Origin of the sequence: Paenibacillus agaridevorans (genome assembly GCF_018604145.1) — a bacterium.
GTDB classification, from domain to species: domain Bacteria; phylum Bacillota; class Bacilli; order Paenibacillales; family Paenibacillaceae; genus Pristimantibacillus; species Pristimantibacillus agaridevorans.
Map to the genome: position 1 here is coordinate 6,147,501 of NZ_CP075889.1, position 780,000 is coordinate 6,927,500.

At 52.2% G+C, this 780,000-nt stretch carries 637 protein-coding genes, 1 tRNA gene, 1 other RNA gene, 9 pseudogenes and 1 other annotated feature (1 of these 649 cut by a window edge); of the genes and pseudogenes, 213 read left to right on the plus strand and 435 right to left on the minus strand.

Features of this window, described 5'->3' with window-relative positions:
• The 10 genes from dnaX to rpoE form a co-directional block, all read right to left on the minus strand.
• A protein-coding gene (gene dnaX / locus KJW29_RS24630; RefSeq protein WP_214626619.1) for a DNA polymerase III subunit gamma/tau crosses the window boundary here: on the minus strand, positions 1-1,599 show its 5' portion. Its footprint begins 192 nt before the window's first position; only the first 1,599 of its 1,791 coding nucleotides appear in the window; it begins with the start codon at positions 1,597-1,599; the stop codon falls past the left edge of the window.
• A gap of 244 nt (positions 1,600-1,843) precedes the next feature.
• Positions 1,844-2,111: signal recognition particle sRNA large type (gene ffs, locus KJW29_RS24635), an RNA gene on the minus strand.
• Between the two features lie 124 nt (positions 2,112-2,235).
• Complete coding sequence (locus KJW29_RS24640) at positions 2,236-2,652, minus strand: hypothetical protein (protein ID WP_108995608.1); 417 nt, start codon at positions 2,650-2,652, stop codon at positions 2,236-2,238.
• An 83-nt stretch (positions 2,653-2,735) separates the two neighbouring features.
• Positions 2,736-2,933: a 50S ribosomal protein L31 gene (gene rpmE / locus KJW29_RS24645; protein ID WP_087571721.1), complete on the minus strand. Its 198-nt coding sequence runs from the start codon at positions 2,931-2,933 to the stop codon at positions 2,736-2,738.
• 149 nt (positions 2,934-3,082) lie between these two features.
• The gene (locus KJW29_RS24650; RefSeq protein WP_108995609.1) at positions 3,083-4,357 is read right to left on the minus strand and encodes a radical SAM family protein; all 1,275 of its coding nucleotides are present in this window, start codon (positions 4,355-4,357) and stop codon (positions 3,083-3,085) included.
• A 31-nt stretch (positions 4,358-4,388) separates the two neighbouring features.
• Complete coding sequence (gene rho / locus KJW29_RS24655; RefSeq protein WP_214626620.1) at positions 4,389-5,735, minus strand: transcription termination factor Rho; 1,347 nt, start codon at positions 5,733-5,735, stop codon at positions 4,389-4,391.
• A 65-nt stretch (positions 5,736-5,800) separates the two neighbouring features.
• Positions 5,801-7,060, minus strand: a complete 1,260-nt coding sequence (locus tag KJW29_RS24660) for a UDP-N-acetylglucosamine 1-carboxyvinyltransferase (RefSeq protein ID WP_214626621.1) — start codon at positions 7,058-7,060, stop codon at positions 5,801-5,803.
• Between the two features lie 503 nt (positions 7,061-7,563).
• Positions 7,564-7,962 (minus strand): response regulator, encoded by a 399-nt coding sequence (locus KJW29_RS24665; RefSeq protein ID WP_087571734.1) that lies wholly within the window; start codon positions 7,960-7,962, stop codon positions 7,564-7,566.
• Positions 7,963-8,131: 169 nt separating this feature from the next.
• Positions 8,132-9,745: a CTP synthase gene (pyrG, locus tag KJW29_RS24670; protein WP_214626622.1), complete on the minus strand. Its 1,614-nt coding sequence runs from the start codon at positions 9,743-9,745 to the stop codon at positions 8,132-8,134.
• 370 nt (positions 9,746-10,115) lie between these two features.
• Entirely contained in the window at positions 10,116-10,682 is a 567-nt protein-coding gene (rpoE, locus tag KJW29_RS24675) for a DNA-directed RNA polymerase subunit delta (protein ID WP_087571716.1), read from the minus strand.
• 482 nt (positions 10,683-11,164) lie between these two features.
• Here rpoE and KJW29_RS24680 point away from each other — a divergent pair, with 482 nt between their 5' ends.
• Positions 11,165-12,304: a S8 family peptidase gene (locus tag KJW29_RS24680; protein WP_373271314.1), complete on the plus strand. Its 1,140-nt coding sequence runs from the start codon at positions 11,165-11,167 to the stop codon at positions 12,302-12,304.
• A 32-nt stretch (positions 12,305-12,336) separates the two neighbouring features.
• Here the strand turns inward: KJW29_RS24680 and KJW29_RS24685 are convergent, their stop codons facing one another.
• The 11 genes from KJW29_RS24685 to KJW29_RS24735 all read right to left on the minus strand — a co-directional run bounded on the left by KJW29_RS24685 (position 12,337) and on the right by KJW29_RS24735 (position 27,050).
• On the minus strand, positions 12,337-13,122 hold the full coding sequence (locus tag KJW29_RS24685; protein WP_214626623.1) for a ferric iron reductase: 786 nt from the start codon (positions 13,120-13,122) through the stop codon (positions 12,337-12,339).
• A complete protein-coding gene (locus KJW29_RS24690) occupies positions 13,109-15,091 on the minus strand; it encodes an AraC family transcriptional regulator (protein WP_246608362.1) in 1,983 nt (660 codons plus the stop codon). Before KJW29_RS24690 ends, KJW29_RS24685 begins: the two co-directional genes overlap by 14 nt.
• A 776-nt stretch (positions 15,092-15,867) precedes the next feature.
• Positions 15,868-17,865: a DUF4838 domain-containing protein gene (locus KJW29_RS24695; RefSeq protein ID WP_214626624.1), complete on the minus strand. Its 1,998-nt coding sequence runs from the start codon at positions 17,863-17,865 to the stop codon at positions 15,868-15,870.
• 91 nt (positions 17,866-17,956) lie between these two features.
• Positions 17,957-19,012 (minus strand): 3-keto-alpha-glucoside-1,2-lyase-like domain-containing protein, encoded by a 1,056-nt coding sequence (locus tag KJW29_RS24700; protein ID WP_214626625.1) that lies wholly within the window; start codon positions 19,010-19,012, stop codon positions 17,957-17,959.
• 15 nt (positions 19,013-19,027) lie between these two features.
• A complete protein-coding gene (locus KJW29_RS24705; protein WP_214626626.1) occupies positions 19,028-20,518 on the minus strand; it encodes a beta-galactosidase in 1,491 nt (496 codons plus the stop codon).
• An 87-nt stretch (positions 20,519-20,605) separates the two neighbouring features.
• Positions 20,606-21,451 (minus strand): carbohydrate ABC transporter permease, encoded by an 846-nt coding sequence (locus tag KJW29_RS24710; protein WP_214626627.1) that lies wholly within the window; start codon positions 21,449-21,451, stop codon positions 20,606-20,608.
• Positions 21,452-21,538: 87 nt separating this feature from the next.
• On the minus strand, positions 21,539-22,477 hold the full coding sequence (locus KJW29_RS24715) for a hypothetical protein (protein ID WP_214626628.1): 939 nt from the start codon (positions 22,475-22,477) through the stop codon (positions 21,539-21,541).
• 51 nt (positions 22,478-22,528) lie between these two features.
• Complete coding sequence (locus KJW29_RS24720; protein WP_214626629.1) at positions 22,529-23,428, minus strand: carbohydrate ABC transporter permease; 900 nt, start codon at positions 23,426-23,428, stop codon at positions 22,529-22,531.
• 23 nt (positions 23,429-23,451) lie between these two features.
• A complete protein-coding gene (locus KJW29_RS24725; protein ID WP_214626630.1) occupies positions 23,452-24,789 on the minus strand; it encodes an extracellular solute-binding protein in 1,338 nt (445 codons plus the stop codon).
• 19 nt (positions 24,790-24,808) lie between these two features.
• Positions 24,809-26,110 carry a beta-galactosidase gene (locus KJW29_RS24730; protein WP_214626631.1) on the minus strand — a complete coding sequence of 434 codons (1,302 nt, stop codon included), beginning with the start codon at positions 26,108-26,110 and terminating at the stop codon, positions 24,809-24,811.
• A gap of 79 nt (positions 26,111-26,189) precedes the next feature.
• On the minus strand, positions 26,190-27,050 hold the full coding sequence (locus KJW29_RS24735) for a helix-turn-helix transcriptional regulator (protein WP_214626632.1): 861 nt from the start codon (positions 27,048-27,050) through the stop codon (positions 26,190-26,192).
• Between the two features lie 172 nt (positions 27,051-27,222).
• Between KJW29_RS24735 and KJW29_RS24740 the strand changes: the two genes are divergently transcribed.
• Positions 27,223-29,364, plus strand: a complete 2,142-nt coding sequence (locus KJW29_RS24740) for a hypothetical protein (protein WP_214626633.1) — start codon at positions 27,223-27,225, stop codon at positions 29,362-29,364.
• A gap of 53 nt (positions 29,365-29,417) precedes the next feature.
• On the opposite strand, the gene KJW29_RS24745 is transcribed toward KJW29_RS24740, so the two are convergent.
• The 11 genes from KJW29_RS24745 to KJW29_RS24795 all read right to left on the minus strand — a co-directional run bounded on the left by KJW29_RS24745 (position 29,418) and on the right by KJW29_RS24795 (position 44,366).
• The gene (locus KJW29_RS24745; protein WP_087571703.1) at positions 29,418-30,638 is read right to left on the minus strand and encodes an ROK family transcriptional regulator; all 1,221 of its coding nucleotides are present in this window, start codon (positions 30,636-30,638) and stop codon (positions 29,418-29,420) included.
• A gap of 346 nt (positions 30,639-30,984) precedes the next feature.
• The gene (gene argS / locus KJW29_RS24750; protein WP_214626634.1) at positions 30,985-32,670 is read right to left on the minus strand and encodes an arginine--tRNA ligase; all 1,686 of its coding nucleotides are present in this window, start codon (positions 32,668-32,670) and stop codon (positions 30,985-30,987) included.
• Complete coding sequence (locus tag KJW29_RS24755) at positions 32,670-33,110, minus strand: YwiB family protein (RefSeq protein WP_214626635.1); 441 nt, start codon at positions 33,108-33,110, stop codon at positions 32,670-32,672. The genes argS and KJW29_RS24755 overlap by 1 nt, the downstream gene beginning before the upstream one ends.
• A 66-nt stretch (positions 33,111-33,176) precedes the next feature.
• A complete protein-coding gene (locus KJW29_RS24760) occupies positions 33,177-33,767 on the minus strand; it encodes a DNA-deoxyinosine glycosylase (RefSeq protein WP_087571700.1) in 591 nt (196 codons plus the stop codon).
• Between the two features lie 279 nt (positions 33,768-34,046).
• Positions 34,047-34,247 carry an S-layer homology domain-containing protein gene (locus KJW29_RS36260; protein WP_246608363.1) on the minus strand — a complete coding sequence of 67 codons (201 nt, stop codon included), beginning with the start codon at positions 34,245-34,247 and terminating at the stop codon, positions 34,047-34,049.
• 80 nt (positions 34,248-34,327) lie between these two features.
• Complete coding sequence (gene lacZ / locus KJW29_RS24770) at positions 34,328-37,681, minus strand: beta-galactosidase, LacZ type (RefSeq protein WP_214626636.1); 3,354 nt, start codon at positions 37,679-37,681, stop codon at positions 34,328-34,330.
• A 24-nt stretch (positions 37,682-37,705) separates the two neighbouring features.
• Entirely contained in the window at positions 37,706-38,530 is an 825-nt protein-coding gene (locus tag KJW29_RS24775; RefSeq protein ID WP_087571698.1) for a carbohydrate ABC transporter permease, read from the minus strand.
• Positions 38,523-39,398, minus strand: coding sequence for a carbohydrate ABC transporter permease (locus tag KJW29_RS24780; RefSeq protein WP_214626637.1), 876 nt, complete (start codon positions 39,396-39,398; stop codon positions 38,523-38,525). Before KJW29_RS24780 ends, KJW29_RS24775 begins: the two co-directional genes overlap by 8 nt.
• 108 nt (positions 39,399-39,506) lie before the next feature.
• Complete coding sequence (locus tag KJW29_RS24785) at positions 39,507-40,817, minus strand: ABC transporter substrate-binding protein (protein ID WP_108995625.1); 1,311 nt, start codon at positions 40,815-40,817, stop codon at positions 39,507-39,509.
• A 178-nt stretch (positions 40,818-40,995) separates the two neighbouring features.
• Positions 40,996-42,774: a cache domain-containing sensor histidine kinase gene (locus KJW29_RS24790; RefSeq protein ID WP_214626638.1), complete on the minus strand. Its 1,779-nt coding sequence runs from the start codon at positions 42,772-42,774 to the stop codon at positions 40,996-40,998.
• Complete coding sequence (locus KJW29_RS24795) at positions 42,771-44,366, minus strand: response regulator transcription factor (RefSeq protein ID WP_214626639.1); 1,596 nt, start codon at positions 44,364-44,366, stop codon at positions 42,771-42,773. The genes KJW29_RS24790 and KJW29_RS24795 overlap by 4 nt, the downstream gene beginning before the upstream one ends.
• A 314-nt stretch (positions 44,367-44,680) precedes the next feature.
• Here KJW29_RS24795 and KJW29_RS24800 point away from each other — a divergent pair, with 314 nt between their 5' ends.
• A complete protein-coding gene (locus KJW29_RS24800) occupies positions 44,681-44,836 on the plus strand; it encodes a hypothetical protein (protein WP_214626640.1) in 156 nt (51 codons plus the stop codon).
• Positions 44,837-45,268: 432 nt separating this feature from the next.
• On the opposite strand, the gene speE is transcribed toward KJW29_RS24800, so the two are convergent.
• A complete protein-coding gene (gene speE / locus KJW29_RS24805) occupies positions 45,269-46,096 on the minus strand; it encodes a polyamine aminopropyltransferase (protein ID WP_214626641.1) in 828 nt (275 codons plus the stop codon).
• A gap of 270 nt (positions 46,097-46,366) precedes the next feature.
• On the opposite strand from speE, the gene KJW29_RS24810 reads away from it, so the two are divergent.
• From KJW29_RS24810 to cyoD, 6 genes are all read left to right on the plus strand, one after another.
• Entirely contained in the window at positions 46,367-48,508 is a 2,142-nt protein-coding gene (locus tag KJW29_RS24810; RefSeq protein ID WP_214626642.1) for a transglycosylase domain-containing protein, read from the plus strand.
• A 339-nt stretch (positions 48,509-48,847) separates the two neighbouring features.
• Positions 48,848-49,135, plus strand: a complete 288-nt coding sequence (locus KJW29_RS24815) for a hypothetical protein (protein ID WP_214626643.1) — start codon at positions 48,848-48,850, stop codon at positions 49,133-49,135.
• A gap of 372 nt (positions 49,136-49,507) precedes the next feature.
• On the plus strand, positions 49,508-50,410 hold the full coding sequence (cyoA, locus tag KJW29_RS24820) for a ubiquinol oxidase subunit II (RefSeq protein ID WP_214626644.1): 903 nt from the start codon (positions 49,508-49,510) through the stop codon (positions 50,408-50,410).
• 30 nt (positions 50,411-50,440) lie between these two features.
• Positions 50,441-52,429: a cbb3-type cytochrome c oxidase subunit I gene (locus KJW29_RS24825; protein ID WP_214626645.1), complete on the plus strand. Its 1,989-nt coding sequence runs from the start codon at positions 50,441-50,443 to the stop codon at positions 52,427-52,429.
• A complete protein-coding gene (gene cyoC / locus KJW29_RS24830; protein WP_214626646.1) occupies positions 52,429-53,106 on the plus strand; it encodes a cytochrome o ubiquinol oxidase subunit III in 678 nt (225 codons plus the stop codon). The genes KJW29_RS24825 and cyoC overlap by 1 nt, the downstream gene beginning before the upstream one ends.
• A gap of 1 nt (position 53,107) precedes the next feature.
• On the plus strand, positions 53,108-53,455 hold the full coding sequence (gene cyoD, locus KJW29_RS24835; protein WP_214626647.1) for a cytochrome o ubiquinol oxidase subunit IV: 348 nt from the start codon (positions 53,108-53,110) through the stop codon (positions 53,453-53,455).
• A 56-nt stretch (positions 53,456-53,511) separates the two neighbouring features.
• Here cyoD and KJW29_RS24840 read toward each other — a convergent pair whose 3' ends face one another.
• Together KJW29_RS24840 and KJW29_RS24845 are read right to left on the minus strand one after the other, a co-directional pair.
• A complete protein-coding gene (locus KJW29_RS24840; RefSeq protein ID WP_214626648.1) occupies positions 53,512-54,009 on the minus strand; it encodes a hypothetical protein in 498 nt (165 codons plus the stop codon).
• A 154-nt stretch (positions 54,010-54,163) separates the two neighbouring features.
• Positions 54,164-54,394, minus strand: coding sequence for a hypothetical protein (locus KJW29_RS24845; protein ID WP_214626649.1), 231 nt, complete (start codon positions 54,392-54,394; stop codon positions 54,164-54,166).
• A 116-nt stretch (positions 54,395-54,510) separates the two neighbouring features.
• On the opposite strand from KJW29_RS24845, the gene KJW29_RS24850 reads away from it, so the two are divergent.
• On the plus strand, positions 54,511-54,774 hold the full coding sequence (locus KJW29_RS24850; RefSeq protein ID WP_214626650.1) for a hypothetical protein: 264 nt from the start codon (positions 54,511-54,513) through the stop codon (positions 54,772-54,774).
• Between the two features lie 53 nt (positions 54,775-54,827).
• On the opposite strand, the gene KJW29_RS24855 is transcribed toward KJW29_RS24850, so the two are convergent.
• On the minus strand, positions 54,828-55,382 hold the full coding sequence (locus KJW29_RS24855; RefSeq protein ID WP_087571683.1) for a GNAT family N-acetyltransferase: 555 nt from the start codon (positions 55,380-55,382) through the stop codon (positions 54,828-54,830).
• A gap of 194 nt (positions 55,383-55,576) precedes the next feature.
• Here KJW29_RS24855 and KJW29_RS24860 point away from each other — a divergent pair, with 194 nt between their 5' ends.
• Entirely contained in the window at positions 55,577-57,040 is a 1,464-nt protein-coding gene (locus tag KJW29_RS24860) for a protein adenylyltransferase SelO (RefSeq protein WP_425517575.1), read from the plus strand.
• Between the two features lie 89 nt (positions 57,041-57,129).
• On the opposite strand, the gene KJW29_RS24865 is transcribed toward KJW29_RS24860, so the two are convergent.
• From KJW29_RS24865 to KJW29_RS24985, 26 genes are all read right to left on the minus strand, one after another.
• Positions 57,130-57,828 carry a hypothetical protein gene (locus KJW29_RS24865; RefSeq protein ID WP_214626652.1) on the minus strand — a complete coding sequence of 233 codons (699 nt, stop codon included), beginning with the start codon at positions 57,826-57,828 and terminating at the stop codon, positions 57,130-57,132.
• A 124-nt stretch (positions 57,829-57,952) separates the two neighbouring features.
• The gene (locus tag KJW29_RS24870; protein ID WP_246608364.1) at positions 57,953-58,207 is read right to left on the minus strand and encodes a phage holin family protein; all 255 of its coding nucleotides are present in this window, start codon (positions 58,205-58,207) and stop codon (positions 57,953-57,955) included.
• Positions 58,204-59,007, minus strand: a complete 804-nt coding sequence (locus KJW29_RS24875; protein WP_214626653.1) for an N-acetylmuramoyl-L-alanine amidase — start codon at positions 59,005-59,007, stop codon at positions 58,204-58,206. The genes KJW29_RS24870 and KJW29_RS24875 overlap by 4 nt, the downstream gene beginning before the upstream one ends.
• A 114-nt stretch (positions 59,008-59,121) precedes the next feature.
• On the minus strand, positions 59,122-59,430 hold the full coding sequence (locus KJW29_RS24880; RefSeq protein ID WP_087571679.1) for a hypothetical protein: 309 nt from the start codon (positions 59,428-59,430) through the stop codon (positions 59,122-59,124).
• Between the two features lie 222 nt (positions 59,431-59,652).
• Positions 59,653-60,078: a hypothetical protein gene (locus tag KJW29_RS24885; RefSeq protein ID WP_214626654.1), complete on the minus strand. Its 426-nt coding sequence runs from the start codon at positions 60,076-60,078 to the stop codon at positions 59,653-59,655.
• A 212-nt stretch (positions 60,079-60,290) separates the two neighbouring features.
• A complete protein-coding gene (locus KJW29_RS24890) occupies positions 60,291-60,467 on the minus strand; it encodes a hypothetical protein (RefSeq protein WP_214626655.1) in 177 nt (58 codons plus the stop codon).
• Positions 60,468-60,496: 29 nt separating this feature from the next.
• Positions 60,497-60,805, minus strand: coding sequence for a hypothetical protein (locus tag KJW29_RS24895; protein WP_214626656.1), 309 nt, complete (start codon positions 60,803-60,805; stop codon positions 60,497-60,499).
• A gap of 13 nt (positions 60,806-60,818) precedes the next feature.
• Positions 60,819-63,728, minus strand: coding sequence for a pyocin knob domain-containing protein (locus KJW29_RS36265; RefSeq protein WP_246608365.1), 2,910 nt, complete (start codon positions 63,726-63,728; stop codon positions 60,819-60,821).
• A 3-nt stretch (positions 63,729-63,731) separates the two neighbouring features.
• Positions 63,732-64,349 carry a YmfQ family protein gene (locus KJW29_RS24905; protein WP_246608366.1) on the minus strand — a complete coding sequence of 206 codons (618 nt, stop codon included), beginning with the start codon at positions 64,347-64,349 and terminating at the stop codon, positions 63,732-63,734.
• The gene (locus KJW29_RS24910) at positions 64,349-64,846 is read right to left on the minus strand and encodes a tail fiber protein (protein ID WP_214626657.1); all 498 of its coding nucleotides are present in this window, start codon (positions 64,844-64,846) and stop codon (positions 64,349-64,351) included. Before KJW29_RS24910 ends, KJW29_RS24905 begins: the two co-directional genes overlap by 1 nt.
• A 12-nt stretch (positions 64,847-64,858) precedes the next feature.
• Positions 64,859-65,881, minus strand: a complete 1,023-nt coding sequence (locus tag KJW29_RS24915; protein ID WP_214626658.1) for a DUF2793 domain-containing protein — start codon at positions 65,879-65,881, stop codon at positions 64,859-64,861.
• Between the two features lie 3 nt (positions 65,882-65,884).
• A complete protein-coding gene (locus tag KJW29_RS24920; RefSeq protein WP_214626659.1) occupies positions 65,885-66,298 on the minus strand; it encodes a phosphoglucomutase in 414 nt (137 codons plus the stop codon).
• Positions 66,299-66,301: 3 nt separating this feature from the next.
• On the minus strand, positions 66,302-67,339 hold the full coding sequence (locus tag KJW29_RS24925; RefSeq protein ID WP_246608367.1) for a baseplate J/gp47 family protein: 1,038 nt from the start codon (positions 67,337-67,339) through the stop codon (positions 66,302-66,304).
• Positions 67,336-67,734 carry a DUF2634 domain-containing protein gene (locus KJW29_RS24930; RefSeq protein WP_214626660.1) on the minus strand — a complete coding sequence of 133 codons (399 nt, stop codon included), beginning with the start codon at positions 67,732-67,734 and terminating at the stop codon, positions 67,336-67,338. The genes KJW29_RS24925 and KJW29_RS24930 overlap by 4 nt, the downstream gene beginning before the upstream one ends.
• Positions 67,731-67,991 carry a DUF2577 domain-containing protein gene (locus tag KJW29_RS24935; RefSeq protein WP_181376940.1) on the minus strand — a complete coding sequence of 87 codons (261 nt, stop codon included), beginning with the start codon at positions 67,989-67,991 and terminating at the stop codon, positions 67,731-67,733. The genes KJW29_RS24930 and KJW29_RS24935 overlap by 4 nt, the downstream gene beginning before the upstream one ends.
• The gene (locus KJW29_RS24940; protein ID WP_214626661.1) at positions 67,988-68,959 is read right to left on the minus strand and encodes an XkdQ/YqbQ family protein; all 972 of its coding nucleotides are present in this window, start codon (positions 68,957-68,959) and stop codon (positions 67,988-67,990) included. The genes KJW29_RS24935 and KJW29_RS24940 overlap by 4 nt, the downstream gene beginning before the upstream one ends.
• On the minus strand, positions 68,956-69,648 hold the full coding sequence (locus KJW29_RS24945) for a LysM peptidoglycan-binding domain-containing protein (RefSeq protein WP_214626662.1): 693 nt from the start codon (positions 69,646-69,648) through the stop codon (positions 68,956-68,958). Before KJW29_RS24945 ends, KJW29_RS24940 begins: the two co-directional genes overlap by 4 nt.
• Positions 69,645-71,927: a phage tail family protein gene (locus tag KJW29_RS24950; protein WP_214626663.1), complete on the minus strand. Its 2,283-nt coding sequence runs from the start codon at positions 71,925-71,927 to the stop codon at positions 69,645-69,647. Before KJW29_RS24950 ends, KJW29_RS24945 begins: the two co-directional genes overlap by 4 nt.
• A gap of 61 nt (positions 71,928-71,988) precedes the next feature.
• A complete protein-coding gene (locus tag KJW29_RS36550) occupies positions 71,989-72,111 on the minus strand; it encodes a hypothetical protein (protein ID WP_256976036.1) in 123 nt (40 codons plus the stop codon).
• A gap of 44 nt (positions 72,112-72,155) precedes the next feature.
• Positions 72,156-72,575, minus strand: coding sequence for a phage tail assembly chaperone (locus KJW29_RS24955; protein WP_187102585.1), 420 nt, complete (start codon positions 72,573-72,575; stop codon positions 72,156-72,158).
• Positions 72,576-72,614: 39 nt separating this feature from the next.
• Positions 72,615-73,073 (minus strand): phage tail tube protein, encoded by a 459-nt coding sequence (locus tag KJW29_RS24960; protein ID WP_214626664.1) that lies wholly within the window; start codon positions 73,071-73,073, stop codon positions 72,615-72,617.
• A 1-nt stretch (position 73,074) separates the two neighbouring features.
• A complete protein-coding gene (locus tag KJW29_RS24965) occupies positions 73,075-74,394 on the minus strand; it encodes a phage tail sheath family protein (protein ID WP_214626665.1) in 1,320 nt (439 codons plus the stop codon).
• Between the two features lies 1 nt (position 74,395).
• Positions 74,396-74,575 carry a hypothetical protein gene (locus KJW29_RS24970; protein WP_214626666.1) on the minus strand — a complete coding sequence of 60 codons (180 nt, stop codon included), beginning with the start codon at positions 74,573-74,575 and terminating at the stop codon, positions 74,396-74,398.
• A complete protein-coding gene (locus KJW29_RS24975; protein ID WP_214626667.1) occupies positions 74,572-74,994 on the minus strand; it encodes a phage tail terminator family protein in 423 nt (140 codons plus the stop codon). The genes KJW29_RS24970 and KJW29_RS24975 overlap by 4 nt, the downstream gene beginning before the upstream one ends.
• Before the next feature lie 249 nt (positions 74,995-75,243).
• Positions 75,244-76,233: an MraY family glycosyltransferase gene (locus tag KJW29_RS24980; protein ID WP_214626668.1), complete on the minus strand. Its 990-nt coding sequence runs from the start codon at positions 76,231-76,233 to the stop codon at positions 75,244-75,246.
• Positions 76,234-76,294: 61 nt separating this feature from the next.
• Positions 76,295-76,780, minus strand: a complete 486-nt coding sequence (locus KJW29_RS24985) for a hypothetical protein (protein WP_087571660.1) — start codon at positions 76,778-76,780, stop codon at positions 76,295-76,297.
• Positions 76,781-76,995: 215 nt separating this feature from the next.
• Here KJW29_RS24985 and KJW29_RS24990 point away from each other — a divergent pair, with 215 nt between their 5' ends.
• From KJW29_RS24990 to KJW29_RS25000, 3 genes are all read left to right on the plus strand, one after another.
• A complete protein-coding gene (locus KJW29_RS24990) occupies positions 76,996-77,388 on the plus strand; it encodes a helix-turn-helix domain-containing protein (RefSeq protein WP_214626669.1) in 393 nt (130 codons plus the stop codon).
• 73 nt (positions 77,389-77,461) lie between these two features.
• Positions 77,462-78,100, plus strand: coding sequence for an ImmA/IrrE family metallo-endopeptidase (locus KJW29_RS24995; RefSeq protein WP_214626670.1), 639 nt, complete (start codon positions 77,462-77,464; stop codon positions 78,098-78,100).
• Positions 78,101-78,284: 184 nt separating this feature from the next.
• Positions 78,285-78,683, plus strand: a complete 399-nt coding sequence (locus tag KJW29_RS25000; RefSeq protein ID WP_214626671.1) for a hypothetical protein — start codon at positions 78,285-78,287, stop codon at positions 78,681-78,683.
• Positions 78,684-79,705: 1,022 nt separating this feature from the next.
• On the opposite strand, the gene KJW29_RS25005 is transcribed toward KJW29_RS25000, so the two are convergent.
• A complete protein-coding gene (locus tag KJW29_RS25005) occupies positions 79,706-80,674 on the minus strand; it encodes a LacI family DNA-binding transcriptional regulator (protein ID WP_214631306.1) in 969 nt (322 codons plus the stop codon).
• Positions 80,675-81,193: 519 nt separating this feature from the next.
• Here KJW29_RS25005 and KJW29_RS25010 point away from each other — a divergent pair.
• The 3 genes from KJW29_RS25010 (at position 81,194) to KJW29_RS25020 (ending at position 84,725) form a co-directional block, all read left to right on the plus strand.
• Positions 81,194-82,138 (plus strand): ABC transporter permease, encoded by a 945-nt coding sequence (locus tag KJW29_RS25010; RefSeq protein ID WP_214626672.1) that lies wholly within the window; start codon positions 81,194-81,196, stop codon positions 82,136-82,138.
• Positions 82,139-82,154: 16 nt separating this feature from the next.
• Positions 82,155-83,051 (plus strand): carbohydrate ABC transporter permease, encoded by an 897-nt coding sequence (locus tag KJW29_RS25015; protein WP_087571656.1) that lies wholly within the window; start codon positions 82,155-82,157, stop codon positions 83,049-83,051.
• An 87-nt stretch (positions 83,052-83,138) separates the two neighbouring features.
• Positions 83,139-84,725: a DUF3502 domain-containing protein gene (locus tag KJW29_RS25020; RefSeq protein WP_214626673.1), complete on the plus strand. Its 1,587-nt coding sequence runs from the start codon at positions 83,139-83,141 to the stop codon at positions 84,723-84,725.
• A 613-nt stretch (positions 84,726-85,338) separates the two neighbouring features.
• Here KJW29_RS25020 and KJW29_RS25025 read toward each other — a convergent pair.
• The 7 genes from KJW29_RS25025 to KJW29_RS25055 form a co-directional block, all read right to left on the minus strand.
• Entirely contained in the window at positions 85,339-86,310 is a 972-nt protein-coding gene (locus KJW29_RS25025; protein WP_214626674.1) for a LacI family DNA-binding transcriptional regulator, read from the minus strand.
• Between the two features lie 106 nt (positions 86,311-86,416).
• Positions 86,417-89,815, minus strand: a complete 3,399-nt coding sequence (locus tag KJW29_RS25030; protein ID WP_214626675.1) for a GH36-type glycosyl hydrolase domain-containing protein — start codon at positions 89,813-89,815, stop codon at positions 86,417-86,419.
• 18 nt (positions 89,816-89,833) lie between these two features.
• Entirely contained in the window at positions 89,834-91,963 is a 2,130-nt protein-coding gene (locus tag KJW29_RS25035; protein WP_214631307.1) for a glycoside hydrolase family 3 N-terminal domain-containing protein, read from the minus strand.
• 109 nt (positions 91,964-92,072) lie between these two features.
• Positions 92,073-93,479: a sulfatase family protein gene (locus tag KJW29_RS25040; protein WP_214626676.1), complete on the minus strand. Its 1,407-nt coding sequence runs from the start codon at positions 93,477-93,479 to the stop codon at positions 92,073-92,075.
• Positions 93,480-93,515: 36 nt separating this feature from the next.
• On the minus strand, positions 93,516-94,376 hold the full coding sequence (locus KJW29_RS25045) for a carbohydrate ABC transporter permease (protein WP_087571397.1): 861 nt from the start codon (positions 94,374-94,376) through the stop codon (positions 93,516-93,518).
• A gap of 15 nt (positions 94,377-94,391) precedes the next feature.
• Positions 94,392-95,282 carry a carbohydrate ABC transporter permease gene (locus KJW29_RS25050; RefSeq protein ID WP_087571396.1) on the minus strand — a complete coding sequence of 297 codons (891 nt, stop codon included), beginning with the start codon at positions 95,280-95,282 and terminating at the stop codon, positions 94,392-94,394.
• 148 nt (positions 95,283-95,430) lie between these two features.
• The gene (locus tag KJW29_RS25055; protein ID WP_214626677.1) at positions 95,431-96,699 is read right to left on the minus strand and encodes a sugar ABC transporter substrate-binding protein; all 1,269 of its coding nucleotides are present in this window, start codon (positions 96,697-96,699) and stop codon (positions 95,431-95,433) included.
• A gap of 487 nt (positions 96,700-97,186) precedes the next feature.
• On the opposite strand from KJW29_RS25055, the gene KJW29_RS25060 reads away from it, so the two are divergent.
• Positions 97,187-98,200, plus strand: coding sequence for a GNAT family N-acetyltransferase (locus KJW29_RS25060; protein ID WP_214626678.1), 1,014 nt, complete (start codon positions 97,187-97,189; stop codon positions 98,198-98,200).
• 689 nt (positions 98,201-98,889) lie between these two features.
• On the opposite strand, the gene KJW29_RS25065 is transcribed toward KJW29_RS25060, so the two are convergent.
• The 4 genes from KJW29_RS25065 to KJW29_RS25080 form a co-directional block, all read right to left on the minus strand.
• Positions 98,890-99,588 carry a hypothetical protein gene (locus tag KJW29_RS25065; RefSeq protein ID WP_214626679.1) on the minus strand — a complete coding sequence of 233 codons (699 nt, stop codon included), beginning with the start codon at positions 99,586-99,588 and terminating at the stop codon, positions 98,890-98,892.
• Positions 99,585-100,796 carry a hypothetical protein gene (locus tag KJW29_RS25070; RefSeq protein ID WP_425517576.1) on the minus strand — a complete coding sequence of 404 codons (1,212 nt, stop codon included), beginning with the start codon at positions 100,794-100,796 and terminating at the stop codon, positions 99,585-99,587. The genes KJW29_RS25065 and KJW29_RS25070 overlap by 4 nt, the downstream gene beginning before the upstream one ends.
• A gap of 86 nt (positions 100,797-100,882) precedes the next feature.
• Positions 100,883-101,461 (minus strand): hypothetical protein, encoded by a 579-nt coding sequence (locus KJW29_RS25075; RefSeq protein WP_214626681.1) that lies wholly within the window; start codon positions 101,459-101,461, stop codon positions 100,883-100,885.
• On the minus strand, positions 101,458-102,012 hold the full coding sequence (locus tag KJW29_RS25080; RefSeq protein ID WP_246608368.1) for a sigma-70 family RNA polymerase sigma factor: 555 nt from the start codon (positions 102,010-102,012) through the stop codon (positions 101,458-101,460). The genes KJW29_RS25075 and KJW29_RS25080 overlap by 4 nt, the downstream gene beginning before the upstream one ends.
• 332 nt (positions 102,013-102,344) lie before the next feature.
• Between KJW29_RS25080 and KJW29_RS25085 the strand changes: the two genes are divergently transcribed.
• Both KJW29_RS25085 and KJW29_RS25090 read left to right on the plus strand, forming a co-directional pair.
• Positions 102,345-103,739 carry an asparaginase gene (locus KJW29_RS25085; protein ID WP_214626682.1) on the plus strand — a complete coding sequence of 465 codons (1,395 nt, stop codon included), beginning with the start codon at positions 102,345-102,347 and terminating at the stop codon, positions 103,737-103,739.
• Positions 103,740-103,759: 20 nt separating this feature from the next.
• Positions 103,760-106,231 (plus strand): asparaginase domain-containing protein, encoded by a 2,472-nt coding sequence (locus tag KJW29_RS25090; RefSeq protein WP_214626683.1) that lies wholly within the window; start codon positions 103,760-103,762, stop codon positions 106,229-106,231.
• A gap of 205 nt (positions 106,232-106,436) precedes the next feature.
• Here the strand turns inward: KJW29_RS25090 and KJW29_RS25095 are convergent, their stop codons facing one another.
• The gene (locus tag KJW29_RS25095; RefSeq protein ID WP_108995670.1) at positions 106,437-106,958 is read right to left on the minus strand and encodes a YwhD family protein; all 522 of its coding nucleotides are present in this window, start codon (positions 106,956-106,958) and stop codon (positions 106,437-106,439) included.
• Between the two features lie 126 nt (positions 106,959-107,084).
• Between KJW29_RS25095 and KJW29_RS25100 the strand changes: the two genes are divergently transcribed.
• On the plus strand, positions 107,085-109,100 hold the full coding sequence (locus KJW29_RS25100) for a M1 family metallopeptidase (RefSeq protein ID WP_214626684.1): 2,016 nt from the start codon (positions 107,085-107,087) through the stop codon (positions 109,098-109,100).
• Between the two features lie 51 nt (positions 109,101-109,151).
• The gene (locus tag KJW29_RS25105) at positions 109,152-109,967 is read left to right on the plus strand and encodes a hypothetical protein (protein WP_214626685.1); all 816 of its coding nucleotides are present in this window, start codon (positions 109,152-109,154) and stop codon (positions 109,965-109,967) included.
• 1,042 nt (positions 109,968-111,009) lie between these two features.
• Here KJW29_RS25105 and KJW29_RS25110 read toward each other — a convergent pair.
• The 6 genes from KJW29_RS25110 to KJW29_RS25135 all read right to left on the minus strand — a co-directional run bounded on the left by KJW29_RS25110 (position 111,010) and on the right by KJW29_RS25135 (position 117,004).
• Positions 111,010-111,498, minus strand: coding sequence for a CcdC family protein (locus KJW29_RS25110; RefSeq protein WP_214626686.1), 489 nt, complete (start codon positions 111,496-111,498; stop codon positions 111,010-111,012).
• 15 nt (positions 111,499-111,513) lie between these two features.
• Positions 111,514-112,503, minus strand: coding sequence for an aldo/keto reductase (locus KJW29_RS25115; protein WP_214626687.1), 990 nt, complete (start codon positions 112,501-112,503; stop codon positions 111,514-111,516).
• A 227-nt stretch (positions 112,504-112,730) separates the two neighbouring features.
• Complete coding sequence (locus KJW29_RS25120; protein WP_214626688.1) at positions 112,731-113,558, minus strand: winged helix-turn-helix transcriptional regulator; 828 nt, start codon at positions 113,556-113,558, stop codon at positions 112,731-112,733.
• Positions 113,543-113,929 (minus strand): Fur family transcriptional regulator, encoded by a 387-nt coding sequence (locus KJW29_RS25125; RefSeq protein WP_187102613.1) that lies wholly within the window; start codon positions 113,927-113,929, stop codon positions 113,543-113,545. The genes KJW29_RS25120 and KJW29_RS25125 overlap by 16 nt, the downstream gene beginning before the upstream one ends.
• 542 nt (positions 113,930-114,471) lie before the next feature.
• Positions 114,472-115,920, minus strand: coding sequence for a cardiolipin synthase (cls, locus tag KJW29_RS25130; protein WP_214626689.1), 1,449 nt, complete (start codon positions 115,918-115,920; stop codon positions 114,472-114,474).
• A 112-nt stretch (positions 115,921-116,032) separates the two neighbouring features.
• Complete coding sequence (locus KJW29_RS25135) at positions 116,033-117,004, minus strand: M15 family metallopeptidase (RefSeq protein WP_214626690.1); 972 nt, start codon at positions 117,002-117,004, stop codon at positions 116,033-116,035.
• Between the two features lie 191 nt (positions 117,005-117,195).
• On the opposite strand from KJW29_RS25135, the gene KJW29_RS25140 reads away from it, so the two are divergent.
• Positions 117,196-119,058: an LTA synthase family protein gene (locus KJW29_RS25140; RefSeq protein WP_214626691.1), complete on the plus strand. Its 1,863-nt coding sequence runs from the start codon at positions 117,196-117,198 to the stop codon at positions 119,056-119,058.
• Between the two features lie 150 nt (positions 119,059-119,208).
• Positions 119,209-119,472, plus strand: a complete 264-nt coding sequence (locus KJW29_RS25145) for a hypothetical protein (protein WP_214626692.1) — start codon at positions 119,209-119,211, stop codon at positions 119,470-119,472.
• Here KJW29_RS25145 and bcp read toward each other — a convergent pair.
• From bcp to KJW29_RS25170, 5 genes are all read right to left on the minus strand, one after another.
• Positions 119,469-119,939 carry a thioredoxin-dependent thiol peroxidase gene (gene bcp / locus KJW29_RS25150; protein ID WP_214626693.1) on the minus strand — a complete coding sequence of 157 codons (471 nt, stop codon included), beginning with the start codon at positions 119,937-119,939 and terminating at the stop codon, positions 119,469-119,471. The genes KJW29_RS25145 and bcp overlap by 4 nt on opposite strands.
• A gap of 78 nt (positions 119,940-120,017) precedes the next feature.
• Positions 120,018-120,737, minus strand: coding sequence for a VOC family protein (locus KJW29_RS25155; protein ID WP_214626694.1), 720 nt, complete (start codon positions 120,735-120,737; stop codon positions 120,018-120,020).
• Positions 120,727-121,833, minus strand: coding sequence for an asparaginase (locus tag KJW29_RS25160; RefSeq protein ID WP_214626695.1), 1,107 nt, complete (start codon positions 121,831-121,833; stop codon positions 120,727-120,729). Before KJW29_RS25160 ends, KJW29_RS25155 begins: the two co-directional genes overlap by 11 nt.
• A 180-nt stretch (positions 121,834-122,013) precedes the next feature.
• Positions 122,014-125,211 carry an MMPL family transporter gene (locus KJW29_RS25165; protein ID WP_214626696.1) on the minus strand — a complete coding sequence of 1,066 codons (3,198 nt, stop codon included), beginning with the start codon at positions 125,209-125,211 and terminating at the stop codon, positions 122,014-122,016.
• Positions 125,212-125,238: 27 nt separating this feature from the next.
• Positions 125,239-125,721 (minus strand): MarR family winged helix-turn-helix transcriptional regulator, encoded by a 483-nt coding sequence (locus tag KJW29_RS25170; RefSeq protein WP_246608369.1) that lies wholly within the window; start codon positions 125,719-125,721, stop codon positions 125,239-125,241.
• A 189-nt stretch (positions 125,722-125,910) separates the two neighbouring features.
• Here KJW29_RS25170 and KJW29_RS25175 point away from each other — a divergent pair, with 189 nt between their 5' ends.
• Positions 125,911-128,538 carry a putative bifunctional diguanylate cyclase/phosphodiesterase gene (locus KJW29_RS25175; protein WP_214626697.1) on the plus strand — a complete coding sequence of 876 codons (2,628 nt, stop codon included), beginning with the start codon at positions 125,911-125,913 and terminating at the stop codon, positions 128,536-128,538.
• Between the two features lie 181 nt (positions 128,539-128,719).
• Positions 128,720-130,387, plus strand: a complete 1,668-nt coding sequence (locus KJW29_RS25180) for a carbohydrate-binding family 9-like protein (RefSeq protein WP_214626698.1) — start codon at positions 128,720-128,722, stop codon at positions 130,385-130,387.
• Positions 130,388-130,978: 591 nt separating this feature from the next.
• Here the strand turns inward: KJW29_RS25180 and KJW29_RS25185 are convergent.
• From KJW29_RS25185 to KJW29_RS25200, 4 genes are all read right to left on the minus strand, one after another.
• Positions 130,979-132,784, minus strand: coding sequence for a glycoside hydrolase family 20 zincin-like fold domain-containing protein (locus KJW29_RS25185; protein WP_214626699.1), 1,806 nt, complete (start codon positions 132,782-132,784; stop codon positions 130,979-130,981).
• 78 nt (positions 132,785-132,862) lie between these two features.
• Positions 132,863-134,434: an extracellular solute-binding protein gene (locus KJW29_RS25190; RefSeq protein ID WP_214626700.1), complete on the minus strand. Its 1,572-nt coding sequence runs from the start codon at positions 134,432-134,434 to the stop codon at positions 132,863-132,865.
• A gap of 88 nt (positions 134,435-134,522) precedes the next feature.
• The gene (locus KJW29_RS25195; protein WP_214626701.1) at positions 134,523-135,392 is read right to left on the minus strand and encodes a carbohydrate ABC transporter permease; all 870 of its coding nucleotides are present in this window, start codon (positions 135,390-135,392) and stop codon (positions 134,523-134,525) included.
• A 16-nt stretch (positions 135,393-135,408) separates the two neighbouring features.
• Positions 135,409-136,266, minus strand: coding sequence for an ABC transporter permease (locus KJW29_RS25200; RefSeq protein WP_246608894.1), 858 nt, complete (start codon positions 136,264-136,266; stop codon positions 135,409-135,411).
• A gap of 452 nt (positions 136,267-136,718) precedes the next feature.
• Here KJW29_RS25200 and KJW29_RS25205 point away from each other — a divergent pair, with 452 nt between their 5' ends.
• On the plus strand, positions 136,719-138,971 hold the full coding sequence (locus tag KJW29_RS25205) for a helix-turn-helix domain-containing protein (protein WP_214626703.1): 2,253 nt from the start codon (positions 136,719-136,721) through the stop codon (positions 138,969-138,971).
• A gap of 156 nt (positions 138,972-139,127) precedes the next feature.
• Here KJW29_RS25205 and KJW29_RS25210 read toward each other — a convergent pair whose 3' ends face one another.
• From KJW29_RS25210 to KJW29_RS36555, 3 genes are all read right to left on the minus strand, one after another.
• Complete coding sequence (locus tag KJW29_RS25210; RefSeq protein WP_214626704.1) at positions 139,128-141,203, minus strand: ABC transporter ATP-binding protein; 2,076 nt, start codon at positions 141,201-141,203, stop codon at positions 139,128-139,130.
• 34 nt (positions 141,204-141,237) lie between these two features.
• Positions 141,238-142,983, minus strand: a complete 1,746-nt coding sequence (locus KJW29_RS25215; protein ID WP_214626705.1) for an ABC transporter ATP-binding protein — start codon at positions 142,981-142,983, stop codon at positions 141,238-141,240.
• Between the two features lie 217 nt (positions 142,984-143,200).
• On the minus strand, positions 143,201-143,326 hold the full coding sequence (locus KJW29_RS36555) for a hypothetical protein (protein ID WP_281426291.1): 126 nt from the start codon (positions 143,324-143,326) through the stop codon (positions 143,201-143,203).
• Between the two features lie 439 nt (positions 143,327-143,765).
• On the opposite strand from KJW29_RS36555, the gene KJW29_RS25220 reads away from it, so the two are divergent.
• Positions 143,766-144,059, plus strand: coding sequence for a hypothetical protein (locus KJW29_RS25220; protein WP_214626706.1), 294 nt, complete (start codon positions 143,766-143,768; stop codon positions 144,057-144,059).
• A 22-nt stretch (positions 144,060-144,081) separates the two neighbouring features.
• Here the strand turns inward: KJW29_RS25220 and KJW29_RS25225 are convergent, their stop codons facing one another.
• The 5 genes from KJW29_RS25225 to KJW29_RS36270 all read right to left on the minus strand — a co-directional run bounded on the left by KJW29_RS25225 (position 144,082) and on the right by KJW29_RS36270 (position 149,576).
• A complete protein-coding gene (locus KJW29_RS25225; protein WP_281426281.1) occupies positions 144,082-144,987 on the minus strand; it encodes an IS3 family transposase in 906 nt (301 codons plus the stop codon).
• Between the two features lie 23 nt (positions 144,988-145,010).
• The gene (locus KJW29_RS25230) at positions 145,011-145,331 is read right to left on the minus strand and encodes a helix-turn-helix domain-containing protein (RefSeq protein WP_214626307.1); all 321 of its coding nucleotides are present in this window, start codon (positions 145,329-145,331) and stop codon (positions 145,011-145,013) included.
• Positions 145,332-145,577: 246 nt separating this feature from the next.
• A complete protein-coding gene (locus tag KJW29_RS25235; protein ID WP_281426281.1) occupies positions 145,578-146,483 on the minus strand; it encodes an IS3 family transposase in 906 nt (301 codons plus the stop codon).
• A gap of 23 nt (positions 146,484-146,506) precedes the next feature.
• Positions 146,507-146,827: a helix-turn-helix domain-containing protein gene (locus KJW29_RS25240; RefSeq protein WP_214626307.1), complete on the minus strand. Its 321-nt coding sequence runs from the start codon at positions 146,825-146,827 to the stop codon at positions 146,507-146,509.
• 181 nt (positions 146,828-147,008) lie between these two features.
• Positions 147,009-149,576 carry an ATP-dependent DNA helicase gene (locus tag KJW29_RS36270; RefSeq protein WP_246608370.1) on the minus strand — a complete coding sequence of 856 codons (2,568 nt, stop codon included), beginning with the start codon at positions 149,574-149,576 and terminating at the stop codon, positions 147,009-147,011.
• Positions 149,577-149,728: 152 nt separating this feature from the next.
• On the opposite strand from KJW29_RS36270, the gene KJW29_RS25255 reads away from it, so the two are divergent.
• The 5 genes from KJW29_RS25255 (at position 149,729) to KJW29_RS25275 (ending at position 153,072) form a co-directional block, all read left to right on the plus strand.
• Complete coding sequence (locus KJW29_RS25255; RefSeq protein WP_214626707.1) at positions 149,729-150,106, plus strand: hypothetical protein; 378 nt, start codon at positions 149,729-149,731, stop codon at positions 150,104-150,106.
• 19 nt (positions 150,107-150,125) lie between these two features.
• On the plus strand, positions 150,126-150,305 hold the full coding sequence (locus KJW29_RS25260) for a hypothetical protein (protein ID WP_087571356.1): 180 nt from the start codon (positions 150,126-150,128) through the stop codon (positions 150,303-150,305).
• Positions 150,306-150,355: 50 nt separating this feature from the next.
• Positions 150,356-151,336, plus strand: coding sequence for an ROK family protein (locus KJW29_RS25265; protein WP_214626708.1), 981 nt, complete (start codon positions 150,356-150,358; stop codon positions 151,334-151,336).
• 131 nt (positions 151,337-151,467) lie between these two features.
• Positions 151,468-152,073, plus strand: coding sequence for a DUF3885 domain-containing protein (locus KJW29_RS25270; protein WP_214626709.1), 606 nt, complete (start codon positions 151,468-151,470; stop codon positions 152,071-152,073).
• Positions 152,074-152,127: 54 nt separating this feature from the next.
• Positions 152,128-153,072: a copper amine oxidase N-terminal domain-containing protein gene (locus KJW29_RS25275; RefSeq protein WP_214626710.1), complete on the plus strand. Its 945-nt coding sequence runs from the start codon at positions 152,128-152,130 to the stop codon at positions 153,070-153,072.
• Positions 153,073-153,731: 659 nt separating this feature from the next.
• On the opposite strand, the gene KJW29_RS25280 is transcribed toward KJW29_RS25275, so the two are convergent.
• From KJW29_RS25280 to KJW29_RS25300, 5 genes are all read right to left on the minus strand, one after another.
• Positions 153,732-153,917 (minus strand): hypothetical protein, encoded by a 186-nt coding sequence (locus KJW29_RS25280; RefSeq protein ID WP_087571344.1) that lies wholly within the window; start codon positions 153,915-153,917, stop codon positions 153,732-153,734.
• 165 nt (positions 153,918-154,082) lie between these two features.
• Positions 154,083-154,259: a hypothetical protein gene (locus tag KJW29_RS25285; RefSeq protein WP_214626711.1), complete on the minus strand. Its 177-nt coding sequence runs from the start codon at positions 154,257-154,259 to the stop codon at positions 154,083-154,085.
• A gap of 309 nt (positions 154,260-154,568) precedes the next feature.
• Positions 154,569-155,879 (minus strand): ABC transporter substrate-binding protein, encoded by a 1,311-nt coding sequence (locus KJW29_RS25290; protein ID WP_246608371.1) that lies wholly within the window; start codon positions 155,877-155,879, stop codon positions 154,569-154,571.
• Between the two features lie 178 nt (positions 155,880-156,057).
• Positions 156,058-156,891 carry a carbohydrate ABC transporter permease gene (locus KJW29_RS25295; RefSeq protein ID WP_214626713.1) on the minus strand — a complete coding sequence of 278 codons (834 nt, stop codon included), beginning with the start codon at positions 156,889-156,891 and terminating at the stop codon, positions 156,058-156,060.
• A complete protein-coding gene (locus KJW29_RS25300; RefSeq protein ID WP_087571341.1) occupies positions 156,891-157,808 on the minus strand; it encodes a carbohydrate ABC transporter permease in 918 nt (305 codons plus the stop codon). Before KJW29_RS25300 ends, KJW29_RS25295 begins: the two co-directional genes overlap by 1 nt.
• 185 nt (positions 157,809-157,993) lie before the next feature.
• On the opposite strand from KJW29_RS25300, the gene KJW29_RS25305 reads away from it, so the two are divergent.
• Both KJW29_RS25305 and KJW29_RS25310 read left to right on the plus strand, forming a co-directional pair.
• Positions 157,994-159,907 (plus strand): cache domain-containing sensor histidine kinase, encoded by a 1,914-nt coding sequence (locus KJW29_RS25305; RefSeq protein ID WP_214626714.1) that lies wholly within the window; start codon positions 157,994-157,996, stop codon positions 159,905-159,907.
• Complete coding sequence (locus tag KJW29_RS25310; protein ID WP_214626715.1) at positions 159,904-161,589, plus strand: response regulator; 1,686 nt, start codon at positions 159,904-159,906, stop codon at positions 161,587-161,589. Before KJW29_RS25305 ends, KJW29_RS25310 begins: the two co-directional genes overlap by 4 nt.
• A gap of 176 nt (positions 161,590-161,765) precedes the next feature.
• Here KJW29_RS25310 and KJW29_RS25315 read toward each other — a convergent pair whose 3' ends face one another.
• The 4 genes from KJW29_RS25315 to KJW29_RS25330 form a co-directional block, all read right to left on the minus strand.
• Positions 161,766-161,981: a cold-shock protein gene (locus tag KJW29_RS25315; RefSeq protein ID WP_087571338.1), complete on the minus strand. Its 216-nt coding sequence runs from the start codon at positions 161,979-161,981 to the stop codon at positions 161,766-161,768.
• Between the two features lie 355 nt (positions 161,982-162,336).
• Positions 162,337-163,239, minus strand: a complete 903-nt coding sequence (yidC, locus tag KJW29_RS25320) for a membrane protein insertase YidC (RefSeq protein WP_214626716.1) — start codon at positions 163,237-163,239, stop codon at positions 162,337-162,339.
• Positions 163,164-163,532 carry a hypothetical protein gene (locus KJW29_RS25325; protein WP_087571336.1) on the minus strand — a complete coding sequence of 123 codons (369 nt, stop codon included), beginning with the start codon at positions 163,530-163,532 and terminating at the stop codon, positions 163,164-163,166. The genes yidC and KJW29_RS25325 overlap by 76 nt, the downstream gene beginning before the upstream one ends.
• Positions 163,533-163,647: 115 nt before the next feature.
• On the minus strand, positions 163,648-165,519 hold the full coding sequence (locus KJW29_RS25330) for a leucine-rich repeat domain-containing protein (RefSeq protein WP_214626717.1): 1,872 nt from the start codon (positions 165,517-165,519) through the stop codon (positions 163,648-163,650).
• A gap of 175 nt (positions 165,520-165,694) precedes the next feature.
• Between KJW29_RS25330 and KJW29_RS25335 the strand changes: the two genes are divergently transcribed.
• A complete protein-coding gene (locus KJW29_RS25335; RefSeq protein ID WP_214626718.1) occupies positions 165,695-166,876 on the plus strand; it encodes a DUF4062 domain-containing protein in 1,182 nt (393 codons plus the stop codon).
• The gene (locus KJW29_RS25340) at positions 166,873-167,142 is read left to right on the plus strand and encodes a hypothetical protein (RefSeq protein ID WP_214626719.1); all 270 of its coding nucleotides are present in this window, start codon (positions 166,873-166,875) and stop codon (positions 167,140-167,142) included. Before KJW29_RS25335 ends, KJW29_RS25340 begins: the two co-directional genes overlap by 4 nt.
• An 89-nt stretch (positions 167,143-167,231) precedes the next feature.
• Here KJW29_RS25340 and KJW29_RS25345 read toward each other — a convergent pair whose 3' ends face one another.
• Complete coding sequence (locus KJW29_RS25345) at positions 167,232-168,035, minus strand: phytanoyl-CoA dioxygenase family protein (RefSeq protein WP_214626720.1); 804 nt, start codon at positions 168,033-168,035, stop codon at positions 167,232-167,234.
• A 114-nt stretch (positions 168,036-168,149) separates the two neighbouring features.
• On the opposite strand from KJW29_RS25345, the gene KJW29_RS25350 reads away from it, so the two are divergent.
• On the plus strand, positions 168,150-168,953 hold the full coding sequence (locus tag KJW29_RS25350) for an AraC family transcriptional regulator (RefSeq protein ID WP_246608372.1): 804 nt from the start codon (positions 168,150-168,152) through the stop codon (positions 168,951-168,953).
• A gap of 59 nt (positions 168,954-169,012) precedes the next feature.
• Here KJW29_RS25350 and KJW29_RS25355 read toward each other — a convergent pair whose 3' ends face one another.
• The 7 genes from KJW29_RS25355 to KJW29_RS25385 form a co-directional block, all read right to left on the minus strand.
• Positions 169,013-170,569 (minus strand): extracellular solute-binding protein, encoded by a 1,557-nt coding sequence (locus KJW29_RS25355; protein ID WP_425517459.1) that lies wholly within the window; start codon positions 170,567-170,569, stop codon positions 169,013-169,015.
• Positions 170,570-170,636: 67 nt separating this feature from the next.
• Entirely contained in the window at positions 170,637-171,497 is an 861-nt protein-coding gene (locus KJW29_RS25360) for a carbohydrate ABC transporter permease (protein WP_214626721.1), read from the minus strand.
• Positions 171,491-172,405 (minus strand): ABC transporter permease, encoded by a 915-nt coding sequence (locus tag KJW29_RS25365; protein ID WP_214631312.1) that lies wholly within the window; start codon positions 172,403-172,405, stop codon positions 171,491-171,493. Before KJW29_RS25365 ends, KJW29_RS25360 begins: the two co-directional genes overlap by 7 nt.
• Positions 172,406-172,725: 320 nt before the next feature.
• A complete protein-coding gene (locus KJW29_RS25370; RefSeq protein ID WP_214626722.1) occupies positions 172,726-174,504 on the minus strand; it encodes a cache domain-containing sensor histidine kinase in 1,779 nt (592 codons plus the stop codon).
• Positions 174,505-174,542: 38 nt separating this feature from the next.
• Positions 174,543-176,096 carry a helix-turn-helix domain-containing protein gene (locus tag KJW29_RS25375; RefSeq protein ID WP_246608374.1) on the minus strand — a complete coding sequence of 518 codons (1,554 nt, stop codon included), beginning with the start codon at positions 176,094-176,096 and terminating at the stop codon, positions 174,543-174,545.
• Between the two features lie 236 nt (positions 176,097-176,332).
• Positions 176,333-177,208, minus strand: a complete 876-nt coding sequence (locus KJW29_RS25380; protein ID WP_214626723.1) for a carbohydrate ABC transporter permease — start codon at positions 177,206-177,208, stop codon at positions 176,333-176,335.
• 19 nt (positions 177,209-177,227) lie between these two features.
• Entirely contained in the window at positions 177,228-178,187 is a 960-nt protein-coding gene (locus KJW29_RS25385) for an ABC transporter permease (RefSeq protein WP_087571328.1), read from the minus strand.
• Positions 178,188-178,257: 70 nt separating this feature from the next.
• On the opposite strand from KJW29_RS25385, the gene KJW29_RS25390 reads away from it, so the two are divergent.
• Entirely contained in the window at positions 178,258-178,401 is a 144-nt protein-coding gene (locus tag KJW29_RS25390; protein WP_214626724.1) for a hypothetical protein, read from the plus strand.
• A gap of 138 nt (positions 178,402-178,539) precedes the next feature.
• Here KJW29_RS25390 and KJW29_RS25395 read toward each other — a convergent pair whose 3' ends face one another.
• The 3 genes from KJW29_RS25395 to KJW29_RS25405 all read right to left on the minus strand — a co-directional run bounded on the left by KJW29_RS25395 (position 178,540) and on the right by KJW29_RS25405 (position 182,481).
• Positions 178,540-180,087, minus strand: coding sequence for an extracellular solute-binding protein (locus KJW29_RS25395; RefSeq protein WP_214626725.1), 1,548 nt, complete (start codon positions 180,085-180,087; stop codon positions 178,540-178,542).
• Positions 180,088-180,289: 202 nt separating this feature from the next.
• Positions 180,290-181,021, minus strand: coding sequence for a hypothetical protein (locus KJW29_RS25400; protein WP_214626726.1), 732 nt, complete (start codon positions 181,019-181,021; stop codon positions 180,290-180,292).
• Positions 180,958-182,481: an extracellular solute-binding protein gene (locus KJW29_RS25405; RefSeq protein ID WP_246608375.1), complete on the minus strand. Its 1,524-nt coding sequence runs from the start codon at positions 182,479-182,481 to the stop codon at positions 180,958-180,960. The genes KJW29_RS25400 and KJW29_RS25405 overlap by 64 nt, the downstream gene beginning before the upstream one ends.
• A 148-nt stretch (positions 182,482-182,629) precedes the next feature.
• Here KJW29_RS25405 and KJW29_RS25410 point away from each other — a divergent pair, with 148 nt between their 5' ends.
• Complete coding sequence (locus KJW29_RS25410; protein ID WP_214626727.1) at positions 182,630-184,954, plus strand: AraC family transcriptional regulator; 2,325 nt, start codon at positions 182,630-182,632, stop codon at positions 184,952-184,954.
• Positions 184,955-185,150: 196 nt separating this feature from the next.
• Here the strand turns inward: KJW29_RS25410 and serS are convergent, their stop codons facing one another.
• The 5 genes from serS to KJW29_RS25435 form a co-directional block, all read right to left on the minus strand.
• Positions 185,151-186,437 (minus strand): serine--tRNA ligase, encoded by a 1,287-nt coding sequence (gene serS, locus KJW29_RS25415; RefSeq protein ID WP_214626728.1) that lies wholly within the window; start codon positions 186,435-186,437, stop codon positions 185,151-185,153.
• 377 nt (positions 186,438-186,814) lie between these two features.
• Positions 186,815-187,783, minus strand: coding sequence for an ROK family protein (locus tag KJW29_RS25420; protein WP_214626729.1), 969 nt, complete (start codon positions 187,781-187,783; stop codon positions 186,815-186,817).
• A 38-nt stretch (positions 187,784-187,821) separates the two neighbouring features.
• Positions 187,822-189,015 (minus strand): glycoside hydrolase family protein, encoded by a 1,194-nt coding sequence (locus tag KJW29_RS25425; RefSeq protein ID WP_214626730.1) that lies wholly within the window; start codon positions 189,013-189,015, stop codon positions 187,822-187,824.
• An 11-nt stretch (positions 189,016-189,026) separates the two neighbouring features.
• Positions 189,027-189,899: a MurR/RpiR family transcriptional regulator gene (locus KJW29_RS25430; protein ID WP_214626731.1), complete on the minus strand. Its 873-nt coding sequence runs from the start codon at positions 189,897-189,899 to the stop codon at positions 189,027-189,029.
• 10 nt (positions 189,900-189,909) lie between these two features.
• Positions 189,910-190,626 (minus strand): N-acetylmannosamine-6-phosphate 2-epimerase, encoded by a 717-nt coding sequence (locus tag KJW29_RS25435; RefSeq protein ID WP_214626732.1) that lies wholly within the window; start codon positions 190,624-190,626, stop codon positions 189,910-189,912.
• A 282-nt stretch (positions 190,627-190,908) separates the two neighbouring features.
• On the opposite strand from KJW29_RS25435, the gene KJW29_RS25440 reads away from it, so the two are divergent.
• Entirely contained in the window at positions 190,909-192,501 is a 1,593-nt protein-coding gene (locus KJW29_RS25440; RefSeq protein WP_214626733.1) for an FAD-dependent oxidoreductase, read from the plus strand.
• 66 nt (positions 192,502-192,567) lie between these two features.
• Positions 192,568-195,129, plus strand: coding sequence for a TIM-barrel domain-containing protein (locus KJW29_RS25445; protein ID WP_246608895.1), 2,562 nt, complete (start codon positions 192,568-192,570; stop codon positions 195,127-195,129).
• 68 nt (positions 195,130-195,197) lie between these two features.
• Here the strand turns inward: KJW29_RS25445 and KJW29_RS25450 are convergent, their stop codons facing one another.
• The gene (locus KJW29_RS25450) at positions 195,198-196,772 is read right to left on the minus strand and encodes an extracellular solute-binding protein (protein ID WP_214626735.1); all 1,575 of its coding nucleotides are present in this window, start codon (positions 196,770-196,772) and stop codon (positions 195,198-195,200) included.
• 154 nt (positions 196,773-196,926) lie between these two features.
• On the opposite strand from KJW29_RS25450, the gene KJW29_RS25455 reads away from it, so the two are divergent.
• The 6 genes from KJW29_RS25455 (at position 196,927) to KJW29_RS25480 (ending at position 207,533) form a co-directional block, all read left to right on the plus strand.
• Complete coding sequence (locus KJW29_RS25455) at positions 196,927-199,179, plus strand: helix-turn-helix domain-containing protein (protein ID WP_214626736.1); 2,253 nt, start codon at positions 196,927-196,929, stop codon at positions 199,177-199,179.
• A 243-nt stretch (positions 199,180-199,422) separates the two neighbouring features.
• Positions 199,423-203,202 (plus strand): DUF4838 domain-containing protein, encoded by a 3,780-nt coding sequence (locus tag KJW29_RS25460; RefSeq protein ID WP_214626737.1) that lies wholly within the window; start codon positions 199,423-199,425, stop codon positions 203,200-203,202.
• A 28-nt stretch (positions 203,203-203,230) separates the two neighbouring features.
• Positions 203,231-204,712: an ABC transporter substrate-binding protein gene (locus KJW29_RS25465; protein WP_246608376.1), complete on the plus strand. Its 1,482-nt coding sequence runs from the start codon at positions 203,231-203,233 to the stop codon at positions 204,710-204,712.
• A 125-nt stretch (positions 204,713-204,837) separates the two neighbouring features.
• Positions 204,838-205,788: a carbohydrate ABC transporter permease gene (locus tag KJW29_RS25470; protein WP_246608377.1), complete on the plus strand. Its 951-nt coding sequence runs from the start codon at positions 204,838-204,840 to the stop codon at positions 205,786-205,788.
• 13 nt (positions 205,789-205,801) lie between these two features.
• The gene (locus tag KJW29_RS25475) at positions 205,802-206,638 is read left to right on the plus strand and encodes a carbohydrate ABC transporter permease (RefSeq protein ID WP_214626738.1); all 837 of its coding nucleotides are present in this window, start codon (positions 205,802-205,804) and stop codon (positions 206,636-206,638) included.
• A gap of 85 nt (positions 206,639-206,723) precedes the next feature.
• Positions 206,724-207,533, plus strand: coding sequence for an alpha/beta hydrolase (locus KJW29_RS25480; protein WP_214626739.1), 810 nt, complete (start codon positions 206,724-206,726; stop codon positions 207,531-207,533).
• 212 nt (positions 207,534-207,745) lie between these two features.
• Here the strand turns inward: KJW29_RS25480 and KJW29_RS25485 are convergent, their stop codons facing one another.
• From KJW29_RS25485 to KJW29_RS25500, 4 genes are all read right to left on the minus strand, one after another.
• The gene (locus KJW29_RS25485) at positions 207,746-208,003 is read right to left on the minus strand and encodes a DUF2164 domain-containing protein (protein ID WP_214626740.1); all 258 of its coding nucleotides are present in this window, start codon (positions 208,001-208,003) and stop codon (positions 207,746-207,748) included.
• 36 nt (positions 208,004-208,039) lie between these two features.
• Positions 208,040-210,181, minus strand: coding sequence for a GTP-binding protein (locus KJW29_RS25490; RefSeq protein ID WP_214631316.1), 2,142 nt, complete (start codon positions 210,179-210,181; stop codon positions 208,040-208,042).
• A gap of 658 nt (positions 210,182-210,839) precedes the next feature.
• Positions 210,840-211,373: a YceI family protein gene (locus KJW29_RS25495; RefSeq protein ID WP_214626741.1), complete on the minus strand. Its 534-nt coding sequence runs from the start codon at positions 211,371-211,373 to the stop codon at positions 210,840-210,842.
• Between the two features lie 1,032 nt (positions 211,374-212,405).
• Positions 212,406-212,657, minus strand: coding sequence for a hypothetical protein (locus KJW29_RS25500; protein ID WP_214626742.1), 252 nt, complete (start codon positions 212,655-212,657; stop codon positions 212,406-212,408).
• Between the two features lie 519 nt (positions 212,658-213,176).
• On the opposite strand from KJW29_RS25500, the gene KJW29_RS25505 reads away from it, so the two are divergent.
• The 6 genes from KJW29_RS25505 to KJW29_RS25530 all read left to right on the plus strand — a co-directional run bounded on the left by KJW29_RS25505 (position 213,177) and on the right by KJW29_RS25530 (position 219,850).
• Entirely contained in the window at positions 213,177-215,321 is a 2,145-nt protein-coding gene (locus tag KJW29_RS25505) for a multicopper oxidase family protein (protein WP_214626743.1), read from the plus strand.
• An 86-nt stretch (positions 215,322-215,407) separates the two neighbouring features.
• Positions 215,408-215,911 (plus strand): hypothetical protein, encoded by a 504-nt coding sequence (locus KJW29_RS25510; protein WP_087572182.1) that lies wholly within the window; start codon positions 215,408-215,410, stop codon positions 215,909-215,911.
• Between the two features lie 30 nt (positions 215,912-215,941).
• Positions 215,942-216,442: a hypothetical protein gene (locus KJW29_RS25515; protein WP_214626744.1), complete on the plus strand. Its 501-nt coding sequence runs from the start codon at positions 215,942-215,944 to the stop codon at positions 216,440-216,442.
• 63 nt (positions 216,443-216,505) lie between these two features.
• Entirely contained in the window at positions 216,506-218,815 is a 2,310-nt protein-coding gene (locus KJW29_RS25520; RefSeq protein WP_246608378.1) for an ATP-binding protein, read from the plus strand.
• Between the two features lie 20 nt (positions 218,816-218,835).
• Positions 218,836-219,675 carry a futalosine hydrolase gene (locus KJW29_RS25525; RefSeq protein WP_214626745.1) on the plus strand — a complete coding sequence of 280 codons (840 nt, stop codon included), beginning with the start codon at positions 218,836-218,838 and terminating at the stop codon, positions 219,673-219,675.
• 31 nt (positions 219,676-219,706) lie between these two features.
• On the plus strand, positions 219,707-219,850 hold the full coding sequence (locus KJW29_RS25530; RefSeq protein ID WP_214626746.1) for a hypothetical protein: 144 nt from the start codon (positions 219,707-219,709) through the stop codon (positions 219,848-219,850).
• 395 nt (positions 219,851-220,245) lie between these two features.
• Here the strand turns inward: KJW29_RS25530 and KJW29_RS36930 are convergent, their stop codons facing one another.
• Positions 220,246-220,323 (minus strand): hypothetical protein, encoded by a 78-nt coding sequence (locus tag KJW29_RS36930; protein ID WP_425517577.1) that lies wholly within the window; start codon positions 220,321-220,323, stop codon positions 220,246-220,248.
• 75 nt (positions 220,324-220,398) lie between these two features.
• Here KJW29_RS36930 and KJW29_RS25540 point away from each other — a divergent pair, with 75 nt between their 5' ends.
• Positions 220,399-221,292, plus strand: coding sequence for a 1,4-dihydroxy-6-naphtoate synthase (locus tag KJW29_RS25540; protein ID WP_214626748.1), 894 nt, complete (start codon positions 220,399-220,401; stop codon positions 221,290-221,292).
• Between the two features lie 307 nt (positions 221,293-221,599).
• Here the strand turns inward: KJW29_RS25540 and KJW29_RS25545 are convergent.
• The 4 genes and pseudogenes from KJW29_RS25545 to KJW29_RS25560 all read right to left on the minus strand — a co-directional run.
• Positions 221,600-221,773 (minus strand): annotated as a pseudogene (locus KJW29_RS25545) (small acid-soluble spore protein H); the annotation flags it as partial.
• Between the two features lie 97 nt (positions 221,774-221,870).
• Positions 221,871-222,209 (minus strand): VOC family protein, encoded by a 339-nt coding sequence (locus KJW29_RS25550; protein ID WP_214626749.1) that lies wholly within the window; start codon positions 222,207-222,209, stop codon positions 221,871-221,873.
• A gap of 946 nt (positions 222,210-223,155) precedes the next feature.
• A complete protein-coding gene (locus KJW29_RS25555) occupies positions 223,156-223,545 on the minus strand; it encodes an ArsR/SmtB family transcription factor (RefSeq protein WP_214626750.1) in 390 nt (129 codons plus the stop codon).
• A gap of 5 nt (positions 223,546-223,550) precedes the next feature.
• Complete coding sequence (locus KJW29_RS25560; RefSeq protein WP_214626751.1) at positions 223,551-223,979, minus strand: SRPBCC family protein; 429 nt, start codon at positions 223,977-223,979, stop codon at positions 223,551-223,553.
• Positions 223,980-224,257: 278 nt separating this feature from the next.
• Between KJW29_RS25560 and KJW29_RS25565 the strand changes: the two genes are divergently transcribed.
• The 5 genes from KJW29_RS25565 to KJW29_RS25585 all read left to right on the plus strand — a co-directional run bounded on the left by KJW29_RS25565 (position 224,258) and on the right by KJW29_RS25585 (position 227,224).
• Positions 224,258-224,836, plus strand: a complete 579-nt coding sequence (locus tag KJW29_RS25565; protein ID WP_087572175.1) for a beta-class carbonic anhydrase — start codon at positions 224,258-224,260, stop codon at positions 224,834-224,836.
• Positions 224,837-225,140: 304 nt separating this feature from the next.
• Entirely contained in the window at positions 225,141-225,995 is an 855-nt protein-coding gene (locus KJW29_RS25570; protein WP_214626752.1) for a lipase family protein, read from the plus strand.
• A 101-nt stretch (positions 225,996-226,096) separates the two neighbouring features.
• Complete coding sequence (locus tag KJW29_RS25575; protein ID WP_214626753.1) at positions 226,097-226,546, plus strand: hypothetical protein; 450 nt, start codon at positions 226,097-226,099, stop codon at positions 226,544-226,546.
• A gap of 6 nt (positions 226,547-226,552) precedes the next feature.
• On the plus strand, positions 226,553-227,011 hold the full coding sequence (locus tag KJW29_RS25580) for a hypothetical protein (RefSeq protein ID WP_214626754.1): 459 nt from the start codon (positions 226,553-226,555) through the stop codon (positions 227,009-227,011).
• Between the two features lie 9 nt (positions 227,012-227,020).
• A complete protein-coding gene (locus tag KJW29_RS25585; protein ID WP_214626755.1) occupies positions 227,021-227,224 on the plus strand; it encodes a hypothetical protein in 204 nt (67 codons plus the stop codon).
• Positions 227,225-227,405: 181 nt separating this feature from the next.
• Here KJW29_RS25585 and KJW29_RS25590 read toward each other — a convergent pair whose 3' ends face one another.
• The 12 genes from KJW29_RS25590 to KJW29_RS25645 form a co-directional block, all read right to left on the minus strand.
• Positions 227,406-228,593 carry an anhydro-N-acetylmuramic acid kinase gene (locus KJW29_RS25590; protein ID WP_281426292.1) on the minus strand — a complete coding sequence of 396 codons (1,188 nt, stop codon included), beginning with the start codon at positions 228,591-228,593 and terminating at the stop codon, positions 227,406-227,408.
• Positions 228,594-228,861: 268 nt separating this feature from the next.
• Positions 228,862-230,067 carry an N-acetylglucosamine kinase gene (locus KJW29_RS25595; protein WP_246608379.1) on the minus strand — a complete coding sequence of 402 codons (1,206 nt, stop codon included), beginning with the start codon at positions 230,065-230,067 and terminating at the stop codon, positions 228,862-228,864.
• Positions 230,068-230,464: 397 nt separating this feature from the next.
• Positions 230,465-231,325 (minus strand): IS3 family transposase, encoded by an 861-nt coding sequence (locus KJW29_RS25600; RefSeq protein ID WP_246608780.1) that lies wholly within the window; start codon positions 231,323-231,325, stop codon positions 230,465-230,467.
• Positions 231,322-231,654: a transposase gene (locus KJW29_RS25605; protein ID WP_214625949.1), complete on the minus strand. Its 333-nt coding sequence runs from the start codon at positions 231,652-231,654 to the stop codon at positions 231,322-231,324. The genes KJW29_RS25600 and KJW29_RS25605 overlap by 4 nt, the downstream gene beginning before the upstream one ends.
• Positions 231,655-231,899: 245 nt before the next feature.
• A complete protein-coding gene (locus KJW29_RS25610) occupies positions 231,900-233,045 on the minus strand; it encodes an exo-beta-N-acetylmuramidase NamZ family protein (protein ID WP_214626756.1) in 1,146 nt (381 codons plus the stop codon).
• Between the two features lie 264 nt (positions 233,046-233,309).
• Positions 233,310-234,017, minus strand: a complete 708-nt coding sequence (locus tag KJW29_RS25615) for a PIG-L deacetylase family protein (RefSeq protein ID WP_087572756.1) — start codon at positions 234,015-234,017, stop codon at positions 233,310-233,312.
• Positions 234,014-234,985 carry a GNAT family N-acetyltransferase gene (locus KJW29_RS25620; protein ID WP_214626757.1) on the minus strand — a complete coding sequence of 324 codons (972 nt, stop codon included), beginning with the start codon at positions 234,983-234,985 and terminating at the stop codon, positions 234,014-234,016. Before KJW29_RS25620 ends, KJW29_RS25615 begins: the two co-directional genes overlap by 4 nt.
• Positions 234,986-235,221: 236 nt before the next feature.
• On the minus strand, positions 235,222-236,082 hold the full coding sequence (locus KJW29_RS25625) for a carbohydrate ABC transporter permease (RefSeq protein ID WP_214626758.1): 861 nt from the start codon (positions 236,080-236,082) through the stop codon (positions 235,222-235,224).
• Between the two features lie 18 nt (positions 236,083-236,100).
• Positions 236,101-237,000: a carbohydrate ABC transporter permease gene (locus tag KJW29_RS25630; protein ID WP_214626759.1), complete on the minus strand. Its 900-nt coding sequence runs from the start codon at positions 236,998-237,000 to the stop codon at positions 236,101-236,103.
• A 137-nt stretch (positions 237,001-237,137) separates the two neighbouring features.
• A complete protein-coding gene (locus tag KJW29_RS25635; protein WP_214626760.1) occupies positions 237,138-238,586 on the minus strand; it encodes an ABC transporter substrate-binding protein in 1,449 nt (482 codons plus the stop codon).
• A 157-nt stretch (positions 238,587-238,743) separates the two neighbouring features.
• Positions 238,744-239,658 (minus strand): N-acetylmuramic acid 6-phosphate etherase, encoded by a 915-nt coding sequence (gene murQ, locus KJW29_RS25640; protein ID WP_214631320.1) that lies wholly within the window; start codon positions 239,656-239,658, stop codon positions 238,744-238,746.
• Positions 239,659-240,626: 968 nt separating this feature from the next.
• Positions 240,627-241,490, minus strand: a complete 864-nt coding sequence (locus KJW29_RS25645; protein ID WP_087572761.1) for a MurR/RpiR family transcriptional regulator — start codon at positions 241,488-241,490, stop codon at positions 240,627-240,629.
• 323 nt (positions 241,491-241,813) lie between these two features.
• Here KJW29_RS25645 and KJW29_RS25650 point away from each other — a divergent pair, with 323 nt between their 5' ends.
• On the plus strand, positions 241,814-243,103 hold the full coding sequence (locus KJW29_RS25650; protein ID WP_187102689.1) for a 6-phospho-beta-glucosidase: 1,290 nt from the start codon (positions 241,814-241,816) through the stop codon (positions 243,101-243,103).
• A gap of 23 nt (positions 243,104-243,126) precedes the next feature.
• Positions 243,127-244,122: an N-acetylglucosamine kinase gene (locus tag KJW29_RS25655; protein WP_214626761.1), complete on the plus strand. Its 996-nt coding sequence runs from the start codon at positions 243,127-243,129 to the stop codon at positions 244,120-244,122.
• A gap of 168 nt (positions 244,123-244,290) precedes the next feature.
• On the opposite strand, the gene KJW29_RS25660 is transcribed toward KJW29_RS25655, so the two are convergent.
• From KJW29_RS25660 to KJW29_RS25710, 11 genes are all read right to left on the minus strand, one after another.
• Positions 244,291-248,823 (minus strand): InlB B-repeat-containing protein, encoded by a 4,533-nt coding sequence (locus KJW29_RS25660; RefSeq protein WP_214626762.1) that lies wholly within the window; start codon positions 248,821-248,823, stop codon positions 244,291-244,293.
• A 301-nt stretch (positions 248,824-249,124) separates the two neighbouring features.
• Positions 249,125-250,069 carry an NAD(P)/FAD-dependent oxidoreductase gene (locus KJW29_RS25665; protein WP_425517461.1) on the minus strand — a complete coding sequence of 315 codons (945 nt, stop codon included), beginning with the start codon at positions 250,067-250,069 and terminating at the stop codon, positions 249,125-249,127.
• Between the two features lie 179 nt (positions 250,070-250,248).
• Entirely contained in the window at positions 250,249-250,872 is a 624-nt protein-coding gene (locus KJW29_RS25670; RefSeq protein WP_214631322.1) for a flavin reductase family protein, read from the minus strand.
• A 133-nt stretch (positions 250,873-251,005) separates the two neighbouring features.
• Positions 251,006-251,626 carry an alpha/beta hydrolase gene (locus KJW29_RS25675; protein WP_246608897.1) on the minus strand — a complete coding sequence of 207 codons (621 nt, stop codon included), beginning with the start codon at positions 251,624-251,626 and terminating at the stop codon, positions 251,006-251,008.
• A gap of 9 nt (positions 251,627-251,635) precedes the next feature.
• Positions 251,636-252,619, minus strand: a complete 984-nt coding sequence (locus tag KJW29_RS25680) for a VOC family protein (RefSeq protein ID WP_214626763.1) — start codon at positions 252,617-252,619, stop codon at positions 251,636-251,638.
• An 88-nt stretch (positions 252,620-252,707) separates the two neighbouring features.
• Positions 252,708-253,193 carry a MarR family winged helix-turn-helix transcriptional regulator gene (locus KJW29_RS25685; RefSeq protein ID WP_214626764.1) on the minus strand — a complete coding sequence of 162 codons (486 nt, stop codon included), beginning with the start codon at positions 253,191-253,193 and terminating at the stop codon, positions 252,708-252,710.
• A gap of 519 nt (positions 253,194-253,712) precedes the next feature.
• Positions 253,713-255,128, minus strand: a complete 1,416-nt coding sequence (locus KJW29_RS25690; RefSeq protein WP_246608380.1) for an MATE family efflux transporter — start codon at positions 255,126-255,128, stop codon at positions 253,713-253,715.
• Between the two features lie 102 nt (positions 255,129-255,230).
• Positions 255,231-256,337 (minus strand): GerAB/ArcD/ProY family transporter, encoded by a 1,107-nt coding sequence (locus KJW29_RS25695; protein WP_214626766.1) that lies wholly within the window; start codon positions 256,335-256,337, stop codon positions 255,231-255,233.
• A complete protein-coding gene (locus tag KJW29_RS25700; RefSeq protein WP_214626767.1) occupies positions 256,334-256,585 on the minus strand; it encodes a hypothetical protein in 252 nt (83 codons plus the stop codon). Before KJW29_RS25700 ends, KJW29_RS25695 begins: the two co-directional genes overlap by 4 nt.
• Positions 256,586-256,592: 7 nt before the next feature.
• On the minus strand, positions 256,593-257,792 hold the full coding sequence (locus KJW29_RS25705; protein ID WP_214626768.1) for a Ger(x)C family spore germination protein: 1,200 nt from the start codon (positions 257,790-257,792) through the stop codon (positions 256,593-256,595).
• A gap of 21 nt (positions 257,793-257,813) precedes the next feature.
• Entirely contained in the window at positions 257,814-259,391 is a 1,578-nt protein-coding gene (locus tag KJW29_RS25710) for a spore germination protein (RefSeq protein WP_425517578.1), read from the minus strand.
• A gap of 532 nt (positions 259,392-259,923) precedes the next feature.
• On the opposite strand from KJW29_RS25710, the gene trpS reads away from it, so the two are divergent.
• Positions 259,924-260,913 carry a tryptophan--tRNA ligase gene (trpS, locus tag KJW29_RS25715; protein WP_214626770.1) on the plus strand — a complete coding sequence of 330 codons (990 nt, stop codon included), beginning with the start codon at positions 259,924-259,926 and terminating at the stop codon, positions 260,911-260,913.
• 76 nt (positions 260,914-260,989) lie between these two features.
• On the opposite strand, the gene KJW29_RS25720 is transcribed toward trpS, so the two are convergent.
• From KJW29_RS25720 to KJW29_RS25730, 3 genes are all read right to left on the minus strand, one after another.
• On the minus strand, positions 260,990-262,885 hold the full coding sequence (locus KJW29_RS25720) for a helix-turn-helix domain-containing protein (RefSeq protein WP_214626771.1): 1,896 nt from the start codon (positions 262,883-262,885) through the stop codon (positions 260,990-260,992).
• A 25-nt stretch (positions 262,886-262,910) separates the two neighbouring features.
• The gene (locus KJW29_RS25725) at positions 262,911-264,020 is read right to left on the minus strand and encodes an MBL fold metallo-hydrolase (RefSeq protein ID WP_214626772.1); all 1,110 of its coding nucleotides are present in this window, start codon (positions 264,018-264,020) and stop codon (positions 262,911-262,913) included.
• A 908-nt stretch (positions 264,021-264,928) separates the two neighbouring features.
• Positions 264,929-265,672, minus strand: a complete 744-nt coding sequence (locus tag KJW29_RS25730; protein WP_214626773.1) for a MerR family transcriptional regulator — start codon at positions 265,670-265,672, stop codon at positions 264,929-264,931.
• Between the two features lie 188 nt (positions 265,673-265,860).
• Here KJW29_RS25730 and KJW29_RS25735 point away from each other — a divergent pair, with 188 nt between their 5' ends.
• Positions 265,861-266,160: a hypothetical protein gene (locus KJW29_RS25735; protein ID WP_214626774.1), complete on the plus strand. Its 300-nt coding sequence runs from the start codon at positions 265,861-265,863 to the stop codon at positions 266,158-266,160.
• A gap of 723 nt (positions 266,161-266,883) precedes the next feature.
• Here the strand turns inward: KJW29_RS25735 and KJW29_RS25740 are convergent.
• Together KJW29_RS25740 and KJW29_RS25745 are read right to left on the minus strand one after the other, a co-directional pair.
• Entirely contained in the window at positions 266,884-268,149 is a 1,266-nt protein-coding gene (locus KJW29_RS25740) for a glycosyltransferase family 4 protein (protein ID WP_214626775.1), read from the minus strand.
• A complete protein-coding gene (locus tag KJW29_RS25745) occupies positions 268,100-270,043 on the minus strand; it encodes a CotS family spore coat protein (RefSeq protein WP_246608381.1) in 1,944 nt (647 codons plus the stop codon). Before KJW29_RS25745 ends, KJW29_RS25740 begins: the two co-directional genes overlap by 50 nt.
• Before the next feature lie 294 nt (positions 270,044-270,337).
• On the opposite strand from KJW29_RS25745, the gene KJW29_RS25750 reads away from it, so the two are divergent.
• The gene (locus KJW29_RS25750) at positions 270,338-271,426 is read left to right on the plus strand and encodes a Gfo/Idh/MocA family protein (protein ID WP_214626776.1); all 1,089 of its coding nucleotides are present in this window, start codon (positions 270,338-270,340) and stop codon (positions 271,424-271,426) included.
• Between the two features lie 107 nt (positions 271,427-271,533).
• Here the strand turns inward: KJW29_RS25750 and KJW29_RS25755 are convergent, their stop codons facing one another.
• The 7 genes from KJW29_RS25755 to KJW29_RS25785 all read right to left on the minus strand — a co-directional run bounded on the left by KJW29_RS25755 (position 271,534) and on the right by KJW29_RS25785 (position 283,128).
• Entirely contained in the window at positions 271,534-272,904 is a 1,371-nt protein-coding gene (locus KJW29_RS25755; RefSeq protein WP_214626777.1) for an SH3 domain-containing protein, read from the minus strand.
• Positions 272,891-273,463, minus strand: a complete 573-nt coding sequence (locus KJW29_RS25760; RefSeq protein ID WP_246608382.1) for an RNA polymerase sigma factor — start codon at positions 273,461-273,463, stop codon at positions 272,891-272,893. Before KJW29_RS25760 ends, KJW29_RS25755 begins: the two co-directional genes overlap by 14 nt.
• A gap of 111 nt (positions 273,464-273,574) precedes the next feature.
• Entirely contained in the window at positions 273,575-276,817 is a 3,243-nt protein-coding gene (locus KJW29_RS25765) for a DUF6259 domain-containing protein (RefSeq protein WP_214626778.1), read from the minus strand.
• Positions 276,818-276,858: 41 nt separating this feature from the next.
• Complete coding sequence (locus KJW29_RS25770) at positions 276,859-278,562, minus strand: extracellular solute-binding protein (protein ID WP_214626779.1); 1,704 nt, start codon at positions 278,560-278,562, stop codon at positions 276,859-276,861.
• Between the two features lie 97 nt (positions 278,563-278,659).
• Positions 278,660-280,318, minus strand: a complete 1,659-nt coding sequence (locus tag KJW29_RS36560; RefSeq protein WP_214626780.1) for a response regulator transcription factor — start codon at positions 280,316-280,318, stop codon at positions 278,660-278,662.
• A complete protein-coding gene (locus tag KJW29_RS25780; RefSeq protein WP_214626781.1) occupies positions 280,318-282,069 on the minus strand; it encodes a sensor histidine kinase in 1,752 nt (583 codons plus the stop codon). The genes KJW29_RS36560 and KJW29_RS25780 overlap by 1 nt, the downstream gene beginning before the upstream one ends.
• Before the next feature lie 99 nt (positions 282,070-282,168).
• Positions 282,169-283,128 carry an alpha/beta fold hydrolase gene (locus KJW29_RS25785; RefSeq protein ID WP_214626782.1) on the minus strand — a complete coding sequence of 320 codons (960 nt, stop codon included), beginning with the start codon at positions 283,126-283,128 and terminating at the stop codon, positions 282,169-282,171.
• Between the two features lie 143 nt (positions 283,129-283,271).
• Between KJW29_RS25785 and KJW29_RS25790 the strand changes: the two genes are divergently transcribed.
• From KJW29_RS25790 to KJW29_RS25810, 5 genes are all read left to right on the plus strand, one after another.
• The gene (locus KJW29_RS25790; protein ID WP_214626783.1) at positions 283,272-284,144 is read left to right on the plus strand and encodes a helix-turn-helix domain-containing protein; all 873 of its coding nucleotides are present in this window, start codon (positions 283,272-283,274) and stop codon (positions 284,142-284,144) included.
• Positions 284,145-284,286: 142 nt separating this feature from the next.
• Positions 284,287-285,939 (plus strand): extracellular solute-binding protein, encoded by a 1,653-nt coding sequence (locus tag KJW29_RS25795; protein WP_214626784.1) that lies wholly within the window; start codon positions 284,287-284,289, stop codon positions 285,937-285,939.
• 93 nt (positions 285,940-286,032) lie between these two features.
• On the plus strand, positions 286,033-286,944 hold the full coding sequence (locus KJW29_RS25800; protein WP_214631325.1) for an ABC transporter permease: 912 nt from the start codon (positions 286,033-286,035) through the stop codon (positions 286,942-286,944).
• 12 nt (positions 286,945-286,956) lie between these two features.
• Complete coding sequence (locus KJW29_RS25805; protein WP_214626785.1) at positions 286,957-287,841, plus strand: carbohydrate ABC transporter permease; 885 nt, start codon at positions 286,957-286,959, stop codon at positions 287,839-287,841.
• A 30-nt stretch (positions 287,842-287,871) separates the two neighbouring features.
• Positions 287,872-289,929 carry a TIM-barrel domain-containing protein gene (locus tag KJW29_RS25810; protein ID WP_214626786.1) on the plus strand — a complete coding sequence of 686 codons (2,058 nt, stop codon included), beginning with the start codon at positions 287,872-287,874 and terminating at the stop codon, positions 289,927-289,929.
• A 131-nt stretch (positions 289,930-290,060) separates the two neighbouring features.
• Here the strand turns inward: KJW29_RS25810 and KJW29_RS25815 are convergent, their stop codons facing one another.
• The 7 genes and pseudogenes from KJW29_RS25815 to rlmN form a co-directional block, all read right to left on the minus strand.
• Positions 290,061-291,488 (minus strand): glycoside hydrolase family 32 protein, encoded by a 1,428-nt coding sequence (locus tag KJW29_RS25815; protein ID WP_214626787.1) that lies wholly within the window; start codon positions 291,486-291,488, stop codon positions 290,061-290,063.
• 125 nt (positions 291,489-291,613) lie between these two features.
• Positions 291,614-292,042: a DUF1801 domain-containing protein gene (locus tag KJW29_RS25820; RefSeq protein WP_214626788.1), complete on the minus strand. Its 429-nt coding sequence runs from the start codon at positions 292,040-292,042 to the stop codon at positions 291,614-291,616.
• A gap of 271 nt (positions 292,043-292,313) precedes the next feature.
• Positions 292,314-293,486 carry an aminotransferase class I/II-fold pyridoxal phosphate-dependent enzyme gene (locus KJW29_RS25825; protein WP_281426293.1) on the minus strand — a complete coding sequence of 391 codons (1,173 nt, stop codon included), beginning with the start codon at positions 293,484-293,486 and terminating at the stop codon, positions 292,314-292,316.
• A gap of 56 nt (positions 293,487-293,542) precedes the next feature.
• Positions 293,543-293,782 (minus strand) — a binding site (T-box leader).
• A 129-nt stretch (positions 293,783-293,911) separates the two neighbouring features.
• A complete protein-coding gene (locus tag KJW29_RS25830; RefSeq protein WP_214626789.1) occupies positions 293,912-295,261 on the minus strand; it encodes an ABC transporter permease in 1,350 nt (449 codons plus the stop codon).
• A complete protein-coding gene (locus KJW29_RS25835; protein WP_087568258.1) occupies positions 295,258-296,004 on the minus strand; it encodes an ABC transporter ATP-binding protein in 747 nt (248 codons plus the stop codon). The genes KJW29_RS25830 and KJW29_RS25835 overlap by 4 nt, the downstream gene beginning before the upstream one ends.
• Positions 296,005-296,918: 914 nt before the next feature.
• Positions 296,919-297,130, minus strand: a pseudogene (locus KJW29_RS36285) (transposase zinc-binding domain-containing protein); the annotation flags it as partial.
• Between the two features lie 630 nt (positions 297,131-297,760).
• Positions 297,761-298,822, minus strand: coding sequence for a dual-specificity RNA methyltransferase RlmN (gene rlmN / locus KJW29_RS25845; RefSeq protein WP_214626790.1), 1,062 nt, complete (start codon positions 298,820-298,822; stop codon positions 297,761-297,763).
• A 211-nt stretch (positions 298,823-299,033) separates the two neighbouring features.
• On the opposite strand from rlmN, the gene KJW29_RS25850 reads away from it, so the two are divergent.
• The gene (locus KJW29_RS25850) at positions 299,034-299,897 is read left to right on the plus strand and encodes a pentapeptide repeat-containing protein (RefSeq protein WP_214626791.1); all 864 of its coding nucleotides are present in this window, start codon (positions 299,034-299,036) and stop codon (positions 299,895-299,897) included.
• A gap of 5 nt (positions 299,898-299,902) precedes the next feature.
• Here KJW29_RS25850 and KJW29_RS25855 read toward each other — a convergent pair whose 3' ends face one another.
• From KJW29_RS25855 to KJW29_RS25950, 20 genes are all read right to left on the minus strand, one after another.
• A complete protein-coding gene (locus KJW29_RS25855) occupies positions 299,903-301,027 on the minus strand; it encodes a TlpA family protein disulfide reductase (RefSeq protein ID WP_214626792.1) in 1,125 nt (374 codons plus the stop codon).
• A 22-nt stretch (positions 301,028-301,049) separates the two neighbouring features.
• Positions 301,050-302,234 carry an S-layer homology domain-containing protein gene (locus tag KJW29_RS25860; protein WP_214626793.1) on the minus strand — a complete coding sequence of 395 codons (1,185 nt, stop codon included), beginning with the start codon at positions 302,232-302,234 and terminating at the stop codon, positions 301,050-301,052.
• 152 nt (positions 302,235-302,386) lie between these two features.
• A complete protein-coding gene (locus tag KJW29_RS25865; protein WP_214626794.1) occupies positions 302,387-302,737 on the minus strand; it encodes an MmcQ/YjbR family DNA-binding protein in 351 nt (116 codons plus the stop codon).
• 122 nt (positions 302,738-302,859) lie between these two features.
• Positions 302,860-303,603, minus strand: a complete 744-nt coding sequence (locus KJW29_RS25870) for a Bax inhibitor-1/YccA family protein (RefSeq protein ID WP_214626795.1) — start codon at positions 303,601-303,603, stop codon at positions 302,860-302,862.
• A gap of 488 nt (positions 303,604-304,091) precedes the next feature.
• Positions 304,092-304,961, minus strand: a complete 870-nt coding sequence (locus KJW29_RS25875; protein WP_214626796.1) for a carbohydrate ABC transporter permease — start codon at positions 304,959-304,961, stop codon at positions 304,092-304,094.
• Positions 304,962-305,003: 42 nt separating this feature from the next.
• A complete protein-coding gene (locus KJW29_RS25880) occupies positions 305,004-305,876 on the minus strand; it encodes a carbohydrate ABC transporter permease (protein ID WP_087568250.1) in 873 nt (290 codons plus the stop codon).
• 38 nt (positions 305,877-305,914) lie between these two features.
• Entirely contained in the window at positions 305,915-307,246 is a 1,332-nt protein-coding gene (locus tag KJW29_RS25885; RefSeq protein ID WP_214626797.1) for an extracellular solute-binding protein, read from the minus strand.
• Positions 307,247-307,681: 435 nt separating this feature from the next.
• On the minus strand, positions 307,682-309,226 hold the full coding sequence (locus KJW29_RS25890) for a response regulator transcription factor (RefSeq protein ID WP_214626798.1): 1,545 nt from the start codon (positions 309,224-309,226) through the stop codon (positions 307,682-307,684).
• Positions 309,223-311,229 carry a sensor histidine kinase gene (locus KJW29_RS25895; RefSeq protein ID WP_246608384.1) on the minus strand — a complete coding sequence of 669 codons (2,007 nt, stop codon included), beginning with the start codon at positions 311,227-311,229 and terminating at the stop codon, positions 309,223-309,225. The genes KJW29_RS25890 and KJW29_RS25895 overlap by 4 nt, the downstream gene beginning before the upstream one ends.
• Entirely contained in the window at positions 311,216-311,983 is a 768-nt protein-coding gene (locus KJW29_RS25900) for an HNH endonuclease (protein ID WP_246608385.1), read from the minus strand. Before KJW29_RS25900 ends, KJW29_RS25895 begins: the two co-directional genes overlap by 14 nt.
• Before the next feature lie 166 nt (positions 311,984-312,149).
• On the minus strand, positions 312,150-313,841 hold the full coding sequence (locus KJW29_RS25905; protein WP_214626800.1) for a ribulokinase: 1,692 nt from the start codon (positions 313,839-313,841) through the stop codon (positions 312,150-312,152).
• 167 nt (positions 313,842-314,008) lie between these two features.
• Positions 314,009-315,727 (minus strand): extracellular solute-binding protein, encoded by a 1,719-nt coding sequence (locus tag KJW29_RS25910; RefSeq protein ID WP_214626801.1) that lies wholly within the window; start codon positions 315,725-315,727, stop codon positions 314,009-314,011.
• Between the two features lie 33 nt (positions 315,728-315,760).
• A complete protein-coding gene (locus KJW29_RS25915) occupies positions 315,761-316,660 on the minus strand; it encodes a carbohydrate ABC transporter permease (protein WP_087568243.1) in 900 nt (299 codons plus the stop codon).
• Positions 316,661-316,689: 29 nt separating this feature from the next.
• Entirely contained in the window at positions 316,690-317,592 is a 903-nt protein-coding gene (locus KJW29_RS25920) for an ABC transporter permease (protein ID WP_214626802.1), read from the minus strand.
• Positions 317,589-318,686 carry a glycoside hydrolase family 172 protein gene (locus KJW29_RS25925; RefSeq protein ID WP_246608386.1) on the minus strand — a complete coding sequence of 366 codons (1,098 nt, stop codon included), beginning with the start codon at positions 318,684-318,686 and terminating at the stop codon, positions 317,589-317,591. Before KJW29_RS25925 ends, KJW29_RS25920 begins: the two co-directional genes overlap by 4 nt.
• A gap of 93 nt (positions 318,687-318,779) precedes the next feature.
• Positions 318,780-320,417, minus strand: coding sequence for a response regulator transcription factor (locus tag KJW29_RS25930; RefSeq protein WP_214626803.1), 1,638 nt, complete (start codon positions 320,415-320,417; stop codon positions 318,780-318,782).
• 10 nt (positions 320,418-320,427) lie between these two features.
• Positions 320,428-322,167, minus strand: a complete 1,740-nt coding sequence (locus KJW29_RS25935; protein ID WP_214626804.1) for a sensor histidine kinase — start codon at positions 322,165-322,167, stop codon at positions 320,428-320,430.
• A 123-nt stretch (positions 322,168-322,290) separates the two neighbouring features.
• Positions 322,291-324,762: a fibronectin type III domain-containing protein gene (locus KJW29_RS25940; RefSeq protein WP_214626805.1), complete on the minus strand. Its 2,472-nt coding sequence runs from the start codon at positions 324,760-324,762 to the stop codon at positions 322,291-322,293.
• 131 nt (positions 324,763-324,893) lie between these two features.
• On the minus strand, positions 324,894-326,492 hold the full coding sequence (locus KJW29_RS25945; protein ID WP_214626806.1) for a response regulator: 1,599 nt from the start codon (positions 326,490-326,492) through the stop codon (positions 324,894-324,896).
• On the minus strand, positions 326,489-328,282 hold the full coding sequence (locus KJW29_RS25950; protein ID WP_214626807.1) for a cache domain-containing sensor histidine kinase: 1,794 nt from the start codon (positions 328,280-328,282) through the stop codon (positions 326,489-326,491). The genes KJW29_RS25945 and KJW29_RS25950 overlap by 4 nt, the downstream gene beginning before the upstream one ends.
• 223 nt (positions 328,283-328,505) lie before the next feature.
• On the opposite strand from KJW29_RS25950, the gene KJW29_RS25955 reads away from it, so the two are divergent.
• The 8 genes from KJW29_RS25955 to KJW29_RS25990 all read left to right on the plus strand — a co-directional run bounded on the left by KJW29_RS25955 (position 328,506) and on the right by KJW29_RS25990 (position 340,859).
• The gene (locus KJW29_RS25955; protein WP_214626808.1) at positions 328,506-329,843 is read left to right on the plus strand and encodes an ABC transporter substrate-binding protein; all 1,338 of its coding nucleotides are present in this window, start codon (positions 328,506-328,508) and stop codon (positions 329,841-329,843) included.
• Positions 329,844-329,907: 64 nt separating this feature from the next.
• Positions 329,908-330,795, plus strand: a complete 888-nt coding sequence (locus KJW29_RS25960; RefSeq protein ID WP_214626809.1) for a carbohydrate ABC transporter permease — start codon at positions 329,908-329,910, stop codon at positions 330,793-330,795.
• A gap of 2 nt (positions 330,796-330,797) precedes the next feature.
• Positions 330,798-331,631 carry a carbohydrate ABC transporter permease gene (locus KJW29_RS25965; protein ID WP_214626810.1) on the plus strand — a complete coding sequence of 278 codons (834 nt, stop codon included), beginning with the start codon at positions 330,798-330,800 and terminating at the stop codon, positions 331,629-331,631.
• A 70-nt stretch (positions 331,632-331,701) separates the two neighbouring features.
• Positions 331,702-333,012 (plus strand): FAD-dependent oxidoreductase, encoded by a 1,311-nt coding sequence (locus KJW29_RS25970; protein WP_214626811.1) that lies wholly within the window; start codon positions 331,702-331,704, stop codon positions 333,010-333,012.
• Complete coding sequence (locus KJW29_RS25975; RefSeq protein ID WP_214626812.1) at positions 332,997-335,345, plus strand: glycoside hydrolase family 36 protein; 2,349 nt, start codon at positions 332,997-332,999, stop codon at positions 335,343-335,345. The genes KJW29_RS25970 and KJW29_RS25975 overlap by 16 nt, the downstream gene beginning before the upstream one ends.
• A gap of 76 nt (positions 335,346-335,421) precedes the next feature.
• Positions 335,422-339,483 (plus strand): apiosidase-like domain-containing protein, encoded by a 4,062-nt coding sequence (locus tag KJW29_RS25980; RefSeq protein WP_214626813.1) that lies wholly within the window; start codon positions 335,422-335,424, stop codon positions 339,481-339,483.
• A gap of 49 nt (positions 339,484-339,532) precedes the next feature.
• A complete protein-coding gene (locus tag KJW29_RS25985) occupies positions 339,533-339,799 on the plus strand; it encodes a glycoside hydrolase family 99-like domain-containing protein (protein ID WP_214626814.1) in 267 nt (88 codons plus the stop codon).
• A 193-nt stretch (positions 339,800-339,992) separates the two neighbouring features.
• Entirely contained in the window at positions 339,993-340,859 is an 867-nt protein-coding gene (locus tag KJW29_RS25990; RefSeq protein ID WP_214626815.1) for an AraC family transcriptional regulator, read from the plus strand.
• Here the strand turns inward: KJW29_RS25990 and KJW29_RS25995 are convergent.
• From KJW29_RS25995 to KJW29_RS26035, 10 genes and pseudogenes are all read right to left on the minus strand, one after another.
• Entirely contained in the window at positions 340,852-342,009 is a 1,158-nt protein-coding gene (locus KJW29_RS25995) for an ABC transporter permease (protein ID WP_214626816.1), read from the minus strand. The genes KJW29_RS25990 and KJW29_RS25995 overlap by 8 nt on opposite strands.
• On the minus strand, positions 342,010-343,185 hold the full coding sequence (locus KJW29_RS26000) for an ABC transporter permease (RefSeq protein WP_214626817.1): 1,176 nt from the start codon (positions 343,183-343,185) through the stop codon (positions 342,010-342,012).
• Between the two features lie 30 nt (positions 343,186-343,215).
• Complete coding sequence (locus tag KJW29_RS26005) at positions 343,216-344,160, minus strand: ABC transporter ATP-binding protein (protein WP_214626818.1); 945 nt, start codon at positions 344,158-344,160, stop codon at positions 343,216-343,218.
• Between the two features lie 122 nt (positions 344,161-344,282).
• A complete protein-coding gene (locus tag KJW29_RS36935) occupies positions 344,283-345,707 on the minus strand; it encodes a sensor histidine kinase (RefSeq protein WP_425517462.1) in 1,425 nt (474 codons plus the stop codon).
• Positions 345,707-345,910: pseudogene (locus KJW29_RS36940) on the minus strand (response regulator transcription factor); the annotation flags it as partial. The pseudogene KJW29_RS36940 and the gene KJW29_RS36935, both read right to left, overlap by 1 nt.
• Before the next feature lie 65 nt (positions 345,911-345,975).
• Positions 345,976-346,321, minus strand: a pseudogene (locus KJW29_RS36945) (response regulator); the annotation flags it as partial.
• A gap of 67 nt (positions 346,322-346,388) precedes the next feature.
• A complete protein-coding gene (locus KJW29_RS26020; RefSeq protein WP_214626820.1) occupies positions 346,389-346,796 on the minus strand; it encodes a type II toxin-antitoxin system VapC family toxin in 408 nt (135 codons plus the stop codon).
• Positions 346,789-347,061 (minus strand): AbrB/MazE/SpoVT family DNA-binding domain-containing protein, encoded by a 273-nt coding sequence (locus tag KJW29_RS26025; protein ID WP_214626821.1) that lies wholly within the window; start codon positions 347,059-347,061, stop codon positions 346,789-346,791. The genes KJW29_RS26020 and KJW29_RS26025 overlap by 8 nt, the downstream gene beginning before the upstream one ends.
• A gap of 266 nt (positions 347,062-347,327) precedes the next feature.
• Positions 347,328-348,206, minus strand: coding sequence for an N-carbamoylputrescine amidase (gene aguB, locus KJW29_RS26030; protein ID WP_214626822.1), 879 nt, complete (start codon positions 348,204-348,206; stop codon positions 347,328-347,330).
• A 29-nt stretch (positions 348,207-348,235) separates the two neighbouring features.
• The gene (locus KJW29_RS26035; RefSeq protein ID WP_214626823.1) at positions 348,236-349,270 is read right to left on the minus strand and encodes an agmatine deiminase family protein; all 1,035 of its coding nucleotides are present in this window, start codon (positions 349,268-349,270) and stop codon (positions 348,236-348,238) included.
• A gap of 179 nt (positions 349,271-349,449) precedes the next feature.
• On the opposite strand from KJW29_RS26035, the gene KJW29_RS26040 reads away from it, so the two are divergent.
• Positions 349,450-349,884 carry a hypothetical protein gene (locus tag KJW29_RS26040; RefSeq protein WP_214626824.1) on the plus strand — a complete coding sequence of 145 codons (435 nt, stop codon included), beginning with the start codon at positions 349,450-349,452 and terminating at the stop codon, positions 349,882-349,884.
• A gap of 43 nt (positions 349,885-349,927) precedes the next feature.
• Here KJW29_RS26040 and KJW29_RS26045 read toward each other — a convergent pair whose 3' ends face one another.
• Positions 349,928-350,794 carry an AraC family transcriptional regulator gene (locus tag KJW29_RS26045; RefSeq protein ID WP_214626825.1) on the minus strand — a complete coding sequence of 289 codons (867 nt, stop codon included), beginning with the start codon at positions 350,792-350,794 and terminating at the stop codon, positions 349,928-349,930.
• 174 nt (positions 350,795-350,968) lie between these two features.
• Between KJW29_RS26045 and KJW29_RS26050 the strand changes: the two genes are divergently transcribed.
• Positions 350,969-352,096: a Gfo/Idh/MocA family protein gene (locus KJW29_RS26050; RefSeq protein ID WP_214626826.1), complete on the plus strand. Its 1,128-nt coding sequence runs from the start codon at positions 350,969-350,971 to the stop codon at positions 352,094-352,096.
• 193 nt (positions 352,097-352,289) lie between these two features.
• On the opposite strand, the gene KJW29_RS26055 is transcribed toward KJW29_RS26050, so the two are convergent.
• Entirely contained in the window at positions 352,290-357,437 is a 5,148-nt protein-coding gene (locus KJW29_RS26055; RefSeq protein ID WP_246608387.1) for an S-layer homology domain-containing protein, read from the minus strand.
• Positions 357,438-357,899: 462 nt separating this feature from the next.
• Here KJW29_RS26055 and KJW29_RS26060 point away from each other — a divergent pair, with 462 nt between their 5' ends.
• From KJW29_RS26060 to KJW29_RS26100, 9 genes are all read left to right on the plus strand, one after another.
• Positions 357,900-360,563 carry a 3-keto-alpha-glucoside-1,2-lyase-like domain-containing protein gene (locus KJW29_RS26060; RefSeq protein WP_214626828.1) on the plus strand — a complete coding sequence of 888 codons (2,664 nt, stop codon included), beginning with the start codon at positions 357,900-357,902 and terminating at the stop codon, positions 360,561-360,563.
• Positions 360,564-360,694: 131 nt separating this feature from the next.
• Positions 360,695-362,455 carry a cache domain-containing sensor histidine kinase gene (locus tag KJW29_RS26065; RefSeq protein WP_246608388.1) on the plus strand — a complete coding sequence of 587 codons (1,761 nt, stop codon included), beginning with the start codon at positions 360,695-360,697 and terminating at the stop codon, positions 362,453-362,455.
• The gene (locus tag KJW29_RS26070; protein ID WP_214626830.1) at positions 362,442-364,067 is read left to right on the plus strand and encodes a response regulator; all 1,626 of its coding nucleotides are present in this window, start codon (positions 362,442-362,444) and stop codon (positions 364,065-364,067) included. The genes KJW29_RS26065 and KJW29_RS26070 overlap by 14 nt, the downstream gene beginning before the upstream one ends.
• Positions 364,068-364,194: 127 nt before the next feature.
• Positions 364,195-365,598: an ABC transporter substrate-binding protein gene (locus KJW29_RS26075; RefSeq protein ID WP_214626831.1), complete on the plus strand. Its 1,404-nt coding sequence runs from the start codon at positions 364,195-364,197 to the stop codon at positions 365,596-365,598.
• Positions 365,599-365,674: 76 nt separating this feature from the next.
• Positions 365,675-366,577, plus strand: coding sequence for a carbohydrate ABC transporter permease (locus tag KJW29_RS26080; protein WP_214626832.1), 903 nt, complete (start codon positions 365,675-365,677; stop codon positions 366,575-366,577).
• A gap of 99 nt (positions 366,578-366,676) precedes the next feature.
• The gene (locus tag KJW29_RS26085; RefSeq protein WP_214626833.1) at positions 366,677-367,582 is read left to right on the plus strand and encodes a carbohydrate ABC transporter permease; all 906 of its coding nucleotides are present in this window, start codon (positions 366,677-366,679) and stop codon (positions 367,580-367,582) included.
• 32 nt (positions 367,583-367,614) lie between these two features.
• On the plus strand, positions 367,615-368,625 hold the full coding sequence (locus KJW29_RS26090) for a glycoside hydrolase family 130 protein (protein WP_214626834.1): 1,011 nt from the start codon (positions 367,615-367,617) through the stop codon (positions 368,623-368,625).
• A 57-nt stretch (positions 368,626-368,682) separates the two neighbouring features.
• A complete protein-coding gene (locus KJW29_RS26095; RefSeq protein ID WP_214626835.1) occupies positions 368,683-370,041 on the plus strand; it encodes an FAD-dependent oxidoreductase in 1,359 nt (452 codons plus the stop codon).
• Between the two features lie 273 nt (positions 370,042-370,314).
• The gene (locus KJW29_RS26100; protein ID WP_214626836.1) at positions 370,315-371,157 is read left to right on the plus strand and encodes a helix-turn-helix domain-containing protein; all 843 of its coding nucleotides are present in this window, start codon (positions 370,315-370,317) and stop codon (positions 371,155-371,157) included.
• Here the strand turns inward: KJW29_RS26100 and KJW29_RS26105 are convergent.
• Positions 371,154-372,650: an FAD-dependent oxidoreductase gene (locus KJW29_RS26105; RefSeq protein ID WP_214626837.1), complete on the minus strand. Its 1,497-nt coding sequence runs from the start codon at positions 372,648-372,650 to the stop codon at positions 371,154-371,156. The two genes, KJW29_RS26100 and KJW29_RS26105, sit on opposite strands and share 4 nt — an antisense overlap.
• 434 nt (positions 372,651-373,084) lie before the next feature.
• On the opposite strand from KJW29_RS26105, the gene pepT reads away from it, so the two are divergent.
• Positions 373,085-374,317: a peptidase T gene (pepT, locus tag KJW29_RS26110; protein WP_214631329.1), complete on the plus strand. Its 1,233-nt coding sequence runs from the start codon at positions 373,085-373,087 to the stop codon at positions 374,315-374,317.
• Positions 374,318-374,389: 72 nt separating this feature from the next.
• Here the strand turns inward: pepT and KJW29_RS26115 are convergent, their stop codons facing one another.
• The 9 genes from KJW29_RS26115 to KJW29_RS26155 all read right to left on the minus strand — a co-directional run bounded on the left by KJW29_RS26115 (position 374,390) and on the right by KJW29_RS26155 (position 385,360).
• Positions 374,390-375,055: a hypothetical protein gene (locus tag KJW29_RS26115; protein WP_214626838.1), complete on the minus strand. Its 666-nt coding sequence runs from the start codon at positions 375,053-375,055 to the stop codon at positions 374,390-374,392.
• 180 nt (positions 375,056-375,235) lie between these two features.
• A complete protein-coding gene (locus tag KJW29_RS26120; protein WP_214626839.1) occupies positions 375,236-375,976 on the minus strand; it encodes a lysoplasmalogenase in 741 nt (246 codons plus the stop codon).
• 48 nt (positions 375,977-376,024) lie between these two features.
• The gene (locus tag KJW29_RS26125) at positions 376,025-376,180 is read right to left on the minus strand and encodes a hypothetical protein (RefSeq protein WP_214626840.1); all 156 of its coding nucleotides are present in this window, start codon (positions 376,178-376,180) and stop codon (positions 376,025-376,027) included.
• 635 nt (positions 376,181-376,815) lie between these two features.
• Positions 376,816-378,618 (minus strand): ABC transporter ATP-binding protein, encoded by a 1,803-nt coding sequence (locus KJW29_RS26130; protein ID WP_214626841.1) that lies wholly within the window; start codon positions 378,616-378,618, stop codon positions 376,816-376,818.
• Between the two features lie 52 nt (positions 378,619-378,670).
• Positions 378,671-379,642, minus strand: coding sequence for a phosphoenolpyruvate carboxykinase (ATP) (locus KJW29_RS26135; RefSeq protein WP_214626842.1), 972 nt, complete (start codon positions 379,640-379,642; stop codon positions 378,671-378,673).
• Between the two features lie 133 nt (positions 379,643-379,775).
• Positions 379,776-379,931, minus strand: coding sequence for a paeninodin family lasso peptide (locus KJW29_RS26140; protein WP_179215553.1), 156 nt, complete (start codon positions 379,929-379,931; stop codon positions 379,776-379,778).
• A gap of 248 nt (positions 379,932-380,179) precedes the next feature.
• Entirely contained in the window at positions 380,180-384,268 is a 4,089-nt protein-coding gene (locus KJW29_RS26145) for an S-layer homology domain-containing protein (RefSeq protein WP_214626843.1), read from the minus strand.
• Positions 384,269-384,545: 277 nt separating this feature from the next.
• Positions 384,546-384,914, minus strand: a complete 369-nt coding sequence (locus tag KJW29_RS26150) for a DUF4180 domain-containing protein (RefSeq protein WP_214626844.1) — start codon at positions 384,912-384,914, stop codon at positions 384,546-384,548.
• Positions 384,911-385,360 carry a DUF1284 domain-containing protein gene (locus KJW29_RS26155; protein ID WP_214626845.1) on the minus strand — a complete coding sequence of 150 codons (450 nt, stop codon included), beginning with the start codon at positions 385,358-385,360 and terminating at the stop codon, positions 384,911-384,913. The genes KJW29_RS26150 and KJW29_RS26155 overlap by 4 nt, the downstream gene beginning before the upstream one ends.
• A gap of 342 nt (positions 385,361-385,702) precedes the next feature.
• On the opposite strand from KJW29_RS26155, the gene KJW29_RS26160 reads away from it, so the two are divergent.
• A complete protein-coding gene (locus KJW29_RS26160) occupies positions 385,703-386,749 on the plus strand; it encodes an LLM class flavin-dependent oxidoreductase (protein WP_187102767.1) in 1,047 nt (348 codons plus the stop codon).
• 172 nt (positions 386,750-386,921) lie between these two features.
• Here the strand turns inward: KJW29_RS26160 and KJW29_RS26165 are convergent, their stop codons facing one another.
• The 6 genes from KJW29_RS26165 to greA form a co-directional block, all read right to left on the minus strand.
• Positions 386,922-387,770, minus strand: a complete 849-nt coding sequence (locus KJW29_RS26165; protein WP_214626846.1) for a TolB family protein — start codon at positions 387,768-387,770, stop codon at positions 386,922-386,924.
• A gap of 46 nt (positions 387,771-387,816) precedes the next feature.
• The gene (locus KJW29_RS26170; RefSeq protein ID WP_214626847.1) at positions 387,817-389,094 is read right to left on the minus strand and encodes an MFS transporter; all 1,278 of its coding nucleotides are present in this window, start codon (positions 389,092-389,094) and stop codon (positions 387,817-387,819) included.
• A gap of 60 nt (positions 389,095-389,154) precedes the next feature.
• Entirely contained in the window at positions 389,155-390,318 is a 1,164-nt protein-coding gene (locus KJW29_RS26175) for a winged helix-turn-helix domain-containing protein (RefSeq protein ID WP_214626848.1), read from the minus strand.
• A 431-nt stretch (positions 390,319-390,749) separates the two neighbouring features.
• Positions 390,750-391,805: an NAD(P)/FAD-dependent oxidoreductase gene (locus KJW29_RS26180; RefSeq protein ID WP_214631330.1), complete on the minus strand. Its 1,056-nt coding sequence runs from the start codon at positions 391,803-391,805 to the stop codon at positions 390,750-390,752.
• 161 nt (positions 391,806-391,966) lie between these two features.
• Complete coding sequence (locus KJW29_RS26185) at positions 391,967-392,248, minus strand: alpha/beta-type small acid-soluble spore protein (RefSeq protein ID WP_214626849.1); 282 nt, start codon at positions 392,246-392,248, stop codon at positions 391,967-391,969.
• A gap of 88 nt (positions 392,249-392,336) precedes the next feature.
• A complete protein-coding gene (gene greA / locus KJW29_RS26190) occupies positions 392,337-392,816 on the minus strand; it encodes a transcription elongation factor GreA (protein WP_214626850.1) in 480 nt (159 codons plus the stop codon).
• 360 nt (positions 392,817-393,176) lie between these two features.
• Here greA and KJW29_RS26195 point away from each other — a divergent pair, with 360 nt between their 5' ends.
• Together KJW29_RS26195 and KJW29_RS36950 are read left to right on the plus strand one after the other, a co-directional pair.
• Positions 393,177-393,848 carry a DUF559 domain-containing protein gene (locus tag KJW29_RS26195; RefSeq protein ID WP_214626851.1) on the plus strand — a complete coding sequence of 224 codons (672 nt, stop codon included), beginning with the start codon at positions 393,177-393,179 and terminating at the stop codon, positions 393,846-393,848.
• A gap of 151 nt (positions 393,849-393,999) precedes the next feature.
• Positions 394,000-394,101: pseudogene (locus KJW29_RS36950) on the plus strand (hypothetical protein); the annotation flags it as partial.
• A gap of 1,222 nt (positions 394,102-395,323) precedes the next feature.
• Here KJW29_RS36950 and KJW29_RS26205 read toward each other — a convergent pair.
• From KJW29_RS26205 to KJW29_RS26225, 5 genes are all read right to left on the minus strand, one after another.
• On the minus strand, positions 395,324-395,905 hold the full coding sequence (locus KJW29_RS26205) for a hypothetical protein (RefSeq protein WP_214626852.1): 582 nt from the start codon (positions 395,903-395,905) through the stop codon (positions 395,324-395,326).
• Positions 395,906-395,955: 50 nt separating this feature from the next.
• Positions 395,956-397,152: a ParM/StbA family protein gene (locus KJW29_RS26210; protein WP_214626853.1), complete on the minus strand. Its 1,197-nt coding sequence runs from the start codon at positions 397,150-397,152 to the stop codon at positions 395,956-395,958.
• A 473-nt stretch (positions 397,153-397,625) separates the two neighbouring features.
• Positions 397,626-398,093, minus strand: a complete 468-nt coding sequence (locus KJW29_RS26215; RefSeq protein ID WP_214626854.1) for an SRPBCC family protein — start codon at positions 398,091-398,093, stop codon at positions 397,626-397,628.
• A gap of 98 nt (positions 398,094-398,191) precedes the next feature.
• A complete protein-coding gene (locus tag KJW29_RS26220; RefSeq protein WP_214626855.1) occupies positions 398,192-399,265 on the minus strand; it encodes a hypothetical protein in 1,074 nt (357 codons plus the stop codon).
• Between the two features lie 78 nt (positions 399,266-399,343).
• Positions 399,344-399,910, minus strand: a complete 567-nt coding sequence (locus KJW29_RS26225) for an RNA polymerase sigma factor (protein WP_246608390.1) — start codon at positions 399,908-399,910, stop codon at positions 399,344-399,346.
• A gap of 118 nt (positions 399,911-400,028) precedes the next feature.
• Here KJW29_RS26225 and KJW29_RS26230 point away from each other — a divergent pair, with 118 nt between their 5' ends.
• The 13 genes from KJW29_RS26230 (at position 400,029) to KJW29_RS26290 (ending at position 416,985) form a co-directional block, all read left to right on the plus strand.
• Positions 400,029-401,663 carry a spore germination protein gene (locus KJW29_RS26230; RefSeq protein ID WP_214626856.1) on the plus strand — a complete coding sequence of 545 codons (1,635 nt, stop codon included), beginning with the start codon at positions 400,029-400,031 and terminating at the stop codon, positions 401,661-401,663.
• A gap of 20 nt (positions 401,664-401,683) precedes the next feature.
• On the plus strand, positions 401,684-402,787 hold the full coding sequence (locus tag KJW29_RS26235; protein ID WP_214626857.1) for a GerAB/ArcD/ProY family transporter: 1,104 nt from the start codon (positions 401,684-401,686) through the stop codon (positions 402,785-402,787).
• Positions 402,780-403,979 (plus strand): Ger(x)C family spore germination protein, encoded by a 1,200-nt coding sequence (locus KJW29_RS26240; protein WP_214626858.1) that lies wholly within the window; start codon positions 402,780-402,782, stop codon positions 403,977-403,979. Before KJW29_RS26235 ends, KJW29_RS26240 begins: the two co-directional genes overlap by 8 nt.
• 104 nt (positions 403,980-404,083) lie before the next feature.
• Positions 404,084-405,838 (plus strand): sensor histidine kinase, encoded by a 1,755-nt coding sequence (locus tag KJW29_RS26245; protein WP_214626859.1) that lies wholly within the window; start codon positions 404,084-404,086, stop codon positions 405,836-405,838.
• Positions 405,835-407,508, plus strand: a complete 1,674-nt coding sequence (locus KJW29_RS26250) for a response regulator transcription factor (protein WP_214626860.1) — start codon at positions 405,835-405,837, stop codon at positions 407,506-407,508. The genes KJW29_RS26245 and KJW29_RS26250 overlap by 4 nt, the downstream gene beginning before the upstream one ends.
• A gap of 110 nt (positions 407,509-407,618) precedes the next feature.
• Positions 407,619-409,319 (plus strand): extracellular solute-binding protein, encoded by a 1,701-nt coding sequence (locus tag KJW29_RS26255; protein WP_214626861.1) that lies wholly within the window; start codon positions 407,619-407,621, stop codon positions 409,317-409,319.
• Positions 409,320-409,403: 84 nt separating this feature from the next.
• A complete protein-coding gene (locus tag KJW29_RS26260; protein WP_087568188.1) occupies positions 409,404-410,300 on the plus strand; it encodes an ABC transporter permease in 897 nt (298 codons plus the stop codon).
• 12 nt (positions 410,301-410,312) lie between these two features.
• Positions 410,313-411,194, plus strand: coding sequence for a carbohydrate ABC transporter permease (locus KJW29_RS26265; RefSeq protein WP_214626862.1), 882 nt, complete (start codon positions 410,313-410,315; stop codon positions 411,192-411,194).
• A 334-nt stretch (positions 411,195-411,528) separates the two neighbouring features.
• Positions 411,529-412,704, plus strand: coding sequence for an amidohydrolase/deacetylase family metallohydrolase (locus tag KJW29_RS26270; protein WP_214626863.1), 1,176 nt, complete (start codon positions 411,529-411,531; stop codon positions 412,702-412,704).
• Complete coding sequence (locus KJW29_RS26275; RefSeq protein WP_214626864.1) at positions 412,670-413,770, plus strand: DgaE family pyridoxal phosphate-dependent ammonia lyase; 1,101 nt, start codon at positions 412,670-412,672, stop codon at positions 413,768-413,770. The genes KJW29_RS26270 and KJW29_RS26275 overlap by 35 nt, the downstream gene beginning before the upstream one ends.
• Positions 413,771-414,495: 725 nt before the next feature.
• Positions 414,496-415,251 carry a 2-dehydro-3-deoxy-phosphogluconate aldolase gene (dagF, locus tag KJW29_RS26280; RefSeq protein WP_214626865.1) on the plus strand — a complete coding sequence of 252 codons (756 nt, stop codon included), beginning with the start codon at positions 414,496-414,498 and terminating at the stop codon, positions 415,249-415,251.
• Positions 415,244-416,260: a sugar kinase gene (locus tag KJW29_RS26285; RefSeq protein ID WP_214626866.1), complete on the plus strand. Its 1,017-nt coding sequence runs from the start codon at positions 415,244-415,246 to the stop codon at positions 416,258-416,260. The genes dagF and KJW29_RS26285 overlap by 8 nt, the downstream gene beginning before the upstream one ends.
• A complete protein-coding gene (locus KJW29_RS26290; protein WP_214626867.1) occupies positions 416,260-416,985 on the plus strand; it encodes a GntR family transcriptional regulator in 726 nt (241 codons plus the stop codon). The genes KJW29_RS26285 and KJW29_RS26290 overlap by 1 nt, the downstream gene beginning before the upstream one ends.
• Before the next feature lie 23 nt (positions 416,986-417,008).
• On the opposite strand, the gene KJW29_RS26295 is transcribed toward KJW29_RS26290, so the two are convergent.
• The gene (locus tag KJW29_RS26295) at positions 417,009-417,875 is read right to left on the minus strand and encodes a S1 family peptidase (RefSeq protein ID WP_214626868.1); all 867 of its coding nucleotides are present in this window, start codon (positions 417,873-417,875) and stop codon (positions 417,009-417,011) included.
• Positions 417,876-417,992: 117 nt separating this feature from the next.
• Between KJW29_RS26295 and KJW29_RS26300 the strand changes: the two genes are divergently transcribed.
• The 6 genes from KJW29_RS26300 (at position 417,993) to KJW29_RS26320 (ending at position 423,681) form a co-directional block, all read left to right on the plus strand.
• On the plus strand, positions 417,993-419,528 hold the full coding sequence (locus KJW29_RS26300) for an AraC family transcriptional regulator (RefSeq protein WP_214626869.1): 1,536 nt from the start codon (positions 417,993-417,995) through the stop codon (positions 419,526-419,528).
• A gap of 145 nt (positions 419,529-419,673) precedes the next feature.
• On the plus strand, positions 419,674-419,805 hold the full coding sequence (locus tag KJW29_RS36565; protein WP_281426294.1) for a hypothetical protein: 132 nt from the start codon (positions 419,674-419,676) through the stop codon (positions 419,803-419,805).
• A 10-nt stretch (positions 419,806-419,815) separates the two neighbouring features.
• Positions 419,816-420,772, plus strand: coding sequence for an ABC transporter permease (locus KJW29_RS26305; protein ID WP_214626870.1), 957 nt, complete (start codon positions 419,816-419,818; stop codon positions 420,770-420,772).
• On the plus strand, positions 420,759-421,715 hold the full coding sequence (locus tag KJW29_RS26310) for an iron chelate uptake ABC transporter family permease subunit (RefSeq protein ID WP_214626871.1): 957 nt from the start codon (positions 420,759-420,761) through the stop codon (positions 421,713-421,715). The genes KJW29_RS26305 and KJW29_RS26310 overlap by 14 nt, the downstream gene beginning before the upstream one ends.
• Positions 421,712-422,473: an iron ABC transporter ATP-binding protein gene (locus KJW29_RS26315; protein WP_108991253.1), complete on the plus strand. Its 762-nt coding sequence runs from the start codon at positions 421,712-421,714 to the stop codon at positions 422,471-422,473. The genes KJW29_RS26310 and KJW29_RS26315 overlap by 4 nt, the downstream gene beginning before the upstream one ends.
• Before the next feature lie 146 nt (positions 422,474-422,619).
• A complete protein-coding gene (locus tag KJW29_RS26320; RefSeq protein ID WP_214631332.1) occupies positions 422,620-423,681 on the plus strand; it encodes a siderophore ABC transporter substrate-binding protein in 1,062 nt (353 codons plus the stop codon).
• 154 nt (positions 423,682-423,835) lie between these two features.
• Here KJW29_RS26320 and KJW29_RS26325 read toward each other — a convergent pair whose 3' ends face one another.
• The 4 genes from KJW29_RS26325 to KJW29_RS26340 all read right to left on the minus strand — a co-directional run bounded on the left by KJW29_RS26325 (position 423,836) and on the right by KJW29_RS26340 (position 429,825).
• Complete coding sequence (locus tag KJW29_RS26325) at positions 423,836-425,527, minus strand: alkaline phosphatase (protein ID WP_246608391.1); 1,692 nt, start codon at positions 425,525-425,527, stop codon at positions 423,836-423,838.
• A 111-nt stretch (positions 425,528-425,638) separates the two neighbouring features.
• Positions 425,639-426,220 (minus strand): YkoP family protein, encoded by a 582-nt coding sequence (locus tag KJW29_RS26330; RefSeq protein ID WP_425517579.1) that lies wholly within the window; start codon positions 426,218-426,220, stop codon positions 425,639-425,641.
• A 645-nt stretch (positions 426,221-426,865) separates the two neighbouring features.
• Positions 426,866-428,599 (minus strand): sensor histidine kinase, encoded by a 1,734-nt coding sequence (locus KJW29_RS26335; protein ID WP_214626873.1) that lies wholly within the window; start codon positions 428,597-428,599, stop codon positions 426,866-426,868.
• The gene (locus tag KJW29_RS26340) at positions 428,596-429,825 is read right to left on the minus strand and encodes a response regulator (RefSeq protein ID WP_214626874.1); all 1,230 of its coding nucleotides are present in this window, start codon (positions 429,823-429,825) and stop codon (positions 428,596-428,598) included. Before KJW29_RS26340 ends, KJW29_RS26335 begins: the two co-directional genes overlap by 4 nt.
• 330 nt (positions 429,826-430,155) lie before the next feature.
• Between KJW29_RS26340 and KJW29_RS26345 the strand changes: the two genes are divergently transcribed.
• From KJW29_RS26345 to KJW29_RS26360, 4 genes are all read left to right on the plus strand, one after another.
• Complete coding sequence (locus KJW29_RS26345; protein WP_246608392.1) at positions 430,156-430,968, plus strand: ABC transporter permease; 813 nt, start codon at positions 430,156-430,158, stop codon at positions 430,966-430,968.
• Positions 430,969-430,986: 18 nt separating this feature from the next.
• Positions 430,987-431,877: a carbohydrate ABC transporter permease gene (locus KJW29_RS26350; RefSeq protein WP_214626875.1), complete on the plus strand. Its 891-nt coding sequence runs from the start codon at positions 430,987-430,989 to the stop codon at positions 431,875-431,877.
• Positions 431,878-432,094: 217 nt separating this feature from the next.
• Complete coding sequence (gene melA / locus KJW29_RS26355; protein ID WP_214626876.1) at positions 432,095-433,387, plus strand: alpha-glucosidase/alpha-galactosidase; 1,293 nt, start codon at positions 432,095-432,097, stop codon at positions 433,385-433,387.
• A gap of 22 nt (positions 433,388-433,409) precedes the next feature.
• The gene (locus tag KJW29_RS26360; RefSeq protein ID WP_214626877.1) at positions 433,410-435,014 is read left to right on the plus strand and encodes an extracellular solute-binding protein; all 1,605 of its coding nucleotides are present in this window, start codon (positions 433,410-433,412) and stop codon (positions 435,012-435,014) included.
• 106 nt (positions 435,015-435,120) lie between these two features.
• On the opposite strand, the gene KJW29_RS26365 is transcribed toward KJW29_RS26360, so the two are convergent.
• From KJW29_RS26365 to KJW29_RS26385, 5 genes are all read right to left on the minus strand, one after another.
• On the minus strand, positions 435,121-435,870 hold the full coding sequence (locus tag KJW29_RS26365) for an SDR family NAD(P)-dependent oxidoreductase (RefSeq protein ID WP_214626878.1): 750 nt from the start codon (positions 435,868-435,870) through the stop codon (positions 435,121-435,123).
• A gap of 31 nt (positions 435,871-435,901) precedes the next feature.
• Positions 435,902-436,855: a helix-turn-helix transcriptional regulator gene (locus KJW29_RS26370; protein WP_214626879.1), complete on the minus strand. Its 954-nt coding sequence runs from the start codon at positions 436,853-436,855 to the stop codon at positions 435,902-435,904.
• A gap of 47 nt (positions 436,856-436,902) precedes the next feature.
• Positions 436,903-438,423 carry an MDR family MFS transporter gene (locus KJW29_RS26375; RefSeq protein WP_214626880.1) on the minus strand — a complete coding sequence of 507 codons (1,521 nt, stop codon included), beginning with the start codon at positions 438,421-438,423 and terminating at the stop codon, positions 436,903-436,905.
• An 823-nt stretch (positions 438,424-439,246) separates the two neighbouring features.
• Positions 439,247-439,549 carry a hypothetical protein gene (locus KJW29_RS26380; RefSeq protein WP_214631458.1) on the minus strand — a complete coding sequence of 101 codons (303 nt, stop codon included), beginning with the start codon at positions 439,547-439,549 and terminating at the stop codon, positions 439,247-439,249.
• On the minus strand, positions 439,506-440,525 hold the full coding sequence (locus tag KJW29_RS26385; protein WP_214626881.1) for a LacI family DNA-binding transcriptional regulator: 1,020 nt from the start codon (positions 440,523-440,525) through the stop codon (positions 439,506-439,508). Before KJW29_RS26385 ends, KJW29_RS26380 begins: the two co-directional genes overlap by 44 nt.
• A 233-nt stretch (positions 440,526-440,758) precedes the next feature.
• Here KJW29_RS26385 and KJW29_RS26390 point away from each other — a divergent pair, with 233 nt between their 5' ends.
• A complete protein-coding gene (locus KJW29_RS26390) occupies positions 440,759-442,129 on the plus strand; it encodes an FAD-dependent oxidoreductase (RefSeq protein WP_214626882.1) in 1,371 nt (456 codons plus the stop codon).
• 56 nt (positions 442,130-442,185) lie between these two features.
• On the opposite strand, the gene KJW29_RS26395 is transcribed toward KJW29_RS26390, so the two are convergent.
• Complete coding sequence (locus KJW29_RS26395) at positions 442,186-442,860, minus strand: S-layer homology domain-containing protein (protein ID WP_246608393.1); 675 nt, start codon at positions 442,858-442,860, stop codon at positions 442,186-442,188.
• A 501-nt stretch (positions 442,861-443,361) separates the two neighbouring features.
• On the opposite strand from KJW29_RS26395, the gene KJW29_RS26400 reads away from it, so the two are divergent.
• The 3 genes from KJW29_RS26400 (at position 443,362) to KJW29_RS26410 (ending at position 448,828) form a co-directional block, all read left to right on the plus strand.
• Positions 443,362-445,077, plus strand: a complete 1,716-nt coding sequence (locus tag KJW29_RS26400) for a proline--tRNA ligase (protein WP_214626883.1) — start codon at positions 443,362-443,364, stop codon at positions 445,075-445,077.
• Positions 445,078-445,243: 166 nt separating this feature from the next.
• Positions 445,244-446,938, plus strand: coding sequence for a M3 family oligoendopeptidase (locus KJW29_RS26405; protein WP_214626884.1), 1,695 nt, complete (start codon positions 445,244-445,246; stop codon positions 446,936-446,938).
• A gap of 219 nt (positions 446,939-447,157) precedes the next feature.
• Entirely contained in the window at positions 447,158-448,828 is a 1,671-nt protein-coding gene (locus KJW29_RS26410; RefSeq protein ID WP_246608394.1) for a transposase, read from the plus strand.
• Positions 448,829-449,070: 242 nt separating this feature from the next.
• On the opposite strand, the gene KJW29_RS26415 is transcribed toward KJW29_RS26410, so the two are convergent.
• The gene (locus KJW29_RS26415) at positions 449,071-449,580 is read right to left on the minus strand and encodes a hypothetical protein (protein WP_214626885.1); all 510 of its coding nucleotides are present in this window, start codon (positions 449,578-449,580) and stop codon (positions 449,071-449,073) included.
• Between the two features lie 158 nt (positions 449,581-449,738).
• Here KJW29_RS26415 and KJW29_RS26420 point away from each other — a divergent pair, with 158 nt between their 5' ends.
• Entirely contained in the window at positions 449,739-450,239 is a 501-nt protein-coding gene (locus tag KJW29_RS26420; RefSeq protein ID WP_214626886.1) for a hypothetical protein, read from the plus strand.
• A gap of 6 nt (positions 450,240-450,245) precedes the next feature.
• Here KJW29_RS26420 and KJW29_RS26425 read toward each other — a convergent pair whose 3' ends face one another.
• The 5 genes from KJW29_RS26425 to KJW29_RS26445 all read right to left on the minus strand — a co-directional run bounded on the left by KJW29_RS26425 (position 450,246) and on the right by KJW29_RS26445 (position 457,597).
• Positions 450,246-451,940: a helix-turn-helix domain-containing protein gene (locus KJW29_RS26425; RefSeq protein ID WP_214626887.1), complete on the minus strand. Its 1,695-nt coding sequence runs from the start codon at positions 451,938-451,940 to the stop codon at positions 450,246-450,248.
• Between the two features lie 132 nt (positions 451,941-452,072).
• On the minus strand, positions 452,073-453,095 hold the full coding sequence (locus KJW29_RS26430) for an ABC transporter substrate-binding protein (protein WP_214626888.1): 1,023 nt from the start codon (positions 453,093-453,095) through the stop codon (positions 452,073-452,075).
• A gap of 779 nt (positions 453,096-453,874) precedes the next feature.
• Positions 453,875-456,049: a carbohydrate-binding domain-containing protein gene (locus tag KJW29_RS26435; RefSeq protein WP_214626889.1), complete on the minus strand. Its 2,175-nt coding sequence runs from the start codon at positions 456,047-456,049 to the stop codon at positions 453,875-453,877.
• 38 nt (positions 456,050-456,087) lie between these two features.
• A complete protein-coding gene (locus KJW29_RS26440; protein ID WP_214626890.1) occupies positions 456,088-456,780 on the minus strand; it encodes a DUF4956 domain-containing protein in 693 nt (230 codons plus the stop codon).
• On the minus strand, positions 456,773-457,597 hold the full coding sequence (locus tag KJW29_RS26445) for a polyphosphate polymerase domain-containing protein (RefSeq protein WP_214626891.1): 825 nt from the start codon (positions 457,595-457,597) through the stop codon (positions 456,773-456,775). The genes KJW29_RS26440 and KJW29_RS26445 overlap by 8 nt, the downstream gene beginning before the upstream one ends.
• Before the next feature lie 263 nt (positions 457,598-457,860).
• On the opposite strand from KJW29_RS26445, the gene KJW29_RS26450 reads away from it, so the two are divergent.
• Positions 457,861-458,538 carry a response regulator transcription factor gene (locus KJW29_RS26450; protein ID WP_214626892.1) on the plus strand — a complete coding sequence of 226 codons (678 nt, stop codon included), beginning with the start codon at positions 457,861-457,863 and terminating at the stop codon, positions 458,536-458,538.
• A 1-nt stretch (position 458,539) separates the two neighbouring features.
• Complete coding sequence (locus tag KJW29_RS26455) at positions 458,540-459,826, plus strand: sensor histidine kinase (RefSeq protein ID WP_214626893.1); 1,287 nt, start codon at positions 458,540-458,542, stop codon at positions 459,824-459,826.
• Positions 459,827-459,878: 52 nt separating this feature from the next.
• Here KJW29_RS26455 and KJW29_RS26460 read toward each other — a convergent pair whose 3' ends face one another.
• Genes KJW29_RS26460 through KJW29_RS26470 form a run of 3 tightly spaced genes read right to left on the minus strand, consistent with a single transcriptional unit; the run spans position 459,879 to position 462,806 of the window.
• Positions 459,879-460,880: an SGNH/GDSL hydrolase family protein gene (locus KJW29_RS26460; RefSeq protein ID WP_214626894.1), complete on the minus strand. Its 1,002-nt coding sequence runs from the start codon at positions 460,878-460,880 to the stop codon at positions 459,879-459,881.
• A 23-nt stretch (positions 460,881-460,903) separates the two neighbouring features.
• Positions 460,904-461,914, minus strand: a complete 1,011-nt coding sequence (locus KJW29_RS26465) for an alcohol dehydrogenase catalytic domain-containing protein (RefSeq protein ID WP_214626895.1) — start codon at positions 461,912-461,914, stop codon at positions 460,904-460,906.
• Position 461,915: 1 nt separating this feature from the next.
• Positions 461,916-462,806, minus strand: a complete 891-nt coding sequence (locus tag KJW29_RS26470) for an MDR/zinc-dependent alcohol dehydrogenase-like family protein (protein ID WP_214626896.1) — start codon at positions 462,804-462,806, stop codon at positions 461,916-461,918.
• A 697-nt stretch (positions 462,807-463,503) separates the two neighbouring features.
• Here KJW29_RS26470 and KJW29_RS26475 point away from each other — a divergent pair.
• Positions 463,504-464,355: a helix-turn-helix transcriptional regulator gene (locus KJW29_RS26475; RefSeq protein WP_214626897.1), complete on the plus strand. Its 852-nt coding sequence runs from the start codon at positions 463,504-463,506 to the stop codon at positions 464,353-464,355.
• 12 nt (positions 464,356-464,367) lie between these two features.
• Positions 464,368-465,471, plus strand: coding sequence for an alpha/beta hydrolase family protein (locus KJW29_RS26480; protein ID WP_214626898.1), 1,104 nt, complete (start codon positions 464,368-464,370; stop codon positions 465,469-465,471).
• Positions 465,472-465,619: 148 nt separating this feature from the next.
• Here KJW29_RS26480 and KJW29_RS26485 read toward each other — a convergent pair whose 3' ends face one another.
• From KJW29_RS26485 to KJW29_RS26515, 9 genes and pseudogenes are all read right to left on the minus strand, one after another.
• Positions 465,620-467,422: a CotH kinase family protein gene (locus tag KJW29_RS26485; protein ID WP_246608395.1), complete on the minus strand. Its 1,803-nt coding sequence runs from the start codon at positions 467,420-467,422 to the stop codon at positions 465,620-465,622.
• A 186-nt stretch (positions 467,423-467,608) separates the two neighbouring features.
• Entirely contained in the window at positions 467,609-468,451 is an 843-nt protein-coding gene (locus KJW29_RS26490; RefSeq protein ID WP_214626899.1) for a sugar phosphate isomerase/epimerase family protein, read from the minus strand.
• Between the two features lie 30 nt (positions 468,452-468,481).
• Complete coding sequence (locus KJW29_RS26495; RefSeq protein WP_214626900.1) at positions 468,482-468,847, minus strand: MGMT family protein; 366 nt, start codon at positions 468,845-468,847, stop codon at positions 468,482-468,484.
• Between the two features lie 111 nt (positions 468,848-468,958).
• A pseudogene (locus KJW29_RS36955) lies at positions 468,959-469,163 on the minus strand (transposase zinc-binding domain-containing protein); the annotation flags it as partial.
• Between the two features lie 159 nt (positions 469,164-469,322).
• A complete protein-coding gene (locus tag KJW29_RS26500) occupies positions 469,323-469,844 on the minus strand; it encodes a C40 family peptidase (protein WP_214626901.1) in 522 nt (173 codons plus the stop codon).
• Between the two features lie 196 nt (positions 469,845-470,040).
• The gene (locus KJW29_RS36290; protein ID WP_246608900.1) at positions 470,041-470,445 is read right to left on the minus strand and encodes an SRPBCC family protein; all 405 of its coding nucleotides are present in this window, start codon (positions 470,443-470,445) and stop codon (positions 470,041-470,043) included.
• 63 nt (positions 470,446-470,508) lie between these two features.
• A pseudogene (locus tag KJW29_RS36295) lies at positions 470,509-470,934 on the minus strand (SRPBCC family protein); the annotation flags it as partial.
• The gene (locus KJW29_RS26510; protein ID WP_214626903.1) at positions 470,934-471,437 is read right to left on the minus strand and encodes a MerR family transcriptional regulator; all 504 of its coding nucleotides are present in this window, start codon (positions 471,435-471,437) and stop codon (positions 470,934-470,936) included. The pseudogene KJW29_RS36295 and the gene KJW29_RS26510, both read right to left, overlap by 1 nt.
• An 80-nt stretch (positions 471,438-471,517) precedes the next feature.
• A complete protein-coding gene (locus tag KJW29_RS26515) occupies positions 471,518-473,077 on the minus strand; it encodes an SAM-dependent methyltransferase (RefSeq protein ID WP_214626904.1) in 1,560 nt (519 codons plus the stop codon).
• Between the two features lie 114 nt (positions 473,078-473,191).
• Between KJW29_RS26515 and KJW29_RS26520 the strand changes: the two genes are divergently transcribed.
• From KJW29_RS26520 to KJW29_RS26530, 3 genes are all read left to right on the plus strand, one after another.
• On the plus strand, positions 473,192-476,326 hold the full coding sequence (locus tag KJW29_RS26520; RefSeq protein ID WP_214626905.1) for a hybrid sensor histidine kinase/response regulator: 3,135 nt from the start codon (positions 473,192-473,194) through the stop codon (positions 476,324-476,326).
• Between the two features lie 472 nt (positions 476,327-476,798).
• Positions 476,799-477,776: a phosphodiester glycosidase family protein gene (locus KJW29_RS26525; RefSeq protein ID WP_214631337.1), complete on the plus strand. Its 978-nt coding sequence runs from the start codon at positions 476,799-476,801 to the stop codon at positions 477,774-477,776.
• Between the two features lie 13 nt (positions 477,777-477,789).
• Positions 477,790-478,809: a bifunctional glycosyltransferase family 2/GtrA family protein gene (locus tag KJW29_RS26530; RefSeq protein ID WP_214626906.1), complete on the plus strand. Its 1,020-nt coding sequence runs from the start codon at positions 477,790-477,792 to the stop codon at positions 478,807-478,809.
• A gap of 89 nt (positions 478,810-478,898) precedes the next feature.
• On the opposite strand, the gene hxlB is transcribed toward KJW29_RS26530, so the two are convergent.
• The 13 genes from hxlB to KJW29_RS26595 all read right to left on the minus strand — a co-directional run bounded on the left by hxlB (position 478,899) and on the right by KJW29_RS26595 (position 487,925).
• A complete protein-coding gene (gene hxlB / locus KJW29_RS26535; RefSeq protein WP_214626907.1) occupies positions 478,899-479,459 on the minus strand; it encodes a 6-phospho-3-hexuloisomerase in 561 nt (186 codons plus the stop codon).
• A gap of 2 nt (positions 479,460-479,461) precedes the next feature.
• Positions 479,462-480,097: a 3-hexulose-6-phosphate synthase gene (gene hxlA / locus KJW29_RS26540; RefSeq protein WP_214626908.1), complete on the minus strand. Its 636-nt coding sequence runs from the start codon at positions 480,095-480,097 to the stop codon at positions 479,462-479,464.
• A gap of 521 nt (positions 480,098-480,618) precedes the next feature.
• Positions 480,619-480,969 carry a winged helix-turn-helix transcriptional regulator gene (locus KJW29_RS26545; protein WP_087568113.1) on the minus strand — a complete coding sequence of 117 codons (351 nt, stop codon included), beginning with the start codon at positions 480,967-480,969 and terminating at the stop codon, positions 480,619-480,621.
• 253 nt (positions 480,970-481,222) lie between these two features.
• A complete protein-coding gene (locus KJW29_RS26550) occupies positions 481,223-481,882 on the minus strand; it encodes an AlkZ-related protein (protein WP_214626909.1) in 660 nt (219 codons plus the stop codon).
• Positions 481,883-481,894: 12 nt separating this feature from the next.
• Entirely contained in the window at positions 481,895-482,275 is a 381-nt protein-coding gene (locus KJW29_RS26555; protein WP_214626910.1) for a VOC family protein, read from the minus strand.
• A gap of 113 nt (positions 482,276-482,388) precedes the next feature.
• The gene (locus KJW29_RS26560) at positions 482,389-483,216 is read right to left on the minus strand and encodes a helix-turn-helix transcriptional regulator (protein WP_214626911.1); all 828 of its coding nucleotides are present in this window, start codon (positions 483,214-483,216) and stop codon (positions 482,389-482,391) included.
• A gap of 380 nt (positions 483,217-483,596) precedes the next feature.
• On the minus strand, positions 483,597-484,100 hold the full coding sequence (locus tag KJW29_RS26565) for a hypothetical protein (RefSeq protein WP_214626912.1): 504 nt from the start codon (positions 484,098-484,100) through the stop codon (positions 483,597-483,599).
• 26 nt (positions 484,101-484,126) lie between these two features.
• The gene (locus tag KJW29_RS26570) at positions 484,127-484,657 is read right to left on the minus strand and encodes a hypothetical protein (RefSeq protein ID WP_087568108.1); all 531 of its coding nucleotides are present in this window, start codon (positions 484,655-484,657) and stop codon (positions 484,127-484,129) included.
• Positions 484,658-484,838: 181 nt separating this feature from the next.
• On the minus strand, positions 484,839-485,180 hold the full coding sequence (locus KJW29_RS26575) for a zinc ribbon domain-containing protein YjdM (RefSeq protein ID WP_108994908.1): 342 nt from the start codon (positions 485,178-485,180) through the stop codon (positions 484,839-484,841).
• Between the two features lie 227 nt (positions 485,181-485,407).
• A complete protein-coding gene (locus KJW29_RS26580) occupies positions 485,408-486,226 on the minus strand; it encodes a TIGR02452 family protein (protein ID WP_214626913.1) in 819 nt (272 codons plus the stop codon).
• The gene (ybiA, locus tag KJW29_RS26585) at positions 486,226-486,786 is read right to left on the minus strand and encodes a riboflavin biosynthesis intermediates N-glycosidase (RefSeq protein WP_214626914.1); all 561 of its coding nucleotides are present in this window, start codon (positions 486,784-486,786) and stop codon (positions 486,226-486,228) included. Before ybiA ends, KJW29_RS26580 begins: the two co-directional genes overlap by 1 nt.
• Before the next feature lie 315 nt (positions 486,787-487,101).
• Positions 487,102-487,584: an SRPBCC family protein gene (locus KJW29_RS26590; protein ID WP_214626915.1), complete on the minus strand. Its 483-nt coding sequence runs from the start codon at positions 487,582-487,584 to the stop codon at positions 487,102-487,104.
• Positions 487,585-487,601: 17 nt separating this feature from the next.
• On the minus strand, positions 487,602-487,925 hold the full coding sequence (locus KJW29_RS26595) for an ArsR/SmtB family transcription factor (RefSeq protein WP_214626916.1): 324 nt from the start codon (positions 487,923-487,925) through the stop codon (positions 487,602-487,604).
• 104 nt (positions 487,926-488,029) lie between these two features.
• Here KJW29_RS26595 and KJW29_RS26600 point away from each other — a divergent pair, with 104 nt between their 5' ends.
• Entirely contained in the window at positions 488,030-488,425 is a 396-nt protein-coding gene (locus KJW29_RS26600; protein WP_214626917.1) for a DnaJ family domain-containing protein, read from the plus strand.
• Positions 488,426-488,478: 53 nt separating this feature from the next.
• Here KJW29_RS26600 and KJW29_RS26605 read toward each other — a convergent pair whose 3' ends face one another.
• Together KJW29_RS26605 and KJW29_RS26610 are read right to left on the minus strand one after the other, a co-directional pair.
• Complete coding sequence (locus KJW29_RS26605; protein ID WP_087568280.1) at positions 488,479-489,678, minus strand: MFS transporter; 1,200 nt, start codon at positions 489,676-489,678, stop codon at positions 488,479-488,481.
• Positions 489,679-489,807: 129 nt separating this feature from the next.
• Positions 489,808-490,377, minus strand: coding sequence for a methylated-DNA--[protein]-cysteine S-methyltransferase (locus KJW29_RS26610; RefSeq protein WP_108994913.1), 570 nt, complete (start codon positions 490,375-490,377; stop codon positions 489,808-489,810).
• Positions 490,378-490,615: 238 nt separating this feature from the next.
• Between KJW29_RS26610 and KJW29_RS26615 the strand changes: the two genes are divergently transcribed.
• The 9 genes from KJW29_RS26615 to KJW29_RS26655 all read left to right on the plus strand — a co-directional run bounded on the left by KJW29_RS26615 (position 490,616) and on the right by KJW29_RS26655 (position 504,416).
• Complete coding sequence (locus tag KJW29_RS26615; RefSeq protein WP_214626918.1) at positions 490,616-491,281, plus strand: rhamnogalacturonan acetylesterase; 666 nt, start codon at positions 490,616-490,618, stop codon at positions 491,279-491,281.
• A gap of 124 nt (positions 491,282-491,405) precedes the next feature.
• On the plus strand, positions 491,406-493,733 hold the full coding sequence (locus KJW29_RS26620) for an AraC family transcriptional regulator (protein WP_214626919.1): 2,328 nt from the start codon (positions 491,406-491,408) through the stop codon (positions 493,731-493,733).
• Positions 493,734-493,939: 206 nt separating this feature from the next.
• On the plus strand, positions 493,940-494,866 hold the full coding sequence (locus KJW29_RS26625) for an ABC transporter permease (RefSeq protein WP_246608902.1): 927 nt from the start codon (positions 493,940-493,942) through the stop codon (positions 494,864-494,866).
• Between the two features lie 21 nt (positions 494,867-494,887).
• Positions 494,888-495,772: a carbohydrate ABC transporter permease gene (locus tag KJW29_RS26630; RefSeq protein ID WP_087568099.1), complete on the plus strand. Its 885-nt coding sequence runs from the start codon at positions 494,888-494,890 to the stop codon at positions 495,770-495,772.
• 60 nt (positions 495,773-495,832) lie between these two features.
• Entirely contained in the window at positions 495,833-497,395 is a 1,563-nt protein-coding gene (locus KJW29_RS26635) for an extracellular solute-binding protein (protein ID WP_214626920.1), read from the plus strand.
• Between the two features lie 184 nt (positions 497,396-497,579).
• Positions 497,580-498,851, plus strand: coding sequence for a hypothetical protein (locus KJW29_RS26640; RefSeq protein ID WP_214626921.1), 1,272 nt, complete (start codon positions 497,580-497,582; stop codon positions 498,849-498,851).
• Between the two features lie 17 nt (positions 498,852-498,868).
• Positions 498,869-499,570: a DUF1961 family protein gene (locus KJW29_RS26645; RefSeq protein ID WP_214626922.1), complete on the plus strand. Its 702-nt coding sequence runs from the start codon at positions 498,869-498,871 to the stop codon at positions 499,568-499,570.
• A complete protein-coding gene (locus KJW29_RS26650) occupies positions 499,567-502,191 on the plus strand; it encodes an exo-rhamnogalacturonan lyase family protein (RefSeq protein WP_214626923.1) in 2,625 nt (874 codons plus the stop codon). Before KJW29_RS26645 ends, KJW29_RS26650 begins: the two co-directional genes overlap by 4 nt.
• Entirely contained in the window at positions 502,191-504,416 is a 2,226-nt protein-coding gene (locus KJW29_RS26655) for a rhamnogalacturonan lyase (RefSeq protein ID WP_214626924.1), read from the plus strand. Before KJW29_RS26650 ends, KJW29_RS26655 begins: the two co-directional genes overlap by 1 nt.
• A gap of 318 nt (positions 504,417-504,734) precedes the next feature.
• Here KJW29_RS26655 and KJW29_RS36570 read toward each other — a convergent pair whose 3' ends face one another.
• The 8 genes from KJW29_RS36570 to KJW29_RS26690 form a co-directional block, all read right to left on the minus strand.
• Positions 504,735-504,860, minus strand: coding sequence for a hypothetical protein (locus KJW29_RS36570; RefSeq protein WP_261800278.1), 126 nt, complete (start codon positions 504,858-504,860; stop codon positions 504,735-504,737).
• Positions 504,861-505,033: 173 nt separating this feature from the next.
• On the minus strand, positions 505,034-505,693 hold the full coding sequence (locus KJW29_RS26660; protein ID WP_214626925.1) for a FusB/FusC family EF-G-binding protein: 660 nt from the start codon (positions 505,691-505,693) through the stop codon (positions 505,034-505,036).
• 358 nt (positions 505,694-506,051) lie between these two features.
• Complete coding sequence (abc-f, locus tag KJW29_RS26665; protein WP_214626926.1) at positions 506,052-508,016, minus strand: ribosomal protection-like ABC-F family protein; 1,965 nt, start codon at positions 508,014-508,016, stop codon at positions 506,052-506,054.
• A gap of 131 nt (positions 508,017-508,147) precedes the next feature.
• Positions 508,148-508,297 (minus strand): hypothetical protein, encoded by a 150-nt coding sequence (locus tag KJW29_RS26670; RefSeq protein ID WP_214626927.1) that lies wholly within the window; start codon positions 508,295-508,297, stop codon positions 508,148-508,150.
• A gap of 117 nt (positions 508,298-508,414) precedes the next feature.
• On the minus strand, positions 508,415-510,844 hold the full coding sequence (gene helD, locus KJW29_RS26675) for an RNA polymerase recycling motor HelD (protein WP_214626928.1): 2,430 nt from the start codon (positions 510,842-510,844) through the stop codon (positions 508,415-508,417).
• Between the two features lie 335 nt (positions 510,845-511,179).
• Positions 511,180-511,917: an SMI1/KNR4 family protein gene (locus tag KJW29_RS26680; protein WP_214626929.1), complete on the minus strand. Its 738-nt coding sequence runs from the start codon at positions 511,915-511,917 to the stop codon at positions 511,180-511,182.
• 37 nt (positions 511,918-511,954) lie between these two features.
• A complete protein-coding gene (locus tag KJW29_RS26685) occupies positions 511,955-512,665 on the minus strand; it encodes an ankyrin repeat domain-containing protein (RefSeq protein ID WP_214626930.1) in 711 nt (236 codons plus the stop codon).
• Entirely contained in the window at positions 512,662-513,375 is a 714-nt protein-coding gene (locus KJW29_RS26690) for a MerR family DNA-binding transcriptional regulator (protein ID WP_214626931.1), read from the minus strand. Before KJW29_RS26690 ends, KJW29_RS26685 begins: the two co-directional genes overlap by 4 nt.
• 163 nt (positions 513,376-513,538) lie before the next feature.
• On the opposite strand from KJW29_RS26690, the gene KJW29_RS26695 reads away from it, so the two are divergent.
• On the plus strand, positions 513,539-514,432 hold the full coding sequence (locus KJW29_RS26695; protein ID WP_214626932.1) for an alpha/beta fold hydrolase: 894 nt from the start codon (positions 513,539-513,541) through the stop codon (positions 514,430-514,432).
• A gap of 175 nt (positions 514,433-514,607) precedes the next feature.
• Here the strand turns inward: KJW29_RS26695 and KJW29_RS26700 are convergent, their stop codons facing one another.
• The gene (locus tag KJW29_RS26700) at positions 514,608-515,315 is read right to left on the minus strand and encodes a Na-translocating system protein MpsC family protein (RefSeq protein ID WP_214626933.1); all 708 of its coding nucleotides are present in this window, start codon (positions 515,313-515,315) and stop codon (positions 514,608-514,610) included.
• A 257-nt stretch (positions 515,316-515,572) separates the two neighbouring features.
• Positions 515,573-517,129: an ATP-binding protein gene (locus KJW29_RS26705; protein ID WP_214626934.1), complete on the minus strand. Its 1,557-nt coding sequence runs from the start codon at positions 517,127-517,129 to the stop codon at positions 515,573-515,575.
• 575 nt (positions 517,130-517,704) lie between these two features.
• On the opposite strand from KJW29_RS26705, the gene KJW29_RS26710 reads away from it, so the two are divergent.
• From KJW29_RS26710 to KJW29_RS26725, 4 genes are read left to right on the plus strand one after another with little or no spacing between them, the layout of a single operon-like run.
• Positions 517,705-518,790 carry an iron-siderophore ABC transporter substrate-binding protein gene (locus KJW29_RS26710; RefSeq protein ID WP_214626935.1) on the plus strand — a complete coding sequence of 362 codons (1,086 nt, stop codon included), beginning with the start codon at positions 517,705-517,707 and terminating at the stop codon, positions 518,788-518,790.
• Positions 518,783-519,823, plus strand: a complete 1,041-nt coding sequence (locus tag KJW29_RS26715) for a FecCD family ABC transporter permease (protein WP_214626936.1) — start codon at positions 518,783-518,785, stop codon at positions 519,821-519,823. The genes KJW29_RS26710 and KJW29_RS26715 overlap by 8 nt, the downstream gene beginning before the upstream one ends.
• Positions 519,820-520,857, plus strand: a complete 1,038-nt coding sequence (locus KJW29_RS26720; RefSeq protein ID WP_214626937.1) for a FecCD family ABC transporter permease — start codon at positions 519,820-519,822, stop codon at positions 520,855-520,857. Before KJW29_RS26715 ends, KJW29_RS26720 begins: the two co-directional genes overlap by 4 nt.
• Positions 520,857-521,672 (plus strand): ABC transporter ATP-binding protein, encoded by an 816-nt coding sequence (locus KJW29_RS26725; RefSeq protein WP_214626938.1) that lies wholly within the window; start codon positions 520,857-520,859, stop codon positions 521,670-521,672. Before KJW29_RS26720 ends, KJW29_RS26725 begins: the two co-directional genes overlap by 1 nt.
• An 83-nt stretch (positions 521,673-521,755) precedes the next feature.
• Here the strand turns inward: KJW29_RS26725 and KJW29_RS26730 are convergent, their stop codons facing one another.
• From KJW29_RS26730 to KJW29_RS26760, 7 genes are all read right to left on the minus strand, one after another.
• Positions 521,756-523,219 carry a sulfatase gene (locus KJW29_RS26730; RefSeq protein WP_214626939.1) on the minus strand — a complete coding sequence of 488 codons (1,464 nt, stop codon included), beginning with the start codon at positions 523,217-523,219 and terminating at the stop codon, positions 521,756-521,758.
• Between the two features lie 93 nt (positions 523,220-523,312).
• Entirely contained in the window at positions 523,313-524,956 is a 1,644-nt protein-coding gene (locus tag KJW29_RS26735) for an extracellular solute-binding protein (RefSeq protein WP_214626940.1), read from the minus strand.
• A gap of 78 nt (positions 524,957-525,034) precedes the next feature.
• Complete coding sequence (locus KJW29_RS26740) at positions 525,035-525,910, minus strand: carbohydrate ABC transporter permease (protein ID WP_214626941.1); 876 nt, start codon at positions 525,908-525,910, stop codon at positions 525,035-525,037.
• A gap of 12 nt (positions 525,911-525,922) precedes the next feature.
• Positions 525,923-526,882 (minus strand): ABC transporter permease, encoded by a 960-nt coding sequence (locus KJW29_RS26745; protein ID WP_425517580.1) that lies wholly within the window; start codon positions 526,880-526,882, stop codon positions 525,923-525,925.
• 201 nt (positions 526,883-527,083) lie between these two features.
• Positions 527,084-528,622 (minus strand): response regulator transcription factor, encoded by a 1,539-nt coding sequence (locus tag KJW29_RS26750; protein WP_214626943.1) that lies wholly within the window; start codon positions 528,620-528,622, stop codon positions 527,084-527,086.
• Positions 528,619-530,424, minus strand: a complete 1,806-nt coding sequence (locus tag KJW29_RS26755; protein ID WP_214626944.1) for a sensor histidine kinase — start codon at positions 530,422-530,424, stop codon at positions 528,619-528,621. Before KJW29_RS26755 ends, KJW29_RS26750 begins: the two co-directional genes overlap by 4 nt.
• A 29-nt stretch (positions 530,425-530,453) precedes the next feature.
• On the minus strand, positions 530,454-532,766 hold the full coding sequence (locus KJW29_RS26760; protein ID WP_214626945.1) for an AraC family transcriptional regulator: 2,313 nt from the start codon (positions 532,764-532,766) through the stop codon (positions 530,454-530,456).
• A gap of 246 nt (positions 532,767-533,012) precedes the next feature.
• Between KJW29_RS26760 and KJW29_RS26765 the strand changes: the two genes are divergently transcribed.
• From KJW29_RS26765 to KJW29_RS26785, 5 genes are all read left to right on the plus strand, one after another.
• Positions 533,013-533,918, plus strand: a complete 906-nt coding sequence (locus KJW29_RS26765) for an ABC transporter permease (protein WP_087568501.1) — start codon at positions 533,013-533,015, stop codon at positions 533,916-533,918.
• A 51-nt stretch (positions 533,919-533,969) separates the two neighbouring features.
• Positions 533,970-534,842 (plus strand): carbohydrate ABC transporter permease, encoded by an 873-nt coding sequence (locus tag KJW29_RS26770; RefSeq protein ID WP_087568307.1) that lies wholly within the window; start codon positions 533,970-533,972, stop codon positions 534,840-534,842.
• 71 nt (positions 534,843-534,913) lie between these two features.
• Positions 534,914-536,479: an extracellular solute-binding protein gene (locus KJW29_RS26775; protein ID WP_214626946.1), complete on the plus strand. Its 1,566-nt coding sequence runs from the start codon at positions 534,914-534,916 to the stop codon at positions 536,477-536,479.
• Between the two features lie 41 nt (positions 536,480-536,520).
• Positions 536,521-537,465, plus strand: coding sequence for an MTP-1 family protein (locus tag KJW29_RS26780; RefSeq protein ID WP_246608398.1), 945 nt, complete (start codon positions 536,521-536,523; stop codon positions 537,463-537,465).
• A gap of 25 nt (positions 537,466-537,490) precedes the next feature.
• On the plus strand, positions 537,491-538,492 hold the full coding sequence (locus tag KJW29_RS26785; RefSeq protein WP_214626948.1) for a glycoside hydrolase family 130 protein: 1,002 nt from the start codon (positions 537,491-537,493) through the stop codon (positions 538,490-538,492).
• A 76-nt stretch (positions 538,493-538,568) separates the two neighbouring features.
• Here the strand turns inward: KJW29_RS26785 and KJW29_RS26790 are convergent, their stop codons facing one another.
• The 3 genes from KJW29_RS26790 to KJW29_RS26800 form a co-directional block, all read right to left on the minus strand.
• Entirely contained in the window at positions 538,569-539,510 is a 942-nt protein-coding gene (locus tag KJW29_RS26790; RefSeq protein WP_214626949.1) for a stalk domain-containing protein, read from the minus strand.
• Between the two features lie 477 nt (positions 539,511-539,987).
• Positions 539,988-540,983, minus strand: coding sequence for a hypothetical protein (locus tag KJW29_RS26795; RefSeq protein WP_214626950.1), 996 nt, complete (start codon positions 540,981-540,983; stop codon positions 539,988-539,990).
• Complete coding sequence (locus tag KJW29_RS26800; protein WP_214626951.1) at positions 540,973-541,551, minus strand: sigma-70 family RNA polymerase sigma factor; 579 nt, start codon at positions 541,549-541,551, stop codon at positions 540,973-540,975. The genes KJW29_RS26795 and KJW29_RS26800 overlap by 11 nt, the downstream gene beginning before the upstream one ends.
• Before the next feature lie 207 nt (positions 541,552-541,758).
• Between KJW29_RS26800 and KJW29_RS26805 the strand changes: the two genes are divergently transcribed.
• Positions 541,759-542,658 carry an aminoglycoside phosphotransferase family protein gene (locus KJW29_RS26805; protein WP_214626952.1) on the plus strand — a complete coding sequence of 300 codons (900 nt, stop codon included), beginning with the start codon at positions 541,759-541,761 and terminating at the stop codon, positions 542,656-542,658.
• Between the two features lie 142 nt (positions 542,659-542,800).
• Here the strand turns inward: KJW29_RS26805 and KJW29_RS26810 are convergent, their stop codons facing one another.
• Positions 542,801-543,745: an alpha/beta fold hydrolase gene (locus KJW29_RS26810; protein ID WP_214626953.1), complete on the minus strand. Its 945-nt coding sequence runs from the start codon at positions 543,743-543,745 to the stop codon at positions 542,801-542,803.
• A gap of 100 nt (positions 543,746-543,845) precedes the next feature.
• Between KJW29_RS26810 and KJW29_RS26815 the strand changes: the two genes are divergently transcribed.
• On the plus strand, positions 543,846-544,757 hold the full coding sequence (locus tag KJW29_RS26815) for a helix-turn-helix transcriptional regulator (RefSeq protein ID WP_214626954.1): 912 nt from the start codon (positions 543,846-543,848) through the stop codon (positions 544,755-544,757).
• 61 nt (positions 544,758-544,818) lie between these two features.
• On the opposite strand, the gene KJW29_RS26820 is transcribed toward KJW29_RS26815, so the two are convergent.
• From KJW29_RS26820 to KJW29_RS26845, 6 genes are all read right to left on the minus strand, one after another.
• Positions 544,819-545,511, minus strand: coding sequence for a histidine phosphatase family protein (locus tag KJW29_RS26820; protein ID WP_214626955.1), 693 nt, complete (start codon positions 545,509-545,511; stop codon positions 544,819-544,821).
• A 73-nt stretch (positions 545,512-545,584) separates the two neighbouring features.
• Entirely contained in the window at positions 545,585-550,942 is a 5,358-nt protein-coding gene (locus KJW29_RS26825) for an RICIN domain-containing protein (RefSeq protein ID WP_214626956.1), read from the minus strand.
• Between the two features lie 71 nt (positions 550,943-551,013).
• The gene (locus KJW29_RS26830; protein WP_214626957.1) at positions 551,014-551,820 is read right to left on the minus strand and encodes a metallophosphoesterase; all 807 of its coding nucleotides are present in this window, start codon (positions 551,818-551,820) and stop codon (positions 551,014-551,016) included.
• A gap of 110 nt (positions 551,821-551,930) precedes the next feature.
• Positions 551,931-553,250, minus strand: coding sequence for an ABC transporter substrate-binding protein (locus tag KJW29_RS26835; protein WP_214626958.1), 1,320 nt, complete (start codon positions 553,248-553,250; stop codon positions 551,931-551,933).
• Positions 553,251-553,344: 94 nt separating this feature from the next.
• Positions 553,345-554,226 carry a carbohydrate ABC transporter permease gene (locus KJW29_RS26840; protein ID WP_214626959.1) on the minus strand — a complete coding sequence of 294 codons (882 nt, stop codon included), beginning with the start codon at positions 554,224-554,226 and terminating at the stop codon, positions 553,345-553,347.
• Complete coding sequence (locus KJW29_RS26845) at positions 554,216-555,094, minus strand: carbohydrate ABC transporter permease (RefSeq protein ID WP_214626960.1); 879 nt, start codon at positions 555,092-555,094, stop codon at positions 554,216-554,218. Before KJW29_RS26845 ends, KJW29_RS26840 begins: the two co-directional genes overlap by 11 nt.
• Positions 555,095-555,590: 496 nt before the next feature.
• Between KJW29_RS26845 and KJW29_RS26850 the strand changes: the two genes are divergently transcribed.
• A complete protein-coding gene (locus KJW29_RS26850) occupies positions 555,591-556,433 on the plus strand; it encodes an AraC family transcriptional regulator (protein ID WP_108992247.1) in 843 nt (280 codons plus the stop codon).
• A 577-nt stretch (positions 556,434-557,010) separates the two neighbouring features.
• On the opposite strand, the gene KJW29_RS26855 is transcribed toward KJW29_RS26850, so the two are convergent.
• The 3 genes from KJW29_RS26855 to KJW29_RS26865 are packed head-to-tail and all read right to left on the minus strand — an operon-like array spanning position 557,011 to position 559,207.
• Positions 557,011-557,442, minus strand: coding sequence for a hypothetical protein (locus KJW29_RS26855; protein WP_214626961.1), 432 nt, complete (start codon positions 557,440-557,442; stop codon positions 557,011-557,013).
• A 10-nt stretch (positions 557,443-557,452) separates the two neighbouring features.
• On the minus strand, positions 557,453-557,992 hold the full coding sequence (locus KJW29_RS26860) for a LytTR family DNA-binding domain-containing protein (RefSeq protein WP_214626962.1): 540 nt from the start codon (positions 557,990-557,992) through the stop codon (positions 557,453-557,455).
• 33 nt (positions 557,993-558,025) lie between these two features.
• On the minus strand, positions 558,026-559,207 hold the full coding sequence (locus KJW29_RS26865; RefSeq protein WP_214626963.1) for a serine hydrolase domain-containing protein: 1,182 nt from the start codon (positions 559,205-559,207) through the stop codon (positions 558,026-558,028).
• Positions 559,208-559,496: 289 nt separating this feature from the next.
• Here KJW29_RS26865 and KJW29_RS26870 point away from each other — a divergent pair, with 289 nt between their 5' ends.
• The 4 genes from KJW29_RS26870 (at position 559,497) to nspC (ending at position 564,131) form a co-directional block, all read left to right on the plus strand.
• Positions 559,497-559,676, plus strand: a complete 180-nt coding sequence (locus tag KJW29_RS26870; RefSeq protein ID WP_087568329.1) for a hypothetical protein — start codon at positions 559,497-559,499, stop codon at positions 559,674-559,676.
• A gap of 32 nt (positions 559,677-559,708) precedes the next feature.
• A complete protein-coding gene (locus KJW29_RS26875) occupies positions 559,709-560,566 on the plus strand; it encodes a class II fructose-bisphosphate aldolase (protein WP_087568330.1) in 858 nt (285 codons plus the stop codon).
• A 1,197-nt stretch (positions 560,567-561,763) separates the two neighbouring features.
• The gene (locus KJW29_RS26880; protein ID WP_187102912.1) at positions 561,764-563,002 is read left to right on the plus strand and encodes a saccharopine dehydrogenase family protein; all 1,239 of its coding nucleotides are present in this window, start codon (positions 561,764-561,766) and stop codon (positions 563,000-563,002) included.
• A gap of 1 nt (position 563,003) precedes the next feature.
• A complete protein-coding gene (gene nspC, locus KJW29_RS26885; RefSeq protein WP_214626964.1) occupies positions 563,004-564,131 on the plus strand; it encodes a carboxynorspermidine decarboxylase in 1,128 nt (375 codons plus the stop codon).
• A gap of 328 nt (positions 564,132-564,459) precedes the next feature.
• On the opposite strand, the gene KJW29_RS26890 is transcribed toward nspC, so the two are convergent.
• From KJW29_RS26890 to KJW29_RS26920, 7 genes are all read right to left on the minus strand, one after another.
• The gene (locus KJW29_RS26890; RefSeq protein WP_214626965.1) at positions 564,460-564,801 is read right to left on the minus strand and encodes a DUF2512 family protein; all 342 of its coding nucleotides are present in this window, start codon (positions 564,799-564,801) and stop codon (positions 564,460-564,462) included.
• Between the two features lie 165 nt (positions 564,802-564,966).
• Positions 564,967-565,449 carry an anthrone oxygenase family protein gene (locus KJW29_RS26895; protein WP_214626966.1) on the minus strand — a complete coding sequence of 161 codons (483 nt, stop codon included), beginning with the start codon at positions 565,447-565,449 and terminating at the stop codon, positions 564,967-564,969.
• Positions 565,442-566,302, minus strand: coding sequence for an NmrA family NAD(P)-binding protein (locus tag KJW29_RS26900; RefSeq protein ID WP_214626967.1), 861 nt, complete (start codon positions 566,300-566,302; stop codon positions 565,442-565,444). The genes KJW29_RS26895 and KJW29_RS26900 overlap by 8 nt, the downstream gene beginning before the upstream one ends.
• Positions 566,303-566,440: 138 nt before the next feature.
• A complete protein-coding gene (locus KJW29_RS26905) occupies positions 566,441-566,869 on the minus strand; it encodes a MarR family winged helix-turn-helix transcriptional regulator (RefSeq protein WP_214626969.1) in 429 nt (142 codons plus the stop codon).
• Positions 566,870-567,115: 246 nt separating this feature from the next.
• Positions 567,116-568,537: an L-arabinose isomerase gene (gene araA / locus KJW29_RS26910; RefSeq protein WP_246608399.1), complete on the minus strand. Its 1,422-nt coding sequence runs from the start codon at positions 568,535-568,537 to the stop codon at positions 567,116-567,118.
• 42 nt (positions 568,538-568,579) lie between these two features.
• A complete protein-coding gene (locus tag KJW29_RS26915) occupies positions 568,580-569,275 on the minus strand; it encodes an L-ribulose-5-phosphate 4-epimerase (protein WP_214626971.1) in 696 nt (231 codons plus the stop codon).
• Between the two features lie 2 nt (positions 569,276-569,277).
• Positions 569,278-570,900 (minus strand): xylulokinase, encoded by a 1,623-nt coding sequence (locus tag KJW29_RS26920; protein WP_246608400.1) that lies wholly within the window; start codon positions 570,898-570,900, stop codon positions 569,278-569,280.
• 292 nt (positions 570,901-571,192) lie between these two features.
• Here KJW29_RS26920 and KJW29_RS26925 point away from each other — a divergent pair, with 292 nt between their 5' ends.
• Entirely contained in the window at positions 571,193-572,290 is a 1,098-nt protein-coding gene (locus KJW29_RS26925) for a GntR family transcriptional regulator (protein WP_214626972.1), read from the plus strand.
• Positions 572,291-572,407: 117 nt separating this feature from the next.
• On the opposite strand, the gene KJW29_RS26930 is transcribed toward KJW29_RS26925, so the two are convergent.
• A complete protein-coding gene (locus KJW29_RS26930) occupies positions 572,408-573,241 on the minus strand; it encodes a tetratricopeptide repeat protein (protein WP_214626973.1) in 834 nt (277 codons plus the stop codon).
• A 116-nt stretch (positions 573,242-573,357) separates the two neighbouring features.
• Between KJW29_RS26930 and KJW29_RS26935 the strand changes: the two genes are divergently transcribed.
• Both KJW29_RS26935 and KJW29_RS26940 read left to right on the plus strand, forming a co-directional pair.
• The gene (locus KJW29_RS26935) at positions 573,358-574,020 is read left to right on the plus strand and encodes a TetR/AcrR family transcriptional regulator (RefSeq protein WP_214626974.1); all 663 of its coding nucleotides are present in this window, start codon (positions 573,358-573,360) and stop codon (positions 574,018-574,020) included.
• Between the two features lie 104 nt (positions 574,021-574,124).
• Entirely contained in the window at positions 574,125-574,859 is a 735-nt protein-coding gene (locus tag KJW29_RS26940; RefSeq protein WP_214626975.1) for a glucose 1-dehydrogenase, read from the plus strand.
• Positions 574,860-574,947: 88 nt separating this feature from the next.
• Here the strand turns inward: KJW29_RS26940 and KJW29_RS26945 are convergent, their stop codons facing one another.
• On the minus strand, positions 574,948-575,673 hold the full coding sequence (locus KJW29_RS26945; protein ID WP_214626976.1) for a 3-ketoacyl-ACP reductase: 726 nt from the start codon (positions 575,671-575,673) through the stop codon (positions 574,948-574,950).
• Positions 575,674-575,703: 30 nt separating this feature from the next.
• Positions 575,704-576,555 carry a LysR family transcriptional regulator gene (locus KJW29_RS26950; protein ID WP_214626977.1) on the minus strand — a complete coding sequence of 284 codons (852 nt, stop codon included), beginning with the start codon at positions 576,553-576,555 and terminating at the stop codon, positions 575,704-575,706.
• Between the two features lie 159 nt (positions 576,556-576,714).
• Here KJW29_RS26950 and KJW29_RS26955 point away from each other — a divergent pair, with 159 nt between their 5' ends.
• Positions 576,715-577,698, plus strand: a complete 984-nt coding sequence (locus tag KJW29_RS26955; RefSeq protein ID WP_214631339.1) for a DMT family transporter — start codon at positions 576,715-576,717, stop codon at positions 577,696-577,698.
• Positions 577,699-577,735: 37 nt separating this feature from the next.
• Here KJW29_RS26955 and KJW29_RS26960 read toward each other — a convergent pair whose 3' ends face one another.
• From KJW29_RS26960 to KJW29_RS26980, 5 genes are all read right to left on the minus strand, one after another.
• Positions 577,736-578,278: a DoxX family membrane protein gene (locus KJW29_RS26960; RefSeq protein ID WP_087568357.1), complete on the minus strand. Its 543-nt coding sequence runs from the start codon at positions 578,276-578,278 to the stop codon at positions 577,736-577,738.
• A gap of 402 nt (positions 578,279-578,680) precedes the next feature.
• Positions 578,681-579,226: a 50S ribosomal protein L25 gene (locus KJW29_RS26965; protein ID WP_214626978.1), complete on the minus strand. Its 546-nt coding sequence runs from the start codon at positions 579,224-579,226 to the stop codon at positions 578,681-578,683.
• Positions 579,227-579,433: 207 nt separating this feature from the next.
• Positions 579,434-580,219, minus strand: coding sequence for an AAC(3) family N-acetyltransferase (locus tag KJW29_RS26970; RefSeq protein ID WP_214626979.1), 786 nt, complete (start codon positions 580,217-580,219; stop codon positions 579,434-579,436).
• 57 nt (positions 580,220-580,276) lie between these two features.
• A complete protein-coding gene (locus tag KJW29_RS26975; protein WP_181376506.1) occupies positions 580,277-580,960 on the minus strand; it encodes a Crp/Fnr family transcriptional regulator in 684 nt (227 codons plus the stop codon).
• A gap of 105 nt (positions 580,961-581,065) precedes the next feature.
• Entirely contained in the window at positions 581,066-582,961 is a 1,896-nt protein-coding gene (locus tag KJW29_RS26980) for a patatin-like phospholipase family protein (RefSeq protein WP_214626980.1), read from the minus strand.
• Between the two features lie 351 nt (positions 582,962-583,312).
• Here KJW29_RS26980 and KJW29_RS26985 point away from each other — a divergent pair, with 351 nt between their 5' ends.
• The 8 genes from KJW29_RS26985 to KJW29_RS27020 all read left to right on the plus strand — a co-directional run bounded on the left by KJW29_RS26985 (position 583,313) and on the right by KJW29_RS27020 (position 590,484).
• A complete protein-coding gene (locus tag KJW29_RS26985) occupies positions 583,313-584,278 on the plus strand; it encodes a helveticin J family class III bacteriocin (RefSeq protein ID WP_425517581.1) in 966 nt (321 codons plus the stop codon).
• Positions 584,279-584,514: 236 nt separating this feature from the next.
• A complete protein-coding gene (locus tag KJW29_RS26990; protein ID WP_214626982.1) occupies positions 584,515-585,879 on the plus strand; it encodes an ABC transporter substrate-binding protein in 1,365 nt (454 codons plus the stop codon).
• A 21-nt stretch (positions 585,880-585,900) separates the two neighbouring features.
• Positions 585,901-586,794, plus strand: a complete 894-nt coding sequence (locus tag KJW29_RS26995) for a carbohydrate ABC transporter permease (RefSeq protein WP_214626983.1) — start codon at positions 585,901-585,903, stop codon at positions 586,792-586,794.
• A 9-nt stretch (positions 586,795-586,803) separates the two neighbouring features.
• Positions 586,804-587,607: a carbohydrate ABC transporter permease gene (locus KJW29_RS27000; RefSeq protein WP_214626984.1), complete on the plus strand. Its 804-nt coding sequence runs from the start codon at positions 586,804-586,806 to the stop codon at positions 587,605-587,607.
• A gap of 41 nt (positions 587,608-587,648) precedes the next feature.
• Positions 587,649-588,380, plus strand: coding sequence for a glycerophosphodiester phosphodiesterase (locus tag KJW29_RS27005; RefSeq protein ID WP_214626985.1), 732 nt, complete (start codon positions 587,649-587,651; stop codon positions 588,378-588,380).
• Between the two features lie 42 nt (positions 588,381-588,422).
• Positions 588,423-589,028 carry a glycerol-3-phosphate responsive antiterminator gene (locus KJW29_RS27010; RefSeq protein WP_214626986.1) on the plus strand — a complete coding sequence of 202 codons (606 nt, stop codon included), beginning with the start codon at positions 588,423-588,425 and terminating at the stop codon, positions 589,026-589,028.
• Positions 589,029-589,166: 138 nt separating this feature from the next.
• Entirely contained in the window at positions 589,167-589,961 is a 795-nt protein-coding gene (locus KJW29_RS27015; RefSeq protein ID WP_214626987.1) for an HAD-IIA family hydrolase, read from the plus strand.
• Between the two features lies 1 nt (position 589,962).
• Positions 589,963-590,484, plus strand: a complete 522-nt coding sequence (locus tag KJW29_RS27020) for an MgtC/SapB family protein (RefSeq protein WP_214626988.1) — start codon at positions 589,963-589,965, stop codon at positions 590,482-590,484.
• An 88-nt stretch (positions 590,485-590,572) separates the two neighbouring features.
• Here the strand turns inward: KJW29_RS27020 and KJW29_RS27025 are convergent, their stop codons facing one another.
• The 4 genes from KJW29_RS27025 to KJW29_RS27040 all read right to left on the minus strand — a co-directional run bounded on the left by KJW29_RS27025 (position 590,573) and on the right by KJW29_RS27040 (position 600,558).
• Entirely contained in the window at positions 590,573-591,004 is a 432-nt protein-coding gene (locus KJW29_RS27025; RefSeq protein WP_214626989.1) for an SRPBCC family protein, read from the minus strand.
• A 67-nt stretch (positions 591,005-591,071) separates the two neighbouring features.
• A complete protein-coding gene (locus KJW29_RS27030) occupies positions 591,072-592,028 on the minus strand; it encodes a sigma-70 family RNA polymerase sigma factor (protein WP_214626990.1) in 957 nt (318 codons plus the stop codon).
• A gap of 113 nt (positions 592,029-592,141) precedes the next feature.
• Positions 592,142-595,189 carry a FlgD immunoglobulin-like domain containing protein gene (locus tag KJW29_RS27035; RefSeq protein WP_214626991.1) on the minus strand — a complete coding sequence of 1,016 codons (3,048 nt, stop codon included), beginning with the start codon at positions 595,187-595,189 and terminating at the stop codon, positions 592,142-592,144.
• A gap of 44 nt (positions 595,190-595,233) precedes the next feature.
• Positions 595,234-600,558, minus strand: a complete 5,325-nt coding sequence (locus KJW29_RS27040) for a DUF4838 domain-containing protein (RefSeq protein ID WP_214626993.1) — start codon at positions 600,556-600,558, stop codon at positions 595,234-595,236.
• A 318-nt stretch (positions 600,559-600,876) separates the two neighbouring features.
• Between KJW29_RS27040 and KJW29_RS27045 the strand changes: the two genes are divergently transcribed.
• Positions 600,877-603,984, plus strand: a complete 3,108-nt coding sequence (locus KJW29_RS27045) for an ATP-binding protein (protein WP_214626994.1) — start codon at positions 600,877-600,879, stop codon at positions 603,982-603,984.
• Positions 603,985-604,060: 76 nt separating this feature from the next.
• Here KJW29_RS27045 and KJW29_RS27050 read toward each other — a convergent pair whose 3' ends face one another.
• The 15 genes from KJW29_RS27050 to KJW29_RS27120 all read right to left on the minus strand — a co-directional run bounded on the left by KJW29_RS27050 (position 604,061) and on the right by KJW29_RS27120 (position 628,183).
• The gene (locus KJW29_RS27050; RefSeq protein WP_214626995.1) at positions 604,061-606,334 is read right to left on the minus strand and encodes a helix-turn-helix domain-containing protein; all 2,274 of its coding nucleotides are present in this window, start codon (positions 606,332-606,334) and stop codon (positions 604,061-604,063) included.
• Positions 606,335-606,530: 196 nt separating this feature from the next.
• Positions 606,531-608,066: an extracellular solute-binding protein gene (locus tag KJW29_RS27055; RefSeq protein ID WP_214626996.1), complete on the minus strand. Its 1,536-nt coding sequence runs from the start codon at positions 608,064-608,066 to the stop codon at positions 606,531-606,533.
• A 41-nt stretch (positions 608,067-608,107) separates the two neighbouring features.
• On the minus strand, positions 608,108-609,025 hold the full coding sequence (locus KJW29_RS27060) for a carbohydrate ABC transporter permease (RefSeq protein WP_214626997.1): 918 nt from the start codon (positions 609,023-609,025) through the stop codon (positions 608,108-608,110).
• Positions 609,026-609,041: 16 nt separating this feature from the next.
• Entirely contained in the window at positions 609,042-609,953 is a 912-nt protein-coding gene (locus KJW29_RS27065) for an ABC transporter permease (protein ID WP_108992273.1), read from the minus strand.
• A 38-nt stretch (positions 609,954-609,991) separates the two neighbouring features.
• Positions 609,992-611,047, minus strand: coding sequence for an oxidoreductase (locus KJW29_RS27070; protein ID WP_214626998.1), 1,056 nt, complete (start codon positions 611,045-611,047; stop codon positions 609,992-609,994).
• Between the two features lie 27 nt (positions 611,048-611,074).
• Positions 611,075-612,154, minus strand: coding sequence for a Gfo/Idh/MocA family protein (locus tag KJW29_RS27075; protein ID WP_214626999.1), 1,080 nt, complete (start codon positions 612,152-612,154; stop codon positions 611,075-611,077).
• A gap of 109 nt (positions 612,155-612,263) precedes the next feature.
• Positions 612,264-614,756, minus strand: coding sequence for a GH116 family glycosyl-hydrolase (locus KJW29_RS27080; RefSeq protein WP_214627000.1), 2,493 nt, complete (start codon positions 614,754-614,756; stop codon positions 612,264-612,266).
• Between the two features lie 158 nt (positions 614,757-614,914).
• A complete protein-coding gene (locus tag KJW29_RS27085; RefSeq protein WP_214627001.1) occupies positions 614,915-621,457 on the minus strand; it encodes a metallophosphoesterase in 6,543 nt (2,180 codons plus the stop codon).
• Positions 621,458-621,684: 227 nt separating this feature from the next.
• Positions 621,685-622,644 (minus strand): DUF1835 domain-containing protein, encoded by a 960-nt coding sequence (locus KJW29_RS27090; RefSeq protein ID WP_214627002.1) that lies wholly within the window; start codon positions 622,642-622,644, stop codon positions 621,685-621,687.
• An 83-nt stretch (positions 622,645-622,727) separates the two neighbouring features.
• Entirely contained in the window at positions 622,728-624,083 is a 1,356-nt protein-coding gene (locus tag KJW29_RS27095) for a TQXA domain-containing protein (protein WP_214627003.1), read from the minus strand.
• 324 nt (positions 624,084-624,407) lie between these two features.
• Positions 624,408-624,893: a nucleoside deaminase gene (locus tag KJW29_RS27100; protein ID WP_214627004.1), complete on the minus strand. Its 486-nt coding sequence runs from the start codon at positions 624,891-624,893 to the stop codon at positions 624,408-624,410.
• Positions 624,894-625,024: 131 nt separating this feature from the next.
• A complete protein-coding gene (locus KJW29_RS27105; protein ID WP_214627005.1) occupies positions 625,025-625,714 on the minus strand; it encodes a phosphoribosylaminoimidazolesuccinocarboxamide synthase in 690 nt (229 codons plus the stop codon).
• 109 nt (positions 625,715-625,823) lie between these two features.
• Positions 625,824-626,321: a VOC family protein gene (locus KJW29_RS27110; RefSeq protein WP_214627006.1), complete on the minus strand. Its 498-nt coding sequence runs from the start codon at positions 626,319-626,321 to the stop codon at positions 625,824-625,826.
• Positions 626,315-626,758 carry an SMI1/KNR4 family protein gene (locus KJW29_RS27115; protein WP_214627007.1) on the minus strand — a complete coding sequence of 148 codons (444 nt, stop codon included), beginning with the start codon at positions 626,756-626,758 and terminating at the stop codon, positions 626,315-626,317. The genes KJW29_RS27110 and KJW29_RS27115 overlap by 7 nt, the downstream gene beginning before the upstream one ends.
• A 462-nt stretch (positions 626,759-627,220) precedes the next feature.
• Positions 627,221-628,183 (minus strand): helix-turn-helix transcriptional regulator, encoded by a 963-nt coding sequence (locus KJW29_RS27120; RefSeq protein WP_214627008.1) that lies wholly within the window; start codon positions 628,181-628,183, stop codon positions 627,221-627,223.
• A 102-nt stretch (positions 628,184-628,285) separates the two neighbouring features.
• On the opposite strand from KJW29_RS27120, the gene KJW29_RS27125 reads away from it, so the two are divergent.
• Positions 628,286-628,765: a GyrI-like domain-containing protein gene (locus tag KJW29_RS27125; protein ID WP_214627009.1), complete on the plus strand. Its 480-nt coding sequence runs from the start codon at positions 628,286-628,288 to the stop codon at positions 628,763-628,765.
• Between the two features lie 23 nt (positions 628,766-628,788).
• The gene (locus KJW29_RS27130) at positions 628,789-629,253 is read left to right on the plus strand and encodes a DUF8821 family protein (protein WP_214627010.1); all 465 of its coding nucleotides are present in this window, start codon (positions 628,789-628,791) and stop codon (positions 629,251-629,253) included.
• Positions 629,254-629,461: 208 nt separating this feature from the next.
• Here KJW29_RS27130 and ilvD read toward each other — a convergent pair whose 3' ends face one another.
• From ilvD to KJW29_RS27150, 4 genes are all read right to left on the minus strand, one after another.
• The gene (gene ilvD / locus KJW29_RS27135; RefSeq protein WP_214627011.1) at positions 629,462-631,153 is read right to left on the minus strand and encodes a dihydroxy-acid dehydratase; all 1,692 of its coding nucleotides are present in this window, start codon (positions 631,151-631,153) and stop codon (positions 629,462-629,464) included.
• A gap of 20 nt (positions 631,154-631,173) precedes the next feature.
• Positions 631,174-631,839, minus strand: coding sequence for a GntR family transcriptional regulator (locus KJW29_RS27140; protein ID WP_214627012.1), 666 nt, complete (start codon positions 631,837-631,839; stop codon positions 631,174-631,176).
• A 500-nt stretch (positions 631,840-632,339) separates the two neighbouring features.
• Positions 632,340-634,952 (minus strand): phosphoenolpyruvate synthase, encoded by a 2,613-nt coding sequence (gene ppsA / locus KJW29_RS27145; RefSeq protein ID WP_214627013.1) that lies wholly within the window; start codon positions 634,950-634,952, stop codon positions 632,340-632,342.
• Positions 634,953-635,226: 274 nt separating this feature from the next.
• Entirely contained in the window at positions 635,227-636,303 is a 1,077-nt protein-coding gene (locus KJW29_RS27150; protein ID WP_214627014.1) for an ankyrin repeat domain-containing protein, read from the minus strand.
• A gap of 151 nt (positions 636,304-636,454) precedes the next feature.
• On the opposite strand from KJW29_RS27150, the gene KJW29_RS27155 reads away from it, so the two are divergent.
• The 3 genes from KJW29_RS27155 to KJW29_RS27165 all read left to right on the plus strand — a co-directional run bounded on the left by KJW29_RS27155 (position 636,455) and on the right by KJW29_RS27165 (position 642,977).
• Positions 636,455-637,639 (plus strand): hypothetical protein, encoded by a 1,185-nt coding sequence (locus KJW29_RS27155; RefSeq protein WP_214627015.1) that lies wholly within the window; start codon positions 636,455-636,457, stop codon positions 637,637-637,639.
• The gene (locus tag KJW29_RS27160; RefSeq protein WP_214627016.1) at positions 637,636-640,671 is read left to right on the plus strand and encodes a DEAD/DEAH box helicase; all 3,036 of its coding nucleotides are present in this window, start codon (positions 637,636-637,638) and stop codon (positions 640,669-640,671) included. Before KJW29_RS27155 ends, KJW29_RS27160 begins: the two co-directional genes overlap by 4 nt.
• Positions 640,672-640,790: 119 nt before the next feature.
• Positions 640,791-642,977 (plus strand): YhgE/Pip family protein, encoded by a 2,187-nt coding sequence (locus tag KJW29_RS27165; RefSeq protein ID WP_343222680.1) that lies wholly within the window; start codon positions 640,791-640,793, stop codon positions 642,975-642,977.
• A 60-nt stretch (positions 642,978-643,037) separates the two neighbouring features.
• Here KJW29_RS27165 and KJW29_RS27170 read toward each other — a convergent pair whose 3' ends face one another.
• Both KJW29_RS27170 and KJW29_RS27175 read right to left on the minus strand, forming a co-directional pair.
• Positions 643,038-644,657: an ABC transporter permease gene (locus KJW29_RS27170; RefSeq protein WP_281426296.1), complete on the minus strand. Its 1,620-nt coding sequence runs from the start codon at positions 644,655-644,657 to the stop codon at positions 643,038-643,040.
• A 15-nt stretch (positions 644,658-644,672) separates the two neighbouring features.
• Entirely contained in the window at positions 644,673-645,554 is an 882-nt protein-coding gene (locus KJW29_RS27175; protein WP_214627017.1) for an ABC transporter ATP-binding protein, read from the minus strand.
• A gap of 318 nt (positions 645,555-645,872) precedes the next feature.
• On the opposite strand from KJW29_RS27175, the gene KJW29_RS27180 reads away from it, so the two are divergent.
• Positions 645,873-646,469 carry a TetR/AcrR family transcriptional regulator gene (locus KJW29_RS27180; protein WP_214627018.1) on the plus strand — a complete coding sequence of 199 codons (597 nt, stop codon included), beginning with the start codon at positions 645,873-645,875 and terminating at the stop codon, positions 646,467-646,469.
• A 61-nt stretch (positions 646,470-646,530) separates the two neighbouring features.
• Here KJW29_RS27180 and KJW29_RS27185 read toward each other — a convergent pair whose 3' ends face one another.
• The 3 genes from KJW29_RS27185 to KJW29_RS27195 all read right to left on the minus strand — a co-directional run bounded on the left by KJW29_RS27185 (position 646,531) and on the right by KJW29_RS27195 (position 649,145).
• A complete protein-coding gene (locus KJW29_RS27185; RefSeq protein ID WP_343222838.1) occupies positions 646,531-646,974 on the minus strand; it encodes a formylglycine-generating enzyme family protein in 444 nt (147 codons plus the stop codon).
• A gap of 44 nt (positions 646,975-647,018) precedes the next feature.
• Entirely contained in the window at positions 647,019-648,125 is a 1,107-nt protein-coding gene (locus KJW29_RS27190; RefSeq protein ID WP_246608401.1) for a serine hydrolase domain-containing protein, read from the minus strand.
• Positions 648,126-648,263: 138 nt separating this feature from the next.
• Positions 648,264-649,145 carry a helix-turn-helix transcriptional regulator gene (locus KJW29_RS27195; protein ID WP_214627019.1) on the minus strand — a complete coding sequence of 294 codons (882 nt, stop codon included), beginning with the start codon at positions 649,143-649,145 and terminating at the stop codon, positions 648,264-648,266.
• A gap of 150 nt (positions 649,146-649,295) precedes the next feature.
• On the opposite strand from KJW29_RS27195, the gene KJW29_RS27200 reads away from it, so the two are divergent.
• On the plus strand, positions 649,296-649,931 hold the full coding sequence (locus KJW29_RS27200; RefSeq protein ID WP_214627020.1) for an FMN-dependent NADH-azoreductase: 636 nt from the start codon (positions 649,296-649,298) through the stop codon (positions 649,929-649,931).
• Between the two features lie 100 nt (positions 649,932-650,031).
• On the opposite strand, the gene KJW29_RS27205 is transcribed toward KJW29_RS27200, so the two are convergent.
• The 8 genes from KJW29_RS27205 to KJW29_RS27240 form a co-directional block, all read right to left on the minus strand.
• The gene (locus KJW29_RS27205; protein ID WP_214627021.1) at positions 650,032-650,418 is read right to left on the minus strand and encodes a hypothetical protein; all 387 of its coding nucleotides are present in this window, start codon (positions 650,416-650,418) and stop codon (positions 650,032-650,034) included.
• Positions 650,419-650,435: 17 nt separating this feature from the next.
• On the minus strand, positions 650,436-651,644 hold the full coding sequence (locus KJW29_RS27210) for a hypothetical protein (protein ID WP_214627022.1): 1,209 nt from the start codon (positions 651,642-651,644) through the stop codon (positions 650,436-650,438).
• A gap of 42 nt (positions 651,645-651,686) precedes the next feature.
• A complete protein-coding gene (locus KJW29_RS27215; protein WP_214627023.1) occupies positions 651,687-652,145 on the minus strand; it encodes an SMI1/KNR4 family protein in 459 nt (152 codons plus the stop codon).
• 43 nt (positions 652,146-652,188) lie between these two features.
• The gene (locus KJW29_RS27220; protein WP_214627025.1) at positions 652,189-652,464 is read right to left on the minus strand and encodes a hypothetical protein; all 276 of its coding nucleotides are present in this window, start codon (positions 652,462-652,464) and stop codon (positions 652,189-652,191) included.
• Between the two features lie 41 nt (positions 652,465-652,505).
• Positions 652,506-653,522 carry a leucine-rich repeat domain-containing protein gene (locus KJW29_RS27225; RefSeq protein ID WP_214627027.1) on the minus strand — a complete coding sequence of 339 codons (1,017 nt, stop codon included), beginning with the start codon at positions 653,520-653,522 and terminating at the stop codon, positions 652,506-652,508.
• A 12-nt stretch (positions 653,523-653,534) separates the two neighbouring features.
• Positions 653,535-654,080, minus strand: a complete 546-nt coding sequence (locus KJW29_RS27230) for a hypothetical protein (RefSeq protein WP_246608402.1) — start codon at positions 654,078-654,080, stop codon at positions 653,535-653,537.
• Between the two features lie 58 nt (positions 654,081-654,138).
• Positions 654,139-654,705, minus strand: a complete 567-nt coding sequence (locus KJW29_RS27235; RefSeq protein WP_214627030.1) for a hypothetical protein — start codon at positions 654,703-654,705, stop codon at positions 654,139-654,141.
• Between the two features lie 235 nt (positions 654,706-654,940).
• Positions 654,941-655,936, minus strand: a complete 996-nt coding sequence (locus KJW29_RS27240) for a glycoside hydrolase family protein (protein ID WP_214627031.1) — start codon at positions 655,934-655,936, stop codon at positions 654,941-654,943.
• Between the two features lie 198 nt (positions 655,937-656,134).
• Between KJW29_RS27240 and KJW29_RS27245 the strand changes: the two genes are divergently transcribed.
• The 5 genes from KJW29_RS27245 to KJW29_RS27265 all read left to right on the plus strand — a co-directional run bounded on the left by KJW29_RS27245 (position 656,135) and on the right by KJW29_RS27265 (position 661,371).
• The gene (locus KJW29_RS27245) at positions 656,135-656,839 is read left to right on the plus strand and encodes a FadR/GntR family transcriptional regulator (protein ID WP_214627032.1); all 705 of its coding nucleotides are present in this window, start codon (positions 656,135-656,137) and stop codon (positions 656,837-656,839) included.
• Between the two features lie 129 nt (positions 656,840-656,968).
• Positions 656,969-658,330 carry an ABC transporter substrate-binding protein gene (locus KJW29_RS27250; protein WP_214627033.1) on the plus strand — a complete coding sequence of 454 codons (1,362 nt, stop codon included), beginning with the start codon at positions 656,969-656,971 and terminating at the stop codon, positions 658,328-658,330.
• Between the two features lie 81 nt (positions 658,331-658,411).
• Complete coding sequence (locus tag KJW29_RS27255) at positions 658,412-659,296, plus strand: carbohydrate ABC transporter permease (RefSeq protein ID WP_214627034.1); 885 nt, start codon at positions 658,412-658,414, stop codon at positions 659,294-659,296.
• Positions 659,296-660,132: a carbohydrate ABC transporter permease gene (locus KJW29_RS27260; protein ID WP_214627035.1), complete on the plus strand. Its 837-nt coding sequence runs from the start codon at positions 659,296-659,298 to the stop codon at positions 660,130-660,132. The genes KJW29_RS27255 and KJW29_RS27260 overlap by 1 nt, the downstream gene beginning before the upstream one ends.
• Before the next feature lie 48 nt (positions 660,133-660,180).
• Positions 660,181-661,371 carry a trans-sulfuration enzyme family protein gene (locus KJW29_RS27265; protein ID WP_214627036.1) on the plus strand — a complete coding sequence of 397 codons (1,191 nt, stop codon included), beginning with the start codon at positions 660,181-660,183 and terminating at the stop codon, positions 661,369-661,371.
• A gap of 198 nt (positions 661,372-661,569) precedes the next feature.
• Here the strand turns inward: KJW29_RS27265 and KJW29_RS27270 are convergent, their stop codons facing one another.
• Both KJW29_RS27270 and KJW29_RS27275 read right to left on the minus strand, forming a co-directional pair.
• On the minus strand, positions 661,570-662,772 hold the full coding sequence (locus KJW29_RS27270) for a pectinacetylesterase family protein (RefSeq protein WP_214627037.1): 1,203 nt from the start codon (positions 662,770-662,772) through the stop codon (positions 661,570-661,572).
• 55 nt (positions 662,773-662,827) lie between these two features.
• Positions 662,828-664,495: a DUF6138 family protein gene (locus KJW29_RS27275; protein WP_214627038.1), complete on the minus strand. Its 1,668-nt coding sequence runs from the start codon at positions 664,493-664,495 to the stop codon at positions 662,828-662,830.
• Between the two features lie 298 nt (positions 664,496-664,793).
• On the opposite strand from KJW29_RS27275, the gene KJW29_RS27280 reads away from it, so the two are divergent.
• The gene (locus KJW29_RS27280) at positions 664,794-665,033 is read left to right on the plus strand and encodes a hypothetical protein (protein WP_214627039.1); all 240 of its coding nucleotides are present in this window, start codon (positions 664,794-664,796) and stop codon (positions 665,031-665,033) included.
• A gap of 169 nt (positions 665,034-665,202) precedes the next feature.
• Positions 665,203-665,838 (plus strand): pentapeptide repeat-containing protein, encoded by a 636-nt coding sequence (locus tag KJW29_RS27285; protein ID WP_246608403.1) that lies wholly within the window; start codon positions 665,203-665,205, stop codon positions 665,836-665,838.
• Between the two features lie 13 nt (positions 665,839-665,851).
• Here KJW29_RS27285 and KJW29_RS27290 read toward each other — a convergent pair whose 3' ends face one another.
• From KJW29_RS27290 to KJW29_RS27325, 8 genes are all read right to left on the minus strand, one after another.
• On the minus strand, positions 665,852-666,493 hold the full coding sequence (locus KJW29_RS27290) for a hypothetical protein (protein ID WP_187103024.1): 642 nt from the start codon (positions 666,491-666,493) through the stop codon (positions 665,852-665,854).
• 27 nt (positions 666,494-666,520) lie between these two features.
• The gene (locus KJW29_RS27295) at positions 666,521-667,237 is read right to left on the minus strand and encodes a response regulator transcription factor (protein ID WP_087568431.1); all 717 of its coding nucleotides are present in this window, start codon (positions 667,235-667,237) and stop codon (positions 666,521-666,523) included.
• 1 nt (position 667,238) lies between these two features.
• Positions 667,239-668,720 (minus strand): sensor histidine kinase, encoded by a 1,482-nt coding sequence (locus KJW29_RS27300; protein ID WP_214627040.1) that lies wholly within the window; start codon positions 668,718-668,720, stop codon positions 667,239-667,241.
• 3 nt (positions 668,721-668,723) lie between these two features.
• Complete coding sequence (locus tag KJW29_RS27305) at positions 668,724-669,446, minus strand: ABC transporter permease (RefSeq protein WP_214627041.1); 723 nt, start codon at positions 669,444-669,446, stop codon at positions 668,724-668,726.
• Positions 669,443-670,165, minus strand: coding sequence for an ABC transporter ATP-binding protein (locus KJW29_RS27310; protein ID WP_214627042.1), 723 nt, complete (start codon positions 670,163-670,165; stop codon positions 669,443-669,445). Before KJW29_RS27310 ends, KJW29_RS27305 begins: the two co-directional genes overlap by 4 nt.
• Positions 670,166-670,195: 30 nt before the next feature.
• Positions 670,196-671,164: a hypothetical protein gene (locus KJW29_RS27315; RefSeq protein WP_214627043.1), complete on the minus strand. Its 969-nt coding sequence runs from the start codon at positions 671,162-671,164 to the stop codon at positions 670,196-670,198.
• Positions 671,165-671,295: 131 nt separating this feature from the next.
• The gene (locus tag KJW29_RS27320; RefSeq protein WP_214627044.1) at positions 671,296-672,210 is read right to left on the minus strand and encodes an NADP-dependent oxidoreductase; all 915 of its coding nucleotides are present in this window, start codon (positions 672,208-672,210) and stop codon (positions 671,296-671,298) included.
• Positions 672,211-672,247: 37 nt separating this feature from the next.
• Complete coding sequence (locus KJW29_RS27325; protein WP_214627045.1) at positions 672,248-672,793, minus strand: NADPH-dependent FMN reductase; 546 nt, start codon at positions 672,791-672,793, stop codon at positions 672,248-672,250.
• Between the two features lie 173 nt (positions 672,794-672,966).
• Here KJW29_RS27325 and KJW29_RS27330 point away from each other — a divergent pair, with 173 nt between their 5' ends.
• Positions 672,967-673,848, plus strand: a complete 882-nt coding sequence (locus KJW29_RS27330) for a LysR family transcriptional regulator (RefSeq protein WP_214627046.1) — start codon at positions 672,967-672,969, stop codon at positions 673,846-673,848.
• 178 nt (positions 673,849-674,026) lie between these two features.
• Here KJW29_RS27330 and KJW29_RS27335 read toward each other — a convergent pair whose 3' ends face one another.
• From KJW29_RS27335 to KJW29_RS27370, 8 genes are all read right to left on the minus strand, one after another.
• Positions 674,027-674,917 carry an alpha/beta fold hydrolase gene (locus tag KJW29_RS27335; RefSeq protein WP_214627047.1) on the minus strand — a complete coding sequence of 297 codons (891 nt, stop codon included), beginning with the start codon at positions 674,915-674,917 and terminating at the stop codon, positions 674,027-674,029.
• Positions 674,918-674,994: 77 nt separating this feature from the next.
• A complete protein-coding gene (locus KJW29_RS27340) occupies positions 674,995-675,606 on the minus strand; it encodes a DUF2239 family protein (RefSeq protein ID WP_214627048.1) in 612 nt (203 codons plus the stop codon).
• Between the two features lie 192 nt (positions 675,607-675,798).
• Positions 675,799-676,782: an NAD(P)-dependent alcohol dehydrogenase gene (locus tag KJW29_RS27345; protein ID WP_214627049.1), complete on the minus strand. Its 984-nt coding sequence runs from the start codon at positions 676,780-676,782 to the stop codon at positions 675,799-675,801.
• A 108-nt stretch (positions 676,783-676,890) separates the two neighbouring features.
• Positions 676,891-677,592, minus strand: coding sequence for a hypothetical protein (locus KJW29_RS27350; RefSeq protein ID WP_246608404.1), 702 nt, complete (start codon positions 677,590-677,592; stop codon positions 676,891-676,893).
• A complete protein-coding gene (locus KJW29_RS27355) occupies positions 677,589-677,903 on the minus strand; it encodes a DUF8691 family protein (RefSeq protein WP_214627050.1) in 315 nt (104 codons plus the stop codon). Before KJW29_RS27355 ends, KJW29_RS27350 begins: the two co-directional genes overlap by 4 nt.
• A gap of 215 nt (positions 677,904-678,118) precedes the next feature.
• Positions 678,119-680,809 (minus strand): winged helix-turn-helix domain-containing protein, encoded by a 2,691-nt coding sequence (locus KJW29_RS27360; RefSeq protein WP_214627051.1) that lies wholly within the window; start codon positions 680,807-680,809, stop codon positions 678,119-678,121.
• Between the two features lie 334 nt (positions 680,810-681,143).
• Positions 681,144-682,232, minus strand: a complete 1,089-nt coding sequence (locus tag KJW29_RS27365; RefSeq protein ID WP_214631345.1) for an L-dopachrome tautomerase-related protein — start codon at positions 682,230-682,232, stop codon at positions 681,144-681,146.
• A 320-nt stretch (positions 682,233-682,552) separates the two neighbouring features.
• Positions 682,553-682,834 (minus strand): hypothetical protein, encoded by a 282-nt coding sequence (locus KJW29_RS27370; RefSeq protein ID WP_214627052.1) that lies wholly within the window; start codon positions 682,832-682,834, stop codon positions 682,553-682,555.
• Between the two features lie 191 nt (positions 682,835-683,025).
• Here KJW29_RS27370 and KJW29_RS36300 point away from each other — a divergent pair, with 191 nt between their 5' ends.
• From KJW29_RS36300 to KJW29_RS36960, 6 genes and pseudogenes are all read left to right on the plus strand, one after another.
• On the plus strand, positions 683,026-683,268 hold the full coding sequence (locus KJW29_RS36300; RefSeq protein WP_087568447.1) for a spore gernimation protein GerQ: 243 nt from the start codon (positions 683,026-683,028) through the stop codon (positions 683,266-683,268).
• 12 nt (positions 683,269-683,280) lie between these two features.
• Complete coding sequence (locus tag KJW29_RS27375; RefSeq protein ID WP_108992224.1) at positions 683,281-683,667, plus strand: spore coat protein; 387 nt, start codon at positions 683,281-683,283, stop codon at positions 683,665-683,667.
• Complete coding sequence (locus tag KJW29_RS27380) at positions 683,664-684,800, plus strand: zinc-dependent alcohol dehydrogenase (protein ID WP_214627053.1); 1,137 nt, start codon at positions 683,664-683,666, stop codon at positions 684,798-684,800. The genes KJW29_RS27375 and KJW29_RS27380 overlap by 4 nt, the downstream gene beginning before the upstream one ends.
• Before the next feature lie 31 nt (positions 684,801-684,831).
• Complete coding sequence (locus KJW29_RS27385; protein ID WP_087568450.1) at positions 684,832-685,035, plus strand: hypothetical protein; 204 nt, start codon at positions 684,832-684,834, stop codon at positions 685,033-685,035.
• Between the two features lie 16 nt (positions 685,036-685,051).
• Entirely contained in the window at positions 685,052-685,348 is a 297-nt protein-coding gene (locus tag KJW29_RS27390; protein ID WP_087568451.1) for a spore coat protein, read from the plus strand.
• Between the two features lie 324 nt (positions 685,349-685,672).
• Positions 685,673-685,852 (plus strand): annotated as a pseudogene (locus KJW29_RS36960) (DJ-1/PfpI family protein); the annotation flags it as partial.
• Positions 685,853-685,890: 38 nt separating this feature from the next.
• On the opposite strand, the gene KJW29_RS27400 reads toward KJW29_RS36960, so the two are convergent.
• Positions 685,891-686,685 carry a Cof-type HAD-IIB family hydrolase gene (locus tag KJW29_RS27400; RefSeq protein WP_214627055.1) on the minus strand — a complete coding sequence of 265 codons (795 nt, stop codon included), beginning with the start codon at positions 686,683-686,685 and terminating at the stop codon, positions 685,891-685,893.
• A 249-nt stretch (positions 686,686-686,934) separates the two neighbouring features.
• Here KJW29_RS27400 and KJW29_RS27405 point away from each other — a divergent pair, with 249 nt between their 5' ends.
• Positions 686,935-687,825 carry a hypothetical protein gene (locus KJW29_RS27405; protein WP_214627056.1) on the plus strand — a complete coding sequence of 297 codons (891 nt, stop codon included), beginning with the start codon at positions 686,935-686,937 and terminating at the stop codon, positions 687,823-687,825.
• A 214-nt stretch (positions 687,826-688,039) separates the two neighbouring features.
• Here the strand turns inward: KJW29_RS27405 and KJW29_RS27410 are convergent, their stop codons facing one another.
• The 5 genes from KJW29_RS27410 to KJW29_RS27430 all read right to left on the minus strand — a co-directional run bounded on the left by KJW29_RS27410 (position 688,040) and on the right by KJW29_RS27430 (position 692,559).
• The gene (locus KJW29_RS27410; protein WP_087568454.1) at positions 688,040-688,363 is read right to left on the minus strand and encodes a DUF2834 domain-containing protein; all 324 of its coding nucleotides are present in this window, start codon (positions 688,361-688,363) and stop codon (positions 688,040-688,042) included.
• Positions 688,364-688,639: 276 nt separating this feature from the next.
• Positions 688,640-689,206: an Imm44 family immunity protein gene (locus KJW29_RS27415; RefSeq protein ID WP_214627057.1), complete on the minus strand. Its 567-nt coding sequence runs from the start codon at positions 689,204-689,206 to the stop codon at positions 688,640-688,642.
• Positions 689,207-689,879: 673 nt separating this feature from the next.
• Positions 689,880-690,266: a VOC family protein gene (locus KJW29_RS27420; RefSeq protein ID WP_214627058.1), complete on the minus strand. Its 387-nt coding sequence runs from the start codon at positions 690,264-690,266 to the stop codon at positions 689,880-689,882.
• A 283-nt stretch (positions 690,267-690,549) separates the two neighbouring features.
• Positions 690,550-691,818 (minus strand): ABC transporter permease, encoded by a 1,269-nt coding sequence (locus KJW29_RS27425; protein WP_214627059.1) that lies wholly within the window; start codon positions 691,816-691,818, stop codon positions 690,550-690,552.
• A 9-nt stretch (positions 691,819-691,827) separates the two neighbouring features.
• Positions 691,828-692,559 carry an ABC transporter ATP-binding protein gene (locus KJW29_RS27430; protein WP_214631346.1) on the minus strand — a complete coding sequence of 244 codons (732 nt, stop codon included), beginning with the start codon at positions 692,557-692,559 and terminating at the stop codon, positions 691,828-691,830.
• A gap of 315 nt (positions 692,560-692,874) precedes the next feature.
• Here KJW29_RS27430 and KJW29_RS27435 point away from each other — a divergent pair, with 315 nt between their 5' ends.
• On the plus strand, positions 692,875-693,930 hold the full coding sequence (locus KJW29_RS27435) for a stalk domain-containing protein (RefSeq protein WP_214627060.1): 1,056 nt from the start codon (positions 692,875-692,877) through the stop codon (positions 693,928-693,930).
• A gap of 153 nt (positions 693,931-694,083) precedes the next feature.
• Here KJW29_RS27435 and KJW29_RS27440 read toward each other — a convergent pair whose 3' ends face one another.
• The 7 genes from KJW29_RS27440 to KJW29_RS27470 form a co-directional block, all read right to left on the minus strand.
• Positions 694,084-695,166, minus strand: a complete 1,083-nt coding sequence (locus KJW29_RS27440) for an alkene reductase (RefSeq protein ID WP_214627061.1) — start codon at positions 695,164-695,166, stop codon at positions 694,084-694,086.
• A gap of 360 nt (positions 695,167-695,526) precedes the next feature.
• Entirely contained in the window at positions 695,527-696,225 is a 699-nt protein-coding gene (locus tag KJW29_RS27445) for an SDR family oxidoreductase (RefSeq protein ID WP_214627062.1), read from the minus strand.
• Positions 696,226-696,238: 13 nt separating this feature from the next.
• Entirely contained in the window at positions 696,239-697,231 is a 993-nt protein-coding gene (locus tag KJW29_RS27450) for an NADP-dependent oxidoreductase (protein WP_214627063.1), read from the minus strand.
• A gap of 95 nt (positions 697,232-697,326) precedes the next feature.
• The gene (locus KJW29_RS27455; protein WP_214627064.1) at positions 697,327-697,905 is read right to left on the minus strand and encodes a TetR/AcrR family transcriptional regulator; all 579 of its coding nucleotides are present in this window, start codon (positions 697,903-697,905) and stop codon (positions 697,327-697,329) included.
• Positions 697,906-698,454: 549 nt separating this feature from the next.
• On the minus strand, positions 698,455-699,087 hold the full coding sequence (locus KJW29_RS27460; protein WP_214627065.1) for a DsbA family oxidoreductase: 633 nt from the start codon (positions 699,085-699,087) through the stop codon (positions 698,455-698,457).
• A 42-nt stretch (positions 699,088-699,129) separates the two neighbouring features.
• Positions 699,130-699,774: an NAD(P)-dependent oxidoreductase gene (locus tag KJW29_RS27465; RefSeq protein WP_214627066.1), complete on the minus strand. Its 645-nt coding sequence runs from the start codon at positions 699,772-699,774 to the stop codon at positions 699,130-699,132.
• A 39-nt stretch (positions 699,775-699,813) separates the two neighbouring features.
• Complete coding sequence (locus KJW29_RS27470) at positions 699,814-700,473, minus strand: SDR family NAD(P)-dependent oxidoreductase (protein WP_214627067.1); 660 nt, start codon at positions 700,471-700,473, stop codon at positions 699,814-699,816.
• A 197-nt stretch (positions 700,474-700,670) separates the two neighbouring features.
• Between KJW29_RS27470 and KJW29_RS27475 the strand changes: the two genes are divergently transcribed.
• Entirely contained in the window at positions 700,671-701,264 is a 594-nt protein-coding gene (locus KJW29_RS27475) for a TetR/AcrR family transcriptional regulator (RefSeq protein WP_214627068.1), read from the plus strand.
• Between the two features lie 225 nt (positions 701,265-701,489).
• Here the strand turns inward: KJW29_RS27475 and KJW29_RS27480 are convergent, their stop codons facing one another.
• The 4 genes from KJW29_RS27480 to KJW29_RS27495 all read right to left on the minus strand — a co-directional run bounded on the left by KJW29_RS27480 (position 701,490) and on the right by KJW29_RS27495 (position 704,543).
• On the minus strand, positions 701,490-702,242 hold the full coding sequence (locus tag KJW29_RS27480) for an SDR family NAD(P)-dependent oxidoreductase (RefSeq protein WP_214627069.1): 753 nt from the start codon (positions 702,240-702,242) through the stop codon (positions 701,490-701,492).
• Positions 702,243-702,425: 183 nt separating this feature from the next.
• On the minus strand, positions 702,426-702,992 hold the full coding sequence (locus KJW29_RS27485) for an Imm44 family immunity protein (protein ID WP_214627070.1): 567 nt from the start codon (positions 702,990-702,992) through the stop codon (positions 702,426-702,428).
• Positions 702,993-703,308: 316 nt separating this feature from the next.
• Entirely contained in the window at positions 703,309-703,776 is a 468-nt protein-coding gene (locus tag KJW29_RS27490) for a hypothetical protein (protein ID WP_214627071.1), read from the minus strand.
• Between the two features lie 152 nt (positions 703,777-703,928).
• On the minus strand, positions 703,929-704,543 hold the full coding sequence (locus tag KJW29_RS27495; RefSeq protein WP_214627072.1) for a hypothetical protein: 615 nt from the start codon (positions 704,541-704,543) through the stop codon (positions 703,929-703,931).
• Positions 704,544-705,163: 620 nt separating this feature from the next.
• Between KJW29_RS27495 and KJW29_RS27500 the strand changes: the two genes are divergently transcribed.
• From KJW29_RS27500 to KJW29_RS27510, 3 genes are all read left to right on the plus strand, one after another.
• Positions 705,164-705,559, plus strand: coding sequence for an SRPBCC family protein (locus tag KJW29_RS27500; RefSeq protein ID WP_214627073.1), 396 nt, complete (start codon positions 705,164-705,166; stop codon positions 705,557-705,559).
• Positions 705,560-705,737: 178 nt separating this feature from the next.
• Positions 705,738-706,133, plus strand: coding sequence for a DoxX family protein (locus KJW29_RS27505; RefSeq protein WP_214627074.1), 396 nt, complete (start codon positions 705,738-705,740; stop codon positions 706,131-706,133).
• Positions 706,134-707,714: 1,581 nt separating this feature from the next.
• Entirely contained in the window at positions 707,715-708,344 is a 630-nt protein-coding gene (locus tag KJW29_RS27510) for a YheC/YheD family protein (RefSeq protein WP_214627075.1), read from the plus strand.
• A gap of 349 nt (positions 708,345-708,693) precedes the next feature.
• Here the strand turns inward: KJW29_RS27510 and KJW29_RS27515 are convergent, their stop codons facing one another.
• Positions 708,694-709,050 (minus strand): winged helix-turn-helix transcriptional regulator, encoded by a 357-nt coding sequence (locus tag KJW29_RS27515; protein ID WP_246608405.1) that lies wholly within the window; start codon positions 709,048-709,050, stop codon positions 708,694-708,696.
• A 278-nt stretch (positions 709,051-709,328) separates the two neighbouring features.
• On the opposite strand from KJW29_RS27515, the gene KJW29_RS27520 reads away from it, so the two are divergent.
• Positions 709,329-709,859, plus strand: coding sequence for an NAD(P)H-dependent oxidoreductase (locus KJW29_RS27520; RefSeq protein ID WP_214627077.1), 531 nt, complete (start codon positions 709,329-709,331; stop codon positions 709,857-709,859).
• 554 nt (positions 709,860-710,413) lie between these two features.
• Here the strand turns inward: KJW29_RS27520 and KJW29_RS27525 are convergent.
• The 3 genes from KJW29_RS27525 to rlmH form a co-directional block, all read right to left on the minus strand.
• The gene (locus KJW29_RS27525; protein WP_214627078.1) at positions 710,414-714,835 is read right to left on the minus strand and encodes an S-layer homology domain-containing protein; all 4,422 of its coding nucleotides are present in this window, start codon (positions 714,833-714,835) and stop codon (positions 710,414-710,416) included.
• A gap of 107 nt (positions 714,836-714,942) precedes the next feature.
• Positions 714,943-719,304 carry a helix-turn-helix transcriptional regulator gene (locus tag KJW29_RS27530; RefSeq protein ID WP_214627079.1) on the minus strand — a complete coding sequence of 1,454 codons (4,362 nt, stop codon included), beginning with the start codon at positions 719,302-719,304 and terminating at the stop codon, positions 714,943-714,945.
• Positions 719,305-719,469: 165 nt separating this feature from the next.
• Positions 719,470-719,949 carry a 23S rRNA (pseudouridine(1915)-N(3))-methyltransferase RlmH gene (gene rlmH, locus KJW29_RS27535; RefSeq protein ID WP_214627080.1) on the minus strand — a complete coding sequence of 160 codons (480 nt, stop codon included), beginning with the start codon at positions 719,947-719,949 and terminating at the stop codon, positions 719,470-719,472.
• Between the two features lie 263 nt (positions 719,950-720,212).
• On the opposite strand from rlmH, the gene KJW29_RS27540 reads away from it, so the two are divergent.
• Positions 720,213-720,368: a DUF1540 domain-containing protein gene (locus tag KJW29_RS27540; RefSeq protein WP_087568469.1), complete on the plus strand. Its 156-nt coding sequence runs from the start codon at positions 720,213-720,215 to the stop codon at positions 720,366-720,368.
• 192 nt (positions 720,369-720,560) lie between these two features.
• Here KJW29_RS27540 and KJW29_RS27545 read toward each other — a convergent pair whose 3' ends face one another.
• Positions 720,561-720,728: a CxxH/CxxC protein gene (locus KJW29_RS27545; RefSeq protein WP_087568470.1), complete on the minus strand. Its 168-nt coding sequence runs from the start codon at positions 720,726-720,728 to the stop codon at positions 720,561-720,563.
• A gap of 109 nt (positions 720,729-720,837) precedes the next feature.
• Positions 720,838-721,431 carry a TetR/AcrR family transcriptional regulator gene (locus KJW29_RS27550; protein ID WP_214627081.1) on the minus strand — a complete coding sequence of 198 codons (594 nt, stop codon included), beginning with the start codon at positions 721,429-721,431 and terminating at the stop codon, positions 720,838-720,840.
• Positions 721,432-721,659: 228 nt separating this feature from the next.
• Between KJW29_RS27550 and KJW29_RS27555 the strand changes: the two genes are divergently transcribed.
• A complete protein-coding gene (locus tag KJW29_RS27555) occupies positions 721,660-722,418 on the plus strand; it encodes an SDR family oxidoreductase (RefSeq protein ID WP_214627082.1) in 759 nt (252 codons plus the stop codon).
• An 870-nt stretch (positions 722,419-723,288) separates the two neighbouring features.
• Here KJW29_RS27555 and KJW29_RS27560 read toward each other — a convergent pair.
• A complete protein-coding gene (locus KJW29_RS27560) occupies positions 723,289-724,722 on the minus strand; it encodes a S1C family serine protease (protein WP_214627083.1) in 1,434 nt (477 codons plus the stop codon).
• 137 nt (positions 724,723-724,859) lie between these two features.
• On the opposite strand from KJW29_RS27560, the gene KJW29_RS27565 reads away from it, so the two are divergent.
• Positions 724,860-725,081, plus strand: coding sequence for a hypothetical protein (locus KJW29_RS27565; protein WP_214627084.1), 222 nt, complete (start codon positions 724,860-724,862; stop codon positions 725,079-725,081).
• Here the strand turns inward: KJW29_RS27565 and KJW29_RS27570 are convergent.
• From KJW29_RS27570 to KJW29_RS27635, 14 genes are all read right to left on the minus strand, one after another.
• A complete protein-coding gene (locus KJW29_RS27570) occupies positions 725,014-725,856 on the minus strand; it encodes an MBL fold metallo-hydrolase (protein ID WP_087568512.1) in 843 nt (280 codons plus the stop codon). The genes KJW29_RS27565 and KJW29_RS27570 overlap by 68 nt on opposite strands.
• Before the next feature lie 306 nt (positions 725,857-726,162).
• Positions 726,163-726,927 carry a two-component system regulatory protein YycI gene (yycI, locus tag KJW29_RS27575; protein WP_087568476.1) on the minus strand — a complete coding sequence of 255 codons (765 nt, stop codon included), beginning with the start codon at positions 726,925-726,927 and terminating at the stop codon, positions 726,163-726,165.
• Between the two features lie 6 nt (positions 726,928-726,933).
• Complete coding sequence (locus KJW29_RS27580) at positions 726,934-728,772, minus strand: YycH family regulatory protein (protein ID WP_214627085.1); 1,839 nt, start codon at positions 728,770-728,772, stop codon at positions 726,934-726,936.
• A complete protein-coding gene (walK, locus tag KJW29_RS27585; protein ID WP_214627086.1) occupies positions 728,769-730,619 on the minus strand; it encodes a cell wall metabolism sensor histidine kinase WalK in 1,851 nt (616 codons plus the stop codon). The genes KJW29_RS27580 and walK overlap by 4 nt, the downstream gene beginning before the upstream one ends.
• Positions 730,616-731,371 carry a response regulator YycF gene (gene yycF / locus KJW29_RS27590; protein ID WP_087568479.1) on the minus strand — a complete coding sequence of 252 codons (756 nt, stop codon included), beginning with the start codon at positions 731,369-731,371 and terminating at the stop codon, positions 730,616-730,618. Before yycF ends, walK begins: the two co-directional genes overlap by 4 nt.
• Positions 731,372-731,599: 228 nt before the next feature.
• The gene (locus KJW29_RS27595) at positions 731,600-733,162 is read right to left on the minus strand and encodes a M23 family metallopeptidase (RefSeq protein ID WP_214627087.1); all 1,563 of its coding nucleotides are present in this window, start codon (positions 733,160-733,162) and stop codon (positions 731,600-731,602) included.
• A gap of 167 nt (positions 733,163-733,329) precedes the next feature.
• A complete protein-coding gene (locus KJW29_RS27600) occupies positions 733,330-734,073 on the minus strand; it encodes a hypothetical protein (protein WP_214627088.1) in 744 nt (247 codons plus the stop codon).
• 200 nt (positions 734,074-734,273) lie between these two features.
• Positions 734,274-735,560 carry an adenylosuccinate synthase gene (locus tag KJW29_RS27605; protein ID WP_108993117.1) on the minus strand — a complete coding sequence of 429 codons (1,287 nt, stop codon included), beginning with the start codon at positions 735,558-735,560 and terminating at the stop codon, positions 734,274-734,276.
• A 176-nt stretch (positions 735,561-735,736) separates the two neighbouring features.
• Positions 735,737-737,098: a replicative DNA helicase gene (dnaB, locus tag KJW29_RS27610; protein WP_214627089.1), complete on the minus strand. Its 1,362-nt coding sequence runs from the start codon at positions 737,096-737,098 to the stop codon at positions 735,737-735,739.
• Positions 737,099-737,218: 120 nt separating this feature from the next.
• Positions 737,219-737,662: a 50S ribosomal protein L9 gene (rplI, locus tag KJW29_RS27615; protein WP_087568484.1), complete on the minus strand. Its 444-nt coding sequence runs from the start codon at positions 737,660-737,662 to the stop codon at positions 737,219-737,221.
• Positions 737,659-739,620 carry a DHH family phosphoesterase gene (locus KJW29_RS27620; protein WP_108993113.1) on the minus strand — a complete coding sequence of 654 codons (1,962 nt, stop codon included), beginning with the start codon at positions 739,618-739,620 and terminating at the stop codon, positions 737,659-737,661. The genes rplI and KJW29_RS27620 overlap by 4 nt, the downstream gene beginning before the upstream one ends.
• 19 nt (positions 739,621-739,639) lie before the next feature.
• Positions 739,640-740,545 carry a DUF2232 domain-containing protein gene (locus tag KJW29_RS27625; RefSeq protein WP_373271274.1) on the minus strand — a complete coding sequence of 302 codons (906 nt, stop codon included), beginning with the start codon at positions 740,543-740,545 and terminating at the stop codon, positions 739,640-739,642.
• A 336-nt stretch (positions 740,546-740,881) separates the two neighbouring features.
• Positions 740,882-741,292 carry a CBS domain-containing protein gene (locus KJW29_RS27630; RefSeq protein WP_087568486.1) on the minus strand — a complete coding sequence of 137 codons (411 nt, stop codon included), beginning with the start codon at positions 741,290-741,292 and terminating at the stop codon, positions 740,882-740,884.
• A gap of 18 nt (positions 741,293-741,310) precedes the next feature.
• Positions 741,311-742,357: an LCP family protein gene (locus tag KJW29_RS27635; protein ID WP_214627090.1), complete on the minus strand. Its 1,047-nt coding sequence runs from the start codon at positions 742,355-742,357 to the stop codon at positions 741,311-741,313.
• A gap of 241 nt (positions 742,358-742,598) precedes the next feature.
• Between KJW29_RS27635 and KJW29_RS27640 the strand changes: the two genes are divergently transcribed.
• The 3 genes from KJW29_RS27640 to KJW29_RS27650 all read left to right on the plus strand — a co-directional run bounded on the left by KJW29_RS27640 (position 742,599) and on the right by KJW29_RS27650 (position 745,270).
• Positions 742,599-742,952 carry a DUF4870 domain-containing protein gene (locus KJW29_RS27640; protein WP_214627091.1) on the plus strand — a complete coding sequence of 118 codons (354 nt, stop codon included), beginning with the start codon at positions 742,599-742,601 and terminating at the stop codon, positions 742,950-742,952.
• A 277-nt stretch (positions 742,953-743,229) separates the two neighbouring features.
• Positions 743,230-743,892 carry a potassium channel family protein gene (locus KJW29_RS27645; protein ID WP_087568489.1) on the plus strand — a complete coding sequence of 221 codons (663 nt, stop codon included), beginning with the start codon at positions 743,230-743,232 and terminating at the stop codon, positions 743,890-743,892.
• Complete coding sequence (locus KJW29_RS27650; protein ID WP_214627092.1) at positions 743,879-745,270, plus strand: TrkH family potassium uptake protein; 1,392 nt, start codon at positions 743,879-743,881, stop codon at positions 745,268-745,270. The genes KJW29_RS27645 and KJW29_RS27650 overlap by 14 nt, the downstream gene beginning before the upstream one ends.
• An 82-nt stretch (positions 745,271-745,352) precedes the next feature.
• On the opposite strand, the gene KJW29_RS27655 is transcribed toward KJW29_RS27650, so the two are convergent.
• From KJW29_RS27655 to KJW29_RS27695, 9 genes and pseudogenes are all read right to left on the minus strand, one after another.
• The gene (locus KJW29_RS27655; RefSeq protein WP_214627093.1) at positions 745,353-746,804 is read right to left on the minus strand and encodes a SulP family inorganic anion transporter; all 1,452 of its coding nucleotides are present in this window, start codon (positions 746,802-746,804) and stop codon (positions 745,353-745,355) included.
• 288 nt (positions 746,805-747,092) lie between these two features.
• Positions 747,093-747,455, minus strand: a complete 363-nt coding sequence (locus tag KJW29_RS36965) for an ATP-binding protein (RefSeq protein ID WP_425517582.1) — start codon at positions 747,453-747,455, stop codon at positions 747,093-747,095.
• 398 nt (positions 747,456-747,853) lie between these two features.
• A complete protein-coding gene (locus KJW29_RS27665; protein WP_214627095.1) occupies positions 747,854-748,114 on the minus strand; it encodes a metal-sensitive transcriptional regulator in 261 nt (86 codons plus the stop codon).
• A gap of 131 nt (positions 748,115-748,245) precedes the next feature.
• Positions 748,246-748,359 (minus strand): annotated as a pseudogene (locus KJW29_RS27670) (rhodanese-like domain-containing protein); the annotation flags it as partial.
• A gap of 127 nt (positions 748,360-748,486) precedes the next feature.
• The gene (rpsR, locus tag KJW29_RS27675) at positions 748,487-748,771 is read right to left on the minus strand and encodes a 30S ribosomal protein S18 (protein WP_087568496.1); all 285 of its coding nucleotides are present in this window, start codon (positions 748,769-748,771) and stop codon (positions 748,487-748,489) included.
• A gap of 27 nt (positions 748,772-748,798) precedes the next feature.
• A complete protein-coding gene (locus tag KJW29_RS27680) occupies positions 748,799-749,359 on the minus strand; it encodes a single-stranded DNA-binding protein (protein WP_087568497.1) in 561 nt (186 codons plus the stop codon).
• A 35-nt stretch (positions 749,360-749,394) separates the two neighbouring features.
• Positions 749,395-749,679 (minus strand): 30S ribosomal protein S6, encoded by a 285-nt coding sequence (rpsF, locus tag KJW29_RS27685; protein WP_108994426.1) that lies wholly within the window; start codon positions 749,677-749,679, stop codon positions 749,395-749,397.
• 159 nt (positions 749,680-749,838) lie between these two features.
• A complete protein-coding gene (locus tag KJW29_RS27690; RefSeq protein ID WP_214627097.1) occupies positions 749,839-750,783 on the minus strand; it encodes an ABC transporter substrate-binding protein in 945 nt (314 codons plus the stop codon).
• Between the two features lie 161 nt (positions 750,784-750,944).
• Positions 750,945-752,507 carry a helix-turn-helix domain-containing protein gene (locus KJW29_RS27695; RefSeq protein ID WP_214627098.1) on the minus strand — a complete coding sequence of 521 codons (1,563 nt, stop codon included), beginning with the start codon at positions 752,505-752,507 and terminating at the stop codon, positions 750,945-750,947.
• Between the two features lie 193 nt (positions 752,508-752,700).
• Here KJW29_RS27695 and KJW29_RS27700 point away from each other — a divergent pair, with 193 nt between their 5' ends.
• Positions 752,701-752,883, plus strand: coding sequence for a YjzC family protein (locus KJW29_RS27700; RefSeq protein WP_214627099.1), 183 nt, complete (start codon positions 752,701-752,703; stop codon positions 752,881-752,883).
• Between the two features lie 308 nt (positions 752,884-753,191).
• Here the strand turns inward: KJW29_RS27700 and KJW29_RS27705 are convergent, their stop codons facing one another.
• The 4 genes from KJW29_RS27705 to KJW29_RS27720 all read right to left on the minus strand — a co-directional run bounded on the left by KJW29_RS27705 (position 753,192) and on the right by KJW29_RS27720 (position 755,492).
• The gene (locus KJW29_RS27705) at positions 753,192-753,905 is read right to left on the minus strand and encodes an ankyrin repeat domain-containing protein (protein ID WP_214627100.1); all 714 of its coding nucleotides are present in this window, start codon (positions 753,903-753,905) and stop codon (positions 753,192-753,194) included.
• A gap of 610 nt (positions 753,906-754,515) precedes the next feature.
• Positions 754,516-754,606 (minus strand) — tRNA-Ser (locus KJW29_RS27710).
• Positions 754,607-754,731: 125 nt separating this feature from the next.
• The gene (locus KJW29_RS27715) at positions 754,732-754,944 is read right to left on the minus strand and encodes a DUF951 domain-containing protein (protein ID WP_087572549.1); all 213 of its coding nucleotides are present in this window, start codon (positions 754,942-754,944) and stop codon (positions 754,732-754,734) included.
• A gap of 311 nt (positions 754,945-755,255) precedes the next feature.
• Positions 755,256-755,492, minus strand: coding sequence for a putative Se/S carrier protein (locus KJW29_RS27720; RefSeq protein ID WP_087572546.1), 237 nt, complete (start codon positions 755,490-755,492; stop codon positions 755,256-755,258).
• Between the two features lie 111 nt (positions 755,493-755,603).
• On the opposite strand from KJW29_RS27720, the gene yyaC reads away from it, so the two are divergent.
• Positions 755,604-756,212 (plus strand): spore protease YyaC, encoded by a 609-nt coding sequence (gene yyaC, locus KJW29_RS27725; protein ID WP_087572545.1) that lies wholly within the window; start codon positions 755,604-755,606, stop codon positions 756,210-756,212.
• Positions 756,213-756,220: 8 nt separating this feature from the next.
• Here yyaC and KJW29_RS27730 read toward each other — a convergent pair whose 3' ends face one another.
• From KJW29_RS27730 to rpmH, 12 genes are all read right to left on the minus strand, one after another.
• Positions 756,221-756,703: a DUF4446 family protein gene (locus KJW29_RS27730; protein ID WP_246608406.1), complete on the minus strand. Its 483-nt coding sequence runs from the start codon at positions 756,701-756,703 to the stop codon at positions 756,221-756,223.
• Positions 756,704-756,718: 15 nt separating this feature from the next.
• Positions 756,719-757,891 (minus strand): aminotransferase class V-fold PLP-dependent enzyme, encoded by a 1,173-nt coding sequence (locus tag KJW29_RS27735; RefSeq protein WP_214627102.1) that lies wholly within the window; start codon positions 757,889-757,891, stop codon positions 756,719-756,721.
• 173 nt (positions 757,892-758,064) lie between these two features.
• Entirely contained in the window at positions 758,065-758,919 is an 855-nt protein-coding gene (locus KJW29_RS27740; RefSeq protein WP_108991859.1) for a ParB/RepB/Spo0J family partition protein, read from the minus strand.
• The gene (locus KJW29_RS27745) at positions 758,900-759,673 is read right to left on the minus strand and encodes a ParA family protein (RefSeq protein ID WP_087572541.1); all 774 of its coding nucleotides are present in this window, start codon (positions 759,671-759,673) and stop codon (positions 758,900-758,902) included. The genes KJW29_RS27740 and KJW29_RS27745 overlap by 20 nt, the downstream gene beginning before the upstream one ends.
• Before the next feature lie 485 nt (positions 759,674-760,158).
• Positions 760,159-760,977, minus strand: coding sequence for a nucleoid occlusion protein (noc, locus tag KJW29_RS27750; protein ID WP_214627103.1), 819 nt, complete (start codon positions 760,975-760,977; stop codon positions 760,159-760,161).
• Between the two features lie 305 nt (positions 760,978-761,282).
• The gene (gene rsmG / locus KJW29_RS27755) at positions 761,283-762,005 is read right to left on the minus strand and encodes a 16S rRNA (guanine(527)-N(7))-methyltransferase RsmG (protein ID WP_214627104.1); all 723 of its coding nucleotides are present in this window, start codon (positions 762,003-762,005) and stop codon (positions 761,283-761,285) included.
• Positions 762,006-763,901, minus strand: a complete 1,896-nt coding sequence (gene mnmG / locus KJW29_RS27760) for a tRNA uridine-5-carboxymethylaminomethyl(34) synthesis enzyme MnmG (protein WP_214627105.1) — start codon at positions 763,899-763,901, stop codon at positions 762,006-762,008.
• Between the two features lie 12 nt (positions 763,902-763,913).
• Positions 763,914-765,293 (minus strand): tRNA uridine-5-carboxymethylaminomethyl(34) synthesis GTPase MnmE, encoded by a 1,380-nt coding sequence (gene mnmE, locus KJW29_RS27765; protein WP_214627106.1) that lies wholly within the window; start codon positions 765,291-765,293, stop codon positions 763,914-763,916.
• A gap of 111 nt (positions 765,294-765,404) precedes the next feature.
• Positions 765,405-766,025, minus strand: coding sequence for an RNA-binding cell elongation regulator Jag/EloR (gene jag / locus KJW29_RS27770; RefSeq protein WP_087572536.1), 621 nt, complete (start codon positions 766,023-766,025; stop codon positions 765,405-765,407).
• Positions 766,022-766,804, minus strand: a complete 783-nt coding sequence (locus tag KJW29_RS27775) for a YidC/Oxa1 family membrane protein insertase (protein WP_087572535.1) — start codon at positions 766,802-766,804, stop codon at positions 766,022-766,024. The genes jag and KJW29_RS27775 overlap by 4 nt, the downstream gene beginning before the upstream one ends.
• Positions 766,805-767,033: 229 nt before the next feature.
• Positions 767,034-767,378, minus strand: a complete 345-nt coding sequence (rnpA, locus tag KJW29_RS27780; RefSeq protein WP_087572534.1) for a ribonuclease P protein component — start codon at positions 767,376-767,378, stop codon at positions 767,034-767,036.
• A gap of 192 nt (positions 767,379-767,570) precedes the next feature.
• On the minus strand, positions 767,571-767,705 hold the full coding sequence (rpmH, locus tag KJW29_RS27785) for a 50S ribosomal protein L34 (protein WP_087572533.1): 135 nt from the start codon (positions 767,703-767,705) through the stop codon (positions 767,571-767,573).
• 565 nt (positions 767,706-768,270) lie between these two features.
• On the opposite strand from rpmH, the gene dnaA reads away from it, so the two are divergent.
• The 6 genes from dnaA to gyrB all read left to right on the plus strand — a co-directional run bounded on the left by dnaA (position 768,271) and on the right by gyrB (position 774,570).
• Positions 768,271-769,626 (plus strand): chromosomal replication initiator protein DnaA, encoded by a 1,356-nt coding sequence (gene dnaA / locus KJW29_RS27790; protein WP_087572532.1) that lies wholly within the window; start codon positions 768,271-768,273, stop codon positions 769,624-769,626.
• A 203-nt stretch (positions 769,627-769,829) separates the two neighbouring features.
• Positions 769,830-770,966, plus strand: coding sequence for a DNA polymerase III subunit beta (gene dnaN, locus KJW29_RS27795; protein ID WP_214627107.1), 1,137 nt, complete (start codon positions 769,830-769,832; stop codon positions 770,964-770,966).
• A 29-nt stretch (positions 770,967-770,995) separates the two neighbouring features.
• Positions 770,996-771,211 carry a S4 domain-containing protein YaaA gene (gene yaaA, locus KJW29_RS27800; protein WP_214627108.1) on the plus strand — a complete coding sequence of 72 codons (216 nt, stop codon included), beginning with the start codon at positions 770,996-770,998 and terminating at the stop codon, positions 771,209-771,211.
• Positions 771,212-771,235: 24 nt separating this feature from the next.
• The gene (gene recF, locus KJW29_RS27805) at positions 771,236-772,345 is read left to right on the plus strand and encodes a DNA replication/repair protein RecF (RefSeq protein WP_214627109.1); all 1,110 of its coding nucleotides are present in this window, start codon (positions 771,236-771,238) and stop codon (positions 772,343-772,345) included.
• A gap of 27 nt (positions 772,346-772,372) precedes the next feature.
• Entirely contained in the window at positions 772,373-772,624 is a 252-nt protein-coding gene (gene remB, locus KJW29_RS27810; RefSeq protein WP_087572529.1) for an extracellular matrix regulator RemB, read from the plus strand.
• 38 nt (positions 772,625-772,662) lie between these two features.
• On the plus strand, positions 772,663-774,570 hold the full coding sequence (gene gyrB / locus KJW29_RS27815) for a DNA topoisomerase (ATP-hydrolyzing) subunit B (RefSeq protein ID WP_214627110.1): 1,908 nt from the start codon (positions 772,663-772,665) through the stop codon (positions 774,568-774,570).
• 58 nt (positions 774,571-774,628) lie between these two features.
• On the opposite strand, the gene KJW29_RS27820 is transcribed toward gyrB, so the two are convergent.
• A complete protein-coding gene (locus KJW29_RS27820; RefSeq protein WP_343222687.1) occupies positions 774,629-775,405 on the minus strand; it encodes a YheC/YheD family protein in 777 nt (258 codons plus the stop codon).
• 350 nt (positions 775,406-775,755) lie between these two features.
• Between KJW29_RS27820 and gyrA the strand changes: the two genes are divergently transcribed.
• Together gyrA and KJW29_RS27830 are read left to right on the plus strand one after the other, a co-directional pair.
• Positions 775,756-778,236, plus strand: coding sequence for a DNA gyrase subunit A (gene gyrA, locus KJW29_RS27825; protein ID WP_108992083.1), 2,481 nt, complete (start codon positions 775,756-775,758; stop codon positions 778,234-778,236).
• Between the two features lie 67 nt (positions 778,237-778,303).
• The gene (locus tag KJW29_RS27830) at positions 778,304-779,365 is read left to right on the plus strand and encodes an HD-GYP domain-containing protein (protein WP_214627111.1); all 1,062 of its coding nucleotides are present in this window, start codon (positions 778,304-778,306) and stop codon (positions 779,363-779,365) included.
• Positions 779,366-780,000: the final 635 nt, after the last annotated feature.

Sequence of the window (780,000 nt, forward strand, 5' to 3'; positions counted from 1 at the left end):
ACCATACGGCTTCCCGAGCACATCTCCGGCAATTCGTTCAATGATTTCGCGGTGGTTCGGCTTCTCGGTCGTTTCTCTATGAATTTCATTTTTGAAGGCAAGAAGCAGGTTGCTCTCCGATAAGGATACGAGCTCCCCGTCCTTGAGCCAGGCATGCAGCGTCACCTTCTCTTCCTTGACCCGCTGCAGCACGTCGCCCCACTTCATGCGGGCCGCTCCCGATTCGGGACTGCCGGCGGAAGCGAGATAGGCGTCGAGCTTCACCTTGGCGCGAGCGATGCCGCTTCCGCCGCCGAAGGCTCCGCGGGAAGGGGAACGCGTCGCCGCTGCTCCCTGTCCCCCGCGTCCGGATGCTTCTCCCGCCGCTGCAATGGCTGCCCCTCCGCTGAGCAGTCCTTCCAGCTTGCGTTCCAGCGCAGCGATCTGCTGTCGCATGGCCTGCACCTCGGACGAGCTCGCCCCGCCTCCGGAAGGCGGGGGAGCGCCGCCGCTCCCAGCCGAAACCTTTGCCCCTTCGTCAAGCGTACACAGCTTGAGCAAGGCAACCTCGAATACGGTCTGCGGCTGCGTGGCGTGCCTAAGCTCCATCTGATACTTGTTAAGCGTATCGATCATCGCGAACAACCGTTCAGGCGAATAAGCCTCGGCCATTCCCTGGAACTTGTCGCGATCCACGATTCGCTCTGTGGCGGCTCCGTTGTTCGGCGCCAGCTTAAGAACCAGCAGGTCGCGGAAATAATAAATCAAATTCTCCAGGCACTTGTCCGGACTCTTGCCGGCCACCGTAAGGCCTTCGACCAGCGGCATAATAGCCGCGGCATTTCGCTCTTGCACGGCCTGTGCGAGCTGATAGAATTGCTCGGACGCCAGCCCGCCAGTCACATCGACGGCTGCCTCCAGCGTAATGCGCGAGTCGCCGAACGCGGCAACCTGCTCCAATAAGCTGATGGCATCCCGCATGCCGCCTTCCGATAATCGCGCTATATAAGCGATCGCATCCTCGTCGGCTTCGATACCTTCTTCCGAACATATCTGCAGCAATCGTCCCGTCTGCTCTTGAAGCGACACTTGGCGGAAGTCGAACCGCTGACATCTGGATATGATCGTAGCCGGAAGCTTGTGAGGCTCCGTCGTCGCCAAGATAAAGATGACATGTCCCGGCGGTTCTTCCAGCGTCTTGAGCAGAGCATTAAACGCTTCGGAGGTCAACATGTGCACCTCGTCGATGATGTACACCTTGTATCGAACCTCGGAAGGGGCATACCTGACTTTATCGCGTATGTCACGGATCTCGTCGATGCCGCGGTTGGATGCCGCGTCGATCTCGATCACATCCATAATATGTCCTGCCGTTATGCCTTTGCAAGCGTCGCATTCATTACATGGCTCCACGGTTGGCCCATGCTCGCAGTTTACCGCCTTGGCCAGCACTTTGGCCGTGGTCGTCTTGCCGGTCCCTCTAGGTCCGTTAAACAGATACGCATGAGATACCCGATCCTCGCGAATGGCATTCTGCAGCGTCTGTATAATATGTTGTTGTCCAACCATGTCCTGGAACGTCTGAGGACGCCAGGCACGATATAAAGCGATATGTGTCACGCGGCTCTTCCCTTCCGGTTGCATCAGATTCCCTTATTATACTACATTGCAGAGGGAAGCGTAAGCGCTAACCAAAGCTTGCCAGAGTATACCGGAATGGCAAACATCTGCTTGTCCGTGTTGACGTGCAAATAAGCCGCTTAGCCGGCTCTGTGCTTTTTTAGCCAAAAATGCCCGCAATTGCCGGAACCGGCAACTGCGGGCATTTGTTCAGGGCATCCAAGCCCTTATTGATTAGGCAGAACCGTGCACCTGCCCCCGATATATACGACCCAAGCGGCATTCTTGCTACACAGCTCGAGTCAGGCACTCCCCCGGCACATGAACTAACTTGCTTACGGCTGCTTCCTTCCGGACCTGACCGGGTTCACAAGCGTCCATTGCGGAGGACCCGACTGTCAACACTGCTTGCAAGCGCCAAGCCTCACATCAGTATAACCTCAGACAGGAATTCAACCTCGCTACAGCGGATTGCGAGTTACAGGGCACCGCTACCTCCCCGTCTAGCACGGCAAAAACAAGTATAGTACATTCCGGGACAAAGCGCAACCGATGGCGAAATTTACAACGTCTTGTTTAGACTTCAACTAGACGATCTTCGTATGCGCGTTTTGGAATGTCGTGTATACAAGCCCCTTAACGACTAGCTTTTACATGCACTTCGTATCTCGGCATATTCGTCTGTACGATCGCTTGGGCCCGCGCGCGCAGCTTCTCCAGCTGCGCATCCGTCATTTCCGGATCTGCCGTCAGCTGGACATGCAGCTCGCTGCCGTTAAAGCTGACCCGCGTGGAACGGATGCCGGCAACCGGCTTCAGCACTTGCTCGATCATCCGGGTATCCTTTTCGTACAGGAGCGTCGTATTGCGGTTCATCAAGCTTGGGTTGCTATTGGAATAACCCATATATCCGTCATGGCCGTAGCCCTTCTCTTTTCCCGGTTCCGCGCCGGAGCACCCCGCTCCAAGCAACAGCGCCGCGCCGATCAAGCCGGCAAGCATCCATCTATGCAGAGCCGTTCCGGACCCCGTATGCCTATCCAATTTGTCCATTAAAAAAACCTCCCTTATAACCATAGGATGGCTGAGGGAGGTCCTTGTATTCTGCCAAATAAAGGCCGAATTGGCGATAGGAATTAAATGCCGTATTTCTTCTTGAAACGGTCGACGCGGCCGCCGGCATCCAGGAACTTCTGCTTACCCGTAAAGAACGGGTGGCATGCGGAGCAAATCTCTACGCGAAGAGTCGGTTTAATGGAACCAGTCTCGAACGTATTGCCGCAAGCGCAAGTTGCTGTAACGACGTGGTATGTCGGATGAATACCTTGTTTCATCTCGTTCACCTCTTTCTGCCCTGAGCCACATGCGGGCCCAGAGTATAAATCACACAATGTGGATTATAGCACGACGCGGCTCTCCATGCAATGATTAACCACTGTATGGCTACAATTCCTCACAGTGGTCGTTCCACGCATTTATAGAACTACGGGATTAACACATTTTTTGGACGGCGAAGCTCGACAGGCGGCACATGCGTGTAGGAGCCGATGACGACATCCGGCAATTCTTCCCGGAAAATCTCGAGCATCGTCTTCATTCCATAAATTTCTCCTTGCGCCTTGGGGATAAGCTCTAGGTAGCTCTCGGGATCGATATTGAGATTCCGCATTTGGATCAGCTTGAGCCCCGTGCGTTTCGCGAAGCCGATCATGGCCTCAATCTCTTCCTCGCGGTCCGTCACCCCGGGGAAGATCAAATAGTTGATGGACGTATACACGCCCTTGTCGGTAGCGTATCTGAGCGACTTCTCGACATTTTGCAGCGTATAGCCGCGCGGCTTGTAATACGCATTATAATGATCGTCGAGCGCGCTGATCGTACTGACGCGCATCAAATCCAGACCGGAGTCCACAATGGCGCGAATGAAATCGGTTAGTCCTGCGTTGGTATTAATATTGATGTAACCGTTCGAGGTTACCGCGCGCACCCGTCTCATCGCTTCCACGATGATCTTTACTTGCGTGGACGGCTCGCCTTCGCAGCCTTGGCCAAAGCTGATAATAGACTCCGGCTCGCGAAGATGCTCCAGCATGATGTCTACGACTTCGTCCACCGTCGGCTTGAAGTTCATCCTGGTCTGAGGAGCCAGAAAGCCGCTGTCGTCCGGCTGCTCCGAGATGCAGCCGAAGCAGCCGGCATTGCACGAATAGGAGACCGGCACGGCGCCTTCCCAACGATTTAGAAACGTATTGGATGCCGTGAGACACTCATAGCCGAGCGCGCAGTTGGACAAGTGTTTGTACAGACGATTGTCCGGATACTTCTGCAGCAGCCGCTCCACTTGCACGCCAAGCTCCTGACGATCGCAGTTCAGCGGATCCCACCGCTCCGGATCGTCGCATTGCTCGGCGGCAACATGGAAACCGCCGTCCTTCCAGACAACGGCCGTGTAGCCGAAGAGCGGCAGTTTCTCGTTTTTGTCCGCCTTCACGTAGCCGGGCAGGCATAGCCGCGTATAGCCTTGGGGCAGCAACGCGCCGACAGCTTGGGCGCCGCCGGGCAATACTTGCATCTCTCCGCTGTCCGGGTCAAGGCCGACGGGACGCGTAAACGGCAAGCTGACCAGCGTCGCTCCTTCCGGGAGAGGAATGAGTTCCTCCTCCATCATCTCGACGACCATGTCGCCGCTGCGTCCTAGACCGTAAAAATCGGGATGGTCGAACACATTGCCGTGTTCGTCCGCATATACGAGATTCATGATGTCCTCCTTCCAGCCGGGCTGCGGCCTCCTATGACCCCTGCGTCGAACGCGCTACGGGTCTGCGGCCAGCGGATGTCGACGAGGATGCGGGGCTCTTCGCCTGCGGTCTGTCGTTCCTGGACGGCTCGGCCGTCGTATCCAGCGACATAAGGAACTGTTCGTTATTGTCGGAGTCCTTCAGCTTTTTGAGGAAATTATCGACGAAGTCCGGCGAGTCGCTCATCGTTTTGCGGATGGCCCATATCTTGTCGAGCTCTTCCTTGGTCAACAGCATCTCTTCCCGCCGAGTACCCGATCTGCGCATATCCAGCGCCGGGAAGATTCGGCGTTCCGCCAGCTTGCGATCCAGATGCAGCTCCATATTGCCCGTACCCTTAAATTCTTCATAAATGATGTCGTCCATACGCGAGCCCGTCTCGATCAAGGCCGTCGCCAGAATCGTCAGGCTTCCGCCTTCCTCCACGTTGCGCGCCGAGCCGAAGAAACGTTTGGGACGGTGGAAGGCAGCCGGATCGATACCGCCGCTCAATGTGCGGCCGGATGGCGGGATAACAAGGTTGTAAGCACGCGCAAGGCGCGTGATGCTGTCCAAGAGAATGACAACATCCTTCTTATGTTCGACCAATCGAAGCGCGCGCTCGAGCACAAGCTCGGCAACCTTGATGTGATTCTCCGGAAGTTCATCGAACGTCGACGCGACAACTTCGCCTTTTACCGAGCGCTGCATATCGGTCACTTCCTCCGGACGCTCGTCGATGAGCAGCACGAACAGCTCAATATCAGGGCGATTCTCGGAGATGCTGTTGGCGATCTCCTTCAGGAGCAGCGTCTTTCCGGCCTTTGGCGGAGCGACGATAAGTCCCCTTTGGCCAAGTCCGACAGGGGCTAACAGGTCCATCATACGGGTGGATAACTTCGACTTAGAGGTTTCGAGCACTAATTTCTTCTCGGGATATAGAGGAGTAAGAGCAGGAAAATGGAGTCGTTCTGCCGCCGTTTCAGGGTTTTCTCCATTAACGGCATTTACTTGGAGCAAGCCGAAATATCGTTCGTTCTCCTTTGGAGGCCGGCACTTTCCGGAAACAAGATCGCCGCTTCTCAGATCAAACCTGCGGATCTGGGATGCCGAAATATAAATATCTTCCTTGCTGGGCAAATAGTTGATGGGACGCAGAAATCCGAATCCTTCTTGCAGGACGTCCAATACGCCTTCCATAAACATAAGTCCGCTCTTCTCCGCTTGCGCCCGGAGGATGGCGAATATAAGTTCCTTCTTCTTGAGTTGACCGTAATAAGCAATTTGATATTGCTTGGCGAGCTTATACAGCTCCGTCAACTTCATCTCTTCCAGATCCGCAATCTGAAGATCCGACATATTCTCACCACTTTATTCGAATTGTTGAAAACCTTTTAATTCATCATTACCAGTTTTTACCTAATTTATTCCAAACTGTCCTCGCGCCATACTTCCGCACCCAGCCTGGTCAGATTCTCCACCAGATGATCGTACCCCCGGTCGATGTACTCTACGCCGGTAATTTCGGTTACGCCATCCTCCACGGTCAATGCAGCTACAACCAACGCCGCTCCAGCCCGCAAATCCGCCGCCTTTACCTTGGCCGCATTGAGCTTGCCGCCTTCGATAATGGCGGAGCGTCCTTCCACGCGGATATTGGCCCCCATGCGCGTAAGCTCCGGCACATGCTTGAACCTCGTTCCGTAAACGTAGTCTGTCAGAATGCTGACGCCTTTCGCTTGCGTAAGAAGTGTTGTCATCGGCGATTGCAGATCGGTTGCGAAGCCCGGATAAACCAGCGCTTTCACATCGATGGCCGTGTATTCCGGCGAGCCGATAATCCGAATGGATTCGTCCATCTCGACGACCTGCACGCCCATCTCCTCAAGCTTGGCCGTCATGGCTTCCATATGCTTGGGAATAACATTATCTATAAGTACGTCGCCGCGCGTTGCTGCGGCCGCAATCATATAAGTTCCCGCTTGAATGCGGTCGGGAATGATGGAATGCCGGCAGCCGTGAAGTTTTCTGACACCTTCGATACGAATCGTCTCCGTTCCGGCACCTTTCACATTTGCTCCCATGGCGTTCAACAAAGTAGCTACATCTATGATTTCAGGCTCTTTTGCCGCATTTTCGATAATGGTGGATCCTTGGGCCCGAGAGGCCGCAAGCATAATGTTAATCGTCGCTCCGACGCTCGCAACGTCCAGGTAGATCTTGGCTCCGCGCAGCTGCGCGGCCTTAATATGGATGGATCCGTGCTCATTGGTTACGGTAGCGCCCAACGCTTCGAAGCCTTTAATATGCTGGTCTATGGGACGAGGCTCGAAATTACAGCCTCCGGGCAAGCCTATAATCGCTTCTCCAAAACGGCCTAACATGGCGCCCATCAAATAATACGAGGCTCTAAGCAGCTTGACCTTGCCGTTTGGCATTGGTCTTGCAATAAGCTCAGAAGGATCGATTCGCATCGTATCCCCATCGCGAGTAACCGTCGCGCCAAGCTCTCGCAGGATGTCGCTATAAACCGCAACATCGCTAATCTCAGGCAAATTGTCTAATACAACTTCCGATTCCGCCAATATTGCAGCAGGAACAAGAGCGACCGCGCTGTTCTTGGCTCCACTGATCTGAACCGTGCCGCGCAGCGGTCGACCTCCGCGAATCATCAATTTCTCCATGAAAAGTAGGTTCCTCCTCTTAAGCTTAGAAGGCAGCAATACTAGCAGCTTTAATGATTGACAGGCAGAAAGAATTGCGGCGCCCTTGTCAGAGGACGCCACATTTTCTGTTAAAATTCTAATCTAATTGGGACAAGGTAAAACGGCTGTTGCCGTCTTTCGGCGGTGTAATATCCGAGAAATAGAGGTCAAGTATGAAGTAAATCTATACAATCCTGTATTTCAAAAAACCGCCGCAGCCATAAGGCTTGGAGCTTGAAGGCTCGTCCTGTCGGCATTGTTCAGGCGGTCACTCTGAGCTATTATATCACACCGAAGAGCCAAATGGTAAGGTCTCTTTCCTTTCCGGAATAGCAAAAAGAAGCAACGCCGCGCGCCGCGCATGCGATGCTTCCTTCTTCAAAATATAGGAAAGCCTATGATCGCCCTACTTTCTCTATATTTCCCGGAATGAAACGAGCCGCGCTGCCGCGGGACGGCCACAGCCGTTTCACCTTGCTTCATTAAGAACCTACAGCGAACCGGTCCGACGAACTGCCTCCCTGCAGATGGCGATTCACTTCCATTCTCATCTCGTCGATATCGAACGGCTTGGTGAAGTGCATCAGCGCGCCGAGATCCGTCGCTTCCTTAATCATATCGAGTTCGCCGTAAGCCGTCATCATAATGACCTTGATGGAAGGATCGATCGTTTTGATATGCTTTAGGATCTCCAAGCCATCCATGCCCGGAATCTTCATATCGAGCAATACCAAATCCGGTGAATCGCGTCGCACGATCTCCAAGGCGATCTTGCCGTTCGCAGCTTGAAACGTATTATAGCCTTCGCTGCTGAACACTTCTAACAACAAGACCCGAATTCCGTTCTGATCGTCGACAATCAATACCTTCTTCTTATCCAAGCTCCTCAACTCCCCGAGAATGAACGTCGTAATCTTCATCAAACGATAAGAGACTGCTCCGTCAATTTTTTATATCTATTCGAGAGAGAGAAGGGATTATCCTGCTATGGCATACAAAAAATTACTGGATGGAAGAAAGGATGACAACAATGTGTCAACTTCTCGCTAATTAGCGCGCCAAACGCTCCGAATACGATAGTGCCGATTGCACGAACCCTCTAAACAGCGGCTGCGGGCGATTCGGTCTGGACGTGAATTCCGGATGAAATTGTACCGCAAGGAACCAAGGGTGATCCTTGAGCTCGACCATCTCTACCAGGCGTCCGTCCGGGGAAGTGCCGGAAATGATCAGTCCCGCGGACTCAATGGCTTCCCTGTATTCATTATTGAACTCATACCGATGACGGTGGCGTTCGTACACCAGCTCGTCCCCGTATTCGCGAATCGCGATCGTCTCGGATGCGATCTTGCACGGATACAGGCCAAGGCGCATCGTACCGCCCAAATCCTCGATATCCTTCTGGTCTGGAAGCAGATCGATAACCGGATACGGCGTAGAGGAATTAATCTCCGAGCTGTTTGCTCCCGCAAGACCAGCCACGTTGCGAGCGTACTCGATAACGGCGACTTGCATCCCGAGGCAGATGCCGAAGAAAGGAATCTTCGCTTCGCGCGCATACTTGATGGCGCAAATCTTGCCTTCGATGCCGCGATCCCCGAAGCCGCCCGGCACCAGAATGCCGTGTATGCCTTGCAGGGCGTCCGCGACGGTATCGTCGGTCAGCAGCTCGGCATCGACCCAGCGGATCTTCACTTCGGAATCCGCGGAGATGCCGGCATGTCCGAGCGATTCCACGATGCTAAGATAGGCATCATGCAGGGCAACGTATTTGCCGACGATTGCGATCTCCGTTGTGTGATGCAACGACTTCACTCGGGCGACAAGGCTCTCCCATTCGCGCATGTCGGGCTGCTCGGTCTGCAGCTTAAGATGGTTTACGACGAACTCGTCGAGTCCTTGCTCGCGAAGCATGAGAGGCACCTCGTACAAGGTCGACGCATCGCGGCATTCAATGACCGCATTTTCGTCGATGTCGCAGAACAAGCCGATTTTGCGCTTCATGTCTTCGGCAAGAGGATACTCCGTGCGGCAGACGATTACGTTCGGTTGGATCCCGATGCTGCGCAATTCCTTCACGCTGTGCTGAGTCGGCTTCGTCTTTACTTCGCCTGCTGCCTTAATGTAAGGAATAAGCGTGACGTGGATATACATGACGTTGTCCCGGCCGATATCGCTCTTGATCTGGCGAATCGCTTCCAGGAAAGGCAGGCTCTCGATGTCGCCGACCGTACCGCCGATCTCCGTAATGACAACGTCAGAGCCATGCTCCTTGCCCGCGCGGAAGACGCGATCTTTGATTTCGTTCGTGATATGCGGGATGACTTGCACCGTTCCACCCAGATAATCGCCGCGGCGTTCCTTGGTGATCACGTTGGAATAGATTTTGCCCGTGGTGACGTTGCTGTTCTTGGACAGGTTGATATCAATAAACCGTTCGTAGTGACCGAGGTCAAGGTCCGTCTCTGCGCCGTCGTCCGTGACGAATACTTCGCCGTGCTGGTACGGGCTCATCGTGCCCGGGTCGACGTTGATGTAAGGATCAAACTTCTGGATAGTAACTTTAAGCCCTCTGTTCTTGAGCAGTCTGCCTAGCGATGCCGCGGTGATTCCCTTGCCCAGGGAAGAGACCACGCCGCCGGTTACGAATATATATTTGGTCACTGTGATGATACCCTCCATGCTCCTATGTTAATAAATAGTTTACCCAAATCCGCTGCCTTATGTCGCACATGCGCCATGAATATGTAGCGCGCAAGGCCTATGATGCTATCCGATTGAATCCAAGATGAATCGACTGTCGCCGTCTTTTGTCGGCGCAGCGCGTTTCATTTCGACAATTCTAAGTCCAAATAAGTTGCTAAAACTTATAAATTCTTAGAATTCAAACAAAAAAAGTGACACCCGTAGCTACGGGGGCACTTTTCTCTTATCGCATGTCATATGCGTATTATTGGTTAACCGAATCTGAAGCCCATGCAATAGTGTACTCTGCTTAATAGTACATGTCAAGCGAAACTAGGCGGACTTCCGATTACTTATCGTCGTCGTCTTCTTCGTCTTCGAAGGAGTCCTCTTCCTCGTCTTCTTCGGCGTCGAGTTCGTCTTCGCCTTCTTCCAGATCCTCTTCCTCTATGTCGATCTCCTCTTCGACCTCAGCCTCTTCTTCGGCCTCCTCGAAGTCTTCGGAGTCCTCGTCGTAGGCATCGTAATCTTCTTCCTCAGCCGCGAAATCGTCCTCTTCTTCTTCCGCGAACAGATCCTCGTCGTCGAGATCGTCGTCGTCGTTAATGATGCGCGTACGCTTCGCGTTGCCCACCGGATCCTCGGAGCGCTCTACCGGATACCAGCGCTTGAGTCCCCACATATTGCTGCCGACGCAAGCGAATCTTCCATCGATGTTGATCTCCGTATATACCTGAGCGATAAATTGATTGATGCCTTCCTGGGACAGACCGCGAATCTTGGCGATCTCCATCATCAAATCGCGATAATAGTATGGCGTGTTGGCCGCTTTGAGCACCTCGAACGCCAAGTCGACCATTGGCATTTCCTTCACGCGTTCAGGATCCAGCTTCAATGTAATATTGCCGCCGCTCATATGGACACATCCTCTCTCACTTGCTCTGGAATGATGTACGTTGCCGTACCTTATGCATTCTCGGACGAAGCTTCCGAGCCCGCTCCTAGCCGAGCGGCCGTTCTCCTTCGCACGCATTAGTCAAACTATAGTAAAACCTATTTCAATCGAAAAATCAAGTGCAGGCCGTTCTCGGAGCGCAGCTCGTCCGGCAGCCGTTCGACGAGTACCCTGCGTGCGGCAGTGCGGGAAATGTCGGAACATGCCGGATCTGAGCGGTCACGGCAAAAAAGCGAAGGGAAGCTCCCTTCGCTTTGACTGTATCCATCCGACTCGCGTCGGAGATGCAAGAGCGTATCCAGCTCTTCATTCATCCTATGAGCGAACGCGGATTTTGCCACGGTCTGACGCCTATTTATTTGAAAAAAGGCAAGTGGCTCATGCCGTCCCGCTCCATCCTTCATACAATAGTGCAGCATCGTCCTTCGGGAGGGGGAGCTCTATTGAATATCGCCGCATTCATTCGTTCGCTGCAGCAATCGCGTTCGATATCTTCCACAGAAACGACAAAACGCATTATCCGATTCAAGCATGACAGCGATTATCGCACGTTCGTGCGGCAGCTGTCACAAAACGACAAACTTAGGCCGCTGCGCAAGCTCGTAAGCCCCCTGCCCATCATTAGAGGTATCGTCTGCCAATTGCCAGCTTCAGCCGTGCTTGATTGCTCTGGAGGACACATCTGGATGGAGAAGGACTGCCTCATCAGCGTCAACCCCTCCTCTCAGAAGTCGCTCGCGCTCGATAACGGCATGCCATGGGGCGTGCAACAGATCAAGGCGCCGCAAGCATGGGGCGTCACGACCGGACATCGCGTCAAGGTTGGCGTCATCGATACCGGAATCGACTTTAATCATCCCGATCTGCGACATTCGCTGCTTCGGGGAATCAACCTGCTAAATCGAAGCAAAATGCCTTACGACGACAATGGACACGGCACGCATATCGCGGGAACGATCGCCGCGGCCAATGGCATGCATGGCATGATCGGCGTGGCTCCGCGTGCGCTGATTGCTCCGGTCAAGGCGTTCGACCACAACGGAAGCGCCTTTGTCTCCGATATTATACTCGGCATCGAGTGGTGCGTCCGCAATGGCATAGACGTCATCAACATGAGCTTCGGGATGAAGAACAGAAGCAAGGCGCTGCTAGGCGCTGTAACAAACGCCTACAACTCCGGCGTCATCATCGTCGCTTCCTCCGGCAATGACGGCAAGCTTCGCTCCGTCGACTATCCCGCCCGTTATCCTCAGACGATCTCCGTAGGCGCCACAAACCGCTCCCGCAGGGTCGCGCCCTTTAGCAACCGGGGGGCGCATATCGATATCTACGCTCCCGGCGAGAAAATCACATCGGCATGGCTGAGAGGAAACTATAATGAGATGAGCGGCACCTCTATGGCAACTTCTCACGTGAGCGGGGCCATAGCCCTGCTGCTGTCACTTTACCCGCATCTGACACCGGCGGAGATTAAGCTCATCATGAAACGTTCCATGCAGCCGTTGCGCAACGCCAAAAATCGGCGAAGCAGCACCGGCGAGCTGGACATCGTCCGAATGCTGCAAGCCGCGGAGAAGCTATAAGCTTCTTGCGCGGCTTGTCGTTTTTTCCTTTTTCAACTGCCGGATGCCGCCTTGACCTTGGGACACTTCCGGCAATACTCCGGCGCCATCTCGTAATACAAGCAGCATGTCAATCTCGGCCTGGCCGAATAAATCCCGGAAGAGCGCGCCGCACCTCCCATGAACTTAGCCAGTGGATTACGTTTTTCGCCGAATAGGGATGCCGACGAAGGGCTCGACATATAGACATAATCTTCCGCGGCATGCGGGCCCTCGAACTCCTCCTCTTCGTACGGCGGAGCGATCCGCACGGCGGCGTTTTCCCACAAAATCGCCATCGGCACGCGAGCGCACTCCGACAGCGTCTTGAACAAAGGGGCCACATGGTCGGCGAACAATCCGCAGAGCACGTCTTCTCTCCACTTCTCCCGCTTCCCGGCCAACGGTACCGTCACAGTCAAGCCTTCCACTGCCAGCTCGGGAAAGCTGGACTTGCCCGCGGCGCAGCCGCTATAGTCCGGTGAGATCAGGCGGCATTGCATGGGCGTCAGCATCAACCCTTTATTGAAACCGGTCATCGCATGCAGCACGGGCGCGACTAGCAAGTAGCCATACCTCTTCGCCAGCATGGAAGCCGTCACTCTCCGGGACGGAGCCCCGATATGCTTTCCCAGCCAATCCAGATAGTCCCCGCACATCTCCTTGTTCAGCAACTCCGATACCCGCACGTCCGCCAGCAAAGGAGGAAGATCGGCCCCATCCTCGATCATTCGGAATTCTCCAGGGAGCTCCCTCCGTTCCTCCTGCGATAAAAACGTTCTTCCGTTAGTGGCCGCCAAGCAGCGTTTCTCCCACCTGATCCACGATCATATTAATTGCGATCGGGCCGTAGTAAGCGATCCATAACGTCGTGTCGACGTTGTATATCCTGTTGTGCTTAACGGGCTCCAGCGACTGCCAGGTTTCCGTCTTCTGGTACTCCTCGGCCTCTTCCTTGAACATATCGTCGGTCAGCAGGAAGTAATGGTCGGCTCCAACGCCGGGCAATGCCTCCAACGCGATCTGATAAGCGGTATCGTCCACCTCGGTTACCGCTTTCGGAGCGATCAATCCCAAGTCCCCGTATAGAATCGCTCCCGTGCGATGATCCGGCGTATGCACTCGAATGCCGCCGTCCCTAGGCCTTAGCAATGCGATGCTCTCCCCGTTCATCTTGGCCTGCAGCTTCTCCTTGAGGCTGGACACCTTCTCTTGGTAAGCCTTCAGCACGTCGGCGGCAGCCTGCTCCTTGCCGACGATCTTCCCGAACGTAACCAATGTGTCCTTCCAGTCCTCGTCGAAGTCGAGCACGATCGTCGGGGCGATCTTCGAGACGCTGTCATAGATTTTCTCCTGGAAGCCGGTAATAATGATCAGATCGGGATCCATCGCCACGATGGCCTCGAGATTCGGCTCGTCGCGCGTGCCCAGCACCTTGACGTCCGCCAACTGATCCGCCAGATATTCCGGGAAGTCCTCCGAAGAGCCCGCCGCGGTGACGCTGCCCGCCGGCTGTTCTTGCAGGGCGATCAACTGATCGACGAACTTCGTGTCGAGAACCGCGATGCGCTCCGGCTTCTGCTCCAGCACGATGTCATCCTTCAGATGCTTAATAGTAACGGGATAACCGGCTTGCTCCGCTTGGGCCGGACCGGGAGCGGCCGTCGAGGACGCCGTGGACGTCGGGGACGCTCCTTCGTTCGTATTGGACCTCGCTCCGCCGTTTCCGCCCGAGCATGCCCCCAGAATCAGGGCCAGACTCAGAATTAGACTAACGGCCAGCATGGATTTCGTACGTTTGATCACTTGCCATTCTCCTCCGCTTGAATATTGATAATGATTCGCACTATCAACATCACTATAAGGGAGTTTGGCCGCTTCTCCAATGAGATTTCGCGACAAGCCGGATGCACTTATGCGACAGGACCGGCGGCATTGGAGCGGAGAGATGCCGTAATGCTTCTTGAAGGCGCGGCTGAAGTAATAGCTGTCGGAGTACCCCGTCGCCTCCGCAATCTCGCGCAGCGTTGCCTGCGTCCCCGTAAGCATCGCCCGAGCCTGGTCCATGCGGATCCCGATCAAATACTCCATCGGACCAACCCGGTGCCGCTTTTTGAACTGCCTTTGCAATTGTCGAGGTCCCGCTTCCAGTACGGTTGCGAGCTCCTGGAGGCCGAGAGGCTCCGCGTAATGGTCTTTCAGATAACGAACGGCCCTGGCGACAAGATCCGGCCGGTACACGTCCGTGCCTCCCTGCTCGTGAACTTGCCGCAGCATTTCGTACACCAATTGATGGAACAAGGCTCTGACGTGGAACCGGTCCAAGGCGGAGGGAGCTTGCCACAGCCCCAGCATCTGCTCCGACTTCGCATACAGCGCCAGCGGATACCCCGGCACAAAGCCGTACGAAGACTGGAACGGACTGTTTTTCTTCAGAATAGCAGCCAATTCCTTGCGATGCGGCGGCGCGGGAGCCGCTTTGTAGAAGATCAGATCGTATTGCACCGCCTCCCTGACCTGAACGATGTCCAGCAGCGAGCCCTTGCCTGCATGGCAGGCGTAAGCGCCCCGAACCGAGTGGCGGCGCTCGTCGATATAAATATCCGCGCACCCTTGATGAATCAGCAAGAACCCGCTGGCGGGCATGCGGAAGGAAGCCCGCTTCTCTTCCGGCCCGATCCGGGAACGCCTGATATCCAGCACTCTGATCGCGGAATGATTCCACAGCTTCAAATGATCCTCCAACGAAATCCCTCTATTTCCCTCCATGACCATCTCATTCTCCCACTCGTTTAACTCGCAGCGCCCCCGACCGGTTTCGATCGTTCGGGTTGGATCCGATTCGATTCGGATTGATTCGATTTGATTCGATTTGATTCGATTCGATTTGATTTGTGATTTGATTTGATATGGCTCGTTTTGCTTCGTTTAGATTGATTCGATTCGATTCGGATTGATTCGATTTGCACCGATTATATCAATAATAATTCTCATTATCAATTAAATTGGTCTATCATAACACCAACACCAAGGGTAGCTGAATAAAACAAACGTGTCCAGTCACTTCCCGCCTAACGGGCATAGAGAGGCTGTCGATTCATCGTGGACGGCAGCGCAGATAAGTAAGGGCTGATCGGACACCACAGTCCCTATTTCGCAAAAATGAAGCTTGTTCAAATGGTAACGGACACAGACGTCCTTACTTCCGTCAAAACCGCATAGAATGGGCGGAAATACACCAAATAGCGCCATCTGTGTCCGCTAGATTTTCAATATCGCGAAAAGGCTGCACATAGAGGCTCTGAGGTCCTTTAGCGAAAGCAGAACGTTTCAGCTCCGTTACTCACAATGAATCGACAGCCTATTCCCGTCTGTTAGACCTAGCAACCGCTCAAAAGCAATAAAGCTCGCCGCAACGTCGGCGAGCTCGATATTATGCGCATGCTGTAAGCCGCCAAGAAGAACTGATCCTCGGCTTGCAACTGCTCCCTTCATTGTCGCGAACCGCCGCCGTCGCCATACTCGACAAGCGCCCGCTCGTCCCTCTACCAATCGTTGACGATGATCCCTTCATTGATCATTGTAAAGTAGAAGGTATCCATCACATCCGCGAGCTGCGGCTCGCGCATGAGAATAAACGATTTTAGCTCTCGCCATTGCGGCAAAAGTTGTTCCTTCGGCGTCCCCGCCGCTTTGCGGCTTAACAGCTCGGCCAAGCCTTTGTTGATCGTGGCGGAATCGGCAAGGATGTGCAGCATCTCCGCACGGTTCGGGCAGACAGCGGCCGCAGCCTCCGCAGCCTCCGCGGCCTCCCGAAGCCGGGGCAAATACGCCTCGCACCATGCCGCCGCCTGCACGAAACCGTCATGCGCCCCCTTGTCCAGCATCGGCAGCTCATTGCGCGTGTACTCATGGGACATCAGCCTGCTGATCCCCTCGAGGTATTCCCAAGCCAGCGCCGCGTGTTCGCCGTATGCCGCTGCAAAATATTCCTCCGCCAGCCGTTCGAAGGCCAAATCGCGATTGAACAGGGTATGCCCCATCGTGTACATGGCAAGACCGTTCGGAAAAAAAGCCCGCTGTACCTGGCAGCTGACCAAGCCGCCAAGCCCGAGTTGCCGCAGCCCCTTTATATCCTCGCTAATGACCCGCGCCAACCGAATGCCGGAATATTCCCGGTGCACATCCCACATCAAGTGGTAGTCAAAATCAAAGCTGTCGCCGGCGAACACCTTCTGCCACTCATACAGAAAGGCCAGGTTGCGCTCGATGTCGCGCGGATAGTCCACCTTGTTCAGCTCGAACGGTATACGCGGCGTCTTGCCCCGCTCAGGCGCCTTGCCTTCTTTTAGAAAGGTGCTGGTATACGTGCGGTGAATCGGCGCATACATCATAATGAACCGGTCCGGATTGTTCATCCGGACCTGCTCAGGCGTCCACAACAGCTCGAGATAGATGAGGAAGGCAATTCGGTTCTCCAATCCGAGCGCGTTCAGTTGCCTATCCACCTCGTTGATCATAACCATATAGTGATCCGGCGGCGAGAGCCGGCGGCATTCTTCGCATTCGCAGAAATTGTTGAAGTTGTCCCCCAGCCATACATGCAGCACATCCACCTCGCGATGGGCTTGCACATAACGGACGATTTCGTCAATCATGGCTTGGCTGGCCAGCGGATTGGAATAGCAGAGCTGCGTATTAAGCGGAATCCCTTCAAAAAAGGTTCGTTTGCCGCCCACCTCTGCAAGCAGAATGCGCTTGTCCTCCGGAATTTCGCTATCCTGCACCTTATGCCAGCCGATGGACGGAAACCCTATGCTTTCGCATGTCCAGCCATGCCCGACCGCATGGTAGATCATCCCGCGCAGCTTGATGGCCGCAATGATTCGGGCGACGAATTCGAGAGAATGCTCGCGCGTAAACGGTTCTGCCGGCATGGTTTCGTTGCCCTCATGCTTATACCAGCGCTCGAAGAAGGTGAAGGAATCCCGGAATTGCAGGAAATACGCATTAAAGCCTGCTTTGGGCGCCCATTCGACGATCGACAGGACATGCTCCAGACTGGCCGCCCCTTCGATGCATATGCCGCGATGACGATGATCGGGCCTGGCCAGCAGCCTGACGCTGCATGCCGCCTTTTCCCGCTCCGGGATATATTCCCCAGCGGGGGTCGGTCGATAGAAGCGGCAACCAAGCTCATGAAGCAGCCGATATACGCCCTGCAGGACGCTTCGGCTGTTCGTTCCGATAATAACTCCGCTACCGCCCTGAACATCAATAAGAAACGCATCATCCCAATATGCATTCAGGGGGGCGCTGTGCCATTGAATCTGAAAATCCGCCGGATCGAGGTCCGGAATCGTCGGCGCCTCATCGCCCGCACCCAAGCCAGTACCAAAAGCTGTCGGGTTGACGGCCAGCTTAATATTCAGTCCCTCGCCTTCGCCGGTCAACCGCCGACCGTAACGTTGCAATTCCGCATAGGCATAATCCAGCTCTGCCGTTGCCGGCTTCTGTTTGACATCCATTAATAATTTATTCATCTAATCCCTCTCTCGCCTTACATGATGCAAGAAACGACTGCGCCTCCGCACGCGGCCGGGCAATCGTTTCCGAATGGAATCCATCCATCGTTTATTTTCGCTTCAGCTTCACGTAAGCCAATACGCCGACTGCCGCAACCGCCGCTGCTAGGATAACGCCCAGCCAGACGGGAAAAGAGGATGAGTTCGCTTTCTCTGCCGAATCGTCTCCCGAAGCTTCTGCCGCCCCAGACGTCTCGCTCCCTGAAGTCTCCGCTGCTTCAGCCGTTGCTTCGGGCGCTTCCGTCGCCGACGCCTCCGGCTTCTCGCCCGCTCCCTCCGCCTCGCCGGGCGCATCAACCGAGGCTTCGCCTGCTCCTTCCGCCGCTTCCTGGCCGCTGCCGGCGTTGGCGCCGTCAGGGTCGGCAGGGTCGGCAGGCTGCTCGGATAGCGGCTCGCCGCCAGCAGCCGCTTCGTCATCCTGCACTTCCACGCTCACATCGTCAATCATGACATCGCCAACGCAGACATTGATGCTGATGTAGCCCGCGAAATCGATTTTCTTATTGCTGTAATCCACCACGCCGACGACCTGATCGTCCACATAAGCCGTGAAGATGTTGTCTTCGGCAACGAGCTTATACGTATGCCAATCGTCCACCTTGTCGGCGAATGTGGCGGATTGCGTCGTGTTTTTGGTCAGGGCCACGACGCCCGCGCCGCCCGGATAACCGCGATAAGCCTGGAACGAAATGGCGGATTCCTCGAATTTGAACGCATGCAGCACATTGTTGCTGCCGTTATAGCGGTCATTCGTATCCTTGCGGACCGAAAAGCCGATCCACGAGCCGGTAAAATCCAACGATTTGGCCCTCATGGAAATCGTGAAATTTTTGGCCGTGATATCCTTGGGCGCAATATAGAAGAAGCTTCCGCCCGTCGCTTTGTTATTGACATGCATCATCTCGTCTTTGATCTCGGCGACGCCGATGACTTCATCGTCGTCCACGGTCTCCGGATCGTCGTCCAGATGCCCGTTCGTCCATTGGGAGAAATCGCCCGACGCGAAATCCTCCGTAAACGTTTGATTCGCCGCATTGGCCGGGCTGACCATCCCCAGCGTTGACGCCAGCAGCAAACCTGCCAGCATGCACATCCATTTGCGCATTGTGGGACACCACCTTCATCTGTATTCGGCTTGCCTGATGACGACCAGCGCGCCTTCGCCAGCGGCAAGCGCAAGCTCCAGGACGCTGCCGGAATGCCGGGACGACTCCGCTCCCTGAACGACTTGTATCGTATGCTCGCCCGTCCATTGCAGCGTCGCCTTTCCGTCGCGATCGATCGTATTGTTCACGACATAATAGGCTTGCGTGCCGTCGTAATCGAAGGCGCCCGCAATCATCGGAATATCTCCCGACAACGCGGCCAGCGCGCCATAGCTCTGCAATTGATCAGCCTCAGGCACCGGGACCGGACTTTCGCCGTGGACGATGACCCCTTTGAACCGAGCCCCCATCAGCACATGGTCGATCGCGGCGATTTGCCGGTTCATCTCCTGCACGTCGTCGTATATCGGCGTTTTCTCGCCGTTCCGCGCTACCATGCCGCCCGTAAACCCGTCTTCGAATGGACACCAGAACGTGAAATATTGAATGCCTTGCGCCCCGTACGCCAGAGCCGTATTGACCTGCCAGAACGTCTCCGATCGGATCGGCAGCCTTGCGTTGGCGTTCCAGCTTGCGGACTGGATGAACACCCAGAACGGAACGCCGTGTTCGCTCGCGGTTGTCCGGACAACCGATAAATTGTCGTAATACCCTTGCGTCAGGGCAGGGAAGGTTCCGTGCAGCGGGTAATAATCGTAAGAAATAAAAGTAGGCTTGACCTTATCCATATAAGCGTCCAAATATTGCCGGTATTGCGTCGCCGTCGGCAATCCGCCCGTTTCATCCGTCTTGTCGACGAACAATTGGTTCACCGAGGCGTAATTGGGCAGCAAATTAATATAGAAATATTTATCGGGATCAAGCTCCGCAAACGCGTCATGGCTGGCTCCGAGCGAATCGAAGTACGCGGAAGCAGGTTCGTCCACGGCCAGATTGCCCAGATAGGCCGGATGCTCGCTATACGTATCCAGCGAAAAGCGCATCAGCTCGGGGTCTTCCGCTCCCGCTTGAATTGCCGAATCGGACACCAAATATTTCAACCCGTGCTCATGCGCGTAATCGAGCGCGCGCAGCACCGGCGCCGGATCGATTTCGACCCGTTCATACAAGCCGTAAACGATATTCAACCCCGCCTCCTTCGCAAGCCTGTAGCTGTCGCTTGTAATATAGTCGGGATTGTCATGCCCGAACATCCCCGAAGGCGGCGGCGCCACCCACGCTCCTATCGGCATCACATCCGCTCCTAGCGGATGAATCGGCTTGCGGCTCTCCAATGCTATTCCTCCTGTTGCAGGGGCTTCTTGCTCCACCTGTCCCTGATTATTGCCCGAATCGCCGGCCGCTTCCTGCCCGCCCGGCGATTCGGTACGGTTGCTTTGCTCTGGCGATGCCGCGCCTTCCGACGGCACGGCGTCGCCAGGCGTTTGCCGGTCGCTATTGCTGCAGCCGGCGAGCAGTACCAGCAGCAGCGCGGCCATGATCAGCCCGCCTAACGGTCGAACCATGTTGCAACTCCCCCTTTCGGGCATGGTTGATATGCGCACGCAATGTCTCGTTCGCATGTGCAAGACGACATGCCCTATCGCCGCCGTTCACCCTTTCAGTCCGCCTGCGACCGTGTTTTCGATCAAGGTTTTCTGGAACAGGCTGTATACGATCAGGATGGGCACGGTCGCCACGATCATCGCCGCGAACATTTTGGGCCAATCCGCCGCATACGCCTGTTCCAATACGATTTGGCGCAGTCCTAACGCCAGCGTGAACTTATCCTTATCCGCCAGGAACATCCACGGCGTGAAATAATCATTCCACAAGCCGATGCCCGTAATAATCGAGACGGCGCCAAGGGCCGGCATCGCTTGCGGAATCATGACCTTCGCGAACACCTGCCAATCGCTTGCCCCATCGACGAACGCCGCCTCCGCATAACTCCAGGATACGCCGAGGAAAAAGCCGTACAATACGATAAAATTAAGGCCAAGCCCGCTGGAATAAAGCAGAATAATGCCAAAATGGGTATTGTACAGACCCGTTTCGTTCATGAACTTGTACAAAGCCGAGATGGAACCGATCGCCGGAATCAGCATGACGGAAATCGCCGTTATATAGATCACGCGTTTGAGCTTGAAATCGTATTTGGCGACGATGTAGGAAGCCATGGCGGCGGAGAGGACCGAGATGGCCGTGCCGATGGCGGTCAGTTTGATGCTGTTCCAGAAATAGGTGACCATATTGTATTCATTCCATACCTTCGCATAGTTGCTGACCATCCATTGCTGGGGCAGCGACCATACGCCGCCTTCGGCAAAAAACTCCCGATTCGTCTTGAACGAATTGTATAGCGTCCATAGAAACGGAAAGATCAGACTGAGAGCGTACAATACGAACAATACGAAAAACAAGCCGATGACTGCCTTCTGCAACTTCGTGCGCTTCATCACGTATCACACCTTGCTTCATTATTGCGGCTGCCGCTTGCGCGCAAACATCGTGTCGCCAGCGGCAACCGTCGGCGTACGGGCCGTTTATTTCTTCGCCGAATTGCGACGCACGGCGATGACCGCGATGACTACGACCGCCAGACCGGCAACGGCAAGAATGATGTACAATAGCGACCGATCGTTGTCCGAATCTTCCGCCTCCGTCGGCTCGTCGGTTACCGCAGGCGTCTCTTCCGCAGGCGAGGCCTCGGACGGGGTCGGCTCCGGCGTTGCGGTCGCTGCGGATTCGGTCGGCTCCGGCGTTGCGGCCGTTGCGCCGATTGCGGACAGATCCGCTTGCGGGTTGCCGGACACCGCAATGTTGTCCAGGCTGAACCAGCCTTGAATATCCGCGTTGCCGGAGGTCGTGAAGTTTACGTAACCGCTGACCTCGGGCAAATTGGGAAATACGGCGCGCGGCGCCGCCATCAAGTCGGCCGCTTCCGACGCCAGCTTGTAGTACACTTCCACTTTGGAGCCATCGTAAACGACTTTGACGTTCAGCGGCTCCTCTTTGACTGCCAACGCGTAGTCGCCGGGCAGCCAGCGCTGCTCCGGATTTTCCCATTCGACGGTTTCGGTCGTGCCCTTGCCCAGCATCATGATGCTGTCATTGTTGATCAACAGCAAGTATGGCTCCGGCTCGCCGAAGAACGTATCCGGCTGCGGATTGCCGAAGGTCAAGCCGATCCAGCTGGAGTTGCCTTCGAACGTATGAATGTCGAATGAAGCCGCGAATGTCGAATAAGTGCCTTGGGGTCCAAAATAGGAATTGTCTTGCGCGCCGGCGAATACAAGCTCCCCATCCGCGACGGACAGGGCGTTGTCGTCCGGCGCGGCGGCCATCTGCCAGTCCGCCGCGTTGTACCCGCTGCCGAAGTCGGTTGCCGCGTCTTTGCCCGTCCCCTCCGCAGAGACGCTTCCCATCATCCCGAATAACGCCATTGCCATTGCCAAGCTCGCCAGCCTTAACCTTTTGCTCATGAGTCCTCTTCTCCTTTGGTCATGAAAATCATGAATGAATTCGGGAAATCTCTAATATTCCACATTGGACCCGATACGTTCCAGCACCAGCTTGAAGCCCATAACGACGGCGATGCCAATGACGGAGAAGAACACGCCTACCGCCGCCGCGTATTCAAGCTGCCCTGCCTTGACCTGCTCCAGGACATATAACGCGATGGTGTAGGAGCTCCCGTTCGGGCCGCCCCCGGTCAACAGCTGAGGTTGCAGGAAGATCGTAAAGGCCGAAGTCGCCCCCAGCACGAACACCGTCGTTACGGTCGGCCAGATCATCGGCACGACGACCTGGCTCAGCTCCCGCCACATGGGGACGCCTTCCAGCTGCCCGTATTCGATCACTTCCTGCGGAATGCGCGTAATGGCGCTGTTGAGCAGAATGACGTTAAAGCCGATCCCTGCCCAGATGCAATAAACGAATACCATCGGCATGGCCGTATGCTTGTCGCCAAACCAGGTGCGCTGCCAGCCTTCCAGCCCCAGTACCTGCAAGATGTCATTAAACACCCCGAACGTGCTATCGAACATGAAGGAGAACACCATGGTCAAGATGACGATGGACAGAATGGAAGGGAAAAAAAAGATCGCCCGGAACCATTGATGCAGGTACACCTTTTTGAACAATATATAGGAAGAAATAATCGAGAGCGGCAGCAGAATGCCGTTCGTCACCGGTATAAACAGCAAGGAATTGACGATAGCCTTGCCCAGCAGCGGGCTGCGCTTCATATCGGTAAAAATTTGCTCGAAGTTGCGCAGTCCCGCAAATTCCACGGTGTTCTGGAAGTAGTTCAGCTTCTGGAACGCCATGACGATCGTGTTGATATTGATGTAGACAAAAAACACAAGGAAATGCGCGAGCGGAAAAGCTAGCATCAGGAAAATGAACCAACCCCGCTTAGTCGTGCTACTCATGGCCCTCTCCCCTTACGTGGCGGCTACTCAATGCCCAGATCAGCCTTTGTTTTCTCCCAGTTTTCCTTGGCGAATTGCAAGTTCCCCTGGAAAGCGGATTCCGGCGTTTCGTCTTCCATATAAATCATCATGTAAGGCGCTCCCGCCAGCGGCCAATCATAGTACTTGCTGTAATAAATCGGGTTTTGCGAGAAGAGATAGACGTTCCGGCTGTTCTGCCAAATATCGATGACGCTTTGCGAAAACTCGCTTAAGCCCGAGACGGATGCCGCATCGTAAACGAATGGACGGACGGAGCCGGTTTTTTCGGTAAAGAGCTTCAGCATATCGTCGCTGGCCGTAAACTTCAGGAATTCCTTCGCCAGCTCGACATTTTTGGCTTTGGCAGGAATAATGGCGAAATCCCCGCCCTGCGTATTGTTGACTTTGGCATCCTTGGCGCCGTCAATCGCCGGCAGCTGCATCATCTTCATGCGGAAGCCTTCGGGCAGCGAGGTACGCATTTCGTTCTCCAGCCAAGCCCCGTTCGGAATAATCGCCGCCTTGCCCTGTACGAATGCCATCTGCGATTGAATATGGTCCATGCCTTCCGCGCCGCTGATGCTGTTCGACGGGTCGGCCAGCAGCTCGTAGAATTGCTCAAGCGCCTTGAGCCGACCCTCCTGTCCGTACACGTCCGGGCTTGCCATCTCCTTGTAGGCTTCGACTCCCTCGGCGCCTTCGTATTGCGCCCACCAGCCCACCGTAGGGAAATCCCAGTAGGCCATCACCTTGCCGCCCCAGGCGAACGGCGCGATGCCCTTCTCCTTGATCGACGGCAGCAATTGCTCCAGCTCCGCCATCGTCTCCGGCACTTTCCAGCCGTGCTCCTCGAACATGCCGGCGTTGTAGACGAAGCCGGTTGCGCCGTCCGTCCAAGGCGCCACCCAATATTTGTCCCGGATCAGACCGTAGTCCGCCGCTCCGGGCTGCAGCTTTTCCTTGAACGTTTTGCCGTTGTCGATCGTCGATTCGTACACGTCCGTCAAGTCCGCGAGATAGCCCATGATGCCCCAACGCTGCCAGTTCGTCCGCAGGACGAATGCCAGATCGGGGAGATTCGCGCCGGATTCCAGCCGCGGCCCCATTTTTTCGGTAATGCCGGGGTCGCCTTCGATTTCCACTTTCACGCCGGGATGCGCGGCCTCGAATGCCGCCACCCAGCCTTTCAGCCATTCATCGCCATACCCGCCGTTGAAATACGCGATTTTCAATACTTGCTCCGTCCCCGAATTGCCGTCGCCTTCCTCGTTGTTGCCGGAACAGGCTGCCATCGTGAACGCCATGACGGCCGCGACCAGCAGGATTGCCCATTTTTTCATGCTGTGACCCTCCCTGTTTTTATTTTAGAAGCAGTATAAATTTGCCTTCGCCCGGCTCCAGGGTGACGTTGTAGCTGCCGCCCTTCACCTTGACGCGGTTGTTGCCGCCCATGCCGTATTCGCTGACTTCCTTGACCTTGTTGAATTTGATGGTCACTTCGTTGCTCAGCTCATGCGCCGGGTCCGTGAAGTTGACCAGCATAATCGCCTGGTTGCCATCCTTGTCTTCGAACGCGCCGACGACGACCGGATGCTCGCTCTCCACGTTTCGGATCGGTTCGAAGGACGGGAGCCGGTTCTCCATATACAGCTCCGGCGGCGCATCCTCGACAGGGAACGTCATGACGCCGACATTGTCATAGTTGAGATAAATATGATCGAAGTCGAGTATTTCATGGTTCACGTTTTTTACTGCGTCGTAAATCGGCGTTTTATTGCCTTCCTTGTCAACCATCGCCTCCGAGAAAACGGTTACATCATCCTTCAGAGGCGTCCAATAAGTAAAGTGCTGCAGTCCCCGTGCGCCGAAAGCGAGCGAGTTGTAGACTTGCCAGCGGATATCCGCTTCATTCGGGGGACGGTTCTCGGATCCGGCAACCCAATAGCCCATCGCCTGGATGAACAACCAGAACGGAATGCCCGCCTTCTTCGTGGCGGTGGACACAATGTCTAGGTTCAGCAAGTAGTTTTCCGTCAGGAACGTGCCGCTGGTCGGGCTGTTCTTCAGCGGGTAATGATCGTAGGACAAGTAGTCGGTCCCGACGACCGAGATGTATTCGTCGATGTATTCCTGATACGTTCGCCCATCCCGCTGATCCGGGCTGGAATAAATGGGATTCAAATTGACGTAGAACATGAGATCCGGATACAGCTCTTTAAACTTCTTGTTCAACACGCCCAGATGCTCATACTTGGCAGCCCCCGGTTCATCGACAACCATGATGCCGCGCAATGCAGGGCTTTTCGCCACCTCGTCGAACATCCCCTCCATCAGATCGAGCTCATCCTCCGGAACGGAGAACAGCGATCTGCTGCGGGCCATATACTGGATGCCGTTCTGCTCCGCGTACTTCAGCGCGTCGAGCGCATGCTGGTCGATGTCCTCGTACAGGCCATAGATGATGTTGATGCCCGACTCCGCCACCTGCTTATACGACTCGTCGTTAATGTACCCCGGCGGCGGCGCTACCCAGGCGCCGATGGCAATCTGCTGATTGTCCTCGTAATAAGGCTCCTTCACTTCCCCTGAACATGCGGTCAGCTGGACCGTCATCCCCCCGGCCAATAGCGCTGCCACGACCCTTACCGCTCTCTTTGTCATTACCCCACCTCCACGTCTTGCTGTTGCATAACCCTATTTAACTACATCTTTTTTTAGATTGCAACATTTTTTAGTAAAGTTAAATAACTAATTTTTTACGCCAACTGGCAGGACTGTCTCCGTACTGATGTTTGAAGCGCCTTGTAAAATAATGAATGCTGTTGAAGCCGATTTTCTCCGCAATCGCTTTGATGGGAAGGTCGCTTTCCTGCAAATAGCGGGCCGCCGCCTTCAAGCGAATGCGGAGCAAATATTGACCGGGCGTGTACCCGGTATGCTCCTTGAACAGCCTGATCAAGTAGGATGGCGTAAGATGGACGTGGGCGGCCAGGCTGCGAACCGTAATGGATTCGCTGTACCGCCATTCCATATAGCGTTGCAGTTCGAGAACCACTTCCTCCGCGACATGCCGGCCGCCCGATCGGATGGCGGCAGGGCGGCAGCTGACCGGCGCGCCGGCTTGACGGGGAAGCAGCAACGCGACCATCGTTCGTACGCCAAGCCGGGCCAGCTGCTCCAGCTCCCGGCCGCTTGCGGAGGCGCCCGAGAGCGCAAGCCCGATCAGAAACCCGACCATCTGGTACAGATGCTCGAACAGTTGAACGGCCTCTGCGGCCGGAAGCAGCAGCTCCTGCCCGGCAAGCCTTGCCGCATGCAGCACGACCGGCTCCGCGCCGTCGCCCCCGGCAAGCCGCCCCCCTGCCACTACCGCATAACGATAAGATGCCGGCTCCGTCCCGCCACCGGACAGCGCATGGCGCATCGGGGCCGGCACGATCAGAATCGCCGGCTCCTGGATGTAGCGTTGGCAGGAAGCCGTCTTGAACCACAGCTTGCCCGCCGTAATATAAATAACCTCCTTGTCTTCCGCCTCCTTTGTTCCAAGCCGTACCGCCGATTGTCCCCGCACTTCCCCCTGGCCGAAAGAATGGATACGCATTGCATCGCCTCCCATAAAGCGAATTATGTGCAACTGTGTTTATTGAAAATTGCGATTCCGCTTCGATTCGCGGCCGGTAAAACTGTATGATTCCATGCAAATACGAACGGGCATCCCATGCTGTACACTAAATCACGAAAGACCATCCAAGTTACGGACAGGAGGAATTGTAGTGAAGCAAAAGCTCGCAAAACTGACAGCCTGCTTAATGATGATGACTTTGCTGGCCGGCACGTTATGGGGCAGCGCTCCCCCGCAAGCCGCGGCATCGGGAACGGAGTTTCCGATCGGCATCTTCTACCCGCCTTCCCCGGCGGAGACGACGCTTGCCAAGTATCAGCAGATCAAAGACATGAACGCCAATCTGATCGTCGGCGCCGCCGTCATCAACACGCCGGAGGCCAACGATACCGCGTTGGCGCTTGCGGACAGCCTGGGGCTCAAGATGCTCGTCGACGATTACCGCTTCCACTGGCGGACGGAGATGGTTGAGCAGCCGGCCTATGACACCGGGTACTACGTCAGCAATACGAACCGCCTCGGCCAAACCTTCCGGACGCCCGCGGGATCGGGCTGGTACCTGTCTTATGCCCAATTGAAGATCGACCCGGTCTTCTGGGGATCCGGGACGACGCTGACGATGCGCATCTACGATTCTCCGGCCCGTGCGACCTTGCTCGGCTCCGCTTCCGTCGGCGGCCCGCAGACGGTCTACGACCATGGCTTCGGGTTCGGCATCCCGATCGCGGCCAATACGACGTATTACATGGAGCTGACCAGCAACAGCGCCAGTCCCGTCGGCTGGGTGACCGCCAATTCCGGCAATCCGTACGGAAACGGCATGTTTTACGACAACGGGACTGCGGTATCCGGCACCGATCTCTTGTTCTACATCTCCTTCTCGCAGCAGGCCTACAACGACCGGAACAGCCCGAATAACGCCGACGTCGACCTTGTAGCCAATTATTACAAAACCAAATCCGGCCTCCTCGGCTACCATCTCTACGATGAGCCGGGCGCGACTCTATTCAATCGCGTTGCCGCCGTCCGCGAGCGCATTCGCGCCATCGACCCGGGACGGATGGCTTTCGTCAACCTGTTCCCGAACCAGGCGACGGACGCGTTGCTCAAAGTCAATGCCATCTCCGGAGAGTTCTCGCGCCCGACAAGCGTGCTGGGACAATCCTTTACGACCTCCGCCGGCCAAACCGCCATCGACACGATACAGCTTTGGGTGGATCGCCTGCAATGGGGAAGCGGTGAAGCGCTTACACTTCGGATTTGGAATTCGCCGTCCAAAACCTCCCTCGTCGCCCAGTCGACATTGACCGGAGCGACCAACAACTGGCCGGTCTTTACGCTGAACGCAACGGTAAGCCCGAACGCCTCCTACTACTGGGAGTTGACCCATAACGGCGGGGGCGACGGATCCATCGGCTGGGTCATCCGTACCGAGGACGGGCTCAAGCTGGTCAAGGACGGCACCGGGACCGGTTATGTCAACGGGACGCCGATCGGTTCCGACTTCTGGTTTGTCGTCAATCAGAACATTCAGGGCGGCACCTACGAGGATTACGTTTATCGCTGGACGCTTCAGCAGCCCGACGTCATGGCCTTCGACCATTATCCGTTCAAAGCGGACGGAACGCTGACCGCGAACTATTACGACAATCTGGAAACGATTCGCCGGCAATCGCTGCTGGCCAACATCGATTTCTGGAGCTATATCCAGTCGGTCGGCATTACAGGACATCTGCGCAAGCCGTCGCAGAACGACATGCGTTATCAAATCTATACGAACCTTGCCTATGGAGCCAAAGGATACATTTATTTCACGTACCGGACGCCGGGCATCGAATCCAGCGGAGAACCGTTCCATAACGGGCTGATTCTGCCCGACGGCACAACGAATGACACGTATGGCTACGCGACGACGCTGAATGCGGAAGTGCTGAAGCTAGGTCCTACCTTGTTAGGTCTGCAATCGCAAGCTGTCTATCATTCGGGAGCCTTGCCCGCGACGACCAGCGCCGTGCCATCCGGCTTCTTCTGGCAGCCGTCCACCGCGCTGCCGTCGGTCATCGGCTCCTTCACGAACGGCTCAGGCCGCAAATATGTCATGGTCGTCAACCGCGACGAAGCGAACAGCCGCACGCTTTCCTTTACCTTGCCAGGAAAGCCGGCCTCCGTAACCGAGGTATCCAAGTCGACCGGTCTGGAGATAGGCACCTCTTACAATGCCGCGACAGGCGTTATATCCGCTTCTTTCGCGCCCGGAGAAGGCAAGTTGTACGCGCTGCCGGCAGGCTTCTAGACGGGTTGGCAAAAGCAGAGGGCGCATCATGCGTGCCTCTGCTTTGCTTTGCATCAATCTCCGTTATTGACGATATTGTCCAATATCTTGTTGATGGCTTCGCCGATCGCCCCGAACAATACCGTCTTGTCGCCTAGCGTCGAAGGGACGATGCGTACCTGGGTCGAGATATGCGCGGACATGATTTCCTCAAGCGGCTCCAGATACAGCTTGTCCAGCTCCAGCATCAGGCCGCCGATGATGACGGCTTCCAGATCGAGCAGCAGGCAGATATTGCGGAGTACGCAGCCCAGCTTGGCAACGCCCTCGCGAATAATGGCAAGGACGCGTTCGTCGCCCGCCCGCGCCGCGGCAAACATCAGCTTCGCGTAATCCGCGATCCGATGCAAATCGATGTCTCCTTCTCCCATCGAAGCGAGCACATCGGGATACCGCTCCTTGACCTTGCAGAGCAAGCCGAATACGGAGATATGATAGTCCGCGACATTGACGAGGGAAACCCCTTGCCCCTCCACTACAGGTTTGTTGTCCATGATCCACAAGCCGATTTCTCCCGCGGACCCGCGACTGCCCTCATATAATTGATTATTGAGAATAAGCCCGGCCCCTGAACCGAGATCCAGCTGAATATTGATAAAATTGCTGTAATCGACGCCTGCGCCAAACAACTGCTCGCCAACGGCCGAGCAGTTCAAATCGTTCTTGACGATGACGTCGGAGCGGAAGCGGCCGGCGAACCGATCCCGCAGCGCCGTGCCCGGCAGGTCGATGATCCGCGGGGCAAAAACGATGGCGCCCGTATCCGGGTCGATGATGCCCGGCGAGCCGAGGCAGATGCAATGCAGCTTCTCCTCGGGGATATCATGCTTGCTCAGCAATTCGCCGATCGCATCCATAATGCGGTCGGCCGCTTCCGGCGTGATTTGCCACGTATCCTCGACGTGCGCATAGTCAAGAACGTTCGTCCCGCTCAGATCGGATAAAGCAATGCGCGAGCTGCTGCTAACCATATCCACCGCAACGACGTAGCTGTAATTATAATTAAAGACCAGGTTAATCGGCTTCCGTCCCCGCGCCGACGTGCCCGCTCCTTTCTCCAAAATGACGTTGCGCGAAATCAGATCGTCGATGTTGGCGGATATGCTCGGCGCGCTCAGCATCAGCTTCTTCGCCAGGTCCGATCTGGACAAGCTGCCCGCGGCCCGGATTTCGTTAATGATCAAGCTTTGGTTGGTCGTCTTGATCTGCTTCTGGTTTACTCCTTTGGCTCTCATATTGGCGTTCCCACTTTCAAGTTATGAAATTGGTCAAAATATATCATAAAATAAAGTTACTGTCCATGATTTATTAATTAAGCTAATTAATAAAAAAGGGGGGTGTCCAATAAGTCCTCAAAATAAAAAGTTGAGCGGAAAATGTCTTCCGGCCAACTTTTTTTGCGAACCTGCTTTTTCGGGAAAGCGGCGAGGTGGATGCCTGCCACTTAACATTTAACCAAAACGGGGCATCCAGCATTCCGCTTTCGCTGATTTATAATCGAGCCATAAAGACAACGGGGGCTCCCTTAAAAGTTCACTTCTCGGACAGCCCCTTTTGGATTCAAAACGGCAGTTGCCAGGCCTACATCCGCTCAGGCGCCGATACGCCGACCAGGCGAAGCACATTGGCGATCGCGAGGCGGACAGCGCCTAACAAGGCCAGACGCGCCTGCGTTTGCTCCGCGTCGTCCGTAATGACGCGTTCCGCGCGATAGTAGCTATGGAATTCGGCTGCCAGTTCGTACACATAGCGGATCAAGCGATGCGGCGCGTAACCTGCGGCCGCTTCCGCAATCTCTTGCGGCAGCTCGCCGATCTTGCGGATCAAATCGAATTCCGCTTCGCTGTTCAGCTTATCCAGCGCGACGCTCGCGATACCCGCGATATCGATGCCCTGCTCCTCGGCTTGGCGGAAGATGCTGCAGATGCGCGCATGGGCATATTGCACATAAAATACCGGATTCTCGTTGGATGTCGAAATCGCCAGATCCATATCGAAGTCCAGATGGGAATCCATGCTTCTCATCGTAAAGAAGTAACGGATCGCGTCTACGCCTACTTCGTCCATCAGATCTTCCATGGTGACGGCTTTGCCGGTACGCTTGGACATCTTCATCTTCTCGCCGTTCTGGAACAGGCTGACCATCTGCGCGATCAGCACGGTCAGCTTCGCCGGATCGTTGCCCAACGCTTCCATCGCCGCCTTCACGCGAGGAATGTAGCCGTGATGGTCCGCGCCCCAAATATTGATCATGCGATCGAAGCCGCGGCCGTACTTGTCGCGGTGGTACGCGATGTCAGGCGTAAGGTAGGTGTAAGAGCCGTCGTTCTTCACGAGCACGCGGTTCTTGTCGTCGCCGAACGGCACCGTGTTTAGCCAGGTTGCTCCTTCTTCCTCGTAAACGTGTCCGGATGCCTTTAGCGCCTCCAGCCCTTGTTCGACAAGCCCGTTCTCATACAGCGAGGTCTCGCTGTACCAGACGTCGAAGCCGACCCGGAACCGGCCGAGGTCGCGCTTGATCTTGTCGAGCTCCTTCTCAAGCCCGAAGTTGCGGAAGTACGAGAAACGCTCCTTGTCAGATAGTCCCAACAGACGGTCTCCCTCTTGCTCCGCAAGCCCCTTGGCGAAGCCGATAATGTCTTCGCCGTAATAGCCGTCTTCCGGCATCTCCGCTTCTTGTCCGAGCGCCTGACGGTATCTTGCCTCTAGCGATACGGCCAGGTTCTCGACTTGTTTGCCGGCATCGTTAATGTAATATTCGCGCGTGACGTCGTAGCCGGCGAAATCCAGCACGTTGCACAGCGCATCGCCGACGGCCGCTCCGCGGGCATGGCCCAGATGCAGGCTGCCTGTCGGGTTCGCGCTCACGAATTCGACTTGCACGCGCTGACCCGCGCCTTCGTTTACGCGGCCGTAACGCTCGCCCGCTTCCAGCGCGCTCCGAACAACGGGGTATAGATAACTTTTGTCCATACGGAAGTTAATGAAGCCCGGACCTGCAATCTCCGCCGACTGGATCGAAGCGCTTTTTGCATCCAAATGCTCGATAATCGCTTCCGCGATCTGACGCGGATTGCGCTTCGCGAGCTTCGTCAGCTGCATGGCCGCATTCGTCGCCAAATCCCCATGGGTCTTGTCCTTCGGTACCTCCAGCACGAAAGACGGCAATTGCTCCCGCTCCGCCAGTCCCGCCGCTACGGCCGCATCGGCGATCGCCGTTCTGACCTGCTCATACATAACTTCAAGTACATTGACACTGTTGCTCATTATTCATGCTCCTCCTGTATACAAAGACGGATATGGAACCGTCCCGATAATCGCTCTTCCACCAGCAAGCGGTACTTCCACTCCAGCGTGAACGGCAGCAAGGCAGGAAGTCCCTGCTCATCGTGCTCTGCACCGCCGCCTTGAATCGACAGCTTCGTCGTATCCGTCTCAAGCTCGAATGCCGTCATCGCGGACCGATAGCTCCCTCGTCGTCGCTGACCGTCCACGAAGGTCTGCTCCATCTTTACGGCCCCGCTGCGGGTCAGCGCGAGCTCCCCCCGCGAATAACGAATCAGCGTGCGGATTTCCCCGTCCGCTTCGGTATATCGAATATATAGCGATCTCGCCTTGCGGAACCACTCACCGTGGTAAATCTCCTGCACCCGCTCCCCATCCTGTACGCTCTCCAGCGTCAGCAAGGCCTTGCCGCTTGTTTCCATAGGTTCTCTAACTCCCGCGTTCATTGAAATGTCATGTTACTACTATATACAGGAAGTGCCGTAATTTCAACGTTCTCCTGCTGGGAGATGCCCTTGCGCATAGGGTAAAATCGTCTTCCATGCTTCGACCCGGTCATGGAGATTCCTCATATGCTTGGTCGGAATGGGACTTGTGGACGGCATCTTGAGGAGCGCCACCTTGCGCGGAAGAGCGCCGCCGTCCTTGCCGTAATATTTGCGGAACGTGTCGAAAGCCTTGCTTCCATTAAACGCGATGCAGACGATACCCGGATAATGCTCAAGCAAACCCGGGAAATCATTGGGCAGCTCGCCCTTAATGTTCACGTCCAGGCTCCCTTCCCGTTCGCAGGAATTAATTACGTCCCATAGGGCCAGCCTGTTCGCCTGCAGGAAATCCAATCGTTTGCCATAGTCGGCGTCAGGCGAAGGATAAAGAAGCTCAGAAGCCGGCGTTGCGGCAGACTGCTCTGTTTGCGGTTCGCCGAATAACGCGTACACGACGCGCCAGAAAAAATTTTGCGGATGTCCGTAAAATTGTCCGTGCTCCAACGACTTCACGCTTGGCGCCGTGCCGGATATCAATACCCGTGCCCGATCGTCGATCAGGGGCGGGAACGAATAGATGCGCTCGCTCATGCGACGTCCTCCTCCGAATGGCTTTTTCTATAAGTAGATATACAATACCGCTATTGGGGAATGAATCGCAAGCAGTTGAAAGCTGCTCAGACCGTTCGAAAAAACCAAGAAGCCAAGCGGCAAGCCGCCTGACTCCTTGGTTTTGCACTTTCTATCCAATCAATGACTCGCTCGGTTGCTGCGCCAAGCGATAAAACGCGCAAGCATGGCGGACACTTCAGCCCGGGAGGCAGCACCAACAGGCGCCAGAAGATTCCCCGGCTTGCCGTTAAGAATGCCCTACTCCACCGCCCAATCCACCGCTCCCCTTACCCAAACGGAAACTTCGCCGCTATCCGCAATCATAGATACGCCGGGGGCAAACATCCCTAACTCCGTTCCAAGAAACAGTTCGCGGCTGGCAGTAAACGCAATCGCCTCGGCTGCCCAATAGTTATCAGGCACATCCTGGAAGACGATCCCATTGTCGATCAGCTTCACCGTAAAGACTCCAACCCACAAAGTGTGGTGTTGAAGTCTTCTTCGCGTCTTGTTATTGCATACCCGCCGCTTCTGCGCGACTATACCCGCTCGATCACGAACGAGAAGGACATCGGCGCGTCAGACGGAATCGTATACGGCTCGTGGACCGGAGCGCCCCAGCTGTCGTCGCCTCCGACGCCCATTTGTCGCCCTGCGACGGTGATAACGGTGTAATGCGCCTGCGGCAGCTCGTAGACATGCTGCGCGTTCTCCAGCTCGAACGCCGTGTAAGGCGATACGCCGCATTCCACGGGCGCTCCGTCCGCGGCGATCCGAATGCCGCGTCCCAGGACGTCCGTTACGTCCAGACGGCGCACGCCCGTCCGGTTGCCGGATTCCTGCGGCATCACATAGCCTGACACGTTGCCGGCAGCCGTGCCTTCGAAGGAGCATAGGCGCGCGCCTTGGGACCGGTCGGCATAGTTCTCCTCCGGTCCCAGCGCCAGCCACTTCAGCTGATCGTAATCCGCCGACACCTTGAAGGATACCGCGAAGACCGGCAGCTTAGGCAGACCCGCCGCGCCGCTGTAATCAGCCTGTACCCGGATGCTGCCATCCGGGCGAACCGTATAGGCCATACGCGTCTCGAGCTCATCGCTGACTGAGAAGCGGAACCGGTAAGCGATCGTGATCGAACCGTCCTCCCCATTCTCTTCCACGTCGATTCCGACGCACTTGCGAGCCAGACTGGCTGCGTACCAGACGCCCGCGTCGAAGCCTTGGGAGAATCCTCTGTCATTGTCCGTCGTCGCCCTCCAGAAGAGCGGGGCCGGCGGAGTCGCTATCATCTCGCGTCCCGCATAATTGAGCGAGATCAGGCTCATCGCCTGCTTCGAGAAAATCGCGCTGAAGTCTCGTCCCTTCACGCCGATGTTGACATCGCCATGCACGATCGCAAGCTTCGCTCGGTCGCTCGGCGCCGCCCCTGGAAGCGCGCAGCCGTCCGGGCCGCATATGTCTGCCGCTCCGCCGACGAAGATCAGGCCGCCGGAAGCGCCGGCGCCAGCCTCCCCGGAAGTCCCGGGTAAGCCGTCCATGCCGCCGCTGAGCCCCCATGCCGTGCTAATGCTTACGTTTTCTGCGGCATCCTTCGCTTCTACTCCGTCATTTACTCCTGATGCGCTTCCGCCGAGGCCCCATGCATCGCCGGCAATGCCCCCGGAGATGTCCATCGCGCCGACTCCGCTGTCCGCCGCGCTCTCCACGCGGAACACATGCTGACCGAAGGCGACCTCATGGCCGGCCTCTGCCCACAGCGTGTCTTCCTTCAGGCGGAAGGAAACGTCCACCGCGTATTCGCCAGGTACAAGCGTCAGCGCGCCTTCGGCGAATTCGAACGGAACGTAGGCTTCACCGCCGGCAGCCACGTTAATCTGCTCGACGCGGCTGGCCAGCTCTCTGCCGTCGACCGACAAGACGAAGACCAAATCAAGCTCCGACGTATCCGCGAACAGATTTTCGTTGCGGATCGCAACGCCTTCGCGGTCCGGCACCAGCTTGATGTTCTGATAAAGGAATTTGACCTCCTGCATCTTCGGCGATTCCTTGCGGTCCGCGTACACAATACCGTTCGTGCAGAAGCCGTAGTCCGTCGGACGATCGCCGAAGTCGCCGCCGTAAGCCAGAAATTCCTTGCCGTAACGGTCCTTCTTATATACGGATTGGTCGATGTAATCCCAGATGAAGCCGCCCTGGTACATCGGGTACTTCCGCTCCAGATCGGTGTACAGGCTCATGCCGCCCAGCGAGTTGCCCATGGCGTGCATATATTCGCAGCTGATGTACGGTTTGTCGGGATTTTGATCGAGATACTCTTGGATGTCGGCCGGCTTCGCGTACATCCGGCTCTCCATGTCGCTCGCTTCCGTAAAGGCACGGTCGTAGAACACGCCTTCGTAGTGGACGAGACGTCCGCTGTCTACCGAGCGGAAGTAACGCGACACGTTTACCAGCACATCGCCAACGTACGACTCGTTGCCCAGCGACCAGATCAGGATGGACGGATGGTTCTTGTCCCGCTCGTACATCGAGATGGCGCGGTCCATGACGATATCCTGCCACTCCGGCCGGCTGCCCGGAATGTTCCAGGACGGCTCGACGGCGCCCATCTTCTGCCAGGAGCCGTGCGTCTCCAGGTTCATCTCGTCGATGACGTATACGCCGTATTCGTCGCATAGCTCGTACCAATAGCTCTGGTTAGGGTAATGCGAGGTCCGGACGGCGTTCATGTTGTTCCGTTTGATCGTCTCAATATCCCATAACATATCTTCCTTGGAAATAGCGCGCCCGGTACGCGGGTTGAACTCGTGGCGGTTTACGCCCTTAAAGACGATCCGCTGACCGTTAAGCGTCATGATCTTGTTCTTCATCTCGAAGCGGCGGAAGCCGACGCGGTTCGGAATCGCTTCGACCAAAGCGCCGTTTGCGTCCAAAACCTCCACGATAAGCTCATACAGGTATGGCTTCTCGGCGCTCCACAGCTCCGGATTGCCAACCTTCGTCTCCAGTACGGCGTTCAAACCTTCGCCCAGAGCCGTCGCTGCGGAAACAACCTCATTGCCCTCGGCGTCATACAGCTTGACGACCGCCATCGAGCCCGCTGGCGGCGTCTCGCGAAACGCCAGCGCCGCGCGCAGCGAACCTTGCGTCAGGCTTTCGTCCAGCTCCGCTCGCACGTCGAGATCGTAGACATGGATGGAAGGCACCGTATAGAGATACACGTCGCGGAAAATGCCGGAAAACCGCCAGAAGTCCTGATCTTCCAGCCAGCTTCCCGTGCTCCGCTGGAACACTTCCACCGACAGCTTGTTCTCCCCTTCGCGAACGTAAGGCGTCAGCTCGAACTCGGACGGCGTAAAGCTGTCCTCCGAATAACCGACGAACTTGCCGTTCAGCCACACGTAGAATGCGGTCTCTACGCCCTGGAACGAGATGCAAACCGGCTTGCCGGCCATATCGGCGGGAAGATCGAACAGCTTCACGTAGCTGCCGACGGGATTGTCTTCCTTGGAGATAAACGGAGGTCTAAGCTCCTCATGTCCGTCCCACGGATACATCGTATTCACGTATTGCATCTGGCCATAGCCCTGCGTCTGAATGTGACCCGGCACCTGGATATCGCCCCAGCTTGACGTGCCAAACGCCTCGCTGAAAAAGCCCGCCGGCCGGCTCGCCGGGTTCGGCGAATAATGGAACTTCCAGGAGCCGTTCAAGGAATGGCGCATCTCCATCGGCACCCGGCTGCGAGCCTCCGCCACCGAGCCGTAATAGGCATGGTCGGAATGCGCGGGCAGTCGATTTACCGCGAATACGTTAACGTCCTCCAGCCAATCCAGAGTTGGATTGGCTGTTAACGTTACATTTTTATCATTAAATCGCGAAGTTGTAGTCATGTGGTTTCCCCCTTCACCCTTCTGTTACTTCACCGAACCCGTCATGCCCGCCACGAAATGCTTCTGCATCAGAAAGAACACGATGGCCGTAGGCAATGTCGCGATCAGAATGACAGTCATAATAACTCCGTAATCCGGCGAATAGCTCGAGCCCAGATTCGAGATAAGCAGCGGAACGGTACGTTTCTCTGGCGATTGTAACACAACGAGCGGCCACAAGTAATTGTTCCAGCTCGACATAAACGTGATTATTGCCGCTGCGGCATAAGTCGTCTTCATCGTTGGCACGTAGATGCGGAAGAAGACGCCAAGCTCGCTAAGTCCGTCGATGCGGCCCGCTTCCAGCATATCCCTCGGAAACATCTTCGTGCTCTGGCGAAAGAAGAAGATCAGGAACGCCGTTGTCACCGTCGGCAGAATAACCGAAGAGATCGTATCGATCCCGATAAAAGGCATCGTCCGCGAGATGCTGCCGAACATCCGGTACAGAGGCACCATCAACGCGGCGAACGGAATCATCATGGACAGAAGCAGAATGCTGAACACGATATCCTTCGCTTTGCTCCGATAAATTTCGAAGCCGTAACCCGCCAGGGAGGCGATCAACATGGCGAGAATCGTCGTCGTGATGGAAATTTGGGCGGAATTAAGCAGCGCCGGCACCAAGTCGACCGTGTCGAACACTTTGCGAAGGTTCTCGAACAGCTCCGCGCCGGGAAGCAGTCTGCCTTGCGTGACGTCGATGGATTTGTTGGTGGCGCTGACGATCATCCACAAGAACGGGAAAATCGAGATAACCGCTGCAAGGCTGAGAAAGACGTACATCAGTGCTCTTTTCACTTTATGCATTCTTATCACCTGCCAATTTAAACTGTAGAACCGAGAAGATCACGATAAGTATAACGATCGCGTACGATACGGTCGCCGCGTAGCCGAAGTCCGGCGTATATTTGAAGGACAGGTTATAGATATACTGGGACAGCGTCATCGTCGCATTGCCCGGTCCGCCCTTCGTAATGTTCATGACCTCGTCGAACAATTGCAGCGTACCTATCGTCGACGTAATGGACGTGAACAGAATGATCGGCTTGAGCAGCGGTACCGTAATGCTGCGGAACTGCCTGAATGCCGATGCGCCGTCAATGCGCGCGGCTTCGTAGATGGAGCTATCGATATTTTGCAGGGCCGACAGATAGAAGATCATGTTGTACCCTGTCCAACGCCAGGTAATGGCGATTATGATCGTAATTTTGGCCCAGAAGGGATCCGTGATCCATTCTATTGGAGCGTTCACGACATGCAGCTTGAGCAGCATCGTGTTGATAAGGCCGTCAGGCCCGAACAGGTATTTAAAGATAACCGAATAAGCAACCAGCGACGTAACCGCCGGAAGGAAAATCGCCGTACGGAAGAAACCTTTGAGCTTCAAGTTTCTGTCGTTCAGAAGCACCGAGATGAACATGGCAAGCAGGATCATGATCGGAACCTGAATAATCAAGTAAATAAACGTATTCTTCAGCGCCGTGATAAATGTAGAATCCGACAGCAGCCGCTTATAGTTGTCGATCCCGACGAAGTCCAGGTTCGTCCCCGTACCCGACTGGAAGGACATGATAAGCGCCTGGATCATCGGGTAAAAATAAAACAAGCAGATCATGACGATCGCGATGGCTACAAAGGACCAGCTGATGGTGTTCGTCTTCGCCTTCAGATTCATGGCCAGGGCCTCCTCTATTCCAAAAAGAAACCTCGGAAGCCGCCCGCCTGCCACTTCACGTATAGGCAGCAAGCGGCTGTCCAAGGTTCTCGTTCTCTGTGTTATTGCTTATTTAATTTGGGAATCGGCTTGCTTTTGAGCGTCTGCAAGAACAGCGTCAACGGCTTTGCCGTTCAGGTAGTTCTGCATTTCCACGACGAGGATGTCTTCGATCGCGTACGTGTGCATGCCGTAGTTGACGTTAGGGATTTCCGCCGTCCATTTCGCGAAGTCCTGCACGATCTCTTGACCGCCGAAGAAATCGTTTTTCGCTTTGTACGCTTCGCCTTCGGATGCAGGCTTGTAAGTGCCGATCGCGCCGATCTCCGTGACGAGCTTCTGGTACAGATCCACGTCTTTGCCAAGCGTGGCGCCGAGGAATTCGGCTGCCGCCTCTTTGCCCGGCACGTTCAGGACGTACCACGAGCTGCCGCCGAGGCTGGATGCGTGTACGGAATTGGCGTTGTTCGTCAGCTTAGGCAGCGGAACGATCGCCCATTTGCCGGATTGGTCGGCTGCCGCCGTGATGGAAGGCGTGAACCAGTTGCCAGTCGGTACGGATGCCGCCGCGCCGCTGTTGTAATTTGCCACGAATTGGCTCCAGTCGGAGTGGATTTTTACAATGTTGGCGTCCATCATTTTTTTGTACGTTTCAAATGCTTCTTTCAGAGCGGCGTTACCGGCCAGATCTGCCGTCTTGCCGTCTTCCTTCAGATACCAGGAGCCCGCGGATTGAATCATGACGCGCAGGATGCCGAGGTCGTTTGGATCAAGGGACAGCATTTCTTTCCCCGTTTTTTCCTTAACGGCCTTGCCGATCTCGATGTACTGATCCCAGGTGATGTTTTGCATATCTTCCACCTTATATCCGGCTTGCTCCAGATAGTCGGTTCTTACATATAAGCCGGTAACGCCGGAGTCGAATGGAAGTCCGTAGTTTACGCCGTCCACGCTAGTCGGTCCCAGCTTGTATTCCGCGAAGTCGGAAGCCTTGAAGCTGTCCGTCAGAGGGTGGAACATGTCCGGATAAGCCTGCAGGAAGCTTTGTGCCCGGTAGTCCTCGATCAGAACGATGTTCGGAAGACCTTTTGTCGTGCCGGAGCTCATGCCCGTGTTCAGCTTCTGAACGATATCGGCTTGCGCGTTTTCGATGATTTCGATCTTTACGTTAGCGTTGTCGTCGGCGTAAGCTTCTTTCGCCAGATTCATCGCTCTAATATTGAAGTTCGGATCCCATGCCCAAACCGTAAGGTTGGTTGTTTCCGCCGCGTTGTTGCCGCCGTTCGCGCCGCCTTCGCCCGCCTTATTGTTGGCGTTCGATGAGCACGCCGCCGTAACAACCATCATGCCGGCAAGCAGAAGAGCCATCATTTTTTTCATTTGTCCAGACCTCCATTTTATATATGTGGCGAAAGCGTTTCCCGCCTTCTGATAACATCTTAGCATCGGGACAAAAGCGTGCGTTATGAGGATCTTTGCCTTCAATTGTCGGATTGTTATCAGTTGCGCATTAGTCACTTTCTGTCATTTGGAGTATCTTTGGATTATTGGACGATTTTTATTCCTCAATCAAAGGAATGCGGATCTTCACCTTTGTTCCTTGCCCCGGCTGGCTCGTCACCGTCACGCCGTAACTCTCGCCGTAGAGAAGCTTGATGCGCTCGTGCACATTTTTCACCCCGATGCCGGTAAACAGCTGCCGCCGTCCCTCCCGCTTGTTCAGCCTATCATCCTCGATTGCCGCCGGATCGAAGCCGTCGCCATCGTCGACGACCTCGCAGACAAGCGCGTCCGGCTCCTTCGCCGCCATAAAGTAAATACTGCCCGTCGCCTTGCGGTTGAAGCCATGAAAGAATGCATTTTCGATAAAGGGTTGGATCATCAGCTTCGGCACATGGTACCCCATGCAATCCGGCGCGACAAAATAGTTCATCTTGATCCGATCGCCGTACCGGACATGATTGATGAATACGTAGTTGCGCATATTGACGAGCTCCTGGCTGAGCGTAATCGTCTCGCTGACGTTGCCGATCGCGTTCTGCAGCAGCGAGATCAGGGAATTGATTGTATCGGCCGCCTTCTCCTTGCTGCCCTGCTGCACCATAAATTTTACCGAGGCAAGCGTGTTGTAAAGGAAGTGCGGATTAATCTGCTGCTGCAATGCCTCCAGCTCCGCATTGCGCTGCTGCTTCTGGGTATGCACCAGCTCCTTTACGTATTCTTGCAGCTCGTCCATCATAGCGTTAAATGCTTGACCCAGCTGCCTCGTCTCGTAGCTCCCGCCTACGTTGACATGATGGTCGAATTCATACTTGGAGATCGTGGAAATTTGTTTCACGAGCCGGGTCAGCGACTTCGTCAGTCTCCTGGAAATAAGAAAGACGATAATCAGCGCCGCCGCGACGATGGCAATAACGCTGAGCGCAATGGTCCTCGTATCGGTGAGCTGGCCGATCGCCGCTTCCTTGTCGACCAGATTGATAAGATAGAGCCCGAACGGCGCCAGCATCCGGGATAACACGATTCCTTCCTTGCCCATAATCTCCGCATTTACGGAGGTCAGCTTCTTCTCCTCAATATCCTTCGCGTATTGGAGCAGATCGGGAAACGGCTGTCCCAGCCAGGCCGTACGATTGCTCGATACGATAGTGCCCGCTTCGTCCATGATCGCGACGTCGTTGCCGAAGCTGGTAAAGCTTTCGAAAAACTTCTTGAAGTCTCTTTCCCGGATCGCAAAATAAATCGCGCCGTACACGTCTTCCGTCGTACGGTCGATGAGCGCCTTGGACGCGACGATCGTCGGCTCCGTTGCCGATACGCCGGAGCGGCTCGAATCGTCGTATTGATAGTGGATCTTGCGCGGCTCCGCGAGCGTTCGATCGGTTAAGGGATGCTCGCGAAGCTTGGCCCCGTACACCGGCCAAAGCGCGGGATCCGTCGTATAGCTCCTTCCGTTCATGCCGATGACCGTTATGCCTACCTCATAAGCGTCCACCAGAGATTGAATTCGTTTGACCTGTTCCACCAAATTGTAATAGGATCGATACTGCTCCAGGGAGCTGCCGTCTCCCTCGGACAGAGCGCCTCTGATCGTGCCGCTCTGCTGGGCGTTGTTGGCCGCCATAACGATGGCATAGCTGAACGCATCCATATTGCTCGTAATCTGGGCGATGACTTTGGCGTTCGTAATACTGAACGTCTGCATAAACACCCGTTCCGATGTATTGATCGTGGTCCAGGTAGACGTCACGGATACGGCAATAATCGAGACCACCATAATAATGAACATTTTAATAAACAAGCCGTTGTACTTGAATCGATCGAATACGTTTCTCATACCCGCCCCTTCTCTTCTCCCACGAATTGCCTCCTGTAGCGGCTCGGCGAAAGCCCCGTCGACTTCTTGAACACCTTGCAGAAGTAGCTGTGGTCGGAGTAGCCCACCATGCCGCTAATCTCGGAGATCATCGCGTCGCCCTTGCGCAGCAGCTCCTCTGCCTTCTCGATTCTGACCTTGTGCAAATAATCGACGAACCCCTCGCTGTTATGCGCGGAGAAGTAGCTGGACAGATAAGAGGCATTAAAGTGGAAGTGCTTCGCCATATCCGTCAGGTTCAGCGGCTCCGCATAATGCTGGTGAATGTAATCAAGCAGCTTCTTCATGTTGGCGTTGCCCGGCAAAGCGGCCTTGTCCGAGATACATGCCTCCGCCTCTGCGATGAAGGCATCCAGACAATTCAGCGCCTCGGAGGCGGACTTGGCATCCTCGATCGCCTTGAAGTGGCGATACTTATCCTTCTCAAGCTCTCGGGCGTCATACTCCATATTGCCCAGCAGCACCGTTATATTGAAGACGAGATTGCCCAGGAACGACTTGAAGGCGAACACATCCGTCGTATAATCGCCGGCCATCGCCTTCGCGTGATCGCGCAAATAATGGAAAGCCTGATGGAACTGGCCTCGCTTGAAGTCCTCCGTAAAACGGTTCAAATGGAAGCTCTCCGTTTGCAGCACCGGCGGAGGCAGCTTGCCCTCCTGCAGAACGCCCATATCCGGCAGATAGAAAGCATAACCCAGCAGCCTGGTCAAAGAGCCGTTGTACACCTCGCGCAGCTCTTTCACATCCGGGAACGGATTCGTGACCGCGATCGGAATACGCTGGCCAGCTGCGGATAAGCTGACCGCCGCCATGCCTGCTATGCGGACCACTTCGTCCATCGCGCTCTGGTCGGCGTTGATCAATACGGCTCTCAGCTGCCCTTCTATTGGAAGTGCCCGTATAACGGGCAGGTTCCTTTCAGAGCCGGAGCTCGACGCCAGCAAGCCCGTTAACTTCTCCTGCAGCTGAACCGCAGAAGGCTGCACGCCTTCCTCCAGTACTCGCGGGTCAAAGCCGGCTAGCAAGAAGAGCGGATGCGGAAACGTCTCCCGAAGCTCGTCCGCCGAGAAGTCGGCATCGTATCCGGATAAAAGACGCTCCAGCTTCTGCTCCAGGGAAGGAGCGTAGCCGCCCCCCGACGACTCCTCGATACCGAGCGAGGGAATACGCTGCGCCGTCATCTTGAGCACCGTCAGCAAATGCTGGAGATCGAGCTTCGGCTTTAAAATATAATCCGCGACGCCGCTCTGAAACGTCGAACGGACATAATCGAATTCGCCGAAGCTGCTTAACACGATCACTTCTATCTCGGGGTAATGCTGCTTGATCTGCCTGGTCAGCTCTTCTCCATCCATGACCGGCATCACGATATCCGTAATGACAATATGCGGCCTCAGCTCGGCGATCCGCTCCAACGCCTCTTGTCCGTTTGACGCCTCTCCGACAATATGGAAGCCTTCCTGCTCCCACGCCATAAAATGTTTGATTCCCTGTCTAATGAGCACCTCGTCGTCGACGATGAGCACCCTGCAGTATTCGGACGCTGCCATATGGGCCGCACCTCCCGCGCGTAATGAATGTGCTTCTAGTATAGCCGTTCTTCGCGACAACTGTAATGCCCCTTGGGAGAGCATGAGCGTAAGTCGTCGATGCTGCGTTTTTTTCCGAAACGCTGAAATCCCTACTCGGTGAGGCACACTATCCAAAAAGTACTAGCGGCTGCTAAGCGGACGGGGGTTAGGTAGGGGTGGCAGATGAGGAATGGATGGGAAAAAACATGAACGAACGCGGCTCGAACGCTGGACGGATGGAGAACGAGCATGGAAAGAATGCGGCATGAACGCGGAACGGATGGGGAACGAACATGGAAGTAACGTGGCTCGAGCGCGGAACGGATGGGGAACATGCGTGGAAGGAATGCGGCGGAAGTCTAACGGACATGGTTGAGGCTGTCGATTCATTGTGCAAAGGTGAAATGGCGGGCAAGTGTCCGGCAAGAAATGAACGGGAGCAACTGTAACGGAACTGAAAGGCGTTATTTCAGCAAAAAGCGGCACTTCGCAAATCTAATGGAACTGACAGCCCTTATGATGGGCAAAAGTCCGCGGTTTGCCTAGATTTCTCACAAATAACGTCGCACAGTTCCGTTAGATTTTAATATCGCCCCAAAAGCTCCATATAAGGCCCCTAATTTCCGTTAACAGGTTGGCGATGATGGATTGCAGCTTCATTTCCAATTTTGCACACAATGAATCGACGGCCTCATAGCAGCCCATTATAGTGGAATTTTCCTAGCGGTATCGGCTAACTTGGGCGAATTATAGCGGACTTTTCCGCTATAACTGACGGTTACGATCAAGTCCGGCTCAATATAGCGGACTTTTCCACTATAGTGAGCCTATCCGAATTGAGCCGATCAACTTCGACAGCCTGATCATCGGCCGACACCCCTTTATTTGACCAAATCCTCTACAAATTTCGGCAGTACGAATGCCGCTTTGTGCAGACGGGGCGTGTAATACTTGGTCGCAAGCTCCGGAATGGACGATTCCTCGACCTCAAGCGGATCGTAAGTCTTGCTGCCCATCGTAAATGTCCACAGGCCGCTTGGATACGTCGGGATGTTGGCACCGTAAACGCGTACGATCGGGAACACTTCCTTCACATCGCGGTTCACGCTTTGAATCAGATCCGCCTTGAACCAAGGATTGTCCGTCTGCGCGACAAAGATGCCGTCCTCCTTCAGCGCTTCGTAGATGCCTTGGTAGAAACCACGCGTGAACAAATTCGCCGCAGGGCCGACCGGCTCCGTCGAATCCACCATGATGACGTCGTACGCATTTTTGCGATCGTGAATATGCATAAAGCCGTCGCCTACGAGCACTTCGACGCGGGGATTGTCCAGTTCGCCGGCAATGCTCGGCAAATACGTTTTGGAATATTCGATGACTTTGCCGTCGATGTCGACAAGGACCGCTTTTTTTACCTTGGGATGTTTCATCACTTCGCGAATCACGCCGCCGTCGCCGCCCCCTACTACGAGAACATGCTCCGGATCGGGATGCGTGGACAATACCGGATGCGCGACCATCTCGTGATAAACGAACTCATCTCTAACGGTTGTCATAACCATGCCGTCCAGGACCAGCATCGTACCGAACTCTTCCGTTTCGATTATATCCAATTGTTGAAAGTCGGTTTGCTCATGGACATACGTTTTCGTAATTTTAGCCGTTATGCCGAAGCTTTCGGTCTGTTTCTCGGTATACCACATTTCCATCGTTGATCCCTTCTTTCCTTAGAGGTTGTTCAAAAAGTCCGCTTTTGAGAATCATACACTCATGCGCTAAAAACCAAACTTTTTGAACCCGCATATTTAGAATTGGCACGTTTGCGCGCGGTTCAGCCTGTTTTATAGTCTTTCAAACCCGCGCATTTCGTATGACAACAATATCGCAAATGAATAGCCTATGCCGCAATTTTCCATACTAGAGGTAGAACTTATGAACATGAAGAACAGAACAAACCTCTGCGAAGGGAGTCGGCAGCTATGACCAAGTCTTCCAATCAGCCCGTCAAGCGGCAGGGCAAGCTGCGCCGCGCCGTCAAATTCCCTCGCCTGTCGGAGCGGCTCCTGGGACCCGCTCTCGCTCTCCGCAAGTGGTCGATTAGGGCAGGTCTGGCCGCTCTGGCCTGTCTGATCCTGCTTGTCGGGCTTTATCTCTATATAAGGTCGCAGACCCTGCCAGCATCGTCGGTGAGCCAAACCTCTCAAATGCTGGATATCCATGGAAACGTCATCGACACCTTCCATGCCGGCGAGAACCGACGGTCCGTCGCTCTGGCGGACATCGCGCACGAGCTGATCGACGCGACGCTTGCCATCGAGGATCGCCGCTTCTACGACCATTCCGGATTCGATCTGAGGGGGATGGCGCGAGCCGTCGTCGTTAACGTGCAAGGCATGTCCAAGCTTCAAGGGGCCAGCACGCTCACCCAACAGCTCGCTCGCAATCTCTACCTGAGCCATGAGCGGACTTGGGAACGCAAGCTTAAGGAAGCCGCGTACACAGCCCAGCTGGAGATGAGCTACTCCAAGGACGAGATTCTCGCCATGTACTTGAATCAGATCTATTACGGTCATGGCTCGTACGGCGTCGAAGCTGCGGCCATGATGTATTTCGGCAAACACGCCTCGGAGCTGTCGCTGGCCGAAAGCGCCATGCTCGCCGGCATACCGAAAGGACCAAAATATTATTCGCCATACATGAATATGAAGAACGCCAAGGACCGTCAGTACATCATCTTGGAATCCATGCTGGAGGGCGGCTCTATTACGGAGGAACAAGCGGCGGCGGCTTATGCCGAAGTGCTGGAATTCCAGCCGTTCGGCGGGACGGAGCAAGAAGGCTTCGCCCCGTACTTCCGGGACTATATTAGAAGCGTTGCCGTGGACAAGCTCGGTTTCGACGAAAAGCTGCTTAACGAAGGCGGCATTACGATCTATACGACGCTAGACCAGGAAGTGCAGGCCGCGGCCGAAGAAGCCATCAAAAACGGCATGCCGGAGAGCTCGGAGCAGCAGGCCGCGCTGGTCTCCATCGATCCCCGGACCGGCTATATCAAAGCGATGGTGGGAGGACGCGATTATTCGAAAAATCAATATAATCGCGTATTCGCAAGCACTCGTCAGCCTGGTTCGTCGTTTAAGCCCTTTTTATATCTGGCCGCCATCCGCAGCGGATTTATGTCTCCCATCACCCGTTTCAAAAGCGAACCTACCGTCTTTACCTACGACGAAGGGCGCAAAACTTACAAACCGAGCAACTACGGGGACAAATATACCGGCGATTATATCGATATGCGGAAAGCCATCAGCGGCTCCGACAATATCTATGCGGTAAACACGATTATGACTGTAGGGGCCGATAAGGTGATCGAGACGGCCCGTACGTTGGGCATTGGCAGCAAGCTGACTCCCGTGCCGTCGCTTGCGCTCGGCACCTCTCCGGTCAGTCCTTACGAGATGGCCTCCGCATATGGCACCTTCGCGAACGGCGGAACACGGATCGAGCCCGTTGCCATCCTTCGGATTGAAGACCGGAAGGGCAACGTATTATATGAAGCGAAACCAAAGGTACATGAGGCCATTACGCCGGCCGAAGCCTATGTCATGACGAGCCTGCTGGAGAGCGTGTTTGACGAGGGCGGCACCGCCCATCGCGTGGAGGCAACCATTAAGCGCCCCGTCGCCGGCAAGACGGGAACGACGTCGACCGACGCCTGGCTCGTGGGCTATACGCCGGAGCTTGCTACTGCGGTCTGGGTCGGCTACGACAAGGACCGCATGCTCACCGTCGCGGAAGCCCATCGCGCCGCGCCGATCTTCGCGAACTTTATGGAGGATGCCTTGGAAGCGGTGCCTCCAAAGATGTTTACGGTGCCCGAAGGCGTCGTTAACGTCTACATCGAGCAAGAGAGCGGCAAGTTGGCGGCGGCCGGCTGCGCCGGCACTACGCGGCTGGAGTCCTTCCTCGCCGGCACGGAGCCGACTGAGGTATGCGGCAACGCGGCTGTCGGAGGCGCCGGAGATTCAGGCGCCGATGGCAGTGGAGGCGCAGGCAAAGGCCGTGCCGGTTCGGAGAAACAGCGCTCTTGGTGGCAAGATCTAAAGCGTTGGTGGACGAACTGACGTTTTGCACGCCGAGATCATTCCCCGTTCATGCTTGCATCCATTTGTGCCATCCCGCGGCTGAGATATGTTCGTCAAGTTTCGCATGTTTTGGTGGCATATGCAGCAGGCAGGATCGCCCGTTTTCCGACGGCGGTCCTGCTTTCTTTTTGGCGATATAGGCATATAAACCTTGTCTCCGGAGGAAGCAAGCGCTATTTGTGACAGCCAAAATAAGATTCCGTGTCAAAAATATGTGCAAATCGTGAATTTTCTTTGAACAATCGACATAAGATGTGTTATAGTGGGTATAAGAATGAAAGAAAGCACTTACATCAATACGTAAGGAGTGTTTCCCCTATGACGACGAAGACTGCAACTATAAGCCAACTGCGGCCAACCAAATCCGACGTGAAACGTCTAGTAAACGTAATGACCCTGATTGCATGGGGAGTCCTCAGCATCGGCGTCCTGCTCTGCCTCATTAATCTTAGCCACTTCAGCGACAAAAACATCGGCCTTATGGTCGGGATCGGCTTTTTGATCGGCAGCGTTCATATCTACGTCATCGGTACGGCTATCGGCCTCGTTCATGCGTGGAAGTCCGAGATGGCGAAGTCGCACCCGAACAATCAATCGCAAGAGTAGCTGCAAACGGCGGCGCCAGCTTATAGCAAAGACAGAAAGGAAGCGACAGGGCAACTGTTTCGCTTCTTTTTGTTTTGCAAAAATATCACAGCGCCCCTTGTGACAACTTTCCCATACCTGGCTGCAGATGCCTGAAACTCGTTTCGGCGTCCACGGACAAGCCTGTTTCAAGCCGCCTGTAAACGCGTTACAAATAGATGAATGCCATTTTACGGGAGGGCTTCGCCTCTTTTGTCTAACTGGTGACTGACAAGTGACGGAACTTTGTCAGAACTAAGTCGAATTGTTTACATCGTCATTCGCGATAGTGTTATTCCGGTGTGATTTTGTTACATTATTCACAAGCTAATGAAATCGAGGAGTGGAACCGCAATGAGACGTTATTATCGAATGCTGGCAACAGCGCTCTTTCTGGCGATGGTTGCCGTGATCTCGGGCTGCAGCAGCGAGCAGTATATCGTGCTTGACCCGAAGGGACCAATCGGACAGCAGCAGAAGGATCTTATCATTATTACTACCCTTCTGTGCGCGGTTATCATCGTGCCCGTCCTTATTTTAACCGCGGTCATCGTTATGCGTTACCGTGATCGCCCCGGCCGCAAAGCGCGCTATACGCCGGATTGGGAGCATAGCACGAAGCTTGAAGTGACATGGTGGACGATTCCGATTGTCATCATCATCGCTCTTGCCGTCATTACTGCTATCTATACGTATAAGCTCGAACCTTCCAAGCCGCTTGAATCGGCGAAAGAACCGATTACGATCGAAGTAACGTCTCTCGACTGGAAGTGGCTGTTCACTTATCCGGGTGAGGACATTGCGACCGTCAACTATATCAAGTTTCCCGAAGATACGCCGGTCCGTTTCCAGTTGACGTCCGACAAGGCGATGAATTCCTTCTGGATTCCGCAGCTCGGCGGGCAGCTCTACACGATGTCGGGCATGGCCATGACGCTGTTTCTGCAAGCGGATGAGCCGGGCATCTACTACGGCTCGGGGGCTAACTTCAACGGCGCGGACTTCGCTCAGATGACGTTTAACGCAGAAGCGGTCTCGGATGAAGAGTATCAGTCTTGGATACAAGAAGTGAAAGGCGATTCTCCTGCACTGACCCTGGATGGTTACGAGCAGCTCAAGAAGCCGGGACGCTCCGACGTGCAGCTGTTCTCGAGCTTCCCGGAAGGACTGTTCCAATACATCGTGACGCAATATGTCGAGGACGGCAGCGGCGGCGCGCATGCCCATCACGGTCAAAGCGGGGACAGCGGACAATAACGACCCGCGCATACGAAAGGAGAAAGCTTCATGTGGGATAAAATCAAGGAATTTTCATCCGAGTTTTTCGTGACGGGTGACCCGCTCATTCTCGGCGCACAAGTCTCCATCGCGCTGACGCTCGTAGCGATCATCTTCACGCTGACGTATTTCAAGAAGTGGCGCTGGCTCTGGACGGAGTGGCTTACTTCCGTCGATCACAAGAAAATCGGCATTATGTACATTATCGCATCCATTCTGATGCTGTTCCGCGGCGGCGTCGATGCCCTGCTCATGCGCGTGCAGTTGGCTGCACCTGAGCTGGAATTTCTGAACGCCGAACACTACAACGCGATATTCACGACGCATGGCGTTATCATGATCCTGTTTATGGCGATGCCGCTCATGTTCGGTCTGTTCAATATCGTCGTGCCGCTCCAGATCGGCGCGCGCGACGTCGCGTTCCCGTTCCTGAACTCCCTGAGCTTCTGGATGTTCTTCTTCGGGGCCATGCTGTTCAACGTTTCGTTCATTATCGGCGGCTCTCCCGATGCGGGCTGGCTCGCATATCCGCCGCTCTCGGAGCTGTCAGGCAGTCCGGGCGTCGGGCAGGACTTCTATATATGGGGCATACAGATATCCGGTATCGGCTCGCTCGCGACGGGCATTAACTTCGTGGTCACCATTCTCAAGATGCGCGCTCCAGGCATGAAGCTGATGAAGATGCCGATGTTCAGCTGGTCCGTTCTATCTTCTTGCGTGACCATCATGCTAGCGTTCCCGATTCTGACTGTTACGCTGTTCCTGCTCTTCTTGGACCGCTATCTCGGCGCGCATTTCTTTACGCTCGACGGCGGCGGCAACCCGATGATGTACCTCAACCTGATCTGGATGTGGGGTCATCCCGAGGTATATATCGTTGTCTTGCCGGCATTCGGTATCTTCTCGGAGATCGTTGCCACCTTCGCGAAGAAGAAACTGTTCGGCTACAAATCGATGGTGTTCGCCCTGATGTCCATCAGTTTCTTCTCGTTCTTTACCTGGGCGCATCACTTCTTCACGATGGGCTCCGGCGCGAACGTCAACGCGTTTTTCGCTGTTACGACCATGATTATCGCGATTCCGACCGGGGTCAAGGTGTTCAACTGGTTGTTCACGATGTATCGAGGAAAGCTATCGTTCCCGACGCCAATGCTTTGGACAGTCGCCTTTATCCCATGTTTCGTCATTGGCGGCATGACCGGGGTTATGTTGTCGGTCGCGCCGGCGGACTTCCAGTTCCATAACAGCTACTTCCTGATCGCTCACTTCCACCAAGTGTTGATCGGCGGCGTCGTGTTCGGTTACTTCGCGGGTCTGTACTACTGGTGGCCGAAGATGTTCGGCTTCAAGCTCCACGAAGGCCTTGGCAAATGGGCGTTCTGGTTCTGGAACATCGGCTTCTACGTCTGCTTTATGCCGCAATACGCGCTTGGCTTCATGGGCATGACTCGCCGCTTCAACGAATACAACTTCGACATGGGCTGGCAGCCGCTTAACGTCGTGTCCACAGTGGGCGCGTTCCTGATGGGTATTGCGTTTCTCTTCCAGGTATGGCAGATCGCGCACAGCATCAAGTTCCTGAAGAAGGAAACAACCGGCGACTCGTGGAATGGCCGTACGTTGGAATGGTCGATTCCATCTCCTGCGCCGCACTATAACTTCGCCAGAATTCCTGTCGTAACAAGCCAGGACGACTTCTGGGAGAAGAAGCAACGCAAGCTTCGCGGAGAGAAGGATGCTCCGGAAGTCATCGCGGCGGAGCAGGCGCCGCTTGAGCCTATTCATATGCCGAAAAATTCCGGCATACCGTTTATCATGTCATTGTCCTGGTTCGTCGCCGGCTTCGGCTTCGTCTGGGATTGGAAATGGATGATCTTCGTCGGCATGGGCGGCGTCATCGCATGCATGCTGGCAAGATCGTTTACCTACGATACAGACTATTATATTCCGGTCGATGAGGTGCAGCGTACGGAAGCTGCGGCAAGGGGGGCTCACTAATGGCACTACTGAACAAATTTCTGTCCGGCGGCAAGAGTCAGCCTCTTGCCGCGGCGCACGGCCAAGGCGGCGGTCAAGCCGCGCATGGCGGCCATGACGCCCATGGGCATGATCACCACGATCAGGAAGGCATGAAGGTATTCGGCTTCTGGCTGTTCCTGATTACCGACGTTATTCTTTTCGGCACCTTGTTCGCGACCTTCGTCGTGCTTCGTCTCAATACGGCAGGCGGTCCGACGGGCGCCGAACTGATCGAAATCAACGGCATCATCATCTCCACGTTCATCTTGCTGACAAGCAGCTTTACCAGCGGCGTCGCGCTGCTGGAGATGAACCGGGGCAACAAAAAAGGGCTGATCACCTGGCTCGTTATTACCGCGCTGCTTGGCGCATCCTTTATCTATCTCGAGGTAACGGAATTTATCCACCTCGTCAATGAAGGCGCCACGATCGGCACGAGCGCTTACTGGTCTTCGTTCTTCACGCTGGTCGGCACGCACGGACTTCACGTCTCGATCGGCCTCGTTTGGATGGTAGCGCTGATCATTCAGCTCGCAAGACGCGGCATTACCGATGTTACGAAACGCAAGGTCAACGTCATCAGCTTGTATTGGCACTTTCTCGACGTTATCTGGATCTTCGTCTTCACGATCGTATACTTGATGGGGGTGATGTAAGATGGCCAATCCTAACGCTCACGGCGCTCAGCACGGTCATGACAGCCACGGAGGCGGCCACAGCGGCTCACTGAAGTCTTACGTTATCGGCTTCGTCCTTTCGATCGTCTTGACGATCATTCCGCTCGTCGTCGTCCTAAACGATATGTTCAGCAAGCAAGTCAACACCTTGATCATCCTGGTGATGGCCATTCTGCAATTCGCCGTACAGCTTCTGTTCTTCATGCATATCCGGGATGAAGAGAAACCTCGCTTCAACCTGATTGCCCTGATCTTCGGCCTCGTCATCATGCTGACGATCGTCGCGGGCTCCATCTGGATCATGACTTACAATGCGGTAGCAACCTAAGGCGTGTTGGCGAATACAAGGTGAAACGGCTGTCGCCGTCGTAAACTTATACTTTCCTATAATTTAAACGGAGGACCCACAACTTGTGGGTCCCTTTTTGTTTGAAGATTTGGTTGGCACTTTAAAAACGTAAAATCAACATATGACTCTATAAATCTACCCATACCCTTTCTTTTCATCTGAATAGTATAGATTATTCGGAACGGAGAGGGGGGATTGGGATGAAAAAAATCATCGTAATTAGCTGCGATCGTGACCGCGACCGTGATCGCGACCGTGACCGTGACCGCGACCGCGACCGTGACCGTGACCGCGACCGTGACCGTGACCGCCGCTGCAGCAGACGCGACCGCGAACGCATCCGTAGACTCAGACGCTTGATCAGACGTTTGGAAAGACGCTTGCGCCGTTTGATTCGCATGGGAGGCAACCGTAACGAAATCCGCAGACTGAGACGTTTGATCAGACGCCTCGAAAGAGAATTGCGCCGCTTGGAAGATCGTTGTGACCGTCGAGGTTTTTAATCTGAGAGAAATATAGAGAAAGTATGGCAAAATCATATACCTCCCTATATTTGAACGAAAACCCGCAACGGACACTCGAATAAGTGTCTGATGCGGGTTTTTGCCGGACTAGGGATTAGCCTTGGCTACATACTATCTTTTTAATAGAAGTCCGACACGGTGTTGATTAAGCGCAGAAATATGGCTAGGATAACCAATCCGAAAGCAGCAGGATCAAGGTACCTAGCAGAAAAATCGTCGCCACCGTGTAGCCGAAATATCGAATCGGCTTTGGCATCTCCCTCATGTTCACCTTGCGAATCGGCCCGCCGCCTTCAACACGCTGGATGCCGTCCATATTCATGTCCTTGTAGGTCTCATCGACCGCTCTTTCCGTTTCCGGCTGCGTCTCGTGGGTATTATTAGGATATGACATCTGCCTCGCCTCCTTCGTATTTCCAGCCAATCTTCGTCCTCCTTCTGGAAACTAATACTCCATGCCGGCGTATAGATGGATAAGACTTTGACATCAGACGACAAGGAGGAACGTCCATGTTTTTTGTATTCTGGCTGATTGTTTTGGTTATTGGCATTGTCATTCTGTACAACAATCGTGAGCAAGAAGAAGAGCTTCTCGCGTTAAAGCTGGTGGGATACTACCTTCTCGGCACCTTCTATTTGTCCCTTAACGGCCTTGCTCTGCCCATCGGCTTTGTCATCAGCTTGTTCATGAGGCCTAGTCAAAATAGGGGCGTCAAACGCGGTTCCGCGATCTTCGGCCTGGTGATGATGATCATCGGGCAGTTTATACTTTGAACGATTGCCAATGCGTTGAAAGTCGGCAGCCGGCACTTCCCCTACAACTTCCTTTACAATTCCTGCTTGCCATACAGTTGCCCGAACTCGCTTGCGGTCATGCCGAAATGAAGTTCGTCATGGTACTCTCCATTCGTATAAATCATATCCCTCAGTCGTCCCTCTTGGACGAAGCCCAGCTTCTCATGCAAACGTATGGAAGCCGTGTTAAATGAATAAACATGCGGCGTCGCCTTGTGGTAATTCATCTCGTGAAAATAAAACCGCAGCACGGTACGAATCATCTCGCTCGCATATCCCTTAGAGCGATGCTCCGGCAGCAGGGCGATGCCGTATTTAAATGTCCCATATCTCTTGTTGCACAAAAACGTATTGATTGTCCCGACGAGTTCTCCGTCACTCGTCTCCGCGACCCATCGGAACGCATCGCCCATTCGATTCCGCTGCTCCGCCTCCAGCCATTGGATCTGCTTCTCAGGAGATTGCGGGAAGTGGATCATGTCCACCTTGCGGTTCACCTCGTCATCCAGCGCTTGAAATAAAACAATATCCGATGATTGCAGCGCTCTTAACGTCAGTCTGTCCGAACGCCAATAATGGAAAGGCATATGCATCCTCTTTTCATCGCGTAATGATAGCGTAAGTTCCAGTTCCCTATTCCTTCGACAAATGAATTTCAAATCCCTTCCAAAAAACAACACATAAGGACGAGCGAGCGGCCTGACCTTTCGATTGTTGCTGCAGAAAAGGGTATAATACAGGTATCCAATGTCAGAAGAAACGGGTGAAACCGATGAGCGATATGCAGAACAAAGCCGGAACGACCGGTTGGAACTTGGAAAATAGCTATGCCGAATTGCCTGTTGCCCTGTTCACGGCTGTAAAACCTACGCCCGCGAGCGAGCCTCGGCTCGTTGTATTAAACGAACCGCTTGCAGCTTCGCTGGGACTGAAACATGAAGAGTTGTCCGGCGAAGAAGGCGCCGCTGTGTTGGCAGGGAATGAGATTCCCGAAGGAGCTCTGCCGCTCGCTCAAGCCTATGCGGGGCATCAATTCGGCAATTTCACGATGCTAGGAGACGGCAGAGCCATCCTGCTTGGCGAACAGATCACGCCGGACGGACGGCGAATGGATATACAGTTCAAAGGCTCCGGCGCTACGCCCTATTCGCGGCGCGGAGACGGGCGGGCGGCGCTGGGCCCCATGCTTCGGGAATATATTATCAGCGAGGCCATGCATGGGCTTGGCATACCGACGACGCGCAGTCTGGCGGTCGTCGCGACGGGCGAGCCCGTCTACCGCGAGACTGTGCTGCCCGGCGCCGTCCTGACCCGCGTCGCAGCCAGCCATCTGCGCGTCGGCACGTTTCAATACGCCGCCAATTGGGGCGGCGCAGAGGAGCTTTACGCGCTCGCGGACTATGCGCTGCAGCGTCATTATCCCGACATCCCGCTGGATGACGGGCGTTATTTGGCCTTGCTGCGCGGGGTTATCGCCCGTCAGGCGGAATTGATCGCCAAGTGGATGCTTGTCGGCTTCGTCCACGGCGTCATGAACACCGACAACATGACCATCAGCGGCGAAACGATCGATTATGGACCGTGCGCGTTCCTGGATGCTTTCGATCCGAAGACGGTATTCAGCTCCATTGATGCAAACGGCCGTTATGCCTACGGCAATCAGCCTTATATCGGCGTGTGGAATTTGGCGCGGCTTGCAGAATCGCTGCTTCCACTGCTGCATGAGGATGAGGAGCAAGCGGTGAAGTTGGCCGAAGAGGCCTTGGGCGAGTTTACGAACTTGTATCACGGTCACTGGATGGCTGGCATGAGAGGCAAGCTGGGTCTGTTCGGCGAAGAGGATGAGGATGAGTCGCTCGTGAAAGAGCTTCTGGGACTGATGCAGCAGCACGGAGCGGACTATACGAATACGTTCGTTGCTCTGACGTTCGGCATGACCGAAGGCGAAGCGCTGTACGGTGACGAAGCGTTCGCCGCGTGGCGCGATCGGTGGCAGGGTAGACAGAGCAGGCATCGCAAGCCGGAAGAGGAGTCGCTGCGGCTCATGAAAGCCAGCAACCCTGCCGTCATCCCTCGCAACCATCGCGTCGAGGAAGCGCTGGACGCCGCTGTGGAAGGCGATCACAGCGTCATGGAGGATCTGCTGCGCGCGCTGGCGAATCCTTATGATCATCGACCAGAGCAGGCGGAGTATGCGATTGTGCCGGAGGCTTGCGGGCCTTATCGGACGTTTTGCGGGACGTAGGTTTTTGGTGTGCATGTCATTTTAAGAAGGTCGTGTATCCCTTTATGATTAGGGAGAGCACTGCCTTCTTTTTTTGTCGGTTCCCGCCTTTATAACGAAATCAAGCTATCACTGTCAGTATCATACCGATACTGTTTCGTTTCATTATGGATGATCATCTCGAACACGTTTGTTTGACTGTTGTACGTGACGCTATTCGTGGTGCCGATCTCCTCGTTCAGATTAACCTTCATGATTTGATCGCCAATCCTTTTGTAGACATGGATCTCGATTTGGGGAGAGCCTTGCATCATAACTACTTCGTTCTCGCCATCCTCGTTCAGATCAGCAACCAATACATGTCCGCTAAGTCTCAAAATGAGCTGAGGCTGCCCGTCCACCTGCTCAAACAAATAGTTTTCGACGCAGTTTGCCCCGCATATCCCGGTTATAAGCGTCATCGGTCGTCCGAATAACGACTCTTCGTTTTTCGTAAAATCTTGTATATAAGTCTCCTCGCCAACAAAGCCATATTCCGTTAATTGTTTGTCGCGCACAGAACCGAGATATAAGTGAGAATCGGTCGCCGTTTTTTTATAAACCATAAACGAGTTATCGAATTTCTTAACCTCATGAACGTCATCGTACGCGAACTGAACGCCTGCATCGGTACTCGTCTCTGTTTCCGAATACTCCAGGATTATGCTGCTGCCCGTCGCTTCGCCCGTTTCTTGACTGAAAGAACATCCCATCAAAATCGTCAAAAACAGGGTCAGCAGGCAGATGCTCATCGTTCTCCAACTTTTCATTGCGATTTCCTCCTCTTTTAAATCCGCTGATTCCGAATGTACCGCTTTCCGCTTTCAATTACTCTACATCATTGACAGCTTTTTCATTCCAAAAGTTGCACCCCCAGCCATAAGCCAAGATCGATTACCGCTCATAGGTTTGCTTGGCCAATTGATGCGTTAGCACCGTCGCTCCTGTTACGAGAATGCCCTGCAGCACTCCCTCGAGCGGGGATTCCAGCAAAAGGACGCCTCCTGCGATTCCGCACGCCAGAAGTGTCCACGGTATAGTCCAGTCAGGTACCTTGGGGGAATTCTTAAGCAACAGGCCGATAACAAAAAGCGCCGGCATCAATGCCAGCGCTTCTTCTTTGATATAATGGATGATTTCGTTCATCATGTCGCGGCTTTCGCCTCCTTATCGAGTAAATGCAGTCGGTCCAGCAATACGGCCAGTTGCGCCCTAGTGATAGGCTCGTCTGGACTGAATCGGTCTGCCGCCGTTCCAACGAGTAGTCCGGTTTGCAGCGCTTTGAGAATGGATTGCTCTGCCCAGTGGCCTTGGATGTCCCTTATGGCGGGGGCAGGCTTCGCTACAGGCGTTGTCTTGCTTGGTGCGGTTGCAGCAGCAGGAGGCTTATAGGGATGGGCGATGTAGGCGCAGAAGCCTTGAACGACCGCTTCCGCGTAGGTTTTCCACTGGTTCTTGAGCCGTTCGGCATCCTGCGCGTTACTGCAAAACCCGTATTCGACGATGACCGTCGCGACCTTGCCCGTATTGCGGTGCATAAAGTAATAGTCGCCACCCGACTCATTGGAGCGTGAAAACGCGCGTCTTCGCGGCTGGCCCGCGCCTACAATGGAATTCAGCAAGGCGTTTGCCATTTTGCCATTCGCGTACACGCTGTAGATCGTCTCCGCCCCTGCCGCCGTGCTGGATGGCGCCGCATTGATATGATTGCTGATGCCGTATTGCGCACCGCTTTGCTTCACCATCTCTGCCCTAGCCTTTGGCTCAAGCGTCGTGTCGCTGTTCCTGGTCAATGCGACTTTAACTCCCAGCTCCCGGAACCGGTTGTACTGGTATAACGAAATATCCAGCGTCATCGCCTTTTCCACGATGCCGTTGCCTCCCGCTCCCGGATCCGCTCCCCCATGGCCGGGGTCGATGATCAGGAGAGGCTTCGAATCTCCAATCAAAATGCGATCTCCTTCTTTCTTGTTGTAGTTAGTGGAAGTGTTTGTTCTAGCCGCCATTGTACGACGCGAGCAGTGCCCGATGTAGCCGGTGCCTGACAAGATCGATCGTCTCCATCAGGCGCGGCTTTTCCCCTGCTCTATGCGATCGATTCGATGATGAGCCGATTTCGCATACTCTTCCAATCTCGTTACTCGTTCGGACAACTCGTCGAATCGTTTGCTTTGAGCTCTCTGCTCAAGCCGGACTTCATCGATACCCCGCTTGATGTATTCCATATCGGCGCTTATGCGCGCATCCCGGTGCACGTCGTCCTTGAGCTCCTGTTTTGCCGCCCGGGCCCGCCCAATCCAGCCTAAGAAGATACCGCTGATCCCGGACATGGCCCCGACGACCGCGATAAACGTTGCAACGTCTTTCACCATCCGTTCACCTCGATTTCATAAGATAAGGCTCCGGTTGGGGCGGAGCCTTTGTGTGGCATATAAAAGTTAATTTATTGAACGATACTTAGAATTTAAGCGATTATTTACTTGTCCCGCTCTTTCCACCATATGCTTTTCTTCGCGGCATCTTCCTTGATAAAAAGTAAATGTACCCTACCCATTTTGCGACCCCATCCGTTATCATGTGGCCACAGGTAGGCGCTACCGCCTCCATCGCCATATATTGCACTCGGACAGCCGAGTACAAGCAAGCATAATACCTTCCAGCGTGTCCATATCGACCTTGTCGAGCGTTCGGGCTGATACAAGCCTACCTTCTGCTGTAACGCCGCCTGCGACCCTATAGCTCTTCCCTTTCCATGAGCTGTCGGCGAGTAGGTCACGCTTAACGCTTTCAGCGGTAAAACTCTTGCCATCCTTAAGAATGCGCGGAGAGCCCTGTACAGCATGGATCGCGTTAGCTGGTGCCTTGCCGATGTGCCATGACCCATCAGGCAGCATGTAGAGCTCGTCGCGCGCTGGTCTTTGGACTATCGGAATTGACTGTTTTTCCTTCAACAATGACTCGCCCGATCGATACACCGTTGTCTGTGTCAGCAAAATTAAAGTCGATTGCAGCGTCAGCACCAGTTGCCTGCCCTATGTCTTTGACCGTCGCCCCGATCTTGTGAGAAACAAATGCCTCGTCGACTCCTGGAGTTGCGATTGCTAAACAACATTGACTCCATTGGTTTTCGTTGTCTGAATCAAGGATTAGTCACTCCATACATTAAAATAGGCCCCGCTTATGCGGAGCCCTCGTATGGCTGGAGGCCAAATCAACTACATATCGTTATTACTTATGCAGCTGGAATTTCAATTTCTGGACGTAATGCAACCATCTGAGCATTTATCAGAGAGTTGTTATCGGGAGTAAAGCCGTAGCTAACAACGATTTCTTGAATTGTACCTTCGCCCCTGTCGAAGCGGATGATACAAGCTTGAGCTACGATTTTAACCTTCAGCGGTGTCAACATACATATCACCCCCTCCGTCAGAGTATGCCCTACAGGCTTGCGATAATGTCGGCCATCATGAGCAGTAAGTCTTCATTGGTAGCCTTTTGAGCAGCAACCTCTGCCTGTAGAGCGCTCAGGCTGTTGTCGTATACTGGATTAGCTATAAAGCCTTCGCCATCAACATACAGATATTTTCCTTGAGTGTAATCCGCAGGCAATTCAATGTCTACAATCTCAAGTATTTCGGAGGGATCAGGATGTATAGTGGTGCCGTCAAAGTAGCCGCCCTCTGCTGCCTCGATGTGCCTGCTTGCAGTTGAAATTTGACCGTTAAGAGTGTTGAATAACATTTTCATTTTAATCGCCCATTTACCAGAAATAGTCACCTATAATAATTTCTGAAGGTGATATGGCCATACCTACTATAACGCCTGTCTTTCTTGGACCATCACCTGCTACCCATTGCCAGCCAGAGTTATTAGTTTGCGTACCCGTACCTACTGGATATAGGTCGCCAAGAGCATCCGACATGTATATTGCTCCGGCTGTTAGCGTAGCTCCAGGCAGTTTAAGTAGACCCTTTAGCATGACGCGGCCATCAATAGTTGCCATTCCTATCCTAACTCCAATACCTGTGGTTAGAACGGCTTTACTAAGATCAATGACTTTCACAAAACCTTGATAATAGCTGCCAAGATTTGTGGGAAACCGATTGATATAGGGTAAGGCAACTTTGCCTGAACCCAAGTACATAGACGCTCTGACCGGAGAACTGCTGCCGCTTCTTAAGTAAATGAATTGATCATCACCATAATGGGTTTCTACAGGGTCGATACCTACTAATTTAGTTACATGTTCAGGCGTGACTTTATTGGTGCTTACACCATCCCATTTTGCTACCATTACTTTGTTAAGGGTTAAGAGGTTTCCATTTACAGAGCCAACGATGGAACCTGGGAGACCTGGCCCGTTAGCCCAACGACCGTACCCAAACCATCGTCTTGTAACGTAATCGTACCCAACTATGTCGGTAAATGCGTGTTGTGACACACTGAATGTTGTTGAGTCAGTTAGTAGATTGGTCATTGTATTATTTGTATTGAACCTAACGACTACCAAGCGCGTACTGCCGGCCATCGTTGAGCCTAGCGTAAAAGACATTGGCATAGAAGTATTTGCCGCTGCTGGATAAAGATAATTCAGATAACCTGTAGTTCCCTTATATACCGAGTTAGTCATAGTGGCTTGCGGCAGTGATGATGTTGTGCCTGAAACAGTGACTACATCAAGATAGACTCCCCCTGTAACAGTCCCATAGGAGACTACCGCCCTATTGTCATCTAACTTTTGAACAAACTGTATATAATAATCGCCTCCTGCTGACGTTCCACCGCATTGAACTATATTGCCGAAAGAGAGCGTGGTTCCTGACAATGTGGCTGCAAACACTCTTACGTAATTATTAGTACCTACTGTTACGGCATACAGTAGTTTGCCTGCCGCTATTAATGTTGATGCAAAGTAACCACCTGTTGCGGGTAAGCCTGCCAACGGAGGGTAGACAGGTGCCGCAGCTGTAAATACCCTGCCTGAATATGTGGCAGCAACTACGCCAACGCTAAAACCGCTTACAGAGTAGTTTACTACTAGACTTGTAGAGGATACATTGATTACCTCTAATCTGGATATATACCACGTGCCAGTCCATGAAAAGATTACATGAGGCGAGCCTATTGTAATAGTAGTGCCTGATATAGTCAGAGCGTAAAGTGTTATATTGCCCGAAGTCAGACCGCTGCCAGTTCCAGTAACAAGGGCTATGTTTCCATTTCCCATTACAGCGCAATACGACATTACACTGTCTACGCCAAATGCGGAACTGATATTACCGTTGAAAGCAACTGGCGTACCGAATGTAGCGTTGCCGTTTGCATCGAATTTAATTACGCGAACTTGCCATTCCGGGCCACTACTCCTGGGCTCGAAACCCAAAAATGTAGTATTGTCTACCTTGAATGTGACTTTTATTTCCGGTGAATATGATAGGTCTGTAGCCGTTGTCGTTGGGTAGTCGCCAATAGCCCCATACTCTCCTACCGGAAATGATTTGACTGTACCGTCTGGTCGCAGGTTAACGGGCGCTCCTGGAGTAAGCGGTTTTCCTTCGAATAATGGGTAACTCTTTATTACATCCAACGTCCCTTCACCTCCCGCACTTCTCCATGGCGACCAATTAGACCCGTCATAATGAGTCCTTTGAAATGTTGCTCCTTCTACAATTTCAGTGTATCGTTGTATCAAATATCCGCCATCCTCTACAACTTCAAGGATACCGTAATCAGCAGATGCGGGAGGGCGATTAGGTGAATTGGATATAACACTTGCAACATAAACGCCCATAATAGTGTAATTGTTAAAATCCGAGTTTGGTGATATTGCCCCTCGCGAACGATTCAAGTCGTTGCGGCTATCGATTGCTTGCTTTGTCCGGAGCGGCGTCATATCCGTCGTATCGTCTGTACCGGCCTCTGCCTGCGCTTGCGTAGCGATCGATCGGTTGGCTTGTGCCCCTGAAGCAATCCCGTCGAGCTTTGTTTTGTCCGACGCGGACAAAAAACCCGCTGTCGATGTGGTAGCCGCAGCGTGAGCGTTTCCGCCAGTTCCAACATGCGTAAGCGGGGCCTGCTGCACATTATCGACGTTACCGAGTCCAACATCGCCTTTGACCAGCGTTACCGCTCCTGTTTTTCCTGCTACACTTTGTACCGGGGAAGATGGAGCAAGCGCCGAAATTGCTTGCGCTACCCGCAGCGGAGTCATATCCGTCGTGTTGTCGGTTCCAGCTTCCGCTTGGGCTTGTGTTGCTAGCGGGCGGTTGACCTGTGCTCCGGACGCAATACCATTTAGCTTGGTCTGGTCCGAAGCGGATATAAACCCCGCTGTAGATGTCGTTGCTGTAGCGTGGGCTGCGCCGCCAGTTCCAACATGCGTGATTGGAGCTTGCTGAACGTTGTCCACGTTGCCGAGGCCGACGTCTGCCTTGGCAAGTGCAACAGCCCCCGTCTTACCCGCAACACTGTTCACGGTGTTCACCTGAGCTCCAGCCGCGATACCGTTGAGCTTCGTTTTATCCGCCGCCGACATCCGGCCTGCTTCCGTAGTGCTGGCGAGCTTCGTCACTTCCGCATCCAGAATATCCGCATTGCCGTTCAGATCGTCAATATTGACATTATCCGTCGATTCCGGCTTCTTCAAATTCAAATTCGATGTTAACTGCATTCGTTATCCTCCTCCATATGTTCGTAATTGCCCCCATGTTCGCGTTCCGGCTTCCTGCCATGTCAGATCAGACACCATGTCCCATATGGTGTACGTGTAGAGGAACGAAACGGACAGATGCGCGGGCTTGATCTGCTCCAGCATCGCCATGAATCCGGCCAAGTTAGCCGGAACACCTAGCACCCCGATAAACTGAATCACGAACCGATACTCATCTGGATATTCCAGCACGTCGACCTCGCCGCCACTAAAAGCAGCAGCAACGCCGATCAGCATCTGTTTGGTTACTGTGCCATGACCGCGAAGCTTGGCGAAAATGATCTCGCGACGCCATTCGTACGACATGGACGGGTCAGTCGCCAACCCAAACTCCTGCTCCCAATAAGAAAGCCCCCAGGTCGCCGTTGACACGTAAAACTGATTCGCCAGATCGGCGGCAGACGCGATGGAAATACCCAGCTCCTTAGCAAGCGTCGTCTGCAGCTCAACCATGTCGCGTATGCCGTGCCAATATGCCGGCAGGTACGCCATCAAGTCAGGCGGCATCACATCGGGCGGTTCCGGAGGCGCTGCCGTATGTCCAAACAAAAGTGTTCCGTATAGACCATCGCCGTACGACATCAAACACCACCTCGCAATTGACCCCATGTGACTCCGGGAGAAAGCTTGCCCACTGCCAAATCATAGGCAGCTTTGACCGCGCTTGGCGTAGCTGCTTGCGTCGTGCTAGTGCTATTCGTCGCACTATTCAATTGCGCAATGCCCGCAGCGCTCGTACTCGCCGTAGGTAGCCGCGCTGCTGCCACGGTACCGGACGCGATGTCCGCGCCGCTATGCTGATGGGCAGCCGGGGCAAACGTCGCTGGCTTGCCGCTAACTCCAGCCCACGGCACACTATCCGCCGCATCTGCGCTATCCGCTTTGCCGTTATTGTTCGTGTCGTAGATACTCTTGAGCATGTCGCCTGCGGTCTGAGCGGCAACGAGCAGTACATTTCCACCTGCAGAGCCAATGTAGAGTTTTTTCGTATCCGTGCAGAATCCAAGCTCACCTGTTTCTAAGGTGCCGATGTCCGCTTCCAGACCTCGACGCACCTGCATTAGTACATTTCTGGGCATCCTTTAGCCCCCTTAGAACGTCCCGCCATCGACGACCGCGACCATGAGGCGGTTGCCGTTGGCGGCATCGTAAACGATACTGACCGCATCTACATTAGCTTCAATGCCAGTGCCGTTGACCAGAATACCCTTACCCGGCTTGGCCGCTACCGTTGTCGATCCGACAGTAATGCCGTTGCCAGCTCCAACTGTCAGCGTCACCGTATCCGCAGTGCCGCCTCCAGTCAGGCCGTTACCTGCTGTGATCGTCTGCAAAGCGCCGCCAGTGCGAACCCACGCCGTTCCGTTGTAGGTGTACTGCTTCGCCTCGTCGTCGACGATACAAGTCATGCCGACCGACGGTACGATAAAGCTCCAAGCGGAGCCTGTCCATTCAGCTATCTGGTTTGCGCGGCTTGCCCAGGCACCCGTTGGAGATGCGCCGATGATATAACGATCCTTGGCAGCAAGCGATCCAGGAGGCGCGGCCAAGTCCTTATCCTTGACGCTGTCCTGATACTCTTGTCCAGCGCGAGCCAGATCCAGCTCGTTCTTGACCTTCTGCGCAGACCATAACTCGGTTGGAGAGGTGCCGGAGTCATTAATAATGCGGTGCCGAGTGGCATCGTCAATATGCGTCTTGATCTCCGCTGCCGTCTTCGTGTTCGTTCCGTCAGATACCCGACTCACACGCCCTCCGGTCAACTCCGTCAGTCGTACCTTGCCGAAGGTCGCACCATCCGCAATATCGTCTAGATCGCCGGTTAGGTCAGCCAAGTCGAGTACATTCACATTCGCCCAGGCTGCGCCGGTATCCAGATACAAGCGGCCAATGTTTTCACCAGTCGTGACGTAATACATACGGCCGGAGCTGGCGGCAGATGGCCGTGCTGCATACGCCCCAGACATTACCCGGCCTACAAAGACGTTAGACGTCCCGTCTCCGATAAAAACTTCTTTCGTATCGCTGCAGAAACCCATCTCGCCGCTTTGCATTGCGCCATGAGCCTGCAGTTGCGCTTTCGTGCCGCGCATAATCAATATGGTTTGTGCCATTCGCTACATCTCCTCATCAAAATATCCGCCGTCGATAATGCCATTACCTTTATACTGCACGACTTCCGTTTGCACAGCTGATACAGCGGTCTGTAGACGATTAATGTCATCTGCATCTACTTGGTCGCCTGGCGTCTGGTACGTGACAAAAACTGCTTCGACACTAGCGAATACGCGAATATACCTCCGCCAAGGTGTATCCGCTGGAATAGATACGGTAAAGGCCGTAATCTCGGTACCACCCATATTCGGTCCGGTATATACACGCACAGTACTATTGGCTATATTGTCATGAGCGAGCATCCCCTCATATTTGCCCCCAGACATCCTCAGCTCTTCCTGCACCATATAAGCCGTACCATCAGCCCGCTTGTTCAACTTCTCGGGGAATACCTCTATCTCATCCGGATATGGCATGGTCTACACCCCCAATTCGGCGCCGGCCAGAGTAGGAATTTCTTCGTCATCCAATGCGACGTTGCCCGTTCCGTCGTTCAAGGTCAGTCCCGTATAATCCAGCACGCCAGGCACGGACAGCAGCAGAACCCCGATCCCCGCGATGCTGACATAGGAAGCCGAGAACGCGATGGATCGGAAGTGAGTCTCTAGCACAGCGGCAAAAGCGTCCGTAACGGCCTGCAGCGTAAAACCAGCCGCCAACACGACCGTGGAGGCCACCGCGATCGGAGCCGCCGAGGCAGACACCACCGTTATCGCCGCGCCGATGGGGCGTTTCGTCTCGATTTGTCCAGCCGTCTCCTCCACCAGAGTCGGACTGGCTGGCCTTTTGTCGCTATCCACGATGACGACCTTCACCGTGCCGGGCCCGTTCCATAACGGATACACCTTCGCACCGCCGACTCCCGCGACCGACATCGCCCAGTCCCGATAATCCGCCGCGTTGCCTCCGCTGGAGGGGTTGCGTACCCTGTGCAGGTAACGCGCTCGCAGAGCTTCGTCCGACTCGTCGTCCTCGCCAGGCACCAGCACGTCCCCCAGTTCGGCCCGATCAAGACCATTCACGTAATCAACCGGAAGCAAGGGGCCATAATACGTATTGCCAGCCGCGCCAGGCGTCTCGCATTCGAGCACGAACACCCCGCTGCCCAATTTCTCCCGAACGACATAATTCAAATCCTCGGCGCTGTATCTGCTGCCGATCGGGACGTCAAGCGGTTCATCCCCGCTGCCAAAAAACAATCCTTCGCGGCGCGATGGGGAGGCAAGCTGTCGATCCACGCCGTAGTCCGCCGTGCGCAGCGCCAAATACTCGCCGCTGGACGTCGTGCCGTATGCAAATCGCAGCTGCAAGTCCAATTCGATATACAGCTGCGCGAGCTCGGCCGCCGCAGGAGCAAGCGCATCGTAGATGATGCTGCCCTCCCGCTTGTCGAGATCGTTCGGAATACGGTCCAGCATGCGCCCCATAATGCTCTCCATCGTGGTTCCTTCGTTCAAGTCATCACCTCCCAAGCAGAAGAGAAAGAGCCGTGGCGGGTGACGACCGTAAACGTAATGACTGCCTGGTCGCCCCTTACCACAGTCTCTATCCCCTCTATTCCTTCGATTCTTTCGTCTTGGCCAAGCGCCTCTTTCAGCATCCGCTCGGCTTCCATCGGAATCGCTGACGGACTGCGTCCCACTAGGCTTCTCCATTCGCACCCGTAATCGGAGCTGTATATGAGATGTTTGAAGCGCTCGGTCTGCAAAATTTTAAACACAGCTTGCCGAACCGCTTCCAAACCATCCGTCATCCCGCCGGCCCGGCCCTTCTCGAAGTCGATCCGCCATGTACGGGACGGCAGCTCCGCTCTCTCGTTCGACGCATCGATCGATGCTCCCGTCGGAATCATGGCGTCACCATCCGATCCAACACCACGTAGCTCTGGCCGCCCTGCATGCGAAGCAGAATCAGGCTGTCTCCGACGGCAAGCGCGCGAGCTGCCAGACTTTCCGGCACGACAAGCGCGCCTGACGGAAGCGTCAGTCTCTGGTCTAGTCGGACAGCAAGCGGCTGCAGCGACACGACCTGGCCGAATTGCACCTGCACGGGCTGGCCGGCTTCTACCGCGCCGATCCCGGCTTTTTTGATCACATCCAACATGCTCATGAAATCACCTTCACATCCAGCGACATCGTATGGACGGCGCCTTCGAATTTATGCGTGCATTCGTTGACGAGGAACGGCGCATTTAGCCCCTGCTCCTGCAGCAAGACCCGGACGTAGCTGCCCGCCCGGACCCGGAGATCGCCCAGCGCATCGAGCTTGAGCGTCTTCGACTCCCGGTTGTGCAGCGTCGTCAGCGTCGTGAGCAGTTCGTTAATCTGCGCATCGTTCTTATTCTCGTCGACGGACTGGTAAAGCTGGAGAATGCCCCACTTCGCGATATTGGCGCTATCCTGAGCCATGTACACATCCCGCTTGCCCGTCGTTTGATTGTTTTTGTACAGCACGATCCGGTTGTACGTATCCCCGTCGATGGAGGTCGACATGCTGTAATCCGTCAGCAAGCTGCCGTCCCCAATGTAGAAGTCAACCAGCAGGTCTTCCACGTTCCGCAGGGCCAGCGAGCCGAAATCGTCGTAGAGGACGTAGTTTTTGCCCCCGTGGATTAACGTCAGCGTCAGTGCCTTGCCGCATAGATCCAGCAGCTTCTCTCCGTCGCCGATCAACACGGGAATGACATAAGGCGTCTCCACGATCGTCCCCGTGCGCAGCTTATATTTGGCTGCAATGGTACGAATGACGTCGGAAGCCCGTTTGTTCTCGAAGGAGTAGTGGTCCGCCGTCAGCAAATAACGGATCTGATCAAACGCCTTGATTCGAATACTCTCCCCGCGCCCGTCTTCCACCGTAAACACATAGCCGTAAAAGATCGGTTGCCTGTCCTTTTTCACCTGAATGACATCGCCGTTCTGAATACGGTAATCAGCAGACTGATTGAGTCCGCCTTTCACCAGCGTCAGATCCAGACTGCCTGCCTTGCCGATTCGGCTGGTCTGCCAGCTCATGTTGACCGCCAGCTTCGACACATCCCAGACGTTGCCGTTCTTGTTGTCCACCAACACCTCGATCATGGCAGCTTCAGCACCTTTCCGACCGGCAGCCGTCTGATTTCGGCGTCCTTGATGCCATTAAGGCGCTGAATTTCTCCCCAGCGTGAACCGTCGCCCAGCATGGTCTGCGCCACCTTCCACAGCGAGTCTCCGGCTCGGAGCGTGTATGTCTTGGGCTGTACCCGTTCATCAGGGCGCTTCGAAGACGGGGAAGTCGCTTGACCATTCTGTACCGTCACCTTCCGGGCCGAGTAGAACACATAATGTTTCAGTTTTATGGAATACTCAATGTCTCCTCCGCCGCCAGCCGTTTCCTTCCATTGGAATGATTCGATGCTGACCGCCGAGTCGATGTCGAAGGTCGAGCCTTTATATTTGAGTCGAATGGGCCGCTTGGACTCCATCCATTTCATAATCAGCTTGACGCACTCCCCGGGCGGCTTAAAATCTTCCTTCACCCGCGGTGCCCCGGTGTCCTCGGGAGCCGGTTTCACGAGCTCCGGCCAGAAGGGCGAACCTTCTTTCGGGAAAAAGCTCGCGAAGCTGTACTCCGACAGCTTCCTGTCCTTGATGACGTTGATTTCCCCCAGAGCGGCCACGTTGAACGTGGAGCCGCTTCCGCTCTCCGACATTTCGATGGAAGCCGGCAGCACGGGAATATAGAACCACTCTTGCCGGTTGTTAAAGCTCAGCTCCATCCAATAACTCATGCGTACACCCCTTCCGCCGATGCCGCGATCTCTTCCTGCAACACTACGGTAATGGCTTGAACCATGGAGCTAACATCCATGCCGTTACGAATATCGCCCGTCTGCACGTTCACCGAAGGCGTTAACGTGACAAAGTTTTGGATGTTCTTCAGCTCCGCGAGCTCACGCATCGTCTTCAGATCCTCGCTGTTGATTTCGACGGTATCGTTTACGCGGCCAACTTCGTCGAGGCGGCCTCCGCCGACTTGAACCATGGCGTTGCTGGAAGGAATCCCGGCTGGGGGAAGCTGCTCCGCCTGGGCTTTCTTCTGCTCCTCAAGTTCCTTTTCCGCTCTCTCCAAGGCCCGTTTCTCCAGAAATGAATCCTCTTCCGCTTTGCGAGCCACCTTATTCTCTGCAGCAGTTTTAATCGCGGCTTGCTTCTCTACCTCTGCAAGGTCCACAAAATCGGTTGCTAGATTTTCGATACTTACTTTTCCGATCATCTTAAAGTCTTTGCCGGATATCCAATTAACAGCTTTCAATAACATGTTAAAGCCAAAGATAATGTTATTAATTAAGTTATCAAAAATTAAACCTACAACTTTTGCAAAGAAAACAAAAGGCTCTCGCAAAGCTACTACAACTGTCCAAAAAACTATGACTAATTGATCCCAAAGATTCTGGATGCCGTGCCATACTTTGAGGAAGTTTAGTGCGAACGCATCATTTGTTTTCCATAAGGATACAAGCGCGGCGATGAGGCCAACAATTAGGGACGCGATTAAAATAATGACGTTCGCCTTCATCGTAGTATTCATAGCCGCCCAAGCATTCTTTAATCCTAGTGTGGCTAACTGCTGACCTTGCTGCGCAACAGTCACAAGGACGGTGTAGGCTCTGCTAATGAGCTGAAGCGTATTGTAGGCCGAGATCGCCGCGTTCACTCCCTTGTAGACATGCTCGAATGCTCCCCAATTATCAACAACAAATGCCGATACAGCGGAATTTTGTGTCATGAATGCGCTGAAAGCTTGATTTAATCCCGCCACCTGATCTTTAAGATTCGGCATGGGCGCCACATTAGGAACAGACTGTCCGCTATTGTTCATAGCCCCTGGGGTTGGAACGGCGCTCCCTGCCGCCTTATTAGCGGTAAGAGCCTTGTTTGCGACCGCCTCCCGTGAAGCTTGCTGCTCGGTAGATTTCACCGACATTTCCGTTTGTTTTCTTTGCTGAGCTTTTTCCTGCTCGGACATCGATTTAGCAGCAACCTCCACCGCTTTTGCCAGCGATTCGCCCCGATCTACATCGCTGTTCACCGCCGGCTTCGCTTGCTCGCTGATTTTAAACTCATTTAAAGCTTTATCCACCAGATCAGCATTAACTAACTGGTTTCCAGATTCCTTCACCACTTTCGCCTGCGTCGATTTCTCTACTACCGCCATCGCCTTACTGGCCGTCTCGACTACCTTAGAGGCTTGCATTTGGGCAGTCTCTTCGCTTGCAGCCTGCTTTTCCGACTTCTCCTGCTGCTCACTAAGTTTTTTCTCTCCGCTTGCTTGCTCGCTGGTTTTAAAACCATTTAAAGCTTTATCCACCAGATCGGCAGTATTAAATATCTGATTTCCAGATTCCTTCTCCTCTTTCGCCTGCGTCGATTTCTCTACCGCCGCCATCGCCTTACTGGCCGTCTCGACTGCCTTGGAGGCTTGCATTCGGGCAGTCTCTTCGCTTGCAGCTTGCTTTTCCGACTTCACCTGCTGCTCGCTAAGTTTTTTCTCTCCGCTTGCTTGCTCTACCTTTTGATCCAGTTCGAATATAGGAATAGCGCTCGTCAGCATTTCGCCAACTCTGGCAAACGCAGGGAGCACCTCCTTCTTGACCTTATCCTCGATCTGCTTCTTCTGATCTTGCTTGTCCGACCCAACGGCTGCAGCCAAAGCCGGGCTTGAGCCCGACACGCTCGCAGTCGCTGAGGCCCGTGCGGTCAGCTGCATAGCGCTCATATGCTTGGTCATGCCGGCCAGCCGCCCGCTCGTTTCCCGAATAGCGGCATTCATATCCGCCAGGCTGGATGCCGCTTCCGTCATGGGGTCGACTAACCGTTGAACGGCGCGCTCCATTCGTTCCACGCTCTTGTTCAACCGTTCCGGCGCTTGAGCGTCATAGGCCGACATGGATCGGTTCAAGCCCTCAGCTGCCCTGGCAGCCAACCGCATCATTCCCGACAAACCGCGTACCGAGCCAAGAAGCTTTCTCTGCTGCGTATCCAGCGCCTTCGCCGTACTCAATTCCATCACCACCTCTCCAATGCAAAAAGGCACGTATCGCTACGCGCCTCCGCTCTGAATTTTTTCCTTACTTCCGCCGCGCCGCCTGCTTCTTCTCCTCGGCGATCCGCTCCTGGATGCAGGCGATCATAAACGCCTTCTCCTCTCGAGTCTGACCCATGTATTCGCGCGGCGTCATATGGAATTTCATGAGGGCGTAGTACGCGTAGTTCGCGTCGCTGTCGCCCTCGCGAATTAGTTTTTTGCTTCGTCGACGAGCTCCTCGAAGTTCGTGTTATAACCCGAGATGCGCTGAATCTCCTTCGCCAGCTCCTCGATCTCGCCGGCTAGCAGCACCTTCTGCAGGTAGCTGTCCGCATCGAAGCAGCCAAGCTCGCGAATGCTCTCCGCATCCTTGAAGCTCGGGTTCACCGTGTGGTTCACCACGATCGCTTTCGTAATGGCGCCGGAGTCGATCTCCACCTTGCGGTCCTTGCTCTTGGGGTTGATCTTCATCGCCCGCTTTTGATAGGAAGCCATATCGTCGGCGCTCATGGCGCGGATCGTGAACTTCATCAACTGGCCCTCTTCATCGCGGAACCGGTCGGAGATGACGACCTCCTCCGTCAGATTGTCCACGGGATGCCGATTCAAAAATTGTTGCAGTGTGCTCATCTACAATAGCCTCCTTTAATTTGTCGTTGCTAGGGATGTCTACAGCGCCGTGAAAGGTGTGTTAATCGCGAAGTCCTCGAAGGTGAACGGAAGTTCCTCCTCCAACGTGTCCTCTCCGGCCGCGTCGAACTTCGCCAGAAGCACGCTGTCCAGGTTGCAGCGCTTCAGCGTGACCGCCTGCTTGCCCGTGCGGGAAGCCGGGTCCTCGTTCACGATCATAAGTTCGAAATAAAAGTCCGTGCCTTTCGCAGCGTATTCCTCCATAAGCTGGCGGAATTTGGATGTGACATAATAAATCGTCAGCGTGCCGGTTCCCGTCCAGCCCATCGTTTTTTTGCCGATAGACGTTTTGCCGAGCATCGGCACATCCGCTTTCGTCTTCTCGATCGTCGCTTCGCCCGTCTTGGCGTAGAACAATTCCTCCTGCTGTTTGCCGATCTTTATAATCGCCTTCGCTTGCTTGCCGCTAATCGTATCTTCTACATTCATATAGGCCATATTAGACTACCTCCACGGAAATATAGATTTTTTCGACGGCATCCACCGGCTGCACGCGCAGCTCGACCAATACGCCGTCAGTCTGCCCTTCGATCGGCTGCACGATTACGTCGGCTCCGGGGTCGAAGTTCTGAAGAGCGCCCAAATTCACCAGATTCGTCAAATAGTTGACGCATTCGTTCTTGAACAGCTCCCGGCCATTGGCATCGTTGGAGATTTTGCCAATATAATAGTTGCTGAACAATCCGGACAGATCGTTATTGATGGCATCCAGCGCTCGAATAACGCGGTTCTTAGAGAAGGTGCGTCCCTTGTCCGGAGAGAACGAAGTGAGCGAGTTAATGTCCTGCTCGACAAACGCTCTTCCGCCATCCTGCGTGAATAAGAACTCACCGTTCTGCAAAGCCGTCGTTGTCTGCGTATGCGTGTAACGCGGAGACGCGTCCACAGCGCCGTCGTACGAAGCGTAAGTGAGCGATTCGTTCAAGCCGGCGGCTGCCGATGCGCCCGCTACCCATGCCGTCGCTTGTGCCGCCGTCAACGCGGCGCCATCCTCCAGAACGACGCCGTTTTTGACGCTGATGACGCCCTCGCTGTCGGCACCGGGATAGTTCTCCAGAACAAGCGTCGCTTTGCGTCCTTCATTGTTCCGAAGACCATTTACGAAGGCGACAAACACGCCTTTAAGATCGATGTCGGTCGACGGCAGTGCCATCGTCTGGAACTGCTGCGTCTCGATTGCGTCCAGGTAATCCGAATAATCCTGGGCCGCAGCCGTGCCGTTCGAGCCGCCTGCAAGCGGAATGCCCGCGCTGGCAACCAAATCGCCGGTCGCATTCCACGTCACCCAAGCATTATCCTGCAGCCCCGCAATGTCTGCCACCGTCTGCGCATCCAGCTCCACGCCAGCCACAAATGTTCTGACGTCGAACAACGCTGCGTTGTCCACATTCGTCTCGACAACAATTGTAATATCGTTGCCTCGAACGCCGCCGTATCGCGCGGTCGCCACCAGCTCGCCGGCTGTCGCCGTAGCCTTTACGCCCTCATTTACGCGATACAGTAGGAGCGTTTTCGCCCGCTTTAGCGTCTCGCGTACCAGCAGCAGTTCCGGCGCCGACACCGGGTAGCCGAGCTTGTCCATCGTGTTTTCGCCCGCCTCGATCACGATCAATTGCTTGGACTCCCCCCACTGCAGGATCGCCGGTAAGGTGGCCACGCCTCTCTCGCCAACCGCTCCCAGCGGCTGCGGCGCGTTTTTAAAGTTTACGTAGACGCCTGGTCTTGTTTTGTTCGTTACCGTCCAATTTCCTCCGGTCATGTTACTCCACTCTCCTATTCGAATATTGTTGGGTTAGCCGCTTCGCTTGCTGAACCGTGTACGACTCTTCGACCTTCAGCAAGGCAGCGAGCTGTTCTCGTTCTCTGGAGCTCCAGCCGCGTCCGCGCAGCAACTGCACTTTCGTGAACCTTGGCTCTTCCTTGGCCGTCGATTTTGTCATTTGACGCCCGCCTCCTGTTCCAACGCGCCCATCTTGGGAAGCTCCTGCTCGGTTCGCCGCAGCCGCATCACCATCTCGAAGCGGAAAGCCAGCTTCCCGTCCGCGACCTCGTGACGCATATTCGTCGTTCGATAACGCACGCCGCCCAAGTCCACTTGATCCAGCGCTTCGTACAATTGCTCCGCCACTCCATGCAGTTCGGCCGCGCCGCCTCCTCCATCCGAATAATGGATGGCAAAGCCGAACGTTCGGCTGCACATGTTGCCAAGCATCGCCGTCTGCGACACGGCTGGCAGCTCGACCAGCAATTGCATGTCATTGCCGCTCGCCGGCGCGTCGCCGATTACGTCGTATGCGGGGAGCTTGGCCGCCAGCATCGCGATCATGCCCGTCCTTACGCTATTGGCCGTTACAGCCACCGCGCACCGCCTCCTTTTTGCATGTCGTCCAATGGGATTCCGTATTGTGCAACGATTCCCAGCCTCCTTTCTCTCACCTCGAAACAAGAACGTTTGTTCGCATTTCGACAACTAAATCTTAGCACGGGAATCGCCCCGAGTGCTCCCCAAGTTACCCCCACTTTGCCCCGTAGGACTATGACACAACAAAAAAAGCCCCTCTAACGGACGGGTCCGCAAGGGGCTTACTTAAGAGAATATAAGTTCGTTCTAAACTTGCACCAGCATCAAAATAATAGAAGATAAACCTAAGCAAGTGCTTAGCAGCATGAGTACCATCAGCGCCTGCTTGTGATTGAGTCCCGCCCGCAGCAAACGGTAATGGGCCTGGCTGGCATCCGCCTGGTACATCGGCTTGCCTTGCATAAAACGTTTGACGACAACGAACAGGTTGTCGAAGATCGGCACGCCAAGCGCCAGGATCGGGATAAATAAAGACAAGACCGTTGCTTGCTTGAACGCGCCGTCAAGCGCGATCACAGCCAGCAGGAAGCCTAGGAACGTCGCGCCGGCGTCTCCCATAAAAACTTTGGCGGGAGGTTTGTTGTATTTGAGATAAGCTAGCGTAACACCCACCAGTATAATCGCCATAATGGCCGAATTGGACTGGCCCATCGTCAAAGCTACTATAAACAGCGTGGCGGCAGAGATGGCCGAAAGCCCTCCCGCCAGTCCGTCCAGCCCATCCGAGAAATTGATGACCGTCGTCACGCCGAAAATCCAGAGAATCGTCAGGACGAACTGCAAGATGACGGGCAATACGATGTAGTCTCCGGAGAACGGATTATAGAAACCCGTGAACACGTTGCCGGAAACGTAAACGAGCACGGCCGCCGACAACTGCACGATCAACTTCGGCAGAGCCGGGAAATCCTTGCCCTTGGTCTTGTACCAATCGTCCAACGTTCCGATGGCCAGCAGCAAAATGCCGCCTGCGAACAGCGCGCCGGTCTCCCATGTAATTTCTCTGGAGACAGCCAAATACGCGGCAAAAAATCCTATAAATATCGCATAACTCGCGGTTAGCGGAATGGGTTCCCGGTGCAGCTTGCGTTCGACGTCCTTACGGGGCTTGTCCACAAAATCGAGCTTGAAGGCCAGCTTGCTGAAAGGCGGAATCAGAATATACACGACAAGAAAAGACAGCAGAAACGCTGCTAAATAAAGAATAACACTCACCACCGATAATAAATTGTTCATGCCATCCGTATTATACCTTTTTTCGGTGAATGCTGTCGACTTTTGCCGCAGCCCCGCGCGTTCAAGCCTTTCCTTCCCACGCCAGCAGCCCCCAAAGCTTCAATGTACTTGCAACGGAAGAAACGCCGTCGTTTAAGCGTCGGTCCAGCGTTGAGCTTTTTTCGCCGCGTCTCATATAGTAGAGCGTCTCCGAATACGAGTGTCCCTTTAAATAACGAAGCGTGACCGCCTGCCGGGCCTCATCGTCCCGAATCATCCCAACCGCCCGCTCGATCGCTCCGCTGACCAACTCGCATTCCTCCGCCGCCAGCTTCTGATTATGCGCGACCTGGACGGCGTTAGCCGTCCGATTGCCGTACAAATCCTCTCCGTCCAGTCTGCGCGTCCTTTCGCTCTCATATAGCGTTGTCCTAATCAATTCTTCATGCTCCTTGTAATCCTCCACGACCCTCTTTAATTCCATATAATTGCGAAGCAAACGCTGCGCCTGCTTCTTCTCATCCGTTGTAGGCTTGGCCAAATAAGACATCGCGGCTTTTCCGTTCATTTTGGTCCCCCCTTAAGGTAAAAAACAATATATACTCGAACACCAAAAGTACAAGATACTTGTACTTATAGCTTTATGGTACGAACAAATGATCGCCAAGTCAATCCAAAAGTACAAGAATCTTGTTTTTTATTGCTTTTTCAGCTGCATCATGTACAATATACTTGTACTTTGCTTCCGCAAGATTTTTGTCATCCTAAGAAGGAGAGATCCCCTTGTTCAGAGCCGATCGGTTAACGGAACGCAGAAAGCTTCATAAACTAACGCAAGAGCAGCTCGCGCGACAAATTGACCTGACCAAGGCCGCGATCAGCAATTACGAGCAAGGCCGAAGCGTTCCGCCGCTAGAAACATTATCTTCGCTGGTGGACGCGCTGCAGACAAATGCCGATTATTTGCTGGGACTTACGGATGACCCCGAAGCGAAGACTCCCATCCAGTCCTCCCAGGAGGGGGGTTTGGCTCCTGTCTATCTCGCCTTTCTCGGCGGACCGCCGGAGGAAATGGACGAGGAGGAAGCGGAACACCTGAAGCGCGAGCTCGAGATGTTTCGCGCATTCAAGGAGAAGCGCCGCAAGGAAGGGCAACCTTACAGCAACCAAGACTAGCATCAGAACCCCATGCGGGTTTTATTTTTGGCCATACATACGAACATACATTCTTATAAGTAGGAGGAGCATTATGGAAGAGCTGGATTTCGAGCTGTATCGCCCGACGGATTTGGAGCTTTGGATCGGATCTGTCTATGAGAAGAACGGCATTCATTACCCGGGGGATCTGGATGATCTGGATCATATCGCCACGCTGTTCGGGGCACATCTCGCCTACACGCAGGGGAGTACCAAGGTAATCTTCGACGAAGAAGGGTTTTTCATGATTTTCCTGAATATTCACTTGGATCAGGCGGAGCAGCGACTCGCGTTTTTTCATGAGCTTGCTCATCCGGCCCTTCATTCTGGGGATCAGCGCCAATTGCCGCAGGCTTTTGTCCATCTGCAAGAATCGCAAGCGGCGCACTTCCAGCTTTATAGCGCAATACCCTACCACATTCTGAAAGAGCTTGAGCATCTCAGGCACCAGCCCCACTTTCCCCGGTTGATCGCAGGCGCGTTCGGCGTGCCGCTCTCCTTCGCGGAGACCCGGCTTGAACGAATGGCGGCACGTATGCGTCAAGAACGCTCGGACCGCAATCTGCGCGCTAAACTGGCATCACTCTCGGCGAAAGTATGCGGCTATGATCAACCAGAGGCGGCAGATCGCCTGCTTGCACAGCTCGCCAGACAAACCGCGCGGAAGAAGCTGAAGAATAAAGCGAGGTAACTCATTTGAATATGGATGTGACGATATAGGGAGGAAAGTTATGTGAATATGGATGTGACGATATAGCGAGGGAAGCCTTGTGAATAGGGAGAGACGATATTGCAGAGAAGTCTTGTATGGGATAGACGATATTACAGGGAAGCCTTGTGAATATGGGCGAGACGATATAGGGAGGGCCTCTGGAATGGAGATTGGTAAATTGCAGGTATTTTATGAGAGAGACGGGGACTCCGGGCATCAATTGCCAGTATGGGTCATGCTTACGGAGATGAGAGGAACGGACTGGGGGCAGACCTTATATATTCGGCTGGATGCGCCGTTTGAAGCTTATGCTTCCGATGAGTTGGATGCAGACACACTGGCCGTCGCCGTTCCGGATCACGTTTACGTGCGGCATAAGGATGATCCTGACGTAATCGGCATTCATATGCCATCTTTGAGAACCTATGTAGAACGATATACAGCCATGGCGGAATATCCCGTTCACTATACGGAAATGGACCGACTGCTGCTGCGCATATCCGATATTGAGGATATTCTGCAATACGATGTTCGGGTGCTGCTGCCGTGGAACAAGGTTTGACCGTCGACGTGTGACCGAACACCGCGTGCCTCGATGGCACTGCGGCGGTATGCGCGCGGTGCGGAGAGATGATCATCCGAAGAAGGATCGCCCTAGTTGGGCTTGTCCGGAAGTAGGGCATCGTCTGAGCTATTGAAAGCAAAGGGAAAAACTCCATCTAATTCGTTGGATTGTGGTTGCGAAGAAGAAACAGAGGGATTAGCTCCCTCTATTTCTTCTCAAAAAGCTGTGGAATCCAGGCTGATGGCAAATCAGAGGGCAGAAATCCCCTTATTTGTTCATTTCCGCTGATTTGGAGTGAAATAAGGGGAGCTTTTCCCGCAATTGGGTCAGGCCGCGCATTTTGCTAATAACCTCGACGTCCCCTTTCCTGCTAATGACTCATGTGATATAAAGCATGAGACACCCCAAGCACTGGCCCAACATTTATCCGCTCTAACGGACAGAGATGTCATTACTTCGGGGTTATCGTCGATTTTCGAATTCTAACGGACGGCGCAAACTTTATATGCGTGCTGCACCACTCCAAGTTACCAGATTTGCACCAATAAGGTTTCACACGAGACTGCGAATCATAGTGTGCAAAGCTGTAAAGGAGCTACAATGGATCATCGCCAACTTGCAAACGGAAGTGAGAGCTCTTATTTTGATCGTTTTGGCGTGATATTCATATCTAACGGATCCCTGCGACTTTATTCGCGAGTAATCTAGGCAAACTTTTGCCCATCATAAGGGCTGTCAGTTCCATTAGAATCGCGAATTGCTGCTTTTTGCCGATATAACGCCTTTCATTTCCGTTAAAGCAGCTCCAGTCGGTTTCTTACCGGACAGTTGCCCGCAGTTTCACCTATGCACAGTTAATCGAAAGTCTCCCCACGCCCGCTAGATTCTACACTCACCGATTTTCGCTCATATAGCGTTGACCTCGTCCGTTAGAGCCGCGTCTTGTCCATTTGAGCAGCATCGCGCCATTCGCGCCATTCACGCCATTGTCGTCCGTTCGGGCCTGGTCTCACCGCTGCTTAAACCTGCCCCACCGACTCGCCTTCTACCAGCGAGACGTAGATGCGCTCGTGCTCCGCGCCGCTGCCTTCGATCAGCCGGATGAGCTGCTCCGCGGCGACGGAGCCCCAGCGGCGCTCGGAGTAGTCGATCGACGTCAGACGGGGCTGCAAAAAGTCGGCAATATCGATATGGTCGAAGCCCACCACATGAACATGCTCGCCTATGTGGTACGGCGTATCCTTTAAGCCATGGTACATGCCGATCGCCATCTCGTCGTTCAGGCAAAAGACGCCGACCGGTCCGTCGTATTCGGACGCGATCCGCTTTGCCGCGGCGGTGCCGCTCGCTTTGTCAAAATTGCCCGGAAGCTCGCAGTAATCCAGCTCCGAATCGCCGCGCTCCACGGTCTGGCGCGCGGCCGCGAGACGCTGTTCCGAATCAAACGAGCCCTCGGGCCCCGTCAACGCGTACAGCTTCTTGTGCCCCTGGCGGATCAAATATTCCATCGCGAACGTTGCTCCGGCCTTATTGTCGAGCAAAACCTGCACGATGTTATTGTGGCTTAGCTCACGGTCGAGCACAACGAGCTTGTGTCCGCGGTTCGCATGCAGGATCAATTCCTCATCGGAGAATCGTCTGTCGAGGACGATCGCGCCGTCGAGCATGCCCTCCGGCAGCATGCGATGCGACTGCGTGCCGCTGCAGATGACAAGGTCATACCCGCGTTTGTTCAGTTCCTCCTTCATGCCCTGCAGCAGCTCGCCGTAAAAAGCTCCCTCAAAGGTCGTAAGAAACGCGCCGATGATTCGGGTTTCACGTTTCTTGAGCGTACGCGCAGCCGCGTTCGGCACATAATTTAATTCTTTGGCGACAGCCAATATTTTTTTGCTTGTTTCTTCCGTTACTTTCGAATTCCCGTTTAATGCATAGGATACGGTGGAAATCGAAACGCCTGCGTGTTTGGCAATATCCTTGATGCTTACCACAACATTCCCCATCCCCCTTCTCTTGTTGTCGTTAAACACTTTCGCGAAACGTTTCAATTTCTTACTCTCCAACTTAAAAACCGTATTTTTCCACGAAAGATATACGGCTGATTGCTTCACCCAATCCAAGTTAAACGTTTCAATTCATTTATATTTCTTATTGTAAACGCATTCAACGTGGTCTTGTCAACAAAAAATTAGTGTTTACAATCAAAAAGAGTGATGATATATTCTAGGAGAAGCGTTTTCATTCCAATGAAAGCGATTACCCAAAACGAATCCATGACTCATTTTCTGTTCCAAACGTTTTTTTAACCAAAATATAAACGTTTCGATGATTTACTGTGAAAATGCTCATACGTGCTCCAACCCATTCTTGCAATGCTTCATAAAGGAAGTACAAACGTATTGTCAGCCTTTTTATGAAAGGGTCTCCAACAGTAACCTCATCCTTATTGAAAACGTTGCCAATCGGTCGGCCGAACGGGGTTTCTATCCATGATCAAGGAGTTGGTAATCATGCGCGTCCTAACCAGTCTAAAGCTTCAATGCGGCAATATCGCGCGCGAAGTCATGAAGAATAAAATTCTTTTCCTCATGCTTCTGCCCGTTATTCTGTACTTCATCATCTTTCATTATCTGGTTATGCCGGGCGCTTACGTCGCCTTCGTCGACTTCAATATTAGCAAAGGGATTTTCGGAAGCCGTTTTCTCGGACTGGATAACTTCAAGTTTCTGATTCAGACCGGCGATCTTTGGAACATCACGAAAAACACGCTCCTCTACAATTTCGTATTCCTGGCGCTCGGCAACGTCATTCAGGTCGTATTCGCGATCATGCTCACCGAGGTGGCCGGAAAATGGTTCAAAAAAATTTCCCAATCGATCATTCTGCTGCCGCACTTCATCTCGATGGTTATCGTCGGCGTGTTTGCCTACAACATGCTGAACTTCAACTCCGGCTTTATCAATACGCTGCTTGTTCAGGCGGGACTTGAGCGTTACGAATTTTATTCGGATCCGGGAATCTGGAAGTACATCATCGTCGCCTTTAAAATCTGGAGCATGACCGGCTACGGCATGATCGTCTACCTGGCCGCCATAACCGGCATCAATAACGATCTATACGAAGCCGCGTACATGGACGGGGCGAGCAACTGGCAGCGCATCCGCTACATGACTCTTCCGATGCTCAAGCCGACGTTTATCCTGCTTCTGCTCTTCGGGCTCGGCGGCATCATGAAAGGCTCGTTCGACCTGTTCTACAACCTGATCGGCAACAACTCGGTGCTGTATCCGCAGACCGATATTATCGATACTTTCGTATTCCGCAGCTTGGTCGGCCAATTCAACTTCTCGATGGGTGCGGCGGTCGGCTTCTACCAATCGGCATTCGGCCTGCTCCTGGTCCTATTCGTCAACTACATCGTGCGGAAGGTCGAGCCGGACAGCGCATTATTCTAAAATGGAGGCGAAAATCATGACTTCAGCCAAAATCAAGCAGGACCGCGGCACCCTCGCGATCAAGGCGATCAGCTACTTCAGCATTACCGCATTCGCCTTGGCTTGCCTCTTCCCGTTCGTTTTGATGATTTCTTCTTCGTTCATGAACGAACGCGAAATTCTTCAGGAAGGCTACAAGCTGTTCCCGAAAGAGATTTCGTTCAAGGCCTACGACATGATGCTCAACAATTCCACGGCGTTGACCAAAGCCTACGGCGTCACCATCTTCATCACGGTCGTCGGCACGCTGTTCGGACTGTTCATGATGTCGATGGCGGGCTTCGTGCTCAACCGGAAGGACTTCAAATACCGGAACTTCTTCTCGTTCATGATTTATTTCACGACGTTGTTCGGCGGCGGACTGATCCCGACCTATATTCTGATGGTCAAATACCTGGACCTCAAGGACAGCTTGTACGCGATGATTTTGCCCGGCATCGTCGGCGCTTGGTCGATCTTTCTAATGCGGAACTTTATGAAGGCTATACCCGATTCGCTCTACGAATCGGCTACGATAGACGGCGCGGGCGACTTCCGAATCTATTGGCAGGTGTTCCTGCCGCTCGCCGTCCCGTCGCTGGCTACCGTCGGTTTGTTCACGGCGCTGGGCTTTTGGAACGAATGGTATAACGGCATGTTGTACATTCAGTCGCCCGATAAGTTCCCGCTTCAATACTTCCTGCAGCGAATGATTAACCAGACGAACATCCAGGCGCTCATTAACCAAGGCGCCGTCATCGACACGGCGGATCTGCCTTCGCAGTCCATCAAGATGGCGACGGCCGTGCTCGCCACAGGCCCGATCATTCTGCTTTATCCGTTCTTGCAGCGGTACTTCATCACCGGTCTGACGATCGGCGCGGTAAAAGGATAAGATCATTTTCGTTAATAGACGGCCCAAGGACCGTTTATTATATAGGGCTTCACGGATTCGTTCATTTACCAAGGGGAGGTTTTCAAGATGAAAGGGAAAAAGCTGTTAGGAGTGGCTCTTGCAGCCACAATGTCGATGAGCTTGCTGGGGGCGTGCTCGTCCTCGAACGGGAATGAACCGACGAATACGGGATCCAATAACGGGAAGACGCCAACCAGTACGGCAGGCACGGAGTCGAGCGGGGTGGACACCTCCAAGGAAGCGAAGCTCGTTTATTACCTGTGGGGCGGAGAAGGGGTCGCCAACAAGGATATTTTGGCCGAAATCAACAAAAAGCTGAAAGCGGACATTAATGCAACCATCGAAGTGAAATACATCGACTGGGGCGATATCGCGACGAAATATCCGCTGCTCTTCGCTTCCGGCGAGAAGTTCGACATGTCCCACGCGTCCCCTGGCGCCCAGGTTTCTTACTATACGCTCGCGTCCCAAGACGCTCTGGTCGATATCACGGACATGCTGGACAAGGTCGCGCCGAAGCTGAAGGCCGCGATTTCGGAAACCGCGTGGAAAGGCACCATGGTTGACGGCCGCATCTACGGCGTGCCTTCCATGTACAGCGAATATACGCCTTCCGGTTACGCATACCGTTCCGACCTGCTCAAGAAATACGGCATGGAGAAAATCGCTTCCATCGAAGACATGGAGAAATACATGGACAACGTCCTGGCGAACGAATCGTATGCGCCGATCAACGGCAACGCGGCGGATGCACAGAACATGTTCCGCATGCTGGTCGACACGACGGGCAAGTGGCTGAACGCGCCGGGCATTTCGTTCTCCGAGCTTAACCTTGTGACGGAAAGCCCGGAAAGCTTCAAGAAAGTGTTCCACCCGGCCTTTACGCCGGAATTCGAGGCATGGGCAGTCAAAATGCGGGAGTGGTCCGATAAAGGCTACTGGCCGAAGGACATTCTGTCCTCGCAAGTCGGCGCGAACACGAACTTCCAGGCAGCCAACTCCGCGGGTTATCTGACGCACGCGCAGGACTGGATCGGCAAATACGGCGCCGACAAAAAGGCTCAGCCGGAAGCCGATCCGTACTTCTACACGTTCGGGGAAGCGAATGGCAAGATCAAAAGAAAGATCGGCGTCGAAAACTCGACGGTCATCAGCACGAACTCCGGCAATCCGGAGCGCGCCCTCATGGCTATCGAGAAGTTCATGACCGACCCGAGCTACTACAACCTGATCCAATACGGCATCGAAGGCCGTCAATACGAGATCGTCGACGGCGTGAAAAAGACGCCGGAGAGCTTCAACCAAGAGAAAGACGGCGGCGGCTTCGCGGCTTGGTCGCTGCGTACAGACGAGTACAACCTGCCGATGGATTCCGAGAACCCTGTCCGCAAATCGCTCTACGAAGAGTGGGATAAAGTAGCCATCAACGATCCGTACGTCGGCTTCAGCTTCGATCCGTCCAAGGTTACGACGGAGCTGGCGGCGATCTCGAACGTCAACATGCAGCTCGGCATGCAGCTGATGCTCGGCAAAACGAGCAAAGATCCCAAAACTGCCGTTGAAGAATACAGAGCAGACCTCAAGAAAGCCGGCATCGACAAGGTTATCGCCGAGGTTGAAGCTCAATTAGCAAACTTCGAGCCTATTCAATAAAACTCGTATGAGAAAACCTCTATCGAGGCCTTTCGAGGATGAGCGACCGCGTTTAGAGGCAGGTTTTATCGCCAAATAGAATTTTTGTTTCAGAATGCTCGGAAACTTATAAATTCTATTGTGATAAGAAAAAGGGGCTGTCAAGGTGACAGCCCCTTACTGCGTTATCGCATCAACAATTAAACTATAGCCCGCCTTTCGAGACTGGCGATTAATTGTACATAAATAATTGTAGGCATGTATCCGGTAAGAAATGAACAGGATCAACCGTAACGGAACTGAAAGGCTTTATTTCATCAAAAAACGCCATTTCGCAATTCTAACGGAACTGACAGCTCTTAAGAGGGGCATAAGTTCGCGGTTTGTCTGGATTTCTCACGAATAACGTCGCCCAGTTCCGTTAGATTCTACTAACACGCCAAATGATCAAAATAAGGCTTCTCAGTTCCTCTACAGGTTGTCGATGATCGATCGATTATAGCTTCATTTCCAGCATTGCAACAATGAATCGATAGTCTCTTTTCTCGGGCTATCCCATCCCAAGTCGCTCCGCGCGACTCCAACTCCAAGGGGCTGCCCCATAAGGCGACAGCCCCTTCTCTTTGCTCGTCGTTTATTCAATGCGCCCTACGGACTCGCGTTCGATCAGAGAAACGTAGACGCGCTCATGCTCCGCGCCCTCGGATGCGATCAGCTTAATAAGCTGCTCTGCGGCAAGCGCGCCCCAGCGACGCTCCGAATAATCGACCGTAGCCAAACGCGGCTGCAAATAATCGGAGATCTCGATATGATCGAAGCCCACCACATGCAGATGTTCGCCGATCCGGTACGGAGTATCCTTTAACGCTTGATACACGCCGATCGCCATCTCGTCATTTTGACAAAATACGGCAGCCGGACCGTCGTATTCGGCAAGAATGCGTCTCGCCGCCGCTACTCCGCTCGCTTTGTCGAAGTTGCCGGGAATTTCGTTGTACGTCAGTCCCGGTCCACCCCGCTCCACCGCTTGACGCACGGCTGACAGCCGCTGATCGGAGTCGAAGGAGCCCTCCGGCCCCGTCACGACGTACAGCTTTTTATGCCCTTGCCGGATCAGATACTCGATTGCAAACGTCGCGCCTGCCTTGTTGTCGAGCAGCACCTGCACGATGTTCTCATGGCTCAGCTCGCGGTCCAGCACAACCAGCTTATGGCCTCTCCCCGCATGAAGCAGCAGCTCCTCGTCGGAGAACAGTCTGTCCAAAATAATGGCGCCGTCCAGCATGCCTTCCGGCAGCATCCGATGGGATTGCGTTCCGCTGCAGATGACGAGGTCGTAATCCCGCTTATTCAATTCTTCCTTCATGCCTTGCAGGAGCTCTCCGTAAAAAGCCCCTTCGAGGGTCGTCAGGTAGGCTCCGATAATTTTGGTCTCCCGCTTCTTGAGCGTTCGCGCCGCCGCATTAGGCACATAATTTAATTGTTTGGCCACGGCCAGAATTTTTTTGCTCGTTTCTTCCGTGACTTTGGGATTTCCATTTAACGCGTACGATACGGTCGAGATGGATACCCCCGCGTGCTTGGCAATGTCTTTTATACTTACCACAACTATCGCCCCTATTCCTTACTGCCCGCTTTCTTATCTCAGTCGATTATATAGTAAAAAGAGCAGCGATGGGAATACTACCCCATCGCCATCGGTTAACCTTCACTTATGCCATTGTAATGACGACTTCGTTCGAGCCCTCGGCGAACATGCCTTCCAGCGTCTCGCGAGCGATCCGCGCGCCGCCCGGGCGATAGCGGTTCGTCACCGTGGCAGTATCGACTGCCGCTCCGTTTACCGTCACGCCGCGCACCGTGCCGCCGGCGATCTCGTAGCGGAAATTGACATCATGTCCCGCCCACCGGAACGAGAACCGTAGTCCATCCAGCTCCGCAGGCATCACGGGATCGAGCACAAGGTCGCCGCCTTCCTGGCGGATGCCAAGCGCGTTCGAGATGAGCTGATTCATGTAGATGCCGGGACCGCTGGAGTAGATCCGCCAGCCGCCTTTTACCTGCACTTCGCCGGTACGCAGCTTGCCAAAGCCTTCGCGCGCCTCGTAGCGATCAGAGAACTTGCCGTCGGAGCTGCTGAAGTACGAGTTGCTTTGGCGCCAGTCGGCGTTAGGCACGACGTCTCGGATGCCGACCGGATTGATGCTCGCAAGCGACGTCCACACCTCGTCCGTCTTGCCCAGCTTCGCCATCGCCTCGATGTAACGAATATGCGCATGGACGTATTGCAAGCCGATCTCGCGGCCAAAGTTCGCCGCTTGCTCCGCGCGCTTGAAGCGCATGCTGACGCCGCCCGCATAATCGGCCGGACGGTTCATGAGACGAACGCCGTCCGGGCAATACAGCTCCTGCTTGATCAGTCGATAATGCGACTCCGCTTGTTCCGCATCAAACAGCTCGCCGATCATGCTGCGCGTCATCGGCAGCAAACGGTATTCGATGCCCGTCTTGCTATCGCCCGGATGCAGCATCAGATCGATGCGGCCCGGTTCTTCCATATAGGCAAAGCCGGACGTGACGCCATCCCTGACCAGGAAGCGGTTAAAGTCGGTTCTGATGCCTTCGGCCAGTTCCTTCAGCTCCGCCGACAGGCCATCCAGCTCCTCCCCTTGATCGGCCAACGCGGCCGATAACTGCGCGAACGTCTGGAAGGTCAGCGACACGGTCCAACTGCTGATCATAAACTGCTTTAGCTTGGCGTTAGCAGGCTGCAGGGTGTCATCCCAGTCGCCATCGCCGTACGACGACAACCGAGTGCCATGAAGGAAATGATCCTTGATGTAGCCAAGTTCCTTGCGAGCGTGGTCCAGAATCGTATACGTCTCCTCCGTCTGCTCGCCATCATGGGTCGTATATGGCACGCGTTCTTCCAGAATCGTATAATCATCGGTCACTCTCAGATAGTCGCCCAGCACTTTGAGCGGCCATACGATGATGTCGCCGTGGCTCTCTTCCTGCTGAATCCGGTAATAGCGGTCGAACATAAACCATTGCGGCCAGTTGCCATCCTTCTTGTACTGATGCGAGTAGACCGTCTTTAAAATGTCTTTCACTTGTTCGTGCTTGCCCATCGCCATAAAATATTCCGTCGGTCCCTGGCACACATCCCGCGTTCCCCATGCGGCGCCGCTGTATTGCTCCAGGCCGTGCGGCACGGAATAATGAACGAGCATATTGTGGGTGTACCACCATGCCAACGCGTTGAACTTCTCCAGCTTCCGCGCTTTCTCTTCCGAGTCGTGCGACAAGCCGAAGCCGTTCATGACGGAGGAGAGGAACGAACGGTATTGTTCGATATCCGCTTCGACTGGAAGGTCGTCCGCACCATCGGTTGCATCAGTCGCAACAAACGGGCCATCCGTCTTGTCCAGCCTGCCCTCAATCGTTAGCCGCCACTTGGCGGACGGAGCGAGCTCCAGCACGACCAGCGACGCCGAACCTGCCTGCGCTTCCGCGACGAATGCCCGCTCGTCCAGCACCTTCATCTCCGCGCCGCGCAGACCGAGACGGAATTGCAGCTCCGGATAGACGCCCGAGCTTAGCGATTCCGCATGGGCGCGAAATACCAGCCCGCCCTCTTCTGTCTCCATCCGATATGGCAACTCGTATTCCTTGTCGTTCATCGTCATCTGATTCGACACGAGGAACCGGTACGATTTGCCCTTCCGAGAGACGACTTCAAGCGCCAGTTCGGGAGCGTCGGCCTTTGTCCACGCGGTGATGACAAGAGTGTCTCCGTCTGTTTTGTAATACCAGCGCGCGTAGTTGAAGCCGATCTCGTATAGGGAAGGCATCGTCAATAGGCGGAATTGCCCGTCGGTCTCCACATAGATCCGCTGCCCGGATGTCTTCAGCACGTTCAGCGCGTTCCGAGCGTTCGTCATCAGCTTGTTGAACGACGTATTGCCGATCGTGATCTGCGAGTGGAAAATGCCGTACATATAATTGGTCGAGGACAATACGTTGTCGTTTATCCGGGCATTGTCGCCGCTCATCAAAATATGGCCATGCGGACGCTCCATACGCAGCTCCTTGGCTTTCAGCACCACATGCTCGTACGTCGGGGTAAAGAAGGACAGCAGCTCGTCGCCATCGCGCTCTTCTTGCAATCGCACAGGGTACAACGTATCGATCTCTTCAGGGGTTACATTCTCGGTACGCAGCGGATTTCCGATTCGATCACTCCACGAGACGCGTTCGCCAACCGGGCCAGGCTCGTCTTTTTCCCTCAGTGCCTGTGCGCCTTCCCATGCTGCAAGAATGTCCGCCGCATAAGCCAGCTCGCTTATCGCTTCCGGATGGTTCGGCTTCAGCAGGCCATAAAATACGAACGATGCCTCTTGACTGGCGGTTAGCCGCACCGTCCGAGATTGCAGCGCCGTATAAGCGAATTCGTATTGATAGACCTTATCGTCCAGACGATCGCGACCGAGTGCTTCCGGCACGTCCGTTTCCTTGTAGGATAGTCCGAAGAACTGGAAGCCGTCGGTCGAATACGATACCGCTCCGGTGAGCGATCCTTGCTGCAAATACGGGAATCCGGTCGACATCGGCTGATTCTGTCTCGAGCAGACCGCGTATCCTTTCTCCTCCGTCTGAAAAACGGTATGGCCCAAGTATTGGGACATGTACGCCTCGTTCGTGCGAACCGCGCCTTTGTCGGCGAGGCCCACATCCTGGCCGTACACCAGATCCGCTTCCAATCCGTCGCCGCCAAGCCGGACATCCCAGAACCAAATCAGTCCCGGCATCAGCGTAAACGTCACCTGATAGGTTATGCCCAGCGTCTCCCCGCTCCAGACAACCCGGCGGCCTGCAGCCGCCACGCGGCTGTTCGACCTTACGCCAAGCAGCGGCGCAAACAGGTAACGGCCCTCCTTGCGCACGCGCACATATAAATTGTTCATGGATCCGTCCAGCGGATTCGACATGACTTGATTGATCATCAGATCTTTGTAGCCGATCTCGCGCAGGTCTCCGCTGCTCAGAAATGTAAACGTCAAGCCGTCCGCTTGCACGGCAATTGTTTTCTCTTGCTGTTGAGTACTCATCTCCGGGCTCCTTTCCCACTATCTCAATTCGAACGCAAGCTCCCGTACGTCTCGGCTGTTCGGTCCGATCATGGCCAGAAATCGGCCGGGATCGCTGCTATATTGCAAGTCGGAATGATGATACCTGAGCATCTCTTCCGTTATTTCGAATGCGACCGTCTTCGTTTCGCCCGCTTCGAGCTTAACTTTCTCAAACCCCTTAAGCTCGCGCAACGGACGGACGTTCTCGCCGGCCATGTCGCGCACGTACAGCTGCACCGTCTCTTCCGCTGCGATATCTCCCGAGTTCGTCACCGCAACGGTAAGCGTCAGCTTGCCGTCCGCGCTCAGCATGCCGGAAGACAACGAGGCTTCGCCATATCGGATGTCCGTATAGCCTAGTCCGTAACCGAACGGCAGCAACGGCTCGTTCGGAACGTCCAGATACTGCGATACGTATCGTACGCGATCGCCGTTCGGATCCTGCGGACGGCCCGTATTAAATGCGTTGTAATAAACCGGAATCTGTCCCGCCGAATGCGGAAAGCTCATCGTTAAGCGGCCCGAAGGAGCCGCGATGCCATACAACAGCTCCGCCACCGCCGCGCCCCCGTTCGTGCCCGGGTACCATGCCTCCAGCACGGCATCCGTCTCGTTCAGAACGCCTCGCAAATCCAGCGGACGGCCGTTAAACAGCACGGCGACCGTCGGCTTGCCCAGCGCGCGAACCTGCCGAACCAGCTCAAGCTGGCGTCCCGGCAGCGTAAGCTCCGAACGGCAGCCCGCTTCCCCGCTCATCTCCGAATCCTCGCCGAGCGCAAGCACAACGACATCCGCCGAACGCGCGGCATCCAGCATGGCTGCGAGTTCTTCGTCCGACAAGAGCTCCGTACCGCCGCAGCCAACGGCCGTAACGGCCGAGGAGCCGGCAACGCCGCGCATGCCGTCTGCAAGCGTAACGACTTCTTCCCGCTTGCCCATGCACGACCAAGGTCCGAGCAGGTCGTCGCTATTCGCGAACGGCCCGATCAATGCCACATTCGCCCCCTTGGCGAGCGGCAGCGTTTTTCCTTCGTTCTGCAGCAGCACGCATGACTTCAGCGCCGCTTCATGCGCGGCAGCGCGATGTTCCGCGCTTAAAAGCACTTCGCGTTCAACAGCAGAATCCGCATAACGATGCGGATTCTCGAACAGTCCCAGCTTGCGCTTCAGCTTTAGAACGCGCATAACCGCTTCGTCCAGCAGGCGAATGTCCACGTCTCCGCCTTCGACCAGCTCTTGCAGGTGATGCGGATAACATGGCGACATCATCTCGATATCAACGCCCGCTTCGATCGCCTTGCGCGCGCATTCCTTCTCGTCTTCCGCGACGCCGTGCGGAATCATCTCCTTAACGGCGCCCCAATCGGAGATCAATACGCCGTCAAAGCCCCATTCGTCGCGAAGCAGATCGCGCATCAGCTTGCGGTTGGCCGTCGCAGGGATGCCGTCCACCGTATTAAACGCCGTCATGACCATCTCGCAGCCTTCTTCGAGCGCGGCCCGGTAGGACGGCATGTAATACTCGCGGCGCATCCATTCCGACATATCGACGGTGTTGTAGTCCCTTCCGCCCTCTGCAGCGCCATATGCCGAAAAATGTTTAATGCACGCGGCAATTTTGTACGGCTCCTTGGACACGTCCTTGCCCTGATAGCCGCGCACGAAGGCGCGGGCGAACTGGCTATTCAGCCACGGATCCTCGCCCGTGGACTCCATGACCCGTCCCCAACGCGGATCGCGGGTCAGATCCGCCATCGGAGAGAATGTGACGTGAATGCCCGCCACGGCCGACTCTTTCGCCGCAATCGCAGCCGAACGTTCCGCCATGTCCAGATCCCACGAACAGCCAAGCGCCAGAGGCACCGGGAAGATCGTGCGATAGCCATGGATAACGTCCGCCATCGTTAGCAGCGGGATATTTAGCCGGTTATGCTTCAGGTGGGCTTCTTGAATCGCGATCGCTTCTTCGGCGCCGCCGAGCCCCAGCACGGAGCCGGTCTGGCGAACCGTCTCTTCGGTAATGCCCATCCCTTCGAGCGGTCCCGTAATTTGGCCGGCGCTGTTCGCCCCTTCGTAGAAAGCGGGCGCGAGCTGCAGCAGCTGATTAACCTTCTCCTCCAGCGTCATCTCGTCCAGCAATCGTTGCAATTCGTAATCGTTCACTGCGTCATTCCTCCAAGCTTCCACTGAAATCCCAACGTTTGCCGAAGGCTGACTCGGATTATTCCGACGTCGTCTAGTGGATATATTCGTCCTGCACTTCGTCCATCAGCCGCTCCAATTGCTTTGTGAGCGCGGCAATCCGGTCTGCATAATCAGGGTTGTCGTATACATTGTTTAACTCGTACGGATCCTGCTCCAGGTCGAAGCACTCCCATTCCGGCGGCCGGTCTTCGTCCCGCGAGTCCGTCGTGCCTAACGCCTGCGCGTAATAGTAGATAAGCTTGTAGCGATGAGTGCGGATGCCGTAATGCGAATAAACCTCGTGAATGCCGTCCAGATGCATCCAATAGCGATAAACCATCGCCGTTCTCCAGTCCTCCGGCCTCTCGCCGTTTAACAGCGGCCGGATGCTGCCGCCCTGCATCCGCTCATGAAGCGGCAATCCGGCATACTCCAGAAACGTAGGCGCAAAATCCGTGTTCAAAATCATATCCCCACACACGCCGCCCGGCTTGATTTCCTTCGGGTATCGAATCAGGAACGGCATGCGAAGCGATTCCTCGTACATGAACCTTTTGTCGAACCAGCCATGGTCGCCCAGGAAGAAACCTTGATCCGACGTATAGATGACGATCGTATCCTCGGCCAGCCCTTTCTCGTCAAGGTAGTCCAGCATCCGCCCGACGTTATCGTCGATGGAAGCGATACAGCGCAAATAATCCTTGATGTAGCGCTGATACTTCCACTTCCGCACTTCCTCCGGCGACAGACCTTCGGGAGGCGGTCCTTTCGTATCGAGCTCGTTCAGGTCATCGATTCGCATCTTCGCCTGGACGGCAGCCTGCGAGCGGGTCGCATAATCGTCATTAAACGTCTCCGGCTCGGGAATATCGATATCCTCGTACAGATGCTTGTGCTTCTCGTCCGGTTCCCAATGGCGATGCGGCGCCTTATGATGGCACATCAGCATAAACGGTCGTTCCGGATCCCGATTATCGATCCACTCCAACGACTTGTCCGTGATGACATCCGTAACGTAACCATTAAACGTTTTCCTTGTCCCCATTTCGTAGAAATCGGGATTACGGTACTCGCCCTGATCCGGCAACACGCTCCAATAATCGAAGCCGGTCGGATCGTGATATCCCCCATGGCCCAGATGCCACTTGCCGATTATGGCCGTCTGATAACCGTCCGCTTGGAGCAGCTTGGGAAAGGTAACTTGCCTGCCGTCGAGATCGTCGCCAAGCGTCTTTACTCCGTTGACGTGATTATAAGTACCCGTCAAAATCGTTGCGCGGCTCGGGGCACAGATCGAATTAGTGCAAAAGCAGTTATCGAAGCGCATCCCCTCGTCCGCCAACCGATCCAGATTCGGCGTCGCGTTAATCCGGCTGCCGTAAGCGCCGATCGCATGCGAAGCGTGGTCGTCCGACATGATAAACAAAATGTTCGGGCGCCTGCGTAAAGCTGAAGTCATCCTCGCACCTTCCTTTTCCCATGAAAAATACGCAGCTTATTTCAATCCGGAAATCGTGAAGTTTTCAATAATGTGCTTCTGGAAGTAAGTGAACAACACGATGACCGGCGCCACCATAAACGTAGCTCCCGCCATCTGCAGACCGAAGTTCGCCGCGTATTGTCCCTTTAGCAAGGATAGTCCCACGGACAACGTATACAGGCTCTCGTCGTTCGCGATAATGAGGGGCCAAAGAAAGCTGTTCCAGCCCGCGATGAACGTCAGAATCGCTTGTACCGCCAAAATCGGCTTCGAGATCGGCAAGGCGATCTGCAAGAAGATGCGGTATTCGCTTGCGCCGTCCAGACGCGTAGCCTCAAGCAACTCCGTCGGAATGGTCGACATAAACTGTCGGAACAAGAAGATCGCGAATGCGCCTACGAGACCCGGCAGGACAATGCCCGTCATCGTATTCGTTAAGCCCAGCGAGTTTAGAATGAGATAAACCGGGATCATCGTTACCTGGCTCGGGATCATCATCGTGGCGAGTACCAGAACGAATAATCCGTTGCGGCCTTTAAAATCGTATTTGGCGAAGCCGAAGCCGGCCAGCGCGTTAAGCATCAGACCTCCGAACGAGAACAGAACGATGATCAGCGTGTTTTTCAGGTATACCCCAAAGTTCATATTCTCGAACAGGTAGCTGAAATTGTAAGTCGTAAACGTTGCCGGCCAAAAGGTTGGCGGAATCTGCACGATCTCGCTCTCCGGCTTAAAGGAGGACAAAACCATCCAGAAGAACGGCAGAAGGAAAAATATGCCCCCAATGGTCAGCAAGATGCCGGATATCCACTGGAACGTTAAATTGCCTTCGCGATCCCGCGCCCCCCCTTTTTTCCCTGCGACAGTTGTACGCATGATGTTATCCCCCCTTTAAGTCATGTCCGACTCGTTCTTCTGCAGCCTGAGCTGAACGAGCGTCACGGCGATAATGCAGACAAACAGAACGAAGGAACCGGCGGCTGCATAGCCGAAGTTGTTGAATTTAAAGCCGTTTTGGTAGATAAAGAGCGCTACGGACAACGTGCCGTCGAGCGGACCGCCTTCCGTCATGACGAACGGCTCTTCGAAAAATTGCAGCCAACCGATCATCGTCGTGATGGACACGAAGAAGATCGCGAAGCGCAGCATTGGAATCGTAATGCTCGTCACTTGCTGCCAGGTGTTCGCTCCATCGAGCTGGGCGGCTTCATAATACGTTTTCGGAATGCCTTGAAGCGCCGCGATGAAGATAATCATATTGAGGCCGATCGCCTTCCAGATCGCCAGCAGGATCAGGGACAGCTTGGCTATCGTCGGTTCCGTCAGCCAAGGCACATCCGGCAGACCTACCGAGTTCAGGAGGTAGTTAAACAGACCAAGCGCCGGATTATAAAGATAACTCCAGACAACCGCAACGGCAACGATATTGGTTACGGAAGGGAGGTAATAGACGACCCTAAAGGCTTTGAAGATTCGGGACGTGCCCAGATTGATCAGCAAAGCGATGGTTAAGGAGAACAGGATAACGAGCGGTACCCCGATTGCGACGTAGAAGAGCGTGTTGAGTATAGCCTTCAGGAAGACGGGATCCTTTAGCACTTCGACATAATTTTCGAAGCCAATAAACGAAACCCTGTCCCAATTCGCGAGTCCCCTTAAATCCATGTCCGTAAAGCTGATCACAAGCGCGACCACAATCGGTACGATGGAGAACAGCGTAAGTAGCAGCAAAGTCGGCGCAATAAAAAAATATGGCGCCTGCCTATTCATAAACCCTTTCATCACCTTGAACCTCACATCCTTCTTCATGCCGAAAACGGCATATATAGGAAGCGGGCCGGCCTATACAGCCGGCCCGCATCGGTCGCTTGTATGGCGACCGTCGGCCGCTTTAGCTGCGGTTTTCCATACATGACAAGCTGGTGGAGCGTTATTTCATCAATTTAATCGCGTCGTTGTTGAAGTTTTCCAGTTCTTTTTTCACGTCCGCGTTGTTGCGGTAAATCACTTCGAAACGTTTTACGTAACTTTCGCTGATTTGCGCCCATTCGGTAATAACAGGCATCGGTTGGGCTGCGTTCAACTGCTCGCCGATCACTTTATAGTTCACGTCGTTTTTCAGCTTCTCGTCTTCCCAAGCAGCAGTAGCCGCCGGCAGGGAGCTGGTTGTCTCCATCCATTGAAGCTGCGTCTCCGGCTTGCTCATAAATGCGATGAACTTGGCTGCGGCATCTTTGTTCTTCGAGTATTCGAAGATCGACAGGTTGGAACCGCCAAGCAGCGAGATGTTGTTCTCTTTCTTCGGAAGAACCGCCATTGCCCATTTGCCGTCGATTTCAGGAGCTTGATCCTGAATCAGTTTGATCATCCAAGGACCGCTGATGAACATCGGCAGAATGCCTTCTTTGAAGGCAGGGATGATGTCGAGACCCAGATCCTTCGGCGCGGAGCCGTTTTGGTAGAAGCTATTGATGTACTCTACCGCTTCGACGAACTTGGGGTCGCTGAAGTTAGGCTGGCCCTCAGCCGTGAACCATTCCGCGCCGTTCTGGCGGGAGAACATGAAGCCCAGCGATTGCTCCTTCGGATCGATGCTGATGCCGTACTTGCCGTCGCCGCGAGCCGCCAGCTTCTGCGCCGCGTCGGACAGCTCCTCCCAGGTTTTCGGAGCGGCTTCATAACCGACTTCCTTCAGCAGATCCGTGCGGTAGTATAATACGCGCGTTTCGACGTACCACGGGGAGCTGATATATTTGTCGCCCGCTTTGCCGGCCGCTACGGCGCCTTCGTAAAAGTTGTCCGGATTCAGCTCCGGATATTTTTCGACGTATGGCGTCAGATCCGCAAGCGCCTCCGCGTCGGCGAATTCCGGAATCCAGGACGTGCCCATCTGGATGACGTCAGGACCTTTTTTCGAAGCGATTGCCGTCAAGAGCTTCTCATGGCCTTGATTCCATGGCAGCGCCTGTACGTTGATCGTAATGTTCGGGTTTTCTTTCGTAAATTGCTCCGCCAGCTTCGGCAATGTTTTGGCCTCTTCGCCCATGCCCCATACGCTAAGCGTTACTTTTTCGTTTTCCTTGCCGCCGCCATTGCCTGCCCCCGTATTGCCTTCCGTGTTGTTGCCGTTCGCCCCGCAGCCGGCGAGCAATCCCGCGCCTAGAGCAACCGTCGTAATCATCGCAAATGTCTTTTTCATTCTGCAAACCCCTCTCGAAATGTCATTTGATCATGCTCACTACCCGTTCTTACCCCGTTCCCTCGTATTCCAACCATTTGGACGAATTCATACTTATGTTTTGAAGCACGCGCCCTTGCATGGTTAGAATGCCCTTAGAAGCAGAGCTTCATTCCAATAAAGCTGTGGCCTCCAACTGATGCAACCTATTGGAGAAACGTTTCGATAACGACCGAAAATCATGCTGCGAATGTTTTCTTTTGTCAGATGATCGTAATCGAAACGTTTCGATATTGATTATAATGCAAATTGAAATCGTATTCAAGTGAGGTTTTTAACTTTATCGAAACGTTTTTATTTCCATCTGCCGCATCTCTTGCCACGCTTGCTTACATTTTGTTTTCAGTATTATTTATTTCAAGCTAATGTTTCCCTATCCATGGACCTTCCGCGTAAGCGATACTTCAAGTATATAAACATGAAGATAAGAAAGGTCGGTGTCAAGAACATGAAACAACCTTTCACACTGCGTGCCCTTCGATTGCCGGAGGACTACGCTCCGCTCGCCGAGCTCCTGAACGAATATTGGTCGGAGCCAACTACCGCCGGGCGTTTGGAGGAGGACGACAAGAAGCTGTACGAAGTCGGACATACCTGGATGGATGACAGCGGACTGCTTGGAGGTTATGACCGCACAAGACGCGTAGCCGTCTCCCGGGACGGAGATATCGTCGGATATGTATGGTCATGGCGGGCTCCGTGGACAGAGCCGGGGTTTCTGTGCAACACATTGATTGTCGCCAAAGCTTATCGGGGGCAGGGAATTGGCGAAGCACTGCTGCGCCACGCCTTCCACTGGGGAGAAGAGCTTGGCGCAGCCTCCCTCATTACGGAGGTATGGGACGATCACCCGGAAGCTTTGCAATTCGCCATTCGTCGGGGATTCATCGTGGAGCGCCACGCGTATCAGTCCGTGCTGCAGCTTGCCAACGTATCCCCGGAGTGGTCGGATCGCAATCCCGCAGCCATCCTTGCAAAGAGCGGACTAAGACTGCTGACTCTCGCGGATGAGCCAGGCGAGGAGAGCGAGCGCAAGCTCTACGAGCTATCCGCCTCGACAATGCGGGATATTCCTAGCTTCCTTGGCGACGTGCCTGACTTCGATCAGTGGAAGAAATGGTATCTGGAGGTGGACGGCTTTCGGCCTGGGCTGGTGCTGATTGCAGCCGCAGGCGACCGGTTCGTCGGCATGACGAACGTCCTCCATATCGAGGCGACCGGTGGATTGTATCATGAGTATACGGGAGTCGACCGCGAATACCGCGGCATAGGAGTCGCTCTCGCGTTAAAACTGGAGGCGATCCGCAAAGGCTTGCGTTTGGGAGCAAGCTACATCCGGACGGACAACGATTCTATGAACGCGCCGATTCTGGCCATCAACCGGAAGCTCGGTTACGAACCTCTGCGCGGCATGTACCGAATCGTAGCATCGATGGAGAAGGTAAAGGAAACACTCCTTTAGGTAAAACGGCAAAACGGTAAAGTTCTAGCTCCAGGAATAGGGCGAGATTCCCCTTATCCAATGTCGGAATTACCTGAAGGTAATTCAAAAAAACAAAAGCGTCCAATCACTCACCGCCTAACAGACATAACGTGGCTGTCGATTCATTGTGCAAAGGTGAAATGGCGGGCAAGTGTCCGGTAAGAAATGAACGAAAGCGACTGTATCGGAAATGAAAGGCGTTATTTCGGCAAAAAGCCGCATTTTGCAAATCTAATGGAACTGACAGCCCTTATGAGGGGCAAAAGTCCGCGGTTTGCCTGGATTCCTCACGAATAACGTCGCACAGTTCCGTTAGATTTTAAAATCATGCCAAAAGATCCATATAAGGGCCCTCACTTCCGTTAACACGTCGGCGATGATGGATTGCAGCTTCATTCGGACATGGTTGAGGCCATCGATTCATTTTGGACGGCAGCGCAGTGAAGTAAAGGCTGATCGTAACGGACACAGACGACCTTACTTCCATCAAAACCGCATAGAATGGACGGAAATGCACCATATAGCGTCATCTGAGTCCGTTAGATTTCTTATTTTTTGTTCACAAGTTTTCGAGTTACATAATGTCCTAAACAAACAACAAAAGGCCCGGCAAAACCTCCTATTGAGGCCTTGCCGGGTCTCCCATTTAGTAGTTCTTTAGCAGTTCTTTAGTAGTTCTGCCTCTCCACCTGCAGGCCCTTCGGCAGCGCAAGCATTAGCATGGGTCTTACAGCGTCGGTAACGAACCCTCCGTCTCTGCGGGGGACTGTTCCGATCACGATGTACATCGTATCCCCGACAACTTTCGTCCGCCAGATATCGTCGTTGATAGAAGTGATCGGCCCCTCCGACCAATAACGAATTTGTCCCATAAGATGGGCTTCGCGAGTTTCCGACTCGTTTAACGTCACACCATCCGTCGCTTGGACGATGACCTTAGTCACCTCAGCCGGGATGGCGACGCCGTCCGTGTCGACGTATGCCGTGCGCTGCGTCATCTGCAATCCGGAGCGCAGCTCGTCAAAGACGCCAGTCGACATCAGCAGAGCAAGCAAAAGACTAGCCGAGCCGATCAGGCCTACAAAGAAGACGCTGATCCAATCGTACCGGACGACGGTATCGCGGCTTCCGGACATTTTCAGATGAATCAGCAGCTCCGCGCCCAGCAGGACAAATACGATGGGAGCGACCCATAGCAGCAGCTCGTAAGCTTCCGTATCTTGCCAGAGGGAAACGGCGAAAGCCGTCCCCATCAAAATTAACGTAATGCCCATCGATAACGAGCCGACCCGCCATGTCCGGAGCCCTCGTTCTGCCGCTCCGGCGGATGGGGAGCCTGGCAGCGGCGGCATATTCATTGCGTTCATCGCCCGTCCCCTCCTTCTTTATCCCGTCCCGCAAAATCGCGTTCCGGCGGCATGACCGCGCCGAGCACGCTCTTGTTTCCGAAGGCAAGACGCAGGCCCAACACGATCATGACGAACGCGATGATCGCGGTAGGGAACATATATTTGTACATCAAATACTCGCGAACGATAACCGGAAAACGTTCGTTCAGCGCCCGCATCACGATACGGTCTACGAGGAAGTAGGCCCCGAAGCCAAGAAGCGCGATTCCGAACCAACGCTGGTACGGCACGAACATCGGCAGCAGAGGCTCGTCGCTTAGCTCGCCGCGCTCGTAACGGCCAATCTGCTGGAGGGCGTCGAAGAACGCGAAGCACCAGTAGAGCGGCAGCAGGAACAGGAAGAGCGACAGCCTTAAATTATCCATGACGTAGATGGCCATCAGGAATCCGCCCATGTATTGAAGCCCCCGCTTCTGCAGGCCCAGATATAAGTGACCTGCACCCGGGAAAATCGACAGGGCGATGGTGAGCACTTTATTTTTATGACCGGAACCGATATGCGCCTCGAAGCCCTCGAACAACGATTTGTCCTGCAGCTGTTCTCCCCGATGCTTCGCCTGCAGCAATTGAACGGCGTCGAACATGCTGTAAATCCAGATGACCGGCAGCGCCAGCAGGAAGACCAAAATTGCACCGGAACCCATCACCGCGCTAATGAACACGATAATCGCGAACAACCCGATAAACGAAATAAGGAAGGTAATGCCGCGCTGCGTCAATCCGAGGAACATATGGCCAAGCCCCGGAATGACGGACAACATGATCGTCTTTGATTTCTCTTGCTCCTGCGCGTAGTCCAGCCGGCCTCCATGACCGCCATAGGCGCCGCTGTAACCCTCGCCGCCATTAGCCTGCGGCCCGTATGCATATCCGCCATCCCCGTAAACGGGCGGATTCCCTTGCAGCCCCGGGGCCTTGCCGGAAATTAACGTAAAAATCATATCCAGCATATTGATGAAAGCTGCCGCGAAAGCCAATATGATCATCATTATGAAGGCATCCGACTCGTAACCTCCGTTCGCAATTTGAATCAATATACCCAGGCCGATCAAGCCGAAGAATAAACCCGCGTATATCAAACAACGAAAAGGTCTGCCCAAATACGCGTGTCCCGCTCCCGGTATAAACGACAGAAAAAATGCCGCAGCCTTGCTCTTGCGCACCATCACAACTCATCTCCTCTCTGCTTCCTTCAAAAATATCGAAACCGGAAACCTAACTTTTTAAACTCGCTGTTCTTGTCTTCAACCGTTTATTTAAAGCGCGAAGCCTGAATGCCTTCCAGCCAGCTTCCCGTACGCTGGACTAACTCGTCAGACCAGGTAGGCTCGACACGCCAAGCGTTTTCGGCATCAGGCTGCGCAGGCATGGCAAGTTGGCTTTCATCCAGCTTCTCCAGTCCGCGCGTAAAATCCGCAAGAGCTCCGGAAGCGAGCAGCAGCAGTGTAACCGATGCGGCTATCGTATATTGCACGACTGGCCTCTGCATGAGAGTGGGTCGCCGTTCCATACTTCTTCGCCTTGGCTCGACCGGCTTCATGGCGGCAGACTTCGGCATTGGAACCGGCACTTTAACTTGCCGTTCGGAGGATCCCGCCAACCGTGCGATCACTTTCTCCTCCATTGCCAACAGATCCGGCATCGGCTGCATCTCGCTGCCTGGTCCTCCCGCATCCGCCCCGTCACCCAACATGCTCATAAATAATGCCAGACAACGGTCGCATACCAGCAGCTCGTCATCTACGCGCGCACGTTCCGCTTCTCCGAGTGTCCCTCTCGCGTAACCTCTCATGACTTCGGTCGATATATGTCGCATTTCGTTCTCTGTCATTCGAAATCCTCCTTCCGCCAGTGTCGCCTCATCCAGCTTCTCGCCCGGTAAAGCCGGGACTCCACGCTCTTGCGTTCCAGACCTGTCTCGGCTGCGATTTGCTCATAGCTTTTCTCTTCCATGTAGAAGGCTTCGACCACCTCGCGATAATGCTCCGGCATGCCGCCGACCCGCTCATGCAAGGCTCTGCTCCACTCCTGCTTCATGGCTACATCCTCGGCAGCGGGGGAGGGCGTCGCATCCAGCATGCCGATCGCAGTCACCGACGTTGCCCGTTGCAGCGCTTCCTCGCCGGCTCCCGACAGCTGCTCCGGCCTTCTGGCCTTGCTTCGTTTGTAATCGATAGCTCGATTGACCGCGATGCGGGTGATCCAGCTCTTTAATCCGTCCATACGGTAATTCGGGAGGGAACGGTAGATCTGGATAAGCACTTCCTGCGTTACGTCTTCCGCATCATGCGGCGACTGCAACACGGCGTGAACGGTGTGATAGATATAAGTTCCGTAAGCCTGCACGAACGGTCGATAATGCTCGGGCCCGCCGTCCCGCACAGCCTTGATCCACGCTTCGTCGTGAATGTCGCTCTCCTCCCTTCCCGCTTATATAGACGTCAGCCACTGCAGGAAACCCTGCGCTTCTCCAAAAAAAATTATAATTTGTTTCAATGTTAACTTTAGTGACTCAAAGCTCATGGATCATATTTAATCTTGCATCTACTAGCAAATTGATTCACCTATGAATCGAAACGAATTTAAAAGCATGAATAAGATATTTTATCATGTATGCGTTTTATTAGCCCACTTTTATATTTGTCATATTATCTAACATAAATTACGATTTTACCGAGGATTCCTTATACTCATCACTTAAAAGGAGAGATAACATGACACAAACTGTCGGAAAAATGATTGGCAAAAAGGTATTGATCTCTATTCTAGCATTTGCGCTCGTCGCAGGTGCAATCGGTACATTAACCTGGAGAAATCTGGTCAATGCTGCCGAGCCTATCCCACTTCCGACTTTCGACATCCCGGCGTTATCCGAAGCGCATCAAACTTCTCCTCTCCCCAACGTCATCGTGGTAGCTACTGGCGGCACGCTTGCCGGCGCAGCCCGCAACGGCGACAAAACGAGCTTCCAAAGTTATTCGGCCGGCACTTATACAATGGAAAAGCTGCTCGGCGATTTGCCTTTGCATAAGACAGCAGACGTATCCTCTTACCAATTCGGAAATAAAGGCTCCGGCGGCTATACGATTCAAGAGCTGTATGATCTGTCGCTTGCCGTGGATGCCGCTCTCGAACTATACGATGGGGCGGTCGTAACAACAGGCACGGACACGATGGAGGAGATCGCCTACTTCCTCGATCTGACCGTACGCAGCGAGAAGCCGGTCGTCGTCACTGGCGCCATGAGACCATGGGACGTTATCGGAACGGACGGTCCCGCCAACCTGTATCAAGCCATCAAAGTCGCGGGCAGCGGCAAAACAAAATGGTTCGGTACCGTCGTTATGCTAAACGACGTCATCCACGCGGCTCGCGAAGTGACGAAGTCGAATTCGCACCGCATGGACACGTTCGAGACGCCAATGTTCGGCGCGATCGGTTACGTAGACGACCCTGCGGTTCGTATCTACCGCGCACCGGCAAGAGCGCTCAAAGCAGGCACGCCGGAATGGGCCTCGCCGTTCGATCTGAAAACGATCGAGAAGACCAGCCTGCCGATCGTCGAAATCGCTTATAACTATCAAGAAGCAGGCGGCGGCGCGATTCGCGGCTTCGTCGAAGACGGCGCGAAAGGCATCGTAACGGCCGGAACGGGCGCTGGCGGCATTTCTTCCAAGATGAGCGCGGCCCGCACGGCAGCTATCCGGGATCATGGCGTCATGTTCGTAACAACGACAAGAACGGGCTCAGGCACGATGTACGGCGGCAGCGGCAATACGATCGCCGGCGATAACCTGAACGCCCAACATGCGCGCATGCTGCTTCTGCTCTCGCTCGCGTTTTCCAGTGACGCGAACACAATCCGCGGCTGGTTCTCCACCTTCGGAACGCAAGACGTGGAAATTTCCGTCGATGAGAACACCGCTTTGACGGCGAGTGTCGATGAGCCCGAAGCAACGGAGCCCGTTGTCACCGAGCCGGTCGCAACAGAACCTGCTCTTGAGCCTACTCCCGCAACTACGCCGGAGGTAACGGAGGCGCCTGCGGCTACGGAAGAAACTGAAGCCCCGGCCGCTCCTGAAGCGCCAGAACTCGTAACGACACCATAAAAAGGGGGAGGTAAGCCGTCATGACCATATTCGAAACCAACAAGACGCTAAGGAAGCTGCTTGCTCCGCTGCTGGTCGCCGCGCTCCTCGCCGCGCTGCTGGCCTCAAGTCCAGGCCCGGCACGCGCAGCGGACGCGGCGCCTCCCTCATTGCCCACTTTCAACATACCGGCCCTATCGCAGGCGCATATCGATTCGCCTCTGCCTAATGTTATCGTGGTCGCAACGGGAGGCACGCTTGCAGGCAAAGCCTCGAACAGCACAAGCTTCCAGAGCTATGCGGCCGGTACTTATACGATGGAGAAGCTGCTCGGCGATCTGCCCGTGCACAAGACCGCCGACGTATCCTCGTACCAATTCGGCAACAAAGGCTCCAGCGGCTACACGATGCAAGATCTGTACGACCTCTCTCTCGCGGTCGACGCGGCGCTGGAGATTTACGACAGCGCGGTCGTCACGACGGGAACGGATACAATGGAAGAGATCGCCTACTTCCTCGATCTGACCGTGCGCAGTCCGAAGCCGGTCGTCGTCACCGGGGCGATGCGCCCTTGGGATGTAATCGGCACAGACGGCCCTGCCAACCTGTATCAAGCCATCAAGGTGGCGGGCAGCAAAAAGACCCAATGGTTCGGCACTGTCGTTATGCTCAACGACGTGATCCATACGGCACGCGAAGTGACAAAGTCCAACTCGCACCGCATGGACACATTCGAAACGCCGATGTTCGGCGCGATCGGCTATGTCGATGATCCCGCCGTACGCATCTATCGCCTTACCGCTCGCGCAATGAAGGCCGGACAGTCGGATTGGGCCACTCCGTTCGATTTGCGCACCATAGCAAAGACGGCGCTCCCTGTCGTGGAGATCGTCTATAACTACCAGGAAGCCGGCGGCGGCGCGATCCGGGCGCTGGTACAGGACGGCGCGAAGGGAATCGTTACGGCCGGCACCGGCGCAGGAGGCATCTCCAGCAAAATGAGCGCGGCCCGCAGCGCAGCCATCCAGGATCACGGCGTCGTATTCGCTTCTACAACGCGAACGGGCTCCGGCTCTACTTCCGGCAGCAGCAACGGCATTGTCGCAGCCGACAACCTGAATCCTCAGCACGCGCGCATCATGTTGATGCTGTCGCTCGCGTTCTCCAGCGATTTCAGCACGATCAAAAATTGGTTCGAGACGGTAGGAACGCAGGACATTACATCCGCTTTGGAGCAAGCGCCGATATGGGCAGACGGCAGCGCGCTGACTCTGGAGAGCAGATCCACAACGGACATCGCCTTTGCTTGGCCTCCAGCATTGGACGATGAGAGCATTAACGGCTATTCGGTATACGTCACAGGCAAAGATGTACCGATCGCACGCCTCTCTGCGACAACCAAATCCTACTCTGCGAGCGGCTTGTTGCCGGGAACCTCCTATTCCTACACGGTCAAAGCCATTGATAACAGCGGTCTCGAGAGCGCGCCTTTGACAGGCTCATTCTTTACGGATTCGCTGCCGGCGCCTGGCGGAGGAGGCGGCGGCACGACAACGCCGATTAGCAAGACGGAAGGCATTATCCAACCGGCTAACGGAGGCTCCCTGTCTCTCGGGCAACAGATAACGCTGAACGTCCCGAAAGGCGCGACCGAAGGCGAAACGAAGATGTCCATCGAGAAGCTGCTGAACTCTGCGGTACCGGGCAGCCCGCCGGGAGACCTGGCAACGTCGGTCTACGAGCTGTTAAAGGACCGTACCGGCAACTTCCTTGTACCCGTCACATTAACCTTTAAGTTCGACCCTTCTCTCGTGGAGGAAGGACAAAAAGCCTCCATCTTCTACTTCGACGAAGAGCTGAAGCAATGGGTTGAGATCGGAGGCACCGTCGAAGGAGACACCATCACGGCTCAAACCGATCACTTTACCAAATTCGCGGTATTCGTCGTAGATAACGAGATGGCGCAGGAACCGGAAATTTCCTTCACGGACATCGTCGGCCACTGGTCGGAAGAAGCGATTAAGGAAGCGGCAGCCGCCGGCATCGTGCAGGGTTACGACGACGGCACGTTCAAGCCGGAGAAAACAGTCACCCGCGCAGAATTCGCCGTCATGCTGATGAACGCCTTGCAAGCGGAAGAGAGCGGAGCGCCGCTCGCCTTCACGGACAATGCCGCGATCGGCTCATGGGCTCGGACAGCTATCGCCCAAGCGCTGCAACGCGGCATTGTCGGAGGATATCCGGACGGCAGCTTCAGGCCTGGCGCCACGATTAATCGGGCCGAGATGGCCTCCATGATCGCCAAAGCGATTTCGCTTCCGACAAGCGGAACCGCGGCAACGAGCTTTGCGGATAACCCAGCGATCCCTTCGTGGGCGCTTGGAGCCGTCAAGTCCGCGGCTGACGAAGGCATTCTGCGTGGCCGCTCGGGCAACCGTTTCGTCCCGCAAGGGACGGCGACCAGAGCCGAAGCCGTCACCGCCATTCTAAATATGCTGAAGTCAGACAAGTAGCAATACGCACAAAACAAGCTGTCCCGGCCATCTTTATGGCCGGGACAGCTTGTTTAATTATGATTGGAATTCGATGCGGCAACACGGCATGACCGACGGTTCCCGCAAGCTTTGCTTGCTCGTCAAGCAGTACCCGCCCGTCAAGCCGGAGGCCGTTCCCCGGAGAGACTTCGACCGAAGTCATCTCTTTGCCGGTCATACCCTCTTATTGAAGCTTCTCCTTCAGTTCCTCCGGCGAGCGATCCCACCACTCCGCGTTATGCTCGACAAGAAGCTTGCGCAGCGCCGCCTTTTCGTTTTCTCCGAGATTCTCCAGCATGTAGCGGCGCTTGATCGCATAATCCAGACGATTGACATGATCGGCAAGAATCTTCCAGCCCCGCCTCGCTTCCGTATCGACCAGCATCTCGCAAGAAGTAACGCCCGCGTAATAGGAACCCTCTTCGTTACGATCGACTGCGACCCACACGATCCAGCACGGACGACCGTTCGGCGTATCCTCCTTGTTCGGGGTGAACTTGATGCCTCGTTCCACCTTGCTCTTTGCATGCATAATGCCAACGTCGATATAGGCGACGCCATCGTCGATCATCACGCACGCCACATCGCTAAGGTCGATTGACCCCGCGCCGAAGCCTTTATGTTTTTTGTTGCTCACCACGTTGAGCGACAAGGATTTCTTTTCTTTCGCCGCCGGCTGCTCCGGCGTATTCCCTTGCTCCGTCACGCTTATCCCACCTTCCCGTTCAAGAGGTTGTTAACCTTCAAGACAATAATTCCATTTTAGCTAATAATCTTGGAATTGCAAACATATACATGCCTTAGATGCTTGTCAACGGGAGGGAAACGTTCAATGACTCCACGCAATGTCAAACGGTTAATATTCGGTTTGCTCGCGGCCTTATTGCTCGTCATATCCGTGCAATTCGGCTTCGGGAACGCTTGGCAATCGCAGTATACATTCGCTTTCGCCCCTGCCGCCGGCGCCTCCAAGGCCGCTCCGCCTGCCGCAAATTCGGCCAAGCCGCAAGTTGTCCAGCAGCCGGACAATAACCTGCCCGCAAAGCCGGAAAGTCTGAGCAAACGGGTCGTCGAATACCATATCAACGTCTCCTTGCGCGAGGATGGTCAGCATCTGGACGGCGTGCAGGACGTGACTTGGACGAACCCTGGGCACAAGGCCGTATCGGAGCTTTATTTCCACCTGTATCCTAATGCCTTCCAATCCCCCAAGACCACCTTCATGACGGAATCCGGCGGCAAGCTGCGGCAGGACAAGGCAACGCTGAACAGCCGCAGCTACATTGAGCTGCTCACGCTCGAGACGCTGGAGGGCGAAAGCCTTCTTCCCAGACTGCAATACATGCAGCCCGACGACGGCAACGTTAACGACTATACGCTCGTTCGCCTCAAGCTGCCGGAACCGGTCGCCCCGGGCAAGTCGGTGACGCTTAAGATGAGCTACGAGGTCAAGCTTCCAGAGGTGTTCGCGCGAATGGGCTACTCCGGAGATTTCGTCATGGCCGGACAATGGTTTCCCAAGCTCGCCGTGTACGAAACCGTCGGCATGCGCGGTCGGACGAGCGAAGGCTGGAATGTCCACCAGTATCATGGCAACTCGGAATTTTACAGCGACTTCGGCATATACAGCGTGCGGATTACCGTTCCGGAAACCCATATCGTTGCCGCCACAGGCTTCCAGACCAAGCCGGTCGTGACGAAGGACGGAAAGAAGATCTTCCAGTTCTATGCGGAAGACGTGCACGACTTTGCATGGTCGGCTTCGCCCGACTTCGTCTACGAGGAGACCGTCCATTCAGACAAAGGCATTCCCGGCGTACGGATCAAGCTGTATCTCGACCCGCTGCATGCCGAGCTCAAGGAGCGTTACTTCCACGCCGCCAAGTCGGCTCTGTCGAACTATGCCCGCTGGTACGGCTCCTACCCGTACAACACCCTCTCCATCGTTGTTCCGCCTGCCGGCGCGAACGGCGCGGGGGGCATGGAGTATCCAACGCTGATCACGGCCTTCGGAGCCATGAATGCGAACCCGGGCTACGATCTGGAGCGGACGGTCGTACATGAGATCGGCCATCAATATTGGTACGGCATGGTCGCTTCCAATGAATTCGAAGAAGCCTGGCTGGACGAAGGTTTCACCTCCTACGCCGAAGATAAAGTGATGGAAGCCACGTACGGCATAACGCCAAATCTTCGTTTGGAAGCCAGCTATATGACGGATCCCGCTCCGCTCAAGCAGCCGTCGTGGGCCTACGACGACTCCGGCCAATACGCGGAGAATGTCTATATGCGGGCCAAGCTTGTGCTCGTGGATATCGAGAACAAGGTCGGCGAGAAGCTGATGGAGCGGATTATGCGAACTTACTTCCAGAAGTATAAATTCAAACATCCGACCACCGGCGACTTCCAGCGGGTAGTGGAACAAGTCACGAAGGCAAAATGGACGGACTACTTCAACCAATACGTCTACAACAGCGGAATGGCCGACGTTTCCGTCGAAGCCATCCAGGTTCAGCCCTTTCAGCAGGACGGCGGAACGATGTACGAATCCACGGTGCTCATCCAGCGCAACGGCGGATTGACCGGTCCCGTGCCGATCGTCTTCCATTTTACCGATGGCTCGTCGATCACCAGAGAATGGTCGAATTCCGAGACGCATATTCAGTACACCGAGGTTTCGGAATTCCCGCTCCATTCCGTCACCGTCGATCCCGATCAGAGCAACGTGCTGGATAACAAGCTCATCAACAACTTCATGATGGCAGAGCTGCCGAGCAAGTCGCGTACACGCTGGAGCCTGGCAGCCATTAAGCTGGTGGAGGGCCTGCTCGGCGCGATTGGCTGGTAGCCGCCCCCCGGAGCAACAAACCTATCCTTCGCACGCAAGGAGCGATTAACGATGAAGACTCATATTACGCAGGGCTGGAAGCTGGCGCTGAGACACTTCCACCTGGTGCTGCTTTTGTTCCTTTATCAATTCGCGTGGGGCTTCTTCTTATACCGCGCGATCGACGGCACCATTGCGCCTATCCTGCGGCGGTTGCCCCATTCCGGTTCATCCGAAGCGGTCATGCGGCATTTCATAACCGAAGCGCAGATCCAGCTGTTCAAAACAGATCTCGTAGTGCCCTACCTCTGGATCCTCGGAGGACTGTTCCTTGCGCGCATGCTGCTGACGCCGCTGTTCAATGCCGGGATCCTCTACTCGCTTAGCGAGCAGTCCCGATCAGCCGGGGGCAAGACACGCTTTCTCGAAGGCGTGCGCCGGACATGGCGGCCGATCGCGCTTCTCTACCTGGTGCAGTCTGTACTCACCCTACTGCCTAGCGTATGGTTCGTGCCGCGCGGGTTGGAGGCGCTCATCCGCAGCGCTTCCTACGAGGAGCTGGCGCTCACGCTGCTGCCCGGCATCTTGGCCTGGGCCGCTTGGGGCGCGCTGCTGCACCTGTTGTTCCTCGCGATGCAGTTCGGCGCCGTCTCCGGAGAGAACATTTTCGCCGCTTTATGGCGTTCGGTTCGGTTATTCCTGCCCTTCGCCGGTCTTTCCCTGCTCATGTGGGGCATTGCGGGCATGCTTGGTCTCGTCGTAAGCAGCATGTCGCTTCTCTGGGCCGGTCTCATCGCGATCATCGTCCACCAGTGTTATTACCTCGTACGAACTTTGCTAAAGGTATGGACGATCGCGGCGCAATTCGAATGTCTGCAGACGAAGTGAGGAATACGGTTGGTTGGGTAGGGTTGGTTGAGGTTGGTTGAGGTTGGTTGAGGTTGGTTGAGGTTGGTTGAGGTTGGTTGAGGTTGGTTAAGGTTGGTTGAGGTTGGTTGGTTGAGGTTGGTTGGTTGAGGTTGGTTGGTTGAGTTCGGTCGCTTGTCTAGTTTGACAGCCTCAATGTGTTTTTCTTGTCTAGATCACCGGTAGCCGCAATCCCGGAGTTGGCGTGATGCCAGCTCCGGGATTCTACATGCGACGTGGCCCCAGATCAGGGATTCTGCATACGACGTGGTGCCAGATCCGAGACTCTGTATGCGACGTAGTGTCAAATCCGGGACTATGCATGCAACGTGGAGCCGAATCTGAGACTCTGTATGCGACGTGGCGACAAATCCGTGACTCTGCATGCGTTGTCTCGCTTGCATACTGCTCCCACCACCCCCTTGCCAGCTTGTCAACGATTTCGTGGACGAGTTACCTACCTGACAAGTCGATTAGAAGGATTTCCTCCCTCTATTTCGGCCATTTAAACTCTTTTATCCAACTTTAGGGGAAAACCTCCCTCTATTCCTTTGGTTCTTACGACTATGCCGGAAATCCAGCAAAATTACAGGGAGGTTTTCCTCTTATACACCCCATTCTGCCGTTATTAGAGTCTTTAGTGGGAGGTTTTCCCTTTATTTGTGCTCAGCCCCCTTTTTTCTTCCAAAAAAATGCGCATGCTCTCACCGAACTCTCACATTTAACATTTTCACTTTGACCGACTCCATTGTTCGCATTCCCTGCATCACCATTGAGTATCGAGTAACCCTCTCCACTAACCTTCGGCCAACCTCTACCTACCATCCGACCATTAATCTACTGGAACTGACCCGCTCCCCTCATTATTCGCACCTTCCGCTTAAACAAGTCCCACCACTACCGCACGCCAAAAACCCGCCTTCATCAATAGCAATCGGGCGGGATTCTGTCGTCTTTTAGCAACGAGTCAAGGCCGGTTTTTTACAAAGATTCGATCGACGGCACCATGACCGGGCTCGTCCTGTCAAACATGATGCCCCTCTAACTTTTTAAGGCGCAGGAAGTCGCCCAACATCGCGAATCGCCATGGCAGAATCATGCCAAACGCCAGCAAGTAAAAGAGCGCTCCCGTCTGCGGGATCGACATATACCGCTCGACGATGCCATGCAACAGCAGGCGGATGAGAAAGAGCGTAATCATAATCGCGATGAACGCCTTGGACCGCCGCACGAAAATATGCTCCTCTACCCGTTCCATCTGCGTCGTAACGATAAGAGGGAACGCAAAGATGAGCAGACCTGTTCCGAACGCGGATACTCCCCACAGCCAAGGGATGTGCGTCACGGGGAACGCGAACATCGCGAGCCCCGTTGCCATGCCGAGCGGCGGAATAACAATTTTCTTAAGCGTCGCCGGCTTTTTTCCCGCCCTCATGCGCAGCACGATCAAGGTGATGCCCGCAAGCGCGGAGAACGCTATCGATAAGATTTGTACGATTGGATTCGACCACACGAGCAAGAGCCTCCCTTAGTACGAGCCTCGGATATGAGCATGCACATGATCCTTGTAGAATGCGCGAACCCGGTCCATCTCATCATCAGAGAACGGCTGAACATGGAGCGCGGAGAGATTGTCTTGCACTTGCCGGACATTTTTGAAGCCAGGGATGACGCAGGTGATCGCCTCGTGGTCGAGCAGCCAGCGCAGTGACGCTCGCGCCATATTGTCGCGGCCTACCTCGATCCAGCGCAGCTGCTCCGCAAGCTCGACGCCCTTGGCGAAACCCAGTCCCGCGAACGTCTCGCCCACGTTAAACGACTCGCCATTCTCATTGAAGCGGCGATGATCGTTCTCTTCGAACGCCGCCGCGGATTCCGCGGCGAACTTGCCCGTCAGGAGACCGCTTGCCAGCGGGAGCCGGACCAGAATGCCGACGCCTTTTTCTTGCGCTTCGCCCAGAAGGCGCTCTGCAGGTTTTTGACGAAACAGGTTGAAAATGACTTGAAGCGCTCGGACGCCCGGCTGTTCCAGACAGAACAAACCTTCCTCCACAGACTCGACGCTAACGCCGTATTCCCGGATCTTGCCCTCTTCCTTGAGCTTGTCCAAAACACCGAAGACGCTGCCTTCCTTCAAGATTGACAGGGGCGGACAATGAATCTGATACAGATCGATTCGCTCGCGTCCCAGTCTTGACAGGCTGTCTTCCAGGTAAGCGCGTACGGATTCCTCCGAATATGTGGCCGGATCGTGGATGTCCCCCGCTCTGCAAAACTTGGTCGCTATGTAGATTTGATCTTCCTTGCCCTTGGTCGCTTGTGACAGCAACCGCTCGCTGTGACCGTCTCCGTACACATCTGCCGTATCGAAGAAGTTGACGCCGGCATCCATTGCCGCCTCCAGCGCGCGCAGAGAATCCGCGTCGTCCTTGCTGCCCCAGGAGCCGCCGATCGCCCAGGTGCCGAAGCTGATCTCGCTAACTTGCATATCGGATGAGCCTAATGCCCGGTAATTCATCGCAATGTACCCCCTACAGGAGATGATGTGACACTCCATTTAGTTTACTCTTGCGGTGGCTTGCAAGCAAATCCCCGAATCCGCTTTCACTGCGACTCCCCGCATCAGACAGAAGATTGACCGGTTGTCCGTCAATCTTCCCGACACATATTCGCCTTGCGCCAAGAGCCGCTGGCCGTTAAGCGGTCCAGCGGCCCAAGGTCGCAGTCATCGCAACACGACTCTTCTTATTGCAAAGGATCGTCCGCAAGCCGATAACCCGCCCCGCGGACCGTAACGATATATCGGGGCGAAACCGCGCTGTCCTTAAGCTTCTTGCGCAGACTCTTGATATGAACGTCTACCACATTGCTGCCGCCGTAAAATTGCATTCCCCATACGGTATCGAGCAGATTCTCGCGAGTCAGTACGGACCCATCCGACGATACAAAATGCAGCAGCAAATCGTATTCGGTCTTCGTCAGCTCGATCCGCTGTCCCCCGCGCGTTACTCTCATCCGTCGCTGATCGATCTGGATATCCTTGAACGTTCGGAGATCCTCGTCGTTCCTGAGTACGTCGGCAGGGTTCCCGGCTTCCATGCCTGCGACAGCGGATCCTGCCGCGACCAACGCGCTTGCCGGCCGTTCCTCCAGCATCCGGTTAATGCGGGACAACGCCGCCTCCGGATCGGAAGGCCAAACGAGAAGCTCCGCGCCCGACAGCTCCGCGTTCCCTCGTGCCTCGTAGGCTTCGCCGTTCAGCAGCACCAGCACGGGCACTCCGTGGGCCCGCGCCGCCTGCAGAAGCTCGGCCCCTCCTTGCAGCGTATGCGAGGAAGCAGCAGAGGCCGACTTGTCGACAGGCAACGCGTCATAGACGAGCAACTCTGGCTGCAGCGCAGGCAGTAGAGCTGCCGTAAACTCGTGAAGCGAGAAGACGTCGAAGCAGTCGCCCGACAGCTTTACAAGCAGACTGCGAACGCGATCCGGCAGCGGGCTGATCAGCATAACCCGCTTCGTAAGGGAACACAATACGCCTTCCGTGAAATCCGTTATGGCTAGCTCTTCGCGCATGTCTCGCACACTCCTTCCAGCACGACGTGCGCGTGCTCAATCACGAATTTCGTTTCGTCCGCCACAGTCGAGACCCAGCTCGCAGGCAGCTCCGTCAGCACCTCGCCGACACGCCCGCATTTCGTGCAGACGATATGCTGGTGATCTTCGGTTCGGGCATCATATCGGCTGACCGCTTCACCTAGCTTCAGCTCTCTGATCAGACCCACATCGGCCAGATAGCGCAGAGAGTTATAGACGGTGCCATAAGCGAAGTTAAAGCCTTTGCTCCGCAGTCTCTCGATTACGTCCGCCGCAGTAGGATGATCATGCGATCCTTGAACGACCTCGTAGATCGCTTTCCGTTGTATCGTCAAGTTTATTTTCGCCATAGTCGGTTTATACCGCCTTTTATGATTTTAGACTAAGTATAAATATAAATCAGTGAATTAGCAATGGTTTGCCACCTTAAATGGTTTTTCTGCTAGATTCGGCACAATAGTAAGCATAGGGTAGGTTTCATCGCCAATAGAAATGATCTTTTTAAACCTTATCGCCTTAAACAGCATAAACTTTTTACATAATTAAATAATCTGAATATTTACAAAATTAAAATAATGGGTTATACTAAAGCCATCCTACACGAGAGGGGATAGTCCATTGAAGCACGTTAGCGAAGCATGCCTTACGAAGTGAGGTATCGAAGATCGATGCCGGGGCATGTGGGCGGAAGAGCGATTGACGAGAACGGGACGTCAGCCTTTAAGAGTTGTTGGATACGAAATACTTACCGAAAGGATGGCGTTCAAGAGAAATTGAGGAAGCCATGGATTGGAGCGTTAGAATAAATTGAATAGTTGTCACATCAGAAAGTGAAGGGATTCCGGTTGCCACAGGACAAGCGGAATCCCTTTCATTTTGCCTAAATACGCGCTTACAGGATGGGGCTGAGCAGGCGCGATACCGATTCCTTGAATCGGTTGAACAGCGGTCTGCGGTTATAACGCTCCATCGTCAGCTCGAAAGAATTCTCCGAATCCTCCAAGAAGATGTCGGCAAGCTCGGCTGCCGTGTCTTCGTCATAAATAAAGGCATTGATCTCGAAGTTCAGCTTGAAGCTGCGAATATCCAGATTGGCCGTCCCTACGGATGCGACCATGCGATCGACGACGAGCGTCTTCGCATGCAGGAAACCCTCCTTGTACAGGTACACTCTAACTCCGCTCTCCAGCAAATCCCCCAGAAACGATTGCGTCGCCCAATACACGAAGAAGTGATCGGGCTTGCTCGGCAGCATGATGTTCACTCTGACGCCGGATAAAGCTGCGATGCGCAGCGCGGTCATGAGACTTTCATCCGGCACAAAATATGGCGTCTGCAGGCAGATGGTATGTTTTGCGGAGTAGATCATTTTGATATAGGCGTTCTTGATTTCCTGATACTCGGTATCCGGTCCGCTTGCCACAAGCTGCATGCCGATTATGCCGTTGACGTTGTCCGGGTAAGGGAAGTATGCCGGTCCCAGAGGCATCTTGGTCGCGACCGCCAGATTCCAATCCATCAGGAACTGGGCCTGCATCTGCAGCACCGCCCCGCCTTGCACCTTAAGATGCGTATCCCGCCATGCGCCGAAATGTTTATTCAGCCCCAAATACTCGTTCCCAATATTAAAGCCGCCGATATAACCAATCCTGCCGTCGATGATCGCCAGCTTGCGATGATTGCGGTAGTTGATCTTTAAATTAAGGAAGGGAATCCGCGATGGGAAAAAAGCTGCCTCTTTGCCCCCTACTGCCCGAAGCTCCCGAAAATATTTTCTCGGCAATGCCAGACTGCCGATCTGGTCGTACAGAAACCGAATCTCAACGCCTTGCGAAGCCTTCCGCACAAGCGCGTCCATCAGCCTGCGGCCAAGCTCGTCATCCCTTACGATGTAATAGACGAGATGGATATGATGTTCGGCATTCTCGATATCGGCCAGCAGCTCATCGAATTTCCGCTTGCCGTCCGTAAAGATCTCGATCTCGTTGTTGTTCGTGTACAGTGCATAGCTCGTCGTCAAATTCATGTACATCATATCCTGAAACTTGGCCATCTCGCTGCCCTCGGGAAACATCTCTCTGCGCTCCAGCATGATGCTCTGCTTCTCCAGCGCCTCCTCGATAATGCGACGGTTCTCTCCGAGCAATTTGTTTAACTGCCGTTTGCGCACCTTCTGCCCCAGAATCAAATACATCACGAAACCCAGCACGGGAATAAAGAACAGAACCATAAGCCATGCCCAAGTCGAGCTGGCATTGCGCCGTTCCAGAAAAATGACCGTGATCGCGAGGAAAATATTTAATAGAATGATGACGAATGAAAAGTTTTGCAGCAAATTCATGGGGACATCCACGCCTTTCGCATCGCTGTCTTCTAACGTTTCGAACGCTGAACCCTGCGGATCACCGTTCCGTCATGCGCCTTACTAGTCTGACAGCAGGAGGATTCCAGCCTTATTGTGTTACCGGAACCGCATTATAATACTCTTCCAAGGTCAGCCCGGATGACGCGAGCTCGCCTGCAAGCTCCGCTCCTACATAACGCATATGCCACGGCTCGTACTGGTAGCCCGTAATTTCGTCCTTGCCCTTCGGATACCTGATGATAAATCCGTATTCCGAAGCATGTTTTGCCAGCCATGCCGCTTCCTTTGTATCTCCAAAGCAGTCGGCTGCCGCGCAGGAGCCATCGCTTCCGGACAGGTCTACGGCGAGCCCCGTCTCATGCTCGCTGGTACCCGGGAGGGCGCTGTACGTTCTCGCTTTCTCGTAGCCGTCTCTCTTCACGTACCGATCGAACAGCTTCGTCTGTGTCGCGTGAGAACGATACGCCGATACGCCAGCCAGATAGATTCCGTCCTCTTCCGCCCCGGCGAACAGCTTCTCGAGCGCCTCGGCGGCTTCCTTCCGTAGCATCCGCTTCTCCACCTTCTCCGAGAAGATAAACTTCACATCGGGATACACCAGGTCGTCCGGCTCGTAATCCTCCGGAAGCTTGTTGAACGGGTTCACCAGCGCAGTGGCGCTATGCGGCTCCGCGATGACGGCGATAGCGCCGTTTTCTCCGCGAGAAATCCCTTCTTCGCCGCTGGCTCCGTGCGTCTCTCCGGCTCCTGGGGTCGATGTTGCAGTCGGCTCCGGTTTGTTCGTCTCGGCAGGCTTGTCCGTTGCATTGTTGCCCGGTCCCCCGTCCGGATCCGGCACGCTGATGCTGCCGCCGGCATTGGAGTTTCCAGCTCCAGGCACATCCCCTTCGAGCTCCCCGCCCGCCTGGCCGTTTCCATCATCTATGCCTTCAGCCAGCTTGGGCGGCTGTGCGGCTCCGCTTGCAGGATCGAACAATCCGTATTCCTGTGCTACAAAGTAACCTCCGGCTAATAGAAATCCCGTCAAAACGATCGCCAAAAATGGCTTTTTCTTCCTCATTTTCGTTCCTCCTGCAGTTTAAGGGCTGTTTTGCCTTTTGACTTTTGGTGTAAGAAAGGAGCATAATGATAATGTCTTTACAATAAGTATACTAATATTCTCTGAATGCCAAAGAAAAAAGCAAAGCGGCTTCCTCGAAAAGAGATAGAGATAAGCCTGTTTGTGCTGTGAAAGGTAGGGGTGCTTTCCTAATGTCAACTCTAGCATCTGGACGATTGCTCGGTACTCGTCCTATATTGTTTTTCTCGTTCATCCTGCTACTCAAAAGCTTTTTAGCATGGACAGTCGTCTTCCCGGACGGTGCGTCCTGGACAACCCTTCTTAAGGAAGTTCCTTTTGTGCTGATCGTCTTTAGCCTGATCGAATGGTTCGCAAGCAAGCGCAAGTTCACGTACTATCTAATCGCGAACCTTACCATGACTTCTATTCTATTTGCTGTCATTATGTATTACAAGTATTACGGCGTTATCGTCGATTATTCGGCCCTGCAGCAGGTCAATCAGGTAACCGCCGTAAAGAACAGCGTGTTCTCGCTGATGGATCCTCAATATTTGCTGATCTACATCGACGTTGTCCTGATGATCGGTCTGCTGTTCTTCCGCCGGAAGGCGAAGGAAGTTAAGAAAGCCTTCACTCGCAAGGAGAATAAGAGAGTCATGATCGCCGTGCTGTCCGTATCATTGGCGCTTTGCTTGTTCAACGTCCTGCCAAACAGCGCCAGCATGAACGAAATCGTCAAGGCTGAGCAAATGGGCATTCTTAACTACGAAGCTTACCGTATTCTGGCTAACAAAGAAATCCAGTATGTCGATTCTTCCGAAATTACGCAAGAGAAGATTCAGAATGTAAAGAACGTCCAACCGCCTGCCGAACCTAAGCTGTTCGGATCGGCGGAAGGCAAAAACCTGATCATTCTTCAGATGGAATCCATGCAAAACTTCCTGGTGGGCCTGTCCATCGAGGGTCAAGAAATTACGCCTAACCTGAACAAGCTGGTGAAAGAGAACAGCTACTTCTCCCACTTCTACCAGCAAGTCGGTCAAGGCAATACTTCGGATGCGGAGTTCGTCGTCAATACGTCGCTGTACATTCCTCCGCGGGGTGCCGCGACGCAGGTGTATGCGGGCAAGGAGCTTCCAAGCTTGCCGAAGCTAGTGAAGTCGGTCGGCTACGACACGGCAACGTTCCATACGAACGTCGTAGAGTTTTGGAACCGCGCCGAGCTGTATAAGGCTATTGGCTTCGATCGTTATTACGATGCCGAATTTTTTGGAACGGAGGATGCGATCTTCTTCGGCGCCTCCGATGAAATGCTGTACAAGAAGTCTATCGAAGAGCTTGACCGCATGAACGCGAGCGGCAAACCGTTTTACACGCAAATCATCTCCATGACTGCGCATCATCCTTACACGATTCCGCAGGAGAAACGTCTGATCGACCTGCCCGACCGCTTCGACGGCACGCTGGTGGGCGACTATATCGAGTCGCAAAACTATGCGGACCACGCGCTGGGCGAATTCATCGACGACCTGAAGGCTCGCGGCATCTGGGACAACAGCCTGATCGTGCTGTACGGCGACCATCTCGGCTTGCCGATCTACTCGCTCGACAACGGCGAGAAGGACCTGATGGCCGAAATTTACGGCCGCGAGTACACGTATACCGATATGATCAACATACCGCTTGTCGTCGTTAATCCGGGCGACGAGGCGCCAGCTACGTATGACCAGCTTGGCGGACAAGTCGACATCTTGCCGACGATCGCCAACCTGCTTGGTCTGCCGCTGGATAATCAGATGCATTTCGGCCAGGACTTGTTCAATCAATCGTACAACATTCTTCCTCAACGTTATTATTTGCCGTCCGGCTCCTTCTTAAGCAGCGAAGAGCTGTTTATGTCCGGCAGCGGCTTCAACGACGGCAAACATTACCCGCTAGCGGGTAACGGCAACAACGAGCAGCAATCGACCGAAGAGGAATTCGACCGCGCGCTGGAGCTGCTTAATTTGTCCGACAGCTTCGTGCAGTCTCTGCCGAACTGGAAGAAGAAATAAATCTCGCATAAACGTACAGAGCCCTGCCTCCAATATTGGAGGCAGGGCTCTGTTGTTTGCGCATGTTGCGCTAGCGCGGCGTTTTCGGCCAGCAAGTCGGTGTCACCGACTTACGGCTCCGCTAGCGGGCCTTTTTCGGAGATTACGTCGGTGTCACCGACTTACGGCTCCGCTAGCGGGCCTTTTTCGGAGATTACGTCGGTGTCACCGACTTACGGCTCCGCTAGCGGGCCTTTTTCGGAGATTACGTCGGTGTCGCCGACCTACGGCTCCGCTTGCGGGGCTTTTTCGGCGATTACGTCGGTGTCACCGGCCTACGGCTCCGCTTGCGGGGCTTTTTCGGCGATTACGTCGGTGTCACCGGCCTACGGCTCCGCTAGCGGGACTTTTCGAGCGAACGTAAAGTTGAGTTAACCTTTTACCGCTTCAAGCACCTCTTGTACATGTCCCTCGACGCTGACGGCGCGCCATTCGCGGATGAGCTTGCCTTCCTCGTCGATCAGGAACGTCGAACGCTCCACGCCGAGGAACGTCTTGCCGCCCCAGCTAAGCTCCTTCCATACGCCGAACAGCTCGGCCACGCCATGATTTGTGTCGGATAACAGCAGGAACGGCAGATTATGCTCCGATACGAATTGCTCGTGCGACGATAAATCGTCGGGACTAATGCCTATCACTTCCGCGTTATGCTCGGCGAACTCCCCATTGTAGTCACGGAAATCGCAGGATTCCGCCGTACAGCCAGGCGTCATGTCCTTCGGATAGAAGTAGATGACAAGCTTCTTGCCGCGATAGTCCTCCGGCGATACCTCCTGCCCGTTCGATGCCAGCAGATTAAAATTAGGCACCAGCTCTCCGACTCTAACAATACCGTTACTCATAAGTTCCGCCTCCTTAGTGTAATTGTATAGAAACCGCAAGAGCGCGAAGCATCCTGCGGGTGTTCTGCACGATTGATCTTAATTGCGCCGCAGCTTCAAACCCTGCTCATCCTCCGCGAGAAGAAGCTTGCCGACTCCTTCAACGAACACCTCGAAGGGGTAACACTCCGCCGTCAGGTTAGTGAAGTGCCAGCGTCTCCCCGGCTGCACGACAATGAACATGCCCTCTTCGTCGCCCACTGGGTTGAAGCTGTCATTCCTTCCTTGATAGCTCCCGATGCCTATGGCCTCCAACTGGTCGACCGCAAAAACCACGTTGCGGGTCGGCAATCCGATTTCACTGAGACATTGAACATCCCGATCCGGATCGAAAGGACGCTGAATGCCATTGTCCATCGTATGTCTTGCGATCAGCTCCAAAATATTGCCCGCCGGGTCCATAAAGTAGACGGAATCCGAGTTCCAGGCCTCGCTTCGGGAAATATCCCGACCCGCCTCCTTCCCTAGCTCCGTAACGGTTTCTATCCAGCCCTTCGCCTCGTCCAGCTTATTCTCCGGTATGTTGAACGCGAAGTGGTAATAAGGAGTGGACTGCCCCTCGTAGCTTCGTGCCAGACGGCTTTCCGCTTCCTCCGAAGCTCCCGGCTCCCACCGAACGAAACGCAGTGCCGTATCTCCCGCCTGGACGACCAATTGCTCCTCCTCAGCCGTCACTACAGGAAACCGAAGCCCATCCCGATAGAAGGGCAGCAGCCCAAGCGGCTCCATCGTCAAAAACGTCGCTTCCTTAATTTTCATTCGTCTCCGCCCCTTCCGAATCGACGCCGGAGCCCATCTTCTCGTAAGCAAATGTCGCTTCCGTCATCCATGTCCGCGCTTGCTCCGCGTTCGACGCAAGGCCATAGACGGCAATCAGCTTCGTCAGAGCCGCTTCCATCCCGATCCCCTCGAGGAACACGCCCCCCGCTTCGATCAGGGCATGAGAAGAGGCGTAGAGCGCGGCTGAGGCGTCCTTAAGCGGACTCATGTACACATCGATCCCGTGCGCTTTGCAACGCTCGATAAAAGCGGGCAGCGAATACGGGCCGCCGGGCAGAGCCGTCGCCGTGCCGGAGTGATGAAGATCATGCAGTATAGCGCTGGGCTTCCGGCCGCTCCATTCGTACAGCGAATAGTTCAAGCCCGGATAAGGACGTATGTACAAGACGGAATCGTCCAGGTTCAAATTCTCCGGCCCCCATGGAAGCGGAGCCGATAGCGCAGCCTTCAATCCTCCCGATAGCCTATCCGGTTTAGGATTTCTAACGTCATCCCGCCATACGAACCGCCGTTTTTCCATTGCGCCGTAAGGAAGATCGTAAGGGCTGCGGAATTGATCCGTAAACGACTCGCATTGCGCAAGCCTCGTACCGAGATAGACGAGCATCTCTCCACGATCGTTCTCGTAGACGGCGAATACGCCTGGCAACGCTTCTTCCATGACGAAGTCGATGGCCCCCGCCAAATTGCGCAGTCCGTTAGCCCGCCGATCCGCAATAGGATAATTGCTTGCGGTAAACACGATCGGCACGCCGACCCCAGCAAACAAGTAGCTGAACATCGCCGCCGTGTAAGCCAGCGTATCCGAACCATGCGTCACGATGAGACCGTCGTACGAGGCTGGATCGGCGTTCCGAATGGCAACGGCCAACGTCCGCCAATCTTCCGTCGTCAAGTTCTCGCTGAGCAAATTTAGAGGTTCGAGCGTTGACAGCTCGACATCTTTCCGGACCTCATCCGTATTGCGGTAGGCCTCCAGCAGCGCATAGGAACCGGAGTCGTGTACGTTGATGGATTTCCCCTCCGCCTTGCTGCCGATCGTCCCTCCTGTAAATATAACCAAAATCCGCTTCATGCAAGCAGCCCTCCTTCCTCAACCTTTCCTGTGAAGCTTGCCCCTGCTCCTATCTTACTACTCCTGCAGCCGCTTTGTCTAAGCAGTCAAGGGTACAGGAGGCGCGCCAAGCGCGAGCGGGAGGCACGCCAAAGCGGCCGCCCCGATCATTCAGGGCGGCCGCTTGTCATTGACGCATTACTATTCCTTGTGACTATGAACAAACGCTTCCTTCTCGCGCAGACTGTATCCGGCTTCCTTGTCGTTCCTCATGAACGGCCACCAGTTGGCTTCTCCGAAAACCCGGACCATGACCGGAATAAACAGCGGCAGCATGACGAGCGCGTACAGGAACAACCCGCACAAGACCATCGTCGCGATCTGAAGCAGCGACATAACGCCCGAAGGCAGCATGGCCGCAAATGTTCCGCCCAAAATAACGGCTGCCGACATAATGACCCCACCCATGTTCTTCATCGCTTCCAAGATGGCTTGCTTCGGCTCCAGATGGCGGAACTCGCGGAACCGGTCCATCAGGAAGATACTGTAATCGACGCCAAGCGCGACGAGCAGGACGAAGCCGAAAAACGGCACGGCCCAGCTGATGCCGGACAGGTCGAATATACGCACGAAGATAAGCTCCGTGATCGCCAGAGACGTATAATACGTAACGATCAGCGATAATACGACGTATGCCGGGATTACTATGGAACGGAACAGCACGATGAGAATAAGCGTAATGCCGACCAGCATCAGGACGACGGTCCGCGAATAGTCCGCGTTCGAGATCGTGTCGAGATCGTGGTTCATGCTCGTTACGCCGCCGATGGCGGTCACCGCTTCTTCAAACGCCGTACCCCGCAGCGCACGATCGACGGCCGCTTCCAGCGCCGGAATCTCCGCCATGGTCGCCTCCGAATACGGATTGCTGTCGAAAATAACATCGAACTTCGCCGTCATCCGATCCGGCGACATATATACATCCAGCGACGATTGGAATTGCTCGTCGTCGATCGCTTCCTGCGGGATGTACCAGCCCGTCAGCTCCTTGTCGGGAGCGCCTGCCAGGCTTTGCAGATAGCCGCCCGCCGAAGCCAGGCCGTCCGTCACTTGCGTCAAGCCGTCGACGCTCTGGTCGAGACCGCTCGTTAGTTCGCCAAGCTGATCGTTTAGCGAAGCAAAACCCGCTTGCAGCTCCTGCTGGCCGGAGGCCAGCTCGCCGAGCCCTTGCGTCACGCCCGGGATTTGGTCCACGATGGCGCCTTGGCCCGCTGCCGCCTGTGCGATGCCGCCTTGCAGCTCCGCAATGCCTTTCGCCAATTCGCCGAGTCCGGCCGCAAGCGCCGCCTGGCCGTCGGCAGCTTGCTTGTAGCCTGCGTTTGCCTGCGCCATACCGCCCGCCACGCCTGCCAGTTGGGCGTTCAGCTCCTTAAGGCCGGCTCCAAGCTGTACTGCCCCTTGCTGCAAGCCCGCTACCGCAAGCAGCGTCTCTTGATACGCCGGGTCATCCTTTAGCTCTGGATATTTGTCGCCAAGAGCGTTCAAGCCGCCAGATACGCCAGAGAGCCCTTCCGCCAGCTTACCGCTTTGGTCGGCAACAGCCTCGTAGCCAGCGCTCAGCCCGGACAAGCCGCCGCCTATGCCTTCATAGCCGCTTAACAGCTGAGCATGGGCCGCAGCCAGCTCTTGGGCGCTCGCTCGCGCCTGTTCCAAGCCCGCCGTCAGCTCCCGGGCGCCAGCCGAGCCGTCTTTCAGCCCCTGCTCGATGGCGCGCAATCCCGCCGCTAGCTGGTTCACGCCCTCGCGCAGCTCCTCCGTGCCCGCTGCAAGCTGACCTGCACCGTCCGCCGCCTCCGCAAGCTTCGGCGCGTTATCTCCCAGCGCGCTGCGGGCTTCCGCCAGACCGCTGCTGATCTCGCTCAATCCGTCTCCGCTCTTGCCGAGACCATCGTCGAGCGTCAGCACCTGATCGGAGACGAGGAAGTCCTCCAGCACTTGCCCCGTCGGACGGGTTGCGCCGCGAACCGTCTGCACGCCTTCTACCTTGGAGAGCTCGCGGCTTACTTGCTCCAGCGCCGCAAGTCCTTCCGGCGTATCCAGCGGCTGCTCCGACTTCACGATGACGTCCGTCGGGAGCGTCTCGCCGGGGCTAAAGCCCTCTGCTATAACGTTAAAACCTTTGACAGAATCGTATTTCTCCCCGATCTCGTCCAGCGAGTTAAAGGAGATCGTGCCTTTATACGCCGCGAGAAACGGCACGATCAGCACGAGCAAAATGACAAGCGCCCATACCGGACGGCGCAGCGAGAAACTGCCCACCGAACCCCACAGACGGCTTTGCTTGTGCTCCAGCGAGCCCTTTGCCGGCCAGAACAGCGCGTTGCCGAGCGCCGAGAGGAAAAACGGCACCAGCGTAAACAGCGCCAGCAGCAGGATGACGATTCCCACCGCGACCGCAACGGCGGACTGGTACAAGACGAACGTCGAGAAGCCGATGGAGGCAAATCCGACGAGGACGGCCAGCCCGGAGAAGAGTACGGTTTTGCCTGCCGTCTTGTACGTATGAATGATAGCTTCGGTACGGTCTCCGCGATGAGCCAGCTCCTCCTTGTACCTGCTGATCAGCAGGATGCAGTAATCCGTCCCGATACCGAATAAAACGGCCACCAAGAAGATCTGGGTGAAGTTTGACAGCGGGAAGTCCGCGTATTCCACGAGGAAGGAAACGATGGACTGTGACACCAAATAGCTGAAGCCAACCGCCAGCAGCGGCACGAGCGGCGCAGCGGCGGAACGGAACACGATAAACAGAATAACCAGAATGAAACCTACCGTAATATATTCCGTCTTTTTAAGCCCTTCCTCCGAGCTCTGCACCACGTCTTCGCTAATGATCCACTCGCCCGTATAGTAGTGGTCCAGCGATACGTTATCGATGGCCGCGTACAACTCGTCGCGCACGGTCCCGAGCCCGCGGTCGCCCGCGCTGACATTTAGCAGGGCCAGCACGGTACTGCCGTCCTCCGACACCATCTGATCCGCCAGCTCGGGAATATCGAAGTGGGTCGTCAGGTCGAGTATGCCGAGCGCCTTGCCCTCTTCGCCTGCCAGTCTTCCGATGGTAGCCTTCGCCTCCGCCAGGCCCTCTTCGCCAAGCCCCCCTTCCTTATGGAAGATAAGCACCGTGGACATGCCCCCGGCCTCTCCCTCCGCTCCTGCAGTTGCTCCGATCTCCGCAGCGAGTTCGCCCGCAAGCTTGGAAGAATAGCCGTCCGGCACCGTAATCTGCCCCTTCGTCCGGACCAGCTCCGCCATGTTCGGAGCGGTAAGCATCAATCCGGCCGCCGCGACCACCCATAACGCCAATACAAGCCACTTGAATTTCAGTACATACCTCATGTTTCCACTCCCTCTCCCTCTCTCTTTCTATTCCTTGCCCTCATTGCTCCCGAGTCCCGCCGTTCCCGCCATCACGTCCGCCAGCTTCTCGAAGGTAGAGATGAACCGCTCGGCCTCCTCCTCCTCAAAATGATTCATAATGTCCGCCAACATCGCTTCTACGCGCGCATCTATCGACTCGCACAGCCGCTTTCCTTCCTCCGTGAGAGTCAGAATGACGATTCGGCGGTCGCTCTCCTCGGATAATCTGCGGATGAACCCCTTATCGGACAAACGAGAGATGATCGCCGTAATGGAGCTCTTGCCCACGCCGAACACCTCGGCCAGCTCCGACGGCGTGCTGCGCCCGTTGAATTGCAAAAACCTGATCATGTTGAATTGATCCACGGTAAGCTCTGCCGGCATCAAATCCCTGAGCAGCGCGTACAATTTCCGCTCTACGGTAAAGTGGGCGCGTTCGTACCTGTGGATCAATTCTTTGATCATGTCGCCATGACAGTTATTCGACAATTTTTCTTACCTCCACTACTTAGTTCTACTGTCTAACTATTCGATAGTAGAACTATACCAGATGATCGTCTGATCGTGCAACTTCCACATTTGTAGGGAGCATGCAGGATTTTAGAAAATTTTGTCGAATTATAGGTGAAATTAGCGGATAACTCTACATTAAACATTAACCCGCATCGGAGGCCGCAAGTGACTAATCCCTCATCTAATCATCCCGGACAAGGGCTGTACATTCCGTTGCTTTGCCTAATAACGGCACTAGCCATTTTGAGCGAATGGGGCAAATTTCAATTCATATATGGCATTATCTTCACATTCACCAGTCTGTTCACCCTGCTTTCCTTGCGCATGTTCGGCCTGGGGAGAGGCATATTCGTCGCCGCTATCGCTTACGGCATCGGCTCTATTTGGCTGGGACAACCCTTCATCAACCTTCTAGGCATCCTCGAGGTTGTCATTGTCGGCCTCCTGCTGCGGCGTTATCCGGGACGATTATTCGCAATGGATGCCGTTTATTGGTTTATTCTTGGCATCCCGCTAACCTATGCTTTCTACGCGCATGAATATGCCGGGGGCTTTGATAATATTCGCCTATTCGTTGGTATTGTCGTGATTAATGGACTGTTCAACGCTCTGTTCGCCGAGATTATTCATCAATATTCGCCCAAGCATCGACTTCTCGGATTTCTCGATTCCGGCCGCAAGCCAAGCACGTTCAGCCAGATCCTTCTCCACTTTGCGTTTGGCATCGTGATGATCTCTTTCCTGCTCAATATGATGGTCAACACTGTCAGTTCCTTCAAGGAAGTCGGCATGAACGTGCAGGTTCGGGCCAAACAAACCATCTACGCGCTCTCGAAGGAATGGGAACACGCTTCTTCCGATATCCCTTGGATCGAACAGCGTACGGAGCAGTTGCAAGCCGCCATGGACCGCTATTCGTCAAGCTTCTTCACTATCAGTCTGGTCGATAGCAAAGGGACCGTTATCGCTTCCAACGTCCATTCGCTGCTCGGAAAAAGCCGAATACCCGAGAGTAACCGCACCTATGTGCGAATCTCGGACAAGCTTAAATTTTCCGAGCATACTCCCCGAACCCACAGCCTGGTCGCGACGACATGGGGCGATGAGCACTTTCTTTACGAAGAAGCGCTGCTTGATGGCTCCGGCCGTATCCTGATCGAAGTGCAGCTTAGCAGCTACCAGAACTATTTGTATGACAAATATGAGGCTCATCTTCTATTTCTGGCCATAGCCGGCCTCGCCGCCGCCCTGTTCTCTCTGTTCATCCAACGCTCAATCTCCGGGAGCCTGCAGCGACTTGCCGGGGCGACTACGAATCTGCCGCTTAAGCTGAAGGAGCATCATGAGCCCGACTGGCCTCGCAGCAACATTTTGGAGATCCATTCGCTCATTTCGAACTTCAAGCATATGGCGAGCAACCTGCGCCACTTGTTCACCGAGACGCAAATGAACAACGAGCGGCTGCAGGCGCAGGCGGAGCTGCTGCAGCAATCCGAAGAGCGGCTCCATCAGCTCGCCTACTACGATGTATTGACGGGACTGCCGAACCGCTTGCATTTCACTAAGCACCTGCAGGAATTAATCGATCTCGAACACGCGACCGGCAGCGGCCTTCGGATCGGAGTGTTTTTCGCCGATATTAACCGATTCAAGCAAATCAACGATACGCTCGGCCATTCTGCCGGCGACGAGCTGCTAAAGCTTGTGGCGCATCGATTTATGAATTACCCCGGCAAAAAATGCGACGTCTTCCGCCTCGGCGGCGATGAATTCGTGTTTATCTACGCCTACAAGCACGAAGCCGAGCTTGAGCAAGGGGCCCGCGCCATCTGCAGCTCCTTCGACGAACCGTTTGTTATTGAAGGGAAACCGCTGTTCGTAAAGATCAGCGTCGGCATCAGCAAGTATCCCGAGGACGGCGCCGATATGGACACCGTAATCCGCAACGCGGATATTGCCATGTACCATGCCAAAGAAGAGGGCAACGGCTATTACCGATTCTTTAAGCCAAGTCTCGCGCCGCTAGTCGAAGAGAAAATGCAGATCGACAACGGATTGTACAAGGCGCTCAAGGAGGAGCAGTTCTCTCTCCACTACCAGCCAAAGATAAACGCGGCAACCGGCGAGCTATGCGGCATCGAAGCGCTCATCCGTTGGAGCCATCCGGAGCTTGGCATGGTTCCTCCCGACAAATTTATTCCGCTTGCGGAGGAATCCGGCTTTATCCTTGAGATCGACAACTGGGTATTCTTGGAGGCATGCCGGCAGAACAAAGAATGGCAGGATGCGGGGCTTAAGAAGATCAGCGTATCGGTTAATATTTCCGCGCGCCACTTCTTTCAGGGCAACCTCAAAGAAATGGTGGAGCGCGGCCTTGCGGATACAGGACTGGATCCGCATTATGTCAGCCTGGAAATTACGGAAGGCGTATTCATGCGAAATATGGAGCAGGTCATCGAGACGATTTTGTATTTGCGCGGGCGGGGGATCCAGATCTCCATTGACGACTTCGGCACGGGTTACTCCTCGCTGAACCAGCTCCAGCGTCTGCCGATCTCCGACGTTAAGCTGGACCGTTCGTTCATACGCGGCATTACAAGCGACGAAAAGAAGTCCTCCATCGTCAAAGCGATTATCGATCTCGTGCACAGCATGAACATGAAAGTCGTCGCGGAAGGCGTCGAGACGGCAGACGAGTCGCAATTCTGCAAGGACCTTCGCTGCGACGAGCTGCAAGGGTATTTGTTCAGCCGCCCGCTTCCCGCGGAGCAACTGAAGGAACTGTTGATGTAGATGGGGTCAACCATGCGCTCGCATGGAGCGCTGCTAAATGACAGCCGGGCAGTCGATGCCCGGCTGTCATTTCCCTCAAAACCGGCATATAAATCACTAAAATAGCCGATGGGCAGGGACGCTCCGCCATGATACACTATTGGCATTGAAGCAGAAACAGGTACTGGGGGAGTACGATACGATGACATATCGGGTAGCACTTGCAGGATGCGGAGGAATTGCGGAAAGACACTTGGAAGCGTTAAAGCATATGAACGAATCGGGCGGCAGGGTCGAAGCCGTTGCCGCTGCGGACTTGGACAAAGGCCGCTTGCAGGCCGCGTCGGAGCATTACGGTTCCTTACTCAAGCATTACGCGGATTACAAAGAAATGATCAGAAACGAGCGGCCGGACATCGTCATTATAACTCTGCCGCATTATTTGCATGCGGAAGCGGCTTGCTTCGCCGCGCAGGCGGGCTGCCACGTTCTCCTGGAGAAACCAATGGCGCTGAATCCCGAGGAATGCAGCAGAATTATGGAGCAGGCCCGGCTAAGCGGCGTTACGATCCTGGTTGGGCATACTCAGCGTTACTTGGCCCATAACCTCCATGCCCGCCGCTTGATTCGGGAAGGCGGTCTGGGACAGCTGTTCATGGTGCACGACGTGAGACATGCCGATTATTTCGCCGAGAGCCGGCCGGACTGGTTTCTCCGCAAATCCTTGTCGGGAGGCGGCGTGGCGTTTAATCTCGGTTCGCACTCCGTAGACAAGCTCGTCTGGCTGGCGGACAGTCCCGTTGCCTCGGTCACGGCCAACATGACCTACCATGGTAATCGGGGCGACGTGGAAGGAAGCGTCATGGCGTACCTGCGGCTTCAGAACGGCGTAACGGCCACAGTCGTACAGTCCGGATACAAGGGAGCCTCCGCCAACTATACGGAGCTGCTGTTCACAAACGGTTCGTTGCGGCTGGAGACGGGACAAGCCCTTTACAAAAGTAATGGAGGCGTCTACGAGCTTTTGGACACGCCTTCGGATTCCGAGCCGTTTATCCTTCAGCTGGAGGATTTGCTGTCCGCTATCGAAACAGGCGCTTCCCTCTCCTGCACGGTGGAGGAGGCTGCGCACATCGTTGAGGTGCTTGAGGGTATATACCGCTCCCATCGGAGCGGACAAGAGGAGCGTATTGGGAATACTGCCGCAAGGACGCCGATATCGGGAGCGGAAGCGTTCGCGAACATCCCTCCTGCTCGTCTGTCGATTCACGGCGCCTGGTCGGATGCCCGTGATGGCGGAGAGCTCGCTATACTGCACTACCACTGGCTGCCCGATCAACATGGACCAAAGGCTCGCGCCAGCGTGTCCTACACGGAGGACGAGTTGCAGATCTGCCTGCGCGCTTACGAGCGTGATCCGCTCGTGCGCTATAGAAGCCAGAACGATCCGGTCTACACGGACAGCTGCCTGGAATTTTTCTTGCAGCCGTCTCCCGATACGGACGATCGTTTCTTGAACCTGGAGTTAAACGCCGCGGGAACGATACTGGCCGGCTTCGGCAAGGATCGGCATGACCGTGTCTATCTGGCCCCTGACGAGGTGCCGCCCCTGCATATCCGCGCGGAGACGAACCTCCGCGACCCGATTACGGGCGAGTGGTATTGGAGCGTCAGTATGCGCTTGCCCATGTCCTGGCTTACAAGCTTGGTCCCGAGCTTCCGGCCTGTTTCCGGGGCGAGGATGCGCGGCAACTTCTATAAGTGCGGCGACGAAACCGCACAGCCCCATTACGGCAGCTGGTCCCGCGTCCGTTCGGATACGCCCGATTTCCATCGCAGCGAGGACTTTGGCTGGCTCCTATTGGGTTAAAGGCATACACCGGCCTCGGCCTCGGCTTCAGCTTCGGAGCGGAGCAGTTATGAGCAGTTATGCTAGATTGCGTGGCATCCTTCTCGCTTGGGCCAACCTATGCCAATCCTTGCAAGCAGCACAATAAGGGGGCTGTCCCAAAAGCCGATTTGTGATTTTCGAGCTCTTGTGAAGTTTGTTTTTTTCAAGAAAAAGGACCTCGTTCCCGACTTTACAGGGGAATTCGAGGTCCTTTCGCGTATAAACTGGAACGTGCCTCTATCATTCAAGAACTTTTTGGACAGCCCCGTTTTTTTCTTTTGCGGGAGCCGTTAGCTGCAGCCCGAAAAAGTCGGGTTACAGGGCCGCACGGAGCGACTTTGCGAGCTGTAACCCGAAAAAATCGGGTTACAGAGCAGCACGGGGCGACTTTGAGGGCTATAACCCGAAAAAATCGGGTTACAGAGCCTCACGGAGCGACTTTGTGGGCTATAACCCGAAAAAATCGGGTTACAGAGCCGCATGGAGCGACTTTGAGGGCTATAACCCGAAAAAGTCGGGTTACAGAGCCGCTCGTGGCGACATTGGGCGCTCTTTTTGCAATTGACTCCGTTAATCCTCCATATTCATGCCTATCTCCCGATAGATTGTACGTTCCAGGTAATCGTGCAGGTAAAATCGCGACAATACGAAATGCGCGGCCATATCCGCTGGCTGGTAACGCTCCAGCGCGGCCTGCATTCTCGGCCTGACATCCTCGCGGTCCCGCCTGTTGCGCTGATAATTGTTCAGCAGCGAGCGCCGTTCGGCTGCGTCGCCGGGAAATAGCTCCCAGCGGTAGACGTATTTGTGAATCGCCCGCGACCGATCCGTCGCCGTCTCGTAATCGCGCATGACCGCGATCAGCTCCGCGAAGTCCCGGTTCAGCCGTACTTCGTCAAGCAGCTTCGGGATCAAATCGTAATAGTCCTCAAGCCTGTAGTTGCCCAGCTTCGCATGACCGGTGGAAGGTTCGATGCCGTGGAAAACATGGAGGAACCGATCGATAAACGTCTCAGAAACGCCGCCGCTTCCGTTCCAGAACAAATCGGCATGCAGCAGCATGGGGTACCACGTCGTCTCGAACACGCCGTACGGCACCCCAAGGCTGAACGGCCCGGTCCAGTTGGTCGCGACCACGCAATCGAAGTCGAGCTTTTCCGCCGTCCCGGCCCATTGCAGCAGATTATCGGTCCGATTTCCGATCACGGGGTAATTCTGGTGCTCCGCCCAATCGAAGCTGCGGACGGCCGGCGCGCCCATAACCCCGACGCCCAGCTTGCGGAACTTATCGGCGATCGCAGAGACTTCCGCCTCGATGTTGCGGCCGTTGTAGATCCAGATCATCGCAACGCCGCGACGGTCCAGCTTCCACAGTTCTTCTTCGGGACACTTGGCCAGCATGTCGTGCCAGAAGATCGGAATGCGGCCGCGGTCCGCCGCGAACGCGATCAGCCTGTTCAGGAAAGCGATGAACGCCCGCTCGCGCACGCCTTCGAAACGCTCCAGGCAGGTCTCGCATTCGCATAGGCTGTACACCTCGTCGCAACCGAGATGAATATAGCGGGAATCCGGATGACGATCCATCATCTCCCCGAGCAGACCCGTCACCAGTTCGTACGCTTCCTCTCGGGACGGGCACAGCTCCCCAATCGATTGCTCCGTTTCGCGCAGATGCTTATAGCGGTCGTGGCGCAGCACGTATTCGAGATGGCCGAAGCACTGCTGCAGCGGAATAATCTCGATATAATGCTCCTCCGCCTCCCGCTTCAACTCCTCGAACCAGGTTCTGCTTAATGCGTGTTTCGGATGCACCAAATGCGAATAGGTCTCGAACGGGAATTTATCTTCATATTCGATCAAAACCGCGTTGATCTTAAAGCGGGCGAATTCCGCTAAATAGGAGACGAGACGCTCCGGCTTGGAATACGTCTGCCTCAGATCATAATTCATGCAACGGATCGCCGTGACCGGCCAATCCTCGATGAGCGCGGAAGGAACGGGATTGCCCTGCTCCATCATCTGGCGGAATGTCTGAAGCCCGTAATACAAATGGGGAGCATCCGCAGCCCGGATAATGGCGCCGTCAACGCCTATGCGCAGGGAGTAGCCCTCTTTTCTCTCGGATGCCGCCCCTTCCTCCTTGTCGGTATCCAAGGCGCAGGGCGTCTCCCCTCCTGCGCGGGAGATCCGGATCCTATAGCCCGGAGCCCCCGTTTCTACTGTAACAGCCGCGCCGGGCAGCAAGCGTCGGCAATGCCTCTCCAGGCGAAGGTCTTCCTGCTCCATCGACAGCTCGACGAGGAGCGGGCCCTCGCATGAAAAACCCGCCTCCCCTTTGTATTCCAATCTTTTCACTTGAGGTAGTAACGATATCATGCCAGGTCTCCTCCATTGCAGCCTTCTATGCCGGCCTTGGCGCAATCCGTCTACACGACAGGGCCGGCGTCGTTCACCTTATTTCAGCTCCACGCCTTGGACGCGATCGTAAGCGATTCGATAAGTCTCCAGCAGCTTGTCGACGCCGAGGTTCTTAATCTCCTCCACATACTTATCCCACTCTTCCAGGCTTCTGGAACCCGTAATAAACTTAGCGAGACTCTCATCGCGGTGCTTCTTGATCGCCTGTCCCGTCAGCGAGATAATTTCGTTTTCGCTCTCCGTAAAGGCCGGGCGGGGCTGCATCGCCGGAAGGTCGTATTTGGCCGCTTCCGTATAGGCCTTCTGCAGATCCTCCGAGAACAACGACAGATGCGCATCGTAATCGATCCACGTATACGTTCCGCTCGTCTGCAGCCCTGTCGCCTTGCGCATTTCGGTAACGTCCGTAAATTCCGGCTTGAACTTGTTCGCTCCGCCTTCCTTATCGAACGTTTCACCCTCGACGCCCCAGCTCGTGAGCGTACGTCCTTCCTCGGAATAGAAGAAGTCCATGTACTGCATGACGCTCTCGATATTTTTTGATGTCGACGCTACTGTCAGGCCGCCCTCCATGTAGTGGAAGTACGGATTCTGCTGCTTGCCTCCCGGCAATCCTGCCGGCGGCGCCATAAATTGCATGTTGAACTCCGGATTCTCCTTCTGCATGGCATTGTTAAAGAAGTCAACGCGGCTGATGTAGTCGATCGTCACGAACGCTTGGCCGGTCGACATCATGTCCTGCCACTGCTTCGTCTGCAGAGAGAGGAAGTCCGGCGGAATGAGTCCCTCGTCATAGAACTTTTTCCACATGCCAACCATTGCTTTGTAGTTGTCCTCTACCGGACCGTAACGCCACTCCTTGGCATCGAAATCGAAGTACGCGCCTTCGCCCGTCTCGAAGTTAACCGTCATATTCGTATTCATCTCATCCGGGATTTGGCCGTAGCGGATCGACAACGGGTAGCTGTCCGGGTACTTGGCTTTCAGCGTCTTAAGCGACTCGTAGAGCTCGTCGTATGTCTTCGGAGCCGCCAAGCCTTCCTTCGCGAATACATCCTCGCGATACAGCCAGATCATGCGATTCGTTTCGCCGAATCCTTGGTTCGGGAACATGTACATCTTTCCGTCGTGGGATAAAGCGGCTTTTGCTTCCTCCGGATATTGCTCAATCCATTTCTTTAGATTCGGCATCCCGTCGACATATTGCATAATGTCCACGAGCGCTCCGTCCTGCCCGAATTTATTGGACTCGCGGCGGTTCGGCATATACATCAAGTCGGGCATTGTCTTGGATGCAACTACGAGGTTTAGCGATTCGCCCAGTTTGCCGGAAGGCGTCTGCACGTTGAGCGTCACTCCGGTTTTCTCCTTGAGCCACTTCCAGATCGGCCAATCTTCCGAATACGGGAACGTTGCGTTGTTGTCGAGCAGCGCGGTAAATGTCTTGTCAACCGGCGCGGACTGCCCCCCGTCTGCCGTAGCGGACGGTTGTGAGCTTGCGTTGCCTCCCGTAGCGCCTTTGCCGTTATTGCTGCCGTTGCTCGAGCATGCGACGAGCGACGAAGCCGCTAAAAATGCGGATAGAACGAGAGCTAACGATTTTTTCATAGTACCAACTCCCCTTAAATTATGGTTGATAGATTGCGAATGCCAAGCGCGGGTTCCCCCGCGCCTTGCCAGCCGGAGCAAAGGAACGTCAGCCTTTGACCGCCCCGATCATGGCCCCCTTGACGAAATACTTCTGAATAAAAGGATACACGATGAGAATCGGAAGCGTCGAAACCATAATGGTCGCGTACTTTAACGATTCCTCAACGATTTGATTATCACCTCCAATTCGGGTTACGTCTCCCGAGCTGACGCTGCCGGCCAGGACCAGGTTCCGCAGGAGCACCTGCAGAGGGAAAAGATCCGGCGTACGCAAATACAGGAGCGGGTAGATGAAATTATTCCACAAGCCCACCGCGTAGAAAAGGGCGATTGTAGCGAAGGAAGCCTTGGACAACGGAACAATAATGCGCAGGAAGATGCCTATGTCATTAAGGCCGTCCATGCGGCCGGACTCCTCCAGTTCCTTGGGAATGCCGGAGAAGAAGGTCCGCATCAAAATCAGGTTCCAGGTGCTGACGGCTCCCGGAATAACCATGCCCCACAACGTATCGACGAAGCCCAGCGAACGAACGACGAGAAATGTCGGGATCATGCCGCCTCCGAAAAACATCGTGAACACGATCAGCATCATAAGTCCTTTGCGAAACGCCATATTCGTGCGCGACAGCGAGTAGGCGCCCATCGAGGTGACGATCAGCGCGATGGTTGTGCCAACCGCCGTATAAACAACCGTGTTTTTGATGGCGTTCCACATCTTGGGGTCGCCAAGCACGATCTCGTACATGTTGAAATTCAAGCCTTTGGGCAAAATCGTTACTTCGTTTCTCATCACGTACGCGTCGCCGCTCAAGGATACCGCAAGCATGTGGAGGAACGGATATAACGTCACGACGACGACAAGCAGCAGCACGGCCGTGCTGACGACATGAAATAAACTTAATCGCTCCAGCTTCATTTTCGTTCTCCCCTCGCTACCATAAGCTCGTCTCGCTGACGCGGCGGCTTACGAAGTTGGCCGTATAGATGAAGATCAGGCTGATGATGCCCATAAACAAGTCTATCGCGGCGCCATAACTGAAGTTGCCCTGCTCCATGCCGATCCGGTACACGTAAGTGCTGATAATGTCGGCCGTCTCGTAGATGGCCGGATTCTGCAGAAGAAATACCTTCTCGAAGCCGATCTCGAGCACCGAACCGATATTCAGGATGAGCGTGATAACGATCGCAAACGAAATGCCCGGCAGCGTGACGTGCCACAGCTTGCGCATACGGCTCGCGCCGTCGATGCTGGCCGCCTCGTAGAGCTGCGGATCAACGGCGGTAAGCGCGGCCAGATAAATAATCGTCTCCCAGCCGATATGCTGCCAAATCTCCGACAGCACGTAGATCCACCGGAACATCCCCGGCTCGTTCATGAAGTTGATCGGCTTGAAGCCAAGCGCCGTTATCAATTCATTGATCAGACCGCCCGTCGGCGACAGAAACATGATGACCATGCTCGCGACGATGACGTTGGAGATGAAGTGCGGCAGATAGCTGACCGTCTGCACGAACCGCTTGAACGCCGCCTTCCGCACCTCGTTAAGGAGAAGCGCGAGTATGATCGGAGCAGGAAACCCTAATGCCAGATTCATGATCCCGAGCAGGAACGTGTTTTTCATTAGCAGCAGGAAGTCTGGATTTTCCAGAAACATCCGATAATACTTGAAGCCAACCCAATCGCTTTCCCATACGCCCCTGAACAGATTATAATTTTTGAACGTAATCACGAGCCCGAACATCGGCGCGTAACGGAAGACGAGATAATAAATGAGGCAAGGCAGGAACATCAACCACAAATATTTGTTGTTCCGCCACAACCGCCTCAGCTTGCCCGGCCGACGCCGGTTCAGCACAAGAGCTTCCTCCATGCCGGACGTAACACTCGTATGAGCCATACACATTCCTCCTCGACTTTTGATGAATGTAACGCTATCTGACACAAGCGTCGTGGACCTTGTGATTGAAGTATACTTCCCGTCGACAGGTGAAATAAATCCTCACATTAGGCTTGAAATCACCATTCCATCGAATATCGGCAGAGATGAGTATAAATGATGAAAAGTGCATATTGTCCGCTTAAGCTCAGAACCAGTATGATAGAACTTATTAAAGCGGGTACCCGCCCTTATCGCTTCGTCGCAATGCCCGACATCCGCGGCAATCCAGCAAGGAATTCATGCAATAGAGGATAGATCCGCAAATCTGCATAGTCCGCCGTTGCCAGGAGGTGCGTTTAACGATGACCCTATTGATCAAGCTCAAGCAAGGTTTTGCATCCAATTCGCTGCTCGTCAAGCTGATGATCAGCTTTCTCAGCGTCATCTTGGTGCTCGCGGCCTTTAACGCGTTCTCCTTCCTTTATTTGCGCAACAAACTTTATGACGAGATCGTCCGTTACAACGAGCTCGGCATCAAGCAGACGGTGGAGAGCTACGAAAACCACTTTCGTTTGACCCAAAATATGATTCTTTCGCTCACCCAATCCGATCGTTGGACCGCCAACATCGGCATTTTGAGCGATGTATCCAACAATCGCCGCTACGACAAGGTCAACGAGGTCAAGAGCGACCTCTTTGAGCTGTACAGCAACCCGTTCCTTCATTTCGACAACTTCATTCTCTACTTCAAGGAAGGCGGCTACGTCCTCGAGAAGGAGGGTACAAGCAGCATGGAGGATATGTTCGGGAGCTATTATGCCAGCGAGGCTTACCCGCCGGAATTTTGGAGCTCCTTCGCCGCAGACAACTATTTCATGCGGATCTTGCCTGCGGCCGTTTTTACGGAACGGTCCATGAACAATGTCCGCTCGCTTGGGCTGCAGCTGCCCGTCGTTATCAAAGCCGCGCCGTACAAGGAAGTGTACTGCATCATCATGATGAATCCTAGCAAGCTCAATACCGCATATGCGAACACGGGAGAGCCCTTCTACATCCTGGACGAGGAAGGCCGGACGCTGTACGCTTCTCATCCTTTCGTTGAGGTGCGCAGTCCCGCTTCCTACGAGAAGGGCAAGCGCCACGAACGAAGCGGAGGGCATTATTACTTCTATGAGCAAGGCGCGGATACCGGCTTCACCTACGTGCGCGTCGCGCCGATCGAGAGCATTATGTCGGAGATGATGAAGCTGAACATCCTTCTCGTGACGCTTCTCGCCGCGGCCGTGCTCGTCAGCGTTTTCGGCTCCGCGCTGTTCAGCCTTCGGCTGAACCATCCGCTCAAACGTATTATCGCCACGCTCGAGCGCAAGCAGACGATGCCCGTGCCCGCCAGTTCGGTCAAGGAATTCGCGATTATCAGCGACCGGATGAGCAGTATCATGAACGCCAACGAACGGATTCAGGAGGACCTCGATAAAAAAAATTCGCTGGTTCGCCAATACGCTTATACGAACAAAGTCAAGAACATTCCGATGAACCTGAACCTTACCGAGCTCGAGGACGCGGTGCAACTGAACGAGCCTTACGCGGCCGTCCTGTATGAAATCGGGTTTACGAATACGGATTCCGAATACGATCAGGAGATCCAGCTGCTCCGGAAGCTCGTCCACGGACTGTTCGCCGGACTCGGCGAGGAGCCCGTCACGCTGCAGATCGAGCACAACCAGCTGATGTCTCTGCTGTTCCAACCGGGCTCCATCCATGAAATCCACCGCGTGCTGAATTTGCTGAAGGAGCTGCTGCAGGTCGAAGACTATCTCTGCCTGACGATCGCCGTCAGCCCGATCTACCCGGAGGATATGCCGATTACGCTCGCGTACGAGCAGCTGTTGCAGTTGTTGAAGGAGAAGAGGCTGACGGGGGAAACCCAAATCATCGCCGAACCTCGTTCCCCGGGAACGCGAGCCCTTCCTTTAAAGGTCACGCAGCGCGAGGAACTGCAGTCCCGGCTTCTGTCCGGGAGCGAGGACGTCGTATTCGAGTGGGTGGAGCGCCATCTGGAGCAGCTTACGAAAAAGGATGCCCCCGCAGCGGACTTCCTGTCCTATGCGCGAGGGGTGGCGGAGCAGGTCGAGAAGGCGCTGGCAAAGCTTAACGTGCCCGAGTCCGCTGTCGACGGCAAGCTGCACGATTACGATGCCCTCGGCCGGTTCTACTCCGCCGATCAGTATAGGCAGTGGTTCCGCGAGCTTATCCGCCCCGCCATGTTCGCCATCCGGGCGAGGACGGAGACGAAAGACCCCATCACGAGCTTCGTTACGGATTATTTGAACAGTCATCTCCGAGAGGATATCAATCTTGATCTCGTAGCCGATAAGCTAAACATTACGCCCGGCTACCTCTCCAGCTACTTCAAGGAGAAAACGGGCACGAACTTTAGCGATTACCTGAACGATCTGCGGATCGGACGCGCCAAGGAGCTTCTCCTGAATCTGGAGCTGCGTATCCAGGATGTGGCGTCCGAAGTCGGATACCATAACGTCAATTCGTTTATCCGCATGTTCAAGAGATATTCCGGCATTACGCCGGGGGAATACCGTAAGCGGAACATCTGAGCTCCGTGCCGGCAATCAGCAATCAGCTTTTAGAGATCATGGATCGAATAAACATGAGCCGCCAGCAAAGCGAAAAAGCGCCCCCAGGAATCAACGGATTCCGAGGGCGCTTCTTGGCGCGTTGGCATAAAATTGTACACGTATATTAGCCGCTTCCTAAGCCGGCTGAGCCGCCCCGCCCTGCTGCAGCTGATACATCGCGTAATATTTGCCGCGATGCTCCATGAGTGCGTCATGGTTGCCTCGTTCTACGATAACGCCGCGGTCAAGCACCAGGATTTGATCCGCTTGGCGGATCGTCGACAGCCGGTGCGCGATGACAAACGTCGTGCGTCCCTTCTTCAGAACATCCAGCGCTGCCTGAATGATGGCCTCCGTCTCCGTGTCGATGCTTGCCGTCGCTTCGTCCAGGATGAGAATCGCCGGATCGTAGGCCAGCGCCCGCGCGAAGGAGATGAGCTGGCGCTGTCCGGCGGAGAGCGTCGCCCCCTTCTCGATAACCGGCGCGTCGATCCCCCCCGGAAGACTCATGAACATCTCGTACGCGCCGACGTCCTTGAGCGCCTGCACGATCTGCTCCCGGCTGATGGCCGGATTGTCCAGGCTGACGTTCGAAGCGATCGTGCCCGTAAACAGGAACGGATCCTGCAGCACGATGCCCATATGCTGGCGAAGCAATTGCTTCGGAATGTCGCGTACATCCTTGCCATCGACAATAATGCGACCCTTCCCCTCAGCCAAATCGTAAAACCGGAACAACAGGTTCAGGATGGAGCTTTTGCCCGAGCCCGTGTGACCGACCAGCGCCACCGTCTCGCCCTGGCGGGCGTGGAAGGAGATGCCCTTTAGCACATAGTCGTCCTTCTTGTAGGCGAACGTGACGTTGTCGAACTCGACGTCGCCCTTGTACCGCTCCATCTTGCCCAACGTTACGTCGATTCCTTCTTCGTCCATCAGCTTGAACACGCGCTCCGCCGAGACGCGTGCCGTCTCCAGATTGGACAGCTGGTTGACGATACCGACGATCGGCGCGAACATCCGGTTCATATAGTCGACGTAAGCGTACAGTACCCCGACCGTGACCAGAGTGCCAAGCGTGCCGCCCCAGAACATCCAGATGACGATGAGGAACAGCACGTTCCTTACGACGTTGACGAGGTTGTGGGAAGTGATGGAGTTGAGGCTGAGCAGCTTGTTCTGGTACTTGAAGTAGTAGTTGTTCAGCTCCTCGAATTCCTTTGTCGTCTCCTTCTGACGCCGGAATGCCTGGATGATCGTCATCCCTTGGATGGACTCGTTGATCATCGCGTTGATCTCGCTGAGCTTCGTCCGGATAATGCGGTTATATTTGGCCGCGAACTTGCGGTAGACGATAATCCACACGACAAGAATCGGGACGAGCGGCAGCGTGATAAGCGCCAGACGCGTATCCAGCAGGAACAGCGCTCCAAAGATACCTACCATGTAGATCGCCCCCGTGAAAAAGTTCGCAAGAACCCCCACGTACAACTCCCGAATGGCTTCCGTGTCATTCGTCACCCGAGAGACGACCTGGCCTGCGGCCAAATTGTCATAGTATTGCACCGGCAGACGCTGCGTGTGCGCGAACACGTCGCCGCGCATTTGGCGCACGATACGGTTCGCGGACGTCTGCAGCAGGAGACGCTGGCCATAAGCGAACATCGCAACCAGAATAAGCAGGCCGAAATACATCGCGGCGAGCCGAAGCAATCCCGGCACCTCCGGCTTGTAGAAGGCGTAGAGCTCCTTCTTTGTCAGCTTCTGCACCGGAAACTGCGCAGATGCGCCCGTATCGGGATCGGTAACGGTCATAATGCCGCCTTCTACTTTCTTGGCGCCGTTTTGCGTCAGCTCCCCATCCAGGAAATAATAGCTCCGACCTACTTGCAGGACACGCACTTCCTTGCCGGCTGCCGCCGCTCCGACCGCTTGCCCTTGCGACTCGCCGCCGGTTTCTCCGCCGTCCGACTCGAGGCGATCTTCCCTTACATACCACTTGCCCCTATATTCCACGGCGTAAGCCCGCTCGCCCTGCACCTCGTGCCAAGGCTTCTCGATGCCGAGAATGTTCTGGTCGATCATCCGCTTCGCGATCAGCGGTCCCGTCAGCTCGGCGCATACGGCCAGTACAAGCAGCAGCATCGCCAACAGAATCGGCTTCTTATATAACATGGCGTATTGAAACAACCTCTTGCCCGTTGGTGTACCCATCGTTTTTCACGCCTCCCATCTCTTTAAGCAAAAATTAATTCTCGATTGTCGCCTCAAGCTGCTGACGATCATATTGCTCCTTATACCAACCGCCGCGCTCGAGCAGCGTCTCATGCGTGCCTTCCTCTACGATCCGTCCATCGTCCATAACGATAATCCAGTCCGCATGCTGCACGGCCGACAGCCGATGCGTCGTAATAAGCGTAGTCTTGCCAGCGCGTTCCGTCCGAATGCCATCGATAATCTCGGCTTCCGTCTTCGCGTCAACCGCCGAAAGGGCGTCATCCAGCATCAGAATGTCAGGATCCGCGATCAGGGCGCGGGCAATGCTGACCCGCTGCTTCTGACCGCCGGACAAGGCGACGCCCTTCTCGCCGACCATCGTATCCAGCCCCTCTGGCAAAAATACGATATCCTTCGCGAACGAAGCCCGCTCCAGCGCCCGCTGAAGCTCCTCCTCCGTCGCGCCCGAACGCCCGAAGAAGATGTTTTCTCTAATCGTCTTCGAAAACAGAATCGGCTGCTGCGGCACGTAGCCGATCCAGCCAAGCACTTTGTCTTTCGATAATCCTTCGATTGGTTCGCCTGACAGCTTGAGCGCCCCCTTGCCTACGGGGTACTCGCGAAGCAGCTGCTTCAACAGCGTCGTCTTGCCGCTGCCCGTACGTCCCACGATGCCAAGCGTCTGTCCTTGCTTTAGCTCGATTGCAACGCCCGACAAGTTGTCGGTCTCGGACGACGGATATTTGAACGTCACGCGGTCGAACTCGATCTCCGTCGGCTCGCTTACCTCGGCAAGCTCCGAAGCGTCTTTTACGTCCGGCTTGTAGCCGAGCGTTTCGTTGACCCGGTCGAGCGAGGCGTTGCCGCGCTGCATAATGTTGATCAGTTCGCCGATGGCGAACATCGGCCAGATAAGCATTCCCAGGAAGATATTAAAAGAAACCAGCTCTCCCAGCGTAATTTCGTTCTGGAATACGAGGAAGCCGCCATAGCAGAGACCGATCAGGTAGCTTGTGCCAACCAGCATCTTCATCGTCGGCTCAAAAAGCGCGTCGATGCGGGCTACGGCGATGTTTTTCCCCAGTACCTCGTCGGTTTTGACGCCGAAGCGGGCTTCGCTTGCTTCCTCCTGCACGAAAGCGCGGATGACGCGAACGCCGGATACGGATTCCAGCACGCTGTCGTTCAGCTCGCCAAACGCGTCCTGCGCATCCGTGAACCGCTCATGAATTTTTTTCCCGTAGTAGGACATCGCGATCGCCATTAGCGGCAGCGGCAGCAACGCCGCCAAGGTCAGCTTCAGGCTGATCCCCGCCGCCATTACGATCAGAATCGTGATCATGAACAAGGTAGAGTCGACGAGCGTCAGAATGCCGAAGCCCGCCGTCGTCGCTACCGCGCCAAGGTCATTCGTCGAGCGCGCCATCAGGTCGCCCGTCCGGTTGCGTTCGTAGAACGTCGGCGTCATTTTGAGAAAATGTCCTATCAGGCTGGAACGCAGCATCCGCTCCAGCACGAAGGCGCCGCCGAACAGCTTGTAGTGCCACACATAAGTAATCAGATACCCGACAACCGTCAGCCCGATCCACAAGTACATGATGCGGTTGAATTCCGGCGTCCCAAGCGTGCTCTGGCTGATGCCGTCCACGATGTAGCCGAGCAGCCATGGCGGGATAATGTCGATAATGCCCGTCAGCACGAGCAGCGTGATCGACAGCGTGTATCGCTTCCAGCTTAGCTTGAAAAACCAGCCCAATTTCGTTAATACGCTGAACATTGTTAACCTCACACCTTCCGTTCGAACCTCTTGAATATAAAAAAAGCATGCCGCCGTAAGCGACACGCTTTCTCGTCCAAGGGAGTACGCACCCGCATAGCGGGTTCGCGAAAGCTCCTATTGACGCAGAAAAGGCGCATAGTTACGGCAACGTAACCACACGCCTTCGATCCAGGGGGAACCCCTATGTATCAAAGAGACAACTCGCGCGAGTAGATTACGTCCATGAAATATAGCTGATGCAAATGCGCATCATGATGGATGGCGTTAAAACGTCCATTGTTATCCATAGCTCGTAATCCCCTCTCCCGTTATCTTCCGTTCGTATAGTCGGTTCACTCAAGCACGCTATGCCTCCCAGACATCAGCCGTTGCTTGAATCCACTTTGTCACTTTAACACCGGAAGAAAACACTGTCAATTGTAATCTTCGCTAAAATTATTTTTTACCGTATTGGCGATCGGAAAGGCCGAGGGCAGAGGTTTGCTCGAATTATAGGAACATCTAAGCTTCCTCTATACTTGACCTATAATGCACGGAAACGTTACGAACCCCTCCGCCATAGGACGGCGTAGCCGTTCGCCTTGCCGCATAGGAAAGCATCCATTTCTAGTCGCTTGCAGGGCTTGAAATAGGACACTTTAGAAACGAGTAATCAAGGAGTCCAAGGGCTCTGACCGCGACGGCTTGTTTACGGCGCTCTCAGATGCAGATTAGTTTTGCGTAGTAGTTTAAGCCGATATAACGGCTACGTGCTGGGCACGAATTGGAGGCGGATGGTGGTGCTGGTGCTGGTGCTGGTGCTGGTGCTGGTGTTGGTGCTGGTGCTGGTGCTGGTGTTGGCGCTGGTGTTGGCGCTGGTGTTGGCGCTGGTGTTGGCGCTGGTGTTGGCGCTCGTGATGGTGCGGACCCTTGGGTATTTTCACAAACGGTACAACAATTGTGCAAAAATACACAATTTAGATGAGGTAAGAGAAATTTATTCGTACATTTATACATATATACACAAATTTTGGTTCAGACGGCTAGGCCCCCTAATTCCGGAGTCTTGTCCACCAAAAATGCTGTTTTCGTAGAGTCTCTCTCTTTTTCATGTCTTTACATTGCTTTATGGAATGCAGAAGTATCCTCTAACGTCTGCACCCACTCTGAAAAAACGGCAGGAGGCATCCTCTTTAAGCTACCATGCATCCTGCGGTTATTATAGAAGTCCATGTAAGTATCGAGTGCTTCATAAGCTTCATGAAAGGTCGTAAATTCTCTTTGCCTCAACAAATTGCGCTCCAGAATGCTATGGAATGACTCGATGTAGGCATTCATATCTGGTGTGCGAGGTGGAATTCGCTCATGCTCAACCTCGAGGCACTCACACATGTCCCCGAATAGCTGGCTGACGAATTGCGGACCATTGTCGGTACGAATAACAGGCATGGCCTCTCCTAGTCTTACACGATCCTGTAAGGCATAACAAAGGGTCTGAACGGCATGCTTGGACTCGCACACGGGTCCTCGGTATTGTTTGACGACGACACGATCAAACACATCGATGATGCTGAGAATGAAAAAGAAACGGTTTAGCTTTGTAACGTAACCATACTTAATATCCATTTGCCACAGCTGGTTAACGCCCGTCACGACGCGGTTTTTGGGTAGCCTCCGTGGATGCGTATGTACACGCTGGCGCGGCTTTTGAAGGATACCTAGCTCGGTACACAGGCGGTATGACTTCTTCTTGTCCAGTCTCACGTTGTGCTGATCACGGATGCATTGTGCTAAAAGCTTGTAGCCATAGACAGTCTCTTCGCCCTCAATGAGTTCGAGGAGCCATTCCTTGATTTGCTCGTCGCTTACAGACTCGCCGTCAAACGTATAGGAGTAACCAGGTACAGGACGGCCTGGTCGGCCTGCCGCGGGGCTCGTAGATGGAGTGGTTACTCTTCTCTTTCGGTCGTAATAAGTAGATTCTGAAATGCCCAGAATACGCAGAACTGTGGCCACTGGCACTCCCCGCTTAATAAATGGCTCTGCTACTTCAATTTTTTCAGATAAGCGGGGTCTCTCTTTTTTAGCAACTCACGCAGCATTTCGATTTCGAGCTCTTTTTCGCCAATCATTTTGACGGCTTTCTCAAACTGCTGTTCAACATCCTGCAATCTCTGTAATTCTTGCAAATGTTCATCGGCAACGGGAATCTCCTCGACGGGTATGGTATCCCGAAGATCCCGTATCCAGTTTCGTATCGTTTCAGGATGTAGGTCGTACATACGCGCTAAAACCCCGACCTTAACACCAGCCATCGCTTCTTTAACTACTTTAATCTGTGCGTCCCTGTTCATTCTTTTCCCCACACCGAATCACTCCCTTATCTCAATATTAAATTATTGGGTGGGAGGACTCCAGTTTAATTAGGGGGCCTAGGAGCAGAGAGGTCCCAAACGACGATGAGAAGCGAGAATTTGTGTATTTTTGTACAATTCGCTGTGCAGGGATCCTGTTTGTTTAAGAAATTAGGGATAAACGGCTAGGCCCCCTAATTCCGGAGTCTTGTCCACCAAAAATGCTGTTTTCGTAGAGTCTCTCTCTTTTTCATGTCTTTACATTGCTTTATGGAATGCAGAAGTATCCTCTAACGTCTGCACCCACTCTGAAAAAACGGCAGGAGGCATCCTCTTTAAGCTACCATGCATCCTGCGGTTATTATAGAAGTCCATGTAAGTATCGAGTGCTTCATAAGCTTCATGAAAGGTCGTAAATTCTCTTTGCCTCAACAAATTGCGCTCCAGAATGCTATGGAATGACTCGATGTAGGCATTCATATCTGGTGTGCGAGGTGGAATTCGCTCATGCTCAACCTCGAGGCACTCACACATGTCCCCGAATAGCTGGCTGACGAATTGCGGACCATTGTCGGTACGAATAACAGGCATGGCCTCTCCTAGTCTTACACGATCCTGTAAGGCATAACAAAGGGTCTGAACGGCATGCTTGGACTCGCACACGGGTCCTCGGTATTGTTTGACGACGACACGATCAAACACATCGATGATGCTGAGAATGAAAAAGAAACGGTTTAGCTTTGTAACGTAACCATACTTAATATCCATTTGCCACAGCTGGTTAACGCCCGTCACGACGCGGTTTTTGGGTAGCCTCCGTGGATGCGTATGTACACGCTGGCGCGGCTTTTGAAGGATACCTAGCTCGGTACACAGGCGGTATGACTTCTTCTTGTCCAGTCTCACGTTGTGCTGATCACGGATGCATTGTGCTAAAAGCTTGTAGCCATAGACAGTCTCTTCGCCCTCAATGAGTTCGAGGAGCCATTCCTTGATTTGCTCGTCGCTTACAGACTCGCCGTCAAACGTATAGGAGTAACCAGGTACAGGACGGCCTGGTCGGCCTGCCGCGGGGCTCGTAGATGGAGTGGTTACTCTTCTCTTTCGGTCGTAATAAGTAGATTCTGAAATGCCCAGAATACGCAGAACTGTGGCCACTGGCACTCCCCGCTTAATAAATGGCTCTGCTACTTCAATTTTTTCAGATAAGCGGGGTCTCTCTTTTTTAGCAACTCACGCAGCATTTCGATTTCGAGCTCTTTTTCGCCAATCATTTTGACGGCTTTCTCAAACTGCTGTTCAACATCCTGCAATCTCTGTAATTCTTGCAAATGTTCATCGGCAACGGGAATCTCCTCGACGGGTATGGTATCCCGAAGATCCCGTATCCAGTTTCGTATCGTTTCAGGATGTAGGTCGTACATACGCGCTAAAACCCCGACCTTAACACCAGCCATCGCTTCTTTAACTACTTTAATCTGTGCGTCCCTGTTCATTCTTTTCCCCACACCGAATCACTCCCTTATCTCAATATTAAATTATTGGGTGGGAGGACTCCAGTTTAATTAGGGGGCCTAGGAGTAAATGCACAAATATGCTGAGAGGCCGATGTTCGGGCCATGCTATGTGCAAGCCCGATATGTTCAAGCTAAGTGGCCAAACTCGAACTTAAAGGACCGTCAGGGTGGTTTATCCCTGACGGCTTTTTCCACTGGAAAGGCTTTCCAGCCACTCCTCCGGCAGCAATCTGCGATAGGACGGCTGCAAATATCGATCGTCCAAGAGCGTAATCGTGCCGCTGTCCGTCTCCGTCCGGATAAGTCTTCCTCCCGCCTGCAGCACCTTGTTCATGCCCGGGATGACATAGGCGTAATCGTAGCCGCTCTTGCCCTCGCGCTGGAAAAAGTCCCGGAGCAGATTGCGCTCCAGTCCGAGCTGCGGCAAACCAACGCCGACCACGATGACCCCGATCAGTCGATCGCCCGGCAGATCGACTCCCTCGGAGAAAACGCCGCCCAGCACCGCGAAGCCGACCAATGTCCGCTCTCCTCCCGGCTGGAAATCCGCCAGGAACGCGTCGCGCTCCTCCTCGCTCATGTCCGTACGCTGCAGCTTGACGACGGCTCTCGGGTCCGTTCCCTCAAGCTTGGTATATGCATCGTAGACGTCCTTCATATACGCATAAGAAGGGAAGAACACAAAATAATTGCCCTTGCGCTTGCCGACCGTATCGGCGATAAGCTCCGCTATTGGTCCGTAAGAGTCGTTGCGGTCCTGGTAACGCGTCGAGATGGGACGCACGTCGACCTGCAACCGTTCGCTCTCGAAGGGGGACGGCAACGCCAGCGTATAGTCCTGCTCGGAAGCGCCCAGCATGTCCATATAGTATCGGACCGGGGTTAGCGTAGCGGAGAAATACACATGCGACCGGTAACCCTTGGCGGCCTCCTTGAGCAGTTCGGACGGGTCCATGCAGAACAGCTTCACCCGCATGTCGAGGCGCGTCACCTCCGCGAACGTGGCGAAGCGCTCGTCGTAGAGCTTGGCCGTGCGAAGGAATTGCTGCACGGCGAAATACGCGTCCAGCAATGTAGTATCGCCCTCGCCGCCCCCGTTGCCGCTTAAGGCATTCGCGCCGGAAGCACCTGGAATTACGCCGGTGAGGCCCGCGCCTGATGTGTCTGATGCGCCTGATGTGCCAAACGGCGCAGATGCCATGTTGCCGCTGCCGACGTTGATGCCTCCCGTCGCCCCTTGGCCGAAGGCTCCCCCATAACCGCCCTCCAACACCTGCTCGGCTGCCAAGGCGAAGCGCTCCGCATGTTTTACCAGCTCGTCCGGCAGCATATCGGATACGATGGGCTTGTCCTTATTGTCCTCGATCGACTTGCGAAGCGCGACAAAATATTCATTGATCGCCTTCGAAGCTTCGTAAAGACCGCGATGGCCGCCCTTTTGCTCCCTCTGCAGCGTCTGGAACGGCCATCTCGTCAGCTCCGCCGAGAAGATATCCCTTGCCCGATCGACCAGATTATGAGCCTCGTCGACGAGCAGAGCCGTAGCCTTCTTTCCTTCGGCGTACTGCCGCTTGAACGAGATGCGTGGATCGAACACATAGTTGTAGTCGCAGATGATCGTGTCCGAAGCGTAGGCGGCATCAAGCGACATTTCGAAAGGGCAGACGGTATGTTTCCTGGCGTATTGCTCGATCGTGGCGCGCGACATGATCGTCTCATGCTCCAGCATATCGAGGATCGCGCCGTTAATGCGATCGTAGTAACCGTCGGCGAACGGACAATGCTCCTTGTCGCAGCGCACCTCGTCCTGGAAGCAGATCTTGTCCTTCGCGGTAATGGTGACGGAATGGATGTGCAGCCCTCTGTTCTGCATATGCCTAAGCGCATCCTCCGCCGCTGCCCGCGTTGTCGTGCGCGCGGTCAAATAATAAAGCCGCTTCAGCAGCCCGCCGCCTATCGCTTTGATGGCTGGGTACGTCGTCGAAATCGTCTTGCCGATGCCCGTCGGCGCCTTCGCGTAAAGCGATACGCCCTCCCCGATCGTCTTGTAGACCGCCCCCGCCAGCTTTCGTTGTCCTGCACGGTAATTGTCGAACGGAAAGGCGAGCGCATGAATGCTGGCATCCCGCGTCTCCTCGTGTCGCTGCTTCAGCTTGGCGTAAGGCGCATATTGACGAAGTATATGCAGCACTTGCTCTTCCAGCTCGTCGAAGCTTGTTTCCCGATGGAACCGCCTCGTCTCTCCCGTATCCTTGTGCACGTAAGTGAGCTGAATGCCGATAGCCGGAAGTCCCTCATCACGCGCATACATATAAGCGTAAAATAAAGCCTGCGCCCAATGGACCGGCTTGTCCTCCAGGGTTGCGAGGTCGGCTCGCGTCGACTTGATCTCGTCGATCGTGGGTGCGGGTTCCGTCGCAAGCAGCCCGTCGCAACGGCCGTCCACCGCAAACACCAGGCCGTCGCAAAAAATCTCGGCGCTAAGGTAGACTTCCTTCCGATCACCTTCGCCGTACGTTTCCTGTATCCGCTGATGCGCCTTCGTTCCCTCTTGCAAGGACTCCATGGATTGCATCCGGGAGTCGATGCTGCCGCTCAGGAACACGTACTCCACAAGTTGCCGGACCGGCAGCGCCACCGAGTACGGCGGCTTCTCGGTCTGCTTTTCGTCATCCAGACGCTCCGGCTCCCGTTGAGCGGATTCGCGCTCCTCTGCCGCCTTCTCCTTCGTCTCGTCCATTGCCAGCCGCCCCTCTAGAACATTTGTTCCGCCATTGTATCATACTTTTAAAGAGCGGGGTAAGCAGGTTAACTTGTTGGAGCGGCGAGGCAGGTCAACATTTTGTTGTAGTTTCCGTCTAAATACTGGAAGATAGAAGAGGGGTGCTGACAATGGGGCGAAACTTTGTTTTATTGATCCTTATTTGTACTTTTGTTGCTGGATGCGGCGGGACGTCGTCTAGGTCCATGCAAGGAATGATTGATAGCATGGAAGCCGGTATCTTGCATGTGGACTGTACCGATGAGGTGAACAAAGGAAAAAAGACGGATTTCATTCTTCTTGTCGGTTATAGTTGCGCTGTTGCTATTACAGATCAAACAACTTTTCGTGATGAAGACGGCAAATCGCTAACGACAGAAGATTTTCCATCCGAATCAACTGTCAAAATCATTTTTTCCGAGCCCGTCAATATCAGGCGCAGCTTCGAAAAAGAAGAGCCGCTCAATCTTGCAGCAAAGGAAATCATATTGATACAGCCAGACTTTTAAGGAGGGAATTCCACCTGCTATGGACAATGATAAAAATAAAGAAATCGACGAACTGAAGCAGCGGATCGCGACACTCGAGAATCAGGTTAACAACACTCCTCGGAGATCGAATCTTTGGAGATTCGGCATAACTTTTATCATTGTTTTATTTGCTTTAATGGTTTCTATTGGCGTGTTCCAGTTTGTTGCCGTCAAATGAGCATGGCACAAGGTCGCTACACCGTACGCTATCAAGAAGGAGACACCCACATGCACCAAGCACCCAACTATTTCCTTGGCATTGACCTCGGCGGAACCAATATAAAGTCGGCCCTGCTGGACATCAATCTGAACGTTATCACCGAAAGGAGCGATCCCACCAACGCCTCGAAAGGCCCCGATCATGTGCTACGCGCCATGAAAAGCATTGTCCGCGAGATGATGCAGTCTCATGGGCTGAAAGACGAGCATGTAGCGGGCATGGGACTCGGCATCCCCGGCTTGCTGGATCCCAAGGAAGGACTCTCGATCTTCTCTCCGAACTTCCCTGGGTGGGAGAATATCCATGTTGTGAGGGAGATGAGCAAGAACTTCTCCTTCCCCGTATTCATTGACAACGATGTCCGAGTGAATCTGTATGGGGAATGGCATTATGGAGCGGGAAAAGGACGGAAGAACCTCGTGCTGATCACCATTGGAACAGGATTGGGATCCGGGATCGTAGTGGATGGAAGGGTGCTGTACGGCACCACCTCCAGTGTCGGCGAGATCGGTCATATGAACATGTACCGGGAAGGCCGGCCCTGCAGATGCGGCAGCTCGGGATGTCTCGGCAGATATGTGTCGGCGATTGGCATGGTGCGTACCTGCGTGGAGAAGTTGGAGAGCGGAGCCGGCAGCGTGCTTCAAAACTGGGTTAATGGTGATTACACGGCTATCACTGCCAAACTCATCTCGGATGCCTATGACTTGGGAGATCCATTGGCTATGGAGGTCTTGCGCGAAACGGGCATCATACTAGGCTTCGGCCTCTCGAACGTTATAAACCTATTTAATCCGGAGCTAATCATCATTGGAGGCGGCGTATCGGCAGCCGGGGACCGTCTATTGAACACCGCCCGGGAAACCATCAGCCAGCGCGCGCTTCAATTATCATCGGGCGCCTGCAGCGTGGTCACGGCTCATCTTGGCGGTCGGGCAGGCATGATCGGAGCGGCGGCTTATGCCAAGGAGCGGTTGGAGAGCGGCTAATAACATCTGCTCGGGTTGAAGAAAACCGGATATTTTAACCCTATTTGTTTGATACCGGCAGCTTCAATGGAATTTTCAGTATGATTAGGGGAGCAACGTCCATAAAAATGAAGCTGCAAGGAGGAAAACTTGTGTCGGCATCGCTTGATCGTTATTTGCAAGAAAAGTTTCCGGGTCTTCAACTGGAGCCGCCCCTGTTCTATAACGCGGATGTCGGCATCCGGTCCGAAATCGGGGATCCGAACCCGTTAGTATCGGACCAACAATACTTCGAGCAGGTCCGCCACCGCTCGACTCAACTGTTTAGGGGCGCCCATAACAACGACGATGAGTTGTATATCGTTTTAATTCTCCACTTGCGGCCGCAAGTTAGGCCTTTTAAAATCAAGGTATTTCGCAATGCCGTCAAAAATAAAAAAGCATTGAAGAAATTATCCTGCAACAGTATCGAGTGGGCTGATGACGAGGAAGATGGATGGTCTGCCTACCGATATGTATTAGAGTGCAGAACATCCGATCTTAAACCGGCAAACTTGCTTTCCTCAGATTATAGAATCTATATCTTCAACGCGACACGGGATACCATCTTTCACTTTTACGACAGCAGAGGCTTGGACATCGTGTCGAACGCAACGGGACCGCTTCAAGCGTTATATCATACCTATAATGACTGGATTCTGGATTATGACCGGGAGAGGGTCGACCATGTGTTCCACCGTTATTCATTCGGAATATGAGGATTAAAGAGGATTTTTTTACAGGATGAATACACAAGCAGAGGATGAGTACTTATGTTTAAATTATTCAAACGCCCCGCAAGGTTACTATTAATCATGACCATGTTATTTGCAGGGTCCGGGATTGTTCATGCTCACGCTTCAACAACCTCTAATCCCCCCGTCCGCGTTGTATTAGACGCCAACACCATGACTTTCGGCGAACAGCCGTTTATCGAAAAATCCACAACCCTCGTTCCCTTCAGGCCGATCTTCGAGAAGCTGGGACTTACCATTGGATGGGATCCCGACACTCGCAAGGTAACGGGAGAAAAAGAAGGCGTACATATCGAATTACAAATCGACAATCCGGTTGCCAAAGTTAACGGCAAATCCATCACATTGCCAGTAGCGCCTAAGCTGAAGAATAAAACGACCTTCGTTCCCCTTCGCTTCATCTCGGAATCCGTCGAATCCAAGGTAGAGTGGGATTCAGCGAATCGAACAGCGGTCATCTATAGCAAAAATCACTATGCCAGCGCCGATGGCCAATTCCAGTTTAACGCCTACGGTCTTTGGAGAAACATGTCCGGTCTCGAAAACTTCGTTGCTGAAGACGACGAACGGGTTCAAGATTACATTAGCGTGGAAGAGGATGGGCAATTGCAATTGGCACTGCGATACTTTAACCACACGATGTTATTTATTGCCGCCGAGCCTTTAACCGACGAAACTCGGAGTATGAAGCTGGACTCCTACTTAGATCGTGCCAAAGACACGGCATCCCTATCCAGTAAAGATATCGTGGAGGAAAAACAAATCGAGTTATTCGGTTACGATGCTCTGCAATTGACCTACGTTAACCATCTAGACTGGGACAAACGTATCGACACTCTCGTTGCGTTCAAGACAGGCTCCCGATTTTATAGCATCCGAAACTCCTCGTACGAGGTTACCTATAAAAATTCGATTCAAGATTTTGAAGATATCCTGGAAGACATGGAATTTCGGGAGCAGTAATCGTTAAGTCGATGTTAAGTCGATTTCAACTCGTTCTTCCATCCATGGGTAAGGAGTACAACCATGTCCGAAAGCAAGGGTTCTAATCAAACTTGTCAGGATGCGGAGCCCCGATGAATGACAGATTGGTTGCTGAGGCAAGCTAGGGATCATTATTTCATGGGAATATGATTATCCCATTTTGCAACGCGAACATTTTTATATTCCCACGAACAATAGGAAATGTTCCCTCTATTTTAAGCAAGCTATAAAAGAAAAGGAACTTAGACGGAAAAACTCCAACTAGTATCGCTCAAAGTGCTCCACCTATACCGAATTCAATCAATTAGATGGCACATTTCCCTTTATTCGAGCCAAAAACCCTCATTCGGCGGATTTAGCGGGAGGTTTTCCCTTTACTCAACCAAATTAACAAAAAAAACTGGATACTCAACTGCGTTTGACATCAGCCTTCCACTCTCCGCTACTTCGACGGCATGCTCACAGTGAGTTATTGCAAAATTAAAAGCGGCAAGGTAAAACGGCACCGTCGTCCTTTGGCGGCGTGGCGCGTTTCATTCCGAGAAATATAGAGATAGTATGGCGAAATCATATACTTTCCTATATTTCAAAGAAAAACACCGATCTCGGCAGTATGCGCAAGGTCGGTGTATCGGGCGTTATTGGCGCCGCTTCTTGGCAATTCTTGTGTAGACAATGAGTGCGGCTATAATCATGGCAATAAAACCGATACTCTCTGCCGACTCCGGCTGCATCCCGAAAACCATGCACAGATTGGTAACCAGACTCTTCACGAGAAGAGCAGTCGCAATCAAAAGAATTGGACGAATAAAATTGTATTTCATGGAAAGCAACACTCCTGCCAACGAATGTTCTAGATTCTAATCACACTAGAAAGTTGAAATCGCTTTATTCTTGTGCAACTGCGGCAAGTATACCAGCTTCTTGGCAGATAGTCCAACTCATTTGAGCTTATTTGAGCTTATTACTCATTACATTCCTTCTCGCGACTACTTTCGATGCTTCGACAGTGGAACCTCGTCCTGAAACAAACCGAATTCCGTGTCGATATCCCGCTCCGTCACGAGTCCCTTGTGACCGACACCATGCAGGCCTAACTGATCCTGTCCTTTCCCGTCTATCCCGGATTTCCGTCGCCCATGTGCACGATCATTTTCCTTCGACATACCGGCATCAATTCCTTCCTCGCAGATTCACCAAAGCTCCTTCATTACAGGTATACCAAATCTTCTCCATCACAGATTCTCCAAAACTCCTTCATCGCAGATTTATGCGTATAGCCTGCCCTGCCAAGCCATCCTTTATCAGCAAACCAACCCATCCATCATTCAACCCATCCCCTATTCAACCCCAGCCATCCTCCAACAACCGTCTTCCAACTAACCAAATAATCCCGGCCCCGAAGCGCTGGCCTGAGCCCATACTTCGTTGCCGGGATTTCCCGATTGAGGATTGTCGATGACAATTGCGGCCTCTTACTTCTTCACAATATCCTGCACCGCTTTATCCAGCTTGCCGAGCAGGTCGTCGGCCGAGATTTGCCCGCCGAGGTACTCCTGCATCGCCGCGCCCCATTGCTGCGTGATGCCGTCCGGCAGATGATCCCAGTGCCAACCCAGCACCCGATCGGGATGCTCCTGCGAGAAGGCCGCGAAGTCGCCCGCGATATCGCCGATGGCTTCCGCGTTCGCCTCGATGGACGTCAATGCCGGCACGAATTTAAAGTCGGTGGAGATGTAACGTTTGCCCGTCTCGGATGTCACCATCCAGTTCAGAAACGCTTTGGCTTCCTCGGCCTGGTCGGACTTGCTGTTGACGATCCAGTTGTTCGGCACGCCCGTAAATACATTTGCCGTGTCGCCCAGCAGCGGCACCGGCATCATGCCGAGATTGAGATCCGGATCCACTTCGTCGATCATGCCTTGAATCCAGTTGCCATGCTGGATAATGGCGTATTTGCCGGTTGCGAATTCGGCAACCTGCGTGTTGTAGTCCGTCGTCAGCGCATTGGCTTGGCCGTTCGCAAACATAATGTCGACAAGCTTGATCCATTCTTTCATCGTCGGATCATCCTTCAGCGTCGCTTTGCCTTCCTTTACGTCGGAGATGAACGCCGCCGGGTCTTCATGGTTCGCCAGCGCCATGTTTAGTGTGTGAATGCCCATCGACCACCACTCGGACGTAAGCGCGAACGGCGTAATGCCCGCCGACTTAAGCTTCTCTACCGCAGCGGACAACTCGTCTACGGTCTTAGGCAATTCCGAAATACCCGCCTGCTCGAACAAATCCTTATTATACGTGAAGCCGTAAGCTTCCAGGTTCATCGGCATGCCAAGCAGCTTGCCGTCGCGCGAAATTTGCGCCTTCGACGCTTCCACGAGATTCTTCGCCCACGCCTCGCCGCTCAGATCCGCAGCGCGATCCACGTAAGGATCGAAGCCCGCCCAGCCGCTGGAGTTAAAAATTTCCGGTTCCTCGCCGGCCGCCAGCTCCGCCTTGAGAAGCGCGCTGTAATCCTCGCCTCCGCCATGCGTCTCCACGTCTACCTTTACGCCGGTCTCCTTTTCGTACTCCGCCGCCAGCTTCTCCAGCGCTTCCGCGATTTCGACTTTGAATTGGAAAATCTTGATCGTGACGTCTTTCTTCGGAGCCTCGGTAGCCGCGCCCTCGCCCGTATTCGTATTGGTTCCGGCATTCGCGCCGCCGGCATTGTTGTTGCCGCAACCGCTTGCGAGTCCCACCAGGAGCGCTGCCGAAGCCAACGCCATCGTCATCTTTTTCTTCATCTTCATGACCTCCCATGAAATAAATGTGCGTGACCTCATACCCTATTGTCCAGTTGCTTCGCGATCTACTTACATCGTCATTATAAGCCCCTGCGTTCCTCGCCAGACACCGACAAAATTGAACGGTTAGGGGTAAAATCTTGATTACTTCGGGCGGTAAACTTTGATTAGTTACCCGTTACCCTTTTACGGAGCCTGCCGTAATGCCTTCGATAATATGCTTCTGCAGCAGGAGGAAGAAGATAACGACCGGAATCGTGCTCAGCGTGAGCGCAGCCATGGCCAGATCCCACTTTCGTAAATATTGGCCGAAAAACTTCTGCACCGCAAGCGGTATGGTGGTCATCGCGTCGTTAATGACGAGCACCGGCAGCAGGTAGTCGTTCCAGATCCACAACACGTTCAGAATCATGACCGTGACCGTGATCGGCTTCAGCAGCGGGAATACGATCCGCCAGAATACGCCGTAAGGCGAACAGCCGTCGACGACCGCGGCCTCCTCGATCTCAAGCGGCACGGACTTGATGAAGCCGTGATAAAGGAACATCGACAAGGAGATCCCGAAGCCCATATAACAGAGCACGATGCCGTACAGCTCGCCGCGAAGTTCGAACAGCGACGTGATTCGCATCAGCGGCAGCATGACCGACTGGAACGGAATGATCATGGCGGCGACCAGCACCGTCAGCAGCAGCTTGTTGAACATCGTCGGCCTGCGCACGAGTCGATAGGCCATCATAGAGCTGATCACGACCAGCGCCAGAACGCTGATAGACGTAATAATAACCGAGTTCATAAAGACGACGGGGAAATCGATGGCGACCCACGCTTTTTTGAAATTCGTGATGGCCCAAGTCTCGGGCAGCGAAGCCGCATTAAGCAAAATGTCCTTGAGTTTCTTGAACGAATTGACGATCAGGAAGTAGAACGGCCCCAGGAAGAGCAGCGCGACCAACACGCCGGCAATCTCTAGCAGCAGCGTGGCGGAAGAGGTTCTCGATCTCGTTTCCATCAGGCTTCCACCTCCCGTTTCTTGGTGAACCAGACCTGCGTAATCGTGATGAGCGCGACGCAGAAGAAGAAGAGCATCGCCTTCGCCGTCCCCAAGCCGTAACGGTTGTTTACCAGCGCCTCGCGATAGATGTTAAGCGCGATCGATTCCGAGGAGTTGCCGGGACCGCCGCCGGTCAATGAAAGGTTAAGGTCAAACATTTTAAACGCATTGGACGTCGTCAGAAATAAACAGATTGTAATCGCGGGCATGATGAGCGGAACCAGAATGGAGCGCAGGATTTGCCAGCGGTTGGCCCCGTCTATGCGCGCCGCCTCCATAAGGTCCTTGGGAACGCCGATAATCGCCGCGATGTAAATGATCATCATATAACCGGCCGTCTGCCATACGAAGACGATGACGATGCCCCAGAATGCCGTCTCCGGCGTCCCCAGCCATTGAAGCTTGAAGAAGCCGATGCCCGTCGCCTCTCCGATCGCGCCGAAGCCGCGGACGAAGATGAAATACCAGATGTAGCCCAGCAGCAGACCGCCGATCACGTTAGGCAAGAAGAAGATCGTGCGCAGCACGCCCTTGCTCCTAAGATTCTGCGTTAGCAGCAGCGACAGCAGAAATGCCAGCACATTCGTTACCGTGACGGCCGCCAGCGTGAACTTCGCCGTAAACCAGAAGGCTTGCCAGAATCTCGGATCATCGGTCAGGATACGCGTTATATTGGTCATGCCCGTCCACTTGGCGTTGCCAAGATCAAGGCCGTTCCACTCCGTGAACGTATAATAGAATCCCATGCCGAACGGGATCAGCACGATGATGATAAATGCGATCAGTCCCGGTCCGACGAATACGGTCTGCTGCAGCCACTCGCTCCAGTTCGCGCGCTTCGCGGCCGGCTTGCCGATAGTTTTGCCAGATGCCATAGGTCATCGTCCCTTCTTTCGTTGTGTGCTCTTAGTATAGAACTTAAAGCGGCGCCCGGAGACGGGCAATGATGATGAGAAGGGTGGAATATATTGACCGGAATACGTCCATTCGGTTACTGTTTATTCAGGCAAAAGTTATGGCGGTCCCCGCCCATCATGCCCGAAACGAGGTGAGCTGCGCAATGTTAAGAAAGCCCTTCCATACGATTCGCCAGAAGTTGATGGCGCTGCTGCTGATCGTGACGATTCTGCCCATTGCCACGTCTATGTTCATCTCTTACAAGGCAACTACGGAATCCGTCACCCGGGAAGCCATCTCGAATAACAACAGGCTGCTTTCTCTCGGCAAGACGAATACGCTGAACTATATGAGCAATATTAACCAGAAGTCCCTCGCCGTATACAACGCCATGAACGTGCCGCAATCGCTGTACTATATTCTGGAGCACGGCATGGAGGACGAGGTGTTCCCTAATGATCTGACCGACGTCATCCGAAACCGCAATCTGCTGAAGGATCATCTCTACAACATTTTTCAGAGCGTGAGCGAATTCCATAAAGTGCGGCTGTACGTGGTCAAGCAGAATACGACCTATCTGCTCTGGGCTGACGATCTTAAGGTTGGCCGGCATCCCGAGCCGCTCGACATCGAGACGACCAAGGCGTATATCGAGCCGGCGCATGCCAGTCATAATTACGGATTGGACCTAAAGTCTTCGCCGGACGACGAGCCCGTGTTCACGCTCCACCGACCCATTATTCGCGCGCCCAGCGATGAGCTGCTCGCGGAGCTGTCCATCGATGTGAGGCTCAGCGTCCTGGCTTCGCTTAATGCGCAGCTGTACGATGCCGGCAAGGAGGCATTCTACATCGCGGACAGCGAGGGCAAGCTCGTATTGTCCTCCCCCATCGGGGACAAAGGGACAAGCATCGGCGTTCAAGAAGAATCAGAGAAGACCGCTGATAACAAGGAGAAGGAGCCGGCGGGACCTGGAACGGCGCTCATGGACACCATCTTGTTGTCCGGAGCGGATACCGGCCACTTCGAATGGAAGCAAGACGGCTTCGACGGCATCGTCTTCTATGATCGGATCGTGACGCCTTTCATGGACTGGTACCTCATCAAGCAAACGCCTTACCAGCATCTTTACGGCACCGCGAACAGCATCGCCAAGCTTAATACCGCCGTTAGCGCGGCATTCCTCGGCATCGTCGTCATCGCGACGCTGATCATCTCCATCCGGTTTACCAAGCCGTTGCTGCGGCTGATCGGCTATGTAAACAAGATCGAAACGGGCAATCTAAACGTATCCATCGATATCGAGACAAATGACGAGATCGGTCTGCTTGCCAAGCGGTTCCGCTCCATGATGGGCAAGATCAATCACCTCATCATGACGGAATACCGCCTGGAGATCGCCAGCAAGACGAACGAGCTCAAGGCGCTGCAGGCGCAGGTCAATCCCCACTTCCTGTACAACGCTCTGCAATCCATCGGGACCGTATCGCTCCAGAACGGCGACACGAAAGCTTATTCGCTTATTACGTCTCTCGGCAAGCTGATGCGTTACCAGATGAACAATATGGACGACACGGTAGAGCTCAGAAGCGAGCTTGATTACGCCGCCGCTTATCTCGAGCTGCAAAAGCAGCGCTTTGATACCACTCTGGAGATAGAGCTGCGAATCGACGAAGGCAGTCGTGACATCCATGTGCCGAAAATGATTCTCCAGCCTCTGCTCGAAAATTTCTTTAAGCATGGCTTCCAGCATTCGTTCGAAGAACCGTCGCGGCTGCTGGTCTCAAGCTCCTTGCTGGACGAGCCAAGGCGGCTTGTCCTCACCGTCAGCGATAACGGCGGCGGCATGGACGAGGATCGGCTGCGAGAGCTGCAACATGAGCTTTCGATGGCTGGCCTGCAAGCCGCAAGCCATCGGAAGGGCGAGGATGGAGACAGCGGCATCGGGCTTCGCAATATTATGGCGCGGCTGCGGCTGCAATCCCATCCCGAATCGACGATGACGCTCTCCCACGCCCAGCCGCACGGCCTGTCCATCACCATCCAAATTCCGCTTGAAGGAGGCCACGAAGCATGAAAGCTCTCATCGTCGACGACGAGAAACATGTACGCGAAGCGATCAAGCTGCTCGTCGATTGGAATTCGTACGGCATCGAAGACATTTACGAAGCGCGCGACGGCATCGAAGCGACCGAGCTGATCGGAAGGCTGCAGCCGGAACTGGTCTTTACCGACATGATGATGCCGGGCATGGACGGCTCGACGCTGCTCTCCTGGGTCGCCAGCCATCATCCCGGCAGCAAGACGATCGTCATCAGCGGCCACGATGACTTCCAACTCGTTCGGGGCGCCGTCAAATCCGGCAGCGTCGACTATATTCTAAAGCCGATCGATCCCGAGCAGCTAAACGGCGCGATTGCCAAGGCCATCGAGGCTTGGCGCGCCGAGGAGCGGGAGCGGGCGATGAGCCGGGCCGTCCATATAGAGCTTAATCAGCTCAAGCCCGTTTATCTGGAGCAGTACTTCTCTTCGGTGCTCAGCGAGCCCGGAGCCCAGGGAGGCTGGCCCCCCGCGGTGCTTCGCGAGCTGCGTCTGGCTGCGCCCGTCCCGCTTGTTCGTGCGGCCGTAGCCAGCCTGTCGCTGTCCGCGCCCGGCATACGCGAGAAGTTCCCCGGCGATCAGGAGCTGATGTTCTTTGCGCTAACGAATATTTGCAACGAGATCCTTCTGGAGAGGGAGGCTGGTTATGCGTTCCGGTACTGGGGCAAGGAGCAGGAGCTGGTGTTGCTCTTCTGGGGCGAATGCGCCGGGGCACCCTCCTTGATCGGGGACATTCGGGAAGCTATAATGCTGGCCATGAAGGCGTCCTTCGACTTCGGGCTAGGGCAGCCTGCGGCGTTTCCTTCGGATGCGCTGAACTCCTACCGGCAAGCGAGACTAGCCCTGCTGCGCCGCAATGTCCTGAGCCGGAGCAGCGATCATGTCGTCTCCTTCGACGATACCGGGAATAAGCGCGGCGCAACCCTGCTCTCCTTCCACGATCATGAGGAGCAGCTCCGTTTCGCGGTCCAGAGCGGCAATAGCGACCAGTTGCGGCGGGCGCTCGACGCATGGTTCGCGGTCATCGAGGGGAGCGGCCATCTTTCCTTCGAGGGACTGCTGGACTGGCGTGAACACTTCGAGCGGACGAAAGCAATCTGGCTGGGAGAATCAGATGGCGGCGACACCGTGCCGGCGGCGAAGCCGGCTACCTCGGAGGAGAAGCTCCTCCAGGGGAAGGAAGACGAGACTAAGAGCAGAGATAACGGCCTCTCGACGACGAGACCGCTTCCGCTTCATCCTTCGGGAGGTTTTCATTACGAGGCCTGGAAGGAAGCAGTGACCGAGGAGATGGAGACGATCTCCAAGCTGCTCTCGTCGGCCGACAAGGAGAAAGGGATCATCCACGAGATCGCGTTGTTTCTGGAGCAGCATGCGCATGAAGACATTACGCTGCAGGACGTCGCAAGCCGCTTCTTCCTTAGCCGCGAGTATATCTCCCGCAAGTTCAAGCAAGAGATGAATGAAAACGTCTCCGATTATATCGCGGGCATCCGGATGAAGCGGGCCAAGGAGCTGCTCGGCAATGCCAGTCTGCGAATATCGCAAATCGCGGAGCAGGTCGGCTTTCAGGACGAGAAGTACTTCAGCAAAGTGTTCAAGAAGTGGACCGGCTGCACACCCGGCGACTATCGCAAGCAGCACTACGGCGGGCGGTAGGAGCGACGGCACGATTGACGACAAGTCCTGGCCAACACTTATCTCCGTCAACCCTGCTATCGTCCGCCGACCATAGCCGGCCAATACGACAACAACCCCGGACCGTCGGCATCGCCGCGTTCCGGGGTTGTTTCTGCTTATGTCGCTAATTGCATTCTTCGCCGAACCAATGCTTGCTAGCCTTTCATCTCGGACACAACTGCCGTCGAATTGACGATCGCGGGCAGCATTCTTTCGCTGCTGACCATCGGCGCGTTACACATCAGGCAAGTCGGAGTACGATCGAACGAAAAGTTGTCTCTCATCCAGCTGTTGCAGCCTTCCGTCTCGCATGCCCATATTTTCGTGTTTTCCTGCGGGATTTCTTCTAGCGGTTTTTTACGATTATACATGGCCAAGCCTCCTTCGCGCTTTCGCATTGACTCATGCCCGGTCCGGACGAGCAACACCGCCAAAAAACGGAAAACTGCCCCCACTTTTGCGGGTAGGGCAGTTTTCGTCTATAAGGCCGGCCTCGTTTGTGGAAAGGTCATGCCTAGCATTTTCAAATATCGATTATTGTACCATGTTCGCCCATAAAAGGCAAACGATTCGGCCCCGGCCCTGACTCCGTAATGACTTGAACATCAGGAGCAGGATTAGCAGGCTCTATCCAACCGGACAAGTTATTTATACGCAATTAGAGGCGAAATTATGTGGGACTTTAGGCATAAATCCCCATTTTGCTCTATTCCGCACTTCCGCCTATCAGGCCTTGCCGCCTTCCGCCGCAATGCCTTTCTTTTTCGTGGCCCCGTTGCCAGGGTTGCCCGAGTTGCCCGGTCCATCCGGGCCGACCTTCGTTTCCGGCTTATACAGCTTGCCAAGCAGAAAGGACTGGGCGATCATAAACAAGCCGCCCGTAACCCAGTACAGCGAGATCGCCGCCGGCGCGAACATCGCGAACGCCCCCATCATAATCGGCGAGAGATAACCCAGGAAGGCCAGCTGTTTGGCCTGATCATTCGTATTGCCGGCCTGGGTGACCTTGAACTGAATGAAATAAACGATGGCGGCGATGATCGGCAGAAGCATATCCGGTTCGCCGAGCTTGAACCACAAGAAGGAATGGGTGGACAGCTCCGGCGTCATCCGAATCGCGGAGTACAGCCCCATTAGTATCGGCATCTGAATAAGCATGGGCAGGCAGCCGATCGCGAGCGGATTCACGTTGTGCTTCTGATACAACGCCATCATCTCTTGCTGCTTCTTCGTCACGCTGTCTGCGTCCTTCTTGTCCTTGTATTTGGCTTCGAGCTCTTTCAGCTCCGGCTGGAGCGCCGCCATCTTGCCCTTCATCGTCATCTGAGACTTATACTGGCGCAGCATGAGCGGGAACAAGACAAGACGGATGACGATCGTGATCGCCATGATCGCCAGCCCGTAATTGTCCTGGAACAGACCCGCCATCCAGACGATAAACTCCGACAACGGATAAATGACGTAGTGGTTAAACACGCCTGGCGTGTCTCCGTTAATTTCGCCCGTCGTATTGCCGCAGCCGGTAAGGGCGAACAGGCTCACGAGCAGCAGCGTTATACCGATAATTCGTATCGTCTTGGAACGGGACGGGAATGCGGCGGTGGATCCGGTTGATTGATTACTTGGCATATATAGCCTCCTCGTTGGTTGTGTGGTTGCGTCTCCAACGAGGACGTGCAGGCCGAATCGTCATCATCCGGCGCCGACTTGCGCTTTACGTAGCGGATCAGCCAAAGGCCGACCGCCATGACAAAGGTCGCCAGCTGCGGCAGAGCGATGATCCATATTTGCATCTTTGCGGTGCCCTTCGCGTATTCCGCGCTTGCTTCCCGCAGATGGATGCTGTAAGAATACGCGATCGTGCATAACAAGCTGATCGAGAACAGATACGGCAGCCAATCGTGCAGCTCCAACTCCAACATTTTCGCATTCCCTCCCTTCCGAATTCGTTAATTCCATTCTAAAGCATTTCTGCCGATAATCATACGTGACGATTATGGAATGGCAACAAAATTTCGGCAATCTGCTTTTTCGACATTAATAAATCAGGATTCCTTTATCCAAAACCGACTTGTTCTGCGCTTGGTTGCCCAAAAGATATACTTTCCGCAGATGGGGCAGATGCGCTAAAGGCTCGACATCGGAGATGGCGTTATTCTCCAAATGAAGCACCTCTATCCGTTCCCAGTCCTTCATGAAATCCAGCGTTTGAATGGAATCGTCCTGCATGGTAAAGGAACGCAAAGCCGCCATATCCGCGAAATAATGCATCACGTTCTCCGCATCGTTCAACCAGTCGCCATTGCCTATGCGAAAGGACGGCTGATTCAACGTTAAATGCTCTAGCGTGTTATTGGCAAAGGATTCCTGATCGTGGAATTGAAAACTGCATTCCGTGCAGGTAATCGCCTTTACATGCTGCAATTGGAATAACGCGCTTGTTTCCTCGAAGAAATAGGTCTCGTTGAAATGCAACGTGCGCAAGTCCGTCAGTCGATTTAACGATGGAATGCCTGTAAAATTCCCGCTCTCCTTTAACGAAAGCTGTTCCAAACGCGGGTATTTCGCCAAATCCGCTCCATCCAAGTCTTCGCTGAATAGATCAACCGTTAACGATTGCAAAACAGGCGCGGTAAATTCCAACAGGAGCTTACTTTGCAGTTCGGCCTTCTTCAAATTCGGCAACGAGATCGGCGATATCGCGCCGTGATAACCCGTTATGGACAGCTCGGTCAGCGAAGTCAAACTATTAACGGCTTCAACCGACTCCAGCTTGTGCGGAGACGTTAATCGCAGGTTCGTCAATGACGTTTTATCCCTAAGGCGTTCTAAATTCGTGATTGGAACATAATCAAGATCAAGCGATTGCAAGTTAGGCATGTTTTGCATGAAATCGATCGTTTTTAAATTTTCCACCATCGACAGCTTTAGTTCCTGCAATTGACTCAGCGAATACAACGCGCTGAAATCCGTCTCCTTGCTGTAGCTTACAGACAAGGATTTCAAACCGGTCAGCGAGGACAACCACCCCAAATGATCGACCGTCGTCAAAGATAAGGATTGCAACGGCAGTTGATTCAGCAAGTGGAAATCCGTAACGGTTTCGTTGACGTAAGAAATTTCGAGCGTTTGCAGCTTCGGAAACTTTAATAATAGAGCCAATTCTTCGTTGCTTCGAATTTGCGTCGAGAGTTTTACGATTTGGGAGTTATCGCCAAAGTAGTTCGCGATTCGCCCAAAGGATTCATTAAAGCCGCCGGCATAAGCCTTTATTCCTTGCAGATGGCGAAAGCCTACATCCGTTCCTTGCGAAACCTCGTATTCGTTCATCAGATTCAACTCGGTTAGTCCGCTAAAAGCCTCGAAGTCCTTTTGCTCGATCCTTTGCGTATTCAATAGCTTGTCGTGAATCGCGTAGTCGATGAATTCAGCCTGGCCGTTGGTGAACGGATCGTCCAAGCTATAGGTGAACCGCCACCGGTCTTCATCATCGTGGCGAACCGACAAATAACGGATCTTCGCGATTTCTTCCTCCGTAGGCATCGCATCGCCTTTATCAAACACATCCCTCAAAAAGAAAAGAAGCACTTCGCTTTCCGGCATGGTTCGGACCGTGGATGTTGTTGCGCCGCTTTGCTCCGCCGGATTGCCGTTCAAGAAAAAATAGCCGGCCATTAAACCGATGAGCATAAGGGGCACGATCCATAACTTTCTTAAATTCGTGCCGGGGCGGGCAGTTCCGGAGGAAGGAGCCGTCCCATAATAATGATTAATCGTTTGGTCCACATAGTACACGTTGTTTTCCTTCAACAATAACTCCGTATCGCAAAATAGGCATTTATAGATCTGCCCTTCCTTATATTCGATCTTCCCGTTGCAATTCGGACAATTCAGTTTAATCACATTCACCCGCGGCCCTCCAATCTTGAAGACGTTACTTTAAGTCAAGTTTATTATTACGGAGCCGAAATTCCAATAGTTTCAGGAATTAGATGCGGATTTCAAGCGGCTATTCTCGTTTTTCCCGCGCTCAATCTATGATATGATGGGACAAACTACTTTTTTTAACAAGGAGAACCAATTCGTGCCCACATCATCCAAAATTTTCATTAGCTCTGTTGCTCAAGATGCCATCACGCATCTTCGGATAGGTGCATTTGAGGAATTGTCGAGATTGGGACACGATCCTCAGATGTTCGAAAAGAACTTCGGCCCATGGCCGAATTTCCAGACAGGCGTTGATCATTGCTTGAAAAAGGTCAGCGAATGCGACTTGTACTGCCTGTTTATCCATACCAAGGGCGGCTCCATGACGTCGAACGGTTATACGGTTACCCATCTGGAATATTTGCGAGCCGTCTCCGACAGCAAGATGATGATGCTTTATTGTGAAAGCACGATCATGGATGCCTACTTCAAATTCAGATGGATCATCGCCAAATACATCGAAGAGTTTAAACTTTCGCAGGGGAGAATGCCGCACAATAACGAGATCATGGATTTCCTGGAGATGGAGTCGGAGAAAAATCCGGCGTCCGGCATCCCGTCCAAACATCAAATCGATACCTATGTCTGGGTGCTGCTGCATGATATCGTCATGGTCAAAGGTCATTATGTCGAGAAACTTTCGTGGGGACATACGGTTCCATGGGCATCCTATCTAAGCGATCTGCTCCAGCAAGGACTTCAGCTTCTTCCGAAAAAATCGTTGTACGAGGAAAGCTCCCAGCTCGCCCTCGCCTTCGGGGATTTCACTTCGTTCGCGAAACAAGTCGTATCGGACCATGTCCGAATCAGCGAATTGCTGGAAGGGCGCCGGCTGCTAAATCGTTCCATCCGCATGCTTACTCGCTCGGAGATTACAGCCGGCCCGGTAAACGGAAGCATCGGGAGCGTCAAAGCCTGCTCCGCCATCTGCTTGTTTCATCACGAAGGGAACTCGCTGACGGTGCAGTACTACGCAGGAGATACGAACGGGAATTACGACTTCGAGGTAGGCGACCCAAGCTCATTTGTATCCTATACGTACAATAACCTGCAGGACGGTGTTCCGGGGTTGTTTTATTGGGAGTCGAGGCGGCTATTCTATCTGACTTACAAGCTGGGGGAATACGTGATCTCGTACCACTTCCCGGAGGATACCGCATGGAGCTCGCAACTGTACGCCGACTACACGGATGATATCATTAATGGTATACTGAACACACACGCTAACGGAATGATCATCGAATTATTGAATTCTCTTATAGGGGGGTTACAGAAATGAGCAAAAAACCGACTCGCTTGCCGGCCGCGCAAGACGGATGGCATGTCCAAACAACTGCCAACGCCCTGTCCCCTGTTAAAACCGTCATCGCCGTCAACAAACAAGGAACCGTCCTGCATATGCAGAGAAACGGCATGTCCGCCATCGGCAAGGACACCTTGCTGTTCGTCCCGACCACGCGCTATACAGACAACATCATCCATCATAAGCATCAACGCTTGAATGAGCTGAACAATACGTTGACCGGTCTGACAATAGAAGGTTAACGGTCCAATCTGCACGCCTAATACAATGGCCCTCGCCTGGAACCCAGGGAGGGCCATTTTACATGAGCACGAAATCCATTACATGACATTCAGTTAAGCATGAATGACTTAAGTGGTACCATGGATTCCTCCGGAACGTAGTATTTAAATTTATTATCGCTTATTTGACCAAGCAACTGACGGCGAATAGGATCGGCATCCTTAAGAAGCTCCTCTGAAGCAACATGATAGTCGATAGGTCTCATCCATATAGGGCTGTAGCCTAAGAACAACTGTCTTCTCGTATATTCCGATGTATTGGGCGATCCCGCATGCCATAAATTTTGGGCAAATATAAACACATCTCCCGGTTTTCCGCATACTTGCTCCTCACCGTCCAGTTGTTGACGCACATCCCTGTGATTGGGGTCATACGGCTTTTTATGGCTGCCCGGAATTACTTTTGTATTGCCTCGATTAGGCTCCGACATATCACTCAATATATAGCAAGCTTTAATATAATAAGTCGCGGTCAGCCCTTCAATAACCGGAAACTTTGGATGAGGTCCGTCCTGATGCCAGTCAATAAAGCTCTGGGATGTTGTTTGCACGTCATTTGGATTTGGTTTTCGAATTGTCAGATGCGATATATGAAGTTGGATATTATAGCCTAGCAAATTAACAATCAAGGGGAGAATGGTTGGCTCATCGATCAACGAAGCTATTTCTGGATGAAGCTCGACGCTATTATAAATATTATAAGCTAGCGACTCCGGCTCATTCTCGATGATTGTATCGATGACGGAATTTAAGCGAGCAACCTTCTCCTGTGACAGAACGCTTGGTATAACCAAATAACCCTTCTCGTCAAATTGATTCATTAACCCTTTGATATCAAGCTGATTGATACTCATTCCCTCGCCTCCTACTTGTAATTAATTTTATTATATTTGATTTCATTTCCTGTTATAATGGATAAACCAATTGATTTCCTTGTATATAATTTCAATATTTAAAGGAGCCAGCCAATGGTGGAGCGCAATCAGTTTCAAGAGCCGAATCTAATTTATCATGTGTATATTAAAGATGCTGTGCAATTTCAAAAAACACATGATACTTATGATCATTGGGCCTTATTTATTGTCGAGTCTGGGGGCTTTGAATATAGACTGGGAGAGCAAAGCGGTAATGCCATTCAAGGCGATATGGTACTCTGTCCCCCTGGCTTAACCTTCTATCGTGCTACTGATGGACTCTCTTTTCATCTAATCGGTTTTCATTGGCTTACTGCTGCTAATGAGGTGGATTTAGACCCTCTCACATTTCCTTATACAGGTAAGCTCCGCCTAATGAATAATAAAAGATTAGTATCCACAATTGCACAATTACGCGAAGCTGGTTACTTAAATTCGAATGTAGTTCTTCCTTATAAAAAACATTTGCTGCGAGATTTACTTTATACGTTGCAAATAGAGCTATACGATCAAAACTTAAATCAACTGTATACCGAGGACCCGCTTCTCCAGCTTGTAGTCCATAAGATTAAGCAGAATGCCGAATTCGGCGTATCGTTAAAATCAATTGCATATGAAATAGGAATTAGTCAGGTACAGTTAACAAGGCTATTCAAGCAGGAATTTCGAATTTCGCCTAATACCTACGCAACTAATCTTAGGATGGATAAAGTGAAGAAACTACTGATTAATTCGTCACTCACTCTTGAACAAATCTCGGAGCATTGCGGCTTCACCGACGAGCATCATTTGAGCAAAAGCTTTAAGAAACAATTTGGCATTAACCCCTCGGCTTACCGTAAAACTTATCAAGTATAGTCAAAAGAAGAAGACAAGCAGAATAGGAATACCTCCGCTTGTCTTTCTAGTTCAATTCGTTAGCTGCCGTAGCCTAGCTGATTGAGTTGCGCTTTAGCGCTATCTAATAACAATGTATAATTCATCGATGTCTCTAATGTTTTGAGGAAATCCTCATACTCTGTTAGAGGACGCTTGTCATAAACAAATTTTGCAATTTCTTCTTCGATAAATCGATCGGCATCTGCCGCGTTAAAACCTTCAGGAATATCAATAAACCCGTTTAGCGCCTCAATACGCTTCTGGTCATTGGCAAATTTTATCGCTTCCGACTGAAGCGCGAACTTCGCTTGCAAATATTCCATCTCCGGCCTTCCCGTAAATTGGTAGAGCCAAGAGTGTCCTACCTCGCCCGCTTTATCCGTCATTTTCAGCGTGCCGTCTTCCATTGTGAAATGAGTGTCTTTCACCCCGAATTGGACAAGAAGCGATCCCCCGTCTGGATCCGAAATATAGTTCAACAGATCAAAAACTCGCTGCAGCTTCTCAGGGTCCTTCTCGATCGCTTTCGGAATAGCAAATCTACCCGCAGTGGCCCCTATATCCCATGAAGAGTCATTTTGTCCTCCAGGTCCAACCGGCGCTTCTATTTGCAGCCACTCGGCATTTGGATTTACGGTCTTAATTTGCTCTACGAATTGTTCCTTTGTCATATTAGGCCAATCGATGTGTACGATGCCTGCTTGGCCTTTAATGGATTTCTCCTGATGCTGCAATCCGGTGTTGGCCAATAGTTCAGGGTCAACAGATCCGGAAGAGATCATTTGTTTGATAAACGCCAAAGCATCTTTCATTGCCGGATCGTACAAAGCATTTAATACGGCTCCATCCTTCACGTAAAAGTTTCCTGGGGATCCAACCCCGAATGCTCCGAACACGGGTGCAAAGGCGCTTAATTTCCCTCCGGTTAAACCGAAAGTGTCTTGTTTACTATTGCCGTCAGGATCATTTTTAGTAAACGCTTCCGCAACTTCTGCCAGCTCTTCAATCGTTGTTGGAACATCTAATTTTAATGCATCCAACCAATCCTTGCGAATCCAATAGGTATTGTAAGGGATTTGGGGCGATTTCGAGATCGCATATACTTTCCCGTCAACCATTCCCTTCTTAACCGTTTCTTCTCCAATGAAATCGATTGTTTTCTGTAACTGATCCATGTATGGCGTCAAATCAAGCAGTAGTCCTTGTTTCGAGAATTGAAGCAGCTGTTGACGGCTCAACATAAACAAATCCGGAAAATTACCTGACGCCATACGAACGTTTAATTGATTCGTATAATCGTCTCCTGAAGGATATACCGTTAAATTCAGATCGATATTTAATGCTTTATCCAGTTCTTGCTTGATACTGTCTTTGTCCGGGGCCGGCAGATTATTTCCGGTTTCAATAATTTCAAGCTTGATCGTTTTATTGCTTGCTTCGGTTGGCGTTAGCGAGGCTGGAGCACTAGGCTTCTCCGTATTTGTAGGCGCGGTTCCTGGATTTTTGTTCGAATTACTCCCTCCCGAGCACGCAGCGAGCATCACAATTAGAAGTGTTACGGATAAAAGAATGGATAAACCTTTTCTCATTTTCATATCCCCTATCTATAATGTGTATATTGAATAGGCGTGCATAGCTGGCCAGTTATCTATGCGGCCTAGATCAACCTTTGATAGATCCGAGCAGCATTCCTTTTGTAAAGTGCTTCTGGAGGAAAGGATATATGACAATAACGGGCACGCTTGCAATCATGACCGCAGCCATCTGCATGGTCTGCGTCGGCATCATATTCTCTGCGTTCTCAAGCGGCTGTTGGCTTTGCATTAATAATTCTCTAACGATAACCTGCAGCGGGAACAACGTACGATCCGTCACGTAGAAGATAGCTTGGAAAAATTCATTCCAATGCCCGACTAAATAGAATAGGCCTACAGTTAGCAATACCGGTATAGATAGCGGCGTCACAATCTGAATCAGAATACGAAACTCCTTGGCTCCATCCATTCTTGCGGATTCGAACAGTTCCTCGGGTAATCCCTCAAAAAAGCTTTTCATAATAAGCACATTAAAGCTCCACACCGCATTAGGAAGAATCATGGCCCAAATCGAGTCCAACAAACCAACGGATTTGACTACCAAGTATGTGGGGATTATTCCTCCGCTGAATAATAAGGTGAAAACGATCATCAGAAGAAAAAAGTTTCTTGCAGGCAAATTTCTTCGTGATAATGGATAGGCCATTAAGCTAGTTAAAATGAGATTAACAACCGTTCCTACTACGGTGATCCATATCGTTATTTTGAAAGCTTGCGGAATATTGGATTCTGTAAGCAACGTTCGATAAGCCGTAAATGTAATTTCTCTCGGGAATAATATAAAGCCTCCGTTACGAAGCACTTCGCCAAATGGGGTTATCGATACGGATATGACATACAAAATCGGTAAAATGGCCGCCAGCCCGCAAATAATGAGTATGAGATATACGAATGAATCAAAAAGCTTGTCATCCAGCCTCTTTACCAAATTGCTTCACCCCATTTCTTCGCGATCTGATTAGCGATAACGACAAGGACTAATCCAATGACCGACTTAAACAAACCAACCGCCGAAGCCAGGCTAAAGTTCAATTGCTGTAAGCCAGTACGGTACACCCATGTATCGAGAATATCCGCGACGGGATACACCTGAATATTGTACAAAATATAAATTTGATCGAAGCCTGCATCAAGTAAATGGCCGAGCTTAAGAATAAAGAGAAGAACGATAATGCTTCGAATGCCAGGCAACGTTATATGCCAGATCATACGAAGACGATTTGCGCCATCCACTTTGGCTGCTTCATAAAGCGTAGGGTCGATTCCAGACATTGCCGCCAAATAGATAATCGCTCCCCACCCCAAGTTTTGCCATACCTCTGAGCCGACAAGAATACTTCGGAAGTAATCGGTTGATGTTAAAAACGGGATAGAGGTTCCGCCCGCTTCTACAATCCATCGATTGATTAATCCGCCATTTTGCGAAAACAACGTTAATAAAATACCGAAAATAATGACCCATGATAAAAAATGCGGCATGTAAGTCAATGTCTGTACAATTGATTTCAACCAACGAACACGACACTCATTCAATAAGATTGCCATAATTATCGGAGGCAAAGTGCCCCAAACAAGCTTGTAAACGCTGATTAATAAAGTATTGCTTAACAATTGACTGAAATAGGGGGATTGATAAAAAGTTTGAAAATGTTTGTACCATGGGTTTATCCATGGGCTTCCCGTTATTCCTTCCATAATTGCATAGTCTTTAAAAGCGATTATGACGCCATACATCGGAAGATATCGGAAAATAATAAAGTAAATGACGCCAGGGAGCAGCATGATGTAGAATGCCCGGAAACGCCAGATGACTCGCATCATGGATTGCAATTTCATTAGTGGAGCAAGCTGCGCCCGCGGGGATTGTTTAAAACCGGATTTAGCTTCCATCGCCTTCCTCCTTCATGTATGCGTTTTCATTTCATGAATTAAGTATAGTTTTTTTACAGGGAACACCGATATACATAAAATCAGTAAAAATGTTTGAATTTAGTTAGGGCGTGCCTGAATACTCCGAGGGGAGCAGATTTTGCCGAATTTTCGTTCCATGCAAGGAACTTTTGTGAAGGCGTACCGGGGGTACGTCAAGCAAAAGTGACGAAGCAGGGGGCGGAAAGGCGGTGAAAGATGCCCCTGAGCGGGTTTTCAGACACGACCTAATCCCAAATGCCCAGATTTTCTTCATTCTCGCTTAGCAGCGGTATGTCCAATCGGATCATGGTTCCTTTTCCTTTAACACTTCTTATACGCATGCCATACTGCTCGCCATAGTGAATTTGAATTCTCTCATGCACATTTCGCAGACCAATCCCCGTAAATCTAAATCGTGATCGTTCCTGTTCAATTGAATCATCTAACAGCTTCTTCACTTCATCACTCGAAATACCGACCCCATTATCGCAAACATAAAATCTGACGACTCCCTTTTCCAGCCTTCCTTTAATTAGAATGTGGCCGCCATTATTCGGCGTAAGTCCATGGAATAAGGCATTTTCTACTAAAGGTTGAAGCGTTAGCTTTAAAATACGGTATTGTAAAAGGCTCTCCTCGCAATGAATCTCGTATTGATACTGATCCCCATATCTGATTTGTTGAATATACATATACATACGCAGACATTCGAGCTCCTCCTCAATAGGAACAAACTCAGATTGCCTATCGAAGCTGAAGCTAAGCAGCTTGATCAATGATCGAATCGTCTCGCGCACCTCATCAATCCTTTGCTGCTTCGCCAAGCTGCTAATACAACCGAGCGTATTATACAGAAAATGAGGGGCGATCTGGCTGCGCAGCATTTTAAGCTCGTATCCCTTCTTCAATTCTTCTGCCGACTTCGTTTTTTTAAGTAAAACTTGAATTCTCTCAAGCATGGCATTATAGCTTAGCATTAACCTTCCAATCTCATCTCTTCTCGTTACCGTCAGCTTCGTTACGACCTGCAAATCGTTGAGCCTGTCCATCCTCTCAACAAATCTACGAATAGGCATAGTAAAGGAACGGCTCATTAAATAGGCGCTAATTAGCAATATGATAATCCAGATGAAACTTGCCGTTCTGTAGTTGTCATTTAAACTTTGCAAATCCTTATAGAAATAATCCTCCTCGATAAAAGCCGCTAATGACCAGCCTAATCGATTCGAGGTCGATTTCACAGCAACTAATGACTTCCTATCATCCAACAGGATGCTGCTTACCCCCAACTTAAGAGAAACAAGCTGCTCCTGAAATTCAGACTGTAATACGGGCGGATAGGTCGCATGTTGATAGGGCAGCAATTTATCGCTAATTCCTAGTCGATTAATAACATTTCCATCCTTCGTAAACAACACATAGGATTGATTGTTTTTGGGTGTAATTTGCAAGGAAAGCATCTCCAAATCCACTTCCGCTACGACAACGCCTTTAAGTTTTGTTTGGGCATCCGTTATTGGGAGAACGTAAGCCAGCGTGTGTCCGGACAAAGGAGAGTAATACGGCTCACTGACATTAATTCCGCCATAATTTTGCAACGCAAGCTCGTAAAGCTCCTGCAAATGAGGATTGCCTATTATGTCGTAAAAAACCTGTGAGCTAGCATATACCTTGCCATCCGTTCTAATCATATATAAGGATTTGGCTATTGTATTATTTCTAGAAGCAAAGGTCCGCAGTGTCTCAAGAGCTTTTTCTTCGTTATTCTCCTCAAGCAACTCAGACTGGGTGGATAGAAGCAATAAAATGTTTTCCACATTGTCCAGACTGGCATCTATATATTGGTTCGTTCGACTCACCAACAGCTCGGCGTCATTAATCATTTGATTACGGAGCAAGCTCTCGGATTCATGCAAATTTCTCCATGCCAGCAGCATAAAGAGGGTTAACGTCACAATAAACATATAAATGAACTGCTTCGTAGCTAATCCCAAGCTACCATACCAGCGTAAAAGTCTCAGCATCAGTCTCTCCCCCGAACTTATTTTTTTAGGAATGAACTTTATACTTTGCGCTTATAGTCAGTCGGAGAAACCCCTGTCCAATTACGGAACATGACTGTAAAATACCTATAGCTGGGAATGCCAACCTCTTCAGCGATTTCATACACTTTCATATTCGTTTGTTTAAGAAGCTCTACAGCCTTCTCCATTCGCATTTGCGTAATATATTGCGTCACCGAGGTCCCTGTTTCTTCGCGAAACAATCGACTGACATATTGCGGACTTAAACCAACCTGCTCGGCAATAATTGGAAGGGATATGGGCTGCTTCATATTGTCTTTTATCCACTGAAGCGCTAATCGAATTTCATGACGCGAATGTGTTTTCCCATTCTCGATCTCTATGATTCTCCTGCATACTATGTTAATTAGCTGAGATAAGCTTTTGACTTCCAGCATGGACGTTATATTCAAAAGAAGCAGTTCCCCTCCTCCTTGCTGATTGATCCACTCAACGAGCCAGCCTATTACATATTGCTTTAACTGTTCGGGTTGAACCCGCTGAAACATGCACCATTCGAAAAACGCATTCTTCATACACTCCACTAGCGACTCCGAATTCCAAGCCGCTTTTCTAAGGATCTCGGTCATTTCCTTCATATGCATCTCTGTCATAGCTTGTAATGGCTTCGGATGACCGTAGTAGACAAGGTTATCTTCTACACGATCGTAGAATAATGCTTCTCTCCACAGCGTAGTCTTTTCGATCGATTGGACGAGCTCATCGCTCGAAGCAAAAAACTCGCTAATAACAACTTGAATACGATGCTTATGCTCAACTAAAGAAGCCTCATCCGTTATTAAAGATACTAGTTGTTGCAATCGTGCCTCAATAGACGGTAAGAGAGGCGTAATTTCCTTTCCGGATAATGTCATCATCACAAAATACTCCTGCTTGCGCACGGTTAACCATGTTATACAAGTTGAATCAGAACTCTCCATGTCAGAAAACATTTGTTCCATTTGTGGTTGAGCTGCTAAAAACACAGGATCCGGCGCATCAAACATAAAGAGAACCAACACATAGGTAGTCTGGCCATCTAACTGAATGGCGCTCCAATCTGCGTATTGCAATGGATGGCCTTGGAGCAGCTTTTCGAAAAGCGCGGCTTGCAGTTGTCTTAACTCGGATTTTTCATTATCCAGAGACTTTCGTTCTTTTGCGACAGCTTGCCTGACTTTATCCAAAGCTCGTTTCATTTCCTGATCATCAATCGTAGCCTTCAACATATATTCAAGAGCGCCTATGCGGAGCGCCTCCTGTGCATAATGAAATTCACTATGGCATGTCAGCAAAATAATTTGTACAATCGGGTATCTCTTTTTTAGTTCGCGTATAAGTATGATTCCATCCATAACCGGCATTGTTATATCTGTAATGACAACATCCGGGACAAACGTCTCGCAAATCCTTAACGCCTCTTCTCCGTTGCTAGCTTCCCCAATAAGGACAGCGTTGCAATCCTCCCATGGAAACATCCGAAGCTCCTGTCTTAATGGCAACTCATCATCGACAATTAAAACATTTAAGGGCCTCATGGACATAAATGACATAGAACCATCCTCTCCTGATCCTTTATTTCCTGTAAGCGTAATCATAGTATCGAATATTATAGCTTATGCCCCTGTGCCCGACAATCAATCGATTTCCAACAAAAAAACAAGCTACCTGGAAGCTTGCCGGGTAGCTTGTCTATGCATCTTCTTGAATATCATACGAAAGACTCGTCATCATTCACTTGCAGCATTCCCTTTCTATTTCGAGGTATCAAACCGCAACTCGCTGACCGTTATCCCTTAATGGAACCCAGCATGGCGCCCTTGGCGAAATGCTTCTGCAAGAAAGGATATACGAGCAAAATCGGCAGCGTCGCCACGACAATGACGGCCATCTTGATCGTCTGATCCGGCGGCGGAACCGTGGAGTCCAGATCGGAGCTGTAATCCATGCCGCTGGCCAGTACGACAATCTGGCGAAGAAGAACTTGAATCGGCCATTTCAGACTATCGTTGAGATACAGGATGGCGCTCAAGTAGGTGTTCCAATACGTTACCGCGTAAAAAAGAGATAATGTAGCGATCGCCGGCATGGACAACGGAAGCACGATCCGGAACAGGATGCCAAAGTCGCTGCAGCCGTCGATCTTCGCCGATTCTTCCAATCCCTCGGGGATGTTCTGGAAGAAATTACGCATAATAATGAGGTTAAACGCGCTGATCGATGTAGGAACAATTAGCGCCAGATAACTGTCGATCATGCCGAGCTCGCGCACCACCAGGAACGTTGGGATAAGCCCGCCGCTGAACAACATCGTAAACACGACGAGGAACATAATGCCTCTGCGTCCGTCCAGGTCGCGCCTGGATAGCCCGTAGGCCATAAGCGCCGTCAGCAGCATGCTGAACAACGTACCGAATGCCGTTATGCCGACGGAGACACCCATCGCCCGGAAGATGGTGTTCGTCGAGAAGATGAACTTGTAGGCGTCGAAGCTCCACACTGTCGGGAACAAGATAAACTTCTTGACCGCCATCTCGGCGCTCGTCGTGAAGGAGCCGGCTACGACGTGCAGGAACGGAAGCACCGTCACCAGCGCGATGATCGCGAGCAGCGTATAGTTGACGGCGGCGAACACGCGTCCGCTCGCCGTTCTGTCTTCCACCATGGGGTTAGCCTCCTCTACTTTAATAAACGCCCTCTTCGCCCATGCGCTTCGCCAGCTTGTTCGCCAAGACGACCAGCACGAGCCCGATAAATGACTTGAAGAATCCAATGGCTGTGCTGTAGCTAAATTGGCCTTGCTGCAGCGCCGCCGTGTAGACATAGGTATCGATAATCTCCGCAACGTCGCGGTTCATGGAATTCAGAAGCAGATACACATGCTCGAAGCCGAGTTCAAGGACATCCCCGATCTTTAGAATGAGCAAAATAATGATAACGCTCCGGATCGCCGGCAGCGTAATATGCCAGACTTGCCTGAGCCGGCCTGCGCCGTCCATGCGCGCAGCCTCATACAGCTGCGGGTCGACCGACGCGATCGCGGCCAAATATATGATCGTTCCCCAGCCCGCCTCGCGCCATATCACCTGTATGATATAGGTTGGCCGGAACCATTCGGTGCTGAGCAGGAAATTGATTTTTTCGAAGCCGAGGTAGGCCAGCATTTCATTAATGATGCCTCCGTCCATGGTCAACATGACGAAACCGATGGACACGATGATGACCCACGACATGAAATGGGGCAAATAAACGAGCGTCTGGAAAAACCGTTTAAAAAACGTGATTCTTACTTCGTTCAGCATCAAGGCGAGTAGGATCGGAATCGGAAAATAAAAGAGCAGGTTCATGCCGAATAACAGAAGCGTATTGGTCAGAATCTTCATAAAATCCGGTTCGGTGAACAGTCTTTCGAAGTGCTTGAGGCCGACCCACTCGCTTCCCGCGAAGCCCCAATGCGGCTTGTAGTCCTGGAACGCGATGGTGAGTCCGAACATGGGAACGTACTTGAATGCAATGAAATACAGAATGCCCGGCAATATCATGACATAAAGCCATTTGTTCCGCCAAAGGCGTCTCTTCAGTTCGCTGCTGCTGCGGGGCTTTGCCGCTCCTTGCTTGATCTCCGTTGCTGCTGCGTGCTGCATGCTGGTTCTTCCTTTCCTGGGGAGTGGTTGCGGCCGCCCTTGAGAAACAAGGGAGGAGGATGGACGGAGCATGATGCTCACGATGGTCGTCCGCGACATCATGACTCGCGGCCCGTTTGCGGTCGTTCGCGACATCATGACTCGCGGCCCGTTTGCGGTCCGTTCGCGACATCATGACTCGCGGCCCGTTTGCGGTCCGTTCGCGACATCATGACTCGCGGCCCGTTTGCGGTCGTTCGCGACATCATGGCTCGCGGCCTGCCTGCGGTCCGTTCGCGGTCGTTCGCGACATCATGGCTCGCTCCTCGTCATCCTCCTCTTGCCCCTACTTGCTTAATGTCCGCTTATCCGCTTATTGCTTGAACGCCGCCGAGAACTCCTCGATCATTTGCGCGCCGCCGCGGCCTTTCCAATCTTCGATGGCTTTGTCGTAGCCGGCTCTGTCGAGGTCTCCGTAGATGTACTTGTACGTCGCGTCCTTGATCAGCTCTTGCAGCTGCGTGCCCTTCTCCGTGAATGTCGCGGAATCCAGAGGCGCCGTCGGATCGTGCACCGCGACCTTCTCGCTTTCCACAATAAGCTGCTCCGCATGGACGCGAACCGCCAAGTCGTGGAATCCCTCCAGCATGCCGTTTGTCTCCGGCTCGCCAATGACGCTGTCCTTGTAGCCTTTGACTTCGCGCTCCGTCAGCTCCGCGTTGTCGGAAGCCTTGGCCTTGCCATCCTGTACGTTATAATGCGTGCCTTCGATGCCCCAGTACATCAGGTTGGCCACTTCCGGCGTCATCATCTTGTCGAAAAACGCCAGCACCTTCTTAAGCTGCTCCTCGTCCTTGATCGCGCCCTTAGGGAACAGCACGACGTTGTTGTAACCCGGAATCGCCCAAGACGCATTCTCGCCGTTCGGTCCCGTCACCACGTTCTGCACTTCGATGACCGCATCTGGAACGTTTTTCACAAGATCCTTGTGCAGCGAGTTGACGTCTTGCAGGGAACCGATATAGACGCCGGCCTTGCCGCTCGTAAACAGATTGATCTGGTCCGTCTTGCTCGTCGCCGCGAAGTCGACGTTCATGAATTTGTTGTCGCGGATTTTCTTCATGAAATCCATCGTCGCCACGTACTGGTCGAATACGAACTCCGGCTGCAAGCCGCCGTCCTTCTCTCCCCAGTTGTTCGGCGTTCCGAAGTAGGCGGAGAGCGTCTTGAACGCGCCGTAGATGAGATCGTTGCGGTCCGTCAAGCCCAGCGTGTCGTTCTGGCCGTTTTTGTCCGGATCGCCATTCGTAAACTTCTCGATCATCGCGTACAGCTCGTCGATGGTGGTCGGTGCGCCAAGGCCGAGGTTATCCGCCCAGTCCTTGCGGTAGATGATGCCTTGGCGGGCCAGCGGACGTCCGATGTAAAGAGAGTACAGCTTGCCGTCGACCTTCGTATTGTTCAGAATTTCCGGCTTCAGCTTGTTCAGGTTCGGGAATTCGGCGAGGTAAGGACCGATCTCCCAGAACTGGCCGTCGCGGATCGCGCCTTTCATCTGGAGGAAGGTCGCCTGGTTCTTCAGATACGTCACTTGCGGCAGGGAGCCTGTCGCGAAGGAAGCGTTCAGCTTCTCTTCGTACGTGTCAGCAGGGAAAAATTGATAAGTCAGCTTCGTGTTCGTCAGCTTCTCGAGCTCTTTCTTGATCGTGTCCGGCGGCGTCTCCGAGATATTAAGCGGAAGCATGATCGTGATTTCGGTTGGTTTCTCAGGCTCGGCCGGTTTTTCCGTCGCCTGTGTCGCGCCTCCGCTGCTTTGAGTCGGGTCTAGGGTGCTTGCGCTATTGCCGTTGCCCCCCGAACATGCGGTTACTATCATGCTAAGCGTGAGGATGCTGCCCAATGCAATGGCTTTTTTGTTCATTCGCCTTGACCTCCGATTTATTTGGTTGGATGCTATGCCCCTGACTGGGACGATTAGAGCGTAGCATCGCCGCAATCGGTGCCGAAACAATCATTTGCTCATATCGCGCCTCCACGCCCGCCTCTCTGAGGTAATGATTATCGGCTGCGGGGGGATGACACCTCCGCCAACTGCAACCCGATTATTTCGGGTTGAAAGCATCCTAAGTTACTCCGGCGGGCTCTATAGCCCGATTTTCTCTGGCTATTGCGCTCGGCAGCGCTTGCCCCGCTCCTATAGCCCGATTTTCTCGGGCTATTGCGCTCGGCAGCGCTTGCTCCGCTCCTATAGCCCGATTTTCTCGGGCTATTGCGCTCGGTAGCGCCTGCCCCGCTCCTATAGCCCGATTTTCTCGGGCTATTGCGCTCGGCAGCGCTTGCCCCGCTCCAATAGCCCGATTTTCTCGGGCTATTGGGCTCGGTAGCGCTTGCTCCGCTCCTATAGCCCGATTTTCTCGGGCTATTGCGCTCGGCAGCGCCTGCTCTGCTCCTATAGCCCGATTTTCTCGGGCTATTGCGCTCGGCAGCGCCTGCTCTGCTCCTATAGCCCGATTTTCTCGGGCTATTGCGCTCGGCAGCGCCTGCTCTGCTCCTATAGCCCGATTTTCTCGGGCTATTGCGCTCGGTAGCGCCTGCCCCGCTCCTATAGCCCGATTTTCTCGGGCTATTGCGCTCAGCAGCGCCTGCCCCGCTCCTATAGCCCGATTTTCTCGGGCTATTGCGCTCGGCAGCGCCTGCCCCGCTCCTATAGCCCGATTTTCTCGGGCTATTGCGCCAGTCAGCCCCCCGCAGCATACAAAAAGGCCCTCCCATACACCCGGGAGGGCCACTATTATTTCGCGTTGTACGCTTCCGTATATTCCTTTATAATATCCGATCCGCCCTGCTGCTTCCATCGCTCCACTTCCCGGTAGAAGCCATCCTCGTCCAGCTTGCCCAACATATAGTTGTAGGTGGCGTCGGAGATAATCTTGTACAGCTCCACGCCGCGCTCGTCATACGTCTTGGACTCCAACCCGTTAGTGGGATCCGGCACGATAAACTTCTCGTTATCCGCCGTATACCTCTCGGCTTCCTCCTGCAGCGTCTCTTGCTCGCTAACATCCTTGACGTTGGGATTGCTGAGATCGGCGATCATGAGCACATACAGTCCGCCTGCCTCTGTCGTACGTGTCTGCGTCATCTCTTCGGGTAACAGCACCTTGCCGTCCTTCAACAAATAATGTTTGTCCTCCATGCCGTATTTGAGCAAATTCGCCACATCGCCGTCCATCGTCCGGTCATAGAACGCCAGAATGTCCAGCAGCTCTTCCTCGGTGCGGATCGCCTTCTTCGAAAACAGATACAGCCCAAAATAATTCGGAATCGACCAAACCCGATAACCCTCTGGACCCTGAATACGGTTCACCAGCGTAAATTTTGCCTTCGGATTAAACCGTTGGGCCTCATCGGACAGACGCTGCACGTCCTGCATGCTGCCAATGTATACGCCCGCCAGCCCGCGAATGACAAAGTCGCGCTGCATCTCCTTGCTGGTTACCGCAAAATCCTTGTTGATGAGCCCTTCATCATACAATCTTTTCATATAGTTCATCGTGTCGAGATAAGCGGCGGATTCGAATTCCGGTACAAGCCCGCCCCCCGCGCCATCCGTTCCCCAATTATTAGGCGTGCCGAAATAAGAGCCCAAAGTCTTGAACGCGCCAAACACAAGGTCGTTCCGGTCCACCAGACCGAAGGTGTCGTGCTTGCCGTTGGAATCAGGATCGTTTTGCGTAAACTGCCGGATCACCTCATACAGCTCCTCCAGCGTAGAGGGTTTGGACAGCCCCAGCACGTTTAGCCAATCCTCGCGGATGATGATGCCCTGTCTGGACGAAGGCCGCTCCGTGTATAAGCCATAAAGCTTGCCGTCCACGGCTGTTTGGGCAAGGATCCCCTTGTCGAGATGCTTCAGGTTCGGAAAACGCTCCAGATAAGGACCGATCTCCCAGAAGGCGCCGGATCGGATCGAATTCTTCATGAACATGTAGTCCGTATGTTTGGCGAATGTTACCTTTTTGAGCGAATTCGTCGTCAGAGCGGTATTCATCTTGTCGGTGTAGATGCCGTCCGGCACCCAGTTGATCTCCAACTGCGTGCCCGTCAACGTCTCCAGCTCGTTCATCGTTTCTTCACTCGGCGAGTGGGGGAAGTGCAGCGGCGCCATAATCGTTATAACGGGTTTGTCGTCTCCGCCGCCGCTCGACTTTTTGTCATCGCCGCCGGTGCAAGAAGCGCATAATAGAAGCAGCGGCAAAATTGCCAGCATGAGCTTGCGGAAGCGGCAGACAGCTGGTCTCTGTAGCCCTGACATCGAAATCCCCCTTGTACTTGCGGCCTGCAGCCGACATAATCTAAGCTAATGATCATCGCCAGAGAAGATGATTATTGTCCCGCATGTATGCGTTTACTAAAATAGTGGTAACAGCGACGCAATCTAGAGAGAGAAGGTGGAGAAGTCCGTGCGTTCATTGTCCTTTCTTAGCAAGTTGACGATCTTCGGCTGCCTGCTTGGCACCATTCCGGTTATCTTCATCGGGTCGTTCTCCTACATGACGTCGTCCAAGGAAATTCAGGAAAACGTGGCCAGCGGCAATCGCCAGTTGCTGATGCAAATTAACTCCAATGTAGAGCAGAAGCTCACGACTGTCAACCACACGCTAAATCAGGTGATTCATTCCACCGTCCTGAAGCGGGCCATTCAGGGGCCGCTGTCGGCGGACGACTTCATGACCTATAACGATATCCAGAATGAGATCCGGTATATGCAATCTTTTGACACGAAGCTGGAAGATGTCATTCTGATTAACGAGCGCCACAACTGGATGGTCAAAAACTCCGGTCTCTATGCGTTCGACCGCTACCCTTTCCACGAACAGCTGGCTTCGCTGCGAAATACGCCCGAGGGCGTGTCCTGGGTGCTGACGCCGTCGGAATGGTTCTACTCCGAGGAGAATGCCCGCGGCACCGCCGCTTGCACATACAGTATCAGCCTGGTGAAGAAGCTTCCAACGTCGGGTTTGGAGAAGTATGGCCTCGCCGTCGCCAATATTCCCGCCTGCAGTCTGCAGGATCTCGTAGAGCTGGAGACCTCGGACGCCACGCTTGCGCATATGATCATTCTGGATGAAGAAAACCGGATCCTGCTGCATAGCGACCCTTCCCTCATTGGACAACCGGCCGAGGCCGCGGGAATGCCCGCCGAGCGCCTGACCGACGCCGCAGGGGACTTCGTCGTGGCTGGAGAGCAGGGCAAACAATCCGTTACGTATTACCGGTCCGAACTAAACGGCTGGCATTACCTGTCGGTTTCCTCCATCTCGGCCATGACCAAGGAATCCGTCAAAATCGGCGCCTACACGCTGTACATCTGCCTGTTTATGCTGCTCGTGTCGCTGCTTCTTGCCTGGATCGGATCCCGCCGCATGTACTCGCCCATCCAGCTGCTGCTCGCCCAGGTCGGCGAGCGCATGACGGACGGACGCGCAGATAGGCGGAGCCGCAACGAATTCCAGGTCATCAGCGAGCGCGTGCACGGGTTGTTCCAGTCCAAATCCCAACTGGAGAAGGAGGTCCAGCAGCACGTGCAGCAAGCGCGCGCCTTCTTCCTGATGCGCGCGCTGCAAGGCAACGTTCGGGGAAGCTCGATGCCGGAGAAGCTCCGGCAGTTCGGCTACGGCGAGCAGTTCGAGAGCTGGCGGACTATGGCCGTCATGGCGCTGCAGATCGACTTTCAGGAGGACAGCCGTTATACCAAAGGCGATCTGGAGCTGCTGCTCTTTGCTGTCCAAAATATCGTAGAAGAGCTGGTGCCGTTGCAAGGCCGGCTGGCTCCCGTTGCCATGGACGGTACCATCGTCGTCGTGGTTGGGAGCGCCACCGAGGATGCCACGGGGTTCTCCGAGGAGATGTATGCCGTTACGGAACAGGTACAGAGCCAGGTTGCCGGTTACTTGAATGTGCAGATCAGCATCGGCCTCAGCCTGCCTTTCACGGCCTTCGATCATCTCTCCGTCGCATGCCGCGAAGGGATCGAGGCGCTTAAGCAGCGGATGAAGCTCGGTACGGGCATTATTATTCAATACGAGCATTTCGAGCAGCAGGAGGGCAAGCCGTTTTGGGGCATTGGCTACCCTTCTTACATCGAGAACGAGCTGCTCGACGCGATCAAGCTGGCCGAGAAGGACGCCTCCAAGGAACTGCTGAAGCAATTCCTGCAAGCCGTTTTCGCGGAGGAGCACAGTCCGCAGGAATACCAGATTCCGCTCGCGCGGCTGCTGAACAGTCTGCTTGTCGTCATGCAGGAATCCGGCGTCGGGCTAGGTCAGATTCATCCCATGAAGAGCTCGCTGCTGGAGGAGCTGCTCAAGCTGCCTACGCACGCGGAGATCGAGGAGTGGTTCTGGAGCGGCGTCGTGCATCCCATGGTGAAGGTGTTCCGAGACAGACGCGAGGCGCAATACCATAATATTTCGGAGAAAATCATCGATCTCGTCCAGCATCATTACGATTCGGATCTGACGCTTGAGGAATGCGCGGCACGTCTGCATTACAACGCCAATTACTTGAGCAGCGTCTTCCGCAAGGAGACGGGCCATTCGTTCAGCGAATATTTGACGATGTACCGGTTCAACATGGCGAAGCGCTGGCTGTCGGACAGCGAGATGCCGATCAAGGATATCGCCGCGCGGCTGCGCTACAACAACCCGCAAAATTTCATCCGCTCCTTCCGCAAGCAGGAGGGCGTCACGCCGGGCCAGTACCGCGAGCGGAAGCGGAGCGGGTAAGGTGCGGGTAAGAAGTAGGCAAGGAGCCGGTAAGGCGCGGGTAGGAAACCCGCTTGGGCGGAGGGGAGGCATATGGCCTTAACGAAACGAGCAACGTAGAAAAGCCAATGAGCCCGGACGTGCAGGTAGACAAGCCTGCCCGATCCGCACCACGCGCAGCTCTCGATCCTTGGCGGTGCCAGCTACCGCCCGCCTCTTACCTCTCCGGAACGCCCAGCTCCGCCCTGCCGCCCATATAGGGACGCAGCGCCTCCGGAAGGTAGATCGAGCCGTCTTCCCGCTGGTGATTTTCCAGCAGCGGGATCAGGATGCGCGGACTGGCTACGGCCGTGTTGTTGAGCGTATGGCAATAACGAAGCGTCCCCTCCTCGTCGCGGTAACGAATGTTCGAACGGCGAGCCTGAAAGTCGAGCAAATTCGACGACGAATGCGTCTCGCCGTAAGCGCCGCGGCTCGGCATCCAGGTTTCCAGATCGTATTGCTTATACGTCTTTTGCGACATGTCTCCCGTACAGACCGCCATCTGGCGATAAGGCAGCTCCAGCATGCGGAGCACCGTCTCGGCATGTCCCGTGATTTCTTGAAGCATGGCCTCCGAATGCTCCGCGTCCGCCTGGCAAATGACTACCTGCTCCACCTTGGCGAATTGATGCACGCGATAGAGACCGTGCACGTCCCGCCCTGCCGAGCCGACCTCGCTGCGGAAGCACATCGAAGCCGCGGCCAGCTTGATCGGCTGGTCGACATCCACAATCTCGCCTGCATAGAACATGACCAACGGCACCTCCGACGTCCCCACCAGATAGCGCTCTTCTTCCGCAATCCGGTACGTCTGATCCTCCCCTTGCGGGAAGAAGCCGGTTCCCTTCATCGCTTCCGCCCGCGCCATCAGCGGCACATCCAGCGGAGTGAAACCTCGCTCCACCAGCAGGTCCAGCGCCATTTGCTGGACGGCGCGATGCAGCAGCACGCCCGTACCGGTCAAATAATAATGCCGGCTGCCCGCCGTCTTTACCCCTCGCTTCACATCGACAAGTCCGTGCAGCTCCGCAAGCGCCATATGATCCCGCCATTCGAAGTCGAAGACCGGCGGCTCTCCTACCCGCTTCAGCTCCACATTATCCTCATCCGACTGCCCGATCGGCGTATCCGGCGATACGATATTCGGCACGCGTTCAGCCAGATTCTCTACAGCGAGCAGGACTTCTTCCAGCTTTCGCTCCAGCTCCCCGATGCGGCCGTTTATTTCCCGCACTTCGGCGCGTCCTCGTTCCGCTTCATCACGGTTGCCGCCCCGCATCCATCCGCCGATCGACTCCGACAGCTTATTGCGACGCTCTCTGAGTCCATCCGTCTCGCCTTGCGCCTTCTTCCTGGCGTCGTCCGCCTCCAGCAGCTCCGCAATCGACAACTTGATTCCTTTGAGATCCGCCGTCCGCTGTACTTCAGCCGCATGCTCCCTGATCCATTTCATGTCCAACATCGTGACACCGCTCCTTTGTTTGTTAGCTATGCCTCAAACCTTCAAAAAACACAAAAAGCGCCCTCATCCCACTGGGACGAGGAGCGCTTATACTCGCGGTGCCACCCAAATTGACCAGACAGACAATGGCCATGTCCGATCCTCTTTGTTCCGCGGTAACGGGCGGATTCCGGTAAACTTAGGAGGACGCTTGACCGAAGCGGCGCGGGATCAATCACGCTTGCTCCGCACCTTGCGGTACTTTGAGCTGCTATCCTCTTGACGAGTACGCCTCCGAGTTGGATTCTCTTCACGGGCATAATGTCGAATTCGATTTTTACGTATTATAGCTTATGCGATCGGTCTTGCGCAAGTCTTCGAACCGAATACGGCTTCGACTACGACCATCCCGCATTCCACTCGTCCAACGCCAATCGGGCGGCCCCAAGCAGTCCCGCTTCATTGCCTAACACCGCTGGTCTTACGCTAAGCGCTTGCTCCGTGCAGGAGCCAAGCCGCGCCAACAGGTCCCTCCACCACAATCGATGCGTATCCAAAATTCCGCCGCCAATGATGATTAGCTCAGGATCGTACAAATTCTGCAGAGAGACCAGTCCGGTTGCCAGATCGGACACGAATCGGCTTATAACGGCTCGCGACTGTTCATGTCCCAGCTCCAGTTGCCGCATCAACTCGCGACTGTCCCATCCGCTGTCCACGAGCTTCGCCGAACGGTTGAGGGCCGTTCCGGAAGCATATTGCTCCAGACAGCCGGTCTGACCGCAGTTGCAAGCCATGCCTCCGGGATACAGGATCATATGTCCGATTTCTCCCGCTCCGCCGCGCGGCCCCGCAATCAGCTTGCCGTCATGCACGAGAGCTCCCCCTACTCCGGTTCCCAATGTCAGCAGCACATAATGCCTGGCCTCCCGTCCGGCACCTAGCCAACCTTCTCCCAGCGCAGCCGCGTTGACGTCGTTGTCCACGAATACAGGCAGCGACAGCCTGGCCTCCATTACCGATTTCAACGGCGTGCCCATCCAGCCCGGCAAATTATCGGTCGCATAAAGCACCGTCCCCGTTTGCCTGTCGATTCGGCCGGCCGCGCCGATGCCAAGCGCTCCGATTTCCCCTCTATAATCGTTCCGAAGCTGACCGACCACTTCCTCCATGCAGGCGAGAATAGCCTCTTTGCCCTGGCTCACGGGAGTCGCAGCTTGAGCGAGTCCGATTATCGCGCCATCCGGGCTTATGATGCCCGCCTTGATGTTGGTACCGCCGACATCCATTCCTATGACATGCATCCCGTCCTTGCCAGCCGCCGCGCGCTCCTGTGCTTCAACCATTGAATCATCTCTGCCGTTCAACTCTCCGCCCACCTTTCACTTGCCGTAACCGAACTGAACTACTTTTGCGAAAGCTCATGCAAGCGCAGCAAACCAAACATATTATTCGTCGCGGTCCAGCCGGTATAAACCGAATACATGCCGCCTTCGTCGATATGGTTGTTCTGGTCGGCCCTGCCGTCCCATTGCCGGGTTACGGCATTGTAGGAGCCGCGCCAAGCTCCGTCCCACAGCGGCGATTCGCCTTTGCACTGGATGTCCGTCAAGAAGTTTGCCAGCTTGCGCGCGCCTTCTTCGTAGTTAACATCGCCGGTAGCCTGCCAAGCCTCTATGAGCGCCATCAAAGCGAACCCTTGCGTATAGACCAGATCGCATAGATTTTCGTTGTTTTGCAGTGCGGCATCTTTCGTCTGGGCGTCGTTGTTCAAGATTCCGCCGCTTCCATGCTGCAAGGAGAGCGTATAGGCGCCGGCCTTCTTCAGCGCTGTTGCAAAACGCTCGTCCTTCGTCAGACGGTACGCCACGCTGAAGCTATACAGCGCTTTGGCCGTCTCGGAGGACAGAGGTCTCCAATCTTCGGTCAGTTCCAGCTCGTAGGATGTCTTTATCCTGCCGTCTTCAAGCTGAAGCGCGAGCAAATAATCGTAAGCTTTCAATGCCGCCGTTTTGTACTTCTCTCCGCCTGCAGCTTGATGCAGAAGCAGGAAGCCGGCCGCAAGCCACAGCACAAAGTCCGGCCCTTTCGCAAGCTCCCACGTTTTGCCGTCCTTCCGCACAAAATTGCCTTCGGAACGCTGGATGCCTATCCAGTAATCGGCTACTTTCGCCGCGCTTTCCAGCAGGCGCGGATCCCGGTCGATTTCGTAGGCATGGAGCAACGCGATCATAATCCGGCCGTTGTCATTTTGGTAAAGCTTTTTCCCCGAATCCGTTACGGTATTCCCCTCTACCAAAAAGAACGGAAAACTCCCGTGCCAAACAGACATAGGATCGTTATCCTGCACGCGCAGCACCCATTCCTTGATCTTCGCGGCCAGCTTCGCGTAACGATCGGAGCCGGTGATCCGCTCGTACACCGTTAAAGTTCTGAGCAGCTCCGTATTGCAATCGGGCCTGACCCAGTTGACCCTTATATGCTCATTGATCCGAATCCGTTCGTACATGCCGTGATAGCCGCCGTCGAACGTCAGCATTTGCGACTCGATCCACTCCATGCACGTTTCTACGCTTGTCAAATACGTCTGGCTGTTCATGTCCTGCCTCCTTAATATAGCTTGTCCGCTACGGCATTGGCCGTCTTCATGATCGCTTCCGAAGTCCTCTCCCTGGAGAGAGACTCTACAATGGCGGACAACATGTCAATGGCCTGGATTTGCGCGATTTTCGTCGAAAGCGCCCCTCCCTGAAGCGGCGATTCCTTGGTGGGCACCAACAAAATCGCATCGGCAACCTGCGTAATCGGCGACCTGGCGTGACTGGTCAGGCAAATGACGGTGGCGCCGCTCGCCTTCGCCTTCTTGATCGGATCGACCAGATCCTTGGTGCTGCCCGACGTTGAGATGCCGAACACAATATCGTCTTTGCCTAGCAGCGACGCCGACATCGCAATAATATGCGCGTCTTGTTGCACTGTCACGGGCAAGCCGAGCCGCATGAACCGGTAATACGCGTCTTGGGCGGTAATGCCCGACGAACCTACGCCGATAAAATGAACGCGCTTGCCCGACAGTAACCACTCTGCGGCCTGCATCAACGATTTCGGGTCCAGCAAGGCTCTCGTATCCGCCATGACCTTCGTATGAATGGCGGTGACTCGGTTCATGATGGAGAGCGGGTAGTCGCCCTCCTCCACCTCCTCCTCGGTCTCCGCTTTCACCGCATTTAGCACCGTAACGGTGATCGACAGCTTGAACTCATGATAGCCGCTAAAGCCCAAGCTCCGACAGAAGCGAATGACCGAGGTTTCGCCAACGCCGGCCTTCTCGGATAGATCCGTTACCGTATAATGAACGGCCGCTTCCGGATCGTTCAACACCGTATCCGCCACTTTCTTTTCGGCTTTCGTCATGGACGAATATAAGCTGGAAATCGTCAGCAGCGTGTTGGCATTCCCCTTGATTGATGTTTTTTTCTTCATTTCCCGCCACCTACTTCTTCCGGGCTGGTTGCGAATGTTCGCCGAAACCACGGATCACATGGACAAACTGTTTCGTAATCTCCCGCGGCCGCGTAATCGCCGTCCCGACGACTGTCGCGTACGCGCCGGCGCGCAAACATTCGAGACATTGGTCCGGCGTCCAAATCCGCCCCTCCGCCAATACGGGAGTGCGGTTCAAGTCCGCGAGCCGCTTAACCAGCGCAAGATCGGGTTCCGATTGTTGCTCGCTATACGGCGTGTAGCCGGACAATGTCGTCGATATCAGATCGACGGCCAATTCCATCGCATGGACCCCCTCCTCGAACGTAGAGATGTCCGCAACGATTGGCACCTGCGGATAAACCGCCTTGATTTCGGCAATAAATTCGGCAATGGTTCTGCCGTCCGGCCTTGGCTGCGAAGTTGCGTCTATGGCGACCATATGGGCTCCGGCTTCAACGACAGCCTTCACTTCTTCCATCGTTGGCGTAATATACACATCGGAATTGTCGTAATCTCGCTTGTATAGTCCGATCAGCGGCAAAGACACCGCTTGCCGGATTGCCGCGATATCCGCCGGCGAATTGCAGCGGATCGCGACAGCGCCCCCCTGTTCCGCCGCCACGGCCATTGCCGCCATATGCGATGCTCCGAATAACGGCTCATCCTCCAGCGCCTGGCACGAGACGATACATCCATGCCTGAGACTTTTGATCATTGCATTCATGGGTTCACCTGCCAGTTATGATTTAGTCCCATTCTAGCATATGCCTCTGCAATAAAAAAGAACTTTTCTCTTTTTTATTAATTATAAAAAGAAAATATTTTTATTTTATTCGCCTCTATCCTCTACCGGTAGCCGCCGTGAGAACTCTCGCTTCGAGAATGAAAACTACATGATTCCAAGGTCATCAAAGTATCATTTTTGGTCATCATCTTCACTTATTCCAGGATCTTGTGGGAGATATAATGTAGGGGCATTGACTTTATAAATTCGGAGGGTGAAACTATGTTACGCGAAACGAATGCCGATGTCGTTATTATCGGGGGGAGTCTGGGCGGCTGCGCTGCCGCTCTTGCAGCAGCGGCTATGGGGAAAACGGTCTTGATGACGGAAGAAACGGCCTGGATTGGAGGGCAATTGACCAGTCAGGCGGTTCCTCCCGACGAGCACCAATGGATCGAACAGTTCGGTTGCACGTCGAATTACCGTAAATTTCGTAATGGAGTAAGGGAATATTACCGAAGGAATTTCCCGTTGTCCGATCAAGCTGCCGCGGATCTGCTCCTGAATCCGGGCAACGCCAAGGTTAGCCGCATAAGCCATGACCCCCGAGCAGCGCTTGCGGTGCTTCTGGAAATGCTGGCACCGTATATGCACAGCGGAAAGCTGGTCGTGATGACGCATTGCCGGGCAGAAACTGCGGAGACGGATGGAGATCGCATTCGCTCCGTCACATTGCGGAACGTATTATCGGGAGCAAGCACGATCGCTGTAGGGCAATATTACCTTGATGCCACGGATTGCGGGGATCTGCTTCCGCTTACCGGAACGGAATACGTTACGGGGTCGGAATCCCGTTCCGAGACAGGAGAGCGGCATGCGCTTGACGGCCCTGCCGATCCCCAGGACATGCAATCCATCACGCATTGTTTTGTCGTCGATTATTTGGAAGGCGAGAATCATACCATCGACAAACCCGCAGATTACGAGTTTTGGCGATCGTATCGTCCCGATTTTTGGCCGGATCGATTGCTAAGCTTGGCCGGTGTTCGACCAACTACCCTGGAGCCCGTTTATTACGATTTATTGCCGGGAGGCAAAGGTTTGTCGTTCTGGGAAGGCTTCTCTTTGCTTACTTATCGGCGTCTGGCGGACAAAAACAATTTTTTGCCAGGCACTTTTCCCGGGGATGTTAGTGTTGTCAATTGGCCGCAGAATGATTATTTTCTGGGTTCGATCATAGATGTCAGCGAAGAGGAGAGATCCCGTCATCTCTATCAAGCCAAACAATTGAGTTTGTCGCTTTTATATTGGTTGCAGACGGAAGCGCCGAGGCCGGACGGCAAATGCGGATATCCGGGATTTCGTCTTCGTCGGGATGTCTTCGGAACAGAGGATGGTATGGCTCTGTATCCATATATTCGCGAGTCGAGAAGAATCAAAGCGGAATTTACTATACTTGAGCAGCATATTAACCCGCAAGACCGATCTGATGGCCAGGCGGAGAATTTTCACGATTCTGTTGGCATCGGTTACTATGCGATGGATCTTCACCCGAGCACCGGGAACCGGCATTATATTCATTTGCCGGCTCTGCCATTCCAGATCCCGTTAGGCAGCATGATTCCTGTACGAATGAACAATTTGTTGCCTGCTTGCAAAAATATTGGCACGACTCATATTACGAATGGCAGCTATCGTCTGCATCCGGTGGAATGGAACATCGGTGAAGCGGCAGGCGCTCTTGCCGCGTTCTGTCTGGAAAGGAATGAGACGCCGCGCAACGTGCGCAACAACCAAAAGCTGTTGACGGAGTTTCAAACCGTATTGCAACGACACGGGGTCGAGCTTGCCTGGCCGGAAAACATCATGAATTGAAATCGCATACTATTGGAAATGTGCTAAAATGAACAAAAAACCGTCGGGGGGATTTTTGTGAAAAGCATGTTGACTTCGGAAACCATTCTAACCGGGGAAGGGACGTATCTGCATATTGCAGCGGCAGCTCCGTTCGCCTTCCATGTTCGAGTGAGCCGGACAGACTGCTTTGACGCAAGTCCCCCTTTGACTTGGCTCGACACGGATCGTTTGATTCCGCAAGTTGCCTGCCGGGTTACGGAGCAAAATGAGGAAAGAGTCAGTCTTAGCGTGGAAGAGGCTGTCATTCAGGTAAATCGGCGCACGGGGGAGATCACGTTTCGGGACAAAGGGGGCCGTCTGCTGACCCGACAGGACCAGCCGGCTTATGGGGGCGATCCGGATGGCTTCGAAACGGCGTTTGTTTTGGCGGAGGAGGAGCGCCTGTACGGATTGGGCGACCAGTATGACACCCCGTTGATGAAGAGAGGTCATAAGATTTCTATTCGTTTGCGCGACAATCGTGTACATGCCCCTATCCCCTTCATTATGTCGACCGCCGGCTGGGCATTGCTTATCGATAGCGACCGGGAACATGAATTCGATGTCGGTTGCGACTTGCCGGACATTTTGCGTATTCGCGGAAAGCAGGACGAACTGGCCTTTTATTTGATAGCCGATCGCGATCTGGCCGGCTTGCTCGACAAGTACACGAAATTGGTCGGCTCTTCGTATATGCTGCCGATCTGGGCATATGGGCTATCATTCGTCTGCAACCGGCAGACGACGGCGCGCGATATGATTGAGGACGCTTTGAAATTCAGACGCGATCATATCCCTTGCGATATGATCGGGCTGGAGCCCACCTGGATGGACAAACCTTTCGATTACGGGACATCCATCAATTGGCACCCCGATCGATTCTATATTCCGGCATGGATGCCGGAGGGCGCGCACACGTTTCTGGGAGTTCTGCAGACGATGGGTTTCAAATTAAGTCTTGGCCTTCCGCTCCGAGAAAGTTCCGATATCGGGGAACCCTCCCGCCGAGATGCAAAGTGGTACAAAGATCTGGAGCGGTTTGTCGCTCAAGGCGTAGACGGGTTCAAGCTATGCACGGAGGTTCAGATAGGGGAGCAAACGTATCCTCCTTCTCTCCCGCAAAAGCCGGAAGATTCTTTCAGCTTGACACATCCGGGTTCAGTGAGCCGCATCCTATTCGAAGGATTCGCGGGACAAACGGGTCGTCGGCCGATGATCTATTCGCCAATCGGATATACGGGCATTCAAAAATATGCGGCGATGTGGTCGGGAGGAAGAAGCTCGCCGCATTTGACCGTTCTCAATATGGGTTTATCGGGTATACCGCATATGAGCGTCGCTATAAATCTGCATACGCCCGAGGGAATTCACTTTGGTTTTTTTCAGCCATGGGCGAACGTGAACAGTTGGGCATATTGGCGCCATCCAACGCTTCTCGATCAGAATCTGCTGGACATTTTCCGGAAATACGCTGTATTGCGTTATAAGCTGATACCTTATATCTATTCTGCGGCGCACGCCGCCGTTAGTAACGGGTTGCCGATTACCCGGGCGATGCCGCTGGCGTTCCCCCACGATTCCCGTTCAGATTCACTGCCAAACCAATATATGTTTGGAGACAACCTGCTCGTCGGGGTATTCACGGACCGGGTGTATTTGCCTGCCGGCGAATGGTTCGACTTCTGGACCGACGAACGATATTTCGGATCAAGCGAGGTTGTCTGTCGCCTTCCCGCTCATGCGGGTGGTCCCCTGTTCGTACGTGCCGGGTCGATCATACCGATGTGGCCGGAGATGGACTATGTCGGGCAGAAACCCCTCGATCGGTTGGAACTGCATGTGTACCCTGGCAGAGAAGGCGAATTTACCTTATACGAAGACGATGGGCAGACGTTTGGTTACTTGCAGGGGGAGTCGGCAATTACAAAAATGACTTGCCATGTCAACGAGGAGCGCATATTGCTGAAGATTGACCGGCGGAAAGGACAATATGCCGGAATGCCGAAGCAGCGAATCTGGAGCGTTGTTTTTCATTCTGCGGAAAAGCCGTCTGCAGTGACCGTTGACGATTCGGAATGGCGCGAGACGACAGCCGGGCGCAAGGGGCTCCCTCCCGACTGCTGGTCCTATCAACGGAAATCGAGTACGCTCCGGATGACACTGAATGAACCGGAAAACCAGTTGACCGTGCGTGTCGAATTGTTGTACGGCGCTTTGCAAACGACGAAGGAGAAACCCCGGCGTGACCATACAAGGCGTACGGCCACGGAATTGGAGAATAAAGTCGGGGTCGGACAAATATATAAACTCGCAAGCCAGGTAACGGATATGATCAAGCTCGAAATTGACCGTGAACTAAGGTTGCATGAGATCGCTTCGCGCTTGCATGTCAGCCCTGCCTATTTGAGCCGCTGTTTCAAGAGAGATGTCGGGTTATCCTTTTCCGACTATGTGCTGGAGCAGAAGATGGCGCTGGCCAAGGAACTGCTGTTGTCCGGGTCTACTGTCGCGGTTGCCTCGAGCCTCACCGGTTACAAGGAAACAAGTTATTTTATTCGCGTGTTCCGCAACTATTGGGGAATGACTCCCGGCGAGATCAAATTGTAAGGCTTATTGCAAATGCGGGTCGGCAGCCATCCGTTTGGAGCTTCGTCCCGCGACAGTTCCCCGCCATGTTAGCGATTTATGCGCGCTGCCCGAATTTTCTCCTCATACTGACGAAAAATTTGATGTCCTTCGTAGAAGTCCATAATTTCCTGACGATATTCCGGCCAGTATTCCCCCGATTTGTCGGAGAAAAGCATCTTGACCTGCAATTCATTTTGCCTCGAGCGCATAGCGTCTACATCTATACCTAGAGGGGGAGTGAGCGTAGTTCCCAATCCTTCGCGTACAGGAAAGGATACAAGCGAGCGGTAAACCGCCTTATCCCGCTCGGTGATCCGAGGGTCTAAAACGGTAAGCCCCAACACTTCGGGAGTTCGGGGAGTGAAAAAGCTCCATATTTCAAATAGATCTCCCATTTCTTGCACGTCTTTTTCAATAGCATCCGTCATTAACGTAATCGTGTTTCCTTTACGCGTGTAATGTTTTCCTTCCAGGCCGTAATGGGTCAGCAAAAATCCTTCTTCGCCTGCCATCCAGTCAAGAATATCGACGATCCTCTTTAATTTTTCCGGATTCTGACCTGCGGCGTTATTGGAAAAAACAAACGAATAGTCGGGTGTGACGCTTGTTCGCAACGGCTGATTGCCGAACGGGTTAAAGGGCACCCAATCCGCGGCAGGGTTGCTCTCCTTACTGCGCGCCTGGACGCTTCTTGGGTTGGAATCAAAAGCGAAATCCGCCGTTTCGCCCATTATGACCCCCACTTTGCCCTGAATGGCTTTCTCCACGGGTTTGTTTCCTTTATTTAGAAACCAATCCGGGTCGACCACTCCTTCGTCGATCACGTTAAGAATGTCATCGACAACTCGTCCGACGCGCAGGTCCGTCTGCATATCCACCAGATGATCGTCCCCGTAGTACGACGGGAATAACAATCCGTTCTTGACATATTCCGGCCATTCCAGCGAGATGGATACCCCGTTCCCGGCTGTCGAAAAACCGTAGGTATCGTCGAGGCCGTTCTTGTCCGGATCGTTGAAGGTAAACGCTCTCAAAACATCGACGTATTCCTCGTAATGGTTCGGAATGTCCATGCCGAGATTGACCAGCCAGTCTTTTCGTATATAATAAGCCCGGTACGATTGTTTGTCATAAGGAACCGGAGCACGCGCAAATTTATTCTGCATCTGGTATTCGCGCAGTTCCTTCTCACTGATCCAGTGCTTAAAATAGTTTGGCATGGTATCCGGCGCAATGTAGTGCGTCATGTCCGCCAACACGTTGTCCAGTATATATTTGGCGCCTCCGTCCGGTCTGGAGACCAGCCACATATCCGGAGGATCGTTGGAAGCGAGCAATGAAGCGATGGTTGAATTGTATTCATCGCCAGGCGCCATCACGGTAACATCAAGGTCGACATTAAATCTCTTTTCGATCTCCTGCCGCACGACATCGCTCGCCGGATCAGGCAAGCGGGCTGAGGATGGAGCGTCGATAAAAAGATTCAAGGAAAGTTTGTCCAATGAATGGTATGCCGTCGGGGATACGGGAGTCTGGGCATTGCCGCTGTCCTTCATCCCGAAATTGATCAGGATAACGCCAAGAATCGTGAACAGGGCAAGACTCATTTTGACAAATTTCACTGCATCTCCTCCCACATGCCATGCTGCTATAATCATACTCATTATAGCAGACAAAATAAACAAAATTTCAACCATAGCAAAGATTATTCGTTGCAGGGCTATATCATTGAAGGTAGAATGTGACCTAATATACTACGAAGCTCCGGAGGCTCCTATGCGAATCAATCGGTTAAACCGAATCCAGTTGTCCTATTTGCCGGTTTTTTTCGTCATCTGCTTAAGCCTGTTGTTTATCGCATATTTGACTCTGAGCGAGGTAAGCAAACAATCTGCCCACAAGGCCAACAACATGTTAGCCCACAACGTGATGCAGATGATCGACAATTCGTTGCAATCGATTGATCTGGCAATAGATCGGCAATTGCTCGAGAATGATATGATCTCTCTTTTTTTTCAAGAAACATCTATTCGGGACAGGCAATATTGGGATTATCGTACGGCAATCGTATTGAATGAGCTGCTGGAAAGCCATCCGCTTATTGACTCTATCTATTTGTACCGGACAAGGGACAATATGGTTTTAAGTCCCACAACGTTTATCAGGCTGGATGAATTCGGAGACAAACAGTTTGTTGGCCGGAAGCTTTCTTCGCTGCAGCCGTTCCGCTGGACGAGCAACCGCGAATATCGCGAGCAATCGGGAGATTCGACCGTTGATGTGGTCAGTTTGGTCAAGTATGCCAATCTATCCGACCGCAGTTTGGTCGTGGTCAATGTCAGCACGGAACGATTAAGCCATTTGATTCGCGGGATGACGCCGTCAGGGCTGAATTATTTCGAGCTGTCGGATGTCGACGGCGGGGTTGTTGCTACGCGCGATTGGCCGAATGCGATGAAGGAACGATGGAGAGAACGCCCGGAGAGCGGCGCGGAATGGTCCAATGCCCAATCCGAGTATACGGGGTGGACGGTTCGCAGCGGCGTTTATGAAGGAGGCATCATGCAGTGGGTGTCGACCCTGTTTTACGTATGGATAACGCTCGGGTTTCTGACTATTGCCGGGGGAATAATATGGCTCATCTTTGTAACGCGCCGGAATTACCGGCCGATTCAAATGATTTCGCAGCGCATGACCGAATACTTTCAGCAGAAGCGGCAGGAACTGACGCTTCCCGACCGGGACGATGAATTGAAGTATATCGAGACAGCAGTCAACAAACTGCTTGATCAATCCAGCTTGCTGCTTGAGCAGAACAAAGAAAATCTCGCTTACCGCAAGCGGCATGTGTTCCTGCAATTGCTGGAGGGAGCGGTTTCAGGACAAACGAATGAATGGCGGCAAGAAGTCGAGCAGTTCGGCGGGGCGATCGATCATAGCAGATTGCTTGTTGCCATCGTCGAAATTGACGGTTACCAGGACATTTCCGGCAAATATACCTCCCGGGATCTGTACTTGCTAAAGCATGTCATGTACTCGGCGCTTGATGAAATGGCGGAGACGGAAACATGCCGTGTATGGTCGGAATGGATAGAGCGCCATCAGCTAGGCGTGTTGTTCATTATGGAACATGGCGGGAATGCAGACGAACAGGCGCTTTCGCTAATGGAGAGATTAAAAGCATGGGTTAATCGGCATTTGCCTTACACGGTTACGGTAGGCGTAGGAAACTGGCAAGAGGATGCCGCCAATGTCGTCGAATCGTACGAAAGCGCGTTGGAAGCGCTGAATTATAAAGCCTCTCTCGGCATGAACCGGATTATCAAACACACGGATATCGCCGCCAAACCGCCGCTTGAAATACTTAAACAATCGCAGCGCGTCCGTGCCGTCGGCCAATCTTTTCGGTCAGGCGAAGTGGACTGGGAACGTCATTGGCACGAATTGTTCGAGGAATGGCGCGAACAGTTATTTACAAAAGATGAGTTGCTCGGGATGTTAAATTACCTCATCTACCAGTTGCACAAAGAAATCTCGGAACTCCCCAAAGAATTTCAAACGATCTGGAACGATGGACCGCATGCGCAATTAAACGGAATTATGGGACGGCAGGAAACGTTGGATACGATACAAAAAGAATGTTTTGGAGTTCTCCAGGATACTTTCAGAAGAATGAGCGATTTGCGGGAGAGCAAACATAATCATCATTTGATTCGCAGCGTAAAGCAATATATCCATGAACACTACAATGATTCGAATCTGTCCCACGCCCATTTGGAAAAAGAGTTTGGTTTGACTGCCAGTTATTTGAGCCGGCTGTTCAAGGAGGAGTTCGGGGTTAAATTTATTGACTACTTGTCGCAGACCCGGATCGAGAAAGCGATCGAGCTTCTGAAGGCATACCCGGACAAGACGGTTCAGTCCATCGCGGAGGAGGTCGGCTATATGCATGGCATTACGTTTATCCGGGCGTTCAAGAAATATACGGGAAGCACGCCGGGCAACTATCGGAAGGACTTGATTCCATAGATTTCAATTAAAGTCGCACCGGTCAAAAAACGTCGCAGAAACGGCTTCGAAGCTTTCGAGGCCGTTTTTCAATTTTTGTCGATACGGTCAAAAAGGCTATATATACGGGTAAAAAGGGAGGTGTTATGGTTAGTCCCGGGTGACGGAACTGCATTTGGAAAGCGAAGGGGGAGCGCCGTTGAATTGATATGAAAAGGCTTTCGGCTTTAGAAGAACATACTTCTGCTTCAAGGAGGATGATCCATGCTTTACGTTAAACGGTATGCACGAAACGTTATAACCAAGCTGCTTGTTGTCTTATTGTTGACTTCCACTCTGTCGCTTGGAGGTTTTCAAGCACCCGGGAAAATATACGGGGCTGCGCCGCGGATAACGGACATCGATTCTTCTTATGCCCGGAAAGAAATTGAGCAATTAACGGCGGCAGGCATTATCAATGGGTACAAAGACGGTACGTTTGCCCCTCTAAAGCCGATTACGCGAGCGGAGCTGGCGAAAGTCATGGCGCTTGTATCGGGTTTGCCGGAACAGCCCGATGAAGCCACGCGGTTTTCCGATGTTGCGGAAGGCAGTTGGCATCGCGGCTACATTGGCGCTCTTGTCGCGGCAGGCATTGTCCAAGGAACTTCGGCTTCGACTTTCTCGCCGGACTCTTATGTGACAAGAGAACAATTGGCCGTTTTGTACATTCGCGCTTTTGGACTGGAAAAACAAGCGTTGGAGGAAAGGAACGCGGGTAAGTGGTCCGACGCCGAAAGCATTGCCGATTGGGCGAAACCTTATGTCGCCTTGGCTTTCCGCATCGGATTTTTGAAAGGGATCGCGGGTAACGATGGATCGCTCCGTTTCGCACCGCAAGATTTTGCGGAACGCCAGGCGGCGGCCCGGCTCGCATTCGAATTTATGACGAATTATGAAACTTACAGACAAGCGGGAGAAGGGCAGAATAATCAAAGCCCAACAACGGCTCCCACGTCCACGCCGGAACCGTCCCTCAATCCGTCGCCGACTCCTGCATCATCGTCTGGACCGGCCAACGAGCCAACACCGGCGTCAACGCCCGTACCCACGGATGAGCCGACATCAGAGCCGACGACGACACCTACGCCGGAGCCGACGTTGCCGCCGCTGGAGATTGTTCGTAACGGACAGGCCAATGCGGTAATCGTGGTGGACGACACGGTTTATGAGAGAGAAGAAATACCGGAGCCAAGCGGCATCCGGGGCTGGAAACAAGAATACGGGACAGGAAGTATTGCCGTAAGCGATGAGCGCAGCCACTCCGGCATCAAGAGCCTTCATATCCAAGCCGCGGATAACGGGTCCTACGGGATAATAAGCGATCCCGTCGCGATAACCGGAGGCGTCTCCTATACGCTCTCGGCAGCCGTCTATCGCGAATCCGGCAGAGATCCTCAAGTCTTTATTCGTTACTATGACGCCAATAAAGTCAGGATCGCCCAGCAAGGATCAATCAAGGCGATACCTTTGGCCGAATGGCAGGACGTGTCGTACACCGCCGCGGCGCCGCCGGCGGCAGCCTACGCAGCGGTGATCCTGTTCACCAGCATGGCTCCTGCCAATCTCTACTTCGATGACGTAACGCTGAAGTCGGCCAGCGACGAAGACATGCCGATAACGAATCCGGGTTTCGAGCCGATCGTTTCCAGCAGCAGCCCTGCCATTGATACGCTTGTCGAATACGTGCATAAATCTACAAACACCCTTTTGCCCGTTCTAACGGAAGCGGAATATTTGAGCGAAGGAGTCGATCCGGATACGATCGTGATCCGTCTCGGCACCGCCCAAAGCGTTTCAGGCAATGATCCGGCGCTGGATATTTTGCTGGAGGGGCTAAGTCGCGACGGCTTTGTTATCTATCCGCAAGAACATCAGGTCATCATTGCGGGAGCCGGCGTTTGGGGAGCCGTCAACGGCGTCAACAACTTCTTGGAGCGATATGCCGGCGTGCGCTGGCTTATGCCCGGGCCTGACGGCGAGGATGTTCCGCAGCACAGCGACCTGTTGGTTGCCAGAGATATCGTACGCGAAGAACCGGCATTCGATTTTCGGGTGTTCAGTCCTCTGCATGCCAAGCCGAACAACAGCGTAAGCGTGTGGCAGGAGCAATATAGATGGGCGCAGCGAAACGGCATGCAAGGTTTCTATAACGCGCCGGTCAGCTTTCATCACAATATGTATAATTTATTTCCGATATCCAAGTACGGGGTGAGCAATCCGGAGTTTTATCCGAATGGCATACCTCCGGCAGCGAATTCGATACAAGGATGGCAGCCGTGCTTTTCGAATCCGGATACGATCGACGCGGCGGTTTCGGAGATTCTCGCCTATTTCCAGGCGAATCCGAAGGCGCAATCGTATTCACTTGGCACTAACGATGGAAACGGTTTTTGCGAGAGCAACCCGGTTCCCGTCTATTTCAATTGGGTCAATCAGGTTGTAGAGCGTGTGCTGGAGGTTTACCCGGACAAGTGGTTTGGCTTCCTTGTGTACCAGGCGATTGACAGACCTCCATCGTTTTCGCTGAACCCGCGTGTTATTCCTTTTATTACGAAGGATAGGACAGCTTGGCTTGATCCCGATCAGAAGACAGAGGATTTGGCGGCTCATGACAGCTGGCTGCAGGTTACGCAGCAGGTCGCCTACTACGATTATATTTATGGAAGTCCCTATCTTGTGCCGCGCGTATACCCGCATTTGATGGCGGACAATTTCCGAATTGCCCATGATCGGGGAGTAACATCGCTATACGCCGAGCTGTATCCGAATTGGGGCGAAGGAGCAAAGGCATGGGTAGCGGCGAAGCTGCTTTGGGATCCCGAACTGAACGTTGATGCACTGCTCCAGGAATGGTATTCGCGGGCGGTTGGCGTAGCAGCGGCTCCCTATCTGGAAGACTATTATGAGCATTGGGAACAATTCTGGACGGAACGGGCGATCGAGGAACCCTGGTTTTTACCCGGCGCCATTTATCAAACCTTTCATAATCCTTCTTATCTGAAGGCGGTCACAGCTGAAGACATCTCGATTAGCAGAGGGCTGCTGGAGCAGGTCGTTGCGAACGCGGGCACGGATAAGCAGCAGGCCAGAGCAAATCTGCTTATGAAAGCCTTCGAGTATTACGAAGCGTCCGTCCTGAGTTATCCGCAAGCCAATGAACCGCCTGCCGATACGGCCGCAGCGCTTGTCTTGCTGGAAGAAGCGGTAGACACCTTTGAAGAAAGGCTGCAGATGGCCGAAAAACGAATTGTGTTACTGGAGCAATTTAGAAGCGATCCGGCGCTCTTTCAACCTTTTGATGCCAGATCGTTTAATCAGTTGATGTGGTCGGGCTGGAATGTCGCCGAGTTTTGGCAGCTCGTCGAATACATGAGGGAACAGGAGACAAGCGGCGGACCCGTGCGGGCTCGCGCAGCCGATCTGGGGGCGACACATTCCTCCCTCCGTGCCAGAGAGTTTGCGACCATGCTGCTGCAAGCGGTATCCGAGCCCAACCTGGTGCTTAACCCCTCCTTCCAGAATAGCGAGCCGAGTGATGCGACAAAAGCGCCGCCGTGGGAGCTGTTGTCCCGATCGACATCGTCCCGAGCCATTAAGCGCGTGGAAGGAACGGGATATACGGATAACGCGAGCATGATGGTTTATGGAAAAGGCTGGGGCGGCCCAAGCCAGGTGATTTCCGTTCAGCCGGGTTTGGTAGACTTCTCGTTCCATTACCATATACCTGCAGGCGGCAATACGTCGACGAGCATGCAGTGGGGATTCGATTTGCTGGATGATCAGGGCAATTGGCTCAATTTCAGCACCGTGCGTTCTCCTGTGACTGCTCTGGAGGATGCGGAAGGCGTATGGCTGGAAGCACGGCTTACAGGAGAAATTCCCGCAACGGTTAACGGTATAGCAGTAGGTAAAGTGCGTCTTAATTTCCTGGTTGAAAGCGCGCAGCCGATAGAGCTCTATATCGACGATGTGCAATTTTTTAATGCGGCGAGCGGCAGTTGACTAATAGAAACGATTAGGGGGACTTTCAATGAAGGCAGTTAAAATGAAATCGATTGTGGTTGCGCTCCTTGCTTTGGTGCTAGCGATGTCCATGGCAGCCTGCAGCGGCAACGGGAATGGCAAAACAAATAAAGAAACGAATGGGGCAAGCGGGGCGCCGAATACAAGTTCCCCGACGGCCACGGCCCAGGATGACGTATATCCGGAGAACGGATTGCCGAAGGACGAGGCCGTGACGCTGAAATTCGGTTTCTTTGAAGGCGGTATGGGACGCGAATATATCGATTATGCGATGGACACGTTCAAAAAGAAATTCCCGAATGTCAGCTTTGAGGTCGTATATTCTCCGAAGATCGGCGATATTATCAATGCCAAAATATCGGCCAATGACGACGACGATATGTTTGATCTGTTCAATGGAACGATTCCTGGCGGAGTAACGCCGCTTGTCCTGGCAGGCAAGCTGGAGCCGCAGGACGATCTGTGGGACCATGTTTTATATGATGGAAACGGCAAAACGCTCAAGCAACTGGTAATGCCGGGAGCGGTTGAAGCTTCGGTCAATGTCGTCCAAGGTAAACTTTATGCGTTGCCTGTAGCCGCCAGCGGATCCGGCCTGTTCTTTAACAAACTATTGTTCGAGCAGAAGGGATGGAACCAGTCGCCGAATACCTGGAGTGAATTTGTCGAACTGCTGGCCAAAATCAAAGCGGACGGAGTCATTCCCATAACGTATCCGGGCCAATATCCGAATTATATCGAGCATGCATTCGGCCCAGTCAAAATGTTTGAGCTTGCTGAAATCAACGGCAATTTGGAGGAGTTTACAAAAAACTTCCGCAACTTTAATTTGCCGCAGCATCTTTCGCCGGAAAGCACCGAAGTATGGAAACGAATCTATGAGCTTGGCCAAAAAGGATATTTCCCGGAAGGTGTAGCGGCTTTGTCGCACACTCAATCGCAAATGCAAATGATCCAGGGGCAGGCGGCGATGGTAGCGACCGGCGTGTATGTGGAAAACGAAATGAAGTCGGCGTTGCCGCCTGAGTTCGTCTGGGGTTATATGTCGGTTCCTATGGGCGACGACCCGGACGGTACCAGATGGATTCGCTCCACGGCAAGCAATGGTCACTACATCTGGGCGGGCAAGCCGGATTTGAACAAGCAATGGGCCAAAGAATTTAATGTTTGGATGTGGAATCTGGACGTACAGGAGGTCATCGCCGAGAAAGGCGGACAATTGCCGGTGCGCCAGGACTTCTCCGATGACGAGACGAGAGCCGGCAAGTTGCAGAATGCGCCGAAAGCGATGTTCGAGTACATGAATGCCAACAACACAAAAATGGAGGGGGCCGTTCGGGATCGGACGTTAACGGACCCGAGCGTCTCTCAAGCGAACAAGGTCATTCAGGAAGGCACGATCGGCATTACATCAGGAAATAAGGAACCTCTGCCTATTCTCGAGGAGGCGGAAAAGTTAATCGAAAAGGCGATACAGGCACAGAAATAATAGCTTTTGCAAGGAAATGACTCCCCGCTGGTATTGGCGGCAAAGTATTCACGGTTAATCATCCTTTGTCGCCAATACAGCGGAAACATGCATAATCGATTCTAATACAGAAAGGAGTTGCCGAATTGAATCGACTGTCGCGCGCCAAACGATCCCCAGCTTCCGGTTTGTGGAAAGATGGGTTGAGAAATGCGAAGATGCAGCGAAATCTCTTTTTGCTGTTGGCGCTAACTCCTGCCTTTGGGGGATATTTGCTGTTTACGCTCTACCCGAATATGTTGTCGGTCTATTATTCTTTATTGAACTGGAATGGCATCTCCGAGCCGGAATTTGTTGGTTTGAGCAATTTTGTGACATTGTTTCAGGATAAATACGTGTGGAGGGCGTTGCTGAACAACTTGTTCTACATGGCGACCGTGCCTATCGCCGTTATCTCCATCTCACTGCTATTGGGATACTTGCTTGCCAATAAAGGCTATAAAGGAACATCCTTTTTTAAAGTGCTGTTTTTTTTCCCGAATGTGCTCTCTACCATCGTGATTGCCCTGCTCTGGACATTTATCTATGACGGAAGTTTTGGGTTGTTAAACGATTTCCTGCGGCTGCTTGGTGTGCCGATCGGCAATTTTTATTGGCTTGGCGAAGCCAGAACCGCGCTTGCCGCGATTGTACCGCCTTACGTATGGGGAGGCGTGGGCCTCTACGTCATTATTTTCATGAATGCCATGACAACCATTCCGAAGTCGCTTTATGAATCGGCCATTTTGGAAGGGGCACGCCATATGACGATTTTATTTCGCATCACGATACCGCTGATTATGCCGATTGTCCGCATAAGCGCGCTGTTTCTGATTCTGGGCACCCTGAAAGGATTCGAGAAACAATTGATCCTGACGAACGGCGGTCCCGCGGGAGCAACGGATGTAGTCGGACTATATATTTTCAATCTTGCTTTTGGAACAGAAAATCATAACTATGGTTACGCTTCGGCTGTGGGCATGCTTCTGTTTGTCATTTTGGTGACAGCAAAATTGCTGATGGATAAATATATGCCTGACCGGTCGGTTGAATATTGAGAGGATGGAAGGCATGCGAGAGAAACGTACGATCATCGATGTTGTTTGGTGGGTTTTGCTGATCGCCTGGTCCATGGCGATATTGTTTCCGCTTTTATGGGTGTTTTATCAATCGCTGCGATCAAATCCGTCGTTTTTTCAAGATGTGTGGGCGCTGCCCGAATCGTTAAACTGGATGAACTATAAAAATGCCTGGATCAAATACGGCATCGGAAATGCGATGCTGAATACGCTCTATTATGTCGGAGTCAGTCTTGTGTTGGGCACGTTCCTGACAACGATTAACGCCTACGCGCTAACCCGCATTTCCTTTAAAGGCCGGAAGCTGATGTGGGCGCTCATCATGCTATCCTTGTTTTTGCCGGGAATCAATGCGTTGATTCCGCAATATGTGCTGATGCGGGAGCTGCATCTCACGAACAGTCTGACCGGACTCATCTTGCTCGACAGTCTCGGGGAAAATGTATTTTTCCTTATGCTTCTGGGAGGTTTCATGCGATCGTTGCCCAAGGAGCTGGAAGAAAGCGGATTTTTGGACGGAGCGTCGATTTTCCAGGTCTTCATGCGCATTATATTCCCTTTATCGATTCCGGGCATCGTGACGGTGGCGATCTTTAAATTTTTGGGACTGTACAATAATTTCCTGGGACCGTTCATTTATTTGAGCGATCAGTCGAAATACACGATCGGCGTCAGTATGTACGCGGCGAATCAAATGATGCAGTACACATCGGATTGGGTGACCATGTTTGCCGGAGTGATGATCGCGATGGTGCCTTCGATCATCATGTTTATGTTCTTTCAACGGTGGATCATGGAAGGCGCGACGCTCGGCGCGGTTAAAGGTTAGATCGATTGCTTCGTCTGCTGGGACATGCGGATCAGATCGGGGCCTTGAACCAAGATTCGCTTTTTGATAACGGGGGGCAGGGAGTATGGAGCTAACGACGCTGTATCTGGATCAGCCCATTGTATGGAAAAGAGCTGTGGATATTGCCGCGCCCTATGGTACTGCGGGGCCTACGGTCTTGTTCTATATTCACGGCGGCGGTTGGAATTCCGGGAACAGGGATCTGTTCCATTATCATCTGGAACACTTCTCTTCCCGCGGGTACTGGTGTGCCAGCGCCGGTTATCGTCCGGCGCCCGAAGTGAACTGGAAGCAGCAGCTAACCGATGTAACGGGAGCGTATCTTGCCTTCCTGCGCCATCTGGAGCGCAGGAAGGCGGCGGTCCGCAATATGATTGTCCTGGGCAGCTCGGCGGGGGCGCATCTTGCTTCCTTGCTGGCGCTTGTCTCCCCGGAGGCTCTGGATATTGCGCAGAAAGATCGTGACCTGTGGCGGAAGCCCGATGCATGCGTATCGATAAACGGTCCTGCAACGTTGGAGGAGTGGCCGGATATGAACGCGGACATAAGAGGCAGTATCGAGCAAACTATCGGGTATCCGTATGACGTTCTCGATCGTACCGATATGTTTGCCCAAGCCTCGCCGGTTAACCATGTTGGTCGGGATAGTCCTTCCTTCTTGTTCCTGCTTGCCGAGCGTGAGTATTTCTTTCCCCACGCGCATATTCATCTCATGAGCGAGAAGATCAGAAGTTACGGAAGAGAATCAGAGGCCGTTTTGATCGAAGGAACAGAGCACGGTTTTTTTTATCGCTTGGAGACCCCCGAACAACAACGGGCATTGGGCTTGCTGGAGGCTTGGTTTGACCGCCGGAAAGAAAAAAATATGAAGTAAACGAATATGGGGCTGTCCCAAAAGTATTCGAATGATAAGGGAACATTCCAATCTATACGTGAAAGGACCTCGATTTCCACTGTAAAGTGGGGGATGAGGTCCTTTTTTTCGAAAAAAATCCGACTTACCATTGGGCTCTAAAAAATTACAATTTGGCTTTTGGGACAGCCTCGTTTTATGTTTAAGCGTTCATGCGCGTGCAGGAAGCGCACTTACCTTCTGCCATTCAATAGCGGTTTCTTAAGGGCATACAGATCATCGTCCGCAGCGGCCATTCTTTCCTCCAGTAGCTTGCGGGCGTCGTCGATCGCCCCGTTATAAATATGCGGGATCAACTCGCTCAGCAAATAGTCCAGGAATTGCTCCCCCGCAAGCTCTCCGATCTCCTTGTCCAGCTCCGTCTCCAAATACTGCCGGATACTTGACACAAGCAATTGCTTCGTTTCTCTCGGCATTCTCGTCACTGACATGATACGCACCTCCCTTCGACTTGCAGTTGTACGCTGCTACGATTGCGCTAATGCCTTCCGCATATACAGGATAAAACGAGACTGATCCAGCGGGTTCACGCCTCTGCGCGGCCGCTCCGCTTTGACGTCCGGCGGGCTTTCGCGGTACTCGGCGAACGTCGTCGAGAGGATGCCCCTGCCTTTGGTCAATGACCCGAACCTCGCAGGGAAATCAAGCGAAGTCGCCACCGGCAGCTTGCCCGTCAGCTCCATCCGCTCGCCTCGCAGCTGCGGAGCGTCGAACTCTCCTCGCATGGCGATCAGTTCGTTCATGATCTTGCCGCCATGCTCTTCCGGCACGGAAATCTTGAACGCTAGCAGAGGCTCCAGCAGCTTGACGCCGATCCGGTTCAAGCCGTCCATAATGCCCATTGGCGTAGCCAGCGCGAAGTCCAACGGATGCGTGTGCCACACATGATGCTCGCCCTCGACAAGCGTGACGCGCAGATCGGTAACCTCCCAGCCGAACAGACCCTGCTGAAGCGCTTCCGGCACACGACGGGCCACCTCGTTCTGGTAGCTCTCCAGCAGCCGTTCCGTACGTTCCAGCGATTCGTAATGCAAGCCGCTGCCCCGTTCGCCCGGCTCGATGCGGAATCTCAGGATGGCCCAGCAAGGCTTCGGCATCGTATAGGCGATGAATCCCTCTCCTATCTCCGCCGGCGTCTCCTTATAAATAACGGAAGGAGCGCCGAACTCGATATCGAGATCGAATCGGCTCTTCAGCAACTGGCTCAGCACCTCGATCTGAACGGGTCCCATTACCTTAACATGCAGCTCTCGCTGCTCTTGCAGCCACTGCAAGTCGAGGTGGGGGTCCTCTTCCGTCAGCTCGCGAAGCGCGGTCACAATCGCGGGGTAGCGCGATTCATCGGTCCACTTCGCCTGCACGGTGAGAAGCGGAACCGCAAGCCTCGCCTCTCCGGGCACTCCTTCCGCGCTCCCGACGATGTCCCCGATACGCGCCTCGCTCCAGCCGTACACGGCCGCTACGTCCCCGGCTCGCAGCTCCCCGACATCTTCCGTCCGGCGGCCGCCGTCGATGCGCCGGATCTGCGTCACCTTCTCCTCCACCTCTCTCGACAGATTGAGGACGGAATCCCGGTTGCGAATGACGCCTCCATATAATCTCACGTATGCAATCTTGCCCATGGCAGCATCCCGCTCCACTCGGAATACTACGCCGGACAACGGAGCGTCCGCATCGCCCTTGGGAGCAGGCAGAAGTGCAATCAGCGCGTCCATCAGCGGCTCAATGCCTATCCCTCTGGCGGAGGCGCCGAACAGCACAGGATGGAGCCGCGCCTCCTTGGCCAGACGAGGGACGGCTTCCGCAAGCTCTTGCCCCGTCAAATCGCCCTGCTCCAGGTAACGAAGCATAAGTTCCTCGTCGGCATCCGCGACAGCTTCGGCGAGAGCCTGCCGGAACAGTTCCGCGAGCTCGCTGTCGCTTGACGCATGCCGCTTCTCGTCCTGCCGTCCGCCATCGATGTCCTTGCGTGATGCGAACTTGCGTGAGCTGAAGGCACTCGCTTGCGCGTTTACAGCGCTCTGACTGGCTGCTTCGGCGCTCTGGCTCTCGTCCGTTGCCAAGGATCCGAATGATCCGATCGGCACGACTCCGTCGAACGTCTCTTCGAAGCCGACAGGCGCCTGCACTGGCGCTGCATTCGGTGTCAGCAAGCGCCGGATCTCCGAGAGCGTTCGTTCGGCAGAGGCGCCCGTGCGATCCATTTTATTCACGTACAATAAGGTTGGAATTCCCCTCTCTTGCAGCGCATGCCAGATCACCTCCGTCTGTGCCTGCACGCCCTCCGCCGCCGACAGAATCAGCACCGCGCCGTCGATTACGCGCAGCGAGCGCTCGACCTCCGAAAGGAAATCGATGTGGCCCGGCGTGTCGATCAAATTGATCGTTGTTCCGTTCCGCTGGAACCGGGCAGAGGCCGCACGCACCGAGATGCCTCTCGTCCGCTCGACTTCCATAGAGTCGGTCTGCGCCGTTCCCTCGTCCACGCTTCCAAGCTGGCGGATCCGGCCGCTTAGGTACAGCAAACCTTCCGTCGTTGTCGTCTTGCCTGCATCGACATGCGCGAAAATGCCGATATTGCGGAGAGACTCCGTCTCGCTCGTCTTCATCTGCAGAAACTCCTCTACCATGCAATGTTTATGCTTCCCCTCAAGCGGGACATGGCATGTTAATTGATTCATGTGCAGCACTCTATGCGCTGACCCTCCATCCGTTCAAGCAACCTGTACACAGGAAGCTTACCAAAGTACCGGAGCTGCGTCCAGAGCACAAGCCGCATAGCCTGCGCGCCCCATTGTACTCGCTTTTTCATACACATTTGCTCGTCCACGTCCGTCTGCACCCCATTGTAGCCGCTTTTTCATACACATTTGCTCACCCACGTCCGTCTGCACCCCAATGTACTCGCTTTTTCATACACATTTGCTCGCCCACGTCCGTCTGCGCCCCGTTGTACTCGCTTTTTCATACACATTTGCTCACCCACGTCCGTCTGCGCCCCATTGTACTCGCTTTTTCATACACATTTGCTCGTCCACGTCCGTCTGCACCCCGTTGTACTCGCCTTTTCATTCACATTTGCTCGTCCACGTCCCTCTGCGCCTCGTTGTACTCGCTTTTTCATACACATTTGCTCGTCCACGTCCGTCTGCACCCATTTGTACTCATCTTTTCATACACAATCGCCACCCGCTTGCTCTCAACAAGACGAAAAAACGGTCTGCCGGAGTATGCTCCGACAAACCGTTTTCCGTTTCGTTGTCTCAATTACGCTTGTTGCAAAGCTTCGATCTCGATGGAGATTTTCACTTCGTCGCCGATCAAAACGCCGCCTGTCTCCAGAGCCGCATTGTAGGTCAAACCGTAGTCGCTGCGGTTAATAGAGCCTTTCGCGCTAAAGCCCGCTTTAGTATTGCCCCATGGATCCTTGCCGGAGCCCTCGAACGATACTTCGAACGTCTCGGAGCGCGTTACGCCGTGCAGCGTTACATCGCCAGTCACTTCGTATTCGCCTTTGCCGGATTTCGTGATCGATGTCGCTTTGAAGTCGAGCGTTGGGTTCTTTTCAACGTCGAAGAAGTCGCCGGATTTCAGATGCGCGTCACGGTCGCCATTACGAGTGTCTACGCTGCTCAGATCGATCTTAAATGTGATGTCCGCTGTCGTCAGATCATCCACGTCTGCCTCGATGCTCGCTTCGAAAGCGTGGAACAAACCTCTTACCTTCGCGATCATCATGTGCCGAACGGAGAACTCTACCACACTGTGGGATGCGTCTACTGCCCAAACTGTTTTTGCCATTGTGAACAACCTCCATATAATGTTTTAGTTTTATAGCGCTCTGCTTGTCGCAGAAGTGTCGTCTCTTGTTGCTTCTTGCCGATTACTAACCTTTAATAATTAACTTACTTATGTTTCGTTCATGTCATTTATCTTAAACTAAAGATATCTCAATGTCAACAGCTTTTTTCGCCTTAAGCAAAATAACTTCTAGGAATCGCGCAGCATAACAGCTAGCCGCTACTCCTGTTTAGAACAAAGCCGTTTTGATGGACGTTGATGGCCTACTTTGTTGATCGCCGTATTGATGGACGTTGATGGACGTTGATGGCCTTTTGATGGCGTTGATGACCGTTGACGGCCGTTTGATGGCCTGCCCCTCTAGTTTCCGTAACAATTGTACATTTTCACTCAAATCTACTAGCCTTTGCTTCCCCCAACCGGCAAATTGTACAAATGTACACAAATCCTTGACTCACATAGGTGATTCGAGCCTTTGCGAACCTAAATTTATGTATTTTCGTACAATTAAATCGATATTCAGCACATACGGCGCTATATTTGTGTATATTCGTACAAATGTTATCGCTACTCAATAACCCTCCATTGGAGCAACTATCCGCCATTATAAATTGGTTTGTCGCTATATGCATTCCGGACTCCCGTACCTCAATGACTTTCAGATTGTACTACTCAAGGCGTGGGACAAATGCCTGTGCCGTCGTCGTCCTTTGGCGCCGCAGCGCGTTTTTATTTCGAGAATGATAGCCCTCAAGTAGGGAGGAATATCATTCGATCGAAAAAGCCGCCCCGGCGGCTGATTACATTCAGCGCCAGAGCGGCTTGCGGTTGCAGGCTTGCTCACTGCGCGCAAGGACGTTGCCTTGTCACGCGCGAGAGCCCGCGGCGTCGAACCGTGGCTTGTCCGCCAGAATACGGCAAGATACGATTGCAACGCATGTATAGGTATAAACTTCTGATACGAAGTACGGGTTTCATTCCACGGATGCGGCCAGCCCAAGCGCGAGCCTGGCTGCCTGCGTCCTTGACGCTTTATTCCTCTTCCTCTGCCGGAGCTTCCTCCGCCTCTTCGTCCGAAGCAGCGGCAGCTTCTTCGAGCTCTTCCTCCAGCTCGGCTTCCGTAACGGCTTCGGCCTCCGCTTCGGCTTCTTCTTGCTCCGCTTCTTCCGCGAGCACCGCCTCGACCTCGATAGCTTCAGCAGCAGATTCCTCTGCAGCAGCCTCTCCTTCGATCAGCTCCACGATTTCGTCATTTTCTTGAACCACGTCTTGATCTTGGCTCATGTCTATCACCTCCTGTCCTATTTCTTATCTTAATTGTAGCGCTTTCACGCTGCGAGACAAGAGGTGTAAATTGTCGGATCATAGGAAGTTTTCGCCCGGCTTCGACCAATTTCTTCTCGAGGTTCCGCGAGGATTCGACAGCAGGCTTGGCGCGGAACTCCATGTTCGATAACTAAGCTATTCCCTCCCGCTTCTCCCCCCGACCGAGGTCTAGGTTAGCTTAAGCCTCTCGCCCGTTCCGATGAGGAACGTCGAAGGATACGATTAATACAGTCAAGGCGAAACGGCTAAGCCTTCGTTTGGCGGCGGGACGCGTTTCGTTCCGAGGAATATAGAGATAGTACGGCGTATTGATATGCTTTCCTATATTCGAAGTTGAAACGGCTGCCGCCGTCCATTGAACGGTACAGCAAGTTTTATGACGAGAAGCCTCCTTCATATCCCAGATGAAGCCGGCGCTCGCAGCGGAAGTGCATGACAGGCACGCATCATTTCTCGAATAACCGGGGGGTTTATCAGATGTACAGCTTAATCGTCAATACGGGGCAAGGAGCGCTCGCCATTCTGTTAATTATGAGCTTGATTGCCGCGAACAAGTCATCCAAGCTGATATTCAGCAAAAATGAACAAGAGCTTAATCGCAAAACGCGCAAGTTGATATTCTGGAGCTGGAGCCTGCTCCTGCTCGCGCTTCTATCCTCGGCGGCGGACGTCGCGCTGGCCGCAGCGTATCACCCCGCCTTCTGGCTGGATCGGCTCCTGCTGAGAACGCCGCTGCTGCTGCTGACAGCCATCTCCATCCCGCTTTCGGCGCTGCCTCGGATCCGCAAGCTCGCACAGCGCACGCAGGCAGGTTCGGACCAGGAGCTGGATGTCGCGAGAAGGCGGCACGCCACCGAGACCGGGCTTGTCATGCCGTTCAAGCTGACGGCTCTGGCGGCGACAGGCGCCTTCTACTTCTTCCTGGCTCCTCCCCTTCCCTTCGTCTGGTTCAAAGTATTGATGCCGATTACGATTCTTGTCTTCCTCGGCGGTCTGCTCTGGATGCATCAATCCAACCGGAATCAGGTAGCCGCCGCTTCCCCGGAAGCTACCGTCTACCGCCCTTGGCGAAGAAGATTCCGCATTAGCGGCTCCGCCATCGCGGCAGCCGTAGTCATCAGCTTGCCGGTCCTCATCGCGGCCGACAAAAGCCGCCTTCCCGACCGTTTGTCGATGATGACGGGTACGCCGGATTGGGGTCTCTCAGGGACTGCCTCCAAGCAGCACAGTCACTCCGCCTTGGGCGGCCTGCTGCACGCCAGCCATCTCCCTGGGACCGAAGCCGGCCAAGAAGCGTCAGGAAGCCCTTCAATCTCGGTTGCAGATCTCGCCGGTCCAAGGGAGGGCGAAGCAGATCGCGTCTTCGATCTGGTCGCGAAGCAGGCTGAGGTGAAGCTGTCATCCGGCAAAACCGTGCAGGCTTGGACCTACAACGGCGTCATTCCCGGTCCCGAGCTCCGAATGAAGCTTGGCGAATTAATCGAAGTGCGGCTCGTGAACGAGGATATCGCAGACGGCGTTACGATCCACTGGCACGGTCTCGACGTGCCGAACGCCGAAGACGGCGTCGCCGGCGCCACGCAGGACGCGGTCATGCCAGGCGAATCCCACACGTACCGTTTCCGCGCGGAGCAGGTCGGCACGTTCTGGTATCACTCCCACCAGCATTCCAAGGAAGCCGCCCGGAAGGGACTGTTCGGCATGTTGATCGTAGATCCTCCATCAACAGAGGATGAGCCGGGCGAAGACATTACGGTTGCGACCCATGTCTGGGAAGGAGGGGGTCTCTCCATCGGAGACAACGATACGTTGCAGCGCAAGATAGTAGCGCCCGGCACGCCCGTAAAGATCAGGCTCCTGAATACGGACAACTGGACGCGCAAGGCGCATCACGTGACGGGAACCCCCTTCCGGGTAACGGCCATCGACGGCGTCGAATTGAACAAACCCGGCGAGCTTCGCGGCACCGCGCTTTACTTAACGACGGGAGCGCGATACGACCTCGCATTCGTCATGCCGGACAATCCCGTCTATGTGAGCGTAAACGGAAGCAAGAAGCTGGGCGTGCTTTTGGCTCCTGATGGCGGAAAGGATTACGAAGTGCCGGACATCGACGGCAGCGGCGGCCTCTTCGATCCTTCGCATTATGGCGAGCCTGCCGACACCCCGTTCGGTCCGGACAGCGTCTTCGACAGAGAATTCACCATGCTGCTCGATAACGGATTAGCTTTTTATAACGGAGTTCCCGGCTTATATGATACAATTAATGGGAATGTATTCCCCCGCACGCCGATGTTCGTCGTGAAGGAAGGGGAAGTGGTGAAAACTACGATCATCAACCGAAGCGCCGTCGATCATCCCATGCATCTGCATGGTCATCATATGCTTGTCCTAAGCCGGAACGGCGAAGTCACGACCGGCAGTCCCTGGTGGTCGGATACGCTTGATGTCCTGCCCGGCGAGGTGTATGAAGTCGCATTTCTCGCAAACAATCCCGGACTCTGGATGGATCATTGCCACAATCTTGTACATGCGGCGGCAGGCATGACGATGCACCTTATGTACGACGGAGTCTCCTCCCCCTTCGAGATCGGCAGGGAGGTGCTCAATCATCCCGAATAATCTCGGGCAAGTACAAGATTTCAAGCGCATTGAAGATTGGAATAAGGGTTACAGTTGTATATACTAATAGAACGGAGTGTTTAATCATGAATATCAAAACAATCGGAGGCGCGCTCGCGCTCCTGCTAGGTGTCGTCCTGCTCTTGAATCAAGGGGAGTCGTTTGGTCCCGGCAAAATCTTTGCCTACTTCTGGCCATCGCTTTTCGTTATGCCGGTTGGCCTGTTCTTTCACTGGCTGTATTTCAGCGTGCTGGGGCGCAAGGGCATCGGCGTACTGATCCCGGGCGGCGTGCTCATCACGGCGGGCATCGTTTGTCAGATCGCCATGTTATTCGGCAACTGGGAGTATATGTGGCCGGGCTTTATCCTCGCGCCTGCTGTCGGCTTGTTCGAGTTTTACTGGTTCGGCAACCGCAACAAGTGGCTGCTGATTCCGATCAACATTCTAACTGTGCTGTCCCTGCTCTTCTTCGCGGTCTTCTCCTTCGGCGCCTTGATGGGCGAGATGTTGAAAGGCCAGCCTTACTTCGCGATTCTGCTCATTCTGGGCGGTGCCGCGCTGCTGACGCTGCGGAGGAAAGCCGACTAGGGCAGCCAACCAAGGAGGCCATCTGTCGTTATGCTAACGTTCCAACAGAAAATTGATATTATCGCGTCCTTTCCTGAGCTTCAGCGGAAGGACGTTTCGCTTGGGCGGGTCAACTTCCACTTCGAAGAGAGCGTCCATGACAAAAAAACCGTCGTCTACCACCTTCATCCCAATGGCAACGGCTTCGTCTACGCAGGTCTTCTCGGCGATGTGCACGTGGATTCCAAGGGTTTGGTGAATATACGCGACTACTCCGAGGAAGAGCTCCGGAGACTGGTCGCGCGCTCCATCGCTTCGTTATCGGGGGACGGGCCCGCCGACGCCGAAGCCTCCGGTTCGGAACGCGCTGCCGCGAACAGAAAACCCCTCCCGGTCACCGAACGGTGGCTGAGCCCTGGCGGCGAAGCCTACACGCTTCTCTTTGATGAGGAGATGTGGTACCTGTACGCGGGGGACGCAATCGACATGGCCTTCGAATCCTATAAGGAGGCTTTGGAATATTTGGCAGAAGAGGAGTTTCGACGGGGTTAAAGGATTTTGCCCTGTTATTGTCTAATTGTACTAGTTACAACTTAGATAGCAGGGGGAACCTCCGTGTCCATAAAAGCCAAGTTATCCTTATCGATCTCCGGTATCGTGGCGATCATTTTGATCCTGAATATCGGGTTTTCTTATTACACGTCGAAGCTGGCGCAAGAGGTCGCACTGGAGAGCCAGATGCGCAGCATCGCGGAGCAGCTCGTCGTATCGGTCGATTCTTTCGAGAATGTTCGCGTCCAGATCGACATCGAGCTGGCCGAGCAGCTTCGGTTCGCGGCTCTAGCCGCAAAGGGGCGTCTGGATCCCGATATCCGCAATATTAGCAATGACGACTTAATCAACCTGAGCAAAGAGCTCGGACTGCATGACATTACGTTATGGCAACGAATCGACGATGAGATCGTATCCGTTCGATCCTCCAATAAGGAAGAATTGAATCTCAATTCAAGCTCATGGGATTACTGGAATACCGCATTCCATCAACTAATGGACTTAAAGCCCGTCACCGTAAAGGAAGGACTGGCGATGGAGCACTTCTACTCCGGACCGATCAACTACGCCGTGTCCAATCCTAACGAGATCAACAAGTGGGGGTATTATTACGACGGCTCCACCAATTACATGATTAATACCATCGTCAACGCGCAGCAGACAACGAAGTTCAATCTCGTGGACGGTACAAATACTCTGGTGAAACAGCTGGTTACGTTCCAAAATAGCTTGCTTGAGATCACGGGATTCAACCCCGACTTTTTCGGAAAGAAAAAAATCATTAAAATGAAAAAGGATATTCCCGTCTACAATCTGGATGTCAGGGACATTATGTTCGGCGAATATACCTACAGCAATCCGGACGAAGACGCCGTGCACATTCAGACCGCGCTCAAAAAGAACGAGATGGTCTTCGACAAGTTCGAGGCGAACGGCAAAAAGGTGATTCGAAGCTTCATCCCTATCGTAACGGGTTCTCCTTATGTCATTGGGGTCGCATTCGACGAAGAGGAGCTCATGAAGCCCTTGCGCCAACAGTTGCTTGTCCACTCGCTCATCTCTCTCGGTCTCGTGCTTCTGGCGATGGGAGCGAGTTATATCATCGCAGGGTATATGCTGCGTTCTCTGCATGAGATTATGTCCAAAGTAAACGCCATGTCGATAGGCAACTTCAGCGACCCCATCTCGATCCGCAACAAGGACGAGATCGGCCTGCTGGCCTCGAGGGTCAATTCCATGGGCACCAACCTGCTGAAATATACGACCCAGCTCAAGGATACGGCAAACGAGCTGCAGAGCACGAAGCAGTATCTGGAGTCGTTCGTCAATAATACGTCGGACGCCATTCATGTCGTCGACCTGGACTATAACATTATTCAGGTCAACAATGCCTTCGAGCGGATGTACGGTTGGAAGATGGACGAGGTGCTTGGTCATCCAACCCCTAATCTTCCCGATGAATATGCAAGCGAAAAGCTCGCCATCATGAACAAGGTGCTGTACGGCGATTCCGTAACGGATTACGAGACCGTCCACCTTACCAAGTCAGGGGAGCGGATCGATGTCAGCATGACGGTATCCGCCATCCGCGACGAGGAGGAGCAGATCGTCGCCATCGCCACGATCTCACGTAATATTACGTCGCGCAAGCAAGCGGAAGAAATGCTGAGGCGCTCCGAGAAGCTGTCAATCATCGGACAACTCGCGGCCGGCGTTGCCCACGAGGTTCGCAACCCGCTTACCACGCTGCGCGGATTCGTGCAATTGCACAAGCAGACCGGCACCTTGTCGGAAACGCATCTGGACCTCATGTTGTCCGAGCTGGACGACATCAATATGATCGTCAGCGAATTCCTGGTGCTCGCCAAGCCGCAAGCCAACCAATATGCGCGGGTCGAGATTGTTCCCATCATCAGAGACATCGTGATGATTATGGAATCGGAGGCTCGGTTGAACGGGGTTATGCTATCTTATGAGGCTGAGGAGAATATACCGGATGTTTTCGTTGTGGGCAGCCAGATCAAACAAGTCATGATCAACCTCATCAAGAACGGCATCGAGGCGATGCCGGGCGGCGGCGGCAAGCTGGATATTCGTGTTGCCCCGGCGGATAAGGATGTGGTCGTCATTCAAGTCATCGACCAAGGCTCCGGCATCTCCGAAGAGGATTTGCCGCGACTGTGCGAGCCGTTTTTTACGAGCAAGAGCCAGGGCTACGGATTGGGCCTTATGGTATGCCAGCAAATCATCGACAATCACAAGGGCAGCCTCTCCTTCTGCAGCACGCTCGGAGAAGGAACTTGCGTCGAGGTGCGGCTGCCCGCAGCCCCGCCTCTGGATACCGATGCGACAGCGTCGTCCGAAGACGCGTAAGAGCAGGAGGAATGAGATAGATGGATTCCTATCACCTAACAGGTAATAAAGCTTCGTCTCCGGCGAGCGTAAAGCGAACGCTTAACGTGCTCATCGTAACCGCAGTCGACGCCGAACGCGATGCCGTGCTTCGTGGCCTCTCGGCAAGTTGCGAAGCCCCGCCAGGGAAAGGAGCTATTATAGCGTCGAATGAGAGACACGAAAGACAGGCCTCTGTTAAGGACGAAATAGACGGCGGCACAGCCGTTCGCTTTGAGGCCATCGCCGTTGGCGTTGGACCTGCCTACGCCGCAGCCGGCACGGCTAAGGCACTCGCGCACGGCAATTACGACCTCGTCATCAGCACAGGTATCGGCGGCGGTTTCCCAGGCGCAGCCGCCATCGGGTCGCTGGTCGTCGCCGATGCCATCGTCGCAGCGGATCTCGGCGCCGAGACGGCGGAAGGCCAGCTTACGCTCGACGAGCTTGGTTTCGGCACGTCCCGCGGGCTCGTCTCCGCCGAATGGAGCGCCAGAATCGCAGCGGCGCTCCAGGACGCTGGGCTGGAAGCGGCGCTGGCTCCGATTCTGTCTGTCTCTCTTGCGACGGGCCGGGCCGAGACGGCACAGTTGCGCGGGAGGCTCGTACCGGGCGCTGCCGCCGAGGGTATGGAAGGCTACGGCGTCGCGGTCGCCGCAGAGAGCTTCGGCGTCGCATGCGCAGAGCTCCGCGCCATCTCCAACGCCGTCGGTCCGCGCGACCGGGAGGCTTGGCGGATCGGCGATGCTCTCCGCGCGTTGGAGCATGCTTTTGGCGCCATTGCATCCGCTTGGCGCAGATTGGACAAGGCCGCGGCGGAGAGCGGCGGCCCAGGAGTGTAATCGAGCCCGCCGGCATTGGCGAGGGTTGTGCTTGCCGACTGAGGGCAAGGAGCCAACCGCCCCATGGCTGGCGGTTGGCGCTAACGGCCGCCTGAGGCAGGCAACCATCCGTCCTGCGGATGGCGCTTACGGACGCCTGAGGCAGGCAACCAACTCTCCCGCTGATGGCGTTTAGCGCTAATGGCAGCCTGAGGCAGGCAACCAACCGCTCTGCGGCTCGCGGCTGGCGGCTGACGCTAACGGACATGAGAGACGCTATACGCCGAATATAGGCCGATTTCAAATTCTAACGGACATAAGCGACCTTATTGGCACGTTTCCCATCACATTTCAACATTGTGGGGGCCAATAACGTCGCTCATGTCCGTTACGTTTCTATAATTGGCTGAATCGCCAATATAGAGTCGCTGATGTCCGTGAGATTGGCTGAATCGCACACATTGAGCGATGGTGTCCGTTAGATTGGCTGAATCGCACACACTGAGCGATGACTCCGATACTGATTGGCTAACTCGCACCCACTGGTCGCTGATGCCTGGTAGGCATCTCGCCAGATCACGGGCTGCCACTTCAGCCTAAGTTCCGCAGTCTGGTGTGTTGCTTCATTATCGCGAAACGACGAGATGAGTGACCGTCATCGTCTTCCATCCAATAGAGCAAGAAGCCTCGGCGCCTAGTGCGCAGGGGCCATATTTCCAGCTTGAGAGGAGCTTGCAAAACAACATGAATATCGCATATTCACCTTGTCCGAACGACACCTTTATCTTTCATGCATGGGCGCATGGCCTCGTGCCCGGAGCGCCGGAACTCAACGTTACTTATGCGGATATCGACATTACCAATCACCTGGCCGCGCGGCGCGAAGGACCCGAAGTGATGAAAATCTCCTACGCCGCCCTCCCGTGGGTGCTGGATCATTATCGGCTGATCCCTTGCGGCGGTGCCTTGGGACGAGGCTGCGGTCCGCTTGTTCTGACGAGAGAGCCGATTGCGGGCTCCGCCGAGGGCGACAAAACAGCTACTGAAGCAAGCCCGCTAGACGCGGTCGCCTTCCGCGGGGACAGCCTCGCCGGAAAAACAGTCGCCGTGCCGAGCGATCGTTCCACCGCCTATATGCTGTTTCGGTTATGGGCCGATCAGCAAGTGCCCGGTGGCGTAGGAGAGATCGTCGTCATGCCCTTCCACGAGATTATGCCCGCCGTTCGCGAAGGTCGCTTCGATGCCGGGCTAGTGATTCACGAAGCCCGCTTTACCTATGGCGACTACGGCCTGTCCATGCTGGTCGATCTCGGCAGCTGGTGGGAGTACGACACAGGGCTTCCCATCCCGCTCGGCGCTATCATCGCCCGCCGCGATCTGGATGCCGATGCAATCGGCGATTGGATTCGCGCCTCGCTCGATTACGCCTGGAGCCGCCCGGACGCTTCGCGCGACTATGTAATGGCCCATGCGCAGGAGCTCTCCCCTCAGGTTGCACAATCGCATATCGAGCTTTATGTCAACGAATTCAGCCGCGATCTCGGCGAGGCAGGTTTTGCCGCTATCGAGTCGCTGCTGGGAAGGGCCGCGAAGCAAGGCCTTGTGCCGGAATTCGATCTCGGTTTGCTAAGAAGATAGCCTTTTATGACCTAGCGGCTGCCAGCATCTCTTGACTTCGCTTGTCTATAAGAAGGAATTGGCTTCCCTGTACTACCCGAGGTGAAACGGCTGTCGCCGTCCTTTGGCAGATCGGCAAGTTGCATTCCGAGAAATGTAAAGGAAGTATAGCGAAATCTTATACTTCCCCTATATTTGCACAAAGACCGTCAGGCTCAAACCGCCTGACGGTCCTTTCTGTGCCAGCGAATATCGAAAAAGCCGATTAACCCTCGCTCTGAACCCTGCACGCGATTTCCTCGATCTCCATGGCCACTTGAGAATCAGGTTCGCTGAGAGTTCGTACGGGAACTTCCATTTCTTGATTCGGCTGATCGAGAGGATAGATTCTGGCCGTCTCGTTCTGCTCATCCACATGTTGGATGTAAATGCGAACGCCGTTGTACTCCACATGTTCCATTATGGGAGAATCCGCGATTTCCTGGGCTCGTTGAATATTCACCTGACATTCCCTCCTCTGCTGCTAATCATTAGATTGTTTGCTTGGGGGGAAATTTCTATACGTCGACAACCAGCCCTCTTGCCATTCGGCGTTCTTGTCAAGCAAGAACCTCTACAGTAAATCCTCCTGGAGCTTCTACATAGAACGTCCAGCCATGCGATCTTTGGGGAGGCTTGACGTCGAAGCCGTCGCTTTTCAATCGTTGATTGATCTCGTTCACTTTCTCCTCGTTCTCCTGAATGAATCCAATATGGAATGTGCCAGGATAGCTGACTTGCGTCCCTTTCATCAACGTAAGCACCAACCCGTCGTCATCGAATAAAGCCGCAAATGAATTCCCGCGCCCTCCCCCGTCTTTTAATCCAAAGTACTTCTGCAGAAAATCCCTTGCGACCGCAACATCGGTAACTGTGAGGTTAACATGATTCAGTTTCATAAGCCACTCTCCCTTCTATTCGCACCCTTTTCATGATAAGCCTATCACATTGATGCAAGTGGGAAGCTTTTCATCGCAACTTATTGGAGGAGCAACAGAAACCCGTCACATACGTCTAAGGTTCTTCACGACCGATCCCGCTCTCTACCCTGAAGGAGCTTCACGATTTCGCCGAACTGCTGCAATCAAACGCAGCAATAGGAACGCAGACTGCTAAAGGCGAGACGAGCAGTGATGCAGATTACGGTAAAGCACAGTGGTTGCAAAACTTGTACTTTTTGGAGCCATAAGCGTTACTAACGCCTATGGACGCTAATCAGAGTTACTTTTCGGTCCATCGGCGTTTTTAACGCCTACAGCTGCTCGTTCCCCTACTTTTTGGAGCCATAAGCGTTACTAACGCCTAAGGCTGCTAATCAGAGTTACTTTCCAGTCCATCGGCGTTTTTAACGCCTACAGCTGCTCGTTCCCCTACTATTTGGAGCTATAGGCGTTACTAACGCCTATAGACGCTAATCAGAGTTACTTTCAGGTCCATCGGCGTTTTTAACGCCTATGGCCGCTCGTTCGCCTACTTTTTGGAGCTATAGGCGTTACTAACGCCTATGGACGCTAATCAGAGTTACTTTCAGGTCCATCGGCGTTTTTAACGCCTATGGCCGCTCGTTCGCCTACTTTTTGGAGCCATAGGCGTTACCAACGCCTATAGCTGCTAATCAGAGTTACTTTCAGGTCCATCGGCGTTTTTAACGCCTATAGCTGCTAATCAGAGTTACTTTCCAGTCCATCGGCGTTTTTAACGCCTACAACTGCAGGCTCATTATCCACAGTCTGATATGTCGCAAAAATTACCTAAACGATAAAAAACCGCGCATCCTCGGGGAATCCCCCTCGAATGCACGTATATTTGTGCCCTGCAAAGGCTGAAAAGCTTTATGCCAGGCCGCTAAAGACCTGATTTGCTTGTGTCGGTGTCACCAACCGCGACGGATTTCGGTCCCGCGGCAATGCTCTCTTCTCCCGATTCCACGTAATGCTTCAGCACGGACAGCTTGTTCTCCCAGTAACGGTCGAAATAAGACAGCCATCGCTTCAGCTCCGACAACGGCTCCGCGTTCAGCCGATAACGCGTCTCGCGGCCCACCTTCCGGTCTTGCACCAGTCCGGCATCGGACAGCACCTTCAGATGTTTCGACACGGCCGTCCTGCTAATAGGGAAGTGACCGCTTAACGCTCCTACGGGCATCTCTTCCGTACTCAGCAGATGCAACAGCTCCCGCCTGGTAGGATCGGCAATGGCCTGGAATATATCAGCCTTAGGCTGCGGCGCCCCCATGTAATCTATTGCCCTGCGTACTCGGCCAGCTTCTTAACGATGCCGACCCAGCCGCCAGCCATACGTTCACGGACGACAGCATGTTTCTCGCCGAAGGATGTTGCCGTATTCTCGTCCCAGCCGCCATGCGTCAGCGTGAAGTTCGTGCCGCCTGCCGTCTCCTCCAGCTGGAACGTCACCGTCCAGTCCTTGTCCCACGTAAACGCAAGCCGATTAGGAGGATTCAGCTCGATCACCTCACAGCGCGATTTCCCGAAAGGACCCGCTTCCAGATGGAAGACATGTCCCAGCTCCGCCTGGAAATCATTCGGCATAAACCAAGCCGCAATCCCCTCCGAGGTCGCTACAGCTTCCCACACCTTGGCTGGCGGCGCCGCAATATATACCTGCTGAACGACGTCTTCCAGCTTCGTTGAAGATCCATTATTGTCCATGAACATTCCTTCCTCTCGCATTGTAATGCTTAATCATTTCATTCAATAGGAAACCTTAAGGTTTCGCATCTGAATTATATGACACCCAAAGGTTTCATGTCAAGCATGCCCTACCCTATGAACAGAACTTTCCAAACCCCGCAAGTACGGTCAAATTCGCTCATTCATCTCAAGCCGTTTACAATTGGCGATTGACGTATGCGCTTACGATATGAATAATAAAAGACAGCCTATTCTAACATCATGCCTAAATAACTACAGAATCGAGGAGATGCTCCATGTCTATCGTACCTCAGCTTATGGAGTTTAATAAGCAATTCGTCGAGGAGAAACAATACGAGGCCTACTTAACCGATAAGTTCCCGGAGAAAAAAATTGCCATTCTCACCTGTATGGATACACGTCTTTTCGAGCTGCTGCCCAAAGCGCTGAACCTTCGCAACGGCGACGCCAAGTTCATCAAGAACGCCGGCGCCATTTTGACGCAGCCGTTTGGCAGCGCCATGCGCAGCATTCTGGTAGCCGTCTACGAGCTTGGCGCAAGAGAAGTGCTCGTGATCGGCCATCACGGCTGCGGTATGACCAATCTGGATGCTAAAGGCATGATTGCCAAGTTCAGCGAGCATGGCATCGATCCGCTGGCCGTACAGACGCTGGAAAATGCCGGCATCCGCATGGAACGTTTCCTCAGGGGCTTCAGCAGCGCGGAGGAAGGCGTCATGCACAGCGTGCGTATGATCCGCAATCACCCGCTGTTCCCGAAAGCCATTCCTGTTCACGGATTTGTGATCCATCCCGAGACGGGCGAGCTGGAAGTCATCGTGGAGGATTACAGGGAAGAAACTCCTCAATTGTAAACCCACCGACTTTTCTCACATCTGCATAACGACAGGCGAGCGTTGACAGTTGCCCGTCCTTTTTAACCGGTTCGCCATTTGGCGGACTTTTTTTTTGCAAAAAGATGATCACTCCTGTTGACGATAATATCTACCTCAACCCGATGCTTCCGAAGCGGCTTTGCTTTGCAAAGCTGAAGGACGCTCATCTTCGAAAGGCTTCGATAGAGGTTTTCTCACTTTAGGACAAACCAAAAGGAGCATTCGCCCATCCCCCGCATATGTTGAACGATAACGGTTCTGCTTATGACGAGGGGGAATGGGGATGAGAATCGCGGTGGGGTTCATACACGGCATAGGCAGGCCGAAGCCGGATTTCCACGAGGAGCTGGCTGACGCGCTGAACAAGCGTCTATCTCTGATCTGCCCCGACATCCAGCTTGTGACGGAAGGCATCTACTGGGGAGATATTACGGAAAGGCTGGAGGAGAAGCTCCTCTGCAAGCTTGCGCCTTATAAGCTGCGCTGGGACGATTGGATCGATGCCCGCGGCTTCATGGTTAGCTTCGCCGGGGATGCGATCGCCTATCAGCCTATTCCCCGAGCCGACAATCCGCTTCCCCATGAATATATTTATACCGACATCCACGAACGCGTCGCTCGCAAGCTCCAATGTCTTGCCGAACGGGCGGGGGCGTCAGCTCCCCTCTGTCTCATCGGCCACAGTCTGGGAACAGTCGTAGCCAGCAATTATCTCTACGATTTGCAGAACCGCAAGCTGCCTCCCCGCATTCAATCCATCATTGCGCACGGCAATTCTCCGCTCGTCAAAGGCGAGACCCTCTCCCATCTCTTTACGATGGGCAGCCCGCTGGCGTTGTGGACGCTTCGCTACGACGATTTCGGCAAGCCCGTCTCCGTCCCTGCCCCCAAGTTCAGGTTGCAGCACGTAGGCGAGTGGGTCAACTTTTATGATAAGGACGATATGATTGCCTATCCGCTCAAGCCGTTAAGCCCGGAATACGATAATGCCGTCGTCGAAGATGTCGAGGTTTGCAATCCAGGGCTCATGGCCTGGACGCCGCTTGGCTCCCATGGCGGATATTTCCGTTCGAAAGTTATTCAGGAGCGAATCTGCCAATCGCTGGCGAAGATGTATCGCAGCTTGAATCCTCAGTAGAAGATGGGTATCCGTGTAGAATTGGGAACAACTTATCCCTTGTTGCATGCGTCTAATCTTTTGAAACGGATTGGATAGAACGGAAACAGGAGACGAGGCTAATGAAGAAATGGACTACGGTATTCTTGTTGGCTTTCGTGCTGGTATGCTGCGGCTCGTCTTCCAACGTATTCGCTGATTGGAATTCGAGATTCGTCGTGTATGACGGAGGCAGTTATACGGTAACGGATGCAAAGGTCACGGAGGATCGGATTGGCAGAAAGATCGGCAAAGTAACTCATTACTCTGACCGTGAGGATACGTATCAAGGCAATTTCTCCAATACGATGCCTAAGGGCACGGCATATTATGCCATAATCGGCGAGAATACGAGAGACACCATTGCCGTTCAGACGCCGGAGGGCGACTACATTGCCGCTGTTTATGATGGCCGCTATGCAGGGGCGAGACCTTGGACTTCGGTTTATTTGTGGATGGGTGCGGCTGCGGTCGTAGTCCTTGCAATCATAGCGGCGATGCGCGGTGTGAACTCCAAACAAAGAGCGAGGTGATGTCGCGTGTATATATTTCTCCGAAAGATGATCAGCACGTTTGCGGCAGGAAGCGCGTGCGTGCTGTTTTTTGCAACTGCAATTAATAATGGCAACCCCGGCCAGTTCATCTCCACGCTTGGGGTCGTTTCGTTCGTCGCGTACCCTGTCGTACTGTTGTACGGTACAATCGTGTCGCTTGCGCTAGAGCTTGCAACGGACAAATGGTTGCCCAATCGCGCTGCAAGAATAGGGCTGTCGGCAATTGGCCATACGTTTTTTGGCGCCTTGTTCGGTTGGCTCATGCAGTTGGACAAGCTCGAATGGTGGGTTATCGCGAGTTTTGCCGTTACGGCCCTGCTGTACTTTGGAGTGGACATGCTGCTCCGTATAGCGGAGAGGAAGTCTTGGCGCAGACTGGCGATCATTGTGATGGTGGCGATGCCGTCGCTTGCCGTCGTGGGGTTTGCGGTTGTATTTTCATAAGAGGGAGCGATGACGGAATTGGAGGCATTTATTGGTTTTTCAGGTACATTGTTTATGCCAATTTATGCATTTTGTTTTATCGTAAGCTTTGCCGGGCTGCTTCGCGCTATAAAAAAAGACGCGTCTATTGACAGGTACGTTTTCTCTTCCGGTCTTTTCTTCGCTCTTATAATGTGGACGCTTAGCGCGTCGATCCTGATGGCAGGGGAATAACGAAGCTGACGACAGAGATGGCCGATCCGCCCGAAGGCAAGGCTTGCGCTTTGCTTCCCGACTGATGGCCGCAGGGAGAAGGAAAGCTTGGTTGCAGCGGCTTATTTCATCCGCTCTCCTCTCTCCGTGCGACGACAAGACAAGGGGAATCTTCTTGTCATGCTTCCCTAATCTTGCTCCGTTATGGCAAAGCCAACTTGCCCATGACTGTCGGTCGGGAGGCTCCCGTGGCTGCCGTCACATTGTTGCTGATCCCTCTCAGGAAGTCGTTACCGAGCAGGGCGAAAATAACGGCTTCCTTCGCATCGTCGGCTAAGCCCAGCTCGCCGGAGGTCAGAATCGCCTGCTCTGGCAGCAGCTCCGCAAGCTGTCTCAGCAATGTGCGATTATGGGCTCCGCCGCCGCTTACGATGACTTCGTCCAGACGGCAGCGAGGCATGACAAAATCGCGGCATGCATTCGCGATGGATCGCGCCGTGAAAGCCGTCGCGGTCGCAACCATATCAGCCTCCTCCAACTCGCGGGCCTTTGCCATCTCGATGAACTCGGCCGTATAGCTGGCTCCGAACAACTCGCGTCCTGTCGACTTGGGTGGCTGAAGGGCAAAATAAGGATTCGACAGCATCCACTCTAGCAGCTCCTCATCAGTTTGGCCCTGAGCAGCCCAGGCGCCCTCGGAGTCGTAGCTCATTTGACCGTCTGTCAACGTAAAGACCACCTGATCCATAATCATGTTGCCAGGTCCGGTATCGAACGCGAACAAGTCTTCTACGCCTGCACCCGCAGGAATAGCCGTGCAGTTGCCGATGCCGCCGATGTTCTGGAGCAGTCTCCCCTTGGACGGATGGCGGAACAGGATCAGGTCGCCATAGGGCACAAGCGGAGCTCCTTGTCCTCCAACGGCCATATCGGCCGGACGGTAATCCCCGATCGTCAGGCATCCCGTCCGCTTGGCGATGACGGACAGATCGCCGATCTGCAGCGTCGAACGAGTCAGGTACGGATCGGTCGTTGACGTCTCCGGCATATGCCAGATCGTCTGACCGTGCGAGCTGACGAAAACGATATCGCTCATCCGAAGTCCTGCTTCTCGCACGGCTTCGATCGCCGCCTCGGCGAACCGTTCGGCGATGTAAACGTTCATGCCGGCGATCTTCGCCACATCCGATGACACAGGATCGCATAGCTCCTTTAGACGCCCCCTCAGCGCATCGTCATAAGGACGGCTATAGTAATGCACCAGCTCGACCTTCGACTCCAAGCCGCAGCCGTCAATCCGAACGACAGCGGCATCCACGCCATCCAGCGACGTGCCGGACATCAATCCCACTGCGTAGACGTACGACTTCTCTTGCTTCCACTGAAACAAACCCAATCCACTCCTTCCGCACACTTGGTTGTCAGGCGAATTTGTCGGTGGCGCCGACATTCTGCCTTGTTTCTGCGACTTTTTAGGCGAGCTTGCCCAGTTTGCCGGTGTGAACGACATTCTACCTTGTTTCTGCAACTTTTTAGGCGAGTTTGTCCAGTTTGCCGGTGTGAACGACATCCCGGCTCGCTTATGCGATTTTTTAGGCAAGTTTGCCGACGACTCCGATATCTGGATTGGTTGGTGCAACCCGCTTATGCGGCGGCTGCTACTCGCGCACAGCAGACACGCCTCGCAGCTCCGAAAGCGCAAGCAGCATGGCGCCATGCGCCGCGTCGCGCCGCGCATCGATACATCGCAGCCGCGGGTGGCGTGCCGCCATGCCCGCCTCGAACGTCGCGCGCACCTGGCTGCTCTGCAGCAGCACGCTGCCGAGCAGCGCAAGCTCGCCGCTCTCGGCGAGGCCCAACGCTTCCGCGACGGCAGAAGCCGTGTCGACGAGCGCCAGCGCGTTCCGCTCCGCGATGCGCAGAGCGGATGCGTCGCCCACCTCGCATGCGACGGACAACAGCGGAGCGAGCGCGGCGATGTCGGCTTTGTTGCGCTCCTTGGCGTAGACGAAGCCGACGAGCTCCTGCACCGTCGACAGGCCGAGCCGCGCGTAGACCAGCTCCGTCACGACGGTCGGAGCTTCGCGGCCATCCGAGGCTCTTACGACGGCGGATAGCAAATCGCGGCCGATACTGTAGCCGCTGCCTTCGTCGTCGATCAGATGGCCGAAGCCGCCGGCGCGATGTACGGTTCCGTCCGCGTTGCGGCCGTACGCGATGGAGCCGGTTCCCGCGATCAGAATCATCCCGTGGGGTCCTTCGTGGGCCCCCCACAGCGCCGTCTCATGGTCGCCCACCAGCACCAGTCTGCCTGCGAAGCCCCCCTCTCTTAAGCCTTCCGTCAATCGCCCGCTTACGGTGGGGTTGCTGATGCCGGCTGCTCCTACAGCCATGGCGACACAGGCTGCGAGACCTCCCTCGCAGACATGTCCGACATTCGCAGCAATCTCATGCAAAGTCGCCTTCACGCTGGCTTCGTCCTGACCGTTCAAGTTCAGCGGACCCGCCGTGAACCTGTGCACAACACGTCCGCTCTCCTCCGCCACCGTCACGGCCGTCTTAGTACCGCCGCCATCCAGTCCCGCCACATAACGCATGCTCGTCAACCTCCGCTTATCCAATCTATTTATGAGAAGAAACGCCCAGCGGCGATCTCTTTTGTCCCGTAAGATGGCCATGCCGGCGGCGATCTTGTTTGCCTGTACGATGCTCACGCCCAGCAACGATCTCGTTTGCCCCGAACGATGGCCACGCTGGGCGACGATTTTGTTTGCCTGTATGATGCCCACGCCCCGCGACGATCTTGTTTGCCCGTACGATGGCCACGCCCGGCGACGATCTTGTTTGCCCCGTACGATAGCCACGCCCGGCTGCCGAAATTGTAACGGACAACAGCAACCCTTAGGGGGAGAAATCGAACAAATTGAGATTTTAACGGACATCAGCGACTCTTACAGCTTCAAATCAGGGGCATCTCTCCCCTTTTAAGCTTCTAAGAGTCGCGTATGTCCGTTACAATCGCGGCTAACAAAAAACAGGCGGCTAAGGGTCGAGAATGTCCGTTACATTTCCGCCCCCACCCGCCAGCACACCGCCCGTTTTTGCAGCAAGAGGAAAATCGCCCTCTAATGTCCCCGTCTCCGCCCTCGCTTGCGATTTAAAGGGAAATCCTACCTCTAATCCAGACCAAATTGCTGTATTTGGATAGAATCACCCCGATTAAAGGGAGCTTTGGACCTCTGTCAAGAAAGTAGACACCATTTATGCCGCTTTTCTCTTATTAAATTTTGCAGCGTACCGGGCTGGTGACAAGTACCCCAGTGCACTGTGGATCCGTTTACGGTTATAAAAAAACTCAATATATCTGTAGATTTCTTCATAGGCCTGTTGCTTCGTTTTGAATCGCTTGCAGTAAACGAGTTCCTTCTTGAGCACGCTATGAAATGACTCGATACAAGCGTTGTCGTAGCAGTTGCCTTTCCGACTCATGCTGGCTCTCATTTTGTAGGCTTTGAGTTGTTTTCTGTAATCATCAGATGCATATTGACTACCGCGATCTGAATGATGCAGCAGCCCCTTCTTTGGCTTTTTAGCTTTATAGGCGTCTTGCAACGCACCAAGTACCAAGTCGGTCGTCATCCGGCTCCCTAGGCGCCAGCCTACGATCTCACGTGTACACAGGTCAAGAATACTTGCTAAGTATAAACGACCCTCTCTGCATGGAATATAGGTGATGTCTGCCACCCAGACCTTATTAGGCTTCTCCGTTTTAAACTTTTGGTTGAGTACGTTAGGTGCGATCGGCAAATCATGGCTCGAGTCTGTCGTCTGCACCTTGTACTTTCGAGAGACACAGGCACGCAGACCAAGCTCCTGCATGTATAAACCAATGGTCCGCTCTGCTACTGTGTGGCCTTCTTCTTGAAGAAGATACGTGATCTTTGGGGCACCGTAGCGCTGCTCAGAATCATGAAAATGGTAAGAAACCCGCTCCATTAAAGTCCGTTTTCGCAGTTCCTGGTTGCTCAGCTCTGCATTTTTCCATTTGTAGTAGCCGCTACGTGAAACACCCATGACTTCGCACATCTTCTCCAAACGAAACTCGGAGCGATGATCTTCTATGAACTGGAACCGTCGTTCCTTGGTTTGCTGAAGATGTGCACAGCCTTTTTTACAATCGCGAGCTCCTCCTCTACATCGGAAATCCTCTGGTCTTTCGCGCGGAGCTCACGTTCTTGCTCTTTAACGAGTTGCTCGAGCTCATAGAGGCGTCCCGAACTGGCAACGGGTTCATTCTTAAAATCTCGATATTTCGCTTTCCAGGCATGCAACGTCTTCGCGGGAATATCTAGTTCGAGGGCGATGTCCTCCACCGATTTTGTCTGCTCTTGCAGATACTTTACCGTCTGTTTCTTAAACTCTTCATTGTATCGATTCCGTTGTTCACCCATTGTGAACACCTCCTATTTCATTCATTATCGAATTCTCTTAACGAGGTGTCCACTATTTATTCTACTTACACTTTTCCCTCTATGCCGAGCCCCTAGCTCGATTTATCCAAATCAGAGGGAGCTTTTCCCTCTATTTTCCGATGCGATATGCGATTGGCCTCTTCAAGCCCCCTAGTCCCACTCCCAGTCCCGGTCTATCGCGCAACTCCCGACTCCAGATAAGAACAAGGAAGCAACTGCAGCGGCTAATACAAATGAAAGACCTTCTTCCGCTCGACAAATGCCAGGCTTTCCTCGGAGAACCTTCCCAGCAGTCCGGTCAAATCGCCCCCACTCTCCCGCACGCCCGATTCGCCGCACAGCAGATCGATAAACGGCCTGCCGTTTTCCCGCACCGGCGGCAGGAACGAGAATGCCGGAAACATCTCCTTGATCGTAAACAGCAGCGTCAAGCCAAGCTCTACCGGCCGCAGCGCAGCCTCGTCCAGAACATGGACGTACACGCCCAGGCACAACTCCCCTTCATGCTTGGAGAACGTCGGCTTAAAGTACGTCGGCCGGAAGTACGCACCCGGCAGGCGCTTCGCGTTCATCTCCGCCGCAAGCTTGTCGGCGTCCACAAACGGCGCACCGATGATTTCGAACGGAGCCGTCGTGCCGCGCCCTTCCGACAGATTGGTCCCTTCGAACAGACAGGTGCCCGGATACAGCAAGGCCGTCTCGAAACGCGGAATGCCCATCGACGGCGGAATCCAGACTCCACCGGCACCCGTGAAGCGTTCCCTCCGATCCCAGCCTTCGCAAGGAACGACATACAGCTCCGCGCCATGTCCCTTCTCCGTATTCGCCATGACCGCAACTTCCCCTGCGGTTAACCCATACCTCATCGCGAGCGGATAATTACCGACGAACGACGTGAACCCTTCCTTAAGTACATTTCCCTCAACCGTCACGCCATTCAGCGGATTCGGCCGATCCAACACGACAAACGGCTTGCCCGCCGCCGCGCAATCCTCTAGCGCATAAAGCATCGTATAAATGAACGTATAATACCGGGTGCCTACATCCTGGATATCATAGACGACCATATCGACGGCGTCCAGCATCTCCTGCGTCAATCGCTTGGAATCCTTGCGGTACAGGCTGTATACGGGAACGCCCGTCGCTTCATCCACGTACGTGTCGACAAGCGCCCCTGCGGCCAGATCGCCTCTCACCCCGTGCTCCGGAGAGAACAGGGCTGCCAAATGAAACTTCTCATGCAACGTATCGATCGTGGAGCGGAAGTCCGCCCCGAGCCCGGTCGGCGACGTAATAAGTCCCAGCCGCTTCCCTCGGAACCACTCGGCGTACTCGTCCACCCGATCAACGCCAAAGCGTATCGCTCCCATTCAGGTCTTCCTCCTCACTGCCCGTTCTCCACCCAACGTCTGCTCACGGTGAAATCCGTCGGCCTCTGGCCGCACCTAGAGCATCCCCATGACTCTCTAAGCCGCCCTACGGCTCTCCTCCTGCCTTCAGCCGCACCTCAAGCATCCCATGACTCCCTAAGCCGCTCTACGGCTCTCCATCTGCCATCGGCCGCACTTAGAGTTAAGCCGCCCTACGGCTCTCCATCTGCCGTTGGCCATGCTCCAATCACTTTATGCCGCGCCCTACAGCTCCGACTGGCGCAGACGCATCGTCTCCGGCGGGATCATAAACGTCTCGGCGTATTCCTTGCGCGCCTCCAAACCGCGAACGCGGGCCAGCGACTTATAGTAGTCCATGTAGTTGAACGACTTGCTGCCCGTCACGAACCAGTGCGTCGACAGCGCCTCGATCCACAGGTCGAACGCCTTCTGGTCGAAGTCTACATACACGTAAGGAACATAGCCGACCGCATCCTCCCAATTCTCACCATAATACAGCTTAGCCGCAAAATGTGGCGGAAGCTCGCGTTCCATCGCGCCCAAGCCGGCGAAAAACCTCGCATCGTTTACGATGCGATGCGTCGTGGCATGATCCTTGTGCATGCTGTTGCAATGATGCGTAATAATAATATTCGGCTTGACCTCGCGAATGACGTCGCACACGCGCAGCCGGATCTCCTGATCGTCCGGAATTTCGCCGTCGGGAATCTCGAACACGCGCGCCTCGCCGCCCAGCATGCCGGCGAAGGTATGCGCCTCGCGAATTTTTTGCTCCCGGTATTCGTTTACGTCCTGCCCCGCAGGCACGCCTCGTTCCCCGGCGGTCAGCGCCAGCGTCGCGATCTTGTCGCCCTTCAGATAGTGGCTGGCCAACACGCCCCCTGCCACCAGCTCCACGTCGCCTACATGTGCGCCAATACCCAATATCGTAATCGGTTGTCTATCGCTCATCGTCCAAGCTCCCCTCTCATCGTGGCGAAGGTTTTCGCCGTCCTGAATCCCGCCCGCTCGTAGATGCGCAGAGCCGGGTTGTTGCTGCCTGTATACAGGGACATGTAATCCGTGCCAATTTCCTGGAAAGCTTCGCACAGCCGGAAGAAGAGGCTCGAGCCGAGGCCGTGCCCTTCATGCTCCGGATGCACGCCGATACCCGCAAAATATCCCCGGCCGTTCTCCTGTCTTACGACCGGCCCCGCAAATCCGACGGCGCGGCCATGCTGAGCTGCGATAACGACCGGCGTCCCGTCCGCGAGACTCTTGCCAATCTCCGCACGCCATAGCGGATTGCCCAATACTTCCAACATCTCTTCAACGCCAGTATGCTTTGTCGCATCCAGCATCTCGACACGATAACCGGCCTTAGCGGCCGTCTCTTCCTTCGCAAGGATGCTCTCTGGCACCTCGAAGCCGCCAAGCGGCAAATACATCGCGCACTGAACGGCGCGTTCGATATAACCGAGCCGCTTCAACGTCTCGTGCAGCAAGCTGCCGGCAGGGACGCCCGGAGCATTGTTATGCTCGTGCCCCGGCGTTCCTGGAACGTACCATGGCAGCTGCATGGGATTAAAAAACAGCGTATCCGCATGTTTTTTCCCCAGCTCCGCAAATCGAGCTTCCATCGCGTGCACAAGAGTTTCCGCCTTGCTCTCGTCCGCGTATTCGTCCGCAAGCAGGACGCAGGTAATATAACCCGCAACATCGCCAAGCGGCAGATCGTTGCCGGAGCAACCGCAGGCAAAGCCGACGACGCGGTCCCCCTCCAGCCATACGAACGTGCACAACGGATCGAAATACGGGTTCTCCGTCAGGATTGCCGCGAATGACTCCGCTGTCATCTCCTTATAGCCGTCTCTCGCGGCCACAAGATTCCATAACGCGATAACCTCGGCTGTATATCGGTCGTTCCATGTTTGAAGCATCGTAATTCCTTCCTCCTCGGCTGAGGCAGCAGGCTGCGCTCTCCTCACAATGATTCCGGGGATCGTTCATGACAAATCGCCCGATAGCGCCCACAATGAACGCAGCGCCTCATAGTACCCGAAGCACCCACATTACCAGCAGTTCCCACTATTCCCACAGCATCCGCCGTTCCTACGCAGTTCTCGCTATTCCAACAATTTTCGTTTTTCCGCCAATAGCCAATAGCTGTTGGTCGTTACCCCTTCACCGCGCCTACCGTTACCCCTTCCAGGAAGTAGCGCTGCAGGCTGAAGAACAGAATGAACATAGGCACGGCAGAGATCGTTGCGCCCGCCATCATCGGCGCGAAATACGTCGTATTGGCGAAGCGGAAGTTTTTGAGTCCCACCTGGATCGTCTGCATATCCATCGTGTTCGTGACCAGGAACGGCCAGAAGAACGTGTTCCACGTCTCCATAAAGGTCAGGATCGCCATAACGGCCATAACCGTCTTCGAGAGCGGCATGATGATTTTCACGAAAATCTGGAATTGGTTGCAGCCTTCCACCTTGGCCGACTCCAGAATTTCTTTCGGTATCGTGCTCATAAATTGCTTTGCCAGGAAGATGTTATAGACGGTAACCAGCGTCGGCATGATAAGAGCGCTGTACGTGTTCTGGATTTCGAAAATATTTACGATCAAAATATAAAGCGGTACTTGCGTGACCTGATAAGGGATCATCATCGCCGCAAGCAGTATGGCGAACAGCACGTTGCGACCGCGGAACTGGATCTTCGAGAACGCATATCCCGCCATTGTGGCAAATACAACGTTCGACACCATGACCACGGTAGCTACGACAAGAGAGTTGAGAATCCAGCGATACGAATATTCGCTGAAGGCGAAGAAGAACTTGTAAGACTCCAGCGAGAACTTGCCGGGCCAGATGGAATAGCTGACCGCTCCCGCTTCGACGGGATCGCCAAAGGACGACATGATCATGAAGTAGATCGGGAATATCGTCGCCATGGCGAACAGAAGAAGGAGGATGACTAGAATGGTGTTGCGCGTATATTTCGCCGTACGATTGCCTAGATGATTGTTAAACAGTGCCAAAGCAGGTCCCTCCTTCTCTTAATATTCCACGTCTTTGCCCAGGAATTTGAATTGAATGAACGCGATGACGCCGATAATGGCCGCCAATACGAGCGACTGAGCCGCCGCTTTGCCGAATTCGAAATACTTGAATGCCGTATCGAAGATCAGAAGGCCGACCATCGTCGTGGAATGATCCGGGCCGCCGCCTGTCATCAGATAAGCGTTCTGGAACACCTGGAACGACCCGATCACGCCGGTGACCAGCAGGAACAGCGTCGTCGGCTTCAGGCAAGGCAGCACGATATGCCACATCTTTTGCCAGAATGTCGCTCCGTCGATCTCCGCCGCCTCGTAGTAGCTCTCGTCGATGCCGAGCAGCGCCGCGACATAAATAATGATGCTGGTGCCATGGCTGGACAGCCAAGACATGAGCACAAGGGAGAACATGGAGGTCGAGCTGGCCCCCAGCCAGTTCTGACTTGGGATGCCCAACATCCCGATCAACTGGTTCAAAATGCCGCCGGGAAGCGGATCGTAGATCCAGAGCCATACGACGGACAGGGCGACGCCGGAAGCAACCGCCGGCAAGTAGTAGATCGCCTTGAAAGTCGTCTGCGCCCACTTTTTGAGCGGCATGATCGCGATCGCGACCGCGAACGATATGATTAATGCAACCGGGACAGTCAACACTGTATAAACGAGCGTATTCATGATCGCTTTCCAGAACAGCTCGCTGGCGAAGATGCCCGAGTAATTGTCGAATCCAATGTATTCCGAGCCTAATGGCCGGTATTCTTGAAAGCTGACCAAAAAGGCGCTCACGACCGGATAAGCCGTAAACAGCGCATAGACAACGAGCGCAACGGCGATGAAAGCGTAGGCCCATGCCCCATCTCCGCGATTAAGTCGATTCTTGACGTTTGACGCACGAGCCATAGTAAGACTCCTTTCCCTTGCCGCGTTACTTCTTTTAGAGGTAGTTTAAAAAGTCCGCTTTTGATCACGTAGTATCTCTACAGCTATAAATTCGGATAGCCGCCTCGGCATGAGAGCGGCTATCCGAGCGAAATTCATTAATCTTGCACGATTCCGTCCGCTCCGAAGGCCTCGATAGCGCCTTTTTTCACGGCATCGTACATCTCTTGAGGCGTAATCTCGCCTGCAAGCAGCGCTTGCAGCTTCGGAATGACAACCTCGTTCTCCAGCTTGATCGCCTTGGAACCCAATTCTACAGGGATGTCAGGACGGGCAGGAGCAGCATGCTCCAACATCTTATCGACAGCTGCGATATTGTCCGGATTGCGATTCGACTCCATGCTGGCTGCCGCTTCGCGGGCGCTCTTGGTAATATGCGCTGCAAACAGGTCATTATTCGTTGTTGCGGCTACCTGACCGCTGGACAGGAAGTAAGCCGCCTTCGCGATATTCGCTTTATGCTCATCTGTTGGATCCTTTTTGCCGCGGAAAGCGACATAACCGTCAACGACCGCATGGGAGACCGGCTCTTGACCTGCAAAGGATGGGAGCGGCAACGCGATATAGTCCACTTTGATGCTGCCTTCAACCGCGCTTCCGTCCTTCGCGTCGATCTTCGCGTTGTTTTTGTTCGCGGAGTTTTCGAAAACGGCAAGACCTTTGCCCGTAATCATCGTCTGTCCCGTCAAGAACATGTTCCAGCGTTTGCCGGCGTCAACGGAGCTGAGCTCCTTCGGCATGGAGCCGTCGTCGATCAATTCGCGAACCGCGTTCAGAACGGTCAAATAGTTTTTGCTTGTGTATGCGTATTTCAGATCCTTTGTAAATGGAGACGGCATGCCCGCGTTTTTCACTAGAATGCTGAGGTAGTCCTTGGAGGCTACGCCAGCCGTAGCGAATACGAAGCCGTAACGCGACGTCTTGTCGCCTTCCTTTACGACGCCTTTTTTGATGGCCTCGCGGAATTCATCGTACGTCCAACCTTCTTGCTGCACTTTCTTCCAGTCGACGCCGGCTTCTTCGAGGAATTGCTTGTTGCCGCCGATGGAGTGTACTTCCATGTAAGCCGGCAGGCCGTACAGACCGTCGCCGTTTTTCATGTAAGCAAGCGCCGCTTCATCGTAGTCCGCGATCATGTCCGCGCTTACCAGATCCTTGATGTCCAGCAGCATGCCCATCTGGGCGTATTTCGAGATGCCGTCGGAGCCGATAAAGGCAAGGTCCGGAGGGCTGCCCGCGTTTACTTGCGTATCCAGCTTCTGGGTCATGTCTTCCCAGCTGGCAGGTTCGATTTTCAAAGTCAGGTTCGGATACAGCTTGTTAAAGTCGGCTTCCATCTGCTTAAAGTTTTCTTGATACGTTGGAGATACCGGGGGCAGAAGCGCCGTGATGGTGTCCTTCGCCTCCGATGCTCCGCCGTTTGCAGTGTTAGACGGCTTCGCCGATTGTGCGGGCTCGTTGTTGTTGCCGGAGCCGCAAGCGGAGAGCGTTCCTAAGGATAAAGTCAGAGCGAGCACAGATGCAGCAATTTTAGTTTTACTTTTCATTGCCAAGATCCTCCCTTTATTTGAAATTCTATATATACGATCCGTCCCAGGCGAACCGCTGTACCTCCTCTGATAAAAGAGCAGCGGGTCCGTTTGCGTAAAAGATGAAGAACATTATAAGGATAAATCTATAACGTTCTTCCCCTTCACGCAAACCTTACTTCACTTGGGAACAGGCACGTATAGCCCTCTTAAGGTTGCCGCCGCAGTTCGCCAGCACTTTCTTCGCCTCTTCGGCTCCAAGCCCGGACTTGATCATCATGATCGCCAGCTTGCAGTCGAGTTCGGACTGTCGCAAGTATTGCTCCGCCGTAGCTTCGTCTGTCCCAGTCGCCGTCCTGATGATTCGGAGGGATCGGTCGAACAGCTTCTTGTTGCTGGCCTTGAGATCGACCATCAGATTGTTGTACGTCTTGCCTAGCTTCACCATCGTGGTGGTCGTCAGCATGTTCAGTACAAGCTTCTGGGCCGTTCCCGCCTTTAATCTCGTGGAGCCTGCGATTACTTCCGGGCCCACCACCGGAGCGATGGTAATGTCCGCCGCCTCCGACAGCTTCGTGTCCTTGTTGTTTACGACGCCGATCGTGACAGCTCCCAACTCGCTGGCTCTGCGAAGCGCTTCGATAACGAAGGCCGCGCTGCCGCTCGCCGAGATTCCGATGACCGCGTCCTTGCCCGTCACACCGATCTGATCGATCAGCGCCCTGCCTTCAGCGCCGTCATCCTCGCATCCTTCCACGGGAATTCGCAGCGCTTGATCGCCTCCGGCAATATAACCCTGCACGAGCGATGGATCCACGCCGAACGTCGGCAGACATTCCGAAGCATCCAGCACGCCTAACCTTCCTGACGTTCCTGCTCCGATATAGAACATTCTTCCGCCAGTCGACAGCGCATGATGAAGCGCTTCCACGGCCAACGCAATGCGAGGAATTTCCTGCCTCACCGCCACGTGTACCTTGGCATCCTCCTGGTTCATGAGCTCCAGCATGCCTTCGGTGGACAATTCGTCGATCATCCCGGTCTCGGGGTTGATCCCTTCCGTCGTCAAGCTTGCAAGATAGTCCTTCATCGTGATTCCCCTTACGTGATCATGTTTGGACAAGTTGCTGTCCATGTGATCGAATTCCACCCTGTTGTCGACGCTGCCCATATTGCTAGTATGGTTATTGTCTTCTGTGTCATTCGTGATGCGTTTGTTGTTGTTGTTCATGACTCTATATTAAGAATTTATTTCAGCTCCGTCAATAGTTTTTGAAATATTATTTTATACTGTCATAAAACATTGGCATTTTATATCACAAATTGTGCGAGATGCACAAATGCCGTCGAACCTTTGGCGGTGCGGCTTTCCGGCCATCATAGGGGTAAGCCATTCATCATTTAAAGTTTAAAATTTCCAACTTGTCCTTAAGAAAATAAGAGCCGGGACGGGTCGCTAGGACGGGAAGCTGATGCCGAGATGCCGGGACTGGTCGCACAGCATGGAAGCTAAACTCCGCTAAGCTACTCTACAGCAGCTACTTTACAGTAGGTCACCTCAGTATGAATTGTGCAAATATACTCAAATATTTATACTGAAGTCTCTCCCTAGTGGTAAATTGTACAAAAATACACAATTCACGTTCCATTTCGCCTATTTAGTCACTTCTCGAGGCTAAAATTAGGGATAAATGTACAAATTCACGAATCTCTAATCCGTATGTAGGCTAATTTGTGTATTTTCGTACAATTACCTTTTTGAACACCTCTTTGATTACCTCTTTGACGAAAGTCACCAACATGCGCTAATCCTTCTCTTTTAGAACGCCTTACCTCCTCAGGCTCAACCAAGTAGCGCTTCTGAAGAATTAATTCAGGCTCTGCTTCCAAGTATTACTCCATGGCCTGAGCAGCAAAAACACTCCAGCCTGCAGGCCGTAGTGTCGTTCATGCTCGCAAATGGGGAGCGTTACCTTCTACGCTTGTTGGATAGCCTGAGCAGCAAAAACACTCCAGCCTGCAAGCTGGAGTGTCGTTCATGATCGCTAATGGGGAGCGTTACCTTCTACGCTTGTTGGAGATGATGCTTCTGCTCTTGGAGAGATACTTTTTGACCTGCTGATAGTCCGCGCTTGCCACGCCGGCGAACAGCATATCGATAATCGTGAGCATCGCGATGCGCGATCCCATGGCGCCGCTGCGAATGGAAATTTCCGGCGTCGATATGCTCAGCAAAGAATCCGCCTTGTCCGACAGCTCGCTTTTGCTGTATTTCGTGATCGCCACAATATGAGCACCGTTTTTCTTGGCTATTTCCAGCGAGTCGAGTATTTCCACCGTGTCTCCGGAATTGGAGATAAAGATGGCGACGTCCTCCTTGGTCAGCAAGGAAGCGGCCGTCAACTGGCTATGGCCATCCGTAAAAGCATGACAGATCTTGTTGATCCGCGTAAACTTCTGCTCGGCGTCCTGAGCCACCAGCCCCGACGCGCCAATGCCGAAAAACATCAGACGTTTGCTGGACTGCAGCGCCTTGATGGCACGAGCTACCGCAGGGCGGTCAAGCACGCTAAGCGTATCCTCGATGGAACGCACATTGTTGCGTCCGATGTTGGAGATGATCGTACTGAGGTCGTCGCCAGGCTGAATGTCGCTATATTGTTCGCCGCTGTCTTCGTCCATGGAGCCCAGCGACGCAGAGATGCTGACGATAAAGCTGCGATAGCCGTTATACCCCATCGTCTTGCAGAAACGAAGCACCGAAGCGTCGCTTGTTTTGCTGCCTTGCGCAAGGCTCTTGATCGACAAATGCGGAATTTCTTCCTTATTCGCAAGGATATATTCCGCCACCAGCCGTTCGACCGGGGTCAGACTATCCTTTCTGTCGCGGATCTTGATTAATACGTTATCGTTTATCGCCATATGACGTTACCTGCCGTTTCGTAGGTTTTGTCGCCACTAAGAAGCTGATCTGGATAGTCTGGCCGGGAGCTCGGAAGCTCGGAAATTCCATTGTGGTTAAATAGTATACGGATTCCTGCCAAATTACAAGTGTTTGCATCGGATATATGGACATATATCGAGTGACGAGTTTCATAAAATATTATTTTAAAATATTATTATCATTTTGAAGTAAATATTGCAACTTTTATTGCCTGAAATTCTTTTAGCATGTTATAATGGGCACCAATTGACGTGCATCTACGCCATTATGATGAATCATAAACGAGCAAAGGATGAGGGACATGGGAACAGCATTAAAAATTGCTATTATCGGGGCAGGAAGCACCTATACCCCGGAATTGATGGAAGGCATTATTAAACGCAAAGACAATCTGCCGCTGACAGAGCTGGCGCTTATGGATATCGACGCGCGCAAGCTCGAGATCGTTGGCGGGTTATGCGAACGCATGGTGCAGGCAGCGGGAATGAACTGCAAGGTCGTTAAAACGATGGAGCTGGATGAAGCTCTCCAAGGAGCAAGCTTCGTGCTCGGCCAGATTCGCGTCGGCAAGCTGCCCGCTCGCGTGCTGGACGAGAAGATACCGCTCAAGTACGATCTGATCGGTCAAGAAACCTGTGGAATCGGCGGCTTCTTTAAGGCGATGCGCACGATCCCCGTTATGCTCGACATCGCGAAGCGCATGGAGCAGCTATGCCCTGACGCTTGGCTGATTAACTTCTCCAATCCCGCGGGAATCATTACGGAAGCGATTTTGAATCATACGAATGTCAAAATGCTGGGACTATGCAATGTCCCTTACAATATGTACAAGAGCATTCGAGAAACGCTTCAATTGCCAAACGCGGATCTGACTTACGTCGGGCTCAACCATCTGAGCTGGATTACAGCCATTGAGCAGGACGGCAAGGACTATCTGAAGGACGCGCTCGAGATGGGACTCAACAGCGAAGCAATGAAGAACATTCCTTCCAGCGGCTTTAGCCAGGAACTGGTGCAGCTCGTAGGCGCTATTCCTTCCTCCTATATGGAATATTATTATTTCAAGGACAAAAAGCTGAAGCTATTGAAGGACAGCGAACAATCCCGCGGAGAGAAATGTATGGACATCGAGGAAGAGCTTCTGGGCATCTACTCCAATGCAGAGCTGCATGAAAAACCCGAGCTTCTGGCCTCGCGCGGCGGCGCCAACTATTCCGAAGTCGCGATCAGCCTCGTCGATGCCATCTACAACGACAAGCAGGAGGTCCATGTCGTGAATCTGCTAAACGGCGGAGCGCTGGACTTCATGGAGCATAACGACGCCATTGAGGTAGCTGCAGTCATAGGCAAGGATGGCGCGAAGCCGCTTGTTATCGAAGACTTCGACAACCGCCATATTATCGACTACATGCGAATGGTGAAGGCATACGAACGCGAGACAGTCGCCGCGGCCGTCGAAGGCAGCGAAGAAGCCGCCATGCGGGCGTTGATGATGAATCCGCTCGTGGGCGATTATAATACGGCGCTGGCTTGCTTTAGGGAATTGAAGGAAGCGCACAAGGAATATTTGCCCCAGTTCAAATTCGAATAACGCAGGGAGGAGTGGGAATCGCCATGAGCAAGTACGTCATCGGCGTCGACGGCGGCAATAGCAAGACGGATTATTATTTGTTCGACCTGAACGGAACGCTTAAGGATCATATCAGGTCCGGCACCTGCAGCCACGAGCAGTTCCCGGAGAGCTACGCCAAATCTTACAGCGTTATGCACGAGCAGATATCGACACTGCTTGCGCGCGGCGGGTTGTCCATGGCGGATATCGCGGCAGGAGCGTTCGGACTGGCAGGCGCGGACATTCCTTCGCAGAAGGCGCAGCTGAACGCCGTTATCGAACGTCTCGGCTTCACCCGCTTCGCGATGGACAACGATGCCTTTCTCGGCATCAAAGCCGGGACGGCGCAAGGCTACGGCATCTGCTCCATCAACGGTTCGGGCGTCTCTACCTGCGGCATCTCGAAGAGCGGCAAACGTCTTCAGGTCGGGGGAGTCGGCAGCGAGCTCGCCGGCGACGAGGGCGGCGGCTTTTACTTGACGCGGCGTGTTCTGCGCGCCATCTACGACAGCTTCTACCGCCTGGGCCCGGAGACGTCCATGACGGAGCCCGTCATGGCGCTGATCGGTGCATCTTCCAAGGAGACGTTTATGGATCGGGGACTTGAAGGTTTGGTCGCCCGAAGCTTGCCTTATACCGAGATCGTGACGACGCTTCTGGCAGCTGCAGAGCAAGGCGATGCTGTCGCGTCCGGCATCGTCGACCACTCGGCCCGCCAGCTTGCCTATTCTACGGTCGGCTGCTTGGGTCATCTCGACTTCGACGACGATAAGCCTGTCGACATCGTGATGGCCGGCTCCGTCTGGGCGAAAGCGGCTTCGCCGATTATGCGGGATCGTTATATGGGGTTCGTCTCGGGCTTGACCGGCCGGGAATGCAGATTTATTTTGCTGCAGGAGCCGCCAGCCGCAGGAGCCGTGCTTTGGGCGCTTGAGCTTGCGCTCGGCGCACCTGCCGATGACGTGCTGCGCGCGAAGGTGATCGAGGCGGTACGCTGACTTCAAGCGAACATACAAGGTAAAACGGCTGTCGCCGTCCTATGGCGGCCTGGAGCGTTTCATTTCGAGAAATTTAGAGAAAGGTTATCCCGCGTTCGTTCACCGAAATGAACGAATGCTGAGGATAACCTTTTTTTGCGGCGATTGCTCGTGCCTCATTACGTCTGGTTAGATGAGTCCCGACTCCTTCAACAAACGCTGGACCATGACGGCCGCTTGCGCGCGGGTCAACTTTGCCCCAGGCGCGAGCTCTCCGTTCGGCGTGCCGGAGAGAATGCCGGTCGCAAGCCCCTTATTCAGCGAAGCCTCTGCCCATGCCGAGGCTTGAGCAGCGTCAGGGAATCCGCTCAATGGATTAGCTCCAGCGTCTGCCTTGTCAGTCAATCCCGTCCACCCCATTGCATTCGCGATCATTATCATGGCCTGTTCGCGCGTTACGTCATCGTTCGGACGGAACGTTCCGTCCTCGAACCCTCCGATTAAGCCATATTCATATGCCGTCCCTATTGCCCCGGCATACCAGTCTCCTTCGCGGACGTCGGAAAACTTGCCGAAACCGGCTCGCGTATTTTGGCCAAGGCCTAGCGCCCGCACCAGAATGGCCGCAAATTCCGCGCGCTTAATGGAACGATCCGGAGCGAACAGCCCCTCTCCTATACCTTCGATGATCAATCGGGATCCCATATCATGGACGGAGCTGCTCGCCCAATGCCCCTTCATATCGTCGAATGCCGCCTTGTAACCGATCAATGCATAATCGCTGTTGGTCAGGCTGTTCATCGCACCTGCGTATTTCCCGTTATTCACCAGCATCCGGGTCGGTACATGCCTAACCGTTCCGTCGGGATCGATAACAACGCCCGTAGACATCAACCTGCGGTTAACCCCATTTGGTATGGAAATGGTCCGCTCAACATAAGCTGCAAAGTTGTTCGCTTCGATTTCCAGGTCGCCGGCTTTGACCCATACTGCGAAATGAACCGGAGGCGCGATGACCTGAAAGTCTCCAACATCAGCCCTTTCCTTCAGCAGACGGACGATACGGTCATTCGAAGGGGCGATTTCGATACGCACGACGGCATCCTCTGCCCGACCATTCGGACCAAGCTGCTCCAGCAGCGCATCCAGGTCCAACAAAGACGCGTCGATGGCATACGATGCAAATGCCGTGCGCAATTGGATCTTGCCGCCTCTGTCGATCAATGCCTTCAGAAGTTCCATGCTCAGCTCTGCTGCAAGTACGTCGTTCTCCGCATCCGCTTCAATCTCGAGGACGGTCCCTTGCGAATCACCGGCCAGCGTCTGATTATCCTTGTTCCAATCGATGATCACCGTTGTTACTTTGCGACCTTTACCGTCCGTAGTACCGGTGATGTCCGCATGTCCCTGCTTGCCGTTGATGAGCAAGCCCTTCTCATCACCGGCAGCTGGAGTCGGCGTTGGCGTTGGGTAGACCGTCCCGCCTTCGTTAGGAGTCTCTGTCACCTGAGCCGTCCACTTCGCGTACAGCGTTACATGGCCCGTCACTGTAGTAGTGAATACATACGGCTCCGTCAGCTCCTCGTCAGTGTACCAACCTCCGAACGCATATCCCGTTCTTGCCGGAGCTTCTGGTGCTTCCACAGTATCGCCGTGCTCCACCGTCGTTGCCTCCACCGCATTGCCACCGTTGCTTTCGAAGCTCACCGTATAGGTGTTCAATGTCCACTTCGCGTACAGCGTCACATGGCCCGTCACTGTAGTAGTGAATACATACGGCTCCGTCAGCTCCTCGTCAGTGTACCAACCTCCGAACGCATATCCCGTTCTTGCCGGAGCTTCTGGTGCTTCCACAGTATCGCCGTGCTCCACCGTCACTGCCTCCACAGCACTGCCGCCGTTGCTTTCGAAGCTCACCGTATAGGTGTTCAATGTCCACTTCGCGTACAGCGTCACATGGCCCGTCACTGTAGTAGTGAATACATACGGCTCCGTCAGTTCCTCGTCGGTGTACCAACCTCCGAACGCGTATCCCGTTCTTGTCGGAGCTTCTGGCGCTTCCACAGTATCACCGTGTTCTACCGTGGTTGCCTCCACCGCATTGCCGCCGTTGCTTTCGAAGCTCACCGTGTACACGCTTATCGTCCACTTCGCGTACAACGTCACATTGCCCGTCACCACAGTCGTAAACACATACGGTTCCGTCAGCTCCTCGTCGGTGTACCAACCTCCGAACGCATATCCCGTTCTTGTCGGAGCTTCTGGTGCTTCCATAGTATCGCCGTGTTTCACCGTCACTGGCTCAACTATGCTGCCACCGTTGCTTTCGAAGCTCATCGTATACACGTTTATCGTCCACTTCGCGTACAGCGTCACATTGCCCGTCACCACAGTCGTGAATACATACGGCTCCGTCAGTTCCTCGTCGGTGTACCAACCTCCGAACGCGTATCCCGTTCTTGTCGGAGCTTCTGGTGCTTCCACAGTATCGCCGTGCTCCACCGTCGCTGACTCCACCGCACTGCCGCCGTTGCTTTCAAAGCTCACCGTGTAGGTGTTCAACGTCCACTTCGCGTACAACGTCACATTGCCCGTCACCACAGTCGTGAACACGTACGACTCCGTCAGTTCTTCGTCAGTGTACCAACCTCCGAAGGCATATCCCGTTCTGGTCGGAGCTTCTGGTGCTTCCACAGTATCACCGTGTTCCACCGTCACTGCCTCCACCGCACTACCGCCGTTGCTTTCAAAGCTCACCGTGTACACGCTTTTCGTCCACTTCGCGTACAGTGTCACGTTGCCCGTCACCACAGTCATGAACACATACGGTTCCGTTAGTTCTTCGTCAGTGTACCAACCTCCGAACGCGTATCCCATTCTGGTCGGAGCTTCTGGTGCTTCCACAGTATCACCGTGCTCCACCGTCACTGCCTCCACCGCACTGCCGCCGTTGCTTTCGAAGCTCACCTCATGCGTCGATGGCGCGAACTTCTGCACCCGATGGTTGCCCGTCTCGGTCACGTAGACGTTGCCGGCACGGTCCACCGCGATGGCGGCAAGTCCATCGAACTCGCCTTCGCCCTTCCCAGGAGCCCCCCAGCTCGCGATCAATTCGCCGTTGGAATTAAATTTCTGAATTCGGCTGTTACCTTCGTCCGTCACGAACAGATTGCCTTCGTTATCCACCGCCATGCCGGAAATATATCCGAAAGCCCCGCCCTCCGGCTCGCCCCAGCTTTCCTGCAGATGCTCCCCGCCTGTTTTGAAGGTTTGGATGTTGGTCGAATCGCCCGAATAGACAATCCCTCTTACGCTATCCACCGCGATGGTAGTTGGGAAGTAGAAGCTGCCTGGGCTCATCACGCCCTCCATCTCCAGCACCTTGTCTCCAGATGCATCGAACTTGACGATCTTATAGCCGCTTGTGTTAGCTACATAAATAAAGCCGTCGGCATCCACCGCGACCTCGCCCGGGTTCGATAGATACGAAGTCTCGTTCAAATGCGTGACCCCGTTGCTCGTTGGATCAAATCGCAGCAGCGCGCTGTCGCTTGTCATATACAGGCGTCCCGCTTCGTCGACCGCCAAGCCGTATGGCGAGAAGTAGGAACCTTCTCCGTCTCTTGCTGCAATAAATGCAAATTCACGGTCGAACAGTTGAATGCGCTCGTTGCCCTGATCGGCGATATAGATATGTCCTTCACCATCGACGGCTATCCCTTCCGGAATGAAGAACTGTCCTTCAGCGGAGCCATACGACCCCCATACGGCTTGCGGCTCGAGCGTATCCGCATCCAGCTTCTGTACGCGCCGGTTGGAAGTATCGGCCACATACACCGAACCGTTCGCGGCAACAGCAATCCCCTGCGGCGAATCGAATTCCCCGGCGCCCATACCATCGGAACCGTGAGTGGCCAACACTTCGAACGACGCATTCATGGCGATGATCGCATTCTCATCGTAATCGGTGGCGTAGATTCGGCCCGTTTCGTCTACCGTTATACCATGCAAGCTCCCGAACTGCTCCCCTCCCTCCAACATGTCGAGATAAGCGCCATAACCATTCATTTTTATAATGCGGTTATCCCGGTCCATGACGAACACATTGCCTTCGTCATCCAAGGCGACATCGACTATGCTGTCGAATTGACGCTCCACCTCGCTCGAGTCGTAGAAGCTCGTCCATTCTTCTACATGATCGGTCATCGTATCAAGTATCCGGATACCGCCAAGACTATAGTCGGCTACATAGACATTTTCGCCATCCGCATCAACGGCCATCCCCGAGACGTCCATATCGGCAATATGCCAAGTGTTCTCGACGATCATGGCAGTCATATCGATCTTATGTACTTGCTCCTTGCTTCCAACATATACGAATCCTTCGCCGTCTACCGTAATGGCACGCGGGGAAATCGAGCTTTCGCCCTGCCACTCGGCCATCACCTCTCCATTAGGACTCAGCTTGACGATTCTGTGGCTGAACTGCTCCGCTGCATAAACATTGCCTTCGCGATCCGTTGCCACATCCATCACTTGATCAAAATAATACGCGCCGCCCGGAAACATGCCATCGAATACATATGACTCCTGCGGCACTGGATCCAGCCCCGGCTCCGGTTCGGCCATCGCTTTGTTCGGCACTCCCCATCCCATGCTTCCCGCCAGCAGCAAGACGAGCGCCCATTTCCCCGCTTTGTTCAATCCTCTTCCCAGCTTCAATTTCGCGCACAACCTTTCCCGGTTTCCTATTACCCTATTCCACATACTAGCACCTTGAATTCCGGGAAAATATTAACCAAAGTTAATTTTCAAACAAAAAAAAGGTGAAATGGCTGTCGACATCCTTTTAGAAATGTAGAGAAAGTATAACGAAATGACTATTAAAGTAGTGTTCTTTTCCTATAATTCTAGAAAAAAGGTTATCCCGCATTCGTTCACCGAGATGAACGAATGCTGAGGATAACCTTTTTTTGCGACGGTCTAAAGATCTTCATTCGCTGATAATGGTGACGGGTATACATTAGCCCTCGAAATCCTCTCTTACGAGATCCGAGTTGATGCCGATCGCCGCGCGACTGCCTTCTCCAGCTGCGATAGATGTCTGGGCCGGCGCGATTACCGAGGTATCGCCCGCCGCATATACGCCGGAGATGCTAGTGCGGCCCAAGTTGTCCGTCTCTATGCCGCCTTGCTCGTTTATGAGACAGCCCAGCATTTCGCCGAACGGCGCAGCCTGCCGCCAATAAGGCGAGATGAAGCCTCCCGAGCGCTTCGCTTCCGTCCCGTCGTAGAACCGGACTGCTCGCAGTTTGCCGTTGTCTCCGACCAGCTCGGCGATTTTTTTCTCCGTCACAACCACTCCTCTGCCGTTTAGCGCCTGCACCTCCGTCCTGTCAAGCGATCTAGAGGAGCCGTTCGTGCAGACAAGCAGGTCACGGCTCCATTGATACGCTAGACGAGCCAGCGAGAATGCGTTCGATCCTTCTGCGATGACGACGAGCGGCCCATCCCGGAGCTCCCATCCGTCGCAATAGGGGCAATTGAAGAGACTGCTGCCGTAAAACTCCGTCAATCCCGCAATTTTCGGCAATGTCTCCTTCAGTCCAGTCGCGAGCAACAGTTTCCTGGCCCGGTAGGTTGCTCCGCCTCGGTCGCGCAGGAGGAAGCCTGAACCATCCAGCGGAACCACCGCCTCGATCCGGCGGTCAACCGGCCAGACGGAGGGATAACGAGCGAGGTCCCGCCGGGCGAGCACCCTCAGCTCTTGCGGCGTCGCGCCATCCCGTGTCATGAAACCATGCGTATGTCTTGTCACCGCGTTACGCGGCGAATGGTCGTCGAACAACAAGACGCTCCGTCTGGCTCTGCCGAGCATCAACGCAGCGTTCAGTCCTGCCGGTCCTCCCCCGATAATGGCGCATTCCGCTTCCACTCCGCCACCGCCTTCCCTCTTCCCCTCCGTCATCTGCTATACAGCAATCTCTTATGTATATCGCGAGAAGGCTGCCGACATGCATGCATACGATGGGAAGGAAGCCGCAATGGCTGCTGTCGGCCCCGCTGGAAACGCGAGGCTGCCATCTAGCTGATCATATGGATCACGATCCTGTCCAATCCCTGCAATCATTAAACATTCGCAGAGTTTCAAGTGGGGCGTACCAGCGTAAATCTCTCGCCTAGCTTTGCATAGTCATTCCCTGCCAATCGGCTTACGGGCTTTAACGCTTCCGGATCGATACGCCCGTTATTGTACAGCTTCTCGTCAATATGGAACCTGACGACGCGGCCGATGAGCAGGTCGGTCGACGGTACGCCGGCATCTCCGATAAGCGTACCGCCAAGGGGGATGGCTTGCTCCAGCACGCATTCCAGACGGATCGCCGCCTCAGCTACGCCGGGCACGGTGATGATCTCGCTGGCAACTGGAGTCAATCCCGCCAGCTCGACCTCGCTCACATCCGGAGGCGCGGGGGCCGCCGTCACGTTTAACGCTTCCACATAACGCTCATCCGCGATATGCGTCACGAATTGCCGCTTCGCTATGGCATTGCGGGCAGTGTCCTTCTGTATGCCACCTTTACGCTGCACCGATACCGCAATCATCGGAGGATCTGCCGCGACAATATTAAAGAAGCTGAAAGGCGCCGCATTTAACACTCCCTCCTCCGACAACGTTGTGATTAACGCGATCGGCCTCGGGATAATGCCGCCTATGAGCAGCTTATAATTGTCCTGGGTGCTCTGTCCCTCCGGATCGATCGAAATCATCGTCATATCGTTAATCTCCCTTCATTAAGCGCGATGCGCAGAAGGACGACCGTCCCCCGGTCGTGCCGGGATGAGCCGTCCTTTTTATCGTAACCGATTATAGGAATGCCGAATATCCCCTGCTTTGGATGCCTCATTCGATCGCAAAAGTTTGTTTAAACCACGCAGCAGCGGCATGCGCCTCCGCGCTCGTCAATTGGTGCCCAAACCGATCCCATCGCACTTCCGCAACCGCCCCCGCTTCGCGAAGCAAAGCATCCAGCTCCTTCGTCTCGGCAGGCGGGCAGAGGGGGTCATTTTCGCCTGCCGCTATGAAAACAGGCACGCCCGATAAATCCGGCAGCTTTATGCCGCGAAGAGGAACCATGGGATGAAGAAGGATAGCGCCCTTGAGCGAATCCTTGTAATGGAACAACAGGCTTCCCGCTATGTTGGCTCCATTAGAGTAGCCTGCCGCCACGATATTGCTCCGATCAAATCCGTACTCCGTCGCCGCTTCCGCCAGGAACTCATGAAGCTCCCCAGTCCGGTATACCAGATCCTCGATGTCGAATACGCCTTCGGCGAGTCTGCGGAAGAATCGCGGCATGCCGTTCTCCAGCACGTTCCCTCTTACGCTGAGAACGGAGGAGCCAGGCGAGATTAGCTCCGCCAGCCCCAGCAGGTCGCGCTCTGTGCCTCCCGTCCCGTGAAGCATTAGCAGTACAGGCGCTTCCTCATTTTTGCCCTTGATATAGAGATGCTTCATCTTCATCGTCATTGTTCAGATTCCCTCCAATTCGCGTACCTCGAACGGTGTCAGCAGCTTCTCGATCTCCGCGCGGTTCTGTTCGTACCATTCGGGCAGCATCAGCTTCTCGCCAAGATGCTCCGCGTCTTCGTCTCGAGCGAAGCCCGGGGGATCCGTCGCGATCTCGAACAAAATTCCGCCTTCTTCCCTGAAGTACAGCGCGTTAAAATATTGCCGATCCACAATCGGAGTAGGCTGAAAGCCGTTCGCGGCTACGTGGCTTCTCCAGAGCGCGTGCTCCGCGTCGTCTTTCGCTCTCCATGCGATATGATGCACCGTGCCGTGACCTCCATGGCCCGGGGCCATCGCGGTAGCGTTCACGTCAATGATGTTGCCGATGTCGCCGAAAGAACGATAGCGGACGTAACCGACATCCTCGCCAACTTTCGTTAATCCCATAACATCCTGGAGTAACTTGCCTGTCGACTCTGGCGCTCCGCTAAACAGAACCGCGCCTCCGAAACCTTTGATCGCTTTGTCCGTTGTCACGCCTCCGAACGACCATTTGCTATTGGCTCCTTCTGCCCGGGCGACGATCTCGCCGCGCAGTCCGTCCGTATCAGCGAAGCCCAGGTAGGTCTCGCCGAATCGCTGCGTCTCTTCCACTTCGACACCCAACCTCGTCAAACGCTCACGCCAAAATGGCAGCGCGCCTTCGGGAACAACATACGTCGTGATGCCGACTTGACCCGCTCCGATCCGGCCCCTGCGGGATTCCTCCCAAGGGAAAAACGTGATGATGGTGCCGGGACTGCCGCTTTGATCGCCGAAGTACAGATGGTAGACTTCAGGAGCATCGAAGTTGATCGTTTTTTTTACCAGACGCAGTCCCAGTATCCCGGCATAAAAATCGGAAGTGGCCTGCGGATCCCGTACGAATGCCGTAATGTGATGGATGCCTGCCGTTTGTGCACGATCCTCGAAGCTCGTTTGCCCTTGCGCGTTTTGGATTGTCATTGAAATCTCTCCTCTTTTTGCATAATATTTGTGAATCTTAAAATTAAGATATATATTCGATAGAAGCAGTCCTTCCTGCCTAGTGCGGCTACTTGTAGGACTGCTGGGCGTACTTTCCTAATTTCTTGAGCAGAATGCTGGCCTGCGCCTTCTCTTCGTCGGTCAGACCGCCAGTCGCTTCTTCGATGCATATAGTATGCGCCGGGAACACTTCTTCTATAAATTTGCTGCCTTCATCCGTAATTTCGCCGTAGATCAACCGCCGGTCTTCCTTGGATGCGCGCCTGCGGCACAGTCCCTTTTTCTCCAGCTTATCGATGACGTATGTGATGTTGCCGCTGCTCATCAGCACCTTACCGCCAATCTGCTGCAGGGGCTGAGGCCCGCGATGGTACAACATCTCCAATACGCCGAATTCCGTTCTGTTGAGACCGTAACTGCGAATATCCCGATCAATGTGGGCATTTACCCACTGACTGGCCCGCGAAAGCGCAATGTAGAGGTCCAGAGAGACATTGGATTTAGCAGCTTTGCCTTGTGTCGATTGATGAGTTGAATGGTTGTCACTGCTCATATTCATCCGCTCCTTTCCTTCAATTTGCATTATCTTAAATTAAAGATATCAGAAGACGCGGTTATTGTCAACTACCGATTAAAAGATAATTCGGTTTGGAGAAGCGCTCCGCTAGCCTAATATGGCTTGCCGTACGTAAGACATACATCGTACACACCGAATTAAGACCACCAACTGAGCAGAAACCTCGGGGGAAGTCGGTCTCGTCGACTTAACGGCCGCCAACCGAGCACATCCGAAAGTTTAAGTCGGTCTCACCGACTTAAGGAGCACCGACCGAATTGGACCGGCGGTAGGTCGTTCCCATCGACATACTCGCCGCCCTCGCATCTCCAGAAAAGTAAATTCCCCGCCACCGCACCTCATATGGCACAGTTACGAGGAATGCACATTCTCTTATTACGATTCAAAAGCAGATGGGCCTCCAGCCAGCCCGTGCGCAGAGCTAGTCCTGCATCGGCTCCCCCAGGCTACCTACACCGGCTCCCCAAGCTTACCGCCTGCATCGGCTCCCTTGGCTTACGCCTGCACCGCGGCGGCATGTCCATCCGCGGGCGGCGAGTCCGGTCTGACCAGCGCGTGTTTCTCCCACTTGCGGCTGCGCCAGCGGAAGTAAAAGATCACCGCGCGGACCCACTCGTCTGCGGCGATCGCCAGCCAAACGCCCGGCAGCCCCATATCCAGTTGAAACACAAGCAGATAGCCCAGGGGCAAGCTCATGCCAATCATCGAGAATACACCGACATAGAGCGGATACTTCGCATCGCCGGAAGCCCGCAGCGAGTTTACGATGACGATATTAATCGTACGCCCTGTCTCCAGAATGAAGCTATAGAGCAGCACCTGCGCCCCCAGTCTGAGCACATCGGGATCATCTGTAAAGAAGCCGACGAGCTGCTCGCGGAACAGCATCACAATCACGACGACGATCAGCGTGCCGATGCTGGCGGAGCGAACGCTCATCCAGACGCGGCGGTACGCGGCGTCCGGGCGCCCTTCGCCGACAAGACGGCCGACCATGATGGACGTGCCGATGCCGATCGCGAATGCGAACAGATAGATCAACATCGAAATATTCGATGCGTATTGCTTCGCCGCCAGCGACGCCTCGCCCAGATACGTCGTGTAAGCGAGGAAGACGATCTGGCAGCTATGGTACATCACCTGTTCCAGCGCGGATGGGATGCCGATTTTTAAAATTTTGCCTACAAATTCCTTGGACAAATTTAAATAATATCGGAACTGGATACGCACTTCCATAATGCGATACAGCAGCCAAAAGAAGACGACGACCGCGATAAGGCGGCTGCCGATCGTCGAGATCGCCGCGCCCTCCACGCCCAGGGCCGGCATGCCCCAGTTGCCGAAGATTAGCGCATAGTTGCCGATAATATGGATAACGTTCATGCCCAGCGCGACAAACATCGCTTCCTTTGTAAATCCGTGCACGCGAATGATCGCTGCCAGCGAGTTGATAATCGCTTGCAGAAAAATCGCTCCGCCGACAATCTGCAAATAACTTTGGGCGTAGTCGTACACTTCGCCTTGCAGATTCAATGAACTCAGCAAGTAACCGTTAAATGCTACGAATCCGATACTCAGCACCACGCCGACGATCAGATTGAGCGTAACGGCGAGCGCAGATATTTTGGCCGCTTCAAAAAATTTCTTCGAACCGATATACTGAGCCACGACGATGGACGCCCCGTTGCCGATGACCTCCAGCAGCAATATGGCGATGTGCAAATAATGATTGGACGCGCCTACGCCGGACACCGCATTGTCTGAAATCTCGCTCAGCATAAACGTATCCGCGATCCCCATCATCATAAACAACGCCACTTCAAGAAAAATTGGCCACGTCAAATAAAACAACTTAAGATCCTTGGCCTTCTCTCCTCCGCCAAGAACCTGTTGTCCAGTAGGTTCACTCAAACTCTTCACCTTCATCCTATGTCTATTGTCTATTTGCGTCTGACGTATCGTAACATAGAATGGGGGCTTCCGCATACGGGAATTTGCTGGTTAACGAAACTTTCACGTTCCTTGCTTCGGAGAGAGGCTGCCGCCACGGAAAAAGCCCACGGCCAGCAGTAAAAGCGAGGTTCCTATACCCAGAATCAAATCCATGTACGGCCAATAATCATTCATCTGCTGGAAGTGATTGATATTAGGGGAGATCAGTACAGACATAGACACAAGAAGGACGCCCGACGGCAGTATCATCGACCGGTATTGTTGAAGACGGAACAAATGGGCTAGTGTCATATGGAACACATAGAAGTACAAAGAGGTCTTGATGAAGCTCGTCAGCAGCCACATAAAAGCCAGGATAACCTCGATCCGCTGAAGAAATTGACCCACGTCGATCTTCTTCGCCAACGCGTAGCTGGGATACATGTTTCTTGCTGCCAGGTCCTGGCCCAGAATGGAGATGGACAGAAAAATAATGAGCGCTATAATAATTCCTCCGAATAGCGCTCCCTTCACGAAGCTGCCCCGAATGGCTCCCGAATTCCCGACATGGGGAATAACCATCAGCAGCACGCTTAGCTCCGCAAATGGGTAGGCCGTCGTCGACACGGCGCCTTGCATGACCGGACCAAGCCCATTCTCCATAACCGGAAGCAGCTTGCTCGTCTCAATACTTGGCACCAGGAATAGAACGAATACAATCAGGAACAGAACCAATACGGGAAAAAAAAATTCGCTCGTCCTTGCGATGCACTCCAATCCAAGATAAGTCGCGAAAAGGACGACGGCTGCGTAGAAGATGTGAATCGCATGAATCGGCGTCTCCGGCATCATCTGGGTCGTCATGAAGTCGCCGATCTCCCTCACATGGGCTGCAGACGATAGGAATGTATAACCGAGAAAGGCACATGCTACGGCTCCCCCCAGCCATCTCCCAAGCACGGTCTCCGTATAGTCCACAAACGTCCGTCCGACACTGCGCTTTCCAACCGCGCTGTACAGCAAGACGACACCGATTCCGAAGACGATGCCCAGCAGTGCGGAAATCCAGGCATCTCGCCCCGCCGCTTGCGCCGGGACGTCGGGTAGGATCAGAATCGTGTCGCCGATCGTAATATAGATCGCAAGGAGCGCGAATTGTCTGCCGTTAATCTGCTCGAGATTCTTCATCCCTCATTCACTCTCCTCAGGCCAAACGTCGTTTCTACCAGACTGTCGATCGGACGAAAGATCATGGCAATCCAGTCCATGGGATTAGGCAGCCCCGCGTCCAGACCAAGTCCCACCGAAATCCCCGTGCCGAGCGCAAGCAAGAAGCCGAACAGCCCTAACTCCTTCCACTGCCTGTCCCGCCACATGCGAGGTACCTCCAGAACGCATATACAAGCGGCTACCGCCCCAATTGCAACTATCACCATCGTCTTTTTACTCCTTTATCTCGTCGAGGAATGACTCCCCTACCGTTCCGATTCTTCTGATCTTCATATCGACTTTGAATGAAACCTTCAGCTCTTTGAATATTTGGTCCCATTCATTCTGGACGCTGTTCCAGTATGCCGGGCTCGTACGATGAATCACTTCACCGAAGCCGAACACGTCGGTTCCCAGCTTCTTCGCCTTGGCGACAGCTTGCTCCGCGTTCAATCGCATCATCTCCTCCGCTCGCTTCTCAATCTCATCCAGCGAGTTTCTTCCCGTAATATGCATATGGCATTCGACGTCCACGACATTCGCCTCCGATCGCATAGTGACGACGACCTCGGGCTTGCCGTTTTTCACGCTGCCCTTCATTTTCGACTTCGATCGGATGACCTCGACGGCAAGCTTGCCTCCCTCGGGGCATGTTGTCTCCACCATGGTGCTTTTTAGACGACTCGTAATATCGCTAAAGCCCTTGCTTTCCGATTCATTTAGCCATCCGATCAGCTTGTCGGAACGAAACACGGCAATGCCTTGGTATTGCAGTCTTGTTGGCGTATCCGGGGTTCGCAGATTTTGGAGCTGGCGCCCGACAATGGGATCGCCTTTAATCGTGATGCCAGTCAATGCGGGCTGTACGCCCTTATCGACGATCTCCGTAACTAGATCATCCAACTGCACGGACACGGTCGGCGCCCAGGCACGTTCCGATACTTGAAGCGAGGAATACAGCTTGGAGGCCGGAATTTTTTCCATAGGCGTGAGAATACGCAAAACGTCGAACGCCTTATGACCTTTGGCCACAACGATATAAAAGTCCGTCCGCCCTTCCTGATCGCGAGACAGCAGGTCGAGCGATTTCCCCATCCCTTCCCGGGCGAGCGCCTCTCCAATCACAAAGATACGCAAATGGGCAAAATACAGCTTTCGCGGCGTCACCGTCGTCATTCTGCGGATCGCCTCTGCCATTGTATCGCCTGTTGCGTCGTATGTGGTCACCGGAGAAAAACTACCGCCGGACGATCTAGCCGCAACCTCGGAAGGATCGACGACTTGCACCGACACATGGTAGCCGCGTTCCGCCTTGTCTACGCCGATCGCCGTGACAATCGCAAGGTCGTTTAGCTCGCGGCGGTTCCAGCACCCCGTCGCCGTCGCAAGCGCGAGGATGAGCAGAAGCGTACCTAGCGTCCTGACTCTTCGCATAGTGATTGCTCCTTTTCCTGGCTATTTGTCCGGCTTCGGCTTCGCCGCCTTCGCCGGTTGCTGCCTCTTGCCGTTTGACCCCGTCATCAAACCCGGTCTCTTGGTCATCATCCAGTGCGGCAAACGGAAGATCGCATCCTTCTGATCTTCAAGCTTCATGGGGGCGAAAGGGGTCAAATACGGAACCCCGAACGTACGAAGACTGGTAAGATGCAGCACGATCGCGAAGGTTCCCAAAATGATGCCAAACAATCCGAACGACGCCGCAAGTCCCATCAGGGGAAACCTAAGCATCCGGATGGCATTGGCCATGCTGTACGCAGGGAACACAAAGCTCGAGATCGCCGTCGTTGATACGACGATGACCATCGCAGCGGACACGATACCAGCTTCAACGGCAGCTTGTCCAATGACGAGAGTGCCGACGATGGATACGGCGGGGCCGATCGTCCTCGGCATTCGGAGCCCAGCCTCCTTCAGAATTTCGAAGGCCACTTCCATCATAAAAGCTTCAATAAAGGCCGGGAAAGGAATGCCCTCCCGCTGAGCGGCGAGACTTATCAGCAGCTGCGTAGGCAGCATCTCCTGATGGAAGGTCGTAATGGCCACGTATAGCGATGGAAAGTACAGCGCGATAAAGATGCCTACGTAGCGTAGAAGCCGAATCAATGTGCTTATGTCCGCACGATGATAATAATCTTCCGCCGCGTGCAAGAAAGAGACGAACACGGCGGGGACGATCAGCACAAACGGCGTTCCGTCGACCAGTATCGCGACCTTCCCCTCCAGCAGTTCAGCGGCGATCACGTCGGGACGTTCTGTATTGTAGACCGTCGGGAACGGCGTGTACGTCTCGTCCTGAATCAGTTCCTCGATATAGCCGCTCTCCAGGATGCCGTCGATATCGATGTTGTCCAGACGCTTTCGTACTTCCTCGACGATTTTGTCATTCGCGATTCCCTGCATGTACATGATGGATACGTCCGTCTGGGTTTCTCGTCCGATCCGGCGCGTCTCCAGCCTTAGCCGCGGACTTTTGATTCTGCGTCTAATCAGTGCCGTATTGGTCCTCAGCGTCTCCGAGAAAGCTTCTCTCGGGCCACGAATGACCGATTCCGTGTTCGTCTCCGTTACGCCTCTGTCCTTCCAGCCCTTGGTCCCCGCAGCAATGGCGTGGTCGAGGCCATCCAGCAGCACAATCGTGTTTCCCGACAACAGGGCGTGGAACAACGACTTGAACACGTGCACGAACTCCAGCTCTCCCACGGCCAGGATATGCCGCTCCAGCTCGGATACGATCTCTTTTGTCCCATTTCCGGTCCGTTCGGTCTCCTGGTCGGTGTCGTCCGTCATCGCTCTATCCAGAATAAATTCCGCTACGAGCTGCTCGTTCGCCAATCCATCGGTAAACACGATGGCGGCCGCTACACCCCCGCTTAGCCGGATCGGCCGAATGACGATATCGTCGCTGCCTCCGAGCACTTCCCGAATCGTGTCCAGATTGTCCTTGAGCGAAGCCGACAACGGCCTTGGCGTTTCTTCCGCATCGTTCCCGTCCAAGCCATCCTGGCGTGCCGATGAACGCTTCCAACTTCCCATCCTGCTCATTGGCTCCATCCCCGATTGTTTGGCATTGTCTTTTCTATAATATGGTCATTTCTCGCCAATTTTAGACAAAATTTTCAACACAAAAAACTCGATGACCCGCTTGACTAGACTTCGAATTGCCGTTATGCTTATGAACAATATATCGTTACAGCCATGAGTGGAAGTAGTACCTTGGGGCGGATGTCCGCAGCGAGCCGGCGGTTGGTGAAAGGTCCGGCGCAGACGTCTAAGGGAATGGATCCGCTCGCTTCGGCCCGAACCTCGTTCCCGAGCAGTAGGCCCCGACGGCAGCTCCCCCCGTTATCCCAGGGAGACATGAACGAAAGCACGCAAGCGGCCTCGCGCTGTTTTGCTCCGTTCGTGTAAGAGTGCGGTCCTAATGGCCGAATTCGGGTGGTATCGCGGAGTTCACGCTTCGTCCCTGTTACAGGGGGCGGAGCGTTTTTTTGCGTTTACCGGAGCGGCTGCCATTACACGAGCACACGAGCACACGACCACTATCCCAAAGAAATGAGGTTATCCCATGTCCAACAAACGATTCCTGTCCGGCATCAAACCCAGCGGCGATCTCAACATCGGCGGCTACATCGGCGCCTTGCGCCAATTCGTTATGATGCAAGAGGAGGGCGAGTGCTACTTCTTCGTGCCCGACCTTCATGCCGTCACCATTCCGCAAGATCCCAAGGAGCTGCGCGAGCGCTCGCGCCAGATCGCGGCATTGTACATCGCCGCGGGGATCGATCCCCGCGGCAGCGCCATCTTTATGCAGTCGCATGTATCCGCCCATGCGGAGCTCGGCTGGTTGATGGAGACGCAGGCTCACTTCGGCGAGCTTAGCCGCATGACGCAATTTAAGGATAAGTCGGACGGCAAAGATACTGTCAGCTCCGCTCTTTTCACTTACCCTGCGCTTATGGCCGCCGACATCCTGCTGTACCAGGCGACGCACGTGCCGGTCGGAGACGACCAGAAGCAGCATCTGGAGCTGACGCGCGACCTCGCCACCCGCTTTAACAATCGGTTCGGAGAGACGTTTACCGTGCCGGAGCCGATCATTAGAGAAGTTGGCGCCCGCGTCATGGGCCTTGACGATCCTTCCAGCAAAATGAGCAAAAGCAACCCGAACCAAAGCAGCTATATTCTCCTGCTAGACGAGCCGGGCGTCATTCGCAAGAAGTTCTCCCGCGCCGTCACCGACTCCGACATGAACGTGCGCTACGACTGGGAGGCGAAGCCGGCCGTCAGCAACCTCATCGAGATCTATTCCGTCTTCGCGGATATAGGGATCGCAGAGGTCGAGCGCAGATTCGAAGGGCAAGGCTATGGCGCATTCAAAAAGGATCTCGCCGAAGTCGTCATCGCCAAGCTCGAGCCGATCCAGCAGAGATATGCCGAGCTCGTCCATTCCGAAGAGCTCGACCGCATCCTGAAGGACGGCGCGAACCGCGCCGCGGAAGTCGCGAATCGCACGCTGAAGGCCGCCAAAGAGGCCATGGGCTTCTTGACGTTCTAGGTTCATAAAGAAAGGGGATGCCCCAAGTCATCGCGACTTTCGGAGCATCCCCTTTAAATTCATGGTTCAATGCCATTTACTGACTGCCTTCGACCAGCAAATCGACGATGATATCCAGCTGCTGCTCGACCGAGATCGGATCGCTGAACAGAAACTCGTCAAAATCGATCGGGTAAATATGACCGGCTTTGCCTGCAGGCGTATTCTGGATAAACTTATCTACCCTCTTCATGTCTTCCTCCGCGCCTTCATTTACGGCGAGCAATAACCGATCGCCTACGAATTCGGGGATCACTTCCATCGATATATCCCATGTCTCTCCGTCAATAACGTCCTTCTTTACTTTTTCGGTCGGCTTCAAGCCCAGATACTTGTAGATAATGTTGCCCCCCATATTGGTATCGCCGTAAATAAAGATCGAGCCTGGGCGCACATTCAGGATCGAGAAAGTTTCACCCGCTCCAATAACCGGGCTGATCTTTTCTTTGTATTGCGCGATTTTTGCCGCAAACGCCTCATTCCATTGCTTCGCTTCTTCCTGCTTGCCGAGAATATCGCCGAACATCTCGACATCCTTGATCGGATCGTTGTACTGCTCCACAACAATCGTCGGCGCAATCTGGCTCAGCGCTTCGTATCCGCCTTCCACGACCTCCGCGAACGGCTCCGTTGTCACAATAAGATCGGGCTCCAGCAGCAGAATCTTCTCCAGATCGGGAGGATTCCCGATATTCGTAATATCGGAGGTATCGCCAATCAGCGGATTATCCAGAATGTGTGGCGTTGCGCCAACCGGCCTTACCCCTACCGCCATCAGTTCGCCCAAATGGAAGAGACTGACTACGCGCTGAGGTTTCACCGGAATTTCCGTTTCGCCTTTCAAATGCTTGTACATACGTGTCTCTGCAGCTCTACTTTCTGCAGTTGCCTCTGCCGGAGCTGACGGCGAGGACGGCGTCCCCGTATTGTTGTTTGCCTGGCATGCGCTCAGCAGCAAGGTTGTGCATAGCAGCATCATCGCTCCGAACGTTGGTCTTGAAAATCTAAACATTGATGTTTCCCCTTCCCCCATCCATTGATAACAAGTCTCATTCTCATTATGGGAATAGGGCTCAGAGGATACAATAGACGATTTTAACAGCCGCAATGGATTATTCTGAACTGCCTGCCGATGCTCCTCCCGGTATTGCAGCGGGGAGCAGCCCGTATGTTTCTTGAACAGACGGCTGAAATAATAGACATCCGCATAGCCGACGCTGCCCGCGACCTCCTGGATACGAGCCTCCGAATGCACCAGAAACTGCTTCGCTTTGCGAATGCGCGCATGAATCAGGTATTCGATCGGACCGACGCCGATCTGGCTCTTGAACAAGCGAGACAAGTAGCTTGCGCTGCAGCCGTAAATGCCGGCCAACTCCTCTGCTGTTATCGGCTTCCCGTAATGTTCGTGAATATAATGAATCGCTTCGGTTACCAGGTTCGATCTGCCGTTCTCCTTTGCCGACATCCGGAGCAGCCGCATAATCTCGTACACCAACGGAAGGAAGGCAGACTGCGCCTGAAGCTTCTCCAGCGAGGTTGTTTGCTGCCACAGGCGATGCATGGCCAGACACTTTTCCTGCAGAACCAGAGACGCGCCGGGATGGAACGCATAGGACATGCGGAAGCTCTCCTCCTCCTCCGGCGAGTCGCAATCCGCCCTGTAAAGAATGACATAACAGGCATAATCACTTCCTAGCGGCGCCATGCCCAGCTCCGCTTCCTTCCCTCCATGCAGAATGTGAGGCGAACGGGCTTGATAGACCGTTCCCGACAGACTCACCCTCGCCTCTCCATGGGTCGTAATGATAAAAAAGCTGGCTGGCGTTACATAACGATCAGGGAGCGTTCCCTTCTCCGCGCTATACTCCCGAATATCCAGCAGTCTAATGGCGGCCCGGCTCCACCGTTCGATGTGGACTTCCCAATCCATACGTTGCCCCCTCTCGCTATTTGGCTTATGCCTCCCACCATCTCCGGTTCGGATAGCCCTCCGTTCGCAGAGGAATGCTCTCTCCGATCATCGGAGTCGTGATCGTCACGCCTCTACGCTCCGCTTCCTTCGTCACGCGAATGGCAGGATCATCCCAACTGTGCATCGCGAGCGTAAAGCCTCCCCAGTGAATCGGCAGCAGCAGCCCGCCCCGCACGTCGAGATGCGCCTGCACCGTCTGCTCCGGCAGCATATGGATCGCCGCCCACTTCTCGTCGTATTGCCCGCATTCCATCAACGTCAGATCGAAGGGGCCCAGCCGCTGCCCAATCTCCTGGAAGTGAGGACCATACCCGCTGTCCCCGCAGAAAAATACGTTCCCCTCGCGGCCCCGCAACGCCCAAGAGCACCATAAGGTGCTGTCCCGAGTCGTCGTTCCCCTGCCGGAGAAATGCCTCGCAGGCGCGCAAGCCAGCTTAAGGCTGCCGACCTCGCGTTCCTCCCACCAGTCCATCTCGGTTATTCGATTACGGGAAATTCCCCAACGCTGCAAGTGCGCTCCTACGCCCAGCGGCACAAAGAAGTGTCCGACCTTCGCTTCCAGCCGTTTGATAGAGGGATAGTCCAGATGATCGTAATGATCATGCGAAATAAATACGTAATCGATTTTCGGAAGGGCCTCCAGCTGCATAGGCAGCTTGCCTCCATAACGTTTGCCGCCGACGATGGGAAACGGCGATGGCGTCTTGCCGAACATCGGATCGAACAGGATCGTCAGCCCATCCATCTGCAGCAGCGCCGCGGAGTGGCCGAACCAGATAACCCTTGGTTGCCGGCTCGGCCTAAGATCCTCTTCGCAGAGCGCAACATACGGAATCGCCTCGCGAGGATTACGATCGGGATTGCCCCGAATGAATTCCCAGGCGGCAGGCAGCATTTCTTTAAAGCTCATCAGCACCTTCGATTCGAGGGGATAACGAAACTTCCCGTTGTCATAATGCGGAAGACTCGCATACCTCCCGAGTTCCTCGCGGGAAGGCCGGCCCCCGAAGACGGGGACGACGATTTGTACAAGCGGAACGGCGACAACGATAACCAGCACAATCAGGATAATAATCGCAATCGTTAACCACATCTCGGTTTCTTCCTCCATCCTGACTTCGATTCTCGCGTTTCGTGCGGTCGAAGCCACTCCACCTATCATTTACTACCATCGTAGACCGATCGGAGGGCAAAAGTAAAGAGCCCCCCGGCGTCCGTCGAGGACGGCCGCGGAAGGAGCTTTTTAGCAGTACGGTTTTTGTCGTGTTGGTTACAACCAACCGAGACCACCAGATGAAGTAAAATTGTTTGTGTACCAATAATTGGAGCCTTTACAGGCAACAAAAAAGTAGGGTATCCTCGGGATTGCTGAGATCACCAAGAAAGAGCCCTACTCGATGACTACTATACCCGAAAATGCGTTCAATGATCTACTAGAAAATGCTGTAACTGACCAACCAGGACCAATTAAGATAAACATTATCCTATACAAGACAAGGTGATCAATGTCCTCTTGGATAACAAGATAAACATCGTCCTATTCAAGCTGATCATCGTGCTGATCATCGTCCTTCTTGGATAAGAGGAAAATCTCCCTCTAATTGCCCTCTCCTCGTCATCCCCTGAGTCTTAGAGGGATTTCCTCCCTCTAATTTAGGCCGAATCCATACATTTAAGCAAAACCTATATGATTATAGGGAGGTTTTCCCTTTAAGATCGGCAATCAGCTCAATTCAGTATGATTAGATGGAGCTTTTCCCTTTATTTCTAGATTAGGCATACGATTGGCTCCCCCTCCCATTCGGTCGTGCAACAATGCAATGTTACTGTAGGTAGAAAGTCCAAAATGAGCTGGCTGCGCCGTTTTCGCGCAAGATTGCGCGGGTTTCATCTCGAAAAGGATAGGTCAAGCATGAGAAAACTTATGCTATCCTATCATTCGAGAAGAAACAGCCGGGCTTCAAGAGCCTCGGCTGCCTCTATTCTTCCGTTCGCCGCATTTTAGCCAACTCGGCTGTCTGAGTAATAGGCCATCGCGTCCCGCATGAACAGGGCGAGTCCTTCTCCGAACTGGTCGATATTACGCGTGAATCGTGCGTCATCAACATACATCTGCCCGAGACCTTTGAACGCCTCCAGCGAATACGAGCCCATTTGGTTCAGCAGCGTGAACCATTGGCCGATCGCCTCTTGCGACGCCTCCGATGACGGATCGTCATGGCGGACGGCCGCCAGCTTCCTGTACAATTCGTTCATCTCGTCCTGGAAAGCCTGCATTTTGCCATCTTGCTTCAGCTTCTCCATCTTCGCGTTCGATTCGTCGACGGCCCTGTCGCCCCAGCGCTCTCTTGCCTCTTGTTCGTATGGGTTGCTGCCGAAATCGAAGCCTTTGAATTTTTCTTCGTTTGTCATGGTTACCTCTCCCTTCGCGTGTCTGATCGTCTGCTCCACCGTTCGGAGCAATTGCTCCAGCTGGCTTCGCTTCTCGTTCAGCATCTCCCGATGCCGCTCCAGCGCTTCCAGCCGGTCGAACGATTTGCTTGTCACGATTTCCTTGATTTTTTTCAAAGAAAACCCAAGCTCCCGAAAAAATAAAATTTGTTGTAGAAGCTCAAGATTTCGCTCCGAATAGTCGCGATACCCCGCCTCCGTGGTCCCGTCGGGAACTAACAATCCGATCTCATCGTAATGATGCAGCGTGCGCACGCTGATCCCGGTCAGATCCGCAACCTCTTTTACCTTCATGGCGCCTCGGCCTCCTTTCAACCTTTACTCTAAAGTATCACGTAACGTGAGAGTCAATACGTTTTTTAATGCTTTCTTCTATTTCGAGAAAATCGACGAATAACCTGTCTCATTAACCCAATCCAACAGCCTTCGCCGCTTATACAATATATGGAGTGCCAATAATGCACGGACGGAGGAGTGATAAGTTGTCCAGCTTAAAGAAACAAAGCAAAGAAGTTCTCCAGGAGAACACGGTGATCAGCATGAGCCTCGTTTTCGAGGACGGCAGCACGAAAGTAATGAATCTGGAGGGGCAGGAGCTGTCCAGCAAGGCCGCCAAACGGCTGCTCGAATCGATCAAGTGGGACTCGGTCGCAGAAGTCACGTTCGAGGTCGATGAGGATGAGCGCGACGGCGAAGAAGACGACGATGCTGAGGACGACGATCTAGATTACGATTTGGACGATTATTTGGATGACGAAGAGGATGAAGAAGAGGACGATTAGGAGGAAGTATAAGAGGACGTTTTATTCTGACGCCTATGTCCTCTAGTCCTCAAAAGTTTGGGGCTGTCCAATAAGTCTCAAAAATAAAAAGTTGGGCGGAAAAACGCCTTCCGTCCAACTTTTTGTGTACCTGCTTTTTCAGGAAAGTGGCGAGGTGGATGCCTGCCACTTAACATTCAACCAAAACGGGGCGTCCAACATTCCGTTTTCACTGATTTATTGAATAGTCATTTGCCAGTTGTCGGCCTATTAGGTGGATTGTGCATGAATTTTCATACACGTTTGAACAAGCCTCCCCATATAATCGAGCCATAAGGATAAACGGGGCTACCTTAAAAGTTCACTTCTCGGACAGCCCCTTTCGGCGTTGCTTCCCAATAGAGCGGGAAGAGTACGCAACGACGATCGGAATACAGCATGCAGAGCAGCCCCAACTGGCGCAACAGCCCGAAAAGGACGGGCTACAGGGCCTAATAAAGTAACTCCGAGCGAAGCAATAGCACGAAAAGGACGGGCTATTGAGCCCTGAGCAGCCTAACGAGTGCCTCCCTTTGGCGGAGAGCCTTGCTGTCCGGGAAAAGCAAAAAAGACTGTTCCTCTCCCTGCGGAGAGAATGCAGTCCTTTTTTTGATGGGCTTGATTACGAGCCTATAACTATCCTTCAGCCTCGCCGTGCCCAAGTTGATTACCTCTTATCCACAAAACAGCAACCTTTAGGAGTGACTATAGAGACTCGTCACCCGTAGGATCTGCCCCGTCCATATCGTCTGCCTCTCCCTCTTCGGGAGCACCTTGCTCGCCCGCAGAATCCGATGATGCCTCGACAACATGGCTCGACGGCGCCACTCTCGGGTTATTCCACACCTCGAGAATGTTGCCCGCAACGTGACTCCAGGTAAAGTTATCCTCCGTCAGCTTGCGGCCGTTAAGCCCCATCTGCCGGGATTCTCCCAGATTGGAAAGCATCGCGTTAATTTTTGTTGCGTATTCCGCCGGGTCTTCCGGATTCTGAACGATCACGCCGTTATTGCCGCGGATGATCTCCGGATTGCCGCCGCGTGCAGTCGTAATAAGCGGCAGCCCTGCCGCCATCGCCTCGTAGTGAACCCTCGCAAGCGGCTCCTCCCAGATCGATGTGCAGACGAACATATCCGCCGCGCAGAACCACTTATGCACGTCGCTCGCTTGCACGTATCCCGTCGTCATAACGGGCAGCGGCGACGTCTCCGCCATTGCTCGAAGATAAGCGATATAATCGCTGATGCGGTCATCGCTGTACCAGGCCGCTCCCACGATGACAAGCACGGCATCAGAATGTTTGACCTGGGACATCGCGCGTACGAGTACATGCGGTCCTTTATTGCGCGACAAACGACCGACGAATAGAATAACTTTTTTGTTGCCAAGTCCGTGCTGGGCTCGAATATCCTCCCTGTCCCGAAGCGCCGCCCTCGACTGCTTCCACGGGGCGAATCTGCCCAGATCGACGCCGGAATAGATCGTGCGGATCTTGGACTCCGCTTGCGGATAGTCCTTGCAGATGGCGGCACCGATGTAGTTGCTGATCGTAATGATCGTATCGACCCGCTCCACGACGGCGTCGCCTTCCTCCTTGGCCAGCTTGTGAGGGTTAAACATGTCGTTATGCATGCTGAGCACGATTCGGGCATTCGGCATGATCTTCGAGATAGGCATGACGAGACGAGGCCGGTTAAAAATATGAACGAGATCGTAGGAAGTCCCGGCAGCCGCTAAATACGGGATCATATTGCTCATATAGGTTTCCAATGCCCCGTTTGATTCGAAGCGCAAATAACGTACGCCGTCCACCCGCTCGTCGCTTGCCAGCTCGGGATCGTCCCTGCCAATGATCGTAATGTTGTGTTGCGCCTTCAGCAGTCCGACTGCACCGCCGATATATGTCTGAATGGCTCCGCCTCTAATATTCGGTACCGGCAGCTTCTCCGTGCAAATCATCAAAATGTTCAAGCCCAGTCCTCCTTGCCGACTTACTGTCACGGTACGCCGTGAGATACAGCTTCACGCCGACCTTCTTCTTTCCTTTGTTCCACGCTGACCTCGTACGGCTTCCGCCCGCTGCCTTCTTTAAACCATCCCTGACAGCCGCTCCCGACTTCGAAGTCGAAGTGGAACGCTTAGGCGGCTGGCCCCCAGCGGCGGTACCTCTGGACTTCTGCCCGCTGGCCGCGCTCGGCTTGCCGGACTTCGGCTTTCCTGCGGCAGGCGATGCGGCTGGCCCCGTTCTGTATTTGTAGCGTTTCATGCGTTCTCGCTCTGGCGACACGGCTTTCCCCGGCTGGCGCAACGGCGATACGGCCTTTTCCGGCTTGCGTACCGCCACCCCCTCTTGCGAAGGCAGTTGCTCGGATCGCTGAAGCTTGCGGAGCTTTTTCTTGGACAGCTTCTTTAACTCTTTTTTGGACAGCTTTTTTTCTTCTTGTTTGCTCAGCTTCTCTTCTTTCTTTTTGGACAGCTTCTTTAACTGTTTTTTGGAAAGCTTCTTTGCTTCTTTTTTGGCAAGCTTCTTTTCCTCTTTTTTGGACAGCTTGCGTGGTGTTTCTCCGCCCGGAATGATCTTCGCCTTCCCGTCCGGATTGAGGACAATACGAATGGCATCGCCCTTATCCTTGTCCTTGCGTTTGCGTTTGGAGCCAGGAATCTCCACGATCGGCGCCGCGCCTTCCTTGGCATAATCCTTGTAGCGGTAAGGTCCGCTCGGCGCAGCCGTCACGTCCGGATAATCTCCGACCGCATACTTCGTTTTGTCTTTCTCCAGCTCGCGCAGCACATCCCACTTGTTCGTCTCTGTCGCGACGACGCGGTCGAGAATGGCGTTCAGCTCCGTATTCATGAACTCGACGGGCGTAAACACAACCTCTTTGACGTGCTTATAGAATTCATTCGGGAACGCCATGTCGATCCAGAGCAGCTCGAATGTCTCTTGATCCAGCGGGTTCGCGGAGTGATACGCGTCGATGACTCCTCTGATCCACTCCAGATCCCAAGCGCCCATATCGTCCATGGTGCTGGTAATGATTTTGCGGAGATCCCGGATAGGGAGGTCGAAGGCGACCCCGTCAAGATCGATGACCCAGATGCCGCCAGGACCCATCTGTCCGTTGGACCAGCCGTAATCTTGGTGGGCCAGCCCCCAGTGAGCCTCGCCTTTCGCAACCATTCTTTTGTAAGCCGATTCCTGGAACCGCTTGAGGATGTCGCGCGCCTGCCCCTCGAACGTATCCAGCACGGACAATAGATGTCCGCTCGCTTCTGTATTGGGATAAGCATTGGCAATATGGCGGAACCAGCCAATTTTCGTCATGATCTTCTGGTACTGGCTCTCCCACTTGAAAATACGGGACGATTTGCCCGCCTCGGCAGGCGGCTCGTAACCCTTTGACCATTGATGAAACTCCCCGAGACCGTGGCACAATGTCCGCGCTCCCTCCAGATCGATCTTCATGACGGGCGTCAACGTATCGATCCAGTCCGTTACGATCCACAGCTTCCCTCCGGCTTCAACGGAATTGCGTCCATCCTTGGTGAGAATAATCCCTGGCACTCTGGCGCCCTTGCTGACTACGTACTCCTGCGCGCCGACGCTAAACAGACTTCGCTGCGGCGTCCGATGCAGCACCTTCAGACTCCTTGGTCCGCGGTTTGTCTCGATCCGCCAGATGGCGCCGCCTTTGTCCGGCTTGGACGTTATCAGCGTCATTCCGCTGACGCTCATATCGTAAGATTTCATGACCTCATACGCGAGCTTCTCCACTTCGGGCGGCACGTATTGTTCCAAGTTAAGGGAACGCATCGATTCGTCCGAAGACAGATCATCCCAGGGCACAATTTGATATTGTTCCAACTGGCTACCTCCACTCTAGTCAAGCTAAATAAGCGATGTCCTCTTATCTATATGCGCTACTGCGGTCTATCGATTGGACATGAGTGGAGATGAAAGCGCCCTATTGCCTAAGTCTAGCCTATCGTTCTTATACGCAAGAGCAGAGCTCTATCAAATTTCGAGAGGGATACCGCGATGCCGATGTCGCAAATTTGTAGTAGGGGAGTGACGCAATCATCGACTACTTCGCCGCTCACTGTAATGTTACGATGAGGGTAATGTCACGATTATCGAATAGGGAGATGAATGCAACACATGAGCAGAATCATTCGCATCGGCATCATCGGAAGCGGCGGCATCGCCGGGGGACATCTGCGGGCTTATCAAAACATGGAGAACGTCGAAATCGTAGGCGCGGCGGATATCGTGCCGGGGAGGGCTCGGCAATTCCTTGACGCCGCCGGTCTGACGGAAGCACAGGCATTTCAAGATCATCGCCGGCTGCTGGAGCTGGAGCTGGACGGCGTCAGCATCTGCACGCCGAACGTTTCCCACTACCAGACGACGCTCGACGCGCTCCGGGCAGGCAAGCATGTGCTGCTGGAGAAGCCGATGTCCGTCACGCTGGACGAGGCGATTGAGATGACGAAGGCATCACAGGATACCGGCAACATGCTGACGATCGGCTTTCAGCCGCGTTACGACCCCAACATGAAGCTGATTCGTCAAGTCATTCAGGAGGGCAAGCTGGGCAAGGTGTATTACGTGGAGGTTGGCGGCGGACGCCGCAGAGGGATGCCCGGAGGCACCTTTATCCGCAAGGAGCTTGCCGGGGCGGGCGCAATGGCGGATATCGGCTGTTACTCGCTCGACTTCGCGCTGCAGGCGCTTGGTTCTCCCAAGCCGCTGACGGTGTCGGCGGTGACTTCGAACTATTTTGGCACCAATCCTGCGTACCATCCCGAAGCAAGCCGCTTCGACGTCGAGGATTTCGGCGCGGCCTTTATTCGCCTGGAGGGAGGCATTACGCTCCAATTCAAAATCTCCTGGGCCATGCACATGGACACGCTCGGCGCATCCATGTTCCTCGGCACGGATGCGGGGCTTAAAGTAACGCCTGCCGGTCAAGGACCATGGTCGGGCGTATGGGACGGACAGGTCGGCAGCATGACGCTGTATCACGATCTGCTGGGCAAGCATACGCAGACTCCGCTTCCGCGCATCGAACATAACTTGAACGTGTTCGAGGAGAAGGTGAAGGACTTCGTCCGCGCCCTGAGCGACGGAAGCGCCGCTCCGATCCCGGCATCGGAGATTCTGTACAACCAAGCCATTATCGACGGCATCCTGCGCTCTTCGGCGGCAGGCAAGGAAGTCGATATCGAGCTGCCGAACTTGGGCTAGCAGGGAGGAACGGCCATTCTCCGATTATATTGCCGAGAGAATGGCCGTCAACTTACCCATCGTTTTTTGGATTATTCGCGAGCGAAGCACCTATCTTGCTTCGCCTTCTACTGCATCGGCAGCCAAGCGACCTTCCAGATGCCTGCTTTGTTGCGCAGCAGTTGGAAACCCCGCGCATCCTCCACGGTCCCGCCGAACGTTGGCCTTATCGTAATCGTCGCTTGACCTAAATCGACCTCCTCGCCCAGCCGATAACCCATCATGAGCCTATCCCACAATCGCCACGTCCGCTGCGCAAGGCCTGGATCATGCGAAATATCGTTCATATAGGTTTCAAAGTCGGGAACCGTAAACCCCTCATCTTGAATCAACAAGGCGTAAACGGTTTTCTCATCCCTGTTCAACTGAGCCTGCACGTAATAACGGAAAATTTGGATCGGGGACAATCCCCTCAGCAGATTTTCATCGCGACTTGCCGCGTACCGCTCGTAACCCTTCAATTCCTCGGAGGTCATTAGCCAATTCTCCGTCATCGCCGACAACAGCAGCCTTCGCTTCTCGTTCTCCGCAATGAAAGGATTGGGCACAAAATCCCTCCCCTCGACAAAGCCCGTAATGCCATCCTCGGATCTTATCCGATAACGCCCGTTTGCCATCTTCTCTTCGACAAACACGCTGTTAAACCATGGCACCTCGATCTCTCTGCCGCTTATATCCTTGATCACAGCTCCTTGCCTCAGAACGCCTTCCATTGCCATTGCCGGATCCCAATCCATTAATCCGCTCTTCCGCAGCCATAACTCGCCCCCGTAAGGCTGATCATAGGTTATGATATCGACGCCCACCCAGTCTTGGAACTCCTTTACGACTTTGACGACCTTGCCAGGGGCGATCTCAGGCCCGGACGGCTCCATCTCCTCCGGATTCGTACTCATCGTCACCGCGCTCTCTGCAAACATCAAATAGGGCTCGACGGCATCGACTGGCGCCTCATCCTTGTCCTTCGTCAAATACCACGCGTTCATCCATCCCACATCGCCACCCTGGTTCACCTTGGCGTATTCCCCCGAAATATCCAGCACCTTTAACGGAACGCCTGTCGTTACCGTATATACGGCCGCTTCCTTTGTATAAGGATTCGGTACCGTATACAAACCCGTTTCCCCCTTCGCGTAAAAATCGCCGACCATGGGTTTCGGACCTTCCGTCGGCTGGGGAGTGGCTTGCGGCGTTACCGTCGGCACGGTCGTAGATGGTTCCGTACCGAACCAACCGGCAGGCTGAAAGACGAGAATGAGCGCCAGGACGGAAGCAACCGCCAGCCCGGACGCGGCATACATCCAAATACCGCTCCGGCCTCTCCGTCCGCCGTCCCGCGCCTTACGGCCAATCTCCTTCATGCGTTCCTCCGTAAACGTGCGTTCGCGGAACGGCCCCGCCTTCATCCGTCCATACCAATCCGGCCTATGCTCGCTCATGGACGCCGCCTCCTTCCCACATCTCCGCGGCTTTGCGCCGCGCTCTCGACAATCTTGATTTCACCGTTCCGACCGGCAATCCCGTCAGCTCGGCCATCTCCTTGAGGCTCATCTCGTATTTGGCATCCAGTACGAGGAGCTCGCGGTATTTGGCCGGAAGGGCCATGACGGTCTCCCATATTTCGTCGGCCAGCTGGTTGCCCATCGCCACGGTCTCAGCGGAAGGCTCTCTCCCCGGCCGTTCTGGCTGCCCAACGGGAATGACGCGCCTTAGAAACGCGGACCGCCGATAATTAAACGCGCAGTTCCGCGTAATCGCGAACAGCCACGTCTGCATGGACGATTCGCCCCGGTATCGATTCGGGCTTCGGAACACCTTCAGAAACGTCTCCTGCGCAATATCGTCCGCCCAATCCTTCCTTTTGGTCAGGAAATACGCATAATTCCATACTTCCTGGCCGTGTTGCCGCATCAGCTCGTTCAGATCCTCAGGCGAAAATCGTTCGACGAACCTCCAGTAATCCTGCTCCATTCCGACCACCTCTACCCAATTAGACACATGAAACGGCTCCTAGGTTCCATTTTGAACGACAAAAAAGTTGGACAGAACGCAAAACGTTCTGCCCAACTTTTGTTGTTGTACGCCACTGCCTCATTGCGTATTGACGAATTAGTCGGCAATCAGTTGAGGCTCGCCCCAAAATGCCCAGTCATAACCGTAGTCGCCCATGGAATCCGTAATCAAGGTCAGAACGACACTCTCGCCTGCATAATCGGCCAAGGAAATATGGAACGGCTCCCAAGCCGCGCCTGGCATCATGTCTTCCGACCATACGATGTTCCCGTTTACCGCAATACGGAATCCGACGCCTCCGGACTCGTCCGCCCCATCCTTGATCCCGGCAAACCCGGTGAGCGCAGCATCTGTACCGACGGGCAATCGCAGCGCGTATTCCACATGCGTTTGACCTCGCTGAGGCGGATGCGCGTCCAGCCCCTGCTTGTTAACATGGTTGACGGAGCCGGTTCCCGCAAACCCTCCGAAGGGAGCCTGCGCCAATCCTTCCATGCCATTGTCGAACCACAGACTTGTGTCGAAGGGAGCGCTATCCAGCGAGAACGGAAGCGTCACCGGCGTCAAGGCGTCATAAATCAGATAGACCGTATCCGATGCCGGCGCCGTTATCGCGAATTTGCCGTTGCCCAGGTCGGATAACCCCGCTTGACCCGATACCGATTTTATTTCCGCCGCTGCCCGAGGGCTCACGATCTCCAGCTCTACCATTCGCGCTTGCTCGCCAGCCGGCTCCAGCACAACGCGAGGCTCCACCCATACGGCTGAATCATTATCAACGGTTGCTCCCGGATGCGTCTCCAGCCTGACGGTTACGGTCGTGCCGGCGAAGGAAGACAGATCAAGCTCCATAGGGGCTGCAGTCGCGCTTCTGCTGAATTGTTCTTCGCTCAGAACGACGCGCGTCCCGGGTGCAGCCGACTTCTCCCATGCCAGAGCCTTAAACGTCACTCCGTCGCTGTGCAGCACATTTTGCTCGGACCCGAGTTGTACGCCGACCCGTAAGCTTGCTGCCACATCGGCCGGAATATCCACATCGAACTCCAGCCAAGTGTGGCCTTCTTGCCACTGCCCGATATAAGGCGGATGAGCCAGCATGCGATCTCCCCAATGCTGCACCGTGCCTCCTCCCGCAAATGCATAGGAAAAGCCGTTCGTGGAGGAGAAGGACGTATCGGTCTGATGGACCGTGTCATCGCCCATCGTTTCGCCTGCGCGAATCGGTCCGGAATAATTCAGGAAGTTGATTTCGCTTGCCTGAAGCAGGTCCTCCATACGAATCACGGCATGGTTTGTCCGGAGCGCCAATTGCTTGAGGCGTACATTCTCCGGCCAGTCATAAATATGAAAAGCGTTTAAATCGCGAGGTTCGCTGTTGTACAGATACGTTTGACCGGGATTGAGCCCGTACAGTCTCGAATCGTCATACAAACGCCAGCCCGGAATGGTTCCCGACAATTCATAGGCTTCAGAACCGTACAAGTAACGTACAACATGGGTCCCTTGCCACGGGAAACCCGATGAACGGACATGCAGTTTCTCGCCAAAAGAATCTCGCACATATTGCGCAGTTTTGCCGTCCTCTGTACGGAAGGCAAACAGCGTGCTGCCCGTCCAGCCTGTAAAGCTCGCCTCCGGCCTTGCGTCCTGATACCAATTGGCCTCCGCGAACAACTGTTCCATGAGCGGAGTCGGATTCGCCACCTGCCCGTAGTTGGGTCTGGATAACATCGGAACGGCCCCCAGCCTGTTTTGAACCACTTTATGCCAGGCCATATAATACTCCTCCGTCATCGGATTGGCATGATCGGGATGTCCGTAAATCGTCGTATACGGGGCAAAGATGGCTGAGCTTGCCGGAACGACCTGATCAATCTTGCCGTTGTCCCAGGTGCCCGTACCGGAAAAGATGCCATACGCATGCCGCTGCGCAAAGGACTCGTAGCGCGTTGTGATTTCATTAAGGCTTTCTCCGCCCAATGCGATATGCGCCGGAAGCGCCTGCCGCAGCTCGCGATGCAGCGCGAGATTGCCTTGCATCATATTTTTGCCGTCAATAAGACCGTTCGCGTCATTGTACATGAGCAGAGATTGGTCCAAATGGATGGCGTCGGGACCGACTTCATCCACCAGATCCGCCATCTTGTCCACAAACAGCTCGCGCCAGGCTTCCGCCGCCGGATTGATGACGGCAAACGCAATCTGCTCCGAACCCGCCGAATACTCCCATTTCTTAGGCGTCAGCGTATAGGGGTCCTTGACCTGATAGGCTTGCAAGGCCGCATATGCCGGGTTGTCGAGCGATACGCCGAATATATTGACATACAGCATGACCTTGAAGCCGAGCGCCTGCGCCGATTGCACCTTGTCTGCCATATCCGCCTTGGGCGCGTAATTCGGGAAGTTGACGTCATAGGGGTCCTCGCGCCACCCGGGCACCACCAGCAAAGTCTGATCCGCCTGTACCTTCTGGGCCAACTGATCCAGCATATCCGGATCTTCCAGATCGGTCAGCACAGTAAAGCGAATATCGTTGGCCCATGCAGGCTCCAGCGCGGAAAGCTCGGACAGGCTGAAGGTTTGATCCGCCCAATCGCGATACATCAACGCTCCGTTGGTCCAATTCCCGGCATAAGCCTTCAGTCGCCAGTCCGTGGATACTGCCGTTTTGGTCTGCTGGAACGGCGCCGGTGTATGCGTTTCCAATCCGATATGGAAATAGCCGTTCTCATGTTTGACATGCAAGGTTTTGAAAAACATCGCATCGTCATTCGCATGCACAAGCATGCCTCCGCCATCGCCTTGTATCAACAGCATTTGCGCTTCCCAGACATCCGGATAGGCAAATTGGCGGAACCCGTAAGCGGCATCGGGAGATTCCGCCGTCAAGCGAATGCCCCCAAGAACGGGAAGGATAAGATCATGGGTATCCGGCACGATTAATCCCCATTGGATGCCCGTAATCCCCTCCGCGGCGGACTCGGCATACTGGCTAATCGTCAGCGTTCCGTCATATTTGCGGGCCACCGTCGTCTCCAGCTCGGCTTTCGCCGAGCCTTCGCCCCATTCATGTTCAACAGTGGCATGCCCTTTTTTACCCGTCACGGCGGTCCCAGCGGCGTTATTCCACAATGCATTTAGGGTAAGATGACGAATGCCGGTCAGCTCGCCGTTTTCGCCATAAGCCAATTGAGCGTTTCCGTAAGTAAAATCAATGTTGCCCGTTGCGGAATTAAATCCGACATACTGGCCTTCCGCCGCAGCCCTGCCCGGAGCCCATTGACACAGAAGCAATACAGCCAGGCCGGCCAGCCACATTTTTTTGCTTGCCGCTCTCATAACACGACCCCTTTCGCCTCTTGATCGGCCCGTCCTTCCTCTTATTGCTGGGCCGATAACCAATCATTAATTTCATGCAAGATCGTTTCTCCGCCAAGCTTATGCCAGTCTGAAACAAACACATCGAATTCATCGATGGATGCGGCGCCCATAATGATTTTTGTAAAGGTTTCCCGTTCCATCTTGTCAAGCGTGGCCCACTTGTCGATCATCGTCGGCGTTTGTCCGCCAAAAGCCGTCATGAGCAGGCGATCGCCCGTATAATGATCCATCGTCGTCACAAATCCGAAATATTGATGCGCCACCGCCCAGCTATCGATGCTGCCGGTCTTCAAGTAGTTAACGGTAGGCCCGTATTTGTCGCTCTCCGTCAGCGTATCCCCAAGCAGGCTTTCATCCTCGTTTTCTATAGCGCGCCGCAGCAGCTCCAACGATTCCAGCACGCCTTCATTGGACACGCCGGATTGCACAAGTGACAAACGGGATGTATTGATTCTCTCGCCGTTCTCTTCCACCGTAATAAATTCGCCTTCGTCTCTCCTCGAACCGTGAACAACCTCCTCGTGCAAGTTCAGCATCTTGACGACTGCTTCGGGATGCGCAAAACCTTTGCGCACAACGACATAACCGCTTGCGGAAAAGCTTGCGCTGGCTCTGGTCGGCGTTCCGTCCACGGATGGAACCGGGTACGACTTCCATTCCATGTCCGGATTTTTTTTCACCGCATCGATAAACACATAGGGATTCCAGTTCGCGCCAAAAGCCATGCCGATTCTGTTAGCGGCGATATCCTCCGCCACTTTATTGCTGTCTTTGACGCCGAAGTCGCGATCAAGCTGACCGTCCCTGTACATCTCGCGCAGCTTGGCCAGCGCATCCTTCATTTCCGGCTGAACCGAACCGTATACGATTTCTCCGGTTGCAGCTTTAAGCCATATTTGGGGATAAGCATGGTAAGCATTAAAAAAACCGGTCGTCGATACAATCGGACCGTACAAATAATTGCCGACCCCAAGTCCGTATGTATCCTGCTTCTGGTTTCCATCGGGGTCCCGTTCAGTAAATGCTTTGGCGATTTCGAGTACATCATCCAGCGTCTCCGGTTCGGGCAAACCCAACTTATCCAGCCAATCCGTCCGCACCCACAGCAGATTCGACTCATAGATCGGAGCATTTACAACCGGAATGGCAAGCAGCTTGCCATTAAACGTCGCCGAAGCGAGCGCCGCTCCTCCATCGCCCATCTGCAGCTTCTTCGTATGATCGGAGGCGTATTTCTCGTAAGCGTCCGTCAGATCCTCCAATTGTCCGCCGTCTGCAAGCTGCTTGAGTTGACTCGATGTTACCGAGAATACATCCGGCAAATCTCCGGAGGCAATCGCTACGTTCAGCCTGCGGTTGTATTCCCCTAATAACGCAGTCCAGTCATGAACAACCTGGATGCCAAGCAAACTTTCATATTCCCGATACCAGATGTTGTTGTCGATGCTGTCGCCTTGCGGATAAGTCCAGGTCTGATCAACCGAACGCGCAACACGAACCTTGACCGGCGGATCGTATTTCCCGAAGGGGTTGGCACTGACAGCGGCCTCCTTGTCCACAGCGGACGGCTCTTCCTTCGTCTCGTTCCCTCTGTTCCCTATCGCGTTGCCTGTGTCAGTATTCGTCGCTTTGTCGCAGGCTGTCAGCAGCAGCAGCGACACCGCGATGCAGGCTGCCAGCACGGATAAACATTTGATATTCATTTCCATCACCTCTGACATGTGGATATACAGATGCGCGGCCCGTGCTGCCCGAATTTATTATAAAATTGTTTTGCCCGGCCGCTCTACTTGCCATTTTTCATTTTTCATTATCCTTTTTGGATACGCTTTGCCGTTCCCGATATTCCTGGGGCGTCAGTCCCGTAGCCTTCTTGAAAAAGCGGTAAAAGGAATGTTCCGTCATAAATCCAATCGATTTCGAAATATCCTGCACGATGACGTCCCCTTGCTCCAGCAGCTTCCGGGCTTTGGCCAATCTGACCGACGCGATAAAGTCGGTCAACGCTTCATTTGTGATCCGCCGGTAAAGCTTGGTCAAGTAATAGGGGTTGTAGCCCACAACTTCGCCGATTCGCGTCAATGACAAATCGCCTGCCAAATTATGCTCCACGTAAAGCCGAATATGTTTGACGAGGTCGTCTTCACTGTAGATATGGTCGTTGTGCTTCTGCTCGAACAGGCATTCGGCCAATTGCGACAAATAACTTAACGCTTCGTGCCATGAACTGTGGGCATCATATTTAACCAATTTGGCCAAATCGATCATACGCCCGATTACTTTATGCAGCTCCCAACGATTCATATAGGATAGAAACAGCGTTGCCGTGGAGTAGTAGATTTCCAGCTTCAACGTATCGTCCTTATTGACAACGGCAGGCAATGCCGCCAATTTATCGAATTCGATCATAAAATGCTCTTTCTGACCATTTTCCAGATAAGCCGCCATTGCCGGCAGCTTGCCAAGCTGACTGCGTACCTGATGGAATTGCACCTCCACCTTGTCCGTCCTTGCGCGGCGATCATCAAGCAATATCAACTCTTTGCCCATGCCGAGCCCTCGGCCAAGCAATTGCGTCAGGGCGCTGAACTGCTCCGCAACTTGATTCCATGGAAGAAACTCCGCGCTTGCCGCGAGCGATACACTTAGCTTAAGCGTCTGCCGGCATGAAATTTGTACGGTCTCCATCGTTCTGTGCATATGGCGCAACGCGGATTCGACGGGAATGTCGTTCCCTTCCGCAGGCTGCATCAACCATAGCAGCTTGTTTCTCTCGAATCTTACCGTCAGGCATCTGGCCGACGCCGTCCATAGCTCCTCCGCAATGTTCTGGATGGCGTACAACATCAGCTCCCGGTCGGATACGCCAAGCTTGTCGCGCCAGTCGTCCACGCGCCCCATCACCAGCAGCACGTCTTGCCGGGCATCGAGCGGACACTCCCATTGCGCGAACTTGTCCGACATGCCGCGAAGCGATTGCCTGTCTCCTTGCAGAACCTCGAGCAAATAATCGTTGATCAACAGCGGTCTGGCCATACGCATCTGGCTTTCCGCGCTCTGAATAAACGCCTTGGATTCTACAGCCGCATACAATTGCGCGGAGGCCTTCTCTACAGCGCGAAGGATGGCGTCCGGGCCCTCCATCTTGAGCAGATATTCGACTCCGCCATTGCGCATGACCTGTTGAATATATTGAAATTCATCGTAGCCGCTTAAAAAAATGATTTTACACCAGGGCCATTGCCTGACGATTTCTTTCTGGAGCTCCAATCCATCCAAACCGGGCATACGAATGTCGGACAACACGATGTCAAACTTCATTCTCTCCAGCATTTCAAGCGCTTCTTGCCCCGAATAAACGCCGAAAGCCTCGATTTCGAGCTCGTCCGACTGCCTGAACAGGTCCAGCAGACTTTCTACAATGAGCCGTTCATTATCGACAATAAGCAATCTGATCATCACTCTTCACCTTCTTCTCTTCGTATCGTCAATCGCGCTTGAAGCCCGCCAAGCTCGCTTCGCGAAACCTGCAAACCGCAATCTTCGCCGAATTTCAGCTGCAGTCTGCGATGCACGTTCAATATACCTGTGGTCTCCATCGCCCGGTCGGCAGCGGCAATCGCTTTGCGCATATCCTCAAGCCGGCTGTCACCCAGCTCTTCCCCATTATCATCCACTTCGATCATGAGCCGATTTTCTTCGACTTCCCGGAAACGAAGGGTCAGAAGGCCGTCGGCTTGTTTGTTCTCCAAGCCGTACTGGTAGGCATTTTCGATTAAAGGCTGGACAATCAATCGCGGTACCATAACCGACTCCCAGGCAATGGGCACATCCTCCAGCTCGACGAGCACCGTATCGGAGAATCGGATTTTTTGAATTTCAACATAAGCCCGGGCATGTTTCATTTCCGCGGCAAGGGTTACGCTCTCCGCCCCGCTCCTCGTAATAAACTGAAAGTAACTGCCGAGATGATGAAACATTTTATCCGCCAATTCATGTTCCCTCATCTGCACCAGACCCTGCAAAATAAAAAAGCTGTTATAAAAAAAATGCGGATTGATTTGCGATTGCAATTGCTTCAGCTCGGACTGCTGGGAACGAATTCGCTGCTCGTACACCTCGTGAATCAGCGATTGAATCTGGCCCAGCATCGCGTTGAATTGATTGTATACGTAATGAAATTCATCCCGGTTGACGTGATAAACCCTCACGCCGAGATCGCCTTTCTCGACTTTGCGGAATGATCCGATCAGCCTTTTGATCGGTTTGTGTATCAGCTGATGAATCCAATAGGAGAACACAATGACGAGCAGCAAGGCGATCACCGATACAATCCCGATCCAGTTGCGATGTTCGCTAAGCGGCTGCATGACCGTCTTCGCCGGGGTAAACACGGCAAGCGTCGCCCCCAGCGCCGGTGAATACTCATGCGCAGTGAAATAGGCTACACCGCCGGAAACCACTTGAAGCTGCCCTCTTTGCGGCCATTCGTTGCCTTCATACGATCCCAGGCCGTCCGCCAGCAGCTCCAGCAGCTCGCTATCGGCATTTGTCGAAACCTGCCATCGTCCGCTGGCGTCGATCCATGCCACGCCTCCCTGCCCGCCCTCCGACATGCTAGACAACGTCCGAACGATCTCGGCGCGCGACAATTCGATCTCCATCGCCAACACCGGGGCGCGATCCGCGTAGACGGAATCGGGATATGCGCCGCTCATCAGCAGCCGGCCCTGTATCCCGAATAACGCGGATCGCATTCGCTCCGAGTCGGTAATCGCCTCCAGTTCACCGTCGGTAATCTGATAATCAAAGTTGTTGGCATTAATGCTTCTGTTCAAAGCCGGTATATAGAGCGTGACGTTTTCTACGAACGGACTTGAGCTTTTTAGCAAATAGAGCTTGTTTTTGATGGACAAAATAGCCTGCGTCCGCTCAAAGTCGTCCAGCCGCTCTGGTGTATTGGCAAGCGCCAGCAAATCGTCGTCGTTAAGATATTCCCACTTCAGACGAGTAAGCCGGGCGAGCTCCGTCTCCAGGGAAACCGTATAAAAGTGCACACGGGACGCCATGGAATCGGAAATTTGCGTCTGTACGATGTCTTGCCCGGAACGATTCATCATCAGGCTGGAAATGTAAATCGGCACAATAACCAGTAAAAAGGACAAAACCAGCTTCGGATAAATCGTAAGCGATTTCAAAAAATCAGGCATGCGGCACCTTCCCTCCTACAACTTGACCCTGCATAGGCTAAAGCATACACCGCCTTGCTTCGAGAGGACAACAAAAAGAGAGGCCCTAAGCCTCCCCTATTACATTTCCAACAAAAACTGTATCGTTTTGTCTTCAAAGGCCGGCAGTCTCTCATGAACAAAGTCGGGATAAATCTCCATTCGTTTCTCGGAGCCAATGGCATTGTAAGCGGCAAATTGCGTCGACGGCGGACAGACGGTGTCCAGCAATCCGACTCCCATCATCACTTTGCCTCGAATACGCGGCGCGAGATGTCCCACATCGATATAACCAAGCCTCTCGAAAATTTCGGTTTCGCGCAAATGCTGGGGATCGTGATGGCGGAAAAACGTTCTCAGTTCTTCATACGCATCCCGCGCCAGATCCATCTCCCACACTCTTCTGTAATCGCAGAGAAAGGGGACGCTGGGTGCGGCACGATTCACGCGGGGTTCCAGAGCCGCGCATGCCAGGGCAAGTCCTCCCCCTTGCGAACCGCCGATCGCAGCCACGCGTTCAGCGTCGACCTCAGGCATATTCATGACAATGCCGGCTAGCTGCGCCGTATCCAGAAAAATTTGGCGAAACAGCAGCCGATCGGGATGATCGTCCAGTCCTCGTATAATATGACCCTTATGCGTCGTACCTTTGATGCCGCCCGTATCCTCGGAATTCCCCCCTTGACCCCGGCAGTCCATTGCCACCACCGTAAAGCCCAGCGACGCATAAATCAGCTTATCGGCCCAATCCGCCGAATGATGCGCATAACCATGGAATTGCAGGACTGCAGGATGCGGCTCCTCCACATGAAGCGGTCGAACCAGCTTCGCATGGATGCGCGCGTCTCCCGTCCCGTTAAAGTAAAGATGGAAACACTCGGCATACGGAACCTGAAATTCGCTCCGGACAAGCTCGACTTGCGGATCTGTTTCTTGCATGGCTGCAAGCGCCCGTTCCCAATATTCGTCAAAATCATTCGGGCGCGGATTGGTCCCGGTATATTTTTTTAATTGATCGAGCGGCATGTCGACTAGCGGCATGGGTATGCACCTCCATAACAAATGATTGCGGATCGAAGCCCGACATATAGTACAATATTTGCATCAAATTCGATTTACATTGAATCTAAAACATTTCAGCTATCGTGACAATAGCAAAATATTGAACGGGAGGTAGTATTATTTTGCTCAAAACCAATTATGAATTTCGGTATAGCGATCAGAACAATCCGTTGATGGCCATTCGATCGATCGGCTGGGAAAGCACGGCCAGCGAAACTTATCGCTGGGACGGCATGGCAAGGGACGACAAATTTGTGCTGTTCCAATATACCTTGGCGGGCGAAGGGCATCTGATCTATCATGGCCGTCATTACACGGTGCCGAAACATCACGGCTTCTTCCTGCACATCCCCGATTCGCATTGTTATTATTACAATTCCGCTTCCAAAACGCCATGGGAATATATATTTCTGGTCGCAAGCGGCACGCATGTTTTTCCGCTCTGGCATGATCTGATGGCAAAATCGGGCCCTGTCGTCAGCTTCAAACCCCAGGCTCGTCCCATCTCCATGCTGTGGGATATGATGCAAACTGCCGGCGACAACGGATTAAGGGACAAATACGAAATCTCGCTTTCGTTATACGATTGGATTCTGTCCTGCCTGCGGCTCATGGACGGCATGCCCGACGCCGGCAAACCGCTCCCCGAATCCCTTCAACGCGCCTTGCAGCTCATGGAGACCCAATACCATCGTTTGCTTACCCTCGATGAAATTGCGGCAGCCGCCGGCGTTAACAAACATCATTGCTGCCGATTGTTCGCCAAACATATCGGCGCCACGCCGATTCATCAGTTGACGAAAATCCGTATCGCGGAAGCTTGCCGACTGCTGCGACAGACGGATGAAACCGTGGTCGCCATCGCGACATCCACCGGATTCGACAACAGCAGCTACTTCGGAAAAGTATTCCGCAAAATGGTCGGCGCGTCGCCTCAGCAGTTCAGGGAGCAGGACGGAAGCCTCACCTCCGACAATCAACTATTCATCAACTAGTAAGGTTGAACTAGAATTAGATCAAAAAATGTCCAAATTGGATAATCGAATGTTCAAATCGGACTCTAGCAGCGCGTTTCGCCAGTTGTTATTCTTGGCATGGTAAGGGATATCAAGAACAACTTAAGGGGGAAACAACGCGATGAAAAAACAGGCAGCAATTGTTCTGAGCTCGATTCTTCTGTTGATGACGGCATGCAGTTCACAGCCGAATGCAACGGCTCCGGAAACCGCCAGCCCGGGACCGTCCGAGTCCGGCAGTGCCGCGCCGGAGAAGAACATTGATTTAAAGGTAGGACGTTATTCATTGCCTACATGGGGTTATCCGGAAGGAGACGACTTCGCCAATAATATCTGGTACCGACATTATGCCGACAAATTCGGTCTCAATGTCACGCATGAATGGACGTCCTTGCAAAGCGAGTATAACGAGAAGCTGAACATCGTCATTGCCTCGGGCTCCATTCCCGACATGCTGATGGAAATTTCAACCAATCAGTTGGAGACTTTGGTGGAGGCCGATATGGCGGCCGATTTGACCGATGTATTCAACGAACACGCCTCTGATTTGACCAAAGAAATTTTGTACGGAGACGGCGGCTTGGGCATGAATTCCGCTACCTTCGATGGCAAGCTTATGGCTTTGCCTTACATGACCTCCGTTATTTACGAGCCCAGCTTGCTGTGGGTACGACAGGATTGGCTCGACAATCTGAATTTGCCGGTGCCCCAAACGATCGACGATGTAATGGCCGTCTCCAAAGCCTTCAAAGAACAAGATCCGGACCAAAACGGCGTCAATGATACCGGCGGATTGGCTTTCAGCAACTGGCTGTTCGACGGCATTACGTCCCTGACCGGCTTCTTCAACGGTTATCACGCCTATCCTCAAACATGGCTGAAAGGCGATGACGGAAAAATTACGTACGGCAGCATTCAGCCGGAAATGAAAAATGCAATTGCAAAGTTAAGCGAAATGTATAAGGCCGGACTGCTGGACCCCGAGTTCGGCATGAAGGACACGCCGAAAGTCGTGGAGGAAGTGACCGGCGGCAAATACGGCATCACATACGGACGCAACTGGAATGTGTACATGTACGGCGCGGGCCTCGAAGGCCAGCCGGAGATGATCTGGACGCCGCTTGTCGCCCCGAGCGCCGACGGCAAAGAGGTGTTTGCCAATGTAGGCACCACTGTAGTCAGTTATTATGTCGTCAACAAAAACTACGAACATCCGGAAATCCTGATTCAATTGTTGAACGAATACAACGAAATGGCTTACGGTCCAAAACGCAATGATCCCGAAGTGAAAAAATTCTTTGCTTTCGAAGACGGTCAAACGATTGTAGAACAAGGCCACTTGTCGCTTGTTCGTACCCTGACGACCGACGAGGCTACCTTAAAATCATTGGAATACGTCATTGAGGCCATTGAAAAACGCGATCCTAGCAAACTGGACGAAGCGCTGACCGAAACGGGGAAATACGAGCCAAGCGTGGCTTACCTGGACGGCAAGGGCACCGGCTACATGGAGTACCATCAAGTCAAGGGCTTCCAGACCACGATCGAAAATTACGGAACGGATCGACTGATTCCCCAAGCTTATAGCGGAACTACGGACACCATGAGAGACAAGATGGGCATTCTGGGCGATTATGAGCGTGAAATGTTCACGAAACTCATTATGGGCGCGGAACCGATCGATGCATTCGACATTTTTGTTGCCGAGTGGAATAAGCAGGGCGGTCAGCAAATCCTGGATGAAATTAATGCCGCAACCCAATCGAATAATTAACAGCAGAGCCAGGTCGGCCTTCTTCGTTGCAAGGAGGCCGGCTTTCGATGAAAGAGGTGACATCTTGTGAAAACATCGTCAGATACAGCGCGAATGCCTGTGCTCGATCGCCTGAGGATGCGGTTTAAGCGGGAACTGCCGTATCATCTTTTTTTAATTCCGGGCATTCTTTTAGCTATTTTGTTTTGTTATATCCCCATGATCGGAATCGTAATGGCCTTCCAGAAATTCACCGTGTTCAAAGGGTGGTTTGACGCTCCCTGGGTGGGACTGGCCAATTTCAAATATGTCATATCCATGCCCCGCTTCGGGCAAGTCATGTTTAATACGGTGTACATCTCCGTACTGAAAATCGTTTTCTCCTTGCTCGTTCCTATCGTTGTTGCGTTGATGCTGAACGAAATGCGAAGCCGCAAGATGAAGCGCGTCCTTCAGACGGCCATGTATTTGCCCCACTTTCTTTCCTGGATTATTCTGGGCGGCATTATTCTGGATATTCTCAGCCTCGAAGGCGTCGTTAACGGTATCATTAGCGCTTTCGGAGGACAGCCGATCGGCTTCCTGTCCAGCAACAGTCTATTCCCTGGCGTGCTGATTACGACGGAAGTGTGGAAAAGCTTCGGTTTTAATACGATTATTTATATGGCTGCCCTGACTTCTATCAATCCGGATTTATATGAAGCGTCCGAGATCGACGGCGCCAGCCGCTGGCGGCAAATCTGGCATGTCACCTTGCCCGGCATTCGCCCCACCATTATTTTGCTCGCCACCCTCAGCCTCGGCAACGTGCTGAACGCAGGGTTTGAACAAGTGTTTATTTTGCTGAATCCACTAGTCATGGACTCCGGCGATATATTGGATACGCTGGTCTACCGACTGGCCTTCAATCAGGCCCAATACAGCGTAGCTACGGCGGTAGGTCTATTCAAATCGATCGTATCCGGCGTGCTTATCGCGGTGTCCTATTATCTCGCTTACAAGCTTGCCGATTATCGCATTTTCTGAGCAGGGAGGATCATGATGAACTATCGTATGGATGGCAAAAAAATGTTCGCCGTTTTCAATTATCTATTTCTTATTGTATTGGGATTGATCTGTGTCGCGCCGCTGCTTAACACCTTGGCGATCTCTCTCAGTTCGGCGTCGGCGGTGGCTATGGGCGATGTTCTATTTTTCCCCTCCAACTTCTCGCTCGACGCCTACGCCTTCATCGCTACCCGTTCGGAATTTTTAACGGCTTTAAACGTTTCCGTGGTGCGCGTCATCGTGGGCAGCATTTTGCAAATGCTTGTCACTTTTATTTCGGCTTATCCGCTTTCCAGGGAAAACCGGGATTTCAGCATGCGTACCGTCTACGTCTGGTTTTTTATGTTTACGATCCTTTTCAGCGGGGGCATTGTTCCTTTGTACATGCAGGTGAAAACCCTGGGCATGCTGGACAGCATGATGGCGCTTGTCCTGCCAACCAGCCTGGCCGTCTTTAATATCGTTCTGATGATCAACTTTTTCAGAATTCTTCCGAGGGAGCTGGATGAGTCGTTTCGTATCGACGGAGCCGGACACTGGACCCTTTTATGGCGACTGTACTTCCCCTTGTCCCTGCCTGCTTTCGCAACGATTTTGCTGCTTGCCATGGTCGGACACTGGAATAGCTGGTTCGATGGCATGTTATTTATGAATCAGACCGAAAACTACCCGATCGCTACCTACTTGCGATCTATTATCGTCAGCTTTGATTTCAGCAATGTACGGTCCGAGGACGCCGCGCTGCTGGCCAGCATTTCACCTCGTACGACCAAAAGCGCGCAAATCATATTGGCTACGCTGCCGATCTTGTGCGTATATCCGTTTTTGCAGCGTTATTTTGTCACCGGTCTCGTTCTGGGCAGCGTCAAGGGATAGTCTAACCTACATGATGAAGGAGCAAGAAAGATGAAAAAAATAGCCAGCGGGATTTATAAAATGACCTTCGGTACGCCCGAAGCCATTACGCCTGTTTCGGTACTGCAGCCCGGGACCCGCTTCGAGGCCATAAATGCTTTAAAGGATCATCCGCTTCCATTTCTGCAGGAAGACATTGTATTCGGGCCGCGCCAAGGTTCGGTTCTATTGGACATTCCCCTGGAGCGGAATGAAGAGGTTTACGGTCTCGGCTTGCAGCTCAAGTCGTTCAGGCAAAGCGGCAGCAAAAAGAAGCTGCGCACCAATTCCGATCCGGCAGCCGATTTGGGAGATTCCCACGCGCCCGTCCCTTTCTATGTCAGCACTGCCGGCTACGGCGTTCTGATCGACACCGCCCGTTACGCTACCTTCTTCTGCGGAGGCTGCAAGCGAGTCGGCAGTCGACAGGATGAGGAAGGCTTTAAGTCGGCCGGCACGGAGAAGGGGCACTGGGAGGTCAAAAAGGGGAGCGGCAATATGCTTGTCGACATCCCGGCGGCCGATGGGGTCGACATTTATATTTTCTGCGGCGACGATATGAAGGACGCGGTCTCCCGCTACAATCTGTTCAGCGGCGGCGGCGCATTGCCGCCCATGTGGGGACTTGGCGTTTTGTACCGGGCCGATTGGCATGCCAATCAAGAGGATGTGCTGAAGCTCGCCCGTCAGATCAGGGAGGATGACATGCCTTGCGACATCTTTGGTCTGGAGCCGGGCTGGCAAACAAACGCCTATTCCTGCACCTATGTTTGGGACAAAAGCCGCTTCCCGGATGAACAGTCGCTTATTCGCGATCTGAACGAAATGGGCTTCAGGCTCAACTTGTGGGAGCATGCTTACGTGCATCCCGACAGTCCGATTCACAACGAATTGAAGCCCTATTCGGGAGACAGCTATGTGTGGGACGGCCTGGTGCCGGATTTCACGCAACCGCAGGCCAGAGAAGCATTTGTCGGCATTCATCAATCGACCATCGATGCCGGGTTATCCGGCTTTAAGCTCGACGAATGCGACAATGGCGATTACATCGGCAACTGGGGATTTCCCGATTTTGCCCGGTTCCCGGGAGGAGCGGACGGCGAGCAGATGCACAGCCTGATGGGGCAGCTTTATCAGCAGACGATGCTGGACCCGTTCGTAGCCGCCGATCGCCGCACCTACGGGCAAGTGCGTGCCTCGCACGCGCTCGCGGCTCCTTATCCCTATGTCCTCTACAGCGACCTGTACGAGCATAAGGATTTTGTGCGGGGCATGGCGACGGCCGCATTCTCCGGACTGTTGTGGTCGCCGGAAGTCCGGCAAACCGCAACCAGAGAAGAACTTCTGCGCCGGATTGGCGCCGTCATCTTTTCGCCATTGGCCGTCCTTAACTGCTATATGATCCCTTCTCCTCCGTGGAAGCAATACGATCACGACAAAAACCATGCAGGCGAGTGGCTGGAGGATTGGCCGCAGTTGACGGAGCAATGCCGCCGGTTGCTGCAGCTCAGAATGCGTTTGATTCCCTATCTCTATGCCGCCTTCGGCAAATACCATGAGCAGGGTGTCCCGCCCATTCGTCCCCTGGTGCTCGATTATCCCCATGATCGCGAGGTATTCGATTGCTTCGATCAGTTTATGGTCGGAGACGATCTATTGGTTGCGCCCGTTGTCTATGGCAGCGGCGATATCCGCAACCTTTATTTGCCGGAAGGCCGCTGGTACGAATGGTCTGCAGGCCAATGGATCGATGGCGGCCAATGGATTACGCGCCAGGTGCCGGTCGATCAGGTGCCGATGTTTATTCGAAAGGGAGCGCTGATTCCTTGGGCGGCGCCTGTCTCAAACGTGGAGGATGGCGGCATGCTGGCGCTGCATCCCGTATTATACGGTGCGGACGAGGGGAGCTGTTCCCTGCTATGCGACGATTCCACAAGCTATGCCTATCAGAGCGAAGGGTTAATTTTCGGTACAATCAACGTAGCCGGAGACCTTACAGTCAGCGCAGATGCCGTCATCTCCAGACGATACACGATCGGGGACGTGACATTCGTCAAGGACGAGGCGTAAACGAATGGCGAATCGGAATACCGGATCGGATCGCCGGATCTGATTTCCGGATGAGCTCATTTACGAAGCGGGCACCCATACAAGTCTTGTAGACTTGCAGGGTGCCCGCTTCTCGCATCTGTATAATGGTTTTACTCCACAACCGGTTCCAGTTGCCGAATGTCGAACTTGGCGCTGCCTTCGCTTACGAATATGCCCCATCCGCCGATTTTAAAGTCGTACAGTCTCGTGCTCATGGCAACCTCTCCATTTACATAGACTACACACACTTCACCCTCCAGATAAATCTGCAAGGTACACGGCTTATCCGGCGCCAACTGCACGGGACGTTCCATGCCGACCGCATAGGGAACATCGCCCTTGCGCGGCCACTGATCCACAACAATTCGGCTTCTCCCCGGCTCAAGGCGGATCATGTAACCTTGCTCCAATGCTTCATCCGTCCGAAGAACAAATCCGCAGCTTCTCGTGTTGCTGTCAAACTCAATTCTGGCTTCCAGCTTGATCGCTCCTACCGGCAGCAGGCCGCCGTAAGCGCAAGCAAAATGATCGGGAGCGTCAACCGTTGCAGAACCTTCGGCAAAAGCCCACTGCCCGAGAACCTTGCGCAAAAAAATGTCTTTTTCCAGGGAGAACATCCCGTCCACCGTGTCCGGAGCTTTCACCGTCAAAGCGCCGTCCGGCTGCTGCCGTATTTCGTGCACGACCAGATTGCCGCCCCATTGCCAGGTGCCGCCATCATGCTCCCCTTCCCGGGTCGGGTTCCACCCGAATGCGTATCGCCGCTCGCCATCGCTCCATGTCTTGGCCGCATAAAACGCCCGCGTGTCCAGCGCGTCGTTATCCGGCGCCAGCCACGGCCCCTCCAGCGACTGGCTCATCCGGTAATGGGTTACCGTACGATCGGAGAAGGTCGAATAGATCAGATACCACCAATCTCCCATGCGGAACAGATCGGGGCATTCATGAGTGGTATACAGGTACGGCGCCCAAAACGGATCGCGCACCTCCCAAGCGGTCAGATCCTTGGAGGCGCACAATGCGACACAGCCGCGGCGATTGGCCGGACCTTCCTTGAGCCGGGCTGCAAGCAGCATCCAGTATTCCCCCGCCTCCTCGTTCCAGAATACAAAGGGATCTCGCCAATCATGCGCTTCGTAGCGGTCCTCAGGCGCAAAAAAAGCATCCTCCGGCTTCTTCTCCCAGTGCAGCATATCATGGCTGACCGCATGCATAACCGCTTGCTGCTTCTTGCCTTGAGCAGGATAATGGAAGTTGTTGCCCGTATAAAAAATATGGTAAAGGTCGCCCGCCTTCAAAATGCAGCCCGTATAAATATACAAATCCTGTTCCGACTCGCCGCCTCGCGGCAACACTTCGCCATACTCCTTATAATGAACAAAATCTTTGGTTCCGAGCAGGAACCACGGCGTGCCTTCGCCATACTCCTCCCTGTTGCGCCAGTCTTTTAAATACAGCAATCTGAATTCCCCATCCTCATAAAAGGGAATAACGTCAGCGAGCCAGCCATCCTCCGGCTTGTAAAATAGATTGTTCATTGTTCATCTTCACTCCCCCATGTTGGCTTAAAGCCTATTATAAATAGGGGGGAACAGGCTATCTACTCGCCAATCTTCACTTTTGACTATCCGGTTTGGACCTGCTTTACTTAGTTTACTTACGATCAACCCTCATCAGGATAAGTTGCCTGCACATAATCAACGGTAGCGACGATCAGCCGCTTTAGCACATCGAGATCGATATCGGCCAGCTTGTTTACGTAGACGCAAGCCGCCCCGGTCGTATGTTTGCCGAGCGCCTTCAGCAGCTCCTCGCGTTCCGGCTCGCATGCTGTCAAGTAGAGGCTGATCTTCGCCTTTCGCGGGGAGAAGCCAGCAAGCGGCGCATCCCCTTCGTGGCCGCTCGCATATTTATAATGATAAGAGCCGAAGCCGATAATGCTGGGTCCCCACATCTTAGCCTCGTAACCCGTCGTCTCCGAAAATAATTCCAGCAGCCGGTAGGCATCCTCCCGCTTCTTGGGACTTTCGACCGCTTCAATGAATTCAATTACGCTATGTTCGTTTTCCTTCATCTTCGGCTCGTAAGCCATCTGCTTCATCTCCTCATCGCCGCTCTCTATGGAGTCGACGTTTTATACTATCTCATCTGCCAACGCGAGAATAAAAGGACCTACCCATTATTCTCTCTCCTGTTTTGCAACACGTCGTCTCATGCATTCAAAATAGCAAAAATAACGGCGAACCGCAATCGCGGCCCGCCGTTCCCAGTTCGGCAATTCGGCTCGGGGGGCGAGCCGAATTGCCTAACCCTGTACTACGCGACGGCCTGACGGGGGTTTCACTTGTCTGGTGCACGCTGCGCTACAGCGTTCTTAGGAACTGTCCCATCCGCTCCAGCGCCTCGTTAATTTTCGAGAGCGAAGTCGCGTACGAGCAGCGGAGGAATCCTTCGCCGCCTTGTCCGAAGACGTCGCCCGGCACCGCAACCACCTTAGCCTCGCTCAATAGTCTCTGCGCAAATTGCTCCGAGGTCAGTCCCGTATGCGCGATGGAGGGGAACGCGTAGAACGCGCCAAGCGGCTCGTGACATGGCAGGCCGATTTCCTGCAAGCCTTTAACGATTACTTTGCGCCGCTGGCTGTACGATTCGACCATAAAGTCCTTCTCCTCCCGCCCGTTCCGCAGCGATTCGATCGCCGCGATCTGGCCCAGGATCGGCGCGCACATAACCGTATACTGATGAATCTTGAGCATGGCCCCGATCAATTCCCGATGTCCGCACGCGTAGCCTACTCTCCATCCCGTCATTGCAAAGGACTTGGAGAACCCTCCGACAAGAATGGTCCGGTCTTTCATACCGGGAAGCGAGGCGAACGAAACATGTTTGCGATCGTAGGTCAGGTCCGAGTAGATCTCGTCGGCAATGACTACGAGATTATGTTCCTGCACGAGCCGCGCGATCGGCAGCCAATCCTCGTAGGACATAACGGTCCCCGTCGGATTGTTGGGATAACACAACATTAGCACCTTGGAGCGCGGGGTCAGCGCTTTGGCCAGCAACTCGGCCTTCAGCTTGAAGCCATCCGCCGCGAGCGTCTCCACGGCCACCGGCACGCCGCCGCCAAGTTGCGTAATCGGAGAATAGGAGATATAACATGGCGCCGGAATGAGAATCTCATCGCCGGGCGTCACGATGGCGCGCAGGGCCAGATCGATCGCCTCGCTGCTGCCTACCGTAACGAGCACCTCGTTTCCCGGCTCATATTGCACCTTGAATTCGGCGTGTTGGTATTCGGCGATGCCTTCCCGCAGCTCCGGAAGTCCCGAGTTCGGCGTATAGGACGTTCTGCCCTTCTCTAGCGCAGTGATGCACGCATCTCTGACCAGCTTCGGGGTGGCGAAATCGGGTTCCCCCACTCCCAGCGAGATGATGTCTTTTCTGCCGTCAATCAAGTCGAAAAACTTCCGTATGCCCGAAGGTTTCATATCGCTCACCGCCCTGGATACGAAGTCCCCCATGTTAAGCTCTGCCATTGCCATTCTCCTCTCTTGTCATGTATCCCATAGACAACAAAAAAGACCCGTCCCCATAAAGGGACGAGTCTGCACCCGTGTTACCACCCTAGTTTCGCTTCCAAATGAAGCGACACTCCGCTCACGTATCCATCAATACGCGTTCCATGTAACGCCGGAATTGCGGCAGAGCTTACTCTAGGTTCAGCCTGCTTCTCGGAGATGGCTTTCTGTTAGCGCCCGAACGTTGGTTTGCACCAGTCCCAACTCTCTGCGGATCGTTCGCTTAACGTACTCTTTCTCGTCATCGAATTTCAATTGCATATGAAATTAGTAGCAATCATAATTCACGACGCGATGATCTGTCAATGACAATCGACTGACATCAGGAAAAATGGGCGCTCCCGCCTGCCATGAAGTGAATGGAACAGTCAGAGCCGCGTCCCTTACACTTCGCGCCGCAGCGCGCTCAGAACGTCGATGCGAGTCGCCCTTCTCGCCGGCCGCTGGCCGGATATCAGCGCTACGCCAAGCGCGATCACGCAGGTTAGCGCTGCCAGATACGGAGGAATGACCGAAAATTTGAAGTCTGCCGGGAGAGTCTCCTCCATAAGCACTTCGATCATGATGGGCAAGCCTGCGTTCACGGCAAAGGAAATAGCGTACGACACCACGGTGCCGATAATCGCCCCGAACAAGCCGATCAAGCTGCTCTCCAGCAGGAACACTCGTCGAATTACGGACGGATGCGCGCCGATCGCCTTCATAATGCCGATATCCTGCGCCCGCTCCGTCACCGCCATCGTCATCGTGTTGAAGATGCCGATGGATGCAATCAGGACGGCAATCGTTCCGACGAAGATGAGACCGATCTTCATAATGGTAAAGAGCATGTTCACCTGTTTTAGCTCATCCGCAATGGAATGGTTGAAGTAACCTTGCTCCCGGATCTTCTCCGCGATGCCCTTTACCTTCGAAGCATTTTCCGCAACGACGGTTACATCCTGATATTGACGCTCGCCGGTCGGCTTGGGAAGCTGCTCGAGCAGCTTTTGCACCTGCTCCTTCGTCGGCGCCACCTCAAAGTACGGCAGTTCGCCGAGCTGCGTGCCGGTAATGGCTTCGATCTGCGTCAGCATCTCTTCGCCCATGTAGATGTTGCGATCGCGATTCCATTCCTTGGTCGGCTTCTCCGCAACGCCGACAATGACGGTCTCCAGCGGCTTCTTCGCCAGCTCTCCGTCCTCGTAGTAACTCACCTGCAACGTCATTGTTTTGCCAAGCCACTCCGAGGCAGCCGGCAGCTCGCTGGACGGCCGTCCCTCCTCGTCCATGACTTCGCGAATATGGTAACCGATGACGATTTCATTATTCCCTTCGGGAAGCCGGCCTGCGCCGAGGCCGAAGCCCGCTTGCTTCTCCGCTTCGAAATCCATGCCGATTCTCTGATTGACGTTAACCGGATTGCCATCGATGGAAGGCTCCATATACTGCTGGATATAATTGCGGTAAGTGACCGACTTGACGTTAGGGAGCGACTGGAAGTAGTCGATGTCTCCGTTTTGAATGCCTTGCGTATCGAACTTGTCGGGATTTTTGCCGTAGATCGTAATTTCCGTTACCAGCCGGTCGCCGGTAATCTCCTCGACCATGCTCTGCTGCAGCCCGAAGCCGACAGAGGCGAGTACGGTCAGGAATGCGCAACCCATAGCCGTCGCCAGCACGGTCATGAACAGACGCGTTTTGTTGCGTTTCATGTTCTGTCGTACAAATCGTAGTTGATCGCCAAACTTCATGAGTGATGTCCTCCTTTCGCCAGGTCAAACGTTTCCTTGATGCTTTCCACCGAAACGAGCGGCGCTTGGCGAGCCAGCCTGCCGTCCTGCAGACGGATTGTGCGATGAGCGACGGAGGCAACCTGATCGTCATGCGTAATGATGACGAACGTGATGCCAAGCTCATGATTGAGCTGCTTGATCATCGTCAGCAGCGACTTTTCGTTTTCGCTGTCGAGACTGCCGGACGGCTCGTCCGCCAGCACGATCGGCGGCTCCAAAACAAGCGATCTCGCGACCGAAACCCGCTGCTGCTGCCCGCCGGACAGCTCGCTCGGATAGTGGCTGGCGAATGCCGCGATATCGACGTTCTCCAGCATTTTCTCGACCCGCTTCCGTCGTTCGGACTGCCCCACTCCCTTGAGCACAAGCGGCAGCTCGACATTCTCATAGGCGGTCATGCTCGATATAAGCTGAAAGTTTTGAAAAATAAAGCCGTAATGCGCCAATCTGAAATCCGCCCAAGCTCCCTCGTCCAGCTTCGTGACCATTCGCCCCGCTACCGTAATTTCTCCAGCCGTAGGCCGGATATAGCCGGACATGAGATTCAGCAGCGTCGATTTGCCCGATCCGCTCCGGCCGACGATAGCTACGATCTCTCCTTTCTCCACGCTGAGATCGATATCATGCAGAACCGGTACGATCCGCTCCTTGCCTTTCTTGCCTATCTTGAATTGATGACTGATGCCCATCATCGTGATCATAAGTTTCCCATCCTTTCGCATTCGTTAATCCGATAGTTCAAGCATAACCCTCATTTTGTAAGGCAACCGTAAGCGAAGCTAAAGAAAACCTTAAGATAGCTTTAGAAACCTCTAATCTCTCCTCACATGCCCAAAAAACGATGCAATTTTTGCAATTTATGCACTCTCCCCAAACCCTATTTTGTACAAATATGTATAAATACCTATTTGAATCTACAAAAAAAGGACCCACTGCAACGTGCAGGGGGCCATCGATTTTGGGTCTGTTGCCTCGTGTATCAGACTAAGGTTTTGTTTGGTTCGAAAACTTTCCAATCAACCACTCCAGAATTTTTACCTGATGGGCTCCTGGTGCACGTCAACGTCGAAGCTGAGCAAGCAACTTCTCCTAAGAAGGCCTTTCGAGTGTCATATTTGCAGCATCTTCGTTACAAGTGGAACAGAGCGCACGTAGATTCCTGCTCATTCCGAAGCTCACCAACTCTTCTTCCCCACTCACTGCCGACTTAAATCTTGAAATGCAGCTAGTCGGCGAGCTTTAGATCGATGTCGCCGACTTAAATCTTGAAATGCAACCAGGCGGCGCGCTTTAGATCGATATCGCCGACTTAATTCTTGAAATGCAGCCAGTCGGCGAGCTTTAGATCGATGTCGCCGACTTAAATCTTGAAATGCAGCCAGTCGGTGAGCTTTAGATCGATGTCGCCGACTTAAATCTTGAAAAGCAATCAGTCGGCGAGCTTTAGATCGATGTCGCCGACTTAAATCTTGAAATGCAGCCGGGCAGCGAGCTTTAGATCGACGACGCCGACTTAAATCTTGAAATGCAGCCGGGCGACAAGCTTTAGATCGATGTCGCCGACTTAAATCTTGAAATGCAGACGCGCGGCGCGCTTTAGATCGATGTCGCCGAAGAATCTTCCTTTGCAGCGATACGGAACAAGCCGCAGGTCGTGGCATCCTTCGTACACCAGCAGCATAGACCCATTTGCAATGTTTTCGCATTCCCGGAATTTCTCGACTTCCTTCAAGACATTGAGGCGTAGCTTCCCTTTATGCTTTTCTGCGAATCGATCCCAATGCCCATGTTCATCAAGAAGATGTGTTTCAGAATGTTGGATTCCATACTTTTATTAAACCAAAAAAACAAAAACAAGGCGGAATACATCCCACCTCGAAAATTATATAAAATCTAAATTTAAAAAAGGGCGACATTTTTATTTCTCCCCTTTGCGGGAAAAATCAAAAAAATGTCTACCCTGCTCGCTAAAACAGGGGCGATGTACTCGCAATGTCATACTCATTCGATCGTCTGGCCCTTCAGACGCGCCATTGTACTCGAAATTTCATACTCAATCGAACACACAGCCCCTCCGACGCACCATTGTACTCGAAATTTCATACCCAATCGAACGCACAGTCCCTCCGACGCACCATTGTACTCGAAATTTCATACTCAATCGAACGCACAGCCCCTCAGACGCGCCATTGTACTCGAAATTTCATACTCATTCGATCGCCCGGCCCTCCAGACGCATCATTGTACTCGAAATTTCATACTCGTGCATGTCGGTCGTCCTATCCGCCTGCTCATTAACCGCCCGTCCAATCCCCGAATCATATAAATTCAATATAAAAAACAACAGCCGAAATTCATAAATTCCTAATCAATGAAAAACCCCTCCTTGCGGAACCGCAAGCTTTACTTGCCGTCTCGCCCGCCGAGGGGTATCGTTTACCTATGGGGCTGCGATTGTTAATTCGCCGCCTTCATCTGCTTGCTTCGCAGCTGTCCGCAAGCCGCGTCGATATCCGCGCCATGCTCCAGCCGCACGCTTACGCTAATGCCTTGTTTCTTCATGACGTCGTAAAACGCGCGAATGGAATCCTGCTCGCTCCGTTGATACTGGCTATGCTCGTCGACGGGGTTGTACGGAATCAGATTCACGTTAACGAGTCCCTTGCGCGGCTTCATCAGCTCAGCCAGCTCCAGCGCCTGCTCCGTTCCGTCATTGACGTCCTTAAGCAGGATGTATTCCATCGTCATTCTCCGGCGGGTTTTTTCCAGGTAATAATCAATGGCATCCATCAGCTTCTCGATCGGAATCGCCTTGTTGATCTTCATGATGCGCGTACGCAGCTCGTTATTCGGCGCATGGAGCGATACCGCCAGATTGACGCCTAGATCGCCGTCCGCAAATTCCCGAATCTTGCCCGCAAGACCGCTCGTCGACACCGTAATATGGCGCGCGCCGATGGCAAGCCCCTTGTGATCCTTCACGATGCGGATGAAGTCGGACATATGCTTATAGTTGTCGAACGGCTCGCCTATGCCCATGACGACGATATGGCTGACCCGCTCCCCTTTGCCGGCCGCATCCAGATGCAGCTGCACGTTCGCGATCTGCTCCACGATCTCGGCCGCGGTCAAGTCGCGGCTCTTGGCTAGCAGCCCGCTCGCGCAGAAGCTGCATCCGATATTGCAGCCGACTTGCGTGGTCACGCAGACGGACAGACCAAACTTATGGCGCATCAGCACCGTCTCGATCAGATTGCCGTCCGACAAGCGGAACAGGAATTTCACGGTACCGTCGACGGACTCCTGCTTTACGTGCTCTTCCATCGTGCCGATGACGAAGTGTTCCTTGAGCAGATCCACGCAGGTCGGATGCACTTCCTCCATGCGGTCGAAGTCCGTTATGCGTTTGCGGTACAGCGATTCCCACACCGCCGTGGCCCGGAACTTCTTATGTCCGCGCTCCGCCAGCCAAGCCGTTAATTGTTCTATAGTCAGTCCATAAATGGATGGTTTGTTCATTGTACTTCCTCTCTTCATGCCCTTGTGTCGGCCACAAAAATCCTTTGGCGCCGGACATACAGCCTTATTGTCCCAAAATTCCAAGCGGAATACAAGAGCAAGGAATCGCAAAGAGAAATGGTATAAAATAACTATAAAGAATATTTCTATTGAGCATCGGCCAATCGAAGGCTAAAGTGAAAGAAAACCAGAACGAAAGCAGGCAAACGAAATGGATACAAACATTGGCGCCAAAGCATCTCCTCCAGACAGAGAGCTCCGGGCCCGCTGCGAAAGCTGCTTCGGTCTCTGCTGCACGGCGCTGCCATTCGAAGCCTCCTCCGACTTCGCCGCCACCAAGGCGGCCGGTACGCCATGCCGGCATCTGCAAGTGGATTATCGATGCGGCGTTCACGACAGGCTCAGGGACATCGGCTACCGCGGCTGCACCGTATTCGACTGCTTCGGCGCGGGACAACGCGTATCTCAGGAAACCTTCGGAGGAGCAAGCTGGCGAGACGAACCCAAGCTGGCCGGGAACATGTTCGAAGCTTTCCATGCGATCCGTTTGCTGCACGAATTGCTTTGGTATTTGGGCGATTTGTTAGCAAGGCAGGAGACTGCGGGCATTCACGAGAAGCTTCGGCAATATGCCGCGGCAACGGATGCCCTGGCATCGCTGCCCGCCGAAAAACTGCGTCAACAGGATATCGCGGCACATCGCATGGACGTTAATTTTGTGCTCATTCAAGGGAGCGAGCTTGTAAGGAATGGACTCGTTCGCGGAGGCAAAACTGCCCTGCCGAAATATAAAGGAAAACCGATAGGTCCCAGAATCGACCTCATGGGAGCAAACTTAAGGGGCATGGACTTGCGAGGCTGCAATCTTAGGGGAGCCTATCTCATCGCGGCCGACCTGTCGGGAGGGGATTTGCGGTCAGCCGACATGATCGGAGTTGATCTCCGGGATACGAATCTATGCGGAGCAAATCTGAGCGACAGCTTGTTCCTCACGCCATTCCAGATCCATGCCGCCAAGGGAGACAGGGACACGTTACTGCCTCCGGCATTGGAACGACCATTCCACTGGGGATAAGGCCATTATTGTTCTACAGGATACTTGTCGCGTACGCGCTCAATGCGCTTCTTCATATCATCGTAGCTGATCGCGCCAAGGAAACGTTCGCGAATGATGCCGTCTCCATCTACGATGAAGGTAGCCGGATAGGCCGCTACGCGGTAATCGTCCGCGGCCCTGCCTCGCCGATCCAATACGATCGGGAAGTCCAGCGACCGCTTTTCTACGTATTGCCGCACCTGTTCCTCGCCTTGCTCCTGGCTCGTCACGTTGACGGACAGAATCGCTACATCCCCGCCCTGCTCCATATAATCTTCATGCAACTTCTGGACATGCGGCATCTCCGTCATACACACCCGGCACCATGTCGTCCAGAAGTTGACGAGCACCGTCCGCCCCTTGTAATCTGCAAGCGCGACTTCTTCTCCCAATAAGTTATTCAATTCAAAAGCCGGTGCGATATTTCCCGCCCGCGCTCCAACGCCCGAATTACCGTTGCGGTTCTCGATCCGCTCCATCAGCCGCTCCGTCTGATCGAACGCCATATAGCTGACTAACACCAGCAGTAGCGCCAGCCCGGCGCCAGGAACGGCCATTCGCCGCAAACCGCTTTCCGCACGGGCGCTTCCCTCTCCGAGGTCCTCTTCTGCCGCTTTCCCTGGCCTAATCCGCCATATTCCGGCCAGCAGGAATACGCTTGTTGCAGACACAAACATGCCCAGCCAGTGCGCATACCCCGCAGAAGCCCTGTCCAGAATGATGATCGCCATCAAATAGACCGTACTCCAGCCTGCTGCGAATGCACCGGTAATTCTCCAGGCATCGGCTGCTCCATACATTTTGCCATAACGATATTGGAGATAGGTTAATCCGCACACGCAAGCAAGCCAGAAGCCGATCGTTCCGCCGTCATAATAGAGCAAAGAAAGAGGCTGCCGAATAACGGCAACCGCATCAGTGAGAAGGAGGCTTCCCTTCCAGACCGCAATCCATATCCCTATCGCGTTCCAGGCAGGAGACGTATCCCGCTCGCTTCGCCCTCTAAGCCGCAATCGGACCGCAAACAACCCCATAAGACCTGCGGCCAATACGACCAGAAGCTCCGCATTGAGCACCAGCGAGCCAAGCTGCAGATTCGTCACTGCCATTCACGTCCTTCCCGTTCCTTGTCTACTTCCTTACGTATACGCCATCGCCGTGCGAACCTACGGCAGCTGCCTTGTAGACGCCTTGGTCGTCTACGAGGACGAATAGTTCATAAAATTCGAAATCATCCTCGAATCCAAGCGGAAGCTCCATAAGCACATAATAAGGCGTTACCTTTTTGCCGTCCACCGTAACCGTCCCGTATTGCCATACGCTAAGCGTCTCGGCTTCGAGGTAGTCGTTTCCTTCCGTCGCTTCAATCGTGCCGGCAAATACACCGTCTGCAGTCAACTCGGCACGGGTAGATCCGTAGTATCCGAACTCTCCCCACTCGCCGTCAAGCTCAAAGGAGCTCCACTCGTAGGGCATTGCAATAGATGATTTGCCGCCGGAAGCCTGCTTAAAGAAAGCATCGAATGCCGCTTCATCTCTTGCCCCTTTGTACAGCTCAAGAACTTTGGCAACCTCGGTCGTATATTCAAACTGTCTCCGGGAAGCCTCGGCATATCCCTCATCGTCGCCGGAGTAACTGTCGGCAATCGGCTCGTAAACAAAATCTTGCATCATCGGATTGTATAGGTAAATGTTCGCGTCGCTCATGAGCCAGTCGCGATGCTCTTGGCTGATGGACGGAATCAAATGGAAGAAGTACAATTCTTCCTCTTCATCGATCGACAACGCGAGCGTGGATACCATCAGCTCGAATACATCGCTCCGATACAGATTTGCCGTTGCCGGCTTATCCGCGTCCAGCCAAATGCCAAGGTCCCAACCTTCTTCGACCGCGTTTGCATAATCGATTTCGTAGCCGGCCGTACGAGCCAGCAGGGTAACGGCTTGTTGGTGGGTGATTTTGTTGCCCACGCCGAACTTGCCTTGCCCGATTCCCGTCGTGACGCCATTTGCGTACGCCTTCTCGATATCCGCATACGCCCAGTGCGTCTTCGGCACGTCGGAGAAGGTCGGCACGGCCGGCGGAGCGAACGGTTTGTCGCCTTCGCGCTCGCTCAGACGGTTCACGATCGCGATCATCTGGGCGCGGTTGATCTCCCGATCTTCTTGCAACCCTTCATTTGTACCGTTAATCAAACCTAGTTCGAACAATACTTCCCCGTGAGTCATCGACTTCGCTTCGCCTTCGGCGGCGTAAGCAGCCGTCCCCATGCTCATCAGCAATAGAACAACCGTGAGCAGCAACCATCTCTTCAACAACTTGTCCACCTCTACCGTCTCGTTTTATTTTCGACATCCTTATTTTCATTCGACAAAATCCCTCATTTTCCCTTCAAGCTTTTCAAGGGATCTTTCTGAGCCAGCAACAATGATCACCGACATCTGCTTGCTGTAATCCTTATCCAAGCTTAGCCAAGCTCCGCCCGTTGCGCTTTCGTCAACCCTTTGACGACCAGTTCGTAAGAGTGGCGGATCATCTCTTTGATGTCGTTATCCGGGACCGAACCGTCTATCGTAACGGTATTCCAATGTTTTTTATTGAGATGGTAACCCGGCTTTACCGCTTCATGTTCCATTCGCAGGAGCTCCGCCATATGAGGCTCGCATTTCAGCGAGATATTATCCACGCTTCCATTCGTTCCGATCAAAGCAAACATTTTGCCGCCGACCTTCATGACCAGCGGATCCGGCCCGAACGGATAGTCCCCCATCGCGCCATTTAACCCTTTGCAATACGCCGTCAGTTCCGCTCTCTTCATTCCCGCACACCTCTGCTTTCTGTAGGATTGGATGATTGGATACGCCATGGTCAAAACGCCAAAAAAAGCGGGACCGCCGTCCCGCTTCTCTGCTCCATATGTACGGCTGGCTGCCGCCGTAATTAGTCTCTGCTCGCCAGCTTCGAAAGCAGACGGAGAATCTCAATGTACAGCCAGACGAGAGTCACGAGCAAGCCGAACGCGCCATACCACTCCATATACTTCGGAGCGCCTTGCTCTGCGCCGGATTCGATGAAGTCGAAGTCCAGCACCAGGTTGAGCGCCGCGATAATAACGATTACGACGGAGATGCCGATGCCGATCCAGTTGCTCTCGTGCAGGTAAGGAATCGTGACGCCGAACAAACCCAGAACGAAGCTCAGCAGGTACAGCAGCATAACGCCCATCGTAGCCGCGAATACGCCAAGCTTGAAGTTCTTCGTCGCTTGGATGATGCGGAAGCGGTACGCGACCAGCAATGCAATAAATACGCACATCGTCAGCGCCACCGCTTGCATCACAATACCGTCATACAGCGAATTAAAATGAGCCGAAATAGCTCCCAGGAACAGCCCTTCCACCGCGCCGTACACAGGGACCAGATACGGGGCCGCCGTTGGCTTGAAACTGATAATAAGCGCCAGGATGAAGCCCGCAATCGCGCCGCCGATGGCCAGCGCCATAATGTTCGTTTGTCCGTTCGCGTACATGCTCCAGGAAGCGAATGCGCCGCCTAGCAGGATGGCGAGCGTAATGAACATTTTGTTCACAGTGCCTTCGATCGTCATGCGTTCTCCGCTGACGAGCGAGCCTGTCTTTTCGAACGTTGAATCTCTTAACGTGGGATTGCCGCTGCGTCCTAACACGCCATGATCACCTCTTCGGATAGATTAGTCCTATCGTATCATATTCTTACAGTTCTGACATCATGTCCTTATGCGACTTTTCCTGCAGGAAAACCATATCCTTGACCCCCAGCACGGTGCGAGCCTGCGAGCGCTAACGGACACAGATGGCACTATTTCCGCGAAATTCGCCTGTTTCGAATCTTTACGGACAGGAGAGACGTTATGTGTGTACAAATACCCTGGGTAGACCTCATATTGGTACAATAGCGCTTTTCTTGTCCGTTAGCTTTCGCATATGCCCCATTTGCCCCGAATAGAGTCGTCTGTGTCCGTTACACCGCGCGTTTGCAGTTGCCATCGAGTAAGGTCGGACGCTGCTTGCCGGCATAACGCATTCGACACGCCGCAACCTGCCATTATAGCGCCTTCGCCTCGGCGCACCCCCAGCACAACGAGGCGCCCGCGAGCCCGTACCCCCGCACAAAAAAAAGCCCGGACAAAGGCGATTAACCTTTGACCGAGCCTGCGACCATACCCTTCATGATCTGCTCTTGGAAGATCAGATAGATGACGATGGTCGGGATGACAGCGATAAACATCGCCCCCATGGTTAAGCTGTAGTCCGTGCCGAAGCCGTCCGAGAAAAGCGAGAGGCTGAGCGGCAAAGTCTTCAGCGCTTGCGAGTTGATAAACACCAGCGCGAAGGAGAAGTCGTTCCAGAAGCGCAGAAACGCCAGGATGGTAACCGTCGATATAACCGGCAAGCATAGCGGGAAGATGATGCGTCCGAACACGCCCCACCAGCCGTTGCCGTCGATCATCGCTGCTTCCTCTACTTCTCTCGGAATCGAAGCCAGGTAAGCCATGCCGAGGAAGATCGCGATCGGCAGCTCGAATGCCGTGTACGGCAGAATAAGCGACCAGTACGTATCCAGCAAGCCGATCTTGTTCATAAAGATAAAGAGCGGCACGAGCGTACTGTGAATCGGGATCAGCATGCCCAGCAAGAAGATTCCCTTTATAACGTTGTTCATCTTGAAAGTGAAACGCTCCAGCGCGTATGCCGCCAGCGTGCCCAGCACGATGGTCAGCACGACCGCCGCCAAAGTTACGATGGTCGAGTTGATTAACGCTTGACCCATCTTTCCCAGATCCCAGGCTCTCGTTATGTTGTCAATCTGGAAGTTCTGCGGCCAGGCATAAGGACGGTTAAAAAATTCCTGATTCGACTTGAACGCGCTGATCATCAACCAATACAGCGGGTACAAAGTCACGGCCGCATATACGAGCAGCAATGCTTTGACCACGCCGGAAACCGGCTTCCGCCAGAGCGAGCCGTTCGAATCCGGGGACCGGACGTCAGTCGTTCCTTGCATCGTCTATCACTCCTTCATCCGGGTGCTGATTAGCCATGCCCATTACCCGCGTCTCTTCGTAATGATGTAGTTAAGCCCAATGAGCAAGGCGCTGATCAAAATAATCATCGTGGATACGGCAGAACCGTAACCGTAGCGATAGATGGTGAAGCTGTTGTTGTACATGTACGTTGCAAGAAGTTCCGTCGATTGCGCCGGACCGCCGCCCGTCATGACGATGACGTGGTCGAACGCCTTCAGGCTTCCGGAGATGCACAGCACGATCGTAACGACGACCGTTCCCCAGATGATCGGCAGCGTAACGTAGAACAGCTTTCTCCAGCCAATGGCGCCGTCGATCTTCGCCGCGTCGCCGATCTCCGAGGAGATGTTCTGCAGAGCGGCGATGAAGATGATCAGATAAGGGCCGATATTCGCCCAGTTAATCGGAATGGACACCGCAAACATATTGATCTTCGGATCGTCGAGCCAGGCACGGGTCCAGGAGTCCAGTCCCAGCACCTCCAACACTTGGTTCAGAAGGCCGATCTGCGGATGGTAGATATACCCCCAGATGAGGCCGACCACGACTGTGGACAGCACCATCGGCAGGAAGACGGCAGACCGGAGAATCCGGTTGAACCAGGAGTTTTTCAGGAGCAGCAGGGCAAGCAGGAGGGCGATCGGCACTTGGCCGATGATCGCCGACGCGACGAGAATGAGGTTATTCTTCAGCGCCCTCCAGAATATGGGATCCTGCAGCATCATTTCGTAGTTATTCAGCCCGATGAACTTGGCGGCGCCAAGCCCCTTCCAATCAAAGAAGCCGTAGTAGGCGGACCAGAAAATCGGGATGATGGCGAAGACCAGGAATATCAGCAGAGCAGGAAGCAGCGCCAATACGACGAAGCTTTTACTGCGCAGGGATGCAGGCATGACAGCAGCCTCCTTGGATAGCTAGAGTGTGATTGATACTATTGCTGAGTGGAGCGAACTTGCGCGTCTTGCAGCTTTTTAGCAATGTCCTCCGGTTTGTCGCCCATCATCAGCCCTTGCAGACCATTGTTGATGGCTTCTCCCGCTTCCGCGGAGAGGTAAGCGTCATATACCGGCGTGATGCCGGCTTCTTTGGCCAGGTTGAACGCTTTGAAGTACAGCGGGCTGACTTTGGACTCGTCCAGCTCCATCTTATACATAACCATGGAGTTGCTCTCCGCGATAGCCTTCTGCCCATCCGGACCGCTGACCGCGTAGATTAGATCCAGCGCCGCGTCTTTGGCCGCGCCTGTCGTCTTCTTGCTGAGCGCAAAGCCCCCGCCAGCGCCGCCGGAGATCGTGCCTGCCGCGCCTGCTCCACCCTCGATGGCTGGCAGCGTCGTCACTTCGATCGGAGCAATCTGCTCATCCGTTGCGGATGCCGCCAGATTTGTCAGCGTCCATGCGCCGGATACCATCATAGCTGCTTTGCCTTGTACAAAATATTGCTCGGCCTGCGTATTGTCGATACTGTTTGCGCCTTCTTGGAACGCTTTGTTGTCTACAAGCTCCTTAAACTTGCTTAGAGCCTCTACGAACTGCGGATCCGTAAACGAAGCGCCATCGCCCTTAACCGCTTTCAGGAACCACTCTGTTCCCGTAACGCGGTCAGCCAGGGAGCCGATGATCGTCGATTGCGCCACCCACGGCGCTTTGTTGCCCAATGCGATCGGCGTGATGCCTTTGTCGTTGAATGTCTTAACGGCAGCCATCAGCTCCGTCCAAGTCGTCGGCACCGTCACGCCGTTTGCCTCGAACAGGTCTTTGTTATAGTACAGGAACGAAGTCGCGGACATCGCGAGCGGAGCGGAGTAGATTTGGCCTTCTTCGAAGGAGAAGCGGTCGAACGCGCCTTCCATGAAGTTGTTTTTCCAATCCGGGTTTTCGTCCGCCAGCTCCGTAATCGGCTGCAGAAGTCCGGCATCGTAAAATTCTTGCGATTGGCTGCCCGCGTAAACGAAAAACACGTCCGGCATTTCGTTAGCTGCGGCAACCGTGCTCAGACGTTGACGGTATCCGTCGACCGGAATGGCCTGCGCGTCCACTTCTACGTTCGGGTTGTTTGTTTTATAATTTTCGATTAGCTCTCTAACCGCTTTGGCGCGCAAGTCGTCGCCAGAGAAGTTGTGCCATACCGTAATTTTCGCCTTCTCGCCGCCGGCGTTGCCGCTGCCTCCGTTGCTGGATGGCTCATTGGCGCCTCCGCAAGCAGCTGTCATTAAAGCTAACATCGTGGTAACGCTGACAATTAAGGAAAGTCGTTTTTTCATATCGTTTAATCCCCCTCCATGTAATGTAATCTAAGTATAGTGGGCAAACCCTCATCGGCGTAGGGGGGAATCTTCAGTCCCAATAGGGTGAAAATTCACCTGACCCCAAATATATGGCATCGCTTCCAATGCTGAATAATCAACCTTTAGACTATCGAACGCTCTGAGTCCGCCTTATCCGTTGTCCCCTATTGACCTATTCCCTCGCATGAAAGATCCTTATTATGGATGAGTTAAAACCTTACACACAAGTAAACGCAATCATCTATTTATTTCTTATCGTGCGTTAGTATTACGCAAAAAAACATCTAACATCCAGACGAAAATCGTTTCGCCTGATCGATTAGATGCATGGGTACAAGACTTTTTTTATATTCCGCGCCAATCCGCTGCTCCCTGTCCTCTTCAATGCCCCGTAACTGATCACTCGTGCGTTCACCCTTGACGAAACTGCGAAGGCGTTACGCCGGTATGCCGTTTGAACAGGTGATTAAAGTGCTTCATATCCTCATAGCCTACCCGCTTTGCGATTTCGCTAACCTTCGCGGGCGTCTCTCGGAGCAGCTTCGCCGCCCATTCCATACGGGCCTCCGTCAAGTATTCGATATACGTTTTGCCGGTCTCCTGCTTAAAGAGCTTGCTGAAATAATTGGGATTCATATGAATGTTCGCCGCGACCTGGGCAAGCGTCAAGCTCTGGTCCAGATGCTCCCGGATGTAGGCGAGCGTCCGCTCGATCGCATCGCTTCGCCCGCCGTTTAGCCGCTTGTATTCCGAGAGAACCTCTGTCAACACTCGAATCAGCGACTCTTCGGGGCATTCCGCAAGCCTCTTCTCATTCGTGTCTTCCATGCTGGCGATAGACGGCGTCGGCCGGCCGACGGATTCCGCCGCGCGCTCCAGCCAGCGCACGCCTGCGACGAGCAACGAATGCAAATACGAGGTCATCGTGCCCGGAGTGGCTTCGGGGTCTCGCAAAATGGCCGCAAGCATCTCCCGAATCCAGATCCGCAAAGCTTCCTCGCTGCCGCCGCGCAGCACCGCGATAAGCGCCGCTTCTTCCTCCTGGGAACAGACGGCGCGCATCCCTTTCCGATCCTTGATTTCCTCGTAGTCCAGCACGCCGCTTCCGCCGGCCAGCCAGCGATACGCCACAGTCTGCTCTGCGGTTCTGAGCGACTCGCGCAGCTCCACGAGACCCGCGGCTCGTTTGCCGATGACCGTAAAAATGGGCGCTTCGGCTGCACGCCCAACAGCGTCAATCGCCGCGCGCACCGTTCTCCCCGCTGCCGGCTGCCCTGATCGGAAGAAGATCAGCCAGCCGTTGTTCCAGTCCAAAATGGCGCAGTTTAGCGAGTCCTTAAGCTTGTCTCCGATCAAGCGCAGCGGTTGCTTAAGCTGTTCTTTCATATGCAGCGATTCGCCCGGGCTTATCATCCAGAGCTCCAGCGTCTCCCAATCCGATCCCAGCCGCAGCTCCGGATAATGGGACAATACTTCATCGATCTCCGCTTCCTCCGGCGTATGCCCTCCCCGGAGCAGCCCGTCCAGCAGCTTCCAGCGAAACGCCGTCTGATGGGCTTGCCCTTCCTGCACGGCAGCCCTGCTGCTGGCGATCTTGCCCCGGGCTTTCATAACCGCGGACATAATATCTCCCGGACGGCTTGTCTTCAGCAAATAATCACCGATCCCGTTCCGGATCGCTTGCTGGGCATAGGAAAAATCGTCGTGGCCGGACAGGACGACAATCTCGATCCACGGATAATCGCGCTTAATGGCATTCGACATCTCCAGTCCCGTCATGCCCGTCATTCGTATATCGGTCAGCACGATATCCGGCTTCTCCAGCGGAATGCGCATCAGCGCTTCCTCGGCGGATGCGGCAGGCGTCAGCAATGTAATACCGTTCTCCTCCCATTGGATCACGGTGCTTAGTCCCGTTCGTATGATAACCTCGTCGTCCACGATAAGCAGCTTCATTTACGTTCCCCCTTTCCCTCGGAATCCCCTGTTAACGATACGGCTGATTCATTTGCCTCCTGCTGCCTCTCCCGCTCCAGCTCGCGCTCCTGGTCCCGCGCAACATACGATGGCTTGATCGAGAACGTCACCTTCGTACCCACGCCTTCTTGGCTCTCCAAAATCAAGCCTGACTCGGGTCCATAATGCAGCAGCAGCCGGTTATGCACATTGCGAAGACCGTAGCTGCTGCCCGTAGAGGCAGGGGCGTTCTCCATCGACCCATCCTGAGAATGCAGGGCGGCCCGATGATCGATTCTCTCCCTCAGTTCCTCGAGCTTCCCGGGGCTCATGCCAACACCGTTATCCGTGACGGAAAACGTAATGATCTCGCCCTCCTCCCACGCTTTGACCCCAATGCGGCCCTTGCCCTCTCTCGTGAGAATACCGTGCAGCATCGCGTTTTCGATCAGCGGCTGAAGCAGCAGCTTGAGCATTCGGCGATCCAGCAGTTCCGACGGAATGTCGGCTTCGTAATCGAACTTGTCGGGGTAGCGGATGCTCTGAATATTCACATAATGATCGATGTGCAGAATCTCCTGGCTGATCGCGCAATATTCCTGCCCTTTGTTTAGACTAAAGCGCAAGAAGTCGCTAAGCGAGCCTACCATGTCGGCGATCTTGGATTCGCCTTTCATCAGGGCCATCCAATGCACGGACGATAAGGTATTGTACAGGAAATGCGGGTTGATCTGCGCCTGCAGCGCGGACATGTCCGCTTCCTTCTTAAGCGCTTCGTTCCGCTTTACCTCATCGGTCAGATTTACGATTTTCGAGCTCATCCGATTATACGTAATAATGAGCTGTCCGACCTCGTCGACCGTCTCGACCGGCAGCGTCGGCAGCGGCTCGTCCGGGCTTGCATGCTTTAAAAACCGCGTGAGCTGCGACAGCGGGTTCGTCACCTTTTGAATAAGGAATAAGACGAAGGCAATGACGAAGACCATCGCGACGCTGACGGCTATAGCGGTAAGCGTCAGGAAGTACCGATTCTCGGCCTTGTACGACTGCACGGGCGTAATTCCGACAAGCTTCCACTCCACGGCTTCCATAGAATGATGCAACACAGACTTGCGGTCCGCATTCTCGCCATAGTAGAAAGAACCCGACAGATCATGGAACGGGCTGATCCCGGGATAATAGTCTTCCAATCCAAGCTCCGTGGAATACCCGTCCGGACCAGCCAGAATACGATTGTTGCCGTCGAGCAGCAGCACGATGCCGCCGCCCTCCAGACCGGCCTGCTTGAGATGAGTGGAAATGACGGATTGCAGCAAGCTGATCTTGAGCATGCCGAGGTCGAAATATCTTTGCGTGCTGCGAATGGGACGAGACATCGTAATAACCTCATTGCTGCTATCGGAGGTTACCTGAAGATGAACCGCCGACCACCACTTGGGATGCGTCGCGTAATAGTTCGGAATACTTTCTTTAATATCCTTGAATTCGGAGCCCACCACCGACTTAAACGATACGGACGGCTTGTCCGCGTCGGGTTCGATAATGACGTTCGCGATATACGGCTTCGAAATGGACAACGTAGTCAACAAACCGATGATGGAGGTCTGCTTGAAGAGATCCTGCTCCGGTGTCCTTAAGTAGTTCTGTACGTCAGGATGGCCGATGATGAATAAGGACTGGTTCTCGACGTCGGTGACCATGTTCTCCAGATAGGCGCCGATCTGGCGAAGCGTGTTCATCCCCGAGCTCTGCGCCTTCTCTTCCGTCAGCCCCGCGGCTATATTGTAGGAGAACAACCCGAGAGACAGCACCGGGACCAGCACCGAAATAATAATCAATAACGACAGCTTGTGCTTTAGCGAGCGTCCCAGCCAATTCTCCATAGCCATCCTCCGTTTCAGTCGCCTTAAGCCATTGGCAAACAGGGCGCCACGCAACTCCCATGACGCCCGCTTGCCGATTGACGCGCTCAACTGCGGCACGACGCCCTTATACGAATTCATCCTCCAGCGAGCTTCGGAATTCGTCAACGTCCCTGTTCGCCTTGCGCTGATTGCATTCGTAACACGCGCAGATGCAGTTCGACGGCGTCGTGTGACCGCCCTTCGCGCGCGGCAGCTCGTGATCGATCGTATCGCCGTATTGGCCGCAGAAGCGGCATGTATAGTTGTCTCGTGTCAGGATCAGCTTGCGGAATTCCTTATTGCTGTAGAGACGCCTGATCGTCGAACGATTAACGACGACGGCCGCGCCTTCCCGCACCAGAATTTGCGCCAGCTCCAATTCGACCTCCTGATACCAGCGGCGGCCGTTATCCGTCTTGCCGCGCATGCGGATGAAGCCGCTGGCGGTCGTTCGCAGGTAGGAGGCGTCCGCGGGATCATGCGTGCCGCGCTTCGGCGGCTCCGCCAGCAATCTGGGCTGGGCGGCGGGCCGCCTCTTATGCCCGCGTCCTCGCTGCTTGCGCGTCGCGGGGTCGCTCGAGGAAGCCGCTTGAGAGCCCTGGTCGGCAGAAGGCTGGGCCGCTTCCGATTTCGGCGCATGCTGCGGATGCCGGACCGCTCCTTTGGCAGGGAGCGATTCGACAGATTGCCGCCCGCGGCGGCAATCCCGGCAAGTGCCGCGCCGGCCTTGTCCGCCCGCGCGGCGCCCCGTGCGGCGCAAAAACTCGTTAAGCGGCTTCATCTCGCCGCATTGCGCGCACAACTTCGTGCCTATATGTGGATGTTGGTTGGGTTCGGAATGTTCGGTAGTCATACGTAGAGTATAGCATATGGGGGCCATTTCCTGCATGTTCGGGAGGCAAGGGATTGGAGGATTTGCGGGAACCTCAGAGAAATACCGCAGCTCTGAGGACCTGCCTGCGGACGGCGATACGCCCTCCGACGTCTATCGCTGCCAGTTATGGATTCGGATTTCACATTTATTGGACATACGTACGGTTTCCTCCGACCGATTCTCTTACCGCTTTCAACCGTTTCATAACATCATTGTCGCCGCGTCCGAAGTAGTCATGAAGGCGGTTGTATTCCTCGTACAGCTTGTCGTACAGCGCAACGCTCTCCGGGTTCGGCTTGAACGTTTCCTCGCGCACGCGCGCCATTGCAGCCGCCGCGTCGACAATGCTGTCGTAGCCGCCCTTCTCCGCGCCTGCAGCCACCGCGCCGAACATTGCCGCTCCCAAGGCCGGCGTCTGCTTGGATGCCGCGATCTTGATCTCGCGGTTCGTCACATCGGCGTATATCTGCATCAGCAGACGGTTCTTCTGCGGCAGCCCTCCGCAGGCGTACAGCTCGTTCACCTCGACTCCGCTCGCATGGAACGCCTCCACAATCTTACGCGTGCCGAACGCCGTCGCTTCCAGCAACGCGCGGTAAATTTCCCACGGCTTCGTCTGCAGCGTCATCCCGAGCAGCACGCCCGTCAGGTCGGTATCGACGAGTACGGAACGATTGCCGTTCCACCAATCGAGCGCCAGCAAGCCGGATTGTCCCGGCGCAAGCTCCTCAGCCCTGCGGGTCAGGTACGCATGCACATGTTCGCCAGCCGCTTCCGCTTCCTTAAACACATAAGCCGGAGCCGCCTCCTCCACATACCATTCGAAAATATCGCCAACCGCCGATTGACCGGCCTCATAGCCGTAGTAACCGGGAATAATGCCGTCCTCCACCACGCCGCACATCCCTTCGACTTCCTTCTCCTCCGTTCCGAGCAGCATATGGCAAAGCGAGGTGCCCATTGCCATGACAAGCTTGCCCGGAGTAACGACGCCAACGCCCGGCACGCCGGCATGCGCGTCTACATTGCCGACCGCAATCGCCGTTCCCGCCGCAAGCCCCATACGCGCCGCGAAAGCCGGCGTCAGCTCGCCGGCTTTCGTACCGAGCGGCTCCACCTTGCCGCGCAGCTTCGTCTCCGTCAGCTCCGCCAGGCGCGGATCAAGCGCTGCGAGAAATTCGCGGCTCGGATAACCTTCCGCCTTATGCCAGTTTGCCTTGTAGCCCGCCGCGCAGCTATTGCGGGCAAAGTTGCCCGTCATTTGGCCAACGACCCAATCCGCCGCTTCCAAGAATTGATCTGCCTTTTCATAGATTTCCGGCGCTTCGTTCAGGATCTGCCAGGCCTTGGCGAGCATCCATTCGGATGAAATTTTGTCGCCGTAACGCGCCAGCCACTTCTCGTCCCGCGCCGCAGCGACCTCGTTGATCCGATTGGCCTCGTCCTGCGCCGCATGATGCTTCCACAGCTTCACCCAGCTATGCGGATTGTCCTTGTGCGCCTCCTGCAGGCACAGCGGCTGCCCCGCCGCATCGATCGGCAGCATGGTGCATGCCGTGAAGTCGATGCCAAGCCCGATCACATCGGCGGGATCAACCCCCGATTCCTCCATAACCGCCGGAACCGATGTCTCCAGCACCTCGATATAATCCAGCGGATGCTGCAGCGCCCAGTCATGCTCCAGCTTGATGCCGCTTGCCGGCAGTGCCTCGTCGATGACATGATGTCGATATGGCGTCACATGCTCCGCGATCTCCGCCCCGTCCGCCAAATCCACCAGTACCGCCCTGCCCGACTGCGTGCCGTAGTCGACGCCGATTGCATACTTGTTGCCCATTCTATCTTCCCCCTTTTTTTATAATATAGGAAAGTATGAAATTTCGCCTTACTTTCTCTATATTGCTCGTTTCGCCTTGTGACAAAGTAAAATACCCCTGATCGCATTTGCCGGCTACGCACCCGCAGTGCATATCCGACGTCTACGATTAGGGGCTCGTCCTGAACTTAGTGAATGATATCGTCTCTGGTTTTCGCTTTCTCGTTCATGAATGTTTCGTAGTCCTGAACGCCGCCCTTGATCAATTGACTGCGGTAATCATTCAAGATTTGGAGCGCTTTCTCGTCACTTGCGGCGAAATAGGCGCTTTCGATGACATCGCGTTGCGTATTGCTGTCCAGCAACGTTTGAATTTTGTCGAATTCCGGATATTCGTTATTGAAATAACTCAAGCGGTAGCCGTCCACAACCGTCAGCCCGTAAACCTCTTTCGATGTCTCGTACAGTTCGTCGACTTGAGCCGCGTCGCCTGCCGCCTGGAACATCCGGTTCGGCAATCCGTATACGCCGAGCGTATAAACGCTGCCAATTCCTTGGTTGACGGCATAACTCGGATCGCTCTTCACGCTCTCCAAAAATTTCTCCGTATGTTTCGGCTGACCTGCGGCATCCTTCGTCCAGTGCTCTCCTTCAACGCCAAGATACACCAGAAGTTTGCCTTCTTCGCTGTTAATAAAGTTCAGATAACGCATGGCCGCTTCCGCATTTTTCGAATCGGCGCCAATGAACATCCCGGGCACGCCGGATTGTCCCTTCAGAACTTTGGATTCGACCATCGTATTGTCGCCGTTGGCATCCGCGATCGGCCCTACCGGCACATATTCCATCTCCGGATGATCCACGTACAGCGACTGACTCAGCACGGTATTCATATGCGGATAATGCGCGCTCACCACCGCTACGCGGCCCGTCGCCATCTTTTCCTTCGCGACCGTGTCGTTCTGGCGGAACGCCTCAGGATCAAACAGTCCCTCTGTCACAAGTTTCCGCATGAATAACACTCGTTTGTCGGTCAATTCCGAGAAAATGCCAAGACGATATTGCTCATCAATCTTGGTGAATGCCGTAAAGTTGTTCTCCGTAAAGGAGTTCAGCATCGAACCGTAGTTCCAGCCGTTCTGCCATGCTCCGGACGGTATAACGGGGCGTCCTGCCGTATCGGTAAAATTGCCGTCCTTAATTTGCTTAAGCAACGGATACAGATCCTCGGAATGGCGAATATCGGACGGCTTCACGTCGAGCGCCTCGAGAATATCTTTTCTGACGAATACATTGTACGCCCATTGCGTCGTATCTTCGGGGCTTAGCGGCGTATGCATCGGCAGCAAATAACGCTCTCCGTTGAACGAAACGTCCTCCAGATCGTTTTCCCTGAAGTCGGAAGCGACTCCAACATTGAAGGCGTCCTTCATATTGGAACCGTACTTCTCAATCAGCTCGTTCAACGGCATAATAAGACCTTCGCGCGCCGCTTTTTTGATCGCGACCGTATGGACATCCTGGCCGCCCCAATAAGGAGCCATGACCATGTCCGGCATGTTGTTCGTGGCGAACAGCAAGTTGAGCCGTTCGATTTCGGGAATCGTAATCCACTCGACATCGAGTGTAACGCCCGTTTTTTCTTTAATAATCTGAGCCACCGGATTGTTCGCAAGATCGGACGGCGCGAGGAAGGACAGCCCTTGCCAGGCCACCAGCAGCTTCAGCGTCACTTCCTCCGGTTTCCCCTCTCCGCTTGCGTTGTTTTGCGAACCCGCGCCGGGGGAAGCAGACGTCGAGGGGTCATTGTTTTTGCCGTTGTTTGCGTTCGTGCAGCCTAATATGGCAACCGAGCAAATCAACATCGCAAGGCCAAGCGAGAAGCTTTTTTTCAACCAACTTTTCATGGACCGTACCTCCTGAAGGGATGAATGTCTCCCTTATTCTTTGATTGAACCGATCATAACGCCCTGCACAAAGTACTTCTGCAGAAACGGGTAGACACATAGAACCGGAATCGTCACGATGATGACAAAAGCCATTCGGAGCGCTTCGGGCGTCGTATTCGAGACCGCTTTGGCCATCAAATCCGAATTCATGCTTTGCTGCATCGCATTGGCCTCGAACGAAGTTTCGGCAAGCACCTTCTGCAGCAGCGTTGCCGCAGGTATCAAGTCGGGATTGTTCACGAAGAACGCCCCCGTCACCCAGTCGTTCCAATGCGCGACCGCTACGAACAAGGCGATCGTAGCCAGTACAGGCTTGGAGAGCGGCAAGTAGATCTGGAAGAAAATACGCAAGTCGCCTGCGCCGTCCATTCGTGCCGATTCCGACAAGCTGTGCGGAATGTTCTCGAAGTACGTTCGAATAATAATGATATTGAAAAAGCTGTACATACCCGGAATGATGTAAATCCAGATCGAGTTGATAAGTCCGATTTCCTTGTACAGCATATAGAGCGGTATGATGCCGCCGCTGAACAACGTCGTAAAGAAACAATAGAAAATAATATATTTTCTGCCGGGCAAATCTTTTCTAAGCAGCGCGTACGCCGCCATGGACGTCAGCAAAACCGACAGAAACGTTCCCACGCCTGCGCGAAGCACCGAAAGGCGGAAAGCGCTCATAATATTCGGATTGCCGAATGCGGTCTGGTAGTTGGCCAGCGTAAATTCTCTCGGCCAGAAATAGATGCCGCCCTTGAGCGCGTCTATGCCGTCGTTGAAAGAAAGAACGAGAATGTAAAAAAACAAATAGACGGTACTGCATCCGAACAAAATAAGAAACAGGTAGTTGCTTATCGTAAACCACTTTTCGCCGAGCGTTTCTTTGTAGACCAATTAACGATCCTCCTCCTTTCCTTGGGCGCTTACCATAGGGAAACTCCCGACGCGCGCCTGGAAATCGAGTTGGCCGCAAATATAATGACGAGGGAAACGACTCCCTGAAACATGCCGGCAACCGTAGCCAGGCTATAATAGCCCTGCCGCAAGCCCATATGGATAATATACGTATCCAGAATTTCGGATACCGCCAGATTGCTTGGCTGCCGCATCAGATAGATTTGCTCGTAGCCCGCGCTCATGAGCCCTCCCATGGACAAGATCAGCATGATGCCGATAATCGGCCGAATACTCGGCAACGTGATATACCACATACGCTGGAACCGTCTGGCGCCATCCATGCTGGCAGCCTCATAAAGCTCGGGATTGATTGCCGATATGGCAGCCAGAAAGATGATCGTGTTCCACCCTACGTGTTTCCATACGTCCGACAATACCACAATCGAGTGAAACCAAGACGGATCGCCGATAAAGAAAATGGGATCTCCGCCAAACCATTTTGTTTTCAGCTCATTGATAGGGCCGGCGTTCGGCGACAATATTTTCGAAAAAAGCGTCATGACCACGACCCAGGACACGAAGAAAGGCAAATACGATACCGTCTGGATCATCCGCTTGAACCAACGGCTTCGAATTTCATTCAGAAGCAGCGCCAGCCCGAGCGCGGCGGGAAAACCGAACAGCAGCTTCAGGAAACTGATAAACAGCGTGTTGCGAATCAGATCCCAAAATTTGTAATAGTTGATGAATTGGTCAAAGTATTGCATGCCCACCCAAGGCATCTCCCATATCGACTTGTTGAATTGGAATTCCTTGAACCCGAGCGTAATGCCATACATCGGAATATAGGCAAAAATAAAGTAATAAATGATTGCGGGAAATAAAAACAGATACAAATATTTGTATTTCCACAATTGCTTCAATCTCATACAATCTCAACCTCGTTGCGCGTCGGGTAAGGCGGAAATTGCTTGGCCGGCTGGGCCTGGTACCAGAAGGCGACCGAGCTGATATCATGCGTTCCCGGATAGAAGCGACCTTCATCCCGCCAGCCGAGCGCCTGTATGGTCACCTTCAGATCGTTCCGGAAGCGGATCGGGTCTACAACATGCCAGCGATACATGGCGTGCCGGTGCTGCGATTGATAGAGCCCGTCCGGAGCAAGCACTTGATGCATGCCCATATAAGGCGTCGTATACGTCCGGTATTGACCGTCGACGTCCCAATTGAACGCGCCTCCGAAATAATCTTCCGTTCCCGTTCCGCAAATCGTGGGAAAGGCATCGTCTCCGTCCATATAAAACTTGATTTCCCCTTCGCCCCACCATCCGTTGTTGTTGATGCCCCAGCCCATAACGGTACCGACGTAATGCCCCTGTCCTTCAATGCCGTCCACGATCGTGTACACCTCTCCGTAGGGCAGCGGATTTTGCCGTCTGAACTGAGCGTGGAAATACGCGGCATCGTCCGGCACATCGGTCAGCGCATAGTTGATCTGGTAATAGATAACCTGATCCCGGGAAGGATGAATATTTTCCAGCGTCATGTAGCAACGCTTGCGGAAAGGCATTTCCCAGAAACAATTCATGCCCCGATTCGGATTGACCGCAACCATCATCGAGCTGATTTGAGCGAATGGCCCCTTGGTCGGGACCGCCGGGTCCATGAAGGCGAACGGTGTTGCAAAAAAGTCCGACAGCGGACATTCCACGGAAGGCTGCTCGTTGTCGTCCCAATAAATGCGCAGCACAAAGTCCCGCCCGATCGTCCCGGCGCACCACATGCTCTGAATGGCGCCCTGATCCTGAATATCCGCCAGAACCAGCGTTTCGCCCGGCTTCACCCATATGCAAGGCCTGCATTTCCAGCCCAGCCCAAGCTCGCGAGCGGGTCCCTTGGGATCAGCCTCGGCTTTGGCTCCGCCGGAAACCTCTCCTGTCGGGTTCTCCGGTGAAATCGATCGTGACCTAGCGTCGGACAATTTCCATAAGTTGTTCGGATGCGTTTCCAGGCCGTTAAACATTTACATCGCTCCTTCTGACTTCTGATGTATCTATCATAAGGTTTGCCGGCCCGGCGCATAATGGAGGAATCTTTGTTGCGGATTGGACGAAACTCAATTGTTGCGGTATTCAAGCGGCGTGATGCCGAAGCTTTGTTTGAATTTTCGGTAAAAGTACTGCACGTCGTCATAGCCTATGCTTGTCGCGATTTGCGATACCGGCATTCCGGTGAGGCGCAGCAATTGCTGTGCCTTCTCCATTCGTATACGCGTCAACTCTTTCACGAACGTTTCCCCCGTCTCCGCTTTGAACAAGGTGGACAAATAATTGGGATTAATGGCAAACTTGCGGGACAGCTCCTTCACTGTCAGGTTTTCGGCATAATTAGCCACCATATAGCTCCTGACGTTGTGAATAATGGCGCTGCAATCCATTGGCAACGAATGGCCCGGCTTGACAAGCGTGACGATCGTCGTCAACAAATATTGCACCAAATCCTCGGTCCTATCAAAGTGTCTTGCCACATCCATATTTAAAAAATCAAAATCAAGGGAATCTGGCAAATCCAGCTGCTGCTGAGAGCTTATCCGCATCAGCGTACGTATAATCTCCATATAAACGAGTCGAAAATCCAGCAACGACGCATCCTTTAGCTTTTTGTTCGCAAGCAGCTCCGACAAGATAACTTCTACATTGCGGAAATCGGACAACTCAATCGCTTTGCCGAGCAGACTGAGCTGCTCCACCGGAATTTCCATTCGCGAAGATAAGAAAGCGTCCTTGGCATAAAACACGTTATGGTTGCCTTTGATCAAACGCAAATCCAACGCCGCTCGAGCCTGCTTGTACAGCTCTTCCGAAACCCGGTCCAGCGGTGAGCTGACCCCTATCGTTACCGTTATTTTCAGCAGCTTGGTTACGGTTGTAAACAACCGGAAAATAAACGGATCGGTATGTAGACCGCTCTCATCCGACGGGCCGGCTTGCAGCAATATATGCACCTGGTTCAAATCTTGCAAATTGTTGCCGATTAGAAAAGGCCGGTCGGCCAGCAAATTTTCCGCGATGTTTTTAATCGCGAATTTGATCAAACCCAGATCGTCGTAATGGAACCGTTCGCTGTTGTAGTTGGAACGATCAATATGGACGATAACCAGCGTGTATTTCATATCGGCACGGTCAAACTGCCGTAGATGCTCCGGCAACTCCGCGTCGGCATAACCCCACTCCTCGAGCAGCCCTTTTGGAAACGTCTCCTCATGCTGTGCCCTGTTTTGCGACAAGACGTGATTCAACATTTTCTCCTCGACCAGTTGTCTCGTCTTCTTTATTTGCATTTCGTGTTTGGCCTCCGACTGCTTCCGCTCACGGCTGCTCCTCACATCCTCGCAAAGCTTGAAGAACACCGCTCGGAACTGTTCTTCCTTGATCGGCTTCAGTAAGTACCCCATAACGCCCATATTGAGCGCCTGCTCGGCATATTCAAATTCCGCATGGCCGCTAATGATCATAAAGCGCAAGTCGAGCCCCGTCTCTCTGACCGCCCGAATCAATGAAATGCCGTCCATATCGTCCATTTTGACATCGGTAATGATAATATCGGGACAATCCGCATCTATCATCTCCAGTGCGGCCCTGCCATCGTCAGCCTCCCGAATCCATTCGTACGGCATATTCAATTGCTGCAATTTAAATACGATTCCTTTGCGAACCCACTTCTCGTCATCCACGACAAGCACCTTGTACATCATTGCTCCGCTCCTATTTCACATATGGTACAACGATCGCAACTTTGGTCCCGATACCCGGATCGCTTTCGATCCGTAATCCGTACGACTGACCGAAGGTCAGATTGACCCTCGAATGCACATTTTGCAATCCGATGCTGTGACCGTGACGCTCCCCGGAGAGAAGCGTATCATTCAGTTGCCGCACTTCTTCACTGGACATGCCCGCGCCGTCGTCCGTCACAATCAGCCACAGCTGCCCGTCCCGCTGCTCCGCCGTCACTTCCATATGGCCGACGCTTCTGCTTCCGCGAAAGGCATGCAGTATCGCGTTTTCAATAATCGGCTGCAAAAGCAGCTTTAGTACCTTGGCGCTCCGGAGTTGTTCCTCCACCTGGATGGAAAGCAGAAAACGATCGTCGAAGCGAACATTCTGAATTTTGACATAATGGACGATATTATTCAGCTCTTCGCGAAGCGGAACCAGAGAGTCGCTTATGTTGATGCTGTAGCGCAGCATGTCGCCGAGACTTTCCGTTACCGCGCTGATTTCTCGCGCGTTCATCACCGTGGCCATCGCATTGATGGATTCGAGCGTATTGAACAGAAAATGCGGATTAATCTGATTTTGCAGCGCCGACAGCTCCGCCTTCTTTTTGGACAGGCTCTGAATATAGTTTTCCTGAATCACTTCATCCAACCTTCGAACCATCGTGTTGAATTGGCTGTCGATAATGGCGATCTCGTCTCTGCCCTCGATATATTCGGCTATTTCCAGCTTTCCTTCCTTAACTCTGGCCATCTTATTGATAAAACGCCGCAGCCGCTTCATCAGAATAAGCGACATCAAGTAGCTCATTATCAGCGTAAAGATGAGGATGAGAATGACAAAGAAGATCACTTTATTGAACACAGCCTTGGTTTTTTTCTCGATTTCAAAGTCGGGAAACAGAAACAAAACCTCGCCGTTCAACGCCTCGATCCTCTCGTGCACCAGAACCTCGCCCGAATTCAAAAATTCAACCATGGCTTGACCAGACACGGCGCCGCTGTCGAGGCGAGCCGCAAACGTTTCATGCGATGCGTACAAAATGTGGTTTCGACTGTCGCGTATCGCAAATTGAAATTCGTTTGATTGCTTTCTGACCAGGCTTTCCTCGAAAAAAAGCTCCGCCTCCACATCGATTTTGAGCCAGGCTAGCGTCCTGATGGATGTGTCTGCGGACAGGTCCTTCATCGGACTTGCGAACGATACGATTTTTTTCTTCAATCCAAGCGTCCGGTAGTCAAAAACAATCGGCTCCAGCATATAGGTTTCCGGAACGGAGGAAAACCAGTATTCGCTCTCCATCACATCGAGACTGGCGACATGCCTGCCGTCTCTTGGAAATGCGGGATTTTCGGCGTAAAACATAATATTGTAGATTTCCGGGTAGTCCGAAAAGATGACGTTTTTGATTTCGGAAGAAAAGAGATTGCTGATGTAAATCATATCTTGGGCACCATAGCGGTACTGATTTTGCATAACGGTCTGAAACGTCTGATTGGCAGACAATGTTTCTTGCAGGTTTTTGTAGATATCAAGCTTGTAATTCAAGTTGGCGACATATTGTTCCGTGAAATGAATATAGTTCGAGCTGACCTCTTGTCTGATGGATTGCTGCATTTCCTTGACAAACAACCAGCTCATCAGAAAAACGGGAATCATGACCATGGTAAATACCATGGCCACGATTTTATTGGAAAGCGACATATTAAGGAATATTTTTCGCATTGGAAAATCCCCAGCATTTTTTCTAGTATACTAACACATTACAAGTTCATAAGCAGTAAAATCATCACTCTGTCGGGTGCTAGGCTGAAGGTATTTCGATGACGGATGCTGCCCGCCGTTCGCCTACAATGTGCGTAATGAAATTCTTGTCGCTCCCTCGCTACCCCCGTTGCCGTTGATCGCCCTCACTTCAACCTCGTACAGCGTATTGGCTGCAAGCCCGGTAATATAGGCGCCGGTAACTGCCGACACGCTTTCGGGCCAGAGTGTCCATGTGCCGCTGCCATTCGCTCTGAACGCGATCGCGTAATCGGTTACGGCGCTTCCTCCGTTCGAAATCGGAGCCTGCCATGTCAGCGTAAGGCTCGAGCTTGCGGCAGATATGGCCAGGTTTTCCACATAGCCGGGTTTAGCGCTCGCCCTCTGCTGATTGATGCGAATGCTTTCCCTAGCCCATGCCAGATTGGCGTCGCCTCCGCTTCCCCTGGATTTGGTAATGTGGAACCACTCTGTCCAGCCGTTCCATGGGCCGAACGTGACGCCCGCCGAACCCAGCTCCGTTACGGCCAGCGTCTGCTGCAAGGCCCGCCATTGCGCCGTTTTTCCATATACATCGCTGGATGGGAACACATTGGTCGAATCATAGCCGGCGATCATGAACGAAGCAACCGGATAACCCGCGTCCTTCCACGTCTTGAGAAACCGTGTCGCCCAGCGCGTTCTCTGCTCTTCGGTACTGCCGTCGACTGTCAGCTCCCAAGGATGAATGAGCAGCACATGCGCATTGCCGGCCAAGTCTGCAGGTTTCGGCCCATAAGCTCCCGGCAGTATACCGCCTTCCGTTTCTTTCGGCAGTCTTGTCGGATCCAGAGCAAATCCGATCTCCATATCGTAATCCGATGCGACGGCTTCCGCTAAGTCTGTTAAATTGTTATCGAACAAGGATGACGCATACGGCTCCATCTTGACGGATTCGATGAAGGATACGACCTGCTTCGCCTCGCCGTTCATGTTGTACAGCTTCAGCCAGCTCGGCGAATCGCCCCAATGCTCGGCCCAATAGCCGATTCTGTCCACGAGCTTTTGATTCGCGACGCCAAAGTCCAGATAAAAGGACATGGTGCTTGACGTCTCAATCAGCGGGTAGAAATAAAGCCCTTCTTCCTCAATTAAAGCAATGAGCCGATCATAGTCCTCAAACAATTGTCCGTCCGTACGATTGCGCCAAGCATTCATTGGAAGAAATTTGGAGCCGCTTAACGTATCCGCTCCGAAGAAGCTGATTTGCACCGCATTGATGCCGATCTCCTTCATGCGCCGAAGCTGAACACGAATGTCTTCTTCCTGAAAGCCCATTTCGGTCTCAAGCGGCAGCGCCGTATAGGCGGTCATATAATTGTCGTTCGGTTTGCCGGGAAAATACAAGGTGGACGCCAGCACATTGGAGGCAGCGGAGTCGTCCGCGATTTTGCCCCAGGCATTGCCCAGCTTGCGGGACAACACATCGGATTCCAGTCCCGTACCGTAGCTGTTGACGGCGCGAATCCGGAAGTCATACCATTGGTCTACCATCATGCCCGAAATGGTCGCCGTCCTGGCCGAGGTTGTGCTATGAAGCTGCCAAGCGCTTGAGGACGCTTGTTTGTACTCGACCCGGTACCCTGTGACCGGCTCGTAGGAAGAGAGCGGCGCCGACCATTTCAGCGTGACTTGATTGCCGGCAACAGTTGCCTTCAGCTTCCTCGCCTTGTTAGGCGCCAAATAATGCCCGGTCTGATCCGCTTCGATCGCCGACCTCTCCACGGAGCTTAACGCATCGCCGAATATGAGCGCCTCCTGCAAGTAGCCGACAAGCCCGACGCCAACCGTATTGCTGCCAAGCGTAGCCGTAGACGTCAGCCCCTTGCTGCCCATCGTGCCGGCAACGACTGTTCCGTTCAGGGATAGGGAGGAAGAAGAGCCGTTAATAATAGCAGTGCTCACAAAGCTTTCCCGGAAATCGAGACCCGGCGCTTGCAGCAGATGACCGGCGTTCCCGACCCGCATCTCATTAGCCGCCGGCGCTACGTTCCAGCGATACAGCTCGGCGCCGTTCGGGTCGAAAAGATAGCGGCTCCCGTTGCCGAACGTCGTTCTGCCGACCACATTTATGGAGAGCGGAGCAGGCACATCGATACCGCTTAAAGCCAGCTCATTGTACTCATCGAAGTAAATAGCCGGTCTGCCGTCCAGCGTCTGCAAGGCCCCCTCGCTCACGATGAGCGGCTGCCGGGCGGGGATGGCCTGCACGGCATTGGCTGCATTGCCGCTTTGGTCATACCAGACGGCAACGTGACCATTCGCGCTTCCCACAAATTCCAGAAGCGCTTCAAGCTCAAGTTCGCCTTCCGCGTCGCTGTAAATATCCATTGTCGTATGGTCGTCGGATCGTCTGACTTGAATGAGCGGTCCATTGTAATCGCTTACCAATTGACGCAAGCTGAACAAGGCCTCTTGATTGTCTGCGTCTTCCACACCTTGTGCCGCCGCGTTGCCCGCATTCGGTACCGCGATTATTCCCAAGCCGCAAATCAGGCAGACAAGAACCAATTTCAAATGATGAACCACCATTATCCACAACCTTTCGCCATTAATACCATCTATTTTACCGAACATTGCCGTTCGGCATAATAGACAAACGTTAGAAGGCAGGTGGACATATCTCGATTATGCCGGCACTTGAACCGCTACAGTTCCTTGTACTGGTTCGGCGTCAAACCCGTCTGCTTTTTAAATACTTTGTAGAAGTATTTCATGTTATGAAAACCCGTCATCGCCGCTACCGCGTTGACCTTGTAATTGCCGCTGCCGAGCAGCTGCTTGGCCTTGTCGATACGGTAGTGGCTCACATAGTCCACAAAGTTTTTCCCGGTTTCTTTCTTGAAGATGCTGCTGAAATAAGCCGGAGTAACATAGACATGGGCTGCCACCGTCTCCAGGGACAAGTCCTCCATGTAGCGGTTGTGGATATACCCGCGCGCTTTTTCGATGAGCTTGCGCGCGCCGGTTTCCCGGTTGCTCAGCAAGGCGTCAAACGCAAGCGCCAGCTTGCCGCCGAACCAGTCCAGCATAGCCTCGATGCTTGTGCATTGATTGACCTCCTCGTACAAGGACAATTCTTCTCCCAGCAAGGGCGCGGGTTCAGCGTCAAACCGTTCCAATATTTTGAACAGCAGTACAATGAGCTGGAAGTTGAGTTTCAGCAAGCTGGCTCTGTCGATAAAGTCGAGCGCAATAAATGGTTCGTACATCCGGCGCACAATCGCCATGGCGGCTGCCTGATCGCCCCGTTCGAACTCCAGCAGCATGTCCTGTTCCACCTGAAAGCCGATTCCTTTAAACTGATCCGGAGACGCGACGGGCCGCTCGTAAACAATAACGCTGCCCGTTCCCTTTACCAATCGCTGCAAAAGCGCTTTGCCCGCCGCCTCATAGGAGGAAGGAAGCTCGGACAAGGTGCAAGCCAGGCTGCCGATGCCAATTGTCGCATGCTGCCGCAAATAACGCCGGATACTCTCTTTCACTTCCGTACACAGGGACATCAGATCGCGAGGATATTGCACGGATAGGGGGATATTGGCCAACAGAAAGAAACCTTGTTCGGCATCGCCCGGCCAGACGCCGACATCCGCCTGCTGCAAAATTTCGCAAGCGATGTTCTCCGCCCCGTATTGGATCAGCGCCTGATCGTTGGAAGGAAGTCCGCTCACCGGCCCTGAAACCGGGTCGAGCTCGATGCGGACAATCGCGAACTGCCGATGCGCAAAGCCGATCTCCAGCTCCTTCAACCGTCCCGCCACATAACCTTCGGCCAGTTGCGTCGTTGCAGCCAGCTCTCCGATGAAACGCCGCCGCATAATCTCCATGCCCTGCTTCAGCCGAATGGTCGCCCTCAAATCGGTTTCCGAACGGAGATCCTGCAACTGCCTATCCAGACGAACCTTTTGAATAACGGCATAAAGCTCGTCCGGATTGACCGGCTTAAGCAAGTATGCAGTAGCTCCCAAATTCAGAGCGGTCTGGGCATAGCTAAACAGATCGTAGCCGCTGAGCATGACGTACGGCAGCTGGATGTTCAGTTGCTTTAGCCGCTCCAGCAATTCAATGCCGCCAAGGCCCGGCATACGGACGTCGACGATGGCCAGATCCGGACGTTGCTCTTGCACAAGCTGCAATCCGGCATGGCCATCGTCGGCCTCGATAATATCGGAGATGCCGAAAGTTTCTAACAGGTGGACGACTGTCTCGCGGACGAGGTGCTCATCGTCGATAACCAACACTTTCATGTAACGAGCCTCCTTGCCGGAAGAGTTATTTTTACGCCGGTTTCTCCCGTATTCCCGCGATACAGGCGAAGTCCGAACTCCTTGCCATAGTAGAGCTTGATGCGGGCATCGACATTCACCATGCCCAGGCTGTCCGACTGCGATCGCTCTCGAATATCCGCGCTCTGCTGCAATTTGTCGTTTATTTCATTCAGCTTGCCATCACTGATGCCAACGCCGTTGTTGACAATGTAAATATAATAATGGTCGCCAAACGCTTTGGCCGTAATTTTGAGCTCCCCGCCTCTCTTGAGCGGCTCTAACCCATGTATGATCGCGTTCTCGACCAGCGGCTGCAGCGACAATCGGACGATGCCGTTAGCAAGCACCTCTTCGTCGATATCGTAGCCGACCTTATATTTGCTGCCGAAGCGGCAGGATTGGATATACAAATATTTCTGAATGTGGGCGAGCTCATCTTGAAAGGCTACGATCGCGGCTCCCCGATTCAGGCTGTATCGAAACAAATCGGACAGACTGCGCAGCATCGTAGACGAACGCTCATAATCCCGTTTGTTCAGCACCGCCATGATGGAAGACAACGTGTTGAAGAGAAAATGCGGATTGATCTGACTTTGCAGCGCATCGAATTCCGCCTGGTTTTTTAGCATGTCCTTCTGATAGTTTTCCTGAATGAGCCTCTCCATATTTTCCACCATGCCGTTGAAGGTCGTACCGATCTGGCTGAATTCGTCTTCCCCCCCGATCGCCACTCGCGTCTTGAAATCGCCCTTGCCCAGCTTGCGCAACGAGAGCAACAGATGTTTCATCGGTTTATTGACCAGATAGGTAAAAAAGATCGACAGGAGAAAGGCAATCAAAATGAGAAAAAGCAGCAAGGACAAGTGAATATCGCGCAGGAACAAGCTTTTTCGGGATAACTCCTCCGCCGGGATGGACGTAATGACCTTCCACCCGTAGTTTTCCAGCGTGTTGGAATGGACGAGCAAGCTGCCCGCGTCCGATTCGACGCGAAACGATTCGCCCGTTCCTTGCAGAAGCAGCTGCAAATCGTCGTCCGATGTTTCCGTCGTTTCCGTATTGCTGTAGATCGACGCTCCGCTGCTGCCAATAATTCTGAACTGCTGATTGCGTTCCCATTCCGTGTCGGATACGTTCTGCACAAATTGCGAGACTTCCTGGTCGAATACGACAACGCCAAGCGGCTTGCTGTTCGTAAAGTCGATGATGGTGCGCGAGATGGACAATACCGCTTTGTTGTTGGGCGATTTATTATCGATATAGGACTTGTAATGCGGCTCGATCAGCAGCGGCATGCCCTTGCGCGCCAACGTTTCCTGAAACCAGGATTCGTCGGCGACCTGCTGCAGGTTGATCGAACTGCCCTGCTTGCTGGAATAGTACAGCACTTTCCCTTCCATCGAAAGCAGGCTGACGGCATATAGACGGTCGTTGCCTTGGAGCAGACTATACAGGAAGCTTGCAGCCGGGCCGTAGCTGGCGACCGTATCGGCAAGCCGACCGGAAGCGCTTGCTGCGAGCAAGCTGACAATATCGTCCGAGTTGGCGTATACCGCCATGGATTGACGAGTCATGTTTTTAATGTTTTCTTCCAACGTTTTTACAATTTGCCGATTCAGATTGCTTTGCGAATTTCTGTACTCCTGTTCAAGCGTTCGGGTGGACATCGTATACGACAAACTGCCAAAGAGGAGGATAGGGATCGTAATGCCGATAATATAAAGCGAAAAGAGTTTGATCTTGATGCTTTTGCGAATAAAGCGCAACATGCCCGCATCCCCCTTTTTTTTCGCCGCGCAACGGTGAGTTTATTCTATCACCCCTCAATTTGCGGTGGCAATTGTCGCAAGAGCGAAGCGTACAACTGCATATAAAAGTGGACTATATCGTAAATTTTGAACCCTGCCGCCCTGCGAGCATCGTTGATATAGTTAGCGTGTGCCCTGAAACGAAGGCATGATGAAGATGAAAATGACAGAAGAGGTGGTTGCAATGAAGAAGAAATGGTTAATGCCGCTGATCCTGATGACGACGGCAGTCGCGCTCTACGGCTGCAGCTCAGGCAACAATGGTCAAGGTCCGGTTGCTTCGCCAGGCGGAAGCAGCAATAGCGCCAGCGAAAACCCCAAACCAAACGTTACGCTGAAGTATGCATCCTGGATGTCCAAGGGGGAGGACAAACCCATTATCGAAGCCTTTATGAAAGCGAATCCCCACATCAAAGTAGAAGAGGAAGTCATTGACGGCGGTCAATACAGCCAGATGCTTCAAACGCGCATCCTGTCGGATGACGCGCCGGATGTCTACTTGCTGCCGTTTAACCAGTACACGCAATATGCGACGGAGGGCCATTTGTTTGATCTGAGCAACGAGCCGGGGATGCAGTTGATGATCGACAATCCGCTAGTGGATCAAGCGTTCCAAATTAACGGCAAACGATTCGGATTTATGGTCAATGCGGGCACGCCTGTGAGTCCGATCTATTACAACAAGAAAATTTTCGAAAAATACAATCTGGAAGTGCCGACGAATGCGGAAGAGTTCCTGGCGGTCAACCAGACGCTGAAAGACAACGGCGTTGAACCGCTCGTATTCGGGGCGAAGGATGCGTGGACCTTATCCGGCACGCTGTACACCGCCATCTTCAGGTCGTATGCGCTGCCGAAAACCGACGGGGACATTTTTTATGCGCTGGCCAAAGGGGATGTCAAACCTTCCGAGGTGATTGATTATCCGCTGCAGTTTATTGCCGATCTGGTGAAGCAGGGTTATGTCTCCGAGGCCTCCTCAACCCTTACCTATGACCAGTCCGTGCAATATTTCGCCGACGGCAAAGCCGCCATGCTCCCGCAAGGCACCTGGGTTCCGACGCTTGACCCGATTGTTAACGCAGACAGCGCTTCATTTGAGCTAGGCGCGTTTATGCCGCCGGTGCCCAGAGCGGACGGAATCATTCATGCGATGAGCAACGGCGATCGTATGCTGGTCGTCTCCGCCAATACAAAGCACCCGGAAGAAGCCAAGGCGCTGTTTAACTTCTTCGTCAACCCGGATAATTTGAAGCCTTATTTGGAGGAACAGTCCTTGTTCACCGTGCTGAAAGGGTTGGATATCCAGACGGCTCCGGTATTGCAGGATTATGTGAACGGCTTCTCGGCGGATGACGTGTCTGTCGTCATTGGCAGCCGTTCGGCGGTCACGCCGGCATTCAGCAAGGAAGTGGACATCTCGCTGCAAAATATTTTGGTCGGCTCGTCCGTAGAAGCGGAGCTGAAGCGGCTGGACGAGGAATTCGGCAAAACGAAAGACCAAATGGTAGTGAAAGAATAAAGCGGCTCGCAAGAGGGGCGGCAGCGATGCCTCCCTCTCCCGGTTGAGAGATAGGAGTTCGGACATGATGAAATACCGGCGGAGATTGGATTTGCTATTTGCGCTGCTCTTTGTATTGCCGGCGTTAACGTTGTTCGTTACCTTCAAGTATTACCCGCTGTCCATGACGATGTTCTATTCGCTTACGAATTGGGACGGCTTCAGCCGATCTTACCAGTTTGTCGGATTGGACAATTTTATATCGGTGTTCAGCGACAGCAAGGTGCTGGGGGCTTTTTACAATACCGTTTATTTTGCGGTAGTCAGTATATTGCTCGGTACGGTCATTCAACTAGGGCTCGCCCTCATCCTTGTCAATCGCATCAAAGGAGCCAAAGTTTTCCGCACCGTACTGTATATGCCTGCCGTCATCAGCGCGCTGATTATTAGCATGACTTGGATTGCCTTCTTCCAATACAACGGCATCATCAACCAAACATTGAAGCTCTTCGGACTGGAAACGCTGGCGCACAACTGGCTGGCGCATCCCATCATTACGATACATGTGCTGATCATAATCAACATCTGGCAGTGGGCGGGCTATGGCATGATTATTTATATAACCGGCTTGCAAGCGATCCCGACCGAGATCAATGAGGCGGCCGCGCTGGACGGCGCGACGGGATGGCGCAAGCTGCGTCTGATTACGTTGCCGCTTATTATGCCGGCGGTCACGATTAATATGTTCATTTCGATTACAGGGTCTCTTCGCGTATTCGAGCTGCCGTTTGTATTGACTGGCGGAGGTCCGATGAATTCGACAAACACGGTGACGATGTCGATCTACAATACGGCTTTTCTATCCAACCAGTTCGGCTACGCGAGCAGCATCGGACTTGTGTTTTTCCTCTTTATCGCGACGATTACGCTGGTTCAGCTGACGGTGACGCGCAGAATGGAGGTGGAGTATTAATCATGGTAACATCGGCGAACGGAAGATGGCTCCGCTGGTTGCACTATGCCATATTGTACTCGGCGGCAGTCCTTGTTTTGATCCCGGTCCTTAATATCGTGTTGAGCAGCTTCAAGACCAATCAGGAGATCAATCGGGTATTTACGCTGCCCTCCTCGCTGCAATTCGACAACTATGCCCGGGTTTTTGACAACTCCTACGTCTGGCTTAATATCGGCAATTCCATTTTTATTACCGGCATTTCGATTGCGGCGGCGATCTATTTGGCCTCCATGGCGAGCTACAGCCTGGCGCGTCGCAAGGAATGGATCTTTCAGGCGTTTTATTTGGTGTTCATCAGCGCTTCCATGATACCGCTCGCCGCTAATCTGGTGCCGCTCTATGTCCTGATGAACAAGCTCGGACTGGTCGATACCCGGACGGCGGTCATTATTATCAGCATTGCGGGAGCGATCCCGATGGGCATTATGCTGTACACCGGTTTCATCAAAGGAATCAGCCGAAGTCTGGACGAATCGGCAAGCATCGACGGCTGCGGACGATTGCGGATTTTTGCTCTGATCATCTTGCCATTGCTTAAGCCGGTTACGGTTACGTACATGGTTATTTCGTCGATCTCGATCTGGAACGATTTCCTTATGCCGCTTTTGTTCATACGTACGGCATCAAAGAAAACGATTACGTTGGCCGTGTACTCTTTTATGAGCGAGTATGTCAACGATTGGGGCGCGGTCTATGCGCTGCTCACGATCGCCTTTTTGATTCCGGTGGCGTTTTTCCTTTACAACCAGAAGCACTTTTATGGCGGAATGACGGACGGATCCGTCAAAATGTAAACTCGACTGCGAGTTCAAAAAGTTCGGATATCAGTACAAAGTACAAATGGTGTGAGCGGGGGGAGACAAGGTGAGTACAGAACTATTTCGGGAGCCGGCGCGGGATATTGAAGTATTGCGGCAAGCCGATGTCGTCGTATGCGGCGGCGGACCCGCAGGGGTATCGGCGGCGATTGCCGCCGCCCGTACAGGCGCGAAGACGGTGCTGCTCGAGGGGCACGGAGCGTTGGGCGGCATCTGGACATCCGGTTTGTTGTCCTGGATTATCGATGCTGGCGGCAAGCCGGGCATCATGAAGGAAATCATCGAGCGGCTGGATAAAAAGGGCGCCCGGCAGCAAAGTCTGGGCGAAGATTTTACGTACGATCCGGAAGCGATGAAGCTGTTGCTGGAGGAGATGTGCACCGAAGCGGGCGTCATCGTTCAACTGCATACGCGGGTATGCTCCGCTGCGGTCGACGAAAGCGGCCGTTTGGCGCTGGCGCTGACCGAATCGAAGTCGGGAAGGCAGGCATGGGCAGCCGCTTGCTTTATTGATGCGACGGGCGACGGCGATCTGGCGGCACAGGCGGGCTGCGGATTTGCGCTTGGAAGGCCTGATAGCGGCGAGACTCAGCCGCTTAGCCTTATGGCGCTCGTCTCGGGCATTCGTCCTGAGGAAGTAACGCCGTATACGATGGATGGCCTCAGCGAGGAGCCCAAACGGCGTTTGCTGGAGCAGATGGGCATAGCGGGAGTGTTCCCGTCGTACTCCGGCCCGTCGTTGTTTCATATCAGAGACGGCCTCTTTGCTCTAATGGCTAATCATATGTATGGCGCCAAGGCGACCGATGCTATGCAACTATCGAAGGCGACAATGCTGGCGAGGCAAGAGCTTCACCGGATCATCGACGGGCTGCGGGCGGCAGGCGGCGTGTGGAGCAGCCTGCATATCGTCAGCACCGCCGCCCAGATCGGCATCAGGGAAGGACGGCGTATTGCAGGACGCTATACGGTCGACGAGCATGACTTGCAGGCCGGCCGCGTTCATGAGGACGGCGTATGCCGCGTACGATACGGCATCGATATCCATTCAACGAATCCCGAGGATGGCAAGGGTTTCGGGGATGACGGCAAGTCGAGCAAGCCGTACGATATTCCGTTCCGCGCTTTGATCGCGGCGGACGTGGACGGTCTGCTGCTTGCGGGCAGATGTATCAGCGGCGATTTCGTTGCCCATTCCAGCTACCGGGTTACGGGCAATGCGGTCGCCATGGGCCAGGCCGCCGGAGCAGCGGCAGCGTTATGCGCCAGCCGGCGATTGTTGCCGCAGCAGCTCGCTTGGCCGGACATAAGGGCTACACTATCGAGGCTGGAGGAGACGCAGTGGAACAAACCATAATTCGGCATCAGGCCTTGCCCGACGGGAGGATCCGGCTGGAGCGGGCCGCGGAGGCAACGCTTGATTTCGGCTTTCGCATTGTGCGCGGGGACGGGCATGTCTGGGATATATCCGACTTTCCCGAGAGGCAAACCCTCCCTCTTCGGCGTGGACAAGAGGAGCGATACGGATACGTTTATCGGAATGACGCGCTGCAGGTCACTCTGGAGTTGATCCTGCCGGAGGATAAGGGATATGCGGAATGGAGGCTGCGGCTGCGCAATGAAGGCGACGATCCGTTGGTCCTCTCCGCCGCCCATCTATGCGAAGGGCAGCTGCGCTGCGCGGCAACACGGGCGATTGAAGACGAGAGCGGTATTGGAGCAACTGCAGCAGGCCGCGACTGGCTCGCGCTTAATGTCGGGCTGCAGTCGACCGACATGCACATCGGCATTGAAGCGGTCGAGCCGGGGCACAACCATTATTTTGACGGCTTTACGGTGCTGCACGAACCGACATTGAACCAGCATCTTTTGATCGGGTGCAGCTCGCATGCCACATACTTTCCGCATGTGCTGGCGCGACAAGACGCGAATAACGAAGGTTTCGATGTCTGCGTAGCCAATCAACTCGAGAACCTGGTTCTCCGTTCCGGCGAGACCGCCGATACGGAGTGGGCGATCTTTATGACCGATCATGGGCATGATCGGCTGCTCAGCCGTTACATGGACCGCGTTTGCGCAGCCATGAAACCGGCAAGCGCATTTCGCGAGCCGGTTACCGGCTGGATCTCTTGGTACTACTACTACGGTACCGTGACGGAGCAAGCCGTAATGGACAACGTGCAGGCGTTGCTGGAGTTTCCGGACATCCAGCCGGAGTATGTTGTCGTGGATGCAGGATGGTTTCTGGAGACGGGATTCGGGGACTGGGAGGCAAACGGCAAGTTTCCGCATGGCATGGAGTGGCTCGCCGCTCGCATAGCCGAAGCGGGCTTCAAACCCGGCTTATGGTTTTCCCCATTGCTGGCGGATGCCGGTTCGCAACTGGTCAACGAACACCCGGACTGGCTGCTCTGGAGGGACGGACAGCCGGTAGCGGGCATGAATCCGAACGGCAGCGATGTGCTCGAGCTCCATGAGAAAAGCAATATCAAATACGCGCTGGATATTACGAATCCGGAGGTGCTCCAATACCTGCATCGGCTCATTCATCGGGCTGTGCACGAGTGGGGGTATCGTTACATCAAGCTTGACTTTCTGGTGCGCGCCCTATTTACCGACAAGGGCACGCATTCGAACCTGGAGCGGGATCAAGTATATTATCCCGGCACGACGACAGCGCAGGCTTATCGCAATGCGATGCGGGTTATCCGCGAGGCGGCCGGAGATCAATGTTTCATTTTGGGCTGCGCGGCTCCGCTGTTCGCCAGCCTGGGGCCATATATCGACGCCAATCGGATGACCCCGGATATTACGAGGCGGACTTACACGGCCTTGCAGGAGCGGCCAGGGTATTGGGAGCTGGTAAAAATTTGCGCCCAAGCGATGGCCGCCCGCTATTTCCTGCACCCGCGCGCCGGCTTCAACGATCCGGATGCGCTGGTTGTCCGTGGACATGAGCCGGAGGGCATCGTCGACGACTACACGCCGACTCTGGACGAGGCGCGCGTGTGGGCCGGCGTCGTGGCGCTGTCGGGCGGTTTGCTGTTCTATAACGACAAGCTGTCGGAGCTCGAAGAGGAGCGGCGGCCCCTTATTACCCAGCTGTTCCCGGTCGGCCCCGGCGCCGCTGTTCCGCTCGACTACTTCAATCCGGATATTCCCCGCTTCTGGAAGCTGTCTATCGAGGATAACGGACGGCGTTGGATCGTGCTCGGCGTATTCAATTGGAGCGATGCGCCGGATGCTCCGTCATTGCCGCTTCAAGAGCTCGGCTTCCGTCAAGGAGAACAAGTTATCGGTTGGAGCTTATGGGATCGGCAGGAGACGGCTTTGCTTTCCGTCAAAACGGCGGACGCCCGGTTGTCTCTTCACGAAATAAAACCTCATTCGATGCAGTTGTTTGCGCTTCGCGTCGCTGCTGAGCATCCTCATCTGGCGGGAACGGATATGCATTTTACCCAAGGCTGGGCCGAATTCGGCGATGAGCGCTGGGATGCGGCGGAGCGGCGCCTGATCTTGCAATGGAGGCCAGACTATACGAAACGTGGCACCGTATATGTGCACATACCTGAGTCGTATCGCCGAGCCGTCAAGTCCAGCAATGCGGTAATCGCGGATGACGGCGGAGACATTGTCGTTTTGCATGGTTCAGGCTGTACGGAACCGCTGTTGTGGATCGCTTTTGAATAAGGGACGCCCCCTCTCCCCTGTGCTTACGTAGCGGGCAGAGGGGTCATCTCAACCATAAACGTGGAGGGATTGGGTTATGAATCTGTTAGGCAAAGACGACGTCGTCGGGCCAAGAACAACCGGATATCATAGAATCGTCATGTGGGTCATGCTTTTTTTGTTTTTATCCATCATGTTAGCGCTTACCGAAAGCGTCTCGGCTAGTCAGGAGCCGGACACCGAGTTGTGGCACCCCTACGAAATAACGTTAACCAGCTCCGAAACGTATGCCAATCCTTATCTGGACGTGCAGGTATCCGCTCAATTCAGCGGTCCGGGAGGACTGGAGATGGAGCTTCCCGGCTTCTGGGACGGAGATGCGGTATGGCGTATCCGGTTCGCGCCGCCGGTTGCTGGCGAATGGACCTATGAGACGAGCGCTACCGATTCGGGAAATGCCGGTCTGCACCAAACGGGCAGCTTTACGGCAGTTGCCTATACGGGAGATCAGGCTATTTACCGGCATGGATTCCTGCAGCCGTCGGTTAATAACCGTTATGTTGCCTATAGCGACGGAACGCCGTTCTTCTGGCTTGGCGATACGCACTGGATGGGATTATCCGGACGGGAAAGCCTGAACGGCTCCAATGATGCGAGGTTCGATTCCCAGTTCAAAGGGATGGCCGATATCCGCAAGGAGCAAGGCTACAACGTTTATGCCATGAGCTTGTTTGGCGGCAGCTGGGGAGATGTTTCCCCCCAAGGCACTTACAATGAGGGCGGCCCGATCTGGCAGGCGGCAAGCCTCGCCGCCTCCGCTTCCAGTGCCGTAGCGCCATCCGGCGGCGGGGATCATCACGGCGCCAAGAAAGCGCTGGACGGCAATTTAGGTACGCGCTGGCAGGCTGCCGCCGCGACTTACCCGCAGTGGCTTGAAATCGATCTCGGCGAGATTTCGTCCATTGGTCAACTCGATTTGCATTTTGGCGAATCCGATACATGGTCGTATATCATCGAAGGCTCCCCCAACGGCATTCAGTACAATACGCTGGTGAACCGTTCATCGGGTGCATCGGGCCAAAATTTCACCGATGCGGTCTCTGCCGCCGCACGCTATTTGCGCGTCACGATTACCGGAGCGCTCTCCGGGCATCCAGCCTCCATAACCGAATTTGTCCCCTATGGAACAAGCATGCAGCCGCTTAACAACAACGGCTTGTTTAAGCAATTAAACCCGGCGTTTTGGCAAAGCGTCGATGAACGGATCGCTTATCTGGCCGAGCAAGGAATGACCGCTGCGCTCGGACTCGACTGGGGACGCAATCTGGAAGCCGCCAATGAGGCGGACTATATGCGGCTTGCCCGGTATGTCGTGGCCCGATATGCGGCTTATCCAGTAGTTTGGCTGGGTGCAGGCGAATATTCCACCGGCAACACGGCTTCCTGGGGAAATGTGTCTGCGTATATTTATGAACAGGACCCCTACAAGCGCCTAAACTTTTTGCATAATGCCGTATGGAATGCCAATAACTTTCGAGATGAGCCTTGGTACCAAGTGGACTACCTGCAGGCCGGACATGGCGTTCAGAAATCCAAGGATTATTGGCTTGGCCACTATAATGAAACCCCGACCAAAATTATGATCGAGGCGGAAGTCAATTACGAGAACATTAACGGCATCCCATCCTCCTTTACGAGAGAAGCCGCCTGGAACGCGTTCATAGCCGGCAGCGCAGGTTTTACGTACGGAGCGGAGGGGATCTGGCAGGCTACGCATGACATGCAGGACACATGGCAGGTATGGAACCTGGCGCCGACACCATGGTATGAAGCGATTCATAAACCGGCGGGCGAGCAAATGCGGTATTTAAAGGACTTTTTCACCGCGCTTCCTTGGTGGGACATGACCCCCGACGCGGCTCGCGTTCAATGGCAGGGCGCTCCGGCGCTTAACAACAAGGCAGCTCCTTATCAGCGTTCTACGGCGGATGGAGCGGTAATTGCAGCTTACTTGCCCTCGCATACGTCCACTTATACCGGCAAGGCGCAAGGGCTTGAGTCTGGCGAAACGTACCAAGCAAGCTGGTACAATCCGCGTACCGGCCAATACACGGCGATTTCGGCGGCATTCGTTCCGGACGGGAACAACGAGTGGCAAATTCCCTCACAGCCAAGCGCTTCGTCGGATTGGGCGTTGCTCATTCAGCGAATCTCGGATCGGGCTGCGGCGCCGAATGCCGACAAGAAAGGCGGATCCTATCGCTCGCCTGTGGCGGTGGCATTGTCTACGACAACTGCCGGAGCCGCGATCTATTATACATTGGACGGCACAGAGCCGAATGCCGATAACGGCTTGGTATATACCTCGCCGATCACCATTCAATCTGCCGCCACCCTTAAAGCGGTGACAATAGCCGACGGGTTGGAGCCTTCGCCATCGATGGTTTATTACTATCGTTTTCCGGGCAACCTGGCGTACGATCGGACGTACAGCAGCTCAACAACCTTTGCATCCGGTCAGGAGGCGGCTAAAGCGTTTGACGGCAATCTGTCGACCAACTGGCAGGCGGGCAATATGGATCGGCTTAATCAATGGCTGGAGGTTGATTTCGGAGGAGCCACTACATTCAACCAGGCGGTCGTGAGCGAATACGGCAATCGGATATCTTCATTCCGCATTGAATATTGGAACGGTTCTGCCTGGCAGACGGCGTATACCGGGACGACGATCGGGGCTGACGCCAATGATCGTCGCACATTCAACTTTCCGGCCGTGACCGGCAGCAAGGCAAGACTGTATATCGTTCATGCCACGCTGCAGCCGATTATTTACGAGCTGGAATTGTATCATGCTCCGACGGGACTGGCTGCGGTTTCGGGGCACGGAACCGTATCACTGTCCTGGAATGCGCTCTCCGGGGCTAGCCATTATGAACTTTGGCGACAGGATGCAGAGGGCGAACCCGGTCGTGTCGTCGCTGCGGGCAATATGTTGGCCTATACCGACACCAGGCTGGGGAACAAACGGGAGTACAGATACCGGCTTGCCGCCTTCGACAGCTTCGGCAATGAAATGGGGGGATCGGCTTCTGTTCAAGCTGTAACTTCGGGAGCGCAGCCGTTAAGCATCAATCGCACATATGCCGCGTCCTCCGTATTCAACGGCTCTCAGACCGCCGACAAAGCGTTCGATGGTTTGCAGAACACGAATTGGCAAGCGGCAGTCGGGCAGACGGCGGGACAGTGGCTGGAGGTTGATTTCGGCGAGCCGGTCGTCTTCAACAAAGTCATTGTGTCCGAATTCGGCAATCGCACGCAAGGGTTCGAGGTGCAATACTGGAACGGCGCGTCCTGGCAAACGGCATATAGCGGGACGACGATCGGAGCGACTGTGTTCGACCGCCGGCAACTCCACTTTCCCGAAGTGACGGCAAGCAAAGCAAGGCTGTATTTCACCGCCGCTGCCTCGCAGCCGATTATTTACGCCTTTGAGCTATATGAAGTTCCCCAAGGCTTGCAGACCGCGGGAGGCCCGAAAACAGCGAAGCTGGCATGGGATGAGATGCCGGGCGCAGAGTCTTATTCGGTTTACCGCAGCATGTATGCGGACGGCGCATATGAAGCGGTCGCAGAAGGACTTGACGCAACCGACTTCCGAAATGCCGGTTTGCTGGAGGGAGCGACGTATTACTACAAAGTATCGGCGTTGATCGACGGAAAGGAAACCGAGTTGTCCCAGCCGACTTCGGCCACGACCTCGGGACCGTTTAATTATGCTTACGGACGCGTCTACCATAGCTCGTCCAATTACAATTCCGCGCAGAATGCCGCCATGGCGTTCGACGGAATGACCCAGACCAATTGGCAAGCGGGGGTCGGCAAATTCGCGAATGAATGGCTGGAGATTGATTTCGGAACCCCGGTTACCTTCAACAAGGCTATAATAAGCGAATTCGGCAATCGAACCTCGGCCTACCGGATTGAATATTGGAATGGAAGCGCCTGGCTGACGGCCTTTACGGGCACTACAATCGGCAGCTCGTCGCACACGCCGTTGACGGTCAACTTCTCACCTGTTGCAGGCAGCAAGGCGCGCATCTATTTTGTTTCGGGAACCTCCCAGCCGATTATTATCGAGTTTGCTATTTATAATGAGTAAGAGTGAAGAGCATAATCGATGAACGACTCAATAGAAGCAGGCCGGATTAATGAAAGTTTCGCGAAGAAAGCGCAGTATGACTGGTACAAACTCCAGGATCAATATCGCATCCCCTTTTTCCCAAACGTCTCTATGGGATGGGATTCCAGTCTTCTTTACAATCGGTCAAGCAGTTTTTATTGGAGGGGGGACGAATATCCCGATTGTGACCATCAACTCATGGAATGAATGGACGGAAGGCAGCTATATCGAACCGGATACGATAAACGGAATGGGATACCTGGAGGCCATCCGGACCGTATTCAAACCGGAATAGCCTTCCGAGTCGGGGTCGAGTTCGGAATGTTCGGGAGAGGAGTAAAGGATTTCTTAGAGGAAGAATCGAATAATAAACACATTCCTTCTTCTATATCGCAAGCTTCCGATAACCTGTTCGCGAAGCGCACGCAATGACAGGATTGTCGGCAGCCCGCTTGATAAAATAACAATCGAAGGAAGGTGACGCGCAGGTGGAAGCGCTTATTCGCATGATGAACGCCCTGGATTATATGGAGACGAAGATGGAAGAAAAGCTGGATATGGAAGAGATCGCGAAGAAGGCGCATTCGTCCACGTTCCACTTCCAGCGCATGTTCCACTTCCTAACGGGCATGTCGGTGGCCGAATACGTCAGGAAGCGGAAGCTTACGCTTGCCGCTCAGGAGCTGGCTGCTTCGAGCGCCAGGGTTCTCGACGTTGCCCTCAAGTACGGCTACGATTCGCCGGAATCGTTCGCCAAGGCGTTCCGCCGCATACACGGCATTGCGCCGTCAGAGGCCCGGCTGCCCGGCGTTCAGCTGAAGGCGTTCCCCCGCCTCTCCTTCCACTTATCCTTGAAGGGAGATCAAGACATGGATTACAGAATCGAGGACAAGGAGTCGTTCACGATCATAGGCAAGTCGCTTGCCGTATCCTGCGTGGATGGCGAGAACAGCAGAGAAATACCGAAGTTCTGGGGAGCCAGCCACGCGGATGGCACGGTTAGGGCCCTCGAAGAGCTGGCTCCGGGCGAACTCTGTCTTGGCGTCTGCCTCGACATGAAGCCCGAGACGGGCGACTTCAACTATATGATCGCCGTGAAGGCCGACGAGGACAAGGCAACGGGCGATCTGGTCGCGCGCGCGGTTCCCGCCTTGACTTGGGCGATCTTTACGTCCATCGGACCCATGCCGGACGCCATCCAAAGCCTCTTCGGGCGCATCTACTCGGAGTGGTTCCCCGCCACGGGCTACGAACATGCCGGCGGTCCGGAGATCGAAGCCTATACGGACGGCGATACGACATCCGAAGAATATCGCTGCGAGGTATGGATACCGATCATGAAGAAGGTTAAATAAACGTCCTCGTATCCCGATTGCGTCCGAACTTGTAGGCCGCGACGAGGCAGAAGGTTAACGCGAACGCCGCCAAAGTGAGGCCGTTCAGAACCAGCGTCGCTGCAGGCGCGCCGGATTGCAGCCCGTCGATGCCCTCCAGCAGCCATCGCTGCGGCAGAAACTCGGCAATCGCTCGCAGCGGCGTCGGCATGGCCTCCACCGGGAACATGCAGCCTGCGATCAAGCAAGTGGGAATGATCAGCAGGTTCTGCAGCGCGTTCGCGGATATGGCGTTTCGCGAGAACGCGACGATGACCAAGGACAATCCCACCGCCACCCATGCAAATAGCACGAGAGCAAGCGCAATGCTCCAGAGGGGGGCCCCGGGCCGGATGCCGAAGCCCATCGTCATGACCGTTAGCACGACGGCTACCTGAAGCATGAGAAGCAGGACATTGGCGGCGACGTTCGACGCCACGTAGGCTCTGGAGGAAGAGGGGGCGGCCAACAGCCTGTAATAAGTCCGGTTCTCCCTCTCTTTGATCATATGGGTCGACAAGCTGACGGCGGAGAACATCATGACGATCACGAGGTAACCAATGGATCGGTTCGTCATGTCCCGCCCCGCGGAGAGATCCTCCGCCGTTTCCTTCCGCAGACCGAATTCGGCCGCATCGAGCTGTGCATACCGTTCCTCGAAGCCGGAGACGTCCCCGGACGTTGCCGCCGCAAGCGCGCTTACGTTTTCGACGTACCGATTAAGCATGAGCTCCACGTAAGAAGCGACTTCCGAGCCTTCCAGAGCCATTAACTCCGCTTTCGCATCCGTGCGCCCCTCAATCAGTGCCTGCGCGTAACCTTCCGGTATCGTAATCGCGACATCCAGCTCCCCCGACAGCACGACTTCTTCGGCCTCGCCAATGGACGGAAGCGTCGCGATTTCCATAAGTTCGATGTCTTCCAGATAGGCCAGGACGCGATCCGATACCGGCTCCCCCGCGTCCAGATTCACGACTCCCACGTTAAGCGGGTTGGGATTGGCGCTGCCTCCGATGATAAGGAAGGCCAGCACGATGCCGATGACCGGCGTAATCAGGAAAACCAGCAAGCTTTTATATCCCCGCAGCATGGACCGTATCGTCCTTCGCAACAACCAGATCATATCCTTCATCTACAACCCTTCCTTTCTGCGCATGATCCCAATCGCAGCGGCCAGGAACAGAACGGAGAAGCCCATGTTTAGAAGGATCGCCGCGTATTCCGCGGTCATCCCGCCAATGGGACTTTCCACGCCGCCGTAAATGACCGAAAGCAGCCCGTCGTTGGTCCAATCCAGCGGCGAGAATCGCGTCAGCTTGCTGAAGAAATCCCCGTTATCCACGTTCTGGAAGTACGATCCGCCGAAGAGCGCCGCCAGTTGAATGATCGTCATGATGACGGCGCCGGACGCCTTCGAACCGAGCATATAGCTGCTGCCAATCCCCAAGCTGATCGCGAACACGATTTGCGAAGCCAGCACCAGCAGCACCATGACGGGATTGTCTCCCCAATCGGCTCCGTACATATATTTGCTGAGAAGCACGATAAGGATGACGAAGAACAAATGGAGCAGGAGCGACCCCGTTATTTTGCCGGCAAAAATCTCCGCCTTCGTCACCGGCGCCACCAGCAGGCGATTAGCCGTATGGCGAACGCGTTCGTTCTCGATCAGGAGGCCCGCCGTCATAGAGATGTACATGATGATCATCGTCGTCACGGCTACCGAATAATAATCGATGGCGTTCGGCTTCGGCGGCGCTTGCAGCATCCTTGTCTCGAAATGTCCCCCCGATGATGCGGCCCCCTCGGCCGCGCCCACAGCTTCCGGCAAGACGAGAGACAGCTTGCGATGGTCCGCGTATGCCGATAACAAGCCCTGGACGATCGCGTTCTCGGCTCCGATCCGGTCGTTGCCGTAATAGCGGATGCCCTCGTCGCCAATCGTTGCATAGCCGATGTATCCGCCGTTTTTCACCTCGTCGATCGCCGCTTGCTCTGCCATCTTTGCTTCATCGAAGGCGATCCCCTTTACTATAATCTCCCTGTCGCCCCGCTCCGTGCCTTCGAGCCCACCTGTCTCGTCGATAGATCTGCCGATCCAGGACTCCCAATGCTCCTTCGCTGCTTCGTCCCCGCTTGCCGAGTACAATACGCGGACGGTTCCTACGGCCTCTTTGCCGTTGAAGTTGCCCGACAGCACCGAGCCGAGAATGAGAATGAGCAGAACGGGCGTAGCCAGCATAAAGATCAGCATCGCCGGGTCTCTCGACGTCATCAATTCCTTCATCGCAATTCGCCAAACGTTCACGCGGTTCTCCTCCTTTCTTCTCCTGCCATTCTAATCATCCCTCAAGCTGCGGCCGGTCAGCGTCAGAAAAACCGTCTCCAGACTCGGCTGTCTCTCGTCGACCGAGCGGATCTCCATGCCGCTCTCCATTATGCATTGAAGAACCCGGTTCAGGTTGCCCACCTCGGCGTCCGATTCTACGCGAACCGCGCTCCCTTCAACGTCTACGGTCACGGCCCTCACTCCGGCGATGCCGCGAAGCTTCTCCTCGTTCAGTCTTTCCGCGGATTTCAGCTCGATCATCAGCGTCTTGCGATCCGTTATGATCGACTTGAGCTGCGCCTTCGTCCCTTCCGCGATCATCTTGCCATGATCCATAATCGCGATGCGGGTGCAAAGCTCTTCGACTTCCTCCATGTAATGGCTCGTGTAGATAATGGTGCAGCCCATCTCGTTAAGCTTCCTGACGGAATTCAGAATGTAGCTGCGCGACTGCGGGTCGATGCCGACCGTCGGCTCATCCATCATGATCAGCTTTGGACGGTGGGCAATGGCGCAAGCGATGTTCAGCCTCCGTTTCATGCCGCCCGAGAAATTCCGCGGGAAGCTCCTATGCTTGTCGTCGAGCCCCGCGAACGCGAGAGCCTCCTCCGTGCGGCTCTTCAGCTCCGCACCCCTTAATCCATATAATCCGGCAAAAAAATGCACATTCTCGTAAGCCGTCATATCCTCGTAGATGGCGATTTCCTGCGGCACGAAGCCGATGTTCGACTTCGCGAACCTGCCGTTCCGCGCTATATTGCGATCCAGCAGCCGAATCTCGCCTTTGCTCGCCGGAATCAAACCCGCGATCATGTGGATCGCCGTGCTTTTGCCCGCGCCGTTGGGGCCCAAGAGTCCGAATATTTCGCCCTCCCTAATGCTGAGCGACAATCCGTCGACCGCCGTAAAGTCGCCAAACGTCTTCGTCAATCCCTCCAGTTGCAGTACGTTCATCCGCATTCCCTCCCGTAACTCTTTCGTCTTGCCCTTATCGTACAAAAAAAGATGAACCCCGCGGAAGTGCGTAAGTTCATCTTCTGACATGAGAAATCTCATGGTTATGGATATGGCGATACTCATGCCTTGCCGCAAGGAAGGAGCGTCGTGACGGAGAAACCCGCCGAGCCGTCTACGATGACCTTGCCGTTCGCGGACGCCGCCCGCTCCTCCATGCCGGCGATGCCGAGTCCCTTCACGATCTTCGAAGCTCCCACTCCGTTGTCGGAGACGCCGGCCTTCACCATCGTGTTCAGCACCTCGATATGGACCGACACGGTGGTTGCCCGGGCATACTTCGCCGCGTTCGTCAGTGCCTCCGTCACGTTGCGATGGATAATTTGCCAGTGCAGCTGCTCGATTCGGCCCACGTCCCCCTCGAAGGTAAGCGCGACGCGCAGCCCCTCGTGCGTGGCCGCAAATTCGTCGATGAACAGCCGCAGCCGGTTCAGCCCAAGCTGCTCGGCCAACGGCTTCATGTCCCGGAGGACGAGGCGAATGCTCTCGATGCCTTCTTTGGAAATGGCGATCGCGTTGCCGAGCAGCTCGGCGGAACGTTCCGGATCTTTGGCCTGCAGCCGTTTGGCCGCCTCCATCTGAATGAGCGCTCCCGTCATGGAATGCCCGATCTTGTCGTGAATATCCTGCGAGAGACGGTTGCGTTCCTCCAGCTTGAACGTATACTCCGATTGGCGGATGTAATCGTTGCTCTCGCCAAGACTCCTTTGCAGGCGATGGATGTCGGCGCGCAGCGCCTCCGTCGCTGCCTTGGCCGTCGAGGATTGACGGGCGTGCCTGTCCAGCAGCCAATGGAACAGCAACGAGAGCAAGGCGATTAGTCCGTAGGAAGCCTGCAGGTCGCCTTGAAGAAGCGGCAGCGGCGCCAAGGCAGGCAAGTATAAGAGTGCATGCCATTGCGAGAATCCGGCGTTGTCATGGACGCCCCGTTCAGTTGTCGGCTGCAGTGTGCCGGAAAGCGGCGGACCGCCGGGGTCGTCCGTATACCGCCCGCTCCCGTCCGGCCAACTCGAGCGCGTCGTCGTATACGCCGCTTCGGATGCCTGACGCGCCGAGCCGCGCATTTGACTATACGCCGCTCCGTACGCCTGTCGTGCCGGGCCACGCATTTGGCTATACGCCGCTTCGGACGCCTGCCGCGCCGGGCCGAGCGATCGGCTGTATGCCGGTCCTTGCACTCGCTCTGACGACCGGAAATCCGCCATACTCGCGGCAATTCCATACAGCTGAATCGGCAGAAGCAGCGTCATCGCCGGCTCGACGAAATAGGCCGCGGCGGCGATGAACAGCGTTGCAAGCGTCTGAGCGGCACCTTTCCACGCTAGCCCGCGCTTCATATACGCCAGCAAGTCAAAGCTGATGTACAGAAGGATCGCGATCGTGTCCAGGGCCTGCCGGCCGTCCCCGTAAGTCGTAAAGACGACGTATAGCAGCAGGACGAGCTTGAAGCCCATCAGCCATGTTTCAGGCCGCAGATCGCGCTCCATCAGCGGCGCCCCTCTCCGGTCAAATAATAGATCGCGATTTGCGTACGATGTTCGAGCCCCGTTTTGCCCAGGATGGATGTGATGTGGTTGGCGACCGTGCCCTCCGACAAGAAGGCTTGCTTCGCGATCTCCTTGTTGGACATTCCTTTCGCGATCAGCGACATGATCTCCAACTCCCTCGCCGTAAAGAGGTCCCTGTCGATGTTCGTTCCCGCGCCGTTCTTCGCCGGTTTCTGATCCTCCGCTTGGGTCATCAGACCGGCGGCAAGCTTCTCCATTACGACGTCCTGCAGCACATGATGCCCGTTATGTACCGTGCGGATCGCGTCGCGGATTTCCTCGGGATCATTGTTCTTCAAAAGATAACCCTTTGCCCCGTTCCGCACCGCCTCCGAAATGAAACGGTCCTCGTCGAACGTCGTCAGAATAAGCACCTTCGTCCGCGTCCGCTGCGTGATTCGGCCCGTCGCCTCCACGCCGTTCATATTCGGCATCTGCACGTCCAGCAGCGCGACATCCACTTCATGCTCTTCGCAATAAGCCACCGCTTCCGCCCCATCCTGCACCGTCGCCAGCACCTCGAACTCCTCGAACGTGGACAAGATGATCTTCATCCCTTCCCGGATGAACGAGTTGTCGTCCGCTATTAATACCGTAATTTTCAATGTCTCCGCTTCCCCTTTACAACAATTCCTCCGGCTTATAAAACTCTGCTTCAAGTTTCCTAAAGTCGTTGTCCCATGTTAGTACAGGCAGCCGCGAATAAATGGCCTTTGCTGATAAATAGCAATCAACAAAATCCAGGCTTGACCTTTTAAATTCTTGAAGTGACTTTTGTATAATGCCTTCCTCTTCGAACTCGACATCCGAATATTCCATCAATGCAAGCAGAGCATTTCCCGCGTCCTCTTGCTTAAATTTGTAGTATTTCGTCAATATCCAACAAAGCTCCGTAACGACTGTAGACGTCACGACTAGCCGGATAGCTTCTCTTTCGAATAATGTCACCAATGTTTGGATCTGTGCTTCATCGTCGCCTGTTAGAATTCGTAAGATCACATTCGTATCTGCAAAATATCTATTAGCCATCGCGCTCTGTAACCTCTTTGTGTTTTTGTACAACGTGCTCGGCAATTGATCGCTTAGCTTCGTATTCGTCGTATTTGATATCAGTCTTAAGAATACCAAACAGTTCAACGATTGACTTTTTCTTTGGTTTAACGACAACTTCGCCGTTCTCATTCAGTACGAATGCCAGGCGATCTCCTTTCCCAATGTCCCAATGTTCCCTAAGGTCGCTAGGTATGGTTAGTTGCCCTTTCTCCGTCATCTTCCCAGAGTATAGTTCCTTCATCCTTTCACCCCTCCGAAAGTATTACTTTAAATTTAACAAATGTATTACTTTCAATCAAGACATCGAATGGTTGAGCATTGCTTGTTCCCCGCTTGTTTTCGAAGCGCCTTCAATGAGTAGAAGCAAAATAAGGAATACTTAAACATTTCTTAATGGGTGGTAAAACTTTGTTGGGTACACTCAGGTGGTCGATATGTGAACGCACAAAAATTCCCCGACCGTCGAGGCCGAGGAATTCTCGTGCAAATAACAAGCTTGCTCAGTTGTTAGCGAATCCGAATCTCGCCGTCGTAAGATGCGATGACGCCATACAGATCCGGACGACGGTCGCGGAAGATGCCCCACTCTATGCGCTGCACTTCGAGCTGGTCGAGATCGAACTCGGCGACAAGCACCGTCTCTTCGTCGCGACCCGCCTCGGCCACCATGTTGCCCTGAGGACCCGCGATAAACGAGGATCCGTAGAAGTTGATCGAGGAATCTTCGTCGCCCTCTTCGCCGATGCGGTTGGACGCGATGACCGGCATCAGGTTGCAAGCCGCGTGGCCTCTCATGCACATCTGCCAGTGGTCCTTGGAGTCGATCGTGCCGTCCTGCGGCTCGGAGCCGATCGCCGTCGGGTAGAACAGCAGCTCCGCGCCCATTAACGCCATGCTGCGTGCCGCTTCCGGATACCATTGATCCCAGCATACGCCGATGCCGATCTTGGCGTAACGCGTCTTCCATACTTGGAAGCCCGTATCGCCGGGGTTAAAATAAAACTTCTCCTCATAACCCGGTCCGTCCGGGATATGGCTCTTGCGGTATTTGCCCAGCACCTCTCCGTCGGCGTCGATGACCGCGAGCGAGTTGTAGCGCGCATAGTTTTTCTTCTCGTAAAAGCTGATCGGCAGCACGACGTTCAGTTCTTTCGCGATACCGCGAAAGTGATTGATTGCCTTGTTCTCTTCCAGCTCCGTCGCGTAGACGTAGTAGTCGGCTTTCTCCTTCTGGCAGAAATACGGCGTCTCGAACAGCTCCTGCAGCAGGATGATCTGCGCGCCTTGCGCCGCCGCTTCGCGTACCAGTTTCTCTGCGTTGCGGATGTTCTCTTCTATATTCGTTGTGCAGCTCATCTGAGTAGCTGCTACTTTAACGGTTCTCATGAGTATGTTGGCCCTCCTTGTTGTTTCTGTTACGCCCGGCGAGCCGGCATTTGCTGTGTCGTGCAATGGACGTTGCCGCCCTCGCGAATGATGGCCATGCCGTCAATCGTGCGGATCCGGCGATCCGGGAACGCCGCCTGCAGCTTCCGGGTAGCCTTGCGGTCGGTCTCCTCCGCCGCTCCGCCGAACACGGGCAGGATGATGCCGCCGTTGACGAAGTAGAAATTCAAATAGCTCAGCGTTAGACGAGTCTCCTCGTATTCGGCGTAAGGCGGCTGCTCGAGCTCGATAACCTCCAGCTTGCGGCCCTTCGCGTCTACCGCTTCGCTCAAAATGCGGCGGTTTTCCTGCGTAATCGCGTAGTTGTCGTCGGATGGATCGTCGCATACTTGCAGGATAACCTTGCCTGGCGCCGCGTAGCATGCGATGTTGTCGACGTGACCGTCCGTCTCGTCGCCGCTAAGTCCGCGCTTTAGCCAGATGATGTTGTCTACGTTCACGAACTCTTTGACATAAGCTTCGATCTGCTCGCGGCTAAGCTCCGGATTGCGGTTCGTATTCAGCAGGCACTCTTCCGTCGTGAGCAAGGTGCCTTCGCCATCCGTATGGATAGAGCCGCCTTCCATGACCAACGGGGCGTCGAATTGTTTTACGCCGACATGCTTCAGAATTTGCGGCGCTACGGCATCATCCAGATCCCATGGCGAATATTTGCCGCCCCAGGCGTTGAACTGCCAGTTCACGCCGGCCAGCTCGCCATCGCGGTTTACGACGAATGTCGGGCCATTATCGCGCAGCCAAGCATCGTTATGCGCGATAGGCAGACACTCCACGGCATCGTTGCCCGCAAACAGCGAGCTCACTTTGTCGAGATCCTGGGGATTTACGACAATCGTGATCGGCTCGAATTCCGCAATGGCATTTACCAGCTCCGCATAACCGGCGCTGACTTGCTCATAATGCTCGGGATAGACCATCGAGGCCTGCACCGGCCAACTGATAAACGTGCGTTCATGCTCCGTCCATTCGGCCGGCATTGTATAATTCAATTGTTTCGGATTCATATGAATTGGTTCCCCCATTATCGCAATCGCAAAGTACTTCAGACGTTCATTGCCGCTGAAACCATCCTTATCATATAACAAATCAACCTGGGTCTCAATTGCCGGATTTTAGAGGATATCCATCGTTGCGGCTTCCCTAAAGGATCTGACGTTGTTTCCATTAGAAAGGCGGGAGTAAGATGAAGAAAAAAGTGCTTATTGTTATCGGTTGTTTGATTGCCATTCTTGCTTTGACGATCGCAGGCGCAAGGGCCGTTTATAACGATCATGAGGACTTTTTCAATATGTTCAAAAGCTTCACCGTTCGAATCGACAATCAATCGGACTTCGATTTTGTGGCAATCGAGGCTGGCATTCTTCAGAGCGGCGATAACGGCGACATCGTGGAGACCGGCTCCAAAGATACATTGGCAAATCCCCTCGCCAGCGGGGACAAGGTAACATTCAAGCCTAAACTTAGCATTCAAGGCGAGGGCGGCATCTACTTGAAGGTGACCGATTCCAGCGGCAGAACGGAAACTTACGGCGTATGCTCATACACGGAATCTTTGTCCGGGCAGACGGACGTTATTGTAAGCAATGACGGGGTGAAGATCGATCAGAATTGTTACTGACATCGGGTAGAGTCCGGATTGTTGCAAAAGTCCAGTTACAATTTTAACTGTTAAAGCGGGATGAGCTGGCATGAAGCTTGTGTTTCTTGCGATAACGTTCCGGCGTCATGCCCGTATGCTCCTTGAATACGCGGCTAAAATGCGAAGGATGCTTGAATCCGACCTCATAGCCGATTTCGGTAATACTGTTACCGAGCTCGATCAATTCAAGCTTGGCCTGGTAAATTCGGCGATGCATCAAATGCTGGAAAATGGTCATGCCGGTCACTTCTTTAAAGGTTTTGGACAAATAATATTTGTTTAAATGCAGCTCGTTTTGAATGGCATCAAGCGTGATCTCTTCCCTGAACGCGGCTTCTATATAAGAAATAATGGATTGAACATGCTGTTCCTTAAATGTTGGGAATGACGATACCGTTTGAAGCGGCTTTTCGCAAAGATCATAAATGAGAATGAGCAGATCCAGAAGACGGGCCTGAAACCGCAGATGGGCATGAGGTTTATGCTGAAGGTACAACTCTTCAAGCTTTTGCAGCTCGGCTTCTACTTCGGCCTTGTCTTCATTTCGAAGCTGCAGCCGGATATTGTGAAGCTTCTCGAAGGGCGCAAGCAAATCCGGAGCGGAGGCAGGCTGAATATATTGTTTGAAGAAAGAGGGATCGAAGTGCAGCGTGGTGCGTATGTAAGCATCGTTATTGATGATATGCGCTTTGTGCAAAGTCATGCCGTGCATCAGCAGCATATCGCCTGGCTCTAGTACATGAATGCGGTCGTTAATCAAATAATTGACCTTGCCCCCGCGAAAATAATAAATTTCATAATGGAAATGGGTATGGTATTTCGTTTGATTGTTATAGCTGGTCGATGTGACCATTATAAAAGGAGTCTTAATTCGCATCTTGTTATTCATTTGAATTCCTCCTGCAAGTACACTTATTATACACCAACCACAGTCAAATAAAAATTTTATTACATAAATACGAATGAAGTTCCCCTCTTCTCCCAGTGGTACGATACCACTAAGCGACAAGGGTTGTTTGCAGGACTTGATCATAAATTCGAGATGATGAGGAGCTAACCGGAAATGGAATTTATGCGTTTAGGCGTTATTGGACTTGGAAATATGGGCAAAGGACATATCCGTTATATTTTGAAAGGAGATGTTCCCGGGGCGAAGCTGACGGCAGTCAGCGACAACGCGGAAGCGGGGAGGCAATGGGCAAAAGATAACGTAGATGAAGGGGTTAGCATTTATGCCGATCCTTATGAAATGATGGATTCCGGCAAGGTTGACGGAATATTGATCGCAACTCCGCATTATTCGCACCCGGAACTGGCAATTGCATGCTTCGAGCGCGGTTTGCATGTCATGGTAGAGAAACCTGCCGGTGTATTTACCAAGCAAGTTCGCGAGATGAATGACGCCTATGCCAAAACAGACGTAAAATTCAGCATGATGTACAACCAGCGTACAAACCCGTTATACCGAAAACTGAAAGATTTGGTGGACAGCGGGGAGCTTGGCGAAATCAGACGAACCAACTGGATTATTACGAACTGGTACCGCTCGCAAAGCTACTATGATTCAGGCAAATGGAGAGCGACATGGGAAGGCGAAGGTGGCGGAGTTCTGCTGAATCAGGATCCGCATCAGCTCGATTTGTGGCAATGGACGATCAGCATGATGCCAAAGCGGGTTCGAGCCTTCTGTTATTTTGGCAAACATCGCGATATTGAAGTCGAAGATGATGTAACGGCTTTTGTTGAATATGAGAATGGGGCGACTGGCGTATTCGTAACGACAACCGGTGAATCGCCTGGCACCAATAGACTCGAAATCAGCGGCGACCGCGGAAAAGTTGTCATTGAAGACAACAAGCTGACCTTTTGGCGCCTGCGCGAATCCGAACGGGAATTCAATGCAAACTTCAAGGGTGGCTTTGGCCAGCCGGAATGTTGGAAATGCGATGTTCCGGTCGTTGGGGAAAATTCGAATCATAGAGGCATTATGCGCAATTGGACAAACGCGATCTTGCATGGCGAAGAGCTGATCGCTCCGGGCGAGGAAGGCATTAAAGGCCTGATGTTATCCAACGCGATGCTGCTATCCACCTGGATCGACAATTGGGTGGACTTGCCGATTGACGAAGAATTGTATTATGCGCAGTTGCAGGAAAGGATCGAAAGCTCTCGTTACCGGAAGCGGACATAACATCGAACTAGGCATAGGCGCATATGGGCTTCTCAGCTTCGGATATTCCTTCCGGGTTGCGGAGCTCTTTTGGCATTTCGGCGCGTTCGACTATATTGCTGACGAATATGCCAGTGGCGGACAGCACGAATAGAGAGGGGGCTAGACGTCCCCCTCCTACTCGCAATGAAACTATTAAGCTGTAAGCTGACGACTAAATCAAGTCCGATTGCTGCAAGAGCCTCGTTACAATGACAGCAACCTCCGCACGCGTCATATTGTTTTTTGGCGCCAATACATGGACATCCCGTCCATTAATGATTCCAGCCTTCAAGCAGGATGCGATGCTTTGCGCGGCATAGTCGGAAGCATCGCCGACATCCTCGAACATGGACAGCAGCTGTTCAGCTTCATTCTCGGCAAGCTCTACGTTCAAGCCGGTTAATTTCATCGCTCTAGCTGTCATGGTCATGGCTTGCTCACGCGTGATTTTATCCGCGGGCCTGAACGTACCGTCTTCATATCCTTCTATGATCCCATACTCGTGCGCAATGGCAACGGCATCATAAAACCAGTTGTCTTTGGTTACATCATTGAAAATATCCTTACCGGTACCGGAGCGCATTACCCCGAGTCCCCTAATGATCATCGCGGCGAATTCCGCGCGGGTAATCTCCCTTGCAGGCTCAAACTTGCCTTCTACGTTGCCATTAATCACAAGTCGGGACCCTAAGTCATTGATCTCCTCCTTGGCCCAATGCGTATGAACGTCCGCAAAGGTTTTGGGGCTCGAAACAACCGAATAGACGCTATTGGTCAAGCTTGCGATTTGAGCATAAGGCTTTCCGTCGATGATAACGACTTTTGTAGGCACATGCGACAAGGAGCCGTCAGAGCCCAGGACAACGCCTGTCGCGATTGTACCCGAATGGGATCCCTCGGGGAGCGCAATGTTTCTTTGCACATAACCGTCGAATTTTGAAATTTCCACATCGCTACTGTTGCTGCTGGCGATGATCTTGAATTCTATCGGCTGTGCAACAACCTGATAGCCTTGACGCTCCGCGGTGTCCTGCACCTGATTTATCGTATCCGTTGCAGGCGTTGCTATCGTAATAAGGATCTTGATGTCCTGTAAGGCCAACTGAGTTCCCATCTGCTGTGACACGGCTTCCAGATCGATTAGCGCCGCGGCCAACGTATAAGTTGCCTTGTCTGTTATGATCTGCAGCAGCGTCTCCTTTGCTTCCAGGAGCTTCACCATCTGTCCCGTCAATTCCACTACGACCTTGTCGGATTGTGCATTCACCGGAATGGCAATCGTTGCGCCATTGTTCTCCTGGGACAGCTTCTGCTCCAGTCTGGCGGGATCGATGGTAACGATTGTGACGCTATTGCCGTTCTCTTGAGTCGTAGTTTCCGTACTGATTCCGACTGCCGGAGTATCTCCACCATTGTTGCCCGTTGGCGGCGACGATGGTATTTCTCCACCGCTGTCTACCTTGGCATTGACTGTCAAAGCGGCCGATTTCGTATCGGTTGCGTCGTCAATCCAGGCGGTTCCGTCCCAGCTTTGCTTCTGGAACGTAACCTCAATGAGGTATTGTCCTGCCGCCGAAGTGGCATAGCTGGCGGAATAGACTCCCTCGGTTACCGTGAACTCTCCGGATTTGCCAGCTTCGGTAGAGCTCCATCCAACGGGATTATAGCGTTCCTCGCCTGGCAGGGTTCCGCTTTCATTCTGTCTGTCGCCTGCTGCCGTAATCGTTACCGTATCGCCAGCCGTCACGCTGCTGCGGTCCAGGGTTACGGCGTTTTTGGACGCGTCGGCCGTTGGAGGCAACGGTGGCTCTCCATCGTCGTCATTGACTGTCAATACGACCGATTTCGTATCGGTGGTGACGTCAAGCCAAGCGGCTCCGTCCCAACTTTGCTTCTGGAACGTAACCTCTATGAGGTACTGTCCTTCTGCTGAAGCGGTCAGGCTGGAAGAATACGCCCCATCGGTTTCCGTGAATTCCCCAAATTGTCCAAGCTCGGCAGAGTTCCATTCAACGGGATAATACCGCTCCTCATTCACCACTGTTCCGCTTTCATTCTGTCTGTCGCCTGCTGCCGTTATCGTCACCGTATCGCCAGCCGTCACGCTGGTGCGGTCGAGGGTTACGGTGTTATTGGACGCGTCGGCCGTTGGGACCTCCGATTGCGCCTGTTTTATGCCAGTAACGAGAACATTGCGGTATACCGTATTTACTGATGTTGTTCTAAAGCCTATCGATCCTGTTGTCCACTCGGTTACAGGATTGGTCCATTCCAATTGTAATTCTCCATCCATATAACCCTTTATGGAATTCCCGTATACAAGCACTTTTAATGTATACCATTGTTTCGCCGCAGATGTAACAGCCGCGCTGGATAAGAGTGTCATGTTTCCGTCCACGGATTTGTATAACTCCAGTTTGCTGTTGTTTGTATTGAGCCGGTACATATAGAAGTTTTTGTCATCCTGTACTCGGAAGACAAGGCCAGCATTGGCATTCTTGATGTGATTTCTTACATCGGTTTCATAGGCATAATCACTCCATGAATCGCCTTCTGTAAGTAGGAGGAGGGCCGGCGTATCCGCTTTTTGAATCAGAATATTCGAGCCTTCTTCCATTTCTACCCGCCATGTGCCTGAGCCGGAATTCCATCCTTCAGAGTTCCCATCCGCAAAATCATCGCTGAAAAGAACGTTGCTCGGATCGGATTCAACGGGCAATTCATCCGCCTCTAGGATACGAATTGTAAAGTTCTTTTCATAAGAAAGTCCGCCTGAATCCGTGCTCCGCACCCGGATGCTGTAGCTGTCTTTGGTGTCGTAATCCAGCGTAGTACGGAGAATCAGCGTATTCCCAAGCACGGGAATGGAGAAGCTTCCATTGTCGGTATCTCCCTCTCCGGCTGCAAGCGTGTATGAAAATACATCCCCTTCATCGGGATCTGCTGTGGAGAAGGCGCCAACGAAGCTGCCTACAGCCGTATTCTCCACCAGGAGATTATTCGAAAGCATCATATCGGTCGGCGGCAGATTAATGGCGGACACGATGACATCGTCGAACTTCACATTGGCCGAGGTGGTTCGGAATCCGACGCCTCCCGTAGTTAATTCTTCGACAGGATTAGTCCAGGTCGTCATCAACACGCCGTCCACATAAGCTTGGATCGTATTGCCTTGAAGGGCTACTTTTATCGTATACCACTGCTTACTAGGCGTAAACGCAGTGTCGGCACTCACTATACGAGTCAAGGTGTCGTTCACGGCTTTAAACAGCTCCAGCCTTTTTTCCTTCGCATTGATACGGTACATATAATAATTTTCTGCATCCGTCACCCTGAAGATCAGGCCTGCGTTTTCTTGGCCGTTTGCCAAGTGAGGATGTACTCTGGCTTCAAAGGTGTAATCGGTCCAGGAAGCGCCGTCTTTAGCGATCAGGAACGAGGTGTCGGTCCGATTCCCGCTGGACAGAAATTTTCCTTCATTTAAAAACCCGTCATCCTCCGTAACTGTCCATAGATCTTCTGTTTGGGATATCCAGTTATCAAGAGTTCCGTCTTCGAAATCATCGCTGAAGATAGGCGGAATCGTATTGGCGAAGGCTACCCCGCGCACATTTTCATTCCGCACGGATGCTTTCAGGTCGCTCAGGCTTCTCGCAAGCACGCCTTTCACATATACATCCGTGAACGTCAAGCCGTCCACCATTCCGCCTTTGGTCGGATTTCCTTGAATCTGGGAAGTACCACCAGTCTGGCGGACATTAATATTTTTGAACAGGATATTGCTTACATCTCCGGATGTACTGGTGGACACCCTGAACCAATAATTGCCGAATTGGTTAATACCGACCCGTTCGATATCGATATTTTCAAAGGTAACATTTCTGGCGTAGCCTTCCACCGGAAGCGGATTGCTTGTAAATGCATGATCGATAAGCAGCGCCCGAGCGCTTTGATACACATATGAATTTTTTATGGTTACATCGATTTGGGGTGTGGCTATGCCCATGCCAAGCTTGAAAGCCGCGGTGCGGGTCCAGGCGAGGCAGTCGTCGAAGACCACGTTGGACAGACTCTCGATAGCGCCGGGCCAATCCTTGGACATACCCATTTGGGGCCAGGTTTTGGTGGAATAGGCATCGTCGTCGGAGATCGCGAGGGCATGCTTAACCAGCACGTTCTGACTTTCGTTAATATCAATGCCGTCGTTCTCAAGCACGCGCAAATCCTGGTACACCTTATAATTGGTAATCGTTACGTTGTCGGAACGAACCACCATGAAGGTCCAGAAGCCGGCGTCCCTCAGGCTCAAGCCGTCAAATGTAAAGTTGCTGGTTGCGATCGGCACTAACAGGTTGTTAATGAAGCCTTCTCCTTGCTTATGTGTAGCAGGAACATCTCCTTGCATCTTGTAATTTCGCATCTCGATCCCTTTGCCGTCGATGGTTCCGCGTCCCCGCATGGTGATATTCTCGGAATCAACTTCCGTGCTAATAAAGTAGGTTCCATCCCTCGAGAGCGAATCCTTGCGGAAGTCATTCCGGTAATCCTGGCCTCTGCCCGTACCGACAATGACAGCGCCTCCGGCCAGGTAGAAGTCGACATTGCTTTTCAAGACCAGATTTCCGCTTTTGTAGACTCCGGCTGGTATATACACGGTACCGCCGCCCTCGGCTTCATGAGCATCGTCAATTGCATCTTGAATCGCATCCGATGCCATCGTTGCGCCCGTATTGTCCGCATTGTACGGAGCAGCTGTCACATCGTAAACGTTGTTTGCGGTCGGATCGGGAATATCTGTCTCCAGCGGATCCGCCGCGATGACGAGTCTTTTTCTAATCTTTGCCGGGTCGCTTTCATCGACCTTTTCACCCGGATCCTCGTTGATATCCACGATCACATAGGTGGAGGTAGACAGCGTAAATGTCAGCTTGTTCCCTTCGACCGTCCCCGTAATATTTTTGGCTAGCGGGCTGATGGAATACGAGGTAATCGGTTCGTTCGCGGTTACCTCGATAGTGACCGTTCCTTCGAAAGAAAATTGCGCGTAGTCATATTCAGGCTTGTAATGGATGACAGGAACCGACTGGTCATCCGCTTTCAATGAATAGACACTGGATGCCGTATAAATGGAGGGCATTGGATAGTTCTGAATGGTCGCCGGTCCTACCGTTGCCTCAAGCAAGGACGCAGAATTCGCATCCGCGGTATCCGTTAAAGTGGCCGGGTCGTACTCGAATACTTCGGACGCACCGGCTGTCTGCGGCAGCAAACCTGTGAGCAAGACCGCCATTACTAATAGAAGACTCAACACTTTTCTCATAAACATACATACCTCCGTAAATCGTTATTCTCCCCTGTTGCCTACACTAAGCGCGATGTTGCAAGCGTTATCAACATCAAGCAGTTCCGGTTATCCTGGTTGACCCCCTCTCACGGAATTATTTATTTACTATAATCCTTGTCCCGGAAGAAAGCAGTGGGGTAATCTCACTCTCAAGGGATAAAAACGTAAGGTTGAACCCGGAACAGGGACCCCGGCTATACTCGAATCGTTAGAATTTATCCCTAAAGAGTGAGCTTGCCTCACTCTCTTATATGCAGTCAGCGATTATAATCGGTTTGAAAGTGGAAGCTGGAGCATGAGGAGGGATTAGGAGAAGCAGAATGTGTTGTTCCGAAAAATGTTAGCGCTTTCGCGGGACTGCAAGCGGGGCCGCCGCCCGGGCAACGGATTCTCGTTTCGTACAATTGGCGGGCAGAGACCAATCTTAAGGAGGTACTTATGCTGAACAGGACAAAGAAAGCGATCAGTTTGTTGGTTGTGCTGGCCTTTATTATCGTAGGAGTATTGCCGCAATCGGCCGATGCGAACGGGAATGCCACGATTCAGAATTACTCCATGCCCTCCATATATACCGCATCCAGCGTATACTCGTTAAAAGCGGACAACCAAACGGTCCCCGTTATCAGTTATATGCCCGACTATGATTACGCGCAATTTTCCTTTGACGGCACGGTTAGTCTTGAAGTGACCTTCAATGCCCCGATTACCTCTTATTCCATCAGCCCATTGGCCAAAAACATCGAGGGTACGGTCAGCGGAAACAAACTGACGTTCTCGCTTTCTTCTTCTACTTATGTCATCGTGGAAATCAATGGCCTCAGGAAGCGGCTGGTCATCGCTGCGGATCCCTTGGAGACCAATATTCCTCCATCCTCGGGCGCCGGGATTTATAATGTAACCCATTCGCCGTACAACGCGGACAATACGGGGGCAACGATGGCATCCGGCGCGATTCAACGGGCGATCGATGCGGCCCATAATGCCGGAGGCGGCATCGTATTTATTCCGGCAGGCGTCTATAAAAGCGGTAATCTGACCTTGAAGAGCAATGTCGACTTCTACCTGGCCGGAGGTGCCGTCATCCTCGGTACGGGCAAAGGCGAGGATTACCGGAATGACTTCCGCAAGACTTCGCGAAATGCGGACGGCACGTATTTTATTCGCACGACCGCAGGCTCCAGCAACATTACGGTCCGGGGACGGGGAACCATCGATGGGCAAGGCATAGCGATGCGGGAGCGGAAGATGCCAGCGCCGAACAAAAACGAAGGGTTCCTGAACAATCTGCTGGTTCCGATGCAAACGTCCAATTTTAATTTTGACGGTCTCATCCTGCGGGATGCCGGCTTCTGGTCGTTCATGGTGGCTCGTTCCGACAATGTGACCATTAAAAATCTGAAGGGCTTCCAGGATTTATACAAAATCGAGAATGACGTGATCGATATTAACGAGAGTCAGAACGTGCTTGTCCAGCATTCGATCGCCATCTCGGATGACGATACATATTCGACGAAAACCTGGCTGCAGACGGGAATGTCCAGCGGGTGGCCGGGAGCGCTGGAGCACTTGGAGAATGTGGTCTTCGACGATGCATTTGCATGGACCAGGTGCGTGGCGTTCAAGATTGGCCAGGGAGTGGCCCAGGCGCAAATCGGGGTAACCGTCCGCAATTCGTATGTGTATCAGAGCGCCCGAGCCTTGCTGATTGATCACGGCTACACCATGAACACGCTTCCGGAGGAAGGCTACGCCAGGCGGATTACGTTCGAGAATATCGATATTGAACGAGTAGACGTCAATCAGTTCGGCAATTACTGGCTGGGGATCTCGACCAGCACCTCCGGCGATGTCAGCGACGTCGCGGTGAAAAACATCAATATTCGCCAGTTGGGCTCGCAGCAATCCAGACTTTCCGGGAATGTGACCAACGGCGGAATGGTGAAAAACGTCATGTTCTCGGATGTTTACGTGAAGGGCAAGCTCGCGACCAATCTGACCGACTTGAAGATTTCCGTTATCAATAGCAATGTATCCGGCGTAACCTTTGCCAATTCCAGACCGTTGCTGTTCGGCGACAATTTCCAAGACGGCAATACGACGGGCTGGACGTCAGCCTCAGGTGACTGGAGCGTACCGACGGAAGGCGATAATGGCGTGTTGTCCAGCGGAAGCCAGACCGTCACGTCATTGATTACCGCCCACGCCGGCAACGCATGGAGTGATTACGAATACGAAGCCAAAGTGAAAATGGCGATTACGAATGCCAATGCAGGCATCATATTTAGAGCTCAGGACGCCAATAATTACTATATGTACCGAATGAATGCAGCGAATCAGATGCTGGAATTGTACAAATCCGTGAATGGACAATTGACGCTGGAGGCCAGCGCCCCGTTCGCAGCCCAGAGCAAGAAATGGTACACCCTCAAAGCGGTAGTCGAGGGGAACAAGGTGATAGGTTACGTAGACGGGCAAGCAGAGATGGAATGGACCAACCCGCTAACGGAATTGACGACGGGAGGAGTTGGATTCCGGACCACCTCGGCAGGCGTTCATTTTGACAATGCGGCCGTTTACCCGATCACAAGGTTCAGCGACGACTTTGAAGACGGAAATTCGACAGGCTGGACATCGTCTTCCGGTTCGTGGAGCGTGACGGCAGACGGATCGAAAGCGTTGACCCAAGCCGCCTGGACCACCGCGATTACGACAGCCGGCGATCCATGGACGGATTATACCTATCAAGCCGAAGTGAAAATGCCCATCGCCAATGCCAATGCAGGCCTTCTCTTCCGGGTACAAGATGCGGATAACTATTATATGTACCGAATCAATGCATCGAATCAGATGCTGGAATTGTACAAATCCGTGAACCAGGTGCTGACTCTGGTGTCCAGCGCTCCTTTCGCGGCTCGGGCGGACCAATGGTATACGGTTAAAGTCTTCATCGAAGGCAATACGGTAAAAGGTTATGTGAACGGAGCGTTAATGACGGAATGGACCAACCCCGTTACGGAATTGACGGCGGGGAGGATCGGATTCCGGACCACCTCGGCGGACGTATCTTTTGACGACGCCCTGGTGCTGGCGCCTACCCCTTAACGTTGGCAGGCGAGTAACAGAAGGAGCTGTCCCTTAAGCCGTGAACCGGCTGCGGGACAGCTTCGTTTTTGCATTGTCGAAGCGGCGGCCGAAGTGACATAATCATAGGATAGATTACTTTAAAGGAAGGTGTGACAGGCTTGGACTACCTCGGCAGGCAATCACTGCGCAACAAACTCAAAATCGCGTTTCTGGCCATCATCGTGATCTCCGTCCTGATGACCGGAGGGTTGTCCTATTATATCTCGGCCGCCACCCTGGAGAAAAACGCGCTGAAGCTGACGCAGGACACGGTGGCAAGGTCCGCGCAGATTGTAGACGAGAAGCTTAATAAATTGATGTTGATTATGATGACGTTTATGATCAGCCAACCTTTTGACGAGATGCTGAGGGATGTCGTTTTCGGGGACGACAGCAGGTACTATAAGCATTTAAGCGATCTGGACAATGTCTTCTCGCAGGCGCGCGTCGCCGAACCGTTGATCCATTCCATCTACGTGTCCACGCCGATCGGAGAATTTTATCCTTCGTCCATGAATCGCAATCGGCTGATCGCGTTCGAGGATACCTTTCTGTATGAACGGATCGAACAGGAGAAGAAGAACCTGTGGGTGGAGGGTCATGAGGATATGCTGTTCACCGGCAAGGACCGCGTCATCTCGCTTATTCTGGAGCCGATCTTCGACACGCCGGTCAGCGGCGTATACATTGTCGTGAATATCCGGGAGGACGGCTTTCGAAGGCTGGTGCAAGGAGATGCGGAAGAAGCGTCCAGCTTTCTGCTGAACGACAACGGGGAGACGATCTACCCGGCGAATCAGCCGCTGGTCCGCCAGGCGGTGGACGGGGGAAAGCTGAGGGGCCTGATGAATCGCCCGGAGGGCAGTCAATCCTTTGAGCTGAACGGCGAGACCTATCTGCTTAATTATGCGGGTATCGGCATTGCGGATTGGACGATGACCACCATTCAGTCGCGGGCTGGCGTGCTGAAGGATCTGGTGTATGTCCAATGGTTGATCGCGGGCGTCGCGCTGGCCGCTTTCTTTGTCACCATGCTGATCTCCGGCGCGTTCTCGCGTTATTTGCTTAGGCCGTTGCAAGAATTAATGAAGGTGATGAAGCGGGTCGAGAACAACGATTTGACCGCCCGTTTCGAGAGCGCCAGCGGAGATGAATTCGGTCAAGTAGGACTGCGGTTTAACCGGATGCTTGAGCAGATCGTTGTGTTGATCGACGAGGTGACGGAGGCGCAGACGCATAAGCGGTCCGCGGAGATCAAAGCATTGTCGGCCCAAATGGATCCCCATTTTCTGTATAACACGCTCAATACGATCTACTGGAAGCTGAAATTGAAGCAAATCGAACCCTCGCAGCAGATGGTCATGTCGCTGTCCCGCCTGTTCCAGCTCGGGCTGAACAATGGCCGGGAAATTACGACATTATCGAAGGAATTGGAGCATGTGCGTCAATACCTGGAGCTGCAATTAAGCTGTTATGAAGATTTATTTACCTATGAAATCCATGTGCGCGAGCCTGAGCTGCTTGCCCTTTCGGTTCCGCGTATCCTGCTGCAGCCGTTGACGGAGAACAGCATTATGCATGGATTTCGGGATATGAAGAACGGCGGTCTTATAGAAATTGAAATAATCGGAGAAGAGGATCGCTGGATGCTTGTCGTACGCGATAACGGCAATGGCATGGAAGAGGATCAGGTACATGCCCTTTTCTTGCAGGAATCCAGGAAAGGGTATGCCGTATCCAATCTGATAAGGCGGCTCCAGCTCTATTATGGAGATGGCGCGACCCTTCATGTGAACAGCGCGCCGGAGCGCGGGACGGAAATAGTGATATCATTGCCAAGGAAAGGGGAGCAATGGAATGAACAATCCTGAGGAAATCAGTCTTTGCATTATCGACGATATTAAGAGCGTAGTGGACGGTCTGACTGCGATGAATTGGGAAGAACAAGGGATTCGGGTTGCCGGAGTATCAAGCAATGGCGAAGAAGGGCTTGAACTGATCGGCAACTTGCGGCCGGACCTGGTCATTACCGACATCCGGATGCCAATCATGGATGGACTGAGCATGCTGCGTTTGGTGCTGGAAGAGAACCGCAATTGCAAAGTCATTCTGATCAGCGGCTACGCCGATTTTGATTATGCGCAGCAGGCGGTGCAGCTAGGGGCGTTTGATTTTGTGGTGAAGCCCTTTTCGGAGGAAGATATTATGTCCGCGGCGCTGCGAGCCAAAGCCGAGATTATGGAAGAAAGATTGCAATTGATTAGCTTGAGGGAGATGGAGAACAAGCTTCGCGAGAGCATGCCGGTGCTCCGTCAGGAATACTTTACGCTTCTCGTCAACCACCGGATCTCGTGGGAAGAAGCAGCGGGAAGATGGGACTTCTTGAATATCAAGCTGGAGCCGCGGGGCTTTGTGGCCATGCTGATCGAAATGGACAATGTCCGGGGAGAGGTCGTCGAGCCGTCCATCAGGGAGATGGAGCTAATCCGGTTCTCGTTGCTCAATATTATGCAGGAGACGCTCGCCGAACATACGAACAGCGTTGTATTCCGCTACCGTCTGGACCAGTATCTGGCCGTACTCAACGATACAGGCAAGTCCAGTCCGAACGAAATTGCCGAGCAAATATGCCGGAATATCGAACGATATGCCAAGTTTACGGTTTCCGTCGGGGTCGGAAGCAGGGTGACGGAGATTAGCGAGCTCCCGGACTCCTACCGCCAAGCGCAGCAGGCGCTCTCTCATCACTTGTTCACGGATGGGAATACGGTGATCATGTATGACGATATTCACCAGAGCGGAAGTCAGGAGCCGCTGGCGCTTGAATATAAGGACGAGCTGCTGCTTGCCCTTCGTTCCGGCAATGTGGAGAGGACGGTGTCCATCCTGTCCGCGATATCGGATTCCCTGCAGAAGCTCATCTCTCGGCAAAATCCGAATTATCTCCTTAGTTTGTATGATGAGCTGGCTGCTTCGGCGATCCGCACCTTCTATGAGATGGTTCCGTATGCGGACATACAACCGCTGATCCAGAGCTTCAAGGTTGTGCAAGGGACTGCGGGGCTCTCTCTGGCTGCTTTGCAGCGCCAACTGCTTGCCTTATGCACGGAGGGGGCAACGTTAGTGCACAAGAACAGCCTGTCCGAAGGCCAGAAGGTTATTTATAAAGCGATTGACTATATGAAGAGCCGGTTGCATTTGGATCTAGCCGTCGGCGAATGCGCCGCCCATGTACATCTTAGCGCCAGCTACTTTGCCAGCTTGTTCAAGCAGGTGACCGGGATGACGGTCACGCAGTATATGACCTCGGAACGCATTCAGAAGGCGAAGCTGCTGCTTGTCGAGGGGGCGCAGGTACAGGAGGTGGCACTCGCTGTCGGGTATGAGGAACGCCGATATTTCAGCGACGTGTTCAAGAAGATCACCGGCCAGACGCCTACCGAATTCCGGGCAAGCTATCATATGGAACGTCCGGAGGCATAAGGAACGCATGGCATAGACCATAGAAATCTATCCCTCGAGAGTGAAATTGACGCACTCCCTTTCGGAGTACGGGGGCCTATAATAAAAAAGAGCTCACACTCAAATGTTAATCAAAGGGGTAGAATGTATGCAGAAAAAATGGTTAGGTCTCGGCATGAGTCTCATTATGGCTACCGTAATCGCGGGCTGCAGCGGGAACGACGGCAACGGCAATGCTACTGCAACGAACGCGAATTCCGAAGGAAGCAAGGCGACGCCAACGGCAGAGGCGAACAAGCCTCCAGTGACGCTGAAGTACTGGACGGACGATCGTCATGATCAGGAATACATCAATGAACTCATCAACAAGTTTAATGAGACGAACGAGGACAACATTAAAGTGGAATTGACCGTTATGTCCGAGAACTACGCGCAAAGCGTCGACATTGCGTTTTCCAGCAACCAGGCGCCGGACGTGCTGCGACTGAAGAGCAACCAGGCGCCCGGATTTTTCAAAAAAGATTATCTGGCGCCGATTGACGAGTATCTTACCGACGACATAAAATCGAAGTTCGGGAATCTGATTTTTGACGGCGTTAACCGTTTCGACGGCAAGGTGTACAGCTTGGCCAATAACGGCAATACGTTGCGTCTGGTCTACAACAAGGATCTGTTCGCCAAAGCGGGTATCGAGAACCCTCCGACATCGCTGCAGGAAATGGTCGACTCCGCCAAGAAAATTACCGAAGTCGGCAAGAGCGAAGGCATTTATGGTTTTGCTCTGAACTTCAAAAGCCCGAAATCGGCTTTTGACCGTTCCATTCGGGAAATTCTTTCCTTGAGCGGTCATCAAGGTCTTGGCTTTGATCTGAAAACAGGACAGTTCGATTTCGCGCCTTATTCGCAGGTCATCGAATATTTCAAGCAAATGTATGAAGACGGCAGCATTCTCCCAGGTGCGGAAGCACTCGATATCGACCCGCTGCGCGCCCAATTCGCCGCAGGCAAAATCGGCATGTATCTTTCCTTCTCGACAGAGCCGGGCGTATACAAGGATCAATTCCCTACGGAAATCAATTGGGCCGGAGCTTTGGCTCCAACAATCGACGGTCAGATCAAGGGTACTTCCGAGATCGTGTCCGCCGGTACTTGGCTCGGCATCAGCGCCCAATCGGCCAATAAGGAAGCGGCTTGGACATTCATGCAGTACATGTACGGGGACGAGAATCTGAAGGGTTATCATGAAAAAGGCTTCGGAATTGCCGTAGTGCCTTCTATCGTAGAGCAAGCCGCTAATCCGGATATTAACGGGATGGAAGGCTTCCTGGTCGGGGAACACGACTCCATTTGGCCGGTCTCGCCTACCGTTACTCCGGAGGGAGCGAATTATGCCGACGCTTTCTTCAAATATGTGCTTGCAGGCGGAGATCTACAAGCCATCACAACCGATTTGAACGCAAGATACAATGACGCATTGTCCAAAGCAGTGGAGAAAGGCGAGGTTTCCGTGACGCCGAACCCTGCCTTTGATCCAACCAAGCCGCAGGGATAAATAGCAGGCAAGAAAGGGGGCTGCCGCGCATGTTTTGGCGGATGCCCTTTTTCTTTCCCCAAAAGGAGGAACGATCATGAGCTTTAAATGGAAACGTTTGGGGGAGAACTCTCTGTTTCTATCTCCGAGCATTATTTTGACGGCGGTGCTTGGCGTTTATCCCTTGATTTGGATGCTGCGTTATATGTTCTACGACTATGCCGGATACGGCGAACCGCTGTTTACTGGCCTGGACAATTTCCGGCGAGTCATGCAGGACGATCTGTTCTGGGATTCGGTTGGCAATACCTTTGTTTATGCCGGGGGCAAGCTGCTAATTACGATCCCCGTCTCCCTGTTGCTTGCGGTGATCTTGAACGGCAAGCTGCGCGGCGGCAATTTTCTGCGCGGAATCTACTTTATGCCGACGGTCATCAGTACCGCGGTTATATCCGTTGTTTTCTATACGATCTTTAATTCTTATAACGGGATGGTTAACACCGCTTTGATGAAGCTGAACCTGGTCTCGCAGCCGGTCGACTGGCTTGGAACGAAATTAGCGATGTTTACGCTCATTCTTGTGGCGGTATGGGGCGCGGTCGGCAACTATATGCTGCTGTTTCTGGCGGGACTGCAGAGCATCCCGCAGGATCTGTACGAAAGCGCGTCGATTGACGGCGCGAACGCTTGGAGAAAGTTCTGGAACATTACGCTTCCGATGCTGGCTCCGGTTGCGCAATTGGTTATTATGCTCGCGATTATCGCATCCCTGAAAGGCTATGAGAGCATCATGGTCATCACGGAGGGCGGACCGATCGGCAAGACCGAGGTCATGTACCTCTATCTCTACAAACTGTTGTTCCCGGTCTCCACTACGGGCGGGTATGTAGATCAGCAGCTTGGATACGGCAGTGCCGTAGGTTTCGTTACCGCTGTTATCGTCGGCGCGATCACCGGCTTGTACTTCCTGTTAAGCCGCAAAATGAACAAAATGTATTAATGGCGTTAAGCGCCGATCATGCGAAGACCTTACGATTCGAACACAACGCCGCAGACGCGTTTATGATAAACGGCTGCAGGCTTGCAGGAGGATAAACAAATGAACGAACAGGTGGTATCCAAAAAGCCGGAAAGGAACGGCGGCAAAACGGCCGTCGGCCCGCATGCGGGACGCATAGGCAGAATTGCGAGCCGTACGGTGATGTGGCTGTTCTTGCTTGCAACGGCCGCGCTGACCTTGTTTCCTCTATTAATGACGCTGTCCGGCTCTCTCAAGACCGGCGCCGAGATGATGACCGGCGGCAGCCTGCTGCCGGCCAAGATGCAATTCGCCAACTATGCGGAAGCTTGGAAGCAGGCTAATTTCGCCCGCTATACCTGGAACAGCGCATTTGTCAGCATAGTCGTTACTGTGGCCAGTCTGCTGGTAGCCGCCATGGCGGCTTACGTAGTCGATCGGCGCCAATTTCCCGGCAGGTCGCTTTATGTGACGACTCAGGCGGCCATGATGTTTATATCCGTCGGTGCCATCGTACTGCGTCCGCAATTCGATTTGATGGTCGTGCTGGGCCTGAACACCACGTTATGGGGTGTTATCATCATTCTGGTCAGCGCCCACTCCAGCACCTTCTTCCTACTGCTTGGCTTCTTCAAAGCGATACCTCGCGAGCTGGATGAAGCGGCGATGGTGGACGGCTCGGGGTTCGTCAGGACCTTCTTCCGTATTGTTCTGCCGCTCTTAACGCCAGGACTCGGCGTGGCCGGCTTGTTCGAATTCCGTCATGCATGGAACGAATACATTCTGCCGCTGGTGTTCACGATGACGAATCCGGAGCTGCAGACGCTTACCGTCGGACTTGCCAATCTTCGGTACGGTTCCTCCGCCGCCATGCAAATTCACTTGATGATGGCGGGCGCGTGTCTGTCCATCCTGCCGATGCTGCTTGCTTATATTTTGGCCAACAAGTCGTTTATTCAGGTTACGTCGGGTTCGATCAAAGGTTAATTTTAATTCTAAATATAAGGAGTATCATTCATATGAGCGATTTTACGGTAGGACCTCTGTTTTCCAGCCCGGTCATTACCCGGCATCCCGCCAATCCGGTTCTATCTCCGGGGGATGTGCCTTACGGTCCGGCGATGGTTTTTAATGCGGGCGTTACCAAGTTCAGAGGCAAATACGTCATGGTGTTTCGCAACGACTACGGCGATGAGCAGCAAGAGACCGTTGCTCCGCATCATACTACCAATCTGGGGGTAGCTTTCAGCGATGACGGCATCAAGTGGGATGTGCGGCCAGCGCCGTGCTGGTCCTGGCAGGATGAAGAGGTCATTCGCGTGTACGATCCCCGTCTGACGGTGATCGGCGATCAATGTTATATGTGTTTTGCGGTTGATACCAAGCATGGCTTGCGCGGCGGCATTGCCGTCACCGAGGACTTTAGCTCGTTCGACGTGTTAAGTCTGTCGCTGCCGGACAACCGCAACATGGTCTTGTTCCCGGAGCTGATCGGGGGCAAGTATGTCCGGCTGGAGCGCCCGATGCCCGTATACAGCCGGGGCGGCATCGACCGCTTCGACATGTGGATGAGCGACTCGCCGGATCTTAGATACTGGGGTAACTCCAAGCTGCTGCTCGCCGTTGAAGATGTAGCCTATGCCAACGACAAGGTAGGTCCGGGCGCTCCGCCCGTGAAGACGGACAAAGGCTGGCTGACCTTGTTCCATGCCGTCGATATCGACCGCAACCGGGGCAAGAACGGCTGGGAGCCGAGTTGGAAGAAACGGTATACGGCCGGCATTATGCTGCTGGATCTTGCGGACCCTAGCCGGATTATCGGAAAGGCGGAAGCGCCGCTGCTTGCGCCGGAAGCTGCGTATGAGACCGACGGAGGCTTCCGCAACCATGTTATCTTTCCGGGTGGCATGATTCTGGAGGACTCCGGAGAAGTGAAAATCTACTACGGCGCCGCCGATACCGTAGAATGTTTGGCTACTGCCCACGTTGATGATTTGTTGAAGCTATGTCTGGATGGCGCGAACAAATAACGCGTACCAATAAACCATAATGATAGGTTATGCCCGTACAGAATTGGAGTGGTTGCTATGAACAAACAAATTACGTTGCCGTCCGCCAGCATCCCGGTTTCAAGCGAGGTCGATGTGCTGGTCATCGGCGGAGGAGCCTCCGGAATCGCCGCGGCTATTGCCGCCGCGAAAGGGGGAGCACGCACCATGCTGGTGGAGCAGAGAGGATTTCTTGGCGGCATGGGCACGGTTGCGCTCGTACCGGCGTTCTGCCCCTTTACGGATAAACAGAAGCCGATTATTCGCGGTCTCGGGCTTGCGTTAATGGAGCGGATGAAGCAAGCCTGCGATCCCGGGTTCCGCGAGGAATATCAGGAGATGCTGGATTGGGTGCCGATCGATCCGGAAGTGCTGAAACGCGTCTATGACGATGCCATTCTGGAAAGCGGCGTTATTCCTCTGTTTCACACCTTTGTATACGATGTGGTATTGTCCGAGGACCGTCGGACGGTAGAAGGGGTCATTGTCGTCAACAAAACGGGACGGTCCTTCATCTCCTGCCGGTATATTATAGACTGTTCGGGTGATGGCGACATTGCCGCTCTGTCGGGAGTTCCTTTCCAGAAGGGCGGGGATGAGGGAGAGCTTCAGCCCGGCAGTATGTGTTATTTGCTTGCGAATGTGGATCGTCCGAAGTTCAACCGGTTTCTGCAGGATAGCGGGGACACGGGCCAGCTGCACGGGACGGTCGAACGGGCGATCGAGGACGGGGCGCTTCCGGAGGGACGCAAGTCGATCTCCGGTCTTGCTTGGGTCAGCGACAACCTGGTTGGCGTTAACTTCGGCCATGTATTCGGGGTAGACGGCACGCTGGCCGAGGATCTGACGCGCGGAGCGATTGAAGGTCGTCGCACGGCGGAACGCCAGCTTCGGTTTTTCCGCCGTTATGTGCCGGGTTTTGAGCAAGCTCATATGGTGGCAAGCGGGGAGCAGCTCGGGATCCGGGAGACTCGCCGTATCGAAGGGGATTATATTCTGACGGTCGATGATTTTCTCGCCGCGCGCTCCTTCCCGGACGACATTGCCCGCAACGCATACTACATTGATATTCATCTCGCCAACAGCAAGAGCGAAATGACCTTCAACCACCTGCCGCCTGGCGTTTCGCACGGTGTACCGTACCGTATCATGCTGCCGGTCGGCATCGACAACCTGTGGGTTGCCGGGCGCTGCGTGTCCTCGGACCGAGCGGTGCAAGGCTCCCTGCGGGTCATGCCCAACTGTTTCTCGATGGGGCAAGCTGCTGGAACGGCAGCTACACTCGCGCTTCGTGACGGTGCGGGCTCTCGCGGCATCTCCGTGGCCGAGCTTCAACAGCGACTGCTGGAGCAGGATGTATGGCTAGGAGACAATGGAGTAGCGGTTGAGAATCAGTAGGAAATGGCGAGAGATGATCTGACTATCATAGTTAAGAGTTAACGGCACGTAGCTAAAGGGATGGCGGTATAGGGGGGAGGCCCTATGCCGCCATTTTTCGAAATATAGGAAAGTATATCATTTGGCTATACTTTCTCTATATTTCTCGGAATGAAACGCACTGCGCCGCCAAAGGACGGCGACAGCCGTTTCACCTTATTTTCGCCTGTCCAACACCCTGAAGAAAATATATAATCGGAGCAGAACGCTTATCTCCGGGAGGAACGCCCCATTATGACAAAAGCAGTCCAATACGGATCTTCCGTCATCTACGCCAATTATTTCACGCATACGAAGCCGCACTCCGTGAAGTATAAGGACGGGCTGAACTTCTACCTGTTTCGGCTCCAGGCAGAAGGAACATGCCGCGCGCTTGTGGCTGGAAAGCACGAAACGATTATCCCTGGCGACTTGCTTATCTATTCGCCCGATCAGCCGTATGAGCTGGATGTGCAGCCAAGAACCTCTCCGGCATCGGGTGCGATTCAGCCCGTCAGGGACTATTTTATGACCGGCAAAGGGGAGTGGCTGGATTCGTGGTGGAACAACAGGGACCTGCCAACCAAAACGAACATCGGCTTTGACGATACGGTCATAACCTTATGGAAACATTTGATCAGCGAAAAGAAAAAGGTGACGCAGCACCAGGAAGAGATTATGGATTATCTGCTTAGAACGCTTTGTCTGACATTGGAGCAAGCCATCCAAATCAATCAGCGCTCCAAGGGAGCCGATATCGCATACAAGCTCAAGCAATACATCGACAATCATGCCCATGAACCGCTTAGCTTGGAGAAAATATCGGCATCCGTCGGCCTTAGCGTCTCTCGATGCTCTTACTTGTTCAAGTCCGCTTTTGGCGGGTCGTTATTCGCCTACTGCATAGACGTTAGGCTGAATCTGGCAGAGCAGCAGGTGTTATACAGCAATCTTGCGCTGGAGCAGGTCGCCGACAAAACGGGCTTCCAGAGCTATGCGCATTTCTGCCGAGTATTCCGGGAACGGTACGGACATCCCCCGGGCGAATACCGGCGCAAATTCGGATTCCGGTTCAATCAGTATGAAGACCTGGATTAGACGTCCTCATACAAAACCTGATTATCACGTGTAAGCATGGCATGCAATTGCTCGACCTGTACATGCTGAACGATGCCGTCCCCATCAAGCGCCAGCGCGGCCGCGGTTGCAGCGGATTGGCCCAGAATCATAAATACGGGCTCCATCCGGATCGAGCCGTAGGCTGCATGGGTAGCGGAAACGCATACCGGTACAAGCAGATTGGTGCACTCCGATTGCTTCGGCACAATCGCCCGGTAGCTGATCGGATAAGGGGCCTTCAATTTAATGTAAAATCCGCCCTCGGTGCTTACATGACCGTCTTCATTGACATAGTATTGCGTGTGATGCGAATCTATGGCGAAGGAGCCCATTCCGATGGAATCCGGAACCGGGTTTTCCAATCTGACATCATGCTCCGTCACGACATAATCCCCGATCATTCTACGGGATTCTCTAATGTACAATTGGGGAGTCCAATGGCCGTTGTCGATAAATTCATCGCGCGGCAACCCCCACGGCTTGTAAACCGCGGCTATTTCCTCCGGTACACGGTGATGGTTCTGGATCGTCCATACATAACCTTGCTGATAGATGCGGTGGGCATTCAAAATCTGTTCCCGAGTATCATAATCCGCTTCCGCATAGATATGGTTCATTCCGTTATAATCCGTAGAAATGCCGCTGTTGTTATTGGAATCCGTCTTATCCGAGGTTACCATGTTCAGCTTGAAAAACTTCGTGTTCTGTCCTTGCTCGATGGCCCGGAACAAAATTTCATAATCGGCTTCGTTATATCCCTCAGGCTTTTCAATCTCTATGCGGTTGTCCGGATTGTTCGTCAAACACATGCGGAAGTTATAAGCTTGAAGCTTGGTATCCCCGTCGCCTACGTTACCGCCAGGGTTTGGATTGACACGCTGAATCAAGCCGCTCGAGGGATCGCCTTTAATAACATAAGGATCGATTCCGCTTGGCAGCTCATTGCCGGGACGGATGCCGTTTAAAGTTTCGCCGTATTGCGAATTCGACTCCCGGCCTACAAAATAAGTTACGCCGGCATTGCCCATCAGATCCCCTTCGTAAGAAGCGTCTATAAACATCTTGCCTCTATAAACGTTTCCGGATTCCGCGCGAATGGAGGTAATCGTGGAGCCTTGTTTGACCACGCCATCCTTTAAATCCAGCCGTTCTCCATAGATGACCTCGATGTTGTGTTCGCGCACCAAATCATGTAAAACCTCGAGCGCCACTTTAGGTTCAAACAGCCAACGGGCATCCTCTTGCGAATACTTGCGGGCTACCCGCTGGTAGAATTCCAAGGACAAGCCGCCGATCGCTTGTTTCATCCCCACATCCGTATCTCCCAAGCCTCCGCTGGTCAAGCCCCCGATTCGCTGGCCTTGCTCTATGACTACCGTGCTTTTTCCCATTATCTTCGCTTGAACAGCCGCTGTGATAGCAGCAGCCGTCCCTCCGTAAATTACAATATCATACTGCTTCTCTTGATTCACATGAATCCTCCTCAATATGCTATTTCTCTTACAATAGCCATTATAAACCGCATGCTGCTATGACGAGAATGATGGATCTTCCTCTTACACTTGATGAATCCTACTGTTTTTATGAATTGCTGTTTCATGGAAAAATCGTTTTAAAAATATCCGAAGAACAAAGTAAGCGTCTGCCTGCACAAAGGTCTGCTGGCCATCGCCATCCATGAAATCCTCTCTATCCTTGGGATTGTTGATTTGCCTAATTTAAATACGCGGATATGGAACAAACAAGCTTCTCAGCATACGCAGAGCAAAAGCGGCTCGTCCAAACGGAAATAAGCCGACAACGCGGTATCGGCTTTCAGTGCTTCGCCGCAATGCATTTCGGCTTCCCCCGGTTTTATATTATACTTGGAGCAAGAACGGTAACAGGAGCTGATTAAAGAATGAGCATGAAGCAAGAGCTAATCTCAAGACTGACTACATACGTGCAAGTAGATACGCAATCCGACGAGAACAGCGAGAGCTGTCCTTCCACGCCGGGACAAATGACGCTTTTGCGCATGCTGGTGGAAGAATTAAAGAGCATCGGCATGGCAGACGTCACGATCGACGATAATGGCTACGTAATGGCGACGCTCCCTGCCAATACCGACAAGGAAGTGCCGACGATCGGCTTCCTCGCGCACGTCGACACGGCCACCGATATGACGGGAGCGAATGTAAACCCGCAGGTCGTCGATGCGTACGACGGCAGCGACATCGTCCTGAACGCGGAGCAAGGCATTGTCCTATCGGCGCGCGAGTTCCCCGCGCTCTCCGGCCATATCGGCAGCACGCTGATGACAACGGACGGCACTACGCTGCTGGGTGCGGACGATAAGGCGGGCCTGGCCGAAATTATGACCGCGATGGCCTACCTGATCGCCCATCCCGAGATCAAGCACGGCAAGATTCGCGTCGCCTTTACCCCGGACGAAGAGATCGGCCGGGGCGCGCACAAGTTCGACGTAGCCGCATTCGGAGCGGAATACGCCTATACGATGGACGGAGGTCCGCTCGGCGAGCTGCAGTACGAGAGCTTCAACGCCGCTTCCGCGAATGTAACGATCAACGGTAAAAACGTACACCCCGGCACCGCCAAAAACAAGATGATCAACGCGACGAAGCTGGCGATGGAGTTCCATGCCATGCTGCCGCCGCAAGAGGTGCCTGAGCATACGGAAGGCTACGAAGGCTTCTATCACCTGAACAATATGGCGGGAGACGTCGAGCAGATGCGCCTGCATTATCTCATCCGTGATCACAACCGCGAGAAATTCGATGCCCGCAAGGCGGAGATGACGCGAGTGGCAGAAGCCATGGCGGCCAAGTACGGCGAGCAACGCATCGTGCTGGAGCTCAAGGATCGTTACTACAACATGGGAGAGAAAATTGAACCCGTATTCCATATCGTCGAGATTGCCCGGGAAGCGATGGAGAGCTTGGGCATTAAGCCGCTCGTCGAACCGATCCGCGGGGGCACCGACGGCTCTCAGCTCTCCTTTATGGGACTGCCGACGCCAAACCTGTTTACCGGCGGCGAGAATTACCACGGCCGTTACGAATACGTCTCCGTCGATACGATGGAGCTCGCCGTCAAGACGATCATTGAGATTGTTAAGCGATACGAAGCTCGCGCGTAGCGCTCGTCTTCCACACATGCAACAGACCTCGGGCGGCTCATGCCACGAGGTCTGTTTTTTGATACGGGGGAATCAGGATGCATGTTCGATGATTTCCTCAAGCGAAAGTCCTTCCGGAGATAAGTCGCTATAGCTTTGGCGGTAATCATCCTGTTGCCAGCTACTAAGTACAGCTGGATGAATAATTGTTTTATCCTTCAGATTTAAAAACTGAGGATTGTGCTGTTGGATCCACAGCCTTGCTTCCTTAATATCTTTTCCTCCAGGAATAACGATGGACTGCGGAATCACATCGAATAAATTGTTGTAGGATTCGCGTTTTTCATACAATCGCGTAAAAACAGCGGTGCGATCATCGTACACGTCAATCGATTCATCCACCAGCCTATAATAAAAGTCTTGCACTTTGGCGTTTTGATCGACCGGAAACGGTCTCTCGAATCGAAGCAGCTTAAGGCTGCGCCGATCGTTCTTGAACCATTTATTTTGCTCGTAAACGACCGCATACGAAATATTAATGGCCGAATCGTCACTTACCTCGTTATATTGTTCCTGCGTGCTGGGGATCATATTTTCACCCGCCGGGCTAATGGAAAGGCTGTATTCGTTCATGTTTATACCCGATCCGTAAACTCTGTCCACCTTGATTTCTTTAGGTTGTAAAAAAACAATGATACAGGCACCAATCAAAAGGGTGGCGCAGCCCAGTCCGACAGACAACGACACAGACTTTTTCACCGATCCCCCTCCTCGTATAATCATATTTGCAAGTCTCTTGTTATTTAACGAATATTAAAGCCATTGGTTGCGTTAGCGTGCGTCGTGCAAGTACGGCGAAATCATATAATCTCCTATAAATTACAAAGGACGCTCCCAAACCTTCGGTTTGGTTACGTCCTTCTCATTTTCTTGTGACACCTATCCATTATGCGATGCGGCGGAAGCATCCTTCTGCAACATCCGCCTCTGCCCCCCACGCTCGATACTGGAAGCAATAAGCAGCTGCGCCGCGAAATACGTAGCCATGATCAGTACACCTGCGAACGGCAATTCGCCAACGAATTTATTCCAGGCCAGCAAGGAATCCGATGCGATAAACAGCAGCGCTCCGCCCGCGGCCAACACGCTTCGGCTCATTATGGCCGACCAGCCCATGGCCCCGATGACGACGATATAAACCACAACGGGGATCCAGAGCCCCTTCTGGCTGTCGTCGGCCATCATGCTGTCGTAAAATCGGCTTCCTAATACAAGGGAATAGCCGACGATCAGAATGCCGGACGTAAATCCGATTGCCATGCCATGCCGCTTCCCGTTCTTGTTCTGCAGCTCGCTGCGCCCGCGCCAGCCCCTCATCATCGCCGCTACGTAAAACAGGTGTCCCACCAGGAAAGAGCCCAGACCATATACGAACCACGGATCGTTCGGCAGCAGCAGGAACGTATCTCCGCCGATGCTAAAGACCAGACCTGCCAGGACTAGCTTTCGATAGGCCGAACCGTGTCTCCCGTCTCCCGAAGATGCCGCCGCAAGCACGATGATAAGCGCCATGGGCAGCAGCTTAAATATCCAATGCAGCCATTGCTGGTCCACCGATAACGTCGCGAGATGGACCATCGCCGTGAGGACGATGAGCGTGATCAGACGTTTTTTATCCATTTCGTTCTATCCCCCTTATGTTGCTGCAGTGTCTTCATCGCTGCTGGATCAGCCCGAATGCTCCCTGCCCTCCCAGTCCCTGACGAGCGCGCTTGTCGGAGCCGCCCATTGATGGAGCAGCATGACCATCAGCCATGCGGCGGATGCGTCAGGCAGACCGGTTATAAAATAGAATACGCCCACGAACGCGATAACGTTCGGCAAGCATGCCAAAGCGGCAGAAACAGTAGATTCTAGTCGTTCGGCCGCGAGTGATGAATGGAATGTAAGCGCTTGAAAATCAGTGTCAGCGTACGCACCGCTCGCCCGCTATCCGGTAATATTGACTACACTACGATTGCAACACAGCATAACCGTGCTGTCAACGAAAAGATGCGCACCCTTGTCCAAGGACGATCAAAAGCCAAGAAAAACATCTTCTTATAGAAGGTGGCCACCATTCCTCATGAATAAAGGGAAAACCGCCCTCTAATTGCTCCATTCTCGCCGTCCCCTGGGTTTTAGAGGGATTTCCTCCCTCAAATTCCGAATGTAACCCTACATTCATTCAAAACCTAAACGTTTATTGGGCACTTTTCCCTTTAATTCGTGCAAATAGCCCGATTCATTACGATTTAAAGGAGCTTTTCCCGTTATTTCTGGATTAAGCATACGATCGGCCCCCACCAATGCCCAAGGATGTGCGACCTCCAGCTTTGCAAAGCAAAGCCGCTTGGAAACATGTGGAAGTTTTTATCGCCAATAAGTGTGGTCAAAAAAGAAGACTCCTTATCCCCGCAACCGGATAAAAAGTCGTCAAATTCAAACCTATTGCATCGTGCCGGAAACGGACTAGCCGCTCAGCCTTGCGCAACCAAATCCTGTTGGCCCAGCAAACGGCCGAACAAGCTGCGGCGGTCGCTCGCGAGCTCCGCATAACGGCCTCTCTGGACGATCGCTCCTTGGTCAACGACGATAACTTGATCCGCTTTCCGTATGGTCGATAGCCTGTGCGCGATAACGATGACAGCTATTCGTTCTCGCAATCGCTCCAGCGTCTCCTGCACCTTCCGCTCCGTCTCCGTGTCCAGAGCGCTTGTCGCCTCGTCGAGAATCAAAACAGACGGTTCCCGCAGCAGAGCCCGCGCCAGCACCAGACGCTGCTTCTCGCCACCGGAGAGCCGAACGCCTTTATCCCCGATCTCCGTATCCAGCCCCTGCGGCAGCCTGCGGACTACATCGGCGGCGCAAGCAAGCTCCAGCGCGTTCCAAAGCTTGTCGTCCGAAGCGTCCGGCTCCATCAACAACAAGTTGTCGCGAATACTGGCGCTAAAGAGAAAGGGCTCTTGCGACACATAGCTGACGGAACGCCGCAATGACAGCAAATTATCATCCGTCAGCGGCTTCCCGTCCAGCCGCACCGCCCCCCTCTCCGGGCGGTTTAGCCCCATGAGCACGTCGACCATCGTCGTTTTGCCTGCGCCCGAAGGACCCACGATAGCTGTCATGCCCTGTGCCGGAATGATAATGTCCACGTTTCGCAGCGCATACGTTTCTTTGCGAATGTCGTAACGAAACCAGACTCCGTTCAGCTCTATTGCCTCATTCAGCCTGATGGGACGTACATTGTTAAAGCTCTCGATTTGCAGTTCCCGCGAACGCTCGCATTCGTTCTGAAGCTCCACCAGCGCTTCGAATGACGGAATCATGTTCGACAGGTTCTCCAATCGGGATTGCATGCGGACAACGACTGGCCACAACCGCGAAAACAACAACACGACAAGAATCAGCTGGGCGGGCTGCGACTGGAACAAGTGGACAAGAAGATAAACCGCGCCGGCGAGCAGCACCGAGGACACGACGCTATAAAGCATCTGCGAGTTCGTCTTAAGCCGCGTAAATGCCACTGCGTTATCTTCAGCTTGACGACATACGTCGCCCATCCAGTCCGCATGCGCCTGCTCCAGCGTATTGCTTTTGATATCCTTGATTCCGTTCAGATGATCCGTAATACCGGCGACGTACACCCTCGACAGCTGTAAATTTTGCTCCCCGAACTCCTCCGATCTTCGCGTAAAATAACGCGAGCAGACCAGCAAAACCAGGCCCGCGGTCAGGATGCCCGCCGTTAGCCACGGAGAAAGCAGAAACGCAAGAACGATTTTAACCGCAGCAAAGATTAGCGAGGACGCGAATTGAAAATATGCGCTTAAGCCGTTTTTCACCTGGGCGATCTCCGTCGTCATGATTTTGACGATGTCCGACTTCCGGTGCCGAATAAAGAAATCCCAGTTTGCACGAAGCAGCCCCTTGTAAGTATCTTCCCGGAGCTTGCGAACGAAGCCCTGCTGTATTTTTTTGTTCAGTATCGTCTGATGACGGTTGAATAGACTTTGGCAGACGGTGATACATACATAAATCGCAAGAATAAGCGTCAAGCTTTGCGTCCTGGGCACATCCTCGAACCATTGGAACAGCCAGCCAACATATGGCATGCTGCCGGAATCGAATTCGACAAGCCCTGTAATGGCGATCAGCGGAAGAATGAGCAGAAGTCCTACCGATTGCAGGAGGCCGATGAGCAGCAGCGCGACCGAATTGAGCCAAAGCACAGGCCCCGCATAACGATAGACTTGCCTTGCAAAACCGAAAATATGGCTCATAGGCGAAGACAATCGATAACGGGGGAGTTTACAACTCGCGCAGCACCGCCGCTCATGACGCGTTCTCCCGCTTTATAAGGAGATTTTCGAGCACTAGCTGGACAAGTGCCGGCGCAGAGTATTGATCCCGTTGCCTGCCTAGCAGCATCATGTCCGTCCGGTTTGCCAATCCCGCGATTGTCCGGAAATGCCACTCCAGCAAGCCCATAGGTTCGATCAGAGAGCGATGGAAGGTGTGGAGAGCAAGCGTGCGCAGTCGCTCCGCTCCTTCTATAGGAACAAGCTCAGTGGCGTCTTCCCGCTTCGCGAGCTCGAATATGCCGGCAAGAGGCATCGGGGCATGGCTAAACCTCGCAACCGGAACAGCATATTTCGTACGAATCTCTTCCGTCAATTCGCTCGAATGCGTCTTCCGCTCGTAGACGACACGAAGTCCCTCCCGGCTGACCCCTAATTCGCTCAGGCTCTCCTGCCACAGCTTCTGCTCGGGGAGCGCGGGCCAGACGATCGCCAACTCATTATCCGTGTCCGACAGGGCGACGGGAATAATGTCATCACTGACGAAAGAGAACCCCTGATCGAGCAAAGCCTTCGTCAGCGTCGACTTGCCTGCGCCCGAACTGCCGACAATCGCATACGCCAGGCCGTTTTTGGCGATCGCGCTGCCGTGCAACGGGAGAATATTTCGCTGCAGCAGCAGAATCGCCATGCAATAACCGTCGAGAAACAGGCGAATACGCTCCAAGTGCGCGCCTTCTTCGGGGCTAACGATGACCCGGGTACCCGCTTCCACCGAATAGACGGCCGTCTGTCCAATTCGAAACAGCACTTTGTCATCCAGTACGACGAACGCGTCGTCCGGATTAGATACCTCCTCCCATAGAGCGGTCAAATCTCCCCATTCGACCCAAACATCGGTGTTATGAGATCGGTCCTCCGTCGGCTTGGCGCCTAGAAACGGGATTTCTGTGGCAATATGTAATCCGAAAGCTTTATAGGTGTATCCCTTCCACTGCTCGATCATGGCAGGCCTCCGATTTTCCTCTGTAATTGTTCATTATTAAGAATCCCAAAATGCATCTATCTGTTCGAATAAGCCCAAACCCCTTGCTGATAGGGATAAGGACTTATCGAATCATATGGCCTTTACATCTGTCCTAGCTGCCGAAGCCGATGCTCGACGATCCCGATCCAGAGCCTGAACCGGAGCCCGATCCAGAGCCGCCTTTGCCTTTGCCTTTGCCTTTTCCCGTCGCAGTCATCTTAATGTCGAGTGTTTCCAACTTTGGCGTTACCCACTGTTTTTTTCCCAAACACAACACCTCCACTCGGGTATGAGATGCTAAACCAAGAATAATCCTATTCCCTTCGAATGTTCTTAATTAAGAACAATTCTACCTCATCTTACTGCCATCTTTACAAATTGTCAATGATGGATTAAGGGCGCTATCATCCCCTTTTCTTTTGCGACACAACGGGCTGTCAGCGAAATGGAAACAGCAGGAAAAGGGCGAGGCATGCGGTCCAAGGACCGTTACCTCGCCAGGTTTGACAGTCGTGACTAAACAAACATAATTTCGTTTAGTATACGATGCAGCAGTAGTGCGCACTGCTCCCTTGTCGCTTCGGTCGTCGGCTCGAAAACGAAGGGGTCGCCAGCGCCTTTCAGCAGTCCCGAGCCTGCAGCTTTGAAGTAATAGGGTTCGAACCAGTCAGCCAGTTTTCCCTTCAAAGCTTCATCCCGATCGCCGTATGCTGTAAATTGATGTCCGGCATACTTGAGCGCTCTTACCAGCATAGTAATCATCTCTTGATGATCAATGGTGTCGGACGGTCTAAAGCTTCCGTCCTCGTACCCCATAATTAGACCTGCTTCGACCGCAGACTTCACATTGCCAGCGAACCAATCCTTAGACGCTACATCCTTAAAGCCGGTCGAAGCTGCGTCGGATGCAGGAAGCATGCCTAGAGCGCGATTCAGCATAGCCGCGAACTCAGCCCGCGTCACGGACTTGCCGGGCTTAAACGAACCGTCGGGGAATCCGTTCACGACATTTCGATTGCCCAGAAACTGAATGCTTTTTTTGTATGCTGCGGCGCTAGGCAAATCGTTGAAAGAGACGTTGTTCCTCGCAACCGCGTAGATGGAGTTCCCTTTCCGGAACAGACTAGCCTTTAACACACCGTCCGCATACTCGAATTTGACTGGTACAGGTACGTACGACTTTCCGTCTTGGGCAAGCATGAGACCCGCCAACGAGTCGTAAGACGGTTTGGAAATCTTAAACGTAAGCACGTGCTCCACATAGGAAGCAAAGTCATTCAACTCTTGTTTTTTGCCGTTAACGATTGCATAAGCATCGAATGCGACCGGCACTCCAAGGAGCTGGGCTCCTTGCGGCAGGGCTTCTTTTATTTCTCCGGAAGTCTCGACGCGCTCCAGCCTAATCTCGAAACGCTCCGCTTGTCCGGCTCCCTCTATCGCATCCAGCAGCTCTTCTGCCCGAATGACGAAGGAACCTGACGGGACGGTAAACTCGAACCTCGTGTCGCCGCTTGTCCTTAACAGATCCCGGGTGCCTCTCCCCGAAATCTCGAATACAATAATCGGCTCGATGCTGCCGGTCTCCAAACGAAGCGTACGATCTGCAGAAAATTGTTCAGTTTTCGTTCGAGACGTCAATTCCTCATCCGATACGCCGACTTTACCAACTCTTTCGCCGCCAATCAGCTCGGTCTCCGCATCCAACAGATCTTTGTCTGTTTCATCAATCGGCTCCTCAGAGTCCGGCAATCCAGGAACGCCGGGAAGTCCTGGAATGATCGGTCCCGGTCCCGGATTAGGCCCTGGGTTAGGTCCAGGCCCTGGAGGAATCACTCCGCCGCCGCCCGTTACCGCTGGGATGAACACGACAGTTCCTTCGCTCTCGTACTTGCCTGGGCTGGTCCGGGTCACGATCAGCGCCTCATTGGTGTTGCCGACGTTAACCAGATCAAACGTAATCGCCGACTGGCCGGTCTGGACGGTTCCGCTGACAAGCAGTTCGCCATAAGCAGTATAAACCTGAATGAGATCGCCCACTTGAAGGCCAGTGACCCTGATGACGTCATTGATGTACGCATTTTTGGTTATGAATATCTGATTCGCTTGCAGTTTATCGGAGATGAATTCCTGAAATAATACATATTGGATAAATGGAGCCTCCGAGCCTTCACGGGATTGCGTCAAGGCTAACCCGATAGCCCCGTCGGGCTTCTTTGACTTGGACAATTCGATTTGATATGTGTCATGGCCACCTTCTATCGTGCCCAGCAAAGGCTCCAGGATGCTGCCATCTCTCCCAAAGAACCACAGTTGATAATGTGTGTCCGCATACTCCTCGCCTGCTTGCCAACTTACCCTGCCCTCCACATGATCAGCGCCTGCGCGTTCACCAGGGAAAGAAAAGTCTTCTACAAAATACTTCGGCGAGTCCCACAACAATGTCGTAAGCGTGGCAGGCATGGTGAGCTCGCTATTTTTGTAAGTTGCTCGAATGCTTACAACTGCTGTCTCAGGTGGAATAATCGTGTCAAAGATTCGATATCCCTGATATCCGTCATCGTAATAGGTTATCTGCTGGGATGTACTTAACCTTCTTAACTCGTTTCCATTGCTATCGACAAAGAACAAGCTATAGCCAACAATATGCGATTGATCAAAGGCAGGGCCGATATATGCCTGACCTAAGATTTGATTAGGCGTATTTCCTTCGTCAATGATCATTAAGTCGTTTGGCGTCATTATATATTGGATGAATTTCTGCATACCTTCCAAGCCGTCAAAGACGTAGATTTGCGTTTTGTTGGATAGATAAAGAGCCCCGTCTTTCTCTTGGAAGGCTTCCGTAATTTCGAACGGCAATCCCGTAATCTTTGTATAATTGTCCCGATTATATAACGCCTTTTCACTGAATACCCCTGCTTCGGACACATACTTTACTTGGACCGGATATTTGCCTGTTATTGTATTCGGATTGTTCTTGGATAGACGATTTTCGCACCAATATAAATATTCCCCATACATAAGCAAGCGCTTTTGACACTGCACGGGAACAGACACCGTTGTCAAAATTTCAAGCGTAACCGGATCCATCGTTTTAATATTGCGGTAATCCGCGAGATACAAGACGTTCGCTTGTTCGTCATACGCGATTGTATTGCTCCCAAACCTGTAGCTCTCGACTTTCGTGGTTATCTCGCCATCCAGAGCATATAGATTGGAAATACCTTGTTCCGACCAGAAAAATAGCTGCCCATCCGTCGGGACAAGACTTACTGGACGAACAGGCACGAATATGCGTTTCGCCTCGCTTCCTACCTCGTTCACATCCAGCATGCCAATGCGGTTCTCGCCTTGAAATGCGAAATAAAGTTTATCTTTATAGAGCGACACTTCCACCGGCTTGGAACCAATATACTGTTTTGACACAAGCGATAGATCCGATTTGTCCAAAACAGCCAGTTCATTCGTCTCGGATGAAACGAGATAGAGATAGGGCGAATCATCATCTGTCGTCCAACTGCTAATCGTGTGGCTGCTGGTCACGGAGCCCCAAGGACTAGTCTCGAATGCCAGGGTCGGCATTGGAGTTGACAAGTCAAGCTGATAAGCCTGAAGCACCGGCTCCCACCCCGCCAAACTCTGCAAAATAACTCTTCCTCCATTGCCGATCAGTGCCTTTGAAGCTTCAACCGGAAACAAAGCGATCTGCAAATAGTGATCTTTGTCGAATATGCCTTCCGCCGTGGCGACAACGGAGCCGTGTAAATCAAGAAGCTTTGCCTCTAAGTAAGGACGATCTAAACGAGGAAAAGATCCGTAGATCTGATGCAAGTTGGATCCATTCAAACGAGAGCCTCCAAAGAAGATATCCTTTCCGTCGAATCCGATAAAAGGAGAGGGACCATTGAACTCAAAATCATCCCTTGGATCGCTGCCCGTAATCATTTGATCCGTTATATAATTCATCGAGATTAATTCCGATCCTGTCGAATTGTACTCGCCGATGTAAAGTGTAGAGTTAATCTCGTCAATGCGTAATACAGAGTAGCGAACACGATCTTTGACAGTCAACGCTGTGTTATTCCCTGTACTTCTTTCATAACGGATAACCTTGCCAGTGTCGGAAGTATACACGATGTGGTTACTAGACACAGCGAGATGCTCCGGTTTTTCGGAAGTTGACAGTAACTCGCCTAGCTCACGTGTCCCCAAATTGACAGTCTGAATTCCATTTGTTCCAGACAGCGCAATAAACAACTCGTTTCCATATTGCTCAATATCGGTCGGCATAGAACCAACGGTTAATTCCTTCTCAAGCTTGAGCGTCTCAGCATCTATGACGTACAGTTTGTTGGTCTCATAGGTGATAGCATAGATATCACCCTCATTCCGATCATAAACCCAGTCCCTTACCGCTCCGTCCAATGCTAACTCATGCGTCGGTTCAGTCGGTGTCTGGGAAGCGTCGGCCTGCGCCGCGATTGCCTGCTGTTCAACATCCTGATACAAATCCGTTTGGCGAGACACCATATGCTGGGCCACATCCTCCGCCATTACCGCTATTCCCGGCGCTCCGAGAAGCGATGCCCCCACTACAATTATCAATAGAACCAGACATATCCTGCGCGTTCCCCGAATTAGCACGAGCTGCATCCATCCCTCACAAGTTTATAATTTGGAACAATCTCCATTTCGTCCCACATTCACTTGTTATTCTCTATTGCGAACATTTTCCCCTTCTTTAGCATGGTGTTTACGATAAATTAATTACATGGATGCAAGATCTTCCCGGACTACGGTCCATACTAAAAAGACGATAATGAGTCAGGCATATAATACCTGCCCGATTCATTACCGTCCGTTGCTTCCATTCTAATTGACCTTACACCCCATGAAGCGCATCCAATCCAGCCTGCTCGTCCGGCAAGAAGAACACCTGCTTGCCTTGGTTCGATTCGTAAATGAAGTCCTTCAGGCTTTTGCTGTCGTATCCGCCGTATTCGCCGATAATGGCAAGCTTGACCCCGTAATTCACGTATTTCTGGAGGATGTCGCCCGCCAGTTTCGTCTTCAGCTCAAAAAAGCGTTCGCTCACGGCCTCCTTGCGGATCAACAGCTTGTTGCAGCCGTCCGTTTCATAGCTCACTGTAGCCATCAAGTCCAACGCGTCCTGCACGTCGCTCACAATTACTCCTTCGTTCTCGATAATCGCGACGCGGGAATCTCCCCGCACATCCAATCGTATGTTCATTTTGCCCCTCCTTTGTTTTCGCTCTCCGGCAGCGGACGCAGCTCTTGCACACCCTGGATATGCGCCACGCCTTCCTTGCACAGTCCATATGGCTCCCAGCGGCAGTCCGAACATAATGTCCGAATATCGTCCGGCCCCACGTTGCTCGCCACCTTGGATAACACGCCGCTCCAACTGGAGCGACTGCCGATCGCAAGCCCCACCTGCGCCAAAATATCGCGATCCTTGCGGTACACGGAATCATTACGGCAATGGGAAGGCTGGTCGCTCGGGAACGCCCGGCATATATCGTCGGGACCGTCGATCACTTCAATCACGGTCTCCGGATGGAGCCGCAGCGTCTCGTAAATCCCGGTCATGTTGGCGCAGAATCCGTCCGAATACCCTTTGCCCCGATAACCCAGCAGGCAGAGCAAATGATGACCTCTTAACGCGATCGCACCCATGCCGGCACCCCCTTCTTCTTCAGCCATAGTCCAAGGTGAAACGGCTTTCGCCGTCCTTTGGCGGTGCAGCGCGTCCTTCAGAGAATTATAGGTCAAGGTATTGGAGAAAACTTATACTTTCCTATAATTAAATAAAATACCAGGCTTCAGCCAAAACTAAAAAGTCTGCCGAGCGAATCACGACCAGCAGTCGATTGATCAAAATATAGCAGAGGGATTCGCATCCCGCAATACAAAAACCGAACTTAGGCCGTTTTACTTACTATTGTTGAGAAACATTATATTTTATAGTAAACTGATAAATAAGTAATATTACTACAACACAACAAGGAGGCTTATCCAATGACTATAGAAAAAAAAATGGAGATCGGCATCAGCACGTTCCTGGAAGCAACAAATGGCCCGGATAGCCATGCCGCACGGCTGCGCAACGCAGTGGAGGAAATCGTGCTTGCCGATCAGGTCGGTCTCGACGTATACGGCATAGGCGAACATCATAGATCCGATTATGCAGCCTCTGCCCCCGCCGTCACGTTGGCGGCAGCTGCCGCTGCGACCAAGCATATCCGCCTGACAAGCGCTGTCACCGTCCTCTCCTCGGACGACCCCGTGCGGGTCTATCAAGACTTCGCCACGCTTGACAGCTTGTCGAACGGCAGAGCCGAAATTATGGCGGGCCGCGGTTCATTTATCGAGTCGTTCCCTCTCTTTGGATACAGCTTGGACGACTACGACTCCCTGTTCGAAGAGAACCTGGAGCTGCTGCTCGCGATTCGCAAGTCCGAAAAGGTAAGCTGGCGCGGAGGCCACCGTCCCGCATTTGACAACCTGGGCATCTATCCGCGAGCCGTCCAGGATCCGCTTCCCGTCTGGATCGCCACCGGCGGCAGTCCGGAATCTGCCGTGCGCGCGGGCATGCTGGGGCTGCCGGTCGTCTTCGCCATTATCGGCGGTATGCCAGAGCGCTTCGCTCCGCTTGTTGATCTGTATAAGCGCGCCGCCATACAGGCCGGACATGACCCGCGCAAGCTGCAGATCGCGTCGCATTCCCATGGCTTTATTGGCGATACGACAGACGGGGCGGCCGACCTGTACTACCCTCCCACACAAGCGCAGATGAATAAACTTGGACGCGAGCGCGGCTGGCCGGCTTATGACCGATCGGCGTTCGATGCCGCCCGTACGCTGCGCGGAGCGCTGTATGTCGGCGATCCTGAATTCGTGGCCGAAAAAATCGTCTTGCTTCGCAAGAACCTCGGTCTCACCCGGTTCTTCCTTCACCTCGACGTGGGAGTGATGCCGCATCGCGAGATTCTTCACTCCATTGAGCTGCTTGGCACCAAGGTAGCACCCATCGTTCATAAGGAGCTGGCTCGCATCGAGGGGTAATTTCCCATGGAATGCACAATCGAAGGATCGGCCATGTACAGAGCCAACACGCCGTTGGCCGTCCCCGACTACAAGACAAGCCTCCAATTCTGCGGACTTTTGCAGAATCGGAGGCTTTGTTTGCGATTATGGCACATAACGCCGGTGGCATCTTGTCCAGCTTGGCTATCGTCTATTCGTCGACAAGCTCATAGCTGACAAACGCAAAACGGGTACTGTCCGGCGACCAAGAGTTGACGTTGATCGTTCCCTGTCCGCCAAAGAGCTCCGCCAGCACGCGATAGGGTCCGCCTTCGCTGGACATGGCGCGCAGCTCCACGTGTTTGTTCGCGGGATGGTCGCCGGGGTCCACATCTCCCTTGCGGTAGGCGATGTAGACGACCATATCTCCGTCCGGCGATACATGCGGGAACCAACTGTTGCTCTCGTCGAACGTCATCTGCGTTTGCTCGGAACCGTCGGACCTCATGCGCCAGATTTGCATCAGACCGCTGCGAACGGAGTTAAACCAGATGTGTCGGCCGTCCGGCGAATATTCCGGCCCGTCGTTTAATCCCGGCGAGTCGGTCAATTGCTTCTCCCGGCCGCCCGATACCGGAATGGTATAGATATCGTACTGCCCGTTTCGCTCGGCACAGTAGGCCAGCGCGCTTCCGTCCGGCGACCAGCCATGCAGATAGCTTGGCCCCTCCTCTGTCACCAGGACCGGCTCTCCTCCTGCCAAAGTAAATACGTAGACGCGGGACTTCCCGTCCTCCGCCGTATGGTGGCTGACCGCGATCTCCGTATGATCCGGAGAGAGCACGTGATCGTTATTGCACCGGTTGGCGAAGCCGGACGGTATCTCTTCGCTGACGCCCGTCTCCGGATCGAAGGCATAAAGCTTCCCTCCGCTGTTATAGATCAGCTTTCCTTCTCTCGTCCAATTCGGCGCCTCAATGCGCCTATCGAACGTGGCCAGCACGGTACGCTGCCCGGTATGCACATCCAATGTCTCTAGATAACTTCTGACCTTCCTCATTTTCGCCCAGTCCCTTCCCTTGGCCTTGACCTTGCCGATATGCTTGCTACAAAGTTAAACGCTTATCCCGTGCTTCCGTTGCGGAAAAAGCCGACTTTCCCCCGGGAGCGGCACCCCTTGTCCAGACGATTCCGCCAACGGTCAGCATAGCGAAGCCGGCCGCAAGGAATACGCCTCCCGGACTCCAGTATGCCGCTGCCGCGGCGCCGATGAAGGGAGCGATCAGCATGGAGCTCGTCTGAACGGCTGATGCCAGCGACGACATGGGAGCGATGGTGTCCTCCGTCGTCTCCGTCTGCATGAGATAGCCGAACGGAACGGCGGCTTGCGCTCCGCAGTAGCCGATGAGCGCGGCCCCCAGCAGCCAGCCCGGGAGATTCGCCGGCAGCCAGCCCAGTCCCGACAGGCCGGCCAACGCGAGCACCAAACCGGATAGCAGGCCAGCCTGCGCCATGCGGACGATGGGCCGATGGCGCCAGCCGTCCCAATAACCGGCGGCGACCGCCCCCGCGACGCTTCCGGCGCCCACGCAGCCGATCAGCAGCGCGAAGCCTTCCTCCCGCAGCCCGGCGTCCTTCGCAAGCACGGCGAACAGATTGTCGTATACGAAGATGAGCGCATACGTCAGCCCCATATAGACCATGCCGGCCCGGAGCAGCGGCCTTCCCTTCATATGCGTTATCGCTTGACGCAGAGCCCCGCCCCTGCCGCGTTCCGCCCTTCCCGCTTCCGTTCCCCACCGCGGCAATCCTGCAAGCATGGCGGCAGATAAAGCATACAAGGAGGCGCCTATAACGAACGGCGCGGCTTGCCCCAGCCACAGCGCGGATATCCCGCCCAGCATCGGTCCGACGATCTTGGTCAAATTCGCCGAAATGCCGCTAAGCGAAGTCGCCTGCGCCAGCCGTTCGGCTCCTACCAGCCCTTTCACGGCTTGCTGCCGGACGGGATCGAAGACGGAGCTGACGCTCATCTTGAGGAACACGAGCGCAAGCAATACGGGCAACGAATCGGCCCATACCATCGCGAATACGATGACGGCGCGCAGCGCGTCGCATAGAATCAATATCGTTTTGCCGCGGAATCTTCGGACCCTGACGCTGGTCCATGGGCCGATGACGACCCACGGGAGCCCGACGCATGCCGAGTAGAGCGCCATCTCCGCGGGGCCGTGCCCCCATGCATACACGATCAGCGTACTGATCGCGACAAAATCCAGCCAATTCGCCAAGTCGGACAGGGTTTGGCCCGTCCATAACCTGCGAAACCCGCGTTCTCTCAACGGCTGCCAAATACGCGCGGCTCCCGGAGCGGAAACTTTCATGACGAAATTCCTCCATCCATATCGTTTCCACTACCGTAACCGTCTATTGTCAGAAGGAGATCAGAGGACCGCCTCTTCGTCAAAAAATTCGCCCAACTGGCGCCTCATCTCGTCTTGGATCTCGTCGAGCCCAATCAAGCGTATGAGCCGCTGCCAATCCCCCTCGAAACGACGACGCACTCCGTCCCAGCCTCTCTGTCTGGCGAATTCTAGAATCGTATGCAGCCCGTGCAGAAGGTGTAGGACGAATTGCGACTGTCCCAGCACGGCTACGCCTTGTTCCATGTTTGCAAGGCCGCCGGCGGGATCGGAAGAATAGACGAACAGTCCTTTGAGCAAAAGAAACTGCCCTTCCTCCCGTCTGTACGGGTACCTGCGCAGCTCCTCCTTGGCCTGTTGAAGAGCAAGCCGGCGATCCTCATCCCCTTCCGCATGCAGAGCGTGCGCCAACCTCAGATTGGCATAATAGGGAAACAATCCTTCCCAGCCGCGCTCTCGCGCCTCCGAGATCCGGTTCTCCAGACGCAGCAGCGCCTCCTCGTATTCCTCCCATTCCAGCAGCAGATGAATGATCGTCATCGTCTCCAACTCGTTCTGCCATACCGGCGGCAGCGTTCGATCGCGCAGCGCCGCTTCGATGAAGGGACGATTGCCCCCGGGATCGAGGTATTGATACAGATACAGAAGCAGGAACGCCCGATCCTTCAGCGAAGCGGCCTCGGGATCCACAGCGAACCGGACATCGCCCTCCATCGCGCGGATCAGCAAGCCGAAGCCGGGGTCTACGTCGAAGCCGAACATCTCCCTGTTCTTGTATAGCGCAAGCAGCGCGTCCCCGCGACCATATCGCAGGTAAGTATCGGCGACGCCGCGCATGTCCTCGTTGAATGCGGGAAGCCCCAGCAGCGGATTGGCCGATGCCTCCCGCTTCTTGTAGACGAACTTGTAACCCACGCTTCGCACCGTCTCGATGCCGAGCTCCGTCTCCCAGAGCGCAAGCTTCTTACGAAGCCGGTAAATATGGTCGTCGACCGTTCGGTCTACGGGCGCTTCCATCGTCCACACCGCGTCCAGCAGCTGTTCGCGGCTGAAAGACCGGCTTTCGTGGCGGCATAGGAAGTCCAGCAGCGCGAACTCCTTGGGCAGCAGCGCCACGCTTCTTCCGCGGAAGGACGCTTCCAGTTTGTCTCGATCTAGTTGCAACGGTTGCCGCACGGGTCCCATGGAACGCCCTCCTTCTTGCGCAGATAAGTACATTCATTATAGAAAAGGGGCACCCTGGGAGCAACCGCTCCGGTTCTCCTTTCTAACGGACAGGGGAGACGCTAATCCTCGATTATAACGTGTTTCTGAAATCTAACAGACACACACGACGCTATTTGCACCGTCTGAGCAGCTTTCCTCCATATTGGGGACAAATAGAGTCGCTACTGTCCGTTAGAATTTGATTATGGAGATAAACAAGCAAATAGCGACGCTCTTGTCCGTTAGATTCTCAACCGGTCCCTTCGTTAGGTATAGCTCTCATTTCCGTTCGCAATCCCCATCTGACACGTTGTAGTTGCATCATTTCCCAAGCAATAAACAGAAGCGCACCGCCCGTCACGGATACGCTTCTTCTATATGGGGTTTCCCGTTCACGGGGATGGTTTCGATTAATTGGCCGCGTACATGGCTTTCTTTAATTCTTGATTGCGCTCGGCGAAAACATCGTTATGGGAAGACACCATGCCGTAGGCATTGGCTTCCGGCGTGATGAACTGCTTTGCCTTGTTAACGGCATTGGCCGCATCGTGGAACGCTCCCGCGATCAGGTGAAGCTTGCCGTCGTGCGCCAGGATGTCGCCCGCGGCATATAGACCAGGCACGGAAGTTTCGCTGGAAGAGGAACCCGCGATGCCCCACGCCTCGTGCATCTTGATTTTCACTTCGCTCTTCTCCAGCAGGTCGGAGTCGCGCTCGAAGCCGTGGTTGATAATGACCTCGTCGACCGCGAGCTCCATCTCGGAGTCGTCTTCGTGGTTTTTGATCATGACCGAGCCTATGGCTTCCTGACCCGGCACCGCGATCAGCTTGCCGATCGACGAGTTAAGCAGAACCTCGGCAGAGCTTCTCTTGAGCTTCGACACTTCCGCCTCATGACCCTTCAGAACTTCCTTCCGGTACGTCAAATACACCTTCTTGGCGATCGGCTCCAGCTCGTTGGCCCAATCGATCGCCGCGTTGCCGCCGCCGGAGATAAGAACAACCTTGTCTCTAAACCGTCCGAGCGACTTGACCGTGTAATGCAGATTGGTGACCTCGAAGCGGTCCGCGCCTTCGATATCCAGCTTGGTCGGCTTAAGGATGCCGCCCCCCACAGCCAGAATGACAGTTCGCGAATAGTGCTCGGCGCCGGAGGAAGTATGCAGAACGAACAGTTCTTCTTCGTTCTTGCTGATGGTCGTTACTTTCTCCCCGGTTACGACTGCCGGCGAGAACGTCAGGCCTTGCTGGACGAGCTGGTCAATCAGCTGCTCGCCGGTAACAGGCGTCAGACCGCCGATGTCCCAGATCATTTTCTCCGGGTAGACATGAACCTTGCCGCCCAGGAATGGCTGGAACTCGATAATTTTCACTTTCATCTCGCGCAGTCCCGCGTAGAACGAGGCATACAAGCCGGCCGGCCCGCCGCCGATCACGGTTACGTCGTATACCGCTTCTGCATCTATTGTCATTGGGCATAACTCCTTAATTAGGATTTCTCTTAAAGGAATCGTACCACAAATATATGAGAATGAAAATCATTACTGAACATTGGACACAAAAAAGCCGGAAATCGTCCGAGACGATTCCGGCTGCTTCGTGCACCATGTATGTGTTGTTGGCTCTTCTAATGGGGATCTCCCTTAGCTAACTGATCCTGGGCGAGGCGTATCAGCTCTTTTACCATGGAGCCCCCGATCCGCCCGCCGATATGTCCGGCTTCCTCGGTCGTCAAATTTCCGTTGCCGTTCGGCTTGAGCGGGACGCCTAGCTCCTTGGCCACCTCGAACTTCACGTTGTCCGGCCGATTCGGGTCCACCTGATAGCCTTCCCGCTTCATCACTTCCGCCTTGAACGCCGCCATTCCTTGCTCGGCTCCGGGCACGGCATACTTTCTTCTTCTCGCCATTGTTTATCGCTCCTTCGCTGGGTACTGTCGATTAGCTATAACATGCCCAGAAAGCGATAAATTAAGCGTTGGCTGTACATTCGAAAAATTAGTTAACTTTGATCTCCAGCAGCTCATACCGAATAATGCCCACCGGCGCGTTGACGTTGATGATATCGCCGACCTTCTTGCCCATCAGCTCTTGTCCCAGCGGACTTTCGTACGAAATTTTGTTGTCCGCGACATCCGCTTCCGCAGGCCCCACCACTTGGTAATCAATCTTCTCGTTGAATTCGATATCGTTTAACGTAACGATCGAACCTACGCCGACTTTATCCAGCGCGATGCTTCCCGCATCGACTACTCGCGCAATTTTCAGCATTCTCTCGAGCTGCAGGATGCGCGTCTCCATAAACGCCTGATCGTCCTTGGCGGAATGGTACTCGCTGTTCTCCTTCAGATCGCCGTAGCTGATGGCTACCTTTAGACGCTGTGCCAGTTCCTTGCGTTTGACCGTCTTAAGCTCCTCTAGCTCGTCTTCGATCTTCTTTAAGCCTTCCGCCGTCAGAATCAATTCTTCTTTGGTCATTGCCGCGATCTCCTCTTTCTGCTCTATAATCACGCCCGACTAGCCGGCTGTGTCCTCACTGTATTGCTTTACAACTGCTCCCGGCCATTTCGGCCGACGCACTCCTAGTAGTGTACCACATTTCTACTTGGGTGCGGTTATGCTCGCTCGCTTTCTGGTGCTGACCCTAACCCACTTTCTTGTCTTGGGTATTTATGCGGCTAAGTGCTACAACTTTTCTCTAGTCGATAAAAACATTTTGCCCTCTAGACATCGGGAGCTAATTGTTTTACGATGCTGTGTAGAGACGAAGAACGTCCCGTACCAGCCTTTGACGGCTTACGGGGCGTTTTTTTATTTTCCACGGGAGGCGGTGCGCCTATGAATTTCGACCAAGCACATGCACAATTTGTCAAGCAGCACCTGTCGGCTAGGTCCGGCGAAAGACGTGACAGACTAGAAAGGGGGCATCGGCATGCCGAGACCTTGTTTCTGCGTCAAATTTGGTGGCTGCTTCGCGGCCATTTCGAACATCTGCATCCTGAGTACGAGGTTCCGGATTGGCGAGGGCGATCCTATTTTGCCGATTTTGCCTGGCTGCCCGGCTTCATCAAACTAATCATTGAAATTAAGGGATACGCCACCCATGTCCAGGATATGGACCGGAGGAAATTCTGCAACGAACTGAATCGCGAAACGTTCTTAAGAGCCATGGGCTATCAGGTTATCTCGTTCTCATACGACGATGTGGAGCAGCGGCCGGACTTATGCCTGACTTTGCTGCGTTTGCTTATCGGCCAATATGAGACGGGACAAGTCCCGGTCTCCCGAGCGCTGCTTGCCGAGAAGGAGGTTCTGCGATTGGCTATGCAGTCACCGGCACCAATCAGGCTTATTGATGTCGCTCGACACTTTGACATCGATAACAAGTCGGCGCTGCGAATGCTGCGAAGTCTTTCAGCCGACGGCTGGCTGATCCCAGCGTATAGCGGAGCTAAGCAGCGAATCGTGCGATATGAGCTTGCGCCTCATGCTGTAAATTATTTTTTGTAAGCGCGCGGCTGGTGTATTAGAGTGCCCCAATTTGGGCTTACTGAGGGACTTGGGAGGTAATTGAGAAGCTAATTGGGTTGGTGCTTGGGTTGGTGCTTGGGTTGGTGCTTGGACCGGTGCTTGGACCGGTGCTTGGACCGGTGCTTGGACCGGTGCTTGGACCGGTGCTTGGACCGGTGCTTGGACCGGTGCTTGGACCGGTGCTTGGACCGGTGCTTGGACCGGTGCTTGGGTTGGTGCTTGGGAGATGTAATGTACGGTTCCGCTTCCGGCCGCGCTCGTGTAACGGTTAACACGAGGAAATAGGAGGATTTTCTCCCTCTAATTCACCAGATTTCGTAATATTTTGTAGTTTAAAAGGATTTCCTCCCATTAATCAACATCATTCAACTCACATTTGGTCTATTTGCCGTATTTATAGGGAGGTTTTCCTGTTAATTACTTTAATCAGAATTATGAATCAGTATTAGAGGGCGTTTTTCCCATTAAACCATAATGATTGGCTGCTTCGGAAACGAAGTTATATGATTCTTCAGACGTCAGACCGCTGGCCACGAATAACGGGTTCATCTGAGGGTATTATAGGGACCATCATCATGTAAAAGCAGTGCATACCCAACTGCTCTTTCTATGCCTAGCGCCTAGCCAACTAGTTGTCATCCTTGAAGTAAAATATTGTTACGAGCTCTTACATGGGTCAGCGGGTATGATGCAATATTATGAAATGTTGTGGAATATCACCAAGTAGTGCAATAAACAAATTTCATTGTTTCCCACATCACTTTGTATTACTTCATAATACGAACTATTTTTGTTGATGATTTAAGGACACATGAGGCTTCCTGATGAATTTCGGATGAAAATGTCGAGTATTACAAAGAGCTCCTTAGTATGACCAAGTGTTATCCAGTAAAACTAAATCGTTATGATTATACAAGGTTTTTAGTGTTTCTAGGTACTGCAATAGGGTGTCTTGGAGTGCGAAGTAATGTGAAGCAAGGCTGCGCAAGCAAAGCTATGTGAAGCTATCCAAGCTCTGCAAGCTACACGAAGCAATGCAAAGCTATGTGAAGCTATCACAGCTAGGCAAGCTACACGAAGCAATGCAAAGCTATGCGATGCAAGCTATGCGAACTGCGTAGCTGTGTGAAGCTATCCAAGTTATGCAAGAGTTATGCGTATGTTTCGAGCTGTTGACTTCTGTCTGCTCCATGTTTCTCAGAGTCCGTTTTCAGCGGGCAGGGTACCTTCTCTCTACCGCCCCTCGCTCCCGATTCACTACGTCCCGTTTTCCAGCACAGGCGAGTCAAATTTATTCTGCCGACCCTATCCTAAGGTGGATCGAGTTGTTTAATAAGTCCCCAAAATAAAAAGGTTGGACGAAAAAACACAAGGTTTTTCGTCCAACCTTTTTGAGCATCAGCTATTGCAGAAATGCAGCGAGGCGGAGGCCCGCCAAGCGCTACCGTTCTCCCTCAGCTCCAAGCCTCGACATCTTCCTCGTCCACTTCTTCGTCCGCCGCATTAGCCGACAATTCATCCACTTCGTCGTCTACTGCACTTGCAGTTGCCGGCGATTCATCCGCTGCCGACGCGGCAGCCAACTGACGCGCTGCGATGAAGGCCGCCTGAATGGCCTCGTCGCTGGCACCCGACATTGCCAGGTACCGCATAATCGCGGCTTCTCCGGAATCAGACTCTATCGGCCAACGTATACCATCTGCCTGTTCGCCGGCGCTTGGCGCTGCCCGCTTCTGCGCCTCATCTACCGCGCCTTCATCCATCATTGCACGCGCCGTCGATGTTTCCCGCCATGCCGCATTATGCTGGGTATCATGTGCCGCCCCTGACTCCAAGCCTTGCAATCCCTTCCGTTCCACTGGGACGCAGGTCTGCAGATTGCGAACTCCGTTCGCTGCGACCTCCCTCTCTACCAGATAACGCAGCGAGTCCATCAGATTGCTCTGCGCGTTGATCCATGCCATGACGAATGCATTTTCGTTTTTGCGCGTCTTCAAGCTAATATTGTCGCCCGGCTGTTTGGTTTTCTTCATCATGCTGCACCCGCCTGTCCCTTATGTTGGCGTCGTCCGCCTTTCCTCCCCGCCTATGCCGGCTGGACCATCTTCTGCTTAAGCGCCTCGTAGATCTTGCCCCGGACAAAAGCGTCGAGACCCATCGCGTTCATCTTGACCGCGTAATCGGATGGCACGTACAGCAGCAGAATTTCCCGTTCGTCGCACAGCTCCTTCAGATACGGATACAGCACGGTCCGCATCAATATGCTGCCGCCGCCGTAGACGCAGATCAGATCAACTTCGTTGCGCGCCTTGGTCAGCTGGCGTTTTGCCTGCTGCACGATTTGTTTCACCTGGCTCTCCAGCGGCCGCTTCAGCGTGTTCAAGGCTCTTGCATGGTACTTATGCTTCGGATTTTTGAGCACGTCGCTGAAAAATTGACGCGGACTATCGGGCAGATGGATCTGCCGGTTAAACTCCGGCAGCGCCTCCTCGATGGCATATCCGGCGCCGTGATGGCTGCCATGCACGAATTGACGAAGGAACTTGTTCCCTTCGGTGATGGGGTATTCCGTGGATCCGTCCCCGATATCGATGTGCAGTATTTTTTTGTCCTTGAAGTAGCTCCCGTTAAACTTGTTTTCCATCCCGTACGATTCCGAGAAGTGGTCAAACAGCTCTCCCTGCCGCCAATTCCCCTCCGCATCCTTCTGCAGCGTAAAGATGACCGGCGTCGCCTCCGGCACCACCTTTACAAACGGGAAACTTAGCTTGACCGATACGCGGTGAGTGCCGAGATGCACCGTTACATGATGGACCCCCGCCATGAACCGCCGCTCGAATCTCGCCGCAGACTCATCCGTATGCTGCGTCACCGGCAGCGCCGTCGCCATATCGACCTCCACCTCAAGAGGCTCCATAATGGAGCCGCTCTCCTCATAAGCCTTTTGCACGGCAACCGCGGCGATTTGAGCGAGCGTATTGACAATGGGCAGGTCCATGTCGCTTTTCATATCGATGCCGATCTGAATATTGTCGATCACCTCGCCGCTCTCCAGCGCGAACTTGCCGATATAATACATGCCGGGCCTGACGGCCGGCGAATCGATCGTCACCACAAGCTGCTCCTGCAGCCCCTTCACGAAGCTCTCCGGCGCCTGCTCCTCCCGCCATGGCAGCCCGTCCACTCTGCAATTGACGTTCGGCTGCATGATCAAGCGCCCGTCCACGATCAGATCATGCTCGCTGTTCCCATTATCGTTGCCTACGAAGAAATGATAGTTCATGACCGTTTTCCTCCTCAGGAATAAATATCGCGCCCGTTTGGCGCTTCCGCGTACAGTTGTCCATTGGCCTGGCTGCCGCCGTTCGGCAATCCTTAGTCATACTTTGCCATACTGGGCCCTGGCCTTACATCTAGCGGAGGTCATGTAGGTCCATTAATGTTTTTTCATGAAAAAATGTCGATACAGAACGTTTGTAGGAAGGATTTCTCCAATCGGCGGTTTCTGCAAGGCCGCACTTGCTTCGCAGGCCCTATCGGTTCGGACGAGCACCTGACCAGGGGCCTAAGACAGTCGAATCCGGCTGTCCTAATGTGGCAGCTCTCTCAGAGCAACTACACCATTTGACGCCTGCTCCAGTCGTACTCGATCATGTCCAGCATCGCCTCCACCCTTTCCTATCATTGAAAATAAGCCCCCTCCCTCCGAGCAGCTCGGAGAGAGAAGGGGCATCAGGACGCCTGTCGCATCCAGCGTCATTCTTTGATGATATTCGCGTCGGGCGACTTATCGGCTACTAGATTGAGCTGTATGCCATGCTCGAGATACGCCTTCAATCCCGACAATACGAACGTAAAGCCTTGCGTAGCATCCATCGCCTGCTCCAGCAGCTCGTCCGCCGTCCCTTCGAAACCGTCGTTGACGATCGTGACAAACGTCTCGTTCTCGCCCCGCGCAACGAACGTCCACTCCACGCGGGTTCCCCAATCGATGACGATGCGGCTGTTCTGCTCAACGGCAAGGACGTCGATATCCGCCCCTACGCCATACATCTCCCATTCCCAGCGCACTTTGGCGCCGCTTTCCAGCTTGCCGCTGCCTTTCGTGAACCAAAACTTGGATGTCACTTCGGGATCGACGAAAGCCCGAAACACCTCTTGCACAGGCCTGCGAATCAACATCTCCGCGCGAACGACGGGCGGCTTGCCTAGCGTATTCGACATGCTGCTTCCTCCTTGGACAAGACGAAAATGTAATCATTGCCTAGATGATATCATAACCGCTCCCCGCGCCAAAAGAGTTTTCCTCATCGCATTCACGCCTAAAGCGGGAACAGCTTGTCGGCGCCCTCCGCATAACGATAAGTACGCATCGTTTGAGGCGATTCCTCGCCCCCAGACAAAGACAATCCGAATAATCCCGTCGTCGGGTCGTAAGACACCGTATCCCCTGTACCCGCTCCAAGCAGCTCGCGAATTCCGGCATAATACAGCTCGTTGTTCCGTTCCTTGAACACATAGATCTGGTTGCCCCTGCCGGACACCGCGATCAGTTCCTCGACGCCGTCGCCGTCCAGATCGCGCTCGTGCATGGCGGGATAGTGGAAGGTGAGGAATGTCTCCAGGCCGTCTTCTATCTTCCGCAGGTACCACGTCGTTATACCGATGCCGTCGATATGACCTTGCGCCGATATTTTCAGCATATCCTGACCGAACAACCGCACCGTCTCATGATTGAAGCCGAAGGAATGTCCCATCCCCCAGGAATAGATACGCTCCGGTCCCGTGAACGCGTCGTACGTGAAACCAAAATATTCCTCATCGGCCGGCAGCTCGGGAAGCCGCAGATCAGCACTATTAATCGTATACCTCAACAAGGTCCCGACCCCATCCCATGACTTGCTGTCCAGCAGCGTAATGTCGTCATAGGTTAACGTCTCGATCGCGTTTCTCTCCGGACTGCCAATGGGGTGCGCACTATTGCCGAGTCCCGGCAGCAGCTCCGGCGAACTCGACATTATGGCATCTCCTCTCTCTAGCCGTTCGCCCTCCAGCAATCCGTACGCGACGGCGATCTCGCCCCCGGACGTCCTTATCTTGCGCTCTCCCAGCAAACCAGCCGAGGCAGCCCGCTGGTCTTTTATGTCGCTAACCCGCCAGCCGCCATCTTGCAGCGTCAAGACCAGAATCAACGCGGCTGCTCCTATCGCTGCGGCGGCCATCGCCCTGCGCAGCAGCTGCCTGATGCCGCCGGCTCCCTTTCCCTTGTACGCAGAAGCCCCATCCGCACTCCGAAGCACCGTACGTTTCATCTCCTCCGTAAACCCCTCTCCGGACAACCTTGCCAATCCCTGCCGCCTCGCCGTATCGTACCAATCCGGCTTTCGTTCATTCACCTTTCATCCCTCCTCTTCCGCTTTTGTCACCACCTGGTGCTTGCCTCGGCTTCCCCGTCGGCATCGTCGGCATCATCGTCATGCCGTCCCCTCCTTCAGCGCCTTCTCCACCGCCTTGCGGGCCCGGCTCAGCCGAGACTTGACGGTGCCTTCCGATACGTCCAGCAGCTTCGCCATCTCCGCCATCGGGAGATCATGCTCCAGATCAAGCACCAACGCCTCGCGCAGCTTGACGGACAACCCCATAATGATGGTCCAGAGATCCCGCTCCCCCTGCTTGTCCAGATAAGCCGATTCTGCCGATGCGCCTTCTCCTCCGGGATGCACCCGCTCGAACAGCAGAATACGCCGAAGATAGGCAGACTTCCGTTCGTTGATGGCGAGGTTGCGGGTGATCGACAGCAGCCAGGTTTTTATGGACGATTGTCCCCGAAAGGAATGGAACTTTTGATAGGCGCGAATGAACACCTCCTGAGAGATGTCGCATGCCAGCTCGCGATTGCGCGTCATCGCGTAGGCATACCGCCAAACCTCGTCGCCGTATTCGTCCATGAGCCGACCCAAGTCCAACTTGTCGATTGACTCGATATGGGCCATATACCGGAGATCCATGTTCATGCTCGCCCCCTCTACTCTATTAGACAAGACAATGCCTCTCCCGGTTCCCCTTGCGACAAAATATTCGGCAAGGGATGACTAAAACAATCCCAATTATGGAAAACTCCATATACTTCGACTTCCAGACCCGGCAAAGGAGGCCTACATGCTATCATCCGTCATTTCTTATATCCCCACATGGGAAGTATGGCTCCAGGCCGCCATCGCGTGCCTCGTACCTATCGCGGCCAGTTTCATTTATAAGAAAACTTACTCTCTTGCAGGCAAAGGACGAAATCCCAACACCGCGGAGAACAAAAAAGATCCCGATCTCCCGACACCCGACAACTCGCCATTTAGCGGCGACTACGCAACCGATCTCGCTACCATTCGCGAGCGTATCGGCGGCAACAGCGATCTATGCTCTCGAGAGTTCCGTATGGCGAAGCTTAACGTCCGCGCAACGCTGTTCTTCGTGACTGGCATGCAGAACGACCGGGTGCTCGACCTTCAGTTGATGGAGTTTCTTATGTTCGAAGCCGGCGCGGACGTGCATGCCGAACCGAAGCGGCTGCAAGATCAACTTCCCTTTAACAATCTCCTCGAAGCTCCCAGCCTCGACAGCTTTAATCGATCGGTGCTTTTCGGATATACCGGACTGCTGATCGAGGGCCAGCCGAGCGGCTTGCTGATCGAGTGCCCGGACGGAACCAATCGCGCAGTTCAGGAGCCCTTGTCCGAGGCGCTCCTGCGGGGTCCAAGGCTAAGCTTCACCGAGATGCTGAGCGTGAATACGTCGATGCTGCGTCGGCAAGGCCTCAGCGACCAGTTGGAAATCAAGACCTTTCGGGTGGGCACGCGGCTGCAGAAGGATCTCGCCCTGGCCTACATCAAGGATATTGTCAATTCGGATCTGCTGGAGGAGGTTAAGGCCCGCATTCAGAAGATGGACTTCGACTTTATCGCGGAGTCGGGTTATATCGAGGAGCTCATCGAGGATAACTATCTAAGTCCCTTCCAACAGCTCCAAAATACCGAAAGGCCCGACCGGGTTATCGCCGCCATGCTGGAGGGACGGATCGCGATACTGTTGGATGGAACGCCGTTCGTCCTCATTGCGCCCGCAACGTTTAGCATGCTGCTGCAATCGCCGGAAGATTATTACGAGCGCTGGCTGCCCAGCTCGCTGCTGCGAATGCTGCGGTTTGTCGCCGCGTTTATGGCGCTGATGGCCCCGTCGCTCTACATCTCGTTCATCTCGTTCCACCCGGGCCTGATTCCCACGGAGCTGGCATTGTCCATCATCGAGACGCGGCAGGGAGTACCCTTTCCGTCGCTAATCGAGGTGCTCATCCTCGAGGTCGCAATCGAGATTCTCCGGGAAGCCGGCATCCGCTTGCCCAAGCCCGTCGGACCGGCGATGGGCATCGTCGGCGGTCTCATTATTGGAGACGCGGCCGTACAAGCAGGCATCGTCAGCCCGTTTCTAGTCATTGTCGTAGCCGTCACGGCCATCTCATCCTTCTCCATTCCGACCTACAGCGCGGGCATTACGCTGCGGCTGCTGCGTTTCGTCGGTATGATATTCGCGGCGTTTCTGGGCATGTTCGGCACGATTCTGTTCTTCCTGCTGCTATGCAGCCATCTGACGAAATTAAAAAGCTTCGGCGTTCCTTATCTGACTCCGATTTCGCCGTTCCGGCCCCGGGACTGGAAGGATCTCTTCTTCCGCGCGCCGCGCGCCTTGATGAAGCAAAGACCGGCCATGATGAAGACGCAAGACGATAAACGCAAATCGTAACCTTGGGAGGAGGTCTCCACTTGTTCACGCGCACCGACGATCGAATCACCACCTCGCAAGCCATTGTCTTCCTGACGAACACCATATTGGGCGCAGGCATATTGACCATGCCGCGAAGCGTCACGCACGCGATCAAAACGCCGGATGCCTGGGTGACCATTCTCTTGGGCGGAGTCGTCATCATTCCCGTCATTCTGCTTATGGTCAAGCTGTCCCAACAGTTCCCGGGACAGACAATCTTCCAATACGCCAGCCGAATCGCGGGCAGGCTGACGGGTAAGGCGTTATGCCTGCTGCTCGTCTTCTATTTCCTTACTATCGCCGGCTTCGAAATTCGTTCGCTGGCCGAGGTCACGCTGTTCTTCCTCCTTGAAGGAACGCCTATATGGGCAATCGTGCTGCCCTTCATCTGGGTAGGCGCCTATCTGGTCAGCGGGGGGATTAATGCCATTGCGAGGGTGTATCAGATCGTGTTCCCCATCTCCATGTTCGTATTGCTCATTTCCTTTGCGGTCAGTTCTCGCCTGTTCGACATCGATAATCTGCGTCCGGTTCTCGGAGACGGCTTTCTCCCCGCCCTTGCAGGTCTGAAGTCATCCCTACTGGTCTATTCGGGCTGCGAAGTCATTCTGACGCTGGTCGCCTTCATGGAGCATCCGCGTCAAGCCGCTAAGGCTATGATCGGAGGCATTGCCATTCTGCTTGCCGTCTATTTGATGACCGTGATCTTCGTAATAGGCGGCATATCCATCGATTCCGCCATGACCAGCACCTGGCCGACCCTCGATCTCATTCGCAGCTTCGAAGTGACCGGATTCTTCGTGGAACGGCTGGAATTTCCGTTAATGGTGATCTGGCTAATGCAGATGTTCTGCAATTTCTGCAGTTTCTTCTTTCAGTCTTCCCTGGGCGTATCCCAAATCTTTAATCTGTCTTTCCAACCGGTCATCTTTGCCATGGTCCCCATCATATTGTTGTTCACTATGGTTCCCAAAAGCCTGCAAGACCTGTTTCTTCTGGGAGACATGATCGGCATAATGAGCATCAGCTTGTTCCTTCTGCTCCCAGTGCTGCTCGCGGTGATCTGGCTGATCCGCACGAAAGGATTGAAGCAGCATGTCTAACCTTCGCAAGCGTCTCCTCCTGTCTTTGGTTCTCTCAGCCATGCTTGTTATGCCGACCGGATGCTGGAGCAGCAAGGAAATCGAGGATTTGGCCCTATATACCGGCCTTGCCTTGGACAAGGGACAACCCGCGCCGGTCGAGAAGGAGTTCGAATCCAAGGGAGCAACCTATTCGAAAGAGAATAAAGTAATGGCTACCATCCAGTTAGTGCCCTTTAAATCCAAGGCTAGCGAGGGCAAACATCAGAGCGGCCTGCAATCTACCTTTCTGAATTTATCGGGAAGCGGCGACTCTATCCTTGAGATTTTTCGTCAATTTTCCATTCGTTTGGACCGGCCCATTATCGGACATCATCTCAAGGTAATCGTCATCTCCGCCGATCTGCTACGCAAACAATCGATCGAGCAGGTGACGGACTTCTTGCTGCGCGATAACGATATTCGGCCAAGCACTCTGGTGTATATAAGCCAGGGATCCGCCAGAGAAACCTTAATGTCCAAGAAGCTGAACGAGGTTCCTTCGTTCCATCTTTCCGGCATGCATAGAAACCGGTCACGGACCAGTAAAGTACTGAATCCGGTCACATTGTCCCGATTGGATGCGCTGACACACTCCAAAAAAAGCTTCGTCCTGCAGACGCTGGTAACAGGCGGCGGCGAAACGGAGCTGTCCGGCGCCGGCATAATTAACGGCTCTACCGGGCATTGGATCGGTGCATTGAATCAAGAGAATACGGAATGTCTGGCCTGGCTGTCCGGCGAAGGCGATGCGGGGGCGATTAAGACCGACGATTGGAACGGGGAGCCGATTACTTACGAAATAAAGTCCTTGCGCAGCAAGATCACTCCTCAAGTGAACGGAGACCAAATTTCGTTCAAGGTCGAGATCCATACGCAAGGACGTCTCATCGAGACTTGGGACGAACAGTCTCATCCGACAACAAACGATTACGCTAACGAGCTCGCCAAACGGTTCGAAGAAAAGCTCTCTGCCATGATGAAGCAGCTGATGGTTAAGCTGCAATCGGAATACAAGAGCGACGTAGCCGGCTTCGGTCGAAGATTGGCCATCGAGAACCCCGCCGCGTGGAAGAAGGTCAGAGAGGATTGGGACAACGTGTTTAGCCGTTCGGAGATCAAGTTCGTCTATAAGGTGAAGATCACCGATTTCGGATCGTTTACAGAGGATTGACAGGATGCTGCGACCTTCTGTTCCTCTTCGCCCCTCTCCCTGTTGCCCCTCTCTCAAATATTGATATAATGACAGAAAATACAGGTAAGGAGGTAGGTAATACCTTGTTTCGGGTTCTGTGGAGAAATTCGATTTTCAGCAAACTGCTCCTTATTTTCCTGCTTATACTCATTCCGTTGTTCTCGCTTGGGATCGTGTTGTACAACTGGGGCATCGGCGCGGTCAAGACTCAACTTTCCGGTACGATTCGCGTTTCTCTCGAATCGGTGCTCGACAACTTCGATCAGGACGTTCAGCGAACGCAGGCCCTTTTGTTCGAAATGCTGATGGGCGATGAGGAATTGGCTATGCTATCACTGTTTCCCCAATCTACGGCTCAATATTCGGAGTACGAGAAATTCCAAATGATTGGACGGTTGAAAAAGCAGCTTCTCGCCCTCAAAAACAGTAATCGTTATATCTCGGACGTCCGCATTCACATTCCCTTGCTTGGCCGAACGTTGTCCTCGTCGGCTTGGCCGGAGAACTTCCGCCAGCAAGAGTACGATGCTTTCCTCGGCCACGACGATCGGTCGCGAATGTTCTACTTTGACAATCGCCCCTATGTCGTTTTGAAGGCGCTTAACCGGCAGACGGACAATATCCGTCCGTACTTCATGATCGTCGTCGAGTTCTCCGAGAAGGAGCTGCGGGATTCTCTGCTCCCCCTCCTGCAGTACAAGAATAGCGGCATTTTTCTTCGCGACTCGGCATCCCATTTCTTCTTAAGCGCCAAGAGCTCCGATATTGATAGTACGGTCGAAGAAACCCTTCGCAACCAAAAAAGCTTTCTGGATGAGTCCGATATTTACGTTGCGGGCAGCGAATACCAGACGTTTCAGGTCCGTTCCTCCTCCCTTGGACTGGAGGCCATACAATATGTGAGAAATTCGGAGCTGATAAAAACAATCCAAATTTATCATATCTGGATTTGGTGTTATTCCATAGTCGGCATCCTGATTCTTTTTCTGTTCTCGCTATATGCTTATCGGTACATTCACCAACCGCTCGTAAAGATGGTACGGTCCTTCTCCCGAATAGAGAACGGCGACTTCGACGTCTTTATAAAGCACCATCGCAAAGACGAGTTTCAATATTTATTTACGCAGTTCAACGACATGGTCAAAAACCTCAATACGCTCATTGACCAGTCGTATCGGCAAAAGCTGCTCGTTCAAAACGCGGAGCTTAAGCAGCTCCAGTCGCAAATCAACCCTCATTTTCTATATAACAGCTTGTTTATTCTAAATACGATGACCCGAACGGGCGACTACGATAATCTCGAGTATTTTACCATTCAACTCGGCGAGTATTTCCGATTTATGACGAAGAGCAATCGGAACGAAATCCCGCTCTCAGAAGAAATTCGTCATGCGCGCACTTACGCTGACATCCAGAGCTTGCGCTTCGGCAACCGGATCAAGGTCGAATTTGACGAACTCCCCCCGGATTATGCACACATCAGCGTTCCAAGGCTGATCGTGCAACCCGTTATCGAGAATGCGTTCATTCACGGGCTTGAAGAAATGCCCGACAAAGGCTGGATATCCATTACCTTTGAGGAATCAGACGATCGTCTAGCCATCGTTGTAGAAGACAACGGACAGTCGCTGTTGGACCAGCAACTTCTCGGCGTGCAAGCTATGCTGGCAGGTGAAGCCGAACCAGCGGAGGAAGTCGGGCTGCTAAACATTCACCGAAGGCTGCAGCTCAAGTTTGGCCAGCGGGGGGAGCTTACTCTTTCCCGCAGTCCGCATGGCGGCCTAAAGGCCGTTATACTCATACCCATTGATACGACTACGGGGGGAACGGAATCATGATACGTTTATTAATCGTAGACGACGAACCGATTATCGCGGACGGCTTGTTCGAAACGTTGCTGCATTTATCCTACCTTGAATTGGATCTTTATAAAGCTTATTCCGGAATGGATGCACTGCGCCAATTAAAAAATAACAGGTTTGATATCGTCCTTTCCGACATCCGTATGCCAGGCATGAACGGCCTGGAACTACTTCGGCATATTCGGTCGGCCTGGGCGGATTGCAGGGTTGTCTTCCTGACCGGCTTCAACGATTTTGACTATGTGTACGAGGCCATTCAGAATCAAGGCGTGCATTACTTGTTGAAAACGGAAGGCTATCCAAAGGTCATCTCCGTCGTCGAAAGCGTCATTGACGATATTCGGACATCGAGGCAATGGAGCGAATTGGTCTCCGGAGTGAACGAGCGGATGGAAGCGGCCAATCAGGTGCTGCAGAAGGAATACCTTCTCCATCTATTAAACGGGGCATCGACTGCAGACCGCGAGGAGCAATTCGAGCAATTAAAGCTCCCCTTGGATCCAACGCTATCGATACTGCTCATGGTAGGCAGGATCACGACCGTTCGATCCGATGGGCCAACGTATACGGAGCGAACCCGAGCAGACTATTCGATTCAGCTCATAGTCGAACATCACCTCTCTTCCGCCATGAGAATGAAATGCGCGATCGATGACCGCGGTCGATTGGTCTGTTTTTTGCAGCCACTAGCCTCATCCATCGAACCTGATACATTGGAACAAGCATTTGCCAATGTTTTAACGTTCGCGACGGGTATGCTGGACGTTATTCAGCAATCGATCCAACTATCGGTCCAGGTTCCGATCTCCTTTGCCATCAGTAATCGGCATACCTCATGGGAGGAATCAGGCAGAACCTTCGCCCGGCTGCAGTATGCGCTGGATTACCAGTCCTCTATCGATTCCGAGACGATCGTAACGGTCGGGGAGTCCGACGAGGATGACAAACACGGAACCGACGATGAAGAGATTCGTCTCCTCCTGAACAAAATCGGCATGATGGACGCCCTCTTGGATGACGGGAGAGCGGATGACCTGCTCCCCTTGCTCGGGCAAGCGAAAGCGCTCCTCTCCCGGTTGACGTCAGGCGATACGGGCGTAGGAATGGAACTTCATTATCGGATCGCGGTATCCCTTTTGTCTTATATCAATCGCAGCGGAATCGCCAGCCGTCATGAGGACGAGATCGACTTATCCAAGCTGTTGCGTGCAGACCATCCGGATTCTTTGCCTTTTGCCATTGATTACGCTATCGGATTGATTCCATTGCTGCTGGAGCTGAGGCAGAGCGAACGTAATCGAAAAGCCACCAAGGTCATCGACCGGATCAAAGATTACATCGCGGACAACCTGGCCGGAGACGTCTCCCTGACTCGATTGGCGGACATCGTATACTTTAACCCCGCATACCTGTCCCGGCTGTTCAAAAAAACGACGGGAATGACAATTATCGATTACATCCACGAGATCCGCATGAAGGAAGCGCTCTCATTGCTGGAAAACAGCGATATGAAAATTCAGGACATCTCGGAGGCGGTTGGTTTTACCTCTGCCACGAACTTCACGAGATTTTTCCGGAAATATACCCGATCAACGCCTAACGAGTATCGCGAACTCATCCGCGTGAAAAAGTCAAAATTGGATTAGTTCCCTCCTCCGGAGGTGCGATTTTGAATATTGTGAGCACATGAAAGGATGCCTTATCCTTAATACAGAGGCAGCGCGCGCCTACTAGTTATCAGTTCGGGGGATAGAGAATGACTAACATTTTTGCAAAAAAAAGAATGATAACGTTCGCAAGTCTCGCCTTATCCATATCGCTCGTTTTTGTATCCGCTTGCAGCAACGGCAATAACAGCAATAGCGGCAATGGCGGCGCATTGGAAGCAAGCTCTTCCGCGGTTTCTCCTTCTTCGTCGCCCGCTTCCGTCGAAGCCAATCCGTTCGAGAAATACGAACCGGCTATCGAGATCACGACTGTCAGAAGCACGAGCGCCCGCTTCAAGTTCTTGGACGGGGAATCACTCGACAATAATGCTTGGACGAAAGCTTACGAGAACGAACTCGGAATTAAAGTAAAGAACGTCTGGACCACTGACGAAGCTCAGTATCAGAATAAAATGAACGTGACGATTGCTTCCGGCGACTTGCCTGACCTCATGTTCGTCTCGCCCGCGCAATTCCAGCAGTTGCTCGAGAGCGATCAAATCGAGGATCTGACGACCGCCTATGACCAATATGCTTCCCCTTTCCTGAGAAAAATTATGGAGCAAGATGCAAACGGACTGATGAAAAAGGCGGCAACCGTCGATGGCAAAATGATGGGAATCACGGGCTTTGGCAGCATAGAGCAAGGGACGCCGGTAATCTGGTTGCGAACGGATTGGCTGGAGCAAGCAGATCTGCCCGAGCCAACAAGCTTCGATGACATCTTAAACATCGCGGAAGCCTTTAAAAAGAACCATTCCGGGGCCTATGGCATCGGGTTAAACAAGGATCTGTTCGGCGGCTTGGCAACCATCGAAGGAATCGCCAACGCCTATCACGCTTATCCCAAGATCTGGTTGAAGGACGATTCCGGCAAACTGGTATATGGCAGTGTTCAGCCTGAAATGAAGCAAACACTCGCGACCCTTCAGGATATGTATAAACGCGGTCTAATCGATAAAGAATTCGGTGTCAAAGACGGCAACAAAATCGCCGAAGACATCATGAATAACAAGATCGGCTTGATTTACGCCAATTTCTGGCATCCGCTGTGGCCTTTACAGGAAGCCATGAACATGAACGCGGCGGACGGCATGACGTGGAAGCCGTACCCTGTTTTGTCCGCGGACGATCAAGTCGCTTCTCCGTCTACCACTATTCCGGTGACCGGATATTACGTCATCAAAAAAGGATATAAACATCCGGAAGCCGCAATTAAATTAGCCAATCTGCAGCTAAAGAACGCTTGGAGCGACGAGGCTCAAGCCGAGCTCTACAATACGGATAAAGACCAAACGCCGTTCTACTTGTATCCAACCATCAGCATGGAACCGCCAAGCAAAAACCTGGAGGCCGGAATCGCCGTTACGGAAGCTTACCGGGCCAAGGATTTCTCCAAGCTGAATGAAGAACAGAAGGGCTATTACGACAACGTCTTGGCTTATCTGGATAACAATGACATCAAAAGCTTCGGCAACGCCTTGATCTTCGGGCCAGGCGGCTCCGAGATGGAAGTGCTGAAGAAATACGTCGAAGAAAATAGGATGAAAATCGGAGAATTTTACGGCGCACCCGTACCGACGCAGCAGATGAAGCAAGCGACGCTCGACAAACTTGAATTGGAAACGTTTACTAAAATTATCGTAGGAGAAAGCCCCGTGGACGAATTCGATAGTTTCGTGGAGAAGTGGCACAAGCTCGGCGGGGATGAGATTACAAACGAGATCAACGAGTGGAATGCCGCTCAATAACTTAACGATAATGAGAAGGGGGGAAGCCGTGGTCATCGCGGCGATCCCCATCTCGTTGACTGACATCGCTAGGAGGAATGCGACATGAAAGGCTTATTTCGGCGCGAGTTGCCTTTCCACATCATGGTCTGGCCAGGCTTGCTGGCAGTTCTTATCTTCAGTTATGTGCCCATGGCGGGCGTCGTGATCGCGTTCCAGAAGTTTATTCCGGCCAAAGGGGTCTTTGATTCCCAGTGGATCGGCTTTGATAATTTTCGTTTTCTATTTCAGCAGCCGGATTTTACGCAGATCCTCCGAAACACGCTCGTCATCGCCATCGCGAAAATCGTCGCTGGATTGATCGCCTCAATTGGCTTCGCGCTTTTGCTAAACGAATTAGGCAAAGCTTTCTTTAAGAGAACAATCCAGACGCTTGTCTACTTGCCTCATTTTTTATCGTGGATCATTCTGGGCGGCGTTCTGATAGATATATTATCTCCTTCGGAGGGGATCGTCAGTTGGGCGCTTGGTTTTCTCGGTATCAACTCCCCCTTCTTCCTGGGCAGTTCCTCGTGGTTTCCTTTCACGCTGGTCTTGTCCGATGTCTGGAAGGAGTTCGGCTTCGGAGCGATCGTTTATTTGGCAGCTCTGACCTCTATCGATCCGACCCATTACGAAGCGGCGGTCATCGATGGAGCCAACCGCTGGCGCCAAACCTGGCACGTCACTCTTCCGGGAATCGCCCCGATCGTCGTGCTGATGGTAACCTTGAGCCTGGGGAATGTTCTCAACGCGGGATTCGATCAAGTCTTTATCCTGCTCAGCCCAAGCGTCATGGACACCGGGGACATTATCGACACTTGGGTATACCGTATGGGTCTCGTCAACGCCCAATACGGACTGGCGACCGCGGTCGGCTTGTTCAAGTCGGTAATCTCCAGCATCCTAATCATTACATCATTCGTCATGGCGTCGAAATTCGCCAATTACCGGGTTTTCTAAGGGGGAATGTAAATGACGCGCTTGTCGTTTGGAAGAAAGTTTTTTTTGACATTTGACTACATTCTCCTATCGATTCTGGCCTTACTCTGCCTGTTGCCGCTTGTCAACGTTCTGGCGATCTCCTTCAGCTCCAGCACGGCGGCGACCGCCAACATCGTAAAATTCTGGCCGGTCGACTTTAACTTGAAGTCCTACACTTATGCCTTGAGCAAACCCGAGTTCTCCGACGCTTATTGGGTAACCATTAAGCGAGTATTAATCGGGACTCCGATCAACGTTATTTTGACTATGCTCGTCGCCTATCCGCTGTCCAAGGATGATCGTCTGTTTCGGTGGCGCAAATATTACTCCTGGGTATTCATTTTCACGATGCTGTTCAACGGCGGGCTCATTCCGTGGTACATGACCATCAAAACGCTTGGACTGATCGATACATTCTGGGCGCTCGTCCTGCCAGGAGCAATACCTGTGTTCAGCGTCATCCTACTGCTCAATTTCTTCCGCGGCATTCCGAAGGAGATCGAGGAAGCGGCGCTGATCGACGGTTGCACCCATTGGAGGATTTTATGGCGGATATTCCTCCCCTTATCCGCTCCGGCTATCGCTACGATTACGCTATTTGCGCTCGTCGGGCATTGGAACTCTTGGTTCGACGGCTTGATCCTCATGAACAAGACCGAGCATTATCCTCTGCAAAGCTACTTGCAAACACTGGTCATCAGCTTCGATCTCAAAATTATGAATGTTAAGGAAGCGGAGCTGCTATCCCAGATTAACAACCGGACGCTGAAGGCCTCGCAAATATTCCTCGCGGCCCTCCCGATTATGCTTACCTATCCGTTCTTGCAGAAGTATTTCATGAAAGGGATCGTCATGGGGAGCGTGAAAGGATAATACATTAGATTCAGAGTCCCAAACACCCCGGTACTGTAAAGAGTCCGCTACCGCTTGTCGGAGTAGGGCTCTTTCTTCGTTTTAGAGATGTTTAAAAACTTCGGAAGCTACCTCTACTTCATGAGTAATCTTTGGGACCATGGAGTTAACGAGACAACCTTCAGCGCTGCACCCCATCCGCTTTATAAACCTCAATATTTTAAACATTATAACGTTATATTGTAATTTGCGATTTTTATGCTATTCTATGGTTAGGGTTGTTAGCTTGGAATAGACTATTGCCTATGCGGGAATGCAGTGAGCAGAACGCGGGCAACGGAAATGTGGTGAAAACATGCAAGAACAGGAACGATACATCTTGCGCGATTTGCGACTCTTGGATGGACAGCCGGTAGATATCGCTATACAGGACGGGCGTATTGCGGGTGTGTGGACGGCCGATGCTGCGATACAGGACAGGCAAATTGCGGGTGTGTGGACGTCCGGGCAAGCCGCCAAGCAATGGGAGGATGCCGCTTCCATCGACTGCTCCGGGCAATACGTGTCCAGCGGGTGGATCGACATGCACGTGCATGCGTTCCCCGAGCTTGATCCATACGGCGACGAGATCGACGCCATCGGCGTGGAGCAAGGCGTGGCGACGATCGTCGACGCGGGCAGCTGCGGCGCGGACCGGATCGGCGAGCTGCTTGCGAACGGGCAGAAAGCGCGAACGAATCTGCTCGCTTTTCTCAACATCGCTCATATCGGCTTACTGCGCATTGACGAGCTGTCGGATCTTGCGTGGATTGACGAGGGCAAGCTGCTTGCGGCGCTGGAGACGCACGGAGATTCCATTGTGGGCTTGAAGGCGCGCATCAGCAAAAGCGTCGTGAAGGACAACGGCATTGAGCCGCTCCGTCTGGCACGCCGATTCTCCGAGGAAACCGGGTTGCCGCTTATGGTGCATATCGGCTCCGGGCCTCCCGCCATCGAGGATGTCGTCCGGTTGCTGGCCGACAGGGACATTATTACGCATTATTTAAACGGCAAGGCGAACAATTTGTTCGATGGCGAAGGCAGGCCGCTGCAAGTGTTGGCGGACGCCTTGGCGCGCGGAGTTCGGTTGGACGTCGGGCATGGCACGGCCAGCTTCTCGTTCCGGGTGGCGGACGCCGCCAAGCGGCATGGCATCCCGCTGCACACGATCAGCTCCGACATCTATCGCGGCAACCGGAAGAACGGACCCGTGTATAGCCTGGCTAACGTGATGACGAAGTTCCTGCATCTGGGATACACGCTGGAAGAAGTCGTCGCGGCAGTCACGTCGAACGCGGCGAAGTGGCTCGGCAAGCCTGAGCTTGGACGAATCGTTGCCGGCGACACCGCCAATCTGACGTTGTTCGAGGTGCGGCAAGAGCGTACGGAGCTGGTCGATTCGGAAGGCGAACGGCGAATTGCGGATCAACTTATACAAGCCAAAGGAGTTGTGGTGGATGGCAAGTTCATTAAATGCGAAGTACGGCCTTAAGAGGGTTATTAACGCCAGCGGACGAATGAGTATTCTGGGCGTGTCCGCTCCGACGGACACCGTCATGGACGCCATGAAGCATGGCGGGCAAAACTACGTCGAGATCGCCGATCTCGTCGACAAGGCCGGCGACTATATCGCCCGCATTTTGGGCTCGGAAGCGGCCGTCGTCGTGAACTCGGCTTCGAGCGGCATCGCCTTGTCCGTCGCGGCCATCGTGACGGGCGGCAACAAGCGGGCCAGCTTGCGCCTGCATATGGAGCCGATCGCGAAAAACGAGATCATCATGCTCAAAGGCCACAACGTGCAATACGGCGCGCCTGTCGACACGATGGTATACCTGGGCGGCGGCAAAGTCGTCGAGGTCGGCTACGCCAACGAAGGCAAAGCCGAGCATATCGAAGATGCAATCGGCCCGAACACGGCGGCTATCCTTTACGTAAAATCGCATCATACCGTGCAGAAAAATATGATCTCCGTCGAAGAAGCCTGGGAAGTCGCTCAGCGCAATAGCGTACCTCTTATCGTGGACGCAGCAGCAGAGGAAGACTTGCAGAAGTATGTGATGGTGTCGGATCTCGCCATTTACAGCGGCTCCAAAGCGATTGAAGGTCCGACCTCCGGCATCGTGGGCGGCAAGCGCCAGTACATCGAATCCGTGAAGACGCAGCTGCATGGCATCGGCCGCAGCATGAAGGTCGGCAAAGAAACGACGTTCGGCCTGTTGCAAGCCTTGGACGAGTACAGCGTAAAAGAAGACAAAAGCGAGCAGGAGAAGGAATCGCTGGACCTGCTTATGGCGCTGAACGAACTGAACGGCGTCAAAGTGACGGTCGTGCAGGACGAGGCCGGACGAGCGATCTTCCGCGCTCGCATCGCAATCGACGCGGCAGCGTCGGGCACGACAGCCAAAGCGGTGGTTGATGGCCTGCAAAATGGCGATATCGCCATCTATACCCGCGACTACGGCGTGCGCCAAGGCTACTTCGACATCGATCCTCGCCCGCTTATGGGCGACGACATGGAAGTTATCGCGACGCGGGTTCGCGAGCTGGTGACTGGTTAGGGTCCAACTCCTAACAACGCCGCTGCCGCTATCCAATGAGGCCGCCAGGATGACATGAGGGTACTTTAGAAACGCATAACGTATGCTTGTATCGACCATAGCCTGCAATGCGCCGTATGAGCTCCAATACCCACAAACACATCTGCTTCAAGAGGAGCCACATGCGGTGCGTGACGATTGTACTCGCTTTTTCATACTCACGAGGCACTCTGAGCCTCGGATGCGGCGATTGTACTTGCTTTTTCATACTCATGAGACACTCCGAGCACCGGATACGGCGATTGTACTCGCTTTTTCATACTCATGCGGCACTCCGAGCCTCGGATGCGGTGATTGTACTCGCTTTTTCATACTCAAGAGGCACTCCGAGCCTCGGATGCGGCGATTGTACTCGCTTTTTCATACTCATGCGGCACTCCGTGCACCGAATGCAGCGATTGTACTCGCTTTTTCATACTCATGCGGCACTCCGTGCACCGAATGCAGCGATTGTACTCGCTTTTTCATACTCATGCGGCGCTCCGAGCCTCGGATGCGGCGATTGTACTCGCTTTTTCATACTCATGCGGCACTCCGAGCCTCGGATGCGGCGATTGTACTCGCTTTTTCATACTCGCGAGGCACTCTGAGCATCGGATGCGGCGATTGTACCGACACACGCACGCCAAGCACAATCATGACAGCCGATTTTTCGGCGAATACTTGAATATCAGGAGGCTACCAACATGACAACCATCGCAAAACGATTCTACAAAGGGCGCGTGGCCCTCAACGTGCTGACAAACAGCATCGAAAACGCTAAAGAAATTTTCGACGCAGCCGAAGGCTACGTGCTCGTCGGCGTATTGTCCAAGAACTACCCTACGGTCGCCGAAGGCGTAGCCGCCATGAAAGCCTACGGCGAAGCCATCGAAGACGCCGTCTCCATCGGACTCGGCGCGGGCGATAACCGCCAAGCGGCTGTTGTGGCCGAGATCGCCAGGCACTACGGCGGCACGCACATCAACCAAGTGTTCCCGGCTGTCGGCGCAACCCGCGCGAACCTGGGCGAGAGGGACAGCTGGATCAACAGCCTCGTGTCGCCAACGGGCAAAGTCGGATACGTCAACATATCCACGGGTCCCGTAAGCGCAGCGCAGGACGAGCTTGCCATCGTGCCGGTAAAGACGGCAATCGCGCTGGTTCGCGACATGGGCGGCAACGCGCTCAAGTTTTTCCCGATGAACGGACTCAACGCCGAAGACGAACTCCGCGCCGTTGCGGCGGCTTGCGCCGAGGCCGGATTTGCTCTTGAGCCGACAGGCGGCATCGACAAGGAGAACTTCGAGGCCATCCTTCGCATCTGTCTGGAAGCCGGCGTGCAGCAGGTCATCCCTCACGTTTATTCGTCCATCATCGATAAAGCCACTGGCGCAACGATCGTAGAAGACGTGCGCGAGCTTCTCGCCATAACCAAACGTCTGGTAGACGAACATGCCTAAGCGGATCGCGGCATTCGGGGAAGTCATGATGCGCCTGCAGGTGCCGGGCTACGAGCTGTTATCGCAGTCGAACACCCTGCAATATTCGTTCTCCGGCACCGGCGTTAACGTCTCCGCCGCGCTGACCCGCTTCGGGCATACGGGATATCTCGTCTCCACCCTGCCGGATCACTCCGTCGGCGACGCGGCAATCGCGTACTTGCGGAAGCTGGGCATTACGGCGTCGTTTATCAGGCGCGACGGGAAGTATGTAGGCATGTACTTTCTGGAGAACGGCTTCGGCGCAAGAGCGAGCCGGGTAACGTACACAAACCGTCTGGAGAGCAGCTTCAACACGGCGGCGGCGGAGGCATACGACTTCGCGTCGATTGCCCGGGAAATCGACGTCGTCCACTTCTGCGGCATTACACTGGCCATGAACGATACCGTACGCAGCCAGATGAAGGCGTTCGCTCAAGCCGTCAAGTCCGCTGGCGGCACGGTCGTCTTCGACTGCAACTATCGTCCGAGCCTGTGGGGCGAAGGAGCTTATGAGAAGGCGCGGCCTTACTACGAGGATATGCTGGGGCTGGCGGACATCGTTATGATGAACGAGAAGGATGCGTTGCTGACGCTGGGTATGTCGACCAACAAGCAATCGCGCCGCGAACAGCTCGTAGATTTAATCCCCGCAGTTGCGGTAAAATATAACATACGCGCAATCGCGGGCACGCATCGCTCCATTAACGGCGACAATACGCATACGCTGCAGGGCTTTTTGTACAAGGACGGCTGCTTCGCGTTCGCGGAGCCGCTCTCGTTCGCGGTCCATGACCGGATCGGCGCGGGAGACGCGTATACGAGCGGCATTATCCATGGCGAGACCGCCGGCTGGGCGCCCGAGGAGACCGTGGCGTTCGCTGCGGCGGCGGGCATGCTCGCCCACACGATCGTGGGCGATACGCCGATGTCTTCCGAGAGCGATATTCGCAAAGCGATGGCGGCAACCGTCAGCGACGTAGAAAGGTAGTGCGACCAACCGTGAACTTATCCAGGAAATCGAAACCGTTGTATATGCAGATTAAGAGCATCGTGAAAGACCGGATTTTGCACGGGGTATATCCCTTGGGCAGCATCATTCCTTCCGAGCCCCAGCTCGAGAGCGAATTCGGCGTCAGCAAAATCACTGTCCGCAACGCCGTCAGCGAGCTCGTGCAGGAAGGTTATCTGGAGAAGGGCAGCGGCAAAGGCACGAAAGTCATCCGCAATACGTCCACGTCGAAGCTGTCGAAGCAGAAACGGTTTACCGAGGTGCTCGTCGAGGGCGGCCATCGCATCCGCAAGGAGCTGCTCATCGCCGAAGTTGTCGTCAACGAGCCCGGCACCTTGCCGCATGCCCTGTTCGGCGACCAAGCTTACCGCATCGAACGGCTGTACCATCTGAACGACGAGCCTTACATTTACTATATGCATTACCTCACCATGCGGGCGGGGGGCATCGAGCTCTCCGACCTCACCTCGCAGTCGCTGTACGATATGCTCGAGGAGCATGAAGTCGCACCGGAGAAGTTCCGCGACGAGTTCGCGGTGACGCTTGCCCCCGCTCACGTCGAGCAGAGACTTGGCGTTGCTGCGGGCACTCCGCTGCTTAAGCGCTCCCGCTACTCCTACGACGGGGCAGGCCATTTGATCGAATATAGCGAAGGTGTGTACCACACGGCATTGCATAGCTATGTGGTGAACTATGATGTTTGAGGGCTAAAATTTATAACATATTCTCAGCTATCCTTTTCAATGAATTCCGGCGGCAACAGTTTTAGCAGCAAGCTCTCAAAGTCGGCGACCGGCACGGCCAAACCGGCCCGTATCATTTGGTCTTGATGCGAGATATCGGTAGTGGCGTAAACAACGGCGATGGCTTTGCCATGCTCGTTGATGACGGGAGAGCCGCTATTGCCGCCATAAATCGGCGCATCAAGGGCTAGAGCCGGCTGTTGACGGCCTTGAATCGGAACCAAGCCGATTACAGCGCCTTCTATGGCGATTTGCGTGAAAAAAAGCGGATTGCCTATCACGTTGATAGGATCGCCAGGCTCCCATTGCTTTTGGTTCCGCTCCATTGCAATAAACGGCAGCTGTTGACTCCCGATGTCCACCTTCAGTATGGCGATATCCAGATCGGGGTCGCTGCCCGACAACTCCGCTTTATAACTCTGGCTATGCTCCGGAAATTTCACTATGATATAGCCGTTGTCTTCGATTACATGATAGTTTGTCACGATATAGCCGCCGTTAATGTGAAATCCCGTGCCTTTGCCATTGTCCGTGCTGACTAAGACAACCGCTTCTTTGTAGCTTTGGATTTTTGCCTGGCTGGATAATTCCTTCGACTTGAACAAGAGGGGCAGCGTCTTCATGTTGTAGATTTGCGGCCAGAATGCCAATATATTTCCGACCAGAGCGGCCACGAGCAGAACAATGATCGTATTTCTGATCCACTTGCGCCGCGTGGCAGATGAACCTCCGTCATCCTCTTCCTCTTCTGCTTCAAAGTCCCATTCTTCGTCCTCATACGGGTTGTGATTCTCATCGTTGTCATTCTCTTTGTTGTCTTTCTCTTTGTTTCGATCCGGATGATTTTCCATGCGTATCCCCCCTACTCGCCGTTGCCATGTCCCGTTATTGTAACATCAATCCCGCAACGATTTGGTTAAAAAAATAAAAGGCGGTACAATTGGGAAAACGACGCTTCCTTTAGGAGGATGAACGATATTTCCGGCTCGCAAGCAACAGCTTTACTTTCATTCCTGCAATCCCAATCCTTTATTCTGAAGGAGGGGGAACGGGTAGACATTGACTGCGGACGTACTTCGGCGTTCGGCTTCGTGCTGCGGGAGAGCGTGCATTGCCTTGCCGAAAATGAAGCTGCCTTATTCGAGGCAGCGGTAGATGAATGGTTTTATGTCCCGCATCTTTCCGGGTTCTCGGTGCGCAACCGGGAGGTAGGCACGGCCGAAGTGCTGATTGTCCGATTCGAGGAGTCCGGAGCGCTCGCGCTGGGGGAGCAGAAACCTTACTCTTGCCGTCTGCCGCACTCCCGCATGTGGACTGAGGCGTTCGCGGCGGCGGTCGACACTCCCTTCGAGTCGTTGCCGGACGTAACGCGGCTTACGCTGCAGTCGCATCTCTATGCGCTGACAGCCGCTTGGCTGCTGCGGTCGAAGGAGAACGAAGCGGACGGCGCCAAAGCGTTGCTCCGACTGATGGAGAGGACGTACCGCCTGATCGCCAATCGTTTCAACGAGCCGTTGAACCTGGAAGAGATGGCTCGCGAATCAGGAGTCGGTACAAGTCGATTTTATCAAGCGTTCAAGGAGCATACAGGGTTCACTCCTCACAAGTGGATCACAGCTATGCGCCTTAACGCGTCATTATCGCTGCTGTCGAATTCGCCTGCCTCGATTATGGATGTAGCGCATTCCGTTGGGTACGCCGATGAGCTGTACTTCAGCAGGGTGTTCAAGAAGCATATGGGCCTCTCCCCTACGGAATATGTGGCCCGCGCCAACCGACGTATCGCCAATTTATGTACGGTGTTCGCAGGGGATTTCAAGGCGCTTGGCATTACGCCCGCCTTCTCGCCGCCAAGGGGCTGGACCGAGCGTTGGCAAGAGCTGATGCCGAGACTTCGGGACGCTCGGCCGGACATCATCTTTACACAGCCGGTGCCGGAGGAAATTTTCCTGGAGCTGCAGCGCATTGCGCCGGTCGAGATGATCAGCTGGAAGCATTCGAATCTCTCCTGGAGGGATCGGCTTCACCGCATCGGGCAATTGCTGGAGCTCTCCGGCGTCGCGGACCACTGGCTTACGCAATTCAAGCTGAAGGCGGCCAACGCCAGACGACTTGTCCAACTCGTGCTCGGCAATACCCCTTTCCTCATTGTATCCGCACATTCGGGCGGGTATCGCGTATACGGCCGGCGAGCGAAAAAAATGAGCGATTTGTTCTACGAGGCGTTGGGCCTGTCATCTCCAGCTGCAGTGCAGCAGATCCGCCTTCTCGAAACCGAACGGCTGGAGGACATTTCTACGCTTTGCGACAATGCGCTGCTGCTCGTCCCTGACACCTTCTCCGAGTGGCAAGAAAGCAAGCTGATAGCAGACTGGAATATCCTGCATCCAAACCGGGCAGAATGTCTGATTATCCGCCATCCGGCACCGTCCTTATATAACGCTTCGTTTTACGGCGGTCTTGTGGACGAGACGGTGAGCCGGCTGATGGAGGGCGAAAAATAATCGCGCAAAAGAAAAATCCATCCCGGCGAAAGGGAAAATCCATTCCTCGGCGTAGAAAAAGATGTAGAATAGGAAGTGATGATAATGATTATCACTAACAAGAAGTCGCTTTTCTGGACATAGAGGTAAGGAGAATGAAAACATAATGGAATTGACAGAGCTTATGAAACAACGACGTTCTGTTCATAAGTTTCAGGATACGCGCGGAGAAAAAATCGCAGGCAGCCTCCATGCCGGTTATCCTGCAGCACTGCTGCTCACGGTAATCGAGAGCTGAAGAGCCGCTCATGAGACTATGGATTGTCATTGTCGCCGCGGTCTTGCTGTCCTTCGTATCCTTATTTCTCGGCGCTATCGATATTAAGATTAGCGATCTTATCAATGGAGATACAGATAAGATCGATATTTTCTTAGTTAGCCGGGTGCCTCGTTTGATGGCCATTATTTTGGCTGGAGCCGGCATGAGCATAGCGGGCTTGATTATGCAGTCCTTGAGCCGCAATAAGTTCGTATCTCCTACGACTGCAGGCACATTAGATGCAGCCAAGCTAGGTATTTTAATATCCATGCTGTTTTTTACGAATGTCACCTACACGCAGCAGATTTTATTTTCATTTGCATTTGCTTTGGCGGGAACCTTCGTCTTTATGCAGATCCTGGATCGAATTAAATTCAAGGATGTCATATTCGTTCCGCTCATTGGCATTATGTACGGGAATATATTATCGTCCATCACGACGTTTTTCGCTTACGAGGCCGATCTTCTCCAAAATATTTCGGCTTGGCTGATGGGCAGCTTTACCCTTGTTATTTCCGGCCGATATGAGCTGTTATATATAAGTGTTCCAGCTCTTGTTCTAGCTTATCTGTATGCGAACAAGTTTACGGTAGCGGGCATGGGCGAGGATTTCGCAAAAAACTTGGGCTTAAGCTACAAGGCAGTCATGAACATTGGTCTTGTATTAGTGGCCATCATCTCCACAACGGTGGTGCTGACTGTCGGAGTTATTCCGTTCCTGGGTTTGATCGTTCCGAACATTGTGTCGCTCTATCTAGGCGATAACTTGCGCAAAACGATCCCCCACACTGCGGCGATGGGCGTCGTTTTTCTGCTCGTTTGCGATATTATCGGGCGGATCGTGATCTATCCTTACGAAATTCCGGTTAATGTAACGGTTGCGGTGATTGGCAGTGCGATCTTCTTAGTGATGTTGATTAGGGGGAGAGCGTATGCCAAAAAATAGTATGAAGCTTGTTATTCTCGCGATATTATCGATCGTCTGCATCTTGTTATACGCGTTTTATGATATCAAGGGCGGCTTTGATTACGCATTTCCCAGACGGATGCTTCGTATTGCGGCTATGGTCGTAACGGCAATCGCGATTGCCTACTCTACCGTCGTATTCCAAACCATCACGCGAAACCGGATATTGACGCCTTCGGTGATGGGCCTTGATTCCATGTACGAAGTGGTGCAAACGTTCATTTATTTTTTTGCGGGCTCCCTATCCGTTTGGGTCCTCAACAAGTATTTGAATTTTGGCGCCGCAATAGCCGTCATGGTGTTGTTTGCGCTGGTTTTGTACCGGTTTTTATTCCGGGCCGATAAACATCCGATTTATTTGCTGCTGTTGATCGGGATGATTTTAGGCACGCTGCTGGGCAGCTTCGTCACTTTCCTGCAGGTGCTGATCGATCCGGTCGATTATTTGAGCCTGCAAAATCGATTATTCGGCAATTTCATGAATGTAAAGAAGGATCTGCTGTACATTTCCGTTGGCATCTTGTTTATCGCGTTTATTTACGGATACAGGATCATGGATAAGCTGGACGTCATGTCGCTCGGTCGGGAAAATGCAATGAATTTGGGCATTCCCTATGACCGGATGGTGATGAATATATTAATTCTCTCCTCCGTGTTGATTGCAACCTCGACCGCGCTCGTGGGACCGATCACCTTCTTCGGACTCATTGTAGCGAATTTGGCTTATCAATATTTAGTGACGTACAGGCATTCTATTCTCATCCTGGGAGCCAGCTTGATCGGTATTGTCGCGCTGGTGGGAGGGCAGTTCCTCGTCGAGCATATTTTCGAATTGAAGACGACGCTCAGCGTCATCATCAACTTTATCGGCGGGATTTACTTTATCTACTTATTACTTAAAGAAAGCAGGGCAGCGGGATGATCGAGATCAAGGGTTTAACCAAGTTGTTCGGCAAAAAGCCGGTTGTAGAGGATGTTTCCATTACGATTGAACCGGGTACGATTACTTCGTTCATAGGCCCGAACGGCGCCGGTAAATCCACGCTGCTCTCTATGGTGAGCCGGTTATTAGATGCGGATACGGGAGAAGTATTGCTGGATCGCAACAATGTCAAGAAGTGGAACTCCAGCGAATTCGCCAAGCGGGTTTCCATTTTGAAGCAGGCCAATCATATCAATGTCCGATTAACGGTACGAGAGCTTGTCGCATTCGGACGATATCCGTATTCCAAGGGACGGCTGACCTCGGCAGACGAACAGTTTGTGGATCAAGCGATCGCTTATATGAATCTCGGCGAAATGCAGGATAAATTTCTGGATGAATTGTCGGGCGGCCAGAAACAGCGGGCTTTTATCGCCATGGTCATTGCGCAGGATACGGAATATATTCTTCTCGATGAGCCGCTTAACAATCTGGACATGAAACATTCCGTGCAAATCATGAAGATTCTTCGCAATCTTGTAGATGAGCTGGGGAAAACCGTCATTATCGTGCTGCACGATATTAATTTCGCCTCCGTCTATTCCGACCGTATTGTGGCGCTCAAAAATGGCCGTCTGGTCAAGGACGGCCCGACGCACGAGATTATTAAGACGGATTCTCTGCGCGATATCTTCGATATGGATATTCCGATTCAAGATCAAAACGGATGCCGAATCTGCGTCTATTTTAATTCCTAGACGCAAGAGAAGCGGCGGATGCGTAGCCGTAGTTCTAGTGACCATCGAGTAGATCCCTACTTTTCGCGCACCCTTTTTTTGGATGATATTGATAATTGATATCAATTATTTTATATAAAATGATAAACAAGGAGAGATTCGTAATGATGAAAAAATGGAAATTGGTAAGTGCAATCACGGTGATGTCGCTTATGCTGGCAGCCTGTGGCGGAGGTAACAATAATGAGGGCGATCAGAACGCCTCCGGCGGTTCTGCCGCAAGCAATCCGCCTGTTACAGAGCAGCCGACTGCCAACAATGGCGCGGCAGATGCTTCGGCTCCCGCATATCCCATGACGATTAGCTCAACTATCGCTTCTACAGAGAACGAAGAAAAAGGAACGATCGCATTCCCGGACGTAACGTTCGAGAAGATGCCCGAAAAAATCGTCGTATTCGATTACGGGTTCCTGGATACATTGGATGCGCTCGGCGTAGAAGGCGTCGTAGGTCTCGCTAAGGATTCCAGCTTGCCGGCTCATCTCAAACATTTTTCGGGGGATGAGTATACGAATATCGGCACGCTAAAAACGCCTTTGTTCGAGGACATCGCCGAACTGGACCCGGACGTTATCTTTATCTCCGGCCGTCAATCCACCTTTTATGAGGAACTGAAAGAAATTGCGGATGTCGTATTTGTCGGAACACAGCAAAACGACTACTGGAACACCTTCCTGGCTTCCGTAGACATCGCGGCTAAGATGTTTGGCAAGGAAGCAGAGGCTGACGAGTATCTTGCCAAATTCGACGAAGCCCTGAAAAACATTAACACGTTAGCCGGCAATTATGAAACCTCATTGGTTACCATGTATAACGAAGGAAATCTGTCCGGCTTCGCCTCCAACTCCCGCTTCGGCTACATGTATGAAGTATACGGCTTTAAGCCGGTAACGGACGATATCGAAGCTTCTTCCCATGGCTCCAACTTCGGCTTTGAAGCCGTGCTCGAGTTCAACCCGGAAGTGCTTCTCGTCATTGACCGTACCGCGGCAACGGCCGGCAATACATCGAATATCGAGGCCGACATGGAGAACGCGATTATTAAGAAAACAAAAGCGTATCAAAACAACCGCATCGTTTACCTTGACGGTCCGCTCTGGTACCTGGGCGGCGGCGGCTTGCAATCCGAGCTTGCCAAAATCGAAGAAGTATTGGCTGAACTGAAATAATAGCAACGCAAACAAAGCTGCTCCGAAGTTATGTACCGACTTCTGGAGCAGCTTTTTAATTTACTTGCCACAAACCTATTAACGATTGTCCTGCAAAGCATCGATTCGCTGACTAATGGAGCTCCAACTCGGGAGGATCAATCCTGGACCGTCATTACTCGGTTCTTCTCTTCTCCAGCTTCTCCATAAATGACTCTTCGTTGTCGAACAAGTCGACGCCCATGAGATACGAGAGGATGCGCGGCAGGTCGATATTGTCGATCAGGCCTACGAATTCCCCGGAGCCTGCGCCGTATGCGTACACCGGCAGCTCTTCGCCCGTATGGTTGCGGGAGCCCCAACTGATGAGCGCATGCGCGGATACGACCGTACCGATCTCATTCGTCAGCGTCGTGTTGTTGTTCCAGTTGACGCTCGTCAGATAAGTTACGTCTTCGTCAGTAAGCTTGAAGCCGACGATCGGCTCAACCACTTGCTTTACGTCGACAAGATAAGCGGTTGTCTCTTCGGGCTTATCCGCCGTTGTGCCTACTGCAGCTTGCAGCCCGATCAAACCGGCGATGGAATCAAGAGCGATATACGAGGTTCCCTTCTCGATAAACAGATCGGCATCCAGCGTCTGGGAGCCTGCCACGATCTTCTTGCCGCCGAGGTCGATACGGAAGGTAGCCCGTCCGATAGAAACGTCTGCTGCAAAAGCCTGCGCATGGTAGGTCAGCTCGCCGTCCAGCTCCGCTACGATGTCGCGCACCGGAACGTAGTAGCTGCCGTCCACAACCTTGGCGTTTTCGATGCCGACGGTCTGGGCCTCTTCTTTGAGGGCGCCCAGGACCGTATTGGAGCTGCCTTTGGCATTTTTAAGAATGTCGATATTCTCCTTGTAGCCGCCTGGCGTATTGCCGATGTTCATACCGCCAGTCTCGTGATCGCCGACAACGACAACCAGCGTATTTTTGTCCTTCTTCGCGAACGCAAGGGCTACGTCCACCGCTTCCTCGAATGCAAGCATATCCGTAATCAAAGCAGTCGGATCGTTGGCATGGCCGGCCCAGTCGATTTGGCTGCCCTCTACCATAAGGAAGAAGCCGTCTTGATCCTGGCTAAGCGTCTCTACCGCCAGCTCCGTCATTTCCGACAAGCTTGGGACATTGACCTTATCGCGGTCGATATCGTATTTCATGTCGCTCATGGCGAACAGCCCCAGAACTTTATCCGAAGTTACGTCATCAAGTTCACTTCTGTTGGTGATATAATCGTAGCCTGCCGCTTCCGCCTCGGCAACAAGATTACGCTCTGGCTGCTGGCCGCCTTCCGCCTGCGGCAAAAACATATCGCGTCCGCCGCCCAGAATGACGTCGACATTATTGATGTATTCCGTCGCAAGGGCAACTTCGTTGCCTCGGCTCGGATCATGAGCTGTAAATACGGCCGGCGTGGCGTGAGTGATACGAGACGTAGCAACGAGGCCAGTCGACTTGCCTTTCTCTCTTGCGGCGTCCAGAATGGACTCCGGCCGTTTGCCGTCCGGAGTTACAGCGATAACGCCATTGTTTGTTTTGTAACCGGTCGCCATTGCCGTGCCGGCCGCTGCGGAATCCGTAATGTTCGTGTCGTTGGAATATGTTTTCATAAGACCCTTCGCGTAACGCTCGAAGGATAACTCTTCCCCTTTGTAAATACGCGTTGCTGTCAGATAGCTGATCCCCATACCGTCGGGAATCATAAGAATGACGTTTTTCGTGCTCCCTTTGTCCGCCGCGTGGGCAACCCCCGCCAGACTGCCGAACAGGAGAGAAGCTGCGATCATCACTTTGCCTGCTGTTTTGCCGTTGAAATTACGTAACATGGTTATTAATTCCTCCCTTTGTACAGATAGGTACAATATAGAGGAACAATATTAACGGGTTATTATCGAAATAATAATGTTTGATAAAGATCCATCGTTCCGCTTCCTATCCTATCTTGCTCCCGATAAAAAACGATTTTTTAGCGAGCCCCGGGTATGAATCAGCATCATAGGTATTAATGCTTCCGTTTTTCGGGCGACGCGCCTTTGGCCTTCCGGATGCATGGCTGTTAACAGCAATCGAAGATAGGCCGTTGTCATCTGCCGAAACACCCCGTATTTCAACGCCTGCTGCTCGAAACCCAAGCCATGTGTCAGCCCCCGATGGAGCAAAGTAATGCCAACCAAAGCTTTTACCTCTCGAAATTCGGGCTGATCCTCAAACGCTTCGCTGATTTGCATCATCGATCTTCGGGCGAGCCTCGCTGTTTTTAGCGCCGCGCGGTCCGGGCCCTCGGCTTTAATCAATGCCAATATCGTATCGTTATTAAGATGAAGCTCCCCGATCATATCTCCGTCATGAATGAGTGTTGAATCTTGACATAGAATGCTGCTTCCCCGATGTCGTTTTATCATAACTGTACATATGCCAAAATGCGTAGTATGCAAGCTGCGAAAGCGTAAAACCCATCCAAAACCTCGTTCCCAGCCCATCCAAACGGACTGCATCATGGATTTGCCAAAGCCGACCATCATAAAAAACATCTCCTGTTTTAGATTGAACGAATCATTCTGTCATGCGCAATCCGATGATTTCATTATAGCTGTACATAGAAACAACCCGAATAGACTGAAGTATAGATTTGGACTACGACTTTAGACGGAGCAGGCATTGGGCTGCCACGTTCATCCCCCCCTCCTAACGGCTTCATTACGCCCCAACCGTCAGGTGAGAAATGAACGGAGCAACTGTAACGGAACTGAAAGGCGTTATTTCAGCAAAAACGCGGCAATTCCCAAATCTAAAGGAACTGATAGCCCTTATGAAGGGCAAAAGTCCGCGGTTTTCCTGGATTTCTCACGAATAACGTCGCAGAGTTCCGTTGGATTTTAAAATCACGCCAAACGCTCCATATAAGGGCCCACATTTCCGTTAACAGGTTGGCGATGATGGATTGCTGCTTCATTCCCAGTTTTGCACACCATGAATCGACGGCCTTACAGAGGAAGCTATTCTTCGATTGTCGCTGGTGTCTGTAATAAAAAAACTCGCCTTATCTCACGTAAACCGCAAGATAAAGCGAGTTTTGCCCCATTCACTTTGTATGTGTACCGCTTAACGTCAGCGATAACGGCAATCGACAGACGGACGGCCTCCTCCGCTACTTCGGCGCCGGTCTATTGAAGCGGACACGTAATGACGACCTGAGTGCCGATCCCCGGACGGCTGAACAAAGTGACGCCGTATTCGGGACCGTAAGCCAACTGGATGCGCTCATGCACGTTGCCAATGCCGTAGCCGGCTTCCTTGTCTCTGCGCATAATGTCCGCGGCGCGTTCGGGCGACATGCCCGCGCCGTCGTCCACCACCTCGAAGCGGATCGCGTCGCCGAGTCGGTACAGCCGAATAACGATGTTCAGCGGTTCGTCGTCGCTCCAGACGGCGTGTTGAATGGCGTTCTCCACAAAAGGCTGCAGGATGAGCTTGACCGTCTGATGCCGGAACAGCTCCTCGTCAAGCTGCCAATGAATGCGGAACAGGTTGTCGAACCGGACGGATTGGATTTCCACGTAATGCCGCGTAATCTCGATCTCCTTCTGGATCAGAATGACCGGCTTGCCTTTGCTCAGCGAGGTCTTGTAGAAGTTGGACAGATGGCGGACGATCTTGCTCACTTGCCCATCCTGATTCTGGACGGCCAACGAGGAGATGACGGCCAGCGTGTTGTACAGGAAATGCGGATTGATCTGGCTCTGCAACAGCGCCAGCTCCGTCTCCTTGCGCATAATCTCCTTCTTGTACACCTCGTTGATCAGCTTGTCGAGCTGACGCTTCATCGTGTTAAACGATTCCGCCAGCAGGCCGATCTCGTCCTTGCTGTCCTGCTTCAGCTCGAATTGGAATTGCTCGTCTCCTACCTTCCGCACAAACCGCGTCAACGTCTGGAACCGGTTGGAGAAATAACGGGCCGTCATGGCGATCAGGCCGACCGACAGCAGGATGCTGATCGCGGCGATGAGCAGAATGCGGCTCGACGCCTTGTTCGCTTCGCTTAGCACGTCGCTCAGCGGAATAATCGACACCGTCTTCCAGCCGATCGGCAGCGTGTCGTAGACGACAAGCGATTCCATCCCCTTGACCGGCTGCTCGAACGTACCGCTTCCTCCACCGCTCCAACCGCCTTCTTCCAGCACATGACGGAACGGCTGCAGAATCATCGACTTGTCCCGGGTCGACAGGATGGCGCCCTCCTGATTGACCAGATAGATATCGCTCGCCCGCGCCTCTTCGCCGAACAGGGAGTAGAGAGCGCTCTCCTTCACATGGATGGCAAGGACGCCGTACGGCCTCTGCATATCGTTGTTGTTGAGCAGCCTCGCGAGGGTAATAACGGGCTGCTTGCCGCCATTCTCCATAACGACGCTGTAGACGGAGTTGCCGTAGGATTGCTCCAGCTCCTTATACCACTTCGCCTCTCTCATCCCCTCGTCCACGCGCTGGATGAACATGCCGTCGCTCGGAATCGATTCGTTGAACGGATAGATCGTAATGGAATCGATATCGGTATTGGTGAGCTGAATGCCGAACAGCAGGCTGTTGATGTAATCGTAGGCGTGCACAAAGTCGATCCCCCGCCGGTATTCCCGGGTCAACCAATCCCGCAGCTCCGAATCCATGTACAGCAGGCTGGAGATTTGCTCGTAATTTTTGAGTTTGTTGTCGATATTGCTGCTGAGCTGGCTGTTCATCGTGCGCATCCGGTCATGCGTCTGCGAGACGAGCTGGTTCTGGAACACCTGATAAAAATATAATGAGATGGCCAGCAGCGGAATGACGGAAGCCAGCAGGAAGAACACCAGCAGCTTGTTGCGCAGCGCCAGATTGTTGATGAACCGCTTCACGGCCTTCATGGCGCCGAATGCCCCGGCTGGCGGTTGCGGTATTGGTTCGGCGTCAGCCCGCGCCTTTTGTGAAAGACGGCGCCGAAGTGGGATGCGCTTTCGTAGCCGACGAAGGTTGCGATTTCGTGAATTTTCATATCGGTATCGCGCAGCAGCTCCGCCGCGCGGTCAATCCTTACTTTCGTCATATATTCGAGAACCGTATATCCGGTATATTCCTTGAACAGCATGCGCAGATGATTTGGCGACAGGTAGGCGTATTCGGCCAAATAATCGATCGTCAGCGCGCTGCCGAATTCGAGATCGATCAGCGACTTCACCTGATGGACCATGGCGGCGTGACGGTCGGCTCCCCCCGATGGCGCGGGCGTAGCCTCGATATATTGGCCGCTGCCGTGCTTTGCCATATGGCGGCCGCGGAATTGCTGCAGATGCAGACACGTCTCGTACACCTGGCTGAGCGGAACGGGATGCGGATACAGACAAGTCGTGATCCACGGGCAGACGACCGCGAGCTTCGCGTGCCATTGCTCCGCCAGATGGACTTCTCCCGGCGCGGCCAATACGACCAGGCGATCCTCCTGCCATTCGAACGGCAGCGCCTGGGCGTCGGCCATCAGACGTTGCATGCCCTGCAGCACCTTGGCCTTGGCTTGGGCAGGCTCGTACGAATCGCTTGCCGGCTTGTACCCGGCGTCGATCGTCACGAGCATCACAGAATAGACGCCAGTCGCTCCGGGAAGCAGCTCGTCCAGCATTTCCTTCAGCTCGTTTTCGACCGCGTCGGGCGGCCCCTCCTGCAGCAGCTGCTTCGCGTATTGCGAGGCCAGCGCTCGGGAGGACAGCCTGCTTCGTTCCTCTTCGGCGCATTTCTGCCGCACCTTCAACATCCGTTCCTGCAGCTCGTCGATATCCAGCGGTTTCAGCAAGTATCCCGATGCTTCGAGCATCAGCGCAGACTTTACGTAGGCGAAGTCGTCGTAGCCGCTCATGAAAATAATGATGAGCCGCGGCCATCGTTTTTTTGCCGCCTTGGCGAATTGGATGCCGTCCATGATCGGCATTCTGACATCGGTAATGACGATGTCGGGAGACAGCTCCTCCATGCGGCTGAGCGCCTCGCGGCCGTTTTTGGCCGTGCCCGCCACTTCGAACCCCATTTCCTCCCAGGGAACGAACCGCTTTAGCGTTTCGATCTCGATATGTTCGTCGTCGACCAGCATTATTTTGTACATGTCCGCAAGCTCCCCCCTTGCCTCATCCTGCTGATGATATCAGTATCCCACCCTGCCTTCTTACCGTCAATCGACCCCGGAGCAGGTTCGTTCGAATTCGACAGGAAACGTAAAAACGCGATATGGATTATCGGCAATAACGGGAGTCATAATGGAGATAGCCGGCAAATCCAATACAGAAACGAGGGGAAAACATTGCGCCCAGACCGACATTCATCGACTGCATCACTGGGCAGGAGGCTGTATCGACATCGCTATTTGTACGTGATGCTCATACCCGCTTTCATCTGGGCTCTTCTATTCGCATACGCGCCTATGGCGGGATTGTACATGGCCTTCGTCGACTTTCAGCCGACGCTCGGCAACTTCTGGTCGTCCTTTTTCGGCAGCGAATTCGTTGGATTCGAATGGTTCTCCTATTTCTTCAACGGCAGCGATTTCAAGATGATCATGCGCAATACGCTGGTATCCAGCGTGCTCACGCTCCTTCTCGGATTTATCGTGCCGATCCTGCTTGCGCTGGCGCTAAATGAGGTGCGCAGCCAGGCCTTCAAGCGGATTGTCCAGACGGCTTCCTATATGCCCTATTTTATTTCGTGGGTCATCGCTGCCAATATATTCGTCGCCCTGTTAGCATCCGAAGGCGCTGTAAACGAACTGCTTCAGCTCGTCGGACTGACCAAAGAAAGCATCCCGTTCCTGCAAGAAGGCAAGTACTTCTGGGGAATCGTGTCGGGAGCCAACACGTGGAAGGAGATGGGATACAATTCGATCATTTATTTGGCGGCCATCTCTTCCATCAATCCCGATCTGTACGAAGCGGCCAAGGTAGACGGAGCCGGCCGAATCAGGCAGATGACTTCCGTAACGCTGCCCCTGCTGCGGCCGACCATCGTCATTTTGCTCATCTTGTCGGTGGGCAATCTGATGAATACCGGCTTCGACCAATATTATTTGCTTGGCAATTCGCTTAACAGGGAGTATTCCGACGTGCTCGACACCTATTCGTTCCGGTACGGTCTGCAGAACAGCATGTTCTCTTATGCCGCCGCCGTTGGCCTGTTCAAGTCGGCCGTCGCGTTCCTGATGGTGCTTGCGGTCAATTCGATCGCCAGGCGCATGAACAGCAACTCATTATTCTAAAGCAAAGGAGTCCACAGGATGACACGAGACCGGATACTGAGTCTGACGGGCAATACGCTGCTTTACGGCTTATTGAGCCTCGTTTTTCTCGTCACATTTTTCCCGTTCTGGCAAATTTTCATTCTGTCCATCAACGACGGCACGGATTCCTTGCGCGGAGGGTTCATGCTCTGGCCGAGGGAATTCAGCCTCGATAGCTACGCCACCGTCTTTTCCAACCCGGAGATACTGACGGCGATCCGGACGACCGTGCTCCGCACCGTTCTCGGCGTTCCGTTGACCGTCGCATGCATCGCGATGCTGGCCTATGTGCTCAGCAAACGAACGTTGGCGGGCAGTCGATTTTTGAATCTGTTTTTCATCTTTACGATGTACTTCAGCGGCGGACTTATTCCGACCTATATGGTCATCAAGTCGCTTCATCTGATCGACAACTTTCTTGTTTTCCTACTTCCGGGACTGATCAATATTTTCTGGATGATCCTGGTCCGCACCTTCATGGAGCAGTTGCCGAAGGAGATCGAGGAATCGGCGGAGATTGACGGCGCGAACGACATTCGCATTTTCGTCCAGGTGATCCTGCCCGTCTGCGTGCCCGTGCTGGCCACGATTACGCTGTTCGCGGCAATCTTCCATTGGAATGCCTGGTACGATTCCTACATCTATACGTACAAGCCGGATCTTAAGACGCTGCAAGCCGTGCTGGTCAAAATACTCAACCAATACCAGACAGGCGACATGCTTTCGCAAGCACAGCAGCTTGCCAACGAAAACAAGCGCATTCCCGTTACGGGCGAGAGCATTCGAATGACCGTCACGATGGTCGCGACGCTGCCTATCATCCTTGTCTATCCGTTTCTGCAGAAATTTTTCCTTAAAGGCATGCTGCTAGGCGCTGTTAAAAGCTGAAAGTGCGAGTTCAAAAAGTTCGGTTCTCAGTACCGAGAAGATTGGATGAAGCTAGAACCTGAGGAGCGGAGCGTAGTGGAAGCTACGTGAGCACCGGAAGGTTCGGCTGAATTCAATATTCGACGTCGAGTATGCTTCTTGGATTACTCCGTAATGGGAAGCGGACTTTTTGAACAACCTCTAAAAGCTAAATTTTACACCAAGGGGAGTTATGACAATGGCTAAAATTACATTTATCGGGGCGGGAAGCTCCATCTTCGCAAAAAATATATTGGGAGACTGCATGCGGACGCCGTCGCTGGCCGACGCGCATATGGCGCTGTTCGACATCAACATGGAACGGCTGGAGCAGTCCGAGAAAATGCTGCAAAACCTGAATCAGAATCTCGGCGGCAAAGCGACGATCAAGTCCTACACGGATCGCAAGGAAGCGCTTCGCGGCGCGGATTACGTCATTAACGCCATCGCCGTCGGCGAGCTGATCCCGACGATCATGTCGGACTTCCAGATTCCCGAGAAATACGGCTTGCAACAGACCGTCGCCGACACGCTTGGCATGGGCGGCTTGTTCCGCGGGCTGCGCACGATCCCGGTCATGGTCGATATCGCTCGCGATATGGAGGAAGTGTGCCCGGATGCCTGGTTCCTCAACTACACGAATCCGATGGCAATCGTGACCGGGGCCATGCTGCAAGCGACAGGAGTTAAGACCGTCGGACTGTGCCACAGCGTCCAAACCTGTGCCAAGGAGCTGCTGGAGGGACTTGGCATGCCGCATGACAATGTCCGCTACAAGATCGCCGGCATCAACCATCAAGCTTGGCTGCTGGAAGTATCGAGGAACGGCATTGATCTTTATCCGGAGATCCGCCAGCGGGCAGGGGCGCGCACGGACCGTCATACCGATATGGTACGATACGATTACCTGAAGCTGTTCGGCTATTACGTTACCGAGTCCAGCTCGCACGGCTCCGAATACGTGCCGTATTATCACAAACGCCAATATCCGCACTTGAAGGAACAATATACGCTGCCGACGGACGGATACAAAAACTGGGGCAGAGGCAAAGCCGAATACTGGCATGAAGTAAACGCGATGATCGACAACGCCAATCTGACCCACGAGCGTTCGCACGAATACGCCTCCTACATCATGGACGCGATGGAAACGAACGTACCGTTCGAGATCGCGGGCAACGTGCTCAATACGGGCGGCCTGATCAGCAATCTGCCCCACAACGCCTGCGTGGAAGTGCCATGCATGGTGAACGGCAACGGCATTTTGCCAACGCGGTTCGGAGCGCTTCCGCCGCAATGCGCCGCATTGAACCAGACCAACATCAACATGCAGCTGCTGACGATCGAAGCGGCGCTTACAGGCAAGCGCGAGCATGTGTATCACGCGGCCATGCTGGATCCGCATACGTCTTCCGAGCTGTCGCTCGACGACATCGTGGCCATGTGCGATGAGATGTTGGAAGCGAATCGCGATTTCATCACGATTAAATAATGATTCCGGGGAGGGTCTACACATGAAAAAGAGAACAAAAGCCGTCGCGCTAACGATGGTATCCGCCATGCTTCTGCTTTCGGTATCGGCATGCTCCGGCGGCAAAAACGAACCGTCGAACGGAAACGGCAATACGCCGGGCGACAGCGGTCCGATTACGTTGACTTTTTTCGATAAAAATACGGGAGATCTGTTTACGAATCCGGTCGCCGAGGAAATTACGAAGCGCACGGGCGTCAAGATCGAGATCCAACAGCCGACGGGCGATCCAAGCGAGAAGCTGAATTTGATGCTGACCAGCAACACGTTGCCCGACATCGTGCTCATGGACCGGCGCAGCGATATCGTAAACCGCTACATTGCGGCCAAGGCGATTATCCCGCTAAACGATCTGATCGACCAGCATGGCCCGAACATTAAGGAAATGTACGGCGACGTGCTCAACAAGAGCCGACATTCGGACGGCAACAATTATTATTTAAACAACTGGTACGGCATGGACCCCGATCCGGGCTGGAGCTTTAACATGCGCGCCGATATTTTGAAGGAGCTGGGCTACGGGGACCGCATCGAAAGCGGAGAGAGCTTTACGCAAGAGGAATTCGTCGATCTGCTCAAGCAGTTCAAAGAGAAATACCCGCAAGTCGACGGCAAATCGTCGATCCCGCTAACGTTCAATGCCGACCATATGCCGACGGTAGTCGGCACGTTTAAAGCGATGTTCGGGATGAAATCCTACTACGAATCGGACGGCCAAATCGGTCTGGAGGTTCGAGAGCCGCGCTATAAAGAAATGATGGGATTCATCAACGATCTGCAAGCTTTAGCTCTTCTTGACAACGAATGGGCGATCAACAAAACGCAAATCTTCGATCAGAAGGTGTCCAGCGAGCGCGTATTCGCCGTCGGCGGCGGCGAGCCGCTGGAGCCGAACCGTTTGCTCCGCGAGAAGTACGGCGAGGATACGGATAAGCAATTCCTCGCGTTTAAGGTGACGGCGCCGGGCGTCGATCCGTCCGCGACGACGTACGGACCGCGAAGCTCGCTCGGATGGGATGCCATCGCCATTACGGCGGCCAACAAACATCCGGAGCAAACGATCAAGTTTATGGATTTCCTGGCGAGCGAGGAAGGCCAATATTTACTCATGTGGGGCCTGGAGGGCGAGCATTGGGAGATGGTGGACGGCAAACACAAGCCGTTCCCGGAAGTGCTGCAGGGCTTTAAGGACAACTGGAACGAATATTCCAAGCAGACCGGCATCCGCAAGTGGACGTGGTTCGTCAAAAACGGCAACGGCTCCGACGGCACGCCGCTCGATCTCGTAGCGAAATACGAGCGCAACGCATATAACCAGCATGCCATCAAGTCCATGAAGGACTCGACCTGGGATACGGCGATCTACGACAATCTCGGTCCGGGCGGCGGCACGCCGGATGCCCTGAACGAGCAGAAAATCAAGGACTTGCTGTCTCAAGGCTTCACCCAGCTGGCTTACGCCGAGAGCAAGGATGAATTCGAAGCACTCTACGCCAAGCTAATGAAGGATCTCGAAGACAACAACGCGCCGCGCATCGAACAGATTTATACGGAAAATTATAAGAAACAAATGGAGCTGTGGAAATGAGAAAGCCATGCTAACGAAACCAAGCCGCTTGGAAGAAAACTCTTCCAAGCGGCTTGGTTTTTGGCTTGCTTTGCGAACCATCCTATCTCTACCTTCCTACCTCCTATTACTCCATCGCAAGCCCGCCGGTTACCGGCGTGTAGGTTCCCGTAAGGAATCGAGCGGCATCTCCCGCGAGGAAAGCAACGACCCCCGCCACGTCTTCCGGCTCGGCGATCCGGCCAAGCGGGGTGAAGCTGCCGATCATGCGGCTTTCCTCCTCGGAGACCATCAGGCTATCATCGGATTTAACGAAGCCGGGAGCGACGACGTTCGCCGTTATCCCATAGGGCCCGAATTCCTGCGCGATATATCGGGCAAAGGCATCCAGCCCTCCCTTCGCCGTGCCGAATGCAATATGCCCGGGGACAGGGTCCTTGCCTTCCGTTCTGGACAGATAGACAATCCTGCCGGATTGTTGTGCCATCATCGTCGGGATAACAGCCTTCGTGGCGTAAAAAGCCAGTTTCAATTCATCCGTCAACTGTCGTTCGAATGACTCCCAAGAAAGCTCGGCAAAGGCGGCGGCATTACCCCCCCTGTCGGCATGGCATACAAGAACATCGATACGTCCAAGCTCCTTCTTTACGATCGCCGCAAGTTGTTCCATCCGCTCTTCGCTGCGAGCATCTGCATGAACCGCAATGGCCTCCCCGCCATTTGCGATAATTTCGTTGGCGACGGATTGAGCAGCCTGTTCATGACCGAAGTCGTGAACGACAACCCTTGCGCCTTGTCTTGCCAACTGGATGCACGTCGCTCTCCCTATCCCCCGGGCGCCGCCTGTCACAATCGCAACTTTCCCGCTCACAGACATCCTGTTCAACCCCTTTCCCATTCGCTATCGCTTACCCTTCATCCGATACATTATACTGCTCTGCAATATCCAGCGCGGCCTGCCTCACCTTGGCAGCAATAGAAGCAGGCTCAAGCACAATGGCGTCCGTCCTGTAATGAAGCACCATCCCGATCAGCCAGTTCTCGTTCGAGCAGGTCGTTCGTACAATAATTTTTCCATCCGGCAACCGCTCAATATCCTTCTCGTCGAACCGGTTCATCACAAACACGGCAACCGAAGCCTGGAACTGAAGCGTAACCGGAATACCCTCGCGCCTCTCCGGCGCCGCCCACCTGTCATTCAATTGCGCAAGCGAGTCCGATCGGCGAATAAAGGTGTCGGCTTGTACATGGAGCTCCCGAATCCGCGACAGCTTAAAGATCCGATAATCGCCGCGCAGTCGACAATAGCCGTAAAGATACCAGGAGTAAGACTTCATCACAAGCACCATCGGCTCCACCACGCGCTCTAGTTCCTCTCCTTTTCTGCTCGTGTATTTAAATGTCAGGAGCTTCCGGTCCTTAATGGCTTGATGAAGCGTATCATACCGCCTCTGGTCCTCCTCGCTATTTTTCCAAGGGGTGAAATCAATCTGAATACTTTCTCCTTCTCCTGCCCGACCTTGCTCAGCCTGCGCAACCATTGCGCCTACTTTGCCGAGAAGGCGGTCCATAATGGAGCGGTCATAGGCCTTCGTGGACTCAAGACCGCGGAGCGCGGCGGACAAGGCGGTCAGTTCATCAAAGGACAGCAGCTGCCGATCCAGCCGGAAGCTGTCCATAATTTCGTAACCGCCCTCCATGCCCGTATAGGACACGATGGGAATGCCGGCTTGACCAAGCGAATCGAGATCGCGATAGATGGTGCGCAGCGAAACCTCAAGCTGGTCCGCCAATTCCTGCGCTTGTATTCGCTTCCGATTGAGCAGCAATATCGTAATGGTCATTAACCGTTCCAGCTTCATCGTTATCTCTCCTATGCCGGCATGCTGTTTCTCGCCGATCTATAAATTTAGTGGGCGGTTGCGAATTCCTCTCCTTCGGCAGCCGGCTCCATCTTGGCTTTCGTCATTAATAATGCAGCAATCAGCGCCAATACAGCGGGGATGAGGCTCCATGCGAAGACGGTACCTATAGAGCTCGACAGCCCTGCTGTAATGGTATCAAGCAGCCCGGCATCGACGGATTGGCGGAATGCCGGATTGAGCAGCGAATGGGGATCGCTTAGGTTCAAGTCGGCCGGTACAGCCACGTCGCCTTTGCCAAGCGTTTCGGTGAGCTTCGAAAGCAGGCTATGGCTTTGCACAATGCCGAAGATGGTAATGCCGAGCGCCATGCCGAGCGAGCGATTGAAATTTAAGGTCGAGCTTGCTGCCCCGCGCTGCGCCGGAGGGAACGAATCCATAACGGCGGTGCTAAGCACGGAGAAGGAAGCGCCAATCCCAAGACCGATCAAAATCATAATCATCGTAATAGAAAGTCGAGAAGATTCTACCGTAATTTGCGAGAGAAGAGCAAGACCCGTCAGAAGCAGCGCCAGCGTCCCGATCATAATGGTGCGGTATTGCAGCTTCGTCATCAGGAATCCGCCAAGCGTGGCCGTAACCACCGAGCCCACCATCATCGGCAGTAAGGTCAATCCCGAATTGGAAGCCGAGCCTCCAAGCACGCCTTGCACGTAGATCGGTATAAAGATCGCCGCCGTCATGTACGCCGCGCCGCTAAGCATCGCGACCAGGTTGCTCGTCGTGTATAGTCTGCTGCGGAACAGGCGGAACGAGATAATTGGCTCTGCGGCCCTCTTTTCGACCACGACCAGCAGTAGAACAAGCACGACGAAACCTGCGAACAAACCGAGAATTTGCGGCGAATCCCATGCATACGTTTTACCGCCGAGTTCAAGTCCGAGCATAAAGCAGACGATAGCGCCCACGAGGAGTACGGAACCCGCCCAGTCGATTTTTTGCCTGGCGTGTATCGCCGATTCTTTGTAAAACAAAGCGATCGCCAGCAATGCAATAAAGCCCAGCGGCAGGTTAATGTAGAAGATCCATGACCAATCGAGATGGTCGGTAATGTATCCGCCCAGCAACGGGCCTACAACGCTCGACAGTCCGAACACGGCGCCGAACAACCCCATCATCTTGCCGCGCTCCTTCGGCGGCATGACGTCGAACAGGATCGTGAAGGCGATGGACACCATCGCTCCGGCCCCGACGCCTTGCACAGCTCTATAAAGGCTTAACTCGACGATGGATTGCGCCATACCGCATAATGCCGAGCCGATCATGAACACGATGATCCCGAAGATGAAGAAACGTTTGCGCCCATACATATCGGACAGTTTGCCGAAGATCGGCATGCACGCCATCTCGGCCACCATATACGCGGTAGTGACCCACACGAACTTGTCGAGCCCTCCCATCTCTCCAACGATCGTTCCGATCGACGTTGAAACAATCGTGTTGTCCATGGATGCCATCAAAATAGCTAGCAGCAGCCCTCCGACGATTACTCCCAGTTTGTTTGTCATACGTTCCCATCCCTTTCTTGTACCTTAAGAATTGATTGGCTAACAATCATCTATGAACATCTTAAGCTACCCTTGTTGACAACAGTGTGTCAGGGAGGAATGGCTTAATTTCTTTTTCTTGAGAAAAACCGTCAGGATAGATCATCCTGACGGTCCTTTTTGTGCTAGAGCCAGAAAGAAGCAACAGCGTCACTCCTGTCTGTTCGTTCTCTCGAATAAGAGGAAAAACTCCATCTAATACCCTTGTTTCCACCCGTTCTTGCTCTTTAGAGGGAAACCTCTAATTCTGGCCGAATCGCTGTTTTCGGGTTGAACCACCCAATTAATGGGAGGTTTTCCCTCTATGCGGAGCCGATATTCCGATTTTTCCAGATTAAAGGGGGATTTTCCCTCTATTTTCCGATGCGATTTACGAGGGGTCTTTTGGAAATGAGCGACCTTAAGCTTTGCAAAGCCCTATGGCGGCAGAACGTGAACAAAGCGGGATTGTTGACCAAACCAAACAGGTGTGCGGAACTGAGAGACGTTATATTCGCCAAATCAACGGTTTCGGGTACCCTTACAGAAATGAGCGTTCTTATTCCAACTCAATCGCGCTTCATCCCCCTTATTATCAACCAATAAAGTCTCTGAGTTCCGCTAGCCCTGCCGTTTCCCTCCATTCGCCGAAATAAGATCTCTGTGTTCCGTTGTCGCTATCGCGCACGTACGCACGCCGTAGCGAAAGCGACTGAACTCGTGCCCCGCCTCGAAATTTTATAAATTCTATGATTATGAGAAAAGGGCTACCCGATGTCCGGATAACCCCTCTTAGAAGTTAGGGTTAGTTCATTGCTTCTAGCAAATTCAAGATCATAACGATCGCTTCCGCTCTTGTTTTTGCTGTCATCTGCGGCGCAAATCCCGCAACTTCAAGCATATTGGGTAAATCGTTACCAATCGGTTCCTTTAACTGGACTTTAGTCATTTGCTGACTCCGTACGTTAAGCTCCACATTCATCTTCGACATGAGATGCAAAGCTCCCCATACCGTATCCCGATAAGCACAAAGCACAATAGGCGCATCATCCCTGCTCACGGCTTTATACCCGTCTCGCGGTCTCTCCTTCGCAGAACGGTCCGGCAATGCGGATATGCTCCCAGGGCTCGCTCCCGTTGGCGAGCCGCCATAGCAGCTTGTCCGCCGCCTTATAGCCGGTCTCCCGGATAAGCAGCTCCGGCCGGCTAAGACCAGGTACGGCGGCTACCGGGCCGTTGGCCAGCCCGATGACGGAGAGCCCCTCCGGCACGCGATACCCAAGTTCGTCCAAATGGCGGAACAGCCTCTCGATATCCTCGTCGATACCGGCAATGATGGCGGTAGGCTGTACTTCATTCAGCTTGTCCTGCAAGGCTTCGGCGTCCCAATCTCCGGTTAGCTGCGATTCAAGACCGCAAACCAGTCCATGCTCGCCCATCATCTCCTGAAATGCCTGCCAGCGCCTAGCAAACCCCCGTTGACTGCCGATGTCGCCCACATACATAATACGCTTGTGACCCAGCCGGACCAGCCTGTCGACGGCCATGCAGACAGCTTCGTAAACGTCCCAGATGACGCTGTCGAGCTCCGACAATGGCCTGGGATAGTTGATGAGCACCTTCGGCAGCGACAGACCGAAGAGCTTGCGCTCCGTCGTATCCGACAGCAGCCTGGGAGCAATGAACAAGCCGTCTGCCGTAGGCAGGCTTATGCGCTCCAGCCACTCTTCGAATGCGCTGTCGGACAAATCTTCATCCAGCGTATGACACTCCAGTCGGTGGTCCAGCAGCTCAAGCCGCCGACGCAGGCCTTCGGCCAGCAACGTGTTGTAATTCGTCGATTGCCGAGACTGGATAAGCGCGAAGCGCAGCTGGAAGGTCGGGTACGGCGCGATGCCCCGGCTGGCGAGCTCCCTCGCCTGGGCTACGGTCAGGTAGCCGCGCCTATACGCCGTGCGGGCGATCCGGGCCCGGGTCTCCTCGGACATGCCGGGCTTGCCGGCCAGCGCCTTCGATATGGTCTGTATGGACAGGCCGAGCTCGGCCGAAAGATCATGCAGCGTAACCGTCTTGCGCGTTCCCATAGCGAGTTCCTCCTTGCGTTCGGCAGCCGTGGACGACTACCTGCAAATATCCGAATCGTACGCAAGCCCGCTTAACCCGGCCGGCCCGTCTCCGCTGCGAGAGACCGACATCATTTTTCGCGACAGGGTACAAGCAGCGTAAACATTGTCTCCTCTATTTTAAACTAAAGTTAAACTACTTTTGAAGCCATATACTCCCTATACTGAAGGTACTTTCGAGGGAGGGATAACGGATGAACAGAATAGATGCGGATGTGGTGGTATGCGGTGGCGGTCCGGCGGGCATTAACGCGGCGCTCGCTGCTGGAAGGACAGGCGCGAAGACGGTGCTGATCGAGCGTTACGGCTTTCTCGGCGGCATGTCGACGGCGGCGCTCGTCTATCCGTGGATGACGTTTCATACGACGGGGGGCAAGCAGGTAATCGCAGGCATCGCGCAGGAGATCATCGACCGGCTGATGGCGGAGAGTGCTTCGCCCGGCCATGTTCGCGATACGGTCGGCTTCGTGCGGACGATAACGCCGTACGATCCCGAAGTATACAAGGTGCTGATCGTCGACATGCTGCGGGAGGCAGGCGTTCAGGTGCTGCTGCACAGCCTCATGGACGAGGCCGTCGTCGAAGGCGACCGGATCGTCGCGGTGAGACTGGCCACCAAATCCGGCAAATACGAGGTGGCTGCGAAGCAGTTCGTCGATGCGACGGGCGACGCGGATCTCGCCTATTTGTCAGGCGTGCCGTGCTTGCAGGGCCGCGACGGCGACAGCTTGACCCAGCCGATGACGATGAAATTCCGCATGCGCGGCGTCGATCTCGCCAAGGTAAAGCGATACATGATCGATCACCCGGATGAATTTTACAAAAAAACGCCGTTCGACGAGCTGGAGCAATTGCCGTTATCCGGCGTGCTGGGCTACTTCAAGCATTGGCAGGATGCCGAGCTGCCCATTAACCGCGACCAGGTGCTTTTCTTCACCGGTCCGGGGCCGGATGAGGTGCTTGTCAACACAACTCGCGTACAGGGGCTGGACTCGACGAAGCTGGAGGATCTGACGGAAGGCGAGATTCAGGGGCGGAAGCAGGTTCGCATGGTGGCCGACTTCATGACCCGCAATCTGCCAGGCTTCGAGAACGCGTCCATCTCGTCGGTCGGGGCGCAGATCGGCGTTCGCGAAAGCCGCAGAATCGACGGCCAATACACGCTGCAAGTCGATGATGTCGTGAGCGGCCGAACGTTCGACGATTGCATAGCGCGCAGCGGGTATCCGATCGACATTCACGATCCGTCCGGCAAAGGCGTGCAGGCCGCATGGGTGCTGGGCGACGGCGCCTATGACATCCCGTATCGCTGCCTTATTCCGAAAGGCATCGGCAATCTGCTCACGGCAGGGCGCTGCATCTCGACATCCCATGAGGCGCTGGCGACAACGCGGCTTACGCCAAGCTGCATGGCGACGGGCCAAGCCGCGGGCACGGCCGCCGGCATGGCTTCGGCGCAAGGCATTTCGCCGGCCGAGATAAGCGTCGCGCAGCTTCAAGAGCGCTTGATCCGGGACGGGGCGCTGCTCAGCAGCGAACAGTCGTCGATTTACAGCGTGATTTGAGCATAACTGCGTAGAAACGCCGCCTCGACCGAGGCGGCGTTTCTTTTCTCTCTATCTTATTCGGCTTGCGGCGTTGGAGCAGGATGTGCTTTCACATATTCCAGTACGTTAAAAATTTGCTCCGCGGCTTCGGCACGGGAAATCTCGCCTTTGGGATCGAAGTTCCCTTGGTCATCCAGCTTAGCGACCTTATAAGCAATCGCTCGTTGAACGGACCCTTCGTAATCGATGGTCAGTTCGGCGCTGTCGGCAATCTGAACAGGCGCAAGCTTAATCTTTGGAAGATCGAAGTGAGCTTCGATCGTGCTGATCAGTTGATGAGTGAACTCTTCCCGGGTCCATTTCTGGTCAGGGTCCAGATCGGCCGGCAGTTGAACGCCATTCACGCTTGCCGTAATTAGCGCATTCGCATACCACGCTTCATTGTTCGCGTGCTCATAATAGTCCGTCGCTTTCGGTTCGACCTGGAATCGGACGAGAGCCAGATTCAAATCCGCGGCGTTCACAATCAATTGAATGCCTTGTGCCGCTGTGATCGTGTCATTCGGTGCAAACAATCCGCTCGACACGCCCTGGACGATGCCTTCGCTTTGCAAGGATTCGATTTTATCTTTAATGGCAATATTCGATATATCCGAGAAAGGGGATGAAGCCGCAAAGCTTTGACCTGCGAACGTTAAAGATAGCGCCGCAACCGTAGAAAGAGTAATCATCTTGAATGTTGTTTTCAATGTTCTCACCTCGTAAAGTTTTGGAATTCCGCGATAAAGTATTCGTTCGTTGATTAGACTTCCGGCAATCTTGATTGCCTGTCATTGTCCTCACACGATAAATACAATCGAGAAGCCTGTTATTTTTCACGATTCCAAAATTTTTTTCCGTACGGTGCATACACGTTCGATACAATCGGCTGCGCTTGACAGAACCGGGGTTTATCATCTATGATCATCAACAACACTTGACAGCAACAACTGCTTCGATCAAGGAGCATGTTCCCGCAAGCGGCGGCTCAGAGAGGGACCGGCAAGGCTGAGAGGTCTCCCCCGAACGGAACATTCCCGCCTTGCCAGCAGCATCGGCGAACTGAAGTAACCGTTGCCGGCCCCGGCCGTTATCCGGATGAAGGATTGCTGCCGCGCGCGGCGATCGAACCAAGGGTGGTACCACGACACATTCGTCCCTGAACGAATGTGTCTTTTTGTTTTACGCACTAATAGAAGGAGGCAACCTACATGCGTCAATCCCAATTATTCGCGACTACCTTGCGAGAAGCGCCCGCGGAAGCGGAGGTCGCCAGCCATCGCCTGCTGCTCCGGGCCGGTTACATTCGCCAGCTGGCCGCCGGCATCTATACGTATATGCCGCTCGGCCGGCGTGTACTTCGCAACGTCGAAGCCATCGTGCGGCAAGAGCTGGAGCGCGCGGGCGCGCAGGAGCTGCTCATGCCGGCACTGCAGCCCGCCGAGCTTTGGAAGGATTCCGGTCGTTACGACGCTTACGGCCCCGAGCTGATCCGCCTCTCCGACAGGCATGGACGCGAGTTTGCGTTAGGCCCGACGCATGAGGAAGTCATTACAACGCTGGTCAAGAACGAGATCGGCTCCTATCGCCGATTGCCCGTTACGCTGTACCAAGTGCAGACGAAGTTCCGCGACGAACGGCGTCCGCGATCCGGCTTGCTCCGCGGCAGGGAGTTTCTGATGAAGGACGCGTATTCTTTTGACGCCACGTTGGAGGGTCTGGACCGCTCTTATCGCAAAATGTACGACGCCTACCACCGTATCTTCGAACGCTGCGGTTTGAGATTTCGCGCAGTCGAAGCGGATGCGGGCGCGATCGGCGGAGAGGGCGGCACGCATGAATTCATGGCGCTGGCCGACATTGGCGAAGATATCGTCGTCGTATGTCCTCATTGCGATTATGCCGCGAATCTGGAGCAAGCAGCGTCGAAGGCGGAGCTCGCCGAGCATCGCGGCAAATCCGTTCCCGCAATCGAGACAATCCATACGCCGGACGTGCGCACGATCGAACAACTGACCCGGCACCTTGCGATCCAGGCCGGCGATGTCATCAAGACGATTATTTACTCGGCCGACGGGAATCCGGTCGCCGTACTTGTACGAGGAGACCACGAGGTCAACGAGTTGAAAGTCAAAAATCTCTTGGGCGCTAACGAAATCGTGCTGGCAGACTCGGAAACGGTCATGAAGGCGACGGGAGCGGAGATCGGTTTCGCCGGACCAATCGGCTTGTCTATTCCCCTCCTCGTCGACGAAGCCGTTGCCGCCATGGAACGGGGCATCGCCGGTGGCAACGAAACCGACTATCATATCGGCAACGTCGTTCCGGGCAGAGACTTCTCCGTCGAACGTTCGGGCGATTTCCGATCCGTTAAGGAAGGGGAGCTCTGCTCCCGCTGCGAAGAAGGCCGCCTCCAATTCGTGAAGGGAATCGAGGTTGGCCATGTGTTTAAGCTCGGGACCAAGTATAGCGAGGCGCTGGGAGCCGGCTATCTGGATGCGAACGGGAAAGAGCAATCCATCATTATGGGCTGCTACGGTATCGGGGTATCCCGTGTCGTCGCGGCGATCGTGGAGCAGCATCACGACGAGCGCGGCATGGTCTGGCCGACTTCCGTAGCTCCGTACCTTGTCCATCTAGTACCTGTCTCCGTCAAGGATGAAACACAGCGGCAAGTCGCCGAAGATTTATATGGAACGTTGCAGCGCATGGGCATCGAGGTGCTGATGGACGACAGAGACGAACGTGCCGGCGTGAAGTTTAAGGATGCCGATCTGATTGGCCTGCCGATTCGCATCGTCATCGGCAAGGACGCCGCGGATGGCAACGTCGAATATGCAGAGCGACATTCCGGCGAGAAGCGGCTTGTACCGGTCGCGGAAGCGCTGGATCTCATAAGCGGCGCCAACGCGGCTTCGTTGCACTAACACGGTATTATGCAGTCAAGGAGCTGTCGACAGGATCGGTTGACGCTGCTTTCTGCCACCGACTTGCGTCGCGAACGGTTATATCCATTTGTTCTTCTGTCTCCGCTCCGATATTGGGGTATAATGGAAGAGGGATTGCAATCCAAACAAAGGCGGTGCCGTAATCATGAAATTTAGCGAGTACACATACGAGAGACCGGACGTGAAGGCGTTCGAGGGAAGGTTCAAAGAGCTGCTGGCCGCGTTCGAGGCAGCGGACGGCTACGAGAAGCAAGATGCGGCGATGGCGGATATGAACAAGCTGCGCAGCGAGTTCGATACGATGCAGACGATCGCGAGCATTCGCCATTCCATCGATACGAACGACGAGTTCTACAAGGCCGAGCAGGATTTCTTCGACGAAAACGGACCGGTCGTCCAGGAGTTCGTGACGGACTACTACCGGGCGCTTGTCGGCGCCAAGTACCGCGCGGAGCTGGAAGCCAAGTGGGGAAGTCAGCTGTTCCGTCTCGCGGAGCTGTCGCTCAAAACGTTTAGCCCCGAGGTCATCGAGGATCTCCAGCAGGAGAACAAGCTGTCGACGGAATACTCCAAGCTGATCGCCTCCGCGAAGATCCCGTTCGAAGGCGAAGAGCGCACGCTGGCGCAGCTCGGTCCGTTCCAGCAGTCCACGGATCGCGATATGCGCAGACGCGCCGCGGAAGCCTCCTCCGGCTTCATGGCGGAGAACGAGACGACGCTCGACCGCATCTACGACGATCTCGTCAAAGTGCGGACTCGCATCGCGAAGAAGCTCGGCTTCGACAACTTCGTGGAGCTCGGCTACGCGCGCATGAGCCGCACGGATTACGACGCGGCTATGGTTGCGAACTTCCGGGGCCAGGTGCTGGACCATATCGTTCCTGTAGCAACGAAGCTGAAGGAACGTCAGAAGAACCGTATCGCGATCGACCAACTGCTCTACTACGACGAGAATCTGGCATTCCTGTCCGGCAACGCGACGCCGAAGGGCGATCCGGACTGGATCGTAGCGGGCGGCGCCAAAATGTACGAGGAGCTGTCTCCGGAGACGGACGCGTTCTTCCGCTTCATGCAGGACAACGAGCTGATGGATCTCGTCGCAAAAAAAGGCAAGCAAGGCGGCGGCTATTGCACGTATATCAGCGAGCATAAAGCGCCTTATATTTTCTCCAACTTCAACGGCACTTCCGGCGATATCGACGTGTTGACGCACGAGGCCGGCCATGCGTTCCAGGTGTATGAGAGTCGCGGATACGCCGTTCCGGAGTATGCCTTCCCGACCTATGAAGCATGCGAGATCCATTCCATGAGCATGGAGTTCCTGACATGGCCATGGATGGAGCTGTTCTTTAAAGAGGATGCCGACAAATACCGCTTCCATCATCTCGCCAGCTCGCTGATTTTTATCCCTTACGGCGTGACGGTCGACGAATTCCAGCATTACGTCTACGAGAATCCGGACGCGTCGCCGGCTGAGCGGAAACAAGCGTGGCGCGAGATCGAAAAAAAATATTTGCCGCACCGCGATTACGGCGACAACGCCTATCTGGAGGCAGGCGGCTTCTGGCATAAGCAGGCTCATATTTTCAACTCGCCGTTCTATTACATCGACTACACGTTGGCCCAGCTCTGCGCGTTCCAATTCTGGAAAAAGTCGCGCGAGGACAGCACAGCCGCATGGAACGACTACCTCAGTCTGTGCCGTCTTGGCGGCAGCCTCTCCTTCACGGAGCTGGCGAAGTCAGCAGGACTCGACTCGCCGTTCGAAGACGGCTGCGTATCGTCCGTTATCGGCTCTATCGAGGCATGGCTGAACGGCGTGGACGACAAGGCTCTGTAGAGGACACCTCCAACCCTATTCGCGCTATTCGAGTAACGTTTCCCTATCTTGAGACTGAATAAGGATTCCGGTGTCCGTTACATTTCCAACATGGGGTAAAGCGTCGAAATAGGGTCGGTGTTGAGGCTGTCGATTCATTGTGAATAACTGATCTTCCATAGTCCATCTCCCCTGAACCCAGGTATAATGGAAGATATACTTGGGCCGGGGGTTTGTGCTGTGTTGAATAGACGTGTGCGTTACAAAGAGTTCGATCAAATGTCTTTTGCAGATATGATGGTATACTCCAAGCTTCCTGAGCATCCTTTTTGGAGTCACTTAGAGAAGAAGATAGACTTTTCTTTTGCAGATTCACTGTGCTCCGTGCTCTACTCGGGGCGCGGACAGCACCCGTATGCGCCTTCACTGAAGCTTAAAGTCCATCTTATTCAGATATACTACGGTCTTTCCGACCGCCAGGTGGAAGAGCGCATAATTAGCGACTTGTTCATCAAGCGTTTCTTAGGCTTGCCCGTCGACTTCTTTGGGTTTGATCACAGTACGATTGGCTTGGACCGCTCACGTATGGGAACCGCCATGTTTAAAGCCTGCCACTTCTACATTCTTGCCCAAATGTACAGCCATGGCCTTTGGGGCGATCACTCGGAGAAATGGATCATCGACTCGTTTGCCTCAAATCCCGCACTCTCGAAGCCGCGCACCTATCGCTTGATTCAACATGCTATGATCCGGGTCCTTCAACATTTAAAACGTAGCCATCGTGCGATATACCAACTCGCACTCGCTTCGGTTGAGACCGATGGACTCTACGCTCGCACCTCCGTACAACCATCTACTGCTGGTCACATGCTCGCTTTCAGCAAGTTGGTGGCACAAGCTTATGGTTTGCTTCAATGGTTTCAACTCGAGGATGTGTCTGCTTTGTTGCAAAAAGAACTCACGGAAAAAGAGCGCGAGACTTCTCAGCATTTGCAACGCATTTTGCAGGACATATTAGAGCAGAACAGCCGACCTGTACCGCCGACTGATGGCGACCCGATTGACTCTGCGCGGAACCAAACCGAACAAGAGATTGTGTTTGAAAAAATCCCGAGCCATGAAAGAGCAAAGGATCGTCTTATGAGCGCTGTTGACCCGCACGCTCGAGTCGGGAGAAAGAATACATCCACCGTCACATGTGGCTACAAACTACAAAATTTGTGTGGGACCAGCTCCGTTGTGCTGAATGTGAACGCCGTACCTGCGAATGAACATGACAGAGAAGCTATGTACGCAATGGCCAAAGAAGTACAAAGCTTTTTCGAAATTTCGCCACGCGCCATGTTAGGTGACACCGCCTACGGCCACGGGTTGCAGCGCACTATGCTTGCCACTATTGGCATCCCTGTAGTAGCCCCTGTCATCCTGGGAAGTAACCCCTCAAAGGGATACGACCTCACCCGATTTAGCTATGACAAGGAAAAGGACTGCTACACTTGTCCGAACGAAAAGGATACCGTAAAAAAGCGTCATATTCCTCAAAGCAGCGGTTGGCAATACTATTTTGAAAAGACAGACTGTGAAAGTTGCCCCTTACGCTCGGCATGTACAACAGGAAAAGCAGAGCGCCGGGTATTTCACAGTGACTATTATGAAGTGTACGAGGCTGCCAAGGATTACAACGCTACGATTAGCGGCAAATTAGATCGCAAACAGCGCATGCTGGTTGAACGAAAGAACCAAGAATTGAAGAATGACTGTGGTTTAGAGAGACCCTTAACGAAAAGCCGAAAAGCGTTGCAGCTTAAAGGTTACTTGGCTGCCATGGTCGTTAATTTGAAACTCACGTTGAGGAAGCTACTTCCTCAAAGACCTGGGTTTATTCGACGTCGAAATGCCATTAGTTACTAAGTAGAATCCGACTCCCCAGCCCTCCGATCATCCCACTCAGCGGCTCCCTCCAGCACAAAATTTCCCCATTCCAGCACGCAACTCGTTCTTATCTACAGTGAATAGACAGCCTCGTGTTGTCCGTTAGATTGAACAAAAACCAGCAGCATCCACGAACGAATGAGTTCTGGACTGCCGCTGGTTTTTTCTAAATCGCTAATGGCGCCGGACGGGTAGGAAAGCTTTGATAGCCTGTGCTGCCATTATAATTGCGGCAACAAGTGCTCCAGCTTTTCGATAAAAGAGTCCCAATGACCCGAATTCGAAAATCCGATTCCCCATTCTACATCCCGCAAGGCTCCCCTTAGTTTAAGGAGTTTATCGATCTCCTCTGCGCTTAGTTCGTTTATTGGCTCCACCATATTATCATGGGGATAGTTACTAAGCTGATCATATAGTGCGTCTAATAGTACACTTTCCGCTTTGGTTATAAAACCTACTCCCGAATTCAAATCTCTAATGACCATAATATCCTGCAAAACATCCCCAAGCTTCTCTCTTACATGCGACGGCTGCGTCCATTCCGACTCGATCTGATAGGCAATGGCGCCTTCCAGTTGAACGAGATCCCATTGAATTTGGGACAGGGTCAACTCATGTTTGACCGATGTTACCCGTTCTTTCAATTTGTAATTCTGATTGGCAGCCAGTATGAGTAAGACCACCAATACGGCAAGGAGTATCAGCACTATCATTTTAGTCGTTTTTTGCATAGGAATACTCCCCCCTTTAGACATAATTGAATCGTTGGCCGTATTCTCCGTGGGTTACTCCTCCGGATACTATCCTAATTCTTCGATATCTATGTAATTGCCTTGCTTGTATCGGCTTACCCGTTCTATCCATCAGCAATACGAGGAGGAGGCAGAAAATGAAGAATCGTTACCCGTGGATAAGCCTGACCTTAATGACCGGATTTATGTTCGTGGGCTTTTACATCCTAACCCTTCTGGTTACCTCGCTCAGCTATTACTTTTACTTTGATCGGCCTGCGGACCAGTCCCGCGAAATTTCGGCTGTTTATTACGGTCTGGCGTTTTCGACCGTGCCTTACCTGCCGTTAGGCTGGATGCTGTATGCTTATGTCAGGGAACGACGAATACGGCTAACCTTGCATGGAGTCGTCATCGGTATGCTGACAGAGAAAGTCGTGTTTGTTTATCTGGGAACGCTTCTAGGCACGGGATACCCCTGGTACGGTAGAGGGTTCCCGCAGAGCGGATATGCCGTATTGTGCGAGGAATTGCCCATGTTCTGCCGTCCCGATTACGTTCTGCACTATTATCTTTGGGGTCCTTTGCTCGCGTTTGGAGCTTTCTATTCGGGAACGAAGCTGGTAAGACTCGACAGAAGCAAGGAGCTCTCTCCATGAAGAGACTTAAGCCCGCCGCCGAACCTGCAAACATCGTGCCAGATGATCGAGATGTTTGTCCAGCGTAATGGGATTGTAATTTGCCCAGTCGTCGCTCACGACGTAGCTCTTTCCTTCCTGGACGGCAGGCAACTCCTGCCAAGCCGGATGCTGCAGCATCCGGCGGCCCGCTTCTGCCATCCTTCCCGAACGGGCCAAGGCAAAAAAGACGCGATCCCCGGCATAATACGGCAGTTCGACAGGCTCAATGCGCTTCCACTTCGTATTGGGATCGCGATCCATTAACGCTCGGACGCCGGCCGTCGGTTCGAAGCCGATGCCCTGATATAAGGAATGACCGAAGTGGTGGCCTGCATAGACGAACAGCCCGTCGTCGTGATAGATGAATGCCGCCGCGGTCTCCCCCTCTCGAACGCAATGCTCCAGTCTGTCTCTCGTTCGAATGGCCTTTTTTTCGTAACGTTCAATCCAGCGTTCCGCTTCTTCCTCCCGCTTAAGCAAACGTCCCATGGCGCGCAGACGCGTGTAGACGTCGCTCTCCCAATCGACCTTCACGGCATCGGCGATCCCCGACAGTTGGTCGGCAGTGGGCTGATCCAGGTAACTCGGGAACAGGATTAAGTTCGGCGACAGCCCCGACAGCTGATGCAGATTAATCTGCGGCAAGTCCTCTACCCCCCTAATAGATCGCGGGGCTTCAGGTATCGTACGCAACAACGCGTTGTTGGAGCCGACCGGCAGCACGCCCAATGCCAGCAGCTCGCCAAGATACTGAATGGAGAATATGCGTTGGTCCGCTAAGCAGCCGCCATGCGCATAACGGGATGGAGGCATTCCGAACGCTTGCTTGAACTTGCGGCTGAAATAATATTCGTCGCGATAGCCTACCAATGCGGCTACTTCGCCCACCTTTCGTTCCTGACGGGACAACAGTTCCTTGGCCTTATTCATGCGCAAAGCCGTCAGATAATCGAGAGGCGAGCGGCCCGTCAACGCCTTGAAATGGCGCTCGAACCGCCAACGGCTAAGTCCTTCGCGCTCGGCAAGCCCGCCGATCTCTATATCCTCTCCGTAATGTTTCTCCAGGTAACCGATGGTCCGCTCGATCGCCAAACGCGGATCCTTAACCGCCTTGGCGGCATTTCTAGCAGACAATACGTCATAAATCAGCTCCTGAAATCGAACATGACGATGGAGTGACAGAAGCGCATCTTCCGCGCCGCTCTCTCTACTATCGCCAATGGCGCCGGGCAAAGGTGAACGCAAGCTCGCGTCGCACTGCTTCCCTTGTAACGCCAGCAGCTCCGCCAGTCTGATCGCAAGCCGATGCACGGGCTCGCACGGAAACGGCTGACAGCCGGCTGCAAGCAGCTGCAAACCTTGGCCGCCGCTTGGAATAAGGAACTTCAGCAGGTATACTTTAAGCTCCGTTTCGCTAACCACTTTGAGCTCCGTCTCGGCGCCTGGCGACAGCAACAGACAATGCCCCCGATCCAGAAGATGCCTCCCGCCGTCTGTATGGGAGATAATGAGGCCGGCTCCGTCCATGGCGGCCAGCAGCGTATATTCGTTTGCCTCGCCCAGCGACCACGTCCGGTCGCCGAAGTAGCTCTCCTCCGCGATTCCCGTCAAATAAACTTGCGGAGGCAAAGCCGCGGAAATTGCTCCATTCATTTCAGGCATTTCAGGCATTTCAGGCATTACAACTCCACCTCAAGTGATAACGATTATCAATTAATGCGATTATAACGAAAATAGCCAAGTCACGCAACGTAAAGCTGCGCCCTTGGCTATCCTGGCCATACCCTTATTGTCCAAACAACAACCGTAATCCTACTTGGCTGTCAGCACGGCAGCCATCTCGTCCAGCAGCCACTCCAGCGACAGCGGGTCGTTCATGGCCCAGCGCGAACCTACGATATACGCCTGGTTGTTCTTCACTGCAGGAAGCGTGCTCCACACAGGTCCGTTTAACACCTCATTAAGCACCTTTTTGGATTCTTCGTCATCGCCTGGACCTACCAGGAAGATGCGATCGCCAACGTATTCCGGCAGCTTCTCCAGCGAGATCTCCGCCCACAGCTGCGACGGATCGCTTGCGAACAGCTCCGTTACCTTGGCGGGAACCTGGAAGCCGAACGCATCGTACATAGTCGGACCCAGCCGTTGTTTGTTGTAGACATACAGCTTCTTGTCCGAGTAAAGGACGAATGCCGATGCCGTCTCTCCGGGTTTAATTTGAGCCTGGACGACTTCGCGTTGCTTCGCCACTTTCTCGTCATAGCCCTTCTGCCAGGCCTCCGCAAGCTCCGGCTTGCCCGCCAGGTCAGCCACCTCGCGAACATGCTCGAATGCGTCAGCGCCATAAGCGACGACAACCGTCGGAGCGACTTTGGACAGAGCATCCACGTCGGCTGCCTCGAGGAAGTCAGGCACCACGATCAGGTCGGGCTCCAGCGCCAGCACCTTCTCGATGTTCGGCACAAGTCCGTCCCCGCCGATGTCCTCAATGCCCTCAAGTTGGTCTTGCGTCAACACCAGCTGCGCGTTCAGGTAGTTCGTTCCGATGATCGGAACGCCGAGCGCCGTAAATTCGGAAGCATAATAGTGAGCGATAATACGCTCCGGACGGGTCGGAATTTCGACTTTGCGCCCCAATGCATCCTCGTATTCGCGCGTGCCGGACTCCGCTGACGGAGAAGGCTCCGCCGACGACGTCGGCGACGCTTCTTGCGATGGAGATGGGGAAGGCGAAGCAGCAGGCGCGTTATTCGAGCCGCAAGCGGCCAGCAGAAGCGCCGTCAGCAGCAGGACGAGCAGGGTGATCCCATTTTTTTGGCGTGCAGGGGTATACATCGTGATTCCTCCATTTGATAAACATTCTCATTATCGACGTATTCATCTTACTCCCCTCCATCCGCTTAATCCATGGACATTTCCCGCAAAAAAACTGGACAAAATGCGCGAATGGGCTCTTAAATCGAAAGTTCAACGAAAACCGCCGATCTTATTGCCGCATCGCGCTCCGTGAGAAAAACGCCCGAAGGCGTCCTTTTCTATAATCGTCCTCGTTTCGACGAAACCGCGTAGAGAAAGTATGAGCAAACTTATGTTTTCCTCTATTTTTAACAGCAGCCTTCGAGCGTAATTGTACATTTATACACAAATTCATGATCGGAGATCGGCCATGTGGAGTAAATTGTTCAATTATACACAAATTCTTGTTAAACTTCCCCGCCCAAGGGTCCGCAAAGTGAATATTTGTGTAGATATGCACAAATAAACCGAAAACTAACGCTTCTGGGCTAATAATTGTGTATATTCGTACAATTGTTATCGCACGCTTATGTTCCGAGGACATAATGACAGAAAACCGCCAGGCACAAGCTGTTAATTCCAGCCGATTGCCTGACGGTTCTTGTACATGAATGAAGGCCTATACCGCTTTTCGCTCCATAATCTTTGTTACATCATATGCATTCTGCCGCTCCTGTCTCCCACGCACCGGACCTTAGCTGCCGAGCTTACAGCCGTGTGCTCCCCTCCGGAAACACTACTGCGTCTACGGGCTACCTGCAGCTGGCTTTCACTCCTACAGCAGTCCTACTGCGACTGCGTGCTTCCTGCTGGCAACGCTACTGCATCTGCGGACTACCCGCAGCCGGGGCTTCCGCTCCGGCTGGCGGAGCCGCTCCATCAGCCGGCGGCTCGAAGCCCTCTGGCGGTTGACCGCTCTGGTCCCCTTCAGGACGCTGTCCACGATCCGGGCGCTGGCCGCCTCCCATACCGGCTCCGCCTCCCATACCGCCGCCGGGACCGCCCATGCCGCCGCCGGTCGTAATGCCGGATTCGTTCACCCAAGTGACTGAGCTCGTCACCTCGAATTCTACAATCTTCGTGTCACCGGAGTAGATGACGTATGTGCTGCCTTGTTTAATGTCCGGAGAGCTGAACAACACGGATTGGAACGTCTTCTCCGGAGCGAAGGCCGCGATCTCGTTGCCGTCGCCGTCGACCAGACGCACATTCGTGCCGCCTTGAAGCGACTGCGGAAAGGTCATCAGGATCGACTGCTGCGTAGAGGTCTCCGACGTTGCCTGCACCATGCCGGAGCTGCCTGCCGCGATCAGCAACCCCCCGCTGATGTCGAACGTGCCGTCGTAGTCGAGCGAGCCGTTGCCGTTGCCCGTCGGTCCGTTCACGTAGACCGTTCCGCCGCTCATTACAATGGAGCCATTGGCGTCCAACCCGTCGCCGTTCGCGTTTACCGTGATCGTGCCGCCGCTGATCGTCAGCAACCGATCGGAGCCTGCCGCGAAGCTGTCCTGCGAAGCCCGGCCTGGCATGCCCGCATTAGAATCGTTGCCGCCGGCGACGTTGAAGCCATCATCCGATGCCGTTAACGCAATCTCCCCGCCCGAGACGGTAATCGTCGAACCTTCTACACCTTCGTAGCTTGTCGTAATATTGATCGTGCCTCCGGCAATCGTGACCGAAGCGTCGGCGTGAATGCCGTCATCGCCGCTTGCCAGCAAGAAGGTGCCGCCATTAATGAGCAGGCTGCCGTTCGTATGCACGGCATCATCCGCCGCGTCGACTTCGAACGCGCCTCCGTTCACTTGCAGGCCGCCGCCTGCCTTCAGCCCTTTGGCGCTGGTGGACTCCGTTGCAGTCGTTACACCGCCGGAGGTACTGGAGGGAAGAGCCGCCGTTTCAACATTATCCGCATTTAATGCAGACGTACTCGCAGCGGCTCCCGTTGCTCCTGCGCCACCAGGCTTTGTACTAGTAGCGCCCTCTGTACCGCCTTGCCTGCCGCCCATCATGCCTTGGCCGCCGCCCCAACCGCCGCGTTCCTCGACATGGGTCTCGCCGTTCGCGCTGCCGCCGCCGCTGACCAGTTTGAACGCGCCTTCTTCGACGAGCAGCGAGGTCTCCGCTTGAATCGCGTCGTTGCCCGAGACGATATCGAATGTTCCGCCGCCGATTGCGACAATCCCTTTGCCCTCTTCCTCCGCGTTCGTCGACTTCAAACCGTCTCCGCCCGCATCCACGGTCAGCGTTACGCCTTCCAGCGCGGCTACCCGGTCCTTGCCCACCAGTCCGTCATCGATGGACTTTACGTTGATTTCGCCGGACACAAGCAGCAAATCATCCTTGCTTTTGATGCCGTCATTATAGTTGCCCTTCACCGTCAGAGAACCGGTGCCGTTAATAATCAGATCCGCCTTGCTGAACAGCGCCGCATCCGGCTCGTCGGCCGTTGCATCTGCGTAGACATAATCCGCGCCGTCCGTGAGCGTATTATCGGTCCCTTCTTCCAGCGTGACGATAACCTTTCCAGCCTCAACGATGTAGAAGGGCGAATTATCCTTGTTGCTCAGCCCGACGCCGTTCAACACGACATGAACAGTCTCGTCCGGCGCATCGATCGTAATCTGTCCATCGTTCAACTGCCCGCTCAGCACATAGGTGCCCGCAGCCGTTATGCTGACCGATCCGTCTTCCGCCGCCTTCGCCCCGCTGCCGCTGACGGCAGCGCTCTCTCCCTCGAAGGCGATGCTCGTCGCCGAGTCCGCACTCCAGGCGGTATCGTAGTCCTCATCATCGAACGAAACGAGATCATCCATCGTAAGATTGACCTGCTCCAGAGCTGCGGAACCCTCAGATCCCTGGTTTGCCGCCTGCTCCGTCGATGGGATAGCCGTAGCCGCTGCCGCTCCGTCGTCATTTTTGCTGCAAGCCGACGTCAGAAGCACGGCGCACAACGCGATAACGCCTATATAATGTTTGATCTTTGCACTCTTCATCTGGTATCCTCCCTTTCCGAATCTCCGAAATCTAAATGTTAATAATCCGCCACTACGGTCGGCGTCATGGTCAGGGACACATCCAAATTGCCGTTCCGGCAACGAATCGCGTCCAGCAGTTCCTTCTGGTTCACCGTCTGCCCGAGCGTTACTCCATACACCAGCTCGTACAGGCTTCCCAGCTCCGTCGTGCGGACTCGCTTTAACTCATACGCCACCCCGAATTGCTCGAACACTTCGCGGAATGCTTCCTCGTAGCCCAAACTCTCCGGAATCGTGACTTTTAATTGCTTCTGCTCGGCCTTCCTTGCGCCATACTTGATCTTGCTGAGCACGAACATGAGCACGCACAAAATAATTGTGAACAGCACCCCATAACCGAAAGCTCCGACGCCGCACGCAAGTCCGGCCGCCATCGTAAAGAGCACGTAAGCAATGTCCTTGGGATCGCCGGGCGCGCTGCGGAACCGGATGATGGAGAAGGCGCCCGCGAGGCTGAACGCCCGCGCGATGTTGCTGCCGATGAGAAGGATAATAATGGCGACGATGACGGGAAGAATAACCATCGTGAGCGTGAAGTTCGGCGAATATCCACTCTGGTTCGTGCGCATGTATGTCATGCTAATAATAACGCCCAGCGCGATCGCGATCAAAATGGTAGCTACCGCCGAGCCGAAAGTCATCGTCGTCTCTGCCGTCGTTGGATTAAATAAACTTTGAAAATCAAACATATAAGACACGCTCGCTTTCTTGTTGAGGAATAGATTGGGACTGACCGGATGCAACGGCTATGCGGCCCGCGGGAGCCGCCATTGCCACCGCGCTGTCAGAGCGAATACCGCCGCGCACCGTTTTTTTGTATTCGTTGCCGTATTTGGAGAAGCTCGTACGGTACAAGCCATGCTCCGAAAGCAGCCTCGACAGCCACATCGGAACGGTTTTCTCCGCCTTGACCTCCATCAGCCACTTGCCTTCGGGATTTAGAGGCTCGCCATGATCGCCGAGCTCCAACCCCAGATCGTAACGCCGGTGGCGGATGTTGGTATCGAAGGTAATGCGCAGATCGCGGCTCTCCTTGCTGAACATCGCTTTACGCTCGTAGGCCAGGTATACCTTGGGCTCCAGCTCATAGCGGCTCAGGAAGTAAGCAATCTCGGCAACCACCTGCTTGTTCATGTAGGACTGGTGCTCCGGGGCAATCCCCGTACGGACGAAGTCGTACGCCTCGGCCAGCTTCAATCCCGTTCTGCGCTTGTTGACGATGCCGAACACCTTCTTTTTGAGCTCCAGATACACCTTCGCATCCTCGCCGGGCACGCCGTAGGCTCTCAGTCTGAGCTTCTCCCTGTACTTCGGCTTGGACAGACTGGTGCGGATGAGCGAATCATGCGCCGTATCAAAATACAAATTGCAGATCGAATAGTATTCATGCTGCTTGTTATAGTCATCCAGCTCCATATGGTCGAGCAGATCGTAGTAGAAGCTCCGATATGCCGCATCGTCGAGCACATATTTATTTTCGTATCGGTTAAATACCTCAATGGCCATTGCCGATCCTCCCTTTCGTCGCTTGCCGCTTTCACAGTGCCGCTTGCCTTGTCTGTATATTAGCCCTTCAACCTTGAATGAACCTTAAACACCTTTACAATTCCTCCAAAAAGTTTCCGCTTCATTATATGGGGCCGTCTGCAAGCACCCGCGCAAACTCTTTGTTATCCGATGCGGGCCGCGCTGCAAAGTTAAGGTTGATTCAAGGTTGAATTGCTATAATGAGATAACAAACAAAGACTTCAAGCAAGGGATGATACACGATGAGGATATTGATCGCGGAAGACGAAACTCATTTGGCCGAGGCCTTATCACAAATATTAAAGAAACAACATTACTCCGTAGATGTCGTGCATGATGGCCGTTCCGCCTACGATTACGCCCTGAGCGGCATCTACGACCTGCTGCTGCTCGACATCATGATGCCGGAGATGGATGGCATGACGGTGCTTCGCAAGCTTCGGGGCGAAGGCATGCCCACACCAGTCATTTTGCTGACGGCCAAAGGCGAAATCACGGATAAAGTAGCCGGGCTCGATCACGGCGCCGACGACTATATCGCCAAGCCGTTCTCTACCGAAGAGCTGCTGGCGCGAATTCGGGCGGCGCTGCGCCGCAAGGGCGAGGTCATCCCCGAGGATGGCATCTCCTTCGGAGATATCGAGCTGAGCACGGCCCAATTAAAGGTCACCGTTAAGGGCAAGGAGCTAAAGCTTAATCTAAAGGAATGCGAGCTGCTGGAGCTGCTGGCGACACGAAAGCAAGCAGTCACGTCGAAGGAACAAATTATCGAGAAGCTGTGGGGATTCGATTCGGAAGTAGAATATAACAACGTGGAGGTGTACATTTCGTTCCTGCGAAAAAAGCTGACCTTCCTCCACTCCGAGGTGAAGATCAACACGATCCGGGGCGTCGGCTACGTGCTGGAGGTGGCCAAATAAAATGTTTAAAAAGCTGAAAAACCGTTTCCTCCTGCTCAACCTTGTGACGATCTCCGTCATGATGCTGGTCGCCTTTGTCACGATCTATACGATCACGTATCAGGATGTACGGAGAGATATCGATATTGAGCTGCATAAAACATCCGAGTTTTTCCGGATGCCTCTCGGCGGAGACGGCAAGCGGCGGATGCCGGGCGGCGGCTTCCAGAACGTTCTGCCGGGCACTCTGCCGCTCCAATCGGGCTACGGCGGACCGCCCCCGGGCAGAACCGTCTCGTTTATGCTGCTGGCAAGCGCGGACGGCACGATTAAAGCGGCGGATTCGCCGTTCGATCTGGAAGATGGTTTCTACGAAGAGGCGCTGCGCAAGGCACTTGCGAGCGGCGGGGAGACCGGACAATTCGCGCATGACGGCAATGACTGGGCGTTTAACGCGCAGGAGACGAACGTAGGCACGTTGTACGTATTCATGGACGTCACCGCTCAGCAGGCTATTTTGACCAAGCTGATCTACACGTTCGCGGCCGTTGGTCTCGGGATGCTGATCGTCATCTATTTTATCAGCCGACTCTTCGCCAATCGATCCATCCAGCCTGTTAAACAAGCATTCGAAAAGCAGAAGCAGTTCATCGCCGATGCTTCGCATGAGCTCAAGACGCCGCTGGCCGTCATTCAGACCAATACGGATGTGCTGCTCGCCAATCGCGAGGATACGATCGCAAGCCAGGAGAAGTGGCTGCACTACATCAAGCAGGAGACCCACCGGATGGCGAAGCTGACGGGCGATTTGCTGTACTTGACGGAGATGGACGAGGCGCGTTCCACCATGATGCACGCGGAATTCGATCTCAGCGACACGCTGGAGACGATCATGCTGACGATGGAGGCGGTGATTTTTGAGAAGCAGCTTCGATTGGATTACGACATCGAGCACGGGTTAAAGACGGTCGGCAGTCCCGAGCAGATGAAGCAAGTCATCATGATTCTCCTGGACAACGCCATCAAGTACGCAAATCCGCGCGGCGAAATTACGATCGCGCTAAAAAAACAACAGCACGATGTCGTGCTGTCGGTCACCAATACCGGCGAAGGCATCGCGCCGGAGCATCTCGGCCGGATCTTCGACCGCTTCTACCGTACGGACACCTCGCGTACCCGTTCGCAGGGCGGCTACGGACTGGGCCTTGCGATCGCGCGGTCCATCGTGGATCAGCATGGCGGCAAGCTGCAGGCAAGAAGCACGGTCGGCGAATCAACGACGTTCCTGCTGCAGCTGCCGGCTCACTAAAGCTAAAGCGTGCGTTCCATACATGGGAGAGGCTGTAACTTATGCCGATCCCCTATCGCTTTTTCAGCATCGGAGAGAGAGCTTTGCTGTAGATCCAATGGCCGTAATCGTTCGGATGGTTGATGTTGTTGAGCAGCAGGCTCTCATGCGTCTTGCCGGCGGCAAGCTCAGCTGCCCAGGTGGCATGTGCGTCTAACACTCCGATGCCGTATTCGTCGCCCAAGCGGCGAATGACGTCGGCATACAGAGCGGTTTTGCCGCTCGTATGCTGCCAATTCGGATTGGGCTCGCATGGCGTAACGAGAAGGATATCGCTATCGCCGGCATTGCGGATCGTATCGATCATAAATCGAAGGTTCTTCTCGAAATCTTCAAGAGTCGTCGTATGGCCGTCTGCCTGCTTGTTCTGATCGTTCATGCCGTAACCAATAGAGACCAAATCCGCGTTGAGAGGAACGACGTCGCTAGCCACTCGTCTTACGCCGCCGCTTGTATCCTCGCCGCCGATTGCTTTGTTTACAATCCGAATACGGCCTTCTTTATATAAGCTTAGCAGTGTGTCCCTAATTCTGCCGAAGTACGCCAAACCTTCTTCGCTGGCTTCTCCACCCGTGCTGATGCTGTCCCCGTAGACGACGTAGACGGCTTCTTCTCCCGCTTCCAGCTTGCCGACCAACCGCCTCAACAAGCCCGAACGCTCGATATCCTCGGTCGTCAGGCTGCGGTCCTCCGTCACGGACTCCGTAGAGTAATCCAAGTAGACGGTGTATGCCTGATTGCTGAAATCGGAGTATCGATTGTGATCGAACTCGCTTACCCCATACATCGGATGAAGGGAACCATCGGGAATACGGCTGCCGTTCGCGCGGCGAATCGTGCCTTCCTCATAGTCGACAATATAGTCCTTGCCTTCCTCGTAATGAATCGTATCCGCGAGATCCTTTCTCGAACGGTTTCGCATAGCGGTAGACTCGCCGGCCAGCGGTTTGTACCTGAGGGGCAAGGCTTCTTCTTTCATAAATACGAATGTTTCCGCTAGTTGTTTGTTTGTCATCTAACGACTTCACTCCTCATTGATCAGGCCTCTCCCGATTCCTTCCCCTTCGACCATTCGAGCACGATGCCCAGAAAAAAATCGGATTTGCCCATGATGATGTTCCAGGCTTGTTCCGCGTCTTCCGCCTTTATCCTGTGGGTGATAAGAGGCAGCGTTTGCAGCCAGCCATCGCGTATCCCGATTATCGTATCGTCCATCCGCTGTTTTGTCCACCCGGAGGGGCTGTGCAGCGTGATCTCCTGCGCCCGCAGTTCCTGGATATCGACCATCCCCTCGGTTCCGAGGAAACCGGCCGATACAAGATGACTATTCAGCTTCATCGCGGGTTTCAGCTCGCGAAATGTATCCATGGCGCCGACCGTGTCGACGACTACAGCAATATCCGTACGATCGCCGATCCAATCCGCCAGAGCCTGCCGTTTCAAATTGAAGGAGCCAATCGACGAAGGCAGCAACGCCAATCTTTGGTCATGCCTGCCCAGAACGGTCACGTTGGCTCCCCTATGAGCGAGCGTCTGCGCGGCCCATTGACCAACCATCCCGTCTCCGATGACGACGGCGATATCGCCAGGCGTCACTGCGGGACGCGTGCCGCAATTGTATCCGACTTGGGTGAGAACCGCCCCGCTGTATGCGATAGGCTCAGCATTTGCTGGCAGCTTCCAAACTTGGCTGGCGTGGGTGACAGAAGGATTGATGTGGCCGCCGGAGTCAAACTTCATTCCGTTTACCCTGCTGATCGAAGCAAACACCCGATCCCCGGGCACCAGGTCCGTTACTTGTTCGCCGACGCTTCTAATGATGCCAACCTTCTGATAACCGGCCACTTGGGGGAACGGCAGCACATCCCCCGGCCGTGTGACTTGTTCTCCGGAAATTCTCTCCCCGTACAGGAAGGAGGATTCCGTGCCGTTGCTGATCCAGGAATATTCGAGGTCGATGACGACATCCTCGGGTCCCGGCTCGGGAACATCAACTTCCATATAACAAACCTGTCTTACGCCTGTAAAGACGACGGCTTCGGCTCGCATGTTATCCCTCCTTCGCAGAGGCGGCGAAATCGACAGGAGGGTATGCGTAAACTTTGATCGCCTCTTGTTTTTGCAGCAGCTCGACGGTTTCTTGGTATCGGTATAGAGGAATGTGGTGCGTTTGCAGGCATTCCGTGTTTAATCCTTTATGGATGACAAGGTCAAGGAGCAGCTCCTGATCGCTTTCCCCGAATTTCCGGTATCGATAGGATTCCAGCTTCATCCCCTTTAACCAGAGATGATCGCCATATCGGATTTCGCCCTTGAGGACGCCAAAGATGACCACATGCGAGTCTGTTTTTTCTAACAGAGCCTGCACGGAAGGCGCAGCCCCTACGCAATCGTAGCCGAGGTCAAAACGCTCATCCTCCAGATCGTCCAAGTGTTTTGCCAATCCGATTCCGAGTGCATTTACATACGCGATTCGATCGCGGTTGATATCGACGGCGACAACTCTCGAAGCCCCCATTAAACGGGCGGCCTGCATCGCAAGCATACCGGCAGGACCCAGTCCGGATACGAGCATCGATTTGCCGGATATATCGCCAAATTGCAGCAGTCCGATCAATACGCACTTAAGCAATTCAAAGGAAACGGCTTGTTTCCAACTCACTTCATCGGGAAGTTTAATCAACTCATGAGTGCGGTAATTCAAGTACTCCGCATAGGCGCCGTTGCCTAGCAGATGCTCCAATGCCGCCACTCGGTCCCCAACCTTAAGCGACGTCACCTTGCTGCCAACCGCAACAACGGTTCCTGCCATCTCATGCCCGGGGAATCCTGGCAGCAAAGGATAGTCCGGTTCCTTGGTCGCATCAAACATATCCTTGCCGCCCATCATATTCATATCCCATCGCGGGCAGGTGGACACGATCTCTATACGCACTGTCACTTGATCGTCTTGCGGAACTTCCGATGGAATCGTTATAATTTCGAACGCATTCTTTCCCGTTATCTGTAGCGCTTTAATTGAAATCAGCTCTCTTTCATTTGCAGAATATGATGCTGTATGGGTCTAGTGTACAATAGAACAGGTAATAAGTATTTGCAGGATATACTCCTATTCAATTAAATAATCTCCTTTAATTTCGGTGCCAGATAGAGATTTATCCGAATTTCATTTGTACATTATTGACATCTATTAATTCAACTTTTCGCCTCCGCATCTCCTTTCCGCAAAAGTTGGCATGCCAATCCTCCAGTTTCATGGACCATGTTCGCCGGCAGATCTTGGCGGCACGGCTCGTCTCATTCCGAGAGATTCGATCGCTCAGATGTGCAAGGTTGTCCTTCTAAGGGACAGGAGCGTCGCTATTCTACGAATAAATGATGTTTCTAAAATCTAACGGACACACGCGACCCTATTTGCACCATTCGAGCAGCTTTTCGCTTGGAATTATGGGGGCATCCGGGATGCTTTATTGTGTTTGCTAATAAACGGATTGGCTGTATACTAGGGTAAGACAAAAAAAATCACATTATTGCCCTTTTAATGTTTTGATATTATCTTTATACTCAGTGGTTATCCGGATTTTTATCGATAAACCATTTGAACAATATTGACATTGTTTTCGGAAGGAGTGATCTTGTTGAAAATTAGAAATTGCGGGGCGGGAACCTTATCCAGGTCGGCGGAGCTTCCTGGCGGGGGGATGCACCCGTCCAGTTATGAAATTCTCTATATTACCGAAGGAAAAGTAAGGTTTATGTGGAGAGCGAATATATGCGAAGCGGATGCGCCGGCCGTGTTTATCTTGGCTGCCTCCACGCCGCATGAGCTGGAGAGCCTGCAAGCGGAAGCGAAATTCCGTTTTCTGGAGCTTGATGAGATCGAGGAGTTCCCGTTCACCGACCAACAAGTGGATGAGTGGAATTTCATGCAGGCCCATAAAGGCATCTATTCCAAAACAATGCTCGCATCTTCGATCCTTCAAACCCTCGATTTTGTCTATCATCTCCAATCGACGGGCCTGGCCGGACAAGATTCGAATCTCGGGGATGTATGCTTGCTGGAGATTCGCAAGACGTACAAGCTTATCGCCCATATGATCGAGGATCCGGAGAAATCGGCTGGCGAAGAACGCAAGGTGAAGCACAAGTCGCGCGCCGCGGTTGATTTGCTGATTGATTACATGGATTGGCGGTATAAAGAAAACGTTACGCTGGAAGCTCTTGCGGAAGTCGTCGCCCTGGACCCCTCTTATCTCGTGCGGCTATTTAAGAAACATATGCAGATGACGCCGTTCGAGTATCTTCGGGACCTTCGTTTGAAGGCGGCTGCCAGCTACTTGTCCGGAAGCGATCTGCCGATTAGCGCTATCGCCCAAGATACGGGATTTGCCAGCGTTCATTACTTTTCCCGGATATTTAAAGCCCACTACGGGCAAAGCCCGGCGGAATGGCGCAAGCATCTGAAAGGACCGAAAGGAAAATCAAACTGAGGAGGGTTTTAGATGGATCAGGAACGTTATACCGAACAAGTATCTGAAGGCTATGGATACCGTAAAAAACAAAAAGATGAGTTTGAAGCATTGATTGAACGGATGCGCAACGATTCGGCTGCGAAACGCGCTGTTTTTTTTCAACCAAGCACCGCAAGCGTAGCTGCATATGAGCAAGATGCTAGACGAATGCGAGCGCAGGTAAAAAATATGTTAGGATGGCCTTTAGGCGAGGAGTATGCGGCTGATTTCCATACGCACCCCGACATTAAAGGGGTTCCTGAAGCGAATGTAATATACGTGTCCAAAGATGCGCTGGGAAGTATTTATCGTGTCGAAGTCGAGGCTGGTTTCGGTTTAACGACGTATGGCATCTTGTTCCTTCCGCATACGCCGGGGCCGTATCCTCTTGCCATCTCTCAACATGGCGGAGGGGGTACGCCCGAGCTCTGCTCGGGATTTTATGGCGATAATAATTATAACGATATGACACGCAGGGTATTGGAGCAAGGAGTGGCTGTTTTCGCGCCGCAATTAATCCTTTGGAACGATACCTACGGCCCTGAGCATCAGCGAAACGTATACGATAATCAACTCAAGCATTTGGGAAGTTCCATTACCGCGGTTGAAATATTTAAAATCCAAAGGGCGCTCGATTACTTAACTTCCCGGCCGGATATCGATCGTTCCAAAATCGGGATGATCGGATTATCTTACGGCGGTTTTTATACCCTGTATACCGCCGCGCTCGATACTAGAATAAAGGCGGCCTATTCGTCCTGCTTTATCAATAATCGATTTGTTATTGATTGGCCCGACTTCACTTGGTTTAATGCGGGAAACCGATTTCTGGATGCCGAGATAGGCGCGCTGATCGCTCCGCGGCATTTATATTTGGAAGTCGGCATCCGGGACGAGCTTTTTCAGTATGCGCATGCCCAGCCGGAAATCGATAAGATTGCCGCGCTTTATCAGAAGTTGAACATTGCGCATCGGTTTTATGCAAAAGCTTTTGAAGGGGAACATGAATTGAATTTAGCGAACGATGGGATTGAAAGCTTCTGTAACGTGCTTAAAGGAGATTCAGGAATTGCGCATTTTCCTGAACAGGATTAACAACAAAATAGGTAAAGCAAGCCTCCTGGAATGCCCGTCGGCATCCGGGAGGCTTTATTGTGTTTCCTAACACGTTTTATTGCTCCGCCACACCAGACGGGACTGCATGTCCCTGCGCCCCTGTCTGCTCATCGGTCGGGGCCGCTGTCTACTCATCAGTCTGCCCCCCTGTCTGCCCATCGGTCTGCGCCCCTGTCTGCCCGTCAGTCGGGGCCGTTTGCCCGCGCGCTCCCGAGTTGCCTGGCATCCGGTCTACGGGGCCGCCTTGACCACCAAAGCCCTGACCGCCGTCAAATCCGCCGAATCCCATGCCTCCCATTCCGCCGCGGCCGCCCGGACCGTTTTCGCCCAGCTTCGAAAGATCGACCGAAGACGCATCGACGAGACGGTCCGGCGCAGTCTGCTGCCCTTCCGACGTCGACGGGATGTCGCCATCCAGCTGACCCTGTATGCTCTCGGCACGCAGCGTGCCAAGCTTGGTCAGCTCCGCCACAGCCGTTTCATACTCTTGATACGTGTTAAATGCGCTAGGATCCGCCTTCACGCGCTCCGCGATCAGCTCGTTCAAGCTCTGCACTTTTTGCTCGAACTTGCCGTCCGCGAAATAGCCGTCGACGATCTCCTGCAAGTATTCATGATATTTTGCCTTATACGCCTCCACTTCCAGCAGCTTGCCGAGGATAGGACGCTCCTCAAGCGTTACGCCGGTCACCGGCGTGTCGATGGGCTGGTTGACCACATCCGAAGCCGAGCCTCCCATAAAGCCGCCGAACGCCATGTTGTAATCCCATGGCAGCATGCTGATCTGTCCGTTATTTTCGTAAAGGTAGTAGTTGTGTGCCATGTTGGACGTATAGCTGTCCATATTGACGACAACCGTATGAGCCGCAAAATATCGCAGAATGGCGTCAACGTCCACGTACTTCTCCAAGTCCGTACCGCTGCTTAAATTTTTCAGCGCTTCAATGACACGCTTATGGTCCTCCTCCGTCGTCTTTGTCTCCGCGTTGTCGAAGATCGCGGAGTAGCTGGCGATCTCGTCGTCGGTATACGCCAGCGAGACGCCGTTGCCTCCCCCGTTCATACCGCCGCCACCGCCGCGGTGGCCACCGCCCATGCCGCCGAACCCTCCTTGCGGAGGCGCTCCATTTGCTCCGCCGGTGCCCGGAGCCAGCTGCCCCTGAGCTCCTGTTGCCTCATCGGCTGTTTCTCCGCTGCCAGCTTCTCCGCCGGCCATAGCCGTTCCGTCGTCCACGGGCCTGTTACCTCCCGGCATGCCCATTCCTTCGCCAGTGGGCCAGTTGCCGCCCGGCATGCCCATCCCGCCGCCCATGCCGCCGTCGTCGTTGTTCGGCTTGTACAGTTCGCCCTCGTCTCCCTTGGCGCGGGCAAGATAACCGCTGTCGATGTCTTCGACGGCGAGATAGAAGCCCCACGCCTGGCCGTTCACCTGTATGTCGGCGAAGGCAAACAAGGGGGCGTCCACGCCGATATAGCTCATAATGTCGTAACTGAGATACTCCTTCATGTAGCTGTTGTCCGTAATCATATTATTGACGACCAGCTTGTCGAGACCCATCCAGGTCTGATCCTTGACGTATTCGTCGAACTTGATCTTGAAACTGTAGCGATCCGTCGTATCGTCGCCCGCCACTTGCTTTAAGCTGGAGTTGCCCTTCGGGCGGATTCCAACATTCTCGATCGTGGATCCGTTGATTGTAATATTCGCCGAAATATAATGCTCCTCCGTGGCCGTATCCAGCATTCCCTGCCACTCTGTCTCGTCCGCCTCAATAGAGATCGACATCACCTCCGTCTTTTCCATCTCCGCGGCATAACCCGCCGCCGATGCCGTACCCGATTGGCGGTTTCCTCCGAAGCTGCATGCCGCCAGCATGGCCAAGCACAAAAAAGCCGCCATGAGCTTATTCGCTCCACCCCATCGTTGCATTTGCGATCGCCCTCTTTCCACACTTATTTGGTCATAGCCCCATCGTAACCCCCTATTCTTAAATGAATCTGAACCGTCAGTACTAATTACGGCAGACGTTTGAGCATTTCCAAATAGAAAAAAACTCCGGCGCTGACCACAAGCGCATCGGAGTCTTCGTTGTTATCTATGTGCCGTCGCCATCCCTCATTGAGAGAGTCGAACCTGCGCGGCGCGTCGTCCTTCCACTACAAACCGGGCCGCGGCCGGCAACTGCGCCTCATTTACGTCTTCCAGCGTAACGAAGCCATGAGGCTTGTAACGCTCAAGCAGCTCCCAGAACAATGGATATTGCAGCTCGCCGAGGCCTGCGGCCGTCCCCTGCAGCCTGTTCCCGTCCTCGGAACGAACACAATCCTTTGCATGGGCGCTGACGATCCGGGGGCCCAGCAATCGGAACGCCTCGCGCACGATATCCTCCTGCCGCTCGAAGTTGCCGCCGTTCATCAGGTTGCAAGGATCCAGCACGACGCCTACGCATGACGATGGAAATCGCTCGATCGCAGCAGCAAGCGTCTCCGAAGAATCGATCAGATGGCCTTGCGCCGCTTCCAGTCCGATCGTGACTCCCCAGCGCTCGGCTTCCTCCACCAGCTCGTCCAGGGCGCGATCCAGCCGTTCGCGATATAGCGGGATAAGCGCGGCATCCTGCGGCGTTCCCACTTCTGTTGCGACGATCGGCGCTCCGAAGTGGCGCGCATGGCGCAGATGCTCCTTAAAGCGATTCACATTGTACCGGTAAGTCTCGTCATCCAGGTCGATCAGACTTGCGTAACAGCCCAGCACGGCGATTCCGACGCCATGCTTCGCGAACGCGCCCCCGACTTCATTGGCAAGTCCCGGACTCAGCGCCCCAAGCGGAAACTCGATGTCCGAAATCGCCTTGCTGAGAGCGAGCTGGACATACGAGCAGTCCGTTGCGGCTACCTTGGCCGCGAGTTCCTGAAACGGCTGCCTGCCTAACAAATGAGCTAATATGCCTACCGACATCCTTTTCCCCTCCATATCCTTCTTGTGTGTTTATTCATCCTTGTCCCGCATGTCCTCGGCAGCTGCAGAAAATCCCTTTTTAAATCCTTCTTCCGGCCAATGACGGTAACGATTCAAGTCGATCCGTCCTCCCCGCTCCACCTCGATGCCTTCTTCACTGAGGTAAAGCTCCTGTTGAAAACGCGCTTCGTCGTCCTGCACCGCGATTTCTCCCTTCGCGTTGACGACCCGATGCCAAGGCAGTCCATGCGCCGAGCTCATGCTGTGCAGGATTCGCACGACCTGCCGCGCTCCTCTGGCACTGCCGGCTTGCTCCGCGATCTGGCCATATGTCATCACGCGTCCTTCCGGTATGCTTTTAATGACGTCGATAACGGCTTTCGTGAAAGGCTGCATGGTTCCCCTCCCCCTGATCTTCTTCTTTCGGTTTTCGAATGCTTTAGATCGGTGCCGCCGACTTAAATCTTGAAAAGCAGACAGTCGGCGAGCTTTAGATCGGTGCCTTCAGAATCTTCCTTTGCAGCGATACGGAAAAAGCCTCAGGTCGTGGCATCCTTCGCACACCAACAGCTTAAACCCATTGGCTACGTTCCGCAATTCCGGAATTTCACGACTTTTTTCAAGACATTGGGGCGTAACTACCCTATATGCTTTCTTCGAATCGATCCTATGCCCTTGTTCATCAAAGAAGTTTCAAAATGTTAGGTTCCATACTTTTACCATACCAAAAACAAAAACAAGGCGGAAGACATCCCGCCTCGAAAATTTTATAATGTTGAGAAAACGAGAAAACCCTTACAACCGGATAGCCGGCCGCAAGGGCTTCAATTCTTGTCTATTTGATGCATGCTCATGGATATGACGGGTAAGACTACAGGACTCTTCTTGCCGTGGAATAACGATTCGAGTAATCGCTCAGCTTATTAATGCGAACGCCGTTGAAGGTGCTGCTGATCGTGTTGTGAATGAATTGTCCATTGCCGATGTAGATGCCGACATGGCTGACCGCGGACGACTTGCCGTTATTGAAGAAGATCAGATCGCCCTTTTGCAGATTGCTCTTGGATACGTATTTGCCCGCATACTTCTGGGAAGCCGTTCCCCACTTGAGACTTACGCCGTATTTGCCGAACACGTACTTGGTGAACGAGGAGCAGTCGAAGTAGAGCTTGCTTGGATTATTAACACCGTACTTGTACTTGACTTTGCCTTGCAGCGACTTGGCAGCTGCGATAATGCCGTCTGCCTTGGCCGAAGCCGTAGTTGCCGAAACTGTGGCCGCCTCAGCTTGTCCGATATGGGAAGTGCCGAAGGCCGCGTGACCCGACACGAGAGTTGCGCATACTGCCGTTGCGATAACCGTCTTCTTGAGCCAGTGGTTTTTGTTTGTCATAGGATGATATACCTCCTGATGTCTGATTTGCTACATCCGGAGTATAGCATGTCTAATTGGGCACAAGTGGTTTCTTAGTGCTTTCTCATTAGACAATACTTGCCCATGCGGGTGATTATTTCCAACGAAGAAAAAGAGACCGATAGAATCAGTCTCTGCTTTTAACACTTTTTCACGCAATCAATCCGCCCTGAAATTACAAGCTAAGTCGCTTGGCATTCTCCAGTACCCTGCCCAGACGATCCAGGTTCTGCTCGTTGCTTTCCTCGCACATAACCCGGATGGGCTCAAGCTCTTCCGCATGCCGGAAGCATTGACGAAACGTTACCCGAGTGCCGCCTTCCGCTTCCTCGAACAAGGCCGTGACACGGAACGCAGGCGCCTCGGCATGCTCCAGCACGATCCGCTCGTTCGGCGCAATTTCGATGAACGTAATCCGGTTAGGGTAGTCCTTCCCATCGGGTCCGTGCATAGTGAGACGCCATACGCCGCCGGGACTATAGTCGATTTCGTGGAACGTGTTGGTAAACCCTTCGGGTCCCCACCACTCGGCCAGTTGGTCGGGCGTCGTCCATGCCGCGAATGCCAGCTCGCGAGGCACATCATAGATCCGCGATGTTATTAATTCGAGACCGTCATCCGCTGCAGCAGGCTCCGTCAACGAACGCCCAAGCGCATCCAGCAGCTCGCCCGTGCCATGCTCCCGAATCTCCACCGTATCATGCCCGTCGAGGAACGCGCCTTGCTCCGTGAATATCAGCCTTGTGCCCTCTTCGACATCCAGCAGCTCGATCGTGGTAATGGAGGCCGAGATGCGAACGCCGCCCATGTCCATGATGTAGGTATAGATAATCCGCTCGTTCGGCACAATATCCTGATAGACAGCGTCGTACACGAAGAGAGGTCCGCCCTCCGCTATTTCGCCGCTGCTATACTCTCGTCCACCGATGCGGAATTCGAAAATATCCGGCTTCGAGAACCACTTCACTTTAGCATCCAGGTCGGCCCATGCCTGGTACACCCTTTCCCGCGTCGCGGGGTAAGTCCGTTCAACTACAAAAGTGCCATGCTTGACAAAACGTTCGCTCATTACGATTCCTCCTTAGAGCCAGGCATTCCGCCCCTCCGGGCCAGCAATGCGCCCAACAGATTCAGCTGCCCCTCCCATTTGTTCTGCCGATCGATGATCGGTTTGTCATACTCCGCCTTCATCGTCTGCAGCAAGCCGGTGAATTCATCGGCCGATACCTGCTTCTTGCCTTGCAGCAGCTTCGCCACGTAGCGGAGCTGGCCAAGCATCTTCTCCTGCCGCCGGATGTCTTCTTGCACCCGATTCATTTGCAGATTCACCACGTCCAGGGGCCGCATGCCGCTGCCGGACATCGCCGCCTTCACTTCCTCCAGCGACAGGCCGAGCTCCTTCAGCGATACAATCTGGTAGAGACGCGTCACGTCCTCCTCACTGTACAGCCTATGGCCCGAATCTGTCTGCGAGGATGGAGAAAACAGTCCGATCCCGTCGTAGAATCGCAGCGTACGCACAGTCAACCCCGTCAGCTTGGCCAGATCGCCAACCTTCCACTGCTTCTTCATGACTTCATCCCCACTCGCCGTCGCCGGCTTGCTGCCGGTAACCCTATTATAAAACCTTACGTTACGTAAGGTGCAAGCCTCTATTTTTCGAATTCTTGAAGCAACGCCGATGCTTCCTCGTGATCCGGCTCCAGCTCCAGCAACAGCTTCAAATAACGCACGGCTTCCTCTTCCTGCTCCTGCTCGAAGCAGCAAATCGCCAGACAATAATAGACAGTCGAGACAACCTCGTCCTTCTCGGCCTCGACAGAAGCCTCAAGAAATGTTTTCGCTTCTTTGTAGCGATCCATCTCGAACAAAATCAGACCGGCATCCAGCGCCAGATCATATTTCTGCTCCATGACATAATAAGAGGACCACATCAGCTCGATCCCCCTTGTTATATCGTCCAGCTCATCCTCATACGCATCCGGCAGCAGCTCGGAGATCCGTCTCGCGCTCTGAGCGAAAAACTCCGCGTCGTAGCCGCCAAGCCTCCAGAAGCCAAGAAATTGCTGAAGGCCCATCGTATCCAAGTGGCCGTCCAGCCATTCCTTTAGACTATAAAATTCGTCCGGCCCGAACCGCTCGACAACGCGACGGTACGCTAGGCGAGTTTGGACGTAAGCCTTCGGCCGATCCAGACGGAGAATGCAGCCTACGTTAATATTCTTGTAATGCTGCGGAGGAAATAACGCAAGCGCTCCTTGCCGCTCGAACACGTATTGAAACGCGTGATAATTGGCCGTAAAAGAGAACCCGCCATGACGGATCAGCTCCGGAGGCGGAGCGTTCCTCCAATTGTCGATTTTATGGTCGCCCTTATCGGCCGTGATTAATGCAGACCCTGCGGTGGACAATGCGTGTAATCGCTCCAGACAAGTAAAGCCCGAGGATGGGAACAGCAGATGGGACTCGTCCAATTCCTCCTGGTAGAAGGCGATTAAGTCGCGATAAGTATAGTCCTCCTGCTCGTATTCCGGCGCCGGACGATGCTCGTAGCGCAGCGACAGCCGGTCGAGCTTCGCCGCCGCTTCTTCTCCCTCGTTTTCCCCACGCTGGGCAGAACGGATAAACACGTCGGTCTCGTATACGCGGCCGTCTCCCATATAGAGCAGTTCCTGAGGGATGCCATCGAAGAAGTAATTCGCCACGATGACAAGGGGCTGCTTCAATGCGCCGGCGACAATTCTCTCACCGGACACCAGCAAATGAAGCTCCGTGTCCTGGACAGCATCGAACCGGGCCACATCGAGCGTGCCGTCCTCCAGAAACGGTTGCAAGGCAGGATGTTCCTTCCACGCAAGCACGTTGCTCATCGCCAGATCCGTCATCCAGTAGCGAAATGGCGGCAGCGGGATATCCGCATATTGAATAAGCGATCGCAGCTCGTGCAGCACATGGCAAGCAAGCCTACCCACGCCTGCGCCCACCTCCACGATGCATACGGGCTCTTCTGCGAGGCCCTGCGCTGCCCGATCCATCAGCAGACCGAAGATCATCTCCGCATAAGCGCCGCCGATCATCGGATTGCTGGTTATGTATTGAGGAACCTGGTCGTTATGCCAAGCCGTCATTCCCGCCTCTTCGTAATATTGCCGCTGAATCTCCCAGATCGGCGCCTCGCTGAACCGGTATCTCCGTTCGTTCGTAACGCTCATAACTATGTTGTCCCCGCTCTCTTATGGTTTTATGTTGTCATCATACCTTTTTTTGCCCTCCAGCACGAATATCTCTTTACAGGACAATACGCGATTCATGTCGAATAACGAGAGATGATGAAAATACGACCAACAACAACCTTCAAATATATGATTATATTAGCTATCCTGTTCAGCGCGCTCATCGGACTTCGATGGGCCTGGTCCGAGCTGTTCCATACCGAAGATCTGCCCCACACCGTCGTCGACGGGCAGCTCGACATGCGCGGCATCGATTTGTCCGACTCTCCCGCTTTCTTTTTAAACGGCGAGTGGGAATTCTATCCCCATCAATTACTTAGCCATGAAGACTTTGCGAGCGGGAACGAGGAGCATTCCTCCGTCATGGTTCAGGTGCCTGGAGACTGGAAGGACGCTTTGGGGGCGGATTCCGGCACCTCTTACGGCTATGGAACCTATCGCCTGCGCGTGCTGATCGATCCCTTGAACCGCCCCATTACCATGTGGCTAAAGAACGTTCAGGCAGCTTCCGAGGTCGAGATCAACGGCTTCTCCGAGGGGCCGATAGGCACTGTTGCTACAAGCAAAAACGATTACGAGCCGAGGAGCATTTCTTATACGGCTTCCTACTACACCACCGGTGCGACCGAGCTGAATATCTTGATTCGAATCGCCAACTATGACGAGCCGTTTAACGGGGGCATTACCCGCTCCATTCGATTCGGCTCCGCCGCAGCGGTCGACATGATCCGCTGGTACTCTATCGGCTTCCAGCTTGTCACATTCGTCGTCCTGGTGCTGTACGGCACCCTCGGTTTTATTTTATACGCCTTTAACCGGAAGGAACGCACCTTGCTTTCGCTGGGGATGCTGACGATGACAGTTGCGATTGCCATTACGACCGGGCAGGACAACCTTATGCTTCTCTGGCTGCCGATCGACTATGCCTTGGGCTTCAAGCTTCGAATTATTTCACTGCTTTGGCAGAATGTGTTTATTTTGCTCGTATTCCGAAGGTACGTCCCCGCCCCCGCCGGGCGCTCATTGCTGCGAGGTTATGTCGCTTTGCTCGCCGCCGTCACCTGCGTCCTGCTTGCGGGTCCGGCTTCGTGGACATATGGCTTCCACGATCTGTATGGTTTTATGGGCTTGTATCTCTTCTCCTTCTTCTGGTTCCTCTTTACGACAGGCAAGCTCTTGTTCCAGAAAGGGGGAGACCGCGACGTCGTCTTTTTGCTGCTGACCGCAGCCGGCATTACCTCCAATCTAACCTGGAGTATAATGGAATCCAACTACGATGTGACGACGGTCTATTATCCTCTCGATATACTGGCTACGATGATCGGCTTCTCGGCTTATTGGTTCAAGAAGTACTTCCGTCATGCCAGGAACAACGCCATGCTCAACGAACAATTTCGGATTGCGGACAAACTCAAGGACCAGTTCCTTGCCAATACTTCGCATGAGCTCCGAACGCCGTTGCATGGCATTATCAATATTGCGGAGACCGTTGTCGCGAAGGAGAGGGAGAAGCTTGATGAAAACAGTCTGAGGGATATGGAGCTGCTCGTCACGATTAGCAAGCGAATGTCTCATACGCTTGGCGATCTGCTCGACGTCGTCCGGCTGCAAGAGCACCGCATCATGCTGCAACAACGGGCTGTCCCCATACAATCGATCGCGCCTGGCGTCGTCGGCATGCTGCGGTACTTGACGCGAGGCAGGCCCGTCACGATTACGATCGATATGCCCGAGTCCTTGCCCCCGGCTTGGGCGGACGAACAGAGGCTCGTCCAGGTGCTGTACAATTTGCTGCATAACGCGTTGAAATATACCGAGTCGGGGACGATATCGTTATCCGCCAAACATCGCGGCGGCAAAATTGTTATCGCCGTTGCGGATACCGGCGTCGGCATGGACGAAGATACGGTATCCCGCATCTTCCTCCCCTACGAGCAAGGTACTTACGGTCGTCAGGATGGAAGGGGCATCGGTCTGGGCCTCAGCATCTGCAAGCAGCTCGTCGAGCTTCATGGCGGAGAGTTGACCGTACGCTCCGTGCTCGGGCAAGGTTCCGTGTTCAGCTTCGCGCTAAAGACGGCGCAGGGGGATTTCAGCCACATCCCCGAAGCCGCTGCTTCATTGGAACGGGATCGTATCACAGCTCCCCCGCCCAAAGAAAGCATCGACTTATTGAGGCCAGATCCTGGCAGCGCGGAGACGCCTTCCGACTTTCCGCCGTTGCTGAGCGATGGCACCATCCGTATCATTGCCGTGGACGACGATCCCGTCAATCTCAGCGTGCTTGCCGGCATTCTGTCAACGGAGCCTTACACGATAACGACGGCCAGCAGCGCGGGAGAAGCGTTGGAGCACATTAGAACCGCACCATGGGATCTGCTGATTGCCGATGTCATGATGCCTGTTATGTCCGGATATGAGCTGGCTCAAGCCGTTCGCGAGCATTACAGTCTCTCCGAGCTGCCCATCTTGCTGCTTACGGCGAGCAGCCAGCCTGCGGATATCTATGCCGGCTTCCTGGCCGGCGCCAACGATTATGTGACCAAGCCCGTCGACGGCATGGAGCTGAAATACCGCATACGGACTCTCATCGAGCAAAAGCGCTCCGTTAACGAGCGGCTGCGGATCGAGGCTGCTTATCTGCAGGCCCAGATTCATCCGCATTTCCTGCTGAATGCGTTGAATTCCATCATGGCGCTCGGCGCCATCGACACGGACAAGATGCAGGAGCTCGGCAGCATGTTCGCCTCTTACCTGCGCATCAGCTACAACTTTATCAATACGAATGAGCTGGTCCATTTAACACACGAGTTGGAGCTTGTGCAGGCCTATCTGTATATCGAGAAGGTACGGTTCGGGGATCGTTTGATCGTCGAATGGGAGGTGGACGAATCCATCCATTTGTCCATTCCTCCCTTGTCTATCCAGCCGCTGATCGAAAACGCCGTCAAACACGGCATTATGAGCCAGGACAGCGGCGGGACGCTCCGCCTCTATATCGAATCCACCGAAGCCGGAGCCTGGATCGAAGTGCAGGATGACGGCAAAGGCATGGAGCAGGAACCGGCTTTCCGATTGTTAAACAAGGGGATGAATCGTCAGGGCGGCATTGGCCTTGCCAACACGAACCGACGGTTGCTGCAGCTGTACGGCCGCGGCTTGTCCATCTCAAGCCAGCCCGGGAAAGGCACAACCGTATCGTTTTTCGTCCCGTTTGCCGAGCGTTAATAAGCGGACCGAGCGCCAGGGTTAGCGAGCTTCTATAGCTCGCTATAGCCATATCTCGGGCAACGGCCAGTTTTAGTGTCAGGAGCCATGGCTGCTGCTGCAGCCGGCCACAGCATAGGCTATCGAAAAAGGGAGAATCCGCTGGCGGATTCTCTCTTTCCCGTTATACCGTTATATGTAACCTGACACGGGCCAACGCTAGACACACGCATCCACTGATCTCCAACCGGCACCTGGCAACTCCCGTCAATCCCCCGCTTTCCGTTTACCGCGCGCTTCGGACATGAGAGAACTTATATGGGCAACAAGGCGTCTCGGGGCCTTCTTGCAGACACCAGAGACCCTATTCCGCAGAAAAAACCTCCGTGCATGACATGGCCCAGCACCAGTCCCCCATTTAAGATTCATTCAAGGTCGCCGCTTTAAGATAAGGGTCTAGTATCCCGCAGGAGGAGTGATTGCCTTGATACGTATGAGCAAACAAGCCATGATCATTACTTTTATAGCCATCGTGCTCTTAACCGTCACTTTTATCGTGTACCGGCTGGCGGATCGCTATCTCATCGAGCACTTCGAGGTCATTGTCGAACCGAGTACGCAGACCCCGAGCGCGGGCATAAGCCAGGGCTCAGACACTGAAAGCACATCAGACGCTGCAGAGCTCTCGAATGTCGAGGAAAAGCAGACCACGGCGCATTGGGATGACTGGAGCTACGAAGACGAGACTCAGACCATCCAGATCGAGAAGGTGCAGACCGGCTCCGGCGAGGATAAAATTACCTACTACGTGGCGGATGTTACCTTCCAAGACGAGGCCAATCTCGACACCGCCTTCGCCAAGAACGCCTTCGGCACCAACATCATAGAGGACACGTCGACGATCGCGGAGAACAACAACGCCATATTCGCGATTAACGGCGACTATTACGGCTTCCGTAGCGATGGCGTCATTATCCGCAACGGGACCTTGTTTCGCGACGAACCCGCTCGCGAAGGTCTGGCGCTATACAGCGACGGATCGCTGCAAGCCTACGCCGAAGAAGCGATCTCTTCTGACGCACTGCTGGAGGCGGGGGTCACCGACACGTTCTCCTTCGGGCCGGCTCTCGTGACGGAAGGAGAGATTGCTGGCGACTTCTCCAGCGTGAAGATCGACAAAAACTTCGGCAACCGCTCCATTCAAGCCGCCAATCCTCGTACAGGCATCGGTATGGTCGCACCGAACCGCTTTCTGTTCGTCGTGGTCGACGGACGCAGCTCCAAGAGCCGCGGCATGACGTTGACAGAGTTCGCTGAACTATTCCAAGATCTCGGCGCGGTCGAGGCCTACAACCTGGATGGCGGGGGTTCTTCGACGATGTACTTTATGGGCAGGGTTGTCAATGATCCGCTCGGCAAGGGCAATGAACGCGGCGTCAGCGACATTATCTATATTCCGAAGTCCGTATAAGGAGGCAGCCATCATGACCATACTCATCCCCTCTTACGAGCCTGACGAGCGGCTGATCGCCCTTGTTCGCAAGCTCAAGCAAGTTAGCGAGGACGATATCCTGATCGTGGACGACGGCAGCGGCGAGGCATACAAAAATATCTTTGACTCCGCATCGGCAGTCGGCTGCACCGTGCTGACACATCGGAGCAACCAGGGCAAGGGCAGTGCGCTTAAGACCGGCTTCGACTATGTGAGGCAGCTAGGCGATGGCGACGCCGTCGTTTGCGCAGACAGCGACGGCCAGCATCTGCCAGGCGACATAATGAGAGTCGCGGCGGCGATCCGCGATCGGCGAGGGCATATCGTGCTGGGCAGCAGACAATTTACGGGCAAAGTCCCGCTGCGCAGCCGCATTGGCAATACAGCTACCCGCATGGTGTTTAAGCTGGCGACCGGCCAACCTATCCAGGACACGCAGACCGGCCTGAGAGGATATTCGCCGGATCTGCTGGACTGGCTATGCCAATTGCCCGGAGACCGATTCGAATACGAAATGAACATGCTTCTGGAAGCACCAGGCGCAGGCTACGAGCTAGTGGAGATGCCCATCGACACCGTCTATCTGGATGAAAATAAATCATCGCACTTCCGCCCGATCGCCGACTCCGTTCGCGTCTACATGCCGTTCTTAAGGTTCTGCGCATCGTCCGGTCTCGCTGCCGTCCTAGATTTTGCCTTGCTGCTTCTGTTGCAGTGGCTGACCGCTAATCTGCTTTTCTCCGTGGTAGGCGCCCGCGTGTTCAGCTCTCTGATCAATTATGCCATCAATCGACGATTTGTGTTCTCCAGTAGCTCAGGCCATGCAGCGGCCATGCGGAAGTCCATGCCCCGTTACTATACTCTGGCCGCGGTCATAATCGCCCTTAACTATGGCATGCTCCACTTGCTCCACGAGAATGTCGGCATCTCGCTCGTAGCAGCCAAGCTTGTCACAGAAGTATCCTTGTTCGCGCTGAGCTATTGGGCGCAGCGCATGTTCGTGTATAAATAACGCTCCTATATAGCAAGAAAGGCGAGGACATCCCTTGGACGTCTCGCCTTTCTTCTGTGCGCGCGGGAATTGAATTGCCGCTGTTTTGTCTATTCCAAATTAGCATGCTGCCTGAACATCGCTCCGGTGCCTTGCGCCAGCTTCTCCATAAGCCGCAAAATCACCGCGTCGAACTGAATCAGCAACGTCTGCTCGAACAGCGAGCCCATGGGTTGCCTGGTGACGCGATCATCGCCCGGCTTTTCCTTGGACACGCCCGGAAGCTTGACAATCAGGTCCGCCAGACGTCCGATCGGGGAATCCGGAGCCAGCGTCAGCGCCGCTACGGAAGCCCGCAGCTGCTTCGCCTTCTCCGCCATGGCGACGAGAGTGCGGGTCTCGCCGGAGCCCGACCCGATAATTAGCACGTCGCCTTCCGAAATTCCCGGAGTGATCGTCTCTCCCACGACGTAAGCGTCGATGCCCAGATGCATGAGACGCATCGCGAATGCTTTGGCCATCAAGCCGGAGCGGCCCGCGCCCGCCAAGAACACGCGTCGCGATGCCAGAATCGCTTCGGCAAGCCCCTCCTCTTGCCCGCCATCGAGCTGTGCCGCGGCAAGCCGCAGCTCTTCGATGATATCGACGGCGTACGCCTTCTTCGAGGCCACGGTTAGGCTCCTTGCTCGATGAGCTGGCGCATCTCCGCCGCGGCTGCCTGCTTATCCGCTTGTCCGGTAATACCGCCGCCGACGATGACGAGATCCGGGTTCGCTTTGATGACTTCGGGAAGCGTGCTTAATTTGATGCCCCCGGCGATCGCCGTTTTGGCATGTTTAACGGCGGATTTGATGGTGAGCAGATCCGCGAACGAATTTTGACCCATGGCTTGGAGATCATATCCCGTATGCACGCAGATGTAGTCGACGCCGAGCGCATCCACTTCCCGGGCACGGCCCGCGAGATCCTTAACCGCGATCATGTCCACCAGAATTTGTTTGCCTTGCTTGCGCGCTTCTTCGACGGCGCCCTTGATCGTCATATCTTCGGATGCGCCAAGCACGGTCACGATGTCGGCTCCCGCCTCCGAAGCCTTCATCACTTCATAGCCCGCTGCATCCATGACCTTCAGATCGGCGAGCACTCTCAGATGAGGGAACGCCTCCTTGATTTCCTTCACCGCGCGCAACCCCTCGTTAATGACGACGGGCGTGCCGATCTCCACGATATCTATATAGGCTTCGACTTCCTTCACCAGTTGCTTGGCCTGCGGAATATCGACCAGATCCAATGCCAATTGCAATTCCATGTACAAGTCACTCCTCGCGTTTATCATAATAAGTTGGGACCACGGAACTTATTGTATGACGACGGGGAAGACTTGAACAGTACGCACTATTCGGTGACGTAGTTCCCAATTGTATACCAACAGCGTCAATCAAGGTGAAACGGCTACGCCGACCTTTGGCGGCGAGGGGCGTTGCATTCCGACTTTGCCGGGGCTGTACATGGCATGGCCGAAAATCGGCCTCTCTGCACATTTGTGCATTTCTCCCCAATTTTTTAAACAAATGGAACCCCTGCACAGCAAATTGTACGAAAATACACAAATTCTCGCTTCATATCTTCGTTCGGGACCTCTTTGAACCAAAATTTGTGTATATATGTACAAATGTACGATTAGATTGCCCCTACCCATCTTAATTGTGTATATTCGCCCAATTGTTCTACCGTTTGCAAAAATATCCAAGGGCTCACACTAGCACCAGTACTCCAGTGCCTATCATGGGAACAAGACCTCTAACGAGTCGTTAGAGGAGCCACTGCTTATCAATGATCGCTCGAGGTTGGCGAAGCTTCCTTGTCCACCCGTTCTTGATGCTTCAGCCCCCAGTCGGCCAGCAGATGAAGCACCTCCCCCATCGTCCCTCCGTATGGCGTCAAGGAATATTCGACCTTCGGAGGCACCTGCATAAAGACCTCCCGATGAATAATGCCGTCTTCCTCCAATTCGCGGAGTTGCTGGGTCAACATCTTCTGAGTAATGTCCGGCATGCCCCGCCTTAATTCGCCGAATCGCCTGGCGCCGTCCATCAGATGGCATAATATGACCAGCTTCCATTTGCCTCCGATCACCTTTAGCGTCGTCTCGACGGAGTCCTTAAACAACTGATCGCCCATAATGTCGCTCCTTCCACCGTTCGTCGCCGCTATCGCCGCCAAGCGACAATAGGCAGCCCGTTTGCCAGAATCGTCCTTCCATGATAGCCGACTCTTCCCGCAATCACAACAGCCCACAGACAGATCCCGAGGCCGAGGCTAGCGAAGTACACGATGGCAAGTCGCCCCTAGGCAATAAGAATAACAACGGGCAGTCCGCAGGCCGATGAGTCGACCGTTCGGAACTGCCCGTTTCGATTGATTTGCTCTTGCCCTATCGCGTCGCCAACCCCAGCTTCTTCGCAAAATACGCAAAAGCCTTCTCGGAGCAGACTGGACCGATCGCTTGGCCCACCTCTGCCTTCGCTTCTTCCGCCGACAGCTGCCGGACATCGCCGAGAACCGATCGTATCCACGAATCCGAAGTCTGATAACACATGCTGCTCCAGCTCTCCTTCTGCTTGGCCGAGCCGGTAATGACGATGTAGCCGCCGCTTTGAAGTTCGTTCAGCGCCTTGTCGTACTCCTTCTTATCCTCTTTGGCATCGAGTTCCGCTTCCTTCCGCAATTGACGGGAGTCCGTATTGCCTTGCTCGCTCAAAATCCCGTAGATCCGATGGGCGGCCCGCGACATGGAGCCGGCTTCGAAGAGATCGCGAACGGACCGGTTGCCGGTCAGAATCGTCCTGACCGCGGGATACAAGGCGCTGTCGATAAACGAGGCCTTCGTCCCGAAGAACCTGCCGTATGCGGCCACGCCTTCCTGCGCGATCCGAATGCGCCAAAGCCAGGGATCGGTAGCCTGTTCCGTGTGCCAGGCGCTGCCTTCGGTAACGACGGTCAGCGCCGGATGCTCGGGAGCCAGCTCCGCGAAAGGAAATATCCTATATTTTTTTACAAGCTGCACGAATTCCTCATATTCCGTTATCATCATTTCTAAGCGCCCCTATGCAAACAGACTGATCAAATTGTCGTCCGGATCCTGCACGATGGCATAACGTTGTCCCCATACCGCATCCCACGGCTCGCGATGTCCGACGTAACCGCTCTCCACGATTCGTTGATACAGCTCGTCCACCTCTTGCGCGTTCACGCAAAGAAATGCAAGCTCGATACGATGGCCCGCGGGCTCTGTCCAACCGCCATAGATATCCGCTATCATCTCTTGTTTGTCGAACGCCAAGCGGACGCCGCCCTGCGCCTCGACCTCTACATGCATGTCGTTATCCTTGTTCTCCGGGATGCTGAGGCCCAGCAAGCGGTAGAAGGCAAGCGCCCTGCCCATATCCTTCGTCACGATGCCTACCATATCCAATCGAATGCCCATCCGTTTATTCCCCTTTCGCTGCATTCCGTATTACTGACGCATAATCATTGTCGCCAGTTCTACACCGATCATACCTCAATTCCAGCCGGCATAATAGGAAAAAACGGACATGTTCATTCCTTCGCCCACACTTGCCCCGGCGGTAACCCGTAATATCGTTTGAACGTCTTGATGAGATGGGACTGGTCGTAATAACCGTATTTCGCTGCAAGATCGGCGTAGCTCATCCTTGCTCCAGCACCCCCGTAAATCTCCCGCAGCATGCTCTGGAACCGGATAATGCCAAGCATCTCCTTCGGACCGACGCCAAGCTCCCGTTCGAAAACCCTTCGCAGATGGCGTTCGCTAAAGCCCAGCTTGTCCGCAAGCTGGGCAGGGGACAATATGCCTTTGTAGTCGTACATATAGTTTAAGCCGTTATAAAGCAAGCCGGGCATCGTTGGGACATCCAGGCGAGAAAGCAGTCCCGAGAGCCGGCTTTCTGCACGTTCGATCAGCTGCGATACATCCTTGGCGTACAGCAGTTCCTCGGACAGGAAAAGACCCTCGGCTCCCCACATGTCGTACAGATACACCCGCTCCGAGGCAAAAGCCGAGACCGGAACGCGCAGAATGGAGCGAGCGGACTCCGTATACATGCGAATGCCAAAGGAGGATTGCTCCGAAGCGAGATCAATAACGAGGCAGTTCGTCATCAGACCCGTGACGAAGGCGGCATGGCTGGCGGAGGACGCCCTGCGATCCACGATAATATCGACGCAGCCGTCGGGAATAATCCGGTGCGGTTGGCTCCCCGATCGCGCGTCGAAATCCACCGTCCAATAACAAGCCACATGGGGCGCCAAAAAAGCGCTCGGCGCGTATTCCCTGTAGCTGTAGCCGGAATGCTGCCGCTCGCTTTGCAAAGTCGGCGACTGTACGGGGCGGAATAGGTTTGACATGCAGTGGAGGCCTCCCTGCTTTTTAGAATCGTCTTTACTAGCGTAACATAGTGTCGCCATGCAAGGAAACGTCAGGCAGAGCTCCCTATGCGCCAATGCCTTGCGTGGGAGCGGGCCTACGCTTACACCTCCGGGCCGCCCCACGCCAAAAGCCCGTCCGAATGTTCGGACAGGCTTTGCGCTCCCTTGCAGAAGCGGCGGGCTGCGCAAGAAATTACTTTGCGGCGGCGGCGGAAGTTCTAACTTGCTCACTCGCTTTCAGCGCTTCTTTCAGGCTGATTCTGCCTAGTTTGCTACCGTTTTTTTTGTCAATGCTCGGAGGCATAACGACCATGGATTTCACCCCCTTTCGAGATTCATGCTTTTCCGGCAATATGGATTTACTTCCGTTCCCCTGCCTTCAGATAGGCCCAAAGATCGGCAAACGCCGTCTCGTAGACGACCTCTCGGCCGGTGCCGCCTTCGCGTTCCCCGACGTACTTCGCAAATTTGGCATAGAGCCGATTCAGATACGTTTGATTGGCAAGCACATAAAATCGCACCAATCGAACCCCGCGATGTTCGTTCTCTACCTTCCTGACCCAATCCCCGAACCCGCGATAGAAGATCCAACTGCTTCGATAAGGTTCGGCCAATATCGCGGACTCGATAAAAACCGTTTCTCCATCACTCTCGTAGCGGTATTGAAGGTAGGCCGCGAGCTCGCCCTGTGCGTTCTCGTACAGCATAAAGCGGCTGTCTTGAAGCGTCGTCATGAGATGCCCGATTGTCTCCAGCAGAGAAAGCTGCCGATCGAACTGATAGCTCTCGGCGATGTAGAACTTCGCGAACCGCGCATAATCGGAGTCCGTCTCGCAGTTTTTCGCGTACAGCCGCTTTGTCATGCTATTTCCTCCATTTGATTGCAAGATCAGGAATCGATCGACCGGGACGCGAACCGACCTAGATATGCTTTTAGTTGTGCCAAGGTGACCCGATAGGCGTACAAATCGCCGGCAGCCGTGCCCGATACGCTTGTCCTCTCCGCGAACTTCCCGAACAGTCGTGCCAGATAGGCATCCTGCTTCGTCCAGAAAACAAGCTCCGCAACCTCTTCCGTCTCTTCTTCGAGATACTCCGTTAGAAACTGCAAACCTCGCAAAAAAACCGGCGTTCTCCGGCATTTCTCTACCAAATAAGCAACCTGCAGCTGCAAGATATGGCGATCCTCGTAATCGCCTTCTCCGGTCCCGCGAATGTAACCTAAAGCGCCTACGGCTTCTCCGTCGTCGTCGAGGCAGAGGATGCACCGAGAATCCTCCATCAGCAGCGGGCTTGCTATAAAGTTAAATGAAACGGGAAAAGAATACGGCATGCCGAGCCCCTCGTAGTGACTGAGCAGAAAGTCCAAATATTTTCTGTGGTACATGTGGCTCGCGCTCACGGAAAAAGTATAGTACATAGAAACGCCGCCTCCATGCTTTTGACATTATTTTAATACGTTTCCACCGTTTTGCCTATTTACTTTTGTAAGTTTTCCCGAAAGATTGTCGAAATCGCGAAAAATCGCTCTCATGACAAAACGGGCGACATCGTTAGTCCGATGTCGTCCGTCCTATGACGCTCGCTGAGCGAGCAAGATGTCAGTTCTTCTTGACGAATTCCGACTTCAGCTTCATGGCGCCAAAGCCGTCAATCTTGCAGTCGATGTCATGATCGCCGTCAATAAGCCGAATGTTCTTTACCTTCGTGCCGATCTTTACGACAAGCGATGTGCCTTTGACCTTCAAGTCCTTAATGACGGTGACGGAATCGCCATCCTTAAGCACGTTCCCGTTCGAATCCTTGACGATTTTCTCTTCTTCGCCGCTCCCGTCCGCGTCGTTCGGGTTCCATTCGTGGGCGCATTCCGGACAAACAAGCAAGCTTCCGTCCTCGTACGTATAAGGCGAATCGCACTGTGGACAATGGGGTAACGTAGACATAATTCAAAAACTCTCCATTCGTATAAGTTAATTAGTTGTCTCTGCGTCGATCATCGAGATGCCTTTTAAGGCAACGCCCTCATCCGGCGTCTCCACCATCTCTCAAAGCTCTTTCAGCGAACCGACCAGGTGTTGCGAGATGTCCATCTTCTCCATCTTGATCTCCTTTATCATATCTTTCGGAGAAATGACCTTCGTTCCATGCTACCGCATATCGAAGATCGCTTTCAACCCAATATTTGCTGGAATGCCCGAATGCAATTGCCTTCGTGGGTATCTAGAACCGCGAATTTAATCTCCGCGAACAGCCCGCCTAGCCCTTCCTCTAGAAGCAGCTCGCGCCACCAGCCGGCTATCTTCCATGGGTCATTTCGGAAGACTCCGCAGCCGAAAGCCCCCAATACCAGACGCCGGTCTCCTATCTCCGCGAAAATAGCCAACGCTAATCGCATCCGATTCTTCATGGCAACTTCCGCTTGCGCCGGGTCCTCCCCTTTCAGCAGCACTTGACCGAAATTCACGGCAGGCAGCGTCAGTACAGACGCTAGGAAGGGAGCCTCCGCCAATTGAAATTTCTCGTCTCGGAAGAACACCACGTTCGGTGAATAGATGGCATGGTCCGTATACATCATCGAGCCGCAAGCACGGTTGGCTTCATAGTAGCCTTGGTTCCGAAGCAAAGTGCCGTATAGGCCGCTGGATACGGCAAGGCTTTCCTCTTGAGCCATGGCTCCGTTCAAGAACCCGCCTCCGGGATTCTTGGCGCTGGCAAAGTTCAGCACCCCGATTTTATCGGTTGCCGACACCGCCATTTGACTCGTTGCCTTGACCGTCGCCTCATTGGCCACGGCATAATGAGCGCTATGCTTCCCTGCCGAGACCGGAAGATTCTGTACCAGAACAGCGCCTTGCTCGGGCGTAATCAGACGGCTGTCTTTCTCGGACCTTTGCTGTGCATCCGCTATCTCAATCTTTCGTCCGCCATGCTCGTAGAAACCACGTTGTTGAATATCGATCGTTTCCTGAGCTATTTTTTTGCGATTCATTACGCTCCCTCCTTCCGTCCCAGCAGGATGTCTCTGACCTCCATAAGTGCAAACCCAAGCAAATTCGTCCCCCTCCATTGCAGGGGGTCCTTTGCCTTGGGATCGTCCTGCATTAAACCGATTCCCCAAATCCGGTCGTAGGGACTCGCTTCGACGATAATGCGTTCTCCGGTTGCTTTCAAAAAATTGCCCAGCTCCGGATGCTGAGAGAACTTGGCTTCGTTGGCTTGCTTGACGATGCCGTAGCAGCGATCCTCCCATACCTGGCCGTCGAAGCCGCTTACCCTGCGCCCAAACTCCTTCATCACCTTGGGATTGTCAGTACGTAGAATTGTCGCAAGGGAGGCTTCGTCATGGAATAACCGCGCCTTCTCCGCCATCATGTATTGCTCCGCGCAGCTGTACCTGCTCCCTTCAATGACGAATGGACTCTTCCACCATTGACTCAAACAACTCTTATCGACCTGTTCCCCTTGCTGCGTATGGCCCCAGAAGAACAGGAAATCGAATTTCCGTCCCTTCGAGCATGACTGGCGCAAAGAATCGATATCATAAATCATGAATAACCCTCCCTTGTAACGCGTGGCTACCTGTAAAACAAGCTGCCTCCGTATAGTTGATTTATAATGTCTATTTGATATTGTCAAATTAATAATATAAATATAACAGGATCAACTCCCATACACAAGGTCATTTTTGATTATAGGTAAGTGTCCCGGCTGAAGCTGTCCCTCGGTGACGCGGCACAGTTAAATGAAAAAACTTCTATCGAAATTCTTCGAGAATGAGCGATTGCGTTTAATGGTTGTATTCGTCGTCAAAACGAAACCCGCCAGCTCGGCTTACAACTGGCGGGTTCCGTCTTCTGCTGCTATTTACTCTCGCGGCAGCTCGCCGATGATTCCGGCATAATCGGCGCGTCTTTTCTCCCAGACCTCTTTGCGAGGCTCGGGTTCGCGCCCGTCGAGCAACGCTTCGACGACGTCGAGGCAGACATGCCAGCCTGCAAGATCACGATGCGAGTGATCCGTAATCTTCGTTATTTTCTCAATAAGGAGAAGACGGCAGCCATCCTCTTCGGGGTAGAGCTCGAAGCGCACACGATCCTCGCCCCACGTATATTCCAGCACGGACTGCCGTTTCACTTCCAGAATAGCCATCTCTTCGAACGTGCCATCCCCCATGTCGAACTTAATGACGCTTCCCTCCCGGAGCTCTTCGACATGCAGCTCCGAGAACCACTTCTTCAGCTTGTCATTTTCGGTCAGATACGCCCATACCATCTCGACTGGATGCTTCAGCTTGCGCTCGAACCTGGCCTCGTATCCTTCTTCGGTTTGTTTGACAACGGCTAACATCGTTTGCCTCCTCTTCGCTATAGCGGCTTTTTGTCGTCCTGCTCCAACGCCATCTCCAGCTCGTCCAGCTTGTCGCTCCAGAACCTCTGGTACGGCGCAAACCAATCATGGACTTGCTGCAGCGGCCCTGGATTCACCCGGTAGATGTGCTGCTTCGCTTCCTTCCTCGCCGTAACCAGCCCCGCTTCCCGCAATATTCTCAGATGCTTGGATATACCCGGCTGGCTAAGGGGCAGCAGCTCCACCAGCTCTCCGACGGATCGTTCACGAACGAGCATCAAATCCAGCATCGTCCTCCTATGCGGCTCCGCCAACACTTCAAATAGTTTGTCGCTGTTCATACAAACACATTACTATTCGGTTATATTTCCGTCAAGCTATGCGTTTGGCATGCCACTCGCCTCGCCTCGTCCCTGTGCTACAATGAACGAAAGGAGCTGATAGCATGGATATTCTGCGCCTAATGGCGGAAGAGAAAATCAAGGAGGCTATTCGCCGAGGCGAGTTCGATAATCTTCCCGGCGCGGGCAAGCCGCTCCCGCCTGACGACATGGAAGGAGTCCCCGAGGACTTGCGGGTCAGCTACCGACTGCTGAAGAATGCCGGCATCGTGCCGGAAGAGATCCAGCTGCGCAAAGAAATGGTGACGCTTGGCGACCTCCTTGCTGCCTGCCGGAACGATTCCGAACGCGAGAAGCTAGAGCGGGAATTGTCACTTAAGAAGCTCCGCTACCAATCGCTGATGTCCGAGCGCGGCTGGCAGGCATCCGGCGCCTTCGCGGAATACGAAACCAAGGTGCAGCAGAAATTGACGGAGAACGAGTCCGAATCGAACCGATAACGACAGCGGCTTCGCCCCCGATAACAGAGTGCGAAGCCGCTGGATCATTACCCTTATATAACTTCCTTCCTTCTAGCCAACAGCCCATACAAGATGATCCCCGAGGCCGCGCTTAACGCCGCGCATAGCGCGATCACGCCGTAGCCGGCCTGAAGGCCCCGGAACAGCCCCTCCTGCGTCTCCGCGCCTACCATTCCCTTAACAAGCTCGATGACGCCTCCGATCAAATAGTTGCCCAGCACGCTCCCGACGCCCATAACCGTCACCGTGAACGTAATGGCCATGTCGCTCTCGCGAGGGTACCTGCGCGCAATAAACGCCATAACCGTAGGATAGATCATCGCAATGCCTACCCCACCCGCAGCAAAGAAGAACGCAAGCTTTTCCCCGCCGAAGATGGCGACGAACGTGCATGCCGCAGAGAACGACGAGAACAGGATCAGCGACACCGTGAAGCCGATTCGGTCCGTCAGCGGTCCTAGCAGCAGCCTTGCCAGCGCAAAACAAAGGAAAAACGCGGACAGCATGCCCGATGCGCTGACCGTGTCCCAGCCGTAAGCCTTCTCCAGGAAGTTAACCAGCCAGCCTCCGACCGCCAGCTCCGATACAACCCCGAAGGTCAGCACGCAGATCATGAGCCAGAGAACCGGGTCCCTCATAAGCCGCTTTAACGGAATACGTTCCTCATGCCGAACCTCGTCGCCCGGGAAAGTCGTAAACATGGCGATGGCCAGCGGTATAACAGAGAGCAGCAGGACGACGAGGTACATCCCGCGCCAATCCAGCGTGTGGCCATTAACGGTCACCGCCATCAACCCGGTCGCCATCAGAGGCGCGACCGTCGAAGCGAGTCCATAGAAGCCGTGCGTCAGGTTCATCATCGTTCCCGTATTTTTGACGAAGATGCGCGCTCCCAGAATAGCCAGGCCGATCTCCAGCATCCCGTTGCCGATGTACATCAGGAAGTAAGAAGCCGAGAATGCAGGATAATATTGCGAGCCGAAAATAAATACGCCCGACGCCGCCATTACCGCGAATGCCGCAACCGTAACCCATCTGATTCCCCATAATCGGGTCAAATAGGCGGTAAACGTACAGGCGAGCAAATAGCCGAGCGAATTAAGCGCCAATAAGGTGCCGAGCTGCGATTCATTAAGCAGGAAGTCGAATTGAATGCGCGGTATGGCCGGCCCTTTAATATTTTCCGAAAAACCGAAGATAACAAAGCCTATAAAAATCGTTGCGAGCTGCATGACATAAATCTTGTTGTATTTTCTCTTGCTCTTGCCGCTGCTGTTGGTGCCCTCCACGTTGTCCCTTCTCCCGTTGTTTATCTTCTCTCTATGGTTGGAGCAAAATGACTGGGCTTGCCCCTGCTGCCCTTAAAATAAGTAGCGTTGATGCCCTTTCGCTTTATACGACCCGGCGCCTTCCAGCCGAAGCAGCGTTTCCTTGATGGCGAGCCCGCCGCGGAAGCCCGTTAGCGTGTTGTTCTTCCCGATAACCCGGTGGCAAGGAACGACGATGGGCACGGGGTTGGCGCCATTGGCGGCGCCGACCGCCCGCACGGCCTTCCCTCTGCCGATCGCGATAGCGATATCGGAGTAGCTCCGCGTCTCTCCGAACGGAATGCGGACGAGTTCGCGCCAGACGTCATTCTGAAATTCGGTGCCCCGGAAATCCACCGGAACCGTAAATGCCTTGCGTTCGCCTTCAAGATACTCCTTCAATTGCGTGCAATAGGGACGCAACTGCTCCATGCTTTGGACCAGTTGGGCATCCGCCACTCGTTTCTTAACAGAAGCAACCAAATATTCGAACGGCTCATGCGGAAAGGTGATCTGGCACAAGCCTTCCTCCGTCGCCGCTACATAGATCGGCTGATCCCCGAATGCGGGATGGATAAACATATCCCAATACACGCTCGTACGTTGTCTCGATTGCGATGTCATGCCACCATCTCCTCTGCTCGATAGGATGTATCCTATATCGTCCGATTAACCCACAATACCAGCTAATAAACATCCAAGCAAGAAGAGAGACTTATATTTGTCCGCATGGGGGTTGGATTGGCTAACGGAACGGCGCGGCGCGTTTCCAATTGCAAAAAAGTGCAATTGCAGGGGATAGCTCATACGCTTACAATATGCGCGTAATCATGTAATCAATAGTCTTTATAGGGGTGAAGTGATGCGACATACAGTTAACGTCTTTCTAGCAGGAGATTCCACGGTACAAACCTATGAGCCGGAGCATGCGCCGCAGGCGGGCTGGGGCCAATATATCGCCGAACATTTTACGAAGGAGGTTCGCTTTGCGAACCGCGCAATTGGCGGCAGAAGCTCGAAGACGTTCGTCGAGGAAGGAAGGCTGCAGACCATTCTGGAAGAGATCGGCAAGGGTGATTATTTGTTCGTCCAGATGGGTCACAACGATTCCACGAAGAGCAGGCCGGAGCGTTATACCGAGCCTTTTTCGACTTATACATCTTATTTAAAGATGTACATCGAAGGCGCCCGGAGCCGGGGGGCCATCCCCGTGCTGATCACGCCGGTCGGCCGGCTGCACTATGAAAACGGAGAATTCTTAAACGATTTTCCGGACTATTGCATGGCTATGAAGCAGCTTGCTGCCGAAGAGAATGTCCTCCTTGTCGATCTGATGACGGAAAGCCTGGCCTATTATTCTTCTGTCGGCTACGAGGAGACAAAGTCGTTTTTTATGGTTTCCGTAAACGGGACCGACCACACCCATTTCACCGAAATCGGGGCACGCCGAATGGCGAAGCTCTTAGCGGATCAATTGAAGAGCTTGCGGATCCTGCCCCGTTTATACGCTGCTGCCGATACCAAATGATCCCTCCAATTATTTCATGGAAAGAACCACTTTGATCAGATATACTTTACAAGCACAGGCGGGATAGGTTCCTGCCTGCGCTTGAAAGCGGTTCCCTATAATTGATTCGGAACGGAGGGAGTTCATGCTCCAGCGAATGGGCGGCTACGCGAGAACGAGAAGAAAGAATAGAAGCTTTTACCGAAAAAGCTTTACTTGGTTCTTATTCGCCGCAAGCGTACCGGGGTTGATCATCGCCCTAGCGACATACGGATTCGCGGTAGGGCCGATGCAAAAGAACATCAGCGACCTGCACCAGAATCAGATTAAGGAACGCGCGCAGAACATCGACGACCAGTTCGGATCCGTGGAGCTGGACATCTCCCATTGGGCGTTTAATCCACGATTCGGATCCGGCCTGAAGGATATGAATTTCATCTACGAATTCAGAGAAACCTACGATATTACGAAGACGTTATTTATGCTGCAAGGCTCCCATCCGCTCATCAATCAAGTGCAGCTCTACATTAACGGACACAATACGGTGCTGTTCCAGCCCGAGTTCTATAAGCTGAGCGACCGCGTTCAGATTGACGGCTTTGAGCGGATCATAGCGGAGGGAACCAATATTTATTGGACGGATTGGCTGCCTGCCGCCGAAGGGAATGCGCAGGACGCGGACACTCCGATCGTGCTGGTTCACAAAATTCCGGGAGACAGCAGCTCGCCGTTCGGCGTGCTCGTCACGGAGCTCAAGCGGGAGAAAGTCATGAACCTGCTCAAAACCATGACTCCCTACAACCAAGGCTTCACGATGCTGCTCGACAAGAAAGGCGAGCTGCTCGTCGCCGACCATGCCGAAGAAACGGCCGTCAACGAGCGTCTTCGCGCGGAAGTGCTGGACCGGGAGGAGCCGTCCGGCACCTTCCTGTTCAACCGGGACGACGTCACGTATTCCGTATCCTACGGGAAGCTGACTCGCCTGTCCACGGAGTGGACGTATATTTCGGCTACGCCGATCACGACCATCACGTCCTCCGTGGTGAAGCTCTCCAACACGATCTTCCTCGTCAGCGCATCGGGACTGGTCCTGGCGCTGCTGCTCTCTTGGCTTGCTTCCCGGCGGGTCTATCTGCCGGTCGAACGGCTGCTGAACAGCCTTAAGCGGCATAAGGGCGAAGATCTTGCCCGTGGCATGGACGAATTTCAATTTTTGGAGAACCAGTGGAACCAGCTGCACGACGAAAGCTTGAATCTCCGCAATCGGCTCGACGAACAACGGACCCATGTCCGTTCGGGCTTCCTGCTTCAATTGCTGCAAGGACATCTCGCTTCCTACACGGAGAAAGACTTGAAGAGCAGAATGAAGCTCTACGGCTGGGATACCGACGACCATCAATTCCGAATTCTGCATATCCAGCTGACGGGGTACGACATTCTGACCGAGCGGTTCTCGCAAGGGGACGAAAGTCTCGTGACCTTCACGGCCTCCAATATTATCGAGGAGCTTGCCGCTCAGCACTTCGAGCAGTTCAGCGTCATGAACTTCCATGACTTGACGGTAGCGGTGCTCGTCATGTATCCGGACGGAGAGCCCATCGGCGAACGGATTCAATCGCTGGGGACGGAAATTACGAAAGCCATCAACGGCATTATCCATATGCAAGTCACGATTACGTTCAGCGGAGCGATGGAGAGGATTCAGCTCATTCCCGACATGTATATGGAAGTGGAGCGCGCGACGGGCTACCGCAAGTTCGTCAATCAGAATCAGTTGATCGATATGGAGCAATTGACCGCCCATGCGGACGGCAGCGAGTTCCATTACCCGTTCGCGCTGGAACGGGACATCGTTCATGCGATGAGAGCGAGCGACAAGGAGGAAGCGGAGCGGCTGATTACCATGTTCCTGGAGGAGGTGCTGTCCGCCCGCGGCACCGAAATTTTGGTCCAGCAAAGCATGCTGCAGCTGTTCGCGACGATCCAGCACGCCATTCTGCAGTCCGGCCTAAGTCCCCATCAGCTGTTCGGCGGAGAGAATATGTTCGGCCAGCTTTCGCAAATCCGCGAGCCGGAGAAGATGCTGGGCTGGATGAAGCGGAAAGTCATTCTGCCTTTCATCGACGAGAGGGACGCCAGAGCCAACATCGAGCTCAAGCGGCTCGTGGAGTCTACGATCGACTATATCCACGCCCATTACTCGTCGGATCTTTCGCTTGAGCAATGCGCGGCTTTGGCCGGGACGAACAGCTATACGCTCAGCAAATATTTCAAGCAATTCATGGGCATCAATTTCATTGATTACGTAACGGAGCTGAGGATCGATAAAGCCAAGACGTTGTTGCGCGAGACCGATCTCAAAATCAACGACATCGCCAGCGAAGTCGGCTATCAGCAGCGCTACTTCAACCGCATCTTCAAGAAGCAGGTCGGCCTTACGCCAGGGCAGTTCAGAGAGCAGACGGAAGGCTGACAACAAGAGAGTACCAACCCGGCAACAAAGTTCCATACCTTCGAAAAAGCCTTGATAATCAAGGCTTTTCTTATGCAAAAATGTGAAATTGATTGTCTTTCGCCATGGAGCGATACTGGGAAATGTAAGCGATGACATCTTGGCGCAATCGATACAGAAAGGGTGAGTGAATGAACACGGCGCTTCCTTCCGATTCCAAAATATCCATGACGCGGGGCAATCCCAAACGGAGACGCTGGCTGTCGAGGCTGAAAAAAGACAAATGGTTGTACCTCTTGTTGCTTCCGGGGTTGCTATACTTCCTAGTGTTCAAATATTTGCCCATGTGGGGCGTGCTTATCGCCTTCCAGAACTACCAGCCGTTTCTGGGCTTCTGGAACAGCGAATGGGTTGGCTTCGAGCACTTCCGCAATTTTTTCGCCAATCCCGACTTCTTCCGACTCCTGAGGAACACGCTGATCCTGGCCGTATACGATCTGATCTTCTTCTTCCCGGCGCCCATTATTCTGGCGTTATTATTGAACGAAGTGAGATTGGCCTATTTCAAAAGAATCGTTCAAACGCTCGTCTACGTGCCGCACTTCGTCTCCATGGTCATCGTGGCCAGCATGACCTACGTGTTCCTGACCACGTCGGGCGGCATCATCAACGAGCTCGTCGCCTCGATTACGGGCAAATCGATCAACTTCCTGGCGGATCCGTCCTGGTTTCGGCCCATGATCATCCTTCAGATGATGTGGAAGGATTCCGGCTGGGGCACGATCATCTTCCTGGCCGCGCTCGCCTCCGTCGACATGGAGCAATACGAAGCGGCGGTCGTCGACGGCGCGAACCGATTCCAGCGTCTGATCTATATTACGATTCCCGCCATCAGCAGCACGATCGTCATCTTGTTGATCCTGCGGCTGGGAAGCTTCCTGGACAACGGCTTCGAGCAAATTTTCCTGATGACCAACTCGCTCAACCGGTCCGTCGCGGACGTCTTCGATACGTACGTCTATTTCGTCGGCATCACGCAAGGAGCCTTCAGCTATAGCACCGCCATCGGCTTGTTCAAGTCGGTCGTCGGCATTCTGCTCATCTACGGCAGCAACCGTCTCGCCAAGCGATTCGGACAAGAAGGCATATTCTAGGGCGGAGAGGAGGAGACAAGAATGAACAGCAAGCACGACTCGCTCGGAGAGAAATTGTTCGACGGCTTTAATTACCTGCTTCTCGGCCTACTGTCGCTCGTCACGGTATTGCCGTTCGTCTACATTATCGCCGGCTCCTTCGCAACGGAAGTGGAGCTGATGGAACGCGAATTCTTTATCTTCCCGAGAGATCCGTCGATCGCGGCGTTTCAATACATTTTCTCGACGGATACGATTAGCCGCAGCTTGATCAACTCGGTCATCATTACGATTGCCGGCACGCTGGCCAATCTGGCGTTTACCTTCACGATGGCCTATTCGCTCTCCCGCAAGGATCTGATGGGACGCAACGTCATCATGAACCTCGTAATCTTCTCGATGCTCTTCAGCGGCGGCATGATCCCGGGTTATCTCGTCGTGAAGGAGCTCGGGCTGCTGGATTCCTATGCCGCGGTCATTCTGCCCGGCGCCATCAGCGCGTTTAACATGATCATTATCAAAAACTTCTTCCAGCAGCTTCCTCCCGGCTTGGAGGAATCGGCCCGGATCGACGGCTGTACCGACCTTGGCGTCCTATGGCGCATCGCGCTGCCGCTGTCGAAGCCCATTATCGCCACGTTCGGCCTGTTCTACGCGGTCGGCCACTGGAACAACTTTTTCTCGGCGCTTCTGTTCCTGAACGATCACACCAAGTGGCCGCTCCAGGTCATCCTGCGGGAGATCGTCATGCTGTCGCAGCTGGCCGCGGGCGATATGGGCGCCATGGATCCCAATTTCATCGAGCCGCCGGATCAATCCGTCAAGATGGCCGTCATCGTCGTCGGCACGCTGCCGATCCTGCTGGTCTATCCGTTCCTGCAGAAGCATTTCGCCAAGGGCGTGCTCTTGGGCTCCATCAAAGGCTAGATGATCGCATTCGCGTGAAATCTATAGAAAGCAACCATTCAATAATGAGGAGGGTTATCAATGAAACAGAAAGCAACCGGTTTGAAAAAAAGCTTGGCATTACTCGTCCTGTCTTCGGTTATGGCCATATCGGCCTGTTCCAACGGGAACGGGGGATCGAACGGCCAATCGGAGAGCGCTCCGCCGCAAAGCACGAACGCCAATTCCGAAGGCAACGGGAACGCAAAGGAAGAACCGTTCAAGATCAGCATCATGATGCAATCCTTCGATACCAATCTGCCGAAAGCCGACAGCCCGGTCATCAAGAAACTGGAGGAGTATACCAACACCGACCTGGACATTCAATTCGTGCCGAACAGCTCCTATCCCGACAAAGTCAACATTACGCTCGCCTCCGGCCAGCTGCCTACGATCATGGTCGTGGACAAATCGCCAAGCTTCATCAGTTCGGCCCGCGCCGGCGCGTTTTGGGAGGTGGGTCCTTACCTGAAGGATTACCCGAACCTTAGCCAAGCCAACGACATCGTGCTGAACAACTCCTCCATCGACGGCAAAAATTACGGCGTCTACCGGGGCCGCGTGCTGGGCCGGATGGGCGTTACTCTTAATCAGGTTTGGATGGAAAATCTCGGATTGCAGCCGCCGAAGACGATCGACGAGTTCTACAACGTGCTGAAGGCTTTTAAGGAAAACGATCCCGATCAAAACGGCAAGGACGATACGTACGGCGTCGTCATCACGAAATACGCGGGACCTTGGGACATTATGCAGGTCTGGTTCGGAGCTCCGAACGGCTGGGGCGACGACGGAAGCGGCAATCTGGTGCCGACGCACATGACGCCGGAATACCGGGAAGCGCTGCAGTTTTTCCGGAAGCTGTATGAGGAAGGACTTGTTAACGAGGATTTCGCCGTCATGGATTCCGCCGTGTGGAACGATCCCTTCGTAAACGGAAAAGCCGGCGCCTTTGTGGACGTGGCGGATAATGCTCGCCGCCTTAATAGTCCGATGCAGGAGAAGGCGCCACGAGACAGCTCCTACACCAACGTCTACCAAGCACCGGTCGGGCCGAAGGGCCATCGGGACATGCCGACAACCGGTTATGCCGGCATGCTCGCGATATCGAAATCCGCCGTCAAGACGGAAGAGGAATTGAAGAAGGTTCTGACTTTCATTGACAGGCTGAGCGACGTGGAGATGCAGGATCTGCTCGGCTACGGCATGGAAGGCGTTCACTACGACATGGTGGACGGCTATATCGCGCCGAAGGAGAATCTGGATGCCAGTCTCATTCAGCAATACAACGGTTTGAACCAAATGCTGACGTTCATCGGTCCGGTCGGGGCAACGCTGGAGCAAACGGATATCAACAAAATGATCGCGGAGGTGCAAGCGGCCAACGAAAGCATCGTCGTCGCCAACCCGGCGCAGCCGCTGGTCTCCGAGGTGTACGCGCAGAAGGGACAGCAGCTTGACAACATCATCGCGGATGCCCGCATTCAATACATCGTCGGCCAAATCGACGACGCGGGACTCGACAAAGCCATCGAGCTATGGAAGACGACAGGCGGAAACGATTATATCGCGGAAATCAACAAGCTCCACAAGGAATCCCAGCAATGAGAAAACCTCTATCGAGGCCTTTCAATGATGAGCGACCGCGTTCAAAGGTAGGTTTTATCGCCAATAAGAATTTGTTTTTCGGCTAAGCCGAAAACTTATAAATTCTTATGTGGAAAAAATGACGATGGACAGTGCCGCGAGCAACTCGCCGCACTGTCCATTGCTACATCGGAGGCGAATCGGCATGAGCCAGCAAGATAGAATTCCCGTTCTAGTCCGTCAATTGGACATTAGTCAGGCAGGGCTGCGCAACAAAATGCTGCTCGGCGATCTGGACGGAGACGGCCGCATGGAAATCGTCATGGTCCAGCCCGACGGGGGCATCGATGACCGGTACGTACCCCATCAGGTCCAATGCTTGACCGCTTTCGATCTCGACGGCCGCCTCCTGTGGCAGGTCGGAACGCCCGCTCCCAATTGCGGGGGACCGGGCTCGGATTATCCGGCGCAGCTCTACGATATTGACGGCGACGGCTGCTGCGAGGTGCTGTGCGTCATGAACAAGCGCTTCTTCATCCTGGACGGTCGTACCGGTCAGGAGAAACGTTCCTTCGAGCTGCCCTCGGAGCTCGCGCATGATTGCATCATCCTGGCTAATCTCGGCGGCGGGGCCTATCCTTCGGATATTATTCTGAAGGATCGGTACCGAACGTTATGGGCGCTTGATCGCGAGCTCAACCTCTTATGGACGTATACAGGCAACCCCGGCCACTTCCCTTGGGTATTCGATGCCGACGGGGACGGCCGCGACGAAGTCATGGCCGGTTACGACCTGCTGGATCATGACGGCAAGAAGCTTTGGTCGGCACGGAATCTGGAGGACCACGCGGATTGCATATGGGTCGGCGACGTTCTGGGCAGAGGAGATGTACAGATCGTCATTGGCGGGAGCGTAACCGTCATGTATGACGTCCATGGCAAGGAGCTATGGCGTTATGAAGGGTCGATCGAATCCCAGCACATTGCGCTCGGCAAATTCAGGAGCGACCTGCCGGGACTGCAGATTGCCGGTCTCGACCGGATTAGGCGCGGGGACACGGGCGAGGCATTCTCCGAAAGCGGCAAGGACGGCCTGTTTTTGCTGGATTCCCAAGGCGCGGAAGTGTGGAAGGAAGACCGGCAGACCAGCGGCTGGCTGACCATCATCGAGACGCTCTCCCGTTGGGATGACGGGCCGCTGGATTATATATTGGCCTACCGCCGGGGAGGCGGCGTCCCGCCAACGCTGTATGACGGCCATATGGCCGCGGTAGTGGAGTTCCCGAGCGACGGCTATGTCGCGCACGCGGACTTGGCAGGGTCGGGGCGGGAGCAGGTGTTGGTCTATAACCATTCTACGGCCTGGATTTATGCCGGCATGCCGATGGAGCTGACTCCACGTCGGCCGGGAGAGCCATTGCCCCAGCCCAAACGTCTGTACAGCTCTACGCTATATCCTGGCGGAGAGTACCGCTGAGGAAGGGGGCATGGGCAATGGACGATCGGGACGACGCCGCGCTTGGGGAGCTGCTCTATGCCAACCCGCTAGGTTGCGCCGAAGACGTCGCGGACTTCGTCATGGAGGGCGACGGGATGGCCAGCTTCCCGCTTGGAAGGCTTCGGCTCGAGAGCAGGCGGGACCCGAAGGACGGGCAAGCCGCCAATATTGTGTACTGGTGCAGGGAGCACTTCCAGGGCGACATCGCCATCCGATGGAAGTTCTGGCCCATTCGCCAGCCCGGGCTGTGCATCCTGTTTTTCTCCGCCGCAGGGAGAGGCGGCGAGGACTTGTTCGACCCCGCTCTGCGTCCCAGAAGCGGCGAGTACGACCAGTATCATAGCGGGGACTTGAATGCTTATCATATTTCTTATTTCCGCAGGAGCTATGCCGAAGAACGCCGCTTTCAGACCTGCAATCTGCGCAAAAGCCACGGCTTCCATCTCGTGGCGCAAGGGGCGGACCCGCTTCCCGCCATCGCGGATTGCGATCCTCCTTACCTCATGCAGGTAACGAAGCGCGGATCCCTGATCCGGTTTTACATCGATGAGCTTCTGTTATTTCAATTTCTTGACGACGGGGTGACTTATGGTCCAGTGCTGGACCGCGGCCTGCTCGGCTTCCGGCAGATGGCGCCCATGATTGCGGAATATTCCGAGCTGGAAGTGTATCGGCTGCAAAGGAGCGATATAGAATGACAGGTAACAGCGGCAAACTAGCCTTGTCGTGGCTTGAAGGGCGGCCCGTTCTGCCTACGGGCGTCGTCTGGGGCGCGCCATGGAAGCAAGGCGAGCTGGATCGCCGCACGCCTATCAGGCTGCGCGGTCTGCAAGGCGCCAACGTGGCTATGCAAAGCTGGCCGACGGCCTATTGGCCGGACGGCAGCGTGAAATGGACGGCTCATGCGGCATCGCTTCAAGAGGTTCGGGAGGACGGATATTTACTGGAGCAGGGACAAAGCTCTCCCCTTGCGGCTGCCGAAAGAATCGTCATACGGAAAACGGCGGAGCATATCGAGGTGGACACCGGCGCCATCGTCTGCCGGGCGAAACGTTCGGGGCCCTCCGTGATCCAAGAGTTGCGGATCGGCGGAAGAACGGTATGCTCGGACGGCAGGCTGGTTGGCATGCGCGAGGAGCATCATGCCGTCTCGGGCCATAGAACCGTCGTGGAAGAGCCGATGCACAGCGTCGTCGAGCAAGCAGCCGTGGAACAGAGCGGCCCCATTCGCGCGGTTATTGCCATACGGGGCCGCCATCAATTATCGATAAGCGGCCGCAGGTGGCTCCCGTTCACGCTGCGACTCGTATTCTATGCCGGGCAGCGGTCGATTTCCATCGTTCATACCTTCCTCTATGACGGCAACCCCCATCAGGACTATATTAAGAGCTTGGGCATTACTTTCTCCGTTCCGATGAAAGGCCCGTTATATAACCGTCATGTCCGCCTTGCCGGGGACACGGGCTGGTTCGGAGAGTCCCCCAAGGGACTCATGACATTCCGCTTGCCGGAGAGGCAGCGCGAGCTGTACGAGCTTCAAGCCGCGGGATTACCGATTGTCCTTGACCCTGCGCAGGATGCCGAACTGCCGAGTCTCCTTGCGGATTCGCCGGAATGGGGGGATTTCAAGCTGGTCCAGTCGTCCTCCGACAGCTATGACATCCTGAAGCGGACGAAGGAAGGCTGCAGTTGGATCCGTTCCGTATCCGGCAGAAGAGCCGCCGGACTGTTATATGCCGGCGGGGACCATGGAGGACTGGCGATCGGCGTCCGCCGCTTCTGGGAGAAGCACCCTTCCGCTCTGGAAGCGAAAGGACTAACGGGAGACGAGGCGAACCTCACCTTCTGGCTCTGGTCGCCGGACGCCCCGGCCATGGATCTGCGGCACTACGATACCGATACGCACGTCGTCTCCTGCTACGAAGGAGCGGATGAGCTTCGCAGCACGCCTTATGGCATTGGCAACACTTCCGAGCTGACGCTTTGGTGCTGCGAGTCTACACCGGATCACGATATGCTAGATGCCATGGTACGGATGAAGGATTCTCCGCCTCTGTTGGTCTGCGAGCCCACGCGCTACTGGGAAACACGCGCACTAGGGTCCTGGGGTCTGCCGAATCGCTCCACGCCCGTGAAGTCCCAGCTGGAAGACACGCTGGATGGCTTGATCTCCTTCTATCAGGAGGAGATCGAGCAGCGCCGCTGGTACGGCTTCTGGGACTACGGCGACGTCATGCACAGCTACGACCCCGTGCGGCACACTTGGAAATACGATATCGGAGGCTGCGCCTGGCAGAATACGGAGCTCGCTCCGAACATATGGCTGTGGTATATGTTCCTTCGCTCCGGCCGGGCCGATATCTTCCGTCTCGCGGAAGCGATGACCCGCCATACGAGCGAGGTCGACCTCTACCACATCGGCGAATACGCGGGGCTTGGCTCCAGGCACAACGTGCTCCACTTCGGCTGCGGCTGCAAGGAAGCGCGAATCGGCATGGCGGGGCTGCATAAGTTTTATTATTATTTGACGGCGGACGAGCGGATCGGCGATATCATGGACGAGGTCAAGGATTCCGATTACGCGACGCTACGGCTCGACCCCATGCGGTCTTATTTCGCCAAGGACGAATTCCCGACGCATACCCGAAGCGGACCGGATTGGGCGGCGTTCTGCTCCAACTGGCTCGTCCAGTGGGAGCGGTACGAAGACGCCGCCTACCGCGACAAGATGCTGCGCGGCATCGCGAGCTTGAAAGCCATGCCCAACCGACTGCTGACCGGTCCCGTCTTCGGGTACGAGCCGAAGACCGGCGAGCTCCTGTTCATGGGCCATGAAAATTACGGCCACCACCTCATGATCTGCATGGGCGGGGCGCAGGTCTGGGCGGAGATGGCCCATCTGCTGCAAGATCCGGAATGGGACGCCATGCTGGCCGAATACGGGGAATTCTACAATTTGCCGAAGGAAGAGAAGATCCGCCGTTCAGGCGGCACGCTGCAGGGCAAGGATTGGAACATCCCCATGCTGTCGACCGCCATGATGGCTTTCGCGGCCCGCCTGACGGGGAACGGCGAGCTCGCCAGGCAGGCATGGGAGTATCTGCTGGGCAGCCCTTACAATTGGAGCGTGGAAATCCCGCTCGAGACGCGGGAAGTGCCCCGCCAGTCGTTTGTCCGGGAGATTACCGAAATACCTTGGATCTCCACGAACACGGTCTCGCAATGGTCAATTAATACAATCGTCTGTCTGGAACTCATCGGGGACGAATTGCCGGATTCCTTGGACATGGACGAACATAAGGAGGAGAACCTAACCTAATGCAGATGGAGCAACTAGACCGTGGACTCGTAGCCATGTGTTCGTCCGAAGGCATCTTCCTCAGCTGGAGACTGCTGGGCAGCGAAGCCACGGGGCATGGCGAACGCGGTCTGACCGGCACGGACTTCCATGTCTATCGCGACGGTGCCCTGTTGGCTGACGTGAACGACAGCACCAATTATCTCGACCGCGGCGGAAGCGCGGCATCGGAATACGAGGTTCGCGCGGTTGTAGCAGGTGCCGAGTCGGATCGCAGCCCTACCGTTAAGCCCTGGCAGGAAAACTATTATGAGCTGCCGCTCCAAAAACCCGAGGGTGGCGTCACGCCCGCAGGAGAGGCATACGCCTACTCCGCCAACGACATGAGCGTCGGGGATGTCGACGGCGACGGGCAATACGAGTTTTTCGTGAAATGGGATCCTTCCAATGCCAAGGACAATTCGCATTCGGGCTACACCGGGCCCGTCTATATCGATTGTTACAAGCTGGACGGGACGCTGCTGTACCGCATCGATCTCGGAGCCAACATACGGGCCGGCGCGCATTACACGCAGTTCCTCGTCTTCGACTTCGACGGCGACGGCCGCGCGGAGCTGATGATGAAGACGGCTCCCGGCACGAAGACGGTCCGGTTCGGCGGACAGGATAACAGAGCCGCGGAGACGTACATCACAATGCCCGAAGAGGATCTCGCCGCCGGCTATAGCCACCAGGACGATTACCGGATGAGCAGCTCGGACTACTACGCTCATATCGTAGCGCTGTTCATGCGCTGGCATCGGCACGAAGAAGTGACGGCCGGCCATTGGCCGGCTACCTTGGAGGCATGCTTCGGCATCGAGGGACAGTACGATTATCCCTTGACCCGAGAGGATGCGGAAAAGCTGGCGGATTATATGATGGATATCTACGCGCCCGGCCGAAGCAGCCGCAACGCGCTGCGGGGAATCGAAGGCTTCGTGCTGGACGGCCCGGAATATTTGACCGTATTCCGCGGCGGGACGGGTGAAGAATTGCAGACCGTCCGTTACAAACCCGGCCGGCATGACGACGGGCTGATGTGGGGCGATTATGCGTGGAATCGCATCGAGCCCGGCAACCGGGTCGACCGTTTCCTCGCCGGCGTTGCCTATTTGGACGGCGAGAAGCCGTCCGCCATCTTCGCGAGAGGATACTACACGAGGGCGACGGTCGTCGCTTACTCATGGGACGGCCGCCAGCTTCGGGAGCAATGGATCGCGGACAGCGGCTGGGTGACGATGAACAACCCGTTCAACGATACGCTTCATCTCCCGGACGGGCGCGATGAGTCATTCGGCGCGCTGGCCAGACAGGGAGCGCATTCCTTGAGCGTGGCCGACGTGGACGGCGACGGCTGTCAGGAAATCATCTACGGCGCGGCGACGATCGACCATGACGGTTCCCTTTTATATAGCTCTGCGGATGTCATGCCCCAAGCAGGCGCTTCGTCGGGGGCCGAGGCGGATAGAAAGGTAAAGCTCGGCCACGGCGATGCGCTTCACGTCGCCAATATCGATCCCGATCGGCCGGGACTGGAAATATTCATGGTCCACGAGGGAGGCGCGTCCGTGCCGTACGGATACACGCTGCGGGATGCGCGGACGGGCGAGGTGTTGTACGGCGCTCCGGCGGATGGCGATGTGGGCCGCGGGATGATCGGCCAAGTGGATCCCGAATGCCGCGGCCTGCAAACGTGGTGCAGCGAGGATATCCACAGCCGGCAGACGTACGGCTTAATGACTGCGCAAGGCGAGCAGATCGACAAGAGGGCGCCCGGCACGAATATGAACATTCGATGGGCCGCCGACATGACCACCCAGATCATAAGCGGCTCCTTCGATGAACCCGTTGCCATTGACGATTGGAAGAGGGGCCGGCTCCTTACCGCCGAAGGCTGTCGATCCAATAACGGCACGAAAGGCAATCCTTGCCTCGTAGCCGACATCTTCGGCGATTGGCGAGAGGAGCTGCTTGTAAGGACGGCGGACAGCTCCGCGATTCGGATCTACGTCAGCACGGAGCTTACCGACCGCAAGCTGTACACGCTGATGCATGACGCCCAATACCGGGTCGGCGTCGCCTGGCAGAACGTCGTGTATAACCAGCCTTGTTATCCAAGCTTCTATTTGGCATCGGATCTCGATTGGCGCGCGGTGCCTCTTCTGTGGTCGGCGGTGCAGCGCGTTTCATTCCGAGAAATATAAGCCCAGTATAGAGTGAAACTTATACTTTCTTATCTTTCAAGAAAAGGACCTCAAATCCCGCTTTGCAGTAGGATTCGAGGTCCTTTCACGTATAAATCGGAGTTGTGTTGTGTGGGTCGTGCTCGTTCCCCCTTCTCGCGAATAAGGGGAAAAACGCCCTCTAATGTCCCCGTCTCCGCCCTTGCTTGCGCTTTAGAGGGAAATCCTCCCTATAATCCCGACCGGATCGCTGTATTCGGGCATAATCCCCCCGATTAGAGGGAGGTTTTCCCTCTATGCCTAGCCGATCGCCAGATTTATTCAGATTAGCGGGAGCTTCTATTTTCCGCCAGCGGGAGCAACGAGGAGGGGAACGCACAAGCTGTCGAACAAGCTGTCGATCATGCCCACCAACTCGCCTGATCTACCTAACACGCTGAAGCTGCTCCATCTAGATTGACTCATTCTGTGCCAGCTTTGCTTAATTTAGGTCGTGTCTGAAAACCCGCTCAGGGGCATCTTTCACCGCCTTTCCGCCCCCTGCTTCGTCACTTTTGCTTGACGTACCCCCGGTACGCCTTCACAAAAGTTCCTTGCATGGAACGAAAATTCGGCAAAATCTGCTCCCCTCGGAGTATTCAGACACGCCCTAGCACGGAATGAATAAATTTCTCCAACGAAGCAATATCCGTTATGTTGTTATTGCACGCCCGTCCGTCCGCACACACATAATGCCCCACCGACTTGTAATAATCCGAGGAAGCCTGGGCAGGCCTCTTCTTCGCGACGGCTGAGAACAGCACCAGCTCTTCATAGCGGTTGCAGGCGAAGCAATAGCTCTTCTTATTGGTTGCCGTGAACCTTCCCTCGAGGCCCAAGAATTGCTCCCCGTTATGATAGACGATGAACATCTTGCCCGTAGAGATATCGGTCCAGCTCAAGTAGGTGATATATCGGAAGTCGATCCCCGAGAGGTCCGGAATCTTCAATTTTTTATTCTTGGGGAACAGCTTCCGAATCTGCCCTTCGGTGATCGGGGGGAACGGCACTAGGTACGGCTCGAGCGCCTGCACATATGCGTGACACTCGTCCGCTGTTCTTAGCTCCGTCACGGATTCCAGCAGCGCCTTGCCCTTGTCCGTTAAATCCGGGAACAACTCCGTCGCTTTAAGCTGCGCGCCATATCGGACGGAGTCCAGAATCTTGGGATCCCCGACCGATCTTGTCGCGCGCAGGACAGACTCGGCTTGTTGCCTAATTTCATTATATTGGTAGTTTCTAATAAACGGTTGGCACATTAAACTTCAGCCCCTTATTCGAATTGGTCAAGCAAATAAGGTGCAAAGCCCGCTATTAGAAACGATATATGCTCAGTCCGGCGATAAGCGCCCGATTCATGCAAAGTATCGCCTCCTTATCAGGCTTTGCATGAGGCCTTGCCAATCCGGCAATCTCGAATTGCCATGAGTATCACCTCCGAGTGGTTCAAGTAAAGCTATTATAACTCTCCCATCGGCCAAAGGAAACAGGAGTGCGCCGGCGGACTCCTGAATGACGGGCCAGTCCGAATGATGCATAGCCGACGAATCCCTATGGCGAATCGAGGGGCGAAATCCCTTGGCTAAGCTGCTTGTGGCGTCGAACGCGGGTTGCGCTTCATTCCTCCTGCGCCTCCAGCCATCTCTCCATCAACGCATCCAGACGCGCCCGAAGGTGTTCCATCTCCGCCCAGCTTAGCTCCATGCGGGACAAAGCGTCAGCGTCCTGTGCCGGAATGCCCGGTACCGCGTCCAGCTCCGCAAGCCGCCGCTCCACTTCGGCAATCTCGGCTTCCAGCTGGGCGCCAGATTTAGCTTCCTTCTCCTTGAGCGGCTCCGCTTGTTTAACCGAACGCTCACGCTCCGTTCGCGGCCGGCTCCGGATCGCGCTATCGCCAGCGCCTGCGGCTGGGGCCGGGGCGGGGGCTGCGTCTGCATCCGCTGCTGCGACGGCCTTCCTCCTGCGGCTCTCCGCCTTGTATTCATCGAATCCTCCCAGATAGACGGAGAGACGGCCGCGGTCCAGCTCCCATATTTTCTGCGCCAACCGATTGATCAGGTATCTGTCGTGCGTCACGATCAGAATTGTGCCGGGGTAGTCCTCCAGCGCATCCTCCAACGCCTCTCTGGACGGGATATCCATATGATTCGTCGGTTCGTCGAGAATAAGCAGATTCGGCTTCCCGAGCACGAGCAGCGCCAGTCGAAGACGCGTCCATTCTCCGCCCGATAACATACCTACTGGCTTGAACACTTCCTTGCCGTAGAACATGTAGGCTGCAAGGCTGTTCCGAGCCTCGCCCTCCTCCACGCCCGCTTCCTCCCGATAGTAGTCCAAGATCGTCTGATCCGGATTGTCCGGTCGCTGCTGCTGAGCCAGATAACCCGCCTCGACTCTCGAGCCCAGTTTCAGCTCCCCGCCGTCCGGTGCATAATCCCCTAACATGAGCTTCAGCAAAGTGGATTTGCCGGAGCCGTTGTCGCCGATCAGCATAACCTTCTCGCCATAATGCAGCTCTCCGGAGATGCCATTTAACACCGTTGTCGCCCCAAAGCGCTTCTCTACGCCGTCGAATACGACGACTTGCTTGCCCGAGCGCCCGGTAGGACGAAGCCCGAACTCCGCCTCCTTGCGATCGATCGCGGGACGCTTAAGCTTCTCCATGCGGTCGAGCGCCTTCTGCATGCTTGCCGCTCTCCGAAAGAACTTGCCGTTATCGCCGATCCTGCCCCATTCCATCAGTTGCTTGATCGTCTCGCGCATCTTTTTTATAACCTTCTGCTGCTCTTGGTAATCGGCGAATTGGCGGAGGACCAGCTCCTCCTTCTCTTTGGCGTAGCCGCTGTAGTTGGCATGGAAAACCGTCGATTCGCCGTCCTCCAGCTCCACGATCTTCGTTACGACACGGTCGAGGAAATAGCGATCGTGGGATACGATCAGACAGGCTCCGTCGTACCCCAGCAGGTAATCCTCGAGCCACTCCACCGCGCCCATGTCGAGATGGTTCGTAGGTTCGTCAAGCAGCAGCAGTTCCGGCTCTCTCAGCAGCTCCGAAGCGAGTCCGACTTTCGTCTTCTCCCCGCCGGATAATGTTGCGTAGGCGCGAGCGTGCCACTCCCGCGGGATACGCAAGCCGTCGGCCACTCCGTCGATTCGGGCTTCCAGCCCGTATCCTCCGTCCCGCTCGAAACGCTCCTGCAGCTTCGCATATTCCGCCAACAGATCTTCCAATCGCTCCGGACTTTGCTTCGGCGAGGACATCTCCGACTCCAGCTGCGTCATGCGAGCGCGGCAATCCAGCAAGTCTCGGAAGCCGCTCTCCAGCACTTCGCGTACCGTCGTGCCGGGGCTCATATACGGCATTTGCCGAAGATAGCCGATCCGAGCGCCTTTGCTAATGGCCAGCATTCCTTCGTCAGGAGCGTCCAGCTTGGCGATCATGCGGAGCAAAGTCGTCTTGCCGCTGCCGTTGCGGCCGACAAGCCCGGCTTTCTCTCCATGCCGAAGCTCAAAGGTGACGTTTTCCAGGACGAGCTGGGCGGCGTTGTATTTTTTCACATTCTGGCAATTTATCGTTAACATAGGGGTTCCTCCTCATAATGGAGGCCCTACCCGCTTGCTTTCAGATCTCCGGCGAGTTCACTCGAAGACGCCGGACATATTAAAAAAAGGACGCAGGGAAAATTCCCCACGTCCTGTTCCGTTCGATCCGTTCAGGTTAAGGTAGGAGCCTCTTCGCAAGTTGTGTTATCGGTATGGTCATAAGTGGACAGACTTCTCCCGTCTTGCGCCAAACCATGAACGATGCCAGCCATCGCGATGGGCAGCCGGCTCACTTGCGCGTTCACAACTTCCGAATTCATCCTACCTTCACCTCCTCTTGCCTAATTAGTTTTCAGTATACAACAGCCTCTGCGCCTTCCGCAACATACATACGCGCAAATGGAAATCCTTCTGCCCCACGGCTTCGCGTCGATCTGTCAGGTCTCCGTCTCGTACAGTTCCCGGTCCAATCCCGTCAGATAAGGTGTCGCTTCGCCAATTACGTACAGCCGCAGTCGATGCATCGCACGCGTACAGGCGGTATAAAACAACTTCCGCTCGCTCTCCCGATTGTACACATGAGCGGATGCGTCGTAGATCAAAACCGCGTCGAACTCGACGCCCTTGGCCAGATAGGCCGGAAGAATGGAGATACCCCGTTCGAAGGTGAGCGTCTCCTTTGTGATGAGCAGGAGATTCTCGCCTCCCGCAGCCGTCAGGCTCCCAAAGGCCTCGCGGCTCTCAGCCGCGGTCTTCGTAATGACGGCGATGGAACCAAAGCCTTCTGCTTGCAGCATGGCGAGGTCTTGCAGCATACGCGCCGTTCGCTCCCCGTCATTGTCAAGCATCGTCACTATCGGCTTGCCCCCGCTCCGGTCAAAAGGCACAATCCCCTCGCCCTCGGACAGCAACGGCTTCGTAAACGATACGATCTCCCGCGTAGAACGATAGCTTCTGACGAGGCGTATGAGCGTCGTATGCTCTTCTCCGTAGAGTCGGACCAACGGAGAATCCGTCTCCTGCAGATTGGTCGCCTGAGGAAAGATCGCCTGCCCGAAGTCGCCTAGCACCGTCATGCGGGCGTGGGGGAACAATCGTTTCAAGAAGGTGTACTGGAACGGCGAATAATCCTGGCCTTCGTCCACGAACACATGCCGCACGTCATTGTTTCTCCGGGCGCCTTCCACGAGCTCTTTCATATAGAGAAACGGAGTCGCATCCTCATACAGCAACTCCTTTCTCTCCAGCTTCTCTTGCGTTGCCCGGCATATATCGCTCCATAGCGATGGCAGCTCCTGCTCTCCTGTCATGTCCCGATACTTTGATACATCGTCGAACAGACCGCTGTAGAGACCGATCACATCGACGAACTTGAGACGCTTTACTTCCCGCCGCAGCGGCGCGAACCTTTCCTTCGCGATCATGCGGCGCAGAAACTCCTCCTCTTGATCGCCGAAGTCGAATACATTCTCTTCTCCCAGCTCCCGCTTGGGGACGTCGCCGTACGCATCCAGATATTGTTGAGTAAAGTCGAAGACCGCGTCTTCCTTCTCATATTTTTTCCTTATGGAACCATATGCCGCTTGATAGTCCTCCATATCCAGATAGTTCAGTTCGTCCTGGACCCACTCCGCCGCACGCTCCTTGCGCTCCAATACGGCCAGCTCCTTCAGCAGCCAGTCGCGCAGCATAGTGATCCGATTCTCCAGCGAGACCGAGCTGTCGAAGCCATAAAATTTAGTGGACATTTGTTCCGCAGTAACGAGTTCCCTGTCCATGAACGTAATGCCGATAAACCTCATTCCTTGCAGGCACAGCCACTCCGCATATCGGCGAAGCGCATCTAGAAAGGCTTCCGACGATTTATACCTAATCCCTTGCTGCCTGGTCTCATACGCATCCCTATCCTCCGTTGTCAGCGCAAATTCCAGTCCGTCAAAAGGGCTCTCCACCGAAACCTCGGGCTCCAGCCAATGGGCCAGGTACTCCTGAAAGGTCGTCTGCTGCATATTGTCCTCGCCGAGCTCCGGAAGCACGGTGGACACGTAGCTGTTGAACATGGGATTAGGAGAGAACAGGACGATTTGATCCGCCGTCAGCCGATTGCGGTATCTATACAGCAAATAGGCTGCGCGCTGAAGCGCGGCGGACGTCTTGCCGCTGCCGGCCGCTCCCTGCACGATGAGCATGCGGCTCTTAACGTCGCGCACGATGGCGTTCTGCTCCTTCTGTATCGTGGCCACGATACTCTTCATGGCCGTGTCCGCCCCGTTGCCCAGCGCCTGCTGAAGCAGCTCGTCGCCGATCGTGACGCTGGTATCGAAAACATTGCGGAGCTCTCCGCTCCGAATTTGATATTGCCGTTTCAGCGCCATCGTCCCCCGGACGGTCCCTCCGGGCGTTTCGTAGTCCGCCTCTCCTGGAGAGGCATCATAATATAGACTCGCGATGGGCGTTCTCCAATCGTACACCAGGAAGTTCAAACCTTCTTCGTCGACAAAAGAGGAGACGCCGATATAAACGCGTTCAGGGGAGCCTTCCCCCTCCTCCGCGAAATCGATCCGCCCGAAATAAGGCGATGGCAGCAGCCGCTTCATATTGTTCCATTGCTTCAGACGTTGGCGGTGGCTTCGCTCCCGCTCCGACAGCAGCGCTTCCTGCTGCTTGATGCTGTGGAACGTTTCCTCGAAATCCTCGTCCGTGCTCGTATTAACCGTGACTTCTTCCCAGAATTGCTTGCGGATATCCGTCACTTGATGGTGAAGCCCCGTAACCTCGGGCTCCAGTCTGTCTATCTCCTTATGCAGCTGCTCCGTTACGGATTTTAGCCGCTCCTGCTCTACCTTCCAATCGTCGGCGCTGATCATCTCTTGCGAACACGCTCCTTCGGTGGTTATGGATTTTTTAAAAACCTGGTTGACAATTCGGCGATCCACATGATATTATAGAAGTATAGATAAGATGTTCTAAATCCGTCTACATTCATGCAGTCCGCACAGATTTATTAATCATAACATAGACTGTTTGTCATGTAAACCGTTCAAAATGATCACATAACCAAAGACGGCTTCTGTCGATGACAGAGGCCGTCTTTTTTGATTGCTGCACAACTTGCCACGGTATGCCGTTCCGATCGCGCAGAGAACGCACAGAGACCGCTCGGCCCCGGACAACACCCTCGGCCGTTGTTAACTTGCGCTATTCACTGCCCAAACTGCACGCAGCCTTGGGACAGTAGCCACTGCTTGATGTCGGCGAACAGCTGTCCGGCATCCTTCTCGTAAATGATGGCTACTTCCTGCCGATTAGCATAATTGAAACGGATATAACCGCCTAACCGGCGATTGAACAGCTTGCACCCGTATTGGTTCTCGATGACCAGATCCGGCGGAAAGGCTTCGCGGCACAAACCCGCCAGCTGCGACAGCGTAAGTCTGTCTTGATCGGGCGGCAAGCGCAGGAAGAGATGATTCCTTGTATCCGACCGTGGCTCGTAATACACGTCATCCTCTTGAACATTGCCGTAAACCTCGCGAAAAATTTCGTCCAGCGAACGCGCATAAGCCTCGTCGTCTTCCGGCTCCGATACATCCAGCGAGAGCCGCCGCAACTGGTCCCCATGCCGGGGGAGCCAAAGCACCTGACCGGTCGGTGGATGCACCGCAAGGAAATCGCCGTCCACCGAGCTCCCGATCGCTATCAGCTCGCCGATCTGCTGCTGGGTAATGGGGCTGTCCTCGTCATGCTCCCACAGGTCGTAATCGACGAATGGCTTCAGCACTTCCGCATCGGGCCAATAGACGTTCATCCACCCTCTGTACGTCCCCGCGCCGAAGCGCTGGAGAAACCGTATATATCCCGGCGGGAACACGGCTGCCGCCGTTTCTTCCGGAACCTGTCCTCCCCGGTCAAGCAGATACGATTGGGATACCAAATACATGGCCACACCTCCAGTTGAGAAAAACTTATACGCCCGCTTACTTCGCCCCGGCCTCCACTAATAGCTTCTCAATCCCTGCAAAACCTTTCGAGCGGGCATGCTGCAACGGGGTCACGCCTTCTTTGTCCGCCAGGTCGACATCCGCTCCATGCCGAATCAGCAATTCCACGGTCCGCTCCTGCCTCTCGTTCCCTTTATTTAGAATGATGGCCTCCAGCAGCGCCGTCCAGCCCAGGTTATTGACATGATTGACGTCGATGTTTGTCTTCGTCAGCAGCTCTTGGACAACCTCCACGTAACCGTGCTCGGAGGCGGGAATTAGAGCGGTGCCTCCGTAACGGTTCGTAATGGCGGGATCGGCGCCCGCTTCGATCGTAAGCTTGAGAATTTCCAGATACCCTTCCGCCCCGGCATATAAGAACGGCGAGTTTTTCATCCCGTCCCGTATATTGACGTCCGCCCCCGCTTCGATCAGCGCCTTCGCCATCCCGATATCGTTGTTGTAGGTCGCGATCATGGCAGGCGTGCGTCCTTCTCCATCCTGTACATTGATGTCTGCCCCGTCTTGCAGCAGCTTTTCAATGGCATCCTGCTGCCCCGCTTTCGCGGCAGCCAGCAGCCCTTCATTCAGACTCCCGTTCATGCTCCCACTCTCCTCATCCCTATTTTCTGAAACTCCGCCGTCAGAATCCGCGCAGCCTTGAAGCAAGAACAGACAGCACAGCCCGATAAGCAACCACTTCTTCATGCATCATTGCTCCTAACCAACCCGATGTATTTCATAAGCTCCGCTATCGCATGGAATTGCGCCTCAAGCTTGCCGTTCAGCCGCTGAAGGGCGTACTGGAACGATTGATCGACCGTCGAATAACGATGTCCTTCGATTTCGTTCAGAACATCTTTTAAATTCTCGATGTAATAGATTGTTTTCCTTAAGCTGCTGATGACCAAAATTTTGCGAAGCTCGGCTATCGTAAAGATCCGGTAACCATTGCCAGGATCCCGTGCCGATACGATCAGCCCTTCCTTCTCCCAGTGCCGGATGGCAGAAGCGTTGACTCCGGCTAGCTCCGCCACCTGTCCGATGCTCATCCCATCCGTCAGCTTTACGTTGCGATAACGATCGAATGCCGTATGCCGGACCATTCGAATGATATCCTCGACGCGCCGTTTCTCCTCCTGGGCGATATGCAGCTGCCCGTTTACCAACCAAAGGGCATCCGTTGTCTCCCCGCCCTTGATCTTTCTCATGACATCGTAAGCCAAGGGGATTTCATAGCCCTTCAATAACCACCGGATGGTGATGAAAGCCTGGAGATGAACGGATGCATAACACCGGCGATTGCCCCCGCCTCTAGGCACGTCGGGAAGCAGCCCTTGCTCTTCGTATCTTCTTAAGGTGGTGGTACTGACACCCAGACGCCGTGCCACTTGACTAGGCGTGTAGACCTTCGCCATGCTCTAGCGCCTCCATCCTTCAAGCCATACCTTAAAGTGCTTCGTTAACTATTCAGCCTACTCTGCATTATACCACCTACATTCTGCCGGACCAAACCGAACGATTGCATCCATGTTGTATCGTAGAAGATGAAACAGATACCGCTGAGGAGGAATGAACGCATTGAAAAAAAACATATCGTTAAGCGACGGTACAGCGCTTGCGGTCGGTTTGGCCGGCAATCCGTCAAATCCGGTCGTTATGCTTCCGGTGTTCAAGCAATCGGTGTACGGCAAGGATGCCGACAACCTGCGCATGTGGGGCGTCGATCCCGAGCTGGGCAAACACATGGTCGAGGGGCTGTCGGACCGGTTCAGGATTTTATATTTCGACTATGAGGGGCATCTCATGGGCAATCCCAGACCGGAGCTGCTGACTCCCGATTCCGTCTGCCAGGACTTCCTGCAAATCGCAGACGAAATGAATGTACCGGTCTTCAGCTATTACGGCTACTCTTGGCTCGCTCTCGCCGGCTTGCAACTTGCTATTCGAAGCAATCGGCTGGAGAGCTTGATCATGGGAGGATTCCCGCCGCTCGAAGGGCCGTACAAGGAGATGCTGACCGTAACGTCCAGGACGCATGAGCAAGCCCTGCAACAGCAGAACCGCTCCGGCGATGTCTTCCAATCTTCCAACGGCCCGGAAAGCAGCCCGGAGGGCTTTGATTGGGGCAGCGTCCAGATAGCTTTGGATCCCAAACAAACGAAACAATTCTACACCTTGTATGACCATCTGCGGGATTTCGACGACAAGTCCATTCTTGAGCTGTTGAAGCTGCCGAGACTTGCTTTCGCGGGGGAGAGGGACACGATCGTGTATGGGGAAAACTTTGGAGGCGTGACGGTAGATATCGCGGGGGCATTGCGCAGGCATGAAGCGGCTTTGACAGAACAGGGCTGGGATATTGCGCTTTTGCAGGGGGAGGATATGGACCATACGAAAGCGATGCAGCCGGACACAGTACTGCCTATGATCAAACCGTGGCTGACGAAGCACTTGCTGGCTCAAGGTAAGTAGGCTGTCGTCCTTTGGCGGCGCAGTAAGTTTCATTCCGGGAAATAGAGGCCAAGCATAGAAAAAACTTATACTGTCCTATATTTTATTAAAAAGGCTCGGTCTTTCCATAAAGACCGAGGCCTTCCTATGGTCTGGCAGCGGCCTGGCGCTGCCTTGCAAATCTGACCATGCATGCCTACGGGCTTAAGATAAGTACGATGACGCTTCGATCTCTCCCGAAGTCCCAATCAACGAATACGTCGACGATTCGCGCATTAAGTATTTGCTCCACATGTTTATTATCCCGCACAAATTGTTTCTCGAGACGAGTCAACGCCTCCTTCAAGTGTTCCTCGTCGCGAAGCCGGATCAGCTCCTTGCTCAGATCGATCAGGATCCCGTTTCGGACCACCAGCAGCGTTCGCTTGTTCAACTGGCGGGAGTCAATGTGTTCCGGCTCCTTTTGAATACGGCCGCTCATCAGAATCAGCTCGCGATGAAGCTCCTCTTGGCCTGCGTAGGGCTCCCTGGCCTCTTCTGCCGCAGCACTCTCTTCTATCGCGGCATTCTCGTCGGACCACTGTCCTACGAAGACCCCGGAATGATAAGGCAACTCCCAGTCATAATAAAAATCGAGGTTGCTTATACCGGTTAATACCAGCAAATAGGCCTTAATCTCGGGGACTAACCAAGACATCACAATGTCCCGCGTATGCCGTATGGTCTGTTGCTGTCCCTGATTCAGCAGGATTCTCTCTGTAGGCGTCAAGAAATTACGCAGATAGATCACAATATAAGGTCTGTCTACGCTTACATAGATGGACTGAGGTCCTTTGCCGAATGCATCTCGCAGCATTTTCCCAATATGGCTTGCTATTTCGTTCTGGAAATAATTATCATTCATATGCTGTAAGTTCATCCTTAGTCTGTGTCCTGAAATTTCCATAAAAATAAAAAAAAGCCTAAACAAAGGTCGCGATTGCAACATTTATTCAGGCTTATGTCCAGCGCTATCTCTGGTTCATTGCGGCCAGCTAAATTCCGAGTTCGTATAAATGCTATTGCTAGAATGCGAGCCTTTATCGCGTGAAAGAATAAGGTAATAGCATCATATCTGTTACCCTCACTTAATCTTAATGATTTTACGCCTAATTAGCAAGGTCAAAGCTTGTAAGATCGCACGCTTTCTTCTAGTGCTTGCTGCAAGGACCCTCTTGTCTCAACCCTTTCGTGCAGCGAAATTCCCAATTCGACCATCGTGCTTGTCATTTCTGGTCGAATGCCTGTCATAATGGCCTTGCAGCCTTGTATGGAGGCGCCGTTAACGATTTTAAACAGCTGCGACATTATCTTGTCGTCCATATAAGCAACGCCGGATAAGTCGATGATGATTTCTTTCAGCTTCAGCTGATAGATCCGGTCGAAGGCATGCTCCTGAATCTTCTTGATGCGAGCCGTGTCCAAGGTGCCCATGATGGGGAGTATCGCCGTATGTTCATACAACGGAATGACGGGAACAGATAATTCCTCGATCATAACGCGTTGATTCCGCAGCACTTCGTTCTTGAACTCGGCATAGCTGGATGCGAAATGCTTCAGGTAGGTGTCCAGCGTATAGTTGATCTGCCTCTCCAGCTGAAAAAACTCATTTTCGGTCTGTTCTACGTTGGCGTAGTAATGGTATAACAAATCCCAATAGGTTTTGCGGAGCATTTGAATCCATTCCAACTTCAGTATCAAGTCCAGGTTATGGCTGGCCCAATTGCTCCCATGTTCCTTGGCGTGCGCGATAAGACCTTGCTCGTTGCGTTCATTCAGCAGCATCACGACGGTATTTGCCGATTCCAGTATGGAGGCAGGGCTTATTTCGGACACATTAATGAGCTCGAAGATTTCTTTGCCTTGCAGCTTGAGCGTCTCGAGAAACTCAGGCTGATTCGTTAAATAAAATTCCGGAAAGCTATGGTTCTGAACATACTTTACGTTCATCGGAATTGCCTCCCACTGATTCGATGTCGGATGATGAACCGGAAATTCGATAGAAAATTCCGTTCCTGCTCCCACCTCGCTTCTGACCCTTATGATCCCGTTATGCTCGTATACGGAAGCGAACACTTGCGTCAGTCCCATCCCGGTGCCCTCCGATTTCGACGTATAGAAAGGCGTGCCCAGCAGCTTGAGCTTCCCATCCGGGATCCCGACGCCCGTATCCGTAACCGTCACGAACAGTTTGTCGCCCGATTTATAATGCTTGACGGTTATGGTTCCGTTGTCGCCAATGGCTTCGAAGGCGTTTTTGAGCAGGTTGAAAAAAGCTTTTTTCAGCTGATTCCGTTTGCCATAAATTCTCGTATCGCAATCCGAGAATTGCTTTTGAATGGATACCTCATAGGATCGTTCTTGAAAGAGGTACAGCAAGGCTTCCAGCTCGGAACACAGTTGGATGTCATCGAAGGGCTCGTCCTCCAGATCCGGCTTCGAGACATGCAATAAATTTTGCATGGTATCGATAGCGTTTTCCAGCTCCGCGTAGGCGAAGTCCAAATACTTATGCGGCGCTTCGTGTTTAAGCAATTGAAGAAAGCCTTTAACCGCGGTTAGGGGATTCTTTACCTCATGGGCGATGCCCGCGGCGATCTGGCCGACAGATGCCAGCCTGTCCAGTCTTAGATCGGACTCGCTGACTTGATGTTGCTCGCGTTCTTGAAATGAAGACAATTATTGTACCTCCTTCTTATGGGAATATAGACAAAAAGGCCCAAATAGCAGCTCTTGTTCGCAGAGCTTCTATCCAGGCTTATGTCCAGCACTATCTCTGGTTCATTAATACCTTATATGTTATGGGTTGCAGAGCGAAGACGATGATGCTCTTAGGGAGATGCGCATCCCAATCTACGAACACATCGTTAATCCTGGCGCGCAAGAAAGGCCCCAGCCGGTTGCTGTTAGTACTGACTTCACTTACTCCACTAGGGATCATCCTTGCCTGAAGGCCAAAGCGTGTTGTCTTTCGCCCATTTTTATTGTACTCATACTGGGGATAGCGTTCAACCACTTCTCGCTCATTTTGTCACATTTGACAACGCTTTTTCCGCGAAAAGACGCATATGGTTTCATCCGCGCCTTTAAACAGCAAATAAATCCCTACTGCCGGCCTCGGGATATTTTTTATTGACAACACGCCGATAAGAATATATATTTTATGATTATGATAATCATTATCGTTATTGAGCTTTTTTATCCCATGAATTAGCGTTAGCTAAAATATATTTCAAGATAAGGAAGGTACACAAATGAATTCCAAACGCAAGTACTCATTATCCACGTTGTTCGTTGCCGCATTGCTTGCCATCGCGCTGGCAGGCTGCTCCAGTCAAGCCTCTACTTCCACTCCGTCGCCTTCCCCGACAACAAGCGCCGAAGCGCCTGCCGCTGCGACTGAGACACCGTCCCAAGACGATACGCAATATCCGATCGTCATCAAGCATGCTCTCGGCGAAGCGGTTATCGAAAGCAAGCCTGAGCGAGTTGTAACCATCCAATGGGCGAACCATGACGTTGCTCTTGCCCTGGGCGTCGTTCCCGTCGGCTTCTCGGCCGCGAACTACGGCGTTCAAGACGACAGCGGGTTGCTGCCTTGGACAGCCGCGAAGCTCAAGGAACTCAACGTTGCGGAGCCAAATATCTTCCAAGATACAGACGGCTTGGACTTCGAAGCCATCTCCGATGCGAATCCGGACGTCATCCTTGCCGCTTACTCCGGCATTACTCCGGAAGACTATGAAACGCTGAGCCAAATCGCTCCGGTTGTCGCTTATCAGTCCAAGCCATGGGCAACAACCTGGCGCGAACAAGTGCTCTTCTCGGCGGAAGGCATGGGCATGAAAGCAGAGGGCGATCAGCTCATCAAAGACACCGAAGCTTTGATCAAGGAACAAGCGGGCAAATACCCGCAAATGCAAGGCAAAAAAGTCGTTTGGGTCAACTTCTCGGCTAAGGATATGTCCAAGCTGCACCTGTATACGCCTGCAGATCCCCGCGGGGCATTCCTGATCGAGCTTGGCATGGAATATCCGGAGAGCGTCACGAGCCAAATCACAGACCCATCTGCCTACTCGCTGTCTTTGAGCGCCGAAAATGCCGAAGCGCTGAACGATGCCGATATCATCATCGGTTATGGCGACGAGAGCTTGTATGAAGCAGTAAAAGCAGACTCCCTGCTGGGCAAAATTCCTGCGATCCAAAGAGGATCCGTCGTGTTTATCGGCAACGGTACGCCGCTGGCCGCATCCGGCAACCCGAATCCGCTCTCCATCGCTTATACGATGGACGAATATCTGGCATTAATCGGCGGAGCAATCGACAAGCTCAATGAGTAGCTCTTCGATTCCGAACACGGGCAGGCTTAACTCGCATATGCCTAAAAACTTTGCTTTGGTTCTGGCCGCTTGTATAGTCTTGCTTGTCGTATGCGTGCTGGCTTCGCTCGCCTTGGGCTCCAAGCCCTTGAGATTCCAGGAAATCATGGACGGATTATTCCGTTCCGACGTGGACTCCTACTCGGCCAACATCGTACACAAGCGAATCTCGCGCACCGTCTTCAGCTTATGCTGCGGAGCGGCGCTCGGAGTGTCCGGAGCGCTGATGCAAGCCGTCACGCGCAACCCCATTGCGGATCCCAGCATTTTGGGCGTTAACATGGGAGCATCGTTATTCGTGGTGTGCGGCATCGCGTTCTGGAACATCAGCACAGCGAATCAATATATATGGCTAGCTTTGGCCGGTGCTGCGCTTACTGCAGTGTTCGTATTCGGAATCGGCTCGATGGGGCGTGGCGGTGCCACGCCCATTAAGCTTGTTCTGGCCGGGGCAGCCACAAGCGCCGCCCTCGGCTCCTTAGTTACCGCTATCATGATTCCGCGTTCTTACGTCATGGACCAATTCCGGTTCTGGCAAGTCGGAAGCGTGGGCTCGGCCAGTTGGAGCGGCATCGGCACATTCGTCCCGTTCTTGGCCGTCGGACTCCTGGTCGCCTTCCTCGCGGCGCCAGCCCTCAATGCATTGGCGCTGGGAGACGATACCGCGACCGGACTCGGCGTTCGGACGGGAGCGCTCCGATTCGCCGCGGCGCTCGCCGGCGTGTTATTATGCGGCGCGACTACCGCGCTGGCAGGACCGATAGGGTTTATCGGACTGTTATCCACTCACGTCATCCGCTTAATGATAGGACCCGACCTGCGCTTTGTTATCCCGATGTCAGCCATTGTCGGCGCCGGTATTCTTACCATTGCGGATGTGGGCGGCAGGCTGATCGGCAGACCCGGGGAGCTTGAGGTTGGCGTTGTGACGGCGTTTATCGGAGCACCCCTACTAATCATAGTCGCTATGAGATCGAAAGTGCGTTCATTATGACCCATAATCATTCGACGATTGCTCTAATAATGGCAGGCCGGCGACAGAGACGCGGCCGATGGATACTTGTGACGAGCTTGCTTGCGGTACTGGCATGCATGTTGTGCTGCGCCATGCTTATGTTAGGCAACACCATCTATCCCGTACAGGACGTCATCCGTGCGCTGTCGGGCGAACAGCTAAAGGGCGTATCCTTCGCGGTGAGCACGATTCGCCTGCCGAGAATGCTTGCAGGGCTCTTTGCGGGATTCGCGTTCGGTATTGCGGGGTATACGTTCCAGACCATGCTGCGCAACCCGCTTGCCAATCCCAACGTGATCGGCATTACATCGGGATCCAGCGTGGCAGCCGTCTTTTGCATCGTTATTCTTCAAGCCAGCGGGGCCGTCATATCGATAGCATCCGTCATTGCGGGACTTGCCACCGTCATCTTGATCTATGTATTGTCCCGAGGCAGGTCGTTCTCGATTGGAAGGCTCATTTTAGTCGGGATCGGCATACAAGCCATGATCGATGCCATCATCTCTTACCTGATGCTGGTCAGCGCGGAACAAGATCTCCCCGCTGCAATAAGGTGGCTTACGGGCAGCCTTAATGGCGCCCAGATGGACAGATTGCCGCCTCTGATGGTAACCGTATTGATCTGCACGCCTATCATCATCTTGCTTGGCAAGCAGTTGAATCTATTGGAACTCGGTGAGCAAGCGGCTACTTCCCTTGGCGTCGCCACAGACAAGACCCGGATCGCGCTTATCGTGGCTTCCGTCTGCATGATTGCTATCGCGACCGCCACTACAGGCCCAATTGCTTTCGTCTCCTTTCTTGCCGGGCCGATAGCAAAGCGGTTAGTCGGAATCGGCTTCTCGAACATTATCCCTGCGGGTCTGGTAGGCATTAACTTGGTACTAGCGGCGGATCTCATCGGACAATTCGCTACCCCTTACAGATTCCCTGTAGGCATCATCACCGGATTGCTCGGAGCGCCGTATCTCATCTTCTTGTTAGTCCGAATGAATCGGAAGGGAGAATTATAATGAAGCCGACACATCACTTCCAGGTCGAACGGATTGTAGCAGGCTATGAGAATCGAACAGTCATTCACGGCGTAGATTTTGTTATCCCCAGCCATAAGATAAGCGTCATTATCGGCTCCAACGGGTGCGGCAAGTCCACGCTGCTTAAGACGATGGCGAGGCTGATCAAGCCTGAGTCCGGCACCATCACGCTCGACGGGAAACCGCTGGGCAAAATTCCGCCCAAGCAATTGGCACGGGTGGTTGGACTGCTGCCGCAATCCCCCATCGTCCCTGAGGGTATTACCGTGACGGACTTGGTCGGGCGGGGGAGGTTCCCCCATCAGTCCTTGTTCGGCAACTGGACGAAGAAGGACTACGCGGCGGTAGCCGAAGCGATGGAAACGATGCGGATTACCGAATTCGCCAACCACAATATCGACGAGTTGTCGGGCGGTCAGCGGCAACGCGTCTGGATTGCGATGGCATTGGCGCAGGAAACGGATATTCTATTCCTGGACGAGCCGACGACCTTCCTTGATATTACTTATCAGGTCGAAATTCTGGACCTGCTCACCGACTTAAACCGCAAAGCAGGCACAACGATCGTCATGGTCCTCCATGACATCAACTTATCCGCGAGATATGCCGATCATATTGTCGCCATGCACGAAGGCAACCTCGTGGCCGAAGGCACGCCGTCCGAGGTCGTGACCAGCACGCTCGTAAAGGACATCTTCGGACTGGACTGCACGGTTATACCGGACCCGATATCGGGATCCCCAATGGTCGTGCCAAAGGGACGGTATCATGTGCAGGCGGACTATCCTTTTTGAACAACATAACAACATATCCCCATGAATGCCGGGAGGAGAGTCGCCTCTTAGAACAAAACAACTCCCCCCCCCCTCAGGGTCGGTTAGACCTTTTCCAAGCCTACGCGCGCATACTGCCAATCCGGCGCCTGGTATCTCTCCATCAGCTCGCGAAGCTTGGCTTCATACTGCCTATGAAGCTCCTCTTCGCGAACGGGCTTGCTTTGCTCCGGATCAGTCTCAAGATCGTATAACAGATGTTCGTCGGTTGCGTTATGATGCGGCTGTGACGGTCTGGGTACCCGATAGACCGGCAACTGCGTCTGCGGCAGGAAACGGTCGATCTCGCAGACCTCGTATTCGTTCGGCCCTCCGCCCGAACGAACCGGCACTGCCGTGTGATGATACGCCAGGCTTCCGGGAAGCGGCTTGCGGCAGTACGTAAAACGGCCATCCGACAAGCTGATGTCTTTGCCGAAGTAACCATACAGCACCGCATCGTGATGAGGCTCATCGCGTTCGAACAGATGGGCGAACGAGTGGCCGTGCACATGGGCCGATGGCTGCGCTCCATGGAATTGAAGCAAAGTGGGCATGATGTCCATCGTCGAAGTTAATGCGCTCACTCTGCCTCCGTTCATGGGGGCGCCAGGCATATAAGCGATTAATGGAATGTGGACGAGCTCCCGGTAATCGAACATATAATTTTTGGCCCAGTATCCATGCTCGCCAAGCAGATGTCCGTGATCCGTCGTCAAGATGACCGCCGTATCCCGCCACAGATCATGCTCGTCCATCTTGTCGAGCAGCTTGCCGAGCCAGGCATCCGCCATCGTCAGCGTGCCGGCATAACTCTTGCGAATATGCGCGATCGCCGCCTCGTCTTCCTCCTCCGCGTCCACGGGGGCGTACGCCGGCCAATCGAAGTGAAAGCGGTCGTCCCAAGTATCGTCATACAGCTCGCGATACTTGGACGGGCACATAAACGGCTCATGAGGGTCGAATACCTCCAGATGCAGATGCCAGTTATCCTCTTCGCGATTGCGCTCAAGGAACTTGATGGCCTGCGAGAAGCATTGCGGCGTCGGATAGTCTTCGTCGCGTTCGGAATCCATCCGGCTGCGGTTGACCCAGTCCTGCCGCTTGCTCTTGCCGCGGAACTTCGGCACTTCCGGATCCTTCACCCCGGGATGCCAGGGATCGCCTTCCTGGCCTCGCATGAACTCCCAGGTATGGAATGGCGTGTGGTAGCCCCAGCCATTGGACTCGAAGTAATGATAATGATCCGTAATCAGATGGCTGTAGACGCCCGACTGCCGGCGAAGCTCCTCGGGATACGCTTCGTCGAACGGCTGCAGCGGGCTCCATTGCGATTCGAGAAAGTTGAGCCGTCCCGTCATCAGCTCTCGCCGCGCGGGCATGCAAGGCAGCGAACCGCTGTAATGCTGGTCGAACACGATGCCCTTGGCCGCCAATCGATCCAGGTTAGGCGTCTGCACCCAGCTTTCCCCGTAACAATTGAGATAATGGCGATTAAGGGAGTCCATTAGTATAAAGATCGTCTTCATCACACATCTCCCGGCTATCGAATTTTATTGTTTCCTGGAATGCAGTCAGACTTTATAGACAAGCTATAAAGTCCGACCCGTACTTCTATTCGATTATAGTCCTTCTTGCTGTTTTACGAAATCATAGATATCTTTGGCCAGGAATGCCGTATCCTGGTTCTCTGCATACCAGTTCTTCATCCATTCCTCGGCTTCCGGTCCTCTGCCTTTCTCCCATACCTTTTGCGCTTCCTCCAGGGCCTGCGCCACCGAATACGAGGAGCCGCTGACGATCGCCTTGACCCACAGCTCGCCGATCGTTTTGTTCGTCTCGCCAAGCGTAATGCTAAGTTCGTTAGGCAGCTGCGGCATATGCTCGGAATGCGTAATTTCCGCATATGGACGGTTCAGATCGAAGTAGATGTCCTTGCCCAGCTCGAACATATCGAGCCCTTCCTTCTCAATCGGGATTTCCGGGTTGAACATATTGGCGGTGCCGCACTTGCCTTCCAGCACCAGCATGGACGATGACAGCATCGTAGCATCCGTCATGTAGCCAACTTCACCCTTCTTGTCGCCTTCGGTCAGGACCGGGCAGCCGGCGGTGTCAAGCTCATGATGTACGCCTTCCAATCCGAATTGCAGCGCTGTTCCTGTAGATGGCTTCGCCAGGAAATCGATGTAATCCATAACCGCTTTCGGATCTTTTGTGCCTCTGTTCACGGCCGCCGTCATTTGCACCGGATTCTGGAACGTCGGATTAAAGGATCCTGCCGGGCTTTCCGGATAAGCGATCGGAATAATTTCCGCATCGGGAACATTTTGCTTCAAGGTTACATATTCGTTCTTCATGAACTGTTCCCACTTCAGGAGAACCGGATAGATGCCAAGCTTCCCTGTTACGAAGTCTTGCTTGGCCTTCTCGCCGTTCTTGTCGTTTAGATAATCGCGATCAATGATGCCTTCATCGTACAAGCTCTTCCGGAATTCGGCAGCCGCTACTGCGCTGTCCCAAGCGCGTACGACCTCGCCGTTACGCACAACAAAACCCATGTTCTGGAAGATTTGGTCTACCGTAATGGCAGATTGATGGCTGATCGCCATACCGTAAGTGTCGTCCTTGCCGTTGCCGTCAGGGTCCAGCTTCGTGAAGGCCTTAGCGACTTCGAACATCTCTTCGGTCGTGGTCGGAACCTCCAGATTGAGTTTCTCCAGCCAATCCTTGCGAACGAAGATGGCGCGAATTGGCGTTACCTCGTTCAGCCGGCCGACGTAATAGAGCTGGCCGTCGCTTAATGTTCCGGCTTTTTTGAGATAAGGATATTTCTCGAGCAGCGCCTTATATTCGGTACTGTGTTCATTGATGAGATCGTCAAGCGGCATTAATTGCTTCTGCTGATACCAGGTATCCTTCGGTCCGGCAGCGTATTCGAACAGCAAATCCGGCGCCTTGCCGGAAGCGAACAAGGTATTGAACTTCTCCGTCGATTCCCAGCGCGGTATAGGCACGAACTTGACATTGGCAGGTCCGTTCTCGTTCAGCCACTTCGTCCAGCGGTTGTCCTCCATCGTGCCTTCCGCCGCCGGAACGCTGCCGCGGTCGTACAGCGAGCTTGTAATATTGCCTCTAGCTTCTCCGGAATTTTGTTCTCCTGCTCCTGCGGCGTTATTATTATCTTTTGCCGAGCATCCTGCCAGAAGCGCGCCTGTCATGCAGGCCGTTACCCCCATGATTAACCATTTACGTCCTATTGCCATATGAATCCCCTTCCCTATATTGGAATGTTATATATCGCGGACAATCCACTCGGTCAAGCCAGGCCATTCCCCCTCTCATTAACCTTTGATGGATCCAATCAGCACGCCTTTTACGAAGTATTTCTGCAGGAACGGATAGACGAGAAGCATGGGGATGACCATGACCATAACCCCTGCCGACTTGATGGACTGCGGCGTAATGTTCTGAATATCCTCGAGCTGCGTGTTGTTCAGATCCTGCATAACCGACTGGCTCTGCACCATCTGCTGTACGAGAACGGATAGATTGTATTTGCCCGACTCATTAATGTAGATCAATACATTCATGAACGCATTCCAATATGTCACCCCGTAGAACAAGGACAGCGTGGCAATCATGGGCAGCGATAGCGGCATTATGATCCGGGTCAAAATATTAACTTCGTTGCAGCCGTCAATCCGGGCCGCTTCTTGCAGCTCCTCCGGCAAATTCTCGAAGTAGCTCTTCATCACCAACATATTGTAGGTGCTGATCAGGCCAGGCAGCCAGAGGGCGAAGTACGTATCGACCAGGCCCAGGCTCTTCACGACCAGGTAGGTCGGAATGATGCCGGCTCCGAACAGCATGGTGAACACCATAAACAGGGTGAATGCCTTTCTGGCGTAGAAGTACTTGCGGCTAAGCGGGTACGCGGCGAGAATCGTGAACAGCATGCTCATCACGACGCCAACCAATGTAATGATCAAGCTGTTCTTGAACGCGCCCATCACATTGGTCCCCTTTAATAGCGCTTCATACGCCTCGAGCGAGAAGCCTCTTGGCCACAGCGTCACGAGGCCCGACATAATCGAGCTCGAGTCGCTTAACGATAAGGCGATAATATGGACCAGCGGAAACAAACAAGTTAAGGCTATAATCGTAAGAACGATATAATTGACCGTGTAGAATACTTTGTCGCTGTAAGTTGCTTTCATGTCATCGTCCCCCTAGAACAATCCTTGATCGAATCTGCGAGCCAGCCAGTTGGCCGACAATACGAGTACCAGTCCGACCAGCGCTTCGAACAATCCCATGGCCGAGCTTAAACTGAACTGAGAGCCCTTGATGCCCACCCGGTAAATATAAGTGCTGATGACCTCCGATATATTGGCGACGACCGGATTCTGCAGCATGAACACCTGATCAAAGCCGACTTCCATAATATTGCCGGTTGCCAGGATGAATAAGATGATGATCGTCGGACGAATGCCGGGAAGCGTGATATGCCAGATCTGCCTGAACTTGTTGGCTCCGTCCAGACTTGCCGATTCATAGAGGCTGGGATTGATCATCGTAATGACCGCCAGATAGATGATCGTTCCAAAGCCCATCTCCTTCCAGATTCCCGATGTGATGAAGATGCTGATCCAGGAGAATGGTTTGTACAAGAACGGATATGGCGATCCCGTCATCTTCTCGATCCAGTGGTTAATAAAGCTGGATTCCATGGAGAAGATCGTCAGGACGATGCCTCCGATAATGACCCAGTTGAAGAAGTGGGGCAAATACACGATCGTCTGAACCGTTCGCTTGAAGATCATCTTCCTCGCTTCATTGAGCAAAATGGCGAGAATGATCGGCGCGGGGAAACCGAATATCAGTTGCAGGATGCTTAGTACCAACGTGTTGCGGATAATGGCCAGCGTCTGGGTTTGGCTGAACAGCAGCTCGAAGTTATGGAACCCTACCCACGGACTTCCAAAGACGCCGTCGAAGAAGTTGTAATCTTTGAAGGCGATGATGTTGCCCGCGATCGGAGCGTATTTGAAAATGACGTAAAAAAGGACAACAGGCAAAAACATCATCAGTAGCGGCAAGTTCTGCTTAAATCTTCTCTTTCGGTGCAGCTTCCGCGAGTAGTTGCCGACTCGTTCCGTATCTATCGGATTAGGCTGTGCTGGTTGCATGGCTGTCATCAATCCACCTCTCCATATGTCGAACACGGAGTGTCTCGTGCTTCGCATCAAAATCAATAAGGTAATTGTATTCGTTCGCAAGATCGAATTCCTCGAAATATTATCTCTAGAACTAGAGAAATTATCGCTCTTGCCCGCTGAACAGCAATAACCCGCCATCCAGGTATGAGGGATGGCGGGCGTCATTCTTCTCTATTGATTATTGGAATGCTTGCGATATTCTCTTGGAGAAAGTTTGACGAATTGCTTGAATACCGTCGTGAAATAATTGGGATCGTCGTATCCGACGAACTCGGCGATTTCGGCGATTTTCATATTGGTATTGCTTAACAATATTTTGGCTTTATCCATTCTGACGCTCGTCACATAGTTGACGAAGCTTTCGCCTTTTTCCTTTTTGAACAGGTTGCTGAAGTAGTTGTGGCTTAGATGCACGACCCCCGCCACTTCCGTCAAGCTGCAGTTCTCCATGTAATGGTCTTCGATATATCGAATCGCCTTGGCGATAATATTCTCGTTCTTATGCTGAAGCCAGCTCCCGAACTCGCGGTAGAACAGCTCCACCTGCCCTGACGTCCACATCAGCACATCATCCGGCTCGTTCATGAGCCGAAGGGCGCTTAAGGGCTCGCCGATATCGAGGACGGACTGCTCCTGGCTGAATTCCTTCTGAATGATGACATACAAGGACAGAACGAGCGTCAAAGCTTCCAGCTTGGCCTTCTCGATGGGCTGACCCTTCAGACCTGCCATATAGTCGGTCAGGTACTCCTTCATCAGATCGGACTGGCCCAGCATAATCTTGGACATGATCTCGTCCTGCACGGCTCTCACTTTATTCTGATTAACCGTCTGCAATTCCAGCGTCGAATCGGGCAGGGCATCCGTACGGCTGCTCTCGCTCGCGATGGCCTCGTAACAGGCGGGCAATTGGGCCACATTCTCGATATAGCCCACGGGATGGATGACGTTCGGAATGCCCAGCACCTGATCCAGCGCATCCCCCAGCGACCCGGCGAACTCCGGTATCGAGGGATGAGCTTCCAGGAAGACGGCGTATACATCATGGATAACAGGCAGCAGCTTGCCCTTCAGCCTGAACGTTCCTATCAGCTCTTCCACGATATTCGTAAGGGCGAATTGCAATAAAGGCAGATCGCTTTTCCTGTAGGACTTGGTATCCGGCAGATAGGTCGTGACCTTCAGCATAAGCAATTCCTTGCGGACATATTTTCCGTTAATGTCCTCCAGCTTGTTCGGATCGTAAGGCAATCTCAGCATGAGGGAACGGATGACATGTTCTTCGATTAATTGCTGCTCCAGCAAGTGGACTTCCCTCTTCTGCAGATCCTGCATGATCAATCGGCTGGCCTTATCGAGAACCTTGAGCAATTCCTGCTCCGGGCAAGGCTTTAGCAGGAAGTCCAGGACGCCGTATCGGATCGCGGCTTGCGCATACTCCAGATCCTTGTAGCCCGTCAGGATGACGACCCTTGTTCCGGGAAAGGTTTCATAGACGTGCCGGGACACCTCTATGCCGTCCATATGCGGCATGCGCACATCCGTCATCACCAGGTCGGGGCTTAGCGTCCGGATCTGCTCGATAGCCTCAACGCCATTTCTCGCTTCCCCGATGACGCTCCAGTTGGGAGCATTTTTTTCGATTAATTTGGTGAGTCCTTTGCGAATCGTAATTTCGTCATCGACAATCAATACTCTGCAGATTTTCATTGCTGCTCTCCTTTGTCGACAGCCTCCGTCTGATACGGCAGGATCAGCTTCATCGTTGTTCCCGTTCCAAGCCCGCTGACCAGCTCCAGCCCGTATGGCGATCCATAGACAAGATCAATGCGCCGCAAGACGCTCTTTACCCCTAGCCGCTCGCGTCGCTGTTGATCCGCCGTGCCAGCGCTTCGGAGCATGATTTGCTCCGCGGTCTCCGAATCGACTCCGCAGCCGTTATCCGTAATTTCGATTCGCAGCTGATCGGCATGCCGGTAAGCATGGATCTCAATAAACTTGTCGAACTCCTTATCACGGAAAGCATGGACGAACACATTCTCCACGAGCGGCTGAAGCAGCAGTCTGATCAACAGACAATGCTCCACGTCATCGTCGATGCGAATAACCGTGTGTAAATCATCCTTTAACCTTGCTTTCTGGATATTTAAATAATTTTCAATTTGATGAATCTCATCCTTCAAGGTGATCATCTCGTTGACTGGCTCCAGCGCGAACCGTAAAATTTCCGACAATGACAAGACCAGCTTCGCGGTCTCCATATCATCCTTAAGATAGAGCTCCCAGTAGATCGTATCCAACGTATTGTACAGAAAATGTGGATTCAGCTGCGCCTGCAAGGCCTTGAGCTCCGCCTCCCGCTCGTTTAATTGCCGCTCGTATACTTCGTGGATCAAGGAATTGATATTAGCGGCCATCGCGTTAAAGCTTTGTCCGATCAATGCCAGCTCGTCTTTGGTCTGAATCTCGATATGCGTCTCGAAGTTCCCTTGTCGGAGCTGCTGCATGCCTCTCATCAACAGCTTCAACGGGCGCAGCAATTGCTGACTGGTGACGGTGACAAGAATCCAGGCAAGGATGATGCTCAATATAGCGGAATAAACCGCCACTTCAACGATCTTCTGGCTGTCCTCCTGCATATCCTTCAGAGAGACGGAGCTGACCAGCGAGAAAAAAATTTCTTCGGAGCGGCTCTTGGTAAACAGATGCGGATTCTCGTCCACCGTAAGGATATCCGTCTGGCGCAAGGCAAGCAGGTCGGCAGCAGCTATGCGATCCCGTTGGGGCTCATCGGTGTAGAGCAATTGATTTCTTGGATCAAACAAGTAGACTCTTCCGGTCTCCTTCTCCTTCAGCGAGGTCAGAAATTTGGAAAACAACGTCTCGTCGAAGATCATCACCATGACGCCATAAGTAACCAGATGCGGCGTCTTCATCAGACGGGAGGCGACAATTACATCCCGGAACCCGCTTTCTTCTACGGAGCTGGGCAGCGCCACCTTGTCCCATACGATCCCACCGTCGGTTCCCTCCAGATTGGCTGCGATGATCCGGTATTTCTCATCTCCCAAAATGTTCACGGCTAGGCTGTTGTTCGTGTAGATAGGCTGACCGTTCAGATTGTACAAGTATAAGGACCGGAGCTGGGGAGCGTCGAGCTTGACTTTGTTCAAGAGTTCGTCCAGCTGGATCCGATCCAGATATTGCTGATATTTTGCATCATCGCCTTCGCTGATCGAATTCATGATGATTTCCTCGACGTAGGGATTAAATACAACGTAATCGGATATGCGATAGATATCTTGAATACGAAGCTCCAGTCTGAGCAGAGCCTGCTCATTCGCCTTAGCGAATTGTTTGCTTAATTCCGTCTCGAAGATGTCAAGATGGATACGATAGGAAATATAGCCGCTCAAGCAAAAAACGATCAAAATGACTGCGGATAAACTGGCAATCAGCTTCATTTTGAAGCTTCTGCGCGAACGAAAGCCTTTGGGTTGTGCTTGTGCCACAGCTCACACTCCATTAATCGCGGTTAATCCTAATCCCTTTCCGTTTTCATCAACGCCTCTTGCTCCCGAAAAGCCGAAGGGGACAGGCCGTACTTTTTCTTAAACAATGTCGAGAAGTATGTCGTATTGTAAATACCGACCGATTCGCTGATTTTTGCGGCCGTCTCGCTCGTCGAAGTCAGAAGTTCCTTGGCCTTCTCCAGTCGGATATAATTCAGATATTCGCTGAACGATTGCCTTGTCGATCCCTTGAACAACTTGCCCAGATAACTTGGAGACAAGTCGGCAATATTAGAGACGAGCTCCAGGGACAAATTGGGTTCCGCGTAATGCTCCTGAATATAGTTTTGAACCTTCTCAATGACAATGTTGTGCTTTTGCGCGTTTATCCAGTGGTTTTTCTCCTCGATCAGACTGCAAATATTGGCGCAATATCGATTGAAGAGGCTCTTGATTTCCTCCAGATTGCCGGCAGCCTCGATTTCGGTAACCGCGTCCAGATACTCCGTGAAATTAGAGTCCGGAATATGACGCAAATAATCAAAATGCTTGAGCAAAGAGAGCATGAATTGCGTGCTGTACGTGATCACCTGATTGACCGAGCCGTCTGAAATTTGCTCGATAAACTGTTCGACGGCTTCCCGAATGGCGTCCGGTTTGCCGGATTGAACGGCTTCGATCAGTCTCTTCTCGCAATCGGTCGGGTAGCTTGCGGTCGTCATAATATGCGGGCGGGTTATCTGGGCGTCCAGAATCGACTCTTTTCCATAAATCAGTCGATACTTCACATATTGCTGCGCCGAGTTATAGGAAAACGAGATGTTTTTTCTGCCATAGCTTATATCGCCAACCCCTATAGAGACCGTAAGCTTAAAGTATCGCTTCAGGAAACTCTGTACGTTGCGCAAGGCGGGTACCAGTTCCTCAGGGCGCTCGTTTTTTGTATACTGGCAAATGGCTACCCCTTCATTCTCCCCTGTAGTCAGATAATCGCATGTACCGAGAGACTCCAGCATCTCCTTCGCAATATTGCCCAGGGCAAAGCGCAGCAGCGACTTCTGCCCGCTTTCCGTCCCTCCTCTCGCTGGCTCCAAATCATCGAACTTAAACACGATCACGCAGAAATAGGACCCTGCAAGCTCCTCGTCGATGTCCCGAATGAGTTCTTCGGGCACGGAGGTATCGGGCGATTGGCTTCTGAGCAGCGAATGCAGATAATGGTCTCGAATCGTTCGCGATGACCGGTTAATCACGAATTGCATCGACTTTTCTCTTTCCTCCTGCGAAGCGAACATATCGGCCATGACCTGGTATTCGTCGATAAACGACGACTGCGGTGCGGCTGTTTTCTGCATGATTTTCTCGAACAACGCGGATAGCGGCCTATAGATGCTTTTGCTCAGAAAAATGGATACAAGCAAGCCGATCAGCACGATTACTCCCGTCACAAGCAGCGTAACATTGCGAAGATGGTTAATGTCAGAGATAAGACTGGAATAAGGAGTAACGCTCACAAAATACCAGTCCAGTTCCCTGGACTTTACATAAGCGACCAGATGCTTCTTATGATCAATCGTCGTCGTAAAGCTGTTCTCCGTCTCATCCTGGCCCAAAATCCGCTGCACGTGCCCCGTGCCCGACAAATCGTCCAGAAACTGATTCGAATCCGTATGGGACAGCACCTTGCCTTCCTTGTTGATGACGAACACGTTGTTGGTCGAATCCGTTTTTCCGATTTTGCGGATCGTCGTCAGGATGGACTGTTCTTCTACATTAATGTAGATAAGCGGATTATTCGTGGCTCGCAGAGAGAAGTCCGGATACAACAGAAAGGTCAGGAACTGCAGCGGCGCCCTCTGATTGCTATTAGGAACGGTCAGACTCCTCGGGTAAAACTCCATATATTGTTCGGCGCTGATGGCGTAGAGCGAAGCATCAAACGGAAGCCCTGCCGTATCGACGACCGTCGCCGTGGACGGTCGATAAATCCCGATGCTGTGGATATACGGATACGAGCTTTGAATCTGGGACAATTGTTGAAAGACATGGTAATTCCTCGTCTTATCCTCCTGCGTATCATGCAAAAATGAAGTAATCTCCGGCTGGGTGAGCAAAGAATTGCCGATCGTCATGGCTTGGTTATAGACGACATCGGATGCGTAGCTTATTTGGGATAGAACGGCTTTGGAATTGCGATCTATTTCTTGGATAGCGCTCCTCGAGAAAAAATAAAAGAGATAGGCGGAGAGCAGACTGACCGTGAGAAGGATGAGCAAAAAGTAGGATATGGTCAGCTTCTGGAATGCCTTATATCGAACAAGCCGATCCATAGTAAGTCGCATGAGAAGCCTCCATTCCGGTTAGCTGGTGTAATCTAACCAATATAGAATAATCCCGCTTAAAAAGATACTTCATTCCTTATAAATGATGGTCATTTCGGATATTTGAAAGCCTATGTCCGAATAGTGAAAGCGAAATCCGGTATTCAAAATTGGCAGCACCCGGACTCTGATATAGAGTTAATGCAACGCTCACAAAACTTATAGGAGGATACGAAATTGGAAAAAAGACAGCGACAGACATTCGGCATGTTTATGGATATCCGCAAGAACGGAACTTCTTACTTGCTGGTCCTCCCGGCGATGGTTTATACATTTATTTTCGGGTATATGACCTATCCGTATATGATCATTGCTTTTCAACGATTTAATTATACAAAGGGGATTTTCAATAGCGAATGGGTGGGGCTGCAGAACTTCGAGTTTTTCTTTCGCTCCTACAAAGCCGTCACAGTCACCTTTAATACCATTTTCCTGAATTTGCTCTTTATTGCCTTTGGTACGCTGACGGCTCTTGTGATTGCGCTCGTGCTGAACGAGCTGCGCAAGAAGCTGTTTGTCAAGATCAGCCAATCGGTCATGCTTTTCCCGCATTTCATCTCCTGGATCGTGGTCAGCTATGTGCTGTATGCCTTCTTCTCCATGGATATGGGACTGATCAATAAATTGCTGAATATGCTCGGAATCGCCTCTGTCAACTGGTACACGGAGCCGGAGGTCTGGCCTGCCATCCTCACTGCGATGAACGTATGGAAGGGCGCGGGCATGAGCGCCGTCATCTATCTGGCTACCATTACCGGCATCGACGAAACCTTGTATGAAGCGGCCGAGATCGATGGGGCCAATCGATGGCAGATGTGCTTGCGCATCACCCTTCCTCTCATGATGCCGACTGTCATCATTCTAACATTGCTTTCGATTGGAAAAATTATGTATGGGGACTTCGGCATGATCTATGCCTTGATCGGCGACAACGGCACCTTGTATTCGACCACGGACATTATCGATACGTATGTCTTCCGCTCGTTGCGTCAGATCGGCGACCCTTCCGAGGCGATGGCCGTCGGGCTGTTCCAGTCCGTCATCGGGTTCATCCTCGTCTTCGGCACGAACGCGATTACCCGCAAATTTTTCAGAGACGGCGCTTTGTATTAAAATCCCGCATCGGCAGGGATCTGCCGCGGCGAGGTTTCAGGAGGATTAGTCATGAAGAAGTTTTCCCTTAGCAAGACGGTGATGTATGCGCTGATCTCGATCTATTCGGCGATCTGCTTTATTCCGATGCTGCTGGTGCTGATGATATCGATCACGGACGAGGATGCCGTATTAAAGAACGGCTACAGTCTTTTCCCGGAGAAGTTTTCCTTATATGCCTATAAACTGATTTTTACAGGCGGTTCTCAGGTGATGCAGAGCTACACCATCTCCATCTTTGTCACGGTCGTCGGCACGCTTCTGGCCATACTGGTAACGTCGATGGCCGGCTATACGCTGGCGAACAAACATGTGAAATATCGGAATCTGCTGGCGCTTTACTTTTTTATCACCATGATCTTCTCCGCCGGGATCGTGCCTTGGTATATGATGAACCGCATGCTCGGTCTGACCGACAATATTCTGGCGCTGATTATTCCGTCGCTGCTGTTCAGTCCGTTCAACCTGTTCCTGGTACGCAACTTCATGAATGGCGTGCCCGATTCGCTCAGAGAATCGGCGACTATTGACGGGGCCAATGATATAACGATCGCGTTCCGGATCTATCTTCCGCTTTGCACGCCCGTTCTGGCGACCATTGCGCTCTTTTACGGATTGGACTACTGGAACAACTGGTGGAATGCGATCATGCTGATCGACGACCAGGATTTGTACCCGCTGCAATTTATGCTTCTGCAGCTGCAGTCGGAGATCAGCATGCTTAACGAGATGACGATGCTGGCCGGGACAAGCGATATGACGCTGCCTTCGGAATCCGTCAAGATGGCGACGGCGATCGTGACGATCGGGCCGATCGTTTTCCTCTATCCGTATTTGCAGAAATACTTCGTAAAAGGCCTGGTCATCGGTTCGGTCAAAGGCTGATGGCTAAAGACGGATATATTCCCATTGGGGTTTATATAAAAAAACAGCATGATTTGAGGAGGTCAATTGGTATGAAAAAGCAATACGCGTTTGCATTAGCAGCAGTGCTTGCCCTTTCGACATTGGTGGGATGCGGCAAAGCATCCGATTCGGAGGGCGCGGGGAGTACCGGCGGCAACTCTTCCGACCCGCAGTCGGAAAATAACGGGAAGCCTGCCGAGGCGGTCAAAATCAAATATTTGGTTCCCGGCACCGAGCCGAAAGACTACAAGGAAGTGTACCAAAAGGTCAATGAGAAGCTGGCTGCGGACGGTGTAGGCGTTGAGGTGGAGAAGGTCTACATCCCGTGGGATGCATGGGATCAGAAGCTCAATTTGATGTTGTCCACCGGCGAGGAATTCGACTTGTTCCACGTCATGCAGGACCGTACGCCATTCTCCAGCTACTATAATCGCGGCGCGCTTGCGGATATCTCGGATGCGATCGACAAGTATGGAGAGAATCTGAAGAAGTCCATCCCGGACGATATTCTCGACGGAGCCAAAATTAATGGAAACTATTATGTCGTTCCCTCTTATTGGGTTGAAATGGCAAGCGAAGGCCAGTTCAATATTCGTCGGGACATTCTCCGCGAGAACAATCTCGAAGAGCCGAAGACTCCGGAAGAATTGATCAGCGCTTGGGAAGTAGTCATGCAGAACTGGAAAGGAAGCAACAAACCTTATCTGGGCACTCGGGCTGACTTCGACCCCATCTTCCTGCATACGTCCATGCTGCACCGGTCTTATGATACCTTCCCTTTCACGGTGAAGGATAAATTCTTTTACGTGAATCAGAACGGCGAGTTCAAGTCCTGGATTGAGACGGAGGAGTTCAAAAAAGATGCGGCCTTCATGCGCGAACTGTACACCAAGGGACTTACCAATCCGGATATCCTGGTCATGAAGCAGGAGCAGGTCGATGCTCAGCTCGACAGCGGCGAATGGTTCGTCCGCCTGGGAACCGGCGGAAGCTTGAACGGGCTTAAAAAGTACAATCCGGAAGCCACTGTGGACGATATCGGCGTTGTATGGTTCAACCCGGAGAAAGAGTATCTGCGTCCGCTCGCCTTCAAGAACGGGAATGCCGTGCCGGTGAACAGCAAACATCCGGAGGCGGCCGTCAAATTTATGGATTGGATGCTGGCAAGTCAAGAGAATTATGATCTGGTTCAATATGGCATAGAGGGCGAGCACTACACCAAGGACGGCGAGAAGGGCTTCACGCCGATCCGGGATCCGGAGAACAATAACAATTCGAGATACAGAGGATCCGATTCGCAAAACGGCAACGTAAACTTCATGCGTTTTGACTTGGAGGCCAGCATCCCCGACAACAACAAAGTTTTATTTGAGCCAAATCCGAGCGCCATTAACAGTATCGCGGCAAACTTTGTTTTTGACCCAACGAATGTAAGAACCGAGTACACCAACATTTTGTCCGAAGCTTCCGCTAGCATCACTCCGATTTATATGGGTGTCCAGGATTACGACAAGGCCTTCCCGGCCGCGTTGGAGAAAATGAAAAAAGCCGGTCTGGATAAAGTCGTGGCCGAATACCAGCTGCAATTCGAGACCTATCAGGCTTCTCAAAAGTAAGCGAACCGAAAACAAACCGGAAGGCGTTGAGAAAGTTGACCTTGAAGCAGCAAAGACTGGCATTTGAAGCGGCAAAAAACATCTATGAAAGCGCGACATTGGTCTTTCATGGCGTAGACGGGTTTGATGTTTACAATATTTCGATCCCATTCGAACGGGACGGAAAACGTTACCTGTTCGGACGGGTCGAACGTCGGAAGGAGTGGGCCCGCTCTTGGGTCCGCCTCTTCGAGGAGACGGGACAAGATGAATGGACCGTGGTCAAAGACAGCATGATCTATACGCTGGAGGACCCTTACATCAGCGAGATCGGCGACGAGCTTATACTGGGCGGGACCCATGTGCAATACGAGAGAGGGAAGTACAGCACGTTTTTCGGCTATTTCTTCCGGGGCGCCAATCTCCACGACTTGTACTACTTCACGACCGGTCCAAACAAAATGAAGGATATTCGCCTTGTTCCGCTCTCGAACGGCAAGATCGGCGTCTTCTCGCGCCCGCGGAACGCCGACATGAGAAGCAAATACGGCAGCGAATCCATGATCGGCTTTACGGTCATCGACAATTTGGATGATCTGACGGCGGACGTCATCGAAAATGCGCCTTACATTCACGGCATTTTCGGCGAGGGCGAATGGGGCGGCGTCAATCAGGCTTATCTGCTCGACAGCGGCAAAATCGGCGTCATCGGCCACATCTGTTACCGCGATCAGGACGAGAATGACGGGGAATTGAGGGTGTATCTAAACATGGCCTTCGTCTTCGATCCCATTACCCGGGAATCCTCGGATCTTCATCTGATCGGAAGTCGTCCCTGCTACCCTCCGGGCCCGGCCAAAATGCCATATTTGGTCGACTGCGTCTTCGCCTCGGGCATCGTGATGCGTCCGGACGGCAAGGCGGATCTGTACAGCGGCATTGGCGATTGCCAGGCTGGGCGTATTACGATCGACTATCCGTTCGCAAGACATGGTCGTCTTGTTTAGAAGAGATAGAGGAGGAAGCTAATCGATGCAAAACAAAATTATTGGAGCGCTGGCGTCGAGCCCGCTCATTACCCGCCATCCGGCCAATCCCGTACTGGACGCGGCACGCGTGCCTTATCCCACCGCGCTTGTCTTCAATGCCGGAGTAGCCAAGATGAACGGCCGCTACGTCATGGTATTCCGCAACGACTACGGCTCGTTGGGCAATAAGACGATCGAACCGTCTCATACGACGGATCTCGGCATCGCCTTCAGCGACGACGGCATTAACTGGACGGCGGGACCGAAGCCGATCTTCAAGATGCGCGACGAGGAGATCGTGCGCGCCTACGATCCGCGTCTGACGGTCATCGACGGACGATGCTACATGTGCTTTGCCGTCGATACAAAACACGGCATTCGGGGCGGCGTCGCGGTGACGGACGACTTCGAATCCTTCGAAGTATTGAGCTTGTCGACGCCGGATTTGCGCAACATGGTGCTGTTCCCGGAGCGAATCGGCGGCAACTACGTCCGGCTGGAGCGACCGTTCACGGTATACAGTCGCGGCGGAGCCGACCGGTTCGACACCTGGATCTCGGAGTCGCCGGATCTGGTCTATTGGGGCCGTTCCGAGCTGCTGCTGGCGGTGGAGCAAGTGCCGTTCGCCAATGACAAGATTGGCCCGGCCGCGCCGCCCGTGAAGACGGATAAGGGCTGGCTAACCACGTTCCATGCGGTGGATATCGATCCCGCCAGAGGAAAGAACGGCTGGGAGCCGACCTGGAAGAAGCGGTATACGGCCGGCATTATGCTGCTCGATCTCGACAATCCGAAGAAAATTCTCGGCATGAGCTCGTCGCCGTTGCTGGCGCCGGAAGCGCCGTACGAGACGGACGGGGGCTTCCGTAACGACGTCATTTTCCCTGGCGGCATGGTGCTGGAGGAGGATGGCGAAGTAAAAATCTATTACGGTGCCGCCGACACGGTGGAATGCCTCGCTACCGCCCATGTGGACGACCTGATCAGACTCTGTCTTGAAGGGTAAAACCAAAGAGCAGCTCCTTCCCTTGAACGGGAAGGGCTGCTCTTTGTTACGGAGCTTACCTTTTAAGCTGAGGCGGTCATGGGGACCAAAGCACGAGCTTTTGACCAAATGTCCTCTCGATTAATTGAACGGGAACCTGGAGCTCCATTGAGTCTCCGATATATGCGCCTATAGGATCGCCTAGCGGCGTGCCGTTCCATTTCGCTTCATTGCCCCAGCTTCGGACAACCAAGGTCGCGTCCCCACGTTTAAATACCGCCTCGCTCTTCTCCTCGGTCCATGACAGATTTGCGCGGATCTCCTCCGCAATGTACGACGCGGGTAGTCTCGTGACGTTATAAGCTTCGATCTCTTTAACCGATGAGACCCTGTCCATCGCCTCGCCGGGGATCTCGAAGCTCGCGGTCGAGCCCGTAACCGGATGAGGGAAGCTAAAGATCAACTTGTCCAGCAACAACGACTTCGACTCTCGAAGCGCCATTACCGAATGATACATATGGGCCAGATCAGCCTCTTCCGCCGGCCGCTCCATATTTACGACTAGATCGAATGGCAGTCCTGTCGTACCGTAATGCGGCACCGCTCCCCGAATGGAGGCATAATCATATTCGGCGACCTTGCAACAAGAGAAATCGATGTGGATAAAATCGGCGTATTCGGCCTGTACGGTCTGCAACAGCGACTCCGCTTCTAGCTTCGCCTGCTTCTTCCATAGCGTCGTGGCGTAGTCATCCGATAATCCTTGCTCGCGATTTTTATTGACATACACGTTGAATTGCAGCGAAGGATCCGAGGCAGGCTGTACGGTCGCGACAAGCGGCTCGATGTTGTCCCAGAGGTAACGAGTGCTCACAACCTTCATTGACTCATCGTAGGTTTGCGCCAAGTAACGCTCCGTCCGCTGCTCGAATCGGAACTTCTGATAGAAACCTTTTTGGAATTCCACATACAGCAGGATAGGCACAAGCACGATCACGGCGATTCCGATTACGACTATTTTGCCAAAATTACGTTTCATGAAGGTTCTCCTTTAGCATTAGGCCGTGGTTATACCCTCATTAGACGGGGCAAGGCTTCGTTTTGTTGCCTTAGGCTGCACTGCCGGCCTCCGATAGGGGCTGTCCGAGAAGTGAACTTTTAAGGTAGCACCGTTGTCCTTATGGCTCGATTATATGGGTAGGCTTGTAACAAAATTCAAAACAAGTCGCTTCACCGGGGTAAGTGTGTATGAAAATTCATATACAATTCACCAAACAGGCCCGCTTCTGGCCAATCGTGTATGAAAATTCATACACAATCCACCAAATAGGCCCACTTCTGGCCAATCGTGTATGAAAATTCATACACAATCCACCAAATAGGCCGGCTTCTGGCCAAACGTGTATGAAAATTCATATACAATACCCCAAACAGGCCAGCTCTGGCCAAACGTGTATGAAAATTCACACACATTTCCCAAACTGGCCTGCACCTGGCAAAATGGCTATCCAAAAAATCAGTGAAAAAGGAATAGGCCTGCAGCCGCCTCGACCAACCGTTCCTTTGTCATGCTGGCCGAATCCGACTCTACATGATGGACAACCGTTTCGCCTTCCTTCTCTTCCATCCACATGATTCCTTGCAGCACGTTGCTCTCTCCGAACAGCGATTGATCGTTTTTGGTGTAATGCGCCTTGTGTCCGTCTAAATCCAGCTCTTCGTAGACGGTTGAAGGCGAAGTTAAAGCTTCGGTTTTTATGGAAGCATCGCTAATAATCTGCCAGGTATAGTACAGAGCCTCGTCATTGACATCCTTGTAGACCGAAGTGTAGTACGATTCCGGACCTGCGGCGGACGGCTCCGTCAAGCGCCATAGCGGTTCGCTGCCTCCCGTTTGATGATGTTCGTCTTTCATTTCTTCCAAGCTATCTGCGGCATCCAACCCCATGATAACATGGAAGGGACTTCCCTCGGCCCCCGCCTTCAAGGTGTAGGCACCACCAAGCAGGTTGTCCGGCAACGTTTCCGTCACGCCTTTCTCCTCCAATACGCTCCGCCACTCCAGGGCTCCGGCAATCCAATCCGGACTTGCGACTCCGATAGGCAAAGGAGCGCCACGGTACTCCGAGAAAACCTCCGGCAGATAAACAACAGCCGTAGTACCCGGCGCCAGCTCATCTTGTACCGCCTTTAACGACGCCCGGGCATTATCCAACGCTTCGGGGCTAATTGTCAGCGCCTCATTCGATTGCATACGAATGGAATACTTGCCTAGCGAGTCCGAGAACAACAGCTGTGTGCCTGCATAACCGAATCCGGTCAGAACCGCTATAATAGCGGCAATAATGGCAACCCTTGATAAACCTCTTTTGTTTTTCATATGAATATTTCTCCTTCCGTCCATCGCCATCCGTCCATAATCGGCCATGATTCGCTCATCCAGCGAAGGAGGGCATTCCAGCTCGGCCTGATCGCGCTTGAACGCCTCCATTAACTTCCGTTCAAAAGACATAGCCATTCCGCTCCTTTCCCCCCTGGTTCTCCTCGAATCGGCGGCGCAACTGCTTCAGGGCGTGATGATGTCTCGATTTGACCGTTCCCAAAGGGATGTCCAGCAGCTCCGCAATCTCTTCCAGCGAACAGTCCTGGTAGTACCTGAGAACAAGGATCTCCCTTGCTTTATGGGATAGAATCCCCAGAAGCGGCTCAAGCTCCATTCGGTCGCCTACAGCGGACAACCGCGCTTCGGCTCGGCCGTCCCAGGACTGGCCCGCTACCGTTTGCAGCTTCTCCGCGATTCGAAAAATTCTCCAGCTCTTCCTCTTCCAATTCCGCACTTGCCTGACAATCAATCCGTTAAACCATGCTGTAAAAGGCTGCTCCGATCGATACTTGTCCGCGCTTCTCATCAACTCGATATAAACCTCGCTCATGATGTCCCCCACATCTTCTTTGCGGGGAGAGAGATAATGAATCAGCCTGTAGGCATGATTGCGCGTCGCTTCGTATACCGTACGAAATGCCTCCTCGTCGCCCCGGCTCATCCGGATAAGCCATGGGCTCCAATCAATATCCTTCATAGGACCGGCCTCCATTCAGGTGTTACATGATTTATTGGTCCGTTTTGGATAAAAGGTTCATTGCTGCAGTAAAAGTTACTTTGATCTTAGAGCATATTGAAGAAGCCGGGGTAAGTTTTTTTATAACCGTTGTATCCTTGGAGAGTCTGAACGCTGTTGCTTATAATAAAGGGTGCTACTCAGTGAAATTTAGGGGGAGTCCGGAAGATGGATATTACCGTTCAATTGGTACGGGAACTTATAGACAACCAGTTTCCTCAATGGAAAAATCACAACATTACCCCAGTCGATAAAAGCGGACATGACAATCGCACCTTCCGTCTGGGCAGCGAGATGACCGTCAGGCTGCCAAGCCATAAACGGTATGCTTCGGCTGTCGAGAAAGAGATGATGTGGCTGCCTGTCTTCAAGCCTCTGCTGTCCTTGCCGATCCCCGCGCCTGTTGCGAAAGGAGAACCTTCGAAAGATTATCCATTTCCTTGGTCCGTCAACCAATGGATTGAAGGCGACACTGTCACGCATGGCAATATCCGCAGCCAAAACCAATTGGCCGAGGATCTTGCGCGATTCCTGCTCGAGCTGCAGGCCATAGACGCAAGCAAGGGGATCCCCGCGGGCGTTCAAAACTTTCATCGCGGAGGAAACCTCAGAATCTACCATGACGAAACGTTATCCGCCATCGCTAAGCTCGCCGGCTCATACGATCGGAAGTTGTTGTCGGACATTTGGGAGCTCTCCCTCTCTACACGATATCAACCTGCTCCGGTATGGTTGCATGGCGATATCGTCGTAGGCAACTTGCTTGTCCAGAAGGGACGCTTGAGCGGCGTTATCGATTTTGGAACCATGGGAGCGGGAGACCCGTCGAGCGACCTTGTAATGGCTTGGACATTTTTCGACGATGACAGCCGCGCTGTCTTTCTGGAGCACATGAACGTTGACGAAGCTATGATTAATCGGGCACGGGGCTGGGCTTTATGGAAGGCTCTCATTACCTATGTCGGGAACGAGCCGGGTTCGGAGCTCTCGGTGTGGGGGCATCACATAATAGAAGTTATTATTGCGGAGTATAAACAGCGGCGTCAACTTCGTCATTCTGAAGGCTGACCCTATAATTAGAAGCAGCGACAGCCAAAGGACGAGAAAATAAAGTCCTGGACTGTCGCTATTTTATTGAAACCGCTGACCGCATCACACCGGCCGCCGCGCCATTAGGGGTTAGGAGAACGGTGCCCAATCAGTCACTTCACTAGGTGGCATCCTGCTGTTCCAGCCATCTTATAATCACTTGGTTTGTTTCTTCCGGCTTTTCTTGCTGGATCCAATGACCGCAATCCAGATTGACCACTTCCACATTGGGCACGAACTTTGTCAGGCTTTCAGATCTCTGGACCGCATCCCGGTCGCCGTAGATCATGAGTGCGGGTTGTTGGATGATAGGGTCAGCTTCCGCCAATAAACGCCAGTTGCGGTCAAGGTTCCTGTACCAATTAATGCTGCCCGTGAACCCCGCTTTTTCGAAGGCAGAGACGAAAACGGCCAACTCGCCGTCGCTCATCAAGGGCTCACCGAGCGGTGTTTCTGCTCTGGCGAGATTGATCATTGCCATGCCCGGCTGAGGCTCTGTGGGGGGCACGTTCTTCCGGTACAGGTTGCGAAGGAACCGGAACGTATTCTCTTCCAATATGGCGTCTGCGACGCCTGGCTGTCGATTGAAGTGGACGAAATAGAAGTCGCCGCCAAGTATTTGTTCCATGAACTCGATCCAGGGTTTTTCTCCACGCTCCTGGTAAGGCAGGCTCAGATTTATCACTCTGTTTACTCGGCTTGGATGCAGCAAGGTCAGCCCCCAAACAACCATCGAACCCCAATCGTGACCCACAAAGGTGGCGTCCTCGTATCCATAGTGATCAAGAAGGGCGACGAGATCACCCGACAAGTGTTCAATGTCATAGTCGGTTACTTCGGTCGGACGGGATGAGTTTCCGTAACCCCGCTGGTTTGGGACGATGACATGGTAGCCCGCTGCGTCAAGGGCGGCCACCTGATGCCGCCAAGAAAAGGCATGCTCTGGCCAGCCGTGACAGAGGACAATGGGTTTTCCGGCATTTTGTCGGCCTGCTTCAAAGACTTCGAGTTCCACACCGTTGACTGAAATAAGGGTGGGCTTGGGAAAATCGGTTGGATTAAACATGGAATCAAAACCTCCTTCTTGTGATACATGTAGTATAATGGACAAAAGGTGACATCTTATTGTCACCGTTCCGAAATCATGTAGAAAAAAGAGGGCAATCATGGACAAAGTGGAGAGACTCATTTCGATTATCATGATATTGCTGAAAAAAGAGGTTGTTCCTGCAAAGGAATTCTCACAACTATTCCATGTTTCCAAAAGAACGATTCTTCGCGATATGGAAACATTGAGCTTATCGAACATCCCGATCTACTCTGTCAATGGGGTCAAAGGCGGCTACGGCATAATGGATGAATACAAGGTTGATAAACGCCTTTTAAGCAGCTCCGATTTACAGAATATATTAATTGCGCTCGGCGGATTGGAACAAATCCTCCTTACCGAAGAAGTGGAAAGAACGATAAAAAAAATAGAGGCAATGGTTAGTCCATTGTCTCTAAATCGTTCCATTCAACTGTCTTTTTATGATTGGGAAGGTCGGTCCGAGATTCTTGAAACCGTAAAGACATGTCAAGAATCCATTTCAAAGAAAAGGTTAGTTTCGTTTGATTATACAGATAAAGACGGGGCTGTAACGAATAGAACGGTCGAGCCCTATGAGCTGCATTTTAGCGAATCGAGTTGGTACTTGAAAGGATTCTGTTTACATCGACAGGGATATCGAACATTCAAGTTATCCCGAATCGATCATATGACTATGGATGAACGCGCGTTTCATCCTAGAGACGATTGGTCAGAGCAAGGTCGCGTTGCAAGTTATCTACCGCAATTCGTCACGATTAAGGCATGGATATCGCCTAGCATAAAAGATCAAATCGTCGAACGGTATGGTCGAAGAAGTATTGAAGACCATAGTTCCGGATCTTTATTAGCAACCATTTATGTCCCTCAAAATCGTATGGGTTTTCAATTACTAGCAAGCTTCGGCACTCATCTAAAAGTTGTAGAACCCAAAACCTATGTTGAAGAATTCCGAAATTATTTATATCAAATGATGGAGAACTATTCCTGATAAAGGTCTCGTCTCGGCATAGTGTCTCGTGTGTCGTTTAGAATCCGTTCCAGTCCATATGCTATACATTAGCCTTTAGACCCGACGTCGATACGCGTAGTCCGACCTTATGAAGATGAGAGACCTGGCCTAGACCGGTGCAACGCGGAACGGCCCAATGCGGACTTCTTTCCTCCAATAGAATGGTCGTCACCGAACTTGGAGGGAGCCAAAAGCCGGACCAAACAAGCGGGAACGGAAGCTCTAACAAATGCGATAGCCATGTAAGTCCGAAGCCCATGTGGCAAAAGACGGCAAGCGTTTCTTCGTTCGAAGCGTCGATTCGGTAGCGCCCGCCTTCCCTTGAGTAACCGTGCCGCCGCAAAAAATCGTCAGAATCCCGTTTGATGGTATCGTAAGGATCAGTGAAGTGCTTGTAAGGCGTTTGCCCCGGCCAATTCGAATGGTCTGGATAAGGCAAGCCGGCACGCACCTTTTCGCCTGGAATGTCCCATGCTGCCACAGACTCGTCTCTTTCGCCGGAAGCTTTCCAGCTTAATTCTCGGGTCCATGGCTCAATGACTGGTTCAATGTTAAGTAAATCAGCAGTATATTGCATGGTATGGACAGCACGATTAATCGGCGAGGAATAGATGCGGTTGATATCCATACTCTGCAAATGATTAGCAAGCGCTTGAGCTTCCAGATGTCCTGCCTCCGTAATGGTGTCATTAGGATAATCAGGCTCAGCATGACGAATTAATAAAATTTTCATATCTCTCTCCTAAATTCATTTATCATGGGAATAAATAATTGACTGGTTATTTGCGGGTTCCCACCTTGTACGATCACGTGCGTTTCAGAATAAAGTTGAGGCCGTTTACGCTTCCGGAATTGAACCACATCAGGATATTGGCCCCTGGCGAAACCGAACTGGAGGCAATGTCCAGGAATAAACCGCTACCAGCGTTGATCAGGTTATATTTCGACCCGTTCTGGACGATCCACCAGCGCTGCGCCGCGGTATCGTTGCTTTCGTTCTGGGCAACCGGATTGCTCAGAACATTGACGCCGTTCTTATTCTCCATCACCTTTCCGGTGAGGAAATTGGTGATTTTATAAGATCCGTCGCTTTGCCGCTGGAACAGGAATATCTGCTCCTTGGCGTTTACCGTTCCTTTTGCGGCAGTTTTGAACTGCGTGCCGTTGTTCGAATCGGCTATGCTCATATTTGTTGCGTTGGTGTTGTTCGTGATGAAATAATACGCGTCTAATATTTTCACAGGAACGATCGGCTTCCATACAGCGTACAAGGTGGCGCTGGAGTCCGGCGTATAGGCCTGTCTCGGCTGGTAGACTCTAGTCGTTCCCGCGCTGCCGGTATCCCACCCGTCAAAGTAATAGCCTTCGCGGGTCGGGATCTCCCCCGACAGGTTCAAGCTGACGCCGCTAACCTTCATCTGCGGCGCAGGCGCTCCCGTTCCGCCGTTTGCGTCGTAGCGGATGGACAATCCCGCCGGATTCAAGGCGAAGTTGAGACCGTTCGCGCTTCCGGAATTGAACCACATCAGGATATTGGCCCCCGGCGCAACCGAACTGGAGCTGATATCCAGGAATATCCCGCTTCCCGCATTGATCAGGTTGTATTTCGTCCCGTTCTCGACGATCCACCAGCGCTGCGCCGCGGTATCGTTGCTTTCGTTCTGGGCAACCGGATTGCTAAGAACATTGACGTCGTCCTTGTTCTCCATCACCTTTCCGGTGAGGGAATTGGTGATCTTGTAAGATCCGTCGCTTTGCCGCTGGAACAGGAATATCTGCTCCTTGGCGTTTACCGTTCCTTTTGCGGCAGTTTTGAACTGCGTGCCGTTGTTCGAATCGGCTATGCTTATATTAGTTGCATTGGTGTTGTTGGTAATGAAATAATATCCGTCCTCCACTGTCGCAGGAACGATCGACTTCCACACGGCGTACAAGGTGGCGCTGGAGTCCGCCGTATAGGCCTGTTTCGGCTGGTAGACTCTAGTCGTTCCCGCGCTGCCGGTATCCCACCCGTCAAAGGAATAGCCCGCGCGGGTCGGGATCTCCCCTGACAGGTTCAAGCTGACGCCGCTAACCTTCATCTGCGGCGCAGGCGCGCCCGTTCCGCCGTTTGCGTCGTAGCGGATGGACAATCCCGCCGGATTCAAGGCGAAGTTGAGACCGTTCGCGCTTCCAGAGTTGAACCACATCAAGATATTGGCCCCCGGCGCAACCGAACTGGAGCTGATATCTAGGAATATACCGCTTCCCGCATTGATAAGGTTGTATTTCGTACCGTTCTCGACGATCCACCAGCGCTGCGCCGCGGTATCGTTGCTTTCGTTCTGGGCAACCGGATTGCTCAGTACATTGACGCCGTCCTTGTTCTCCATCACCTTCCCGGTGAGGGAATTGGTGATCTTGTAAGATCCGTCGCTTTGCCGCTGGAACAGGAATATTTGCTCCTTGGCGTTTATCGTTCCCTTCGCAGCGGTTGTAAACTGCGTGCCGTTGTTCGAGTCGGCTATGCTGATATTAGTTGCATTGGTGTTGTTGGTAATGAAATAATAGCCGTCCTCCACTGTCGCAGGAACAATCGGCTTCCATACGGCGTATAAGGTGACGCTGGAGTCTGCCGTATAGGCCTGATTCGGCTGATAGACTCTAGTCGTTCCCGCGCTGCCGGTATCCCACCCGTCAAAGGAATAGCCCTCGCGGGTCGGGATCTCTCCTGACAGGTTCAAGCTGACGCCGCTAACCTTCATCTGCGGCGCAGGCGCGCCCGTTCCGCCGTTTGCGTCGTAGCGTATGGACAATCCCGCCGGATTCAAGGCGAAGTTGAGACCGTTCGCGCTTCCGGAGTTGAACCACATCAAGATATTGGCCCCCGGCGCGACCGAACTGGAGCTGATATCCAGGAATATACCGCTACCAGCGTTGATCAGGTTATATTTTGTCCCGTTCTGGACGATCCACCAGCGCTGCGCCGCGGTATCGTTGCTTTCGTTCTGGGCTACCGGGTTAGCCAGAACATGGATGCCGTCCTTGTTCTCCATCACCTTCCCGGTGAGCGAATTGGTGATTTTGTAAGATCCGTCGCTCTGCCGCTGGAATAGAAAGATCTGCTCCTTGGAGCTGACCGTTCCCTTCGCGGCGGTTGTGAACTGGGTGCCGTTATTCGAGTCAGCTATGCTAATATTAGTTGCGTCAGTATTGTTCGTGATGAAATAATAGCCATCCTCTATCGTCGTGGGAACGATCGGCTTCCATACCGCGTACAAGATGACGCTGGAGTCCGCCGTATAGACTTGTGTCGGCTCGTATACCCTAGTCGTTCCCGCGCTGCTGGTATCCCACCCGTCAAAGTAATAGCCCTCGCGGGTCGGGATCCCCCTTGACAGAGTCAGGTTGACGCCACTAACCTTCATCTGCGACGCCGGCGCGCCTGTCCCGCCGTTTGCGTCGTAGAAAACCTGGTTTGCATTGAACTTCAAGTCAACAAGTACCGGATAATGGTCGGAGGCATTAATTGCGCTATCGTTTACATATACCCTATGAGTCAGGGCGGTAAAATGGCTTGGATTATAGAAAATCAGATCTTCATTGACTCTGTGCGTCTCTCCAATGCCAACAGTATGGAATGTACCGTATCCCGGGGTGTACTGGACTTGAGCGTTGTCGGTCGCATCTAAATAACCGTTCTGGATGACATGATCATAAGGCGCATGACCTTTCCAGAAGTACCAGTCCCCGCTAAGGATAACGGGAATCTCTCCGAACTTAGCCAGCAATTCGTTCACTCTATTGATCGTTTGCTCGGCAAAGAATGTAAACTTTCCTCCCGGCATTGACTGATCGCCATAATGGTTGTTCGAGACAAGGAAAACGCGGTTTGTCGCCAATTCCTTAAACAATCCCCATGTATGGTGATGAAAGTACACAAGCTCCCCGCCGTAAAGCCTGTAACCCGAGTCGATGACCTCATATTTTCCGGTACGGTATGCGATCGGAGTTTCATGATAGGACCCTAGTCTCGGGTCATCCAGTCCTGACAAGTCGTATACGTTCTCGAAAGGAGCCTTATCAATCGTATAATAATCTTTAATTAGATCAGTAATCCGATAGGATATATCATTTAAATATTCATTGAAGGTAATGATGTCCGGCAATGTCGCAAGGTAGATATCCGCTGCCAGTTCTGCGCGTTTCTGGAATGAATAACCGTTCACGAACTCCGGCGAAGGGAATAAGATATTGCTTTGCATCACTTTCATATTCGTATCGACGGGAGACACCGCAAACGCCTCGGCTTTGCAATCTCCGGACAGATCCAGGCCGATTCCTATTTCCAGGCCGCTCAGTCCGTTCATATAACCTTCAAATGCGTCTTCCGCCTTGTCTGCCGACATCTTGCCTTGGCTTACGATAAGAAGCTTATCTCCCGCGGGCTTAATGGTGTAATAAACATTGGGCCTGTCGTACGCCGTATAAACGTCTCGGCTTGCCTGTCTTGATGTGCTTCCCACAAGGATTTCATAGCTGCTTTCCGGTTCGGAATCGGGCACGATCGCTAAATTCGCCCCTGTTTTATTCAGGAGCATGTCGCGCACGTTGTTTGCCGCGTCCTCCGAAAAAGCCAGTTTCGAGTTATAGACGATTTTATATGCCGTGATCGGATTGCCGTTAATGGTATAGTCCGAAATGCCGCTGTCCCATGTGTCTTCGTCCTCGCTGTCCTGCATGATAAGACCGGCGTATACCTTGATGTTTTTTATGGCGGACTTTGCCGTACCCGGAGCGGTGGTATCGGCAAAGACATCTTGAATAGCCAAGGCAAGGACATCGCTGGTATATCCGGATTCAAGATGTCTTTGCAGCGGTTCGCCTACATCCCCAGTAAGAAGCTTGACTCCGTTGATGTAAACGGTCATCTGATAGCCGTCGACTTCAATAGCCACATTATTGAAGCCATTGTCAACATAAATACTGCCAGCCTGCTTCATAGCGTCGTCATAATCGACGTAGGACGCGTAACCGTTAGGATTCTGTCCATACAATAGGGTGCCTTTACCCTCGGGATTGTCCTCGAAGCCGGCCGAACTAACATAAGAACCGTTGGTGCTTATGCGAAGCCCGGTACCTGCGTCCACAGGCATTTTATTTTGATACGTTATGGTATATTTGGATCGAGAGTTAAGAGAGAGATTGGTATAACCTCCGAATAAAGCTTGATTCGCAACATAGTGTCCGTATAACGTTTCGCCTACGACGCTTTTATTCAAAGTCGATATCGTTGTGCCTTCAATCGCGTCATAAGAATAGGTGGCCATGCCTTCGGAAGATTGGTGAGAGATACCCGGCGTATATGCTGCCCCCTGCGCTCCGGTTGCAGGCTGCGTTAAATCCGATAGATCAAGCAGCAGCTCGCCGTTTTCAACGGGCGTTATGCCGCCGCGAACCAACAAGCCCTCGTATACCTTTACGTCATTAAGCCTCACAAAAACGTCGGCGCCAAACGTAAACAGTATCATCGATAAATTTTCGGTGCCAAAATCCAAAACAGGGGTAGCCCCGACAAATTTATAAATGCCGCCCGATCTTATATAACAGGAGATTACGCCTGTTTCTCCGTCTACCTCATACTTAAAGTATTGAGTCGCTCTTCCGTCTTGATCGATAACAGTATCCTTGTCCGGATAAGTAACAAAACGATACCCTTCAGGACCTTGTTCGCGACTGCCGATTTGGTACCGTGCCACATACATCTGTCTGGAACCGAAGGTATGAAAGCCATAGGATAAAGCGCCGTTGCCGTTAAGGTTCTGCGAATCGTGAAAGGTATGGACGCCCGCGCTTCCCGAAGCCTCATTAGTACTTCGGGTAATCGAAAACTCAACCGTATAATTATTGTTCTTAAGCGGCATATTCGGAATTTCACCGCCCCAGAAGTACCCGGATCCCGCGGCTCCGGCAATCGTCACCGAGGAACCGTCCTGTGACACATCTACATCTGGCGTTCGCAAGTCGGCTTTACTCCTAAATCCCCAGATCGAATCATTGAAATTTGCCTGATATAGCAATGCTCCTTCCTGAGATTCGAGAGCATTGGTCGATGCCGAGGCTGATGGGAATAGCGTAAGAATCAAGAAACCCGTGAGCAGAATGGAGATCAACTTATTATTCATAATAATTTCCTCCTCGATTAGCCATTCATGAAGCCACATTTGAATGAATATCCAAGTATCTTCCAGCTAACTTATTCATACTCGAGTAATACCCGCCGAGTGGGTCGTCCATTGTTGCGCGTGCTGTCATACACCGCGGCTGTTATGCCGCCTGGGCCTACCTCCACCACCCAATAACAGGTGCGGGTTCGTCCGTCCACAATCGATCGCAAGGTGTGATAGCCAATGCCGTTCTTCACGCTCTCATGCCCGGCGTGCATATGTCCCTGGAGCACCACTACGGATTTATTGCAGTTCTCCAGTATGCGGCGCACCTCGGGGGCGTTTTTGATCACATGGGGGTCCTCGAGATCATCCAGCAGCGCGTGCACCATCAACACCACGACGTTCGACTGCGCCGCCGCCAAATCAGCCTCTAGCCAACGTAGTTGGGGTTGGGGCAGGTAGCATTCATCCCATTTATTTGCTCCTGGCCGGTAGGGTATGCCCTGGGCATTGAAATTGCAGTCTAGCGCTATGAAGTGGATACCCTTGTGATCAAAGGAATACCAGGTTTGTCCGCCCGGCATCTCGAACCATGCGGCCAGTTCGGCGCTAGGTACCGAGTCTACGTCGTGATTACCCAACAGATAATACATGGGACCGCGAAATTCGCGCATCACCGGCATGATGGCGGCCAGTGCCTCCCGGCCCTTGTCCGGCCGATCGGGCCAGTCGATGAGGTCTCCCAGATGTACGCAAAAATCCACCGACATGCCGTTGAACTTGTCCATGCATTGACGCGTTTTACCCAGGGCGTTCCGGTAATACCGCCCCATCCGCATGGGGCGGTCTGCATATTGTATGTCTGCCAATAGACCAAAGCTAAACGGTTCCATCTCATTGCTCCTTCGATCGTGGGTTTGTGACCGAGCCGCTTGTAACAACAAAAACCAGTCCCAGAATCCCGAGGCTGGTTTCCGTCATTTCATATTCATTTCACTTCATTTTATTTGTCCAAAAAGGCTTGAGCTTCTTTCTGTGCCTTCTGAAGCGTTGCAGCGATTTCGGCATTGTTCAGATAACTCTCATCCAACGCCAATTTGAAGGTGTTGGACACTTCGGCGAAATGACTCGTGATCATGAAAGGGCTCCTCAAGATCGGAAGTAACTCTAATGTCGTAGCGAACTGAGGCTTCTCCTCATACATGGCCTTCATTTCGGGCAGCTCATAGGCGGATTGACGAGGTCCGAAGTACCCGCTGGCAAGCATCCATTTGGCGGAAACTTCCGGACTGGTCATGTATTTCACAAACTCCCAGCTGGCATCTATCTTTTCCTGAGGGTGCTCGCCGATGATGATGAAGCCGCCTCCGCCCAAGAGGGCAACGGGGTCTTTGCCGTCGCCAGCAGGAAGTTTGGCAATGCCCCAGTCGAAAGTCGCGGTTTTGGACACATTGCCCAAAGAGCCGCTGGAGTTGGTCATAATAGCGGTGCTCTCGGCCAGGAAATTCTCCGCTGCGCCGCCGTAACTGGTGTTATCCTCGGCCAGGCCGGAGTCCATCAGACCTTTGAAAAAAGAGACGGTTTCGATGAGTTCGGGATTGTCAAGGGACATGGTATCCATATCCTTATGAACGGCGCCGCCGTTGGAGAGCGCCAGAGCCTCGGTCATCCAATTGTCGCCCATAAACTCAAAGGGTATAAGGCTGGCATCGTGGGCCTTGATGACCTCGGTGGCCGCCTTCAACTCGCTCCAGCTTGCAGGAGGGTTCTCAGGGTCCAGGCCTGCGGCTTTAAAGATATCTTTGTTATAATACATAATCGTGCCGCTGTGCTGGAAAGGCATGCCGTACAGCACATCGCCAGGGTATTCGAATAATGTGAAGAAGCCCGGTATATAATCGTCCAGGAAGTCCTTCGGCTCTTTGGCAATCAGAGTGTTCAGATCCACCAGCGCGTCAATGCTGAGCAGGTTGGAGAGACTGTAGCCGCTGAGAACCACATTCGGGGCATTGCCGCCAGAGATGGCCGTCAAGGTCTTCTGCATGGTTTCATCGTAGTTGCCGGTGAAGGTGGCGGTCACGCGGACTCCGGTATTCGCCGCGTTGAATTCTTTCACAATCTCCTCCATAGCAACGGCCAATGGTCCCGAGGTCTGGGTAGGGAAATAATAGACCAGTTCAACCGCTTTGCCGTCACTTGGGGACTTAGTGGACGAGTCGACTGAATTGCCGTCACCGCAACCCGCCAGAAAAACGAGCGTCAGGGACAACAAGGTGCTGAGCAGTGAAAACCTTCCGTTTTTTTTCAAGGAACTTTTCTTCATGAATGATTTCCTCCATTCGATATTTTATTACACACGCCAGCGTGCATAATACAAGTTACAGGCATCGCAGATCCCGGGCTTAATTAATGGCCGGCTACTTGATGCCCGAGGTGACGAAACTGTCCACCAGTTGACGCTGGAAAAACACAAAGGCCACTAAGAGAGGCAAAACTACCAGAATCGCCGCCGCCATGGTCAGTCCCCATTCCGAGGCGCTTTCCGCCTGAATGCCAAAGTAGGCCATGCCCACGGCGAGGGTGCGCTTTTGCACCGATTCGGTGATGACCATGGGCCAGAAATAGTTGTCCCATTGATACACCAGTGATGTGATCGAAAACGCGATAATACGAGATTTTATTGTAGGAATGCCTATCACCAGCATGTACCTGAAGTCGCCGCAGCCGTCGATGCGCGCACTGTCTTTCAGTGCGGCTGGTATCTCCAGAAACGCCCCGCGAAATATGATGATGGCAATGGCCGAGGCAATGCTTGGAAGGGCAATGCCCAGCAGGGTGTTGTACAGGTTCAATCCGTTGATGGTAAGGTAGTTGGGCAACAGCAGGCTTTCCGGAGAAACCAGCAGCCGCGCCAGCACAAACAGGTAGAAAAAGCCCATAAACTTGAATTTAAAGCTGGCAAAAGCGTAAGCAGCCGGAATGCTGATACAAAGCTGGGCCACCAAGACTCCCACCGCCACGATGATCGTGTTTTTGTAAAAAACGCCCCAGGGCGCGCGGCGCAACACCTCCTTCATATTCTCCACAAACATAAACTCCGACGGGATAATGGCGAGCGGCTGCTTCAGCACGTCCATCTGGTCTTTCATGCTGGTGATGATGATCCATGCCAAGGGCAACAGGAACAAAAGACTGACAACGAGAATAATGGCGTTAACGATCACAGCGGCTGCGATTTTTTTGCGTTTGGCCACCGCGCCGCTTTTGTCCCAGTCAACATTTGTTGCTTTAGCGCTCATACTCCACCCTCCTCTCGCCAAACTTCAGATAAACGATTGTGAACGCAACTAATACCAGCAGAAATATCGTGCTCATGGCACTGCCATAACCAAGACGTCGATTGATGATGCCTTCCTGATAGATGTAGTACATCAGCACATTGGAGGAATGGCCCGGACCGCCCTGGGTCATAATCGCGACGAGATCCATAGATTGGAAACTGCTGGTGACGCACAATAGACACACGACAAACAGCGTGGGCATCAGCATAGGCAGTGTGAGCATGAAATAACGTTTGACATGGTTGTTTGTTTCAAGCGCCGCAGCCTCGTAATACTCCTTAGAGATGTTCTGCATCCCCGCCAAAATCAGCAAAAAGCTGAATCCTAGCGATTTCCATACCGAGACGATAATGAGTGCAAGCAGGGCGTATTCATAGCTATTCAGCCACTGGATGCGGTGGTCCAGCAGCAGGTTAATGGCGCCGCGAGAAGGATTGTACAGATAGATCCACACCATAGCGGCCACCGCGATGGGCAACACATAGGGGTAAAAGGCAGACAGCCGGAATAGTGTGCGGAATTTAACCATATTGCTGTTGGCCACCGCCGCAAACAGCAGCCCCAGCCCCAAGGTGAGAATGACCTGGGAGAAGCCGTAAATGGCCGTGTTCCCAACAACTCTCCAGAAGTGCCTGTCCGAAGTCATGTCCGAATAGTTGCCAAGACCGACAAATTGCATTTGGGTCGCGATAGCGTTCGTTTCCATAAATGATAAAAATACGGTGCGTAGCATGGGATATACGCTAAACACCCCAAAGATGACAACCATAGGCAAGATATATAGATACGGTTTAACCGACCATTTGGCCAATGATCCTCTGCTCAATAGCTTCCCTCCGTTCCAAACGATTGACCGTTTGCGCAATATGCAATATCCTTTGATAAAGCTCGTCATTCATAAAGAATTACCTTGATGAATGCTTACACCTCCCTTTTGTTCACGTTCATTCGGAAATTTAATCGCTTGCTTTATTAACGAAATGTAAACGCTGTTATAAATTAAAAAGAAAATAGTGTCAATCACGCGGATCCGGTATCAGAGAGCGAATGCACGTCTTTAACGCTGTAGAATTGTTTAATTAGCATTTTCTCACTCCGTTCAACTTTTGTCTTATCGTCCTCAATCACCCTAAATCAATCACCTTTTTCTATTCAAAAAATCTTAACGTAAATTAATAAGAAATTTACAAATCCCTTATAATCACTATCATTTAACCCTTCTAAATCATAACGCACTTATTCTAAGCAGGAAATATCAACAAGTAGTCTGTTTTTAGCATTTAGTAGTTTGTTCAATTAGCCCTTGTGGGAGGCGTCGCCATATGCAGGAAACACCCGTGGAATTTATAGATTTGTGGTACTACAAGCCTGATGGTTTTGCCGAGCTCGGCGGTGTATGGCCTGTCCGTATTGGAACTAACATCGCAAAGCCCAATTATCGGAACGGGCCGCGTCAAACTCCCTATTGCAATATTCATTTCATCCATGAAGGAAATGTTGAATTTGTCTATAACGGAGAGAAAGTCGTGTTAGGCAAAAGAGACATGTTTTGTAAATTCCCGGACACGATCTATTCCTATCAAATTGTGAATTCAGAGCATCCTCTTCGAATGACATGGATCACATTCGACGGGCACCAGGCCCGGCAAATATTGTCGATGATTGGTTTTTCCGAAGAACAGCCCTATCAGAGGGGCACAGTGGATAAAGACATGGAGTTGTTGCTGCAGCAAATTTTTCAGTGGTGCAAGGGAGACAGCCGTAAACATCTGATGACGATGTACAGTCTGATGTATCGTATATTCAGCAAGCTGCTGCCCGACGCTCGTTCAAGTTATACTCAATCGCAAAGCGAATGGGTAAGCAAGTGCCTGGATTTCATCCATGCCTATTATACGGAAAAAATCACCGTGGATGATCTGGCGAAGTATGTAGGCCTGCACAGAACATATCTGTCAAAAATTTTCACCAAGGAAGTCGGCATGCCGCCTTCCGAATATTTAATAAAGACAAGACTTGAACAAGGCAAGAAATTACTTCTGGAAAGTTCATTGTCCGTAACTGAAATAGCCTTGTCCGTCGGCTATCCCGATATCTATTCGTACACCCGCGCATTTACGCGCCAATTCGGTTGTTCTCCGAATACGATTCGCAAACAGGGATAAGCTGCGAAAGGTCCATTAAGCTGGTTAATCAGACGCTTGAACCGTTTATGCCATGGTCATCCTGCCTATCGGACATAGAAGACACTATTCTTCGGTTTTTTAGGTTTTCGAAAATGTAACGGACATACACGACTCTATCGGCATCATCATCGCGCAAATTGGCTCCATTACGACTCAATAGTGTTTTTCCTGTCCGTTAGATTTGTTTGTGGCTATATATCAGACAAATAGCGTCGCTGGTGTCTGTTAGACAATGAGCAAGATCACTTTCGTGGGTTCGGAAGTTTAGAGGAGGGAGATTTCTCGAGTTGGTCCTCCCAAAATCAGTAAATACGAACGAAGCCGGAAAATCTGGTGATGGACACAATCACCAAATTTCCGGCTTCTCTGTTTACGGATTTATTTTTCGGATATATGCTTGCCCGTTATGAGTTAAACTTCGCTTAACTCTTTTGCGTCAGACCCGCGCGTAAATACAATCATTTTTCGATAAAATGATGGATACTTTTAGAAATCTTTTTTCCAAAGCATGCGGTTACGATCTTTATGCAAAGCATACAAATCATTTGAATTGAAGTCAATTGTCCTGCATCTGCGACTTATACGATTGCAATTTTCTTTGCGTTCTCCTATACATCAGGTAGTCGAATAGATTGGCTGCGCATATAACGCCGAGCACAATTCCCAGGATAGGCATAAGCTCTACCTTGTCACCCCCGCTACTGACGGGAAAGATCATTAATAATGCCATAAAAAAAGCCGCCACGATAACGGCAATCAGGTTATTGATAAAAAAATAGGTTCGGGCTTTGGCCAAACTAATGGGAAGCATCGCCGTCAGCCACTCTGTCATGAATCCAATGAGGAAACCGATGCTCCCGCTGGCTAATACGCTGATCAGCCTAACGTCGCTTGGAACAGCCTCATGGTTATACATAAGCAGCACTATGCCAATGCCGATACCGAGAAAAAACGATTTTATTACGTTTGCCAGGTTCATATTTTCCATGTCGTTTCCCCTATAGGTTGAGTGTGTGCCTAAGCTTCTTCGAGAACATCTTGGATACTTCCAATTCGGCGCCATTGTCCATTCTCAGCATATATCTGGAATTAAACCAAGGAATGATTTCTTTGACATGCAGCAGATTGACAAGCTGCGATTTATTGATCCGTATAAATCCTTTGGCTGCCCATACGTTCTCGTAATACTGCAGCGTCTCCCGAATATGATATCGGTTGGTTTTTGTGCATGCCACAATGCCGTCAGAGCCTGCTTCCAAATATCTGACATCCTTCGGCTCCATAACCGCATATTTATTTTCGCTGATACCGGCAAGGGTATCCGTTTTCAGCTCGTTCTCCCGAATCCCGGAGACCAGAAGCCGGATGACATCCATGTAGTCGATACCGTCAAATACGATGCAAAGCTTGTCGCCCGGGATTTCATACCCCTTCTCGACCAGCGCCCAATCGCTGTTCGGGTTCATCTCGATTTGGTTCCTGGACAACTCCCGACTTAATTTCTCGAACACCTTATCCGAACATACTAATTGAACCATCCCGAGTCTCCTATATAACAGCATGCACGTCGATTAATCCACTCTCATTCTATCATATATCATTCTTATTTTTACCAGTTCTTCTATTCCCTTCTCGGCGTAATCAAGCGAGCCGAAGTTGGCCATATAGTAGGTGTCCTTCTTCTCGTCGTAGAACATAAAGGTCCCCGTCGCGCCGACGCCGCCATACAAATCGGTCATGGAACCCAGCAGAAACGACAGCTCGCTAAAGTCGAAATACATCATGCCCAGACCGTAATAAATCCCCTTCTCGTACCTTTGTGCAAAGTCGCTCATTTCGCCATACACGTTCTCGGACACGATATCCCCCGCTTCCAGTGCCCTCATGAACAGTAACAAGTCCTTCATTGTAGTAACAATGCCGCCGCCGGCCCAATCAACCGATAATGCCTTTTTGCCGCTATAATCAATGCCGTTGATATAAATTCCGATGATATCGGACGGGTCGCCATGATGGAGCATCAGGTAGCTGTCGTCCATACCCAAGGGACGGAATATTTGCTCGGCCAGGATGTCCGAATACGGCTTGCCTTCAATGGCTTCCAGTATGAGACCGAGCAATACGTATCCGGTATCCGAATAATGGAATTGCTGTCCCGGCCGGCCGACAGGCTGCTGGTTATCCCTTGTAAAAGCAATCAGGCTCTGCGGAGTAAACGTTTCGTCCGGGTTCTTGGCTATACGCTCCAACATCGTCTTCCCTCTCACGACAGGCCCTTCGAAGTAATCCGCGATTCCCGAAGTATGATTCAGCAGCTGCCTCAATGTAACTTCTTGGCTGTAATCCACTCCTTCTATTACAAATAATCCCTCAAGCGTATCCTGCGACAGCCACGTATCAATGGAATCGTCAAAACTGATGATGCCTTCGTCAACCAGCTTGCCAAAGATCGCGGCGCACATCGTTTTGCCGATGCTGGCGGAATGATAGGGACTATCGACATGAACGGGCTCCTCCGTGTCGTGATTTTTGGTACCCGCCGCAAACTGTCCGAAGTAACCCGTCTCATTGGAGTAGATCGTCAATAGGACGCTGGACAACAACGGATCGTCTTCCACCAGCTCGTTCAGGCGCTTTTGGATCTTGGCGTTAACCGCCTCCCTGGATATGGGCCGGTTCATGATGGCCAGTACGCCATAACCAATGAGAGCCAGCGCAACTACACCGGCTAATATCTTTATTCCTCTCTTCATAGAGGCACCTCCGTCTCAACTCTGCTTCCTTCCCAATTTAATCTGGAATCAAACAATATCATATGCTTTTGGACTCAACGGTCGAAATTCGGGGTTAAGCCGTCTTTTTCGTGCTCCAACCGTCGACCAAGACAGTCGGGCATGGAGACCACGACGCATCATAACAGCCCTTTACAACCTCTCGCATCCTTTATTTACCTAAAGTTAACGCTTACACATGCTCCGACACAAAAATTACAGGGAAATGCTTGTTTTTTCACGCTGAACTGCGGCTAAATTTGCAGAGATCATGTATAATAAACAATTGAATGACAATTGGACAGGAGATTGGAAGACGAGCCTGCCGGGAACTGCCTGGTTTGTTAGCGCGCTGGTATGCAAACATGCCAATGAGGAAGAGACTAAGCTGAAGAAGGATCCCGCAGACCGTATCCCGATCGGGAAGTGCGGCAAGACCATAGAGCAATGATCTAAAAAACACAATGTAGGAGGCAATCAACAATGGCATTGGAATCCATGAAGGACATGCTGAACAAAGCGCTTAAAGAAGGTTACGCGGTAGGACAGTTCAATATCAACAACCTGGAGTGGACGCAAGCGATCCTCGACGCGGCTCAATCCGAGCAATCTCCGGTAATCCTCGGCGTATCCGAAGGCGCGGCCAAATATATGGGCGGCTTCAAGGTCGTTACGGCTATCGTTAGCGCCCTGATCGAAGAATCCAAAATCACGGTTCCGGTCGCTATCCACCTCGACCACGGCTCCAGCTTCGAGAAGTGTAAAGCGGCTATCGACGCAGGCTTCACTTCCGTTATGATCGATGCTTCCCACCACCCGTTCGAAGAAAACGTCGAGACGACAAAAAAAGTCGTTGAATACGCTCATTCCAAAGGCGTTTCCGTTGAAGCCGAGTTGGGCGTTGTTGGCGGACAAGAAGACGACGTTATCGCTGACGGCGTAATTTATGCGGATCCGAAGGAGTGCTTCGAGCTTGTTCAACGTACGGGCATCGATTGCCTCGCTCCCGCGCTGGGCTCCGTGCACGGTCCTTACAAAGGCGAGCCGAACCTGGGCTTTAAAGAAATGGAAGAAATTTGCCAAGTGATCAAACTTCCGCTCGTTCTTCATGGCGGCACTGGCATCCCGACGGATCATATCAAAAAATCTATCTCTCTTGGCACAGCTAAGATCAATGTAAACACCGAGAACCAAATGGAGTTCACGGCAGCTGTTCGCAAGGTTCTAGCTGCTGACGGCGAAGTTTACGATCCGCGTAAATTCATCGGCCCGGGCCGCGAAGCCATCAAACAAACCGTCATCGGCAAGATCAGAGAATTCGGATCCTCCAACAAAGCTTAATCGGACAGGCTGATGCCTGCCGAGCCACGGTGAAACGGCTGTCGTCGTCCTTTGGCGGCGCCAAACAGCCCGAAAATCCTGTTGCAGGATTTTCGGGCTGTTTTTTGATTAGCGTACGATGAGAAACTCGTTGCCGGGGCTGTACATGGCTTGGCCCGGAAATCGGCTTCTCTGCACATTTGTGCATTTATCCCCAATTTCTTTAACAAATGGAATCCTGTAAAGCAAATTGTACGAAAATACATAAATTATCGCTTCCTAACGTCGTTCGGGACCTCTTTGAACCAATAATTGTGTATATATGTACAAATGTACCGATAAATGGCCCTTCCCTCATCTTAATTGTGTATTTTCGCTCAATTGTTGTACTGTTTGTGAAATTATCCAAACCCCAGGATTAACTCGCTTATACCTATATTTTAAAAGATACAGTCGTCCCCACACCCGGTTCGCTAACAATGTTAAGACCGGCTCCGTACAAGCGATTAAGCCGAAGGTCTACATTGCGCAAAGCGATACCTTGGAGACGAAAACGAAGATCGTAAGGATGACATGGTGTTTTTTCATAAAGTTCTATATTCCGTAAAACCGGCTATAGTCCTTCTCCAAAACTTGGAGTAATTTTTTTTTTGAAATTACCTATTGCTTATTGCGATTTTTGTGATAATATATCCTAGTGGAAGTGAGAAAGCCGATATTCAATATATCCTGATCATTGAAGCAGATAATTTTTGACCACAACCCATCGGGGGAGTTAAGGCCATACGGACAGCCGGGTCAAATGCCGATTGGCAACTTTAGTTGCCTTATTGATTGAGTTAAGAGCTCAAATTTTATAAGTTGGTTACTTTACAACCTGTGCATCCGCACATCAACTTGTGAAACGGTCAATAAGAGTGGTAAAAGTGATTATTTGCTATATAGACTCTGATCAAATGATGATATATCCGAATATTAAAGAGCTTCCTTACCGAAGTCTGTTTATTACTGATGTACTGATGTAATAAGACAGCCCCGAGCTTTTTAATTGGTGATGATATCAAAGCAAGTGTGATGCGCGACTAAGCGTATTTGCATTTGCTTTTTTTGCTTATTGGACGTTGATGGCAAATGATGGCAGGTAGCAGATACAAAGGCGACTCGGAATGATATGGAACGCAGTTCCACCACAACCCACAACGTTAGGAGCTAAAAACAATGAGCAAAGCACTAATCATCGGCTGCGGCGGCGTAGCCTCGGTAACGATTCACAAATGCGTACAGAACAGCGACGTTTTTACGGAAATTTGCATCGCAAGCCGGACGAAGTCCAAATGCGACGCTTTAAAAGAAAAACTTGATGGCGGCAAAACAAAAATTTCGACGGCTCAAGTTGATGCCGACAACGTGGATGAGCTCATTGCGCTGATCAACGATTTCAAGCCGGACATCGTCATGAACCTGGCGCTGCCTTACCAAGATCTTACGATCATGGACGCATGCCTTGCAACAAAAACGCATTACATGGACACAGCTAATTACGAGCCGGAAGACACGGCTAAATTCGAATACAAGTGGCAGTGGGACTACCGCGAGCGCTTTGAGAAAGCCGGCATCACGGCGCTTCTGGGCAGCGGCTTCGACCCTGGCGTAACAGGCGTATTTTCCGCTTACGCGCTCAAGCACTATTTTGACGAAATTGAATATATCGACATTCTGGACTGCAACGGCGGCGACCATGGCTACCCGTTCGCGACGAACTTCAACCCGGAGATCAATATCCGCGAGGTTTCGGCTAACGGCAGATATTGGGAGAACGGCGAATGGATCGAAACCAAGCCGATGGAAATCAAACGCGAGTACAACTTCGCCGAGGTTGGCCAAAAGGATATGTACCTGCTGTACCACGAAGAGCTGGAATCCCTTGCGGTGAACATGCCGGGCCTAAAGCGTATCCGCTTCTTCATGACTTTCGGCCAGAGCTATCTGATGCACCTCAAGGCGCTTGAGAATGTCGGCATGACTTCCATCGAGCCGATTGAATACGAAGGCAAAAAGATTATTCCGCTTCAATTCCTGAAGGCGGTATTGCCGGATCCGGCATCGCTTGGACCTCGCACGGTGGGCAAGACGAACATCGGCTGCATCTTCCAAGGCAAGAAGGACGGTCAAGACAAAACGTATTACGTCTACAACGTCTGCGACCACCAAGAGTGCTACAAAGAAGTGGGATCCCAAGCGATTTCCTACACAACGGGCGTTCCTGCCATGATCGGCGCTGCGATGATTCTGACTGGCAAGTGGAACAAACCGGGCGTGTTCAACATCGAAGAGTTCGATCCGGATCCGTTCATGGAAGAGCTAAACAAGTGGGGACTGCCATGGGTCGAAGATTTCAACCCTGTGCTGGTCGACAACGATCACGCCGATTCTAAGAAAGCGGAGCTGGTTCGCTAAGATGCGCTTCGAAGAACTCCCGACTCCTTGTTACGTAGTTGATCACGAGCTCATCGAGCGCAATCTGAAGATCCTGAACGGCGTCATGCAGCGGACCGGTGCCAAGATCGTATTAGCTCAGAAAGCCTTCTCGATGACGGCCATGTATCCCTTGATCGGACAATATCTTAGCGGCACCACGGCCAGCGGCCTGTACGAAGCCCGCTTGGGCCACGAGGAGATGGGCAAAGAAAATCATGTCTTTGCCCCTGCCTATCGTGAAGACGAGATCGACAGAATCATCGAGATTTGCGATCACATTATTTTCAACTCCTTCTCCCAACTGGAGAAGTACAAGGACAGAGCGCTTGCGGCCGGCAGGAAGGTAGGCCTCCGCATCAACCCGGAGTGCTCCACGCAAGTCGGACACGAAATTTACGATCCTTGCTCCCCGGGCTCCCGCTTCGGCGCCAAGCGCGACCAAGTGCGTCCGGAGCTGCTGGAAGGCGTAACGGGCCTGCACTTCCATACGCTATGCCAACAGAACTCGGATGATCTCGCCACGACGCTGGATGCCGTGGAAGAGAAATTCGGCGAGTTCCTGCACGGCATGGAATGGATCAACTTCGGCGGCGGCCATCATATCACGAGAGAGGATTACGATCTCGAGACGCTCGACGCCTGCATCAACCGCATGAAGGACAAATACAATCTTCAAGTATACCTGGAGCCGGGCGAAGCCATCGCGCTGAACGCGGGCTACCTGGTTACCTCCGTTCTGGATCTTCATGAGAACGGCCTGGACATCGCCATCCTCGACACGTCGGCAACCTGCCATATGCCGGACGTGCTGGAGATGCCTTACCGCCCGCCGCTCGAAGGTTCGGGCGAATCCGGCGAGAAACCTTACACGTACCGTCTCGGCGGGCAAACTTGCCTGACGGGCGACGTGATCGGCGACTATTCGTTCGACCAGCCGCTCAAGGAGGGCGACCGACTGGTATTCGGCGACATGGCCATCTACTCCATGGTTAAGACCAACACCTTTAACGGCATGCCGCTTCCGGCGATTGCCATCAAGTACGCCGATGGCGACTGCGAGGTTGTTCGCGAGTTCGGTTACGAGGAATTCAAAGTTAGACTTGCATAAACGCTTAAAACGGTGGCTTCCAACTCCCCTTTTTTCGGGAAATTGGAAGCCACCGTTGCGAGAGTCGTTTGACGCTAACGGACATCAGCGACGCTAATCGTCACATTTGTGGCGCTTCATCATTGTAACGGACATGAGAGCCCCTATTAGCACGATACAAGCCGAAAATGGCTTGATTTCGTTGCTATAAGGGCTATCATGTCCGTTAAACGTTTGTCTTGGCGAAAAACCCGCATTTAGCGTCGCTTATGTCCGTTAGATTTCTTTTCCTTGCCCAGTCCGTTTCTTGAAAACGCTACTGTGGATTCACGTTGGCTCAACGCTGCTTCTAGCCAGAGACTCTAAACTCTTCATTGAATAGAAAGCGATGGAGCACCCACTCCGCCACGCCGAACAGGAAGGCTAGAAACGCCGTTTCTCCCCAAGACAAGTCCCAGCTGAAGCCGTAGGATAACACGGCCAGATAGATGGCGGCCAAAACGATATCGCATAAAGCGGCAAAAAAGTTGTTAGTTGTCCGAAGCAGAAATTGATCGCCGATCAAATAGGACACCACTGTTAAACCGGTGGCGGCAAGCGCGGCATTCCAGAATCCAATGTCCGTATAGTACAAGAGGAGCGCGACAACGATGGCTCCGTTGACAAGCCACTTCAATATAAACTTCAACATCCGGGTAAGTCGACCTCCTTAGAGCTGCCGGTTACGCTGATTTATCCGCGTATAGGTATAGAATTCCACACCGGGCAGTCTTTATTCGGCGACTCATATTTGTGGAGGCTGAACGAAGCCGGGCCTAATCAGACGGCAAGCCGCGAGGGGCAGCTTTCCTTTCCCTTACATTTCAAGAAGTCCAGTTATAAAGGCGATCGACGCTGCGATACATGCGGCGGTCCTAATGTGGTTCCACACCATCCAAACCGGCACAAATCTCCTCCAGACGATATGCCCTTCTTCGCTAACGGGATCCACCTTCGCCAGCCTGTTGTTAAGAGGGACATTGAAGGCGCCCGTCACAAGCAAACCACCGAAAATATACGAAACCCCTCCCGCAAGCACATAGCCCGTTTCCGGCAATCCCCAGTTTATCAGCGACCATACCATAAGGACGATACAAGTCAGTCCCGTTCCGAAAAACAACAACGAACAGAGCCAATTTTGCACCGCAATGTTGATCGATTGCATAGCCGCAATGCCGCGATCAGCGGATATGCGGGCGAGCGCCTTCATGACGAAGCCCGAGAAAGCAAATAATACGCCTCCTACTATGGCAGTTGCAATTCCGGTTGCAATGGTCAGTACATAGGCGAGGTCATTCATTAACGTTCACCGCCAACCATTGACCTGCTGCCGCCGCGTCACGCGCGAACGCCCGGAATGGGCGAGGCTCCCGTCCAAGCGCTCTTTTCACTCCGTCCGTAATCGTCGAATTGCGGCCATCCAGCACCCTGGTGAATAAGTCGACCAGCAGATCGATGAAATCCTTCGGGTATCCCTCATGGCGCAGGCCTGCTACAAAATCCTCAGTGCTGATGCGCACAAACTGAACATCGCGACCGCTTGTAGTTGCGATGATATCCGCAACTTCGACGAAAGTAAGCAAATCCGGTCCCGTCAGCTCATAGATCTGGCCGATATGCCGGTCGTCGGTCAGCGCTTCGACCGCGACATCCGCAATATCGTCCACGTCGAGGAACGGCTCCGTTACATCGCCAGCCGGAAGAGCGATGATGCCGCTCCGCACGGCATCAACCAGAATACCCTCGTTGAAATTCTGGTTGAACCAACTCGCCCGAACGATTGTCCAGTCCGCTCCGGAATTCCGAAGCTCCCGCTCGGCCATTAACGCCCCTTCTTCTCCACGTCCCGACAACAGAACAATTTTGCGTACGCCCATCGAGATTGCTACTCTCGAGAAAGCCGCGATATCTTCTGCCGCTCCGGGAACGGCAAGGTCAGGATAATAGGCCACATACGCCGCGCTTACACCTTCCAATACCTTCCCCCAGGTCGATTGATCCGTCCAATCAAAATACGCAGCTCCCGTTCGCGAAGCTACTCTCACTTCAACCCCTTGGCTCTTCAGCCGCTCAGCGACTCTGCGCCCCGTCTTGCCTGTGCCTCCGATGATCAATACCGGCTGGTCCGAAACTTCATTCTGATTCACGATCATATTCATCCTCCTCCTAATGGTTAGAGCGTTCAAATAGTGAATCCAAGGGGCATACCAATCTCGAAGCGCACATCGCCTCCTCAAAGTGATTTGAATTTTATTTGTTTGTACAAGCAACTATAGGAACAGAGAAAACCGTTAGTCGGCTTTCTCCAACATCTCGCTCACTTGGTCCAGCCGCAACGTTAATTCCGCGCTTTCTTGCTCGCCCAGAATTTCATTTACTCGTACCCGCAGCCGCTCCCAGCATTCGTGAATGACGGGCTCCAGCGACTTTCCTTTGTCGGTCGTGTAGATAAGCGAGGTTCGGCCCTCGACACGGTTATAGATGACACCCTTATGCACCAGTTTCTCGATCAGACGAGTGACCGTGGATGGCTGCAGATGTAGGGTCTGCCCCAGCTTCTTCTGGTTAATTCCCTCATCTTCAAGAACCGTGAGCAGCAAAAACGCGCCGTTCGGCGGCAAGCCGCATTTGGCGAATTCATCCTCTACGAGCTTCGTAGTAATCCGATGCAGACGGGATGCCGTGAAATATAGGCATTCCTTCAGATAAACTTCCATCATGATGATGACCTCAGTTCAGCTTATGATCATAAAATTGTTTGCACATACAACAATACGATAAAGAGAATAATTTGTAAAGTATATATTTCCAACAAAGCTTGCTCAGGACAAAGCTTAATTCAGTACGGCTGATATTTTGTCGAAGTTTTACCTCCCCTCGAAAAAAAACCGTTTCTACGTAAATCGGCTTGAGTTCCGCCATTTACGCAAAAAACGGTTTTTGGGCATTGCCTGTTCAATGATGAGTTACTTAATAACGACATACTCCAAGTTAACCAGCTTCGCGTAGGTCACGATTTGGTCCGTCGTTAGATTTAAGGAAACAACGGTATGGTGTCCGCCGCCATTTTCGATCCAGGCCCTGACCCCATCCTGGAAGTTCGGCTTCACGGTCCATAACACACGGGCGACGGGCAGCTTGGGAGCGGGGATAGTCGGCTCGAACGCGGATACCTCGTTGATGAGCAGCTTATAATGCGTGCCGAAGTCCGCCATGGAGACAACGACGCCTTCGCCGGCTTTGCCGTCGAATACGAGACGCGCCGGATCCTCGCGATCGCCGATGCCGAGCGGGGACACGATGATCCTTGGCCGGCTGCTCGCCAGGGTTGGATCGACCTCGAGCATATGGGATTGCAGGATCGCTTCCTGACCGGCCGCCATCTCGTACGTGTAATCCTCCATAAAGCCCGTGTTCTGATTGCGGCTCATGACCTTTAGCAGGCGGTCAAGCGCGGCAGTCTTCCAGTCGCCCTCGCCGGCGAAGCCGTAGCCTTGCGCCATCAGGCGCTGCACCGCGAGACCCGGAAGCTGCTTCATGCCATGCAGATCTTCGAAGTTCGTCGTAAAGGCATTGTAGCCTTTCTCGTCCAGGAACCGTTTGATAGCGATCTCGTAGCTCGCTTGGATTCTGACGCTGGCTTCCCAGGCTTCCTTGCCGTTTTCGCCGTATTCGAACACGTAAAGCTCGGCGTATTGCGCCATCAGGTCGTCGATCTCCTGCTCGGTGACAGCGCTCACGTATTGCACGAGGTCGCCGATGCCATAGTAGTCCACCGTCCATCCGAATTGGATCTGGGCTTCGACTTTGTCTCCATCCGTTACGCCGACGTTGCGCATATTGTCGCCGAACCGGGCGACTTTAATGTTAAAGCTTTCGTTGTACGCAACTGCTACGTCCATCCAATCGGCAATCTGCTGCTGCACTGCCTGACGCTCCCAGTAGCCGACGACGATTTTATTTTGTTTCTGCAGACGGGCGTTGATGAAGCCGTATTCGCGATCGCCGTGAGCAGCCTGGTTGAGGTTCATAAAGTCCATGTCGATCGTGGCCCAAGGAATGCTTTCGTTGTATTGCGTGGCCAGGTGCAAAAGAGGCTTCTGGAGCAGATTTGTGCCGCGAATCCACATCTTTGCGGGCGAGAACGTGTGCATCCACGTTATGACGCCGGCCACCTCGTCGCGATAGTTGACTTCCTTCATGATGCTTGTGATCTTATCCGCGCTTACGGCCAAATCCTGCAACACAAGCGGGTAAGGAAGCAAGCCGCTGTTATTCAAGGCATCGGTCATCGTCTGCGCGTGCGCCTTCACTTCGGCCAGCGCCTCTTCCCCATACAGATGCTGCGAACCTACGACGAACCAAAATTGTTTATCTGCTGCTGACAACCTGATCATCCTCTTTTCTATATGAATTGTGGAATAAGTCCCTTACTTCTGCCCGTAGTAGGCGTCCTTGCCGTGCTTCCGGAGGTAATGTTTATCCAGAATGCCCTGCGGCAGCTCCTTGGCAAAATGGTTCAATTGACGCGCGTACAGGTTCATCTTGCACACTTCCTCCAGCACGACGCTGTTGACAACCGCCGACTTCACATCCTTGCCCCAGGTGAACGGCGCATGACCTTGCAGCAGGACGGCCGGAATCGCCATGACGTCCAGCCCGCGCTGCTCGAATGTCTCGATAATGACATGACCCGTCTCCGCCTCGTATCCCCGGTCAACTTCTTCTTGGTTTAAAAACCGTGCGCAAGGAACCGCGCCATAGAAGGTATCCGCATGCGTCGTGCCCATGACGGGCACATCCAGTCCCGCTTGCGCCCAGATGGTCGCCCAGGTGGAGTGGGTGTGCACGATACCGCCGATAGTCGAATAATGTTTGTACAAAACGGCATGCGTAGCGGTATCGGAGGATGGCCTTAAGTCGCCTTCGACCACGTTGCCCTCGAGATCCACCACCACCATGTCGCTCGGCTTCATCTTCTCGTAGCTCACTCCGCTTGGCTTGATGACGAACAGGCCGGTCTCCCGATCGATCGCGCTCGCATTGCCCCAAGTAAATTTCACGAGACCGTGCTTCGGCAGATCCAGATTGGCTTGATATACTTCTTCCTTCAACAGCTCCAACAACGTTAGCGCCCCCCGTTCTCGAGCAGATGCTCGACGGCAGCCTGCTCGATGGCCAGCCCTGCCTTATAGCGTTCGACGAAGGCCCCGAACCCTGCAACATCCTTGGCATCCGGAGCGATCTCCGTTCCTTCGACATCCTTAAACACTTTGCCCTCGAGGAAGTCGGCCAGGCTCTCTCCCGAAGCCTTGCCCGTCAAGTAGGAGGCCAGCAGCGCCATGCCCCAGGCCCCGCCTTCTCCGGCCGTGGACATCACCGAAACGGGGACGTTTAGCGCGGCGGCTACGATCCGTTGTCCGACTACCGGAGTTTTAAATAGACCGCCGTGAGCCAGTATGCTGTCGATCGCCACATGCTCGTTTTCAGTCAGAATATCCATCCCAAGCTTCAGCGCCCCGAAAGCGCTAAACAGATGCGTCCGCATGAAATTAGCCAGATTGAAATGGCTCTCCGGAGACCGGACGAACAATGGACGGCCTTTCTCGATGCCCGTAATATTTTCGCCGGACAGATAGCCGTAGCTGAGCAGTCCGCCGCCATCCGGATCGGCCTCGAGCGCCTTGTTCAGCAGCACGCTGAACAACTTGCCGGAATCGATTTCGAAGCCCATCGCCTCGGAAAACTCACGAAATAATCCCACCCAGGCGTTGAGATCGCTGGAGCAGTTGTTGGCATGCGCCATGGCGACCGGACTGCCATCCGGCGTCGTGACCATATCGATCTCCGGATATACCTTGGACAATTCCTTCTCCAGCACGATCATGGCGAATACGGATGTGCCCACGGAGACGTTGCCCGTACGTTTCTTTACGCTATTGGTCGCCACCATGCCCGTCCCGGCGTCGCCTTCCGGCGGACAGAGCGGAATGCCGGACTGCAGATCGCCTGCAGGGTCCAGCAGAAGCGCCCCCGCTTCCGTAAGCTCGCCGGCTTGCTCGCCGGAGACATACACCTTGGGCAGGAGCTCCTCCAGCTTCCATGCGTAGCCTTTGGACGCAATCCGATCGTCGAATTGTCCCATCATTGTCGCGTGATAATTATGGCTGGCTTCATCAATAGGGAACATGCCGGAGGCGTCCCCGATGCCGATGGCTTTGTTGCCGGTCAGTAGCCAGTGGATGTAACCCGACAGCGTCGTTATGAAATCAATGCGAGGGACATGCTCCTCCTCATTTAAGATCGCTTGATAGAGATGCGCGATGCTCCAACGCTCGGGAATATTGAATTGGAATAAGTCCGTAAGCTCCCTGGCCGCCTGTCCCGTCGTTGCGTTGCGCCACGTCCGGAAAGGTACTAGCAGCTCGCCCTTGCCGTCGAATGCCAGATAACCGTGCATCATCGCGGAAAAGCCTATGGAGCCTGCGGTCCGAAGAGTCACCCCATAATTCCGGTCTACTTCCTGCTTTAATTCGCGGTAAGCGGTCTGGAGACCCTTAAGGATATCCTCCTGGCTGTAAGTCCAATATCCGCCCTTTAGCTGATTCTCCCACTCGAAGCTCCCCGATGCGATCGTCTCGAATCGTTGATCGATCAGTACCGCCTTGATCCGCGTCGACCCCAATTCTATCCCTAGCGATGTTTCGCCCTTGGTTATTGATTCCTTTACGTTCACTTGACTCCTGGTCACGTTTATCCTCTCCCCTTCGCGGTTGCAAGTCCAGACGATTGTTAATGCTATAATAGCCGCTCCCGTCTGTCCGACAGATCCCATAATAAACCAGTCGCTTGACATATGGAAGAAGGCGTTTTCCCTTACTGACAGCCTTAGTATATTTTTTGTACGTACATTTGTCAATGAAATTGGATAGTTATACCCACAATGTCCCCGTCACTACCTTTTGTTGCATTTTCATTCTGCAATAATCGTGATAGAATATGTACGTACAACTTTCCGAACACTAATGAAAGAAGTGGATATCGTGAAGCCCAAGTATCAGATCATTATAGATGATATTAAAAGCAACATCCTGTCGGGGACCTACAAGGCCGGTGAACAAATTCCTACGGAGCTGGCTCTGCAGGAAAGCTACGGGGTCAGTCGGCAGACTGTCAGGAAGGCCATTCTTGAGCTCTCGAACGTGGGGTTTCTGCGGAGCGAGAAAGGCTCCGGCACGTATGTCAGCAGCCAATATCGTTCCAAAACGAGCGGAGCCGCTGCAAAAAAAACGATCGGCGTCATTACGACCTATATCTCCGACTATATCTTCCCTTCCATTATCCGCGGCATCGAGAGCCGTCTGAACGAGGATAACTACTCCCTGCTGCTCGCGAGTACGAACAACGACATCATGCAGGAGAAGAAGGCGCTCGAGATGATGTTGTCCTACGGCGTGGACGGACTCATAATCGAGCCTACCCGAAGCAACGTCTACAACCCTAACATTGCGTACTACTTGTCGTTTAAGGAACGGGAGGTTCCTTTTACGATGATTAATGCCTATTACGAAGAGCTGGAGGTTCCATTTTTTTGCCTCGACGACGTGCAGTCCAGCTATCTCGCCACTCGGGAGCTGATCGCCAAGGGCCATACCCGGATCGGGATAATCGCAAAAATGGATGATTTGCAAGGGAAATATCGAATGAAAGGTTACATCAAGGCGCTTGGGGAAGCCAAGCTTCGCTTCCACCCCGAGCAGGTGCTGTCCTTCGACACGGAGACGAAGCCGGATCTGTCCGTCAATCTGGAGGAATTCCTGGTCGATAATCGGGAAACATTGACCGCGCTGGTATGCTATAACGACGAGGTGGGTCTGGAAGTGGTGCATGCGTGCCGAAGGCTTGGAATCAGCATTCCGGACGAGCTGTCCATCATAGGCCAGGACAATTCGTATATCGCCAAAAACGCGAATATCATGCTAACGACGCTGACCCACCCCCAAGAACAGATGGGGCGCGATGCGGCCGATTGGGTCATCAAATATTTGCAGGGCAAACGGGACTTGCCGTCGAGCATCTACTATCAGCCCGAGTTAATCGAGGGCGAGACGGTAAAGGCGATTGAGACGAGGCGATTATGAGATCCTACTCTTGCTTATGGCATGGTTCTGTTGCCAAGGATGCAAATAAGGCACTCAGGCTAGAGTGCCTTATAAGACATACTGTGCCAGCCTGTATCTTCATTTATTTGTACGAGCTCAAATCTTTTCTACTACATCCGTTCCCGTGGCTAACTTATCTTTTAATTGTTCAATCTCGGATTTTGTAATACTAGTAACCAGCGCTAACGTTCTTTCGGACGCCAACCCGGCTTGTTCTGCCGCTTCCTCGTTCCGCCCCAGCCCTTCAAGCGTTTTAGCATAATAGTAATACGAATCCGCATACCTAGGCGATTTGGCCATCACCTTTTCGTACATCCTTGCCGCCTCGTCCAACCTGCCCAGCATATAGTAATTCTGCGCCAAGTTATCCGTAATGGTCAGATCGTTGTCGTCGTACTCATAGGCTTCCTCATTAAACGCAAGCGCAGACTCCAGATCGCCTTTCAGCAGCTTGAAATACCCCAGGTTTCCGACCACCGTCACCGTTTTATAATCCTGACAGATTTCCTCCAGCAGCCGAATCGCCTCGTCCTGCCTGTTCAGCAGCCAGTACGCGGTCGCCAGATTGGACTTAGCCTGCATGCGAACATCCGTTGATGTAGCGACCTGCAGGAGCTTCTGCAGCACTTTCTCCGCCTTCTCCCGCTCCCCGACCTTCATAAGCAAAAATGCATATTGAATATGATGCTGAGGGTTGGCGTTTTTCGATTTATACGCCTTCTCCAGAAACGCCAGCGCTTTATCCATGTCCCCCTGCGCATAAACCGCATTGCCCCTCAAAACATACCACGTCGAAAGATTGGCGTAGATCAGATAAATCAACAGTCCGGCAATTAACCCGATTCCAAGCAACCAGTGCACCTGAAATCCAATAACAATGACAATGAATACTCCAGCCAGTATAAGCAGTACTTTCACGATTTGCGGCACTGTCCTTCACCTTCTCCCTCAAGTCTAAATCAGCCACAATAAGTATTTCTACATAAGTCATTCTAACTCTTTTCAAAAATAATAAATAATTTAATTTGGCATGTTACAATCCATGTATGAAGAACAGTTGGAGTGTGACGAAAATGAGTAAACGAGAACAACAAAAACAACAACGCCGCCAAAAAATGATCCAGACTGCAAAGGATTTATTTTTGGAGCAAGGCGTGCAAAATATACAAATGCAGGATGTTGCGACTGCTGCCGACGTTGGAATAGCAACCTTATTTCGCTATTTCCCTAAAAAGGAGTATTTGGTTATTGCCGCTACGAATGCGATTACGGATGAAATGGCCGCGAATGTAGGACGGATTGTCGAGAAAACAATTTCCGCATACGAAAAAATCGAACAAATTCTGGATTATTATATAGATGGATCCAAGGATCCCCAGCTTCGTTTGGCAAAGTTTTTCGAGTCCTATCATTTATACGAAAAAATAGCGGCAGAATCGCCCGAGCAATATGCGGAATATTTATTAGCACGAAGTAAACTAGCCCAAATTTTATTAACATTGGCCGAGCAGGGCAAGCAGGACGGCTCATTGAGACCGGATGTTGATTTGGATGTGTTTATCATGACGATGGTGCAGAATTTCAGCATATTCACATTCAAATCAAGCCTGGCCAACCATGATGCCACTCTTTCGACGTTGCTTTCGGCGGACAAGCAGCTTGCGATGATGAAGGATGTATTTTTACGCTATATTCGGGCATCCCAATAACGGGCGTATAGATTGACATTCCAACGGGAAAGTTGTTTACTAGTAAGTGTGAATAGTGATAGTCGACTATCACTTTAAGCGAATCTATTTTAGGAGGGCTTATTATGAGTCGCTTATCAGGCAAGGTAGCCATTATTACAGGAGCAGCGCAAGGTATGGGCGCGGCACATGCAAAATTATTTGTAGAGCACGGCGCAAAGGTTGTTTTAACCGATCTAAATGAGGAAAAGGGGCATGCATTTGCATCCGAGTTAGGCGAGAATGCTCTATTCGTTAAACAAAACGTAGCCTCTCAAGAAGATTGGACAAAAGTCGTCGCGAAAGCCGAAGAAGCTTTCGGTCCAGTAAACGTATTAGTAAACAACGCCGGCATTACGATGGCTAAAAATATGCTTGATCTTACAGAAGAAGAATACCGTCGCATCGTAGACATTAATCAAGTGTCTGTATTCTTGGGCATGAAAACCGTGGCAGCTTCGATGATAAAAGCTGGCGGCGGTTCGATCATCAACATCTCTTCGATGAACGGCCTGGTTGCCGGTGCCGTAGGTTACACGGATACTAAATTCGCAGTGCGCGGCATGACAAAAGCAGCCGCGATCAACCTGGCGCCGATGGGCATTCGCGTAAACTCCGTACATCCAGGCGTTATTGCAACGCCAATGGTTGTACAAGAAGATACAAAAGCGGCTGTAGAAGCCTTCTCTCAACACATTCCATTAAAACGCGTAGCCCAACCGGAAGAAGTATCGAATATGGTATTGTTCTTGGCTTCCGACGAGGCTAGCTACTCTACAGGATCGGAATTCATTATCGATGGCGGGCTAACTGCACAGTAATAAGGTTCGCGGTATTAAAATGGCCGATTTTCTACCGGGGTAGAAAATCGGCCTTCTTTAGGAGCATGTTGAGAACTGCTTTTTACACTCAGTAAGGATTCGTAGCAATAAAACTCGCCGTCTTCACGTAGATGCGCGGATTTAGCTTTAACTGATTGACGATTACTTCCGCGATGTCCTCCGCTTGCATGAACTTCGAATCGTTGTTTTCCTTGATCAGATTGAGATCAAGCGCCAGATCCGTGGCGACCGTACTAGGGTTCAGAGCCGTTACGCGAATATTGTTGCGACGAACCTCTTGCGCTAACGATTCCGTGAAACCGATCACCGCGAATTTCGATGCGCTGTAAGCGCTGGAGGTAGCCGCTCCGCTCAATCCGCTGGTAGAGGAAATATTAATAATATCCCCGCCTGACTTCTCGATCAATTGAGGCAGCACCGCACGCGTGACATAATAGGTGCCTAGCAGATTCGTATCGATGATCCGTTTCCACTCTTCGGGGTCCATATCCAATACGGAGCCAAATGTCGCGATTCCCGCATTATTGATTAGAATGTCCGCGGAGCCCAGCTCGCTTCTCAGAGCTTCCACCGCGGCTTCCACTTGCTCTTTGGAGGAGATATCGGCGGTTGCATAAGCTGCTTTAACGCCCAGCCCTTTCAATTCGTCGGCCACTTCCTTTAAGGAAGCCTCGCTCCTGGCAACCAGGCCAACGTTTACGCCTTCTTTCGCTAATGCGACAGCCGTCGCTTTGCCGATCCCTCTTGCCGCTCCTGTTACGATTGCTACTTTTCCTTCCAACGATTGCGCCATTGTGCAGCTCCTCTCCATTCTGTACTTACATTATAACAAAGAAACAATTTCATCCATAAAGCATTGTAGCGTGCTCGATATATAGGAGTCTTTACGCCATATAAAAATGGTCGTAATTTCATGATAAGGTTCCGGTACGCTATGACCATACACGGTGCCCTTGACAATCAGATCGGTAATGGATGATTCCGGAATAATCGTCATTCCTATTCCTGCAGCGACGCTGCCTATAATCGTTCCGAACGTTCCGAATTCCATGATCTGCTTCGGGATAATCCCCTCCGCCTTCATCCAGCTTTCAAGTCTTTCCCGATATCCGCAGCCTTTATTGTACAGCAAGAGAGGCTTTTCCGTTATTTCCTCGATACGAAAGCTTTCTCCTTTGGTTACGAGCACCAGCTTTTCTTGAAAAACCTCAAGCTGTTCGATTAAAGGATGCCTGATGGGGCCTGTAACAAAAGCTCCATCCAGCTTCATATCAAGTACTTGTTGGACCAAGTCATCGGTAACCCCGGTTTTTAATGATAATTCAACATTGGGATACTTGCCATAATAAGAGGATAGGATGTCCGGCAGTGCATTCACCGTCTCCACGATCCCGATTTCCAGGACACCAGAGGGGTAGGACTTATCTTCGAATAGATGTGCCATCTCCTCCATCCTCGACAAGATTTCCCTCGAATGCTCCAACAACCGCTTTCCTTCCGGGTTAAGGATCATCCCGCGTTTATGCCGATAGAACAATGGCGTCCGAAGCTCTTTCTCCAGCAGCTTTATTCTTGCCGTGACATTGGATTGCACGTAGTTTAGCTCCAATGCGGCTTTACTGACACTACCATGCGTTGCAACCGCCTGGAATATTCTCAAATCATTAAACTCCAATGCAACCTCGCCTCTGTTCTCCAATGGAAACATGTTTTTCAAGTATCATTATAAATGATGAAGAAAGTAATTTTCAATCATTTTACTATATCCATTCTCCTTCCTATAATGAGTGATGTACAAAGGATTGGGCAGAATTTCTATAGGGAGAGGCTACACATGCTAAACAAACAAGTCATCATAGGTTCCATTCTCTGTCTCATCGCCAGTATGTCATGGGGAGCGATGTTTCCTGTTGCACACATTGCGTTGCAGCAAATTGATCCATTTTATTTTTCATTTATCCGATATTTTGCCGTGGGCGTCATTCTTAGCGTGCTGCTTTGGATAAAAGAAGGGAAAACGGCATTCCGTCTGGAAGGAAAGGGCAAGACTCTATTGTTTTTTGGAACGATGGCATTTGTGGTCTATAATATGGCCATTTTCTTCGGGCAGCAGCTCATGGGGGAATCCGGGACAATCGCCGCCTCCATTATGGAAGTGCTCATGCCGATGATTTCCGTTATGCTCTTGTGGATCACAACCAAAAAAGCACCGAATACATACACGCTCACAAGTGTAGGTATCGCGCTCGCCGGCGCTTTGCTCGTTATTACCAATGGGAAATTGACATTTTTTATGATGGCCGGGCAACATCTTGTTCCTTTGCTTCTGATTTTCACGGGAGTTGTGGGATGGGTCGTGTATTCGATGGGGGAGAGCCGATTTAGAGATTGGTCGATCCTGCGTTATTCCACACTCACATGTTTGCTAGGAACTGCAGTGTCTTTCATTATCGTTATGCTTGCTTCCGCCTTTGGGTTGGTTCCCGTTCCTGGCTGGCACACGATACTTTCGATTAAATACGAAATGTCCTTTATGATTCTACTGCCAGGGCTTGTAGCCCTGCTGTGCTGGAATTCAGGGATCAAACGGCTATCGCCGCTTAACGGCATCTTATTTATTAATTTTGTTCCAATTACTACATTCGTCATTATGGCCTTTCAAGGCTATCAGATTAGCAGCTACGAATTATACGGCACGCTGCTCATTATCTTTGCCTTATTACGGAACAATATGCACCAGAGGAAAGCACAGCGGTTAAAAGACAACAAAACCTATTCCGCTAGCCCTGTAAAAGAACGATCAGAGGCAGCGCTCTGATCGTCCTTTTTTTCGATGAAGTTTTCTCGGAATTGGTTTATTTAACTAACAGTCCCGCATCTGTTGTCGGATTTTTGGGTTTGCGATGGAAGAGACGATCAAGCCCTTTGTGCATAAGCGGAAGGACGTAACGATCTAATCCAAAGCGGCCAGCGTTCGTGCCGGCGAAGATGACCATCAATCCAAGAAGCAGAAGCCACGGGTTCGTGCTTACGGTACCTGCGAACATAAACATGAAGTTCATTAAGGCTCCGAAGAATGCGGCGGTAAGCGTTAGTGTACCAAGGATGAGTCCAAGTCCTACCAGGAATTCTCCCCATGGTATAGCGACGTTAATGAATCCAACGTTCGGTAATGCAAAGTGTTCTACAAATGCAGTGTAGGTAGGGTAAACCGCTTCGCCTGTAGCTTTATCAAGCACCGGGTTGTTTACGGCCGCGTTGAGGAAACCCGTTGCATCGAAAGGCGTTGCTCCCGTAATTTTATGCCATCCGGCGTCCAACCATGCGAACCCAACTACGAAGCGAACAATAGTGACTAGAATACCAGCGATTTTATTCTCTCTCCAAAATTTTAACATGAAACTCACTCCCGTTCTTCATTATTAGCAGCGGTATTAACTTTGGCGTTAGATCAGCTTCAATCTCGCTGATGGTTGAGATCGTTGTATATGATTCATCAGGATCACCGTCCTCGTTAGTTTCGATTGATGATTGCTTCTTGTTGATGTCTTTATTATAGAACGTAAAAACGGTTGACATTGTGATTCAAATCACAAAGTTAAGGGGTAATATTTGATCAATTTGTGAATAGATTCACAATGATCGGCGTGTAACGAAACCGACACCAATTGTCACATACAGCACGTTGCTCAAGAAGGCAGCAGTGGATGACAAAAAAAAGGAGCTAAGCGAGAACAAGCCGCTTAGCTCCTTGGTTTCTTGCATGTATTATCCTTTTTTGTTCACTTAGCATCAAAGCATTAAGGCTTCAATACGGATACGAGAGTTTCGTTATCCCCGGATATGACCGTCACTTCGGGCGGTAATTTCAGGTCTTTTACGAACAGCGTTTCTCCGATTTCCATCGCGCTGATGTCGAGCTCGACCACGGACGGCAAGTTCTTAGGCAAAGCCTCCACTTCCACATAGGGGTCTTCGACCTGCACGACTCCCCCCGACTTTGTTCCAATAGGGCTGCCCAATAGCTTTACCGGAAGCTTCGTACGAATAACTTCGCCCGACTGAACAAGTTGGAAATCTACATGCAGCAGCTCGCCGGTCACCGGGTTGCGGTGAAGGTCCTCCAGCAATACCGTCAGGGAATAGTCATCTGCCAGCTTAAGCTCGATAAAGCCGGAGCCCCCTTTCTTTAGCCACTTTTCAAATTGCTTGGTGGATATATGAATGATTTCGTTTTCTGCGTGTTTTCCGAATACGACCCCGGGCAAACGACCCTCCCGACGTAAATTCCGCAGTCCGGAAGATTTCAATCGCGGACGTCTTTCTGTATGAATGCATGCAGCCATGCTCTACCTCTCCTTTACATGAGTGATTTTAGCGCTGTAATAGCAGCGGTTGAACCTCCCCGGCACGGGGATAAATAGAGAAACATAGCATCACAACCTCCATGTCCTTTCGGATAGATAGACATACATTAAATGTAAAAACCCGCAAATACAGACCAAGGCACCCCACTCCTAAGAGTGGAATGCCTATGGGTTTCATTCACCATATCATAGATTGTCAGCCGTGTCGATACGCTCCGGCAAAGGATTGTTATCCGCAAACAAATCCGGATTATCCTTGAGCATATCCGTAATGACCTCCGCCACCAAAGCTGCATCACATACCCTAACGACGGCATCTCCCAACCGCCCTTTATACATCGCTCCCTTGCGTTCAAGCACTTCGTCCACTTTCCAAAAATGCTCGGACCACGATAGCCCGCAATGTCTGCGGGAAGGCACAGGGATTTCGGTTCCATCAGCCAAAACCGTATACAGCATCTGGTGATCATCCGTTAGTCTTCCGGGTATATCCACCCATTCCTCGACGCCATGAATAAAGGTGTTGCGCTTTAAATCGACTCCGACCAACATAATCGTTGCTTTCCGGTCAAGCAGCTTCCCCCAACTGGAGCCTCTGGCGCATGGAGTATCGAAATGATGGTCGCTGTTTGTAAATGCAAGTGCATCCCTCCCCAGCGCCGCCACGGAATGAGTGGGATGCCAAGAACGCGCCACGCCCGGCCTTTTGCGAAAAAGTTCGGGCAAAATGCCGACGCAAACCGGCGACTCCTCCACGTAGAACCTCGGATTCTCAGCATTTATATGCGACCATGTATGAGTGGGCAACACTAGCAGCCCATCCTTCATATAGTCGGACAACACGTCCAGGACCGTGTCCGCGCCGCCATCGACTTGTCCCAGACTTTTCATCGACGAATGAACCAATAACGTGCCAGCCGCATCAATGCCCAGCTGTTCTAATTGCATCTGCAAGCTCTCTTTGGTGTGCAACCTTTTCCCCTCCAATCGTAATAGCCTAACCGTTACCATCCTGATTCCCAATTCAACTCAATTTACGTCGAGTATATTTCTCAGTCCATCCAGGTTGCACACAATTATTTTTCTCTGATCATTGCGTATCAATTGCTCGTTTTGTAATTCCAGCAATAATTTCGTCACGGTTTCGCGTGCCGTTCCTGTCATATCCGCCAATTGCTGATGCGTTAGCTTCAAATCAATTAATATACCATCCGCAGAGGGTACGCCATGTTGTTCGGTTAGTCGCAGCAACATGCGAGCAATGCGCGTGCGCACGTCGTGAATGGTCAGGTCCATGATTAATTTATTGGCATCGCGCAGACGATCCAAAGCCGTTCCCAATATACCGATCAGGATCTCGGGCTTGCTATTGACTAAAGGAATGAAATGGCGTTTTTTCAAAATGCATAAAGTAGACTTCTCGATTGTCCTCGCCGAAGCAGAGCGTACTCTTTCATTCTGCAGCAAAGCCATCTCTCCAAAAAAATCCCCTTCTCTAAAAATAGAAAGAACCACATCCCTGGAGTGATTATCTTGATAAATTTGAATCACTCCGGATATAACCAGATAAAGCTCATCTCCTTCATCGCCTTCTAAAAAAATAGACTCGCCTTTTGTATATACGCGCTTGCTGCATAACTTGGAAATTTCAGTTAGATATTCATCATCAAGTTGCTCGAAGAGCGGGAAATTTCGTAATAGCTGCAGATTCATCTTCAAAGCCTCCTGTACGAGCCATAATTGGAAAGGGCCATCCTCCGGCAGCCTGTTCAGCCACGCCAGATATGACCCTTTCTTATACGTGTTTTAAATCGCTTTTCACCTTTCAACCAGCTTGCTCCGTATTAAGGTTAACGCTTCCCGCGCTGCCTTTTCGCCCATGGCCATGTTATGGTTAGACAATTTAAACGATACCTGATTTGTCGTTATTTCGGGCCTAAGCACGACATCCGCGATTTGCGCTTCTTCCGAAATAATTTTTCGGCTCATAATTTCAATCGTGTTGAGGATCGCCACTACAAAGCTTTTTGGTTCTCCTAACACCGGCGTACTCAAATCAACGGCGATCACCACGTCGGCCCCCATGCTTTTGGTTAGCGCAACAGGAACAGGATGAACCACCGCGCCATCCACCAGGTAGCGTTGCTGATACTGAACCGGCTTGATGAAACCGGGGATCGCCGTCGAAGCGCAAATCGCATGGGAAACTCTTCCTTTATTGAAAATGTGCGCTTCGCCGCTCACCGCATCCGCAGCTACGGCGGCAAACGGAATCGGCAAGTCCTCAAAGTTGACAGGACCGATATATTTTTCGACAAAACGCGCCATTGGATGATTGCTTACTAACGCCTTCGGAGGCATCACAAAGTTAACAAGCTGCCCCCAACGAACGGTTGGCAGCACCTTCTCGAAAGCGGAAACAGGCTGCCCCCCGGCGTATAACGCCCCAATAAATGCCCCTACGCTTGTCCCTGCAATGATGTCGATGGGGATGCCTTCTTGCTCCAACAGCTTAATAACGCCAACATGCGCGGCCCCCCGCGCGGCGCCGCTGCCCAGCGCAAGCCCGATCCTCGGCCTTGTTCCCGGCTCGCGGTTCCTTCCGAATCGCAGATGACGCTTAAGGATCATTCGATTACCGCTGACAACATGCGCTTCCTGCACGACCGTTTTCAGTTCCTGGACATTGCCGTCAAGATACGGATAGACCGTCATCATATTCATCGCGTCATGGGAGATCAATTCCTGCGGATCATCCGAACCCGCGGCCGATAGGAACGTATGGACGAGCTCGGGGATGTCCTCCTTCCGCTCCCTGAGCGGAATCATCTTTACCTCTAGTGCATGGGTATCCGGTTTGTCGCAGGCTGTCATGAGGATACGCGTATTCTCTGAAGATTGGAGCAATCGACTTACCAATTCCATCGGCATTGAATCCACATTTTCCAGTACAATGGTTCCTTCTCTTGCCGCCCGCACTTTCATATCCCAATCCTCTTGAAGGAAGTTTGCCCCGTCCAAGCTTACGATCGGATATTCGGCGCGCCGGGACAATCGATGAATTTCGTATGCGACATGCGACTTGCCGACGCCTTTCTCGCCCACGATACATACCGGGTCTTCCCGCTGAGCGCATTCTGTCATGTCTCTGCGGAGCCCATGCATAAATTTGCTGCTGCCAACCAACGGTCCATATTGCGCCTGCCGCTCCAGCTCCAGCTCCCGCATAACGGCAAGGCTTCTCGTATATTCCTCTGCCACCCGGTCGTTGGACTCCTGAATGCGCTTGATCATCGCTTCGGTCATATGCTGCCGGAACGTAGTGCTCCGATCCATCAATAACAGCAACCCTTGCCGAGGCATTGCTACCGTCTCTACCGTGCCGACAGCCTTTACGGTAGCACTTACCGTTTTCCCCGTCAGACAGGACATTTCCCCAACGAAATGTCCTCGCTCCAAATTCGCCACGAGAATCTTTTTTTCATTCTCCAGGTACACATCCAATTTGCCGGACAACACGATATGGAAGACTTCGCTCGATTGCCCCTGCTTCAGAATAATCATGCCGTCAGTAAACGAATGTTTCGTTAAATAGGGGTAGATCGATTGCAAATCTCCTTGCTCTAATTCTATCAATAACGGGTAATCCCGTATTTCGTCGAACTTCAACGGATACACCTCCCCCTGAGTCAGCGTAGCCTTCGCTCCTTTCATTTTATGGCATCCCTCCCGGCTTTACAACGTTAAAGAAAAAGGCGCCCTAATGATTCGTTAATTAGACTTATGTCACTTGATTGTCTGGAAAAAGTTTGCTATTATGACTATTATGTTGACGGTTTGAGTCTATGAGATAACCCGAACAATTTGATCCGCTCGCCCGCGAGCCTATCTTATTGTTGGGGTTTTTTTATGATTTTTTGTCAACATGCGGTTTATTAATCGGACTCATTCGGGGAAGGAGGCGTTATTGGCAGCTGAGACCGGCTCGACTGGATTAAAAGCAATAATAATCTCGCCAAATAAGAGGAGGTTTTTTGTATGCTTCAAGTTCAAACGTCGACGTTTATGAAGAAACAAGTAAAACGGATTGGGTTGGTTATTTTTTCCATTATGTTATGGGGTACGTCGGTTATGTCCGCATTTGCGGCAACTCCCCAGAAAACGGTTAATGCTTCGGCAACCCTTGCTTACAATATTCTCGGCCTTAATCACAATAAAGTTGTTCAAAAGGCTTATATCGGTTCAACCTATCTTTATGTAACCCAACGGGATGAGGGAAACTGTTATCTCTCACGATTGTCAATCAGCGGCAATAACGCCACGTATATGGACGAAATGGCCGTTACCAATGCGGGGCATTGCCAGACGCTTGATATGTACGAATACAATGGCGAAAATTATTTCTACTTCAGTTCAAAGGCGGATCCCTCCACCGAGCGTTACTGGTCGCTCCAGGTCTCAAGACTGCAGTACTCTCCCGGTCAAACCTACAACTACACCGATCTTCATCGATTTACCTACATGAATTATGCCAACGCTGCCGGTACGAAATTGGGGGATACCTATCGGGTTGATGGCGGAGGAAACGGCAGTTATACAATCTTTCGCATACAAACCAAACAAAAAACGGTTACATGGTCCATCTACGACACGGATAAATTAAACCAGTTGCTGGACAATAACCAGCAAGTACGAATGGACAGCGTGGCAGCAAGAAATGCGATCGTTACGAGCTTTACGCAGTCGGGAAGCGCGATCGTCAGGCCGAACGAATCTTTCCAGGGCGTCGATATTTACAGTCATACAAAGATTTACACATCAGGCGGCGTGACGGGAGATACTCCGCAAATTGCCTTGATGTCCAACAACGGCACCTACAAAACTCTCGTAAATATAACGAATCTGGGCGCGCTCGAGATAGAGGGAGTGCAACCCAAATACGGAAATGTTTATTTTACAATAGTGCCGGATCCGGTAAATAAACAAAATACACAAAAAGTCTATTACGTTCCCGACACCGTTTTTAATTAAAAGAAGCGAAACGACCACAAACCTTGACAGTTTTAGAATGTTATGCTAGCATTGGGTTTGTTCAAAACTTCATACTTTGTAAGCGCTATATTTCGTGGAGCGCTTAGGACGGACGGGTAGAGACGATGAGAAACCCTTAGTCTAAAACTGCCACTCCATTTTGGAAGGAGGTTTAGCTAAGTTTCTCATCGTTTTTTTGCGTTTTTAGAATATACCCAAAAAAGAGGGATGAAGGTATGAGAGTTAAAATAGCGAAAACATGTCTATCCATCATGCTTATCGTGAGTATGATTGCCCTTGGCGCATGTTCCTCCACAAATAACGGACCAAATAAATCTCCGTCGGCCAGCGCAACCGGAACAGCAACAACGACCGACAACCCTTCAGCTACCAAAAAGGATCCGATCGAACTAGTTTTCTTCTATCCTGTCGCTGTCGGGGGTTCCATGCGGGAGGTATTTGATAATCTGGCAACACAATTTAACGAAGAACACGGTCCCGACATCACAGTAAAAAATGTATACTCGGGAAGCTACCAAGATACGCTTGTTAAAGTAAAGACCGGCGTAATGGGCAAGGACTCGCCGGATCTGACCCTGCTCTCCTCGACAGCGTTGTTCGAGCTGTTGGATATGGATGCCATCATGCCCATTGACGATTTGATTGCCAAGGATGGCGGCGATGACTACATTAACGACTTCTACGAAGCCTTTCTGGCCAATGGTCGAACCAATGGACAACTATACAGCATTCCTTTCCAAAGGAGTACGATCATCCTCTATTACAATAAGGATCTCTTTAGGAAAGCAGGACTTGACCCGGAGAAACCGCCGACCACTTATGCTGAGCTCGTGGAATACGGAAAAGCTTTAACCAATAAAGAAACCTGGGGATTAGAAATCACGGCAACCGATTTTATACAATGGATGTTTCAAGCCTTCGCATTGCAAAACGGCAAAAACATTATGAATCAAGACGGAACGGAAGTTTATCTCGATACGCCGGAGAATATTGAAGTTCTGCAATTCTGGAAGGACCTTGTCTTTAAACATAAAATCATGCCGACGGGCGCTACAGCCTGGGGAACGATTCCCACTGACTTCATCAGTCAGAAGACTGCGATGATGTACCACACGACGGGTAATCTGGGCACAGTCCAAAAGGGTGCGACGTTTGATTTTGGCACAGCATTCCTGCCCGCTGGAAAGCAATATGGTACGCCTGTAGGAGGAGCCAATCTTTATATTATTAAAGGTTTGTCGCAAGAACGGCAGGATGCGGCCTGGAAGTTTATTCGCTGGTTGACCGAACCGGAACGAATGGCGCAATTCAGCATCGAAACCGGTTATGTTGCGGCAACGAAATCATCGTATGAGACAGATGTCATGAAGAAATTCACAGCCGAATTCCCCCAATTTCTGACGGCGCGCGATCAGCTTGAATACGCTTCATCTTCCTTTTCTGTTCATAACCAGGGGGAAATCGCGAAGGTATTTATGGCGGAATTGCAGGCAGCCATTGTAAGCAACGCCGACCCGGCCGAATCATTAAAGAAAATACAAAAGGCAGCGGACGAAGCCTTGAAGCAATATCATAAATAAAAATCAGGAGACGGTATACCGATGAGAGACTTATTGCGATCCAGACAGACCCAAACGAATATCTACGGTTATCTCCTGCTCCTGCCTTCTCTCATTTTTCTCGTTCTGTTTACATTCTATCCGCTCGCGAGAACGATGTATAACAGTTTGTTCTACAACAAAATAAGCCTGCCTAACCCCGAATTTGCGGGGTTAGGCAACTTTCGGAGCTTATGGGATAATGAAGTTTTTTGGAAGGTCATGAGAAATACGTTTATATTCGTCGCAGGCACAGTACCGATTAGTATTGCCATCGCTCTGATGATGGCGTTGTTCGTCAATAAAGCGTTTAGAGGCAGCGGAATTCTTCGTACCCTCTTTTTTTATCCGACCGTTTTGCCGACTATAGCGGCCGCTAATATATGGTTGTTTATTTACACGCCCAATTATGGATTACTGAATATGGTTCTGGAGAAAATCGGTTTGTCATCATTTAACTGGTTGGGCGACCCAAGTACGGCATTACTGTCAACCATGATCATGATGATATGGAAAGAGGCCGGCTATCTAATGGTTTTTTATCTCGCCGGGCTGCAAAATATTCCGAAAGATATGTATGAGGCTGCGGAAGTGGATGGCGGCAAACCTTCTTACGTATTTTTTAAAATCACATTTCCTTTATTGATGCCAAGCACGCTGTTTATTCTCATTATCTCCACCACGCACGGCTTCAGGATGGTGGATCACTTGCCAATTATGACGGGAGGCGGACCCAACAATGCCAGCAACCTGCTGCTTTACTATATTTACGAAACCGCCTTCTCTTCATGGAACACCGGGTTAGCCGCTGCACTGACTTTGATCCTGGCCGTCATCCTTCTATTATTTGCAAGCTTCCAATTTTTCGGCTTGGATAAAAAAATTCATTATAACTAGGGTGTGCAGATGCGAAAAATAATACAACTTTCCATGTTTACTATGGGTATTCTATGGTTCATACCATTTGCATGGATCATATGGACCTCCATTCGCCCAAGCGAGCTGGCTATGCAAGCGGATTTTACAACATTAAAGTTTACCTTGTCCAATTTTGTAGATGCCTGGCAAGGGGCGGCTTTTAATCAGTATTATATCAATACCATTATTATTGTATTGGGCATACTCGCCTTTCAATTATTTTCCGTAACTCTCGCTGCATACGCGTTTGCCAGGCTCGCTTTCTGGGGCAGCAACGCGATGTTGATCATCGTTATGATTCAGATTATGATTCCGCCGGAATCGCTTATTGCACCCAATTATTTAACGATCAGCGACATGAATCTATACGACACGAAACTTGCAATCATGCTGCCTGCCTTTGCATCCGCCTTCGGAATATTTTTGCTTCGTCAGACGTTTAAAGCCGTACCGGTCGAAATGGACGAGGCGGCCAGGCTCGAAGGCTGTAATCTGCTTCAGATGATTTGGAAGATTTATGTTCCATTGTCCGTCCCAACCTTGATTGCATTTAGCATCGTGTCCATCAGCGCGCATTGGAACAGCTTCTTGTGGCCGCTGATCGTGACCAGTTCGCCGGAGAATCGTCCGCTTACGGTTGGTTTGGCCATCTATGCCGGCTCATCCGAAACAGGTGCCCAGTGGTCCGCCGTTTCGGCGGCGACCCTTATTATCGTGCTTCCCCTAATTGCAGGTTTTTTAATTTTTCAGCGGAAATTTATTAACAGCTTTATGCATGTTGGTGTCAAGTGACGCCGGAAATGAGTCAAGAATACGTCATATGAGGTGACAGAATGTCGAAATCGAAAGTAATCGTAATCGGCCATCGAGGTTGTGCGGCAGAAGCGCCAGAAAATACTCTGGCTTCATTTTCGCTTGCGTTGCAACAGAAGTGTGACGCGATTGAACTGGATGTTCAGCTTTCTGCCGATAATGAAATCGTCGTTTGTCATGACCGCACGATTGACCGAACCACGGACCGCAAAGGCGCCATCCGTCAGCTGACAGCGGCTGAATTAAAACAGGCGGATGCCGGACGATGGTTCCACGAGCAATATGCCGGAGAAAGAATCCCCCTGCTCGAAGAAGTGCTTGACCTGGTTCCGCCTTCGATTACCTTAAATATCGAAATTAAAGATTCATGCGGCGGGGAAATCGAGCCCCGGCTCGTCGATTTGTTGAAACGGAAAGATCGGATGTCCAATATCATTGTCGTATCCTTTGATTTTAAAAGCCTAAGTCTCGTCAAACGAATCGCGTCCGATATTCCTATTGGCCTTACGTACTCCAATAACTTTGTCGATCACCATCGTTTAACCGAATTAGTGGATATACCGGTTTATTCCCTTCACCCCAACTTTATACACATCAACAAAGCCGATGTAGAGGAAGCATTAAGTCGCGGGTTAAAGGTTTTTGCTTATACCGTCAACACCGAGGGCGATATGAAAAAAGTATTGGATTACGGATTGACCGGAATATTGACGGATTGTCCCGGTAAACTCAAAGCATTACTGGACTCATAAGCGCCCAAACAACTTTCCGATTAAACCTCTGGAGGAGAAAAAATGTCCAAGACAAATACTTCTGGGATCGATAGAATCACTTATTGTCTGAAGCGAAAACCCGTGATCACGTCGCTGGTACAGGAAAATGATTTGAGCGAGATTTTGCAAACGACGTCAAATATCGTTTGTGTGCTGAAATCGGATGTCTTTATATTAAGCGAATACGTGAACCAAATTAAAGAGGCGGGTAAACTTTCATTTATTCACTTCGATCTTGTAGAGGGTCTTGGAAAAGATAAAGTCGGAGTCGCTTATCTGGCAAAAACCATTGGTGCAGACGGCATTATTACCACCAAAAGTTCCATTATTACGGAAGCCCATAAGCTGGGACTTATTACAGTACAACGTCTATTTATATTCGATTCCGTATCGCTTGATAACGGAATTAAATTGGCAAAAGCCTCTAAACCGGATGCGATTGAAGTGCTCCCTGGCATGGTATGCTCCAAAATTATGGACCGCATCCGCAAAGAAACGGACATCCCAGTCATCGCCGGGGGATTAATGCTCGATATGGACGATTTACAAAACGCTATCAAAAGCGGAGCCATTGGAATCTCGACCTCCAGCAAGGAGCTCTGGCGTTGGCAAGATCACAACCAATAATAATTGAAAATTCAATGGGCAGAGACATAGAGAAGCCCTTTGCATTGATCCAGGCTTTCGGTGACGGAAGCGATACGGATTGCAAAGGGCTTCTCTTTTTTTTGTAAACTCGGCAACTTGAATGGAAAGGAATTCATCATGGATCAATTTGCTGGCTACATCTTCGATCTGGACGGAACGATTTATATTGGGGACCAAGTGATCGAGGGAGCTTTAGAAACAATCAGATATTTGCAATCGCAAAATAAAAAGATGTTATTTCTCACCAACAAGACCATTGAATCCCGTGAAAGATATGTAGAAAAACTAAACGGTTTCGGAGTAAATATCGGCTTGGAAAACCTGTTGAGCCCTTCCGTTGTCACCTTGCATTATTTGCAAAAAAATTATCATAAGGCGCTCGTATACCTGATTGGCGAAACCGCGCTAAAAGAAGAATTACAGCAGGGAGGTATCCAGTTTGCGCAGTCCCCCGAGGAAACCGATATTGTCGTCGTCTCGTGGGATAGGGATTTCCACTACAGGCATCTGAACTTTGCTTATCAATCCGTTCGCAGGGGAGCTCCGATTATTGCTACGCACCCGGATCGAACTTGTCCTGTTGCAGATGGAGAGGTGCCCGATTGCGGGGGAATGATCGGCGCCATAGAAGCGGTTACCTACAAAAAGATTGATGTAATTATGGGTAAACCTTCGCACCTGATGGCGTTAACGGCTTTGGATATTTTGCAGGTTCAAGCTTCCGAATGTTTGATGACCGGGGATCGACTGGAGACCGATATTTTAATGGGGCGCCGAGCGGGCATGCATACAGCACTTGTACTTACAGGTGTGACCTCGGCAGAAGATGTCCCAACTTCTATTGTGAAACCTGATTATATACTAAGCTCCGTATCTGATCTTATGTTTCATGCAAAAAGGACAGGGGTTTAACATGTCAAACGTGATCGAGTTCATCTCCGTGTTTTTTAAGGACTACGAATTTTATTTTCGTATCTTGATCAGCGCTGTTCTCGGGTTATTGATCGGATTCGATCGAACTCATAAAAACAAACCGGCCGGTGTCAAAACCTTTACGTTTGTGACGGTCGCATGCGCGCTTATCACCATCGTATCAATCGAGAGCGTTGACGTGTTCGGCCATTTGCATGATCGAACGATGATGGATCCGATGCGTCTCGCAGCCCAAATTGTGACCGGTTTAGGGTTTCTTGGAGCCGGATTAATTATGAAGTCCGGCTTCGAGGTAAAGGGACTGACATCCGCGGCGATGATTTTGTTCGCGGGAGGAGTTGGCATCGGCATCGGAGCCGGCTTTTATGGGTTCGTGCTGTTCGCCATCGCTACCGTTTTTATCTTTGTACGCATAGGTGGCTGGATCGAAAAGCGGGAGCATGACAAATCACAGTCGATTGCCCAAGATGAACCGACAGGAGACTTGACGTTCCCCGGATAAGCCCTGTCCATCGCCGGCATTTACCTATTCCAGGCATATCCTCCTGTTTACAACTGGTGAAAAGAGGCGCCCGCCAGGGCGCCTCGACTTATGCTTTGGATGCTTCGGTATATCGCTTGAAACTGTCCATAATCGCTTGCCAGCCCGCCTGCTGGAATTCAACGGGGTGAGTGCTCTCAGGGTCGAAGATTTCAACGACCTTCGTCGTCTCGCCTTGATCAACGAACGTAATATCCACCTTCCGCCCGTCTCCCATCGTGTAGGAAATCGCCTCATGCAGCTTCACTTCGTCATAAGTTCCGCCGAAATCAAAGCCCATGCTGCCGTCTCGCGCTTCCATCCGTGTTATGAACGTGCCGCCGACTCGCAAATCATTTTCCGCTCTTGGCGCATGCCAATCCTCTGAAGGTTGATTCCACTTCGTGATGTGATCCGGCTCGGTCCAATAACTCCATACTTTTGCCAAAGGGGCTTGAACGACGGTCTCTACGGTTACTTTCGTCTGATTGCTTGTTTCCATTGAAAAGGACACCTCTTTACGGGAATTTTTGCTTCTCCCTTATATAGACGAATGCCGATCGCTATATTCATCGGTCTATTTGTTCCGGAAGCCCTAATCGGGAAAATAATTTTGCATTAATGAAATTTTGAACATGGAGGATTCGATGATCTTTCATTTCAATCACATGGATGCCCCAAGGAACCAGCACGGATGCCTCCTTGCTCGGTACGTACTGCGCCAAAGCGGGATAGCCGCCATTGACGGTGGTCCGCAAAAATTTGGATCCCACGCAATGCCAGCGCGTAAGGGCAAAAAACTTGGACAAATCGTCCTGACCGCTTATCCACATGGCGAAAGGCGGCATGGACATGCAACCTTCCTCATGAAACAACGACACTAGCGCAGGGATATCGAATTGTTCGAAGGCCTCCACATACCTGGAGAGGAGATCAGGGTCGGGATGGGCATCCATCTTGCTGTATTCTTCGGAACGAAGCTGCGTTCGGTCCATCGTCTCTCTGGCTCGTTGCAAGGCGCTGTTGACCGCTGCCGGCGACATTCCCAACGTTTCCGCGATTTGTTTGGACGACCATTCGAATACATCCTTCAGAATAAGAACCGCACGTTGCCGAGGCGGCAAGGATTGCAAGAGTGCAATAAAGCAGAGCTGGAGGGTATCCCTGCGAACGAGAATATCCTCCGGATTCCCTCCAAAATCGGCCGAAGGCCAAATCCAGGACGAGTCTGGCAGCATTTCGACAGGTTCGACAATGGCAACCGCCGGGCCGGATCGGTCAACGGAAAGAGATCGGCGTTTGGCTTGCCTCAGCTTGTCCAGGCATAAGTTCGACGCTATGCGGTAGATCCATGTTTTAATGGAGGAATCCTGCCTGAACGTGCTCCAGCTTTGCCATGCCCGAATGCTGGTTTCCTGAACGGCATCGTCCGCATCATCCATGGATCCCAACATTCGGTAACAGAACGATGTTAACCCCGGCTTAAAGCTCTCAAATAACTTCATATCAAAAGCTGCTTCGTTCATCTTGGCCTCCTTGGGGCGATAACCCTAAAACGTTCTCCTTTCATCATATTCGAATCGCCCGGCCGCCTCAATCCAATATCGCAATTTCGATTGACGCCGCAACCAATGCTCGCCTACTGTTTCACAAAATAGAGTTTGTCTACATATACCGCATACACGTTTGAGGAATTATCCGCCGGCCAGATATAAGCGTATTGATTGTTGGTTTGAGAAGGAACAAACGATCCGATCTTGATCGTATGCCATAACATATTTTCCATTGCGGCAGCCGGCATTGTCTGTGTTCCAAATGGATACGACGTTGTTGTTCCATCATATACTCCGTAGGAGAACGCGTTTCCTGACGGAGTTACAAATTGGGGTTTTCCGTTTGCGTCGTAGCTCAAGTCGTCGGCATATTTGATCTTTACTACCGCATAGAGGTCGTATGTTGCACCCGGAACAAGCTGGTTTTTATTCCAAAACCATTGCATATCCCATCCGTTCGCAGCTCCGACTACCTTAACGGCTGTTTTTCCATCCGATGCCGATACGTCAACATTATTTTTAGCAGCCCCTCCGAACATGCTCAAATCGATGTCTTGCCCAACGTAAACCGTTTGGGTTGTATCTTTCTTCAATTTGAGTATCTTTCCGTCCCCGGCCGCAAAAGGCAGACTGCTTATTTCATAACGGTCCGGATAGGTCGTAAAAGGGATGACGGCGTTGGTGAGCGAATCTCTTATTTCAGTAATATTCATGCCAAGCTTTGCCCGATCGATCTTGATCGTGACATTAGCCATGTTTAAACAATCATGATTGACAACGACCAAGTACTTATCTCCCGTAGCAAGATTTTCGTGAGTGGTTACATCAGCATGGGGATGAGCCGAACTGGTGGTATTGCCGCCTCCGATCGTTGTGGCGACATTCGCAATTTTGGTCATGGATAAGATAGTAGGCTCCAGCGTTTTTATTTCATCAAATAAAGTTTGAACGGTAGTGAACTTCGGCCCCCTGTTATAATGCTCGTCGACCATCCCTTCCCACAAGCTTTCCGTTTGATAAATAAAGTAAAGAAATCCCTTGGACCCATGTCCAATGTTGAGATAGGTCATCGCCCTTGTTTCGGCCGCAATGGGGTCTCGCAAACCCGTCGGCTCATGCCCGAAATTCTGTATGACCGTCCACCATGGAGCACGGTTTTGAATATCTTTTTTGGTCAGCATGTGAAGAAAGTCCAGATAGGGTTTATAATCAATGTTCGAATAATAGGGGTGGTTCATGTAATGGGTGAAATCCCCGACCGGGTACCCCAAAGCCGCCCCGTATGGATCGGTTAATAACGTCTGCGTTTGTTGGACTCCGTAATGGAATTCCGTATACTCCGGAGCCACATAGTCTATTAAGGCTTGATGGTTGGGGTCAATCGATTCCGTTATTCTTTTGGCGTTTTTCAATACATTCGCATGATCCATATCCAGATCCATCGGCTCGTCTTTCAGTACGTACGCGTATAATGCAGAGTGATTTTTAATGGGGGAAATCCTGTTGTTTATCTCGTTATACAACGCGATTTCATCATTCGCCAGCGTCGGATTGGCAAACGTGCTGTATGCCATTGGAAAAGCCATTACCTTGATATCATAAGCGGCTGCCCGATCTAAAGTATCAGTATATAGTGCAGTTGGTCCATTCCAGTTGGCGATACTGACAACATTCATATTGGCATCCTTCAGATCCTGAAAGCTGTTGTTTAAATAGGAGATTCTGGCGGAAGATGGATATGGAATTTCCCCTCCCTCAAACCATGTTCCCCGAGCTACAAAAGGCTCTGGCGCATTAGGAGCATTTAAGGATAATCCGGTAATGACCTGAATATTTTTCTTATACAAATCCCCGCCGGCATTGCTGACAACGACTGTATACATCCCATTGGGCACGATCGCATTTGCGTTATTTCTGCCGTTCCACGAAAGTTTTACCGTACCGCTCTGGTTAGCGCCGCTGACCAATGTTTTAACCAGACTGCCGCTGCTATCGACGATCTTTGCGCTTATGTTTTGAGGTGTAGAAAGCGTATACGTTATTCCCGTGGAATCGTTAAGATCGTCCTGGTTTCCCGGAGAGATCTTATACGGCTTCGCTTTTATGAGCTGGTTGGGATTATCATTGATTTGCGATTCGTTTATCGAAATCAGATCTACCTTAATGGAAGGAAACTGGGAAGCGTTGTTTACTTGATAGAAGCTGACATGGTAAATATGGGTGGGATCAAGAGCTAATGGCGCTGCGTTAATTTTGATTCCGTAATAAAATTTAAACTTATCTTGCGTTTCCAAGCTAGCCGTACTGTACACCTTTGGCGGCACAAGATAGGTAGCCGTCGTCGAGTCATACAAAACAACGCCAAAAATATCGCCTGTCGAAGAATGCCAGTCCGTTCGATCGATCTGTACAATTGCAGTAATATCATAGGTTTCATCATTCCGAAGCTTAGAGCCATCAATCGGCGCTTGAATGTTCCAGTTGCCCCCGGCTCCATTGTATAGAACAGCCGCGCTATTATCGGATGCAAGCGCGCTCGAAGTCAACACCGATGTGTTATGGAGAATAAAGCTGCTGTCCTGAATCACAATGGAATCGTGCGGCCTCAGGATGATCTCATCGACATAGATTTCCGATGCCTGACTGGCGTTATTGGTTCCTGCCACAAAAAAAACAAGTTGATTTACGCTTAAATTCGGCACGAATGTCCCCGCACGATATTCTTTCCATACCATGTCTTGCGTTTGGCTTAAAGGCACGGACTTTTGCGGAATGATAAAATCGCCGTAAGTGTTATCCCAGACTCCGAACGAAAATGCATCCCCCGCGGGATTTGCCGACACATGATTCACTTTGACCCGAAAAAAGACATCGTAGGATTTCCCGGGCTCCAATCCACTAAAATCCATGCGATTATGCGAGATATTCCAATTATTGCTTGTGTTTATCATTTTACCCGCAAAACCATTTCGCGCGGTTGTGTCCGTCACGGTTAAACCATCATTGTAATAAGTAAATTGATTTTCATCTATTACAAAATCCGCGCCGGATGCCGTGGTTTTTTCGAAACTCCACAATAGAGAGACAGCCAAAAAAAACGTTAGGAATAGAGTTGATTTCTTTATCCGGTTCATATTCAACAACTCCTTCATCACTATTTGATTTCTGATTTCCCCATTTAGATCAGTTCCGATTTTTGCAGCAGCTTTTGAATGATCGTGGCAACCTCCGCCCTTGTCATTGCTGCTTTAGGGGCGAGGGAGTGGCTGATTCTGCCGGATACGATACCTGCTTCGATACATTCGGCGATGCTGATTCTCGCCCATTGGGCGACGGTGGCAGCATCTTGATAAGGCTTGAGCTTCTCCTCCGGAGTCTCGGACCGGAGCTTTGCCCTCAAGTTGGTGATCGACATCGCTCTGGCGATGACCGTCATGGCTTGTTCGCGAGTGATGCTGTCATTCGGCCGGAAAGTTCCGTCTTCGAGTCCATTGATCAAGCCGTAAGAGACAGCCGCACGAACGTCGCTTGCATACCAATCCGTCGATTTGACATCGGAGAATGTCAATGCCCCGTCAACCGGCTTGATTCCCAGACCGCGAACCATGATGGCGACAAACTCGGCGCGCGTAATAGCCCGATCGGGATTGAACAGCTGTTTGCCGACTCCGTTAATAATCATGCGCGAGCCGATGTCTTGAATCGCCGCTTTCGCCCAATGACTCTGCGTATCGCGGAATTGGATCGGATATTTGATTAGTGCGTATGTGCTGTTGGTCAAACTGCTTACTTTTGCATAGTACTTGCCGTCAATCCGCACGATTGCGGTCGGCACATGACGCACTTTTCCGTCTAAATCGACGACGACAGCCGTCGTGACATCGTCGGGGTCGACCTGTTCCGGGATGGTAATCCTACGTTCCACATATGTTTCGAAGTTCGCAACATCATACGTCGTATCCCCATAGCTATATTTGACGGTGAAATCGATCGGCGGCACGACGATTTCGAACATGCCCCGGCTCGCTGTGCTTTCGACCAGTCGGGTCATATCGGCTGTTGAAGAAGCGATTTCGATCTGAATCCGGATATCGTTTAGTGAAACCGATTTGCCTAGCTTGGCTGCTATCGCATCAATATCGATTTGTTGCGCAGGCAACGTATACGTTCCACTTCCGGTTTGAATTTCTATAACCGCTTGTTTGTTCTCCAGATGCTTAATCGATTGACCATTGAGTACGGCGATCACCGCGTCGGCATCGGCTTGAACCGAAATCGTCACTTTGACCGGTTGATCTTGCAAAGCAAGGTTGCTTTCCAGCTTGTCCCGATCGACAACGATAGTGACGACGGCCTGACCATTCCGGTTTGAGGTCGTTACCGTTCCCAATTTTTCCGGTTTGCCGTTGATGATGATCTCTGCATTGTCGATAGACGTTTCCGGTTTCCACGGCCCTGTCGTTGTCGGATCTCCGGAGCCGGGTTCGTTAGGCGATCCGCCTTGCGGCTGTAAGTAAATCGGATGGAACTGATCGCTGCGCCACGGCTGGCTTCCCGCCCAACCGATAAACACCGAATGACCGTGATAATTCCGGAAGAAATGACCGAGCAGGCTTTCGGTTTCATTGGGATCGACACCGATCATGTCGAATGGGATGGCTTGCACCACGTTCCAGCCGTTTTGATGAATGGCGGCATTGCTCTCGATTTGCAGCTCCGATTGAAACGCCGGACTGGATTGCGGCTGCAAATGATAGATCAAATTTTTGGCGAGCGGATTTGTCATATAGCCATAATAAGAGCTTGCATTATCTTTTGCGATAAAGGTTTCGACCGAATCGTCTCCCCCGCTCTTCCACCAGCCGTTGACAATTTCATTGCTGATCTTCGCTTTATCGGTCATGATTTCGCTATCGATATTCTCGTAACCGACATACAGGTAATCCTCGTCCCACAGTAAATACGCACGGGTGTCAACCGGAGGAGGCGTACGTTGGCTCATCACCAGGAAATCGGAGAACGGTTTGGCATCCGTCCAAGGACCGGAAGCAAAGTCGAGCGAGTTCAGGATATCCTGCTTGCTTGCCGAAGTTTCGACTGCCGTCGCACTGTATTCCTTATGGTCGATTTGTTCCAGGAAGGAATGCAGTTCTTCGGCTACGTCTACAACCTCGGGGTTGTTTTTTACATACCGCAGCAAAGCGTCGATCATCTTGAATTGAATGCCATCCCACTTCGCCGCGTCCAGATAATCCGACATTTCCAAGATGGGATCGCCTCTGAAAGACTCGCGAAGGTCCACGCGTTTTTTGGCATACGCGTAGCTGTTCTTGATGAACGCAAGATCCTGCCTGGCCTCATCTTCGTCGGCCGGTACTGCAGCCGATGTTCTCGGAAAGGAAAGCGCTGTTGCTTCATAATATTCGAACGATTGCATCATCAGCTCCGCCCGAACCTTTTGTTTGCCTGCCGTTGCCTTCTCGACCGCCTGTTCCATCAATGCGCGCGCGGTTGCCAATTCTTCCTCCGTTACGTCTTCCAGATAACGATAGTCGAGAAACGGCAGGAAGTTTGTTTTGACATCCTGATTCGCCCAGTTCAAATACCAATCCGTCTCGAAAATGCGATGGGTCCAGAAGTTTTCCCAGATGGCGTAGTAGTCGGCCATATAAGGAGCGGCATCCTCGCCCACGGCTCTCACGAACCATTCGTGCATCAACTCGTCTACGTCTTGATCGGGATCCCACTGCAGCTTAGCCATAACCCATGGTTTCGGACCTTCTCCCCCGAAGTTGGGGAACAATTCTCCGACGTGTCCGATTACCTTGTTATCACTCGCATATTGATAGACTTCCGCCATTGTCTGCATATAGAGACGAGGCACATGGTATAACGAGCCATAAATATAATCATAGAATCCGATATTGGATGCGACTGCCGTCCAGGCTTCGGTTAAAGCATGATCAACCGCTTTCGCATCATCATCTCCCCATATCATGCGATCAACCGTAATATACGGAACGACATTCTCGTGCAGGGTAAACCCTGTCGGAGGATCAATAACGTTTAAATAGGCGAGCAGCCCGAAATATTTATCCGCAAACTTCCCATTGTCGTATTCCGTAACGCCTTCCGCCACTTTGTTGACCCAGGCGTAGTAAATATTGGACATATCGACTCGGCCCATGGAGTTGGTCTTATTGGGATAATTGGGGTGATTCGGATTTGCCTCGCAATAATGAATGCTGTCGTTCGTCCCGAGCGAATAGGAGATCGCTTTGGGATTAGCCTCGAAGTATTGTACGATGCGGCCCACCGCTGCCGATGCAGTATCATCGTTGAAGCAAGGCTGCCATTCATACGGATGCGTTGGCAGTACGCCGCCCGGATAATATTCCGGATGATCGCTGAATACGCTAGGATCGAACAACGTGCTTAAATTATGATGAAAGCTCAAGCTGTCATGCATGCCATTGCGTCGTGCCCATTCGGCATAAATATGTAGGCCGTACGATTCGTCCGTGCCGAAGAAATGACGCGCGATGACGGCAGGCTCGTCTTGCATAAGTCCCGCTGGCACGTCAATCGTGCTTTGCCGGACTACATCATCGCCATCGGGACCCGGCAGCAGCCAAACCGCGCCTGCAAACTGTTCCAGGAAGCGATAGACGCCAAACTCCGTGCCCCACTCCGTAGGCCCGATAATCGTAATGGAGGAGCCTTGCGCATCAATGATGTAACCATCATCCTTCATCGGGTCTAGCATATCCCGATGACGGGCCTCCATGCTGTAACCTACATGGATGCGAGCGGCGCCACTCGGGTCTGTCAAAGCCCAATCGCGGGACATCGCGGGCAGTTTGACGCCTGTCGATTGCTCGATATAGTTCTGCAAGGTATGCGCTGCCTTAACGATTTGCTGCTCCGCTTGTTCGGGATAAACAATGACGGCATGAGCCGTGCCGCTATCCACGATCGTTACGGGCTCCGTTTCGTTTTCTTCATATTTCACTGCGATAACCCGGTCCACGTACAAGTTTTCGATGAGGGCGTCCCCCGTATGGATATACAGAAAAAGCTCATCTTGTGGATCGGCTTCGTAAATCCAGGGCACTTCGACGTAATGATATTCGCCGTCTGCCAGGGGCGCTCGGCTGATCGGCGTTTCGTTTGGCGTGGACGAGGAGACGCCGACCTGGAATGCGTTTGTCCCCGATGCCAACCCCGTCTCCATGCGAACATTGGCATACAGCTTCCATTTGCCAGTGGAAGGCATTGCTTGTGCAGGCAACCGGATCGCCTCGGTGCTCGTATTTCCGGGCAGCTTAACCGCGTTTTGATTCCATACTTTCGCGTCACCGACGACTTCAGCCGGAGCGGCGAGCTGGAATTGATCCTCCTCCATGCTTACCCAATCACTGTCGGGCACGCCGCTCAGAAAATCCGGTTTTTCTACCGGCATGACAGGCTCGTATTTGACAGCGATAATCCGATCCACATACAGGTTGGCAATTGCGGCATCCTGGGTAGAAAACCAAATCGCCTGGGACTCCTCATTGGGATCATATTCATATAACCAGGGGAACTGGATGTAATGATACTCCTCGTCCGTAGAGCCCGTAAGATTGATTTGTCCCGACTGTGGATTTGACGAAGATATGCCGTAGCTTAATAACGGATCCCCCATTTGCGCCGTTCCGCGTTCAATCCGTATATGGGCATAAACTTTCCACTGACCCTCGGCAGGCAACGCCAATCCCGGCACCTGTATGACCGGACCTTCGGTATTGCCGGCTAGCCGTGCAGACTTTTGATTTGCGGCCCCTTGATCCGCGACAACTTCCGCCGGGTTATCCAGAGCAAATTGATCCTCCTCTATTTTTAGCCAATCGCTTTTCGGCACGCCGGTCAAAAAGTCCGGAAGCTGTTCGTCGGGCGTATACTTGACTGCAATGATATGATCCACATACAAGTTTTCAATGGAAGTGTTGGCCGTAGAAAAATACAAATATTGATAGGCCAAATTGGAATCATATTCGTATAGCCATGGGAATTCAACATAATGATATTCCTCATCCGCGTAGGATGAAAATTTCATCGATGCCGAATTCTCATAGGGCGGATAAATACCGTAGCTAAACGCATTTCCTGCGTTTGCGGATCCACGATCAATCCGCGCATGCGCATAAATCTTCCACTGACCCTCTTGAGGGAGGCTCGCTCTATGCAGCTGTATCGCCCAATCTATTTTATTGCCGGCTAATTGCGCGGCCTTCTGATTTGTTGCCTTGCTGTCATCGACGCTTACCGCCGGATCATAAAGAATGAACTCATCCTCCTCGAACTTCACCCAATCACTATCAGGCACGTCTACAAGGAAATCCGGCAGCTCCGCCGACGATTCCGGACTTTCAGTCCCGGAGGCGGCTGCGAAAGCAAGGTTTTGACACAGGGATAATACGAGAATAAAACAGCAAATCAATGAAATCGGCTTTTTCAACAAATCGTTCATCTCCTCGTTTTCGGATTTATTGCAGCTTGAATTCAAAATGAAACCGCTGTCATATTTCTAAAAGCGCCCTCGATATAAACTCACCCCTCCTGTTCTTGCCATTGTTTTTATTAATTCGTCTATATACTACCAGATAGATTAAATATGATGCAATATATATTTTATGTAATATATTATATATAATATAGATTAGGTCTTTGTTCATCCCTTTCTCCTAGCGGCGATACGGTTTGTTATATTGAACGCGATAAGACTAGTAAAGTATACTAAACAGGAGGTCAAGCGGTTTTACGGAGAGGATTGGGGTAATTGCTTAATCGAAAGTTGTTTACCTTGATTATGGTTGGCGTTCTACTGACAACGTATTTTTTATTACGTTCCCTTAACGTATTCGACACGGGTTCATACCAAGCGGAGAATGGCGTTCTTTCTTTGCAGCAGTGGGATCCTCGAGATAAACGGATTATTCCGCTTGACGGCGAATGGGACTTCTATCCCAATGAGTTAATCGTGCCCAGGCCTGGCGAGGATGTGTTTGGGACGTATCAGGGCATACATCGATCTATCTCTGTGCCTGGAGCCTGGGACGGTTACATAGCAGCAAAAGCAACGCCTTTCGGTACCGGCACGTATCGTTTGCTCATCCATGTTCCAGAGGACGATCGTTACGGGGTCAAGCTAAATACGATTCGAAATGCAAACAAGGTGTATATAAACGGAGAAGAGCTTGGTTCCGCAGGCGTTCCTTCCAAAAGCAGTTTGGACTATCGCTTCGACTTTAAAAAGTATGTCGTCCTGGAGCAGAGCAGCAATAAACAGCTGGAGCTTGTTATACAGGTTGCCAATCACGATTATGCCGTTGGAGGGATCGTCAGCTCGCTCGATTTCGGTCTGGCCGATCAAATATTAGCGTTGCAGGGCCGAGAAAAATTTATTGAAGCTTTCCTTATTGCGGGCTATTTGCTATTTGCATTTATTTATTTCACATCGTATTTGCAGCATAAACGAAAATTCAGGTATGAGCTGTTTTTTAGTCTGTTCTGTCTGGCGCAAGCTGTACATATTTCGGCAATTAATGAACGATGGATCTACTTACTATTTCCCGAGCTCGGTCCATTGGCTCAAATCAACATACAGGCTGTTGCGCTTACCCTGTTCGTGCTCTTTTTTCTCCAATTTGTGTATCATTTTTTCAATATGATTGCCAGCAAAAAAGTCGTGACGGCATTAAGCTGGTTGCTGGGAATTCAAGCCTTGGCCATAACGGTGTTCTTTGCAGCAACGACTCTACTGAAATATGTTCCTTTTTCGGTTATCCAATTCATTGTCTCGTTGACTACGGGTATTGGTTTTGTATACATCCTGATCATGTTGATTAAAGCCTATAAACAAAAAACCGATGAGTCCCATTATGTGCTGACGGTCGTTTTTACCTTTGCAGCCTACGGCTGTCTGCTCGTAGCCGTCCTCTTGTTTGAGGTCGACATCGAAACGCCTACTCTGCTTCTATTCCTGATTATGGTCATTAGCTTGGCGCTATTAATGAGCCATCGTTCCCAACAGGCTTTTAAACGGGTTGAGGAGTTATCCAGCGAGTTGCTCGTATTCGACCGCATGAAGGATGAATTCCTTGTCAAAACCTCGCATGAGCTTGGAACGCCGCTCCACGGCATTATTAATCTGTCCCGATCGCTGATGGAGGGCGTGGAAGGGCCATTAAAAAAGCAGCAGCAAGAAAGCGTTATTTTAATAAATTCGGTTGGCAGAAGATTGGCGGGTTTGGTTGAGGATCTTTCATTTGTATCCAGAATCAAACAAGGAGAAGTATCGATTGTATCCAGACCGATCCAGATTCGCATTGTCGAGGAAGTCCTTGATGAGATAGCATATGTCATGCAGCCCGCTCAGCAGGTACAAATCGTCAATAAAATCCCGAATGATATGCCGCTTGTCTATATGGAAGAGCAAAAGCTGAAGCAGATTTTTTTCAACCTGATCTATAATGCGATTAAATTTACGAAGCAGGGAACGATCACGATTTCTGCTTGGGTCAATGAAGAGCGCATGCACATATCGGTGCAGGATACCGGGCTGGGTATTGCGAAGGAGAATTTAGAGCATATTTTCACAACCTTCTACCAAGTAGAGAGCACCAGGCTGCGCGAATCAGAAGGGCTTGGTTTAGGTTTAAGCATTACGAAACAGATTGTAGAGGCTGCAGGAGGGCATATTGAGGCAACTTCCGAGCTGGGTCAAGGCTCATGCTTCACCTTCACGATTCCACTGGCAACCGAGGAGCAGCTGCTAGAGTATTCGGATAACGACATCGATCGGGATGAGCAAGCGATGACGGCGAGGTTGAACGTGCAGGACCTGCAGCAGCCGCAGCCTATCCCCCAGACAAGAGTAAAGGGCTCAAAGCCTTATACCATACTGGTCGTAGACGATGAGCTTGCCAATCTAAAGGTGCTTATCAATTGGCTTCATTCTTTGGATTATAGCGTAATTGCGGTAGGCAGCGGGCTGGAAGCTCTGGACATTATTGAAAATGATAAGGTAGATCTATTACTTTTGGATTTAATGATGCCGCAGATGACGGGGTATGAGGTTTGCAAAACGATCAGGCAAAAGCAGGATTGGGTAGAGCTGCCGGTCATTATGTTAACAGCAGCAGGACAATTGTCTGATTTTGTTGTTTCCTTTCAGTTGGGGGCTAATGATTACTTGCAAAAGCCGGTAAACTTGGCTGAACTAGAGGTGCGAATCGAGTCCTTGCTCCTTATGAAAAAGTCAGCCCATGAAGCGGTAGAGAATGAGCTTCGCTCCTTTTACGCACAAATTACGCCGCATTTTTTGTATAATACGATCAATTCGATTATTTCGCTCAGCTACTTTGATCAGGAAAAAACAAGATTGGCATTGGATCATCTTGCTACCTATTTCCGTGCAAAGCTGGATTATCAGAAGCAGCGTTCGCTCATCCCTTTAAAGGAGGAGTTAGAGCTTGTAGAGGCCTATTTAGCGATCGAACAAATACGTTTCGACGACAGGCTGAATATCGAATACGATATTGACGAAACCATTAACATCGACATCCCGGCGATGACGCTCCAGCCATTGGTAGAGAATGCCGTCCATCACGGCATATCCAATCATAAAGCCGGCGGAACGCTGCGTCTGGCGATCGAACGAGAACCATTCGAACGCGGACAGCAGCGGATCAAAATCACGATTGCGGATAACGGCGCAGGTATCCCTCACGAGAAGCAGCAGGAGCTCATGCATGGCAAAAGCGAGGGACTCGGCTTTATGAATCCGTTCCGAAAGCTTTCGCTTATTAAAGGAGCAAGCTTTGACATGCACAGCGAAGAGGGCAAAGGAACGACAATCATTATTCGTATGATGGAAGCAAGGTAACAGAGAAAATAACGCAGCCAGATGGCTGCGTTATTTCGTCAGCTTTGAAGACAGATTACGAATAAGGTTCCCTTTTCTACTCCGTCTGCTCCTTGCCATGCGCGATGCGATACTGATTTGGCGTTATACCCGTGCTTTTTTTGAAAATCGTAAAAAAGTGGCTTTTTGTTTGAAAGCCTGATTGCTTGGCAATTTCCGCAACTGTCCAGTCCGTGTTAATAAGCAGCAGGCAAACATTTTCCACCCGCTTATTTAAAATATAATCAGACAAAGACATCTCGGTAACTTCTTTAAAGATCTGCCTTACATAACCCGGAGAAAGCGATAGTTTTTCTGCAATCTCATCAATATTAAGCTGAGCCGAATGCAGGTGATTTTGAATATATTCCTTCATTTCGTCCACATACTCTTCTTTACGTCCAATACGGCTGTTGTTTTGGATGGCCTCCATAACCTGCACTAGCTGTTCTTCGAACCATTGTCGAAATAGCTGCAGAGTCGCAAATCGATCAAGCTGAATTTCAGTGCCGTGCAAAGCTTGAACCGATTTTATTGAATGGAAACTCCTCATAAATGTGTGCATTATAAGATCCAATTGATATTTACAATCCGTATAAGATAGATGCTGCAGCTTGGCAAATAGGGTGTCCACGTGCGAGCGCATCGCATTCTCTTGCCCCAAACGAACCGAATACATAATTTGCTCAAGCAGCATAACATCATCCGGCGGCTGGAGCAGTGTATCGTATACTTCCAGATCACGCTCTTCGTAAATACGGTCCTCGCCGCTTACAAATTTAAAGGTCGATAGCTCATACATATTGTCATAGCCAAGCCGCACATCGTCCGAAATATCCCGGATCGAGCTTATAGCTATCGTAACCTGCAGCGACAGCCATTTCTTAACCTGCTCCGAAACCATCGGCAGAACTTGTCGGGTTAGTAGGTCGTCCTCAGAAGGATCCGCGATTTTCTCCGGCAAACAGCCGATTAATAAGACGAGATGATCCCCGCCGATGTCGACTGCTCGAGAATCCTTTTCCGCTTGCTGTAATACTTCCTGAGCGATATTGCCTATTGCATATTTCATTAATTTTCGAGATTCAAAATTATATTTTTCTTGAAACTCCGCATACGAATCGATACGGATAACGGCAAGTCTTATATAATCATAATGTACAAAGGATGATCGCTTCTCGATATAAGCTTTCATGGAGGAGTTCATCTTTCCCTGCAAAATCCAGCGACGAAAATATTCATCCGTAATCATAAACTCATGATCGCGCATCGTATGTATCATCTCGTCCCTGGTATGTACCAGGCTATCAATACCGCGCTTAATGACATCATACTCCCACTCAAGCGAACGCTCATCTTTAGAGCTCGTCGAAAGCAGTTGTACTTTTTTTGCAAGGGAACTAAAAGGTTTAATATATCGATGTGAATTCCAGAACATCACAATTATAATCGCGATTAGCATAGCAAATGAAGATAACACAATAATGGCGGAAAATTGATCCACCTTCTTGTCCCAGCCGCTCATGCCAATAACATAATATAACTTCCATTTATTCGAATTCAGTCCAGCAGAGCTGGCGAAATAAGTTTCTTTGCCATAGTCAAACTGAAAATAGGACTTATCCGTTTGCGAAGCATGCTCATAAATCGCTGCATCCCATTCTTCTCTATGGTCGCCAAGCACCGAACGGCCATCGCCATCCAACACGGCAATTTGAACGTCTTCATCCCCACTATTTTGAAAATAATCTTCGACAATTTGCAGATCATACAATACGACGAGGCTTCCCGTATAATCCACATGACTAATATCCGGAGGTAAAACAAGCCCCCAATAAGCTTTTTGAGCAGTCTCGTGATAGAAAAAATGCAAATACTCTTGGCTCTTTTTGTTTTCTAATTGCAGTATCGTTTGATCATGAAAGGCTTCCAAAACAGAAATCCCTTTTTGATAATCCAATACATCGCCTGTTTGCTTATTGATCAAATAAACATTGCTAATAAAACGTTCTGTATTAATATAGCGGCGCAAAGCGACCATCGCTTGATAGTCCGCCACTTTATCTCTACTATTAACCGAGATCCAATTAAAAATATCCGGATCTTGATACATGTTTATGCTGTAACTCTTTAGCTTTTCTAACGTAAATTCCGTGTCAAACACCGTTTGCTTTAACTGGTTGTCAGCAATAACTTTTATTTCATCCATATAGTATTTAGAAAATTGTTTGGTTAAAAATAAAGAAAATATGGCAATAATAAACGTGCACAATATGGCAAGGGCAATAAAGATACGAATATAGGTTGATCTGGGAATTAATTTACTTTTCATTGGAAACTACCCGCCTTGTTGACTTGGTCAGTGGAAGAAGCAGCTACAAAGATGCTGTTTGAACGCTCGGCTTGTCTGTTTATAAATGCGAAAGGAATCCTCTCTAAATGAAAGAGAGGATTTCCTTTCGCAACCGTATCGTATCTTAATGTATTATGCCAATTATAGCAATGACTATTCACTCACTATCGCCATTTTATTTTTGTCCATCCAAAAAGGTTTGAATTTGTGCTTGCAGCTCATTTTGAATCTTTTTAACGACTGCTTCGCCTTCTTTTTTATACTTGTCCCATGCTTCCGCCGGATCAACTACGCCGTTCATAATTAGCGGGTAGTACTTAGCGTCAATGGAGTTAAATTGAGCAATTTCGTTTGCAATCGGGCTTGTGTCAAAGGTAAAGCCAGTCAGAACATCTTTTTCAAAGTTTTCAGCCGTATAATAGAATTCGTTTTTCGCTAGATCTTCCGGTGAGAATTCCGCGCTGAACTTATGATATTTGGGAGCCCATAGGAAGGACCAGCCAAACCAAGGATAAGAATCTTTAAGCGGTTTATACTGCGTGTCGCCTACAGCTTCCCAATGCTCGCCTTCAATACCAAACGATATCAGGTTGTAATTGTCTTGCTCATGTGCCCAGTTCAAAAATTTAATAGCATCTACAGGATTTTTGCTTGCCTTTGGTATTGCCAAATAATCGTTTTGTTTGTAATCGGATGTGTTTGCATTCTTTTCGAATTTATAAAGCTCGAAAATTTCCAAATCCGCTCCAGGCACGTTTGCCTGCAATTCGCGCAACGTATTTTGCTGCATCGAGAAGTCCGTATAGGTCATAGATGCAATTTCACCGGATTTCAGCATAACCTTACTGTCAGGGCTGGACATAATATCCGGGTTGATCAGGCCTTCTTGATACATCGATCTTGTAAGCTCGATATAACTCCATATTGTCGGGTCCATTTCGTCAAACAAGTTGTAAACCGTCGGATCATTGCCTTTCAAGTATAACGTAAAGTTGCGGTTGAAAGCAGGTGTAACTCTAAAGCCGGCCTCGTAATCATTTTCGATGCGAATACCTGCATAGGATAAGTCCGGCGAAACGCCCCAAGCGGAATAAGGGATAATTTCAGGCTTTTTCTCTTTTACCGCTCTTAGAAACTCGATAAACTGCTCATGTGTTTTCACTTCTTCAAGTCCAAGCTCTTCGCGAATATCTTTACGAATAATGATAGAGTTGGCATGACCGTTTTTACTTCCTAGCGGAATAGCAGTCATTTTGCCGTTAAATTTATTTGCTTCGAAAATAAGCTCGGAGCCGGCATTTAAAATGTTTTGCCCGTGTTCTTTAATAAGATCAGTCAAATCTGTGTAGTAGCCTTCGCTTGTCATTTGATTAATATGCAACCAAGGAGCATCGTAAATCATGTCGATTTCTTCGCCGGAAGTTAAGGTTACTTGTGTTTTACTGGCCAGATCCGCCCAAGGTACAAACACAAAATTCAATTTGTAATTAAGTCCGTCTTCTTTCATTTTTGTCTCGGCTGCAGCAACGACCTTATCCAGATCTTGCGGACGATCGCCAGGCAGCATAATTTTAAGTGTCACTTCTTTGCCTAGATCAGCGCCACCCTCTTTATCGCCTCCGCCCTCATTTCCGCCGCTTGGATTGGAGTTGGAACAAGCAGCAAGCACAACTAACATGACAGACAACATGACGACTAACCATTTTTTCAACTTCACTTCGATCACCCTTTTCTTGTTAGTAAAAACTATAATTAACCCTTTACCGCACCAATCGTAATCCCTTTAACGAAAAACTTTTGTACGAATGGATACAGTAAAATGATAGGTCCGATCGTTAAGCAAACGGTAGCCATTTGCAGACCATACGTCGGAATCGCTTGAGCGTAATCCATTGCGGCCCCGGATACATATTGCTTCATATTGGCGTTGGAAATAAGCTGCCGCAGCATAATTTGCAGCGGATGAAGCTTATGGTTATCAATAAATAGCAGCGATAACCAAAAGTCGTTCCAGAATGTCAGTGCATAAAACAAACTGACTGTAGAAATGGCCGGCAACGAAATCGGCCATACGATTTTAAAAAATATTTTATACTCGCTTGCTCCGTCTACAGTTGCTGCCTCATTAAGCTCATATGGCACGCTCCGATAAAAGGCGACCAGTATAAACGCGAAAAACGGATTTAATAAATACGGCAATATTAAAGCCCAAATGCTATCCTTTAAGTCCAGATAGATGGCAATTGTAATATAAAATCCAACCAGGCCCGCACCAAATATCATCGTCAAGTAAGTCATAAACGATAGAAAATTTCTATACTTTACTTTGCGATGAGCGAGCACGTAAGCATACATGCTGGTAACGAGCATGGCTAACACCGTACCTACAATAGTTACAAAGATGGTGACAAAATAGCTGCTATAAATTTGATTGCTTTTAAACAGCATCTTATAAGCATCTAATGAAAAATCTGCAGGAAACAATTGAAAGCCATTGGTCATGATTTCTTTTTCGGCAGCGAAGGAGTTGATAAGCACCATCCAAAACGGCACTAAACAAAATATTGTAAACAGCGCGACGAGAATATAACCGGACCATGTAAATAGTCTGCCCGTCCATGTATATTCCACATCCAAGTTTCTGCGCTTTCGCAAAGCTGGCTGTTCCATCACTCTCACCCTTTCGCTAAAACAATGCGGAATCTTTATCTACTTTTCGAATGATCCAGTTAAATAATATAATCGCCACGACGCCCATGATGGACTGATACAGGGCTACGGATGATGACATTCCGAAATCGCCAAGCTGTCTAAGCGCGCGATACGAGAAAGTATCGATTACATCCGTTGTAGAAAACAGTGCCGCGTTATCACCGATGATGCCGTAGATCATCGCGAAGTCTCCATAAAAAATACGACCGACTGCAAGCAGCGCCAACACGATAATCGTTGGACGGATTAATGGCAAAGTAATATGACGGATTTGCTGAAAACGAGTTGCGCCGTCTATCCGGGCACTTTCATAATAATCACTGGAAATGCCCGTTATGGAGGCTAAGAAAATAATCGAATAGTACCCTGCCATTTTCCATACATAAACGATCGTCAATATAGATGGCCAGAAATTCGCGTTATTGTACCAGCCTACGGCATCCATGCCCAATGATTTGAGCATTTGGTTGATCATGCCGTCTGTCGTGTTTAACAGTGCGTAAACCATTAAGCTGACTACCATCCATGATATAAAATACGGCATAAAAATAATGGATTGAGCAAATCGTTTTACTATAGCGAGTCGAATCTCATTCAACAGTATGGCCATCACGACAGCAAGACCCAAACCAAAAATAATAAATAATGAATTCAGAAAAATCGTGTTCCATGTCACTTCAAGCCATTGACCCGAAGAAAAGAAAAACTCGAAATTTTTAAAGCCTACCCAAGGGCTATTCCAGAATCCGATTGTTGCATTAAACTTTTTAAAAGCGATCAAATGACCAAACATAGGTATATAAGCAAAGATGACCAGAAACAGTAATCCAGGCAATGCTAAAGTATAAAGACTACGATTGCGATATATTTCTTTAAAAAATCCCATGCCGCACCTCCTTTAAGTTGCTAAGTTCGTGCCCAGGTTTACAGATTGACGGCTATCGTCTTGCCGCTCTCGCTGCTTTCTTGCGCCAATTCAATTAAACGAACGGCTGCCTGTGCATCCTCAGGTTTTACGATCAGCTCAGCACCATGGACGATGTGATCATACACGTTTTGATAATATTGCTCGTAGCTGCCTGCCATTGTTTCGATACGGCCGATGAAATGCTGCCCTGCAAATGTCAGATCCAAAGCTCCAAAACGATCGGGTTTATCTTTACCCCAATCTGCCCACGCAGGCGTTAATCCTTGCAGTAGCGCTTCTTCCTGCGGATCTTCCCCATACTTTACAAAGGAGCCCTTTGTACCATGCAGCGTATAGCGCGGCCCTTTTTCCCGGCGCAGCAGCGAAGCTTCCAGCGTTACGCGCGGTCCGTTTTCATACGTCAATACGATGTCAAAGAAATCGTCTGTTTCAGCGTGCTCGCGTTGTTTGCGAATATCCCCATGGATATGGCTCGGCATTCCAAATAAAAAAAGGGCTTGATCAATAAAATGAATGGCGAGATCATATAAAATACCCCCGCCGGGAGCGCTGCTTTCCCTCCACGCGGATACATCGACTTTTGGCATATAACGATCCCAACTAAAGCGTACATCGGTCAAGCGGCCAAGCAGGCCTTGACCATGTAATTCTCTAATCGTTTTAAAGTCGCCATCAAACCGCCGATTATGAAAAACAGACAACATCTTTTTTTGCTCTTTGGCCAAGGCGATTAATGAACGGGCTTCCGAAGATCGAACCGTAAACGGTTTTTCGACAATAACATGTTTGCCGGCTAACAGCGCATCGCGCGTAAACGTGTAATGATCCGTACTTGGCGTTGCAATGATTACCAGATCAATCGATTGATCTTGAAACAAATCTTTAGCGCTTCTCACCACTTCCACCCCAGGGTAGCGTTCTTTGGCGCTATCCAGCTTCTGCTGTACGACTTTGGCAAGCTCCATGCCCGGAATCGAGGTGATCAGCGGAGCGTGAAAATTTTTGCCCGCATAACCATAGCCAATTAAACCAACCTTTAGTTTCCTTTGCATATTTACTCCTTCATCTATAGAAACAAATTATTGCGCAGCTTCGATTGCTTGAACAATCATTTGGAATAGCCGCAAATCATCGATGGCATCTTCCGCTGTCGTATTTAACGGCTTGCCTTCTTTGACAACTTCGTAAAAATGTAAAATTTCGCAAGTATACGGATCTGTATAGGTGGGACGGATAACCGATTCCGTATAGCTGGTGCCTTCCGATTGTTCGATTTTCAATGTTGTCGGCAAGTGACGGATGTAACCCGAGTCATACTGGACATGAACGGTTTTCTGATCGCCGAATATTTCGATTGCAGCATCAAATCTAATATGATGATCAAAGCCTACCTCATAGACGACATGAAACCCTTCGTATTCGAACAGGACATTCATAAAATTCCGCTCGCTCCACTTCGTAGCGGCAACGACGCGTTTTGGCATGCCAAGCATTTCGCGCATAGCGGAGAAATCATGACTGCATAATCCAGCCATCCAGCGATATGTGTTCGAGTATAGCTCGGCGCTATCGCCAATCGCTTTGTAAACCTGCTCCTTGCCTCTTGCTTCTTTTTGGGCAGCCAGCTCAGCAGGGATATCGGAAAAACGGAATACATTTTGCGTTTGTTTAATGAAATAATGGTTGTAGCCAATAATGTCTCTAAAGCGCGCATAGTTAATATGCTTCATCTGCTTCACTTCTTCGAGCGCCTGTCTAAATGCCGGAGCGTAGCGGCGCATATAGCCGACCATCACTTTTTTGCCGGATGCCTTTTCCGCGGCCATAATTCGTTCGGCATCCTCTATATGGAGAGCCATTGGCTTCTCGACAAAGGCATGTTTGCCGTTTTCTAGAGCCGCAATAACGTTATCCGCGTGATACTCGTCGCTATTTAAAACAAACACTGCCTCTATATCGGGATCAGCAACCAAGTCTGCTGAAGTAAGATAACGTTTGTCTACATGATATTGCCGTCCAATCGCCTGGACTAATTGTGGAGACACATCGCATATCGCGGTAATTTCAAATTGGTCTCGTAAGGAGGAAAGAATCGGCAAGTGAGCAATTTGAGCAATTTCTCCTAACCCGATAATTCCAAGCTTCAATTTTCCTGTCATGCTCTCACCCCTTCTATTGTTGCCGGCATCTTGAGAATAGCATCGTTCCATTGGTACAAATAGTTCGCAATTTGCAGCTTTGGTTCTGTTTGTGCAGGATACATAGGTTCTAATTACGAGGTTCTCGATTTTTAGAGTCCTCATCGACTTTCTTTTGTGCTCCATTAACGGACACATTGCTTATTTCGCCATACAAAACATCGATCGACCAATCTTTTTCGCCTGTCGCGGTATTTATCGTTTGATTGTAAACTCCCCACGCTGTACCCGTGCTCCAAAAGCAGCTGAACTGTTCTTCATTTATTCGGGGAGCAAAAGATAGCGTACGATTGACCATGTCGAAAGAATAACCGCTAAGCGAGGTCAAAAGCGCCCAGCTTGCCATCGATCTGGCATAATGATGTCCGCATTCCACTTCATTCCACGGATTTCGTTTGTAACCGTCATGGCGGTCGCGAACTGCTTTTACAAGCGAAAGTCCCTCTTGCACAAAACCTTCGTAAATCAGATGTGCGGCAACCTGGTATTCGATGCCTGTCCATACTTCATCCGCATACACGAACGGCAGCTTCGGTCTGCCGCCATTCGGCCAGGAGCAAAGCAGCAGGCCGCTCTCATCGTTTAGCGCAAAGGTGCGTTGAACATTGTGATGTTCCGACAAGGTGGAACGGAAGTTATATTTGAATATCGATTGAATGGTTTTTTTAACATGATCCTCCGGCAAAATATAACCGAGTCCCGCCACATGAGCCATAAATTGACCGAGTAATTGATCGGACAGGCAGCCCGTGCCGTATTGGTAACGGTACTCGTCGATATCGTCTAACTGCTGTACGTAATATTCGCCGCCCCACAGCAGCTCGTCCATTTTATGGCTGCCTTTTTCAAAGGCGGATTTATAACGTTCGGCCCGCCCGTCATCTCTCAAATATTGCGCCATTTCCATTCCGGCCTTTAAAGCAGCGTAAAACATCGAGTTGGAATGCGAATTCGGACCATGGAACTCGATATCATAAGTATTGTGCTGCTCGCTATCGAGTACAAAATCGCCGTCGGAATCCCAATAACGAAAAGCAAAATCCAAAGCAAGACTCGCTTTTCCCCACACTTCTTGTAAAAAAGCATCATTCCCGCTTAGCTTCCATTCCCGGTACAAACGGACAATCGTCCCCAACTGGCCATCAGTAGCGGGAATCATATCCCATCTATCACCGCCCAGCACCTGATTGGTACGGAATGCCATACTGCCTTGCTCATCCGTTTCAAGCAGAAACTCGACCCGGCGCATGGAGCGTTCCAGATCAGGGAATAAGAAGGCCAGCGTTTGCGCATAATTCCACACATGGGTACAGGAGCCCTCACAGCTTCCTCCTTGATCAAGACCGCCTTCCCAACCGAGAAAGGTTCCGTTATAAATGCGAAAGCAAGTTGTACTGCGAAGCACGGTTATGTTGCTGGATAGAGCTTCAAGTACATAACCAGGCAATGTGCTGCCGAACAACGCTCGATGAAAATTACGCGAATGCCGCTCTAAACGTGGAAGATTGTTTAATAGATAAGTTCCTGCATCCCAAGCATTAGCAAATAAATGGGTGTAATAGTTTTTTTCGATTTCACGTCTGCCGTCATCTTTAAACGTATTGCCGCCTTCCCACCACTTTGGGCGGTTAGGAAAATGCCACGAAATAGCGAATTCAAACGTATAGGATTCGCCCGCGTTCAATGTTCGCTTTATACCAAGCGAGCCGATGCGCAGCTTTGATTTATTCATCAGACGGCCTCTTTGCCCATGCGCTTCCGAACGGAACTGCAATAAACCATCCTCGCAAAAATCATCCCAAAAATCATGAATGCCATCTGACCAAAATCCATCCAGCCATTCTTCTTTTACAGTAATTTGCTTCATAGGAGCCGATGTCATAAGCGCCATCGAGCCGTAAGTCCTGTGATCATCGCTTAGCTCAGGCGCGTCATAGTACAGACCGTTTACGTATTCTCCCTGCCGAAATTGATTTCTTACTTGCTCCGCCAGCTTTACGTTTGCATGTTTGTCCATTTGCTCCAATCCAACGACATTTGCTAACGAACCTGCAATCGTGACATCGACAGGGTTATTTGCGCGATTGGTTAACTTGTAACGGATCGTAGCGGCCGGTATGCCGGAGTCATCCGCATTTAACGGAATAAAAGGGGTAAATGCCTCCATTTGCACTTGTACCGGCAACGCATCATCGAGGAGATCCACTGTAACAAAGGGATATTCTCCTTTCATCTCCGATGCGGCAAAGCGCGGCAGTCCGGCCAGCTCGCTTGTATGAAAGCCGCAAGCATAGGAAAAAGCACCTTCCAGCTGCGATTCTAATACTTTGGCCATGGGTTGTTGTCCATTTTGTTGTGTACGGATTGCAAAAAAGGTGTAGGGCAGTTTATTGCCTTTCCCTTGCTTATTAAATATTTCCCAATCGCATAATTGGCCGCGAGAACCGACTGATAGATTGCCCGTGCCTATGCCGCCAAGTAAAAATTTAGCTTCGGTCGCTCCTCCGGGAAAGGTGCGCTGTGAGGCTTGCGCCAGCAGCTCCTGCTCTGAGTATGGATACATCCATTTAGCCTCCTTGTGCCCTCGTTCTTGCGGTTGATGCACAAAGAATAGCACCTCAGCCGCAGGATAAGTAGTTCTCATCCTGCAACTGGGGTGCTATATGGCGTCTTATTGAGGTTCTTAATTTGAGGTTCTCATTTTAGGCTTTTTTATTTCATTTACTTAATTAAAGCTTTAATAAGATTTGTAAATATAGTCGCCACGCTTGCTCTATTGGCATTTGCAGATGGTGCAAAAGTATTGTTGCCAACGCCGCTTATTAAGCCATAGCTTTGAATCCTAGCCACTGCATCCTTAGCCCAAACACTAACTTTGCTTGCATCAGCAAAGGCTGGCTGGCTAGTGCTTTCTAATGTAATACCTTTATATTCGATGTAGTTATGAAGCATCACTGCCATTTGCTCGCGAGTAATGGATGCATTTGGATCAAACTTGCTATTTCCTACACCGGAAATAATGTTTTTATCTGCCGCCCAAGCAATAACGTTGCCATACCAAGCGTTGATATCGACATCCGTAAATTCCGATGTTTTGTAGCTTGTTAGGTCGGCATTCTCCATATTGGCAAGGACCGTAGCAAACATTGCTCTTGTCATTGTTTTATTTGGAGCAAACTCACCTTCTGCAACCCCATTGAAAAGCTGACGCGCCGCTACAAATTGTACCGCACTTGCATACCAGCTTGTGCTCAGTACATCTGCAAACTGTTTATTGTTATAGGCAATAACATAGTTTGAGAAATGACGAAGTGTCATCTTGACCGTGCCCGTCGCAGCATCATATCTACCTAGTACATGTTCCAGATTTCCGCTCTCGTCCAGGTAGTATACGACAATTGCATCCGCATTTTCGCCTGATTTCAAAGTGTAGGGCACAACGATTGAGGCATTTCCGCCATTAAAGCTTGATATTTTTTCATCACCGCTCATAACTGTAAAATCAAATACCGGTCTGCCCATCATTTGCGCTTTAGTTGTCGCTGATACAGATAGTGTACTTGGATCCACAGCACTTACAGAAACTTTGATATCCGCTTTAGCCGCTTCCGCAATTGCCTTTACAGCTGTATCGTCAAACGTAATGGATGCTACTGCTGTTGCAATCGTTAATCCTGCCAACTGAGCATCGGCTACTGCTGTCATCGATTTTTGCGGAATAGCCACTTCAACTGCCTTGGCGCCTGCTGGCGCTTCAACCTTGATTTCTACCGTATTTTTTGCGCCATTTGCAGTTTTTGCAAAAGCTACGGCATCTTCTACTGCTTGCTCCGTTAATGCTGCAACAGCGGTTCTGCCTGCAGAAGTTTGTACGAACTCAGCTGTAACCGTGATGATGTTCTCTTGCGTGTTCGGCGCTTCTGGAGTTGGAGTTGGAGTTACTGTCCCAGGGTTGCCATTGCCGCTGCCATCTCCGCCATTACCGCCGCTGCCAGGAATATCTTCATATATGGCAGTCAATGTTACTTCGTTTGCCGGCATTGTAAATAGCAATGGATTTGCAGTATAGCTTTCATTTTCAAGACCTTCTGCCGTCCATTTTACAAAACGTTTTCCGCTCGGAACTACGGCTGTCACCGTTACTTGCTTGTTTTCCTCGACTTGTGAGCGATTGTCAATCGCATTTCCGTCGATTAAAATCGTAGCTCCAGTTACAGTAAGCGTAGAGACAACCACTTCTTCTTCGATTGGCATGCCTCTTAGTACAGGGATGTTATTAACCGCATCCCACTCCCAGATGTTCGTGAAGTTCCAGCCCAAGCCTTCATAAGCAGCTTGTTGCGTCAAATCAGATGCTGACTTGCCTACGAAAGCAGGAACAATCCCCGAAGGCAATCCGGTCGTACTTAACTTCTCACTGTCAAAATAGTTGATGGGATTACTATCAATAATGGGTCTGCTGCCCGACCAATACGCTCCGATATTTTCCGATTTAACATTCTCTGCACCGGTTGCATCATAAACATCGTTTCGCAATACATTGCCATGCAACGTTTGCAGCAGACTGCCCGAGGAACCGCCCATATCACCGATTAAAGCAGCTTTATACGAACCAAGTCCATAAACGGAACCCGCTACATAGTTATTAACAATCACTTTGCCTGTCGTCGAATCTTTAACAACAATTGGTGAATCCGAACTGTTCCAATTGCTTCCGCCAATTAAGCCGCCGACTGTTTTTCCATAAACGGCTGCAGTAACAGCGGAGTTTTGCAAAGTACCTGCATGGAGCAATCCGACTACGCCGCCTGTATAGCTGCCCCCTCTTACTTCTCCATCTACGGAGCTGTTTTCAATCATACCCATAGACGTTCCGGCAATGGCTCCAGTGTTGTTATTACCCTTAATATTTACATGATCTAATTTAAGATTGGTTACCTTGCCGCCAGTGCCAATATAAGAGAAGAAACCGGTATTGTTTTCATCCCCTTCGATCGTCAAATGACTGATTGTGTAGCCTTTTCCATCGAAGGTTCCAATAAACGATGTTGGATGATCGCCGCCGCCAATCGCGGAAAAGTCCACGCCGCTCATATCAATATGTGCGGTAAGCTCATACTTTCCATCAATCGGATAGGCGGTTGTGCCAAAGCCCGCTGATAATGCGGCTAATTCGCTTGCCGTTCCGATTTGTACAATGCCAACTTCGACTTCGGCAGGAATAGCTCTAAGCAGAGGGACATGATTCGTTTCATCCCACTCCCAGATGATTTCAAAATCCCAGCCCAAAGCTTCATAAGTAGCTTGCAGCACAAAATCAGATGCTGACTTTCCGATTGTAGCAGCTGCAGGAATACCGCTTGTACTTAACTTGCCGCTGTCATAATAATTGACTTGGTCCTTATCAATAATGGGCCTGCCGCTAGACCAATAGCCGGCAAATTTGCCAGGATTAGCGCCAATTACTTCATTAGTCACTGCATTGCCATGGAAAGTTTGAAGCAGACTGCCCGAAGAACCGCCCATATCGCCAACGATGGCGCCAATATATCCGCCGCCGGCAGGCCCCGAAACAGTTCCTGCAACGTAGTTATTTAAAATAATATTGCCAGTCACTTCATCTTTTTTGGTAAGAGGCGAAACGTAGTTTGTGCCGCCGATCAAGCCCCCGGCCGGATCGCCATAAACGGTTGCCGTAACAGCTGAGTTTTGCAATGTGCCTCCATGAAGTACACCTACAATACCGCCGGTATTGCTTTTGCCCGTTACTTTGCCATATACGGTGCTGTTTTCAATCGTACCCGTAGAAAGTCCTGCGATGGCGCCTGTATTGTTGCCGCCAGTAATGTCTACATGGTCCAATTTGAGATTGATCACTTTACCGCCAGTACCAATATAAGAGAAGAAACCAACCAGGCTGCCGCTGCTCTCTATCGTTAAATTACGGATGGTGTGACCGTTTCCTTCGAATGTGCCTATAAATGATATCGGAGCAGTACCTCCGCCAATCGCGGAAAATTCCACACCGCTCATATCGATATCCGCAGACAACACATATCTACCGTCTACCGGATAATTAGACGTGCCAAATCCTTCTGACAAAGCAACCAATTCATCCGCTGTTCCGATTTTTATAACCTCTGCGGTATTACCTCCCAGTCCTGTCACTTTCGCAGTCGCGGCGCTTGCTGCAACACCGTTATAAAATCCGGTTCCCGTAGCAACGGCACGCAAAAATGAATCGACATCCATATCCTTAATCTTATATTGTGATGATGTTGCCCCTTCAATTGGTGTCCAGGTCGTACCATTGGTCGAACGTTCCCATTGAATAGAGGCAGTAGCGCTTGAAGGCGTAATAGACGCGTGTAGATTTTGCCCTTCTTTTGCAATTCCCGTCAAACTAATATTCGTAACCGTAAACTCATTAACTTCCTGCGGAACCGCTGGATACTGCCAGTCTTCCAAATCATACGTGCGCGGCTTGTTGGTCACCAGCACATCGGAATCCCCGGTTTGCAGGATATCCTCTTTATCAAATCCTTTGCTTGTTACTCTAATTTCGTCAGGTGAAATCGAAATATTGGCATATCCCCGTCCGACTTCTCTTACATCAATGTAGGCAATGGCAGGGTTTCCAGGGTCTTGTTTGTACATCGCTCCGCGGTTGTCCTTATTTGCGGAGTAGTTCGTCAGATAGGTTGTTCCGTCCCCGTAGTCAAGAACAACTTGGCCGCTCGCAAAAAGCTTGGTACGGGCATAAATATGGTCATGTCCCATCAGTACGATATCAATTCCCGCTTCATCAAAAGCATCCGTCCAAGAGGCTACAGGAGTAGGCATCCGATAACCGAACAGCGTTTTGTGGAACATGCCAACGCGCCATTTGGTCGGGTTTTGTTTGACGACGGACTTCATCCAGTCTTGCTGCGCTTTGATCTGCTCTTTACTGCTTTGATCCTGATAATCCATTACCAAAAATAGCGTGTCGCCATATACAAAATAGTAGTTGCTAGATTCGTGCTGCAGTTTCGTCATACCCGAAACCATGCGCTCCGTGCCATTGCCGCCGCCGTAGAAGGATACGCCATTTTTAGGCGGGTTATGGCGACCCAGGAAGTTTTGCAGCGCAGGGTCTACAGGAGCCCAGCTGTTATTGGCCCATTTGTTGCCCGCCCCGTCAAACTCATGATTACCCGTTGCCATGTAAAGCGGTACTTTCGAGAACAACTCTTGGTTAGCTTCAAAAAAAGCATCCCATTCCCATGTATCGAAACCAAAGTTGACCTGATCGCCCGAGCTTAGAACAAATGACGCATCTGGAAAATCCGTAAAGGCTTGCGTCAGCGCTTTATTGCTCATGTTCATATAACTATTGAGCGTTGCCTCATAGCCTCTAGTATCATTTGCTTGGGCATCGGAAATCCAGTTAAAATTAAACGTATCCAGATTGCTGGCTGGCGTCCTGAAGCTGGCTGGATTCGTGACGCTTGTCACATTCTGGAAACCATCGCCTACGCTATACACATATTCCGTGTCTGGCTCAAGGACAGCGGTTTCTGCCTTATGGCTTTGGACGGGTTCAACAGAATATTCTACCCCGGCACCTGTATAATTTAGATTTTCAATATTGCTTCTCAAATCGACCGTAAAATTAGTTCCCAACACCAAATCCGTAAACTTGCCGTCTTTTTCGAAGTCGGATTTTTTTGCATAAAAGAGCTGGGACGACGTCGTTGTTACTGGAGTTACCCAGTTGAAGCGTGCAATATACTCGTCTTTTTCCGACTTGCGCGTTTGTTCATTAAAGTTGTCATACATATACGTTACCGAGGTTGGTGCTTTGCCACCGCCTGTTGGCTGTGTAATTTCTTCTCCCGATTTTGCAATATTGAATTCATCAATGACGTAAAACGGTTTATCCTCGCCTAATGCTTTGTAGTATGCTTTATACGTTATGGCATTGCTGGAAACTTCTACCTTGCTATAAACACCAGGCGAATGGATGGATCCACCACCTGAACTCGACTTGTTCATGCGAAGATCATAGAAGAAATCATTCCATGAAGTATCTTCAGTGGCGTTTAAGCTGTACGCATAATTGTACACCGATCCGCCTATCACATAAGTAGGCGCCTCGCCAAACGGTACATTTTCAATACTTCCTTTACCAGGATCTGTAGAGGTAGTCTTTAAAGTCGATCTGGCATAGGCATGCTCATGACCATGCAATACAAGATCAATGCCTGCATCGGTAAGCTTTTTACCTGTTACATTATCTAATGCATAGTGGCTTGCACCAGGATCGTAAGGCGAAGCATGGAAGTATACGATTTTCCACGCTTTAGAAGTATTCTCAGCTTCTTCCGCCAGAAAATCCCATTGAATTTTTCTGTCTTCGGATGTAACAGCATACGAATTGAGAGAAATAAAAAGGGCATCTCCATATTCAAAAGAATATACCGTACCTTGCGACGCTTCGGACAAGCCGTCCGGTTTCTTTAATGAGCTATAGTTCAGTCTTGCTTTATACTGTATAAAATCTCTATCATAGGCATAACCGTCATGATTGCCTGGAGTTGCCATGATCGGCATCGTATCTAGCAGATTTTGAGCCGCATCAAAAAAGTATTGCCATTCATTAGATGAATTACCGTCCTCCACTATATCGCCCATATGAAGAAGAAACGCAGCATCTGCTTCATTTTCCTTCATATGATCGAACATTTTTGCAGTATTCTCATACGACTTTACATCATATCCCTGTGTATCGGGAGTAACAACAAATGAAAACGGCTTATTTTTAGAAGGATCCGCAGCAGCTGTAAAACTCGCTACAGCGCTATATCCATCAGTCTCATTTCCCACTTTATAGTAATATTCTTGTTCAGGCGTAAGATCCCGAATGACTACGTTAAAAGAATTTATGGGTGTAAATTCATTGGGTCTTTTTGTATTTGAGATAATAATATCTTCTTCTTTTGGCGTAGACATAGTTGCACTTACACTTACACCATCCGTAAGTGTAGGCGAGGTTCCATATACAATTTCCGAATCAGTTACTTTGGGATCCGTGACCCAGTTAAAACTCATCGCGGATTTGCCTGGCTCTGCCTCCCCAGCTAGTCCCATTGTCATTTGCGAGGGAACTTCTGCAGGTGCAGCAGCTGATGCGGTGTTCGGCGTGACAATTCCCGAAACAGTTATAAGCATTGCCAAAATTACGATAGTAATTTTAGACATTGCTTTTTTCACTTGATTCATCCCTAATAATCTCCTTTTTCAAAATAATTTTTAAATACTCTATAATTATTAGGGTCATGTGTTAATTTTGATGCGTTTTTATAATAATAATAAGTAAATACGAAAAAAAATAACTCTCCTAGCTGCCTTCTCATTTCGATGGCTGCTGGAGAGCTATTTTACAACTTGTATTTTGTTATCCCGTTACATTCTGACTACCATACTGTCTGTAATCGCAAGTTATTCCCTTATTCCATATAAACTAGCTGCTTTCTCTCAGGGTCCCAGCGCCATGTTAAAGCGCCATGCAGCCGTAGACCGCCATACCACTCATTCATACCCTTCAGCTTTACCCAGTCCTTGACTCCCGCGGCTGCTGCCATCCCTACCTCGGTTAATGCAACTTCGCAGTTTTCATGAGGGCCCCGTATCTCCAAAAGCGCATGCGGCCGTTCCGACATACAACGCAGTCGATACCAAAATTCCAAATCACCCATACCTAGCACGCTTAAACGGTTCCCGATTTCTTTAAATAGCTCGTGAGGGGTATTCACCCCATGCCGGATCAACTCCAAAGTTGTTTGCTCTACGATTCCCAGTCCATTCTTGGCGGAAGGCAGGCGGGATACGTGCAGTTCAAGTGCCGCGCGGGCGAAGGGCAGTGCCGATGTATCTTCATGCAAAATTTCAACATGCCTTTCTACATCCGGAGAAGCGTATGCCTCCCAGATTCTGCTGCCCGTATCAAGCTCCTTCTGTCCGATCCTCTGCCACGTACCTGCTAATGCTTCCAACTGCTTTGCTGAAAGCTGGCCCAGTCCTCGAAACAAATCAATACCCGGATAGTCGCCAATACACAACAAATTTAGTTTTGTATGACCTAGCGTCTGCTTTGAAAACCAATGCAACAAATAGCTTAACATAAGCTGATCAAACAAATCGTGCTCGAACCATAATACGATCTCGTTGTATTTGTGGAAGTTCTTCAAAATCTGTACCTGCGACTCATATTGGGTCACATAGTCATCTGCCGAAATGCCCAACGTTCTCTCCAGATATTCCACTCTGGGCGACCTCTGATGGGGCTCGTCCATTTCAACAAATACCGGGCCTACCGGATACACTTCTCTCCAGACCAGGATATCTCCGCGGATATTCCCCTCCCTTAACTTATCGCCGACAATATCTCCGTTTACGATATGGAGCATCGACAAACCTCCTTCGTATAGACTCCGTACACCGTTGTGAAAATAGTATACATTAAATCGGAGCTACCCGTCGAATCATCGATTCAACCTCTACCCACGCTATCTCTTCTTCTTAATAGCCACAAAGCGACGACAATAAATACCGCTCCTACAACATAAAATACAACTTTACTTGCCTCACCTGTTTTAGGTAGGACGTTTATTTCTACAGTTTCGATCGTCGGTTCAAATGGCGTTGGCTCTTCTACCGGTTCCGGTTCTTCTGTTGGCGTTGGTGTTGGCTCTTCTACCGGTTCCGGTTCTTCTGTTGGCGTTGGTGTTGGCTCTTCTACCAGTTCTGGTTTTTCTGTTGGTGTTGGTGTTGGCGTTGGTGTTGGTGTGGATGTTAGCGTTGGTGTTGGCGTTGGTGTTGGCGTTGGTGGCACGGGAATATTAAATTTCAATAGCACATTTCTTTGCACATCCAATACAGTGGCTGCGACCGCGCCTAAATCTTGAATATCATCGACATATCCCACTGACGAAGTGATAAACACATCGTTGACAGATTGCCCCATCATAAATTGGAGACCAATATCTACATCCAAAGCCGTATCATCATAATCGCCTTTAGCGATTGTAATCGTGATCGTCCTACTGTCAAGACTTGCATTGTTGTATGTTGATTCAACTACAGTCGCATTTGGATATCTAGCCTCCGTAGCGCTATCAAGCTGGACTGATGGTAATATGACCGTTCCATCATCGTTCGTTTCCGTTGCTTTATAGGATGCCGATACAACCAGATTATCATTTTCATCAAAAGATAATTGCCGATCAAATACATCCACATCCGCTTCTGTATAGGTTGGCCCTATAGGATCTAAGCTGATGTAGTAATTAAACAAATCCTCTCCCGCTGGTGTTGGCGGATAATGCTGCCCGCGCCAGTCATCCAAATCCGCTCCATTCGTGTAATGCCAAATGGCAAATTGCGTAGCCCAAAGCGCCATGTCTTCGTCCAAACCTGTAATACCAGTGGCCGCTTGCAAGTCTGCAACGCTTTTCGTCGGGAAACCATTGAGCAGAATCGCTCTTAGCGCATCCCCATCAATCGCCCTTCCATTAATGGAGTAGTTGTTAATATCTTTAAGCGGTGAGAAAAATTCTTCACCGGCACGATAACCGTGAAGATCATTTGTAAGTGGATAATCTCTCGACCTATCAAAGCAATAAGCTAAAATACCATCAGGAAGACCTGCTCCGTTCGGCCTTCGTTCATAAACTCCGTTATTATATTCAGCTAAAACAATGATAGGGTACATACGCACATCAGGAAACCAATGCTCTACGACTTCAAACTTCTCCACAACTGCAGGAGCTGCTTGGATAAATTGAAATGAAGTTGAACCGAGCAGAATAATTAGAAATATGGTTAGTTTCACTTTTAGCTTATTCATTTGACATCTCCCCTTCTCACTTTTGACTTTTAATATCTAACATCTATCCTCCTAATCATCGCGGTTATTCTAGAAACGCCTCTCGGAGATGTTCCTTTCCTACCGATATCGGTCTTTGCTGTCATTTATTGAATATTTTTATCGAATACGATTAACAATCAATGAAACTCAAAGAAACCACTCCTGAAAACAGAGTGGTTTCTTTGCATTATCTAGTTAAGACTTCCAACTGCCGGCTTACAATTCCCGGGCTTCCGATTCTTAATGAACCACTTCAAAGCTTTATTAGTTGCCGTATGACTTCTGCAAGACCTCGTGATAGGTTTAACCGCGGTTCCTTGCGTAAAACTGACTATGGAGTTGACGAACTTGCTCTGCTAATTCAGGAACAGGTCCATCTATTGGGGTATCCCGAATAACATCTTGAATGGGAAGATTTCGAACGCGCGATGGAGCTACCCCCATTTCACTCAACCATTGTACCAGTTGTTCGGACGAACATACATAAACGATCCGACCTAAACCAACCCAACCGTGAGCCGCTGCACACATAGGGCAATGTTCGCCAGAGGTATATACTGTCGCCTTGCTTCTTTCTTCAGGTGTCAGGTTAGCGGCTGCCCATCGGGCCAAAGCAAATTCCGGATGTTGGGTATGGTCGCCGCCTGCTACGTGGTTATGGTCTTCTGCAAGCACGTCTCCCTCGGCTGAGACAAGGACTGAACCAAATGGCTCATCGCCTTTCTCCAGCGAAATTGTTGCCAATTCAATCGAACGTCGCAGGTGCTTCAAATCCAAATCGCTTATCATAACTGAATCCTCCTCGTCTTTCGAAGATTAATATTTTTCCTACTCAAAAAGCCGTTCGTTCCAGAAACATTCTGGAAGAAGAACGACTTCTAAGTAGGTCGCTTACGATGAATTATTTTTATGCGATCGGTTTATTCGCCCGCCAGCATGAGCTTCTCCAGCTCAAGCGGTTCAACGTACACTCCGTCCTTGAAAGCTCTCATGTTTCCGCCGGATATTTCATCAATAAGAACAACTTGCCCGTCCTTTTTCAATCGGCCAAACTCCAACTTGATATCATACAGCTCGATGCCCTTCAAGCTTAGCTCGTCCTTTACGACTTGACTGATTTGCTTCGTCAGTTTTTCCAGCGCCTCGTACTCTTCGGCTGACAAAATACGCAGCATTTCAAGAGCAGACTTGCTGATCGGAGGATCTTGACGAGCATCATCCTTTAATGTCACTTCCACAAATGCATCCAGTGTTTGCCCTTCTTGCGCATACAGGCCATAACGACGAAGAAAGCTGCCTACCGCACGATAGCGACATATGACCTCAAGCCCTTGGCCGAACACAGAGGCGGGAGCAACGGTCATCGTTGCTCTCTCGATATCCGCATCAATGAAATGCGTCGGAATGTTCGCTGCATTTAATTTCTCGAAAAAGAACTTAGTCAAGCGGAGTCCTGCCCGCCCGGCACCTTCCATGACTAATCCGACTGTATTGGCGCCAGGATCGAATACACCATTCTCCCCTGTTACATCATCCTTAAACTTCAACAGATAATCCCCGTTTTCCAGCTCATATACATCTTTTGTCTTCCCTGTGTACAACCGATTCACAATGTGTATCCCCCTTCTGCAACAGTTAGATCCAGCAAATATTTTTTATTATAGCATAAGCGCTGATAGGTTAAGCTCATTTCGGCTCCAAACCCTGTGATTCGGCTAATTAATTCGGATAACCAAACCACAACTTGATAAAATTCCCATCCGGGTCGAAAACATCAAAGGATTTTCCGCATCCGCCGCTATCTTTAATCGGGCTCATCCTTATACCAGCTTCAACTAATCTGCTATGGCATTTTTCAATGTCCTCGCTAATTTCCAATAGGAGAACATGATTAGGTCTTCCTTTATGTTTAAAAGCTAATCGTTCTTCTCCATCAGTTTGTACAAGCATGATTTCAACGCCTGATGCAGGATAGATAAATACCTCTGTGTTGTCTGTTTCAATAGGAAGACGGTTTTTAGTGGTGTTAAGATAGAAACCCAATTGAAACACATAGAAGTCGACTGCACGTTGCATATTTGTAACTGGCACTTCGATACAAGCAACTGATTTTACTGTTGCTTCTTCTTTCACGCTTGGCAGCATCTTCTCATGTTTATTGATTACTTGGTCCCCATAATCCATCACACCACCTAAATAAATTAGACTAATCACCATTCATAAAAATTTTCCTCGATCAGCTCCTCAAATGAATCCGCTAATAACTTGATCTCCCCGGTATCGTGATAACAGATAAAAACCTTTCCTGCCTGATCGATGATGATCGGATCGCCGGACCCATCCATGGAAACGACATAACTGGTTCGTAAAACTTCTGCAATGGGAAGCTCCTTAAATTGCTCTCGGAACTCCAGCGTCAAATCGACAACCGTTTCATTTCCGAGACTAGAGCCATTAGAGAAGGCATGTACCGCTAGACCTGCATAGGCTCCCCCAAACGTTTTGATAAAGTGTACGTAGTCCTCGTGAAAGTTTACTCCCAACCGCTGTTGGGCCTTAACAATCTCCTCTTGGCTCGCCGGAAGGCCTACTAGCGTGCGCTTATCTTCCCGATGAAGAAAAGCAATTAATCTCTTCATTAACACATCATTCATGAGAGAGCCCCCTCCGTTCCCCATACTATTAGTTGCTCCTCTAATCATTGTTACCACAATTCGGCGAAATGCTCCAGCAATTGTTGACTGCTCAATGCCTCAAGTTCAAGTATCAAAAAAAAGATCGCGTCACCTTGCCGTTTGGCGAAGATGATACGATCTTAATTATGCTTAAGTTGCTTGAGGCCTTCCTCGTTTTCCTCCAAGGGGGAATGTCCTAAAGGGTACCGAAAGTAGTCAGAGACATCCATTCGCACAGAGCTAATCAACAGAAGGGTTAAAGTTATCAGTGCCAACAAGCCTATAATTGCGCGCTTTCTAAAGTTGTTTGCCTTATTCATTAGGCCCTTCCTTTCCATTTCCTTAACCGAAGTCTCTTCGAATTCCTCTTCCGATGCAGTAAGGCGTTTCCCAACAGTATACAGGGTGGAGTTTAAAACCAGTTTAAACCGGAGATCATTCTTATAAGCCGTATTGAACCAATCGCTCTCGCAGCCCTTCCGCCATTTCCTTGGGCAGCTCCCTGATCTTGATATCCTTGCCCAGGAAAAGCAGCCAGTTGGCGACGTCGGCCAACGCCTCCGAATCGTTAACGTTAACGGAAGTTTTCAACATGGCTCTCGTTTGGAAGGGATCGGTATAGGACAGGGACACCGTTAGCGGATGGTATTTTTTGAACTGGGCAATCGCCTTGGGGCCGAGCTCCAGAACAAGGTTGATGGCCTCCTCCCGCTGGCTTAGCTTCTCCCGTATCTTTTTCCGGCTTAGCCGCTTACTCACGGGATAGGGTTCTACATCGATAAGATGATCGACGGAAAAGACGACTCTCTTTTCTTCCGCCAAGTCGAAGCCCTCGATCAGCCAGAGGCTTTTTTCGCGATATAAGTGCAAGAGATAGACGGGATACGAATTCGTGTCGTTCCCTTCCCGGAGCGTGATCCACAAGTAGTTGTCCTCAAGAAGGATGCCGATCAGCTTCTCCAGAATGGGATGGGGCAGGTCCGACATCTCGAGCAGATCCGGATTATTCGGGTTGGTCCCTTCGAACAGCAGGATCTGATTTAACAGCACAAGATCGTCCTGCTGATTCTGCGAAATGAGTCCCAATAACTTCTCGGCTAAGGACTGACGGCTCTTGAGGTAAGGGAGCTGCTGATTCCTTGTCGCCATAAAGGCGATAAACAGCGCTTTGATCTCGTTATCGGTAAAACGAACGGTCGGCAGGACGGAATTGTTCATGACGAAATAACCCCCGTCCCTGCCCACTTCGGCGACAAGCGGCATCCCCATGGCCTCGATTTCCCTGATGTCCCGAATGGCCGTCGAACGCGAGATGTTAAATTCCCGCATGATTTCGGAAATGGTAAAAGAAGCGCGGTTGTTGATATACCGCATGATGATATTGATCCGCTCCACTTTTTTCATCGCTGCCTCCTAAACAGTGTCACTTTTTGACATGATTAAAAGTTATTATAAACTCAGCAGGGGAAAAGCAAAACCATTTCATAAAAAAGGATGGATGAAAACATGGCAAACTACACGCTTGAGGAAAAAGAAGGCTTTACCGTATTGGGTATGGGAACGGATCTGAAGAGCGATTATACCGACTATGTCGGCATCAACAAGGAGAAGCTCGACTTCTGGCAAGCGGTCAAACAAGACGGACGGCTTGACGCGCTAAAAGCAGTGGCAGCCAACGACTACATCTTCGCAGTCAACGAAGCCGTCAACCAAAAAATGATGTATTACGCCGGCGTAATGACGGATACTACATTGCCGGATGCCACCCGGGTGATTCAATTTCCTAAAGGCGAATACCTTGTTGTTCAGGGAGAAGCCGAAACGGCCGACGTACTGAGCAACCAGCTTACCGGAATCGCCTTCGGTCAAGTACTGCCGGAAGCCAAGGACTTCGCCTATGTGGGCGGGCCGAACGCAACCGTGGAGATGGGACAGCGGGACGGCTTGGTTTACGGCGAAGTGTGGATTCCCGTCGTCAGGAAATAAACCCGAATACTGGAGGAATGGACATGTCCTACGTTGTGGATTTCAAAGAAGTGTCTACGGTTGGCCTGGAATCTTCGCCCGTGCAAGAAGCGCTTGCCGGTCTACGCGCGAACGAAGCCCGCTACTTCATGAACAAATACAAACATGAATTCACCGTTACGCCGGCTGCCGAAAGCTCGGAGACGCTGGAATACGTAACCCGGATCCTGAAGGAAGAACGCGGGATCGAATTCGCGGCCAAGCCGCTAGAAACATCGAGCTTCCAAGTGGAGAACATCCGGTGGTCCTTCGTCTTCTACGAAGATGGCCTGGGCGTCAATGTCTTGTATACGATCGATGATCCCAAGAAACGGGCGGTTGGTTTCAAGCTTTCTGAGGGAATGGACGTGCCTCAAGAGTTAGAAGGAAAGTTTAAGTTCGCCCGGCAGAAGTCGAAGCTGGCCGGCACGATTCGCGGATCGTTTTTCGTGATCAAAGGGGAGTATTGAGGAATAGAGCACAGAAACGTCCATCACTTGTGAAGATTCGGTTCAGCCTAAAGGGTCTACCGGCGAAAGACGGTCTTCCAAGGATTCCGATAAACCGTCCCGGGATGTTAGATTCCCGGGATGGTTTTGTTTTTCTCTGTCGCATAATAAAGGATTCAGCAACCGTTATCCATTAACATATCATTGCGCGGGACAAGGCAATTTTACTTTATTCTGAACTATCAGTTACCGCACCTTTAGAGGCTGAGGAAACTAGTCTTGCATACTTGGCTAACACGCCCTTAGTTACTTTTAACGGGGGCTGCACCCATGCTTGCTCACGGGCAGCCAACTCTTCTTCTGTCACTTGAAACTGAATCTGCTGCGATTCGCTGTCAATGGTAACGATGTCCCCATTTCTCAGCAGCGAGATCGGTCCGCCTATCTGTGCTTCCGGTGATACATGACCGACTACGAATCCATGCGAGCCACCCGAGAACCTGCCATCCGTAACAAGGGCAACCTCCCCGCCAAGGCCCTTACCTACAATCAATGCGGTAACGGATAACATCTCCGGCATGCCGGGCCCTCCTTTCGGGCCGCAATAGCGAATGACCAGTACGTCCCCTTTATGGATTTCATTTCCCATAATAGCTTCCGTTGCATCCTCCTCGCTGTCATACACCTTTGCCGGTCCGACAAACCGCTGCTTGTTCATACCCGACATTTTGGCAACGGCACCTTCGGGAGCAAGGTTGCCTCTAAGCACTACCAACGGTCCATTCGGCTTCAGCGGCTTGTCCAATGGACGAATAATCTCTTGGCCTTTTCGAAGCGGAGATGCTTTAGCTAGATTCTCTGCCAAGGTTTCCCCCGTGACTGTCAGACAATCGCCATGAAGAAGTCCCTCAGCGAGTAATAACTTCATTACGCCCTGAATGCCGCCAACTTCATTAAGATCCTGCATGACGTGTTGGCCGCTTGGCTTAAGATCTGCCAAATGCGGAACACGCAGGCGGATCCGCTCAAAATCGTCCAATGTCAAATCGACGCCTACTGAATGTGCAATAGCCAGCAAATGCAAGAACGCATTTGTTGACCCTCCCAAGGCCATAACGACCGTAATTGCATTCTCAAACGCTTTTTTCGTCATAATGTCTTTCGGGTAGATCTCCTGCTCCAGCAGCGAGATTACCTGTCTACCTGCAGCTGCGCATTCAGCAGCCTTATCAGGCGAAACGGCTGGCGTAGAGGAAGAACCGGGAAGGGTCATGCCCAGGGCTTCCGCAGCGGCAGCCATTGTATTGGCGGTGTACATTCCCCCGCAGGAACCTGGTCCTGGGCAAACACTGCATTCAACCTTATGGAGCTGTTCATCTGTTATTTTCCCTTCATGATATTGACCTACTGCTTCGAAAGCCGAAACGATATCAACGTTTTTGCCGTCGAGATTGCCTGGTTGAATCGTACCTCCATACACGTAAACGGACGGAATATTCATCCTTCCGATAGCCATCAAACATGCAGGCGTATTTTTGTCGCATCCGCCAATCGCCACGATACCGTCAAAGCGCTCGGCCCCAGATACGATTTCAATAGAATCCGCAATGGCTTCCCTGCTTGGCAACGAAAAGAGCATGCCTCCATGACCCATAGATATGCCGTCCGAGACAGTGATTGTATTAAAAATTAGCGGAGCCCCGCCATGGTTACGCGCCCCTTGCTTTGCTTGAATAGCTAGTTCATTAATGTGCATATTGCATGGCGTTACCTCGCTCCACGTACTAGCTATGCCAATCATCGGCTTTTTGAAATCTTCATCCGTAAAACCAACAGCACGAAGCATCGCCCTGTTCGGCACCCGGTTTGCGCCTTCGCTTATTACCTTGCTTCGAATACGAAGATCCTTTCCATTTGCCATTGGTCCTTGCCCTCCCCGTTCTAAAGAATTTCGTGCAGTTCCTGCATCGGACGGATGAAATTTTGCTTCATCATTGCCTGAGCGCGTTCACTATCATTCATCTCGAAAGCTTCAATGATCGAGGAATGTTCATGAACGGAAGCTTGCGTAGCGGTAACAGACTGCTTTAAGAACACGTATTTAAAGCGCCGAATGTGAATTTGCAGCGATGCGCTGAATGAAGCCACATAAGGATTATCTGAAAGCTCCACCACAAGGTTATGGAACTGTTCGTCAGTCTCCATTGCTTGGTAAGCTTGACCACTCTTAATAGCACTTTCAAATTCCAGATTAATCGATCTCAGCTGCTCAATTTGCTCTGGAACAATAATTTTCGCGGTATTTTCTGCTGCTAAGGCTTGAAGAGCGGCCATCGTGGAATACATCTTGAGAATATCGTCTTTTTCAATTTCTGTTACTTTAGTTTCTTTGCCAGGATGCATGGAAACCAGACCTTGTACTTCGAGGAGTTGAAAGGCTTCTCGAATGGGTGTGCGGCTCACGCCAAGCGAATCCGCCAGTTCAGCGTCAATAAGCTTTTCGCCTGGTTGAAGGGTACCGTCAATAATCCACCGTTGAATCTGGGAGAAGGCTCTTTCTTTTGCGGACATTCGCACAGGCGAGACAAAATTTTTAGGTATTGGCATGGGGTATCATCCTTACTTAATTATTTTCCTATATGCAATATATCGCATATATATACTATATGCAATGATTTTGTCTATCTCGACTGCCGATCTTCATCTCGATCGTATCGATCCACGCGAAAAAGTCGATATACCGAATGTCATAGTCATTTGGCGCCAACTTCTTGTTTACGGCATCATGAAAATGTGCGGGCTCCAAGGCCAAACACTTGTGGCAGATTTCAGTACGTTATTTTGCAGGCAAAAAATCAGGGCACCCCGATATGGAATGCCCTGAATTCATGAAATGACTTGTATTCTTGCTTCAGCCGATAGACTGCTGCTCTTTTTCATATAACTGAAACATATCCATACCCGTGTCCAGAGACTTTGCGTTTTGGAAAGCTTCCTTGACGCTTCGTTTGTTCTGAATGAGGTCGTAGAAAAACCTCAGACCATTGTACAAAAAAGAATGAAACGATACGGCCGGCTCTTTGCCACTCACATTTTTCGCCGTCGCACTACAATATTTCGATATATCCTTCTGTTCCATGCACGCGAATTCGTTGTCCATCCTTTATCAGTTTGGTGGCATGATCCACTCCGACAACAGCCGGTAAGCCATATTCACGTGCGATCACTGCTCCATGGGTCATCAGTCCACCAACTTCGGTGACAAGTCCTTTCATGGATACAAATAATGGTGTCCAGCCAGGGTCTGTAAAGGAAGTAACTAATATATCTCCATCTTCCAGATCCGCTTCTTCCATATTTAGGATAACACGCGCTCGTCCCTCTATCACTCCGGATGAAACGGGCAAGCCTACAATCGCTTCGGCTGGGAGATTTTCTCGGTTGTACTTACCCATAATGATTTCACCGTCAGAGGTGATAACACGCGGGGGAGTTAGTTTTTCATATAATTTATACTCGTCTTTACGTTTGCTGATGATCTGGTAATCCAGTTTATTTGTGCGTACAACTTCGCGAAGGTCTTCAAAAGCGAGATAGTATATGTCTTCTTTATCATGAAGAACTCCCGCTTGTACGAGTTGTTCGGCTGCTTTCAATAATGCCTGCTTATAAACGAAGTAGCGATTGATCATGCCGTATTTGGGATATTCACGATAACCAATGAAATTCCGAATTAGGTCGATCATTTGTTTTGTTTCTTTGGCTTTTTGTTCGCCATCTTGGAGTTGTTCCAATCGGTCTAATATCTCTCTTTCTTTTTCCAGAGCTTCCTGTCGCCCTTGTTCAAATTTCCGTTTGCCTGAACCGGACTCGGATTCTTTTATGTGATTGAGAATCAAGGGAATAAGAGTAGTGGGTTTTTCACACCAACGAGTTTTAGTGATGTCGATTTCACCAGCACATCTCATGCCATATTTGTTGAGATAAGCCATTATGGTCTCTTGGGTTTCCCGTCCACCCTCGAACTTAACCAATTCATCCAAAAAGTTATCCTCTTTTACATGCTGTAAATAATGAATGACTTCTGGAAAAGGACGAATCACATCTGCAACATCCAACAACTCCAGACCCATTTCCGAAGTAATGTTGTTGGGTACAGATTGAGACAGCGTGTCTGCTACGTTTTTTTCACCCAACCACTTGTTCATTTTTTCATTGATCCATGTTGAAGCATCCATAGCGGCTATAATCACGCCTAAACCTTTGGGGTCAAATAAAATCTTCGTTAATTGCCGGATATCTTCTAGAATAAAATCAAATAAATCTGATCCTGATTTCGTTTGGATGTTATGTTTTAACTCTTCTATTGATGATTGACTGCTCTTAATCAAATCAGAAACGATTGTCGGATCGTGTTCGATTTGTGCTGGATAACCTGAAGACGCCATACCGTTGTTGCTTTTATTGGAACTTATTTCTTTTTTATCATTAGATAACACCTTTATAAAGTCTCCACGCTCTATAACGGTCATCAGTGCATCTTTTATGAGTGGATCAGATTCCCCCAAGGTATTTAAATAAATTTCGCTTTCAGATGAAGACAATTGATTGGTCACATCAACAAACAATCTTCCTCCAGCTTTACGCATAGGGGCAGGAGTCGTCAAGAGGAAAAAAGACAGCCCCAATGGTTTCATGGGCTCGGTCATCATTTGTTGATGACCGACAGATACATAGACGTGATTTTCTTGATCATTCGCTTCAGGGACCGGGTACAAAGTAGTGATTGGACGACTCTGGACAATATAAAATGTATCATCAACCAAACACCATTCGATATCTTGCGGGCAACCAAAGTATGCTTCGATCTGTCTTCCTGTACGTGCCAGTTGCAAAATCTGCCAATCAGTAAGTGTTTGTATCTTTTGCTGATCGGGATTGATCTGCCGGGTTTCTGTTCCTCCGTCTTTTAGTCCATAGATAGCCAATTTCTTGGTTGCTATCATCTTATCGACGATTACTTCTTCCTTTACTTTATAACAATCGGCAGATACCAAGCCGGAGACCAGTGCTTCTCCAAGTCCAAAACTTGCATCGATCGATAGCAACTTACGGTTAGAAGTAATCGGATCAGCTGTAAATAAAATCCCTGAAGCCTGTGGCAGAACCATCCTTTGTACGATAACGGATAAATAAACTTGACTGTGGTCAAATCCGTTTTGCATCCGGTAAATTACCGCACGATCCGTAAATAAGGAAGCCCAACATTTGCGTAAATGTTCCAATATGGCTTCTACTCCGACAATATTTAAATACGTGTCGTGTTGACCAGCAAACGAGGCATGCGGTAAATCTTCGGCCGTCGCGCTAGAACGCACGGCATAAGCATGTTTATCGCCATACTGGGTGAGATAGTGAGCAACAGCTTTCACAACATCGGAAGGAATTTCTGCTTCCATAATGATTTGCCTAATCTTCCTGCTGATCTCAGCAACTAGATCTCGATCTCCTGCATTTAGCCGTGATAGTTGATCCAACAAGGATTGCAACGTTTCATTTTGTTTGATGGCTTTTTGATAAGCTTCTGTCGTAACACAAAACCCTTCAGGCACTTGTATTCCTTGAATTTTAGATAATTCCCTTAAATTTAACCCTTTTCCTCCAACATGCGAAAGCTGCGTTTTCTCCATTTCCTGAAAACCCAGAACCAAAGAACTCAATCAACATCTCTCCTAACCATTAAATTTAGAAAAAACATTTGACAAGAGTTTGCCGGCATGGTACATTTATAGTATAAGATGCCTTTCTTTTGCTCATTTCTAAAAAAGTTGTAATTTGATTATATCATCATGTCCTGTTTATGTACAATAAAAAGAACTTGATCAAACGATCAGGTTCTTTTCTTTTTATTGATTTCCCCCTCCGTTAAAGGTGCTCACCGGCTTGGAGGCCTACGAATAGGTAGAAGGTTTGTTAAGTCCGATCAGCCGGAGTCTATAGAGATCCCTCCATAAACCTGATGAGGTAATCCTCGGACTTGGCGAGGAAGTCGGAGAAGCTGCACAAATCCGCGTATGTCTTGTGCTCCACGTCATAACAGCCCAGAACCTTGTTTTTTGGGTTCCATACCAGCTGCAGGCCGGAGTAATTGTCGATGTCGGCCGATAGGCGCAGCAGCTTTTGCCTGCCGACCTTCATCTCGATCGTATCGATCCACGCGAAAAAGTCGATATATCGAATGTCATATTCATTTGGCGCCAGCTCCAAGCGTAGCTTATCCCCTGTAAGAAAGTCGACCAGCTCGCCGGATAGTTTGTACGTTTTAAGCGCCAGCTTCTTGTTAGCGGCATTATGAAAATCGGCGGGCTCCAGCGATTTCAAATAGTCGGCCATGGCTGCCTGCTTATTGCTGACCGCGATCGTATACGGCCGCTCGCCGTCCTTTTCCGCTATCGTGACGTCCGCGCCGCGTTCCACCAAAAATTTGACCATGTCCATCGCTCCCATGCGCGCGGCCACGGTTAGCGGAGTCGCTTGATAAGGATAGACCATATCCGCTTTGTTGTAATTGATGTCCACGCCCTGGTCGAGCAGGTACGTTAGCGTCTTATAATCATGGTCCGACACGGCTTGACGCAAGACGGGACCGCCATGCGCCCGAATATCCAATCCCAGCTCATGAATAAGCGGAATATGGCTTTTGTTGCCATAGTAAGCCTGCGAATAAGCGCCCGACCCCGTGTGATTGGGCTTGTCCATCTTGGCACCGTGCGCCGCAAGGTAACGAACGACGTCCTCCTTGCCGTAGCGAACGGCCCGCAGGAAAGCCGGGTTATGATGGACATTCAGGTTGACGCCATGCTCCACCAGCAGCTTTACGACCTCGAATTTCTGCGATACAAGCGCCAGATCGAGCGGGCTCAGCGTCGTGTGTTTGCTAAGGGCGATACCCTCTTCGATATTCCAGCCAGCCGCAATGGCAGCCTGTAGTGCGGGTATATCTCCTTTGTAAATGTGCATCGCGATTTCCGGCAGTTGCTCGAATTTTCCTATATCTTTCAGGACGATCATCCGTTTCCCTCCTCCATTAAAGTCCCAATCCGCTTATCTCCATTATAAGGAACGCTTATCCTTTGGGCTGTATGCCATCTTGACCATTTATCGTTATAATGAAGGAATGGATTCACGAGCGGCCAAGCTCTAGAAAGGAATATCCGCCATCATGACGAAAATGGAGACCAATCGAATGACCGAGCTAAGCGTTGCCCAGTGGCAGGAGCTGATCGCCAGCTGCGCCCGGGAAGCGGCGAGCAGCCAGTACGAAAGGAACTATGGAATCGAGGTGCGCTCCAAGATGCGCCCCTTCATGTCGGAAATGACGCCCGAGGAGGCCTGGCTATTCGAGCTAAACGCCTTGCTATTCTTGCTCGGCAAGCAAGCGAACAGCCGCCAATTAAGCTACTCCACCCAAATGGCTGTATCCGAGACGGTTCATGCGCTCGAGAGTCACCTCCATAGCGGCTTGCTGCCGGAGGCTGCGGTCAAGCAACCGGGGAGACTGCTGGAGACGACCGCGTACATGCGCGAAACGGCGCTCGGGCGTGCATGGACTCCGCCCTTCTATCTGGTTATCTACGCCGAGCTGTGGATTTCCCTCATTTCGTCAAAGGCGGAAGGCCATCGTCTTCTCCTGGAGGAGCTGGTGCATCTGACCGAAGGACCGAGCAAGAGCGATGCGCTCTTCCCGCTCGTCGCCCGCGCCTGGATGCACTTCTGGCTGGAAGAGGATCAACAGGCTTGGCGGCTGCTCGGAGCGGCGGAGCGGCATGGGCTAGAGCTTGAGCAGGTGTTCCGCTTTCTGCGCCTGCTGGAGGAGAGCGGCAATTGGACCCGGCTTGAAGCCTGGCTGAGCCATTGCGCGAACGAGCAAGTCGGGCGCAGCCCCCGCAGCCTTGGCGAATATGGACGCTACTGGGATGCCGTCGTCCGGGCATTGCCGGAGGCCGAGGAACGAATGTGGCGCGCGATCGCGAGCCTGCCTCCCTACTGCAGCAGCCTGTACGTGGAGAAACTAATGAGCTATGGCCGTTGGCGGCAGTGGATCGACTATCAGCTTAGCCACGGCAGCGATCCGCTCGGCTTTCGAGCGAAGGATCTCCAGCCCATCGAGAAGGAGGCGCCGGAAGCGCTGCTGCCTTTCTACCACCAAAGCGTGGAGAGATACGTGCTGCAGAAAAACCGCGACGGCTACAAGCGGGCGGTCAAGCTGCTCAAACGGCTGGCCAAGCTGTACAAGAAGCTAAAGCGCGAGCAGCGGTGGGAGACGTACATCGAGACATTCGCGGGTCGGCATAGCAGGCTGCGGGCCCTTCAGGAAGAGCTGCGGAAAGGGGGGCTGATTCCATGACATCGGCTACCTTAAACATGGATACCCTGTCGGTTCGGATGATGCTGACGTCGCACGGAGACGCGTTGTTCTTCGCGGACCCGGATTCGCTTCGGGAGTGGACCGGACTTGAGCTTAAGCATCGCCTGTTCGCCTGGCACGAGCCGTCCTTCTACGGCACCGAGCTGGAGGTCGTCAAAGTCGGGGAGCTCGAGGCCGTCGTGCTTCCCGCCGAAGAGGTCATCTCCTTCTTCGCTTCGGGGCCGCTCCTGGCGCATATCGAGTGGAAATGGGAGGACGATGCCGCGCGCTTGGCATCATTGGCTCCATTGCTGGGCGAGTGCCTGGAGAAGAGATTGTACGCCCCCGACCTGGCGGCTTACCGCAGCGGCTCGCTGCACTGGAGCTGGGATGCGGCGGCGGCCATCGCAACCTTCGGACAGGCTCGCCGCGACGAGTTGGATCTGGAGCGCGCTGGCTGGAATGATGAGGCGCGCGCCGGGCTGAAGGCTGCCTTCTCGGCGGCCGTCACGTGCCGTTACTACGGCACGGAGGCGGAAGAGGCGGAGCTGCGCCGGGAGTTCCCGGCTCTGTTCGCGCGAGAGCACGCGAGTGCCGCGACGGCGGGGCTCGATGCCGAGTCCTGGCTCGTGCAGATCGGCTGGAAAGCGGATGTCGCGCCTTTCCGCCCCCTGCTGCAGCTAATCGAGCCGTGGGAGGGCGACGAGCACCCCCGCTGGCGGCTGCGGTTTGTGCTGCAGGACAAAAGCGATCCCGCTACGCTCCGAAGAGTGCGGCTCAACGACGGCGGCGAGGCGACCGGCAAGTGGCCCGACGCGTGGGCGGAAGCCATCCGCGGCCGCTCGGCCGGTTGGCTGCAACGGCTGCGGGCCAGCCTTCCGCACGATCGGCTGTCGCGCGGCGAAGACGTGCTCGGCAAGCCGCTTGACGACGAAGCGGCCTGGCGGTTCCTCAACACAGACAGCCGCCAACTGCTCGAAGCCGGCTGGCAGGTCCTGCTGCCCGCATGGTGGGAAGCGGCAAGCCGCAAGAAGCCGAGACTGCGCGCGGCGGTGCAGTCGGAGGACGAATCCAAGAAGAAACGCGGCGGCGGCAAGTCGCTATTCGGGCTGGAAGCGATTCTGAACTTCGACTGGCGCATCTCCATCGGCGACGCCGACCTGAACGAGCAGGAGTTCGACGAGCTGCTCGCGCGAGGGGAGCGTCTCGTGAAGTTCCGGGACCGCTGGATCGTACTCGACCCGGCGTTGATCGCGCAGATCCGGCGCATGATGGAAGGCATGGACAAGAGCCAGGGGCTGAGCTTCCAGGATGTGCTGCAATTGCATCTGCTCTCGCAGAGCGAGGCGGACGGCGACGCGGATGGAGGGGCGTCGGACGCTGACGCGGATGGAGGGGCGTCGGACGCTGACGCGGAGATATTCGCGGCCGATAAAGCCCGCGTTGAGCTCGAAGTTGAGCTAAACGCGCATTTGACCGGGCTGATGGCCAAGATCAACCAGCAGAGCGAATGGCCTAGACTCGATCCGCCGGCCGGTCTGCGCGCCGAGCTACGCAGCTACCAGCAGGATGGATTCGCCTGGCTGGCTTTTCTCCGCCGCTTCGGGCTCGGGGCCTGTCTCGCGGACGACATGGGCCTCGGCAAGACGGTCCAGCTGATCACCTACCTGCTCCACGCCAAGGAGCAAGCGGACGAGGGAATGCGGCTCCCTTCGCTGATCGTCTGTCCCACGTCGGTGCTCGGCAACTGGCAGAAGGAAATCTCCCGCTTCGCCCCGTCCCTGCGGGTGGCGATGCATTACGGCTCCGGGCGAAAGAGCGGCGACGAGTTTCGGCAAGAGGCCCGCAGCGTTGACGTCGTGCTGACCTCCTTTGCTACCGCCTCGCTCGACCAGGAGACGCTGTCCGGGTTCCAATGGGGCGCCGTTTGTTTGGACGAGGCCCAGAATATCAAAAACGCCGGGACCAGACAGGCCGTGGCGGTCAAAAGCTTTCCCGCGCTCCATCGCATCGCGCTCACCGGGACGCCGATCGAGAACCGGCTGGCGGAGCTTTGGTCGATCTACGATTTTATCGTGCCCACCTACCTCGGGACCGCCAAGGCGTTCCAGGACCGGTTCGCGGGCCCGATTGAACGCGAACAGGACGGGCGTCGCACGGCGGAGCTAAAGAAGCTAGTAAAACCGTTTATGCTGCGACGCAAGAAAAAGGATCCCGCCATCCAGCTCGATCTGCCGGACAAAAACGAGATGAAGTCGTATGTTCCGCTGACGTCCGAGCAAGCTGCCCTGTACGATAATTGCGTCAAGGAGCTGCTCGAGAAGCTGAAGAAGCTCGACGGCATTCAGCGCAAAGGCGCGATTCTCGGAGCGCTGACGCGGCTCAAGCAGGCATGCGACCATCCGGCTCTATTGGATGAGGATACGGGAACGGAGTCGGAGGATGGCCCGCAACAGACGGAGGCGATCGTCGCCCGCTCCTCCAAGCTCGAGAGGCTGCTGGCGATGGTCAAGGAGCTTCGCGAGTCGGACGAGCGCTGCCTCATCTTTACGCAGTACATCGGCATGGGCAAGATGATCCAGGATGTCCTGCAGCGCGAGCTGGGCGAGCCCGTGTTGTACCTGAACGGCAGTACGCCGAAGGTGCAGCGTGACCGGATGGTCGAAAGCTTCCAGTCCCGCGACCTTCCGCCGTTTGAGCAGCCGAACGTGTTCATCCTGTCCCTCAAGGCGGGGGGCGTCGGGCTTAACTTGACCGCGGCGAACCACGTCTTCCACTTCGACCGCTGGTGGAATCCGGCCGTCGAGAACCAGGCGACCGACCGCGCCTACCGGATGGGTCAGACGCGCGACGTGCAGGTGCATAAATTCATCTCGCTCGGCACCCTCGAGGAACGCATCGACGAGATGCTGGAGAACAAGCAGCAGCTAAGCGACAACGTCATCTCCAGCTCGGAGGGCTGGATTACCGAGCTTTCGACGGATGCGCTTCGGGAGCTGTTCTCGCTGCGGCGGGACTGGTCGCGCGATTGAGCGGGATTCGCCCAATCTTCGGTCGCCTTCACCTTCAAGCGGATAGATATTGATAAATTGGGTGCCATTGGGCATTCTACTTTATTGGAATCATGATCTGGAAGCTTGGAGGGATACGTATGGCGCGGATTCATACAGCTTTGAAGAATGTGGGAATGAACAAGATCGGTTTCATATATGTCAACGATATTCGCGGCATTGTCCGGAATTGGGCCGCTCTTGTCATCGTCTTGGGACTTGCCGTCCTGCCTTCTCTTTATGCCTGGTTTAACATTGAGGCATCATGGGATCCATACGGACGCACGGGTGAACTTAAAGTAGCCGTAGTCAACAAGGACAAGAGTGCGACCCTGCGCGGAACGCCGATTAACATCGGGGAAGAAATCATCGCTTCGCTGCAACGAAACCACGCAATCGGCTGGGTATTCACGGACGAGAGGCAAGCCCTTCAAGGGGTGGAACATGGAAGGTACTACGCCAGCATTACCATACCGGAGAACTTTTCCGCTCGTATTTCCACCGTGCTGTCGGACAACCCTGAGAAAGCCGTACTTGTCTACACCGTGAACGAGAAGATCAACGCGATTGCACCGAAAATAACCGCCCAAGGTGCAAAAGGCGTTATTAATGAAGTCAATCATCAGTTCACCAAGACCGCTTCCGATATCATATTCCGGATATTCAACGAACTCGGGATCGGGCTTGAGAGCAACCTGCCGGACATCGTCAAGATTCGCGATGCCGTCTTTAGCCTGGAATCGATCATTCCGGAGCTGAATCAAACCGTAGACATCATCGCGCGTGATGCATCCATTGCCAATGAACGGATACGCATGCTGCAAAGCAATCTGCCGATCGTGACGGAGCTCGCGAAGGAAGGAGCAGACTTTGCCCAACGCTTGGGCGAATTCCTTGACCACAGCTCGGCTGTTATGGATGAAGCGGCGCCCGCTATCAAGCTGCAGCTTGCCTTGCTGCAACAAACGGCGAATGCCGCGGCATCGCTGACGGATATCCTTCGGAACGACCATTCGGACATGGAGCAGGCGAATCAAACTTTAACCGATCTTTCTCAACGCCTGACCGCCGCTTCCGATAGAGTCGGCAAGCTAATATCCTTGTTCGAACGGCTCACCCCATTCAGTAAAGGCAGCATGCCCTTGCCGGTAACGGATAAATTGCGGGAGATCGAGAATCGCTTCAATCAGCAACGAAAATTAGTCGATGGGATCGCGAAGGCCATAGACCAAGGCGCGCAGCCTGCCGATAAACTTATCGACGAATTGAACAGGATAGCGGGAGAATCTTCCGATGCTCTCGGAAGCATCCTTGACCGTTATGATGAAGAAACAACGCCGGGAATAAGCCAGGCCATCGAGCATGCGAAACAAAACGTTGCCAAGACTCGATCCCTGCTGGCGGATGCGAACGAAGCGCTTCCCGATGTCGAGCGGATGGTTGCCGATGCAGCCAAGCTTCTGGACGTCGGCGAACAGAAGTTTGCCGATCTGAAGCAAGAGCTGCCCGAAGCCGAGAACAAGGTAGGAAAGCTGGCGGACCGGATCCGGGAGCTTGAAAAGATGGGGAGCTTGGACGAGCTTATTGATCTTCTAAAAAACAACAACTCGCTGTTGAGCGACTTTTTTGCCAACCCTATCGTTTTAGAGGAAAAGACGCTGTTTCCGATTCCCAATTACGGCTCGGCTATGTCGCCCTTCTTCACTACGCTTTCCTTATGGGTTGGAGCGCTGTTGCTCGTCTCTCTGCTCACGGTCGAAATCCATCATCCCGATGTACCTTATCGCAGCTATCAGGTTTACTTCGGCCGCTTTCTGAGCTTTCTTACGATAGCTCTATTACAGTCTTTGCTGGTCACGCTTGGGGATATGTGGCTGCTTCGAACATACGTCTTGGATAAGCTATGGTTTATCGTGTTCGGTTTGTTGTTGAGTGCCGTGTTCATGTTGATCGTGTATACGCTCGTCTCGGTATTCGGGAATGTCGGCAAGGCCATGTCGATCGTACTGTTAGTCCTGCAATTGGCCGGTTCCGGCGGGACATTCCCGATCGAGGTGACTCCCGCCTTTTTTCGGGCGATACATCCGTTCCTACCGTTTACCTATGGGATAAGCATGATGAGGGAAGCAGTCGGCGGGATCCTGTGGGACATCGTCCGCCGGGATTTGCTGGCAATGGCCGTTTTTGCCGCAATCGCGCTGTTCGTCGGGCTTGCTTTGAAGAATTCCATCAATCGTATGTCCGCCCGTTTCGTACGAAAGGCACGGGAGAGCAAGCTCATTCATTAACGCGTCCCCCTCAACAAACGATCGAGCTCATCAGATTTATGATCGACGGACCGGCCGCAATTAAGCTCCTTCGACCATATCCCTTTTGTGATATCCAATATAGCCAATAACCATCATGGCGATGCTAATCACTGTTATCGCAATAAAGGCTGCTGCATCAAACGATTCTACCGGCATCCGCGGCAACCAACTTTGAACGGCTGTTTTGGAGAACCACTCCGGCAAGTCCAGAATGCCTTCGAAATAGTTTAAAACAAAAGAATAGCCAAGATAAACATAAACCGCTTTGCCTAGTCTTGGTGCCCAGCCTAGAGCCAGAGCGGCAAGACCGATAAAGAACAACACGGAAGGAAGAAAGTTATAGCCTGCGGCGATAAAATCGCCCAGCTTCATGAGAGAGCTGCCACCCATCGCAGAAATGGCCGTCCCGCCAAGTCCGCCCGCAGCCAATAGAATGCCAACGACTGCGGCAATGGCGGCCAAACCGACACTCGTCCAATAGAGCTTGGCCCGAGTCACTCTTGTAGAGTATAGCTGGCTTAAATGCAGCCGCACTTCTTCCAAAAAAAGTTTGTTCACGATGGCTATCGGCAGAATGGAAACCAGACCCATCATGACCATCATAATGGTCCCGGTAAATGCCTCTTCGAGTGAAACGCCGGATATCGTAAACATTTGACTCATCAATTCATTGCCTTCAATGAAGGTCTGCATATCCCCATAAATAGAACCGTAGGCTGCTCCCATAATGACGAAAGCAATCAACCAGCTCACGGTTACGCCTTTGTTAAGCTTGATAAACAAGCCATGTACGGATAGCAATGACTTTTTTGCCGAACCCCGGCCTTCTCTCTCAGGCAAATAACCGGCACCCATATCCCGACCGCCTTCAAGGGCAAAAGCCACGACCAAGACAATGATACTGAAGATTACAGCCAAAATCAGCGGGAACCAGCTGTTGTCTGTAAATGGATAAGTCAGATAAGTCCAGCCCATCGGATTGATCATGGAGAAATCCACATTCGACACATCCGTACCGGCGCGAAAAATATAAAGCAAGCCTACAATTCCCAGCGATGAACCCGTTGCACCGGATGAGGTCGGCATAATTTGCGCCATCATTAATGCGATCACGGCTCCCAAAACCCCAGCCATCCCGATGGATGCGCCAAACAAAAAGGATCCTTCTGCCGAAATCGTATCTACGCCAAAGCTAGTCATAACTCCGCCAATAAGGAGCGCCAATATCATTTGGATAATGACGACTTCGGTAATTACGGCAAGCGAATTGGCTTGGCGACCAACCTGAAAGGAGCGTACCAGTTCGGTAAGTCCATATTCTTCTTCTTTGCGAGTATGGCTCACTACATGCAGAGCAGCGATAATCATCGCAAACAAACCGCAAAATAACAGCATTTCATGCGCATACATTGCACCCAAAGTATAATCGGCTGCTGCATCAACCGATGTCGGACCAACCATGGATATCATGGCAGGATTTTGCATGGTTTCATACATCCCCTGCAAGCCTTGCTCCTTGCCGATTTCCCCGAATGCCGGAACAAAACCGGCGGAAAACAAACCCAGGCCTGTAATCCAGATGATGATTTTTTTCCAATCGCGTTTCAGATATAGAGCAAATAGTACATCCCAACGTGCAAATTTTTCTTTCATCATCATTGCCCCTTCCCGCTCTTAGACTTCATAATGACGCATGAATAAGTCCTCAAGCGTAGGAGGAATGGCTTCAAACTTCCTAACGCCCAATTTTGCCGCTTCGGATAAAATATCATTTATACATTCATTGTCCGCGGAGAATGTCGCTTGATTTCCTGTTTGCTTGAAATCATGGACACCGTTAACGGAGGCCATTCTGCCCACATCGCCTTCCGTTAATAAGGTAACCGTAGACCGGGTTAAGTGGCGCAATTCATCCAATGTCCCGGTTTCTACCACTTTGCCTTGGCGAATGATGACCACCTTATCGGCCAGACGTTCCACTTCGCTTAAAATATGAGAGGACAGTAAGATGGCTTTCCCACCATGCTTGATTTTTTCAACCTCGTCTTGAAATACAGCTTCCATCAATGGATCAAGACCGGAAGTCGGTTCATCGAAAATATACAAGTCGGAGTCAACGGACAAAGCCGCAATCAAACCGACCTTTTGCCGATTTCCTTTAGAATAGCCTTTGGCTTTCTTCTTAGGATCCAATTCAAAGCGTTTAATCAAATAGTCGCGTTTGTTTTTGTCTCCGCCGCCATGCAATTTGATGAATAAATCGATGATTTCGCCGCCAGTTAGATTGCCCCAAAGGGCTACGTCCCCTGGAACATAAGAAACTCGTTTATGAATCTCAAGGCTATCCTTCCACACATCCTTTCCGAAGATTTTCACATCACCTGCATCCCGATTGATAATTCCGAGCAAGGTACGAATCGTTGTTGACTTTCCAGCTCCGTTTGGCCCGATAAAACCGACAACTTCCCCGGCATTTACCGAAAATGACACATCATGCAACGCTTTAATTTTTCCGAACTTTTTTTGCAAGCCTTGAACTTTCACAATTTCTGTCATGGCTCTAACACTCCTTCTTTACAGGTTGTATTAACGTGTTTACATTTGCAAGCAAAGCTCCGTCTCGTAATTTGTGTACTATTTTAATTGATTTAGTTCACAAATAAACAAATTCAAGAAAGTTTAATACTGTAAGAGAGGTATACATTCATTTATATACCCTTTTATCCATTTAGTCAATTGTCAATACGTTAGTTTGGAACTCCACATCGTTTGATCATTCATAACTATTTCTATATACTAAATAGGAAGGGAAAATATGAATTTGGTTTTCCGGAGATACTCTTATTTCAATCATTTAGAAAGCAGGAGTTAGAAATGAATGGATTCGACAAGAGGACACAGGAGAAAAAAAATAAAGTTTTGGAAGCAGCTTTTCACTTGCTTAATACCGAAGGCGGCATAGATAGTATAACGATGGATGATATCGCCCAATATTCCAATGTTGGCAAAACAACGATTTTTAAGTATTTTGGGAGCAAAGAGAATCTGATCCATGAAGTGTATACGTATTTTCTAAATCAAATGGGGGAAACCGCCCAAAAAATCATGGCGGAAAATAGACCTTTCGAAGAAACCTTCATTGCCATGAGTCAAAATAAGATTCATTATTTGGAGAAAATAAGCAAGCAGTTTTATTTGGATTTGATGAATTTTTTTACGAGGAAGGATGATGCCGGCCTACCTTCGATGATGCAGCAATACTCCGAGATAAGCTTTGGGCTTATGCTGGATTTATTCCATCGCGGACGTAAAGAAGGCAAGGTTGATCTGAAATATTCGGATGAGTTTCTTTTGGTTTATTTCCAAGCCCTTGTGGAAGGGATCTCCAGCCCGCACATCTACCCATTAATACTCCCTTATACCGCCCAGTGGACAGAATTGATGATTAAAGGTATTGCACCAGGTAAGTAAATAGAGTACCTTCAACAGACCAACCGCCAATCAAGCGATGTCATTATGTATTGGCGGTCGGTTATTTCGCGTCGTCCGCAAGCGCTATTCGAAAGCCAAGGTCATCTATCTTGAACTCAGGCATGCTTTTCCTTCTAACCGTTGAACCGCAATTGTTCTCAACCTCAGCCCAACTGCCTCCTCGGAAGACTCTATAGTTCCCATATCGATTAGGATCATATAGATCCCAGCACCATTCCCAAACATTCCCGATCATATCGTAAAGGCCCCAGGGATTGGGAAGCCGCTTTCCGACTTGTTGAGCTGATCCATTGGCGTTTTCTTGATACCATGCGATCTGATCAATTGATGCATACCGATACCCTGTGGTCCCCGCTTTACATGCGTATCGCCATTCGGCATCTGATAACAGTCGAAAACCATTCGCCTTGTTGTTATATATTGTGTTCTCGCTTTCTCCGAAGATTGTGTAGCATTTGCAGGTAAATTCGGGACTAAACCTAATTCACTGTCGGCGCTATACGGTCACCTTGAATTTTAGGCCTTCTATTAGTCGCGCTGGGCTGGCTCGATTCCGGAAAGTTCCTTTAACACTTTATATACAAAACGAATGCTTGGACCCGAATAACCAACTTTATTGAAACTGCCGATTACATGAAGATCCAATGCCGGATTATACAGCATAAATGATCCCGTTGAGCCTAAATGCCCCCAAACATTATACTTTGGCATAAAAGCGACCATTCGAACTCTCATCAGACCATACCCGTAATCCATACCCATCCGCATTTTTCTCCACTTTATCATTTGTTGGAGGGATTGTTCGGAAATGAAACGATTGGCTGTGAGAGCCATCATAAACCTTAATAAATCCTCGGAAGTGCTAACCATTTGGCCGGCTGCGAAATTGCTGGAGAAGCTTCGGTAATCCTCAATATTGATTTCTTTTCCCAAGCAATTAACATGGGCTATAGGCAAATCGCATTTCTCAGCCGGTTGCGAGAATTGGGATAAATAGGAGTTCTTCATACTAAGCCTATCAAAAATATACTCATGAAGCACTTCGTGGTAAGGTTTCGACGCTATTTTTTCGATAATCAGCCCTAAGAGGTTAAAGCCCGTGTTCGTATAATGGAGGCCCTTTCCAGGCGCAAACCGGGATTTGAGATATTGTTTTGACCACTCGATGGTGTCCGATGGTGTCCACATGCGATTAGGATCATGAAGCAAAACCTCGATAAATCTGCCGTGTTTCGTCTTATCCTCATAATAATCCGGCAAGCCCGAAGTATTGCTGATAAGATGTTCAATACGAATCTCACCGGAATAATTCCTGCCTTTATAGAGATGTAAGTTTGTTAATACACTTTCGGGAAGATGCTTCGAGATATGGTCGGCATAACTCAACTTGCCTTCTTCGACGAACATGGCGATGATGACAGCAGTAAACGTTTTCCCAATGCTAGCCGCATGATAGGGCTGTTCCGGGTCTGCGCTCCTCTCGCTCGTTTGACCACAAGCCATATTCCAATGAATGTTCAGTTTGTCTGAGTGTAGGAGTAAATACCCATTATGGAGGTTGGAATCGGATTTCATTATTTCTCTGAACGTAGAATCAATTCGTTTCTGGGCTCTTTCTTTAGTTCCCATCATCATCAACCTTTCAGGCGTTTAATTGATCCATGAAATCAACCTATTCATCACCAAGTTCCGAAACAAAACGGGATACTCCGCCGCAAATCGCAGACTAGCCAGCCCTATATCTTGAAAAGAATGCCAGAGAAAACACACAGGCTATCGTCCTGTGCATTTGTAATCGAAAAAGACCCGTCCATGACCTTCAATGACAACACCTTCGGATCCGGGATATTTACCATCTGTTTTTTGTGTTGGGATGTAGACGGTTAGAGCCGTCCCCTGATCTTCACAACGGTAGAACTCATGTGCTTCCAATTGCAGTCTTCCCACCTTAGGATGCACGATCTCTATCGATCCTGTAAGCGCGCAACGTACGTCGTGATCGGTCCACCATTCCCGAAACTCCGCACTTTGTTCTGACAGCGCGGCAATAAATTCTCCGTACCACGGGTCCTCCATATTTCGGGCATAATAGGAGCGGAATTGCGCCAACAGAATTTTAGCCACACGCTCCCAATGGACGAACATAAGACGAATCCCCGTCATTGTAAATATCCGCCAAATCATATTATTGCAGTACTTCTCTCCATTACTGACACTACCGATGACGAGGGGGGCCGCCCGGTTCCAGGCGATTATGTTCCACCTTTGATCTGAGAAAAAAGCGGGAAATTCCGTAAATTGATCCACGATAATTTGAAAAGACGGAGGGCCCGCACTACCGGGATTAAGAACTGGGAGAAGAGGGGGGCGCTGATTCGCTAATGTATACAGATAAAGTCGTTCGTCCCTATCGAGTTTGAAAGTTCGTACTAAACTTTCGAGGATCTGTTCGGATACCCGGATATCGCGGCCTTGTTCAAGCGCCGTGTACCACGGCAAGGAAATGCCGGACAGGACGGCAACTTCCTCCCTGCGCAATCCGGACGTCCGACGCTTTGGACCAACGTAGTTCAATCCCATATCTTGCGGAGATATCCGGAGACGGTGGGTTTTGAGAAATTTCGCCAACTCTTTACGGCGTTGTTCGTCGTTCATTCTAACCGCCTCCCATAACTGATAGAAATTATATTAGATTACCGACTATTACTATAGATAATATTACTATAAATGCTCATCTTTTTCATTCCCTCCCCAAGGCATATACTGAGTTCGAAACCGAATCTATTTGAAAGGATTGAGCATGGAATGACAACTGTTCTTTACATTACCGCACATCCGCAAAACGGATCAGAATCGTACTCCATATCGGCTGGAGAAGCGTTTATCGATGAATATCGGATGGTCAATCCCGGGTGTGAGATCATTCACTTGGATTTATATAAAGCCGACGTCCCGTCGCTGGATGCGGATATTATAAACGGGAGGAGCAGGTTGAAAGAGGGGGTGGAACTAGAGCAGTTGCCGGAGGTCGAACGAAGTAAAATCGTCCGCTTGGACAAGTTAATCAGTCAATTTATTCAAGCGGACAAATACATTTTTGTAAACCCGATGTGGAATTTCTCATATCCGCCAGTTATGAAAGCCTACATCGACGCCATAACGGTGGCGGGCAAAACGTTCTCATACACGAAAAACGGTCCAATCGGATTACTTCAAAATAAGAAAGTGCTCCATATCCAAGCGAGCGGTTGGGTCTATTCGGAGGGCCCAGACGTGGAGGAAGAAATGAGCCATCGTCATCTGAAATCAATCATGCGTTTTATCGGCATAACCGATTTGCATGCATTATTTATTGAGGGGCATGATCAATATCGCGACAGGGCTAAAGCAATAAAAGCGGAAGGTTTAAAGCGTGCACGCGAACTTGCGGCTACATTCTAGAGATCATCATATCGTGCTGGAAATAATACCGACCTTCCAAGTAAAAAAAGCAGCCACTCGCAATCGAGCGGCTGCTTTAATCATTATTTAAAACTGTAACTTACTTATTTATAATTTCCCAGTTTTGTTCAGCAGTCTTTTCCCCAAATAACTGAAGGAGCGCAGACTCGATAAACGCAAAGCTAACCATGTATTTCTGCGGAAATTCGCAGGCTTGGCCGCCTACCGTCATTTCAACAAACTCGTCTTCTTCCTCCAGCGGACCGAGAAGGTTATGAATCGCAGAGTCGGTCTCCACAGTAACGATGAACTCATGACCTCCGCCGCCGATCATAATCATGTTCTCTTCGTACCTAATCGTGACCAGACTTCGTGTAAAGCCGTCCATCCGCCGAATGATTTCCAGGCACGTTTCAAGCGATGCATGGGAATGCTCAATCGTATTCGCCACAGCCCCATTCCGCTGTTCCTCGTAAACAGTGATCACCGGTCAACACTCCTTAATCAGTAATCGCGAGCCGCATCGAACCAGCGTTGGGCCATCTCCTCTGTTAGAGGCTGCCCAATCTGATGATCGGACTGGCTTAGTTGCCATACGGCTTCGCCAAGGTCCTCTCTCTCGGTGGTTTCGATGCCTTTGAGGATGTTAAAGCGAACGGTGAAGGCGGTAATGGCCGCCTCGGCCTCGGCAAAGCTGCGGGCTTGTGCCAAAGCTGCCTTTGCATCGTCATAAGCTTCGTTAGCCAGCTTGGCCAGACGTTTGGGCCAGGATGAGAACGGGCGGCCATATTCGGTCGTCCACCACTCCGGCTTTCGTAATTTGCTTATTGAAGTATAGCCGGTCCATGGACGAGTATTGGCGCGTGTTTTCAGTTGCTGTTTTAGGCGCTTGCCCGCGGTCTCTTCCACATTGTAGGCGATAAATCTGTCAAGCAACGGCCACGTATCCAAGGAGGGCAAGTCCTCCAAATCAGGCATAAAGCGCAGCTCCAGATTCGTTAACCCGGCATGTCGGGCCAATATGTCCATGTCGCAGAAGTTCCCCCATAAACTCAGCGAGTTAAGGTTCGGGAAACGGTCAAGGCATTCCAGCGAGATGGGCTGTCCCAGAGGCGTGCTTTGCAGGGTCAGGCTCTCCACTTGGTGCAATTCGCCCAGGTCGGGCAGCATGAAAGGGGGATCATTCCTGCGACGGCCGGTTTGCGGCGCTAGCGTCAGGGAAAACGGCAGATCGCCCGTGGCCAAAAAACGCGACAGATCGCCGGACACGTTCAAGCGGAAGGGATTTTTCGGAAGCTTCAGGCTCAGGCGGCCTTCGGACGGGTCCAGCTCGATATGCAAGCTATGCAAAATGGACGGGCTGGCATCCACCGCCGTATCGGCAGATAGGATCGGAGCCCACGTCATCTCCTCAATGGGACGTTTCTGCGCCCAATCAAAAAATCCGGCGTCACTGCCTGCATAGTACAGAAATCGTGGCCAGGGCGAGCCCGCCGGAGTGGCAAAAGCATCGAATACGGTCCAATCGATGCGCGTGCCTTGTTCGACGTGAAGCTCCGCCTTTTTCCCCAATTGCGACGGTCCGATGGATAGACTGCCTACACCGGGCCGCCTAACGAGAGTGTGGCTGCGGGGACCTGTCAGGTCGATAGAATAACGACCATCTTCCCTAACAGAACCAGCGGAGGGCCGGGCCTGGTTATCATTTCGCATTTCTGTCATCCTCTCTTCTATCTACTCCTCATTCATTCTTATTTACGAGCGTTCGTCAATCAGCCGTTCCAGAAACTCCGCAAACGTTGAAGCATACGTGTCGATCAAATTATTCATGAGATCATAACACATGATCGGAAATTCACCCTGTGCATCTCTAGTCGATGTATCAAAATAATAAAGCTCGTCGCTATCCGGAACGAACACGTCCAATCTGTGGGGAAACCGACTAACCAACCATTCCTCGGCTTTATTCAGTCGGTGTATATATAGAAGGTCGCCGTCGTATTCATCCCGGTATTCCGGAGGGGCGATCGTTAAAATCTCCCCGCCGCTCAACCGGGCATTCCCGTAATGAGCCAACCACCAGCGATAAGATGGCGGCAGGCGGAATCCTAATTCCTCTTCGACTTCCGCTATCCAGCTCTCTTCCGCGCCACGACCGGGAAACCATTTTAACGCGGATGTCGTTTTCAGTTTTTCTGCCAAACGCTCATACATGGGTTCAATTCTCTCCCTCTATACTTGTTTGTTATTGGTTCGATCATTTGCCTCTTTTATAGGCATTAGCCAATTGGACGAGATACCAGACAACCGCACCCGCAAGGGCAGTTAAGGCAAGATTTATGCAGCCGAACACGATCAGCGACTTCGCTTTGCCGGGGCCGATACGGAAAGCGGCCGCAAGCTGGAAGACGGCGGGCAGAAGAAACGCCAGCCAAGAGAAGGTTATAAGCTTTTCTGTTTTGAAGCTCCACCATACCGCCGAACATGATGCAACGAGTAATACCCAAGTGCAGATAAACTTTAATGCAAACATGATTTCGGCCCTCCTCCATTTCCCTTCCTGCATACATAAGTTCAAGTCAACTGAAATCCCAATTTCAATAAAGATTGTTGAATTTCCTGGTCTACTTTGCTTTTGGCCGTCGCGAATTCGACTGTAGATAAAGAACTTGGCAGGGGCTGACGGATAAAGCCGTCGAAATCGACTGCCGTTTTGGAGATGCGAAGCTTGCGCAGAGAAGGCAATTGCTTCAGTCCCGTCACATGGGTTAAACCTTTGCAATTGGAAATGGAGAGCTCCTCCAACGCTTTCATCTCCCGGTCAAAGGCGATTTCATGCAGTTGGATCTGGTCCTCGACGACAAGTCTCGTGATGGATCGGAAGTTCGCAATGTTGGATAAGTCATGGAAACCGCGGACTCTGCATACCTCCAGGTCGTCGATGTCATTTTCCTCGATTTCCCCGATATGCTCCCGGCCCCCTAACAAAATGCGAAGATGCTTCAGCTTCCTCAGTCGGTTAACAAAATGAAACGGCAGTTTGCTTATGGAATGCAGCGCGAGATAGTTTAAGTCCTCCAGCTCGCCTACCGCATCGAGATTTTTTACTTTGCCCCCGACATGCAAGTGCTCCAATTGCGTGTAAGCTTTAAAATGTTGTAGATTGAGCGTTTTTTTATCCGACATAAGCGTTAGCTCTTTTAGAGATCGCAGCGTTTCGATGTCCAAAATATCCGAATTCTCCAACTCGTATATCCCCACGTGCAAGTTGCGCAAGTGCTCCAGCTTGGCCAATGCTTCCGTGTTATGCGCATTGGCGAGACTATTGATATTCAGCATTTTGACATGGGGAACCCGCAAGAGCGTACGACAATCAAAGGACAGGGAATAGTGGGCGTAGAAACGCACCCCGAAATTCTCATCGTAACGGGCGCAAAGCTCGTCCACTTCCTCCAAGATAGACCCATAAAAGTCCGGGTGGGAGAACTGGACAAAGACTTGGTTGCCGCCATGCAAGTCCTGCTCGATCTGGACCCGGTCCAGCGCAACAGGATCGTTAATCAGGATCTTTTTTTTCCATATCTTACGCATGAGTGCTCCCTCCTATCGGCCATGGATGACAAGTCCGTATTTGCCGAACATCCACGACCCCTTCAAATCCTGCATCGCATCAGGGCTTATACGCACGGAGGGCTTTTGCTCCTTCATCGCATCCGCATCATGCGCCGAGAAGCGAAGCGGCTTTGTCCTTTTTTTAATAAAGCCCGTTATTTCATCGAATAACGTATAGGTGAGCGGCCTATGATCCCGGATATCCTCATAGACATAATGCTTCCCTTGTTCATCCTCCACATCCACTTGGAAGCCCTTAGGGAACGAAAGCAGAATGCAAGGCAGCTCATCCTCCGCCCATTGTCCGTAATAGGGAAACGGGACGCCCTCATTTCGCGCAAAAAATCCGGAGCTTTCCTTATCGGCCGTTACAGCAATGGAATAAACAAAGTGCGGGTAATAACCCGTCCCTTTTTCCGCTGTCGCAAAGTGCCGATAAAAGGTCTGGTACGCCTCATACACCTGACTCCGATCATGCTCCGTCCGGGCGGAATTGGTTAGCTGAAATTGAGCCTGCTTACCGTCAAACAGCTTCAAAACGCTTTTAAACTCTTCCGGACTTATAAAGAACCTAAGCTTATAAAATCCGCTGTTCTTAAAACTCATATTTCACGAAACTTTCTTGGAGCGTCTCTTCGTGCGGTACCCACTCCCAATCACTCCATAGCGACGTTTTTACGATTGCCGACAGCTTATCTACGGCTTGTTCCGGACTCGTCGTATGAATGAGATCGTCAAAATCCTCATTGCCGGTACCCAACGCTGCCCGCAAGTAGTCATCGTTTATACGCTCTTCTTGAAGTTGCTCATATTCATCTCTCGTCCATTGCTCGTAAAAGATTTTTTCGGCTTGCATGTCCCCATTCTCGAAAAACGATACCTCGAATAGCTCCTCATTCATATAAGCGGTGGTCATCACCGGGCCTTCGATAAGCCCGGACAACGCTTTGCCAGCTTTCTTCACCGTACCCCATCCAAAATATTCGTGAAGCACGCTGATCCAATTCTCGTTGCTTTGGCTTATGTACATGACTTCTTTAGTCTCTTGTGCCTCTTTTCTGCCCAACACTTTGCCATGCCCTTCGCTCAGCTCTCTAAGTGTTTCAATTGTCTTCTCGAGGTTACTCGACATAATATGCAAATTTGCGAATGATCTTCCCATGTGATGGCCTCCTTATGTCGCTCCCAAAGATTGGTTCTTTTTTTCCATTATAGTGATCATATGTTCGGAGTCTACCTACTTTTTGCCTGGTTTTTGGAAATATCCATTGTACGAGTAGATCTATAGTCATGTCTGTTTAAAAATAAAAGAGGGCGTCCCTCATCATTGGGACACCCTATGTCGAACGATTCCACATCTCCTGCAACACTCTACGAACGAATTACATTGAGTTAGATTAGCTCTTTTCAGGAATATTTATTGGTAAATTGAGCCAGGCAACGCCGATATCGCGATGAAAATGGTGGTAGCTATCGCCCTCTACGCCATCATAATAAATGGCCAGCTTGTCCCCTTTGCGGAATACGCAAGGCGCGCCGATAACGGATTTTGACCAGGTGCACATGCTGCCGTCGAACACGAGCGCTTTATCGTCGACATTCCATTTCTGAATATCCTTTGTCCAATACACCCATACGGCGTCCGTGTATTCTTTGATTTCGTTTAACCCTACGTGGTTGGTAAACAGAAACCAAGTTCCGGTCTCTTCCTCGTAAAACACCGAGCTGTTCTCGATTTGCTCTTCAAGAGGAAACAGAGGCTCGGGGTCTACCGTCCATTCTTTGTCCAGATCTTTGGTGCGGGCAATGCCTAACGTACGTTTCGTAATTTTATTTGAGTCTAATACGGAAGCGCTAAAAAACTGCAAATATTCGTCCCCGTCTTTGACGATCGCCCCCGAGCTGGCGGTGGTGCTGTAGTATGTGTTTTCCTTCATCCGGAACGGAACGATATCTTGCTTAATCCATGGCCCATAAGGGGAGTCGGACTTTGCTTTCATCGTGACATACGGGAAATCCGGTATATCGTACGGGTATTCGCGACGGTAGTCGGAGCCGATATAGAACATATGCCAGACGCCGTCTTCGAAGTAGGTTACGCCATATACCGCGCAACTTGAATCGTCTTCGCCCTCTTTGCCTAATTCGAGTATAACGCCTTTTTTATCCCAGTTGATTAAATCTTTGCTGGTCGCCAGATAATTTCGCCAGCCGGTTTTGTCGTCGGACGCATCGTAATGCATGAAATAAGTACCGTCGCATTCGAAGACAAGAGGCTCTCTAATTCCGTAGCCATCCAGTTCCAAACCGCCTCTTCGCAACACGATTCCTTGATCTACGGCAGGTATCGTCAACCGAGCTTCTGGCCTGCCATCCGAATACTTCGCAGCCAAATTTATCACGCCTTTTCACGTTTTATAGTGTGTTACTGCATGGCATGTGATGCAATGGTTCCCATCATAACGGCTGATTTTCAATCTTGCAAGCCCTTTATTTTTTTTGGTTTCCGGTATTGACAGCGATTTCATTGGCATGTACAATTTTTATTAATTGGTCAGACAACTTACAAGTTATCGTTTGGAGAGATGAATATGCTGAAGTCGTTAAAGAGACAAAAGCTGCACGAATCCATTACAGATGAAGTGCTCAAATTCATAGAACAGAAGGGTTACGTCCAAGGAGATCGCCTACCTACCGAACGTTTTTTTTGCGAGCAGTTCCAAATAAGCCGCCCATCCCTCCGCGAAGCGATGAAAAAGCTCGAGAGCTACGGCGTCATTGAAATTAAACCGGGCAGCGGCATGTACTTGCGTGCGGAAAAAACGATATTGACGGAGATGGAAAACATCTCGATTAAGTTTTCGATGGAGAAAAAAGCGTTGCTCGAAGTGATCGACCTACGTGAAATGATGGAGAAACATGCGATCGAGCAAATCGTTGCCAACAAACAATCGCTGCATCTGGACAAACTCGGGGAAATCGTCGACGAGTACGATCGCAAACGTAATAAAGGCGAAATCCCGCGCAAAGAGGACTATCTGTTCCATCTAGCGTTGTACGAGGGCTCCGATAATCGGCTCATGCTCAACCTGTTTAAATCCATTAAAGAAATGGATTCGCTGTGGGCCGACCGCGTCATCGAAGACCTGGATATGAATGTGTTCGGCAGAGAAACAGAACCGCTGCACCGGCTCATCTACGATGCCATGCAGCTTGGCGATGCAAAGAAAGCATGTAAGTTGATCGGCAAACACTTTGATATTATGCGAGAGGACCTTAAAAAATTAGGGGGGTAATACCTCTTTTGACATAATTGGTCAGACAACTATCCAATTGCAAGGATTCAATCGCTTAACTTTACTTTTGGTGGAGGTGATAAAAATTCCGAAAGCTGCTTGACCATAACTTATAAGGGGGATTCGCGTATGTCAAAAAAAATGGCAATCGGATTGTTGGCCGGCTTACTACTCGTGACCAGCGCTTGCTCGTCGTCCAATAACAAGGAGGACGGAGCTAGTCCGGAAGTGAAAAATGAGGAAATCAGCTTTGTCGATGTTTCGCCATCGCCGGAACGCACCAAGTATTTTAACGAAGTCATAGCAGCATTTGAGCAAGCCAATCCGACGATCAAGGTAAAGATGGAAACGGTTCCTTGGGATCAGGCTTTTAATAAATTGGCGATGCAAGGTGCCAGCAAAACGATGCCTGACGTCGTAAACATGTACCCGGCCTGGTTAAACACCTTCGTTCCTGCCGGCTATTTGGAGCCGCTCACGGCCAATTACGACGCTTGGTCCAACAAGGATAAGCTCACCTCGTTTGTAAGCGGTATCACCATGGAAGAACAACAGCGTAACGTATACAACGATATCTACTATATGCCGGATGCTCTCATGTCGGCCGCTTTATTCGTTCGTAAAGACTGGTTCGAGGAAGCCAATCTGCAGCTACCGACGACTTGGGACGAATTATTTTCGGCAGCCGAGACACTGACGGATTCGTCAAAAAACCGTTATGGCTGGGCTTATCGCGGCGCACGCGCAGGTTTCGACCAAATCTTTGCTTATATAACGTCCGTTACAGGCGGCGAAACGTATGAGGCAGACGGGACTTCCGTATTGCACCGTCCGGAGGCGCTCGAAGCCTTCGTCAGATTTACCGATCTGTTTAAGAAGGGGTATGCGCCGAAGGACTCGATTAACTGGGGTTATCAAGAGATGGTGCAAGGCTTTACCTCCGGTATCAGCGGCATCCTCAATCAAACGACGGAAGTGATCGCCACAGCCAAAGCCTCCATGACCGACGACAGTTGGACCGTTATTCCTTATCCAAAAGGCGATGACGGTAAACGTTATATCGGCGCTTCCGCGACTTGGGGGTATAGCGTATCGGCGGATTCCAAACACAAGGAAGCCTCTTGGAAGTTTATTGAGTTTCTGTCAACGCCGGAAAACAACTTAAAGTATTCGAATACGTTGACGATGATTCCGATCTTCAAGAGCGCGACCGAGGACACGACGACGAAGGAAGGTCCAATGCAGGGCTTCATCGACACGCTGGATGATCCGGACAGCTACTTAGTTGCCGATCTGGGCAATTTTACGGAGCTTGGCGAATTCCGCGAAAGCATTATGGACGCAGAAGTCCAGAAGTACTTATTGAACAAACAGTCGGCTGAAGAAACCTTAAAGAAATTGGGCGACTTCCTGACGGCGGCGCAGCAGAAGTATATGAAGGAAAATCCGGATGTACCGCTGCCTCACGTCATCAAGCCTCAAATGAAATAAGCAGCGTCACGGGGAGAGGGGCAGGGAAACGCGTTTTTCCCTGCCGCTTTCATTCCAGAACGGCAAGGAGGACTCCTCTTAATGAAGCGTTTAAATTCGAAAGAGCCATATATCCTATTAGCGCCGAGCTTTCTATTATTGCTGATCTTTCTTCTTTACCCCTTGCTCAGTTCTTTCTTGTACGCATTCCAAAGCTATAAGCTGACCGCGCCAAACGATGTTGCCTTTAATGGTCTGGATAACTTTAAAGCCGTATTTTCGGATGACAGCTTCGGCTTGGTTCTACGTAATTCCTTCATTTGGGTCGTGCTCACCGTTGCGGGCCAGTTCGTGTTCGGATTTATTTTGGCATTGGCGCTGCGGAAGCCGTTTCCGGGCCGAAACCTTTATCAAGCGATCGTGTTCCTTCCGTGGGCGGTATCGTCGTTCGTCGTTGGATTAACCTTTCGCTGGTTATTAAATGCGGAATACGGGCCGGTCAACGATCTCCTTCTGAAATGGGGAATTATCGAAGACAAAATTTACTTTTTATCCGATGCCAACCTTGCCTTGTTTACGGTTATTTTGACGATGACCTGGTATGGCATTCCCTTCTTTGCCATTATGCTCCTGGCGGCGATGCAATCCATACCGGACGACCTGTACGAAGCCGCCGATATCGATGGAGCCGGGATATGGTCCAAATTTTGGAACATTACGTTCAGCTACATTAAGCAAACCATCATACTGACTTTACTGCTCAGAACCATATGGGTATTTGCATCGGCTGATCTTATTTATATTATGACGGCAGGCGGACCGGCTAACTCCTCCAACATTCTTTCTTCCTATATGTTCATGAAAGCTTATTCTACCTTGGATTATGGGCAAGCATCGGCGATCGGATTATTTTTTATGGCGCTGTTGATCCTGTTCTGCTACTTGTTTATGAAGGCGACAAAATTCGAGAAGGCGGGTAATTTCTGATGACAAGAAACCAACGCGCCGTTCTGCCGATTCTCCGCATAGGCATTCTGATCTTTTATTTGCTCATGGTACTACTGCCTTTTTACTGGCTGTTTATTACGTCGTTCAAACCCCGCATGGACATTTTGACGACAAACATTCAATATTGGCCCAAGCACTTTACGCTCGATAATTACAGGGTTTTATGGTCTGCTTCCAACTTCGGCGTTTTCTTGAAAAATAGCGTCCTTGTATCGCTCGGTACCGGATTGTTTACGACCTGCTTGGCGATTCTTGGCGGTTATTCGTTGGCGCGTTATACGTTTAAGGCGAAAACAGCCGCGGTATACGGTTTGCTGCTCACGCAAATGATTCCCGGAGTTCTGGTCATGATTCCCACGGCAATCATGTTCAGCAAGGTCGGCCTTATGAACAATCTCGGCGGCTTGATCCTAATTTACATCGTGGGCAATGTCCCCTTCTGCCTTATCCTGATGCGCAGCTTCTTCGACCGGATTCCGGTCGACTTGGAGGAAGCAGCATTGATTGACGGCTGCAGCAAGCTTGGAGCGCTCTTCCGGGTTGTATTGCCGATTATGCTCCCCGGCATCATAGCCACGTTCGTATTTGCATTTATCGGAGCCTGGAACGAACTGCTCTGCGCGATCATGTTTATTAGCAGCGATGAGTTGAAAACCGTTCCCGTAGGTCTTTCCATGTTCGTGCAAAGCTACGATATCAATTGGGGAGTTATGACGGCAGGCGCCGTTATGGCGCTTCTTCCTTCATTAATTATGTTCGCCATCGTGCAGCGATTCGTAGTCGAGGGCCTGACTGACGGAGCCGTAAAGGGATAATGCCGGTATTGGGATGATCAGATAGAAACAGAAGGTGGAGAATTCAAGATGAACATACAATCGAGAAAAGAAACCAAGGATGCGGGCAGCCAAACGATGCTTACCCATTACGGAGACGAATCTTTTTATGGTGCGGTTGTTCCGCCCGTTTTTATGAATACGTTATTTTCATTCGAATCCTATGAAGCATTTCAACGATCGCAATTTCAGGACGAGGCATTCTATTACAGCCGGGTATCCAATCCCACGCCGCAAATTGCGGAGAAAAAGCTTGCCGCCTTGGAAAAAGGCGAGGCGGCCAAGCTGTTCGCTTCCGGCATGGCGGCGATTTCTTCTACCCTGCTCCATTGCTTGCGCCAAGGCGATCATGTCGTGTGCAGCTATCCCATCTATAACGGCACGTATCAATTGCTCCAGACCTTGTTGATCAAGTTCGGCATAACGGCCGACTACGTCGATTTTAGACAGCTCGATCAGGTGCGCGCCGCGATCAAGCCAAATACGAAGCTGTTGTATTGCGAGGGTTACTCTACGTTTTTTATGGACGTGTTCGACATTCCCGCTGTTGTTGAAATTGCCAAACAGCATAAGCTGCTGACGATAATGGACAACACCTGCGCGACGCCGGCCACGATGCGGCCAATCGAATGGGGTATCGATATCGTGATCCACTCCGCCTCCAAATACTTATCAGGCCATAGCGACGTGACCGCCGGCGTCGTAATTTCTACTCAATCATGGATCGACGGGTTGGCTAACAATGATGCTATTCTGCTGGGCGCTTCCTTGGCGCCGCTGGATGCATGGCTATTGACGCGCGGCCTAAAGACGTTCGGGGTTCGAATGAAGCAACATGCAGAATCGGGCAGACAGATTGCCGCTTTGCTTTGCAAGCATCCACAAGTGGCTCGGGTCAATTTGCCGTTGCTCCGGGAGCATGAACAATATGAACTGGCCGTGAGCCAATTCAGCGATATTACGGGATTATTCAGCTTTGAGCTGCATGGCGGAGCCGACGCGGTAAGACGATTGATGAATAGCCTGAGGTTATTTCAAATCGGCGTAAGCTGGGGCGGCTTCGAAAGCTTGATTTATTCGCCGGGCTTAAGCATCCATCCCGAGCAGACAACCCGAACCGAATGGGAAACGAGACTTGAGCGCACGATTCGGATGTCCATTGGGCTAGAGGATGTCGAGGACCTCATGGATGATTTGCAACGTGGATTGGATGAATTGTAATGATACTGCACAAGATTTTGTGAAAACACTATTACTATAGTTGCTCACTTAAGCTCACTGTTGGGGTGGACGTTCCTGGGAACTCAAAGGTTTCCAGGCCGGTCACCCCTTCAAAGCAATAGTATTTAGCAGGACCCTTTTCGCATACTTAAGCTATTTCGCCATGTGAGCGACATAAAACCCTCATGAAGAACATCTTCAACCCTCTTTCTCTACAAAATGCCGCCCCACGGAGTAATACTCATCCTTAATCACGGCATCGTCCAGCCACTTCATCAGCTTGACCCCGTCCTGTTCGGCTTTGTAGAAATGATTTAATGGGGATAGTGTATGCGGTGTCCTCCCCGTCTTCTCGTTAAGAGCATAATCAGTGATGTAATAATAGTAGCCTGGCACTGCATCAGATAACTCTCCGGCAGACTGCAGCATGCGAGCCGACCAGAGATCGACATATTCGCCATCATCCGAATCGTCATCATTCAGATCCTTTTCAAAGTCGAACAACAGCTCATCATAAAGCGTATTGGACTGCAAAAGTACCGCGTTGTCCGGGAGCAGCTTGCGGTTCGCCTCGAATACGGAAGAAATCAAATCGCCATGGACTTCATAACCGAAGGTTTCTGCAAGGTTAGCCTTCCATTCGTTATCGATAATATCCGGCCAGCGGTCGGCATTTAAGTAGGAGCCGTCCGAATATTGATAAATGCGGGCATTCGGGTAGCGTTTTGCAATCTCAGGCGCCCAGAATGCGGCTCCGAATCCTCCGGCGCTTTCTCCCGCAATGAGGATCTTTTCCGGCTCAGCGAAATGGTTTGTAATCCATTCCAATGCTGCTCGCGTATTGGTTTGACCGTTATAACGCATTGTAAACGGCTTGCCTTTGGCGTTCGTATATTCCTTGGATTCATTTCCGATATGCAGATCGCCAGTAGAATAAGGGATATATACAATATTCCAATCCTTGAACGGATTGTCGGGATTATCATTTTCCAACAGGCCGCCAAGTGTACTTACTTTAAAGAATGGAATGTTAGGAAAATAATATTTGATCTCGCCGTTCTTCATTACATTACTCAGACTGATCGGCTGCGCGGCAGTTTCAGCATCCCAGGCCAAGCCGCCCCCGGAAAAATAAACGATCAATTTATCTTCAGCAGCCGCTCCCTTATTGGCAAGTAAATAGTATTCTGAACCATCTGCCGAAATGACTTGTGCATCCTGGTCAAACTTGATTTTATTCCATACATAGCGCTCCGCAGCAGCCCATTTATCCGGTTCGGCAGGCTTTTCAAGTACAAAAAAATAAACATAACCCGCTAAACCAGCTGAAATAAGCAAAATTCCGCCTATTGCAGACAGAAGAATCTTATTGATTCTCTTCACTATTACCTTTTTTTTCACTCTAAGACCCTCCTTCCGACCATGATAGATCTCCCAGATCAGAGCTGCTACCGGTTCATCCTCCATTCAACGCCAACAGCTGCTCCAATCCTTCTTTTAGCGGCGACTCTGCTTTTCGTGCGGCTCCTTCTAGCTTCTTCACGCTTCCAAAGACTCGGCACAGTACCATTTCAAGTTCATGAATCTCTTTGCCTTTCAGCGTCTCGATTAGTGCCTCGGCAAGCTCAGGACGGTCGATAGTTAGATTTTTGACCTGTCTTCCCTCGTCATTACCTGCCAGCAAAATGGATACGATCACCGGCATATGCTCTGCCTTTACGCCATGCGCCTCGATAAATGCCTGCGCATACCCATCCTGTACCATTTGGTGCTCCGTATCCACCAGGTCCATATAGCGGCATACCAATGGGAAATAATCCTCGCTGTACAAGCCAAGGCCCAGTACGGCATAAGTGCCCGGCATAACCGATTTCTCGCTCGGCTCCACATCGCTGTACCACGCGAACTCCTCCATCGCCGTATCCGCATATTCTGCAATTTTTGGGAACAACGCCCGGTAGTTGAGTGCATTGGCAAAAAACTGATGCAGCTTGGACTTTGCCAGCATTTTAAACGGAAGCACATGCTTTTGGCTGCTTTTCAGCTTTAGATTGTAGCCTTTGGGGAAACCCTGCCGCAACAGATCGATGATATAATCGATCGCTTCTCCGTAGGCAGCCTCCTCTTCAGAGAGAATCCGGATGTCGATCATCTGCAATACGTCATTGTTGCGGGCCTCTACTCTCTCTCCCCGATAGGTATTCGCAAATTTTCCGCTGCCTATCTTCAAATAATCCGCTGCCCGCTTTGAACCCAATTGCACCGCAAGTTCCAGGTACTTCAGCCGAGTATTCGGCTCGGTGAAGCCAATCTGTACAGCAGTATAAAGGAAGAAATCCATTTCTCCAGCATCTACGGAAGAATGAATGGCATCCTCCTTCAATACCCATTCGTTTCCATAAAAACCGGTTTGGTTAAAATGCCGCGGTAAAAAGTAATCCTGCGCCCAATGTTTGAAGGCCGAAGTATATTGGCTGATCCAAGCGTTTTTGCGCTCTTGGTTCGTCATCAGCTTATCGGAGAGTCGTTGGATCAACGGTTCAACCTCTTTTACTTCCTGCTTCATCAGATCAGGATTGACCAAATGGTTGGCAAAAAAGAAAAATTCTTTTTCTCCTGGTAGCACTGGTGGATCAGATAAAACCTTTGTGTGAACAAATTGATCCAGTGTCTGTTTCAATTGACTCAACTTTGGCTCATTGATGATCTGATGGTTAAACGATAATTTCGACTGTTCCCATTCAAACTCAAATACAACTTCAAACTTGTAATCAAAGAAACTCGTTCCCAGCTCCTCGGAGCGGAACAGTCGATCTACACGTTCGCACAAGGCAGGAAAGAATTCCTCAGTTAAAAGTTCATCGGTCAACTCTAATATATAGGAACCCGCTTCGACTTCATAGGAGCTGTCAGACCAAGAGAATGGCTCGTGCACATCGATATGTATGCGTCCATTTGCCCATGTAAACTTGCCTTTTCTCCATGCTACTCGAAGATAATCATGGATTCCGGCTTGCAGCCTGCTTCTATTTTTAAGCTCATTAATTCTCTTGCTTTCTTTTGCGTAAATCGTAGTGACTTCCTGCCATACCTCATTCAGAAAAGCTTCTACAGCGTAATTCAACGGCTTCTCCTCCCACTCTCGTATTCCGCATTGCAACATCTACTTGTTATTTATAACAAGCTTATACAGCTTTGTCATCTTTTTCGTTAACCGGCACGATATCATAATCCCCAAACCTCATCCTGTCAAGAGATAATGTGCGAATGAGCGACATAACGGGGGATACCCCCTAATGGTTTCGAAAAATGAATGAATTTCCGAGAATGAAGAGCGATTTCGCTTTTTCCAATTCATCCGATTTCACGTAAAATTTTCTTCAGGCCGATGGGGAAAGGATAGACAGGAAAGGAGGGCCTGCATGAACAGAGTGGACAAAATCAGATTTATGCTTCTTTACGGTAAAGCACCCGAAGCAGAATGCTACGGGTACATAGAGTTGAATCGGGATGGCCATATGATTGCGCTCTACAATAGGTATGGCGAGGAAATAGACATGAATGGCGGACATGAAATTGTCAGGGTACGGACAATTGGCAAATTCGATGATGAAGACCGCGATAACTTTTATTCCTTGTTGGAGAGCGATGATGCAGGATAATCTGCACGACAGAATATGAGCTAAAAGCCGCCGCTGTGCCTCAGCAATTTCCTCTTGGCTCGCCGGAATGCCTACTACTGTGCTATTATCTTTCCGATGAAGGAAAATCCCTAATCTCTCCATTAACGCATCTTTCATATGGAATGTCAGTAAAAGATAAGGAGGGTTTATGTTGAACAAGAAATCGCTCATTGCAAGATGGGACGACGACCAGCTCGCCGAAGTGAATCGATTGCTTGCCGCTGTTACAGGCAAACATAACCTGCATCAAAAAGACCGCTCCTTTCCATCGTCCCCCTATGGAAAAACGGATGCTGGACTAGAGGATTATCGGGGAGTTGCCCTGACCGAGACCATACAATACCTGACAGTACAGGGCGCCGATCTGTCTTATGCGCGTTTCGATTATTCTGCAAGCTTGAACACCTCAACATTTACAAATTGTTGCTTTGACGGGGTCAAGCTGGATAGCAGATATGTGAATCATACATTCAGCCACTGTTCTTTCCGAGGAGCAAAGCTAAATCATGCAAGGATCGGTAAACAATTTAACGATTGCGATTTTACAGGCTGCAATTTAAGTAAAGCGATAGCGAACGATGTATCGTTCATACGCTGCCGTTTTTCCGACGCCAATTTTCGCGGGGCATTATTGTTGTATTGCCGGTTTGAGGAATGTAGTTTTGATGGAGCTTTTTTTCATAACGGTTCGTTAGCCGGAAGCCGCTTTACGGGAGAGACTGGCTTGCTCCCTGTTTGGGGAAATACGATACTGGACAATGTCAAAATCAAAGAATGTGATTAATTAAAGAAGAAATTCAAGAAAATTGCCAAAAACCTGCTACTGGATTTTGTATCTCATCCGTCCCGATCTTGGTGAAAATATAAAGAGAGCCAAAACCAAAAGGATAGCTGTAATCATCTTGAAGCAAAGTTTCGGGGTAACCGTCTTCATCTACCTGAAATAAAAAAGAAAATGATTCATCTTTCAGCTTCGTATAATAATAATCTTCATTTTGAATAAGTCTCGGGTTTCCGCCTAGTTTGATCAAGAAAGACTGATCCATTGCTTTCTCGTCATTGCTTAGTGCCCCGTCCGAAATTGCATGTCTTATAAGACCTGGGTTAGTGAACATATCTTTGACGCTTTCAGTTGAAATTGGATGCTCAATCACCTTTATCGAGCAATTAGGATACATATTGTTTTCCAAATATTCCTCATAGTCCTCAGGAATGAAGATCGAAATCATGCTCTCAGGTTTATAGGGAATGACGAGGCTCAAATAAAAGTAATATTTTAGGTTACCTTCGTGGATGAGGTCATCTCGATCATCAAAGAAGTCAGGTGCATTCCCGCCGATCCAGCCTTTACCCTGTTCGTTCGAAAGGCTTGATTCTGCATAATAAAGAATACTGTCCGTTCTCTCAACTAAAATATTCTTGTGATTTTCCATAGGCATATTACGAATCCCCGTTCATGCGTAAATTTAAACCTTGAAGCGATATCCAGCGCCCCATACGGTCTCGATAAACTGGTGCTGCGCCGGGTCCTTCTGGATCTTGTCCCGGATCTTCCCTACATGGACCGTGACCGTGGCGGTATCGCCATAATTCTCGATCCCCCAGACCCTGTCCAGCAGCGCCTCCTTGGAATAGACCCGATCCGGGTTTTCTGCGAGGAACAGCAGCAGGTCGAATTCTTTTGCCGTCATCGTAACCTCCGCCCCGCGCAGCGTTACCCGTCTTGCATCGACCTGGATCGCGAGTTCGCGAATGTTAAGCTCGCGCGACTTCCGGGCATGCGAATGGCCGGTGCCTGCCGCGACACCGGTCAATCGGTCATATCGTTCGAGATGAGCCTTTACCCGCGCCACGAGCTCCGTCGGGCTGAACGGCTTCGTCACATAATCGTCCGCCCCTAAGCCGAGGCCCCGGATCTTGTCGATATCCTCCTTGCGGGCGGAAACCATGAGCACCGGAATAAACTTGGTCTCCCGGATCCGTCGCAATAGATCGAATCCGTCCATGCCCGGCAGCATGACGTCCAGAATGATTAGATCGTATTCCCGTTCCAGCGCTTCTTCAAGCGCTTGCCGGCCGTCTGCCCGAAGCGTAACCTCGTAGCCATTTACTTCGAGAAAATCCCGCTCCAGCTCGGCAATCGCTTGATCGTCCTCAACAATTAACACTTTCCGCTTCGACATCTCACGCTCTCCCCGCTTCGTTGCTATCCCGTTTCATCGGAATGCTGATCATCACCGTCATGGACTGTCCCTGTTCGCTTTTCGCATGAATCGTTCCGCCATGATTAACAATAATCTGCTTCACGATGGCAAGGCCTAATCCGGAGCCGGCCACGTTCTGATTCCGGTACGTATCCGCGCGATAGGAACGATCAAAGATCCGCTCCAGCTCGTTCGGGCCCATCCCGGGTCCGTTATCCGTAACCGCGAATACCCAATCGTCCGACTGCCGCCCGAAATAAACGTGAATATGGGGCTCTTTCTTGTCCATGAATTTCACCGAATTGCCGACGATGTTCTGCATGACGCGCCTCATCTTCTGGACATCCATCGTCACAACATCATCTTGCCCCGCCTCGTATTCGCCCGTCAGCCGCACGCCCGCGCTTTCGCATTCCATTTGAAGCTCGCTCATCGTCTGCCGATAGAACGGCTCCAGCGGCACCGTCTCCAAGTGGAAACGCTCTTGCTCGAGATCCAGCTTCGACAACAGGAACAGATCGTCGATCATCCGGTCCATATCGAGCGTCTTGGCATAAATCACGTCGATATACTTCTTCAGCTTCTCCGGATCGTTCGCAACGCCTACCCGAATCCCCTCTACATAGCCCTTGATCGAGGTCAGCGGCGTCTTCAGATCATGCGAAATATTCGAGATCAGCTCCTTGCGATTCTCCTCTAGCGCCAGCTGAACGTCGATCGACCGCTGCAGCTCGCTGCGCATCTTTTCATACGAGCGGATGACGCTTCCCACCTCGTTGCGCGCCTTGGATTCCAGATGGAAGTTCAAGTCCCCTTCGGCAATGCGCCGGGATCCTTGTTCGAGTTGTCGCAGCGGCCTTACGATATCCTTCGTCGTGATCCAGAGCAGCGGGACCAGAATAATACCGACTAGAATCGCGATGCCGAGCAGGACGAATTGCTCGAATCGGCTCGTATTGGACTCTGCAATCGTCATGTCGGCCACCAGGTAATACGTTAAAGGATCGTCGATTTCAGGGAAATCATAGGCAATCGAAAGCAAGTCGCGTTCCTCCCACTCGCTCGCGACAAACAAGCCATCTTTGTCCGACCCAGCCGTGGACACATCCTGCCGCAGCTGCCCGAGAAATGCCTCTCCTTCGCTGAGCGCGCCGTAGCTTTCCCAGCGCTCCCCTTGCCGGACCACAAGGAACCCTCCGAAGGGCTGCAGCCGATCGCCAATGGAGGCTGCGAACGCGGGGGACGTCAGTTCCTCCGGCGTATACCGCTCCGCATAGCGCAGATCCACGAACAGATCGATGCCGCGAGAGAACGCTTCATGCGGGGATTGATCCTTCACGATACCGCTCGCGAGATACGAGAGGATCGCCGTGACGAGTCCGACTCCGGTCATCGCAATGATAATCGCCGTCAGTATCGTGCCAAATAAATATGTTAAAATGAGTTTCAATCGAATGGACATACGTCAGAACCCTTTTCTCTGGAAGGCCAGCAAGCCTAATATAGTGCCAATAATATAGTAGGCTGTCATAAATAGCAACGTTGAAATGGTCATGCCGGCATTCCCCCCATACAGGAGCGGCTGCAGCCAATCGGCATAGTCCGTGACGAAAAACCGATTCAGCTGCGGCTCGAGAAATCCGACGACGCTCATTGCCATCCACAGCACGACGCTTACCGCCAGCCCAACACCGCTGCTTCCCACCCATAGAGACACGCTATTCGCCAATACGAGCAACAAGCCGCTGAACAGGATCGCGCCGCCAAGCTCCGCTAAACCCGCCCCAAGCGAGGAAGCCGCAGGCACGCCGTGAAGAATGAAGCCTCCAACGAATGTCGGCACGAACATACACAATACGATGAAAGCAGCGGCCGCCCACCCCGCGAACAATTTCCCCAGGAAGAGAAACTCCCGGCTGATCGGCAGCTTCAGCGCATGCTTGATCGTTCCCTTGTTTTCGCCGACCATTAGATCGCTGCCCAGCGCCACCATAAGAAAAGGGAGCACGACCGCAAGCAGCAGCTCGATTGCCGTCAGCGGGAGGTTATCCTCCAGTCCAAGGCGGTCACCGATAAAGACGAAGAGAACGCCAATGATGAAGGAGAGAAGCAGCAGAACCTTCAGCTTGCCTCCGCGGAACAGCTTGCGCAGCTCCTCTGCGGCAAGGTAATTCATCTGCGCGATCATACGCCCCCGCTCCTTTCCTGTGCGAGATGATGCAAATAATAGTCCTCCACGCCCGCAAACGACTCCCGCACCTGTGCGATACCCGCCGTATGGATATGCCGCCCTTCGTAAACAATGCAAGCATGAGTGATCCAGTCCTCGATGTCGTGCACCTGATGCGACGACACAATGACGCTCATCCCCGTGTCAGCCACGAGGCCGCGCAGCATCAACGCAATCTCTCGCCTACCCTCGATGTCCATGCCCGAGAACGGCTCATCGAGCAGCAGCAGCTTGGGCCGATGAAGCAGCACGCTGGCCAGCTCGAGCCGCTGCTTCATGCCGGTGGAATACTTCTTGATCTTAAGGTCCCGGTGCTTCGTCATGCCCACGAGCTCCAGCGTCTGCCGGATGCGGGCTTCGTCGACACCCGGGTATAGCTTATGGTAGCATCTCAGATAGTCATATCCCGTCAGATAGAGGTACGGAAACGGCTCTCCGATCATCAGGCCCATGTACGGCCTCGTCAGCTCGGGCCGGTCGGCGACCGAGGCGCCGTTCCAGCACGCTTCCCCGCGGTCTGTTCCGAGCCAGCCGGCCATCGCCTGCATCGCCGTCGTCTTCCCGGCGCCATTGGGTCCCAATAAGGCGACAACCTCACCGGAATGCACGGTGAGGTTCAGCCCTTGGATCCCGCGACCGCCGGGGTAGACCTTCGTCAGATCGTTCACTTTGAACATATTCGCATGGTCCTCCCGAGGTCAATTGCGTTAGCTGCGGTCGTCGAAAGTTGCCGCGTCGATCATTTCCACGGACTTGCCGGCAGGATCATACGCATCCGGCGTCGTGGCATTGATGCCGCTAACGTCGCCTGCGCCTTCCATCTCCACGCGGTGGGTGATGCCCGCCTTATCTTTGCCGCTCACTTCAAGCTCGCCTTGCACGCTTTGCACCTCGTTATTCGCATCGACCGTCATTTGCAGCCGCACATGTTCAATGGCAACGTCTTTCGTCAACTCCGGCAATTGCGCTTCCAGGTCGATTCCCTCAAGTCCTTGGAAGAATGGAAGCTGTCTGAGCTGCTCCCACCCCGCATGGGCTTCCGGCGCATGTGCGCGCCCGACCCGTTCCTCAGCCGATGCCGCGTCCATTAGTAAACGTATCGGGAGCGGAATGTCCTCCTTGCTGATGTCGACCGTAATCGTCTTCGAGCCGTCTGCCAGGTTAGCCACGCTGAAGTTGTCCTTCAGGTCGCCGACCATGAAATCGAGGAGCGCTTCTTCCGCTTTGTTCATCGGACGATCCTGGAACTCCTCATCCGACCATTCACGATAATCGCCGGCGTGTTCATCGTTCAAGTTGATCACCTGATAATTCAAATCATGCGTCCGGTCTACGAGAAAGACCTTGTCGTCGCCACTGCTGTACAAGCTGGCGTTTCGTTCGACACCCATGAGCGTGAAGTCGAAGTCGCCGCTGACGTTGTGCTCGCCGCCTGCTTCACCCATCTTCGCCAAACCGTCCGCCTTCAACACCGTCTGGCCGTCAACCGTAACGCTAAAGTTTCCGTTGAATGTCGCGCTTTCGATGGCAGTCCCCGACGTATGGTTCGCTTTCAGCACCGCTTTAAATGCATCGTAACCCTGCGTGTTCGGACTATACGCGAAAGCCGTCGCCGTAAATAGTGTTATGGCGCCCAATGCCGCGCCTATCATGATGAATTTGTTTTTCTTTTTCATTCTCGTTCGCTCCTTTAAGGTTGTATGGCCTCTCTCGCCTACAACTTCATTCTAAAGGAGGAGTCTAAAGTCCCTCGAAAGCAATTCGAAAAATTTTCTAAAATCGGGGAATTGGGTAATTCCGCCTCGCCTTATCCGATAGTGAGGACAATCTTGCCGCGGCCGTGCCTTGTTTCGATCAGTTGGTGTGCATCCGCGACCTGTTCAAGCGGGAACGTCTGCCGGATATGGATGCGCAGCTTGCCCTTGCTGTGCAGATCGACGAGCTCGGCCAGACGGGCGGCGGAGCGCTCGCCGCGGATGACACGGAGACCAAGCTCCTCGATAAGGTCGTAAGCGACAAACGTACAAATACGGTTTCTGTCCTGCACTAAATCGACCGAGGCACGCACCGCTTCCGCCCCGGCCGTATCGAAAGCGGCGTCGACGCCGTTCGGCGCCAGCGCCCGTACTCGCTCGACAAGCCCCTCCCCGTACGTAATGGGGATAGCCCCGAGCGAGCGCACGTAATCGTGGTTGCTTTCGCTGGCTGTGCCGATGATCGTTGTGGCCCCCCACTCCTTCGCCAACTGTACCGCAAAAGCCCCAAGCGATCCGGCTGCTCCATGGATCAACACCGTATCGCCCGGTCCAACGCCGATGGCTTTCATGGCGATATACGCACCCTGGCCATTGCCGGTCAGCCCGCCTGCCTCTTCCCAGGTCATACTGCCGGGCTTACTTACGATTTGATCAGCGCCCACGACCACGTATTCGGCGTAACAATACAATAGCCCGAAGCCGAGCACCTCGCTGCCTATGTCAAGGCCGGTAACGCCTTCGCCCACTTGATCGACGATGCCCGCGAACTCGTTGCCCGGAATTTGCGGAAGCCGAATGTCAACGCCCTGCGGAGTCCACCCGCTCCGCACGCCGCAATCGTAATGCTGTACCCCGGCCGTTTTCACCCGGACCCTGACTTGACCTGGACCGGCCTGCGGATCGGGAAACGACATGACCTCCATAACCTCGGGTCCACCGACCAAACGAAATGCTGCTGCTTTCATCGTACAATCCTCCTCCTGTTTATCCCTTTTTGTCGCGTCATGACCGTAACGTTTTTAATGCCCCGCTCCATGCGATAAGTTGATCTAACATGGTGTTTATTTTATTAACGTGCAGGTCTGCAGGTTTAAATGTTTGGAATTTCTCAAAATCCGTAAACATCGAAAACGTTGGATGTGCGCGAACGTCCGCCACGAGCAACTCTCCCAAGATTCCGCGTAAATGTTCGGCTGCGCGGGCTCCGCCCGTTGAACCGTAGCTGACGATGCCGGCCGCCTTATTATTCCATTCGTCTCGTGCCGAATCCAGTGCATTTTTTAACGCTCCCGTGATGCTGTGATTGTATTCCTGGATAATAAATACGAAACCGTCCAACTCGGAGAGCTTTTCCGACCACGCGATCAATCCAGGCTCTTTACCCGTACCTTCTCCGAAAAAAGGCAATTGAAAATTTGCGATATCCACGATTTCATAATTCGCATCTCCGCGTCGGTCGGCTACTTCTTTAACCCAATTTCCTACTTGCGGACTTACGCGCCCTTGACGTGTGCTTCCTAAAATAATGCCAATACGTAATGGTTTCATTTGGAATCCTCCCAGCAATTCACATTTGTTGTTTCAGGACCTTATGTTACTTTCTTGGGAAATCGTAATTGATTTCGCTACAGGTTTTATTTTACAATTACATTTAGATAAACTGAAATATATCTTATAACATAAAGATCATATACTCGGGTATATGGAAAGGAGAGACGCATATGGAATTGCTTCAGTTGCAGTATTTTCGAACGGTTGCCCGAATGGAGCACATGACTAAGGCGGCACAGGAGTTGTTAATTGCGCAGCCTGCGTTGAGCAAGACGATTTCGAGGCTGGAGCAAGATGTAGGGGTTCCGTTGTTCGATCGGCACGGAGGCCGAATTCGCCTGAATACGTTCGGCAAGGCGTTTCTGGACAAAGTCGAGAAGGCTCTCACTCTATTGGAAGAAGGAAGGAAAGAAGTATCCGAGCTGGCGGGACTCGAGCAAGGGAGCATTCACCTCGCGACATCGACGCTGGACCGGTTATCGGATGCGCTAGGCGAATTTCTCGAGCTTCATCCGGAAGTCAACTTTAAGATTACACAGGCTTCAATGGAAGAGATGACGCAGTTAGTGGAGGCTGGCGGAGTCGACCTATGCTTTACGGCGCTGCCAATCGATAGGCCCGACATTAGCACGGTATCCGTCTTGAAGGAAGAGGTTTATTTGGCTGTTCCCCGAGGACACCGGTTTGCCGGAAGAAAGAGCATCCGGTTAAGTGAACTGGCGGAGGACCCGTTTATCGGTTACAAGGAGGAATTTCCTTTTCAGAAAATGAACGATTTGTTTTTTCGGGAAGCAGGGATATCGCCTAACTTCGTCTGCCGGGTCGACGAGCCTGCCGGCATTGCAAGTCTTGTCCAGACCGGGCTTGGCGTTGCGCTTGTAGGAAATTGCGGCGGTCCCAACTCCAAGCTAAGCTTGCTGCATATTGAGTTCCCCGTTTGCCAGCGTAATTTCCAAATCGTATGGCATGAGAAGCGGTACCTCTCCCTCGCTGCGCGCAGGTTTCGCGATTTTTTCATCGAGTACTATGCCAAATCAGCAAAACGGGCATAGATGATTTAAATATCTCAAATTGAATATTGCCGTTACTTGAATAATTCGTTTCTGAATCTGACCATCGTCTGTTTGGAAAAATCCCACAAAAAACGCCGGCTCACGATGTTATCATGAAATCGGCGCTATTTGATCGTTTCCACATATACGTTCACAAGGGGCTACTTTAACAAACGTGTCAATGGCGACGAGCCGTTCGTTCTATGCCATCGGCGATTACTTTATACAGTTGGTGCGGCAGGTCGTGTCCCATGCCGTCAACCATCATTAGCTCGGCGTCCGGGATTGCAGAAGCCGTGTCCTCGCCACACGCCGGGACGAACAGGGGATCGTCCACCCCATGAATGGCAAGCGCTGGTACTTTTATGGTCGCCAGCCGCGGACGACGGTCACCGGAAACAGCGATCGCGGCAATTTGTCGTCCGACACTGCCTGGATCGTAGGCTCGCTGGGCTTCCTTCAGAATGAGTGCCCGATAAGCGTCTTCTTCGAATGGATAGCCAGTGCCTGCGATGCGTTTGGCAAAAGAGAGGCTGTGCGCCAAAAATCCTGCTTCGTCCTCAAAGGGGTTCGGTGCCGGTTTAGTCATCATCGCCATGACATCCGGGGAAGCTTGCGGAAGGGCGGGATTACCGGAACTGGACATAATCGAGGTGAGTGATAAAACCCGTTCAGGGTACGCACTCGCTGCAATCTGGGCGATCATTCCGCCCATCGACCTGCCAACGAAATGTGACTGGTCAATTGAAAGGGCGTCGAGCAGTCCGATAGCGTCGCCTGCCATGTCATCGAGAGTATAAGGGATGTCCGGTCGTTGTCCTGACATGAGCGCAGTCGCCAGTGCGTCAAAATCCAGCGCCCTATAATGGTTAAAGTGTGTCGAGCAACCTACGTCGCGATTGTCAAAGCGGATTACGCGAAAGCCCCGCCCTGCCAATATCTCACAAAACGGAACCGTCCATCGAATCATCTGGGTTCCAAGCCCGGCGATTAGGATGATAGCCTCGTCATTTTCGTTACCGAAACTGTCATAGGCCAAATCAACGCCGTTGACTTTCTTAATATTCATGATCATGTTCTCCTCCAATTAATTTGGTATTGGAAGTTTTGCCTTAGGCAGAAGGCGCGAATCTTCGATCGCTGCATTCACAAATGTTCTTTAGAGAACGCATTAGCGGCTAATCTTTTGACATGGTTTCTGATATCAGGCGCCCAGTCAGCGATGAAGTGGTGAAAACGATCCAAATCACCAGCATACAGTGCCCGCAGAGCTTCTTCGTATTGATGGAAGTTCCCGGCCATAGCCGTCATAAAGTTATGTGTTGCTTCTTGTGACTCTCGGATATTGCTCTGTTTATCTCCAGCCCGGCGAGCCTCATCAATGAGTTTTCGCAAGGTTACCGAAGCCCCTCCAGGTTGACTCTTGAGCCATTCCCAATGCCGTGGCAATAACGTAACCTCACCGGAAACAACCCCCAGCTTGGGTCGACCGACCCGCCTCGTAGGCTGGTCATTCATTTCCGCACCGGGTAAGTCACCAAACTGTTCTCCTAATCGTTTGAGCACATCATCTGTCTTCCCGCGAAAATCAACATCTACTGGCTTTCCCGTGGAATCGTCAAATAATAGCAGCTGTGTGAGGCCTCCGTCATCCAAAGCATCCTTCACTGTAGTAACAACGTGCTGTAACGAACCACTGGCGACGACTCGCACGCCCAAAAATGCCGTGCAGTAAACACGCGTTAGAGCATTAATCATGCTGACCTCCTCTATGAATGTCTCACCAATTATACCCGGATAAAAATAAATTTTCAATATTACCCGGGTAAAATATATTTTTTCGTCCGTTATGGAGGGTTTTCGCCGTCACTTATGGTGTGGTTCACCATAAGGCACCCGATAGCGGGGTGCCCTTCGTAGATCCTATTGATATCGTGGAAGCTTGGCGGCTTAGAAATCATCTATACTATTCGGCCGAACGTTTAAAACCACGTTGCCTTTTTTATGGCCCTGCTCCACGTAGCGGTGAGCTTCCGCCGCTTGCTCCAGCGAATAACGGCGGTCAACGACCGAACGCAACGTGCCGGCCTCGATCAGTTCCTTCAAGTAAATCAAGTCTTCGGCGCTTTCCTTCATTGTTTCGCCAATCACCTTCTTGCCGCTCGTCAAGTTGATCCATAAACCTCGAACGATTAGCAATGGACTTACATGGACCGCTTGCAAGTAGAACCCTCCGGGTGTCAGAAGCTTGATGCAAACCTTGAATGGACTCTTCCCAACCGTATCGAAAATAATATCGTAAGCCGGACCGCCATCCGAGAACCGTTCTTTCGTATAATCGATCATACAATCGGCACCGAGCGATCTTACTAACTCCACATTCGATGTGCTGCATACTCCGGTCACTTCCGCGCCGAAATGCTTGGCCAGCTGCACCGCATATGTCCCGACGCTGCCTGAAGCGCCATAGACGAGCACTCTGCTGCCGCGCCGGATGTTGCCCTTCCGGAGAAAATGCAAGGCCGTACAGGCGCCGACCGGAACCGCGGCCGCTTCCTCGAACGTCATGTTCACCGGCATCGGTGCGACACTTCCCGTCTCCGGCAGGCATTTGTATTCGGCATACGCACCGAAACTGGCACCACAGGCGGCATACACGGCATCTCCTGGCTTGAATCGAGTAACGCTTCTGCCCGTCGATTCGACTACGCCGGCTAATTCGAATCCAAGAATCTTGATTCGTTTCGGTCTCCATAAACCGTTGAACAGCCGTGCCAGGAAAGGATCTGCCTTACGTAATCGCCAATCCCCCGCTGCGGCAGTTGCCGCATAAACCTTAATCAGGATCTCGTCGTCTTGCGTTACCGGCTTGGCGACCTCCCGCAGCTGCAAGACATCCGGTGGCCCATACCGCTCGTATACGATTGCTTTCATCCCTACCCCTCCATTTCTACGTTCCCAGTTCCTCGGGTGTAATGCATTTTTCCTTTTAGCTTGTTGTTTCTTCGAGTTGTTACGAGCGCGACCTCTTTGATTCTCATATCAGGCTTTCTCACGCCGTTTGGAACAGACCGAGTACCCCAACCAAGCCAGACCCAACCCTACCGGCACCGCCAGTATCCGATCGTACGGGTGATGGATCAGCGAAGACAGCGGGAGGGGCAGAAGGGTCCCGATGGTAAGCAGACCGGCAGCCCAGCGCGACAGAATGCCTGCGCGGAGCGTAGCGATGCCGAACAGCAGCCCGCCGAGCAAATACAAGCCCCCTGTTACCGAATAGATCGTTTCGAGGTAGCCGACATTGTTATCGCCGACATTGCCGCTTGGAATTCCCAACATGCCCTCGACAAAGGTTGGCGATTCGGCAGCAAGCGGTGGCGAGACAAAGGCTTCGATGAATTGAAAAGCCATTGTGAGCGCATAGAAGTTGCTCAACAGGAGATAACCGGCTAAACCGAGCCAGCCGGCCTTCTCCACTTGCCTTGCGTAGATCCCCGTTACGCCGACCATGCCCAGAAAGCACATGGCGACGCCCAAGTAGTGAACAATGGCCCATCGACCGGTGTTGACTGACGAAAGAATATCGGCAGGATGGATCATCTGAACGACAATAAACAGGATCCCTGCCAGCATAGCGGCTATACCTGCGAAACGGATAAGATTCGGGGCTGTAATAGCGGCTCGCCGATTGGTTTGCATATGCTCGCTCCCCTTTAGAACTGCGGTAGGTTGATTCGTTGTCATAGGTTTGTCTCCTTTTTTTTCGAATGATTAGGATTTTTGTTCTCGTTGCCATTCGGACCATTTGCCTGATTGGGATCAAGCTGGAGGACCGAGACCAAAGGCAAGCCGAGATCGCGAACTTTCCTGAGCACGCCGTGCAATGCGGGCTGATCGACCACTTGAACAGTGAGGATGGTTGTTCCGTCGCTTTCGTGGGTGAGGCTCAGCCCCTCGAACCTATAAATCCACCGGTCATCAAGGTGGCCCTTGAGTCGAATTTCATACAGATCGGGGTTGTGATGTTCCTCTGTGGAACCGTGTGTTTCACCCATTTTTTACCGCCGCCGCCTTCCTTGCTTCTTCACGTAGACCAATGAGGTGGATGTGTTCCTTGCATAATTAAAAATACACGTACATAGGGTGAGACCGCATCACCACATGTGGTGAGTGACGTGGTGATTTTTTCAACAAGGGACTTGCTGAAAATGAAAAAACGCCCGGCAATTGTGCCAGGGCGTGGGGGGATGAACTATTCAACTATTCAAGCTCACTTTAATAGATCGAGTTCCTCAGCGCGGCGGACGGCTGCCCGACGGTTATTTACCTCAAGCTTCTCGTAAATGTTCTTGGTATGGGTCCGTAAGGTGTTCAGGGATACCCTGAGTTCGCGGGCCATTTCCGGGCCGCTCAAGTCGGTTCCAAGTAGTCGAAGCACGTCGCGCTCACGTTCGCTTAGCGGTTCTCCCAGAGGTTTGCGAATATCCGGTTTGGCAAGCATTCTGCCCCCTTCTTTCCCAAATGCCGTCAGGAGGCGTCGGACATAGTTCGGGGCTATCCCCTCTTTCTCAGCCGCTTCCAGCAGGACCTCCATTGGCCGGCCTTCGTCTGCAAAGATTCGGACGTAGTCTTCCCGCTCGGCAAGCGTTAAGGCTCGTTCCAGAAGCAAAAGCGCTGCAGGGATGTCGCCTTGCATATGGCGAGCAATTGCCTGCAACACCAGGATTTCGATCGCGCTTCCCGACCTTCCTCCTTCTTCGGCTGCTTGAAGGAGACGCTCCAGGAGACCGATCGCCTCAAGTACGGTTCGCTCCGCACGGTCACTTCTATATTGGGCCAGAGTCACCCTTGCCAGGATGATGTGCTCGAATTCGCGCAGGTAGCAAAGATCGTCCTTGGCGGACAGACCCTGCTCCCGTGCCCAATCGAGGGCTTCACCTAACCTCCCCTGCTTAACCCGCACCCGCGCCTTCAACGCCGCTATAGGGCGTACATTTAGGAAGAAGTCGTCCACGTACAGGGACTCCGCCTCGCAGAGAAGATCGTGCGCGTCGTTCAAATCCCCTTCGGCCTCCCGTATTCGAGCCATTGCGACTCGCCAGCGATACCGGTATTGCGGGAACCCAGTGTGTTCATCCTGCTCCTTGCTTCTTAACAGGTTCCGTATGGCGGCTTCCAGATCGTCATGCTCGCGGCAGAGTTCGCTCATTCCTACGTAAATGTCTGCCGTCCCCCGCAGAGCAGGCTCGCCATGTTCCGCCGCAAGCTGCAATCCCCGCTCATAGATGTGCATCGCCTCGCGGAGTCGGCCTTGTGCGATCCGTATTTCGGCCAAAGCGATGGAGCCATTGATCGCGTCGGAGATAGCCCCAGCCTGCTGCACGCTGGCTATGCCACCGGCAAATATCCGGCGCGCCTCCTCGAGATCCCCGTTCCTCCATAATGCGAGTCCCAGAAGCGCAGTCGCCGCTCCGCGCGGAAGATGGTCATTCTCGGGCACGAGATCGAGCGTTCGCCGCGCGTAGTTCATGGCGGTGGGCACATCACCGAGAACCAAGGCTAGTCCGGCCCGATACACGGTGATCAAACCCGGGAGACGGCGAAATTCCTCTTCGTCCACAACGACCATTTTGACCGGGCTGCCCTGCTGTCGTTCACCCTGATTTTCCACTGTCTCAAGCCATTGTTCGGCGTCTCGCAGTCGGACCTCAACGGCATCTAATTTGCCTCCGGCCAGCAACGCCCCGGCATACCAGACGCTGAGCACAGGTCTGCAACGGATCAGTTCGTCGGGGAGCTCCTTCAGCCATTTCAACATCACAGCCTCTTGTCTGCTCCTGCGCAAGGCTGGTATCGCCAGCTCGATCAAGTCTGCCGCCCGCCCGAAATCATTGGCGGCCAGCGCGTGTCGGATCGCATCGTCCGGCAAGCCATGCCGCTCGAACCATATGCTTGCGCGCTGATGTAATGCAGCCACCTGATCCGGCTGATCCGACCTCAAATGGACAGAGAGAACCTCGGCGAAGAGGTGATGATAACGATACCATTGGCGCCTGTCATCCAGCGCAACGACAAAGAAGTTGCCTCGCTCCAAGGATTGGAGCCGCGCTATGCCATCCACCTGGCCGGTGATGGCATCACATAACGGTCCATGCAACCGGTCGAGAATGGAGGTCTGAAGCAAAAAGTTACGGGTCTGGTCGGACTGGCACTGAAGGACCTCTTCGACCAAATAGTCCATAATGTACCGATTGTCTCCGGCAAATTCCTGAATGAACGTAGGGATATCCTCGCGCCCCTGCATCGAGAGCGCCGCCAGCTGAAGCCCCGCGATCCAGCCTTCGGTACGGGTTTCTATCGCCATAATTTCGTCGGCCGTAAGATTCAGACCCATGACCTGATCGAGGAACGCGGCCGCTTCGCCGGGAGTGAAACGCAGGTCGGTGTCGCGCAGCTCAGTCAAGTGGCTCCGGGCGCGTAATCGGCCCAGGGGAAGCTGCGGATTTTCGCGTGTGGCGATGACAAGGTGCATTTGTGGAGGGAGATGCGCGATTAGGAAGTTGAGAGCGCCGTCGATCCATTCGGCATCAATAACATGGTAGTCGTCCAGGACGAGGACGAATTTGTATGGGAGAGCTGAGATTTCATTCAACAAGATCATTAGAATCGATTCGGTTGACAGTGGATTCGGGGATTTGAGTGCAGTAACCGTACCACCTCCAATATTGTCCTCAATCGTCCGCAAAGCAGCGACAAGGTGAGACAGGAAGCGCACAGAGTCGATATCCCCTTCGTCCAGCGATAACCATGCGACAGGTCGATCGCAACCAGCGACCCATTCGCTGACCAGCGTAGTTTTGCCAAAGCCGGCAGAGGCAGAGATGAGGGTCAGCTTGCGGTCCAGACCCTCGTTTAGCCGATCGATCAGGCGCCGCCTTTGGACAACGTTTGTCCGTGGCACGGGGATAAACAGTTTTGTGGCTAAAATGGTCATGTTCATCGATTTATACTCACATTCAAATGAGTTCCGCCCGTATTTTTTAAAATAAGGATCACCCGCTCCATCCTACTACTTCATATGATTCATTTTATCGTCAATTTTCGCTTTTCACCACTTCATATTTACGCTTATGTTATTGCCCGATAGCAAGGTCGTTTAAAATGCCGTTATAAACGAAACAAACCCGGCCTATAGAAAGGTCCGGGTTTAAATAAAGTTGTTAAATATTCATTGACCTTACGCCTCCCGTTAAGCTGAACATACTGCCGAGAGTCAACTTTGTAAAGCGAAATATTTACCAAAAGGTAGGAGCAGGTGGTTCGTCTATTTTCATACGGAGTAAACTATAAGGCTTCTGCCGCAGGTCATCTCCATAATGAAATCTTGCCTGCCGATGTAATTGGTTCACGATGAAATATAAGTATTGATCTGGACCAATAGAAAAAGTATCCGGCCATAAAATTCTCGGATCATGTGCGATGGTTTCCATTATTCCATTCGGCAATATCTTTCGAATACTATTGTTTTCATAGTCTCCAGCGTAAACGTTTCCTTTTGCATCGGTGATCATTCCATCTGAAGCACCTTTTTCTCCCCAATACTTCACGTGAGATTGTACATTCATATCCGGTATCGTTCGGTCTCTTAGGGCTTCCGTTGAAATCGAGTACAGATGACGACTGGAGAGAGGACAAAAATACAATATTTTGCCGTCCGGGGAAATCGCTATACCATCGGATGCCAATCTAAAGGGTGAAGCAGATCCATCTTTGTTTCGATTCATAAGGAGTTTACCTTCGACTTTCGGTAAGAAAAAGCGATCGGGTGAAGTTGAATTTGCCCCGTTTAACCGTCTCCAGGCATAACCGGTTTCTAAATCAACAACAATAATGGCTCCCGGTCCTCGGGAAGACGAATCCGTTATATACGCATAACCTGCTTTGCCAACACGGAAGTCAACTCGGACATCATTCAGATAAGTGGTTGGAAGGACAACATCCTCCGTAAACGTATATACCCTTCTTATGGTATTTGAATTTAAATCTACAGCGACTAACTTCGCCCCCCCTTTGATGGGTTCCGAGAAATTAGGAGCCCCCGTATCCAGTACCCAAAGCGTTCCCTTTCCATCCGCAACGACACTTTGGACACTAACGAAGGACGTTGTGATATTCGATGGGCTTACCACATTGGCGTCTACACTAGGATAAGGCTGCAATGTGCCGCTAACGATTTCAGCCACCGTAAATTTAACGTCGTCTCCCCATTTCGGAAAGCAAATAAAAATGCGCCCAGTTTCAGAAACAGTAACACCTGTAGGCATAGCTCCGTAAAATAAAAAAACTGCCTCAAACTTACCGAAATACTTTTCACTCGGTAACATCACTTGTATAAAATCCTCCTCAACAGGTTCGAACTGCTATCACCTATTTATATGACTGAATGTGGTTCAAGTGCCCGGATTATAAAATAATTTTACAGGAAAGTACACTATACATAGGAGCCTCTTTCCTTGTACAAGCTATGGCCATGGACATGGAACCGTTAGCCGGAAGGGGTATAGTGCAGTCGACCATCGGGCAGTCGCAAAATTATATTGAAGAAGCCTTCAAAACCACTATTAAAGTGGAGTTGAAGGCTCCTTTTTGTTAGCCTTGACCATTTAAATGGGGGCAAAAAACCAAAAACGACTTGGGACTGCCTCTATTGTTGGTCCGGCAGACGTAACGCGTTTGCCGAAGTTTGCGCTTGATCTAGAAATTCCTCTGCTTGGGTCAATTGCTGCCGGGCCATCTCCAAAGCTTGTGAATTTGTTGCCGCATTAGATTCACCTATCGAGCTTATCGCCTGATTTAAAGCTGTTTGCGCCTCAGAAACCGCGTTAGATGCATGCTGCTCCAGCGTATTGCCGCTCGAGTGAAGTGTGCCTTCTGCCGGTTTTCTTGCATTTTCGGTGGCTAGATCAATTTTGTTTTCATTGGGCAAGATGATTCCTCCTTCCTAGAGCAAAGATTAATAACTTAAACAGAAATAAGTATGCGGTTGAGATTTTGTTTATATTCTTGCGACTGCATGGGAATATTCGGACCCCTCATTTCCGGAAATCATTTCAGAATAGGGATCCAATGCGTTGGAAAGTCTAACGTTGATAAATGAAAGGAAGGGATAATTCCTCAATGAATATGTCAACTCTAGCGCCACACGAATCGATGGAACTGCATGAAGCGTTAAACTTCAAAACACTCTGCCTCGCTAAGTCAAAACTTATGCAAGGCTTGGTTTTTGACCAAGAGCTCAAAGCTTTGATGCAGAAGGACGTCATATTATCCACACAACAGATCGCCGAGCTCCAGGCCATCTACGCAAGAGCTCCATTCCAAGCGCCTGTTCCGAATAGCCCTACACCTATCACTCATTAAAGGGGAGCGCCCATGAACACCGATTATTTAGACCCGATTAATTCATTAAATATGCCCGAGATGGCAGATATGACATTTGCAATGGACTTCCTTATTCGGGCCAAGGAAGGCGTGCGTAATTTGTCCATCGCCCTGACGGAAACCGCTTCTCCCGATGTAAGAGCGCTGCTGCGCAATCATCTTATGCAGGGGATTGCACTGCACCAAGAAATCACGGAGCTTATGATTCGCAAAAAATGGTTCCATCCTTACGAGCTGAACGAACAGTACCAACTCGATCAGCTTTCAGCGAAAAATACGGTGATGATCGGGCAGATGAATTTGTTCCCGGATGATACGTCGCGTAAAGGGATGTTTGATCGGACCCCAGATGAACATATTGGAGGACATAATGCATGAAGGCGGTAACGTATCAGGGGATTAAAAATGTCGTGGTCAAAGAGGTACCGGATCCGAAGATTGAGAAACCGGACGATATGATCGTAAGAGTCACCAGTTCCGCCATTTGCGGTTCGGACCTTCACCTAATTCACGGGATGATCCCTAACCTCCAGGAAAACTATGTCATCGGGCATGAACCGATGGGGATTGTTGAAGAAGTAGGCCCTGGAGTGACCAAGGTAAAGAAAGGCGACAGGGTGATCATCCCTTTCAACATCGCATGCGGAGAATGTTTTTATTGTAAGAATCAGCTGGAAAGCCAATGCGACAATTCAAACGAACATGGGGATATGGGTGCATATTTCGGCTACTCCGGAACAACCGGTGGTTACCCTGGCGGGCAAGCCGAGTATTTACGAGTTCCGTTTGCTAATTTCACCCACTTCAAGATTCCAGAAAACTGCGAGCAACCAGACGAAAAGCTAAGCTTGATCGCCGATGCCATGACGACGGCATTCTGGAGCGTAGATAACGCCGGCGTCAAGAATGGAGATACGGTCATCGTGCTCGGCTGCGGTCCGGTCGGACTTCTGGCCCAGAAATTCTGCTGGCTGAAAGGAGCTAAGCGGGTCATCGCCGTCGACTATGTCGATTACCGCTTACAGCATGCGAAACGAACAAACAATGTGGAAATCGTAAACTTCGAACAGGATAAAAATATCGGCAATAATCTCAAGGAAATGACCAAAGGCGGCGCCGATGTCGTGATTGATGCGGTAGGAATGGACGGCAAGATGAGCGATCTCGAATTTCTAGCCAGCGGTTTGAAACTGCAAGGCGGCACCATGAGCGCATTTATCATTGCGTCTCAGGCTGTCCGCAAAGGCGGGACCATCCAGGTCACTGGGGTATACGGCGGACGCTATAACGGATTCCCGCTCGGCGACATCATGCAGCGCAACGTGAATATCCGTTCCGGACAAGCTCCGGTCATTCACTACATGCCGTATATGTACGAGCTGGTTACGTCGGGCAAAGTAGACCCTGGAGACATTGTTACGCACGTCATTCCGCTCAGCGATGCCAAGCGCGGCTATGAAGTGTTCGATACGAAAACGGACGATTGCATCAAAGTCATCTTAAAGCCCTGAATATGGGTAAATACAGGGGAGGACAATCCGAATGAATTCCAATTACGCTTTGCATGAGATGCTGGAGGTTCATGAGATGGCTGCGTTCAAGACCGTTTGCATGACCAAATCCAAAACCATGCAAGCTCTGGTAACCGACCCGGAGCTCAAGCAAATTTTGCAGCAAGATGTGCAATTATCACAGCAGCAGCTTCAGGAGCTCGGTGGAGTGCTGTCTAAAGTGACCCTAACCTAAAAAGGAGGATAGAAACATGAATACCTTACTAGAACACATGACAGGGCTTCATACGCTGACCGACGACGTGATCGCAATGGATTTTTTGATGAACGCCAAGAGCGGAGTCAGAAACTACGCCATGGCCGTAACCGAATGTGCCACCCCCGAAATCAAGCAAATTTTGATGAAACAGCTCGACGAAGCTATAGACTCCCATGAAAAGATAACAAACTACATGATGCAGCGGGGCCAATACCATCCCTACCATATTCCGGAGCAAATTCAGCTTGATCTAAAAAATATTCAGACCGCTATGAACATTCCGTCTTAGTTTTTGCTTAAATAAACAAAGCTTAATTCAATAAGGCCACCGAAGTAATCGGCGGCCTTATTATCGATGATTTAACTATCGTGTCCCTGAGCTCTCCAGCCCCGTGTCAATGGATAAAAAAACGAAGACATTTGCTTGAATTTGCAAAGAGGGGATGCCTCTTTGATTTTTAGAGGTTCCGCTAGGAAGAGAAGATCGTTTTTGTCGTCGTCATAGGGGACAGGCGCGGTCGGGTTTGTCAATACGATGAAGCCGGAATGTCGGTTTACGATAAACCAATGAAGAACAGCGGCAACAGCGCGAAACAGTTGTTCTTGCACCACGAAGCGGCTCGAATATCGCGCCACTGACCACTTGGTGCTGAATGGAAGCCCTATCTCTTTTGAAGCGTATGGCATACCGATATTGCTCGGCGTCCTTTCCTTGCTCATCACTTTTTTCATCGATTGGCGCTTCTTCCGTAGGAAAAAGGGATCGTCCGCAGATATAAGCGCATCGAGGTAGTGCTGTGTCCCGTTAGGTGAATCATTATCAGCAATTGATTACACCACAAATTTCTCAAGAGCAACAGCAACACCATCGTTATCATTTGATTCGGTAATGTGTTTTGCACAATTTTTTAGCTCAATTATCGCGTTTTCCATAGCGATCGGATATCCGCACTTATGGAATAGTCCTAAATCGTTAAAGTCATCCCCGAATACCATTACATGTTCTGACTTCACCCCGATATCATTAAGTACCCATTGCACGGCTTCTTCCTTTGAGGCCGATTTTTGCATGATTTGAACCAATACTCCTCCATCGGTTGCAATTACGTTCACATGGTCGCCGAATTGCTCGATAACGTCCCTCCATGTGCTGTAACCATGAACCAATATTTTGGTTGGGGATAGTGAACTAATGAAATCCTTATCAACAACCGGGGGTTTATGATCATTTGGACGGATACCGAAATGACCGAGTTGCGAGTCGGGAATTGGTGTACACGTATACCATAAGTCATTGACCTCATATGAAATTATCGATTGAGGTGCATGTAACTCGATGAAATTGTTAATCTGTTGGCTAATCTCCGTTGGGATACTAATGTGCCACTGAGTTTGCTTAGACTTGCATGTTATTAGAGCACCATTGTAATAAACCAAGTAGTCTACAAAAGGAAAATTCTTCACAAATTGATTAGCCGCTCTAGGCGGTCGCGCCGTGGCAACGATAATATGAATTCCAGAATCATAACACCTTTTAACAGTCTGATAATTTCTAGGTGATATGGATTTGTCACTGCCGAGCAAAGTTCCGTCCAAGTCTAATACAATTGCCTGTATGTCCGACATCTGCATCTCCCCTCACAATTAATTCTTCCAATAATAACCTAGTTTCAAGAGAGATGCTAGACTCACTATTAAATTAAACTCCCGTTACGCCATATTGAAATGCATGTCGGTTTGGGGGTATTTACAGCAGGTAACCTTATAGTGGTAAAATATAGATAAAAATTTTATAGTTATTCATCCTGGCCGCGCCGCGGGGAATCCCCCTTCGCCGCTCAGGGTGCGGGTAGTTTTCTCGGGAGGGCGATGCCAATGAGGGATACTGCTGAGGGTCAGCAGAAGCACGGGCAGCAAGAACATATCGAGACGCTGCCGCTGTTCTCCACTACGGATAAGAACGGACGGATGACTATGCTCCCGCCGGGACGTCGCGTCGGACGCTCGGCTCCGCTGATGCCGTGGCTGCTTACAGCCGCTGTACTGTGGGCGCTGACAGGCTCCGTGCCGTTCGGCGCACTGCTCGGCATGGCGCCAACACCGGCGATTAGCATGGTGCTCGGTCATCCGGTCACAGTTGGGATCGCCGTTTTGCTGCTGTTTGTGGCAATCAGTATGACCGCTACATCGTACTCGCGATCGATTGAGCAGTTCGGGCAGACCAGGGTGGCCGGCCTGTTCGCGACGCTATCGGTAACAGGAGGGCTCGCAGCAGTCGCGGGAATCCTCCTGTTCTGGACACTGACAAGCGACCTGTCTCGCCCCTTTGACCTCGAGGCCATAGCGACATCGCAGACGATCCCCCTAGAGCTCGGCGCCGTCGTCGGAGCTAGCTTCGCCCTATGGGCCGCCATTACACTCCTGCGGTTGCCCGGCTCTATCGCCCACGCCCGGCGGCGTCAGGTGGACATCGAGCGGCTCCGCAAGGAGGGTTTGTCATGCATCGGAACGTTGACCGCCTTGCATTTTACTAATAGTTGGCTCTTTAATCTCCCGATTTTCACGGTTGAGGTACATTATATCGTTGACGGTGCTCCTCGTGTCGTCTCAGCATACATGCGCACCAGCGCCGACCGCGTCCCTGTCGTCGGGTCGATACTGGTCGTGCTGACCGACGATCGCGGAACCACCCACGTGGAGCTGGACCAAGAGAGCGGAGCGACATTCGAGCCGGACGTGGGGAAGTACGCCCCGTCAGACGGTTAATTTGGCGGCCCTGATGCAACACGGTTATAAGGAGTTCAATTCAATACGGAGCTAAAGCTTTTGTTTGCCGTTACTTGTGGAAAGTCTCCCCACGATCCATGCCTCTGTATCCGAGCTTACATTCTTTGCTGCGTCGATGGAATCATGACGTTCAAGAAATGCCGAACATTTTAAACTGATTCGTTTAACCATGTTTCCGTTCCCATTTTTGATGCTATTTTAGAATGTTTTTCTCCAAGTGTAATTGTCGAAGAAACAAAAACAAGGGAAGACCCAGTGAAGGACCTACCAGTAGCGTACCTGCAATCGGCAGCCATAAATATTTCATTCTCTTTCTGGTGCCTTCTAACAGAATGAATCCCATAAGCACGATCGCGGTAACTAAAACATCCATCCATGCAAAAGCTCCGATACGAGTACTGGTTATGGCTTCAAATAGGAGAGATAGATCGAGGCCGTTGCGCACGACCCAGGGGATGAATTGCGAATAGGGCAAGACGAGTCCCAAAAGAGATAATACTCCGTAAAAGTACTTCATTTATAACCCTCCATTATTTTGAAATTTGTAATTCCAAGAAGCTTGCAAAAGTCCGTTTGCTCCATCTTCGCTGCTGCGTGTGACCGCTCTTCAACCCATGTCCTTCCAGGCTCCGTTCCAAGCCCTCAGCGCGATTTTTAAAAAACTTGCCGCTACTTGTGGTACGGCTCAGCTTAACGGGGCTATCGGCGAAAATGACGAAAGGAGCTGCCGCGGCCAGCTCCTTCGTTGATTTGCTTATAGAGTAGAGGGGCCTCATATCCCCTCACAGCCTTCTTACAACTGATAGGGCGGAGCTTTTCCGGCTACAATATTATCAGGATGAACGTCTGCCTGCTCATAGTCATTCATACGGAGAAGGATATACTCAACTTCTTCTAACGGCATTTGCAATTGTTGGCTGACTTCATAAAGTCCCATATTCTGCGTAAGAAGTTCCCGTGCTTGATTTATCTTTCCATCTAGCCAATTGTTTTCCAACATCCAATTTTTTATCTTAGCTAAAAATTGATTTTGCGTTTCCTTATCTGCATACTTCTTATATTTAGCAACAGACTCCGACATATAAGTATAGAGATAAATCCCTAATGCCTCACGTTGTTCATTTTTAGACATCAGTTGATACCGTTCATAGGTAATGCTCATGTCTAACGCTAAAGTATTATCATTGCTATCAAAGCGTCTAAATGTTTTTCGGCCATAACTTTCAGGTAACACACGCCAGACAACAATGATATCATACGGAAACTGCCATGTTTCTGCTACTTCTTCTAATGGTAATAGTTCATCACTCAATTGACCTACACACGTTCCATGTGTGTCTAGATAAAAAGCTAGTTTCATTCATGCCTCCTTCTTGTAGACAATATTAATCTCACCGCCAAATTTGAACTCATTATATACTATCAAAGTTTTAGCAAACATGACATCTAAGAGGTCTGCTACTTATTCCACAGATGATCTTGTTTTCTTAATATGCACAGAAGGCCACCGAAGTAATTGGCGGCCTTGTTATCGGTATTCAACTATCGTTCTCCGTTAGAATGGATTCTTGAGGCATTTTTAGATTTTTTCTATCGGGATGCATAAGTACCTCCCTTTAGAAGCTATTAATTCTAGTTTGCTTCTTAATGAAAGGTTTTATTCTTTATCTTGTATTGTACTAGCGTCTCCTATTACCGGAAAACCTGTTGAACTCTTTCGAACATGCACTTTTTGAGCAACATCCCATAAGTATCCGAATGGATCCTTTAATCTTGCTCTTATGTCCCCCCAGAAAGTCTCTTCGGGTTCGATCGGTTAGACCTCGGCATCTCTATTTGTCATCTTTTGGATGAGCCTATAAACATCCTCAACATACATATAAAAAATAACTTGTTGAATATGTTCACTAGTTGGTCCAAATGCATCCTCGTTTCTTTGCTTAGGGTAAGATTAGGACCTAGTCTAGGATGGTTTGGAATCTCGTCATTCTCAAACCTATCTTTTTTTCTCTTCTTGATACTCTCCTTACCCCTTACTCCATCGGGATTTCATGATATAACTCGATTAAGTTTCCTGCGGGATCTCTGAAGTTCACACTCCTTATCCCATATTGTCTAGAAATCGGCTCCGATAAAAAATTAATTTTTTCTTTCAGCTCCAGAAATGACTTGTCTACATCCTTCACCTGAAACACAAGTACCATACGATCATTAAATTGATCGTTTACAGAATAAGCCTCGTTGATTGCATCAGCCATGGACTTTCTATCAAAAAGAGCTAGCGTGGTATTTCCTGCATTGAAATCAGCATATCTGCCCTCTTCCGTGCCCCATATAGGTTCAAATCCCATTACATCCCGATAAAATATAAAACATTCTTTAAAGCAATCCACTAATAAGCGAGTGTGAGTTAGTTCCATTTCAATGTTCCTCCAGACTCATATTTTTATAATAAATGCCCAACACCTTACAATCACCATTATAGTTTCTATGTCACTCTTGTTGATTGTAAAAAACGGACTGACTTCAATAAAACATGTATGTTACCTCAACGAATAACGGCAACCGATCGCGTGGCCGGCTGCCGTCATGTCGTGGTGCTATTGACTCCCGTTAGTTGAATCCTCTTAAGTGGCCTGCTCCTTCAGGAGTCTTGCCCACATGTAGAATATACGAAATGGAAGCTGCGCCTCCAGAACTGTCCTACGCGCTCTCCTTCTCCTTCTCGCGCAACCTCATTACCACCTCACTTCTGCTTATCCCCCACCAAATCAATCCGCATACCACCGCTGCAGGAACAATCGCCCATAATCCGGCCCACCTGTACCCTGCCAAGCCCGACCAGATGGACAGATGAGGCAGCAACAGCCAAAATCGCGATAACCGAATCGCTCGTTTGACTGAATCGCCTTTCCATGGGAACTGTGCCACGAATTCCTCAGCGTACCACTGCTCCCATTGCATGCGCAACCAAGAAACACCGATGATGAGGAATCCTATTAATAAGGCAAAAGCAGCGGGCGGAGACACCAGTGTTGATGCGTACGACGTTACAAATAGGAATCCGATCCACACCCGAAGAGGCATCATAGACCGCAAAAAAGCTTTCAATCTCATCTCGGCCAGCAGCGTACCCGCATCCGTCTCTCCAAATAAGCGTTGGGAACGCCTGAATAACAGCGGACGCTTCACTTTAACGATGGGCTTCGAAGGTACGATACGGCTCATCAAGAATTCCGTGCTGCTCAATCGCGCGTTGCGCTCGCTTCTGACCTCGGCCTCATAATGAATGCCTGTTCGCAAGCACACGAACAACGACAGCAGGAATACGAATGACATGCCAATCCAGGCTGGTATGAAATCGGATGAGCCAGGCGAAAGCATAAGCATCGGTACCAGATAAGCTGCCGCTAATACGATCAGCGTCACGACTTGCAGCAGCCATTGCCGCCAACCTCGCGCGATGTTTTTCAACTGATGGAAGACCATGGATATGAACATTCCGTACAGCCAAGCATACAGATATGCTGCTCCGATATGCTCCCATTCCATTCCCTCAGCCTTAATCAGAAAAGGTAAGAGTATAGCAAAAGGAATCAGCAGCACAAGCGCCTGCTTCAAGAAGGAATAGAACATGCCGTATCGCTTCAGCATCTGTAGCCACCTTGGCCGTTGCAACAGGAACAACCGATCCGCTTCCTCCACATAGGTTCGAATACGTCCAAACGCCATCAATACAAAAATGACGATCGGGTACAGCGATGTCCAGGGAACATCAATCGCCCATTCGGGCAATCGTTGCCAAAGCTCCCGATAAAGCCCGCCGAATATGACGAGACCTGGAATAACCAAATATAGCCATACCGTCCAATCGAGTACACTATTCCATACCCGGAATTGCTCCTTTCCATTGTTTTTCAACCGAATAAGGAATAAGCGTCCTGGTGTTAACAATGTCTTGTTTAACATCATCTTACCTCCTTACGTCAAAGCAAGGAAGCATTCGGATAACGTAGCATCCTCCGGGCATCCCGCATCTATTCTAACCTGCTGAAGCGTACCTTGCGCCACGACAGACCCTCCGTTGATGAGCACGAAGCTTTGGCAGATTTTTTCAGCGGTATCCAGCACATGCGTAGACATCAGCACACCTGCGCCTCGTGAAAGCTCGCTCATCAGCAGCTCAAGGAAGTCGCTTGTAGCGCGCGGGTCAAGTCCAACGAATGGCTCGTCCACTACATAGATATCCGGTTCCAGCAGGAACGCGATAATAAGCATCAATTTCTGTTGCATGCCCTTGGAGAAGTTCACCGGGTACAGATGCTTTTGTTCTGTCAGTCTGAACCGGTCCAGCAGAGCCTCTGCTTTACACTCAAATTCGCCTTCCTTCAGTCCGAATGCGCTTGCCGCAAGCCTCAGATGCTCCCACAGTGTAAAATATTCATAATATATCGGCTGCTCCGGCACATAGGCATAACGTTTGTTCTTGCCTCCCAGTTCAACTTGCCCCTTCACATGGGCCAGCAGGCCAAGAATTGTCTTCACTGTCGTGCTTTTGCCCGCTCCATTCGGACCGATCAACCCAACAAGCTCGCCCGGTGCAACCCGCAGTTGGATATCTCGTATTATTGGCTTATCCTCTTCATAGCCCGCCTCATCAATCGCTATACGCAATACATATTCTTCAGAATTTGTTGTTTTCTCTTCGTTCATCTTAACCACCACATCAGCTCCTAACTCGGGCATACTACAACTATTAATTCCTTTCCTGTCTATGCATTACGAAGCAGCCATCCACCCGGTAACGGCATTTTGTTCAAAGCAACTCAAGTCGAAACAGCCACTCATCCTTGGCGGTACTATACTTTGCCGAGAAATCATTCAAAATCATGCGTATGATGGTCGCCCAAAAGAAGCAGAGAAAAGCATACCATCCAATGTCCTTGAGAAGTGATCCAGGGAAAATCAGCAAAAACACAACTTTTTTTGACGAGGGGGCGTTTATATTAAAAAGGAAGGATGTGCACAATGAGGAATTTGAGGTATTATTTTGCTGGCTTTTTGAGCTGCGCGCTATTGCTGGTTTTAACCGCTGCAGTCCTGCCCAACACGATTCAAGCCAAGCTGTTTAAAAGCAAAGTAACGATCCACAATGGTAGTACAATCGTAACCATTGACGGTACAGGAGCGGACGGCATCATTAACTATAACAACAAAACCTATGTCCCGCTACGCTTGTTTGCGGAATCGATGGGGGCACAAGTAAAGTATGAAGCTGCTTCAAGTGCAAATGGTAATGTGCATCAGATTGAGGTTTTTAATCAGTTGTTTTTGGACAAATTGCGTTTGAGCGATCCGGGTGGCTATGTAACCATTGGCAACCTTGCAGGTAAAGAAGGAGAGACGATAACGGAAGGAACTATTAAAATCAACAAGGATCTGAAGGGTAAGATCGTTAGAATTTTCCCAATTGATGCCGATGGGCAGTGGGGGAACTACTCAACCTTTGTGTATATCGATAACCAGGCTGCACAGCCACCAAAAGCAGGTGAAGTGAGAACGTTCCAAACCCAGGTAGCCCGCTCGCCGATTGAATCCTATCGGGTATCCGTTGAAGATGCCGTGAACAAGTTCCGCTATGATCCATTGCCAATCGATTTTAATACTAAACCGCTCTTCGGTAGATTGGTACCGGCAAATGACAGTGGTCCCTTTATAAAAGGCAAGATTATCGCCTATTCGTTAGATTTCTATAATACGAGTGGCAACACTGTCGTAGTCGATTCTACACCGTTATACTTTGTTGTCTATGAGGAAAAAGAAGGTGTAGGAAAAGGAAAACTCGTTTACAAAGAAAAAATTACTGATCTGCAAGGAAAGCTACTTCAAGGCGAAGGTTACCAAGCAACGCTGATGTGGAACCAAACAACGAATGATGGCAAACCCGTTGCAGCTGGAAAATATTTGGCCGGAGTCGAAATTCCCGAGAAGATCAGCTATTTAAATGAAAAAACGAAAACAAAAGAGAGCTCCCAGCTGAAATTTCAGTACGGATCCTTGTTTTCGCTTGAAATCAAAGGATGAGGGCGCGTAATTTCTCCCCCGTGTCAAGGACTAAGTAAGACAGGCCCCTCTCGAAGGCATAACGGAGAAATGGAACAAGGTGACGCCTGATGAGTACCGTCGCCACCTTGCTCCGACTTTTAGGAAACTTGTTTTTTTCCATTCAAGCTATACTTACCCCTTCTGGGACTTTAATTCTTTCATCGTTGGATAATCCGTATAGCCCTCGCTCCCGTTACCAGAGTACAATGTTGCACGGTCTGCTTCATTCAAAGGGAAACCTTCTTTAAGACGCTCCACCAAATCCGGATTAGCTAACGACCATACCCCGACTGGCGCCACATCAGCAAGGCCACTATCAACATCTACACTAATATCTTCTAGATCCCGTCCAGCTCGATTTACTAATAATGGATTTGACCAGATGTTGCGAATTTCGTGGAGCAGTGTTTCGTTCCCTAAATGCATAACATGGAGGTATGCTAAATTGTATTTAGCTAATTCTTTCACAAGGTGAAGATAAACTTCTGGACCGTGTTCACCTTCATCAATTCCGTTAAGAGGTGTTCCCGGGGAAATACGGAAGCCTGTTTTTTCTGCTCCGATTTCTTCAACAATCGCTCTCGTTACTTCAAGTGCAAAGCGAGCACGATTATCTATCGATCCACCGTATTTATCCACTCGTTTATTCGCGTTTTCACTGATAAACTGATTAATCAGATATCCGTTGGCTCCATGAATTTCAACGCCAGCAGCTCCTGCTGCAATAGCTGCCGCAGCCGCTTTTCGAAAGTCCGCAATTGTAGTTTGAATATCTTCTTCACTTAACTCTCTTGGAACAGGTACTTCCAGCATCCCTTTAGCCGTAAATATCGGTTCGCCAGGTGCGATCGCAGATGGCGCAACCGCTTGACGATGATGCGGAGTATTGTCGGGATGCGATATCCGACCGACATGCATTAATTGGATAAAAAGATATCCACCTGCTTCACGCACCGCATCTGTAACCTTTTTCCAACCTTCAATATGCTTTTCAGTATAGATGCCAGGTGATCTTAAGTAACCTTGACCATCATCAGAAGGCTGTGTACCTTCCGTAATAATTAAACCCATCGATGCTCTTTGAGCATAATAAAGGGGAGTTAGTTCTCCAGGTGTACCATCCTCTTGTGCTCTGCTTCGTGTCATTGGTGCCATCGCCAACCGATTAGATAATTCCAGATTTCCAATTTTCGTTTTGCTCCATAGTTTTTCCATTTTCATGCACTCCTCTTTTGTTTATATTCAGTTATTGTTCTACTTTGCCCTGTGCGGATCCGACCAAGTGGGTCATCAGCTTGCGCGGCAGTAACCGCGGAAGGAAAGACATCATCCGGTTACGCCCTCCTGTAATAATTAACGTCTTGCCTCGCATGAATTCGCATATCCGATGTCGGCTACCTGCCCAACCTCCATGACGCCGCTACTAAAGTGTTCATCTCTTGCTCCAACTGCGTCTCCAAGAATGTACCATACAAGCCGAAGCCCGCATTATTAACGAGATAATCGATGGTAATACCTTGCTCAGCTCTTTACCTATCCCGCCCGCCGCGCCGGTGATGAGTACCGTTTTGCTCATCACGCCAGCTGTGGGTACAACGCAGCAACACCGCCGGCCAGACCCCGTTGGAGATTAAGGCTTGTTTCATCGGCAAGAATCTCAAAGCTGTCGGACTCTATTCCATCGATAGCCTTTTTTGCAACTTCTGCAGGGTCGACCTTAGGAGCTTCAATACCCGCCGTCATATCGGTTTCCATAAAGCCCACATGCAAACCGGCTACTCTCACCTTTTGTGGATACAGATTTAAGCGCAACTCGTTCGTCAGAGCCCACTCTGCCGCCTTTGCAGCCGTATAGCCGCCTGCACTTCCCATACTGAACCAAGATAATGCGGAAAGAATATTCAGAATAGACCCTCCCCCATTATTTGAAATAACAGGTGCGAAAGCACGAACCATGGACAGTGTGCCAAAGAAGTGCGTATTAAATTCCAAGTGAATTTTATCGAGATCTCCGTCAAGTAAAGAAGCGCCTGTAGACGATCCTGCATTGTTGATCAGAAGCGTAACGTCCTTAGCGGCCATGGCAGCCGCGGCTACCTCTTGCGGGTTGGTAATATCAAGCTTTACAGGTATTACACCTGGAATGTCGAGGGATTCTGGATTTCTTGCACCAGCATAAACCTTAGCTCCTCTGGATAGAAGTTCCGTGGCAAGTTGGCGACCTAAACCTCGGTTCGCGCCGGTGACAAATGCGATTTGTTCAGAAATCTTCATTATAAGATGCTCCTCACTTTATCTTTAGTATTAGCTTCCCTTTTGCTCTGCCCGATTCTGAGTACTCCATCGCCTTTTGAGCTTCTTCAAAAGGAAACATTCGATCGATAACAGGCTTTATTTTCCCTGATTCAATCCATTGGGAAAGGATCTCCAGTTGCCTGCCGTTCGGTTTCATGAACAAGAAGCTGTATTTGACATTGTGTTTTTTCTCTAATTTTGTGATCTTACGGGCAATCAATCGAAATAGATTTGTTTTGACAAAGCCAGCCCTCTCCTCTTCTCCGAACCGCGCATTCGGCGGCCCTACGACGGATACGATTTGACCTTGCTTTCTGACAATTTTAAAGGCCTTCTCCAGAGTCTCTCCGCCTTTGGTATCGAAAACGGCATCATAACCTTGTAACAGCGTATCGAATTGTTCTGTTTTGTAATTGATGATTCGATCGGCTCCAAGCGATTCCACCAATTGGGCTCCAGCTTCGCTTGTCGTTGTTGCGACATAAAGTCCCATCGCTTTGGCAAGTTGGATCGCAAACGTACCGACGCCGCCCGATCCAGCTTGAATCAATACCTTCTGTCCGGCCGATAGCTTCAATCGTTCATGCAATACTTGATAAGACGTAAGCCCGACCAATGGGATTGACGCTGCTTCCGCAAAGGATAGGTTTTTGGGTTTTAGGGCGATATCGTTTTCATGTAAGGAAATATATTCAGCGAAGGCTCCGCCCTTACTTGGCCGTCCGTATATTTCATCGCCTATGTTGAATTTCGTAACCTTCCTCCCCACTTGAATGACAATGCCTGAGAAATCATATCCTAGAACATGCGGCATATCGTATTTCAACAGTACGCGTAATTTGCCATCCCGCACTAAGAGATCGAGAGGGTTAATACTTGCCGCATGGATTTCCGCCAACACATCATGATCTCCTACTGCAGGCATTGGAATGTCAGCCAGCTTAAGCGGGTATTTTCCGTATCTTTCAATTACCATGGCTTGCATTATGACCCCTCCATTTGCTTCGGCTCACATTTAAGAACGATCGTTCTAAAAAAGGTATAAAAAATTGTTTTCTACATGGGGAAGAAATGAATCTGTTATTTTTCTAGAAATTTTATCGATACTTGAGCAATACGGTGAAGTTTCTCTCTAGAAACCGAGGTTCTTGCCATTACCCTTAACCCCACCCATGCATTATGCAGATATTCCGCCAATTCACCGGCCTCATAATCAGTGGTGAACTGACCGTCCCGTTGCCCCCAAGCAATAATGTCTTTGAGAAGCTGCTCAGCTGTAGCGAACGCTTCAGTGGACTTTGTATCCACATCGGCATCTCGTGCTGCCAACTCCACGGCCGAATTCACCATTAAGCATCCGGGAGGCGAGTCCTCTTCTCCCTCAATCATGAGTTCGAAAATAAACTGAAGAGCTTCCACTGCAGTCTTGGAGCGCTTAACTTCTCCTTCAAGAGAGGCGCTAATTTTATTGTCGAAGCGATCCATCGCTTTTAGAAACAACTGATGTTTATCGCCAAATGTGTCATACAAACTTCTTCGATGTATTCCCATGTGCTCGACCAGATCAGTCATGGACGTCTTCTCGTAGCCCTGTTGCCAGAAGAGTCTCATTGCTTTATCCAATACCGCACTCTCTTCAAACTCCTTGCTTCTGGCCATTTCATTTCCCCCTCGTCATCAATATAGCATATTGAGAACGATCGGTAAAGAATCGAAGGCTTCCTTATCTTTCCGATGCATCTTTAATCATGCCCCTTGCATTGTCGGAATAATTATGGCTGTTTCCAATTTAGGTTTTCTCTGTTGATTCAACTATCGTTCTCCGTTAGCGTAATGAATCTTGCCGAATACTCCGAGGTGTAATATGATCTTATGCAAAGTTGATTCTTCATTGATTCACTCATTCAGTATATTACTAAAATTAAACTGACTGACAATTTTCTTGTCAATATCAACAAAAACAACTAAGGGCAAGCAGACAGTCACTTCATTTAATGATTTGGAGATTGCTTTCGTTGAGTTATGACAAAAAGAATAATCCGCCCAAATTCCAATAAGGATTTTGGGCGGTTTCTTGCTCAGCCTATTTCGCTTGAAGTGCCTGACTGTTCACGGTCTGCCTGTCTACACGCTGTTGTAAAATACTTGTAATTGTTCTCGACAATGCTTTCATAATATCTCTGTCTTACAAATGCCTATTGGCTTTCTTTATTGAGATGCTTGGTTAAGAGCATTCATAAATACCTCTGTTGGTTGTGCGCCGGATATCGCGTATTTTCTATCAATGACAAAGAAAGGTGCTCCTGTTATCCCTAATTGCTTTGCTGTGGCTTCATCTGAACGCACATCGTTAGTATATTTGGAGGAATCACGAAGAATTGCCATTGATTCGTCCGTATTCATTCCAACTGATTCTGCAATATCTACTAATGTATCATGATCGCTTATTAGCTTGGAGTCCGTGTAATAAGAATAGAACAATTTTTCCGATAAATCCCTATCTTTACCAACAGATTTGGCATATTGGGTTAAACGATGAGCATCAAACGTATTGGTGGGCTTCATTTGGTCGAAATTATACACTAGACCCATCATTGCCGCTTGTTGTCCAAGTTCAGCATTTGCTTTTTTCGCTTGCTCGATACTCATACCATGTTTCTCAGAGAGCATTTGATGCATATTTTTGCCTGAGTACATTGATGCTTGCGGATTAAGTTCAAAGCTTCTATATTCAATAACCACTTCATTCCGATAAGCGAATTGCTCCAGTGCTGTCTCTAATCGTCGTTTACCAATATAGCAAAAGGGGCAAACATAATCCGACCAAATTTCAATTTTCATTTTGAATGCTCCCTCACTACAAATTATCAAAAACCTGGGGACTTATTGATTATAAATAATAGGCATTTTTTTAATCAATTGTTTATTACGAGCGGCAGAGTACATGAATTTAGCTACATTTTCTCTTGAAACACCTAATTTAGCCGGTTTATCACCGAATGAATAATCATAAGCTTGCCCTTTGTGCTTAACATTTGGATTAATAATTCGAACAACTGTCCAATCAAGGCTCGATTGTTTAATAATTCCTTCCATTTTCTTCATTTCTGCATGACCGTTTGGAAGGAAAACTTTGGCTAATACACCTGGAAGTATCGTCGAAATGTTTTTCTTATCGTCATCTGATTGCAAAGCTGGCGTCGCAAGTGTAATTAACCTTTTTTTGTTATGTTTCTTCATAGCCCTAATAATCAGTTCGTGTCCGTCAGCAATCGGCGTGCCTTTACGCTTTCGTGACATATCGGATGCTGGTCCCAATGTGCTGATTACGACATCTGATTTAGCAATTGCCTTCTCGATAGTTAAAGCATTCGAAAGTTCCCCTTGTACAAGGCTCAAATTTGGATGTTTGAGGCTGATTTTTTTGGGGTTCCTAACATATGCCGTAACGAAATCTCCGTTATTTAAAGCTAATCGTGTTAGAAGCTGCCCAATTGCACCACTTGCACCAAAAATGGTGATATTCATATTCTTTCTTGCATCTCCTTCAAACATAAATTATTCAAATCACACTTTATCTTCAGTTACAAACTCTTCTACTCTGTCTCTTTTGGTGTACATGTCGTACCAAATATCAGCGATTTTGTCTTGAACTCCTGAATTGGGCTGCATCCAAATTCCGATCGAAAGGTGGCCCGCATAAATACCTTTGTCAGCTAATTCGCTGTTCAAATTAAAGATATAATTACGAAGTCCTGAAATTGCGATTCCGACATTACCCATCATCGGTACTGGGTGGACTGCAGCGCCTCCAGTCGTAAATAATAGGGCACCGCTTTGCTTATCCAACATATTCGAAAGCACTTGGCGAACACTCGATAAAGCACCTAAAACATTAAATTGAAATTGGTATAACGCATTTTCTTCTGTTACATCTAATGCTGGTGCTACTGTGTTAAAGCTCGGCGTCGGACTGTATTCAAGAACATCAATAAATCCGTATTTCTCTTTTACAGCGGCAAATGCCTTCTCAATTTGTTCTTTATTTAATATGTCCGCTTGAAATGCAGCAGTTTCGATCCCCAATTGTTCCAATTCAATAACCAGTTGGTTCAACTTTTCTTCATTTCGAGCAATAAGAGCTACGCGAAAACCATTTTGTCCGAATTTTTTCGCGATGGACATTCCTAAACCTGCTCCTGCTCCAACAATTGCTATCGTTTTCATTTAATATCTCCCTTTCAAGTTGAGTTAATTATCAATAAGATAAATAATGGTCATTGTGTTGTATATTTATCTTTTGTTCATTATAATTAATGAAAGATCGGCATTCAATGTTTAATAATTTTGATTTTGAGAGATAAAATACAGTTTGTGCTCAAATGTCGTATATCTAACAAAAAAATATAAGGGAACGAGTCATAATGAACAAAAAAACCGATTTGCGTATCATTCGCTCCAAGCATTCGATTAAAAGGGCGTTTATAGAGCTTCTTAATGAGAAAGGATATGAAGGGATTACGATCCAGGATATTGCAGATAAGGCGATGATTAACCGGAATACATTTTACCTTCATTATCAGAACAAACCCGATTTGTTAAACGTAGCTATGGACGAATTGTTAGAAGAACTAAATAGTACACTCAAGCTTTGTTCGAGCAGCAAATCTCCTGTAAGCGGCTCTATGCTTGAACAACTTATGCAAACCATACTGGAGAAAATTAAGGACAATATTCCCTTTTACAAAGCATTGTTACTTGATGAGAATAGAATTTATGGTTTTCAATCAAAAATGGAGGAAATAATAAAAAATACAGTGGAAGATGGCTTGGATAATACTCCCCTGAAGATTTCAAAGGAATTATTACTCCAATATATCGCATCTACTTTTATGGGCATTGTAATATGGTGGGTTAAAAATGATTTTTCTTACACTCCAAAGGAACTCGCTTCTCAATTCGGAAAAATTCTAACTCATGGACACTTAAAAGCCGCAGGTATTGTCACCAATGATTAAAGCGATAACATCCTGCGTACAATAGCTGAGAAGATAGAGAAAGAAAGCATAAAGGAGCCATCGAATGATAGCTCCTTCATTTGTTACTACACCGTCAATAATATTGTGTTTTACTCTTGAAGACTAACAGAACCCTCCGCTCTTCGCTTTAACGCTATTTGTAGCACGGTTCTCCGCCCTGTCTGTAACGGCAAGTTTAAGGTCTGACACAAGGTTTGGGGATAATTATCTACCGCCGCTAACGGTGATGGTCTCCCCCAACATATAATTCGCCGCATCCGAAGCAAGAAAACAGATCACTTCCGCAATTTCCATGGGGGTTGCCGCGCGCTGAAGAGGGACGGAAGCAATCAGCCTTTCGAGACGATGCTCATATGGAGCAAACTTTTCATGAAAGGGTGTATCCACCATTCCGGGAGCCACACCGTTTACTATAATTCCATGTTCAATAAGCTCTCTCGACATACCGACGGTTAACGTATTTACGGCCCCTTTGGCGGAGGCATAGTGAATACTTTCGCCCGCTCCCCCAATGCGGGCCGCAGCCGAAGATAGATTAATAATTTTACCCGATTTTCTCGGGATCATATATTTTAAAACAGCCTGAGAACAGAAAAGAATGCTTTTGACGTTTAAAGCATAGGTCTCGTCCCACAATTGTTCCGTCATTTCCATAAATGTGCTCTTCTTGACACCCCCTCCAGCGTTATTAATTAATACATCCACAACCCCATACATGGATATAACCTCTTGCACCATAGCCTCGACTTCATCTTTCTTAGTAATATCGGCCTGAACGATATGACCATCGCCCCCCACTTCTCGAATCATCGCTAGCGCTTCTGTAGCACCTTGTATATGATCTCGATAATGTATAACAACCTTCGCTCCCCTTGCTGCCATTAATTCAGCCGTCGCCTGACCGATTCCCGAACTACCCCCTGTAATTAGAACGACCTTCCCGAAAAAACTCTGCATACCGACGCCCTCCCTTTACTCCAGAATACATAATTGCAATGACTACCTGAAGCTTACCGCTACTTATGGTACGGTTCAGCTTAACGGGTCTATCGGCGAAAAATGCTAAAGGAGCTGTCGCGGCCAGCTCCTTCGTTGATTTGCTTATTGAGTAGAGGGGCTTCATATCCCCTCACAGCCTTCTTACAACTGATAGGGCGGAGCTTTTCCGGCTACAATATTATCAGGATGAACGTCTGCCTGCTCATAGTCATTCATACGGAGAAGGATATACTCAACTTCTTCTAACGGCATTTGCAATTGTTGGCTGACTTCATAAAGTCCCCTATTCTGCGTAAGAAGTTCCCGTGCTTGATTTATCTTTCCATCTAGCCAATTGTTTTCCAACATCCAATTTTTTACCTTAGCTAAAAATTGATTTTGCGTTTCCTTATCTGCATACTTCTTATATTTAGCAACAGACTCCGATATATAAGTATAGAGATAAATCCCTAATGCCTCACGTTGTTCATTTTTAGACATCAGTTGATACCGTTCATAGATAATGCTCATGTCTAACGCTAAAGTATTATCATTGCTATCAAAGCGTCTAAATGTTTTTCGGCCATAACTTTCAGGTAACACACGCCAGACAACAATGATATCATACGGAAACTGCCATGTTTCTGCTACTTCTTCTAACGGTAATAGTTCATCACTCAATTGACCTACACACGTTCCATGTGTATCTTGATAAAAAGCTAGTTTCATTCATGCCTCCTTCTTTTAGACAATATCAATCTCACCGCCAAATTTGAACTCATTATATACTATCAAAGTTTTAGCAAACATGACATCTAAGAGGTCTGCTACCTATTCCACAGATGATCTTGTTTCTTAATATGCACAGAAGGCCACCGATGTAATGGGCGGCGAGATTGTCGGTGATTCAACTATCGTTCCTCGGTAAGTTCAATTTTTTATAGCCCTATTATATCCGGAAGTTAACAAAGTGCATCGTCCAATGTCTGGTCGTAATGATGTTCAATAAAGGAAAACTGATTGATTGCTCACTGGTATCAAATAATCAGTCTATATCGTATAACTTCCAACCATCACTTGTTTTTGTTACAGCAAACGATAATACAACATCATTTATGAAAGTAACCGTCACAACTTCGTTATTCTCATCCCCGTGCCCGTAATCTAATTTTTCAAGTTTATATTCCTTTAAACTATCATTCCACAATGCGTACACCCGCTCGTCAAAATCAAGATCCTTTAATACAGTAGATTTAACCAATTCTTCATCGTTTGTGTGAACGGCTAGGATATGATTCTGAATTACATCGACTACTTCACCGGTTATTTGATCATCAATTTTTATTTTTGAATCCACCGATTCGTTTGCTTCCTGCACTGCATTATTCTCGGAGCTACCGTCTACGTTAGCTTTATTTTGAGGGGACAGGTTAATTTGATTATTGTTACCACTCGTGCAGGCTGACAATATTAATAACGCAATCAACATTATTAATATAATTGACTTTTTCAAAACACCCCTCCTTTTTCCCTTCAATATCTAGATGTGATTGTTTTCGTTTTGTTGCGCTATGCCCGTTAGCCTAACAAAGGCAGCCAATCTTAATGCTCGGCTGCCTTTGGGTCATCATTAAGCTGTAGTGCCCAGTTAACGTAATTATATTTTCATCCAACATGAAACACACCAATTACAGTTTCACCATCAACGTCATACAGCGGAATATCGCGACCACCTGGTGATCTACTGTTCTGTATCGCAATGGCTTCCTCGGGTGTTTTGGGTTGCTCACCGTCCAAGTCTTTTTTCAACACATATCCCTCAATGCCATTCTCACCTATAGCACTAATTAATTCAGGTCTTGTTTCTGCGGAAGTAGCATCTGCGTCAGAACCGTATGTCTGTCCATTTTCATTTACAGGATAGAAATCTAAACTCTTAGCGCCGGCAATGTGAATAGAACTAATTATGGTTTTCCCCTCCACATCATATAGAGGAACATCACTCCCAGCTTTTAGATAATCGCTCTTCAACATATATACTGCAACGCCATCCACACTTCCTCCACGGATTAAATCGGGTAGCATTTCATAGGGAGTGGTATCCTCAGCAGAACCATATGTTTGTCCACTTTCATTTAGAGAATAGGTTTTCGGACTAACGCTACTTTGTGTAGTTGCACTTTTTGCATATACATTCTGGTATGCTACTGCACCACCCACTCCGGCAGAAACGAAAACCACAGCACCTATCAATACTTTTAAGACTCTAGAGTAGTCCATTTTCTTTGTTCACTCCCTAAAAGGTTCTCACTCATAATCAACCATATTTTACCACGTAACCTTAATACGCAAATACTAATGAGTTTGTTGCGTTAAACTGCCCGTTAGCGTAATTATCTACTTCAACTATTTTCATGCACTTCAACAACAATATTGCCAAATAGCTTTTCCCCAATATAAGCATCAAGTCTCCAGAGTCCTGCTGAAGGTAAGCTCATTGAGGATGGAGAATGACCATCAGCCCCGTTATTCGGTCCAGCTATTGGTGCTTTAAATACTATGACTTTTTCACCAGTTTCTCGGTTTGTACCGTATACAGTTAATGTTTACCACTGCTCTGCCTACTTCAATGAGCAACGGTAGCTTGTCTAGTGGCCAACTGCCGTCGTGTCGGGATACTATCGTTCCCTCATGTGATACATAAATGACCCAGTCTATTTTCTTGGTAACTAGAACTTTTCTCCTTCAGTATCGCCATAATATCGATCAAACGATGCTGTTTCCATCTCAATTGTTGACACGACACCAAATGGTGTCCTATAATCAATTAGACACCAAATGGTGTCCTATTAGATGGTGAATAATGGGCCATCTTAAAAATTATTAGAGGAGGAAAAAGAATGAGTTTAACATTAACCATGGATTTTAGATACACAACATTAATGGAGACGGTTTGGTCAGCTTTGACCGATTCAAGCAAGTTAGCAGAGTGGATCACCGAAAATGATTTTAAGCCTGTTCTGGGACATCGTTTCCAGTTCCGCCATCAACCGTACGAAGAATGGGATGGAATCGTTGACGGTGAAGTACTGATCGTGGAAGCAAACAGCCGGTTGTCCTATTCTTGGGGAACCGGAGACGAACGGCAAACGGTCACGTGGACACTTCAGAATCTAATGGACGGACAAGTTAACCTTCATCTTGAACAAACTGGATTCTCAGATGCTGAAGGACTCGAAGGCGCGAAGTACGGCTGGGAAGAATGGTTCGGCAAGTTTGACAACGTGTTGGACTAATAACCGTATCGATGGCAGCGCCAGTTGTCGCTTTCCGGTAGCTCGAGGTTTGCATTACAGTTGCCAAACAATTTGCCGCTCGTGCTTAAGGTGCTCGACCGGTGCGCCTGAACGGACAGTGGACTTCATCGTTGGACCTAAGGCCACAGATATGGGAACAATCAAGGAGGAAATGGACTTGAGCAAAAGAAACAAAGTAGTATATTGGATCGCTACCGCTTTGCTTTCGTTAGGGATGCTTAACGTGGGGATCGTTCAATTAATTAAATTGGATGTAGAAGTAGAGACGATGACGATATTGGGATATCCCCATTATTTAATGATAGTACTGGGCGTTTCTAAAATTTTGGGCGTGATTGCCATCCTAGTTCCCAAATTTCCGCTTATTAAAGAATGGGCTTATGCCGGTTTTTTTTTCACCGTAGCTGGAGCTCTCATCTCCCACCTGATACTGGGACAGCCCGTTGACAGCCTAATACTTCCCTTTTTATTTCTCATTCTTACCGCTGCTTCATGGTATTTTAGACCTGCAGATAGAAAAATCGCATCAAACCGTTTCCTAACATCGTATTGAAACAAGCATAAACCCACATTCGGAGTGTGGGTTTATTTTCACTTATTTCGCTCTTGATAACAGTAAATCCAAAAGCGTATCTCCTGATTTTACTTTAGTGTCGCGATCAACTGCCCTTTAGGTTAATAAAGACACACGTTAGGCTGATTTTATTTATTAAATCCCGTTTAATTAGAACCAAATTACGAATCGTTTACGGACGGAGCGTAAGCGGAAACTTTTTTTCGAGGAACCTATAGAAATTTTCGATGCTTTATTTGTTATTGATAACCTACTGGTATAGGTCTCTTAAAAACCTTGCTAATTTACGTATAAATATACGTTTTTCAACCGATTTAGGGTAAGTATCTGTGGGAAACGTGATATGGGCTCTTGTGTGGAGAAAACAGAATTCTTATGGGAAATTGCTTATGTCCCCATGATTTACAATTACAAAAAGCCCTGTCGGGAGTGGACGAATAAAACGAATAAAAGTGTGGACGATATTAAGAATAAAGAGGTTTCATCAAATGAATAACATGTTCTTCACTTAACAAAAAGAAAAACAACGGACGAAGCGTAGCGGAGTCCCCCGAGCATCGCGAGGGGAAGTTACAAGCACAAACAGAAGCTGCCTTAATATGAACGCCCAATCTATGCTCATAGAAGCCTGGGCCATATAATTCTCCAAAGAACAGGAATTGCTCTTCCCCTCGCTAAAGCTCATCCATCAACTTCTTAGTCTTCTACACAGGTTGTTTTTCGGAACGCTCCTGTATTCAATAAATCATACCGACTTCACTTGGCGAGTATAACGCTGAAACCCGCTTCCACGTTCAGATATGAACGTTTTTGACTATTTAGAAACACTTCTGTCCATTACCTGTATGAGTACGCGGTTGAGATGATTTGATATGGCAAGTTAATGCCTCCCCCCAAGTAAATCCTGGTCAATGGATGAGGATGGATAAACGACCTATTTTCCACAGCCATACCCAATAAGCCTCGTCAGCGATATTTGGGGCGTTAATCGTCCATCGTATCGCCAAGCTATTTCCAATTTCTTCTGGATTGTTAGTATCTACAATTTCTGTTTTCTCCAATAGGTCACTAGCTTTATCTATACCACTTCCGAAGCAGGCGTTCTCTGTCCTAAGCCACCCGCACCCGAGCCTTCTCTGCCAAGTGTGGGTCAGTTTAGTCGGTGTTACCCAGAAATTGGGCTGACTAACACGGGCGCTTTACCTTTAAATCCAGTAGGAACAGCTTGGCGGAAAACAATGGAGAAGACATATCAGATGTTTAAAGTTGAAGATCGAGGTTTCTTCATGGGGGAATTGCTTTGGAACTGACAAAGTCTCTAATCTGTTTTTTCCTGACAACCCCCCTTTTTGCCGTCCAATACTTAAATAACAAAAGTAGGGGCAAGCACATTTCCGAAATATTGATTCCTGCTCAGCAAACAACTGAAAAATTAGTCAGGATGTGTTGTTTACAATGAGTCTTTCAAAGTGGAAACAGTACGAGCATATGCGTAGATTTAAGTATTTAGCCCCTTACTTACCTTATACAGTTCGTTTCTCCCATGGAAACTTTTGAAAAATGATAAAGCAATATCAGGATGTTGTAATTAAACCGAATAGAGGAAAGTCGGGGTATCATATTTTGCATGTGTCTCTTATTGATGAAGACGAAGAATTATATGAAATTCATCATGAAAGCGCAAAAAAATTAATAAAGGGTAAAAATCGGATCTATTCTTTTGTAAAAAAATTTTGTCGAAACCAAACTTTCATCGTTCAGCAAAGAATTCCTCTCGCCTCCATTTATGGTTGTCCTTTCGACATAAGAGTCATGGTCCAACGTTTAACCCGTTCATCTAAGTGGTGCATCACCGGGAAGTTAGCCCGGATTGCAGAAAAGGACTTTTTTGTCACCAATGTGTCTCAAAAACCTGCCCTTATTAAAGACATCATTCCCAGATCAAGTGCAAAGAATTGCCCCCTTAAAAAGCTATCTTTAAAACTGCAAAAGGTAGTCTTGGCGGCTGCTATCTCTTTTGAATCAGTTTATCCAGATTGCAGAATAATTGGATTTGACGTTGGTCTCCAAGAGAATGGCGATATTCGGATTATTGAAGCCAATTTTTCTCCGATGCTCTCTCTCTTTAAGTATTTGGATGATAAATCCATGTATAAAACTATAATAAGATACAAATATGGTAAAGTATAGTATGTGTGCTATATAACAGGCACGAGCCTAACTGCATGGCAATCTGCCCCATGCGCGATTAAGGCCAAAAATTTCGGATTATTTTTGACACGGTTCTCCTTCAACACCCTAACTGCGAAAAATATCGCCGTCACTTATGGTATGGTTCTCCCCGCTAACTGTAACGGCAAGTTTTTCGTCCATCTTTCAAAGTGGAAACGAAAATACTTAACCCTTGTGCGAATAACTGCATTGAAAAAAGACCATCCGCTAAAGGCTGCTTCTCTTAGGCCAAACAAGGCTGTCCTTTGGCAATAATAATGCCGCCCGCACTTGATTCCTCCCATTGTCACAGATTCTAAATTGAGACTTATTCCGATTCATCGCTTAGACCTTTTACAAAGTCGAGATGCTTAAATCCCCAGTTGCACATGTCTGTCAACACCGGGGCTAGCGTTTTTCCATGATCGGTCAAACTATATTCTACTTTTGGAGGGATCTCCTGATATACTCTGCGTTCTACGAGCCCATCCCGTTCTAGCTCCCGAAGCTGATTCGTCAGCATACCCTGCGTAATAACCGGGAGCATCCTCCTCAGCTCTCCGAATCGCTTGGTTCCCTCATGCAGTAAAATAAACAGAATCAAAGGCTTCCACTTTCCGCCAATAATATCTAGTGTCGCTAATATGCCTTCCGTCGTCTTATCGACGTGAGTTCTTAACCGCAATAACATCAACTCCCAAGTACTTCAAGATATCCGCACACGATCTCCCATAACATTATCAAAATATCTCCAGTGCCGATAGTACTCTTTATTCACGTACTTAGTACGTTTTAACGGACCACACCACAAGTACTGCGCCATCTATGGTATGGAATGATGGACTATGTACGAATAAAATGCGTACTTTTCAAGATTTTAAATATCTCGGATAATCATAGCTGTAAAGAGGAAGTATCCTGGCCAACCATGGACAACCAAAATAACAGTAAGGAATGATTTTCATGAAAACGATGGTAATTGTAGCACATCCAAACCTGAACAAATCCGTATGGAATCATGCACTCCTGAGCGAATTGAAACAACAGCCGAATATACACATCCGTGATCTGTATCAAGAGTATTCGAATTGGAATATCAACGTCGAACGAGAACATCAATTATTGATCGAATTTGACCGGATTGTTTTTCAATTTCCATTCTATTGGTACAGCTGCCCGCCGCTTTTAAAAAAGTGGTTTGACGATGTACTGACATTCGGTTGGGCGTTCGGACCCGGAGGCGACAATTTGAGGGGCAAAGAATTTATGATCGCAACGACAACAGGCGGCTCGGAAAACGAATATCGTGCAGGCGGGCGTAACTGGTTCACCATAAGCGAATATATTCGGCCGATTCAGAGTACCATTACCCGGTGTAATGGTACGTTCCTGCCAGCCTTTGTATCCTATAGCCCATCTGCTGGAGCACTCAAGGACGAAGCCAAGCGATATGCGGAATTTGTCCAATATCCTCAGACGAAGCTCGCACAATGAAGAAGTGATTTGTAGCTCGCCGTCACTTATGGTAGGGTTCGGCGTATCGGGTCTATCGGCGAAAAATGTGCTGCGATGCACCGTAGTCAAGATTCTATACCCGCTTGGTGAATTTCCATCAAGCCTTAACATAAATGAAATGCCACCAAAGTAATCAGTAAGATAATTTCGCTAAATAGCTGCGGAGGCGTTATCAGCTGTCCAACAACGATGCTTCTTTGTAACGGTAGAATCCCGGGCCCATCTACTATTATTTCGAGTGACTGCTCAGAGGCGATTTTTTGATTCGAATTTCCGCTGCCTCGCACCAGCCGGCAGTTCTCTGAACGGCGTTTCCGGAAAGCAATATAATTATATCCACTTTGTGTGTTCCCTAATTCAATAACGAAACAAATTCTAATTCAGACATTTAGCCCAAAGTCTGCGCACATATATACAAATCCATGTCCCACAATAAAAAAGGCTGGGCGAGAAACCGTAAGGTTTTCCGTCCAGCCTTTTGGCATATTTGTCTTGCAAGGAAGTGTGAACTCTCCCTAGTCGTCTTTATGAGATTATTCTCTATTCATATTCAAAAGCATAACAATCGCTTCAGCTCTTGTTGCTTGTTTATGAGGATTAAACGCATTCGCCCCTGTTCCGTTCACTATGCCGCGTTCTTGCAGCGCGGCTACTGCGCTTTTGGCCCAGACCGGGATCGTCCCGTCATCTGCGAAGGAAGTGGCGGCGTTCGGGTGCAGTGGCAGGCCAAACGCCTTCCCCATCATCGTTGCCATCTCTGCGCGCGTAATCTTTGCATTCGCCCGGAAGGTGCCATCGCTATAGCCGCTAATAATGCCCGCTTGCACAGCTTGTGCTACCGCAGCCTGTGCAAAGCCCCCAATTTCCGCTTTATCTGTGAAGGTCAGCTCCGCGCCCGCTTCCTGAACCTGCAAGGCATTCATCAGCATGACTGTAAACTCCGCACGAGTTATCGTTTTACCTGGCTTAAACGTTCCGTCATCATAACCGTTTACGATTCCATCTTTAACTGCTTGCTTGATGCTAGCTTCAGCCCAATGTCCCGCAATGTCGCTAAAGCTAATTTCCGGTTTGGCAGGGGTTACCGCCCCTTCCTCTGACACAGGAAGTCCTGTCGCCTGGTCTACAACAAGCACCGCGAACTTCGTAAAGTGATCAACCTCTACTGTAATCGAATTTCCACGTGTCTTACTGCCTTTCACTTCTACCCATTCTTTCTTCTCTTCATCGAAATAGAAGATCGCAACCCCTTGACCGCTCTTCACATTTCTCGCATCGAAGGTAAAGGTTAATGTTACAGGCTTGATGAAATGACCCGCAATGTTTTTCAACACCTCATATACCGAGCTTGCAAGCACCTCTTTATGAATGAGAACTTTTTCCGTATCAAGCCATTTGGAAATCGTTAATTTCAGTTCCTGATTGACCGCGCCTACAGGAACGGTAATCGTTAACTGATCTTCCAGACTAACCTCGCCAAGCGATCCAACCGGAAGCGTTAGGCTGCCGTCTTTTGATATCACTTTAGCTGGCGTTGGAACAACACTTCCGCTATTAGGTGGAGCTGCTGCTTCATTCACAGTCACCGTATATGTCACCTTCGTTACTCCGTCCTCAGCGGTCACAATAACTTTATTGCCCGTTGCTAATACCGTAGCAACCGTTGTTCCATCTGTCTGATATACCTCAAACGATGCGCCTGCTGCCGGCGTGATTGCTGCCTTTAGCGCCTCTAACGTCGTAGTTCTAGGAATGTTCTTAATCATCTCATTCTCTGTTCCGCCCATGCTAACCGTTCCAATTGTAGAGGTTAACGTTGCGCTGGTGCTGACCCATTTCGCAAATAACGTCTTACTCGCCGTAATCGCAAAGCGGTCTGCCTCCGAATAGTTTTTGCCAGATCCATCCGCTAATGTATTCCATCCCGCGAATGTGTACCCTCTTTTGACCAAATTGCCTGTGTTTCCACTAACGCTAACCGTATCTCCTCGAACATAAGAGGTTTGGGCAATCGGCAATGCTCCATCAGCTTCACCATTCCCGTTATAGGTAACTTGAAGCTCTGAGCTCCGCAAGTAAGGATATCCATTATTGACCACGGAATCAATTGTCCAGATCCCATCGAAATCCCAATCTGTATAGCTGGCTTGCGTCTTCATCTCCGCTGTCGTTAGTGCCGTCCCCAAACTCGTTTGTCCGGTTGCCTCACTTTCGTAAAAGCTATTGCTTACCGAACCGTCACCCATTCCAACTAAGCCGCTTAAGCTTCCTTCTCCTGTTACGGTACCCGTTGCATAGCTGTTCTCGACACGAAACGAGTTTGCTCCAACTAATCCCGCTGCAACATTTGTCCCATTCGCGCTTCCATGGAAGTAGCTATGAGATAGAAGTCCCCCATTCGATCCTACAAGCCCACCTGTGTACAGACCGCTAATGCTTCCAATAGCAAAGCTATTTACAATCGTACCACTCTCGTTATAGCCGACCAACCCGCCTGCAACGACCGCCGTTCCAATCACATTCCCCTCATAGAAGCTATCGCTAATTGTGCCGAAGTTATAGCCGACCAACCCGCCTGCCCATGAGACGTCACCCCCGCTTACACTCCCTGTGATGACTCCACTGTTTGTGATCGTTCCACCGCTCGCTCCAGCCAGTCCACCTACATAGCCTCCACTGCTGCCTACATCGATATTTTCCAGAATGACATTATTGACCGTCGCTCCTGTCTCTACGTAGCCGAATAACCCTGTAAATTCAGAACCTGTTCCATTTATCGTTAAATTCTCAATCGTATAACCGTTACCATCGAAGTTTCCTTCAAACCCACTGTACCAATCAGAACCGATTGGCGCCCAGCCTGCCCCTTCCGCATAGCCGCTCAAATCGATATCCGCTGTCAGCTTAAAGCTCGATTTCAAGAAATCTCTAACCTTATTCAGCCCAGCCGCCGTTCCAATGTGATAAGGGTCCGCCGTTGTTCCCGAACCACCGGAAAATATGAGCTCTGTTGCCGGGAATACTGCCGTTACTACGCCGGAATCGGCTGAATTCGTGACAACAGTCGCACCTGCTACCGTGAAGAAATCCGCAGGCACTCCCGTTAACCCATACCCTCTCTTGGGTGTAATCGTCAGCGTAGCCGTGTAAGTCTCTCCCTGCGCATATCGGGAAGCCACCTCTGGAGACCAAGTAACGGATGCGGTATATTCATTTGCATTTATCCGTCGGATTGGCTCTTCGCCCACGACTGGCACAGCTACCCCGCTGATCGCTGCCGTCGTAATTGCCGTTAGAGCACTCATCGTCACAGTATACGTAATCTGCGTCGCTCCATCTTCAGCGGTAACAATGACTTTTATCCCCGTCACTACTTCAGTAGCTGGCGTGGTTCCATCCGATCGGTAAATCTGAAACGTAGCGTTCGTCGCTGGCGTGATTGCTCTCCGTAGATCTGCCAAACTCGTACTGTACGGAACATCGGTTATGGACTCATTAGCTGTTCCGAGTTCACTTACTGTTCCGATTGTCGAGGTCAGCGTGGCTGCTGTTCTTAGGCGAATATGTTCTTTGGCTGCCAGTAACTCTTGCTCATAGGACGCTGGGTTCTCATCGTCGGCAAGGAATCTAACAAAGATTTTATCTCCCGGTTGCACGGGAATATTATCTACACTTGTGCCTGCAATACGTTGAAACGCTCCATCATTCACCTTATATTCCATCAGGCTCGTCACATTATTCAGCTTCGCTCCATACTGTGTCCCTTTCTCCAACGTTGCGGTTGACGGAGCTGCTGATCGTATAATCTTATAGCTCTTGCTCATAATCGGGCTATCTAATTTTCCCGAATACACCGCTATCGCTTTGATCGTGACATCGTCATTGATCACGATTGGCGTGCCTGAATCGTATAATGAACTGGCTCTTGTCGGCGTCTCGCCGTTTGTCGTGTAATAGATTTCAATATCCGCTCTCTCACCCGTAAGCGTCACCTCTGAACCTACCGCGACAGATCCACCTGCGGGATCTGGGGAAGCCACAGGTTCAGCATGAGCAAATATTCTTAATTGAGGATATTGATGAGGTCGAATAAACCAAATCTGATCGAAATCCCAACCTGCAAATGTAGTTTGGAGCTTCATTTCTTCTGTACTTTTTCCATTCCCTGCGCCACTATAGACTCCTGTTGTGATTTGGTCATAGTAGCTATTTATAATGCGGCTAGGTCCATACTCACCTACTATTCCGCCTTGGGACCAAGTTGCTGCTATAGGTCCTGTAGCATACGTATTTTCAATTGTAACCGTTGGATACTTACTTCCAGCTATTCCGCCCACATTACTATTCCCCGAAGTAGCTGCCATCGAATAACTGTTTGTAATCGACGAATTGCTAACAGCTTGTCCAGCCAATCCTCCTACATAACCCGTTCCCGATACGGTACCTGTTGTATAGCTGTTAGAGATCTTCCCATCTAACCTTCCTGCTATACCACCAACAAGATCCAACCCTGTTATACTGATATCTTCCAGACCAATTGCCGTAACAGAGCCAGTAGCCGTTATAAAACCAAAAAGTCCAGTAAGAGAATTAAAAGAAAGATCTATTTTCAATCCTGTAATGATATGCCCGGCACCATCCAATGACCCTGAGAAATTATCGATTGGATGCCAAGACGTACTACCGCCAAGGCCATTGCCCTCCTCAAGAAACTCTGTCAGGTCAATATGATTTGCCAGTTTATAATGCTTGTCCGGATAAACACGAATAGCGTTTAATTCCTCCGGTGAAGTAATTATATAGGGGTTCTCCACTGATCCATCACCACCGCTAAAATCAGCTGCAAAAACCTTCCCTCCTCCTGTTGTGAGCAATCCCGGCATACTGCCGATCACCATCATCATGATGAGAAAGAGCGCCGTTACTTTCTTACTAGCTTGAAATCTTGTACCCATGTCGATTTCTCCTCCATACGAATGAATTCGAGCCTAAGTATAGGCCCCAAGCCATAAAAAAAAACACTAACCAAAGTTAGTGTCTCGCAAATATTGTAGAAAAAAGTCTAATTAATGAGTTCCAACTCCTTGGCGCGGGCAATCGCCTGACTCCTTCGTTTCACTCCCAGTTTGCCGTATACGTTATGAATATAACTTTTGACGGTTCCTTCTGTTAACCCGAATCGATAGGCAATCTCTTTGTTCGACAATCCATCTGTCAGCGCGTACAAGATCTCTGTTTCACGATTCGTGAGTGATTCGAATGCCAGCTGTGAGGCTTTCGCAGGGGTGGATGACGGGTTATCTGACGAAACAATTGGTGAATCACTCTGGCCGCGTGATTCATTCAACGATGTCACATACATCATTCGGGCAATCATTTGCTCCAGCATGGTCCGCGTATCCGGAGTGAAAACGCCGGCGATGAGACTGTTCTCCAAGTAAAGCGCGAAGGGCGTTCGTTCGTTTGTGAAAAGAACAGGCATACACAGTACGGATTGGGACTGGCTGCTAATAATCGAAGGATCAGCGGAATAAGAGCTGTGCAAAGCATCCACAAGTATGACCGACTCTCCTGTTTTCAGAACATATCTGACAATCGACTCACCGTACGAGGCTCCCCTGTGATCGCTCAACGAGCCTTCCTTTTCAATGGCGCAAATCTCTCCTTCACTGCCGCTACCCACAATACATCCACTTTCCGCACCAGAATAACGGATTGCAAGCGCCAGGAATTGATCCATGGTATGACAATTGTCTACTGCTTCCATCCATTCTGGCTGCTGCTTGAATTGCCGATTGTCCGCAGTACGCCAAGACATAGCTTCAGACCTGATGTCGATTGCGCCATGCTGCTCTGTGGCTGGCTTGTCTTCCCCCACTCCCTCATCCGCAGCTGCTCTTAACCCTGGATGGCTAGCTCTCAGTTGCGCTGCCTTGGCCGTAGCGCCCCATCTTGAATAAGCGTCGCAAGCATCAGCCATAAGTGCCTCCGCACCGCTCAAGCTCTCCATATGCCTATAGAATACAGCGGCCCGTTCACAAGAAATAGCCTCCATGAGCCCCTCTCCTGCGTGGCGAGCTGCCCGAATGGCCTCTTCGTATAATTGTGCGGCATCGACTCTATTGCCCTCCATCCGATAACGTTCAGCGGATAACAGCAAATAAGTAGACGAAGCCTTCCCGCTATAGCCAGACCATCGCCTCATGGCACGCAAGTGCTTACGCAGCTTCATCCGTATCTTCTTCTGCTCGTTGGGTGACACTTCCGAGTACATAGCAGCAAGCGTCAAGGAATGGTACATCCTTTGTTTACGAACATGCGGCCGCGTCTGGAGGAATGTATTCCTCTCCCCTCTATGGGCCCATTCAAGAGCTTCACGGTACCGACCGAAGAGATAAGCAATTTCCAGGTTACAGGTGCACGTGTAATAGACCTCGTTATTCACAAAATCCTTGTATGTCTCATTCAGTAATGGCGTATCGTAGTCATCGTTATCTCCAGCCCCGTCTTGCATTTGTGCGATATACCATTTTGCCCTTCGGAAAATGTTACGTGTGACGCCGTCCACAAGCTGCTGCGAAGTCTCTTCATACTCTTGTATCCGTGCAGCTAATGAATGCAAATTCTCGGTGTAGTTGGTTATCGTCGTCATCATCGCAATGCTAACATAGGTTAGATTAGCCGATTCCATCCCAGCCTGAATCGATTTCTCAAACTGCTTGATTCCTTCATCCGGGTTGATAATTCCGACAAGACCTTTCAGATAATACAATCGGCTTTGCAGGTCTGCGCTATCAAAGAAAGAGGCTAGACGGGATGCCTGATCTACATATTGAGTCCCCGTACGGAAACCCGATATTTTATAAATAACCATCCCGTAGCTGGCAAGCATAAAGGAGAACGCCTCATTGCTTCCATGCTTTAGACCATATCGTACAAATCTTGAGAATAGCACAGCCGACTGCTCAATACTTAGTACATAGGCAGGGAGCGAAATCGCCATGACCAAATCTGACAATGCTTTATAGCGCGGATCACAATTAATCGGTAAATGAGGAATATCGTTAGCCTTATTGAACAATGCGCTCTGGGTGAGCAGGATTTCCTTTATCACTAATGCTTTGGAAGGCTTGCTTGGGAACTGCCAGCCCAATTCCGCCAAAGCCTGCTGCCCAATATGGACAGCTGTTTCATCCTTCTTCAAATACGAATACATGGCAATACGGATCAAATAAATATGAGAACGTTCAACCACGTTCGTTGTACAAGACATTAAGTTCGCCAGTCGTTCCTCCGCACGATCTGTATGACCACACATGTATTCACATTCGGTTATCTCCAGCATGATACGGTAATCAAGGGAAGCTGTATTCTTCCAATCGCCATTAGATAGACGTAAAGCGTTCTCATAGAAGTGAAGGGAAGACGTAAATGCGGTTGATGCCTTAGATTTCAGTCCCGCCTCATAGTTACATTCAGCAAGCTCTCTTTTCTCTGCGTCATCCTCTATCTTCTCGCTACCCAAATTCAAGTGGTGTACCCGATCAAAAATCGTAAATCCACCTTCATTGGATAATTCATCGCGTATCACCCGGCCAATGGTCAGATGTAAGCTCGTTTTGTTTGATTCAGACATGGTCATGTAAGCTGCCTGTTGAATACGGTCATGCAAAAATCGATAACGTTCCACATCGTCTGACGTATCACTCTCATGTTCTCGACAGATTAGCCCCTCTTCCTCTATCGCATGCAGAAGTCTGCGTACTTGCAGCAGAGGGTATCCGCTTACTAATGAGATCGTTAATGAACAGAAACGATGTCCGATAGCGGCACCTATCGCTAACAGCTCGATTTGGGCAGGGGATAGCATACGAATACGAGCCTCAATCAAGTGGACAATGTCAGGATCCTCAGGGATTTCCATAATGACAGATGGAATCCACGCCCATGACGCTTCCACCTCATCATAATAAATCTTATTCTCCCGATATAGCTTGTCTAGCAGACGATTCAAGTATAGGGGATTGCCGCCTGTTCGGTGGTATAACACCTCCGCGAGCGCGCGAATACGGGCTGAATTCTCATCCAGAACATCGGATACGAATTGTCTCACTTCGATATAGGACAGCACCTCAAGATGGATATGATGGACAGATAATTGTGATTCATCGTGCAAGGCAAGCGACTCCGCCATCCATGCTGCCGCATCCACTTTATTTCCTTCTTTTTTCTTCCAGCCTGGAGCGAATTCCTCCCGAAACGCGCTGATTACTAGTAAGCCAGGCCGTGCCTGATCGTGTACAATGGTACGAAGAACATCTATCGTAGCAGGATCGGCCCATTGCAGATCATCCAGGAAAATAATTAAGGGATGCTGCTTATCCGCAAAAACCTTGATGAATATGGGTACTAACCGGTTAAAGCGAATCGCAGCCTCCGCAGGCTGCAGCGGTTCTACCGCTGGAATGACATCGAACAGCTCAGCAGCTTCCGGTAAGAGCTGTACAATAACAGCTGCTCCCTGGCCTAAAGCCTTTGTTAATTGCTTCTTCAGTTCCGCTACTCGATCCGGCGATTCGCTCCAAAATTGTTGGATGAGGCTTCGCAAAGCTTCCAGCAAGGAGGAGAACGGAATGTCGCGATTCATCATATCGCATTTGCCACTAATGAACCGGCCTCCATCCCTTCTAACTACCATCTGAAGCGCTCGGACGAGTACCGTCTTGCCACTGCCTGCACTTCCGCTGACGAAAACGAACGAGGATGCACCCGTTTTAGCCTGTTCGAAAGCATCTCTTAGAGCTGCTTCTTCCCTTTCACGCCCAAAGAGAGTTTGAGGAAGCCGAAACCGGCTGGCCTCATCTGCACGGGCGATCTCGAAAGAGGTCACTTCTTCCTTTTCTTCCAGCAATAAAGCGCACCGCTTCAAATCACTTAATAAACCATAAGCACTCTGATAGCGCGCCTCCGGATCCTTCGACAACAGCTTCATAATAACAGCCTCAAGCGAGTCGCTCAGATCTGAACGCCATTCGCGCAGCGGCTTCGGTACAACAGCAAGGTGCGCATGTATCCATTCTTCTACACTGTTTGCATGAAACGGCAAACGGCCTGACAGCATTTCATAATAGAGCATACCCAGGGAATACAAATCGCTGCGCCCATCTGGCATATGATTGATTCTGCCCGTTTGTTCGGGAGACATATAGGTGTAATCCGTCAGTAGCGGATCTGTAAGAATAACGACTTCCCGATTGGACTGAATTCGAATATTCGCCGAATTCAAATTTCCACATCGTTCATTCCGCTTATGAGCATGATGCACCGACTCCGTCAGTCCTATTGCTATATGTAAGAAGGTACCGACTTCCAATGTGGCACCGTTCATCATTTCCTTTAAAAGAACCCCTTCTGTAAAAACCATCCCAGTTCTCTCTCCAATCCGAACGCAGTGCTTCTTGTTATTTTATCATTATTTTCGGGATGTTAGAGCCACGAATTTATGATTAATGGGTATTATACGACGAAGGGCTTTGCTTACTTATGATACGGTTCTCCTTCAACACCCTAACTGCGAAAAATTTCGCCGTCACTTATGGTAGGGTTCCCCCCGATTAATCTTAAACGCCCGATAAACCTGCTCCAAAATCAAAACCTTCATCATCTGATGAGGATAAGTCATCCGCCCGAAGGACAACTTCTTGTCCGCTCGGGACAACACGGCGCGTGACAATCCAAGCGAGCCGCCGATAACGAAGGCGACGGATCCGCCGCCGTAAATGGCCTGCTTGTCCAGGTGGGCGGCGAGTTGTTCACTCGACCATGTCTCACCTTCGATGGCGAGCGCGATGACGTGCGCATCGGGCTTGATGGCCGCCAGGATGCGCTCGCCCTCCCGCTCCTTCACCTGCTCTGCCTCGGCGGCGCTCATGTTCTCCGGCGCCTTCTCGTCCGGCACCTCGCGCAGGTCCAGCTTGGCGTAAGCGCCCAGACGCTTCGAGTATTCACCTACCGCGTCATTCCAGTATTTTTCCTTCAATTTGCCTACCGTTATTAGCTGTATCTGCATTGCTGTGCAAGCTCCTTCGTGAACCAAGGGACCGGCGCCGCGATCGCGGACATACAAGGACGGCCCTCGCCTTTGTTTGTTAAAGCTATTGTAGTCGAATTAACTGTTCGAAGTCGACCAGCAGCCACCCTTACGCGAGAACGTCTGCAAGCTCATGGAACGCAAAGTCGCCCGATTTTCTCAAAAAGAGATTCAAATCGGGCTGTTCGAGGTATATGGAGGTACACCGTTAGACCATCCTATTGCCAAGGAGGTGAGAACTCATGGCTCAAGATGTTCTGTGCGAAGTAAATTCCTGCAAGTACTGGGCAGCAGGCAACAAGTGCAATGCTTCCTCCATCTATGTTGTCAGCCACCATGGCAAAAAGGCGAGCAACTCGGGAGAAACGGATTGCAAAACGTTCGAACCTAAAGTTTAAGCAGCACCACCTGGGCAGCCGAGCCACCGGCTGTCCTTTTGCTTGCTCCCCTATATATTAACCAATAATGATAATTATTATCAGATATTCGAAAAAATTTTTCCGCCCTCGTATATCCTGGCCTCCGCAAGGCGAACCGGCTAACGCTCGGCACATCCGGCGCAGCACGGCTCACCAATTAACAGGTCCGTCTTAGACGACCAAGAACTCCGCTGCGTCCTCGCAGAAGTCGCATTTTCTTGGGGGATCCCAATCCGCGAATTGCGTTTCCTTCAGGTCCACCACATCCGGCGCATCTTCGTATTCGTCGACGAATCGTTCCAAGGCTTTTTCAATATCCGGTTTGCATACACAATACATACGGTTTCGCTTCCTATTCTACAGTTAGTCTAGTCACATAACGGCTTTCTCCAGAATAGCAGATCAAGCAGCCCTGTGTGAAGCACGGTCATCAAAGTTTAGATTCTCTTTACTTCCTCACATGCGTTCTTGCCGCCCCGGGCCGGTAATTCAGGATAAGCACCAGCTGCTCCTGCATATAAGCCGGTTCGTATTGGAATCCGCCTTCGATCCAGTGAAAGACGAGTCCCATAAGAGCGTTCATGGAATACGCCTGCATCAGCTCCCGATTGATCGGATCCGTCGTCTCTTGCTCCAAGTCCTCGTTCGATATCCTCCTTACTGCCGAGAACATCTTTTCTTTGACCATGGGCAGCACGTCGCTCTGGAACAGGATCGTATAAGCCTCCCGTCGGCTATAAATATGCTCGAACAGCTTTACCGCGGTTGCCGGCATCTCCTCCACCTTAAACAGCTCCACCTGATCGTACGGCGCGCGAAACGCGGCAATCAGCTCCTCGATCAGCTCGCCCAGCACCTCGTCCAACAGCGCTTCCTTGTTCTCGTAATGCGTGTAGAACGTCCCCCGGTTGTAATTCGCCGTCTCCACGATTTCCGTGATGGACACTTGGGAAAAGCTTTTGCCCGCCATCAGCGACAGCAGCGCCTCCTTCAGCGCCAGCTTGCTCCGCAAGACGCGGCGATCGACCTTCGTTTTCCCCATATGCCGCATCCTCCCTTATTTTCCTTCAAAAAGTATTCAACAATTCCCATCGCATTGTCTATTATCGAACAAATGAAAGCGGTTTATATATGGTTTGCCCCAAATTCATTATAGTATAATAAACTCAACAGATGTTCTTTATTGTACAGCTGTTCAATAATTAATTTCTCCTGCGTATCAGTCACTAGCAACAGCGCATACTAACCAAAATTCGAGGAGGAACCACTTATGAAGCTTCAAAATAAAGTAGCCGTCGTCACAGGCGCGGCATCCGGCATGGGTAAGGAAATCGCGCTTCTTTTCGCGGCCGAAGGCGCCAAAGTCGTCGTCTCCGACCTTAATGTCGAAGGAGCAGGCAAAGTCGTCGAGGAAATCACGGCGAAAGGCGGCACGGCCGTCGCAGTCGCCTCCAATGTAGCCAAGGAAGAAGACGTTCAAAACCTCATCGATTCCGCGGTCAACGAATACGGTACGCTTGATATTCTGATCAATAACGCAGGTATTATGGATAACTTCGTGCCTGTCGGCGATCTGACGGACGAGCTGTGGGAACGCGTCTTCGCGGTGAATACAACCGGACCTATGCGCACGATCCGCAAGTCGCTGCCGATTTTCCTGGAGAAGGAATCCGGCGTCATCGTCAATATTGCATCCGCGGGCGGTCTGTTCGGCTCGAGAGCCGGCGCGGCTTATACCGCAGCGAAGCATGCCGTGGTCGGCCTGACGAAAAACGTCGGCTACCAGTACTCGGTCAAAGGCATCCGTTGTAACGCCATTGCTCCGGGCGGCGTTGCGACGAACATCGGCACATCCATCAATGCGCCGAACGAATTCGGCATGGGCCGCGCCATGGCAGGCATGGGCATCAACCCTCGTACCGGAACTCCAGAGGAGATTGCCAAAGTAGCCCTTTTCCTCGCATCCGACGACTCCAGCTTCGTCAACGGCACGGTCGTGACAGCGGACGCCGGTTGGACGGCATACTAAGCCAAGCAGCATGAAGTGGGCTGAGCGGTACGATTGGTGCCTCTATCCCCTTCACACATATGACTCCGCCACACCGTGTCCTACTGGGCACGGTGTTTCTTATGCGCTTCCGACTGTCAGAACAGCATCCCCCACCGTTCCTATATAGATGCAACCACTCAGTTACTTAACTATCCTACGCTCACGTGGTCCTGCCACCATTTGACGTTTTTCAGCAACTTTTACTCTCCACACTTGTTAGGACCGGGTGGCCGATTATAGTGGAGAAATCCGCCATATTATGCCGGGCTAGCACTCCATGACCAATTATAGCGAAGTAGTCCACTATATTGCGCCAGTCCTGCGTCGGGTGGCCGATTATAGTGGAGAAATCCGCTCGCTTTTTCATACTCATGCGGCACTCCGAGCTTCGGCTGCGGCGATTGTACTCGCTTTTTCATACTCATGCGGCACTCCGAGTACCGGATGTAGCGATTATACTCGCTTTTTCATACTCATTCGTCACTCTGAGCCTCGGATGTGGCGATTGTACTCGCTTTTTCATACTCATTCGGTACTCTGAGCCTCGGATGCGGCGATTATACTCGCTTTTTCATACTCATGCGGCACTCCAAGCACCGGATGTGGCGATTGTACTCGCTTTTTCATACTCATTCGGCACTTCGGGCCACAGACGCGGCGTATTGTGCCGGGCTAACGCCGGAAGCCCCATTATAGAGGAGCAATCCGCTATAACATGCCGCCCCCCCAACTTCAAAAAAGACTGCCGCACTCGCAGGATCCATCATAATCGGATCCCCTCGAGTTGCAGCAGTCTTTTGATACAACCGGCCGGCTACAATCCCTGCCGATGCCGGTGCCTATGCCCTCTTATTCCTCCGCCACGCTTTCGCCCAGCTTCAGCTTCGTCTTCTTGAGCTCGCCGTCCCGGTAATACGAAATTTCGATGGAATCGCCGATTTTCTTCTTCGAGTAGAGGTACTTGCGCAGTTCCATCGTCGTCCCGATCGCATGGCCGTCGAAATCAACGATGACGTCGTTGAACTGCAGACCTGCCTTCAACGCCGGGCCAACGGCCTCCAGCACGATGACGCCTGCCAGCACATTGTCCGGCAGCTTCAAATCCGAAGAGGTCCCGCCGGTTTCTCCTTCGCCGCCGTCAGGCTCCTCGCCATCCTTGCCTTGCTCTGCTGCACCCTCGGAGTCTTCAGCCCCAGAGCCGGAGCCCTCCTCTTCGCCAAGCCAGCCCTCGGGATCCTCGCCGAACAGATCGCCGAGATCGCCCATATCCTGCTGGCGCCAATACTGCTGCAGATCCAGCGTGTATACGCCAAGGTAAGGTCGCGAGACAAAGCCTTGCGCCATCAACTCCTCCAGCACGGGCATTGCCTTATTGATGGGAATCGCGTAGCCGATGCTTTCGACGCCGAAGTCGGCGATCTTCATGCTGTTGATGCCGACGACGCGGCCATTGAGATCGATCAGCGGTCCGCCGCTGTTGCCTTGGTTAATGGCGGCATCGACGCGAATAACCTCCTGCTCCCAATCGATGACGCCGTTCTGGTTAAGAGAGACGGGCACGACCTCTTCGATAACGCTGACGACGCCCATCGTAATGGACTCGCCCAAACCGAGCGGATTGCCGATCGCCATAACGAACTCCGCTTTGCGAAGGGCCGAAGAATCGCCAACCTCCGCTACCGTGTCGATGCCTTTGTCGTCGATCGCAAGCACGGCCAGATCGGTGATCTGATCCTCGCCGACAACGCTGGCTTCCCGTATTTCGCCGTTCGTGAGCACGGCACGCACCTTCTGGGCGCCCGCTACGACGTGGTAATTGGTTACGATGTACGCCTTGCCGTCCTTCTTCTTAATGATGACGCCGGAACCCACTCCCGCTTCCCGCAGGATGCCTTCGCCTTCCTTCGCGTCGTCTTCCAGCTTCTGACCTCCCAGCCCGAAGCCAAAGAGCTGCTCGTTAATAATGCTGACAACGGCTGGACTCACCTTCGCCGCGGCATTGATAGCCCGCTCCGACGGATCGCCCGTCGCTACGAGCCCGCTCGGCGTCGAGCCGCCCATGCCGCCTCCGCCTCCCGGAGCGCTTCCGAAGCCCCCGAAGACCGCTCCAAAGATCAACGTCGCCGCGACAGCGCTCGTGAACGATGAGATAAACGCGATTCGCACATTCGACCACTTGCGTTCGCCGCTTCTGTATGGAAACCTGGAGTCCTCTTGCCGGCTTTGCCGGACGGTTCGCCTGGACACCTTGGTGGAATAAAAATCGTCGTCGAAAATGCTCATCGGAATCGCTCCTCTCCTTGGAACCGAACCTTATCTCTTTTTTTCATAATCTAGGAATGTTTTCGGAAGAAATGACTAAAATAATAATAGATTAGAGGTAACCGCAACAACATTTTTTTACACTAGGAGAGATGTTCATGAAACAAAGCACGCCCGCCGCCTGGGAGCAGGTACAACTGGCGGCCAAGCTGGCCGACCTGAAGGATGACCATTACCGCACGGTACTAACGCTGAGCGCCATGTTGGAGCTCTTGATCGACAAGGGCTTGCTGTCCCGCGAGGAGCTTGCCGCTAAGGCCGAACAGCTGGACGAGCAACTGGAGAGTCTGATCGCCGCTTCACTTCATCCCATGGCGTAGGACGGTCATGGTATGTATGACGCAGCGGGAACTCCTCCTGCTTATAAAATATTCCGTGATTCTCCAATATAGAATTGACCGTGAGCATCGCCAGATCCATTTGATTATGATCCAGACTAAGATGGGCCAGATAAACCCGCTTCGTCCGGTCGGTCATCAATTCCAGCAGCGCCTCGCCCGCCGCCACGTTGGACAGATGGCCCACGTCGCTTAAAATGCGCCGCTTAATATTCCATGGATAACGGCCCATGCGCAGCATCTCGGTATCGTGGTTGGACTCCAGCACCAGCACGTCCGAATCGATAATTTGCCGTCTCACCTTCTCGCTGACATAGCCGAGATCCGTCGCCAGGCTCAGCTTCTCGCCATCCTCTTCGAAGCAATAGCCGACCGGCTCCGCCGCATCATGCGAGATCGGATAGGACTGCACCTGCAAAGAGCCGAAGGTCAGCGCTTCGCCGGACTCCATAATCGTCCGCTTCTCGGGTGCGATCGTCCCGATCAGTCGTTCCATGGCTCCCCAGGTCGCTTCGTTCGCATAGATCGGAAGCTCGTACTTCCGCGCGAGAGCGCCCAGTCCCTTAATATGATCGGAGTGCTCATGCGTCACAAACAACGCATCGATCTCATGGCAGCCGATACCCTGCATGCGCATGAGCTCCTCGAGCTTCTTCATGCTTAGCCCGGCATCGATGAGTACCGTAGCCCCATTTCCCTGCACGATCGTCGCATTTCCCGTCGAACCGCTTCCAAGTACCGTAAATCTGAGTCCCAAACCGTCCAATCCCTTCTCCTGCTACCCATTGGCAACACTGATATCGCGGGCCGCATCGTTCGCATTCGACGACCTCTGCCCTATCCCCAAGCCAACTTATCCTCTTCCTATTATACCTCTATCAATCTCATATCTACTAAGTAATTTGAAACGGTATCTATTATAAAATCGCATGAAATAATAGCAGGATTGGACTCCCTCTATCTAACCATGTGGAGCCCGTCTCCATCCATACGAACTTATTCCCAATTGGATATGCTGCATGTCTTGTCTCGTCTTGCTCCCTCTGGTCCGGTCGCCTGACGTCTATCCGCCAGACTTGGCGCCGCCTTCCGCGTTTCCATCTTCCGCGCCATCCGTCGTTACTTCGCCGCTTATGGCGTGTACGTAAAAGATCTTGCCGTCCTCCAGCATTACACGCCAAGACGGCGCCGACACCTGCTTCTCCGAATCGAAAATTTGCCCGTGATAACCGAGCTGAATATCCGTGATAACGGACCCTTCCTTTAAATACGTCTCGATGAGGCTCGCCACGACCTTCGCCGCGGGCAGCACCTGCTTCTCCTCGCCTCTGCCGATCAGCTCGATCCGATCCTGCAGGTAACCCGTAATCTTAAGATTGCTATTGTACAGCTCCAGCTTAACGTTGAACATAGGGCGCCCGTCCACCATCCGATGATGGACGAATACGCCTTCCCTGCTGTTGTGCAGATCGTACACATAATGCTCCAGCTCCGGCACTTCATCGCCGATTGCCCGGATCAATCCCTGCTTGTTAAAGTTAAGCGCGCTGTCGACAGGCGTCTCAAGCTCCGTAGGCTTAGACTTCTGATGGACATCGGAATGGAGCAGATACGTCAAGTCGCCCAGCTTCGGCGTATCCGACGGCAAGTTGGCCGATAACGTTATCCGCTTCTGCTGCATCAGCACCACCTTATCCTGCGGCAGCTCCGCCGAATTCACGTTGGCGTCCAGCTGCTCCCGAATATCGTTCCACAGCTGATAGCCTAGCAGCACATTCAGCATCAGGAACGAAATAATCAATACGCTCTTCGCTCTGCCCCAATCCAATCCCCATCACCTCCTGTTTCTGTCTAGCCTTCCCTCGCCGGAAGGAGCCGCGATCCCGCTCGCGGGAGGGTCTGCCGCCAAATCTGTTTCCCCGTCTTCGCGAGCCGCCTCCGAGTCCCCGAGACTGCCCGGCTCTTCTTCCTTCTCATTGCCGCCCTGACCCGTGGATCCAACTCCCCCTGACGCTCCTTGTCCGGAAGCGTTGTTTCCTGCGCTCGCAACGGCACTCCCATTCCCGGCATCCCTATCCGAGCTTACATCCTTACCCGAGCTTGAGTCAGCGACAGAGTCTCCGCCGCCATTGCCGAAGCGATCAGCGACAAGCCCCGACAAGCCTCTACCGGTAAAATCACCTGCGGTCGTGCTGCTTTCGATGCCGTTGCTCTGTCCAACCCGATCCGTCCGGGCCCCGGCACCGCTGGCTACACTCTCGCCACCAGGTAGTGCATCCCGGTTATCCGCAGACGCATCCTCCGGGTCGCCCGCTGCCTCCCCTTCTCCGCCAGCCCCATTGCTGCCTTCAGGCGGCTTGGCCGGAGGCGAATATCCGACAGGATACGCGTCCGTCAACACTTCTTCGGTGCCGTCGGATAATCGGACTGCCCATACAGGATCCAAGCGCAGCAAGTCATCCTCCATCGGCACAGGCCGCAGCGCCGGAAACAGCGCCGTGATCTCGCTTCGCCGTTCGTAACCCTTCAGCCGCTGCTCCAAATTCTCTCCGCCAGGCAGCCAACGCACCTCGCGATCCTGGGCCTGGGGCTTCAGCGTAATCAGCGATCTCGAATATTCCGTCACGACGCCTTGTTGCAGCGTGAGCTGAATTTGGCCGTAATTAAACGGGCTGTTGCTTACGACAGGATACTGCTCCACATACTTGCGGAACGTGACCAGCTTATGCTCCCTGTCCGCTGTCGTGCCCACGAAGGCATGAGTGCCATCCCAGCCCCCATGTTGATTAATGAATTCCACCGATGCATAGACATTCTCGCTAAGCAAAACTTCGCTGCTCTGCGTCGCGGCCGGGTTCGTATAGTTGATCCACAGGCCGTTCTGCTCCACCTTGAGACCGCGCTTGCCGTCGGTAAAGATCTGCGACCCGCTGCGATCGACGATCGCCCTCGTCGTGCTGGGATCGAAGAACAAGCTTCGCTGCATCTGCTCCGGCGAATACGTCTCATAGGGGAAGGTCATCGCCGTCGCCTGCAAGGACTCCTTCGGCGCATACAGATCATCCCCCACCATCATATACTCGGGCAGATGCTGGCCGAAGCCGACATAATCCTGCACGTCGCGCACGGTCAAGTCGGCGCGTACCGACTCGTAGACAATGCCCTCCTCGCTGCTAAAGAAGAAGGTACGGATCTCCTCCGTATCCGTTGTCTTAAAGATCCAGATCCGATCGATGCTGTCGTTAAGAAACAACAGATCGCCTTCCAGCTTCAGCAGCTTCTGCAACAGATCGACGGCGACGCCGCTGCCGAACCGCAGCTCGATGCCGATGTCGTTTTTGCGCACCTCGTTCCAGTCGATCAGCGTAATCGGGCTGCGCTGGAAGCCCTTGAATTCGCGGCCGATCAGCCGTTGCTTCAAAATCATTTCGTAGAACTGCGTATCCGGATAGATCACCGTATGCCGATCATCGCCCATATGGATAATAAGGTCATCGGGGAAAATGGTGTTCTCCACGTGAGACTGCGTACCGAGACGCTCCGTGTTCACGTAATCTTGATCGCTTCGCACCGTGGCGCCAAGTCTCGGCATGCTATAGGCAAGCAAGTAGCTCTGCAGCAGGCTGAGCGCTACCAGCACGATCAACACGCCCGTTTTCATACGTTCCATCATTCGGGATCGCCTCCTTCCTGAAGCAGAGGAAGCGTAAACGTCACTTTGGACCCCTCGTTCAGCTCCGAATACAGCGCAATCGTACCGCCGTGCGCCCTCACGATTTCCCGGGCAATGGACAGGCCGAGACCCGTGCCGCCCATATTGCGCGATCTTGCCTTGTCGACTCGGTAAAAGCGGTCGAAGATGCGCGTCAGATCCTTTTTCGGAATGCCGATTCCGGTATCCTTGACGCTGATCTCTATCGATCCGCCATCCGCCGTTCGCCGCGCGGTCAGACCGATCTGTCCGCCGTCCAGCGTATACTTGATGGCATTGGATACGAGATTGTCCAGCACCTGGTCGATCTGATCACGGTCGAGCCAGGCGTTCTTGAGTCCACGCTCCACGCCGACAGTGGCGGATATCGACTTCTGTCGCAGCTGAAAGGAGAAGCGGTCGGCTACTTCGTCCAGCATGTCGTGGATATTCGTCTGCCGCCTGCGAAGCGGCGCCTGATTGGAGTCCAGACGCGACAGATGAAGCAAATCCGTTACAAGCCGTATCATGCGCTCCGTCTCGTTGCTGATGACGCCGACGAAACGTGTCGACAGATCCCGCTCCTCCAGCGCTCCGTCTCCGAGAGCTTCGGCGTAGCTCTTGATCGTCGTGAGCGGCGTACGGAGCTCATGCGACACATTGGCGACGAATTGCCGGCGCGACTGCTCCAGCTTCTCTTGCTCCGTGACGTCCTGCAGCACCGCAATCATGCCGGTGATCCCCTTGCCTCTGCGATGGATGGGCGTAAACGTAACCTTAAGCACGGAGTCTCCGGCTTCGGCGAGGCTTGCATCGTCTTGCGGTCCGCGGTTCAACACGATCGTGCCGCCGCGTCCTTGCTCAAACTCCGCCAGCTTATCCGGCGTAAGAATGAGCAGCTCCGACAGCTTCGCGTCCTGGAGCGTATCCACCTCGAGCATCTCCAGCGCACGGCGATTCCAGACGATAATAACTCCGCGTTCGTCCGCCGCAACGACCCCGTCGCTCATGTTCGACAGGACGGAGACCAGCTTCTCGTTCTCCTCTTCGTTCGCCGACAACGCTTCCTTGAGCCGGATGGTCATATCATTAAACGCCATGCTGAGCCGCCCGATTTCATCATCGCCGAGTACCGGCGCCTTTAGATCGAATCGTCCATCCGCGACCGCCTCCGCCTGACGCGTCAGTCCCTGGATCGGACTCGTGATCGTATGAGCGAGCAAGATGCCGAGTACGCCCGTCAATCCAAGCGCGATCAGCGTACCCGAGAAGAAAATCTGGTTGACCCGATTGACCGTCTCGTACAGCTCCGTCATCGACGCAACAACGTAAACAGCGCCGACTACCTTATCGTTATAAGTGACAGGCAGCGCGATTCTCTTCTTTCGCGTATTGTCTTCGTCGATAATCTCTTCTTCGTTATCGGGAATGTTCTGCAGGGCGCGGCGAACCGCAAGCGAATTGTTCTTTTGCCCAATATTCGACTGATGGACCTGCAGCGACGTCGCGACGACCTTCCCGTTTGCATCAAGCACTTGTACCTCGGCCCCGCTGATGCTGAACAGATTGCGCACGACCAGATTAAGATCCTCCGTCGTGTTATCGGCGGAGTCTCCATCGCCCTCCTGATTGGGGAGCAGGCTTGGAGCCGCGAACTTGGCCAAAATGTCGGCCTGCTCCTTCAGATTGTTCGTAAAGCTCGTGATGAGCGAATTTTTGACCGTGCTGATGAAATACACGCCAATAAGCTGCATCGCTACCAAAATGAGCAGCAGATAGATAATGACGAGCTTGACCTGAATCGTTCGGAAGAAGCTCCGTCCCTTCATCCGTACCCGAAGCCTCCCGACTTCGGATTGCGCATCATGTACCCCAGCCCGCGTCTTGTCATAATGTATTCCGGACGGCTGGGATCATCTTCGATCTTCTCGCGCAGTCGTCTGATCGTGACATCCACCGTACGAACGTCGCCGAAGTATTCGAAGCCCCATACCGCCTGAAGCAGATGTTCCCGCGTCATGACCTTGCCGCTGTTGCGCGCCATATAATGCACCAGCTCGAATTCGCGGTGCGTCAGATCCAGCGGCGCCGCGTCCTTGTACACGACATACATGTCGGTATCGATAAACAGGTTAAACAGCTTGAGCCCGGTCTGCTCCGCATGCGGATCTTGACTGCCCTCCGAAGCCGCCGCGCTCTCGGACTGCTTGTCATTTTTCGTCTGCCGCCGCAGATGGGCCTTTACCCGGGCGAGCAGCTCGCGCGTGCTAAACGGCTTCGTGACATAATCGTCGGCGCCCAGCTCCAGACCCAGCACCTTGTCGATCTCCGTGTCCTTCGCCGTCAGCATAATGATGGGCATATGGAGCTTCGTACGCACCTCGCGGCACACATCCATGCCGTCCTTTACGGGCAGCATCAAGTCCAGCAGCATTAGATCGGGCTGTTCTTCGAATGCCAGCCTGACGGCCTCTCCGCCGTCGAATGCGCAGATGACCTCGTATCCTTCCTTCTCCAGGTTAAACTTCAATATATCTGCAATCGGCTGTTCATCATCGACCACCAAAATTTTACCGTGCATCGTTTACACCGCCTGTCGCTTGTCCAATAGATAGTTGCCCTTATATTCTAACATACGGGGGCGTCCCGTTCACAATGAAATTCCCTACAGGCTGGCAATTTATCCTTATCGTCCATCCTGTATCTTCCATGCAACCAACCTCGCTTATGCATCGTCTACAATAGAAGAAGCACCCCGGGAATCATGACTCCCAAGATGCTTCAAATATGGTCGTATTGGATATATATATTATAAGTACTTCAGCGGATTTTGGATCACGCCGTTCTTATGAATTTCGAAATGAAGATGAGTGCCCGTGGAATTGCCCGTATTGCCCATAATGCCGATGGAGTCGCCTTTCTCTACCTTGTCGCCCTTGCTTACCTTGTACGAGCTTAAGTGTGCGTAGAGAGTCTTATATCCATTTTTATGGTTGATTATGATCGTTTTCCCCGTGCCTTCTCTCGTGCCTACGAATTCGACGACGCCGTTGTCGGCCGCCATAATTGTCTTGCTGCCAATAAGATCGATGCCGTTATGGTTACGTCCCCAACGCGCCCCGAACTTGCTTGTCAACCGGGGATTGCTTATCGGATAGCGGAACTTGCCCGTGCCTTCGTCCAGCACGACCATCGTACCTTTTTCGATGACGGTAGCGATTGGCTCCTTCAATACTTCTTTTTTTACCAGTTCCTCGGAGACGACATAACCGTTCTCCTTTTTGATGCTGTACGTGAGCCGCTGTTCGCCCTCTACGCCTTGCGTAATGGTTTTGGACTCGCCGACGCGCATCTTCTCGTTTTTCGTATACTCGACGGGAATTGCAATCTTCTCCAGCTCCACCAGGCTCTCGGTCGTTACAACCGTCAGCTCCGGAAGCTGTACGGTCAAGTCCAGCTCGTCCCCGATTGTAATCTTGTCATCCTTGATCCACTTATTATTTTCGCGGATAAAGTCGGACGTTATATCGAACTTCTGCGCAATGCAGCCGATGCAATCGCCTTCTTTCACGACATATTTGGTCGGCTTGGTGCTGCCCGTAATGATCTTTTTGTAGATATCGTCCGCATTTGCAATCTTCGAAGGTTCCGTTTCGATCTGCTCGATCGAAACATCCTCTACAAAGGTTACATCCGTGACGACGCGTCCCGGCTTGGTAAGATCCGGCTTAGCCGCATCCGCCGCTGCCGCTTCGGCATCCTTGTCGTACGACAACGTCGTAACCGATCTGCTGTCCTTCTTGGCCGCTGCCGCCAGCTCGGGCGCATACTTGCCCTGCACGCGCGACAGAATGTCGTCCGCCGTGGCCTGATCCTTTACGACTCCGATGACGTTGCCGTCTATAACCACTTCCACGCCTACCGCATGCGAGGTTGTTGCGCCAGCCAGCTTCGCCAGCGTAGCCTCCGTCTCCGGAACAGCCTTAAAACCGCTGCCCTCGACGTATGTAATTTCGCCGGTGTCCACTACCATCGTAATGTCCGGATTGGCTTGCTGCACCTCTTGCGTCTTCGACGCGATCCACTGCTCGACTTCGTCTTGCGTAGCTACCGTTCCTAATTCAACGCCATCTTTATATACGTGGTAGAATTCGAATGTATTTCGTTCTACATATTGCGAGTATTGCTGGTAACCGATAATGCCGGCTACTGTAAGCAGAATTGCCGCGCCGCCGATCAGGCCGGTCGTCTTCTTCCGCCAGAATGGGGTAGAAACAACCAAGTCTGCGGTCTGGTGTTCGGTCTTGCTATCCAAGCCTTGTGAGCCCTTACGTCGAAAGTAGCGGGTGGAATTCTCCCATACCTTCTTCATACGACTCATATCCCTGAAACCGGTCATGATAGTCTCCTTTTCGCATCGCTTCTAAGAGAATCGCGCATTAAAAATAGAAAAAAGGCGAATAATCCCGTTGGATCACTCGCCTAATACTTTAACACAAGCCTAACAAATGGAGCAACCGTTGCCATCACAACGTAATATTAATATTTTTTCAGAATGCTCATCATATCCTCATACTCTTTCTTGTCGAGATGCTGTGCCATAATCTGTTGAATGTTGGTTAATTCGCGTTCTGTAAGCCCTTCCTCCATGTATGCGGAGATCTGCTGCAAGGACTCCTGGGGGAGCTTCGCCATCAATAATTCGAACAGCTTATTTTTGTCCTCGTCGCTTATCTTATCCTTCGTCTCCGTCAACTCGTCCGTCGTCAGCGCCGTCTCCGTCCCGTCTACGCCGTCCGATCCCCCGATGCCTTCCAGCGTTCCGCCGTCTGCGACATCTCCGCCATTCTCGCCCTCAGCGCCTGTGCCGCCTCCTTCCGGCGGCTCGACGCCTCCGGCCGCGCCGCTGCCTTTGCCTACGCCGACATCGGTAAGAGGGGGCTCCTCGATCTGGCCAAACGCCTCCTGGGCTCCGTCGTCTTCCGCTGAGCCGCTATTCTCAGCCGCGAGATCCTCCGAATCGCCGTTCGCTTCCGAACCGCCTTCGACGCCGCTGGCGCTCTCTACGCCGCTCTCCTCCGCCGTCGTATGCGGGTCCGAGCCCCACAGCTTGCCCCATACGCCAGACATCGCCATAGGCGGCACTTCGATCGGCAGCTCGTATTGCTTTAATATGGTTTCTACATAACTCGTTACGATATACCCCGTCGTCCAGATCGACAAAAAGCTGATGATTAATCCCGCGGCCACCAGCTTGGCGATCCACGCCAACCCTCTAAACATCCTATCATCTCCTAAGCCGGCTCCAGGCATGAATCTTAGCCTCTGCCTCTCGCAGCCGTTCATTCCTTTCTACCAGTATGGTCAAGGTTGAGAGAGGACATTCCGCATTCCGCCTTACAGGAGAAAAAAAGCCATTGTCTAAAGGAGCGTCTTACGCTCCTTCAGGCAATGGCTGTGGCTTGCTGCTTTAACCAGCTATTCTATTCGTAGATCGGACGAACCGGATTCGTCTGCTCGCGGTTGCGGCCTACGGAGAAGATCGCGATCGGAATACCCGTCAGCTCCGAGATACGGTTCAAGTAGCTCAGCGTATTGGCCGGCAGATCCTCCAGCTTCTTCGCTCCCGAAATATCCTCGCTCCAACCCGGATACTCCTCGTATACCGCTTCGCACTCGGCCAGCGTCTTAAGGCTTGCAGGGTAGTGCTGGATAATCTCTCCGCGGTACTTGTAGCCCGTGCAAATCTTAACGGTGTCCAGCCCCGTCAATACGTCCAGCGAGTTCAGGGACAGACCTGTGATGCCGCTGACGCGGCGCGCATGACGGACGACAACCGTGTCGAACCAGCCGACGCGGCGCGGACGTCCCGTAACCGTACCGTACTCATGACCCTTGTCGCGGATCAATTGGCCGATCTCGTTGTCCTGCTCCGTCGGGAACGGGCCGTCGCCTACGCGAGTCGTGTAGGCTTTGGCAACGCCGATAACCTGCTGAATCTTGGACGGACCGACGCCGGAGCCGATGCAGACGCCGCCCGCGGACGGGTTGGAGGACGTTACGAACGGATACGTGCCTTGGTCAATGTCGAGCATGACGCCTTGAGCGCCCTCGAAGAGCACCTTTTTGCCTTCGTCGATAGCGTCGTTAAGCACCACGGATGTATCTGTCACATATGGACGGAGCACTTCCGCGTAGCCCAGGTAATCCTTTACGATGGAGTCCGCGTCAAGCGCCTCTCCGCCGTAGACTTGCTCGATCAGGTTGTTTTTCTCTACGATGATGGCGCGAACGCGGGATTCGAATTCCTCCGCATCCATCAGATCGCTGATCCGCACGCCGTTGCGGGCCGCTTTGTCCATATAGCACGGACCGATGCCCTTGCGCGTCGTGCCGATCTTGTTATCGCCCTTGCGGTCTTCCTCAAGGCCGTCCAGCACAAGATGGTACGGCATAATCACATGCGCGCGGTCGCTGATCTTCAGGTTCTCCGTGGAGAAGCCGTTCTCGTGAATATAGTTAATTTCGTCGATAAGAGCGGCAGGGTTAATAACCATGCCGTTGCCGATGACGCAAGTTTTATCATGATTAAAAATACCGGATGGAATCATCGTTAATTTGTATTTCTTATTGTCGATGAGGATGGTGTGCCCGGCGTTGTTTCCTCCTTGGTAACGAGCAACAACGTCAGCTCCCTCTGCAAGGAAGTCGGTGATTTTGCCTTTCCCTTCGTCTCCCCACTGCGTACCGACAACAACAACCGTAGACATAATCATACCCCCGTTCGATGCATACAAACATCGAAAATTACCGTCCTTGCGGCAGATCCGGGTTCTTCACCGCATCACTTGCCAGAAGACAGCACTAATAGTGTAGCAGTGCGACGCGTAGAAGTCAAACAAAAAACGAACAATTGTGCGGACGTCCACACAATTGTTCGGATATTTTACGATGCCTGAGACGGATCCTGATGCGCCCGGTCCAGATTGACGAATTTATTGAAGTTTTTGAGAAACACCAGCTCGACCGTGCCGACCGGTCCGTTCCGTTGTTTCGCGAGAATGATCTCGATAATATTCTTTTTCTCGGATTCCTTGTCGTAATAATCGTCCCGGTACAGAAACGCGACGATGTCGGCATCCTGCTCGATGGAGCCGGATTCCCGAAGGTCGGACATCATGGGACGTTTGTCCTGCCGCTGCTCGACGCCCCGGCTGAGCTGGGACAGCGCGATGACGGGCACTTCCAGCTCCCTAGCAATCATCTTGAGCGTCCGCGAAATTTCGGATACTTCCTGCTGACGATTCTCGCCGGCCTTGCCCCGCCCTTCGATCAGCTGCAGGTAATCGATCAAAATCATGCCCAGCCCGCGTTCCTTCTTCAGCCTCCGGCACTTCGCGCGAATATCGGCTACCGTAATGCCCGGCGTATCATCGATGTAGATCTCGGCCTCGGCCAAGGCGCCGATCGCCATCGTCAGCTTCTCCCAATCGTCGCCTTCCAGGCTGCCAGTTCGCATCCGGGTCGCGTCGACATTGGCCTCGGCGCATATAATCCGCTGCACGAGCTGTGCCGCGGACATCTCCAGCGAGAAGATCGCGACCGTCTCCTTGGCCCGCACGCCAACGTTTTGAGCCACGTTAAGGGCAAAGGCGGTCTTGCCCACGGAAGGACGTGCCGCGACGATAATAAGGTCGCTTCGCTGAAAGCCGGCCGTCATCCTGTCGAGATCGACGAAGCCTGACGGAATGCCCGTCGGCCCGCCCTTGTTGCTGTACAGGAACTCAACCTTCTCGAATACCTCCATAAGCACATCGCGGATGGAGATGAAGCCGCCGCTGGAGCGTCGGTTGGAAATTTCCAGAATTTTTTTCTCGGCATCGCTTAGCAGCACGCCGACGTCTTCTGCATTCGCATACCCATCCGACACGATATTGGTCGCGGTCCGAATCAATCTTCGCAGCATCGACTTCTCTTCGACAATCTGCGCGTAATAATCAATGTTGGCCGCCGTCGGTACGGCATTAGCCAGCTTGGCCAAGTAGCTGACGCCGCCAATCTCCTCCAGCAAGCCTTGATCTTGAAGATGGGCTGTAAGAGTAACGAGATCGACCGGCTGGTTGTCCTCGCCCAGCTCGATCATCGCTTCGTAGATGCGGCTATGGCTGCTGCTGTAGAAGTCTTCGCTGCGAACCCGTTCCATCGCGGTTATGAGCGCCTCCGGCTGAATCAGTATGGCCCCGATAACAGCCTGCTCGGCTTCCATATTTTGCGGGGGAATCCGGTCGAACATTAATTCCGTACTCATGCTTCACGCTTCTCCTCTCGGTCATCGCTCTTGGAAAATGGAAGACAGGCGCAGACGATTCTACGCCTACGCCCACCTCCGACAACTTCCGCTTATCTTAAACCTGATGATTGCTCTTGCTTATTCTTCAGCCGTCTGAACGTTCAGCTTCGCTTTCACTTCCGGATGCAGCTTGACCGGCACCTGGGTCATGCCCAGCGTACGGATCGGGTCTTCCAGCTCGATCTTGCGCTTATCGATCTTAACGCCGAGGCCCGCGAGCGCCTCCGCTACTTGCTTGCTCGTAACGGCTCCGAACAGGCGGCCGCCTTCGCCGGCTTTCGCCTTTACGACCACGGTCATCTCTTCCAGCTTCTTCGCAAGCGCCTGAGCGTCTTCCTTCTCCTTCGCCTTGCGTTTCGTTTCCGATGCGTTTTGTACCTCAAGCGTCTTCAGATTGCCATCGGACGCCGCTTTCGCGAGCCCCTTCGGCAACAGGAAGTTGCGTACGTATCCTTCGGAGAGATCCTTTACCTCGCCTTTTTTCCCTTGTCCCTTTACGTCTTGCAGAAAGATTACTTTCATTCGAATAACCCCTCTTCCGATTGTATTTGGTGCAGCACTTGCTTAAGCTTGGCCGCGGCTTCGCCCACCGTGCCTTCCATCTGAGCCGCCGCGTTCGTCAGGTGGCCGCCGCCGCCCATCCGCTCCATGACGACTTGCACGTTAATGCCCCCAAGGGAGCGAGCGCTGATCCCGATGAGTCCATCCGGTCGTTCGCCGATGACGAACGAAGCCAGAATATCGGTCATATTAAGCAGCGTATCCGCCGACTTGGCGATCAGCAGCTGCGAATTGCGCACGCCCTGCTCTACCACCGCGATGGCGATATGGTCGTACACCACTTCGGCATGCTTAATAATCTCGGCCTTGCTGACGTAACCTTCCAGATCCTCTTGCAGCATACGCTGGATGACCATGGGATCCGCCCCGTTCCTTCGCAGGAACGAAGCCGCCTCGAACGTACGGGCTCCCGTACGCATCGAGAAGCTTTTCGTGTCGACCGTAATGCCGGCAAGCAGAGCAGTCGCTTCCCTAATGTCGAGCCCGACCCGGTCATGAATGTATTGCAGCAGCTCGGTGACAAGCTCGCAAGCCGAAGAAGCATAAGGCTCCATATAGACGAGAATCGCGTGATTGATAAACTCCTCGCCCCTGCGGTGATGGTCGATCACGACGATTCGATCCGTCGCCGTCAGCAGCTTCGGCTCCTTTACGAGGGAAGCCTTGTGCGTGTCGACGACGACCGCCAGCGATTGCGGCGTCATCAGCGTCAATGCCTGCTCCGGGGAGATAAACCGCTTGGACAGCTTCTCTTCTTCGCGCAGCAGCTCCATCAGCTTCTCCATTGAAGGATTGATTCCCTCAAGTACGATATAGGCTTCCTTGCCAAAGAGCTGCGCGGCCTTGAGCACGCCGATGGCTGCGCCGATGGAATCCATGTCGGGGAGCTTATGGCCCATAATAATGATATTATGGCTCTCCTTCATGAGATCCCGCAGCGCATGCGCCACGACGCGAGCCCGCACGCGAGTCCGCTTTTCTACGGCGTTGCTCTTGCCGCCGTAGAACGACTGGCGTCCCGCCACCTTGACGGCAGCCTGGTCGCCTCCGCGGCCCAGCGCAATATCGAGACTCGTATGCGCCCATTGACCGAGCTCCATAATCCCCTCGGCCCCGGCTGCAAATCCGATGCTGAGCGTGACGGGGATCTTCTGCTCGCCCGCCATCTCCCGCACCTCGTCAAGAATGACAAATCTGGAATGCTCCAACTGGCGGAGCGTCTTATGATCGGTAACGAGCAGAAACCGGTCGGACGTGAGCCGCTTGAGATAGATTTTGTACTGCTGGGCCCATTCCGTAATTTCCGTCGTCACTTTCGCGAGCAGGGAGCTTCGCTGATGGTCGTCGAGACCTTGCGTTACTTCCTCCAGGTTGTCGATCATCACAACGCCGAGGGAGAGCTTCTCGTCCTCGTATTTGCGGCTGAGCTGCCACAATTCCGTGATGTTTTTGACGTAAAGAATTTTTTCTTTGGGCCGGAAGATAAGCTGGTACATCTGCGAGCCTACCGCCGCTTCGATGATGCCGTCGCGATCCTTGGCATGCTGCAGCGTCGGGAACAGCTCCGTCAGCGGCATGCCGATGGCGTTGTCGCGCTCGAATATTTTTGCAATGTACGGATTATGCCACTCCACGGTACGATCTTCATTATAGAGAATAATGCCGAACGGCAGCTCGCTGATGACATCGTTGCCGCCCTTTTTAACGCGATAAGATAACGTGCCGAGATACGTCTTAAGGTCCTTGCGGAACGCCCGCTCCGCAAAGTAACTGTAGACGGCGACCCCGATCGTAAGGATAAGACCGGCCAGTCCTGCCGCCCAGTGAAACCAGGCGAGCAGGGCCGACAGCAAGGCAAGCACCGCAAGCGCAGCCACTTGATGCATGCCGTGCCATCTCGTAATTAGAAACTTAGGCATAGAACGTATCGCTCCTGTGCTATTGGGATTTAACGAACGCCTTCCGGATCGGGAATGCCGTATCCAGAACGCCGATCAGGCTTAGCGGAGGAATCAGCAGCACAGGGATGGCTATGAGAACGGGAACTGCCCTATTCCAATCGCGATGATGAGCAATATAGAAGAAGAAGCCGATCGCCTGAATCGCGAATACATAACTGAGCAGAGGCACAAGATTCATCAGTGCAACCGGGAGGAACGCCTTGCTCGTACTAAGCATGAACAGATCCATCACGTATGCGATCAGATAGAAAATAACAAGCGAGCGCGGAAGCTTCCAATCCCTTGCCTTAGGGAAGGCAGGCACTTCAAGCCCGCTCCGGTTTACGATTCTTCTCGCGAGATAATGCGACACGACCGTCAAGACGTACGCCAAAATGATGAAGGTGAGCGGAATCATGTTAATGATGACTTGAATAAGCGTGTCCGTGTGCGAGGAAGTCCACTCCGTCGCGAGCGTGTTCTGCGCCATCACGGTGTCGAATACGTCTCGGATCATCGAGCTCATCTCATCAAGCAGGGACAGATCCAGGAACAGCTCGAATACGAGCAGCTCCAGCATAAGCTGGGCCAGCACGATGACTCCGACGATCCGTATCACCTTGGCCGCAGGTTCCTTTTTGCGGTATAAGTGACCCATGGCTATGCCGGGCAGCAGGAAGAACAGTCCGATAATAAGCACCGCCGGTCCCACGATCAGGGCGGCAGCTACCCACACGGGAATCGTGTGAAGGGCGAAGGCTCCCTTGGATAGCGTCGAATACAGAACGACATACGGAACCATCATGAACAGCAATGCAGGCAAGTTCAATACAGGTACAGCGAGAAGCAACAGCAGCAAAAACGCCGCCCCGCTCCACAGCAGGGGTTTCAGCCCAGTTTTCAATCGGTTCACCTCTTGCAGCTTCGTTTGCACACCCGATTATCAGGCATTTAACACCCATTATAGCACAAAAGCGGATTTCCGCATGCATCCCGACCATTCCAACATTTGCGCCTGCGCCCAGCGGCGACCAAACTCCGTTCAGGTCCCCCTCAAAAAAAACTGCCCCGGGAGCCTTAGTCCGTATCTGAAAACCCGCTCAGGGGCATCTTTCACCGCCTTTCCGCCCCCTGCTTCGTCACTTTTGCTTGACGTACCCCCGGTACGCCTTCACAAAAGTTCCTTGCATGGAACGAAAATTCGGCAAAATCTGCTCCCCTCGGAGTATTCAGACACGCCCTAGCTCCGCTGGGACAGTCCCTGTTGGCAATAATCGATAATTTCGCTTCTTCTTACGAGTCCGATAAAATGATTTCTGTCGTCCACGACAGGCACGAAGTTCTGTACCTTGGCCAGCGAGATCATATCATCCATATTAGCGTCGATATTTACCGCTTTGTTCGTGACCCTCAGCGGCACCTCGGCAAGCTTTACCTTGTTGGTCGTCTCGAATGTCAGATCCGGCCGGCTCTTCATAAACCAGAGCAGATCGCCTTCGGTGACCGTTCCGTAATACGTGCCATCCGAGTGGAGAATCGGTACGGCCGAGTAACGATGATATTCCATCCGTTCCAGCGCCTGCCGCAGCGTCGTGTCATAGGTCAAACATACGACCTCTTGCTTCGGCAGCAGGAAAAACGCGATATTCATCCTTTGTTTCACTCCGTTCTATTGACCGGACGCGCTGGAGAGCGACTGTACCTCCTTCTCCACTGTCGCCGTGTACTTCGGAGGGAGGATCAGACTCGCGGACGGCGCGTCGGCATCCAGCCAATTATGAATCATGGTCTGTACTTGCTGCAAGTCCTCTTCGTCGGCAAAATAATACCAAGCCCCTCCTGCCTCCAAGCGACCGCCTTGACCGAGCAGCGTATGGCTGTACATCGTCAGGCCGCTCTTTGTCAGCATAGCTTGCGACATGTCGATCAACTGCCCAGGCGGCATGTCGGTGCTGAAATTGTCGCCCATAATGTCAATAAATGAAGGAATCTTATTCCACTGCTTCAAACTCGTCGCCTTCTCTATAATAGCATGAAGGAACTGCTGATGTCGCTCCGTCCTGCTCATATCCCCGCCCGCGTCTTCGCGGTACCTCACGAAGTTGAGCGCGTCCGTGCCGCCATAAAGGTCCTGTCCGCCCTTGATGACGAATTTTTCGTGTCCGTAACCTTTGTTGACGATGTCCTCCTCGATTGGAAGCGCGATGCCTCCCATCGCGTCGATGGCAGCGCGAAAGCCCTCGAAGTTAATAGAAGCGTAATGATTGACTGGCGCGTCCAGCAGCTTTTCTACCGTATCCATCGTCATCCCCGGCCCGCCGAAGGCATGAGCATGGTTGATCTTGTCCTTGCTGTCTCTGCCCACGATCTCGACGTAGAGATCCCGCGGAATAGATACGAGCAGCATCTTGCCGTCATTCGGACGCACGATCGTGTAGATCAGCGTGTCGGACCGTCCTATCTCGTTGTCCCGTTGGTCCACCCCGAGCAGCAGCACGGAGAATGGATCCCGCTTCGTCCTGTCGACTCCGACAGGTTTTACAGGCTGACGGTTTTCGACGGGCTTGTACGTGTTCTCCAAACTTTTCTCAAGCGAACCCTGCAAGAACCAGTCGAAGCCGGCCATTGCCAGCACGCCCCGATTCAAATACGCCGCGGTCAGCAGAACGACCGCAATGATTCCGATTGCATATAATCGTTTATGTTTCTTCTTCATATTGTCCACTCTCCAAGCGATTTGGTTCCGTCTGTCTCTATACCGGCAGCCTTGCTTTCTTATCATTCTAGACGATGGCAACGTTGCAGGGGTTACAAACCTATGACAAAAATTTTATCCCATTTGTGGTAACTTGTCGCATTTCGCAACCAATATTTGCAACAAAAAAAGGTCTATTGCTTATGTACGGCGAATACAATTCTTGCAATACTATGTCCATAAGGAGCGTGACTCGTCCATTATGCAACCGGTACAAGTAAATCCGGATCCGTCTTCGACTGGCTTGGATCCCAAGGTGGCTGGCCTGCTTTGTTATTTGCTCGGCTTCATTACAGGTATCATTTTCCTCGTTCTGGAAAAGCAAAGCCGCTTCGTAAAGTTCCATGCGATGCAGTCTACGATCGTATTCGTGGCCATTGTCGCCATCAATCTGGTGCTAGGCTGGATTCCCGTCATCGGATGGCTCATTTCGATTATTTTGGCCCCGATCAGCTTCATTTTGTGGATAGCCCTCATGCTGATGGCTTTGCAAGGCAAGATGTTTAAGCTGCCCTACATCGGCGACATCTCGGAGGAGCAGGCGAACAAATTCTAGTAAAGGTTTGAACACGCACTACTAGGGCTCCGATCGTATTTACACCGCCGGCCTTCATTATGAAACAGGGACAGCCCTTTAGTCGTATAAGACGAAGGGCTGTCCCTGTTCTATTTGTACCGCAATAAACCGAATGAAAAATACGCAGTAAGGGGATTACTTTTATAATAGAAACGTCTGTTAATTCTCTTTGACAAATAACCAATTGTCTCCTATGATTTATCACAGTTAATAGTTCGAATACTAATCATCCAATAGATAGTTGGGAAGTGAGCGCTTGAAGAAACAATTTATGGTGATCGGGCTCGGCCGCTTCGGCACAAGCTTGACCCGCACTTTGATCCAAAACGGACACGAAGTGCTTGCAGTCGACAAGAACGAACAACTCGTCCAAGAGATGGCTCCCATCGCTACCCATGCGCTGCAAGCGGACTGTACGGACGAAAACGTGCTGCGCGAGCTTGGAGCAAGCAACTTCACGCATGCCATCGTAGCGATCGGCGACGATTTGCAGGCGAGCATCCTGACGACGCTGTTGCTTAAGGAATTGAAGGTGCCAAAGGTAACTGCGAAAGCGCGAAATGAAATGCATGGCAACGTCCTCAGCAAGATCGGCGCCGATCACGTCATCTATCCGGAGCGTGATATGGGGACGCGGCTGGGCAATCAACTCAGCTCGGACAACCTGATTGACTACATCGAGCTGTCGCCGGACTACAACCTTGCGGAGATCGGCGCGCCTCCCGCCATGGACGGCAAATCGCTCAAGGATCTCAACATCCGCGCCCGCTACGGTTGTACCATCATGGCGATCAAAACCGGCGATCGCATCAATATTTCGCCCAAGGCCGAGGATGCCATTCATACGGGCGATGTGCTGCTCATCATAGGCAGCAACGATGATATCCGCGAGCTGGAGAACGACTATGAACGCGCATAGCCATCCCAAGAAAAACGAACAGCCTTGGCTCGAGCGTTTCATCAATCATCTCAAAAATAATATCAGTCCGCCGCAGCTGATTACCATCGTGTTCTTCGGGCTCATCTGGATCGGCGCGATTTTGCTCAGCATGCCCTTTTCGTCTAGCGACGGACATTCCATCGGATTGCTTAATGCGCTCTTTACGTCGGTATCTGCCGTTTGTGTTAACGGTCTGACCGTGCTGGATACCGGCACTGCATTCTCTGTCGTCGGTCAGACTATCATTATGATTCTGATCCAGGTTGGCGGTATCGGCTTTATGACGCTCGGCGTGATGGTTGCTATTCTGCTGGGCAAGAAGATTGGTCTCAAGCAGCGGCTCATTATTCAGCAGACGACTCAATCGACTTCGGCGCAGGGGCTCGTTAAGCTGTCTCTGTATATGGTTCTTATCGTATTCGTATTCGAATCCATCGCCACGCTGATTCTGACACTGCACTGGCAGAGCGAGCTTGGACTGGGCAAAGCGGCATACTACGCCCTGTTCCACTCCGTATCCGCCTTCAACAATGCCGGATTTTCCCTATGGTCCGACAGCCTGATGCAGTTCGTCGGCGATCCCGTCGTCAACTTGACGCTGATCCTCTTATTTATCGTAGGCGGTATTGGTTACATCGTCATATTGGACGTGCTTCGCAAGCGCTCCTGGCGCAAGCTGTCGCTCCACTCCAAGGTCGTGCTAATCTCCTCCGGCGTATTGATCCTGACAGGGTTCTTGTTGATTTTCCTGCTGGAGAGCTGGAACAGCGCAACGTTCGGATCGTTGAACACGGGCGAGCGGCTTTTGGCGTCGCTCATGCAGAGTACGACACCCAGAAGCGTTGGCTTTAACACCATTAATATCGGCAGCATGCTCGCCGTCTCCCAGTTCATCCTCATCATCCTGATGTTTATCGGGGCGGGATCCGGCGGTACTGGCGGCGGAATCAAAACCAATACGCTGGTCATCCTTATCCTGTCGACGATCCAGACCTTCCGCGGCGGCGGTCAAATCCACGCCTTCGAGCGCAAGATCTCGCAGGACTCCGTCATGCGAGCGCTGGCAGTCGTTATGACGGCGCTGGCTTTTGTATTAACCGTTACCTTGATTCTTACGGTGACGGAGGATGTGGCGAAGGACAACTTCCTGGCTGTCCTGTTCGAAGCAACCTCCGCGTTCAGCACAACAGGCTTGTCAATGGGGCTTACCAGCGAGCTCACTACGGCAGGCAAGATTGTCGTTACCATTACGATGTTCTTGGGCCGGTTAGGCCCTCTCACGCTGGCGTACGCGCTCGCCCAAAAGAAACAAAGCTCCAAGATCGGCTATCCCGAGGATCATATTCTCGTCGGTTAATGCCCGGGCAAAAATTCATCTTACACAAAGGCTGCCAGACGATTCGTCCATCCATGGACTTCGTCCGGCAGCCTTTTCAGCCTTAATGGCCGCCAGATACGGTCAAACCAACGCGATCCACGAGTTTCTTGCTCTCTTCGTTCAAGCCGATTATTGTCACGGTTTTGCCCTGCGCCTCATATTTGCCCAGAACCTTTGCAATTGCCGTAATCGCCGAGTGATCCCAGACATGAGAGCTGCCGAGATCAATCACGATATGTTGCGGATCCTGCTGCGGGTCGAACAACTCGCCGAAGTGGCTCATCGTGCCAAAGAACATTTGGCCCCGAATCCGATAATGCTTAATTCCCTGTTCTGTGACATGCATGTCGGCATGCAGCTTGGCCATACGCCATCCAAAGAGAAGCGCGCTCATGATCACGCCGACCATAACGCCCTTTGCGAGATCATGCGTGTACACCACCACTGCAACGGTCACTACCATTATAATGGTGTCTGACAACGGGATCTTTCTTACATTCAGAATAGAACCCCAATCGAAGGTGCCGATTGACACCATAATCATGACACCGACCAACGCCGCCATCGGGATGCTTTTGACCACATCGCCAAGCACCATAATCAGGAACAACAGTACGGCACCCGCCACCAGAGTGGACAGTCTGCCCCGGCCCCCCGATTTGACGTTGATGACGGATTGTCCGATCATCGCGCAGCCCGCCATACCTCCAAAAAATCCGGTAACCGTGTTCGCGATGCCTTGTCCGCGCACTTCCCTGTTCTTATTGCTCTTCGTCTCCGTCGCTTCGTCGAGGATCGTTGCCGTCATTAAAGATTCCAGCAATCCGACGATCGCCATCGTAAACGAGACCGGCAATATAATCATCAGCGTCTCCCAGTTAAACAGAACGTCGGGAATATGAAAATTCGGCAGCGAACGCGTAATATTGCCCATGTCGCCGACCGTGTTCACTTGAATGCCGCCGAATACGGTCACGCAAGTCATGACGATAATTGCGACAAGCGCGGAAGGCACGGCTTTAGTCAGCAGCGGAAGTCCATAAATAATGAGTAATGTTGCAGCTACGAGCACATACATGACCCAGGTGACATTCTCGAATTGAACGAGCTGTGTCATAAAGATCAAAATCGCCAGCGCGTTCACGAACCCAATGACTACGGAATGCGGAACGAACGTAATAAACCGCCCCAGCTTGAGCATACCCATCAGAAACTGTATAATGCCCGTCAGAATCGTAGCCGCATATAAGTACTCAATCCCGTGATCGGCTACCAGGGTTACCATCAGCACCGCCATTGCGCCTGTAGCCGCGGAGATCATCCCTGGTCGTCCGCCCGTAATGGAGATGATAACCGCGATACAAAATGAAGCATGCAGCCCAACCATGGGATCGACACCCGCGATGATCGAGAAGGCTATGGCTTCTGGAATCAGCGCAAGCGCGACCGTAATGCCGGCCAGCAAATCCCCTCTGACGTTAAAAAACCATGTGTTTTTCAGTTGTTGTAACAAAGAAATAATTCCTCTCTCTCCTCTAGGTCGAGTCTGAAAATCTGCTCCCCTCGGAGTATTCAGACACGCCCTAGTAATTGGTGACCTCCCACTCTCAGAGAGGTCGGGGCCGATATTTGACGATTTTTATTATACACAGAATCCACAAGCGATCTACTGAATACCATCACGGGTTTAAACGCTTACATCCGTGTTATTCTCTCTTATTCTGTTTCAATCTCCTTTTTAGCCATCATTACGATCAATATAATTCCATGCTCAAAAGGCGATTCGAATTCGCCAGTCCCTTTATCCACATGGGGATAACTTTTTTTCGACGTCACCCTTTATTGAGTTATTCACTTGTGCATACTTTTGCATCTTGCGTGTGGTAGATGCATCAGCCTGCGTAAATGGGTGAAAAAGCTTTTCGAGCTGCTCTGGCGTCATGCCAATGCCCGTATCCCGAACAAAAAATTCGTAACCCTGCCGAGAATCCCTGACTTCCTTATAAACCTTGAATTCAATCAGCCCGTTCTCGGTAAACTTGTTGGCGTTGCTTAACAAATTAATGAGAATTTGTTTTAATTTTGTTATATCGGCCGTAATTTCTCCGCTTTCTTCGCAACTCTGTACGAATGGAAATAAATTGACGCGGGTTATTATGGTCATCAAGAAAAGGTACGATGGTTGTATTCATCCAATACTCGCTGCCGTCTTTGGCTCTGGGCAGAAATAATCATTTACGTAATGATTCCTTCTTCATTCATAATTGAAACGATTGACGAAGTCTCCAATGCCTTACGATACGTAGTTGAACATTTTTTGAAATGATATTACTCGTTATCAAGCAGAAAAATTGAAATAGATTAGAAATAGCTTTGATACCGCCGTTTCTATCGATTAATCATACTCGCTCGACGCCAAACTCCTTATTTGAACGAGTTCATAATGCGCAGCCGCTTTGTATGAATGATTTCGTTTCCTCAAGGTGAAACGGTTGTGTCCTAAAAAACAAAGAAAAACCAATGAGATAGACTCATTGGTTCATTAAATATTAATATTTACTTCTACCTGCTTTTGATTAACAATTCTACAGCTTCCTGGACAACCTTGCCGGTGTCCCCGCCATTCTCCAGCTCTTCTTGAATACATTGCTCCAAGTTTACCGCCACTACAAGCGCCAGCGTTTTGTCGACGGCGCTACGGACAGCGGAGAGTTGGCTGACGACGTCCTTGCAGTTTTTGTTTTCTTCCATCATTTTTAATACACCGCGTATTTGACCTTCGGCTCGACGCAAGCGCCGTTTCATATCATCATCGTACTTCATTTTAGAATCCTCCCGATACATGTATAGGTATATTATACAGTTCGGCTCAAAATAACACGATGGTTGATTTTTCTTTTTTCAGTCATTTAAGGAACCCCTTTCATTTTAACCTTTACCCTCTTATGAAGTAACTACGCTCCTTCCCAGTGGGACATGCCACCGGGCATATTACTGACGTCATAACCTAATTCTTCAAGCCGTTCGCATGCCAATCCGCTGCGATTTCCGCTTCGGCATACGACAATATAACTCATCCTCCGAATTCTTAGCATCATTCGTTTAATCGATTAAAAATACAAAAAAACCCACGCAAGGATCACTTTTTCAAGTGTCCTGGCTTGTGGGTTTCTCCGATCTGCACTTCAGAACGAACTATTCTGTTGTGTAAGGCAGCAATGCGATCTGACGGGAACGTTTAATTGCAACTGTCAGCAAGCGTTGGTATTTCGCGCTTGTGCCCGTTACGCGACGTGGCAAAATTTTGCCGCGCTCGCTGATAAACTTCTTAAGCAGATCCGTGTCTTTATAGTCAATGTGAGTAATTTTGTTTACAGTAAAGAAACAAACTTTACGACGTTTGTTGCGTCCGCCTTTACGTCCGCTGAACTTACGCTCTGGACGCTCGTCGCCGCCGTTCTCTCTTGGTTTGAAAGCCATGGTGTACATCCTCCTTCTCGTAGAAAATTAAAATGGTAAATCATCTTCGGAAATGTCGATTGGACGTCCGTCATCCTTGAAAGGATCGCTGTTGCTATTGCCGTCGTTGCGCGATCCGCCCGAACGGCTTCCGCCGCCATAGGATGAACCACCACCGCCAGCATTGCTTCCTCCACTGTATCCGCCGCCCGAATTGCCGCCGCCGTATCCGCCTCCACCGCCGCTGTTCTCATCACGCGGAGCTCCGCTGTTCTCGCGATTGGACTCCAGGAACCGGACATTGTCTGCAATAACTTCCGTTACATACACACGTTTGCCCTCATTGTTCTCGTAATTCCGCACTTGAATGCGTCCTTCAACGGCCGCTAAACGACCTTTGCGTAAGTAGTTTGCGCATGTTTCAGCCAGCTGACGCCATGTAACGATCGGAATGAAATCCGCTTCGCGCTCGCGTTCTCCGCCTTGACCTGCTGACGAGAATGGCCGGTCTACAGCCAGCGTGAATTGCGTTACCGCAACTCCGGCAGGCGTATAACGCAGCTCGGGATCCCTCGTCAATCTGCCAATCAGTATGACACGGTTCAACATCTCATCGACCTCCCCATTCCCTTGCGTGGACTAGACTAAGCTACGTCTCTGACGATCAACGAACGAATGACTTCGTCTTGGATCTTCATGATACGGTCAAGTTCATTTACAACTTCAGTCGTTGCGTTGAAATGAACCAGAACGAAGTAACCATCACGAAGCTTGTTGATCTCATACGCAAGACGGCGTTTGCCGATCACATCGGATTTCGTGACCTCTCCGCCATTGGAGATGATGCCATTAAATTTCTCGACGAGAGCTTGAACGTTCTCTTGCTCGACGTCTGGACGAATGATATACATCACTTCATATTTGCGCATATTGTTTCACCTCCTTTTGGACTAACGGCCCCATAAAATGGAGCAAGGAACGAGCCATAGGCTCGCATCTCTATACTATATCAAATCGAGATGCTCATGGCAAGCCGAGAATCGGGAGGCAACTTTTGGCGCTTCACCCTCCCAGCACCTGCAGTACGCTTACTTAGCCAACCAGTCCGCCAGCTCCTCCGTTTGGCTTAATACGGCAATGGGATCGTAATACCAGGAACGTTCTTCCTGCCATATATACACTTGATTCTGCTTCACCGGCGCAAGCGAGCCCCAGATTGGATCGGCTTTGAGCTTGTCTATCGTCCATTCGTTAACATCCCCGACCGTCAATACAATATAATCGCCCACATAGCCGGCCAATGTCTCCATAGACAATTCCATCCACTGCTTCTCCATCAGTTCATCCGCTACCTCGGCTCTCGGCTTTCTTCCCAATGATTGATAGATGGGTTGTCCTCCGCGGCCGAAATTATCCCCGTAAGCCCAGACGGACTTGTCCCCGAGCTCCAGAATCGTAAAGGTGGCATCCGGCGGTATGACCGCCTCCACACGCTGCTTGGCGGCCGCAATCCGTTCGTCGTAATCCTTGAGCCACGCATCCGCTTTATCCTCTAGGCCCAGCAGCTCGCCGAAATAGTCGATCTCTTCATGCGCATTTTTTAGATCGCCGTAGGGAACCGAAATCGTTGGCGCGATTTTGTTCATCTGCTCGAATCGTTTCGGATCGTCTGTAGCCGTAATAATCAAATCGGGATCCAATTCCATCATTCTCTCTGGCGACGAATTGCCGTATTCGCCGATATCAGCTACTCCTTCAAGCGCCTCTACATAATAAGGATTTTTTAGATGCAGGCCAGGAGTCCCCACCGGAATGGCATCAAGCGCAATCAAGCTTCCTACGTAGTCGTCCGCAATAATACGTTTGGGCGACGTGGGGATCTGGATATCCCCGAACGCCGTCGTAACGGTTTTGGCGTTTTCCTTCTCCTCGCCGCCGTTGTTTCCGCCGCCGCAAGCCGCCAGCAATACCGCCAGTACTACCATCATTAACGCTGCTCCCAGGAAGCCGCGTTTTGTTCCCTGTTCTCTCATGACCTTCTCCCTTTCCTATCCCCGCAATTAGTATAATGATTATCATTATCACTAGAACACTTTACCTTCTCCCTCTGCAAAAGAAAATGTTCCTGCATGATCTGGGAGCATGTCATATTGTGATGTGGGGCTTACGAGGCGGAGCTGGGAGATGGTGCATTCTATGGAAGGAGACAATTCATCAAACTTTCCAATTGCAGCTCGATCGACCCGGGATCGATGCCATAAAATTTTCCGAAGTCATTGAGAATATGTACATTGTCCCAGCAAACCGCCGTCAGCCGGCTCCATGTTTCGGACTGCAGCAATTGTCTGAACGCGAGCGAATCATGCGCCATCGTAATAAACAAGTAATCACAATCGATATCGGGCACTTCCTTAACTGGGAAAGATAAATAACCCTTGTCCATGATCCCTCTGTCTACAAGCTCCTGCGGAACACGGAAGCCAAGATCATCATATAGAACAGGCGTCCCTCGGCCAAAGCCGCAATGGAATACATAAGCCGCATCCGCATAGATCTCCCACACGGCAGCCGTTCCCCGGAATACTTGATTCGTATCCAGCCGTGCGTTCGACTCGGCAGCCATTCGATCATATCTCTTTATAGTTTCCTCTGCCGCTTTCCGCTTCCCCGCGATTTCCGCTACTCGGCGGAACTGCTCGCGCCAAGGCAGCTTGGTCATTGGAATCGCTTCTACGGCTGCATAACGATATAATTGCCAATCCTCCTGAATATCGCCTGTTACAAGAATGACATCCGGTTGCAATCGCTCCAATGCTTTATAAGATCCGATCCCCTCCGACCAGCAGAGCTCCCGCATTCCTTCCTCGCTTGGATGTCCAAGCTGGCGATGGTTCGACCACGCCGAATATGCCCCCAATACAGGCTCTACGCCCAGCCCTATCAGCATTTCCGTGTAATTGTAAGTGGAAGCGACGATACGACGCGGCTTGTTTCTGTAATTGGCAGGAGAAAGATCCAGGAGCGCTTTAAATTTTTTGCTCAGGTAGTAACCGTCGCGATAACCGACATGACGCGCGATTTCGTTCAAATTCGGAACAAGCCCTTTCAGAATCAACAGTTGCGCCTCCCTCACGCGCATAAGATTCAGATAGGAGGTATAGGTCAGCCCCGTCTTCTTACGGAATACCCTCGACAAGTGCTCGACGCTGACTTCCGCGTATGCGGACAACGCTTCACGACTCCACTCTTCCTTGAACCTTCGATGAAGCAGGTCAAGTACGTTCGTCAGCCATGGCATGTCCACTCCATCCCCTGCTTGCTTGTGTTGCTCCAGCAAGGCTGTCAGCAGCTCAAGAAAAATGCGTTGCGGTTCCAGCGGCTTCTCCTGCCGATTGGCCCATGCTAATTCAAGTAGCCGACACGTTTGGATGAAAGCATCGGACGAGCCCTTGACGGGCTTCTCGGGCAAGCCTGAAGGAGAAGGCGGCATACCATCCAGCGTCAGTGCGCGATACTCCACGACAATGGCTTTGAAAGCTTTTTCCGCTGCCCACTCCAGGCTGCTGCTTGCATTGCAGCACAGAATGGTACGCCTCTCGAGCTCGCGCTCAACTCCGTTATATACGACTCTTGCCCAGCCATCCGTCACCAGGATGATAACAGGCTCTCGTGGTCCGACCGCCTCGGTAGACCATGGCAATTGTCCGCTGCTCAGTTGGTGTACCGCGATCGGCAAATAATAAGTGTAACCTGTCATGTCCGCTCCCTCCAGTCCTGTCTCAGTTATAGCGCGAATATGAAGACTAGGCAAGCTGTGCACCGTTATCTGCTACTTATGCGATTGGGACGCGTTGTTCATACTAAGCCATGGACGGGAGCAGGCAATGTTTCTTCATCTCATCAATGCTGCCCGACCGCTTCATACACAACTCATGGAGGTGCATACAACGATGGGTGAATTTACGATCTTTAACGAAGGCGACCGGGCGCCGAATGACGGCACGTATATCGAGACTGGCGTCAATTCGTACCACATGGGCATTCAGAATCCCAAGAAAGTATCCTTGCACAAGGGCGAACGTTTCCCCGATAACACGAATCACGAGCGCAAGTGGATCCGGATGCCGAAATAACGTTTCAAAATATTTTGCAGCTGCATGAATACGTTGATGGTTATCGGGCATTATAATATCGACGGTGCAAGAGAGGTGTAGTTCCATTGGACCAGCAGGTGCAAGGATCTGAAGGAGAGTATTTCATCCACTACTTGTAAAGCGAGGCGTTGTGCTAAAGACTACGGTCCGTAAACACACAATTTCGATGAGCTCGAAGTGAGACAGGATACACGACGTACCAATCTAACAAAACCACCGTCGAGCAAGGGGGCTCCTCTTATAGGGAGCCCTCTTCTTCGTTTCATTTTCGGGGCTGTGCAGCCGCCTTACTCTCTAACGGAAACCAACCAATTTACCAAATCGTCCGCTCCGCTGCGTTTGGCCGCATCCAGTGGCGTCAGACCGTCATAACCGCCCCAATTGATGTCGGCGCCGCAAGTCTTGAGATATTCCGCGGCTTCCCTTTGCCCGCCGTGACAAGCCAGCCAGAACGCTTGATTGAGCTGTTTTTGGTTTTTAGACTTATCCTCTTCAACAAATCTTCTTACCTCTTCCATGTTCCCGAGTGCAGCCGCATGCCATAATAACTGTTTCGCCCCTCGTTCGGCCAGTCTGCGCGCTGTATCCCATTGTCCAAACGCTACAGCATCACTTAGAGCTGTTCCGCCGTCGATTACGGAGCCTCCAGCCTCAATATCTGCTCCCGCATCTAAGAGCGCGTCGAGCGCCTCTACATCGTTATTGCTGGCCGCCCAGTGCAGCGGAGTCTCCGCATGTGGTCCTTTGAAGTTGGCATTCACGTCAGCGCCGTTTTTTACTAACAATCGGATGACCTCAGGACCGTTCGGAATACGGCCTGGCCAATCCGTAGCAATATGTAGCAGCGACCTTATGCCGCGATAATCTTGATTCTTGGTTTCGATTCTGACTTTAGAGAGGCCTTCATGAGCCTCAAGCAAATTTTTCAACCCAACAGTGTCCCCGGCACGTATAACTGCTGTTATTTCCTTCGCCAACGGCTCGTCATCTTGTATATACATCGGGATGTCATTCACTCCTTCACTTCAATTATCTTAGTGGAGCCATTATTACTACAGGGTGAACGGGAGCAACGGAACGGAACTGAAAGGCGTTATTTCAGCAAAAAGCAGCATTTCGCAAATCTAATGGAACTGACAGCCCTTATGTTGGGCAAAAGTCCGCGGTTTGCCTGGATTTCTCACGAATAACGTCGCAGACTTCCGTTAGATTTTAAAATCACGCCAAACGATCCATATAGGGGCCCTTATTTCCGTTAACACGTTGGCGATGACTGATTGCAGCTTCACTTCCAGTTTTACACACAATGAATCAACGGCCTCATATCGGACCTTTCTTGCAGCATCCGAGCAGCATTTCGCTTCATTCCGGACGAATATAGTCTCCTTGTCCGTTTGGCAATCTAAAAAAACAGGTATTTAGAGTCGCTGATGTTCGTTAGAAGCGCATACGCCTCCTCTGGCGGGCCTGTCCCTTCGAGGCTGATCGGCCAAGTTTAAAGCCTGTTTTTTCGCTATATAAGTTCCCGAACTTTCGAGAACTTATATATTCTATTGTAGAACAAAAAACTCTTCCACAGCATGCTGTAGAAGAGTTTGATTGGAATTTGTATGGCGGAGAAGGTGGGATTCGAACCCACGCACGCTTTGACACGCCTAGCTGATTTCGAGTCAGCCCCCTTGGGCCTCTTGGGTACCTCTCCGCGTATGGGTGACACAAGAGAGATTGTACCACAGAAGTAATCATCGTTGCAAGTCATTATTCTATAATAATTTACACCCTGCTTTGTTGCCTACTCGGGTCCTCTCCCTCAGTTCTAAATGTCATTTATGCGTCTTCCTGGTCCTTGGGATTCGAACGCAGCACCTTCTTCATGTTCTTCTCGAACTTCGCTCGTGGAATGAGTACGCTATGCTTGCAGCCTACGCACTTGATCCGTATATCCATTCCCATACGAATAATCTCCATCTCGTTCGTTCCGCAGGGATGCTGCTTTTTCATCATAACGATGTCACCTAAGTCGAACTGTTTGCGCTCCAACATGATCCCTCCCACTGTGATTCGTCCTCATTCTATTAATTCGCGTTCAAAAAGTTCGATTTTCAGCACATTAGCGTATGCTTCCGATGATGCGTTTTTTTCAAAAACGCTGTAGAAGATTGGATGAAGGTAGAAACTGAGGAGCGGAGCGTAGTGGAAGCTACGTGAGCACCTGCAATGTTTTCGGAGGAAACATACTTCGAAAGCATCCGCTTAGTTTCGCCTGAATTCAATATTCGATGTCGAGTAAACTTCGTGGCATACATCGTGATCAAAAGCGAACTTTTTGAACAACCTCTATTATATCTTTCCTACTCTACCTCTCGATACCCTATTCCATCAGGCTCGAAGATCCCTCGTATCTCCACCTGCTCCTGCACAATGATGGTTTTAACCTGCATGAGCTCCTCTTGGGGGAAATGAATCGATAACGCGCAACCTGCCGTAATTTCTTTGGGCGTTGGACAGATATCGATCTCAATATCTGCATATTCCAGCAGCATCTCGGCTCTTAGCGCCTGTTGGGTTGAATCAAATGCGATCAACATAACGCGCTTCTTCCTCCCTTGCATCTTTATTTGTTCTGCATGGTCCGTATTGCGTATAAAATGGTTGTCCCATCCATATACTAGTAACACACTACCTATTGGAGGGATTCTATGAAGCTTCCATTTATGAAAGACGCGCCGTTTAAAGTGCCTTATACAAATGCAAATATTACGGGCATGCTTGTTCATCGGCTGACTGGGCTTCTAGAGGAAATTTCAGCGAATCGCCCCATTGTCATCGTCTGCATCGGAACAGACCGATCAACAGGCGACGCGCTTGGTCCTCTAATCGGAACTGCGCTGTTTAAATACAGAAGCCCTCACTTCCATCTATACGGTACGCTGGAAGATCCCGTGCACGCCATGAATTTGGAGGATACGCTGCACGAGATTAATCGCAAATTCGAGAAACCTTTCGTTATCGGCATTGATGCCTGCCTTGGCCAAGTATCCAGCGTAGGATGCATTCAGATTGGGCAGGGTCCCGTCAAACCTGGTGCTGGAGTAAATAAAGATCTTCCTCCGGTGGGAGATATCCATGTGACCGGCATCGTTAACGTTGGCGGCTTTATGGAATACTTCGTTTTGCAGAATACGAGGCTTCACTTGGTCATTCGAATGTCCGAGGTTATTGCAGCCAGTCTCATGTCCGCCATTACAAGTTATGTTCATGTATCCTCTTCCACCAGAGATCAGACTGCAGCTGCCGACTTTTCTTGATAGACTGCTTACTTGGCCAATAGGATGACTTGCTTCTCCTCTGGTGTAAGCGGGTAATTGGATTCGCCCTTTTGCAGCGGTTTGGCATACATGTAAGTATTATCCCTGCCATGCAGACCGGAGAAAACAACTCCGTCCTTCTCCTCATTAACGATCGCCAAGGAGAAGCTGAGATCGCTGCCTCCTTCCGAGAAAGCATTGTATCTAATAATGCCGATTTTCCCTTTCACCAATGGCAATTCCGACTCTACTGCATCCACACGCTTTTTCAGCTTTTCCTCTTTTTGTTCTTGTTCATTCAACTTTTGTTTCAGCTCCAAGATCACATCTTCTAAGTTGCTTATTCCCGTATTGCCCATTACGGCAACATATTGCTTTCTTAATTTCTTGAGACGCGACCCTATAATTGCGATCCATACAATCAGTATGATGACCAGGAGCAATATTACCGCACCTATCCCACCCATCAAGTACATTAGTTGTTCGTCCATGCTTTCCCCCATCTCTTAGTTGCCATAGTGCTTCGTTATCTCTGCCATAGCCGTTACTAATGTATCGACTTCCTCTTCTGTTGTGAATATGCCTACGCTTGCTCGTACAGCACCAGTATCTGCAGTGCCCGCGCTTGCATGCGCTAGCGGCGTACAATGGTAGCCGGATCGAACGGCGATGCCGTAATGTTGATCGAGAATAAACGACAGCTCGGACGAATCAATATTCTCCGCCTGGAACGCTACAATGCCAGTGCGTTCCTCCCCCAGCTTTGGCCCTAACAGGCGAAGCTTCGGTATATGCAGCAGCCCTTCCATCATCCGCTCCGTCAATGCCCTCTCCTTAGTATGGATGTTCTGCACCGTCTCATTCAACACATAATGGACGCCAGCCTTTAGCCCCGCCAAGCCTGGCGTATTAGGAGTCCCTGCTTCGTACCGATCAGGCCGTACTAACGGCTGATGCGGGGCTTCCGACTGACTTCCTGTTCCACCCAACAACAACGGCTTCAAATCAACCTCAGGCGCGATATAAAGCCCTCCAGTGCCTTGGGGGCCTAGTAGTCCCTTGTGTCCCGGAAAAGCCAGCAGATCGATTCCTAGCGTCTTCACATCGATCGGCACTATACCTGCGCTTTGCGCGGCATCCACCAGCAGTTTCACATCATGTTTGCGGGCAATTTCACCAATTTCTCCTACAGGCAAAATAGTCCCAAGCAGATTGGAGCTATGGTTCACTGCTATTAATTTCGTATTTGGTTTTATAGCCTTCTCCAGCTCTGACAACTGTATTCGGCCATATTCATCCGATTGCAAGTACGTAACTTCTACGTCTTTTTCCTGTTCCAATTGGTATAAGGGTCTTCTGACGGAATTATGTTCGACGCTAGTCGTTATGACATGATCTCCTGCCTTAACTAATCCCTGTATCGCCATATTAAGAGCCATCGTCGTATTAGCCGCAAAAGCGATATCATTCGGGTTGCGAATACCGAACAGCTTGCCTAACGCTTTTCTTGTATCAAATAAAATCCGGCTAGCCCTTACTGCCATAGCATGACTGCCTCTACCTGGATTAGCTCCGTCATTCATTAGCGCATCTGTCACAGCTTCTATTACACCTGGAGCCTTCGGCCATGATGTAGCCGCATGATCCAAATAAATCAACTTGCGTTGTTCGGCAGTCATTCCTCTACACCTTCCCTATCCATCTCTTTTTAAGCAGCTCTTTATGTTATGATCAATAAGGTGAACCGGTTGTTTCCGTCCATGAAAAATTCCTTATAATTGAATAATGGCATACCTTAGTTTAATCCTTCAGATGAAAGATTACAACTTAGATATGCCATTATTCAGTCCTTTTAGGCAAGCTGTTGAAGCAATTCGAGTAAACGCTCCAAATCTTGTTTATTGTAATATTGAAGCTCGATTTTCCCTTTATCCTTCTGCTGCTTAATCTTCACAGTTGTTTTGAAACGATCGCGAAGCGTCTCTTCCAGATGTTCAATGTAAGGATCGCGTTTCTTCGGTTTTTGCCCTTTCTCCGGCTGGTCTTTCCCTTTATGATCCAGCTTCTGAATGGCATCCTCCAGTTCCCGCACGCTCCACTCCGAACCAATAATTTGCTCGGCGAATTCCTTCTGTACGTCAACATCTTTAATGCCCGCAAGTGCTCTGGCATGACCCATTGAAATTGTTCCACGTGAAACATATTCTTTGATTTCTGCAGGTAAGCTCAGTAAACGTAAGAAGTTTGCAATGTGAGAACGCGACTTACCCACCTTTAAGCTAAGCTCTTCTTGTGTTAATTTAAATTTATCCATTAATGCCTGGTATGCAATAGCGACCTCAAGAGCGTTCAAGTCTTCCCGCTGCAAGTTCTCGATTAAAGCAATTTCCATGACTTGTTGATCACTGTAGTTCCGTATAACCGCCGGAATTGTCGTATTGCCGCAATATTGCGAAGCGCGGAAACGACGTTCCCCTGCAATAATCTCATAACCTTTAATGACTGAACGCACGATGATCGGTTGAATGACACCATGCTGTTTAATGGATTCCGCAAGTTCCTTGATGGATTCTTCATCGAAAGTTTTACGTGGTTGGTAAGGGTTCGGACGAAGCTGTGATAGCGAAATCTCTACGACTTTATCATCATCATTGACGGACAGAGACGGGATTAGCGCATCCAGGCCTCTACCTAGCCGCTTGCTCATACATTACCACTTCCTTCGCAAGTTCAAGATAAACTTCTGCACCTTTGGATCTCGGATCATAAGTGATAATAGCTTGTCCATGAGACGGAGCTTCACTCAGACGTACATTCCGCGGGATAATCGTTTGATATACTTTCTGTTGGAAATACTTTTTCACTTCTTCAATCACTTGAATACCCAAATTCGTACGCGCATCCAGCATTGTAAGCAATACTCCCTCGATCTGTAGGGATGTATTCAAATGTTTCTGAACAAGTCGAACCGTATTTAGCAATTGACTGAGTCCTTCTAACGCGTAATATTCGCATTGTATCGGGATAAGAACAGAATCAGCTGCAGTCAAAGAGTTGATTGTCAAAATGCCAAGGGATGGCGGGCAATCAATAATGACGTAATCGAAATCGTTTTTAACCATATGAAGTGATTTTTTTAACCGAAGTTCACGAGATATCGTTGGGACAAGCTCGATTTCTGCGCCAGCCAATTGAATCGTAGCTGGAATAACGGTCAAACCTGGCACACTCGTTTCCACCATGGCATCTTTGGGATGCACTTCGTTAATTAATACATCATAAATACAGTTGGAAACATCGGCTTTATTAATGCCGAGACCGCTTGTCGTATTTCCTTGCGGGTCGATATCGACCAGAAGCACCTTTTTCCCAAGCGAAGCAAGGCATGCTGATAAATTAACGGAAGTCGTCGTTTTGCCGACTCCGCCCTTCTGATTAGCAATTGCAATAATTTTCGACAATTCTTATTCACCTCATGTGTGAAACTTTTGTACAAAATGGCATCGCCGCCTTCATTGGAAGGCGGCATCATTTTGGGGAAATCAAGGTGAAACGGCTGTCGTTTTCCCTTTAGCAACGCAGCGCGTTTCATTCCCGGAAATATAGAGAAAGTATGGCTAACCATATTAAAAGCTTTTTCTATATTTCGAGTCAAATTGAAGCCCGTATAACCTTCTATACGGGCTTCTATCTCCATTATGATCCAGTCAGGAGCAAAGTGGAATTCAGCTATTTAGTAGGAGCAAATCCTCTGAGGACGTTTTTCGTCGTTTCACCTTGTTCTATTATAGCATAGAAGAGAGGAAGAAGAGGAACTGTGATAGAAATCTAATATCTATTTTTTAAGAAATTGTTGAGAAAACTTATATTCCGGGGCCTTTAAGGGACAATGAACCTCCAGTTTTGCAAAAAAGCTGCTTCGGAAACATTGGGCGATAGATGAATACTAGCGTTTAGGAATTTGAATCACGATTTCATAATGATCCTCGTGATCCTTTTCATTGGTTTTGATCTTTAAACCCGAGCCCGACACCATATCAATAGACTGCCGAATTGTATTAAGAGCAAGACGTACATCCTTCGTGAAGGATATTCGTTTCGCTTTTTTATTTTTATTCGATTCATTCAAGAATGCGATTCGAACCTCGGTTTGTTTCACATTCAGATCCTTCGTAATAATTTCCTCAAGAACCTTCAGCTGCAGCTCCTCCGAATCCAGGGATAATAACGCTCTCGCGTGCCGTTCCGATATTTTCCGTTCCATGAGTGTAGCTTTAACCTGTTCAGGGAGCATAAGCAATCTCAGTTTGTTAGCGATCGTTGACTGGCTCTTCCCTAATCGTTGCGCCAAACTTTCTTGCGTCAGTTGATGTAATTCAATTAATTTCTGATAAGCCACCGCTTCCTCAATAGCGGTTAAGTTCTCACGTTGGAGGTTTTCGATTAAAGCGATTGAAGCGGTCTGAGAATCATTGAATTCTCTTACGATAGCGGGAATGGTTTCATAACCTAGTTTCGTTACTGCACGCCAACGTCGTTCGCCGGCAATAATTTCATAACGATTATTACGAACGCGTACAACAATAGGTTGGATAACGCCATGCGTCTTAATCGTCTGACAGAGCTCCTCGATTCGATCATCGTCGAATAAGGTACGAGGCTGGAACGGGCTCGTATCAATCTCATGAATTGGCAGCTGCCTTACTTCTTCTTGAGGAGAGCGCTGTTCGGACAGGCCGAACAGGCGGGATAATGATTCTTTCATGAATGACTACCACCCGATCATATGATAAATCTATGCATAAAAAATGCAATAGACTTTCCAGACATCTGAGATCATCCTAACTTTTCCTATTAATTCGACTCCCTACCAATGAAATCCTGCTTGACACCTTATCAACTATGTAATTTAACAATTCAATTGTAAGAATACGACACTGAATATTCATAGATTAACAAATCCAAGATTTAACGGGTTAAAGAAGTGCTATTCCCGCATGATAACGTAGAACAGCACTCCACTCTCCCTATAAGTTGACAATGTTTCACGTGAAACAATTTGTGAAAATACTAGATTAAAGGTTGCTTAAGCGGCGTTCCTGCTTTACGTGGATATTTTTGGGGCGTAGTGCCTGTCTTCTGGATAACAACGATATGCCGCTCAGACCCTTCGTTAGGAAGCAACATACCATGCTCACCTATCAGCTTACCTTTCAATTCCTTTAAGCTAAAACCCGCTTCCTTCATTTCTTCCTGAGATTTAGCACCCTTCATGGCAGCAAACTTGCCGCCGGGACGGACAAAGGGAAGGCAGAATTCATTAAGTACATTTAGACGTGCAACAGCTCTTGCCGTAGCCAAATCAAATTGATCGCGATATAAAGGCAACCTTGCAATATCCTCTGCACGACCATGCACACACTCTACATCCTGGAGTTCCAAGCGCTCCGCCAATGCTTTCAGGAAGGAAATCCGTTTGTTTAGAGAGTCCACGATGACGACCTTTAAATGAGGGAAACAGATTTTTAACGGAACGCTTGGAAATCCGGCTCCAGAGCCAATGTCAGCAATAGTTTTTATTTCATTCATATTAACAAAAAAAGATAAGGAGATAGAATCGAAAAAATGTTTTTCATAAACAGCATCACGTTCCGTAATGCCAGTCAGGTTCATTCGCTCGTTCCAATCCACCAGCATTTCCAAATAGGCTTCAAATTGCTCCAACTGACGGGAAGAGATGGATACCCCTCTCTCCCCCAGCTGCTCAACCAACCATGTATTCGTCCTATCCATTTATGATCCTGACTTTCTTGCCGCCGTGACACGATTGTAATGTTCCAAATAAACAAGCAAAATCGAAATGTCTGCCGGCGTAACACCGGCAATTCGGGATGCCTGACCAATCGAAAGCGGACGTATAACGCCGAGCTTCTGCTTCGCCTCGGAAGCGAGGCCGCGTACATCGCTGTAATCGATGTCGTCTGGCATCTTCTTTTTCTCCATCTTGTTTAATCGTTCAACTTGGAGCAGTTGTTTTTCGATATATCCCTCATATTTGATCTGAATCTCAACTTGCTCCTTCATTTCGTCGCTTAATTCATAAGGGCTCGGGAGCACGCTCTCCAAATGAGCATACGTAACCTCGGGACGACGAAGCAACGACAATGCATCAGCGCCTTGCGTCATTTGCGCGGAGCTTGCTGCCTCCAGCATCACCTTCATATCATCCGGTTTCACCTTCGTACTGCGAAGTCGCTCAAGCTCCAGCTCCACCAGCTCTTTCTTCCTTAAGAACTTGCCGTAACGTTCTTCCGTGATCAGTCCGATCTCATAACCAAGCGGGGTCAGGCGCAGATCGGCATTATCATGCCGAAGCAGCAATCGATATTCGGCTCTCGAAGTCAGAAGCCGATAGGGATCATTCGTTCCCTTTGTCACAAGATCATCGATCATAACACCGATATATCCCTGCTCGCGTCCAATAATGACGCCTTCCTTCCCTTGCACCTTTCTCGCAGCATTAATGCCGGCGATGATGCCTTGGCCAGCCGCTTCCTCATATCCGGATGTTCCATTGATTTGCCCAGCTGTAAATAATCCGTCTATGACTTTCGTCTCCAGGGTCGGCCAGAGTTGAGTGGGGATAACCGCATCATATTCAATCGCATAGCCGTTGCGCATGATCTCAGCATTTTCCAAACCTGGAACTGATCTCACAATTTTGAGTTGCACATCCTCAGGCATACTCGTCGACAAGCCTTGCACGTAATACTCCGAAGTATGTTTGCCCTCCGGCTCCAGGAAGACCTGATGCTTCGGCTTATCGGCAAATCGAACGATCTTGTCTTCAATGGACGGACAATAACGCGGTCCCGTTCCTTCGATGGCGCCAGAGAACATCGGAGCGCGATGCAAATTATCATTAATAATACGATGTGTTTCTTCCGATGTGTAAGTCAGCCAGCAAGGCAATTGTTCGTTATCGGACGACTCTGTCTCATGAGAGAAAAACTTCAGTTTCTCGTCGCCAGGCTGGATCTCCGTCTTCGAGAAATCGATCGTATCCTTATTTACGCGCGGCGGCGTTCCCGTCTTAAAGCGAATCAGCTCGAGACCATGTTCCTTGAGGCTTGCGGACAACCGGACCGACGGCTGTTGATTGTTGGGCCCGCTCTCATACATAAGCTCTCCCATAATAATCTTGCCACGAAGATAAGTACCGGTCGTGACGACAATCGCCTTCGCCCGATATTCGGCGCCCGTCTTGGTCAAGATGCCTACGCATTTGCCGTCTTCGACAATTAGCTCTTCCGCCATCCCTTGGCGAAGCGTCAAATTCGGCGTTTCTTCGATCGTTTTTTTCATCAGATGCTGATATGCGAATTTATCGGCTTGCGCGCGAAGCGCGTGAACAGCCGGACCCTTGCCCGTGTTAAGCATCCTCATTTGAATAAACGTTTTATCGATATGGCGCCCCATCTCGCCGCCCAGAGCGTCGATCTCGCGCACAACATGCCCCTTCGCGGGACCGCCGATCGACGGATTGCACGGCATAAACGCCACCATATCCAGATTAATCGTCAACAGCAGCGTATCGCAGCCCATTCTAGCCGACGCAAGCGCAGACTCGCAGCCCGCATGTCCTGCGCCGATAACGATGACATCGAATTCACCTGCCACATAACCCATAATTGATCCCTCCTACTTTCCAAGACAAAACTGTGAGAAAATTTGGTCAATCAATGAATCGCCCGCTTCGTCGCCCAAAATTTCACCAAGCGATTCCCAAGCGAGTCTTGCGTCAATCTGTATCACATCAATCGGTATACCCGAATAGGTTGCCTCTATTGCATCCTCCAGCGAACCTTTCGCCCGCTTTAATAGCGAAATATGTCGAACGTTGCTGACATAAGTCAGATCATTTGCCTCCAACTGCCCTTCGAAGAACATCTCGCTTATTGTTGCTTCCAAGCCGTCCAGTCCCCGCTCTTCCAGAACGGACATCCTTACAATGCGATCCGAAGCAATGTAACGTTCAACCTCGTCCATCTCCAGATGACCTGGCAAGTCGGTTTTGTTGATGATGGCGACAACCGATTTCCCTTCAAGCTGCTGAAGAAGCTGCCGATCATCGCTCTGCAGCGGTTCATTATGATTAAGCACGAACAAGATCAGATCCGCATCCTGAAACGCGTCACGCGACCTCTCTACCCCGATCCGTTCCACAATGTCGCTCGTTTCCCGAATCCCCGCCGTATCCAGCAGACGTAGCGGTATGCCATTTAACGACACGAATTGTTCGATGACATCTCGTGTCGTACCCGGAATATCGGTCACGATTGCCTTGTTCTCTTGTGTCAATACGTTCATAAGCGACGACTTGCCCACATTAGGCCTTCCGACAATTGCCGTCACAATGCCTTCACGCAATATTTTGCCTTCGTTCGCGGTTTTTAGCAATTTGTCGATTTCGCCGATGGCAAGCTGACATTGTTCGCGGATATATGCGCTCGTCATCTCTTCGACATCATGCTCGGGATAATCGATATTGACCTCAATATGGGCAAGCAGCTCGATGACCGTCTGACGCAGCGCCTTGATCTTTTTCGACAACGCGCCTTCCGCTTGTTTGCGTGCAACGGAGAACGCCCGATCCGACTTCGATCGGATGAGGTCGATAACGGCTTCCGCTTGCATCAGGTCAATGCGGCCGTTCAGGAATGCCCGCTTCGTGAATTCGCCGGGCTCCGCCGTTCGGATATGATCCTGCAGCAACACGATGTCCAGCACCTTCTTCACCGCGATGACGCCGCCATGCGCGTTGATCTCGACGACATCTTCTGCCGTAAAGGAGCGCGGTCCGCGCATCAGCGTGAGCAGCACCTCCTCGATCTTCTCCCCGCTGGAGGGATCAACGATGTGCCCGTAATGAACCGTATGCGACTCGGCCTCGTTTAGACTTATTTTCGACGAAAAAATACGGGATATACCGCTAATCGCCTGCGGTCCGCTTACCCGAATGATCGCGATGCCGCCCTCGCCAACAGCGGTCGAGATCGCGGCAATCGTATCGTGAATCATGACTATCAACACCTCTTTATGCTTCTTGCGCAGAATGGAAAAACAGCAATGACCTTGGGAAGCCATTGCTGCGAATCGGATACCGGTATGGATGGTTAGGTAATAATCGCCTTACCTCAGCGCAATGACGACGCGCCGATTCGGCTCGTCTCCCTTGCTGAACGTCCTTACCTTAGGATGGTTCTGAAGCTGCGAATGGATGACCTTGCGTTCATGCGGCGTCATCGGCTCGAGAACGACTTCCTTTCTCGTGCGGATAACTCGTCCCGCCAATCGGTCGGAGAGCTCCTCCAACGTCTTGCGGCGACGCTCGCGAAAATCCTCTGCATCAAGGACGATACGAAGATGACTGTCTGAATAACGGTTGGCCACAATATTTACCAGGTACTGCAGCGCATCAAGCGTGCCTCCCCGGCGTCCAATCAGCATGCCCAGGTCTCCCCCGCCCGATACGGACAAGTAGAAGCCTTCTTTCGTTTGCTTGCGATCGATCTGAACTGAAAGTCCCATTGTACGCGCGACTTCGACAAGGAACTGCTCGGCTTCCTCCAGCGGATCCGGAATAAGCTCCAGCTCCACCTTGGCTTCCTTGACGCCAATCAGCCCGAACAGCCCTTTGGACGGCTGCTCCAGCACGACAACTTTAACACGGTCTTCCGTTACTTGCCATTGTGTCAATCCATTACGCACAGCATCGTCTATCGTCTTGCCCGATGCAACGATTTTCTTCATTTTGCAAGGACCTCCTTCTTACCCTTGTCAGATGAACCACGTACGTACAGGAAGTAGTTTTGAACGATCGTATACGTGTTGCTGAATACCCAGTACAGCGGCAATGCAGCAGGGAACGACATCGACATCACGAAGATCAGCACCGGGAAAATCGTCATGATCATCCCCATGCCAGGCATTTGCTGCGTCTGCTGCTTCTGCATCATCTTCGATTGGACGAAGGTCGTAATCGCGGCAAGCACCGGCAAGAAGTACCACGGACTTGGCTCGCCGAGTCCGAAGCCGAACAACGTTTCGGTACGGATGTCCTGATTCCAGTAGATGGCATTGTAGAGCGCGATAAATACCGGCATCTGAACGATCAACGGCAGACAGCCCGCCAAGGGGTTGACGCCATGCGTCTGGAACAGTTTCATCGTCTCTTCTTGTTGCTTCTGCGGGTTGTCCTTATATTTCTTCTTAATTTCCGCCATTTGCGGCTGTAACGCTTGCATAGCCTTGGAACTGCGATACTGCTTAAGTGTCAACGGCAGAATAAGCGTTCTAACGATAATCGTTAGCAGCAGGATCGCCAACACATAGGAGCCGCCGAACCAGTTAGCGAACGTATCAAGCGTAATAGCGAAATAATAAACGACGTTTTTCTCCCAGAAATTACCCTTGAGCAAGTCAGGCGTATCCATGGTATGATCGGCAGGAGCACAGCCTGCAAGGAGGCCCATAACCAATACAAGACCCGCCACGAGAAGCCATTTTCGATTTGTATTCCGAAACAACATTAAATCTCCTCTCTGAGAGCTTCTGCATAGTTCTATTCCAAGATAGACTATACCATAATTTAATACACAAATAAACAAGGCGAAACGGCTACGACGTCCTTTGGAGGCGGGGCGCGTTTCGTTCCGAGAATTATAGAGAAAATATTGCGAAATCGTATACTTTCCTATAATTCAAGATGAAACGGCTGTCCCCGACCTTTGGCAGCGCTGTAAGTTTCAACACTAGAAATCATTGCTTCTTTAATAAGCCGGCTTTCCTCAGCACATGCCCGACGCTCTTCTCCATCTCCTTCATCTCCATGGCCGTTGCCGGCTTCCTGACGATGAGAATGAAGTCCGTTCCAGGTACGATCCGGTCCTCCATATGACGCACGATTTCCTTTACCATTCTTCTCATCCGATTGCGCATGACGGCATTGCCGATTTTTTTACTGGCCGACACGCCGAGCCGGAATGGGTCCGCTACTCTTTGCCTGGACCAATATACGACGAATTGGCCGTTCGCGAACGATTTTCCGCCCCGATAGACCCGATTGAAATCTTCGCGGCTGCGAAGACGCAATTTTCTACGCACGTCTTATATCCACCGTTCTCTCTTCATTCTATTATGAGGTTGTTCAAAAAGTCCGATTCCCATTACGAAGTATGCCAAGAAGCTTAACTCGACATCGAAGATTGAAGGCAACCGAACTTTTTGAACTCGCACTATATGTCAAGTCTGTCCGAAACTGAGCAAAAAAAAAGACCACGTCCGGTGGTCTTCTGCTTACGCGCTCAGTACTTTTCTTCCCTTTTGACGACGAGCCGCCAAAACTTTACGACCGTTCTTTGTGCTCATCCGCTTGCGGAAGCCATGCACTTTAGCACGTTTGCTTACATTTGGTTTAAATGTAGGTCTCATTTATATTGCACCTCCTATATTACGTGTGGATCCATACATCGGACGATACGCGCCCGTCCAAGACAAAAATACACTTTTATAATTAAACCACGCGGAGGGCAAAAAGTCAATGTTTGCCCCTGCGCCGACGACTGCCATTTTTTCCGGCTCATGCCTGTGGATAAATGAATGAACGACAAAGGTTCGACGAAAACTAATAACATGTGGACAATTTTTTTGGGCCAAAATCGAACTTTGTCGAAATGGTAACATGATATTAACAATATCTTGTGTTGTCGATAACTTTTATACACAAGCTCTTGAGTATGTGGATAATATCCGGCAATTCGTTGAAATACAAGGCATCTTTTGCTATGATAGATATGTTTTCGTTGTGGATGAGCAACTATTCCACACCATCTTATTAACAGCCTGTGGATAACATTGTGAACAACATTATCCCCTATTTATAACTCACATCTTAAATATCCGTCATAATGTGGATATTTCGTGCATGCAGATAGGTATTCGACAAGTTTCCGCGCGGGCCCGCCTCTGGGCGACAGAAGATAAGGAGTGACAGTCTGTGGACAGCCATACCTACGATTTATGGCAACAAGTATTGTCCATCATTCAGACGAAGCTGAGCAAGCCGAGCTTTGACACCTGGTTCAAGGCAACCAAGGCTTCCTTCGTCGATGATTCCATACTTGAAGTAACGGCGCCGACCACGTTTGCCGCCGAATGGCTGGAAGGCCGATATACGAAGCTGATTCGAACAACACTGTACGAATTCCTCGGCAGACAGATCGATGTGCGCTTCTCCATCGAGGAACCGAAAACCGCCGCCGAGCATAGCATCGTGTTCCCTCCCAAAAACGTGCAGCCTCCTGTCTCGTCCGACGAGCCGCACACCCATATGCTTAACCCCAAGTATACGTTCGATACATTCGTCATCGGTGCCAACAACCGGTTCGCCCATGCGGCTTCGCTAGCAGTCGCCGAAGCTCCGGCCAAAGCCTATAATCCACTGTTCCTTTATGGGGGCGTTGGACTAGGCAAGACTCACTTGATGCACGCCATCGGGCACTACATTATGGATCACAACCCCAATACGCGGGTTCTTTATATTTCTTCCGAGAAATTCACGAATGAATTCATTAATGCCATCCGGGACAGCCAGGGCGAGAGCTTCAGGACGAAGTACCGCAATATCGACGTGCTGCTTATTGACGATATTCAATTTTTGGCCGGCAAGGAGCAGACGCAAGAGGAATTTTTCCATACGTTTAACGCGCTGCACGAAGAACGCAAGCAGATCGTCATCTCCAGTGACCGTCCGCCGAAAGAAATACCAACTCTAGAAGACCGGCTGCGCTCCCGATTCGAGTGGGGACTTATCACCGATATCCAGCCGCCGGATCTCGAGACGCGGATTGCTATTCTTCGAAAGAAGGCAAAAGCCGAAAATCTCGATATTCCCAACGAAGCCATGAACTATATCGCCAACCAGATCGATACGAACATCCGCGAACTGGAAGGCGCGTTGATCCGGGTCGTCGCCTATTCGTCGCTGATCAATGCCGATATTACATCGCATCTGGCAGCGGAGGCGCTTAAGGATATTATTCCGTCGAGCCGGCCGCGCATGATCACGATTCAGGATATACAGACGAAAGTTGGCGAATTTTACGGGCTGCGCCTGGAGGAGTTCAAAGCGCGAAAACGGACGAAAGCCGTCGCTTATCCGAGACAAATCGCGATGTACCTCTCGCGGGAGCTTACGGATTACTCGCTTCCGAAGATCGGCGAAGCGTTCGGCGGCCGTGACCACACGACAGTTATTCATGCGCACGAAAAAATAACGCGGCAGCTTAAGATCGATCAGGAGCTGTACAAGATCATTCAGAATTTGACGGAAAAAGTCAAAAATCAAATGTGAACAACAGAGCAAGCCTATGCACAAGCTATGCACATGTGGATAGGCTTGCTTTATCCGCTTTAAATGGGGTTATCCACATATTCAGGCCCCCTACTACTACGACTACTAAAAAATCTTTAAAATAATACCTATACAAATACCTTTTCAACGACTTCGTCGTTTCGGGGCTGAATCCCTCAAATCTTGTAGAAACGGGTGAACAAATGAAACTCACGATTTCCAAAAACGAACTAAACGACGCGATTCAACAAGTCGCCAAGGCCGTCTCGGCCCGTCCCGCCATTCCGATCCTCGGTGGCATCAAGTTCGATGTAAACCATCAATTCGTAACGCTGACTGCCAGCGATACAGATATATCTATTCAGAGCTTTATCTCCGTAGAACAAGGAGATAAAATTATCGCGCAAATCGACAAACCGGGAAGCGTTGTGCTTCCTGCCAAGTTTTTCGTCGAAATCGTAAAAAAGCTCCCTTCCGACCAAGTGATGATTGAGGTAAGAAGCGGCTTCCAAACGATTATTCGCTCCGGTTCCTCGGAAATTCAAATGGTCGGCCTGGATCCGGAGGAGTTCCCTGTCCTGCCGTCGATCGAACAGAACGACATTCTTCAAATTCCCGGAGACTTGATCAAATCGATGATCCGCCAGACGATTCTCGCCGCTTCGACAAGCGAACAAACGCCTATCCTGACCGGCGTGCTCTGGAATCTTCACGACAGCATGCTCAAGTTCGTTGCCACGGACCGGCATCGTCTTGCCAGCCGTACGACAAAAGTCGATTCCGAGCTGAACTTCAGCAATATCGTTATTTCCGCCAAGACGCTCAACGAATTGTCACGTCTAATCCCGGATCAGAATACGCTGGTCGATGTCGTCGTTGCGGACAACCAGGTGTTATTCAAGGTCGACAATATTCTGTTCTATACGCGTATTCTTGACGGCACTTACCCGGATACATCCAAGATTATTCCGCAAGTATTCGAGACAGAACTTGTGCTCGACACCAAAAATGTGATGGACGCAATCGATCGCGCCTATCTCATGTCGCGCGAAGAAAAGACGAACATCGTCAGGCTCGCGACTCTAGATGACGGTACGATTGAGATTTCGTCCAGCTCTACGGAGCTTGGCCGCGTAACGGAGCAGCTTGAAGTAACGCAGCTGACAGGCGAACCGCTGCGGATTGCGTTCAACTCCAAATATATGCTCGACGTGCTCAAAGTTATCGACAGCGAACAGCTGTTCATCGGTTTTTCCGGCGCTATGCGCCCCATTATCGTAAAGCCGATGGACCACCCATACAGCATGTACGTCATTCTGCCTTACCGTACGACAGGTTAAGCCAAGCAAGCTGAAAGGGTGATGAAGGAATGAAAGAAGTATCCATTCGGACGGAATATATCGAATTAGGGAAGTTTTTGAAGCTGGCGGATTGCATATCCACAGGTGGACAAGCTAAATTTTTTCTGCAGGAGACGGTTATCCACATTAACGGGGAGGCCGACAACCGCCGGGGCCGCAAGCTTTACGCTGGCGACAAAGTGGAAGTCGAAGAGCATGGCATGTTTGTCGTCACGCGCGAATAGGCGAAGCACCGGGAGGAACGAAACGTGTTTCTGACGAATATCGAATTGAGCAATTACCGGAATTATGCCGGCCTCGATCTTGCAACTCCGAACAAGGTTAACGTCTTTTTGGGTCCAAACGCCCAAGGCAAAACGAATCTGCTGGAAGCCATCTTTGTGCTTGCGCTGTCGAAGTCGCATCGCACGTCCAAGGACAAAGAACTGATCGGTTGGCAAAGCGATTCCGCGAGAATATCGGGGGCGGTGGATAAGCGGTACGGCAATATCACCCTCGATTTGCTGTTCTCCTCGCAGGGCAAAAAGGCAAAGATCAACGGGCTGGAGCAGCGCAAGCTGAGCGATTTCATCGGTTCCGTTAACGTCGTCATGTTCGCGCCGGAGGATCTCGAGATAGTCAAGGGCACGCCGGGCGTGCGCCGCCGATTTCTGGACATGGAGATCGGGCAGGTGCAGCCCGGCTATCTATATACGCTTCAGCAATACGGCAAGGTGCTCCAGCAGCGAAACAACTACCTGAAAAGCGCAGGTCCGGGGACTGTCAACGCGACGATGATGGAAGTGTGGAATATGCAGCTTGCCGAGCTCGGTGTTAAAATTATGAAAAAAAGGAAACACTTTATACATAAATTGCAAATCTTCGCGGAACAGATTCATGCCGGCATTACGAACGGTTCGGAGAAGCTGACGATTGAGTATCGCCCCTCCTTCGATGTGGACACGACGCAAGATGAACCTGTTTTATTTGATCAATTTATGTTAAAGTTAACACAAGTGAAAGATCAGGAGATTCGGAGAGGGGTCACGCTTGCCGGACCTCATCGCGACGATTTGGCCTTCTTCATCAACGGCAAGGAAGCGCAGATATTCGGCTCGCAAGGGCAGCAGCGCACTACTGCTCTGTCGCTGAAGCTTGCCGAGATCGAGCTGATTCATGAGGAGATCGGGGAATATCCGCTGCTCTTGCTCGATGATGTTCTGTCGGAGCTGGATCAGAACCGTCAGACGCAGCTCATCGAAACTTTTCAAAGCAAGGTTCAGACCTTTATTACAACGACCGGCCTGGAGAGCGTCAACACGAGCAAGCTCCACGATGCCGGTATCTATTATGTGCGAGAAGGCAGAGTCACCGTATAACGAGATGAACAGGGGGCTGGAGGAGACATGTACATCCATCTGGGCGGAGAAAAGATTATCAGGGCCGTAGAGCTGGTAGCCATCTTTGATATATCCATTGAGCAGTCCTCCAAGCTGTCCAAGCAATTCGTCGCGGGAGCCCATAAGCGCAAGGACGTGGAGACGATCGGCGAAGAAGAGCCGAAGTCTATCGTCGTCACAAAGAAGAAAATCTACTATTCGCCCATATCATCCTCAACGCTCAAGAAACGAGCCCATCATTTCGCGGCGAATGGATAAGCAATAGGAAGAGCAGTCGAGAGGAGCAGTGAGTTTGCATGTCTTTGGAACAGCACACGTATGACGAGAGTCAGATACAGGTTCTTGAAGGGTTGGAGGCCGTCCGCAAACGTCCGGGGATGTATATCGGCTCCACCAGCGGAAAGGGTCTTCACCATCTCGTATGGGAGGTAGTCGACAACAGTATCGACGAAGCGCTGGCCGGCTATTGCGACAAGATCGACGTGATCGTGCACGAAAACAACAGCATTACCGTTATCGACAACGGACGCGGAATCCCGGTCGGGATGAACACGAAACTGCAGAAGTCGACGCTCGAGGTTGTCATGACCGTTCTTCATGCCGGCGGCAAGTTCGGTGGCGAGGGATATAAAGTATCCGGCGGTCTGCACGGCGTAGGCGTGTCGGTCGTCAATGCCCTGTCGGAGTCTGTCATCGTGCAGGTTAAACTCCATGGCAAACTCTATCAGCAGGAATACCGCAGAGGAGTTCCCCAATACGATATCAAGGTCGTGGGCGAATCCGAGGAGACGGGCACGAAGGTAACCTTCCAGCCTGATCCCGAGATTTTTACGGAGACGACGGTATTCGACTACGAGACGCTCCAGTCCCGTATTCGCGAGCTGGCGTTTCTGAACAAGGGCATCGAGATTACGCTGACGGACGAGCGTACGGAAGTGTCCAATTCGTTCAAATACGACGGCGGTCTGAACGAGTTCGTGCTGTTTCTTAACCGGAACCGCGAGGCGCTGCATGAGACTCCAATCTATGTTGAGGGCTCGAAGGACCATATCCAGGTCGAAGTCGCGCTGCAGTATAACGACAGCTACACGGAGAACATCTACTCCTTCGCCAACAACATCAATACGCATGAGGGCGGTACGCATGAGTCCGGCTTCAAGAGCGCGCTGACGAGGATCATCAACGATTACGCGCGCAAAACGAATCTCATCAAGGACAACGATTCCAACTTCTCGGGCGACGACGTGCGGGAGGGACTCACCGCGATCATCTCCGTAAAGATTCCCGAACCGCAGTTCGAGGGACAGACAAAGACGAAGCTGGGCAACAGCGAGGTACGGGGCATTGTAGAGTCGTTCTTCGCCGAGAAGTTCCAGGAGTTCCTCGAAGAGAATCCTGGCGTATCCCGTCGCATCGTGGAGAAAGGCCTTCAAGCCGCACGCGCACGCGAAGCGGCGCGCAAGGCACGCGAGCTGACGCGTCGTAAGAGCGCGCTCGAGGTTGGATCGCTCCCGGGCAAGCTGGCCGACTGCTCCTCCAAGGACGCGGCAATCAGCGAGCTGTATATCGTCGAAGGAGACTCCGCGGGCGGATCAGCCAAGCAAGGGCGCGATCGCCATTTCCAAGCGATACTTCCGCTCAGGGGCAAAATCCTGAACGTAGAGAAAGCCCGCCTGGACCGCATTCTCGGCAATGCCGAGATTCGTGCGATTATTACTGCGCTTGGCACGGGCATCAGCGACGACTTCGACATCTCGAAGGCCCGTTACCATAAAATCATCATCATGACGGACGCCGACGTCGACGGCGCGCATATTCGTACGCTGCTGCTGACGTTTTTCTACCGCTACATGCGGGAAATTATCGAAGCGGGCTTTGTCTACATCGCGCAGCCGCCGCTCTTTAAGATCGAGCGCAACAAGGTTGTCCGCTACGCATTGACGGAGAAGGAACGCGACGTGATCCTCGCAGAGTTCGGGGAAGGCGTAAAGGTAAATATCCAGCGCTACAAAGGTCTCGGAGAGATGGACGCCACCCAGCTGTGGGAGACGACGATGGATCCCGAGAGCCGTTCTATGCTCCAGGTATCGATCCAGGACGCGATCGAAGCCGATACGATCTTCGATACGCTGATGGGCGACAACGTCGAGCCCCGGCGCGAATTCATTCAGAAGTATGCCAGATACGCAAATCTGGATATCTAAGCGGAAGCAGCCACCCATGACGGGGGCTGCTTTTCTTCTCAAGGACTGTACAGGGAGGTTAATGCTTTTTGCGTTTGATGCCCCCATAGGCTGCTGCATATCGGGTTACTTTGCGGTGCATCGACTTGTCGGCCAGCTTGTTGAAAATATAGGGATGAGGCTTCGTGTTCACTTCCAGCACCCAAGGGTGGAACTTTGTATCGATGGCGACATCGACGCCAAGCTCCTTGAGACCGGGATAGGCCGTTTGCAACTGCTTGCCGATCTTGACGCCAAGCCTCTTAAGCTTTGCCTGGAGCGCACTCATCTCGGAGGCGGACAGATGAGAGGACAGCAATGTCTCAAAAGACCATATCGTTCCACCGTTATTGTAGTTGGTTACGATTTTTCGGGGGTTGCCCAATTTTCCGATAATGCCGGTGGTTTCCCATTGATTCCTTAAATTTTTCTGGACCATGACGCGCAAGTCGAAGCGGCGGCCCCGATGCTTGAGCAGATGGATGCCCTTCTGCACGATATAACCCTTTCGGCCTGCATAGGAATTTAACGCTTCGAACAAGGAATCGAAGCTGGCTCCATAACGTTCCGTCGTTCCGTGCTGGAAGCGATAGCCGCTTCCTTGCTCTCCTGTACGCTCTACGCGGATGACTCCGTTGCCGTATGTGCCGCTGACGGGCTTCACATAGACCATCTCGTACTCCTGCAGCATGCGATGCAGCGTTTCGCGGCTGAACCGTTTCGTTTGCGGGATGTAGCTGTGCATTTCGGCAGAGCGCAGGAGCACTTTTGTTTTTGCCCACTTGCTTCTGACACGTTGGATAGCCAGGGGATTCACCTCTTTCTATGGGATAGTTCCTGCAGGATGTCGGAGTTCTCGAAGCGGTGAAACGGCGCCGAATAAGCGACATCTTTTTCTTTTATCACCCGGCTCCGGGACAAGACAGACTATGGAATGAATGGTATAATAAAAGTTGGGTCTATTTAATTTATGACCATTTTTCGCGTTCGGAGCTTGCGAAATGGCCTATTTTTACCACTGGGTACGAACAAGCGATTCCGCCAAATAGAGCATCCCGAGCGGTGCTGCCATAACGGCACAATAGGTTTATGCAAGAATTAAATGTTAAAGATAGAACTAGGAATGGTTGAAGATCCACCAGATAGATGACGTCAGGGAGGTAAAGCATGGCGGAAGAACAAAGAATGTCAGTGACAGACCGCGATATCGGTACGGAGATGCGCGACTCCTTCATGGATTACGCGATGAGTATTATCGTGAGCCGTGCGTTGCCGGATGTGCGCGACGGGCTTAAGCCGGTGCATCGCCGTATTCTGTTCGCAATGTCGGAGCTCGGCATGTCTCCGGACAAGCCGCATAAGAAATCGGCGAGAATTGTAGGGGAAGTCATCGGCAAGTACCATCCGCACGGCGATTCGGCGGTCTACGAATCCATGGTTCGGATGGCGCAGGACTTCTCCATGCGTTATATGCTCGTAGACGGGCACGGCAACTTCGGTTCCATCGACGGCGATATGGCGGCGGCTATGCGTTATACGGAAGCCCGTCTGTCCAAGATGGCAATGGAGCTGCTTCGCGATATTAACAAAGAAACGATCGACTTCGCTCCTAACTATGATGGCGAAGAACATGAGCCCGTCGTACTTCCTTCCCGATTCCCGAATCTGTTGGTAAACGGGGTAACAGGCATCGCCGTAGGCATGGCGACGAATATACCGCCGCATAACCTGAATGAGGTTATTGACGGCGCTCAGGCGCTTATCCGCAATCCGGACATTACGTCGCTAGAGCTGATGGAATATGTCAAAGGACCGGACTTCCCGACGGCCGCTTATGTCATGGGACTATCGGGTATTCGTCAAGCTTATCTGACGGGCCGCGGTTCGGTGACGATGCGCGCCCGCGCGACGATTGAGGAGAACAACGGCAAAGCGCGTATTATTGTTCACGAGCTGCCTTACCAGGTCATTAAGGCGAGACTGGTCGAGAAGATCGCGGAGCTGGTGCGAGAGAAGAAGATCGAAGGCATTACCGATCTGCGCGACGAATCCGACCGTAACGGCATGCGGGTCGTCATCGAGCTTCGCCGTGACGTCAATCCGAGCGTCGTGCTAAATAATTTGTACAAGCATACGCAATTGCAGTCGAACTTCGGCATTAACATGCTTGCGCTCGTCAATGGCGAGCCAAAGACGCTGAATTTGCGCGACATGCTGTATCATTACTTGCAGCATCAGATCGAAGTCATAAGACGCCGTACAGAATACGACCTCAAGAAGGCCGAGGCGCGCGCGCATATTCTGGAAGGCTTGCGGATCGCGCTCGACAACCTCGACGAGGTCATCGCGCTTATTCGCGGATCGCGTACGACGGAAGAAGCGCGCGAAGGTTTGATTACCCGTTTCTCCCTCAGCCACGAGCAAGCGCAAGCGATTCTGGATATGCGCCTGCAGCGTCTGACCGGACTGGAGCGGGACAAGATCGAGGCGGAATATGCCGAGCTCTTGGCCAAGATTGCCGAGTACAAGGCTATTCTTGCGGACGAGCAGCTTGTGCTCGATATCATCAGCACAGAGCTTAATGAGATCAAGGAGCGGTTCGGCGACGAACGCCGCACGGAGATCACGGCCAGCGACGAAGAGATTCTGGATGAGGACCTCATTCCTCGCGAAGACGTAATCATCTCCATTACGCACTCCGGCTACATCAAGCGTCTCCCAGTGACGACGTATCGCAGCCAGAAGCGCGGGGGCAAGGGCGTTGTAGGCATGGATACGAAGGAGCATGACTTCGTCGAGCATCTCTTCGTATCGAATACGCATCACTTCCTGTTGTTCTTCACGAACAAAGGCAAAGTGTACAAGCTCAAAGCCTATGAAATTCCGGATCTCAGCCGTACAGCGCGGGGAACGCCGATTATTAACCTGATTCAGATCGAGCAGGGCGAGACGGTTAACGCGGTCATCCCGGTTCAAGCGTTCGACGCGGATCATTATCTGTTCTTCGCGACAAGACAAGGCGTGGTCAAGAAGACGCCGCTTGACGATTACATTAATATCCGCAAAGTGGGTCTAATCGCGATCTCCCTGCGCGAAGATGACGACTTGATCGGCGTTAAGCTGACAGACGGCAACCAGGAGATCATTATGGGTACCGCCCAAGGCATGTCGATCCGTTTCTCGGAAGAAGACGTTCGGTCCATGGGACGGTCGGCTACCGGCGTTAAGGGCATTGGCCTGGACGCTGACGATACGGTGATTGATATGGATGTTGTCGTTCTGGATAAGGATGTGCTTATTGTTACGTCCAAGGGCTACGGCAAGCGTACGCCGGTTGGAGAGTACCGTATTCAGAACCGTGGCGGCAAGGGGATCAAGACGCTCAACGTTACGGATAAGAACGGGCCGATCGTATCGCTTAAGGTTGTTGAGAACGACGAGGATCTCATGATCATGACGGCGCTCGGCACGATGATCCGGACCAGCATGGAAGGAATCTCCACGATGGGACGGAATACGCAAGGCGTCAAGCTGATTAATACGCGCGAAGACGATACGGTTGCGACTGTCACTCGCGTTGCGCGGAGCGAAGAAGAAGTGGCTTCGTCCGAGGACGAACAGGACGTAGAAGGCACGGAATCCGAATAAGGAAGCAGCGGCAGTCGGATTTGTTAAACATTGATCCTGCGCTTTGTTCGCGGGGGAGGGGAAAAGGATGGTCGCAGTAGCGGTTGCGCAGCTTAGGATGGGCGATAAGATCGGGGAGGATGTTCTTACCCCGCTCGGCGGCATATTGTTTCACAAAGGGAGAATTATTACAACGAAGGAACTGGATATTCTGCAAGCCTTCTTGGTAAATACCGTTATGGTCGACTACGGCGATGCAATTCCGCCGGAAGCCCAGCCGGCACAGGCAGTACAACCTGTACAGCAGCCGGTTACTCCCTTCCAGCAAGAGTACGAAAAGATGATCGAGGTGCTCAGGGGGCTGTTCAACAACTATGTGACCGGGCAGGGGATGCCTGTCATGGATCTTCGAGTGCAGCTCGAGAAGCTCTTGGGCCGGATAACGGAGTACAAGGTGCTCACCTTCGCGCCAAGAGTATTCCAGGAACGCGACTATCTGCTTCACAATAACGTGACTTCCGCGATGACCTCCTATCTGATCGCTCAGTGGGGGGGACTTCCGCAGAAGGATTGGATGCAGGTAGCGCTCGCCGGTCTTCTTAAGGATATTGGCAATGTGCGCATCGATAAATCGATTCTGTCCAAGCCTACCCCGCTGACGGCCGTTGAGCAAGAGGAGATGAAGCGTCATACCGTTCTGGGCTATCAGTTGCTAAAGAACGTTGCAGCGCTTAATGAAGGCGTCAAGCTGACGGCGCTTCAGCATCATGAGAAGGTAGACGGCACGGGTTACCCGCTTGGCATAGACGCCAGCCAAATTCATCCATATGCAAAGATCGTGAGCATTGCGGATATATTCCATGCGATGACGCTAAACAGGGGCTACAAGAAGGCCGTCTCTCCCTACCTTGTATTGGAGCAAATATTGAGCGATGCTTTCGGGAAGCTGGATCCTGGCTATGTCAGAACGTTCGTGGAGAAAGTGACGCAGTTCCATAATGGAACCATCGTCAGGCTAAGCGATGAACGGATCGGCGAGATCGTCTTCTCGGACCGTACCCATCCGACGCGGCCATGGGTGTCCATTGACGGCAAGATTGTCAACCTGGTTATCGAGCGGCAGTTCCATATTAAAGAAGTGTTGAAATAGCGCAAACATCATAAGGGCAAGCCTATCGGAGACCGAAATCATCGGCAGACGATACGGTTTGCTCTTTTTTTAATGATAGGAAAGTATATGATTTTGAGACGCTTGGAGGGCTTGAAATAGGACACCATAAAAGCGAGTTAATCCCGGGGTCCAAGCCCTGATCGAGACGGCTTGTTAATGGCACTCTCAGATGCAGATTAGTTTACGAAGTTTACGCCAATAGAACGGCTGCATGCCGGGCGCGAATTGGAGGCGGATGGTGGTGCTGGAGCGTTGGATTCATGGTGCAGGATTGGTGGGATGTTGGAGTACTGGTGCTTGTCTGCTTGATTGGTGGAGAACTGGTGCTAGTATGCGCCTTGGCTATTTTCACAAACGGTACAACAATTGAGCGAAAATACACAAATAAGATGAGGGAAGAGCCAATAATTCGTACATTTGTACATATATACGCAAATATTGGTTCAAAGAGGTCCCGAACGACGATAGGAAGCGATAATTTGTGTATTTTCGTACAATTTGCTTTACAGGGGCCCCATTTGTCTAAGAAATTGGGGAGAAATGCACAATTGTGCAGAGAGGCCGATTTTTGGACCATACCACGTACAGCCCCGGCAACGAGTTTCTCTATTGGA

Coding starts and splice junctions, on each gene's coding strand:
- KJW29_RS24970 (WP_214626666.1), bottom strand. CDS start 74,575: ATGACAAAATCGACGGCCAAGGAAGAGCCAAGGTTCACGAAAGTGCAG.
- KJW29_RS27315 (WP_214627043.1), bottom strand. CDS start 671,164: ATGAAAAAGAAAAACAAATTCATCATGATAGGCGCGGCATTGGGCGCC.
- KJW29_RS24720 (WP_214626629.1), bottom strand. CDS start 23,428: ATGAGTAGCACGACTAAGCGGGGTTGGTTCATTTTCCTGATGCTAGCT.
- KJW29_RS26650 (WP_214626923.1), top strand. CDS start 499,567: ATGACAGGTAACAGCGGCAAACTAGCCTTGTCGTGGCTTGAAGGGCGG.
- KJW29_RS25065 (WP_214626679.1), bottom strand. CDS start 99,588: ATGAACGCAATGAATATGCCGCCGCTGCCAGGCTCCCCATCCGCCGGA.
- KJW29_RS26130 (WP_214626841.1), bottom strand. CDS start 378,618: ATGAGCCATATTTTCGGTTTTGCAAGGCAAGTCTATCGTTATGCGGGG.
- KJW29_RS26075 (WP_214626831.1), top strand. CDS start 364,195: ATGCAGAAAAAATGGTTAGGTCTCGGCATGAGTCTCATTATGGCTACC.
- KJW29_RS27160 (WP_214627016.1), top strand. CDS start 637,636: ATGACATCGGCTACCTTAAACATGGATACCCTGTCGGTTCGGATGATG.
- KJW29_RS25375 (WP_246608374.1), bottom strand. CDS start 176,096: ATGTCATTTATGTCCATGAGGCCCTTAAATGTTTTAATTGTCGATGAT.
- KJW29_RS26775 (WP_214626946.1), top strand. CDS start 534,914: ATGAAAAAGCAATACGCGTTTGCATTAGCAGCAGTGCTTGCCCTTTCG.
- KJW29_RS27330 (WP_214627046.1), top strand. CDS start 672,967: ATGGAATTGCTTCAGTTGCAGTATTTTCGAACGGTTGCCCGAATGGAG.
- KJW29_RS26640 (WP_214626921.1), top strand. CDS start 497,580: ATGAGCCAGCAAGATAGAATTCCCGTTCTAGTCCGTCAATTGGACATT.
- KJW29_RS27285 (WP_246608403.1), top strand. CDS start 665,203: ATGTTGAACAAGAAATCGCTCATTGCAAGATGGGACGACGACCAGCTC.
- KJW29_RS27050 (WP_214626995.1), bottom strand. CDS start 606,334: ATGAAAAGTAAATTAATTCCCAGATCAACCTATATTCGTATCTTTATT.
- KJW29_RS27495 (WP_214627072.1), bottom strand. CDS start 704,543: ATGGACTACTCTAGAGTCTTAAAAGTATTGATAGGTGCTGTGGTTTTC.
- KJW29_RS27690 (WP_214627097.1), bottom strand. CDS start 750,783: ATGAGAGAACAGGGAACAAAACGCGGCTTCCTGGGAGCAGCGTTAATG.
- KJW29_RS25675 (WP_246608897.1), bottom strand. CDS start 251,626: ATGAAGATGAAGCATCTCTATATCAAGGGCAAAAATGAGGAAGCGCCT.
- KJW29_RS25980 (WP_214626813.1), top strand. CDS start 335,422: ATGAATCTGTTAGGCAAAGACGACGTCGTCGGGCCAAGAACAACCGGA.
- KJW29_RS25390 (WP_214626724.1), top strand. CDS start 178,258: ATGATGCTCACGATGGTCGTCCGCGACATCATGACTCGCGGCCCGTTT.
- KJW29_RS27520 (WP_214627077.1), top strand. CDS start 709,329: ATGAAAACGATGGTAATTGTAGCACATCCAAACCTGAACAAATCCGTA.
- KJW29_RS27605 (WP_108993117.1), bottom strand. CDS start 735,560: ATGTCTACGGTTGTTGTTGTCGGTACGCAGTGGGGAGACGAAGGGAAA.
- KJW29_RS27580 (WP_214627085.1), bottom strand. CDS start 728,772: ATGATGGAACGTATGAAAACGGGCGTGTTGATCGTGCTGGTAGCGCTC.
- KJW29_RS25180 (WP_214626698.1), top strand. CDS start 128,720: ATGACATATCGGGTAGCACTTGCAGGATGCGGAGGAATTGCGGAAAGA.
- greA (WP_214626850.1), bottom strand. CDS start 392,816: ATGACCAAAGAAGAATTGATTCTGACGGCGGAAGGCTTAAAGAAGATC.
- KJW29_RS25810 (WP_214626786.1), top strand. CDS start 287,872: ATGAAAAAAATAGCCAGCGGGATTTATAAAATGACCTTCGGTACGCCC.
- KJW29_RS27210 (WP_214627022.1), bottom strand. CDS start 651,644: ATGCGAAATGATAACCAGGCCCGGCCCTCCGCTGGTTCTGTTAGGGAA.
- KJW29_RS25405 (WP_246608375.1), bottom strand. CDS start 182,481: ATGTCAGGGCTACAGAGACCAGCTGTCTGCCGCTTCCGCAAGCTCATG.
- KJW29_RS36935 (WP_425517462.1), bottom strand. CDS start 345,707: ATGGAGCGCGATCTGCGGCCTGAAACATGGCTGATGGGCTTCAAGCTC.
- KJW29_RS25275 (WP_214626710.1), top strand. CDS start 152,128: ATGTTTAAATTATTCAAACGCCCCGCAAGGTTACTATTAATCATGACC.
- KJW29_RS27175 (WP_214627017.1), bottom strand. CDS start 645,554: ATGACAGAAATTGTGAAAGTTCAAGGCTTGCAAAAAAAGTTCGGAAAA.
- KJW29_RS26375 (WP_214626880.1), bottom strand. CDS start 438,423: ATGACAAACAAACTGGGAGTAATCGTCGGAGGGCTGCTGCTAGCTATT.
- KJW29_RS25140 (WP_214626691.1), top strand. CDS start 117,196: ATGTCAACTCTAGCATCTGGACGATTGCTCGGTACTCGTCCTATATTG.
- KJW29_RS26415 (WP_214626885.1), bottom strand. CDS start 449,580: ATGCAAAAAACGACTAAAATGATAGTGCTGATACTCCTTGCCGTATTG.
- KJW29_RS26310 (WP_214626871.1), top strand. CDS start 420,759: ATGCCAAAAAATAGTATGAAGCTTGTTATTCTCGCGATATTATCGATC.
- KJW29_RS25370 (WP_214626722.1), bottom strand. CDS start 174,504: ATGCTGAGACTTTTACGCTGGTATGGTAGCTTGGGATTAGCTACGAAG.
- rpmE (WP_087571721.1), bottom strand. CDS start 2,933: ATGAAACAAGGTATTCATCCGACATACCACGTCGTTACAGCAACTTGC.
- KJW29_RS26370 (WP_214626879.1), bottom strand. CDS start 436,855: ATGAAGCTGGAACGGTTAATGACCATTACGATATTGCTGCTCAATCGG.
- KJW29_RS27405 (WP_214627056.1), top strand. CDS start 686,935: ATGAGGGATACTGCTGAGGGTCAGCAGAAGCACGGGCAGCAAGAACAT.
- KJW29_RS27465 (WP_214627066.1), bottom strand. CDS start 699,774: ATGAATATCACCATTTTTGGTGCAAGTGGTGCAATTGGGCAGCTTCTA.
- KJW29_RS25865 (WP_214626794.1), bottom strand. CDS start 302,737: ATGAAGAGAGCGGAACTGACGGCGTATTGCAAAGGGTTAAATGGCGCG.
- KJW29_RS36565 (WP_281426294.1), top strand. CDS start 419,674: ATGGAATTGACAGAGCTTATGAAACAACGACGTTCTGTTCATAAGTTT.
- KJW29_RS27195 (WP_214627019.1), bottom strand. CDS start 649,145: ATGAACGACGAACAACGCCGTAAAGAGTTGGCGAAATTTCTCAAAACC.
- helD (WP_214626928.1), bottom strand. CDS start 510,844: ATGATCAGCGCCGACGATTGGAAGGTAGAGCAGGAGCGGCTAAAATCC.
- KJW29_RS27010 (WP_214626986.1), top strand. CDS start 588,423: ATGTCCAAGACAAATACTTCTGGGATCGATAGAATCACTTATTGTCTG.
- KJW29_RS27700 (WP_214627099.1), top strand. CDS start 752,701: ATGGGTGAATTTACGATCTTTAACGAAGGCGACCGGGCGCCGAATGAC.
- KJW29_RS25135 (WP_214626690.1), bottom strand. CDS start 117,004: ATGAGGAAGAAAAAGCCATTTTTGGCGATCGTTTTGACGGGATTTCTA.
- KJW29_RS26945 (WP_214626976.1), bottom strand. CDS start 575,673: ATGGCGCAATCGTTGGAAGGAAAAGTAGCAATCGTAACAGGAGCGGCA.
- rpsF (WP_108994426.1), bottom strand. CDS start 749,679: ATGCGCAAATATGAAGTGATGTATATCATTCGTCCAGACGTCGAGCAA.
- KJW29_RS27115 (WP_214627007.1), bottom strand. CDS start 626,758: ATGAATGATGTGTTAATGAAGAGATTAATTGCTTTTCTTCATCGGGAA.
- KJW29_RS36270 (WP_246608370.1), bottom strand. CDS start 149,576: ATGGACGAGACGAAGGAGAAGGCGGCAGAGGAGCGCGAATCCGCTCAA.
- KJW29_RS26060 (WP_214626828.1), top strand. CDS start 357,900: ATGCTGAACAGGACAAAGAAAGCGATCAGTTTGTTGGTTGTGCTGGCC.
- KJW29_RS25695 (WP_214626766.1), bottom strand. CDS start 256,337: ATGAAGAATCTCGAGCAGATTAACGGCAGACAATTCGCGCTCCTTGCG.
- KJW29_RS25310 (WP_214626715.1), top strand. CDS start 159,904: ATGAAAGCTCTCATCGTCGACGACGAGAAACATGTACGCGAAGCGATC.
- KJW29_RS26935 (WP_214626974.1), top strand. CDS start 573,358: ATGAAGAACAGTTGGAGTGTGACGAAAATGAGTAAACGAGAACAACAA.
- KJW29_RS26625 (WP_246608902.1), top strand. CDS start 493,940: ATGACGCGGGGCAATCCCAAACGGAGACGCTGGCTGTCGAGGCTGAAA.
- yyaC (WP_087572545.1), top strand. CDS start 755,604: ATGAAGCTTCCATTTATGAAAGACGCGCCGTTTAAAGTGCCTTATACA.
- KJW29_RS26605 (WP_087568280.1), bottom strand. CDS start 489,678: ATGCAGCTCGCAACGATTTTTATAGGCTTTGTTATCTTCGGTTTTTCG.
- KJW29_RS26485 (WP_246608395.1), bottom strand. CDS start 467,422: ATGCAACGATGGGGTGGAGCGAATAAGCTCATGGCGGCTTTTTTGTGC.
- KJW29_RS24760 (WP_087571700.1), bottom strand. CDS start 33,767: ATGAGCGAGCGCATCTATTCGTTCCCGCCCCTGATCGACGATCGGGCA.
- KJW29_RS26765 (WP_087568501.1), top strand. CDS start 533,013: ATGTTTATGGATATCCGCAAGAACGGAACTTCTTACTTGCTGGTCCTC.
- KJW29_RS26710 (WP_214626935.1), top strand. CDS start 517,705: ATGAATTCCAAACGCAAGTACTCATTATCCACGTTGTTCGTTGCCGCA.
- KJW29_RS25210 (WP_214626704.1), bottom strand. CDS start 141,203: ATGGGTACACCAACGGGCAAGAGGTTGTTTCAATACGCCATGTTATAT.
- KJW29_RS27545 (WP_087568470.1), bottom strand. CDS start 720,728: ATGTATTGTGTATGCAAACCGGATATTGAAAAAGCCTTGGAACGATTC.
- KJW29_RS25550 (WP_214626749.1), bottom strand. CDS start 222,209: ATGAAACTGAATCATGTTAACCTCACAGTTACCGATGTTGCGGTCGCA.
- KJW29_RS27450 (WP_214627063.1), bottom strand. CDS start 697,231: ATGCAAGCCATGGTAATTGAAAGATACGGAAAATACCCGCTTAAGCTG.
- KJW29_RS25670 (WP_214631322.1), bottom strand. CDS start 250,872: ATGATTTCGATCGATCCGGAGGGACAGAGCACCCAGGACAATTATAAG.
- KJW29_RS25515 (WP_214626744.1), top strand. CDS start 215,942: ATGCTAACGTTCCAACAGAAAATTGATATTATCGCGTCCTTTCCTGAG.
- KJW29_RS26995 (WP_214626983.1), top strand. CDS start 585,901: ATGAGAGACTTATTGCGATCCAGACAGACCCAAACGAATATCTACGGT.
- KJW29_RS26205 (WP_214626852.1), bottom strand. CDS start 395,905: ATGATGAAGAAAACCAAACAGCCGGGCGACAATATTAGCTTGAAGACG.
- rsmG (WP_214627104.1), bottom strand. CDS start 762,005: ATGGATAGGACGAATACATGGTTGGTTGAGCAGCTGGGGGAGAGAGGG.
- KJW29_RS25700 (WP_214626767.1), bottom strand. CDS start 256,585: ATGGTGATAGTTGCAATTGGGGCGGTAGCCGCTTGTATATGCGTTCTG.
- KJW29_RS25055 (WP_214626677.1), bottom strand. CDS start 96,699: ATGAAAAAGACATTTGCGATGATTACGACGGTTGCTCTAGGCGCGGGA.
- serS (WP_214626728.1), bottom strand. CDS start 186,437: ATGTTGGACATGAAATGGATCAGGGAGCATGCGGCTGAAGTACAGCGG.
- KJW29_RS25290 (WP_246608371.1), bottom strand. CDS start 155,879: ATGAAGAAAAAGATGACGATGGCGTTGGCTTCGGCAGCGCTCCTGGTG.
- KJW29_RS24855 (WP_087571683.1), bottom strand. CDS start 55,382: ATGCCTTTCCATTATTGGCGTTCGGACAGACTGACGTTAAGAGCGCTG.
- KJW29_RS25565 (WP_087572175.1), top strand. CDS start 224,258: ATGTCTATCGTACCTCAGCTTATGGAGTTTAATAAGCAATTCGTCGAG.
- rho (WP_214626620.1), bottom strand. CDS start 5,735: ATGTCGGATCTTCAGATTGCGGATCTGGAAGAGATGAAGTTGACGGAG.
- KJW29_RS27100 (WP_214627004.1), bottom strand. CDS start 624,893: ATGATAAGCGATTTGGATTTGAAGCACCTGCGACGTTCGATTGAATTG.
- KJW29_RS26230 (WP_214626856.1), top strand. CDS start 400,029: ATGCTATCATCCGTCATTTCTTATATCCCCACATGGGAAGTATGGCTC.
- KJW29_RS26725 (WP_214626938.1), top strand. CDS start 520,857: ATGAAGCCGACACATCACTTCCAGGTCGAACGGATTGTAGCAGGCTAT.
- KJW29_RS25075 (WP_214626681.1), bottom strand. CDS start 101,461: ATGACAGAGAACGAAATGCGACATATATCGACCGAAGTCATGAGAGGT.
- KJW29_RS27500 (WP_214627073.1), top strand. CDS start 705,164: ATGAGTTTAACATTAACCATGGATTTTAGATACACAACATTAATGGAG.
- KJW29_RS26240 (WP_214626858.1), top strand. CDS start 402,780: ATGTCTAACCTTCGCAAGCGTCTCCTCCTGTCTTTGGTTCTCTCAGCC.
- KJW29_RS36570 (WP_261800278.1), bottom strand. CDS start 504,860: ATGAGTCAATCTAGATGGAGCAGCTTCAGCGTGTTAGGTAGATCAGGC.
- KJW29_RS25050 (WP_087571396.1), bottom strand. CDS start 95,282: ATGAAAGGGTTTATGAATAGGCAGGCGCCATATTTTTTTATTGCGCCG.
- KJW29_RS26785 (WP_214626948.1), top strand. CDS start 537,491: ATGCAAAACAAAATTATTGGAGCGCTGGCGTCGAGCCCGCTCATTACC.
- KJW29_RS26480 (WP_214626898.1), top strand. CDS start 464,368: ATGGATCAGGAACGTTATACCGAACAAGTATCTGAAGGCTATGGATAC.
- KJW29_RS26730 (WP_214626939.1), bottom strand. CDS start 523,219: ATGAAGACGATCTTTATACTAATGGACTCCCTTAATCGCCATTATCTC.
- KJW29_RS27375 (WP_108992224.1), top strand. CDS start 683,281: ATGAACACCGATTATTTAGACCCGATTAATTCATTAAATATGCCCGAG.
- KJW29_RS24735 (WP_214626632.1), bottom strand. CDS start 27,050: ATGCGTATCCATTCTTTCGGCCAGGGGGAAGTGCGGGGACAATCGGCG.
- KJW29_RS25925 (WP_246608386.1), bottom strand. CDS start 318,686: ATGTTTAACGGCCTGGAAACGCATCCGAACAACTTATGGAAATTGTCC.
- KJW29_RS25665 (WP_425517461.1), bottom strand. CDS start 250,069: ATGACGGAGGGGAAGAGGGAAGGCGGTGGCGGAGTGGAAGCGGAATGC.
- KJW29_RS26860 (WP_214626962.1), bottom strand. CDS start 557,992: ATGGTTCAATTAGTATGTTCGGATAAGGTGTTCGAGAAATTAAGTCGG.
- trpS (WP_214626770.1), top strand. CDS start 259,924: ATGTCCAACAAACGATTCCTGTCCGGCATCAAACCCAGCGGCGATCTC.
- KJW29_RS27220 (WP_214627025.1), bottom strand. CDS start 652,464: ATGTTTGCATTAAAGTTTATCTGCACTTGGGTATTACTCGTTGCATCA.
- KJW29_RS25685 (WP_214626764.1), bottom strand. CDS start 253,193: ATGAGCAGTGACAACCATTCAACTCATCAATCGACACAAGGCAAAGCT.
- KJW29_RS26990 (WP_214626982.1), top strand. CDS start 584,515: ATGAGAGTTAAAATAGCGAAAACATGTCTATCCATCATGCTTATCGTG.
- KJW29_RS26865 (WP_214626963.1), bottom strand. CDS start 559,207: ATGAAGAGAGGAATAAAGATATTAGCCGGTGTAGTTGCGCTGGCTCTC.
- KJW29_RS26700 (WP_214626933.1), bottom strand. CDS start 515,315: ATGAATGATAATTATTTCCAGAACGAAATAGCAAGCCATATTGGGAAA.
- KJW29_RS27475 (WP_214627068.1), top strand. CDS start 700,671: ATGAACAAAAAAACCGATTTGCGTATCATTCGCTCCAAGCATTCGATT.
- KJW29_RS25510 (WP_087572182.1), top strand. CDS start 215,408: ATGAATATCAAAACAATCGGAGGCGCGCTCGCGCTCCTGCTAGGTGTC.
- KJW29_RS26525 (WP_214631337.1), top strand. CDS start 476,799: ATGAGCAAACAAGCCATGATCATTACTTTTATAGCCATCGTGCTCTTA.
- KJW29_RS25480 (WP_214626739.1), top strand. CDS start 206,724: ATGGAGCTAACGACGCTGTATCTGGATCAGCCCATTGTATGGAAAAGA.
- KJW29_RS27125 (WP_214627009.1), top strand. CDS start 628,286: ATGGCAAACTACACGCTTGAGGAAAAAGAAGGCTTTACCGTATTGGGT.
- KJW29_RS27680 (WP_087568497.1), bottom strand. CDS start 749,359: ATGTTGAACCGTGTCATACTGATTGGCAGATTGACGAGGGATCCCGAG.
- rpsR (WP_087568496.1), bottom strand. CDS start 748,771: ATGGCTTTCAAACCAAGAGAGAACGGCGGCGACGAGCGTCCAGAGCGT.
- KJW29_RS25425 (WP_214626730.1), bottom strand. CDS start 189,015: ATGAACAGCCAGACGTATTTGACAAGCGTAGAAACGTGCATGGAGTGG.
- KJW29_RS26040 (WP_214626824.1), top strand. CDS start 349,450: ATGAAGAAAAAAGTGCTTATTGTTATCGGTTGTTTGATTGCCATTCTT.
- KJW29_RS25395 (WP_214626725.1), bottom strand. CDS start 180,087: ATGAACAAAAAAGCCATTGCATTGGGCAGCATCCTCACGCTTAGCATG.
- KJW29_RS27190 (WP_246608401.1), bottom strand. CDS start 648,125: ATGATGATGGGAACTAAAGAAAGAGCCCAGAAACGAATTGATTCTACG.
- KJW29_RS26830 (WP_214626957.1), bottom strand. CDS start 551,820: ATGGAACCGTTTAGCTTTGGTCTATTGGCAGACATACAATATGCAGAC.
- KJW29_RS26020 (WP_214626820.1), bottom strand. CDS start 346,796: ATGGCTAATAGATATTTTGCAGATACGAATGTGATCTTACGAATTCTA.
- KJW29_RS26900 (WP_214626967.1), bottom strand. CDS start 566,302: ATGATCGTGAATCAGAATGAAGTTTCGGACCAGCCGGTATTGATCATC.
- KJW29_RS27280 (WP_214627039.1), top strand. CDS start 664,794: ATGAACAGAGTGGACAAAATCAGATTTATGCTTCTTTACGGTAAAGCA.
- KJW29_RS25115 (WP_214626687.1), bottom strand. CDS start 112,503: ATGAATTACCGGGCATTAGGCTCATCCGATATGCAAGTTAGCGAGATC.
- KJW29_RS26185 (WP_214626849.1), bottom strand. CDS start 392,248: ATGGCGAGAAGAAGAAAGTATGCCGTGCCCGGAGCCGAGCAAGGAATG.
- KJW29_RS26760 (WP_214626945.1), bottom strand. CDS start 532,766: ATGCGACTTACTATGGATCGGCTTGTTCGATATAAGGCATTCCAGAAG.
- KJW29_RS24980 (WP_214626668.1), bottom strand. CDS start 76,233: ATGAACAATTTATTATCGGTGGTGAGTGTTATTCTTTATTTAGCAGCG.
- KJW29_RS26570 (WP_087568108.1), bottom strand. CDS start 484,657: ATGTACTATACTTTTTCCGTGAGCGCGAGCCACATGTACCACAGAAAA.
- KJW29_RS26435 (WP_214626889.1), bottom strand. CDS start 456,049: ATGAAGAGTGCAAAGATCAAACATTATATAGGCGTTATCGCGTTGTGC.
- KJW29_RS25885 (WP_214626797.1), bottom strand. CDS start 307,246: ATGAAAAAACGACTTTCCTTAATTGTCAGCGTTACCACGATGTTAGCT.
- KJW29_RS25780 (WP_214626781.1), bottom strand. CDS start 282,069: ATGCCTGATTTTTTGAAATCGCTTACGATTTATCCGAAGCTGGTTTTG.
- yycF (WP_087568479.1), bottom strand. CDS start 731,371: ATGCACGGTAAAATTTTGGTGGTCGATGATGAACAGCCGATTGCAGAT.
- cls (WP_214626689.1), bottom strand. CDS start 115,920: ATGAATTTGCTGCAAAACTTTTCATTCGTCATCATTCTATTAAATATT.
- KJW29_RS25475 (WP_214626738.1), top strand. CDS start 205,802: ATGCGAGAGAAACGTACGATCATCGATGTTGTTTGGTGGGTTTTGCTG.
- KJW29_RS27090 (WP_214627002.1), bottom strand. CDS start 622,644: ATGCTCCATATCGTAAACGGAGATATTGTCGGCGATAAGTTAAGGGAG.
- KJW29_RS27300 (WP_214627040.1), bottom strand. CDS start 668,720: ATGTCCATTCGATTGAAACTCATTTTAACATATTTATTTGGCACGATA.
- KJW29_RS27070 (WP_214626998.1), bottom strand. CDS start 611,047: ATGCAAAGGAAACTAAAGGTTGGTTTAATTGGCTATGGTTATGCGGGC.
- KJW29_RS26165 (WP_214626846.1), bottom strand. CDS start 387,770: ATGAGGAAGGTCAGAAGTTATCTAGAGACATTGGATGTGCATACCGGG.
- KJW29_RS24940 (WP_214626661.1), bottom strand. CDS start 68,959: ATGATCGAGGTGTTGGTGGACAACAAGAACGGCAACGTCTGGGATGTG.
- KJW29_RS25155 (WP_214626694.1), bottom strand. CDS start 120,737: ATGAAAATTAAGGAAGCGACGTTTTTGACGATGGAGCCGCTTGGGCTG.
- KJW29_RS25765 (WP_214626778.1), bottom strand. CDS start 276,817: ATGAGAGCGGCAAGCAAAAAAATGTGGCTGGCCGGCCTGGCTGTATTG.
- KJW29_RS24650 (WP_108995609.1), bottom strand. CDS start 4,357: ATGAATCTCGTATATGCGGACGAACACGGCAATGTGTTCGACCATCCC.
- KJW29_RS24800 (WP_214626640.1), top strand. CDS start 44,681: ATGGAAGTAACGTGGCTCGAGCGCGGAACGGATGGGGAACATGCGTGG.
- KJW29_RS25345 (WP_214626720.1), bottom strand. CDS start 168,035: ATGAGTATCAATCAGCTTGATATCAAAGGGTTAATGAATCAATTTGAC.
- KJW29_RS27775 (WP_087572535.1), bottom strand. CDS start 766,804: ATGTTGTTTCGGAATACAAATCGAAAATGGCTTCTCGTGGCGGGTCTT.
- KJW29_RS25205 (WP_214626703.1), top strand. CDS start 136,719: ATGACCCTATTGATCAAGCTCAAGCAAGGTTTTGCATCCAATTCGCTG.
- KJW29_RS24810 (WP_214626642.1), top strand. CDS start 46,367: ATGACCAAGTCTTCCAATCAGCCCGTCAAGCGGCAGGGCAAGCTGCGC.
- KJW29_RS25400 (WP_214626726.1), bottom strand. CDS start 181,021: ATGGAAGCAGCAGGGCGGATCGGATATTATAAAGGAATATACGGAAGC.
- KJW29_RS25785 (WP_214626782.1), bottom strand. CDS start 283,128: ATGCCGCTAGTCGACATGCCGCTCGATCAATTAAAAAAATATACCGGG.
- KJW29_RS25440 (WP_214626733.1), top strand. CDS start 190,909: ATGTTACGCGAAACGAATGCCGATGTCGTTATTATCGGGGGGAGTCTG.
- KJW29_RS27035 (WP_214626991.1), bottom strand. CDS start 595,189: ATGAACCGGATAAAGAAATCAACTCTATTCCTAACGTTTTTTTTGGCT.
- KJW29_RS27155 (WP_214627015.1), top strand. CDS start 636,455: ATGACGAAAATGGAGACCAATCGAATGACCGAGCTAAGCGTTGCCCAG.
- KJW29_RS25630 (WP_214626759.1), bottom strand. CDS start 237,000: ATGGCTCGTGCGTCAAACGTCAAGAATCGACTTAATCGCGGAGATGGG.
- rlmN (WP_214626790.1), bottom strand. CDS start 298,822: ATGAACAAACCATCCATTTATGGACTGACTATAGAACAATTAACGGCT.
- KJW29_RS27085 (WP_214627001.1), bottom strand. CDS start 621,457: ATGAATCAAGTGAAAAAAGCAATGTCTAAAATTACTATCGTAATTTTG.
- KJW29_RS25015 (WP_087571656.1), top strand. CDS start 82,155: ATGACTTCAGCCAAAATCAAGCAGGACCGCGGCACCCTCGCGATCAAG.
- KJW29_RS25850 (WP_214626791.1), top strand. CDS start 299,034: ATGGATACAAACATTGGCGCCAAAGCATCTCCTCCAGACAGAGAGCTC.
- KJW29_RS26025 (WP_214626821.1), bottom strand. CDS start 347,061: ATGAAGGAACTATACTCTGGGAAGATGACGGAGAAAGGGCAACTAACC.
- KJW29_RS27400 (WP_214627055.1), bottom strand. CDS start 686,685: ATGTCGGACATACAGGCAATTGTATTAGACTTGGACGGAACTTTGCTC.
- KJW29_RS25525 (WP_214626745.1), top strand. CDS start 218,836: ATGGATTCCTATCACCTAACAGGTAATAAAGCTTCGTCTCCGGCGAGC.
- KJW29_RS25805 (WP_214626785.1), top strand. CDS start 286,957: ATGATGAACTATCGTATGGATGGCAAAAAAATGTTCGCCGTTTTCAAT.
- KJW29_RS27740 (WP_108991859.1), bottom strand. CDS start 758,919: ATGAGCAAGCGGCTAGGTAGAGGCCTGGATGCGCTAATCCCGTCTCTG.
- KJW29_RS24950 (WP_214626663.1), bottom strand. CDS start 71,927: ATGGAATTGAGTACGGCGAAGGCGCTGGATACGCAGCAGAGAAAGCTT.
- KJW29_RS27265 (WP_214627036.1), top strand. CDS start 660,181: ATGAACATACAATCGAGAAAAGAAACCAAGGATGCGGGCAGCCAAACG.
- KJW29_RS24845 (WP_214626649.1), bottom strand. CDS start 54,394: ATGTCATATCCTAATAATACCCACGAGACGCAGCCGGAAACGGAAAGA.
- KJW29_RS27305 (WP_214627041.1), bottom strand. CDS start 669,446: ATGATCGCGCAGATGAATTACCTTGCCGCAGAGGAGCTGCGCAAGCTG.
- remB (WP_087572529.1), top strand. CDS start 772,373: ATGTACATCCATCTGGGCGGAGAAAAGATTATCAGGGCCGTAGAGCTG.
- KJW29_RS27200 (WP_214627020.1), top strand. CDS start 649,296: ATGACAACTGTTCTTTACATTACCGCACATCCGCAAAACGGATCAGAA.
- rlmH (WP_214627080.1), bottom strand. CDS start 719,949: ATGCAGATACAGCTAATAACGGTAGGCAAATTGAAGGAAAAATACTGG.
- KJW29_RS26500 (WP_214626901.1), bottom strand. CDS start 469,844: ATGACAAACAAAAACCACTGGCTCAAGAAGACGGTTATCGCAACGGCA.
- yidC (WP_214626716.1), bottom strand. CDS start 163,239: ATGCCAAGTAATCAATCAACCGGATCCACCGCCGCATTCCCGTCCCGT.
- KJW29_RS26805 (WP_214626952.1), top strand. CDS start 541,759: ATGGATATTACCGTTCAATTGGTACGGGAACTTATAGACAACCAGTTT.
- KJW29_RS27510 (WP_214627075.1), top strand. CDS start 707,715: ATGATAAAGCAATATCAGGATGTTGTAATTAAACCGAATAGAGGAAAG.
- KJW29_RS26575 (WP_108994908.1), bottom strand. CDS start 485,180: ATGTCTACGTTACCCCATTGTCCACAGTGCGATTCGCCTTATACGTAC.
- KJW29_RS25570 (WP_214626752.1), top strand. CDS start 225,141: ATGAGAATCGCGGTGGGGTTCATACACGGCATAGGCAGGCCGAAGCCG.
- KJW29_RS25820 (WP_214626788.1), bottom strand. CDS start 292,042: ATGGCTTACGAGCCGAAGATGAAGGAAAACGAACATAGCGTAATTGAA.
- KJW29_RS26255 (WP_214626861.1), top strand. CDS start 407,619: ATGACTAACATTTTTGCAAAAAAAAGAATGATAACGTTCGCAAGTCTC.
- speE (WP_214626641.1), bottom strand. CDS start 46,096: ATGGAAATGTGGTATACCGAGAAACAGACCGAAAGCTTCGGCATAACG.
- KJW29_RS27295 (WP_087568431.1), bottom strand. CDS start 667,237: ATGTCGAAGCGGAAAGTGTTAATTGTTGAGGACGATCAAGCGATTGCC.
- KJW29_RS27060 (WP_214626997.1), bottom strand. CDS start 609,025: ATGGAACAGCCAGCTTTGCGAAAGCGCAGAAACTTGGATGTGGAATAT.
- KJW29_RS24780 (WP_214626637.1), bottom strand. CDS start 39,398: ATGAATCTGAAGGCGAAGACGAACACCATCAGCTGGTCCTTTGTAGCC.
- noc (WP_214627103.1), bottom strand. CDS start 760,977: ATGAAAGAATCATTATCCCGCCTGTTCGGCCTGTCCGAACAGCGCTCT.
- dnaN (WP_214627107.1), top strand. CDS start 769,830: ATGAAACTCACGATTTCCAAAAACGAACTAAACGACGCGATTCAACAA.
- KJW29_RS27730 (WP_246608406.1), bottom strand. CDS start 756,703: ATGGACGAACAACTAATGTACTTGATGGGTGGGATAGGTGCGGTAATA.
- hxlA (WP_214626908.1), bottom strand. CDS start 480,097: ATGGAATTGCAATTGGCATTGGATCTGGTCGATATTCCGCAGGCCAAG.
- KJW29_RS27020 (WP_214626988.1), top strand. CDS start 589,963: ATGTCAAACGTGATCGAGTTCATCTCCGTGTTTTTTAAGGACTACGAA.
- KJW29_RS26305 (WP_214626870.1), top strand. CDS start 419,816: ATGAGACTATGGATTGTCATTGTCGCCGCGGTCTTGCTGTCCTTCGTA.
- KJW29_RS25325 (WP_087571336.1), bottom strand. CDS start 163,532: ATGTTGGAGTTGGAGCTGCACGATTGGCTGCCGTATCTGTTCTCGATC.
- KJW29_RS25185 (WP_214626699.1), bottom strand. CDS start 132,784: ATGATATCGTTACTACCTCAAGTGAAAAGATTGGAATACAAAGGGGAG.
- KJW29_RS27385 (WP_087568450.1), top strand. CDS start 684,832: ATGAATTCCAATTACGCTTTGCATGAGATGCTGGAGGTTCATGAGATG.
- KJW29_RS25490 (WP_214631316.1), bottom strand. CDS start 210,181: ATGAAGACGAGCGAGACGGAGTCTCTCCGCAATATCGGCATTTTCGCG.
- KJW29_RS26175 (WP_214626848.1), bottom strand. CDS start 390,318: ATGGGACCCGTGCGGCAACCGTTGCAACTAGATCGAGACAAACTGGAA.
- KJW29_RS25505 (WP_214626743.1), top strand. CDS start 213,177: ATGTACAGCTTAATCGTCAATACGGGGCAAGGAGCGCTCGCCATTCTG.
- cyoC (WP_214626646.1), top strand. CDS start 52,429: ATGGCACTACTGAACAAATTTCTGTCCGGCGGCAAGAGTCAGCCTCTT.
- KJW29_RS25020 (WP_214626673.1), top strand. CDS start 83,139: ATGAAAGGGAAAAAGCTGTTAGGAGTGGCTCTTGCAGCCACAATGTCG.
- KJW29_RS26645 (WP_214626922.1), top strand. CDS start 498,869: ATGGACGATCGGGACGACGCCGCGCTTGGGGAGCTGCTCTATGCCAAC.
- KJW29_RS26215 (WP_214626854.1), bottom strand. CDS start 398,093: ATGTCGAATACGCTAGGCAAGCCGCCCGTCGTTCGCGCGGAGATGTTG.
- KJW29_RS25435 (WP_214626732.1), bottom strand. CDS start 190,626: ATGAATGCAATGATCAAAAGTCTCAGGCATGGATGTATCGTCTCGTGC.
- KJW29_RS26035 (WP_214626823.1), bottom strand. CDS start 349,270: ATGAATCCGAAACAATTGAATTATACAATGCCGGCCGAATGGACGGAG.
- KJW29_RS24870 (WP_246608364.1), bottom strand. CDS start 58,207: ATGATGAACGAAATCATCCATTATATCAAAGAAGAAGCGCTGGCATTG.
- KJW29_RS25265 (WP_214626708.1), top strand. CDS start 150,356: ATGCACCAAGCACCCAACTATTTCCTTGGCATTGACCTCGGCGGAACC.
- KJW29_RS24730 (WP_214626631.1), bottom strand. CDS start 26,110: ATGACAAAGAGAGCGGTAAGGGTCGTGGCAGCGCTATTGGCCGGGGGG.
- KJW29_RS25285 (WP_214626711.1), bottom strand. CDS start 154,259: ATGTCGAAGGAAAATGATCGTGCACATGGGCGACGGAAATCCGGGATA.
- KJW29_RS24965 (WP_214626665.1), bottom strand. CDS start 74,394: ATGACCGGAGGAAATTGGACGGTAACGAACAAAACAAGACCAGGCGTC.
- KJW29_RS27440 (WP_214627061.1), bottom strand. CDS start 695,166: ATGGAAAAACTATGGAGCAAAACGAAAATTGGAAATCTGGAATTATCT.
- KJW29_RS27455 (WP_214627064.1), bottom strand. CDS start 697,905: ATGGCCAGAAGCAAGGAGTTTGAAGAGAGTGCGGTATTGGATAAAGCA.
- KJW29_RS27215 (WP_214627023.1), bottom strand. CDS start 652,145: ATGTATGAGCGTTTGGCAGAAAAACTGAAAACGACATCCGCGTTAAAA.
- KJW29_RS26565 (WP_214626912.1), bottom strand. CDS start 484,100: ATGACAAAGCGGCTGTACGCGAAAAACTGCGAGACGGACTCCGATTAT.
- KJW29_RS26880 (WP_187102912.1), top strand. CDS start 561,764: ATGAGCAAAGCACTAATCATCGGCTGCGGCGGCGTAGCCTCGGTAACG.
- KJW29_RS26655 (WP_214626924.1), top strand. CDS start 502,191: ATGCAGATGGAGCAACTAGACCGTGGACTCGTAGCCATGTGTTCGTCC.
- KJW29_RS27720 (WP_087572546.1), bottom strand. CDS start 755,492: ATGTTGATCGCATTTGATTCAACCCAACAGGCGCTAAGAGCCGAGATG.
- KJW29_RS26425 (WP_214626887.1), bottom strand. CDS start 451,940: ATGCCTGAAATGCCTGAAATGCCTGAAATGAATGGAGCAATTTCCGCG.
- KJW29_RS25350 (WP_246608372.1), top strand. CDS start 168,150: ATGGTGGAGCGCAATCAGTTTCAAGAGCCGAATCTAATTTATCATGTG.
- KJW29_RS27425 (WP_214627059.1), bottom strand. CDS start 691,818: ATGATGTTAAACAAGACATTGTTAACACCAGGACGCTTATTCCTTATT.
- KJW29_RS25855 (WP_214626792.1), bottom strand. CDS start 301,027: ATGGCAGTGACGAATCTGCAGCTTGGCTCGCTGGTGCTCAATGCGGAG.
- KJW29_RS27525 (WP_214627078.1), bottom strand. CDS start 714,835: ATGGGTACAAGATTTCAAGCTAGTAAGAAAGTAACGGCGCTCTTTCTC.
- KJW29_RS26890 (WP_214626965.1), bottom strand. CDS start 564,801: ATGTTGAAGTTTATATTGAAGTGGCTTGTCAACGGAGCCATCGTTGTC.
- mnmE (WP_214627106.1), bottom strand. CDS start 765,293: ATGATTCACGATACGATTGCCGCGATCTCGACCGCTGTTGGCGAGGGC.
- KJW29_RS25000 (WP_214626671.1), top strand. CDS start 78,285: ATGGAGATTGGTAAATTGCAGGTATTTTATGAGAGAGACGGGGACTCC.
- ilvD (WP_214627011.1), bottom strand. CDS start 631,153: ATGGCAAATGGAAAGGATCTTCGTATTCGAAGCAAGGTAATAAGCGAA.
- KJW29_RS27095 (WP_214627003.1), bottom strand. CDS start 624,083: ATGAATAAGCTAAAAGTGAAACTAACCATATTTCTAATTATTCTGCTC.
- argS (WP_214626634.1), bottom strand. CDS start 32,670: ATGAGCAACAGTGTCAATGTACTTGAAGTTATGTATGAGCAGGTCAGA.
- KJW29_RS26590 (WP_214626915.1), bottom strand. CDS start 487,584: ATGTTAGCCGTTGTCAAACAAACCGAAGAAGGATACGAGGCCAGGTTC.
- KJW29_RS25485 (WP_214626740.1), bottom strand. CDS start 208,003: ATGTCAGTGACGAGAATGCCGAGAGAAACGAAGCAATTGCTTGTGTCA.
- KJW29_RS26400 (WP_214626883.1), top strand. CDS start 443,362: ATGCGTCAATCCCAATTATTCGCGACTACCTTGCGAGAAGCGCCCGCG.
- KJW29_RS27120 (WP_214627008.1), bottom strand. CDS start 628,183: ATGAAAAAAGTGGAGCGGATCAATATCATCATGCGGTATATCAACAAC.
- KJW29_RS25295 (WP_214626713.1), bottom strand. CDS start 156,891: ATGGAAACGAGATCGAGAACCTCTTCCGCCACGCTGCTGCTAGAGATT.
- gyrB (WP_214627110.1), top strand. CDS start 772,663: ATGTCTTTGGAACAGCACACGTATGACGAGAGTCAGATACAGGTTCTT.
- KJW29_RS25060 (WP_214626678.1), top strand. CDS start 97,187: ATGAAACAACCTTTCACACTGCGTGCCCTTCGATTGCCGGAGGACTAC.
- KJW29_RS27540 (WP_087568469.1), top strand. CDS start 720,213: ATGGCTCAAGATGTTCTGTGCGAAGTAAATTCCTGCAAGTACTGGGCA.
- KJW29_RS27005 (WP_214626985.1), top strand. CDS start 587,649: ATGTCGAAATCGAAAGTAATCGTAATCGGCCATCGAGGTTGTGCGGCA.
- KJW29_RS27600 (WP_214627088.1), bottom strand. CDS start 734,073: ATGTTTAGAGGGTTGGCGTGGATCGCCAAGCTGGTGGCCGCGGGATTA.
- KJW29_RS27830 (WP_214627111.1), top strand. CDS start 778,304: ATGGTCGCAGTAGCGGTTGCGCAGCTTAGGATGGGCGATAAGATCGGG.
- KJW29_RS27390 (WP_087568451.1), top strand. CDS start 685,052: ATGAATACCTTACTAGAACACATGACAGGGCTTCATACGCTGACCGAC.
- KJW29_RS25750 (WP_214626776.1), top strand. CDS start 270,338: ATGAGCAGAATCATTCGCATCGGCATCATCGGAAGCGGCGGCATCGCC.
- KJW29_RS25965 (WP_214626810.1), top strand. CDS start 330,798: ATGGTAACATCGGCGAACGGAAGATGGCTCCGCTGGTTGCACTATGCC.
- KJW29_RS24850 (WP_214626650.1), top strand. CDS start 54,511: ATGTTTTTTGTATTCTGGCTGATTGTTTTGGTTATTGGCATTGTCATT.
- KJW29_RS26795 (WP_214626950.1), bottom strand. CDS start 540,983: ATGTCTTTTGAACGGAAGTTAATGGAGGCGTTCAAGCGCGATCAGGCC.
- KJW29_RS25105 (WP_214626685.1), top strand. CDS start 109,152: ATGAAGACTCATATTACGCAGGGCTGGAAGCTGGCGCTGAGACACTTC.
- KJW29_RS26465 (WP_214626895.1), bottom strand. CDS start 461,914: ATGCGAGCCGAAGCCGTCGTCTTTACAGGCGTAAGACAGGTTTGTTAT.
- KJW29_RS26445 (WP_214626891.1), bottom strand. CDS start 457,597: ATGGCCATTGAGGTATTTAACCGATACGAAAATAAATATGTGCTCGAC.
- KJW29_RS26555 (WP_214626910.1), bottom strand. CDS start 482,275: ATGGGCATTCGATTGGATATGGTAGGCATCGTGACGAAGGATATGGGC.
- KJW29_RS26820 (WP_214626955.1), bottom strand. CDS start 545,511: ATGAAAATTTTATTAATTCGTCATGCTGAGCCTGATTATCCTAATGAC.
- KJW29_RS25125 (WP_187102613.1), bottom strand. CDS start 113,929: ATGGCGAAAATAAACTTGACGATACAACGGAAAGCGATCTACGAGGTC.
- aguB (WP_214626822.1), bottom strand. CDS start 348,206: ATGAGAACCGTTAAAGTAGCAGCTACTCAGATGAGCTGCACAACGAAT.
- KJW29_RS25495 (WP_214626741.1), bottom strand. CDS start 211,373: ATGGCAAAAACAGTTTGGGCAGTAGACGCATCCCACAGTGTGGTAGAG.
- KJW29_RS25955 (WP_214626808.1), top strand. CDS start 328,506: ATGAAGAAGAAATGGTTAATGCCGCTGATCCTGATGACGACGGCAGTC.
- KJW29_RS27485 (WP_214627070.1), bottom strand. CDS start 702,992: ATGAAACTAGCTTTTTATCAAGATACACATGGAACGTGTGTAGGTCAA.
- KJW29_RS26455 (WP_214626893.1), top strand. CDS start 458,540: ATGTTTAAAAAGCTGAAAAACCGTTTCCTCCTGCTCAACCTTGTGACG.
- KJW29_RS27445 (WP_214627062.1), bottom strand. CDS start 696,225: ATGAAGATTTCTGAACAAATCGCATTTGTCACCGGCGCGAACCGAGGT.
- KJW29_RS26530 (WP_214626906.1), top strand. CDS start 477,790: ATGACCATACTCATCCCCTCTTACGAGCCTGACGAGCGGCTGATCGCC.
- KJW29_RS24920 (WP_214626659.1), bottom strand. CDS start 66,298: ATGCCATATCCGGATGAGATAGAGGTATTCCCCGAGAAGTTGAACAAG.
- cyoD (WP_214626647.1), top strand. CDS start 53,108: ATGGCCAATCCTAACGCTCACGGCGCTCAGCACGGTCATGACAGCCAC.
- KJW29_RS25305 (WP_214626714.1), top strand. CDS start 157,994: ATGTTAAGAAAGCCCTTCCATACGATTCGCCAGAAGTTGATGGCGCTG.
- KJW29_RS26720 (WP_214626937.1), top strand. CDS start 519,820: ATGACCCATAATCATTCGACGATTGCTCTAATAATGGCAGGCCGGCGA.
- KJW29_RS24715 (WP_214626628.1), bottom strand. CDS start 22,477: ATGAGCAAAAGGTTAAGGCTGGCGAGCTTGGCAATGGCAATGGCGTTA.
- KJW29_RS26350 (WP_214626875.1), top strand. CDS start 430,987: ATGACACGAGACCGGATACTGAGTCTGACGGGCAATACGCTGCTTTAC.
- KJW29_RS26800 (WP_214626951.1), bottom strand. CDS start 541,551: ATGAAGGATATTGATTGGAGCCCATGGCTTATCCGGATGAGCCGGGGC.
- KJW29_RS27470 (WP_214627067.1), bottom strand. CDS start 700,473: ATGAAAACGATAGCAATTGTTGGAGCAGGAGCAGGTTTAGGAATGTCC.
- KJW29_RS25720 (WP_214626771.1), bottom strand. CDS start 262,885: ATGGATTGGGAAGTCCACATCGAACGGTGGAGCCGGGCCGCCATTAGA.
- KJW29_RS26320 (WP_214631332.1), top strand. CDS start 422,620: ATGAAAAAATGGAAATTGGTAAGTGCAATCACGGTGATGTCGCTTATG.
- KJW29_RS26325 (WP_246608391.1), bottom strand. CDS start 425,527: ATGTTACGTAATTTCAACGGCAAAACAGCAGGCAAAGTGATGATCGCA.
- KJW29_RS27595 (WP_214627087.1), bottom strand. CDS start 733,162: ATGAAGAAGGTATGGGAGAATTCCACCCGCTACTTTCGACGTAAGGGC.
- KJW29_RS36300 (WP_087568447.1), top strand. CDS start 683,026: ATGAATATGTCAACTCTAGCGCCACACGAATCGATGGAACTGCATGAA.
- KJW29_RS25880 (WP_087568250.1), bottom strand. CDS start 305,876: ATGCCTGCATCCCTGCGCAGTAAAAGCTTCGTCGTATTGGCGCTGCTT.
- KJW29_RS25615 (WP_087572756.1), bottom strand. CDS start 234,017: ATGAGCGATAGACAACCGATTACGATATTGGGTATTGGCGCACATGTA.
- KJW29_RS26965 (WP_214626978.1), bottom strand. CDS start 579,226: ATGGCTGCATGCATTCATACAGAAAGACGTCCGCGATTGAAATCTTCC.
- ybiA (WP_214626914.1), bottom strand. CDS start 486,786: ATGATTTATGATATCGATTCTTTGCGCCAGTCATGCTCGAAGGGACGG.
- KJW29_RS25890 (WP_214626798.1), bottom strand. CDS start 309,226: ATGAAGCTGCTTATCGTGGACGACGAGGTTATCATACGAACGGGACTA.
- KJW29_RS24910 (WP_214626657.1), bottom strand. CDS start 64,846: ATGCCCAGAAATGTACTAATGCAGGTGCGTCGAGGTCTGGAAGCGGAC.
- KJW29_RS26595 (WP_214626916.1), bottom strand. CDS start 487,925: ATGAACAGCGACAAACTATTTGAAGTGTTGGCGGAGCCGCATAGGAGG.
- KJW29_RS24860 (WP_425517575.1), top strand. CDS start 55,577: ATGCAGAACAAAGCCGGAACGACCGGTTGGAACTTGGAAAATAGCTAT.
- KJW29_RS25045 (WP_087571397.1), bottom strand. CDS start 94,376: ATGCGTACAACTGTCGCAGGGAAAAAAGGGGGGGCGCGGGATCGCGAA.
- KJW29_RS26515 (WP_214626904.1), bottom strand. CDS start 473,077: ATGAGCGTTACGAACGAACGGAGATACCGGTTCAGCGAGGCGCCGATC.
- KJW29_RS26610 (WP_108994913.1), bottom strand. CDS start 490,377: ATGACATCGCAATCGAGACAACGTACGAGCGTGTATTGGGATATGTTT.
- KJW29_RS26955 (WP_214631339.1), top strand. CDS start 576,715: ATGCTAAACAAACAAGTCATCATAGGTTCCATTCTCTGTCTCATCGCC.
- KJW29_RS25935 (WP_214626804.1), bottom strand. CDS start 322,167: ATGCGAAAAATATTCCTTAATATGTCGCTTTCCAATAAAATCGTGGCC.
- KJW29_RS26940 (WP_214626975.1), top strand. CDS start 574,125: ATGAGTCGCTTATCAGGCAAGGTAGCCATTATTACAGGAGCAGCGCAA.
- KJW29_RS25795 (WP_214626784.1), top strand. CDS start 284,287: ATGAAAAAACAGGCAGCAATTGTTCTGAGCTCGATTCTTCTGTTGATG.
- KJW29_RS25090 (WP_214626683.1), top strand. CDS start 103,760: ATGACCATATTCGAAACCAACAAGACGCTAAGGAAGCTGCTTGCTCCG.
- KJW29_RS27620 (WP_108993113.1), bottom strand. CDS start 739,620: ATGCCTAAGTTTCTAATTACGAGATGGCACGGCATGCATCAAGTGGCT.
- KJW29_RS24825 (WP_214626645.1), top strand. CDS start 50,441: ATGTGGGATAAAATCAAGGAATTTTCATCCGAGTTTTTCGTGACGGGT.
- KJW29_RS25650 (WP_187102689.1), top strand. CDS start 241,814: ATGGGAACAGCATTAAAAATTGCTATTATCGGGGCAGGAAGCACCTAT.
- KJW29_RS27065 (WP_108992273.1), bottom strand. CDS start 609,953: ATGGGATTTTTTAAAGAAATATATCGCAATCGTAGTCTTTATACTTTA.
- KJW29_RS26685 (WP_214626930.1), bottom strand. CDS start 512,665: ATGAAGAAGTGGTTGCTTATCGGGCTGTGCTGTCTGTTCTTGCTTCAA.
- cyoA (WP_214626644.1), top strand. CDS start 49,508: ATGAGACGTTATTATCGAATGCTGGCAACAGCGCTCTTTCTGGCGATG.
- KJW29_RS36930 (WP_425517577.1), bottom strand. CDS start 220,323: ATGGAAGACGATGACGGTCACTCATCTCGTCGTTTCGCGATAATGAAG.
- mnmG (WP_214627105.1), bottom strand. CDS start 763,901: ATGGGTTATGTGGCAGGTGAATTCGATGTCATCGTTATCGGCGCAGGA.
- KJW29_RS24725 (WP_214626630.1), bottom strand. CDS start 24,789: ATGAAAAAATGGGCAATCCTGCTGGTCGCGGCCGTCATGGCGTTCACG.
- KJW29_RS26120 (WP_214626839.1), bottom strand. CDS start 375,976: ATGGATAAAAAACGTCTGATCACGCTCATCGTCCTCACGGCGATGGTC.
- KJW29_RS26810 (WP_214626953.1), bottom strand. CDS start 543,745: ATGTTTAATCCAACCGATTTTCCCAAGCCCACCCTTATTTCAGTCAAC.
- KJW29_RS25900 (WP_246608385.1), bottom strand. CDS start 311,983: ATGACTACCGAACATTCCGAACCCAACCAACATCCACATATAGGCACG.
- KJW29_RS26790 (WP_214626949.1), bottom strand. CDS start 539,510: ATGAAACGTAATTTTGGCAAAATAGTCGTAATCGGAATCGCCGTGATC.
- KJW29_RS26405 (WP_214626884.1), top strand. CDS start 445,244: ATGAAATTTAGCGAGTACACATACGAGAGACCGGACGTGAAGGCGTTC.
- KJW29_RS26430 (WP_214626888.1), bottom strand. CDS start 453,095: ATGTATACCCCTGCACGCCAAAAAAATGGGATCACCCTGCTCGTCCTG.
- KJW29_RS27335 (WP_214627047.1), bottom strand. CDS start 674,917: ATGAATATTAAGAAAGTCAACGGCGTTGATTTGGCCTATGACAGTTTC.
- KJW29_RS25910 (WP_214626801.1), bottom strand. CDS start 315,727: ATGAAAAGTTGGTTGAAAAAAAGCTTCTCGCTTGGCCTTGCGATGTTG.
- KJW29_RS26150 (WP_214626844.1), bottom strand. CDS start 384,914: ATGAACATACGATTGGATGTGCGGGGAGATTCCCGCGTCGCGATTATC.
- KJW29_RS26745 (WP_425517580.1), bottom strand. CDS start 526,882: ATGCAACCAGCACAGCCTAATCCGATAGATACGGAACGAGTCGGCAAC.
- KJW29_RS26670 (WP_214626927.1), bottom strand. CDS start 508,297: ATGAATTCGGAAGTTGTGAACGCGCAAGTGAGCCGGCTGCCCATCGCG.
- KJW29_RS25950 (WP_214626807.1), bottom strand. CDS start 328,282: ATGTTGCGCTTTATTCGCAAAAGCATCAAGATCAAACTCTTTTCGCTT.
- KJW29_RS25160 (WP_214626695.1), bottom strand. CDS start 121,833: ATGAAGCGGATTTTGGTTATATTTACAGGAGGGACGATCGGCAGCAAG.
- KJW29_RS26660 (WP_214626925.1), bottom strand. CDS start 505,693: ATGTGCCAACCGTTTATTAGAAACTACCAATATAATGAAATTAGGCAA.
- KJW29_RS25730 (WP_214626773.1), bottom strand. CDS start 265,672: ATGAAGGTAAAAGAGGTTGCGGATCTGACCGGGATCAGCGTGCGCACG.
- KJW29_RS25605 (WP_214625949.1), bottom strand. CDS start 231,654: ATGGGTGAACAACGGAATCGATACAATGAAGAGTTTAAGAAACAGACG.
- KJW29_RS24710 (WP_214626627.1), bottom strand. CDS start 21,451: ATGAAGCGCACGAAGTTGCAGAAGGCAGTCATCGGCTTGTTTTTCGTA.
- KJW29_RS26855 (WP_214626961.1), bottom strand. CDS start 557,442: ATGGAAAATATGAACCTGGCAAACGTAATAAAATCGTTTTTTCTCGGT.
- KJW29_RS26875 (WP_087568330.1), top strand. CDS start 559,709: ATGGCATTGGAATCCATGAAGGACATGCTGAACAAAGCGCTTAAAGAA.
- KJW29_RS27290 (WP_187103024.1), bottom strand. CDS start 666,493: ATGCCTATGGAAAATCACAAGAATATTTTAGTTGAGAGAACGGACAGT.
- KJW29_RS27000 (WP_214626984.1), top strand. CDS start 586,804: ATGCGAAAAATAATACAACTTTCCATGTTTACTATGGGTATTCTATGG.
- KJW29_RS26850 (WP_108992247.1), top strand. CDS start 555,591: ATGCAGGAAACACCCGTGGAATTTATAGATTTGTGGTACTACAAGCCT.
- KJW29_RS26630 (WP_087568099.1), top strand. CDS start 494,888: ATGAACAGCAAGCACGACTCGCTCGGAGAGAAATTGTTCGACGGCTTT.
- KJW29_RS26045 (WP_214626825.1), bottom strand. CDS start 350,794: ATGAATAACAAGATGCGAATTAAGACTCCTTTTATAATGGTCACATCG.
- KJW29_RS24700 (WP_214626625.1), bottom strand. CDS start 19,012: ATGCGCAAATGGATGTGCATGCTGGCAGGTTTGCTGCTGGCGTCAACG.
- KJW29_RS26365 (WP_214626878.1), bottom strand. CDS start 435,870: ATGTCTGTGAGCGGGAAAGTTGCGATTGTGACAGGCGGCGCCCGGGGG.
- KJW29_RS27705 (WP_214627100.1), bottom strand. CDS start 753,905: ATGTATATACAAGATGACGAGCCGTTGGCGAAGGAAATAACAGCAGTT.
- KJW29_RS26680 (WP_214626929.1), bottom strand. CDS start 511,917: ATGTATTTGGTATCCCAATCGTATCTGCTTGACCGGGGAGGACAGGTT.
- KJW29_RS27345 (WP_214627049.1), bottom strand. CDS start 676,782: ATGAAAGCAATCGTATACGAGCGGTATGGGCCACCGGATGTCTTGCAG.
- KJW29_RS27170 (WP_281426296.1), bottom strand. CDS start 644,657: ATGATGATGAAAGAAAAATTTGCACGTTGGGATGTACTATTTGCTCTA.
- KJW29_RS27355 (WP_214627050.1), bottom strand. CDS start 677,903: ATGGGTGAAACACACGGTTCCACAGAGGAACATCACAACCCCGATCTG.
- KJW29_RS25585 (WP_214626755.1), top strand. CDS start 227,021: ATGACGGAATTGGAGGCATTTATTGGTTTTTCAGGTACATTGTTTATG.
- KJW29_RS26160 (WP_187102767.1), top strand. CDS start 385,703: ATGACTATAGAAAAAAAAATGGAGATCGGCATCAGCACGTTCCTGGAA.
- KJW29_RS26285 (WP_214626866.1), top strand. CDS start 415,244: ATGCCTAAGCGGATCGCGGCATTCGGGGAAGTCATGATGCGCCTGCAG.
- KJW29_RS26420 (WP_214626886.1), top strand. CDS start 449,739: ATGAAGAATCGTTACCCGTGGATAAGCCTGACCTTAATGACCGGATTT.
- KJW29_RS25195 (WP_214626701.1), bottom strand. CDS start 135,392: ATGAAGCTGGAGCGATTAAGTTTATTTCATGTCGTCAGCACGGCCGTG.
- bcp (WP_214626693.1), bottom strand. CDS start 119,939: ATGAGTAACGGTATTGTTAGAGTCGGAGAGCTGGTGCCTAATTTTAAT.
- KJW29_RS27480 (WP_214627069.1), bottom strand. CDS start 702,242: ATGCAGAGTTTTTTCGGGAAGGTCGTTCTAATTACAGGGGGTAGTTCG.
- KJW29_RS25085 (WP_214626682.1), top strand. CDS start 102,345: ATGACACAAACTGTCGGAAAAATGATTGGCAAAAAGGTATTGATCTCT.
- KJW29_RS26340 (WP_214626874.1), bottom strand. CDS start 429,825: ATGTACAAAATAATGCTGGTCGACGACGAACATATCGAGATCGAAACG.
- KJW29_RS26870 (WP_087568329.1), top strand. CDS start 559,497: ATGTATAATAAACAATTGAATGACAATTGGACAGGAGATTGGAAGACG.
- KJW29_RS26260 (WP_087568188.1), top strand. CDS start 409,404: ATGAAAGGCTTATTTCGGCGCGAGTTGCCTTTCCACATCATGGTCTGG.
- KJW29_RS24755 (WP_214626635.1), bottom strand. CDS start 33,110: ATGGAAACAAGCGGCAAGGCCTTGCTGACGCTGGAGAGCGTACAGGAT.
- KJW29_RS27340 (WP_214627048.1), bottom strand. CDS start 675,606: ATGATTAATGCTCTAACGCGTGTTTACTGCACGGCATTTTTGGGCGTG.
- KJW29_RS27640 (WP_214627091.1), top strand. CDS start 742,599: ATGCAACCGGTACAAGTAAATCCGGATCCGTCTTCGACTGGCTTGGAT.
- KJW29_RS25960 (WP_214626809.1), top strand. CDS start 329,908: ATGATGAAATACCGGCGGAGATTGGATTTGCTATTTGCGCTGCTCTTT.
- KJW29_RS26275 (WP_214626864.1), top strand. CDS start 412,670: ATGGCAAGTTCATTAAATGCGAAGTACGGCCTTAAGAGGGTTATTAAC.
- KJW29_RS26090 (WP_214626834.1), top strand. CDS start 367,615: ATGAGCGATTTTACGGTAGGACCTCTGTTTTCCAGCCCGGTCATTACC.
- KJW29_RS27550 (WP_214627081.1), bottom strand. CDS start 721,431: ATGGGGAAAACGAAGGTCGATCGCCGCGTCTTGCGGAGCAAGCTGGCG.
- KJW29_RS26545 (WP_087568113.1), bottom strand. CDS start 480,969: ATGGGCGATCAGTTGTTTAAGGACTCCGTCGAGACGACGCTAAAGGTG.
- KJW29_RS25555 (WP_214626750.1), bottom strand. CDS start 223,545: ATGGGGGCGCCGCAGCCTAAGGCTGATATATTCCAGGCCATTGCCGAT.
- KJW29_RS26975 (WP_181376506.1), bottom strand. CDS start 580,960: ATGAATCTGCAGCTATTACGAAATTTCCCGCTCTTCGAGCAACTTGAT.
- KJW29_RS27165 (WP_343222680.1), top strand. CDS start 640,791: ATGGCGCGGATTCATACAGCTTTGAAGAATGTGGGAATGAACAAGATC.
- KJW29_RS25430 (WP_214626731.1), bottom strand. CDS start 189,899: ATGAAGAAAAAAACATCAATCAAGGGGAATGCCAACACGCTGCTGACG.
- KJW29_RS24935 (WP_181376940.1), bottom strand. CDS start 67,991: ATGAGCATGTTGGATGTGATCAAAAAAGCCGGGATCGGCGCGGTAGAA.
- KJW29_RS25035 (WP_214631307.1), bottom strand. CDS start 91,963: ATGACGCTGGAGGAGAAGGTTAATCAGCTGCTGCAGCTCGCGCCCGCT.
- KJW29_RS25755 (WP_214626777.1), bottom strand. CDS start 272,904: ATGAGCGAGCATAGGCCGGATTGGTATGGACGGATGAAGGCGGGGCCG.
- KJW29_RS27560 (WP_214627083.1), bottom strand. CDS start 724,722: ATGAGCATTTTCGACGACGATTTTTATTCCACCAAGGTGTCCAGGCGA.
- KJW29_RS25815 (WP_214626787.1), bottom strand. CDS start 291,488: ATGAACAATCTATTTTACAAGCCGGAGGATGGCTGGCTCGCTGACGTT.
- KJW29_RS25040 (WP_214626676.1), bottom strand. CDS start 93,479: ATGACTTCAGCTTTACGCAGGCGCCCGAACATTTTGTTTATCATGTCG.
- abc-f (WP_214626926.1), bottom strand. CDS start 508,016: ATGTTAACGATAAATTGCCAGAATGTGAAAAAATACAACGCCGCCCAG.
- KJW29_RS26295 (WP_214626868.1), bottom strand. CDS start 417,875: ATGGAAAATCATCCGGATCGAAACAAAGAGAAAGACAACAAAGAGAAT.
- KJW29_RS24745 (WP_087571703.1), bottom strand. CDS start 30,638: ATGAGAGCCAAAGGAGTAAACCAGAAGCAGATCAAGACGACCAACCAA.
- KJW29_RS26335 (WP_214626873.1), bottom strand. CDS start 428,599: ATGAAGGCCGTGAAGCGGTTCATCAACAATCTGGCGCTGCGCAACAAG.
- KJW29_RS25680 (WP_214626763.1), bottom strand. CDS start 252,619: ATGACAATCCAAAACGCGCAAGGGCAAACGAGCTTCGAGGATCGTGCA.
- KJW29_RS25260 (WP_087571356.1), top strand. CDS start 150,126: ATGGACAATGATAAAAATAAAGAAATCGACGAACTGAAGCAGCGGATC.
- KJW29_RS26155 (WP_214626845.1), bottom strand. CDS start 385,360: ATGGGTGCGATCGCGTTAAGAGGTCATCATTTGCTCTGCCTGCTGGGT.
- rplI (WP_087568484.1), bottom strand. CDS start 737,662: ATGAAAGTAATCTTTCTGCAAGACGTAAAGGGACAAGGGAAAAAAGGC.
- KJW29_RS26195 (WP_214626851.1), top strand. CDS start 393,177: ATGAATTTCGACCAAGCACATGCACAATTTGTCAAGCAGCACCTGTCG.
- KJW29_RS27735 (WP_214627102.1), bottom strand. CDS start 757,891: ATGACTGCCGAACAACGCAAGTTGATTTATTTGGATCATGCGGCTACA.
- KJW29_RS27110 (WP_214627006.1), bottom strand. CDS start 626,321: ATGGTGATTAGTCTAATTTATTTAGGTGGTGTGATGGATTATGGGGAC.
- rpmH (WP_087572533.1), bottom strand. CDS start 767,705: ATGAGACCTACATTTAAACCAAATGTAAGCAAACGTGCTAAAGTGCAT.
- KJW29_RS25385 (WP_087571328.1), bottom strand. CDS start 178,187: ATGCAGCACGCAGCAGCAACGGAGATCAAGCAAGGAGCGGCAAAGCCC.
- KJW29_RS25010 (WP_214626672.1), top strand. CDS start 81,194: ATGCGCGTCCTAACCAGTCTAAAGCTTCAATGCGGCAATATCGCGCGC.
- KJW29_RS25655 (WP_214626761.1), top strand. CDS start 243,127: ATGAGCAAGTACGTCATCGGCGTCGACGGCGGCAATAGCAAGACGGAT.
- KJW29_RS26690 (WP_214626931.1), bottom strand. CDS start 513,375: ATGGCGAAGGTCTACACGCCTAGTCAAGTGGCACGGCGTCTGGGTGTC.
- KJW29_RS24945 (WP_214626662.1), bottom strand. CDS start 69,648: ATGAGTTATTGGATGGAGCTGAGCTTTAACAACCGGCAAGAGTGGTTC.
- KJW29_RS27365 (WP_214631345.1), bottom strand. CDS start 682,232: ATGTTACCGAGTGAAAAGTATTTCGGTAAGTTTGAGGCAGTTTTTTTA.
- KJW29_RS25315 (WP_087571338.1), bottom strand. CDS start 161,981: ATGTATAATCGTAAAAAACCGCTAGAAGAAATCCCGCAGGAAAACACG.
- KJW29_RS27430 (WP_214631346.1), bottom strand. CDS start 692,559: ATGAACGAAGAGAAAACAACAAATTCTGAAGAATATGTATTGCGTATA.
- KJW29_RS25835 (WP_087568258.1), bottom strand. CDS start 296,004: ATGATCACGATGATGGGCATCAGTCATCAATTCAAGATAGGCAAGAAA.
- KJW29_RS27140 (WP_214627012.1), bottom strand. CDS start 631,839: ATGCCAATACCTAAAAATTTTGTCTCGCCTGTGCGAATGTCCGCAAAA.
- KJW29_RS36560 (WP_214626780.1), bottom strand. CDS start 280,318: ATGATCAGATTGCTTATTGTCGATAATGAACGGCTCATTGTAGAAAGT.
- KJW29_RS27245 (WP_214627032.1), top strand. CDS start 656,135: ATGCTGAAGTCGTTAAAGAGACAAAAGCTGCACGAATCCATTACAGAT.
- KJW29_RS24660 (WP_214626621.1), bottom strand. CDS start 7,060: ATGGAGAAATTGATGATTCGCGGAGGTCGACCGCTGCGCGGCACGGTT.
- KJW29_RS25705 (WP_214626768.1), bottom strand. CDS start 257,792: ATGCGAAGAGTCAGGACGCTAGGTACGCTTCTGCTCATCCTCGCGCTT.
- KJW29_RS24690 (WP_246608362.1), bottom strand. CDS start 15,091: ATGGAGGGAAATAGAGGGATTTCGTTGGAGGATCATTTGAAGCTGTGG.
- KJW29_RS26360 (WP_214626877.1), top strand. CDS start 433,410: ATGAAAAAGAGAACAAAAGCCGTCGCGCTAACGATGGTATCCGCCATG.
- nspC (WP_214626964.1), top strand. CDS start 563,004: ATGCGCTTCGAAGAACTCCCGACTCCTTGTTACGTAGTTGATCACGAG.
- walK (WP_214627086.1), bottom strand. CDS start 730,619: ATGAAGGGACGGAGCTTCTTCCGAACGATTCAGGTCAAGCTCGTCATT.
- KJW29_RS26715 (WP_214626936.1), top strand. CDS start 518,783: ATGAGTAGCTCTTCGATTCCGAACACGGGCAGGCTTAACTCGCATATG.
- KJW29_RS26495 (WP_214626900.1), bottom strand. CDS start 468,847: ATGCAGCCTTTCACGAAAGCCGTTATCGACGTCATTAAAAGCATACCG.
- KJW29_RS27025 (WP_214626989.1), bottom strand. CDS start 591,004: ATGGAAACAAGCAATCAGACGAAAGTAACCGTAGAGACCGTCGTTCAA.
- KJW29_RS26750 (WP_214626943.1), bottom strand. CDS start 528,622: ATGAAAATCTGCAGAGTATTGATTGTCGATGACGAAATTACGATTCGC.
- KJW29_RS24775 (WP_087571698.1), bottom strand. CDS start 38,530: ATGCATAAAGTGAAAAGAGCACTGATGTACGTCTTTCTCAGCCTTGCA.
- KJW29_RS25455 (WP_214626736.1), top strand. CDS start 196,927: ATGCGAATCAATCGGTTAAACCGAATCCAGTTGTCCTATTTGCCGGTT.
- KJW29_RS25460 (WP_214626737.1), top strand. CDS start 199,423: ATGCTTTACGTTAAACGGTATGCACGAAACGTTATAACCAAGCTGCTT.
- KJW29_RS25190 (WP_214626700.1), bottom strand. CDS start 134,434: ATGAAAAAATCGTTAGCTCTCGTTCTATCCGCATTTTTAGCGGCTTCG.
- KJW29_RS27250 (WP_214627033.1), top strand. CDS start 656,969: ATGTCAAAAAAAATGGCAATCGGATTGTTGGCCGGCTTACTACTCGTG.
- KJW29_RS24785 (WP_108995625.1), bottom strand. CDS start 40,817: ATGAAAAAAATGATGGCTCTTCTGCTTGCCGGCATGATGGTTGTTACG.
- KJW29_RS25830 (WP_214626789.1), bottom strand. CDS start 295,261: ATGAAGTTTGGCGATCAACTACGATTTGTACGACAGAACATGAAACGC.
- KJW29_RS27260 (WP_214627035.1), top strand. CDS start 659,296: ATGACAAGAAACCAACGCGCCGTTCTGCCGATTCTCCGCATAGGCATT.
- yaaA (WP_214627108.1), top strand. CDS start 770,996: ATGAAAGAAGTATCCATTCGGACGGAATATATCGAATTAGGGAAGTTT.
- KJW29_RS27415 (WP_214627057.1), bottom strand. CDS start 689,206: ATGAAACTAGCTTTTTATCTAGACACACATGGAACGTGTGTAGGTCAA.
- KJW29_RS26385 (WP_214626881.1), bottom strand. CDS start 440,525: ATGGGAACGCGCAAGACGGTTACGCTGCATGATCTTTCGGCCGAGCTC.
- KJW29_RS26740 (WP_214626941.1), bottom strand. CDS start 525,910: ATGAAAGCAACTTACAGCGACAAAGTATTCTACACGGTCAATTATATC.
- KJW29_RS24905 (WP_246608366.1), bottom strand. CDS start 64,349: ATGTCGTACGGCGATGGTCTATACGGAACACTTTTGTTTGGACATACG.
- KJW29_RS26490 (WP_214626899.1), bottom strand. CDS start 468,451: ATGTCGGTAGGCATATTAGCTCATTTGTTAGGCAGGCAGCCGTTTCAG.
- KJW29_RS24960 (WP_214626664.1), bottom strand. CDS start 73,073: ATGGCCTATATGAATGTAGAAGATACGATTAGCGGCAAGCAAGCGAAG.
- KJW29_RS26300 (WP_214626869.1), top strand. CDS start 417,993: ATGAACGATATTTCCGGCTCGCAAGCAACAGCTTTACTTTCATTCCTG.
- KJW29_RS25875 (WP_214626796.1), bottom strand. CDS start 304,961: ATGCAAGGAACGACTGACGTCCGGTCCCCGGATTCGAACGGCTCGCTC.
- KJW29_RS25465 (WP_246608376.1), top strand. CDS start 203,231: ATGAAGGCAGTTAAAATGAAATCGATTGTGGTTGCGCTCCTTGCTTTG.
- KJW29_RS24880 (WP_087571679.1), bottom strand. CDS start 59,430: ATGGTGAAAGACGTTGCAACGTTTATCGCGGTCGTCGGGGCCATGTCC.
- KJW29_RS27225 (WP_214627027.1), bottom strand. CDS start 653,522: ATGCGTAAGATATGGAAAAAAAAGATCCTGATTAACGATCCTGTTGCG.
- KJW29_RS26135 (WP_214626842.1), bottom strand. CDS start 379,642: ATGATCGAGCAGTGGAAGGGATACACCTATAAAGCTTTCGGATTACAT.
- KJW29_RS27030 (WP_214626990.1), bottom strand. CDS start 592,028: ATGAACGAAGCAGCTTTTGATATGAAGTTATTTGAGAGCTTTAAGCCG.
- KJW29_RS25770 (WP_214626779.1), bottom strand. CDS start 278,562: ATGAATATCAAATGTTTATCCGTGCTGGCAGCCTGCATCGCGGTGTCG.
- KJW29_RS26980 (WP_214626980.1), bottom strand. CDS start 582,961: ATGAAAGGAGCGAAGGCTACGCTGACTCAGGGGGAGGTGTATCCGTTG.
- KJW29_RS24695 (WP_214626624.1), bottom strand. CDS start 17,865: ATGAATAAATTATTAATGGATGTCAAACAGAAGCCGGCAACGGCAGAG.
- KJW29_RS26835 (WP_214626958.1), bottom strand. CDS start 553,250: ATGAAGAAAAGTTCCTTGAAAAAAAACGGAAGGTTTTCACTGCTCAGC.
- KJW29_RS27310 (WP_214627042.1), bottom strand. CDS start 670,165: ATGTTCAAAGTGAACGATCTGACGAAGGTCTACCCCGGCGGTCGCGGG.
- KJW29_RS24890 (WP_214626655.1), bottom strand. CDS start 60,467: ATGTTGACACCGCTGAAGGTTAAAATCGTAGCTCAAGCTTGTATCATC.
- KJW29_RS25445 (WP_246608895.1), top strand. CDS start 192,568: ATGTTGACTTCGGAAACCATTCTAACCGGGGAAGGGACGTATCTGCAT.
- KJW29_RS24865 (WP_214626652.1), bottom strand. CDS start 57,828: ATGAAAAGTTGGAGAACGATGAGCATCTGCCTGCTGACCCTGTTTTTG.
- KJW29_RS25710 (WP_425517578.1), bottom strand. CDS start 259,391: ATGGGAAGTTGGAAGCGTTCATCGGCACGCCAGGATGGCTTGGACGGG.
- KJW29_RS26840 (WP_214626959.1), bottom strand. CDS start 554,226: ATGAGCGCTAAAGCAACAAATGTTGACTGGGACAAAAGCGGCGCGGTG.
- KJW29_RS26005 (WP_214626818.1), bottom strand. CDS start 344,160: ATGAACGTACTGCAACTGGAGGGATTGACGAAGACGTTTGGCGACTTT.
- KJW29_RS26440 (WP_214626890.1), bottom strand. CDS start 456,780: ATGTTTGATTTTCAAAGTTTATTTAATCCAACGACGGCAGAGACGACG.
- KJW29_RS25905 (WP_214626800.1), bottom strand. CDS start 313,841: ATGGGCAACAAGTATGCAATCGGCGTCGACTACGGCACGCAGTCGGGC.
- KJW29_RS25985 (WP_214626814.1), top strand. CDS start 339,533: ATGAAAGTTTCGCGAAGAAAGCGCAGTATGACTGGTACAAACTCCAGG.
- KJW29_RS26050 (WP_214626826.1), top strand. CDS start 350,969: ATGGAATTTATGCGTTTAGGCGTTATTGGACTTGGAAATATGGGCAAA.
- KJW29_RS27635 (WP_214627090.1), bottom strand. CDS start 742,357: ATGAAGAAGAAACATAAACGATTATATGCAATCGGAATCATTGCGGTC.
- KJW29_RS25725 (WP_214626772.1), bottom strand. CDS start 264,020: ATGTGGTTAACGATTGCGATTATTATCCTGATTGTGCTGGTTATCGTT.
- murQ (WP_214631320.1), bottom strand. CDS start 239,658: ATGAAGGACTATCTTGCAAGCTTGACGACGGAAGGGATCAACCCCGAG.
- KJW29_RS26825 (WP_214626956.1), bottom strand. CDS start 550,942: ATGAATAATAAGTTGATCTCCATTCTGCTCACGGGTTTCTTGATTCTT.
- KJW29_RS26390 (WP_214626882.1), top strand. CDS start 440,759: ATGAACAGAATAGATGCGGATGTGGTGGTATGCGGTGGCGGTCCGGCG.
- KJW29_RS27530 (WP_214627079.1), bottom strand. CDS start 719,304: ATGGTTTTTACAGAAGGGGTTCTTTTAAAGGAAATGATGAACGGTGCC.
- KJW29_RS26250 (WP_214626860.1), top strand. CDS start 405,835: ATGATACGTTTATTAATCGTAGACGACGAACCGATTATCGCGGACGGC.
- KJW29_RS25030 (WP_214626675.1), bottom strand. CDS start 89,815: ATGAGTACTCAACAGCAAGAGAAAACAATTGCCGTGCAAGCGGACGGC.
- KJW29_RS26080 (WP_214626832.1), top strand. CDS start 365,675: ATGAGCTTTAAATGGAAACGTTTGGGGGAGAACTCTCTGTTTCTATCT.
- KJW29_RS27015 (WP_214626987.1), top strand. CDS start 589,167: ATGGATCAATTTGCTGGCTACATCTTCGATCTGGACGGAACGATTTAT.
- KJW29_RS27180 (WP_214627018.1), top strand. CDS start 645,873: ATGAATGGATTCGACAAGAGGACACAGGAGAAAAAAAATAAAGTTTTG.
- KJW29_RS27350 (WP_246608404.1), bottom strand. CDS start 677,592: ATGACAACGAATCAACCTACCGCAGTTCTAAAGGGGAGCGAGCATATG.
- KJW29_RS27460 (WP_214627065.1), bottom strand. CDS start 699,087: ATGAAAATTGAAATTTGGTCGGATTATGTTTGCCCCTTTTGCTATATT.
- KJW29_RS25365 (WP_214631312.1), bottom strand. CDS start 172,405: ATGAAATTGCAATCCATGATGCGAGTCATCTGGCGTTTCCGGGCATTC.
- gyrA (WP_108992083.1), top strand. CDS start 775,756: ATGGCGGAAGAACAAAGAATGTCAGTGACAGACCGCGATATCGGTACG.
- KJW29_RS25635 (WP_214626760.1), bottom strand. CDS start 238,586: ATGAAAAGTAAAACTAAAATTGCTGCATCTGTGCTCGCTCTGACTTTA.
- KJW29_RS26620 (WP_214626919.1), top strand. CDS start 491,406: ATGCTCCAGCGAATGGGCGGCTACGCGAGAACGAGAAGAAAGAATAGA.
- KJW29_RS27695 (WP_214627098.1), bottom strand. CDS start 752,507: ATGACAGGTTACACTTATTATTTGCCGATCGCGGTACACCAACTGAGC.
- KJW29_RS25800 (WP_214631325.1), top strand. CDS start 286,033: ATGCCTGTGCTCGATCGCCTGAGGATGCGGTTTAAGCGGGAACTGCCG.
- melA (WP_214626876.1), top strand. CDS start 432,095: ATGGCTAAAATTACATTTATCGGGGCGGGAAGCTCCATCTTCGCAAAA.
- KJW29_RS26070 (WP_214626830.1), top strand. CDS start 362,442: ATGAACAATCCTGAGGAAATCAGTCTTTGCATTATCGACGATATTAAG.
- KJW29_RS25540 (WP_214626748.1), top strand. CDS start 220,399: ATGAATATCGCATATTCACCTTGTCCGAACGACACCTTTATCTTTCAT.
- KJW29_RS25340 (WP_214626719.1), top strand. CDS start 166,873: ATGAGCAAAAAACCGACTCGCTTGCCGGCCGCGCAAGACGGATGGCAT.
- KJW29_RS26095 (WP_214626835.1), top strand. CDS start 368,683: ATGAACAAACAAATTACGTTGCCGTCCGCCAGCATCCCGGTTTCAAGC.
- KJW29_RS36550 (WP_256976036.1), bottom strand. CDS start 72,111: ATGAAATTCCATATGACGCCGCGCGAATACATGGGTCAGACTCGAGAG.
- KJW29_RS25200 (WP_246608894.1), bottom strand. CDS start 136,266: ATGTTCCTGCCTTGCCTCATTTATTATCTCGTCTTCCGTTACGCGCCG.
- KJW29_RS26580 (WP_214626913.1), bottom strand. CDS start 486,226: ATGAATCGCAAAAAAATAGCTCAGGAAACGATCGATATTCAACAACGT.
- KJW29_RS24795 (WP_214626639.1), bottom strand. CDS start 44,366: ATGGCAGCGTCCGAATACTGCAGGGTGCTCATCGTCGACGACGAGGTG.
- KJW29_RS26895 (WP_214626966.1), bottom strand. CDS start 565,449: ATGAATGACCTCGCCTATGTACTGACCATTGCAACCGGAATTGCAACT.
- KJW29_RS36265 (WP_246608365.1), bottom strand. CDS start 63,728: ATGCAGTTAACATCGAATTTGAATTTGAAGAAGCCGGAATCGACGGAT.
- KJW29_RS26450 (WP_214626892.1), top strand. CDS start 457,861: ATGAGGATATTGATCGCGGAAGACGAAACTCATTTGGCCGAGGCCTTA.
- KJW29_RS26345 (WP_246608392.1), top strand. CDS start 430,156: ATGGCCTTCGTCGACTTTCAGCCGACGCTCGGCAACTTCTGGTCGTCC.
- KJW29_RS27235 (WP_214627030.1), bottom strand. CDS start 654,705: ATGGGAAGATCATTCGCAAATTTGCATATTATGTCGAGTAACCTCGAG.
- KJW29_RS24815 (WP_214626643.1), top strand. CDS start 48,848: ATGACGACGAAGACTGCAACTATAAGCCAACTGCGGCCAACCAAATCC.
- KJW29_RS27080 (WP_214627000.1), bottom strand. CDS start 614,756: ATGTATCCATACTCAGAGCAGGAGCTGCTGGCGCAAGCCTCACAGCGC.
- KJW29_RS27435 (WP_214627060.1), top strand. CDS start 692,875: ATGAGGAATTTGAGGTATTATTTTGCTGGCTTTTTGAGCTGCGCGCTA.
- pepT (WP_214631329.1), top strand. CDS start 373,085: ATGAAGCAAGAGCTAATCTCAAGACTGACTACATACGTGCAAGTAGAT.
- KJW29_RS25645 (WP_087572761.1), bottom strand. CDS start 241,490: ATGGCGATAAACGATAACGTATTAATCAAGATCCGCGACAGAAAGGAT.
- rpoE (WP_087571716.1), bottom strand. CDS start 10,682: ATGAGCGGCGGCAATATTACATTGAAGCTGGATCCTGAACGCGTGAAG.
- dagF (WP_214626865.1), top strand. CDS start 414,496: ATGACAACCATCGCAAAACGATTCTACAAAGGGCGCGTGGCCCTCAAC.
- KJW29_RS25610 (WP_214626756.1), bottom strand. CDS start 233,045: ATGGGAGCGATACGCTTTGGCGTTGATCGGGTGGACGAGTACGCCGAG.
- KJW29_RS27075 (WP_214626999.1), bottom strand. CDS start 612,154: ATGACAGGAAAATTGAAGCTTGGAATTATCGGGTTAGGAGAAATTGCT.
- KJW29_RS25380 (WP_214626723.1), bottom strand. CDS start 177,208: ATGGTGGAAGACAGAACGGCGAGCGGACGCGTGTTCGCCGCCGTCAAC.
- KJW29_RS26085 (WP_214626833.1), top strand. CDS start 366,677: ATGAACGAACAGGTGGTATCCAAAAAGCCGGAAAGGAACGGCGGCAAA.
- KJW29_RS25300 (WP_087571341.1), bottom strand. CDS start 157,808: ATGGCATCTGGCAAAACTATCGGCAAGCCGGCCGCGAAGCGCGCGAAC.
- KJW29_RS24705 (WP_214626626.1), bottom strand. CDS start 20,518: ATGGTTCGACCGTTAGGCGGGCTGATCATGGCCGCGCTGCTGCTGGTA.
- KJW29_RS27650 (WP_214627092.1), top strand. CDS start 743,879: ATGAACGCGCATAGCCATCCCAAGAAAAACGAACAGCCTTGGCTCGAG.
- KJW29_RS26560 (WP_214626911.1), bottom strand. CDS start 483,216: ATGTCAAACCTATTCCGCCCCGTACAGTCGCCGACTTTGCAAAGCGAG.
- KJW29_RS26265 (WP_214626862.1), top strand. CDS start 410,313: ATGACGCGCTTGTCGTTTGGAAGAAAGTTTTTTTTGACATTTGACTAC.
- KJW29_RS27320 (WP_214627044.1), bottom strand. CDS start 672,210: ATGAAAGCAGCAGCATTTCGTTTGGTCGGTGGACCCGAGGTTATGGAG.
- KJW29_RS26735 (WP_214626940.1), bottom strand. CDS start 524,956: ATGGCAATAGGACGTAAATGGTTAATCATGGGGGTAACGGCCTGCATG.
- KJW29_RS27665 (WP_214627095.1), bottom strand. CDS start 748,114: ATGAAGTACGATGATGATATGAAACGGCGCTTGCGTCGAGCCGAAGGT.
- KJW29_RS25560 (WP_214626751.1), bottom strand. CDS start 223,979: ATGGACAATAATGGATCTTCAACGAAGCTGGAAGACGTCGTTCAGCAG.
- KJW29_RS27255 (WP_214627034.1), top strand. CDS start 658,412: ATGAAGCGTTTAAATTCGAAAGAGCCATATATCCTATTAGCGCCGAGC.
- KJW29_RS25100 (WP_214626684.1), top strand. CDS start 107,085: ATGACTCCACGCAATGTCAAACGGTTAATATTCGGTTTGCTCGCGGCC.
- KJW29_RS25355 (WP_425517459.1), bottom strand. CDS start 170,569: ATGAAAATGAGAAAAGGTTTATCCATTCTTTTATCCGTAACACTTCTA.
- KJW29_RS27420 (WP_214627058.1), bottom strand. CDS start 690,266: ATGGAACTAACTCACACTCGCTTATTAGTGGATTGCTTTAAAGAATGT.
- KJW29_RS25120 (WP_214626688.1), bottom strand. CDS start 113,558: ATGCGCGAAGAGCTAGCCATAACGGATTTCACGGAAGGCGTATTGTGT.
- KJW29_RS25995 (WP_214626816.1), bottom strand. CDS start 342,009: ATGAAGGATATGATCTGGTTGTTGCGAAGGACGATACGGTCCATGCTG.
- KJW29_RS26600 (WP_214626917.1), top strand. CDS start 488,030: ATGGATATTCTGCGCCTAATGGCGGAAGAGAAAATCAAGGAGGCTATT.
- KJW29_RS26960 (WP_087568357.1), bottom strand. CDS start 578,278: ATGTTAAAATTTTGGAGAGAGAATAAAATCGCTGGTATTCTAGTCACT.
- KJW29_RS26635 (WP_214626920.1), top strand. CDS start 495,833: ATGAAACAGAAAGCAACCGGTTTGAAAAAAAGCTTGGCATTACTCGTC.
- KJW29_RS25945 (WP_214626806.1), bottom strand. CDS start 326,492: ATGAAAGTGTTGGTTATCGACGATGAGCACCTCGTCCGCGAGACAGTC.
- KJW29_RS26055 (WP_246608387.1), bottom strand. CDS start 357,437: ATGAGAAAAGTGTTGAGTCTTCTATTAGTAATGGCGGTCTTGCTCACA.
- KJW29_RS27555 (WP_214627082.1), top strand. CDS start 721,660: ATGAAGCTTCAAAATAAAGTAGCCGTCGTCACAGGCGCGGCATCCGGC.
- KJW29_RS26905 (WP_214626969.1), bottom strand. CDS start 566,869: ATGATGGAAGTTTATCTGAAGGAATGCCTATATTTCACGGCATCCCGT.
- KJW29_RS24985 (WP_087571660.1), bottom strand. CDS start 76,780: ATGAACGGAAAAGCCGCGATGTCTTATTTGGCCAAGCCTACAACGGAT.
- KJW29_RS26985 (WP_425517581.1), top strand. CDS start 583,313: ATGAAGAAACAAGTAAAACGGATTGGGTTGGTTATTTTTTCCATTATG.
- KJW29_RS25620 (WP_214626757.1), bottom strand. CDS start 234,985: ATGCTTCAAACATGGAACGACCGATATACAGCCGAGGTTATCGCGTTA.
- KJW29_RS25895 (WP_246608384.1), bottom strand. CDS start 311,229: ATGAATTCGTATAAGGGCGTCGTGCCGCAGTTGAGCGCGTCAATCGGC.
- KJW29_RS26615 (WP_214626918.1), top strand. CDS start 490,616: ATGCGACATACAGTTAACGTCTTTCTAGCAGGAGATTCCACGGTACAA.
- KJW29_RS26520 (WP_214626905.1), top strand. CDS start 473,192: ATGATGAAAATACGACCAACAACAACCTTCAAATATATGATTATATTA.
- KJW29_RS24995 (WP_214626670.1), top strand. CDS start 77,462: ATGGAAGAGCTGGATTTCGAGCTGTATCGCCCGACGGATTTGGAGCTT.
- KJW29_RS25280 (WP_087571344.1), bottom strand. CDS start 153,917: ATGAAATACAATTTTATTCGTCCAATTCTTTTGATTGCGACTGCTCTT.
- jag (WP_087572536.1), bottom strand. CDS start 766,025: ATGAAGAAAATCGTTGCATCGGGCAAGACGATAGACGATGCTGTGCGT.
- KJW29_RS27565 (WP_214627084.1), top strand. CDS start 724,860: ATGAAACAAAGCACGCCCGCCGCCTGGGAGCAGGTACAACTGGCGGCC.
- KJW29_RS25500 (WP_214626742.1), bottom strand. CDS start 212,657: ATGAGCCAAGATCAAGACGTGGTTCAAGAAAATGACGAAATCGTGGAG.
- KJW29_RS24640 (WP_108995608.1), bottom strand. CDS start 2,652: ATGGACAAATTGGATAGGCATACGGGGTCCGGAACGGCTCTGCATAGA.
- KJW29_RS27325 (WP_214627045.1), bottom strand. CDS start 672,793: ATGAAACCATTACGTATTGGCATTATTTTAGGAAGCACACGTCAAGGG.
- KJW29_RS27130 (WP_214627010.1), top strand. CDS start 628,789: ATGTCCTACGTTGTGGATTTCAAAGAAGTGTCTACGGTTGGCCTGGAA.
- KJW29_RS26100 (WP_214626836.1), top strand. CDS start 370,315: ATGACAAAAGCAGTCCAATACGGATCTTCCGTCATCTACGCCAATTAT.
- KJW29_RS27410 (WP_087568454.1), bottom strand. CDS start 688,363: ATGAAGTACTTTTACGGAGTATTATCTCTTTTGGGACTCGTCTTGCCC.
- KJW29_RS26210 (WP_214626853.1), bottom strand. CDS start 397,152: ATGAACTATCATTTCTTCGTAGGCAACGATAATGGGAACAGCGAGCAT.
- KJW29_RS26460 (WP_214626894.1), bottom strand. CDS start 460,880: ATGACAAACAAACAACTAGCGGAAACATTCGTATTTATGAAAGAAGAA.
- KJW29_RS25920 (WP_214626802.1), bottom strand. CDS start 317,592: ATGAGATTGAAGCAATTGTGGAAATACAAATATTTGTATCTGTTTTTA.
- KJW29_RS26270 (WP_214626863.1), top strand. CDS start 411,529: ATGCAAGAACAGGAACGATACATCTTGCGCGATTTGCGACTCTTGGAT.
- KJW29_RS24915 (WP_214626658.1), bottom strand. CDS start 65,881: ATGGCACAAACCATATTGATTATGCGCGGCACGAAAGCGCAACTGCAG.
- KJW29_RS26815 (WP_214626954.1), top strand. CDS start 543,846: ATGGACAAAGTGGAGAGACTCATTTCGATTATCATGATATTGCTGAAA.
- KJW29_RS26170 (WP_214626847.1), bottom strand. CDS start 389,094: ATGAAAGTTTCCGCTCCGGGAGCCGCGCGTATTTGGCAGCCGTTGAGA.
- KJW29_RS27630 (WP_087568486.1), bottom strand. CDS start 741,292: ATGAATATCGCGTTTTTCCTGCTGCCGAAGCAAGAGGTCGTATGTTTG.
- lacZ (WP_214626636.1), bottom strand. CDS start 37,681: ATGACTACAACTTCGCGATTTAATGATAAAAATGTAACGTTAACAGCC.
- KJW29_RS24790 (WP_214626638.1), bottom strand. CDS start 42,774: ATGAGAAACGTATTCGATCGATTCAAGTACAACGGCTTGTTTATTAAA.
- KJW29_RS25930 (WP_214626803.1), bottom strand. CDS start 320,417: ATGATGTACAAGGTGCTTGTCGTGGATGACGAGAAGTGGGTTCGCAAA.
- KJW29_RS25165 (WP_214626696.1), bottom strand. CDS start 125,211: ATGAGGTATGTACTGAAATTCAAGTGGCTTGTATTGGCGTTATGGGTG.
- KJW29_RS26315 (WP_108991253.1), top strand. CDS start 421,712: ATGATCGAGATCAAGGGTTTAACCAAGTTGTTCGGCAAAAAGCCGGTT.
- KJW29_RS25215 (WP_214626705.1), bottom strand. CDS start 142,983: ATGTTCAGCGTATTAACGAAATTGGGCTGGTTTTTCAAGCTAAGCTGG.
- KJW29_RS24930 (WP_214626660.1), bottom strand. CDS start 67,734: ATGATTCCGACGGGAGCATCGATCGATGCGTCGAACGAGAGAGCGGAG.
- KJW29_RS26330 (WP_425517579.1), bottom strand. CDS start 426,220: ATGGTCGGCTTTGGCAAATCCATGATGCAGTCCGTTTGGATGGGCTGG.
- KJW29_RS36965 (WP_425517582.1), bottom strand. CDS start 747,455: ATGACCATAATAACCCGCGTCAATTTATTTCCATTCGTACAGAGTTGC.
- KJW29_RS25825 (WP_281426293.1), bottom strand. CDS start 293,486: ATGGCAGAGCTTAACATGGGGGACTTCGTATCCAGGGCGGTGAGCGAT.
- KJW29_RS27150 (WP_214627014.1), bottom strand. CDS start 636,303: ATGATCGTCCTGAAAGATATAGGAAAATTCGAGCAACTGCCGGAAATC.
- KJW29_RS24955 (WP_187102585.1), bottom strand. CDS start 72,575: ATGAGCACACTGCAACAATTTTTGAATCGGCATCCCGTGGACAATCTG.
- KJW29_RS27380 (WP_214627053.1), top strand. CDS start 683,664: ATGAAGGCGGTAACGTATCAGGGGATTAAAAATGTCGTGGTCAAAGAG.
- KJW29_RS26550 (WP_214626909.1), bottom strand. CDS start 481,882: ATGATGATAACGGAATATGAGGAATTCGTGCAGCTTGTAAAAAAATAT.
- KJW29_RS25070 (WP_425517576.1), bottom strand. CDS start 100,796: ATGGTGCGCAAGAGCAAGGCTGCGGCATTTTTTCTGTCGTTTATACCG.
- KJW29_RS24895 (WP_214626656.1), bottom strand. CDS start 60,805: ATGAAAATGTTATTCAACACTCTTAACGGTCAAATTTCAACTGCAAGC.
- KJW29_RS26510 (WP_214626903.1), bottom strand. CDS start 471,437: ATGAAGAAGCAGTGGAAGGTTGGCGATCTGGCCAAGCTGACGGGGTTG.
- KJW29_RS25575 (WP_214626753.1), top strand. CDS start 226,097: ATGAAGAAATGGACTACGGTATTCTTGTTGGCTTTCGTGCTGGTATGC.
- KJW29_RS25255 (WP_214626707.1), top strand. CDS start 149,729: ATGGGGCGAAACTTTGTTTTATTGATCCTTATTTGTACTTTTGTTGCT.
- dnaB (WP_214627089.1), bottom strand. CDS start 737,098: ATGAGTACGGAATTAATGTTCGACCGGATTCCCCCGCAAAATATGGAA.
- KJW29_RS26770 (WP_087568307.1), top strand. CDS start 533,970: ATGAAGAAGTTTTCCCTTAGCAAGACGGTGATGTATGCGCTGATCTCG.